Origin of the sequence: Streptomyces sp. TLI_55 (assembly GCF_900206255.1) — a bacterium.
Classification (GTDB): Bacteria; Actinomycetota; Actinomycetes; order Streptomycetales; family Streptomycetaceae; genus Streptomyces; species Streptomyces aquilus.
The window spans coordinates 6722484-7645229 of the sequence record NZ_OAOJ01000001.1 but is presented as its reverse complement, the minus strand read 5'-3'; the positions used below and the strand labels follow the sequence as shown (position 1 = coordinate 7645229).

The 922746-nt window shown below is 71.1% G+C and carries 767 protein-coding genes, 2 tRNA genes, 3 rRNA genes, 7 pseudogenes and 1 riboswitch (2 of these 780 running past the window's edge); of the genes and pseudogenes, 329 read left to right on the top strand and 450 right to left on the bottom strand.

Annotated elements, in window-relative coordinates; translation table 11 throughout:
• From CRP56_RS34970 to CRP56_RS34960, 4 genes are all read left to right on the top strand, one after another.
• Window positions 1–2077 carry the 3' portion of an MMPL family transporter gene (locus CRP56_RS34970; protein WP_097270875.1) on the top strand. The gene continues 26 nt to the left of window position 1, outside the view, so 2077 of the gene's 2103 nt are visible here — the last part of the coding sequence; the start codon falls outside the window, past its left edge; it ends in the stop codon at window positions 2075–2077.
• 68 nt (window positions 2078–2145) lie between these two features.
• Entirely contained in the window at window positions 2146–2310 is a 165-nt protein-coding gene (locus CRP56_RS48060) for a hypothetical protein (RefSeq protein WP_218877999.1), read from the top strand.
• A 121-nt stretch (window positions 2311–2431) separates the two neighbouring features.
• Complete coding sequence (locus tag CRP56_RS34965; protein ID WP_097270874.1) at window positions 2432–3667, top strand: L,D-transpeptidase; 1236 nt, start codon at window positions 2432–2434, stop codon at window positions 3665–3667.
• Between the two features lie 177 nt (window positions 3668–3844).
• On the top strand, window positions 3845–5233 hold the full coding sequence (locus CRP56_RS34960; protein ID WP_097270873.1) for a glycoside hydrolase family 16 protein: 1389 nt from the start codon (window positions 3845–3847) through the stop codon (window positions 5231–5233).
• A gap of 39 nt (window positions 5234–5272) precedes the next feature.
• Here the strand turns inward: CRP56_RS34960 and CRP56_RS34955 are convergent, their stop codons facing one another.
• Window positions 5273–6166 (bottom strand): helix-turn-helix domain-containing protein, encoded by an 894-nt coding sequence (locus tag CRP56_RS34955; RefSeq protein ID WP_097270872.1) that lies wholly within the window; start codon window positions 6164–6166, stop codon window positions 5273–5275.
• Window positions 6167–6326: 160 nt separating this feature from the next.
• Between CRP56_RS34955 and tkt the strand changes: the two genes are divergently transcribed.
• From tkt to CRP56_RS34915, 8 genes are all read left to right on the top strand, one after another.
• Window positions 6327–8420 carry a transketolase gene (gene tkt / locus CRP56_RS34950; protein WP_097270871.1) on the top strand — a complete coding sequence of 698 codons (2094 nt, stop codon included), beginning with the start codon at window positions 6327–6329 and terminating at the stop codon, window positions 8418–8420.
• Between the two features lie 19 nt (window positions 8421–8439).
• Window positions 8440–9582 carry a transaldolase gene (gene tal / locus CRP56_RS34945; protein ID WP_097270870.1) on the top strand — a complete coding sequence of 381 codons (1143 nt, stop codon included), beginning with the start codon at window positions 8440–8442 and terminating at the stop codon, window positions 9580–9582.
• Complete coding sequence (zwf, locus tag CRP56_RS34940) at window positions 9579–11138, top strand: glucose-6-phosphate dehydrogenase (RefSeq protein ID WP_097270869.1); 1560 nt, start codon at window positions 9579–9581, stop codon at window positions 11136–11138. Before tal ends, zwf begins: the two co-directional genes overlap by 4 nt.
• On the top strand, window positions 11135–12073 hold the full coding sequence (opcA, locus tag CRP56_RS34935; RefSeq protein ID WP_097270868.1) for a glucose-6-phosphate dehydrogenase assembly protein OpcA: 939 nt from the start codon (window positions 11135–11137) through the stop codon (window positions 12071–12073). The genes zwf and opcA overlap by 4 nt, the downstream gene beginning before the upstream one ends.
• On the top strand, window positions 12066–13712 hold the full coding sequence (gene pgi, locus CRP56_RS34930; protein ID WP_097270867.1) for a glucose-6-phosphate isomerase: 1647 nt from the start codon (window positions 12066–12068) through the stop codon (window positions 13710–13712). The genes opcA and pgi overlap by 8 nt, the downstream gene beginning before the upstream one ends.
• A 1-nt stretch (window position 13713) precedes the next feature.
• A complete protein-coding gene (gene gnd, locus CRP56_RS34925) occupies window positions 13714–14592 on the top strand; it encodes a phosphogluconate dehydrogenase (NAD(+)-dependent, decarboxylating) (protein WP_097270866.1) in 879 nt (292 codons plus the stop codon).
• 7 nt (window positions 14593–14599) lie between these two features.
• On the top strand, window positions 14600–15187 hold the full coding sequence (locus CRP56_RS34920) for a histidine phosphatase family protein (protein ID WP_097270865.1): 588 nt from the start codon (window positions 14600–14602) through the stop codon (window positions 15185–15187).
• 126 nt (window positions 15188–15313) lie between these two features.
• Window positions 15314–16771, top strand: a complete 1458-nt coding sequence (locus tag CRP56_RS34915; RefSeq protein WP_097270864.1) for a pentapeptide repeat-containing protein — start codon at window positions 15314–15316, stop codon at window positions 16769–16771.
• Here the strand turns inward: CRP56_RS34915 and CRP56_RS34910 are convergent.
• Both CRP56_RS34910 and CRP56_RS34905 read right to left on the bottom strand, forming a co-directional pair.
• Window positions 16758–18587: a bifunctional sugar phosphate isomerase/epimerase/4-hydroxyphenylpyruvate dioxygenase family protein gene (locus tag CRP56_RS34910; RefSeq protein WP_097270863.1), complete on the bottom strand. Its 1830-nt coding sequence runs from the start codon at window positions 18585–18587 to the stop codon at window positions 16758–16760. The two genes, CRP56_RS34915 and CRP56_RS34910, sit on opposite strands and share 14 nt — an antisense overlap.
• A 14-nt stretch (window positions 18588–18601) precedes the next feature.
• A complete protein-coding gene (locus tag CRP56_RS34905; RefSeq protein WP_097270862.1) occupies window positions 18602–19477 on the bottom strand; it encodes a shikimate dehydrogenase in 876 nt (291 codons plus the stop codon).
• Between the two features lie 158 nt (window positions 19478–19635).
• Here CRP56_RS34905 and CRP56_RS34900 point away from each other — a divergent pair, with 158 nt between their 5' ends.
• Together CRP56_RS34900 and CRP56_RS34895 are read left to right on the top strand one after the other, a co-directional pair.
• Window positions 19636–20301, top strand: a complete 666-nt coding sequence (locus tag CRP56_RS34900) for a TetR/AcrR family transcriptional regulator (protein ID WP_097270861.1) — start codon at window positions 19636–19638, stop codon at window positions 20299–20301.
• 163 nt (window positions 20302–20464) lie between these two features.
• The gene (locus CRP56_RS34895; protein ID WP_097270860.1) at window positions 20465–21814 is read left to right on the top strand and encodes an MFS transporter; all 1350 of its coding nucleotides are present in this window, start codon (window positions 20465–20467) and stop codon (window positions 21812–21814) included.
• A 127-nt stretch (window positions 21815–21941) separates the two neighbouring features.
• Here the strand turns inward: CRP56_RS34895 and CRP56_RS34890 are convergent, their stop codons facing one another.
• Together CRP56_RS34890 and CRP56_RS34885 are read right to left on the bottom strand one after the other, a co-directional pair.
• On the bottom strand, window positions 21942–22352 hold the full coding sequence (locus CRP56_RS34890) for a VOC family protein (RefSeq protein WP_097270859.1): 411 nt from the start codon (window positions 22350–22352) through the stop codon (window positions 21942–21944).
• Window positions 22353–22667: 315 nt separating this feature from the next.
• Window positions 22668–23105: a PPOX class F420-dependent oxidoreductase gene (locus CRP56_RS34885; protein ID WP_097270858.1), complete on the bottom strand. Its 438-nt coding sequence runs from the start codon at window positions 23103–23105 to the stop codon at window positions 22668–22670.
• Window positions 23106–23179: 74 nt separating this feature from the next.
• On the opposite strand from CRP56_RS34885, the gene CRP56_RS34880 reads away from it, so the two are divergent.
• The 3 genes from CRP56_RS34880 to CRP56_RS34870 all read left to right on the top strand — a co-directional run bounded on the left by CRP56_RS34880 (window position 23180) and on the right by CRP56_RS34870 (window position 26365).
• Window positions 23180–23758 (top strand): TetR/AcrR family transcriptional regulator, encoded by a 579-nt coding sequence (locus tag CRP56_RS34880; RefSeq protein WP_097270857.1) that lies wholly within the window; start codon window positions 23180–23182, stop codon window positions 23756–23758.
• A complete protein-coding gene (locus CRP56_RS34875; protein WP_097270856.1) occupies window positions 23755–25071 on the top strand; it encodes an MFS transporter in 1317 nt (438 codons plus the stop codon). Before CRP56_RS34880 ends, CRP56_RS34875 begins: the two co-directional genes overlap by 4 nt.
• A gap of 64 nt (window positions 25072–25135) precedes the next feature.
• On the top strand, window positions 25136–26365 hold the full coding sequence (locus tag CRP56_RS34870; RefSeq protein ID WP_097270855.1) for a serine hydrolase domain-containing protein: 1230 nt from the start codon (window positions 25136–25138) through the stop codon (window positions 26363–26365).
• On the opposite strand, the gene CRP56_RS34865 is transcribed toward CRP56_RS34870, so the two are convergent.
• From CRP56_RS34865 to ribA, 4 genes are all read right to left on the bottom strand, one after another.
• Window positions 26366–27520, bottom strand: a complete 1155-nt coding sequence (locus tag CRP56_RS34865) for a saccharopine dehydrogenase family protein (RefSeq protein WP_097270854.1) — start codon at window positions 27518–27520, stop codon at window positions 26366–26368.
• Window positions 27513–28574, bottom strand: a complete 1062-nt coding sequence (locus CRP56_RS34860) for a saccharopine dehydrogenase (RefSeq protein ID WP_097270853.1) — start codon at window positions 28572–28574, stop codon at window positions 27513–27515. The genes CRP56_RS34865 and CRP56_RS34860 overlap by 8 nt, the downstream gene beginning before the upstream one ends.
• Window positions 28571–29710 (bottom strand): NAD(P)/FAD-dependent oxidoreductase, encoded by a 1140-nt coding sequence (locus CRP56_RS34855; protein ID WP_097270852.1) that lies wholly within the window; start codon window positions 29708–29710, stop codon window positions 28571–28573. The genes CRP56_RS34860 and CRP56_RS34855 overlap by 4 nt, the downstream gene beginning before the upstream one ends.
• Window positions 29711–29805: 95 nt before the next feature.
• The gene (gene ribA / locus CRP56_RS34850) at window positions 29806–30465 is read right to left on the bottom strand and encodes a GTP cyclohydrolase II (RefSeq protein WP_097270851.1); all 660 of its coding nucleotides are present in this window, start codon (window positions 30463–30465) and stop codon (window positions 29806–29808) included.
• A gap of 41 nt (window positions 30466–30506) precedes the next feature.
• Here ribA and CRP56_RS34845 point away from each other — a divergent pair, with 41 nt between their 5' ends.
• Window positions 30507–31289 carry a creatininase family protein gene (locus CRP56_RS34845; protein WP_097270850.1) on the top strand — a complete coding sequence of 261 codons (783 nt, stop codon included), beginning with the start codon at window positions 30507–30509 and terminating at the stop codon, window positions 31287–31289.
• 80 nt (window positions 31290–31369) lie between these two features.
• On the opposite strand, the pseudogene CRP56_RS48605 reads toward CRP56_RS34845, so the two are convergent.
• From CRP56_RS48605 to CRP56_RS34820, 5 genes and pseudogenes are all read right to left on the bottom strand, one after another.
• Window positions 31370–32467, bottom strand: a pseudogene (locus tag CRP56_RS48605) (lysylphosphatidylglycerol synthase transmembrane domain-containing protein); the annotation flags it as partial.
• Complete coding sequence (locus tag CRP56_RS34835) at window positions 32464–33414, bottom strand: class I SAM-dependent methyltransferase (RefSeq protein WP_097274746.1); 951 nt, start codon at window positions 33412–33414, stop codon at window positions 32464–32466. The pseudogene CRP56_RS48605 and the gene CRP56_RS34835, both read right to left, overlap by 4 nt.
• Window positions 33415–34025: 611 nt before the next feature.
• Entirely contained in the window at window positions 34026–35216 is a 1191-nt protein-coding gene (locus tag CRP56_RS34830; protein ID WP_097270848.1) for a glycosyltransferase family 4 protein, read from the bottom strand.
• On the bottom strand, window positions 35213–35611 hold the full coding sequence (locus CRP56_RS34825) for a 6-pyruvoyl trahydropterin synthase family protein (protein WP_079309409.1): 399 nt from the start codon (window positions 35609–35611) through the stop codon (window positions 35213–35215). Before CRP56_RS34825 ends, CRP56_RS34830 begins: the two co-directional genes overlap by 4 nt.
• Before the next feature lie 116 nt (window positions 35612–35727).
• Entirely contained in the window at window positions 35728–36711 is a 984-nt protein-coding gene (locus CRP56_RS34820; RefSeq protein ID WP_097270846.1) for a zinc-dependent alcohol dehydrogenase, read from the bottom strand.
• A 107-nt stretch (window positions 36712–36818) separates the two neighbouring features.
• Here CRP56_RS34820 and CRP56_RS34815 point away from each other — a divergent pair, with 107 nt between their 5' ends.
• On the top strand, window positions 36819–37577 hold the full coding sequence (locus tag CRP56_RS34815) for a CDP-alcohol phosphatidyltransferase family protein (RefSeq protein ID WP_097270844.1): 759 nt from the start codon (window positions 36819–36821) through the stop codon (window positions 37575–37577).
• A gap of 1 nt (window position 37578) precedes the next feature.
• Here the strand turns inward: CRP56_RS34815 and CRP56_RS34810 are convergent, their stop codons facing one another.
• The 4 genes from CRP56_RS34810 to CRP56_RS34795 are packed head-to-tail and all read right to left on the bottom strand — an operon-like array spanning window position 37579 to window position 42618.
• Complete coding sequence (locus tag CRP56_RS34810; protein ID WP_097270842.1) at window positions 37579–38796, bottom strand: MDR family MFS transporter; 1218 nt, start codon at window positions 38794–38796, stop codon at window positions 37579–37581.
• Entirely contained in the window at window positions 38793–40580 is a 1788-nt protein-coding gene (locus tag CRP56_RS34805) for an ABC transporter permease subunit (RefSeq protein ID WP_097270839.1), read from the bottom strand. The genes CRP56_RS34810 and CRP56_RS34805 overlap by 4 nt, the downstream gene beginning before the upstream one ends.
• 3 nt (window positions 40581–40583) lie before the next feature.
• Window positions 40584–42074 carry an ABC transporter substrate-binding protein gene (locus CRP56_RS34800; RefSeq protein ID WP_097270837.1) on the bottom strand — a complete coding sequence of 497 codons (1491 nt, stop codon included), beginning with the start codon at window positions 42072–42074 and terminating at the stop codon, window positions 40584–40586.
• A gap of 7 nt (window positions 42075–42081) precedes the next feature.
• The gene (locus tag CRP56_RS34795) at window positions 42082–42618 is read right to left on the bottom strand and encodes a GNAT family N-acetyltransferase (RefSeq protein WP_097270835.1); all 537 of its coding nucleotides are present in this window, start codon (window positions 42616–42618) and stop codon (window positions 42082–42084) included.
• A gap of 133 nt (window positions 42619–42751) precedes the next feature.
• On the opposite strand from CRP56_RS34795, the gene CRP56_RS34790 reads away from it, so the two are divergent.
• Window positions 42752–43687, top strand: a complete 936-nt coding sequence (locus CRP56_RS34790; RefSeq protein WP_097270833.1) for a nucleotide-binding protein — start codon at window positions 42752–42754, stop codon at window positions 43685–43687.
• A 39-nt stretch (window positions 43688–43726) separates the two neighbouring features.
• On the top strand, window positions 43727–44119 hold the full coding sequence (locus tag CRP56_RS34785) for an SCO5389 family protein (RefSeq protein WP_097270831.1): 393 nt from the start codon (window positions 43727–43729) through the stop codon (window positions 44117–44119).
• An 82-nt stretch (window positions 44120–44201) separates the two neighbouring features.
• Here the strand turns inward: CRP56_RS34785 and CRP56_RS34780 are convergent, their stop codons facing one another.
• The 6 genes from CRP56_RS34780 to CRP56_RS34755 all read right to left on the bottom strand — a co-directional run bounded on the left by CRP56_RS34780 (window position 44202) and on the right by CRP56_RS34755 (window position 51259).
• Window positions 44202–45044, bottom strand: a complete 843-nt coding sequence (locus CRP56_RS34780) for an alpha/beta fold hydrolase (protein WP_097270829.1) — start codon at window positions 45042–45044, stop codon at window positions 44202–44204.
• A 118-nt stretch (window positions 45045–45162) separates the two neighbouring features.
• Window positions 45163–46581 (bottom strand): MFS transporter, encoded by a 1419-nt coding sequence (locus tag CRP56_RS34775; protein ID WP_097270827.1) that lies wholly within the window; start codon window positions 46579–46581, stop codon window positions 45163–45165.
• Window positions 46582–46718: 137 nt separating this feature from the next.
• Window positions 46719–48077 (bottom strand): GH1 family beta-glucosidase, encoded by a 1359-nt coding sequence (locus CRP56_RS34770; RefSeq protein ID WP_097270825.1) that lies wholly within the window; start codon window positions 48075–48077, stop codon window positions 46719–46721.
• 20 nt (window positions 48078–48097) lie between these two features.
• Window positions 48098–48937 (bottom strand): carbohydrate ABC transporter permease, encoded by an 840-nt coding sequence (locus CRP56_RS34765; RefSeq protein ID WP_097270823.1) that lies wholly within the window; start codon window positions 48935–48937, stop codon window positions 48098–48100.
• A gap of 7 nt (window positions 48938–48944) precedes the next feature.
• On the bottom strand, window positions 48945–49937 hold the full coding sequence (locus CRP56_RS34760; RefSeq protein ID WP_097274745.1) for a carbohydrate ABC transporter permease: 993 nt from the start codon (window positions 49935–49937) through the stop codon (window positions 48945–48947).
• A gap of 5 nt (window positions 49938–49942) precedes the next feature.
• Window positions 49943–51259: an ABC transporter substrate-binding protein gene (locus CRP56_RS34755; RefSeq protein WP_097270821.1), complete on the bottom strand. Its 1317-nt coding sequence runs from the start codon at window positions 51257–51259 to the stop codon at window positions 49943–49945.
• A gap of 207 nt (window positions 51260–51466) precedes the next feature.
• Between CRP56_RS34755 and CRP56_RS34750 the strand changes: the two genes are divergently transcribed.
• A complete protein-coding gene (locus tag CRP56_RS34750) occupies window positions 51467–53212 on the top strand; it encodes a coagulation factor 5/8 type domain-containing protein (RefSeq protein ID WP_179851193.1) in 1746 nt (581 codons plus the stop codon).
• 17 nt (window positions 53213–53229) lie between these two features.
• Here CRP56_RS34750 and CRP56_RS34745 read toward each other — a convergent pair whose 3' ends face one another.
• The 4 genes from CRP56_RS34745 to CRP56_RS34725 form a co-directional block, all read right to left on the bottom strand.
• A complete protein-coding gene (locus CRP56_RS34745) occupies window positions 53230–54144 on the bottom strand; it encodes an LLM class flavin-dependent oxidoreductase (RefSeq protein ID WP_097270817.1) in 915 nt (304 codons plus the stop codon).
• 134 nt (window positions 54145–54278) lie between these two features.
• Complete coding sequence (gene fusA, locus CRP56_RS34740) at window positions 54279–56324, bottom strand: elongation factor G (RefSeq protein ID WP_097270815.1); 2046 nt, start codon at window positions 56322–56324, stop codon at window positions 54279–54281.
• Window positions 56325–56680: 356 nt separating this feature from the next.
• Window positions 56681–56765: transfer RNA gene (locus CRP56_RS34730), tRNA-Leu, on the bottom strand.
• A gap of 74 nt (window positions 56766–56839) precedes the next feature.
• Window positions 56840–57526, bottom strand: coding sequence for a GntR family transcriptional regulator (locus tag CRP56_RS34725; RefSeq protein ID WP_097270811.1), 687 nt, complete (start codon window positions 57524–57526; stop codon window positions 56840–56842).
• Between the two features lie 240 nt (window positions 57527–57766).
• Here CRP56_RS34725 and CRP56_RS34720 point away from each other — a divergent pair, with 240 nt between their 5' ends.
• Complete coding sequence (locus tag CRP56_RS34720; protein WP_097270809.1) at window positions 57767–58192, top strand: PAS domain S-box protein; 426 nt, start codon at window positions 57767–57769, stop codon at window positions 58190–58192.
• A 68-nt stretch (window positions 58193–58260) separates the two neighbouring features.
• On the opposite strand, the gene frc (CRP56_RS34715) is transcribed toward CRP56_RS34720, so the two are convergent.
• Entirely contained in the window at window positions 58261–59517 is a 1257-nt protein-coding gene (gene frc / locus CRP56_RS34715; RefSeq protein WP_097270807.1) for a formyl-CoA transferase, read from the bottom strand.
• Window positions 59518–59546: 29 nt separating this feature from the next.
• The gene (gene oxc, locus CRP56_RS34710) at window positions 59547–61298 is read right to left on the bottom strand and encodes an oxalyl-CoA decarboxylase (protein ID WP_097270805.1); all 1752 of its coding nucleotides are present in this window, start codon (window positions 61296–61298) and stop codon (window positions 59547–59549) included.
• Window positions 61299–61554: 256 nt separating this feature from the next.
• Here oxc and CRP56_RS34705 point away from each other — a divergent pair, with 256 nt between their 5' ends.
• Window positions 61555–63165: a FadD7 family fatty acid--CoA ligase gene (locus tag CRP56_RS34705; RefSeq protein WP_097270803.1), complete on the top strand. Its 1611-nt coding sequence runs from the start codon at window positions 61555–61557 to the stop codon at window positions 63163–63165.
• Window positions 63166–63168: 3 nt separating this feature from the next.
• Here the strand turns inward: CRP56_RS34705 and CRP56_RS34700 are convergent, their stop codons facing one another.
• From CRP56_RS34700 to CRP56_RS34680, 5 genes are all read right to left on the bottom strand, one after another.
• A complete protein-coding gene (locus CRP56_RS34700) occupies window positions 63169–64110 on the bottom strand; it encodes a LysR family transcriptional regulator (RefSeq protein WP_097270801.1) in 942 nt (313 codons plus the stop codon).
• A 115-nt stretch (window positions 64111–64225) separates the two neighbouring features.
• The gene (locus tag CRP56_RS34695; RefSeq protein ID WP_257041426.1) at window positions 64226–64438 is read right to left on the bottom strand and encodes a formate dehydrogenase subunit delta; all 213 of its coding nucleotides are present in this window, start codon (window positions 64436–64438) and stop codon (window positions 64226–64228) included.
• A gap of 1 nt (window position 64439) precedes the next feature.
• Complete coding sequence (fdhF, locus tag CRP56_RS34690) at window positions 64440–67208, bottom strand: formate dehydrogenase subunit alpha (protein WP_097270800.1); 2769 nt, start codon at window positions 67206–67208, stop codon at window positions 64440–64442.
• Window positions 67205–68809: a formate dehydrogenase beta subunit gene (locus tag CRP56_RS34685; RefSeq protein WP_097270798.1), complete on the bottom strand. Its 1605-nt coding sequence runs from the start codon at window positions 68807–68809 to the stop codon at window positions 67205–67207. The genes fdhF and CRP56_RS34685 overlap by 4 nt, the downstream gene beginning before the upstream one ends.
• Window positions 68810–68811: 2 nt before the next feature.
• A complete protein-coding gene (locus CRP56_RS34680; RefSeq protein WP_097270796.1) occupies window positions 68812–69285 on the bottom strand; it encodes a formate dehydrogenase subunit gamma in 474 nt (157 codons plus the stop codon).
• 225 nt (window positions 69286–69510) lie between these two features.
• Here CRP56_RS34680 and CRP56_RS34675 point away from each other — a divergent pair, with 225 nt between their 5' ends.
• Window positions 69511–70200, top strand: coding sequence for a GntR family transcriptional regulator (locus tag CRP56_RS34675; RefSeq protein ID WP_097270794.1), 690 nt, complete (start codon window positions 69511–69513; stop codon window positions 70198–70200).
• 27 nt (window positions 70201–70227) lie between these two features.
• Here the strand turns inward: CRP56_RS34675 and CRP56_RS34670 are convergent, their stop codons facing one another.
• From CRP56_RS34670 to sucC, 6 genes are all read right to left on the bottom strand, one after another.
• On the bottom strand, window positions 70228–71010 hold the full coding sequence (locus tag CRP56_RS34670) for an acyl-CoA dehydrogenase family protein (RefSeq protein ID WP_097270792.1): 783 nt from the start codon (window positions 71008–71010) through the stop codon (window positions 70228–70230).
• Between the two features lie 119 nt (window positions 71011–71129).
• Window positions 71130–71624: a beta-class carbonic anhydrase gene (locus CRP56_RS34665; RefSeq protein ID WP_097270790.1), complete on the bottom strand. Its 495-nt coding sequence runs from the start codon at window positions 71622–71624 to the stop codon at window positions 71130–71132.
• Complete coding sequence (gene frc, locus CRP56_RS34660; RefSeq protein ID WP_097274741.1) at window positions 71624–72853, bottom strand: formyl-CoA transferase; 1230 nt, start codon at window positions 72851–72853, stop codon at window positions 71624–71626. The genes CRP56_RS34665 and frc (CRP56_RS34660) overlap by 1 nt, the downstream gene beginning before the upstream one ends.
• A gap of 107 nt (window positions 72854–72960) precedes the next feature.
• Window positions 72961–74517 (bottom strand): aldehyde dehydrogenase family protein, encoded by a 1557-nt coding sequence (locus CRP56_RS34655; protein WP_097270788.1) that lies wholly within the window; start codon window positions 74515–74517, stop codon window positions 72961–72963.
• A gap of 205 nt (window positions 74518–74722) precedes the next feature.
• Window positions 74723–75607, bottom strand: coding sequence for a succinate--CoA ligase subunit alpha (sucD, locus tag CRP56_RS34650; protein WP_097270786.1), 885 nt, complete (start codon window positions 75605–75607; stop codon window positions 74723–74725).
• 11 nt (window positions 75608–75618) lie between these two features.
• Complete coding sequence (sucC, locus tag CRP56_RS34645) at window positions 75619–76749, bottom strand: ADP-forming succinate--CoA ligase subunit beta (protein ID WP_097270784.1); 1131 nt, start codon at window positions 76747–76749, stop codon at window positions 75619–75621.
• A 117-nt stretch (window positions 76750–76866) separates the two neighbouring features.
• Here sucC and frc (CRP56_RS34640) point away from each other — a divergent pair, with 117 nt between their 5' ends.
• The 3 genes from frc (CRP56_RS34640) to CRP56_RS34630 all read left to right on the top strand — a co-directional run bounded on the left by frc (CRP56_RS34640) (window position 76867) and on the right by CRP56_RS34630 (window position 81048).
• Window positions 76867–78099, top strand: a complete 1233-nt coding sequence (frc, locus tag CRP56_RS34640; protein WP_097274739.1) for a formyl-CoA transferase — start codon at window positions 76867–76869, stop codon at window positions 78097–78099.
• Window positions 78100–78227: 128 nt separating this feature from the next.
• On the top strand, window positions 78228–79619 hold the full coding sequence (locus tag CRP56_RS34635; RefSeq protein WP_097270782.1) for an OFA family MFS transporter: 1392 nt from the start codon (window positions 78228–78230) through the stop codon (window positions 79617–79619).
• A gap of 46 nt (window positions 79620–79665) precedes the next feature.
• The gene (locus CRP56_RS34630) at window positions 79666–81048 is read left to right on the top strand and encodes an OFA family MFS transporter (protein ID WP_097270780.1); all 1383 of its coding nucleotides are present in this window, start codon (window positions 79666–79668) and stop codon (window positions 81046–81048) included.
• A gap of 74 nt (window positions 81049–81122) precedes the next feature.
• Here the strand turns inward: CRP56_RS34630 and CRP56_RS34625 are convergent, their stop codons facing one another.
• The 15 genes and pseudogenes from CRP56_RS34625 to CRP56_RS34555 all read right to left on the bottom strand — a co-directional run bounded on the left by CRP56_RS34625 (window position 81123) and on the right by CRP56_RS34555 (window position 98404).
• On the bottom strand, window positions 81123–82181 hold the full coding sequence (locus CRP56_RS34625) for a sugar phosphate isomerase/epimerase family protein (RefSeq protein WP_097270778.1): 1059 nt from the start codon (window positions 82179–82181) through the stop codon (window positions 81123–81125).
• Window positions 82182–82241: 60 nt separating this feature from the next.
• Window positions 82242–83648, bottom strand: a complete 1407-nt coding sequence (locus tag CRP56_RS34620; protein WP_097270777.1) for a nucleotide pyrophosphatase/phosphodiesterase family protein — start codon at window positions 83646–83648, stop codon at window positions 82242–82244.
• On the bottom strand, window positions 83645–84805 hold the full coding sequence (gene eboE, locus CRP56_RS34615; RefSeq protein ID WP_097270775.1) for a metabolite traffic protein EboE: 1161 nt from the start codon (window positions 84803–84805) through the stop codon (window positions 83645–83647). Before eboE (CRP56_RS34615) ends, CRP56_RS34620 begins: the two co-directional genes overlap by 4 nt.
• Window positions 84806–84808: 3 nt before the next feature.
• Window positions 84809–85666: a TatD family hydrolase gene (locus tag CRP56_RS34610; protein WP_097270773.1), complete on the bottom strand. Its 858-nt coding sequence runs from the start codon at window positions 85664–85666 to the stop codon at window positions 84809–84811.
• A complete protein-coding gene (locus CRP56_RS34605) occupies window positions 85666–86463 on the bottom strand; it encodes an EboA domain-containing protein (protein WP_257041419.1) in 798 nt (265 codons plus the stop codon). Before CRP56_RS34605 ends, CRP56_RS34610 begins: the two co-directional genes overlap by 1 nt.
• A complete protein-coding gene (locus CRP56_RS34600) occupies window positions 86460–87404 on the bottom strand; it encodes a sugar phosphate isomerase/epimerase family protein (RefSeq protein WP_097270771.1) in 945 nt (314 codons plus the stop codon). Before CRP56_RS34600 ends, CRP56_RS34605 begins: the two co-directional genes overlap by 4 nt.
• Entirely contained in the window at window positions 87401–88645 is a 1245-nt protein-coding gene (locus tag CRP56_RS34595; RefSeq protein WP_373559707.1) for an SCO3242 family prenyltransferase, read from the bottom strand. The genes CRP56_RS34600 and CRP56_RS34595 overlap by 4 nt, the downstream gene beginning before the upstream one ends.
• 244 nt (window positions 88646–88889) lie before the next feature.
• The gene (locus CRP56_RS34590) at window positions 88890–90236 is read right to left on the bottom strand and encodes a ThuA domain-containing protein (RefSeq protein WP_097270767.1); all 1347 of its coding nucleotides are present in this window, start codon (window positions 90234–90236) and stop codon (window positions 88890–88892) included.
• 15 nt (window positions 90237–90251) lie between these two features.
• Window positions 90252–90836, bottom strand: a pseudogene (locus CRP56_RS34585) (carbohydrate-binding protein); the annotation flags it as partial.
• 359 nt (window positions 90837–91195) lie between these two features.
• Window positions 91196–92194 carry a sugar phosphate isomerase/epimerase family protein gene (locus CRP56_RS34580; protein ID WP_097270765.1) on the bottom strand — a complete coding sequence of 333 codons (999 nt, stop codon included), beginning with the start codon at window positions 92192–92194 and terminating at the stop codon, window positions 91196–91198.
• A 15-nt stretch (window positions 92195–92209) separates the two neighbouring features.
• Entirely contained in the window at window positions 92210–93418 is a 1209-nt protein-coding gene (locus CRP56_RS34575) for a Gfo/Idh/MocA family protein (RefSeq protein ID WP_097270763.1), read from the bottom strand.
• An 83-nt stretch (window positions 93419–93501) separates the two neighbouring features.
• Window positions 93502–94539, bottom strand: a complete 1038-nt coding sequence (locus CRP56_RS34570) for a substrate-binding domain-containing protein (protein ID WP_097270761.1) — start codon at window positions 94537–94539, stop codon at window positions 93502–93504.
• A 17-nt stretch (window positions 94540–94556) separates the two neighbouring features.
• Complete coding sequence (locus CRP56_RS34565) at window positions 94557–95576, bottom strand: ABC transporter permease (RefSeq protein ID WP_097270759.1); 1020 nt, start codon at window positions 95574–95576, stop codon at window positions 94557–94559.
• The gene (locus tag CRP56_RS34560; RefSeq protein ID WP_097270756.1) at window positions 95573–97090 is read right to left on the bottom strand and encodes a sugar ABC transporter ATP-binding protein; all 1518 of its coding nucleotides are present in this window, start codon (window positions 97088–97090) and stop codon (window positions 95573–95575) included. Before CRP56_RS34560 ends, CRP56_RS34565 begins: the two co-directional genes overlap by 4 nt.
• 132 nt (window positions 97091–97222) lie before the next feature.
• Window positions 97223–98404 carry an ROK family transcriptional regulator gene (locus CRP56_RS34555; protein ID WP_097270755.1) on the bottom strand — a complete coding sequence of 394 codons (1182 nt, stop codon included), beginning with the start codon at window positions 98402–98404 and terminating at the stop codon, window positions 97223–97225.
• Between the two features lie 214 nt (window positions 98405–98618).
• On the opposite strand from CRP56_RS34555, the gene CRP56_RS34550 reads away from it, so the two are divergent.
• Entirely contained in the window at window positions 98619–99809 is a 1191-nt protein-coding gene (locus CRP56_RS34550; protein WP_097270753.1) for a low temperature requirement protein A, read from the top strand.
• A 56-nt stretch (window positions 99810–99865) separates the two neighbouring features.
• Here the strand turns inward: CRP56_RS34550 and CRP56_RS34545 are convergent, their stop codons facing one another.
• From CRP56_RS34545 to CRP56_RS34535, 4 genes are all read right to left on the bottom strand, one after another.
• Window positions 99866–100543, bottom strand: a complete 678-nt coding sequence (locus tag CRP56_RS34545; protein WP_373559773.1) for a GntR family transcriptional regulator — start codon at window positions 100541–100543, stop codon at window positions 99866–99868.
• A gap of 121 nt (window positions 100544–100664) precedes the next feature.
• Window positions 100665–101612, bottom strand: a complete 948-nt coding sequence (locus tag CRP56_RS34540) for a beta-ketoacyl-ACP synthase III (RefSeq protein ID WP_097270748.1) — start codon at window positions 101610–101612, stop codon at window positions 100665–100667.
• 149 nt (window positions 101613–101761) lie between these two features.
• On the bottom strand, window positions 101762–101902 hold the full coding sequence (locus CRP56_RS47775) for an MFS transporter small subunit (RefSeq protein ID WP_165951368.1): 141 nt from the start codon (window positions 101900–101902) through the stop codon (window positions 101762–101764).
• Window positions 101865–103202, bottom strand: a complete 1338-nt coding sequence (locus CRP56_RS34535) for an OFA family MFS transporter (protein WP_097270746.1) — start codon at window positions 103200–103202, stop codon at window positions 101865–101867. The genes CRP56_RS47775 and CRP56_RS34535 overlap by 38 nt, the downstream gene beginning before the upstream one ends.
• A gap of 259 nt (window positions 103203–103461) precedes the next feature.
• On the opposite strand from CRP56_RS34535, the gene CRP56_RS34530 reads away from it, so the two are divergent.
• Complete coding sequence (locus CRP56_RS34530) at window positions 103462–104433, top strand: 2-dehydropantoate 2-reductase (protein ID WP_097270744.1); 972 nt, start codon at window positions 103462–103464, stop codon at window positions 104431–104433.
• Window positions 104434–104538: 105 nt separating this feature from the next.
• A complete protein-coding gene (fdhD, locus tag CRP56_RS34525) occupies window positions 104539–105387 on the top strand; it encodes a formate dehydrogenase accessory sulfurtransferase FdhD (protein ID WP_097270742.1) in 849 nt (282 codons plus the stop codon).
• Window positions 105388–105396: 9 nt separating this feature from the next.
• Here fdhD and CRP56_RS34520 read toward each other — a convergent pair whose 3' ends face one another.
• Complete coding sequence (locus CRP56_RS34520) at window positions 105397–105924, bottom strand: isochorismatase family protein (protein WP_097270740.1); 528 nt, start codon at window positions 105922–105924, stop codon at window positions 105397–105399.
• Between the two features lie 19 nt (window positions 105925–105943).
• On the bottom strand, window positions 105944–106381 hold the full coding sequence (locus CRP56_RS34515; protein ID WP_097270738.1) for a MarR family winged helix-turn-helix transcriptional regulator: 438 nt from the start codon (window positions 106379–106381) through the stop codon (window positions 105944–105946).
• A 127-nt stretch (window positions 106382–106508) separates the two neighbouring features.
• On the opposite strand from CRP56_RS34515, the gene CRP56_RS34510 reads away from it, so the two are divergent.
• Together CRP56_RS34510 and CRP56_RS34505 are read left to right on the top strand one after the other, a co-directional pair.
• Complete coding sequence (locus CRP56_RS34510; RefSeq protein ID WP_097270736.1) at window positions 106509–107426, top strand: quinone oxidoreductase family protein; 918 nt, start codon at window positions 106509–106511, stop codon at window positions 107424–107426.
• Window positions 107427–107559: 133 nt separating this feature from the next.
• The gene (locus CRP56_RS34505) at window positions 107560–108789 is read left to right on the top strand and encodes a DUF4185 domain-containing protein (RefSeq protein ID WP_097270734.1); all 1230 of its coding nucleotides are present in this window, start codon (window positions 107560–107562) and stop codon (window positions 108787–108789) included.
• Here CRP56_RS34505 and CRP56_RS34500 read toward each other — a convergent pair.
• Window positions 108725–109738 (bottom strand): bile acid:sodium symporter family protein, encoded by a 1014-nt coding sequence (locus CRP56_RS34500; protein WP_373559772.1) that lies wholly within the window; start codon window positions 109736–109738, stop codon window positions 108725–108727. The two genes, CRP56_RS34505 and CRP56_RS34500, sit on opposite strands and share 65 nt — an antisense overlap.
• Before the next feature lie 163 nt (window positions 109739–109901).
• On the opposite strand from CRP56_RS34500, the gene CRP56_RS34495 reads away from it, so the two are divergent.
• A complete protein-coding gene (locus CRP56_RS34495; RefSeq protein ID WP_097270732.1) occupies window positions 109902–110765 on the top strand; it encodes a LysR substrate-binding domain-containing protein in 864 nt (287 codons plus the stop codon).
• Here CRP56_RS34495 and CRP56_RS34490 read toward each other — a convergent pair.
• A complete protein-coding gene (locus CRP56_RS34490; RefSeq protein WP_097270730.1) occupies window positions 110762–111739 on the bottom strand; it encodes an Lrp/AsnC family transcriptional regulator in 978 nt (325 codons plus the stop codon). The genes CRP56_RS34495 and CRP56_RS34490 overlap by 4 nt on opposite strands.
• Before the next feature lie 109 nt (window positions 111740–111848).
• Between CRP56_RS34490 and CRP56_RS34485 the strand changes: the two genes are divergently transcribed.
• The 3 genes from CRP56_RS34485 to CRP56_RS34475 all read left to right on the top strand — a co-directional run bounded on the left by CRP56_RS34485 (window position 111849) and on the right by CRP56_RS34475 (window position 116372).
• A complete protein-coding gene (locus tag CRP56_RS34485; RefSeq protein WP_097270728.1) occupies window positions 111849–113348 on the top strand; it encodes an MFS transporter in 1500 nt (499 codons plus the stop codon).
• 241 nt (window positions 113349–113589) lie between these two features.
• Window positions 113590–115416: an AMP-dependent synthetase/ligase gene (locus tag CRP56_RS34480; RefSeq protein ID WP_097270726.1), complete on the top strand. Its 1827-nt coding sequence runs from the start codon at window positions 113590–113592 to the stop codon at window positions 115414–115416.
• Between the two features lie 119 nt (window positions 115417–115535).
• Window positions 115536–116372: an aldo/keto reductase gene (locus tag CRP56_RS34475; RefSeq protein WP_097270725.1), complete on the top strand. Its 837-nt coding sequence runs from the start codon at window positions 115536–115538 to the stop codon at window positions 116370–116372.
• A 115-nt stretch (window positions 116373–116487) separates the two neighbouring features.
• Here the strand turns inward: CRP56_RS34475 and CRP56_RS34470 are convergent, their stop codons facing one another.
• The 4 genes from CRP56_RS34470 to CRP56_RS48600 all read right to left on the bottom strand — a co-directional run bounded on the left by CRP56_RS34470 (window position 116488) and on the right by CRP56_RS48600 (window position 120233).
• Window positions 116488–117189: an SDR family oxidoreductase gene (locus tag CRP56_RS34470; protein ID WP_097270723.1), complete on the bottom strand. Its 702-nt coding sequence runs from the start codon at window positions 117187–117189 to the stop codon at window positions 116488–116490.
• A gap of 86 nt (window positions 117190–117275) precedes the next feature.
• On the bottom strand, window positions 117276–118142 hold the full coding sequence (locus CRP56_RS34465; protein WP_097274733.1) for a class I SAM-dependent methyltransferase: 867 nt from the start codon (window positions 118140–118142) through the stop codon (window positions 117276–117278).
• A gap of 213 nt (window positions 118143–118355) precedes the next feature.
• Window positions 118356–120071 carry a glycoside hydrolase family 6 protein gene (locus tag CRP56_RS34460; RefSeq protein ID WP_097270722.1) on the bottom strand — a complete coding sequence of 572 codons (1716 nt, stop codon included), beginning with the start codon at window positions 120069–120071 and terminating at the stop codon, window positions 118356–118358.
• Window positions 120072–120101: 30 nt separating this feature from the next.
• Window positions 120102–120233: a hypothetical protein gene (locus CRP56_RS48600; protein ID WP_257041408.1), complete on the bottom strand. Its 132-nt coding sequence runs from the start codon at window positions 120231–120233 to the stop codon at window positions 120102–120104.
• Between the two features lie 325 nt (window positions 120234–120558).
• Here CRP56_RS48600 and CRP56_RS34455 point away from each other — a divergent pair, with 325 nt between their 5' ends.
• Both CRP56_RS34455 and CRP56_RS34450 read left to right on the top strand, forming a co-directional pair.
• A complete protein-coding gene (locus CRP56_RS34455) occupies window positions 120559–123474 on the top strand; it encodes a glycoside hydrolase family 48 protein (RefSeq protein WP_097270721.1) in 2916 nt (971 codons plus the stop codon).
• Window positions 123475–123715: 241 nt separating this feature from the next.
• Window positions 123716–126361: a cellulose binding domain-containing protein gene (locus CRP56_RS34450; protein ID WP_097270720.1), complete on the top strand. Its 2646-nt coding sequence runs from the start codon at window positions 123716–123718 to the stop codon at window positions 126359–126361.
• Between the two features lie 52 nt (window positions 126362–126413).
• Here CRP56_RS34450 and CRP56_RS34445 read toward each other — a convergent pair whose 3' ends face one another.
• The gene (locus CRP56_RS34445) at window positions 126414–127346 is read right to left on the bottom strand and encodes a helix-turn-helix transcriptional regulator (RefSeq protein ID WP_097270718.1); all 933 of its coding nucleotides are present in this window, start codon (window positions 127344–127346) and stop codon (window positions 126414–126416) included.
• A 62-nt stretch (window positions 127347–127408) separates the two neighbouring features.
• On the opposite strand from CRP56_RS34445, the gene CRP56_RS34440 reads away from it, so the two are divergent.
• The gene (locus CRP56_RS34440) at window positions 127409–127888 is read left to right on the top strand and encodes a hypothetical protein (RefSeq protein WP_097270716.1); all 480 of its coding nucleotides are present in this window, start codon (window positions 127409–127411) and stop codon (window positions 127886–127888) included.
• On the top strand, window positions 127885–128346 hold the full coding sequence (locus CRP56_RS34435) for a hypothetical protein (protein WP_097270715.1): 462 nt from the start codon (window positions 127885–127887) through the stop codon (window positions 128344–128346). The genes CRP56_RS34440 and CRP56_RS34435 overlap by 4 nt, the downstream gene beginning before the upstream one ends.
• Here the strand turns inward: CRP56_RS34435 and CRP56_RS34430 are convergent.
• Together CRP56_RS34430 and CRP56_RS34425 are read right to left on the bottom strand one after the other, a co-directional pair.
• Window positions 128330–129073, bottom strand: coding sequence for a class I SAM-dependent methyltransferase (locus CRP56_RS34430; protein WP_097270713.1), 744 nt, complete (start codon window positions 129071–129073; stop codon window positions 128330–128332). The two genes, CRP56_RS34435 and CRP56_RS34430, sit on opposite strands and share 17 nt — an antisense overlap.
• 4 nt (window positions 129074–129077) lie before the next feature.
• Entirely contained in the window at window positions 129078–129383 is a 306-nt protein-coding gene (locus CRP56_RS34425; RefSeq protein WP_097270711.1) for a 4a-hydroxytetrahydrobiopterin dehydratase, read from the bottom strand.
• A gap of 153 nt (window positions 129384–129536) precedes the next feature.
• Between CRP56_RS34425 and CRP56_RS34420 the strand changes: the two genes are divergently transcribed.
• On the top strand, window positions 129537–130349 hold the full coding sequence (locus CRP56_RS34420) for a helix-turn-helix domain-containing protein (protein WP_097270709.1): 813 nt from the start codon (window positions 129537–129539) through the stop codon (window positions 130347–130349).
• On the opposite strand, the gene CRP56_RS34415 is transcribed toward CRP56_RS34420, so the two are convergent.
• The gene (locus CRP56_RS34415) at window positions 130331–130756 is read right to left on the bottom strand and encodes a hypothetical protein (RefSeq protein ID WP_097270707.1); all 426 of its coding nucleotides are present in this window, start codon (window positions 130754–130756) and stop codon (window positions 130331–130333) included. The two genes, CRP56_RS34420 and CRP56_RS34415, sit on opposite strands and share 19 nt — an antisense overlap.
• 321 nt (window positions 130757–131077) lie before the next feature.
• On the opposite strand from CRP56_RS34415, the gene CRP56_RS34410 reads away from it, so the two are divergent.
• From CRP56_RS34410 to narI, 6 genes are all read left to right on the top strand, one after another.
• Complete coding sequence (locus CRP56_RS34410; protein ID WP_097270705.1) at window positions 131078–131941, top strand: helix-turn-helix domain-containing protein; 864 nt, start codon at window positions 131078–131080, stop codon at window positions 131939–131941.
• Window positions 131942–131971: 30 nt separating this feature from the next.
• Window positions 131972–132787: an SAM-dependent methyltransferase gene (locus tag CRP56_RS34405; protein ID WP_097270704.1), complete on the top strand. Its 816-nt coding sequence runs from the start codon at window positions 131972–131974 to the stop codon at window positions 132785–132787.
• 93 nt (window positions 132788–132880) lie between these two features.
• The gene (locus CRP56_RS34400) at window positions 132881–136564 is read left to right on the top strand and encodes a nitrate reductase subunit alpha (RefSeq protein ID WP_097270701.1); all 3684 of its coding nucleotides are present in this window, start codon (window positions 132881–132883) and stop codon (window positions 136562–136564) included.
• A 1-nt stretch (window position 136565) separates the two neighbouring features.
• Complete coding sequence (gene narH / locus CRP56_RS34395; protein ID WP_097270700.1) at window positions 136566–138173, top strand: nitrate reductase subunit beta; 1608 nt, start codon at window positions 136566–136568, stop codon at window positions 138171–138173.
• Window positions 138173–138661, top strand: coding sequence for a nitrate reductase molybdenum cofactor assembly chaperone (gene narJ, locus CRP56_RS34390; protein WP_097270698.1), 489 nt, complete (start codon window positions 138173–138175; stop codon window positions 138659–138661). Before narH ends, narJ begins: the two co-directional genes overlap by 1 nt.
• A complete protein-coding gene (gene narI / locus CRP56_RS34385) occupies window positions 138661–139383 on the top strand; it encodes a respiratory nitrate reductase subunit gamma (RefSeq protein ID WP_097270696.1) in 723 nt (240 codons plus the stop codon). The genes narJ and narI overlap by 1 nt, the downstream gene beginning before the upstream one ends.
• Window positions 139384–139386: 3 nt before the next feature.
• Here the strand turns inward: narI and dnaK are convergent, their stop codons facing one another.
• From dnaK to CRP56_RS34365, 4 genes are all read right to left on the bottom strand, one after another.
• Entirely contained in the window at window positions 139387–141252 is a 1866-nt protein-coding gene (gene dnaK, locus CRP56_RS34380; protein ID WP_097270694.1) for a molecular chaperone DnaK, read from the bottom strand.
• Window positions 141253–141418: 166 nt separating this feature from the next.
• Window positions 141419–141847: an OsmC family protein gene (locus CRP56_RS34375; RefSeq protein WP_059195267.1), complete on the bottom strand. Its 429-nt coding sequence runs from the start codon at window positions 141845–141847 to the stop codon at window positions 141419–141421.
• A gap of 76 nt (window positions 141848–141923) precedes the next feature.
• Complete coding sequence (locus tag CRP56_RS34370; protein ID WP_097270692.1) at window positions 141924–143999, bottom strand: phage holin family protein; 2076 nt, start codon at window positions 143997–143999, stop codon at window positions 141924–141926.
• 118 nt (window positions 144000–144117) lie between these two features.
• Window positions 144118–144519, bottom strand: coding sequence for a hypothetical protein (locus CRP56_RS34365; RefSeq protein ID WP_097270690.1), 402 nt, complete (start codon window positions 144517–144519; stop codon window positions 144118–144120).
• A gap of 83 nt (window positions 144520–144602) precedes the next feature.
• Here CRP56_RS34365 and CRP56_RS34360 point away from each other — a divergent pair, with 83 nt between their 5' ends.
• A complete protein-coding gene (locus CRP56_RS34360; RefSeq protein WP_097270688.1) occupies window positions 144603–145376 on the top strand; it encodes an MBL fold metallo-hydrolase in 774 nt (257 codons plus the stop codon).
• Window positions 145373–146014: a DedA family protein gene (locus tag CRP56_RS34355; RefSeq protein WP_097270686.1), complete on the top strand. Its 642-nt coding sequence runs from the start codon at window positions 145373–145375 to the stop codon at window positions 146012–146014. Before CRP56_RS34360 ends, CRP56_RS34355 begins: the two co-directional genes overlap by 4 nt.
• A 2-nt stretch (window positions 146015–146016) precedes the next feature.
• On the opposite strand, the gene CRP56_RS34350 is transcribed toward CRP56_RS34355, so the two are convergent.
• The 5 genes from CRP56_RS34350 to CRP56_RS34330 all read right to left on the bottom strand — a co-directional run bounded on the left by CRP56_RS34350 (window position 146017) and on the right by CRP56_RS34330 (window position 150605).
• Entirely contained in the window at window positions 146017–146433 is a 417-nt protein-coding gene (locus tag CRP56_RS34350) for an ankyrin repeat domain-containing protein (protein WP_097270684.1), read from the bottom strand.
• Window positions 146434–146483: 50 nt separating this feature from the next.
• Complete coding sequence (locus CRP56_RS34345) at window positions 146484–147602, bottom strand: MBL fold metallo-hydrolase (protein WP_097270682.1); 1119 nt, start codon at window positions 147600–147602, stop codon at window positions 146484–146486.
• Entirely contained in the window at window positions 147599–148846 is a 1248-nt protein-coding gene (locus CRP56_RS34340) for an aminotransferase class I/II-fold pyridoxal phosphate-dependent enzyme (protein WP_097270680.1), read from the bottom strand. Before CRP56_RS34340 ends, CRP56_RS34345 begins: the two co-directional genes overlap by 4 nt.
• Window positions 148847–149011: 165 nt before the next feature.
• A complete protein-coding gene (locus CRP56_RS34335; protein WP_097270677.1) occupies window positions 149012–149620 on the bottom strand; it encodes a hypothetical protein in 609 nt (202 codons plus the stop codon).
• 190 nt (window positions 149621–149810) lie between these two features.
• Entirely contained in the window at window positions 149811–150605 is a 795-nt protein-coding gene (locus tag CRP56_RS34330) for an RNA polymerase sigma factor SigF (RefSeq protein WP_097270676.1), read from the bottom strand.
• A 242-nt stretch (window positions 150606–150847) separates the two neighbouring features.
• On the opposite strand from CRP56_RS34330, the gene CRP56_RS34325 reads away from it, so the two are divergent.
• The gene (locus tag CRP56_RS34325; RefSeq protein WP_097270674.1) at window positions 150848–152644 is read left to right on the top strand and encodes a thiamine pyrophosphate-requiring protein; all 1797 of its coding nucleotides are present in this window, start codon (window positions 150848–150850) and stop codon (window positions 152642–152644) included.
• 6 nt (window positions 152645–152650) lie between these two features.
• Here CRP56_RS34325 and CRP56_RS34320 read toward each other — a convergent pair whose 3' ends face one another.
• Window positions 152651–153628 carry an ABC transporter substrate-binding protein gene (locus CRP56_RS34320; RefSeq protein ID WP_097270672.1) on the bottom strand — a complete coding sequence of 326 codons (978 nt, stop codon included), beginning with the start codon at window positions 153626–153628 and terminating at the stop codon, window positions 152651–152653.
• A 122-nt stretch (window positions 153629–153750) separates the two neighbouring features.
• Entirely contained in the window at window positions 153751–153891 is a 141-nt protein-coding gene (locus CRP56_RS47770; protein WP_179851191.1) for a hypothetical protein, read from the bottom strand.
• Between the two features lie 141 nt (window positions 153892–154032).
• Here CRP56_RS47770 and CRP56_RS34315 point away from each other — a divergent pair, with 141 nt between their 5' ends.
• From CRP56_RS34315 to CRP56_RS34295, 5 genes are all read left to right on the top strand, one after another.
• On the top strand, window positions 154033–154413 hold the full coding sequence (locus CRP56_RS34315; RefSeq protein WP_097270670.1) for a DUF2795 domain-containing protein: 381 nt from the start codon (window positions 154033–154035) through the stop codon (window positions 154411–154413).
• 215 nt (window positions 154414–154628) lie between these two features.
• Window positions 154629–155093, top strand: coding sequence for a CBS domain-containing protein (locus CRP56_RS34310; protein ID WP_097270668.1), 465 nt, complete (start codon window positions 154629–154631; stop codon window positions 155091–155093).
• Window positions 155090–155788, top strand: a complete 699-nt coding sequence (locus CRP56_RS34305) for a diguanylate cyclase (RefSeq protein ID WP_097270666.1) — start codon at window positions 155090–155092, stop codon at window positions 155786–155788. Before CRP56_RS34310 ends, CRP56_RS34305 begins: the two co-directional genes overlap by 4 nt.
• 40 nt (window positions 155789–155828) lie before the next feature.
• Window positions 155829–156371: a type 1 glutamine amidotransferase domain-containing protein gene (locus CRP56_RS34300; RefSeq protein ID WP_097270665.1), complete on the top strand. Its 543-nt coding sequence runs from the start codon at window positions 155829–155831 to the stop codon at window positions 156369–156371.
• Entirely contained in the window at window positions 156371–158467 is a 2097-nt protein-coding gene (locus CRP56_RS34295) for a catalase (RefSeq protein WP_097270663.1), read from the top strand. The genes CRP56_RS34300 and CRP56_RS34295 overlap by 1 nt, the downstream gene beginning before the upstream one ends.
• Window positions 158468–158516: 49 nt before the next feature.
• On the opposite strand, the gene CRP56_RS34290 is transcribed toward CRP56_RS34295, so the two are convergent.
• Window positions 158517–158798: a DUF6158 family protein gene (locus CRP56_RS34290; protein ID WP_097270661.1), complete on the bottom strand. Its 282-nt coding sequence runs from the start codon at window positions 158796–158798 to the stop codon at window positions 158517–158519.
• A gap of 81 nt (window positions 158799–158879) precedes the next feature.
• Between CRP56_RS34290 and CRP56_RS34285 the strand changes: the two genes are divergently transcribed.
• On the top strand, window positions 158880–159986 hold the full coding sequence (locus CRP56_RS34285) for a baeRF2 domain-containing protein (RefSeq protein WP_097270659.1): 1107 nt from the start codon (window positions 158880–158882) through the stop codon (window positions 159984–159986).
• Window positions 159987–160031: 45 nt separating this feature from the next.
• Here CRP56_RS34285 and CRP56_RS34280 read toward each other — a convergent pair whose 3' ends face one another.
• Window positions 160032–161651: an ABC-F family ATP-binding cassette domain-containing protein gene (locus CRP56_RS34280; protein ID WP_097270657.1), complete on the bottom strand. Its 1620-nt coding sequence runs from the start codon at window positions 161649–161651 to the stop codon at window positions 160032–160034.
• Window positions 161652–161758: 107 nt separating this feature from the next.
• Window positions 161759–162424, bottom strand: a complete 666-nt coding sequence (locus tag CRP56_RS34275; RefSeq protein ID WP_097270655.1) for a histidine phosphatase family protein — start codon at window positions 162422–162424, stop codon at window positions 161759–161761.
• A gap of 67 nt (window positions 162425–162491) precedes the next feature.
• On the opposite strand from CRP56_RS34275, the gene CRP56_RS34270 reads away from it, so the two are divergent.
• The 3 genes from CRP56_RS34270 to CRP56_RS34260 all read left to right on the top strand — a co-directional run bounded on the left by CRP56_RS34270 (window position 162492) and on the right by CRP56_RS34260 (window position 165146).
• Window positions 162492–163985, top strand: coding sequence for a bifunctional phosphatase PAP2/diacylglycerol kinase family protein (locus tag CRP56_RS34270; protein WP_097270654.1), 1494 nt, complete (start codon window positions 162492–162494; stop codon window positions 163983–163985).
• 114 nt (window positions 163986–164099) lie between these two features.
• Window positions 164100–164933 carry a class I SAM-dependent methyltransferase gene (locus tag CRP56_RS34265; protein WP_097270652.1) on the top strand — a complete coding sequence of 278 codons (834 nt, stop codon included), beginning with the start codon at window positions 164100–164102 and terminating at the stop codon, window positions 164931–164933.
• A 42-nt stretch (window positions 164934–164975) separates the two neighbouring features.
• On the top strand, window positions 164976–165146 hold the full coding sequence (locus CRP56_RS34260) for a hypothetical protein (RefSeq protein WP_059195288.1): 171 nt from the start codon (window positions 164976–164978) through the stop codon (window positions 165144–165146).
• A 25-nt stretch (window positions 165147–165171) separates the two neighbouring features.
• Here CRP56_RS34260 and CRP56_RS34255 read toward each other — a convergent pair whose 3' ends face one another.
• From CRP56_RS34255 to CRP56_RS34195, 13 genes are all read right to left on the bottom strand, one after another.
• Window positions 165172–165456, bottom strand: a complete 285-nt coding sequence (locus CRP56_RS34255) for a gas vesicle protein K (RefSeq protein ID WP_059195289.1) — start codon at window positions 165454–165456, stop codon at window positions 165172–165174.
• Window positions 165453–165641 carry a gas vesicle protein gene (locus tag CRP56_RS34250; protein WP_030936857.1) on the bottom strand — a complete coding sequence of 63 codons (189 nt, stop codon included), beginning with the start codon at window positions 165639–165641 and terminating at the stop codon, window positions 165453–165455. The genes CRP56_RS34255 and CRP56_RS34250 overlap by 4 nt, the downstream gene beginning before the upstream one ends.
• Window positions 165638–166393 (bottom strand): GvpL/GvpF family gas vesicle protein, encoded by a 756-nt coding sequence (locus tag CRP56_RS34245; protein ID WP_097270650.1) that lies wholly within the window; start codon window positions 166391–166393, stop codon window positions 165638–165640. Before CRP56_RS34245 ends, CRP56_RS34250 begins: the two co-directional genes overlap by 4 nt.
• The gene (locus CRP56_RS34240; RefSeq protein WP_097270648.1) at window positions 166393–166725 is read right to left on the bottom strand and encodes a gas vesicle protein; all 333 of its coding nucleotides are present in this window, start codon (window positions 166723–166725) and stop codon (window positions 166393–166395) included. Before CRP56_RS34240 ends, CRP56_RS34245 begins: the two co-directional genes overlap by 1 nt.
• Window positions 166722–167831 carry an SRPBCC family protein gene (locus CRP56_RS34235; protein ID WP_097270646.1) on the bottom strand — a complete coding sequence of 370 codons (1110 nt, stop codon included), beginning with the start codon at window positions 167829–167831 and terminating at the stop codon, window positions 166722–166724. The genes CRP56_RS34240 and CRP56_RS34235 overlap by 4 nt, the downstream gene beginning before the upstream one ends.
• Window positions 167828–168463: a DNA primase gene (locus CRP56_RS34230; protein ID WP_097270644.1), complete on the bottom strand. Its 636-nt coding sequence runs from the start codon at window positions 168461–168463 to the stop codon at window positions 167828–167830. The genes CRP56_RS34235 and CRP56_RS34230 overlap by 4 nt, the downstream gene beginning before the upstream one ends.
• Window positions 168460–168723, bottom strand: a complete 264-nt coding sequence (locus CRP56_RS34225) for a gas vesicle protein GvpG (RefSeq protein ID WP_097270642.1) — start codon at window positions 168721–168723, stop codon at window positions 168460–168462. The genes CRP56_RS34230 and CRP56_RS34225 overlap by 4 nt, the downstream gene beginning before the upstream one ends.
• Before the next feature lie 9 nt (window positions 168724–168732).
• A complete protein-coding gene (locus CRP56_RS34220) occupies window positions 168733–169503 on the bottom strand; it encodes a GvpL/GvpF family gas vesicle protein (RefSeq protein ID WP_097270640.1) in 771 nt (256 codons plus the stop codon).
• Window positions 169500–169931, bottom strand: coding sequence for a gas vesicle structural protein GvpA (locus CRP56_RS34215; RefSeq protein ID WP_097270638.1), 432 nt, complete (start codon window positions 169929–169931; stop codon window positions 169500–169502). The genes CRP56_RS34220 and CRP56_RS34215 overlap by 4 nt, the downstream gene beginning before the upstream one ends.
• 61 nt (window positions 169932–169992) lie before the next feature.
• Window positions 169993–170346, bottom strand: a complete 354-nt coding sequence (locus CRP56_RS34210; protein WP_097274731.1) for a gas vesicle protein GvpO — start codon at window positions 170344–170346, stop codon at window positions 169993–169995.
• 76 nt (window positions 170347–170422) lie between these two features.
• Window positions 170423–171352 carry a non-homologous end-joining DNA ligase gene (gene ligD / locus CRP56_RS34205; RefSeq protein ID WP_097270636.1) on the bottom strand — a complete coding sequence of 310 codons (930 nt, stop codon included), beginning with the start codon at window positions 171350–171352 and terminating at the stop codon, window positions 170423–170425.
• Complete coding sequence (locus tag CRP56_RS34200; protein ID WP_097270634.1) at window positions 171349–173196, bottom strand: transketolase; 1848 nt, start codon at window positions 173194–173196, stop codon at window positions 171349–171351. The genes ligD and CRP56_RS34200 overlap by 4 nt, the downstream gene beginning before the upstream one ends.
• Window positions 173193–174896 (bottom strand): NAD(P)/FAD-dependent oxidoreductase, encoded by a 1704-nt coding sequence (locus CRP56_RS34195; protein ID WP_097270632.1) that lies wholly within the window; start codon window positions 174894–174896, stop codon window positions 173193–173195. Before CRP56_RS34195 ends, CRP56_RS34200 begins: the two co-directional genes overlap by 4 nt.
• Window positions 174897–175035: 139 nt before the next feature.
• Between CRP56_RS34195 and CRP56_RS34190 the strand changes: the two genes are divergently transcribed.
• The gene (locus CRP56_RS34190; RefSeq protein ID WP_097270630.1) at window positions 175036–175995 is read left to right on the top strand and encodes an LLM class F420-dependent oxidoreductase; all 960 of its coding nucleotides are present in this window, start codon (window positions 175036–175038) and stop codon (window positions 175993–175995) included.
• 2 nt (window positions 175996–175997) lie between these two features.
• Window positions 175998–177089, top strand: a complete 1092-nt coding sequence (locus CRP56_RS34185; protein WP_097270628.1) for an enolase C-terminal domain-like protein — start codon at window positions 175998–176000, stop codon at window positions 177087–177089.
• A gap of 114 nt (window positions 177090–177203) precedes the next feature.
• Here the strand turns inward: CRP56_RS34185 and CRP56_RS34180 are convergent, their stop codons facing one another.
• Window positions 177204–178232, bottom strand: a complete 1029-nt coding sequence (locus CRP56_RS34180) for an SDR family oxidoreductase (RefSeq protein ID WP_097270626.1) — start codon at window positions 178230–178232, stop codon at window positions 177204–177206.
• A gap of 6 nt (window positions 178233–178238) precedes the next feature.
• Window positions 178239–178742, bottom strand: a complete 504-nt coding sequence (locus CRP56_RS34175) for a phage holin family protein (protein ID WP_097270624.1) — start codon at window positions 178740–178742, stop codon at window positions 178239–178241.
• A 164-nt stretch (window positions 178743–178906) separates the two neighbouring features.
• Here CRP56_RS34175 and CRP56_RS34170 point away from each other — a divergent pair, with 164 nt between their 5' ends.
• Window positions 178907–179254 (top strand): VOC family protein, encoded by a 348-nt coding sequence (locus CRP56_RS34170; protein WP_079308518.1) that lies wholly within the window; start codon window positions 178907–178909, stop codon window positions 179252–179254.
• A gap of 7 nt (window positions 179255–179261) precedes the next feature.
• Here the strand turns inward: CRP56_RS34170 and CRP56_RS34165 are convergent, their stop codons facing one another.
• From CRP56_RS34165 to CRP56_RS34105, 13 genes are all read right to left on the bottom strand, one after another.
• The gene (locus tag CRP56_RS34165) at window positions 179262–181172 is read right to left on the bottom strand and encodes a DUF5107 domain-containing protein (RefSeq protein ID WP_097270622.1); all 1911 of its coding nucleotides are present in this window, start codon (window positions 181170–181172) and stop codon (window positions 179262–179264) included.
• A 40-nt stretch (window positions 181173–181212) separates the two neighbouring features.
• Window positions 181213–182112 carry an arginase family protein gene (locus CRP56_RS34160; protein WP_097274729.1) on the bottom strand — a complete coding sequence of 300 codons (900 nt, stop codon included), beginning with the start codon at window positions 182110–182112 and terminating at the stop codon, window positions 181213–181215.
• 8 nt (window positions 182113–182120) lie between these two features.
• Window positions 182121–182675 carry a GNAT family N-acetyltransferase gene (locus CRP56_RS34155; RefSeq protein ID WP_097270620.1) on the bottom strand — a complete coding sequence of 185 codons (555 nt, stop codon included), beginning with the start codon at window positions 182673–182675 and terminating at the stop codon, window positions 182121–182123.
• A 19-nt stretch (window positions 182676–182694) separates the two neighbouring features.
• Complete coding sequence (locus tag CRP56_RS34150) at window positions 182695–182937, bottom strand: LapA family protein (RefSeq protein ID WP_097274727.1); 243 nt, start codon at window positions 182935–182937, stop codon at window positions 182695–182697.
• Window positions 182938–182996: 59 nt separating this feature from the next.
• Complete coding sequence (locus tag CRP56_RS34145; RefSeq protein ID WP_257041399.1) at window positions 182997–184736, bottom strand: CocE/NonD family hydrolase; 1740 nt, start codon at window positions 184734–184736, stop codon at window positions 182997–182999.
• A 117-nt stretch (window positions 184737–184853) separates the two neighbouring features.
• Window positions 184854–185777, bottom strand: a complete 924-nt coding sequence (locus CRP56_RS34140; RefSeq protein ID WP_097270616.1) for a S66 peptidase family protein — start codon at window positions 185775–185777, stop codon at window positions 184854–184856.
• 37 nt (window positions 185778–185814) lie between these two features.
• A complete protein-coding gene (locus CRP56_RS34135) occupies window positions 185815–187770 on the bottom strand; it encodes a prolyl oligopeptidase family serine peptidase (protein WP_097274725.1) in 1956 nt (651 codons plus the stop codon).
• A 19-nt stretch (window positions 187771–187789) separates the two neighbouring features.
• Window positions 187790–189094, bottom strand: a complete 1305-nt coding sequence (locus CRP56_RS34130; RefSeq protein WP_097270614.1) for a M20/M25/M40 family metallo-hydrolase — start codon at window positions 189092–189094, stop codon at window positions 187790–187792.
• Window positions 189087–189920 carry a M55 family metallopeptidase gene (locus CRP56_RS34125; RefSeq protein WP_097270612.1) on the bottom strand — a complete coding sequence of 278 codons (834 nt, stop codon included), beginning with the start codon at window positions 189918–189920 and terminating at the stop codon, window positions 189087–189089. Before CRP56_RS34125 ends, CRP56_RS34130 begins: the two co-directional genes overlap by 8 nt.
• A gap of 83 nt (window positions 189921–190003) precedes the next feature.
• Window positions 190004–190729: a methyltransferase domain-containing protein gene (locus CRP56_RS34120; RefSeq protein ID WP_097270611.1), complete on the bottom strand. Its 726-nt coding sequence runs from the start codon at window positions 190727–190729 to the stop codon at window positions 190004–190006.
• A 156-nt stretch (window positions 190730–190885) separates the two neighbouring features.
• Window positions 190886–193348: an ATP-binding SpoIIE family protein phosphatase gene (locus CRP56_RS34115; RefSeq protein ID WP_097270609.1), complete on the bottom strand. Its 2463-nt coding sequence runs from the start codon at window positions 193346–193348 to the stop codon at window positions 190886–190888.
• A gap of 211 nt (window positions 193349–193559) precedes the next feature.
• Window positions 193560–195950 (bottom strand): MFS transporter, encoded by a 2391-nt coding sequence (locus CRP56_RS34110; RefSeq protein WP_097270607.1) that lies wholly within the window; start codon window positions 195948–195950, stop codon window positions 193560–193562.
• A 145-nt stretch (window positions 195951–196095) separates the two neighbouring features.
• Window positions 196096–196539, bottom strand: coding sequence for an SRPBCC family protein (locus CRP56_RS34105; protein ID WP_097270605.1), 444 nt, complete (start codon window positions 196537–196539; stop codon window positions 196096–196098).
• A gap of 171 nt (window positions 196540–196710) precedes the next feature.
• On the opposite strand from CRP56_RS34105, the gene CRP56_RS34100 reads away from it, so the two are divergent.
• The 4 genes from CRP56_RS34100 (at window position 196711) to CRP56_RS34085 (ending at window position 200436) form a co-directional block, all read left to right on the top strand.
• Window positions 196711–197754, top strand: coding sequence for an Rv2578c family radical SAM protein (locus tag CRP56_RS34100; protein ID WP_097270603.1), 1044 nt, complete (start codon window positions 196711–196713; stop codon window positions 197752–197754).
• Window positions 197755–197888: 134 nt separating this feature from the next.
• A complete protein-coding gene (locus CRP56_RS34095) occupies window positions 197889–199460 on the top strand; it encodes an alpha/beta hydrolase (RefSeq protein ID WP_097270601.1) in 1572 nt (523 codons plus the stop codon).
• A 59-nt stretch (window positions 199461–199519) separates the two neighbouring features.
• Window positions 199520–199918 carry a RidA family protein gene (locus tag CRP56_RS34090; RefSeq protein ID WP_097270599.1) on the top strand — a complete coding sequence of 133 codons (399 nt, stop codon included), beginning with the start codon at window positions 199520–199522 and terminating at the stop codon, window positions 199916–199918.
• Window positions 199919–199932: 14 nt separating this feature from the next.
• On the top strand, window positions 199933–200436 hold the full coding sequence (locus CRP56_RS34085) for a GNAT family N-acetyltransferase (protein ID WP_097274723.1): 504 nt from the start codon (window positions 199933–199935) through the stop codon (window positions 200434–200436).
• Here CRP56_RS34085 and CRP56_RS34080 read toward each other — a convergent pair.
• Window positions 200423–200998 carry an adenylosuccinate lyase gene (locus tag CRP56_RS34080; protein WP_097270597.1) on the bottom strand — a complete coding sequence of 192 codons (576 nt, stop codon included), beginning with the start codon at window positions 200996–200998 and terminating at the stop codon, window positions 200423–200425. The genes CRP56_RS34085 and CRP56_RS34080 overlap by 14 nt on opposite strands.
• Window positions 200999–201387: 389 nt before the next feature.
• On the opposite strand from CRP56_RS34080, the gene CRP56_RS34075 reads away from it, so the two are divergent.
• From CRP56_RS34075 to pssA, 9 genes are all read left to right on the top strand, one after another.
• Window positions 201388–203193, top strand: a complete 1806-nt coding sequence (locus CRP56_RS34075) for a 3-hydroxyacyl-CoA dehydrogenase family protein (RefSeq protein WP_097270596.1) — start codon at window positions 201388–201390, stop codon at window positions 203191–203193.
• A 136-nt stretch (window positions 203194–203329) separates the two neighbouring features.
• A complete protein-coding gene (locus CRP56_RS34070; RefSeq protein WP_179851190.1) occupies window positions 203330–204139 on the top strand; it encodes a TetR family transcriptional regulator in 810 nt (269 codons plus the stop codon).
• 391 nt (window positions 204140–204530) lie between these two features.
• Entirely contained in the window at window positions 204531–205874 is a 1344-nt protein-coding gene (gene ccrA, locus CRP56_RS34065; RefSeq protein ID WP_097270592.1) for a crotonyl-CoA carboxylase/reductase, read from the top strand.
• Between the two features lie 17 nt (window positions 205875–205891).
• Window positions 205892–207940, top strand: a complete 2049-nt coding sequence (locus CRP56_RS34060) for a protein meaA (RefSeq protein ID WP_097270589.1) — start codon at window positions 205892–205894, stop codon at window positions 207938–207940.
• On the top strand, window positions 207937–208896 hold the full coding sequence (locus CRP56_RS34055; RefSeq protein WP_031475710.1) for an HpcH/HpaI aldolase/citrate lyase family protein: 960 nt from the start codon (window positions 207937–207939) through the stop codon (window positions 208894–208896). The genes CRP56_RS34060 and CRP56_RS34055 overlap by 4 nt, the downstream gene beginning before the upstream one ends.
• Before the next feature lie 5 nt (window positions 208897–208901).
• Entirely contained in the window at window positions 208902–209408 is a 507-nt protein-coding gene (locus CRP56_RS34050; RefSeq protein WP_059195327.1) for a MaoC family dehydratase, read from the top strand.
• Window positions 209409–209413: 5 nt separating this feature from the next.
• Window positions 209414–210619 carry an acyl-CoA dehydrogenase family protein gene (locus CRP56_RS34045; protein ID WP_097270587.1) on the top strand — a complete coding sequence of 402 codons (1206 nt, stop codon included), beginning with the start codon at window positions 209414–209416 and terminating at the stop codon, window positions 210617–210619.
• A gap of 170 nt (window positions 210620–210789) precedes the next feature.
• Complete coding sequence (locus tag CRP56_RS34040) at window positions 210790–211446, top strand: phosphatidylserine decarboxylase (RefSeq protein WP_097270585.1); 657 nt, start codon at window positions 210790–210792, stop codon at window positions 211444–211446.
• A 22-nt stretch (window positions 211447–211468) separates the two neighbouring features.
• On the top strand, window positions 211469–212287 hold the full coding sequence (pssA, locus tag CRP56_RS34035; RefSeq protein WP_097270583.1) for a CDP-diacylglycerol--serine O-phosphatidyltransferase: 819 nt from the start codon (window positions 211469–211471) through the stop codon (window positions 212285–212287).
• Between the two features lie 96 nt (window positions 212288–212383).
• Here the strand turns inward: pssA and CRP56_RS34030 are convergent, their stop codons facing one another.
• Window positions 212384–213568, bottom strand: coding sequence for a glycerate kinase (locus CRP56_RS34030; RefSeq protein ID WP_097270581.1), 1185 nt, complete (start codon window positions 213566–213568; stop codon window positions 212384–212386).
• 126 nt (window positions 213569–213694) lie between these two features.
• Between CRP56_RS34030 and CRP56_RS34025 the strand changes: the two genes are divergently transcribed.
• The 5 genes from CRP56_RS34025 to CRP56_RS34005 all read left to right on the top strand — a co-directional run bounded on the left by CRP56_RS34025 (window position 213695) and on the right by CRP56_RS34005 (window position 217942).
• A complete protein-coding gene (locus CRP56_RS34025; RefSeq protein ID WP_097270579.1) occupies window positions 213695–214765 on the top strand; it encodes an ADP-ribosylglycohydrolase family protein in 1071 nt (356 codons plus the stop codon).
• 51 nt (window positions 214766–214816) lie between these two features.
• Window positions 214817–215311 carry an NUDIX domain-containing protein gene (locus tag CRP56_RS34020; RefSeq protein ID WP_097270577.1) on the top strand — a complete coding sequence of 165 codons (495 nt, stop codon included), beginning with the start codon at window positions 214817–214819 and terminating at the stop codon, window positions 215309–215311.
• A 181-nt stretch (window positions 215312–215492) separates the two neighbouring features.
• Window positions 215493–216860: a S8 family serine peptidase gene (locus CRP56_RS34015; protein WP_097270575.1), complete on the top strand. Its 1368-nt coding sequence runs from the start codon at window positions 215493–215495 to the stop codon at window positions 216858–216860.
• A gap of 7 nt (window positions 216861–216867) precedes the next feature.
• A complete protein-coding gene (locus CRP56_RS34010) occupies window positions 216868–217167 on the top strand; it encodes a hypothetical protein (RefSeq protein ID WP_097270573.1) in 300 nt (99 codons plus the stop codon).
• Between the two features lie 46 nt (window positions 217168–217213).
• Entirely contained in the window at window positions 217214–217942 is a 729-nt protein-coding gene (locus CRP56_RS34005) for an SIR2 family NAD-dependent protein deacylase (RefSeq protein ID WP_097270571.1), read from the top strand.
• Window positions 217943–217971: 29 nt separating this feature from the next.
• Here CRP56_RS34005 and CRP56_RS34000 read toward each other — a convergent pair whose 3' ends face one another.
• Together CRP56_RS34000 and CRP56_RS33995 are read right to left on the bottom strand one after the other, a co-directional pair.
• Entirely contained in the window at window positions 217972–218454 is a 483-nt protein-coding gene (locus CRP56_RS34000; RefSeq protein ID WP_097274720.1) for a methylated-DNA--[protein]-cysteine S-methyltransferase, read from the bottom strand.
• Between the two features lie 27 nt (window positions 218455–218481).
• Window positions 218482–219966, bottom strand: coding sequence for an AlkA N-terminal domain-containing protein (locus tag CRP56_RS33995; RefSeq protein WP_306459460.1), 1485 nt, complete (start codon window positions 219964–219966; stop codon window positions 218482–218484).
• Between the two features lie 191 nt (window positions 219967–220157).
• Here CRP56_RS33995 and CRP56_RS33990 point away from each other — a divergent pair, with 191 nt between their 5' ends.
• Complete coding sequence (locus CRP56_RS33990) at window positions 220158–221303, top strand: MFS transporter (protein WP_097270569.1); 1146 nt, start codon at window positions 220158–220160, stop codon at window positions 221301–221303.
• A gap of 112 nt (window positions 221304–221415) precedes the next feature.
• On the opposite strand, the gene CRP56_RS33985 is transcribed toward CRP56_RS33990, so the two are convergent.
• The gene (locus CRP56_RS33985; RefSeq protein ID WP_097270567.1) at window positions 221416–223158 is read right to left on the bottom strand and encodes a SpoIIE family protein phosphatase; all 1743 of its coding nucleotides are present in this window, start codon (window positions 223156–223158) and stop codon (window positions 221416–221418) included.
• Between the two features lie 254 nt (window positions 223159–223412).
• On the opposite strand from CRP56_RS33985, the gene CRP56_RS33980 reads away from it, so the two are divergent.
• The gene (locus CRP56_RS33980; protein WP_097270565.1) at window positions 223413–224015 is read left to right on the top strand and encodes a hypothetical protein; all 603 of its coding nucleotides are present in this window, start codon (window positions 223413–223415) and stop codon (window positions 224013–224015) included.
• Here CRP56_RS33980 and CRP56_RS33975 read toward each other — a convergent pair whose 3' ends face one another.
• The 14 genes from CRP56_RS33975 to CRP56_RS33910 form a co-directional block, all read right to left on the bottom strand.
• Window positions 224016–224531, bottom strand: coding sequence for an O-acetyl-ADP-ribose deacetylase (locus CRP56_RS33975; protein ID WP_097270563.1), 516 nt, complete (start codon window positions 224529–224531; stop codon window positions 224016–224018).
• Between the two features lie 25 nt (window positions 224532–224556).
• On the bottom strand, window positions 224557–225738 hold the full coding sequence (locus CRP56_RS33970) for a cytochrome P450 (protein WP_097270561.1): 1182 nt from the start codon (window positions 225736–225738) through the stop codon (window positions 224557–224559).
• Window positions 225735–227258 (bottom strand): alkaline phosphatase family protein, encoded by a 1524-nt coding sequence (locus CRP56_RS33965; protein WP_097270559.1) that lies wholly within the window; start codon window positions 227256–227258, stop codon window positions 225735–225737. Before CRP56_RS33965 ends, CRP56_RS33970 begins: the two co-directional genes overlap by 4 nt.
• Window positions 227255–228412 carry a metabolite traffic protein EboE gene (gene eboE, locus CRP56_RS33960; RefSeq protein WP_097270557.1) on the bottom strand — a complete coding sequence of 386 codons (1158 nt, stop codon included), beginning with the start codon at window positions 228410–228412 and terminating at the stop codon, window positions 227255–227257. The genes CRP56_RS33965 and eboE (CRP56_RS33960) overlap by 4 nt, the downstream gene beginning before the upstream one ends.
• 6 nt (window positions 228413–228418) lie before the next feature.
• Window positions 228419–229273, bottom strand: coding sequence for a TatD family hydrolase (locus tag CRP56_RS33955; protein WP_097270554.1), 855 nt, complete (start codon window positions 229271–229273; stop codon window positions 228419–228421).
• Window positions 229274–229276: 3 nt separating this feature from the next.
• Complete coding sequence (locus CRP56_RS33950; protein WP_179851189.1) at window positions 229277–229927, bottom strand: EboA domain-containing protein; 651 nt, start codon at window positions 229925–229927, stop codon at window positions 229277–229279.
• A gap of 187 nt (window positions 229928–230114) precedes the next feature.
• Window positions 230115–231044: a sugar phosphate isomerase/epimerase family protein gene (locus tag CRP56_RS33945; protein WP_097270552.1), complete on the bottom strand. Its 930-nt coding sequence runs from the start codon at window positions 231042–231044 to the stop codon at window positions 230115–230117.
• A 35-nt stretch (window positions 231045–231079) separates the two neighbouring features.
• Window positions 231080–232036, bottom strand: a complete 957-nt coding sequence (locus CRP56_RS33940) for an SCO3242 family prenyltransferase (RefSeq protein ID WP_179851188.1) — start codon at window positions 232034–232036, stop codon at window positions 231080–231082.
• 132 nt (window positions 232037–232168) lie between these two features.
• The gene (locus CRP56_RS33935) at window positions 232169–233584 is read right to left on the bottom strand and encodes a phytoene desaturase family protein (protein ID WP_097270548.1); all 1416 of its coding nucleotides are present in this window, start codon (window positions 233582–233584) and stop codon (window positions 232169–232171) included.
• Between the two features lie 210 nt (window positions 233585–233794).
• Complete coding sequence (locus tag CRP56_RS33930; RefSeq protein ID WP_097270546.1) at window positions 233795–234640, bottom strand: inositol monophosphatase family protein; 846 nt, start codon at window positions 234638–234640, stop codon at window positions 233795–233797.
• Between the two features lie 123 nt (window positions 234641–234763).
• Window positions 234764–236590 carry a gamma-glutamyltransferase family protein gene (locus CRP56_RS33925; protein ID WP_179851187.1) on the bottom strand — a complete coding sequence of 609 codons (1827 nt, stop codon included), beginning with the start codon at window positions 236588–236590 and terminating at the stop codon, window positions 234764–234766.
• Window positions 236591–236649: 59 nt separating this feature from the next.
• Entirely contained in the window at window positions 236650–237480 is an 831-nt protein-coding gene (locus CRP56_RS33920) for a class I SAM-dependent methyltransferase (protein ID WP_097274714.1), read from the bottom strand.
• 103 nt (window positions 237481–237583) lie between these two features.
• The gene (locus tag CRP56_RS33915) at window positions 237584–238246 is read right to left on the bottom strand and encodes a response regulator (protein WP_097270544.1); all 663 of its coding nucleotides are present in this window, start codon (window positions 238244–238246) and stop codon (window positions 237584–237586) included.
• A complete protein-coding gene (locus tag CRP56_RS33910; RefSeq protein WP_097270542.1) occupies window positions 238243–239385 on the bottom strand; it encodes a sensor histidine kinase in 1143 nt (380 codons plus the stop codon). The genes CRP56_RS33915 and CRP56_RS33910 overlap by 4 nt, the downstream gene beginning before the upstream one ends.
• A 272-nt stretch (window positions 239386–239657) precedes the next feature.
• On the opposite strand from CRP56_RS33910, the gene CRP56_RS33905 reads away from it, so the two are divergent.
• Together CRP56_RS33905 and CRP56_RS33900 are read left to right on the top strand one after the other, a co-directional pair.
• Window positions 239658–240665, top strand: coding sequence for a carboxymuconolactone decarboxylase family protein (locus CRP56_RS33905; RefSeq protein WP_097270540.1), 1008 nt, complete (start codon window positions 239658–239660; stop codon window positions 240663–240665).
• A 266-nt stretch (window positions 240666–240931) separates the two neighbouring features.
• Complete coding sequence (locus CRP56_RS33900) at window positions 240932–241597, top strand: hypothetical protein (protein WP_097270538.1); 666 nt, start codon at window positions 240932–240934, stop codon at window positions 241595–241597.
• A gap of 59 nt (window positions 241598–241656) precedes the next feature.
• Here the strand turns inward: CRP56_RS33900 and CRP56_RS33895 are convergent, their stop codons facing one another.
• The 9 genes from CRP56_RS33895 to CRP56_RS33850 all read right to left on the bottom strand — a co-directional run bounded on the left by CRP56_RS33895 (window position 241657) and on the right by CRP56_RS33850 (window position 253252).
• Entirely contained in the window at window positions 241657–243207 is a 1551-nt protein-coding gene (locus CRP56_RS33895) for an NCS1 family nucleobase:cation symporter-1 (protein WP_097270536.1), read from the bottom strand.
• Between the two features lie 111 nt (window positions 243208–243318).
• The gene (locus CRP56_RS33890) at window positions 243319–244338 is read right to left on the bottom strand and encodes a TIGR03842 family LLM class F420-dependent oxidoreductase (protein WP_097270534.1); all 1020 of its coding nucleotides are present in this window, start codon (window positions 244336–244338) and stop codon (window positions 243319–243321) included.
• A gap of 11 nt (window positions 244339–244349) precedes the next feature.
• Window positions 244350–245753 (bottom strand): dihydropyrimidinase, encoded by a 1404-nt coding sequence (hydA, locus tag CRP56_RS33885; RefSeq protein WP_097270532.1) that lies wholly within the window; start codon window positions 245751–245753, stop codon window positions 244350–244352.
• A gap of 31 nt (window positions 245754–245784) precedes the next feature.
• Window positions 245785–246627 (bottom strand): nitrilase-related carbon-nitrogen hydrolase, encoded by an 843-nt coding sequence (locus CRP56_RS33880; protein WP_059195362.1) that lies wholly within the window; start codon window positions 246625–246627, stop codon window positions 245785–245787.
• A 155-nt stretch (window positions 246628–246782) separates the two neighbouring features.
• Window positions 246783–248330: a PucR family transcriptional regulator gene (locus CRP56_RS33875; RefSeq protein ID WP_097274712.1), complete on the bottom strand. Its 1548-nt coding sequence runs from the start codon at window positions 248328–248330 to the stop codon at window positions 246783–246785.
• Window positions 248331–248355: 25 nt separating this feature from the next.
• Complete coding sequence (locus tag CRP56_RS33870; protein ID WP_097270530.1) at window positions 248356–249639, bottom strand: aspartate aminotransferase family protein; 1284 nt, start codon at window positions 249637–249639, stop codon at window positions 248356–248358.
• The gene (locus CRP56_RS33865; protein WP_059195365.1) at window positions 249636–250478 is read right to left on the bottom strand and encodes a nitrilase-related carbon-nitrogen hydrolase; all 843 of its coding nucleotides are present in this window, start codon (window positions 250476–250478) and stop codon (window positions 249636–249638) included. Before CRP56_RS33865 ends, CRP56_RS33870 begins: the two co-directional genes overlap by 4 nt.
• Before the next feature lie 170 nt (window positions 250479–250648).
• Entirely contained in the window at window positions 250649–252856 is a 2208-nt protein-coding gene (locus tag CRP56_RS48595) for a hypothetical protein (protein ID WP_257041392.1), read from the bottom strand.
• A 144-nt stretch (window positions 252857–253000) separates the two neighbouring features.
• Complete coding sequence (locus CRP56_RS33850; RefSeq protein WP_097270529.1) at window positions 253001–253252, bottom strand: helix-turn-helix domain-containing protein; 252 nt, start codon at window positions 253250–253252, stop codon at window positions 253001–253003.
• Between the two features lie 33 nt (window positions 253253–253285).
• Between CRP56_RS33850 and map the strand changes: the two genes are divergently transcribed.
• Window positions 253286–254059 (top strand): type I methionyl aminopeptidase, encoded by a 774-nt coding sequence (gene map / locus CRP56_RS33845; protein WP_097270527.1) that lies wholly within the window; start codon window positions 253286–253288, stop codon window positions 254057–254059.
• Window positions 254060–254312: 253 nt separating this feature from the next.
• Entirely contained in the window at window positions 254313–256856 is a 2544-nt protein-coding gene (locus tag CRP56_RS33840) for an ATP-dependent Clp protease ATP-binding subunit (RefSeq protein ID WP_097270525.1), read from the top strand.
• On the opposite strand, the gene ggt is transcribed toward CRP56_RS33840, so the two are convergent.
• A complete protein-coding gene (gene ggt, locus CRP56_RS33835) occupies window positions 256851–258638 on the bottom strand; it encodes a gamma-glutamyltransferase (protein ID WP_097270523.1) in 1788 nt (595 codons plus the stop codon). The genes CRP56_RS33840 and ggt overlap by 6 nt on opposite strands.
• A 144-nt stretch (window positions 258639–258782) precedes the next feature.
• Here ggt and CRP56_RS33830 point away from each other — a divergent pair, with 144 nt between their 5' ends.
• On the top strand, window positions 258783–259541 hold the full coding sequence (locus CRP56_RS33830; protein WP_179851186.1) for a hypothetical protein: 759 nt from the start codon (window positions 258783–258785) through the stop codon (window positions 259539–259541).
• Window positions 259542–259657: 116 nt separating this feature from the next.
• A complete protein-coding gene (locus CRP56_RS33825; protein WP_097270519.1) occupies window positions 259658–261226 on the top strand; it encodes a CocE/NonD family hydrolase in 1569 nt (522 codons plus the stop codon).
• 152 nt (window positions 261227–261378) lie between these two features.
• Here the strand turns inward: CRP56_RS33825 and CRP56_RS33820 are convergent, their stop codons facing one another.
• The gene (locus CRP56_RS33820) at window positions 261379–262122 is read right to left on the bottom strand and encodes an amino acid ABC transporter ATP-binding protein (protein WP_097270517.1); all 744 of its coding nucleotides are present in this window, start codon (window positions 262120–262122) and stop codon (window positions 261379–261381) included.
• Between the two features lie 128 nt (window positions 262123–262250).
• The gene (locus CRP56_RS33815; protein ID WP_059195372.1) at window positions 262251–262658 is read right to left on the bottom strand and encodes a DUF6278 family protein; all 408 of its coding nucleotides are present in this window, start codon (window positions 262656–262658) and stop codon (window positions 262251–262253) included.
• Between the two features lie 195 nt (window positions 262659–262853).
• On the opposite strand from CRP56_RS33815, the pseudogene CRP56_RS33810 reads away from it, so the two are divergent.
• Window positions 262854–264433, top strand: a pseudogene (locus tag CRP56_RS33810) (GDSL-type esterase/lipase family protein).
• Between the two features lies 1 nt (window position 264434).
• On the opposite strand, the gene CRP56_RS33805 reads toward CRP56_RS33810, so the two are convergent.
• The 9 genes from CRP56_RS33805 to CRP56_RS33765 form a co-directional block, all read right to left on the bottom strand.
• The gene (locus CRP56_RS33805) at window positions 264435–265217 is read right to left on the bottom strand and encodes an exodeoxyribonuclease III (protein WP_097270515.1); all 783 of its coding nucleotides are present in this window, start codon (window positions 265215–265217) and stop codon (window positions 264435–264437) included.
• A 30-nt stretch (window positions 265218–265247) separates the two neighbouring features.
• Window positions 265248–265883 (bottom strand): MBL fold metallo-hydrolase, encoded by a 636-nt coding sequence (locus tag CRP56_RS33800; RefSeq protein WP_097270512.1) that lies wholly within the window; start codon window positions 265881–265883, stop codon window positions 265248–265250.
• A 34-nt stretch (window positions 265884–265917) separates the two neighbouring features.
• Window positions 265918–267225 (bottom strand): bifunctional 3-oxoadipate enol-lactonase/4-carboxymuconolactone decarboxylase PcaDC, encoded by a 1308-nt coding sequence (gene pcaDC / locus CRP56_RS33795; RefSeq protein ID WP_097270511.1) that lies wholly within the window; start codon window positions 267223–267225, stop codon window positions 265918–265920.
• Between the two features lie 111 nt (window positions 267226–267336).
• A complete protein-coding gene (locus tag CRP56_RS33790; protein WP_257041389.1) occupies window positions 267337–268269 on the bottom strand; it encodes a hypothetical protein in 933 nt (310 codons plus the stop codon).
• 257 nt (window positions 268270–268526) lie between these two features.
• Window positions 268527–270539 (bottom strand): SWIM zinc finger family protein, encoded by a 2013-nt coding sequence (locus tag CRP56_RS33785; RefSeq protein ID WP_097270506.1) that lies wholly within the window; start codon window positions 270537–270539, stop codon window positions 268527–268529.
• A gap of 1004 nt (window positions 270540–271543) precedes the next feature.
• Window positions 271544–274372, bottom strand: coding sequence for a DEAD/DEAH box helicase (locus CRP56_RS33780; RefSeq protein WP_097270504.1), 2829 nt, complete (start codon window positions 274370–274372; stop codon window positions 271544–271546).
• Window positions 274373–274469: 97 nt separating this feature from the next.
• Window positions 274470–275054, bottom strand: a complete 585-nt coding sequence (locus tag CRP56_RS33775) for a sugar kinase (RefSeq protein WP_097270502.1) — start codon at window positions 275052–275054, stop codon at window positions 274470–274472.
• Window positions 275051–276199: an ROK family glucokinase gene (locus CRP56_RS33770; RefSeq protein WP_097270500.1), complete on the bottom strand. Its 1149-nt coding sequence runs from the start codon at window positions 276197–276199 to the stop codon at window positions 275051–275053. Before CRP56_RS33770 ends, CRP56_RS33775 begins: the two co-directional genes overlap by 4 nt.
• 129 nt (window positions 276200–276328) lie before the next feature.
• The gene (locus CRP56_RS33765) at window positions 276329–277066 is read right to left on the bottom strand and encodes a GntR family transcriptional regulator (RefSeq protein WP_179851347.1); all 738 of its coding nucleotides are present in this window, start codon (window positions 277064–277066) and stop codon (window positions 276329–276331) included.
• Between the two features lie 129 nt (window positions 277067–277195).
• Here CRP56_RS33765 and CRP56_RS33760 point away from each other — a divergent pair, with 129 nt between their 5' ends.
• Entirely contained in the window at window positions 277196–278197 is a 1002-nt protein-coding gene (locus tag CRP56_RS33760; RefSeq protein WP_097270496.1) for a Gfo/Idh/MocA family protein, read from the top strand.
• A 19-nt stretch (window positions 278198–278216) separates the two neighbouring features.
• Here CRP56_RS33760 and CRP56_RS33755 read toward each other — a convergent pair whose 3' ends face one another.
• From CRP56_RS33755 to CRP56_RS33745, 3 genes are read right to left on the bottom strand one after another with little or no spacing between them, the layout of a single operon-like run.
• Window positions 278217–279401, bottom strand: coding sequence for a cytochrome P450 family protein (locus CRP56_RS33755; RefSeq protein ID WP_097270494.1), 1185 nt, complete (start codon window positions 279399–279401; stop codon window positions 278217–278219).
• A gap of 44 nt (window positions 279402–279445) precedes the next feature.
• Complete coding sequence (locus CRP56_RS33750) at window positions 279446–280123, bottom strand: response regulator (protein ID WP_097270492.1); 678 nt, start codon at window positions 280121–280123, stop codon at window positions 279446–279448.
• A gap of 45 nt (window positions 280124–280168) precedes the next feature.
• The gene (locus CRP56_RS33745; RefSeq protein WP_257041384.1) at window positions 280169–281218 is read right to left on the bottom strand and encodes a hypothetical protein; all 1050 of its coding nucleotides are present in this window, start codon (window positions 281216–281218) and stop codon (window positions 280169–280171) included.
• A 145-nt stretch (window positions 281219–281363) separates the two neighbouring features.
• Here CRP56_RS33745 and CRP56_RS33740 point away from each other — a divergent pair, with 145 nt between their 5' ends.
• Window positions 281364–283211: a caspase family protein gene (locus tag CRP56_RS33740; RefSeq protein WP_097270490.1), complete on the top strand. Its 1848-nt coding sequence runs from the start codon at window positions 281364–281366 to the stop codon at window positions 283209–283211.
• 7 nt (window positions 283212–283218) lie between these two features.
• Here CRP56_RS33740 and CRP56_RS33735 read toward each other — a convergent pair whose 3' ends face one another.
• Both CRP56_RS33735 and CRP56_RS33730 read right to left on the bottom strand, forming a co-directional pair.
• On the bottom strand, window positions 283219–286092 hold the full coding sequence (locus CRP56_RS33735) for a CHAT domain-containing protein (protein ID WP_257041382.1): 2874 nt from the start codon (window positions 286090–286092) through the stop codon (window positions 283219–283221).
• A 284-nt stretch (window positions 286093–286376) separates the two neighbouring features.
• Window positions 286377–287636 (bottom strand): sensor histidine kinase, encoded by a 1260-nt coding sequence (locus tag CRP56_RS33730; RefSeq protein WP_097270488.1) that lies wholly within the window; start codon window positions 287634–287636, stop codon window positions 286377–286379.
• Between the two features lie 170 nt (window positions 287637–287806).
• On the opposite strand from CRP56_RS33730, the gene CRP56_RS33725 reads away from it, so the two are divergent.
• Entirely contained in the window at window positions 287807–288007 is a 201-nt protein-coding gene (locus CRP56_RS33725; protein ID WP_097270485.1) for a hypothetical protein, read from the top strand.
• A 68-nt stretch (window positions 288008–288075) separates the two neighbouring features.
• Here CRP56_RS33725 and CRP56_RS33720 read toward each other — a convergent pair whose 3' ends face one another.
• The 4 genes from CRP56_RS33720 to CRP56_RS33705 form a co-directional block, all read right to left on the bottom strand.
• Entirely contained in the window at window positions 288076–288465 is a 390-nt protein-coding gene (locus CRP56_RS33720; protein WP_097270483.1) for a ribonuclease domain-containing protein, read from the bottom strand.
• A gap of 85 nt (window positions 288466–288550) precedes the next feature.
• Entirely contained in the window at window positions 288551–289456 is a 906-nt protein-coding gene (locus tag CRP56_RS33715; protein WP_097270481.1) for a DMT family transporter, read from the bottom strand.
• A 91-nt stretch (window positions 289457–289547) separates the two neighbouring features.
• Window positions 289548–290174, bottom strand: a complete 627-nt coding sequence (locus CRP56_RS33710; protein WP_097270479.1) for a dihydrofolate reductase family protein — start codon at window positions 290172–290174, stop codon at window positions 289548–289550.
• Between the two features lie 85 nt (window positions 290175–290259).
• On the bottom strand, window positions 290260–291075 hold the full coding sequence (locus CRP56_RS33705; protein ID WP_097270477.1) for an AIM24 family protein: 816 nt from the start codon (window positions 291073–291075) through the stop codon (window positions 290260–290262).
• A gap of 166 nt (window positions 291076–291241) precedes the next feature.
• Between CRP56_RS33705 and CRP56_RS33700 the strand changes: the two genes are divergently transcribed.
• Window positions 291242–291994 carry an SDR family oxidoreductase gene (locus tag CRP56_RS33700; protein WP_097270474.1) on the top strand — a complete coding sequence of 251 codons (753 nt, stop codon included), beginning with the start codon at window positions 291242–291244 and terminating at the stop codon, window positions 291992–291994.
• A gap of 70 nt (window positions 291995–292064) precedes the next feature.
• Here the strand turns inward: CRP56_RS33700 and alc are convergent, their stop codons facing one another.
• Together alc and allB are read right to left on the bottom strand one after the other, a co-directional pair.
• Window positions 292065–293180: an allantoicase gene (alc, locus tag CRP56_RS33695; protein ID WP_097270472.1), complete on the bottom strand. Its 1116-nt coding sequence runs from the start codon at window positions 293178–293180 to the stop codon at window positions 292065–292067.
• A 48-nt stretch (window positions 293181–293228) separates the two neighbouring features.
• The gene (gene allB / locus CRP56_RS33690) at window positions 293229–294566 is read right to left on the bottom strand and encodes an allantoinase AllB (RefSeq protein WP_097270470.1); all 1338 of its coding nucleotides are present in this window, start codon (window positions 294564–294566) and stop codon (window positions 293229–293231) included.
• Between the two features lie 271 nt (window positions 294567–294837).
• On the opposite strand from allB, the gene CRP56_RS33685 reads away from it, so the two are divergent.
• Complete coding sequence (locus tag CRP56_RS33685; protein WP_097270468.1) at window positions 294838–295632, top strand: IclR family transcriptional regulator; 795 nt, start codon at window positions 294838–294840, stop codon at window positions 295630–295632.
• Window positions 295633–295812: 180 nt separating this feature from the next.
• On the opposite strand, the gene CRP56_RS33680 is transcribed toward CRP56_RS33685, so the two are convergent.
• Window positions 295813–296103, bottom strand: a complete 291-nt coding sequence (locus CRP56_RS33680; RefSeq protein ID WP_257041378.1) for a DUF5955 family protein — start codon at window positions 296101–296103, stop codon at window positions 295813–295815.
• Between the two features lie 218 nt (window positions 296104–296321).
• Here CRP56_RS33680 and CRP56_RS33675 point away from each other — a divergent pair, with 218 nt between their 5' ends.
• Both CRP56_RS33675 and aceB read left to right on the top strand, forming a co-directional pair.
• The gene (locus tag CRP56_RS33675; RefSeq protein ID WP_097270464.1) at window positions 296322–296921 is read left to right on the top strand and encodes a nucleotidyltransferase family protein; all 600 of its coding nucleotides are present in this window, start codon (window positions 296322–296324) and stop codon (window positions 296919–296921) included.
• Window positions 296922–297108: 187 nt separating this feature from the next.
• Window positions 297109–298734, top strand: coding sequence for a malate synthase A (gene aceB / locus CRP56_RS33670; protein WP_097270462.1), 1626 nt, complete (start codon window positions 297109–297111; stop codon window positions 298732–298734).
• Between the two features lie 12 nt (window positions 298735–298746).
• On the opposite strand, the gene CRP56_RS33665 is transcribed toward aceB, so the two are convergent.
• The 3 genes from CRP56_RS33665 to CRP56_RS33655 are packed head-to-tail and all read right to left on the bottom strand — an operon-like array spanning window position 298747 to window position 301419.
• Entirely contained in the window at window positions 298747–299037 is a 291-nt protein-coding gene (locus tag CRP56_RS33665; protein WP_097270460.1) for a SelT/SelW/SelH family protein, read from the bottom strand.
• Window positions 299034–299939 carry a HipA family kinase gene (locus tag CRP56_RS33660; RefSeq protein WP_097270458.1) on the bottom strand — a complete coding sequence of 302 codons (906 nt, stop codon included), beginning with the start codon at window positions 299937–299939 and terminating at the stop codon, window positions 299034–299036. The genes CRP56_RS33665 and CRP56_RS33660 overlap by 4 nt, the downstream gene beginning before the upstream one ends.
• A gap of 22 nt (window positions 299940–299961) precedes the next feature.
• Window positions 299962–301419, bottom strand: coding sequence for an IucA/IucC family protein (locus CRP56_RS33655; RefSeq protein WP_097270456.1), 1458 nt, complete (start codon window positions 301417–301419; stop codon window positions 299962–299964).
• Window positions 301420–301506: 87 nt separating this feature from the next.
• On the opposite strand from CRP56_RS33655, the gene CRP56_RS33650 reads away from it, so the two are divergent.
• The 3 genes from CRP56_RS33650 to CRP56_RS33640 are packed head-to-tail and all read left to right on the top strand — an operon-like array spanning window position 301507 to window position 305133.
• Entirely contained in the window at window positions 301507–303036 is a 1530-nt protein-coding gene (locus CRP56_RS33650; RefSeq protein ID WP_097270454.1) for an IucA/IucC family protein, read from the top strand.
• A gap of 25 nt (window positions 303037–303061) precedes the next feature.
• On the top strand, window positions 303062–304327 hold the full coding sequence (locus CRP56_RS33645) for a VWA domain-containing protein (protein ID WP_097270452.1): 1266 nt from the start codon (window positions 303062–303064) through the stop codon (window positions 304325–304327).
• Window positions 304327–305133, top strand: coding sequence for a hypothetical protein (locus CRP56_RS33640; protein ID WP_097270450.1), 807 nt, complete (start codon window positions 304327–304329; stop codon window positions 305131–305133). The genes CRP56_RS33645 and CRP56_RS33640 overlap by 1 nt, the downstream gene beginning before the upstream one ends.
• 43 nt (window positions 305134–305176) lie before the next feature.
• Here the strand turns inward: CRP56_RS33640 and CRP56_RS33635 are convergent, their stop codons facing one another.
• Complete coding sequence (locus tag CRP56_RS33635) at window positions 305177–305803, bottom strand: winged helix-turn-helix transcriptional regulator (protein WP_097270448.1); 627 nt, start codon at window positions 305801–305803, stop codon at window positions 305177–305179.
• Between the two features lie 87 nt (window positions 305804–305890).
• On the opposite strand from CRP56_RS33635, the gene CRP56_RS33630 reads away from it, so the two are divergent.
• Genes CRP56_RS33630 through CRP56_RS33615 form a run of 4 tightly spaced genes read left to right on the top strand, consistent with a single transcriptional unit; the run spans window position 305891 to window position 308896 of the window.
• Complete coding sequence (locus tag CRP56_RS33630; RefSeq protein ID WP_059195409.1) at window positions 305891–307099, top strand: pyridoxal phosphate-dependent aminotransferase; 1209 nt, start codon at window positions 305891–305893, stop codon at window positions 307097–307099.
• A gap of 44 nt (window positions 307100–307143) precedes the next feature.
• Entirely contained in the window at window positions 307144–307743 is a 600-nt protein-coding gene (locus CRP56_RS33625; RefSeq protein ID WP_097270445.1) for a histidine phosphatase family protein, read from the top strand.
• Between the two features lie 48 nt (window positions 307744–307791).
• The gene (locus CRP56_RS33620) at window positions 307792–308418 is read left to right on the top strand and encodes a hypothetical protein (RefSeq protein WP_097270443.1); all 627 of its coding nucleotides are present in this window, start codon (window positions 307792–307794) and stop codon (window positions 308416–308418) included.
• A 55-nt stretch (window positions 308419–308473) separates the two neighbouring features.
• Window positions 308474–308896: an acyl-CoA thioesterase gene (locus CRP56_RS33615; RefSeq protein WP_097270442.1), complete on the top strand. Its 423-nt coding sequence runs from the start codon at window positions 308474–308476 to the stop codon at window positions 308894–308896.
• A 19-nt stretch (window positions 308897–308915) separates the two neighbouring features.
• Here CRP56_RS33615 and CRP56_RS33610 read toward each other — a convergent pair whose 3' ends face one another.
• Window positions 308916–309317: a winged helix-turn-helix transcriptional regulator gene (locus tag CRP56_RS33610; protein ID WP_097270440.1), complete on the bottom strand. Its 402-nt coding sequence runs from the start codon at window positions 309315–309317 to the stop codon at window positions 308916–308918.
• An 82-nt stretch (window positions 309318–309399) separates the two neighbouring features.
• On the opposite strand from CRP56_RS33610, the gene CRP56_RS33605 reads away from it, so the two are divergent.
• A complete protein-coding gene (locus CRP56_RS33605) occupies window positions 309400–310836 on the top strand; it encodes an MFS transporter (protein ID WP_097270438.1) in 1437 nt (478 codons plus the stop codon).
• Window positions 310837–310906: 70 nt separating this feature from the next.
• On the opposite strand, the gene CRP56_RS33600 is transcribed toward CRP56_RS33605, so the two are convergent.
• The gene (locus CRP56_RS33600; protein WP_097270436.1) at window positions 310907–311764 is read right to left on the bottom strand and encodes an SDR family oxidoreductase; all 858 of its coding nucleotides are present in this window, start codon (window positions 311762–311764) and stop codon (window positions 310907–310909) included.
• Between the two features lie 96 nt (window positions 311765–311860).
• On the opposite strand from CRP56_RS33600, the gene CRP56_RS33595 reads away from it, so the two are divergent.
• Window positions 311861–312655: an AraC family transcriptional regulator gene (locus CRP56_RS33595; protein WP_257041374.1), complete on the top strand. Its 795-nt coding sequence runs from the start codon at window positions 311861–311863 to the stop codon at window positions 312653–312655.
• Window positions 312656–312699: 44 nt separating this feature from the next.
• On the opposite strand, the gene CRP56_RS33590 is transcribed toward CRP56_RS33595, so the two are convergent.
• From CRP56_RS33590 to CRP56_RS33560, 7 genes are all read right to left on the bottom strand, one after another.
• Complete coding sequence (locus tag CRP56_RS33590; RefSeq protein ID WP_257041372.1) at window positions 312700–314085, bottom strand: nucleobase:cation symporter-2 family protein; 1386 nt, start codon at window positions 314083–314085, stop codon at window positions 312700–312702.
• Window positions 314086–314316: 231 nt separating this feature from the next.
• A complete protein-coding gene (locus CRP56_RS33585; protein ID WP_097270434.1) occupies window positions 314317–315699 on the bottom strand; it encodes an 8-oxoguanine deaminase in 1383 nt (460 codons plus the stop codon).
• Window positions 315700–315802: 103 nt separating this feature from the next.
• A complete protein-coding gene (gene pucL / locus CRP56_RS33580; protein ID WP_097270432.1) occupies window positions 315803–316726 on the bottom strand; it encodes a factor-independent urate hydroxylase in 924 nt (307 codons plus the stop codon).
• 7 nt (window positions 316727–316733) lie between these two features.
• Entirely contained in the window at window positions 316734–317132 is a 399-nt protein-coding gene (uraH, locus tag CRP56_RS33575) for a hydroxyisourate hydrolase (protein WP_097270430.1), read from the bottom strand.
• 6 nt (window positions 317133–317138) lie between these two features.
• The gene (gene uraD, locus CRP56_RS33570) at window positions 317139–317648 is read right to left on the bottom strand and encodes a 2-oxo-4-hydroxy-4-carboxy-5-ureidoimidazoline decarboxylase (protein ID WP_097270428.1); all 510 of its coding nucleotides are present in this window, start codon (window positions 317646–317648) and stop codon (window positions 317139–317141) included.
• A gap of 113 nt (window positions 317649–317761) precedes the next feature.
• Window positions 317762–318127 (bottom strand): helix-turn-helix domain-containing protein, encoded by a 366-nt coding sequence (locus tag CRP56_RS33565; protein ID WP_079312274.1) that lies wholly within the window; start codon window positions 318125–318127, stop codon window positions 317762–317764.
• Complete coding sequence (locus CRP56_RS33560; RefSeq protein ID WP_097274700.1) at window positions 318124–318375, bottom strand: hypothetical protein; 252 nt, start codon at window positions 318373–318375, stop codon at window positions 318124–318126. The genes CRP56_RS33565 and CRP56_RS33560 overlap by 4 nt, the downstream gene beginning before the upstream one ends.
• Window positions 318376–318513: 138 nt before the next feature.
• Between CRP56_RS33560 and CRP56_RS33555 the strand changes: the two genes are divergently transcribed.
• From CRP56_RS33555 to CRP56_RS33540, 4 genes are all read left to right on the top strand, one after another.
• Complete coding sequence (locus tag CRP56_RS33555) at window positions 318514–319335, top strand: TIM barrel protein (protein WP_097270425.1); 822 nt, start codon at window positions 318514–318516, stop codon at window positions 319333–319335.
• A gap of 28 nt (window positions 319336–319363) precedes the next feature.
• Window positions 319364–320254, top strand: a complete 891-nt coding sequence (locus tag CRP56_RS33550) for a 2-hydroxy-3-oxopropionate reductase (protein ID WP_097270423.1) — start codon at window positions 319364–319366, stop codon at window positions 320252–320254.
• Between the two features lie 200 nt (window positions 320255–320454).
• Window positions 320455–321912 (top strand): catalase, encoded by a 1458-nt coding sequence (locus tag CRP56_RS33545; protein WP_097270421.1) that lies wholly within the window; start codon window positions 320455–320457, stop codon window positions 321910–321912.
• Window positions 321913–322214: 302 nt separating this feature from the next.
• On the top strand, window positions 322215–322460 hold the full coding sequence (locus CRP56_RS33540) for a hypothetical protein (protein ID WP_097270419.1): 246 nt from the start codon (window positions 322215–322217) through the stop codon (window positions 322458–322460).
• Between the two features lie 260 nt (window positions 322461–322720).
• Here the strand turns inward: CRP56_RS33540 and gcl are convergent, their stop codons facing one another.
• The gene (gcl, locus tag CRP56_RS33535; RefSeq protein ID WP_097270417.1) at window positions 322721–324508 is read right to left on the bottom strand and encodes a glyoxylate carboligase; all 1788 of its coding nucleotides are present in this window, start codon (window positions 324506–324508) and stop codon (window positions 322721–322723) included.
• Between the two features lie 216 nt (window positions 324509–324724).
• Here gcl and CRP56_RS33530 point away from each other — a divergent pair, with 216 nt between their 5' ends.
• Together CRP56_RS33530 and CRP56_RS33525 are read left to right on the top strand one after the other, a co-directional pair.
• Window positions 324725–325423, top strand: a complete 699-nt coding sequence (locus CRP56_RS33530) for a hypothetical protein (RefSeq protein WP_097270415.1) — start codon at window positions 324725–324727, stop codon at window positions 325421–325423.
• 478 nt (window positions 325424–325901) lie between these two features.
• The gene (locus CRP56_RS33525; protein ID WP_097270413.1) at window positions 325902–326405 is read left to right on the top strand and encodes a GNAT family N-acetyltransferase; all 504 of its coding nucleotides are present in this window, start codon (window positions 325902–325904) and stop codon (window positions 326403–326405) included.
• A 31-nt stretch (window positions 326406–326436) separates the two neighbouring features.
• Here the strand turns inward: CRP56_RS33525 and CRP56_RS33520 are convergent, their stop codons facing one another.
• Window positions 326437–328020: an AMP-binding protein gene (locus CRP56_RS33520; protein WP_097270411.1), complete on the bottom strand. Its 1584-nt coding sequence runs from the start codon at window positions 328018–328020 to the stop codon at window positions 326437–326439.
• Window positions 328017–329681 carry an AMP-binding protein gene (locus CRP56_RS33515; RefSeq protein WP_097270409.1) on the bottom strand — a complete coding sequence of 555 codons (1665 nt, stop codon included), beginning with the start codon at window positions 329679–329681 and terminating at the stop codon, window positions 328017–328019. The genes CRP56_RS33520 and CRP56_RS33515 overlap by 4 nt, the downstream gene beginning before the upstream one ends.
• Before the next feature lie 58 nt (window positions 329682–329739).
• On the opposite strand from CRP56_RS33515, the gene CRP56_RS33510 reads away from it, so the two are divergent.
• The 3 genes from CRP56_RS33510 to CRP56_RS33500 all read left to right on the top strand — a co-directional run bounded on the left by CRP56_RS33510 (window position 329740) and on the right by CRP56_RS33500 (window position 334574).
• On the top strand, window positions 329740–330603 hold the full coding sequence (locus CRP56_RS33510; protein ID WP_097274698.1) for a helix-turn-helix transcriptional regulator: 864 nt from the start codon (window positions 329740–329742) through the stop codon (window positions 330601–330603).
• Between the two features lie 145 nt (window positions 330604–330748).
• Complete coding sequence (locus CRP56_RS33505) at window positions 330749–333553, top strand: ATP-binding protein (RefSeq protein ID WP_097270407.1); 2805 nt, start codon at window positions 330749–330751, stop codon at window positions 333551–333553.
• Between the two features lie 229 nt (window positions 333554–333782).
• A complete protein-coding gene (locus CRP56_RS33500; RefSeq protein ID WP_097274696.1) occupies window positions 333783–334574 on the top strand; it encodes a S1 family peptidase in 792 nt (263 codons plus the stop codon).
• 96 nt (window positions 334575–334670) lie between these two features.
• On the opposite strand, the gene CRP56_RS47025 is transcribed toward CRP56_RS33500, so the two are convergent.
• Complete coding sequence (locus tag CRP56_RS47025; protein ID WP_107484050.1) at window positions 334671–334892, bottom strand: tautomerase family protein; 222 nt, start codon at window positions 334890–334892, stop codon at window positions 334671–334673.
• A 9-nt stretch (window positions 334893–334901) separates the two neighbouring features.
• The gene (locus CRP56_RS33490; RefSeq protein ID WP_097270404.1) at window positions 334902–336002 is read right to left on the bottom strand and encodes a winged helix DNA-binding domain-containing protein; all 1101 of its coding nucleotides are present in this window, start codon (window positions 336000–336002) and stop codon (window positions 334902–334904) included.
• 148 nt (window positions 336003–336150) lie between these two features.
• Between CRP56_RS33490 and CRP56_RS33485 the strand changes: the two genes are divergently transcribed.
• Window positions 336151–337314 (top strand): magnesium and cobalt transport protein CorA, encoded by a 1164-nt coding sequence (locus CRP56_RS33485; protein ID WP_097270402.1) that lies wholly within the window; start codon window positions 336151–336153, stop codon window positions 337312–337314.
• A gap of 64 nt (window positions 337315–337378) precedes the next feature.
• Window positions 337379–338791, top strand: a complete 1413-nt coding sequence (gene lpdA, locus CRP56_RS33480) for a dihydrolipoyl dehydrogenase (protein ID WP_097270401.1) — start codon at window positions 337379–337381, stop codon at window positions 338789–338791.
• A gap of 50 nt (window positions 338792–338841) precedes the next feature.
• On the opposite strand, the gene CRP56_RS33475 is transcribed toward lpdA, so the two are convergent.
• Window positions 338842–339864, bottom strand: coding sequence for a hemolysin family protein (locus CRP56_RS33475; RefSeq protein WP_097270400.1), 1023 nt, complete (start codon window positions 339862–339864; stop codon window positions 338842–338844).
• The gene (locus CRP56_RS33470) at window positions 339861–341186 is read right to left on the bottom strand and encodes a hemolysin family protein (protein WP_097270399.1); all 1326 of its coding nucleotides are present in this window, start codon (window positions 341184–341186) and stop codon (window positions 339861–339863) included. The genes CRP56_RS33475 and CRP56_RS33470 overlap by 4 nt, the downstream gene beginning before the upstream one ends.
• 229 nt (window positions 341187–341415) lie before the next feature.
• On the opposite strand from CRP56_RS33470, the gene CRP56_RS33465 reads away from it, so the two are divergent.
• From CRP56_RS33465 to meaB, 5 genes are all read left to right on the top strand, one after another.
• The gene (locus CRP56_RS33465; RefSeq protein WP_097270398.1) at window positions 341416–342501 is read left to right on the top strand and encodes an acyltransferase family protein; all 1086 of its coding nucleotides are present in this window, start codon (window positions 341416–341418) and stop codon (window positions 342499–342501) included.
• 58 nt (window positions 342502–342559) lie between these two features.
• The gene (locus CRP56_RS33460) at window positions 342560–342823 is read left to right on the top strand and encodes a GlsB/YeaQ/YmgE family stress response membrane protein (protein ID WP_097274694.1); all 264 of its coding nucleotides are present in this window, start codon (window positions 342560–342562) and stop codon (window positions 342821–342823) included.
• 100 nt (window positions 342824–342923) lie between these two features.
• Window positions 342924–344726, top strand: a complete 1803-nt coding sequence (locus CRP56_RS33455) for a methylmalonyl-CoA mutase family protein (protein ID WP_097270397.1) — start codon at window positions 342924–342926, stop codon at window positions 344724–344726.
• On the top strand, window positions 344723–346897 hold the full coding sequence (gene scpA, locus CRP56_RS33450) for a methylmalonyl-CoA mutase (protein WP_097270395.1): 2175 nt from the start codon (window positions 344723–344725) through the stop codon (window positions 346895–346897). The genes CRP56_RS33455 and scpA overlap by 4 nt, the downstream gene beginning before the upstream one ends.
• Window positions 346894–347895, top strand: a complete 1002-nt coding sequence (meaB, locus tag CRP56_RS33445; RefSeq protein WP_097270393.1) for a methylmalonyl Co-A mutase-associated GTPase MeaB — start codon at window positions 346894–346896, stop codon at window positions 347893–347895. The genes scpA and meaB overlap by 4 nt, the downstream gene beginning before the upstream one ends.
• A 16-nt stretch (window positions 347896–347911) precedes the next feature.
• On the opposite strand, the gene CRP56_RS33440 is transcribed toward meaB, so the two are convergent.
• Window positions 347912–348682, bottom strand: coding sequence for an IclR family transcriptional regulator (locus CRP56_RS33440; RefSeq protein ID WP_097270391.1), 771 nt, complete (start codon window positions 348680–348682; stop codon window positions 347912–347914).
• A 54-nt stretch (window positions 348683–348736) separates the two neighbouring features.
• On the opposite strand from CRP56_RS33440, the gene CRP56_RS33435 reads away from it, so the two are divergent.
• Genes CRP56_RS33435 through CRP56_RS33425 form a run of 3 tightly spaced genes read left to right on the top strand, consistent with a single transcriptional unit; the run spans window position 348737 to window position 351709 of the window.
• A complete protein-coding gene (locus CRP56_RS33435; protein WP_097270389.1) occupies window positions 348737–349507 on the top strand; it encodes an SDR family oxidoreductase in 771 nt (256 codons plus the stop codon).
• 16 nt (window positions 349508–349523) lie between these two features.
• Entirely contained in the window at window positions 349524–350552 is a 1029-nt protein-coding gene (locus CRP56_RS33430) for an L-idonate 5-dehydrogenase (RefSeq protein WP_097270387.1), read from the top strand.
• 41 nt (window positions 350553–350593) lie between these two features.
• Window positions 350594–351709, top strand: a complete 1116-nt coding sequence (locus CRP56_RS33425; RefSeq protein ID WP_097270385.1) for an FAD-dependent oxidoreductase — start codon at window positions 350594–350596, stop codon at window positions 351707–351709.
• Window positions 351710–351721: 12 nt separating this feature from the next.
• On the opposite strand, the gene CRP56_RS33420 is transcribed toward CRP56_RS33425, so the two are convergent.
• The 3 genes from CRP56_RS33420 to CRP56_RS33410 are packed head-to-tail and all read right to left on the bottom strand — an operon-like array spanning window position 351722 to window position 353692.
• Window positions 351722–352417 (bottom strand): alpha/beta fold hydrolase, encoded by a 696-nt coding sequence (locus tag CRP56_RS33420; RefSeq protein ID WP_097270383.1) that lies wholly within the window; start codon window positions 352415–352417, stop codon window positions 351722–351724.
• Window positions 352418–352450: 33 nt separating this feature from the next.
• Window positions 352451–353218, bottom strand: coding sequence for a class I SAM-dependent DNA methyltransferase (locus CRP56_RS33415; RefSeq protein WP_097270381.1), 768 nt, complete (start codon window positions 353216–353218; stop codon window positions 352451–352453).
• Between the two features lie 54 nt (window positions 353219–353272).
• On the bottom strand, window positions 353273–353692 hold the full coding sequence (locus CRP56_RS33410) for a (2Fe-2S) ferredoxin domain-containing protein (RefSeq protein WP_097270379.1): 420 nt from the start codon (window positions 353690–353692) through the stop codon (window positions 353273–353275).
• Window positions 353693–353883: 191 nt separating this feature from the next.
• Between CRP56_RS33410 and CRP56_RS33405 the strand changes: the two genes are divergently transcribed.
• Window positions 353884–355326: a family 43 glycosylhydrolase gene (locus CRP56_RS33405; RefSeq protein WP_257041364.1), complete on the top strand. Its 1443-nt coding sequence runs from the start codon at window positions 353884–353886 to the stop codon at window positions 355324–355326.
• Between the two features lie 183 nt (window positions 355327–355509).
• Here the strand turns inward: CRP56_RS33405 and CRP56_RS33400 are convergent, their stop codons facing one another.
• Window positions 355510–356523, bottom strand: a complete 1014-nt coding sequence (locus CRP56_RS33400; protein ID WP_097270375.1) for a DUF2278 family protein — start codon at window positions 356521–356523, stop codon at window positions 355510–355512.
• A gap of 185 nt (window positions 356524–356708) precedes the next feature.
• Between CRP56_RS33400 and CRP56_RS33395 the strand changes: the two genes are divergently transcribed.
• Window positions 356709–357149, top strand: coding sequence for an Immediate-early protein 2 (locus CRP56_RS33395; RefSeq protein WP_097270373.1), 441 nt, complete (start codon window positions 356709–356711; stop codon window positions 357147–357149).
• Between the two features lie 20 nt (window positions 357150–357169).
• Here the strand turns inward: CRP56_RS33395 and rpsA are convergent, their stop codons facing one another.
• The 3 genes from rpsA to CRP56_RS33380 all read right to left on the bottom strand — a co-directional run bounded on the left by rpsA (window position 357170) and on the right by CRP56_RS33380 (window position 362330).
• Complete coding sequence (gene rpsA / locus CRP56_RS33390; RefSeq protein WP_097274691.1) at window positions 357170–358633, bottom strand: 30S ribosomal protein S1; 1464 nt, start codon at window positions 358631–358633, stop codon at window positions 357170–357172.
• Between the two features lie 1237 nt (window positions 358634–359870).
• Window positions 359871–360710, bottom strand: coding sequence for a hypothetical protein (locus tag CRP56_RS33385; protein WP_097270371.1), 840 nt, complete (start codon window positions 360708–360710; stop codon window positions 359871–359873).
• Between the two features lie 156 nt (window positions 360711–360866).
• Entirely contained in the window at window positions 360867–362330 is a 1464-nt protein-coding gene (locus tag CRP56_RS33380; protein ID WP_143664963.1) for a hypothetical protein, read from the bottom strand.
• A 46-nt stretch (window positions 362331–362376) separates the two neighbouring features.
• Here CRP56_RS33380 and CRP56_RS33375 point away from each other — a divergent pair, with 46 nt between their 5' ends.
• Entirely contained in the window at window positions 362377–364161 is a 1785-nt protein-coding gene (locus CRP56_RS33375) for a hypothetical protein (protein WP_097270366.1), read from the top strand.
• Here the strand turns inward: CRP56_RS33375 and CRP56_RS33370 are convergent.
• From CRP56_RS33370 to CRP56_RS33350, 5 genes are all read right to left on the bottom strand, one after another.
• Window positions 364110–365264, bottom strand: a complete 1155-nt coding sequence (locus CRP56_RS33370; RefSeq protein WP_097270364.1) for an XdhC family protein — start codon at window positions 365262–365264, stop codon at window positions 364110–364112. The genes CRP56_RS33375 and CRP56_RS33370 overlap by 52 nt on opposite strands.
• Before the next feature lie 39 nt (window positions 365265–365303).
• The gene (locus tag CRP56_RS33365) at window positions 365304–366761 is read right to left on the bottom strand and encodes an NCS2 family permease (RefSeq protein WP_097270362.1); all 1458 of its coding nucleotides are present in this window, start codon (window positions 366759–366761) and stop codon (window positions 365304–365306) included.
• Between the two features lie 229 nt (window positions 366762–366990).
• Window positions 366991–369378, bottom strand: coding sequence for a xanthine dehydrogenase family protein molybdopterin-binding subunit (locus CRP56_RS33360; protein ID WP_097270360.1), 2388 nt, complete (start codon window positions 369376–369378; stop codon window positions 366991–366993).
• Window positions 369379–369380: 2 nt separating this feature from the next.
• Window positions 369381–369950, bottom strand: a complete 570-nt coding sequence (locus CRP56_RS33355) for a (2Fe-2S)-binding protein (RefSeq protein ID WP_097270358.1) — start codon at window positions 369948–369950, stop codon at window positions 369381–369383.
• Entirely contained in the window at window positions 369950–370840 is an 891-nt protein-coding gene (locus CRP56_RS33350) for an FAD binding domain-containing protein (protein WP_097270356.1), read from the bottom strand. Before CRP56_RS33350 ends, CRP56_RS33355 begins: the two co-directional genes overlap by 1 nt.
• Window positions 370841–371207: 367 nt before the next feature.
• On the opposite strand from CRP56_RS33350, the gene CRP56_RS33345 reads away from it, so the two are divergent.
• Window positions 371208–372881: a PucR family transcriptional regulator gene (locus tag CRP56_RS33345; protein WP_097270354.1), complete on the top strand. Its 1674-nt coding sequence runs from the start codon at window positions 371208–371210 to the stop codon at window positions 372879–372881.
• Window positions 372882–373008: 127 nt separating this feature from the next.
• Window positions 373009–373782, top strand: coding sequence for a hypothetical protein (locus CRP56_RS49135; RefSeq protein ID WP_097270352.1), 774 nt, complete (start codon window positions 373009–373011; stop codon window positions 373780–373782).
• 4 nt (window positions 373783–373786) lie between these two features.
• On the opposite strand, the gene CRP56_RS33335 is transcribed toward CRP56_RS49135, so the two are convergent.
• Window positions 373787–374080, bottom strand: coding sequence for a hypothetical protein (locus tag CRP56_RS33335; protein ID WP_097270350.1), 294 nt, complete (start codon window positions 374078–374080; stop codon window positions 373787–373789).
• A 125-nt stretch (window positions 374081–374205) separates the two neighbouring features.
• Complete coding sequence (locus CRP56_RS33330; protein WP_257041363.1) at window positions 374206–375153, bottom strand: GntR family transcriptional regulator; 948 nt, start codon at window positions 375151–375153, stop codon at window positions 374206–374208.
• 182 nt (window positions 375154–375335) lie between these two features.
• Between CRP56_RS33330 and CRP56_RS33325 the strand changes: the two genes are divergently transcribed.
• Together CRP56_RS33325 and CRP56_RS33320 are read left to right on the top strand one after the other, a co-directional pair.
• Window positions 375336–376181 (top strand): (2Fe-2S)-binding protein, encoded by an 846-nt coding sequence (locus tag CRP56_RS33325; protein ID WP_097270348.1) that lies wholly within the window; start codon window positions 375336–375338, stop codon window positions 376179–376181.
• A gap of 303 nt (window positions 376182–376484) precedes the next feature.
• The gene (locus tag CRP56_RS33320; protein ID WP_097270346.1) at window positions 376485–377531 is read left to right on the top strand and encodes a DUF2637 domain-containing protein; all 1047 of its coding nucleotides are present in this window, start codon (window positions 376485–376487) and stop codon (window positions 377529–377531) included.
• Window positions 377532–377601: 70 nt separating this feature from the next.
• Here CRP56_RS33320 and CRP56_RS33315 read toward each other — a convergent pair whose 3' ends face one another.
• On the bottom strand, window positions 377602–378009 hold the full coding sequence (locus tag CRP56_RS33315; protein WP_257041362.1) for an ATP-binding protein: 408 nt from the start codon (window positions 378007–378009) through the stop codon (window positions 377602–377604).
• An 852-nt stretch (window positions 378010–378861) separates the two neighbouring features.
• Window positions 378862–379476: a hypothetical protein gene (locus CRP56_RS33310; RefSeq protein WP_097270344.1), complete on the bottom strand. Its 615-nt coding sequence runs from the start codon at window positions 379474–379476 to the stop codon at window positions 378862–378864.
• A 227-nt stretch (window positions 379477–379703) separates the two neighbouring features.
• On the opposite strand from CRP56_RS33310, the gene CRP56_RS33305 reads away from it, so the two are divergent.
• Window positions 379704–381326, top strand: a complete 1623-nt coding sequence (locus CRP56_RS33305; RefSeq protein WP_097270342.1) for a helix-turn-helix domain-containing protein — start codon at window positions 379704–379706, stop codon at window positions 381324–381326.
• Here the strand turns inward: CRP56_RS33305 and CRP56_RS33300 are convergent.
• From CRP56_RS33300 to CRP56_RS33285, 3 genes are all read right to left on the bottom strand, one after another.
• Window positions 381323–383065 (bottom strand): pyruvate dehydrogenase, encoded by a 1743-nt coding sequence (locus CRP56_RS33300; protein WP_097270340.1) that lies wholly within the window; start codon window positions 383063–383065, stop codon window positions 381323–381325. The two genes, CRP56_RS33305 and CRP56_RS33300, sit on opposite strands and share 4 nt — an antisense overlap.
• 27 nt (window positions 383066–383092) lie before the next feature.
• Entirely contained in the window at window positions 383093–384454 is a 1362-nt protein-coding gene (locus CRP56_RS48585) for a protein phosphatase 2C domain-containing protein (RefSeq protein ID WP_373559771.1), read from the bottom strand.
• Between the two features lie 673 nt (window positions 384455–385127).
• Entirely contained in the window at window positions 385128–388802 is a 3675-nt protein-coding gene (locus CRP56_RS33285) for a S8 family serine peptidase (RefSeq protein WP_097270338.1), read from the bottom strand.
• 229 nt (window positions 388803–389031) lie between these two features.
• On the opposite strand from CRP56_RS33285, the gene CRP56_RS33280 reads away from it, so the two are divergent.
• The 3 genes from CRP56_RS33280 (at window position 389032) to CRP56_RS33270 (ending at window position 391000) form a co-directional block, all read left to right on the top strand.
• Window positions 389032–390012: a helix-turn-helix transcriptional regulator gene (locus tag CRP56_RS33280; RefSeq protein WP_097270336.1), complete on the top strand. Its 981-nt coding sequence runs from the start codon at window positions 389032–389034 to the stop codon at window positions 390010–390012.
• A 55-nt stretch (window positions 390013–390067) separates the two neighbouring features.
• Window positions 390068–390550, top strand: coding sequence for a DUF456 domain-containing protein (locus CRP56_RS33275; RefSeq protein ID WP_097270334.1), 483 nt, complete (start codon window positions 390068–390070; stop codon window positions 390548–390550).
• Window positions 390551–390616: 66 nt separating this feature from the next.
• Window positions 390617–391000, top strand: coding sequence for a PPOX class F420-dependent oxidoreductase (locus CRP56_RS33270; RefSeq protein WP_097270332.1), 384 nt, complete (start codon window positions 390617–390619; stop codon window positions 390998–391000).
• Here the strand turns inward: CRP56_RS33270 and CRP56_RS33265 are convergent.
• From CRP56_RS33265 to CRP56_RS33235, 7 genes are all read right to left on the bottom strand, one after another.
• Entirely contained in the window at window positions 390974–391456 is a 483-nt protein-coding gene (locus tag CRP56_RS33265; RefSeq protein WP_097270330.1) for a methylated-DNA--[protein]-cysteine S-methyltransferase, read from the bottom strand. The genes CRP56_RS33270 and CRP56_RS33265 overlap by 27 nt on opposite strands.
• Window positions 391453–392805 (bottom strand): DNA-3-methyladenine glycosylase 2 family protein, encoded by a 1353-nt coding sequence (locus CRP56_RS33260; RefSeq protein ID WP_097270328.1) that lies wholly within the window; start codon window positions 392803–392805, stop codon window positions 391453–391455. Before CRP56_RS33260 ends, CRP56_RS33265 begins: the two co-directional genes overlap by 4 nt.
• Window positions 392806–392954: 149 nt before the next feature.
• Complete coding sequence (rsgA, locus tag CRP56_RS33255) at window positions 392955–394061, bottom strand: ribosome small subunit-dependent GTPase A (RefSeq protein ID WP_097270326.1); 1107 nt, start codon at window positions 394059–394061, stop codon at window positions 392955–392957.
• A gap of 235 nt (window positions 394062–394296) precedes the next feature.
• Window positions 394297–395784, bottom strand: a complete 1488-nt coding sequence (locus CRP56_RS33250; protein WP_097270323.1) for a cellulose binding domain-containing protein — start codon at window positions 395782–395784, stop codon at window positions 394297–394299.
• A gap of 267 nt (window positions 395785–396051) precedes the next feature.
• The gene (locus tag CRP56_RS33245; RefSeq protein ID WP_097270321.1) at window positions 396052–397371 is read right to left on the bottom strand and encodes a radical SAM protein; all 1320 of its coding nucleotides are present in this window, start codon (window positions 397369–397371) and stop codon (window positions 396052–396054) included.
• Between the two features lie 221 nt (window positions 397372–397592).
• A complete protein-coding gene (locus tag CRP56_RS33240; protein ID WP_097270319.1) occupies window positions 397593–398036 on the bottom strand; it encodes a hypothetical protein in 444 nt (147 codons plus the stop codon).
• A 121-nt stretch (window positions 398037–398157) separates the two neighbouring features.
• The gene (locus CRP56_RS33235) at window positions 398158–399165 is read right to left on the bottom strand and encodes a hydroxyacid dehydrogenase (RefSeq protein ID WP_097274683.1); all 1008 of its coding nucleotides are present in this window, start codon (window positions 399163–399165) and stop codon (window positions 398158–398160) included.
• A gap of 116 nt (window positions 399166–399281) precedes the next feature.
• Here CRP56_RS33235 and CRP56_RS33230 point away from each other — a divergent pair, with 116 nt between their 5' ends.
• The 6 genes from CRP56_RS33230 (at window position 399282) to CRP56_RS33205 (ending at window position 408160) form a co-directional block, all read left to right on the top strand.
• Complete coding sequence (locus CRP56_RS33230) at window positions 399282–400526, top strand: FAD-binding protein (RefSeq protein WP_097270317.1); 1245 nt, start codon at window positions 399282–399284, stop codon at window positions 400524–400526.
• Between the two features lie 162 nt (window positions 400527–400688).
• The gene (locus CRP56_RS33225) at window positions 400689–401933 is read left to right on the top strand and encodes an ROK family transcriptional regulator (protein ID WP_097270315.1); all 1245 of its coding nucleotides are present in this window, start codon (window positions 400689–400691) and stop codon (window positions 401931–401933) included.
• A 182-nt stretch (window positions 401934–402115) separates the two neighbouring features.
• On the top strand, window positions 402116–403375 hold the full coding sequence (locus tag CRP56_RS33220) for an ABC transporter substrate-binding protein (protein WP_097270313.1): 1260 nt from the start codon (window positions 402116–402118) through the stop codon (window positions 403373–403375).
• A gap of 20 nt (window positions 403376–403395) precedes the next feature.
• A complete protein-coding gene (locus tag CRP56_RS33215) occupies window positions 403396–404361 on the top strand; it encodes a carbohydrate ABC transporter permease (RefSeq protein ID WP_097270311.1) in 966 nt (321 codons plus the stop codon).
• A complete protein-coding gene (locus tag CRP56_RS33210) occupies window positions 404358–405245 on the top strand; it encodes a carbohydrate ABC transporter permease (protein WP_097270309.1) in 888 nt (295 codons plus the stop codon). Before CRP56_RS33215 ends, CRP56_RS33210 begins: the two co-directional genes overlap by 4 nt.
• Before the next feature lie 29 nt (window positions 405246–405274).
• Window positions 405275–408160 carry a glycoside hydrolase family 2 TIM barrel-domain containing protein gene (locus CRP56_RS33205; protein WP_097270307.1) on the top strand — a complete coding sequence of 962 codons (2886 nt, stop codon included), beginning with the start codon at window positions 405275–405277 and terminating at the stop codon, window positions 408158–408160.
• 105 nt (window positions 408161–408265) lie between these two features.
• Here CRP56_RS33205 and CRP56_RS33200 read toward each other — a convergent pair whose 3' ends face one another.
• On the bottom strand, window positions 408266–410257 hold the full coding sequence (locus tag CRP56_RS33200; RefSeq protein WP_097270305.1) for a DUF11 domain-containing protein: 1992 nt from the start codon (window positions 410255–410257) through the stop codon (window positions 408266–408268).
• Between the two features lie 139 nt (window positions 410258–410396).
• On the opposite strand from CRP56_RS33200, the gene CRP56_RS33195 reads away from it, so the two are divergent.
• The 3 genes from CRP56_RS33195 to CRP56_RS33185 all read left to right on the top strand — a co-directional run bounded on the left by CRP56_RS33195 (window position 410397) and on the right by CRP56_RS33185 (window position 414100).
• On the top strand, window positions 410397–410945 hold the full coding sequence (locus CRP56_RS33195) for a hypothetical protein (protein WP_097270303.1): 549 nt from the start codon (window positions 410397–410399) through the stop codon (window positions 410943–410945).
• Between the two features lie 209 nt (window positions 410946–411154).
• Window positions 411155–412474, top strand: a complete 1320-nt coding sequence (locus CRP56_RS33190) for a jacalin-like lectin (RefSeq protein ID WP_097270301.1) — start codon at window positions 411155–411157, stop codon at window positions 412472–412474.
• Between the two features lie 84 nt (window positions 412475–412558).
• Window positions 412559–414100 (top strand): hypothetical protein, encoded by a 1542-nt coding sequence (locus CRP56_RS33185; protein ID WP_097270299.1) that lies wholly within the window; start codon window positions 412559–412561, stop codon window positions 414098–414100.
• Between the two features lie 36 nt (window positions 414101–414136).
• On the opposite strand, the gene CRP56_RS33180 is transcribed toward CRP56_RS33185, so the two are convergent.
• Window positions 414137–414658, bottom strand: coding sequence for a hypothetical protein (locus CRP56_RS33180; RefSeq protein ID WP_097270297.1), 522 nt, complete (start codon window positions 414656–414658; stop codon window positions 414137–414139).
• A 131-nt stretch (window positions 414659–414789) separates the two neighbouring features.
• On the opposite strand from CRP56_RS33180, the gene CRP56_RS33175 reads away from it, so the two are divergent.
• The gene (locus CRP56_RS33175) at window positions 414790–415374 is read left to right on the top strand and encodes a TetR/AcrR family transcriptional regulator (protein ID WP_097270295.1); all 585 of its coding nucleotides are present in this window, start codon (window positions 414790–414792) and stop codon (window positions 415372–415374) included.
• Between the two features lie 16 nt (window positions 415375–415390).
• Here the strand turns inward: CRP56_RS33175 and CRP56_RS33170 are convergent, their stop codons facing one another.
• The 5 genes from CRP56_RS33170 to CRP56_RS33150 all read right to left on the bottom strand — a co-directional run bounded on the left by CRP56_RS33170 (window position 415391) and on the right by CRP56_RS33150 (window position 421599).
• Entirely contained in the window at window positions 415391–416158 is a 768-nt protein-coding gene (locus CRP56_RS33170; RefSeq protein ID WP_097270292.1) for an isocitrate lyase/PEP mutase family protein, read from the bottom strand.
• Between the two features lie 111 nt (window positions 416159–416269).
• Entirely contained in the window at window positions 416270–416638 is a 369-nt protein-coding gene (locus tag CRP56_RS47765; protein ID WP_097270290.1) for a VOC family protein, read from the bottom strand.
• A 41-nt stretch (window positions 416639–416679) separates the two neighbouring features.
• Window positions 416680–418665 (bottom strand): PE-PGRS family protein, encoded by a 1986-nt coding sequence (locus CRP56_RS33160; protein WP_097274681.1) that lies wholly within the window; start codon window positions 418663–418665, stop codon window positions 416680–416682.
• 24 nt (window positions 418666–418689) lie between these two features.
• Window positions 418690–420384, bottom strand: coding sequence for a DUF2264 domain-containing protein (locus CRP56_RS33155; protein WP_097270288.1), 1695 nt, complete (start codon window positions 420382–420384; stop codon window positions 418690–418692).
• 138 nt (window positions 420385–420522) lie between these two features.
• Window positions 420523–421599 (bottom strand): rhamnogalacturonan acetylesterase, encoded by a 1077-nt coding sequence (locus CRP56_RS33150; protein WP_097270286.1) that lies wholly within the window; start codon window positions 421597–421599, stop codon window positions 420523–420525.
• A 196-nt stretch (window positions 421600–421795) separates the two neighbouring features.
• Between CRP56_RS33150 and CRP56_RS33145 the strand changes: the two genes are divergently transcribed.
• Complete coding sequence (locus CRP56_RS33145) at window positions 421796–423478, top strand: rhamnogalacturonan lyase B N-terminal domain-containing protein (protein WP_097270284.1); 1683 nt, start codon at window positions 421796–421798, stop codon at window positions 423476–423478.
• 7 nt (window positions 423479–423485) lie between these two features.
• Here CRP56_RS33145 and CRP56_RS33140 read toward each other — a convergent pair whose 3' ends face one another.
• Complete coding sequence (locus tag CRP56_RS33140) at window positions 423486–424898, bottom strand: RICIN domain-containing protein (protein ID WP_097270282.1); 1413 nt, start codon at window positions 424896–424898, stop codon at window positions 423486–423488.
• On the bottom strand, window positions 424895–425968 hold the full coding sequence (locus CRP56_RS33135) for a glycoside hydrolase family 43 protein (RefSeq protein ID WP_097270281.1): 1074 nt from the start codon (window positions 425966–425968) through the stop codon (window positions 424895–424897). The genes CRP56_RS33140 and CRP56_RS33135 overlap by 4 nt, the downstream gene beginning before the upstream one ends.
• A 238-nt stretch (window positions 425969–426206) precedes the next feature.
• On the opposite strand from CRP56_RS33135, the gene CRP56_RS33130 reads away from it, so the two are divergent.
• From CRP56_RS33130 to CRP56_RS33120, 3 genes are all read left to right on the top strand, one after another.
• Window positions 426207–428291, top strand: coding sequence for an autotransporter (locus CRP56_RS33130; protein WP_097270280.1), 2085 nt, complete (start codon window positions 426207–426209; stop codon window positions 428289–428291).
• A 148-nt stretch (window positions 428292–428439) separates the two neighbouring features.
• Window positions 428440–429363: a homocysteine S-methyltransferase gene (mmuM, locus tag CRP56_RS33125; RefSeq protein WP_218877996.1), complete on the top strand. Its 924-nt coding sequence runs from the start codon at window positions 428440–428442 to the stop codon at window positions 429361–429363.
• A 128-nt stretch (window positions 429364–429491) separates the two neighbouring features.
• Window positions 429492–431348 (top strand): glycoside hydrolase family 127 protein, encoded by a 1857-nt coding sequence (locus tag CRP56_RS33120; protein ID WP_143664962.1) that lies wholly within the window; start codon window positions 429492–429494, stop codon window positions 431346–431348.
• Here CRP56_RS33120 and CRP56_RS33115 read toward each other — a convergent pair.
• Window positions 431230–432810: a carboxylesterase/lipase family protein gene (locus tag CRP56_RS33115; RefSeq protein ID WP_097270279.1), complete on the bottom strand. Its 1581-nt coding sequence runs from the start codon at window positions 432808–432810 to the stop codon at window positions 431230–431232. The genes CRP56_RS33120 and CRP56_RS33115 overlap by 119 nt on opposite strands.
• 339 nt (window positions 432811–433149) lie before the next feature.
• Between CRP56_RS33115 and CRP56_RS33110 the strand changes: the two genes are divergently transcribed.
• Window positions 433150–434193 (top strand): LacI family DNA-binding transcriptional regulator, encoded by a 1044-nt coding sequence (locus CRP56_RS33110; RefSeq protein ID WP_097270278.1) that lies wholly within the window; start codon window positions 433150–433152, stop codon window positions 434191–434193.
• 9 nt (window positions 434194–434202) lie between these two features.
• Here CRP56_RS33110 and CRP56_RS33105 read toward each other — a convergent pair whose 3' ends face one another.
• Window positions 434203–435843, bottom strand: coding sequence for a serine/threonine-protein kinase (locus CRP56_RS33105; protein WP_179851183.1), 1641 nt, complete (start codon window positions 435841–435843; stop codon window positions 434203–434205).
• 159 nt (window positions 435844–436002) lie between these two features.
• Here CRP56_RS33105 and CRP56_RS33100 point away from each other — a divergent pair, with 159 nt between their 5' ends.
• Window positions 436003–436635 carry a VOC family protein gene (locus CRP56_RS33100; RefSeq protein WP_097270277.1) on the top strand — a complete coding sequence of 211 codons (633 nt, stop codon included), beginning with the start codon at window positions 436003–436005 and terminating at the stop codon, window positions 436633–436635.
• 86 nt (window positions 436636–436721) lie between these two features.
• The gene (locus tag CRP56_RS33095; protein ID WP_179851182.1) at window positions 436722–437126 is read left to right on the top strand and encodes a VOC family protein; all 405 of its coding nucleotides are present in this window, start codon (window positions 436722–436724) and stop codon (window positions 437124–437126) included.
• Here the strand turns inward: CRP56_RS33095 and CRP56_RS33090 are convergent.
• Window positions 437109–437795, bottom strand: coding sequence for a helix-turn-helix domain-containing protein (locus tag CRP56_RS33090; protein WP_097270275.1), 687 nt, complete (start codon window positions 437793–437795; stop codon window positions 437109–437111). The two genes, CRP56_RS33095 and CRP56_RS33090, sit on opposite strands and share 18 nt — an antisense overlap.
• 88 nt (window positions 437796–437883) lie before the next feature.
• Window positions 437884–438819 carry an AraC family transcriptional regulator gene (locus CRP56_RS33085; RefSeq protein WP_097270273.1) on the bottom strand — a complete coding sequence of 312 codons (936 nt, stop codon included), beginning with the start codon at window positions 438817–438819 and terminating at the stop codon, window positions 437884–437886.
• Between the two features lie 81 nt (window positions 438820–438900).
• Between CRP56_RS33085 and CRP56_RS33080 the strand changes: the two genes are divergently transcribed.
• A complete protein-coding gene (locus CRP56_RS33080) occupies window positions 438901–439725 on the top strand; it encodes an NmrA family NAD(P)-binding protein (RefSeq protein WP_097270271.1) in 825 nt (274 codons plus the stop codon).
• Window positions 439726–439728: 3 nt separating this feature from the next.
• Here the strand turns inward: CRP56_RS33080 and CRP56_RS33075 are convergent, their stop codons facing one another.
• The gene (locus tag CRP56_RS33075; RefSeq protein WP_097270269.1) at window positions 439729–440871 is read right to left on the bottom strand and encodes a YihY/virulence factor BrkB family protein; all 1143 of its coding nucleotides are present in this window, start codon (window positions 440869–440871) and stop codon (window positions 439729–439731) included.
• 148 nt (window positions 440872–441019) lie between these two features.
• Between CRP56_RS33075 and CRP56_RS33070 the strand changes: the two genes are divergently transcribed.
• From CRP56_RS33070 to CRP56_RS33000, 15 genes are all read left to right on the top strand, one after another.
• Window positions 441020–442654: an acyl-CoA dehydrogenase family protein gene (locus CRP56_RS33070; protein ID WP_097270267.1), complete on the top strand. Its 1635-nt coding sequence runs from the start codon at window positions 441020–441022 to the stop codon at window positions 442652–442654.
• A gap of 378 nt (window positions 442655–443032) precedes the next feature.
• The gene (locus CRP56_RS33065) at window positions 443033–444322 is read left to right on the top strand and encodes a GAF domain-containing protein (protein WP_097270265.1); all 1290 of its coding nucleotides are present in this window, start codon (window positions 443033–443035) and stop codon (window positions 444320–444322) included.
• Between the two features lie 190 nt (window positions 444323–444512).
• On the top strand, window positions 444513–445766 hold the full coding sequence (locus CRP56_RS33060) for a hypothetical protein (RefSeq protein ID WP_097270263.1): 1254 nt from the start codon (window positions 444513–444515) through the stop codon (window positions 445764–445766).
• A gap of 16 nt (window positions 445767–445782) precedes the next feature.
• Window positions 445783–446355, top strand: coding sequence for a GNAT family N-acetyltransferase (locus tag CRP56_RS33055; RefSeq protein WP_059195515.1), 573 nt, complete (start codon window positions 445783–445785; stop codon window positions 446353–446355).
• A gap of 162 nt (window positions 446356–446517) precedes the next feature.
• Complete coding sequence (locus tag CRP56_RS49340; RefSeq protein ID WP_310591794.1) at window positions 446518–446601, top strand: putative leader peptide; 84 nt, start codon at window positions 446518–446520, stop codon at window positions 446599–446601.
• A gap of 153 nt (window positions 446602–446754) precedes the next feature.
• A complete protein-coding gene (locus CRP56_RS33050) occupies window positions 446755–448452 on the top strand; it encodes a nitrite/sulfite reductase (RefSeq protein WP_097270261.1) in 1698 nt (565 codons plus the stop codon).
• Window positions 448449–448628 (top strand): hypothetical protein, encoded by a 180-nt coding sequence (locus CRP56_RS33045; RefSeq protein ID WP_097270259.1) that lies wholly within the window; start codon window positions 448449–448451, stop codon window positions 448626–448628. Before CRP56_RS33050 ends, CRP56_RS33045 begins: the two co-directional genes overlap by 4 nt.
• On the top strand, window positions 448625–449335 hold the full coding sequence (locus CRP56_RS33040) for a phosphoadenylyl-sulfate reductase (RefSeq protein ID WP_097270257.1): 711 nt from the start codon (window positions 448625–448627) through the stop codon (window positions 449333–449335). Before CRP56_RS33045 ends, CRP56_RS33040 begins: the two co-directional genes overlap by 4 nt.
• On the top strand, window positions 449332–449895 hold the full coding sequence (gene cysC / locus CRP56_RS33035; protein ID WP_097270254.1) for an adenylyl-sulfate kinase: 564 nt from the start codon (window positions 449332–449334) through the stop codon (window positions 449893–449895). Before CRP56_RS33040 ends, cysC begins: the two co-directional genes overlap by 4 nt.
• Complete coding sequence (cysD, locus tag CRP56_RS33030) at window positions 449892–450830, top strand: sulfate adenylyltransferase subunit CysD (RefSeq protein ID WP_097270252.1); 939 nt, start codon at window positions 449892–449894, stop codon at window positions 450828–450830. The genes cysC and cysD overlap by 4 nt, the downstream gene beginning before the upstream one ends.
• A gap of 2 nt (window positions 450831–450832) precedes the next feature.
• Window positions 450833–452167, top strand: coding sequence for a sulfate adenylyltransferase subunit 1 (locus tag CRP56_RS33025; protein WP_097270250.1), 1335 nt, complete (start codon window positions 450833–450835; stop codon window positions 452165–452167).
• Window positions 452168–452398: 231 nt separating this feature from the next.
• Entirely contained in the window at window positions 452399–453511 is a 1113-nt protein-coding gene (locus CRP56_RS33015; protein ID WP_097270248.1) for an aliphatic sulfonate ABC transporter substrate-binding protein, read from the top strand.
• 36 nt (window positions 453512–453547) lie between these two features.
• A complete protein-coding gene (locus tag CRP56_RS33010; RefSeq protein WP_097270246.1) occupies window positions 453548–454333 on the top strand; it encodes an ABC transporter ATP-binding protein in 786 nt (261 codons plus the stop codon).
• The gene (locus CRP56_RS33005; RefSeq protein ID WP_097270244.1) at window positions 454320–455240 is read left to right on the top strand and encodes an ABC transporter permease; all 921 of its coding nucleotides are present in this window, start codon (window positions 454320–454322) and stop codon (window positions 455238–455240) included. The genes CRP56_RS33010 and CRP56_RS33005 overlap by 14 nt, the downstream gene beginning before the upstream one ends.
• A gap of 5 nt (window positions 455241–455245) precedes the next feature.
• Window positions 455246–455986, top strand: a complete 741-nt coding sequence (locus CRP56_RS33000; RefSeq protein WP_097270242.1) for a sirohydrochlorin chelatase — start codon at window positions 455246–455248, stop codon at window positions 455984–455986.
• Between the two features lie 79 nt (window positions 455987–456065).
• On the opposite strand, the gene CRP56_RS32995 is transcribed toward CRP56_RS33000, so the two are convergent.
• Complete coding sequence (locus tag CRP56_RS32995; protein WP_218877995.1) at window positions 456066–457049, bottom strand: ArsR family transcriptional regulator; 984 nt, start codon at window positions 457047–457049, stop codon at window positions 456066–456068.
• Window positions 457050–457105: 56 nt separating this feature from the next.
• Between CRP56_RS32995 and CRP56_RS32990 the strand changes: the two genes are divergently transcribed.
• The gene (locus CRP56_RS32990; protein WP_097270240.1) at window positions 457106–458398 is read left to right on the top strand and encodes an MFS transporter; all 1293 of its coding nucleotides are present in this window, start codon (window positions 457106–457108) and stop codon (window positions 458396–458398) included.
• Here CRP56_RS32990 and CRP56_RS32985 read toward each other — a convergent pair.
• Together CRP56_RS32985 and CRP56_RS32980 are read right to left on the bottom strand one after the other, a co-directional pair.
• The gene (locus tag CRP56_RS32985; protein WP_097270238.1) at window positions 458395–459012 is read right to left on the bottom strand and encodes a mycothiol-dependent nitroreductase Rv2466c family protein; all 618 of its coding nucleotides are present in this window, start codon (window positions 459010–459012) and stop codon (window positions 458395–458397) included. The genes CRP56_RS32990 and CRP56_RS32985 overlap by 4 nt on opposite strands.
• A 73-nt stretch (window positions 459013–459085) precedes the next feature.
• Window positions 459086–460105 carry a ketopantoate reductase family protein gene (locus CRP56_RS32980; RefSeq protein WP_097270236.1) on the bottom strand — a complete coding sequence of 340 codons (1020 nt, stop codon included), beginning with the start codon at window positions 460103–460105 and terminating at the stop codon, window positions 459086–459088.
• Between the two features lie 56 nt (window positions 460106–460161).
• Here CRP56_RS32980 and CRP56_RS32975 point away from each other — a divergent pair, with 56 nt between their 5' ends.
• Complete coding sequence (locus CRP56_RS32975; protein WP_097270234.1) at window positions 460162–460998, top strand: transglutaminase-like domain-containing protein; 837 nt, start codon at window positions 460162–460164, stop codon at window positions 460996–460998.
• On the opposite strand, the gene CRP56_RS32970 is transcribed toward CRP56_RS32975, so the two are convergent.
• On the bottom strand, window positions 460967–461515 hold the full coding sequence (locus CRP56_RS32970; RefSeq protein ID WP_097270232.1) for a DUF1697 domain-containing protein: 549 nt from the start codon (window positions 461513–461515) through the stop codon (window positions 460967–460969). The genes CRP56_RS32975 and CRP56_RS32970 overlap by 32 nt on opposite strands.
• Before the next feature lie 199 nt (window positions 461516–461714).
• Here CRP56_RS32970 and CRP56_RS32965 point away from each other — a divergent pair, with 199 nt between their 5' ends.
• Window positions 461715–463964, top strand: coding sequence for an MMPL family transporter (locus CRP56_RS32965; RefSeq protein WP_097270230.1), 2250 nt, complete (start codon window positions 461715–461717; stop codon window positions 463962–463964).
• A 125-nt stretch (window positions 463965–464089) separates the two neighbouring features.
• Here the strand turns inward: CRP56_RS32965 and mgt are convergent.
• The 4 genes and pseudogenes from mgt to CRP56_RS32945 form a co-directional block, all read right to left on the bottom strand.
• Window positions 464090–465323: pseudogene (mgt, locus tag CRP56_RS32960) on the bottom strand (macrolide-inactivating glycosyltransferase).
• Window positions 465324–465369: 46 nt separating this feature from the next.
• The gene (locus CRP56_RS32955) at window positions 465370–466644 is read right to left on the bottom strand and encodes an ABC transporter substrate-binding protein (protein WP_097270226.1); all 1275 of its coding nucleotides are present in this window, start codon (window positions 466642–466644) and stop codon (window positions 465370–465372) included.
• Window positions 466644–467477, bottom strand: coding sequence for a carbohydrate ABC transporter permease (locus tag CRP56_RS32950; protein ID WP_097270224.1), 834 nt, complete (start codon window positions 467475–467477; stop codon window positions 466644–466646). Before CRP56_RS32950 ends, CRP56_RS32955 begins: the two co-directional genes overlap by 1 nt.
• Window positions 467474–468409, bottom strand: coding sequence for a carbohydrate ABC transporter permease (locus CRP56_RS32945; protein WP_097270221.1), 936 nt, complete (start codon window positions 468407–468409; stop codon window positions 467474–467476). Before CRP56_RS32945 ends, CRP56_RS32950 begins: the two co-directional genes overlap by 4 nt.
• A gap of 204 nt (window positions 468410–468613) precedes the next feature.
• On the opposite strand from CRP56_RS32945, the gene CRP56_RS32940 reads away from it, so the two are divergent.
• A complete protein-coding gene (locus CRP56_RS32940; protein WP_097270219.1) occupies window positions 468614–469477 on the top strand; it encodes a phosphotransferase enzyme family protein in 864 nt (287 codons plus the stop codon).
• An 18-nt stretch (window positions 469478–469495) separates the two neighbouring features.
• On the opposite strand, the gene CRP56_RS32935 is transcribed toward CRP56_RS32940, so the two are convergent.
• From CRP56_RS32935 to CRP56_RS32920, 4 genes are all read right to left on the bottom strand, one after another.
• On the bottom strand, window positions 469496–470221 hold the full coding sequence (locus tag CRP56_RS32935) for a 3'-5' exonuclease (protein WP_097270217.1): 726 nt from the start codon (window positions 470219–470221) through the stop codon (window positions 469496–469498).
• Between the two features lie 106 nt (window positions 470222–470327).
• Complete coding sequence (locus CRP56_RS32930) at window positions 470328–471569, bottom strand: SAV2148 family HEPN domain-containing protein (protein WP_097270215.1); 1242 nt, start codon at window positions 471567–471569, stop codon at window positions 470328–470330.
• A 103-nt stretch (window positions 471570–471672) separates the two neighbouring features.
• Complete coding sequence (locus tag CRP56_RS32925; RefSeq protein WP_097270213.1) at window positions 471673–472989, bottom strand: copper amine oxidase; 1317 nt, start codon at window positions 472987–472989, stop codon at window positions 471673–471675.
• A 231-nt stretch (window positions 472990–473220) separates the two neighbouring features.
• Window positions 473221–474030 (bottom strand): Tat pathway signal sequence domain protein, encoded by an 810-nt coding sequence (locus CRP56_RS32920; RefSeq protein WP_097270211.1) that lies wholly within the window; start codon window positions 474028–474030, stop codon window positions 473221–473223.
• A gap of 181 nt (window positions 474031–474211) precedes the next feature.
• Between CRP56_RS32920 and glgX the strand changes: the two genes are divergently transcribed.
• The 3 genes from glgX to CRP56_RS32905 all read left to right on the top strand — a co-directional run bounded on the left by glgX (window position 474212) and on the right by CRP56_RS32905 (window position 480472).
• On the top strand, window positions 474212–476329 hold the full coding sequence (glgX, locus tag CRP56_RS32915; RefSeq protein WP_097270209.1) for a glycogen debranching protein GlgX: 2118 nt from the start codon (window positions 474212–474214) through the stop codon (window positions 476327–476329).
• 92 nt (window positions 476330–476421) lie between these two features.
• Window positions 476422–478770 (top strand): malto-oligosyltrehalose synthase, encoded by a 2349-nt coding sequence (gene treY / locus CRP56_RS32910; protein WP_097270207.1) that lies wholly within the window; start codon window positions 476422–476424, stop codon window positions 478768–478770.
• A 451-nt stretch (window positions 478771–479221) separates the two neighbouring features.
• A complete protein-coding gene (locus tag CRP56_RS32905; protein WP_097270205.1) occupies window positions 479222–480472 on the top strand; it encodes a M14 family zinc carboxypeptidase in 1251 nt (416 codons plus the stop codon).
• A 50-nt stretch (window positions 480473–480522) separates the two neighbouring features.
• Here CRP56_RS32905 and CRP56_RS32900 read toward each other — a convergent pair whose 3' ends face one another.
• The 3 genes from CRP56_RS32900 to CRP56_RS32890 form a co-directional block, all read right to left on the bottom strand.
• Window positions 480523–480942, bottom strand: a complete 420-nt coding sequence (locus CRP56_RS32900; RefSeq protein WP_097270203.1) for an SSI family serine proteinase inhibitor — start codon at window positions 480940–480942, stop codon at window positions 480523–480525.
• Window positions 480939–482312 (bottom strand): M14 family zinc carboxypeptidase, encoded by a 1374-nt coding sequence (locus CRP56_RS32895; RefSeq protein WP_097270201.1) that lies wholly within the window; start codon window positions 482310–482312, stop codon window positions 480939–480941. Before CRP56_RS32895 ends, CRP56_RS32900 begins: the two co-directional genes overlap by 4 nt.
• A 151-nt stretch (window positions 482313–482463) precedes the next feature.
• Entirely contained in the window at window positions 482464–483015 is a 552-nt protein-coding gene (locus CRP56_RS32890) for a DUF1707 and FHA domain-containing protein (RefSeq protein ID WP_097270199.1), read from the bottom strand.
• A 132-nt stretch (window positions 483016–483147) separates the two neighbouring features.
• Between CRP56_RS32890 and treZ the strand changes: the two genes are divergently transcribed.
• Window positions 483148–484893 carry a malto-oligosyltrehalose trehalohydrolase gene (gene treZ / locus CRP56_RS32885; protein ID WP_097270197.1) on the top strand — a complete coding sequence of 582 codons (1746 nt, stop codon included), beginning with the start codon at window positions 483148–483150 and terminating at the stop codon, window positions 484891–484893.
• Window positions 484894–484954: 61 nt separating this feature from the next.
• On the opposite strand, the gene CRP56_RS32880 is transcribed toward treZ, so the two are convergent.
• From CRP56_RS32880 to CRP56_RS32870, 3 genes and pseudogenes are all read right to left on the bottom strand, one after another.
• On the bottom strand, window positions 484955–485896 hold the full coding sequence (locus tag CRP56_RS32880; RefSeq protein WP_097270194.1) for an aminoglycoside phosphotransferase family protein: 942 nt from the start codon (window positions 485894–485896) through the stop codon (window positions 484955–484957).
• A gap of 43 nt (window positions 485897–485939) precedes the next feature.
• Window positions 485940–487067, bottom strand: a complete 1128-nt coding sequence (locus tag CRP56_RS32875; protein WP_097270192.1) for an aminopeptidase P family protein — start codon at window positions 487065–487067, stop codon at window positions 485940–485942.
• Between the two features lie 115 nt (window positions 487068–487182).
• Window positions 487183–487293 (bottom strand): annotated as a pseudogene (locus tag CRP56_RS32870) (LysE family translocator); the annotation flags it as partial.
• 110 nt (window positions 487294–487403) lie between these two features.
• Between CRP56_RS32870 and CRP56_RS32865 the strand changes: the two are divergent.
• Window positions 487404–488147 (top strand): metallophosphoesterase, encoded by a 744-nt coding sequence (locus CRP56_RS32865; RefSeq protein WP_179851181.1) that lies wholly within the window; start codon window positions 487404–487406, stop codon window positions 488145–488147.
• Here the strand turns inward: CRP56_RS32865 and CRP56_RS32860 are convergent.
• Entirely contained in the window at window positions 488140–488727 is a 588-nt protein-coding gene (locus CRP56_RS32860; protein WP_097270188.1) for a PDZ domain-containing protein, read from the bottom strand. The two genes, CRP56_RS32865 and CRP56_RS32860, sit on opposite strands and share 8 nt — an antisense overlap.
• A gap of 154 nt (window positions 488728–488881) precedes the next feature.
• Entirely contained in the window at window positions 488882–489742 is an 861-nt protein-coding gene (locus CRP56_RS32855) for a LysR family transcriptional regulator (RefSeq protein ID WP_097270185.1), read from the bottom strand.
• A gap of 86 nt (window positions 489743–489828) precedes the next feature.
• Between CRP56_RS32855 and CRP56_RS32850 the strand changes: the two genes are divergently transcribed.
• Together CRP56_RS32850 and CRP56_RS32845 are read left to right on the top strand one after the other, a co-directional pair.
• Window positions 489829–490557, top strand: a complete 729-nt coding sequence (locus CRP56_RS32850; RefSeq protein ID WP_097270183.1) for a CTP synthase C-terminal region-related (seleno)protein — start codon at window positions 489829–489831, stop codon at window positions 490555–490557.
• A 76-nt stretch (window positions 490558–490633) separates the two neighbouring features.
• Window positions 490634–492100 carry a hypothetical protein gene (locus tag CRP56_RS32845; protein ID WP_097270180.1) on the top strand — a complete coding sequence of 489 codons (1467 nt, stop codon included), beginning with the start codon at window positions 490634–490636 and terminating at the stop codon, window positions 492098–492100.
• Here CRP56_RS32845 and cyc2 read toward each other — a convergent pair.
• The 8 genes from cyc2 to CRP56_RS32805 all read right to left on the bottom strand — a co-directional run bounded on the left by cyc2 (window position 492093) and on the right by CRP56_RS32805 (window position 501888).
• Window positions 492093–494261: a germacradienol/geosmin synthase Cyc2 gene (cyc2, locus tag CRP56_RS32840; protein ID WP_097270178.1), complete on the bottom strand. Its 2169-nt coding sequence runs from the start codon at window positions 494259–494261 to the stop codon at window positions 492093–492095. The genes CRP56_RS32845 and cyc2 overlap by 8 nt on opposite strands.
• A 121-nt stretch (window positions 494262–494382) precedes the next feature.
• Window positions 494383–495132, bottom strand: a complete 750-nt coding sequence (locus CRP56_RS32835; protein ID WP_097270176.1) for an ABC transporter ATP-binding protein — start codon at window positions 495130–495132, stop codon at window positions 494383–494385.
• Window positions 495133–495227: 95 nt separating this feature from the next.
• Window positions 495228–496034, bottom strand: a complete 807-nt coding sequence (locus CRP56_RS32830) for an ABC transporter permease (RefSeq protein WP_097274672.1) — start codon at window positions 496032–496034, stop codon at window positions 495228–495230.
• A 68-nt stretch (window positions 496035–496102) separates the two neighbouring features.
• Window positions 496103–496888, bottom strand: a complete 786-nt coding sequence (locus CRP56_RS32825) for an ABC transporter permease (RefSeq protein WP_257041341.1) — start codon at window positions 496886–496888, stop codon at window positions 496103–496105.
• Window positions 496889–496896: 8 nt separating this feature from the next.
• Window positions 496897–497877, bottom strand: coding sequence for an ABC transporter substrate-binding protein (locus CRP56_RS32820; RefSeq protein WP_097270174.1), 981 nt, complete (start codon window positions 497875–497877; stop codon window positions 496897–496899).
• A gap of 112 nt (window positions 497878–497989) precedes the next feature.
• Window positions 497990–499156: a damage-control phosphatase ARMT1 family protein gene (locus CRP56_RS32815; protein ID WP_097270171.1), complete on the bottom strand. Its 1167-nt coding sequence runs from the start codon at window positions 499154–499156 to the stop codon at window positions 497990–497992.
• A gap of 22 nt (window positions 499157–499178) precedes the next feature.
• On the bottom strand, window positions 499179–499826 hold the full coding sequence (locus CRP56_RS32810; RefSeq protein ID WP_097270169.1) for a ScbR family autoregulator-binding transcription factor: 648 nt from the start codon (window positions 499824–499826) through the stop codon (window positions 499179–499181).
• A 286-nt stretch (window positions 499827–500112) separates the two neighbouring features.
• Window positions 500113–501888, bottom strand: a complete 1776-nt coding sequence (locus CRP56_RS32805; protein WP_373559703.1) for a S8 family peptidase — start codon at window positions 501886–501888, stop codon at window positions 500113–500115.
• A gap of 413 nt (window positions 501889–502301) precedes the next feature.
• On the opposite strand from CRP56_RS32805, the gene CRP56_RS32800 reads away from it, so the two are divergent.
• On the top strand, window positions 502302–503222 hold the full coding sequence (locus tag CRP56_RS32800; RefSeq protein WP_097270165.1) for a lytic polysaccharide monooxygenase: 921 nt from the start codon (window positions 502302–502304) through the stop codon (window positions 503220–503222).
• Between the two features lie 18 nt (window positions 503223–503240).
• Here the strand turns inward: CRP56_RS32800 and CRP56_RS32795 are convergent, their stop codons facing one another.
• Entirely contained in the window at window positions 503241–503894 is a 654-nt protein-coding gene (locus CRP56_RS32795) for a Tat pathway signal sequence domain protein (RefSeq protein ID WP_097270163.1), read from the bottom strand.
• Window positions 503895–504543: 649 nt separating this feature from the next.
• Here CRP56_RS32795 and CRP56_RS32790 point away from each other — a divergent pair.
• The 3 genes from CRP56_RS32790 (at window position 504544) to CRP56_RS32780 (ending at window position 507880) form a co-directional block, all read left to right on the top strand.
• Entirely contained in the window at window positions 504544–505215 is a 672-nt protein-coding gene (locus CRP56_RS32790) for a DUF6230 family protein (protein WP_097270160.1), read from the top strand.
• A complete protein-coding gene (locus CRP56_RS32785; protein WP_179851180.1) occupies window positions 505215–505694 on the top strand; it encodes a DUF6114 domain-containing protein in 480 nt (159 codons plus the stop codon). Before CRP56_RS32790 ends, CRP56_RS32785 begins: the two co-directional genes overlap by 1 nt.
• 944 nt (window positions 505695–506638) lie before the next feature.
• On the top strand, window positions 506639–507880 hold the full coding sequence (locus CRP56_RS32780) for a cytochrome P450 family protein (protein WP_097270155.1): 1242 nt from the start codon (window positions 506639–506641) through the stop codon (window positions 507878–507880).
• Between the two features lie 5 nt (window positions 507881–507885).
• On the opposite strand, the gene tatA is transcribed toward CRP56_RS32780, so the two are convergent.
• Window positions 507886–508107, bottom strand: coding sequence for a Sec-independent protein translocase subunit TatA (gene tatA / locus CRP56_RS32775; protein ID WP_097270153.1), 222 nt, complete (start codon window positions 508105–508107; stop codon window positions 507886–507888).
• 157 nt (window positions 508108–508264) lie between these two features.
• Here tatA and CRP56_RS32770 point away from each other — a divergent pair, with 157 nt between their 5' ends.
• The 7 genes from CRP56_RS32770 to CRP56_RS32740 all read left to right on the top strand — a co-directional run bounded on the left by CRP56_RS32770 (window position 508265) and on the right by CRP56_RS32740 (window position 516341).
• A complete protein-coding gene (locus tag CRP56_RS32770) occupies window positions 508265–509776 on the top strand; it encodes an LCP family protein (protein ID WP_097270151.1) in 1512 nt (503 codons plus the stop codon).
• A 195-nt stretch (window positions 509777–509971) separates the two neighbouring features.
• On the top strand, window positions 509972–510991 hold the full coding sequence (locus tag CRP56_RS32765; protein WP_097270149.1) for a substrate-binding domain-containing protein: 1020 nt from the start codon (window positions 509972–509974) through the stop codon (window positions 510989–510991).
• A 63-nt stretch (window positions 510992–511054) separates the two neighbouring features.
• Window positions 511055–513370: a sensor histidine kinase gene (locus tag CRP56_RS32760; protein WP_097270147.1), complete on the top strand. Its 2316-nt coding sequence runs from the start codon at window positions 511055–511057 to the stop codon at window positions 513368–513370.
• Between the two features lie 11 nt (window positions 513371–513381).
• The gene (locus CRP56_RS32755; protein ID WP_059195721.1) at window positions 513382–513804 is read left to right on the top strand and encodes a roadblock/LC7 domain-containing protein; all 423 of its coding nucleotides are present in this window, start codon (window positions 513382–513384) and stop codon (window positions 513802–513804) included.
• Between the two features lies 1 nt (window position 513805).
• Window positions 513806–514168: a DUF742 domain-containing protein gene (locus CRP56_RS32750; RefSeq protein ID WP_059195574.1), complete on the top strand. Its 363-nt coding sequence runs from the start codon at window positions 513806–513808 to the stop codon at window positions 514166–514168.
• Window positions 514155–514754, top strand: a complete 600-nt coding sequence (locus CRP56_RS32745) for a GTP-binding protein (RefSeq protein WP_097270145.1) — start codon at window positions 514155–514157, stop codon at window positions 514752–514754. Before CRP56_RS32750 ends, CRP56_RS32745 begins: the two co-directional genes overlap by 14 nt.
• Before the next feature lie 165 nt (window positions 514755–514919).
• A complete protein-coding gene (locus CRP56_RS32740) occupies window positions 514920–516341 on the top strand; it encodes a glycoside hydrolase family 43 protein (RefSeq protein ID WP_097270143.1) in 1422 nt (473 codons plus the stop codon).
• A gap of 58 nt (window positions 516342–516399) precedes the next feature.
• On the opposite strand, the gene CRP56_RS32735 is transcribed toward CRP56_RS32740, so the two are convergent.
• Window positions 516400–517314 carry an ABC transporter substrate-binding protein gene (locus tag CRP56_RS32735; protein ID WP_097270141.1) on the bottom strand — a complete coding sequence of 305 codons (915 nt, stop codon included), beginning with the start codon at window positions 517312–517314 and terminating at the stop codon, window positions 516400–516402.
• A 334-nt stretch (window positions 517315–517648) separates the two neighbouring features.
• On the opposite strand from CRP56_RS32735, the gene CRP56_RS32730 reads away from it, so the two are divergent.
• The 4 genes from CRP56_RS32730 to CRP56_RS32715 are packed head-to-tail and all read left to right on the top strand — an operon-like array spanning window position 517649 to window position 521450.
• Window positions 517649–519997, top strand: a complete 2349-nt coding sequence (locus CRP56_RS32730) for a sensor histidine kinase (RefSeq protein ID WP_097270138.1) — start codon at window positions 517649–517651, stop codon at window positions 519995–519997.
• Entirely contained in the window at window positions 519994–520443 is a 450-nt protein-coding gene (locus tag CRP56_RS32725; RefSeq protein WP_079311484.1) for a roadblock/LC7 domain-containing protein, read from the top strand. Before CRP56_RS32730 ends, CRP56_RS32725 begins: the two co-directional genes overlap by 4 nt.
• 19 nt (window positions 520444–520462) lie before the next feature.
• Window positions 520463–520888 carry a DUF742 domain-containing protein gene (locus CRP56_RS32720; RefSeq protein ID WP_097270136.1) on the top strand — a complete coding sequence of 142 codons (426 nt, stop codon included), beginning with the start codon at window positions 520463–520465 and terminating at the stop codon, window positions 520886–520888.
• Window positions 520827–521450: a GTP-binding protein gene (locus CRP56_RS32715; RefSeq protein ID WP_373559702.1), complete on the top strand. Its 624-nt coding sequence runs from the start codon at window positions 520827–520829 to the stop codon at window positions 521448–521450. Before CRP56_RS32720 ends, CRP56_RS32715 begins: the two co-directional genes overlap by 62 nt.
• Window positions 521451–521454: 4 nt before the next feature.
• On the opposite strand, the gene CRP56_RS32710 is transcribed toward CRP56_RS32715, so the two are convergent.
• Entirely contained in the window at window positions 521455–522327 is an 873-nt protein-coding gene (locus tag CRP56_RS32710; RefSeq protein WP_097270132.1) for an RNA polymerase sigma-70 factor, read from the bottom strand.
• A gap of 146 nt (window positions 522328–522473) precedes the next feature.
• Between CRP56_RS32710 and CRP56_RS32705 the strand changes: the two genes are divergently transcribed.
• Entirely contained in the window at window positions 522474–522959 is a 486-nt protein-coding gene (locus CRP56_RS32705) for a carboxymuconolactone decarboxylase family protein (RefSeq protein ID WP_097270130.1), read from the top strand.
• A 21-nt stretch (window positions 522960–522980) separates the two neighbouring features.
• Here CRP56_RS32705 and CRP56_RS32700 read toward each other — a convergent pair whose 3' ends face one another.
• The 6 genes from CRP56_RS32700 to CRP56_RS32675 form a co-directional block, all read right to left on the bottom strand.
• Window positions 522981–523649: an ABC transporter permease gene (locus CRP56_RS32700; RefSeq protein ID WP_097270128.1), complete on the bottom strand. Its 669-nt coding sequence runs from the start codon at window positions 523647–523649 to the stop codon at window positions 522981–522983.
• Entirely contained in the window at window positions 523646–524353 is a 708-nt protein-coding gene (locus CRP56_RS32695; RefSeq protein ID WP_097270126.1) for an ABC transporter permease, read from the bottom strand. Before CRP56_RS32695 ends, CRP56_RS32700 begins: the two co-directional genes overlap by 4 nt.
• A complete protein-coding gene (locus CRP56_RS32690; RefSeq protein WP_179851179.1) occupies window positions 524350–525462 on the bottom strand; it encodes an ABC transporter ATP-binding protein in 1113 nt (370 codons plus the stop codon). Before CRP56_RS32690 ends, CRP56_RS32695 begins: the two co-directional genes overlap by 4 nt.
• Before the next feature lie 164 nt (window positions 525463–525626).
• Window positions 525627–526367 carry an FAD:protein FMN transferase gene (locus CRP56_RS32685; RefSeq protein WP_097270124.1) on the bottom strand — a complete coding sequence of 247 codons (741 nt, stop codon included), beginning with the start codon at window positions 526365–526367 and terminating at the stop codon, window positions 525627–525629.
• 2 nt (window positions 526368–526369) lie between these two features.
• Window positions 526370–527065, bottom strand: coding sequence for an FMN-binding protein (locus tag CRP56_RS32680; protein ID WP_097270122.1), 696 nt, complete (start codon window positions 527063–527065; stop codon window positions 526370–526372).
• Window positions 527066–527075: 10 nt separating this feature from the next.
• On the bottom strand, window positions 527076–528416 hold the full coding sequence (locus CRP56_RS32675; protein WP_097270120.1) for a ferredoxin reductase family protein: 1341 nt from the start codon (window positions 528414–528416) through the stop codon (window positions 527076–527078).
• A 174-nt stretch (window positions 528417–528590) separates the two neighbouring features.
• Here CRP56_RS32675 and CRP56_RS32670 point away from each other — a divergent pair, with 174 nt between their 5' ends.
• The 3 genes from CRP56_RS32670 to CRP56_RS32660 are packed head-to-tail and all read left to right on the top strand — an operon-like array spanning window position 528591 to window position 531302.
• Window positions 528591–529259 carry a response regulator transcription factor gene (locus CRP56_RS32670; protein WP_097270118.1) on the top strand — a complete coding sequence of 223 codons (669 nt, stop codon included), beginning with the start codon at window positions 528591–528593 and terminating at the stop codon, window positions 529257–529259.
• The gene (locus CRP56_RS32665) at window positions 529256–530719 is read left to right on the top strand and encodes a sensor histidine kinase (RefSeq protein ID WP_097270116.1); all 1464 of its coding nucleotides are present in this window, start codon (window positions 529256–529258) and stop codon (window positions 530717–530719) included. Before CRP56_RS32670 ends, CRP56_RS32665 begins: the two co-directional genes overlap by 4 nt.
• 28 nt (window positions 530720–530747) lie before the next feature.
• Entirely contained in the window at window positions 530748–531302 is a 555-nt protein-coding gene (locus CRP56_RS32660) for a DinB family protein (RefSeq protein WP_097270113.1), read from the top strand.
• Window positions 531303–531336: 34 nt separating this feature from the next.
• Here CRP56_RS32660 and CRP56_RS32655 read toward each other — a convergent pair whose 3' ends face one another.
• The 4 genes from CRP56_RS32655 to CRP56_RS32640 all read right to left on the bottom strand — a co-directional run bounded on the left by CRP56_RS32655 (window position 531337) and on the right by CRP56_RS32640 (window position 537775).
• Window positions 531337–532413, bottom strand: coding sequence for a LacI family DNA-binding transcriptional regulator (locus CRP56_RS32655; RefSeq protein WP_097270111.1), 1077 nt, complete (start codon window positions 532411–532413; stop codon window positions 531337–531339).
• A 115-nt stretch (window positions 532414–532528) separates the two neighbouring features.
• A complete protein-coding gene (locus tag CRP56_RS32650) occupies window positions 532529–534781 on the bottom strand; it encodes a beta-galactosidase (RefSeq protein WP_097270109.1) in 2253 nt (750 codons plus the stop codon).
• Window positions 534781–536544, bottom strand: a complete 1764-nt coding sequence (locus tag CRP56_RS32645) for a glycoside hydrolase family 35 protein (RefSeq protein ID WP_097270107.1) — start codon at window positions 536542–536544, stop codon at window positions 534781–534783. The genes CRP56_RS32650 and CRP56_RS32645 overlap by 1 nt, the downstream gene beginning before the upstream one ends.
• A gap of 58 nt (window positions 536545–536602) precedes the next feature.
• Window positions 536603–537775, bottom strand: a complete 1173-nt coding sequence (locus CRP56_RS32640) for an MFS transporter (protein ID WP_257041328.1) — start codon at window positions 537773–537775, stop codon at window positions 536603–536605.
• A 121-nt stretch (window positions 537776–537896) separates the two neighbouring features.
• Between CRP56_RS32640 and CRP56_RS32635 the strand changes: the two genes are divergently transcribed.
• Complete coding sequence (locus CRP56_RS32635; RefSeq protein ID WP_097270102.1) at window positions 537897–540965, top strand: beta-N-acetylglucosaminidase domain-containing protein; 3069 nt, start codon at window positions 537897–537899, stop codon at window positions 540963–540965.
• On the opposite strand, the gene CRP56_RS32630 is transcribed toward CRP56_RS32635, so the two are convergent.
• Window positions 540966–541730 carry a sugar isomerase domain-containing protein gene (locus tag CRP56_RS32630; protein ID WP_097270100.1) on the bottom strand — a complete coding sequence of 255 codons (765 nt, stop codon included), beginning with the start codon at window positions 541728–541730 and terminating at the stop codon, window positions 540966–540968.
• Between the two features lie 152 nt (window positions 541731–541882).
• Between CRP56_RS32630 and CRP56_RS32625 the strand changes: the two genes are divergently transcribed.
• The 6 genes from CRP56_RS32625 (at window position 541883) to CRP56_RS32600 (ending at window position 551172) form a co-directional block, all read left to right on the top strand.
• Entirely contained in the window at window positions 541883–542764 is an 882-nt protein-coding gene (locus tag CRP56_RS32625; protein WP_097270098.1) for a MurR/RpiR family transcriptional regulator, read from the top strand.
• A 114-nt stretch (window positions 542765–542878) separates the two neighbouring features.
• Window positions 542879–547096 carry an NEW3 domain-containing protein gene (locus CRP56_RS32620; protein ID WP_097270096.1) on the top strand — a complete coding sequence of 1406 codons (4218 nt, stop codon included), beginning with the start codon at window positions 542879–542881 and terminating at the stop codon, window positions 547094–547096.
• Window positions 547093–547755 (top strand): peptidyl-prolyl cis-trans isomerase, encoded by a 663-nt coding sequence (locus CRP56_RS32615; RefSeq protein ID WP_257041325.1) that lies wholly within the window; start codon window positions 547093–547095, stop codon window positions 547753–547755. Before CRP56_RS32620 ends, CRP56_RS32615 begins: the two co-directional genes overlap by 4 nt.
• A 161-nt stretch (window positions 547756–547916) precedes the next feature.
• Window positions 547917–549293 (top strand): extracellular solute-binding protein, encoded by a 1377-nt coding sequence (locus CRP56_RS32610; protein WP_097270094.1) that lies wholly within the window; start codon window positions 547917–547919, stop codon window positions 549291–549293.
• Window positions 549294–549295: 2 nt separating this feature from the next.
• A complete protein-coding gene (locus CRP56_RS32605; protein ID WP_097270092.1) occupies window positions 549296–550297 on the top strand; it encodes a carbohydrate ABC transporter permease in 1002 nt (333 codons plus the stop codon).
• The gene (locus tag CRP56_RS32600; protein ID WP_097270090.1) at window positions 550294–551172 is read left to right on the top strand and encodes a carbohydrate ABC transporter permease; all 879 of its coding nucleotides are present in this window, start codon (window positions 550294–550296) and stop codon (window positions 551170–551172) included. Before CRP56_RS32605 ends, CRP56_RS32600 begins: the two co-directional genes overlap by 4 nt.
• Here CRP56_RS32600 and CRP56_RS32595 read toward each other — a convergent pair.
• Together CRP56_RS32595 and CRP56_RS32590 are read right to left on the bottom strand one after the other, a co-directional pair.
• The gene (locus CRP56_RS32595) at window positions 551162–553408 is read right to left on the bottom strand and encodes a glycoside hydrolase family 3 N-terminal domain-containing protein (RefSeq protein WP_097270088.1); all 2247 of its coding nucleotides are present in this window, start codon (window positions 553406–553408) and stop codon (window positions 551162–551164) included. The two genes, CRP56_RS32600 and CRP56_RS32595, sit on opposite strands and share 11 nt — an antisense overlap.
• A gap of 18 nt (window positions 553409–553426) precedes the next feature.
• Window positions 553427–554443: an N-acetylglucosamine kinase gene (locus tag CRP56_RS32590; RefSeq protein ID WP_097270086.1), complete on the bottom strand. Its 1017-nt coding sequence runs from the start codon at window positions 554441–554443 to the stop codon at window positions 553427–553429.
• Between the two features lie 8 nt (window positions 554444–554451).
• Between CRP56_RS32590 and CRP56_RS32585 the strand changes: the two genes are divergently transcribed.
• A complete protein-coding gene (locus CRP56_RS32585) occupies window positions 554452–555708 on the top strand; it encodes a glycoside hydrolase 5 family protein (RefSeq protein WP_097270084.1) in 1257 nt (418 codons plus the stop codon).
• Here CRP56_RS32585 and CRP56_RS32580 read toward each other — a convergent pair whose 3' ends face one another.
• Window positions 555709–557196 carry a glycoside hydrolase family 3 N-terminal domain-containing protein gene (locus CRP56_RS32580; RefSeq protein ID WP_097270082.1) on the bottom strand — a complete coding sequence of 496 codons (1488 nt, stop codon included), beginning with the start codon at window positions 557194–557196 and terminating at the stop codon, window positions 555709–555711.
• A gap of 233 nt (window positions 557197–557429) precedes the next feature.
• On the opposite strand from CRP56_RS32580, the gene CRP56_RS32575 reads away from it, so the two are divergent.
• Entirely contained in the window at window positions 557430–558401 is a 972-nt protein-coding gene (locus CRP56_RS32575) for a lysylphosphatidylglycerol synthase transmembrane domain-containing protein (RefSeq protein WP_097270080.1), read from the top strand.
• A gap of 124 nt (window positions 558402–558525) precedes the next feature.
• Window positions 558526–559140 (top strand): RraA family protein, encoded by a 615-nt coding sequence (locus CRP56_RS32570; protein WP_097270077.1) that lies wholly within the window; start codon window positions 558526–558528, stop codon window positions 559138–559140.
• 16 nt (window positions 559141–559156) lie between these two features.
• Here CRP56_RS32570 and CRP56_RS32565 read toward each other — a convergent pair whose 3' ends face one another.
• The gene (locus CRP56_RS32565) at window positions 559157–560503 is read right to left on the bottom strand and encodes an FAD-dependent oxidoreductase (RefSeq protein WP_097274664.1); all 1347 of its coding nucleotides are present in this window, start codon (window positions 560501–560503) and stop codon (window positions 559157–559159) included.
• A 427-nt stretch (window positions 560504–560930) separates the two neighbouring features.
• On the opposite strand from CRP56_RS32565, the gene CRP56_RS32560 reads away from it, so the two are divergent.
• Window positions 560931–562187 carry a hypothetical protein gene (locus CRP56_RS32560; protein ID WP_179851176.1) on the top strand — a complete coding sequence of 419 codons (1257 nt, stop codon included), beginning with the start codon at window positions 560931–560933 and terminating at the stop codon, window positions 562185–562187.
• The gene (locus CRP56_RS47240) at window positions 562184–562441 is read left to right on the top strand and encodes a hypothetical protein (protein ID WP_143664961.1); all 258 of its coding nucleotides are present in this window, start codon (window positions 562184–562186) and stop codon (window positions 562439–562441) included. Before CRP56_RS32560 ends, CRP56_RS47240 begins: the two co-directional genes overlap by 4 nt.
• Here the strand turns inward: CRP56_RS47240 and CRP56_RS32555 are convergent.
• A complete protein-coding gene (locus CRP56_RS32555; RefSeq protein ID WP_097270075.1) occupies window positions 562389–564872 on the bottom strand; it encodes a tetratricopeptide repeat protein in 2484 nt (827 codons plus the stop codon). The genes CRP56_RS47240 and CRP56_RS32555 overlap by 53 nt on opposite strands.
• Window positions 564873–565141: 269 nt before the next feature.
• Here CRP56_RS32555 and CRP56_RS32550 point away from each other — a divergent pair, with 269 nt between their 5' ends.
• Window positions 565142–568153 carry an AfsR/SARP family transcriptional regulator gene (locus tag CRP56_RS32550; protein ID WP_257041322.1) on the top strand — a complete coding sequence of 1004 codons (3012 nt, stop codon included), beginning with the start codon at window positions 565142–565144 and terminating at the stop codon, window positions 568151–568153.
• A gap of 410 nt (window positions 568154–568563) precedes the next feature.
• Window positions 568564–569001, top strand: a complete 438-nt coding sequence (locus CRP56_RS32545) for a hypothetical protein (protein WP_097270071.1) — start codon at window positions 568564–568566, stop codon at window positions 568999–569001.
• 13 nt (window positions 569002–569014) lie between these two features.
• On the opposite strand, the gene msrB is transcribed toward CRP56_RS32545, so the two are convergent.
• From msrB to CRP56_RS32525, 4 genes are all read right to left on the bottom strand, one after another.
• On the bottom strand, window positions 569015–569422 hold the full coding sequence (msrB, locus tag CRP56_RS32540) for a peptide-methionine (R)-S-oxide reductase MsrB (RefSeq protein WP_097270069.1): 408 nt from the start codon (window positions 569420–569422) through the stop codon (window positions 569015–569017).
• 13 nt (window positions 569423–569435) lie between these two features.
• A complete protein-coding gene (gene murC, locus CRP56_RS32535) occupies window positions 569436–570824 on the bottom strand; it encodes a UDP-N-acetylmuramate--L-alanine ligase (RefSeq protein WP_097270068.1) in 1389 nt (462 codons plus the stop codon).
• Between the two features lie 87 nt (window positions 570825–570911).
• Entirely contained in the window at window positions 570912–571385 is a 474-nt protein-coding gene (locus tag CRP56_RS32530; RefSeq protein ID WP_179851175.1) for an indole-3-glycerol phosphate synthase, read from the bottom strand.
• Window positions 571386–571518: 133 nt separating this feature from the next.
• The gene (locus tag CRP56_RS32525; protein ID WP_097270065.1) at window positions 571519–572373 is read right to left on the bottom strand and encodes a pyrimidine reductase family protein; all 855 of its coding nucleotides are present in this window, start codon (window positions 572371–572373) and stop codon (window positions 571519–571521) included.
• Between the two features lie 37 nt (window positions 572374–572410).
• On the opposite strand from CRP56_RS32525, the gene zapE reads away from it, so the two are divergent.
• The 8 genes from zapE to CRP56_RS32485 all read left to right on the top strand — a co-directional run bounded on the left by zapE (window position 572411) and on the right by CRP56_RS32485 (window position 580525).
• Window positions 572411–573556 carry a cell division protein ZapE gene (zapE, locus tag CRP56_RS32520; RefSeq protein WP_097270064.1) on the top strand — a complete coding sequence of 382 codons (1146 nt, stop codon included), beginning with the start codon at window positions 572411–572413 and terminating at the stop codon, window positions 573554–573556.
• A gap of 491 nt (window positions 573557–574047) precedes the next feature.
• Window positions 574048–574626, top strand: a complete 579-nt coding sequence (locus CRP56_RS32515; protein WP_097270062.1) for a carbonic anhydrase — start codon at window positions 574048–574050, stop codon at window positions 574624–574626.
• Between the two features lie 5 nt (window positions 574627–574631).
• Entirely contained in the window at window positions 574632–576089 is a 1458-nt protein-coding gene (locus tag CRP56_RS32510) for a SulP family inorganic anion transporter (protein ID WP_097274660.1), read from the top strand.
• A gap of 102 nt (window positions 576090–576191) precedes the next feature.
• On the top strand, window positions 576192–576980 hold the full coding sequence (locus tag CRP56_RS32505) for a slipin family protein (protein WP_097270060.1): 789 nt from the start codon (window positions 576192–576194) through the stop codon (window positions 576978–576980).
• A 99-nt stretch (window positions 576981–577079) separates the two neighbouring features.
• The gene (locus CRP56_RS32500; protein WP_097270058.1) at window positions 577080–578459 is read left to right on the top strand and encodes a PhoX family protein; all 1380 of its coding nucleotides are present in this window, start codon (window positions 577080–577082) and stop codon (window positions 578457–578459) included.
• Between the two features lie 84 nt (window positions 578460–578543).
• A complete protein-coding gene (locus tag CRP56_RS32495) occupies window positions 578544–579422 on the top strand; it encodes a PPK2 family polyphosphate kinase (protein ID WP_097270055.1) in 879 nt (292 codons plus the stop codon).
• A gap of 71 nt (window positions 579423–579493) precedes the next feature.
• Window positions 579494–580336, top strand: a complete 843-nt coding sequence (locus CRP56_RS32490; protein WP_097270053.1) for a polysaccharide deacetylase family protein — start codon at window positions 579494–579496, stop codon at window positions 580334–580336.
• A gap of 9 nt (window positions 580337–580345) precedes the next feature.
• Entirely contained in the window at window positions 580346–580525 is a 180-nt protein-coding gene (locus CRP56_RS32485) for a hypothetical protein (protein ID WP_079312584.1), read from the top strand.
• On the opposite strand, the gene CRP56_RS48580 is transcribed toward CRP56_RS32485, so the two are convergent.
• Both CRP56_RS48580 and CRP56_RS48575 read right to left on the bottom strand, forming a co-directional pair.
• Entirely contained in the window at window positions 580517–581188 is a 672-nt protein-coding gene (locus CRP56_RS48580; RefSeq protein ID WP_097270051.1) for an ABC transporter, read from the bottom strand. The two genes, CRP56_RS32485 and CRP56_RS48580, sit on opposite strands and share 9 nt — an antisense overlap.
• Complete coding sequence (locus CRP56_RS48575; RefSeq protein WP_097270049.1) at window positions 581185–582054, bottom strand: ABC transporter ATP-binding protein; 870 nt, start codon at window positions 582052–582054, stop codon at window positions 581185–581187. Before CRP56_RS48575 ends, CRP56_RS48580 begins: the two co-directional genes overlap by 4 nt.
• A 30-nt stretch (window positions 582055–582084) precedes the next feature.
• On the opposite strand from CRP56_RS48575, the gene CRP56_RS32470 reads away from it, so the two are divergent.
• Window positions 582085–582789: a peptidyl-tRNA hydrolase gene (locus CRP56_RS32470; RefSeq protein WP_097270047.1), complete on the top strand. Its 705-nt coding sequence runs from the start codon at window positions 582085–582087 to the stop codon at window positions 582787–582789.
• Window positions 582790–582796: 7 nt separating this feature from the next.
• On the opposite strand, the gene CRP56_RS32465 is transcribed toward CRP56_RS32470, so the two are convergent.
• The 5 genes from CRP56_RS32465 to CRP56_RS32445 form a co-directional block, all read right to left on the bottom strand.
• Window positions 582797–584053 carry an ABC transporter permease gene (locus CRP56_RS32465; protein ID WP_257041316.1) on the bottom strand — a complete coding sequence of 419 codons (1257 nt, stop codon included), beginning with the start codon at window positions 584051–584053 and terminating at the stop codon, window positions 582797–582799.
• Window positions 584050–584811, bottom strand: coding sequence for an ABC transporter ATP-binding protein (locus CRP56_RS32460; protein ID WP_097270045.1), 762 nt, complete (start codon window positions 584809–584811; stop codon window positions 584050–584052). The genes CRP56_RS32465 and CRP56_RS32460 overlap by 4 nt, the downstream gene beginning before the upstream one ends.
• A complete protein-coding gene (locus CRP56_RS32455) occupies window positions 584808–586085 on the bottom strand; it encodes a peptidoglycan-binding domain-containing protein (RefSeq protein ID WP_097270043.1) in 1278 nt (425 codons plus the stop codon). The genes CRP56_RS32460 and CRP56_RS32455 overlap by 4 nt, the downstream gene beginning before the upstream one ends.
• A gap of 70 nt (window positions 586086–586155) precedes the next feature.
• Window positions 586156–587100 carry a hypothetical protein gene (locus CRP56_RS32450; protein WP_143664960.1) on the bottom strand — a complete coding sequence of 315 codons (945 nt, stop codon included), beginning with the start codon at window positions 587098–587100 and terminating at the stop codon, window positions 586156–586158.
• 44 nt (window positions 587101–587144) lie between these two features.
• Window positions 587145–587678: a hypothetical protein gene (locus CRP56_RS32445; protein ID WP_097270039.1), complete on the bottom strand. Its 534-nt coding sequence runs from the start codon at window positions 587676–587678 to the stop codon at window positions 587145–587147.
• Between the two features lie 308 nt (window positions 587679–587986).
• Between CRP56_RS32445 and CRP56_RS32440 the strand changes: the two genes are divergently transcribed.
• From CRP56_RS32440 to CRP56_RS32415, 6 genes are all read left to right on the top strand, one after another.
• A complete protein-coding gene (locus CRP56_RS32440) occupies window positions 587987–591961 on the top strand; it encodes a golvesin C-terminal-like domain-containing protein (protein ID WP_097270037.1) in 3975 nt (1324 codons plus the stop codon).
• A 4-nt stretch (window positions 591962–591965) separates the two neighbouring features.
• The gene (locus CRP56_RS32435) at window positions 591966–592433 is read left to right on the top strand and encodes a hypothetical protein (RefSeq protein WP_097270034.1); all 468 of its coding nucleotides are present in this window, start codon (window positions 591966–591968) and stop codon (window positions 592431–592433) included.
• A 116-nt stretch (window positions 592434–592549) separates the two neighbouring features.
• Window positions 592550–593857, top strand: a complete 1308-nt coding sequence (locus CRP56_RS32430) for a DUF692 domain-containing protein (protein ID WP_097270032.1) — start codon at window positions 592550–592552, stop codon at window positions 593855–593857.
• A 93-nt stretch (window positions 593858–593950) separates the two neighbouring features.
• Complete coding sequence (locus CRP56_RS32425; RefSeq protein ID WP_097270030.1) at window positions 593951–594730, top strand: DUF4142 domain-containing protein; 780 nt, start codon at window positions 593951–593953, stop codon at window positions 594728–594730.
• Between the two features lie 95 nt (window positions 594731–594825).
• Window positions 594826–595626, top strand: a complete 801-nt coding sequence (locus CRP56_RS32420; RefSeq protein ID WP_097270028.1) for a TIGR04222 domain-containing membrane protein — start codon at window positions 594826–594828, stop codon at window positions 595624–595626.
• Window positions 595627–595724: 98 nt separating this feature from the next.
• Window positions 595725–597308, top strand: a complete 1584-nt coding sequence (locus CRP56_RS32415; RefSeq protein WP_097270027.1) for an alpha/beta hydrolase — start codon at window positions 595725–595727, stop codon at window positions 597306–597308.
• Between the two features lie 57 nt (window positions 597309–597365).
• Here the strand turns inward: CRP56_RS32415 and hemQ are convergent, their stop codons facing one another.
• Together hemQ and hemG are read right to left on the bottom strand one after the other, a co-directional pair.
• A complete protein-coding gene (hemQ, locus tag CRP56_RS32410) occupies window positions 597366–598097 on the bottom strand; it encodes a hydrogen peroxide-dependent heme synthase (RefSeq protein ID WP_097270025.1) in 732 nt (243 codons plus the stop codon).
• Window positions 598098–598102: 5 nt separating this feature from the next.
• A complete protein-coding gene (hemG, locus tag CRP56_RS32405) occupies window positions 598103–599554 on the bottom strand; it encodes a protoporphyrinogen oxidase (RefSeq protein WP_097270023.1) in 1452 nt (483 codons plus the stop codon).
• A 156-nt stretch (window positions 599555–599710) separates the two neighbouring features.
• Between hemG and CRP56_RS32400 the strand changes: the two genes are divergently transcribed.
• Together CRP56_RS32400 and CRP56_RS32395 are read left to right on the top strand one after the other, a co-directional pair.
• Window positions 599711–600688 (top strand): DUF4349 domain-containing protein, encoded by a 978-nt coding sequence (locus tag CRP56_RS32400; protein ID WP_097270021.1) that lies wholly within the window; start codon window positions 599711–599713, stop codon window positions 600686–600688.
• A 27-nt stretch (window positions 600689–600715) separates the two neighbouring features.
• Entirely contained in the window at window positions 600716–602101 is a 1386-nt protein-coding gene (locus CRP56_RS32395) for an FAD-dependent oxidoreductase (RefSeq protein WP_097270019.1), read from the top strand.
• Window positions 602102–602104: 3 nt separating this feature from the next.
• Here CRP56_RS32395 and CRP56_RS32390 read toward each other — a convergent pair whose 3' ends face one another.
• Entirely contained in the window at window positions 602105–602428 is a 324-nt protein-coding gene (locus CRP56_RS32390; RefSeq protein WP_097270017.1) for a hypothetical protein, read from the bottom strand.
• Between the two features lie 125 nt (window positions 602429–602553).
• On the opposite strand from CRP56_RS32390, the gene CRP56_RS32385 reads away from it, so the two are divergent.
• Window positions 602554–603372 (top strand): rhomboid family intramembrane serine protease, encoded by an 819-nt coding sequence (locus CRP56_RS32385; RefSeq protein WP_097270015.1) that lies wholly within the window; start codon window positions 602554–602556, stop codon window positions 603370–603372.
• Between the two features lies 1 nt (window position 603373).
• On the opposite strand, the gene hemE is transcribed toward CRP56_RS32385, so the two are convergent.
• On the bottom strand, window positions 603374–604429 hold the full coding sequence (gene hemE / locus CRP56_RS32380; RefSeq protein ID WP_059195621.1) for a uroporphyrinogen decarboxylase: 1056 nt from the start codon (window positions 604427–604429) through the stop codon (window positions 603374–603376).
• Window positions 604430–604558: 129 nt separating this feature from the next.
• Here hemE and CRP56_RS32375 point away from each other — a divergent pair, with 129 nt between their 5' ends.
• The 3 genes from CRP56_RS32375 to CRP56_RS32365 all read left to right on the top strand — a co-directional run bounded on the left by CRP56_RS32375 (window position 604559) and on the right by CRP56_RS32365 (window position 607588).
• Window positions 604559–605227: a DUF3000 domain-containing protein gene (locus tag CRP56_RS32375; protein WP_097270013.1), complete on the top strand. Its 669-nt coding sequence runs from the start codon at window positions 604559–604561 to the stop codon at window positions 605225–605227.
• 240 nt (window positions 605228–605467) lie between these two features.
• Window positions 605468–606130, top strand: a complete 663-nt coding sequence (locus CRP56_RS32370) for a response regulator transcription factor (protein ID WP_097270010.1) — start codon at window positions 605468–605470, stop codon at window positions 606128–606130.
• A gap of 156 nt (window positions 606131–606286) precedes the next feature.
• Window positions 606287–607588 carry a ribonuclease D gene (locus CRP56_RS32365; RefSeq protein WP_097270008.1) on the top strand — a complete coding sequence of 434 codons (1302 nt, stop codon included), beginning with the start codon at window positions 606287–606289 and terminating at the stop codon, window positions 607586–607588.
• A gap of 70 nt (window positions 607589–607658) precedes the next feature.
• Here the strand turns inward: CRP56_RS32365 and CRP56_RS32360 are convergent, their stop codons facing one another.
• Genes CRP56_RS32360 through CRP56_RS32350 form a run of 3 tightly spaced genes read right to left on the bottom strand, consistent with a single transcriptional unit; the run spans window position 607659 to window position 610668 of the window.
• A complete protein-coding gene (locus CRP56_RS32360) occupies window positions 607659–608489 on the bottom strand; it encodes a carbohydrate ABC transporter permease (protein WP_097270006.1) in 831 nt (276 codons plus the stop codon).
• Window positions 608486–609355 carry a carbohydrate ABC transporter permease gene (locus CRP56_RS32355; RefSeq protein WP_097270004.1) on the bottom strand — a complete coding sequence of 290 codons (870 nt, stop codon included), beginning with the start codon at window positions 609353–609355 and terminating at the stop codon, window positions 608486–608488. Before CRP56_RS32355 ends, CRP56_RS32360 begins: the two co-directional genes overlap by 4 nt.
• Complete coding sequence (locus CRP56_RS32350) at window positions 609355–610668, bottom strand: extracellular solute-binding protein (RefSeq protein ID WP_097274656.1); 1314 nt, start codon at window positions 610666–610668, stop codon at window positions 609355–609357. The genes CRP56_RS32355 and CRP56_RS32350 overlap by 1 nt, the downstream gene beginning before the upstream one ends.
• 185 nt (window positions 610669–610853) lie before the next feature.
• Between CRP56_RS32350 and CRP56_RS32345 the strand changes: the two genes are divergently transcribed.
• The 4 genes from CRP56_RS32345 (at window position 610854) to CRP56_RS32330 (ending at window position 617819) form a co-directional block, all read left to right on the top strand.
• The gene (locus tag CRP56_RS32345) at window positions 610854–613214 is read left to right on the top strand and encodes a glycoside hydrolase family 2 protein (protein ID WP_097270002.1); all 2361 of its coding nucleotides are present in this window, start codon (window positions 610854–610856) and stop codon (window positions 613212–613214) included.
• Entirely contained in the window at window positions 613211–614248 is a 1038-nt protein-coding gene (locus CRP56_RS32340; RefSeq protein ID WP_097270000.1) for a LacI family DNA-binding transcriptional regulator, read from the top strand. Before CRP56_RS32345 ends, CRP56_RS32340 begins: the two co-directional genes overlap by 4 nt.
• 221 nt (window positions 614249–614469) lie before the next feature.
• On the top strand, window positions 614470–615696 hold the full coding sequence (locus tag CRP56_RS32335; protein WP_097269998.1) for a thiolase family protein: 1227 nt from the start codon (window positions 614470–614472) through the stop codon (window positions 615694–615696).
• Window positions 615693–617819 (top strand): 3-hydroxyacyl-CoA dehydrogenase NAD-binding domain-containing protein, encoded by a 2127-nt coding sequence (locus CRP56_RS32330; RefSeq protein ID WP_097269996.1) that lies wholly within the window; start codon window positions 615693–615695, stop codon window positions 617817–617819. The genes CRP56_RS32335 and CRP56_RS32330 overlap by 4 nt, the downstream gene beginning before the upstream one ends.
• 183 nt (window positions 617820–618002) lie before the next feature.
• Here CRP56_RS32330 and CRP56_RS32325 read toward each other — a convergent pair whose 3' ends face one another.
• Window positions 618003–618413, bottom strand: a complete 411-nt coding sequence (locus CRP56_RS32325; RefSeq protein WP_097269994.1) for a hypothetical protein — start codon at window positions 618411–618413, stop codon at window positions 618003–618005.
• A 15-nt stretch (window positions 618414–618428) separates the two neighbouring features.
• Window positions 618429–619448, bottom strand: a complete 1020-nt coding sequence (locus CRP56_RS32320; RefSeq protein ID WP_097269992.1) for a hypothetical protein — start codon at window positions 619446–619448, stop codon at window positions 618429–618431.
• Between the two features lie 178 nt (window positions 619449–619626).
• Between CRP56_RS32320 and CRP56_RS32315 the strand changes: the two genes are divergently transcribed.
• The 3 genes from CRP56_RS32315 to CRP56_RS32305 all read left to right on the top strand — a co-directional run bounded on the left by CRP56_RS32315 (window position 619627) and on the right by CRP56_RS32305 (window position 622104).
• Entirely contained in the window at window positions 619627–620517 is an 891-nt protein-coding gene (locus tag CRP56_RS32315; RefSeq protein WP_257041308.1) for an NAD(P)-dependent oxidoreductase, read from the top strand.
• A gap of 70 nt (window positions 620518–620587) precedes the next feature.
• Window positions 620588–620959 carry an NTP pyrophosphohydrolase gene (locus CRP56_RS32310; protein WP_097269988.1) on the top strand — a complete coding sequence of 124 codons (372 nt, stop codon included), beginning with the start codon at window positions 620588–620590 and terminating at the stop codon, window positions 620957–620959.
• A gap of 245 nt (window positions 620960–621204) precedes the next feature.
• Window positions 621205–622104, top strand: coding sequence for an alpha/beta fold hydrolase (locus CRP56_RS32305; RefSeq protein ID WP_097269986.1), 900 nt, complete (start codon window positions 621205–621207; stop codon window positions 622102–622104).
• Window positions 622105–622125: 21 nt separating this feature from the next.
• Here the strand turns inward: CRP56_RS32305 and fxsT are convergent, their stop codons facing one another.
• From fxsT to ngcE, 15 genes are all read right to left on the bottom strand, one after another.
• Window positions 622126–626058 (bottom strand): FxSxx-COOH system tetratricopeptide repeat protein, encoded by a 3933-nt coding sequence (fxsT, locus tag CRP56_RS32300; protein WP_097269984.1) that lies wholly within the window; start codon window positions 626056–626058, stop codon window positions 622126–622128.
• Window positions 626055–627314: an FxsC protein gene (gene fsxC / locus CRP56_RS32295; protein ID WP_179851173.1), complete on the bottom strand. Its 1260-nt coding sequence runs from the start codon at window positions 627312–627314 to the stop codon at window positions 626055–626057. Before fsxC ends, fxsT begins: the two co-directional genes overlap by 4 nt.
• Window positions 627307–627963, bottom strand: a complete 657-nt coding sequence (locus CRP56_RS32290) for a TIR-like protein FxsC (protein ID WP_097269980.1) — start codon at window positions 627961–627963, stop codon at window positions 627307–627309. Before CRP56_RS32290 ends, fsxC begins: the two co-directional genes overlap by 8 nt.
• Window positions 627956–628786: an aminoglycoside N(3)-acetyltransferase gene (locus CRP56_RS32285; RefSeq protein ID WP_097269978.1), complete on the bottom strand. Its 831-nt coding sequence runs from the start codon at window positions 628784–628786 to the stop codon at window positions 627956–627958. The genes CRP56_RS32290 and CRP56_RS32285 overlap by 8 nt, the downstream gene beginning before the upstream one ends.
• Before the next feature lie 7 nt (window positions 628787–628793).
• Window positions 628794–630932: an FxsB family cyclophane-forming radical SAM/SPASM peptide maturase gene (locus CRP56_RS32280; RefSeq protein WP_097269976.1), complete on the bottom strand. Its 2139-nt coding sequence runs from the start codon at window positions 630930–630932 to the stop codon at window positions 628794–628796.
• Between the two features lie 22 nt (window positions 630933–630954).
• Window positions 630955–631146 (bottom strand): hypothetical protein, encoded by a 192-nt coding sequence (locus tag CRP56_RS32275; RefSeq protein WP_097269973.1) that lies wholly within the window; start codon window positions 631144–631146, stop codon window positions 630955–630957.
• A 264-nt stretch (window positions 631147–631410) separates the two neighbouring features.
• Window positions 631411–632913, bottom strand: a complete 1503-nt coding sequence (locus tag CRP56_RS32270; protein WP_097269971.1) for an amino acid permease — start codon at window positions 632911–632913, stop codon at window positions 631411–631413.
• 138 nt (window positions 632914–633051) lie between these two features.
• Window positions 633052–634977 carry a 1-deoxy-D-xylulose-5-phosphate synthase gene (gene dxs / locus CRP56_RS32265; RefSeq protein WP_097269969.1) on the bottom strand — a complete coding sequence of 642 codons (1926 nt, stop codon included), beginning with the start codon at window positions 634975–634977 and terminating at the stop codon, window positions 633052–633054.
• A 180-nt stretch (window positions 634978–635157) separates the two neighbouring features.
• Window positions 635158–636480, bottom strand: coding sequence for a sugar ABC transporter permease (locus tag CRP56_RS32260; protein ID WP_097269967.1), 1323 nt, complete (start codon window positions 636478–636480; stop codon window positions 635158–635160).
• Entirely contained in the window at window positions 636477–637268 is a 792-nt protein-coding gene (locus tag CRP56_RS32255; protein WP_079083355.1) for an ATP-binding cassette domain-containing protein, read from the bottom strand. Before CRP56_RS32255 ends, CRP56_RS32260 begins: the two co-directional genes overlap by 4 nt.
• A gap of 243 nt (window positions 637269–637511) precedes the next feature.
• Window positions 637512–638603 (bottom strand): sugar ABC transporter substrate-binding protein, encoded by a 1092-nt coding sequence (locus CRP56_RS32250; RefSeq protein WP_097269965.1) that lies wholly within the window; start codon window positions 638601–638603, stop codon window positions 637512–637514.
• Between the two features lie 133 nt (window positions 638604–638736).
• Window positions 638737–639936, bottom strand: a complete 1200-nt coding sequence (locus CRP56_RS32245) for an ROK family transcriptional regulator (protein WP_097274654.1) — start codon at window positions 639934–639936, stop codon at window positions 638737–638739.
• 182 nt (window positions 639937–640118) lie between these two features.
• Window positions 640119–641042, bottom strand: a complete 924-nt coding sequence (locus tag CRP56_RS32240) for a carbohydrate ABC transporter permease (protein WP_097269963.1) — start codon at window positions 641040–641042, stop codon at window positions 640119–640121.
• A 17-nt stretch (window positions 641043–641059) separates the two neighbouring features.
• Window positions 641060–641995 (bottom strand): carbohydrate ABC transporter permease, encoded by a 936-nt coding sequence (locus CRP56_RS32235; RefSeq protein WP_097269961.1) that lies wholly within the window; start codon window positions 641993–641995, stop codon window positions 641060–641062.
• A 66-nt stretch (window positions 641996–642061) separates the two neighbouring features.
• Window positions 642062–643507 carry an N-acetylglucosamine/diacetylchitobiose ABC transporter substrate-binding protein gene (ngcE, locus tag CRP56_RS32230; protein ID WP_097269959.1) on the bottom strand — a complete coding sequence of 482 codons (1446 nt, stop codon included), beginning with the start codon at window positions 643505–643507 and terminating at the stop codon, window positions 642062–642064.
• A gap of 394 nt (window positions 643508–643901) precedes the next feature.
• Between ngcE and CRP56_RS32225 the strand changes: the two genes are divergently transcribed.
• From CRP56_RS32225 to CRP56_RS32205, 5 genes are all read left to right on the top strand, one after another.
• Window positions 643902–647627 carry a GH92 family glycosyl hydrolase gene (locus tag CRP56_RS32225; protein ID WP_257041300.1) on the top strand — a complete coding sequence of 1242 codons (3726 nt, stop codon included), beginning with the start codon at window positions 643902–643904 and terminating at the stop codon, window positions 647625–647627.
• Window positions 647628–647647: 20 nt separating this feature from the next.
• A complete protein-coding gene (locus CRP56_RS32220; protein WP_097269957.1) occupies window positions 647648–649594 on the top strand; it encodes an alpha-glucuronidase in 1947 nt (648 codons plus the stop codon).
• A gap of 89 nt (window positions 649595–649683) precedes the next feature.
• Entirely contained in the window at window positions 649684–651060 is a 1377-nt protein-coding gene (locus CRP56_RS32215; protein ID WP_097269954.1) for a hypothetical protein, read from the top strand.
• Window positions 651061–651120: 60 nt separating this feature from the next.
• Window positions 651121–652356: an AAA family ATPase gene (locus tag CRP56_RS32210; protein WP_097269952.1), complete on the top strand. Its 1236-nt coding sequence runs from the start codon at window positions 651121–651123 to the stop codon at window positions 652354–652356.
• Between the two features lie 179 nt (window positions 652357–652535).
• Entirely contained in the window at window positions 652536–653741 is a 1206-nt protein-coding gene (locus CRP56_RS32205) for a vWA domain-containing protein (RefSeq protein WP_097269950.1), read from the top strand.
• Between the two features lie 33 nt (window positions 653742–653774).
• On the opposite strand, the gene CRP56_RS32200 is transcribed toward CRP56_RS32205, so the two are convergent.
• From CRP56_RS32200 to CRP56_RS32180, 5 genes are read right to left on the bottom strand one after another with little or no spacing between them, the layout of a single operon-like run.
• Window positions 653775–654458, bottom strand: coding sequence for a hypothetical protein (locus tag CRP56_RS32200; protein WP_097269948.1), 684 nt, complete (start codon window positions 654456–654458; stop codon window positions 653775–653777).
• Window positions 654459–654477: 19 nt separating this feature from the next.
• Window positions 654478–655989, bottom strand: a complete 1512-nt coding sequence (locus CRP56_RS32195; RefSeq protein WP_097269945.1) for a GH39 family glycosyl hydrolase — start codon at window positions 655987–655989, stop codon at window positions 654478–654480.
• Entirely contained in the window at window positions 655986–657641 is a 1656-nt protein-coding gene (locus CRP56_RS32190; RefSeq protein WP_097269943.1) for an ABC transporter substrate-binding protein, read from the bottom strand. Before CRP56_RS32190 ends, CRP56_RS32195 begins: the two co-directional genes overlap by 4 nt.
• A gap of 34 nt (window positions 657642–657675) precedes the next feature.
• On the bottom strand, window positions 657676–658548 hold the full coding sequence (locus CRP56_RS32185) for a carbohydrate ABC transporter permease (protein WP_097269940.1): 873 nt from the start codon (window positions 658546–658548) through the stop codon (window positions 657676–657678).
• Window positions 658542–659525 carry an ABC transporter permease gene (locus CRP56_RS32180; RefSeq protein ID WP_097269938.1) on the bottom strand — a complete coding sequence of 328 codons (984 nt, stop codon included), beginning with the start codon at window positions 659523–659525 and terminating at the stop codon, window positions 658542–658544. Before CRP56_RS32180 ends, CRP56_RS32185 begins: the two co-directional genes overlap by 7 nt.
• 227 nt (window positions 659526–659752) lie before the next feature.
• Here CRP56_RS32180 and CRP56_RS32175 point away from each other — a divergent pair, with 227 nt between their 5' ends.
• The gene (locus CRP56_RS32175) at window positions 659753–660751 is read left to right on the top strand and encodes an acetylxylan esterase (protein WP_097269936.1); all 999 of its coding nucleotides are present in this window, start codon (window positions 659753–659755) and stop codon (window positions 660749–660751) included.
• On the opposite strand, the gene CRP56_RS32170 is transcribed toward CRP56_RS32175, so the two are convergent.
• From CRP56_RS32170 to CRP56_RS32160, 3 genes are all read right to left on the bottom strand, one after another.
• On the bottom strand, window positions 660732–663971 hold the full coding sequence (locus tag CRP56_RS32170; protein ID WP_097269934.1) for a GH92 family glycosyl hydrolase: 3240 nt from the start codon (window positions 663969–663971) through the stop codon (window positions 660732–660734). The genes CRP56_RS32175 and CRP56_RS32170 overlap by 20 nt on opposite strands.
• Before the next feature lie 396 nt (window positions 663972–664367).
• Window positions 664368–664775: a hypothetical protein gene (locus CRP56_RS32165; RefSeq protein ID WP_257041296.1), complete on the bottom strand. Its 408-nt coding sequence runs from the start codon at window positions 664773–664775 to the stop codon at window positions 664368–664370.
• Window positions 664776–665005: 230 nt separating this feature from the next.
• On the bottom strand, window positions 665006–666094 hold the full coding sequence (locus CRP56_RS32160) for a lytic polysaccharide monooxygenase auxiliary activity family 9 protein (protein WP_097269932.1): 1089 nt from the start codon (window positions 666092–666094) through the stop codon (window positions 665006–665008).
• A gap of 190 nt (window positions 666095–666284) precedes the next feature.
• On the opposite strand from CRP56_RS32160, the gene CRP56_RS32155 reads away from it, so the two are divergent.
• Complete coding sequence (locus tag CRP56_RS32155; RefSeq protein WP_143664958.1) at window positions 666285–666626, top strand: hypothetical protein; 342 nt, start codon at window positions 666285–666287, stop codon at window positions 666624–666626.
• Here the strand turns inward: CRP56_RS32155 and CRP56_RS32150 are convergent.
• Window positions 666605–667195 (bottom strand): HD domain-containing protein, encoded by a 591-nt coding sequence (locus CRP56_RS32150; RefSeq protein ID WP_097269928.1) that lies wholly within the window; start codon window positions 667193–667195, stop codon window positions 666605–666607. The genes CRP56_RS32155 and CRP56_RS32150 overlap by 22 nt on opposite strands.
• Before the next feature lie 171 nt (window positions 667196–667366).
• Window positions 667367–670084 (bottom strand): aconitate hydratase AcnA, encoded by a 2718-nt coding sequence (gene acnA / locus CRP56_RS32145; protein ID WP_097269926.1) that lies wholly within the window; start codon window positions 670082–670084, stop codon window positions 667367–667369.
• A 297-nt stretch (window positions 670085–670381) separates the two neighbouring features.
• On the opposite strand from acnA, the gene CRP56_RS32140 reads away from it, so the two are divergent.
• The 10 genes from CRP56_RS32140 (at window position 670382) to CRP56_RS32095 (ending at window position 679342) form a co-directional block, all read left to right on the top strand.
• Window positions 670382–670990, top strand: a complete 609-nt coding sequence (locus CRP56_RS32140) for a hypothetical protein (RefSeq protein WP_097269924.1) — start codon at window positions 670382–670384, stop codon at window positions 670988–670990.
• A gap of 42 nt (window positions 670991–671032) precedes the next feature.
• On the top strand, window positions 671033–671233 hold the full coding sequence (locus CRP56_RS32135) for a DUF4236 domain-containing protein (protein WP_097269922.1): 201 nt from the start codon (window positions 671033–671035) through the stop codon (window positions 671231–671233).
• 64 nt (window positions 671234–671297) lie between these two features.
• On the top strand, window positions 671298–672827 hold the full coding sequence (locus tag CRP56_RS32130; protein ID WP_097269920.1) for a helix-turn-helix domain-containing protein: 1530 nt from the start codon (window positions 671298–671300) through the stop codon (window positions 672825–672827).
• A 151-nt stretch (window positions 672828–672978) separates the two neighbouring features.
• On the top strand, window positions 672979–674142 hold the full coding sequence (locus CRP56_RS32125; RefSeq protein ID WP_097269918.1) for an NAD(P)/FAD-dependent oxidoreductase: 1164 nt from the start codon (window positions 672979–672981) through the stop codon (window positions 674140–674142).
• Window positions 674139–674438 carry a (2Fe-2S)-binding protein gene (locus CRP56_RS32120; RefSeq protein WP_097269916.1) on the top strand — a complete coding sequence of 100 codons (300 nt, stop codon included), beginning with the start codon at window positions 674139–674141 and terminating at the stop codon, window positions 674436–674438. Before CRP56_RS32125 ends, CRP56_RS32120 begins: the two co-directional genes overlap by 4 nt.
• Entirely contained in the window at window positions 674428–675885 is a 1458-nt protein-coding gene (locus CRP56_RS32115; protein WP_097269914.1) for an NAD(P)/FAD-dependent oxidoreductase, read from the top strand. The genes CRP56_RS32120 and CRP56_RS32115 overlap by 11 nt, the downstream gene beginning before the upstream one ends.
• The gene (locus tag CRP56_RS32110; protein WP_097269912.1) at window positions 675882–676781 is read left to right on the top strand and encodes a dihydrodipicolinate synthase family protein; all 900 of its coding nucleotides are present in this window, start codon (window positions 675882–675884) and stop codon (window positions 676779–676781) included. The genes CRP56_RS32115 and CRP56_RS32110 overlap by 4 nt, the downstream gene beginning before the upstream one ends.
• Before the next feature lie 30 nt (window positions 676782–676811).
• On the top strand, window positions 676812–677813 hold the full coding sequence (locus CRP56_RS32105) for a proline racemase family protein (protein ID WP_097269910.1): 1002 nt from the start codon (window positions 676812–676814) through the stop codon (window positions 677811–677813).
• 99 nt (window positions 677814–677912) lie between these two features.
• On the top strand, window positions 677913–678656 hold the full coding sequence (locus CRP56_RS32100; RefSeq protein ID WP_097269908.1) for a GntR family transcriptional regulator: 744 nt from the start codon (window positions 677913–677915) through the stop codon (window positions 678654–678656).
• Between the two features lie 50 nt (window positions 678657–678706).
• Window positions 678707–679342 (top strand): TetR/AcrR family transcriptional regulator, encoded by a 636-nt coding sequence (locus CRP56_RS32095; RefSeq protein WP_097269906.1) that lies wholly within the window; start codon window positions 678707–678709, stop codon window positions 679340–679342.
• 48 nt (window positions 679343–679390) lie between these two features.
• On the opposite strand, the gene CRP56_RS32090 is transcribed toward CRP56_RS32095, so the two are convergent.
• Window positions 679391–681598, bottom strand: coding sequence for an MMPL family transporter (locus CRP56_RS32090; RefSeq protein WP_097269904.1), 2208 nt, complete (start codon window positions 681596–681598; stop codon window positions 679391–679393).
• 100 nt (window positions 681599–681698) lie between these two features.
• On the opposite strand from CRP56_RS32090, the gene CRP56_RS49130 reads away from it, so the two are divergent.
• Window positions 681699–682280 (top strand): TetR/AcrR family transcriptional regulator, encoded by a 582-nt coding sequence (locus tag CRP56_RS49130; RefSeq protein ID WP_097269902.1) that lies wholly within the window; start codon window positions 681699–681701, stop codon window positions 682278–682280.
• Window positions 682281–682343: 63 nt separating this feature from the next.
• Here CRP56_RS49130 and CRP56_RS32080 read toward each other — a convergent pair whose 3' ends face one another.
• Window positions 682344–682763, bottom strand: coding sequence for a DUF6299 family protein (locus CRP56_RS32080; protein WP_097269900.1), 420 nt, complete (start codon window positions 682761–682763; stop codon window positions 682344–682346).
• Window positions 682764–683018: 255 nt separating this feature from the next.
• On the opposite strand from CRP56_RS32080, the gene CRP56_RS32075 reads away from it, so the two are divergent.
• Window positions 683019–683204 carry a DUF5999 family protein gene (locus tag CRP56_RS32075; protein ID WP_097269898.1) on the top strand — a complete coding sequence of 62 codons (186 nt, stop codon included), beginning with the start codon at window positions 683019–683021 and terminating at the stop codon, window positions 683202–683204.
• A gap of 4 nt (window positions 683205–683208) precedes the next feature.
• On the opposite strand, the gene CRP56_RS32070 is transcribed toward CRP56_RS32075, so the two are convergent.
• Window positions 683209–683607 carry a RidA family protein gene (locus CRP56_RS32070; RefSeq protein ID WP_097269896.1) on the bottom strand — a complete coding sequence of 133 codons (399 nt, stop codon included), beginning with the start codon at window positions 683605–683607 and terminating at the stop codon, window positions 683209–683211.
• Window positions 683604–684734 (bottom strand): acyl-CoA dehydrogenase family protein, encoded by a 1131-nt coding sequence (locus tag CRP56_RS32065; RefSeq protein ID WP_097269894.1) that lies wholly within the window; start codon window positions 684732–684734, stop codon window positions 683604–683606. The genes CRP56_RS32070 and CRP56_RS32065 overlap by 4 nt, the downstream gene beginning before the upstream one ends.
• A gap of 147 nt (window positions 684735–684881) precedes the next feature.
• On the opposite strand from CRP56_RS32065, the gene CRP56_RS32060 reads away from it, so the two are divergent.
• Together CRP56_RS32060 and CRP56_RS32055 are read left to right on the top strand one after the other, a co-directional pair.
• On the top strand, window positions 684882–686486 hold the full coding sequence (locus CRP56_RS32060; protein ID WP_257041285.1) for an AMP-binding protein: 1605 nt from the start codon (window positions 684882–684884) through the stop codon (window positions 686484–686486).
• Between the two features lie 15 nt (window positions 686487–686501).
• A complete protein-coding gene (locus tag CRP56_RS32055) occupies window positions 686502–687314 on the top strand; it encodes a PaaX family transcriptional regulator (RefSeq protein WP_097269892.1) in 813 nt (270 codons plus the stop codon).
• A 23-nt stretch (window positions 687315–687337) separates the two neighbouring features.
• On the opposite strand, the gene CRP56_RS32050 is transcribed toward CRP56_RS32055, so the two are convergent.
• Together CRP56_RS32050 and CRP56_RS32045 are read right to left on the bottom strand one after the other, a co-directional pair.
• Window positions 687338–689695, bottom strand: coding sequence for a bifunctional salicylyl-CoA 5-hydroxylase/oxidoreductase (locus CRP56_RS32050; RefSeq protein WP_097269890.1), 2358 nt, complete (start codon window positions 689693–689695; stop codon window positions 687338–687340).
• Entirely contained in the window at window positions 689680–690507 is an 828-nt protein-coding gene (locus tag CRP56_RS32045; protein ID WP_097269888.1) for an enoyl-CoA hydratase family protein, read from the bottom strand. Before CRP56_RS32045 ends, CRP56_RS32050 begins: the two co-directional genes overlap by 16 nt.
• Window positions 690508–690811: 304 nt before the next feature.
• Between CRP56_RS32045 and CRP56_RS32040 the strand changes: the two genes are divergently transcribed.
• The gene (locus CRP56_RS32040) at window positions 690812–691264 is read left to right on the top strand and encodes an ATP-binding protein (RefSeq protein WP_097269886.1); all 453 of its coding nucleotides are present in this window, start codon (window positions 690812–690814) and stop codon (window positions 691262–691264) included.
• Here the strand turns inward: CRP56_RS32040 and CRP56_RS32035 are convergent.
• The 3 genes from CRP56_RS32035 to CRP56_RS32025 form a co-directional block, all read right to left on the bottom strand.
• Entirely contained in the window at window positions 691224–692660 is a 1437-nt protein-coding gene (locus CRP56_RS32035; RefSeq protein WP_097269884.1) for an amino acid permease, read from the bottom strand. The two genes, CRP56_RS32040 and CRP56_RS32035, sit on opposite strands and share 41 nt — an antisense overlap.
• Before the next feature lie 94 nt (window positions 692661–692754).
• Window positions 692755–693762 carry an ornithine carbamoyltransferase gene (gene argF / locus CRP56_RS32030; protein ID WP_097269882.1) on the bottom strand — a complete coding sequence of 336 codons (1008 nt, stop codon included), beginning with the start codon at window positions 693760–693762 and terminating at the stop codon, window positions 692755–692757.
• Window positions 693763–693823: 61 nt separating this feature from the next.
• Complete coding sequence (locus CRP56_RS32025) at window positions 693824–695047, bottom strand: arginine deiminase (RefSeq protein ID WP_097269880.1); 1224 nt, start codon at window positions 695045–695047, stop codon at window positions 693824–693826.
• A gap of 119 nt (window positions 695048–695166) precedes the next feature.
• Here CRP56_RS32025 and CRP56_RS32020 point away from each other — a divergent pair, with 119 nt between their 5' ends.
• Window positions 695167–696306 carry an SPFH domain-containing protein gene (locus tag CRP56_RS32020; protein WP_097269878.1) on the top strand — a complete coding sequence of 380 codons (1140 nt, stop codon included), beginning with the start codon at window positions 695167–695169 and terminating at the stop codon, window positions 696304–696306.
• The gene (locus CRP56_RS32015; protein WP_097269876.1) at window positions 696303–697193 is read left to right on the top strand and encodes an NAD(+)/NADH kinase; all 891 of its coding nucleotides are present in this window, start codon (window positions 696303–696305) and stop codon (window positions 697191–697193) included. The genes CRP56_RS32020 and CRP56_RS32015 overlap by 4 nt, the downstream gene beginning before the upstream one ends.
• Window positions 697194–697218: 25 nt before the next feature.
• Here CRP56_RS32015 and CRP56_RS32010 read toward each other — a convergent pair whose 3' ends face one another.
• Both CRP56_RS32010 and CRP56_RS32005 read right to left on the bottom strand, forming a co-directional pair.
• Window positions 697219–699762, bottom strand: a complete 2544-nt coding sequence (locus CRP56_RS32010; protein ID WP_097269874.1) for a polynucleotide kinase-phosphatase — start codon at window positions 699760–699762, stop codon at window positions 697219–697221.
• On the bottom strand, window positions 699759–701234 hold the full coding sequence (locus CRP56_RS32005) for a 3' terminal RNA ribose 2'-O-methyltransferase Hen1 (RefSeq protein WP_097269872.1): 1476 nt from the start codon (window positions 701232–701234) through the stop codon (window positions 699759–699761). Before CRP56_RS32005 ends, CRP56_RS32010 begins: the two co-directional genes overlap by 4 nt.
• Before the next feature lie 95 nt (window positions 701235–701329).
• Here CRP56_RS32005 and CRP56_RS32000 point away from each other — a divergent pair, with 95 nt between their 5' ends.
• Window positions 701330–702130 carry an SAM-dependent methyltransferase gene (locus CRP56_RS32000; protein ID WP_097269870.1) on the top strand — a complete coding sequence of 267 codons (801 nt, stop codon included), beginning with the start codon at window positions 701330–701332 and terminating at the stop codon, window positions 702128–702130.
• A 51-nt stretch (window positions 702131–702181) separates the two neighbouring features.
• Here the strand turns inward: CRP56_RS32000 and CRP56_RS31995 are convergent, their stop codons facing one another.
• Entirely contained in the window at window positions 702182–703105 is a 924-nt protein-coding gene (locus CRP56_RS31995; RefSeq protein WP_097269867.1) for an LLM class F420-dependent oxidoreductase, read from the bottom strand.
• Window positions 703106–703341: 236 nt separating this feature from the next.
• Here CRP56_RS31995 and CRP56_RS47755 point away from each other — a divergent pair, with 236 nt between their 5' ends.
• Window positions 703342–703506 carry a hypothetical protein gene (locus CRP56_RS47755; protein WP_165951269.1) on the top strand — a complete coding sequence of 55 codons (165 nt, stop codon included), beginning with the start codon at window positions 703342–703344 and terminating at the stop codon, window positions 703504–703506.
• A 57-nt stretch (window positions 703507–703563) separates the two neighbouring features.
• Here CRP56_RS47755 and CRP56_RS31990 read toward each other — a convergent pair whose 3' ends face one another.
• From CRP56_RS31990 to CRP56_RS31975, 4 genes are all read right to left on the bottom strand, one after another.
• Window positions 703564–704034, bottom strand: a complete 471-nt coding sequence (locus CRP56_RS31990) for a DUF6099 family protein (protein ID WP_097269866.1) — start codon at window positions 704032–704034, stop codon at window positions 703564–703566.
• Between the two features lie 195 nt (window positions 704035–704229).
• On the bottom strand, window positions 704230–704556 hold the full coding sequence (locus CRP56_RS31985) for a nucleotide pyrophosphohydrolase (RefSeq protein ID WP_097269864.1): 327 nt from the start codon (window positions 704554–704556) through the stop codon (window positions 704230–704232).
• The gene (locus CRP56_RS31980) at window positions 704553–705809 is read right to left on the bottom strand and encodes an AAA family ATPase (RefSeq protein WP_257041284.1); all 1257 of its coding nucleotides are present in this window, start codon (window positions 705807–705809) and stop codon (window positions 704553–704555) included. Before CRP56_RS31980 ends, CRP56_RS31985 begins: the two co-directional genes overlap by 4 nt.
• A gap of 262 nt (window positions 705810–706071) precedes the next feature.
• Entirely contained in the window at window positions 706072–706461 is a 390-nt protein-coding gene (locus CRP56_RS31975; protein ID WP_101924600.1) for a cell division protein SepF, read from the bottom strand.
• Window positions 706462–706691: 230 nt separating this feature from the next.
• Between CRP56_RS31975 and CRP56_RS31970 the strand changes: the two genes are divergently transcribed.
• Together CRP56_RS31970 and CRP56_RS31965 are read left to right on the top strand one after the other, a co-directional pair.
• Window positions 706692–710750, top strand: coding sequence for a bifunctional nitrate reductase/sulfite reductase flavoprotein subunit alpha (locus tag CRP56_RS31970; RefSeq protein ID WP_257041283.1), 4059 nt, complete (start codon window positions 706692–706694; stop codon window positions 710748–710750).
• A gap of 82 nt (window positions 710751–710832) precedes the next feature.
• The gene (locus tag CRP56_RS31965) at window positions 710833–712566 is read left to right on the top strand and encodes a hypothetical protein (RefSeq protein WP_373559699.1); all 1734 of its coding nucleotides are present in this window, start codon (window positions 710833–710835) and stop codon (window positions 712564–712566) included.
• On the opposite strand, the gene CRP56_RS31960 is transcribed toward CRP56_RS31965, so the two are convergent.
• Entirely contained in the window at window positions 712547–713062 is a 516-nt protein-coding gene (locus tag CRP56_RS31960) for a YceI family protein (protein WP_097269856.1), read from the bottom strand. The two genes, CRP56_RS31965 and CRP56_RS31960, sit on opposite strands and share 20 nt — an antisense overlap.
• A 93-nt stretch (window positions 713063–713155) precedes the next feature.
• Here CRP56_RS31960 and CRP56_RS31955 point away from each other — a divergent pair, with 93 nt between their 5' ends.
• From CRP56_RS31955 to CRP56_RS31930, 6 genes are all read left to right on the top strand, one after another.
• Entirely contained in the window at window positions 713156–713668 is a 513-nt protein-coding gene (locus CRP56_RS31955; protein ID WP_097269854.1) for a MarR family winged helix-turn-helix transcriptional regulator, read from the top strand.
• A 253-nt stretch (window positions 713669–713921) separates the two neighbouring features.
• On the top strand, window positions 713922–716993 hold the full coding sequence (locus CRP56_RS31950) for an FAD-binding and (Fe-S)-binding domain-containing protein (RefSeq protein ID WP_097274644.1): 3072 nt from the start codon (window positions 713922–713924) through the stop codon (window positions 716991–716993).
• Between the two features lie 160 nt (window positions 716994–717153).
• A complete protein-coding gene (locus tag CRP56_RS31945) occupies window positions 717154–717591 on the top strand; it encodes a Fur family transcriptional regulator (RefSeq protein WP_079309225.1) in 438 nt (145 codons plus the stop codon).
• 74 nt (window positions 717592–717665) lie between these two features.
• Complete coding sequence (katG, locus tag CRP56_RS31940; protein WP_097269852.1) at window positions 717666–719858, top strand: catalase/peroxidase HPI; 2193 nt, start codon at window positions 717666–717668, stop codon at window positions 719856–719858.
• Between the two features lie 114 nt (window positions 719859–719972).
• Window positions 719973–720428 (top strand): MarR family winged helix-turn-helix transcriptional regulator, encoded by a 456-nt coding sequence (locus CRP56_RS31935; RefSeq protein WP_097269850.1) that lies wholly within the window; start codon window positions 719973–719975, stop codon window positions 720426–720428.
• A 33-nt stretch (window positions 720429–720461) separates the two neighbouring features.
• Window positions 720462–722036 carry an MFS transporter gene (locus CRP56_RS31930; protein ID WP_097269848.1) on the top strand — a complete coding sequence of 525 codons (1575 nt, stop codon included), beginning with the start codon at window positions 720462–720464 and terminating at the stop codon, window positions 722034–722036.
• A 71-nt stretch (window positions 722037–722107) separates the two neighbouring features.
• On the opposite strand, the gene CRP56_RS31925 is transcribed toward CRP56_RS31930, so the two are convergent.
• From CRP56_RS31925 to CRP56_RS31910, 4 genes are all read right to left on the bottom strand, one after another.
• On the bottom strand, window positions 722108–723067 hold the full coding sequence (locus CRP56_RS31925; protein ID WP_179851170.1) for a D-2-hydroxyacid dehydrogenase family protein: 960 nt from the start codon (window positions 723065–723067) through the stop codon (window positions 722108–722110).
• A gap of 43 nt (window positions 723068–723110) precedes the next feature.
• Window positions 723111–723854: a flavodoxin family protein gene (locus tag CRP56_RS31920; RefSeq protein ID WP_097269846.1), complete on the bottom strand. Its 744-nt coding sequence runs from the start codon at window positions 723852–723854 to the stop codon at window positions 723111–723113.
• A gap of 486 nt (window positions 723855–724340) precedes the next feature.
• On the bottom strand, window positions 724341–725669 hold the full coding sequence (locus CRP56_RS31915; protein ID WP_097269844.1) for a class I SAM-dependent RNA methyltransferase: 1329 nt from the start codon (window positions 725667–725669) through the stop codon (window positions 724341–724343).
• Between the two features lie 72 nt (window positions 725670–725741).
• Entirely contained in the window at window positions 725742–727790 is a 2049-nt protein-coding gene (locus tag CRP56_RS31910) for an APC family permease (protein ID WP_097269842.1), read from the bottom strand.
• A 391-nt stretch (window positions 727791–728181) separates the two neighbouring features.
• Between CRP56_RS31910 and CRP56_RS31905 the strand changes: the two genes are divergently transcribed.
• On the top strand, window positions 728182–728853 hold the full coding sequence (locus CRP56_RS31905; RefSeq protein WP_059198617.1) for a potassium channel family protein: 672 nt from the start codon (window positions 728182–728184) through the stop codon (window positions 728851–728853).
• Complete coding sequence (locus CRP56_RS31900; protein WP_059198616.1) at window positions 728853–729527, top strand: potassium channel family protein; 675 nt, start codon at window positions 728853–728855, stop codon at window positions 729525–729527. Before CRP56_RS31905 ends, CRP56_RS31900 begins: the two co-directional genes overlap by 1 nt.
• A gap of 61 nt (window positions 729528–729588) precedes the next feature.
• Here the strand turns inward: CRP56_RS31900 and CRP56_RS31895 are convergent, their stop codons facing one another.
• The 9 genes from CRP56_RS31895 to CRP56_RS31855 form a co-directional block, all read right to left on the bottom strand.
• Window positions 729589–730347, bottom strand: coding sequence for a DUF3159 domain-containing protein (locus CRP56_RS31895; RefSeq protein WP_097269840.1), 759 nt, complete (start codon window positions 730345–730347; stop codon window positions 729589–729591).
• A 3-nt stretch (window positions 730348–730350) separates the two neighbouring features.
• Window positions 730351–730749 (bottom strand): OB-fold nucleic acid binding domain-containing protein, encoded by a 399-nt coding sequence (locus tag CRP56_RS31890; protein ID WP_059198614.1) that lies wholly within the window; start codon window positions 730747–730749, stop codon window positions 730351–730353.
• Window positions 730750–730794: 45 nt separating this feature from the next.
• On the bottom strand, window positions 730795–731481 hold the full coding sequence (locus tag CRP56_RS31885) for a response regulator (protein WP_097269838.1): 687 nt from the start codon (window positions 731479–731481) through the stop codon (window positions 730795–730797).
• The gene (locus tag CRP56_RS31880) at window positions 731478–734021 is read right to left on the bottom strand and encodes a sensor histidine kinase (RefSeq protein ID WP_097269836.1); all 2544 of its coding nucleotides are present in this window, start codon (window positions 734019–734021) and stop codon (window positions 731478–731480) included. The genes CRP56_RS31885 and CRP56_RS31880 overlap by 4 nt, the downstream gene beginning before the upstream one ends.
• 131 nt (window positions 734022–734152) lie before the next feature.
• Entirely contained in the window at window positions 734153–734845 is a 693-nt protein-coding gene (locus CRP56_RS31875; protein ID WP_097269834.1) for an ABC transporter ATP-binding protein, read from the bottom strand.
• A 71-nt stretch (window positions 734846–734916) separates the two neighbouring features.
• Window positions 734917–736083: an alginate lyase family protein gene (locus CRP56_RS31870; RefSeq protein WP_097269832.1), complete on the bottom strand. Its 1167-nt coding sequence runs from the start codon at window positions 736081–736083 to the stop codon at window positions 734917–734919.
• 192 nt (window positions 736084–736275) lie between these two features.
• Window positions 736276–737037 (bottom strand): DUF3710 domain-containing protein, encoded by a 762-nt coding sequence (locus CRP56_RS31865; RefSeq protein ID WP_097269830.1) that lies wholly within the window; start codon window positions 737035–737037, stop codon window positions 736276–736278.
• 1 nt (window position 737038) lies between these two features.
• Window positions 737039–737590 (bottom strand): dUTP diphosphatase, encoded by a 552-nt coding sequence (gene dut / locus CRP56_RS31860; protein WP_097269828.1) that lies wholly within the window; start codon window positions 737588–737590, stop codon window positions 737039–737041.
• On the bottom strand, window positions 737587–738171 hold the full coding sequence (locus CRP56_RS31855; RefSeq protein ID WP_097269826.1) for a PaaI family thioesterase: 585 nt from the start codon (window positions 738169–738171) through the stop codon (window positions 737587–737589). The genes dut and CRP56_RS31855 overlap by 4 nt, the downstream gene beginning before the upstream one ends.
• Window positions 738172–738229: 58 nt before the next feature.
• Here CRP56_RS31855 and CRP56_RS31850 point away from each other — a divergent pair, with 58 nt between their 5' ends.
• Window positions 738230–738691, top strand: coding sequence for a DUF3093 domain-containing protein (locus tag CRP56_RS31850; RefSeq protein WP_097269824.1), 462 nt, complete (start codon window positions 738230–738232; stop codon window positions 738689–738691).
• A gap of 56 nt (window positions 738692–738747) precedes the next feature.
• On the opposite strand, the gene CRP56_RS31845 is transcribed toward CRP56_RS31850, so the two are convergent.
• The 4 genes from CRP56_RS31845 to CRP56_RS31830 all read right to left on the bottom strand — a co-directional run bounded on the left by CRP56_RS31845 (window position 738748) and on the right by CRP56_RS31830 (window position 742308).
• Window positions 738748–739704: a hypothetical protein gene (locus CRP56_RS31845; RefSeq protein WP_097269822.1), complete on the bottom strand. Its 957-nt coding sequence runs from the start codon at window positions 739702–739704 to the stop codon at window positions 738748–738750.
• Window positions 739705–739717: 13 nt separating this feature from the next.
• Window positions 739718–740014, bottom strand: coding sequence for a DUF4193 domain-containing protein (locus CRP56_RS31840; RefSeq protein WP_005481602.1), 297 nt, complete (start codon window positions 740012–740014; stop codon window positions 739718–739720).
• Between the two features lie 393 nt (window positions 740015–740407).
• The gene (locus CRP56_RS31835; protein WP_097269820.1) at window positions 740408–741646 is read right to left on the bottom strand and encodes a sensor histidine kinase; all 1239 of its coding nucleotides are present in this window, start codon (window positions 741644–741646) and stop codon (window positions 740408–740410) included.
• 8 nt (window positions 741647–741654) lie between these two features.
• The gene (locus CRP56_RS31830; RefSeq protein WP_007385219.1) at window positions 741655–742308 is read right to left on the bottom strand and encodes a response regulator transcription factor; all 654 of its coding nucleotides are present in this window, start codon (window positions 742306–742308) and stop codon (window positions 741655–741657) included.
• A 426-nt stretch (window positions 742309–742734) separates the two neighbouring features.
• Here CRP56_RS31830 and CRP56_RS47750 point away from each other — a divergent pair, with 426 nt between their 5' ends.
• Window positions 742735–742899: a hypothetical protein gene (locus tag CRP56_RS47750; RefSeq protein WP_165951272.1), complete on the top strand. Its 165-nt coding sequence runs from the start codon at window positions 742735–742737 to the stop codon at window positions 742897–742899.
• Between the two features lie 97 nt (window positions 742900–742996).
• Here CRP56_RS47750 and CRP56_RS31825 read toward each other — a convergent pair whose 3' ends face one another.
• Both CRP56_RS31825 and CRP56_RS31820 read right to left on the bottom strand, forming a co-directional pair.
• Window positions 742997–743815, bottom strand: coding sequence for an inositol monophosphatase family protein (locus CRP56_RS31825; RefSeq protein ID WP_097269818.1), 819 nt, complete (start codon window positions 743813–743815; stop codon window positions 742997–742999).
• 8 nt (window positions 743816–743823) lie between these two features.
• Window positions 743824–744951 (bottom strand): ferrochelatase, encoded by a 1128-nt coding sequence (locus CRP56_RS31820; protein WP_097269816.1) that lies wholly within the window; start codon window positions 744949–744951, stop codon window positions 743824–743826.
• 188 nt (window positions 744952–745139) lie between these two features.
• On the opposite strand from CRP56_RS31820, the gene CRP56_RS31815 reads away from it, so the two are divergent.
• From CRP56_RS31815 to sepH, 3 genes are all read left to right on the top strand, one after another.
• A complete protein-coding gene (locus CRP56_RS31815; RefSeq protein ID WP_097269814.1) occupies window positions 745140–746384 on the top strand; it encodes an MFS transporter in 1245 nt (414 codons plus the stop codon).
• A complete protein-coding gene (locus tag CRP56_RS31810; RefSeq protein WP_097269812.1) occupies window positions 746344–747663 on the top strand; it encodes a D-arabinono-1,4-lactone oxidase in 1320 nt (439 codons plus the stop codon). The genes CRP56_RS31815 and CRP56_RS31810 overlap by 41 nt, the downstream gene beginning before the upstream one ends.
• A gap of 447 nt (window positions 747664–748110) precedes the next feature.
• Complete coding sequence (sepH, locus tag CRP56_RS31805; RefSeq protein ID WP_097269810.1) at window positions 748111–749157, top strand: septation protein SepH; 1047 nt, start codon at window positions 748111–748113, stop codon at window positions 749155–749157.
• 67 nt (window positions 749158–749224) lie between these two features.
• On the opposite strand, the gene CRP56_RS31800 is transcribed toward sepH, so the two are convergent.
• Entirely contained in the window at window positions 749225–750076 is an 852-nt protein-coding gene (locus CRP56_RS31800) for a sulfurtransferase (RefSeq protein ID WP_097269807.1), read from the bottom strand.
• Window positions 750077–750369: 293 nt separating this feature from the next.
• Between CRP56_RS31800 and CRP56_RS31795 the strand changes: the two genes are divergently transcribed.
• Together CRP56_RS31795 and CRP56_RS31790 are read left to right on the top strand one after the other, a co-directional pair.
• Window positions 750370–751146, top strand: coding sequence for a VOC family protein (locus CRP56_RS31795; RefSeq protein WP_097269805.1), 777 nt, complete (start codon window positions 750370–750372; stop codon window positions 751144–751146).
• A gap of 213 nt (window positions 751147–751359) precedes the next feature.
• Window positions 751360–751683, top strand: a pseudogene (locus CRP56_RS31790) (DUF4352 domain-containing protein); the annotation flags it as partial.
• Here the strand turns inward: CRP56_RS31790 and CRP56_RS31785 are convergent.
• The 4 genes from CRP56_RS31785 to CRP56_RS31770 are packed head-to-tail and all read right to left on the bottom strand — an operon-like array spanning window position 751680 to window position 757017.
• Window positions 751680–752327, bottom strand: a complete 648-nt coding sequence (locus CRP56_RS31785) for a thymidine kinase (RefSeq protein ID WP_097269803.1) — start codon at window positions 752325–752327, stop codon at window positions 751680–751682. The pseudogene CRP56_RS31790 and the gene CRP56_RS31785 sit on opposite strands and share 4 nt — an antisense overlap.
• A 43-nt stretch (window positions 752328–752370) precedes the next feature.
• Window positions 752371–753567: an alkaline phosphatase family protein gene (locus CRP56_RS31780; RefSeq protein ID WP_179851169.1), complete on the bottom strand. Its 1197-nt coding sequence runs from the start codon at window positions 753565–753567 to the stop codon at window positions 752371–752373.
• Complete coding sequence (locus tag CRP56_RS31775) at window positions 753567–754163, bottom strand: DUF5998 family protein (RefSeq protein ID WP_097269799.1); 597 nt, start codon at window positions 754161–754163, stop codon at window positions 753567–753569. Before CRP56_RS31775 ends, CRP56_RS31780 begins: the two co-directional genes overlap by 1 nt.
• Window positions 754164–754206: 43 nt before the next feature.
• The gene (locus CRP56_RS31770) at window positions 754207–757017 is read right to left on the bottom strand and encodes a bifunctional acetate--CoA ligase family protein/GNAT family N-acetyltransferase (protein ID WP_097269797.1); all 2811 of its coding nucleotides are present in this window, start codon (window positions 757015–757017) and stop codon (window positions 754207–754209) included.
• A 199-nt stretch (window positions 757018–757216) separates the two neighbouring features.
• On the opposite strand from CRP56_RS31770, the gene CRP56_RS31760 reads away from it, so the two are divergent.
• Window positions 757217–757498, top strand: coding sequence for an HPr family phosphocarrier protein (locus CRP56_RS31760; RefSeq protein ID WP_079309245.1), 282 nt, complete (start codon window positions 757217–757219; stop codon window positions 757496–757498).
• Between the two features lie 137 nt (window positions 757499–757635).
• Here CRP56_RS31760 and CRP56_RS31755 read toward each other — a convergent pair whose 3' ends face one another.
• The 4 genes from CRP56_RS31755 to CRP56_RS31740 all read right to left on the bottom strand — a co-directional run bounded on the left by CRP56_RS31755 (window position 757636) and on the right by CRP56_RS31740 (window position 762467).
• Entirely contained in the window at window positions 757636–758331 is a 696-nt protein-coding gene (locus tag CRP56_RS31755) for a GntR family transcriptional regulator (RefSeq protein WP_059198591.1), read from the bottom strand.
• A 213-nt stretch (window positions 758332–758544) separates the two neighbouring features.
• Window positions 758545–759309 carry a M23 family metallopeptidase gene (locus CRP56_RS31750; protein ID WP_097269795.1) on the bottom strand — a complete coding sequence of 255 codons (765 nt, stop codon included), beginning with the start codon at window positions 759307–759309 and terminating at the stop codon, window positions 758545–758547.
• 12 nt (window positions 759310–759321) lie between these two features.
• A riboswitch (cyclic di-AMP (ydaO/yuaA leader) is annotated at window positions 759322–759484 on the bottom strand.
• A 203-nt stretch (window positions 759485–759687) separates the two neighbouring features.
• Window positions 759688–761076, bottom strand: coding sequence for a M16 family metallopeptidase (locus CRP56_RS31745; protein WP_097269793.1), 1389 nt, complete (start codon window positions 761074–761076; stop codon window positions 759688–759690).
• Complete coding sequence (locus CRP56_RS31740) at window positions 761073–762467, bottom strand: M16 family metallopeptidase (protein ID WP_097269791.1); 1395 nt, start codon at window positions 762465–762467, stop codon at window positions 761073–761075. The genes CRP56_RS31745 and CRP56_RS31740 overlap by 4 nt, the downstream gene beginning before the upstream one ends.
• Before the next feature lie 317 nt (window positions 762468–762784).
• Here CRP56_RS31740 and CRP56_RS31735 point away from each other — a divergent pair, with 317 nt between their 5' ends.
• On the top strand, window positions 762785–765241 hold the full coding sequence (locus tag CRP56_RS31735; RefSeq protein ID WP_097269789.1) for a DNA gyrase/topoisomerase IV subunit A: 2457 nt from the start codon (window positions 762785–762787) through the stop codon (window positions 765239–765241).
• Here CRP56_RS31735 and CRP56_RS31730 read toward each other — a convergent pair.
• Window positions 765238–766317, bottom strand: coding sequence for a CobW family GTP-binding protein (locus CRP56_RS31730; protein WP_257041279.1), 1080 nt, complete (start codon window positions 766315–766317; stop codon window positions 765238–765240). The two genes, CRP56_RS31735 and CRP56_RS31730, sit on opposite strands and share 4 nt — an antisense overlap.
• A gap of 394 nt (window positions 766318–766711) precedes the next feature.
• Here CRP56_RS31730 and CRP56_RS31725 point away from each other — a divergent pair, with 394 nt between their 5' ends.
• Both CRP56_RS31725 and CRP56_RS31720 read left to right on the top strand, forming a co-directional pair.
• Window positions 766712–767194 (top strand): DUF6082 family protein, encoded by a 483-nt coding sequence (locus tag CRP56_RS31725; RefSeq protein ID WP_257041278.1) that lies wholly within the window; start codon window positions 766712–766714, stop codon window positions 767192–767194.
• Window positions 767195–767341: 147 nt separating this feature from the next.
• On the top strand, window positions 767342–767578 hold the full coding sequence (locus tag CRP56_RS31720) for a hypothetical protein (RefSeq protein ID WP_097269783.1): 237 nt from the start codon (window positions 767342–767344) through the stop codon (window positions 767576–767578).
• A gap of 168 nt (window positions 767579–767746) precedes the next feature.
• On the opposite strand, the gene CRP56_RS31715 is transcribed toward CRP56_RS31720, so the two are convergent.
• Window positions 767747–768922 carry a citrate synthase/methylcitrate synthase gene (locus tag CRP56_RS31715; protein ID WP_097269781.1) on the bottom strand — a complete coding sequence of 392 codons (1176 nt, stop codon included), beginning with the start codon at window positions 768920–768922 and terminating at the stop codon, window positions 767747–767749.
• Window positions 768923–769020: 98 nt separating this feature from the next.
• On the opposite strand from CRP56_RS31715, the gene CRP56_RS31710 reads away from it, so the two are divergent.
• The 4 genes from CRP56_RS31710 to CRP56_RS31695 all read left to right on the top strand — a co-directional run bounded on the left by CRP56_RS31710 (window position 769021) and on the right by CRP56_RS31695 (window position 773735).
• Complete coding sequence (locus CRP56_RS31710; protein ID WP_097269779.1) at window positions 769021–770280, top strand: citrate synthase; 1260 nt, start codon at window positions 769021–769023, stop codon at window positions 770278–770280.
• 54 nt (window positions 770281–770334) lie between these two features.
• On the top strand, window positions 770335–771279 hold the full coding sequence (locus tag CRP56_RS31705) for a sucrase ferredoxin (RefSeq protein ID WP_097269777.1): 945 nt from the start codon (window positions 770335–770337) through the stop codon (window positions 771277–771279).
• A gap of 111 nt (window positions 771280–771390) precedes the next feature.
• Window positions 771391–773055 carry an ATP-binding protein gene (locus CRP56_RS31700; protein WP_441349498.1) on the top strand — a complete coding sequence of 555 codons (1665 nt, stop codon included), beginning with the start codon at window positions 771391–771393 and terminating at the stop codon, window positions 773053–773055.
• On the top strand, window positions 773055–773735 hold the full coding sequence (locus CRP56_RS31695) for a response regulator (RefSeq protein ID WP_097269773.1): 681 nt from the start codon (window positions 773055–773057) through the stop codon (window positions 773733–773735). The genes CRP56_RS31700 and CRP56_RS31695 overlap by 1 nt, the downstream gene beginning before the upstream one ends.
• Window positions 773736–773804: 69 nt before the next feature.
• On the opposite strand, the gene CRP56_RS31690 is transcribed toward CRP56_RS31695, so the two are convergent.
• From CRP56_RS31690 to CRP56_RS31680, 3 genes are read right to left on the bottom strand one after another with little or no spacing between them, the layout of a single operon-like run.
• The gene (locus tag CRP56_RS31690; RefSeq protein WP_097269771.1) at window positions 773805–774860 is read right to left on the bottom strand and encodes an ABC transporter substrate-binding protein; all 1056 of its coding nucleotides are present in this window, start codon (window positions 774858–774860) and stop codon (window positions 773805–773807) included.
• A gap of 58 nt (window positions 774861–774918) precedes the next feature.
• Window positions 774919–775785 carry an ABC transporter permease gene (locus CRP56_RS31685; protein WP_097269769.1) on the bottom strand — a complete coding sequence of 289 codons (867 nt, stop codon included), beginning with the start codon at window positions 775783–775785 and terminating at the stop codon, window positions 774919–774921.
• A complete protein-coding gene (locus tag CRP56_RS31680) occupies window positions 775775–776590 on the bottom strand; it encodes an ABC transporter ATP-binding protein (RefSeq protein WP_097269766.1) in 816 nt (271 codons plus the stop codon). The genes CRP56_RS31685 and CRP56_RS31680 overlap by 11 nt, the downstream gene beginning before the upstream one ends.
• Window positions 776591–776751: 161 nt before the next feature.
• On the opposite strand from CRP56_RS31680, the gene CRP56_RS31675 reads away from it, so the two are divergent.
• Window positions 776752–777444 (top strand): response regulator, encoded by a 693-nt coding sequence (locus CRP56_RS31675; RefSeq protein WP_097269764.1) that lies wholly within the window; start codon window positions 776752–776754, stop codon window positions 777442–777444.
• A gap of 131 nt (window positions 777445–777575) precedes the next feature.
• On the opposite strand, the gene CRP56_RS31670 is transcribed toward CRP56_RS31675, so the two are convergent.
• The 6 genes from CRP56_RS31670 to CRP56_RS31645 all read right to left on the bottom strand — a co-directional run bounded on the left by CRP56_RS31670 (window position 777576) and on the right by CRP56_RS31645 (window position 784655).
• Window positions 777576–779168, bottom strand: a complete 1593-nt coding sequence (locus CRP56_RS31670; RefSeq protein WP_097269762.1) for a solute symporter family protein — start codon at window positions 779166–779168, stop codon at window positions 777576–777578.
• Window positions 779165–779734: a DUF485 domain-containing protein gene (locus CRP56_RS31665; protein WP_097269760.1), complete on the bottom strand. Its 570-nt coding sequence runs from the start codon at window positions 779732–779734 to the stop codon at window positions 779165–779167. Before CRP56_RS31665 ends, CRP56_RS31670 begins: the two co-directional genes overlap by 4 nt.
• Before the next feature lie 69 nt (window positions 779735–779803).
• The gene (locus CRP56_RS31660) at window positions 779804–780487 is read right to left on the bottom strand and encodes a response regulator transcription factor (RefSeq protein ID WP_097269758.1); all 684 of its coding nucleotides are present in this window, start codon (window positions 780485–780487) and stop codon (window positions 779804–779806) included.
• Window positions 780484–781635 (bottom strand): sensor histidine kinase, encoded by a 1152-nt coding sequence (locus tag CRP56_RS31655; protein ID WP_097269756.1) that lies wholly within the window; start codon window positions 781633–781635, stop codon window positions 780484–780486. The genes CRP56_RS31660 and CRP56_RS31655 overlap by 4 nt, the downstream gene beginning before the upstream one ends.
• Entirely contained in the window at window positions 781632–782156 is a 525-nt protein-coding gene (locus CRP56_RS31650; protein WP_097269754.1) for a CcdC protein domain-containing protein, read from the bottom strand. Before CRP56_RS31650 ends, CRP56_RS31655 begins: the two co-directional genes overlap by 4 nt.
• Before the next feature lie 375 nt (window positions 782157–782531).
• Window positions 782532–784655, bottom strand: a complete 2124-nt coding sequence (locus CRP56_RS31645; RefSeq protein WP_097269752.1) for a DNA gyrase/topoisomerase IV subunit B — start codon at window positions 784653–784655, stop codon at window positions 782532–782534.
• 439 nt (window positions 784656–785094) lie between these two features.
• Between CRP56_RS31645 and CRP56_RS31640 the strand changes: the two genes are divergently transcribed.
• Window positions 785095–785325 (top strand): DUF7455 domain-containing protein, encoded by a 231-nt coding sequence (locus tag CRP56_RS31640; protein ID WP_097269750.1) that lies wholly within the window; start codon window positions 785095–785097, stop codon window positions 785323–785325.
• A 142-nt stretch (window positions 785326–785467) separates the two neighbouring features.
• Here the strand turns inward: CRP56_RS31640 and CRP56_RS31635 are convergent, their stop codons facing one another.
• From CRP56_RS31635 to CRP56_RS31600, 8 genes are all read right to left on the bottom strand, one after another.
• Window positions 785468–786334, bottom strand: a complete 867-nt coding sequence (locus tag CRP56_RS31635) for a S1 family peptidase (RefSeq protein ID WP_097269748.1) — start codon at window positions 786332–786334, stop codon at window positions 785468–785470.
• Window positions 786335–786504: 170 nt separating this feature from the next.
• Window positions 786505–788040: an RNA polymerase sigma factor gene (locus CRP56_RS31630; protein ID WP_097274640.1), complete on the bottom strand. Its 1536-nt coding sequence runs from the start codon at window positions 788038–788040 to the stop codon at window positions 786505–786507.
• A 442-nt stretch (window positions 788041–788482) separates the two neighbouring features.
• Entirely contained in the window at window positions 788483–789370 is an 888-nt protein-coding gene (locus CRP56_RS31625) for a FadR/GntR family transcriptional regulator (protein WP_097269746.1), read from the bottom strand.
• A 162-nt stretch (window positions 789371–789532) separates the two neighbouring features.
• The gene (locus CRP56_RS31620; RefSeq protein ID WP_097269744.1) at window positions 789533–791620 is read right to left on the bottom strand and encodes an ABC transporter ATP-binding protein; all 2088 of its coding nucleotides are present in this window, start codon (window positions 791618–791620) and stop codon (window positions 789533–789535) included.
• Between the two features lie 152 nt (window positions 791621–791772).
• A complete protein-coding gene (locus tag CRP56_RS31615; RefSeq protein ID WP_097269742.1) occupies window positions 791773–792531 on the bottom strand; it encodes an NUDIX hydrolase in 759 nt (252 codons plus the stop codon).
• 129 nt (window positions 792532–792660) lie between these two features.
• A complete protein-coding gene (locus tag CRP56_RS31610) occupies window positions 792661–794529 on the bottom strand; it encodes a glycogen debranching N-terminal domain-containing protein (RefSeq protein WP_257042012.1) in 1869 nt (622 codons plus the stop codon).
• 940 nt (window positions 794530–795469) lie between these two features.
• Window positions 795470–797203 carry a DUF4192 domain-containing protein gene (locus CRP56_RS31605; protein WP_097269738.1) on the bottom strand — a complete coding sequence of 578 codons (1734 nt, stop codon included), beginning with the start codon at window positions 797201–797203 and terminating at the stop codon, window positions 795470–795472.
• Between the two features lie 191 nt (window positions 797204–797394).
• The gene (locus CRP56_RS31600; protein WP_097269735.1) at window positions 797395–799554 is read right to left on the bottom strand and encodes a RecQ family ATP-dependent DNA helicase; all 2160 of its coding nucleotides are present in this window, start codon (window positions 799552–799554) and stop codon (window positions 797395–797397) included.
• 308 nt (window positions 799555–799862) lie between these two features.
• Between CRP56_RS31600 and CRP56_RS31595 the strand changes: the two genes are divergently transcribed.
• Entirely contained in the window at window positions 799863–800495 is a 633-nt protein-coding gene (locus CRP56_RS31595) for a hypothetical protein (protein ID WP_097269733.1), read from the top strand.
• A 421-nt stretch (window positions 800496–800916) separates the two neighbouring features.
• On the opposite strand, the gene CRP56_RS31590 is transcribed toward CRP56_RS31595, so the two are convergent.
• From CRP56_RS31590 to CRP56_RS31580, 3 genes are all read right to left on the bottom strand, one after another.
• Window positions 800917–801552 (bottom strand): hypothetical protein, encoded by a 636-nt coding sequence (locus tag CRP56_RS31590; protein WP_097269731.1) that lies wholly within the window; start codon window positions 801550–801552, stop codon window positions 800917–800919.
• A 68-nt stretch (window positions 801553–801620) separates the two neighbouring features.
• Window positions 801621–802322, bottom strand: a complete 702-nt coding sequence (locus tag CRP56_RS31585) for a ribonuclease HII (protein ID WP_097274638.1) — start codon at window positions 802320–802322, stop codon at window positions 801621–801623.
• 116 nt (window positions 802323–802438) lie between these two features.
• The gene (locus CRP56_RS31580; protein ID WP_097269729.1) at window positions 802439–803062 is read right to left on the bottom strand and encodes a TetR/AcrR family transcriptional regulator; all 624 of its coding nucleotides are present in this window, start codon (window positions 803060–803062) and stop codon (window positions 802439–802441) included.
• A 186-nt stretch (window positions 803063–803248) separates the two neighbouring features.
• Between CRP56_RS31580 and CRP56_RS31575 the strand changes: the two genes are divergently transcribed.
• Window positions 803249–804796, top strand: a complete 1548-nt coding sequence (locus CRP56_RS31575; protein WP_097269727.1) for an MFS transporter — start codon at window positions 803249–803251, stop codon at window positions 804794–804796.
• A gap of 318 nt (window positions 804797–805114) precedes the next feature.
• On the opposite strand, the gene CRP56_RS31570 is transcribed toward CRP56_RS31575, so the two are convergent.
• From CRP56_RS31570 to CRP56_RS31560, 3 genes are all read right to left on the bottom strand, one after another.
• Window positions 805115–806020: an ADP-ribosylglycohydrolase family protein gene (locus CRP56_RS31570; RefSeq protein ID WP_097269725.1), complete on the bottom strand. Its 906-nt coding sequence runs from the start codon at window positions 806018–806020 to the stop codon at window positions 805115–805117.
• A 12-nt stretch (window positions 806021–806032) separates the two neighbouring features.
• Entirely contained in the window at window positions 806033–806692 is a 660-nt protein-coding gene (locus CRP56_RS31565; protein ID WP_097269722.1) for a histidine phosphatase family protein, read from the bottom strand.
• Between the two features lie 119 nt (window positions 806693–806811).
• Window positions 806812–807417, bottom strand: coding sequence for a YdbC family protein (locus CRP56_RS31560; RefSeq protein ID WP_097269720.1), 606 nt, complete (start codon window positions 807415–807417; stop codon window positions 806812–806814).
• A 148-nt stretch (window positions 807418–807565) separates the two neighbouring features.
• Between CRP56_RS31560 and CRP56_RS31555 the strand changes: the two genes are divergently transcribed.
• Window positions 807566–808099, top strand: coding sequence for a TerD family protein (locus CRP56_RS31555; RefSeq protein ID WP_097269718.1), 534 nt, complete (start codon window positions 807566–807568; stop codon window positions 808097–808099).
• A gap of 98 nt (window positions 808100–808197) precedes the next feature.
• Here the strand turns inward: CRP56_RS31555 and CRP56_RS31550 are convergent, their stop codons facing one another.
• Both CRP56_RS31550 and nrdR read right to left on the bottom strand, forming a co-directional pair.
• Window positions 808198–811092 carry a vitamin B12-dependent ribonucleotide reductase gene (locus tag CRP56_RS31550; RefSeq protein ID WP_097269716.1) on the bottom strand — a complete coding sequence of 965 codons (2895 nt, stop codon included), beginning with the start codon at window positions 811090–811092 and terminating at the stop codon, window positions 808198–808200.
• Window positions 811093–811255: 163 nt separating this feature from the next.
• On the bottom strand, window positions 811256–811801 hold the full coding sequence (nrdR, locus tag CRP56_RS31545) for a transcriptional regulator NrdR (RefSeq protein ID WP_059198554.1): 546 nt from the start codon (window positions 811799–811801) through the stop codon (window positions 811256–811258).
• Between the two features lie 563 nt (window positions 811802–812364).
• Between nrdR and lexA the strand changes: the two genes are divergently transcribed.
• Complete coding sequence (gene lexA / locus CRP56_RS31540; protein WP_059198553.1) at window positions 812365–813144, top strand: transcriptional repressor LexA; 780 nt, start codon at window positions 812365–812367, stop codon at window positions 813142–813144.
• 152 nt (window positions 813145–813296) lie between these two features.
• Here the strand turns inward: lexA and CRP56_RS31535 are convergent, their stop codons facing one another.
• The 4 genes from CRP56_RS31535 to CRP56_RS31520 form a co-directional block, all read right to left on the bottom strand.
• Window positions 813297–815267, bottom strand: coding sequence for an ATP-dependent DNA helicase (locus CRP56_RS31535; RefSeq protein WP_097269714.1), 1971 nt, complete (start codon window positions 815265–815267; stop codon window positions 813297–813299).
• A 303-nt stretch (window positions 815268–815570) separates the two neighbouring features.
• Window positions 815571–816386 (bottom strand): GNAT family N-acetyltransferase, encoded by an 816-nt coding sequence (locus CRP56_RS31530; protein ID WP_097269712.1) that lies wholly within the window; start codon window positions 816384–816386, stop codon window positions 815571–815573.
• A gap of 55 nt (window positions 816387–816441) precedes the next feature.
• Window positions 816442–818574 (bottom strand): IucA/IucC family protein, encoded by a 2133-nt coding sequence (locus CRP56_RS31525; RefSeq protein WP_441349502.1) that lies wholly within the window; start codon window positions 818572–818574, stop codon window positions 816442–816444.
• Window positions 818575–818756: 182 nt separating this feature from the next.
• On the bottom strand, window positions 818757–820304 hold the full coding sequence (locus tag CRP56_RS31520) for an aminotransferase class III-fold pyridoxal phosphate-dependent enzyme (protein WP_257041273.1): 1548 nt from the start codon (window positions 820302–820304) through the stop codon (window positions 818757–818759).
• Window positions 820305–820657: 353 nt separating this feature from the next.
• On the opposite strand from CRP56_RS31520, the gene CRP56_RS31515 reads away from it, so the two are divergent.
• Window positions 820658–821881 carry a trypsin-like serine peptidase gene (locus CRP56_RS31515; RefSeq protein WP_097269710.1) on the top strand — a complete coding sequence of 408 codons (1224 nt, stop codon included), beginning with the start codon at window positions 820658–820660 and terminating at the stop codon, window positions 821879–821881.
• A 254-nt stretch (window positions 821882–822135) separates the two neighbouring features.
• Complete coding sequence (locus CRP56_RS31510) at window positions 822136–823338, top strand: trypsin-like serine peptidase (RefSeq protein WP_097269707.1); 1203 nt, start codon at window positions 822136–822138, stop codon at window positions 823336–823338.
• A gap of 60 nt (window positions 823339–823398) precedes the next feature.
• Here CRP56_RS31510 and hflX read toward each other — a convergent pair whose 3' ends face one another.
• The 6 genes from hflX to miaA all read right to left on the bottom strand — a co-directional run bounded on the left by hflX (window position 823399) and on the right by miaA (window position 831677).
• The gene (gene hflX, locus CRP56_RS31505) at window positions 823399–824892 is read right to left on the bottom strand and encodes a GTPase HflX (RefSeq protein ID WP_097269705.1); all 1494 of its coding nucleotides are present in this window, start codon (window positions 824890–824892) and stop codon (window positions 823399–823401) included.
• 194 nt (window positions 824893–825086) lie between these two features.
• Entirely contained in the window at window positions 825087–826556 is a 1470-nt protein-coding gene (locus CRP56_RS31500) for a M1 family metallopeptidase (protein ID WP_097269703.1), read from the bottom strand.
• Window positions 826557–826671: 115 nt separating this feature from the next.
• Window positions 826672–828867 (bottom strand): RelA/SpoT family protein, encoded by a 2196-nt coding sequence (locus tag CRP56_RS31495; protein ID WP_097269700.1) that lies wholly within the window; start codon window positions 828865–828867, stop codon window positions 826672–826674.
• Between the two features lie 288 nt (window positions 828868–829155).
• Window positions 829156–830025, bottom strand: coding sequence for a diaminopimelate epimerase (dapF, locus tag CRP56_RS31490; protein ID WP_097269699.1), 870 nt, complete (start codon window positions 830023–830025; stop codon window positions 829156–829158).
• A 101-nt stretch (window positions 830026–830126) separates the two neighbouring features.
• The gene (locus tag CRP56_RS31485) at window positions 830127–830630 is read right to left on the bottom strand and encodes a hypothetical protein (protein WP_179851343.1); all 504 of its coding nucleotides are present in this window, start codon (window positions 830628–830630) and stop codon (window positions 830127–830129) included.
• Window positions 830631–830738: 108 nt separating this feature from the next.
• Complete coding sequence (miaA, locus tag CRP56_RS31480) at window positions 830739–831677, bottom strand: tRNA (adenosine(37)-N6)-dimethylallyltransferase MiaA (protein WP_097269696.1); 939 nt, start codon at window positions 831675–831677, stop codon at window positions 830739–830741.
• Between the two features lie 182 nt (window positions 831678–831859).
• On the opposite strand from miaA, the gene CRP56_RS31475 reads away from it, so the two are divergent.
• Window positions 831860–832204 (top strand): hypothetical protein, encoded by a 345-nt coding sequence (locus CRP56_RS31475; protein WP_097269694.1) that lies wholly within the window; start codon window positions 831860–831862, stop codon window positions 832202–832204.
• A gap of 24 nt (window positions 832205–832228) precedes the next feature.
• Complete coding sequence (locus tag CRP56_RS31470; RefSeq protein WP_097269692.1) at window positions 832229–832495, top strand: antitoxin; 267 nt, start codon at window positions 832229–832231, stop codon at window positions 832493–832495.
• Window positions 832496–832656: 161 nt separating this feature from the next.
• On the opposite strand, the gene CRP56_RS31465 is transcribed toward CRP56_RS31470, so the two are convergent.
• Together CRP56_RS31465 and miaB are read right to left on the bottom strand one after the other, a co-directional pair.
• Window positions 832657–833370 carry a class III extradiol dioxygenase subunit B-like domain-containing protein gene (locus CRP56_RS31465; protein ID WP_097269690.1) on the bottom strand — a complete coding sequence of 238 codons (714 nt, stop codon included), beginning with the start codon at window positions 833368–833370 and terminating at the stop codon, window positions 832657–832659.
• Between the two features lie 56 nt (window positions 833371–833426).
• A complete protein-coding gene (gene miaB / locus CRP56_RS31460; protein ID WP_179143434.1) occupies window positions 833427–834953 on the bottom strand; it encodes a tRNA (N6-isopentenyl adenosine(37)-C2)-methylthiotransferase MiaB in 1527 nt (508 codons plus the stop codon).
• Window positions 834954–835053: 100 nt separating this feature from the next.
• Here miaB and CRP56_RS31455 point away from each other — a divergent pair, with 100 nt between their 5' ends.
• Both CRP56_RS31455 and CRP56_RS31450 read left to right on the top strand, forming a co-directional pair.
• A complete protein-coding gene (locus CRP56_RS31455) occupies window positions 835054–837201 on the top strand; it encodes a hypothetical protein (protein WP_097269688.1) in 2148 nt (715 codons plus the stop codon).
• A gap of 139 nt (window positions 837202–837340) precedes the next feature.
• On the top strand, window positions 837341–837943 hold the full coding sequence (locus tag CRP56_RS31450) for a hypothetical protein (protein WP_097269686.1): 603 nt from the start codon (window positions 837341–837343) through the stop codon (window positions 837941–837943).
• A gap of 16 nt (window positions 837944–837959) precedes the next feature.
• On the opposite strand, the gene CRP56_RS31445 is transcribed toward CRP56_RS31450, so the two are convergent.
• Both CRP56_RS31445 and CRP56_RS31440 read right to left on the bottom strand, forming a co-directional pair.
• Window positions 837960–838610, bottom strand: coding sequence for a response regulator (locus CRP56_RS31445; protein ID WP_097269684.1), 651 nt, complete (start codon window positions 838608–838610; stop codon window positions 837960–837962).
• On the bottom strand, window positions 838607–839545 hold the full coding sequence (locus CRP56_RS31440; RefSeq protein WP_257041271.1) for a sensor histidine kinase: 939 nt from the start codon (window positions 839543–839545) through the stop codon (window positions 838607–838609). Before CRP56_RS31440 ends, CRP56_RS31445 begins: the two co-directional genes overlap by 4 nt.
• Before the next feature lie 175 nt (window positions 839546–839720).
• Between CRP56_RS31440 and CRP56_RS31435 the strand changes: the two genes are divergently transcribed.
• Window positions 839721–840206: a cation:proton antiporter regulatory subunit gene (locus CRP56_RS31435; protein ID WP_059198533.1), complete on the top strand. Its 486-nt coding sequence runs from the start codon at window positions 839721–839723 to the stop codon at window positions 840204–840206.
• A gap of 8 nt (window positions 840207–840214) precedes the next feature.
• Complete coding sequence (locus tag CRP56_RS31430; protein ID WP_097269679.1) at window positions 840215–841420, top strand: cation:proton antiporter; 1206 nt, start codon at window positions 840215–840217, stop codon at window positions 841418–841420.
• Window positions 841421–841452: 32 nt separating this feature from the next.
• Here the strand turns inward: CRP56_RS31430 and CRP56_RS31425 are convergent, their stop codons facing one another.
• Window positions 841453–841884, bottom strand: coding sequence for a MazG nucleotide pyrophosphohydrolase domain-containing protein (locus tag CRP56_RS31425; protein WP_097269677.1), 432 nt, complete (start codon window positions 841882–841884; stop codon window positions 841453–841455).
• A gap of 98 nt (window positions 841885–841982) precedes the next feature.
• On the opposite strand from CRP56_RS31425, the gene CRP56_RS31420 reads away from it, so the two are divergent.
• Complete coding sequence (locus tag CRP56_RS31420) at window positions 841983–842972, top strand: TAXI family TRAP transporter solute-binding subunit (protein ID WP_097269675.1); 990 nt, start codon at window positions 841983–841985, stop codon at window positions 842970–842972.
• Window positions 842973–842982: 10 nt separating this feature from the next.
• On the opposite strand, the gene CRP56_RS31415 is transcribed toward CRP56_RS31420, so the two are convergent.
• Window positions 842983–844365 carry a sensor histidine kinase gene (locus CRP56_RS31415; protein WP_097269672.1) on the bottom strand — a complete coding sequence of 461 codons (1383 nt, stop codon included), beginning with the start codon at window positions 844363–844365 and terminating at the stop codon, window positions 842983–842985.
• A 9-nt stretch (window positions 844366–844374) separates the two neighbouring features.
• Window positions 844375–845061 carry a response regulator transcription factor gene (locus CRP56_RS31410; RefSeq protein ID WP_097269670.1) on the bottom strand — a complete coding sequence of 229 codons (687 nt, stop codon included), beginning with the start codon at window positions 845059–845061 and terminating at the stop codon, window positions 844375–844377.
• Window positions 845062–845348: 287 nt separating this feature from the next.
• Here CRP56_RS31410 and CRP56_RS31405 point away from each other — a divergent pair, with 287 nt between their 5' ends.
• The 8 genes from CRP56_RS31405 to CRP56_RS31375 all read left to right on the top strand — a co-directional run bounded on the left by CRP56_RS31405 (window position 845349) and on the right by CRP56_RS31375 (window position 851803).
• On the top strand, window positions 845349–846125 hold the full coding sequence (locus CRP56_RS31405; protein ID WP_097269668.1) for an amino acid ABC transporter ATP-binding protein: 777 nt from the start codon (window positions 845349–845351) through the stop codon (window positions 846123–846125).
• A 90-nt stretch (window positions 846126–846215) separates the two neighbouring features.
• Window positions 846216–847061, top strand: a complete 846-nt coding sequence (locus CRP56_RS31400) for a glutamate ABC transporter substrate-binding protein (RefSeq protein ID WP_097269666.1) — start codon at window positions 846216–846218, stop codon at window positions 847059–847061.
• Between the two features lie 99 nt (window positions 847062–847160).
• Window positions 847161–847835, top strand: coding sequence for an amino acid ABC transporter permease (locus tag CRP56_RS31395; RefSeq protein ID WP_097274632.1), 675 nt, complete (start codon window positions 847161–847163; stop codon window positions 847833–847835).
• Window positions 847832–848770: an amino acid ABC transporter permease gene (locus tag CRP56_RS31390; RefSeq protein WP_097269665.1), complete on the top strand. Its 939-nt coding sequence runs from the start codon at window positions 847832–847834 to the stop codon at window positions 848768–848770. Before CRP56_RS31395 ends, CRP56_RS31390 begins: the two co-directional genes overlap by 4 nt.
• Before the next feature lie 206 nt (window positions 848771–848976).
• The gene (locus CRP56_RS31385; protein WP_097269663.1) at window positions 848977–850581 is read left to right on the top strand and encodes an FAD-dependent monooxygenase; all 1605 of its coding nucleotides are present in this window, start codon (window positions 848977–848979) and stop codon (window positions 850579–850581) included.
• 115 nt (window positions 850582–850696) lie between these two features.
• Window positions 850697–850783 carry a putative leader peptide gene (locus CRP56_RS49335; RefSeq protein ID WP_318722129.1) on the top strand — a complete coding sequence of 29 codons (87 nt, stop codon included), beginning with the start codon at window positions 850697–850699 and terminating at the stop codon, window positions 850781–850783.
• A 79-nt stretch (window positions 850784–850862) separates the two neighbouring features.
• Window positions 850863–851402, top strand: coding sequence for a cysteine dioxygenase (locus CRP56_RS31380; RefSeq protein WP_097269660.1), 540 nt, complete (start codon window positions 850863–850865; stop codon window positions 851400–851402).
• The gene (locus tag CRP56_RS31375) at window positions 851399–851803 is read left to right on the top strand and encodes a rhodanese-like domain-containing protein (protein ID WP_097269658.1); all 405 of its coding nucleotides are present in this window, start codon (window positions 851399–851401) and stop codon (window positions 851801–851803) included. The genes CRP56_RS31380 and CRP56_RS31375 overlap by 4 nt, the downstream gene beginning before the upstream one ends.
• A 102-nt stretch (window positions 851804–851905) precedes the next feature.
• Here CRP56_RS31375 and recX read toward each other — a convergent pair whose 3' ends face one another.
• A complete protein-coding gene (gene recX / locus CRP56_RS31370) occupies window positions 851906–852829 on the bottom strand; it encodes a recombination regulator RecX (protein WP_097269656.1) in 924 nt (307 codons plus the stop codon).
• A gap of 4 nt (window positions 852830–852833) precedes the next feature.
• The gene (gene recA, locus CRP56_RS31365) at window positions 852834–853961 is read right to left on the bottom strand and encodes a recombinase RecA (RefSeq protein WP_059198520.1); all 1128 of its coding nucleotides are present in this window, start codon (window positions 853959–853961) and stop codon (window positions 852834–852836) included.
• Window positions 853962–854261: 300 nt separating this feature from the next.
• Between recA and CRP56_RS31360 the strand changes: the two genes are divergently transcribed.
• The gene (locus tag CRP56_RS31360; protein WP_097269654.1) at window positions 854262–855020 is read left to right on the top strand and encodes a class I SAM-dependent methyltransferase; all 759 of its coding nucleotides are present in this window, start codon (window positions 854262–854264) and stop codon (window positions 855018–855020) included.
• Here the strand turns inward: CRP56_RS31360 and CRP56_RS31355 are convergent.
• Together CRP56_RS31355 and CRP56_RS31350 are read right to left on the bottom strand one after the other, a co-directional pair.
• Window positions 855017–856270, bottom strand: coding sequence for an AI-2E family transporter (locus tag CRP56_RS31355; protein ID WP_097269652.1), 1254 nt, complete (start codon window positions 856268–856270; stop codon window positions 855017–855019). The two genes, CRP56_RS31360 and CRP56_RS31355, sit on opposite strands and share 4 nt — an antisense overlap.
• A gap of 60 nt (window positions 856271–856330) precedes the next feature.
• Window positions 856331–856525, bottom strand: coding sequence for a DUF3046 domain-containing protein (locus tag CRP56_RS31350; protein ID WP_059198518.1), 195 nt, complete (start codon window positions 856523–856525; stop codon window positions 856331–856333).
• Window positions 856526–856605: 80 nt separating this feature from the next.
• Between CRP56_RS31350 and CRP56_RS31345 the strand changes: the two genes are divergently transcribed.
• Window positions 856606–857550: a hypothetical protein gene (locus CRP56_RS31345; protein ID WP_097269650.1), complete on the top strand. Its 945-nt coding sequence runs from the start codon at window positions 856606–856608 to the stop codon at window positions 857548–857550.
• A gap of 2 nt (window positions 857551–857552) precedes the next feature.
• Here CRP56_RS31345 and CRP56_RS31340 read toward each other — a convergent pair whose 3' ends face one another.
• Genes CRP56_RS31340 through CRP56_RS49125 form a run of 3 tightly spaced genes read right to left on the bottom strand, consistent with a single transcriptional unit; the run spans window position 857553 to window position 859448 of the window.
• Window positions 857553–857861, bottom strand: a complete 309-nt coding sequence (locus CRP56_RS31340) for an AzlD domain-containing protein (protein ID WP_097269648.1) — start codon at window positions 857859–857861, stop codon at window positions 857553–857555.
• On the bottom strand, window positions 857858–858586 hold the full coding sequence (locus tag CRP56_RS31335) for an AzlC family ABC transporter permease (RefSeq protein ID WP_097269646.1): 729 nt from the start codon (window positions 858584–858586) through the stop codon (window positions 857858–857860). The genes CRP56_RS31340 and CRP56_RS31335 overlap by 4 nt, the downstream gene beginning before the upstream one ends.
• 10 nt (window positions 858587–858596) lie before the next feature.
• Window positions 858597–859448 carry an AraC family transcriptional regulator gene (locus CRP56_RS49125; RefSeq protein WP_097269644.1) on the bottom strand — a complete coding sequence of 284 codons (852 nt, stop codon included), beginning with the start codon at window positions 859446–859448 and terminating at the stop codon, window positions 858597–858599.
• 170 nt (window positions 859449–859618) lie between these two features.
• Between CRP56_RS49125 and CRP56_RS31325 the strand changes: the two genes are divergently transcribed.
• The 3 genes from CRP56_RS31325 to CRP56_RS31315 all read left to right on the top strand — a co-directional run bounded on the left by CRP56_RS31325 (window position 859619) and on the right by CRP56_RS31315 (window position 866331).
• Window positions 859619–864502, top strand: coding sequence for an ATP-dependent helicase (locus CRP56_RS31325; RefSeq protein WP_097269642.1), 4884 nt, complete (start codon window positions 859619–859621; stop codon window positions 864500–864502).
• A gap of 198 nt (window positions 864503–864700) precedes the next feature.
• Entirely contained in the window at window positions 864701–865537 is an 837-nt protein-coding gene (locus CRP56_RS31320; RefSeq protein WP_097269640.1) for an Fpg/Nei family DNA glycosylase, read from the top strand.
• Between the two features lie 32 nt (window positions 865538–865569).
• Window positions 865570–866331 (top strand): SDR family NAD(P)-dependent oxidoreductase, encoded by a 762-nt coding sequence (locus tag CRP56_RS31315; RefSeq protein ID WP_097269639.1) that lies wholly within the window; start codon window positions 865570–865572, stop codon window positions 866329–866331.
• On the opposite strand, the gene CRP56_RS31310 is transcribed toward CRP56_RS31315, so the two are convergent.
• From CRP56_RS31310 to CRP56_RS31265, 10 genes are all read right to left on the bottom strand, one after another.
• A complete protein-coding gene (locus tag CRP56_RS31310; protein WP_097269637.1) occupies window positions 866279–866578 on the bottom strand; it encodes a hypothetical protein in 300 nt (99 codons plus the stop codon). The genes CRP56_RS31315 and CRP56_RS31310 overlap by 53 nt on opposite strands.
• 133 nt (window positions 866579–866711) lie before the next feature.
• The gene (locus CRP56_RS31305) at window positions 866712–867182 is read right to left on the bottom strand and encodes a Dps family protein (protein WP_097274630.1); all 471 of its coding nucleotides are present in this window, start codon (window positions 867180–867182) and stop codon (window positions 866712–866714) included.
• Between the two features lie 199 nt (window positions 867183–867381).
• Entirely contained in the window at window positions 867382–867762 is a 381-nt protein-coding gene (locus CRP56_RS31300) for a helix-turn-helix domain-containing protein (RefSeq protein ID WP_030825954.1), read from the bottom strand.
• A 109-nt stretch (window positions 867763–867871) separates the two neighbouring features.
• Window positions 867872–868408 carry a CinA family protein gene (locus tag CRP56_RS31295; protein ID WP_097269635.1) on the bottom strand — a complete coding sequence of 179 codons (537 nt, stop codon included), beginning with the start codon at window positions 868406–868408 and terminating at the stop codon, window positions 867872–867874.
• The gene (gene pgsA, locus CRP56_RS31290) at window positions 868405–869121 is read right to left on the bottom strand and encodes a CDP-diacylglycerol--glycerol-3-phosphate 3-phosphatidyltransferase (RefSeq protein ID WP_097269633.1); all 717 of its coding nucleotides are present in this window, start codon (window positions 869119–869121) and stop codon (window positions 868405–868407) included. The genes CRP56_RS31295 and pgsA overlap by 4 nt, the downstream gene beginning before the upstream one ends.
• Complete coding sequence (gene rimO / locus CRP56_RS31285; protein WP_097269631.1) at window positions 869118–870587, bottom strand: 30S ribosomal protein S12 methylthiotransferase RimO; 1470 nt, start codon at window positions 870585–870587, stop codon at window positions 869118–869120. The genes pgsA and rimO overlap by 4 nt, the downstream gene beginning before the upstream one ends.
• 85 nt (window positions 870588–870672) lie before the next feature.
• The gene (locus CRP56_RS31280) at window positions 870673–871509 is read right to left on the bottom strand and encodes a helix-turn-helix domain-containing protein (RefSeq protein WP_097269629.1); all 837 of its coding nucleotides are present in this window, start codon (window positions 871507–871509) and stop codon (window positions 870673–870675) included.
• 280 nt (window positions 871510–871789) lie between these two features.
• Window positions 871790–874513: a DNA translocase FtsK gene (locus CRP56_RS31275; RefSeq protein ID WP_097274628.1), complete on the bottom strand. Its 2724-nt coding sequence runs from the start codon at window positions 874511–874513 to the stop codon at window positions 871790–871792.
• Window positions 874514–874637: 124 nt separating this feature from the next.
• Window positions 874638–875327 carry a response regulator gene (locus CRP56_RS31270; RefSeq protein WP_097269627.1) on the bottom strand — a complete coding sequence of 230 codons (690 nt, stop codon included), beginning with the start codon at window positions 875325–875327 and terminating at the stop codon, window positions 874638–874640.
• Window positions 875328–875769: 442 nt separating this feature from the next.
• On the bottom strand, window positions 875770–881232 hold the full coding sequence (locus CRP56_RS31265; RefSeq protein WP_097269625.1) for a HAMP domain-containing protein: 5463 nt from the start codon (window positions 881230–881232) through the stop codon (window positions 875770–875772).
• A 378-nt stretch (window positions 881233–881610) separates the two neighbouring features.
• Between CRP56_RS31265 and CRP56_RS31255 the strand changes: the two genes are divergently transcribed.
• Window positions 881611–884361, top strand: coding sequence for a SpoIIE family protein phosphatase (locus tag CRP56_RS31255; protein WP_097269622.1), 2751 nt, complete (start codon window positions 881611–881613; stop codon window positions 884359–884361).
• Window positions 884362–884407: 46 nt separating this feature from the next.
• Here the strand turns inward: CRP56_RS31255 and CRP56_RS31250 are convergent.
• The 8 genes from CRP56_RS31250 to thyX form a co-directional block, all read right to left on the bottom strand.
• A tRNA-Thr gene (locus CRP56_RS31250) sits at window positions 884408–884483 on the bottom strand.
• A gap of 76 nt (window positions 884484–884559) precedes the next feature.
• On the bottom strand, window positions 884560–885222 hold the full coding sequence (locus tag CRP56_RS31245) for a DegT/DnrJ/EryC1/StrS family aminotransferase (RefSeq protein WP_097269621.1): 663 nt from the start codon (window positions 885220–885222) through the stop codon (window positions 884560–884562).
• A gap of 114 nt (window positions 885223–885336) precedes the next feature.
• Window positions 885337–885453: ribosomal RNA gene (gene rrf, locus CRP56_RS31240) — 5S ribosomal RNA — on the bottom strand.
• Between the two features lie 94 nt (window positions 885454–885547).
• Window positions 885548–888669: ribosomal RNA gene (locus CRP56_RS31235) — 23S ribosomal RNA — on the bottom strand.
• Between the two features lie 310 nt (window positions 888670–888979).
• Window positions 888980–890505: ribosomal RNA gene (locus tag CRP56_RS31230) — 16S ribosomal RNA — on the bottom strand.
• The 16S, 23S and 5S rRNA genes sit together here, the layout of an rRNA operon.
• Window positions 890506–891015: 510 nt before the next feature.
• Window positions 891016–892701 carry a ribonuclease J gene (locus CRP56_RS31220; protein ID WP_097269618.1) on the bottom strand — a complete coding sequence of 562 codons (1686 nt, stop codon included), beginning with the start codon at window positions 892699–892701 and terminating at the stop codon, window positions 891016–891018.
• Window positions 892702–892857: 156 nt separating this feature from the next.
• Window positions 892858–893757 (bottom strand): 4-hydroxy-tetrahydrodipicolinate synthase, encoded by a 900-nt coding sequence (gene dapA, locus CRP56_RS31215; protein ID WP_097269616.1) that lies wholly within the window; start codon window positions 893755–893757, stop codon window positions 892858–892860.
• 211 nt (window positions 893758–893968) lie between these two features.
• On the bottom strand, window positions 893969–894709 hold the full coding sequence (thyX, locus tag CRP56_RS31210; protein WP_097269614.1) for an FAD-dependent thymidylate synthase: 741 nt from the start codon (window positions 894707–894709) through the stop codon (window positions 893969–893971).
• A gap of 207 nt (window positions 894710–894916) precedes the next feature.
• Here thyX and CRP56_RS31205 point away from each other — a divergent pair, with 207 nt between their 5' ends.
• On the top strand, window positions 894917–895156 hold the full coding sequence (locus CRP56_RS31205; protein ID WP_097269612.1) for a hypothetical protein: 240 nt from the start codon (window positions 894917–894919) through the stop codon (window positions 895154–895156).
• A 90-nt stretch (window positions 895157–895246) separates the two neighbouring features.
• Window positions 895247–895801 (top strand): PH domain-containing protein, encoded by a 555-nt coding sequence (locus CRP56_RS31200; protein ID WP_097269610.1) that lies wholly within the window; start codon window positions 895247–895249, stop codon window positions 895799–895801.
• A gap of 78 nt (window positions 895802–895879) precedes the next feature.
• Here CRP56_RS31200 and CRP56_RS31195 read toward each other — a convergent pair whose 3' ends face one another.
• From CRP56_RS31195 to rpsO, 5 genes are all read right to left on the bottom strand, one after another.
• Window positions 895880–896332 (bottom strand): hypothetical protein, encoded by a 453-nt coding sequence (locus tag CRP56_RS31195; protein WP_097269608.1) that lies wholly within the window; start codon window positions 896330–896332, stop codon window positions 895880–895882.
• 7 nt (window positions 896333–896339) lie between these two features.
• Window positions 896340–897092, bottom strand: coding sequence for a 4-hydroxy-tetrahydrodipicolinate reductase (gene dapB / locus CRP56_RS31190; RefSeq protein WP_097269606.1), 753 nt, complete (start codon window positions 897090–897092; stop codon window positions 896340–896342).
• Window positions 897093–897124: 32 nt separating this feature from the next.
• Window positions 897125–898504, bottom strand: a complete 1380-nt coding sequence (locus CRP56_RS31185; protein ID WP_097269604.1) for a M16 family metallopeptidase — start codon at window positions 898502–898504, stop codon at window positions 897125–897127.
• Window positions 898501–900720, bottom strand: a complete 2220-nt coding sequence (locus CRP56_RS31180) for a polyribonucleotide nucleotidyltransferase (RefSeq protein WP_097269603.1) — start codon at window positions 900718–900720, stop codon at window positions 898501–898503. Before CRP56_RS31180 ends, CRP56_RS31185 begins: the two co-directional genes overlap by 4 nt.
• A gap of 343 nt (window positions 900721–901063) precedes the next feature.
• A complete protein-coding gene (gene rpsO, locus CRP56_RS31175; RefSeq protein ID WP_097269600.1) occupies window positions 901064–901351 on the bottom strand; it encodes a 30S ribosomal protein S15 in 288 nt (95 codons plus the stop codon).
• 268 nt (window positions 901352–901619) lie between these two features.
• Here rpsO and CRP56_RS31170 point away from each other — a divergent pair, with 268 nt between their 5' ends.
• On the top strand, window positions 901620–901895 hold the full coding sequence (locus CRP56_RS31170) for a DUF397 domain-containing protein (RefSeq protein ID WP_059197936.1): 276 nt from the start codon (window positions 901620–901622) through the stop codon (window positions 901893–901895).
• 51 nt (window positions 901896–901946) lie between these two features.
• Here the strand turns inward: CRP56_RS31170 and CRP56_RS31165 are convergent, their stop codons facing one another.
• Window positions 901947–903446, bottom strand: coding sequence for an outer membrane protein assembly factor BamB family protein (locus tag CRP56_RS31165; RefSeq protein WP_097269598.1), 1500 nt, complete (start codon window positions 903444–903446; stop codon window positions 901947–901949).
• Between the two features lie 519 nt (window positions 903447–903965).
• Here CRP56_RS31165 and CRP56_RS49330 point away from each other — a divergent pair.
• A pseudogene (locus tag CRP56_RS49330) lies at window positions 903966–904115 on the top strand (SCO5717 family growth-regulating ATPase); the annotation flags it as partial.
• 687 nt (window positions 904116–904802) lie between these two features.
• The gene (locus CRP56_RS31160; protein WP_306459457.1) at window positions 904803–907901 is read left to right on the top strand and encodes an AAA family ATPase; all 3099 of its coding nucleotides are present in this window, start codon (window positions 904803–904805) and stop codon (window positions 907899–907901) included.
• Window positions 907902–907980: 79 nt separating this feature from the next.
• Here CRP56_RS31160 and CRP56_RS31155 read toward each other — a convergent pair whose 3' ends face one another.
• The 9 genes from CRP56_RS31155 to rimP all read right to left on the bottom strand — a co-directional run bounded on the left by CRP56_RS31155 (window position 907981) and on the right by rimP (window position 919933).
• Complete coding sequence (locus CRP56_RS31155; protein WP_097269594.1) at window positions 907981–908928, bottom strand: bifunctional riboflavin kinase/FAD synthetase; 948 nt, start codon at window positions 908926–908928, stop codon at window positions 907981–907983.
• A gap of 124 nt (window positions 908929–909052) precedes the next feature.
• Window positions 909053–912658 carry a trypsin-like peptidase domain-containing protein gene (locus tag CRP56_RS31150; protein WP_097269592.1) on the bottom strand — a complete coding sequence of 1202 codons (3606 nt, stop codon included), beginning with the start codon at window positions 912656–912658 and terminating at the stop codon, window positions 909053–909055.
• Between the two features lie 289 nt (window positions 912659–912947).
• Complete coding sequence (truB, locus tag CRP56_RS31145; protein WP_097269590.1) at window positions 912948–913853, bottom strand: tRNA pseudouridine(55) synthase TruB; 906 nt, start codon at window positions 913851–913853, stop codon at window positions 912948–912950.
• Window positions 913850–914296 (bottom strand): 30S ribosome-binding factor RbfA, encoded by a 447-nt coding sequence (gene rbfA, locus CRP56_RS31140; RefSeq protein WP_097269588.1) that lies wholly within the window; start codon window positions 914294–914296, stop codon window positions 913850–913852. Before rbfA ends, truB begins: the two co-directional genes overlap by 4 nt.
• 38 nt (window positions 914297–914334) lie before the next feature.
• Window positions 914335–914628 carry a DUF503 domain-containing protein gene (locus CRP56_RS31135; RefSeq protein ID WP_097274626.1) on the bottom strand — a complete coding sequence of 98 codons (294 nt, stop codon included), beginning with the start codon at window positions 914626–914628 and terminating at the stop codon, window positions 914335–914337.
• Window positions 914629–914778: 150 nt separating this feature from the next.
• Window positions 914779–917898: a translation initiation factor IF-2 gene (gene infB, locus CRP56_RS31130; protein ID WP_097269586.1), complete on the bottom strand. Its 3120-nt coding sequence runs from the start codon at window positions 917896–917898 to the stop codon at window positions 914779–914781.
• A 163-nt stretch (window positions 917899–918061) separates the two neighbouring features.
• Window positions 918062–918343, bottom strand: coding sequence for a YlxR family protein (locus tag CRP56_RS31125; RefSeq protein WP_097269584.1), 282 nt, complete (start codon window positions 918341–918343; stop codon window positions 918062–918064).
• A gap of 97 nt (window positions 918344–918440) precedes the next feature.
• On the bottom strand, window positions 918441–919433 hold the full coding sequence (gene nusA, locus CRP56_RS31120) for a transcription termination factor NusA (RefSeq protein WP_097269581.1): 993 nt from the start codon (window positions 919431–919433) through the stop codon (window positions 918441–918443).
• A 2-nt stretch (window positions 919434–919435) separates the two neighbouring features.
• On the bottom strand, window positions 919436–919933 hold the full coding sequence (gene rimP / locus CRP56_RS31115; protein ID WP_097269579.1) for a ribosome maturation factor RimP: 498 nt from the start codon (window positions 919931–919933) through the stop codon (window positions 919436–919438).
• A 216-nt stretch (window positions 919934–920149) separates the two neighbouring features.
• Here rimP and CRP56_RS31105 point away from each other — a divergent pair, with 216 nt between their 5' ends.
• From CRP56_RS31105 to CRP56_RS31095, 3 genes are read left to right on the top strand one after another with little or no spacing between them, the layout of a single operon-like run.
• Window positions 920150–920671, top strand: coding sequence for a hypothetical protein (locus CRP56_RS31105; protein ID WP_097269577.1), 522 nt, complete (start codon window positions 920150–920152; stop codon window positions 920669–920671).
• Complete coding sequence (locus CRP56_RS31100; protein ID WP_097269575.1) at window positions 920668–921135, top strand: ferritin-like domain-containing protein; 468 nt, start codon at window positions 920668–920670, stop codon at window positions 921133–921135. The genes CRP56_RS31105 and CRP56_RS31100 overlap by 4 nt, the downstream gene beginning before the upstream one ends.
• 26 nt (window positions 921136–921161) lie before the next feature.
• Window positions 921162–922061 carry an aminoglycoside phosphotransferase family protein gene (locus CRP56_RS31095; RefSeq protein WP_097269572.1) on the top strand — a complete coding sequence of 300 codons (900 nt, stop codon included), beginning with the start codon at window positions 921162–921164 and terminating at the stop codon, window positions 922059–922061.
• Window positions 922062–922125: 64 nt separating this feature from the next.
• On the opposite strand, the gene CRP56_RS31090 is transcribed toward CRP56_RS31095, so the two are convergent.
• Window positions 922126–922746: the end of a proline--tRNA ligase gene (locus CRP56_RS31090; RefSeq protein ID WP_097269570.1), read on the bottom strand. The gene runs 1083 nt beyond the window's last position; 621 of the gene's 1704 nt are visible here — the last part of the coding sequence; the start codon falls outside the window, past its right edge; the stop codon is at window positions 922126–922128.

Here is a 922746-nt window from a genome sequence, read left to right as displayed (position 1 = left end):
CACACGCCGTCCACTCACCGTCATCACCCTGTGGGTGCTCTTCCTGCTGCTCGGTTTCGGGCTCGGCACGGGTGTCTTCGGACGCCTGTCGGACAACGTGCCCGAGGTGCCCGGCACCGAGTCGGAGGCGGCCGCGGAGTATCTCGACCGGGTCGACCCGTCCGGCGACTCGATCACCGCCGTCGTCGAGGGCACCGCCGTCACCGACCCCGCGCTGCGGACCCAGGTCGAGCAAGCCGTCGCCGACGTACGGAAGATGGCCGGGGTGGCCGCCGTACCGGACCCGTACACGACGCCCGGGCTGACGGCCGAGGACGGGCGGGCGCTCCTCGTCCCCGTCGCCCTGAAGGGCGGTCTCGACGACGACGCCGAGGAACGGACCGTGAACGACGCGGCCGACCGCATCAAGCAGATCGACGCGCCCGACGTCCACGTCAGCGGTGGCCCGTTGCTGGGGCTCCAGATCGGCGAGAAGGCCCAGGAGGACGTCCGGAACGCGGAGTTGATCTCCCTGCCCGTGGTCCTCGCGCTGCTCCTCGTCGTCTTCGGCGGACTGCGCACGGCCGCGCTGCCCCTCGTCATCGCGGTGAGCGGCGTCGCGGGCGCGTTCCTGGCGCTGTTCCTGTTCAGCTCGGTCACCGACATCTCCGTGTACGCGATCCAGGTGACGACGATGCTGGGGCTCGGACTCGCCGTGGACTACGCCCTGTTGATGCTGGTCCGCTTCCGCGAGGAACGCCGGACGACGGAGGACGTCGTCGAGGCCGTGCACCGTACGGTGGCGGCGGCCGGGCGGACCGTGCTGTTCTCCGGGCTCACCGTGGCGGTCAGCCTGACCGGGCTGCTGGTCTTCCCGAGCGTCTTCCTGCGCAGCATGGGCCTCGCGGTGGCCGCCGTGGTCGTCGTCGACATGCTCGCCGCGGTCACCCTGCTGCCCGCACTGCTCACACGGTTCGGCCGGAGGATCCCGCCGGCGAAGGACCGGCCGGAGGGCGAGGAGGGCCGGGTCTTCGCCCGCCTCGCCCGGTTCTCCGCGCGCAACCGCGTCGCCGTCCTGGCGGTCGTCGTCCCGGCGCTGCTGGTGCTCGCCCTGCCCGTCACGGGCATGCGGATCAACATCGGCGACGCCCAGCAACTGCCGTCGAGCACCGAGGCACGGCAGCTGTACGACACCGTCGACGCCCACTTCCCACCGGGCACCGGCGTGTCCACGGTCACCGTCGTCCTCAAGCCCGGCACCGACGCGGGCACCGCCGACCGCATCCGCGCCCTGTCACCACGCGCCGAGTCCCGGGACCTGCCGAACGGCACGACCGTCGTGGAGCTGCCGCCGTCCGGCAGCATGGACGGGGGCGCGGCCACCGGCCTGGTGAAGCAGGTCCGTGAGCTGCGCGGGGACGCGCCCGTCGAGGTCACCGGCCCCGCCGCCCGCCTCGTCGACTTCCGGGCCATGCTCGCCGACCGGGCGCCCTGGGCCGCGCTGACCGTGCTGGCCGGCATCTTCGTCCTGCTGTTCGCCTTCACCGGCTCGGTGCTGATCCCGCTGCGCACCATCGCGACGACGCTGCTCAGCCTCGGTGCCGCGCTGGGCGCGGTGGTGTGGGTGTTCCAGGACGGGCACCTGGCCGGGCTGCTCGGCGCCGAGGGCCTCGGGGCGCTCAGTCTGACGGCACCGCCGCTGATCATCGCGATCGCCTTCGGCCTGGCGATGGACTACGAGCTGTTCATCCTGGCCCGGATGCGGGAGGCCCGTCGGGTCGGCGGGGACGACCAGGAGGCCGTGGTGACCGGCCTGCGCCGCTCGGGCCGGGTGGTGACCTGCGCCGCCCTGCTCCTCGCGGTCGTGTTCGGTGCCTTCATGACGGGCGGCTTCTCCCCCATCCTCCAGATCGGACTGGGGCTCACCCTCGCGGTGCTGATCGACGCCACCGTCGTCCGCATGCTGCTCGTCCCGGCGACGATGACGCTGCTCGGACGGCGGGCGTGGTGGGCGCCGAAGCCGCTGCGGCGGGTGCATGACCGGTTCGGGCTGAGGGAGGAGGGGGCGGCCGCGCCTCGGGTGCCGACGAATGTCTGACGGCGGTGGGCAGGGGCCCGGCCGTTCCGGCCGGGCCCCGTTTGCCGTGGGGCGGCTAGAGTTTCGTCATGGGTGGGAACACGGGGGAACGGCCCACGAGGCCGTGCGAATGGTGCGGTGTGCCGGTCGAGCAGCCGCGCGGCCGGTGGCGCCGACGGAAGTTCTGCAGCAAGTCCCATCGGCGCAGGAACCGGGCGATGGAGGCCGTGATCGAGTTCCTGGACTTCTGGTAGCGGTCTGCCCCGGGCGGGTCCTCACCGGGATCTCAGGAAGCGGCACGGGGATTCAAAGGGTCAGCACATCTGCGCGACGCAGGATGCCCACGCAAAGGCGGATATCTCAGGAAGGCCTGCCGTGGGCGTCTCGCACATACCGAACCGGTCCGACCAGCCGTCGCAGAGGTGGTCGCGGCGCGGAGTCCTCACCGTGCTCGGCGCCGTGCCCGCCGCGGTGCTCACCGGGTGTGGCGGGTCGGCCGACGCCACCGAGGACGCCGAGGCGACGGCGTCGGTGAAGTCCGCGGCGACGAAGACGCCGGTCGTCACCGTCAGCCCCGCCGACGGCACCAAGAAGGCCGCTTTCACCAGCCCCGTCGAGGTCACCGTGACCGACGGCACCCTCGCGTCCGTGGAGGTCGGCGGCAACGACGGCTCGACGCTGAAGGGCGCCTTCAACGACGCGAGGACCACCTGGACCTCGACGGAGAACCCGTACTCGGGAACGAAGTACACGGTGACGGCGAAGGCGCGGGGCGCCGACGCGCAGACCACGACCTTCACCACCAAGGCGCCCGGCGAGACCATCGTCGGCTACTTCACCCCCGAGGCCGGCTCCACGTCCGGCGTCGGCATGCCGGTCTCGATCGACTTCACGCACGCCGTGTCCGACAAGGCCGCCGTCCAGAAGGCGATCACGGTGACCGCGGAACCGGCCGTCGAGGTGGTGGGCCACTGGTTCAGCGACACCCGCCTCGACTTCCGGCCCGAGACCTACTGGGCGGCCGGCACGACCATCACGCTCGGGCTGCGCCTGAAGGACGTCGAGGGCGCGGACGGGGTCTACGGCGTCCAGGCCAAGGACGTCACCTTCCACATCGGGCGCGAGCAGATCAGCACCGTCGACCTGTCCGCAAAGGAGATGGTGGTCAAGCGGGACGGGGCGACGTACGCCACTTATCCCGTCTCCGGCGGCGACGCCGAGCACACCACCTGGTCCGGGATCATGGTGATCAGCGAGCGGTTCAAGGAGACCCGGATGGAGTCCTCGACCGTCGGGCTGGGCGACGAGTACGACATCTCCGACGTCCCGCACGCCCAGCGCCTCACCACCTCCGGCACCTTCATCCACGGCAACTACTGGGCCTCCGCCTCGGTGTTCGGCAGCCGGAACACCAGCCACGGGTGTGTCGGACTGCATGACGCCAAGGGCGCGGACGACAACTCGGTGCCGGGCTACCGGTTCTACAAGAGCTCGATGCTCGGCGACGTCGTCGTCGTGAAGAACTCCGGTGAGAAGACGGTCGATCCGGCGAACGGGCTCAACGGGTGGAACCTGTCGTGGGCCAAGTGGAAGGCGGGCAGCGCGCTTTAGGGCGTATGCGCCGTTCATGACCTGAACTTGCCTGGAGCGAAGGGACTTTCCTTGTTTTAAGTCTTGACGGCCCCTTCGGCGGAGAGCACATTGGGCCCACTTTGAGAGCGCTCTCAAAGGTTCTCGAGATCTCAAGAGGTACCCGCGCACTCATCTCCGTACCCGAGAGGCACCCCCATGAGCGACACCTCCGGCATACCCAGACGGCGACGGGCCCTGGTCGCCGTCCTCGCCACGCTCGGTCTGGCGGCGGCCGTGGCCTCGGCCGCGACCCTCCCCGCGAACGCCTCCGCCCCCACGCCCCCGTCGGGCTGGACGCAGGTCTTCCTCGACGACTTCAACGGCGCGGCCGGAACCGGCGTCAACACCTCCAACTGGCAGTACGCGACCGGCACTTCGTATCCCGGCGGCCCCGCCAACTGGGGCACCGGCGAGGTCGAGACGATGACGAACAGCACGTCCAACGTCTCGCTCGACGGCAACGGCAATCTGCGCATCACCCCGATCCGCGACTCCGCCGGCCGGTGGACGTCGGGCCGCATCGAGACCAACCGCACCGACTTCCAGCCCCCGGCCGGCGGCAAGTTGCGCGTGGAGGCGCGCATCCAGATGCCGAACGTGACGGGCACGGCGGCCGAGGGCTACTGGCCGGCGTTCTGGATGCTGGGCGCGCCCTACCGCGGCAACTACCAGAACTGGCCGGGCGTCGGCGAGCTGGACATCATGGAGAACGTCCAGGGCATGAACCGCGTGTGGGCCACGATGCACTGCGGCACCAACCCGGGCGGCCCCTGCAACGAGACGACGGGCATCGGCAACAACGTCGCCTGTCCGGGCTCGTCCTGCCAGTCGGCGTTCCACACCTACACGATGGAGTGGGACCGCTCGGTGAGCCCCGAGACGATCCGCTTCTACGTCGACGGCACGCAGTTCCACTCGGTCAACGCGAGCCAGATGGACGCCACGACCTGGGCCAACGCCACCAACCACGGCTTCTTCGTCATCCTGAACGTGGCGATGGGCGGCGCCTTCCCGGACGCGTTCGGCGGCGGGCTGGACAGCGGCACCCAGTCCGGTGTGCCGATGACGGTGGACTACGTCCAGGTGCTGTCGGCCGGTGGGGGCGGCGGCACCACGCCTCCGCCGTCGGGCAGCCGGGACGCGTACGGCACCATCCAGGCCGAATCGTTCAACAGCCAGTCCGGCACGATCACCGAGACCACCACCGACACCGGCGGCGGCCAGAACATCGGCGCGCTGGCCAACGGTGACTGGGCGCTCTACCAGAACGTCAACTTCGGCTCCACGGCTGCCACTCAGTTCGTCGCCCGGGTGGCGAGCGGCGCCGGCAGCGGGGTCAGCGGCCTGGTGGAGGTACGCCTGGACAGCCGCTCCAACGCCCCCATCGGCAGCTTCGCCCTGGCCAACACCGGGGGCTGGCAGTCCTGGCGGACGGTACCGGCGAACATCTCGTCGGTGACGGGGACGCACGACGTGTATCTGACGTTCACCAGTGGCCAGCCGGCGGACTTCGTGAACGTGAACTGGTTCAACTTCGGGCACTGACAGACCCATCGGTGAGGGGCTCCGCAAGTGCGGGGCCCCTCAGCGCAACTCCGCCCGGAACGCCACCGGCGTCTGCCCCGCGTGGAGTTGGAAGAACTTCGAGAAGTTCGCCGCGTCCGCGAAGCCCACCGCCGCGCCCACCCGTCCGATGGGCAGGTCCGTGTGGGCGAGGAGGCGTTTGGCCTCCAGGACGACCCGTTTGTCGATGAAGCCCTTCGGGGTCTCGCCCGTCGCCGCGCGGACCGCGCGGACCAGGGTGCGGCGGGAGTAGCCGAGGGCGTCGGCGTAGGCGCTGACGCTGTGGTTGGTCGAGAAGTCCCGCTCCACCGCGTCGCGGAACAGGGTGAAGGTGGTGTCCGCCTGGGCCCGCGCCGCCTCCTGCGAGCTGGCGGCGAGATGCGCGAGGCGGAGCAGGAACGCCGTCAGGGAGTGGCGGAGGACGGCCGTGTGCAGGCTGAGCGGGAGCGTCGTCGTGTCCTTGTACTCGCGTCGCAGCTGGGCGAGGGCCGCTCCCAGGCCCGCCAGTTGCGCCGCGTCGGGGTGCAGCAGGGGCGGCAGGTCGTAGCGGTACAGGCCCGTCGCCTCCACCGTCGCCCTCGGCAGGAAGCCCGGCTGCATGGTCAGGACCGTTCCGCGGTACCCGCTGAACTTCGAGAAGCGGTGGACCTGGCCGGGCCGGATCCAGAGCACGTCGCCCGCGTACGCCTCGTACTCGGCGAAGTCGATCATGTGGCGGACGGGGCCCTTGTCGAAGAGCATCACGACATGGAAGTCGATCCGGTGGACGCGCTGCAGCGGGGCGTCGGCGTGCCAGGTGCGGTGCGGGCCCATCGGGCCGACCTGCATGCCGACGCCGCCTTCGCTCAGCTCGACCGGGAAGGGGAAGGTTCTGATCCCGTCACCGTCGCCGCCTTGGGATGTTCTGTCCGCCATGTCCTTCTCGCGTCACCTGGAAGCCACTGCCCGTGTCCCACTTTCACCACAGGCTGACACACCCCGACCTTCCCTCGTAAAAGTCAGACTTTTAGAGTCGAACGCGTCCCACCAGGAACGATGCACGAATCCATGAACTCTTGAAGAGGACTGGTCACAGATGAGCACGCAGACACCGGGCGGCGCGGACAGCGCGGACGGCTTCGAGTGGACCGACCTCGACCGGCGTGCCGTCGACACCGCCCGCCTGCTGGCGGCCGACGCCGTGCAGAAGGTCGGGAACGGGCACCCGGGCACCGCGATGAGCCTCGCCCCGGCCGCCTACACGATCTTTCAGAAGCTGATGCGGCACGACCCGGCGGACCCGGAGTGGACCGGCCGCGACCGCTTCGTGCTGTCCCCCGGGCACACCTCCCTCACCCTCTACACCCAGCTCTTCCTCGCCGGGTACGAGCTGGAGCTCGACGACCTGAAGGCGTTCCGGACCCAGGGGTCCAAGACGCCCGGTCACCCCGAGTACGGGCACACCGCCGGAGTCGAGACCACCACCGGCCCCCTCGGGCAGGGCGTCGCCAACGCCGTCGGCATGGCCATGGCCGCCCGCTACGAGCGCGGCCTGTTCGACCCCGAGGCGCCGCAGGGCACCTCGCCCTTCGACCACACCGTCTGGGCGATCGTCTCCGACGGCGACCTGGAGGAGGGCGTCTCCGCCGAGGCCTCCTCCCTCGCCGGGCACCAGAAGCTCGGCAACCTGGTCTTCCTCTACGACGACAACCACATCTCCATCGAGGGCGACACCGCGACCGCCTTCTCCGAGGACGTGCTGAAGCGGTACGAGGCCTACGGCTGGCACACCCAGCACATCGAGCCCACCGGCGACGGCGACATCGACGTACCGGCCCTGTACGCGGCGCTGAAGGCCGCGCGGGACGAGACCGAGCGGCCCTCGATCATCGCGATGCGCACGATCATCGCGTGGCCCGCGCCCAACGCCCAGAACACCGAGGCCTCGCACGGCTCCGCGCTCGGCGCGGACGAGATCGCCGCCACCAAGCGGGTCCTGGGCTTCGACCCGGAGCGGTCCTTCGAGGTCGCGGACGAGGTCCTCGCCCACACCCGTCAGGCCCTCGACCGCGGCGCCGAGGCGCACGCCGCCTGGGACAAGCGGATCGCCGAGTGGCGTGCCGACCAGCCCGAGCGCGCCGCGCTCTTCGACCGGGTCGTCGCCGGTCAGCTCCCCGAGGGCTGGGAGGACGCGCTCCCCGTCTTCGAGGAGGGCAAGTCCGTCGCCACCCGCGGCGCCTCCGGCAAGATCCTCCAGTCGCTCGGCGCGGTCCTGCCCGAGCTGTGGGGCGGCTCCGCCGACCTCGCCGGCTCGAACAACACCACCATCGACAAGACCTCCTCGTTCCTCCCGAAGGGCAACCCGCTCCCCGAGGCGGACCCCTACGGCCGTACGGTCCACTTCGGCATCCGCGAGTTCTCGATGGCGGCCGAGATGAACGGCATCGCCCTGCACGGCAACACCCGCATCTACGGCGGCACCTTCCTGGTGTTCTCCGACTACATGCGCAACGCCGTCCGGATGGCCGCGCTCATGCAGCTGCCCGTCACCTACGTCTGGACCCACGACTCCATCGGGCTCGGCGAGGACGGCCCCACGCACCAGCCGGTCGAGCACCTCGCCTCGCTGCGCGCCATCCCCGGCCTGAACGTCGTACGGCCCGCCGACGCCAACGAGACCGCCATCGCCTGGGCCGAGATCCTGAGGCGGCACAGCACCAAGCCCGCCCCGCACGGCCTCGCGCTCACCCGGCAGGGCGTGCCGACCTACGCGCCCAACCCGGACGCGGCGAAGGGCGGTTACGTGCTTCAGGACACCGAGAAGGAGACCCTGGACGTCGTCCTCATCGCCACCGGCTCCGAGGTGCAGCTCGCCGTCGCCGCGCGGGAGCGGCTGGAGGCCGAGGGGATCGGCGCCCGGGTGGTGTCGATGCCGTCCGTGGAGTGGTTCGAGGAGCAGCCGCGCGAGTACCGCGACAGCGTCCTTCCGCCGTCCGTGCGAGCCCGTGTCGCAATCGAGGCCGGGATCGGCCTGACGTGGTACCGGTTCACAGGTGACGCAGGACGCATCGTCTCTCTCGAACACTTCGGCGCCTCCGCCGACGCCCAGACCCTTTTCGCCGAGTACGGCTTCACCGCCGAGAACGTCGCCGCCGCCGCGAGGGAATCCCTCGCCGCCGCGCGTGGTTGATCCGACCGCCAGAAAGAAGATGATCACTGTGACCGAAGCAACCGCGACCGCGGGAGCACTCAAGCGCCTGTCCGACGAGGGCGTCTCCATCTGGCTGGACGACCTGTCGCGCAAGCGGATCGAGTCCGGGAACCTCGCCGAACTCGTCGAGAACAAGAACGTCGTCGGCGTCACCACCAACCCCTCCATCTTCCAGGCCGCCATCGGCTCGGGTGAGGGGTACGAGGAGCAGCTCACCGACCTCGCCGTGCGCGGCGTGACGGTCGACGAGGCCGTCCGCATGATGACGACCGCCGACGTGCGGGCCGCCGCCGACATCCTGCGCGGCGTGTACGACGCGACCGACGGCCGGGACGGCCGGGTCTCCATCGAGGTCGACCCGCGCCTGGCCCACGAGACGGCCGCCACCATCGCCGAGGCCAAGCAGCTGGCCTGGCTGGTGGACCGCCCCAACGTCATGATCAAGATCCCGGCGACGAAGGCCGGCCTCCCGGCGATCACCGAGGTCATCGGCCTCGGGATCAGCGTCAACGTCACGCTGATCTTCTCGCTGGAGCGCTACCGCGAGGTCATGGACGCCTACCTCGCCGGTCTGGAGAAGGCCGCCGCGAAGGGACTCGACCTCTCCACGATCCACTCCGTGGCCTCCTTCTTCGTCTCCCGCGTCGACGCCGAGATCGACAAGCGGCTGACGGTGCTGGGCACGGACGAGGCCCTCGCCCTCAAGGGCAAGGCCGCCCTCGCCAACGCGCGTCTCGCGTACGAGGCGTACGAGGAGGTCTTCTCGTCGGCTCGCTGGGAGAAGCTGGCCGCTCAGGCCAACAAGCAGCGCCCGCTGTGGGCCTCGACCGGCGTGAAGGACCCGGCGTACAAGGACACCCTGTACGTGGACGAGCTGGTCGCGCCCGGCACCGTCAACACCATGCCGGAGGCGACCCTGAACGCCACCGCCGACCACGGCGAGATCACCGGTGACACCGTCACCGGCGGCTACGACCGGGCCCGTGCCGACCTGGCCGCCGTGGAAGCGCTCGGGATCTCCTACGACGAGGTCGTGCAGCAGCTGGAGGACGAGGGCGTCGCCAAGTTCGAGGTGGCCTGGAACGACCTGCTGGCCACCGTCTCGAAGTCGCTGGACAGCAAGGGGGTCGACGCGGAATGACCGAGGCCACCGCAACCGGGACCGTCCAAGCGGCCGACTGGGAGAACCCGCTGCGCGACCCGCGCGACCGGCGTCTGCCCCGTATCGCCGGTCCGTCCGGGCTCGTCATCTTCGGTGTCACCGGTGACCTGTCCCGCAAGAAGCTGATGCCGGCCGTGTACGACCTGGCCAACCGCGGCATGCTGCCGCCGGGCTTCTCGCTCGTCGGGTTCGCCCGGCGGGACTGGGAGGACCAGGACTTCGCGCAGGTCGTGCACGACTCGGTGCGCGAGCACGCGCGGACGGAGTTCCGCGAGGAGGTCTGGCAGCAGCTCGCCGAGGGCATGCGGTTCATCCCGGGTGACTTCGACGACGACCAGGCGTTCAAGCAACTGGCCGAGGCCGTCGAGGAGTTGGACTCCTCGCGCGGCACCAGCGGCAACTACGCCTTCTATCTCTCCGTACCGCCGAAGTTCTTCCCCAAGGTCGTCCAGCAGCTGAAGAAGCACGGGCTCGCGGACGCTCCCGAGGGTTCCTGGCGGCGGGCGGTCATCGAGAAGCCGTTCGGGCACGACCTCGCCAGCGCGCGGGAGCTGAACGCGCTCGTGCACGACGTGTTCGACCCGGACCAGGTGTTCCGGATCGACCACTACCTCGGTAAGGAGACCGTCCAGAACATCCTGGCGCTCCGCTTCGCCAATCAGATGTACGAGCCCATCTGGAACCGGTCGTACGTCGACCACGTTCAGATCACCATGGCGGAGGACATCGGCATCGGCGGCCGGGCCGGCTACTACGACGGCATCGGCGCGGCCCGTGACGTCATCCAGAACCACCTCCTCCAGCTGATGGCGCTCACCGCGATGGAGGAGCCGATCGCCTTCGACGCGGACGCGCTGCTCACCGAGAAGCTGAAGGTGCTGAAGTCGGTGCGGCTGCCGAAGGAGCTCGGCAAGCACACCGTGCGCGGCCAGTACGCGACCGGATGGCAGGGCGGCGCGAAGGTCGCCGGCTATCTGGAGGAGGACGGCATCGACCCCAAGTCGAAGACCGACACCTACGCGGCCATCAAGCTGGAGATCGACAACCGGCGCTGGGCGGGCATCCCGTTCTATCTGCGCACCGGCAAGCGGCTCGGCCGCCGGGTCACCGAGATCGCGGTCGTCTTCAAGCGCGCCCCGCACTCCCCCTTCGACTCCACGGCCACCGAGGAGCTCGGGCAGAACGCGATCGTCATCCGCGTCCAGCCGGACGAGGGCATGACCGTGCGGTTCGGCTCGAAGGTTCCGGGCACCTCGATGGAGATCCGGGACGTGTCGATGGACTTCGCCTACGGCGAGTCGTTCACGGAGTCCTCGCCCGAGGCGTACGAACGGCTCATCCTGGACGTCCTCCTCGGCGACGCCAACCTGTTCCCCCGCCACCAGGAAGTGGAAGAGTCCTGGAAGATCCTCGACCCGATCGAGGCGTACTGGGCACGGCACGGCAAGCCCGCGCAGTACGCGTCGGGCAGCTGGGGACCGAAGGAAGCCGACGAGATGCTCGCACGAGACGGACGGAGCTGGCGCAGGCCATGAAGATCGACCTGACCGACACCACGGCAAGCAAGATCAACAAGGCGCTGGTGCAGGGCCGCCGCGCCATCGGCACCCCCGCCGTGGGCATGGTCCTGACGATGGTGATCGTCACGGACGAGGAGAACGCCTACGACGCGATCAAGGCGGCCGAGGAGGCCTCGCACGAGCACCCCTCGCGCACCCTGGTCGTCATCAAGCGGCACGCCCGCACCCCGCGCGACCGCCAGCAGTCCAGGCTGGACGCCGAGGTCCGGGTGGGCGCCGACGCCGGCACCGGCGAGACGGTGGTGCTGCGCACCTACGGCGAGGTGTCCGACCACGCCGACTCGGTCGTCCTGCCGCTGCTGCTGCCGGACGCGCCGGTCGTCGTGTGGTGGCCGGTGGACGCGCCGGAGAACCCGTCGAAGGACCCGCTGGGCGCGCTGGCCCAGCGCCGGATCACCGACCTGTACGCGGTGGAGAACCCCCTGGAGGTGCTGGACACCCGGGTGCGCTCCTACGCGCCGGGTGACACCGACCTCGCCTGGACCCGGCTGACCCCGTGGCGCTCCATGCTGGCGGCGGCCCTGGACCAGGCCCGCGCGAAGATCATCTCGGGGGCGGTGGAAGCCGAGGCCGACAACCCGGCCGCCGAGCTGCTCGCGCGCTGGCTGGAGGCACGGCTGAAGGTGAAGATCGACCGCGTCGTCACCGCCGGTCCGGTCGTCACGGCCGTGCGGCTGCGCACCGCGGACGGCGAGGTCGTCATCGACCGGCCCGAGGGCCCGCTGGCCACGCTGTCCCTGCCGGGCCAGCCCTCGCGGACGCTCGCGCTGAAGGTCCGCACCACCTCCGAACTCATCGCCGAGGAGCTCAGGCGCCTCGACGCGGACGAGATGTACGCCGTCGCCCTGCGGGGCGAGGGCCGCGCCAAGGAGACCCCCGCCCATGTCTGACGCACCCCTGTTGACCCGTCGCCCCGAGTGGACGGCTCTCGAGGACCACCGTGCCGAAGGGCTCACGCCGCTGCGGGAGTTGTTCGCGGACGACCCCGGGCGCGCCGAGCGCTACGTGGTGCGCGTGGGCGATCTGCGCATCGACTACTCCAAGCACCTCGTCACCGACGAGACGCTGGCCCTGCTCCAGGAACTGGCCACCGCCACCGATGTGTTCGGGCTGCGGGACGCCATGTTCCGCGGCGAGAAGATCAACCTCACCGAGGACCGTGCGGTCCTGCACACCGCGCTGCGCGCCGCGCGGGACGCGGTCGTCACGGTCGACGGCGAGAACGTCGTGCCGCAGGTGCACGCCGTCCTCGACAAGATGAGCGACTTCGCCGACCGGGTGCGCTCCGGCGAGTGGACCGGCCACACCGGCAAGCGGATCAGGAACGTCGTCAACATCGGCATCGGCGGCTCCGACCTCGGTCCGGCGATGGCGTACGAGGTGCTGCGGCCGTACACGGCACGGGACCTGACGTTCCGTTTCGTGTCGAACGTGGACGGCGCCGACCTGCACGAGGCGACCCGCGACCTGGACCCGGCGGAGACGCTGTTCATCGTCGCGTCCAAGACCTTCACCACGATCGAGACGATCACCAACGCCACCTCGGCCCGGTCCTGGCTCCTGGAGGGCCTGGGCGGCGACGACAAGGCGGTCGCCAAGCACTTCGTGGCCCTGTCGACGAACGCCGGGAAGGTCACCGAGTTCGGTATCGACCCGGACAACATGTTCGAGTTCTGGGACTGGGTCGGCGGCCGCTACTCCTACGACTCGGCCATCGGCCTCTCCCTGATGATCGCCATCGGCCCGGACCGGTTCCGGGAGATGCTCGACGGCTTCCGCATCGTCGACGAGCACTTCCGCACCGCACCCGCCGAATCCAACGCCCCGCTTCTCCTGGGCCTGTTGGGCATCTGGTACGGCAACTTCCTGGGCGCCCAGTCGCACGCGGTGCTGCCGTACAGCCACTACCTGTCCAAGTTCACGGCCTACCTGCAGCAGCTGGACATGGAGTCCAACGGCAAGTCGGTGCAGCGGGACGGCCGTCCCGTGGACTGGCAGACGGGCCCCGTGGTGTGGGGCACGCCCGGCACCAACGGGCAGCACGCCTACTACCAGTTGATCCACCAGGGCACGAAGCTCATCCCGGCGGACTTCATCGGCTTCGCCCGGCCCGTGGGCGAGCTGAGTGACGAACTCAAGTCGCAGCACGACCTGTTGATGGCGAACTTCTTCGCCCAGACGCAGGCCCTCGCCTTCGGCAAGACGCCGGACGAGGTGCGTGCCGAGGGGGTGCCCGAGGAGCTGGTCGTCCACAAGACGTTCAAGGGCAACCACCCGACGACGACGATCCTCGCCCGTGAGCTGACGCCGTCCGTGCTCGGCCAGTTGATCGCGCTGTACGAGCACAAGGTGTTCGTACAGGGCGCCGTCTGGAACATCGACTCCTTCGACCAGTGGGGCGTCGAGCTGGGCAAGGTGCTCGCCAAGCGGGTCGAACCCGCGCTGACCGAGGGCGCTGACGTCCCCGGTCTCGATCCCTCCACCGCCGCCCTCGTGGCCGCTTACCGTGAACTGAAGGAAGTGCACTGACATGCAGCTCGGACTCATCGGCCTCGGCAAGATGGGTGGCAACATGCGCGAGCGGATCCGCCGCGCGGGGCACACCGTCATCGGCTACGACCGCAACCCCGAGGTCTCGGACGTCGCCAGCCTCGCCGAGCTCGTCGACAAGCTCGAAGGCCCGCGCGTGGTCTGGGTGATGGTCCCGGCCGGCGCCCCGACCCAGTCCGTCGTCGACGAGCTCGGCGACCTCCTCTCCCCCGGTGACACCGTGGTCGACGGCGGCAACTCCCGCTGGACGGACGACGAGAAGCACGCCGAGGAGCTCGCCGCCAAGGGCATCGGCTTCGTCGACGCGGGCGTCTCCGGCGGTGTGTGGGGCCTGCAGAACGGCTACGCACTCATGGTCGGCGGCGACGCCGAGCACGTGGCGAAGGTCCAGCCGGTCTTCGACGCCCTGAAGCCCGAGGGCGACTTCGGCTTCGTCCACGCCGGCAAGGTCGGCGCCGGGCACTTCGCGAAGATGGTCCACAACGGCATCGAGTACGCGATGATGCAGGCCTACGCCGAGGGCTGGGAGCTCCTGGAGAAGGTCGACTCCGTCACCGACGTGCGCGAGGTCTTCCGGTCCTGGCAGGAGGGCACGGTCATCCGCTCCTGGCTGCTCGACCTCGCGGTCAACGCCCTGGACGACGACGAGCACCTCGACAAGCTGCGCGGCTACGCGGAGGACTCCGGCGAGGGCCGCTGGACCGTCGAGGCGGCCATCGACAACGCCGTGCCGCTGCCCGCGATCACGGCCTCCCTGTTCGCGCGGTTCGCGTCCCGCCAGGACGACTCCCCGCAGATGAAGATGATCGCGGCGCTGCGCAACCAGTTCGGCGGCCACGCGGTCGAGTCGAAGGAGTAGCGCGGCCGTGGGGGATCTCCTGCTGGTCCGCCACGGCGAGACGGAGTGGAGCGTGTCGGGCCAGCACACCAGCTGGACCGACCTGCCCCTCACCACCCACGGTGAGGAACAGGCCAAGGCGCTCGCTCCGCTCCTGTCCGGACGGACCTTCTCGCTCGCGCTGACCAGCCCGCTGGGCCGCGCGATACGCACCGCCGAACTCGCGGGCGTCACCGGGGCGTTGCCCTACGACGACCTGCACGAATGGGACTACGGCGGCTACGAGGGCGTCACCACCGTCGACATCCACCGCACCCGCCCCGACTGGTACCTGTGGACCGACGGCGTGCCGCCCGGCCCCGAGGGCCACCCGGGCGAGTCGCCCGCCGAGGTCGGCGCCCGCGCCGACCGGGTGCTGGCCCGCGTGGACACGGCGCTTCCGCAGGGGGACGTGATCCTCGTGGCGCACGCCCACTTCCTGCGGGTCCTCACGGCCCGCAGACTCGGCCTCGAACCGGCCGACGGCCGCCTGTTCCAGCTGGCGACCGGCACGGTGAGCCGGCTGTCGACGGAACACGGCCGTCCCGTGATCGCCGAGTGGAACACCCGGCCCTGAGAACGCTTGCGGCCCGGGCCACGTCAACTCATCGACGTGGCCCGGGCCCTGGTCGTGGAAAGCCCTCGTGTGCTCACCGAAACACACCGGCGCCCCGCGGAGGTGTGGCACTAGAGTCCCCGGGTTGTGGAGATCAACGACATGACGCCGGCCGAGGAACGAGTGTGGCGGGCGTTCGCGACGGGGGCAGCGGTCGACTTCCGCGAGGGGGCCGACGAGGAGGTGGCCGCCGGCTGGGGGCCCGAACGCACGCTCCGCGCGGCCGTGTTGCGGGCGCTGCTGCTCAACGGGCCGACGGAGCCGGGGGAGATAGCCGCGCTCAAGCTGGCGGGCGCCCGGATCACCGGTGTGCTCGACTTCCGGTACGGGGTGACGGAACAGGCCGTACGGCTGAGCCACTGCCACTTCGACGAGACGCCCCTGCTGTACGGGGCCCGGTTTCGCCAGCTCAACCTGAGCTCGTCGGTGCTGCCGGGCCTGACGGCGGCGACGCTGCGGGTGGAGGGCGTGCTGCGGCTGACGGACGCCCGCTGCGCGGGGCCGGTACGGCTGGGCGGGGCGCAGATCTCCGGGGCGCTGTTCCTGGACCGGGCCGTCTTCGACGCGCCGGACGCCGACGAGCCCGCCCTCCAGCTGAACCAGGCCTGCATCGGTGACGACCTGTGGGCACCCGGATTGCTGGCCCGCGGGGAGGTCCGGCTCACCGGTGCCACCGTCACCGGCTCGGTCAACTTCCGTGACACCGTGTTCGAGTCGGCCTCCTCGACCGCTCTCGACGCGCAGAACCTCACCGTGGGAGCGGACGTCAGGGCGTCGTGCCTCGTCGCGCGCGGACGGGTCGACTTCCGCGGCTCCCGCATACCCGGCTGCCTGGACCTGCTGCACGCCCGCCTCGCCCACCCCGGCGGCACGGCGCTGCGGGCGAGCAGCTGTGTCATCGGCGAACTGTGGCTGCGCCGGGGCGAGCGCCTGGACGGAGCCCTCAACCTGCGCCGCTCCCAGATCGACCTGCTGACCCTGGAAACGGCGATGCTCCCAGGGCAGGTGTACGTCAACGAACTGACCTACACCGCCCTGACCCCGCACGAACCGGCGCATCGCCGGTTGCCCATGCTGGAGAGCGACGGGGACGGCTATGTGCCGTACGCCTACGAGCAGTTGACCGCCGCCTACCGCCGCGTCGGCGACGACCATGCCGCCCGCCTGGTCCAGCTCGCCAAACAGCGCCGCCTGCGCACCACCCGCGCCTGGTACGGCCGGCTGTGGGGCTACGTCCAGGACGCCACCGTCGGCTACGGCTTCCGACCGCTGCGCGCCTGCGGCTGGCTGCTGTCCCTGCTCGCCGTCGGCACGATCGTGTACGCCCTGCACCAGCCGCGCCCCCTCAAGGCGTCGGAGGCACCGCATTTCAGCCCGGTCTTCTACACCCTCGACCTGCTGCTCCCGGTGATCTCCTTCGGCCAGGAGGAGGCCTACGCGCCGGACGGCTGGTACCAGTACCTGGCGTACGGCCTCATCGTCACCGGCTGGATCCTGGCCACGACGGTCGTCACCGGCATCACCCGCACCGTCAGCCGCCAGTGACCGTGTGCTGCGCGGCCAGCCGCACCGGCGCGTTCTGCGCACCGTAGCCCCGGTAGCCGCCGTCGCGCTGGACGAGTTCGAAGAAGACGCGGCCGACCGTGCGGGTGTAGCAGTGCCGGAACTCGCCGTACGCGTCCCGGTCGTAGAGGATGCCGAGCTCCCGATACGTGTCCAACTCGCCCTCGGCGAACTCGAATCGGGCGGCCAGGTCGTCGTAGTAGTTGGCCGGGATGGGCAGGACGCGACCGCCCGCGTCCCGGAAGCGGCGCGCCGCCGTCACCACGTCGTGGGTCGACAGGGCGATGTGCTGCGCGTGCACGGTGTCGTCGCTCGGGGCCGCGCCCACCGACAAGGCGATCCGCACGCTGCCGTCCGCGTTCGTCACCGCGCGGCTGCGCATCAGGCCGTACGGGTCGGCGACGTCCACGCTCTCCTGGGCGTGCAGCCCGAGCACGCTGCGGTGGAAGAGCGCCGCCTCGTCGAACTGGTGCCAGGGCTGGGCGAGGGCGAGATGGTCGATCCCGCGCACGCCACCCGAGCTCTCGCGCACGCCATCCGAGCTCCCGCGCACGCCACCGGGACCGTTCTCGTGCGGTACGTCCTCGAAGTCGGCCCGCCAGTTGGGCAGTTCGGCGCGGTCCGTGGCGCAGAAGAACAGCTCGGTGCCGTCCGGCGCCGCCACCGCGTCCAGCGGGGCGTCCGACGCCGCGCGCCGCCGCGGCAGCACCGGCGCGAGCAGTGCCTCCGCCCGCAGGGCCGCTCTGGCCGGGTCGGGTGACTCCAGACCGATCGCGGCGAGGCTCGTTCCGTCGCGGCGGCCCGCCGGTCCCGTGTTCACCAGCACCCGCGCCTCGCCCTGCTGCCACAGGTCGACCGGCTTGCTGCGGTGCCGTGCCGTGCGGGTGAAGCCGAGCGCGCCGAGCAGCGTGACGACCGGTTCGGCGTCCGGCGTGAGCAGTTCGGCGAAGGCCACACCCGTGGGGACGACGGGCGCGGGCGGGGTCGTGACGCCGACCGTCTCCTGGAGCAGGAGCAGCGAGCGGTGTGCGTCCACCGCGGTGGGGCCCGCCTCGGCCTGCCGGTAGACGTCGTTGAAGACCTCCAGGGACAGCGGCCCGTCGTACCCGGTGTGCAGGACCCGGCGGACCAGGTCCGCCACGTCGAAGCCGCCCTGGCCCGGGAAACAGCGGTAGTGGCGGCTCCACTGGAGGACGTCCATCGCCAGCAGCGGGGCGTCGGCCAGCTGGAGGAAGAAGATCTTCTCGCCGGGGATGTCCTCGATGCCCTTGGGGTCGCTGCCGCGGGAGAGGATGTGGAAGCTGTCCAGGCAGGTGCCGAGCGCGGGGTGGTCCGCCGCCGCGACGATGTTCCAGGCGTGCTCGTACGTGCTCACGTGCCGGCCCCAGGCGAGCGCCTCGTAGGCGACTCGGATGCCGAACTCATGGGCCAGGCCCGCCAGTTCGCGCAGCTGCTCGGCGGCCAGCGCGTCGTCGTCCACCGCGAGCGGGTGCACGCTGGAGCAGACGAGGACGGTGTCGGCGCCGAGGCGGCCCATCAGCTCGAACTTGTGCCGGGCCCGGCGCAGGTTGGACGCGAACACGTCGGCCGGTACCGCCTCCATGTCCCGCATGGGCTGATAGAGGTCGATGCGCAGGCCCAGGTCCGCGCACCTCGCCCGGATCTCCTCCGGGGTGCGGGGGCTGGCGAGCAGGTCGTTCTCGAAGATCTCCACGCCGTCGAAGCCGGCCCGGGAGGCGGCCGTGAGCTTCTCGGTGAGGGAGCCGCTGAGGGAGACGGTGGCGATGGACGTACGCACGGCGCTGCCCCTTCCTACTTCGGTGCGCTGACGGCGCCCGCCAGTTCCCCGATGTCCGCGAGCATGCGGGCCGCGTCGGGTTCCCGGCCGGTGAAGAGCCGGAACGCGTCCGCCGCCTGGAAGACGGCCATGCCGCCGCCGTCGAGGGTGGCGCAGCCGATCGCGCGGGCCGTGCGCAGCAGTTCCGTCTCCAGCGGGCGGTAGACCACCTCGGCGACCCACAGCGCGGGGTGCAGGAGTTCGGCGGGGAAGGGCAGGCCGGGGTGGGCGGCCATGCCGGTGGGGGTGGCGTGGACGATGCCGTCGGCGTCCGCGAGGAGGTCCGGCAGCCGGTCCGGCGTGGCGTGGGCGGCCCGGCCCGCGCCGAAGTGGCGGTCGAGGGAGGCGGCGAGGGCGGCCGCCCGGTCGGCCAGCGCGTCGACGACGGTGACGCGCTCGGCGCCGAGGGTGAGCGTGGCGTGCGCGACGGCCGCGCCGGCCCCGCCCGCGCCGAGCTGCACGACGCGCTCCAGCGGTACGTCGGGCAGACCGCGGGCGAAGGAGGCGGCGAAGCCGGTGACGTCGGTGTTGTGGCCGACGGCCCGGCCGTCCTCGAAGACGACCGTGTTGACCGCGCCGAGCGCCTCGGCCTGCGCGGACAGCCCGTCGAGGTGCTCGATGACCAGCTGCTTGCACGGGTGGGTGATGTTGAGCCCGTCGAAGCCGAGGTCGCGGGCGGAGCGCACCAGGTCGCCGACCGCCTCCGGCGGGACGCCGAGGACGTCGATGTCGATGAGCCGGTACAGGTAGCGCAGCCCTTGCCGGTCGGCCTCCCGCTCGTGCAGGGCGGGGCTGAGGGACGGGCCGATGCCCGCGCCGATCAGTCCGACGAGATACGAGTCCTTGGCCACGCGGACCTCCTGAGCGGTCACAATGTACGAACTAGTGAGTTAGTCATAGCACCGGGAGCCTCCGCTTGGGAAGCCCTCACCCGCCGCCCGGGCACGGCCGCCTTCTAGAATCTGCGGCACGCGGCCCCACAGCCTCGCCCTACGCCCGAAGGAACCCGATGACCAGCGTCGAAGAACCGGCACGACCCAACGGGCGCATCCGTGACGCCGCCCGCACCAAGGCCGAGATCCTCGACGTGGCCACGCACGAGTTCGCCCGGGTCGGCTTCGCGGGGGCCCGCGTCGACGACATCGCGGCCCTCACCAGCACCACCAAGCGGATGATCTACTACTACTTCGGCGGCAAGGAGCAGCTGTTCACGGCCGTCCTGGAGCGGGCGTACGGCGTGATCCGCGAGGCCGAGCAGGGGCTGGACGTCGAGCATCTCGACCCGGTCGCGGCCATCCGGCGGCTGGCGGAGCTGACCTTCGACCACCACGAGGCGCACCCCGACTTCATCCGGCTGGTCAGCATCGAGAACATCCACGAGGCCGAGCACATCGCCGCCTCCGAGAAGCTCGGCAGGATCGGCTCGCCGGCCCTGGACGTGATCCGCCGCATCCTGAAGTCCGGCCAGGAGTCCGGGCTGTTCACAGCCGACGTGGACGCCGTCGACCTGCACGCGATGATCAGCTCGTTCTGCTTCTTCCGGGTCGCCAACCGGCACACCTTCGGCGCCCTTTTCGGCCGCGACCTGGTCGACCCGGCGCAGCGGGAGCACTACCGGAACATGCTGGGCGACATGGTGATCGCCTACCTGACGGCGGACCGCATCGCGGACTGAATTCGGCGGACGCGACCTCTTGACAGCGGGGAAACACGCGCGCAACATCCCTACCCACCGGGACTAACTATCCAGTGGGTTAATTAGCCGGGGTTCACGAGACCCGGCCTCTCCCTTCTTGCCGCTCACTCCGCTTACGTTGGAGTTCCCCAAAGGAGCCGCCGTGTCCGTCCCCTCCCCCGCCACCGCGCCACCCGGCCAGCCGAAGAAGGCGGCCACCGCCGCCTGGATCGGCAGCGCGCTGGAGTACTACGACTTCTTCATCTACGGGTCCGCCGCCGCGCTGATCTTCCCCAAGGTCTTCTTCGACGAGTCCGACCCGGCCACCGCGACCCTGCTGTCCCTGGCCACGTTCGGTGTCGCGTACGCCGCCCGCCCGGTCGGCGCGCTCTTCCTCGGGCACTTCGGCGACAAGCTCGGCCGCAAGAAGATCATGGTCTTCACGCTGATCCTGATGGGTCTGTCGACGTTCCTCATCGGCTGTCTCCCCACCCGCGCCCAGGTCGGCACGCTCGCCCCGGTCCTGCTCGTCCTGTGCCGGGTCCTCCAGGGCATCTCCGCGGCCGGTGAGCAGGCCAGCGCCAACTCCATGACGCTGGAGCACGCGCCGCCGCACCGGCGCGGCTTCTTCACCAGCTTCACCCTCAGCGGCACCCAGGGCGGCCAGCTGCTGGCCACGCTCGCCTTCATCCCGATCGCCGCGATGCCCGAGGACCAACTGCTGGCCTGGGGCTGGCGGGTGCCGTTCTGGCTGAGCATCGCGGTCGCCGTCGTCGGCTACTTCATCCGCCGCAACCTGGCGGAGACCCCCGCCTTCGAGCAGCAGACGGCGGCCGAGGGCGTCGTGAGGATGCCGCTGGCGATCCTGCTGCGCCACCACTGGGCGGACGTCCTGCGGGTGATCGCGGGTGCGGTCATCGCGTCGGTCTCGACGATCTTCACGGTCTGGGCGCTGGCGTACGCGACGAGCGACTCGGTCGGCATGAGCCGTTCCTCGATGCTGTGGGTGGGCGCGCTGGCCAACCTGGCCGCGCTGGCCGCGATCCCGCTGTGGGCGACCCTGTCGGACCGCATCGGCCGGCGCCCCGTCTACCTGATCGGCGCGACGGGCAGCGCGATCGCGATGTTCCTCTACCTCTGGGCGATCTCCACGGGCAGCTACCCGCTGATCCTGCTGCTCGGCATCATCGCCTTCGGCGTGGTCTACAGCGCGGCGAACGGCGTGTGGCCGTCCTTCTACGGCGAGATGTTCTCGACCCGGGTCCGGCTGTCCGGCATGGCCATCGGCACCCAGATCGGCTTCGCCGTGGCCGGGTTCGCGGTGACCTTCGCCGCGGAGATCGCCGGCCCGGACGGCGACGACTGGTTCTCGGTGGCCCTGTTCACCGCGGCCCTGTGCGTCCCACCGGTCATCGCCGCGCTCTCGGCGCGCGAGACCCACAAGGTCCCGACGGAACTGCTCGGCGAGCGCACGCCGGAGACGGCGGCGGAGCGGGCGACCGTGACGGCCTGATCCACCTCAAGGTCTCCTGATCCACCTCAAGGTCTCCTGATCCACCTCAAGGTCTCGTGATCCACCTCAAGGTCCCTTGGTCCCCGGACGCCGCCACGGCTCCGGGGACCAGGCGTGCGCCGGCCTCTCAGCCGTTGGACCACGCCCGCTCGCACAGCACCAGCCGGTATCCGTCCGGGTCCTCGATCGTGACGCCCCACTGGTTCCAGTACGGGTTGGGCGAGGACACCCGCTTGCCGCCGTGCTCTTCGAGACGGGTGACCAGGTCGTCGGGGACGGGGCCGTCGACGTAGATCACCAGGAGGTCCTCCTCCGTGGGCCGGGGCTCGACGGGGTTCGCCGGTTCGTGGACCAGCTCCAGATGCCAGTCGGCGTCGGGCCAGCCGAGCATGAGGAGGTCGTGCTCGCCGGGTTCGGTGCCGCCCTCGGCGCGCCAGACGACGGACAGTCCGAGCCCGTCCGCCCAGAAGCGCTCCGCCGCCGCGAGGTCACGGGACGGGCGGGCGAGGCGGATATGGCTGCGGCCGTTGACGGGCATCGTGGTCTCTTTCCCAGCGGTGAACTCGACCTTCGGAAGCCTAGGCACCCGGGACGGTGCGGACCATCGGTCGTCCGGCCTGCACCCGCGGTCGTACGACCCTCGCGCACGGTCGTAAGACCCTCGCCCGCAATCGCCCCGTTGACAGGCAGCGCCCGCGGCAAGACCATCGGCACCTACGAGCAGTGAAGTGCCGCACCGACCAGGCACTCCGCACACTTCACCAGCCGGAGAGGGTGGCCCCCGTGCGTCCCGGCCGATTTCAGGGGCGGCCGGTGCGCGCGGTGCGGCCGATTCCTGTCGCCGCCCGCGCCCTCAGCCCCGGTCGGCAGCCGCCGGAATCCCGTACGCCCGCTCGATCTTCAGGCGCAGCACCAGCCGCCGGTCGCGGACCATCGCGGCCCGGTAGTCGTCCCAGTCGGGGTGCTCGCCCTGGACGTCGCGGTACAGCCGGATGAGTTCCGCCACCGTGTCGTCGTACGGGTCCTTCGCCACCGGGGAGAGCTCGGCCGTGCCCTCGACGACCGTGTACGCCCACCGGTCGGAGCTGGTGACGTGGTACGAGGCGCGGGCGTCGCGGCGCAGGTTGCGGGTCTTGGCGCGGTCGTCGGTGATCGACACCCGGATGACGCCCTCGTCCGGGTAGTAGGCGTGGGTGACGTTCGACAGCTGGGGCCGGCCGTCCTGTTTGAGGGTGACCAGCACCCCGCCGTGTCCGGTGCCGAGCAACTGGAGCAGCGCGTTCTGAGTCATGCCTGGATCAACCCCGCCATCGTCCGCACCCATTCCTGGTAGACAGTGTCTACCTCTGCTGGTAGACACTGTCTATGCATGAACCCGAGACCGGGCTGCGGCCCCGGCTGATCGAGGTCGGCGTGGAGCTGGTGGCCCAGGAGGGCGCCCAGGCGCTCACGCTGCGGGAGATCGCCCGCCGGGCGGGCGTCTCGCACGGGGCGCCGCGCCGCTATTTCCCGACCCATCTGGAACTGCTGTCCGCCATCGCGCGGCGCGGCTTCGGTGAGTTGGCAAAACGGGTGGCGACGGTGGCCGGTGACGGTACGGCGACTGCGCGTGTCCAGCTCATCCGGCTCGCCGGCGCCTACCTGGAGTTCGCGCGGGAGAACCCCGGCATGTACGAGCTGATGTTCCGTCACGATCTGCTGGAGAGCGGCCATCTGGGCCTGCGGGACACCAGCCTGCCGCTCTTCGGGCGCCTGGTGGACTTGGTCGGCCGCGTCCGCCCCGACCTGGACGCCCGCCTGGTCGCGGGCGCGTTGTGGGCGAACCTGCACGGCATCGCCCAGCTGTGGAACTGGGGCAGCCTCCAACTCGCCACGGGCACCGACGACTTCACGCCACTGCTGCGGTCGGCCCTCGACGCGCACCTCGGCCGGGAGGACGGATGAACCCGCGCCTCGCGCTCGCGAGCAGTGTCGTCGGTGCCGTGATCGTCGCCCTCGACGGCACCGTCCTCACCATCGCCCAGCCCACCCTGCAGGAGGACTTGGGGGCGTCGTACGCGCAGGTCCAGTGGACCAGCACCGGCTATCTCATCGCCGTCGCCGGGTTGTTGGTGTTCGCGGGGCGCCTCGGGGACCGGTACGGGCATCGGCGGCTCTACGCGATCGGCATGCTCGGGTTCGGGGCCGCGTCGGCGGGCATCGGGCCGGCGCCCGGGATCGGCTGGGTGGTCGGACTCCGCGTCGTCCAGGGGGTGTTCGGGGCGCTGCTGCAACCCGCCACGCTCGGCATGCTGCGGGCCGCGTATCCGCCGGACCGGCTGCGCACGCCGATCGCGGTGCGCACCGCGGCCATCGGGGTGTCGGCCGCGGTGGGGCCGCTGGTGGGCGGGGCGCTGGTGGCCGGGCCCGGGTGGCGGGCGGTGTTCTTCCTCAATGTCGTTCCGGCGCTGGTGTTCGGGCTGCTCGCGCTGACCGGACGGGAGCCGGTGCGCGGGACGCCGGTGCGGCTGGATGTTCCGGGTGCCCTGCTGCTGGCGGTGACGCTGGGCTTGCTGGTCCACGCGCTGGTGTCGTTGCGGTGGCTCGGGCTGGCCGCTTCCCTGGTCGCCGGTGCGGCCTTCCTGCGCCATGAACGCCGTACCGCGAGCCCGCTCCTGCCGCGGGCCGTCGCCGGTCCGGCGCTCGGGGTCCTGGTCGCCGCGTCGGCCGCGCTGTCGGGGACCTTGTTCGTGAGCACGTACACCCTCCAGTACACGCTCGGTCTCGATCCGCTCGAAAGCGCCCTGCGCTGTCTGCCGTTGGCGGTGCTGATGGTGGCCGCCGCGCCGGTGTGCGCGATCCTGCTGCGCCGGGTGGGGGCCAGGCGTACGGCGGTGACGGCGATGGCCGTCCTCGCGGCGGGCGTCCTGCTCCTGGACCGGGCCGCGGGCACGTTCGCGCTCTGCGCCGGATTCGCCCTGCTGGGCGCCGGGTTCGGCACGGTGATGGTGGCGGCCACCCATGTCGTCGTACGGCACAGTCCCGTCGAGTCGGCCGGGGTGGCGGGCGGGCTCCAGCAGACCGCGATGAACGTCGGCCCCACGCTGGGCGTGGCCGTGGCGACGACCCTGATGGGGCACGGGGCGCTGGCGGTGCTCGCCGGGGTGGCGGGCGTCGGCGCGGTGGCGGGCGCCGTCCTGCCGGGGCGGGTGGCGCACGCCACTCCGGCCGATCTTGGCCGGACTCGGGGACGTTCACGCCTCACTGAGCGACGATGAGGTCTGAGGTTGCTACGGCTGGGTATGCCGGATCGCACCTCGACGAACGTTTCGGAGGAGAACGATGGCACAGCTGCGACAAGAGGTGGACCCGGATGAGGTCGGGCTGGACGTGAAGGCGCTGGACCGCCTCGACCAGCACGTCGCCCACTACGTGGACGAAGGGCGCCTGCCGGGCTTTCTCGTGGCCGTCGCCCGCGGCGGCCGGGTCGCCCACCTCACCACGCACGGCCGACGCGACCTGGCGGCCGGGCTGCCCGTCACCTCCGACACCCTGTGGCGGCTCTACTCCATGACCAAGCCGGTGACTTCGGTGGCCGCGCTGCTCCTGGTGGAGGAGGGCAAGCTGTCACTGGACGACCCGGTGGCCCGGTACGTGCCCGCCTTCGCCGGCACACAGGTCCACGAGAGCGGCTCGGGCGCCGACGTCCGCACCCGCCCCGCCGCGCAGCCGGTGCTGATCCGGCACCTGATGACCCACACCGCGGGCCTGACCTTCGCCTCGTACCGCTGTCATCCGGTCGACGCGCTGTACCGGGAGGCCGATCTGGAGTCGTCCGTGGTGCCGGGTTCGACGCTGGCCGAGACGGTCGACGTGTACGCGAGCCTGCCGCTCCAGTTCGAGCCGGGCACGCAGTGGAACTACTCGGTCGCCACCAATGTGCTGGGGCGTGTCATCGAGGTGGTGTCCGGGCAGCCGCTCGACGAGTTCTTCGCGGAGCGGATCTTCAGGCCACTGGGGATGCCCGACGCCGGGTTCTGCGTGAACGACGAACAGGCGGGCAGACTCGCCGAGCTGTACGGGGAGACCGACGGGGGCGGTATCGAGCCGATCGCCGGGCTGCCGCTGCGCGGGCGTCCCCGCTTCCTGTCCGGCAGCGGCGGCATGGTGGCCTCGGCGTACGACGTCCACCGGTTCATGGAGCTGCTGCGGCGCCGCGGCGAACTCGACGGCGTACGGCTGCTGTCGCCCGAGACGGTGGACCTGATGGCCTCCAACCACCTCCCCGGCGGCGTCGACCTGCGCGCCTTCGGCAGCAGGCCCGTACATGACGAACCCGGCAACGACGGCGTCGGTTTCGGCCTCGGCGTCTCCGTGGTGATCGACCCGGAGCGCACCAAGGTCCCCACGAGCCTGGGCATGTTCGGTTGGAGCGGGGTCGCCACGACGACGTTCTGGGTGGACCCGCGCCGCGATCTGACGGTGCAGTTCATGACGCAGGTCCGGCCCAAGGGCTCGCACACGCTCTATCCCGAGCTGAAGCGGCTGGTGCACGAGGCCGTGACGGGCTGATCAGGAATCCACCCGCAGCGTGAAGTCGACGCCCTCCAGGGCGAGTTCCCGCAGCCACTCCTCCGACCGTGCCGCCGTCTCGGCGGCGCGGTGCAGACCGGGCGGCAGGGAGCCGTCCAGAACCTGGCGGACGCCGAGGGCGAGGGTGCGGGAGACGCAGCGGGCCATCGCGCTCTCCTCCTCGTCCCCGGTCAGGTCGAGCAGATAGCTGCCGGACCAGGCCTGCCCCGCCGGACCGGCCACGTCCAGCGTCACGACGAGGACGACCCGGTCCCGGTCCGCGTCGGTGGTCGGGTAGGTGGCCGCCAACTCCTGTGCCAGGGCGGCGATCCGGGCGTCGTCGCCCGCCTTCAGCTCCTCGAAGACCTCGCCCCAGGCCTCCAGCCACCCCTCCAGGCGCAGGGTGCCCCGGACGAACGTCTGTGGTTTCCAGGCGGCCGGCATGCCGTACTGCTCGACGAAGGGCACGCTGTCGCGGTTCGGGTAGACCTCGAAGGTCTCCCCGTCGACGACGTGCCGCCGGGTCGCCTCCCACGGCCGTTCGGCGGTGGTCTCGGCGCCGTCCGCGAGGTAACGGGCGGGCGATCGCAGGGCGTTGAGGACACCGAGGGGCGCCCAGCTGAAGCGGTACCTGAAGTCGTTCGGCACCGCGGGGATGCCGCCGCAGTAGGAGGTGAGGCGGTACGAGGCCGCCGTGCCGTCGCCGATCGCGTCCCGGGCGCGGGCCACGAGGCTGTGCGCGAAGAGGTGGTCGATGCCCGGGTCGAGCCCGGCCTCGGTGAGGACGACGAGCCCGGCCGCGGCGGCAGCGGGGACCTGCTCCAGGACCGCGTCGGACACATAGCTGGAGCAGGCGAAGTGGGCCCGCGAGGCGACACAGACCGCGAGGATGTCGGCGTGCTCGGGCGCGGGGAGCATCGAGACGACGACGTCGCCGGGCTGGAGGGCCGCCGTCAGCTTGTCCAAGGTGTACGCGCGGGGCTCGGCGCGTCCGGTGAGGCCCAGCCGGTCGAGGGCCTCGGCAGCGCGTTCTTCGGTGCGATGCCAGACCCGCACCCGCGGGGCACTCTCGCACAACTTCGCCAGTCCGCTGCCCGTGGACAGCCCGGTGCCGATCCAGTGGACGGTGCCGCTCGCGGGAACCAGTTCAGTCATGCGGCAACTCCCCTTCCGCGATGCCGTGTTCCCGGCTCGCCTGATGGAACCGGTCCGCGGCGCGCCCCCACGGCCCGCCGGACCCGAAGTCGAGCAGCAGGGGCAGCAGCGAGCCGGAGAAGTCCTCGCTGGACTCCCTCGGCAGCAGCGAGGGCAGGTTGTCGATGGCGATCAGGTCGAGCGGGGGCTCCTTGCGCAGCCGCCGTACCGGCTCGTCCCACTCCGTGGTGCGGTCGTAGACCGGCAGGACGTTGAGCGGGGAGCCGACGTCGCAGGTGACATCGGAGAGGGTGCGCAGCCGGCGGGCCGGGTCGTCGAGGTCGGTCTCGCGGACGAAGGGCGGGACGGGAGTCGTGGCGAGGACGCAGTTGACCAGGACGTCGTGGGCGAGGAGGGCCGGCCGGTCCAGGTTCCGGGTCTCGTCGAGGTCCCAGCAGGTCGGCTCGACACCGGCCGCCTGGAGGGCCGCTCGGGCGCCGCGGCCGCTGCGCCCGAGCGCGCCGATCACCAGCGCGGTGAAGTCCGCGTCCCCGGCGGCGGGGCGGAGGGTGGCGTCCAGCTCCTCCTTCGAGGTGGGCGTCAGCGGCGCGACGAGGCGGCCCCGCTCCTGGAGCACCGCGAGGGCGGCGCCCAGGTAGCCGGCCCAGTAGCCGAAGGCGGCGAGCCTGCGGCCGGTGTCGTCCACCAGGTACTCCAGGTCGAGGAGCGTCCCGCCCCCGGCGGCGAACCGGCGCAGCAGGTCGCCGGCGCCCGGCTGCCGCTTGTAGGCGTGCCCGAAGAAGATGTGCCGGTGCGCCAACCGGTCGGGACCGTCCGGGAGTTCCTTCAAACCGAGGACCACGGCCTGCGGCGGCGCCGACACCCACGACCCCGCGGGCGCGACTCGGGCGCCGACCGCCTCGTACTCCTCGATCGGGAAGATCCGCTGCGGGGACTCCTCGACGGTCAGGGTCACCCCGCTCTCGACGAGCCGCCGGGCGTCGGACGGCACGACGGGCGTGCGTCGCTCGGTGGGACGGACCTCGTGGCGCAGCCACAGATGGAGCTCGGTCATACGCAGTTGGCCTCCGGGCGCGGGGCGTCGGCCGCGAACCGGCCGGCGTTCAACGGGCTGACGTCCACGAAGGGTACGCGGCCCAGGACCAGGTCACGGACCACCTCGCCGACGGCCGGTCCCTGGAGGAAGCCGTGGCCGGAGAAGCCGGTGGCGTAGAGGAAGCGGGAGACCGAAGTCGCCTCGCCGATCAGGGCGTTGTGGTCGGGGGTGACCTCGTACAGGCCCGCCCAGCCGCCGGTGCGGCGAAGGTCGAGCAGGGCGGGGGCGCGCTGCTCCATGGCGGCGGCCAGGCGCGGGATCCAGCGGTCGTGGGTGTCGGTGGCGAAGCCGGGGCGCTCGTCGGGGTCGGACATGCCGAGGAGGAGGCCGGGGCCCTCGCGGTGGAAGTAGAGGGTGGTGCTGAAGTCGATCGTCATGGGCAGGCCCGGCGGCAGGTCCGGGACCGGTTCGGTGACGGCGATCTGGCGGCGCAGCGGCTCCACGGGCAGATCCACGCCGGCCATCCGGCCGACAGCCCGCGACCAGGGGCCGGCCGCGCAGATCACCGTGTCGGTGGCGATCCGGCCGAGGGTCGTCGACACGGCCGTGATCCGGTCGCCGTGGAGTTCGATGCCGGTGACCTCGGTGTGCCGCAGGACGCGGGCGCCGAGAGCGCGGGCCGCGGACGCGTAGCCGTGGACGACGGCCTCGGGGGTGCAGTGGCCGTCGTCGGGCGAGTAGGCGGCGGCGAGGAGGCCCTCGGTGCGGATCAGCGGGGAGAGCTTGCGGGCCTCCTTCGGCGTGAGCAGGCGGCTGGGCACGCCGAGCGCGTTCTGCAGCCTTACGCCCGCCTCGAAGGAGGCCACGTCCTCCGGGGTCGACAGCAGGAAGAGGTAGCCGACCCGGTGCAGCCCGATGTCGTACCCGATCTCCTCCCGGAACCGGCCGAACGCGGCCAGGCTGCGCGCCCCGAGCTGCACGTTGAGCTCGTCGGAGAACTGGGCCCGCACCCCGCCCGCCGCCTTCGAGGTGGAGCCGGAGGCCAGCTCGTCCCGTTCGACGAGCACGACGTCACGGACACCGGCGGCGGCGAGGTGGTAGGCGATGCTCGTGCCCATCACTCCGCCGCCGATCACGACGGCCTGTGCCTGCATTCTCACGGGCGAGCCTCCCAGGGGGTCGGGGTCGGGACCGGTGCCGGGCCTGTACGGGCCGCCCCCTCTTCCTGTCCGGACCGCGCCACCCCTAATCAGGAGAGGTGGGCCACCGCGTCCAGATGGGGCAGGTGGTGGTCGAGGCGCTCCCGCTTGGTGCGCAGGTAGGTGATGTTGCTCTCGCACGGCTGGATCAGCAGCGGCACGGTCTCGGTGACCTCGATGCCGTGCCGTACCAACGCCTCCCGCTTGTCGGGGTTGTTGGACATCAGGCGGACGCTGTTCACGCCGAGGTCGTGCAGCATGCCGGCGGCGACGCCGTAGTCCCGGGCGTCCACCGGCAGGCCGAGGGCGAGGTTCGCCTCGACGGTGTCCAGGCCCTCAGCCTGCAGGGCCATCGCGCGGAGCTTGGCGAGCAGGCCGATGCCGCGGCCCTCGTGGCCCCGCAAGTAGACGACGATGCCGCTGCCTTGGGCGACCACGGCCCGCATCGCGGAGTCGAGCTGCTCGCCGCACTCGCAGTGCCGGGAGCCGAAGGCGTCACCGGTGAGGCACTCGGAGTGCAGCCGGACGAGGACGTCCTCGGTGCCTATCTCGCCGTGGACGAGGGCCACTTGTTCGTCGCCGCGGTCGTGATCGAGGTAGCCGACCGCCCGGAATTGCCCGTACACGGTGGGCAGCGGGGCATTCACTATGCGTTCCACGCCGGTGCGCTGCGGGGACTTCTTGCCGAGGACGCCAATTTTGTCTGTCATGATTCTCGAGTTCCTAAGCAGAGACGAAAGGCCGTGAAAGAATGAGTGATTCGCAAGCGCGGTCGGCGGCATACGGTCCGTTGCCGGCGGACACCACGGAGGACGTACGGACGCGGGGCGCGAATGTCTCACGACAGGTCGCGGTTCTCCCCGTCGGCAGCTTCGAACAGCACGGTCCGTACCTGCCGTTGGCGACCGACACCCTGGTCGCCTGTGCCATCGCCCGGGAGCTCGCCGCGGCGTACCCGGTACACCTCCTCCCACCGGTGACGATCTCCTGCTCGCACGAGCACGCGGCCTGGGCGGGGACCGTCAGCATCTCCTCGGTGACCCTTCACTCGGTGATACGGGACATAGCGGCTTCACTCCGCCGTTCGGGCGTCGACGCCCTGGTCGTGGTCAACGGGCACGGCGGAAACTACGTACTGGGCAACGTCGTTCAGGAATCCTCCTCCCGCGGCGAGAAAATGGCACTGTTCCCGGCGGCGGAGGACTGGGAGTCGGCGCGCGAACGGGCGGGGGTGGTCACGTCTCTGCTCACCGACATGCACGCGGGGGAAATCGAGACCTCCATCCTTCTGCACGCTCATCCCGAATTCGTCCGACCCGGTTATGAGACCTCCGATTTCGTCGCCGACGACCGTCGTCATCTGCTCACTCTGGGCATGTCCGCCTATACCGATTCGGGTGTCATCGGCCGTCCCTCACTGGGTTCGGCGGAAAAGGGCAAGGCGCTGCTGGAGAGCCTGGCGGACGCGTTCCGACCGTACTTGTCGCTGTTCACCTCCGACGGCTCCGGTTCCGGTGACTCCTTGCGCGGGTAGCGGGCGAGCAGGACCAGCACACCGGGCAGGCTGGCCACGAGACTGAGCACGCCGTAGACGACGGCGACGGCCAGCCCGCTGCTCGCCCCGAGGCCGGCCGCGCCGAACGCCCAGGCGGTGACGCCCTCGCGGGGTCCCCAGCCGCCGACGTTGAGCGGCAGTCCCATGGCGACCAGCGCCAGTACGGCGATCGGCAGCAGTTCGGCGACGGAGGCGGCGGACCCGGCGACGCGGGCGGCGAGCACGAACATCCCGATGTGTCCGGCGAGGACGACGAGGGAGGACAGCGCGACGCCGGGGCCGTTGCGCCGGGACAGCAGCCCCTCGCGCACCTCGGCCAGCGTCCGGCCGTACCGCGCGGGCGTCCGGTTCATCCGCAGGGCGAGCACGACGGCCAGCGCACCCACCAGGGCGAACAGCAGCACCGGCGCGAGATCACGGGCCTGGTTCAGCACCGGCGACGGCATGGTGAGCAGGACGCCGGCGCCGACGACCGCCAACGCGAGCTGTCCGGCGACCCGTTCGAGGACGACGGCCCGGACACAGCGGCCGAGGTCGCGGGTGCTCTGCCCGTGGCGCACCGCCCGGTGGACGTCGCCGAGGACGCCGCCGGGGAGCGCCGCGTTGAGGAACAGCGCGCGGTAGTAGGCGGCGACGGCGGGCCCGAGCGGCAGCCTGATCTTCAGCCCGCGGGCCACCAACTGCCAGCGCCAGGCGCTGAACACGGTCGTGACGACACCGATCCCGACGGCGGCGACCAGCGACCCGCCGTCGATCCGCCGCAGCCCGTCCAGGAAGACACCGGTACCGAGCCGCCACAGCAGGACGGCGAGGATGACGACGCCGACGGCACTGCCCACGTGGGTGCGCACGGCTGGTGCCTTGAGGCGGGCGAGGGCGCGGCGCCACCGTGGGGTGTGGGGGGTGGCGGCTTCGGGGCGGGGGGTGGAGACGATCACGCCGATACGGGAGTCGGCGACGGCGATGTCCGGTGGGGGGACGGCCTTGACCGGGGGTGCGAGGGCGATGCCGGCGGTGTGCGGGGCGGGGTCGGTGAGGGTGACGGTGAGGTCGGTGAGGGTGACGGTGAGGTCGGTGAGGGTGACGGTGGCCTCGCCCCCGGCGGCGGAGACGTCCCTCCCCGTCACCCCGTACGTCCGTACCGTCTCCACGCTCATGCCGCCCCACCCGTCGGCCGGGACAGCGCCAGCAGGTCCGTGTGGTGGACGAGGACGGTCAACTCGCCCGCCTCACACGCCTCCAGGCGGTCGCGGAGATAGCGCTCGGCCCGCTCCTTCAGCTCCGGACGCTGCTCCACCGCCGCGCCGACCCAGCCGCGCAGCCACTGCGCGGTGAGCGCGGCCTCGCCGGGGCCGAGCCGCCAGGGGCTGGGGTTCAGCCGTACCGTCGCCCCGCGCTCGGAGAAGGCCTCACAGGCCGCGGTCACCGAGTCCGGACCGAGGAGGCCCCCGCGGCGCTGGTGGGCGTTGAACGCCTCCATGATCTCCCGGTCCATCGGGTGGGACGGGGTGAGGTCGACGCGGCCGGCCACCGACAGGGTGAGCAGGGCCGGGCAGCCGGCGCCGGTGCAGGCCTCGGCGAGCGTGTCGATCTCCTCGCGGGTGAGGACGTCGAGGAGTGCGGAGGCGGTCACCAGGGAGGCGCCGGAGAGGGCGTCCGGGGTGAGCCGGGCGACGTCGCCGCGCCGGGTCTCGACGGTGACGCGGCTGCCGTCGGCGGCGACGCGCGGGGAGGCGACGGCGGCGAAGTGCAGGAGGTAGGGGTCGCGGTCGTGCAGGACCCAGTGCTGGGCGCCGTCGAGGCGGGGGGCGAGCCAGCGGCCCATCGAGCCGGTGCCGCAGCCGAGGTCGTGGATGACGAGGCCGGACTTGCCGGGGAGGTTCGCCAGCCGGATGCGCAGCGGGTCGAGCAGGTCGTGCGCCCGCGCGGCCGCGTCGGCCGGCTCGCGCAGCTCCAGCCACTCGGGCGCGTAGCGGGGCTGCTCGCCGGGACCGTCCTCACGGAGCCGTACGGTAGGACGCTCGCCGGGACGGGCGGCGGTGGGCCCGGCGCCGGGGATCACGGAGTCGCCGGCCGGGTCAGGCGTCGCGGACGGCCTGGGCATCGGGGGCACCTCCACGGTTCCGCTCGCGCTGACGGGGCGCAGGGGGGACACCTCCGCGCTGCCGCCCGCGCTCGCCGGGCGCAAGGGGGACACCTCCGCGCTGCCGCCCGCGCTCGCCGGGCGCAAGGGGGACACCTCCGCGCTGCCGCCCGCGCTCAACGCGCGCACAGGGGACGGCTCCGCGCCGCTGCCCGCACGCACGGACGGCAAGACGGACGCCTCCGCACTGCCGCCCGCGCTCGCCGGGGTCAGGAGAGAGGCCTCCCCGCCAGCCGGGGTTAGGAGAGAAGCCTCCCCGCTCGCCGAGGGCAAGAGAGCCGCCTCCATGCTTGGCGAGGGCAAGAGAGCCGCCTCCATGCTCGTCGAGGGCAGGAGCGACGCCTCCGCGCTCGCCGAGGGCAGGAGGGAAGCCTCCCCGTCGGCCGAGAGGAGGCGGGCCGCCTCCGTGCTCGCCGAGGGCAAGAGAGCCGCCTCCGCGCTCGCCGAGGGCAAGAGGGCCGCCTCCGTGCTCGGCGCGGGCAGAAGGGACGCCTCTCCGCTGCCGCCCGTCTCCGTTCGCGGACCCGGCTGGGCCGGGATCCTGCCGCTGCGCTCCGTGGTAGCCGTCTTCCTCATGCCGCCCTCCTGGGTTCGTTCGGCAGTCGGCCCAGTACTCCGGCCAGGCTGCGGGCCGTGGTCGCCCAGCCGTCGAGGGCGGCCCGGCGGCCCCGGGCAGCCGCCTTCAGCCGGCGTCGTACGTCCGCCTCGTTGAACCAGCCGCGCAGCTCGGCCGCGAGGGCGGCGGGGTCCTCCGGCGGGACGAGGATGCCGGGCACTCCCCCGTCGGGGGCGCGTCCGACCGCCTCGGGCAGGCCGCCGACGTCGGTCGCGAGGACCGGGATGCCGCGGGCGAGGGCCTCGGTGACCGCCATGCCGTAGGTCTCGGCGTAGGAGGTGAGGACCATCAGGTCGGCGGCGGCGTAGCTGGCGTCGAGCTGGGCGCCGGCCTGCGGTCCGGCCAGCTCCAGCCGGTGCTCCAGGCCGTGCTTCGCGATCAGGGACCGGAGTCGGCCGACGTACTCGGGGTCCTGGCCGAGGCCGCCGACGCACACGCAGCTCCACGGCAGGTCCCGTACCGTCGCGAGCGCCTCGATCAGCCGGTGCTGCCCCTTGCGGGGGGTGACCGCGGCGACGCACAACAGGCGGGAGACGCCGTCGGTTCCGGAGGCGAGCGGGGCGATGTCGGCGCCGGGGGCGGCGACATGAACCCGGTCGGGGGCCAGGCCGTGGTGGGAGACGAGGCGGCGGACCGCCCAGTCGCTGGTGGCGACGACCGCGGGGACCGCGCGCAGGACGGCCCGCTCCTTGGCGTCCAACTCGGCGGCCAGCAGCGGATCCAGGCCGGTCTCGTCGCCGAGCGGAAGGTGGACGAGGACGGCGAGCCGCAGGCGTTCCGCCTCGGGGACGACGATCTCGGGGACCCCGCAGGCGACCAGTCCGTCCAGCAGGACGACCGTGCCGTCCGGGAACTCGCGCAGGACGCGGGCGAGTTCGGCGCGGGCCTCGGCACCGGGGCGGGGCCACTCCCCGTCCACGGCGTGCTTGTGGACCTGCCAGCCGAAGCCGGGCAGGTCCAGACTGACCCGCCGGTCATAGGCGTTGCCGCCGCTGGGGTTCGCCGGGTCGTCGACGCCGCCCGGCATGACGAAGTGCACGGAGCTCAGGGACATGGGGATGATGTCGGCGTTCTTGAGAGCGGAGTGCTGTACGGGCACGTAGTCGAGCGACGGTGCCGCGGTCTTCTCCAGGGTCGTGTCGGTCACAGCGCACGCTCGTAACTCGCCCACGCGACATGCGACTCGTGGAGCGTGACGCCGATCGCGGCGATGCCCCGGGCCCCCTCGCCGAGCGCGCCCTTCTCGATGCGCTCGGCGAGCCGGTCGGCGATGACCTTGGCGAGGAACTCCGTCGAGGTGTTGATCCCGGCGAAGTCGGGCTCGTTGTCGAGGTTTCTGTAGTTCAGCTCGGCGACGACGGCGCCGAGCTCCTGGGTGGCCAGTCCGATGTCGACGACGATGTTGTCGTCGTCCAGCTGTTCCCGGCGGAAGGTGGCGTCCACGAGGAACGTCGCTCCGTGCAGGCGCTGCGCGGGTCCGAAGACCTCGCCGCGGAAGCTGTGGGCGATCATGATGTGATCGCGGACGGTGACACTGAACAACGGACGACCCTCCAGGTGCGGCGCGTCTGATCCCTTCGGCCCGATCGCCGTAGGGATGCCGTGTAGTACGGCTCTTCGCTTCCCCGTGTTCAGCCCGGTCTCACTCTTTTCTCAGGTCAGGCGCTCTTGCCGTACCTGATGCGGTGACAAAGGGCCGGAATCTCCCCCGCCGCGAGCTTCGGCATCACAGCCGGCAACTCCTCGAACACGCTTTCCCCCGTGATGAGCGCATCGAGTGACGGGTCGGCGAGCAGTTCGAGGGCGAGGGCGAGCCGGTCGGCGTAGGTCCGGCTGGCGCGGCGGGCCGGGGAGACGGTGCCGACCTGGCTGGAGCGGATGACGAGGCGGCGGGAGTGGAAGGCCTCGCCGAGCGGGAGGCTCACCTGCCGGTCGCCGTACCAGCTCAGTTCGAGGACGGTGCCCTCGGCGGTGAGGAGTTCCAGCGCCCGGGTGAGCCCCTGTTCGGTGGCGCTGGCGTGCACGACGAGGTCGCACTCGCCGAGCGCGTCCCGCGGCAGCGCGAAGTCGACGCCGAGCGCCTCGGCGGTCTTCGCGCGGGAGGGATCGGCGTCGACGAGCTGCACCCGCACCCCGGGGAAGCGGGCCAGCAGCGCGGCCACCGAGCAGCCGACCATCCCGCCGCCCACCACCGCGATCCGGTCCCCGACCAGGGGCGCCGCGTCCCACAGGGCGTTGACGGCGGTCTCCACGGTGCCGGCGAGGATGGCGCGTTCGGCCGGTACGGAGTCCGGTACGACGGTGACGGCGGCGGCCGGGACGACGTACCGCGTCTGATGCGGGTAGAGGCAGAAGACCGTGCGCCCCACCAGCTCCGCCGGTCCCTCCTCGACCTCTCCGACACTGAGGTAGCCGTATTTCACGGGGGCGGGGAACTCGCCCTCCTGGAAGGGGGCCCGCATCGCAGCGTGCTGGCTCGCGGGGACGCCGCCGCGGAAGACGAGCGTCTCGGTGCCGCGGCTGACGCCGGACCACAGGGCGCGGACCAGCACCTCGTCCGCGGCGGGGGCCGGAAGGGTGACCTCCCGTATCCCGCCTTCACCCGGACTGTTGAGCCAGAACGCCCTTGCGGTGCGGTTCATCGGCATCCTCCTGAACGATCGGGAAGTGGTTCACGTACCGAGGTGTGCACAGGTCGCGCACAGTACGCGGCGTTGATCGACTCTGTCACACGGCCGGAGGATGTTCGGTGGCCCTGAACAACACTTACGAGGCAAGGCTGGTCCAGCAGGAGACCGCGGTCGGAGCGGGTGTCCAGATCCTGTTGCTGGCGCTGCTCGGCACCGCGATCGGCATGGGGCCGGCGGGCTGGCTGACCGGCCTCGCCTTCGCCGTGGCCACCTGGGCGGTGCTCTCCCGGGCCCTGCACCGCACCCAGCCCCGCTCGTTCGGCCCCGCCAACCGGGTGACCCTCGGCCGCGCCATCCTGGTCGGCGGGGTGACCGCCCTGGTCGCCGACTCCTTCCAGAGCTCCCCGCCGGTCACGGTGTTCGTCGGCCTCACCGCGGTGGCCCTGATCCTCGACGGCGTGGACGGCAAGGTGGCCCGCCGCACCGGCACCTCCACCCCGCTCGGCGCGCGCTTCGACATGGAGGTCGACGCGTTCCTGATCCTGGTGCTGAGTGTCTACGTCTCGATGTCCCTGGGCCCGTGGGTGCTGTTGATCGGCGGCATGCGCTACGCGTTCGTGGCCGCCGCCCGTGTCTGGACCTGGCTCAACGCCCCGCTCCCGCCGAGCACCGCCCGCAAGACGGTCGCCGCGCTCCAGGGTGTGTTCCTGCTGCTCGCCGCCTCCGGTCTGCTGTCGTACGCCCTGGAGTTCGCGGTCGTGGCGACGGCGCTGGGGACGCTGGTGTGGTCGTTCGGCCGGGATGTGCTGTGGCTGCTGCGGACCTCGCGGATGGAGACGCTCCTGATGGAGGACGCGCGCGAGCTGGTCGCCGGATGACCTACGTCCCGCGCGGCAGCAGCGCGATCGCCGCGGCGGGTACGGCGGCCAGGACGAGCCACGGAACGGCCGCGGGCAGCCCGGTGTCGAGGAGGGTGCCCGTCGCCGAGCTGCCGATCAGGACGATGAGGCCGGACACGGAGGACAGCGCCCCGGTGTAGAGGCCGAGGCGGCCGTCCTCGGCGAGGTCGGGCAGCCAGGCGCGGGCGACCGGGGCGACGAGCATCTGGCCGAGGGTGAGCAGGACGACGAAGCCGGCCGCGGGAAGCAGACCCGCCGTACCCGTCCAGCCGACGGGGCGGGCCAGGGCCACCAGGGCGAACCCGGCGGCGATCAGGAGCAGTCCGGCGGCCATCGAGCGGCGCGCCACCAGCCGTTCGCCCACCCAGCGGGTGACGGGCAGTTGGGCGGTCACCACCAGCAGCGACGACAGCGCGAACAGCCAGGCCAGCGGCGCCTGGGAGCCGGTGGTCCGCTCCACCTCCGCGGGGAGGGCGAGGTAGAGCTGGTTGTAGGCGAGGAGATAGGCGCCGTACGCGCAGCACAGCGCGAGGAAGCGCCGGTTGCGGAGCAACAGCCCTACGCCGCCCTTGAGCCGGACGCGCTCGCGGCCGGGGATGTGCTGGGGCAGCAGCCGGGCGTGTCCGGCGAGCACCAGGACGAAGATGCCGGCGCCGGCCAGGCACACGGCCCGGAAGTCCACCGAGAGCAGCAGCGCGCCGAGCAACGGCCCTGTGAACGCGCCCGCTTGACCCGCCACTGTGAACAGGGCGAGGACGCGGGTGCGTGAGGCACCGGTGGCCTGCTCGTGCGCCACGGCCTGCCGGGCGACCTCGGACTCGACCGCGGGTGAGAACAGGGCGGCGGCGAAGCCGATCAGCAGGACGGCGCCGATGACCGCCCAGGTCCGCGTCGCGTACCCGAGCCAGGCGAACCCGGCGATCCGCAGCGCACAGCCCGCGAGGACGACGGGCCGGATGCCGTACCGGTCGGCCAGCGCCCCGCCCACCACGAACAGCCCCTGCTGGCTGAAGGTCCGCAGCCCCAGCACGAACCCGACGAGCCAGCCTGCCATGCCCACCGCCTGTCCGAGGTGTTCGGACAGGAAGGGCAGTACGGCGAAGAAGCCGACGTTGAAGGCGAGTTGGGTGAGGATCAGCAGGCGCAGCAGTGGCGTGAGCGGGGCGGCCTCGCGCAGACCGACGGAGAGGGAGGTCATCGGGTCCCTACCAACTCCCTTGTACGAGGCTGCTGTCGGGGTGACTGCACCGGCACCCGCCGCTTCCGCCGAGGCACCCGCACGCCGCCCGCCGCCGTCACCGCCAGCGCGCCCAGCAGGGCGAGGGCCGTGGCCGGGGCGAGGACGGCCCAGGGGGCGCGCTCGGCGTAGGGCTGGTTCTCGGCGAGCAGCAGGCCCCACTCCGGGGTCGGCGGCTGGGCGCCCAGGCCGAGGAAGGTGAGCGAGGCGAGCGCGAGGGCGATGCCCGGGAGCCGTAGCAGGGCGTGGCGGGTGACGGGTGGCAGCACCGCGGGCAGGAGTTCGTGGCGGAGCAGGTACCAGGAGTCCGCGCCCAGGCCACGGGTGGCGGTGATGTGGAGGGCCGCCCGTTCCTGACGCAGCAGCGCTGAGGTGTGGGCGGCGAGGGGCGCCCAGGCCACGGCGCCGACGGCGAGCGCGGGGGTGGCCGGTCCGCCGCCGACGACCGCGGTGACGAGAAGGGCGACCAGGACCGGCGGCAGGGCGACGATCGTGTCCACGAGCGGGCCCGACAGGCGGGGCAGCAGGCCCAGCAGGACGCCGGTCAGCAGGGCGGCGGCGCTGATCGCGAGGGCGAGCAGCAGGGTGTCGAGGGCGCCGTGGCCGACGCGGGCGAGGACGTCCCGGCCGAGTCCGTCGGTGCCGAACGGGTGCTGGAGGGATGGAGGTCGGAGGCGTTCACCGGTGTCGAGGGCGAGCGGGTCGCGGGGCAGCCCGAGGGCGATGACCAGCGCGAGGAGGCCGCCGTACGCGAAGGGCTGGAGCGTGCGGGCCGCGGGTTTCGGGCCGTGCAGGGACGGCAGCGCGCCGTCGCGCAGGGCAGGGCCGACGAGGAGGCGGCCGGCGAGGGCGGCGAGGCCCGCGGCGGCGGCTGCCAGCAGGACGAGGGCGAGGGTGCCGGCCTGGAGGACGGGGAGGTCCTGGCCGAGGGCGGCCTGGAGGGTGGTGCGGCCGAGGCCGGGGATGTCGAAGATCTGTTCCACGGCGACCGCGCCGCCGGTCAGGCCGACCGCGAACAGGCCGGTGTTGGGGAGCAGTGCGGGCAGAGCGCGGCGGATCGCCTGGCGGGCGATGCTGCGGCCGGGCAGTCCGCGTGCGGCGGCGGCACGCGCCCAGGGTTCGGCGAAGGCGCCGGGCAGCAGGTCGTCGAGGAGCCGGCCGAGCACCGCCCCGGCGGGCAGGCCGAGGGCGAGGGCGGGCAGGATCGTCCAGCGCGGCCCGTACCAGCCGAGGGCGGGCAGCCAGCCGAGTTGGACGCCGACGACGGTGGCGAGCACGGACGCGGTGAGGAACTCGGGCAGCGCGGCGAGGACCGCGGAACCGCCGCCCCCCGCCCGCCGTCCGCCGAGCCGCCAGTGGGCGCCCAGCCACAGGGTGCGCGCGCAGATCAGCGCGGCGGTGACGGCGGCGACCGCGAGGCCGACCGCCATCAACAGCAGCGAGGTGCCCAGAGCTTGGAGCACGGCGGGCGTGACCTCGTCGCCGGAGATCCACGACCGCCCCGCGTCGCCGCGCCACACTCCGCTCAGCCACGCTCCGAGAAGGTGGAACGGGCCTTCGTCCAGTCCGAGTTGGAATCGGATGTCGGCCAGCACCGCGGGGTCGGGATCGCGTTCGGCCGAACGTGCCTTGAGCACGGTGAGCGCGGGGTCGGTGCGGGTCAGCCACGGCAGCAGGCCGATCGCGCACACGAGGGCGGCCGCGATCCCGGCCCGCCACAGCAGCGTGGCCGCTCGGTTGCGCACGGGTCAGCGCCGGGTGCCGGTGCCGACGAGGGTGCGCTCGTACGGGTCGAGGAGCGCGCCGCGGACGCCGGTGCCGACGCCGGTGATGATCCGCTGGTGGACCAGGGGGACGACGGCGTCGGTGCCGAGGATCTCGGCCTCGGCGGTCATGGCCGCGTTCTGCCGTTCGTCGGTGTCGGTGACCCGCTCGGCCTTCGCGACGGCCTTGTCCACGTCCTTGTCGCAGAGTTGGGCGATGTTGTAGCCGCCGTCGCAGGTGTAGTCGCTGGCGAGGACCGAGACGGGGTCGCCGGTGTCGACGAGGGTGTTGCGGGCGAGGACGAAGGCGTCGAACTTCCCGTCCAGCGCGTCGGTCTCGAGCCGCGAGTACTCGCGCACCTCCAGGTCGACGCGGAATCCCGCCTTCTCCAGCTGCTGCTTCAACACCTGGGCGACCTCGGGGAGTTCGGGCCGGTTGTCGTAGGTGGCGAGGGTGATCGTGGTGCCGTCGGCGGCGGTGGCCCGGGTCCGTCCGGTCGGTGCGGTGCGCTTGCCCTCGGCCCAGGTGAGGGCGGGCCCGTAGATGCCGGTGCCGGCGTCCGCGTACCCCTCGTAGACGTCCTTGGCGAACACGGAGGTGTCCACGGCCTGGCGGGCGGCGGCCCGCAGACCGGCGTTCTTGAACGCCCCGGACTCCGTGTTGAGCAGCAGGCTGGTGGTGCGGGTCGTCGCCGTCGCCTTGCGCGTGCCCGCGTCGAGGGCGGCGGCCTGGGCGACGGGTATCGACTCGGCGAGGTCGACCTGGCCGGTGCGCAGGGCGTTGGCGCGGGCGGTGCCGTCGGCGACGAACTTGACGTCGACACCGGAGGCTTGGGCCCGGCCGCCCCAGTAGTCGGCGAAGCGGTCGAGGGTGGCGGCGGTGGCGCCCATGACCTTGGTGAGCTCGAAGGGTCCGGTGGCGTGGCCGACCGGGTCGACGGCGCCCTTGCCGGCGTAGGCCTTGGCGGAGAGGACGGCGAGGCTCGGGCTGGACAGGCGCAGCGGCAGGACGGGGTCGGGGTCCTTCGTGGTGACCCGTACTCCCGTGCTGCCCTCGGGCTTCACGGTGAGGGTCACGCCGGTGAGGGCGGCCGGGGCCGGCTTGGCCTCGGTGGCGTGGGTGAGGGAGGCGGCGACGGCGGCCGGGGTGACCTCGGTGCCGTCCTGGAAGTCGGCCTCGCGCAGGGTGAACAGCCAGGTGCGGTCGTTCTCGCGCCGCCAGGAGGAGGCGAGCGCGGGGGCTGCGGAGCCGTTGGCGTCGAGGGAGGTCAGGCCCTCGGTGACGCCGAGGCGGCTGAGGATCGTGGCGTCGGCGCCGTACGGCGAGAGGTTCTCGGCGGGCGGGAAGGCGAGGGCGGCCCGCAGCCGGGAGCCGTCGCCCGTGTCGTCCGACGTCGCTTCGGCGCCCTCGGAGGCGAAGCAGCCGGTCAGGGCGGGGGCGAGCAGGAGTGCGGAGAGCAGTCGGAGGCGGCGCATCGGCCGGTCACCGTCCCATCGGAAGTTCGAAGTGCAGGACGCCGTTGCCGCCGTCCGGGTCGTCGCGCTCGTCGTGCACGAGCTTGCCGAGCGAGCGCCAGAAGGCCTCGGCGCCGGGGACGGACGGATCGGTGTGCAGATATACGGCGCGGTAGGCGCCGTCCGCCGCGGCGAACGCCAGCAGCTCGGCGACCAGTCGGCGGGCGAGGCCGCGTCGGCGGTGCTCGGGGCGGACGTAGAGCCGACGCACCTGGGCGGTCTCCCCGGAGGGGTAGCGCTCGGCGATGTGGCGGGGGTTCGGCGGGTGGGCGGGGCCGCGCGCGTCGAGGGCGCCGGTGGCGACGATCTCGCCGCCGTCCGGGTCGACGGCGACGAGGAGCGTGTGGCGGGGCGGGGTCAGATAGGCGGCGGCCGGGTCGACGATGTCGCCGTGCCAGCGGGGCACGTACCCGGTGCCGAAGTCGCGGTAGACGGTGTCGAGCATCACGGCTCGGGCACCGTACAGGTCGTCCGGGCCCGCGGCCCTGATGCTGTAGTCACGCACTTGCACATCATATGCATTAAGGGCAGGCGCTTGATCATCGGGCGATTTGACAGTGATCGGGGACACCTCTAAAACCTACCAACATGACATCCATTTTCAAAAACGTCTTAGCTGTACTGCCGAGGTGGTGCTGATGCGCATCGCCTTCGTCGGCAAGGGCGGCAGCGGCAAGACGACCCTGTCGGCCCTCTTCTCCCGCCACCTGGCCCGGGCCGGGGCACCGGTCCTGGCCGTGGACGGGGACATCAACCAGCACCTGGCCGAGGCCCTGGGCCACGACGGCCCGCACCTGGACGCCCCTCCCCTGGGCGCCCACCTCACCGCGATCAAGAACTACCTGCGGGGCACCAACCCGCGCATCGCCTCGGCCGAGGCGATGATCAAGACGACGCCGCCGGGCCGCGGCTCACGTCTGCTCTCGCTGCTCGGCGACGACGAACTCCACGCCCGCCATGTCCGGCACGTGGGTGACGTACCGCTGCTGGTGACGGGCGAGTTCGACGAGAGCGACCTCGGGGTGGCGTGCTACCACTCCAAGCTCGGCGCGGTGGAGCTCTATCTCAACCACCTGGTCGACGGACCCGGCGAGTATGTGGTCGTCGACATGACGGCGGGCGCGGACGCGTTCGCGTCGGGCCTGTTCACCCGCTTCGACCTGATCTTCCTGGTGGCCGAACCCACCCGGAAGGGCGTCTCGGTCTACCGCCAGTACCGGGACCACGCCCGGGAGTTCGGGATCCGCATCGCCGTCGTCGGCAACAAGGTGACCGGCGAGGACGACCTGCTCTTCCTCAAGGAGGAGGTGGGCGACGACCTCCTGACCCACCTCACCCAGTCCCCTTACCTCCGGGCCGCCGAACAGGGCCGCGCCCAGGGCGAGTTGGAGCCTCAGAACCGCCACGCCCTGAACACCCTCCGCGAAACGCTCGACGCCCACCCGCGCGACTGGCCCCGACTCCACCGCCACGCGGTCGAGTTCCACCTCCGCAACGCCCGCGCGTGGGCGGGCGAGGACCTGGCGACCCAGGTGGACCCGGAGTACACGCCGGGCCGCATCCCCCACGCCTGACCCACCCCCTCCCCTCACAGCACAGACAGGACCACCCCCATGTCTCTCGACGTCTCCCCGCAGCTCCTCGCCGAAGCCGAACAGGGCGCCGTCCGCGAGGAGGACTTCGTGGACACCGTCCGCACGTCCCTCCCCTACGCCTACGACCTCATCGCGTCCCTCGCCGGCGAACTCAAGTCCGGCACCGCCGACTTCACCGACAACCAGACCCCTCCCCCGTCCGAGAAGGAACGCGGCCAGCTCCTGCGCGCCCTGGCCAGCGACGCGATCCGCGGCAGCCTGGAGCGCCACTTCGGAGTGACCCTGGCCTTCCAGAACTGCCACCGGGTGGCGGCGTTCCGCCCCGGCACGGAGACGAGCGAGACGTACACGCGCTTCACCTCACTCCGCGCCCAGATCCTGAACCAGTCACCGGAGTTCAGGGACTGCTGACGGCACTCAGGCTGCTCGGACGAGCGGGGGGAGGCGTCGGTCATCCCGTTCCCCCGCTCAACCTCCGCTTCCAGCGGCGCTCTCACCCCCGCAGAAAACCCTCCACCGCCTTCACAAAGCTCCCCGCCTCGTCCAGCCACGGAAAGTGCGCCGCCCCCGCCTGCACCACCGACTCGGCCTTCCCGAACAGCCCCGCGTACTCCCCCATCGCGCGCGGCGGTGCCGCCACGTCCACCTCACCCGCCAGCACCAGCACCCGCCCCCCGAACTCCGCCAGCGCCACCCGCGTGGCCTCCGGGTCGAAGGCTCCCGCCGAGCCGTACACCCGCGCCGCCTCGTCGTTGCGCTGCTCCGCCTCGGCCGCTCGCACGGCTCGTGCCCGCTCGTCCCAGCGTGCGAACCAGAACGGGGCGATGGCCTCCCAGTCGTCACCCGCCGCGCGCCCTTCGGTGACCGCCTCCAGCGCCGCGTACGCCGTCCCGAACCACTCCTCGTCCCGGCGCAGCCGCGCGGCCCCCAGCCGGTCCTCGGCGGTGATGTCGACGCCGACCGCGTACACGCTCGGGGTGATGAGGGCGAGGCGCGCGACCCGGACGGGGTGGTGGGCCGTGTAGAGGGCGGCGAGGTTCGCGCCGGCGCTGTGTGCCAGCAGGTCCACCCGCTCCAGGCCCAGTTCCGTCCGCAGCGCCTCGACGTCGTCCACCAGTCGGTCGCAGCGGTACGACGCCGGGTCCGTCGGCGTCGCCGAGTCGCCCGTCCCCCTCAGGTCCAGGCGGATCAGGGTGCGGTGGGTGGTGAGGCCGCCCAGGTCGCCGAGGTAGGCGGAGGCCTGCATGGGGCCGCCGGGGAGGCAGATCAGGGGCGGGCCGTCGCCGGTGGCGTGGTAGGCGAGGAGGGTGCCGTCGGGGGCGTTGAAGGTGGGCATGGCGTGAGCATTTCAGCGGGCCTCACGCGGGGCAACGCAATAAGGCCGGGCGGTGGATCCGCCCGGCCTCGTCGAGGGTGTACGACGCTCAGCTCGGCCCTCCCGGGATCTACGCCCCTCAGCTGGGCGACTCCGCGCCCTCACGCGCGTAGTACCACCACGTCACGCCGATGCAGGTGACGTAGAAGGCCACGAAGCCCCACATCGCGCTGGTCACCGCGAAGTTGGCGAACAGGGCCGGGATGAAGAAGAAGCCGTAGGCGGCGACGGCGGCGGTGAAACCGGTGACCGCGCCCGCTTCCATCTCGCTCTGCCGCAGGGCCTTGGTGCACTGCGGGGTGCCCTCGGTCAGGCCCTTGAGGTGCTGGTTGCGGAAGATGACCGGGATCTGGCGGAACGTCGAGCCGTTGCCGATGCCGGAGAAGAAGAACGCGGCGAGGAAGCAGGCGAAGAAGCCCGCGAAGTTGCCGCTGTCGGCGCCGCTCGGCAGGAAGGTGATCACGCCGATGATCGAGGCGGCCATGCCGACGAAGGACAGGATCGTGACGCGGGCGCCGCCCAGCTTGTCTGCGATCCAGCCGCCGGCCCAGCGGGCGAGGGCGCCGAGGGCCGGGCCCATCCAGGCGTAGGTGGCGACGGAGTAGGCCGGGAAGGTCGTCTTGATCAGCATCGGCAGGGCGGCGGCGAAGCCGATGAAGGAGCCGAAGGTGCCGACGTAGAGCCAGGTCATCACCCAGGTGTGCTTGCGGCGGAAGATCACCTTCTGCCGGGCGAAGGACGTCGACGCCGTCTTGAGGTTGTTCTGGCCGAACCACGCGATGGCGGCGAGGACGATCAGGACCGGGACCCAGACGAAGGCCGCGTTCTGGAGGTACACCGTCTCGCCGGTCCTGGCGTTGGCCTGGCCGGAGCCGATCGCGATGACCGAGCTGGTGATGACGATCGGGGTCAGCAACTGGACGACGGAGACACCCAGGTTGCCGAGGCCGCCGTTGATGCCGGTGGCGTTGCCCTTCTCGCGCTGGGGGAAGAAGAAGCCGATGTTGGCCAGGGAGGAGGAGAAGTTGGCGCCGCCGATGCCGCACAGGGCGGCGATCGTGGCCATGGTGGTGAAGGACGTGGAGGTGTCCTGGATCGCGTAGCCCAGCCAGATCAGCGGGACGATCAGGACGACCGTGGACAGCGCGGTGAAGGTGCGCTGGCCGATCCTCGGGCCCAGGAAGGTGTAGATCATCCGGGCCGTGCCGCCGGTCAGGCCGGGGATCGCGGTCAGCCAGAACAGCTGCGAGGTGGTGAAGGAGAAGCCGACGTCGGCGAGGTTGGTGGCGGTGACGCTCCAGACCTGCCAGACGACGAAGGCCACGAGCAGGGCCGGGACGGCGATCCAGAGGTTCCGCCGGGCGACCCGCTTCCCCACGGAGTTCCAGAAGAGCTCGTTCTCGGGCTCCCAGTCGGTGATCTCCCGGCCGGGCCGGTACTGGGCGAGGTCGTACGACCGCCCGGCGACCGTGGTCGTCGCTTCTTGTACGGCAGGCATGGCGGTTCCTGGTGGTGAGGAGGTTGTCCTTGCTTCTTCAGCCTCCTCCCGCGGCCAGGGGGACATCAGAGTCCTAGGGCGCGCTCACGCATCGCCCTAGGACCCGATGAGCAGGGACTTCCGACCCCGTCCGCCGCTTATGCCGCGTGCCGCTCCCGTCCCCGGTGGGCCCGGATGATCTCCGCGTACCGGTGGCCTGTGCCCTTGATCGTGCGGGTCTGGGTCCGGTAGTCGACGTGGACCAGCCCGAACCGCTTGTCGTAGCCGTAGGCCCACTCGAAGTTGTCGAGCAGCGACCAGGCGAAATAGCCGGCCAGCGGAGCGCCCTTGCGGGCGGCGGAGGCGCAGGCGGCGAGGTGCCGGGTCAGATAGTCCTGCCGCTCGGGGTCGTGGACGGTGCCGTCGGGGCGTACGACGTCCGGGTAGGCCGAGCCGTTCTCGGTGACGTACAGCTTGCGGGCGCCGTACTCGTCGGTGAGGCGGAGCAGCAGGGTCTCGATGCCGCTCGCGTCGATCTCCCAGTCCATGCCGGTGCGGGGGACGCCGTCACGGCGGACCGAACGGACGTACGGGGCGGGCCCGTCGGGGTCGTCGGCGATGGTCTGCGGGAAGTAGTAGTTCAGGCCGAGCCAGTCGAGCGGGGCGGCGATGGTCTCCAAGTCACCTGGTTTCTCGGGGAGTTCGACGCCGTACACCTCCCGCATGTCGGCCGGGAAGCCGCGGCCGTGGACCGGGTCCAGCCACCAGCGGTTGGTGTGGCCGTCCATGCGGCGGGCGGCTCGCAGGTCCGCCGGGCGGTCGGTGGCGGCGTGGATGGTGGAGAGGTTGTTGACGATGCCGATCCGGGCGCCCGGGGCGGCGGCTCGGATGGCCTGGGCGGCGAGGCCGTGGCCGAGGAGCAGGTGGTACGAGGCCCGGACCGCCGCCGTGAGGTCGGTCCAGCCGGGGGCCATCGTCCCTTCCAGGTGGCCGATCCACGCCGAGCACAGGGGCTCGTTGAGGGTGGTCCAGTGGTGCACCCGGTCGCCCAGTCGCTCGGACACGACCGAGGCGTACGCGGCGAAGTGCTCGGCGGTCTCGCGCTCGGGCCAGCCGCCGCGGTCCTGGAGGGTCTGAGGCAGGTCCCAGTGGTAGAGGGTGACGGAGGGCGTGATGCCGGCCGCGAGCAGACCGTCGATCAACTCGTCGTAGAACGCGAGGCCCTTGGCGTTGACGGGACCGTCGCCGCCGGGCACGACCCGCGGCCAGGCGACGGACAACCGGTAGGCGTTGGCGCCCAGTTGGCGCATCAGACCGATGTCCTCGCGCCAGCGGTGGTAGTGGTCGCAGGCGATGTCGCCGGTGTCGCCGTTCGCCACCTTGCCGGGGGTGTGCGAGAAGGTGTCCCAGATCGACGGCGAACGGCCGTCCTCCGTCACGGCTCCCTCGATCTGGTAGGCGGCTGTGGCCGTGCCCCACAGGAAGTCGTCCGGGAGTGCGGCGAGATCGATGGTCACGAAATTCCTTTCAGGAGTGGTCACTTGACGGCGCCCGCCGTCAGCCCGGCGACGAGATAGCGCTGGAGGAGCAGGAAGCCGGCCACCACCGGGACGCTCACGACCAGTGAGGCGGCCATGATCTGGTTCCAGTACACGTCGTAGAGCGTGGAGTAGCCCTGGAGGCCGACGGCGAGGGTTCTGGTGGTGTCGTTGGTCATCACCGACGCGAACAGCACCTCGCCCCAGGCCGTCATGAACGCGTAGACGGTGACCGCGACGATGCCGGGGATCGCGGCCGGTACGACGACCCGGAAGAGCGCGCCGAGCGGCCCGCAGCCGTCCACGAGGGCCGCCTCGTCCAGATCGCGCGGCACCGAGTCGAAGTACCCGATGAGCATCCAGATCGAGAACGGCAGGGAGAAGGTGAGATACGTCAGGATCAGCCCGCCGCGCGAGCCGAACAGGGCGATGCCGGTGGCGTTGCCGATGTTGACGTAGATCAGGAAGAGCGGGAGCAGGAAGAGGATGCCGGGGAACATCTGCGTCGACAGGACGGTGACCGTGAAGACTCGCTTGCCGCGGAAGTCGTAGCGGCTGACCGCGTACGCCGAGAACACGGCGATCACCACCGAGCAGACGGCGGCCGCGCTCGCCACGATCAGGGAGTTCACGAAGTACCGGGCGAGCGGGACCGTCGACCAGATGTCGATGTACGGCTGGAAGGTCACCTCACTCGGTAGCCAGCGGAACTTGCCGGTGACGTCCGCGAGCGGCTTCAGCGAGCTGGAGATCATGACGTACACCGGCAGCAGCACGAAGCCCGCCAGCAGGGTGAGGAACACCCGCCGGGTCCACAGGAAGGACCGCGGCGGCGCCATGGGGGAACTAGGCACGCGACGCCCTCCGTCCGCGCGAGGTGACGGCGAGGTACACGCCCGTCACGAGGAGCAGGAACAGCAGCAGGAGCACGGACATGGCCGAGCCGGTGCCGAAGTTCCAGGTGACGAAGGAGGCTTGGTAGATGTGGACGGAGATGAGGTCCGCGGCCTCCGGCGCCGACTTGCCGAACAGCACGTACGGCGTGTTGAAGTCGTTGAACGTCCACAGGAACAGCACCAGGATCAGCACCTGGTTGACGGCGCCCAGCGACGGCAGGGTGATGCGGCGGATCTGCTGCCACATCCCGGCGCCGTCGAGGGCGGCGGCCTCGTACAACTCCCGTGGGATGTTCTGGAGTCCGGCCATGACGATGAGGAAGGCGAACGGCCAGCCCTTCCACACGGACACGACGAGCAGGGCGATGAAGCTGTTGTCGCCGATGAGCCAGAAGGACGGCTTGTCGGTGAGGCCGAGCTGGTCGTGCAGCACGTGGTTCACCAGGCCGTTGTCGTGCTGGAACATGAACACCCAGGTGATGACGGCCGCGTAGACCGGCAGGGCGTACGGCACCAGGAACAGGGCGCGCAGCAGGCCCCGGCCGCGGAAGGTGTCCTGCATGCAGATCGCGGCGGCCGTGCCGATCAGCCAGCACAGGCCGACCGAGGCGAGCGTGAAGCCGACCGTGACGAGGAAGGAGTGCAGCAGGGCCTCGCCGACGGGGGCGTCGAAGTCCACCGCCATACGGAAGTTGTCGAGGCCGGCCCAGGGCGCGGCGCCCCAGTCGCGGATGTAGAACTGGGTCAGTTCCTTGAAGCTCATCACGATGCCGATGACCATCGGCACGAGATGGACGAGGAGTTCGAGGATCAGGGCGGGCAGGAGGAGCAGATAGGGCAGTCCGATGCGGCGGATGCGGCCGGGGACGCGGCGGCGCGGTCCGCGCGCCGCCTTGTCGCCCGACTCCCCCTTGTGCACCGGGAGTTCGACTGTGCTGGTCATCAGGGTCACGCCGCCGGCATCTGCGCCTGGGCCTTCTCCAGGGCCGCCTTCACCGACTCGGTGGTCACCGCGCGCCCGGCGGCCGCGTCGGCGAACAGGCCCTTGATGGCCGTGCCGACCGCCGTCTCGAACTGCGATTCGTCGGCGACCTGCGGGGCCGCGACCGCGCTGGTGGCGAGGGTGTTCTTCAGGACACCGTTGGCGGGGGTGTTGAAGGCCGGGTCCGCCTGGGCGCCCTTCACCGGCGGGATGGAGCTGTAGGCGGTGTTGAGGATCTTCTGCTCGGCGTCACTCGTCATGAACTTCACGAACTTCTTGGCACCGTCGAGGTTGTCGGAGTTCTTGAAGACGGCCAGGTTGATGCCCATCACCATCGAGTTGACGCCGGTGCCGGTGCCGGGGGTGCCGGACTGCACGGGCACCGGGGCGATGCCGAAGGAGTCCTCGCTCATGCCCTGGGACTTGAGGTTCGCGGACGCCGACTGCCACAGCAGCATCGCGGTCTTGCCCTTGGCGAAGTCGCTGACCGACTGGTTCTGCGCGTACTCGGCGTTGCCCGGCGCGATGACCTTGTCCTTGGCCATCAGGTCGACGAACTCCTTGACGCCGGCGACCGCCCCGTCGTTCGTGAAGTCGGGCTTGCCGTCGGCGGTGAAGAAGTCGCCGCCGTGCTGCTTCGCGAAGACGACCGCGTGGTGGATGTTCTCGGACGGGTTCGCTCCCTCCACGCCGAGCGCCCACTTGCCGCCCTTGGACAGCTTCTTGCCGTCCTCGACGAACTCGGCCCAGGTGGCGGGCGGTTGGGCTATGCCCGCGTCGGCGAACATCTTCTTGTTGTAGTAGAGGGCGTACGCCATCGAGTACAACGGCACCGCCGCCGGGTCCTTGCCCTCGGCGCCGGTGGAGCCGAGCGCCGAGTCGACGAAGCGGTCCTTGCCGCCGATCGCCTCGAAGTTCTTCGCGTCCCACGGCAGCAGCGCGCCGGTGGCCTGGAGGGAGGCGCTCCAGGTGTTGCCGATGTTCAGGACGTCGGGGCCCTGGCCCGAGGTCGTCGCCGTGAGGATCCGGTTGAGCAGGTCCGACCAGGGCACGACCTCCACCTTCACCTCGATGCCGGTCTGCTTCTTGAACTTGTCGAGTTCCGGCTGGAGGACCTTCTTGTCGACCTCGACGCTCGCCCCCTGGTTGGAGGCCCAGTAGGTGAGCGTCTTCGGTGAGTCGTTGGACCCGCCCTCGGTCGACGAACCGCCTCCGCAGGCCGACGCGGCCAGGGCGAGAGACATGGTGACGGCGCCTACGGCCGCGGCTCGGATGCTGCGCATGGCTCCTGGTGTCCCTTCAGGGAATGCACTCACGGCTTAATTTAGGACGTGAGTTAAACGGCAGCCGTTCGGCGCGTCAAGGGGTTGAACAGCACTTGTTGAACTTGGCGGCACGTCTTGACGTCCGCGTTTGAACACTGAAGCATCCCTCGGCGAGAGAGCGCTCCCCACCCTTTCATCGTTCACTTCCTGAACAAGGAGCCGCCCATGAGCCCGTCCCCGCTCAGCCGGAGAACCGTCCTCGGCGCCGCGGTCCCCACCGCCCTCGCCCTGTCCGCGACCCCGTCCTGGGGCCGCCCGAACGCCCTCCCCGGAGGCGGCGACCTCGGCCCGAACGTCCTGGTCTTCGACCCGAGCACCCCTGACATCCAGGCGAAGCTGGACGCGGTGTTCGCCCGGCAGGAGTCGGCCCAGTTCGGCACCGGCCGCTACGCGCTGCTCTTCAAGCCCGGCACCTACCACGGCCTCAACGCCCAACTCGGCTTCTACACCTCGATCGCGGGCCTCGGCCTCTCCCCCGACGACACGACCATCAACGGGGACGTGACGGTCGACGCGGGGTGGTTCGGCGGCAACGCCACGCAGAACTTCTGGCGTTCGGCGGAGAACCTGGCGCTGGTCCCGGCGAACGGCACCAACCGCTGGGCGGTCGCGCAGGCCGCCCCGTTCCGCCGGATGCACGTCCGCGGCGGCCTCAACCTCGCGCCCACCGGCTACGGTTGGGCCAGCGGCGGCTACCTCGCCGACAGCCGGATCGACGGCCAGATCGGCCCGTACTCCCAGCAGCAGTGGTACACCAGGGACAGCGCGATCGGCAGCTGGCTCAACGGCGTCTGGAACATGGTGTTCTCGGGCGTCGAGGGCGCCCCCGCACAGAGCTTCCCGAACCCGCCGTACACCACCCTCGACACCACGCCGGTCTCCCGCGAGAAGCCGTTCCTGTACGTCAGCGGCAGCGAGTACCGGGTCTTCCTGCCGTCCCTGCGCACCAACGCACGCGGGGTGACCTGGGGCAACGGCACACCGCGAGGCACCTCGCTGCCGCTGTCGCGGTTCTACGTCGCCAAGCCGGGCGTCTCGGCGGCGACGCTGAACCAGGCCCTCGCCCAGGGTCTGCACCTGCTGCTGACGCCGGGGATCTACCACGTCGACCGGCCGATCCAGGTGGACCGCGCCAACACCGTGGTACTGGGCCTGGGTTACGCGACCCTCGTGCCGGACAACGGCGTCACCGCGCTCAAGGTCGCCGACGTCGACGGCGTCCGGCTGGCCGGCTTCCTGATCGACGCCGGACCGGTCAACTCCGCGTCCCTGCTGGAGGTCGGCCCGAGCGGCGCCCGGCGGGACCACTCCGCCAACCCCACCACCGTGCAGGACGTGTTCATCCGCATCGGCGGCGCGGGCCCCGGCAAGGCCACCACCTCCATGGTCATCAACAACCGGCACACCATCGTCGACCACACCTGGGTCTGGCGCGCCGACCACGGCGAGGGCGTCGGCTGGGAGACCAACCGCGCGGACTACGGGGTGGTCGTCAACGGCTCCGACGTCCTCGCCACCGGCCTGTTCGTCGAACACTTCAACAAGTACGACGTCCAGTGGTTCGGCGAACGCGGCCGCACGATCTTCTTCCAGAACGAGAAGGCGTACGACGCCCCGAACCAGGCCGCGATCCAGAACGGCGCGGTCAAGGGCTACGCGGCCTACCGGGTCGGCGACGCCGTCACCACGCACGAGGGCTGGGGACTCGGCAGTTACTGCTATTACAACGTCGACCCGACGATCGTGCAGCACCACGGCTTCGCCGCCCCGAACCGGCCGGGAGTGCGCTTCCACGACCTGCTGGTCGTCTCGCTCGGCGGCAACGGCCAGTACGAGCACGTCGTCAACGAGACGGGGGCGGCGACGTCGGGCACGTCGACCGTGCCGTCCACCGTGGTGTCGTACCCCTGACTGATCTTGACGGCACGTCAGGTGCGGGCGGCCACCACGGCCTCCCGCACCGCCGGGGCGATCTCCTGCGCCCAGCGGCCGAGGGTCACGTCGGCCGGGGTGCCGTCGTCCACCCGGAAGTGGACGAACCCGTGGGCACCGAACTCCAGGACCGCGCCGGTGAGTTCCTCGACCCACTGCGCCACCGAGCCGCCCCGCCACACGCCGTCGGCGCCGCGCGGGGCGGCGAGGGGCGTGGCGGTGATGACGCCGGGGAGGTTGTAGACGGTGACGATGTCGGCGGGGTCGCGGCCCGCCTTCAGGGCGGCCTCGTCGATGACGGGCCGGGAGTCTCGGTAACGGGGGCTCAGCCAGTCGGCCGCACGGCCGGGGATCCAGCCGTCGGCCACCCGGCCGGTGGCGGCGAGCGACTTCGGCCCCACCGAGCCGGTCCACACCGGCGGCACCTCGACCGCGGCCGGTCGCAGGCCGTGCACCTGGTAGAACTCCCCCTCGAACGTGACCGGTTCACCGCCACCGCCGAGCATCCGGATCAGGGTGACGGCCTCCTCGAAGGCGCGTACGGCGGCCCCCGGCCCGAGCCGCTCCACCCCGAGCCGGGCGATCTCGTCCCACAGCCCGCCCGCGCCCATGCCCAGCACCAGCCGGCCGCCGGTCAGCGCGGACAGCGAGGTGACCGCGCGGGCCAGCATCGGCGCGGGACGGCTGGGCAGGTTGGTGACGTTGACCAGGGCCGAGACCCGTTCGGTCCGGCCGAGGACGACGCCGACCTGGGCGTACGCGTCGAGCTTCGTGGCGTCGTAGGGGTGGTCGGAGACGGTGACCAGGTCGAGGCCCTGCCGGTCTGCCTGGACGGCGTGCCGCAGCGCCTCCTCGATGTCCTCGACGGCTGCGCTGATCCCCGTACCGAACACCGGCGTGTGCACTGACATGGCGGAACCCGCCCTCTCCCCGTCGGCTGCGTGCCCCGCACGCCGGGACACCCGTTCAGTTCGCACCACGAACGATATTTGTTCGTGGTGCGAACCGACAACGGGACCTGAGTCCTAGGACCGGAGTCCTGGGCCTAGCCGGCCGTCACCGCGGAGGGCGCCGGGGCGTACCCCGTCGGCCGGGCCGTGAAGGTGCCTCTGCCCTGGGTCCGGCTGCGCAACCGGGTTGCGTAGCCAAAGAGTTCGGCGAGCGGCACGGTGGCCGCGACGACCGCCGAACCGGCGCGCGCCGCCGAACCCGTGACCCGGCCGCGCCGGGCCGCGAGGTCGCCGAGCACTCCGCCGACCGCCGCGTCCGGCACGGTGACCGTGACCTCGGCGACGGGTTCGAGCAGCACCATGGCGCAGGCGCGCAGGGCGTCCCGGAGCCCGAACCGGCCCGCCGTACGGAAGGCCGTGTCGGAGGAGTCCTTCACATGGGTCGCCCCGTCGGTGAGGGTGACGCGCAGCCCGGTCACCGGGTGACCGCCGAGCGGCCCCTCGGCCAGGGCGTCCCGGCAGCCGGCCTCGACCGCCCGGACGTACTCCTGCGGCACCCGCCCGCCGACGACGGCCGAGCGGAACTCGAACCCGGCGTCCACGGGCAGCGGCTCCACGTCGAGGACGACATGCGCGAACTGCCCTGCTCCGCCGTCCTGTTTGACGTGCCGGAAGACGAACCCGGACACCCCGTGCCCGACGGTCTCCCGCAGCGCCACCCGCGGCCGCCCGGCGTTGACGTCCAGCCCCCGGTCACGCCGCACCTTCTCCAGCGCGACCTCCAGATGCAGTTCGCCCATGCCGGACAGCACCGTCTGCCCGGTCTCCGGGTCGGTGCGCACGACCAGCGACGGGTCCTCCTCGGCGAGCCGGGCGAGCGCCTGGGCCAGCCGGTCGGTGTCGGTGGACCGTACGGCCTCGACCGCCACGGACACGACGGGTTCGGCGACCCCGGGCGGTTCGAGGACGAGCGGGGCGTCCGGCGCGCACAGCGTCGACCCGGCGCGGGCCGCCTTCAGCCCGCCGACGGCCACGATGTCCCCGGCGACCGCCCGCTCCAACTGGGCGTGCCGGTCGGCCTGCACCCGCAGGATGCGCCCGATGCGCTCGGTACGCCGTACACCCGAGTCCCACACCGTGTCCCCCTTCTCGATCGTTCCGGAGTAGACCCGGAGATAGGTCAGGCGCCCGGTCGGGGTGGCGTTCACCTTGAACACCAGCCCGGCGAACGGCGCCGCCGGGTCGGCGGGCCGCTCCTGCCCGTCGCCCTCGCCGGTGCCGCGTACGGCGGGCACGTCGAGCGGCGACGGCAGATAGGCCACGAGCGCGTCGAGCAACGGTTCGACACCACGGTTGCGGTAGGCCGAGCCGCACAGCACCACGACCCCGTCGCCGGAGTGCGTGAGGTCGCGCAGCGCGTCGCCGAGCGTCCGCGCGTCGAGCGCCGACCGGGCGCAGAACTCCTCCAGCGCGCCGGGGTGGAGTTCGGCCACGGCTTCCTCCAGCAGCCGACGCCGCCGCGCCGCTTCCTCGGCGAGCGCCTCCGGGATCTCCTGTACGACCATGTCGCCGCCGTCGGCCCAGGTCAGCGCCCGCATCCCGACCAGGTCGACGACCCCGTGGAAGCCGCCCTCCGCCCCGATGGGCAGCTGCACCACGAGGGGCGCCGGGTGCAGCCGCTCCCGGATGGAGGCGACGGCGGCGTCGAGGTCGGCGCCCGCGCGGTCCATCTTGTTGACGAACGCGATCCGCGGAACGCCGTACCGGTCGGCCTGTCGCCAGACGGACTCGCTCTGCGGTTCCACGCCCGCGACGGCGTCGAACACCGCGACCGCGCCGTCGAGCACCCGCAGTGAACGCTCCACCTCGTCGGCGAAGTCGACGTGCCCCGGGGTGTCGATCAGGTTGATGCGATGACCGTCCCAGGCGCAGCTGATCGCCGCCGCGAAGATCGTGATGCCGCGGTCGCGCTCCTGCGGATCGAAGTCGGTGACGGTCGTGCCGTCATGGACCTCACCGCGCCGGTGCGTGGTGCCGGTGGCGAACAGGATCCGCTCGGTGACGGTGGTCTTGCCGGCGTCGACGTGGGCGAGGATGCCCAGGTTGCGGACGGTGGTGAGAGGGTTGCTGTGAGTACGCACGGCCCATGGCCTTTCGAGGTGTTCCGTGAAAACGGGGCAGCGCGATTCCCGTACGAAACACTCGACTTGACGGTATGTCAGGAGTTCGTGACGGGCATCCGGCACCGGCCGCGCAGCGGGCGCCGGGCGGCCGGGGACACGAGGATCACCTCGTAGCGGGTACGGGAAGCGACGACTGCGGTGCGGTCACACACGGCCGGGCTCCCCTCGTTCGTCACGATCTCTTTGATCTCGTGGTGAGTGTAGGGAGGGGGCGGGAGGGTCGGCACATGATTATTCGACGGCCACGCACGCAACGAAAAACAGCTGTGCGGGTCGAGAAGATCCTCGACCTGCACAGCTGCGGTTACTCTCTGTGTCCGAGGGGGGACTTGAACCCCCACGCCCGATAAAGGGCACTAGCACCTCAAGCTAGCGCGTCTGCCATTCCGCCACCCGGACTAGGTGTCTGCCGCCTGGCCGGGGGTGCTCCCCGCGGCGACACGGACAACAATACCAAGCTTTCGGAGTGCCTTTCACCTGCGTTTCCGTCCACGCTCGTGGTACATCCTCCGGGTCTGCTCGGTGTGGGTCCGCATGGCCTCGATCGCCCGCTGTTCGTCGCGGTCCGCGATCGCCGCGATCAGTTCGCGGTGCTCGATCCAGGACTGCCGGCCGCGCTGCCGCGCGACCGGCGTGTAGTACCAGCGGACCCGCCGGTCGACCTGGGCCGCCAGCTCGGCCAGGACCTTGTTGCCCGCGAGCTCCATGATCTTCGCGTGCAGCCGGGCGTTCATCGCGACCGCGCCGTCCACGTCGTCGGCCGCGACGGCCCGCTCACCCTCGGCGCACAGTTCCTCGAGGGCGGCGATGGCCGCGGTGCCGGCGTTGGCCGCGGCGAGCCGGGCCGCCTCGGCCTCCAGGAGGGTGCGGACAGTGAGGAGTTGGTCGGCCTCTTCGTCGGTCGGTTCGTGCACGAACGCGCCCTGAGCCGGGCGCAGGTCCACCCACCCCTCGGTACTGAGCCGCTGCAACGCCTCGCGCACCGGCTGACGTGAGACCCCCAGATGCCCGGCGAGCTCGCTCTCGACCAGATGCCGGCCGGGCTGGAGGGCGCGGGTGGTGATGAGTTCGAGGAGCGCCTCGTAGACCCGGTCACGCAGCGGGCCGGGACGTTCGAGCTTGGGCACCGCACCCTGTGGCAGGCCAGTCGTCGACAACATCACGGCCCCTCCTCGTCAGCGTCGTCGCTGCGTGCAGGAGGCAATTATGAATTGGCTTTCGCCTACAGTCTACGGCGCACAAACGGGCCGGAGTCTTGCTGGCTCCAATCTCATCCTGTAGACAATATTTCGTCGACACGGTTCGTCGGCGGCGGGACCCTGAGTGGCGGGGAGCGCCCCCTGCGCCGCAAGGGTCCCGCCTCACCCATGCCAGTGACACAGCCCCTGCACGGAGGCGACATGGAAGATCTCAACCCCGAGGTGGTCCTGGGAATGGCCGCCCAGGCACCCGACGGCATCGTGATCATCGACGGCGACGGACTCATCCGGTACTGGAACCAGGGCGCGGAGCGTATCTTCGGGTTCTCGGCGGCCGACGTGGACGGCCGAAGTCTGGACGTCATCATCCCCGAGAAGCACCGCAAGCGGCACTGGGACGGCTTCCAGGAGGCCATGGACCGTGGCACCAGCAAGTACGGAGAGGCCGATCTGCTGAACGTGCCCGCGCTGGCGGCGGACGGGCGCAGGATCTCCATCGAGTTCAGCGTGGTCATGCTCCCCGCCGCCGACGGTGACATGTACTGCGGGGCGGTCATCCGGGATGTGACCGCGCGGCGGGAGCGGGAACGGGAGCTGATGCGGCGGCGTGCCGAGGCGGCCGTCTGAACCGTCAACGCGTATGAGAGTGGGGGCCGTTGCCTTTCCGGCAACGGCCCCCACTCAGCTGTCCGCTCCTACACGATGACGCCGGTCTCCTTCAGGCGGCCGATGGTCTCCTCGTCGTAGCCGAGTTCGACCAGGACCTCGGAGCTGTGCTCGCCCAGCAGCGGGGCGCCGGTGATGTCGGGCTTGAAGGAGGAGAACTTCACCGGGCTGCCGACGGTGAGGTAGGTGCCGCGTTCCTTCTGCTCGACCTCGACGACCGTGCCGCTCTTGCGCAGGTCCTCGTCGTAGGCGATCTCCTTCATGCTCATCACAGGGGCGCAGGGCACCTCCCACTCGCGCAGGATGTTCACCGCCTCGTACTTGGTCTTGTCGGCGAGCCACTTCTCGATCTCGGCGAAGATCTCGAAGATGTGCGACTGACGGGCGCGCGCGGTGGCGTACTTGGGGTCCTCGGCCCACTCGGGGTGGCCGATCACCTCGGCCGTCCGCTTCCAGTTCTGCTCCTGGACGGTGAAGTAGATGTACGCGTTCGGGTCGGTCTCCCAGCCCTTGCACTTGAGCACCCAGCCGGGCTGCCCGCCGCCGCCCGCGTTGCCGCCGCGCGGGACGACGTCGGTGAACTCGCCGTTGGGGTACTGGGGGTACTCCTCCAGGTAGCCGACCCGCTCCAGGCGCTGCTGGTCGCGCAGCTTGACGCGGCACAGGTTGAGGACGGCGTCCTGCATGGAGACGGAGACCTTCTGGCCCTTGCCGGTCTTGTTCCGGTCGATGATCGCGGTGAGGATGCCGATCGCCAGGTGCATCCCGGTGTTGGTGTCGCCGAGGGCGGCGCCGGAGATGGTCGGCGGGCCGTCCCAGAAGCCGGTGGTGGAGGCGGCGCCGCCGGCGCACTGGGCGACGTTCTCGTAGACCTTGAGGTCGTTCCAGGACGACTGGTCGTTGAAGCCCTTCACCGAGCCGAAGATGAGGCGAGGGTTGATTTCCTGGATGCGCTCCCAGGTGAAGCCCATGCGGTCCAGGGCGCCCGGCGCGAAGTTCTCCACCAGGACGTCGGCGTCCTTGATGAGCTTCTCCAGCACCTCCTTGCCCTCGGGGGTCTTGGTGTTGATGGCGAGGGAGCGCTTGTTGCTGTTGAGCATCGTGAAGTAGAGCGCGTCGAGGTCCTCGATGTCCCTGAGCTGACGGCGGGTCACGTCGCCGCCGTTGGGGCGCTCCACCTTCAGGACGTCGGCGCCGAACCAGGCGAGCATCTGTGTGCAGGCGGGACCGGCCTGGACCCCGGTGAAGTCGATCACCTTGATTCCGGCGAGCGGCTTTTCACTCATGTCTGCTTCCTTTGCGTGGAGTTACGTGGTCACTTGGCGGCCGGCGTGATGTTGCCGACGGTGATGCCCTTGGGGTTGAGGTGCGAGATGTGGCCGCTCTCGGTGCCGGCCGAGGGGTCGATGACGCAGTCGATGAGCGCCGGGCCGCCGGCGGCGAGGGCCTCGGTGAGGGCGGCGGTGACCTCGGCGGGGGTGGTGGCGCGGTAGCCCTTGCCGCCGAACGCCTCGATGAGGAGGTCGTGGCGGGCCGCCGACATGAGCGTGGTGGGCGAGGGGGCGTCGTCGTACGGGTTGGTGTCGTCGCCGCGGTAGACGCCGCCGTTGTTCATGATCACGGTGACGACCGGGAGCCGGTAGCGGCAGATCGTCTCGATCTCGATGCCGCTGAACCCGAAGGCGCTGTCGCCCTCGACGGCCACGACCGGCTGGCCGCTCTCGACGGCGGCGGCGATGGCGTACCCCATGCCGATGCCCATGACGCCCCAGGTGCCGCTGTCGAGGCGGTGGCGCGGTACGTGCATGTCGATGACGTTGCGCGCGATGTCCAGGGCGTTGGCGCCCTCGTTGACGAGGTAGGTCTCCGGGCGGGCGTGGATGACGTCGCGTACGGCCTTCAGGGCGCCCATGAACTGCATGGGGTGCGGGTCGGCCGCCAGCCGCTGGGCCATCTTGGCGACGTTGTGCGCGGAGCGCGCCCCGAGTTCGTCGCGCCAGGCCGAAGGGGCCTGGATCTGGCCGGGCTTGGTGCGTTCGGCGAGGGCGTCGAGCACCGACTCGATGTCGCCGACGAGCGGGGCGGCGATGGGCTGGTTGCTGTCCATCTCCTTGGGGTCGATGTCGATCTGGACGAACTTGGCGTCCGGGTTCCAGCCCGCCTGGCCGTGGCCCAGCAGCCAGTTGAGGCGGGCGCCGATCAGCAGGACGACGTCGGCCTTCTTCAGGGCCAGGGAGCGGGCAGTGGCCGCGGACTGCGGGTGGTCGTCGGGCAGCAGGCCCTTCGCCATCGACATCGGTACGTACGGGATGCCCGTGGACTCGATGAACTCCCGTACCTTGTCGTCCGCTTGGGCGTACGCGGCGCCCTTGCCCAGCACGATCAGCGGGCGCTCGGCGGCGGCCAGCAGCTCGATGGCGCGGTCCACGGCGTCGGGGGCGGGGAGTTGGCGCGGCGCGGGGTCGACGAGGCGGCTCAGGGTCCGCTCGCCCTCCGCCTTGGGCATGATGGCGCCGAGCACCGCGGCGGGGATGTCGAGATAGACCCCGCCGGGGCGCCCGGAGATCGCGGTGCGCAGGGCGCGGGCGATGCCGCGGCCGATGTCCTCGACGCGGCTGACGCGGTAGGCGGCCTTGACGAACGGCTGGGCGGCGGCGAGCTGGTCCATCTCCTCGTAGTCGCCCTGCTTGAGGTCGACGAGGTGGCGCTCGCTGGAGCCGGAGATCTGCACCATGGGGAAGCAGTTGGTGGTCGCGTTCGCCAGCGCGACGAGGCCGTTGAGGAAGCCCGGTGCCGACACCGTGAGGGCCACGCCCGGCTTCTTGGTGAGGTAGCCGGCGGCGGCGGCCGCGTGTCCGGCGTTGCTCTCGTGCCGGAAGCCGATGTAGCGGATGCCCTGGGCCTGAGCGAGGCGGGCGAGGTCGGTGATCGGGATGCCGACGACCCCGTAGATGGTGTCGACGTCGTTCATCTTGAGCGCGTCGACGACCAGGTGGTACCCGTCGGTCAGCTGCTCGGTCGGCACGTCGGCTGCTGCCGCGGTCTCCTGTGTCGAGGGGGCGGTCATGGTCCGGGGTCCTCCTTGGGCAGGTCCTGCCGGTGCGGCTACTCCTCTCACCATCCGCAGCGGGTTCGCCCGCGTCCAAGACCCATCGGCGACCAGCCGATAAGCAACTTCTATCGAGGGCTGGTGAAGGGCCCCGCAACTCCCTTGATAGGCGCCCGTTATCGGGCGTTCGGCAGTGCGTATTGGACGGCCGCCGACGGTCGCCGCAGGCTCGCAGAGGACTGTTGCATCGGACCTTGGGCTAGGGGGTGGGGTCATGGCCGCTGTGGTCGCGGCGTCCGTGCGCGACGCGGGCCGGTACCGGCCTCCGACGCTGACGGGCCTGGTCGATCTCCTCGACGGGCAGGTGCGGGAACGTCCGTACGCCCATGCTCTCGTCGTCGGCGGTGAGCGGGTCCACCTGTCCTATCGCGCCCTCGCCGCCCTGGCCGACGACGTGGCCGCCCGGCTCGGCGGGGCCGGGCTGCGGCGCGGTGACGCGGTCGGGGTGCTGTCCGCCAACACGGTCGAGTTCGTGGTGGCGTTGTTCGGTGCGGCACGGGCCGGGCTGGTGGTCGCGCCGCTGGATCCGGCGCTTCCGATGGCACAACTCTCGGCCCGTGTGGGTGCGTTGGGCGCGCGGGGTGTTCTGGTGGGGCCGCCCGTCGCGGGCACCCGGCTGCCGGTGCCGGCGTGGCCCTTGCGGGTCGGCGTCTCCCGGGCGGGCACGGCGTCGGTCGCCCTCGACGTCGAACGGGCGGCCCCTGTGCCGGGAGCCGCAGACATCGGTGCCGCCGCCCATGCACCGGAAGCCGCCACCGAGTTGTCGGGCGACGACGCCCTCGTGATGTTCACCGCCGGGACCAGCGCCCGGCCGAAGATGGTGCCGCTGACGCATGCGAACGTCACGGCGTCCGTGCGGAACATCTGCGCCAGCTACGAGTTGGGGCCGGGAGACGCGACGGTGGCGGTGATGCCGTTCTTCCACGGTCACGGGCTGTTCGCGGCTCTGCTGGCCTCGCTGGCGAGCGGCGGCTGTGTGCTGCTGCCCGAGCGGGGGCGGTTCTCCGCGACGACGTTCTGGGACGACATGCGGGCGGTGGCCGCCACGTGGTTCACGGCGGTCCCGGCCATGCACGAGATCCTGCTGGACCGCTTGGAGCAGGAGTACCCAGGGCCTCAGGTGCCGCCGCTGAAGTTCGTCCGCAGTTGCAGCGCTCCGCTCAACACCGCCACACAGCGGGCCTTGGAGCGGACGTTCGGCGCGCCCCTGCTGTCCGCGTACGGGATGACCGAGTCCTCGCACCAGGCGACCAGTGAACCTCTGCCGGGGCGTGGGGAGTTGAAGCAGGGCTCGGTCGGCCGGCCGACCGGGGTCGAGGTCCGCGTCGTCGGCCCCGGGGGGATTCCCTGCCCCGTAGGGGTGGAGGGCGAGGTGTGGGTGCAGGGGCCCACGGTCGCCCGCGGGTATCTCGGCGACGCGGACGGGACGTCGTACACCTTCGTCGACGGCTGGCTGCGCACCGGTGACCTGGGCACGCTGGACGCGGACGGGTATCTGTCGCTGACCGGGCGGATCACGAACCTCATCAACCGCGGTGGGGAGAAGATCGCGCCCGAGCACGTGGAGGACATCCTCGCCGGGTGCCCGGGGGTGGCGGCGGCGGCCGTGTTCGCCGTACCGGACGCGACGTACGGGCAGCGGGTCGGGGCCGCTGTGGTGGTGCGCGACGGGGAGGGCGTGGACGCGGCGGAGATCCTGCGGTACTGCCGGGACCGGCTCGCCGCGTTCGAGGTACCCGACCGGCTCGAAGTGGTCGACGCGCTGCCGTACACCGCCAAGGGAGGGCTCGACCGGAAGGCCGTGCAGGCACGGTACGCGCCGTGAGCGTCAGGGGACGGCGCGCACGAGGTGGTCGGCGGGCAGCGGGCGGGCGAAGACGTCGTCCAGGGACAGGCCCGTCGCCGCGTTGACGAAGGCGCGGGCGGCGACCGAGCCGGGGGTTCCGGCGTGGATCGCCACCGAGACCTGGGCGCCGGCCTCCGGGTCGACGAGGGGCAGCGCCCGGGTGCGGCCGACGACGGGCATCGCGCGCAGCCAGGTGTGCGGGACGATGCTCGCCCAACCGCCGCCGCCCACATGGGCGTAGAGGGAGGCGATCGAGTCGGTCTCGATCTGCGGGGTCACCACGAACCCCTTCTCGGCGAAGACGGTGTCGACGATCTGCCGGATGCGCATGTCGGGTGTCAGCAGGGCGAGCGGCAGTTGGGCCGCGTCCGCCCAGGTGACGGTGGCGGACTGGGTGACCGGCTGGTCGTCCGACACCAGCAGCATGTACCGCTCCTGGTAGAGGGGGACGACCTGGAGGCCCTCCTGGTCGCCGGGGTCGAAGTGGGCGATGGCCACGTCGAGTTCGAAGTCGCGCAGCTGGCGGTGGAGTTCCTTGGTCGACAGCCGGGAGCGGACCTGCACCTTGGCCAGGGGGTGGGCGGCGCAGAACGCGGCGACGGGCAGGGCCAGGGTCGTCGAGGCCGTGGGGTCGGTGCCGAGCCGCAGGGTGCCGGTGATGCCGGACTGGACCGCGGCCACCTCGGCCTTGAAGGCGTCCTGTTCGGCGAGGATCCGTTTGGCCCAGACGACCAGCCGCTCACCCTCCGGGGTGAGCCCCTGGTAGGTGTGGCCGCGGTTGATGAGGGTGACGTTCAACTCCCGTTCCAGCTTGGCGATCGCCGCCGACAGCGCCGGCTGCGACACGAAGCAGGACTCGGCCGCCCGGGCGAAGTGTCGTTCCCGCGCCACCGCCACGAAGTACTCAAGCTGCCGGAACAGCATGAACGACTCCTCTCTGGCCGGGCAGGCAGACCCGGAGGCTGTAGACGGCCGACGCAGATACTGTATGCAGTATCCGTTCAGCGTGTACAGCCCCGGGCGTGCCGGAGACGAAGCCTCAGCGGAGGAGCTCCACCGCGGCGACCACCAACGGATCGAGACCGTTCCCTCCTGCGTCGGCGTACTCGTACAGCCGGGCGCGCATCCGCGGGTCCCAGAACCGGCCGATGTGCCCCGCGATCTCCGCCGCCGCCCGCTCCTCGGGCAGATGCCGGAGGTTCCTGGCGATGTCGTTCGCCATCCGCTGCTCGGACGGCACGGTCGCGGTCATCTCAGCTCCCCGCCGTCGCCAGGCCGACCTGCACGGCGGTCACCTTGTACTCCGGGCAGTTGGTGGCCCAGTCGGAGTTCTCGGTGGTGACGACGTTCGCGCCGGTCACCGGGTGGTGGAAGGTCGTGTAGACGACCCCGGTCGGCATCCGGTCGGAGATCTCCGCGCGCAGGGTGGTCTCGCCGACCCGGCTGGCCAGGGTGACCATGTCACCGTTCTTGATGCCGCGGTCCTCCGCGTCATGCGGGTGCAGTTCGAGGATGTCCTCGGGGTGCCAGGCGACATTGCCGGTACGGCGGGTCTGCGCGCCGACGTTGTACTGGCTCAGGATGCGGCCGGTCGTCAGGACCAGCGGGAAACGCCTGGTGCTGCGTTCGTTGGTGGGGACGTACGACGTGACGACGAACCTGCCCTTGCCGCGCACGAATTCGTCCACGTGCATGATGGGCGTGCCCTCCGGGGCCTCCTCGTTGCAGGGCCACTGCACGCTGCCGAGCTTGTCGAGCAGTTCGAAGGAGACGCCGGTGAAGGTGGGGGTGACGGCGGCGATCTCGTCCATGATCTGCCCCGGGTGGTCGTACGCCATCGGGTAGCCCATGGCGGTGGCGATCTCGCTCACGATCTGCCACTCGTGCTTGCCGGTCTTGGGCTTCATCACCGCGCGGACGCGGTTGATGCGGCGCTCGGCGTTGGTGAAGGTGCCGTCCTTCTCCAGGAAGGAGGCGCCGGGCAGGAAGACGTGCGCGAACTTGGCGGTCTCGTTGAGGAACAGGTCCTGGACGACGACCAGTTCCATGGCTTCGAGGGCGGCGGTGACGTGCTTCAGGTTGGGGTCGGACTGGGCGATGTCCTCGCCGTGCACGAACAGGCCGCGGAAGGAGCCGTCGATGGCCGCGTCGAACATGTTGGGGATGCGAAGTCCCGGCTCGGCGAGGAGGGTTCCGCCCCAGAGGTTCTCGAAGACGGTGCGCACCGCGTCGTCCGAGACGTGGCGGTAGCCGGGGAGTTCGTGCGGGAAGGAGCCCATGTCGCAGGAGCCCTGGACGTTGTTCTGGCCGCGCAGCGGGTTGACGCCGACGCCGTCACGGCCGATGTTGCCGCACGCCATCGCGAGGTTGGCCATCCCCATGACCATGGTCGAGCCCTGGCTGTGCTCGGTGACACCGAGGCCGTAGTAGATGGCGCCGTTGGGCGCCGCCGCGTACAGCCGTGCGGCGGCGCGGAGTTCGGCGGCAGGTACGCCGGTGATCTCCTCGACCGCCTCCGGACTGTTCTCGGGACGGGCGACGAACTCCGCCCAGTCGTCGAAGCCTTCGCAGCGGGCAGCCACGAAGGACCGGTCGACGAGGTCCTCGGTGACGACCACGTGGGCCATCGCGTTGACCACCGCCACGTTGGTGCTCGGCCGCAGCTGGAGGTGGTGGGCGGCCTCGATGTGCGGCGAGCGCACGAGGTCGATGCGGCGCGGATCCACGACGATCAACTGGGCGCCCTCGCGCAGCCGTCGCTTCATCCGGGAGGCGAACACCGGGTGCCCGTCGGTGGGGTTGGCGCCGATCACCATGATGACGTCGGCCTCGGCGACCGAGCGGAAGTCCTGGGTGCCGGCCGACTCGCCGAAGGTCTGCTTCAGTCCGTAGCCCGTCGGGGAGTGGCAGACGCGGGCGCAGGTGTCGACGTTGTTGTTGCCGAAGGCCGCGCGGACCATCTTCTGGACGACGTACACCTCCTCGTTGGTGCAGCGGGAGGAGGTGATGGCGCCGACCGCGCCCGAGCCGTGCCGGTCCTGGATCTCGCGCATCCGGCGGGCGACCGTGCCGATCGCCTCGTCCCACTCGACCTCGCGCCACGGGTCGGTGATGCGGTCGCGGACCATCGGCTTGAGCACGCGGTCGGGGTGGGTGGCGTAGCCGAAGGCGAAGCGGCCCTTCACACAGGAGTGGCCCTCGTTGGCGCCGCCGTCCTTGTACGGGACCATGCGTACGAGTTCGTCGCCCCGCAGCTCGGCCTTGAAGGAGCAGCCGACGCCGCAGTAGGCACAGGTGGTGACAACCGACCTGGTGGGCATGCCGAGTTCGACGACCGAGCGCTCCTGGAGCGTGGACGTCGGGCAGGCCTGGACGCAGGCGCCGCAGGAGACGCACTCGGAGTCCATGAAGGACTCCCCCGCGCCCGGTGAGACCTTGCTGTCGAAGCCGCGGCCCTCGATGGTGAGCGCGAACGTGCCCTGGACCTCGCCGCAGGCGCGCACGCAGCGGGAGCAGGCGATGCACTTGGACGGGTCGAAGTCGAAGTAGGGGTTGGAGGTGTCCTTCTCGGCGTCGAGGTGGTTCGCGCCCTCGTAGCCGTAACGGACCTGCCGGAGGCCCACCACGCCTGCCATGTCCTGGAGTTCGCAGTCGCCGTTGGCGGGGCAGGTCAGGCAGTCGAGGGGGTGGTCGGAGATGTAGAGCTCCATGACGCCCTGGCGGAGCTTCTCCACCTTCGGCGTCTGGGTGCTCACCTTCATGCCGTCCGAGCAGGGGGTGGTGCAGGAGGCCGGGGTGCCGCGGCGGCCGTCGATCTCGACCACGCACAGGCGGCAGGAGCCGAAGGCGTCCAGGCTGTCGGTGGCGCACAACTTGGGTATGTCGACGCCGGCTTCCGCCGCGGCACGCATCACCGAGGTGCCCTCGGGGACGGTCACCGGCAGGCCGTCGATCTCGACGGAGACCGTGGCCGGGCCCGGTCGCTCCGGTGTTCCGAAGTCGGGTTCCTTGAGGAGCGTCATACCGTGCCCTCCGTCCGCGCGTTCACGGGGTGGATGTCCAGGAGCGTGCGCCCGCCGAGGAAGTCGTCGGGGAAGTGGGTGAGGGCGCTGCGCACGGGCATCGGGGTGAGCCCGCCCATCGCGCACAGCGAGCCGTCGGTCATCAGGTCGCAGAGGTCTTCGAGCAGCGCCAGGTTCTCGTCGCGGTGCGTACCGGCGACGATCTTGTCGATCACCTCGACACCGCGTACGGCCCCCACCCGGCAGGGGGTGCACTTGCCGCAGGACTCCTCCGCGCAGAACTCCATCGCGAAGCGGGCCTGCGCCGCCATGTCCACGGTGTCGTCGAAGACGACGACCCCGCCGTGCCCGAGCATCGCGCCGGCCTCGGCGAACGCCTCGTAGTCCATGGGCAGGTCGAACTGTGCCTCGGGCAGATACGCGCCGAGCGGCCCGCCGACCTGCACGGTTCGTACGGGGCGTCCGGTGCGGGTGCCGCCGCCGTACTCCTCGATCAGCTCGCGCAGGGTGATGCCGAACGCGGTCTCCACGATGCCGCCGCGGGCGATGTTGCCGCCGAGCTGGAAGACCTGGGTGCCGCGGGAGCGGCCGACGCCGAGGTCCTGGTAGGCCTTCGGGCCGTCGGCGAGGACGACCGGGACGGTGGTGAGGGTCAGGACGTTGTTCACCACGGTCGGCTTGCCGAACAGGCCCTCGATCGCCGGGATCGGCGGTTTCGCCCGGACCATGCCGCGCTTGCCCTCCAGGCTCTCCAGCATGGAGGTCTCCTCGCCGCAGATGTAAGCGCCGGCGCCTACGCGGACATGGAGGTCGAAGTCGAGCGACGAGCCCAGGATGCCCTCGCCCAACCATCCTTGTGCACGGGCGAGTTCGATGGCCTCGCGCATCGTGGTGATGGCGTCCGGGTACTCCGAGCGGATGTAGACATAGCCCTCGCTCGCGCCGACCGCGTGCGCCGCGATGGTCATGCCCTCGATGAGCAGGAACGGGTCGCCCTCCATGACCATCCGGTCGGCGAAGGTCCCGCTGTCGCCCTCGTCGGCGTTGCAGCACACGAACTTCAGCTCGTCGGCGCAGTCCAGCACCGTCTTCCACTTGATGCCGGCCGGGAATCCGGCGCCGCCGCGGCCGCGCAGTCCCGACTCGGTGACGGCGGCGACGACATCGGCGGGGTCCATGTCGAGGGCGGCGCGCAGGCCCTTGAGGCCGCCGTGTTCGACGTAGTCCTGCGGGGAGAGCGGGTCGGTGACGCCGACTCTGGCGAAGGTGACCCTCGTCTGCCGTGCCAACCAAGGGAGTTGATCGACGAGGCCGAGTCGCAGCGGGTGTTCCGCGCCGTCGAGCAGGCCGGCGGCGAGGAGTCCGTCGACGTCCTCGGGGGCGACGGGTCCGTAGCCGACGCGGCCCTGTGGGGTGGCCACCTCGACCATCGGCTCCAGCCACAGCATGCCGCGCGATCCGTTGCGTACGACGTCGATCGCGAAGTCCCCGCGGGTGGCGGCGCGTTGGAGGGCGGCAGCCACCTCGTCGGCGCCGACGGAGCGGGCCGCCGAGTCGCGGGGGACGTAGACCGTCGCGGCGGAGTGGGCAGCGTCGTTCATGATCACACCGTCCCGTTGAGGATCGCGCCCAGGCGGGCCGGGCCCACACGTCCGTACAGCCGTCCGTTCGCCTCCACGGACGGTCCCAGCGCGCAGTTGCCCAGACAGAAGACCTGCTCGACGGTGACCGAGCCGTCGGCCGCGGTCTCCCCCAGGGGCAGCCCGGCTTCGCGCGCGTAGCTCACCAGGCGGTCGGCGCCCAGGGCCTGGCAGGCCTCGGCGCGACAGATACGTACCGTGGTGCGGCCCGCCGGTTCGCGGCGGAAGTCGTGGTAGAAGGTCACCACTCCGTGGACGTCCGCCCGGGAGAGGTTCAGTTCGTCGGCCAGCACCGGGACCGCTTCCTGCGGCACATGGCCCAACTCGGCCTGCACGGCGTGCAGTACGGGGAGCAGCGCGCCGCGTTGTCCCCGGTGGTCGGCCACCACCCTCCGGACCACGCTCTCGACCGTCACGTCACTCCCGCTGGTCGTCATGATCGCTTCGCCTTCCGTGACACGGGTCCCCGGCGAGGGCTGCGGAGACTGAGACAATACCCCATACAGGCTTCTGTATACAGACGACAGTCGCAGGGAGTCATCCCTCGCGGGACCCCTGGGCCCTCAATCCACAGGTCACGCCATGTTGCATACCAAAACCTGTATTCTGAGCCCGCCGTCGGCCCCGGCGGCCGATCCTCTCGGCGGCAGAACAGGACAACCATGCGCGAGGCACTCACAGCCGCTGCGACCCGGCGCGTCGCCCGCCCTGCACCCCTGCGCCAGGCCGTCTACGACGCCCTGACCGAGCTGATCGTCAACGGCTCCCTCAAGCCCGGCCAGCACCTCGTCGAGGCCGAACTCGCCGAGCACCTCGGGGTCAGCCGCCAGCCGGTCCGCGAGGCTCTCCAGCGGCTCCAGACCGCCGGCTGGGTCGACCTGCGGCCCGCCCAGGGTGCCTTCGTGCACTCCCCCACCGAGGAGGAGGCCGCCCAACTCCTCGGCGTCCGCGCGGTCCTGGAGACCTACTCGGCGCAACTCGCCGCGCAGAACGCCAAGCCCGAGGACGTCGAGCGACTCTGGGAGCTCCACCAGGACGGCGTGGACGCCCTCGCCGAGGGTGACGTCGAGCGGCTGGTCGCTGCCAACACGGCCCTGCACTCCTTCCTCACCTCCGTGGCCGCCAACGACGTCCTCGCGGAAATGCTCGGACAGGTGGGCCAGAAGGTGCGCTGGTACTACACCCCCATCGCCAAGCCCCGTGGCAAGGAGGCCTGGAACGAGCACGCCCAGCTCATCAAGGCCGTCGCCAAGGGAGACGCGGACCGGGCGGGCGAGGTGATGCGCAAGCACGCCGAGCGCACGGCCGACTTCTACCGCAGGCAGTTCGCCGCCAAGGCCGGTCGGGAGTGAGGCAACTCGCCTGATGGCCATGGGCGTTCAGAACGGCGCCAAGGAGGGGGCCGGTCGGGGCGTGGTGACGCCGACGACCTGCGAAGCCTGAACTCCGGTACTCCCGGCGGCCCGTAGCTCGCGCAGCCACGGCAGGACCGTACGCCGCACGATGTCGAGCCCGGCGCCGTCCGCGCCGAGCATCGCGTCGGCCGGGACGAGGACCGGGTCCGCGAACACCGTGGACGTCCCGCTCCCGCACGGCCCCGCGTCTCCCGGCCGGGCCGGCACGAACAGGTCCGGGGCATGCGCCGGAACCCCCCACAGGGTGAGGCCGTCGAGCCCGGCAAGCGGGCGGGAGGACCAGACATAGCTGTCGGCCTCCCCTGCCGCCACCACCCCGTACTTACGGGCTCGCAGCGCGACGACGTCACCGGAGCGGACGGCACTGGAGTGCGGCGCGAGAAGGTCACCTTCCCCCGACACCTCCGCCTCCGCAAGGGCGAGGCTGCTCAGATGCCGGCCCGCCGCGATCTCCGCGCGCACCCAGGAGCCGCCGTACGCCTCCATGACGGCGACCGCCGCGTAGTGAGACCGGAGGACGGCCGCCGTGGCCGGGCAGACGCGCGCGGTACGAGCCACCACGTCCGCGGCCTCGGGCAACCCCTGTCCCCCGCCGCCGTACGCGGTGGAGACGGTGAGCCCCAACAGGCCGGCCTGCCCGAGGGCCGTCACCGCAGCGCGGGGGAACCGGCCCCGCACACCGGTCAGTTCGGCGGCGGGGGCGACGACACTGGTCAGGATTTCTGAGAGAGCGGTGCGGTAGGACACGGGGCGACCCCCTCGAAAGTGGCCGCAGGACCACTGCTGATCGATGATTGCATACAGTATTCTGCATCCGCTTTCACGGCACCAGAGGTAGGACCAGGAATTTCCAGTGCCGGGCTGGCTCAGGCGGGGTCGATCTCGCGCAGCAGGCCGGTCTTCACGTCGAAGACGAAGCCGCGCACGTCGTCGGTGTGCAGCAGGAACGGCGAGGTCCGCACCCGCTGCATGGACTGGCGCACGTCCTGGTCGACGTCCCGGAAGGACTCCACGGCCCAGGCCGGGCGCTGGCCGACCTCCATCTCCAGCTCGGTGCGGAAGTCCTCGGTGATCTGCTCCAGACCGCAGTTGGTGTGGTGGATCAGCACGATGCTGCGGGTGCCCAGCTTGTGCTGGCTGATGGTGAGGGACCGGATCACGTCGTCGGTGACCACGCCACCCGCGTTGCGGATGGTGTGACAGTCACCGAGCTCCAGGCCGAGCGCGGCATGCAGGTCGAGACGGGCGTCCATGCACGCCACGACGGCGACGTGCAGAACGGGGCGGGCGTCCATGCCGGGATCGGTGAACGCCGCGGCGTAGTCCCGGTTCGACTTCACGAGCTGGTCGGTGACCGACATCAGATCACGCCCTCCGACTTGAGCAGCGGCAACTCGTCCAGAGTCATCCCGAGTTCACCGATGTAGATCTCCTCGTTGTGTTGGCCGAGGAGGGGGGAGGGGGTGATGCGGGTGGGTGAGTCGGAGAGTTTGAGGGGGTTGCCCACGGTGGTGTAGGCGCCGCGTTCGGGATGCTCGACGGTGACGATCATGTCGTTCGCGGCAAGCGACGCGTCCTCGATGATCTCCCTGGTCGACAGGATCGGCCCGCACGGAATGCTGTGCGCGTTCAGCTCCTCCAGCACCCGCCACTTCGGCAGGGTGCTCGTCCATTCCTCGATCAGCTGGAACATCTTCGCCAGCTTCGGCAGCCGCGCCTGCGGCGTCGCCCACTCCGGATCCTCCACCAGCTCCGGCCGCCCGATCAGCTTCGCGATCGGCCGCCACCCGACCGGCTGCACGATCACATACACGTAGTCGTTCGGGCCGCCCGGCGCACACCGCACCGCCCACCCCGGCTGACCACCACCCGAGGCGTTCCCGGAGCGCGGCACCTCGTCACCGAAGTCCTCGTTCGGATACTCCGCCAGCGGACCGTGCGCGAGACGCTGCTGGTCACGCAGTTTGACCCGGCACAGGTTCAACACCGCATGCTGCATCGCCACATTCACCCGCTGGCCCCGCCCGGTGTGCTCCCGCTGCAACAACGCCGCCAAAATCCCCGCCACCGCGTGGATGCCGGTGCCGGAGTCCCCGATCTGCGCACCCGTCGCCATCGGCGGCCCGTCCGCGTCCCCCGTGGTCGCCATCGACCCGCCCATCGCCTGCGCCACCACCTCATACGCCTTGAAGTCCACATACGGACCGGCCCCGAAGCCCTTGATCGACGCATACACGATCCGCGGATTGATCTCCCGGATCCGCTCCCACGTGAACCCCATCCGGTCCACCGCCCCCGGCCCGAAGTTCTCCACCAGCACATCCGAACCCCGGATCAACTCCGTCAGGATCTCCTTGCCCCGCCCGGTCTTCGTGTTGAGCGTGATGCTGCGCTTGTTGCAGTTGAGCATGGTGAAGTACAGGGAGTCGACATCCGGCAGATCCCGCAACTGCCCCCGGGTCACGTCCCCACCCGGCGCCTCCACCTTCACCACATCCGCTCCCAGCCACGCCAGCAACTGCGTCGCCGACGGACCCGACTGCACATGCGTCATGTCCAGGACCCGCACACCCTCAAGAGCCATCGTCATGCTCGCCACCCCATCCCTCTTCTTTTTGCATATTGCATACCGGCAGAGAGTTGTGTTCGCCGCTGACGGGCGGCGCCCAGGCCTGGGCGCCGCCCGTCGCGTCGGCCTTACGGCATCAGCTGGTACTCCGGGAAGTTGCCGGGCAGGCGCTCGTCCGCCGGGCCCTGGGTCACCGCGCGCACCAGCAGTTCCCCGCCGACGAACGCGCCGCGCCAGGACGCGCCGAAGCCGCCGAACAGCTCGTCGCGGTCGCCGCGGGAGCGCGGCTTGCCGTGCCCGATCTTGAAGGCGCGGATCTGGGGGGCGAGCCGGTCGAAGGTCGACTGGTCGTCCGTGGACAGGGTGGCGACCAGGGCGCCGTTGGAGGCGTTCATGGCGGCCAGCAGCTCGGCCTCCGTGTCGACCAGGACGATGGTGTCGACCGGGCCGAAGGGTTCCGCGTGGTGCAGCGGGGAGGACGGGGGCGGGTTGAGGAGGGTGACGGGCTGGACGTACGCCGAGGTGTCCTGGCCGGGCAGGAAGCGGGCGTCGGCGTGCGAGCCGCGGTGCAGCGGGACGGCGCCGCGGCTGATGGCCTCGGCGATCTGGTCGTGCAGCTCCTTGGCCTTGGCGGCGTTGATGACCGGGCCGAAGTCCAGGGCCGGGTACGGGTCGTCGGCGTGGGTGACCGCCAGCGGGTGCCCGACGCTGAGCGAGCGCACGGCCGGGAGGTACGCCGCGAGGAACGCGTCGAACAGCTCGCGCTGGACGACGAAGCGCGGGTACGCCGTGCAGCGCTGCTTGCCGTAGTCGAAGAGCTTGGGGATGACGGCCGTCAGCGTGTCCCAGTCCGAGTAGTTCCAGATGCCCCAGGTGTTGAGTCCTTCCTGTTCGAGGATGTGCCGCTTGCCGAGGTCGGCGACGGCTGTGGCGACGGCGGCGCCGGTGTCGCGGCCGCCGACGAAGGAGACGCAGCCGATCTCGGGCGCCTTGACCAATGCCTCCGACAGCTCGCCGCCGCTGCCGCTGACGAGGGTGACGGGGATGCCTTCGCGAGCGGCGAGGGCGCAGGCCAGGGTGAGACAGGCGACGCCGCCGTCGGTCGGGGTCTTGGCGATGACCGCGTTGCCCGCCAGTGCTTGGACCAGCAATGCGTGAACGAGCACGCTCATCGGGTAGTTCCAGCTCGCGATGTTGGACACCGGGCCGTCCAGGGGTGCCCGGCCCGCGACCATCGGCTCGATGCCGTCGACGTACCAGCGCACTCCGTCGATGGCCCGGTCGACGTCGGCCTGGGCGAGCCGCCAGGGCTTGCCGATCTCCCAGACGAGGAGGAGCGCGAGCAGCTCGCGGTGCTGGGTGAGGGCGTCGAGGGTGGCCGCGACGCGGGCGCGGCGCTCGGCGAGGGGGACGTGCCGCCAGGCGCGGTGCTGGTCGAGGGAGGCGCGGACGGCCTGGTGGGCGGCGTCGCGGTCGAGGCGGGGCGGGCCGGCGATGGGGCTGCCGTCGACGGGACTGGTGGCGGGCAGGGCCCGGCCGTCCGCCTGCCAGGCGGCGTTCCAGAGGTTGAGGACGCGGTCGTCGCGGAACGCCTCGGGGGCGACGGCGAGGCAGCGTTGCCAGGCGTCGTCCCAGGTCGTGCCGGACTTCACCACGAGGGGGGTGGAGTTGAGGGTGGATGTCATGCGGTGTCTCCGCTCTCGGTGCACAGTCGGGGGCGGGGGGTGATGTCTGCCGGATCGCGTGGGAACGCGTGTCCGCGCGGCCGACGGCCGCTCGTGCGGGGGAGATTGCGGTGGCGCCGGATGTGCGCCCCGCGGTTACTCCGTTGTTCCCGGCAGGGTCTCCGTGTCAACCACTGAGTGGTGCCAGGTTCCAGCGTGGGTGGTGTCAGGCGCCGGTTTCCAGCCGGGCGAGCACAAGGCGGGCCGTCTCGGTCGGGGTGTTTCCGACCTTGACACCGACCGCCTCCAGGGCTTCCTTCTTCGCCTGCGCGGTGCCGGAGGAGCCGGACACGATGGCGCCCGCGTGGCCCATGGTCTTGCCTTCCGGCGCGGTGAAGCCGGCGATGTAGCCGACGACCGGCTTGGTGACGTGGTCGCGGATGTAGGCGGCGGCCCGTTCCTCGGCGTCTCCGCCGATCTCCCCGATGAGGACGACGAGTTCGGTGTCGGGGTCGTCCTGGAAGGCGGCCAGGCAGTCGATGTGGGTGGTGCCGACGACGGGGTCGCCGCCGATGCCGACACAGGTCGAGAAGCCGATGTCGCGCAGCTCGTACATGAGTTGGTAGGTGAGCGTGCCCGACTTGGACACCAGGCCGACGCGGCCGGACCTGGTGATGTCCGCGGGGATGATGCCCGCGTTGGACTGGCCCGGAGTGATCAGGCCAGGACAGTTGGGACCGATGATCCGGGTGCCCTTCTCCTTCGCGTACGAGACGAAGGCGACGGAGTCGTGGACCGGGATGCCCTCGGTGATGACGACGGCCAGCCCGATGCCGGCGTCGGCGGCCTCGACGACGGCCGACTTGGCGAAGGCGGGCGGCACGAAGACGACGGTGACGTCGGCCCCGGTCGCCCGTATGCCCTCGGCGACCGACCCGAAGACGGGGACGGCCCGCTCGTCGAAGTCGACGGTCTGCCCGGCCTTGCGCGGGTTGACGCCGCCGACGATGTTCGTGCCGGCGGCGAGCATGCGCCGGGTGTGTTTCATGCCCTCGCCGCCCGTCATGCCCTGGACGAGGACCTTGGACTCCTTGGTGAGAAAGACGGCCATGTCCCGCTCCTTCAACTGGTGTGGGCGAGTTGGGCGGCGCGGCGGGCGGCACCGTCCATGGTGGTGGCCTGCTGGACGAGGGGGTGGGCGCGGCCGTCGAGGATCGCTCGGCCGCGGACGGCGTTGTTGCCGTCGAGGCGCACCACGAGCGGCTTGGTCAACTCGACCGCGTCCAGGGCCTGCACGATGCCGTCGGCCACCGCGTCGCAGGCGGTGATCCCGCCGAAGACGTTGACGAACACCGACTTCACGGCGGGGTCGGAGAGGATGACGGACAGCCCGTCGGCCATGATGCGGGCCGAGGCGCCGCCCCCGATGTCGAGGAAGTTGGCGGGCCGGGCACCGCAGCCGGCGACCACGTCGAGCGTCGACATGACCAGGCCCGCGCCGTTGCCGATGATGCCGACCTCGCCGTCCAGCTTGACGTAGTTGAGGCCCTTCGCGGCGGCGGCCGCCTCCAGCGGATCGTCGTACGCGACGCTCTCGTCGCCCCAACGCGCTTGCCGGAAGCGGGCGTTGTCGTCGAGCGTGACCTTGCCGTCGAGGGCGAGGATCTGCCCCTGCCGGGTACGGACGAGCGGGTTGACCTCGACGAGGACGGCGTCCTCACGGACCAGCACCTGCCACAGCCGCACGAGAACGTCGACGGTCTGGGCCGGCAGACCGGCCGCGTCGGCGATCTCCCCGGCCTTCGCGGAGGTCACGCCCTCCACCGGGTCGATGTGGATACGCGCGACCACCTCCGGCCGACTCGCGGCCACCTCCTCGATGTCCATGCCGCCCTCGGCGGAGGCGATGGCGAGGAATCGCCCGGAGGCGCGATCGAGGACGTACGAGACGTAGAACTCGGCCTCGATGTCCACGGGTTGGGCCAGCATGACGGTGCCGACCGTGTGCCCCTTGATGTCCATGCCGAGGATCTGACGGGCCGTGAGCTCCGCCGCGGGCGGATCGGCGGCGAGCCGCACGCCTCCCGCCTTGCCCCGGCCTCCCGTCTTCACCTGCGCCTTGACGACCACACGGCCGCCGAGCCTGCGGGCGATCTCGCGGGCCTCCTGCGGCGAGTCGGTGACCTCCGCCCGCGGCACCGGAATGCCGTGCTCTTGAAAGAGTCCCCGCGCCTGATGCTCGTACAGGTCCATGATTCGGCTCCCGTCTTAAAAGTGGTGCACGCCCCCTGGACATCACCCATCGAATGCGGGATAACAATCTTCATACAGTATTCGTCGACTGTATGCAATGTGCCAAGCGAGGTGACCGTGACAGCGATGGCTCTTGAGGGTGTGCGGGTCCTGGACATGACGCATGTGCAGTCGGGTCCGTCGGCGACGCAGTTGCTGGCGTGGCTGGGAGCGGATGTGGTGAAGGTGGAGGCGCCGGGTGGGGACGTGACCCGGGGGCAGTTGCGGGATCTGCCGGATGTCGACTCCCTGTACTTCACCATGCTCAACTGCAACAAGCGCAGCATCACGCTCAACACGAAGACCGGGCGGGGCAAGGAGATCCTGACGGAGTTGATCCGGGGTTCGGATGTGCTGGTGGAGAACTTCGGGCCGGGGGCGGTGGACCGGATGGGGTTCACGTGGGAGCGGATCCGGGAGATCAATCCGCGGATCGTGTATGCGTCGATCAAGGGCTTCGGGGCCGGTCCGTATGTGGACTTCAAGGCGTATGAGGTGGTGGCGCAGGCGATGGGCGGGTCGATGGCGACCACGGGGGACGCGGACGGGCCGCCGATGGCGACCGGTGCGCAGATCGGGGACTCCGGCACCGGCATCCACGCGGTGGCCGGCATCCTCGCGGCGTTGTTGCAGCGGGAGCACACCGGGCGGGGCCAGCGGGTGAATGTGGCGATGCAGCATGCGGTGTTGAACCTGTGCCGGGTCAAACTGCGTGACCAGCAGCGTCTCGCGCACGGTCCGCTGGCGGAGTATCCGAACGAGGACTTCGGTGACGAGGTGCCGCGCTCCGGGAACGCCTCGGGTGGTGGTCAGCCGGGGTGGGCGGTGCGGTGTGCGCCGGGCGGCCCGAACGACTACGTGTATGTGATCGTGCAGCCGGTCGGGTGGCGGCCGATCGCGAAGCTGATCGGGCGGCCGGAGCTGGTGGAGGATCCGGAGTGGGCGACGCCGCAGGCGCGGCTGCCGAAGCTGGCGAAGATGTTCCAGCTGATCGAGGAATGGACGAGCACCCTGCCGAAGTGGCGGGTGCTGGAGGAGCTGAACGCGCACAGCATTCCGTGCGGGCCGATCCTGTCGACCAGGGAGATCATCGAGGACGCGTCGCTTGCCGCGAACGACATGATCGTCACCGTCGAGCATCCCGAACGCGGCGCCTACACCACCGTGGGCAACCCCCTCAAACTCTCCGACTCACCCACCCGCATCACCCCCTCCCCCCTCCTCGGCCAACACAACGAGGAGATCTACATCGGTGAACTCGGCCTGGGTGACGAGGAATTGCGCCTGCTGAAGACGAGCGGGGTGGTCTGACGTGACGTGAGTGAGCGAGGGGCCGAGCGACGGTGCGCGTCGGCGAGGCCCCGGGATCCGCGTGCGCACGAAAGGCATTTGGACAGGGGGCGCTGGCCAGATCTTTCGACGCAAGGAGCTTGACCAAGATGACAACCATCGACCGTTCGACGTCCGTCCCGTATCGGGAGGTGACGGACCGCAATGGCCGCGTGTACCGCGTCGGGGAGACCGATGTGGACATCATGGGCCGCAGGCGCAGGTGGATGGTCATCCTGCCGTGGGTGGGCATGATGGGCATCAGCTCCGCCGAGTACGCGTTCACGTCGGCGGAGGACACCCTCCACGAGGCTCATCTGTGGAGCAGCGGGCACATCTTCTGGCTGATGGGCGTCTGGGTGTTCTTCCAGGCGGCCGTGGCCTTCCCCGCCGGGCAGTTGCGCGAGAGCGGCAAACTCCCGGCCCGTACGGCGATGATGCTCGGCGCGGTCGGCACGATGCTCGGCTATCTGTCGCTGGCGTTCGCGCCGAACGTGCTCGTGGCCTACTTCGGCTTCGGCATGTGCAGCGGTATCGGCGCCGGTCTCGTCTACGCGACCTGCGTGAACATGGTCGGCAAGTGGTATCCGGAGCGCAAGGGCGGCAAGACCGGCTTCGTCAACGGCGGTTTCGCCTACGGCTCGGTGCCCTTCGTGTTCCTGTTCACCTCGTACCTGGACCTGAGCAACTACCGGACCGTGCTCGCCAGCGTGGGCGTCGGGCTGTGCCTGGTCGTGGCGTCGGCCGGCTGGTTCTTCAAGGACCCGCCGAAGAACTGGTGGCCCGCGCACGTCGACCCGCTGAAGGTCACCGACGACCCGAAGATCCGCCGGGCGCTGGAGAAGAACCCGCCGTCGCCCAAGCAGTACACCCCGAAGGAGGCCTCTCGGCAGCCCGTTCTGTGGATGATGTGGTTCTGCCTGCTGTGCACGGCCGGCATCAACATCTTCGGTATCGCCTTCCAGGTGCCGTTCGGCAAGGACATGGGTTTCGCGGGCGGGATCGTCGCCACCGCCATGTCGCTGAAGGCGATCGTCAACGGCACCGGCCGTGGCGTCATCGGCTGGATCTCCGACCGCTACGGGCGTCGCAACACGCTGATCATCGTGTGTCTGGTGCTGGGCACCGCCCAGTTCGGTGTGCTCGTCTCTGGCCAGATGGGCAGCATGCCGTTCTTCCTGTTCTGCTCCATGGTCTCCGGCTTCGGCGGCGGCGCGATCTTCCCGCTGTTCGCGGCCATGACGGCCGACTACTTCGGTGAGAACAACAACGCGTCCAACTACGGCATGGTCTACAGCTCGAAGCTCATCTCCGGTCTCGTGGGCTCCGGAATGGGTGCGATCGTCGTCGACGCATGGGACTACGAGGGCGCGTTCGTGCTGGCCGGCTCCATCGGCCTGTGCTCCGCCGTGCTCGCCGTGTTCCTGAAGGCGCCCGGCACGCCGAGGACCAGCCGCCGTATCGCCCCGAACCCTCAGCCGCTCGGCGAGGAAATGGCCTGACCCGCATCGTCTGAACGAATGGCCTGACACGGAGGAATGCCCTGCAATGACGGCGGACCCCATCGCATCGAACAACTCGACCACCTCCCCCGACGCCGCACACCGTCCCTACCGAGAAGTGACCGACACACATGGCCGTGTCTTCCGCGTCGGTGAGACCGACCGGGACATCCTCGGTCACTCCCGCAAGCTCATGGTGTATCTGCCGTGGCTCGCCATGATGGCCATCAGTGTCTTCGAGTACGCGTACGGCTCGGCGGAGGACACCCTGTCCCACGCCCACGGCTGGACGCAGAGCAACACCTTCTGGATCCTCAGCGTCTGGATCTTCTTCCAGGCCGGCGTCGCCTTCCCGGCGCGCTGGCTGCGGGAGAAGGGCCTGCTGACGGCTCGCAAGGCCATGTACGTCGGTTCAGGACTGTGTCTGGTCGGGTTCCTCGCCCTGTCGCATCTGAGCAACGTCTGGCTGGCGATCCTGGGCTTCGGCGTCGTCGGGGGCATCGGCGCCGGGCTCGTCTACGCGACCTGCATCAACATGGTCGGCAAGTGGTTCCCCGAACGCCGGGGAGCGAAGACGGGGTTCGTCAACGGCGGCTTCGCGTACGGGTCGCTGCCGTTCATCTTCATCTTCAACTACGGCTTCGACACCGCGAACTACCACCGGGTCCTGGACCTGATCGGCTGCTACATCATGATCGTGGTCTTCGGAAGCGCCTTCTTCTTCAAGGACCCGCCGAAGAACTGGTGGCCCGCGGACATCGACCCGCTGACGTACGCGGGCAACGGGAAGAACGCGACGAGTCTCGCCAAGAATCCTCCCGCGGCACGGCAGTACGCGCCCAAGGAGGCCATCAGGACCGGCATGCTCCCGCTGATGTGGGTCCTCATCGTGATGACCGCGGGAGTGTCGATCTTCGGCATCTCCTTCCAGGTCGACTACGCCAAGGAGGTGGGCTTCGGCCCGCTGGTGGCGGCGTCCTCGATGGGTGTCATGGCGGTCATCAACGGCATCGGCCGCGGTGTCGTGGGCTGGCTGTCCGACAAGTGGGGCCGCAAGCAGGCCCTGGTGTTCGTGATCGTCGTGCTGGGCCTGGCCCAGTTCGGCGTGATCTGGGCCGGCGACATCAGGAGCGAGGCGCTGTTCCTGTTCTTCGCGTTCCTCTCCGGCTTCGGCGGCGGCGCCTTCTATCCGCTCTTCGCGGCGCTGACGCCGGACTACTTCGGGGAGAACTTCAACGCCACCAACTACGGCCTGGTGTACAGCGGCAAGCTGATCAGCGGCCTGTTCGGCGGCGGCCTCGGCTCCATGGTCGTCGCGGCCTGGGGCTACGACGGGGCGTACGCGCTGGCCGGGGCCGTCTCCATGGTGGCGGCGGTGCTCGCCCTGCTGCTGCGGCAGCCGGGCCGGACGCCGGTGCCGGTGACATAGCGGCACGCGCGCGTGAGGAGGCCCTCCCCGGATCGGACATCGGGGAGGGCCTCCTCATGTTCTTCGCGGGGCCCTCAGCACTTCTCGCGCAGGGAGCGCAGATACGCGCTGGAGCGGCGGGCGAAGGTGAACGACTCGGCGGGCTGGTCGTGTTCGGCCTGCCAGTGGTGGGCCAGGCGCTCACCGCGCAGCCGGGTCACGGCGGAGATGAAACGCTGGTAGTCGATGTCGCCGTCGCCGACGTCGGTCATGCGGTAGCCATAGGTGTCGGCCGGGTCGCTGACGCCGTCCTTGACGTGGAACAGCGGGTAGCGGTGCGGCTGCTTGAGGACGTAGTCGAGCGGCTCGAAGGGGGCGGGGCTGCCGTCGGGGCGCTTGGAGAAGCGGAACTGGCCGGAGTAGGCCCAGAAGATGTCCATCTCCAGGAACACCAGCTCCGGGTCGGTCTCCGCGAGCAGCACGTCGTAGAGGCGGACCTTGGGGTTGTCGGTGGCGAAGGAGAACTCCTCGGAGTGGTTGTGCTGGTAAAACTTCATGCCGCGCGCCTTGGCCGCCGCGCCGTAGGTGTTGAACTCCTCCGCCGCCCGCTTCCAGGCGTCCACGGTCGAGCCGTAGCGGAACGGGCCGGAGGCGGTGCCTATGTGCTTCAGGCCGAGGGCCTGGGCGTCGTCGAGGACCTTGGTGAGGTTCTGGGCGAAGGTGTAGGCGTTCGGGTCGTCGGAGTAATAGCCGACGTGGCTGCCGATCGGGTTCAGGCCGTGGTCCCTGGCCAGCCGCCTGAGCCGGGCGAGCGTGATGGGACCGGCCGAGCCCTGGGTGTATCCGGCGAACTCGACCTCGTCGTAGCCGTACTTCTCGAGTTCGGCGAAGACGGGGGCGAAGCCGAGGGTGGAGACCTTGTCGCGGAGGCTGTAGAGCTGGATGCCGAGCCGGCCGGGCGGCAGGACGGGACGGCCACGGCCGGCGGCGGACGCGGTGGAGGCCGCCGCTGACGCGTTGGAGGCCGCGGCGGCCGCCGGGGTCGCCGCGGCGCCGAGCAGCGCGGCGGCGGTGGCGCCCGCGGCCACGCCCAGCATGCCTCGTCTGCTGAGGCGGTGGGTGAGCTCGGGGTCGGGCTGGGACATGCGGCTCATGTCTGGGTCTCCTCGGGGTCGGAGGGCGTTGTCAGTGGCGGGTGCTTCACTGGTGACCAGTCAGGAAAGTCCGGCCAGTCGCAGCAGGAGTGACTTCACGTCGGTGGCCGCGACGCGGTCGTCGACAGCACGGGGGGTGGAGCAGATGAGGAGCGGACCTTCGTCGTCGCTCGCCGGAAGGCGGCCGTGGCTGCCCCGAATAGGCGAGGGGTCCAGGGGCACGACCGCCATGCGGTAGCGCAGGCCGAGTTTCTTGCGGGCCAGCGCGGTGGCCGCCTTGACCTTGACGTAAGGGTCGAGCGGATCCATGAACAACTCGACCGGGTCGTAGCCGGGTTTGCGGTGGATCTCGACGAGTCGCGCGAAGTCGGGCGCGTGGTCGTCGTCGAGCCAGTAGTAGTACGTGAACCAGGCGTCCGGCTCCGCGACGGCGACGAGCTCGCCCGCGCGCGGGTGGTCGAGGTGGTGAGTCTTCTTGCCCTCGTCGTCGAGGAGTTGCTCGATGCCGGGGAGGTCGGCGAGGGCGGCGCGGGTCGCCTCCAGGTCTTCGGCTCGTCGTACGTAGACATGGGCGATCTGGTGGTCGGCGACCGCGAAGGCGCGGGAGGCCATCGGGTCCAGGTACTCCATGCCGTCCTGGGTGTGCACGTCGAGCAGTCCGGCGCGGCGCAGGGCGCGGTTGATGTCGACGGGGCGGTCCGCGCGCGTGATGCCGTACTCGGACAGGGCGACGACGGTACGGCCCTCCGCGCGGGCGTCGTCCAGGAGCGGGGCCATGGCCCGGTCCAGGTCGGCGGCCGCCTTCAGGGAGCGTGGGTCGTCGGGGCCGAAGCGCTGGAGGTCGTAGTCGAGGTGCGGGAGGTAGCAGAGGGTCAGGTCGGGGTGGCGGGTGGCCATGATGTGGCGGGTCGCGTCGATGATCCACTGGCTGGAGACCAGGTCGGCGCCGGGTCCCCAGAAGTGGAAGAGGGGGAAGGTGCCGAGTTTCTCGGTGAGTTCGTCGTGCAGGGCCGGGGGCCGGGTGTAGCAGTCGGGTTCCTTGCGGCCGTCGGAGTAGTAGATCGGCCGGGGGGTGACGGTGATGTCGGTGTCGGCGCCCATGGCGTACCACCAGCAGATGTTGGCGACGGTGTAGCCGGGGTGGGCGCGGCGGGCGGCGTCCCAGAGCTTGTCGCCGGTGACCAGCCCGTTGTGCTGTCGCCACAGGAGTACGTCGCCGAGGTCGCGGAAGTACCAGCCGTTGCCGACGATGCCGTGCTCGGCGGGGTGGGTGCCGGTGAGGAAGGTGGACTGGGCGGCGCAGGTGACGGCGGGCAGGACGGTGCCGAGGGCGGCGTGGGAGCCCGCCTGGGCGAGCCGTTTGAGGTGGGGCATGTGGTCGAGGAGGCGGGGGGTGAGGCCCACCACGTCCAGGACGAGGAGGGGGGTGGGAGCCGGGGAGGTCTGCTCGGTGCTCTGCGTGCTCACGGCAGCTCCTTCAGGCCGAGACCGGTCAACAGGTCCCGGGCGAGGGTGAGTTCGGCGGCGATGCCGTCGGCGAGCTGGGTGCGGGCGCGGGGACGCAGCTCGGGCGGGAGGGCCTGCCAGGTGTAGGTCTCGACCTCCAGGTGGCGGGTGAGCGGGTGCGGGCCGCCCACCAGCCGGGTCAGCGTGTCCTTCAGGACGGGGAGGGTGGAGGTGAGGGGCGCGGCGGGGGCCGCGTGCAGGGGGACGTGGAAGTGGGCGCGCCAGGGTGCGCCGTCGGGGAGTGCCTCACCGGCGAGGGCTTCGCCGAGGTCGTCGGTGCCGCGCAGACCGGCGGCGGTGGCCGTGCGGGTCTGGTGCAGGAAGCGGGGTTCGTCGAAGGCGGCGAGGGCGGCGCGGACCTCGGGGAGATGAGGGTGCTCGGCGTGCAGGGCGGCCGACAGCTGGGACTTGACGATGGCGACGCCGGCCGTGGTGAGGGCGTCGACGGCGGTGTGCGGGTCCTCGAAGGAGGTGGCGAGGTGGCAGGTGTCGACGCAGATGCCGATGCGGGGGTGGGCGATCGCGGTGAGCGGGGCGAGGGCGTCGCGGGTGGTCTCGACGACACAGCCGGGTTCGGGTTCCAGGCCGACACGGAGGGAGCGGCCGGTCAGCTCCTGGAGCGCGTCGAGGCGTTCGGCGAGCGTGCGCAGGGCCTTCTCGGTGCGGCCGGCGTCGTGGGCGGTGCGCCAGGCGAGCGGCAGGGTGGAGATGCTGCCCTCGGTGACGTCGTCGGGGAGCAGTCCGGTCAGGACCCGGGCGAGGGCGGTGGTGTGCTCCAGGCGTTCGGCGTCGGCCCAGTCCGGTTTGTAGACGCGGTACTTGACCTCCCCGGCGCCGAACCCTTCGTAGGGGAAGCCGTTGAGGGTGACGACCTCCAGGCCGCGCCGGTCGAGTGCGGCGCGCAGGGTGCGCAGGGCGGACGGGTCGGCGTCGAGGGTGCGGGCGGCGTCCGCGGCCAGCCACAGTCCGATGCCGAGCCGGTCGCGGCCGAGGCGGCGGCGGACGGGTTCGCAGTGGTCGCGGAGCTGGGTGAGGACGCCGTCGAGGGTCTCGGCGGGGTGGACGTTGGTGCAGTAGGCGAGGTGGACGGTGGAGCCGTCGGGGTGGCGGAAGCGCATGCCCTACTCGCCCCCGCGCAGGATGGAGTTGCCCTCGTGGGTGGCGCCGGTGGCCGAGGTGCCCGCGGGGTCGAGGACGAGGCGGCCGCTGATCCCGTAGAAGGCGACGGGGTTGCGCCACAGCACCTGGTCGACGTCGTCCTCGGTGAAGCCGTTCGCGAGCATGGCGTCGCCGACCCGGCGGGTCTTGAGCGGGTCGCTTCTCCCCCAGTCGGCGGCGGAGTTCACGAGCACCTTCTCGGAGCCGTACCGCTTGAGGATCGCGACCATCCGCTCCTCGTCCATCTTGGTGTCGGGATAGACGGAGAAGCCGAGCCAGCCGCCGCTGTCCTTGGCCTCTTTGACGGTGGTCTCGTTGAGGTGGTCGAGCAGGACGTGCTCCGGGGGCAGTGCGGACTCCCGGACGACGTCGAGGGTGCGGTGCAGACCGGCGAGCTTGTCCCGGTGCGGGGTGTGGACGAGTGCGGGCAGCGCGTGGTCGGCGGCGAGCTGGAGCTGAGCGGCGAGCGCGGTGTCCTCAGCGGGGGTCATGGAGTCGTAGCCGATCTCGCCGACGGCGACGACTTGGTCCTTGACGAGATACCGGGGCAGCTCGTCGAGGACGGGCACGCAGCGCGGGTCGTTGGCCTCCTTGGGGTTGAGGGCGAGCGTGCAGTGGTGGGCGATGCCGTACTGGGCGGCGCGGAAGGGCTCCCAGCCGAGGAGAGCGTCGAAGTAGTCGAGCAAGGAGGCGGGCGAGGTGCGGGGCTGACCGAGCCAGAAGGAGGGTTCGACGACGGCGCGGACGCCTGCGGCGTGCATGGCCTCGTAGTCGTCGGTGGTGCGGGAGGTCATGTGGATGTGGGGGTCGAAGATGCGCATCAGGACTCCTCGCCGTCGGTGCCGCGCGAGCCGCCGGGGGCGGTGGCCGGTGCGGGTGGGGTGGCCGTGGGGTCGGTCAGGGTCAGCACGCGTTGCAGGTCCGCGGGCACGGGACGGCCCGCGGCGGTGCGTTCGGCGGCGTAGTCGCCGAGCATGCGGGCGAGTTCGGCGTCGGCGTGGGCGCGCCGGCCCAGGTCGGCCACCGCCGCGACGGGCACGCCGGTGAACAGGCACTTCAGTACGGCGTGCCGCCACTGGTGAGGGTCGAGGTGCCGGGCGGCGTACGGGCCGACGGCTGCGGCGACGAGCCGGGTGTCGTTGGTGCGCAGGGCGTCCTCGACGAGCGGGAGCGCGTCCGGGCCCGGCACGAGGTGGGGCAGGGTGTGCAGGACGGCGCGGCGTTCGGCGGCGGTGCCCTGCTGGTAGACCCGGGTGAGGGCGGCGGCGTCGGCGCGGGCCGCGTACAGGATCAGGACGCGGGCGGCGTCGGCGTGCTCGGCACCGCAGCGCCGCCCCGCCTCGGCCAGCCGCAGCTCCCACACGGAGATGGGGCCGTGCGTGCCGGGATGGGTGCCGGCCTCTTCGAGGGCCTGGTCGAGCCAGGCGCGGGCGGCTCCGGTGAGCCGGGAGTCGAGGCGGCGGTGGAGATCGGCGGGGTGGACGCGGGCGAGGTCGTCGCTGTCGAGGGCGTCCACGAGGCTGTCGTTGTCGACGCCGTACACGCGGCTGTCGGTGTCGCCCACGGAGCTGTCGCTGTTAGCGGTGTCCGCAGGGTTCATGGGGCTGTTGCGGCTCATGGGGTGCTCCCTTCTGGGGTGGCGGAGGGATCGCCGGGTCGTGGTGCGGGATCGGAGGACGCGGTGGGGCCGGCTGCCGCGCGGAGGAACGGGAGGGACTGCTCGGCGTAGTGGGGGCCGGCGTGGGAGTGGCGGGGCAGTTCGACGACGGTGAGGCCGCGGTAGCCGGTGTCGGCCAGCGCGGCGAGGACGGGCGGGAAGTCGATCTCCCCGTCTCCGAAGGGGAGGTGTTCGTGGACGCCCCGGCGCATGTCCTCGATCTGGACGTGCCGCAGCCAGGGGGCGGCGGCGCGTACGCAGGCCTCGGGAGGGAGGGGTTCGAGGCACTGGCAGTGACCGATGTCGAGGGTCAGGCCCAGCGGCTCCGGGTCGTCGAGCAGCCTGCGGAGCCGGTGGAAGTCGGCGAGGGTGCCGAGGAGATGGCCGGGCTCGGGTTCGATCGCGAGCGGCACGCCGGCGGCGGTCGCGGCGTCCAGGACCGGCGTCAGCGCCTCGGCGAGCCGCTTCCACGCCAGGTCGGTGTCGGTGTCGGGCGGGGTGATCCCACTGAAGCAGTGCACGGCGTGGGCACCCAGTTCGGCGGCGACCTGGACGGCGCGGACGAGGAGGTCGACGCGGCGGGCGCGGTCCTCGGGGTCCGGGTCGAGGAGGGACGGGCCGTGCTTGCGGCGCGGGTCGAGGACGTAGCGGGCCCCGGTCTCCACGGTGACGCCCAGACCGAGTTCCCCCAGTCGCCGGGCGACGCCTCGGGTGCGGGCGGCCAGGTCGGGGGCGAGCGGGTCCAGGTGCATGTGGTCGAGGGTCAGGCCGACGCCGTCGTAGCCGAGGTCGGCGAGCAGGCCGAGGGCGTCGTCGAGACGGAGGTCGGTGAGGCCGTTGGTGCCGTAGCCGAAACGGAGGGGGGTACGGGGCCGGTGGGCGCCGGGGGCTGTGCGGTTCATGTGACGCTCACTTTTCTCGCGAACTTCCTTCCGAGCGGGGCGAGCGCGGCGACGAGCAGGGCACCGGTCCGGGCTCCGGAGCGGGCGGCGAGAGCGGCCTGGAGGGGAATGGTGGCGCGGATGCCGCTGCCGACGGCGCGTTGGGTGAGTGGGGGTGAGGGGTTGAGGGCGGCGTGGAAGTAGGGGCGGACGACGGTCGCGGCGTAGGCGGCGGAGAGGGTGGTGCGGAGGGCGGCGGTGGCGGAGGTACGCAGGGCGGTGCCTGCGGTGGTGGTGGCACGGGTGGCGGGCAGGCCGTGGGTGGCGGCACGGGTGGCGGGCAGGCCGTGGGTGGCGGCACGGGTGGCGGGCAGGCCGTGGGTGGCGGCACGGGGGCCGCGCATGAGTGCGGGGCGGCCGGCGGGGGTCGTGCGCAGGCCACGCAGGGTGCCCCGGGCCCCGCGCGAGGCGGCGGCGCTGACCGCAGCACCGACCAGGCGACGGGGGACCGCCTCAGCGGCGGCCTGGGTGATCTGGGTGGGGGCCGGTGTTGTGCTGGGGCTCAGGTCGGAGTCGATCGGGCCCGAGGCCGGGTTGCCCGCCAGGCCGGGTGCGGCTGCCGGCCCTCGGCCTGCCGGGAGACGCGGGGTGATCAGGCGGGTCAGCAGGGCCGTTGCGGCCAGGGCGGCCAGGGGCGGCAGTGGTGAGCCGTTCCTGGTCTCCTGGCGGGAGACGGTGGTCACCGCGAGAGTGTGGGTGCCGAGCAGGGCGGCGGAGGGGATGGCCTCACGGGCGCGGCCGGTCGTGGCCGCTGCGCCCAGGAGCAGGTCGAGGCCACGGGCCGCGGCCATGGCGACGGGGCCCGCGGGGGTGTGCTTCAGGGCGAGGTCGTAGGCCCACACTGTGGCGGCGAGGGGTGCGGCCACCGCGAGGGCGGGGCGGCCGGCGCGGGCGGCGAGGGTCAGGCCGGCCGCCGTGAGGGCGCAGGCGGCCGTGAGTGCCTCGGCCGGTCGGATGCGGCCGGAGGGGATCGGCCGGTGAGGGCGCTCGGCGGCGTCCTCCGTCCGGTCCGCCCAGTCGTTGAGGGCCATGCCGGCCTCGTACAGACAGAGGGAGGAGCCGATGGCCAGCAGGGTGCGGGAGTTGGCGCGGGCGGAGGTGGCCGCCGCACCGGCGAGGACGTCGCCGGGGACGGTGAACAGGGCGGGCAGCCGCAGGAGTTCGGCCCAGGCACGGGCACGGCCTGGCCGTCGGGTACGCACAGCACTCCCCGGCGTCTCTGCGCCTCTCCCTGGAGCCCGGCCCGGCCCGGATCGCCCTGTTCGCGCACCGATCAGCCAGCCGCCGACACGGGATGAGGAAACGGGCGCGGACATGGGCAGCCTCCTTGTCGAGCGTCGAGCGTCGAGCGTCGTACGCGTCACCGATGAACTCCCGGGCAGGAAGGCCCTGTTGGGGAGTGGATAGACGGCGGGCGGGGGTCCGGCGTCCCCCGCCCGCCGCCGCTCAGTCGCCCTGTGAGGTCGAGGCCTTCACGGGCAGCTCCTTGATCCGGATGTTCCGGAAGGACACCTGGTCGTCGGCTCCGTGGTTCTGGATGCCGATGTGGCCGTCACGCAGGCTCCGGGCCGGGTCGGTGTTGGTGAAATCGTTGATCTTCACGCCGTTGAGCCAGACGCGGAGCCGTTCGCCCTCCACGCGGATCTCGTACGTGTTCCACTCCCCCGGCGGGTTCAGCGCGCGGTCGCGCTTCTTGAGGTCGGCGGAGCGGAAGCCGTAGACGGAGCCCGTGGTCTTCTCGGGTACATCGGTGGCGTCGATCTGGATCTCGTAGCCGTTGTTCACGGCGGACCACGGGTCGTCCGAGGGCGGGAAGCCCACGAACACACCGGAGTTGTCGTCGCCGGCCATCTTCCAGTCGATCTTCAGGGAGTACGACGAGAAGCCCGCCGCGGCGTACCAGAGCATCCCCATCCCGCCCGAGGAGGTGAGGGTGCCGTCGTCGGAGAGGGTGAAGGAGCCCGGGCCCGCCTGCTGCCACCCCTCCAAAGTGGTGCCGTCGAAGAGTGGTCGATAGCCGTTCTCCGGTCGGCAGTCCGCCTGGGCGTCGCCGATCGCGTAGCGGATCCCGCCTGCCAGGTGCTGGCGGAACAGTGGGTCCGCGTACGACTCCTTGATGTGCCCGCCGCCGGTGTAGAAGGCGCGTCCGCCTTGGTAGGTCTGGCACCAGGCGATCGGATGGTCGCCGTTCATGGTGCCGCCGGTGTACGAGGACTCGTCGAGGGAGGCGAGGACGTGGGCCTTCTCCCGGGGGTTGGAGCGGTAGTTGTACCACTCGTCGGTCCGGTTCCAGGTCCGTGCCAGGCCCGAGGTGGCCGGGTGGGCGCGGTCCTCGACGGTGACCGTCGCGGGCTGGATCGCCGGGTGCGACTGGAAGTAGGCGCCGGCGAGCCCGCCGTAGAACGCCCAGTCGTACTCGGTGTCGGCGGCGGCGTGGATGCCGACGTAGCCGCCGCCGTGCCGGATGTAGCCCTCGAAGGCGGTCTGTTGGGCGGCGTCGAGGACGTCGCCGGTGGTGGACAGGAAGACGACCGCGTCGTAGCGGCGCAGGTTGCGGGAGGTGAAGGCGGCGGCGTCCTCGGTGGCGTCGACGGTGAAACCGTTGCTCTCGCCGAGCTGCCGCACGGCCGCTATGCCTTCGGGGATGGAGTCGTGCCGGAAACCGGCCGTCTTGGAGAAGACCAGGACTCGCTTGCCGTCGTCGCCGCCCTGTGAGGCGGCCGGGCCGGAAACACAGCCCAGGAGCACCGCGGCCCCCGCAACTGCGGTCGCTGTACGTGTGGTTGCGCGCATCGCGTGTTCCTCCTCTCAGCCGGTGGTGAAGGTGAAGTCGTCCACGTCGAACAGGGCGCCGTTTCCGGTGCCGCCCTTGAAGACGAGGTAGAGCGAGGTCGTGCCGCGGGGTGCTCGGGACAGATCGGCGGTGACGTCCTGGAAGTTCTCCCAGCCGCCGGTCACGGGCACGGTCGCCGTGCCGAGCAGGGTGCCGGTCGAGGACCCCGCACGGACTTCGAGCGTGCCGCCCGCGCCACCGGACGAGATGCGTGCCGTGACGGACTTGGCGTCGCTCAGCACGTACGGCGTGAACGCGATCCAGTCGCCGGTGTCGATGTCGCCGACGGTGTTGCCGCCGTGCGCCGCGGACTTGGCGATCACCGAGACGCCGCTGCTGGTGCCGAAGTGCTCGGCCTGGCGGTGCCGGGGCTGGAGCACGCTCTGGTCGTGGGTGGTGAGGGCGGCCTGGCCGCCGCCTCCGCCGTCGGTGTACTCGGCGTCCAGCACGCCGAAGATGTTGGCGTCCTCGTCATGGCCACCGTCGGCGCTGGTCTGGATGGTGCCGGTGCAGCCGTGGGCGGAGGTGACCGGGTGGCCGTGGCTGTCGTGGCCGAGGACGCGCGAGGTGTGCAGGACCGAGCGGTCCGGGAGGACGGCGAGCGACATGGGCTCGCCGACCTCCGGTTCCCCCTTGGCGAGGGTGGCCTGCTGGAAGTCCTCGGCGGCCACCGAGGACGGCGCGGGCTCGGCGACGGCTGCGCCGGCCTGCGGGGCGGTGAGCGTGAGGGACGCGCTCATCAGCAGGGCGCCGCTCAGGAACGCCAGCGCCCGGCGAGAGGTGAAGCGTCTTCCATGGGTCTCGGATCTGGTGGTGCGGGGATTCCCGGGCACGAAATGCCTCCAGAACAAGGCCGGTTGTACGGGCGGGTGCGGGTGCGCCGGGATGCGCCGTCATCCGGGAAGGAGTTGACAGAGGGTCAGTTGCCGAAGGCGGCGTCGAAGGAGGTGGTCGGAGGCTCGAAGTCGTACGCCTTGAGGCTGCGCAGCGCTTCCGGGGCGCCCTGGAGGCGGTCCATGCCGGCGTCCTCCCACTCCACCGAGATCGGCCCGCCGTAGCCGATCGAGCGCAGCATCCGGAACACGTCCTCCCACGGCACGTCGCCGTGTCCGGCCGAGACGAAGTCCCAGCCGCGGCGCGGATCGCCCCACGGCAGATGCGAGCCCAGCCGACCGTTGCGGCCGTCGAGGCGCTTGCGGGCCTCCTTGCAGTCGACGTGGTAGATCCGGTCGCGGAAGTCGTACAGGAAGCCGACCGGGTCCAGGTCCTGCCACACGAAGTGCGAGGGGTCGAAGTTCAGCCCGAACGCCGGCCGGTGATCGACGGCTTCCAGGGCGCGCCGGGTGGTCCAGTAGTCGTAGGCGATCTCGCTGGGATGCACCTCGTGGGCGAAGCGCACGCCCTCGGCGTCGAAGACGTCCAGGATCGGGTTCCAGCGGGTGGCGAAGTCCTCGTAGCCGCGCTCGATCATCGCCTCCGGCGCGGGCGGGAACATCGCCACCAGATGCCAGATCGCCGACCCGGTGAACCCGATCACCGTGTCCACCCCGAACGCGGCCGCGGCCCGCGCGGTGTCCGCGATCCGGGCCGCCGCCCGCTGCCGCACCCCCTCCGCGTCCCCGTCGCCCCAGATCTCGCCCGGCAGGATCGCCTGGTGCCGTTCGTCGATGATGGCGTCGCAGACCGCCTGGCCGACCAGGTGGTTGGAGATCGCCCAGCACTTCAGACCGTACTTTTCGAGGAGTTGGTGACGGGACTTCACATAGCCCGGATCGGCGAGCGCCTTGTCGACCTCGAAGTGATCGCCCCAGCAGGCGAGTTCGAGACCGTCGTAGCCGAAGTCGCGGGCCAGCCGGCAGACCTCCTCCAGGGGGAGGTCCGCCCACTGACCGGTGAAGAGCGTGAACTGGCGCGGCATAGGGGAAAACCCTCCTCAGACGGCGATGGGCGTGTAGACGGAGTTCTTCTGCGCGCTCTCCTCCACGGCGGCGAGCACCCGCTGCACCTGGAGGCCGTCCGCGAAGGACGGGTCGGGGCGGCGGCCCTCGGCGACGGCGTGGACGAGGTCGCGGGCCTGGTGGACGAAGCTGTGCTCGTAGCCGAGACCGTGGCCCGGCGGCCACCAGCCCTCCAGGTAGGGGTGGTCGGGCTCGGTGACGAGGATGCGGCGGAAGCCGGCGCGCGCGCCGGGCTCGGTGCCGTCGTGGTACGAGAGCTCGTTGAGGCGTTCCAGGTCGAACGCCAACGCGCCTTTGTCACCGTTGAGTTCGATGCGCAGGGCGTTCTTGCGGCCGGTGGCGTAGCGGGTGGCCTCGAAGGTGGCGAGGGCACCGGAGGCGAAGCGGGCGGTGAACAGGGCGGCGTCGTCGACGGTGACCGGGGCGGTGCCGCCGGCCGACACGGCCGACAGGCCCTTCACTGCGCCGGCCGGCAGGGGCCGTTCGGGTACGAAGGTCTCCGTCATCGCGGACACCCCGGCCAGCCGCTCCCCCGCCAGGTACTGGGCGAGGTCGATGATGTGGGCGCCGAGGTCGCCGAGCGCGCCGGAGCCGGCGTACTCCTTGCGCAGCCGCCAGGTGAGCGGGAACTCCGGGTCCACGAGCCAGTCCTGGAGGTACGCCACCCGCACGTGCCGCAGCTTTCCGACGCGACCCTCGGCGATCATGTTCCGGGCGAGCGCGGTGGCAGGCACCCGGCGGTAGTTGAAGCCGACCATCGCCAACTGGCCGCGCTCATAGGCTTCTTCGGCCGCCCGCGCCATGGCCTCGGCCTCCTCGACGGAGTTCGCCAGGGGCTTCTCGCACAGCACGTGCTTGCCCGCGGCGAGGGCGGCGACGGCGATCTCGGCGTGGCTGTCGCCGGGGGTGCAGATGTCGACGAGGTCGACGTCGTCGCGGGCGATCAGCGCACGCCAGTCGGTCTCGGCCGCCGCCCAGCCGTGTCGGTCGGCCGCCGCCCGCACGGCGTCCGGGTCGCGCCCGCAGATCGCGGACAGGACCGGCTGCCGGGGCAGGTCGAAGACGCGTCCCGCGGTGCGCCAGCCCTGGGAATGGGCGGCGCCCATGAAGGCGTAGCCGACCATGCCCACGCGGAGCGGCGGCTTGCCGGCGCCCTCTCCTTCTGACTGCTGCGGCTGTGCCATGCGCAATGTCCTCCTCGTCGTCGTGGCGCGGTGGGGGGTGCGGTCCGCCCGGCGGAGTCGTCCGGTCCGCCGGGCGGAGCGGCTCACTTGAAGCCGGTGGACATGTACTGGTCGACGTTGGTCTTGTCGACGACGGCCGAGTAGAGAGTGATCGACGCCGGAATCTCGAACTCGGCGAGGCCGCCGACACCCTTGCTCTGGCCGAGGGCGCGGGCGAGGTCGATCGCGGAGGCGGCCATGGTCGGCGGGTACAGAACGGTCGCCTTGAGGACGCCGTCGTCCTTCTTGATGGCCTGGAAGGCGGACAGGGCGCCCGCGCCGCCGACCATCAGGAAGTCGTCGCGCCCGGCCTGTTCGATGGCCCGCAGCGCGCCCACGCCCTGGTCGTCGTCGTGGTTCCACAGGGCGTCGAACTTCGACTGGGCCTGAAGGAGTTGGGCCATCTTGGCCTGCCCGGACTCCACCGTGAACTCCGCCGCCTGGCGGGCCACCTTCTTGACGTTGGGGTAGTTCTTCAGGGCGTCGTCGAAGCCCTTGGTGCGCTGCTGGGTGAGCTCCAGGTTGTCCAGGCCGGCCAGCTCGATCACCCGGGCGTCCGACTTCCCCTTGAGCTTCTCGCCGATGTAGTTCCCGGCGTTGAGGCCCATGCCGTAGTTGTCGCCGCCGATCCAGCAGCGGTAGGCCTGCGGGGAGTTGAAGATGCGGTCGAGGTTGATGACGGGTATCCCGGCCCGCATCGCCTTCAGGCCGACCTGGGTGAGGGCCTTGCCGTCGGCGGGCAGGATCACCAGGACGTCGACCTTCTTGTTGATGAGGGTCTCGATCTGGCCGATCTGTGCGGCGGTGTCGTTGGACCCCTCGGTGATCTCCAGCGTCACGTCGGAGTACTTCTTCGCCCGGCTCTTGGCGTTGTCGTTGATGGCGTTGAGCCAGCCGTGGTCGGCCTGCGGGCCGGCGAAGCCGATGGTGACGGCCTTGCCGGGCTTGTCGTCGGCGGCCGGCTGGTCGTTCGCGGCCGGTTCGTCGCCGGAGTCGTTACTCGTGCAACCTGCGAGGACGGCACCCGCGGATACGGCGGCGGCCCCGAAGAGCAGTCCTCTGCGTGTGGGGAGCTGTGTCATGGCGGTGAACCCTTTCCTCAGGTCGTGCTTGCGGTACGGCGCTGGACCAGCACGGCGGCGACGATGATCGCGCCCTTGGCGATCTGCTGGACGTCGCTCTGCAGGTTGTTCAGGGCGAAGATGTTGGTGATCGTGGTGAAGATCAGGACCCCGAGCACGGAGCCGGTGATGGTGCCGCGGCCGCCGCTGAGCAGCGTGCCGCCGATGATCGCGGCGGCGATCGCGTCGAGCTCGTAGAGGTTGCCGTTGGTGTTCTGGCCGGAGCCGGAGAGGATGATCAGCAGGAAAGCGGCGATACCGCAGCACAGCCCCGACAGCAGATAGAGGTAGAGGCGCTGGCGCCGGACGTCGATGCCCGCCAGACGTGCCGCCTCCGCGTTGCCGCCGACGGCGACCGTGCGGCGGCCGAAGGTGGTGCGGTTGAGGACCAGCCAGCCGATGACGGTGACGACGGCGAAGACCATGACGAGCGGTGGGACGCCGAGCACGTACGCGTCGCGCAGCCCGAGGTCGAGGACGGAGTCGACGGTCACGATCTGGGTCTTGCCGTCGGTGATCTGGAGGGCGAGGCCGCGCGCCGAGGCGAGCATGGCCAGGGTGGCGATGAACGGAACCATCCCGCCGTACGCGATGAGCAGTCCGTTGACCAGGCCGCAACCGAGGCCGACGAGCACGGCGGTGAGAAGGATGCCGCCGAAGCCGTACTCCTGGGTGGCGACCGTGGTGGCCCACACGGAGGCGAGGGCGACGATCGCGCCGACGGACAGGTCGATGCCGCCCGACATGATCACGAAGGTCATGCCGACGGTGACGACGCCGATCACGGAGGCCTGGGTGAGGACGAGTTGGAGGTTGCGGGTGTCGAGGAACTCGTCCGGCTTGGTGATGCCGCCGACCAGGATCAGCGCGGCGAGCACCCCGAGGAGGGACAGGGTACGGACGTCGGCGTGGGCGAACAGGCCGCGCCAGACGGCGGGTTGACCGGCCGACGGCACCTTGCCGGTGTCGTCCCGGGGCGGGGAGGCATGCTGCGTCATGACGCCGGACTTCCTTCCATGACGAGGTCGAGTACGCGGTGTTCGTCGAGCTCGCGGGCGGGGGCGGTGTGGACGACGCGCCCCTCGCGCAGCACCAGGACGCGGTCGGCGAGGCCGAGCACCTCGGGGACCTCGCTGGAGACCAGCAGCACGGCCAGACCCTCGTCGGCGAGGCGGCGGATCACCGCGTACAGCTCGGCGCGGGCGCCGACGTCGACGCCCCGGGTCGGCTCGTCGAGCAGCAGGACCTTGCAGCCGCGCAGCAGCCAGCGGGCCAGGACGGCCTTCTGCTGGTTGCCGCCGGACAGGGTGCGCACCGGCACGGCGGGGTTGTCGGGCCGCAGCGACAGTTCCCGGGTGGCGGCCCGGGCCGCGCCCCGCTCGGCGCTCCGGTCGAGCCAACCGCCGCGCGAGAAGCGGGACATGGAGGAGACCGAGACATTGCGGGTGACGGACTCCAGCATCAGCAGGGCCTGCGCCTTGCGTTCCTCGGGGGCGAGCCCGAGTCCGGCGCGGACGGCGGCACGCACACTGCCGGTCTTCAACGGCCGTCCGTCGACGCTCACTTGACCGGACAAGGGCTTCCGCGCCCCGTAGATCGTCTCCAGGATCTCGGACCGCCCCGAGCCGACCAGTCCGGCGAGTCCGACGATCTCCCCGGGGTGCACGGTGAGGTCGAGCGGCTCGAACTCACCCTCCCGGGCGAGCCCGCGCACCTCCAGGACCGGGGTGCCCTCGGGGGCGGCGGTGGGCCGGGCCGGGAAGACGTACTCGACGTTGCGGCCGGTCATCAGCGCCACGACCTCGCTGGTCGGCGTCGTCTTCGCAGGCAGTCCGCCCGCGACGGCGCGGCCGTCCTTCAGCACGGTCACCCGGTCGCCGATGCGCCGGATCTCCTCCAGCCGGTGGGAGATGTAGACGACGGCGACGCCGTCCGCGGTGAGGTCGCCGACGATGCGGAAGAGGTTGTCGACCTCGTCCGGGTCGAGGGCGGCGGACGGCTCGTCCATGACGATGAGCCGTACGTCGTGGGAGAGGGCCCGCGCCATGGAGACGATCTGCTGCTGGGCCGCCGACAACTCGCCGACCAGGCGCCCCGGTTCGATCTCCGCGTGCCCGAGCCGCTTCAGGAGCTGGGCGGTCGAGGCCCGCGCGCTCCTTCGCCGTACGACGAAGCCGGCGGCCGTCGGTTCATGGCCGAGGTGGACGTTCTCGGCCACGGACAGATGCTCCACCAGGTCGAGTTCCTGGTAGATGGTGGCGATGCCGAGGCGCATGGCGGCGATGGGCGAGCGCAGGGTGACCGGCTCGCCGCGCCAGCTGATCACGCCGTCGTCGGGCTGGTGGGCGCCGGCCAGCACCTTGATGAGGGTGGACTTCCCGGCCCCGTTCTGACCGAGGAGGCAGTGCACTTCACCGGCCTGGACGTCGAGGTCGACACCGTCGAGGGCGCGGACTCCGGGGAAGGACTTGGTGATGCCGGACATGCTGAGCAGCGGAGGTTCTGGTGCCATGCGGGTCCCCTTGGCGGGCGTGCGGGCCGGTTTCAGGGCAGGGCGAAGCAGCGGGTGCGAGGGCAGGGCGAAGCAGCGAGTCGTACGGGAATGACGCGTGACGAGGTGAGTAGTGACGCGAGGCGTGCTGGGTTACGCGGGTGAGAACAGGTGGTCGCTGATCAGCCGGGCCGCGCCGATGACTCCGGCGGTGGGGCCCAACTCCCCCAGAACGATGGGCAGGTTGCCGGTCGCCAGCGGCAGCGATTGGCGGTAGACCTGGGTGCGGATCGCGGCCAGCAGGGTGTGGCCGAGGCCGGTCACGCCTCCGCCGATCACCACCAGGCCGGGGTTGAAGAAGCTGACCAGGCCGGCGATGACCTGGCCGGTGTGATTGCCGCCCTCGCGGATCAGGTCGAGGGCGGTGGCGTCACCGGCGGCGGCCGCCGCGGCCACGTCGACGGCGGTGAGGGTGCCGTTGGCCTCCAGCCGGCCGGCGAGTTCCGCCGACCGCCCCTGCTGGGCCGCCTCCACGGCGTCCCGGGCGAGGGCCGCTCCGCTGAAGTGGGCTTCCAGGCAGCCCCGGTTGCCGCAGGCGCAGGGCCGCCCGTCGGGCACCGCCTGGATGTGCCCGATGTCGCCCGCGCTGCCGGTGACACCCCGGTGGACACCCCCGCCCACCACGATGCCGCAGCCGATACCGGTACCGATCTTCACGCACAGGAAGTCACCCACGGAACGGGCCACACCCGCGTGCTGCTCCCCCATCGCCATCAGGTTCACGTCGTTGTCGACCATCACCGGACAGCCCAGCTCCTGACTGAGCGCCTCCCGCACCGGGAAGCCGTCCCAGCCCGGCATGATCGGCGGCGCCACCGGCACACCCTCGGGAAATCGGACCGGCCCCGGAACACCGATGCCGGCGCCGTCGAAGCCTTCCGCGAGCCCGGTGGCCTTCAACTTGGCGGCCATGGACAGGACTTGCTCGAACACGGCGACCGGGCCTTCACGGACGTCCATGGGCTGGTTGAGATGGCCCAGGATCTCCAGTTCGGCGTTGGTGACGGCGACGTCGACCGAGGTCGCGCCGATGTCGACCCCGAGGAAGCGCAGCCCCGGGTTGAGCCGGATGTTGTGGGAGCGGCGGCCACCGCGCGAGGCGGCGAGTCCGTCGGCCACGACCAGGCCCGTCTCCAGCAGCCGGTCCACCTCCACGGCCAGCTTGGACCGCGACAGGTCGACCAGATCGCCCAGCTGCGCCCGGGAGTTGGGACCCCCGTCGCGCAGCAGCTTCAGCAGCCGAGCCTGATGCGTGTTGGCGGGACGTGCCGTCATACGTCTCACATGCCCCTCCCCGCCTCGACCGGCCGACTGCCGTCGTGCTTTCGAGGGGAACGTAGCAGCGGCTGCCGTACCTGGGAAGAAGCTGTGCACGAATTGCCGTCGACTTCTTCCACTCACAGGACAAAGAGGGGATGTCGGGTCGCCTGGTACAGCCCGACTCCGCGCCCCTCATACGATCTGATCATCGCCAACACAGGGGGACCACATGAACTCCGCAGTGGAGGAACCGGACCGCAGGGTCACGACGCTCGAGCTCTTCTTCGACCTCGTCTTCGTCTTCACCCTCACCCAGCTCACCGTGCTGCTCGCCGGCAACCTGTCCTTCGCCACGGCCGCACGCGTCGCGCTCATCTTCCTCGTGCTGTTCTGGATGTACGGCGCCTACGCGTACCTCACCAACCAGGTCCCGCCGGACCGCCCGTCACGGCGGCTGGGGCTCATGCTCGGCATGGGCGGGTTCATGGTCTGCGCGCTGGCGGTCCCCCGCGTCTTCGACGACACCGGCGTGGTCTTCGGGCTCGGCTTCCTGCTGGTGGTCGTCGTGCACACCGCGCTCTACACCCGCAGCCACGGCCGGGACTCGATCTGGTACGGCGTCCCGAACGCGCTCGCCGGCGTCTCGGTGACGGTCGCGGGCCTGCTGGACGGCCTGGCCGCGGACGGGCTGTGGGTTCTCGCGCTGGCCCTGCAGTTCGTGACGCCGTACATCGCCGAGCGCGGTCCGGGCCGGGCGGACGGCCGCACTCCCGAGGCGCTGCGCGCCCAGCTCGGCAGCCTCAACCCCGCGCACTTCGTGGAGCGGCACGGGCTGCTGCTCATCGTCGCGTTCGGCGAGTCCGTCATCGCGATCGGCATCGGCATCGGCGATCTGCCGCTCACGGCAAGCCTGTTCGGCGGCGCGTTCCTGGCCCTCGCGCTGGCGACCGCGCTGTGGTGGACGTACTTCGTGCGGGACGAGGAACGGGCCGAGGAGGTGTTCCGCGCCACGCCCGCGGCGGCCCGTTTCCGGCTGGCGATGAACGCGTACTACTACGCCTTCCTGCCGATGCTGCTCGGTATCGCCTTCCTCGCGGCGGGCGTGAAGAAGACCCTCGGCCATCTCACCGAACACCTCCACACCGGCCCGGCGTTGGCCCTCGCGGGCGGCGTCGCCCTCTTCCTCGCCGGCGACGTGGCCTTCCGCGCGACCCTGCGCCTGCATCCCGTCCGCTTCCGCGCGACGGCCGCGCCGGTGGCCCTGGCGGCGACCCTGCTGGGCATGCGGACCTCGGCGGCGGTCGAACTCCTCGCCCTGGTGGCGGTGTTGGTGACGATGCTGGCGGTGGAGGCACGGTGGAGCGACAAGGGGCGGGAGGTGGCGCGGGTAGGGGTGAGGGCCGTGTCGACCCCTGAGTGACGGCTGGGGAGTCGGTGGGGGTAGGCGTGAGGGTCGGCCCAACTCCCGCCTGACGCCTAGGACTTGGCTCGGGCGTGATACGAGCGGCGGGTGTGCTCCGTGTGTTCGCGCATGAGGCGGGTCGCCAGCGCCTCGTCCCGCGTCTCGATCGCGGCGATCAGGTCCCGGTGCTCGATCCAGGACTGCCGGCCGCGCTGCCGCGCCACCGGCGTGTAGTACCAGCGCACCCGCCGGTCGACCTGGGCCGCCAGCTCCGCCAGGACCGCGTTGCCCGCCAGCCGCATGACCGTGGCGTGGAAACGGGCGTTGAGGGCGACGGCCGCGTCCACGTCGTCCGCGGCGACGGCCGCCAGGCCCTCCGCCAGGATGTCCCGCAGGACCGCGACACCGGCACTGTCCGCGTTGACCGCGGCGAGCCGGGCCGCCTCGGCCTCCAACAGCGTGCGTACGGTGAGGAGTTGGTCGGCCTCCTCCTCGGTGGGCTCGTGCACGAACGCACCCTGGGCGGGCCGCAGATCCACCCACCCCTCCGTGTTCAGCCGCTGCAACGCCTCGCGCACCGGCTGACGTGAGACCCCCAGATGCCCGGCGAGCTCGCTCTCGACCAGATGCTGGCCGGGCTGGAGAGCACGGGTGGTGATGAGTTCGAGGAGCGCCTCGTAGACCCGGTCGCGCAGCGGGCCGGGACGTTCGAGCTTGGGCACCGCACCCTGTGGCAGGCCAGTCGTCGACAACATCGGTCCGTCCCTCCGGGCAGCGCGGGCACTTGCAGCCGAAAGCCAGTATGAATTGGTTTTCGTCTACAGTCTACGGCGCGTCCCGCCCTGTCCTGGGCTCCCATTCACCGGCACCACGTCACGGGCACCGCACAACCTGCCCCGCGTACGACAGGTTCCCCCCGAACCCGAACAGCAGCACCGGGTCCCCGGAGGACAGCGCCCCCTGCTCGACCAGCTTGGAGAAGGCGAGCGGAATGCTGGCCGCCGACGTGTTGCCGGACTCGGCCACATCGCGGGCCACGACCGCGTTGACGGCGCCGATCTTCTGGGCGAGGGGCTCGATGATCCGCAGATTGGCCTGGTGCAGCACGACCCCGGCGAGATCCTCGGGCGCGAGCCCCGCCTTCTCGCAGGCCTTGCGGGCGATCGGCGGCAGCTGGGTGGTCGCCCACCGGTACACGCTCTGCCCCTCCTGCGCGAACCGCGCGGGCTGCCCCTCGATGCGCACCGCGTGCCCCATCTCCGGCACCGACCCCCACAGCACCGGCCCGATACCGGCCCCCTCGCCCGGCGGGCACGCCTCGACGACCGCGGCCCCCGCGCCGTCCCCGACGAGCACACAGGTGGTGCGGTCGGTCCAGTCGGTGACCTCGGACATCTTGTCGGCGCCGATGACGAGTGCCCGCGTCGCCGCCCCGGCCCGCACGGTATGGTCGGCGGTGGCGAGCGCGTGGGTGAAGCCCGCGCACACCACGTTGACGTCCATCGCGGCCGGCGAGGGGATGCCGAGCCGGGCGGCGACCCGGGCGGCCATGTTCGGGGACCGGTCGACGGCCGTCGACGTGGCGACCAGGACCAGGTCGATGTCACCGGGCACGAGCCCGGCGGCGGCGAGGGCCTTGGCGGCGGCATGCGCGGCCAGCTCGTCGACGGGCTCGTCGGGCCCGGCGATGTGCCGCGTACGGATGCCCACCCGGCTCCTGATCCACTCGTCACTGGTGTCCACCATGCCCGCCAGGTCCTCGTTGGTGAGCACCTTGGCGGGCTGATAGTGACCGACGGCGGCGATACGCGAGCCGTTCATGGGGGGTCCCCCTCGTTAGCCTTGGGTAGCGGGATCCACCAGTCTGGTGAGTGACTCACCGGTACGGCGTCAGGTAAGGCGACAGGAATCGGGCGCCCGGGTTGTCGGCTTCCGTCAGGCCCTCGGACGCCCGAACACCTACCGAACAGTCACCCGGTGAACAGCTGCGTCGCCTTCTGCACGAGCTCGTACACCCCGTAGGCGAGCGGCGCCCCCACCCACAGCCAGGCGAAGGCGATCAGTGGCCGCCGGTCAGGCGGACTCTGCGGACTGCTGTCGTTCTGCGACATCGGCGGCCTCCCTCGGTGCGGGGATGTGGTGACGGGAGTGGACGGGCCGGACCAGCTCGTTGGCGACGAAGCCGACCGCCAGCAGCCCGATCATGATGAACAGGGACAGGGTGTAGAGGGAGGAACCGCTCTTGCCGGCCTCCTCCTGCCGGTCGGCGATCCAGTTCACGATCAGCGGCCCGAGCACACCGGCCGTGGACCAGGCGGTGAGCAGCCGCCCATGGATGGCGCCGACCTGGTACGTCCCGAAGAGGTCCTTCAGATAGGCGGGGATCGTGGCGAAGCCACCGCCGTAGAAGGACAGGATCACCAGCGCGCAGAGCACGAACACCGGCTTGGACGAGTCGCCGACCAGCGCGATGAGCAGGTACATCAGCGCGCCCGCACCCAGGTAGAGGCGGTAGATGTTCTTGCGGCCGATCAGGTCCGAGGTGGACGACCAGCCGATCCGGCCGGCCATGTTGGCCGCCGACAGCAGCGCGACGAAACCGGCCGCGGCGGACGCTGACACCGTTGTCGAACTGTCCTTGAAGAAGTCCGTGATCATCGGAGCGGCCTTCTCCAGGATGCCGATGCCCGCGGTCACGTTCATGCAGAGCACGACCCACAGACACCAGAACTGCGGGGTGCGCACGGCACTGCGCGCCGAGACCTGCGGCCCGGAGAGCGCGCTCGGCGCCCCCTCCACCGGCTTCTCGGTACGCGGCACGCGGACGAGCAGCACGCCGAGCGTCATGAAGACGGCGTACGACAGCCCGTGCACGAGGAACGCCAGCGCGATCCCGGAGCTGTCGGAGCCGAACGACTCCAGCATCTGCGCCGACCACGGCGAGGCGATCAGCGCGCCGCCGCCGAAGCCCATGATGGCGATGCCGGTGGCCATGCCGGGCCGGTCCGGGAACCACTTGATCAGGGTGGAGACGGGCGAGATGTAGCCGATGCCGAGGCCTATGCCGCCGACGAAGCCGTAGCCGAGGACGATCAGCCAGTACTGCTCGGTGGCCGCGCCCAGCGCGGAGAGCAGGAACCCGGAGGAGAAGCAGATCAGCGCGACGGTCATGGCCCAGCGCGGCCCGTTGCGCTCCACGAGCGTGCCGCCGAAGGCGGCGGACAGGCCGAGCATGACGATGCCGAGCTGGAAGGGCAGGGCGCTCTGGGTGCCGCTCAGACCGAGCGCGGACTCCAGAGGCGGCTTGAACACGGACCAGGCGTAGGCCTGGCCGATGGAGAGGTGGACGGAGAGGGCGGCGGGGGGAACGAGCCAGCGGCTCCAGCCGGCCGGTGCGACAGGGGGACTCATGATCCCGGACAGTAGGGAGCTGCGCGGGAGTTGAGAAGGCGGCACGTCGACCGTATGCGATGAGCGGTATGCGGGGCGCGCCGAACGGTCGGCCCACCCGGGTCCCGGGCGCGGTCGACAGCGGCCGACTGCCACGCGAACCCTTGCCGCTCTGCCCCGCGAACCCTTGCCGCCCCGACTTACATACTGTAGACAATATGTCGTCGACATGATTCGACGGTTCCGCGGTACACCCTCGACCGAACGGAGCTCGCCCAGCATGAAAGTCGCAGTCCTCGGCGCCGGAGCCATCGGTGCCTACGTCGGCGCCGCCCTGCACCGCGCAGGCGCCGACGTGCACTTGATAGCCCGTGGACCGCACCTCGCGGCCATGAGGCGACACGGCGTCCAAGTCCTCTCTCCGCGCGGTGACTTCACCGCGAAGGCGCACGCCACCGACGACCCGGCGGAGATCGGCCCGGTCGACTACGTCTTCCTGGGGCTGAAGGCCACCTCGTACGCGGCGTGCGGGCCGCTCATCGAGCCCCTTCTCCACGACACGACCGCTGTGATCGCCGCCCAGAACGGCATCCCCTGGTGGTACTTCCATCAGCACGGCGGACCCCACGACGGCCGCCGGCTGGAGAGCGTCGATCCCGACGGGGCGGTCAGTGCGGTGCTCGCCCCGGAGCGGGCCATCGGATGCGTGGTCTACGCCGCCACCGAGCTCGAAGCCCCGGGAGTGGTACGGCACTTGGAAGGCACCCGCTTCTCCATCGGCGAACCCGACCGCAGCCTCTCCCCCCGGTGCAAGGACTTCAGCGAGGCCATGCAGGCCGGCCAGTTGAAATGCCCCGTCGAACCCGACCTCCGCAACGACATCTGGCTCAAGCTGCTGGGCAACATCTCCTTCAACCCCATCAGCGCCCTCGCCCGCGCCACCATGCGCCAGATGTGCCACCACCACGGCACCCGTCACGTCATCCAACAAATGATGGAGGAAACGCTCGCAGTCGCCGCCGCCCTCGACTGCCACCCCGACATCACCATCGAACGCCGCCTCGCCGGCGCCGAAAAGGTCGGCGACCACCGCACCAGCACCCTCCAGGACCTCGAAGCCGGCAAACCTCTCGAACTCGACGTCCTCCTCACCGCCGTCCTCGAACTCGCCACCCTCACCCACACCCCCACACCCACCCTCACCACCATCCACGCCCTCAGCGACCTCCTCGCCCACCAGACCGCCGCATGAGCCGACACCCACCGGGCACATCCGCAGCCGCGCGTGCAGGACAATGAGATCGTGAACGCCATTTCCCCGCACGACCAGTACATACAGAACCGGGACTGATCAGCCATGGGACGAGTCACGGAACGACGCAAGGTGATCCGCATCCGCGACGGGGCGGTCTCCACCCGGCCCGACACGCTCGTCGCCGAGGAGCCCCTGGAGATCCGGCTCAACGGCAAACCGCTCGCGATCACCATGCGCACCCCCGGCGACGACTTCGCGCTGGCCGCGGGGTTCCTCGTCAGCGAGGGGGTCCTGGCCGAGCAGGGCGACCTCCAGAACATCGTGTACTGCGCGGGCGCCACGGTCGACGGCTCCAACACCTACAACGTGGTCGACGTACGCACCACGCCAGGCGTCAAGATCCCGGACATCACCCTCGAACGGAACGTGTACACGACCTCGTCCTGCGGGCTGTGCGGCAAGGCCAGCCTGGACGCGGTGCGGACCACGGCGCGCTGGCCCATCTCCGACACTCCCCCGGTCCGGGTCGACCCCGAACTGCTCGCGAGCCTCCCCGACCGGTTGCGCGCGGCACAGCGGGTCTTCGACCGGACCGGGGGTCTGCACGCCGCCGCGCTGTTCAGCGGTGAGGGGGAGCTGCTGGACATCCGGGAGGACGTCGGGCGGCACAACGCGGTCGACAAGCTGGTGGGGCGGGCGTTGCAGAGCGGCGCCCTGCCGTTGTCGCAGGCGATCCTGCTGGTGTCCGGGCGGGCCTCCTTCGAACTGGCGCAGAAGGCCGTGATGGCGGGCATCCCGGTGCTGGCGGCGGTCTCCGCCCCGTCCTCGCTGGCCGTGGACCTGGCCGCGGAGACGGGGCTGACGCTGGTGGGGTTCCTGCGGGGCCGGTCCATGAACGTGTACGCGGGCGAGGAGCGCATCGCCCTCCAGGCCGCGTCGGCCCAGGGGTGAGCGGGGCGGTCAGGACGCCGTGAAGTGGACCTCCGCCGAGTGCACCACCGTGCCGAGGCGGGGGAAGTCCAGCCGTACCGACGCGTCGTGCTCCGCCGCCGTGAGCGCCGCCATCGCGTCCTCGACGAAGACCAGGTCGTAGCCGAGGTCCCCGGCGGCCCGGGCCGTGGACTCCACGCCCAGGTTGGTGGCGATGCCGCCGAACACGAGGGTGGTGACACCCCGTGCGCGCAGCCGCTCGTCCAGGTCGGTGCCCTGGAAGCCGCCGAGGGTGCGCTTCACGACCTCGATGTCGCCGTCCCCGGCCAGACCGGCCACCAGCGCGCTGCCGGGCGGCTGTTCGGGGACGCCGGGGCGCTCCACGCGGACGAGGACGACATGGGCGCCCGCCGAGCGGAAGGCGGTCGCCAACTCCTGGGCGGTGCCGAGGACTTCGGTGCCCTTGCGGGGCTCCAGGGGCAGCGCGACGATCCGGTCCATCAGATCGACGAGGACGAGGGCGCTGCGCGCGGGGTCGAGCGCGAGGGGTGCGGTCATGACGGAACGTTATCCGCCGTCAGCCCTCTGTACCGGAAATCCGGATCAACAAGCCCATGAAATGGTCGCGTTCGGCCGGTGACAGCGGGGCCAGCAGTTCGTCGTTGGCCTTCCGGGCGGCCTTCTCACAGCGCTTCAGCAGCCGCGCGCCCGCATCCGTGAGCGAGACCGCGTTCTTGCGGCGGTCGCGCGGATCGAGGTCGCGGACGACGAGTTCCTCGGCCTGGAGGTCGTTGAGGACGCCCACCAGGTCCTTCGGGTCGAGTCCGACGGCGCGGCCGATGTCGGCCTGGGCCACGGGGGCGAGGTCGCGGACGGCGGAGAGCACCACGTGGTGCCACATCTTGATCCCCTCGGCCGCCAGCTCGTCGGCGACCAGGGCGCGGCCCCGGGCGGCGGCCCGGCCGAGCAGCCAGCTGGGGAGGGAGCGGATCTCGGCGAGGGGCGCTTCGGACATGGTCGCAGCCTAGCAAGAAATTCATAGGCCATCCCAACGAAAATCATTGGACATCCCCACGACCTCGCCTATACCGTTGGATCTCCCAACGACCCCTGCTCGTCCCCGCCCGACCCCTGGAGGTGCGATGCGCCGCATCCGCTACGAGTCCACCGGTGGCCCCCTGTTCCTGGAGAGGGTCGCCGTCCCGGAGCCCGGCCCCGCCGAACTCCTGGTCCGCTGCGAGGCGATCGGCGTCACGCTCCCCGTGGTCCGCAAGGTCACCGAGGCCGCCGAGCCGATACCGCTGGGCGGCGAGATCGCCGGGGAGGTGGTGGCGGTAGGCGCCGAGGTCACCCGCTTCCGCGCCGGCGACCGGGTCACGGGACTGTGCTTCGGGCACGGCTACGCCGACCACGCGGTGCTGCACGAGGCCATGGCCTCGCCGGTGCCCGACAGCGCCTCCGCCGTGGACGCCGTCGCGCTCGTGCGCAGCGGGCTGGTGGCGTTCGGCGCGCTGGAGGCCGCGCGCCCCGCGAAGGGTGAGGCCGCGCTGGTCACCGCCGCGGCGAGCGGCGTCGGCCACCTGGCCGTGCAGCTGGCCCGGGCGCGGGGCGCGGGCCGGGTGGTGGCGGCCGTGTCGAGTGCGGCGAAGGCGGACTTCGTACGGTCCCTGGGCGCCGACGAGGTGGTCCGCTACGCCGACGAGCGCTGGGGCGAGCCCGTCGACTACGTCCTGGACGCGGTCGGCGGCGACCTGCTCACTCCGGCCCTCGCCGCGCTCGCCCCCGGCGGCCGGCTCGTCGCGTACAGCTCGGGCGGCGGCACGATCCAGGCGTACGACCTGCTCGTGGGCGCCAAGTCGGTGATCGGCTTCCAGATGGCGCGGATCGCGCGCGGGGAGCCGGAGCTGTACGAGCGGTGGCGGGCGGAACTGTGGCGGCTGTTCGAGGAAGGGACCCTGAGGCCGACCGTGCACGCGGAGTTCGCGCTCACGGACGCGGCCGCGGCGCACGCCGTGATCGAGTCGCGGAGCAATCTCGGCAAGGTCGTGCTGCGCCCTTGACCATCACGCGCCCTTGACCATCGCGCGCACCGGACAATTACGCGCCCTGCCCCTCACTCCCACCTGACGCGCGGAACACGGCCCGCCGACCGCCCCATGGACCCTGTGACCGCCGGCCACTAACGTCCCGTGGGTGCCCGACGACGTACGAGCACGACAGCGGACGGGAACGGGGCTCGGTCTGGTGCTGGCCCTGGTTCTCGGGGCCGTGCTGTTCACGTCCCTGCCCGAGGACGAGGACCGGCCGGACGCGCGCGGCTGCGTGCCGCGCACCGTCGGCTCGTGGTCGCCGGACGAGGGGCTCACCTCCGAGTTCGCCCGCTACGGCGACGACGCGACCCGCGCCGACGACTGGACCGGCGGCGACGGCACCCACTCGGTGCGGCTGCCGGACGGGCGGGTGCTGTGGCTGTTCTCGGACACCTATCTCGGGCAGGTGTACGCCCCGCCCAACCCGGTCGGTGAGTCGTACGCGTGGCGGGACACCGCGGCGCCGCTGGTGCGCAACTCGGCGGTGCTGATGCGGGACGGGCGGCTGGAGAGCACGCTCCCGGCGCCCCTGTTCCCCGACCCCGCGCCGAATCAGTGGCGTTGGCCGGTGGCGGCCCGGGTGGAGCCCCGGTCGCCGGGGTCGTCGGAGCAGGTGCTGCGGGTGGTGCTGTGGGTGCGTACGGCGGCGGCCGCGCCGTGGATCTACGGGACGCCCACGGCCACCGAGGTGGCCACGCTGTCACTGCCCGACCTGCGGGTGGAGTCGATCGTCAAGGTGCTGGACCAGCAGCTGGTCCCCGATCCGTCCCGGCGGGTGCTGTTCGGTACGACGCTCGCCGAGGAGGGCGGGTGGACGTACGTCTTCGGCGGCGACGACGGCCAGGCGGCCTCCCGGCCGGTGTCGTCGGCGTACGCGGCGCGGGTCCCGGACGGCAGGCTCGGCGAGCCCGGTGCCTGGCAGTACTGGGACGGCTCCGACTGGCGGGCCGGGGCGAGACCGGCCGCGGTGCTCGGCGACGAGCGCAGGCGCACCGGTGTGGGCAGCGCGTTCTCGGTGGTGCGGGCGGACGGGACGTATGTGCTGTTCACGATGGCGGCGGGGACGGCGGGGCTGACGACCGTCACCTCGTACTGGGCGTGCGCGCCGAGCGGGCCCTGGCACGGGCCGACGAAGGACTTCACGCCCGCTCTGCCGAAGGGGCAGGTGGCGGCCTACAACCCCCAGGTCCACCCCGCCCTGGGCGGCGGCCGGCTGGTGCTCAGTTACGACGTGAACTGGCTGGACCCGGCCGCCGCGGCGGCGCAGCTCAACCGGAACGTGTCCCTGTACCGACCGCGGTTCGTGACGCTGCGGCTGCAACCGGTGCCGTGACGCCGGGCTCGGGGTCGTGGGCGCGGCGCTTGGCGATGACCGCGCAGACCATCAGCTGCATCTGGTGGAAGAGCATCAGCGGCAGCACGGCGAGCGAGGCGTGCGCGCCGAACAGGACGCTCGCCATGGGCAGTCCGGAGGCGAGGGACTTCTTGGAGCCGGCGAACTGGATGGCGATCCGGTCCTCCCGGTCGAAGCGCAGGGCCTTCGCGCCGTACCAGGTCAGCGCCAGCATCACGGCGAGCAGCACGCCCTCGACGGCGAGCAGCCCGGCCAGCCGCAGCGGGCTGACCTGGTGCCAGATGCCCTGGACCATGCCCTCGCTGAACGCGGTGTAGACGACGAGGAGGATCGAACCGCGGTCGACGAGGCCGAGGACCTTCTTGTGCCGGACGACGAAACCGCCGATCCAGCGCCGCAGCAACTGCCCGGCGACGAACGGCACCAGCAGCTGGAGCACGATCTGCACCAGCGAGTCGGCCGAGAAGCCGCCCGCGCTGCTGCCGAGCAGGGCCGCGGCGAGCAGCGGCGTGATGACGATGCCGACCAGGGAGGAGAAGGAGCCGGCGCAGATCGCCGCGGGCACGTTGCCGCGGGCCATGGAGGTGAAGGCGATCGAGGACTGGATCGTCGAGGGGACGAGGGTGAGGAAGAGCAGGCCCTGGTAGAGGGGCTGGGTCAGCAGCACCGGGACGAGGCCGCGGGCGGCCGTGCCGAGCAGCGGGAAGACGACGAACGTACAGGCGAGGACCGTGACGTGCAGGCGCCAGTGCTTGAGGCCGTCCATCGCCTCGCGGGTGGACAGGCGGGCGCCGTACAGGAAGAAGAGGAAGGCGATGGCGGCCGTGGAGGCGCCGGAGGCCACGTCCGCACCCGTGCCGCGCGCCGGGAGCAGGGCGGCGAGGCCCACCGTCCCGAGGAGCAGCAGGATGTACGGGTCGATCGGCAGCCAACTCGGTCGGCGCAGGCGTTTCACGGTGCTCCACATGCTCGTCGTGCTCTCGGCGGTACCGGGGCCGTGGGACCCCCGTCCATCGTCCTCCTCCCTCCCCCGATCGGGAATCCGGCATACGGCTCTGACTGTCATCACGTACCGCGATAACGTGAGGGCCATGTACGACCCTTCCCAGTTGCGTACGTTCCTGACGGTGGCGCAGACCCTGAGCTTCACCCAGGCCGCCCGGCGGCTCGGGCTGCGCCAGTCGACCGTCAGTCAGCACGTACGGCGTCTTGAGGAGGCGGCCGGGCGGCAGTTGTTCACCCGGGACACCCACTCGGTGGAGCTGACGGAGGACGGCGAGGCGATGCTCGGCTTCGCGCGCCGCATCCTGGACGTGCACGAACAGGCGTCGGCGTTCTTCACGGGTACCCGGCTGCGCGGCCGGCTGCGCTTCGGGGCGTCGGAGGACTTCGTGCTGACCCGGCTGCCGGAGATCCTGGAGCGCTTCCGCCACGACCACCCCGAGGTCGACCTGGAGCTGACCGTGGAGCTCTCGGGCACGCTGCACGAGCAGTTGGCGGCCGGGAAGCTGGACCTGGTCCTCGCCAAACGCCGGCCGGAGGACCCGCGCGGCGAACTGGTGTGGCACGACCGGCTGGTGTGGATCGGCGCGGAACGCCTCCGCCTCGACCCGGACCGCCCGGTCCCGCTGATCGTCTATCCGCCGCCCGGCATCACGCGGGCGCTCGCGCTGGAGGCGCTGGAGCGGCAGGGCCGCGAGTGGCGGATCGCGTGCACGAGCGGCAGCCTCAACGGCCTGATCGCGGCGGCCCGCGCCGGACTCGGCGTGATGGCCCACTCCCGGGGCCTCATCCCCCCGGGCCTGGTCCGCGTACCGGACCGCTTCGGCCTGCCGGAACTGGGCCGCGTCGACTTCGTCCTGATCCACGGCCACCGCCGCACGACGTCCCACGGCGCGGCGGACGCCCTGACGGCAGCGATCCTGACAAGCGGCGACCGACTGCACCGCGGCTAGGGCTTGGCGTACGTCAGCTGTTTCACCCGGCGCAGGAACGGCGTCGCCTCCACGTGCCGGACTCCGTCGAGTCGGCCGAGGGGGCCGCTGAGATAGGCGTAGAGGGCTGCCGTGTCCCGGACGACGGCGGTGACGAAGAGGTTGGAGGGGCCGGCCGTGGCGCTGGCGAAGGCGACCTCGTCATGGCCCGCGAGGGCCTGGCCGACGGAGTGCAGGGCGTCGGGGGCGGTGGTGATCCACAGGGCGGCGGCGCGGGGGAAGCCCAAGGCCTCGGAGTGGTACTCGAGGTCGATGTAGACGGCCCCGGAGTCGAGCAACGCGGTCAGGCGGCGTTTGACCGCGGACTCGGAGCGGCCGGTGGCGCGCTGGAGTTCGGGGTAGCCGGCGCGTCCGTCGCGTTCGAGGACGGCGAGCAGGGGTTCGTCGTCCGGGTCGATGCGGGCCGGTCCCGGTCCGGGCTCGGGATGCGGGCGCAGCGCGGCGATCTGCTCGTCCGTGAGCACGCCGAACTTCTGGGACCAGCCGGTCGGGCCGCCGTAGAAGCGGTGCAGCAGCTGGTGGGCGCGGATGTCGACGACGCTCGGGGTGCGGGGCAGCTTGCCGAGCAGGAGTTCGTCGTGGTCGCCGGGGCTGCGGGGCCGGGTCATGCAGACGATCTCGGTGCCGCCGGAGGCGAGGCCGATCCAGCCCGTGTCGGGCCGTTTGGCGAGGGCGTCCGAGACGGCCGCGGCACTGTCGGGCGCGCAGCGGAAGCGGAGCATCCACTGGTCCTGCCCGAGCCGGTAGCCGTCCCGGAGCGCGACCACCCGCAGCCCCGCCTCAGCGCTCAGTCTGCGGAAGCGGCGCGCGATGGTCTGGTCGGAGACCCCGAGCACCGTCCCCAGCCGGCTGAAGGAGGCCCGGCCGTTGATCTCCAGCGCCGCCAGCAGCTGGAGGTCCAGCCGGTCGAGGGTGGCGGATTCCATCTCCAGCATGCCCACTCCTGTCGAGTTCCGGCGATCTGACGCCGAATACCAGTCCGATCGGTCGCGAGGACCTCATCGTACGGAGTCATACGCATCCCACGGACGAGGAGTTGAGGACATGCGTACTTGGGGGCCGCTGACGGCGGTGTGTCTCGGCACGTTCATGTTGTTGCTGGACGTGACGATCGCGATCGTCGCGCTGCCGGACATGGCGGCGGCGCTGAACGCGTCGCTGAGCGATCTGCAATGGGTGATGGACGCCTACGCGCTGGCGCTGGCCGCGCTGCTGCTGGGGGTGGGCGCCGCGGCCGACGTGCTCGGGCGGCGGCGGGTGCATGTGACCGGGGTCGTGGTGTTCGCCGGGGCCTCGCTGCTGTGCGGCCTGTCGTCCGGCCCGGCGACGCTGGTCGCGGCGCGGGCGCTGCAGGGCGCGGGCGCGGCGGCGACGCTCGCCACGACGCTGCCGCTGCTGGCGTCGGTGTACCAGGGGCGGCGGCTGTCGGTTGCGCTCGGCACCTGGGGCGCGGTGGCCGGCGCGGCGTCCGCGGTGGGTCCGGTGCTGGGCGGACTGCTGACGGACGGGCCCGGCTGGCGGTGGATCTTCTACGTCAACCTGCCGGTGAGCGTGGTCGCGGTGTGGCTGACGCTGCGCGCGGTGCCGGAGTCGCGCGGTCGGGCCGGGCGCCGGGTCGACTGGGCGGGGACGGTGACGTTCGCGGCGTTCGCGGGCGGGGTGACGTACGGGGCGGTGCGCGCCGGGTCGCACGGCTGGGGCGCCACGGGCACCCTCGTCTCCTTCGCGGGCGCGGCCCTGGCGCTGGTCTGCTTCGTGGTCGTGGAGCGGCGGGTCGCCGACCCGCTGATCGATCCGCGGCTGTTCCTGAAGCCGGCGTTCTCCGGGGTGATGGCGGGCGCGTTCGCCTTCAACGCGGCGGCGTTCGGTCTGCTGGCATACACCTCGATCTGGTTGCAGACCGTGCTGGGGATGTCTCCGGTGCGCGGCGGGCTGGTGTTCCTGTGGCTGTCGCTGGCCGCGTTCGCGGTGGCGGCGGCGGGCGGGCGGCTGCTGCACGGGGTGCCGGCCCGGTTCACCGTCGGGGGCGGGCTGCTGCTGATCGGCGCCGGGCAGTTCTGCATGGCGTTCCTGGACGCCGGTTCGACGTCGACGGCGCTGGTCCCGGGGCTGCTCCTGGTGGGGGTGGGCACGGGCCTGGTGGCGCCCTCGGTGGCGGGGGCCGCGCTGGCGACGGTGGAGCGGGAGCGGTCGGGCATGGCGAGCGGTGCGGTCAACACCTTCCGGCAGTTCGGGTACGCGCTCGGCCTGGCCTTCTTCGGCACGGTCCTGACCGACCGGATGGCGGACGCGCTGCCGCGCGACGCGGCCCACGCGCTGGCGGGCGGCGGAGCGGGGGCGCTGCGCGGCGTCTTCCCGGAGCACGCGCTGCGGGCGGCGTTCGCCTCGGGGCTCAACACGGCGGCGGTGACGGCCGGCACGGTGGCGGTGGTCGGCGGCGTGCTGGTCCTGGCCCTGCTCAGGACGCCGGGCGCGGTGCGGACGGGTGTGACGAAACCGGCCGCGACGACGCTGACGGAAGAGACGGCCACCCAACGGAACTGATCATTCCGACAGGCCGGGCACGGGGTGATCGGGTCGTACAGATTCGGTGGAGATTGCGGGTCCGAAACTTACGCAACCGTCGGTTTTCTGTCCGACCCTTCCCCATGTGAGCGCATTTTCCGGCGCTGACCAGCCGCTACCTGAACATCGCTCGACCGGCACCCCCTCCCGCCCCGTCGGCGGGTGGGGTAGCTTTCACGGCGCTGTGCGGAGCGTCGAACCAATGTCGAGGGAGCGGGGTTTGCGCGAGTTCACCAGCCCTCCGTTGGCGTTGGCACCCCCGGTGGGCGGATTGGCCGACGTGGTGTTCGCCCATGCCCAGGAGGACCCGCTGTACGTGGCGCTCGGCCGCAAGGACGAGTCCGGTCAGTGGCGGGACGTGACCGCGGCCGAGTTCCGCGACGAGGTGCTCGCCCTCGCCAAGGGACTGCTCGCCCGCGGCATCCGGTTCGGTGACCGGGTCGCGATCGTCTCCCGCACCCGCTACGAGTGGACCCTCTTCGACTTCGCCCTGTGGACGATCGGCGCCCAGGTGGTGCCGGTCTACCCCACCTCGTCGGCGGAACAGTGTTTCTGGATGCTCTACGACGCCGAGTGCACGGCCGCGATCGTGGAGCACGAGGACCACGCGATGACCATCGCCACCGTCATCGACCGGCTGCCGCAGCTGCGCGAGCTGTGGCAGCTGGACGCGGGCTGTGTGCAGGAGCTGTACGACGCCGGCGCCCACCTCGACGACGACGTGGTCCACCGGCACCGGCAGGCGGTCACCCCCGACTCCGTCGCCACCATCATCTACACCTCCGGCACCACCGGCCGCCCCAAGGGCTGTGTCATCTCGCACGGCAACCTCATGTACGAGGCGGACACCGTCATCGAGCGCTGGGAGCCGGTGTTCCACTCCAAGAAGGGCGACGAGGCCGCGACCCTTCTCTTCCTGCCGCTCGCCCATGTCTTCGGGCGGATGGTGCAGGTCGCCGCGATCCGCGGCCGGGTCCGCTTCGGCCACCAGCCGCAGATGAACGCCGCCGCGCTGATGCCCGACCTCGCCGCGTTCAAGCCGACGTTCTTCCTCGGGGTGCCGTACATCTTCGAGAAGGTGTTCAACGCCTCGCGCCGCAAGGCGGAGAAGGAGGGCAAGGCGGGCGCCTTCGAGAAGGCCGTCGACATCGCGGTGAAGTACGCGGACGCCATGGAGGCGAAGTCCTGGGGCATCGGGCCCGGCCCTTCGGCGGGGCTGCGCATGCAGCATCAGCTCTTCGACAAGCTCGTCTACTCGAAGATGCGGGCGGCGATGGGCGGCCGCATCAAGCAGGCGATGACCGGCGGTTCGGCCATGGACCGCCGGCTCGGCCTGTTCTTCGCGGGCGCCGGCATCCACATCTACGAGGGCTACGGCCTCACCGAGTCGACGGCCGCCGCCACCGCGAACCCGCCCGAGCGCACCCGCTACGGCACCGTCGGACAGCCCATCCCCGGCATGACCGTGCACATCGCGGACGACGGCGAGATCTGGCTGCGCGGTGACAACGTCTTCCAGGGCTACCTCAACAACCAGAAGGCCACCGACGCGACCCTGCACGACGGCTGGCTCGCCACCGGCGACCTGGGCTCCCTCGACGAGGACGGCTACCTCACCATCACCGGCCGCAAGAAGGAGATCCTGGTCACCTCCGGCGGCAAGAGCGTCTCGCCGGGCCAGTTGGAGGAGCGCGTCCGGGACCATCCGCTGGTCTCCCAGTGCATCGTCGTCGGCAACGACCGCCCGTACATCGCCGCCCTGGTCACCCTCGACCAGGAGGCCGTCGAGCACTGGCTCGCGATGCGCGGCAAGCCGCGGATGACAGCGGCCGAACTGGTGCGGGACGCGGACCTGGAGACCGAGGTACGGCGGGCCGTGGTCGCCGCCAACACCCTGGTCTCGCAGGCCGAGTCGATCCGGACCTTCCGCATCCTGGCCCAGCCGTTCACCGAGGAGCACGGCCTGCTGACGCCGTCGCTGAAGCTGAAGCGCAAGGCCATCGAGAACGCGTACGTCAACGAGGTCGAGGCCTTGTACCGGGCCTGAGGGCGTTTCCGGGAGATTCTGTCGTCTTCCGCTCGATTCCGTCGTCAGGAATGCATCACGGCTCGTGATCGTTGACGATGGGAGTACCACCTGACGACAACCGTAAGGATCAAGAGCTCGTGAGCAGCAAGGTCCCCCCGATCATCCTGAACAACGGCGTCGAGATGCCCCAGCTGGGCTTCGGCGTCTGGCAGGTGCCGGACGACGAGGCGCAGCAGGCGGTCGCGACCGCCCTGGAGGCCGGGTACCGCAGCATCGACACAGCGGCGATCTACGGCAACGAAGAGGGCACCGGCAAGGCCATCACCTCCTCCGGCATCCCCCGCGAGGACGTGTTCGTCACCACCAAGCTCTGGAACAGCGATCAGGGGTACGACGCCACCCTGCGCGCCTTCGACACCTCCCTGGAGAAGCTCGGCCTGGACTACGTGGATCTGTACCTGATCCACTGGCCGCTGCCGGCCCGGGACAAGTACGTCGACACGTACAAGGCGTTCGAGAAGCTGCACGCCGACGGCCGGGTCCGTGCGATCGGCGTCTCCAACTTCTACCCGGAGCACCTGCAGCGGCTCATCGCCGAGACCTCGGTCATCCCGGCGGTCAACCAGATCGAGCTGCACCCGCACCTCCAGCAGCACGCCTCCCGTGAGTTCCACGCGGAGCAGGGCATCGCCACCGAGGCCTGGTCCCCGCTCGGCCAGGGCAAGGGCCTCCTGGAGGTCCCGGCGATCGTCGCCATCGCCCAGAAGCACGGCCGCACCCCGGCCCAGGTCGTCCTGCGCTGGCACCTCCAGCTCGGCAACGTGGTGATCCCCAAGTCCGTGACCCCGTCCCGGATCAAGGAGAACATCGAGGTCTTCGACTTCAGCCTGGACACCGAGGACCTGGCCGCGATCAGCGCCCTCAACGAGGACCGCCGCATCGGCCCGGACCCGGCGACGTTCGACATCGGCTGAGGCCATGAACCGGGGAGGGCCCGGACGGGACCACCGTCCGGGCCTTCGTCATGTCCGTGGCTCGTCACCACATGCCCCTCGAAGCCGCCGCGGCGCGCACCAACCCGCGCTCACCTCAGTTGGGCTGCCCGATCGGCCGGACGACGACCGTGTTGACGTCGACTCCCGCGGGCTGCCGGATGGCCCACACGACCGAGTCGGCGATCTGGTCGGCGGTGAGGAGATTCCCCGGCGGAAGGCTGCCGTAGCTGTCCCAGAACGGGGTCTCCGTCCGGCCCGGCGCGATGTGGGTCACGCCCACTCCCCACTCGGTGACCTGCCGCCGGGTGTTCTCGGCCAGCCCGGTCACCGCCCACTTGGTTGCCCCGTAGATGTTGCCGGGCCCGTTCACGAAGCCGGCGACACTGCCCACCAGCACGATCCGGCCACGGGTCTCCTTGAGGGCGTCGATCGAGGCGCGGATCAGCAGGGCCGGGCCGAGGACGTTGGTCAGCACCATCTCGGTCCAGCCGGACGGGTCGCCCTCGGCGACCGTGTCGTGGGTGGCGAAACCGGCGTTGGCGACGACCGTGTCCAGCCGGCCGAAGGACTTGAGTGTCGTGTCGACCGCGGCCTGGACGTCCCCGTACTCGGCCGCACTCCCGACGATCGTCAGCAGGCCGTCGGGATTGCCGAGCTCCTCGGCGAAGCCCCGCAGCCGCTCCTCCCCACGCCCGGTGACGGTCACCCGGTGCCCGGCGTCCAGCAACTGCCGCGCGACCGCGGCCCCGATGCCGCTGCCGCCACCCGTGATCAGTGCGACCGGTGCATCACTCATGACTACCCCCTGTTTTCGGTGAACGTCGCGCAGTAGATCACTTGGAGCGTTCTCGAAGTCAAGGACCGGAGGCGACGAGAAGGGCGTCAGACCGGACGGACCGCCGTGTGCACCGTGCGGGCCGTCAGGACGAACACGTCCGGGCGGTGGTGCAGGCTCGCCTTGTCGTCGGGGTCGACGAGCCGGTCGAGCGTGGCACGGTCGTCGGCGTCGAGGCGCTCGCCGAGCACGTCCCGCATCCGGGTGAAGGCGGTCACGGCACACCGGCGGGCCCGGTCGGTGGTGGGGGCGGGCAGGTCGAGGAGGAAGCTGCGGGTTCCGGTCGGCTTCAGCCCCACGGACGTCATCAGCGCCGCCCAGTCCTCGATCTCGTCGACCGAGCCGGGCAGCGCGGCCCGCATCTCGGTGAACCACTCCTCGTGCACCGCGTCGAGCCGGGCCTGCAGCCCCGGGCGGCCGATGCCGATGTCGCGCGGCAGATACCGGGTGGGCAGGCTGCCCTCCAGCAGGGCGAGGGTGCCGCCGGGCGCGAGCCGCGCGGCGAACGCTGCCAGAGCCGCCTTCTGGTCACCGAGGTGGTGCACGCTCCAGCTGGCCCACAGCAGATCGGCGGGATAGTCCAAGTCGCCCAACACCTCGGGCAGTTCACCGGCGAGCGTGCCGAACCGGTCCGCGACACCGAGCCGCCCGGCCCGCTCCCGGGCCCGCTCCAGCAGCGGCTCCGACCCGTCGACGGCGACGACCCGGGCACCCGGAAAAGTGTCGGCGAGCAGACATGACACCACCCCCGGCCCACTGCCCGCGTCGACGACGAGCCCTGGCTCGGTCTGCCGCTTGGCCAGCCAGGCCATGGCGTGCTCGTACAGGGGCGTGTACAGCTCGGCCTGGTCCTCTAGCATCGGAGCCATCTCGGCCCAGTCGATGTCGGTGTGGTGATTGTGGTCGTGCGCCATGGTGGCCACCCTCTCGTCCGCGTACGACCAGCGTGCGCCGACGCACCGAAAGGAGACCAGCAGCGTTGCCGGGACGGCAAAAAGCGGGGTACGGATGATGCCGCCGGGACCTGTCAGAGCGGCACTGACAAACCCCGGCGGCAACGCACGCCCCTAAGGGGCGCGGGGAACTGCGCGATCGACCACACTCAACCCGCAGTCACCAACGCACCGTTAAGGCAACGGCGGGTAGGCATTCTGCATCAACTGCTGGAACTGCGCCGAGAACCAGTGCCCGGACAACGGCGCGTTCGGCAGCGCACCGGACATGTGGTTGTTGTTGCGCGGGTTACCCGTGTACGTCGGGTCGCACATCCGGTCGAAGCCCTTGCCCTCGTCGTTCGGGACGGCACTGCTGGCGCCGTCGGACTCACCCGGCGGCTTGATCCAGACGTACGCGTCGATCCCGGCCGCCGGACTGGCCTGCGGACGCTCACCGAGGCCGGCGCCGGACTGGTTGCACCAGTTGCCGGTGTTGAGGCGCCGGTCGATACGGCCGCCGTCGACATAGGTGTCCACGTCGGTCTTGGCGCCGGGACCGGTCGGCCGGGCGCTGCCGCCCCAGCCGTTGCGGGAGGTGTCGATGAGCATGCCGACGCCCGAGGGGAAGCCCTGGTTCACGGCCTCCTGGCGGAAGGCCTGGGCGTAGGAGAGCTCGTCGACGTACCGGTTCCAGTCGACCCACTTCGACTCGCGCACGGACTTGCCGTTCACGGAGTCGTTGATGGTGTAGTACGGCTCCTTCAACGCGCTGTAGTTGGCGGTGTTGGTGATGAAGCCGTGGACGTCGTTCAGCGTGGCGCCCTCGGCGGTCGCCGCCTGCTTGATCGTCTGGACGGTCGCCGAGAAGTTGTCGTCCCAGCCGAGCCAGCCGTGGTGCCCGGCGTCCACGTAGTTGTAGACGTTGGGGACGTCACCGAGCTTGTTCAGCGCGTAGCCGACACCCTTGATGTAGTTGCCGTTCGCCTTCATCGTGTCGCAGTTGGGGGTGGCGGTGTTGCGGGGCGAGACGTTGGTGACGAGGTTCGGCAGGGAGTCGAGCTCGACCGTGGTGACGATCCGCAGCGAGGCGTACTTGGGATCGGCGAGGATCGCGGCGATCGGGTCGATGTACTGCGTCTTGTACTTGTCGATGTCCGTCGGCCCGAACTCACCGTTGGAGGCGAGCGCCGCGCAGTCGCGGCCCGGCAGGTCGTAGATCACCAGCTGGACGGCGAGTTCGCCGCTGCCCTTCTGCTTCAGGGCCTCGTCGAGGTGCGCCCGCAGGCCCATCTTCCCGCCGGCGCCGTTGATCGCGGCCACCCGGTCCAGCCACACACCGGTGGGCTGGTTGGCGATCCGGCTGCCGCCGGGCTCGGCGGCGGCATTGGCGGCCCACTCCGGGTTCACGTACACCTTGGCGCCGCTGTAGGGGTTGTCGACCCGGTTGCCGGTGCCGGGGTCCGGCGGATTGGTGGGGCCGCCGCCACCGTCGTCGACGTTGCAGGTCACGCCGTCGAGGGTGAAGGTGGCCGGGACGGCGTTGGTGCCGCTGTAGGTGCCCTGGAAGCCGAAGCTGGTCGAACCGCCGGTGGCGAGCGTGCCGTTGTAGCTCTCGTTGAGCGCGGTGACGGCCGTGCCGCTCTGGCTGACCTTGGCGTTCCAGCCGCTGGTGACCTTCTGGTTACCGGCGTACGACCACTTCACCGCCCAACTCGACTTGGGGGCACTGTTGTTGGTGATCGTCACGTTGGCGGTGAAGCCGGTACCCCAGTCGTTCTGCACCTTGTAGTCCACGGTGCAGGGGATCGCCGAGATGCCGACGTCCCCGGGATAGGCGGCGACCGCGGTGCCGGAGGCGCCGGCGACCAGGGCCAGCGCCGCGAGGAACGCAGTTCTGGTACGACTCATGAGTGCGGGTTTCCTTCTCGGTTGCGGGTGTCAGCCGTTCAGGGCGCGCAGAGGGGCACGCAGCCCGTATTCGTTCGTCGAGCAGGCCGAAGAGGCGCCGGAATGCGCCGAGTTGATGTGGGGCAGGCCGAGCCGGCACTCCTCGTGCAGGGAATGCGTCACGGCACGCTGACGGACCCGACGAGGGTCACGGCGCCGGCGACGGCTAAAAGTACTGAACGCGGGGGGTGTCGCATGAGCGACTCCTTGCAGATCAGCGGGCCGTGACGGCCGCGTCGACTGATGGAATCGCTCCCACTGGTGTCACCGAAGCTAGCGCCAAGTGACGTTAAAGAACAGAGGAGTCACTTGACTTTTCCTCGCCCCCGTTCGTCGAATCTTTTCGACTCTTCAAGCACCTTGACCCCTCACCCCCTCTTCCCCACTATGGGAGCGCTCCCACTGGTTCAAGCCTTGACTTCTCCGAGCCGCAAGGAGGAACCAGCACATGGCACCGAGAAGGAGACGCCGGACTGCCCGGCGCTTATGGACAGCTGTCGTGGCCGCGCTGGCCCTGCCGTTCACGATGCTGAGTACGGGTTCAACTCCCGCACAGGCAGCGGCAGTTCAGTGCAGCGTCGACTACAAGACCAATGACTGGGGCTCCGGCTTCACCACGGACGTGACGATCACCAACCGTGGTACGGACGCCATCAACGGCTGGACGCTGACGTACGCCTACACGGGCAACCAGAAGCTGTCCAACGGCTGGAACGGGACCTGGTCCCAGTCCGGTCAGAACATCACGGTGAAGAACGCCGCGTACAACGGGACCATCGCGGCCGGCGCCGCGGTCTCCACCGGCGCGCAGTTCAGCTACAGCGGCACCAACGCCGCGCCCACGTCGTTCGCGGTCAACGGCACCGCGTGCGTCGGTGCCCACCAGCCGCCGATCACGGTGCTGACCAGCCCGGCCGCGGGCGCCGTCTACACCCAGGGCGACGCCGTCCCGCTCGCGGCGACCGCCGCGGCCGCGGACAACGCGACCATCAGCAAGGTGGAGTTCTACGACAACACCACGCTGCTGGGCACCGACACGACCGCGCCGTACTCTCTTTCGGTCTCAAGTTTGACCGTGGGCAGTCATTCCCTGCTGGCGAAGGCGTACGACAGTCTGGGCGCGTCGGCCGAGTCGACCCCGGTCGGCATCACGGTCGCCTCGGGTCCCGCCGTGGTGGCCTCGACCACCCAACTCGCCGTCCAGCAAGGCAAGACGGCCACCTACGACATCAAGCTGTCGACCCAGCCGTCCGCCAACGTGACCGTCACGACGGCACGGGCGAGCGGCAACTCGGGCCTGTCCGTGACCGGCGGGGCTTCCCTGATCTTCACTCCGTCGAACTGGAACACGGCCCAGAAGGTGACCATCACCGCCGACTCCTCGGGCACCGGCGCGGCGACCTTCGAGTCGTCGGCCACGGGCCACGCGAAGGCGGCGGTGACGGTCACCCAGATCGCCGCGTCGAAGGAGTACGACGCCCGCTTCCTGGAGCTGTACGGGAAGATCACCAACCCGGCGAACGGCTACTTCTCCCCCGAGGGCATTCCCTACCACTCGGTGGAGACGCTGATCGTCGAGGCGCCCGACCACGGCCATGAGACCACGTCGGAGGCGTACAGCTACCTCCTGTGGCTCCAGGCCATGTACGGCAAGGTGACGGGCGACTGGAGCAAGTTCAACGGCGCCTGGGATCTCATGGAGAAGTACATGATCCCGACCCACGCCGACCAGCCGACCAACTCCTTCTACAACGCCTCCAAGCCGGCGACCTACGCGCCCGAGCTGGACACCCCGAACGAGTATCCGGCGAAGCTCGACTCGTCGGTCTCGGTCGGCTCCGACCCGATCGCGTCCGAGCTGAAGTCGGCGTACGGCACGGACGACATCTACGGCATGCACTGGCTCCAGGACGTCGACAACGTCTACGGCTACGGCAACGAGCCGGGCAAGTGCGAGGCGGGCCCGACGGCCACCGGACCGTCGTACATCAACACCTTCCAGCGCGGTGCGGAGGAGTCGGTGTGGGAGACGGTGCCGCAGCCGACCTGTGACCAGTTCAAGTACGGCGGCACCAACGGCTACTTGGACCTGTTCACCGGTGACTCCTCCTACTCCAAGCAGTGGAAGTTCACCAACGCCCCGGACGCCGACGCGCGGGCCGTGCAGGCCGCGTACTGGGCGGACGTCTGGGCGAAGCAGCAGGGCAAGGGCAGTGACGTCTCCACGACCGTCGGCAAGGCCGCGAAGATGGGCGACTACCTGCGCTACGCGATGTACGACAAGTACTTCAAGAAGATAGGGAATTGCGTCGGGCCGTCGGCCTGCGCGGCCGGCAGCGGCAAGAACTCCTCGATGTACCTGCTGTCCTGGTACTACGCGTGGGGCGGAGCGACGGACACCAGCGCCGGCTGGGCCTGGCGCATCGGTTCCAGCCATGCGCACAGCGGCTATCAGAACCCCCTGGCCGCCTATGCGCTCAGCTCGTTCGCCGACCTCAAGCCCAAGTCCTCGACGGGCGCGGCGGACTGGAACACCTCGCTCACCCGGCAGCTGGAGTTCTACCGCTGGCTGCAGTCGAACGAGGGTGCCATCGCGGGCGGTGCGACCAACAGCTGGGCGGGCCGCTACGCGACCCCGCCGGCCGGAAAGTCCACCTTCTACGGCATGTACTACGACCAGCAGCCCGTCTACCACGACCCGCCGTCCAACCAGTGGTTCGGCTTCCAGGCGTGGTCGATGGAGCGGGTCGCCGAGTACTACCAGCAGACGGGGAACGCGCAGGCCAAGGCGGTCCTCGACAAGTGGGTCGACTGGGCGCTGTCCAAGACCACGATCAACCCGGACGGCACCTACCAGATCCCCGCCACCCTCCAGTGGTCGGGCCAGCCCGACACCTGGAACGCCTCCAGCCCCGGCTCCAACAGCGGGCTGCACGTCACCGTCGCCGACTACACCAACGACGTGGGTGTGGCCGCCGCGTACGCCAAGACCCTGACGTACTACGCGGACCGCTCGGGTGACACCGAGGCCGCGACGACGGCGAAGAAGCTCCTCGACGGCATGTGGGGCAACTACCAGGACAGCCTGGGCGTCGCGGTGCCGGAGAACCGGGCGGACTACAACCGGTTCGACGACAGCGTCTACATCCCGTCCGGCTGGACCGGCAAGATGCCGAACGGCGACGCGATCAACTCCTCGTCCACCTTCGAGTCCATCAGGTCCTTCTACAAGAACGACCCGGCCTGGTCGAAGATCCAGGCGTATCTCGCGGGCGGCGCGGTGCCGTCGTTCACGTACCACCGTTTCTGGGCCCAGGCGGACATCGCCCTGGCCATGGGTTCGTACGCGGAGCTTCTCGAATAGCCCCCGCCAGGCGCTCCGCCTGAGGAGCACCGCGTACCTGGTCCCGTCACCTGACGACGGGACCGACCGGCCGGGCGGCCCCTTCCCGCACTGGGGGCCGCCCGGCACCTCTCGCACGGAGCGGAAAGCGCTTACCCCCTCTCCTTCCCGGCGCGCTCCTCCGCCCTCCCCCTCTCCTCCCCGGCGCGCTCCTCCGCCCTCCCCCTCCCCTCCACCCCCACATCCCGGAAAGGACACCCCCGTGCGAAGAACCCGCATCCTCACGGCCGTCCTCGCTCTCGCGGCCGGCCTGCTCGCGGGCACCCCGCCCGCGCTGGCGGCCCACAGCGCGTCGCAGATGACGCTCGCCGCGGACACCTACACCTGGAAGAACGCCCGCATCGACGGCGGCGGTTTCGTCCCCGGCATCGTCTTCAACCGCTCCGAGAAGAACCTCGCCTACGCCCGCACCGACATCGGCGGCGCCTACCGCTGGCAGGAGTCGAGCAAGACCTGGACGCCGCTGCTGGACTCGGTCGGCTGGAACGACTGGGGGCACACGGGCGTGGTCAGCCTGGCCTCCGACGCGGTGAACCCGGACAAGGTGTACGCGGCCGTAGGGACGTACACCAACAGCTGGGACCCCAAGAACGGCGCGGTCCTGCGCTCGTCGGACCGTGGCGCCAGCTGGCAGAAGGCGGATCTGCCGTTCAAGCTGGGCGGCAACATGCCCGGCCGCGGCATGGGCGAGCGACTCGCCGTCGACCCGAACAAGAACAGCGTGCTGTATCTGGGCGCGCCGAGCGGCAAGGGACTGTGGCGGTCCACGGACTCCGGGGCGAGCTGGTCGCAGGTCACCACCTTCCCCAACGTCGGCAACTACGTGCAGGACCCCGGCGACACCTCCGGCTACGCCAGCGACAACCAGGGCGTCGTCTGGGTGACCTTCGACGAGAAGACGGGTACGTCGGGCAGCGCGACGCAGACGATCTACGTCGGGGTCGCCGACCTGCAGAACTCGGTGTACCGCTCGACGGACGGGGGCGCGACCTGGTCGCGGCTCGCCGGTCAGCCGACGGGATATCTGGCCCACAAGGGCGTGCTGGACGCGACGAACGGCTACCTCTATCTCGCCTACAGCGACAAGGGCGGCCCGTACGACGGCGGCAAGGGCCAGTTGTGGCGGTACGCGACGGCGACGGGCACCTGGACGAACATCAGCCCGGTGGCGGAGGCGGACACGTACTACGGCTTCAGCGGTCTGACGGTCGACCGCCGGCACCCGGGAACGCTGATGGCGACGGGCTACAGCTCCTGGTGGCCCGACACGCAGATCTTCCGCTCGACGGACAGCGGCGCGACGTGGACCCGGGCGTGGGACTACAGCTCCTACCCCAGCCGCTCGAACCGCTACACGATGGACGTCTCCAGCACCCCCTGGTTGACCTGGGGCGCGAACCCGTCCCCGCCCGAACAGGCGCCGAAACTGGGGTGGATGACGGAGTCACTGGAGATCGACCCGTTCAACTCGGACCGGATGATGTACGGGACGGGTGCGACGATCTACGGCACGGAGAACCTCACCAACTGGGATGCCGGGAGCCAGTTCACCATCAAGCCGATGGTGCGGGGCCTGGAGGAGACGGCGGTCAACGACCTCGCCGCGCCCCCGTCGGGCGGGGCGCTGCTGTTCAGCGCACTCGGTGACATCGGCGGCTTCCGGCACACGGACCTCACCAAGGTCCCGTCGATGATGTACACGCAGCCGAACTTCACCACCACGACCAGCCTGGACTTCGCGGAGACGAACCCGAACACGGTCGTCCGGGTCGGTGACCTCGACGCGGGCCCGCACATCGCGTTCTCGACGGACAACGGCGCCAACTGGTTCGGCGGGACCGATCCTTCGGGCGTGAGCGGCGGCGGGACGGTCGCGGCGGCGTCGGACGGCAGCCGCTTCGTGTGGAGCCCGGCGGGTGCGGGCGTCCAGTACACGACGGGTTTCGGTACGCCGTGGTCGGCGTCGTCGGGCATCCCGGCAGGCGCGACGGTCGAATCGGACCGAGTGGACCCGAAGACGTTCTACGGCTTCAAGTCGGGCAAGTTCTACGTGAGTTCGGACGGCGGCGCGACCTTCACGGCGTCCTCCGCCACCGGCCTCCCTTCGGGCGACAGCGTCCGCTTCAAGGCGCTGCCCGGCACGAAGGGGGACGTGTGGCTGGCGGGCGGCGCGAGTGACGGTGCGTACGGCCTGTGGCACTCGACGAACGGCGGCACGACGTTCACCAAGCTCGCCAACGTCGAGCAGGCCGACACGATCGGCTTCGGCAAGGCGGCGACGGGTGCGTCGTACCAAACCCTGTACACCAGCGCGAAAATCGCGGGCGTCCGCGGCATCTTCCGCTCCACGGACAAGGGTTCGACCTGGACCCGCATCAACGACGACGCGCACCAATGGGCTTTCACGGGCGCGGCGATAACAGGCGACCCGAGGATCTACGGCCGTGTCTACATCTCGACGAACGGCCGGGGCGTCATCTACGGCGACACGACCGGCGGCGACACGGACCCGCCCCCCACCCCCACAGGCGCCTGCGCGGTGACCTACAAGATCACGAACCAATGGTCGGGCGGCTTCCAGGCAGACATCCAGCTCACCAACACCGGCACAACCCCCTGGACGGGATGGTCACTTGACTGGACCTTCCTGAACGGCCAGTCCATCACCCAACTCTGGAACGCCGACTACACCCAGTCGGGTACGACAGTCACCGCGAAGAACGTCACGTGGAACGCCAACGTGGCGGCAGGCTCATCGGTGAGCTTCGGCTTCACGGGAAGCTGGTCGGGGACGAACGGCAAACCGACCGCGTTCAAGGTGGGCGATCAGAGCTGTAGCCTCGGGTGACTCCACTCGGAGGGGGTGTACGGGGTGCACGCCGTACACCCCCTCCGAAGGTTCATCCGGCGTACCGCTCGGCCAACTCCCCGATCACCACTGCGAGTCGCTCGCGCAGCTCGGGCGGCTCCAGCACCTCGACACCCGCGCCCATCGACAGGAACTCACCGAGCGCGCGGTCGATCGACTCGATCGGCACCGTGGCCTGTCTCCAGCCGTCGACGTCCGCCGGACCGTACGACGTCGCCCTCGGGTGCGTCACCCCCGGCGCCAGCCGGACCAACGCCTCCTCCCGGTACAGGCGTTCGTGGAAGTCGCGCTGGTATGCCTTCCAGTACGCGGGCAGATCGAAGTCATCCGGGCGGCTGAACTCCTCGTCGGACGTGGCGAGTTCGAGGATCTGGTCGACGCGGAAGGTACGCGGACCCGGTCCCGCGACCACGTACCAGCGGCCCGCCTTCAACACCAGCCCGTACGGCTCAAGGCGTCGCTCCACGTCCGTCGGACGGGCCCAGCGGCGGTACCGCACATGCAGCACCCGCCCGTTCCAGACCGCGTCCGCCACCGCGGGCAGGTACGGCGCCTCGTCGGCCTGCGCGTACCAGCCGGGCGCGTCCAGGTGGAACCGCCCGCTGATCCGGTCGGCATGAGCACGCAGCTCCGCCGGCAGCGCGGCCCGCACCTTCAGCTGGGCGGCCGCCAGCACCGACCCCAGCCCCAGTTCGGCGGCCGGACCGGGGGCGCCCGCCAGGAAGAGAGCCTCCGCCTCGTCGGCGGTCAGGCCGGTGAGCCGGGTGCGGTAGCCGTCCAGGAGGCGGTAGCCGCCGGCGTGACCGGCGTCGCCGTACAGCGGGACGCCGGCCGCGCCCAGCGCCTCCACGTCCCGGTACACCGTGCGCACCGAGACCTCCAGCTCCTCCGCGAGCTGGGCGGCGGTCATCCGGCCCCGGGTCTGGAGCAGCAGGAGGATCGAGACGAGTCGACTGGACTTCACCCCCACAGAATCCCAGACTCCACTGACAGAGGATGTCAGTGAAGCCGTCCTACCGTCCCCCCATGAGCTTCACCGAGAAACTGCTGACCGTGCCGCCGCCCATCGAGGTCGCAGGCCGGCACATCAAGCGCTACCACGTCACCACCGACCCGTCAGGCATCGCGCCCGACGTCGAGAAGGCGGCGTACGAGATCCTCCCGGAGCTGCTGCCGGAGCCGGACGGCACTCCGCCCGCGACCTTCGTCGTGCTGCACCGGGGCGAGGACACCGGCGCCTATCTCAACGCCTACAGCTGGGTCTGGGACAACGTGCTCCACTTCCGGGGCGCCGCGGCCGGTCAGCCGGCGCTGCGGTGCCCGGACGTCGACCCGACCCACTTCGTCAAACCCGAAGTGCCCTGGATCGGCTGCGTGTGGGAGCTGCCGCCGATCCTGCACGAACGGGACGCCTGGGTACGGCACTTGCTCGCACCCGAAGTCCCGGACCTGGACGCCTACTTGGCCGACTCGCTGCCCGCAGGAACCACAGGAGACCGCTCATGAGCAGCCCGCACGACTTCGACTTCCTCCACGGCGACTGGCAGGTGCTCAACCGCCGCCGCACCGACTTCCTCGACCCGGACAGCGACTTGGAGGAGTTTCCCGCCGGCAGCCGCTGCTGGCCGCTGTTCGACGGCACCGCGAACATCGACGAGATCGACATGCCGCACCTGGCCGCGAAGGGCGCGACCCTGCGGCTCTTCGACGGGGAGAGCCGGCAGTGGTCGCTCAACTGGGCGTCCAGCCGCACCGGGACGCTGTTCCCGCCGGTCGTCGGTCAATTCGCCGAGGGACGTGGGGAGTTCTACGGCGACGACGCGCACGACGGCAAGGACGTACGGGTGCGGTTCGTGTGGTCGGACGTGTCCGTCACCGGTGCCCGCTGGGAGCAGGCGTTCTCGCTCGACGGCGGGGACACCTGGCTGACCAACTGGGTCATGGAGTTCACCCGGGCTTCCTGAACGCCCGCAGCGTGAAGACGGGGTCCGCGCGTGGCCGGTCCTGGTCGGGCAGGGCCTGAAGGCGTACGGCGAGTTCCTCGGTGCGCGGGTCACCGGGCGGCAGCATGGTGAACCAGCCGCGCCGCAGGTCGGCGGCGGTGCGCCGGGGGCTGCGGCCCTGCCCGAGGCCGGTGAAACGGGCCTGCCCGGCGGCGACCAGGCCCTGCGCGGCGGCGTACGACTCCACCCGGCGCGCGGCATCGGGCGCGGGCCGGCGCGGGCGCGGGGCGAGGACCGCGTCGACGTCGCTGCCGACGTCATGGGCGGCGGCCTTGTCGACGGTGGTGACGTACACACCGCCCGGCCGCAGCACCCGGGCGCACTCGGCGACGATGCTGCGGGCGTCGTCCGGGTCGTGGATGAGGTGCAGCAGCCACACGCTGGTCACCGCGTCGAACACCCCGTCGGGAAACGGCAGTCGGCGGCCGTCGCCGAGGACGATCGCGCCGGGCAGCCGGGCCGCGGCCATCCGGGCCATGCCGTACGTCAGGTCGGCGCCGGTCACCCGCAGCGCGGGCCGCGCGGTCGCGAACCGGCGGGTGACGATGCCGGTGCCGCAGGCCGCGTCGAGGAGACGGCGGGCGTCCGGCGGGATCAGGCCGAGCACCGCGTCGGCGGCCGCGGCGGCGCGGGGTTCACCGCCGCGGGTGGTGTCGTAGGCGTCGGCTTCCTTGTCGTAGTCCAGCACGCCGTCACTGGGCTCCGTGACCGGGGGCCAGCGCCGCCACCCGCTGGGCGAGCTCGAAGTCCTTCTCGGTGACGGCGCCGCCGGCACTGTGGGTGTTCACACTCAGGGCGATGGTGTTGTAACCGAGGGTGAGGTCGGAGTGGTGGTCGAGCTCCTCCTGGACCTGGGCGATGTGGACGACCATCGCGGTGGCCGCGAAGTGCGAGGGCAGCCGGTAGGAGCAGGTGAGGTGATCACCGTCGACCGACCAGCCCGGCAGTTCCGCGAGCCGGTCCTCGATCTCCTTCTGCGACAGCGGTTCCACGGCCATGTCGCCGCTCCTTCCTGGACTGGTGGTGCGGTGGGGGTGTTCTCTCAGCGTGCCACAGGCGGACGTCGGAAGCCCTGGTCAGACGGCCCCGCGACGAGAGAACCGGGGCAACCGATCCGCACGGTCCCGATCGGTTTCGTCTACGGTCGTCCCATGACCACCACCACTGCCGAAGACCGGGCCGTGGGCCCGCTGCTGCGGGCCTGGCGGGAGCAGCGTCGGGTCAGTCAGCTGGAGCTGGCGCTGCGGGCCGACTCCTCCGCGCGGCACATCAGCTTCATCGAGACGGGACGTTCGCGGCCGAGCGAGGAGATGGTGCTGCGGCTGGCGGAGCATCTGGACGTGCCGGTCCGGGAGCGCAACGCGCTGCTGCTGGCGGCGGGTTACGCCCCGCACTACTCGGAGACCCCGCTGGCGGCCCCGGAGCTCGACGCCCTGCGGGACGGCATCGAGCGGCTCATCCAGGGCTACGAGCCGTACCCGGCGCTGGTGTTGGACGCCATGTACAACGTGGTCGCCGCCAACCGCGGCATCCTGATGCTGCTCGACGACATCCCGGAGTCGCTGCTCGCACCCCCGCTCAACGCCATGCGGCTGACGCTGCACCCGGAGGGCATGGCGCCCCGCATCCGCAACCTGCGGGCCTGGCGCGGGCATCTCCTGGAGCAGATGGAGCGACAGATCGCCCTGCGCCGCTCGGAGCCGCTGCGGGCGCTGTACGAGGAGGTGGCGGCGTATCCGCTCGCCCGCGAGGACGACGAGGACGACGACGGCGAAGAGCTGGACGCGCCCGCGTACTTCGCGCTGCCGATGCGGATCGAGCACGAGGGCCGGGTGCTGTCGTTCGTCTCGTCCATCTCCACCTTCAACACCCCCATGGACGTGACCGTCGCCGAACTGGCCATCGAGACGTTCCTCCCGGCCGACCCGGCGACGGTCAAGTACCTTCAGGGGTTCGTGTCCTGACGTGCCCTCAGGGCGGCGTACTGGAGTGCGGCGAACCCGGCGACGGTGAGGGCCTGGAGGACGGTCCACACCGCACCCGCGGTGCTCGGCGAGAGCCACAGCGCCAACGCGACACAACTCAAGGCCGTCCAGGCGAGGTTGGCCTCGACGACGGCGCGGACCGGCAGTGCGGCCGGACGGGGAAGCGAGGCGAGCCGTCCGACACCGGCGGCGTACACCACCAGGAACGCGCCGAGTTCGAGCAGCAGCGTCGGCCCGACGCCGAGGAACCGGCCGAGCGGCCCGGACGCGGCAAGGTAGGCGAGGCCGTTCGCGCCCGTCACCAGCGCGTCCAGGGCGAGGAAGCGGCGCAGCGCGGTGTGCGGGTCGGAGGTGCGGGCGAGGGCGGACAACTGGGCTGCGGACATGGCGAATCAGCCTCCGTCGAGGTAGGTGCACGAAACGGGAAAAGGGAAGGGAACCCGGGTTCCGGACCGGAGTGCGCCGGCCCGGAACCCGGTGGCTCCACCATCCCGCGCGCGCCCTCAACGGTCGATTACACGCGCGGTAATTGCGTGGCCCGCTCGTCCTGAACGGTCGATGACGCGCGGAGCAGTCGCGTGGCCCGCGTGCGGACCAGGCGCCCTCCGCCGCCCCGCGTGGCGAGCGCCTCACCTCCGATCACGTGAGACTGACACCGGAACATGACACACTGCCTCGGATACTTCGGCGCGTAGGGGAGGCGTGGCGTGAGTGAGCGGCGGCCTGCGCCCACGGTGGGTCAGGTGGTGCTCGGCAAGCGGCTCCAGGAGCTGCGGGAGGCGGCCGGGCTGAAGCGCGAGGAGGCCGCGAAGGTCCTGCGCGTGGCTCCGGCGACCGTGCGGCGCATGGAAATGGCCGAGGTCTCCCTGAAGATCCCTTACGTTCAGCTGCTGTTGTCGACGTACGGCGTCTCCGAGGAGGAGGCGGACGCGTTCATCGCGCTGGCCGAGGAGGCGAACCAGCCGGGCTGGTGGCAGCGGTTCCACGACGTGCTGCCGGACTGGTTCAGCCTGTACGTGAGCCTGGAGGGCGCGGCCCGCATCATCCGCTCCTACGAGCCCCACTTCGTGCCGGGCCTGCTCCAGACCGAGGCGTACGCGCGTGCCGTGATGGAGGCGGGGACGATCGCGCAGGCGGGCCCGGACACCGTCGAGCGGCATGTGGCCCTGCGGATGACCCGCCAGCAGCTCCTGGAGCGCCCCGACCCGCCCCACCTGTGGGTGATCATGGACGAGACGGTGCTGGCCCGGCCGGTCGGCCACGGCGGCGGAGTCATGCGGGAACAGCTGGACAAACTGCTGGAGTTCGCCGAGCGCGACCGGATCACGCTGCAGATAGCCGAGTTCGCCGCGGGCCCGCACCCGGGGACGTACGCCCCCTTCTCCCTCTTCCGCTTCGCCGAGCCCGAACTGCCCGACATGGCGTTCACCGAGTATCTGACCGGCGCCCTGTACCTGGACTCCCGCAGGGAGGTCTCCCTGCATCTGGAGGTCCTGGACCACATGACGGCGCGCGCCGCGTCGGCCGAGCGCACCAAGAAGATCCTGAGGGAACGGCGCGCCACCTACTGAGCCCTTCGAGCACCGAGGAGACACCGCCGCATGACCGGACCGGAAGCCGCGCCCACCATCCTCGACACCACCCGGCCGCATCCGGCCCGCGTGTACGACTGGTGGCTCGGCGGCAAGGACAACTACCCGGTGGACGAGGAGCTGGCCCGCCGGATCCTCGCCTCGGACGGCACGGTGGTGCGCGGGGCGCGGGCCAACCGCCGGTTCATGCACCGGGCGGTCCGGACGGCCGCCGAGGCGGGCATCCGCCAGTTCCTCGACATCGGCACCGGCATCCCGACCGAACCGAACCTCCACCAGGTCGCCCAGGAGGTCGCCCCGGACGCGCGGGTCGTGTACGTCGACAACGACCCGATCGTCCTGCGCCACGCCCAGGCGCTCCTGCACAGCACTGCCGAGGGCGCCACGAACTACGTGCACGCCGATGTCCGTGACCCTGACACCATCCTGCGACTGGCCGCGGAGACCCTGGACTTCTCTCGGCCGGTCGCGCTGTCGCTGGTCGCGCTGACCCACTACCTCGGTGAGGACCCGGACGGCGACGACGTGTACGGCCTGCTGGAGCGGTACGTCGCCGAGCTCGCCCCGGGCAGTTACGTGATCCTCTCCCAGGTCACCCCCGATCTGAGCCCGGAGGCCATCGGGAAGGCCGCGGAGCACTTCCGGGCGAGCGGTACGCCGTTCCACCCGCGCTCGCTGCCCGAGTTCTCGCGTTTCTTCGCCGGTCTGGAGCTGCTCGGCCCGGGCGTGATCCCGGTGACCGGCTGGCGGCCGGAGCCCGTCGACGTCGAGGCCCAGGCCGAGGGTGTCGTACCGGTCTACGCGGGGGTCGCCCGCAAGCCCTGACCCGTCGTACGAGCACCCGTACGGGTGCCGTGAACAGGTGCGTTCCCACCCTCGCCCCTAGCTTCGAAAGCACGGGCAAGCAAGGGAGCGCATGTGACCGACACCCAGACACCGCCCACCGAGCCGGGTGCGGCGCTGCTGAAGGCCGGGCGTTTCTTCCGGCCCGGCGCGCCCGCCCAGGACCTGCACAGCATCGAGCTGAGCGGCGGGCGTGAGGCGGACGCCTTCTACCGGGACCGGTGGAGCCACGACAAGGTCGTGAACTCCACCCACGGCGTGAACTGCACGGGTTCCTGCCGGTGGAAGGTGTATGTCAAGGACGGCATCATCACCTGGGAGACGCAGCAGACCGACTACCCGAGCGTCGGCCCGGACCGCCCCGAGTACGAGCCGCGCGGCTGCCCCCGGGGCGCCGCGTTCTCCTGGTACACGTACTCCCCGACCCGGGTGCGCTACCCGTACGTCCGCGGTGTCCTGCTGGAGCTGTACCGCGAGGCGCTCGCGAGGACCGGCGACCCGGTGCTGGCCTGGGAGGACATCCAGAACGACCCCGAGCGCCGCCGCCGCTACCAGCAGGCCCGCGGCAAGGGCGGCCTGGTCCGCGCGACCTGGGACGAGGCGGTCGAGATCGTCGCCGCCGCGCACGTCCACACCATCAAGACGTACGGTCCCGACCGCATCGCCGGCTTCTCCCCGATCCCGGCGATGTCGATGGTGTCGCACGCGGCCGGAGCGCGCTTCCATTCGCTGATCGGCGCCCCGATGCTGTCGTTCTACGACTGGTACGCCGACCTTCCGGTGGCCTCCCCGCAGGTCTTCGGCGACCAGACGGACGTCCCGGAGTCCGGCGACTGGTGGGACGCCGCGTATCTGATGATGTGGGGCTCGAACGTCCCGGTGACCCGTACACCGGACGCGCACTGGATGGCGGAGGCCCGTTACCGGGGCCAGAAGGTGGTCGTGGTCGCCCCGGACTACGCGGACAACGCCAAGTTCGCCGACGAGTGGCTGCACCCGCACCCCGGCACGGACGGGGCGCTGGCCCTCGCCATGGGTCACGTCATCCTGAAGGAGTTCTTCGTCGACCGTGAGACGCCGTTCTTCACGGACTACGTCAAGAAGTTCACCGACCTGCCGTTCCTGGTCACGCTCACCGAGAAGGACGGCGCGCACGTCCCCGCGAAGTTCCTGCGCGCCACCGACCTCGGCCAGGAGGGCGAGGGCGCGGAGTGGAAGACGGTCGTGCTGGACGCGGCGAGCGGGCGTGCGGGCGTCCCGAACGGCTCCCTGGGCTTCCGCTGGACCGAGTCCGGCAAGGGCCGATGGAACCTCGAACTCGGCGCGATCGAACCGACGTTGACCCTGCACGGCCAGAACATCGCGAGCGGCGTCGAGGTCCTGCTCCCCCGCTTCGACACCGAGGGCGGCGAGCACGGCCAGGGCCGCGGCGACGTCGTACGCCGTGGCGTTCCGGCCACCCGGCTCGGCGGGCCGGACGGTCCGCTGGTGACGACCGTGTACGACCTGCTGCTCGCCCAGTACGGCATCAACCGGCCCGATCTGCCCGGCAGCTGGCCCGCCTCCTACGAGGACGCCGAGGCGCCCGGCACCCCGGCCTGGCAGGAGGTGCACACCTCCGTCCCGGCCGCCAAGTGCGTCAAGATCGCCCGGGAGTTCGCGCGGACCGCCGAGCGCTCCAAGGGCCGCTGCATGATCCTCATGGGCGCGGGCACCAACCACTGGTTCCACTCCGAGACCATCTACCGCGCCTTCCTGGCCCTGCTCCAGCTCACCGGCTGCCAGGGCCGCAACGGCGGCGGCTGGGCGCACTACGTCGGTCAGGAGAAGTGCCGCCCGGTCACCGGCTGGGCGACGCTGGCCGCCGCGTCGGACTGGTCGCGGCCACCGCGGCAGATGATCGGGACGGCGTACTGGTTCCTCAACACCGATCAGTGGCGCTACGACCACTTCACCGCCGACGTGCTGTCCTCGCCGCTCGGCGAAGGCCGGTTCAAGGGCATGACGGGCGCCGACTGCCTCGCCCTGTCGGCGCGTTCGGGCTGGATGCCGTCGTACCCGACCTTCGACCGCAACCCCCTGGAACTGGGTGAGACCTTCGGTGACCCGGTGGCCAAGGCGGTGGCCGAACTCCGCGCGGGCACCCTGAACTTCGCCTGCGAGGACCCGGACGCCCCGGAGAACTGGCCGCGCGTGCTGACGCTGTGGCGGGCGAACCTGCTCGGTTCGTCGGCGAAGGGCGCCGAGTACTTCACCCGGCATCTGCTGGGCACGCACTCGTCGTTGAGCGCGCAGGAGGCCTCGGAGGACGAGCGTCCCCGGGACGTGAAGTGGCGGGAGGAGGCGCCCGAGGGAAAGCTCGACCTGCTGCTGTCGCTGGACTTCCGGCAGACGTCGTCGACGCTGCTGTCGGACGTCGTCCTGCCGGCGGCGACCTGGTACGAGAAGCACGACCTGTCGTCCACCGACATGCACCCCTACGTGCACTCCTTCACCCCGGCCGTGGACCCGCCCTGGCAGGCCCGCACCGACTTCGACACCTTCAAGGCGCTGGCCGACCGGCTCAGCGAGATGGCGGTCCTGCACCTGGGCACCCGCAAGGACCTGGTGGCGACGCCGTTGCAGCACGACACCCCGGGTGAGACCGCCCAGCCCGGCGGGGTGGTCCTGGACTGGAAGCGCGGGGAGTGCGACCCGGTGCCCGGGAAGACGATGCCGAACCTGACGGTCGTCGAGCGGGACTACACGATGATCGGCGCCAAGTTCCGGGCGCTCGGTCCGCTGGTCGAGCAACTGGGCCTGCCCTGCAAGGGCATCGCCCTCCGGCCGGACGAAGAGGTCCGGCACCTGGCCGAGTTGAACGGCACCGGCTACGCGGGACGCCCCTCGATCGACACCGCCGTGAAGGCCGCGAACACCATCCTCGCCCTGTCCGGCACCACCAACGGCCGCCTCGCCACCCAGGGTTTCCACACCCTGGAGGCGCGCACCGGGCAGGAGATGGCCCATCTGGCGGCCGAGCACGAGGGCAAGCGGATCACGTACGCCGACACCCAGGCGGCGCCCGTCCCGGTCATCACCTCGCCGGAGTGGTCGGGCAGCGAGTCCGGTGGCCGCAGGTACACGGCGTTCACGCTCAACACCGAGCATCTCAAGCCCTGGCACACCCTCACCGGCCGTCAGCACTTCTTCCTCGACCACGACTGGATCCACGAGCTGGGCGAGGCGCTCCCGGTCTACCGGCCGCCCCTCGACATGAACAAGCTGTTCGGCGAACCGCAGCTCGGCCCGGACGGACAGCGGGAGGTGACGGTCCGTTACCTCACTCCGCACAACAAGTGGTCCATCCACTCCGAGTACCAGGACAACCTGTTCATGCTGGCCCTCTCCCGCGGCGGCCAGTCCATCTGGATGTCCCCGCAGGACGCCGACGCGATCGGCGTCCAGGACGGCGACTGGATCGAGGCGGTCAACCGCAACGGCGTGGTCGTGGCCCGCGCGATCGTCTCGCACCGGATGCCGGCCGGCACGGTCTACATGCACCACGCGCAGGAACGCACGGTCAACGTGCCGCAGACGGAGGCCACCGGCAAGCGCGGCGGCATCCACAACTCCCTCACCCGGCTGATCCTCAAGCCGTCCCATCTCATCGGCGGCTACGCCCAGTTGAGCTGGGCGTTCAACTACCTGGGCCCGACGGGCAACCAGCGCGACGAGGTGACGGTCATCCGCCGCCGCAGCCAGGAGGTCGAGTACTGACATGCGAGTGATGGCTCAGATCGCGATGGTCATGAACCTCGACAAGTGCATCGGCTGCCACACCTGCTCGGTGACCTGCAAGCAGGCGTGGACCAACCGGCAGGGCATGGAGTACGTCTGGTTCAACAACGTCGAGACGCGGCCCGGGCAGGGCTATCCGCGCCGCTACGAGGACCAGGAGAAGTGGCGCGGCGGCTGGGAGCTGAACAAACGGGGTGCGCTGAAGCTGAAGGCGGGCGGCCGCTTCCACAAGCTGCTCGGCATCTTCTCCAACCCCAAGCTCCCGGAGATCAAGGACTACTACGAGCCCTGGACCTACGACTACAAGAACCTCACGGACGCCCCGCTCGGCGACGACTTCCCGGTGGCCCGGCCGGTGTCGCAGATCGACGGCAAGCCGATGAAGATCGAGTGGTCGTCGAACTGGGACGACAACCTCGCGGGCGCTCCCGCCTACGGCGACCTCGACCCGATGGTCGAGCGCACCCGTCAACAGGCGGCGGAGAAGGTGAAGTTCGAGTTCGAGCAGACCTTCATGTTCTATCTTCCGCGCATCTGCGAGCACTGCCTCAACCCGTCCTGCGTAGCCTCCTGTCCGTCCGGCGCGATGTACAAACGGGCGGAGGACGGCATCGTCCTGGTCGACCAGGACCACTGCCGGGGCTGGCGGATGTGCGTGACCGGCTGCCCGTACAAGAAGGTCTACTTCAACCATCGCACCGGCAAGGCCGAGAAGTGCACGCTGTGCTACCCGCGCGTCGAGGTGGGCCTGCCGACGGTCTGCTCGGAGACCTGTGTGGGCCGCCTGCGCTATCTCGGGGTGATCCTCTACGACGCCGACAAGGTGACGGCCGCGGCTTCCACCCCTGACGAACAAGGGCTCTACGAAGCCCAGTTGGGCGTCTTCCTCGACCCGGACGATCCCGCGGTGCAGCGGGCGGCCGAGGCGGCGGGGATCTCGTACGACTGGATGGAGGCGGCCCGCCGTTCCCCCGTGCGCGCGCTGATCAGCAAGTACAAGGTCGCCCTGCCGCTGCATCCCGAGTACCGCACGATGCCGATGGTCTGGTACATCCCGCCGCTGTCACCGGTCGTGGACGCGCTCACGGAGACCGGGCACGACGGCGAGGACGCGGGCAACCTCTTCGGCGCGATCGACACCCTCCGCATCCCGCTGGAGTACCTCGCGGAGGTCTTCACCGCGGGCGACACCGCACCTGTGCGGGCGTCCCTGGAGAAGCTCGCCGCGATGCGTGCCCACATGCGGGCGATCAACCTCGGCGAGGACCCCGACCCGGCCGTCACCGAGGCGGTCGGCATGAAGCCCGCGGAGATCGAGGAGATGTACCGGCTGCTGGCGATCGCCAAGTACGAGGACCGGTACGTGATCCCGACCGCCGCCGTGGGCGACGCTCGCCGTCTGGAGGAGTCGGCGCTGCCGGACGGGTGCAGCCTCGAGTACGAGGGCGGGCCCGGCATGGGCGGCGACGGGCCGTTCGGCCAGGACTCCGGGCAGCGCAAGCTGCTGCCGGTGGTATCGGTGGAGAACTTCCACGGACTGCGCCGCCGCCAGACGTCCGACGACCCCGCCGACGCCGAGGAGGTCTGATGCCGTCGTACGCCGTGCTGTACCAGGCAGCAGCGCTCTGTCTGACGTACCCCGACGACGACTTCCGCGCCCGGCTGCCGCTGCTGCGCGAAGCGGCCCCGCAACTGCGGGAGTTCACGGACCACGCGGCGGTGACCCCGGCGCAGGAGCTGGCCGCGCACTACGTCCAGGTCTTCGACTTCAAGAACCGGCACAGCCTGTACCTGAGTTGGTGGCAGGACGGGGACACCCGGCGGCGCGGCATGTCGCTGGTCCGCTTCAAGGACGTCTACCGGGCCGCCGGCCTCGAATTCACCGGCGAGGAGCTGCCCGACTTCCTGCCCGCGGTGCTGGAGTTCGCGTCCCGCACCGGCGACACCGACCTGCTCACCGAACACCGGGACGGTCTGGAGCAGTTGCGCTCCCGGCTCACCGCCTTCGGGACCCCGTACGCGTCCGTCCTGGACGCCGTATGCGCCATACTGCCGACCCGCACCGGGGTGCGCTGATGACCACACTCCTCTGGGGCGTGCTGCCGTACGTCGCCGTCGCCCTGCTCGTCGCCGGACTCGTCTGGCGTTACCGCTACGACAAGTTCGGCTGGACGACCCGCAGTTCACAGGCCTACGAGTCGAAGCTGCTCGACATCGCCTCCCCGGCCTTCCACTACGGCATCCTCTTCGTGCTGGTCGGACACCTCGTAGGGCTGTTCATCCCGATGTCGTGGACCGACAAGGCGGGGATCAGTGAGCACACGTACCACCTGTTCTCGCTCTACGGCGGCACCGCGGCCGGTGTCCTCACCGTCGCCGGGATCGTGCTGCTCGTCTACCGCCGCCGGACCCGGGCCCCCGTCTTCCGCGCGACCACAGCCAACGACAAGCTCATGTACCTGGTGCTGCTCGGCGCGATCGCGCTGGGCATGATCGCCAAGCTGACCCATGCCTCCGGCGACGGCTACAACTACCGTGAGTCCATCGCCCCCTGGGCCCGCAGCCTGTTCACCCTCCAGCCGGACATCGACCGCATGCACGGCGTGCCGGTGCTGTACCAGGTCCACGCGGTGATCGGGATGGCGCTGATCGCGTTCGTGCCGTACAGCAGGCTGGTCCATATGTTCAGCGCGCCGGTGCAGTACCTGTTCCGGCCGTACGTCGTGTACCGCAGCCGCGACCCCAGACAGCTGGGGCCGCGGCCGGAGCGGCGGGGCTGGGAGAAGACGGGGTCGTAGGGCTCAGGCGGCCCCGCCCTTCTGCTCCTTGTCGTCGTCGACGATCTCCGCGTCCACCACGCCCTCCTCCTCGGGGGGCGTGGTGGTCTGCTGCTCGGTGGCGGTCGGCTCCGACTGCTGGGCCTGCGCGTACATCGCCTGGCCCACCCGCTGGCTGACGGTGGCCAGGTTCTCGACGCCGTTGCGCAGGGCCGTCGTCTCGGCGTTCTGCTCCAGGAGCGTCTTCAGTTCCGCGATCGCCGCCTCCACCTCGGACTTGGTGTCGGCGGGGACGCGTTCGTCGTTCTCGCGGAGGAACTTCTCGGTCTGGTAGACGAGTTGCTCGGCCTGGTTGCGGGTCTCGGCGGCCTCCCGGCGCTTGCGGTCCTCCTCCGCGTACTGCTCGGCGTCCCGCATCATGCGGTCGATGTCGTCCTTGGGCAGCGCCGAGCCGCCGGTGACGGTCATCTTCTGCTCGCGGCCGGTCGCGAGGTCCTTAGCGGAGACGTGCATGATCCCGTTGGCGTCGATGTCGAAGGCGACCTCGATCTGCGGGACACCGCGCGGGGCGGGCGGCAGGCCGGTGAGGTCGAAGACGCCGAGCTTCTTGTTGTAGGCGGCGATCTCGCGTTCGCCCTGGTAGACCTGGATGCCGACCGAGGGCTGGTTGTCGGTGGCGGTGGTGAAGATCTCCGAACGCCGGGTGGGGATCGTGGTGTTGCGCTCGATGAGCTTCGTCATGATGCCGCCCTTGGTCTCGATGCCCAGGGACAGCGGGGTGACGTCGAGCAGGAGGACGTCCTTCACGTCACCGCGGACGACACCCGCCTGGAGCGCGGCACCGAGGGCGACGACCTCGTCGGGGTTGACGCCCTTGTGCGGGTCCTTGCCGGTGAGTTCCTTGACGAGGTCCGTGACGGCGGGCATGCGGGTCGAGCCGCCGACGAGGATGACGTGGTCGACCGCGGCGAGCTTGATGCCGGCGTCCTTGACGGCCTGGTGGAAGGGGGTCTTGCAGCGGTCGAGCAGGTCGGCGGTGAGCTCCTGGAACTGAGCTCGCGTCAGTTTCTCGTCGAGGTGCAGCGGGCCTTCGGCGGAGGCGGTGATGTAGGGGAGGTTGATCGTGGTCTCCGACGAGCTGGACAGCTCGATCTTGGCCTTCTCGGCGCCCTCGCGCAGGCGTTGCAGCGCCATCTTGTCCTTGCCGAGGTCGATGCCGTACTGCCCCTGGAACTTCTTCACCAGGTGCTCGACGATCCGCTGGTCCCAGTCGTCACCGCCGAGATGCGTGTCGCCGTTGGTGGCCTTGACCTCGATGACGCCGTCGCCGATCTCCAGGAGGGACACGTCGAAGGTGCCGCCGCCGAGGTCGAAGACGAGGACGGTCTGCTCCTCGCCCCGGTCCAGGCCGTAGGCGAGGGCGGCGGCGGTCGGCTCGTTGATGATCCGCAGCACCTTCAGGCCCGCGATCTCGCCGGCCTCCTTGGTGGCCTGCCGCTGGGTGTCGTCGAAATACGCCGGGACGGTGATCACCGCGTCGGTGACGTCCTCGCCCAGGTAGGACTCGGCGTCCCGCTTCAGCTTCTGGAGCACCCGCGCCGACAGTTCCTGCGCCCGGTAGCGGGTGCCGTCGACCGACCCCTGCTCCGGGAAACGCCAGCCGACGTCGCCCATGTACCGCTTCACGGACCGGGCCGTCCGCTCCACGTTCGTCACGGCCTGCCGTTTGGCGACCTCCCCGACGAGCACTTCCCCGTTCTTGGCGAAGGCCACGACCGACGGTGTGGTCCTGGCCCCCTCCGCATTGGCGACGACCGTGGGGTCGCCGCCCTCCAGGACGGCCACCACGGAGTTCGTGGTCCCCAGATCGATCCCGACCGCGCGTCCCATCGCTGTCCCCTTCCGCCAGGGCACTTCCCGGACTCCAGCACAAAACTTGAGTGGGCCGTTGTCAATGCCGCACACCCGTCCATGCCGCACGCCCCGAAGGCCGGGTACCCCGAAACGGCGGATGCCGCGCCCCCAGGGGGGCGCGGCATCCGGGAACGTACGGCTGTCAGGCGAGCTTCGCCGACAGGGTGATCGGCACAGCCTTGAGGGCCTGGCTGACCGGGCAGTTCACCTTGGCCTCCTCGGCCGCGGCGACGAAGGCGTCCTGGTCGATACCAGGGACGGTGCCCTCGACGGTGAGGTGGATGCCGGTGATGCCCTCGCCCGGCTGGAAGGTGACGTCGGCGGAGGTGGTGAGCTTGGTGGGCGGGGTGCCGGCCCCCGCGAGGGCGTGCGAGAACGCCATGGAGAAGCAGCTGGAGTGGGCGGCCGCGATCAGCTCTTCGGGGCTGGTCTTGCCGTTCGCCTCCTGGGCGCGGGAAGCCCACGTCACCGGCTGCTGGGCGATGGCGCCGGAGGAGTCGAAGGAGACGACTCCGTTGCCCTCGAGCAGGTTGCCTTCCCAGACGGTGTGTGCGGAGCGCGTGGTAGCCACGGTTCTTCCTTTCAGACATGGGCCCATGTAGGGGTTCCGGGTCTCATCCGATCACATTCGGGCGCACCGCACCCGCCTAAGCGGCCCGCTGTTCGTCCTGGCGTTCCGGCAACGGCACCTGGGGGCCGTCCGACTCGTCCAGCCAGCGGCGCAGGACGCGGTGGACGTGCTCGGCGCCGACGAGTTCCTCCGCGTCGTCGACCGGTGCGGAGAGGGCCACCGGCGACAGCAGGAACGGCCGTCCCTGCGCCCCGCCGAGCCCGCCGTGCGAGCCGATCTGCTCCTCGAACGCGAGGACCTCGCCCTCGCTCGGGTCGTACCAGGAGTTGACCATGATGTCGGCGGTGTGCGCGAAGCCGTGCGTGCGGCGTACGGCGTCGGCGGCGCCCGGCCCGAAAGCGGCCAACGGGCCCGGGTTCTCGTCCAGTTGGTCGACCGGGATCTCCGTGCCGAACGGCCCGAGCACCACCCCGCCGTGCTCCTCACTGCGCACGAGGAGGAAGCCGATGCCGGGATGGTTGGCGAGCGTCGTCAGCAGCGCCGGGTGGCGGGCGTCGATCTCCTCCTTGCTCATCCGGTGCGGCACGTCCGGGAAGGAGACCAGCCCGAGGTTCCCGGACGCCAGCACGAGCGGCTCCGAGCTGCGGCGCGCGGGACGGTGCTGCTCGCGGCCCTCCTCGACCGGCCGGCGCAGGGCGGCGCGGACGGCCGCGCGGGCCTCGGCGCCGCTGTGGGTGCGCTGCGCCTTGCGCGGCACGGGCAGTCCGCAGCCGGCCCGCACCAGGTCGCCGAGGGTGAGTCCGTAGCGTGCCTGGAAGGTCTCGCCGGGGCTCTGGCCGTGGTCGGACAGGACGACGATCCGGTAGGGCCGCGGGGCGTGTTCGGCGACGTTCTCGATCAACGCCAGGGAGCGGTCGAGGCGTTCGAGGACCTTCTCGGCATCGCGGCTCGTCGGCCCGGAGTGGTGGGCGACCTCGTCGTAGGCGACCAGGTCGGCGTAGACGGCGGTCCGTCCGGCGAGCATGTCGCCCATCACCGCGGCGACCACGACGTCCCGCTCGACAACGGTCGCGAACGCGCGGATGAAGGGGTAGAGCCCGCCACGTCTCACCCGGGGCCGGACCCGGTGGACCCGGCCCCGGGTCGACTGGCCGATCTCCCGCCCCACTTCCGCCATGAAGGAGAGGGCCGTGCGGACGGCGTTGGCCGGGTCGGAGAAGTACGCGAAGTAGCCTGCGCGGGAGCGGTTCTCGCGGCTGCGGCGGCGGGTCGCGATGGACAGCACTAGCGCCTGCTCGTCGGCGCCGCCGCTGAAGAGGTTGCCGCGGCTTGCCCCGTCGACGCCGAGGAGCCCGCCGTCACCGGTGCGCTCGACCGCCCGGCGCTGGAGTTCGGCGGCGCTGGTGGGGCGGTTGCAGACCATCACCTCCCGGCTGTCCTTCTCGTACCAGCGGAACGCCGGCACGTCCTCGTTGCTGCCGTGCAGGATGCCGAGCTGGCTGGCGCCGGTCTGGCTGGACCAGTCGGTGCGCCACGGGGTGAGCCGGTGGGTGCCGCCGTCGAGCCAGCGGGCCAGCGTCGGCATGACGCCCGTACCGACGGCGACCCGCAGGACGTCGTACCCGACGCCGTCCAGCTGGAGGAAGACCACCCCCGGGGCGGACGGCGCGGCCGGGCCGCCTCTGCGGCGGCGGTCGGCGAGCCGGTAGAGGCGGCGCCGGTAGGCGTCGTCGTCCCGCACGGCCAGGGCGGCGCCGGTCGCGGAGGCGACGGCCGACATCACGGCGGCGACCACGACCGCGGTCTCCCACGCGGCCGCGCCCCGCTCGGTCGGGTTCAGCCGCAGCGCCAGCAGGAGCAGGAAGCCGTTGAGGACGAAGACCAGCAGCCCGAGCACCAGGGCGGGCACGAGCAGCAGAAGGCGTACGAGGAGCGGCCAGACCAGCGCCGACAGGACACCGAAGGCGCCCGCGCCGAGGGCCGCGGTGACGGCGATGTCGGTGGCGCTGTCGCCGTCCGCCGACCTGAGCTGGAAGTCCGGCAGGATGCCGGCGAGGACGAGCATGGTGAGGGTGGAGACCGCCCACACCGTGACGCTCCGCCCCGCCTGACTGGCGACCCGCCGCCAACGCCCGCCTCGCACGCCCCGCACCTCACGTCCCCGGCCCGTCGTCGGCGCGGGCCTGTACCCACCCTGTCACAACGGACGGAGGTTCCCCGGAGTCTCCCCGGAGCGGTCAGCGGCCGTCCCGCGTGGCGCCGGCCGGCGGCTACCGGCCGTCGTACCCGGCCGTCGGCATCGACAGCCGGCGGTGGATGCTGGCCTTCATCTGGGCGTCGTACGACGGTTCCGCCGACCCCACCGTCTCCACCCGCACCCCGCGGCGGGCGCACTCGGCGAGGAACTCCTCGGTGGAGGCCAGGGCGCTGTCCAGGACCCGGCGGCTGGGCGCGACGAAGAGGTCGGTCTCCGGGCGGAAGCCGTCCCAGAGCACGCAGTGGTCGGGGCGCAGGCCGCGCACCAGGAGTTCCCGGCTGACGGTGTAGCCCCGCTCGGCGGCCCAGCGGGCGCACATGGCGTGCTGGCTGCGGGAGTCCACCAGGAAGGGGTCGGCCTCCAGCTCCTCCAGCGGCGTCAGACTCGCGATCGCCGTGACGCGGACCGGTCCCATGGCGTCCCCCTCACCTCCGGGTTTCGCCGCCGACCCTACTCCTGCCCGTAGGCTTCGGGGAGTCGCGCGAAGGAGGCAAAGAGGTGCCGGTGGAGATCACCTGGTGGGGGCACGCCACCTGCACGCTCCAGGACTCGGACGTCCGTGTGCTCACCGACCCCCTGTTCGCCCGTCGGCTGGCCCATCTGCGCCGCCGCCGGGGCGCGGTGCCGCCGCCCGGCGCCTGGCGCGCGGACGTGGCGCTCGTCTCCCATCTGCACTCCGATCATCTGCACATTCCGTCGTTGCAGCGACTGGCCCCGGGCACGCGCCTGCTCGTGCCCCGGGGCGCACCCCGTGCGGTGCCCGGGCTCCGCCGGCTCGCCCATCTCCAGGTCACCGAGGTGGCGCCGGGCGACGAGACGGTGATCGGGGACGTCGTCGTACGCACCGTTCCGGCCCGGCACGACGGGCGGCGGCTGCCCGTGGGACCGCATCGCTCCCCCGCGCTCGGCTATGTCGTCGAGGGCGAGGCGCGCACCTACTTCGCCGGGGACACCGGTCTGTTCGACGACATGGCGAAGGAGGTCGGGCCGGTCGACGTGGCGCTGCTGCCGGTGGGCGGCTGGGGGCCCTACCTCGGGGAGGGGCACCTGGACGCGGGGCGCGCCGCGGAGGCGCTGGCCCGCCTTGACCCGGTCAGCGCGGTGCCGGTGCACTACGGCACGTACTGGCCGATCGGGATGGACGCCGTGCGCCCCCATGAGTTCCATGCGCCCGGCGCCGAGTTCGTGCGGCTCGCCGCCGAGCGTGCGCCCGGTGTGGCGGTGCATCTGCTGGCGCACGGGGAGAGCGTGCGCCCGGAGGTGGCCCGGTGACGGGAACATGGCTGGCGGCGGCCGTCAGAACCGTGCCGCCCGAGTCGACGCAGCAGGCGCTCGGGTATCCGTCGCTGTTCCTGCTGGTGCTGATCGGGGCGCTGGTGCCGGTGGTGCCGACGGGGGCGCTGGTGAGTTCGGCGGCCGTGGTGGCGTTCCATCAGACGGCGCCGTTCGCGCTGGCGCTGGTCTTCGTGACGGCCTCGCTGGCGGCGTTCCTCGGGGACATCGCGCTGTACTGGCTGGGGCGGCGCGGGATGGGGTCGAAGAACGGGTCGCGGTGGCTGGAGGCGATCCGGTCCCGGGCGCCGGAGGACCGGCTGACGCAGGCGCAGGAGAAGCTGGCCGAGCACGGGGTGGCGGTGCTGGTGCTGTCCCGGATGGTGCCGGCGGGGCGGATCCCGGTGATGCTGGCCTGTCTGATGGCGAAGTGGCCGCTGCGGAGGTTCGCGCGGGGCAATCTGCCGGCGTGCCTGGCGTGGGCGGTGACGTACCAGTTGATCGGGATTCTGGGCGGGTCGCTGTTCGACGAGCCCTGGGAGGGTGTGGTGGCGGCGATCGTGCTGACGGTCGCGGTCAGCGCGGCGCCGAGTGTGTGGCGCCGGGTGCGCGGGACGACGACGAAGGCCAAGGCCTGACGTCATCGGGCTCCGGCGGCGATGAGGAGTTCGGCGGTCGCGGGGTGCGGGCCGTGGTGGGCCCAGGCGAGAGGTGACCACCCCGTTCCCTGGTCCTCACGCAGGTTCGGGTCGGCGCCGTGCGCCAGCAGTTCTCGTACGGTCTCGAGGTGGCCCCAGCAGGCGGCCGCGCACAGCGGCGTGCCCTGCGAGCCGTCGCCCGCGCTCTCCGTGTCGGGGGCGGCCCCGGCCCGCAGAAGCACGCGCGCGACCTCGGCCTCCCCCTGCACGGACGCCAGATAGAGCGGGGTGGCGCCGCCGTCGTACGGCCGCTCGGCATCCGCTCCCCGCCGCAGCAGTGCCCGCACGCGGACGGCGTCCCCCGCCAGGGTCGCCTCGAAGAGCTGACGGGAGAGTTTCTTGCGCTGTCGCCGTTTCATGGCGGGCGAGGCTAGCGATCACCAGGACCGCGCGGCCACCGAAATACGGCTCAGGCCCGCTCCAGCACCCGTGAACCGCCCACCGGCAGGTCCCACAGGTCCTCCCGCGCCAGGCCCGCCTTCTCCCAGGCGGCCCGCACCCGCGTCAGCGGCTCCAGCACCGGCTCCGCCGACAGTACGAACGTGCCCCAGTGCATCGGGGCCATCCGTCGCGCCCCCAGATCCTGGGCCGCCCGCACCGCCTCCTCCGGGTCGCAGTGCACGTCGCTGAGCCACCAGCGGGGGTCGTAGGCGCCGATGGGCAGCAGGGTCAGGTCGATGCCTGGGTAGCGCCGGCCGATGCGGGCGAACCAGTGGCCGTATCCGGTGTCGCCTGCGAAATGGACCCGTTGGCCGTCCGGGGCCGTGAGGACCCAGCCGCCCCACAGGCTGCGACAGGTGTCGGTGAGCGTGCGCTTGGACCAGTGGTGGGCCGGCACGAAGTCGAAGCGGACGCCTTGGAGTTCGGCCGCCTCCCACCAGTCGAGCTCCGTGACCTGGGTGAACCGGCGGCGCCGGAACCAGCCCGCCAGTCCCGCGGGCACGAACACCGGGGTGTCGCGCGGGAGTCGGCGCAGGGTGGGGGCGTCCAGATGGTCGTAGTGGTTGTGGCTGATGACGACCGCGTCCACGCGCGGCAGCGCGCTCCAGGCGATGCCGACGGGAGTGATCCGCGCCGGGGTGCCGAGGATACGACGGGACCACACGGGGTCGGTGAGGACGGTCAGGCCGCCGATCCGGACGACCCAACTGGCGTGCCCCGCCCAGGAGACGGCGACGGTACGGGCGTCCACGCGGGGCAGCGGCGCGGGTTCGAAGGGCAGCTTCGGGATGTCGGCGAGACCCTCGCGGCCGGGCCGCACGGAACCCTCGCGGGCGAACCGGGCCATGGCCTTGAGGCCGGGGAGCGGGGCGGTGAGCCGGTCGTGGAAGGTGCGCGGCCAGAACCGGCGCTCACCGAGCGGGCGGGGTTCGGCCAGCGGCGGGAAGGGCGGTGCGAAGGAGGATGCGGCCGTGGGAGCGTCGGGTTCCCGGACGGTGGTGGCGGCCGTCGGAGCGTCGGGTTCCCGCACGGTCGTGCGGGAACCGGCTGTGCTCGAACCGGCCGTACTCGTGGACTGCTGCGTCATCGAGGAGGCTCCCATCGCTGAGCGTCGTCGCGGAGATCGTCGAAGACCGACTTCAAGGTGATCAACGCACGGTGCACGTGTGGCAGTTCCAACGGTGTGGTCGAACTGAGGCATTCCTCGAGTTCCCCGTCCGACCCGGCGAGCAACGCCCCGGTCGACAGCCGCACCCGCAGTGCCCCCAGGTCGTCGCCGAAGCGATGGCCACCGGGGGCGGGCATTCCGAGCCGGGCGGTGAGGAACTCCTCCAGGTCCTGGGCGTCGCCGACGCCGTGCGCGCCGAGCGCGGAGCGCAGCGGGCCGAGGTCGACGTAGAGATGGCGGCCGGCCTGCGGGGGCCGGGCCACGGCGCCGGCGGAGACCACGGCGGTGTGCGCGGCGGCGGCCACGCGCGCGTGCAGGCGAACGGCGGCGGCGACGCGGTCGGTCACCGGCTCGGGCTCCGGCAGCGCGTAGCAGGCCGCGGCGGCCACCGGGGCGGCCACCCGGGCGCCGAGAGCGGTGAGCACGTCGAGCACGCGCGCGTGGAGGCCGTCACCGACGTCCCCTTCGGGGAAGCGGGCGATCGCGGCGGGCCAGCCCGGCGGCAGCAGGGCGCCGGCGAGGTCGGTGACGACGGTGACCCGGTCGGGCAGCATCTCGGCGGGGCTGAGCCACATGGTGTCGTGCGGTGCGTGAACGGTGTCGCGCCAGGTCTCGTCACTGATCAGGTGCAGGCCCTCACCAGCGGCGGCCTCCACGGCCTCGTGCAGCACCTCGGGCGGCGCCACGGTGGCCGTCGGGTCGTCGGCCACCGACAGCACGAGCAGCCGCGGGTCGCCGCCCTCGTCCCGCACCCGGCGCACGGTCTCCAGCAGGGCGTACGGATCCGGGACACCGCCGCACTCCGCCGGGGTCGCCACATGGAAGACGGGTCTTCCCAACAGGCGCGCGTACGGCGCCCACCAGGCCGCGCAGGGCCGGGGCACCAGAACGTCGCCGCCGAGGGCCGCGGTCAGCGCGAGCAGCAGGGACGGGGCGCCGGGGGCCGCCACGACGCGCTCGGGCCCGGCGGACAGTCCACGCCGGGCCCAGTAGCCGCACGCCGCGTCCCGCAGCCCGGAGCCGCCCCCTACGGGTTCGCTGCCGCCCTGGGCCGCCGCCGCGGCGACCACGGCCGCCAGCTCGGGCAGCACCGGCAGCCCGTCGTCCGGCAACGGCGGGCCGTAGCGGACCGGGCCGTGGCCTTCCGGGTCCGTGCGCCGCATCCGTACCTCCGGGTGAGCTGCTGTGTCGCGGGGCCGTGGGGCGTCCCGTCCTTCCGGCGGGTACGGCGAGGGGCGTGCGCCGCCACGCTTCGCCTACCCAGGGTGGCGCACCCCGATGGGGTCCCGCTCAAGTTGCGCCGGTCACACCGGCCCCGCGGGACCGCCTCAGGCCTCCCCGCGGGGCGTCCTGCGGCGCACCCGGTACACGGCCCCGCCGAGGGCGCCCGCGATGAGCACACCGCCCGCGACCAGCGCCGGCACGGAGTCGGTGAAGGCCCCGCCCGTACCGGCCTGCACGCCCCGCTGGACCGGCGCGCTGGTACTGGCGCACGGCTCGACCCGCGGCTCGGCGCAGCCGTGCCCCGTACCGCCGCCTTCGGTCACGTCGAACGTCGCGCTCCACGGCCTGCCCTGCGCCCCGGCCTCCGCCGGACACGCCCCGTCCACGGTCCACGCCGAGTCGTCCCCGTAGTCCTCCCCGGACGCGATCCGCGCGGTCCCCCGATAGGCGGGCCCGGCCGCGGCGTCGTCGTTCCCGGGCACGCGCTGCAACTGCACGGCCTCTTCGCCGAAGGCCTGGGACGTGGCCTCGATGGTGGCGGGCGCGGTACCGCCGACCGGGTCGCAGGAGACCGAGACGGTGACGCTGCCTTCCGGCTCGACGCTGGCGGGGCTGACCTCGGCGGCCGGGTCCGCGAACGCGACGGGCACGACACCGCCGAAGGCGGCACCCGCCACCAGGACAACGGACAGGGCACGCACGGTGCGGCGCATGAGGGGGGCTCCTTAGACCGCGGACAGATCACTGCGTCCATCACAGCCCGCCGTCCAGCGGCTCGCGCGCGGCCGACCCCCATTGGCGGGACAGATAGACGCCGACCGGGTGAAACCCCCTAGGGGCGCGGGGAACGGCGCGAGCAACCACGACGGACCCGCGCCCGCCGTGAAACCCGCACCCCCACGATCAAGCCGCGTCCCTCAAAACCTCTTCCCGCACCTTCCCGCAGCACCGGCTGATCAGCCGAGACACATGCATCTGCGAGATCCCCAACTGCTCGGCGATCCGACTCTGCGTCATGTCCCCGAAGAACCGCATGTACAAGATCGCCCGCTCCCGCTCAGGCAGCGCAGCGAGCCACGGCGCGACCGACTCCCGGTCCACCACCGTCTCCAGCGCCGCATCCGGCGACCCCAGCGCGTCGCTCAGCGAGTACCCGTCCTCGCTGCCGGGCAGCTCCGCGTCCAGGGACAGTGCGGTGAAGCTCTCCAGCGCCTCAAGGCCGACCAGCACGTCCTCCTCGCTCATCCGCGCGTGCTCGGCGATCTCCGCGACGGTGGGCCGGCGGCCGGGGATGGTCTGGGACAGGTCCTGGCTCGCGAACCGCACCCGGTTGCGCAGCTCCTGCACCCGGCGTGGCACGTGCAGCGTCCACATGTGGTCGCGGAAGTGGCGCTTGATCTCGCCGGTGATGGTGGGCACGGCGTAGCTCTCGAAGGCGTTGCCGCGCTCGGGGTCGTAGCGGTCGACGGCCTTGACGAGGCCGAGGGCCGCGACCTGGCGCAGGTCCTCGAGGCTCTCGCCGCGGCTGCGGAACCGTCCCGCGAGCCGGTCGGCCATGGGCAGCCAGGCCTCGATGATCTCGCCGCGCAGGGTGTCGCGCTCGGGACCGTCGGGCAGTGCGGCCAGTCGGCGGAAGGCGTCCGCGGTGTCGGGGGCGTCGTCATGCGGGTGATGCTTCGCGCTCGTACGCGTGGCCATGATGCGTCGCAACTCCCTCGGTCGTGCGCTGGGTTGCACGGTCACCGCGGGAGGCCGGCCGGGACAGGCACAGCCGTGGCGGCCGACGGGCCGCTCCCACGGACGTGCCTCCTGTCCGAAGCACTGACAGTGCGCCTGCCCCCGGCCCCCGCCCGCAAACCCGGGCGCAGGTTTTCCCGGGGCCCCTGGGGTGACTCGGAAGGCGCTGCCTGTGCAGGTCCGACGTCCGGGAGGTTTTCTCCATGAGCACCAAGGTCTCCGACCACATCCTCGAGCGGCTGCGTGAATGGGGTGTGGAGCATGTGTTCGGCTATCCCGGCGACGGCATCAACGGCCTGCTCGCCGCGTGGGGCCGGGCCGAGAACCGGCCGCGGTTCGTGCAGTCGCGGCACGAGGAGATGTCGGCGTTCGAGGCGGTCGGTTACGCCAAGTTCAGCGGCCGCGTCGGAGTGTGCGCGGCGACGTCGGGACCCGGCGCGATCCATCTCCTCAACGGCCTGTACGACGCGAAGCTGGACCATGTGCCGGTGCTGGCGATCGTCGGCCAGACGCACCGCACCGCGATGGGCGGCTCGTACCAGCAGGAGGTCGACCTGCACACGCTGTTCAAGGACGTCGCCTCGGAGTTCGTGGAGACGGTGACGGTCCCCGAGCAGCTGCCGAACGTGCTGGACCGGGCGCTGCGCACCGCGTACGCCCGCCGCTGCCCCACGGCGATCATCATCCCGGGCGACGTCCAGGAGCTCGACTACTCGCCGCCCACGCACGAGTTCAAGATGGTCCCCTCCAGCCTGGACCGCAGTTCGTGGACGGCGGTGCCGTCCGAGGAGTCCCTGAACCGGGCCGCCGAGATCCTCAACTCCGGTGACAAGGTGGCCGTGTTGGTCGGTCAGGGCGCGGCGGGGGCGCGGGCGGAGGTGGAGCGGATCGCCGAGCTGCTCGGCGCGGGCGTCGCCAAGGCGCTCCTCGGCAAGGACGTGCTCAGCGACGAACTCCCGTACGTCACCGGCTCGATCGGGCTGCTCGGCACGCGTCCGTCGTACGAGCTGATGCGGGACTGCGACACCCTGCTGACCATCGGATCGTCCTTCCCCTACACGCAGTTCATGCCGGAGTTCGGCAAGGCGCGCGGGGTGCAGATCGACATCGATCCGCACATGGTCGGGATGCGTTATCCGTACGAGGTGAATCTCGTCGGCGACGCCAAGGCGACCCTGGAGCGGCTGATCCCGCTGCTGAACAGCGAGGGGCGCGGGCGCCAGTGGTACGACACGGTGTGCGACAACGTGCGGCGCTGGCGTGAGGTGATGGGGCGGCGGGCGGAGCTGTCGGCCGACCCGATCAACCCGGAGTACGTGGTCGCCGCCCTGGACCCGCTGCTGCCCGGCAACGCGATCGTCTCCTCGGACTCGGGTTCGGCGGCCAACTGGTACGCCCGCCATCTGACGATGCGTCCCGGCATGCGCTCCTCGCTGTCCGGCACGCTGGCGACGATGGGCTGCGGGGTGCCGTACGCCATCGGCGCGAAGTTCGCGCATCCGGACCGGCCGGCGATCGCGCTGGTCGGGGACGGGGCGATGCAGATGAACGGTCTCGCGGAGCTGATCACGGCGGCGAAGTACCAGGACCTGTGGGAGGACCCGCGGCTGGTGATCGGGGTGTTCAACAACCACGATCTCAACCAGGTGACCTGGGAGATGCGGGCCATGGAGGGCGCCCCGTCCTTCCTGCCCTCGCAGGAGCTGCCGGACGTGCAGTACGCCGCGTTCGCCCGCTCGCTCGGGCTGACCGGCATCCGGGTGGAGAAGCCCGAGGACGTCGAGGCGGGCTGGCGTGCGGGTCTTGAGGCGGACGGGCCCGCGGTGATCGAGTTCCTCACCGACCCGGCCGTACCGCCGATCCCGCCGCACGCGACCTGGGACCAGATGGAGGCGACGGCCGCGTCCATCCTCAAGGGCGACGCGGACCGCGGGTCGATGATCAGGCAGGGGCTCAAGGCGAAGGTGCAGGAGTTCCTGCCGGGTCGGGACAAGAAGTAGGCGGCGCTACGAGAACAGCGCCTGGATGTCCGGCTTCTTGTCGCCGAAGAGGCCGTCCTGTTCGCCGAGGGAGGCCAGCTTCTCCAGGGAGGCCGTGTCGACCTCGGCGGGCCAGGCGGGCAGGGTGAGCGTGTCCAGCAGGCTCGCGTCGATCTTGGTGTAGGTGGTGAGGATCTGCCGCGCCTCGTCGGGATGCCGGGAGGCGTACTCCAGCGACTCGGCCATCGCCTCGGTGAACTTCTTCACCAACTCGGGGTTGCGCTGAGTGATCTGCGTCGAGGTGAAGTACGTCGCCACGGTCAGCTTCGGGTCGGTCTCGGCGAACGGGGACGCCACGATACGGGCGCCCTGCTGTTCGGCGATGGACTTGGCCGGGTCGCCCATCCAGGCGGCGTCGACGCGTCCGCCGTCGAGGGCGGCGGGCATCTGGTCGAAGGGGATCTCGACGAACTTCACCTTGTCGGGGTCGCCGCCCGCCTTGCGCACGGACTCCCTGACCGTCGTACTCCCGATGTTCTGAAGGGTGTTGACCGCGACGGTGTGTCCGGCGAGGTCCTTCGCCGACTTGATGGAGCTGTCCTTCTTGACGAGGACACCGGTGACGTCGGCGCCCACCTTGCCGTTGGACGCGGCCCCGTTGACCACGGACTTGACCGGGACGCCCTTCGTCTGGGCGATCATCAGCGACGTGGTGTTGCTGAACCCGAACTGGAACTGCCCGCTCACCACGCCGGGGATGATCGCGGCGCCGCCCTGCGCGGTCACGGTCTTCAGCTCGATGCCGCGGTCGGCGAAGAAGCCCTTCTTCTGCCCGAGATACAGGGGTGCCACATCGATGATGGGGATGATGCCGACGGTCACCTGCGTGGTCTTGCCTCCACCGGCGGGCGAGGCGGTGCCGCTGCCGGAGTCGGAGGAACCGCAGCCGGCGGCGCCGACGAGCATCGCCGCGAGGACAAGTCCGAGTGTGCGCCGCCGTTGCATGGGCTCCCCCTGGAGACTCGGACGGTCGAACCACCAATGGTGCGCAGATTCTTGACGCCCGCAATCTACACGCCCACCTTGACCGTGTCAGTCCCCTGGACCGAGGTGAAACCGCGCGGAGTTCAACTCTCCTGCGGCTCCGCGAGCGGCACCAGCTCCCTCACCTCGTCCCCCTTCTCGGGCAGCAGCAGCTCCTCGTAGCGGCCCAGCGCCAACACCACGCCGAGCATGACGAACGGGATCAGCACAGCGAACATCGCCATGGCGGTTCCTTCCCCGGGATGGCGTGGGGGGCGTTGGGGGGTGTCCGGCGGGTCTCCCCCGAACCGGAAGGCAAACCCCCGTGTCGGCGGCGCGTGCTCGGGTACGCGGTGGCCACCCCCGAACAACCTGGAGGGAGAGTCATGCAGCGAGGCAGCGACCGACTGAGCCGCCACCGCGACGACGAGATGAAACACGAGCTCCAGGGGCTGCTCCGGTCCGGGCACCCCACCCGCACCGAGGAATGGCACGACCCCGAGCCGACCGCCGACGACGATCCCCAGCTCGCCGGCGGCCCGGTGGCACCGGGCGGCTCCGGCGCGTCCCTGGGCACGGTCCGCCAGGAACTGGCCCGCCATCTGACGCGCAGCGCGTTCCCGGCGCCCCCGAGGCACCTGGCCGGCGCCCTGCGCCGCGCGTACGCCCCGGACCCCCTGGTCGAGGCCGTGGAACAGCTCCCTTCCGGGCAGCACTACGGAACCGTCCAGGAACTGGCCGAGGCGCTGGTGGCGGAGCAGGCGTAGCAGCGCACGCAGGGGCCCGGAACGGCGTGCCACGCCGCGAGCCCCGCCGAGCAGGGCGCTCGGGCCCCCGGGGAATCGCGGCGGCGCGAACCCGTCGCGTCCCGCCGGGCGGCGCGCATAGGGGCTCGGCCCAGGGGTACTGCGGGCGGCGTCGGGTCGGCTCCGGCCGCGGTGTCCCCGTCGGCCGGGAAACGGACGGAGGAAGGTCCCCAGTGATGGCTGAATTCGTGAGGGACGTCATGACACCGGGGGTGGTCGCGGTCCGCCCCGACGCCTCGCTCGTCGAGGCGGCGCAGCTGATGCGGGCGCAGGACATCGGCGATGTCGTGGTGGCCGACGGCCAGGAGATCGTCGGGGTGCTCACCGACCGTGACATCACGGTACGGGCGGTCGCCGAGGGCGCCGATCCGCTGACGACGAGCGTGCGCTCGGTGTGCAGCGCCGAGCCGGTACTGGTCGCCCCGCAGGACCCGGTGACGGCCGCGTCGGCGCTGATGCGGGCGCATGCCGTACGCCGGTTGCCGGTCGTCGAGGACGGGCTGCCGGTCGGCATGGTGAGCCTGGGCGACCTGGCGGAGGCGGAGGCCCCCGGCTCGGTGCTGGCCGACATCAGCCGAGCCGACCCGGACAGCAGGCCGGGCACCTACGGCGACAACCCGCTTGGCCGGAGTGGCCTGTGAGCCGCGACCAGGCCGCCCGGATCAGCGCCTACGGCAACGCCGTGGACGTCCGCGAGGCCACTACCCGCTATCTGCTCTACGGACTGCTGCCCAGTTGGTTCGTGCCCGGTCTCGCCGACTGGGTCATGCACCGGCGGACCCGCATCGAGGACACCGCGGGCACCAAGGAGTCACTGATCCACTCGCTGATGATGGCCGAGGTCGGCATCCCGATCGCGGCCACCCTGCGCTACGAGGTCAACCCGGCGCTGCTCGCCGTGCAGTTGGGCGGCGCCGCGGTGCACGAGGCCACCGCGCTCTGGGACGTACGCACGGCCGTGCGCAGCGAGCGTGAGGTCAGGCCGGTCGAGCAGCACATCCACAGCTTCCTGGAGTCGCTGCCGTTCGGCGCCCTGGCCGCCCTGATGTGCCTGCACGCCGACCAGGTGCGGTCCCTGCTGCGCGGCGGCCGGGGCGATCCGGACGCCTGGCGGCTGGTGCCGCGCCGCCCGCAGCTGTCCCGCGGCTACATCGCGGGCATCTCGGCCGCGATCGGCGCCTGTGTGCTGCTGCCGTACGGAGAGGAACTGCTGCGCTGCCGGCGCGCGGCGCGGCGGAGCAAGAAGCGCGCGACGAGCGACGAGGCTCACTGGCGTGCCACCGGCCAGGGACGTCGAGGCACCGCCCTCCGGCGTGCCATCGGCAAGGGCCGTTGAGGCATCGCTCATCGACTCGCCACGAAAGGACGGAGACATCATGCGTATCGCATTCCTGACCGCACCCGAAGGCGTCGAGCAGATCGAGCTCACCGACCCGTGGCAGGCCGCCGTGGACGCGGGGCACGAACCCGTGCTGGTGTCGACGAAGTCCGGGGAGATCCAGGCGTTCGAGCACCTCGACAAGGCGGACACCTTCCCCGTGCAGGAGGTCGTGGGCGAGACGTCCGCCGGCTCCTTCGACGGCCTGGTGCTGCCCGGCGGGGTCGCCAACCCGGACTTCCTGCGGACGGACGAGAAGGCGGTCGGTTTCGTACGGGACTTCTTCGACCAGGGCCGCCCCGTCGCGGCGATCTGCCACGCCCCGTGGACGCTGGTCGAGGCGGACGTGGTCCGGGGCCGGGTGCTGACCTCCTGGCCGAGTCTGCGGACCGACATCCGCAACGCGGGCGGCAGTTGGGTCGACGAACAGGTCAAGGTCTGCGACCACGGCCCGAACAAGCTGGTCACCAGCCGTAAGCCGGACGACCTCAAGGCGTTCTGCGAGACCTTCCTGGACGTCTTCGCGAGGGAGGCCGCCTGATGACGGACCGCAAGCAGCAGCAGCGCGACGGCTTCCGGGCGGACGACCCCACGGCAGGACCGCTCACCACCGACCAGGGCGTGGAGGTCGACCACACCGACGACTCGCTCGCCGCCGGGGAGCGCGGCCCGACCCTGATGGAGGACTTCCACTTCCGGGAGAAGCTCACCCGCTTCGACCACGAGCGGATCCCGGAGCGGGTGGTGCACGCGCGGGGCGCGGGCGCCTACGGATACTTCGAACCGTACGAGTCCTGCGCCGAGTTCACCCGAGCGGCCTTCCTCCAGGACCCGGCCGTGCGCACCCCCGTCTTCGTGCGGTTCTCGACCGTGCAGGGCCCGAAGGGCTCCGCGGACACCGTGCGGGACGTGCGCGGCTTCGCCACCAAGTTCTATACGTCCGAGGGCAATTACGACCTGGTCGGCAACAACTTCCCGGTCTTCTTCATCCAGGACGGCATCAAGTTCCCCGACTTCGTGCACGCGGTGAAGCCGGAGCCGCACAACGACATCCCGACCGGCGCCTCGGCCCACGACACCCTGTGGGACTTCGTGTCGCTCCAGCCGGAGACGCTGCACGCGATCATGTGGCTGATGTCGGACCGGGCGATCCCGCGCAGCTACCGCACGATGCAGGGCTTCGGTGTGCACACCTTCCGGTTCGTGAACGCGGAGGGGCGCGGCACGTTCGTGAAGTTCCACTGGAAGCCGAAGCTGGGCGTGCACTCGCTGGTGTGGGACGAGGCGCAGGAGTGCCAGGGCCGCGACCCGGACTTCAACCGGGGTGACCTGTGGGACGCGATCGAGGCGGGCGAGTACCCGGAGTGGGAGCTCGGCGTCCAACTGGTGCCGGAGGAGGACGAGTTCGCCTTCGACTTCGATCTGCTGGACGCCACGAAGCTCATCCCGGAGGAGCAGGTGCCGGTACGGCCGATCGGCCGGATGGTGCTGGACCGCAACCCGGAGAATTTCTTCGCCGAGACCGAGCAGGTGGCCTTCCACACGGCCAACGTGGTCCCCGGCATCGACTTCACCAACGACCCGCTGCTCCAGGCCCGCAACTTCTCCTATCTGGACACCCAGTTGATCCGGCTCGGCGGCCCCAACTTCGCGCAGCTGCCGGTGAACCGGCCGGTGGCACCGGTGCGGACGAACCAGCGTGACGGGTACGGGCAGAGCAGGATCCACAGCGGCACGAACTACTTCCCGAACTCCCTCGGCGGCGGCTGCCCGGCCCACGCGGGCGCCGACGGTCACGCGTACACGCACTACGCGGAACGCGTGGACGGCGCCAAGATCCGCCGTCGCAGCCCGAGTTTCCAGGACCACTACAGCCAGCCGGCGATGTTCTGGCACAGCATGGCGCCCTGGGAGCGGCAGCACATCGTGGACGCCTTCCGGTTCGAGCTCGGCAAGGTCGACGCGATGAGCGTGCGGACCCGCACCGTCGAGCAACTGGCCCATGTCGACGGCGAGTTGGCGGCGGCGGTGGCCCAGGGCATCGGCGTGCCGGAGCCGACCGCCGCCGAGGCGGCCCCGAACAAGGTGCTCTCCCCCGCGCTGAGCCTGGAGTCACTGCGCGGCGACGGCTCGATCCGCACCCGGCAGATCGCGGTGCTGGTGGCCGACGGCGTGGACGGCGAGCAGGTGACGTCGGTGAAGGAGGCGCTGACCGCGGAGGGCGCGATCGTCGAGGCGCTGGCTCCGCGGGACGGCACGGTCACCGGCGCCGACGGCGAGGCGTACGAGGTCGACCGGGCGCTGCCGACCGTGGCCTCCGTGCTGTACGACGCCGTCCTGCTGCCCGGCGGTCCGGTGGGCACCCCGCCGACCGTCTCCGACCCGGACGTGATGCGCTTCGTACGGGACGCCTACCGGCACGGCAAGCCGGTGGGCGCGCTCGGCTCGGGGGTCGGGGTGGTGACGGCCCTGGAGCCGGAGGGGGTGCGGCTGTCCGCGGAGTTCCAGCAGGTGGTCGCCGACCGGGGCGTGGTCACGGACACCTCCCCCGGCCCTGCGAGCGAGGAGTTCCTGCGGGCCTTCGTCGCCGCGGTCGCGGCCCACCGCCACTGGGACCGGCCCCCGGCCCGCCACTAGGCCCTGCCCAGCGGCACCAGGCCCTGCCCATAGGCCCTGCCCAGCGGCGTCAGCCCCTGCCCAGCTGATCATTTTCGCCGCGGCCCCGCTCCCGGGCACCCGCCCGGGTGCGGCCCGCGGCGATCAGGCGCTGCGGGTTGCGCCGCAGGTACTCGCCCTCCAGCTCGGCCATCCGGCCGTTGTGGGCGCGCAGCGCGTCGCCCGACCCGTACAGGAGGGTGTCGTGGCGCGTGCGGTGGATGGTCTCCAGCTCCTTCATGAGCTGCTGATCGTCCAGGCGGCTGGGGTCGACTCCGGTCATGGCGGTGTCCCACTCTTCGTGTTCGTTCATGGGGTTCGGGTACCCGCCCGTTGAAGCACCACCGAGAAGCACCACCGAGCACTGCCTCCGAGCGGAATCCGGGAGAGAACCATGGATCTCGCCTATCTGCACCCACTCTACGAACATCCGGGCCCCTGGGCCTCCGTATACGTCGACACCTCCCGGCACGCGGAGGACACCGCCCACGCGCTGCATCTGACGGCCGCCGCGATGGCCCGCGAGCTGGCCGGGCAGGGCGCGGACGACGCCACCTGCCGGGCCGTGGAGGGCGCGATCGAGGATCTGCGCCACTCCCCCGACCGGTACGGCAGGGCCCTCTTCGCCCGGGCGGGCGAGGTGGTCCTCGATCCCGTGCTGGCGCAGGCCCCGCCGGGCGACAGCACGGCCCACTGGGCGCCGCTGCCCCGTGCGACACCGCTGCTGGAGCCGGCCGGGGAGAACCCGGTGTGCGTCGTCGCCTACGTCAACCGCAAGGGCGCCGACTTCGAGCTGCGCAGCGCGGTGGAGCGGCGGCCGGCCGGCGCGGTGGTGGGCCGGCAGTGGCCGGTGCACCGCACGAGCAACGTGGACTGGTCCGAGCGGCACTTCCAGCTGAAGGTGGAGAACACCTGGGAGCACAACGCCGCGGAGATCGCCGACGCGCTCACCGTCTGCCAGGAGGAGACCGGCGCCGACCTGCTGATTCTCGTCGGGGAGCGGCGCGAGTGCCGAGCGGTGCACGATCGGCTGCCGCAGCGGATCAAGGACCTCGTGGCGGAGACCGAGCACGGCACCGGCAGCCGGCTCCTGGACGACGACGTCGAGCAGATCCGCACCGGTCATGTGCGGCGGCGCGCCGAGGCCGAGCTGGAGCGCTTCCTCAAAGCCCGCACCCCGGACGAGGCGGGCCGTGCCGGTGCCGTCGAGAGCCTGCCCGAGCTGGTGGAGGCGGCCCGTGAGCACCGGATCGCGGAGCTCCTGATCCGCCCGGAGGGTCCCGACCTGCACCGGGACGTGTGGATCGGCGAGGACCCCGACCAGCTGGCCACGCGCCGTACGGAGCTGAAGATCCTCGGTGAGCAGAACTCGTGGGCGGCCCGCGCGGACGACGCCCTGATGCGGGCGGCGGCCATGACGGACGCCACCGCGCTCGCGCTCCCCGAGCCGGGCGACGAGGTGCTCCCGGGCGGCATGGGCGCCCTGCTGCGCTGGAAGTGACCGCCCCGGGCGGACCATCGCGCCGCCCTACCGCGCCCTCGCGGGCTACCGCACCCGTTCCACCCGCCGCTCGTCCCACACCGGCTCCGGTGTCTCGCGGACGCGGCCGTCGCTGCCGAAGACCAGGTAGCGGTCGAAGGAGCGGGCGAACCAGCGGTCGTGGGTGACCGCGAGGACGGTGCCGTCGAAGGCCTCCAGGCCTTCCTGGAGGGCCTCGGCGGACTCCAGGTCCAGGTTGTCCGTGGGCTCGTCCAGCAGCAGCGCGGTGACGCCCTGCAACTCCAGCAGGAGGATCTGGAAGCGGGCCTGCTGGCCGCCGGAGAGGCGGTCGAAGCTCTGTTCGGCCTGGTTCGTCAGCTCGTAGCGGCGCAGTCGGGACATCGCGGCGCCCCGGTCCTGGGAGTGCTCGGTCCACAGGATGTCGAGCAGCTTGCGGCCCTGGAGTTCGGGGTGCGCGTGCGTCTGGGCGAAGTGCCCGGGCACGACCCGCGCGCCCAGCTTCCACTGCCCGGTGTGCGCGACCTCCTCCCCGGCCAGCAGCCGCAGGAAGTGCGACTTGCCGGAGCCGTTGGAGCCGAGGACGGCGACCCGCTCCCCGTAGAAGACCTCCAGGTCGAACGGCTTCATCAGGCCGGTGAGTTCGAGTCCCGCGCAGGTGACGGCCCGTACGCCGGTACGGCCGCCCTTGAGGCGCATCTTGATGTCCTGCTCGCGCGGCGGCTCGGGCGGCGGGCCGGCCTCCTCGAACTTGCGCAGCCGGGTCTGGGCCGCCTGGTAGCGGGAGGCCAGCTCGTGGCTGATGGAGGCCGCCTGACGGAGGTTCAGCACGAGCTTCTTCAGCTGGGCGTGCTTCTCGTCCCAGCGCCGCCTGAGCTCCTCGAAGCGGGCGAAGCGCTCCTGCCTCGCCTCGTGGTACGTGGCGAACCCGCCGCCGTGCACCCAGGCGTCGGCGCCCGCGGGCGAGGGCTCCACCGACACGATCTTCTCGGCGGCGCGGGCGAGGAGTTCGCGGTCGTGGGAGACGAAGAGGACCGTCTTGCGGGTCTCCTTCAGCCGCTCCTCCAGCCACCGCTTGCCGGGCACGTCGAGGTAGTTGTCCGGCTCGTCGAGCAGGAGCACCTGGTCGTTGCCGCGGAAGAGGGCCTCCAGCACGAGCCGTTTCTGCTCGCCGCCGGAGAGCGTGCGCACCTCGCGGAACTGCGCCTTCTCGTACGGCACCCCGAGCGCGGCCATGGTGCACATGTCCCACAGCGTCTCCGCCTCGTACCCGCGCACCTCCGCCCAGTCGGCGAGGGCCTGCGCGTACTTCAGCTGGGCGGCCTCGTCGTCGACGGTCATGATCAGGTGCTCGGCCCGGTCGACGGCCTGCGCGGCCTCCCGGATGCGCGGCGAGGCGACGGACACGAGCAGGTCGCGTACGGACGTCTCGTCGCGTACGGAGCCCACGAACTGCCGCATCACGCCGAGGCCGCCGCTGACGGTGACGGTGCCGCCGTGCGGCTTCAGCTCGCCGGAGATCAGGCGGAGCAGGGTGGTCTTGCCGGCGCCGTTGGGCCCGACGAGCGCCACGGCGGCCCCTTCGCCCACGCGGAAGGACACGTCGCCGAGCAACGCCCTCCCGTCAGGGAGGTAGTACTCGAGGTGCGCCGCTTCCAGATGTCCCATGAGACCGCATTCTGCGGGCCGGGGTGCGCGCCGGGCAAACCGTTATCCGACCGCGCCGACCGCCTCGCCGGGACCTCACCGACGACCTCGTCCGGCCTCGAAGACCGTTATTCGACCTCGTCGAGGGGCCTGCCCGCGGGCCCGGCCTCGGTCGCGGGCCCGGTGCTCGCCACGGCGGCGCCCTCCCAGGTCAGGGTCTTCCAGCCGTCGGACGGGGAGCCGTCCAGGATCACCACGCCGGTGTTGTCCAGGGGGCGGGCGGCGGCGAAGTCGATGTCGACGTTGTCGGCGCGGGCCGCGACCCACATCCGGATCGCCGCGCCGTGGCTGACCATGGCGACGGTCCCGGCGCCGCTGTCGGCGGCCTCGGCGATCACGGAGTCGTAGCGGGCGAGGGCCTCCACGCCGTTCTCGCCGCCCGGCATGCGCCGCTCGAGGTCCCCGGCCGACCAGGCGAAGACGGTCTCCATGTACGTCCGGCCCGCCTCGGAGTGGCCGTCCAGCATCTCCAGGTCCCCGGCGGAGATCTCCCGGATGCCGTCGCGGACGAGGACGTCGAGGCCGCGGGCGGCGGCCAGCGGGGCGGCGGTGAGCTGGGTGCGGACCAGGGTGGAGGCGTAGAGGGCCTCGATGTCCTCGTCGGCGAGGGCCTCGGGCAGCGCCGCCGCCTGCCGCTCGCCGAGCGGGGTCAGCGCCGCGCCGGGTATCGCGGTGTCGAGGAGGAAGTCGACATTGGACGGGGTCTGGCCATGCCGGACGAGGAGCAGGCGCATGCGGTGAGCCTCCGTTGTCGTGACCGCTCCGGGACAAGAAACGGCCACCTCAGGGTACCCGCAGCGCATGACCCCTGACGTGGACCTCACCGCCCCGAAGCCCGGCCGGCACGCCGTGCGTGACGCGCTGCTGGCCCTCGACTGCCGGCTCTTCGAGTTCGCCGCCGAGCGGAACTGGCCGCTGGCCGAGCCCGTCCTGCCGCGGCTGAGCCGCAGCGCGAACCACGGTGTGCTGTGGTTCGCCGCCGGCGCCGTGATGGCGGCCGGCCGCACCCCGCGCGCCCGCCGGGCCGCCGCCCGCGGCCTGGCCTCGCTGAGCCTGGCCTCACTGACGATCAACACCCTCGGCAAGCGGTCCGTACGCCGCCCCCGGCCGGTCCTCGACCCGGTGCCGCTGGTGCGGCAGCTGAAGCGGCAGCCCATCACCACGTCCTTCCCGTCCGGGCACGCCGCGTCGGCGGCCGCCTTCGCGACGGGCGTCGCCCTGGAGTCGCCGGCCTGGGGCGCGGCGGTGGGTCCTGTCGCCTGGTCGGTGGCGCTGTCCCGCGTCTACACCGGGGTGCACTTCCCGAGCGATGTGCTGGCGGGCGCCCTGCTGGGGGCGGGCGCCGCGTTCGCCGTACGGGGTCTGGTGCCGACCCGGGCGCAGCTCGGTACGCCGGCCCGGCCGCGCGCGGAGGTGCCGGCGCTGCCCGAGGGCGAGGGGCTGGTGATGGTGGCGAACAGCGCGGCCGGGACCGCCGAGCGGGTGCGCGCGCTGCAGGCCGCGCTGCCGCAGGCCGAGCTGGTCGAATGCCAACCCGCCGACATGCGGGCGGAGTTGGAGAAGGCGGCCACGCACGCGCGCGTGCTCGGCGTGTGCGGCGGGGACGGCAGTGTGAACGCGGCCGCCGAGGTCGCCCTGCGGCACGGGCTGCCGCTCGCGGTGCTGCCCGGCGGCACGCTCAACCACTTCGCCTACGACCTGGGCGTGGAAGGCGTCAACGATCTGGGCCGGGCCGTCCGCGGCGGCGAGGCCGTGCGGGTGGACGTGGGCCGCTTCCACAGCGCCGGGACCCGGGGCGTCTTCGTCAACACGTGCAGTCTGGGCGTCTATCCGGAGCTGGTGCGGGTGCGGGACCACTGGTCGAAGCGGATCGGCGGCTGGCCGGCCGGGATGCTCGCGGCCCTGCGCGTGCTGCGCGCCGACCGGCATCCGCTGGAGGCCGAGTTCGACGGCCGCACCCGCCCGCTGTGGCTGCTGTTCGTCGGCAACGGCACCTATCACCGGGTGGGCCTGGCCCCGGGCCGCCGCCTCGACCTCGCGGACGGCCGGCTGGACGTGCGGGTCGTGCACGGCGGCCGGCGCCCCGCGACCCGGCTGCTCGCCGCGGCCCTCGCCGGCCCGCTGACCCGCTCCCCCGCGCACGCGGCGGTCCAGGTGGGCCGGCTGCGCCTGGCGGGCGTGGCCCCGGGCACGCTCCTCGCCTACGACGGTGAAGTCACCGAGGTGGCAGGCGAGGTGACGCTGGAGAAGCTCCCCGAGGCACTCACGGTGTACCGCCCGCTGCCCGGCAGCTGATCACCCGTCAGTCCACATGCCAATACGCGGGTCTCATCATTCGACATGCGCGCGTACGGTGAAGACGTACCGATCGCCCGGTACCGGCACCGTGTCGAACAGGGGAGTTCAGCCATGTCGCAAGCCAGGTCGAAGCCGCGGGAGACCGCCGTCTACACGCACGGGCACCACGAGTCGGTGCTGCGCTCGCACACCTGGCGGACCGCCGCCAACTCCGCGGCGTACCTGCTCGGTTCGATCAAGCCCCACATGAGGATCCTGGACATCGGCTGCGGACCGGGGACCATCACCGCCGACCTGGCGGAGCTGGTCCCCGACGGCCGTGTCACCGGCGCCGACCACGCCTCCGGCGTCCTGGACCAGGCCCGCGCCACGGCCGCCGCACGCGGTCTGACCAACGTGGACTTCACGGTCGCCGACGTGCACGCCCTGGACTGGCCTGACGACACGTTCTGCGTGGTCCACGCCCACCAGGTGCTCCAGCACGTCGGGGACCCGGTGCAGGCGCTGCGCGAGATGAGGCGGGTCACCAGGCCGGGCGGCCTCATCGCCGTCCGCGACTCCGACTACGCGGCCATGACCTGGTACCCGGCGTCCCCGGGCATGGACGACTGGCTGGACCTGTACCGGCGGGTGGCCCGCGCCAACGGGGGCGAGCCGGACGCCGGGCGCCGGCTGAAGTCATGGGCGCTGCGGGCGGGGCTGACCGACATCACCGCGACCTCCGGCACCTGGACCTTCGCGACCACCGAGGAGCGGGCGTGGTGGAGCGGTCTGTGGGCCGACCGCACGGTGGCCTCGGCATACGCGGAGCGGGCCGTCGCGGGCGGGCACGCCACGGCCGGGCAACTGGCGGCGATCGCGGACGCCTGGCGGGAGTGGGGCGAGCGGGAGGACGCGTGGTTCAGCGTGCTGCACGGCGAAATCCTGTGCCGAAAGGATGTCTGAATCCCTGTTTCCGGGAAACCCGGAATTCAGGAGGTTCACATTATGGTTGCCATTCTTCTCGTGCTGCTTCTGGCATTGATTCTGTTCGGTGCCGGATTCGCGGTGAAGATTCTCTGGTGGATTGCACTCGCGGTACTGGTTCTCTGGCTGCTGGGATTCCTGATGCGGGGCACCACCGCAGCCGGAGGCCGGGGCCGCTGGTACAGGTGGTGAATTAGCCCCTGTTGACAGGGGTGAATCAGTCCCGGGGCAGCAACGGTCCCAGCGGCCCGAGGTCCAGATTCAGGTCCTCGGGCCGCAGTCCGTACCGCTCGCGCAGCTCGGTCATGCGCTCGTCCAGCAGCATCAGGGTCAGCCCGATGCGTTCCTCCTGCTCCTCGGTCAGCCCCCCGTCGTCGAAGCGGCGCAGCGCCTGGCGTTCCATGAGCTGGCGCAGCAACTCGACGACGGTCAGGACGAGTTTGACGAGGTCGCGTTCGACGGTGTCCGGTTCGAGGTCGAGCCGGTTGCGGGCACGGGTCACGTCAACTCTCCCCAGGGTGAGGGAACCTGTTCGTTCACGGAACTGATCAGGGCGTTCAGGTCGATGCGGACGAGGTCGACGTCCGCGATCCGCAGGGTGATGTCGCCCGTGATGACGACCCCGCCGGCCAGCAGCCGGTCGAGCAGGTCCACCAGGGCGATCTCTCGGCGTTCGACGACGGTCAAGGCTTCTCCCCCGCGAAGGAATAGGCGGCCCACGGGCCGGTGAGTTCCACTCGGAAATCGGCTGTCTCGTCCTTCGTCCGGTCGACGAGTTCCACGAATTCCTCGGACCGGGACCGCGGCACCAAATAGGCCGCATTCAGCACGTTACGGCCCGCCGCACCGGAGAGCGTGGAATTCTGCGGGGGATGCAGCCGGGAATCCTCGGCGACGGCGGAAAGCGTTTCGTGCAGCCGGGTCGCGAATTCCTCGGCGCGCTGCCACTGATCCTCGTGGGCGCGCACACTGGAGCGCCGCTGCCGCAGATAGTCACGGCCCGACGCGGGCTTCGCGGCCGGTGCGCCGCTGTCCGCGGGCCGCTCGTCGGCGTAGAGCTTCACCCCCCACTCCACCCGCCCTTCCAGCCGGTCGAGGGTGCGCAGGAAGTCGGCCTCCCTGGCCTGGAGCATCGTGCGGACGCCGCTGTCGTCGCGGAAGACGGTCGCGAGGCGCAGCGGCAGCGGGGTGGTGACGACGGTGAGGGCGTCGATCACGCCCTGGTGGGCACGGGCCGTCGCCGTCAGCCAGTCCAGGTCCTCCAGACGGGACCGGAGCGGCTCCTCGGCGAAGTCCCGCTCCGGCACATGGCTGACGACGGCGACGAGGCCGTGGTGGCTGAGCAGTCTGGGCGGATCACCGGCCACGCCGGTCAACTCGGCCTGCAACGGCGTGCCGAAGGGCCGGCAGACGGCGTACACATAGCGCAGCCCGGTCATCAGGCCTCCTTCTCCTGCCGGTCCCGCCCGGGCTCGAGCTGCGCGATCCGCTCGCGCAACTCGGCGTTCTCCCGGGCGAGCTCCTTGCGACGGGCACCGGAGGACAACGCGGGGTCGTCCTCCCACCAGTCGATGCCCATCTCCTTCGCCTTGTCGACGGACGCGACGATGAGCCGCAGCTTGATGGTGAGGAGTTCGATGTCGAGCAGGTTGATCCGGATGTCACCGGCGATGACTATGCCCTTGTCGAGCACCCTCTCCAGGATGTCGGCGAGGTTCGCGCCGCCGCCGTCCCGGCCGTAGGGGTCGGGCAGCCGGCCGGGGGTCGTCATCGACGGCTCCCGCCCTCGGCGTACTCGTACTCCTCCTCGTCGGCCCCTTCGTCCTCGTCCTCGTACTCGCCCTCGGGCTCCTCAGACTCCTCGGGCTCTTCCTCGTCCTCGTACTCCGCCTTCTCGTCCTCCTCCTCGGCGTAAGGGCCCTCCTCCTCAGCTTCCTCTTCCTCGCCCTCGTACGCCTCCTCGTCGCCCTGCTCGTCCTCCTGGCCGTTCTCCTGCTCGTCCTCCTCCTCGGCCACCGCGTCCTCATGGCTGCGGACGACCTCGCCGTCGCGGATCTCGCCGCGCCAGCCGTCCTCGGCCTCTCCCTTGAGGGTGACGTAGCGGACGTAGTTCTTGAGGTCGAGACGGGCCCGGCGGCCCTGGGCGCGCCAGATGTTGCCGGTCTTCTCGAACAGGCCCTTCGGGTAGTACTCGATCACCAGCAGCACCCGCGTCAGGCTGTCGCCGAGCCGGTGGAAGGAGACGACACCCTTCGTGGTGCCCTTGGCACCCTCCGACGTCCAGGCGATGCGGTCGTCGGGTATCTGCTCGGTGGTGTGCGCCTTCCAGCTGCGGTTGGACCAGAAGACCTTCAGCTGCCAGTCGGAGGTCGTGTCGTCGGCGCGGTTCGCGCTCTTGACGCCCTTGGCGAAGGTGCTGAAGTCCTGGAACTGCGTCCACTGGTCGTAGGCCGTGCGCAGGGGGACGCCGACATCGACGTACTCCATGATCACGGTCGGCTTCTTGCCCGCCCCGCCCTTGCCCTTGCCGCCCCCCAGGTTCTGCAACGCGCCCATGACGTTCTCCTTGGCGCGGGAGGCGCCCACCTCCAGGGCGGAGCGCACCGGTCCCTTGCCCTCGGCGATCTTGCGGCCGCCGTCGAGGGCGAGCTTGGCGAAGCCGGGGCTCCTGCCCTCGGCGATGTCGTTCAGTTTCAGCGTGGTCTCGCCCAGCTTGCGGCCCGCGCCGATCAGCAGACGCTGGGCCTGGGCGGCGAAGTACTCCTGCGCCTCGGCCTTGAGCCGGTCGGCGGCCTCGCTGTGGGCGACCCCGCTGAGCGGGTTCGCCTTCGCGGCGCCGCCGGCGGCGGAGGTCGCGGATCCGACGGTGTCGGTCATCGGTCACCGCCTCCCTTCGACACACGTGAGCGGGCGCCGCGGGCCGAGGCCGTCTTCTTGGCCGCGGTCTTCTTCGCGCCGGCCGTCGCCTTCTTGGCGGGGGCCTTCGCCGCGCTCTTCTTGGCGGGTGCCTTCTTGGCGGCCGTCTTCCTGGCCGCCGCCCTCTTCCGGGGCGGCTCGGACTCCTCCCGCTCGGCCTCGGCCTCGTCGCCGCCCTCGTCGTACGCCTCGTCCTCGTCGTACTCGTCGGTCTCCCGGTCGCTGTCGTCGTCGGCCTCGTCCTTGCCGAGCCCGAGGTCAGAGCCGTCCGGCAGCGCGCCCGAGAGCTGGTCGCGCATCTCGGCGGTACGGCCGTGCAGACGGTCGGCGAGGGCGTCGAGCTGCCGCTCGACCATCGCGCCGGAGGCGGCCTTCCCGACCCCGCGCAGATCCTCGCGGAGCTGGTCTCCGATCTCCTTGAACTGCGGGTTGTCCCGCAGCTGTCCGGAGACCAGGTCCGCGAGTGCCCGCGGGCTCAGCTGCATCCGCTTGCCGGCCACCAGGGTCCCGACGGCGAAGGCCAGTTTCATCTTCTTGGTACGCCCGAGGACGTATCCGGCCCCTACCGCGAGGCCCAGTCCCACTCGGTTCATCCGCTCGTCCAGTCGTTGGTTGCCGCGCCCGCGCGCGAGCCGGTCTCCAGCCGGTCGAGGAGTTCGTCCTCCAGCCGGTCGAACTCCTCCTCGTCGATCTCGCCCGCCTCCAACCGCTCTTCCAGCCGAGCCAGTTCGGCCCGGATCGTGGCCGGGTCGTAGTAGATGCGCTCTGCCTCGCTCAGCACCTGTCTGATGACCCAGGCGCTCCCGCGCACGGGTGCGAACGGCAGCAGCAGCACCTCGCCGATGAGTCCCACGTCCTCACCTCACTCCCCGGAGCTCTCGGCGCCGGCCGTGCTGCCCGCGGGCTCGGCGGAGCCGGGCTCGACGAAGCTGTACGGCGGCAGCGGGCCGTTGACCCGCAGTTCGAGGTGGGGATGGCTCTTGCGGACCTGCTCGACCGAGGCGAGGAACGTCTCGGCGTCGTCGCGGCCCACCAGGAACGACACGTTGGCGAGCCAGCCACTGGACTCCGGCCCGTTGCTCACCGCGGCGGCGGTCGTCTCCAGGGCCTGCTGCACCTCGGCCGCGTCCTCGACCTCGCGCGCCTTGACGGCGGCGACCACCATCTCGCCGAGCCGCAGCTTCTCCTCGTAACTGCCCCCGCCCGCCTGCCGGTTGGCCTCGGTCAGGGATCGCAGCTCGGGGTTCTCGGCCATCACGCGATGGAGGACGGCCTCCTCGTCGTGGGTGGCCTTGACGTTGTACTCGACCTTGCCGTCCAGCGCCCGCAGGCGTTCCTTGTAGTGCTCGGCGCGCTCGGCGAGCACCGCGGTGACGGTCTCGTCGTCGGGCGCCACGCTGCCGAACCGCATGGGCAGCACGCAGCCGTCCGCGCCGGCCTGGGCCAGCACGTTCTGGTGGGCGAGCAGGTCCTTGCGCTTGGGCCGCAGCCCCTCGGGCGCGTCGCTGACGACGGCCGCCAGACCGCTCTCCTCGAGGACGCGCACAGGCAGCTGCGGGTCGCCGACGCCCACCGTGTCCTCGGGCAGCGAGGCACGGGAGCCATCGATGATGCCGTACACGTACGTGCTCACTCCTGCTCCTCCTTCCTGCGGGCCGCCGTCGACTTACGGGCGCGGGGCCGCTGCTGCTGTTCGGGCTCGCCCTCCCCGCGCGCCTGCTTGAAGGCGTCCGAGATGGTCTCGGCGGCGCCGGACAGCGCGCCCTTGGACTTGCCGCGAGCGCCGGACTCGGTGATCTCGCCGACGAGGTCGGGCAGGCCCGGGTCCTTGCGCGGCCCTGCTTCCAGGTCGAGGCGGTTGCACGCCTCGGCGAAGCGCAGATATGTGTCCACGCTGGCCACGACGACCCGGACGTCGATCTTGAGGATTTCGATACCGACCAGGGAGACCCGCACGAACGCGTCGATGACGAGACCCCTGTCGAGGACTAGCTCCAGAACGTCGTAGAGGCCACTGCTGCCGCCTCCGCCGCCGGTCTGCTGTGCCGGGACAACGGTCATGCCGACCGCGCCTCCTTCTCTGCTGTGGCTGAAGTGTCGGGTGGGACGTCCGTGCGGCGGTCTACCGGCCGCCGGACCTGTGTGCGTCGGCACGTCCGCGTTCGTAGCGGCGGACGCGCCGGTAGCCGGTGAGCTGCCCGTCGAGGTCGAGGTCGACCTGGTAGCTCGCCATCAGGCTCATGGTGTCGGGCACGCGGGCGAGTTCGAGGACCTCGACCTGCAGGGACCAGCCGTGCTCCGTCTGCTCGAAGGACGACACCGACTCTGCGGCCATGCCGGTCAGCTCCTCGAGCTGGGTGCGCGCATCGCGCAGCAGCTGCATGGGGCTCGGCCGGTCTTCCGCCGTGTCGCTTTCCGCCCGCTTGGGGGATTTCTGTGAATCCTGGGTTTCTGATGTGTTTTTTGTGTTCGTCATGGCCACCTCTTGCTCCGGGTGGCCGCATGTTCGCCGATCAAACCTTCACGGGGCGTGAACGTGGGGCCAGGGCCTGTCAGCCCCGCATGGCGTTCAGCCGGCGCCGGGCCGGGCCGAGGGCGCGGCTCTGGCTCATCACCCCGGCCCAGGGGTTGGTGCGGGCCTGGTCGACGGCGTCGGCGATGGTCCAGCGGCGGGCGTCGAGGCCGGGGTCGTCCAGCTGGGACCAGGACAGCGGGGTGGCCACGGGGGCGCCGGGCCGGGCCCGGACGGTGTAGGGCGCGACCGCGGTCTGGGCGTAGGCGTTGCGCTGGACGTCCAGGTAGAGGCGGTCGCCGCGGTCCTTCTTGCGGGCGGCGGTGGTGAACCGGTCGGGATGCCCGGCCACGAGGAGATCGGCGACGTCCTTGGCGAAGTCGCGCACCTCGTCGAAGTCGTCGTGGCCGTTGACCGGCACCACGACGTGCAGCCCGCGGGAGCCGGTCGTCATCAGCGCCGACGGCAGTTTCAGCTCGTCGAGCAGCTCCCCCAGCAGCAGGGCCGCCGTGCGCACCAGGGCGAAGTCCTCGCCCTCGCCGGCCGGGTCGAGGTCGAAGACCATCCGGTCGGGGCGCTCCAGCCGTCCGACCCGGGACAGCCAGCGGTGCAGGGTGAGACTGGCCTGGTCGGCGAGGTACACGAGGGTGGCGGAGTCGTTGCACACGGTGTGGCAGACCGTGCCGCCCTCCTTGGCCACCTCGACGCGGGTGATCCAGTCCGGGTAGTTGTCCGGGGTGTTCTTCTGCATGAACCGGGGGCCGTCGAGCCCGTCCGGATGCCGTTCCAGCATCAGCGGACGGCCGCGCAGGTGCGGCAGCATGAAGGGGGCGACGGCCCGGTAGTACTCGACGAGATCGCCTTTGGTGTACTCCTTCGTCTCCCCGCTCCCCGGGAAGAGCACCTTGCCGGGCCGGTGCACCTCGACCGCGCGACGACCGGCCCGCACCTTCCGGACGTCGTCCGTCATCGCACGATCGCCTCTTCGACCAGCAGCTTCACGGCCGCCGCGATGCCCTCGGCGTCGATGCCGGCGGCGTGCAGCTGCTCCTCGGGGGACGCGGAACCGGGCATCGTACGCACCCCCAGCCGCACCAGGCGCGGTACGGGCCGCCCGTCGGTGAACGCGTCGAGCACGGCGTCGCCGAGGCCGCCCTCCTCGTGGTGGTCCTCGACGGTCACCAGACAGCCGGTCTCCTCGGCGGCCCGGCGCAGGGTGAGCCGGTCGACGGGCTTGACGGAGTACAGGTCGACGACCCGGACGACGACGCCGTCGCGCGCGAGGGCGTCGGCGGCGGCCAGCGCCTCGTGCACGGTGACGCCCGCGGCGACGACGGTCAGCCGGTCGCTCTCGGAGGAGCGCAGCACCTTGCTGCCGCCGATGGGGAACTCCTCGTCGGGGCCGTAGATCACCGGGCTCTTGCCGCGCGAGGTGCGCAGATAGCGGACGCCGTCGAGGCCGGCCATGGCCGCGACGAGCCGCGCGGTCTGCTGGGCGTCGCACGGGTACAGCACGGTCGAGCCGTGCACGGCCCGCATCATCGCCAGATCCTCCAGACCCATCTGCGAGGGCCCGTCCTGCCCGATGGCGACCCCCGCGTGCGAGCCGACGAGATTGATGCCGGCGCCGCTGATGGACGCCATGCGGACGAAGTCGTAGGCCCGGGTCAGGAAGGCGGCGAAGGTGGCCGCGTACGGCACGAAGCCGCGCGCGGCGAGCCCCACCGCGGCGGCGACCAGCTGCTGCTCGGCGATGTAGCACTCGAAGTAGCGGTCCGGGTGCTCCTTGGCGAACAGCTCGGCGCGGGTGGAGTCGCCGACCTCGCCGTCGAGGGCGACGACGTCGCCGCGGGCGGTGCCGAGCGCGGTGAGGGCGTGTCCGTAGGCGTCGCGCGTGGCGATGTCCTCGCCCAGGTCCCAGGTGGGCAGGTCGAGGTGCCCGGCGCGTACGGCGTGCAGCATGCGGGCGGCGGGCGGCTCGTGCACCTCGATGCGCAGGTCGCGGGGGCCGCCGAGCTCGGCGATCGCCTCGTCGGCGTCGGGCAGCGGCTTGCCGTGCAGGCCCTCGCGGTCCTGGACGGCCTCGACGCCCTTGCCCTTGAGGGTGCGGGCGAGGATCGCGGTGGGCTGTCCGGTGGTGGACAGGGCCTCGCCGTAGGCCCGGTCGACGGCGTCCACGTCATGGCCGTCCACCTCGACGGTGTGCCAGCCGAAGGCCTGGAAGCGGCGGGCGTAGGCGCCCAGGTCGTGGCCGTGCCGGGTGGGGCCGCGCTGGCCGAGCCGGTTGACGTCGACGATCACGGTGAGGTTGTCGAGATGCTCATGGCCCGCGTGTTCGGCGGCCTCCCACACCGAGCCCTCGGCGAGCTCGCTGTCGCCGCACAGCACCCACACCCGGTACCCGGAGCGCTCCAGCCGCTTGCCGGCCAGCGCGATCCCGACCCCGACCGGCAGCCCCTGTCCGAGCGACCCCGTGGCGGTCTCGACCCACGGCAGCCGCCGGGGCGTGGGATGCCCTTCGAGCCGGCTGCCCTGTTCCCGGAAGGTGAGCAACTCCTCGTCGTCGATGGCGCCGACGGCCTTGTAGGCGGCGTACAGCAGCGGGGAGGCGTGTCCCTTGGAGAGGATGAAGCGGTCGTTGCCGGGGTGGGCGGGGCGGTCGAAGTCGTAGCGGAAGTGATGGGCGAAGAGTACGGCCATCAGGTCGGCGGCGGACATCGACGAGGTCGGGTGCCCCGACCCCGCGGCATCGGCCGCGCGCACACTGTCGACACGCAACTGCTGGCCCAGGTCGGCGAGTTCGGCGGACTTCATGAGTCTCCTTCCGCGGAGTTCTCAGGGGTGCCGGGCCGCTTGACCGGCCCCGGGGGTTCGGCGGGTTCACCGCCGGGTTGGTTCTTGGCGGGTTCACCGCCGGGCTGGTTCCTCGCGGGTTCACCGCCGGGCTGGTTCCTGGCGGGTTCACCGCCGGGCTGGTTCCTCGCGGGCTCAGGGCCCGGCTGGTTCCTCGCGGGTTCGCCGCCCGGCTGGTTCTTCGCGGGCTCAGGGCCCGGCCGGCTCTTCGCGGGTTCGCCGCGCGGCCGGCTCTTCGCCGGCTCGGCGGGCTCGTCCGGCGTTGCGGCGTCTGCCGTGTCCGCCGCCGAGTCGCCGGTGTCGGCCGTGTCGGCCTCAACGGCCGCCCCCGGCCCCGAACTCACCCGCCGTTCCGGCGCCCCCGCCACCCGTGCCAGTTCCGGCGACGCCGTGTCCAGCGGTACCGACCAGGACCGTACGAGGCCCAACTGGACGGCCTGGCGCGGGAGTACGGCGTCCAGCAGCCAGTCGGCGGCCACCCGGACGCGGTTGCCGGGCATCGCGGCGAGGTGGTAGCCGCGGGCGACCGGCCCCGCCAGCGGCCCGGGCAGCGGCACGCCCAGCGGGTTCGCCGCGGCCTTCGTGCCGCCCAGGTCGACGACGAAGCCCAGGTCCCGGTGGTGGTAGGGGCGCCGCTCACCGATACCGAGCGAGGCGGCGACGTTGCGGGCCGCGACCTGTCCGTGCCGCCAGGCGTGCTGGGCGGTCATCGGCGTGAAGGAGCCGGGCTTGTCCAGGTCAGGCACGGCGGCCGCGTCCCCGCACGCGAACACCTCGGGCCTGCCGGGCACTTGGAGGTACGGGTCGACGATCAGCCGTCCCCGCTCCAGGGGTTGGCCGACGCTCTCGACGAGCGGATCGGGCCGTACGCCGACGCACCACACCAGCGTGCGGCTGGGGACGAACTCCCCGTCGGTCAGCAGGACTCCGTCGTGCGTGGCCTCCTTCACGGAGGTGCCCATGCGCACGTCGACGCCCCGCTCCCGCAGCACCCGGTCGGCGGTGCGGGAGAGCCGTTCGTCCAGCTCGGGCAGGACGCGCGGCGCGACGTCCAGCAGCATCCAGCGCGGCCGGACGCCTTCGCGCAGCGGCTGCCTGCGGACCTGGGCGTCGGTGTACAGCTGCCCGTGCGCGGCGACCTCGGTGCCGGTGTACCCGGCGCCGACCACCACGAAGGTGCAGCGGGCGGAGCAGCTCTTGGGATCGTCGGCCGCGGCGGCGAGCTCCATCTGCCGGGTGACGTGGTCGCGCAGGTACAGCGCCTCGGGCAGCCCGCGGAAACCGTGCGCGTGCTCGGCGACGCCCGGGATCGGCAGCAGTTTGTTGACGCTGCCGACGGAGATCACCAGCCGGTCGTAGGGCAGGGTGCCGGTCTCGCCCTCGGGGTCGGTGTAGTGCACGGTGCGCCCGTCGAGGTCGATGCCGTCGGCCTCGCCGAGCGCCAGCCGCACCCCGGGCAGGGTGCCCGACAGGGAGACGGTGACCCGGCGTGGTTCCAGGATCCCCGCGGCGACCTGGGGCAGCAGGGGCAGGTACAGGAAGTAGTCGGTCGGGTTGAGCAGGGTGATGTCGGCCTGGTGCCGGGTGAGCCTGGACAGGGTGCGGGCGGTCCGGTACCCGGCGAAACCGGCGCCGACGATCACGATGCGGGGTCGACTCACGGTGCGCCTCCGGGGCTGTCGCGTACCTCGGGAGCCTTCCGCGTCCCCCTGGTCAGGGTGGCCAAACGTGCGCCGGTTTCCGTGGGCGCCGCCGGGTACCCGGAGCGTGCCCTCGTACCCCTGTCGTTGGAGGTCCCCCATGCCCGAGTACGGCTATTTCCTGTCCTGCGAGGAGTTCGCTCCCGCGGAGCTGATCGAGCAGGCACGCATGGCCGAGCAGGCCGGGTTCCGCGCCCTGTGGATCTCCGACCACTACCACCCGTGGAACGACGCGCAGGGCCAGAGCCCGTTCGTCTGGTCGGTGCTCGGCGCGCTCTCGGAGGCGGTGTCCCTGCCGGTGGAGACGGCGGTGACCTGCCCGACCGTCCGCACGCATCCCGCGGTGATCGCCCAGGCCGCGGCGACCACGGCGGTGATGACCGAGGGCCGCTTCCGGCTCGGCGTGGGCAGCGGTGAGGCGCTCAACGAGCACATCCTGGGCCATGTGTGGCCGCCCACGAGCGTACGCCTGGAGATGCTGGAGGAGTCGATCCAGATCATGCGCCGGCTGTTCACCGGCGAGGAGGTCAGCCACCACGGCACCCACTACACGGTGGAGAACGCCCGCCTCTACACCGTCCCCGACGAGCCCGTACCCATCGACATCTCGGGTTTCGGCCCTGCGGCCACCGCGCTCGCGGCCCGCGTGGGCGACGGCTACATCACGATGATGCCGGAGGCGTCGATGGTGGAGCAGTTCCGCAAGGGCGGCGGGGGCGCGAAGCTCGTGAGCGGCGGGACGAAGGTCTGCTACGGCACGGACCGCGACGAGGCGGTACGCACCGTGCACCGGCTGTGGGGCAACCAGTTCCTGCCCGGCGAGCTGGCCCAGGTGCTGCCTTCGCCGAGCCACTTCGAGCAGGCGCAGACCCTGGTCACCGAGGACATGGTGCGCGACAAGGCGGTCTGCGGCGACGACGTCGACGAGCATGTGGCGGCCCTGGCCGCCTTCGCCGACGCGGGCTTCGACCGGATCTACGTCAACCAGATCGGCCCCGACCAGCGCGGCTTCTTCGACTTCTACCGTACGAAGGTGCTGCCGCAGCTCGCGCAGGACTGACCATGAGGCTGCACCGTCCGGCGGTGTCGGTCTACACGGTGCCGACCGACGCGCCCGAGGCCGACGGCACCCTGGCCTGGGAGACCACGACGATCGTGATCACCGAGGTGACGGCGGGCGACGCGACCGGCACGGGCTGGACGTACGGCCCGCAGGCGGTCGGCGACTTCCTGCGCGAGCACCTCGCCCCGCTCGTCGAGGGCCGCAGCGCGCTGGACATCCCCGCGACGCACGAGGCGATGTGCAGATCGGTCCGCAACGCGGGCCGCCCGGGCATCGCCGCCTGCGCGATCTCGGCGCTGGACATCGCCCTGTGGGACCTCAAGGCCCGCCTCCTCGAACTCCCCCTCGCCCACCTCCTGGGCACCGTCCGCGAACGGGTCCCGGTCTACGGCAGCGGCGGCTTCACGACGTACGACGACAGGCACATGGCTGCCCAGTTGGGCGGCTGGGTGCACGGGCAGCAGATCCCGCGCGTGAAGATCAAGATCGGCGAGGGCTGGGGCCGGTCGGTCCGGCGCGACCTCGCCCGCGTCCGCTCGGCCCGCCAAGTGATCGGCGACCAGGCCGAGTTGTACGTCGACGCGAACGGCGCGTACACCCGCAAGCAGGCGGTCCGGGTGGGCGGGGCGCTCGACGAGCTGGGCGTGACCTGGTTCGAGGAGCCGGTGTCGTCGGACGACCTGACGGGGCTGCGGCTGGTCCGCGACGCGCTGGTGTGCGACGTGACGGCGGGCGAGTACGGCTACGACCTGCCCTACTTCGCCCGCATGATCGCCGCCGGCGCGGTCGACTGCCTCCAGATCGACGCGACGCGCTGCGGCGGGCTGACGGAGTTCCTGCGCGCGGCCGCGCTGGCCCAGGCCCACGGCCTGGACGTCTCCACCCACTGCGCCCCGCACGCCCACGCGGCTGCGGCCGCCTCGCTCCCCAACCTCCGCCACATGGAGTGGTTCCACGACCACGTCCGCATCGAGGACATGCTCTTCGACGGCGCCCTGGACCCGAAGGGCGGCACGATCCACCCCACGACGGGCATCGGCCACGGCCTGACCCTACGGGCCGAGGAGGCCTTGGAGTTCAGGGTGGTGTGAAGGGCGTATGGGCGCGAAGGGTGTATGTACGGCGCGAAGGGTGCATGTACGGGGCGAAGGGTGCATGTACGGGGCGAGCCGACCGCCGGTCCACCCCTCGACCCTCGACTTCGACTACCCCCGCCGCCGCACCGCCCGCGCGGTCAGGACCCCCGCCCCCACCAGGAGCGCGGCGCCTGCCCGCCCGCGGTTGCGTGAGAGCCACTCCTGTGAACTCCCCGGCAGCGACTCCTCGTCGAAGCGCCCGTGCGCCCCGAAGTCCCGTCCATGAGGGCCGTCGGCCGGGCTCCACAGGTTGCCGACCGTTCCCCCCGCCGCCCCGTCCTGCTGCGCCTCGAACGCGTTGCGTGCCAGATACCGGTCCAGCACCCCCGGCGCCACCGCGTTGGCGAGCAGTGTCGCCACCGTCGAGCCGCCGACCCAGTACTCCCGTCGCCGCCCGTGCGCGGCGGCGTGCACGATCGCCCGGGCCGCCACCTCCGGCTGGTACACCGGCGCCACCGGCCGGGCCCGTCCCGGCATACGGCTCAACACCCAGTCGAACTGCGGGGTGTTGACGGCGGGCAGCTGCACCATCGTCGTCCGGACGCCACTGCCCGCGTGCAACAGCTCGCAGCGCAGCGACTCGTTGAAGCCCTGGATGGCGTGCTTCGCGCCGCAGTAGGCGGATTGCAGCGGGATTCCGCGGTACGCGAGTGCCGAGCCGACCTGCACCACGGTCCCCCGGTCGCGCGGCAGCATGTGCCGCAGTGCGGCCCGGGTGCCGAACACACAGCCCAGGTACGTCACTTCGGTGACCCGTCGGAACTCGTCCGGGGTGATCTCGGTGAACGGGGCGAAGACCCCGGCGAAGGCGTTGTTGACCCAGACGTCGATGCCGCCGAACGTGTCGGCGACCTTCTGCGCCGCGTCGTCGACGGCCTTGGCGTCGGACATGTCGACGGGGACGACGAGCGCCTCACCGCCGGCGCGCTGCACCTCGTCCGCCGCCGCGGCGAGACCTTCGCGGCCCCGGGCCAGCAGGGCGACCCGGTCGCCCCGGGCGGCGAAGGCCAGGGCCGTGGCCCGCCCCACGCCGCCGCTGGCCCCGGTCACCACGACGGCCCTGCCGTGCCGGGAGAGCGCGTTCCAAGGACGGCCCACCGTGCATCACGCCCGGTGGTGCGGCTGCTCGGGGTCGGTGTCGTCGGGTCGCGGCGCCGCGTCGCTGCCGGGTGCGCCGCTCGTGCCGGGCGCGGTGGGGGGCATCGGCGGATACGGCATGCCGAGTCCGCTCGGCGGCGCGCCGGGTGCCGTACCGCCCATGACGCGGTCGCGGCCGGTGGCGAGTTCGGTCTCGTGGTCCGGGGTGGGCCGGGAGTGGGACGGCCGGGCCATGCCGCGCAGTACGAACGCGACGACCCCGAGGATCACCGCGGTGATCAGTGCGGCGGCCCAGTCCGGCAGCCCGAGGGCGAGGGCCAGGCCCAGCGTGAGGGCGAGGGCGGCGCCCGCGTACAGGGCGACGGCGCCGGACGCGGCGTACAGCATCGCCGTGCGGCGCTGCTTGCGAGTCTGTTCGCGCAGTTCGTCGCGCACGGTCTCGCGTGCCACCTGCGCCAGCTCGTCGACGAGATGCTTGTCCAGATGCTCAAGATGATCCAAGCGGTCCATGCCCGCCGAGTACCCGCACACCCGTACGCATAACGCGGTCCGTAACGGCCGATTACCGCCGGGTAGGGCCCGGGGCGCCGGGTACCCGCCCGGCTCGCAGTCCTCTGAGGGAGATCGGGTGAAACGATCTCCTCGCCCCGGCCGCCGCGACTAGGCTCGTCCGCATGGACATTCTGGGAGCCACGCTGCGTGTCTGCGTCGACGACCTGGAGACCGCGGTCCCCTTCTACGAACGGCTGGCGGGCGGCCCCGCGCTCCGCTTCGAGCGCGGCGGTGTCCAGGTGGCCGCCGTGGGCTGCTTCCTCCTGATGAGCGGCCCCGAGGCCGAGTTGGAGATCCTGCGCAAGGTCGCGGCGACGATCGCGGTCAAGGACGTCGACGAGGCCCATGCGGTACTGACCGAACTGGGCGCGCGCGTGATCGCGGGCCCGGTGGGCACACCGGCGGGCCGCAATCTGATCGCGGTGCATCCGGACGGGGCGGTGTACGAGTACGTGGACCGGCGGGTCTGAGGTCCGGTCATCGCATGCGGAAGTCGTAGCGGGCCGGCAGCGGTTCGTCGCTGATCCGCTCCCACAGCCTGCCGACGGCCTCCGCCCCCTCCCGCAGATCCGCGACCTCGAAGCCTTCCTCGAACACGGCCCGCGCCTCGTCGCGCCTCCCCTCGGCGCACAGCAACTGGGCCTCGACGAACCGGAATCGACCGCGCTCCCGGGTCGCGGGATGCAGCCGCTCCCACACCGACCGCGCCTCCCGCGTGCGCCGCACCGCGAGCAGCGCCTCGATCGCCTCGCGGCCCAGCGCGGCCGTGGCCGCGGTCCACCGCTCGCCCGCGTCGCGCCGCTCCCGGCACAGGTCGTCGAAGGCTTCGACATACCGGTCGGCGGCCCGCTCGTGGTCGCCGATCTCCCGGTCGGCCACTGCGAGGCAGCGCAGCAACGGCCAGACGGACGGCGCGAGTTCGAGGGCCCGCTCCCAACTGCGCACCGCCTGCGCCCGGTCCCCGGCGTGCCACTGGGCGATGCCGAGGTGGTACTCGGTGAGCGGGGTCGCGGGCGCGGTCTCCAGCATGTCCCGCCAGTGCGGGGCGACCAGCGCCGCGCCGGGCGGCCGTACCCGGCGCGGCTCGGGCAGCGCGCCGACCCGGAGCAGGTGCAGCCACGGCTCCTGCTCCTCGCCGAGAGTGCTCTCGTCGAAGGGTGTGCCGGGCAACTTCGAGTCGGCGCGCAGCACTTCGAGCGCACCCCAGCCGGAGCCGGTGGCGAGGGTCTCACCGGGGTCGGTGTCTGCGTACGGCTTCCACGCGGCGTACGCGGCGTCCACATCGGCGCGCGGCAGCACGGCTTCGAGCCGCGCCTCCGCCTCCCCGCTCTCGGGCGTCGAACTCAGCGGCCCGTACGCCTCCAGCCAGGCCACCTCGCTCTCCGGCTCCAGCCGGACATGCTCCAACTGGGTGCGGGCGAGCCCCGCTTGGATCTCGCAGTAGCCACCGGTACCGGGTTCGGTCAGCCATTCCTGCCAGCGCCGCCCGCCCCGTCCCGTGCCCCAGATGAACAGCTTGCGTCCGCGCAGCACGTCGGTGGACGTCTGCACCAGCCCGTGCCCGTCCGCGTCGAGGGCGGCGATCCAGCGGCGCCGGCCGTCGGGAAGGTCGTAGAAGTAGTCGGCCGCGTACGGGTGTTGCCGTAGTTCCTCGTACGACGGGACCGGCACCCGGCGCAGCCGGCGCTCGTACCCGAAGTGGTAGGCCTCGTCCGCGGGCGCCAGCACCCGGCGCTCCTCCGGTACGGCGATGTTGGACCACCAGTAGGTCGGCACCGGCTTCTCGTGCGGATTGCGGACGCGGACCCCGACGTACAGGAAGTCGGAGCCCTCCGGCAGCCAGAGGTCGACCTGGAAGGGCAGGTCCCGGAGCCGTTCCCACTCCCACAGCCGCAGCATCTCCCCGCCGTCGGGGGCGGGGACACGGGCGGCGTGCAGGGGTGAGCAGGCGAGGGTGGTGTGGCCGGTGGCGCCGATGTTCCATTCGATGCCGCCGGAGAACCAGGCGCCGTTGAGGGCGAAGTCGGCGGGCTGGAACACCGGGTTGCGGTACAGGAGTTCGCGGCCGATCGGCTTGTGGAGGAGGGAGGCGATCCGGCCGCCGAGGCCCGGCAGCACGGTGGCCCGCAGCCGGTCGTTCTCGATGACGAGCGTGTCGACGGCGCGCGGCTCGCGCACCCGCTCGTAGCCGTCCCGTACCGGGACGGGCAGCAGGCTGCGCAGCGGCTCGTACCCGATCTGCCGCGCCATCTCGCGCGGCAGGCCGTCGCGGTCCTCGACGCGGTGGAGTTCGTCGAGCGGCCGGAGCGGAGGCAGGGGGTTGTCGGGTCCCAACTCCGCGGCGGGCAGCGTCAGTACGTCACGTCGGATCGTCGTCACGATCACCATGGAAGCCGCTCGCCGGGGAGCTGAACAGGGGCGCTACCGGTCAGGATTGGGCAAAGGCGGACACCACGATGTCGGCGAGGAGGGCGCCCGCCGTACCGTCCGGGTCGAGGTCGGGGTCGTAGATGGTGACGTTGAGGCCGACGCAGTGCGGGGACGCGAGCAACGGCCGGAGCAAGGACACGAGTTCGTCGGGCATCAGCCCGTCCGGGTCGGGGCTGTCCACCGCCGGCATCACGGACGGATCGAGGACATCAGCGTCCAAGTGGACCCAGAAACACTCCAGTTCCGGAATCTCGAAGGCCTCGGCGGTGGCCCGCGCCAGCGCCTCGGCGCCCCACTCCCGGATGTCGCCGACGGTGACGACGGGGATCTTGAGGTCGGCGAGTTCGGCGCGGTCGTCCTCGAACGCGTCCCGGTTGCCGAAGAGCCGTACGTCCTCGTCCCGCAGATAGGGCTTGAGGCCCTCCAGGTTAGTGAGGTCGTCCTGCCCGCGCCCGGTGCCGAGGGCGACCTCCTCGCCGCCGGCCGCCCCGATCCGGTCGGAGTTGCCCGGGTGCCGGAAGTCGGCCGAGGCGTCCACGGCGACCAGACCGTAGCGGCCCAGGCGGCGCAGCGCGAGGGAGGCGCCGAGCTGGATCGAGCAGTCGCCGCCGAGCACCACCGGGAACTCCCCGGCCCGCACATGCCGTTCGACGCGGTCGGCGAGCTTCACGGTGTAGGCGGCGAGGGCGACCGCATTGAAGACCCCGTCGCCCTCCTGCCAGTCGCCCCGGTCGTAGCGCGGCGGCACGACCACGCCGCCCTCCAGCGCACCCAGCCGCTGCACGATCCGCTGCTCGCGCAGAGCCCCCGCCAGCTTGTAGCAGCCGGGGACGGTACCGGGCGCGGGCGGACGCAGCCCGAGGTTGGAGGGGGCGTCCAGGACCACGCGGGTACGCATCGCCGCCGTCACTTCGCTTTCCGGATCATCTCGGCGGTGATGGCCCACCGCTCATGGTCCCGCCAGGCCCCGTCGATGTAGAGCATGTCGGGCGAGTAGCCCTCCAAACGGAAGCCGCAGGAGCGGGCGAGGCCGATCGAGGCGGCGTTGGCGGGCTGCACGTTGATCTCCAGCCGGTGCAGCCGCATCCCGCCGAAGGCGTAGCGCACGACGAGCCCCAGCCCCTCCCGCATCAGCCCCCGCCCGGCGGCATGGGCGAAGGCCCCGTACCCGAGCGCCCCGCTCAGGAAGGCGCCCTCGACGATGTTGTTGATGTTGATGTACCCGGCGATGGCCCCGCCGTCCTTCTCACAGACGAGGAACCCCACCTTGGTCGGGTCCTCGATCAGCCGCTGCGCGAAGGCGGCGAAGCCGTTCGCGCTGTCCGGCGGGAACAGCCACGGCTGATGCAGTTCCTTGCTCTCCCTGGCCCGGGCGGTGAACTCCGGACCGTCCTCGTAGGTGATGTGACGTATGCCCACGCGGGGGCCCTCGGCAAGGAACCGGGATGAGGTGTGCGGCATCCCGCCACCCTACGACCCTCTAGCTCCTGCGCCTCATGAAATACGCCCCGCACAGGGCCCCGATGACGCCCGTGGCCAGCAGTGCCATCCACAGGGGCATGGTCACCTCGGGGATCAGCAGTCTGATCTTGGTCTCGCCGGTGTTCTCGAAGATGAAGATGAGGGCGAGGACGGCGAGCAGCAGGACGACGATCCTCGCGGGCGTCACCGCGCTCTGCTTGCCGCCGGCGGTGCCGCCGCTCGCGGAGGTCTTCGGGCTCATGCGACCAGCGTGGGCCAGCAGGGGGTCCCCCGCCCGGCGGGCGCCGCCCACCGGGTGACTCAGCCGCCGGCCACCGGCAGCTCCAGCACGCCGGTGTCACCGGGGGCGCTCACCACCGTCACCGGCTTGATCCCCCGGTTGCCGAAGTACGCGTCGTCGCTCGCCGCCACCACGAACCGCAGCCGGTGCCCCTGCTCGTACCGGTGCACGATCCCCGGCAGCGTCACCGTGAAGCTCCGGGTCACGTCGGGCACCCGGACCGGCGCGACCAGCCGGTGCACCAGCGTCTGGGTGCCGTCGGGCGCGACGTCGTACAGCTTGGCGAACAGGACCAGCTTGTCGGCCGCGTTCCCGGAGTTCTGGGTCCGCTCCGCCTTGGGCGAGACGACCTTCAGCGTGGCCTTCGGCGCCCCCACGACGTCGGTTGCGCGGGCGAGCGGTTCGCTGGTCCAGCCGAGGTAGGTGCCGGCGGTGTCGTACGGCGCCGGGTCGGGCAGTCCGACGATCCCGGCCAGCGAGCTCTCGGAGTGGCTGGTCGGCACGAGCCAGTTGCTGTACGTCCGGCTGCCGCGCGTCACCTTGCCCCGGTTGTCGACGAGCTTGCCGTCCCCGGACAGGTACAGCTTCTGACTGAGCACGGGCAGGCTGCCGGCGGTGGCGTAGGTGCCGTTCGGGTCGGTGATCCAGTCGCGGTAGTAGGCGAACGCCGGTCCGGTGTCGGTCTTCTTCTGCTTGCGCAGATAGCGGTCGAACCAGGCGAGGACGCGCTTGCCGACGTAACTGGACTCCAGGTTGCCCTGGCTCAGGTCGAGTTCACCGGCGACCTGGCCGCCGCTGTGCCCCCAGGACTGCCAGATCATCTTGGCGGTCGTGCCCTGCGCCTTGAGCGTCTTGTACGTCGCTGTCGCCTCGTTGAGGTTGAAGAGGCTGTCGGCCTGTCCCTGGACGAGGAGCGTGGGCGCCTTCACCCGGCTCAGGTAGCCGACCGGGGAGACGCTGCGGGCGTAGGCGAGCAGCTCGGCGGTGTCGGCGGCGGGGTAGCTGCCGGAGTTGAGGGTGCGGACGGTGTCGCAGGCGTCGGTGACGAAGTGCAGACAGCCGAGGGAGTTGATGCGGGACGGGTCGAGGTTCGGCGTGGTCAGGGGCTGGCTCTCGCCGATGAGGTAGAAGCCGTTGGCCCACTGCCACTTGAAGGCGCCGGGCACCTCGCGGGCGGCGTTGTTCGGGTCCAGGGCGTACACCAGGTCGTTCCAGGTGATCATCGGCACGAGGGCGTCCACGCGGTGGTCGACGGCGGCCGTCGCCAGCTGGATCGCGCCGCCGTAGGAGCCGCCGATCATGCCGACGCGTGGATCGCCCTTGCCGTCGAGGGTGACGAAGTCGGCCTTCGTGCCGTCGTCGGCGGCCCGCTTCCCGGCGAGGAAGTCGATGAGCCCGGAGGCCGCCGTGCCGTCGATGTCCGGGTCGTCGAGGGAGATCAGACAGCCGGAATTGCCGAAGCCGAGCCCGGAGTAGACGAGCGAGACATAGCCGCGTTCGGCGAAGGCCTTGCCGATCATGTCCGTCGAACCGTCGGACTTGCTGCCGCCGAAGCCGTTGGTGGCGAGCACCGCGGGTGCCCGGTCGACGCCGGTGGGCCGGTACAGATCGGCGTCGATCGTGCACGCGCGACCGCCGGCCTGGACGGTGAACTTCAGGGCGGTGACGGTGTACTGCCCTGAAGCGGGGGCGGGTGTGGCGAGTGTGGCACCGAGCAGGAGAGCGAGCGGAACGCTGTAGCCGAGCACACGACGGGACACGAGACCTCCACGCTGAGGACAACCCGACCTACCGACCGGTAAGTACCGGCCGGAAGTCATGGTGTGACACGTGTCAGACGCGGTCAATCACCGTGACGAGTGTTTCTTGACAGAAATTCAGCTCAGGGCCGGTTCCGCCAGGGTCAACGTGCCCGAGTCGGCATCGAGTTCGGCCGCGACCCCGAACGGGATCGTCAACGCCCCCTCGCAGTGCCCGAATCCGAACTCCTCCACGACCGGCACCCCGAGCCCGCCGAGCCGGTCGACGAGCAACGCCCGCACCTGCGCATATGGATCGCAGTCCTGCCAGGACCCGAGCAGCACTCCGCGCACCCCGTCGAGCCAGCCCGCGCGCAGGAGTTGGGTGAGATAGCGGTCGAGGCGGTACGTCTCCTCGCCGACGTCCTCCAGACACAGCAGCCCGCCCCGCGCGGAGGGCCGGGCGTACGGGGTGCCGAGGTCGGCGGCGAGCAGGCAGAGGCAGCCGCCGAGCGTGACGCCCTGTGCGCGGCCCGGGACGAGGGCCGTACCGCCGGAGGCGATCGTGCGGACGGACTCCGGTGAGAAGAGGGTGGCTCTCAGGTGCTCCTGTGCCCGCGTGTTCTTGATGAAGTCGATCCCGGCGGCCATCGGCCCGTGCAGCGTGACGAGGCCGAGCCGGTTCGCGAACGCCTCGTGCAGGGCGGTGATGTCACTGAAGCCGACGAAGACCTTCGGCCCGGCCGCCCTCATGGCGTCCCAGTCGAGCAGGTCGACCATCCGCTGGACGCCGTAGCCGCCGCGGGCGCACAGCACCGCGTCCACGGCCGGGTCGCACCAGGCGGCCTGGAGATCGGCGGCCCGGTCCGCGTCGGTGCCCGCCAGGTAGGGGAACTCGTCGTGCCGGTCCAGCACATGGGGGGCGACGACCGGGTCGAGGTCCCAGCCGCGCAGCACGTCGAGCCCGGCCTGCAGCCGCTCCTCGGGCACGGGCCCACTGGGCGCGACGACGGCGACGCGGGCGCCGGGGGCGAGTCTGGACGGCCGGACGAGTTCTTTCACTTGTTGAGCTCCAGGTTCGGGATGCCGGCGAGTTCGTTCACTTGTTGAGCTCCAGAGTCGGGATGCCGGGCGGGTTGAGCACGAAGACCTGTGCGTACAGGGAGAGTTCGGACTCCAGGGCTCTGATCATGGTCTCCGCCCGCCGGAACCCGTGGCCCTCCCCCTCGAAGGCGATGTACGCGTGCGGCACCCGCCGCCCCTCCATCCGGGCGAGGAACCGCTCGCACTGGGCGGGCGGGCAGATCACGTCGTCCAGCCCCTGGAGCAGCAGGAAGGGCGCGGTGATCCGGTCGGCGTGCTCGGTGGGCGAGCGCTCCGCGTACCGCGCGGGGACCTCGGCGAGCGGTCCGACGAGCGTCTCCAGGTACTGCGACTCGAAGTCGTGGGTCTCCCCCTCGCCCCAGCCGGCCAGGTCGAGGATGGGATAGACGATCGTGCCGCAGGCGTACACGTCGGTCGCGGTGAGCGAGGCGGCCGCGGTCCAGCCGCCCGCGCTGCCGCCGCGGATCGCCAGCCGGTCCCGGTCGGCGGTGCCCTCGTCGGCGAGGGCGAGCGCGACCGCGGCGCAGTCCTCGACGTCGACGACGCCCCACTGCTCGCGCAGCCGGTTGCGGTACTCCCGGCCATGCCCGGTCGAGCCGCCGTAGTTGACCTCGGCGACGCCGATCCCCCGGGAGGTGAAGTAGGCGATGGACAGGTCGAGGACGAGGGACGCCCGGCTGGTCGGACCGCCGTGCGCCCACACGACGTACGGCGGCAGCTCGTCGCCCGGCGCGACACAGCCGGGGTGGTGGGGCGGGTAGACGTGGGCGTGGATCTCGCGCCCGTCGGGCCCGGTGAAGGTGCGGATCTGCGGTTCGGGGTAGTACGCGGGGTCCACGGAGTCGTCGTGACCGGCGCCGATCACCCGCGCCCTGCCGGTGCGGGTGTCCAGCTCCACCACCTCGTGGGCGCTGCGCGGGCTGGCCCCGACGGCGACGACCCGCTCGCCGTGCACCGCGAGGGTGGACGTGAACTCGGTCCAGGGGCCCGCCGCGTCGACGACCTCCCCGGTCTCCGGGTCCAGTATCCCGAGCGCGGTGGCGCCCCGCCCGTGCACCACGGCGATCAGACCGCTCTCCAGCGGCGCGAACCAGCGCTGCCCCAGCTTCCACAGCGGCCCGCCGAACTCCTCCTCGCGCGGGCACACCGGCTCGCCGTCGCGATAGAGGTTCCACCAGCCGGTGCGGTCGCTCGCGTACAGCAGGGCGCCGTCCCGCGCCCAGTCGACCTGGGCGATGGACTCCTCGGGGCCGCCGGCGACCGTACGCGGTTGGCGCAGGGCGCCGTCGTCGGCCACCGAGGCGAGGACCAGCTCCGTGCCGTCCCACGGCATCCGCGGATGGTCCCAGCCGAGCCAGGCCACATGCCGCCCGTCGGGCGAGATCCGCGGGCCGGTCACGAACCGGTGCCGGGCGTCGGTCAGTTCGCGGACGGCGTCCCGGTCCTGGGCGGCCGAGCCGTCCAGCGGCACCGCGGCGAGGACGCGGCGCACATCGGTGGGGCCGTCGCCGGTGAACTCCTCCAGGACGCACCACACCTCACCGAGGTCGAGGCGGAGCACCGGGTCCGCCCAGCGCAGGCCGCCGCCCACCGGGGAGACGGGGGTCAGGGGACGCGGGTCGCCGCCGGGCTCGTACCGGTAGAGCCGCTGGTCGGAGAAGTTCACGAAGACGACGAGCGGCCGGCCGCCGGCGTCTATGGTCGCGGCCCAGGGCTGACCGCCGTACTCGATGACCCTGCTGCGGACGTTCCACGGCGCCGGGAGCACCGGCTCCTCGCTGCCGTCCGCGCGGCGCCGCACCAGGGTGCGCCGGCCGCCCTCGGTGGGCCGTGGCTCGGTCCACCACGCCTCGTCGCCGACGAAGCCCACCCACTCGGGGTGCCCGTCGTGCGCGGCGGCGAGGGCCGCGTCGATGGGCGAGGGCCAGGAACCGTAGGGCAAGGTCTGCACGTCGTCGTCCCCCAAGTACCTAGGCGCTCCGCAGGAAACGGTCGAGGACGCGGACGCCGAAGTGCAGCGCCTCGACAGGGACCCGCTCGTCCACGCCATGGAAGAGCGCCTGGTAGTCGAAGCCCTCCGGGAGCTTCAGCGGCGCGAATCCGTAGCCGGTGATGCCGAGGCGCGAGAACTGCTTGGCGTCCGTGCCGCCGGACATGCAGTACGGCACCACATGTCCCTCCGGCGCGAACTCCTCGACGGCCGCCCGCATCGCCGCGTACGTCGGTGAGTCCACCGGCGCCTGGAGCGCGACCTCACGGTGGTGGAACTCCCACTCCACGTCCGGTCCGGTCAGCAGGTCAAGGGTCGTGCGGAACTCGTCCTCACCGCCGGAGAGATAGCGTCCGTCGACGTACGCCACGGCGTCCCCGGGAATCACGTTGAGCTTGTAACCGGCCTCCAGCATCGTCGGGTTGGCGCTGTTGCGGACGGTCGCCTCGACGAGCTTCGCGGCCGGACCCAGCTTCTCCAGCAGGGCGTCGACATTGGTCAGGTCCGGCTCGATGCCGTACAGGGCGGCGAGTTCGGTGAGGGCGGCCCGGACGGTCGGGGTGAGCCGCAGCGGCCACTCGTGCTCGCCGATGCGGGTGACGGCGGCGGCCAGGCGGGTGACCGCGTTCTCCTTGTTCACCTTGGAGCCGTGTCCGGCCCGGCCGCGCGCGGTGAGCTTCAGCCAGCCCGTGCCCCGCTCACCGGCCGCGATGGGGTAGATCTGGCGCCCGGCGCCGTCGTGGAACGTGAACGCCCCGGACTCGCTGACGCCCTCGGTGCAGCCCTCGAACAGCCCCGGATGCCGGTCGGCCAGAAAGCCGGAGCCGTCCTCGGCGCTGGCCTCCTCGTCGGCGGTGAACGCGACGACGACGTCCCGCCGGGGCCTGACACCCTCCCGCGCCCAGGACCGGACCACGGCGAGGATCATCGCGTCCATGTTCTTCATGTCGACCGCGCCCCGGCCCCACACGACGCCGTCGCGGATCTCCCCGGAGAACGGGTGCACGCTCCAGTCGCGGGCCTCGGCCGGTACCACGTCCAGATGACCGTGCACCAGCAACGCGTCCGCCGACGGGTCGGTGCCCTCGATCCGGGCCACGACGTTCGTCCGGCCCTTGGTGCGCTCCAGCAGCACGGGCTCCAGGCCCGCCCCGGCCAACCGCTCGGCCGCGTACTCGGCGGCGGGCCGCTCCTGGCAGTCGCCGCCGCCCCGGTTGGTGGTGTCGATACGGATCAGGTCCGAGGTGAACGTCACGACCTCGTCCAGCGCCTGCCCGTCAGCCATACTGCTCCTCCACCGCGGCCGAGACGATCGTGGTGACCGCCTTGAAGGCGCGGATTCCCTCGTACATCGTGGCGCTGGTGTACGCCACCTTCCGCTCACCGATCCGCCGCACGCCGGGCACGACGGTCGCGGCCATGGCCAGGTGCTCGGCGTCGAACTCCAGCGCGATCGTGAACGGCCCCGCGTCGACCGGTTCATGACGCACCGCCAGAGCCACCGCCTCCTTGGCCGCCGCGCGGATGTCGGCCGCGGTCCTGGCCGGTGTCCGGCACACCGCCGCGTACCGCGACACATGGTCCTTGACCGCGACCTTCCGTGCCTCCGGCGCGTACCCGAGCGCGTCCTCGCAGGCCACGTCGTCGCCGGTGACGAGGATCACGGGTACCCCGTACTCGGCGACCACGCGCGCGTTGAGGAGCCCTTCGCTGGCCCGTTCGTCGTTGACCCACACGCCCGTGATGGAGTTGGCGAGGTACGTGTGCGCGAGGACGCCCTCCATGCCGGCCCCGGCGTGATAGCCGACGAAGGCGATGCCGTCCACGTCGCCGTGCTGCACGCCCTCCACCATGGACAGCGCCTTGTGCCGTCCGGTGAGCATCTCGGCGCGATCGTCGAGGCGCTCCAGGAGCAGGTTGCGCATGGTCCAGTGCGCCTCGTTGATCAGCACCTCGTCGGCTCCCCCGTCGAAGAAGCCGAGCACCGCGGCGTTCACGTCGGAGGTGAACATCGCGCGGCACCGCTCCCACTGCGGAGTCCCCGGCAGCACGTCGGCCGGCCAGGTCACGCCGGTGGCGCCCTCCATGTCGGCGCTGATGAGGATCTTCATGCCGCCTCACGCTACGCGGTCACGGTGCCTCCCGGCAGCCCTGTGGAAAACTCTCACCGGCACAGACCAGTGAAGCTCACACCTCAGGCCGTACGCCCCACCACCTGCCACTTCGACGGCAGTTCGATGCGCACGCCGTCCGCCGTGTACTCCGTGGTGGTGAGCGGCAGTTCACCGCTCGCGAGCACGCTGAGACCGGCCGCGCCCAGCAGCACGGGGACCGCCGCGTCGGAGACCTCGCCGGGCGCGATGCCGTGCCGGAAGACCGGCGCCAGCTTGGGCGGCGGGCCCGAGGGGCTCTGGGCCAGGCCCATCAGGACCGGCTTGGCGTCCTCGGAGAGCTCGACGAGGAAGGCCCGGCCGCGCTCGCCGAGCAGGGCGGCGAGCCCGTCGACGAAGGGCTGGCGGTCCTCGGGCTCGCACTGGTGCAGCACGCCCCGCACATAGACGTTGGCGTCGCCGAGCTCCGCGTGCAGCGACTCCGCCTCGCCCTTGCCCGCGGCGTCGAGCACCCGGTAGCCGGCCTGGCCCGCGGGGTCGGCGTGCCGGGCGTGCTCGACGGCCGCCTCGGACAGGTCGATGCCGAGGACGCGCGGGAAGCGGTCGGCGAGGAATCGGGTCTGGGTGCCGTTGCCGCAGCCCAGGTCGACCAGGGGCAGGCCGGGGTCGAGCAACTGGGGCTCGAAGAGGGCGAGATGGAGACCGGCGGTGAGCGCGGGCTCCGCGTCCCAGAACACCGCCCCCTGTTCGTCGGGGGCCTCCCGCCAGAAGCCCTCCCAGGCCTCCCGGTACCGACTCGTCACGCTCATGCCCAACTCCCCAGGATGCGTAGCCGACCCGTCGTGAGTGACGGGCCAGTACGGTCTATCGCGCCCTGGTTACGGCTACAAGCGCCGAGCGCATTCCTTCACCCCTCGTACGAGCTGTGCACGCCCCCCGAGCGCCCCGCACGCCCCGGCAGCGTGTCAGCGTCGCGGCAGGGTCTGTTCGAACCAGACGGTCTTGCCGGCGTTCGTCCGGCTCGCGCCCCACTCCCGCGCCAGCGTGCTGACGATCCGCAGCCCGCGCCCGAACTCGTCATCGGCACCGGCGTTGCGCAGCGTGGGCAGCTCGTGGTCGTCGTCGTCCACCTCGCACAGCAGCGTCTCGCCCCGCACCAGCCGCAGCTCGACGGGGCGGCTGTGGGAGTGCCGTACGGCGTTGGTGACGAGCTCGCTCACCATGAGCTCGGTGGTGTCGGCGAGCCGTGCGAGCCCCCACTCGTGCAGCTGTTCGCGGACGGTGGCGCGGGCCCGGCCGACCTCGATCGGGTCGAGGGCGAGCCGCCACTCGGCGACGTCGTCGGGCGCGATGCCGTTGAGCCGGGCCATCAGCAGGGCGACGTCGTCCTTGCGGCCGCCGCAGGTGTTGAGGGCGCGGATGATGGTGTCGCAGGCGTCGTCCATGGACGCGGCCGGGTGGGCGGCGGACTCGCACAGCGTGGCCAGTCCCACGCCGATGTCCTCGCCGCGCACCTCGACCAGTCCGTCGGTGCACATCACGAGCCGGTCGCCGGGCCGCACGCGCACGCGTACCGCCTCGAACGGCACCCCGCCGACGCCGATGGGCGCGCCGGTCGGCAGGTCGAGCAACTCGCTGCGGCCGTCCTCGGCGTGCACGATCACCGGCGGGATGTGGCCCGCGTTGGCGATGTGCACCTCACTGGCGATCGGGTCGTACACGGCGTACAGACAGGTCGCGAGGTAGCTGTCGCCGAGGCGCTGGGCGAGGTCGTCGAGGTTGCGCAGCAGCTGGGCCGGCGGCAGGTCCATGGCGGCCATGGTCTGCACTGCCGTCCGCAACTGGCCCATCATCGCCGCCGAGTTGAGGCCGTGCCCCATGACGTCGCCGACGACCAGGGCGGTGCGGGCGCCCGGCAGCTTCACGGAGTCGAACCAGTCGCCGCCGACACGGCCGAGCAGGGTGCCCGGCAGATAGCGGGTGGCGATGTCGCAGCCCGCCATGCGCGGCGGGATGTGCGGCAGCATGCTGTCCTGGAGGGTCTCGGCGACGCTCTCCTGGTAGGTGTACATGCGCGCGTTGTCCAGCACGAGGCCCGCGCGGGCGGCGAGTTCGGCGCCGGTGACCCGGTCCATGTCGTTGAACTCGACGCGCTCCGGGTGCCGCAGCAGGATCATGAAGCCGAGGACCACATTGCGGGCCTTGAGCGGTACGATCAGCATCGAGCGGTGGGTGATCAGGGGCCGGATGTCGCGCTTCTCGAACTGCGCGGCGATGGCGTGGCCCATCTCCTCGCTGATGCGGGGCACGAGGACGGGTTCGCCGGTGGTCATGCACTGGAAGAACGGCGTGTGCGCGGGGAACGGCATGGCCTCGCCGACCGGCACCACGTCGTCCCAGCGGCCGGGTTCGTCGGTGTGCTCGACGGCGACCCGGTGCCACATGGTGGTGGTGTCCGGCACGCCCTCGGGGAACCCCTCACCGGCGACGACCTGCTCCCGCAGATACGTGCCGGCGACGTCGGTGAAGCGGGGGACGACCGCGCGGCTGACCTCGATGATGGTTCGAGACAGGTCGAGGGAGGTGCCGATGCGGCCGCTGACCTCGTTGAGGAACTCCAGACGCTCGCGCACGGCGGCGTACTCGAGGTCCTCGGCGTCCTCCTCCGCGGTGTCCTGGGGCTGCGGCAGACCGTCGGCAGCGGCGCGCGCGGCCCGCTCCCGGCGTGCCCTGCGCTCGGCGCGCCGCGGGACACCCCAGTCGGGGGTCACCGGCACCCGGTCGTTCTGGCTGAACTCCAGGACGGGATAGCCCAGTTCCAGTATCTGGGAGACGATCCGGGCGCCTTCCTCGACGCTCATGCTGGGCAGGATCTCGGGGAGTCTGCGGGCCAGTTCCTCGGCGCCGGGGAAGTCGGTGTGCAGCGCGAAGGCCGGGGCGATGCGCTCGACGGCGATCTCGTCGTCGGGGTCGTCGGCCCTGAGGGCGTCCGCGTCGGCGGCCAGCACCAGCAGCCGCTCGTCCCCGGGGCCGATCAGGGGGTAGGCCCACCAGAGGACGTCCAGCCGGTCGCCCTCGGTGACTGTGAGCCGGGCGCGGCCCGCGGCCGGGTAGGCGAGCCTGCCGCCGAGGGAGGACTCCAGGCCGGGTCCGAGGCCGTCGTAGGCGTCGTACACCCCGTAGGGCACGGTGTCTTCCTCGTCGGGCAGTGCACCGGAGACGGGCAGCAGATCGACCGCGGGGCGCCCGATCGCCTCCTCCTTGGCGGCGCCGAACAGACGGCGTGCCCCTCGGCTCCAGTGGGACACGAGTCCGGCGCGGCCCACCACGACCACGGCCAGCGGGATGCGTCCGACCGCGGCGCCGTCCACCGCTCCGCTCTCAGCGCCGCGGCTGGGAGATGTGTCCCGCGCACTGCCACGGTCCATGGCCCAGGCCCTCTCTCCCACGGCTCCGCAAAGATCTGTGCCGACCGTCCCACCGTACGGCCGCCTCCGGTGGTGATGTGCGGCAATGCGGGAATTGACCCCGCCGGATCGCCCGCCACGCGCCCCCCGCGCGCCCCTGGCCGGACGGAAACGGCAGGTGGTGGGCGCGGTGGGGTTACTGACGGGTTTTCCGCCGCGGTACCCGGCTTGCTCAGTCCTCGTGCCCGAGCTGGAGGTCCCGTTCGGTGCGGCCGCCGCCCGCGACCTGGAGGACGGTGGCGATCGGCGGGTAGCCCGCGGCGATGACCGTGTACTCGCCGGAGGACAGGTCGACGAACCGGAACGTGCCGTCCGCGCCGGTGGTGAGGGTGTCCACGACGTTGCCCGCCGCGTCCAGCAGCGTCACGCGCGCGTCCTCGACGGGACGGCCGCCGCTCGCCCGTACCGTCCCGCGCAGCACGGCGCCGCCGGCGAGTTCGATGTCCTGGCGGGTCTCCCGGGCGGCCTGGACGGTGACGGGGAGCGCGGCCGGGCGGAAGGCGGGGGCACTGGCGGCGAGGGTGTACTCCCCGGCCACGAGTTCGGTGATGACATAGCCGCCCTCGCGCCCGCTGCGGGTGGTGGCGACGACCTCGCCGTGCACATTGGTGAGGGTGACGGTGGCGTCCCGCACGATGGTGCCGTCCGCGGTCACCACGCTCCCGGCCAGGCGCCCGGCGCCGCCGAGGACGACGTCGAGCTCGACGGGCCGCTCGCCGACGGTCACGGAGACGGCCTGCGGCTGGTGCCCACCGGCCGCCGCGATCAGGACGTACGACCCCGGTCCCGGCGTCGACAGCGCGTACCGTCCGTCCTCGCCGCTCGCGCCGCGGCCGATCTGCTGTCCGCCGACGTCGATCAGCGTGAGCGCCGCGCGCGGGACGACGGTCCCGTCCGGGTGCTGCACGGTGCCGCACACCGGAATGCCGGCGGTGTACGGCGAACGGGCTTGCGGGATCGGGGTGTTCAGGGGCGCGGGCTCGGTTTCGGCGGCGTTGTGGGACACCAGGGGTTTCTCCTTGAGGAAGAAGGCCGTGAGCAGTCCGAGGACGAGGACCGGCACGAGGTAGAGGAAGATCCGCGGCATGGCGTCGGCGTACGCCTGGATGTAGGCGTCGCGCAGCCGCGGGGGCAGCGCGTGGACGAGCTGCGGGGTGATGGACTCGGCGTCGGGCAGCCCGGCGGCCGGGGGCAGGCGCTTCGCGAGGGCGTCGGAGAGCCGGTCGGCGAAGAGCGTGCCGAAGATGGCCGCGCCGACCGAACCGCCGATCTGGCGGAAGTAGTTGTTGGCGCTCGTCGCCGTACCGAGGTCGGCGGGGCGCACCGAGTTCTGCACGGCGAGGATGAGGACCGGCATCACCATGCCGATACCGGCGCCGAGGACGGCCATCCAGAGGCTGTAGTGCAGCCGGGGCGTGTCGACCTGCAGCCGGGACAGCAGCCACATGCCGAGGACGGAGAGCGCGCCGCCGAGGACGGGCCAGAGCTTGTAGCGGCCGGTGTGGCTGATGAGTTGACCGGAGATGATCGAGGCGCCGACGATGCCGCCCATCATGGGCAGCATCAGCAGCCCGGACTCGGTGGCGCTGGCCCCGTCGACCATCTGCAGGAAGGTGGGCAGATAGCTGGCGGCCCCGAAGAGCGCGACGCCGACCACCAGGCCCACCAGACCGGTGACGTTGAAGACCGAGTCCCGGAACAGCCTGAGCGGGATGAGGGGTTCGGCCGCGAAGTGCTCGGCGACGAGGAAGAGGATCGTGGCCGCCGCCGCGCCCGCGCCGAGCCCGAGGATCACCCGGGAGCCCCAGGCGTACTCGGTGCCGCCCCAACTGGTCAGCAGCACCAGGCAGGTGGAGGCGACGGCGAGCAGCAGCATGCCCAGGATGTCGAGGCGGGCCCTGGTGCGCGGCTTGGGCAGTTTGAGGACGGCGGTGACGACGGCGAGGGTGACCAGGCCGAAGGGGACGTTGATGTAGAAGCACCACCGCCAGGAGAGGTGGTCCGTGAAGTAGCCGCCCAACAGGGGTCCGGCGACGGAGGCGAGGCCGAACGCGGCGCCGATGAGGCCCATGAACCGGCCGCGCTCCCGGGGCGGCACGATGTCGGCGATGATCGCCTGCACGCCGATCATGAGGCCGCCGGCGCCGATGCCCTGCACCGCGCGGAAGGCGATCAACTGGTCCATCGTCTGCGCCCGTCCGGCGAGGGCGGAGCCGATGACGAAGACGACGATCGCGAACTGGAAGACGCCCTTGCGGCCGAGGAGGTCGCCGAGCTTGCCGTAGACCGGCAGGCCGATGGTGGCGGTGAGGAGGTAGGCGGTGATCGCCCAGGACATCTTGTCCAGGCCGTGCAGCTCGCCGACGATCCTGGGGAGCGCGGTGGCGACGATCATCTGCTCCAGCGCGGCCAGCAGCAGCGCGAGCATCAGCCCGACGAAGACCAACCGCACCCGGCGCGGGCCGAGTTCGACGCTCCCGGCGGGTGCGGGGACGGCGAGCCCTGGGGTGTCCGGGGCCGGTTCGCCCCGGAGGTCCTCCTGCACCAGAGTGGTCCCGCCCACGTGTCCGCTCCCCTCGCCGCGCCCTCACAATTCCCGCTTAATGCGACAACTGCGAGCAAGCGCGACGAGTTACGGCAGACCGGTACGGCGGACGGAGATCCACTCGATCCGGTGAGGGGAGCAACGCCCCCCGTTCACCGGGGACTTACTTCTCGACCTCGGTGGCGAGGTTGGCGAGCAGCGCGTCGTAGATCCGGCCGAGGCCCTTGGGGGCGAAGGTCTTCTCGAAGAAGCCGCCGATGCCGCCGGCGCCGTTCCAGACGGTGGTCACGACGACGCGGGACTTGCCCTCGCCGGCCGGGGTGACCCGCCAGGTGGTGACCATGGAGGAGTTGCGGTCCTTCTCGACGAGCTCGCCCTGGGTGGGCTCGCTGACCTCCAGGAGGCAGTCGCGCACGCGCTTGCTGGTGGCCTGGAGCTTCCAGTGGACGAGGGTGCCCTCGCCGTCGCCGCCCTCTTGCACCTCGTACTCGCTGAAGTGCTCGGGCAGCAGCTTCTGCCGCGTGCCGCTGTAGTCGGCGAGGGCGTCGAACACCTCCTCCGCGTCGGCGGCGACGACCCGCTCGGTGGTGGCCTCGACCTGCGCCATTGGAATCCTCCAGGACCTGGATTTCGGGGGTGGGGCCAAGCCAACCACCCCGGTCCCCGGGCGCCCAAATCGGGGCCGCGCGCGACACGCGGGAGCGCCCCCGGAAAAGCCGGTCGCACGATCAAGGGAACATGTGTTCTATTCTCTGCTCAGTGCTACCGAGGAGGCCTCATGCGCTGGGAGAACCTCACAGAGTCCGCCGAACACGGCAGGGCGGACGCCGCCCTGTTCGGCGCCGACGCGGTGACCAGCCGGACGTTCGACACGCCCGAATTCGCCGGCATCACCTTTCACGAGATCCGGGCCCGGTCGATCATCAACCGGGTGCCCGCGGTCTCCCGGATGTCCTTCCAGTGGACGGTCAACCCCTATCGGGGCTGCTCACACGCGTGCGTCTACTGTTTCGCGCGCAAGACGCACAGCTATCTGGACCTCGACACCGGCCTCGGCTTCGACTCGCAGATCGTGGTCAAGACGAACGCCCCGGAGCTGCTGCGCCGCCAGCTCGGCTCGCGCCGCTGGCAGGGCGAGCACATAGCCATGGGCACGAACGTCGACTGCTACCAGCGCGCGGAGGGCCGCTACCGCCTGATGCCGGGCATCATCGGCGCCCTCACCGACCACGCGAACCCGTTCTCGATCCTGACCAAGGGCACGCTGATCCTGCGCGACCTCGACCTGCTGAAGCGGGCGCACGCGGTGACGGACGTCGGCATCTCCGTCTCGGTCGGCTTCACCGACCCCGACCTGTGGCGGACCGTGGAGCCGGGCACGCCCGCCCCCGAGCGCCGCCTGGACGTCGTCCGCACCCTGTCCGAGCACGGCATCGGCTGCGGGGTCCTGATGGCGCCGGTGATCCCGTTCCTGAGCGACGAACCGGCCCAACTCCGCGCCACCGTACGGGCGATCGCGGCGGCCGGGGCGACCTCCGTCACCCCGCTGGTGCTGCATCTGCGGCCCGGCGCCCGCGAGTGGTTCATGTCCTGGCTGGACCGGCACCACCCGTACCTGGTGCGCCGCTACGAGCGCCTGTACGCCGACGGCTCCTACGCGCCCAAGTGGTACCAGCGCCGGATCACCCGTCAGGTCCACGAGCTGGCCAGGGAGTACGGCATCGGCCCCACCGACCCGGGCATGCCGCGCCGGCTTCCGCAGCCGGAACCCGAGCCGGTCACGCCCGACTTGCCTGGGGGAACCCAACTCACGCTGCTCTGAGAGCGTTCGAGCGCATCCGGCGACCCAATTGGGTCAAGTCTCATCAGAACGCGTTCTTCCGGGCGCCCTTTCCGGGACGATGCGGCGAGGACCGTGAAACTCGCGGCCCGAAACCTCCGTCCTGGGAGGACTCCATGAGAAAACGCGCAGCCGTGCTGTGCGGCGCCGCCGTCGTCATGGCCGGAAGCTTCACCGCCCTGCCCGCCGACGCGAGCACTCCGCGCACCGCGGACACCGCTCCGGCCGCGAAGCTCACCTGGAAGAGCTGCGGCACCACGAACTACGCGACGCTCCAGTGCGCGTCCCTCAAGGTCCCACTCGACCACGACCAACCGCACGGGCGGCAGATCACGCTCGCGCTGTCCCGGGTCCCGCACACCGCCAAGAAGTCCCAGGGCCCGCTGCTGGTCAACCCCGGCGGTCCCGGCGGCAGCGGTCTGACGCTGGCCGGCTTCGTGGCCGGTTCGCTGCCCAAGGCGGTCGCGGCGCAGTACGACGTCATCGGCTTCGACCCGCGCGGGGTGGGCAAGAGCAAGCCGGCGCTCGACTGCAAGCCCGGCCACTTCAACCCCGTCCGCCCCGACTCCGTACCGAGCACGCCCGCGCTCGAGCAGGCCAACCTCAAGCGGGCCATGTCCTTCGCGGCCGCCTGCGGCAAGAAGCACGCCGACCTGCTGCCGTACATCAACACGGTCCAGGCCGTGCGGGACATGGACTCGATCCGCGCCGCCCTGGGCGCGAAGAAGATCAATTACTTCGGTTACTCGTACGGCACCTATCTGGGCGCGGTCTACGCCAAGCTCTTCCCGGAGCGCGTACGGCGTCTGGTCCTGGACTCGATCGTCGACCCGACCGGTGTCTGGTACGACGACAACCTCGGCCAGGACTACGCCTTCAACGACCGCCACCTCGCGTTCATGGCCTGGGTCGCGAAGTACAACGCGACGTACAAGCTCGGCACCGATCCCGAGAAGATCGAGGCCAAGTGGTACAAGGTGCGCGCCCAGCTGGCGAAGAAGCCCGCGGGCGGGAAGGTGGGCGCCTCGGAGTTCGAGGACACTTTCATCCCGGGCGGCTACTACAACGGCTACTGGCCCTACCTGGCGGAGGCGTTCGCGGCCTACGTGAACGACAAGAACGCCGACCCGCTGGTCGAGGCGTACGAGAACTTCGCCGCCGTCGACGCCTCCGGGGACAACGGCTACAGCGTCTACACCTCGGTGCAGTGCCGTGACGCCGACTGGCCGCGCGACTGGAGCCAGTGGCGCGACGACAACTGGGCGGTGTACAAGAAGGCGCCGTTCATGGCCTGGAACAACGCCTGGTACAACGCGCCGTGCGCCTTCTGGCCCACCGGCTCCCAGGAGCCCGTGGACATCGCCAACGGAGACCTGCCGCCGGTGCTGCTCTTCCAGGCGACGAACGACGCGGCCACCCCGTACCAGGGCGGCGTGATGGTCCACCGTCTGCTGCACGGCTCCAGCCTGGTGGTCGAGCAGGGCGGCGGGAACCACGGCATCACGCTGAGCGGGAACGCCTGCCTGGACAAGCACCTGGCGGCGTACCTGACCGACGGCACGGTGCCGCGCAGCGGCGGCGAGGTCGACGCGGTGTGCGACGCGCTGCCCGACCCGAAGCCGCTGAGCTCGGCGTCGTCGGCGTCGAGAGGCTCGACGCTGCACGGCATGCTGGGCTTCCGCGGCTGAGCGGCCTTGCCTGACGGCCCGTCGGGGGCATTGTCAGACCCATGGTCCACCATGGACGCATGAGTGAGCTGACCAGGATTCCCGCCCCCGACGGGCTCGCCCCCGCCGCCCAGTACTCCCATGTGGTCATGGGCACCGGCACGTTCGTCGCGATCTCCGGCCAGCTCGCCCTGGACGAGGACGGCAAGCTCGTCGGCGAGGGCGACCCCGCCGCGCAGGCCCGCCAGGTCTTCGAGAACCTCCGCCGCTGCCTGACGGCCGCGGGCGCGACCTTCGACGACGTCGTCAAGCTCACGTACTTCGTCACGGACGTGGCGCACCTGCCCGCGATCCGCGCGGCCCGCGCCGCGCACATACCCGACGACCGGCTGCCGGCCGCCTCCGCGGTCCAGGTCGCGGCACTGGTGCGGCCCGAGTTCCTCATGGAGATCGAGGCGTTCGCGGTGATCGCCCGGTGATCCAGGTCAGAGAGATGACCCTCGCCGACTGCGACCGCGTCGCCGAGATCCGCATCCGGGGCTGGCAGACCGCGTACCGGGGACTGATGCCGCAGCCGTTCCTGGACGCGCTGAGCGTCACCGAGGACGCCGAGCGCCGTCGCGAGCGGTTCCGGCAGTCCGACGGCAGCGTGGTGAACCTCGTCGCCGAGGAGAACGGCAAGCTGGTGGGCTGGGCCGCGTACGGCCCCTATCGGGACGGTGAACAGCGCACGTCCGACGCCGAGTTGTACGCGATCTATGTCGATGCCGGGCGGTTCGGCGGTGGCATCGGCTACGCGCTGCTCCAGGAGTCGGTACGACGGTGCGGGGCAGCCGGTCATCCGCGTCTGTACCTCTGGGTCCTCAAGGGCAACACCCGCGCCCGCGCCTTCTACGAACGGGCGGGGTTCCACCCCGACGGCGCCGAGGAGCCGTTCGAGGTGGACGGGGTGTCCGTGCCTGAGGTGCGGTACGCCAAGAGCCTCAGCGCGGGCTAGGAATCCGCGCCAGCGCGTGCACCGCCGCCTCCGCCAGTGCCGGATGTGCCAGGGCCTCGTTCAGTACGGGCCGGGCGCGGGCGTCGCCGAGGGTGCCGAGGCCCTCGACGCAGGCGAGGGCCACGCGGCGGTAGGGGTCGTGCGGGCGCAGGCGCCGCGAGAGCGTGGTGATGAGAGCCGGGACCGATTCGGGTGCGCGCAGGTCGGCGAGCAGTCTGACCGGGTGGAGGGCGTAGGCGACCCGCAGTTCGTTGGTGGCCAGGGCCGCCGCCGCGCGGGCCGTGCGCGGGTCGCCGAGGCGGGCCAGGGCGTGGGCGGCGGAGGCGCAGCGCTGCGGATCGCGGTGGTTGAGCAGCAGGACGAGGGCCTCGAAGGCACGGGGGTCGCCGGCGACTCCCAGGCGGAACGCGGCCAGCTCCCGCGCCCACAGCGGCTGCCCGGGTTCGGTGAGCACCGCCGCCAGTTCGTCGAGGTCTTTCGTCCCCGCCAGCCGCTCAAAGGCCGCCGACGCGCCGGACTCCTGCCGTAAGCGCTCCGTGAGCGATCGCAACTCTTCGTCCATGAAGGGCAGCCTAGGCGGGGCAAAGGGGGCGAGGGACGTACATCACAAAGACCGGGGGCTGGCGCGCTCGTTACCCGCGGGTTAAGCTCAATCGAGCGAGTTACCCACTCGCGGAACTCCTTGCGGTGGCCTGGTGACGCAGCCGTCGCGAGAGCAGTCGGTTCGGTACCTCAGGTATCGGTACTTCAGTACGACGCGGCTTGGGACAGGGCCGGTCGGCTTCACCGTTCTCCGGGCGTGTGCACGCCCGCGACGACGGCATCGCACCACCGGGCGTGTGCGCAAGTAGCCCGGCAACACCCGCATCTCGCAGTTTCCACGCACCCGGTGCGCCCTTCGGCGTACCGGGTCGCGCTCCCAGTCGTCACCCTCATTCCTGGAGTCCCGCGATGGCCGCTCCCCTGTCCGACACCCCTCTGTCCCCGATCCGGACCGTCGCCGTCGTCGGCCTCGGCACCATGGGCACCGGCATCGCCGAGGTCCTCGCCAAGGCCGGCCGCACGGTCCTCGGCATCGACATCAGCGAGGCCGCGGCCGCCCAGGCCGTCGCCGCCCTGGAGACCTCCACCGGCCGTGCCGTCACCCGGGGCCGGCTGACCGAGGGGCAGCGCGCCGACATCCTCGCCCGCATCCGCACCTCCACCGACCTGCGCACCGCGGCCGACGCGGACCTGGTCATCGAGGTGGTCCCGGAGTCGTACGAGATCAAGCACCAGATCTTCCGTGAACTCGACGGAATCGTCCGGCCCGAGACGATCCTGGCGACCGGCACCAACGCCCTGTCCGTCACCCGGCTCGCGGCCGACTCGGCCCGTCCGGAGCGCGTGCTCGGCCTGCACTTCTTCAACCCGGCGCCGGCGATGAAGCTGGTCGAGGTGGTCTCCTCGGTGCTGACCGCGCCGAACGCCGTCACCGCCGTCACCGATCTCGCCCTCGACCTGGGCAAGGAGCCCGTCGCGGTCGGCGACCGGCCCGGGTTCGTCGCCGACGGGCTGCTGTTCGGCTATCTCAACCAGGCCGCCGCGATGTACGAGGCGAAGTACGCCTCCCGCGAGGACATCGACGCCGCGATGCGGCTCGGCTGCGGACTGCCGATGGGGCCGCTCGCGCTGCTCGACCTGATCGGCATCGACACCGCGCGGACCGTCCTGGACGCCATGTACGCCGAGTCCCACGACCGGCTGCACGCCCCCGCCCCGATCCTCAAGCAGCTCAGCGAGGCGGGCCTGACGGGCCGTAAGTCGGGCCGTGGCTTCTACTCGTACGAGGCCCCGGGCAGCGCGACGGTCGTCCCGGACGTGCTGACGCCCGCCGAAGGCGGCTCCCGGACCGAGGGCCGCACGGTCCGTTCCGTCGGTGTCGCGGGCTCGGGCACCATGGCGTCCGGCATCGCCGAGGTCTTCGCCAAGGCCGGGTACCAGGTCGTCCTGGCCGCCCGCAGCGAGGAGAAGGCGCAGGCCGCCAAGGCCCGTATCGGCAAGTCGCTCTCGCGCTCGGTCGACAAGGGCCGGATGACCGCCGAGGCCGCCGCGCAGACCCTGGACCTGATCACTCCGGCGGGCTCCTACGACGCCTTCGCCGACGTCGACCTGGCGGTCGAGGCGGTCGCCGAGGACCTGGAGATCAAGCAGCAGCTGTTCCAGACGCTGGACAAGGTCTGCAAGCCGGGCGCGGTCCTGGCCACCACCACCTCCTCGCTCCCCGTCGTCGCCTGCGCCCGCGCCACCTCGCGCCCGCAGGACGTGATCGGCATGCACTTCTTCAACCCGGCGCCGGCGATGAAGCTGGTCGAGGTCGTGCGCACGGTCCTCACGGCGGAGGACGTCCACGCGACGGTCCGCGAGGTCTGCGGCCGGATCAAGAAGCACGCGGTGGACTGCGGGGACCGGGCCGGGTTCATCGTGAACGCGCTGCTGTTCCCGTACCTCAACAACGCCATCAAGATGGTCGAGGAGCACTACGCCTCCCTCGACGACATCGACGCCGCGATGAAGCTCGGCGGCGGCTACCCGATGGGCCCCTTCGAGCTGCTGGACGTCGTCGGACTCGACGTCTCGCTCGCCATCGAGAAGGTCCTGCACCGCGAGTTCCGGGACCCGGGCCTGGCCCCGGCCCCGCTCCTGGAGCACCTGGTGGCCGCGGGCTGCCTCGGCCGCAAGACCGGCCGCGGCTTCCGCGAATATGCCCGCCGCTGAGCGGTCCGGCGACTGGTTCAGAGCGAACGAGGACTGGGGCGGGCTGCTCGACCCCCACGGAAACCCCCCGCCCGCGGCGGGCGGGGGCTCCCTGGGACAGGAGCGCCAACCTGCGCACATGCAGTACGTTCGGGTCATGTCCCAGCCCGCCAGGTCCTCACGTACACCAGCTACGCCCGACGCGCCGGAGAGTGCCGCAGGCAGCCGCGCGGCCGCGCAGCGGCTCAAGATGCGCCGAGAACTGGCGGCCGCGGCGATGGAGCTGTTCTCGACCAAGGGGTACGAGGCGACCACCGTCGACGAGATCGCGGCCGCGGCCGGAGTCGCGCGCCGTACCTTCTTCCGCCACTTCCGCTCCAAGGAAGAGGCGATCTTCCCCGATCACGACGACACCCTGATCCGCGCCGAGGCCGTGCTCAACGCGGCTCCCCCGCACGAGCACCCGCTCGACACGGTGTGCAACGGCATCAAGGAAGTCATGCGGATGTACGCGGCCCGGCCGGAGATCTCGGTCGCCCGCTACAAGCTGACGCGCGAGGTGCCCACCCTGCGCGAGGCCGAGATCGCGTCGGTGGCCCGCTACGAGCGCCTGTTCACCCGCTATCTGCTCGGCCACTTCGACGAGCACGCGCACGACGACGACGCCAACGACGACCCGCTGCTCGCGGAGGTCGCCGCGTCCGCCGTGGTCACCGCGCACAACCACGTGCTGCGGCGCTGGCTCCGGGCCGGCGGCCAGGGCGATGTGGAGGCGCAGCTGGACCACGCCTTCGCGATCGTACGGAAGACGTTCGGGACCGGCATCGGAGCCGGGCGCACGGCCACCCCGCAGCCGTCCGCCGCGACGGTCTCCACGCACGGCGAGGTGCTGGTGACGGTCGCGCGCACCGACGCCCCGCTGGACCAGGTGATGCGGACCATCGAAGAGGCGCTCAAGGACCGCTGAACCCTCCCCCTCCGCTGTGATGACGGCCACCCTTCGGGGTGGCCGTTTTGGCATGTCAGAGCCCCTTTTCGAGCGGAATTCAAGCCGCGTTCGATCGATCATCGCTCATTTGTTACGTAAAGATTTCACCTGAGAGCGGTTGCTGGCACTCAGTGCCTTGCCAGGTGACACGCGGTGTCATACGTTGAAGGAGTCCGGGCGGCCGGCGTGCAGAGACCTTTCGCACGTCGGCTGTCCCAACAAGTCATCGGCTTGCCCCGCCCGGACGCCTGCGTCACAGGCAACCTCCCGCGCCACAAAGCGCTGCCGCACACCAAGACCGCCGAACCGACGGCACCGACGTAACCCTCAGCGTCCCTCCCTCAGGACGCGTATCGCCGGAGGCAACACCGTGACCACGAAGGACATCCTGGACGCGATCCAGTCGCCGGACTCGACGCCGGCCGACTTCGCCGCCCTGCCGCTCCCCGAGTCGTACCGCGCGATCACCGTGCACAAGGACGAGACGGAGATGTTCGCGGGTCTGGAGACCCGCGACAAGGACCCGCGCAAGTCGATCCACCTGGACGAGGTCCCGCTGCCCGAACTCGGCCCGGGCGAGGCCCTGGTCGCCGTCATGGCGTCCAGCGTCAACTACAACTCGGTGTGGACCTCGATCTTCGAGCCGCTGTCCACCTTCGGGTTCCTGGAGCGCTACGGCCGCACCAGCGACCTGGCCAAGCGCCACGACCTGCCGTACCACATCATCGGCTCCGACCTCGCGGGCGTCGTGCTGCGCACCGGCCCGGGCGTGAACTCCTGGAAGCCCGGCGACGAGGTCGTCGCGCACTGTCTGTCCGTGGAGCTGGAGTCGTCCGACGGCCACAACGACACGATGCTCGACCCCGAGCAGCGCATCTGGGGCTTCGAGACCAACTTCGGCGGCCTCGCCGAGATCGCGCTCGTCAAGTCCAACCAGCTGATGCCCAAGCCGGGTCACCTGTCGTGGGAGGAGGCGGCGGCCCCGGGCCTCGTCAACTCCACCGCCTACCGCCAGCTGGTCTCCCGCAACGGCGCCGCCATGAAGCAGGGCGACAACGTCCTGATCTGGGGCGCGAGCGGCGGCCTCGGCTCGTACGCCACGCAGTTCGCGCTGGCCGGTGGCGCCAACCCGATCTGTGTCGTGTCCTCCCCGCAGAAGGCGGACATCTGCCGCGCGATGGGCGCCGACGCGATCATCGACCGCAACGCCGAGGGCTACAAGTTCTGGAAGGACGAGAACACCCAGGACCCCAAGGAGTGGAAGCGCTTCGGCAAGCGCATCCGTGAGCTCACCGGCGGCGAGGACATCGACATCGTCTTCGAGCACCCCGGCCGCGAGACCTTCGGCGCCTCCGTGTTCGTCACCCGCAAGGGCGGCACCATCACCACCTGCGCCTCGACCTCGGGCTACATGCACGAGTACGACAACCGCTACCTGTGGATGTCGCTGAAGCGGATCATCGGCTCGCACTTCGCCAACTACCGCGAGGCCTGGGAGGCCAACCGCCTCATCGCGAAGGGCAAGATCCACCCGACGCTGTCGAAGACCTACTCCCTGGAGGAGACCGGTCAGGCCGCGTACGACGTGCACCGCAACCTCCACCAGGGCAAGGTCGGCGTCCTGTGCCTCGCCCCCGAGGAAGGCCTCGGTGTGCGCGACGAGGAGATGCGCGACCGGCACATCGACGCCATCAACCGCTTCCGCAACATCTGAGACACCCGGGGTCATAGATGACTGAGCGTCAGCCCGCCGAAGGCGCGCGGGAGAAGGACCGGCCGTGGCTCATGCGCACGTACGCCGGCCACTCCACGGCCGAGGCGTCCAACGAGCTGTACCGGCGCAACCTCGCCAAGGGGCAGACAGGGCTCTCCGTGGCCTTCGATCTGCCGACCCAGACCGGCTACGACTCCGACCACATCCTCGCCCGCGGCGAGGTCGGCCGGGTCGGTGTGCCGATCGCGCACCTCGGTGACATGCGCCGGCTGTTCCAGGACATCCCCCTGGAGCAGATGAACACCTCGATGACGATCAACGCCACCGCCATGTGGCTGCTGGCGCTCTACCAGGTCGTCGCCGAGGAGCAGGGCGCCGACATCACCAAGCTCCAGGGCACGACCCAGAACGACATCGTCAAGGAGTACCTGTCCCGGGGGACGCACGTCTTCCCGCCGGGCCCCTCGCTCCGTCTGACGACCGACATGATCGCGTACACGGTCTCCCACATCCCGAAGTGGAACCCGATCAACATCTGCAGCTACCACCTGCAGGAGGCCGGGGCCACACCGGTCCAGGAGATCGCGTACGCGATGTCGACGGCGATCGCCGTCCTCGACGCCGTCCGGGACTCCGGCCAGGTGCCGGCCGAGAAGTTCGGCGACGTCGTCGCCCGGATCTCCTTCTTCGTGAACGCGGGCGTCCGCTTCATCGAGGAGATGTGCAAGATGCGCGCCTTCGGCCGCATCTGGGACAAGGTCACCCGCGAGCGCTACGGCATCGAGAACCCCAAGCAGCGCCGCTTCCGGTACGGCGTCCAGGTCAACTCCCTGGGCCTGACCGAGGCGCAGCCCGAGAACAACGTCCAGCGGATCGTCCTGGAGATGCTGGCCGTCACCCTCTCCAAGGACGCACGCGCGCGTGCCGTCCAGCTCCCGGCCTGGAACGAGGCCCTGGGCCTGCCCCGGCCCTGGGACCAGCAGTGGTCGCTGCGGATGCAGCAGGTGCTGGCCTACGAGAGCGACCTGCTGGAGTACGAGGACATCTTCGCGGGCTCGCACGTCGTCGAGGCGAAGGTGAGCACGCTCGTCGAGGAGTCCCTCACCGAGATCGAGCGCATCCAGGAGATGGGCGGCGCGATGGCCGCCGTCGAGTCCGGCTACCTCAAGTCGCAGCTGGTCTCCTCGCACGCCGAGCGCCGGGCCCGGATCGAGTCCGGCCAGGAGAAGATCGTCGGCGTCAACATCTTCGAGACCACCGAGCCCAACCCGCTGACGGCCGACCTGGACACCGCGATCCAGACGGTCGACCCGGCGGTCGAGGCCCGCGTCATCGCCGGCCTGCAGAACTGGCGCGACACCCGCTACCAGCCGCCCTTCAACCACCCGCGCCCCTGCAAGGCGCTGGAGAAGCTGAAGGAGGCCGCGAAGGGCACCGGCAACCTCATGGAGGCCACCCTGGAGTGCGCCCGCGCCGGGGTCACGACCGGCGAGTGGGCCGGGGCGCTGCGCGAGGTCTTCGGCGAGTTCCGCGCCCCGACGGGCGTGTCCTCGGCGCCGGTGGCCGTCCCCGCCGAGGAGGGCTCGCCGATGGCGGACGTCCGCCGCAGGGTCGACCTGACGGCCAAGGACCTCGGCGTCGGCAAGCTCCGCTTCCTGGTCGGCAAGCCGGGCCTGGACGGGCACTCCAACGGGGCCGAGCAGATCGCCGTGCGGGCCCGTGACGCCGGGTTCGAGGTGGTCTACCAGGGCATCCGGCTCACCCCGGAGCAGATCGTGGACGCGGCCCTCGCCGAGGACGTGCACGCGGTCGGTCTGTCGATCCTCTCCGGCTCGCACGCCCAGCTGGTGCCGGACGTCCTGGAGCGGCTCCATGTGGCCGGTGCCACAGATATCCCGGTGATCGCCGGTGGCATCATCCCGAATGGCGACGCCGAGCAGCTCAGGGCCGCCGGAGTGGCCGCCGTCTTCACCCCGAAGGACTTCGACATCACCGGAATCATCGGCCGCATCGTCGACGAGATCCGGAAAGCGAACAAGCTCGACCCCCTGGAGGTCCCCGCATGACCGTCAACCGTCTGCGTCCCCGCCGCTCGTGTCTCGCGGTACCGGGAAGCAACCCCCGCTTCCTGGAGAAGGCGCAGGGCCTCCCGGCGGACCAGGTCTTCCTCGACCTGGAGGACGCGTGCGCCCCGCTCGCCAAGCCCGAGGCGCGGCACACGATCGTCAAGTTCCTCAACGAGGGCGACTGGACCGGCAAGACGCGCGTGGTCCGCGTCAACGACTGGACGACCGAGTGGACGTACCGCGATGTCGTGACCGTCGTCGAGGGGGCCGGCCAGAACCTCGACTGCATCATGCTGCCGAAGGTGCAGACGGCCGAGCAGATCGTCGCCCTCGACCTTCTGCTGACGCAGATCGAGAAGACGATGGGCTTCGAGGTCGGCAAGATCGGCATCGAGGCGCAGATCGAGAACGCGCAGGGTCTCAACAACGTCAACGAGATCGCGACGGCCTCGCAGCGCGTCGAGACGATCATCTTCGGCCCGGCCGACTTCATGGCGTCCATCAACATGAAGTCGCTGGTCGTGGGCGAGCAGCCGCCCGGCTACCCGGCGGACGCCTACCACTACATCCTGATGAAGATCCTGATGGCCGCCCGCGCCAACAACCTCCAGGCGATCGACGGCCCCTACCTCCAGATCCGCAACATCGACGGCTACCGCGAGGTCGCCCAGCGCGCCGCGGCTCTCGGTTTCGACGGCAAGTGGGTGCTGCACCCGGGCCAGGTCGAGGCGTCCAACGAGATCTTCTCGCCCTCCCAGGAGGACTACGACCACGCCGAGCTGATCCTGGACGCGTACGACTACTACACGTCCGAGGCGGGCGGCAAGAAGGGCTCGGCGATGCTCGGCGACGAGATGATCGACGAGGCCAGCCGCAAGATGGCGCTGGTCATCTCGGGCAAGGGCCGGGCGGCGGGCATGCAGCGCACGTCGAAGTTCGAGATCCCGGAGGCCTGAGCGCGATGCAGTTCGGACGCACCTACGAGGAGTTCGAGGTCGGGGCGACGTACAAGCACTGGCCGGGAAAGACGGTCACGGAGTACGACGACCACCTGTTCTGTCTCCTCACCATGAACCACCACCCGCTCCACATGGACACCAACTATGCGGAGAAGACGACGGACTTCGGCAAGAACGTCGTCGTCGGGAACTACATCTACTCGCTGCTGCTCGGCATGTCCGTCCCGGACATCTCCGGCAAGGCGATCGCCAACCTGGAGATCGAGTCGCTGAAGCACGTGGCGCCGACCTTCCACGGCGACACGATCTACGGCCAGACGACCGTCCTCGACAAGTGGCCGTCGAAGTCGAAGAACGACCGCGGCATCGTCTACGTCGAGACCAAGGGCTACAAGCAGGACGGCACGCTGGTCTGCGTGTTCCGCCGCAAGGTCATGGTGCCGACCGAGACCTACATCAAGGAGCGCGGCGGCGAACAGCCCGGCCGCCCGGAACTTCAGGAGGGCTGAGCCCGATGGCACGCCTCGCCCAGACCGCCGGTCTGACCGACATCCAGCAGGAAATCCTCTCCACCGTCCGCGACTTCGTGGACAAGGAGATCATCCCGGTCGCCACCGAGCTGGAGCACCGCGACGAGTACCCGCAAGCGATCGTCGACGGGCTCAAGGAGTTGGGCCTGTTCGGGCTCATGATCCCGGAGGAGTACGGCGGTCTGGGCGAGTCGCTCCTGACGTACGCGCTGTGCGTCGAGGAGATCGCCCGCGGGTGGATGTCGGTGTCCGGCATCATCAACACCCACTTCATCGTGGCCTACATGCTCAAGCAGCACGGCACGCAGGAGCAGAAGGACCACTTCCTGCCGCGCATGGCGGCCGGCGACATCCGGGGCGCCTTCTCGATGTCGGAGCCGGGCCTGGGTTCCGATGTGTCGGCCATCACGTCCAAGGCGGTCAAGGACGGCGACGAGTACGTCCTCAACGGCCAGAAGATGTGGCTGACGAACGGCGGGACGTCAAGTCTGGTCGCCGTTCTGGTCCGAAGTGATGAAGGACACCCCGAGGGCACCGCGCCCCACAAGTCGATGACGACCTTCCTCGTCGAGAAGGAGCCCGGCTTCGGACAGGTCCGCCCCGGCCTCACCATCCCCGGGAAGATCGACAAGATGGGCTACAAGGGCGTCGACACCACCGAACTGATCATGGACGGCCTGCGGATTCCGGCCGATCGCGTGCTCGGCGGCGTCACCGGCCGAGGTTTTTACCAAATGATGGACGGCGTCGAGGTCGGCCGCGTCAATGTCGCGGCGCGTGGCTGTGGCGTCGCTCAGCGTGCCTTCGAACTCGGCGTCCAGTACGCCCAGCAGCGTCACACTTTCGGCAAAGCGATCGCCCAGCACCAGGCGATCCAGTTCAAGCTGGCCGAGATGGCTACCAAGGTCGAGGCCGCGCATGCGATGATGGTCAACGCGGCACGCAAAAAGGACTCCGGGGAGCGAAACGACCTTGAGGCTGGGATGGCGAAGTACCTCGCCTCCGAGTACTGCAAGGAGGTCGTGGAAGACGCCTTCCGGATCCACGGCGGCTACGGCTTCTCCAAGGAGTACGAGATCGAGCGCCTCTACCGAGAGGCACCGATGCTGCTGATCGGCGAAGGTACCGCCGAGATCCAGAAAATGATCATCGGTCGCAGGCTGCTCGAAGAGTATCGATTCCAGGGCTAGATGTCCGGATACGGGGTGTTTTCTTGGAGAAGAAGATCACACCCCGTCAACGCTCTTCAGCCGCCGACTCGGCTTCCTGGCTTGCCCAGTTGTGGTCACCGACCGGTACGATCCCCGGAAAGCCGCCGTCCCCCGTCACTGCGCGGCATCATCCGCTACGAAGGTCATCCATGCCCCACAGCCAAACCTCTGCACCTCGCGACAGCCAGGTCGGCGTACGCCTCGCGCGCGGAGCATCGCCGTGGCTCCTTCCGACCGTCGCCACCGCAGCCCTCAGCCTGGTGCGCGCGCGCAAGTCCGGCGCCGCCAAGGCCGTCGCCGTGCCCGCCACCGCGCTCGCGGCGGGCATGCTGTGGTTCTTCCGCGACCCCGAGCGCGAGATCGCCACGGGCCGCGTCATCTCGCCCGCCGACGGTGTGGTGCAGAGCATCATGCCGTGGAAGGACGGCCGCACCCGCGTCGCGATCTTCATGAGCCCGCTCAACGTCCACGTCAACCGCGCGCCCCTCTCCGGCACGGTGACGTCGGTCGAGCACATCCCCGGTGGGTTCGTCCCGGCGTTCAACAAGGAGAGCGAGAACAACGAGCGCGTGGTCTGGCATTTCGACACCGAACTCGGTGACATCGAGATGATCCAGATCGCCGGCGCGGTGGCCCGTCGCATCGTCCCCTACATCCCGCAGGGCACGAAGGTCGAGCAGGGTGAGCGCATCGGTCTGATCCGCTTCGGTTCGCGCGTCGACATCTACCTGCCCGAAGGCGTGGATGTCGCGGTCGAGGTCGGTCAGAAGACCGTGGCTGGGGTGACTCGCATTGACCGTGATTGATCCTGAGACACAGGCGGGCTGGGTGCCCGAGGCCGACGCGGTGGACGACGAGGAGGAGATGCCTCTTTCTCTCCGCCTCTCAATAGCGGACACCCTCACCCTCGGCAACGCCACGTGCGGCTTCATGGCGGTGTACTTCACCACCACCGGCATCCTGATCCCGGACCTCACCGGCAGCCCGGCGACCGGCATGACCCGCCACAGCGCGGCCACGGCGGTCATCCTGATGCTGTGCGCCGCGGTCTTCGACCTGTTCGACGGCCTGGTGGCGCGCAAGCTGCGCTCCTCGCCCATGGGTGCCGAGCTGGACAACCTCTCGGACCTGATCAGCTTCGGTCTGGCTCCGGCGTACTTCGTCCTCGTCTACGGCATGGTCGCGGACGACGCGCACCAGCGGGTGGCTGCGGTCGGGGCAATCGTGGTGCTCTTGGCCGTGGTGCTGCGGCTGGCCAGATTCTCCTGCGTGACCGTCCCGAACGGCATGTTCCAGGGCATGCCCTCGCCGTTCGGCGCGCTGACGGTCGTCTCGATCGTCCTGCTGGAGCTGCCCTTCGTGGCAACGCTGCTGGCGATCCTCGGCACCGCCTGGCTGATGGTGAGCCGGGTCGAGTACCCGAAGCCGCGGGGTCGCCTCGCGGTGGCGATGCTCTCCTGGATCGTCGTGTCCATGGGCCTCCTGGCCGCCTGGGCCTTCGACGCCCCGAGCGGTCAGCTCCTCCTCCAGACGGGCTGCGCGCTCCAGCTGGTCACCGGCGCGGTCATCCCGCTGTTCGCCACGGCCCGCCGGGTGAACAACTTCCGCGACAACCGCCGCGAGGCGCGGGCGGCGCAGCTGCCGTAGCGCTCCGCGGTATCGCAGAGCGACAAGAGAGGGGCCCGAACCGGTCGACGGTTCGGGCCCCTCTCTTGTTGCTCCTGTTGCTCGCTTGGAGGTGGCTCAGGTCAGGAAGTCGCGCGCGATCTGTTCCGCCACCCGCTCCAGGATCGGACCGGCGTCCGCGATGCACTTCGCCACATCCGGCTCAACCTCGGTGAGCGCGTACGCCCGCCGGATGCCGGCCTTCCCGAGCGCCTCCGGGGGCAGGGCGAGGCGACCGCACACGGCGACGACCTCCTTGCCGGCGGCGCGGGCCGCGGCGGCGACGCCCGCGGGGGCCTTGCCGTGCAGCGTCTGCTCGTCGAGGGAGCCCTCGCCGGTGATGACCAGGGTCGCCCGCTCCAGCGCGGGGGCGAAGCCGAGGACGTCCAGCATGACCTCGATGCCGGCGCGGAACCGGGCGCCGATGAGGAGCGCGCCGTAGCCGATGCCGCCGGCCGCGCCCGCACCCGGCGACACGGCGTACTCGGCGGCCTTGGCGCCGACCGCGTCCTCCAGCACGCGCGCGTAGTGCGCGAGAGCGGCGTCCAGGGTCTCCACGTCGTCCGGGGAGGCGCCCTTCTGCGGGCCGTAGACCGCGGGCGCGCCCTTCGGGCCGGTCAGCGGGTTGTCGACGTCGCTGGCGAGGACCAGTTCCACGTCGGCGAGGCGCGGGTCGAGGCCGGACAGGTCGGCCGAGGCCAGCTCGGCGAGGCCGCCGCCGCCCGGGGCGACCGGCTCGCCGTCCTTGTCGAGGAACCGGGCGCCGAGCGCGGTGAGCATGCCGGCGCCGCCGTCGGTGGTGGCGCTGCCGCCGACGCCGAAGACGAGGGTGCGGGCGCCCGCGTCGAGCGCGGCCCGCAGCAGCTCGCCGGAGCCGTAGGTGGACGAGGTGAGGGGGGCGAAGACGCCCTGGGGGAGCCGCTGGAGCCCGCTGGCCTCCGCCATCTCCACGACGGCGGTGTCGCCGCGCAGCGCGAAGGCGGCCGTGACCTCCTGGCCGAGCGGCCCGGCGACCTTGATCTCGTGCCGTTCGAAACCGGCCGCGACCGCGGCGTCCACGGTGCCGTCGCCGCCGTCGGCCACCGGCAGCGCGGCCACGTCGAGGCCCGGCACGCCCCGGCGCAGCCCGGCCGTCACCCGCTCGGCGACCTGCACGGCCGTCAGCGATCCCTTGAACTTGTCCGCGGCGATGAGCACCCGCTCGGTGCCCCTGCCTGCAGCGTCAGCCACTTGCCATCCCCTTGCTCTCAGGCTCCGACGCATATCAGAGCCAGTCGCGCCGCTGCGACCTTAACCGGAGCCCGCCCTCCCCGTCATGCCCTGCCCGGACCTTGAGAAGCTCCTACGACCCCACTGTGCAGGCTCCCGATACCGGGGTAAACCGGTCCTATGACCCCTGTGGGCAGTGCGCCAGAGCTCGCCGACCGCGTTCTCGGGGGCTGGCTGGGCCGGATCGCGGGCAACATGCTCGGCAAGCCGGTCGAGCAGGGCGACCTGTGGACGCGGGACCGGATCGACGGCTATCTGAGGCAGGCCGCCGCCCTGCCCCTGACCGACTATCTGCCGGAGCCGCCCAGCGAGAGCGACGGCTTCGAGCTGCGCCCGGAGTGGCGCCAGTGCGTGCGCGGCCGCATCCACGGCAGCTGCCGCGACGACGACGTGGACTACGCCATTCTGGGCCTGGACCTCCTGGAGACCCACGGCTTCGGCTTCAGCACCGAGCAGGTCGGCGACCTGTGGCTGCTGAGGCTGCCGTACCTCCAGACGTTCACCGCCGAGCGGGCCGCCTACCGCAACCTCGCGAGCGGGCTGAAGCCGCCGCTGACGGCGACGTACGACAACCCGTACCAGGAGTGGATCGGGGCGCTGATCCGGGCCGACATCTACGGCTGGACCTGCCCGGGCGACCCGCGCCGGGCGGCCTCGCTGGCCCGCCGGGACGCGGTGCTCTCGCACACCGGGAACGGGGTGTACGGGGCGATGTGGGCGGCGGCGCTGGTGTCGGCGGCGTTCACCGCGGCGACCGTGCGGCACGCGCTGGACCAGGCGCTGGCCGTCGTACCGGCGAGCAGTCGGCTGGCCCGGACGGTGCGCCGGGTGATCTCCCTGCACGACACCCGGATGACCTGGGAGGACACGCTGACGACCGTGGCCGAGGAGACCGCCGGGCTGGGCTGGATCCACACCATCCCGAACGCCGCGGTGCTCACCGCCGGGCTGCTCTACGGCGACGGCGACTTCACCCGGACCGTCACGCTGACCGTCCGCGGCGGTCTGGACACCGACTCCAACGGGGCCACGGCAGGTTCGGTGGCCGGGGTGCTGACCGGAGCGGAGGCGATCCCGGAGCAGTGGAAGGACCCGCTGGAGGACACGGTGCGCAGCGCGGTGTTCGGGTTCGACGGGGTACGGATCAGCGAACTCGCGGAGCGCACGGTCCGGTTGATCGGCGGTGAGTGACCCGCTGTCTCGACGGTCAGTGGCTCTCCGTCCGGGAACTACCCTTCAGGGATGACCAGCGCTCAGGACTTCGCCACGTACATCGCCGGCCTGCCCCGCATCCTCGCCGGTGCCGCCGCCCTCTTCCGTGACCATGAGGGGCGGGTGCTCCTCGTCGAGCCCAACTACCGTGAGGGATGGGCGCTTCCGGGCGGCACCATCGAGTCGGACGACGGCGAGACCCCGCGTCAGGGGGCGCGCCGCGAGACGCTGGAGGAGATCGGCCTGGACCGTGAACTCGGCCGGCTGCTGGCGGTGGACTGGGTGTACCGGCCGGGCATTCCGCCGCTGGTGGCGTACCTGTACGACGGTGGCGTCCTCGGCGAGGACGAGCTGAAGGCGATCCGGCTCCAGGAGGAGGAGCTGCTGTCGTGGCGGCTCGTGCCGCGCGAGGAGCTGGACGACTATCTGCTGGGTTTCCTGGGCGGCCGGGTGCGGGTCGCGCTGGACGTGCTCGCGGAAGGTGCCGGGACGGCGGAGCTGGAGAACGGCCGGCGGGTTTCCTGACACCTGTTGTTCCGGGTGTCGATTTCCGTCAATTCCCCTGCGGAAATGTGCTCTTGAAGCTACGCCCTTGCGCGTATGGACCGCCTGTACCCGCGCCAATAGCGTGCGAGTCCTCGCCTCATCCGCGAGTACCGGTGGCGCGCGGTTCTCCGTGCCGCCGGATTCCATTGCAGGGGGAAACATGCGGGTAATCGTTCAGATGCGCCCGGAACACGATGTCGTCCAGGCAGTCGTGGATCCGTCCGTCAGCACTCCGTCGGCCTCCGACGTCGCCGGCTCACTCCCCGGCATCGACCTGGATCCGGACTTCGTGCCGGTGCCGGTGCCGCAGCCCAAGCCGGTGTACTCCGACGGCGATCCGCTGTCGCTGGACCAGCCGCTCACCTTCTCGCTGGCCCCGGAGGACGCGAGCGTCCTGGTGCGCGGCGAGATCCAGGACCGCGACGGCTCCGCCCGGCTGGCACTGCTGAGCTCCCAGCGGGCGGACATCGTCGGGATCGCCGCCGACCCGGCCGTCGAGACGACGCCCACCTGCGGCAACACGCCCCCGGTCGGCGACTGGCACGACGTCCAGCGGTTCGTCACGGACGCGCTGAAGAGCGAGGGCCTGGACGGGGCGGGCGTCCCGCTGGCGATCGTCGACACCGGCATCAACGTCGCGCATCTCGGCCAGGTCCTCGGCTCGCCGGTGACGGTCGACGCGGCACGCAGCTGGAAGCCGCCGGGGGTGAACGGCAACTTCGGCCAGTTCCCGGTGAACCACGGCACGATGTGCGCGTTCGACTCGCTGATCGTGGCCCGCAAGGTGTCCCTCCTCGACATTCCCGTGCTGCTCTCGCAGCGGCAGGGCTCGACCGTGATGGAGGGCCTGCTCTCCGACGCGATCTCCGCGTACGCGCACCTGTGGGGGCTGCTGGAGCAGATGCCGCGCGAGCGGCGCAGGATGGTCATCAGTAACAGCTGGGGGTCGTTCAAGCCGACGTGGGACTTCCCGCCGGGGCACCCGGGCAACTACTCCGACAACCGCGCCCACCCGTTCAACCTGATCGTCGCCGCCCTTGAGGTGTCCGGCGCCGACATCCTGTTCGCCGCGGGCAACTGCGGTGTCGAGTGCCCCGACGGGCGCTGCGGCTTCCCGAGCCGGCCCATCAACGGGGCGAACTCGCACCCCAGCGTGCTGTCCGTGGCCGGCGTGGACACGCATGACGCCCGGGTCGGCTACTCGTCCCAGGGTCCGGGGCGGCTCGCCGTACGCAAGCCGGACATCGCCACGTACACGCACTTCAGCGGGTCGAAGGCGTTCGGGCAGAACAGCCCCGACTCGGGGACCTCGGCGGCCTGTCCGGTCGCGGCGGGGGTCGTCGCCGCGGTGCGCAGCAGGCTGTCGGTGCAGGACCTGTCGCCGTCCCGGCTGCGTACGCTGATCCGCCGGTCCGCGCACGACGCGGGCGGGCACGGCTACGACTTCGACTACGGGTACGGCATCATCAACACCCCGCAGCTCGTCGACGCGGTGCGCCGCGTCGGCAAGAACAACGCCGGCCCGTAGGAGACCCATGGCTCCCGAGCGCCCCACCGTCCTGATCACCGTGACCCTTCCGGCGCGGTCGACCATCGAGGACGCCCAGCGCCGTCTCGGCCTCGCCGACGACGAGGTCGACACGGCGTACGGCCTGGTCCCGGTGGACCCGGCGCACGGCACCTACGCGCTGCTGGTGACGGAGGCGGCCGGGGCGAGGCTCCAGGGAGCACCGGAGGCGAGGGGGTCGTACCGGGGCCCCTTCGCCAATCCGAAGATCGAGCCGTTCGGGCCGGTGCAGTCCAAGGACGAGGAGGCGGAGGACGGCGACGGCTGATTTATCCGTTCGCCCCGTCCCGTTCCGCCGATCTACCCTCGGCCGCATGGACAAGCCCCTCGTCGCCCTTCTCAGTGGCGCAGGAATTTCGACCGACTCGGGGATTCCGGACTACCGCGGTCCCAACGGGCTGTGGCAGCGCGATCCCGAGGCGGAAAAGCTCGTGACGTACGACTACTACATGAGCGATCCGGAGATCCGGCGGCGGTCGTGGCGTATGCGCAAGGAGAATCAGGCGCTCGGGGCGAAGCCGAATGCCGCGCATTACGCGGTGGCCGAACTGGAGAAGTCCGGGGTGCCGGTGCGGGTCGTCACGCAGAACGTCGACGGACTGCACCAGCTCGCCGGGATGCCGGCCCGCAAGGTCCTCGAACTGCACGGCACCGCACGGCAGGTGGTGTGCACGGGGTGCCACGCCCGTGGGCCCATGGAGGACGCGCTGGCGCGGCTCGACGCCGGGGAGGACGATCCGGCCTGCCTGGACTGCGGCGGCATCCTGAAGTCCGCGACCGTGATGTTCGGCGAGCGTCTCGACCCCGTCGTCCTCGGCGACGCCGTCGCCATCACCAAGGCCTGCCAGGTGTTCATCGCCGTCGGCAGCAGCCTCCAGGTGCAGCCCGCCGCCGGGCTCGCCGGCGTCGCCGCCGATCACGGAGCCCGGCTGATCATCGTCAACGCCGAGCCGACCCCGTACGACGACCGCGCCGACGAGGTCGTCCGCGAACCGATCGGCACGGCCCTGCCGCAGCTGCTGCGCCGGCTGCAGGAGCAGTGACCGGCCAGGGCCTTTCCGGCGGACAGGCCCTAGAAGAGCGCCGCTCCCCGCTCGAAGTCCAGCAGCCGCTGCTTGCGTTCCAGGCCGCCGCCGTAGCCGGTCAGGCTGCCGTTGGAGCCGACGACGCGATGGCACGGGACGATGATGCTGACCGGGTTCTTGCCGTTGGCGAGGCCGACCGCGCGGGAGGCGCCGGGGTTGCCGAGGGCTTCGGCGAGTTCGCCGTAGGAGCGGGTCTCGCCGTACGGGATGCGCAGGAGCTGCTCCCAGACGCTGCGCTGGAACGGGGTTCCGTGCAGGCGGAGTTCGAGGGTGAACTCCTTCAACTCGGAGGCGAAGTAGGCCTCCAGCTGATCGATCGCCTCCCCGAAGGGGCGGTCGTCGCGTACGCCGAACGTCTCCTGCGCGGGGCGGTGGCGCTGGTCGGTCATGTAGAGGTGGCTCAGGGTGCCGTCGGTCGCGACCAGGGTCAGCGGGCCGTACGGGCTGTCGATCACGGTGTGTTGCTTCAGAGCGGGAACAGAGGTCACGGAACGTCCTTATACCGGAAGGAAGTTGATCGGGTGGCTGTCGGTCGCCCACAGGTACTGCACCGCGTACGCCCGCCACGGCCGCCAGGCCGCCGCTCGCGCGGTCAGCGCCGCCGGGGTCGAGGGCAGGCCCAGCTCCTGGGCGGCCTTGCGGATGCCGAGGTCGGTGGGGAGGAAGGCGTCGGGGTCCCCGAGGGCGCGCATCGCGATGACGTCGGCGGTCCAGGGGCCGAAGCCGGGGAGGGCGAGGAGGCGGGCGCGGGTCTCGGACCAGTCGGCCTCGACGCCCAGATTCAGTGTTCCGTCCGCCAGTTGGCCGACCAGGGTGGTGAAGGTCGTACGGCGGGTGCGGGGCATGGCGAGCGACTCGGGGTCCAGGGCGGCGAGTTGCTCCGGGGACGGGAAGAGGTGGGTGAGGCCGCCCTCGGGGTCGTCCAACGGGTCGCCGTGAGCCGTCACCAGCCGGGCGGCGTGGGTGCGGGCCGCGGCGGTCGAGACCTGCTGGCCCAGCACCGCCCGGACGGCGAACTCGGCCTCGTCCACCGTGCGCGGCACCCGCCGCCCGGGCGCCTTCGCGACCAGCGGCGCCAGCACCGGGTCCGTGCGCAACTGGTCGTCGATCGCGACCGGATCGGCGTCCAGGTCCAGCATGCGCCGGCAGCGGCTGATGGCGACGGTCAGATCGCGCAGGTCGCTCAGGGTGAGGCGGCAGGCGACGTGGTCGGGGTTCGAGGTCAGCGCCACGATGCCGTGGCCGTACGGGAGCCGGAGCGTGCGGCGGTAGGCGCCGTCCCGCCACTCCTCCACCCCGGGCACGGCGGTCGCCGCGAGGTGGCCGAAGAGGTTGTCGGGGGTGAGAGGGGCGCGGAACGGCAGCCGGAGCGTGAGAACGCCGGGGGTCACCGCGCCCGCGTTCCTCCGTGGCACCCGTGTCCGCAGCTCGCTCGGTGAGAGGGCGAAGACCTCGCGGACGGTGTCGTTGAAGGTGCGGATCGAGGAGAAACCGGCGGCGAACGCGATCTCCGCCATCGGCAGCGCCGTCGTCTCGATCAACAGCCGTGCGGTCTGGGCGCGTTGGGCGCGGGCCAGCGCGAGTGGGCCCGCGCCCAGTTCGGCGAGGAGCTGGCGTTCGATCTGCCGGGTGCTGTAGCCGAGGCGGGCGGCGAGTCCCGGCACGCCCTCGCGGTCCACGACGCCGTCGGCGATCAGCCGCATCGCCCGGGCCACCAGGTCCGCGCGCTCGTTCCACTCGGGCGAGCCGGGGCTGGTGTCCGGGCGGCAGCGCTTGCAGGCCCGGAACCCGGCCTGCTGGCAGGCCGCCGCGCTCGGGTAGAACGTCATGTTCGCGGGCTTGGGCGGCACAGCCGGGCAGCTGGGCCGGCAGTAGATCCGGGTCGTCAGGACCGCCGTGAAGAACCACCCGTCGAACCGGGCGTCCTTCGACTGGACGGCGCGCACGCAGCGCTCGGTGTCGGTGTGCATCCCCTTCTGCATGGGTCCAGCATGGTGCAGCGGCGGACCGGCGGCTGGCGGGAATCCGACATCAACCTCGCACTGGCTGCACCGGCCCGGATCGCCAGGCCTCCCTCGGTTCGTGTGCGGTGGGTAAGGTACCCCGCGTGGGTCACGCTCCAGGCGGCCGGGCCTCAGCGGCACCGCCGACCGAAACGCCTTCCGCGCACCGCATGTGGCCGCTGTACGCGGCCGGTTTCACCACCGCGTTCGGCGCGCACGGCATCGCCGCGAACCTCGGCGCCGACACCGACGACGCGGTCACCTCGCTGCTCGTCCTGGGCGGACTGCTCGCGCTGTACGACGGTGCCGAGGTACTGCTGAAGCCGCTGTTCGGCACGATCGCCGACCGGGTGGGGGCGCGGCCGGTGCTGCTGGGCGGGCTGGTGGCGTTCGCCGTGGCGTCCGCGCTGTACGCCCTCGCCGACAGTCCGGGGTGGCTGTGGGCCGCGCGGCTCGGTCAGGGGGCGGCCGCCTCCGCCTTCTCCCCCGCCGCGTCGGCGCTGGTGGCCCGGCTGAATCCGGCGGCCAAGCACGGGCGGGCGTTCGGGAGTTACGGCTTCTACAAGTCGATCGGCTACACGCTGGGCCCGCTGCTCGGCGGGGTGCTGGTGTGGGCGGGCGGGCTGCGGCTGCTGTTCACCGTGCTCGCCGTGCTGGGCGCGGCGGTGGCGCTGTGGGCGCTGATCGCCGTCCCGGTCGTACCGCCGCTCCCCCGGGCCCGGCAGACGGTGCTGGACCTGGCGCGCCGGCTGGCCGATCCGGCCTTCCTGGTGCCGACGGCCGCGCTGGCCGGGGCGACCGCCGCGTTGTCGGTGGGCGTCGGGTTCCTGCCGGTGTCGGGGGCGGTGGCCGGGCTGGGGACGGTGGCGACCGGGGCGGCGGTGTCGGTGCTGGCCGCGTGCGCGGCGGTCGTCCAGCCGAGGGCGGGGCGGGCGTTGGACGCGGGGCGGATCAGCACGCGGGGCGGACTGACCGCCGGGCTGCTGCTCGCGGCGGCGGGGCTGGCCTGCGCGATGCTGCCGGGCCTGACGGGCATCCTGCTCGCCGCCGCGCTCGTCGGCGCGGGCACGGGCCTGATCACCCCGCTGGGCTTCGCCGCCCTCGCCGCGTCGACACCTCGGGAACGGCTGGGCCAGACCATGGGCGCGGCCGAACTGGGCCGTGAACTGGGCGATGCGGGTGGGCCGTTGCTGCTCGCGGGGGTGGCCTCGGCGGCGACACTGACGTACGGGTACGGGGTGTTGGCGGTGCTGCTGGCGTGCGGGCCGGTGGTGGCGCTGGGGGTGCGGCGGGCGCGGGGTGCGGGGGCGCGCTGAGGCAGCGGGTGCCGTGCGCTGCCGCGGTTTTCTGAAGCGGGTGCGGCGAGGCGCTCCGACCGCGGCGCGCACCCGGTGTCAGTCGCGTCCGGGCCACCCCGACGGCCCCGCCTCACACCCCCAGCGCCCGAGCCGCCAGCAGAGCGATGTCGTCGTGGACCGAGCCCGTTGCCGCATGGGCCAGGATGCCGTCGAGGATCTCGTCCAGGTCGCCGCCGGGCGGCAGGCGTAGGTCGGTCAGGCGGCTGAGGGACGTGTCGATGTCCTCGTCGCGGCGTTCCACCAGGCCGTCGGTGTAGAGGAGCAGGGTGCCGCCGGGCATGTCGGGGCGGGTGACGGTCTCGTAGGCGCCGAGGCCGGTGCCCAGAGGGGGGCCGGCGGGGAGCGGGACCAGTTCCACGTGGCCCTCGGGGGTGATCCGCAGCGGGGGCAGATGGCCGGCGTTGGCGTAGCTGATCGTGTCGGTGGCCGGGTCGCCGAGGGCGAGCAGGCAGGTGGCGACGCGGTCGAAGCCGGACGCGGCGATCATGTGGTCGGCGGCGTGCAGGATCTCGTGGAGCGGCAGGCCCGGGGAGGAGGCGAGGGCGCGGAGCATGGACCGGTAGTGGCTCATCGCCACGGCCGCCTCCACCCCGTGGCCCATCACGTCGCCGATGACGAGCAGGTTGCGGCCCTGCGGAAGCGCCAGCGAGTCGTACCAGTCGCCGCCCACCACCGCGCTGTCGTCGGCGGGGAGATAGCGGGAGGCGGTCTCCAGGTCTGGGTGCGGGAGGGTCGGCTCGCTGAGCAGGGCCCGCTGGAGCTCAAGCGCCATGGTGTGCTCGCGGGCGTAGTGCCGGGCGCGTTCCAGGGCGCGGGAGGCGCGGCCGGCGAGTTCCTGGGCGACCACGCCGTCCTCCACCGTGAAGGCCGGTGAGGAGCCCGCCCGGACCATGGCGAGGACGCCCACGCGCCGGGAGTCGGTGGTGAGCGGCACGACGAGGCCGGAGTGGATGCCGGCGGCCCGGTACTCCGCCAGCCGGTCCGCGTACGGGCCGCGCAGCCCCGGTGGGCGTCTGCCGGGCACGGTGGTCAGCAGCGGTCGGCCGCGTTCCAGGACCCGCCGCACGGGGGACGCCGGGCCGTGCTCGTTGACCTCGCCCAGCACCGGCGGTCTGCCGAGCCGCCGGTCCAGCTCCGGGCTGCGGCTCACGGCGGCGCGCCGCAGCCGTACCACCCCGCCGGGCGGCGGTCCCGGCGGGCCGTCATCGACCACCAGGTCGACGGACGCGCCGTCCGCCAGGTCCCGCACCACGAAGTCGACGAGTTCCCGGCAGGTCCGCTCCAGGTCGAGCGTGGTGCCGATGCGCAGGGTGGCCGCGTGGATCATCGCCATCCGGCCGTGGGCCCGCTCCAGCTCGGTGACGTAGCGGCGCGGCTCGGTCACCTCCACGCCGACGGCGACCAGGCCGATCACCTCGCCCCGCTCGTCGTGGCGCCGGTGGTACGTGCACTGCCACGCCCGGCGCACCCGGTGGGCGCCGGTGCCCATGCTGCCGGAGACGACGACGTCACGGGGCCGGCCGTCGCGCAGCACCGCCAGGGGCACGTCGACGGGCCGCTCCACGCCGGGCATGACCTCGGTGAGGGTGCGGCCCAGGTGCTCGCGCACCGGTACGCCGTTGATCCGGGCCATGTGGGGATTGACGTACACATAGCGCAGCCGCGTGTCCAGGACGGCGACGGCCGCCGAGCCGCCCTCGACGATGTCCCGCAGCAGCCGGTACTCCCGCCCCAGAGCCCCGCCCGCGCCTACCGGAAGCGCGTCGACGTGCGCGGACAGCAGGGTCCGCGGGAGAGGGGGGTCCGTCCCCACGGGCACCTCCCGTTCTCCGCGACAGGGGGTTCCATGATCGGGCCGGACGGCGCGCGGCGCATGTCGCACTCTGACGGGCGAACGTGACGCGGTACCCGGATGGCGCTGCCGCGGCGGCGAAACAGCCTGGTCAGGGTGACGACTCCGAGGGCGCGGGCGGGCCGTGGGGTCGCTTGTTCGGTTTGCGGGGCGTCTGACCCGTTCTCACGGTGGGCGCAAGGACTGCAGTTTTCGAGCGCTTCGAAAGGAACTTCATGCGCGCCCTTGTCTCCCGCGGCCTCCTCGTGCCGCCCCTGGTCTGCGCCGCCCTCGTCTTCGGCCAGGCCGGCACCGCCGCCGCCGTCGGTGACGTGGGCCGGGCCGTGCCGGGCCCGAGCATCGCGGAGGCGGCTGTGCGGGCCGACGCCGGGATGGACACGTTCCTGGACTCGCTGCTGGAGGAGAGCACCCTGCCGGACGGCACCCGTCTCGATCCCGCGTCGGTCGGCACGCGGCTCGACCCGGCCCTGGCGGACGGCACGCGGCTCGACCCGGCCGTGGCGGACGGTGCCCGGCTCGACCCGGCCGCGGCCACCTCGTACGCGGCGGAGATCCGCGCCTGGGGCGCCACCGTCCAGGAGCGGCTGCGCGGCCTCGACACCTCCGCGAACCGGACCGTGACCCGGGCCGCCGACCCCGTGGACGACCTCATCACCCAGGTGCAGACCGCGGTCAACAGTCTGCTCAGCTCGCTGACCTCGCTGGACCTCGGCGGGGTGCTGAGCGCCGTGACCGGGCTCCTGTCGCCCGTGCTCGGCCTCATCACGGGGCTGCTCGGCGGCTTGGTGCCGGACCTGCCGGACGTTCCCGTGGCCTGATCAGCCGGCCTGCGCGGCGAACACCTCGTACGCCTGCTCGCCGAAGAGGACGAACCTCACCTCCGTCACCGAGGTCCGCGCGGCCCGCACCGTCTCCACGGCGATGCGGGCCGCGTCGTCCATCGGCCAGCGGTAGACGCCGGTGGAGATCGCCGGGAACGCGACCGTACGGGCGCCGAGCTCGTCGGCGACCTTCAGCGATTCCCGGTAGCAGGAGGCGAGCAGGTCGGAGCGGTCCTCGCTCGCGCTGAACACCGGGCCGACCGTGTGGATCACCCACCGCGCGTCCAGTTCCCCGGCCGTGGTGGCGACCGCCTGGCCCGTCGGCAGCCCCTTGCCGTACCGCGAGGCGCGCAGCGCGCGGCACTCCGCGAGGATCGCCGGGCCGCCGCGCCGGTGGATGGCGCCGTCGACTCCTCCCCCGCCGAGGAGGGAGGAGTTGGCCGCGTTGACGATCGCGTCGACGCTCTCGCGCGTGATGTCGCCCTGGACGAGCGTGATGGTGGTCTCGGTCATGGGACCCACTCTGGCCCGAGGCGGCTCACCATGCCACGGGCAGCGCCCCCAGCCCGTGGATGACGGACCGCGCCGGCGGGAGGCCCTCCGCCGGCGCCGCGAGCCGCAGCCCGGGCAGCCGGTCGAAGAGCACGGGCAGCCCGATCTGGAGTTCGGCGCGGGCGAGGGACTGGCCGACGCACTGGTGCAGGCCGTGCCCGAAGGCGAGATGCCCGCCGCTGTCCCGGCCGATGTCGAACACGTCCGGGTCCGCGTAGACCGACGGGTCCCGGTTGGCCGCCTGGAGCGCCACGACCACACCGTCCCCCGCCCTGATCCGTACGCCGCCGAGCTCGACGTCCTCCGTCGCGATGCGCCGCATCCCCTGGTGGACGACGGTCAGATAGCGCAGGAGTTCCTCCACGGCGGCCGGCCACAGGTCCGCGTCCGCCCTGAGCGCGGCGAGCTGCTCGGGGTGGCGCAGCAGGGTGACGACGGCCAGCGGGAACATGTTCGCCGTGGTCTCGTGACCCGCGACCAGCAGCAGGGCCGCGACCCCGACCGCTTCCTCGGGACTGATCTCGCCGGTCGCCACCCGCTCGGTCGCCAGCCGCGAGATCAGGTCGTCGGCGGGCTCCCTGGTCCGGGCGGCCAGCAGGTCACCGAGGTAGCCGTGGAGGGCCTGGCGGGCGGCCATCATCCGCTCCGGGCGGCCGGAGGCGAAGTCGGTGAGGGCACGGACCTGTTGGTGGAAGAAGTCGTGGTCGTCGTACGGCACTCCGAGCAGGGCGCAGATCACCCGCGTCGGCTGCGGCAGCGCGTAGGCGGCCACCAGGTCGGCCTCGGTGGCGCCGTCCGCGGTCATCGCGTCGAGGAGGTCCGCGCAGATGCCGGCGATGGCGGGGCGCAGTCGCTCGATCCGGCGGAACGTGAAGTCGGGGATGACGGTGCGCCGCAGCCGGGTGTGGTCGGGCGGGTCCATCACGAAGAACTGGCCCGGTCCGCGCGGCGGCACGAACGGGCTGAGCCCGGGGAAGCCCTCGCGGGTGGTGTCGGCGCTGAAGCGGGGGTCGGCGAGCACGGCCCGGGCGTCCTCGTGCCGGGTGACGAGCCAGGGGCTGTTCTCGCCCCAGACGGTGACCCGACTGATCGGCTCCTGCAGCCACTTGGCGTACTCGGGGGCCGGGTCGAGGAGGGGGCGGGCGGTGGGGAGGGGCGGGTGGCTCATGCGTCCGGCTCGCTTTCACCGTCGTTCGGTCCTGCGGGGGTCTCGTCTTCGTTCAGCCCGGTGAGAGGTTCGTCTTCGTCCCGTCCGGCGAGGGTCCCGTCTTCGTTCAGGCCGGCGAGGGTGAGGAGCAGGGACTTCACCTCGGTCGCCGCGTACGCCTCCCGTGCCGGTTCCGCCCGCGAGCACAGGAGTACGGGGCCGTGGCGGGGGTCGTCGGGGAGGCGGCCGTGGCTGCCGCGGACGCCGGACGGGTCGAGGGGCACCGTGCGGATGCGGTAGCGCATGCCGAGCTTCTTGCGGGCCACCTGGCCGACGGCACGCAGTTTCACGGCCGGGACCGTCTCGTCGTACAGCAGCTCGGCGGGGTCGTAGCCGGGCTTGCGGTGGATCTCGACCTGGCGGGCGAAGTCGGGGGCGCGGTCGTCGTCGAGCCAGTAGTAGTACGTGAACCAGGCGTCGGGGTCGGCGACGGCGACGAGCTCTCCGGAGCGTTCGTGGTCGAGGCCGTGCGCCTGCTTGCCCTTCTCGTCCAACACCTGGGCCACGCCGTCGAGTTCACGGACGATCTTCGCGACCTCGTCGGTGTCGGCCGGGTCCTTGACGTACACGTGGGCGATCTGGTGGTCGGCGACCGCGAAGGCGCGCGAGGTCCAGGGGTCCAGGTATTCCATGCCGTCCTGGGTGTGGACCTCCAGCAGGCCCGCGCCGCGCAGGGCGCGGTTGATGTCGACGGGCCGGGAGGCGGGGGCGATGCCGTACTCGCTGAGGGCCACGACGGTGGCGCCCTCGCGCAGGAAGTGCTCGATCAACGGGCGCAGGGCGTCGTCGAGTTGGCGGGCCTCGCGGATCGTCTCGGGCGAGTCGGGGCCGGAGCGCTGGGGCTCGTAGTCGAGATGGGGGATGTAGACGAGGGTGAGGTCGGGCTGCTTCTCGTCGAAGACCTGGCGGGCGGCGCCGAGGATCCACTGGGTGGAGGGCAGGCCGGCGTTCGGGCCCCAGTAGGTGAAGAGGGGGAACGGGCCGAGCCGGTCGGTGAGTTCGTCGTGCAGGGCGGGCGGCCAGGTGTAGCAGTCGGGTTCCTTGCGGCCGTCCGAGTAGTAGACCGGGCGCGGGGTGACGGTCCAGTCGACGTCGGCGCCCATGGCGTACCACCAGCAGATGTTGGCGACCGTGTAGTCGGGGTTCGCCCTGCGGGCCGTCTCCCAGATCTTCTCGCCGCCGACGAGCGCGTTGTGCTGGCGCCACAGCAGGACCTCGCCGAGGTCGCGGAAGTACCAGCCGTTGCCGACGGCACCGTGACCGGCCGGCTTCTCGCCGGTCAGGAACGTGGACTGGACGGTGCAGGTCACGGCGGGCAGCACCGGGTCGAGCCGGGCCTGGAAGCCGCGGTCGCCGAGGGCGGCCACGGCGGGCATGTGGCGCAGGAGGTTGGGGGTGAGGCCGACTATGTCGAGGACGACGAGGCGGGGGGCGGGCGCGTTCGACTGCTCGGGCGCGGGGGGTTCTGCTGCGCTGGTCATGACGGTTCCTCCTTGAGGCCGAGGCCGGTCAACCGGTCGCGGGCCCAGGCGAGTTCGGCGGCGATGCCGCCGGGCAGGTCGGTGGGGGGTTCGGGAAGGACGGACCAGGTGTAGGTCTCGACCTCGATGTGGTCGGTGACGGCGGCGGGGCCGCCGAGGAGTCCGGCGAGCACCTCGTCGAGCTGGTCGGCCGTGCTGCGCAGGGGTGGCTCCGGCGCGGTGTGCAGCGGGGCGTGGAAGTGGACGCGCCAGGGGCCGGTGTGGATGGGGAGCGCGCCGTCGAGGGCGTCGGGGAGGTCGTCGACGCCCTGGATCTCCTGTGCCGTCCGCGTTCTCGTCTGGTGCAGGAACCGTGGCTCGGCGAGCCGTCGCAGGGCGGTACGGGCGGCCGGGTCCGCCGGGTCCGTGGCCTCCACCGCGCAGGACGCCTGGAGTTTCACCACGGGCAGTCCGGCGTCCGCGAGCCGGCGCAGGGCCGCGGCCGGGTCCTCGAACTGGACGGCGAGATGGCAGGCGTCGAGGCAGACGCCGAGCCGGTCGGGGTCGAGGCCGCCGAGCGCCCGTACCGCCTGCGCGGTGGTCTCCACGACGCAGCCCGGCTCGGGCTCGAAGCCCACCCGCACCCGGCGGCCGGTCCGTGCTTCCAGGTCAGTGAGCCCGGCGGTGAGCCGGTCCAGGGCGCGCCGGGCGTCGTCGGCCCGCTCCTGCGGCCATGGGGTGCGCCAGGCCAGCGGCAGCGTGGAGACGCTGCCCCGCTCGGCGTCGTCCGGAAGGAGCTCGGCGAGCACCCGGGCGCAGTCGAGCGTGTAGTCCAGTCGCGCCTCGTCCGCCCAGTCGGGGAGGTAGACGTCCTTCTTGACGACCTCGCGGTGAAAACCGGCGTACGGGAAGGCGTTGAGGGTGACCGTCTCCAGCCCACGCGTCCGGAGTTCGGACTTCAGCCGGGCCAACGCGCTGTCGTCGGCCGTGAGTTCGGTGACGACTTCGCGTGCCAGCCACAGCCCGATGCCGAGCCGGTCGACGCCTAGCCGCTCGCGCACCGGCTCGGCATAGGTGGCGAGTTGGGCGATCACGCCCTCCAGGTCCTCCGCCTGGTGAACGTTGCTGCAGTAGCCGAGGTGGACGGTCGTCCCGTCCGGATGCAGGAGGCGCATACCCGCTCACGCTCCCCCGCGCCGGATGGAGTTGCCCTCGAAAGTGGCCTCCTCGTCCGGCTTCGGCTCGTCCAGTTCGAGCCGTCCGCTCTGCCCGTAGAAGGCGACGGGGTTGCGCCACAGGACCTGGTCCACGGTGTCGTCGTCGAAGCCCTCCGCGAGCATCGCGTCCGCCGTCCTGCGGGTCTTCAGCGGGTCCGAACGTCCCCAGTCCGCCGCCGAGTTCACGAGGACGCGGTCGGTGCCGTGCGCCTTGAGGATCTCGACCATCCGGTCCTCGCTCATCTTGGTCCTCGGGTAGATCGAGAACCCGGCCCAGCAGCCGCTGTCCAGGACCATGCCGACGGTGAGCTCGTTGAGGTGGTCGAGGACGACGAGTTCGGGCGCGATGCCCGACTCCCGGACGACGTCGAGGGTCCGCTTCGTGCCCGCGGCCTTGTCGCGGTGCGGGGTGTGCACGAGGGCGGGGAGGCCGTGCTCGACGGCGAGTTGGAGCTGGCGGGCGAGTGCCTCATCCTCCTCGGGAGTCATCGAGTCGTAGCCGATCTCGCCGACGGCGACGACCCGGTCCTTGGCGAGGTAGCGGTCGAGTTCGTCCAGGACCGGGGTGCAGCGCGGGTCGTTCGCCTCCTTCGGGTTGAGGGCGATCGTGCAGAAGTGCTGGATGCCGAACTGGGCGGCCCGGTACGGCTCCCAGCCGAGCAGCCCGTCGAAGTAGTCGTAGAAGCTCTCCGGCGAGGTGCGCGGCTGGCCCAGCCAGAAGGCGGGCTCGACGACGGCGCGCACTCCGGCCGCGTACATGGCCTCGTAGTCGTCGGTGGTGCGGGACGTCATGTGGATGTGGGGGTCGAAGATGCGCACGGCTCAGCTCTCTTCCATGAATGCGTGCTGGACTTCCTCGCCGATCACGCCGGGGAAGGCGCGGACGACGGGCCGGATGTCGTCGGGTACGTCCCGTCCCGCGGCGAGCCGCTCGTGGGCGAAGTCGGCCAGCATCCGGGCCAGTTCGTGGTCGGCGCGGGCCGTCAGCCCGTGCACCCGGCCGAGCGGGACCTCACAGAAGACGCACTTCAACACGGCCTGCCGGAACTCGCCGTCCGGGAGGTGCTCGGTGGCGTACGGGCCGAGGGCGGCCTCGATGAGCGAGTTGTCGTTGCCGCGCAGGGCTTCCCGGACGAGGGGCAGCGCGAGGTCTCCGAGGTCGAGGAGCGGCAACGCGCCGAGCACGGCCCGCTGTTCGGCCGGGTCGCCGTGCCGGTACAGCCCGGCGACCTCGTCGGCGAGGGCCCGGCCGCGCAGGGGCAGCGCGGTGAGGAGGACGGCGCGGACGGCCTCGTCGACGGTCCAGTGGGCGTCCAGACGGGTGCGGCCACAACGTCTCCGCGCGGCGGGGAAGAGTCTTCGGATCGCGCCGGGATCGCTCGCGATCCTCGCGGTGGCCTCGGCCAGCCAGGTGCGGGCCGGATCGTCCAGCGTGGGGCGGGGGTCGGGGGCCGTGATGGGCGGGGGGAGCATGGGGCAGCAGCCTCCTGGGGGGTTGGAGGAGTGGGGGTTGGGGTGGGGGTGGGGGTTGGGGTGGGGGTTCCTTCTCCGGGGTGGAGATGGCTCGGCTGAGCGGCCTCCGGGGTGGAGAAGGCTCGGCTATGCGGCCTCTGAGGTGGAGAAGGCTGAGCTACGCGGCTTCTGGGATGGAGGAGCTCAGCTACGCGGCGACCGCGCGCAGGAACTCGATGGAGCGGCGGGCGACGTCGGGTGCGTCGAGCGCGCCGCCCTGGATCTCGACGGAGACCAGACCCTGGTGCCCGAGGTCGCGCAGGGCCGCGAGCACGGGCGGGAAGTCGATCTCTCCGGTGCCGAATTCGAGATGCTGGTGGACACCGCGCCGCATGTCCTCGATCTGCACGTTGAGCAGCCGGGGCGCGGCCAGCCGCACACAGTCGAGCACCGGGTGTTCCTCGACGCAGTGGGCGTGCCCGATATCCAGGGTGATCCCGAACAGCTCGTGCCCGCCGACGAGTTCGGCCAGCCGCAGACAGCGTTCGACGGTGTCGACGAACATGTAGGGCTCCGGCTCGAAGGCCAGCGCCACGCCGTACGTCTCGGCCGTCGCCAGCACCGACTCGACACCGGCCGCGAGCCGCTTCCACACGTCCTGCTCGGCGAGTCCCTCCGGGGCGGGACCGCTGCACAGGTGGACGGTGGGCGAGCCGAGGTCGGCCGCGATGCGCAGGGCGCGTTCCAGCAGGTCGATCCGGCGTTCGGCGCCCTCCGACATCAGGGTCGGGAGATGCTTGCCCCAGGGGTCGAGGAAGTAGGGGGCGCCGGTCTCGACGGTGACGTCCAGGCCGTGCCGGGCGAGGGCGCGGGACAGGGCGGTGACCTGCCGGGGCAGGTCGTCGGCGTACGGGTCGAGGTGGCCGTGGTCCAGGGTCAGGGCGACACCGTCGTAGCCGAGGTCGGCGAGGACGACGAGGACGTCGGTCAGACGGTGGTGGGCGAAGCCGTTGGTGCCGTAGCCGAACCTGAGGGGTGTGGGGGCGACTTCGATGGGCGTGGGGGTGACGACGAGGGGCGTGGGGGTGGCTACGAGGGGCGTGGGGGTGGCTACGAGGGGCGTGGGGGTTGGTCTCATGCTGCCGGTTCCTCACACGACGGTGTGACGGTTGCTCAGGTGGGGGATATGCGCCGGGCCAGGCGTCGTGCGAGGGGGTGCACGACGCCGAGGGTCGCGGCGAGGGCCGGGGCGCCGGCGCGCGCGGTGAGGGCCGCCTGGAGCGGCATCAGCCCGAGGATTCCGGCGCCCACGGCCCGTCGGACGTTCTCGCCGGACGGCTCCTGTACGGCACGGGCCTGGGCGAGGCCGTAGGAGCCGAGGTAGGCGAGCGCGCCGGTGGTGGCGAGGCCGGTGCGGAGCCTTCCCGTGGCATGGTCCGGCGTCGGGCGGACCGTCGTCGGGAGCGCCGCGGCCAGGGCCGTCGCCGTGGAGGCGGCGAGGGTGGTGGCCGGGACCCGGGCGGGGGCGCCCGCGATCTCGTGCCGGCTGAGGGCCATCAGCGTGCCGGTGTGGACGCCGACCAGGGCGGCCGGTACGGCGGCACGGCGCAGCCTGCCGGTGGCGGGAGCGGCGTCGGGACCCGGGAGCAGTGCCCCGGTCAGGACGTTCAGCGTCCGGGCCGCCGCCATCGCGGCCGGGCCCGCCGGGGTCGACTTGAGCTTCAGGTCGTACGCCCAGACCGCAGCCGTCAGCGGCAGCGCGCCCAGCAGGCTGCGTCGTCCGCCCGCGGCGGTGGCGAGGCCGAGCCCGGCGGCGGTGAGGCCGCCGGCGACGGCGAGTGCGGTGCGGCGCGGGACGCGGCCCGAGGGGATGGGGCGCTGGGGGCGTTCCACGGCGTCGACGGTGGCGTCGGCGTAGTCGTTGAGGGCCATGCCGGCCCAGTAGAGGCAGATGGAGGAGCCGATGGCCGCGAGGGTGCGGGGAGTTGACGGGCGTCCTGCGGCGACTGCTCCCGCGATCACGTCACCGGGGACGCTCAGCGCGGCGGGTGCCCTGACGAGTCGGGCCAGGTCGGCGGGGTGCACGGCTAACCGGGAGTGGAAGCGGAGGGCCGCTGTCCGATCTTTCATGAGCGCACAGTACTCGCCATGTTTGAACTTTCAGTGACCTTGCGTCAGGTAAGACAAGTGACAAAGAAAACACAGGATTTGACGCTCCGTAGGCAACGCGACGGTGTAAATTCCGCGCCCGCCGCGTCGGGGTCACGCCTGCTGCTGCCGCAGCCGTCGCCAGACCGCCTTCGCCGCGTTGTGCCCCGACATGCCGTGCACACCCGGGCCCGGCGGGGTGGCCGAGGAGCAGATGAAGACGGCCGGGTGCGGGGTGCCGTACGGGAACAGGGAGAGCTTGGGGCGCAGCAGGATCTGGAGGCCGGTGACCGCTCCGGAGCCGATGTCGCCACCGACGTAGTTGGCGTTGCGGGCGGCGAGTTCGGGCGGTCCCGCGGTGGCGCGGGCCAGCACCCGGTCGCGGAACCCCGGGGCGAAGCGCTCCAGTTGGCGTTCGAGGGCGTCGGTGAGGTCGCCGTCCCAGCCGCTGGGGACATGGCCGTAGGCCCAGAAGACCTGCTTGCCCTCGGGGGCCCGGTCGGGGTCGACGACACCCGGCTGCACGGTGATCATGAACGGCTTGTCGGGGGCCCGGCCCTCCCGGGACGCGGCCCGCAGCGCCGTGCCGATCTCCGCGCTGCTCGCCCCGATCTGCACGGTTCCGGCGACGCGGGCCTCCGGCGCGGTCCAGGGCACCGGGCCGTCGAGCGCGTAGTCGACCTTGAAGACGCCCGGGCCGTACCGGTAGCCGTCGTAGTAGCGGCCGAGGCCGGCGATCCGGGCGAGGGCGGTGGGCGAGGTGTCGAAGACGTACGCGCGCGCGGGCGGCAGGTCGTCGAGGCGCTTGACCTCGTAGTCCGTGTGGACGGTGCCACCGAGGTCCTTGAGGTACGCGGCGAGCGCGTCGGAGATCGACTGGGAGCCGCCGCGGGCGACGGGCCAGCCCCGGGCGTGCGCGGCGAGGGCGAAGACCAGGCCGATGGCGCCGGTGGCGAAGCCGGACAGGGGGGCCATGACATGGGCGACGAGACCGGAGAACAGGGCCTTGGCCCGCTCGTCGCGGAAGCGGCGCATCAGCCAGGTCGACGGCGGCAGCCCGACGAGCCCGAACCGGGCGAGGGTGACCGGGTCGCGGGGCAGCGCGGTCAGCGGCAGGGACATGAAGTCGCGGGCAAGAGTGTCCCACTGGGGCAGGAACGGCTCGACGAGCCTGCGGTACGCCCCCGCGTCACGCGCCCCGAAGGAGGCCGCCGTCTCGGCGACCGAGCGGGACAGCACGGCGGCGGTGCCGTCGGTGAAGGGGTGCGCCATGGGCAGCTCGGGCTGCAGCCACTCCAGGCCGTAGCGCTCCAGGGGCAGGGCGCGGAACGCCGGGGAGTTGATGCCGAGGGGGTGGGCCGCGCTGCACGGGTCGTGCCGGAAGCCGGGGAGGGTGAGTTCCTCGGTGCGGGCTCCTCCGCCGACGGTGTCGCGCGCCTCGAAGACGGCCACGGAGAAGCCGCGGCGGGCCAGCTCCACGGCAGCCGTCAGTCCGTTCGGCCCCGCACCCACCACGACCACATCGAGCATCGACGGCACCTTCGGACCCCTTCGTCAGCCGATGGCCACTGGATCAGGATATGACGGGGTACTGACAGAGCCGGGGCGCGGGGGCGGTTCGGCGGTGCGGGATGTCCGCGCGGTTCACACCTGCGGGGCTGGTTCCGCGTGTCCACGCGAGGGCCGGCCTTCACCCCATACCCGTCATCCGACCAGCCGCCCCTCGTGCCCCGCTGGACTTCAGACCGTGCCCGCCAGCACCTCCGCGATGCGCCGGGCCGTCGCCGTGTCCCTGGCGGCGGTGAACGGCAGGGTGTTGCCGCCGGTGATGCGGAACGGCTCGCCGTCACGGGTGAGGTGGGCGCCGCCCGCCTCCTCGACGAAGAGCAGCCCGGCGGCGTGATCCCATGCGGCCTCCCAGGAGAACGCGGTGGCGTCCAACTGCCCGCGGGCGATGGCCAGATACTCCAGTCCGGCCGAGCCACAGGGCCGCGGCGCGAGTCCGTCCCTCCACAGGCCGCGCAGGGCGTGCTTCTGCTCGTCCGTCGTGTAGTCCGGGTGGGACGTGGCCACTTCGAGATCGCGGCCGGGCTCGGGCGGCCCGGCGAACAGCCGCTCCCCGTCGAGGAACGCGCCCTGGCCCCGTACGGCCGTGGCCAGTTGGTCGCGGGCGGCCGCGTACGTCCACGAGGCGCGCACAACGCCGCCCTGCGCCAGCGCGATCAGCGTGCAGAAGCCGGGGTCGCCGTGCACGAACTGGCGTGTCCCGTCGACCGGGTCGACGATCCAGACCGGGGCGTCGCCGCGTATCGCCTCGTACGAGGCCGGGTCGGCGTGCACCGCCTCCTCGCCGACCACGACCGAGCCGGGCAGCAGCGCGCTCAGCGCCTCGGTCAGATACTGCTCGGCGAGCCGGTCGGCGTCGGTCACCAAGTCGTGCGGTCCGCTCTTCTCGTCGACCTCGTGGGCGGCGAGCCTTCGGAAGCGGGGCATGATCTCGGCCGCGGCGGCCTTGCGGACCGCCTCTTCCACGTCGGCCGAGTGGCGGGCGAGAAACTCGTCGATGGTTTCCGTGTCTTCGATCATGGCTCCATGAGAGCACGCGCCACTGACAATCCCCGCCCGGCGGGTGGATGCCGGATGGAATCGGGATGAACTCACGAAAGCGCAAGCCCAGGCTCAGGCCCTGGCCAGGCCCAGGCCCGGGGCTCATCGCCCTACGGCGTATCCCTGCATCCCGCGCGGGTTGGCCGCCGCCGACAGCACGCCGGTCTCCGGGTCCCGCGCCACGGCGCACAGCCGCCCCTCCGACCAGGCGTCCCCCACGGTCACGTCATGCCCGCGCCGCCGCAGCTCGTCAACAACCTCCGCGTCCATGCGCGCCTCGACCGTGACGCTCCCGGGCCGCATCCCGCGCGGGTAGAAGGAGCCGGGGAAGCTGTCGTTGTGCCAGTTCGGGGCGTCGACGGCGCCTTGCAGATCGAGCCCGCCCCGCACCGCCGGCCGCAGCGCGACGGCGAGGAAGAAGTGCAGCTGCCACTGGTCCTGCTGGTCCCCGCCGGGCGTGCCGAAGGCCATGACGGGCACCCCGTCACGCAGCGCGAGGGAGGGCGTGAGAGTGGTCCGGGGCCGCCGCCCGGGCGTGAGCGAGTTGGGGAGCCCCTCCTCCAGCCAGGTCATCTGGAGCCGGGTGCCGAGCGGGAAGCCGAGTTCGGGCACGACGGGGTTGGACTGGAGCCAGCCGCCGCTGGGCGTGGCGGCGACCATGTTGCCCCACCGGTCGACGACGTCGAGGTGGCAGGTGTCGCCGCGGGTGGCACCGTCGGCGCCGACACCGGGCTCCCCCGGCACCGGCGAGGTCGGCGGCTTCGCGACGGTCGGCTCGCCGACGCCCATGGGACTGAACTCCGGATCGTCGGACACCACCAGCTGCGCCTGGGCACACAGCCGGGGCGCCCGCCCGCCGGGGCTCCCGGGCCGCAGCTCGTACGAGGCCTTCTCCCCCACGAGCCCCCGCCGCCCGGCGTTGTACGCGTCCGACAGCAGCTCCCCGAGGGGCACCTCACCGGCGTCCCCGTACCAGGCCTCCCGGTCGGCCATGGCGAGCTTGCAGCCCTCGATGAGCAGATGCACGTACTCGGCGGAGCCGTATGCCGGAAGCTCGGCGGGCAGCAGGGCGAGCTGCTGCAACAGCACCGGCCCCTGACTCCAGGGCCCGGCCTTGCACAGGGTCCAGCCGTTCCAGTCGTACGTCGCCGGCGCCTCGTAGGTCGCGGACCACCCGGCGAGGTCGTCGGCGGTCAGCGTCCCGGTGTGCCGCTCCCCGCTGGTGTCCAGGGTGGGCCGCGCGGCCTGCCGCACGAGCGCCTGGCCTATGAACCCGGTACGCCACACCTCCCGCGCGGCCTCGATCTGCGCGACCCGGTCACCGGCCCCGCCGACCTCGTCGAGCAGCCGCCTCCAGGTAGCGGCGAGGGCGGGATTCCGGAACAGCTCACCGGCCTTCGGAGCCTTCCCACCCGGCAGATACACCTCCGCCGAAGAGGTCCACTCCGTCTCGAACAGTTCCCGTACGGTCTCGACGGTGGCGCCGACGCTCTCCACGGGCGCGTGGCCGTCCTCGGCGTACCCGATGGCGTACTTGAGGACATCGGCGAGGGACTTGGTGCCGTGGTCCCGCAGCAACACCGTCCAGGCATCGAAGGCACCGGGGACGGCGGCGGCGAGGGGCCCGGTGCCGGGGACGAAGTCGAGCCCGAGCGACTTGTAATGCGTGACGGTGGCCCCGGCGGGGGCAACTCCCTGCCCACACAACACACGCACGTCCCCACCGGCGGGCGCGAGCAGGATCGGCACCTCCCCGGCGGGCCCGTTGAGATGCGGCTCCACGACATGCAACACGAACGCCCCCGCCACGGCGGCGTCAAAGGCATTACCACCGTCCTCCAAGACCGCCATCGCCGACTGCGAGGCCAGCCAGTGCGTGGAGGAGACCATGCCGAAGGTGCCCTGGAGGGTGGGGCGGGTGGTGAACACGAGCGGAATCCTCCCAGCGCGGCGACGGTCCGATGATCGTATGCATCCGTGCCCCTGCGCTAGGCCGCCCGTCGCCCCGCCGTCAGCAGATGACCGCTCGCGCCGAGCAATGCCGGTTCCGACTCGATGCGCCGGGTCGCGCCCAGGACGGCGGCGCGTCGCTCGGGGTCGTCCAGCCAGTTCTCGACGCCGTTCATGAGCCAGGCGACGCCCTCGACGCCGTACTGGCGGTCGACGGTGAGCCCCGCGTCGGCGAACTCGCCGGGCACCTCCTCGGGTTGGGCGAAGTGAGCGACCGTGAAGAAGCCCTCCTCGTGGTAGGGGTGGCGGCCGTCGTCCAGTACGGCGTCGGTGCGTTCGCGGTTGAGGGGGGTGAAGTAGCGCTCCTCACGCAGCAGGTCGTGCAGTTGCGCGTAGCGATTGATGGTGGCCGCGATCACCAGCCCGCCCGGCTTGACCACGCGCCGCGCCTCGGCCAACGCGCGGACTCGGTCCCCCCGTTCGGGAAGGTGGTAGAGCGGGCCGAGCATCAGCACCACGTCGTAGGCGGCGTCCTCGGCCGACAGGTCACGGGCGTCCCCGATGAAGGCGGTGACACCCGGCAGCCGGGAGGCCTGTGCCACGTGGAGCGGCACGGGGTCGACGAGGTGGACCTCGTGGCCGTCGGCCGCGAGCCACTCGGCATGGACACCGCTGCCGCCGCCGACGTCCAGCACGCGCGCGGGCGCCGCGGGCAGCAGCCGCCGCAGCACGTCCTGCGTCCGCCAGAACTCCAGCCGCCCTGCCGGTGCGCCGCCTTCTCTGAGGCGCGCATCCTCCTTGCCGCGGGCGTAGTAGGCCAGGATCTCCTTATGGACAGCGGGCTGTTGCGACGGCCTCGTATGGGTCATCGCCACAGCCTGCTCATCTGCGTCGGCCCACGCAACAGGGCGTGTATGCGACATCAGTGACGGTGCTTACGAAACACAGGCAGAGCGACTGAACCGCCCGTCATCAGGTGCCCCGGGCCGTCACCAGCCCCGACTCGTACGCGAACACCACCAACTGGGCCCGGTCCCGTGCCCCCAGCTTCGTCATCGCCCGGCTCACATGGGTCTTCGCCGTGAACGGGCTGATCACCATGTGTTCGGCGATCTCCTCGTTGCTGAGGCCGCGCGCGGCCAGTGCGGTGACCTCCAGTTCGCGGCGGGTGAGGCATTCCAGGCCGGGGGCGGTGGTGCGGTCGGGTGGGCGGGAGACGAACTCGCCGATGAGGGTGCGGGTGATCGAGGGGGACAGCAGGGCTTCCCCCTGAGCCACCACCTCGATCGCCTGCAACAGCTCCGCCGGTTCCGTGTCTTTGAGGAGGAAGCCGCTCGCCCCCGCCCGCAGCGCCTCGAAGACGTACTCGTCCAGGCCGTAGTTGGTGAGGATCACGACCCGGACGGCCGCCAGCGCCGAGTCCGCCGCGATGCGCCGCGTCGCCTCGATGCCCGTCATCACCGGCATCTGCACGTCGATCAGCGCGACGTCCGGCACCTCCGCGCGCACCAGCTCCACGCCCCGTTCCCCGTCCGCCGCCTCCCCCACCACCTCGATACCGTCCTCGGCGTCGAGCAACGCCCGGAAGCCGGCGCGCATGAGGGCCTGGTCGTCGACGAGGGCCACCCGGATCACGCGGCCACCTCCAACGGCAGCTCGGCCCGCACGCGGAAACCGCCCTCGGCCCGGGGAGCGGCGATCAACGTGCCGCCCAGTGCCGAGACGCGTTCATGCATGCCCCGCAGGCCGATGCCGGGCGTCACCGGGCGGCTCGGGTCGGCGTTGCCGTCGTCCTCCACCACCACCGTCACGCACTCCTCCCCGTAGGCCAGCCGCACGCCCACCTTCGCCGCCCCCGCATGCCGCGCCGCGTTCGTCAGCGCCTCCTGGACGATGCGGTACACCGCCCGGTCGACCGTCGCCCTCAACGGCTTCTCCTCGCCCTCCACGGTCAGCTCCACCGCCAGGCCTGCCGCCCGCGCCCGCTCCACCAGCACCGCCGGCGTTCCCGTGGGCTCGTCGGTGCGCAGCACCTCCAGCGTGGCCCGGAGTTCGCGCATGGCCTCGCCGCTCGCCTCCTGGATGGCGAGCAAAGCCTCTGGTACCTCCTCGCCACGCTTGCGCGCCAAGTGCACCGCCACGCCCGCCTGGAGCTTGACGATCGAGATGCTGTGGGTCAGGGAGTCGTGCAACTCCCTTGCGATGCGCAGCCGTTCCTCGCCCGCGCGGCGCAGCGCGACCTCCTCGCGCGTGCGTTCCGCCTCCAAGGCGCGCTGTTCCGTCTGACGGAGGTAGGCCTGCCAGTTGCGGTCGGCCAGGCCTGTCACGACCGCGCACAAGAACCAGCCCATGAGCAGCGCGGCCTGCTCGACGATCTGCCGCGTCGTCGGGCCGGTCGCGAGATACGCCACCAGGAACACCCCGCCCGCTACGGCCGCCCACGCGCGGTGCCCCACGCGGGCCGCCACGTGGCTCGCGGCGATGACGGGGAGGGCGGCAGGCGGCCCCGGGTGAGCATGCACGACGTACGCCGCGCCGCTCACCGTCGCCACGGCCAGCACCGCCCTGGGGGCCGTGCGGTACAGCGCCAGGACGGCCGACGCGACGCCGATCAGCGCGTAGTCGGCGACGGTCGTGTCCGCGTCGAAGGCCGCCGTGACCCCGACGAGGGTGCCGACGAGGACCGCGAGGATCACATCGACGAGGCGCTCACGCAGGGCTACCCGCGTACCCGGCCCGGCGCCCGCGCCCGCGCCTGCGCCCGCCCCCGTCATCCCCGTTGTCGCTCCTGAGGCCATCCCTGACGCCGTACCTACGGCCATCCCGTCGGCCGTCCCTAACCCCGTACCTACAGCCGCCCCACCCTGGATCCCGCTCATGTCCGCACACTAGACCGCCGTTCCGACACCCGCGTCAGCCCTGTGGACAACTCCACGCCTACTCCCCCCGTAGTAGTCCGACACCCCCTCCCACCTCGGCGTCGCAGCGGCAACTCCCTTCCGCCGTACGACGACCGCAGCCCCGTCCCCGGCGCACGCTGTCGCCCATGTCCACCTCATTTCGCTACACCGAGCCCCTGCCGCCCAAGGCGGCCACCGGACACACCGCTGCCGTCTACGCGCAACTCTCCCGCGACTTCGGCATCGACGAGCCGCCCACCTTCGTGGTGCTGTCCTCCGCACCGGAACTCCTCGCCGCCACCTGGGCATTGACGCGCGAGTCCCTGATCGCCGGCCCCGGCGGCCGTACCGGCAAGGAGCTGGCCGCGCTCGGGGTGTCGCTCGCCAACAGGTGTCCGTTCTGCGTGGACGCGCACACCGTGCTGCTGCACGCGACCGGCGACCACGCCCTGGCCGAGCGCATCGCCAAGGGTCATCAGCCGCAGAACGTGGAGCACGCGCGCGTGCTGGACTGGGGCAGGCGGACCAGGGTGCCCGGCGCGGCCTTCGGCGACGGATCCCTGCCCTTCTCCCGCGAGGACGCCCCGGGCTATCTCGGCACCGTGCTCGCCTTCCACTTCATCAACCGCGTCGTGTCCGCCCTGCTGACCGAGAAGATGCTGCCGGGCAACCTCCAGCGGTACCGCACGGTACGCAGTCTCGCGGGCCGCACCCTCGCCCGGACCGTACGCCGCACCGCCGTGCCCGGCGAGAGTCTCCCGCTGCTCGACCGCCCCGACCCCGGCGAGGCCCCCGCGTGGGCGGGCGGCACACCCGTCGGTGTCGCGTACGCGGCGCTGCTCAGGGCCGCCATGGCGGGCGCGGGCTTCCTCACCCGCGAGGACCAGGACGTGGTCGAGGAGGTTCTTCAGGACTGGGACGGGGAGCACCCCTCGCTCGCCCTCCCCGGGGTCCCCGGCCGGGACGAGCGGCCCGGGGCGCGGCTCGTGCTGCTGGCCGCGCTGGCGCCGTACCGGATCACGGACGAGGACGTGGCGGCGTGGCGCCGGCCGGAACACACCGACCGCTGCCTCGTGCACCTCGTGTCGTACGGAGCGTTCCTCGCCGTCGACCGGATCGAGTCGGCGTTCCACCACGACATCGCACGGACATGAAGCGCAGGGGCATGAACCGCACGGACATAACAGGACACTCGGCGCGTCTGGTGTGCGTCAACCACGGGCCTCAGTCACCGCACATGCACGGAGCGAGTTGGCACTACCGCCCCACAGGGACTCGTGTGACACTGGCGTCCCGTCCACAGTGCGGACACCCTCCGCACCGCCTCCCGTCCACCGTGCGGGCGCCCCCGCGAAGCCCGCGCCGCCCCCGTCCGCTGTGCGGACCCGTTCCGCACCCATCCCCCACGAGAAGTGCGCCTGTGCGTTCCCTGCCCCTGCCGCTCGCCCTGACCGCACGTCTGTCGCCGGTCGTCGTGCTCGCCGCCGTCGGCTGGACGCTGTCGTCCGGCCCCGCCTCCACCGGCGACCACGAGTCCGCGCCGGATGGCGGCGATGGCGGCGGCACCAAGTCCGCGTCGGCCCCCGCCACCGCGGCGGCCTCGAAGACGTACGCCGCCTCGCCCGCCCCCTGCGGCAGCATCACGGTGAAGAACATCAAGTCGCTGGTCCCGGGCGCCAAGACGGCCGGCAAGGAGATCCCGTCGACGGACACGAAACTCCGCCGCACCTGCTCCTGGAACGCGCTCAAGGGCTACGACTACCGCTGGCTCGACGTGTCGTACGAGATCACGGACTCGGACGAGTCGGCGGCGAAGACGTACAAGCAGCGCATCGAGGAGAAGAGCGGCGGCGGGGCCGTCCCGGGCCTCGGCAACCAGGCCTACTCCGTCGTGAACCTCACCACGGAGGACAAGCAGCAGACGCGCGAGGGCGTGGTGATCGTCCAGGCGTCCAACGCGCTGGTGGTCGTCACGTACAACGGCAGCGACTTCGAGTCGAAGAAGGCACCCGACACCGACGTCATCAACAAGGGCGCCATCAAGGCGGCGAAGGACGCGGTGGCGGCGCTGGAGGGCGGCCAATAGGCCAGTAGGCCAGTAGGCCAGTGGCTCAAACGGCCGCCCTCCGACGCCATGCCTGCCTGTCAGACGCTCTCCTGCTCCCTCCCCAGCGGCAGCATCAGCGCGACGTACAGCACCAGCGAGGCTCCGAGGCCCACGGCCCAGCCGTAGTCGGCCAGCGGCTTGAGGAACGGGATCAGTCCGTCGGTCGGGAACGGTCCCGTCTTGGAACCGTCGGCGCCGACGCCGGAGTAGGAGCCGCCGACCGCGAGCAGACCGCCGACGACGAAGGCGAGGATCGCCCGCCAGTTCCAGCCGTTGGAGTACCAGTAACGGCCGCCCGGCGTGTACAGGTCCGCCAGGTGCAGGACCGTACGGCGCACGATCCAGTAGTCGGCGATGAGGATGCCCGCGACCGTGCCGAGCAGACCGCCGACCACGCCGAGCCAGGTGAAGATGTAGAACTCCGGCGTCGAGATCAGCTTCCACGGGAAGATCAGGATGCCGACGACACCCGTGATCAGCGCGCCCGTACGGAAGTTGATGAGCTTCGGCGCGAGGTTCGCGAGGTCGTACGCCGGGGAGACCACGTTCGCCGCGATGTTCACCGAGATGGTCGCGACCAGCACGATGACGAGTGCGAAGAGCAGTCCGAAGGCGTTGTCCGTCTTGGCGGCGAGGGTGACCGGGTCCCAGATCGCCTCGCCGTAGACGACCTCGGAGCCGGAGGTGACCAGCACCGCGAGGACCGCGAAGAGGGTCATGGTGGTCGGCAGGCCGAGGGACTGCCCCCAGGTCTGCGCCTTCTGGCTGGCGCCGAAGCGGGTGAAGTCGGGGATGTTCAGCGACAGCGTCGCCCAGAAGCCGATCATGCCCATCAGTGACGGGAAGAAGACCGGCCAGAAGTCAGGACCCCAGCCCAGCTTCGACGGCTGGTCGAGCAGCGCGCCGAAGCCGTCCGCCTTGACCGCGATCCACACCAGCAGCACCAGCGCGCCGACGATCACGAAGGGCGCGGCCCAGTTCTCGAAGTGCCGCAGGAAGTCCATGCCGCGGTAGATGATCGCGATCTGCAAGGCCCAGAACAGCAGGAAGCACAGCCACAGCGGCCATGGGTTCCCGGCGATCTTCCCCGCGTTCTCCCAGTGCCCGCCGGTGAGTTTGGAGCCGAGGGCGAAGACGCCGCTGCCGCCGATCCAGGTCTGGATGCCGAACCAGCCGCAGGCGACGGCCGCCCGGATCAGCGCCGGGATGTTGGCGCCGCGCAGCCCGAAGGAGGCACGCGCCAGCACCGGGAAGGGGATGCCGTACTTGGGTCCGGCGTGCCCGGTCGCGAGCATCGGCAGCAGCACGATGACGTTGGCCAGGGCGATGGTGAACACCGCCTGCTTCCAGTCCATCCCGAGCGCGACCAGGCCGGAGGCCAGGGTCCAGCTGGGGATGCAGTGGGCCATGGAGATCCACAGGGCCGCGAAGTTGTACGTCGTCCACTTGCGTTCGGAGACCGGTACGGGCCGCAGGTCCTCGTTGGCGAAGGGGCTCTCGGCGGGGAAGGCCTCGGGGCTGAGTTCGATACGGCCGCCGGCGTCGGCGGACTGGGCTATGTGCGACCCCGTGGGGACTGTGTCGGTCATGGGCAGGCCAATCAGTGAGCGGGACGGGAGAGGCCGTGCGGGGGCCTTGGGCCCCCTCCCCAGGACGGTGGGAAGGGGGTGTCAAGGTGTGGGGGGTCGGAGAGGTGGGGCTCAGGCGTTGACGGCGGGGATCACCTTCGCGCCGTACGCGTCGATGGTCGTCTCCTGCGCGTCGTGCATGTCGTAGACGGCGAACTGGTCGACGCCCAGCTCGCGCAGGGCGTTGAGCTTCTCGATGTGCTTCTCGACGGGTCCGATGATGCAGAACCGGTCGACGATCTCGTCCGGCACGAACGCGGTGTCCGGGTTGTCGGCGCGCCCGTGATGCGAATAGTCGTACCCCTCACGGGCCTTGATGTAGTCCGTGAGTTCGTCCGGTACGGCGGCCGAGTGCTCGCCGTACTTCGACACCAGGTCGGCGACGTGGTTGCCGACCATCCCGCCGAACCAGCGGCACTGTTCGCGCGCGTGGGCGAGCGCCTCGGGTGAGTCGTCCTCGGTGACGTAGGCGGGGGCGGCGACACAGATCTTGACCTCGGACGGGTCGCGGCCGGCGGCGATCGCCGCGTCCTTCACCGCCTTGACCATGTACTCGGTGAGATACAGGTCGGCGAGCTGGAGGATGAACCCGTCGGCCTCCTCCCCGGTCATCTTCAGCGCCTTGGGCCCGTACGCCGCCATCCATACGGGGAGTTCGGCGTCCTCCTTGATCCAGGGGAACTTGATGACCGTGCCGCCGAGGTCGGCCTCCTGGCCGGAGCCGAGGGCGCGGATGACCTTCATGGCCTCGCTGATGCGGGCCAGGGTGTTCGGGGTGCGGCCCGCGACGCGCATCGCGGAGTCGCCACGGCCGATGCCGCAGACGGTGCGGTTGCCGAACATGTCGTTGAGGGTGGCGAAGGTCGAGGCGGTGACCTCCCAGGTGCGGGTGCCCGGGTTGGTGACCATGGGGCCGACCGTCAACTTCGTGGTGTTGGCGAGGATCTGACTGTAGATCACGAACGGTTCCTGCCAGAGCACCGCGGAGTCGAAGGTCCAGCCGTAGGTGAAGCCGTTGCGCTCGGCGCGCTTCATCAGGCTGACGACCTTCGAGGCCGGCGGGTCGGTCTGCAGGACGAGTCCGAAGTCCATGGGCGCCACTCCTAGTTGAGGTACTGACAGGTGGAACGGGGGGTGTAGACGCCGTGCCCTGCGTGCCCGGTGTACTCCCGCTCGGTGATGACGAGTTCGCCGCGCGAGAGCACGGACTCGACCCGGCCGGTGATGCGCTTGCCCTCGTACGCCGAGTAGTCGACGTTCATGTGGTGCGTCTCGACGGACAGGGTCTGCTCGGCGTGCGGGTCGTAGATGACGACGTCCGCGTCGGCGCCGGGGGCGATGGTGCCCTTCTTCGGGTACATGCCGAACATCCGGGCCGGGGTGGCGCAGGCGATCTCGATCCAGCGGCGGCGGGTGATGTGTCCGTCGACGACGGCCTGGTGGAGCAGGTCCATGCGGTTCTCGACGCCGGGGAGGCCGTTGGGGATCTTCGAGAAGTCGCCGCGGCCGAGTTCCTTCTGGCCGACGAAGCAGAAGGGGCAGTGGTCGGTGGAGACGACCTGGAGGTCGTTGGTCCGCAGGCCCTGCCAGAGCTTGGCCTGGTGCTCCTTGGGGCGAAGGGGCGTGCTGCACACGTACTTCGAGCCCTCGAAGTCCGGCTCGGCGAGGTTGTCGGTGGACAGGAACAGGTACTGCGGACAGGTCTCGCCGAAGACGTTGAGCCCCTCGTCGCGCGCCCGCGCCAGCTCGGCCACTGCCTCCATGGCCGAGACGTGCACGACGTACAGGGGGGCGCCCGCGACCTGCGCGAGCTTGATGGCGCGGTGTGTGGCCTCGGCCTCCAGGAGGGCCTTGCGCACCTCGCCGTGATAGCGCGGGTCGGTCTCGCCGCGGGCCAGCGCCTGCTCCACCAGGACGTCGATCGCGATGCCGTTCTCGGCGTGCATCATGATCAGGCCGCCGTTCTCGGCGGAGCGCTGCATGGCGCGCAGGATCTGGCCGTCGTCGGAGTAGAAGACGCCGGGGTAGGCCATGAACTGCTTGAAGGAGGTCACCCCTTCCTCGACCAGCAGGTCCATCTCCTTGAGCGTCTCCTGGTTCACATCGGAGACGATCATGTGGAAGCCGTAGTCGATCGCGCAGTTGCCCTCCGCCTTGGCGTGCCAGGCGTCGAGGCCCTCGCGCAGGGAGTGGCCGACGCTCTGCACGGCGAAGTCGACGATCGTGGTCGTGCCGCCCCAAGCGGCGGCCCGGGTGCCGGTCTCGAAGGTGTCGGAGGCGAAGGTGCCGCCGAACGGCAGCTCCATGTGGGTGTGGGCGTCGACGCCACCGGGGATGACGTACTTCCCGGTGGCGTCGATGGTCCGCTCGCCGGTGAACGCTTCGGCGGCGGACGTGCCCGAGGCGGCGAGGGCGGCGATGCGGCCGTCCTCGATCAGCACGTCGGCGTGGATCTCGTCGGACGCGGTGATGACGAGACCACCGCGGATCACGGTACGGCTGCTCATGCTCCCTCTCCTGCCAGGGTGGACGATGTGATCAGGGTGCGGTCAGCGGCGGGTACGCGTCCGGGCGGCGGTCCCGGTAGAACTGCCAGCGGTCGCGGACCTCGCGGAGCTTGGCCAGGTCCAGGTCGCGGACGACGAGTTCGGTCTCCTTGTCGGAGGCGACCTCGCCCACGAACTGGGCCTCCGGGTCGACGAAGTAGGTCGTCCCGTAGAAGTCGTTGTCGCCCAGCTCTTCGACCCCCACCCTGTTGATCGCGCCGACGAAGTACTCGTTGGCGACGGCCGCGGCGGGCTGCTCCAACTGCCACAGATAGGCGGACAGTCCGCGCGAGGTGGCCGACGGGTTGAAGACGATCTCGGCGCCCGCGAGGCCCAACGCCCGCCAGCCCTCGGGGAAGTGGCGGTCGTAGCAGATGTAGACGCCGATCTTCCCGACCTTCGTGTCGAAGATCGGCCAGCCCAGGTTGCCCGGGCGGAAGTAGAACTTCTCCCAGAATCCCGGGACTTGGGGAATGTGGTGCTTGCGGTACTTGCCGAGGTACGAGCCGTCGGCGTCGATCACGGCGGCCGTGTTGTAGAGGACGCCGGGCTGCTCCTCCTCGTACATCGGCAGGATCAGGACGATGCCCAGCTCCTTGGCCAGCGCCTGGAACCGCTTGACGATCGGCCCGTCCGGGATCTGCTCGGCGTACTCGTAGAACGCCTTGTCCTGGACCTGGCAGAAGTAGGGCCCGTAGAACAGCTCCTGGAAGCACAGGACCTGAGCACCCTGCGCGGCCGCGTCGCGGGCCGCCTGCTCGTGTACCTGGATCATCGATTCCTTGTCGCCCGTCCACGCGGTCTGGAAGAGGGCGGCACGGATCACTCTGCTCATCGGGACCTCCGGTCGCTCGGTGTGCGAGAAGGCTAGGAAGTCCGAAAGCGGGCTTTGAGTTGCAGCGTGTCACGTCTGCGGGCGTGCGGCGTGTCACGGTGTCACCCTCGCGCGATCCCATGTTTCACCGCCGTTTTCCCAGGTCATGGCATGTTTCAGCTCTGTTGCGCGTCATGCGCGAGGAGCGCGATGTGCACCGAGGCGGCCTGCTCGAAATCGTCGAGGTCGACGCCGAGCCGGGTCTGTATCGCTTCGAGGCGCCGGTACAGCGCGGGGCGCGAGACGTGGTGGAGCTGGGCGGTGCGGGACTTGTTGCGGCCGGTGGCGAGATACGTCCGCAGGACGGCCAGCAGCCCCTCCCCCGGGCCCGAGTCGCACAGCAGCCCGTCCAACTCGCGCTCGGCGAAGGACTGCACATACGGGTCGTCGCGCAACAGCCGTATCAGGCCGCGTAGATGGACGTCTTTGAGGCGTACCACGGCCGGGAGGTCGAGCGCCCCGGAAGCGACGGCGTCGGCGACGTGCTGGGCCTCGCGCATCCCGGCGGGGACGTCGTCCCAGGCCGTACGCGGGTCGGCCGCGGCCACGACGGTCTGGGTCAGCCGGGCCGCGAAGTTCGCCGTCAGGACGGCCGCGTCCTGGTCCCGGGCCAGGCTCAGGAGTACGGCGGTGACCCCGTCGGCGAGTTCGGCGACGAGCCCCGGCAGCCCCAACAGGCGTAGGACTCGGTCGAGTTCGGCCGGATCACCGTCCCGCACGACCAACGGCACGAACGTCCGCCGGTTCACGGGCAGTCCGGCGGCCCGCGCCCGCGGCAGCAGCTGCCGCGCCGGTACGACTCCGCTGACGAGGTCGGTGAGCAGGCTCTGCGCGGACTGCTCCTCCCAGGTGTGGGCGGAGTTGCCGCCGAGCATGCGGTGCAGGACGAGCGCCTCGGCGGCCCGGTCGGCGAGCAGCCGTCCGGAGGCGGTGTCGCCGCGGTAGCCGCAGAGCAGGATCTGCCCCCAGCGTTCCCCGCGTCCGCCCAGCTCGGCGCGGATCCAGCCGTCGCCCTCGGTGCCGCCGGCCTGCCGGGCGATGCGCTCCCAGTCGCGCAGCACGTCGTCCACGGCCGGCCGCTCCCCCGCGGTGGCGAGGACGCGGTGGGCGAGGTTGGTGACGACGACCGGGCAGGCACTGTGCTGGGCGACCTCGTCGAGCAGCCGCTGGAGCGGGGCACCCGCGGTGATGAGGCCGGTGAGAGCGGTCCGGACGGCCTCGGAGAGGCTCACGGCCGCGAACTTCCGCCGGACCAGCCGGGACTGCACCTCCTCCGTCAACTCCGCGAAGGGAAACGGCCGGTGGAGGACGACCATGGGCAGCCCGCACCGCTCGGCGGCCCGGCGCATGACGTCCGGCGGGGCCGGGAAGGCCCGGCCCAGACCGAGGACGACGGCCGCGGCCTCCGCGCGGTGCAGCGACTGGATGTACTCGGCCTGCGCGCCCTCGTCACCGGCGAGCAGCACCCCGGTGGTGAGCACCATCTCGCCGCCGCTGAGCATGACGCCCACGTCGGCGGCCTCGGCGACATGCACCCAGCGCACCGCGCGGTCGAGCTGGGCCGCGCCGGCCACCACCTCGGGCTCCCCGGCGAGCACCCGTTCCAGGGTGAGGACCTGGCGGACGGACAGGGCCGGTGCCAAGTGGTCCAAGGTGGTGGTCATGGCGTACATCCCTTGCTGTGTACTGCTACTGGATGCCCCTCAGAGCGTTCTCGAGGATCGCGGCGCCCTCCTCGGCCTCCGCGACGGTGAGGGACAGCGGTGGGGCGACTCTGAGGGCGCTGGTGTTGTGGCCGCCGCCCTTGCCGATGAGCAGCCCGCCCGCGCGGCACGCCTCCAGCACCGCGCTCGCGGCCTCCGGGTCGGCCTGGTCGGTGCCGGGTTTCACCAGCTCGATGCCGAGCATGAGCCCGCGGCCACGGACCTCGCGTACGCCGGGCACCTGCGCGGCGACGGCCCGCAGCCGTTCGACAAGGAGTCCGCCGACACGCCGTGCGTTGCCCTGGAGGTCGTGTTCCAGGAGGTACGACAGGTTCGCGAGCCCCGCGGCCATGGTGATCTGGGTGCCGCCGAACGTCGAGATGCTGTTGGCGTCCAGGCAGTTCATGATCTCGGCGCGGGCGACGACACCGCCGATGGACATGCCGTTGCCGATGCCCTTGGCGAAGGTGAGGATGTCGGGCGGGCCGTGCTGCCCGTGCGCCTGCCAGCCCCAGAAGTGGTCGCCGGTGCGGCCCCAGCCGGTCTGCACCTCGTCGGCGATCCACAGGATGCCGCGCTCGCTGAGCACCTCGCGGAAGGCGGCGTACAGCCCGTCCGGCGGGGAGGTGAAGCCGCCGACGCCCTGGATCGGCTCGGCGATCAGCGCGGCGGGCGGGCGGGTGTGGCCGAGGAGGTCCTTCAGGTCCTCGACGCAGGCCGCGATGAAGTCGTCGTCGCTCAGCTCGGCGTACGGACCGCGGGTGCGGACGCCGCCGTGGACGTACAGCGTCTGGAGCGGGGACAGCGAGGTCGGGGACCAACCGCGGTTGCCGGTGATGCCGACCGCGCTGAAGGAACGGCCGTGGTAGCTGTTGCGCATCGCGAGGATCGTGTTGCTGCGGCGGTACGTCGTCGCGAGCAGCAGGGCGGTGTCGTTGGCCTCGGTGCCGGAGGTGGTGAAGAAGACACGGGCGTCCGGGATCCCGGACAACTGGCCGATTCTCTCGGCCAGTTCGACCATGGGCCGGTTGAGGTAGAGCGTGGACGAATGGATGATCCGCCCGGCCTGTTCGCTCACCGCCTTGGTGACCTCGGGCAGCGCATGGGCGGTCATCGTGGTGAGGATGCCGCCGAAGAAGTCGAGGTACTTGTTGCCCTCGGCGTCCCACACGTACCGGCCCTCGCCGTGCGTGATCTCCAGCGGGTCCTCGTAGTAGAGGGCGAGCCAGTCGGGGAGGACGGAACGATGGCGTGCGAGCAGGTCGTTCACGGCTGCACCAGCCCCTCGTAGGCGTCGGGCCTGCGGTCGCGGTAGAAGGCCCACTGCTGCCGTACCTCTTCGATGAGGTCGAAGTCGAGGTCGCGGACGACGAGTTCCTCTTCCTTGTCGCTCGCGGTGTCCCCGACGAACTGACCGCGCGGGTCGACGAAGTACGACGTCCCGTAGAAGTCGTTGTCGCCGTACTCCTCGACGCCGACACGGTTGATCGCGGCGACGAAGTACTCGTTGGCGACGGCGGCCGCCGGCTGCTCCAGCCGCCAGAGGTAGGAGGAGAGGCCGCGGTGGGTGGCGGAGGGGTTGTAGACGAGCTGGGCGCCGTTCAGGCCGAGTTGGCGCCAGCCCTCCGGGAAGTGGCGGTCGTAGCAGATGTAGACGCCGACCTTCCCCACGGCCGTGTCGAAGACGGGCCAGCCCACGTTGCCCGGCTTGAAGTAGTACTTCTCCCAGAAGCCCTTCACCTGCGGGATGTGGTGCTTGCGGTACTTGCCGAGGAAGGTGCCGTCGGCGTCGATCACGGCGGCGGTGTTGTAGTAGAAGCCGGACTGCTCGACCTCGAAGACCGGCACCACGATCACCATGCCGGTCTCGCGGGCGAGGTCCTGCATACGGCGCACGGTCGGCCCGTCGGGCACCGGCTCGGCCCACCGGTAGTGCTCCGGCTCCTGGACCTGGCAGAAGTAGGGGGCGTTGAACACTTCCTGGAAGCCGATGATCTTCGCACCCTGGCGGGCCGCCTCGCGGGCGTGCTCCTCGTGTTTCGCCACCATGGACTCGGTGTCGCCGGTCCAGGTGGCCTGGACCAGAGCGGCACGAACGACGTTGGCCATGAGCTGCTCCTTCGACGGGACGTCAGAGCCTCTACGCCCGTAGATGCAGGCCGTAGAGGGTCGAAAGTAAGCCTCTCCGGGAGCCTTGCCAAGACCATCGCCGTTAACCCGCGGAGTCGATCACGTTTCACACTCACGTGGGTGAGCGCGGGCAGGTCCGGCGGGCCCCCTCAGCCGGTGTGACCGGCGACCCGGAGGGCGTGGACGAGGTCCCAGTGCCGCTCCTCCGAGACCCCCCGGGCGGCCTCCAGGAGCAGCGGTACGAGGGTCTGCGGGCCGGGGGCGGCGCTGCGGGCGGCCTCCTCCGGGGTGCGGACGCGGACGTAGGCGTCGAGCAGGGCGCGCACCTCGCGCCGGCGCCCCTCGTGGACGAGCCCGAGCACGGCGTGCCCGACCTCCTCGGCGGGCCGTACGACGCCCTGCCGCAGCACCTGCTCCCCGTCCGCGCCGCGCCCCGCCTCCACCAGCGCGTCCGCCGCCGCGACGAGCCGCTCCGCGGGCAGCGAGGCGGCCTCCCACAGCAGGGTCGCCCAGTCGGCGCCGAGCCCGGCGTGCTGGAGTTCGGCGGCGAGCAGGGGGAAGCGGGCGGCAGACCAGTAGGCGGCGTCGACCAGCAGGGCGTGCGCCTCCCCGCTGCGCCCCTCGCGACGCAGTCGTACGAGCTGCTCGACGGCCTGCACCACCTCACGCCGGTCCTGGTTGTCCAGCGGCTCGGTCTGCGGCTCCGGCGCCTGATCCGCCGCACCGGCCCCGGCGAACCGGGCTCCGCGCGGGGTACGCCGACCGGTCCCGGCCGGGTTGGGCAGCGTCGGCTCGACAGCGGGCGGCACGACGACCGGAGCGGCGTCCTCCTCGACCATCCCGGCGAACCGCGCACTGCCCCGGCGGCGTTTGCGCTGCTTGGGGGTGGGGGCGGGGTCGGGGGTCTGCTCGGGGGCGGTGGCCTGCTCGGGGGCGGGGGTTGGGGCGCTGGTGGGGGTGTGAGAGCGGGGGGTGGTGCCGTCGAAGCGGGGGGTGGCGTGGCCGAAGCCCGGGGCGACGTGGTCGAAGCCGGAGGCGGCGTTGTCGAAGCCGGAGGCGGCGTTGTCGAAGCCGGAGGCGGCGTTGTCGAAGCCTGGGGCGACACCGTGGAAGCCGGGGCCAGCGCCCTCGAAGCCGGGCGCACCGGTGTCGAAGCCGGGCGCACCCCTTGCGAAGCCGGAGGCAGCGCCCTCGAAGCCCGGAGCGGCGCCGTCGAAGCCAGATGCAGCGCCCTGGAAATCCGGGGCACCGCCGTCGAAGCCGGAGGCAGAGCCCTCGAAGCCCGGCACACCGCCCTCGAAGCCCTGCGCGACGCCGTCGAAGCCAGAGCCAGCGCCCTGGAAGCCCGGCACACCGCCGTCGAAGCCGCGCGCGCCGCCGGACGCCATGTTCCGGCCGTCCCGCCCCGCGGTGTCCCCCGGCCACCCGGTCCCGCCCGCCTCCGCGGCGGTACGCGCGTCGCGCTGCTGCGGCATGCGCGTCGTCCCGTCGCCGAACGCGTCACGGCCGGGGCGCTGCCCCGCACCACGTCCCGCCTGCGCCGCACGGCCGCTCACCTGGCCCCCGCCGGGATCGGCCTGCCCTCCACCACGAACCGCCCGAGCCGCACCACCGCTCATCTGACCCCCACTGGGGCCGGCCTGCCCTCCACCACGAACCGCCCGAGCCGCACCACCGCTCATCTGACCCCCAGCGGGGTCGGCCTGCCCTTCGCCGTGGACCGCCGCCCGAGCGGCACCGTCCCTCTGCCCCGGCAGCCCGCCCCCCGCGCCGGGCTCGTCGTCGACGCGGAACACCGCGCCGTCGAACGGCTGCCCGCGCCGGACCACCTGGGCCTGGCCACTCCCCGTGCGGCGATCCAACTCGGCCATGCGGGTGCGGAGTTCGGCGCAGCGGGCGGTCGCGCGTTCATGGTCGTCGCGGGCCCAGGCGAGGTCGAGGCGGATCGCGTCGGCGGCTTCCCGGGTGCTGGCGGTGGCGAGCAAGTGGCCGAGTTCCGCCTGGCGTTCGGCGGCGTAACGCTGTTCGCGGAGCATGACGTCGAGGCGGTCGCTGAGCGCGTCACGGGCGCCGGGCCGGGCGTCGTACGCGGCGAGGGCCTCGGCGTGCAGGGTCCGGGCCCGTTCGACCTCCGGGGCGGCGACGGCGGGACCGTACTCCGTGACGAGGTCCTGGAGGAGTGCCTCCACCACGTCCCAGGGCGGCACTTCACGCCCTTCGAGACAGGCTTGCATCCCGTCGGGGTCGCGCTGCCAGAACACCGCGCACCAGCCGCCGCCCTGATCCAGGCGCGCCAGCAGAGCGTCCAGGTAGTTCACGAACTCGCGTATCCGCCCCGGGAGTTGATCCACTGCCATCGTTCAACTCCCGCCAGACCGGAGCACTCCGGTCCGTAAGACAACACGAGCCGTGTTACGAACGCGCTACGAAGAGTTTTCGGACTGGACGCAGAGTACGCCGGACCTTCCGGAACGTGACGTGCGGGCCCGCACGGCCGCCGTTCACACGACGACGAGCGCGCACCTCTCCACGATCTCGTCCATCGACAGCCCGAGCGTCCGCGCCAGCGCCGCCACCGTGAAGAACGCCGGCGTCGGCGCGCGGCCGGTCTCGATCTTCCGCAGGGTCTCGGCCGAGAGGCCCGCGCTCGTCGCGACGTCGGCCATGCTGCGGCCGCCGCGCGCCTCGCGCAGCAGTCGGCCGAGCCGCTCGCCGCGTTCACGCTCTTCTGGGGTCAGGGGGGTGCGCACCATGGCACCCATTCTAATACCGGTATAGTAATTGGCATGGTGGAGCTGAAGACAGACACATCGATCGACGCCATGTACGAGGCCGGGCAGGTCGTCGGACGTGCCCTCACGGCCGTGCGCAAGGCCGCCGACGTGGGCGTTTCCCTGCTGGAGCTGGACGAGGTGGCGCATGAGGTGCTCCGCGGGGCGGGCGCGACGTCGCCGTTCCTCGGCTACCGGCCCTCGTTCGCGCCGACCCCGTTCCCGGCCGTCCTGTGCGTCTCCGTGAACGACGCGATCGTGCACGGCATCCCGACCCGCTACCGGCTGCGCGACGGCGACCTCGTCTCCGCGGACTTCGGCGCCGAACTCGGCGGCTGGGTCGGCGACTCGGCGATCAGTTTCACGGTCGGCACCCCGCGCGAGGCGGACCTGCGCCTGATCGAGGCGGCGGAGCGGGCGCTGGACGCCGGGATCGCTGCGGCCGTCGTCGGCAACCGGATCGGCGACATCGCGCACGCGATCGGCACGGTGTGCCGCGCGGCCGGTTACGGCATCCCGGACGGCTTCGGCGGCCACGGCATCGGCCGCCGGATGCACGAGGACCCGGGCGTCCCGAACGAGGGCCGTCCCGGGCGCGGCATGAAGCTGCGGCACGGCATGGTGCTGGCGATCGAGCCCATGGTGATCGGCGGCGGCACGGACGGCTACCACGCCGACGCCGACGGCTGGACCCTGCGCACGAACGACGGCTCCCGCGCGGCCCACGCCGAACACACGGTGGCGATCACGGACGCGGGCCCCCGCATCCTGACGGCACGCAACGACTGACGGCGCCCGCCACCTGCCCTGTCCGGCCGGAGGCCCGTCCTGAAGGTGCTCGCGGGCAACGATCGTGCGATCGTGTTCTACGAGCGCCAGGGCGGCCCGCGCGCGGCCGGGTGTCCGCCGTGGAGGTGCACGTGGGTCGTACGACGGAGCAGTGGTCGCAGGTGTAACCGGGCGCGGCCCGGGTTACCCGACTCCGGCACGTCGATCAGCGAGGGCGTCCCGGGCCCCGCAGGGACGCCGGATGGGAACGGCCATGACCAGCGGCTTCAGCGGACCCGAAGGCTACGACCCCTTCGGCGAGTTCCTCGCCCGTTTCTTCGGCGGGCCCCGCCCCGGCCCCCGGCAGATCAACATCGGCCAGCTGCTCAGCCAACCGGCCCGGGAGCTGGTCCGGGGTGCCGCCCAGTACGCCGCCGAGCACGGCAGCCGGGACCTGGACACCCAGCATCTGCTGCGGGCCGCGCTGTCCGCCGAGCCGACCCGGAGTCTGCTCAGCCGGGCCGGCGCCGACCCCGACGAACTGGCGACGGAGATCGACGAGCGGTCGGGCCCGGTACTGCACCCGCCGGGCGAGGTGCCGCCGCCGACCTCGCTCTCGCTGACCCCGGCCGCGAAGCGGGCCCTGCTCGACGCGCACGACCTGGCCCGGTCCCGCGGCGCCGGTCACATCGGCCCCGAGCACGTCCTGAGCGCGCTGGCCGCCAACCCCGACTCGGCGGCGGGCCACATCCTCAACTCGGCCCACTTCGCGCCGACCGGCCTGCCGCCCGAGGCCGCGCCCGACGGCGGCACCGCCCGCACCGACGCGCCGCGCGACACCGGCACCCCGACCCTCGACAAGTACAGCCGCGATCTCACGGACCTGGCCCGGCGGGGCGGCATCGACCCGGTCATCGGGCGGGACGAGGAGATCGAGCAGACCATCGAGGTGCTGTCCAGGCGCGGCAAGAACAACCCGGTCCTCATCGGTGACGCGGGCGTCGGCAAGACCGCCATCGTGGAGGGGCTCGCCCAGCGGATCGCCGACGGGGACGTGCCCGACGTGCTCATCGGACGGCGGGTCGTCGCCCTCGACCTGACGGGCGTGGTCGCGGGCACCCGTTACCGGGGCGACTTCGAGGAGCGCCTCAACTCGATCGTCTCCGAGATCCGCGCGCACTCCGACCAGCTGATCGTGTTCATCGACGAGCTGCACACCGTGGTCGGCGCGGGCGGTGGCGGCGAGGCCGCCTCCATGGACGCCGGCAACATCCTCAAGCCCGCCCTCGCGCGCGGTGAGTTGCACATCGTCGGCGCGACCACGCTGGAGGAGTTCCGCCGGATCGAGAAGGACGCGGCGCTGGCCCGCCGCTTCCAGCCCATCCTCGTGCCCGAGCCGTCCGTCGCGGACGCGCTGGAGATCCTGCGCGGCCTGCGCGACCGCTACGAGGCCCACCATCAAGTCCGCTACATCGACGAGGCGTTGACGGCGGCCGTCGAACTGTCCGACCGCTATCTCCCCGACCGCCGACTGCCCGACAAGGCCATCGACCTCATCGACCAGGCGGGCGCACGGGTACGACTGCGGGCGCGCACCAAGGGCACGGACGTCCGCGCCCTGGAGCGCGAGGTCGAGCAGCTCGTCCGGGACAAGGACCAGGCCGTCGCCGACGAGCAGTACGAGCAGGCCATGCAACTGCGCGACCGCATCACGGAGTTGAAGCAGCGCATCGGCGAGGCGTCCGGCGGCGGCGAGGCGGACGAGGGCCAGAATCTGGAGGTGACGGCGGAGGCGATCGCCGAGGTGGTGTCCCGGCAGACGGGCATCCCGGTCGCCAGCCTCACCCAGGAGGAGAAGGACAAGCTGCTCGGCCTGGAGGAACACCTGCACCAGCGGGTCGTCGGCCAGGAGGAGGCGGTCCGGGTCGTCTCCGACGCGGTGCTGCGCTCCCGGGCCGGGCTCGCCAGCCCCGACCGCCCGATCGGCAGCTTCCTCTTCCTCGGCCCGACGGGCGTCGGCAAGACGGAGCTGGCCCGCGCGCTCGCCGAGGCCCTGTTCGGCAGCGAGGAGCGCATGGTCCGCCTGGACATGAGCGAGTACCAGGAACGCCACACCGTCAGCCGTCTGGTCGGCGCCCCGCCCGGGTACGTCGGCCACGAGGAGGCGGGCCAGCTGACGGAGGTCGTCCGCCGGCACCCGTACTCGCTGCTGCTGCTGGACGAGGTCGAGAAGGCGCACCCGGACGTCTTCAACATCCTCCTCCAGGTCCTCGACGACGGCCGCCTCACCGACTCCCAGGGCCGCACGGTCGACTTCACCAACACGGTCGTGGTGATGACCAGCAACCTGGGCTCCGAGGCGATCACCCGGCGCGGTGCCGGCATCGGCTTCGGCGCGGGCGGCGCGGAGGCCGACGAGGAGGCGCGGCGCGAACAGATCCTGCGCCCGCTGCGCGAGCACTTCCGCCCGGAGTTCCTCAACCGCATCGACGAGATCGTCGTCTTCCGCCAGCTCACGGAGGAGCAGCTCCGGCAGATCACCAACCTGTTGCTGGACCGCACCCGCCGCCTGCTGCACGCCCAGGGCATCACGGTCGACTTCACGGAGACGGCGGTCGACTGGCTCTCCCGCAAGGGCTACCAGCCGGAGTACGGCGCCCGCCCACTGCGCCGCACGATCCAGCGCGAGGTCGACAACCAGCTGTCGCGGCTGCTGCTGGACGGGCGGGTCGGGGAGGGTGACCGGGTGACGGTGGACGTGGACGACGGGCAGCTCGCCTTCCGTACGGAGAACGAGCCGCCCGCCCCCGAACTATGACGCGGGGTACACCACCTGCGCCGAGCCGCCGCCACGCCGTACGGTCTCGGCGGCGGCCAGCCACTTCCCACCCGGCAACCGCTGCACCCCCGTAGCCGCCCCGATCTCTGCGTTCAACCGGAACCCATGCCCGAGCGCCTCCAACTGCTTCCTCAACTCACCGTTGTAGAGCGCCGGTTCCAGCTCTGTGGTCGTCTGGTTCCGCTGACTCGCCCGCGGCGCGGCGATCGCGTCGACGAGCGGCAGCCCCCGGTCGACGAACTCGGTCAGCACCTGAAGCGCGGTCGTGATGATCGTCGCCCCACCGGGTGAACCCAGCGCCACCACCGGTTTGTTGTGCCGGTCGAGCACGATGGTGGGCGAGATGGACGACCGCGGCCGCTTCCCCGGCCCGGGCAGGTTCGGGTCGTGCACGGCCGGGTTCGCGGGCACGAAGGAGAAGTCGGTCAGCTCGTTGTTGAGAATGAACCCGCGTCCCGGCACGGTGATCCCGCTGCCGCCGGTCTGCTCGATGGTGAGGGTGTAGGCGACGACGTTCCCCCACTTGTCGGCGACCGTCAGATGCGTGGTGTTCTCGCCCTCGTACGTCGTCGGCGCCGCCGTCCCCGTGGAGCCGGGGGTGCGCGGGTCGCCGGGCGCCACCGGGCTGGTGAGCACCGCGTCGTCCTTGATGAGCGCGGCCCGCTCGTCGGCGTACCGCTGCGAGAGCAGCCCCTTCGTCGGTACGTCCTCGAAGGCGGGGTCGCCGACCCAGCGGCCGCGGTCGGCGAACGCGATCCGGCTGGCCTCGATGTAGTGGTGCAGGTACTGCACCTCGCTCGCCTTGGAGAGGTCGGTGTTCTCCAAGATGTTGAGAGCCTCGCCGACCGTGGTGCCACCGGAGGAGGAGGGGGCGATGGAGTAGACGCCGAGGCCGCGGTAGGAGGTCTTCGTCGGCCTCTGGAGCTTGGCCTCGTAGGCCGCCAGGTCCTTCTCCGTCAGCTTGCCCGGGCGGGCCTTCCAGCCCGAAGCGGGGTCCACGGGAGGCTTGTTGACGGTGTCGAGGATGTCGTCGCCGAGGTCTCCGTGGTAGATCGCGCCGACGCCCTTCTTGCCCAACTCGGCGTAGGTGCGGGCGAGATCGGGGTTCTTGAAGGTGGAGCCGACGACAGGGAGGGCGCCGTTCGGCAGGAACAGCTTCGCCGTGTCGGGGAAGTAGCGGAAGCGGGTCTCGTTGAGGGCGGTCTGCGAGCGGAAGGTGTCGTCGACGGTGAAGCCGTCGCGCGCGAGCTTCTCGGCCGGCTTGAGGACCGTACCGAGTCCTCTGCTGCCCCATTCGTCGAGGGCGGTCGCCCAGGTGGCCGGCGTGCCGGGGGTGCCGACGCTCAGGCCGCTGGTCACCGCGTCGGCGAAGGCGAGGGGCTGGCCGTTCTCGACGAACAGACCGGAGTCGGCGGTCAGCGGGGCCGTCTCGCGGCCGTCGATGGTGTGCACCGTACGGGACTTGGCGTCGTAGTAGACGAAGTAGCCGCCCCCGCCGATGCCGGAGGAGTAGGGCTCGGTGACGCCGAGCGCGGCGGCCGTGGCGACGGCGGCGTCCACGGCGTTGCCGCCCTTCTTCAGCACCTCGATGCCGGCGGCGGAGGCGTCCGCGTCGACGCTGGCGACGGCGCCGCCGTAGCCGACGGCGACGGGTACCTTCGGTGGTGTCGTGGCGGCTGTCGGTGGCGCCGCCGCCCCGACCGACACCACGGCGGCCGAGACCGCTAGCACCGACAGTTTCCGCGCGACAGGGCGACGCATCCGCACCTCCAGGCCAGGACCGTCCGCGCAGCGTAACCACAACACCCGGGCCTCGACAGCCCCATTCAGGGCAGCTGTCATGAGATCGCCACACATCGAACACGAGTACGTACCAGCCATCCGGGCCCGCTAGCATGCGCGCCCATGAATGACGACGTGCGCAACATCGTCCTGGGCGTGGTCGCCGCCGGCATCAGTGCCACGCTCGGCTGGCTGGCCCGGACCTACTTGTGGAAGCGGAAACTCCGTCGCAAGCAGGCCTTCTTCGGACTGCCCGACCACTCGGAGTCGCTGCTCGTCGTCAACCGGGACGCGGCCGGCCCGGACCTCGCGGTGCACCGCTACGACGTCTTCGCGCTGCTCGAACTCTCCGCGCTCATCAAGGACTGCGGCGCGCACGCCGATGTGATCACCCAGGACGCGGCGCGGCAGGGCTTCGGTGAGCGGACGGAGTTCTGCGTGGGCGGGCCCGGGTCGAACCGCCGCATGCAGGCCCACATGCAAGCCATGCTGCCCGGAGTGCGGGTCAATCTCGATCCGGAGCCGGGGCCCGACCGGCTGGCCTTCCAGATCGGCAGCGAGCGCTACCGGATGGAGAAGGGACAGAGCGAACACGTGCTGCTGGCGCGGCTCACGGCCGGTCAGCCGGGCCAGAGCCGCCCGGTGTTCCTGTTCTGCGGCCAGACCGCCATCACCAACCAGGCCGCGACCCGCTATCTGGCCCGCAACCACGAACGTCTGGCCCGCAAGCACGGGAACAACTCGTTCGTGCTGCTGCTGAAAGTGGTCAACTCACAGGCGTACGGCCCGGACGTCGCCGAGCTGGTCGCCGACGTGACCCGGGCGGCACAGACCCCGCTGCCGACCCCGCCGACTCCCCGCAACTCGCACCGCGCGTCCTGAATTCATTCACACGACAACAATCGTTACTCCCACGTAACTTACCGACGGGTTACCTCCGGTAAAGAGCCGAGGTTACCGTTCGGTCACTTTGCACTGACACGAGTGAGGAGTGACCCGTGGGACACCATCGCAAGGCCCTGCGCACGACCGCCGTGGGCGCCGTCTCCGCGACGCTGATCGCCGGCAGCGCCCTCGGGTTCGCCCCGGCCGCCCAGGCCTCGACGGGCGGCATACGATTCGTCGACATCGCCGGTGACGGCGGCACCGTCCTCAAGGCGAACGTCATCACCCCGGCGGGCGCGGACGGTTCACGGCGCTACCCGCTGATCGTGTTCCCCACGAGCTGGGGCCTGCCCCAGGTCGAGTATCTGGCGCAGGCGCAGAAGCTCGCGAACTCCGGCTATGTCGTGGTCAGTTACAACGTACGCGGCTTCTGGCAGTCGGGCGGCCAGATAGAAGTGGCGGGCCCGCCCGACATAGCCGACGCCTCCAAGGTCATCGACTGGGCGCTCGCCAACACCCCGTCCGACGCACAGCACATCGGCATGGGCGGCGTCTCGTACGGCGCCGGCATCAGCCTCCTCGCCGCCGCGCACGACAAGCGCGTGAAGGCGGTCGCCGCGCTCAGCGGCTGGGCAGACCTCATCGACTCGATCTACTCGGGCCGCACCCAGCACGTCCAGGCGGGCGGGCTGCTGGACGGCGCGAGCATCGTCACGGGACGGCAGAGCCCCGAGATCCGGGAGATCTTCGACAACTTCTACGCCTCCAACCTGTCCAAGGAACAGGACATGATCAATTGGGGGAAGAAACGTTCTGCCGCCACATATGTGGACCAGCTGAACAAGAACGGCGCGGCGGTGATGATGGCCAACGCGTGGGGCGACTCGATCTTCCCGCCCAACCAGTCCGCCGACTTCTACGAGAAGCTGACCGGTCCCAAGAGACTGGAGTTGCGCCCCGGCGACCACGCGACCGCCGAACTGACGGGCCTGTTCGGGCTCCCCAACGACGTGTGGACGGACACCGGGCGCTGGTTCGACCACTACCTCCAGGGCGACGACAACGGCATCGACCGCGAGCAGCCCGTCCAGCTCAAGTCCCGTTCCACCGGCGGCTACGAGGGGTACCGGGACTGGAAGTCGGTCGGCGCCACGACGAGGAAACTGGCCCTGTCCGGCACGACCACCCTCCACACCAACGTCGACTCCGGCGCGGACGGCGGCGTCGTCTTCCTCTCCAGCATCCTCGACCAGGTCGCCCGGATCCCCCCGGTCGCCTCGATCCCCCTGCTCCCCCGCCGCTGGGCGGCCGTCTGGCAGTCGGAGAAGTACGCGACCGCCCAACAGGTGCGCGGCACCACGACGTTGCACACCACCGTCACCCCGACCGATGAGAGCGGCACCCTCGTCGCCTACCTCTACGACGTGGGCCCGCTCGGCCTCGGCAAGCTGGTGACCCACGCGCCGTACACCTTCCACGGGCGCACGCCGGGCGCGGCGTTCGGCCTCGACCTGGAGCTGTACTCCACGGCCTACGACGTCCCGGCGGGGCATCGTCTCGCCCTGGTCGTCGACACGGTCGACCCGCTCTACATCGAGCACAACCCGTCCGGCGCGCAGCTGACCTTCTCCTCACCGGCGAACGACCCGTCGTACGTGTCGATTCCGCTGCGCGAGCAGTGATCTCCGGCCTACGCGCCGGGCGGGTATGGCTCTTGTGAGCTGCCACCCCCTACGGTCCCGGGGCCGTGGGGGGTTCCCCACCGGGCAGCGGCGAGATCGCCTTCATCACAGGGATGAACGGCACATCGTAGTCGAGGTGGGGCAGCGCCCCGTCAGTGCTTAAGGATCTTGGACAGGAAGTCCTTGGCGCGGTCGCTCTCGGGGTGGGTGAAGAACGCGTCGGGGGCGCGGTCCTCGATGATGCGGCCGTCGGCCATGAAGACCACGCGGTTGGCGGAGGCGCGGGCGAAGCCCATCTCGTGGGTGACGACGACCATGGTCATGCCGTCGCGGGCGAGTTGCCGCATGACTTCGAGGACCTCGTTGATCATCTCCGGGTCGAGAGCCGAGGTCGGCTCGTCGAACAGCATCGCCTTGGGCTCCATGGCGAGGGCGCGGGCGATGGCCACGCGCTGCTGCTGGCCGCCGGAGAGCTGCGCCGGGAACTTGCCCGCCTGGTCGGCGAGTCCGACGCGGTCGAGGAGTTGGCGCGAGTGCTGGTCGGCGTCGTCCTTCTTGCGCCTGCGGACCTTGACCTGGGCGAGCGAGATGTTCTGCAGGACCGTCTTGTGGGCGAAGAGGTTGAAGGACTGGAAGACCATGCCGACCTCGGCGCGGAGCCCCGCGAGGGCCTTGCCCTCCTCCGGCAGCGGCTGTCCGTCCAGTTGGATCTCCCCGGACTGAATGGTCTCCAGCCGGTTGATCGTCCTGCACAGTGTCGACTTTCCCGACCCCGACGGGCCGATGACCACGACCACCTCCCCCTTGCCGACGGTGAGGTTGATGTCCCGCAGGACATGCAGCTCCCCGTAGTACTTGTTGACGTCACGCAGCTCGATCAACGGATCGACGGCCATGCCCAGCCCTACCCACTCTCAGCTGTGTCGCGGTTGCCGCAACCTATCCAGACAACAGTTGAGTTAATACACGACACGCACTTTTCGGGCATTAGCCGTATTTATGCCCCACTTATATGGGTGCCGCGTCAGGCCTCCGCCACCTCGCCATAGACCTGGGAGAGTTCGGGCACCCCGCTCGCCGCCCAGTCGTGACCGTCGGCGACCACGTCGAACTCCCGGCCGGAGGCGAGCCGGATCACCGGCTGGCCGTCCGCCCGGATCCCCCACACGGCGCCCGGCACGGTCCGCACGATCACCGTCCCGAGATACAGCCCGGCGTCATTGCCGAGCCACTCCAGCACCTCGGCGTCGTCCCGCCATCGCGGCACCAGCTGGTCGAGGTCCTCCAACGAGGCGACGGTGTCGTCCAGTTGGACACCGGACCGGGCCGCCTGATGGCGCAGCAGTTCACACTCGGCGAGGAGTTCGGCGATGCCCTCGGCGTCGTGCGCCCCGGGTTCCTCGCGCCGGTTGCCCAGAAAAGGGATCTTCATACGTCCAGCGTGTCATTCGCACCGGCGTGCGCACCACAGGCGCGCGGGCAGTGGATTCCGGGCGACTTCGCGCCGAGTTCGCGCATGGCGCGTTGACGTCTCACCCAGGGTCTCCCTACCTTCACCCTGCGTCACACGTCTCGTCCTGACCGGTCGTGAACGGGGGAATCGGTGCGCCGCGGTGTCCGCGTGTCCATGCTTGTCCTCTCCCTTTTCGCGGCCCTGACGCCGACCGCTCCCGTGCGGGCGGCGCCGGTGCGCGGCGCCACGGAACCCCTGCCGCTGGAGCGGCTCTTCGACAACACCGCGGTGAGCGACGACGCCCGCGCCGGCGAGGCGGACTTCGACGGCGCCGGCGCCTCACTGTCGGCGGCGGACCTGACGGCGGCGGGCTGGACGCCGGGCCGGACACTGACCGTGCAGCGGACCCGGCTGACGTGGCCGCGCCGGGAACCGGGCAAGCCGGACAACGTGCGGGCCGCCGGCCAGTCGGTACACGTGCCCGGACGCGGCGACGCGCTCGCCTTCCTGGTGGCGGGCACGGACGGCGGCGACGTGACGGGCACGGGGTCGGTGTCGTACGCGAACGGCACGACCACGTCGTACCGCCTGACCGCCCCCGACTGGCGCACCGGCCCGCTCGCCACGAAGGCGCTGGCACTGCCGCACGTGAACACGCCCGGCGGTCAACTCACGGCGCAGGCACGGCTGTACGTCGTGACAGTGCCGCTCGTCCCCCCGGCGGGCAGGTCGCCTCGGTACGGCTGCCCAACTCGCCTGGTCTGCATGTGTTCGCCGTGTCCGTGCGCGGCGACACGCCCGGCTGGACGGGGAGTTGGGCGGCTGCGACCGCCGGATACCCGGCGGTGGGGCCGTGGAGCGACCGTACGCTGCGGCTTGTCGTGCACACCTCGGTGGGCGGGCCTCGGGTGCGGCTGCGGTTCGACAACACCTTCGCGGCGGAGCCGGTGCGGATCGGGAGCGCCACGGTGGCGGTCCAGGCCGCGGGCGCGGCGGCGCGGGAGGCGCCGGGCGCGGTGGCCTTCGGGGGTTCGGCGGGCGTCGAAGTGGCCGCCGGGGCGCAGGTGTTCAGCGATCCGCTCGACTTCGAGGTGCCCGCGGACAGCGGTCTGCTGGTGAGCTTCCGGCTGCCGGGGACGGTGGCGGCGGCGCCCGTGCACCGGCTCGCGCGGCAGCGGTCGTACGTCAGCGAGGCGGGCGACCGCACGGCGGACGCCTCGGGGACCGCCTACACCACCGCCCTGACCAGCTGGCCGGTGCTGACCGGGGTGGACGTGGGCGGCGGGCCGGGGTCGGTGGTGCTGCTCGGGGACTCGATCACCGACGGGGAGAAGGCGACGGCCGACGCCGACCGGCGCTGGCCCGACGTGCTCGCGGACCGGCTGCTCGCCCAGGACGAGGTCCCGCACTACGGCGTGCTCAACCAGGGGATCTCCGCGAACCGCGTGGTGACCGACCGCTGTCCCGGCGACGGCGTCTCCACCGACACCGGCGGGGTGAGCGCCCTGCACCGCTTCGACCGGGACGTCCTCGCGCAGACCTCGGCGCGTACGGCGGTCGTCTTCCAGGGCGTCAACGACCTGCGGTGGGGCGCCACGGCCGACGAAGTGATCGCCGGGCTGCGCGAGCTCGCCGACCGGGACCCGGACCACCCGGCGCGGATGCTGCCCGCGTACGACAGCGGGGACCATCTGCATCCGGGGGACCCGGGGCTGGCCGCCCTCGCGGGGGCCGTTGACCTGAAACTGCTGTGAACTACGGGACGTCCAGGTCCACGACCACCGGGGCGTGGTCCGAGGCGCCCTTGCCCTTGCGCTCCTCGCGGTCCACGTAGGCGTCGGTGACGGCCTTCGCGAACGGCTCGTTGCCGTACACCAGGTCGATGCGCATGCCGCGGTTCTTGGGGAAGCCGAGCTGGCGGTAGTCCCAGTACGTGAAGGGGTGCTCGTACTTCAGGGGGCGCGGGACCACGTCCGAGAGGCCCGCCTCGCGCAGGGCGGCGAGGGCCGCGCGCTCGGCCGGGGTGACATGGGTGAGGCCCTCGAAGGCGGCCACGTCGTAGACGTCGTCATCCGTCGGCGCCACGTTGTAGTCCCCCATCACCGCGAACGGGCGGCTGCCCGCCGCGTCCCCGGCGACGGCCGCCTTGAGGGCCTCGAACCACTGGAGCTTGTAGGCGTAGTGCGGGTGGTCCACCTCGCGGCCGTTCGGCACGTACACCGACCAGACCCGGACGCCGCCGCAGGTCGCGGAGATGGCGCGGGGCTCGGGGGCGCCGTCGTAACCGGGGTCGCCGGGCAGGCCCTTGACGACGTCCTCCAGGCCGACACGGGAGAGCACCGCCACGCCGTTCCACCTGCCGGTCGCGTGGACCGCCGCCTCGTAGCCCAGCTCGCGCAGCTGGTCGAACGGGAACTGCTCCTCGGCCAGCTTGGCCTCCTGGAGGCAGAGCACGTCGGTGCCGCTGCTCTCCAGCCAGGCCAGGAGCCTCGGCAGGCGGGCGGTGATCGAGTTCACGTTCCAGGTAGCGATGCGCATGCCTGACAACCTACCGGGCCCCACTGACACTCACAGCGACGTGCTCTCCCCGGGCGCGAGACGCAGGTGCTCGGCACCGCCGAGGGCGCCGATCTGGCTGTCGTAGATCGGCCGGGCGAGGTCGGTGAGCAGGGCGTCATGGACGTCGTAGGCCCGTTGCGGCTTGACCTCGCGGACGTAGTCGATCACCTCGGAGATCTTGCTCCAGGGCGCCATGACCGGCAGCATCAGCGTCTCCACCGGGTGGTCGGGGACGGTGAGGGCGTCGCCGGGGTGGAAGACGCGGCCGCCGTCGATCAGGTAGCCGACGTTGGTGATGCGCGGGATGTCCGGGTGGATGACGGCGTGCAGCTCGCCGTGGACCTGGACGTCGAAGCCGGCCGCCGTGAAGGTGTCGCCGTGGCCGACGGTGTGCACGCGGCCGGGGAAGGCGGCGGAGATCTTCTCCGCGACCGACCTCAGGGTCCAGATCTCGGCGGCCGGGTTCGCCTCCAGCGCGGCGCGCAGCCGCTCCTCGTTGAAGTGGTCGAGATGCTCGTGCGTGATCAGGATCGCCTCGGCGCCGAGCGCGGCGTCCGCCTCGCTGAACGCTCCGGGGTCGAGGACGAGCGTGCGGCCGTCCTTCTCGAGGCGGACACAGGCGTGCGATTTCTTGGTCAGCTTCATGGGGTCCATCCTGCCGCGACGGCCCAGCGGCCGCTCAATCCTCGGGGGTCGTCTCCTCGCGGATGACTTCCTGGGCGACCTTGAAGGCGCTGTTGGCCGCCGGGACGCCGCAGTACACGGCCGCCTGGAGGAGCACCTCCTTGATCTCGCCCGGGGTGAGACCGTTGCGCAGGGCGGCGCGGACGTGGAAGCCGAGCTCGTCCAGGTGGCCGCCCGCGACCAGCGCGGTCAGCGTGACACAGCTGCGGGAGCGGCGGTCGAGGCCGGGACGGTCCCAGATCTCGCCCCAGGCGTAGCGGGTCACGAACTCCTGGAAGTCGCCGGAGAACTCGTCGGCCTGCGCCAGCGCCCGGTCCACGTGTGCGTCGCCGAGCACCTCGCGGCGCACCTTGAGCCCGGCGTCGTACGGGTCCGGCCGCCCGCCCAGCGCCTGGGGCACCGGTGCGGGCGGGGCGATCTCGGCGATCGGCACGGCCTGCGGCGGCGGTCCCGCGGCGGCCAGGACCGGCTTGACGGGCACCGCGGGGATCGCGATCTGGCCGGTGGTGGAGTCGTAGGCGGGCTGCCAGGCGGTGGAGAAGTGCCGGACCAGGAGGTCGGTGACGGCCGCGGGCTGTTCCACCGGTACGAGGTGGGAGGCGCCCGGTACGACGGCGAGCCGCGCGTCCGGGATGCCGGCGACGAGCGTACGGGCCTCCGCGGGGCCGGTGACCTGGTCGTCGGAGCCGACGAGGACGAGGGTCGGCACCCCGACATGGGCGAGTTCGGCCCGGACGTCGAACGCGGCGAGGGCCTCGCAGGCGGCGATGTAGCAGCCGGGGTCGGTGGTGCGGACCATCTGCACGGCCCAGTCGGTGATCGCGGGCTGCGCGGCGGCGAACCCGCCGGTGAACCAGCGGTCGGGGGACGTACGGGCGATCGGGTCGAGGCCGTTCGTCCGGACGATCACGCCCCGCTGCCGGAACTCGTCCGGCGTCCCGAACCGGGGTGAGGCGGCGATCAGCGCGAGCGAGGCGATCCGCTCCGGGTGCCGCAGCGCCAGCTCCAGGCCGATCGCGCCGCCGAGCGCACAGCCCGTGTAGCCGAAGCGCTGCACGCCGAGGCCGTCGAGGGTGGCGAGCAGCCGGTCGGTGATGTGACGGACCGAGCCTGCCGGGTAGGCGGGCGCGCCGCCGTGGCCGGGCAGGTCGAACCGGAAGACCCGCCACTGCTTGGCCAGCTCGGGGACCTGGCGGTCCCACATGTGCCAGGTGGTGCCGAGCGAGGGCCCCAGGATGAGGACCGGAGCGTCGTCCGGGCCGTCGAGGCGGTACTGGAGGGCGGGGGTCTGCGTCTCACTCACCGCTCCACGCTAACCGCCGTTTCCGAGGGCCCGGCCCCTGGGCCCCCAGTCCCCACACCTGGCTCCCGCACATCGACGGCGAACCCTCACAGGGCCTTCACCGAAGGCGCGCTACTGGACGCCGGGCGCCGGGGCGGGGGCCTGGCCGCGGACCCTGACGCCGTAACGGGTGCGCATGCGCCGCAGTTCCCACAGGCCGACGACGGTCACCGACACCGGGCCGCCCACCAGCGAACAGAGCTGCACGCCGGGCGGACCCTGGGCCGGCATCCCGCTGTCGATGAAGTTGAAGATCGCGAACACCCACACGAACACCATCGTCACCACGGGCGGCAGCATCGGGTGGACGTGGCCGGTGTTGAAGGCGCTGCGGGCGGAGTAGAGCGAGGCCAGGACGAAGAAGGGCAGCCCCCAGGCCAGCGCGACCAGCCCCACGATGCCCAGGCAGAACCCCTGCCAGCCGCTCAGGTCGGCCTTGGCCGCCTGGGCGATCCCGAAGAGGGTTCCGCCGAGGACGACCACGGTCGTCACGTACCAGCCGACCGCCTTCAACGGCACCCGGAGCCGGGAGCGCAGATGGGGCCGCAGGTGCGGGGGCGCGTAGTAGATGAACCCGAGGATGATCAGGGGGCCGCCGACGATCAGCAGGACCGGGGCGACGAGCGCCTGGGCGGCACTGCCGGCCGCCGCGTCCTGCCAGCCGCCCTTGTCCGTGCCGTAGACGAGGAACAGGACGACGGTGGCGGCGGCGCCGAGGACGGTGCGGGCCGTCTGGACGCGGTCCACGGTGCGGTCCTGGATGTGATCCTGGCCCGCCTGCACGAAGAGGCGGGCGGCGACGCGGTGCGCGGAGCGGATGATGCCGCCGGTGAGGTAGGGCAGGGAGAAGAACCACAGCCGGCTGCGGCGGCGCGGCGCCCGGCCGCGCGTGGGCACGGGGGCCGGGGGCACGTAGGGGTACGGGTTCTGCGGCGGGTACGGGTTCTGCGGCGCCGCCGGCCCGTGGGGGCCGCCCTGGGGCGGCAGCCCGTAGGGGTTGTTCACTGGTTGCCCGGGCGGCGGCCCCCAGCCCTGACCGCCGCCTGCGTTGCCGCCAGGATGTCCGGTCTGTCCTCCCGGGCCCGTGCCGGGGCCCCATCCGCCCGTTGCCATGTCTCGTCCCCCGAGGTGTTTCTGTGTCAGTTCGCTGTGTCGCGCGGCGACATCGCGGCAGTGTAATGGCTCATGTGCCGACCGCCGTCACGCGATGTGTGGCGACTCGGTGCATGAAATGGGCGCATGAAGCGGGTGCGGGAAAGACGTCAGCTCTCCGGCGAGGCCCCGAGCCCGGTCAGGGCGCCGACCGGGTCTAGGTCGGGCGTGCCGCGGGGCCACCAGTCGTCGGCGCCGGGGTCGGACTCGTAGGCGTACCACAACCCGTCGCGGCCCAGGCGGAGTTGGACATGGCCGCGGGGGTGGGTGAGGCGGTTGCGCCAGGGGCGGAAGGCCGGGAGGTCGGCGGCGAGGAGGAGCGGGCGGGCCCGGTCGAAGCGGCCGGCCGGCGGGTCCCAGGGTTCCTCCAGTACGGCGAGCCCCTCGAATCCGCCCTGCCGCCAGGCGGCGACCGCGCGCGCCAGATCGGACGGGGTGCGGTCGGCGGCGGAGGCGAGGGAGGCGTACAGCGAGCGGGTGGCGGCGGTGAGGCCGGAACCGGGGCGGGCCGCGGCGAGCCGCACCGCGTCCTGCCACAGCGTCAGCTCGGCGACCGGGTCGCGGCCGGTGGCGAGCAGGGCGTGGGCGCGGGCCGCGGCGTCGGTCGCGAGCTGGTCCAGCGCGAAGGGGTCCGGGCCGCCCGGGGCGGCCGGATAGACCGGGGGCTGCTGGGGGTGCGGCGGCACGGGCAAAGGGGCTGGGAGGGGCGGGAGTTGCCTGGGGGCGAGGGCTTCCGTGGCGCGCACGCCGGGCAGGGGCGCCGGGCCCTTCTCCTGGGCGGCACGGGCCGCGCGCGCGGCGCTCAACCGGGAGAGCGTGTCAAGGAGTTCGCGCTCGCCCCGGCCGCGCAGCAGGAGCAGCACGAAGGGGTCGGCGTCGAGCAGGCGGGCCGTCTGGTAGCAGAGCGCTGCGGCGTGCTTGCAGGGGTGGCCGCGGTCCGGGCAGCTGCAGTGCGGGTCGAGCTCGCCGGGGCCGGGGAGCAGCCGCGCCCTGCCCTCGGCGAGCGAATGCGGCATCTCCTTGTCGAGCAACGCGGCGATGTGCCCGGGCCGTTCGGCGGCGGCGTCCAGGAACCACTGCCATTCCGCGTCGTCCAGCGTCCGCAGCCGCACCTGGACCCGGTAGGGGCGCGGACGGCTCCCCTGCACGTACGCGAGCACCAGCCCGGGGGTCACGGTGATGGCGTCCACGTTCCCCTGCTCGGCGTACCCGCGTCCGCGCGCGAGCCGCTTCACGTCCAGGGCGCCTTCCTCCAGCGCCCTGACCCAGGCGTTGCCCCACCAGGTCTCGGCGAAGCCGTGCTCACCGTCCGCGGCTCGGGGGCCGAACGCCGGGAAGGTACGCCGGAGTTCACCGTCCCGGCCGGGGGCGGCCATGGAGCGAGGGTGGTGGGGGGCTGTGGCTGTGGCTGTCGCTGCGGTGGGCGAGTGCGGGTCTGCGTTGCGGCGGGATGAAGGAGTGGGAGGCGTCGGGGGCGTCGGCCAGGTGGGGGCGGTGTCCGGCTCGATCTCTGGGTCGGTGCGGGGTGCGGGGCTGGTGGGCGGTGTGATCGGTGGGGTGGCGGTGCGGGTGGCGGCGGAGTCGACCGAACTGCCGTGGGCAGACGCGGCGTCGGCCGAAGTGCCGTGGGCAGATGCGGAGTCGGCCGAAGTGCCGTGGGCGGCTGCCGAGTTGGCCGAACTGCCGTGGCCTGCCTGGCTGTCGTCGCCGGGGAGCGAAGAGCCGTCCTCGCGCCCGGTCGGCTCGTCCTCCTCGCGGGGCATGCTGAAGGCGTCACCGATGAGTGCCCGGAGGTCACGGGCCCGCACACCCTCGCCTCGCCCGCCACGCGGGGAGCCGGATGCCATCGGAGTCGACCGCGGTGCCGGGCGCCTGCCCCGGGCGACCTCGACCGCGTCCTCCTGCTGAGCCCGCCGCGCTTCCTTGCGCGCGGCGCGCAGGGCTTCCCGCACACGGTCGGCGGCCCTGTCCGGGGCGGCCCGGTCGGCCGTCCCGACGCCGAAGGCGCTGCCGGGTCCGGCCGGGTCCGGGGCGCCCTCAGCGGGGGCGCCTTCGGGCCTCGACTGGTCCGGAGCTGGTTGCTTGTGGCTCGCCGACTGGTCCGGAGCGGGTTCCCCAGGCATCTCAGACTGACCCGGAGCCAGCTCCCCAGGCGTCCCAGACTGGCCCGGAGCGGATTCCCGGCGGCCCCCAGACCGACCCGGAGCCGGCTCCCCATGGCTCCCCGACTGACCCGGAGCGGGTTCCCCAGGCGCCTCAGACTGACCCGAAGCAGACTCCCCGCGGCCCCCAGACCGACCCGGAGCCGGCTCCCCATGCCTCCCCGACTGACCCAGAGCCAGCTCCCCAAGCGCCTCAGACCGACCCGAAGCAGACTCCCCACGGCCCCCAGACCGACCCGCAGCCGGCTCCCCATGCCTCCCCGACTGACCCGGAGCCAGCTCCCCAAGCGCCTCAGACCGACCCGAAGCAGACTCCCCGCGGCCCCCAGACCGACCCAGAGCAGACTCCCCATGGCTCGCAGACCGACCCGCAGCCGGCTCCCCATGCCTCTCAAGCTCGTCACGAGCGGGCTCCCTGTGGTCCCCAGCGCCCTCGCCCGGGACGCCGGTGGCCTCCGACAGCTCGCGCTCGGGGCGGCCGCCTCCTCCTGGCGCACCCCGCCGCTCCTCCCGCGCCCGCCGCAACGCCGCGCGGGCCGCGTCGCCAGGCCGGGCCTCCCGGCGCTCCCCCGGCGCCGGTCCGCCGCCCTCGCTCCCCGTCGCCCCGGCAGCCGGTCCGGACGTGGTCCCCCTCGCCCCGACAACCGGTCCAGACGTCGTCCCCCTCGCCCCGGCAGCCGATCCGGACGTGGTCCCCATCGCCCCGACACCCGGTCCAGACGTCGTCCCCGTCGCCCCGACACCCGGTCCAGACGTCGTCCCCCTCGCCCCGGCAGCCGGTCCGGACGTGGCCCCCGTAGCCCGGGCAGCCAATTCGGACGTGGTCTCCGTCGTCTCGCCAGTCGGTCCGGGCGTGGTCCCCTCGGTCGTGGAACCGGTACCCCCCGCGCCCTCCGCCCGCTCCAGGGCCCTCCGCTCCCGTGCCTCCCGCAGCGCGCGGCGGGCCTCGTCCGCCGGGCGCGCGGTCATGAGGTCCTCCGCAAGGAGACCAGGTCCGTCAGTTCGCGGTCCGTCAGTTCCGTGAGGGCCGATTCGCCGGAGCCCAGGATCGCGTCGGCGAGGGCCCGCTTCGCTTCGAGCATCTCGGCGATGCGGTCCTCCACCGTGCCCTCGGTGATGAGGCGGTGGACCTGGACCGGCTGGGTCTGGCCGATGCGGTAGGCGCGGTCGGTGGCCTGTTCCTCGACGGCCGGGTTCCACCAGCGGTCGAAGTGCACGACATGGCCCGCGCGGGTGAGGTTGAGGCCGGTGCCCGCGGCCTTCAGGGACAGCACCAGGACCGGGGTCGTGCCCGCCTGGAAGCGGTCCACCATGCGCTCGCGCTCCGGCACCGGGGTGCCGCCGTGCAGCAGGTCCACCGGCACCGCGCGGGCGGTGAGGTGGGCGGTGATCAGGCGGGCCATGCCGACGTACTGCGTGAAGACCAGCGCCGAGCCGTCCTCCGCGAGGACGGTGTCCAACAGCTCGTCGAGCAGGGCGAGTTTGCCGGAGCGGAGCACCAGCCGCTCGGCCGCGCCGGCCTCCTCCTTGAGGTACAGCGCGGGGTGGTCGCAGATCTGCTTCAGCGCACCCAGCAGCTTCAGCACCAGGCCCCTACGGGCGATGCCGTCAGCCGTCTCGATGGCGTACATCGACTCGCGGACCACCGCCTCGTAGAGGGAGGCCTGTTCGCGGGTGAGCGGGACGGGGTGGTCCGTCTCGGTCTTGGGCGGCAGTTCGGGGACGATGCCGGGGTCGGACTTCTTGCGGCGCAGGAGGAAGGGGCGGACCAGACGGGCCAGCCGCTCCACCGCCTCGGTGTCCTCGCCGTTCTCGACTGCTCGCGCGTGGCGGGCGCGGAAGGACTTGAGAGGGCCGAGGAGTCCGGGGGTCGTCCAGTCGAGCAGGGCCCAGAGTTCGGAGAGGTTGTTCTCGACCGGTGTGCCGGTGAGAGCCACGCGCGCGGGGGACGGGATCGTGCGCAGCGCCTTCGCCGTCGCCGAGTACGGGTTCTTGACGTGCTGGGCCTCGTCCGCGACGACCATGCCCCAGTGCTGCTCGGCCAGCCGCGCGGCCGTCGACCGCATGGTGCCGTAGGTGGTCAGGACGAAACCGCCGGCGAGGTCGTCCAGGGTGCGGTCGGGGCCGTGGAAGCGGCGGACGGGGACGCCGGGCGCGAAACGGGCGATCTCCCGCTGCCAGTTGCCGAGGAGCGAGGCCGGGCAGACCACCAGGGTCGGTTCGCGGCGGGCGCGCTTGAGGTGCAGCGCGATCACGGTGATCGTCTTGCCGAGGCCCATGTCGTCGGCGAGGCAGCCGCCGAGGCCCAGGGTGGTCATGAGGTCCAGCCAGGCCAGGCCGCGGAGTTGGTAGTCACGCAGGGTGGCGTGCAGGCCCGGGGGTGGCTCGGCGGGCCGGACTCCCGTCGTCAGACGGTCGCGCAGGGCGGCCAGCGCGCCGACCGGTACCGCCTCGACCGTCTCGCCGTCGACCTCGGCGCTGCCGGTGAGGGCGACGGAGAGGGCGTCGACCGGGTCGAGCAGGCCCAGTTCGCGCTTGCGGGCCTTGCGGACGAGCGCTGGGTCGACCAGCACCCACTGGTCACGCAGCCGCACGACGGGCCGGTGCGCCTCGGCGAGCGCGTCCATCTCGGCCTCGGTGAGCGGGTCGCCGCCGAGCGCCAACTGCCAGCGGAACTGGAGGAGTTCCTCGCTCTCGAAGAAGCCGGTGCCGTCGGTCGCCGAGCCGGGGGCCGGGCGGACGACGGCGGCTGCGCTGAGGTCCTGCGCCAGGTCCCGGGGCCAGTGCACGGCGACCCCGGCGGCCGCGAGCCGGGTCGCGGCGACGCCGAGCAGTTCGCCCAACTCGTGCTCGGACAGGGCCAGTACGTCGGGGACGTCCTGCTCGGCGAGCCGGTCCAGGGGCGGCCAGACCCGGGCCGCGCGCCGCACGGCGAGGGCCGCGTCCACCCGCGCGCGGGGCCCGAAGACCGCGTCCGCCTCGCCCGCCCACAGGGCCGCCGCGTCGGCGACGAGCGTGGGGTCGGCGAGGCTGTGCACCTGGACGATCGCGGCACCGGCGCTGCGGACCTGCTCGTCGGCGTCGAACAGGTCGTAGGCCGACAGGTCGAGGCGGAGCGAGATCCGCACGCCCGCGTCCATGCCCGCGGCGACCTCCGCGGCCCAGTCCTGCGCACCCGGCAGATGCTGCGGGCGGCGGTCGGCGAAGGGCCTCCCGGAGGCGAAGGGGGCGGCGGGGGTGCGCGGGAGGGTGTCGGCGACGGCGTCCAGGAAGGCGCGCAGCAGCGCCTCCGGCTCGGGCAGCCGCAGCGGGCCGGGGCCGGGCAGGGGCACCGCATGGCCTTCGTACGGCAGGGCGGCGGCGAGGGCGCGCAGGTGCGCGACGTCGTCGGGGTCGAGGGGGCCGGCCCGCCAGGCGTCGTGCCCCGTGGCGGTCAGGCCGGGGAGCAGGCGGCCGCGGGCGGCGAGCCGCAGGGCGTGCAGGGCGGCGGCGCCCCAGCAGGCGGTGGCGGGGTGGGCGGCGGGGTCGCGCCGGGCGCGCGCGAGAAGGGGCAGGGCCTCGGCCAGGGGGAGGGTGAGCGCGGGGGCGGTGCGGCGGCGGACACCGGCGCCGTGAGGTCGTACGACCGTCAGGTCCGTGAGAGCCGCGGAGGCGTCCGGCAGCGGGCCGTCGTCGGGGTCCCAGAAGGCCATGCGGCCCTCGCGCGGGAGGGGTGCGGGGAGGAAGACGGCGGCGAGGCGCGCGGAGAGCGGCCGGGTCGCCCGCTCGGCCACCGCCGTGGCCGTGTCACTCATACGTCCTGCCACCTCCTCACCCGTGTGTCGGATCAGACGTCTACGACTCTACGGGCGGGGTCTGACAATCGGCTCCGGCGACGGGCCGTACGCCCTGCTACGGGACCGTGCGCGAGACGACGTACACCATCGGGTTGGCCGGGTCCGCGGTGTTCACCACGATGTCCTGGGTCGGCGCCGGGTTCTTCTGCTTGTGGACCAGGCCCGCCCAGGGGCCGGGGCCGCTGAAGGTCCAGCCGGTGATCTTCTGGTCGCGGGCGCCGATGGTGATGTCGCCCTTCTTGAGATCGTCGCGGCCGACGCCGACGCCGGCGAGGAAGGTGTCCAGGCCCGCGTTGGAGGTGCGGAACTGGACGTAGAGGCGGCTGGTCTTCCAGTTGTTGGTCTCGTAGTAGGCGATCTGGTCCGCGGGGTGCGGGACCGGCACCTGGTACAGCCGGCGCTGGACCTTCGACGGGTATCCGGCGCTGAGGCCGGTCGCCGAGTACTTCTCCTCCTTGTCCTTGCCGCTGTTGCGGCTCTGGTTGGCGGAGATCACCAGATAGCCGGCCGGGACGCCGATGAGCAGCACGATGATGAGCAGCGTGAGCGCCCGGCGGCGGTTGCGGTGGCGGCGGTCCTCGGTCGGGCGGGGCGGCTCGTCCGGTGAGTGGGCCGCCTGGCGGGGCAGCGAGGCCGTCACAGGGACTCCCGGGTGGTGCGGCGGGCCTCCGTGTACTTCGCGTAGCGCTCGTACCGCTCGACGCGGCGTCGGTTGGCACGCCGGAAGCGGCGGGCGACCAGCCGCGCCAGGTCCGCGGCGCCGACCATGCCGGCCTCGGGGCCGAGCTGGGCTCGGACTATGCGCGCCTCGGGGCGGTAGCCGCGGCCGGTGAGCTGGCGCTTGAACGCGTCCCGCGCGGGGCCGATCAGCAGCTCGTCGGCGGCCGAGACACCGCCGCCGATCACGAAGCAGGACGGGTCGAGGGCGGCGGCGAGGTTGGCGATGCCGACGCCGAGCCACTGGCCGATGTCCTGGAGCAGCTCGATGCACATCGCGTCGCCGTCGCGGGCCAGCTCCGTGATCATCGGGCCGGTGATGTCGCCGATCTGGCCCTTGACGTGCTCGATGATCCCGTACGCCACCGGGGAGTCGGCGGCGGCCAGTTCCTTGGCCTCGCGGACCAGCGCGTTGCCGGAGCTGTACTGCTCCCAGCAGCCGCGGTTGCCGCACGGGCAGCGGTGCCCGCCGGGGACGACCTGCATATGGCCGAACTCACCCGCGACGCCGTACTTGCCGCGCTTGACCTGGCCGTCCTCCAGGATCGCGCCGCCGATGCCGGTGCCGAGCGTGATCATGACGAGGTGGTCCTCGCCGGCGCCGGCGCCGAAGCGCCACTCGGCCCAGGCGGCGGAGTTGGCGTCGTTGTCGACCAGGACGGGCACGGCGAGGCGGCCCGCGAGGCGGTCGCGCAACGGCTCGTTGCGCCAGGACAGGTGGGGGGCGAACAGGATGCGGTTGCGGTCGGCGTCGACCCAGCCGGCCGCACCGATGCCGACCGCGTGCACGTCATGCCGGTCGGAGAGGTCCAGGACCAGCTCGACGATGGTGTCCTCGACGACCTTCGGGCTCTTGGACTTGTCCGGCGTCTCGGTCCGGAGCTTCTCCAGGATGTTGCCGTCGGCGTCGACGACTCCCGCCATCACCTTCGTACCGCCGATGTCGATGCCCACGGTGGGCACGCGGGGTGCGGTGAGGTGGGAGCGGCGCTCGCGGGTGCCGACCGTGCGCAGGGCCGGGGCGCGGCGGGAGCCGATCGGGGCGCTGAAGTTGCCGTAGGTGCTCATCGGCCTCGATTCTGCCTCACCGCCGGTATGGGTGCCGTACGGGGAAACACCGAGACGGTTTCGGACGGCCCCAATGTCCTGACATTGCGACCAAGTCGGTCCTGTTCAAGTGACCGCCCGGGCGATTCCCTACGGCCTCACGAGCAGCTGGAACTCGAAGGAGTAGCGGGTCGGCCGGTAGGTGTGCGTGCCGAACTCGACCGCGCGGCCGGTGTCGTCGAAGGTCACCCGCTGCATGGTGAGCAGCGGGGCGCCCTCCTCCTCGGCGAGCCGCTCGGCCTCGGCGGCGGTGGCGGCACGGGCGCCGATGGACTGGCGGGCGCTGTGCAGGGTGATCCCGGCGGAGCGCATCATCCGGTACAGGCCGGTGGACTCCAGCTGGGCGGTGTCCAGGTCGAGCAGGCCCGGCGGGATGAAGTTGCACAGGTACGCCATCGGCTCGCCGTGCGCGAGGCGCAGCCGCTCGACGCGGTGCACGTCACTGTCCTCGGCAACGCCGAGGGCGGCGGCGACCTCGGCGGAGGCCGGGACGACGGTGTTGACGACGACCTTGGTCGCCGGGCGCTGGCCGGCCGTCTCCAGGTCGTCGTAGAGGCTGCTGAGCTCCAGCGGGCGCTTGACCTGGCTGTGCACGACCTGTGTGCCGACGCCGCGACGGCGTACGAGCAGGCCCTTGTCGACGAGCGACTGGATGGCCTGGCGGACGGTCGGCCGGGACAGGCCGAGGCGCGCGGCGAGCTCGATCTCGTTGCCCAGCAGGCTGCCGGGGGTGAGCGTTCCGTGCTCGATCGCGGCCTCCAGCTGCTGGGACAGCTGGAAGTACAACGGCACCGGGCTGCTCCGGTCCACACTGAGGTCGAGTGTCACGGTCGGGTCCACATCTGGTTTCGGCACGGGCCGAGCGTAGCTCCGTGGCCGGTTGACGGGAAGTTGTGTAGTCAGATTGTCCAGACATATGCATTGACAGCGGGAGGTCCGCGGCCACACTTTGTTCACATGCGCATCGGGGTCATCGGGACGGGCCGGATCGGCACTATTCACGCGAACACGCTCAGCCGGCATCGCGACGTCGGGTCCCTCATCCTCACGGACTCGGACGGCACGCGGGCCCAGGAGCTCGCGCACCGGCTGGGCGAGACGGCCGCGCCGGGGGTGGACGAGATCTTCCAGTGGGGCGTCGACGCCGTGGTGATCACCACGGCGACGTCGGCGCACGCCGAACTGATCGGTCGGGCAGCACGCTCGGGGCTCCCGGTCTTCTGCGAGAAGCCGATAGCTCTCGACCTGCCGGGCACCCTGCACGCCATCGAAGAGGTGGAGACGGCCGGGACGGTCCTCCAGATGGGCTTCCAGCGCCGCTTCGACGCGGGGTACGCGGGCGCGCGGGAGGCGGTGCGCTCGGGACGGCTCGGGCGGCTGCACACCGTACGGGCGCTCACCTCCGACCAGGCGCCGCCGCCCGCCGCGTGGCTGCCGGTGTCGGGCGGGCTGTACCGGGACACGCTGATCCACGACTTCGACGTGCTGCGCTGGGTGACCGGGCACGAGGTGGTGGACGTGTACGCGGCCGGGTCCGACGCCGGGCCCGCGATGTTCCGCGAGGCGGGCGACGTCGACACGGCCGCGGCCGTCCTCACCCTCGACGACGGCACGCTGGCCACGGCGACGGCGACCCGGCTGAACGGGGCGGGCTACGACGTCCGCATGGAACTCGCCGGGGAGCTGGACCAGATCGTGGTCGGCCTGGACGACCGCACCCCGATCGCGTCCACCGAGCCGACGGGTCCGCCGGCCGCGGACAAGCCGTGGGCGGGGTTCCTGGAGCGGTTCGGACCGGCCTACGAGGCCGAACTGAACGCGTTCGTCGAGGTCGTACGAGGTGAGCGCGCCAACCCCTGCGACGGGCGCGAGGCGTTGCAGGCGCTGCGGATCGCCGAGGCGTGCGAGGTGTCACGGCGGGAGCGGCGGCCGGTGCGGTTGGCGGAGCTGCCGGGCTGACGCCGCAGCCCCATGGGATTCACCACCGCACCGGAAGACTCCGCATCCCCCGCATCAGCATCCCCGGCAGCCACTCCCCCGGCGGGCCGTCGAGGGCCAGTTCCGGTGCCCGCTCCAGCAGCGTGCGGATCGCCGTACGGCCCTCCAGTCGGGCCAGGGGTGCGCCCAGGCAGTAGTGGATGCCGTGGCCGAAGGCGAGGTGGCCGCGGGTGTCGCGGTGGAGGTCGAAGCGGTCGGGGGCGGGGTAGCGCGCCCCGTCGCGGTCGGCGGCGGTGAGGCCGACCATCACCGCGTCGCCCCGCGCTATGTGCCGACCGCCGATCTCCAGGGGCTCGGCGGCATAGCGGAACGTGCCGTTCTCCACCGGGCCCTCCCAGCGCAGCGTCTCCTCGATCGCGCCGTCGATCAGGCTCATGTCGGCGCGCAGGGCGGCGAGTTGGCCGGGGTGGGTGAGCAGGGCGTACACCCCGCTGGTGATGAGGTTGACGGTGGTCTCATGGCCCGCGATCAGCAGGACGAAGGCCATGCCGCGCAGTTCCTCCGGGGAGAGGCGGTCGCCGTCCTCGGCGGTGGTGCGGATGAGGTCGCCGAGGAGGTCGCCGCTCGGCCCGGCGCACCTCTTGTCCTCGATGAGGCCGGTGAGGTACTCGGCGAGCCGGACGAACGCGTCGTACTCGCTCTCGGCGCTGGTGGGGGCGACGGCCTCGCCGGAGATCTTGCGGAACTCCGTGCGGTCCAGCTCGGGGACGCCGAGGAGTTCGCAGATGACGGTCAGCGGCAGCGGGTAGGCGAGGGACTCCACGAGGTCGGCGCGGCCCTGCGGGAGCATCTCGTCGAGCAGGTCGTCGGTGATCCGCTGGATCCTGGGCCGGAGCTCCTCCACGCGGCGCATGGTGAAGGCGCGGGAGACCAGGGAGCGCAGCCGGGTGTGCTGGGGCGGGTCGGCGACCAGGAGGTACTTGCCGATCAGCTCCTCGTCGAGGAACGTCACGCCGATCTTGCGGCCGTCCTTGGACAGGCGCGGGTCGGTGAGGGCCGCGCGGGCCTCCTCGTACCCCACGATCAGCCACGTCTCGTGGTGGGCGTCGGGCGACGGCAGCCGGACCCGGTGCACCGGTCCACGGGCGCGCAGGCGCGCGTACACCGGATGCGGATCCGTGCGGAACGCCGGGCCGTACTCCCCCAGGTCGATCACTTCGCTCATCCTGGTCCCCTCCCCGTTGCCCCCACAACGCGCGGGGCCGCCCGCTAGTGCCCGTCCTCCTCCAGTTCCTCCAGAAGACCCGCGTCGTACGCGAGGAGGGCGATCTGCACCCGGTTGTTGAGGTCGAGCTTGGCGAGGACGCGGGAGACATGGGTCTTGACGGTGGCGACGCTCATGTAGAGCTCCGCGGCGATCTCGGCGTTGGACAGGCCGCGGCCGACGGCCACCGCCACCTCGCGCTCACGGTCGTTGAGGGCGGCGATGCGCTCCCGCGCGCGCGTGCGGCGCGTGTCGGCGGCGCCCGCCGCGTGCCGCATCAACTGCCGGGTGACGGTGGGCGACAGGACGGGGTCGCCGGCCGCGACCCGGCGCACCGCGTCGACGATCTCGGCGGGCGGTGTGTCCTTCAGGACGAACCCGGCGGCACCCGCGCGCAGCGCGCGCAGCACCTGGTCGTCGGCGTGGAAGGTGGTGAGGAGCACGACCTGCGGGGCGTCGGGGCGGGCGCGCAGCCGCTCGGTGGCGGTCAGGCCGTCCATGGACGGCATCCGGATGTCCATGAGGACGACGTCCGGGCGGCTGCGCTCGACGAGCGCCTCGACATCGCTTCCGTCCGCGGCCTCCCCGACGATCTCGATGCCGTCGGCACCACCGATCATCAGGGACAGGCCGGCCCGCACCAGCGGATCGTCGTCGACGAGGAGCAGTCTGATCGCGGTCATGGGGCTTACGTAATCACGGTTTCGAGGGGCGCACTTGCCATGCCGTCAGCCGCGCAGCCGCACTCCGTGCCGGGTCTGCAAGCGGTGGACCTCCCACCAGGCCACCGCGCACACCGAGGCCGGGCCACCGACGAACGCCAGGACCGAGACGAGGGGCGGTCCGGGCGGCGGTCCGCCCGCGGCCAGGCTGATGATCGCGAACTCCCACACCAGGACGCCGGTGAGCAGGGCGGGCAGCGCCGCGTGCACCTCGGCGGAGTTGAAACCGCTGCGCACGGCGGGGCCGGTGGCGAACACCAGGAAGAAACCCAGCCAGTACAGGGGCACCATGAGCACGATGACGAGCCAGGACACGGCGGCGGTGGACTGCCCCTCGTGGTCGAGCAGCGCGAACATGCCCACGATCAGGAAAATCGCCGTCACCGCGCCGACGTACCACAGGGCGGCCTTGCCCGCGGCACGCATCCGCTGCCCCATGTGCGGCCTGGCGTGCGGCGGCGCCCAGCGGTACAGCACGGCGATCACCACGGGGGCGCTGAGCAGCAGCAGCGGCGGGGTGACCACGAGCCGTATCAGGTACTGCGCCTGCACCTCGCCGAAGTCCTCCGGCTTGCCGTAGGCGACGAGCAGGGCGAGGGTCATGGCGGCCGCGCTCAGGGTCCGCGCCTTCTGGAGGCGTGTCACCTGCGGGTCGTGGTAGAGGCGGTGGGCGCGCGGCGGGAAGAGGCGGTGCGCCCGGACGCGGGCCGAGCGGGCGAACACGTACCCCACCATCAGGAAAGGCACCACGAACCAGGTGCACGGCACCAGCAGGAACAGCCATACGCAGCCGTGGATCCGCTGCCGTCCGCTGCGCAACAGGTCGCGCAGAGGCGGCCATTCGGCGCCGCGCAGACCGCCCAGCAGGCCACCCGGGCGCGGCTGCGGCTGCGGGACGTACGGCGGGTAGGGGTTGGGGTACGGATACGGCTGGGGCGGGACGTAGGGCCCGGTGTTCGGCGGAGGCGGTGGCGGTGGCGGGCCGTACGGGCCGGGGTTCGGTGGTGGTGGCTGATACGGCGGCTGGTACGGATTGTTGGGTCCCCCGAAGCTCACGCTGCTGTTCCTTCCGGTGTTCACGGTGCGATGCATTCCAGTCAACTCGCTTCACGCCCCCGGGTCAGGGGGTTGCGCGGATCCGACCCGCACACGCCCCGTGAACGCCCCGTATGCGCCCTGTCGTTGCTGGCAAGATCGCCGTATGCGCACCGTGTACGCCTTGTTCGTGGGCATCGATGACTATCCGGGCCGCCACCGGCTGCGAGGCTGTGTCAACGACGCCCGGGAAGCGGAGAGTTGGCTGCGGCGGCAGACCGGGACGCTGACGCCCGTGGTCAAGGCCCTGCACGACGGGGAGGCCTCCAGGGCGGCCGTGCTGGCGGCCGTGGAGCGGCATCTCGGGCAGTGCGGGCCGGACGACACCGCGCTGTTCTGGTTCAGCGGACACGGCAGCGAGTACCGCACCGACGATCCGCGTGAGGCGACCGGCTGGGCGCAGGCGCTGGTGTGCCAGGACAGTCTGGGGCCGGGCGGCCAGCCGATGCTCCAGGACAGCGAACTCGGCGCGCTGCTCGACGGCATCGCGGCGCGCGGCACCCATGTCCTCGCGGTCCTCGACTGCTGCCACGCGGGCGGCGCGACCCGCGACCTCGGCTTCGGGCCGCCCGGCGGGACGGGGCGAGGAGTCGACTGGCAGCCCTGGTGGCGGATCCCGGCCTGGGTCCGCGAGGTCGGCGGCGCGGGTGCCGAGGCGGCCCGGCATGTGCTGCTCGCGGCCTGCCGTCCGGACGAGCGGGCGCACGAGAACGCCATCGGCGGACGGTACCGCGGCTACTTCAGTCACGCGCTGCTGGGCGCGCTCGACCGGCTGGGGCCCGCCGCCGCGTACGGCGCGCTGCACGCGCTGGCGGAGGAAGGGGTGCGCGCGAGGACACCGTTCCAGCATCCCCAGCTGCGCGGCCCGGAGAACGGCGGCTTCCTGTCCGGGGCCCCTGTCTCGGCCGAGCCGTTCCTGCTGCGGCACACGACGTCCGGCTGGGAGGTCAACTGCGGCCGGGCACACGGGCTGCGGGCGGCCGGCGCGGAGTTCACGCTGATGGGCGGGCACGCGTCCCGCAAGGTCGTCGTACGCCATGTGCTGCCCGAGTCCTGTCTGGTGGATCCGGACGGCTGGCAACCCGGGCCGCACGACCGGCACTTGGCGCATCCGGTGACGCCGACCGCGCTCGCGTTCACGCCCGCCGCCGTGACGCTCGCCGGGGACGCCGGGGCCGTACGGCTGCTGTCGGAGGCCATGGCGCCGGTGCCGGTGCTCGCCGTCGGCGGGGAGGGGCTGCCGTTGCGGGTGGACGTGGCGGGCGGATGGGCTCGGGTGTCGGGCGGGGCCGGGTATCCGGTGCCCGATCTGCCGTTGCGGACGCGGGCGGACGCGGAGCGGGTCGTCGACTGCCTGGCGCACCTGGCCCGTTGGCATCACATCCTGGAGCTGCGCAATCCCGACGCCCTGCTGTCGTCGCTGGTCCGCGTGACCGTCGAGGGCACTTCGGTGGGGCGGGTGGAGCACTGCGCGGACGGCGAGATCGTCTGCGGGTACACCCTGGACGGCCGGGAACCGCAGGTGATGGTCCGCGTCCACAACGTCTCCGACCGCCAACTGTGGTGCGTACTCCTGGATCTGACGGACCGCTACGCGTGCTCTCCGCACCTGTACGAGGGTGAGTTCGTCGCGCCCGGCAAGGCCGGTTCAGCGCGGCGCGGGGAGCCGGTGTGGCTGCGGCTGCCGCCGGGGCGGGCGTTGCTGCGGGGAGCCTTCGCGCGGGACTGGCTGAAGGTGATCGTGACCGAGAACGAGCTGAACCTCGCGCCGTTCCGGCTGCCCGCCTGGCCTCCCGCCGACCTCGCCGCGGGGCCCCGCGAGAGCGAAGCGGGCGGTGAGGGCGGCCTGTTGCGGCTCACTTCGCCGGTGCACAGGCGGGACGCGGGCGGGCCTGCGGACAGTGTGGGCCGCTGGGGCACGGCCCAGGTCGTGGTGCGCACCCAGGTCACCTGAACCCGGTTCACCAGCCCAGGTGAGTGAAGCCGGCCCAGGCGGTCAGGTCGGCTCCGCTGATCCGGCGGACGCGGCCCTGGAGTTGGGCCGGCATGCCGGGCGGGGCCGTGCGGTGGTCGTCCAGCATCCACAACTGCGCGCTGCGCAGGGCGGGTCCGGGCGCGAGGCCGTCGCGGCTGATGAAGTGGTGGGTCATGTACATCAGCAGGGACGTCGCCTCGTCGGGCACCGGCCACAGCGAGCCGATCACCGAGCGGGCCCCGGCCACGAGGAACGCGGTGGACAGGCTGTACGCCTCGTCGTAGCCGCGCCCCGACACATTGGTGCGGCACGCGGCGAGGACGACCAGCTCCAGCTCCCGGAAGCGGCTGCTGCCCTCGGTGAGCTCCTCGGCCGCCAACTCACCGCCGGACAGGGCGAGATAGGCGCTGTGCCGCTCGCCCTGGCGCACCACGCCGTGGCAGGCGAGGTGCAGCAGTCCGCCGCGCTGCCGGCGCAGCCAGTCGGTGACGGCGGCAGGCGTGGCCTCGCCGGGGCCCAGGTGTTTGCCCTCCGGGTGGAAGGCGCGGCGGATGGCCTCCGCCTCCTCGCCCGCGTGGTGGAGGTCGCGGGTGGGGTTGCCGACGACGAGGGCCTGCCTGACCCGGGCGGCGGGCCGGGCGGCCACCTCGCACAGCAGCCGGGCCGAGGGCAGATAGGAGACGTCCACCTCCTGGCAGGCGTGCCGGCCGCGCCGGCCGGGCATCCGGGCCGCGTGCCACGGCACGGCGCCGAGCTCCGCCATGGGCACCAGCACGACGGAAGGCACCCGGCCGTAGCCGCGCGGAAGGTGCTCGAGGAGCGGCCCCATCACCGCCGTACCGGCCCAGTCGCAGAGCCGTTCCAGGGCGGCCCGGCTCACCTCCGGGCGGGGCGGCGGAGCGGGGGTGGGGTCGGTGGGCGGGCCGCCGGCGTCACGGCCGGGGGTGCCGGTGGCGCGGTAGGTGGCCAACTCCGGTGCCTCGACGAGGAGTCGGGGCAGCGGCACGGCCCGGGTGCTGCCGTCGGCGGAGACGATGAGCGCCTGCCCTTCGTCGGCGTACCGGCCGAAGACCATCCGGTCCGTCAGGCTCACGGCCTCCGCGCTGCCGGGGACGAGGTAGACGAGGGCGGCCGCCCCTATGGCGCGCAGGGCCGCGCCGATCTCCTCGGGGGACGGCGCGTCCAGCAGTCGCTGCCGCAGCGGGGACGCGGAGAGCACCTGGAGGACCCGGCGGCGTAACCGGCTGGACGGGCCGGAGACGGGCAGCTGCCCTCCGAGGGTCAGCCCGGCCTCCGGCTGAGGCGCGACCGCGCCGCCGGCGCGGCGCCATTCGTCGGCGAGTTCCGGCTGTCCCGCGGCGGCCAGCAGGTCGGGCACGGTGGTCGCCACCGTCGCGGCGTGCAGGGCGAGTCCGCGTCCGGCGTCGAGGGCGCGGACGGCGTCGGCGTGGGCGCCGTCGGCGATGCACCAGCGGGCCACGTCGAGCGCGTTCTCGCCGGCCCGCCGGGCGGTCTCGGCGGCGTGGGCGGTACCGGACTGGAGGATGCCCTGCCAGGCCGCGGCCCGCAGCGCGTCGAGGCCGACGCGCCGGGACTCGTCGTGGTTGCGGCGCTTGGCGTGGCGGTCGCGTGGATGCAGGTAGTCGCCGCGCACCCGGTACGCCATGCCGAGCGCCATCCCGGTGTTCCCCCAGATCGGATGATCCGGTCCGCCGGTCAGCTTGAGGGTGTGCCGCAGCCAGGAGATGCCCTGGTCCAGGTAGTGGGGGCAGTCGGCGCGGGGTGCGATGGCGTTCATGGCGAGCATGCAGTGGGTCATGCCGAGGATGCCGGCGTTGCGGAGCCATCGTTCGTCGTCGGGCTCCAGCAGGTCCATGGCGCCCTCGACCAGGGCGAGCGCCTCGAGCGTGCCCCGGTGGTCGCCGGCGAGTATGGCGCGCGTCGCCCGGGTGAGACCCACGTCGCCGAGCCGGTCGATCCGCACGTTCTCCGGGACTGTGGCGAGTTGCCGTCGCACCTCGTCCAGGGGAGTCGCGGGCGGGAAGTCCGCCGCGGTGAGGTCTTCGCCCGTTCGGCGGGCGCGGAGGACCACCAGGTTGCCGCGAGCGGCGTCCAGGATGGCCTCCAGGTTGGGCCGGTCCATCTGGTCGGGCGACATGCGCGCCAGGCCGGACTCCATCTCCGCGATGCGCAGGGCGAGTTCGGCCTCGTCCTCGCGCCGGGTGGCCTGGTGGGAGCGGTATCCCGCCAACTGCACGGCCACGGCCAGGCGCTGCTGCTCGCCGAAGGCGGGGGAGTCGGCGAGCCGGGCCAGGTCCTCGACGGCGGAGTCGAAGTCGTCCTCGCCGCCGCCGAGTTGGGCCAGGAGGATACGGGCTGCGGCATGGGAAATCTCGACCGCGTCCCGCTGGGGGCTGCCGGGCGGCAGCATGTCGCGAGCCTTCTCCAGGCGGGCCAGCGACGCCTCCAACTCCGCGGGGTTGCCCAGGTGATGCATCGCCGGCACGCCGCTCGCGCCCAGGACGCCGGCCTGCCAGGCCTGTTCCTGCGGCCCGTACATCCGCGCCTCGTCGAGGAGTTCCCGCTGCCGTCCCTCGTCGAAAACCGGCCGGTCGAACATCAGGTGGGGAAGGATGCTGATGATCTGCCCCGCGCGCAGTCCGGACATCGTGGTGCCCCGGGGCAGCGCCTTCCAGTCGTCGTAGAGCATGTCGTACGCCTCGCGTCCTGAGGCACAGCCGAGATGGTCGAGCACCAGGGAGGTGAGCCGGGCCATGTCCAGGGCGTCGTTCGCCCCCTGCCGCACGCCCTGCTGGATCTCGTAGAGCAGCGCGTGCAAGTCGTAGGCGTGCTGCGGCACTTCGGTTCTTCCGTTCCGGCCGCCGTGGCGCGGCCTGAGTCCTGTACGACACGAGGACGCCACCGAGCCCGGCGCTCCCCCCTCCTCGGCCCCGAGGCCGACGGACGACACCCCTGTGATCACCGGCCCGCCGCATCGGCCACGAGTACCGCACTGCGGACCACGCTAGCGGGTTCGGGGGGCGGGGAACGGGGCGTTGATGGGACGTCACCTGGTCGTGGATGGGGCGGAGTTGGGGCGGGCGGAGTCATGGGCGGCCCTCCAGCTCCCAGCGGCGCCACCCCTCACCCCCACGGCAGCCAGGCCCGTACCCCGAATCCTCCGCCCCTCTCCGGACCGTGTTCCAGGTGGCCGCCGGCCAGGGTCGCTCGTTCGGTCAGGCCGATCAGGCCCTGGCCGGAGCCGGGTACGGGGGTCACCTCGCCGTCGGGTGCCGGGTTGTGGACGGAGACGGTGAGGCCTTCTCCGGGGGCGCCCTCGACCGAGACGGTGACCTCGGTGCCGGGGGCGTGTTTGCGGGCGTTGGTGAGGCCCTCCTGGGCGATGCGGTAGGCGGTGCGGCCGACGGAGGCGGGGACGGCGGCGGGGTCGGTGACGCGGGTGTCGAGGACGACCTTCATGCCGGCCTCGCGCGACTCGGCGACCAGCGCGTCCAGGGCGGCGAGGGTGGGCTGCGGGCGGCCCGTGTCGTCCTGGTCGCCGGCCCGCAGGACGCCGATGATCTCCCGCAGGTCCTGGAGGGCCTCGTGGGCGCTCTCCCGGATCACGCCGGCCGCCCGGGCGACCTCCTCCTGGGGTGCGTCGGGCCGGAACTCCAGCGCGCCCGCGTGCACGCTGAGCAGGGTGAGCCGGTGGGCGAGGACGTCGTGCATCTCGCGGGCGATGGCCTCGCGGGCCAGCCGCTGCGCCTGCTCGGCACGGAGCCGGGCCTCGGTCTCGGCGCGCCGGGCGCGGTCCCGGAGGCTCAGCATCAGCTGCCGCTTGGAGCGCACGACCAGGCCGCAGGCGATGACCACCGTGACCATCAGCAACGTCATGACGACCGAGACGAAGTACGGCAGGTCGACGTCGGGACGCATCCAGTAGTAGAGCGGGATCAGCGCGATGTTGATGCCGCCCACCCAGGCCACGTACCGGAAGGGCCGGTGCACGGCGAGGGTGAACAGGGCGATCAGACAGGCGCCGCCCGCGGTGTCGGAGACGAGCCCCACGGGGACCGTCGCGACGGCGAGCCCGAGCGGCCAGCGGCGGCGCAGCCAGACCGCGCCGCAGGCGACCGCGCCGATCAGCTGGTCGAGGTGGGCGAGGTTGTCGGAGACATCCGGGTTGCGGGCGAGCTTGTCCGCGCCGATCAGGCCGATGGTCACGGCGACGACGAAGCAGCTGAAGTCGACGAGCCAGTCGCGCGCGGTGCGCCGGGGCCGGCGGCCGGCGCGGTCGGCGTCCGGGTCGAGTTCGTTCAGGACGGCCGAGGGCAGCAGCCAGCGCCGGCCCGCGAAGAACTGGGGTACCGCTGTCTGCTTGTCACCGCTCACGGTCGACAAATCTACGCACGGAACCCCGGCGACACCTCCACGCGGACCGGATCACCTACCAAAGTCGCGGGAGAGGCGACTTTCGGCGCGGCGGGGTCGCGGGCACCGGGTACTTCCGGCGGACGTGGCTCGCCCCGCGGCCGATGACTGTGGGGGGACCGCGGGGCGAGGGTCGTGCCATGAAGGAATTGCTGGAACTGATCGGATTTCTCGCCCTGGTGCAGGGCGTCGCCGGCCTCGTGAACGAGTTCACCGACTGGCACTGGGGACTCGTGCAGAAGCTGGGCTTCCTCGACGGCCACGAGCTCTACGCGAGCATCGCCCTGGTGGTGCTCGCGATCGCGCTGTTCGCCGCCGCGGAGAGCCGGAAGTCCGGCTGAACGCGGACCGGACCTCCGGCTGGTCGCACTGTTCCTCGACGCCTCGGTGGGGGTTTCGACCGGTCGACTCAGCAGCCGTAGTCGATCAGGTCGAACGTGGCGTAGTGGTCCGCGGTGTAGTAGTCCTCCTGGTACTCCTCACCCGTCACGATGCGGCGCGCACCGCGCGTGGAGGAGCCGGGGGTCTTGACCGTGTACTCGTGGTAGTACCCGGTGGACTGCGAGGGCAGGACGCCTTCGCGGTTCTGGAAGACGACGCCGTCCTGGGAGTACGGGTAGGGGCCACCCTGTTCGATGAGCCTCAGGGTGTCGTACGCCTGGGAGGGCAGGTCGCTGTAGCAGATGTTGCCGACGGCGGCGGCTGCGGGGGAAGCCGTGGCGACGGTGCCGCCGACGAGGAGGGCGGACAGGACGGCGGCTGCGGCGCCGATGCGAGCGATTCGTGGGGGGAATCTCATGCGCTCATGATGACGCGCGTAGACAGTGGCATGTCAATGACAACTCCGGAGATTTTCCCGTCAAGTCCGATGAGTTTTCCGGAAGTTAACTTGTGGCCCTGCGTCCCCACGCGGTCCCCACAAGCACCAGCGCGCCGCCCGCGAGACCGAGCGCGCCGAGGCGTTCGCCGCCGAGGGCGATGCCCGCGAGGGCGGCCCACAGGGGCTCGGTGCCGAGCAGCAGGCTGACCCGGGACGGGGAGGTGCGGCGGACCGCCCACATCTGCACGAAGAACGCGAAGAGCGTGCAGAACGCGGACAGGAACAGCAGCCCGGCCCACTCCCGCGGCCCGAAGTCCGCGGCCGTCCCCCACGGCGTGGCGTCGGCGCCGGTCGACAGCAGCGCGAACACCGCGACGGCGGTGCCGAGTTGGACGGTGGTCAGGGACAGCGCGTCGGCGCCCTCCACCGCCTTGATGCGGGACATGGCGAGCACGTGGACGGTACGGGCGAGCGCGGCGAGCAGCATGAGCAGGTCACCGAGGGAGGGCCGGGTGAAACCGCCGCCCTGGGTGAGCAGGACGACGCCGAGCACGGAGAGGGCGGCGGCGCCGAGGAAGGCCCGCGAGGGGCGGGTGCGGGTGACGGCGGCCTCGGCGAGCGGCGTGAAGATCATGGTGAGGCTGATGATGAGGCCGGCGTTGGTCGCCGAGGTGTGGACGACGCCGTACGTCTCCAGGAGGAAGATCCCGCTGAGGATCAGCCCGAGCACCCCGGCACCCCGCCACTGCGCGCCGCTCAGGGCGAGCAGCGCGCGCCGTCCGGCGACGGCGAGGGCCGGCAGGACGATCGCGAAGCGCAGCACCAGGACCGCGAGCACGGTGCGCGCGGTGGTGATGTCCTTGGCGGCGAGATAGCTCGCGCCCCACACGACCGCCACGAGCAGGACGGGCAGGTCGGTCAGCCAGGTGCGGCGGGGCGCGAGAGTGCCGGGTACGGCGATCGAGGACATCGGTGCGGCTCTCCCGGTCTCCGTCTGGGGTGTGGAGACGCCGGTGGCTCGCACGTGGAGCGATCACCGTACCCGCGTGGCTGACCTGGGGCTAGGCGTTTTCCGGGAGGCCGAACGTGCCGTACCGCGGGCGGCCCGTCTTGTCGTACGTCTGGATGGAGACGCCCTTGGAGGTGACGAGCCCGGCGCGGTGCTCGAAGGCGGTCGGGAGGCTGCCCTCGGCGAAGAGGCGGCGGCCGGCGCCCAGGACGACCGGGACGGTGATCACATGGAAGGTGTCGATCAGGTCCAGGTTCAGCAGGGACTGCACGAGGGCTCCGCTGCCGTGGACCTGGAGCTCGCCGTCGGTGTGCTCCTTGAGGGCGGTGACCTCCTTGGCGAGGTCGTCGCCGATCACGGTGGTGTGGGCCCACTCAGGGTCGGTGAGGGTGGCCGAGGGGACGTACTTCGGCAGGGCGTTGAGCCGGTCGGCGATGAGGTTGTCGGGGTCGGTCACCTTCGGCCAGTACGCGGCGAAGATGTCGTACGTACGACGGCCGAGGAGGAACGCGCCGACCTGGCCGAAGACCTCGGTGACGAAGCGGCCGAAGTCCTCGTCGTCGTACGGGACCATCCAGCCGCCCTGCTCGAAACCGCCCCGGGGGTCCTCCTCGGGGCCGCCCGGGGCCTGGTAGACGCCGTCGAGGCTGACGAAGATCTGGGAGACGAGCTTGCCCATGGCGGGTGCCTTCTCTCGTGGGTGGGGTCTGTTCTCATCAGCTCAGACCCCACCGGCACCGGCAACTCATCGGTCCTACGAGGGCTCAGCCCGCGTGCGTGGAGAACAGGCCGCCCGTCGGGCCCTGCTTGTCGCCGCCCTGCGCCTTCTTCAGGGCGTTGGCGAGGCTCTCGATGGTCAGGGACTGGAGGATGACGCGTCCGTTGCCCTCCAGGGTGGCCAGGGAGAGGCCCTCGCCGCCGAACACGGCGTTCATCAGGCCCTGACGGTTGAGGCCGCCGACGCGCTGGACGCCGTACTGGATGCCCTCCTCGAAGGCGACGACGCAGCCGGTGTCGACCTCGATGCGGCCGCCGAAGTCGGCCGGGTTGAGGTCGATGAAGTTGCCGGCGCCGGCGATGATCACGGTGCCGCGGCCGGTGAACTTCTCCAGGATGAAGCCCTCGCCGCCGCTGCGGCCGGTCCGGCCGCCCTGGAAGGCGATGCCGAAGTCGACGGTGGACTCGGCGGCGACGAACGCGTCCTTCTCCGCGAACCACGCGCGCGTGCCGTCCAGCTCCAGGGCGCGCATCTCGCCGGGCAGGACGCCCGCGAAGCCGACGGTGCCCTCGCCGCCGGTGGACGTGAAGTACTGGAACGCCAGGGACTCGCCCGCGAGGGCGCGCTGGCCGACCTGCATGGCGGTGCCCATGGCCTGGCGGAGCATCCCTCCCATGCCTCCGGCGCCGCCCTGGGGCTGCTGTCCGCCGGGGTTCGACGGGCCGCTCAGGCGGGTCTCCATGGTGACGTTCGTGGTCTTGAACAGGAACTTTCCGGCCTCGCAGTACACGGTCTGGCCGGGCTGGAGGCTGACGACCGCCATCTGCATGGCGTTGCCGACGATTTCTTGCTGAAGGGTCACGGGAGGAGAACGCGGGAGGCGGAGGGAAGAGTTCCGCTCTTCGGGTTCGGGGTTCGGGGTTCGGGTTCGGGGTTCGGGTTCGGGGTTCGGGCTCGGGGTTCGGGGGTGCGAATTGGGTGTCCGTTCGCCGCCAGCACGCGCGGGTGCGCGCCGCTGAGATGGAGGCATGACAACAACGACTGACGGAACTCTGCACGGCAAGGTCGCCCTCGTCACCGGCGGCAGCCGGGGGATCGGGGCGGCGACGGTGCTGCGGCTCGCGCGGGAGGGCGCGGACGTGGCGCTGACGTACGCGAACGGCAAGGAGGCGGCCGAGGACGTCGTACGGCGTGTCGAGGCGCTGGGGCGGCGTGCGGTCGCCCTGCGGGCGGACTCGGCCGACCCGGAGGAGGCGGCGGGGGCCGTGGCGGGGGCGGCGGAGACGCTCGGCGGTCGCCTGGACGTGCTGGTGAACAACGCGGGTGTGGGGGTGCTGGGGCCGCTGGACGGGCTGTCGCTCGCCGACGTGGACCGGGTGCTGGCCGTGAATGTGCGCGGGGTGTTCCTGGCCTCGCAGGCGGCGGCAGCGCTGATGGGGGCCGGCGGGCGGATCATCACCATCGGTACGTGCATGACCCAGCGGGTGCCCGGGCCCGGTGGCACGCTCTACGCGATGAGCAAGTCGGCGCTGGTCGGGCTGACGAAGGCGCTGGCCAGGGAGCTGGGCGGGCGGGGCATCACGGCGAACATCGTGCATCCCGGGCCGACGGACACCGACATGAACCCGTCGGACGGGCCGTATGCGGCGGCGCAGGCGGCGATGACGGCGCTGGGGCGGTTCGGGACGGCGGAGGAGGTGGCGGGGACGGTCGCGTATCTGGCGGGGGCGGAGTACGTGACCGGCGCCGAGTTCGCTGTGGACGGGGGGCATGCGGCGTGAGGCCTCAACGCCGGACGGGCTGAGCGAGTCGGACCGTCCGGCGTTCGTTCACACAGAGAAGAGCAGCAGGTCAGCCGCCCAGCTCCTGATGCCTCGCCCGCAGCGTCGCCGCGCCCGTCTCCGTCAGCGACCCGAACAACCGCAGCCGTGAGATGCCGCCGTCCGGGAAGATGTCCACGCGCGCGTGGGTGCCGATCGCCGGGGTCGGGAGGACGAAGCGGTGGTTGGTGTCGGGCTGGAGGCGGGTGCGGGGGAGGATCTCCCGCCAGGCGCCCGTCTCGCCGTCCTGGACCGACACCGACGCCCAGCCCGCGCTGTTGCCCTTCAGATACGCCGTGTCGATCTCGATCGCGCGGATCTGGGACTGGGCCACCAGCCGGTAGCGGATCCAGTCATTGCCCTGGTCACGGCGGCGCCGCGTCTCCCAGCCGTCGTCCATCTTGCGGGAGCGCCCCGGCTGGATGGTGTTGGAGGCCGGCGAGTAGAAGAGGTTGGAGGCGTCCTCGGCCCGGCCGCCGTTCTCCAGGGCGACCACGTCGAAGGTGCCGAGGACCGACAGCCACTCGGGGTCGGGGACGACCTCGCCGTACACGCGCAGGCGCGCGATGCCGCCGTCCGGGTGCTGGTTGACGCGCAGGTGCGTGAAGCGCTGCTCGACCGCCACCTCGAAGCCGTTGGCCGCGTGGCCGCCCACCGGCGTGCGCGGGACCAGCGTCGTCCACTTCACGTCGTCGCCGAGGAGCTCCTCCGGGGAGGGCGAACCCGCGACCGACGTGGCCTCGACCGACACCGCCTGCGGGTAGTTGCCGCGGAAGTGGGCCGTGTCGACGACGATCCCGCGGATCACGCCGGGCGCGCCGAGCCGGACCAGCGCCCAGTCGTGGTCCTCGGCCGTCGGCCACGGGTGCTCGGCGGAGACACCGCGGCGGCGCCGCGTCTCCCAGCCGTCCATGATCTTGCCCTTGTGCCCGAAGTGCTCGGGGTCGAACTCGGCGCGCTCGGGCAGGAGCAGGTTCTCGCGCTGGGCGAAGAACTCGTCGTTGGCGGCGATGACTCCGGCGCCGAGCTGCCGGGCGGCGAGGTCGGCGTACTGGGTGAAGGGGAAGTCGGCGGTGCGGTAGTCGGCGTACGGGTCACCGCCGCCGTACGGGTTCGCGTCGCCGGTGAAGCTCGGAATCGCCGTCACGGAGAATGCCTTTCTGAAGAGTCGGCCGCTGCGGGTGCGGTGGTGAAGTCAGGGGGTGCGGGTGAGGAGTTGGCCCTTCGGGTCCGTGAACTCGCCGTCCGCGACGATGCGTTCGCCGCGCAGCCAGGTCGACTTCACCACGCCGTACAGGGTCTTGCCCGCGTACGCCGTCACACGGTTGCGGTGCTGGAGTTCCGCCGGGTCGACGGTGAACGTCTCGTCGGGGGCGAGGACCGCGAAGTCGGCGTCGCGGCCGGCCTCGATGGCACCCTTCTGGTCCAGGCCGACCAACTCCGAGGTGCGCGTGGACATCCAGCGGACGACGTCCTCCAGCCCGTGGCCGCGCTTGCGGGCCTCGGTCCAGACCGCCGCGAGGCTCAGCTGGAGGCCGGAGATGCCGCCCCAGGCGGTGGCGAAGTCTGCGGTCTTCAGGTCGGCCGTCGACGGGGAGTGGTCCGTGACCACGCAGTCGATGGTGCCGTCGGCCAGCGCCTGCCAGAGGAGGTCCTGGTTGGCGGACTCGCGGATGGGCGGGCAGCACTTGAACTCGCTGGCGCCGTCCGGGACTTCCTCGGCAGTCAGGGTCAGATAGTGGGGGCAGGTCTCGACCGTGAGGCGGACGCCTTCGGCCTTGGCCGCGGCGACGATCGGCAGGGCGTCGCTCGACGACAGGTGCAGGACGTGTACACGCGCGTCCAACCGCTTGGCCTGAGCGATGAGTTGGGCGATCGCCGTGTCCTCGGCGTCACGCGGGCGGGAGGCCAGGAAGTCGGCGTACTTGGGGCCGCCCTGCTGCGGGGCCGCCTCCAGATGGTGCGGGTCCTCGGCGTGCACGATCAGCAGGCCGCCGAAGGAGGCGATCTCGGCGAGGGACTGGGCGAGTTGCTCCTGGTCCAGGTGCGGGAACTCGTCCACGCCGGACGGCGACAGGAACGCCTTGAAGCCGAAGACGCCGGCCTCGTGCAGCGGGCGCAGGTCCTTGACGTTGTCCGGCAGGGCGCCGCCCCAGAAGCCGACGTCGATGTGGGCCTTGTCGGCGGCGACGTCCTTCTTGACGCGGAGGTGGTCGACCGTGGTGGTCGGCGGGAGGGAGTTGAGGGGCATGTCGACGAGGGTCGTGATGCCGCCGGCCGCCGCCGCGCGCGTGGCGGTCCAGAAGCCCTCCCACTCGGTGCGGCCGGGGTCGTTGACGTGCACGTGGGTGTCGACCAGACCGGGCAGGACGACGTGGTCGCCGACGTCCTCCAGGCGGGCACCGGCGGGTACTTCGGCGTCGTACGGGAGTACGGCCGTGATCTTGCCGGCGGCGACCGCGACCGAGGCGGCGCGCGTCCCTTCCGGAGTGATGACGCGCGTCGAGCGCAGCACCAGTTCAGCGTCGGACACCCGGACCCCTCTCTGACACCGGTTTACTTCTCTGACACCGGTTTACTTCCGCGTAACGGAATTCAACTTTCTGTTGAAGGAGTCTTCACTCCCGTTCTCGCGCCGTCAAGGGCACACTTCCCCACAGCACCTCCGGCGCCCACACTCTGGACGTTTCCATAAGGCGGAATTAGAATTCCGCCAGGCAGAACGTAGCTACGCACAACAAGGGAGTCAACCGACTGCCGGGTAGGCTTCTGCCCTTCCTGCCAGGTCCCGAAAGGAACGCGCCGTGCCGACGTCCAGCGCCAGCACCACCGACTCCGCCAAGTCCGCCGGTGGCGGGGTCCAGTCCCTCGAGCGCGCCTTCGATCTGCTGGAGCGGATGGCGGACGCGGGCGGCGAGGTCGGCCTCAGCGAGCTCTCCGCGACCAGCGGGCTGCCGCTGCCCACCATCCACCGCCTCATGCGCACGCTCGTGGCCTGCGGATACGTCCGCCAGCAGCCCAACCGCCGCTATGCCCTCGGCCCCCGCCTGATCCGTCTCGGCGAGTCCGCCTCCCGACTGCTCGGCACCTGGGCCCGCCCCTACCTCGCCCGGCTGGTCGAGGAGACCGGCGAGACGGCGAACATGGCGCTGCTCGACGGCGACGAGATCGTCTACGTCGCCCAGGTGCCGTCCAAGCACTCGATGCGCATGTTCACCGAGGTGGGCCGCCGCGTCCTGCCGCACTCCACCGGCGTCGGCAAGGCCCTCCTCGCCGACGTCCCGGACGCCGAGGTGCGGGCGCTGCTCTCCCGTACCGGCATGCCGGCCGCGACGGAGAAGACGATCACCACGCCGGACGGCTTCCTCGCGGCGCTGGCCGACGTACGGCAGCTCGGGTACGCGGTCGACGACAACGAGCAGGAGATCGGCGTCCGCTGCCTCGCGGTGTCGGTGCCCAACTCCCCCACGGCCGCGGCGATTTCCATCTCCGGCCCGGCAGGGCGGGTCACGGAATCGGCGACCGACAAGATCGTGCCGGTGCTCCAGCAGGTGGCGACGGAACTCTCGGAGGCACTGGCCAGCCAGAGCCCGGCGTGAAGCCGGCTGAGCCTCGGCTGGAACTGTCGCAGGCGCTGGCCGACCAGAGCCCCGCGCGAATCCGGCCGAGCCTCAGCCCCTCGTAAAGCCCGCTGAGCCTCAGCTCCACGTGAAGCCCGCTGAGCCTCAGCCCCGCGCGAAGCCCGCCGAGCCCCAGCCCCACGTCAAGCCCGCCGAGCCTCAGCCCCGCCCCGGCCCCCCGAACAGCTCCACCGCGTCCCGCACCTCCGCCAGCCCCCGCGACAGCGCGCTGACCGAGCCGATCGCCCCCGCGATCAGCAGCAGTGAGCGGCGCAGTCGGGGAATCTCCGGTGCCCCGTCGGTCGTCATCGCGGCCAGCGCCGCCAGTTCGTCCTCGGCGATCGCGCGGTCGGGGAACTCGGCCGGGTGCGCGGCGAGTTGGCGGCGCAGCCGGGACACCGCGGTGCGCAGTCCCGCCACTCTCGGATCGTCCTCGTCGCTGCCGGTCACCGGCCTCTGCCCCAAGCTCCGCAACACAGCTCTCCCCCCGGCGCACCCTGTCGTGCGCCGCACCTCGTGATCCCGTCCGAAACAGCCCCGTGGCACTGGTCGGGCGCCGGGGGACGCGGGTCAGTAAACGCCACGCCGGGCGCGCCGCGCCACCGCGCGGACCGAAATTCAGCCTCTCGAAACCGGCCACTTGCCCGGGCGTCAGGTATGCAGGACGCATGACGGACAACGAGGACCAGATCGCCGGACTCCTCCTCGCGGCGGGCGGCGGCCGGCGGCTCGGCGGGCGGCCCAAGGCGCTGCTGGATCATCGCGGCAGGCCACTGGTGGAACACGCGGTGAGCGTCCTGCGCGCGGCGGGCTGCACGCGCGTGCACGTGGTCCTGGGCGCCGCCGCCGACGCCGTACGGCAGAAGGCCGATCTGGCGGGCTGCGTGCTCGTCGACAACCCGGAGTGGGCCGGCGGTATGGGGTCCTCGCTTCGAGCCGGTCTCGAGTCGCTCTCCGGCACGGGCGCGCGGGCGGCGCTGGTGTCGCTCGTCGACCAGCCCGGCATCGGGGCGGAGGCGTTCGCGCGGGTGCGCGCCGCGTACACCGACGAGACGGCGCTCGTCTCGGCCGCCTACGACGGCGTACGGGGGCATCCCGTGCTGTTCGGGTCCGCGCACTGGGCGGGGATCGCCGCGACTGCCACGGGGGACCAAGGGGCACGTGCGTATCTGAAGGAGCACGCCGCTCAGGTCGCGCTCGTCGAGTGCGGCGACGTCGCCCGGCCCTACGACATCGACACCGTCGCCGATCTGCACCACCTTGAGTGAACGGGGTGGCACTGAGCGCCACCTTTCCTCGACTCAGAGAATCTCGATATCAACAAACCATTGAACTTCCACGATGAGGAAACTAGTATCCACTGTTCAGAAGCGCCCTACCGCTCCACGGGCGTTCCTCGCCGTACCCGGTTCGACTGGCACCCGGTGCCACGCTCGCTGAAGGAAGTGACAGCTCATGTCCGCACCAGCGCCGTCCCCGCTGGCCATCGTCGACGCCGAGCCCCTGCCCCGGCAGGAGGAGGTCCTCACGGACGCGGCCCTCGCCTTCGTGGCCGAGCTGCACCGCCGGTTCACGCCCCGGCGTGACGAACTCCTCGCCCGCCGTGCCGAGCGCCGCGCCGAGATCGCCCGCACCTCCACCCTCGACTTCCTCCCGGAGACGGCCGCGATCCGCGCGGACGACTCCTGGAAGGTCGCCCCCTCCCCCGCCGCCCTGAACGACCGCCGCGTCGAGATCACCGGCCCCACCGACCGCAAGATGACCATCAACGCCCTCAACTCGGGCGCCAAGGTCTGGCTCGCCGACTTCGAGGACGCCTCGGCGCCCACCTGGGAGAACGTGGTCCTCGGCCAGGTCAACCTCGCCGACGCCTACACCCGGAACATCGACTTCACCGACGAGAAGACCGGCAAGTCGTACGCCCTGCGCCCCGACGAGGAGCTCGCGACGGTCGTCATGCGCCCGCGCGGCTGGCACCTGGGCGAGCGCCACCTCGTCGACGCCGACGGCAGCCAGGTCCCCGGCGCCCTCGTCGACTTCGGCCTCTACTTCTTCCACAACGCGCAGCGCCTCCTCGACCTCGGCAAGGGCCCGTACTTCTACCTCCCGAAGACCGAGTCGCACCTCGAAGCCCGCCTGTGGAACGACGTGTTCGTCTTCGCGCAGGACTACGTCGGCATCCCGCAGGGCACCATCCGCGCCACCGTCCTGATCGAGACGATCACGGCGGCGTACGAGATGGAGGAGATTCTCTATGAACTCCGCGACCACGCGTCGGGATTGAACGCGGGCCGCTGGGACTACCTCTTCTCCATCGTCAAGAACTTCCGTGACGGCGGCGCCAAGTTCGTCCTCCCGGACCGCAACCTGGTCACGATGACGGCCCCGTTCATGCGGGCGTACACCGAACTCCTCGTCCGCACCTGCCACAAGCGCGGCGCGCACGCGATCGGCGGCATGGCGGCCTTCATCCCGTCCCGCCGGGACGCCGAGGTCAACAAGGTGGCCTTCGAGAAGGTCCGCGCCGACAAGGACCGCGAGGCCGCCGACGGCTTCGACGGCTCCTGGGTCGCCCACCCCGACCTGGTGCCGATCGCCATGGAGTCCTTCGACAAGGTCCTCGGCGACAAGCCCAACCAGAAGGACCGGCTGCGCGAGGACGTCCACGTCGAGGCCGCCGACCTGATCGCGATCGACTCGCTGGACGCCAAGCCGTCGTACAACGGCCTGGTCAACGCCGTCCAGGTCGGCATCCGTTACATCGAGGCCTGGCTGCGCGGGCTCGGCGCGGTCGCCATCTTCAACCTCATGGAGGACGCGGCGACCGCCGAGATCTCCCGCTCGCAGATCTGGCAGTGGATCAACGCCGGTGTCGAGTTCGAGAACGGTGAACTCGCCACGCCTGAGCTCGCCCGCAAGGTCGCGGCCGAGGAACTCGCCAACATCCGCGCCGAGTTGGGCGAGGAGGCGTTCGCGGCCGGCCACTGGCAGCAGGCCCACGACCTGCTGCTGGAGGTGTCGCTCGACGACGACTACGCGGACTTCCTCACCCTGCCCGCGTACGAGCAGCTCAAGGGCTGACCTACTCCTGACCTACTCCTGAACCGCCTTGTCCGAGTGGCCCAGGGACTTTCCCGGGGCCACTCGGTCGCGTACGGCCTGCTTCACCGCCGTCGGCTCCGGGAAGCCCTGCTCGCGCCGGTCCCAGACCACCTCGTCGTCCACCCGGACGACGAAGACGCCGCCGGTGCCGGGCTTGAGGGACAGCTCGCCCAGCTCCTGCTCGAAGGTGGTGAGCAGCTCCTGCGCCAGCCAGGCCGCGCGGGGCAGCCAACGGCACTGGGTGCAGTACTCGATCTGTACGACGGGGCTCGCGGGGCTCATCCGAGGTGCACCGACCAATCCTGTTCCGCCGCGGGCTTGCCGTGCAGATCGGGGACCTGCTTGAGCCACGCGGGACGTCCTCGCTGGTTCTTCGCCGCACGGAGGGCCTCCTCGGCGGCGAGTTCCTCCCGGGTGGGGAAGTCCATGGGCAGCCAGTCCGCCGACGCTTGCACGCGCGCGTGGAGGTACGCCACGTACGCCTCACGCGCCTCGTCGGGGGTGGCGTGGTCCGTGAGCCAGGCGTCGGGGACGGCCGCGGTGACCTCGCGCAGCAGGTCGAGCGTCACCTTGGGGGCCAGTTCCGTGTCGGCGGCCCGGACGTCGGGGGCGTAGTGGCCGAGCGCGTGGTGGCGGAAGTCGTACCGCTTGGCGGGGTCCGTGCCGTCCCAGCGGTGGTGGAAGACGAGTGCGGCGCCGTGGTCGATCAGCCACAGGCGCGGCGGCGCGACGCCGAGCGTGGGCCACACCATGAGGTTCGAGCTGTGCACCGTACGGTCCACGTTGACGGTCAGCGCGTCGAGCCAGACGATCCGGCCCGCCTCCAGCGAGTCGACCGGGAAGCTCCCCGCGACCTCCGGGGTGAAGTCCCGGGCGCCCGGCAGATAGTCCATGCCGAGGTTGAGGCCGGCGCTGGCGCTGTGCAGCTCGCGCACCTCCTGGTGGGGCTCGCTGTCCGCGATCGCCGGGTCGAAGTGCACCAGGACCAGTTCGGGGAAGCGCAGCCCGAGCGCGCGGGCCAGCTCGCCGACGATCACCTCGGCGACCAGCGCCTTGCGGCCCTGCGCGGAGCCGGTGAACTTCACGACGTACGTCCCCAGGTCGTCGGCCTCGACGACCCCGGGCACGGAGCCGCCGGACCGCAGCGGGGTCACGTATCGAACAGCAGTCACTTCGCGCAGCACACCCGCCAGGGTATGCCAGGGCTCACGGTGCCAGCGGGTTGGGCAGCGGCAGGTAGCGGGCGTCCGCACCGTCCGCCTCCGTCCAGCGCAGCAGCAGGTTGGTCTTGCCGGGGAGGGTGGGCGAGGCGAGCAGGCTCGTGATCTCGGGGAGGTCGTGACGGGCGAACTCACGGCGTACGGCGGGCCAGGGGTCGAGGCCCGGATGACGCTCGGCGAGGGCGGCGGCGACCTCGCACAGGTGGTTCACGACGAGCGTGTACACCAGCCGCTCCCACCCGGCCGCCCGTTCCACGTCCGCCAGCAGCTTCACACCCTCCGCGTCCCGGAACAGCGCCTGCACGGGCATCCCGTCGCCGTCCACGGCGACCAGCGTGTTCTGCAGATGCGCTTCGAGTACGACCCCGTGGTCGGCGAAGGCCGCGAGGGCCGGCGGCACGACGGCTCGCAGATACGCCTCCCACCAGGCCGCACCGCCGGACGGGGCGCCCTCGAAGCCCTCCACCAGCCCGGCGGCGAGCAGCGGGGTCGCGCCGGGGCGGAGGTGGCCCTGGAAACCGTCGCGGACCAGGACGGCCAGTTCCTCGAAGGCGAAGTCGGCGGTGCGATAGCCGCGGTCGGAGAGCCAGGCTGCCGGGCCGCCGGCGAAGGCTTCCGTGGCCGCCCGGTCGGTCCGCCGCAGTTTGAGCAGGTCGTGACGCCACAGGCGCCGGATGTCGTTGGTGATGCGCACGTCCAGGCTGAACTTCAGGAAGAGGTCGTGTTCAGGGGCGTACAGGGTGCGGATCGCGGCCGTGGGCCAGGTGTCGAAGCCGGTCGTGCCCAGCCGGATCAGCCGGCCGTCGGCGAAGGCGGCCGTGAGGTCCACGAGGTCGAGCTGCCAGGGGTGCGCGGGCAGCAGCCGGTAGCCGGGCGGGGCCTCGCCGAGGGCGTCCAGGGCGGAGGTGTCGCCCTCCTCGACGACCGTGTCCTCGCGCACGCCGAGCAGCGTCAGCGGGAAGCGGGCGTGCGCCTCGGGCGCGTAGGGCAGCCAGCCGGCGGCCGGGCCGCCGCCGCGCGCCTTCGGGGCGGGGTGGTGGGGGTGGCCGGTGAGCAGGGACTGCTCCGAGAGCAGGTACGGGTCCGTGGGCGGCGTCGCACGCGCGCGTGCCGCCAGCAGGGCGGCCACCGCGTCCCGGCTGTCGATCATCTCGGCCGGCAGCTCGTGGTTGGTCAGGCCGGTGTGGCGGGTCAGCTCCTCGGCGACGAGCTTGACGAGTTCGGTGTGGCCGATGCGGTGCCAGCGGCCTCCGGTGTGCACCTCGGGTTCCGCGGGCCGCCGCTCGCCCCGCACCCGCAGCAGGCGGCCGCTGGGCAGCCGGTGCGTGCGCGGCTCGCCGACGCCCGGGAGCGCCTCGGCGACCTCCCGCAGCAGGCAGTTCAGCAGCGGCGCGGCAGCATAGGCGTCGGCGGCGGCCGGGGGGATGAGGTCCACGCGTTTCACTCGTTCTCTACATGCGGGCGGAGACGATCAGTATCTCTGTCGCCGGCCGCCCGCCGTGCCACCTATGCGTACCCGAGGAGCCCACCCGTGCACCGTTCCCCCACCGCCGAGGCCGAGGTCGCCCAGGAGCTGGCCGAGGCGCGCCCCGACCTGGTGTCGCGGTACGCGGCCGAGCTGCCGGGCGCCCGGGCCGCCGTCCTGACCCGGCTGTGGCGGGCGCTGGCGTACGAGCCGCTGCCCTGGATCAGCGGCCGGGACGGTCTCGCCCTGCCCTGGATCACCGGTGGGCACGGTCTCACCCTGCGCCTCAAGGACGGACGCCGGCTCGAAGGCCCGGCGGCCGACCCCTACGCGACGACCGCGTACGTCTCGGTCGTACGGCTCGACGGCACCGCGTACGACGATCCCGCGCGGCTCGTCACCGACCTCGGCGTACCGCACGGCACCGGCCTCGCGGCCGAACTCGGCCACAGCGTCGCCTCACTGGCGCTGTCGCGGGCCGGACAGCCGGCGGCCGACCCGGACGAGTGGCCCGCGAGCGACTGGGAGTGGGAGCAGCGGGTCGTGGACGGGCATCCGTTCCACCCCAACTGCCGTTCCCGGCCCGGCTTCTCGGTGGCGGAGCAGCTGGCGTACGGGCCCGAGCACCGGCCGCTGGTCGGGCTGCGGCTGATGCCGGTGCGGGCCGACGAGTGCCTGGTGACCGGGGACTGGCCGGCCGGGATGCGGGACGGGGCGCGGCTGTTGATCCCGGTGCATCCGTGGCAGGCGGCGCATGTGCTGAAGCGGGCGGGCGACGCGGGACCGGCCGCGCATCCGCTGATGTCCCTGCGCACGCTGGCCCTGACCGGCGAAGGGCCGCATGTGAAGACCGCGTTGAGCGCCCGGCTGACGTCGTCGGTGCGGGACATCTCGGTGTACTCGATCGGCATGTCGGCGACGCTGTCGGCCTTCGCGGAGTCGCTGGCGGCCCGCACGGACGGCCTGCTGCACTTCACCCGCACCCTGGGCGCGGCCACCGCCGACTCCCCCGACCTGGCCGCCGTGGTGCGCGAGTCGCCGCAGGTGTACGCGGGGAGCGGGGAGCGGGTGGTGCCGGTGGCCGCGCTCGCCGGCACCGATCTGCCGTCGAACGCGTCCTGGCTGGCGGACTTCACACGGCTGGCGCTCACCGTCGGGCTGCGGCTGCTGGACCTCGGGGTGGCCCTGGAGGCGCACGGCCAGAACCTCCTGGTCGTGCTGTCGGCGACGGGCGCGCCGCTGCGGCTCGTCTACCGCGACCTGGCCGACATCCGCGTCAGCCCGGCCCGGCTGGCCCGACACGGTGTCCCCGTACCGGAGTTGAGCGGCCGGGTCGTCACCGACGACGCAACGGCCCTGCGGCGCAAGCTGTTCGGGGCGCTGGTGGCGGGCGCGCTGGCCGGGACGGCGGGGTCGGGGGCGGCGTTGGGCCAGGCGCTGGAGACGGTCGTACGCGACCTTCCGGACACCCCCGACCTCGTGGCGCTCCGTGAGAACCCGCTGCCCACCAAGGCGTTGACGCTGATGCGGCTGTCGCCGGGGACGCCCGGGGACCAGTGGGCACAGCTGCCGAACCCGCTTCGTTTTGGAGGCTGACACCTCCGTTCCATAGGATCCGCCGATGATCACAAGACAACGGCTGGCGGCAGGAGTGTGCGTCCTGTTCGCCGCGCTGACGGCCGGGATCGCCTTCCCGGTCGCGGCGGTCGCCGGTGAGCCCACGGGCGGGACCGCGCCCCAGGTCGACCTCGTCCTCGACGTGAGCGGCTCCATGCGGACGGCGGACATCGACGGCGGCACCCGCATGGCGGCGGCGAAGCAGGCCTTCAACGAGGTGCTGGACGCGACCCCGGAGGAGGTGCAGCTCGGCATCCGGACCCTGGGCGCCAACTACCCCGGCGACAACCAGAAGACGGGCTGCAAGGACACCGCGCAGCTCTATCCGGTGAGCACGCTGGACCGCACCGAGGCCAAGACGCAGGTGGCGACCCTCTCGCCCACCGGCTGGACGCCGATCGGCCCGGCGCTGCTGAAGGCCGCCGACGACTTCACCGACAGCGCCGCCTCCAAGCGGATCGTGCTGATCAGCGACGGCGAGGACACCTGCGCCCCGCTCGACCCGTGCGAGGTGGCCCGCGAGATCGCGGCCAAGGGCATCGGCCTGACCATCGACACGCTCGGACTGGTCCCGAACACCAAGATGCGGCAGCAGCTGAGCTGCATCGCCGAGGCGACCGGCGGTACCTACACCTCGGTCGAGCACAGCGAGGAACTCACCGACAAGGTCAACCAGTTGGTGGACCGTGCGGCCGACCCGGTGGTGACGCCGGTGGCCACCGAGGGTGCCGGGCAGTGTGCCGACGCGCCCGCGCTGAAGTCCGGACTGTTCACCGACCGCGAGGAGTTCGGGCAGCAGCGCTGGTACCGGGTGGACGTCAAGCCCGGGCAGGAGCTGCGGGCCTCGGTGAGCGTGGCGGCCGACCGGGCCGTGCACCCCTCCTACGGGGTGCTGCTGCGGGCGGTGACCGTGCACGGCCGTGAGATCGTGCGCGGCGAGGCGTCGGGCAACGGCCGTACTGACGTGATCTCGACGGGTCTGCGCTACCCGAAGGCGGACAGCGACGAGGACGACCCGGCCGCCGAGACCGTGTGTCTCCAGGTCACCAACTCCTTCTCGGCGGCCGCCGGGGTGAAGACCACGCCGGGCATGCCGCTGGAGCTGACGGTCGACGTCGTGGACGCGCCGTCCTCGTCCAGCGACGTGGCCTCGTTCGGTCTCGGGCGCGGCTGGTGGCTGCTCGGTCTGCTGGTGCTGGTCGGATTCCTCGCCGGGCTCGTCTGGGGCTGGGTGTCACGCTGGCGGGTCGCGGTCTGGAGGACCAACTGATGCGGATCACACGAGCGTTGGGTGCGGCGCTGCTGATGCTGGGGCTGGCCGTGGCACCCGCGGCGGCCGACTCCTCGCCGTCGCCGTCGGCGTCGTCCGACGGTGACGCGCCGACGTCCGCCGGTACGTCCTTCCGTACGGCGACCGAGTTCGAGCAGGGGCAGCAGGCCACCGCGAGCGGTTCCACCGGCGACTACCTGTACTGGTCGTTCCCGGCGGACGCCGGTCAGCGCCCCACCGTCGAGGCGACGGTGAAGCTGCCCCAGACGCATGCCGGGCAGACCTGGCAGATCGACGTGTACGACGGGCTGCGGCGCCGCCAGGCCTGCCAGTACGGGGCGCAGACCCGCACCGCGGCGGCCGACGCGACGACCGTGGAGCTCGCCTGCGTCATGCGTACGGTGCGCGCCTGGTCGGAGCCGTGGGCGAACGACCCGCTGCCGGGCACGTACTACGTCCGGCTGACGGCCGTGGGCCTGACGACCGCCGACCTCGGTCAGCCGGTCGAGACGTCGGTCGAGGTGAACTCCAAGGACATCGGCGGCGCGGCGGCGGTGGACGGTTCGCTGGCGAAGCCGCTGGTGCCGGGGATCGCGATGAAGTCGGAGGCCGCGTCGGAGGACGACTCGTCCGCCTCGGCCGTGCTGTCCAGCATCGAGCCGGAGGACGGCTGGTCCGGCGGCTGGTGGTCCGACCGCTGGGTGTGGACGGCGGTGGGCGGTGTGCTGGCCGCGCTCGCGGGCGTCGGCGGGTACTCGCTGACGCGCGGGGCGGGACGGCCGTCGCGGGTGCCGCCGGGCGCCTGACGCTTCATCAAAAGGCCCGCTGCGTCACCGCAGCGGGCCTTTTTCATGCGTTCCTGAGCCCCTTGGCCAGCGTCCCGTCGCCGCCCACCTCGATACGCCCGTCCCGCACCGCGTCGGCCACGCTCAACTCCCCGCGCCCGATGGCCGTACAGGTGTCGACGTCCATGGAGAGCCGGGCGTCGGGCTCCCCGGGGGCGCGTCCGTGGCCGTAGACCGGCCCGTCCTCGGCGCCGACGAACAGATGGAAGTCCCCTTCCTCCAAACGGACTTCGACGAGGCCCTCCCCCTCCAGCGCGCGAAGCAACGGCAGCGCGAACCAGTGCGCCCGTACCGCGTCGGTGGGCCGCCGCTCCCCCAGCTCCGCCTCGCCCCACGCCCCCAGCGCCTGGATCACGGGCAGCAACTCCCTTCCACGGCCGGTGAGTTCGTAGACGTACGCCGCACCGGGCGGCGGCAGCCTGCGCCGGGTCGCGAGGCCGTCCCGCTCCATGTCCTTCAGCCGGGAGGCCAGTACGTCCGTGCTGACGCCCGGCAGGTCCGCGTGCAGGTCCGTGTAGCGGCGCGGGCCGGTGAGCAGCTCACGGACGATCAGCAGGGTCCAGCGGTCCCCCACGGCGTCCAGCGCGCGGGCGGCGGAGCAGTACTGGTCGTAGCTTCGGCGAGGTGACATGCGACGCAGTCTAGACAAGTCGTTGGACTTTCCAAGCGGCCACTTGGTAAAACCAAGCAACACACGAAACCGGAGAGGCAGCAGCGCATGGAGTTCCGGCAGTCCAGCAAGCTCAGCGACGTCTGTTACGAGATCCGCGGCCCGGTGATCGAGCACGCCAACGCGCTGGAGGAGGCGGGCCACAGCGTGCTGCGCCTGAACACGGGCAACCCGGCGCTCTTCGGTTTCGAGGCGCCCGAGGAGATCGTCCAGGACATGATCCGGATGCTCCCGCAGGCCCACGGCTACACGGACTCCAAGGGCATCCTCTCCGCCCGCCGCGCCGTCGCCCAGCGCTACCAGACGCTCGGCCTGGAGGTCGACGTCGACGACGTCTTCCTCGGCAACGGCGTCTCCGAGCTGATCTCGATGGCCGTACAGGCGCTGATCGAGGACGGCGACGAAGTCCTCATCCCCGCCCCCGACTTCCCGCTGTGGACGGCGGTGACGACGCTGGCGGGCGGCAAGGCCGTGCACTACATCTGCGACGAACAGGCCGACTGGAACCCGGACCTCGCCGACATGGAGTCGAGGATCACGGACCGCACCAAGGCCGTCGTGATCATCAACCCCAACAACCCCACCGGCGCCGTCTACCCGAAGGAGATCGTCGAGGGCATCCTCGACCTCGCCCGCCGGCACGGCCTGATGGTCTTCGCCGACGAGATCTACGACCAGATCCTGTACGACGACGCCGTGCACCACTCGGCCGCCGCGCTCGCCCCGGACCTGGTCGTCCTGACGTTCTGCGGGCTGTCGAAGACGTACCGCGTGGCCGGCTTCCGCTCGGGCTGGCTGGTGGTGACGGGCCCGAAGCAGCACGCCAAGGACTACCTGGAGGGCCTGACCATGCTGGCCTCCATGCGGCTGTGCGCCAACGCCCCCGCCCAGTACGCCATCCAGGCCGCGCTCGGCGGCCGCCAGTCCATCCGCGAGCTGACGCTGCCGGGCGGCAGGCTGCACGAACAGCGCAACGTGGCCTGGGAGAAGCTCAACGAGATCCCCGGGGTCTCGTGCGTGAAGCCGAAGGGCTCGCTGTACGCCTTCCCGCGCCTGGACCCCAAGGTCTACAAGATCCACGACGACGAGAAGTTCGTCCTGGACCTCCTCCTGCGCGAGAAGATCCAGGTCGTCCAGGGCACCGGCTTCAACTGGCCGACCCCCGACCACTTCCGCATCCTGACCCTCCCCTACGCGGACGACCTGGAGGCGGCGATCGGGCGGATCGGGCGGTTCCTGAGCGGGTACCGCCAGTAGCGACACCGGCGGCGCGGTCCCGCCCGGGCTCCTAGCCTGGAGTCATGGGTGATCTCTTTCTCGTCCGGCACGGCGAGACCGCGTGGTCGCGGTCCGGGCGGCACACCGGGTGGACGGACGTTCCGCTGACCGAGCACGGGCGGGAGGAGGCGCGGCGGCTGGTGCCGCTCATCCGGTCCCATCGGATCGGCGCCGCGTTCGTCAGCCCGCTCCAGCGCGCGCGGGAGACGGCCGAGCTGATCGGGGTGCCGGACGCCCGGGTCGACGTCGACCTGCGGGAGTGGGACTACGGCGGCTACGAGGGGATCACCACCGTCGAGATCCAGCGCACCCGGCCCGGCTGGTTCCTGTTCACGGACGGGGTCGCGCCCGGTCCGCCGGAGCATCCCGGGGAGACGCCGGAGCAGGTGGGCGAGCGGGCCGACCGGGTCCTGGCCAAGGTCGACGCGGCCCTCGCCAACACCGAGGGCGTGGTGCTGCTGGTGGCGCACGGCCACTTCCTGCGGGTGCTGACGGCCCGGCGACTGGGGCTGCCCGCGGCGCATGGGGCGCTGTTCCAGCTGGCCACGGGGACGGTGTGCCGGCTGGGGACGGAGCACGGGCGGCCGGTGATCGCCGGGTGGAATGTCAGACCCCCGGCTTAGTCTTCGAAGGAGTTCCAAAGGGACGCCGTGAGCCGAAGGGGGAACGTCGTGGCTCGTCCGCCCACCGCCGCGCAGCGCCGCGTCATCGACGCCGCCGATCCCGTCACCGGCCGGCTGAAAGGTACGGAGGCGCAGCTCGCGGCGCTGGTCAGGCACGGGCTGGCGTTCCGGCACGCGCGCCCGCCGCACGATCACTTCCTCACCCCGGCCGGGCATCGCCTGCGGGACGCCGAGCCCGTGGCACCCGCGCCGGAGACGCCCTCGGCGTCGGGGGTGTTCGCCGCCCGGATCGGCGGTGAGGAGGCTCCGCCGGCCGCGGGTCCCGCCCGGCTGCGGGAGGTGCACAGTGCCTGGCAGGGGCTGCTGGAGCTGCGCCGGATGACGAACCCGGACGGGGCCACGGACCGTCCGTGCGGCTGGGAGCGGGCGCATCTGGTGCAGGCCGCCGCGCTCGCCCTGGAGGCGGCCGGGCATGTCCCGGCGGGGGCCGACGGCGAGCGGGGCTACCGGGTGCGGGCGACCCCGCAGCCCGAGGCCGTCGCCGTGCGCGAGCCCGACGCCGCCGCGCTGCGGGCCTGCTCGGTCACGCTGGAGGCGGCGGGCTGGCAGGTCGGCGAGTACACCGAGCCGCGGACCCGAGATCGCTATCTGCTGGCCTCGCCGAGACGGGTGTAAGGCGCACGTGTCAGGATCTGGTCCATCAACTGCCGTGGCACGAGAGGTGATTGACGTGACCGAGCCGTTCGCCGTTCCGGTGACCGTCCGCGGGTACGAGACGGATGTGCAGGGCCATCTGAACCAGAGTGTCTACCTCAACTACGCGGAGCACGCCCGCTGGTCGCTGCTGCGGGCGGCCGGGATCACCCAGGCCGGCCTCATCGGCAGCGGCGTGGGACCGGTGGCCCTGGAGACCACGATCCGATACCGGCGGGAGCTGCTGGCGGGCGACGAGGTGGAGGTGAGCTGCGCCTTCGAGTGGGGCGAGGGGAAGACCTTCCGTATCCAGCAGACCATCCGCAAGACGGACGGCACGGTGGCGGCCGAGATCGCGGCCGTCGGGGGGCTGATGGACCTCAAGGAGCGCAGGCTGGTCACGGACCCGCGGAAGTACTTCAAGGAACTGGCGGCGGATCCGTCCCTGTTCGGACTGTGAGCCGCCGCCGGCCCGGGGGTCAGACGTCGACCAGCTCCGGCTGGTGCTCGGTGTCGTAGGCCGCGCGCGACTCGGCGATGTAGACCCTGTTGCGCTCTGCCCAGTCGGTCAGGCGTTGCAGGGTCTCGTGCAGTTCCGTGGCGACGGGTGTGAGGGCGTACTCGACCTTCGGCGGGACCGTCGGGTGGACCGTGCGCGTCACGAGGCCGTCGCGCTCCAGGTTGCGCAGGGTCAGGGTGAGCATGCGGCGGCTGATGCCCTCGATGCTGCGCTCCAACTCGGTGAACCGGATGGGTCCATGGGCGGCGGCGACCAGGATCTGGACGCTCCATTTCCCGGCGACCCTGTCAAGAACTTCCCGGACCGGGCACGCGTGCGCGTTCACTGCCTCGACGGTTACACCGGTGTTCCTCTGGGACATCGAACTGCCTCCTTACCCCTCTCCTCATGGTCACTCAGGATGCACTCAGTTACAAGTCGTGCACCTAAGGAGAGCGAAGGTCATGTCGACCACGATCGAGTCACCGACGAAGGCGGGGCCGCCGTCCCGAACGTACTCCCGCTGGGCGTCCCTCGTCGTCCTGTGCGCGGGCACGCTGATGACGATCCTGGACGGCAACATCGTCACGGTCGCCATGCCGGCCATCCAGAGCGACCTCGGTTTCTCGGCGCCGGGGCTGGCCTGGGTCGTGAACGCCTATCTCATCGCGTTCGGCGGGCTGTTGCTGCTCGCCGGGCGGCTGGGTGACCTGGTCGGGCGCAAGCGGATGTTCACCGCCGGGCTGGTCGTGTTCACCGCGGCCTCGGTGCTGTGCGGGCTGGCGACCGGGCAGGGCGTGCTCATCGCGGCGCGGGCGTTGCAGGGCGTGGGCGGGGCGATGACCTCGGCCGTGGTGCTGGGCATGCTGGTCGCGTTGTTCCCCGAGCCGCGGGAACAGGCCCGTGCCATCGCGGTGTTCAGCGCGGTCGGCGCGGCGGGCGGGGCGCTCGGCACGTTTCTCGGCGGGGCGCTGACCGAGGCGCTGAGCTGGCACTGGATCTTCCTGATCAACCTGCCGATCGGGATCGTGGCGTGGCTGGCCGCGGTGCGGGTGCTGGCGCCGGACAGCGGCGAGGGGCTCGGCAAGGGCGCCGACTACCCGGGCGCCGCGCTCGTCACCGGGGCCCTGATGCTCACGGTCTACGTCATCGTCGGCGCCGGCGACCGGGAGCTGACCGCCACCTTGCTGCTGGCGGCCCTCGCCCTCGCGCTCTTCACGGCGTTCACACTCCGCCAAGCCCGAGCTGCCCGCCCTCTCCTACGGCTGCGCCTGTTCCGCTCCCGGCTGCTCAGCGGCGCGAACGCCGTGCAGATCCTGATGATCGCGACGATGTACGGCTTCCAGTTCATCGGCGCGCTCTATCTCCAACGCGTGCTCGGCTACGGCGCGTTGCTCACCGGCACCGCGTTCCTGCCGGCGCCGATCGCGATCGGCCTGCTGATGCTCGGCCTGTCGGCCCACACGATCGGCCGCTTCGGCGCCTACCGGGTGCTGCTCGCCGGGCTCGCCCTCATCGTCGCCGGCATGGCTCTGCTGGGCCGGGCCCCGGCCGACGGTTCCTATGTCACCGACGTACTCCCGCCCCTGCTCCTGCTCTCCGCCGGGTTCGCCGCCGCGATGCCCGCGCTGACCGGGCTGGCCATGTCGGGGGCCCGGGAGGAGGACGCGGGGCTGGCGTCGGGCCTCTTCAACACCACGCAGGTGGTGGGAGGTTCACTCGGCCTGGCGGTGCTGTCGGTACTGGCGGCGAGCCGGACGGAGGAACAGCTCAACGCCGGCGGCACGACGCTGACGACGGCCACCGCGGAGGGCTACCAGCTGGCGTTCCGGGTGGGTGCCGGGATCGCGGTCGGGGCGCTGACGCTGGCGGCGGTCGCCTTGCGGCCGCGCGACGAGTGAGCCGACACGGGCCGGCGGAGCCAGTGGCGCGGCGGCGGGACCCCGGTGCCCGCCGCCGCGCCATCGCGCGTCACGCCCCGGCGAACACCTGCATGTGATCTTCGGCCCACTCCCGATACGACCGCGCCGGTCGTCCCAGTGCCTCTCGAACGTCGTCCGTGACGGTCGTGTTGCCGCCCGTGCGGGCGAACTCCAGGCCGCCGAGGACCCCTTCCACCGCCTGGTCGCTCAGTCCGGACGCCGACAGCTGCTCCCGCAGCTGTTCCCGCGACGGGGTGACCGTCTCCACCGGGCGGCCGAGCACCGCGGCGAGCACCGCGGCCTGGTCGTCGACGCTGATCGCCTCGGGGCCGGTCAAGGTGTACGTCCGTCCCGCGTGCCGCGCGTCGGTCAGGGCCGCCACCGCCACCTCGGCCACGTCACGCGGGTCGACGACGCCCTGCCGCCCCTCCCCCGTCATATTCGGCACGGGTTGGCCCGCCGCCAGGGCCTGCGCCCAGCCCAGGGTGTTCGAGGCGAAGGACGAAGGCCGGAGGATCGTCCACTCCACGTCGGACGAGGACCGCAGGGCCTGTTCGCCGGGCAGGTGCCACCTGCCGAACTCGCCGAACTCGGGCTCGCCGGTGCCGATGGAGGAGAGCTTCACGATCCGCCGCACCCCCGCCGCCCGCGTCAGCTCGATGAGCCGCACGTCCCGCCCGCCGTCCTCCGGCCCGAGCACCCCCACCAGGAACGCGGCGTCGACGCCCGCCAACGCCGCCTCCAGGGACGCCTGGTCGAGGAAATCGCCACGCACCACCTCCACGCCCTCGGGCACCACCGCCCGCTGGGGGTCACGGGTCAGGGCGCGCACCTTCTCGCCGCGTGCCACGAGCTGTCGTACGACTTCACTGCCGATGGTGCCGGTCGCACCCGTCACTAGGATCATGGCCTCAACGCTGGCGGACGCCCCGGCGGCAACTCTTGGAAATTCCGGCACGGTTGGCCTGCCCCCTCCGTCGCGTCGCCCGCTTACCGTGGAGAAGTGACGACCATCGCCCCCGCGGAACGCGCAGAAGCCGCCCAGTCCCTTCCCGACGTGCTGCGGCCCTGGGTCAGCGATATCGCCGCCGTGACCGGCGGCGAGTCGGTCGCGCACGCCCCGGACACCGCGACGAAGCTGGTGCTGCGCGTCCACGAGGACGGCCGGCGTGACGCCCTGGTCATCGGCCCACGGACCCGCGCCTCGTACCACCGGGCCGGGACCGAGCGCCTCGCGTCCTGTGTGCAGCTGCATCTGGCGCCGGGGACGGCACGTCCGCTGCTCGGGGTGGCGGCGGCCGACCTCGTCGGCCGGGCGGTCCCCCTGGGGGAGCTGCCCGCGCGTACGGCACGGCAACTCGCCGACGAAGCCGCTGACTTGGGGGCTGAAGAGCTGATCGACCGGCTCACTCACCTCCTCGGCCGGCTCCCGCTCCCGGACTCCCGGGGCAGGCTGCTGCGGGCGGCCGTCGACGCCCTGTCGATGCGCGGTGACCGGCCACCGGCGCAGGTGAAGGACGTGGCGCGGGAACTCGCCGTCAGCGAGCGGCAGTTGCGGAACCTCTTCGCGGAGGGCGTCGGCCTCTCCCCCAAGCACTACGCGCGCATCGACCGCGTCCGCGCGGTGCTGGCGCAGGCGCCGACCGCCAAGTGGGCCGATCTCGCCGCCACCACCGGGTACTACGACCAGGCGCACATGACGTCCGACTTCCGCACCCTGATGGGCGTCCCACCGCGCTCCTTCTTCACCGGCCGCCTCCCCGAGGCCCGCCCCTGTCAGGCCTTCGACCGGCTCTGAACTCGGTGCAGGTGGGGGGCGGCCGGCAACAGCCACCCCCTCCGTCAGTGCGCCGCGACGATCTCCTCGCCCGCCTCCATCGGATGGGTCACGTCCTGCGCGTCGTGCTGCCTGCCCAGGTGGTTGAAGACCAGGTTGAGCGCCACGGCCGCCACGCAGCCCGTCGAGATCCCCGAGTCGAGCACGATCTTCGCCGTCTCGGGGAACGCGTGGTAGAACTCCGGCGCCGTGATGGGGATGATCCCCACGGCCAGTGAGACGGCGACGATCAGTACGTTGTTGTCCTTGTCGAGGCCGGCCCGCACCAGGGTCTGGATGCCGCTCGCCGCGACCGACCCGAAGAGGACCACGCCGGCGCCGCCGAGCACCGGGCGCGGTACGACGGCGATGAGCGAGGCGGCCATCGGGCACAGGCCCATCAGGACCAGGAAGGCGCCGCCGGTGGCGACGACGTACCGGCTGCGGATCCTCGTCATCGCGACCAGGCCGATGTTCTGGGCGAAAGCGCTGCACATGAAGCCGTTGAAGAGGGGGCTGAGCGCGGAGCCGAGGGTGTCGGCGCGCAGGCCCGCCGCGATGGTCCGCTCGTCGGCCGGGCGGTCCACGATCTCGCCCAACGCCAGCATGTCCGCGGTCGATTCGGTCATGGAGACCACCATCACGACGATCATCGACACGATCGCGGCGACCTGGAACTGCGGGGCGCCGAAGTGGAACGGCGCCGGGAAGCCGACCACGTCCGCGTCCGCGACCGGCCCGAAGTCGGTGACGCCGAAGGGGATCGCGACGAGCGTGCCGATGACCAGGCCGAGCAGCACGGCGATCTGCTTGACGAAGCCGCGGGTGAACCGGCGCAGCAGCAGCACGATCACGAGTGTCGTGGCGGCGAGGCCCAGATAGGTCGTCGAACCGTAGTCGTCCGCCGCCGGGTTGGGCCCCTGCGCCCAGCCGAAGGCGACCGGCAGCAGGGAGACGCCGATGAGCGTGATCACCGTGCCGGTGACGACCGGCGGGAAGAAGCGGACCGCCTTGCTGAAGAAGGGGGCGGCGAGGAAGCCGAGCAGACCGGCGACGATGACAGCGCCGAAGATGATCGGCAGCGCGTCGGACTTGTCGTCGGTGGAGGCGACGATCGCCGTCATCGGGGCCACGCCCGCGAAGGTGACGCCGTTGACGAAGGGCAGCCGGGCGCCGATCTTCCAGACGCCGAGCGTCTGGAGGAAGGTGGCGAGGCCCGCGGTGAAGAGGCAGGCGCCGGTCAGGAAGGTGAGTTCGGTGCCGGAGAGGCCGACGGCCGCCCCGACTATCAGGGGCGGGGCCACGACTCCCGCGTACATGGCGGCCACGTGTTGCAGGCCCGTGGTGGCCATCTTCAGCGCGGGGAGTTTTTCGTCGACGGGGTGGATCTCGTCGGCTCGTTGGGCGGTCACGGCGGTTCCTCCGGGTCAGCTAACACGTCGGCTCTGACGTGGGTTTCTTGGAGGTGGTGCGCGGTCGTGCGGGACCGGAGGACGGATGCATGGGGGCATGCACGGTGACCGTTCCGGGGCGCACACGTGTGGCATGCGCCCCGGAGACGGCCGCCATGAACCCCGCTCGGGTTCACGGCTACCGGTCGAGGGCCGTCCCCCTCGACCGGAGATCTTCAGATCGTCAACCGGTCAGCTCTGCGGGGCGATCCGCGCCAGCCGCTGCGCCTGCTCCCGCGTGGAGCGTGCGATCGCGTCCTCGTCGACGTGCAACAGGCGGTTGTCCTCGACGATCTGACGGCCGTTCACGAAGGAGGCCGTGACCGGGGCCGCCGCGCCGAAGACCAGTGCGGTGACCGGGTCGGCGATGGAGGCGTGGGCGAGCGTGTCCAGCTTCCACAGCACCAGGTCGGCGAGCTTGCCGGCCTCCAGGGAGCCGATCTCGGCGGCGCGGCCCAGGACTTGGGCGCCGCCGTACGTGCCGAGGCGCAGCGCCTGGCGGGCGTTGAGGGCGGCTTCCCGGTGGGCGCCGAGGCGGTTGATGAGGAGGGCGTTGCGCAGCTCGGTGTGCAGTTCGCCGGACTCGTTGGAGGCGGTGCCGTCGACGCCGAGGCCGACCGGGACGCCGGCGGCGAGCATGTCGGGGACGCGGGCGATGCCGGCGGCGAGGCGGGCGTTGGAGGACGGGCAGTGGGCGACACCGGTCTTCGTACGGGCGAAGGCGGCGATGTCGGAGTCGTTCATGTGGACGCAGTGCGCCATCCACACGTCCTCGCCGAGCCAGCCGGTGGACTCGAAGTAGTCGGTCGGGCCCATCCCGAACAGTTCCTTGCAGAACTGCTCCTCCTCGACGGTCTCCGAGCCGTGGGTGTGCAGGCGCACCCCGAGACGGCGGGCCAACTCGGCGCCCTCCCGCAGGAGTTCGGTGGAGACGGAGAAGGGCGAGCAGGGCGCGACGGCGACCTGGGTCATCGCGTCGAAGGAGGCGTCGTGGTGTTCCTTGACGGTGGCCTCGGTCGCGGCGAGGGCGCCTTCGAGGGTCTCGACGGCGAAGTCCGGGGGCAGGCCGCCGTCCTTCTCGCTGCGGTCCATGGAGCCGCGGGCGAGGGTGAAGCGGACGCCCATCTCGCGGGCGGCGCGGATGATCGAGCCGGACAGGTCGCCGGAGTTCCGCGGGAAGACGTAGTGGTGGTCCATGGCGGTGGTGACACCGCCGCGGGCCATCATGGCCAGTGAGCCCTGCGCGGCCGAGTAGGTCATCGACTCGTCGATGCGCGCCCAGGTCGGGTACAGCGCGACGAGCCAGTTGAAGAGGTTGTGGTCGGTGGCCAGGCCCCGGGTGATCCACTGGTAGAAGTGGTGGTGGGTGTTGACCAGACCGGGGGTCACGAGATGGCCGGTGGCGTCGATGCGGCGTACGACGTTCTCCAGGCCCTCGGGGGCCTTGCCCGCTCCGAGCGCCTCGATGCGGTTGCCGGCGATGACGACGTACCCGCTCGCGTACTCGGTGTCGTCGGCGTCGACGGTCGCGATCGAACAGTTCTCGATGACGATGCGCTGGGCTGCTGCTGCCATGGTTTCGTCCTTTGCGCTTCGGTGGAGAGGGCACGGCAGGACCCGGGAGATTTGAGTGCCGCGGCCCGCACAGGCGGGCCGCGGGTGCCGCAAATGGAGTTGATCAGAGGTTGGTGAGGTCCACCGGAATCTTCGGCTCGCAGCCGTCCCGCAGGATGGTCGCCTCGATCAGGCCGTAGGGCCGGTCCGCGGCGAAGTACACCTCGTTGTCGTTCTTGAGCCCGAACGGCTCCAGGTCCACCAGGAAGTGGTGCTTGTTCGGGAGGGAGAAGCGGACCTCGTCGATCTCGCCGCGGTTGTTGATGATCCGCGAACCCATCTGGTACAGGGTCTGCTGGAGCGAGAGCGAGTAGGTCTCGGCGAAGGCCTGGAGCATGTGCTTCTTGGTCTGCTCGTAGGACTTCTCCCAGTTGGGCATCCGCTGCTCGTCGTCGGTCCAGTTGAACCGCCAGCGGCCGGACACCTGGGTGGCCAGGATGCGGTCGTACGCCTCCGGGAGCGTCGTGTACTTGTCCTTGACGTAGCCCCAGAACTCGGAGTTGGTCGAGTTCATCACGACGAGGTCCTTCAGACCCGAGATGACCTCCCACGACGAGCCGTCATAGGTGATCTGCGTGACCCGGGTCTCCTGGCCCTTGCGCACGAACGAGTGCTTGACCTCGTCCGCTCCGATGAACTGCGAGTTGGCGTCGGAGGCTTCGATGCGCTCCCACGCGTACTCCTCGATCCGGATCCGGGCCACCCTGATCGGCTGCTGCGAGGTCACGAAGTGCCGCGCCAGGTGGATGCCGAACTGCTCGGCCGACTCGATGCCGTGCTCCTTGGCGAACGCGTACACCGTGTTCTTGGTGGTGTCGGTCGGCAGCACGTTGGCGTTGGAGCCGGAGTAGTGGACCTCGTCCATGTCGCCGCTCAGCGCGACGGACACGTTCAGGTCCTTGATGTGGTGGGTGGCGCCGTCCCGCGTGATCTTTACGACTCGGTTCTCGGCCTTGCCGTACTGGTTCTGTCCCAGGATCGTGGGCATGTGTCTGCTAGCTCCCTCGGTAAACGGAGTAGCCGAACGGGTTGAGCAGCAGCGGTACGTGGTAGTGCTCCCCGGGCTCGACGGCGAACGTGATCGCCACCTCCGGGAAGAACACTGCCCCTGCACCGCTGTCCCGATTCGCGGGGGCGTCCTGCTGCGCATCGGCTTGCTTCTTCTCGAAGTACGGCTCCACCGCGAAGTCGAGCCGTACGTGTGTGGTGCCCTCCGGCAGGGCCGGCAGGTCCTTGCACCGCCCGTCCGCGTCGGTCGCGCTGCCGCCGAGCGCCTGCCAGTCCGCTTCCGCGCCCTGGCGGGCGGAGAGCTGGACGGCGACTGCCTCGGCGGGGCGGCCGATGCTGGTGTCCAGGATGTGGGTGGACACCGAGGCGGTGGTGCTGGTGCTCATGCTGCGTCAGTCCTCTTCGACGAGTCGGGCGAGCCGGATGCGGTTGATCTTGCCCAGTTCGGTGCGGACGATCTCCCGCTCCTGCTCCGGCGCGTTCCCGATCCGCTCCTTGACCGCGTCCCGCATCTGCTCGCCGGTCCGGCCGGTGGCGCAGATCAGGAAGACATGACCGAACTTCTCCTGGTAGGCGAGGTTCAGCTCCAGCATCTCCGCCTTGAGCTCCGCCGTCGCGCCGGCCATGCCGCGCTGTTCACGGGCGGAGGTCGGGTCGCCCTCCTTGGGGCGGCCGATGGGCGGGTGTCCGGCCATCGCCTCGGCGAGGTCGTCGGCGGTCAGCTCGGCCATCGCGGCGTCGCTGGCGGCGTAGAGCTCGTCGCTGGTGGTGTAGGGGCGGGCGGCGAGCAGGCGCCGCGCCCATGCCGTGGAGGCACACGCCTCGTGGAGGGCGGCGAAGGCCGCGTGCTCCTCCAGGGCGTTGAACCGGGTCAGGCCCGGCGGCGTGGAAGTCGAAGTCACGGGAGCCTCCGTGGCCGTGTTGCTGAACGGGCTGCCGCTAGCTAACGCCCTTCGAAACACCACGTCAACACTTTGTTGAAAATTCGGGGTTACATCAGCGACCCCTCGGAGGATCAGCCCTTGTCGCGGTTCAGGTAGTTGTAGACCGTGAACCGGCTGACGCCGAGGGCGCTCGCCACGGTCTCCACGCCGTGTCGTACGGAGAAGGCGCCACGCGCCTCCAGTATGCGCACGACCTCCTGCTTGGCCTTGCGGTCCAGGTCGGCCAGCGGCTTGCCCTGCTTGCGCTCCATGGCGGCCAGGATGTGATCGAGGGAGTCCGCGAGCTGCGGCAGGCGTACGGCGACCACGTCGGCGCCCTCCCAGGCCAGCACGACGTCGTCGGGGCCGGCCTCGTCCGGCGGGACCATCTCCCCGCCCATGGCGTCGACCAGCGGCTTCACGGCCGTGATGAAGGGTTCGTCCGCGGTGCCGGTCACTTCTCGCCCTCCCCGATCACGTTGACCTGAAGCGAGATACGGGTGGCACCGGCCGCCAGGCTCTGGCGCAGCAGCGCGTCGACAGCGGAGAGCACGGCCTCGGCGCCGCCTTCCGCGGTGTTCCCGAACGGGCCGACGTCGACCGCGTCCAGCTCGGCCGCCTCGACCACCTCACGGGCCGCGACCGCGTGCGCGGGCGCCTCGTCCAGGTCGAAGGGCTCGGTCGTGAACTCCACTCTCAATCGCACGCGCACAACCTAACGCGCGGCGCCGACTTCCGCCGAGCCCTCTTGACAAGCGACGAGACCCGACGGCAATCTTCCATTAAGCAGAAACCAACTTCCGCAATACGGAATCACTCGACACGGAAGGGAGCGCGGCGGCCCATGGGATTCGCAGAGCAGCGCTTCAACGTCAACCTGTCGATCCTCTTCACGGAACTCCCGCTCCTGGAGCGCCCCGCGGCCGCCGCCGCGGCGGGCTTCACCGCGGTCGAGCTGTGGTGGCCCTGGGTCGACTCCCCCACCCCCGAGCAGTCCGAGCTCGACGCCCTGAAGCAGGCGATCGAGGACGCGGGCGTCCAGCTCACGGGCCTGAACTTCTACGCCGGCCAGCTGCCCGGCCCGGACCGCGGCGCCCTGTCGATCCCGGGCGCGGAGTCGGAGAAGTTCCGCGCCAACATCGAGGTGGCCGCGGACTTCGCCCAGTCCCTGGGCTGCAAGGCGCTCAACGCCCTGTACGGCAACCGCGTCGACGGCGTCGACCCGGCCGAGCAGGACGCGCTCGCGCTGGAGAACCTGGTCCTCGCGGCCCGCGCGGCCGACCGGATCGGCGCGATCCTGCTGATCGAGACGCTGAACAAGCCCGAGTCGCCGCGGTACCCGCTGGTGTCCGCGCCCGCCGGGACCGGGATCGTCGACAAGGTCAACGACGCGACGGGCCTCGGCAACGCCAAGTTCCTCATGGACCTCTACCACCTGTCCATGAACGGCGAGGACCTGCCGGCGGTGATCGAGGAGTACGCCGCGAAGACCGGCCATGTGCAGATCGCCGACAACCCGGGCCGTGGCGCTCCGGGGACCGGTTCGCTGCCCCTCGAAGACCTCCTCGACCAGCTGAGGAAGGCGGGTTACGACGGCTGGGTCGGCCTCGAGTACAAGCCGGGCGACCGCCCGAGCGCCGAGGCCTTCGACTGGCTGTCCCGCTGACCCCCTTTACGTGAAAGGCACCCCCATCATGAGCAACCTCCCCAAGATCGCGTGGATAGGCCTCGGCATCATGGGCTCCCCCATGTCCGAGAACCTGATCAAGGCGGGTTACGACGTCACCGGCTTCACGCTGGAGCAGGACAAGCTGGACCGCCTGGCCGCCGCCGGCGGAAAGGCCGCCGCCTCGATCGCCGAGGCCGTGAAGGACGCCGATGTCGTCATCACCATGGTCCCGGCCTCCCCGCAGGTCGAGGCCATCTCGTACGGCCCCGACGGCATCCTGGAGAACGCGCGGCCCGACGCCCTGCTGATCGACATGTCCTCGATCACCCCGCAGACCTCGGTGGACCTCGCGAAGGCCGCCAAGGACAAGGGCATCCGCGTCCTGGACGCCCCGGTGTCCGGCGGCGAGGCCGGTGCTATCGAGGCCGTGCTGTCGATCATGGTCGGCGGCGAGCAGGCCGACTTCGACGCCGCCAAGCCGATCCTGGAGGCGCTCGGCAAGACCATCGTGCTGTGCGGTCCGCACGGCTCGGGGCAGACCGTGAAGGCCGCCAACCAGCTGATCGTCGCCGTGAACATCCAGGCGTGCGCCGAGGCCGTGGTCTTCCTGGAGAAGTCCGGCGTGGACCTCAGGGCCGCGCTCGACGTCCTCAACGGCGGCCTCGCGGGCTCGACCGTGCTGACGCGCAAGAAGGACAACTTCCTCCAGCGCGACTTCAAGCCGGGCTTCCGCATCGACCTCCACCACAAGGACATGGGCATCGTCACCGACGCCGCCCGCAACGTCGGCGCGGCCCTGCCCGTCGGCGCCGTGGTCGCCCAGCTGGTCGCGTCGCTGCGCGCCCAGGGCGACGGGGGCCTGGACCACTCCGCGCTGCTGCGCGCGGTCGAGCGCCTGTCCGGCGCCCAGATCTGACGCACGGCACACCCAGACCCCGGGCGGCGCACGCTGCTGACACCTGTCCTGTCGCGCCCAAGCGGCGGCGCCGCCCGGAATCAACGCCGCGTTGATCGCCTTCAACAAACTGTTGACGTTCAGATCGCCCCAAACCTAGGCTCCACGAAGCGGAAGTCCTTTTCCGAAGCCTCCGCTGACTCTCGTACGGAAGGTCCCCGATGTCGAAGCGCGTGCTGACGACCGAGTCCGGCGCCCCGGTCGCCGACAACCAGAATTCCGCCTCCGCCGGTGTCGGCGGTCCGCTCCTCCTCCAGGACCAGCACCTGCTGGAGAAGCTCGCCCGCTTCAACCGCGAGCGCATCCCGGAGCGCGTGGTGCACGCCCGTGGCAGCGGCGCGTACGGCTACTTCGAGGTGACCGACGACGTCACCGGCTTCACGCACGCCGACTTCCTCAGCAGCGTCGGCAAGCGCACCGAGGTCTTCCTGCGCTTCTCCACGGTGGCCGACTCGCTGGGCGGTGCGGACGCGGTCCGCGACCCCCGCGGATTCGCGGTCAAGTTCTATACCGAAGAGGGCAATTACGACCTCGTCGGCAACAACACCCCGGTGTTCTTCATCAAGGACCCGGTCAAGTTCCCCGACTTCATCCACTCGCAGAAGCGCGACCCGTTCACGGGCCGTCAGGAGCCGGACAACGTCTGGGACTTCTGGGCACACGCCCCCGAGGCCACGCACCAGGTCACCTGGCTGATGGGCGACCGCGGCATCCCGGCGTCGTACCGCCACATGAACGGCTACGGCTCGCACACCTACCAGTGGACGAACGCCGACGGCGAGGCCTTCTTCGTCAAGTACCACTTCAAGACCAACCAGGGCGTCCGCTCGCTCTCCTCCGAGCAGGCCGCCGAGCTCGCGGGCAAGGACCCCAACTCGCACCAGACGGACCTGCTCCAGGCCATCGAGCGCGGCGTGAACCCGTCCTGGACCCTCTACGTCCAGCTCATGCCGGCGGCCGAGGCGGCGGACTACCGCTTCAACCCGTTCGACCTCACCAAGGTGTGGCCGCACAAGGACTACCCGCTCCAACGCGTGGGCCGCCTGGTCCTCGACCGCAACCCGGACAACGTCTTCGCCGAGGTCGAGCAGGCCGCGTTCTCCCCGAACAACTTCGTGCCGGGCATCGGCCCGTCGCCGGACAAGATGCTCCAGGGCCGGCTGTTCGCCTACGCGGACGCGCACCGCTACCGGCTGGGCGTCAACCACACCCAGCTCGCGGTGAACGCCCCGAAGGCGACCGTCGTCAGCAACTACGGGCGGGACGGCCTCATGGCCACCAACTCCCAGGGCCGCGCGGCGAAGAACTACGAGCCGAACTCCTACGACGGCCCGGCCGAGACCGGCCGCCCGCTCTCCGCCCCGCTGGCGGTGAGCGGCTGGACCGGCACCCACGAGGCCCCGCAGCACACCAAGGACGACGACTTTTTCCAGGCCGGCGAGTTGTACCGGCTGATGTCCGAGGACGAGAAGTCGCGTCTGGTCGCGAACATCGCCGGCGGCCTGTCCCAGGTCTCCCGCGACGACGTGATCGAGAAGAACCTGGCCCACTTCCACGCCGCCGACCCGGAGTACGGCAAGCGCGTGGAGGAGGCGGTCCGCGCCCTGCGCGAGGACTGACCCGCCGGGACATGAGCTCCCTGTTCGCGCCCGGACGCTGAGCGACCCGGATGAGGGGTGGTCCCTCGGTACGGGGCACGGGCAGGGTGATGGACCGCGGCGGCGTGCGAGCCAGTGCGGTGGTGAAGGACCGGAGATCCTCTTCTCGACCTGAGGGAAGGGCTTCTCGGGCTCCGTCGCCGCCGCCGCGGTCCCAGCAAGATGGCAAGAGACGAAGAGCACCGGATACGGACGGACCCGTATCCGGTGCTCTTCACTGTGCCCGGGGTGCGCGGAAGGCCGCCGCGCAGGACGCTGAAGGCATGGCACACGCATCGCACCACCCGCATGTCGTGGTGCACTCGCCGGGCCTGGACGGCTCCCGGCGGGTCACCGCGGACGATCACAACCTCGGCGTCGCCTCCCACCTGGACGACGTCGTGGAGCTGCTGCGCCTCGCCGATCTCGACCGGATCGAGGTGGAGGACGAGGACATCGTGGAATGGCAGGGCGGCGGCCCGGACGACTGGCCGGGCCTGTCCGAGCACCACGAGCAACACGAGCACTGAGCCCCCGTACAGCAGTGTGCGTACGCGGGCTACGGAACCCTCAAATCAACCTCTGAACCCGCCCCCGGAGGCTTCAACCGCCTCCGGGGCTGGGCACATTGTCGTCACGCGGTGCCCGCCGGCACGGGGGCGGCGGGCACCGCGTAACGGGGGAACGGGGGAAACGGGGGAACGGGGGACGGACACCCGGGGGGACGGGGCATGCCGAAGGGGCGGCCCATCCCCCCGGATGGACCGCCCCTGTGGCGCGCTGCGGTACGTCAGACCTTCAGCGACCTGATCGCCGTCGGGGCGTGCCCCGGCTCCGTCGCGAGCTCCTCGAACTCGGTGACGTCGCTGATGTCGGCCGTCTTGCTCATCGCGATGTTGGTGACCCGCTCCAGGATCGCCTCGACCACGACCGGCACCCGGTACTCGGCCGCCAGCTTCTTGGCTTCCTCGAAGGCCGGCAGCAGCTGGTCGGGCTCGGTGACGCGGATGGCCTTGCAGCCGAGGCCCTCGACGACCTTGATGTGGTCGACGCCGTAGACGCCCAGCTCCGGGGAGTTGATGTTCTCGAACTCCAGGTTGACCTGGAAGTTGATGTCGAGACCGATCTGCGCCTGTCGGATCAGGCCCAGGTAGGCGTTGTTGACGAGGACATGGACGTACGGGATCTTGTGCTGCGCGCCGACGGCCAGCTCCTCCAGCATGAACTGGAAGTCGTAGTCGCCGGAGAGCGCGACGACCTGGGCCTCCGGGTCGGCCTTGGCGACGCCGAGCGCGGCCGGGATGGTCCAGCCGAGGGGGCCGGCCTGGCCGCAGTTGATCCAGTGCCGCGGCTTGTAGACGTGCAGCATCTGGGCGCCCGCGATCTGCGACAGGCCGATCGTGGTGACGTACCGCGTCTCGGGGCCGAAGGCCTTGTTCATCTCCTCGTAGACGCGCTGCGGCTTCAGGGGCACGTTGTCGAAGTGCGTACGGCGCAGCAGTGTGGCCTTGCGCTCCAGGTGGGAGGCGATCCACGCGGAGCGGTCGGGCAGCCGGCCCGCGGCCTTCAGTTCCTTCGCCACCTCGACGAAGAGCTCCAGGGCGGCCTTGGCGTCGGAGGTGATGCCGTAGTCCGGCGGGAAGATCTTGCCGATCTGGGTGGGCTCGATGTCGACGTGGACGAACTTGCGGCCCCGGCGGTAGACGTCGAGCTTGTAGCCGGTGTGGCGGTTGGCCCAGCGGTTGCCGATGCCGAGGACGAAGTCGGACTCCAGGAACGTCGCGTTGCCGTAGCGGTGCGAGGTCTGGAGGCCGACCATGCCGGCGTTCAGCTCGTGGTCGTCGGGGATGGTGCCCCAGCCCATCAGGGTCGGGATCACCGGGGTGCCGGTGAGCTCGGCGAACTCCACGAGGAGGTCGGAGGCGTCGGCGTTGATGATGCCGCCGCCCGCGACGATCAGCGGGCGCTCGGCGGCGAGCAGGAACTCGATCGCCTTCTCGATCTGGGCGCGGGTCGCGGCCGGCTTGTAGACCGGGAGCGGTTCGTAGGTCTCGGGGTCGAACTCGATCTCGGTGAGCTGGACGTCGATGGGCAGGTCGATGAGGACCGGGCCGGGGCGGCCGGAGCGCATCAGGTGGAAGGCCTGCTGGAAGACGCCGGGGACCTGGGCGGCTTCCAGGACGGTGGTGGCCGCCTTGGTGACGGGCTTGGCGATCGAGGCGATGTCGACGGCCTGGAAGTCCTCTTTGTGGATGACGCTGACCGGCGCCTGGCCGGTGATGCACAGGATCGGGATCGAGTCGCCGATCGCCGAGTACAGGCCGGTGATCATGTCGGTGCCGGCCGGGCCCGAGGTGCCGATGCAGACGCCGATGTTGCCCGGGTTGGCGCGGGTGTAGCCCTCGGCCATGTGGGAGGCGCCCTCGACGTGCCGGGCGAGCGTGTGGTCGATGCCGCCGCCCTCCTTGAGGGCGCGGTAGAAGGGGTTGATCGCCGCGCCGGGCACCCCGAACGCGTTGGTGACGCCCTCGCGCTTGAGGATCTCAACTGCCGCGCGGGCAGCGGTCATACGTGCCATCGAGTACTCCCTGCTTCGGCTGCCGGATTCGCACTCCCGTCGCGCCCCGCGGTGAGTACTTCCGTTCTGCGGCTAATTCCGTATTGCGGAAACTAACTTCTACGATCTGGAATCAATGTAAGTGGAGGGGTGAAGGCCGTCAAGAGACGGACAAGCGGGGGTCGGCAGGAGGACGATGGGGGCGCTGTCCCGACGTGGGGTCGTTCTGGAGTGGCCATGTCCGAGAACGTGTCGGTGCGCTGCCCGGTCTGCCGGCGCGAGCACTTCTATGCGGCACCGTCCTATCCGTGCGCCTGCGGGGCGCCGGTGACACCGCCGCTGGACCGGCGCGCGCGGGCCACGGCGGTGACGCACCGGTCCTGGGAGGACGACTGGGTGACGGTGCTGTGCGCGCGCTGCGGGCGCACCGGCGAGTGGCCGCACCCCGAGGTGGGCTGCGCGTGCGGGACGGTGCTGCGGGTTCCGGTCGCGGCGGAGGCGGTCGGCATCCCGACGGCCCGGCGCGTCGAGCAGTCCCGGCGGCGCGCGTTCCAGCCGGTGACGATCCGCACGGCACGCGACGCGGTGACGGCCGCGGCCCTGTATCTGCGCTGGCTCGGCTACGCGGACATCCGCCGCGCCGACCAACGCCCCCCGAACGGTATCGGCCTCGCCGCCCGCGGCCTCCTGGCCCAGGTCGACCCCACGGTCCGCCCGGCCTCCCTGCGCGACGTCGAATGCCTGTGGCTGACCGCGATGACGGAGTCCGCGGACTGCGTCTACTTCTCCCTGGCCGGCTACGCCACGGACGCCCGCACGGTCGCCGACTCCCTGGCCGTCCCCCTGTTCGTCCTCGACCTCACGGGCACGCCCCAGCCTGTGAACAGCAGGGCGGACGAACTGGACGCAACCGGAGCGGAGGCCTCCGGCGGTTGAGCGGGGTCGCCGGGTGCGGGGCGTGAGGTGGGGCGCGCGGTCTATGGGCCGGGGCGGTGGGGTGGGGTGCGGCAAGCACGCGGTCGATGGCCAGTGGCGATGGGGCGAGGTGAAGTGTGGTGAGGCACACGGTCTATGAGCCGAGGCGATGGCGGTGGGGTGAAGTGTGGTGAGGCACGCGGTCGATGGGTCGGGGCGTGAAGGTGACCCAGGCGCGGGCGGATGGAGCGCGGGGCGCAAGCAGACGCGGGGCGACTGACGGGCGGGGCCCAGCCAGGCACGGGCGGCCGACACCCAGGGCCCACCGAGGTGCGGGGCGGCCGACACTCAGGCCCACCGAGGCACGGCGCGGCTCGCGCCCAGGGCTCACCGAGGCACGGCGCGGCTCGCGCCCAGGGCTCACCGAGGTGCGGGCGGCTCGCGCCCCCGGCGTCGGAAACCCGGTGCGGTCGGGTGCCGTGCCCGTCATACTCGCCCGATGCGCATCCGCCCCGTCGCAGCCGACGAACTCACAGCCCTCCAGGGCATCGAGCGCGCCGCCGGTACCGTCTTCCACGCGGTCGGCATGACGGCGATCGCCGAGGACGAGCCGTTCCCGGTGGACGTTCTGGAGGGGTACCGCAGCCAGGGGCGGGCCTGGGTCGCGGTCGGCGATGAGGATCGCTCCGTCGGCTACCTGATCGGTGAGCCCGTCGACGGTGCCCTGCACGTCGAGCAGGTCTCGGTCCACCCGGACTTCGCGCACCGGCGCATCGGTGAGGCCCTCCTCGCCTACGCCGCCGAACGCGCCCGCGACGAGGGCCTCACCGGTCTCACCCTGACCACCTTCACCGAGGTGCCCTGGAACGCCCCCTACTACGAGCGCCTCGGCTTCCGCGTGCTCGGCGAGGCCGAACTCACCCCCGGGCTGCGGAAGATCCGCGCCCATGAGGCCGAGCTCGGCCTCGACCGCTGGCCGCGCGTGTGCATGCGCAGGGACTGAACCCCCTGTTCCGCTGCGGCCCAAGGACGCCCTATTCCGCCGCGTACGTCTCCCGCAGTTCCACCTTGCGTACCTTTCCCGACACCGTCATCGGGAACGACTCCAACACCTGGAGCCTGCTCGGCACCTTGTAGTGGGCCAGGCGGCCCTCGCAGAAGGCGCGTACCTCCTCCAGGGTCGGCGGGTCGGCCGGGTCGCGAGGGATGACGCAGGCCAGGACCTCCTCGCCGTACCGCTCGTGGGGGACGCCGACGACCTGGACGTCCGCGATCTTCGGGTGGGCGTAGAGGAACTCCTCGATCTCGCGCGGGTAGATGTTCTCGCCACCCCGGATGATCATGTCCTTGATGCGGCCGACGATCTCGACGTAGCCGTCCTCGCGCATCACGGCCAGGTCTCCGGTGTGCATCCAGCGGCCCGCGTCGATCGACTCGGCGGTCTTCCCGGGTTCGTTCCAGTAGCCGAGCATCACGCTGTAGCCGCGGGTGCACAACTCCCCTGCCGCGCCCCGGGGTTGAGTCACCCCCGTCGCCGGGTCGATCACCTTGACCTCGATGTGCGGCAGGACCCGGCCGACCGTGCCGGTGCGGTGTTCCAGGTCGTCGTCGCGGCGTGTCTGGAGCGACACCGGGGACGTCTCCGTCATGCCGTAGCAGATGGAGACCTCCGCCATGTGCATCTCGGCGACCACCCGCTTCATCACCTCCACCGGGCAGGGCGAGCCCGCCATGATGCCGGTACGGAGGGACGAGAGGTCGTACGTCGGGAAGTCCGGGTCGTTCAACTCCGCGATGAACATGGTCGGTACGCCGTACAGCGAGGTGCAGCGCTCCCGCTGCACCGCCTCCAGCGTGGCCTTCGGGTCGAAGGACGAGGCCGGGATCACCATGCAGGCGCCGTGCGAGGTCGCCGCCAGATTGCCCATCACCATGCCGAAGCAGTGGTAGAAGGGGACCGGGATGCAGATCCGGTCCTGCTCGGTGTACGCGATCAACTCACCGACGAAATAACCGTTGTTGAGGATGTTGTGGTGGGAGAGCGTGGCCCCTTTCGGGAAGCCCGTCGTCCCCGACGTGTACTGGATGTTGATCGGATCGTCGCAGGACAGCTCCGGGAACGGCGCCGGCGTCGCGCGGGCGAGCAGCGCGTCCCAGCTCGGGTCCCCGATGAACACCGTCTCCCGCAACTGCGGGCACTTCCCCCGCACTTCGCCGACCATCGCCCGGTAGTCGCTGCTCTTGTGGCTGAGGGACGCGAACAGCAGGGAGATCCCGGCCTGGTTGAGGACGTACTCGACCTCGTGGGTGCGGTAGGCCGGGTTGATGTTCACCATGATCGCGCCGATGCGGGCGGTGGCGTACTGGACCAGCACCCACTCGGGGCAGTTGACCGCCCAGATGCCCACCCGGTCGCCCTTGGCCACCCCGCTCGCCAGCAGCGCGTACGCCAACTCCTCGACGTCCGCGGCGAATTCACCGTACGTCCAGCGCCGCCCGGACGGCACGTCGACCAGCGCCTCGCGCTCCGGCCAGCGGGCCACCGCCCGGTCGAGGTTCGCGCCGATCGTGTCCCCGAGCAGTGCCGTCCCGCTCGTCCCGTGGCTGTAGGAGTTCATCGGAAGTCCTCCTCGCGGTACTCGGCGTCCGAGCCCTCCGCCGTGGCCTCGCGCAGCTCGATGCGGCGGATCTTGCCGGAGACGGTCTTCGGCAGCGGCGCGAACTCCAGACGGCGGATGCGCTTGTACGGCGCCAGCACGTCCCGTGAGTGTTCGAAGAGGACCTTCGCCGTGTCCGGCCCGGGCTCCCAGCCCTCCGCCAGCACCACGTACGCCTTCGGCACCGCGAGCCGCAGCTCGTCCGGCGCGGGCACCACGGCCGCCTCGGCGACCGCCTCGTGCTCCAGCAGCGCGCTCTCCAGCTCGAAGGGGCTGATCTTGTAGTCGCTCGCCTTGAAGACGTCGTCGCTGCGGCCGATGTAGGTCAGATAGCCGTCGGCGTCCCTCGACGCCACGTCGCCCGTGCGGTAGTAGCCGCCGGCCATCGCCTCCGCCGTACGGTCCGCGTCCCCGTGGTAGCCGGTCATCAGGCCGACCGGACGGGCGGACAGGTCGAGCGCGATCTCGCCCTCCGCCGCGCCGGGCGCCCCCGTCACCGGGTCGAGCAGCTCCACCCGGTAGCCGGGGCTGGGCCGCCCCATGGAGCCGGTCTTCAGGAGCTGGCCGGGGCTGTTGGAGACCTGCACGGCCGTCTCCGTCTGCCCGAAACCGTCCCGGATCGTCACGCCCCACGCCCGCCGCACCTGCTCGATGACCTCGGGGTTCAGCGGCTCGCCCGCCGCCACCACCTCCCGCGGCGGGGTCCGCAGCTGGGTCAGGTCGGCCTGGATGAGCATCCGCCACACGGTCGGGGGCGCGCAGAAGGTGGTGACCCCCGCGCGGTCCATCTCGGCCATCAGACGGGCCGCGTCGAAGCGCGTGTAGTTGTGGATGAAGACGGTGGCTTCCGCGTTCCAGGGCGCGAACAGGTTGGACCAGGCGTGCTTGGCCCAGCCGGGCGAGGAGATGTTCAGATGCACGTCGCCGGGCTTGAGGCCGATCCAATACATGGTGGCGAGGTGCCCGATCGGGTACGAGGTGTGGGTGTGCTCGACCAGCTTGGGGCGGGCGGTGGTGCCCGAGGTGAAGTAGAGCATCAGCGGGTCGTCGGAGCGGGTGGGGCCGTCGGGCCTGAACGAGGCGTCGGCCTGATACAGGTCGTCCAGCTCCAGCCAGCCCTCCACCGGGTCGCCCGCCGCGATCCGGGTGTAGGAGCCGGGCACCTCCGCGAACTTGTCCACGTCCTCGGAGCGCACGATCACATGCCGCACCCGCCCCCGCTCGACGCGGTCGCGCAGGTCGGCCGGGCCGAGCAGCGGGGTGGCCGGGATGACGACGGCCCGCAGTTTCATCGCGGCCAGCGCCGTGATCCACAGCTCGGCCTGGTTGCCCAGCATCACCAGGATGCGGTCCTCGGCGCCCACCCCCTGCTCCCGCAGCCAGTTCGCGGCCTGGTCGGAGCGGACCGCCAGCTCCCCGAAGGACAGCTTGGTCTCCCGGCCGTCCTCCTCGACGATGTGCAGCGCGGTCGCGGCGTTCCCGAAGGCGATGTCGTCGAACCAGTCGAGCGCCCAGTTGAAGCGCTCGGGACGCGGCCAAGTGAAGCCCTCGTAGGCCGTCGCGTAGTCCTCGCGGTGGGCGAGCAGGAAGTCCCGCGCCCCGCGGAACAGCTCCGTCGTCATCTGTCCTCCTCATGACCGGACCATTGCCGGGCGGCTCTCTGCCATCGTTTACTCCGTGATGCAGATCTCACCACCCCCGAACGGGGGTGCGCCGCGGCGAAAGGACGAACAGGTGAGCACGGACGCTGCGGAGATCCGGACCGCGCTGGTGCGGCTGCGGCGCACGACCGGGCTCCCGGTCGCCTTCGGCGGGCTGGTGGAGGCAGGCCGCCCGCAGATGCGCATCAGCGAACTGAGCGGCACCTCGACGGTCGCGCTGCGCGCGCTCGCCGTGGTCTCGGGCAGCGGCCTGGGCGGCAAGGCGGTCGCGCTCGCCCGGCCCTGCGCGGTGACGGACTACTCCTCCTCTCGGCAGATCAGCCACGAGTACGACGCCCCGGTCGCCACCGAGGGCCTGCGCTCGATCGTGGCGGTGCCCGTCGTCGTACGGCGCCGGGTGCGCGGTGTCCTGTACGGGGCGCTGCGCACCGTACAGCCGCTCGGGGACCGGGTGCTGGGCGCGACGATGGAGGCGGCGCGGGATGTGGAGCAGGCGCTGGTGGTGCGCGAGGAGGCGCGGGAGCTGGTGGCGGCGGCCGGGCCGGCCGGCGTGGACCCGGTGTCGCGGGAGCAGGTACGGGAGGCGCACGCGGCGCTGCGCGCGCTGGCGCCGCGGATCAGCGACCCTGAGCTGCGGGCCGAGCTCCTCGACGCCTGTGGGCTGCTCACGCCCCGCCAACCGGAGCGGGCCGCGCTCGCCCCGCGCGAGCTGGACGTCCTCGCCTGTGTGGCCGCGGGGGCGACGAACGCGGCGGCAGCGGAGCGGCTGGGGCTGCGGCCGGAGACGGTCAAGGGATACCTGCGCTCGGCCATGCGCAGGCTCGGTGCGCACACGCGCGGGGAGGCGGTGGCGGCGGCGCGCCGGGCGGGGCTGCTGCCGTAGAACGTTGCACAGTCATTCATTCAGCTGTGCTTTGAATTTCCCCATGCTGTGAGGTTGTTATTTGCCTCACCACGTCTCCCCTCCGGATTTCAAAGAATCGTTGCCTAGAATTTGGCCCGGACACGACACGAGGGGAGCGGCGACCGTGCAACGGGACTTCCAGGAGCCTGCGAGATGCCGCCCTGACCTGGTGATCGGCCGTGAGGAGGTGTTCGGGCAGGCCCGGGAGCAGCTCGCCCGGGGCGGCAGCGTGCTGCTGCACGGCCCCGCCGGAATTGGAAAGTCCACCGTCCTGCGGGCATTGGCCGCCGATAACAGTGGCTCGGCGCGTACCGTGTTGCGCTGCTCGGCCACCGAGTCCGAATCGCATCTCCCCTTCCTCGCCCTCGCCGACCTGCTCGGTCTGGTCCTCGACGAGGTCACCGGCAAGCTGCCCGTCGCCCAGCGCACCGCGCTGGAGTCGGCGCTCACCGGCCGCGGCGAGTCCACCCTCCAGCGCGACGGCCTCGCCCTGCGCCTCGCGGTGCTCTCCGCGCTGCGCGCGCTCGCCGCCGAGGGCCCGGTGCTGATCGTCGCCGACGACGTGCAGTGGCTGGACTCGGCCAGCGCCGAACTCCTCGGCTTCGCCGCCCGCCGCCTCGGCGGCACCCCGGTGCGGATGCTGTGCGCGGTGCGGACCGAGGGCCAGGAGTACGACCGTCACCTACGCGCGTCACCCCCCGACACCCTCGCCCTGCGCGTCAACCCGCTCTCCCGCACCCAGGTCTCCGAGCTGCTCGGCCACCGCGGCTACACCGGCCTGCCCCGCTCCACGGTCCGGGACATCCACCGCACCAGCGGCGGCAACCCGCTCTTCGCCCTGGAACTCGGCCGCGCCCTGAGCGAGAACCCGACCCCGCCCCGCCCCGGGGAGCCGCTCCCGGTGCCCACCTCGCTGCGCACCCTGGTCCTGAACCGTCTGGAGATGCTCTCGGACGAGGCCCGCCGCACCCTCCTCGTCGCGAGCGCCGGCGCCCGCCCCACCCCCGCCCTGCTGCGCGCGGCCGGCCGGGAGAACGCCGAGGCGGAGACCGCCCAGGCCGCCGCCCTCGGCCTGCTGGCCACCGACCCCGAGGGCCCCGCCGTACGGTTCGCGCATCCGCTGATCTCGGCCGCGCTGTACGCGGAGGCGCCCGCGCACGAGAGGCGGGCCGCGCACGCGGCGCTGTCGAAGGCCGCCTCCGACCCCATCGAGCGGGCCCGGCATCTCGCCCTGGCCACCACCGGCACCGACCCGGACACCGCCGACAGCCTCGCCGAAGCGGCCTCGCTCGCCCGGGACCGCGGCGCCCCCTCGGTCGCCGCCTCCCTCGGCCTGCTCGCCGCCCGCCACACCCCCGCCGAGGGCAACCCCGACGCACGGCGCCTCCAGGCCGCCGAGGACGCGATCACCGCCGGTGAGCTGGACCTCGCCCGGGACATCGCCCGGGACGTGCTGACCCGGGCGACCGTGCCCGCGGACCGGGTGCGCGCCTGGATCATCGTGATCGACACCGCGGGCCACGCCATGACCGAGGTCGACTCGGTCTTCCCGCAGGCCCTCGCCGACGCGGGCGACGACCCCCAGCTGCTCGCCCTGATCCACTACCAGCTGACCTGGCGGGCCTTGCTGGTGGACGGCGACTTCGACCGGGCCCGGGAGGAGGCCGCGCATTCGGCGGCGCTCGCCGCGCAGGCCGGCGACCGCTACAACGAGCTGATGGCGCTGGCCTGCCAGGCCCAGATCGAGACCCTCATGGGCCACCCGGACGCCCCCGCCACCATCAAGAAGGCTCTGAAAGAACCCCAGGACCCGAGGGTGTCGTGCCATCACAACGGCGCCGGCTACTCCCGGTTCCGCTGGCTGATCATGAGCGACCAGCTGGCCGAGGCCCGCGCCACGGTCACCACGCTGCTGCGCGAGGTCCAGCGCACCGGGGCGGTCGAGAGCGAGGTGCACTTCCTGCGCGGGGTGGCCGAGACCGAACTGCGCTCCGGGCACTGCGGCCGCGCCCTCGACCTCGCCCGGGAGAGCCTGGTGATGGCCCGGGACACCGGCATCGGCGAGGTCGCCTCCGCGGTCCTCACCTCGCTCTGCGAGGCCTCGGGCGGCGATGTGGAACGGGCGCTGGAGCTGGCCCGGGAGGCCGTCGACCACGCCGAGGAGGACGGCGACCAGATGTACGTCTCCCGCGCGCTGACCGCCCTCGGCTACGCCCAGCTGGTCGCCGGGGACGCCGAGGGAGCCGTCCGCTCGCTGCGCCGGGTGCGCGAGCTGGAGCACGGGCTCGGCATCACCGACCCGGCCCGCGGCCGCTGGCAGGGCGATCTCGCCGAGGCCCTCGTCCGGACCGGCGAGCTGAGCGAGGCCCAGGACGTCATCGACGTCACCCGGGAACAGGCGCTGCGGCTCGGCCGGGAGAGCGTGCTCGCGGTGCTGGACCGCGCCGAGGGGCTGCTGCGCGCCGCGCGCAGTGAACACGAGGCCGCGCTCGCCCAGTTGACCTCGGTGCAGGACCGGCTCGCCAAACTCGGGTACGGCCTGGAGGAGGCCCGCACCGCCTTCGCGCTGGCCCAGCTGCGCACCCGGCGCCCCGGGCCGACGTCGTACGACGAGGCGGCCCGGCTGTTCCGGCGCTGCCGGGCGCTGCCCTGGCTGCGGCAGGTCGACGCGGCGAGCGCCGTACCGGCGGCCGACCCGGAGCCGGCCGCGGCGCCCGCGCCGGCGTCCGACGCCCTCGAAGGGCTCGCGGCGATGGAGCGTCAGGTCGCCGCGCTCGTCATGGAGGGCGCGACCAACCGGGAGATCGCCGCGCGGCTGTTCATCAGCGTCAAGACGGTCGAGGCGACCCTGACCCGGGTCTACCGCAAGCTGGGGATCCGCTCGCGGGTGGACATCGTCCGACTGGCGGCGGGGCGCCGTACGAAGTGAGGGGTCGCGGGCTTTACTGACCCGCGTGGTGTTCGCCCGTGGCCGACCGAGGGTTTTCCCTGCCCAACTCCCCTAGGGGGTTCCCTCATTGGGGCGGGGAACTTCCCGGTTCTAGGTTATGAACGTGCCGCTCGCCCGGGCATACGGGGGTCGGTCCCGCGACCCCCGTGCTCAACCCCCCACACCCGCGCGTCCCCCCACCGGCAACCCCCCACTGAGGAGACTCATGTTGTTCGGGCTCAACCGCGCAAGAAAGACCGCGGCCGTCATCGCGGCCTCCGCTGCGGCCGCAGCGACCGCGCTGCTCGGCGCCCCCACCGCCGTAGCCGCTCCCCAGCCCATCGTCGGCGGTACCACGACCACGACGAGCACGTACCCGTTCGTCATGCAGATCACGGACGCCTCCCAGAACCAGTTCTGCGGCGGCACCCTGGTGTCCTCGACCAAGGTCGTGACGGCGGCCCACTGCATGGTCGGCGAGACCACGAGCAGCGTCCGCGTCATCGGTGGCCGGACCTACCTCAACGGCACCAACGGCACGGTCAGCCGGGTCAGCAAGATCTGGATCAACCCCAGCTACACCGACGCCACCAACGGCGACGACGTGGCCGTCCTCACCCTCTCGACGGCGATGTCGTACACCCCGGCGTCCTACGTCTCCTCGTCGCAGACGAGCGTGTACGCGGCCGGCACCACCGCGCGCATCCTCGGCTGGGGCACCACCTCGGAGAACGGCAGCTCCTCCAACCAGCTGCGGACCGCGACCGTCCCGATCGTGTCCGACTCCAGCTGTGCGAGCTCCTACGGTTCGGACTACGTCAAGTCCGACATGGTTTGCGCCGGATACGCGTCCGGCGGCACAGACACCTGCCAGGGCGACAGCGGCGGTCCCCTGCTCATCGGGGGCGTCCTGGCAGGGATCACTTCATGGGGCGAGGGCTGCGCGGAGGCCGGTTACCCGGGTGTCTACACCCGGCTGACCACCTTCTCCAGCCTGGTGACCGCGCAGGTCAACTCATAGGTCCCAGAAGTTCTCCTGAGCACCCCTCAGGTGAAGTACCAGGGGGCGTTGCGGGCCTCCACGAGCGGCCCGCAGCGCCCCCTATCCATGCGCGCGCTACTTTTGGGCGGTGAGCTTCCCGGCAGCACCCCAGCTGCCGGTGGGCACCTCGTGGATCCAGACCTGGACGGTCTCGACGGGGGCGTCGACGCCCGCACGGCGAGTTCTGCGACGCCGATCTCGGGGCGGGCGGCGAGCGGATGCGCGGCGGGCAGCGTCCGGCGCCCGGTGCTGGTGCCGAGCCGGAGGCCGGTAGGCGGGGCGACGGCGGCGTTCCATGAGGGGACTCTAGGAGGGGCGTACGACGGTCCCGAACCGGATGTCGTACGAGGTCCCGGGGTGCATGGTCGCGAGCATGCGTGCCCCCTCTTCCGTGACCTCGTCCCGCTGGGTCTTGGTGAGCTTGCCGAAGGGCTCGATGACCAGGGACTCCTCCTCCAGCCTCCACACGCCCGCCAGGAAGCCGTCGACGAGGAAGGTCGCGTACACCATGTTCCCGACCCAGCTGCGGCCCCGGTACTCGGCCGGGATGACGCGGGTGCGGTCGGCGTGGGAGAGGAGGAGGTTGTCGAACTCGGGGAGGAAGCGGGGCGGGGCCGGGGTGTCGGCGGCGGGGCGCGGGGCGTCGGGGAGGTCGAAGAGTTCGACGCCGTGCTCGTCGCGGAAGGCCGGCAGCTGGGGGCGGAGGCGTTCGAAGGCCTCCTTGAGGCGGGTCAGGCCGGACCAGGTCTGCATGTCCTTGACGGAGGCGGGGCCGAAGGCGGCGAGGTAGCGCAGGACGGTGGCGTCCGGGGCGGGGACGGGTTCGGCGGGGCGGCCGAGCCAGTGCTCGGCGGTCGTGAGGGCCACCTGGCCGCTGTGCCCCCACAGTCCGCGCGGGGTGACCTGGACGAGGGGGAGGCGGCAGCGGGCGGCGATGGCGAGGGACTGCGGGTCGGCGTCCGGCCACTCTTCGAGCAGGGCCTCGCGCAGCTGCTTCATGGTGCGCGGCTCGGCCTCGACGAGGTCGCGGGCGACGGCGGCGAGCCGGTCCAGGTCGACGCCGACCAGGCCCTTGCGGAAGTTGCCGAGTTCGCGGTCGCGGGCGGCCTGGACGAGCGGGCGCAGGGTGAGGGCGTCGTCGGCGGTGTGGGTGTGGATGGTCGAGCGCATGGTGACGATCCGGACGACCGCGCGGTCGGCCATCAGCGTGGAGAGCTCCTCGGGGCGGAAGCCGTCGAGGCGGGCGGCGAGGGCGTAGTACGGCGGCTTGACGTTCTGCGCCTGGAGCCCGAGCAGGTGCTCCACGGCCGCCTGTGCCGTGAGGTTCGAGCGCTTCAGCAGCAGCTGGCGGTCGAGGGTCGCGCGGTTGAGGGCGCGGGTGCCGAGCACGGAATCCGTCTTCGTCATGCTTCGCACGTTAGCCGCCGTTGCGGACACCTTCTGTCCGCAAGGCTCAGCGGATCCACGGCCACCCGCCCCCGCCGACGTCGTTTGCCCCGTATATCCTGCTCGGTGATCACGCAGCCGGGAAAACTCGACCTGAGAGGCAGCCGTGATGTCCGAGCGACGTGCCCGACCGAACGGGAAGGGCCGGGGCAGGTCCGCCTGGCTTCGGTCCCTGGCCGCGGCGGCCACCCCGCCGACGCCGGAGCGGCGCCCGGCGCCCGAGGCGGAGCCGGCGCCCCCGGAGGCGGAACCGGCGAGCATCGTCCAGGCGGCCCTTTACCAGGACGGCGTGCGGGTGTCCTCCCCCGCGACCCTCGCCGAAACGTTCCGCGAGTTGCGGATGCAGCGTTCCGGTATGGCGTGGATCGGTCTGGCCCGGCCCACCGAGGCCGAACTGCTCTCCCTGGCCGCCGAGTTCGATCTGCATCCGCTGGCGGTCGAGGACGCGATGGAGGCCCACCAGCGGCCCAAGCTGGAGCGCTACGGCGAGACGCTGTTCGTCGTGCTGCGGGCGGCCCGCTATCTGGACGCCCCCGAGGAGGTCGACTTCGGCGAGCTGCACGTCTTCGTCGGCGCCGACTTCGTCATCACCGTCCGGCACGGCGCCGCTCCCGACCTGTCGGCGGTCCGCAGCCGGATGGAGGCGACGCCTGACCTGCTGAAGCTGGGCCCGGAGGCGGTGCTGTACGCGATCCTGGACGCGGTGGTCGACGGCTACGTGCCGGTCGTGTCGGGCGTCCAGAACGACGTCGACGAGATCGAGACCGAGGTCTTCCGCGGCGACCCGGAGGTCTCCCGCCGTATCTACGAACTCTCCCGCGAGATGGTCGAGTTCCAGCGCGCCACCCGCCCCCTGGTCGGCATGCTGCACGGACTGATGGCCGGCTTCTCCAAGTACGGCACGGACGAGGAGCTGCAGCGCTATCTGCGGGACGTCGCCGACCACGTCACCCACACCAGCGAGCGCGTCGACGGCTTCCGACAGGCCCTCACCGAGATCCTCACGGTGAACGCGACCCTGGTCACCCAGCAGCAGAACGCGGAGATGCGGGCGCTGGCGGAGGCGGGGTTCGAGCAGAACGAGGAGATCAAGAAGATCTCCAGCTGGGCCGCGATCCTCTTCGCCCCGACCCTCGTGGGGACGATCTACGGCATGAACTTCGTCCATATGCCCGAGCTGAAGTGGAGCTTCGGGTACCCCTTCGCGATCGGGCTGATGGGCGTGGTCTGTGTCAGCCTGTACGTGATCTTCAAACGGCGGGACTGGCTCTGAGACGAGGCCGGGACCCCTGATTTCCGATGATTTCCGATGTTTTCCGACGGAAGAGGAACGACCCATGGTCGAGCAGGACGAGCGATTCGATGTTGTCGTACTCGGCGCCGGGCCCGGTGGCTACGTCGCCGCCGTCCGCGCCGCCCAGCTGGGCAAGCGCGTCGCGGTCGTCGAGGAGAAGTACTGGGGCGGCGTCTGTCTGAACGTCGGCTGCATCCCCACCAAGGCCCTGCTGCGCAACGCCGAGCTGGCGCATCTGTTCACCCATGAGGCGAAGACCTTCGGCATCAAGGTGGACGGCCAGGTCTCCTTCGACTACGGCGAGGCCTACCGCCGCAGCCGCAAGGTCGCCGACGGCCGGGTCAAGGGCGTCCACTACCTGATGAAGAAGAACAAGATCACCGAGGTGAACGGCCGCGGCACCTTCGTCGACCCGCACACCCTCCAGGTCACCGACTACGACGGCAACACCCGCACCATCGGCTTCGAGCACTGCATCATCGCCACCGGCGCCACCCCCAAGCTGCTGCCCGGCACCAAGCGCAGCGCCCGCGTGGTGACCTTCGAGGAGCAGATCCTCGCCGAGGACCTCCCCCAGTCGATCGTCATCGCGGGCGCCGGCGCCATCGGCATCGAGTTCGCCTACGTCCTCCACAACTACGGCGTGAAGGTCACCATCGTCGAGTTCCTCGACCGCATGGCGCCCCTGGAGGACGCGGAGATCTCCGCCGAACTCGCCCGGCAGTACCGCAAGCTGGGCATCGACGTCCTCACCTCCACGCGCGTCGACGCCATCGACGAGTCCGGCCCCCAGGTCCGCGTCACCGTCACCGCCAAGGACGGCTCGCAGAAGGTCCTGGAGGCCGACAAGGTCCTCCAGGCCATCGGCTTCGCGCCGAACGTCACCGGGTACGGCCTGGAGAACACCGGTGTGAAGGTCACCGACCGCGGCGCCATCGACGTCGACGGACGCGGCCGCACCTCCGTGCCGCACCTGTACGCCATCGGCGACGTGACCGCCAAGCTGATGCTCGCGCACACCGCCGAGGCCATGGGCATCATCGCCGCGGAGACGATCGCGGACGCCGAGACCATGGAGCTCGACTACGCGATGATCCCGCGGGCCACCTTCTGCCAGCCCCAGGTCGCGAGCTTCGGCTACACCGAGGCGCAGGCCCGCGAGCTCGGCTACGACGTGAAGGTCGCCAAGTTCCCCTTCACCGCGAACGGCAAGTCCCACGGCCTCGGTGACACCACCGGCTTCGTGAAGCTGATCAGCGACGCCAAGTACGGCGAGCTCCTCGGCGGCCACCTCATCGGGCCGGACGTCACCGAGCTGCTGCCGGAGCTGACGCTGGCCCAGCAGTGGGACCTGACCGTCCACGAGGTCGCCCGCAATGTGCACGCCCACCCGACGCTCAGCGAGGCCGTCAAGGAGGCCGTGCACGGCCTGGCCGGCCACATGATCAACATGTGACCGGCCGGCACCGGACGTCACGGACGTCATAGGGCGGCCGGCGCCGGACGTCACACGGCGGCCGGCGCCGGCCCCACGAGCTCGGACAGCACGTCCTCCATCGTCACGAAGCCGAGGACGGCACCCGCCGCCCCCGTCACGGCCGCCAGATGGCTGCCGTCGGCGCGCAGGGCGGTGAGGGTGTCGTCCAGCGGGGTGTCGATGCGGACCCGGGTGACCGGGTGCAGCGCGGTGCGCGGGAAGGGCCGGTCGCGGTCGGCGACGCCGAGGGTGTCCTTGATGTGCAGATAGCCGAGGAGCGTGCCCTGCGGGCCGGTGACCGGGAAGCGGGAGTAGCCCGCCTCGGCGGCCACCCGCTCCAGGCGTGCCGGGGTGACCGAGGCGTCGACGGTGCGCATCCGCCGGGCCGGGACGAGGATCTCGCCGACCGGGCGGGTGCCCAGCTCCAGGGCGTCGCGCAGCCGTTCGCCGTCGGCGGGCGAGAGCAGCCCCGCCTCGCTCGCGTCGACCACCATCCGGGCCAGCTGATCGTCGGTGAAGACCGACTCCACCTCGTCCTTCGGCTCGACGCGCAGCAGCTTCAGCAGGGTGTTGGCGAAGGCGTTGACGCCGAACACGACGGGCCGCAGCAGCCGGGTGAGCGCCACCAGCGGCGGGCCGAGCACCAGCGCGGTCGCCACGGGGGCGGCGAGCGCGATGTTCTTGGGCACCATCTCGCCGATCAGCATGTGCAGATACGTCGCCACGGCGAGCGCGATGACGAAGGCGATCGGGTGCACCAGGCCGTGCGGGATGTGCGCCGCCTCGAAGGCGGGCTCCAGCAGATGCGCGATGGCCGGTTCGGCGACCGCGCCGAGCACCAGCGAGGAGACGGTGATGCCCAGCTGGGCGGTCGCCATCATCGCCGAGAGGTGCTCCAGGCCCCACAGGGTCATCCGGGCCCGCTTGTCGCCCTCCTTGGCCCGCGGCTCGATCTGGCTGCGGCGCACGGAGATCAGGGCGAACTCGCCGCCCACGAAGAACGCGTTGGTCAGCAGCGTCAGGGCGCCGATGACGAGTTGCAGGACGGTCATCGGGACTCCTCCCCCGCCTGGACCGGCACCTGGGCGTGCGCCGGTGCGGTGATACGGACACGGTCGGCCCGGTGGTGCTCGACGTCGAGGACGTCGAGCTCCCAGCCGTCGAGCGCGACGACGTCCCCCTTGACGGGGATGCGGGCGAGCCGGGTGGCGACGAGGCCGGCGAGGGTCTCGTACGGACCCTCCGGAGCCGTGAGTCCTGTCTCCTCCAGCTCGTCGATGCGGACGGAGCCGTCCGCCTCCCACGCCCCGGGTCCGACGGGTGCCAGGTCGGGCGCCTCAACCGGGTCGTGCTCGTCGCGGACCTCGCCGACGACCTCCTCGACGATGTCCTCCATCGTCGCGAGGCCCGCGGTGCCGCCGTACTCGTCGATGACCACGGCCATCGTGCGGGTCGTGCGCAGCCGCTCCAGCAGCCGGTCCGCGGGGAGGCTGTCCGGCACCAGGAGGGGCTCGGTGGCCAGTTCGGTGACCGGGGTGACGGCGCGCCTGGCGGGCTCCAGGGCCAGCACGTCACGGATGTGGACGGTGCCGATCACCTCGTCCAGGCTGTCGCGGTAGACCGGGAAGCGGGACAGGCCGGTGGCGTACGTCAGGTTCGCCGCGTCGGCCGCCGTCGCGTGCGCCTCCAGGGCCTGGACGTCGACGCGCGGGGTCATCACGTTCTCGGCGGTCAGCTCGCCCAGGTGCAGGGTGCGCACGAACAGTTCGGCGGAGTCCGCCTCCAGGGCACCCTCGGCCGCCGAGTGCTGGGCCAGCGCGGCCAGTTCCTCGGGGCTGCGGGCGGAGGCCAGCTCCTCGGCGGGCTCCAGGCCGATGCGGCGTACGGCACGGTTCGCGGTGTCGTTGAGATGGCGGATGAACGGGCCGAAGGCGGCCGTGAAGCCGCGCTGCGGTCCGGCCACCACCTTCGCGACCGCGAGCGGCCGGGAGATCGCCCAGTTCTTCGGGACGAGCTCGCCGATCACCATCAGCACGACCGTGGACAGCGCCACGCCCAGGACGGTCGCCACCGTCGGGGCCGCCCCGCCCAGGCCCGCGGCCTCCAACGGGCCCCGCAGCAGCGCGGCCAGCGACGGCTCGGCGAGCATGCCGATCACCAGGGAGGTGACGGTGATGCCGAGCTGGGCGCCGGAGAGCTGGACGGTCAGTCGGCGGACGGCCTTCAGGGCGCCCTCGGCGCCGCGCTCGCCGGCCTCGGCAGCCCTTTCGAGCTCACCGCGCTCGACGGTGGTCAGGGAGAACTCGGCCGCGACGAACACCGCACAGGCCAAGGTCAGCAGGAGGGCCGCCAGGAGCAGCAGGACCTCGGTCACCGCGCCAACCCCTCTCGCTTGGACGGGCGCGAGTCGGCACGGCTGGTACTGGGAGGCTCACCCATCGCGGGCTCGTTTCTCCTTCTCGGGTCGGTGGATCGGGGTGTGTCGCTGCACCCTATGGTAAAGGGCACGCAAAGCACGCTGGTCAAGAGCACAACGCTCGGGACTTGCCGGTTGTTCCGCCGATCGGTGGTTTACGTCGCCCGGAGTCGGCAAGGCGGACAGAATGCCGCGCTCTGCCACCACTCCCGCAACCCTGGTAAGACGAGAAACACAGCCCGCAGGTTTCACGACCGAGCCGGCGAAGCAGCCCCCACGGCGGGACGCGTTCTTCGACAACGCCAAGTACCTGGCGATCGCGCTGGTGGCGATGGGGCACGCATGGGAGCCGCTGCGCTCCGACAGCCGGGCCGTCACCGCGCTCTACACGCTCGTCTACGCCTTCCACATGCCGGCGTTCATCATCATCTCCGGCTACTTCTCCCGGAGTTTCGACGCGAGCCCGGCGAAGATCAGGCGGCTGGTCACCGGGGTCGTGGTGCCGTACGTCGTCTTCGAGACGGCGTACACCCTCTTCACCCGCTGGTCCGACGGCGAACCGGACCGGCCGATCAGTCTGCTGGACCCGCTGTATCTGACCTGGTTCCTGGCGGCGTTGTTCATCTGGCGACTCACCACACCGATCTGGCGGGCGGTGCGCTGGCCGCTGCCGACCGCGCTGACCGTCGCGGCCCTCGCCACCCTCACCCCGTCCATCGGCAAGGATCTCGACCTCCAGCGCACGCTCCAGTTCCTGCCGTACTTCGTGCTCGGACTGTGTCTGCGCCCGGAGCACTTCAGCCTGGTCCGGCAGTGGCGGGTGCGGCTGGCGGCGGTGCCGGTCTTCCTGGCGGCGCTCGTGTTCGCCTACTGGTCCGTGCCGCGCATGGACTACGCCTGGTTCTTCCACAAGGACGCCGCCGAGCATTTCGCCGTGCCCGACTGGATGGGGCCGATCATGACCCTCGCCCTGTTCGGCTGCTCCCTGGTCCTGGTCGGCTGCTTCCTGTCCTGGGTGCCGGGGCGCCGGACGTGGTTCACCGCACTCGGCGCGGGCACGCTCTACGGCTATCTGCTGCACGGGTTCTTCGTCCAGGCCGCCAACCACTGGCACTGGTCCCACATCGGCTTCTTCCACGAGCCGCTCGGCAAGGTCACCGTCTCGCTGATCGCCGGGGCGGTCGTGACCGCGCTGTGCACGGCGCCGGTGCGGCGGGTCTTCCGGTGCGTGATGGAGCCGAGGACGGACTGGGCCTTCCGCGTGAAGGCCTAGTGCGGGTTCGAACGGGCACTCGTATGTCACCAACGAGTGAGGGGTGGCAGACCAGGCCATGGAGATTTCAGGCGTCATCAGCGCGATCGTCATCGGCATCGTGATCGGTGTCCTCGGCCGGCTCGTCGTCCCGGGCCGCCAGCGCATCGGCATTCTGTGGACGATCCTCATCGGCATCGTCGCCGCGTTCATCGGAACCGGCATCGCCTCCGGCCTGGACGTCGCCGACACCAAGGGTGTCGACTGGGTCGAGTGGCTCATCCAGATCGCCCTCGCCGCCATCGGTGTGGTCGCTGTCAGCAAGGTGAAGGTGCGTCGTTGACGCTCCCGGCGGCCAGTGCGACAGGTCACATTCCGAGCGAGAACAAGGTCACAGCCTTGCACTCTGCTGGAACTTCAGTGATCTGCCCTAGCATCCGAGCATGACGGTCCTGCCTGACGACGGGCTCGCGCTGGCCGCCGAGTTCCCTGACGCGACACACGAAGAATGGCAACACCTGGTGGCCGGGGTGCTGCGCAAGTCGGGCAAGGAGGTCTCGGGCGCGGCGGCGGAGGACGCCCTGGCCACCGCGCTCGAGGACGGACTCGGCGCCCGCCCCCTGTACACCGCGCGCGACAGCGCCCCCGATCCCGGCCTGCCCGGCTTCGCCCCGTTCGTCCGCAGCGGCCGGGCGCAGGGCAACACCGTAGGCGGCTGGGACGTGCGCCAGCGGCACGCGGCGGCGGACGGCCAGGCCGTCCTGACCGACCTGGAGAACGGCGTCACCTCCGTGTGGCTGCCGCTCGGCGAGGGCAGCGCCCTCCAGGTGTCCGAGCTGGGCCGGGTGCTCGACGGCGTCTACCTCGACCTCGCGCCGGTCGTCCTCGACGCGGGCGCCGAGACCGAGGCCGCCGCCCAGGAACTGCTGAAGCTGTACGAGGAGCGCGGCATCGCCCCCGACGCGGCGCGCGGCAACCTCGGCGCCGACCCGCTGGGCTTCGAGGCCCGCACCGGGCGGTCGTACGACCTCGCACCCGTGCTGAAGCTCGCCGCGCGCTACCCGGGTGTGCGCGCCCTGACCGTGGACGCGCTGCCCTATCACGAGGCCGGCGGTTCGGCCGCGCAGGAACTCGGCGCCTCGCTGGCGACCGGCGTCGCCTATCTGCGGGCGCTGACCGAGGCGGGGCTGAGCGCCGAACAGGCCTGCGCCCAGCTGGAGTTCCGGTACGCGGCGACCGCCGACCAGTTCCTGACCATCGCCAAGCTGCGCGCCGCGCGCCGGCTGTGGGCGCGGGTGGCCGAGGTGTGCGGGGTGCCGAAGGCGGGCGCCCAGGTGCAGCACGCGGTGACCTCGCCGGTGATGATGACCCGCCGCGACCCGTGGGTGAACATGCTGCGGACGACGATCGCGACGCTGGCCGCCGGTGCCGGTGGCGCCGACGCCGTGACGGTGCTCCCCTTCGACCAGGAGCTGGGGCTGCCGGACGCGTTCGCCCGTCGTATCGCCCGCAACACCTCCACGATCCTCATCGAGGAGTCCCACCTGGCCCGGGTGATCGACCCGGCGGGCGGTTCCTGGTACGTGGAGCGGCTGACCGACGAACTCGCCCACGCGGCCTGGGAGTTCTTCCGCACGATCGAGCGGGACGGCGGTCAGGCGGCCGTGCTGCGCTCGGGCCGGCTGCGCACCGACCTGGCGACGACCTGGGCCGAGCGCTCCAAGAAGCTCGCCAAGCGGCGCGAACCGGTCACCGGTGTGAGCGAGTTCCCGCACCTGGCCGAGAAGCCGGTCGTCCGCGCGCCCGCCCCCGCGCCGCTGTCCGGCGGACTGCCCCGGGTGCGCCGCGACGAGGCCTACGAGGAACTGCGCGCCCGCTCCGACGCCCACCTGGCCGCAACGGGTGCCCGCCCCCGCATCTACCTGGCCGCGCTCGGCCCGGCCGCCGCGCACACCGCGCGGCTGACGTTCGCCGCGAACCTGTTCCAGGCGGGCGGCATCGAGGCCGTCACCGAGGGCCCGTTCGAGGAGAGCGGCGCCACCGAGGTGTGCCTGTGCTCCAGTGACGCGCTGTACGCGGAGCAGGCCGAGTCCGCGGCCCAGGAGCTGCGTGCGGCGGGTGCCAGGCACGTCACCCTCGCCGGCCGCCCGGCGGAGTACGCGGGCGTGGACTCCTACGTCTTCGCCGGCTGCGACGCCGTCTCCGTACTGACCGACGCTCTCGACCGCTTGGGGGTCTCCCGATGACCGTCCCCGACTTCTCCGGGATCGACCTCGGCACCCCGGCCACCACCGGCACCGCCGACGACTGGCAGGCGGCCGTCAAGAAGGCCGGTGACGGCGACGACCTGCTCTGGGAGACCCCGGAGGGCATCCCGGTCAAGCCGCTCTACACCGGGCAGGACCTGGAGGGCCTCGACTTCCTGGACACGCGTCCGGGCGTGGCGCCGTATCTGCGCGGCCCGTACCCGACGATGTACGTCAACCAGCCCTGGACGATCCGCCAGTACGCGGGTTTCTCCACGGCCGAGGAGTCCAACGCCTTCTACCGCCGCAACCTCGCGGCGGGTCAGAAGGGCCTGTCGGTCGCCTTCGACCTGCCCACGCACCGGGGTTACGACAGCGACCATCCGCGCGTGACCGGTGACGTCGGCATGGCGGGCGTGGCCATCGACTCGATCTACGACATGCGGCAGCTCTTCGACGGCATCCCGCTGGACAAGATGACCGTGTCGATGACGATGAACGGCGCGGTGCTGCCGGTGCTCGCGCTGTACATCGTCGCCGCGGAGGAACAGGGCGTGCCGCCCGAGAAGTTGGCCGGGACCATCCAGAACGACATCCTCAAGGAGTTCATGGTCCGCAACACCTACATCTATCCGCCGAAGCCGTCGATGCGGATCATCTCCGACATCTTCGCCTTCACCTCGCAGCGGATGCCGCGGTACAACTCCATCTCCATCTCCGGCTATCACATCCAGGAGGCGGGCGCGACGGCCGACCTGGAGCTGGCGTACACGCTCGCGGACGGTGTCGAGTACATCCGCGCGGGGCGTGAAGCGGGCCTGGACGTCGACGCGTTCGCGCCCCGCCTGTCGTTCTTCTGGGCGATCGGCATGAACTTCTTCATGGAGGTCGCCAAGCTGCGCGCGGCGCGCCTGCTGTGGGCGAAGCTGGTCAGGCAGTTCGACCCGAAGAACACCAAGTCGCTGTCCCTGCGCACCCATTCGCAGACGTCGGGCTGGTCGCTGACCGCGCAGGACGTGTTCAACAACGTCACGCGCACCTGCGTGGAGGCCATGGCGGCGACGCAGGGCCACACGCAGTCGCTGCACACCAACGCCCTCGACGAGGCGCTCGCGCTGCCCACCGACTTCTCCGCGCGCATCGCCCGCAACACCCAGCTGCTGCTCCAGCAGGAGTCGGGCACCACCCGGGTCATCGACCCGTGGGGCGGCAGCGCGTACGTGGAGAAGCTGACCTACGACCTCGCGCGCAAGGCCTGGCAGCACATCCAGGAGGTCGAGGCGGCGGGCGGCATGGCCAAGGCCATCGACGCCGGCATCCCGAAGCTGCGCATCGAGGAGGCCGCGGCCCGCACCCAGGCCCGCATCGACTCCGGTCGGCAGCCGGTGATCGGCGTGAACAAGTACCGGGTGGAGAACGACGAGGCGATCGAGGTCCTCAAGGTCGACAACTCCTCCGTGCGTGCCCAGCAGATCGAGAAGCTGCGCCGGCTGCGCGCCGAGCGCGACGAGCGGGCCTGCCAGGACGCGCTCGACGCGCTGACCCGGGCCGCGGGCGGCGAGGGCAACCTGCTGGAGCTGGCGGTGAACGCGGCCCGCGCCAAGGCGACCGTCGGCGAGATCTCCGACGCCCTGGAGAAGGTGTACGGCCGGCACGCGAGCCAGATCCGTACGATCTCCGGCGTGTACCGCAACGAAGCAGGGGAGTCCCCGTCCGTGGACCGCACCCGCGCCCTGGTCGACGCCTTCGACGAGGCGGAGGGCCGGCGCCCGCGCATCCTGGTCGCCAAGATGGGCCAGGACGGCCATGACCGCGGCCAGAAGGTCATCGCGACCGCGTTCGCCGACCTCGGTTTCGACGTCGACGTCGGCCCTCTGTTCCAGACCCCGGCCGAGGTGGCCCGGCAGGCCGTCGAGGCGGACGTGCACATCGTCGGCGTCTCGTCGCTCGCGGCCGGGCACCTCACCCTCGTACCGGCGCTGAAGGAGGCGCTGGCCGAGGAGGGCCGGGAGGACATCATGATCGTCGTCGGTGGGGTGATCCCGCCGCAGGACGTGCCCACGCTCCTGGAGATGGGCGCCGCGGCCGTGTTCCCGCCCGGGACGGTGATTCCGGACGCGGCCCACGACCTGGTGCAGCGGCTGGCGTCGGACCTCGGGCACGACCTGTGATCGATGTCGACGCGTATGTGAAGGGCGTGCTCGACGGGAAGCGGGCGATCATCGCGCGCGCCATCACGCTCGTCGAGTCGACCCGCCCGCAACACCGGGTGCTGGCGCAGGAGTTGCTCACCGCGCTGCTCCCGCACAGCGGCCGGTCGCGGCGGATCGGGATCAGCGGGGTGCCCGGCGTCGGCAAGTCCACCTTCATCGACGCCTTCGGCACCCTGCTGACGGGCCTCGGTCACCGGGTGGCGGTCCTCGCCGTGGACCCGTCCTCCACGCGGACCGGCGGTTCGATCCTCGGCGACAAGACCCGCATGGAGCGCCTGGCCGTCGACCCGGCGGCCTTCGTGCGCCCCTCCCCCACGGCCGGCACGCTGGGTGGCGTGGCGAAGGCGACCCGTGAGTCGATCGTGGTGATGGAGGCGGCGGGCTACGACGTGATCCTGGTGGAGACGGTCGGCGTCGGCCAGTCCGAGACCACGGTCGCGAACATGGTCGACACCTTCCTGCTGCTGACCCTGGCCCGCACCGGCGATCAGCTCCAGGGCATCAAGAAGGGCGTCCTGGAGCTGGCCGACGTGATCGCCGTGAACAAGGCGGACGGCCCGCACGAGCGCGACGCCAAGGCCGCCGCCCGTGAACTGGCGGGCGCGCTGCGGCTGATGCACGGCCCGGACCCGGCCTGGACCCCGCCGGTGCTGAGTTGCAGCGCCCGTGAGGCGACCGGTCTGGACACGGTCTGGGAGCGGATCGAGCAGCACCGCACCCTGCTGGACTCCACCGGCCGGCTCACCGCCAAGCGCCGCGACCAGCAGATCGACTGGACCTGGAGCATGGTCCGCGACGAGCTCCTGGACCGGCTGCACGCCGACCCGGCGGTCCGCGCCCTCGCCCCCGATCTCGAACGGCAGGTCAGGGACGGGGAGTTGACGGCCACGCTGGCGGCGGAGCGCATCTTGAAGGTGTTCGGGGCGTCGGGGGCATACGGGGCCGAGGGCCACTGAAAGCCGTTTAAGAGGATCACCGCGCCGGCAGCCGTACCCCCAGCTCCTCGGCCGCCGCCCGCAGGACCGGCACCATCGCGACCATGTCGTCCATGCTGCGGCGGAAGGCGGGCGCCGCGGTGGACAGCGCGGCGAAGACGGTGCCGTCGGGGCGCAGGACGGGCACGGCGACGGCGCGCAGGCCCGCGTGGTGCTCCTCGTCGGCCGTGGCGTAGCCGCGTCCGGCGGCGCGGGCGACCTCCTCGCGCAGGACGTCCCGGTCGGTGATGCTCCGGGGGCCGTACGGGGTGAGCTCGACGCGGTCGAGGAGGTCCTGGCGGACGTCCTCGGGAGCGAAGGCCATGAGGACCTTGCCCATGGAGGTGCAGTGCAGCGGGCCGTGCCGGCCGGGGTCGCTGCGGACGCCGACCGGCAGCGGGCCGTCGACGTAGTGGACGTAGAGATGGCGGGTGCCGTCGAGGACGGACATCAGGGTGGCCTCCTCGGTCTGCCGCGTCACGCGCTGCATCACGGGGAGGGCGGTGCCGGCGAACCCGTAGACCTGGCCGGCCTGCTGGCCGAGCTGGAAGAGCCGGAGCCCCGGTTTGTAGCGCTTGCCCGCGGTCTCGAACTCCACCAGGCCTTCCCGGCACAGGGAGTTGACCAGCCGGTGCGCGGTGCTGACGGCGACGCCGCTGGCCCGGGCCAGCTCGGAGAGCGTGATGCCGTGCGGGTGCTCGCCGACCAGGACGAGCAGCCGGATCGCCCGGCCCACGACATCGGCCGGCACCTCACTGGTGGCACTCATATCGCGCAGATTACCATTGAGTGGATAAGTTTTCCACTGAATGGAAAAACAGCCATGAGTCATCCTCTCTTCGACGTCACCGGCAAGGTGGCCCTGGTGACCGGTTCGAGCCGTGGCATCGGCCGGGCGCTGGCCGTCGGGCTGCTGGAGGCGGGCTGCACGGTCGTCCTGAACGGCCGCGACACCGTCGCCCTGGAGGCCGCCCGCAAGGAGCTCGCCGAGTCGTTCGGCGACCGGGTCCTGGCCGAGGCCTTCGACGTCACCGACTCCGCCGCGGTCACGGACGCCGTCGCCCGCGTCGAGGACCGCGCCGGGCCGATCGGCATCCTGGTCAACAACACCGGCGCCCAACGCCGCGCCCCGCTCCTCGACTTCACCGACGAGGACTGGCACGGCCTGCTGGACACCAACCTCACCAGCGCCTTCCTCGTCGGCCGCGAGGTCGCCCGGCGCATGGTGCCGCGCGGCCACGGCAAGATCGTCAACATCTGCTCGCTGCAGAGCGAGGCGGTCCGCCCCGGCATCGCGCCCTACTCGGCCACCAAGGGCGGCCTGAAGATGCTCACCAAGGGCATGTGCGCCGACCTCGGCCCGCACGGCATCCAGGTCAACGGCATCGGCCCCGGCTACTTCGACACCGAACTGACCTCCGCCCTGGTCGCCGACGAGGAGTTCAGCGCCTGGGTGCGCGGGCGGACCCCGGCGGGCCGCTGGGGCAAGGTCGAGGACCTCGTCGGCGCCCTGCTCTTCCTGTCCTCCCCCGCCTCCGACTTCGTCAACGGACAGCTCGTGTACGTCGACGGCGGCATGCTTTCCGTCCTGTGACCCCCGAGGAGCCCCCATGCACGCCTGTGTCGTCCACGGAGCCGGTGATCTCCGGGTCGAGGAACGGCCGTACGACGGTCCCGGCGCCGGTGAGGTCGCGGTCGCCGTCGCCCTCGGCGGGATCTGCGGCAGCGACCTGCACTACTACCACCAGGGCCGGGTCGGCGACTTCGCCCTGCGCGAGCCCATGGTGCTGGGCCACGAGGTGGTCGGCCACATCGCCGCCCTCGGCCCCGGCACCGACGGCCCGGCACCGGGCACCCCCGTCGCCGTCCACCCCGCCACGCCCTGCGGCACCTGCCCCGAGTGCACCGGCGGGCGGCGCAACATCTGCGCCCGTACCCGCTATCTCGGCAGCGCCGCCCACACCCCGCACGTGCAGGGCGGGTTCGCGCAGACCATCACCGTGCCCGCCGAACAGATCCGGGCGCTGCCGCCGGGCCTCGGCCTGCGGCGTGCCGTCCTCGCCGAGCCGCTGTCGGTGGCGCTGCACGCCGTCAACCGGGCGGGCGAGGTGCACGGCAAGCGGGTCCTCGTCACCGGCGCGGGACCGATCGGCTGCCTGGTCGTGGCCGCGCTGCGGCGGCGGGGCGCCGCCGAGGTCGTCGTCAGCGACCTCTTCGACGAGCCGCTGCGCATCGCGACGGCGGTCGGCGCCACGGCGACGGTACGGGCCGACCGGCCCGAAGACCCGTCCTGGGCAGGCGACTTCGACGTCGCGATCGAGGCGTCGGGCGCCCCGGCGGGGCTGCGCACCTGTGTGGAACGCGTCCACCGGGGCGGCACCGTCGTCCTGCTCGGCCTGCTTCCGCCGGGCGAGATCGGCCTGTTGGGCAATGTCGTGGTCACCCGGGAACTCGAACTGCGCGGCGCCTTCCGCTTCGACACCGAGTTCGACGAGGCGCTCGCCCTGCTGGCCGAGGGGTTGCCCGTGGACCCGGTCGTGACGCACACCTTCCCGCTGGACCAGTCCGTCGCCGCGTTCGCCGCGGCCCAGGACCGCACGGTGGCCTCCAAGGTGCTGCTGGACCTGTCGGGCACCTGACCGCTCCCGGAGGGGCGGTGGTCCCGGGTACGTTCGTTCACATGCGCATACGAGTGAGGGTCATCGGCGGCGGAATCGGCGGTACGGCAACGGCGTTGGCGCTGCACAAGGCGGGCGCCGACGTCGTCGTGCACGAGGCGCATCCCGACTCGGCCGAGGATCTGGGCGCGTTCCTGACGCTGGCGAGCAACGGCATGCGGGCGCTGGCTCAGCTCGACGCCGACGCCGCCGTCCGGGCGGTCGGGTTCCCGCTGCGCGAGATGCGGCTGCTCGACGCGGCGGGCGAGGAGGCGGGGCGGGGGCCGCTGGGCGAGGCCGACGATCCGCGCCTGCGGTTCCGGTGCGTGCGCCGCGGCGACCTCAACGCCGCGCTCCAGGCGGAGGCGGCGCGCCGGGGCCTCGACGTCCGGCACGGGGTGCGGCTGACCGCCGTCGAGGAGGGCCCGGACGGCGTCACCGCCCGCTTCTCGGACGGCAGCAGTGCGACGGCCGACCTGCTCGTCGGCGCCGACGGCCTCCACTCCACCGTCCGGGAGACCATCGCCCCGGGCGTGCTCCCGCAGTACGCCGGGCAGCGCGTGTTCTACGGCTACACCGGCGCCGCCCGCCCACCGGGCGCCGCCGAGCAGATCACCATGGTGCGCGGCAGCCGGGCCGCCTTCGGGTACGCGGTGTCGCCCGACGGGGAGACGTACTGGTTCGCCCGCGTGGCCGACGTACCGCCGAAGGCGCCCGGCGGGTGGCGGGAGCCGCTGGTGCAGCTGCTGCGCGCGGACGCCGGGCCCGCCGCGGACATCGTCGCGGCCACCCATGACGACATCTTCGCCACCGACGCCGTCGAGATACCCGTCGGCACTCCTTGGCGTTCCGCGCGCACCCTGCTCGTCGGCGACGCGGCCCACGCGGCCTCCCCGGCGACCGGCCAGGGGGCGTCGATGGCGCTGGAGGACGCGGTCGTCCTCGCCAAGTCCCTGCGGGACGCCCCGGATCTCGACGCCGCGCTCACCCGCTACGAGGCGCTGCGCCGCCCCCGCGTGGAACACAACATCACCGTCAGCGGCGCCCTCTCCCGGGGCGGCCGGCCCACCGGCGCGCCCCGCCCCGGCGAGGACGACCTCGAACACCTGCTGGACTGGGACAGCAAGTTGGCGGCCTGAGCGGGCTGCCGGTCAGATCCAGCCGTCCAGGGACTTCATGAACCCGTCGAAGTCGTCGCGGTGGATGGTGTGCCCCGCCCCCGTGACGGTACGGACCTCGAAGCCGCTCGCCCGCAGCCGCGTCACGTCCTCGGCGCCCACCAGGAAGCTGGGGTCGGCGAGTTGGACGAGGGAGGGCACCAGCGGGCGGTCGGGGACGAAGCCGGTGAGGGGGCGGCCGTCGAGGAAGTACGAGGTGTCCGCGTCCCAGTCGGCCAGCGTGGCCACCTCGACGTCGACGTCCTCGGGGTCCCAGTGCGGGTTGAACTGGGCTATGTGCTCCCGGGTGATGTTCTTGCCGGACGCGAACACCTCCGGGTCCAGCGGCTGTTCGGGGTCGGGGGACGCCCAGGCCGGGTCGGAGTAGACGGCCCGCGCGGGGCGCAGCCGCTCCACCGCCAGGGACAGGGCGAGCCCGCCGAGGGAATGGCCGATGACCACGTCGGCACCGGTCGGCAAGGTGTCGACGAGGTCGTCCGCGAAGTACTGGGGGGTGTACTCGCCGCGCGGGGAGCGGCCGTGGCCGCGCAGGTCGACCGCGATCACCCGGTAACCGCGCCCCGCGAGGGCCGGTCCGACCCGGCGCCAGGTGCGGGAGTCGGACATGATGCCGTGGACGAGCAGGGCCGTCCGGTCGCCGGTGCCCCATTCACGGGTGTGGAGTTGCACGGAATTCCTTTCGCTCCGGTGGGTGTGCCGCAGTCAGTGTGCGGGTTTCTCCCAGACGGAGACATGCCGGCCGCTGTCGTGACCGAACGGCTCGCGCGTCCACCCCTCCCACCGCTCCCGCAGCCGCAGCCCGGCGAGCCGCGCCATCAGGTCCAGTTCGGCGGGCCAGACGTAGCGGAAGGGGATCTCGAAGTACGTCGCCTGCCCGTCCGCGACCCTGACGTGGTGCGAACTCATCGCCTGGGTCGCCGTGTCGTAGGTGTCGAACCCCAGCCGCTCCGCACCGACATGGAACGGTACGGCGTGCTGCCCTGGCGGCAGTTTCCGCAGTTCGGGGACCATGACCTCGACGACGAAGCAGCCGCCGGGCGCCAGATGGTCGGAGACGTTGCGGAAGCAGGCCACCTGGGCGTCCTGCGTGGTGAGGTTCATGATCGTGTTGAAGACGAGGTAGGCGACCGAGAAGGGGCCGTCGACCCTCGTCGTCGCGAAGTCGCCGATCGTGACGCCGATCGCGTCACCGCCCGGCTTGGCGCGCAGTCGGGCGACCATGGCCTGGGAGAGATCGATGCCGTGGACCGGGACACCGCGGGCCGCGAGCGGCAGCGCGATGCGTCCGGTGCCGATGCCGAGCTCAAGTGCCCTGCCATGACCGGCCAGTCCGGCCAGTCCGGCCAGTCCGGCCAGTTCGGCCAGGAAGTCGACGGCCGGTCGCACGGACTCCGGCTGGAACATGTCCGCCAACGACTCGTCGTAGGTCGCCGCGATGTGCTCTGGGAAGTACCCGTCCTCGTCGTCCACGCTCGGACCGTACTGCGCGGGGGGAGGGCCTCGCGCGCGAATTTGTCAGTGCCCTCAACGGCGGGAGCGGCGCGGTTCCGTGCGGGGCGGGTTGATGAACTGGAGGGTGAGGGTGGCCGGCGGGTCGGCCAGGCCGGGGCCGCCGGCCGCCACCCACTCCAGGACGTCGTCCGTGCAGGCGTCGTCGCCGGACCAGCCGATCCAGGTCGCCCGGCCGCCGCGCCGCCGGCCCTCGCCGGAGGGCTGCACGACCAGGACGTTGGCCTGATCGCAGGGGCCCAGGCAGTCGGTCGTACGGACCGCGAGCCGGCCCCCGGACTCCGCGGCGGCGGCCCGCAACCGGTCCAGCTGCCACTGGTGGTCGACCCCCGGGTGCTTGCGCGCGTCACCGCAGCAGCAGCCGCGGCACAGCACGAGGGTGCACGGCCGGGCACCGGCGGCCCCGAACACGACCCGGCTTCTCGGCACGCTCACGCCATCCCCTCCCGGCGACACATCGACGTCCAAGATCGTACGTACTTGTACGGCGCACTCAGACCGCGGCCGTCACAACCGTTGACGGGGACATGCCCTCTCCCTATCTTCTGACCGGAATCACGAACTACGTTCGACATTACGGACAGGGACGGTCTCGTATGCCTCGGACTCACCTCAGGAGAACCCCCTTGAGACGCAACGCCGTTCGCCTGCTGCTGGCTCTGCTGGTGGCGCTCACCGCGGCGCTGGGCACCGCCCCCGCCCAGGCCGCCGTGCCCGACTCCCCCGCGGTCACCTACACCAACCCGATCGCCGAGAAGCGAGCCGACCCGCACATCTTCAAACACACCGACGGCTACTACTACTTCACCGCGACCGTCCCCGAGTACGACCGCATCGTGCTGCGCCGGGCCACCACCCTCCAGGGCCTGTCCACGGCCTCCGAGGTCACCATCTGGACCAAGCACGGCAGCGGCGTGATGGGCGCGCACATCTGGGCGCCGGAGATCCACTACATCGACGGCAAGTGGTACGTGTACTTCGCCGCCGGCTCGACGAGTGACGTGTGGGCGATCCGCATGTACGTCCTCGAAGGCACCGGCGCCAACCCGCTGACGGCGACCTGGACCGAGAAGGGCCAGATCACCACCACGTGGGAGAGCTTCTCGCTGGACGCGACCACGTTCGTCGTGAACGGCGTGCGGTATCTGGCGTGGGCGCAGCGCAACCCGGCGGAGGACAACAACACCAGCATCTTCCTCGCGAAGATGGCCAACCCCTGGACCATTCAAGGGACTCCGGCCGAACTGTCGCAGCCGACGCTGTCCTGGGAGACGGTCGGCTACAAGGTCAACGAGGGCCCGGCGGTGATCCAGCACGGCGGCAAGGTCTTCCTGACGTACTCCGCCTCGGCGACCGACGCCAACTACTGCCTGGGGATGCTGACCGCGTCGGCGACCGCCGACCTGACCAACCCGGCGTCCTGGACGAAGAGTTCGACACCGGTGTTCCAGAGCAACGCCTCGACCTCGCAGTACGGGCCGGGCCACAACTCCTTCACCACGTCCGAGGACGGCAAGTCGGACATCCTCGTCTACCACGACCGCGGCTACAAGGACATCAGCGGCGACCCCCTGAACGACCCCAACCGCCGCACCCGGGTGCAGAAGGTCTACTGGAAGGCGGACGGCACCCCGGACTTCGGCATCCCGGTCGCCGACGGCGTCACGCCGAAGCGCTTCTCCTCGTACAACTTCCCGGACCGGTTCATCCGCCACTGGGAGTACCGGGCGAAGATCGAGGCGAACGTCGCGCCGCTCGCCGACTCGCAGTTCCGGGTCGTCACCGGTCTCGCGGGCACCGGCACGGTCTCGCTGGAGTCGGCCAACTTCCCCGGCTACTACCTGCGGCACAAGAACTACGAGGTGTGGGTGGAGAAGAACGACGGCACGTCGGCCTTCGCCGCCGACGCGAGCTTCTACCAGCGATCCGGGCTGGCGGACTCGGCGGGGATCTCGTACGAGGCGTACAACCTCGCCGGCCGGTACGTCCGGCACTACGACTACCTGCTCTATGTGCAGACACCGGCCACGGCGACGGACCGGGGGGATGCCACGTTCTACGCCCAGTAGCCGCTCCGTGGCATGGCCGAACAGGTTCCGAGCGGCGCTGATGTCGGCGGCGGCAGCGTGTCTCGCGCTGTCGCTGACCGGCTGCGCGAAGGTCGACACGACCGCGCCCAGCACCGCCCGGGCCGCAGTTGCCGGCGCCGGGGAAGGCGGAGCCGGGGAAGGTGTACCGCTGAGGGCCGGTGCTCAGAAGACGACGGACCAGCCTTCCCGGGCGGCCTGTTCCTTGGTGTACGAGACGCCGTGGACCTTCAGTCCCTTGGTGTCGAAGAGGGTGATCTCGCCGCCGTGGTTGCCGAGTTGGGCGCCGCCCTCGGCGAGCGGGACGAGGAGGCAGGCGCCGGCGGCCAGCGTCCCGGCGGGCACCGGGGACTTCTGCCCCAGCCGGTCGCCGATGCGCCACCCGGTGAGGTCGACGGCGTCGGGCGAGGCGTTGAGCAGCGTGACGGTCTCCGCCTCGGGGGACGGGCCGGGCGGATTGACGAGCGCGGCGACGATCCGCACGGGCACGGTGCCCGGCTCCGGCCGGTTGCCGTCGACGTCGTCGAGGGTGTGCCCGGTGACGTCGTCGGTGTGCCAGGACTGGCTCTGGAAGGCGAGGAAGATGCCGACCCAGCGGTCCAGGCCGGGGAAGTGGATCAGGACTCCCCCGTCCTGCCACACCCCGTCGTCAGCGCGGAAGCGGCCGCTGTTGCCCTGGTTCATGTGGATGTCGTGGATGCCGTTGCCCGGCAGGAAGCCGAACACCTTGTCCTTGACGCCCGGTTCGGGCCCGAAGCGCTCGCCGAAGAGATACACCCGGGCGTCGGGGTCGGCGACGGCCCGCTGTACGTAGTGGTCGAGGAGGTCGGCGAGGTCGTTGCCGTCGCCGGGGAGGTCCGGGGGCAGGGTGCGCATCTTCGCCGGGTCGAAGAGATTGCCGCGCACGAAGTCGAGGTTGGGCCCGCCGGGGCCGGGCGGCAGGGTGTTCCACCCACTGGCCAGCCCCGCGAGCCGGGCGGTGACGGGGTGCCGGAAGTCCTCGTCGACGAGGTAGAGCAACTCCGGAGGGCGCTCCTGGGACAGCACGTTGACGGCGGCGCGGTAGTGGACGCCCTGATCGTCCGTCAGATGGATCTGGTAGTGCGGAGTGTCGGTGGCACCCTCACGCCGGGTGCCGACAGCCTTGGTGATCAGTACGCCGTAGGCCTTCAGTGGCATGGCGATCAACTCCCCCTGTTGACGGGCGGAATGCCCGTCCGTGAGGGAAATCGTAGGGCGCGTGCGCACCACCGGGTGGCGCGTTCCGGTCGACGTACGCCGGTCGGCCGACCGGCGACTGCACCAACCCTGTGAGCCGGCTACGAATACGCCGCTGAACTGCCAGGATTCCTTAAGATCGTTGCGTGGTCACCTTCTTCCTCGAACGCACGGTCCCGCTCCCGCGGGCCGAGACCTGGCGCCGCCTCACGGAATGGCCCCGCCATGGGGATGTGGTCCCCCTGACCCGGGTCACCGTCGAGACGCCGGGCCCGACGGGGGTGGGCACGGTGTTCGTGGCCCGTACGGGGGTGGGCCCACTGGCTTTCGACGACCGCATGGAGGTAGTGGCCTGGCACCCGCCGACGGAAGGGATCGCCGGGTTCTGCCGGCTGGAGAAGCGGGGGCGGGTCGTCACCGGGTGGGCGGAGATCGAGGTGGGGGTGGGGCCGGGTGGGCGGAGCCGGGTGGTGTGGCGGGAGGAGTTGGGGTTCCGGTTTCTGCCGAGGGTGGTTGATCCGGTGACTCTGCGGGTGGCTCGGTATGTGTTCGGGCGGGCGGTGAATCGATTGCTGAGGATGCAGTGACGCTGGCGGCCGGGGTCGTTTCAGCCGCGGCCGCCCGACAGCTTCTCCCGGAGCGCGGCCAGCGCCTCATCCGTGGAGAGGGCGCCCGACGTCTGGATGACTTCGGAACCGCGACCGTCCCTTGTTTCGACGACGTCAGCGTCGGCCTCCGTATCCGCCGCACGTGATCTGATGACCTGCTGCTGGTGCTGCTCGAAGCGGGTCTGCGCCTCGGCGTACTGGCGCTCCCACTCCTCGCGCTGCTTCTCGTAGCCCTCGAGCCAGTCGTTGGTCTCGGGGTCGAAGCCCTCGGGGTAGATGTAGTTGCCCTGGTCGTCGTACGAGGCAGCCATGCCGTACAGGGTCGGGTCGAACTCGACCGAGGCCGGGTCGGCACCGAAGGACTCGTTGGCCTGCTTCAGCGAGAGGCTGATGCGACGACGCTCGAGGTCGATGTCGATGACCTTGACGAAGATCTCGTCGTTGACCTGGACGACCTGCTCCGGGATCTCCACGTGGCGCTCGGCCAGCTCGGAGATGTGGACCAGACCCTCGATGCCCTCGTCCACGCGGACGAACGCACCGAACGGAACCAGCTTGGTGACCTTACCCGGGACGACCTGACCGATCTGGTGCGTGCGGGCGAACTGCTGCCACGGGTCCTCCTGCGTCGCCTTCAGCGACAGGGAGACACGCTCGCGGTCCATGTCGACGTCGAGGACCTCGACGGTGACTTCCTGGCCGACCTCGACAACCTCGGACGGGTGGTCGATGTGCTTCCAGGACAGCTCGGAGACGTGGACCAGACCGTCGACGCCACCCAGGTCCACGAAGGCACCGAAGTTGACGATCGAGGAGACCACACCGGAACGGACCTGACCCTTCTGTAGGGTCGTGAGGAACGTCTGGCGGGCCTCGGACTGGGTCTGCTCCAGCCAGGCACGGCGGGACAGGACCACGTTGTTGCGGGCCTTGTCCAACTCGATGATCTTCGCTTCCAGTTCCTTGCCCACATAGGGTTTCAGGTCGCGAATGCGGCGCATCTCCACCAGGGAGGACGGCAGGAAACCGCGCAACCCGATGTCGAGGATGAGACCACCCTTGACGACCTCGATGACGGTACCGGTGACGATGCCGTCCTCTTCCTTGATCTTCTCGACGATGCCCCAGGCACGCTCGTACTGGGCGCGCTTCATCGAGAGGATCAGGCGGCCTTCCTTGTCCTCCTTCTGCAGGACCACGGCCTCGATCGCATCGCCCACCGCCACGATCTCGTGCGGGTCGACGTCGTGCTTGATCGAGAGCTCGCGGCTCGGGATGACACCTTCGGTCTTGTAACCGATGTCGAGCAGAACCTCGTCCCGGTCGACCTTCACGACGACGCCGTCGACGATGTCGCCGTCGTTGAAGTACTTGATCGTCATGTCGATCGCGGCGAGGAAGGCTTCCCCGTCACCGATGTCGTTGACCGCAACCTGCGGGATGTGCCGGGTCAGCTGTCGCATCGCCTCGTCGTACGACCGGTACTCGGCGCCCTCGGTCGCCCAGTCGCGGGGCGCGCTGGTCAACGTCAGCAGCGCTGTCGACCCTCCGGCATCTCGCCCGTCGTCCTCGGCGGCCATCCTGCGGCAGGCGTGTGCGGAGGCCTGAGCCAGCCGGGTCACCGGATGTGCCTCGCCGAGCAACCTGCCTGCGCGCCGCGCCTGTTCGGCCAGAACCTCGGCGGTGCGCTCGGCCCTGCCGGGTTCCTCCAGGGCGCGTACGGTCTCGACCTGGGCCGTGACGAGGTTGCCCAGCGCCGCCACCGAACGGGCGTGCTCGGGGCCCAGCCGTGCCTCCAGTCTCCGGGTGATGGAGGCGAGTTGCCCGACGGCTCGGTCCAGGCGGGCGGGTGAACGGGCCACCCGGGCCGCCTCCACCTGGGCCGCGGCCAGATCGGCCTGCACACCAAGGGCCTGGGGGTGATCAGCGCCGAGCAGAGCGGCGAGCCTCTGCGCGGCCACCTCCAGGACCTGGACGGCCGTCTCCAGGGCTTGGCGATCCGCCCTCCGCAGGGCGGCTCCCATGCGGGCCACGGCGAGGTTGGCGACGGAAAGGAAGGCACGGGGGCTGTTCTCCCTCAGCTGACGGACCAACTGCCAGGCACTCTCGCCCAGTTCGGACAGGGCCTGGTCCCCACGAAGCACCGCAGGCTGATCGAGTCCGAGGTGCAGTTGCACGGTGGCCAGCAGTTCGCGCGCCGCCCGGCTGCGGGCTGGATCGACCGAGGCGAGCAACGACTGGGCCTGGCCTGCCATGAGGCGGGCGGTTCCCCTGTCACCAAGACTCAGCACGACAGCGGCCAGATTGGTCCACGTGGTGAGGTCCAGCAGCGCCTCGCCGGCGTGGTCCGCCGCCAGCGCGTCCAGCAGAAGCCGGTGGACCTCTTCCCGCCGCCCCAGGGACATGCCCACCGACGCGAGGGCGTTGGCCAGCGCGAGCGCCCCGCCGATCTCCAAGTGCTGATGGACATAGGCGTTCAGCGCGTCGAACAGCCGCGCCGCTTCGTGGCGCAGCCCCAGGTCCCGCAGCAGCCGGCCCAGGTGTATGCCCTCGGCGAGCTCCTCCGCGGTCCACGCGGCGGGGTTGAGCTCGGGATTCAGGGTCGTCACGAACCCCATCAAGGACGGCACGTGGGTGAACCGGAGGCCGTCCGGATCGGCGAGCGCCTCTTCGGCGCACACTACTGCGGCGCTGAAGGAGTCAATCACGGAATTCCTCCTCCCACGTGTCCACGATCTCGTGAAGGACGCGTAGCTGCACGGGCGCCAAGTCCCAGGCCTCCACGACGCCTTCGGCCTCCGCCCGCTTGAATCCGCGGAGCAGGGACATCCCGGAGGCGTACTTCCTGCTGGTCCTGCCGTCCGGTGCCGGCCACTCATCGGGCGGAGATTCGGCATCCGGGCCCGCATCCTGCGGTGGAGCGCCAAGCAGCAGTCTCAACTGGTTCTCGGCCGACAGCGCTTCGAACACCTCGACCGCCGAGCTGATGGCACCCGCCGCCACGGCGTTCTCCGCTCCGTCGCGCAGCCGCCGTGCGAGGGCGGGGTCGAGGACGATGCCGACGACCGCGGGGACCTTTCCATCGGTGCGCCGCTCCACCGGACCACCGGCGTATCCGGCGTAGTCGTGGACGGCCCGGTCCAAGGCGAGCTCGATGACGTGGACCGGGCGCCCGTCTCCGATCCGCCGGTCGGGCGATATCTCGTCCACGGTGCCTCTGAGGCCCGCCGCCACCGGTCCGGGACGATAGGGCGCCCGCCAGTCGTCGCCCTTGACGGCGTGGTCGGTCAACGGCGTCGCGTAGTCGACACGCGGGTCCGGCAGGAAGCTGACCAGGGCGAGTCCGACGTCCTCCGCCACCTCGTAGACCATGCCCGTCAGTACCGCGCCGGCGGACGTGTGCAGGTCGATCCGGTCCCCGGGCACCAGGCCCTGGACGCAGGCTGTCGTGGTGAGCACATAGGACCTGGCCAGAAAGAACCCACCACCGAGCAGGGCTCCCTCGTGGGACAGTGCCACCCAGTAATCGTCGTGTCCCATCGAGTACCTCAGGTCCTGCTCATCGGCGACGCCGGGGCCGTGTCAAACACAGTGCGCCGCCTCGTGGTGCGTCGGCGGCGCCTGCTACGAGAGTACTAGCGGCAGGGCGTGTTCGTGCCGATTGAGCGCCCCTTCTCCCTTTCTGGGCCCAGGAGTTCAGCCCCGGCCCAGTACCCGGCGGGCGCCCGCGATCACCGCCGTGGCCAGGACCCACCCGGAGACGACGAGGAAGACCGCCACGGCCTTGCTCGCTCCCGTCGGATCCCACGCGCCGCGGTAACCGAGGCTCGCGACGGGCACGAGCAGGTCGAGGCTGTACAGGACGGGGTCCCAGGCCCGGCTGCTGCTTCCGCCGACGGGCTGCGGCCGGTGATGCGCGAACCACAGGGCGCCCAGTGTCGCCAGCGACAGCAGCCAGACCAGAGCGCGGCGAGGTGCGTAGCCGTAGCCGAACAGCGTGTCCTGGACGAGTCCCCAAAACCGCCCGGACAAGCGGTCGTTGCGGCTGAGATGACGCTCGCGGGCGTGCCGTACCATGCGGGCGGAGCGTTCGTCGCCGCCGTTCTGGTACGACGTCGCCAGTTGCTCGAAAGCACCCGCACCGACCCGGGCATCTCGGGTCAACCACCCTATGCGGGACCGCACTTCGACGGGACGCTCGGTCTCCAGGCGCCGGTAGACGAAGCCCTCCAGGGACAGTGCGCCGGGTGCGGGCCAAGTGGCCTCGGCGTCCACCAGTACGTCGACCACGGCGTCCTGGAGCACCACCCGGCCCGCGGGCCGCTCCCGCAGGTCGAGGCGGAGGCGCGGCACCCGCAGCCGGGCGGCCAGCAGCGACCCCGCGGGCTCGGCCAGCACGGCGTCGTGCAGGGTGACCACTCCGCCGATCTCGGCGGCCCGCAGCAGGAGTTGCCCGGTGCTGCGGAATCCCCAGTCCGCGTAGAACCCGCCACCGCAGACGAGTCCGGTGGCGTCAATGCCGCCCACCGAGGCGGCGTGGAGGTTCACGGCGTAGGTGACGCGTGCGTCCCGCAGATAGAGCGCCCCCGTGGTGTCCAGCCCGCGCGCCTGCAGTGAGCCGGCGACGGTAAGACGCGGCGCGAGCAACGACCAGGCCTCGCTGTGAGGCACCGTCATCCCTTCGAGTACGAGGTTGCCGCCGATCCGCGCGTCCGCGAGGCCGATCGCCCCCGCGACCTCCCCCTCCTGGAGTCGTCGCGGCATGCGCATACCATCCCCGCTCTCCGAGGGATCGGTCATGGGCCGGGGTTCATCGCTGCCGTCCCCCACCCGCGCCCCAGCCAGCCGGACTTCGCCGTCGACGACCAGTCGGTCCGCCCTCAGGGTGGGCAGCCTGGAACCGGACAGGTCAAGGGCGGGGGCCGCGAGCCCGGTCAGGTCGACGGGTTCCTCGAAGACGCAGTCGACGAGCGCGAGTGCCCGTTGGAGGCGACGGTGGCCGAGGTCAAAGGAGCCTGTGACGCGCAACCCTTCGAAGTGATGCGGCGGTCCCGCGGCCGTATCCCGCGCAAGCATCGCGGCAATCAGCGTCGCGGCGGCGACCGTGCCGGAGAGCACGGGCGTGCGGTTCGAGCGCCGGATTCCCCCGCTGCGTGCCATGGTCCATCCCCCGTCGGTCCGTTGGTCGTCCCTTCATACTGATTCCATGGAGCATCCTGCACCCGAGATCCCCGAGGTATTCGGCGACAAAGCCGTGGACGGGCCGTTCGCCGAGTGGCTGGCGATGAACAAACTGGCCTTGGACGACCCGGAGTTGCACGACACTGGTCACAGTGGCGGGAGGCTCGTTTCGGCCTATCTCCGCGGGGACGTGGGCCGGTTCCGCGAAGGGATGAGGATCATCAAGCTCATCGCACCGTCCCCCGACGCCATCGCCGAGCCACCCAATCACCTGTTGGCGCTGAAGAGCGGGGTTCCGGACACCCAGGACTTCATCGACCGCCACCTTGTCGACCTGGGACTTGACTTCCACTGGAAGATGCCGGACGGCTCATGGGTGATGTTCCAATACCCCGCGGGAGACGGGGAGGTGGACACCGAGACCCTGGCGAACCTGAGGCTCTCCCCGCGGTTGCCCCGCGTCGCGGCCGAGATCGTCCGGCAGGTCCTCGCCGGCTGGAACCCGACAGCCCGACCCTCCGAGAAAAGACTGACGGCCGCGGAGTTCGTCACGGAGCTATTGGGCAGACGCCTCGAACCACACGGCCCGTTGAGCTCGTGGGTACGCGAATGGCTCGGGCCGGAGTGGGAGAGCCAAGCGTGGTTCTCGTTGGCTGCGGGCTCGCGCCCCCTGCCCAACCCCATGTTCCTGGGCGCCGATTCGCCGTTCGGAACACACCGCGTTCGGTTCGCCATGCGGGGTCGCGCACACGGCGATCTGCATCCGGGCAACATCATGGTGCCGGTGCGGGACGCCGCCTCCTCGGACGAGTTCTGGCTCGTGGACCTGTCCCGGTTCGACGAGAACGCGCTCCTGGCCAGGGACCCTCTGCACCTGCTGATGTGCCTCATCGCGGACGGCTTCCTCCCGCATCTGTCCGGCGCGGCCCGGCTGGAGCTGATCAACGCACTCGTCCGTCCCGATCCACGCTGCGAGGGACAACTGCTTCCCCAGGGGCTGGTCGCCCTGATGACCGGGGTACGGCAGGCGATGGTCGATTGGGGCAGCGACAAGCAGATCAATCCCGGCTGGCGGCAGCAGCAGTGGTCTCTGGCGCTCCAGGCATGTGCACTGATGGTGACCTCACGTCGCTGGTACCCCGACTGCGACCGCTGGTGGTTCTACCGGCTCGCGGCGGAGGCCGGTGCGGCGTATCTGGAGTCGATGAACGCGAAGTTCCCCGACAGCGCACCGCTCCTGGACCAGGCGCGGCTGGAGGTACCGGCGTTCAACGGCCGAGTCGCCACCCGGTTGCGACGACCGGTGGTACGTGACGGGGCGGAGGTGCCGACGAAGGGCGCCGTGCCCGCCAACGTAGTCGCGGAACCAGCGTCACACAGCACAGGGCGGGAGGTGCTCCAGGAGATCTGGACGGGTTTCTCGCGTACCCGGAAGCAACTGGAGGGCATCCGCCTCAGTCAGCTTCGGTCGGCGGACATGCTGGCGATCAGCCGTCGCGCCACGCATTTCAGGCAGGTTCTGGGCGAGCCTTTGTTCCTGGAGTCTCGCCTGGGAGGTGACGTGGCCCCTGGGCCTCTACTGCACGTTCGGGACGCGCTGCGATCGGTGGCTAATGAGACAGCCGCACTGGTACAGGTCCTGGACAACAACTTGCGGATCTTGGCGCTGGCCACGGCGACGGAGATGCCGCCGACGTTCACCAACGTCGTGAAGGCCCTGGACGACCTTCTCGACGCCGTCAGCAGAGCCGCAGCCCCTCAGGCCACCGACCCGATCCGCCCAGTCGGCGTCGAAGACGTCACGTCGTGATGGATCGGCGTGTGCGCGCCGGTCAGTGACACCCCGCTCCCCCCGCGCCGATTGGCGACGATCTCCGCGCCGATCGACAACGCTGTCTCCTCCGGCGTCCGTGCCCCGAGGTCCAGGCCGATCGGGGAGCGCAGTCGGGCCAGCTCCAGTTCCGTCACGCCGACTTCACGCAGGCGTTCGTTGCGGTCCAGGTGGGTTCGGCGGGAGCCCATCGCGCCGATGTAGGCGACCGGCAGGCGCAGGGCGAGTTGGAGCAGGGGTATGTCGAACTTCGCGTCGTGGGTCAGGACGCACAGGACAGTACGGGCGTCCACCGGCGTCCGCTCCAGGTACTTGTGCGGCCACTCCACCACGATCTCGTCCGCCTCCGGGAAGCGGGTCCTCGTCGCGAACACGGGGCGCGCGTCGCACACTGTGACGTGGTAGCCGAGGAACTTGCCGACCCGTACCAGCGCCGACGCGAAGTCGATCGCGCCGAAGACGATCATTCGGGGGGCCGGGACCGAGGACTCGACCAGGATCGTGAGCGGGGCTCCGCAGCGTGAGCCCCGTTCTCCAATCTCCAGCGTGCCCGTGCGGCCCGCGTCCAGGAACGCGGCCGCCTCCGCCGCGACCGTGCGGTCCAGCTCGGGGTGGGCGCCGTAGCCGCCGGCGTAGCCGGTCTCCGTACGCACGAGCAGCGCCCGTCCCAGCAGCTCCGCCGGCCCCGACACCACGCGAGCCAGTGCCGCCGCCTCGCCGCTCGACGCGGCGGCCAGGCCTGCCGTGATGACGTCGCGGACCGGGTCTCCCGCCCGTACCGGCGTCACCAGGATGTCGATGATGCCGCCGCAGGTCAGGCCGACCGCGAAGGCGTCGTCGTCGCTGTAGCCGAAGCGTTCCAGGACCGTCTCGCCGTCCTCCAGCGCCTGCCGGCACAGCTCGTACACCGCGCCCTCCACGCAACCGCCGGAGACCGAGCCGATCGCCGTGCCGTCGGCGTCGACCGCGAGGGCGGCGCCGGGCTGGCGAGGGGCGCTGCCGCCGACGGCCACCACGGTGGCCACGGCGAAGTCGCGTCCCTGCTCGACCCACCGGTGCAGCTCTTCGGCGATGTCCAGCATCTCTCGGTCTCCTAACGGAAGGTGGGGAGAAGGGCGGCGCTAGTGCACGCCCATCCAGCTCTCAATGGGATTGAGGGCGAAATAGACGAAGAAGATCAGTGTGAGGGCCCACATGAATGCCCCGATCTCCCTTGCCTTGCCCTGGGCGACCTTGATGGCGACGTACGAGATGACGCCCGCCGCGACGCCCGCCGTGATCGAGTACGTGAACGGCATGATCACGACCGTCAGGAAGACCGGGATCGCCGTCGCGCGGTCCGCCCAGTCCACGTGCCGCGCGTTCATCATCATCATCGCGCCGATGACCACCAGGGCCGCCGCCGCCACCTCGCCGGGCACGATCGCCGTCAGCGGGGTGAAGAAGAGGCAAGCGGCGAAGAACAGCCCGGTCACCACCGACGACAGACCAGTTCGGGCGCCTTCGCCCACCCCCGTCGCCGACTCCACGAACACCGTCTGGCCCGAGGCTCCCGCCACGCCGCCGATCGCGCCGCCCGCGCCGTCGATGAACAGCGCCTTCGACAGTCCCGGCATCCGGCCCTGCTCGTCGGCCAGCTTGGCCTCCGTGCCGACGCCGATGATCGTCGCCATCGCGTCGAAGAAGCCCGCCAGGACCAGGGTGAAGACGATCATGCCGACCGTCATCGCGCCCACCTCGCCCCAGCCGCCGAACTCGACGTCACCGAAGATCGAGAAGTCCGGCATCGAGACCGCGCTGCCGTGGAGTTCGGGGGCGCCGCTCGCCCACTGCCCGGGGGCGATCACGTCGAGGGCGTTGAGGACGACGGCCAGGACCGTGCCGCCGACGATGCCGATCAGGATGGCGCCGGGGACGCCTCGGGCCTGGAGCATGAAGATCGCGAGCAGGGTCGCGGCGAAGAGCAGGACCGGCCAGCCGGCCAGTTCGCCCGTCGGGCCCAGGGTCACCGGGGTCGCCTTGCCCTGGTGGACGAAGCCGGCCTTGTAGAAGCCGATCAGGGCGACGAACAGGCCGATGCCCATGGTGATCGCGTGCTTGAGGGCCAGCGGGATGGCGTTCATGATCATCTCGCGCAGGCCGGTGACGACCAGCAGCATGATGACGACGCCGTACATCACGCACATGCCCATGGCCTGCGGCCAGGTCATCTGCGGGGCGACCTGCGAGGACAGGACGCCGGAGACGGAGAGGCCGGCGGCGAGGGCGAGCGGCACCTTGCCGAAGAAACCCATCAGCAGCGTGGTGAAGGCCGCCGCGAACGCGGTCGCGGTGATGAGGGCCTTCTGGCCGAGCGTGTCCCCCGCCGCGTCCTTGCCGGACAGGATCAGGGGGTTGAGCAGGAGGATGTACGCCATCGCCATGAAGGTGGTGACGCCGCCGCGCACCTCGCGCGCGACCGTCGATCCTCGCTGGGATATGTGAAAGTACCGGTCGAGCCAGGACCGTCCGGCCGGGACGCGGGTGCCTGCTCCCGCGTCGTCGGCAACGGTCTTTGGCTCCAGTGACTGCTGGGTCATGTGGGCCTACTCCCAAGGTTCACAGGGGCCCCCGCCAACCGCCTCTGCGGCTGCGGGATTTGGGAAGGTGCTTCGGCCGCACGACCCGGGGGACGGCCCGAGACGAACGAACAGAGGTACTGCTGATTCACGCTTCAAGTGCCGCGAGCGGTGCGGGACTTGGTGCTCCGGGCGGCGCGGTGGAGGTTGTGACGTTCCCTGCGCCGCCCGGAGAGCTTCAACGGGATGCCTACGCCGTACCGGTCAGGTGTTCCGGTCGGACCGGCGTGCGGTTGAGCTCCAGCCCGGTCGCGTTCCGGATCGCCGCGAGGACGGCCGGGGTCGACGACAGGGTGGGGGCCTCGCCGATGCCACGGAGCCCGTAGGGGGCGTGGTCGTCGGCGAGTTCGAGCACGTCGACGGGGATGGTCGGCGTGTCGAGGATGGTGGGGATCAGATAGTCCGTGAAGGAGGGGTTCCGCACCTTCGCCGTCTTCGGGTCGACGATGATCTCCTCCATCACCGCCACGCCCAGGCCCTGGGTGGTGCCGCCCTGGATCTGGCCGATGACCGACAGCGGGTTGAGCGCCTTGCCGACGTCCTGGGCGCAGGCCAGCTCGATGACCTTGACCAGGCCGAGTTCGGTGTCCACCTCGACGACCGCGCGGTGCGCGGCGAAGGAGTACTGGACGTGGCCGAAGCCCTGGCCGGTGCGCAGGTCGAAGGCCTCGGTCGGGCGGTGCCGCCACTCGGCCTCCACCTCGACGGTCTCGCCCTCCAGCACATCGGCCAGGTCCGCGAGGACCTCGCCGCCGTCGGTGACGACCTTGCCGCCCTCCAGGAGGAGTTCGGCAGTGGCCCACGCCGGGTGGTACGAGCCGAACTTGCGGCGGCCGATCTCCAGGACCTTCTCGCGCACCAGCTCGCAGGAGTTCTTGACCGCGCCGCCGGTGACGTACGTCTGCCGGGAGGCCGAGGTCGAACCCGCCGAGCCCACCTGCGTGTCGGCCGGGTGGATGGTCACCTGCGCGACGCCCAGCTCGGTGCGGGCGATCTGTGCGTGGACGGTGACGCCGCCCTGGCCGACCTCCGCCATCGCGGTGTGCACGGTGGCGACGGGCTCACCGCCGACGACCTCCATGCGGACCTTGGCGGTGGAGTAGTCGTCGAAGCCCTCGGAGAAGCCGACGTTCTTGATGCCGACCGCGTAGCCGATGCCTCGGACGACGCCCTCGCCGTGCGTGGTGTTGGACAGACCGCCGGGCAGCTGTCGCACGTCCGCCTCCTCACCGGCCGCGAGCCACTGCTGCTCCGGAGGGAGCGGCATCGCCTTGACGCGGCGCAGGAGTTCGGCGACGGGAGCGGGCGAGTCGACGGGCTGGCCGGTCGGCATGATCGTGCCCTGTTCCATCGCGTTGAGCTGACGGAACGCGACCCGGTCCATGCCCACCTTGTCGGCGAGCTTGTCCATCTGGGCCTCGTAGGCGAAGCACGCCTGGACCGCGCCGAAGCCGCGCATGGCGCCGCAGGGCGGGTTGTTGGTGTAGAGGGCGATGGCCTCGATGTCGACGTCGTCGACCACGTAGGGGCCGATGGAGAGGGAGGAGGCGTTGCCGACGACCGCCGGGGACGCGGAGGCGTACGCGCCGCCGTCCAGGACGATCCGGCACTTGACGTGCGTCAGCTTCCCGTCGGCGGTGGCCCCGTGCTCGTAGTAGAGCTTCGCCGGGTGGCGGTGGACGTGGCCGAAGAAGGACTCGAAGCGGTTGTAGACGATCTTGACCGGCTTGCCGGTGCGCAGCGCCAGCAGACAGGCGTGGATCTGCATCGAGATGTCCTCGCGGCCGCCGAAGGCACCGCCGACGCCGGACAGCGTCATACGGACCTTGCTCTCGGGCAGGCCGAGGACGGGGGCGATCTGCTTGAGGTCGCTGTGCAGCCACTGGGTGGCGATGTAGAGGTGGACGCCGCCGTCCTCGTCCGGCACCGCGAGACCCGACTCGGGGCCGAGGAAGGCCTGGTCCTGCATGCCGAAGGTGTACTCGCCCTTGACGACGAAGTCGGCCTTCTTGGCGGCCTCTTCGGCGTTGCCGCGGACGATCGGCTGGCGGTGCACGATGTTGGGGTGCGGGACGTGGCCGATGTGGTGGTCGTCGCGGTTCTCGTGGACCAGGATCGCGTCCGGCGCGGTCGCGGAGGCCTCGTCGGTGATGACGGGCAGCTCGCGGTACTCGACCTTGATCTTGGCGGCGGCGCGGCGCGCGGTCTCCGGGTGGTCGGCGGCGACGATCGCCACCGGCTCGCCGTGGTGGCGTACCTTGCCGTGCGCGAGGACCGGGGTGTCCTGGATCTCCAGGCCGTAGTTCTTCACGTCCGTGGGCAGGTCGTCGTACGTCATGACGGCGTAGACGCCCGGCAGGGCGAGGGCCTCGGAGGTGTCGATCGAGACGATCTCGGCGTGCGCGACCGTGGAGCGCAGGATCTGGCCCCACAGCATGTCCTCGTGCCACATGTCGGACGAGTACGCGAACTCGCCGGTGACCTTGAGGGTGCCGTCCGGGCGGAGCGTGGACTCGCCGATGCCGCCCTTGGTCTTCGAACCCTGGGTGATTTTGGTGGGAGCGCCGGTGGTGGGCATGCTCAGACCCCCTCGGACTGGCGGGCGGCCGCGAGGCGGACCGCGTCCATGATCTTCTCGTAGCCGGTGCAGCGGCACAGGTTGCCCGACAGCGCCTCGCGGATGTCCGCGTCGGTCGGGTTCGGGTTGCGCTCCAGCATCTCGTCGGCCGCGACCAGCAGACCGGGGGTGCAGAAGCCGCACTGGACAGCGCCGGCGTCGATGAACGCCTGCTGGATCGGGGCGAGTTCGGCGCCCTCGCCGGTCTGCGAGTCCTGGCCCTTGGCGGCCCATTGCTTGGCCTCGTCGAGCGAGGTCCCGCACGTGGACCCGCAGGCCCGCTGCTTGGCGAAGTCCGCCAGGCCCTCGACCGTGACCACGTCACGGCCCTCGACCTGACCGGCCGCGACCAGACACGAACACACCGGCACACCGTCCAGGCGGACCGTGCAGGAACCGCACTCGCCCTGCTCGCAGGCGTTCTTGGAACCCGGCAGGCCGAGCCGCTCCCTGAGCACGTACAGAAGGGACTCGCCCTCCCAGACGTCGTCGGCCTCCTGCGGACGGCCGTTGACCGTGAAATTGACGCGCATTACGCGACTCCCTCCGTGTGAGCGGCGGTGCCGCGGTACGACTCCCAGGTCCAGGTCAGCGTGCGGCGGGCCATGATGCCGACCGCGTGGCGGCGGTAGCTCGCCGTGCCCCGGACGTCGTCGATCGGGTTGCAGGCGGCGGCGCACAGGTCCGCGAACTGCTTGGCGACCGACGGGGTGATGATCTTTCCGTTGTCCCAGAAGCCGCCCTCGTCGAGCGCCGCGTTCAGGAACTCCTCCGCGGCCTTCGCCCGGACCGGGGTGGGGGCGGCCGAGCCGATGCCGGTGCGGACCGTGCGGGTCTCGGGGTGCAGGGCCAGGCCGAACGCGCAGACCGCGATGACCATGGCGTTGCGGGTGCCGACCTTCGAGTACTGCTGCGGGCCGTCGGCCTTCTTGATGTGGACCGCGCGGATCAGCTCGTCGGGCGCGAGCGCGTTGCGCTTCACGCCGGTGTAGAACTCGTCGATCGGGATCAGGCGCGAGCCGCGCACCGACTCGACCTCGACCTCGGCGCCGGCCGCGAGAAGCGCGGGGTGGGCGTCGCCGGCCGGGGAGGCGGTGCCGAGGTTGCCGCCGACGCCGCCGCGGTTGCGGATCTGCGGGGAGGCGACCGTGTGCGAGGCCAGGGCGAGGCCCGGCAGCTCGGCACGGAGGTGCTCCATGATCCGGGTGTACGGGACGGAGGCGCCGAGCCGCACCGAGTCCTGGCCGACCTCCCACTCCGTGAGGTCGCTGACGCGGTTCAGGTCGAGCAGGTACTCGGGCCGCCGGTGATCGAAGTTGATCTCGACCATCACATCGGTGCCGCCCGCAATGGGCACAGCGGTGGGGTGCTCAGCCTTGGCGGCGAGCGCCTCCTCCCAGCTGGCGGGGCGAAGGAAGTCCATGACCGGCTCTCTTCTTCGTCTTGGGGGTGGTACGGATTGAGCCAGATCGTGTGCGGCGGGCCCGGCTCGTTCATGTGTTGTTCACGCGGAGTGGGGCCAGTACACAGCGCCGTGCTCCGACGGGGTCAGTCACGGAAACTCTGAAGGAGTTGGCTGGTCGGGGCGGTCATCTTGTAGATTCGTATGAACGGAGGCTCTCAGTAACCTCCATGTTTTCCTGTGGAAACGCGCGACACACCGGGCGTGACCTGGGACACAGTCCGAGGGGCGGTGGGCGGGGCACACCGGGCCCGCCGGACCGGCGCCTCCCGGACAGAGGCCCCACAGTTCATCGTAGATTTCTAGACAAAGATCGGCGGCGACGAGAATGCGGCTGCGCGCACTGCTGGACACCGACGCGCTGGGCCTGCGGCTGCTCGGCGGCGAGGACGAGCTGGACCGCACCGTGCGCGGTGTGATGACCACGGACCTGCGGGACCCGAGCCGGTATCTGTCGGGCGGTGAGCTGGTGCTGACGGGGCTGGCCTGGCGGCGGGACGCCGAGGACTCCGAGGCGTTCGTGCGCACCCTGGCGCAGGCCGGTGTGGTCGCGGTGGCGTCGGGCACGGCGGAGCTGGGCTACGTCCCGGAGGACCTGGTGACGGCCTGCGCCCGGCACCGGCTGCCGCTGTTCTCGGTGCACGAGTCGGTGTCGTTCGCGACGATCACCGAGCATGTCGTACGGCAGGTCAGCGGCGAGCGTGCCGGGGACCTGGCGGCCGTGGTGGACCGGCACCGCCGGATGATGACCTCGGGCCCGGCGGGCGGCGGCCCGGACGTGGTCCTGGACCTGCTGGGCTCCGACCTGGACCTGCGGGCCTGGGTGCTGTCGCCGACCGGACGGCTGATCGCGGGCTCCAAGACCACCGGCCCCGTGCTCCCCGCCGACATCTGCGCGAAGCTCGCGGCGGAGCATCTGGCGGCCGCCCGCACGGGCCGGCGCGGGCCGCACCGGCTGGCGCTCGGCTCGACGACGTACTCCCTGTTCCCGGTCCGCAGCAGCGGCCGCTCCCCGCAGGCCTCGCGGGACGTGCGCGAGACGGTGCTGTCGGACTGGCTGCTGGCCGTCGAGGCGGACGCCGGGGACTGGCCAGAGGAGCGCCTTGACCTGCTCCAGGGCGTCACCCAGCTGATCGCGGTCGAGCGGGACCGCAGGGACGCGGCCCGCACGGTGCGGCGGCGGCTCGCCCAGGAGGTCCTGGAGCTGGTCCAGACGGGTGCCGCGCCCGCCGAGATCGCCGCGCGCCTGCGCGTCGCCGCGCCCGTCCTGCTGCCCGGCCTCGGGGCGGCGCCGCACTGGCAGGTGGTCGTGGCCCGCGTCGAGTGGGACGGCGGGGACATCGAGGGCGGCGCGGTCGCCCAGTCGCTGCTGGAGGAGATCCTCGTCGACCCGCTGTCCACCGGCCCCGAGCCGTCCGACCGGATCGCCGTGGCCCACACCGGGGAGGAGGCCATCGCGCTCGTCCCGCTGCCGGCGGTGTCGACCGAGCACGACGGCTCCGAGACGGGGGTTCTCGCCGACGTGCTGCTGGAGTCCGTACGGGACCCGCTCGCCGCCGGTCTCGACGACGACGGGCGGGTCACGCTGGGCGTCAGCGCGGCCGTGCACTCGGCGGAGGGGCTGCGCGGCGCGCTGGAGGAGGCGCGGCACGCCCGCCGGGTGGCGGCGGCGCGGCCCGGCCGGGTGTGCGCGGCGGGCCACCAGGAGCTGGCCTCGCACGTCCTGCTGCTGCCTTTCGTCCCGGACGACGTCCGCCGGGCGTTCACGGCCCGCCTGCTGGACCCCTTGCGGGACTACGACCGCCGGCACCGCGCGGAGCTGATCCCGACGCTGGAGGCGTTCCTCGACTGCGACGGCTCCTGGACCCGCTGCGCGACCCGCCTCCACCTGCACGTCAACACGCTGCGCTACCGGGTGGGGCGAATCGAGCAGTTGACGAGTCGTGACCTGTCCCGGCTGGAGGACAAGCTGGATTTCTTCCTGGCGCTGCGGATGAGCTGAAACCTCGGACGCCCGGGTATCCCACGACTTTGTGAAATCCTTCACCCACCCTCTTGGCCGGGCCACGGGATTCGTGCTGAGATGCGGCCACCACTCAACAGCTCAATGGTGTGCCGGGGAGGGCGAGGTGGCGTATACCGCCATGTCTGGTAACGGAACGACCCCTGACGATCCACTCCAGACCGCGGTATGGCGGCTGCGCTCACGCGCCTGCTGGGCCGACGCGGCAGCGCTGCTCCAACCGGTGGGCGCGGACGCGGCGTTGCAGCGGGCCGCGCTGCTGGTCGAGCGGTGTCTCTACACCGAGCAGGGCTGGGAGGAGGCCGAGGACGCGCTGCGCACGGCCGAGGCGCTGGCCCACACCGACGACGAGCGGGGCGCCGCCGCTTGTGAAAGAGGGCAACTTGCCTACGCGGCCACGCTGCACCAGGTCCGCGACCGGGCCGACGAGGCGCGGGCCGCGCTCGGGCGGGCGGCGGCGCTGATCCCTCCGGGGGCGCCGGGACGGGCGTTGCTGGACTTCCGGCGCGGACTGCTCGCCGAGAACCTGGCCCGCTCACCGCAGGCCGCGCGGGCGGCGTACCGGCGGGCACACGCGGGCGCGGTGGCTCACGCCGATCCCCTTCTGCTCTCCTTCACTTGGCGCCACCTCGCCGGACTCGCCCTGCGGGAGGGGGAGTTGGCGGAGGCGCGGCACGGCTTCGCCGAATCCCTGCGGATCCGGGAGGAGTTGGGCTATCTCGTCGGAACGGCTCCCGCGCTGGCCTCGCTGGCGGACGCGGAGGTCGAGCCGGAGGCCTCGCGGTTGCGGGAGGAGGCGCGGCGGTTGTTCCGGCTTCTGGGCGGCGTACCGACCTGGCTGTCACGGCAGTTGGCGCCGCCGCCCGCCGCGACGGCCTGAGCGATCAGCTGTTGCGGATCTGGTCCACCCACTTCTGGATCTCGTTGAGGACGGTGTCGCGGAGTTCCGGGTCGCGGGCGAAGACCACGACCACGACGATCACCACGAGGAGTGGGACGAGGCCTCCACCGCGGCCGCCGCGGTGTGGCATCGGGGTGTGCATCGGCGGGCGGTGGTAGCCGTGCCGGAGGTGCTGCTGGTGCGCCTGCCGGTGGGAGTTCACGGCTTGTTGATGTGCCTGCTGGGCTTGCTGACTGGCCTGTTGCGCCTGCTGCTGGGCCATGAAGGACGGGTCCATGGGATCACCTCCGCTGTCGGCACCAGGCGTGCCGTCAGGGGATGCCACGCGGGATCGGACGGGTGGGTTCCCGGCGTCGCGGACCGTTGCGAGGAGCCAACGGTTCCGTGACCGCCGTCACAAACTCAGGAAGCTCCCCCGAAGTGCTCCGCCACCAGTGACCGCACCACGTCCAGGTCCCCGGCGATCAACGCGTCCAGCAGTGCGGTGTGTTCGGCCGCGTCGGCGACCAGTTCCGCACGGCCGCGGGAGGTGGGTGTGCCGGTCAGGGGCCACTGGGCGCGGCGGTGGAGGTCGTCGGCGATCTGGACGAGTTGTGCGTTGCCGGCGAGGGCGAGGACCGCGCGGTGGAAGGCGCGGTCCGCCTCGGCGTACGTCGCCCGGGATCCCGTCGACGCGGCCCGCACCGTGGCCTCGGCGAGCGGGCGCAGCTCCGCCCAGCGCTCGGCCGGCACCGTGCGGGCCAGCCGCAGCATCACCGGCACCTCCACCAGGGCGCGGATCTCGGCGAGTTCGGCGAGTTCCCGCGCCCCACGCTCCACGACCCGGAAGCCCCGGTTGGGCACGACCTCGACGGCGCCCTCCAGGGCGAGTTGCTGCATCGCCTCACGGACCGGCGTCGCGGAGACCCCGAAGCGATCGCCGAGGACGGGCGCCGAGTAGACCTCACCGGGGGTCAGTTCGCCGCTCACCAGCGCCGTGCGCAACGCGTCCAGGATCTGCCCGCGCACGGAGGCGCGCTGGACGACGGGCCGGGCGCGATGCCCGGCGGGCGGCGTCGGCAGGGGCTGCTCGGCGGACGAAGCCCGTGGCCTCGGCATGGGCTGCTCGGCGGGCAGCACCCGCGGCGTCGGCATCGGCTGCTCGGCGGGCGGGCGGCCGCCTCGGGCCTTCGGTACGGCGTCGGCGGCGCGGGTGCGCTCGACCTGCGGCTCAGGCAGCCCGCCCTGGCCACGCGCCTGCCGGACCCGGGCGGCGTCCGCATCAGCCGCCCGCGCCTGCTGCGGCACCCGCACCGGCCCGGCGATCCCGGTGTTCTCCGTCCCGGTGGAGCCCTGTGTGCCCTGATTCACAAGGAGCCTCCTCCGGACGTGTCGGTACTTGGGGTCATTACGGCGGGTTGTTACTCACCCGTCAAGCACCTTAGGCGCAGAAGCCGACGGTTCAAAGCGTGACGACCTTGGGTAAGGTGAGGCTTACCTTCAGAGCACCCGTGCATCACCGTCGCACCGCTGTCTTGGATTGGTGGCCCCGCATGACCGCTCCCGCCTCGGCCCTCACGGACGCCTACAACCGTCTGACCGAGGCCTTTCCGGGCATGACGGTGCGAGAGCTGGGGCATGCCGAGAAAGAACCTCGGGGCGACGGCTGGGTCGGCGCCGACGTGCTCGCGGCGGGCGGGGCCGGACTCGACGCCTTTCTGATGTGGGACGACGCACAGGTCCGGCGCGATCACGGGCGGCCCGGCCGGCCGGACGTCATCGCCAGCTTCGGACTGCACCGGTACGCCTGGCCCGCCTGCCTGCTGATCACGCTGCCCTGGTTCCTGCACCGCCGGGTGCCGCGCTTCCCCGTGGCGCAGGTGTCGTACGACCGCACCCGGGGCCCGATGGACTTCGCCGTGCGGACCGGCGCCTTCGCCTGCCTGCCGGGCGATCCGGCCGCGGCGCTGCCCGGCGCCCGGGTGGTCCCGGACGAGGAGGCGCTGCGCGCCGAGGTGCGGGACGCCGTCGCCGAGCACATGGAGCCGCTGCTCGCCGCGTTCGGGCCGCGGATGCGGCGGCGCGGGCGGGCACTGTGGGGCATGGTCACCGACGAGGTGGTGGAGGGGCTCTGGTACGTCGCCGGGCTGCTCGGCGCGCACGAGCAGCGGCGGGCCGAGCGCGAGCTGGAGCTGCTGCTGCCGGGCACGACCAAGCCGTACGTCGGCACCGCGGCCTTCCGCGAGTTGAGCGGACCGGCCGGTGAGGCGCTGCCGACCAGGGACCGGGTCAGCTGCTGCATGTACTACACGCTCGCACCGCAGGACACCTGCGCCACCTGCCCGCGCACCTGCGACACCGATCGGGTCGTCAAGCTGCTGGCGGAAGCCGCCAGTTGACACCCCCCGGGGAACGGCGGCGCGGGCCGGTCCCGTAAGATCACCTCCGAACAGGACTCCCGGCGGGTTACAGGCGATTCACAATTTCCTCACCTGCCGCAGGAACTTTCCGTGGAACCACCCGTACGGGTAGTCTTATTCGAACTCAACTCCCGCCCCTCATGCGGCAGTTCGAGCAGAACGCCGCCCTGGGCAATCCCTTGCACCTCCTTGGCGGCCTCTTGCCCCGAAACCCCCTGAGGGCCGGTGGGATTGGGCCACTATGGCGGGCGTTACGCCCTATCCCAATGCAAGGGACCCCAGATGAGACTGACCGACATATCGCTGAACTGGCTGCTTCCGGGCGCCGTACTGCTCCTGGGCATGGTCGCGGCGATGGCGGTGCTGGCGCGGAGCAAGCGGTCCGGCGGGGAGCACGCGAAGGACGACTCCTGGGAGCGCAGCGAGGAGCGCCGGCGGCGCAAGGAGGCCATATACGGCACCGCCTCCTATGTCCTGCTGTTCTGCTGTGCGGCGGTCGCCGCCGCCCTCTCCTTCCACGGCCTGGTCGGCTTCGGCCAGCAGAACCTGAACCTGTCCGGCGGCTGGGAGTACCTGGTCCCGTTCGGCCTGGACGGCGCGGCGATGTTCTGCTCGGTGCTCGCGGTGCGCGAGGCCAGCCACGGTGACGCGGCGCTCGGCTCCCGGATACTCGTGTGGACGTTCGCGGGTGCCGCGGCCTGGTTCAACTGGGTGCACGCGCCCAGGGGTATGGGCCACGACGGCGCCCCGCAGTTCTTCTCCGGCATGTCCCTGTCCGCGGCCGTTCTCTTCGACCGCGCGCTGAAGCAGACCCGCCGGGCGGCGCTGCGCGAGCAGGGCCTGGTGCCCCGTCCGCTGCCGCAGATCCGTGTGGTCCGCTGGCTGCGGGCGCCCCGTGAGACGTACAAGGCCTGGTCGCTGATGCTGCTGGAGAACGTGCGCAGCCTCGACGAGGCGGTGGACGAAGTCCGTGAGGACAAGCGGCAGAAGGAGGAGAACCGGCTGCGCCGCCGCGAGGCGGACCGTCTGGAGCGCGCCCAGCTCAAGGCGATCAGCCGGGGACACCGCGGATTCATCGGCCGCGGTGGCGGCCGGCAGGTGGAGGCCCTGGAACGGGGCGGTGGCGGCGACGACCGAGCCACCGCGGAGCCTGCCATAGCGACGACGCCGGAACCCCTGCCCGTGCGCTCTCGTCCGTCCCTTCAGCCGGTCCGTCAAAGTACTGAGCCGATCACCGTCGACCTCACCGCGGAGGACGACACCATGGCCCTGCCGCGGCTCGACTCCCTGGAGCGCAAGCTCAAGGACCTTGAGCAGCAGTTCGGTTAAGTCCCCCAGGGGGACCACGCGAGGGGGGTACGGCCCGGTGGCCGTACCCCCCTCGCGTTCGTCCGGTCCGTCACGCGGCGCCCGCGTCGAGCTCGAACCACACCGCCTTCCCCACGCCGTGCGCCCGTACGCCCCACGCGTCGGCGAGGGACTGTACGAGGACCAGGCCCCGGCCGTGCGTACCGTCGTCGGCGTTCGGTACGCACAGTCTGGGTCTGCGGGCCACGAAGTCCCGTACCTCCACCCGCAGTCCACGGGGTCCGACGGTGGCCGTCAGGACCGCGTCGTCGTCGGTGTGGACGAGCGCGTTGGTGACGAGCTCGCTGGTGAGCAGTTCCGCTATCTCCGATCGTCCGGGCCTCCCCCACTGCCGTAACAACTCGCGCAGTTGGCGGCGTACTTCGGGCACCTCCCGCAGATCCGCCCGCCCGAGTCTGCGCCGTATCGATACGGCCTGCGCCGGTTCGCCGGCGCTCATGGCCCTGTCCTCCACCGTCTCCGCCGAGAAGGCCCCGATCGCCGTGGGACCGCCTCCTCGTGCCTGCCTCTCCATGACCCCCGCCCGCGTGCCGATGTCGGTTCCCCTCCTGCTCGAACACGTTCACGGGGATCCATGCCCCGTCGTTCACGCGCCAGTCATGTCGAATCGTCAACGACCAGGTGTTCGGCCATGGTTCTGGGGTGCGGGGCCGGGCGCGCGACCTCCCTCGTACCGCTCCTCGTGCGCCCTTCGAGACACTGTGGAGCGCGGCCTGACCGCGGTGGCGGCGGGGCGGGCGTGCCGCTGGTCGCCTCGGTTGGCATGTGCCGCGCGTCCCGCGGGCCGGGGCCAGGCTCAGGGCGGGCGGTGGGGCGCGGGGAAAGCGCTGGTCGAGGCGGTCGTTCCGGTTGGCGCCGGAGCCTGTCTCGGGGTGGGGCCGGACATCAGGATCGGCCAAGGTCGCGGGCCGGGCACAGCTGCTACGAAGCCGTAGGCGTCGCCCCCGAGGGCCTGCTCCATCGCATCGCCTCGCCGCCGCGAGCGCAGCCGGGGCCGTGCATCCGCGTTCGTGACGACCAGCCGGTACGGCGGGTCGGCGGGGCCTCGGGCCTACGCGCAGGTGAGACACCCTGACCGACAGGCCTCGGCCGAACTGCCCATCCGCGTCTGCACGGGAGGCCGTACCCGGCCGCAAAAAGGGCGGCCGGCGCGGCAGGTCACGCCACGCCGGCCACCCTCCCCCCACTGGTGAAAGTGGCTGGAATTCACCAGCCCGGTACCGCACTCGCGACGGGGTGCCGCCCTCCCGACCCCCGTGGCGAGAGGGCGGCACCGCTTCCTCGGGTGGCCTCAGTAGAGCTTGTTCACCGCGGTGGTCGTCGTCTTGCGGAACGCCTTCACGGGCGCGTCGGCGAAGTCGCCCAGCTGCCCCCACTGCACGACCGTGACGGTCTTGCCGTCCCGGCCGACGGAGAGCAGGTGGATGTCGGAGGCGCCCCAGGAGCCCTCGATGTGCAGACCGTGCACGCGGGCGCCCTCCTCGACCGCCAGCGTCCCGTAGTCCCGGTGGGTGGCCTCGACCTCCGGATCGGCCTGCTCCAGCTGCGTGGGGCAGGTCTTGATGTCCTTGTTCAGCCGGGTGGCGAGGGCCTTGGCCTTGGTGGTGTCGCCGACGACGATCGTGAGCTGGAGGGCGCCGGTGTCGAGGTCGGTGTGGAAGGTGCGGTACCGGGAGGTGTAGCCCGGCATCGTGTCCTGGAGGCAGGACAGCAGACCGTCCGGGACGCCGTCGGTGACCTTGCCGGCCGTCCAGGAGGACGAGGGGTGCGGCGGCAGTTCGGACGCCGACAGGAACTTCGGAGACGCCTTCGGGGCGGCCTCCGCGGGTGAGGCGAGCGTCGCGCCGAGGGCGAGTCCGGTGGCGGCGACGGCGAGGAGCGCGGCGGCTCGAGTGCGCATGGGCATGGTTGTGTCCCCCGTGTACGAGTGAGTGCGAGAAGATGTGCGAGTAAGTAGCGTGTCGCCCGGGGTGGTTGGTCGGTCCGTCCGCTCGGTGCGACACCAAGAGCATCAGCGGTCACAGGCAGCCGGCGCAACCGCTGCCGGCCGATGTGCGCGGGTGGAACCATCCCAGGCCATGTGACCTGCAGGTATGCGAGTGCCTGGGACGGCGGAACGGGGGCGGGACAACGGTGTCGGAGCAGCACGACGCAGACGAGGTGGCGGAGTTCGCGGCGCTGCTGGCGCGGCTGAAGGAGCGGACGGACCGCAGCTACGGCCAGTTGGCCCGCCGTCTGAACATGAACACCTCGACGCTGCACCGGTACTGCGCCGGTGAGACGGTCCCGCTGGACTTCGCCCCCGTGGAGCGGTTCGCGGCGCTGTGCGGGGCGACGCCGGAGGAACGGCACGAACTCCACCGGCGCTGGCTGCTGGCGGTGGCGGCCCGCCAGCGGCCCCGCCCGCAGGAGCCTGCGGCAGCGCCGGGTCCGACGCCGGCGCCGGACCCGGCCGAGCCCGACGCCGAGCCAGCCGTCGAGGCGAGCGTCGAGGCGCCCGCGGAGCCGACCCTTGCACCGACCGCCGACGCGACCGCTGACCCGGCGGCTCCGACCGTCGAGCCGACCTTTGCCTCGACCGCCGAACCGACCGCCGAACGGACCCTTGCCCCGACCGCCGGCCCGACCGTCGAGCCGTCTCTTGACCCGACCGTCAAGCCGAACCTTGACCCGACCGTCAAGCCGACCACTGACGCGACCGTCGGGGCGACCGCTGACCCGACCGCCGAGCCGCCGCTTCCCCCGGCCCCCGGCCCGACCGTCGAGGCGGACGAGGCCGACCCCGTCACCGAACTGCGGCTGCCCGAGCCGCCCCGCCCCCGCCCTTGGTACCGGCGTCGGCGGACCCTGGCCGCCTCGGCCGCCGCCGTCGCGCTGATCGCCACGCTCGGCAGCCTGTCCGCGCTCTCGGACGACCGCTCCTCCGCCGCCGACTCCGTGAGCCCCACCGACCCGGCCGTCAGCAGCTCGGCAACTCCCGCGTCACCGGACCCGAGCGCGTCGAAGAAGAAGCCGAGTCCGTCCGCCTCCCCGAACCGGGGAACCTCGTCGCCGTCCGCCTCCGGAACGGGCCGCCCGCACGCCGGCCCGTCCGCCAAGGGCGGCGGCAGCCCCACCGGCGGGGCCGGCCCGGGGGCCGCCGTGCCGCTGTCCTGGACGGTCAACTCCCATGTCTGGAACGCGGGCTGCGGTCACCGCTATGTCATCGACAAGCCGTCGACGCAGGTGCCCCCGCCGCCGGTCGCACAGGACGCCGCGGTCTGGGCGGCGGCGCAGGGCGCGCTGCACGGCGGCGAGACGATGGTCCAGATCTCCGTGCAGGGGCGGAGTTCCACGGCCGTGGTCCTCGACGCGCTCCGGGTGCGGGTGGTCGGGCGTGCGGCCCCGGCCCAGGGCAACTCGTACGCCATGGACAACGGCTGCGGCGGCGCGCTCACGCCCCGTATGTTCTCCGTCGACCTCGACGCGGACCGGCCGATCGCCCGCTCGGAGGCCGGCAACGACGGCGAGAACGAGATCCCGGCGATCCGCATGCCGTACCGCGTCTCCGCCGAGGACCCGGAGATCCTGCTGGTCACCGCGCGGACCGTCGGCTGCGACTGCAGCTGGTACCTCGAACTGGACTGGTCCTCGCAGGGCCGCACCGGCACCGCCCGCATCGACGACCACGGCACCCCGTTCCGCACGACGGGCGACAAGAAGCTGCCTCAGTACTCGTACGACTACTCGAACCGGACGTGGGTCTCCGGGAGTTAAGGCCGGGGCACGTTCCGCAAGTTCGAGCGGGCCATCTGGAGCATGCGGCCCACGCCGCCGTCGAGGACGATCTTCGAGGCGGAGAGGGCGAAGCCGGTGACCATCTCGGTGCTGATCTTCGGCGGGATGGACAGGGCGTTGGGGTCGGTGACGACGTCGACGAGGGCGGGACCCTTGTGCTTGAAGGCGTCCTTCAACGCCCCCGCGAGCTCCTTCGGCTTCTCCACGCGGACGCCATGGGCACCGCAGGCGCGGGCGACGGCCGCGAAGTCGGGGTTCTTGTTCGTGGTGCCGTACGACGGGAGTCCCGCGACCAGCATCTCCAACTCGACCATGGACAGCGAGGAGTTGTTGAAGAGGACGACCTTCACGGGGAGGTCGTACTGGACCAGGGTCAGGAAGTCGCCCATCAGCATGGAGAATCCGCCGTCGCCGGACATCGAGACGACCTGGCGCTTGCGGTCGGTGAACTGGGCGCCGATCGCCATCGGCAGCGCGTTGGCCATGGAGCCGTGCGAGAAGGAGCCGATGACGCGACGGCGGCCGTTGGGTGAGATGTAGCGGGCTGCCCAGACGTTGCACATGCCGGTGTCGACCGTGAACACCGCGTCGTCGTCGGCGAGTTCGTCGAGGACGGCGGCCACGTACTCGGGGTGGATCGGGACGTGCTTCTCGACCTTGCGGGTGTAGGCCTTGACCACGCCTTCCAGGGCGTCGGCGTGCTTCTTGAGCATCTTGTCGAGGAAGCGCCGGTTCTGCTTCTCCTTCACCCGCGGGATCAGACACCGCAGGGTCTCCTTCACGTCGCCCCACACCGCGAGGTCGAGTTTCGAACGCCGGCCCAGGTTCTCGGGACGGACGTCGACCTGGGCGATCTTGACGTTGTCGGGCAGGAACGCGTTGTACGGGAAGTCGGTGCCGAGCAGGATCAGCAGGTCGCACTCGTGGGTGGCCTCGTAGGCGGCGCCGTAGCCGAGCAGACCGCTCATGCCGACGTCGTACGGGTTGTCGTACTGGATCCACTCCTTGCCCCTGAGGGCGTGCCCCACCGGGGACTTGACCTTCTCCGCGAACTCCATGACCTCGGCGTGCGCGCCGGCCGTGCCGCTGCCGCAGAAGAGCGTGATCTTCTCGGCCTTGTCGATCATGGAGACGAACGCGTCGAGTTCGGCGTCGCCGGGACGGACCGTGGGCCGGGTGGTGACGAGGGCGGTCTCCAGCGGTTTGTCCGGGGCGGGGTCGTCGGCGATGTCGCCGGGGAGGGAGACGACGCTGACGCCCGAGCGGCCGACCGCGTGCTGGATGGCGGTCTGCAGCAGCCTCGGCATCTGCTTCGGGCTGGAGATCAGCTCGCTGTAGTGGCTGCACTCGCGGAACAGCTGGTCGGGGTGGGTCTCCTGGAAGTAGCCCAGGCCGATCTCGCTGGACGGGATGTGCGAGGCGAGGGCGAGGACGGGCGCCATGGAGCGGTGGGCGTCGTACAGGCCGTTGATGAGGTGCAGGTTGCCGGGGCCGCAGGAGCCGGCGCAGGCGGTCAGCTTGCCGGTGATCTGGGCTTCCGCCCCGGCGGCGAAGGCGGCGGTCTCCTCGTGCCGGACGTGCACCCAGTCGATGGCGCGGTTGCGGCGCACGGCGTCGACGACCGGGTTGAGGCTGTCGCCGACGACGCCGTAGAGGCGTTTCACACCGGCGCGCACGAGGATGTCCACGAACTGTTCGGCAACGTTCTGCTTGGCCATGAGTCCATGTATCCACACCGACCGGGGTTACGCCTCCCACACGGCCGCCGCCGTACGGTCGTCGGCGTAGCCCTTCACCCGGACCTGGGTGTCGGCGAGGAACGCGGCGAGGCCCGGCGGGGTGGGGCCGGACCACCGTCCCGTGAGGTACGCGCACAGCTCCGGCTCGCCGCGCAGCGGCTCCGCGAGGCCGCCGCTGCACATCAGGAGCGTGTCACCCGGGCGGGCTACCGAGGCGCGGAACCGGAACGGTTCGCGGGGTGGCTCAGGGGCGGGTTCGTAGGGGCTCGGCGGGGTGGGGATGCCGAGGTCCATGGTGAGGCGGTCGCCCTCGGGGGTCTCGGCGGGCAGCGAGCCGAAGCCGACGACCGGTTCGCCGGTGACGTCGGTGACGCGCGGCTCGATGTCCTGCCACTCGCCGTCCCGGAGCCGGAACAGGCCGCCCGCGCCGACGCCGAAGAAGACGCGGGTACGGCAGTCGGTGTCGGCGGGCAGGAGCAGACAGCGCAGGGTGGCGGAGTACTCCTCCGGGTCGACGCCCTGTTCGGCGGCGCTGGCGCGGAGTTTGCCGAGGCTGCGGTCGGTGAGGCGGTGCAGGCCGGACTTGAGGTCGCCGCGGCGGGCGGCCCTGATGTCCTCGGAGAGACGGGCGTGGCTGCGGCCGACGGCCCTGCCGATCCAGTGGCAGGCCTCGGCGGCGGCTCGGTGGGCGCCGGGCGTTGCGCGGGCGCCGGTGGCCATCGCGACCAGGACCAGGGCGTGGTCGCCGGTGCCGAAGCGGGCGGTGAGGAGGGAGTCGCGGCGGGGTTCGCCGCGGAAGCGGGCGGAGTCGCCGCGGACGGAGGCGGCGCGGAGGGTGCAGGAGCCGTAGTGGGCGCCGTCGAGGACGGTGTCGGCGACGAGGTCGTCGAGTTCGTCGGGGTTGGCGGGTGGGAGGGCGGTGGGTTCGGCTTCGTAGGTGGGCGGGCCTGAGCCGAGGTAGGTGACGGGGGGTGGGGGGAGGGTGGGGAGGTCCAGGCGGGTGGCGGTGCGGATGGGGGTCTCAGCGGGCGGGGTCGGTGCTGGGGGGTGGGTCTCGCCGGCCCGCGCCGGCGGGGTGCCGCTGCGCCCACCCGTGCCGCCCTGCGGCACGACTGCCCGCAGCGAGGGCGGCGGCGCGGAGTCGGCGGCCCGGGTGGGCTCCGCCCCAGCGGCACGACTGCCCGGAGCTTGCGGGGGCAGGTCGGCAGGCCGGGCGGGGGCTTCCGCAGGCCTCGCCGGGACATCCGCAGGACGCGCAGGCACCTCCGCAGCCTGCCCCCGGACGTCCGCAGGCCGCGCCGGGATGTCGGCAGGCCGTGCAGGCGCCTCTGTCGGCCGCGCCGGGATATCGGCAGGCCGCGCGGGGATTTCAGCAGCTTGCCCGGGGACGTTCGCGGGCCGTCCAGGCGCCTCCGCCGGCCGCGCCGGAAGGTCCGCGGGCCGTGCGGGGATTTCAGCAGCTTGCCCGGGGACGTTCGCTTGCTGTGCAGGCCCCTCCGCAGCCCCCGCCGGGATACCCCCAGGCCGTCCAGGCGCCTCAGCAGGCCTCGCCGGCAGATCCGCAGGCCTCGCCGGCAGGTCCGCAGGCCTCGCCGGCAGGTCCGCAGACTGCGCCGGGAGGTCCGCAGACTGCGCCGGGACGTCCGCAGGCCGTCCAGGGCCCCCCGCAGCCCCCGCGGGAATGTCCGCAGGTCGCGCCGGGTCCCCCGCGTCCTGCGCGGGGATCTCAGCTCCCTCCGTGCTCCCGTTCACCGTTCCCGCTGCCGACTCGTATCTGTCGTCCAGCGTGTCCGGGGCCATGGTCGGGCCCGTGTCCTCGGGCTTGTCGTCGTACAGCTGTTCCCACCAGTCGTCCTCGTGGCCGGTGGGCCTTCCCCCCTGATGGCTCATGCCCCTAATTGTCCACCGCGAGGGCCGGATGAAAACGGGGCAACCGGAAAATCAGCAGGTCGTGCGAAACAGGTCGCCGGGCGGTCCCACCCCCCACGGGAGAACCGCCCGGCGACGCCCGAGTGACCCGGGCCCGCGATCCCCTAACGTGCTAGCGCACGTCGTAGGCCCGGGTCACGATCTGGGTGACCGAGTTGCCGTTGGCGTCGGTCAGGTCGGCCCTGAGTGTGACCTGCTTTCCTGTCGCGGAGCTGTGGTCGACGACGGCCTGCCAGATACCGCCCCACCGCTGCGTCCACGCCTCGGTCCAGGTCTCGCCGCCGTCGTAGGAGTAGGCGAGCTTCACCGAGGTCAACGCGCCGGGGTGGTAGCCCGCGTGGCCCGTCGCGGTGAGCGTGATGCGTTGGCCGTCCTTGGCGGGGAGCGTCTTGAGGCCGTCCTCGGGGAGGGCGTAGTGCGGGAAGAGCAGCGGGATGCCCTGGGAGTACGCGTTCTCGTCGAGCGCCGAGCGGAAGGTCCAGGTCGTGGTCGTCTGCGTGGTGCGGTTCCAGACGCGGGCCGGTTGTCCGAACTTCGCCGTGTTCAGGGTGAGTTCGTACGACGACTCCTCCGCCGGGACCGTGAACACCCCGAACGGGTAAGGGCTGTCGCCGACGGTCTCGCCGTTCCGCTTCAGGACCATGCCGCCCAGGTCGCCGAAGCTGCCCTGGACGCCGATGTGTTGACCGTCGCCGTAGAACGCGGGGGCGACCCCGATGAGGTTGCCCTGACGTTCCGCGGCCAGCGCCTCGGTGCCGGTGTCGTCGAGGGGGCCGGTCGGCGCGAGGGCACCGCCGTACCACTCCTCCTGACGACGCTCGCCCTTCTCGTACGACCGCACGGGGTCGATCATGAACTCGGCCCAGGGGAAGCTGCTGGACAACTGCTGCCCCCAGCCGGTCGTGCCCGGCGTGAGGTACTCGGTGCGGGTGAAGGGCGCGGGGACGGTCTCGATGTCGCCGAAGTAGCCGGACAGGCCGCTCGGGCGGGTCATCGACGGGAGGTCGATATGGTCCGTCGCGCCGCCCGACATCGACTTGTACGTCGCCTTCGTCGCCGCCAACTCCCGGTCGCGGGCGCGGTAGACCCGGTCGCTGCGGAGCTGTCCCGTCTCCGGGTAGGCGAGGGTGTAGACGTACGGGCTCCTCGCCGTGGCCGTCCAGCGGAGGGTCGTGTCCGTCCCGGACGCCAGCAGCGCCTGTGCCTCCTCGGTCGGGATGCCCAGGACCGGCAGCGTGCCGCCGGTGAAGCCCGCCGACGGGTACCAGCGGCCCGGCGCCTCGCGGTAGCCGAGGACCGCCACGGCCCCGGCCGCCTTCGCGCGGTTCGCGACCTCGGAGGCGCCGCCGTCGTCCGGGAGCTTGACGAGTGCGATCTTGCCCTTCGCACCCGAAAGGTCCTCCGCAGTACCGGACTTGGCGTCGTAGAGCGCCGCCTGTCCCCTGCCGTCCAGGTTCGCGGAGTTCGTCGACGCGGTCACCGGGTGGAGCTTCCGCCCGCCCACGACCGCGAGTTCGGTGAGCTGCGGGGCCGCGGCGCGCCAGAAGCTGTCGAACTCGAAGGTGCCGTCGGTGGCCTTGCCGTCGACGGAGGAGTAGTAGCCGCGCAGGCCGCGCCCGCCCGCCGCGGTGCCACCGTGCAGCCAGGTGCCGTCCCACGAGCGGGCGAACCCGAGCGTGGCGCCCCGGAGTTCGGTCGGCTGGTCCGTGCGGACGCTGAGGTGGTGGGCCTTGCGGGCGTCGAGGACGACCGTGGTGTCGCCGCGGACCTCCAGCTGCGGACGGGCCAGGTAGGACAGGGAGTTGTAGAGCGTGCCCTCGGTCTCGGGGGTGGTGATGAAGGTGGAGAGGAAGTAGCTGCCCGGGCGGATCGTGTACGTCTGGTCGACCGCGCCGTCGTTGAAGCGGCGCTCGCCCGTGGCGTCGTCGGTGCCGATGACGTCGACGGAGGAGGCGCCGGTGGCGGGGTCGCCGTGGCGGTCGATCAGCTTGACGCGCAGGGTGACCGTCTCGGGCTGGACGTAGAGGGAGAAGGGGGTGGAGACGCGGACGCCGTTCGCCGCAGCGAGCACCCGGCCCGTGATGTCGCCGTACTGGGCGCGCTTGAGCGTGGCCGTGGGGTCGACGCGGAGCGGGACGGTGACCGTCTTGCCCGCCGGGACGGTGACCGACGTCGAGCTCAGGCGGGCCACGGGTGAGCGGACGGTGGAGCCGTCGTTGCCGGTGACCCCCGTCACCGACAGCTTCAACTCCACCGCTCTGCCGGTGGTGTTGGTGTACGGCACGGAGACGGTCGTGCGGTCGCTCGGGTCCTGCGGCCAGTTGTAGGTGCCGGCCTGGATGGCGGGCGTGCCGAGGATCGTCTGGTCGAGGGCGGCCTTGACGTCGAGGCGGCCGCCGCCGGTCTCGCGGACGTCGCCGGGGATGTCCGCGTCGGCGGCGGAGACGAGGGCGGCCTTGATGCGGGCGGCACTCCAGTCCGGGTGACGCTGCTTGAGGATGGCGGCGGCGCCCGCGACATGTGGGGTCGCCATCGACGTACCGCTCATGGACTGGTAGGCGTAGACGCCGCGCCCGCCCGCGTTGGCGGCGGAGATGCCGACGCCCGGGGCGGTGATCTCGGGCTTGAGGGTGTGGGCGCCGTAGACCGGGCCACGGCTGGAGAAGTTCGCGGTCGAGTCGTCGCGGTCGACGGCGCCGACCGTGAGGACGCTCGGGGCGCAACCGGGCGAGGACACCGTGTTGTTGCCGGGTCCGGAGTTGCCGGCCGCGATGACGAAGAGGGTGTTCGTGTGCGAGCGGGCGAGTTCCTCGGTGGCCTGGGCCATCGGGTCGGTGCAGTCCCGCTCGTCGGGGTTGCCGAGGCTCATGGACACCACGTCGGCGCCCTGCTCGACGGCCCACTGCATGCCGGCGATGATCCACGAAGTCTCGCCGTAGCCACCGTCGTTGAGGACCTTGCCGTTGAGGAGTTCGGCGCCGGGCGCGACCCCCTTCTTCTTGCCCCCGCTCGCGGCGCCGGTGCCGCCGACGGTGGAGGTGGTGTGGGTGCCGTGGCCCTGGTGGTCGTCGGTGTCGGCCGAGTCGGTGAAGTTCCGCGAGGCGCTGATCCGGCCCTTGAGGTCGGGGTGGTCGGCGTCGACGCCGGTGTCCAGGACGGCGACCTTGGTGCCCTTGCCGTCGTAACCGGCGGCCCAGGCCTCGGGAGCGTGGACCTGCTTGGTCGACCGTTCGAGGGTGGCCGACACCTTGGCGTCCAGCCACAGCTTCTTGAGGGACCCCTGGTTGACGTCGTCCCAGAAGGCGCCGGCCTTCTCCTTGTCCGCGTCCAGCGCCACGCCGTCGATCGAGCCGAGCACCCGGTCGCGTGCGGCGCCGCGCGGGGTCTTCGGGACGCTGCGGGCGGTGACGGCGCGGTCGTACGTCGCGATCAGCGGCAGCGTGTCGGTGTGGGCGTCGTCGTAGCCCTGCCGGACCAGGCCGGTGACGTTGAACAGCTCCTCGTCCACGCGTCCGGCGGCCAGTGCCTCGATCGCGCCCTCGGGATAGACGTAGAGGTCGTCGCCGTCCTGGCGGGTCTGGGTGAAGGGGGTCGTGCCGTCCTCGCCGGGCAGGGCGACGGCCCCGTCCTTCGTCACCAGGACCCGGTCGCCGGTGACGAGGGTGACGACGGCGCCGGCACCGGGGGTGGCCCGGCTGCCGGTCAGCGGTCTCGGCCCGTCGTGGTCGGCCGCGTGCGTGGGCGCGGCGGTCGTGACGGCCAGGACGACGGCGGTCGCCGCCCCCATCGCCGTACGGCGTATCGCTCTCGCCAAGATCGCTCTCCTGCCGTGTCGCCGCAGGCCCGCGTACGCGAAACGCGCAGGCCGAAGGGGCCCGAGGCGGGCCTTGCGGACGGTGGTTGATGCTGCGGTGGCGCCACGATGGCAGAGGGGCGGGTGGTGCGGCGATGATGTGCCGAGGCGGGTTTGCGCCGTGGCCGGTTCCCGCCACCGCGCTGCCGGGGAGGGGTCGTTGATGCTGGGTGTGCTGGGGCTGGACGAGACGCACGAGTCGGCGTACCGGGCGCTGGTGTCCGTGGGCGCGGCCGACGTGCCCGATCTCGCGCGGCGGCTGACGCTCGCGGAGCACGACACCGAGCGCGCCCTGCGCCGCCTGGAACGCCATGGACTCGCGGCCCAGTCCTCCGCCCGCCCCGGCCGCTGGGTCGCCGCTCCCCCGGGGGTGGCGCTCGGCGCGCTGCTCACCCAGCAGCGGCACGAGCTGGACAAGGCGGAGCTGGCGGCGGCGCTGCTCGCCGAGGAGTACCGGGCGGCAGCGGCCGAACCCGCCGTGCACGATCTGGTCGAGGTGGTGATCGGGGCGGCCGCGGTGGCGCAGCGGTTCCTGCAGTTGCAGCTGGGGGCCACCGAGGAGGTGTGCGCCCTGGTCACGGGCAATCCGGCGGTGGTCTCCGGCGGGGAGAACGACGCCGAGGAACAGGCGGCCGGACGTGGGGTGCGCTACCGGGTGGTGGTCGAGCGGTCGGTCCTCGATCTGCCGGACGGCATCAGCGAGCTGTCCGCCGCGCTGGGCCGGGACGAGGAGGTGCGGGTGGTGGACCGGGTGCCGACCAAGCTGGTCGTCGCCGACCGCGTCCAGGCCCTCGTACCGCTGACCTCGCACACGGCGGAGCCGGCCGCGCTGGTCGTGCACGCGAGCGGGCTGCTGGAGCTGCTGTCGGGACTGTTCGAGTCGGTGTGGCACCAGGCGCTGCCGCTGCGCCTGGGCGCCGCCGGGCTGACGGAGGAGGACGCCGACGCCCCCGACGGGACGGATCTGGAGGTGCTGTCGCTGCTGCTCGCCGGGATGACCGACGCGAGCGTGGCCAAGCAGCTCGACCTGGGGCTGCGGACCGTGCAGCGCCGGGTGAAGCGGCTGATGGAGCTGGCGGGCGTGACGACCCGGTTGCAGCTGGGGTGGCATGCCCACGAGCGGGGGTGGGTGGCCCGGCAGTGACCTGGGCTAACCTTCCTGACCTGCGGTTTCTTCGGCCGTCGGGCACCCTGGACGCATGGGAGTGTGGGACCTCCTGCTGGTCGGCCTGGTCCTCCTGCTCGGCCTGTGCGGAGTGCTCGTGCCCGGACTGCCGGGATCGTGGCTCGTGTGGGCCGCGGTCTCGTGGTGGGCGCTGAAGGATCCGCAGCCCGTCGCGTGGTGGGTACTGGTGGGGGCCACCGTGGTGCTGTTCCTGTCCCAGGTGGTGCGCTGGGCGCTGCCACCGCGCCGGCTGCGCGCGAGCGGCGCGACCCCGCGGATGGGCGTGTACGCCGGTGTCGGCGCGTTCCTGGGCTTCTTCCTGGTCCCCGTGCTGGGCGCGATCCCCGGCTTCATGGCCGGCGTCTACCTGCATGAACGCCTCCGCCTCGGCCGGCACGGGGAGGCGGTCGCGGCGCTGCGCACGGTGATGCGCTCGGGCGGTTCCAGCGTGCTGACGGAACTGTTCACGTGCCTGCTGATCGCGGGGGCGTGGCTGGGGGCGGTGATCTGGGGGTGACCTAGGCCCGCGGTCCTGGTCCCAGGAACCGATGTGCCCGCGAGACGGACGTGTTTGGGTGGCCGCATGACCGAATTCAGCGAGGCCGAACGCGCGTATCTGAAGTCGCAGCGGTTGGGGCGGCTCGCCACCGTCGATCCACAGGGGCAGCCACAGGCGAACCCGGTCGGCTTCTTCCCGCAGGACGACGGGACGATCCTGGTCGGCGGCCACCAGATGGGCCGCAGCAAGAAGTGGCGCAATCTGCGGCAGAACCCGAAGGTCGCGCTCGTCGTCGACGACGTCGTCAGCCTGCGGCCCTGGAAGGTGCGGGGCATCGACATCCGCGGCGAGGCCGAGCTGCTGGTCGGCCCGCACGAACTGGGCCCGCACTTCAGCGAGGAGGTCATCCGCATCCATCCGCGGCGGATCCACAGCTGGGGCCTAGAGGACACCCTCGAGGGTCAGTAGCGCGGTCTTCCGCTCCAGCCCGCCCGCGTACCCCGTCATCGACCCGTCCGCTCCGATCACCCGATGGCAGGGCCGGACGATCAGCAGAGGGTTGGCGCCGATGGCACCGCCCACCGCCCTCACAGCCATCCTCGATGCCCCGATACGGGCGGCGATCTCGCCGTACGTGACCGTCGCCCCGTAGGGAACGTCGTCGAGCGCGGCCCAGACCCGCTCCCGGAAGGCGGTGCCCTCGGCCCGCAACTCCAGCCGGAACTCCTTGAGTTCCCCGGCGAAGTAGGCGCCGAGCTGCTCTTCGGCGGCGCGGAAGGGCCCGGGGTCCCGCCGCCAACCCCCGTCCACGACCCGCCCGTTCTTCTGCCCGGGAACGGACAGGGAGGTGAGCGCGCCGCCCGGCTCGGCGGTGAGCAGCAGCGGCCCGACGGGGCTGTCGACGGTCGTCCAGTAGAGGGTCATTGGGGCTCCAACTCCCCTGCGGTGCGCAGGTGTTGCAGGGCGTACGAGCGCCAGGGGCGCCAGCTGTCGGGCAGGTCGAGGTCGGGCGGGGCGACGTCCGGGTCGCCGAGGGCGCGGGTGCGGATGACGGCGACCGTGCCGGCGTCCATGCCGGGGAGGGCGAGCAGGGCGGCCTGCGCGTCGTCGCGGTCGGCGCCCGGGTCGAGCCGTACGGCACCGTCGGCGAGGGCTGCGGCGAGGCTCGCGACGGGACCGTCGGCCTGGGCGAGGGCGCCGGCCTCGGGGAACAGGTGCGTGAGGCCGCCGCAGGGCGCGTCGAGGGCCTTGCCGTACCGCCGTACGAGCCGCTCGGCCTCCTCGGTCCCGACCAGTGCCCGCACCGCGAGCTCCTCGGGATCGGCCGCCCCGGGTGACCGCAGTCCGGGCCGGGCGGCGACCAGCGGAGCGAGCCGCGGATCGGCGCCGAGCCGCTCGTCGACGGCGTACGGATCGGCGTCGAGGTCGAACAGCCGGCGCAGCCGCCCCACAGCCGTGGTCAGATCCCGCAGGTCGGTGAGGTGCAGCCGGGCGTCGAGCCACCCCCGGGGCCGCTCGTCGACGGCGACGATCCCGGTGCCGTACGGCAGCCGCAGGGTCCGCCGGTAGACCCGCCTCCCGGGAGCCCCGCCGACCTCCTCGACGCCCGGTACGGCCTCGGCGGCCAGGACGTCGAAGACGGCGGAGGACTGGTAGGCGCCCCGGTAGGCGAGCCGCAGCGGCACCCCGGCCGACGGGGTGGCCGTACGACGCGCGCCGGGGGCGGCGGCGCGCAGTTCGCTCGGCGTCGAGGCGTACACGCTGCGGATCGTGTCGTTGAACTGCCTGACGCTGGCGAATCCGGCGGCAAAGGCGACCTGCGTGACCGGCAGCTCGGTGGTCTGGAGCAGGACGCGTGCCGTGTGCGAGCGCTGGGCCCGCGCGAGGGCCACGGGCCCGGCGCCGAGCTCGGCGGTGAGCTGCCGCTGGACCTGCCTGGCGCTGTACCCCAGCCGCCCGGCGAGCCCCGCGACGCCCTCACGGTCGACGACCCCGTCCCCGATCAGCCGCATCGCCCGCCCCACCACATCGGCGCGCACGTTCCACTCCGCCGACCCCGGCACGGCATCCGGCCGACACCGCCGACAGGCCCGGAACCCCGAGCCCTGAGCGGCGGCGGCGGTCGCGAAGAACCGCACGTTCCGCCGCTTCGGCGTGACGGCGGGACAGCTGGGCCGGCAGTAGATCCCGGTGGTGGAGACGGCGAAGAAGAACTCCCCGTCGAACCGACCGTCCCGGCTGCGCACGGCTTCGTACCTGGTGTCTTCGTCCATCACACTGTCCAGTGTGCGTCCTGGCCATGAGCGGGGCTGGCGGATATCAGACACGGCATTGATGAGTCACCCAGGGGCGCGGGGAACTGCGCGAGCAACCACAGACCACCCGCACCCGCCGGACAACAGACGAGGCACCCCACTAGACGCTAAGCCCACCGCCCCCGCTTGACCTCCATCGCCGCCTTCCCCTCAGCCCCCCGCTTCTTCCACTCCCGCCGAAGCTCCGCCCGGACCCGCGCATCGGTCTTGGCGACGATCCGCTGGTTCTCCCGAATCAGCTTCCGATAGCTCTCCAGCCGCCGCTCAGGCAGCTCACCGGAGTCGATCGCGGCGAGCACCGCGCACCCCGGCTCGCTCTCGTGCGCGCAGTCATGGAACCGGCAGTCCCCCGCCAGCTCCTCGATCTCGGCGAACACCTGCCCGACGCCGCTCTCGGCGTCGAACAGCCCGACCCCCCGCAGCCCGGGCGTGTCGATGAGGACACCCCCGCCGGGCAGGGCGAGCAGGTTGCGGGTCGTGGTGGTGTGCCGTCCCTTCCCGTCGACGTCACGGGCGGCCTGGACCTCCATGACGTCCGAGCCGACCAGGGCGTTGGCGAGGGTCGACTTCCCGGCGCCGGACTGCCCGAGCAGCACGGACGTGCCGCCGGAGATCACCGCGGTGAGGACATCGAGCCCGTCCCCGTCCACGGCGCTGACGGTCAGCACCGGCACGCCCGGCGCCGTGGTCTCCACGTCCTGGACGAGATGCGCGAGCGTCACGGCGTCCGGGACGAGGTCGGCCTTGGTGAGCACGACGACGGGCTGGGCGCCGCTCTCCCAGGCGAGGGCGAGGAAGCGCTCGATGCGGCCGAGGTCGAGTTCGACGGCCAGCGACACGGCGACGATCGCGTGGTCGACGTTGGCGGCGAGGATCTGCCCCTCGGAGCGCTTGGAGGAGGTGGAGCGCACGAAGGCGGTACGGCGCGGCAGATACGTCCGTACGTAGCGCGGGGTGCCGCCGGGTTCGACGGCGACCCAGTCGCCGGTGCACACGACCCGCAGCGGGTCGTGCGGGGTGACGAACGCGGTGTCGGCGCGCAGCGTCCCGTCGGCGGTGACGACGTCGCACTGTCCGCGGTCGACGCGGACGACCCGCCCGGCGAGCAGTCCTTCGGCGTCGTAGGGGGCGAACTCGGCCGCCCATGCGTCGTCCCAGCCGTAGGGAGCGAGCGCGGAGAAAACAGAAGAAGAAGTGGAGCTGGAGGAAGTCAAGGGTGACCCTTCGAAGGGGCCCCGGCAAAGAAGTCGAGTGAGGTCAGCCGGTGGCCACGGAGGTGGACGTGATGATCTGGATGCGGGCAGCGCTCGTCGCAGTGACAGCCATCGGTCGACACCTCCTCGAAAACACTCACTCGGCCAGCCCCTCCGGCTGGAACGTCCCCACCGTATCCGGGACCCCCTCGACCCCGTCAACCGAATTAATCAGGCCTTCTCATCAGGACTCTCATCAGGCCTTCGCGCAGGTCTGTCCGTTCAACGTCACGTTGTATCCCGGCGAGTTGGTCCCCTGCCAGGAGGCGATGAAGCCGAAGGCGAGGTCGGCGCCCGCCGCGACGGTCTTGTTGTAGTCGGCGGCGGAGGCGGTGACGCGGGAGCCGCTCTGGGAGAAGTTCGCGTCCCACATCTCGCCGACCTCCTGGCCGTCCTTGAAGGACCAGGCGACCCGCCAGTCGTCGAGGGCGTCCTCGGTGGTGACGGTGACGGTGGCCTGGAAGCCGTCGGGCCACTGGTTGACGAGCGTGTACTTGTAGGTGCAGGCGGCGCGTGCGGTCGTCGGGCCGGGCGCCGGTTCGCCGTCGTCCTGCGGGGCGGAGGAGGTGGTGCCCTGGGGTTCGGGGTCGGGGTTCTTCCGGGTGGGCGAGCCCTGGGTGTGGTGCGCGCTGGGGGTCGGGGAGTGCGACGGACTGCCGCTCGCGGACGGCAGGGTGGTGCCGGGGTCGGCCGCGACGGGCTGACGGTCCGCGGAGTCGCCGGGGCTCGCGTCGCCGTCGTTCATGCCGCCCTTGCCGAACGGCATCATCGAGACGCCGAGCGCCAGCAGCGACACCAGGACGGCGGTGACGAGGAGGCTGGTGCGCACGACCCGCGCCTTCTGCGCCCCGGGGTTCGGCGGCCCGGCGTCGACCGGTTCCGGGCGTCCGGCGCCCAGCCGCACCTCGGCGGCCCGGCGTCGGCGCTCCAGGTAGGCGAGGCCGCCCCAGCCGATGACCCCGCCCGCGAGCGCGGCGGGCAGCCCGCCGCCGTGCAGCCGCAGACAGGCGGCGGCCTCCGCGCACTGCACACAGGTGGCGAGGTGCCGGGAGAGGTCCTCGGGGGTGTCGGCGCCGGCGGACCGGGTGACCGCGTCGAGGAGCCGGGCGTAGCTGCGGCACTGCGCGGCCATCGGGGTGTCGAGGTGGTTGCGGTGGCTGCGGTCCCTGAACAGGCCGCGCACCTGGGCGAGTTCCTCGGACACGGTGGCCGGGTCGAGGCCGAGCCGGCGGGCCACCACGGACAGCGGCAGCGCCTCGACCTCGGCCAGCCAGAGCAGGTCGGCGTCGTGTTCCTGCATGTCGCGCAACCCGCGCAGGGCGAGCGGGCGTTGGAGCGGGGGACCGCTGTAGCGGTCCGCCTTCTCGGAGTTGAGCCAGAGCCGCAGGTCGGGGTCGAGCTTGTGTCCCTGTCCGCCGGCCTCCCAGGCGGCCGTCGTGGTGCGCACCGCGGTCAGCAGCAGCGGGATCGTCGGCAGCCGGGGCGTCCGCCGGCCGGCGCCGCGGCCCGGGCCCGCGTCGGCCGCCTTGACCTCGCGCATGCCGAGCGCGAAGGCCTCCGTGGACAGTTGGCTGGCCGCGGTGGACCCGGACGTGCACAGGTCGGCATAGGAGAGGACCGCGTCCCAGCACTCCGAGAACAGGGCGGCCTCGGCGGCGTCATGGGGGGTCGGCAGGTCGGGCATCGGTCTCCTGCATCCAGAGCGAGGTCAACTCACCTTATTGGCAACGGAGTTGTGGGGAACCTCGCGGCAGTGCACGAGCTTTTCACGGGTCCCACACAACTGACAAGCGGGCGATTCAAATCCGGTTACCGGCAGTTGAGGACCGCCCACGTCGCGTTGCCCTTGTTGTGCGTGTTGCGCCTGATCCTTCTGGTGTCACTTCTGGATACATACGCAAAGATGGCCCGGACGTCTCGATCCGGGCCATCTTCACGAGATTTCGAGAGGCTACGCCTCCACCGGCTCCTGCGCCGGCAGGCTGTCCATGAAGGAGCTCACGGAGAACACCGCGCGGCCGGCGCCGGGCTCACCGTAGCCGGGGGGCGAGGAGAGGCCGAACTCCTCCATCGTCTGGCGATAGGCCTGGAGCAGCCGGATGTGGTACTCCAGCGGGGCGCCCTGCGGGTTGGCCTTGCCGAGCGGGGTCGTCGGCTCGGGGCACCAGGTGGTGAAGCGGGGCGTGATGCCCTGCGACATGAAGAAGCGCAGGCCCTCCGTGGTCGAGGCGATCGCCTCGTCGACCGTCTTGAAGCCGAAGGGCTCGGCCATCTCCACGCCGGCCACGAAGTTGGGGATCACGTTGCGCGCGCCGAAGATCTCCGCCGAGTCGAGGATGCGCTTGTGCCACTCGTCGCGGCCGACGTAGCGCTCCTTGCCCGGGCAGTACATCTTGAACAGATACTCGTCCCACACCTCGTAGTTGGGGTGGTAGATCTGCACGCCGTAGTCCTTGAACCGCTGCACGTCGTCCTTGGGCAGCGCCTGGGCGACGACCTTGCCGATCCAGCGGCCCGGGAAGCGCTCCTCGATGGCCTTGGCGTAGTGGCCGTAGAAGTCGGCCTCGTCGCGGCCGGAGACGGTCTTGGTGATCGCGCCGCCGGTGAGCGTGTACGCGGTGGACGCCTTCTGGGTGTCGTACCGGTCGATGATCTCCAGGGCTTCGAGGACCTCCTCGACGTCCTTCACACCCGTGTACGGCCGGCCCGCCGCCTTGTGCTGGCGCCAGTTGTGGTTGATGTCGCAGTACTGGCACTCCTCCTTGGCGCCGAAGTACTGGCACACCCGGAAGACCGTCAGATAGATGAGATAGCCCCACTGGATGGTCGGGGCGACCTCCATCACGGACTTCCCGTTGGAGAGCTTGTGCTTGTAGTACTCCGGCATCGGCGGCACACCGACGTCGGCGATCCGCTTGCCGTCGAGGTAGAGGCCGAGCATGCCGCTGTCGTCGGCGGCGACGCGGTACGGCGAGGCCGGGTTCACGCGCACGGAGACGACGGTGCGGCGCAGGTCGTACGGCCCGCCCGTGAGGATGATCTCCTCCGGCGGGCGGCGCAGCGCGGCCTCGCCGAGCTCGGGGAGGGTGCCGTGGTCGAAGGAGAAGATGAAGTACGACTTCGGCTTGACCTCACCACCCTCGTTGTCGCTGAGGGCGGACGGGTCGAAGGCCACCCCGCCCCGGAGCAGATCCTCCTTGAAGACGGCCTCCCGCGGTACATGCGGGAACCTCTCCATCAGATCTTCGACCAGCGCGGTACGGCTGCCCATCCGTCATCTCCTCCCGGCTAAGGCGTTCGACTCCTCACGGTATGCCCCCGCCCGCCCGTCACGCGTACCGGGTCCCCTCGCGCCGTGCGATGTGTCCGGATACGGGGGTTTCGACGACCGGCGCCCCCCGCACGGACGTGAGCGGCACCACACCGCCCCTCAGCCCCGGCCCGGCGTCGGGCTGGGGCTGGGGCTGCGGCTGCCCTCGGACAGGCCGGCTCCTAGTCGATCGGCACCTCGACCGCCCACCTGGTGCCGCTGAACGGGGGCTGGACGCCGGGGGCGAGGCCCACGGTTCCGTCCTGGGTGTGGCCGTCGAGGAACCGGTTGCCCTCGATGTCTCCCAGGCACTTGATGGTGGTGATGTTGTCGCTGCTCTTGGTGGCCCGCCACCTGGTGCCCGTGAACGGCGGGCTGGTGTCGGGCGCTAGACCTACGGTTCCGTCCTGGGTGTGACCGTCGAGGAACCGGTTGCCCTCCACGTCTCCCAGGCATCGGAAGACGAACTCGTCCTGTGTTCCCTGGATCTTCCGCATGTCCCAACGAGTACCGCTGAAGGGGGGCCCGGTGTTGGGCGCGAGGCCCACGGTTCCGTCCTGGGTGTGACCGTCGAGGAAGCGGTTGCCCGGAAGCTCCCCTCGGCACCTGAGAAAGACAGTGGTCATAGCAGGCTTCCTTCTCGTCCGGCGGGCGAAGTACTCGGCACGTCCCCCGCATGCCCCGCCCACCGCTCTTCCCCCTCCGTCCAGCCTGCGCCTGTCGGCAACGGGGCGCCACTTGCACCCCTCAGGCCTCGCGCTCCAGCGCCGCCCACTCCACCGGATACGCCGGCCCCTCCCCCGCTCCCAGCCGCGCCGCCTCCTCCGCGACCGTCGCGCCCAGGCGGGCCAGTTCGTTGCCCTGGGAACCCGCGAGGTGCGGGGTGACGAACGCGTTGGGAAGGTCGTAGAGCGGGGAGTCGGCCGGGAGAGGCTCGGGGTCGGTGACGTCGAGGACCGCGTTCAGGCGGCCGGTGCGCAGTTCGGCGATGAGGGCGTCGTGATCGACGAGGCCGCCGCGCGCGGTGTTGATCAGGGTCGCCCCGTCGGGCATCAGGGCCAGCTCGCGGCGGCCGAGGAGATGGCGGGTCTCCGGGGTCTCGGGGGCATGGATCGTGACGATGTCGGAGGTGCGCAGGAGGTCGTCCAACTCCAGCAGAGGGACGCCGAGTTCGGCCGCGCGGGCGGCGTCGGCGTACGGGTCGGCGAGGGCGGGACGCAGATCGAAGGGGCGCAGGAGTTCCAGCACCCGGCGGCCGATGCGGGAGGCGCCGATGACGCCGACGCGGCGGCCCAGGTTGCCGATGCCGGGGACGACGACCCAGCCGGGGTGGACGCGGGTGTCGCGCAGCCGCTCGCGGGCGGTGAGCAGGTCCTTCCCGGCGAGGAGGATCATGGCGAGGGTGTACTCGGCGACCGGCAGCGCGTTGGCGACGGCGGCGGAGGAGACGGCGATGCCGCGCCGCCAGACCTCCGGTGTCGCGAAGCCCTTCACCGAGCCGGCGGAGTGCAGGACGGCCCGGAGTTTCGGGGCGGCGTCGAGGACGGACGCGTCCAGGCGGGGGCAGCCCCAGCCGGTGACGAGGATCTCGGTGCGGGCGAGCACCTCCCGCACACGCGGGTCGGTGAAGTCCTCGGCCACGAGGCCGTCGTCGATGTCCACCGACTCCCGCAGCCGCGCCAGCACATCCGGCGGGAAGACGAGCGGGACGTTGGCGGCGGTCATGGCGAACAGGGCCTGGGGGCGCTCGGGCAACGAAGGGGCCTTCCCGCTGGGCGTCTCGGACGTCTTGGACAGCAAACGATTTCCAACGTAGGCGGCGGCGAATGAGAGGGTCAACGCACACGCACTCACGTGGAGGGACGACAGGCATGACGGACACGGTCACCAACTGGGCGGGCAACATCACGTACACCGCGAAGGAGCTGCACCGGCCCTACTCGCTCGACACGCTCGCGGCGCTGGTGGCCACCAGCACGAAGGTGCGGGTGCTGGGCAGCGGGCACTCCTTCAACGAGATCGCCGAGCCGGGCGCCGAGGGGACGCTGCTGTCCGTCGCCGGGTTCCCGCCGGTGATCGACGTGGACTCGGCGGCGCGGACCGTGCGGGTCGGCGGAGGCGTGCGGTACGCGGAACTCGCCCGCATGGTCGACGCGCACGGGCTGGCGCTGCCCAACATGGCGTCGCTGCCGCACATCTCGGTCGCCGGATCGGTCGCGACCGGGACGCACGGCTCGGGCGTGGGCAACGGCCCGCTGGCGAGCGCGGTGCGTGAGGTGGAGCTGGTTCTCGCCGACGGCTCGACGGTCACGATCGGGCGGGGTGACCCGCGGTTCGGCGGTGCGGTGACCTCGCTGGGCGCGCTCGGGGTCGTCACCGCGCTGACGCTGGACCTGGAGCCGTCGTACGAGGTCGAACAGCACCTCTTCACCGAACTCCCCTTGGCGGAGCTGGACTTCGAGACGGTGATGGCGGCGGCGTACAGCGTCAGCCTGTTCACCGACTGGCGCGCGCCGGGCTTCCGGCAGGTGTGGCTCAAGCGGCGGGTGGACCAGCCGCTCGTCGAGTTCCCCTGGGCCGCGCCCGCGACCGAGAAGCTGCACCCGGTGCCGGGGATGCCCGCGGTCAACTGCACCGAGCAGTTCGGGGTGCCGGGCCCCTGGCACCAGCGACTGCCGCACTTCCGGGCCGAGTTCACCCCGAGCAGCGGGGCGGAACTGCAGTCGGAGTACCTGCTGCCGCGCGAACACGCCGTCGCGGCGCTGCACGCGGTGGACGGCATCCGGGAGACGGTCGCCGGGGTGCTCCAGACCTGCGAGGTGCGCACGGTCGCCGCGGACGAGCAGTGGCTGAGCCCGGCGTACGGCCGGGACACGGTGGCCCTGCACTTCACCTGGATCGAGGACACCGCGGCCGTGCTGCCCGTGGTGCGGCGGCTGGAGGAGGCACTCGACGGATTCGCGGCGCGGCCGCACTGGGGGAAGGTGTTCACCACGCCGGGCGCGGTGCTGCGGGAGCGCTATCCGCGGCTCGACGACTTCCGGGCGCTTGCGCGTGACCTCGACCCGAGCGGTAAATTCGCCAACGGCTTCGTGCGGGACGTACTGGGCGACTGACGTCAATGACGTACCGGGCGACCGACTTCGACAAAGCGGGGCGACAGACTTTATAAAGCCCCTTTCCTAACCCCTTGTCGAACGGCTGTGGCGGTCATAGCCTTGCCGCGCGCCGGTGCCGACGTCGTCCCGGCATGAGCCGAAGGGACGGGGGGCCACCTGGTGAAGCGCACGTCACGTGACATCCGCACCGCGAACCGCTACGAGGTGCTGCGCCAGATCATCGCCAAGTCGCCCACATCCCGGCAGGAGCTGGCGGCCGCCACCGGGCTGAGCCTCGCCACCGTCGCCACGCTCGTCGGGGAGCTGCTCGACCTGCGGATGATCACGGAGGTGGGGTTCGAGGACTCGGCGGGCGGCCGTCCCCGGGGGCTGGTCGCGGTCAACGCCTCGGGCGGCGCGCTGATCGGTGTCGACATCGCGGAGACGTACGTCCATGTCGAGCTGTTCGACCTCGGGCTGAACGTGCTGGCCCGGGCCGAGGAGGACGTCCGGCCGAGCGAGAGCCGGCCCGAGCAGGTGGTCGGGCATGTGGCCGCGGTCGTCGGCTCGGTGGTAGCGCAGGCCGGCATCGAGGGGGCGCGGGTCCTCGGCGTCGGGGTGAGTGTGCCGGGCCAGGTCGACCGGGCCACCGGCATCTCGGAGTACGCGCCCAACTGGGACTGGCACGACGTGCCGCTGCTCGACCTGCTGACCGAGCACATCGCCTATCCCCTCTATCTGGACAACCCGTTGCGGGCCTCGGCGGTGGCCGAGCTGTGGTTCGGGGCGGCGCGCGGGCGCGGGGACGCCGTGGTGGTCAACCTCGGGACCGGTGTGGGTTCCGGGCTGATCCTCGGCGGCGGGCTGCACCGGGGCGTCAGCAACAGCGCGGGCGAGTGGGGCCACACCACGATCGTGCTGGACGGCCGGCTGTGCCGGTGCGGCAAGAACGGCTGCGTGGAGGCGTATGTCGGCGCGTCCGGGATCATGCTGACGCTGCGCGAGTCGAGCGCCGACAGTCCGCTGCTGCACCCGGAGGACCAGACGGCGACGATCGCGGCGCTGGCGCGGGGGCTGGCCGAGCGGGACCCGGTGGCGGTCAAGGTGGTCCGCGACACCGTCCGCTATCTCGGGGCCGGCATCGCCGACCTGGTCAATCTGTTCAACCCTGAAGTGGTCGTGCTCAGCAGCTGGGTCGCGGCCGCCCTCGGCGAGCCCCTGGTGGAGGAGGTGCGCGAGGCCGTCGCCCGGCACGCGCTGCCCCGGCCGAACGCCGCCACCGAGATCGTCCTCTCCCCGATCCCCACCGACCCGGTGTGCCTGGGCGCGGCCACGTTCGCGCTCGAAGGGGCATTGCAGTCGGTCGGGCAGCGGCAGCAGAAACGCATTCCGGCGGCGCGGGCCAAGGCACGCCACGGGCAGTGAGCCAGGCCACTCGAAGGGGCCTGCAGGGAGCGATGTCCGGTATCCCGAACGTCACACAACGCTTCGCACAGACTTCGTCCAACCCCTTGCCGAAGCCTTAGCCGAAGGTTAACGTCCCGCACCGCAACGCCTTTTGAGCCATGGGCGCTGAGCCGCAGCCGTACTCGAGACAAGGACGTCACATGTCGGCAATGAGCAACAACAACTGGTCCCGCCGATCCCTGTTCCGGGCCGCGGCGGGGATGGCCGCCGCCGGGTCGCTGGCCGCGTGCGGCAGCAACACCGGCCGTGCCGGCGGCTCCGGGGACACGCTCGTCCAGTACTTCCACGCGTACGGCGAGGCGGGCACCGAGCAGGCCATCAAGCGGTACGCCAAGGCCTACAAGGACGCCAACGTCACGACCCAGTGGATCACCGGCAGCAACTTCGAGAACAAGCTGTTCCCGGCTCTGCTCACCAAGAACGCGCCCGACGTCTTCGAGTTCCACCCGCAGCTTCAGCTGGTGACGAGCGGCCAGGTCGCCGACCTGTCCGACATCGTCAACCCGGTCAAGGACGACTTCAACCCGGCCGACATCGCCTCGCACACGGTCGACGGGAAGATATACGGCGTCCGGATGATCGACGACCCGCAGTTCTTCTACTACCGCCCCTCGCTGTTCGAGAAGGCCAAGGTCGAGGTCCCCCAGACGCTGGAGGAGCTGATCGAGGCGGTCAACAAGCTGACGACCGACAAGGTCAAGGGCGCCTTCCTCGGCAACGACATCACCCCCGTCCAGAACCCGCTGATCTGGTCGGCCGGCGCGGACACCCTCAACGCCAAGAACGAGATCGCGTACCACACGGACGCCGTGGCCGACGGTCTCGGCCAGCTCCGCAAGCTGTTCACCAGCGGCAACCTGCTCCTGGACGCCCCCGCCGACTGGTGGGACCCGTCGGCCTTCACGCAGGGCCTGACCGCGATCCAGTGGTGCGGCATGTGGGCCATGCCGGTCATCCAGAAGGCGCTCGGCGACGACGTCGGCATCTTCCCGTTCCCGAAGGTCGGCGACGCGGGCAAGTTCTCCGTCGTCAACGGCGGTTGGTCGATGTTCGTCAACGCCAAGGGCGACAACGTCGACGCGGCCAAGGAATACGTCAAGTGGCTGTGGATCGACCAGAAGAAGTACCAGGAGGACTGGGCGCTCTCCTACGGCTTCCACATCCCGCCGCGCACCTCGATCGCCCAGTCCGCCACCAAGCTCAAGTCGGGTCTGCCGGCCGAGGGCGTCAAGCTCTTCAGCGAGTACGGCCACTTCGACAACATCGGCTGGACGCAGTCCATGATCGCCGCGCTCAACGACGTGATCGCCAACTCGGTGCGCAAGGGCGGCAGTCCGGACGCCGCGCTGAGCGCCGCCGACAAGAAGGTCAACGCCGAGCTCAAGAAGCTCTTCGGATAGACCGGCGGACGGACCTCGACATGTCGACCACCACCGAGATCGACCTCGCGCACCCCGCCCCGGCCAAGCCCGCGAAGGCGCGGCCGCGGCGGGGCCTGCGGGCCAACGCCACGCTCAGCTTCTGGCTGTTCACCAGCCCCTTCCTCATCGGCCTGATCGTCTTCGTGTTCGTGCCGATGGGCTGGAGCATCTACCTCAGCTTCTTCGAGGCCCGCTTCACCGTCTCGCCGAGCAGCTTCATCGGCTTCGACAACTACCGGGCGATCCTCGACAACCCCGACTTCACCGGGTCGCTGGTCACCTTCACCGTCTTCGCCGCGTTCATCGTCCCCACCACCTGGGCGCTCTCACTGGGCCTGGCGCTGCTGGTGCACCGCATCCGGTTCATGAAGGCGTTCTTCCGGTCGGTGTTCTTCCTGCCGACCGCGGTGTCGTACGTGGCCGCCGCGCTGATCTGGAAGATGTCCATGTTCAACGGCGTCCGCTTCGGGCTGGCGAACACGATCCTGAGCTGGTTCGGCGTCGACAACGTCGCCTGGCTCGCCAACCCCGACCCGCCCTGGTACTGGCTGGTCATCGTGACACTGCGGCTGTGGTTGCAGGCCGGCTTCTACATGATCCTGTTCCTCGCGGCACTCCAGAACATCCCGGCCGAGCTGTACGAGGCCGCCGCCATCGACGGCGCCAGGCCGGGCTGGCAGACCTTCCGGTACATCACCCTGCCGCAGCTGCGCGCGACCTCCACCGCGGTGATCCTGCTCCTGCTGATCGCCGCCTACCAGGCCTTCGACGAGTTCTGGAACCTGCTGGGCAAGGCGACCTGGGGCCAGCCGCCGCTCGTCGAGCTGTACAAGACGGCACTGGGCGAGAACCAGGACTACGGCCAGGGCAGCGCGGGCGCGGTCATCCTGACCCTGCTCATCCTGGTCATCACGCTGTTCCAGGGCAGGATCATGGGCTTCGGAAGGGGTGAGGAGTCCAAGTGACCACCACCGCACCTGACGTCAGGAAGACTCCCGCGACTCCCGCGAAGAAGAAGCGCGGAGGCGGGGTCATCGGCAACACCGGCCTCTACATCGCCACCGGCGTCGCCGCCCTGCTCTTCCTGATCCCCTTCTATCTGATCGTCCGCAACGCCCTGATGACGGACCCGGAGATCACGGGCGAGAACTGGAAGTGGTTCCCCACCGACATCCAGTGGGGCAACATCACCGAGCCGTTCCAGGACGAGACCGTCGACTTCGGCCGCGCCCTGTGGAACTCGTGGGTCGTCGCGATCCTGCACACCAGCGGCATCCTGCTGATCTGCTCGCTCGCCGGGTACGGTCTGGCCCGCATCCCGTACAAGCACGCCAACAAGGTCTTCTACGCCGTCCTTGTCACCCTGATGATCCCCACCGCCGTGACCTTCGTGCCCAGCTTCGTGCTGGTGTCGTCGCTCGGCTGGGTGGACTCCTACCGCGGTCTGATCATCCCGGGCCTGTTCAGTGGTTTCACCTGCTTCCTGTTCCGGCAGTACTTCCTGGGGTTCCCCAAGGAGCTGGAGGAGGCGGCGCGCGTGGACGGACTCTCGTACTGGGGGGCGTACTGGCGGGTCGTCGTGCCCAACTCGCTGAACTTCTTCGCGGCCATGGCCACGATCACGTTCATCAGCGGCTGGAACTCCTTCCTGTGGCCCCTGGTCATCGGCCAGGACCCCAGCGCCTGGACCATCCAGGTCGCGCTGTCCGCGTACATGACCAACCAGACCGTGAACTACCACCTGATCTTCATGTCCACGGCCATCTCCATCCTGCCCCTGGTACTGGTCTTCCTCTTCCTCCAGCGCTGGCTGGTCCAGGGGATCGCGCAGACCGGCATCAAGGGCTGACACCCCCTTTCCGAACGACCTGGAGACCGATGTCCTTCCGCCCCACCGACGTCGCCTACATAGAGGACGTCTCGCCCGGCAGCGGGGCCCTCCCGCCCCGCGCCTGGTACGCCTCCTCCGACGCCACGTCCCTTTCCCTGAACGGCAGCTGGCGCCTGCGGGTGTCCCCGACCGCCGACGCCGAGGACGACTCGTTCGCCGAGGAGGGCTACGACGCCGGGGACTGGGCCGAGGTCACGGTCCCCGGGCACTGGGTCCTCCAGGGCGACGGCGCCTTCGGGAAGCCGATCTACACCAACCACCTCTACCCCTTCCCGGTGGACCCGCCGCACGTGCCGACGGAGAACCCGACCGGCGACCACCTGCACGTCTTCGACCTGCCGGACGACTGGCCCGCGCTCGACGAGGGCGGTGCCGTCCTGCGGTTCGACGGCGTCGAGTCCTGTGCCCGCGTCTGGCTGAACGGCACGGACATCGGCGAGTTCAAGGGCTCGCGCCTGGCGCACGAGTTCGCGGTCGGGCATCTCCTGAAGCCGTCCGGCAACGTCCTCGCGGTCCGCGTGCACCAGTGGTCGGCCGGCTCCTACCTGGAGGACCAGGACCAGTGGTGGCTGCCCGGCATCTTCCGTGACGTCACCCTGCTGCACCGCCCGGCGGGCGGCGTCCTCGACTTCTTCGTGCACGCCGGCTACGACCACCTCACGGGCGAGGGCACTCTGCGCGTCGACTCCGACGTCGACGGGCGGGTGCTCGTGCCGGCCCTGGACATCGATGTCGCGACCGGCGAGCCGGTGACGGTGCCGGTCGAGCCGTGGAGCGCCGAGGCGCCGAGGCTGTACGACGGTGAACTGGTCACCGAGGGCGAGCGGGTGCCCCTGCGGATCGGCTTCCGCACGGTCGTCCTGGAGGACGGCCGCATCAAGGTCAACGGCCGGCCGGTCCTCTTCAAGGGCGTCAACCGGCACGAGTGGCACCCGCGGACGGGCCGCGCGCTGGACCTGGCGACCATGCGCGAGGACGTGCTGCTGATGAAGCGGCACAACCTCAACGCCGTGCGCACCTCGCACTACCCGCCGCACCCGGCCTTCCTGGACCTGTGCGACGAGTTGGGCCTGTGGGTCATCGACGAGTGCGACCTGGAGACCCACGGCTTCGTCGAGCAGGACTGGCGGGACAACCCCGTCGACGACGACCGCTGGACCCCGGCCCTCCTGGACCGCGCGGCCCGCATGGTGGAGCGCGACAAGAACCACCCGTCGATCGTGTTCTGGTCGCTGGGCAACGAGGCCGGCACCGGCCGCGGCCTCTCCGCCATGGCCGAGTGGATCCACGCCCGTGACACCTCGCGCCTCGTGCACTACGAGGGCGACTGGAACTGCCGTGACACGGACGTCTATTCGCGGATGTACGCGAGCCACGCCGAGGTGGAGGCCATCGGCAAGGGGCTCGACGGCGGCACCCTGAAGCGGCGCGGGCTCCCCTTCATCCAGTGCGAGTACGGGCACGCCATGGGCAACGGCCCGGGCGGGATCGCCGACTACCAGGAGCTGTTCGAGAAGTACGACCGCATCCAGGGCGGCTTCATCTGGGAGTGGATCGACCACGGCATCGAGCACGCCGAGCTGGGCTACGCCTACGGCGGCGACTTCGGCGAGGAGCTGCACGACGGCAACTTCGTCTGTGACGGCCTGATCTTCCCCGACCGCACCCCCTCCCCCGGGCTCGCCGAGTACAAGAAGGTCATCGAGCCGGTCCGCATCGAGGGCGACGGCGCCGACGGCACCGTACGGGTGACGAACAAGTACGACTTCGCCGATCTGTCGGGGCTCGCCTTCACGTGGTCGTACCAGGTGGACGGCGAGACGGTGGAGTCCGGCTCCCTGTCGGTGCCCGCGCTGAAGCCGGGCGAGTCCGCCGATGTGAAGCTGCCTGAGCCGCCCGCTCACCAGGGCTCCGCGGAGACCGGGTGGACGGTGCGGGCGACGCTCGCCGCCGACACGCCGTGGGGCGAGCGCGGGCACGAGGTGGCGTGGGGTCAGTTCCCGGGCGCCGTACGGGCGTTGCCGTCCGTGACGGCCACCGAGGGGCCTGTGCTCGACGGGCGGACGATCACGCTCGGCCCGGCCGCCTTCGACGCCCGCACCGGGGCGCTCACGTCGATCGGCGGAGTGGCCGTCGAGGGGCTGCGGCTGGACGTGTGGCGGGCGCCCACCGACAACGACGAGGGCGTCGAGTGGGCGTCCCACATCCAGTACTCGGCGCTGTGGCGGACGCTGGGCCTGCACCGGATGCGGCACCGGCTCGACGCGGTGGAGCTCACCGACGACGCGCTGACCGTGCGGACGCGGGTGGCCCCGGCCGCCCGTGAGGTGGGGCTGGCCACCGTCTACCGGTGGACCTCCGACGGCAGCCGGCTGAGGCTGACGGTGTCCGTGGCGCCCGAGGGCGAGTGGAAGGTGCCGCTGCCCCGCCTCGGCATCCGGCTCGGGCTCGCCGGGGCCGACACGGTGACGTGGTTCGGGGGTGGTCCCGGCGAGTCCTACCCCGACACCCGGGCGGCGTCGCGGATCGGCCGGTGGACCTCGACCGTGGACGCGCTCCAGACGCCATATCTGCGTCCGCAGGAGAACGGCGCCCGGGGCGACGTCCGTTGGGCGGAGCTCGGCGGTCTGCGGATCGAGGGCGACCCGGAGTTCGCGTTCAGCGCCCGCCGCTGGACGAACGAACAGCTGGAGGCGGCCGCGCACTTGACCGACCTCAAGGCCGGGGACACGGTGTGGGTCAACCTCGACCACGGTCAGCACGGCATCGGTTCGCAGTCGTGCGGTCCTGGCCCGCTGCCGCAGCACCAACTGACCGCCGCGCCCGCGGAGTTCTCGTTCGTGTTCTCGGCCGACGAGCAAGAAGGCCATTGATCGATTGATCGATTGACCGACGGCTGACGTCCATGGCCGGGCTCCCTGAGGGGGGCCCGGCCATGGACGTGGTGATCGTAGTGATCGTAGTGATCGTGGTGATCGCTACGGGCAGCTGATGCGGGTGTCGCCGGTGTCCGTCGTGCAGGTGTCGGTGCCGAAGCCGCCGTTGGCGGTGTCGTTGCCGGAGACGTTGTCGACCGTGTTGAGGCGGTCGTTGCCGTAGTTGCCGATCAGGTTGTCGTTGCCGGGGCCGCCGTAGAGGGTGTCGTTGTCGAAACCGCCGTCGACGCGGTCGTTGCCGTAGTCGCCGTACGCGGTGTCGGTGCCGTAGCTCGCGTTGATGGTGTCGTCGCCGCCGAGGCCGCAGATCACGTCGGTGCCGTAGGTCCCGGTGATCGTGTCGTTGCCGCTGGTGCCGATGCGGGTGCAGCCCCGGGCGTTGTTGACCGTGGTGGTCGCCGTGGCGGTGTTGTTCGCGGTCGCCGGGTCGGTCTGGGCGGCGGTGACCGTGGCCTTGTCGGTGAGGGTGCCGGTGGCCCGGGGTTCGGCGACGACGGTCACGGTGGCCTTGGCGCCCGGTGCGAGGGTGCCGAGGGCGCAGGAGACGGCGGTCGTGCAGGTGCCCTGGGAGGCGGTGGCCGAGATGACGGAGCCGGCGGGGCCGGTGAGGGTGTCGGTGAGGGTCACGCCGGTGGCGTTCGTGGTGGTGCTGGTGTTGGTGACGGTAACCGTGTAGGTGGCCCGGTCGCCGATGCTCACCGTGGCGGTGCCGGTCTTGGTGACCGAGAGGTCGACGCCGGTGGGCGGGGGTGGCGGGGTGCCGCCGCCGAGGTAGCGGGCGAGAGCGCGGTCGTCACCGGTGTCGCCGGCCGCGACGATCTTTCCGTCGGTCTGGAGGGCGAGGGCGCCCACCCGGTCGAAGGCGCCGAAGTCGGTGGTGGTGCGGCCGCCGGTCGCGAAGCCGGTGTCGGCGGTGCCGTCGGCGTTGTAGCGGGCCAGGGCGAAGTCGGTGCCCGCGGAACCGCCGGCGAGGATCCGGTCGTCGGGCTGGACCGCGAGGTCGTTCACCGCGGACGTGGGGCCGAAGTCGGTGGTGACGACGCCGCCGGTGCCGAAGCCGCCGTCGAGGGTGCCGTCCAGGTTGTAGCGGACCAGGGTGAAGTCGTCGCCGGTGCCGCCGGACATGAGGATCTTGCCGGTGGACTGGACGGCCACGGTCTCGCCCCAGTTGTAGCCGCCGAGGTCCGTGGTGACCTTGCCGTCGCCGCCGAAGGTGGTGTCGAGGCTGCCGTCGGGGTTGTAGCGAGCCAGGGCGAAGTCGAAGGAGGTCTCGCCCGAGTAACCGGCCAGCACGATCTTGCCGTTCGGCTGCACCGCCATGTCCTTCGCGATGGCGCCGCCTTCCGCGCTGAAGGAGGTGTCGACGACACCGTCGCCGTCGAAGGAGGTGTCCAGGGTGCCGTTCGGCAGGAGGCGCACCAGCGCGAAGTCGCCGCCCGCGCGGGCCCCGGCGAGGATCTTCCCGTCGGGCAGCACCGCGACGCCGGCGGCGTCCTCGGCACCGCCCGCGAGGCCGGGGCTGATCCAGCCGTCGCCGCCGCCGAAGGTGGTGTCGAGGCTGCCGTCGGTGGTGTAGCGGGCCACCGTGAACCAGCAGCAGCCGGCGAACTCGTCGTCGGTCTCCTGGTGGCGGCCGACCACGACGATCTTCCCGTCGCTCTGGAGCGCCACCCCCTGGGCGATGTCCTCACCGAACTCGAAGTCGGTCAGCACCTCGCCGTCGCCGCCGAAGGAGGTGTCCGGGGTGCCGTCGGGGTTGTGGCGCAGCACGGTGAAGTCGGACGCGTCGAAGTCGGAGGCCTGGCTGGAACCGACGGTGACGATCTTGCCGTTTCCGGCCTGTACGGCGACGTCCTGGGAGTCGGCGCGGAAGCCGCTGTCGACGACGACCTTCCCGCCGGTGCCGAACGCGGTGTCGAGGTCACCGGGTGCGGCGAGCGCGCTGCCGGGCAGGGCGACGACGAGCGCGAGTGCGGCGGCGCCCCGCAGGACCGCCGCGCGCAGAGATCCCCGTAGGGAGTCAAGGGTGGACATGCGCCCAGCTTGCGGACGCCCGTACGACACGGTGGCGTGGCTGGCCGGTGCCTGGTCCCACTGGGCCGCACACTTCCACCCCACGGGGTGACCGGACCGACAATCGGCCCGCGCGGCAGGCGGCATAGGGTCGGGCGCGATGGACGAGCGACAGGAAAAGGAACGGGCGTACGCCGCCGAGGGGGTCGTGTGGTCGCGGCTCGCCGGGCTGCTGCCGGGCTCCGAGGACGTGGCCGAGATCCAGGCGTGCTGGGACATCGGTGAGCAGGAGGCCGGTCTGTTCCGGCTGGTGGACCGGCTGTTCGAGCTGGAGCTGTCCGTGGACGACCGGACGCGGGCCGAGCTCGCGGCGATGGCCGAGCAGTGGGGGGTGTGGGACGAACTGGCCACGGACATCGTCGATCTGCCCGGCTTCGAGGGGAAGCTGCGGGTGGTCGAGGGCCTGGAGCCGGTGGACCGGGCCGGTGCGCAGGCGCTCGTGCCATGGATGCGCTGCGAGCCGTGCGGCCGCATCCTGGCACTGGAACACCGCCGCGAGGTGTGGGGCGGCCTGTCGTTCTCACCGGTGTCGTACGTCGTGTCCGTCCCGGACGGCGCGGGCACCCAGCTGGTGATCGACGCGGAGGGACCGGACGCGGTGTGGCGGGCGCTCGACATGTTGACGGCGAGCTGCCAATCGGCGAGATGACGCAGATGCCGGCTGTTCCGGACGGGGTCGCACCGACGTGCGGGGACAACTGCGTCGCCGTGGCGGGCTCGTTGCACCGGAGCCGCTCCGGGACGGCCAACCGTACGGGATGCGCGGGCACCCGAGTCAACTCTCACGTCACCTGTGAATGTTGAACAGTTTTCTCAACTACCCTTTTTAATCACTCGCGTTGACATGAACATGGACCCATGAGACGACTCCTGGGCACCCTCGCGGCCGCGGCCCTGGCCCTCACCGGCCTCACCGCCACCGGTGCGACACCGGCCGCCGCTGCCACCACCGGCACCTTCAACGTGCTGACGTACAACGTCGCCAGCCTCCCGGAAGGTCTGAGTTCGGGGCACCCCCAGACCAACACCCCGCTGATCTCCCCCCGGTTGGCGCCGTACGACATCGTCAACGTGCAGGAGGACTTCAACTACCACGCGGCCCTGTACGCCGGCGACAACCACCCGTACCGCACCGCGACCAGCGGCGGTGTCCCTTTCGGTGACGGCCTCAACACCCTGTCGGACTACGCCTTCGACGACTTCGAGCGCGTCAAGTGGAACGACTGCACCGGCACCAACTGCCTCACCCCGAAGGGGTTCTCCCTCGCCCGGGTGCGGCTCGCCGAGGGTGTCTACGTGGACCTGTACAACGTGCACACCAACGCGGACGACACCGACGACGCGCTGGCCGCCCGGCGCGCCAACGTCGAGCAGCTCTCGGACTTCATCCAGGCGAACTCCGCGGGCAACGCCGTGATCGTGATGGGTGACACGAACACCCGCTACACCCGCTCCGGCGACAACATCCGCACGCTGGCCGACGAGAACGGCCTCACGGACGCGTGGGTGCAGCTGGTGAAGGGCGGGGTGCGGCCGACGCAGGGCGCGGACCCGCTGGTGTGCCCGACGACGGCGCCCACCAACTCCTGCGAGGTCGTCGACAAGGTCCTGTACCGGGGCAGCAAGCTGTTCTCGCTGACGGCCACCCGCTACAACGACGAATGGGCGTCGTTCCTCGACTCCGCCGGCGGCAATCTCTCCGACCACTTCCCGCACACGGTCGACTTCTCCTACACCCTCAACTCGTCCCTGAAGGCGAGCGACTTCTACGGCGGCCCGCACGGCACGGCCTTCAACGACGCGGACGACCTCCCGTCCACCGTCTCCCCGCGCACCCTCACCCTGCGCGGCGCCTCCCGCCTCGACGGGGTCTCGCTCGCCCTCGACGGTGGGACGACGCTCGGTCACGGCGGTACGGGCGGCACGGCGACGTCGCTGACCCTGGCGGCCGGCGAGCACCTCACGTCCGTGAAGCTGACCCAGGGTCAGAAGGACGGCCGCACACGGATCTTCTCGGCGGCGTTCACCACGGACAAGGGCCGTACCCTGTCCGCCGGCACGGCGACCTCGGACACCAAGACCTTCACGGCACCGTCGGGCTGGCAGATCGCCGGCTTCACGGGCCGCGCGGGCGACGAGATCGACAAGCTGGGCGTGCTGTACGCGCCGATCGGCTGACGAGGCCGCCGAGCGGCCCGAGTTGGAGTTTCCGGTCTCCGGCCTGTACGTAAGGAGTGATCCGTACACACTGGAGGGGGACCGGTGACGCCAGAGGCCCTTGGACCGTTCAACCGCCGGGTTCGCCTGGTCGTCGAGGTCCGCGACGACCAGGACGAACGGGAGCTGGCCAGCGGCCTGTTCGAGGCTCAGGGCTGGGGGGTGCGGCCGGTCCGGGACAGTGACGCGGTCACCCCCGAGGACGGCTACGCGGCGTTCATCGTCGAGATACCCGTGCACGGCTCGCGCTGGACGGCCCGCGGGGCGGCCGTCGAGCGGCTGACCTCGCTCGCGGACCGGCGGAAGGTCGACGTGTGGGTGCGGGAGACCAAGCTGGTCCCGCTCAAGTCGGCCGTCCCGCACACCACTTATCACGTGCATCACAAGGTGCCCGACGGCGCGGGCCCCCTCCTGCGCCGGCTCGCCGAGCAGTGGATCGCCGTGGGCGGGTGGGACGTACGGCACACCCTGCATCTGCGCGGAGAGCCCGGCGACGACCAACGCGAGCGGGCGCTGGCCGAGTTGGAGGCGCGCAACATCGGCGGCCGGCCGTTCGACCGGGAGGTGCATGACGTCCGGGTGGCGATGGGCCCGGCGAGCAACGGGACTCCGGCCGATCCCCGACGGCGGGCGCTCACGGCCGCGGTGGTGATCGCGGTCGCCCTGGTGTGCCTGGCGTGCGGCGCCGCTCTCGGCGCCTTCGCGACCCCGTGGCGATGGGTGGCCCTGCTGCCTCCCGCCGGGCTCGCCTGGCCGGTGGGCGCCTGGCTGACCTCCAACGCGCCCCGGCCGTGGCCGGTCAGGCTGGGGTGCGGGGCGGCGTTCATGGCGGCCCTGACCTGCGGGGGCTGGCTCTGGGCGAGCTCCCAACAGGCGAGCCTGTCCCAGCAGTTCCTCTGGCTCCTCGTCACCCTGGGCATCGGCTTCGTCGCCTTCGGCCTCTGGTACGCGCTCAGCGCGTCGTGGTTCAGCCGCAACGTGCAGTGGTTCCTGCCGGTGCTCGCCGCGCCGCTGCCGTTCGTCGTCCCCTGGGTCGGGGCGTTCCTGCACGCGGTGTACCTGGAGGACATGTTCGGCATCCCCGCGGACACCGTGCACGTCGGCTTCTTCTGGCAGTACGCCGTGGCGCTCAAGCCCCTGGCCCTGGCGGTGACATGCGTCCTGACGGTCCTCGCGGTGGGCGGCTGGGCCCGGCACTTCAACGTGGCGCCGTCCGTCAGCGGCTTCTTCCGGCTGATGTTGGTACTGACCGGACTGGTCGCGGTGCTGACGACGGTGACCCTCTCCCTGCACACGACGGAGCAGGCCGCCGACCGGGCGATGGACGCGGCAGCCGCGGGCCGCCGACCCCCCGCCTACTACGGCCTCCAGCCCGAACTGGTCTGCATACGCCCCCTCGCCCGGCAGATCCCGGTCATCAACGGCCCCGCTCCCACCACCCACCCCGTCCTGTCCTTCCAGGCGAGCGGCGACACCCTCTGGCTCTGGGACCCGTCCCCGTCCCACGGCGACGACCCCACCCGCCATGCCCTGCGCCTGAGAGCGGAGGACGTGACGCTGACGGCGGCAACCGGCAAGCACTGCTGAGCAGGGGCTCCGTGTCAGGGTGGCGGCGTTCCACACTCAAGTCACCGTCGGAGAAGACCCGTTCGCCGCGCGTCGGCGCCACGGGGAGCGGCGGAGCAAGGCGCGCAGAGGCCGGGTCGGCGGCGGATCGTAGGCGGCGTCGTGCCACAGACGACGCAAGTGGACGAACCCATAGTCGCGCCCGGCGTCCGAGTCCTGGAGCGTCTCGGCCCAGACACGGTCGAACGGCGGACGGTGCATCTGCGCATGGATGGCCCCGCCCCAATCACCCCAGGTCTCGTCGGAGACCCACCCCTGGGCCCGGAGGTCGGCCTCGTCCTCACTGAGCCGGAAGTAGAGTCGTATCGCGGCCGTGTCCCGGTCAGCGTCAGCACCCCCCTCACCACGGCCGTCGACCCCGCGCAGGGCGGGCAGCGACAGCCGGTCCAGCAGCGACCAGTAGCGGGCGACGTAGACGTCCTCGAACTGCCGGACGCGCTGCGTGCGCACCTGCCAGATCGCGACCCCCGAGGCTACGAACGCGGCCAGCACAGTGATCCCAAGGGAGAGCCATTCCATGGCCAGGAATTGTGACGGACCCGCGAAAGGAGCTACCCACCGCCCCCTCCTCCTTCCTGGACTAGCATGCCACCTAGACCCCCTAGGTTCCCCAGGGAGTCGCAGAGAGTCACAAGGAGCCGGAGAGTCCCATGGCCCGCGCAGGAATCACCGCCGATCGGCTCACCGAGGCGGCTGCCGATCTCGCCGACGAGGTCGGGTTCGAGAAGGTCACCATGTCCGCGCTCGCCCGGCACTTCGGGGTCAAGGACGCGAGTCTGTACTCGCACATCAAGAACCTCCAGGAACTGCGCACCCGCGTCGCCCTGCTCGCCGGGGCGGAAATGATCGACCGGATCGCCGTGGCCGTCGCGGGCCGGGCCGGCAAGGACGCGCTGGCCGCGTTCGCCGGGGCGTACCGGGAGTACGCCCTGGAGCGGCCCGGCCGCTACGCCGCCACCCAGATCCGTATCGACCAGGCCCTCGTAGCCGACTCCCCCGGCTTCCGCCGCACCGCCGAGATCACCTACGGCATGCTCCGCGCCTACGGCCTGGCGGAACCCGACCTCACCGACGCCGTACGCCTGCTGCGCAGCACCTTCCACGGCTACTGCGCCCTGGAGTCCACCGGCGGTTTCGGCGCCGCCCGCGACGTACGGAAGTCCTGGGCCCGCGCGATCGACGCCCTGCACGTCCTGCTGGAGAACTGGCCCCGAGAGGAGCCCACGGACGGGTGAGCGGCGCAGGAGGCGCTCATCGGCGCGTTCCGGCGCGACCGAGGGCCACGACCTCGTCGTACGAGAGTGTGGCGCCCTGCGGAGAGCGGCCCTCCGCGACGGCCGTGACCGTCTCCAGCATCGCGCCCAGCGCCCGCCGGTACGGCAGCGAACCGAGGCTGATCCGGCGGACGCCGAGGGCGGTCAGTCGGGGGACCGTGGGGCCGGTGGGCGAGTAGAGGATGTTGAGGGGGACGTCGAGGCGTTCGACGAGGGCACCGATCGCCGCCGGATCGGTCAGCCCCGGTACGAACACACCGTCCGCACCCGCCTGTTGGTAGGCGTCGAGGCGACGCAGAGTGTCCTCGCGGTCGCCTTGCCCCAGCCAGTGGGTGTCCGTGCGGGCGTTCACGAAGAGGTCCGGTGCCGCCGACTTGACGGCGGCGATCTTCGCGGCGTGCACGTCGGCCGGTCCGAGGCCGTCCTCCAGGTTGATGCCGACGGCACCGACCGCCGCCACCTCCCGTGCGAACGCCGCCACTTCGTCGGGGTCGTCGCTGAAGCCGCCCTCGGCGTCCACCGACAGCAGGAAGGGCTCCGCGCCCAGCGTCGACGCCAGCCGCAAGGTCTCGTCCCGGGTCGCCGAGGCCCCGTCGGGCAGCCCGGCCGCCGCGGCGACGCCGAGACTCGTGGTGCCGACGGCCGGAAAGCCCTGGCGGGCCAGCACCGCGGCCGAGGCGTGGTCCCACGCGTTGGGCAGCAGCAGGGGCGTGTCGGCGTGGTGGAGTGCGGCGAAGGGCGTCATGACAGCTCGCCCACGGCGTCGCCGTTGTACGTCGATGTCTCCAACTCGGTCATGGACGGCACGCTAGAGCCGTATCCGTTCGGCCGCCGCCGAAGTGTCCTCGCCCGCTCGCTACTCCCCGCGTTCCGCCTGGCTCCGCTCCACACAGAACTCGTTGCCCTCGGGGTCGGCCATCACCACCCACCCGGTCCCGTCCGGCCTGCGCTGGTCGTCGACGACGGTCGCGCCGAGGGCGAGAAGACGCTCGACCTCCTCGTCACGGGTGCGGTCCTGGGGCTGGAGGTCGAAGTGGACGCGGTTCTTGACCGCCTTGGTCTCGGGGACGGTCACGAAGAGCACGCCCGCGGCCTCGATCAGGGCCATGGGGTCACCGGGCTCGTCCTCCTCGTGGAGGGGCTGGTCGAGCACCTTGGACCAGAACGTCGCGAGGGCGTAGGCATCGGCGCAGTCGATCGTCACATGGCGAATCAGAGAGGTCATGTGAGCGATCTTGGTGTACGGCTGTGAAGCCGGGCAACCGATTAGCCGACGTGCGGCCGACCCGGTCCGCCGCGGCCGGCATCCATGGCTCCCACCATCCGCCGCATGACCTCGACCGGCAGCCCCGGGTTCCGCGCAGCCGTCTCCGCCCCGCCTCCGCGCAGCAGCCCGACCAGCAAGCGGGCCGGCATCCGCGGGTGCAGGGCCGCGGCCTGCCGTACGTGCTCGTGCGGGTCCTCCAGCAGCCGCGCCGCCGCGGTCGCCGACAGTCGTGGGTCGGTCGCGGCGCGGTACCGCACGTCCTCGCCGACGTCCCGGCTGAGCCGTTCGACCAGCTCGGGCGTCGACTCGGGGTCGTCCAGGGCCAGTTGACGCATGCGCGGGTCCGGGTGGTCGGCGTACCGGACGAGGTCGCGGCGGGGGAAGTTCGGGTGGCCGCGCGGCCGGTCGGGGGTGCTGAGGCTGCCGTCCCACCACTGCCACACCCGCAGCAGCAGGTCGGCGGGCGCGTCGTCGCAGGACTCGGCGAGGAAGAGCTGGACGATCCGGTCTTCGTCGTGGGCGAGGCGTTCGACGACGTCCGGGGGCAGCCGCCGGGCCCTGGCCACGCCTCTGCGCACGAGGAAGTGGGCGGAGGCGGCCAGGCGGCGCATGGCGTCCTCGTCCTCGTGCAGGTCCTTGACCCAGTCCAGCTCGAAGTGACGGACTCCCGGGTCGAGTTCGACCGGAATGGCGGCCCGCTGCTCCTCCGTGAGGTCGGGCCGGGTGGACACCCGGAAGCGGACCCCGTCGTCCGGGTCCGCGGCGAGGAGGGCGACCAGGTCCGGGTCCAGCCGGGGGTTGGCGGCGAGGGACCAGCGCTGCGCACGGTCCCCGTGGCGGGCCAGGTGCTCGGCGAGGTCACGTTCCAGGAGGCAGCTCTCCAGAGCCCCGGCCTCCACGTCCTCGGCGTCGAACACCGACCGGGGCATCGGGTGGTCCCGATGGTGCAGCACCCGCGCCCTGGCCCGCACGACGGCGTGCGGGTCGGCGAGGAGCGCCTCGCGGCCCGCCACGTCGAGATGGGGCCAGGCGGTCCGGCAGGCCACGGCACGCACACCGTCGGCCGGGTCGGCGGCCAGCACGACCGCCACGGAGGCGGGCAGCCCTTCGAGGCGCGCGGCTTCGGACCGCACCCGCGCGGACGGGTCGGCGGCGAGGACACGGCAGGCGTCCTCGGCGACCCGGGCCCGGAGCTCCCCCGCCGTCATGGCGAGAAGCCACCGCTGCCGCTCGTCGCGCTCGGCGAGGATCACGCGGCCCCACTGCTCGGGGGTGATGCCCGGCTGGGTGCTGGCGGTCCTGAACCGGACCTCCCAGTCGGGGTCGGCGAGCAGCCCGTCCACGACCTCGGTCGGCAGAGCGCCGTACAGGCTGTAGGAGGACAGCACCGGCAGCAGCGGCCGCAGCTCCGCCGGCAGGGCCGGGTTCAGCGAGAGCCCGCTCGCCCAGGAATCCAGCACTCCCTGCGGGCACTTGGGCCCCTGGAACAGCGCCTCCCAGGCAGCCGCCCGCTCCTCCGGGCTCTCCCGCCCCGCGACCCGGGCAGCCTCCTCGCGCCGCGCCCGAACCCCGTCGACGGCGACGATCCGCACCGCGTTCTCCCGCCTGCCGACCCCCACCAGGGCGTCCCCGTCCAGCGCCATGGTGACGAACCCGGGCCGCTCCCCGAGCAGACCGGCAAGATCCCACTCAGCGCGCAGCCGCACCCTCACCCACCGGTCGGTCCGGCTTCCAGGAAAGTCGAGGAGGAACACCCCATCCGCACCGAAGACCCCGGCCTCGGACGCCAACCGATGCCACTCGGCATCGAGTTCAGCGACGAGGTCGGCCCGCTCCAAGGAGACCGACACGGCCGCCTCGGCCTCCCCCGCCACCACATACCGCCAGGCGAACGGAGACGGCAACACCTCCTCGACCCGCCGCTCCCCCACGACGTCGAGCCCGGCCCGCCCCAACAGTTCTACGAGTTCGTCGCCCCCACCCATGATCCCCATACTGCCCGAGTCGGCTCACCGCACGGCGGTGACATCCACACCGGCACTGTCCACCCGAGCCTCGACCGCCCCCTCATCACCCCAACGCACGTGCAGCACCCCCGAGTTGTCCAGCCGCACGCTCACCGCGTCCTCCAACGGCACGACCTCCGCCTCACCACTCAGCCGGACCACGGCGACGAACAGGCCGTCCCCGTCCCCGGTCACGCCGGACAGCTCAGGCCCCAGCCCGACAACCGGCAGAATCTCCGCCCGCACCCCCTCCCCACCACCGGCCCACCCCGTGACCCGCACCGGCGTCCCCGGCTCCGCCCCCGCCACCAGATGCGCCCGCACCTCCACGGCTCCGTGCGCCAGCACCAGACTGGTCACCCGCGCTCCCCCACCGGCCGCGTGCCGCGAGGCCGCCCAGCCGTCACCGACGCCCAGCGGCTGGATGTCCGTACGGCTCGGATCGTCCCCGACGATCACGCTGTTGTCGTACGACGGTGAAGGCGTCGTCACCGTCGAATAGGCGAGGCGCGTGTAGTACGGGTCGTAGCGGACGTCCTCGCTGCCGTGGTTGTGGAGACGGACCAGACCATCCGAACGCGTCGACTGGATCAGCCAGTTGGGGGCACCGATCGACCGCACCACGTCCGCGCGTTCCACCGGTCCGGGTTCCTCGGTGGCCGTCCACACCTCGTGCTCGGGCGGCAGGAGCAGCCCGAGGAAGGCCTTGCTGGCCCAGTACGGCGAGGCGGGACCGGAGTACCCCTGAAGGACGGCCTCGTCAGGACCGTGCCAGCCCAGCGTCAACAGCCCGTCCGCGTTCACCGCACCCCGGTCCAGGAAGTACTTCAGCGCCCCGGACGCCAACCGCCGCGTCTCCCCCGGCGTCAGCGGCGTACGACCGGTCAGGGCGCCGAGCCACAGCGGGGCGGCGGTCGCGAAGCGGTAGGTCAGGGAACGCCCCTGGTGCAGCGGAGCGCCGTCACCGCCGAACAGATGGGCGTAGTCGGCGAGATGGGCTTCGAGACGGTCGCCGTACAGGCTCAGGAGCCGGCTGTCGTCGGCCAGCCAGGCGTGCAGCACCGGGTAGAGGTGCATCGCCCAGCCGTTGTAGTAGTCGTACTTGCGGCCGTCGCCGTCGGTGTACCAGCCGCCGCCGACGTACCACTCCTCGATCCGCTCCAGACCACGGTCGATCGCCTTCCCGGCCGCCTCGGTCTCGTACCCGATCTCCTTCAGGAACCCGCCGACGGTGACGGGGAACAACTCCCAGTTGCAGGGCCAGGCTTCAGCCCCGAGCGCATCACCGAGCCAGCCGACCGCCCGCTGCCGCACACCGTCGTCGAGCCGGTCCCAGAGAAGGGGCCGGGTCAGCCGCAACGCGAGAGCGATCGAGGCGGCCTCGACGAGCGGCTGGCTGCGGTCCTCGATGCGCGGCCAGACCCCGGAGGCCCCGGCGGCGAGCCCGTCCGCGTACCGCTCCAACACGGTCTCGTCCCGCCGAAAGGCGGCGAGCAGCAAGGTACGGGCGTACCCCTCCAGCCCATCGGAAAGCCGCCCGGACCAGCTCGTGTGCGCACCGGGGAACTGATACAGGGCCCCGCCCTCGGTGGCGTACGGCTCGGTCGCGGCGAGCAGCCCGTCCGCGGCGGCTTCCCAGTGGGCTCGGGTGTAGCCGGTGCAAGGGCTCACGGCACGGTCTTCGGAGGGAAGGTGCATGGGCTCGCTTTCGATCTTGGCGGAGTATGACGCCCCGAAGGGGCGCGGGGAACTGCGCGACCAGCCCCCACCACCCCGCAGACAAACACAACCAACAGGCCTGGGGCGCCCCGGTTCCGGTCGAGGCGCCCCAGGGGCTCATTCCGCCGCCCGCACCAACCCCCCAGGGACCAGGTGCTGAGCGACAAGTTCATCGCGGACAAGCCCGGCATACACCGTGGCCCCATGCACAGACGTATGCGTGTTGTCCCGCTTCTCGTTGTACAGGTACAGGCCCTTGGAGCCCTCCGTCCCGAGGGACTCGACGAGCGACTTCGTCTTCGCGGTCAGGTCGATCAGCGGGACGCCGTTGTCTGCCGCGACCGAGCGGATGACGGCGGGGTGGTCGACGCCGAGGCCGTTGACCAGGAGTGCGGTGTTGTTGTTCAAGGTGCCGTCCGAGTTGAACCAGCGTCGCACGATCGGCGTCACGAGGACAGGCTCACCGCCCTTTTCGCGGATCCCGGCGACCAGAGTCTCCAGGTTCGCCCGGTAGGTCGCCCCGTCGGTCGTCTTGTCGTTGTGGGCGAGCTGGACGAGGACGAGGTCGCCGGGGCGGATCAGTGACTGGACGGTGCCCCACAGCTGGGGGCTGGCGAGGTAGCTGACCGTACTCTCGCCGGAGTCGGCGTAGTTGGCGACGGAGAGGCCTTTGCGCAGGTACTGGGGCAGCTGCTGGCCCCAGCCGGAGTAGGGGTCGCCGGGCTGGTCACAGACCGTGGAGTCGCCGATGAGGAGGATCTGGCGGGTATGGCGGGCCGGGGTGACCTTGATGCCGGCGAGGGCCGGGGCCGTCCCGCCGATGACGAGGTCGAGGCCGGGGGTGCCCTCGGCACCGGTGGGCTCGCCCTCGGGGGTGCGGACGTTCACGGTGAAGCTGCGGGCGACCAGCTCCCCGGCGGGCGCGGCCGTCGCCGGCAGCAGGGCGCGCCGGGTCTCACCGCTGATCTCGGTGCTGGAGTCGGCGTCACCGCCGAGCAGGACCTTCACGTCGTACGTGCCCGCCGGGACGTCGAAGTGACAGGCGTCCGCAGTGCAGTTGGCGATGCCACCCCCGGCGTACCCACCCCCAGCGTTCCCGTCCCCAGCGTTCCCGTCCCCAGCGTGCGCCGGTACGCCGACAAGCCCGGCGCCCAGGGTGAGCGCCGCCAGCACGGCGAGGTTGAAACGTCTCATTCGCTGCTCCTCCGACACGTGGCAAGACCTGGCGGCTGGACCGTACCCGTATCGGCAAGCGCTTTCTAGGCCTCGGATCGATTTCACAAGATTGCCAACCTCCCGCAAGCGAAAGCCCTTTCGCGAAATCGATTCAACTGTCACTCTCACTGACAGCCGCACCTCCCCCACATGTCTCTCGAAGGAGGCCCCCCCCATGTCCGAAGCCGCATCCCGCAGAGCGGTCGGCCGCCGCGCCTTCGTCATCGGCAGCGCCGCCGCGGCCGGTACCGCAGCGCTCGCCGGGCCGCTCGCCCGGTCGGCGTCCGCCGCGTCCTTCGGCTGGAGCGACGACGGCTCGAACTACGTCGTCGACACCGGCGCGAGCCTCGTCTTCAAGGTCAGCAAGACCAACGGCGACCTGACCTCGCTGGTCTACAAGGGCACCGAGTACCAGGGCTACGGCGGCAAGAACTCGCACATCGAATCCGGCCTCGGTTCCTCGACGGTGACGATCCGTCAGTCCGGTTCGACGATCCTGATCTCGGTCGCGTACGGCACGCTCCGGCACTACTACGCGGCCCGCAGCGGCGAGAACAACGTCTACCTGTGGACCAACCGCGCCGACACCTCGGTCGCCTCGACCCGCTTCATCCTGCGCGTCAAGGCGGGCCTGTTCCTCAACGACGAGCCCAATTCCTACACTTACGCGCCCACCACCATCGAGGCCTCGGACGTCTTCGCGAAGTCCGACGGCCAGACCCGCTCCAAGCACTACTCGAAGCTGCGGGTCATCGACTACGACTACATCGGCTGGAGCGCGAACGGCGTCGGCCTGTGGATCGTCCGCTCCAACCACGAGAAGGCCTCCGGCGGCCCCTTCTACCGCTCCCTGCTGCGCCACCAGAGCGCGGACGGCGGCGGCCTGTACGAGATCCTGCACTACGCGCAGAACCAGACCGAGGACGAGCGCTTCGGCCTCCAGGGCCCGTACGTCATCGCCCTCACGGACGGGGGCGCGCCTTCCTCGTCGCTGTACCCGGGCACGCTCACCACCCCCTGGGCCGACGCGCTCGGCATCTCCGGGTACGTGGCGGCGAGCGGGCGCGGCCGGGTCGCGGGCGTCGGGATCACCGGCCGCAACACGGCGTACCCGTACACGGTCGGGCTGGCCAACCCGGCCGCCCAGTACTGGGGTTCGGCCCGTTCGTCCGACGGCTACTTCTCGATCGGCGGAGTACTGCCGGGGACGTACACGCTGACCGTCCACAAGGGCGAACTCGCCGTCTACACCACCTCGGTGACCGTGACCGCGGGCGGCACGACCACCCTCAACACCATCGCGATCCCGTCCTCGAACGATCCGAGCAACGCGAGCGCGATCTGGCGCATCAACGACTGGAACGGCACGCCCAGCGGCTTCAAGAACGCCGACCTGATGACGTACGCCCACCCGTCCGACGTCCGGGCCGCGGCCTGGACCGGCAACGTCGTCATCGGCAGCGGCACCGAGACCTCGGCCTTCCCCTGCTACCTCTGGAAGGACGTCAACAGCGGTCTGCTGGTGTACTTCAAGCTGACCGCCGCCCAGGCCGCCGCCGCGCACACCCTGCGCATCGGCGTGACGACGGCCTACGCCAACGGGCGGCCGCAGGTCGTCGTCAACGACACCTGGACGTCGGCGATCCCCTCCCCGCCCACCCAGCCGAGCACCCGGTCGCTGACCAACGGCTCCTACCGGGGCAACAACTACACGTTCACCTACAGCGTCCCGGCGAGCGCCTGGCGCACGGACACCAGCCAGTACAACATCCTGAAGATCAACGTGGTGAGCGGTTCGGGGACGACGGCCTATCTCAGCGCCGGCACCTCGATCGACGCGATCGATCTGCTGGCCTGACCTGACGTCAGGTTCCGCGCGTCCACTGCTGGTTGGTCGCTCCGTTGCAGGTGTACGTGATGATCGCGGCGGAGTTGGCGGTGGACGCGCCGTTCACGTCGAGGCACTCGCCGGTGGCGCGGGCCTTGATGTTCACGTACGAGCCCGAGGTGACCACCGACCACTGCTGGGTGGTCGTACCGGAGTTGCAGTTCTCCTGGGTGACGTCGGTGGCGTTCTCCTGGAGGCACAGGGAGCTGCCGCGGCCGACCAGTTGGTAGTAGCCGGTGCCGAGGTCCTTGAACCACCACTTCTGGTTGCCGCCGCTGTTGCAGGTGTACTGGGTGAGGGCGACGCCCTGCCAGAGGGACTGGTTGGGCACGTCCGCGCACTTGGAACTGTGGCGCGCGATCAGTGTGTTGTAGGTGGCGCTCGTCCCGGCGACGGTGCCGGCGGCCGTGTCCACGGTGATCTCCGGGTACCAGGACAGGGACATCGTGGTGGAGGTGGGGAAGGTCAGCGGCAGCCACACGTACCGGGAGTCGCTGACGGTGCCGCCGAAGGAGTTGCCCCAGCGGTCGCCCATGTAGAGGTACGAGGTGCCCGAGGTGCCGGTGATCGGGAGGACGTACGCGGTCTGTGAGTTGTACGTCGTGGAGTCGCCGACGTTCGCCATCGAGGTCCACGGTCCGGCGAGCGAGGTGGCGGTGGCGTACTGCTGCTGGTTGGCGCTCCAGCCGGTGGCGCCCGAAGTGAGCATGAAGTAGACGCCGTTGCGCTTGAACAACGCCGGTGCCTCGCGGTGGCCGCCCGGCCAGGGGTTGGCGACCAGGCTGTCGATGCCGGTGTAGTCGGCGGTCAGCTTGTAGATGTGCAGGTCGTAGTTCTCGTTGGCGGCCGAGACCATGTAGCCGGTGCCGTCGCTGTCGACGTACGTGGTGATGTCCCGGGACATGTACGAGCCGAGGGGGCGGAAGCTGCCCTGGTAGGTGTAGCTGCCGTCGACGGTGTCGGAGACGGCGACGGCCGCGCGGGCCTCGCTGTAGTCGGTGCCGTTCTCCTTGTGCATCCACATCACGAACTTGCCGGTGGACGCGTTGTAGATGACCTTCGGACGCTCGATGTAGGCGGTGCCCAGCTCGGCGGCGGAGGACTGGGTCAGGACGTTGTTCCTGAACTCCCAGTTCTTCAGGTCGGTGGAACGGTAGACGGAGACGGCCTTGAAGGTGTTGTCGGCGTTGCGGTTCTCGCCGAACCAGTAGTAGTACGAACCGGCCTTGATGACGCCGCCGCCGTGGGCGTGCAGGACGTTTCCCGAAGTGTCGGTGAACTGGACGCCGTTGGGGATGGTGAGGGCCGCGGCCTGGGCGGGACCGGCGGTGGCGAGGGCGCCGGCGAGGGCCAGACAGAGGGCGAGCAGTACCGCGTACGCACGTCTCATGACGCGACCTCCAGGTCCGTGACGGCGGTGTCCGCCACCGGGATGCCGAAATCCGGGGTGCCGTCCGCGTGCCAGCCGAGCTTCTGGACGCGGGTGTGCCGGTTGGGGTCGTCCAGCGGGTCGCCGACGATGTCCTTGTACGGGCGTGCGTGGTAGACGAGGACGTCGCTGCGGCCGTCCTCGGCGACGGTGAAGCAGTTGTGACCGGGGCCGTACTGCTTGGTGGTGTCGTTGCTGGTGAAGACCGGGACCGGCGACTTGGACCAGTTCGCGGGGTCCATGAGGTCGGCGTTCGCGTCGACGGTCAGCAGGCCCATGCAGTAGTGGAAGTCGGTGGCGCTGGCCGAGTACGACAGGAAGAGCCGGCCGTTGCGGGCGATGACGGACGGGCCCTCGTTGACCTTGTAGCCGACGCACTCCCAGTCGTACTCGGGCGTGGACAGCCGTATCTGAGGTCCCGTCAGTGTCCACGGGTTCGCCATCTTCGAGAGCCACAGGGCGGTGTTGTTGTCCATGCCGGGCTCGTGCTGGGCCCAGACGAGGTAGCGCGTGCCGCGGTGGGTGAAGGTGGTGGCGTCGAGGGAGAAGGTCTCCCACGCGGTCCTGACCTGGCCGCGTTCGGTCCAAGTGCCCTTGAACGGGTCGTGGTTGGCGTTCTCCAGGACCCAGATCCGGATGTCCCACACACTTTCTGCGGGCGCCGAGGCGAAGTAGATGTACCACTTGCCGCCGATGCGGTGGATCTCCGGCGCCCAGATGTGCGCGCCCATCGGGCCGTCGGCGTGCTTGGTCCAGATGACCGACTCGGCGGCGGTCGCGAGGCCGTTCAGGGTGCGGGAGCGGCGCAGGATGATCCGGTCGTACTCCGGGGCGGTGGCCGTGAAGTAGTACGTGCCGTCGGAGTGCCGGTGGATGTACGGGTCGGCGCGGTTGCGGACGAGCGGGTTCACCAGCGGGGCGGCCTTCTGCGGGCTCGCCGCGGCGGCGGTGGGGGCGGCGGCCAGGGCGCCCGCGGCCAGGGCACCCTTCAGCAGCAGTCGTCGGTCGGGGGCGGGGGGAACGCGGCTCATGCGGACTGCCTCTCGGGTGGGGGTGTCCTGAGAGTGATGTTCGATATTGCGAACATCTGTTGTCATTGCGAACAGCCGAAAGGTACGGCGGGTAACAGGGGAGGTCAACGGGTTGGACGAGACAGGAGAAGGCGCTTTCTGCGAGCGCTTTCTGTTCACTCGTCCGGGACGCGTGCCGGAGGCGGTCTCCGGGCCGGGTTTCTGTTATCGCCGGCCGCCCCGCCGCGTCTCCCCTGCCGTGCACAGCCATACCCACAAGACAGCAGCCGCCGCCGGCGCCCTCGCGGCCGTCGCCGCCCTCCTCGCCATCGCTCCCCCGGCCCAGGCCGCCGGTGCCCGGGACGTCACCGCTGACGTGCTCGCGGGCCGGGACGTCACGCTCAGCGGCGACACGGTCGTCACCGTGCCGTCCGGGACGACGACGTACGACGGGGTCTTCCGCGGCGAGGGCACGCTCACCGTGCGCGGCACCGGGACGCTGATCCTGACCAAGGACAGCGACTTCACGCTCCCGAAGGCGCGGCAGCGGCAGAAGGTGTCGGTCCAGGGCGGCAACCACCCCTACGTCACCACCGCGACCCCCGACCCGCCCGCGATCACGGTCGCCCGCGGCGCCACGCTCCAGTACGGCAACGGCGGCTCGGCCGGCGTGATCGGCCACTACCCGTACAACACCCCGGCCTTCCGCCTCAACCAGGACAACATCCGGGTCGACGGCACCCTGCGGCTGTCCCTGAAGGACGTCGCCTACAACCTGGGCACCATCAGCGGCACCGGCCTGATCACCCAGCCGCGCTTCCTCTGGGCCACGTGGGACGTGACGTCCGGCCCGTTCTCCGGGGTCATCGACAACGGCACGCAGACGAACGCCGGACGGCCGGAGTACGCGACCTCCCTGCCGGGGATGCGCAAGGTCCTCAACCAGGGCACCTGGACCGTGGACACCCCGCTCGGCCAGACGGTCACCCAGCGCATGGACTTCTACCAGCGCGAGTACGGCAGCGACATCAACGTCCAGTCCCGGCCCGGCAGCAAGGTGATCCTCACGGGCCAGTACAGCTGGTCGAACCAGGGCGGCGACACCGATCCCTCGCTCAGCGACCCGGCCCTCAACTGGACGCCCGCCCGCAAGAACGTCAACAAGCGCGGCACCAACATCAAGGGCGCCAACGTCCAGTGGGGCGACGGCACCACGCACAAGATCTTCATGCCGGGTACGGCGGAGACCGTCTACATCAACCTCCTTGCCGCACGCTCCCGTTCCCTCCTCACCTTCGACTACAACGGCCCGGTGACACTGGGCGCCCCCATCGGCGGCGGCAAGTTCCACGACACACTCGCGGCGCCCGGCGCCGGGGACATCGTCATCGCCGGGACGCGCGGCAACGACGTCACGTTCGCGGCCGTCCAGTACTACGACGGCTCCACGACCGTCGAGAAGGGGGCGGTGCTGCGGTTGGGCAGCGGCCGGGCGGGCGGCGACGGCGGGCTGTACACGGCGGGCGGGCTGTACAAGGTCGTCAACAACGGCTCGCTGATACTGAACAACGTGACCAAGTCCCTTGCCCTGCCCCGGATCAGCGGCAGCGGCTCCCTCACGCAGACGGGCAGCGCGACGACGACCCTGACGGGGACCTCGGTGACATACACCGGGACGACGACGGTGAAGAGGGGCACGCTGGCCCTGCGCAACGGGGCAACTCTCCTGCGCAGCAAGGCGATCCGGCTGACCACACCCGGCGCACGCCTCGACCCCGGTACGGCGGGGCTGCGGGTGGCGACCTCGCTGAGCGGCAAGGGCACGGTGAAGGGGGCGGTGACGAACGACGGCGTGGTGCGGGGCGGCCTCACGGTGTCCGGCGCCTACACGCAGCGCGCGAAGGGTGAACTCGTGCTGGGCGACCAGCCGTTGAAGGTGAGCGGCGCGGTCCGGCTGGCCGGTGACCTCGACCTGGCGGCGGCCGGGGCCCACCCCGCGAAGAAGATCACCGTGCTGGACCACAAGGGGGCCGCGAAGACCAAGGGCGCCTTCACCGGCCTGAAGGAGGGCGCGAAGCTCAAGCTCGCCGACACCACCTACCGGATCACCTACAAGGGCGGCGACGGCAACGACGTCGTCCTCGCCGTGGCCACCCCTAAGACCACCAAAGCAGAAGCAACCCCGCCCGCCGCGGCCGACGTGACCCGCACCGCGGGCGCGGAACAGGACGACAGGCTGGGCTGGTGGCCGTACGCCCTGGCCCTGGGCCTCCTGGGCGGCTTGGCGGTCCCGGCGACGCGGTACAGGCGCGGTCGCCGGGGCGGACGGCACGCAGCGCACTGATAAGCACCGCAGAGTGAACGCCGTCAAGGGGCGCGGGGCTGTATCGATATGCGGCTCCGCCGCGTGGGCGCGACCAGCCACCACCAAGCGGCACCCGGCCCCGACATCAAGAGGCGCCCCCGTAGCCGCAGCGACTACTGTCGACAGCGTGACCAGCACCTCCCCCCTCGCCCACGCGCTAGCCACCCGAACCGTCGTCCTCGACGGCGGCATGTCCAACCAGCTCGAGTCCGCCGGGCACGACCTGAGCGACGAGCTGTGGTCGGCCCGTCTGCTCGCCGAGCGCCCCGAGGCGATCACCGAGGCGCACCTCGCCTACTACGAGGCCGGCGCGGACGTCGCGATCACCTCCAGCTACCAGGCGACGTTCGAGGGCTTCGAGAAGCGCGGCATCGGCCACGACCGCGCCACCGAGCTGCTGTCCCTCAGCGTGGAGCTGGCCCGCGAGGCGGCCCGGCAGGCGCAGGCGAAGGGCGTCACCCGCCCGCTGTACGTCGCCGCCTCCGTCGGCCCCTACGGGGCGATGCTCGCGGACGGCTCCGAGTACCGCGGCCGGTACGGGCTGAGCGTGGCCGAGCTGGAGGCCTTCCACCGCCCGCGCCTGGAGGTGCTGGCCGCGGCCGGACCCGACGTCCTGGCCCTCGAAACGGTGCCGGACGCCGACGAGGCGCAGGCGCTGCTGCGGGCGCTGCGCGGTCTGGGCACGCCCGCCTGGCTGTCGTACTCGGTCGCGGGCGACCGTACCCGCGCCGGGCAGCCGCTGGAGGAGGCGTTCGCCCCGGCCGCCGAGGCGGACGAGGTCATCGCGGTCGGTGTGAACTGCTGTGCGCCCGAGGACGTGGACGGGGCGGTCGAGATCGCGGCCCGCGTCACCGGCAAGCCGGTCGTGGTCTATCCGAACAGCGGCGAGGCCTGGGACGCCGAGGCCCGTGCCTGGGACGGCCGCTCCACCTTCACGCCGGGCGAGGTGCTGGCCTGGGAGGGGGCCGGGGCGCGGCTGATCGGCGGGTGCTGCCGGGTGGGGCCGGAGGCGATCGCGTCGATCGCGGGGACGCTGTCGTCGCACGCGTAGCCCGCACCCTCCCTCTCCTCCCGGCTCGCTCCGCGGCGTAGCACGGCCAGGGCACCCTTGTCGCCGGACCAGGCGTTTTCCTATGCTCGCGGCGACAGCAACCGTTTTCTGTCCGGGGAGTACCGCGTATGCCCATCGGCCCGATCCGTCTCACCGGCCTCGCGTCGAGCGCGCTGCGCCCGGCGACCGCCGCCCGCGTCACGGGCGGTTTCTGGGCCGAGCGGCGCAGGACGAACGCCGAGGTGAGCATCCCGCAGGGCCCGGCCCGGCTGGAGTCGGCCGGGAACCTGGCCAACCTGCGGGCCGCCGCCGCGGGCAAGGGCAGCTTCACCGGCGACTTCCCCTTCCAGGACTCGGACGTCCACAAGTGGCTGGAGGCGGCGTCCTGGCAGCTGGCCGGCACCCCGGACGACGCCGAACTGGCCGCTCACGTAACCGAGTTGATCGGCCTCCTCGTCGCCGCCCAGGAGGCCGACGGGTATCTCCAGACGCACTACCAGGTCGCCCACCCGGAGAAGCGCTGGCAAGAGCTGGGCTGGGGCCATGAGTTGTACTGCGCGGGCCATCTGATCCAGGCCGCGGTCGCCCACCACCGGGCGACGGGCCGCCGCGAACTCCTCGACGTGGCCGAGCGGTTCGCCGTACTCGTCGACTCGGTGTTCGGCGCCGACAAGGAGATCGACGGGGTGTGCGGGCACCCTGAGATCGAGACCGCGCTGGTGGAGCTGTACCGGGAGACCGGGGAGCGGCGCTGGCTGGACCTCGCCGGGTACTTCGTGGACCGGCGTGGGCACGGGCTGCTCGACGCCGATGTCAACCCGCATCTGGGCAGGACCTATTGGCAGGACCACACACCGGTGCGGGAGGCCACGTCCGTCACCGGGCACGCCGTACGGCAGTTGTACCTGCTGGCGGCCATGACAGACCTGGCCGCGGAGACCGGCGACGGTGAACTGCGGGCCACCGCCGAGCGGTTGTGGGACGCGATGGTGTCCTCGAAGACGTATCTGACGGGCGGGCTCGGGGCCCGGCACGAGGGCGAGGCGTTCGGGGAGCCGTACGAACTGCCGCCGGACCGCGCCTACGCGGAGACCTGTGCGGCGATCGCGTCGATCCACTGGTCGTGGCGGATGGCGCTGCTGACCGGCGAGGCGAAGTACTCCGACCTCGTGGAGCGCACCCTCTACAACGGTTTCCTGGCCGGTGTCGGCCTCGACGGCGACAGCTGGCTGTACGTCAACCCGCTCCAGGTCCGCGAGGAGTACGAGGGCGCCTTCGAGCCGGACAAGACGGCCCGCCGCACCCCGTGGTTCCGCTGCGCCTGCTGCCCGCCCAACGTCATGCGGCTGCTGGCCTCGCTCCCCCACTACCTGGCGAGCGGCGACGCGGAGGGGCTTCAGCTGCACCAGTACGCGACGGGGGTGTACGAGGCCGGTGGCGGCCGGGTCCGGGTGGAGACCGCGTATCCGTGGCAAGGGCGGATCGAAGTGACCGTCGAGGAGGCACCGGACGACACCGACTGGACGCTGTCGCTGCGCATCCCCTCCTGGTGCACGGACTTCACCGCCTCGGCCCCCGGCGGCGCGGCGCCCACCGAGACCCACCCGGGATGGCTGCGGCTGCGCCGCCGCTGGTCCCCCGGTGACACCCTCACCCTCGACCTGGACCTGGCCACCCGGCTGACCCGCCCCGACCCCTACGTGGACGCCGTACGGGGCTGTGTGGCGATCGAGCGCGGCCCGCTGGTGCACTGTCTGGAGGCCGTCGACCAGTCGCCCGGCCTCCGCTTCGAGGACCTCACCCTCCCCGACGGCGCCCGCCTCGCCGCCCGCCACGACCCCGGGCTGCTCGGCGGGGTCACCGTGGTCACGGCCGGCGGACGGAGCCGGGGAGGCGGAGACGTCGTACCACTGACCGCAGTTCCGTACTACGCGTGGGCGAACCGGCGGCCGGGAGCGATGCGGGTGTGGATTCCCCGGGAGTGAGGGCGCGGGCCCACAGGGCCAGCTCGGCGTCGAGCGGGCCGTACGCGAGGTGCGGCTCACCGTCGCCGAAGATCCGCACCGGGTGCGTGGCGTCCCACGCCTGCCACCCGGGGTTCCCGTCCACCACGAACCGCACCCACGCCCCGTGCATGGCGTCGCTCAGCTCCTGCGGGGCTCCGTCGCCCGCCAGCTTGGCCGACTCGGGGCGCTCCCCGGTGTCGAAGACGAACCCGAGTTCGAGGGCGTGGCAGGAGCCGAGGTCGGGGAGGTTCGAGGGCCAGGCGAACTCGTAGACGTACGACGTGCCGGGGCGGGCGTCGGCCAGCCGGTGCAGCGGGAGGCGCAGCAGGTGGTCGGTGACCATCTGGCCGACGATCTCGGCGGTGCCGGCGCCGGGGTGCAGGGCGCGGTAGCCGCGCGGCACCTCGTGGCCGGTGTGGCAGCGGGCCATGGCGCCGGCGAGGGCGACCGGGCCGAGCCGGTCGACGCGTTCCAGCAGGCCGCCGGGGACCAGCCAGAGCCGGTACTCGTCCCGGGTCCAGCCGGCCATCAGCTCGACGTCACGGGCCGCGTCGCCCTCGACCAGGGCGTCCAGGGGATCGCGGGGGACGAGGTCGCCGTCGACGACGATGCCGAAGGCGGGGCCGCCGAGCACCGGGCTGCTGAGCTTGCCGACCTCGGCCTGGGTGCGCAGCAGCAGCTCGCGGTCGACCTCGGCGAAGGCCGCGGCGGTGGCCGGGATCTTCAGCCGGGTCGCCATCCGGCGGACCATGCGGCGCACCTTGTCCCGGTCGGAGGCCTCGGGCGGGCCGCTCTGCAGGATCGCGCGCCGGACCAGGCCCTGGGCCTGCGGCGCGGCGAGCAGGGCGCCGGTGCTGATCGCGCCGGCCGACTGGCCGGCCAGGGTGATGCGGGCGGGGTCGCCGCCGAACTCCGCCACCGACCGGTGGACCCACTCCAGGGCGGCGAGCTGGTCGCGCAGGCCGGGGTTGGCGGGGGCGTCCGGGAACAGTCCGTAGCCCTCCACCCCCAGCCGGTAGTTCACGGACACGAAGACGACGCCGTCCCGGGCGAAGGCATGCCCGTCGTAGACCGGCACGGCCGAGGAACCCCTGGTCAGGGCGCCACCGTGCAGCCACACGAGAACCGGGAGCCGGGCCCCGCGGCCCGGCTCGGGCGTCCACACGTTGAGGTTGAGGCAGTCGTCCCCGGGTACCGCCGGGTCGGACAGGTACTGCGCGAAGGCCTCGGAGTACGGCGGTTTCGGCGCGGTCGGCCCGAAGGCGACGGCGTCCCGTACCCCGTCCCAGGGCTCGGGCGGCAGCGGCGGCCGGAACCGGCGCGCGCCGAAGGGCGGCGCCCCGTAGGGGATGCCCCGGAACACCGCCACACCCCGTTCGTACCGGCCACGGACGGCCCCGTAGGGCGTCCTGACCACGGGGTTCGCCTGGTCTGCCGTCATACGCCCACCAGCCCTTCGCCGCGCTCGTGCACCGGTAACACAAGAGCATCACAGGCCCGGCTCGTATTCCGGTGCACGGGCGCCGGCGGGGGCCATTCGGTGGACATGGCCGCGGCAGGAGAGGGAGAGGCGGCGGTGCCCAGTCGGGTGGAGCGCACCAGGGACGGTAAGCGCATTCATTGTTTCGAAAGTCACGGACCACCCGACCACCACCCGGCCACGCCAAGTCCGACCTCTTCCGGACTTCACATGGGCGACCTAGGGTAGGAAGCGCTTACTTATTTCTGTGCTGGTCGAAACTTTCCAGGGCCCACGGGCGGGCCGGAGAGGCGGTTCCCGATGGTCCGTACGGGAGGTACGAGCGTGGCGGCCGGGCCGACCCTCGCGGTCGTGGCCCGGGAGGCCGGGGTGTCCGTGCCCACCGCCTCCAAGGTCGTCAACGGCCGCGAGGACGTGGCGCCGGAGACGCGACGCCGGGTGACAGAGGCCCTGGACCGGCTGGGGTACGTCCGCAGACCCCGGTTCGACGCGACGAAGCCGCCCGGGCTCGTCGACCTCGTCGTGCACTCGCTGGAGACGTCCTGGTCGGGCGCGGTGCTGCACGGGGTGGAGGAGGCGGCCCACGACGCGGGCCTGGAGGTGGTCGTCTCGGCGGGGCTCACCCGGCCCGGAGGCGGCCGCCCCGAGCGGGGCTGGCTGGACAAGCTCATCGCCCGCGGCTCGTCCGGGGTGCTGTTCGATCTGGCCGAGCTGACGCCGTCCCAGTACGCGTGGCTGGAGCAGCACCGCATCCCGTTCGTGATGATCGACCCGGTGCTCGAACCGCCGCCGGGCGTGGTGTCGGTCGGGGCGGCGAACTGGCAGGGCGGGGTCGGCGCGACCGAGCATCTGCTAGGGCTGGGTCATGAGCGGATCGCGGTGATCGCCGGGCACCGGCGCAGGATGAGCAGCGGCGCGAGGGTGGCCGGCTACCGCTCGGCACTCGCGTCGGCCGGGGTCAGGCAGCGTCCGGAGTACGTGCGGTACGCCGGTTTCGACGAGGGCGAGGCCCGCCGCCGCACACTCGAACTCCTCGACCTGCCCGAGCCGCCGACGGCCGTCTTCGTCTGCTCGGACCGGATGGCGCTGGGGGTGTACGAGGCACTCGCCGAGCGGGGCCTGCGGGTGCCGGACGACCTGAGCGTCGTCGGCTTCGACGACCTCCCCGAGTCCCGCTGGCTCACTCCACCCCTGACCACGATCCGCCAGCCCCTGTCGGAGATGGCGGCGACGGCTCTGCGGCTGCTGGTCCGCATGATGGACGGTTGCAGGCCGGAGGGGACGCGGACGGAGTTGTCCACGCGGTTGGTGGAGCGGGGGAGTACGGGGAGGGTGCGCGCGTAGGTAGCGGTGCTAGGTTGCCGGCCAGACCGTCATGTCCACGGTCACGGCGCTCATTCCGGGCGTGTCCCACATGGCCGTCGACTTCTGCTGGATGACGAGCAGCGCGATGTCTCCGGAGGGATGTTTGACGCAGTACTCGGTTCCGGCGGCGGCCGCGGCCAGCGGCCAGTCCCGGAACCTGTCTTCCTTGGCACCGCCGAGGAACAGTTTGCAGTCGTCGAGGGTCGTGCCCGGGTCGTCGTACATCTGGACCATGTGGCTGCTGTCGCTCACCAACGCGCAGCCGATCTCCTTGCAGCTGAGGCGGATGTCCCCCTTGCGGTCGTCCCGTGTGCCCGGCTTGGCGACGTGGATGTAGAGGGAGTTGTCCTCGTCCAGGCGCTCCTGGGGGTAGGCATGAGCTCGCGGCGGCCCGGACGCGCTCGGCGACGGACTCCCCGTGCCGTCCGCCGACGGCGATCCCGTCGACTGTCCGGACGCCGTGGCATCCGGCGTCGAGGAGGACGACGAGGTCGTGTCCCGGTCCCTCGTGTCGTCATCCGCGTTCTGGCGGGCCTGCCACACCAACCCCGTGATCAGCAGCGCGCCCACCGTCACCCCGGCCGCCGTGCTCGCGGCGATGCGGCGGCGTCGGGACCTGCGCTGCTGCGGTGCCACCGGGACCGTCGTCCGCACCGGTGCGATCAGGGGCTGCGTGTGTGCCGGGGTGCGCAGGGGCTTCGTGAGCGCCGTCCCGGGGGCGGGGACCGGTTCCGGGATCGTCGCCTCCGAACCCGCTACCTCACGCCAGACCGCCGGGCCGCCGCCCGCGTCGGCCTGGGGGCCGAGTTGGTCGCGGCACCAGTCGACGATCTCTGTGAGCGTGGCCCGTTGCGTCGGGTCGGTGGTCAGGCAGCGGGACAGCAGCGGCCGCAGCGGTTCGGGCAGGCGGGAGAGGTCCGGCTCGGAGTGGACGATGCGGTAGAGGACGGTGGCGGCGGGACCGTTGCCGTAAAGGGGCTCGCCCAGGGCCGCGAACGCCGCCGTCTGACCGAGCGCGAAGACGTCGGTGGCCGGCGTGATCTCCCCCGCGACGGCTTGTTCCGGCGCCATGAACTGCGGTGTGCCGATGGCCGCCGCGCCGGTCGCCGTGTACGCCGTGAGGTCGGCCGCCAGGGAGATGCCGAAGTCGATGACACGGGGGCCGTCGGCGGCCAGCAGCACGTTGGACGGCTTCAGGTCACGGTGCACGATCCCGGCGCCATGGATGGCCTCCAGCGCCTCGGCCACGCCCGCCATCAGCCACAGCACGGCCGGGACCGGCAGCGGACCACGCCGGTGCACGGCCTCCGCCAGCGAGGGTCCGGGGACGTACAGCGTGGCGAGCCAGGGCGGGGTGCCGTCGGCGTCCGCGTCGATCAGCTCGGCGGTGTAGGCGCCCCGCACCCGCCGGGCGGCCTTGATCTCACGGCCGAAGCGCCGCCGGAAGTCCGGGTCGTCGGCGAGTTCGGGACGTACGACCTTGATCGCCACGGGCCGGCCGCCCGCGGTGTGGGAGAGGTACACGCGGCCCATGCCGCCGGCACCGAGTCGGGCGGCGAGACGGTAGCCGGCGATCACGGGCGGGTCGTCCACCTGGAGTGGTTGGAACACCTCAGCCGCGTCGTTCACCGGTCCCCCTGATCCCCTGGTCCTCTGCTCCCCTGTCGCGGCGGTTCGGTCATCCGTGCGACAGCAGCAGCCTAAAGGGTTTTCTGTGACGGCTCGACGCCCCTCTTGCCGCACAGGTGTTCCATCGCGAACCCGCCCCTGCGTAGCCTCGATCGCACGATGAACACGATTCCCGCACGCCTTGACCACCTCGTCCTCGCAACCCCCGACCTGGCGGCGACGGTCGCCGACTTCACCCGGCGTACGGGAGTGGCACCCGCTCCCGGCGGGGTGCACATCGGCCGGGGCACCCGCAACTTCCTGGTGTCGCTGGGCGGTCCCGGTTATCTGGAGATCATCGGCCCCGATCCGGAACAGCCCGAGCCCGTGGGGCCGCGCCCCTTCGACGTCGACGCCATCCGCCGTCCGCGCACGGTCACCTGGGCGATCAGCCCGCCCGACCTGGACGCGGCGGTCGCGACCGCCCGGTCCCGGGGGTACGACCCCGGCGACATCCACCCCATGAGCCGCCGCACCCCGGACGGCACGCTGCTCGCGTGGCGGCTGACGGACGGCGACACCCAACACCCCTCCGGGCTCGTGCCGTTCCTCATCGACTGGGGCACCGCCCGCCATCCGTCCGCCTCCGGCCTGCCCACCACGCCGCTCCTCGCGCTCGCGGCGACAGCGCCCGACCCGGCCGAGATCCACCGTCTGCTCGCCACCCTGGACACGGAACTCCCCGTCACCGAGGGCCCGGTGGGACTCACGTTCACGGTGGACACCCCACGGGGACCGGTCACTTTCGACTGACGGCCCCGGCGACGAAGGCCCCCCGGTCCCGCGCGATGTCCGATTCCTTCAAGACCGCGGCCCCGGCACCTGCCTACCGTGACCGCATGACTCCACGATTCGACGCCATCGGCCTGATCGTCTCCGACATGGCCGCCTCGGTCGCCTTCTACCGCCGCCTCGGGTTCGCCTTCCCGGAAGGCGCGGCGGACGAGCCGCACGTCGAGGCCCAACTCCCCGGCGGGCTGCACCTGTTGCTCGACACCGAGGCGACGGTCCGCTCCTTCCACGCGAGCTGGCGGCCGCCGACCGGAGGCGACAGCCGCACCGCCGTCGCCCTGCGCTGCGACAGCCCGGCCGAGGTGGACACGGTGTACGAGGAGATGGTGAACGCCGGCCACCACGGCGAGCTCAAGCCCTGGGACGCCTTCTGGGGCCAGCGCTACGCGACCCTGCACGACCCGGACGGCAACGGCGTCGACCTGTTCGCCCCGCTACCGCCGGCCCAGTAGCTCCCCGAGCGGCAGGCCAGCCAACTCCCGTACGTCCCGGGCGAGATGAGCCTGATCGGCGTATCCGGCACGGGCCGCCGTCTCGGCGTACGGCACCCCGCGCCGGGCCAGCCGCAAGGCCCGCTGGAGCCGCAGCACACGCCCCAGCGTCTTGGGCCCGTACCCGAACGCGACGAGGCAGCGCCGGTGCAACTGGCGGGCCCCGAGGCCGAGTCGATCGGCGGTGGCGGCGACCGGCCGCCCCGAGTCGAGGGCGTTCACGACCTCCGCCAGCAACGGATCGGGAGCGTCGACGTCGGCCGCCAGCCTCAGCGCCGCCTCTTCGAGCCCGTGCGCGGGATCGGCGGCGGCGTTCACCCGAGCGGTGAGCTGCCGTACCCGGGCGGTGGGCCAGAGGTCGGCGAGCTCGACCCGCCTGTTGAGCACTTCGGGGGCGGGGACACCGAGGAGGGTGGGCGCGGTACCGGGGAAGAAGCGGACACCGGCCCAGGCACTCCGCTCGCTCCCGGTGACGTACGCCTGCGTATCGGGCCCGGCGACGAGCAGCCGCCCGTCATGCCAGAGCAGATCCATGCAGCCGTCGGGTAGAACACGGCCGGACCTGGGCTCGGAGGGGGTACTGCTCCACACAACGGAGCCGGTAAGCCGTCCCACTCTCTCCGAGTACATACAAACAAGCCTATGGGTGACGCCCCTAGGGGCGCGGGGAACTGCGCGACCAGCCACAATGCACCCGCACCCGCACCCGCCCACGCACCTACACCCCCCTCCCCCGATGCTCCTGAGGACTCACCCCGTACACCCTCTTGAACGCACTCGACAGCGCAAACGCACTCCCGTACCCCACCTGCCGCGCAATCGCCTCCAGCGTCGCGTCCCCCTCCCGCAACCGGTCCGCCGCCAACGCCAGCCGCCACCCCGTCAGATACGTCATCGGCGGTTCCCCCACCAGCTCCGTGAACCGCCGCCCCAGCGCCGCCCGCGACACCCCCGCCTTCGCCGCGAGCGAGCCGACCGTCCACGGATGGGCGGGGTCGTCCTGGAGGAGTCGCAGGACCCGGCCGACGACCGGGTCCGCCAGCGCCCGGTACCAGCCGGGTGCCGCCGCCTCCGGGCGGGAGAACCAGGCGCGCAGCGCGGCGATGACGAGCAGGTCGAGAAGGCGGTCCAGGACGACTTCCTGGCCGGGTTCGTCGCGGACGATCTCCGCCATGAGGAGCGGCGTGAGCGGGCAGTCCCACACCTCCGGGGTGAGCGTCAGCAGCGGCGGCAGCGCGTCCAGCAGGCGCCCGCTGACCTCGCCCTGCCACAGATACGTACCGATCAGCATCACGGCCGAGCCGTCGAGCCGGTCGCCCCAGGTGCGGACGCCGAGGTCCATGACGCCGTTGAGCGAGCGCCCGTCGGGATAGCGGCACTCCCCGCCCGGCAGGATCAGCGCCTGCGGCTCGGTGCCGGGGTCGTCGGCGCAGGTGTAGGGGTCGGGGCCGCGGGCGATGGCGAGGTCGCCGGCGCGCAGCCGGACCTGCTCGCCCGCCTCCGGCATGACCCACGCCTCACCGCGGACCATGAGCATGACCGTGAGCGGGGCGCGGTCCTCGACGCGCACGCTCCAGGGCGGGTCGAAGCACGCCCGGATCATGAAGGCGCCCCGCGCGCGGGGCCCTTCGAGGAGGCCTGCGAGAGCGTCCATGGCGTCAGCGTAGACGCCCGCGCATGGGAATGAGCCGTTCAGCGATGGGGCCCTGGCGGACGCGGGCGTTGACTCGGAGGCATGACGCAGAACGCGAAGAACATGACGGTGGTGGTGACCGGTGCCTCGGGTCGTACGGGCAGCCGGGTGGCGCGGGCGGTGCAGGCGGCCGGTCTTGGGGTGCGGCCCGCGTCCCGGGCCCGGGGCTTCGACTGGGAGGACCCGACGACCTGGGCCGGGACCCTGCGGGGCGCGGACGCGGCGTATCTCGTGTACCCGTCGGACGTGGGCGCCCCGGCGGCGACCGAGGGGGTCGGGGCGCTGGCGCGGGAGGCCGTGGGACTCGGGGTGCGGCGGCTGGTGCTGCTGTCGGCGCGCGGCGAGCGGCAGGCGGTGGCGACCGAGGAGGCGCTGAAGGCGTCGGGGGCGGACTGGACCGTCGTACAGGCGTCCTGGTTCTCGCAGAACTTCAGCGAGGGGCCGCTGGTGGCGGAGCTGCGGCAGGGCGGGCTGGCGTTTCCGGCGGGTGAGGTGCGGGAGCCGTTCATCGATGTGCGGGACATCGCGGACGTGGTGGCGACGGTGCTGACGTCCGGGGAGCGGTACGTGGGGCGGGCGGTGGAGGTGACGGGGCCTCGGCTGCTGTCGTTCCGGGAGGCGGTCGCGGAGATCGGGGCGGCGACCGGGCGCGAGCTGACGTACACGCCGGTTCCCGCGCGCGCCTACGGGGAGGCGCTCACCGGGTTCGGGGTGCCCGCCGAGGAGGCGGCGTTCCTGGTGGAGGTGTTCGAGGGGCTGCTCGACGGGCGGAACGCGCGCGTGACGGACGGGGTGCGCGAGGTGCTGGGGCGGGCGCCCCGGGACTTCGCGGAGTTCGTACGGGAGTCCACGGCGGCGTGGCTCTAGGGGCTACGAACCGTCGGCCGGCTTGTGCGGTGGGTGGGTGCTCTTCACATGGGTGCGCAGCCTGGACGTCACGTCCTCCGGCGGGAGGAAGCGGGACCACCGCTCGGGGAACTCGGACGGCATGTCCGGGTCGTCCGGGTCGGTGTCCCGGTGAGCGGCGGCCCGGGCGGCGTACTCGGCGACCTGCGCCTCGCGGACGCGTTCGTTCGCGGCGCGGGCCGCGGCGGTGGCGGTGGCCGGCCAGACGCGGTCGATGGCGGCGTTGACGGCGGCGCCGACGAGGACGGCGAAGGCGGACACGCCGATCCAGAGCATGACGGCGACGGCGGCGGCGAGCGAGCCGTAGATCGAGGCGCCCTCGATGGTGTTGGTGAGGTAGATGCGCAGCAGGAAGCTGCCCAGCACCCACATGGCGAGGGCGACGAGGGAGCCGGGGACGTCCTCGATCCAGGGGGACCTGACGGGGACCGAGACGTGGTAGAGCGTGGTCAGGAAGGCGATGGACAGCACGATCACCACGGGCCAGTACAGGATCTGTACGAGCGTCGCCGACCAGGGCACGATCCGGACGACCGCGTCGGGGCCCGCGACCATCAGCGGCAGCGCGATCGAGCCGATGACCAGGGCCGCGAGGAAGAGCAGGAACGCCACCAAGCGGGTCTTGACGATGCCGCGGACGCCGTCGAGGCCGTACATGACGGTGATGGTGTCGATGAAGACGTTCAGCGCGCGCGAGCCGGACCACAGGGCGAAGAGGAAGCCTATCGAGATGACGTCGGGGCGGCCGCCCTTCATGACGTCGTCGAGGATCGGCTGGGCGATCTGCTGGACGCCCTTGTCGGAGAGGACCGTGCGGGAGGCCTCCAGGAAGTTGGCCTCCAGGCTGCTGATGGAGTCGGTGCCGGTCCAGTCGTCGACGTAGCCGAGCAGACCGATCATGCTGAGCAGCAGCGGCGGCACGGACAGCAGGGTGAAGAAGGCGGCCTCGGCGGCGAGGCCGAGGATGCGGTACTCCATGCAGGAGTTGACGGTGTCCTTGAGCAGCAGCCAGGCGGTCCTGCGCTTGGAGACGTTCCGGTAGAGGGCACGCGCCCGGTGGAGACGGCCGGAGGGGGGCCGCTGAGGGGATTCACTTGCTGGCTGCACGACCTAACGGTATCCGCCGTACGAGGCTGTACTCATCCCCCACCGGCCCGCGGCCTCGGCGATTCAGGGCGTTTTCCTGTCATGTCCCCGTTGACGGCCGGTTCGACCACTCATGTGAACCGCCTTCCGGGGCGGTAAGTTCGCAGATATGGCAGGCAGCACCCACACCGTGACCAACCAGCCCCCGCCTCTGACCGGCTACGACGTCTTCTCCGCCGACAAGGCCCTGACCGCGGCGGTGGAGCGGCATGTGGAACCCGGTGTCCTGGACGAGGTGCGCGGTGAGCTGGAGGCTCTGGGCCGGGCCTCCGGGTCGGCGCAGCTCCAGGAATGGGCCGTACAGGCCAACGACAACCCGCCCCGTCTCCGCACCCACGACCGCTACGGCCACCGCGTCGACGAGGTCGACTTCCACCCCGCCTGGCACCGCCTCCTCGGCAAGGGCGTCGCGGCCGGCCTCACCGCCGCCTGGAACCGTCCGGCGGGCCATGTGCGCCGTGCGGCCGCGTTCCTGGTCTGGACGCAGGTGGACGCCGGCAACCTCTGCCCCCTGTCGATGACCCACGCCGCCGTGCCCGCCCTGCGCCAGGAACCCGCGCTCGCGGCGGAGTGGGAGCCCCGGCTGACCTCGACGATCTACGACCGCGGAGAGCGCCCGGCGCACCGCAAGGCCGGCGCCCTCTTCGGCATGGCGATGACGGAGAAGCAGGGCGGCAGCGACGTACGCGCGAACACGACGACCGCGACGCCGCTCGCTCAGGAGGGGACGTACGAGCTGACGGGGCACAAGTGGTTCTGCTCGGCGCCCATGTCCGACGGCTTCCTGGTGCTGGCCCAGGCCCCGGAAGGGCTCACCTGTCTCCTCCTCCCTCGCGTCCTGGAGGACGGCACGCGCAACACGTTCCGCATCCAGCGGCTGAAGGACAAGCTCGGCAATCGGTCCAACGCCTCGGCGGAGGTGGAGTTCGAGGGGACCTGGGCGCGCCGGGTGGGCGAGGAGGGGCGCGGGGTGCGGACCATCATCGAGATGGTCACGGCGACCCGGCTCGACTGCGTCCTCGGCTCGGCGGGCCTGATGCGGCAGGCGGTGTCGCAGGCGGTCCACCACTGCACGCACCGCGCGGCGTTCGGCGGGAAGCTGGTCGACAAGCCGCTGATGCGCAATGTCCTGGCCGACCTCGCGGTGGAGTCCGAGGCGGCGACCACGCTCGCGCTGCGGCTGGCGGCGGCGTACGACGACGGCGGCGAGCAGGAGCGGGCGTTCCTGCGGATCGCGGTGCCGGCCGCCAAGTACTGGGTGACGAAACGCGGCGCCCCGCTGGTCGTGGAGGCCGCCGAGTGCCTGGGCGGCAACGGCTATGTGGAGGACTCCGGCCTGCCCCGCCTGGTCCGCGAGTCCCCGCTCAACTCCATCTGGGAGGGCGCGGGCAACGTCCAGGCCCTGGACGTCCTACGAGCACTGCAACGCGAGCCGGCGGCCTTCAACGCCTACCTCCAGGAGATCGGCAAGTCCCGCGGCACCGACCACCGCCTGGACGCGGCGATCAAGGACCTCCTGACGGACCTGGCGGACCTGGACGGCATCGAGGCAAGGGCAAGGCGCCTCACGGAACGGCTGGCTCTGGTCCTCCAGGGTTCCCTGCTGGTCCGCTACGCCCCACCGGAGGTGGCGGACGCGTTCTGCGCATCGAGGCTGGGCGGCGACGCGGGCGCAACCTTCGGAACCCTGCCGTCAACGCTGGACTTGACGTCAGTAGTGAATCGGGCGCGTCCAGTGGAGTAGCTCAGGGGCACGGGGAACTGCCCGACAAGCCCCCACCGCCCCGCAGCCGCCAACGCACCGAAACCAGGCACCCTGAACCGCGAACGAACCGCCAAACCGCCGGACGGCCGGGGTGGTGCTGCGCCGACACGGCACCACCCCCGCCTTGGCCCGTTCGAGGCCGCTGACGCCGCTCGGGACGGCGTCGCTCAAGTTTCAACCAGCCGCGCCCGGTCCACCAGGGTTGCAGGGGGTTGCAACTTGCTGCTGACTGTGGCCGGACTGTACCCCTCCGCGACGGACGAACGGCACTATGAGACGAACAGTCAGGACGGACATCCAGGCCGTGGCCGAAAGCCGAGGGGAATCCGGTTGTCCGCAGCCCCTCCGGGAGGACCAGTGGCGCTCTCGCCGACGGACGTCACCCAGCTGGCCGCCGTGGACTCGGCGCGGGCGGCACGGCTGCTGAGCGACGTCCGCTCCGCCACGCTCTCCGGTCAGCGCGCGCCCGTGGCCCCCCGCCCGGTGATCGAGCAGTCCTGGGGCCGGATGCTGCGCGGCGGCGTCGACCCCGACCACGACTTCCGCACGGGGCTGCTGCCCCGGGACGAGGTGCAGCGGCGCCGCGAGCGCTCGGAGCTGCGGCATGTCCTGCCGGTGCTGCGCGAGGGGCTGCTGTCGGTCGCGGACGTCGCCCACCACATCATGGTGGTCGCCGACGAGGAGGGCCGGGTGCTGTGGCGGGAGGGCAGTTCGCCGGTGCTGCGCAAGGCGGACGGGACCGGGTTCGAGCTCGGTGCCGACTGGCGGGAGGACGTCATCGGCACGAACGGCATCGGCACTCCGGCGGTGGCGCGCCGGCCGGTGCAGGTCTTCGCCTCGGAGCACTTCGTGCGCTCCCAGACCTCGTGGACCTGTACCGGGGCACCGATCACCGACCCGCGCAACGGCCGGCTGCTCGGCGTCGTGGACGTCAGCGGTCCGCTGGAGACGATGCATCCGGCCACGCTCGCGTGGGTCGACTCGGTGGCCAAGCTCGCCGAGTCCCGGCTGCGCGAGCTGCACCAGTCCTCGCTGGAGCAACTGCGCGCGGTGGCGGCGCCGGTGCTGGCGCGGCTCGGCGGCCGGGCCGTGGTGGTGGACCGGGACGGCTGGACGGCCGCGGTGGCGGGGATGCCGTACCAGGGCCGGGTCGCGTTGCCCAAGTCGCCGTCGGCGGGCCGGCGGTGGCTGCCGACGCTGGGGCTGTGCACGGTGGAGCCGCTGGCCGGGGGCTGGTTGATCCGGGCGTCCGACGAGCCGGTGCCGCGGGGTGCCACCCGGATCGTGCTGGATCTGTCGCAGCCGCGCCGCTGGTCGATGACGGTGTCCGGGGACGCCGGCACCTGGAGTCATGAACTGAGCCCGCGGCACGCCGAGTTGCTGTATCTCTTGGCTCTGCACCGCAGCGGGCGCAGTGCGGCGGGGCTGGCCGAGGACCTGTTCGGCGATCCGGGCCGCACGGTGACGGTGCGGGCCGAGATGTCGCGGGTGCGCCGGTATCTCGGGGGGTTTCTGGAGCATCGGCCGTATCGTTTCTCTGAGGGCGCGGAGATCGAGGTGCTGCTCCCCGACGACCCGTCTGACCTGCTGCCGCACTCCACGGCACCGGCGGTGGTCGGCAAACGGCTGTCCCGGCAAGCCCCTTGAGAACACCCTCCGGTACCCCCTCCGGTACACCCGCCGGTACACCCAAGAAGCGGCATCTTCCGCATATTTGCAGGGTCTTCGTCCCCGGCACGCCCTCACTGCCGTAGCATCCCTCTACGGGCCACCCCACCTGCTCCTCGGTCAACGTACGGATCACCAGGCGCAGTTGGCCCGCCTCGGGAGGTACGACATGATGCATCGCGGGAGACACCGCAGGCGGAAGCGGGGCAAAGCGCTGCGCGCGTTCCTGGCCGGAACCGCCCTCGCGCTCACCGCCGCGGCCACCATGATCAGCGCCTCGCAGGCCACCGTCGCCGCCGATCCGGGCGCCCTGAAGCCGCTGGCCACCGCCGCCGAGACCGACACCCTGCGGCTGCACGAGCAGTTGGAGCCGCGGTCCACTCTCGACCGGCTCGCCTCCGCGATGGGGCGCCCTGAGGGTGTCGGTGCCGTCCTCGCCGACGCCGACCACTCCCTGCGCACCGGGGCCGACTGCGCCCCGGCCGAGCGCAAGGCCCTGCCCGTCGAACCCGCGGCCACCCGCGCCTACTGCTGGGGCGCGGCCGACATCCGCTCCTGGCGGCCCGGCGCGGTCACCACCTCGGGCGACGCCGACGACGACGGCCTGTGGGGGCAGAACCGGGTGATCCTCTCCGCCTGGAGCCAGGGCGCCCACGATCTGGCCCGGGTCGCGTTCATCGACGCGAACGACATCGACCGTCTCACCTACACCTGGGTGCTGCTCGCCGTCCCGGTCGACGGCGGCCGCGACTACCGCGCGCTCGACTCGCAGGTCTCCGGCATGGTCTGGTACCAGGACAAACTGCTGGTCACCGCGGCCGACGGGCTGTACGTCTACGACATGAACCGCGTCCAGCGCGCCACCACGAACGCCTCCGCGGTCGGCCGGGTGACCGGCGGCTGGGCGGCGCACGGCAACCGCTGGGTACTGCCCGCCGTCGGCAGCTACCGCGCCGGCGCCACGCACCCCGACTATCTCTCCCTGGACCGCAGCACCTCCCCCGACAGCCTGGTGGCGAGCGACTGGGTCTCCACGGACAGCGACCGCGACGTCCGGCTGTGGCGGTACGACCTCACCCCGACCTCCGACCGCGCCGGGCTCCTCTCCACCGACGCGGCCGGGTACACGCCCGTCAATGAGGCATACGAGACGAAGGCCCCCGGCGTCGGAGCCGTGCTGTCGTACGACTCGGAGTGGTATCTGGGCCGTACGTCGGACGACCAGGACGGCCGCGGGACGCTGTGGCGGCAGGACGCGACCGGCGCCCGGGCCACCCGCTGCGGCACCGACGAGACGACCCGCTGCTGGAGCGGCGAGGCGGAGTCCCTTTCCTACTGGGAGGCGACCGGCGAGGTCTGGTCCCAGTCGGGCCGCATGCTGTTCGCACTGCCCCTGAGCACGATCGACAGATCCGTGAGCTAGATGATTGCCTGGGGGCATGCCCAACATCCCCGTGACCACCTGGTCCCTTGAGCAGACCGCCCCGACCGACCTCCTTCCGGCCGCCGCGCCGGAGGGTGATGTCCGGATCGTCCGCGCCGAGGTGCCCTCTCCCGAGTTCAGCCGTTTCCTCTACGCCTCCGTCGGCGGCGACATCCGCTGGATCGACCGGCTGGGATGGACGTACGCCCAGTGGGAGGAGCACCTGAACCGGCCGGGCGTGGAGACCTGGGTGGCCTACGACCGGGGGACGCCCGCGGGGTACGTGGAGCTGGAGCCGCAGGACGACGGGGTCGTGGAGATCGTCTACTTCGGGCTGATCCCGGGCTTCCGGGGCCGGCGGATCGGCGGCCATCTGCTGTCGTACGGCGCCGCGCGCGCCTGGGACCTGGCGGACCGCTGGCCGGGACTGACCGACACCAAGCGCGTGTGGCTGCACACGTGCAGCCTGGACGGCGAGCACGCGATGGCCAATTACCAGCGCCGGGGCTTCACGCTCTTCGACACCAAGGTCGAGGAGCAGCCGCAGGTGACCGCGCCGGGCCCCTGGCCGGGGGCGCACCCCGCCTGACCTCGGTCTCCCGCTCCGCCGCATAGCGCGGCTGACCTGCGCGGACAAGACCTCCCGCGGCGCATGTGATCGACACCACCCTTGTCTCGCTCTTCGAGACAAGGGTGTCCGCATGATGGACGAAGCTGGACTGTGTCCAGATCGCCGTGACACGCTTCCGTCATGTCTGGAACTGGAATTGCCTTGGTGAGTCGACGGCACGTCGACCTCGGCCGCATGTCCAGCGCCATCTGTCCGGCGCGCTAAGCATCCATCAGTGGCCTCCGGCCACGGGGCCGCAGCCGCCCGACATCTCCTGACTCTCTGTCTCCCCCTGCGCAATGCCGCGCACGCATTTCCATGCGCCTTTACGCGCAGGTCAGAGCCGCTTTCCCGTCTGTCCCGAAGGACGTAACCACCATGGCCGCCACCCCGCAGAAGCCTGCCGCCGCGACTCCCCGCCGCAAGGTGAGCCGTCACCGCGGTGAGGGCCAGTGGGCCGCGGGGCACCACACCCCGCTCAACGGCAACGAGCAGTTCAAGAAGGACGACGACGGTCTCAATGTGCGGACACGCATTGAGACGATCTACTCGAAGCGCGGCTTCGACTCGATCGACCCCAACGACCTGCGCGGCCGGATGCGCTGGTGGGGCCTCTACACCCAGCGCAAGCCCGGGATCGACGGCGGCAAGACCGCGATCCTGGAGCCGGAGGAGCTGGACGACAAGTACTTCATGCTGCGGGTGCGGATCGACGGCGGACGCCTCACCACCCAGCAGCTGCGGGTGATCGGCCAGATCTCCGAGGAGTTCGCGCGGGGCAGCGCGGACATCACCGACCGGCAGAACATCCAGCTGCACTGGATCCGCATCGAGGACGTCCCGGAGATCTGGAACCGTCTCGAGGCCGTCGGCCTGTCCACCACCGAGGCCTGCGGCGACACCCCGCGCGTCATCATCGGTTCGCCGGTCGCCGGGATCGCCGAGGACGAGATCATCGACGGCACCCTGGCGATCGACGAGATCCACGAGCGGTACATCGGCAGCAAGGAGTTCTCCAACCTGCCGCGCAAGTTCAAGACGGCGATCTCCGGCTCCCCGCTGCTGGACGTGGTCCACGAGATCAACGACATCGCGTTCGTCGGCGTCGAGCACCCCGAGCACGGCCCCGGCTTCGACCTGTGGGTCGGCGGCGGCCTGTCCACCAACCCCAAGCTGGGCGTCCGGCTCGGCGCCTGGGTGCCGCTGGAGGAAGTGCCCGAGGTGTGGGCCGGTGTGGTCGGCATCTTCCGCGACTGGGGCTACCGCCGGCTGCGCACCCGCGCCCGGCTGAAGTTCCTCGTCGCCGACTGGGGCCCGGAGAAGTTCCGGCAGGTCCTGGAGGACGACTACCTGAAGCGCAAGCTGGTCGACGGTCCCGCGCCCGCCGAGCCCTCGGGCCGCTGGCGCGACCACGTCGGTGTGCACAAGCAGAAGGACGGCCGCTACTACGTCGGCTTCGCGCCGCGCGTCGGCCGGGTCGACGGCGCCACCCTCACGAAGATCGCCGAGGCCGCCGAGGCCCACGGCTCGGGCCGGGTCCGGACCACCGTCGAGCAGAAGATGATCATCCTCGATGTCGAGGAGGCACAGGTCCAGCCGCTCGTCGAGGCCCTGGAGGCGCTCGACCTGACGGCCAGGCCCTCGTCCTTCCGGCGCGGCACCATGGCCTGCACCGGCATCGAGTACTGCAAGCTCGCCATCGTCGAGACCAAGGCGCGCGGCGCCGCGCTCATCGACGAACTGGAGCGCCGCATCCCGGACTTCGACGAGCCGCTCACGATCAACCTCAACGGCTGCCCGAACGCCTGCGCCCGTATCCAGGTGGCGGACATCGGTCTCAAAGGCCAGCTGGTCCTCAACGCGCAGGGCGAGCAGGTCGAGGGCTACCAGGTGCACCTCGGTGGCGCGCTGGGTCTGGAGGCCGGTTTCGGCCGCAAGGTCCGTGGCCTGAAGGTCACCTCCGAGGAACTGCCCGACTACGTCGAGCGGGTCCTGAAGCGGTTCCAGGCCGAACGCGAGGAGGGCGAGCGGTTCGCCGCCTGGGCCTCGCGCGCCTCGGAGGAGGCCCTCTCATGAGCGAGCGGGCCGCCCCCTTCTACTGCCCCTACTGCGGCGACGAGGACCTGCGCCCGTCCGAGCAGGGTCACGGCGCGTGGGAATGCGCGGCGTGCAACCGCGCATTCCAGCTGAAGTTCCTCGGGCTGCTCGCCCGGGGCCTTCAGACCGACGACGCAGGGGGAGACGAGATATGACCGCGGTTCAGGAAGACCGTACGACCGACGAGCTCAAGGCCCTCGCCGAGCAGGCGGGCCGTGACCTGGAGGACGCCTCCGCCCTGGAGATCCTCCAGTGGGCGGTCGACACCTTCGGCAAGCGCTTCTGCGTGACCTCCTCGATGGAGGACGCGGTCGTCGCCCATCTCGCGTCCCGCGCGATGAAGGGCGTGGACGTCGTCTTCCTCGACACCGGCTACCACTTCGAGGAGACCATCGGCACCCGGGACGCGGTCGAGGCCGTGATGGACGTCAACGTCATCACGCTCACCCCGCGCCAGACGGTCGCCGAGCAGGACGCGGAGTACGGCCCCAAGCTGCACGACCGCGACCCCGACCTGTGCTGCAAGCTGCGCAAGGTCCAGCCCCTGGAGCAGGGCCTGACGAACTACCTGGCCTGGGCGACCGGCCTGCGCCGCGACGAGTCGCCGACCCGGGCGAACACCCCGGTCGTCGGCTGGGACGAGAAGCGGCAGAAGGTCAAGATCTCCCCGATCGCCCGCTGGACCCAGGACGACGTGGACGCGTACGTAGCCGAGCACGGTGTGCTCACCAACCCGCTGCTGATGGACGGTTACGCCTCGGTCGGCTGCGCTCCCTGCACCCGCCGGGTGCTGGAGGGCGAGGACGCGCGCGCCGGCCGCTGGGCGGGGCGCGGCAAGACCGAGTGCGGGCTGCACGGATGACGACGACACCTCAGGAGAACCAAGTGACGACCGGAGCCACCGTCTGGCTCACGGGTCTGCCGAGTGCCGGCAAGACCACCATCGCGTACGAGCTGGCCGGCCGGCTGCGCGAGGAGGGCCACCTCGTCGAGGTGCTCGACGGCGACGAGATCCGCGAGTTCATCTCCGCGGGCCTCGGCTTCAGCCGCGAGGACCGGCACACCAACGTGCAGCGCATCGGCTTCCTCGCCGAGCTTCTGGCACGTAACGGCGTCAAAGCCCTTGTCCCGGTGATCGCGCCGTACGCGGACAGCCGCGAGGCGGTGCGCAAGCGTCACCAGGAGAGCGGGGCCGCCTACGTCGAGGTGCACGTGGCGACTCCGGTCGAGGTGTGCAGCGAGCGCGATGTGAAGGGTCTGTACGCCAAGCAGGCCGCGGGCGAGCTGACCGGGCTGACGGGTGTCGACGACCCGTACGAGGCTCCCGAGTCGCCCGATCTGCGGATCGAGTCCCAGAACCAGACCGTCCAGGAGTCCGCGGCCGCGGTCCACGCGCTGCTCACCGAGAGGGGACTGGCATGACGACGACCGTCACGGCGGTGACGGAGGGCACGCAAGCTCCGTACGCCCTCTCGCACTTGGACGCGCTGGAGTCCGAGGCCGTCCACATCTTCCGTGAGGTGGCGGGTGAGTTCGAGCGGCCGGTGATCCTCTTCTCCGGCGGCAAGGACTCCATCGTCATGCTGCACCTGGCGCTGAAGGCGTTCGCCCCGGCGGCGGTCCCCTTCTCGCTGCTGCACGTGGACACCGGGCACAACTTCCCCGAGGTCCTTGAGTACCGGGACCGGGCGGTGGCCAAGCACGGGCTGCGGCTGCATGTCGCTTCCGTGCAGGACTACATCGACCGGGGTGTCCTGAAGGAGCGTCCGGACGGCACCCGCAACCCGCTCCAGACGCTGCCGCTGACCGAGAAGATCCAGTCGGAGAAGTTCGACGCGGTCTTCGGCGGCGGGCGACGGGACGAGGAGAAGGCCCGCGCCAAGGAGCGGGTGTTCTCGCTGCGGGACGAGTTCTCGCAGTGGGACCCGCGACGGCAGCGGCCCGAGCTGTGGAACCTCTACAACGGGCGGCACGCCCCCGGTGAGCACGTCCGCGTCTTCCCGCTGTCCAACTGGACCGAGCTGGACGTCTGGCAGTACATCGCCCGCGAGGGCATCGAGCTGCCGGAGATCTACTTCGCGCACGAGCGTGAGGTGTTCCAGCGGGCCGGCATGTGGCTGACCGCCGGCGAGTGGGGCGGCCCGAAGGAGACGGAGACCGTCGAGACCCGCCTGGTGCGCTACCGCACGGTCGGCGACATGTCCTGCACCGGTGCCGTGGACTCCGACGCCGTGACGCTGGAGCAGGTCATCACGGAGATCGCCGCCTCCCGGCTCACCGAGCGCGGCGCGACCCGCGCCGACGACAAGATGTCCGAGGCCGCGATGGAAGACCGTAAGCGCGAGGGGTACTTCTAAGCATGAGCACGACCACTTCCGAGGCGCTCTCGGAGACGACCCTGCTGCGGTTCGCGACCGCGGGCTCCGTCGACGACGGCAAGTCCACCCTCGTCGGCCGGCTGCTGCACGACTCCAAGTCGGTCCTCACCGACCAGCTGGAGGCCGTCGAGCGTGCCTCCGCGTCGCGCGGCCAGGAAGGCCCCGACCTCGCGCTCCTCACGGACGGTCTGCGCGCCGAGCGGGAGCAGGGCATCACGATCGACGTGGCGTACCGCTACTTCGCCACGGCCAAGCGGCGGTTCATCCTCGCCGACACGCCCGGCCACGTGCAGTACACCCGCAACATGGTGACGGGTGCCTCCACGGCCGAGCTGACGGTGATCCTCATCGACGCCCGCAACGGCGTCGTCGAGCAGACCCGGCGGCACGCCGCCCTCGCGGCGCTGCTGCGGGTGCCGCACGTGGTCCTCGCGGTCAACAAGATGGACCTCGTCGACTACCAGGAGTCCGTGTTCGCCGCGATCGCCGAGGAGTTCACGGCGTACGCGACCGAGCTGGGCGTCCCCGAGGTCACCGCGATCCCGATCTCGGCGCTCGCGGGTGACAACGTGGTGGAGCCGTCCGCCAACATGGACTGGTACGGCGGCCCGACCGTCCTGGAGCACCTGGAGACGGTCCCGGTCACCCACGATCTGAGCCACTGCCACGCGCGCCTGCCCGTGCAGTTCGTCATCCGCCCGCAGACCGCCGAGCACCCCGACTACCGGGGGTACGCCGGTCAGATCGCGGCCGGTTCCTTCCGCGTCGGCGAGGCGGTCACCGTGCTGCCCTCGGGGCACGCCTCGAAGATCGCCGGCATCGACCTGCTCGGTCAGCCCGTCGACGTCGCCTGGACCACGCAGTCGGTGACCGTCCTCCTGGAGGACGACATCGACATCTCGCGCGGCGACCTCATCGTGCCCAGCAAGGACGCGCCGCCGACCACCCAGGACATCGAGGCGACGGTGTGCCACGTCGCCGACGCCCCGCTGACCGTCGGCCACCGCGTGCTGCTCAAGCACGGCACCCGCACGGTCAAGGCGATCGTCAAGGACATCCCCTCCCGCCTCACGCTCGACGACCTGTCCCTGCACCCGCACCCGGGACAGCTCGTCGCCAACGACATCGGCCGGGTGAAGATCCGCACCGCGGAACCGCTGCCGGTGGACTCCTACGCCGACTCGCGGCGCACGGGCTCGTTCATCCTGATCGACCCGAGCGACGGCACCACGCTCACCGCGGGCATGGTCGGCGAGTCGTTCGCCTCCCCCGAGCCCGTCAAGGACGCGGCCGAGGACGACGGGTGGGACTTCTGACATGAACTCCACGGACTACTTCTCCACGTTCGCCAAGGAGGGCGGCCGCGTCGGCAGCGGTGACCTCGGCAGCGGACAGGGCGGAGTCGCGCGATGTGCGCGATGACGTACGCGCACTGCCTGCGCGCCCTGTCCCCCCACCCGACGTCCCGGAAGCGACGAAGACCTGCCGACCTCCCGGCCACGACCTGAAAGACCGTGACCGCCGGGCCTCCGAGAGGAACACCTCCCGTGCCTGTCAACCGCTCAACCTTCCTTCGCCGCGGCGCTGCCGTGGTCGCCGCTCTTCCGCTGCTGGCGCTCGGCGCCTGCGGGTACGGGTCGGACTCCAAGGACGACGACTCCAAGGCGAAGGTCGCCGCCGGCTCCGAGAAGATCGACGGACTCGACTCCGTCAAGATCGGCTACTTCGGCAACCTGACCCACGCCACCGCGCTGGTCGCCAACCAGAAGGGCTACTTCCAGAAGGAGCTCGGCGCCACGGAGGCGAAGTACCAGGTCTTCAACGCCGGCCCGTCCGAGATCGAGGCCCTCAACTCGGGCTCCATCGACATCGGCTGGATCGGCCCCTCCCCGTCGATCAACGGCTACACCAAGTCCAAGGGCACCAACCTGCGCATCATCGGCGGTTCGGCGTCCGGCGGTGTGAAGCTCGTCGTCAACCCCAAGAAGATCAAGTCCCTGAAGGACGTCAAGGGCAAGAAGATCGCCACCCCGCAGCTCGGCAACACGCAGGACGTGGCGTTCCTCAACTGGATCGCGGACCAGGGCTGGAAGGTCGACGCCGAGAGCGGCAAGGGCGACGTGTCGGTCATCCGCACCGACAACAAGGTCACCCCGGACGCCTACAAGGCCGGTTCCCTCGACGGCGCCTGGGTCCCGGAGCCGACCGCGTCGAAGCTGGTCGCCGAGGGCGCGAAGGTGCTGCTCGACGAGTCGGACCTGTGGCCGGACAAGAAGTTCGTGATCACGAACATCATCGTGTCGCAGAAGTTCCTCAAGGCGCACCCGAAGGCGGTCGAGGCGGTCCTGAAGGCCTCCGTCGAGACCAACAAGTGGATCAACGCCAACCCGGACGAGGCGAAGGCCGCGGCGAACAAGCAGCTGGAGGCCGACTCCGGCAAGGCGCTCCCGGCCGAGGTCCTGGACCCGGCGTGGAAGTCCATCCAGTTCACCAACGACCCGCTGGCCTCCACCCTCAACACCGAGGCGGAGCACGCGGTGAAGGCCGGTCTGCTGGAGGACCCGCTGCTCAAGGGCATCTACGACCTGACGCTGCTGAACAAGGTTCTCAAGGCCGACGGTGAGAGCACCGTCGACGACGCCGGGCTCGGCGTCAAGTAAGCCCTGATTCCCGAGAGTTCCCAGGAGGTGACGACCATGGCCACCGCGATTGCCAAGGCCGAGCAGGCCGAGTCGGTCGAGTACGCCGCCCGCATCGAGCATGTCTCGAAGTCCTTCGGCGGCCCCGCCGGGCAGCAGCTCGTCCTCGACGACATCACCCTCGATGTCGCGCCGGGCGAGTTCGTCACCCTCCTGGGGGCCTCGGGCTGTGGCAAGTCCACGCTGCTCAACCTGGTGGCGGGTCTCGACGACCCGAGCGCCGGCAGCATCAAGACCGACGGGCGACCGGCTCTGATGTTCCAGGAGCACGCCCTGTTCCCGTGGCTGACCGCGGGCAAGAACATCGAACTCGCCCTGAAACTGGGCGGAGTTCCGAAGAACGACCGGCGCGCCCGCGCCGAGGAACTGCTCGAACTGGTCCGGCTGCAGGGCTCGTACGGCAAGCGGGTGCACGAGCTGTCCGGCGGTATGCGCCAGCGGGTGGCGCTCGCCCGGGCGCTGGCCCAGGAGAGCCGGCTGCTGCTCATGGACGAGCCGTTCGCGGCGCTGGACGCGATCACGCGGGACGTGCTGCACGACGAACTGACCCGGATCTGGGAGGAGACGGGACTGTCCGTCCTGTTCGTCACGCACAACGTGCGCGAGGCGGTGCGGCTCGCGCAGCGGGTCGTCCTGCTGTCGTCGCGGCCGGGCCGGATCGCGCGCGAGTGGACGGTGGACATCCCGCAGCCGCGCCGCATCGAGGACGCCCCCGTGGCCGAACTGTCCCTTGAGATCACCGAACAACTGCGTGGGGAGATCCGCCGTCATGGCCAGCAGTGACACCAAGTCGGGCCTGACCGACACGCGCCAGGCGCGGGCCGACGGCAACCATCAGATCGCCGGTCTGGAGGCCGGTCTGGACGCCCTGGAGATCGTCGCCACCGCGCGGACGCCCTTCACGGTGACCGCCCGCACCAAGCTCCTGCCGCCGCTCGTGGCGACCGCCGTGGTGCTGGTGATCTGGCAGGGGCTGATCACCTTCAACATCGTCACCGACCCGACCAAGCTGCCCTCCCCCAGCGACGTGGCGACCGAGTTCAAGGACGCCTGGCTGGAAGGCAAGCTCCTCGGCTACATCTGGACCAGCGTCGAGCGCGGTCTGCTCGGCTTCCTGCTGGCCCTCGCCATCGGCACCCCGCTCGGTCTGGTCGTGGCCCGGGTGAAGTTCGTCCGGGCGGCCATCGGGCCCGTCCTCTCCGGCCTCCAGTCGCTGCCGTCGGTGGCGTGGGTGCCGCCGGCCGTGCTGTGGCTGGGCCTGAACAACTCGATGATGTACGCGGTGATCCTGCTCGGCGCGGTCCCCTCCATCGCCAACGGTCTCGTCTCCGGCATCGACCAGGTGCCGCCGCTGTTCCTGCGGGCGGGCCGCACGATGGGCGCGACCGGCTGGAAAGGTGCCTGGCACATCGTGCTGCCGGCCGCGCTGCCCGGCTATCTCGCCGGTCTGAAGCAGGGCTGGGCCTTCTCCTGGCGCTCGCTGATGGCGGCGGAGATCATCGCCTCCTCGCCCGACCTGGGCATCGGTCTGGGCGCGCTCCTGGAGAACGGCCGCAACGCCAGCTCCATGCCGATGATCTTCGAGGCGATCTTCCTGATCCTGTTCGTCGGCATCGCCGTCGACCTGCTGATCTTCAGCCCGCTGGAGCGGCGGGTGCTGCGCAGCCGCGGTCTGCTGGTGAAGGGGTAAGTCCGTTGTTCAGGAAGCCCGTTCTCCTCGTCATCGCCCACGGCAGCCGCGATCCGCGGCACGCCGCGACGGTGCACGCTCTCGTCCGCCGGGTGCGCGCGCTGCGCCCGGACGTACGGGTGGAGACGGGCCTCCTGGACTTCAACATCCCGTCCGTCCAGGGGGTGTTGGAGTCACTGGCGGCGGAGGGCGTACGCGATGTCGTCGCCCTTCCCCTCCTGCTGACCCGCGCGTTCCACGCCAAGGCGGACATCCCGGCGGTGCTGCGGGACGCGCCGCCGCAGCTGCGGATCCGGCAGGCCGAGGTGCTCGGTCCGTCGCCGTTGCTGCTGTCCGCCCTCGAACGGCGGCTGTACGAGGCGGGGCTGACGCCCGCCGACAAATCCTCGACCGGGGTCGTGCTGGCCTCGGCGGGGTCCACGGACCCGGAGGCGATCGCAGTGATCGCAGACATCGCGCGGGAGTGGCGGCACACCGGTTGGTGCGCCGTGCGACCTGCGTTCGCCTCCGCTGCTCTTCCTCGGACCGAGGACGCGGTACGGGAGTTGAGGGCGCTGGGGTGTTCCCGGGTGGCCGTCGCTCCGTATGTGCTTGCTCCCGGATTTCTGCCCGACCGGATCGCGCGGGGTGCGGTGGAGGCGGATGTGCTGGGGGATGTGCTCGGGGCTTCGGCTGAGGTGGCGCGGGTTTTGCTGGAGCGGTATGACGAGGCTCGGGTGCCTTCGCTGGCCGTCGTGGGCGCGTAGTCGTCTGCGGGCCGTGGGGGCTGGTCGCGCCCACACGGCGGAGCCGCACATCGATACAGCCCCGCGCCCCCTCAGGTCTCTAGCGGCACAGGGCGTTTCCCAGTGCCGTACGCGCGTACCGTACGACCCTCCCGTTGCGCGTTCTGCTGAGCAGTCCCGCGTCGTACAGCACCGCCAGATGCTGGCTGACGGCGCCCGGCGTGACATTCAGGCGGTGGGCCAGTTCGGTCGTCGAGGCGGGGTCCGCGAGGAGCAGCAGGAGTCGGGCTCTGGGGCGGCCCAGCAGCCGGGCCAGGGCGTCGTCGGTGACCGGCGGCGGTTCCGCGGAGAGCGTGGCGCTGCCGCGGGCCGGATAGATGATCGTGGGCGGCCGGGCGGGGTCGATCAGCGGCTGGGCGCCGCGGGCGAACAGGGACGGCAGCAGCACGAGCCCCCGACCTGCGATGCTCATGTCGGTCCACGGCGCCTGGAGCATGAAGTCGTCGGTGGAGAGCCGGAGTTGGCCGTCCACCCAGCTGAGCCGCCGGTCGAGCCCCGCGAACAGAGCCCCGGCGCCCTGCTCGGCGAGCACCCGGGCCTGGTGGGCGAGGTCGGCCTCCATGATGCTCTGCACGCGCGGCCACCAGTCGGCGGCCAGGCAGGCGTGCCAGTACGCGTCGAGGGCGGCCACGATCCGGTCGAGGAAGCGGTCCGGCTCGGCCAGTCCGCGGGCGACGACCGGCGGCAGCGCGCTCTCGGTGCGGTAGGCGGCCCGGAAGTCGGAGTCGAGGAGGTGCGGCGGGGTGGCGCGGAGCCGGTCGAGCTCGTCGGCGAAGGCGGGGCGGGCGCGTTCGGGGCGGGGGGTCAGACAGTCCGGCACCCACAGCCAGGGCGTGGTCAGCGCGCTGAGCAACTCGTGGTCGAGGGCGTCCAGGCGGGGGCGGATGCGGCGCAGCCACGGCCGGTGGTGGGGGTAGCGCGCGGGGTCGTGCAGACAGCGCAGGGAGAACACCGTCTCCTGGAGCGGGGAGTACGCGAAGGAGGTGGTGGCGAGGTCGTCGACGGCGAAGCGGAACTCGATCATTGAGTGCCACGCTAAATCATTGTCGGTGCGATGCCGCCCCCGGGTGTGATGTCCGCATGACCACGACACCCGTCACCACCCCCGCCGCGGACCCCGCCGCCGCCCCCGAGCCACGCCCCTCCCGGCTCCCCACCGACCCCACGCTCCGCCGCGCCGCCCTGCTGACCGCCGCCAACTCCCTCGGCAACGGCCTCTACTTCCCGCTCGGCGTCCTGTACTTCACCCGTATCGTCGGCCTCGACGCGACCTCGGTCGGCCTCGGCATGACGGGCGCGGGGCTGGTCGGCGTCGCGGCCGGGGTGCCGGCCGGCCGGGCCGCGGACCGGTGGGGCGCCCGGCGCGTGGGGGCGTGGCTGTGGGCCGGGACGGGCGTGGCGACGGCCGCGTACGTCTTCGTGCACTCGTACGTCGGTTTCCTCGTCGCGGTGGTCTGCGCCACCGGGCTCCAGATGGCGAGCCGCGGGGTGCAGGGCGCGATCTACGCCGATGTGCTGCCCGCCGCTACCCGGGTGGAGGCGCGGGCGTATCTGCGGATGGTCACCAATGTCTTCATGGGCGTGGGCGGCGCGTTCGGCGCGATCGCCCTCCAACTCGACACGAGGGGCGCGTATGTGACGGTCATTCTGGTCAACGCGGTGTCCTTCGCGGGTCCCGCGCTGCTGCTGCCCCGGCTGCCGCTGGCCCCGCACGCCCTGGACCGCAAGGCCCCCGAGCCCGGCGCCCCGGCGGCCGACCGCTGGCGTGCGGTGCGCGACCTGCCGTTCCTCGCGGTGACGGTGCTGAACGCGATCCTCGTCGTGCAGTACACGCTGTCGGAGGTCGGGCTGCCGCTGTGGATCGTGCAGCGGACCGAGGCACCGCGCTGGACGGCGGCCCTGCTGATGATCCTCAACTGTGTGCTGGTGGCACTGCTCCAGGTGCGGGTGGCCCGCAGCGCCTCCCAAGTCCCCACCGCGGTCCGGGCGATGCGCTGGTCGGGGCTGCTTCTCACGGTGGCCTGCGCGGCGTACGCGGTGTCGGCGGGCCTGTCCCCGGTGTGGGCGGTGCTGGCGCTGACGGTCGGCGCGATCGTGCAGGTCTTCGCCGAGGTGTTGTCGGCGGCGGGCGGCTGGACCCTCGGCTACGAGCTGGCCGACGCCCGCGTCCACGGTGTCTACCAGGGTGTGTTCGGCGCGGGCATGTCGGCGGGCATGATGGCGGGCCCCGCCCTGGTCACGGTGACCGCGATCCAGCACGGCAGGGCGGGCTGGGCGATCCTCGGCGTCCTATTCGCCGTCGCGGGCCTCGCGGTGGGCCCGGCGGTGACGTGGGCGCTGCGGAACGGGGAGTGGCGGGGCGACAAGGCCTAGTCGAAGCTGAGCCCTCCGGTCCGGGTGCGCTTGAGTTCGAAGAAGTCGGGGTCCGTGGCCAACACCCGGAAACTGTCGAAGAGTTGCGCCGCCCGGGCACCCCGCGGGATCGCCCGCAGCACCGGCCCGAACCACACCGTGCCGTCGACGTGCAGCGTGGGTGTGCCCACATAGCCGCCGGAGTCGGGCTCGACGCCCGCCTCGTGGCTGCGGCGGACGGCCTCGTCGTACCCGGTGTCGTGCGCGGCGGCGGCGAGATCGCCCGCGAGCCCGAGCTCGGCGAGGGACTCGGTGACGACGGCGTCGAAGTCCTCCTGCTTCCGCTCGTGGATACGGGTGCCGAAGGCCGTGTAGAGGTCACGGAGCACCTTCTCCCCGTGGCGTTCCGCGGCTGCCACGGCGACCCGCACCGGACCGATCGACTTGTCCACCAACTCGCGGTACCAGTCCGGGAGTTCATTGCCGATGTTGTGCAGGTACAGGCTCATCGCGTGGAAGCGGAGGTCGAGGGGGCGCTCCCGCTCGACCTCCAGCAGCCAGCGGGAGGTGATCCAGGCGAAGGGGCAGGCGGGGTCGAACCAGAAGTCGACGCGGGTGGGTTCTGCGGTGGTCATGATGTCGACGGTAATGGCTCATTGGCCCAGTGTCCTGGTCCAATCAGGCGCTGTTCCAGTGGTCCACTTCTTCTCAAGCGCCCCTTGAGTGGTCCACTTCCTCCCCCGCGAGCCGGACCAGCTCCCCCACCGGCATCGACCCCGGCGCCCGGTGCTCCCGCGCGCAGGTGTTGGCGAGCCGCTGGAGCAGGTCGTTGAGCGGGGTGGGGACGCCGTGCAGGCGGCCGAGGAGGGCGATCTCGCCGTTGAGGTAGTCGGCCTCGATGGTGCCGGTGCCGCGGTTCAGGGACTGCCAGGAGGAGCCGCCGCGCGGGACGCCGTCGAGCGGCTCGAAGGTGATCTTGTCGCCGCGGGCGGCCCGTTCCTCCTCGGCGCTCACATACGCGATGCCGGCGGCGTCCAGCACGGCCGCGCCCTCGGCCCGTGTGCGGGCGACCAGGTCCTCCGCCTCCGGGGCGGACACCGGGCCGCTCACGGCCTCCACCGCGTTGACGAGGTTGGCGAGCAGTTTGGCGTACTGCCAGCGGGCCACGTCCGGCACGACCGGCGCCTCGAAGTGGGACCTCTCCAGGTCGGCGGCGATCAGACGGGCGGTCTCGTCGGTGCCGTGCGGGTGGCGGCCGAGGTGGAGGATGCCGCTCAGCGGGGCGCTGGCGGCGCTGACGACGCCGGGCTCGACGAGCGTGCAGGGCAGCCAGACGCAGACGCCGTACACCCTCCGGAACGTCCGCAGGGCCAGCCGCTGGCTCTCCACGCCGTTCTGCGCGCAGACCACTGGCAGCCGCTCGGCGGCCGTGCCCCCGCCTGCGACCGGGGCCGGCCCCCAGGTCCGCAGCGCGGCCTCGCTGTCCTGGGTCTTCACGGCGAGGACGAGCACGTCGTCGGCGCGCAGGTCGCCGAGTTCGGCCGGTCCCTCGACGACGGGCAGCCGATGGGTGAACTCCCCGTCGGGCACCAGGAGTCGCAGCCCGCGCTCACGCAGCGCCGCCCGGTGCGCGCCCCGCGCCACGAGCACGACCTCGTGCCCCGACCCGGCGAGCCGCCCACCGACGACGCCTCCGACCGCTCCTGCCCCGATGATGATGTAGCGCATGCTCCGAGCCTCGCACAGTTGACCTTGCCCCTGGGTGAAGGATCAGAGTCCCCGGCATGGACGACTATCTGGGCCAGACGGTCTTCAGCGACCCCGGCGATCTCGACGTCGGCATGCTCCCGGCGGACCCCGGCCAACTGGCCTCCCTGGTGCGCGGGTTGATCATCCACCGGCTGGAGGGACCGCGCCTCGGCTACGACATCCCGCAGGACCGGCTGCACGAGGACGCCGAGTCGCGGTACGTCACCGAGATCCTGCGCGTCCTGCGCGAGCGCCGGGACGTGCCGCTCACCGAACAACGGGCGCCGCACGAGCGGTTCGTGGGCACCTGCCGGGACTTCTCGCTGCTGCTGTGCTCGCTGTTGCGGGCCACGGGGACCCCGTCCCGCATCCGTGGCGGCTTCGCGACCTACTTCGTGGAGGGCTTCCTGGAGGACCACTGGGTCACCGAGTACCGGCTGCCGGACGGGAGTTGGCGGCTGGTCGACCCGCAGGTGCTGCACCCGTCGTACGAGGTGCCGTTCGATCCGCTGGACGTGCCGCGGGCCCGGTTCCTGGTGGCGGCGGAGGTCTGGCGGGGCTGCCGGGAGGGGCGGATCGATCCCGCGCGGTGCGGTTTCCACTCGGTCGACCGGCTCCGGGGGCTGTGGCTGGTCCGCGCGCGGCTGCTCCAGGACCTGGCCGCGCTCGGCGGGGTGGAACTGCTGCCCTGGGACGGCTGGGGTCCCCGCCAGGTCATGGACGACGCGGATCTCACCGCCGAGGACCTCGCGCTCATGGACGCGGCGGCACGCGACGGGGAGCCGGTGGCCGTGCCGGACGCGATCACCTCGTACACGACCTACACCGGCGTCCGGCAGATCACTCTGCGGCGGTCATCTCCACCAGCTTGAGCACGGTGTTCCAGTTGCGGCTCGTGGCGATCAGGCCCTTGTTCACGCGGGGCTTGGCGAGTTGCTCGGCGAGTTTGGAGCGGCCCAGGCCGTCGGGGGCGTACAGGTACAGGGCGCGGTCGCCGAGGCGGAACTCCTCGGGGAGGAAGGCCTGTTGGTCGATGCCGGCGAAGCGGTCCGCGTCGATGGGGGCGGAGAAGTACGTGACGTGCAGCTGCTTGGCCTCCAGTTCGGCGGCCGGGAAGGGGCAGTCGTCGGCGATCGCGGCGAGGTAGGCGTGGTCGCGGACGATGACGTCCACGGAGAAGCCGAAGGTCTTCTCGATCGCGGCGGTGATCTCGGCCGCGAGGGACTCCTCGTCACCGTGGTCGGCGGTGAAGACCGCCTGGCCGCTCTGGAGGTAGGTCCGCACCCCTGAGTGTCCGAGGCCCTCCATCAGGGTGCGCAGGTCGGCCATCGGGACCTTCTTCGCGCCGACCACGTTGATCCCGCGCAGCAGCGCCGCATACGTCGTCATGCGCTCACCATAGGACGACCGTGTGTAGTTGTAGGGGACATACTCCTCCCCAGTGCGGAGACGGCCCTGGTCCGCGAGGACGAGCCGCTCACCTGCACTTCACCGGGGAGCACGACGTGATGGCTTTATCCGGCCCATACCTTCGAAACGAAAGGTGGCGGCAGGGGGTCGCGACCGCGGTCGAGGGGGCAAGCCCGTCATGGGGAACGGAGAAACAAGGGTGCGGGGCCTGGCGGCCCGGGCCGGCGGCTGGAGTGCCCGGCACCGCTGGGCCGCGGTCGGCATCTGGGTGCTGTTCGTGGTCCTGGCCATGGGCCTCGGTTCGGCGGCGGGCCGGGTCGACGTCAAGGACAGCGACCAGCTGAAGGGCGAGACCCACACCGCCGCGAAGATCATCGAGGACGCCGGGATCGACGAGCCCGCCAGTGAGACGGTGCTCATCCAGGCCAAGGACGCCGGCGGAAAGGCGACCGACGCGGACTTCAGGGCCGCCGTCGCCGCCGTGATGAAGGCGGTCGAAGGCACCGGCAAGGTCACCGACGTGACCTCGCCGTACGACACGAAGACGATCTCGAAGGACGGCCGCAGCGCGCTCGTGCAGTTCGACATGCGCGGCGAGGCGGACACCGCGGGCGACCGGGTCGAGCCGGTACTGAAGGCCGTGGAGGAGGTGCAGAAGGAGCACGGGTCGCTGCGGATCGAGGAGATCGGCGGCGCGAGCATGATGAAGACGTTCTCCGACGCGTTCGGCGACGACTTCGAGAAGGCCGAGCTCTCCGCCGTGCCGGTGGCCCTCGGCATCCTGCTCATCGCCTTCGGCGCGCTGGTCGCGGCCCTGCTGCCGGTGCTGCTCGCCGTCAGCGCGATCATGGCGACGATGGGTCTGATGGGCATCGTCAGCCATGTGATGCCGATGAGCGACACCGCCAACTCCGTGATGCTGCTGGTCGGTCTGGCCGTGGGCGTCGACTACTGCCTGTTCTATCTGCGCCGGGAGCGCGAGGAGCGGCAGGCCGGGCGGGACTCCCGGACCGCCCTGCGGATCGCCGCCGCCACCAGTGGCCGCGCGATCATCGTCTCGGGTGTCACGGTGTGCGTGGCGATGGCGGGGATGCTGTTCACCGGGCTTGCCGAGTTCGAGGCGATGGGCCTGGCCTCGCTGATGGTCGTGGCGGTCGCCATGGTCGGTTCCGTGACCGTGCTGCCCGCGCTGCTGTCACTCCTTGGCGAGCGGGTCGAGAAGGGCAAGATCCCCTGGCTGCACCCGGAGAGCCGGCTGCGTCGCAAGCGGGCCGGGAACCGGGAGAGCCGGTTCTGGACCGCGGTGCTGAAGGGCGTCCTCGCCAAGCCGCTCGTCTACGTCGTGGTCGCCGCCGGTGCCCTGCTCGCCATCGCGGCCCCCGCGCTCGGCATGAAGACCCAGAACCTCACCCTGGACCAGGAGTTCGGCGACTCGCTGCCGATCGTGCAGACCTACAACAGGGTCAACGCCTCCTTCCCCGGAGGTTCCGAGCCGGCCGAGGTGATCGTCAAGGCCGCCGACATCAACGCCCCCGAAGTCACCGCCGCACTGGCCGACTTCAAGGCGCGGGCGATCTCCTCGGGCGCCTCCCGGGGCCCGGTCGAGATCAAGCTGCACGATGCGCAGAACCTCGCCTTCGTGTACGTCCCGCTGGTGGGCGGCTCCGACTTCGACAAGGCCGGTCAGAGCCTGGACAAGCTGCGCGACGAGGTCCGTCCGGCCACCCTCGGCAAGGTGGAAGGGCTCCAGGCGCCGATCACCGGACAGGTCGCCGGGTCCAAGGACTTCAACGACCAGCTGACCGGAGCGGTCGTCCCGGTCTTCGCGTTCGTCATCATCTTCGCCTTCGTCCTGATGCTGCTGTCGTTCCGCTCGCTGACCGTCGCGATCACCTCGATCGTGCTCAACCTGCTGTCGGTGGGCGCGGCCTACGGAATCCTCGTCGCGGTCTTCCAGCACGGCTGGGGCGCGTCCTTGGTGGGCGCGGAGGGGGTCGGCGCCATCATCACCTGGCTGCCGCTGTTCCTCTTCGTGATCCTGTTCGGCCTGTCGATGGACTACCACGTGTTCGTGGTCTCGCGGATCCGTGAGGCCCGACTGAAGGGCCGTACGACGAAGGACGCGATCCAGCACGGCGTGGTCACCACGGCCGGCGTCGTCACCAGCGCCGCCGTCATCATGGTCGCCGTGTTCGCCATCTTCGGGACGCTGTCCATGCAGTCCATGAAGCAGATGGGCGTGGGCCTGGCGGCCGCGGTGCTCATCGACGCGACGATCATCCGGGGTGTGCTGCTCCCGGCGGTCATGGCCCTGCTCGGCGAGCGCAACTGGTACCTGCCGAAGTGGCTGCACCGGCTGCCCGACCTCACGCACGACGAGGCGGCGGACGTCGTGGCGCACGAGGTGGAGGAGCCTGTCCGGGTGTAACGCCCGCGGCGGACACGCAGGGCCCGTTGGTCACCGGGGAGCCAACGGGCCCTGCGCGTTGTGTCATCGGGCTTTACCGGGCGGGCGGTTGGGCCTTCGCTATCGGGCGGGCGGTTGGGCTTTCGCTATCGGGCGGGCAGTTCGGCCTCGATGAGGTCGGCTGCCCGCCGTGTGCCGCCCTCCTCGGCCATCCCGGCCTGGATGTCCTTCAGCCGCCGGGCGACCTCGGGGTCGTCGACAAGGGCGAGAGCCAGGGCCCGCAGGGTCTCGGCGGTGGCCTCCTCGGTGGCGACCTGCCGGGCCACGCCCAGCGCCTGGAGCATGTCCGCGTTGCCGAACTGGTCCACGGCCTGCGGTACGGCGATCATCGGCGTGCCGGTCGCGAGGCCCTCCTGGCTGCCGCCGGCGCCGGCGTGGGTGACGAACAGGTCGGCCTGCCGCAGCACCGCCAACTGCGGTACCCACGAGGCCACTTCGACGTTCGCCGGGATGTCCCCCAGCTCGGCCGGGTCCACGCTCGCGCCGATCTGGAGCACCAGATGCCAGCCGGGCAGCTCGCCGAAGGCCTTCACGCACTCCCGGTAGAAGCCGGGCTGCTTGGTGAAGGCCGACCCGAGCGACACGAGCACGACCTTGTCCACGCCGGCGGGCCGCTGCCACTCCCCCTCCGCGCCGCGGTCGCCCTGGCAGGCGCCGACGAAGGAGTACACGCGCTCGTCGACCCGGTCGGCGTGCGGCTGAAGGGCCTTGGGGATGAGGACGATCGACCGGTCGGGCCGGCCGGCGAACCGGTCGGGGTGCAGGGTGATCCCGTTCTCCTCCAGCCAGCCCTGGAAGCGGGCGTAGTACGCCTGCCCCCGCTCGGTCTGCTTCGGCTCCGCCCACATCGGCTCGGCGACCTCCTCCTCGTAGCCCTCCCAGGCCACGAGGTTGGGCGAGAGCGAGACCGCGGGCACGCCCCAGCGGTGGGCGAGCACCCGGGCCGGGTAGGAGGTGATGTCGTGCAGGACGAGGTCCGGTTCGTCCCCCTCGTACGCCTCGATCAGCTGGGGCAGCGCCTGGACGGCGTCGGCGAGGAACGGTTCGACGTTGTCGAGGAGGGTGCTGCCCCATTCCTCCGGGTCGGCGCCGGGCCCGGGCAGGGTGGAGTTCCAGAGCCGGGGCTCGGCGCCGGTCGCGGCGACCTTCTCCGCGAACACCGGCGGGATCGCGTACGTCACCCGGTGGCCGCGTGCGACGAGCTCGCGGATGACGTCGAGGCTCGGGTTCACGTGGCCGTGGGCGGCGACGGAGAACATGGCGATGTGTGCGGGAGTGGTCATGCCGTCCAAGCTAGGCGAGACGAGACGTCTCGTGCAACTAATTAAGACGCGTGTGCAGCCGCAGCCGCTGCGCCGGGCTGCGGTCAGCGTTGGTAGCGGGCGAGGACCAGGTTGCCGTCCTTCTCCAGGCGGGCGCGCAGTTCGTCGAGGTCGATCGCGCCGCTGTAGTACTCCTGGAACGCCGGGGTGGCGACCTTGTCCTTCCACTCGGGGTAGCCGCGCACGGACTGGGCGGGCGCCGAGCGGAGGTGGGCGGCGAGGGCGGTGCCGGTGGCCCAGCCGTTCTCGGCGGTGTGCAGGGCGGGGTCCTTCAACGCCTGAGTGCCCGTGGGCAGCATCCAGTCGCCGAGCGCGAGGCGCACCATGTTCTTCGGCCGGAGGAGGAAGTCGACGAACTCCATCGCCTCCTTCTTGTGGGGGCTGTCCTCGGCGACGGACAGCGTCTGCGGGCTGACGCCCTGGCTGAGCCCGTCGACGCCGGCCGGGGCGGGCAGCACCTGCCACTCGAAGCCCTTCGGCGCCTGCTGCGCGATCTGCTGGCGGTAGGAGAAGCCGAGCGGGACCATCGCGTACTTGCCGCCGAAGAAGCCGGGCAGGGTGTCGGAACCGCCGCTGCCGAGGGTGGTGGGTGAGGCGCTGTGGTCGGTGTTCGCCTGGTCGTGGATGGTTCGCGGGACGACCTCGTCGCCCTTCCCGAACCGGATGGTCACCTTGCCGTCGGCGCCCCGGTGGAAGAGCTGACCGCCCGCCGACAGGGACAGGTTGAGGGTGGCCGAGACGGGTTCCTTGAGCGGCCAGGCGACGCCGTACGTCCCGTCGCCGCTGAGCTCCTCGGTGATCCGCCGGAACTCGGGCCAGCTCCAGGGCCTGCCCGGCGTCGGAACGCGCACACCGGACTCCTCCAGCCACTTCGCGTTGGCGACGAGCACCCGTGGCTCCTGGAGGAACGGCACGCCGTAGACGCCGTCCCCGAAGGTCGTCGTCTCCCAACTGCGCTGCGGGATGTCGGACTTGAGCCGGGCGGGCAGCAGGTCGGTCAGGTCGGCGAGATAGCCGCCGTAGGCGAAGTCCGCGAGGTCGTCGGAGGCGTCGTGGATGATGTCGGGGGCCTCGCCGCCCTCGAAGGAGGTGAGCAGCTGGTCGTGGACGCTGTCCCAACTGCCCTGGACGTACTCGACCTTGACGCCCGGGTGGGTCGCGTTCCACTCCCGCACCAGCTGCTTGTTGGCCGCGACGGACTCCTCCTGCCAGGCCAGGGACTGGAAGCGGAGGGTGACGGTGCCGTCGTCGGAGGTTCCGCCACCGCCGGTGCAGGCCGTCAGCAGGAACAACAGGACCAGGATCGCCTTCGTCCGCATCAGCTCTTCACCGCCCCGGCGAGCATGCCGCTCGTGATCCGCCGCTGGATGAGGGCGAAGACGACCAGCGAGGGCAGCGTCGCGAGGAACGCGGCGGCGGCCAACGGGCCCAGGTCGGCGACGCCCTCCGCGCCGATGAAATGGGTGAGGACGACCGGCAGGGTCTGTTTCTCCGGGGTCTTCAGCAGGACCAGCGCGAAGAAGAACTCGTTCCACGCGGTGATGAACGCGAACAGCGCCGTCGCCACGATCCCCGGCGCCAGCAGCGGCGCGGTCACCGACACCAGCGTCCGCAGCCGCCCGGCGCCGTCGACGGCCGCCGCCTCCTCCAACTCCTCGGGCACCGCCCGCACATAGCCGACCAGCATCCACAGCGCGAACGGCAGCGCCCACACCACGTACACCAGCACCAGCCCGAACAGCGAGTTGATCAGCCGCAGGTTCTTCAGCACCAGGAACAGCGGGATGATCACCAGCACCAGCGGGAACGCCTGGCTGACCACCACCCACCCGGTCGCCGCCCGCGCGAGCAGGCCGCGCCGCCGGGCCATCACATACGCGAGCGGTGTCGCGATCAGTACGGCGATCAGCGCGGCGCCGAGCGCGGCGAGCAGGGAGTTGCCCGCGGCGCGCAGCAGCGGCTGTTCGTCGAAGGCCTGCCGGAAGTTGTCGAGGGTGGGGTCGCGCGGGATCCAGGTGGGGTGCAGACTGCCCAGTTCCCGGGGGGACTTGAAGGCGATGGAGAGCAGCCAGAGGAACGGGAAGGCGAGGAAGACGAGATAGCCGAGCAGGGCGGCGTACTGTCCGACGCGGCCCGCGGTGCTGGTCCTCATGCCTCGTCACCGCCTTTCAGCCGGCCCGCCAGGAAGACGGCGAGCAGCACCGAGATCACCGCGACCATCACGCATCCCATGGCCGCCGCGTAGCCGAACTGGCCGTAGCGGAAGGCCTCTTCGTAGGCGAACAGCATCGGCAGCCGGGTGCGGCCGCCGGGTCCGCCGCTGGTCAGGACGTAGACCAGGGCGAAGGAGTTGAAGTTCCAGATGAAGTTGAGCGCCGTGATCGCGAGCGCGACCGGTCTGAGGGCGGGCCAGGTGACCGTGCGGAACCGGCGCCAGGCGCCCGCGCCGTCCATCGCCGCCGCCTCGTGGAGTTCGCGCGGGGTGTTCTGGAGGCCGGCGAGCAGGGCGACCGTGGTCTGCGGCATGCCGGCCCACACGCCGACGACGATGACGGCGGGCAGGGCGGTGGACAGGCCCGCGAGCCAGTCCCGGCCGTCGCCGAGGCCGAGGTCGCGCAGGGTCTCGTTGAGGACGCCCGCGTCGGGGTTGTAGACGAGCCGCCACATGACACCGACGACGACCTCGGGCATGGCCCACGGGACGATCGCCAGCGCGCGGGCGAGCCAGCGCAGTCTGAGGTCCTCGTTGAGCAGCAGCGCGAGGCCGAGCGCCAGCAGGAACTGCGGCACGGTCACCCCGACGGCCCACACCAGGCCGATTCGGAACGACTCCCAGAACAGCGTGTCGTGCAGCAGGTCCTGGAAGTTGAGGCCGCCGATCCACTGGGTGGACCGGGTGCGCCCCGACTGGGCGTCGGTGAACGCCAGCAGGATGCCGTAGAACAGCGGTCCGACGCTCAGGACGAGGATCGGGATCAGCGCGGGCAGCACCAGGAACCAGGCGCCGCGGTCCACCGCCCCGCGGCCCCCCTCGGCGCGTGGCGCACCGCGCGTCGACCGCTTCGTCGCGGTCAGCGATGTCACGTGATCGGCTCCTTCGCACGGCTCGGGACGCTCCGGGTCCGGCGGGCCCCGGTCATGGTCGTGAAGGGGGTGTGCGCCGTCAAGGCACCGTGCACACCGTCCGACCTGTACGAATGCGAGACTGGGCGCCGGATGGCGGGAACTCGACGCCCGGTGCGCGCTGCGCGCGCGTACAGCGGCGGGAACGGGACACGGAGGCGGACGATGGACGAGGCACGGGCGCGCGAGGTGCTGGCCGAGGCGGCGGTGCTGCCCGGGGCGGCCGGGGAGGCGCGGCTGCTGGCGCTCGGCGAGAACGCCGTGTTCGCCGCCGGTGACCTGGTCGTCAAGGTGGGCCGGGACGCCGAACTCCTGGACCGGGCGCGCCGGGAGCTGGACATCGCGCTGTGGCTCGCCGAGGCCGGGGTGCCCGCCGTTCGGGCGGCCGAGCCGAAGCCACTGCTCGTCGCGGGGCACCCGGTGACGGTGTGGCACCGGATGCCCGACGCCGTACGGCCCGCCGAGCCCCGGGATTTGGCCGAACTGCTACGGGTCGTCCACGCCCTGCCCCTCCCCTCCTTCGCACTGCCGCCCCGCGAGCTGCTGGGCGGCGTGGAACGCTGGCTGCGGCTCGCGGGCGACGCGATCGACCCCGCGGACGCGGCCTATCTACGGGAGCGCCGGGACGGCTTCGCGACGGCCGCCGCCGCGCTCACCCCGCACCTGCCGCGCGGCCCCATCCACGGCGACGCGCTCCCCCGCAATGTGCACGTCGGCCCCGACGGTCCGGTCCTGGTCGACCTGGAGACCTTCTCCGCGGACCTGCGCGAGCACGACCTGGTGGTGATGGCACTGTCCCGGGACCGGTACGGGCTCCCGGCGGCGGCTTACGACGACTTCACCGAGGCGTACGGCTGGGACGTGTGCGAGTGGGAGGGCTGCTCGGTGCTCCGGGGCGCCCGGGAGACGGCGAGCTGCGCCTGGGTGGCCCAGCACGCGCCGAGCAACCCGCGGGCGTTGGCGGAGTTCGAGCGGCGGGTGGCGTCGCTCAGGGACGGCGACGAGACGGTGCGCTGGTATCCGTTCTGAGCGTGGGGGCGGGACGGGTCAGACCGTCTCGTCCGCCGTCAGCTCCCGCAGCGGCCAGGTCCCGTCCACCACGGCGTCCGTCTCTCCCTTGCGGCGCAGGAAACTCTGGAAGTCCGCCGCCCATTCCGCGTACCAGGTGATCTGGCTGCGGTGCAGGTCGGCCGGGCCGAGGGCGGCGATCTTGGGGTGGCGGTCGGCTATCGCGCAGGCGAGGCGGGCCGCCGCGAGGGCGTCGGCGGAGGCCTCGTGGGCGGAGTCGAGCGGGACTCCGTACTCCCCGCAGACGGCTTCGAGGTTGCGCTTGCCGCGGCGGTAGCGGTCGACGGCGCGGTCGATCGTGTACGGGTCGACGACCGGGGCAGGGTCGACGCCGCCGAGGCGGTCGCGCAGGGACGGCAGGCCGTGGCGGTGCAGTTCCGCGGAGAGCAGGGTCAGGTCGAAGGCCGCGTTGTAGGCGACGACCGGGACGCCTGTCTTCCAGTAGGTCGCGAGCACGTCCGCGATGGCGTCGGCGACCTGGTCTGCGGGCCTGCCCTCGGCGGTCGCGCGTTCGTTGCTGATGCCGTGGACCGCGACCGCGTCCGCCGGGATCTCCACGCCCGGATCGGCGAGCCACTCGCGGTGGCCCATGACCTGCCCGGCCCTCACCTCGATCACGGCCCCCGTGACGATGCGCGCCTCGCGCGGATCGGTCCCGGTCGTCTCCAGGTCGAAGCCGATCAGCAGCTCCCGGTGCCAGCCCATGGGTGGTCCCCCTTCTTGGTGGTGCTTTCCCCCAGTGGTCTCCACGATCCCATGCGCCACTGACAATCAGAGGATCGCGTTCCGGTTACCGCACCGCGGGGGACGTTCACGACACCGGACGCGAATCCACCCAAGTCATCTCGAACTCCTCGCGATACGTCGGGAAAAGACCGCTCTCGTCGATCTCGCCCGGTTTGACGACCTTGTTCCCGTTGCGCAGCACCAGCACCGGTGCCTCCATCCCCCGCGACCGCCGCAGATAGGACTGCACGACGCCGACCCCGTCCGCGCCGTCGCCGTCGACGAGGTAGGCGGAGAAGCGCGGTGTCTCGTCGTAGACCTGGATCTCGAAGGCGCCCGGGTCGCGCAGCCGGGAGCGCACCCGGCGCATGTGGAGGATGTTCATCTCGACGGCCCGGCTCAACTCACCGCGTTTCATGCCCAGTTCCCGCTCGCGCCGCTTGACGGCGCTGGACGCGGGGTTCAGGAACAGCAGCCGCACCCGGCAGCCCGCCTCGGCGAGCCGCACCAGGCGCCGGCCGGAGAAGTTCTGCACGAGGAGGTTGAGTCCGATGCCGACCGCGTCGAGGCGGCGGGCGCCGCCGAAGATGTCCTCGGCGGGGAACTGGCGCAGCAGCCGCACCCGGTCGGGGTGCACGGCGACCACGTCCGCGTACCGGTCGCCGACGAGGTCCTCGACCGCGTCCACGGGCAGCCTGCGCGCGGAGGGGACGTCTCCGCCCGCGCCGAGTATCTCGAGCAGACGCGCCGAGGCCCGTTCGGCCTGGCTCAGCACAGCCTCGGACAGGGCCCGGTTGCGGGAGACGACGTTGCGGGTCACTTCCAGTTCGTCCAGGGCGAGTTCGACGTCCCGGCGCTCGTCGACGTAGGGCTCGAAGCACGGCCAGTGCTGCACCATCAGCTCCCGCAGCTGCGGCAGCGTGAGGAAACTCAGGACGTTGTCGTCGGCCGGGTCGAGCAAGTAGCCCTTGCGGCGGCTGACTTCGCGTACGGCGACCGCGCGCTGCACCCATTCCTGGCCGGCCGGGCCGGCGGCGGCCACCACCCAGTCGTCGCCGTGGACGGGTTCGTAGATGGGACGCAGAACAGCGGCCACGACCGCGCGCAGCCGCTGTTCGACCAGGTTCAGCCAGATGTAGGCCCGGCCGGCTCGCTGGGCGCGCGTACGCACCTCACGCCAGGCGTCGGCGTCCCAGTCCAGCTCCGGCCCGATGGAACCGGCGGCGTCCATGGGCCGGGCCAGCGACACCGTGCCGGGCGGGACGTCTGCGGAGTTCCCCTCGTGACCCTCGTCACCAGGGGGCAACTCCAGCCCTCCCGAGCCCACCCGCGCACCGCCTTCCGCTCCCCCGAGCTCTCCCCGTGCCAACGATCAAGGAAGGGTACTCCGGGAGTGGTCGGCGGTGCAGCCGGATGGACAGGGTCGTTTCTCAACTACCGCCTGTGTAGTTGCCGTTCTGCCCGGCGAGCTCCGCCGGAGTGAGCGGATTCATAGCGGTGACGTCGCGCGGGACGATCGAGAAGCCCTGCCAGTGCACCGGCATCGGCTGCTGGTCCTCGTCGCGGGCGATGTGGTGGAAGCCGACGTTGACCCAGGCGACCGGGTGCGTGAGCGTCTGGCCGTTGACCCACTTGTCCACGGACTTGGGGTGGTCGCGGTCGCAGCGCGGGTTGTTGCTGGAGAACAGCTCGCACTTGTCGTACTGGGTGAAGTAGATGTCGTGCTTGGTGTAACTGCGGCCCGGGTAGCGGGTGGTGGGGCCGGGGACGAACTCGTAGGACCGCGCGTGGTCGTCCTTGTTCTTGCCGGTCGCGCTGACCATCCGCCACCAGCGGTAGGTCTTGGCGTCGCCTGCGAGCTCCTTGGTGACCTTGGTGCGGGTGGTCTTGACCGTGGGGGTGTCCGCGCCGCGCGGGGTGAGCGTCGAGTCGTACTGCTCGACCCGGTTCTTGGTGGAGCCGTCGAGGGCGAAGTCGAGCCGCCAGAAGACGTTGTGGGTGTGGCTGGTGGCCTTGTCCTTGGCGGCGCCCTTGCCGATGGGCCAGCCCTTGCCGTCGCCCGCGTCGTAGTCGAACGGCGAGAGGGTGCCGGTGGCGCCGACGTTCATGTTGATGGTGCCGTCGTCCTGGAACCGGTACTCGGTCATGTACTCGTACCAGCCGACCTGGTTGACCGCGTAGACGAGGAAGTCCTTGCCCTGGGCCTGGTAGACCTTGTTCGCGGTGTCGCCCTGCATGCGGTAGGCGTGTCCGCGGGACCGGGTGGTGGTGCACAGGCCCTTGACGTTGGGGTTCTGGTCCGGGTACGGATCCGGGATCTTGACGGTCTTGATGGTGCCGCCGGGACATTCGGCGGGCGCCAGGTTCATCAGGTACTTGGCGAAGTCCTGGCCCGTCAGGTCGTCGTACTCGGCCCGCCCGTCGTCGTACGGGACGTGGATCTGGCCGAGCCGGGCGCTGTTGAGGACCTTGATCGGGGCCGGCTCGCCCTTGGGCTGGTAGGTGATGTCGTCCAGGACGAGCCCGGCCATGCTGTCGTAACGCCAGCACATCCGCCAGGTGGTGCCGCTGGCGAGCTTCTGCTCGATGCGGTAGGCGGCGCTGCAGTCGGGCGCGGCCGCGGCGGCGCTCTGCGGCTGCGCGGTGGCCGGTCCGGCTCCGGTGGTCAGTCCGGCGGCCAGCGCGGCGACGGCGAGGCCGAGGGCCGCCGTCCGGCTGCGGGCGTGGCTGATTCTGTTGGCGCGCATGAAGAAAGTGACTCCCTTGCAGGAGGTGCGAGTTCGAAAAGTGGACGGAGGCCGGCCCGGCAAGGGAGCGCGTACGGCAGCCGGGTGGTCGGTTCGACTGTCGTGGCTCGATGGCCGGGCGGTGGCGGTGGAGCGGTCTGGTCTGCGGCCGAGCCGCCAGGTCAGCGGCCGAGCGGCCTGAGTGATCGGCTCAGCGACCGAGCGGTCGGCTCAGCGGCCGAGTCGTCGGGCTCAGTGCTTGAGTTCGGCGACCTTGCGGGCGCTCAGGTCGACGACCAGGAACGTGGTGTCGATCCACGGCCCGTTCTTGACCTTCGTGAACAGCCGCACGCAGCGGTGCTCGCCGCACTTGTCCAGCGCGGTAGGCTGCGCGCCCGGCGTGGCCCGGTAGACGCCGCCGCTCAGCTGCAGCTGGTCCGGCGAGGTGAGTTCCTTGCCCATCGCGTCCTTGTAGTCGGCCTTGAGGCCGGCTCCCAGCGGGTCGGCGATCAGCAGGGCCGCCGCCGCACTGCTCTCGGCGCGGCTCGGCGGCGGCTGGACGCCTTGCTGGTCGGTGGAGTCCACGACCTTCCCGGTGTCCAGGTCGACGGTCTTGGTGACGAGCGTGTCGTCCCGGTAGTCGTAGTACGACACCTCGGCCCGCCGGGAGGTGTCGGTGCCGTCGTTCTCCGGCTCGGCCAGGTCGACGGTCAGCTGCTGCGGACCGCGCTCGCCGTCCACGTTCTGCGTCGCGGCGAACGTCTGCCGGTTCACGGCGATCTTCTGGGCCCGGGCGATCTCGTCGTCGGTCAGCGGATCGCTGCCCTTGCCCTTGTCCCCTTCGGCCGGGGCCTCCTGGACGACGCCCGGCGCGACGGGCGCGCCCTGCTCGTCCTGCCCCAGCTGCTGGGCGGCCGCCTTGCCGTCGCCCTTGGTCCCGCCCGTTTCGTCGGCGCCCGCCGTCCCCGGCAGGGTGACCCCGACCATCACGGCGGTCGAGGCCACCGCGATGGCCGCACCTGCCACCACCTTGCCAAGATGGCGGTGCACTATCTTGCGCACATCTTCCCCCTACTCCCCCTTCGATCCCGGGAGTACGTCTCAGCCCCACACGTTTCGGCATACCGCGTATGCACTGGTCGCCGGGTAAGAGGGACGTAAGTCATAGGAGGTTCCATCACTTTCGTGGAGACTCGTGGTCAAGGCGCCACGGCGGCGGCGACGAGCTGAAAGAGTCGTGTCCATGCAGGTCTGGCCTGGAGAGGCATATCCACTCGGTGCCACGTACGACGGCGCCGGTACGAACTTCGCGGTCTTCACGGAGGCCGCGGACCGAGTTGAGCTGTGTCTGCTGCACGACGACGGCTCGGAGACGGCGGTGGAACTGCGCGAGTCCGACGCGTTCGTACGGCACGCGTATCTGCCCGGCGTGATGCCGGGACAACGGTACGGATTCCGGGTGCACGGCCCGTACGCCCCGGAGCGCGGACTGCGCTGCAACTCCGCGAAGCTGCTGCTCGATCCGTACGCGCGTGCGATCAGCGGTTCGATCCGGTGGGGCGAGGAGGTGTACGGCTACCACTTCGACGCGCCCGAGAAGCGCAACGACCTGGACTCCGCCCCGCACACCATGAGCTCGGTCGTGGTCAACCCGTACTTCGACTGGGGCGACGACCGCCGTCCCCGTACCGACTACCACCACACGGTGATCTACGAGGCCCATGTGAAGGGCCTCACCATGCGCCACCCGGGCCTGCCCGAGGAACTGCGGGGTACGTACGCCGCCCTCGCGCATCCGGCGATCATCGAACACCTCACCGAGCTGGGCGTGACGGCGCTGGAGCTGATGCCGGTCCATCAGTTCGTCAACGACCACCGGCTGGTCGACATGGGCCTCAACAACTACTGGGGCTACAACACGATCGGCTTCTTCGCCCCGCACAACGCCTACGCCTCCTGGGGCGACCGCGGCCAGCAGGTCCTGGAGTTCAAGTCGGCGGTCCGCGCGCTGCACGAGGCCGGGATCGAGGTCATCCTCGACGTCGTCTACAACCACACCGCGGAGGGCAACCACCTGGGCCCGACGCTGTCCTTCCGGGGCCTGGACAACCCGTCCTACTACCGCCTCACCGACGATCCCCGCTACTACATGGACACCACGGGCACCGGCAACTCCCTGCTGATGCGCTCCCCGCACGTCCTGCAGCTGATCATGGACTCGCTGCGCTACTGGGTCACCGAGATGCATGTCGACGGCTTCCGCTTCGACCTCGCGGCGACCCTGGCCCGGCAGTTCCACGAGGTGGACCGGCTGTCGTCGTTCTTCGACCTGGTGCAGCAGGACCCGGTGGTCTCGCAGGTGAAGCTGATCGCCGAGCCGTGGGACGTCGGCGAGGGCGGCTACCAGGTGGGCAACTTCCCGCCGCTGTGGACCGAGTGGAACGGCAAGTACCGCGACACCGTGCGCGACCTGTGGCGCGGGGAGCGGCGCGCGGTCGCGGAGTTCGCGTCCCGGCTGACCGGTTCCTCGGACCTCTACCAGGACGACGGACGCCGCCCGCTGGCCTCCATCAACTTCGTGACCTGCCACGACGGCTTCACGCTGCACGACCTCGTCTCGTACAACGACAAGCACAACATGGCCAACGGCGAGGAGAACCGGGACGGCGAGAGTCACAACCGGTCCTGGAACTGCGGGGCCGAGGGCGACACCGACGACCCGCAGGTGCTGGAGCTGCGCGCCCGCCAGATGCGCAACTTCATCGCGACGCTGATGCTGTCCCAGGGTGTGCCGATGCTCAGCCACGGCGACGAGTTCGCCCGCACCCAGCGCGGCAACAACAACGCCTACTGCCAGGACAGCGAGCTGGCGTGGGTGCAGTGGCCGGAGGACGGCGAGGTGTTCGGCGATCTGCTGGCCTTCACGCGCGCGATGGTGTGGCTGCGCCGGGACCATCCGGTCTTCCGCCGCCGGCGCTTCTTCCACGGGCGCCCCGTGGAGGGCACCCATGACGATCTGTCGGACATCGCCTGGTTCACCCCGGAGGGCGAGGAGATGACCCAGCGGGACTGGGACCGGGCGAAGGCGTCGGCCCTCTCGGTGTTCCTCAACGGCAACGCGATCTCCGAGCCCGGCCCGCGCGGGGAGCGCATCGGCGACGACTCGTTCCTGCTGATGTTCAACGCCTCGCACAAGACGCTGGACTTCGTGGTGCCGGTCAACCACGGCCGCCAGTGGGAGGTCGTCGTCGACACCGCGCGCGCGGAGGGGCAGCCGCAGGGCTCCGGCCCGAAGGTGCGGGCCGGGGACCGGCTGACGCTGGTGGACCGGAGCATGACGGTGTTGCAGCGGCCGGTCTAGCCACGAGCGCGGCGGCCGAGTGGGCCGATCAGCCGTACGGAGATGCAGGGGGTGATGACACGAAAGGCGGCGGGGCGGGTACGTAGGTCTGCATGACACCTGCGCGACCCGACCCGGCGGTGCCGACGGCCACCTACCGGCTTCAGCTGCAGCCCGAGTTCCCCTTCGACGCCGCCGCGGCGGCCGTGCCGTACCTCGCCTCGCTCGGCGTCTCGCACCTGCACCTGTCCCCCGTCCTGGAGGCCGTCCCCGGCTCCCTGCACGGCTACGACGTCGTCGACCACGCGCGCGTGCGCGGCGAACTGGGCGGTGAGGAGGGTCTGCGCGCGCTCGCGCGGACCGCGCGGGAGCACGGTCTGGGCCTGGTGGTGGACATCGTGCCGAACCACATGGCGATGGCCCCGCGGCACAACCGGGCGCTGTGGGAGGTGTTGCGGGAGGGCCCGAAGTCGCCGTACGCGCGCTGGTTCGACGTCGACTGGGAGGCGCAGGGCGGGCAGATCCTGCTGCCGGTGCTCGGGGGCCCGCTCGGCGGCGAGCTGGAGCGGCTGGTGGTCGACGGGGACGTCCTGCGCTACTACGACCACGCCTTCCCGCTCCGCGAGGGCACCCGGGACCTGCCGCTGCCGCAGTTGCTCGACGCCCAGTGGTACCGGCTCGCGTGGTGGCGGCTGGCCCGTACCGAGCTCAACTACCGGCGGTTCTTCAGCATCTCGGAGCTGATCGGGGTGCGGGTGGAGGACCCGGAGGTGTTCGAGGCCAGCCACGGCAAGATCCTCCAGCTGCTCCACGACGGGGTCGTCGACGGGCTGCGGATCGACCATCCCGACGGGCTCGCCGACCCGGACGCCTATCTGCTGCGGCTGCACGAGGCGACGGGCGGGCGCTGGACGGTCGTGGAGAAGATCCTCGCGGACGGTGAGCCGCTGCCCGCCTCCTGGCCGGTCGCGGGGACCACCGGCTATGACGCGCTGCGGCACGTGGACGGGGTCTTCACGGACCCGGCGGGCTTCGGGGAACTCCTCGGCCAGTACCGGCGGTTCGCGGCCCCGCAGACGGACCGGGGCGGGCAGTGGGAGGCGACGGTGCGGCGGGCGGCGTACAAGGTGCTCACGCACGAGCTGGCGGCCGAGACCGAGCGGCTGACCCGGGTGGCGGTCCGGCTGTGCGCCACGTCCCCGGAGCCCGCGCTGCGCGACCGGGCGCCCTGGGCGCTGCGCACGGCCCTCCAGGAGCTGCTGGTGCGGATGGAGGTCTACCGGCCGTACGGCTCGATCGACGCCGCGTCGGTCGTGACCGAGGAGGCCGCCGAGGAGGCGCGGCAGGCGTTCGTCGTCCCGGAGGAGGCGGGCGCGGTCGACGTCGTCCGCGATCTGGTGCTCGGGCGGGCGGGCGACGGGCCGGAGCACCTGGAGTTCCGGGCGCGGTTCGCGCAGACGTCGTCGGCGCTGCGGGCCAAGTCCGTGGAGGACACGGCGTTCTACCGCTATGTGCCGCTGTTGTCGGCGACCGAGGTGGGCGGGAATCCCGGCAGCCCGGCGGTGTCCCCGGAGGACTTCCACGCCTACTGCGCGCGCGTGCAGCGCGACTGGCCGGTCACCGGGACCGTCGTGTCCACGCACGACACCAAGCGCAGCGCGGACGTACGGGCCGCGCTCGCCGTGCTCACCGAGTGCCCGCAGCGCTGGGCCGACGTGCTGGCCGAGGTGACGCGCACCGGCGACGGCGTCCCCGACGCCCAGCTGGCGTGGGCGGCCTGGCAGACCGTGTTCGGGCTCGGCCCGGCGAGCCCGGACCGGGTGCAGGGGGCGCTGCTGAAACATGTGCGCGAGGCCGGGCTGTACACCAGCTGGACGGAGCAGGAACCGCCCTACGAGGAGGCCGTGGCGGCGTTCGTCGCGGCGGGGCCCTGCGGGGTGCCGGGCGAGCACGTGGCGGCCTTCCGGGGGGCCCTGGAGCCGTCGGTGCGGGCGAACCTGCTCGGCACGGCGCTGGTCCATCTGACGATGCCCGGGGTGCCGGACGTCTACCAGGGCACGGAGGCCGAGTACCGGGCGCTGGTGGACCCGGACAACCGGCGTCCGGTGCGGTTCCCGCCGGAAGAGCCCGGCGAGAAGGGCGCGTTGACCGCGGCGGCGCTGCGGCTGCGCGCCCGGCGGCCTGCCGCGTTCGGCGACTCGGCGTCGTACGCGCCGCTCACCGCCGAGGGCCCGGCGGCGGCCCACTGTCTGGCGTTCGCCCGCTCCGGGGAGGTCGTCACCGCCGTCACCCGGCTGTCGCTGCGGCTGGCGGAGGCGGGCGGCTGGGGCGAGACCCGGCTGCCGCTGCCGCCGGGACGGTGGGCCGACGTGCTGACCCCGGACCGGGAGTTCACGGGACACGCACGCGTGGCGGACCTTTTCGAGGGGCTGCCGGTGGCGCTGCTGGAGAGGGTCGGGTAGCTGCGGAAGGGGGGTGCGCGCTGCGGGCCGGGAGCGGTGGCAGGGGGCCGCGCGCCTGACGGGTTTCGGGAACGCGTGCCCGGCGTGCACGCCTTCACCGTGCGCCGCGGTCCTGGCCCCGCGACCGGCTCGCGCCCGCGCGCGCTCCCGGGGCCCGTGCCGGACGACCGGCGCGTGGTGGCAGGCGTCGGCGCCGTCCTCGTGCCTGGGTCGACAGCCACCGCACCCGTGCTCGACGGCGTCTCACGCGCGCGTGCCCGCGCGCCCTGCCGGGCGCCGGTGCCCGCGACCGCGGTTCGGCGAGGTCCGGCACTCCCGCTGGCACCCACGGCCCTTCCTGCTGGCGGTAAATGCATCTGGGCGCCCCCTGGAGCCTCCCCCGGTGCGTTCTTGACAGTCCACGGAGAGCGTGGGGTACTGCGGATTGCGAAGCCGGGCGGATGTGTCGGGGGTGAGTCTCCTGCCGGAGCTGCGCTACCCCACAGTGACCGAAGTCGTCGCGTCGGCGCGGGCGTTGGCGGCTCATCGGCCCGCTCTGTGCACCCTGCGGCAGATCGGCCGGTCACGGGCGGGCAGACCCCTGCTGCTGCTGTCCGTGGGCCACGCGGAACGCGCCGTGCTCGTCGTCGCCGGCGCCCACGCCAACGAGCCGACCGGCGGCGCCACCCTCCTCGACGTCGCCGAACGGGTCGTACGGGAGCAGGAGTTGCGGGCGGACACGTCCTGGCACTTCTTGCTGTGCGCGGACCCCGACGGGGCGTCCCTGCATGTGACCCCGGCGCCACGCAGCCTGTTCGAGTACCACCGGGGCTTCTTCCGCCCCGCGGGCCACGAGCAGCCGGAGTGGTCGCCCGCGGTGCTGCCGCCCGACCGGCTGCCGCCCGAGACCCGCGCCCTGACCGGCGTCATCGACGAGCTGCGCCCCTACCTCCAGGTGACGCTGCACGGCACCGACCTGGGCGGCAGCTGGGTGCAGCTGACGAAGGACATACCAGGGCTCGCCGAGCCGTTCGCCAAGTCCGCGGCGGAGCTCAACATCCCGGTGGAGACCGGCGCTTCGGACGCCGCGGGCTGGCCGGCGTCCGGGCCGGGCGTGCATGTGATGCCCTCGCCGGGCGCCGGGGCGGCGTACCCGAGCATGCCGGACGACGCGCGCAACAGCACCTGGTACCACGCGCACCGGTACGGCGGACTGACCGCGATCGTCGAGGTGCCGATGTGGGCGAGCGACCTGGTCGACGACCCGGTGCCGCATCCGGCGCCCGCGGTGGCGCTGCGCAGGCTGGCGGAGCGGCTGCTGCTGGACACGCGCCGGGTCGAGCGGGTGCTGACCGACGCGCTGCCGCGGCTGCCCGGCGTCGACGGGCCGCTGCTGCGGGCCGCCAAGTGGGGTCTCGACCTGGTGCCGGGACTGGCCGCGGACTGGACGCACACGGCCCCGGCGGACAACACCCGCGCGTACGTGGGCAGCGTGGACGCGTTCGCGCGCCGGCTGCCGCTGCGGGCGGCGGCGATGCTGCTGCGGGTCCTGACCGAGCACGACGACCCCGCGGCGCCGCGCCTGGAGCGGCTCGTCGCGACGTGGAGCGAGACGTTCGCGGTGCGCTTCCGGGCCCGCTGGGTGCCGTTGGAGGACCAGGTGGAGCATCAGTCCCGCACCGTGGTGGCGGCGGCGCGGCACGCGCGCGACCGGGCCGCGTGACCGCAGCCGCCCCACCCGCGGGAAGCTCCTACAGATCGTCGGCCAGGTCGTCAGCTGTCGAGCGCGAACACCGATCCGGTGCGTCCGGCCATCACGCAGCCGTTGGAGAAGGTCTCCGTGTACTCGACGGGCCGTCCGTCCCACTCGCCCCGCGCGTGTGCGGTCACCGGGGCGTAGAGCATGGGGCAGAAGCCCTTCCTGGGCGGGAGGGCCGCGAGGTCGCCGTCGACCGCCGCCAGTTCCGCGCAGGCCTCGGCCGCGCGGCCGTGTCCCTGGGGCGGGTCGCACAGCAGGAGGGCGCCGCGGGTGTCGCTGGAGCGGGCGTCGCCCTTGGTGACCGTGAGGTAGAGCCAGGTGCCGGCGCGGGAGTGCTGGGCCGTCGCCTGGGCGGGGGCCGTACCGGCGACGAGGAGGGCGGCCGCGGCGAGCAGAGCGCCCCGGGCCGCCTTCGGTGCAGTGCGGTTCTTCATTCCCGTTGCATCGGCACGGCCGTCGGGGAACCCCACCCCGACTCACCCGAACGAGAGCCCACGCGCGCGTGCCGCCCGGCCGCCAGTTCGAACGCGGCCTGCACCACCCGCGCCTGGTACTCCACCTGACGGGCGATGGGGATCCAGCGGGCCCCGCAGCCGTCGAGGTAGTCGGCGCACCACAGGTCGATGAGCCGGTCGAGTTCGGGCAGCACACCGGCCGGGTCGGTGCCGGCGGCGGTGACGAGCTGGTGCAGCAGTCCCGCCGAGCGCAGCGCCAGGCGGCGGCCGGAGATGCGCAGGGTGGCGAGGTGGGCGGTGCTCAGGGGCGGCAGCGGATGACCGCCGTCGATGCCGGTGACATCGGGGTCCCAGGCGTCGGCGAGGCCGGGGCAGACCAGTAAATAGTCGTCCACCGGGGCGAGCAGCCGTTCCGCGTCCGGTACGGCGGCGACGTGCGGGCGGATCCGGGCGAGCAGCTGCTCCAGGAGGCCGGTGTCGTGCCGCAGCGTGCGGCTGACGAGGCGCAGGACGGTGTCCGCGTCGACGGGCGGCGAGTCGTCCTCGACGGTGGCCACGCCCCACATGGGCGCCTCGACGACCGCGGTCACGGTGCCGTGCCGGTAGGGGTGGAACCAGGTGGACTCGACGGCGGCCTCGGTGATGGCCGCGGCCAGGTCGCCCCGGCGCGGCGGCGGGATGCGGTAGACGGCGGGTCCGAGGCCGGGCCAGTACAGGGTGTCGTACGCGCCGAGTTCGCGCGGGATGCCGAGCCGGCCCGCGATCCGGGCGACGCGTCCGGCGAGCCCGGGCAGGTCGTGGGTGAGCTCGACGAAGCCGCCGCCGACGTCGACGCCGTGCAGGGAGCACTGCAGGAAGGGCCGCAGCTCGTCCTGGAGGTCGAGGAGGGCGCGGGTCTCCGGCAGGGTGACGGCTGCGGCGCCGTCGGGCAGCCACTCGGGCTGTTCGAGGAAGCCGGGCCGGAAGAAGTGCCGGAAGTGGCGGCCGAGGGTGTACGGGCCGTGCAGCCAGCCCTCGTTGCGACGCAGGCCGTCGGGATCGAGGCAGAGCAGCAGGTTCCAGGTGGCGTCGGCGGCCTCGGTGGGCCCGGGGTCGGCGAGGGCGCGCTCGGCCAGGTGCAGGACGGTGGCACCGCCCACGGGTTCGTTGGCGTGCGGACCGGCGACGACGAGGGCGTGCCGGCTGCCGTGGCCGACGGACAGCAGCCACATCGGGTTGCCCGCGCGGGAGGTGCCGACGGGGCGGAGCCGGGCGTCACGCGGGTGGCGGGCGACGAGTGCGGCGGCGCGCGCGCCGAGTTCGTCGACGGACGGGTAGCGCAGGAGGGGCGGCAGGGCACACCTCCCCATGTGGTGCCGTCGGTTCACCTGATGTGCATGGTGGACGTACAGTCAGTCACGACTTGCCTGGTACGTCAACACCGCGGTGCACACAGGGAATTGGGCGCGTCACAGCGAGCAAATCCCAGGCCAGAGCTAAGGTTCGGCTCCGCCGGGGGCCTCAGTTCGCGGCCAGCCGGAACCACATCCGGCCGAACCCGACCTGGTCGCCCTCGCGCACGACGGCCGCCCCGATGACACGGCGTCCGTTCACCGTCGTGCCGTTGGTGGAGCCGAGGTCGCGCAGCACCCACATGCCGCCCTGGCGGCTCAGTTCGGCGTGCACGCGCGAGACCGTTTCGTGGCTCAGGCGCAGGCCGTTGGCGGGGTCGCGGCCGATGCGCAGCGGATGGCCGTTGCCGGGATGGGGCAGCAGCAGCTTGGGCAGCCGCTCGGCCTGCCAGGCGCGCCTCAGCCGCTGGGTGAAGCCGGAGACCGCTTCGACGGAGCCGAAGACCACGCGGGAGAAGCGGCTCTCGGCGGGCAGATCCGCGGTGAGCGCCGCGAGTTCGTCCGAGCGGCGGGCGGCGAGCGCGAGTTCCATCCGCCGGATGAACGTGTCGTGCGACAGCCGGCCCATGGCGACGCCGTCGCGGAGCACCTTCAGCGCCTTGTCGCGCTCCGCGTCGGAGAGCCGCGCGGGGTACGTGTTGAACTCGAAGGACGACGTCACGCTCGTGATTGTCGGGCAGTGAACGCCGGGTGTCCAGAAAACGTGAGAACGGCCGCCACGCGCGCGGACTGATCGCGTTTGAAGCACCATGGACGGGCTACATCACGGTGAGCAGACGAAGGGGAACCGTCCGTGCAGTTCGAGGTGTGGGCACCGCAGGCAGACCGTGTGACGCTCCAGTGCGACGGCGTCACGCGCGCGTTGGAGCGCGATCCCGACCGCGCGGGGTGGTGGCGGGGCGAGGCCGAGGCGCGGGACGGCAGCCGGTACGGCTTCGCGGTGGACGACGGCCCGGTGCTGCCGGACCCGCGCTCGCGCCGCCAGCCGGACGGCCCGGACGGGCTGAGCGCGGTCGTGGACCAGGGCCGGTACACGTGGCGTACGGAGTGGGCGGGACGGCCGCTGCCGGGCGCGGTCCTGTACGAGCTGCACGTGGGCACGTACACACGCGAGGGCACCCTGGACGCGGCGGCGGGCCGCCTGGAGCACCTGGCGGAACTGGGCGTCACGCACGTGGAGTTGATGCCGCTGTGCCCCTTTCCCGGGCGGCACGGCTGGGGTTACGAGGGCGTGTCGCTGTGGGCGGTGCACGAGCCGTACGGCGGCCCCGAGGCGCTGAAGCGGTTCGTGGACCGGGCGCACGAGCTCGGTCTCGGCGTCGTCCTGGACGTCGTGCACAACCACCTGGGTCCGTCGGGCAATTACCTGCCCGCGTTCGGCCCGTACTTCACCGACACCCACCACACGCCGTGGGGCTCGGCCGTGAACCTGGACGCGCCGGGCTCCGACGAGGTGCGCGCGTATCTGGTGGGCAGTGCGCTGGCGTGGCTGCGGGACTACCGGCTCGACGGGCTGCGCCTGGACGCGGTGCACGCGCTGGCGGACACGCGCGCGTGCCACTTCCTGGAGGAGCTGTCGACGGCGGTCGACGCCCTCGCCTCCGAGGTGGGCCGGCCGCTGTTCCTGATCGCCGAGTCCGATCTGAACGACCCCCGTCTGGTCACCCCGCGCGCGGAGGGCGGCCTGGGCCTTCACGCCCAGTGGAATGACGACTTCCACCACTGTCTGCACACCGCGCTGACGGGCGAGTCGCAGGGCTACTACGCCGACTTCGGCAGGGCGCCCTTCGCGGCGCTCGCCAAGACGCTCGGCGGCGGGTACTTCCACGACGGCACGTACTCCAGCTTCCGCGGCCGGCACCACGGCCGCCCGCTGGATCGCGCGCGGGTGGCCGCGCACCGGCTGCTCGGCTACAGCCAGACCCACGACCAGGTGGGCAACCGCGCCCAGGGCGACCGCCTCTCGGCATCCCTCTCCCCCGGCCTGCTGGCCTGCGCCGCCACGCTGACCCTCACCGCGCCGTTCACGCCGATGCTGTTCATGGGCGAGGAGTGGGCGGCGGGGACGCCCTGGCAGTTCTTCACCGACCACACCGACCCGGAGCTCGCGGAGGCCGTACGGCGCGGCAGGCGGCGGGAGTTCGCGGCGCACGGCTGGGCGGAGGAGGACGTGCCCGACCCGCAGGACCCGGCGACGCGGGACCGCTCCTGCCTGGACTGGTCCGAGCCGGACCGCGAGCCCCACGCGCGCGTGCTCGCCTGGTACCGCCGTCTCATCGCCCTGCGGCATGAACAGGCCGACCTCACCGACCCGGACCTCGCCGACACCAAGGTGGCCTTCGACGAGGGGCGGCGCTGGCTGGCCTTCCGGCGCGGGGACGTACGGGTGGCGGTGAATCTGGCCAAGGAGACCGCGGCGATCCCGCTGGGGCCCCGTCAGGCGCGTGTGCTGGCCGCGTGGGAGCCGGTGGCGGCGCCGGGCGCGGACGGCGTGCTGGAGGTGCCCGGGGAGTCGTGCGTGGTGCTGTTGCAGGAGTGACCGGCGGCTCGGTCAGGGCTCCGCTTCCCAGGAGGACCCGCCCGGCCCCGTGCCGACCCGCCTAGATCTCCTCTTCCTCGGCGTCCTCCCGCAGCTCCGTCACCCGTTCCAGCAGGATCGCCTCCCAGGCGTGGCGGAGCCGGCCGCGCAGTTCCGGCAGGGGGGTCTCGTCGCGGCCCTGGAGGTGGGCGGCGAGGCGGACGACGGCGTCGCAGCGGGCGAGCCACAGGCCGCGCAGGCAGGGGCGGGCGCCGTAGCCGGCGAGGGTGGCGGCGCGGACCGCGGCGGGCGAGCCGACGGCGAGGGCGAGGCACGCGATGTCCTCCGCGGGGTCGCCGAGGACCGCGTCGGCCCAGCCGAGCACGCCGCGCACCCGTCCGTCGGCGCTGACGACGAGGTGGTCGCCGGTGAGTCCGTGGTGGACGAGGACGGCGGTGCCGGGCTGCGCGGCGAGCTGCACGGCGGCCGACTGGGAGAGCTGGTGGAGCCGTGCGGGGTCGAACTCGTCGGCTGTGGCGAGGAGTTCGGCGGCCCGCTCGGCGGCGCGGCGCAGTGCCTCCAGGGAGCGCGGGGCGGTGCGCGGGACACCGAGGGCCTCGGCCTGCCGGACCGGCACCTCGCGCAGCCCGGTGAGCAGCGCGGCCAGGTCGGCCTCGCCGACGGCGGACACGTCGTGCTCGCGCGCCGCGCCGCCGGGCAGCTTGGTGTCGAGGGTGTACGTCAGCCCCGGCGCCCACTCGCCGTGGGCGACGCTGGTCGGTACGGCGACCGGGACGTGCGCGCGGACGAGGTCGCGCAGGCGCAGTTCGCGGCGCTGGCGCGCGGTGGCCTCGCGGTCGGCGGCGAGACGCAGCACATGGCGGCCGCCGACCCACCAGACGACGGGCTCGGCGCTCTCGGCGACCGGCCGGATCTCGGGTCCGGCCGCGTCGGAGGCGTCCTTGAGGAGGGAACGGACCAGCCGGCGGACGGTGTCCGCGGTGGGTGTCGGTGCCTGGGTCATGGTCGCGCCGCTGTCACTCGGGGTCGGGGCTCCTGAAGGGGGTTCAGTCCACGATGACCATCTCGCGGGTGGTGTCGTTGAGTCGACGGCCGCCGTCCTCGGTGACCGTGACGATGTCCTCGATGCGGACGCCGAAGCGGCCGGGCAGGTAGACGCCGGGCTCCACGGAGAAGCACATGCCGGGGACGAGGGGCTGCTCCTCGCCCTCGATCATGTAGGGCGGTTCGTGGGTGGTGACGCCGATGCCGTGGCCGGTGCGGTGGATGAAGTACTCGCCGTAGCCGGCGTCGGCGATGACCTTGCGGGCGGCGCGGTCGACCTCCTGGCAGGCGACGCCGGGTCGTACGGCCCGGAAGCCGGCCTCCTGCGCCTCGCGGACGAGGTCGTGCACCCGGCGTTCCTCGTCGGTGGGTTCGCCGACGTGGACGGTGCGGGAGGTGTCGGAGCCGTAACCGTCCTTGAGACCGCCGAAGTCGAGGACGACCATGTCGCCGCGTTCGATGACGCGGTCGCCGACCTCGTGGTGCGGGTTGGCGCCGTTGGGGCCCGAGGCGACGATGGTGAAGTCGACCTGGGAGTGCCCGAACCGGCGCAGCAGGTCGGCGAGGTCGGCGCCGACCTCGGACTCGCGGCGGCCGGCGAAGGGAACGTTCCGGATCTCCTCGAACGTTGCGTCGGCGGCCGCGCCCGCGGCTGCCAGGAGTTCCAGTTCGGCCGCGTCCTTGACGGCCCGGAGCATCGGCAGGGCGTCGGTGAGGGCGGCGTAGGAGGTGTCGGGCAGCGTCTTCTGCAGGGCCAGCAGGTGCATGGCCCAGGCGTTGTCGCTGATGCCGAACCGGCCGCCGGAGTCCAGGAGGGCGGCGGTCGCGGCGTAGGGGTCCTTGCCGTCGGTCCAGTCGCGCAGGGTCAGCGCGGGCGCGCCCGCCGCGTGGGCGGCGTCGGGGGCCTCCAGGGTGGGGACGACGAGGACGGGGTCCTGGCCGGGGGCGAGCACCAGCAGCGTGAGCCGTTCGGTGATCGCGGTGGGGGTGTAGCCGGTGAGCCAGACCAGGTCGGGTCCGGGGGCCACGAGCAGTCCGGCGAGTCCGGCGTCGGCGGCCGCCCGGGCGGCGCGCTCCATGCGGGCCCGGTAGTCGTCGGCGGTGAAGGGCGCGGTCTTGCTGCCGGTCATCCGGGCCTCCCAGGGCGGACAGTGGGACAACGGGGCTACGGGCAGCATCCTGCCCGGTCGGCGGGGGCGGCGCGAGCCGGTTGGCGGTCCCCGCCGGGGCGGTCTCGCCCGGGACTCAGTTCTCCAGCGCCATCCGGACGCCGAGCAGGAGCAGGACGCCGCCGGAGACCTGCTCCAGCCGCCGGCGCACCCCGGCGCGGGACAGGACGGCACGCATCCGGCCGACGATGGTGGGCCTCGCCGCGCACCACTTAATGGCCATGGATTGCCCAAGCATTAGATCTAATGCTTGAATCCGCTCACACCATTAACACCCATCAGGGGAGGCATACGGCCGTGCTCGTGCTCGCGCACATCAGCGATCTGCATCTGGACGGAAGCGAAAGGGCCACCACGCGCGCGAGGCGCGTCCGCGACCACCTGTGGGGGCTGCCCGGGGCGGTGGACGCGCTGCTGGTGACGGGGGACATCGCGGACCACGGCGCGGAGGCGGAGTACGAGGAGGCCGCGCGCCTGCTGAGCGACGCGCCGTTCCCCGTGCTGACCTGCCCGGGCAACCACGACAGCCGCGCCCCGTACCGCAAGGCGCTGCTCGGCGTGCCCGCGTCCGACGGCCCGGTCAACAGCGTCCGGGTCTTCGACGACACGGCGGTGCTGATGTGCGACTCCAGCGTTCCGGGCGCCGACGAAGGGGCCCTGGACGACGAGACGTACGGCTGGATCGAGGCCACGCTCGACGAACTCGGCGGCGAGCGGCGGGCGTTGCTCGCCTTCCATCACCCACCGGTGGCGCTGCACCACCCGCTGCCGGACCGCTACCCGTTGGCGCGACCGGAGCGGCTGGCCGCGCTGCTCGACCGCCGCCCGGAGATCGCGGGCCTGATCACGGGGCACGCCCACACCCCGGCGGCGAGCGCCTTCGCGGGGCGGCCGCTGGTGGTCGGGCCGGGGGTGACATGGACGCTGCGGCTGCCCTGGGAGGGCGACCAGGTGGCGGACCGGGACGCGCCGGTGGGATTGGCGTTCCATGTCCTGGACGACGCGGGGCGGCTCACCAGCCACTTCCGGGTGGTCACGTGACGATGCCGGGAACGGCGGTCAACTGCTGGTAGCCGCCGCTCTGGTGACGGACCGTCAACGTGACTGCCTTGCCGGGGCGTACGGCGGCGACGGCGCGCGCGAGGTCGGCCGCCGAGTCGACGCGCTTCTTGCCGACCTGGAGGAGTACGTCGCCCCGGACCAGGCCGGCCGTGTAGCCGGGACCGGGCACATGGACGCCGACGAGCAGCGCGCCCACCTTGTCGGCGTCCACCGCCTCCACTCCGAGGGTCGCGGCGATGCCGGCCGAGGAGGACGCGGTGGGCGAAGGGGGCGGTGAGGGGGCCCGGTGAGGCGGCGCGGCCGGGCCCGGGGCGGCCGCCCCGCCCACCTCCCGTTGCATCTCGGCGAGCTTGCTCATGCCGATCACTGTGGCGCCGACCGTGCCGAGGCCGACGCCGGTGAGCACCAGTACCGTCCCGACGAACAGCGCGAACAGCACGGTCCGCAGCCGTCGGCCCCGCCGGCGGGCGGCGTGCGGGCGCCGGGCGGGGCCGGGCCTGGTGCCGCCGCCGGGCTCCTGGCCGGGCATCGGCTTGGGGCGCAACGCGGTCTGTTCCATGGCTTGCCTCCGGCGGACGCGGGTCGCCTCCGGCGGATACGGGGGCGGTCCCGGCTGGTGCTCTACCCGTCGCACCGACGCCCGACGTGCCACGAACGAGTGAGACTGACCAGCGGTCAAGAGAGGGAAGCCATAGGCGTTCGGGCCGTCGGGATCACGGGGCGAGAACCGCCACCAGGCGCGCCGCCGCTCCCCGCAGCGCCCCTGTGTGCACCAGTTCCGTCCGGTGCACGACGCGGGGTTCGACGACGGGCACGGCAGCAGTGCCCGGCACTCCCCCGGCCAGCGAGCGGGGCAGCAGTGTCAGGCCCCGCCCCGCCGCCGCCAGGGACGTGAGGGCGTGGAGGTCGGTGCCGTCGTAGTGGAGGGCGGTACGGAAACCGTGGCCGCCGCCCGCGGCGCGCAGATGGGCCAGGGGCAGGCCGGCGTCGGGGGCGTCCAGCCAGCGGGCGTCGGCCAGGTCGCCGAGGCGCAGTCCGGGACGCCGGGCCAGGGGGTGACCGGCCGGCAGGAGGACGCACACGGGTTCCTCGCCCGCGCCGCGCGTGGTCAGCGGCGCCACGTCGGGCAGCCGCAGCGGGTCGCTGGGGGCGGCCAGACCGTCGACCAGGCCCAGGTCGGCGGTGCCGGTCGCGACGGCCGCGGGGATCGCGTCGCGGGCCAGCACCCTCAGGGTCACGCCGGCCGCCGGGAGCGCGGCGAGGACGCGGGCGGCGAGCGCGGTGGGGGCGGCGGCGAGGGTCAGTCCGTGCTCGGGCGCGGACGCCATCCGTACGACGTCCGCGCGGGCCGCGTCGAGGCGCAGCAGGAGCGGGCCCGCGTGTTCGAGCAGCCGCTCACCCGCCGCGGTGGGCGCGACCGGGCGGCGGGTCAGCAGCGGTGCGCCCAGATCCAGTTCGAGGGCCTGGATGTGCTGGGAGACCGCCGACTGGGTGTACCCGAGCTCCCGCGCGGCCTCGGAGAACGAGGCGAGCCGGGCGACGGTGACGTAAGTGCGCAGGAGGTGCGGGTCCATGCCCACAGACTCTCATCAGCGATGCTTATCGACCATGCAGAAATCATCGTTGGACGCGATCCGGCGCTCCCGCCCAGGATGAGGACATGACCGATTCAGCAGCCCGTATCGCCCTGGTCGGCGACCGCTCCCCCAGCGTCGTCTCCCACACCCGTATCCCGCTCCTCCTCGACGCCCTCGCCGAACGCGACCGGCTCGTCCTCGACGCCTACTGGATCCCGTCCGAGGACGCCGGGGCGGAGGGCGCCGTCAGCGGCTTCGACGCGGTGTGGGTGCTGCCGGGCAGCCCGTACCGCAGTGAGGAGGGGGTGCTCGCGGCGATCCGCACCGCGCGTGTGGAGGGCATCCCGTTCCTCGGCACCTGTGCCGGGCTCCAGCACGCGCTGCTGGAGTACGCCCGCAACGTGTGCGGCCTCACGCGCGTGGCGCACGCCGAGACCGATCCCGACGCCGAGGACCTCCTCATCGAGCCGCTGGCCTGTTCGCTCGTCGGCCACGAGGCCGTGGTCGTCGTCGAACCCGGTTCGCTCGCCCAGTCGGTCATCGGCTCGGAGCGCACTGTCGAGCGCTACTTCTGCGCCTACGGCCCGTCCCGCCACCTCGACACCCTGCGCGCGCACGGCATGCGCTTCTCCGGGTACGACGAGGACGGCCACGTCCGGATCGCCGAACTGCCGGGCCACCCGTTCTTCCTGGCCTCCCTCTTCCAGCCGGAACTGTCGGGGGACGGCTCGCGCCCGCACCCGATGGTCCGGGCGCTGGCGCGAGCCGCCGTGGCCCACGCGGGCCTGAGGGAGGCCCAGCCCGCCGGGTGAGCGCCGCGCAGGTCCTCGTGGCCGCGAACGGAATCGCCAAGTCCCTTTGTCGGTGGTCGCTGTTACGTTCTGTCGCATGACCGATCGTGCTCTCCGGCTGCTCCACCAGGACACCCGCCTCGCCGAACTCGCCGCGTGCCCCTTCGACTTCGACGTGGAGCGGGCCGGGTCCGGCCATGTGGAGCCGGTCCGGCTCGCCTCCGGCGGCGCCCTGCGGATCGTGGCGGGCGACGCCGGCGGGGGGACGTACTTCGTGTGCGAGGACGGCTCGGTGCTGTACGCCGACTCCGAGGGCTCGGCCGGGATCGTCGGCGCCTGTGTCGACGAGGCCCTGGAGATCATGATCGGCCTGGAGGACGCGGAGGACTACGACGACGAAGACGCCGCCGCTCTGGAGGCGGCGCGGACCGAGCTGCGCGCCGGGCTGGGCTTCCCGGAGCGCCCCCGCGAGGAGCTCGAAGCGCTCCTGGACGCCGCCCTGGCCCGCACCGAGCCGGACTTCCTGTTGCTCAACGCGGAGGAGGGCCGCGCCTATGACCTGATCGGCCCGCCTCCGCCGCCGCTCTGGGAGCCTGTCCTCGCGGCCGGACGCGCCGATCTGGCCGCGTTGCGGGCCGGGGGCGGCGCGGTGCGGGAGGCGGTCGCCGAGGATCCGGTACGACGCCGGATCGCGCTGCGGGCCGCGCAGTTCGACCGCGCGGAGGGCGACCTCGGCCTGGTGCGGGAGCTGCTGCGCCGGGAGACGCGGTCGTCGATGACGGACGAACTGCGGCTCGCCGCCGTGCTCGTGGGGCTGCACGGCAGGACCGAGGACCTCCCGCTGCTGCACGAGGTGCGGCGGACGGACTTCGACACGGCCTGCGGACTGAGCGAGATCCCCGGCCCCGACGCCGACCCGGCCGAGCTGCTGCGGTGGGCCCGCGAGCTGGACGACCTGATGTTCGGCACGGACCCCGCCGACGAGCCGCTGTACACCTGGACCGACCTCGCCCTGGACCAGGGCATGACGAACCTCGCCCGGTGCGCGCTGATCCGCCGGCTCGACGCGATCGAGCTGGACCAGGGCCTGTTGCGGCGGACCGACGACCCCACCCGCCTCGACACCTCCGAACTGTCCGCTCTCGTCGACGACTTCGAGCGGATCGGCGAGCCGGGCCAGGCGCTGCGCGCCCAGCGGCTGCACACCGCGCTCCAGGAGACGGCCGGCGACCGGGTCTCGGCCCGGCTGACCCAGACCCGGCTGGAGCGGGAGACGGGACAACTCCTCCCGGCCGACCGCACCTTGGCCGCGCTCAGGGACACCCTGGCCAAGCCCGGGGACGACGACTCGCTGAGGTTCTGGCGGGGCACGAGCCTCGGCCGGTACATCGCCGAGGAGCACTACCACCTGGCCCTCGCCCTGGCCGACGCGGGCTCCGGCGAGGAGGCCCACGCGCTGCTGGGCGCCGCCGAGGCGATACGCGGCGAGCTCTCGGAGTCCGCCGCGTGGGGCGTCCGGGAGCTCGCCGAGCGGACCGTCCGGCGGGTGCGCGGGCTCAGCTGACCAGGGGCAGCGGCAGTCGCGGTGACCGGTCGGGCAGGAAGCCGTGGGCGCGCCGGGCCAGGAATTCGGGCTGGTAGCGGTCGACCGTCCGGTGCCAGTGCAGGATGCCCGCCATCCAGTTCTGGAGATCGAGGACGTAGTTCCGCATGACCTCACGGATGTCGTCGGACAGGGCGAAGTCGTCGTACACGACGGGCAGTTCATGGGCGGCGACATGCTGGAACTGCTGCATGCGCTGGGTCGTCAGGTCGTGGACGACGCCGAGGGCGGTCGGGTAGTCGATGCCGAAGAAGTTCTGCACGACGAGGATCGCGTTGTGGATCTCGCCCTCGTACTCGATCTCCTTCTGGTACGAGAAGATGTCGTTCAGCAGGCACGCGTAGTCGATGGCGGCGTTCTCCAGCGAGCGGACCGGTCCACTGCGGTAGACCTCCGGCGGGACGGCCGGGCCGTGCCCCATCCGGCACATGCTCAGGGTGAGGTCGGAGCCGAAGGTGGCGCGGCGCATCTCCAGGTAGTCGACGGGGTCGGGGATGCGGTTCTGGATCTGGTTGGACAGCTCCCAGACCCAGCTCTCGGTCATCACGTTCACGGAGTCCTTGAGGGAGCGCCGCGCGTCCGGGGTCATGCCGGCCGTGGTGCGGGCCCACAGGTCGACGAGGCCGCGCTCCAAGCCGTTGAGCGGGACGGGGATCTCCTCGCCGCCGTCGACGGGCATGCAGTCCGCGAGCCGCCGGGTGGCCGCGCGGGCGGCGACGAGGTCGCGACGCCGCCCGAAGACGAGGGGGTAGTAGTCGTCGGCGTACGTCCCCCAGGCCAGCCAGTGCGCGCTGAGGTCGAGGGCCTCGGGGGTCGCGTCCGGGTCGAGGCCCGCCGAGCACAGGGCGAGGTCGGCGGCGGCGAGCCGGTCCTCGTCCCAGACGCCCTCCTGGAGCATGCCCATGCGGTGCATCCAGGCGGTGAGACGGGGGCGGGCGGCGTCCAGATGCGGGCTGAGCTCGACCTGGAAGGGCATGTGGAAGTCGGGCAGCAGGGAGGGGCCGACCTTCTGGTACGGCACGTGCGTATAGGCCCGCAGGCGCTCGGCGCCGGCCGCCGCGAGCAGGGCGCCGACGTCGGCGGCCGAGGTGCCGGAACCGGTGAGGCCCTGCCAGGGCGAAGTCGGGCGGGCACCCTTGTTCATGTAGCGGCTGGAGCGCAGATGCCATTCGTGGCCGCCGGACTGCCAGTCCTGAAGTCCCTTGGCGTAGGCGGCGACCGCGGCGGCCTCGGGCGGGGTGAGACCTTTCTCCAGGGCGAGGGCGGGCACCTCGGTCAGGGCGGTGTGCTCGAACTGGTGGAGGCGGGAGGTGAGGACGTCGTTGACGAGGTCGGCGGCCTCCTGCGTCGTACAGCCGAAGAAGGTCTCCAGGACCAGGACGCCGTTGCTGTTCTCGCCCTCGTCCTCGACCTCGCGCTGGTAGGAGAACAGGTCGTTGCGCAGGTGCACGGCGTCGGAGAACGTCTCCATGAGGACCCTCAGCGGCCTCGACCCCGCGACGGAATCGGGGACTTCGGCGGTCGCGTACTCCACGAGCCCCGCCGACCAGGGGGCGCCGCCCACCTTGCGGCGCATCTCGATGTACTCGACGGGGTTGGCGATCCGGCCCTCGTTGATGTTGGACAGCTCCCACAGGGACTCGTTGAGCAGATGCTCGGTGGCCACGGCGAAGCGGCGCCGCCAGCCGGCCGACATGGCGGGCACGGTCCGCGTCCACAGGTCGGCGAGCCCCGCCTCGACGGGGTTCTGCGGCTCGGGCATCGGGGTGCTCAGGTCCATCGGCATGAACAGCGGCAGCCGGTCCAGGTGGGCCTTGCCGGCGGCGCGGTCCTGGGTGCGTTTGAACATGTCCAGGAAGTGGTCGTCGAAGAAGAAGACCCACACGTACCAGTCGGTGATCAGCGAGAGGGCGGGACCGTCGCAGTCGGGGTGGGTGTAGGCGCAGAGCAGGCCGTAGTCGTGGGCGTCGAGATCGGACTGCTCCCAGATCCCGGACCCTTCCAGCATGCCCATCTCGCGCGCCCACGCCGTCGAGTGGGCACGGGCCTCGTCGAGGTGCGGGTTCAGCCGCGCGGGGTACGGCATGTAGAAGTGCGGGAGTTCGAAGGGCTGCTGCGTCATGGCCGGGGCACTACCCACGCCTTTCGGGGGACATCCGCCGCGCGGCACATGATCACACCATCGCGTGAATCAGGGCTGAAGTCGGGAGTTGTGGCGGGCACTTGTGGCGTTCATGGGTGGACTAACCGCCGCGCACCGCCCGTCCCACCTCCGCCCGCAGCGCCACGAACTCCGGCAGCCCGCGCGTGCCGATCTGGTCCCGCTTGCCCGGCAGTTCGACCGGCAGGTCGAGGACGATGTGCGAGCCGGGGCCCGGGGACAGGACGACGACGCGGTCGCCGACGTAGACGCTCTCGTCGATGTCATGGGTGACGAACACGATGGTCGTGCCGTCGGTGCGACGGACCTCCAGGAGGAGGTCCTCCAGGTCCTCGCGGGTCTGGGCGTCCAGGGAGCCGAAGGGCTCGTCCATGAGCAGCAGGGAAGGGCGGCACACCAGGGCGCGGGCGATGGCGACGCGCTGCTGCATGCCGCCGGAGAGCTGCCAGGGGTGGCGGCGGGCGGTGCCGTCGAGGCCGACGCGCTCCAGGATGCGCTCGGCCTCGACGCGGCGCGCGGCACGGCCGAGGCCCTGGCGGCGCAGCGGGAGGGCGACGTTGTCGCGGACCGTGAGCCAGGGATAGAGGGAGCGGCCGTAGTCCTGGAAGACCACCGCGAGCCGGTCGGGTACGCCGGTGACGCGCGTGCCGTCGACGGTGACCTCGCCCTCGCGGGCGGGCAGCAGGCCGGCGACGGTGCGCAGCAGGGTGGACTTGCCGCAGCCGGAAGGGCCGACCACGCACAGGAGTTGGCCGTCGGGGACGGTGAGGGTGAGGTCGCACAGGACCGGGTGGTCGCCGTAGTACTGGCCGACTGCGTCGAGGCGGAGCATGCGGTGGTGTCACCTGGCCCGGGGTCGTGGGGTGGCTGCGTGCGCGTACAGGTCCGGATCCCGGTCCGGGTACGAGCAGGGGGTACGGGTACGGGTCATGCGGGTGCCCTCCCCCTGCCGACGAGGCGCCTCTCCACCGCCAGGAGGCCCGTGTTGAGCAGGTGACCGAGGGCGCCGAGCAGGACCAGGGCCGCCCATACGGTGAGCAGGTCGGAGCGGGTCTGGGCGTCGGTGAGGGTGAAGCCGATGCCGTTGGCGGTGCCGGGGAGCAGTTCCGAGAACACCATGAGGATGAGGGAGAGCGAGAGGCTCAGCCGCAGGCCCGCGAAGATGCGGGGCAGGGCGGACGGGAGGACAAGGAACCGGAGCCGTTCGACGGGGCCCAGGCGGAGCACGGCGGCGACGTCGAGGCGCAGGGGGTCGGTGTTGCGGGCGCCCTCCGCGGTGTTGATCAGCACCGGCCAGACGGCGCTGAAGACGATCGACGCGATCTGCATGGGCGTACCGAAGTCGAAGACCACGACGAACACGGGGACCAGGGCGGGTGGTGGGACGGCCTGCGCGAACTGCAGGACAGGGTTGCAGAGGGCGTACGCGCGCCGCGAGCGGCCGACCGCGACGCCGAGCGCGATCCCCGCGACGGCGGCGAGCACGAACCCGGCGGCCATCCGCCCGAGGCTGGGCAGGATGTCGGCGACGGCGGCCTCGGTGAGGAACAGGTGTCTGACGGGGCCGGAGAACCACAGGTCGTACATGTGGCGGGCGATGCGGCCGGGTGGCGGGAAATAGACACTGCCGTGCGCTCGGGCGGCAACTTCCCACACGGCCACGGCGAGAGCGAGGACGACCCAGCGGAGAAGGGCGTGCGCCTCGGGCACCTGCTGGGCCTCGGGCCCGCCCAGCCCCTCGTCCGGCCTCCGCCCCACCCCGCTGCCCTCGCCCCTGCCCCGACCCGTCTCCTCATCTCCACTCACGTCCCCACCCCACCCCCCCGCTCCCCCACCGTCCACGGGAACAACCGTCGCTCGCCCCACACCAGCACGCCGTTGATGACCAGCCCCAGCACCCCCGCCCACACCACACCCGCGAGGACGTCCCGGGTACCGTCCGTGGAGAGGCCTGACTGGGCGATGAAGATGCCCAGGCCCTCGCCGAAGCCGGAGAGGATCTCCGTGGCGACGGCCAGGATGAGGGCGACGGCCGCCGAGATGCGGATGCCGGCGGCGATGAACGGCGCGGTGCCGGGGAGTTCGACGCGGAGGAGCACCGCGAGCCGGCCGAAGCCGAAGGCGCGCAGGGTGTCCTTGGCGAGGGGATCGGTCTCGCCGAGGCCGTAGACGGTGTTGAAGAGGATCGGCCACACGGAGGCGTACGTGACGAGCGCGACCTTCGTCTCGGTGCCCGAGCCGAGCAGCAGCGAGACCAGCGGGATCAACGCCACGGACGGCAGTGGCCGCAGGAACTCCACGATCGCGCGGACGGCGGCGTCGACGACGGGCACGCTGCCCAGCAGCAGACCGAGCGGGACCGCGAGGGCGACGGCGAGGCCGAGGCCCAGCGCCCAGGCGTGCAAGGTGGCGCCGACGCCCTCCAGGAACGTCCGGTCGCCCGCCAACTCCACTGCCCTGCCCAGGACTTCGGACGCGGGCGGCAGATAGCTGCGGCGGACGATCCCGGCCCTGCTGACCGCCTCGCACGCCCCGAAGGCGAGCAGCACCCCGAGCGCCCCGAGCATCAGCTCCTGCCGCCGCCTCACCGCACTCCTCACTTCACCAGCAACGCCGCCAGGTCGATCGGCTTCTTCACCATCCCCTGCTTCTTCATCAGGTCGGTCAGCCGGGCGATCTGGGCGGCGTCCGCCGTCGGCGGGAAGACCGGCAGGTCGATCTGCTTCGCCTGCCGTGCGGTCACCTTGGTGTAGGTCGGCAGGATGTCGCGTACGGCCTCCGGGTCCTTCGCCGCGATCTCCACGGCGGCCTTGAGGGCGCGCTGGAACGCGGCGAGGGCGTCCGCGTGCTCACGCGCGTACCGCGCGGTCGTGAGATAGCCGCTGAGCGGGATGGACCGCACCGGCGCGGACGCCCCGTCCACCAGCACCCGTGCCCCCAACTCGTCCTGGATGGCGCTGTCGTAGGGCTCGACCGCGTGCACGGCGTCGACCTGACCCTTGTCGAGGGCGGCGCCCATCTGCGGGAAGGGGATCTGCCGGTAGACGGGCTTGCCGGCGCCCTGTTCCGCCACGATCTCGTTGAAGGTCAGCGACTGGACGTTGTTGAGGACGTTGACCGCGAGCGTGCGGCCCGTGAGGTCGGCGACGGACTTGATGTCCGAGTCCTTCGGCACCAGCACGTCCATCATGTGCGGCGCGGCCCGGATGGCCTCGGCGACGATGCGGATGTCGAGGGTGCCCTTGTCCTGGGCCTGGAAGTAGGTGACGTAGTTCGCGCTCGCGACCATGTCGATCTGCCCCTTGGACAGCGGCGGCAGCGCCTGGAGGCTCTGCTGGATCTGCTGGATGCGGACGTCCAGCCCCTCCTTCTCGAACAGGCCGCGGTCCTGGGCGATGTAGAGCATGGCGGAGTCGACCAGCGGCAGCGCGGCCACGGTGACCTTCGTCCGCCCGCCGTCCGCCGCCCCGGAGTCCTCGTCGTCGCCGCAGGACGTCAGCGTCAGAGTGAGGACCGCCGCCAGCGCCAGCGCCGTTCCCTTTCCCGCACTTCCCGAACACGATCGCCGTAACGCCATGCGCGCATCATGGCGCCGAATTTGGCATGATCACTACATACATGCCAGCCGAATTGACGTCCTTGCGCCTGCGCCACGCAAGTCCCTGCCGGCGCACGTCACTTGAGGTGCGTCACGGCCGTACCTGAATCAGCGCGTGCGTGCCCCCGGTCCGCCAGCGCTGCCCCTCCGCCGCCACCAGAGCGGCCTCCGTGGCGGGTGTGAGGCCGGTGATCACGTCGGACTTCAACGTGCGCAGGGCCGCCACCGGGCCGGGGAAGTGTGCGGTGACCTCGGCGAAGGGTGTGGTCGGCGGCCAGCGCCGGTCGCCCACCAGGCGGCGGTAGTTGAGGTCGCCCTTGAGGACGGTCAGGGTCACGTCGGCCAGTTCGGCGCGCAGGTCGTCGGGCATGGCCTCGTACGGCAGCGGGGCGCAGGAGAAGGGGTGGGCGCGGACGGTGAGGCGGCCGTCCGCCAGCGCAGCCCAGAGCTCGCGCCCGTACCCGGCGGCCGCGCCCCGGGCCCGGGTCAGCCGGCGCAGGGCGTCGACCACGTCGGCGGTCGTGGCGTCGGAGACGTAGTACGGATGGGGCTTGACGTGCAGGACCGCCCGCCGGACCCGGCCCTGGGTGAGGAGATGGGCGATGAGGAGCAGGTCGGGGACGAGTTCGCGGCCCGCGTTGTCGGCGACGAGGCACAGGGTGTCCGCGCCGTCGAGGAGCGACCGGAGGGCGGCGCTGTCGTCGGCGACCAGGGCGGGGACGGCGGCGCGGGCCTCGGCGTCCCCGTCGGACAACCGGAAGCCGAGGTCGGCGCGGTTGCCCCACAGGGAGCCGTGCAGCAGGGCTTCGGCCTGCTCCTCGACCGGCCGGTCCGCGAGGTCGTCGAGCGCGGCCAACTCCTCGTCGGTCTCCGGGGATTCGAGCTCGGCGAGCTTGAAGGGACGGAAGGGGTCGATGCCTTGCCAGGGGCCGGGGCCGAAGTAGCCCACGGCGTCGAGGAGCCGGCGGTAGAACCAGCTCTCGGACCACAGCCAGGGGATGTCGAACCAGGACTGCCCGGCGTACTCGCCCATCCCCCAGTCCACCCAGAGGTCACGGCCGGGGGCGTCGGCGGGGAGCGGCTCGATCACGCCCTTCGTGCAGTTCTCCAGGAGCGCGTCGAGGGCGCGGTGCTGGTCCGGTCCGTAGGGGAAGGCCTCCCGTACCTGCCCCACGATCGCGGGATGCCGCTCGGCGAGCACGCTGTACGGGAACGAGCCGGGTTCGTCGCTGAGAAGCACGGGCGGGACAGGGACCATGCCCGCCACCGTACCGCCCGGCTCAGGGGATTCTGATCTCCCGCTCCAGCTGGGTGGCGAGGCTCAGATAGCGGGCGCGGCGGGGCACCGGCACCATGCCGCGGATCAGGAGGTGCCACATCTCGGCCAGCCGGCGCGGATGCCGCGTGACGGGTTCCAGGGAGCGGCCGACGACCCGCGTGCCGACGAGGGAGCAGACCAGAGAGTGAGCTGCGGCTTCGACATCGATGTCCGGGTGGAGGTCGGCGTCCTTGACGGCGCCGAGGAGTTTGCGGGTGGTGATGTCCAGCCATTCTTCGAACGGGTGGGAGAGCGACGGGGGTACGTCGAGTCCGCCGGTGGCCAGCCGGAGTCCGGCCCTGGGGACGGGACCTTCGACGGACAGCCGGGCGATCCCGAAGGTGGTGCGGATCAGGGCTTCGAGATGGGAAAGGCCGCGGCTGTCCATGTCCGCCGCCAGCCGGCGCAGGGTTCTGGACTGAAGCTCCAGAATGGCGTGAGCGAGATCCTGTTTCGCCGCGAAGTGGAAGTAGAGGGCACCCTTGGTGACTTGGGCGTGCTCGACGATGTCGCTCAGGCTGGTCGACTCGTAACCCTGCCGGTCGAACAGATCCGCGGCGGCCGCGATGATAGCCGCTCGGGTCTGCTCGGCGCGTAACTGCCTAGCCATCGATGGGACGCTCCTGGGGGCGAGAGAACAGGACCCGAAAAGAACAGGCCATGCCGTTTGTTTCTTACTCCCCGTACACGATATCTCACCGTACGACGGCTATTCGAGGGCACCCCAATTCCCTTCAGTCTTCAGACCTCCCACAACTTGTTCACCGGTTGCGTGTAGGACGCAAAGGACCTTTGTAAAAACCGGTCGCTCAGTACAGAAAGCTCCATACAGAAAGAAGGCGGGCCGACCGGTGCCCCATCCGCACCGGTCGGCCCGCCCGTTCGGCGGGGGTGGCTCAGAAAGTCAGCTTCCAGCTGTTGAGCGTGCCCGTGTCCTGGGCCGCGGTGTCCTGGACGCGCAGTTTCCAGGTGCCGTTGGCCGTCTCGCTCGAAGCGTCCACGGTGTAGGTGGTGTTCACGTTGTCCGCGGAGTCCGAGGAGCTGGCGGACTTCAGGCTGTACACCGTGCCGTCCGGGGCGACGAGGCCGATCACCAGGTCACCGCGGTAGGTGTGGGTGATGTCGACGGCGACCTTGAGGGCCGAAGGGGCGTTGCCGGTACGGCCGCTGACGGTGATGGCGGACTCGATCGCCGAGCTGTTGTCCGGGATGGCGACGGCGGAGGTGCTGGAGTACGTCGTCCCCGTCGTCGTACCGCCACCGCTGACGGCGGCCACGGTCTTCGCGGCGTCCGCGAGGCCGGCACCGCAGCCGCCCGAGCAAGCGCCGGGCAGGGCACGGGCGTTGGCCTTGATGGCCGACTCGATCTGGGCCGGCGTCAGCGAGGAGTTGGCCGACTTCAGCAGGGCGGCGAGGCCCGCGATGTGCGGGGTGGCCATGCTGGTGCCCTGGTAGTAGGCGTAGTTCTCGGTCGACGCCGTCTTGGTGCCGGAGTTCAGCGTGGACAGGATGCCGTTGGCGGTACCGGTGCTGGTCTGGCCGCCGGGGGCCGAGATGTCCACCAGGGAGCCGTAGTTGGAGTACGAGGCCTTCGCGCCGGTGCGGTTGGTGGCGGCCACGGATATGACGTTGTTGCAGTTGCCCGGCGAGTGGTTCGCGACGTTGTCGTTGTCGTTGCCCGCGGCGACGGCGATCGTGGTGCCGCGGTTCACGGCGGCGGTGATGGCGCTCTGGGTCGCGCTGGTGCAGGCACCGTCGCCGCCCAGGCTCATGTTGATGACCTTGGCGACGTTCGCGTTGGCGGGCACGCCCGCGACGGTGCCGCCGGACGCCCAGGTGATGGCGTCGATGATGTCGGAGTCGTAGCCGCCGCACTTGCCGAGCACGCGCAGCGGGGAGATCTTCGCGCCGTAGGCGATGCCCGCGATGCCCTTGCTGTTGCCCGTGACCGCGGCGATGGTGCCGGCCACGTGCGTGCCGTGCCAGGAGGAGCTGGAGGCCGGGATGCCGGAGCCGCACTCGTCGGCCGCGTAGTAGTCGCCCGGGTCGGCCGGGTTGCTGTCGCGGCCGTCGCCGTCCACCGAGACCGCGGTGTCGGAGATGAAGTCGTAGCCGGCGACGATGTTCGCGGCGAGGTCGGAGTGGGCGACGTAGCCGGTGTCGATGACGGCGACGGTCACGCCGGAGCCGGTCGCGGTGGACCAGGCGCCGGGGACGTTCATGCCGGCCGTGGCCTCGAACAGGTCCCACTGCTTGGCGTACTCGGTGTCGTTCGGGTCGGCCTGCGGCTTGTTCAGGCGGTCCGGCACGACGTAGGCGACCTGCGGGTCGGCCTTGTACTCGGCCACGACGTCGGCGACGTCCGCGCGGGTGGCGTCGGTGCCCAGGTCGACCAGGGCGGCGCCGGTGCCGAGGCGGCGCCGGAAGTCGACGTCCTCGCCGGTCTGCTTGCCCTTGGCGGTGGCGTCGGCCTCGGCGGCCTTGTTCGACTTCGCCTCGGTGGCACCGGACTTGTAGCCGACGATGAGCCGCTCGGCGGTGACGCCGGGGGCGGCCTCGGTCTGGGCGGTGGGCACGGCGGCTGCCTTCGGGGCGGCGGCCTCCTGGGCCGTGGCCACCGTGGCGGTGGCCGCCGTGAACAGCGCGGCCGAGACCGCGGCGACGGAGATCATCCTCCGTCGGAGGGAGGGCGGGGTACGCAAGGTCTTTGCCTTTCGTGGCCGTGCTCCGGGCAGCGCGGAGCAACGGTGGGGAACGCTTCGTCGGTGAAGCGGCGGGGGGTGGGTCGAAAAGCGGCGTGGGACCGGCCGAGCGCCAGCGGACCAGGGAGGGGGTTACCTGTGGGTCAGCTGTGGCCTGAACGATAGGCAAAGGGCTGGTCATGTGAATACAGGGGAAACCCTCGATCCGGCCGGAAACCCACCCTCGCCGTCCGGAAGTCGGGGGTGAATGCACCCCGGACACACTCCGGATACGCCCCCACTGCACCCTTTCGCGGCCGATGTCCCGCGGTGAACGCGCCGGGCCCGGTTTCCGTACTGCACGGGAGCAAACCGTTCCCGCCTCGGCCGAGGAGACGTTCCGGATGTCCCGGATGACCGCATACCGCATGGCCCTTCTGACGGTCGTGGCACCGCTCGTGACCACCGTCTGGGCGGCCGCCCCGGCCCAGGCGCACGGCGCCCCGACCGATCCGGTGAGCCGGGTGTACGCCTGCTCCCCCGAGGGCGGCGACCGGGCACAGTCCACGGCCTGCCGGGCCGCCATTGCGGCGAACGGGGCGCCCTTCACCGCCTGGGACAACCTGCGCGTCGCCAACGTGAACGGCCGCGACCGGCAGACCGTGCCCGACGGCGAGCTGTGCAGCGGCGGCCTGCCCGCCTACAAGGGCCTCGACCTCGCCCGCGCGGACTGGCCCTCGACGCATCTGACGCCGGGCGCGACGCTGACGATGAAGTACGCCTCGACGATCCCGCACACCGGCAGCTTCAAGCTCTACCTCACCAAGCCCGGCTACGACCCGACGAAGCCGCTCGCCTGGTCCGACCTGCCCGACAAGCCGTTCGCCACGGTCAAGGACCCGGCGCTGACGGGTGGCGCGTACCGCATCCGCGCGACGCTGCCGCCGGACCGTACGGGCCGCCATGTGCTCTACACGATCTGGCAGAACACGAGCACGCCGGACACGTACTACTCGTGCTCGGACGTGGTGTTCCCGGCGGCGAAGGACAAGGCCGAGCAGAGCGCGAAGCCGACGCCTTCACCTTCGCCATCGGCTTCGGCTTCGAAATCGGCTTCGAGCGACGCCGCGAAGGCCCGTACGGCCAAGAGCCCGACGCCGAGCGCCGAGCCCCGAACGACGGCCTCGGGTGCCGGCACCGCGCCGGTGGCCGCCACGGAGACCGCCGACACAGGACCGTCCGCCCCCATGGTGGCGGGCGGCGCCGCCGCGGTGCTGGTGCTCACCGGGGGCGCCGCCCTGGCGCTGCGTCTGCGTCGACGCTGAACGCCGTTTCTACGAGGGTCAGTTGACGAAGACCGCCGCGCCGTCGGAGGTGGCGACCGGGGCGTACTTCGCGGTCCAGAAGCCACTGCCCGGGCAGAGCGAGGAGCCGGAGGTCCGGGTGAACTGCTGGTTGGTGAACTTGATGCTGTTGTCGGCGTTGTCGGCCGCGCCGGCGAGGCTGCCGTTCGTCGCCTGGTAGACACAGGTGACACTGCCCAGCAGGGTCCTGAGCACGACGGTGGTCTGGATGGGACCGGCGGCGCCCGGGGTCACGGCGACGGTGCCGTCGGAGGCCACGGTGGTGGTGTACGCCAGGTTGTTGACCGTGACGCTGGTGACGCCGAGGACGCCCACGTTGTTCGAGGTGCAGTTGCTGAAGGTGTGCCCGGTGAGGGTCTCGGAGGCGGTACCGGGAGCGGTCGGGTTGCTGTCGACCGTCGCGGTGAACTGCGAGGTGGTGCAGGTGATGCCGGTGGTACCGGTCGCGCTGGAGTAGAGCGTCGCGGTGGTGCCGCTCGCCAGGGGCGCGGTGACCGTGGCGTTGGCGGCGACGGCGTCGCCGCCCGTGGCGCCGGTGGTGAGGACGTTGTCGGCGGCCGACGCGGGGCTGACACCCGACAGGGCGAAGGCGGCGACGGCGGCGGTGAAGGTGAGCAGGGAACGCGTACGCATGCGGGAATGCCTCTTTCTGAGGTGAGGGGAGTGAGGGTTGAGGGGGGTGAGTGGGGGATGGACGAGGCGCGGCATCCGCCGGCGTCGGCCCGTGACGCCTTCTCCGTACGTCACGGACCGACGACGGCAGCCGACCGGTCACCGGCCGGGGAACGTGGGGTGGTCCCCGGCCGGGCCGGGCGGGAAGCGGCGACCCGGCACGGACCAGGGGGGAAGTGACCGTGCGGGTGCCAGGGGGAGGAGACGGGCACGGGGGGTGTGCCCGGAGACGGACAGGACGTCCGGGAGGCGCGGGCAGTGCCGCGCGATGGATCCGGCGCCACGGATCCGGGTCGAGCCAGGGCAAGTTGTAGACCTGATGCTCAGTCAACGTCAAGGAGCAGAAAGCTAGTTGACGGACAGTCAAATAGTGGCGCGGCGACTCGGCTCACCTCGCCGCACAGGCGGGGCACAACCAACACCCTTTTTTCACAACTCTCTTGACCCTTAAATGTAACCACCGGTAACTTCCTCGGCGGCTACTGCGGAGTACGCGAAAGCCCTTGCATCCGCCGGGAGGTGCGAGGGGGCGCGGGCCGCCTGCGCTGTCCGCGCCAGGACAACGTGCCATTTGATGCCAGACCGCACTGTCTATGCCCTGGGAGCACACATGGCCTCGTCTTCGGACGCCACTTCGGCCGCCGACAACACACCAGAGAACGCGGAAAGCGGTTCCGCGCCGGAGCCTGCCAGACGCGGTCGGGTCCGCGCGCGCCGGGCCGCCGTGATGGCCGTGCCGGCCACGCTGGTCGCCGCCACGCTGGCGGTGCTGACCGCGGAGGGCGCGCTGGGCGTGCAGTTCGCGATCTCCGGCATGGCGTTCACCGTCACCGCGAAGGAGCTGAACGGCACCGGCTTCGAGCAGTTCGGCGCCCTCGACAACATGGCGGAGGGCAGCCCGAACGCGGGGGACACCGGGGGCCAGGTGCTGGTGGTCACCTCCGCGATCAAGAACGCGACGCTGGACAGCCTCTGCCAGAGCGTCGACCTCGGCGGGACCAACCTGCTCATCAAGGCGGGCAGCGGGTCGCAGAAGGTGTCGGCGACCAACCTCACCACCGATTCGACAGAGCTGTCGGGTGACGCCGACTTCAACAACATCGAGATCGGCAACGACGCCAGCACGCTCACCAAGGCCGGGGTCAAGGGTCCGATCGGCGTCTTCAGCCAGCAGGCCGACACCGTGCACATCGCCAACCTGCGGCAGACCAACTACGCGACCACGGCCGCGGTGTTCAAGCTGCCGGGGCTCAAGCTCAGCTTCAGCGACTCGGGTTGCTGATGTCGGACACGGACACCCCGCGTCGGGGAGTGCGGTCGGCCTTCCACGCGTGGCGGGCCGACCGTCCGTTCTGGGGCGGGCTGCTGCTCGCCCTGGGCGGGGCGGAGATCCTGCTCACCGAGAAGGCGTCGCTGAAGGTCGTCCTGCACATCGGCATGCAGGGCCTGGCCGGCTATCTCCTGCCGGCGCTGATGCTGCTGCTGGGGCTGCTGATCCTGTTCAACCCCACCCAGCGGCTCTTCTACTCGATCACCGGGGTCCTGCTCGCCCTGGGCACCTGGCTGACCTCGAATCTGGGGGGCTTCTTCATCGGCCTCCTGCTGGGCGTGGTGGGCAGCTGCCTGGCCTTCGGCTGGCTCCCGGACCAGGAGCCGAGGGTGAGCCGCAGAAAGCGCCGCGAGGCCGCCCGAGCGGCGAAGACCTCGGCGACGCTGGGCCCGCTGGGGGTGGCCGGACCGGAGGCGGGGGAACCCGCTTGAGGCTCACGGGCCCGAAAAGTGCGCCCTGATGGCGTGCAGCCGGGCGGCTGCGACCGGTTGCACGTAGTCGGGGTTGGGAGCGGCGTGACTGCACGCGAGCGGAGCTGGGACCGGCCCGACTCACGCAGGCGAGTCTGGGACCAGCCTGACCACCGCAAGCGGAGCTGGGACCGGCTCGACTGCACGCAGGCGAGGCTGGAACCAGCCTGACTGCATGCATGCGGAGCTGGGACCGGCCTGACTGCATGCCAAGCGCGACGGGAACCCGCCTGACCCCGTGCGGAGGAGGGCGGAAACCGGCCTCACTCCGTACCGAAGAGGGTCGGAACCGGCCTGATCCCGCACGGAGTTCGGCAAGACCCTGCCCGATCGCCGGCGCAGCCCGGTGGACGGAGCGATGCCGTGAGCCGAGGAGCCGCGTGGGCGGGCGCCCCCGCTCGGCGCCGCCGCCCACCGCGTCACCCCCCACCGCGTCACCGCCCGTCGCCGCCCCGCCGCCCCTAACCGCGCCGCCCCCGTCACCCCCCACCGCGTCACCCATCCCCAACGACGTCACCCCGTCGCCACCCCACCGCATCACCGCCTCCAACCGCGCCGCCTCCGTCGCCACCCCACCGCATCACCCGCCCCCAACCACGTCACCCCGCCGCCACCCCACCGCATCACCCGCCCCCAACCACGTCACCCCGCCGCCACCCCACCGCATCACCCGCCCCCAACCGCGCCGCCCCCGTCGCCCCCGAAGCCCCCGTCCCCAACGGCGTCACCCCACCCCACCGCCCCATTCCGGCCAGACCCCCCGCGCGCCCTCGCGCACCCCGCTCCCCGCCCCCTAGCGTGATCGTGGCGGACCGCCGGCACGGGACCGTCCCGTGGGGCCGTGTCGCGCTGTCCGGGTGCCCCGAAGCGGGGGTGCCGGGAGGCCACGGGACAGGGGGAGTTCGATGGAGTTCAAGGACCCGGTCGTCATTGACCCGACCGGTCGTGACATCCACGGCGAAGGCGCGCGGATCAGGGAGCGCGGCCCCGTCGCCCCGGTCGAGCTGCCGCACGGCGTGCCCGCCTGGGCGGTCGGCGACCCCGCGCTGCTGCGGCGGCTGCTCGCCGACCCGAGGGTGTCGAAGGACGCGCGACAGCACTGGCCGCGCTGGGCCGAGGGCCGCGTCAGTCCGGACTGGCCGCTGTTCACCTGGGTCGCCGTGCAGAACATGTTCACGGCGTACGGCGCCGACCACAAACGCCTGCGCAACCTCGTCGCCAAGGCGTTCACCGCACGCCGTACCGCCGCCCTGCGCCCCCGCGTGGAGGCCATCACCGACGCGCTGCTCGACCGCGTCGCGAAGGCCGGAACGGGCGGCCAAGTCGTCGATCTGCGCGAGGAGTTCTGCTACCCGCTGCCCATCCAGGTCATCGGCGAGCTCCTCGGCCTCCCGGAGGAGCAGGGTCCGGAGCTACGGGCCGTCGTGGACGGCGTCTTCCACACCTCGGCCGACGCCGCCGAAGTGGCCGACACCTACGCCCGCTTCTACGCGGCCATGCGTCAACTCGTCGAAACGAAGCGGGCATTGCCCGGCGACGACCTCACCTCCGCGCTGATCGCCACCCATGACGACGACGGCGCCCACCTCAGTGAGCAGGAGCTGCTCGACACCTTGGTGCTCATGGTCAGCGCCGGTCACGAGACCACGGTGAACCTGCTCGACAACGCGGTCCACGCCCTGCTCACCCACCCCGGTCAGCTCGCCCTGGTCCGCCCCGGGCAGGCCTCCTGGGACGACGTGATCGAGGAGACGCTGCGCGTCGAGGCACCAGTGGCGAACCTGCCGCTGCGGTACGCCGTGACGGACCTGGACCTGGCCGAGCTGGGCGGCCCCGAGGGCGCCGTGATCCGGGCGGGCGAGGCGATCCTCGCCGCGTACGCCGCCGCCGGACGCGACCCGGGGCACCACGGCGAGGACGCGGACGTGTTCGACGTCACCCGCGCCGACAAGGACCACCTGGCCTTCGGGTACGGCGCCCATCACTGCCTGGGCGCCCCGCTCGGCCGCCTGGAAGCGCGCGTCGCGCTGCCCGCGCTGTTCGCCCGCTTCCCGGGGCTCGCGCTCGCCGTGGCGCCGGGGGAGCTGGAGCCCGTGGACTCGTTCATCTCCCACGGCCACCGGTCACTGCCGGTGCGCCTCGGCTGACGTACTCACTGCGACGGCGACTGCGCGGGGGCAGGCGTCTCCACGGGCGCGGTCACCGCCGTCGCCGTCGCGGTCTCGTCCTTCATCGCCTGCGCCTCGCTCTTGAGGATGCGCATGGACCTGCCGAGCGCCCGCGCGGTGTCGGGCAGCTTCTTCGAGCCGAACAGCACGATCACGACGATCGCCACTATCAGCAGGTGCCAGGGTTCCAGTCCGTTACGCAGCACGGCCGCGCCTTTCTCTCGCCCGAGTTCTCAACTCGCTCTTACGTCGGTCGCGCACACTTACGGCGGCCGCCGCCCGTCGGATGACGGTTGCTGTCGTGCGCAACTGTACAACCGGGGCTTAGGCGACAAATCCCAGCAATTTGCAAAAAGGGCGCGGATGACGATCACCAGTGCAGGGCGGCCGGCACCCCCGCGGCACCGGCAGGAGCGGCCCGGCGGGCGTCGCCGGGCGGGCCGCCGCCGGGGCCACCGGATACGCGTCGCGCTCGCCGTCTGCCTCTCGCTGCTGGTCCTCGCGACCGCCGGCGCGGGCTGGCTCTATCTGAAGCTGGACGGGAACATCAGCACCTTCGACTCGGGCGGCGTCTCCGACGACCGGCCCCGGGCCGGCTCCTCCAAGGGGGAGAACGTCCTGCTCATCGGCTCCGACGCGCGCACCGACGGCAACGCGGCGCTCGGCGGCGGCGACAAGGACGACATAGGGCGCTCCGACACCACGCTCCTGCTGCACGTCTACGCCGACCACCGGCACGCGCTCGCGGTCTCCATCCCCCGCGACACCCTGGTCACGATCCCGCCCTGCAAGCTGCCCGACGGCAGCTGGACGAAGACGCAGACCGACACGATGTTCAACGCGGCCTACTCGGTGGGCGAGACCGCCAAGGGCAACCCGGCCTGCACCCAGAACACCGTCGAGCACCTCACCGGTCTGCGCGTGGACCACACGGTCGTCGTCGACTTCAAGGGTTTCGCCCGGCTGACGGAGGTGGTGGGCGGGGTGCAGGTGTGCCTGCCGCAGGACGTCTACGAGAACGATCTCAACCCGCACCGGACGACCCCGGGCCGGCTGCTCTTCAAGAAGGGGGTGCAGACCGTCTCCGGGCAGAAGGCGCTGGACTACGTCCGCATCCGGCACGGCATCGGCGACGGCTCCGACATCGGCCGCATCAAGCGCCAACAGGCCTTTGTGGCAAGCCTGTTGAAGGAGGTGAAGAGCAAGGGGCTCACCCCGACCCACCTGTTGCCGCTCGCCGACGCCGCGACGAAGTCCCTCACCGTCGACCCCGGCCTTGGCTCCGCCGACAAGCTCATCTCCTTCGCGATGTCCCTGAAGGACGTCGACCTGCACAACACCAAGTTCGTCACCCTGCCTTGGCGGTACGACGGTTCGCGCGTCGCGATCGTCGAGCCGGACGCCGACGCCCTGTGGGCGGCCCTGAAGTCCGACCGCACGATCGACGGCAAGAACGCCACAGGGAAACAGAAGGGGAAGCAGAAGACGCCCTCAGCCTCCCCCACCCCCGTCTCCGGCTCCGGCATCTCCGTCGGCGTCTACAACGGCACCACGGTCACCGGCCTCGCCGCCCGCGCCGCCGCCACGCTCACCTCCGACGGCTTCACGGTCACCGGCACCTCGACCGCCAACAGCCAGGACCACCCCACCACCCTCGTCGAGTACGGCCCCGGCGAGGAGTCCCAGGCCCGCACGGTCGCCGCGGCCTTCCCGGGCGCCACGCTGGAGTCCGTCACGAGCGCCGGCATCAGCGTCGTACTCGGCCAGTCGTACGCCACCACACCCACCGCGTCCCCGGCGGCCGTGCCCAGCACGGTCGCGGACGGCGCCCGGTCGGCGGACGACAACCCGTGCTCCAACCTCACGTACGGCTGAAACCGCCCCCGAGCGTCACCGACCATCACGATGCGGCACCGAGAAGTCACTACAAGCGGCTGATCACTTGACTACCGGCCGTCACACACGGTTGGCTCCGGGCAAGTGAAAGTTCAACAGGTCGACGCACACCCGCGTTTCGGCCTCCCTTTCGCGTTCCACCTGCTCGGCCGCACAGTGAGGTGCCGCATCCTCATGATCACCACTCCCCCACCGCAGGCATCCTCCGGATCCGGCGCATCCGTGCGCCTCGCCGTCGCGGCCTCCGCCGCCCTCCTGCTGCTCGTCGGCTGTTCCGCCTCGGGTTCCGGTTCCGGGGCCGCCGACGCGCGGCTCGGATCGGGGGCGAAGGGCGCGATGAAGGTCGCCCTGGTCACCCACGGCGGTGAGGGGGACGCCTTCTGGGAGCGGGTGCGCAAGGGGGCGGAGGCGGCGGCCGCGAAGGACGGGGTCGAGCTGACGTACGAGAGCGACTCCGACCCGGCCCGGCAGGCGCAGTTGGTGCGGGACGCGATCGGGGAGCGGGTGGACGGGATCGCGGTGACGCTGGCCAAGCCGAACGCGATGAGGGCGCCGGTCGCCGAGGCCAGGGCGGCGGGCATCCCGGTGGTCGGGCTCAACTCCGGTATCGACGCGTGGAAGTCGCAGGGGCTGCTGGAGTACTTCGGCCAGGACGAGAGCGTCGCGGGCGCCGCCGTCGGGGACAAGCTCGACGCGTTGAAGGCCAAGCACGCGCTGTGCGTCATCCACGAACGGGGCAATGTCGCGCTGGAGGCGCGCTGCGCCGGGGTGAAGAAGACCTTCGGCGGCGAGACCGAGAACCTCTATGTGGAGGGCACCGACGCCAAGGCCGTGGACGCCGTCCTCACCGCCCGGCTGCGGCAGGACCCCGGTATCGACGAAGTCGTCACGATGGGCGCGCAGTTCGCGCTGGACGCGGTCGAGTCGGTGAAGGCGGCGGGCAGCAGAGCCCGGGTCGCCACCTTCGACCTCAACGAGGACCTGACCCAGGCGGTGCGGAACGGGTCGGTGCAGTTCGCGGTGGACCAACAGCCGTATCTCCAGGGCTATCTGGCGATCGACTCGCTGTGGCTGTACCGCACCAACGGCAACGTCAGCGGCGGCGGGGTCGCCCCCGTGCTGACCGGTCCCGCGTTCGTGACCCGGAGCAATGTCGCCGCCGTGGCGAGGTTCGCCGCCGCCGGAACCCGCTGAGCGAGCCCCCTCCCCGCCCGAACTCCCCACCTCCCGCTCCCTGCTGATCGCCCAAGGAAGACCATGTCTGACCGGACAGGCCCCCGGCGCCGGCGCCGTCTCGGCTCCATACGGATCTCCCTGATCCTGCTGGCGCTGGTGCCCAGCGTCACGCTCGCCGCCATGTGGGGCGTGACGACGATCCAGATGTTCTCCGAGGGCCTCAGGCTGCGCTCGCAGACGGAGCTGAGCCGCTCGACCGGCGCCATGGGCACCGAGGCCACGCTCGCGCTGCAACGCGAACGCGCCCAGTCCGCCGCCTGGTTGGCCAGGGTGCCGGGCTCCCGGGCCGCCCTGGACCGGCAGCGTGCCGAGACGGACCAGGCGGTCGCCAAGCTCGTCGGGCGCGCCGACGACATCCAGCGGGCACCGGACCGGGTCGCGGAGCGGCTGTACTCGGTGGTCGCCTCGCTGGGCAGTCTGGAGTACTACCGCGACCAGGTGGACGACCCCGCCGACATCTCCGCCGAGCAGGTCCTGGACCAGTACACGGCCATCGTCGACGGTCAGATCCACGCCTTCCAGGAGCTCTCCCAGGTCGACGACGGCGACCTCACCTCGCAGGCGGAGCCGCTCGTCGCCCTGGAGCACGCGGCGGAGCTGACCTCGCAGGAGGACGCCCAGCTCACCCTCGCCTGGCCGGACGGCTACCTCGACGAGAAGGGCTGGACGCAGTTCGTCCAGCTGGTCAACACCCGCCGCTGGCTGGTCCAGGACCAGATCGTGCCCGCGCTGACCGGCGACGCGAAGTCGGACACCGAGCGGATCCTGACGAGCAAGGAGTGGCAGACCCTGCTGTCCGTCGAGGACCAGGTGCTCGCCGCCCGCCCGTCCCGCGCCGACGGCCGGGTCGCGCTGCCGGACGCGCAGAAGCGCTGGACGGCCGCGCTGGACACGGTGTCCGACCACTACTCGGTCCTCGTCCGGCAGCAGACCTCGGAGCTGCTCACGCGCAGCGCCCACAAGGCCGACGACCTGCTGCTGACGGCCGCCTCGCTCAGCGCCGGCGGACTGGTCGCGCTGCTGCTGTGCATCGGCATGTCCTGGCGGATCACCCGCTCCCTGTCCCGCCGGCTGAGCGGCCTCCGGGTCGCCACCCTGAGCCTCGCCCAGGAGCGGCTGCCCGACGTGGTGGCCCGCCTCGACCGGGGCGAGAAGGTCGACGTGGACCGGGCCGCGCCCGAACTGGACTACGGCACCGACGAACTCGGCCAGGTGGCAAGGGCGTTCAACACCGCGCAGCGCACGGCCGTGGAGACCGCCGTCGAACTCGCCGACACCCGGCGGGGTTTCCAGAAGGTCATCCTCGGCATCGCCCGGCAGAGCCAGAACCTGGTCAACCTCCAGCTCAGCCGTCTCGACACCCTCGAACGCCGGCACCAGGACCCCGACGTCCTCGCGGACCTGTACGAACTCGACTCCACGGCGAGCCAGTTGCGACGGTACGAGGAGAACCTCGTCATCATCAGCGGCGGGCAGCCCCGGCGCAGCTGGACCGAGCCGGTGGCGCTCGTCGACATCCTGCGCAGCGCGGTCGGTGAGGTCGCCGAGTACCAGCGGGTGGAGGTGCACACCGACGAGGAGCTGTCCCTGGCGCCGCCCGCGGTGGCCGACGTGATCCATCTGCTGGCCGAACTCATCGAGAACGCGACGCTGTACTCCCCGGCGCCCAGCCCGGTCGGGGTGCGGGCGACGGTCGTCGCCAAGGGCCTGGCCGTCGAGATCGAGGACCGCGGGCTCGGCATGTCGGAGGAGGACTACGCCTCGTTCAACGCCCAGTTGGCCGAGGCCCCCAAGTTCGACGTGGTGGCCCTCGCCGACGACCTGAGGCTCGGCATGTTCGTGGTCGCCCAGCTCGCCGACCGGCACGGGATCGCGGTGACGCTGCGCTCGTCGCCGTACGGCGGGACGACGGCGATCGTGCTGATCCCGCACGAGGTGCTGGTGCGGGAGGAGGACGAGGGCGCCCCGACGGAGAAGCCCGGCCGTGAAGAACCGGCGACCTCCGAACCGCCCGCACCCACCGCACCCGAGACCGCCACCACCACGCCCGCCGCACCCGCCACCGCCACGCCCTCCGCACCCGGCGCCTCCACCCCCACGCCGGCCGCGCCCGACGCCTCCGCCGCCCCCGCTCCCCTCCCCCGGCGCGTCCCCCAGACCAGTCTGGCCGTGGAGCTGCGCGGGGAGGCGCCGGTCGTCGCCGACGACGACCCCGACGGCTTCACCGCGGAGCACGCCGCCTCCTCGCTCGCCGGGTTCCAGCGCGGCACGCTCCAGGCCCGGGACGCGGCCGAACCCGCCGCCATCCCCACCACTCCCCACACCGACCGCTCATGAAGGACAACGCCATGACACGCCCCACCCCCGCCACGCACACCGCGCTGGACCAGTTGCTCACCGGCCTCGTGGACCGGGTCGCGGACGTCACGCAGGCCGTGGTGCTCTCCGACGACGGGCTGGTGGTGAGCAAGTCCACCGGGTTCCTGCGCGACGACGCCGAGCGGCTGGCGGCGACGGCGTCGGGGCTGATGAGCCTCAGCAAGGGCGTCAGCATGGACTTCCGGGGCGGGCCGGTGCGGCAGGCGCTGATCGAGATGGCCAACAGCTTCCTGATCCTGACCTCGGCCGGTCCCGGCGCCCATCTCGTCGTGCTCACCGGGCCGAACGCCGACGTCGGCGTGGTGGCGTACCAGATGAACATGCTGGTGAAGAAGATCGGCGAGCATCTCAGCGCGGCACCGCGGACCGGTCTCGGTCCCACCGGCGCGTGAGGTGAGCGAAAGCGACGCGGTGGCGGGCCGGCTGGTCCGGCCGTTCGCCCTGACCGGCGGACGGACCCGGCCCAGCCGCGCCTGCTTCACCCTCATCGCCACCGTGACCGCGGTGGACCCGCCGCCGGAGCGGGCGCCCCGGCCGCAGCCCGAGCAGGCGCGCATCCTGCGCCGGTGCGCCCGGCCGGTCGCGGTGGCGGAGCTGGCGGCGCTGCTCGACCTGCCGGTGAGCGTGGTGGTGATCATGCTCTGCGACCTGCTGGAGGCGGGCCTGATCACCGTGCATCCGCCGCACCCCGTCACCGACCGCACCCTGGACCTGGACCTCCTGCAGAAAGTGAGGGACGGCCTTGGCCGGCTCTGAGGCATCCGCCGCCGAGATCCCCGCGGCGCCGGACACCGTCAAGATCCTGATCGCCGGGGGCTTCGGCGTCGGCAAGACGACGATGGTCGGGTCGGTGAGCGAGATCGTGCCGCTGCGCACGGAGGAGCCGCTGACCATGGCCGGGCTCGGCATCGACGACCTCGCCGGCATCGAGCGGAAGAAGGCCACCACGGTGGCCCTGGACTTCGGCCGGATCACCATCAACGACCGGCTGGTGCTGTATCTGTTCGGCACACCCGGGCAGCAGCGGTTCTGGTTCATGTGGAACGACCTGGCGGTGGGCGCGCTCGGCGCGGTGGTCCTGATCGACGTGCGGCGGCCGGAGGCGAGCTTCGCCGCCGTCGACTTCTTCGAGCGGCGCGGCATCCCGTTCGTCGTCGGCGTCAACGGCTTCGACGGTCAACACCCTTATCCGCCCGAGGAGATCAGGGAGTCGCTCGCGCTCCCGGAGGGGGTGCCGGTGGTGCTGTGCGACGCGCGGGAGCGGGAGTCGTCGCGGGACGTGCTGATCACCCTGCTCGATCTGCTGATCGCGTCGGCGGTCGGCAAGGCGGCGGGTTCCTAGGGCCTGTCTGGCGTCGCGGCGCAGGCGGGAATTGTCAGACAGGCCCTAGGTCATCGGCGGGAATCCGCCAACCGTGCCGGAGTGATTGACGGGCAACTCCCGTCCCTCTACTTTCCATTCGCCTCGTCGAACCTCGTTCGACATATCGACCCTCTGGAGAGTCGCATGCCCGCAGAGCCGCCCGCCGCTCCCCTCCCCTCCGCTCCCGGCCTCTCCCGCCGCCGTCTCCTCGGCATGGCCGCCGCCGCTCCGCTCGCCGCGACCGGTGCGCTGGCGCTCGGCGCCGGGACCGCGCACGCCGCCGACTCGGCGTACGCCATGGCGTACTTCACCGAGTCGACCAACCTCGGGGACGGCACCGACTACGGCCTCCACCTCGCCGTCAGCAAGGACGGGCTGCTCTGGACGCCGCTGAACCAGAACAACCCGGTGGTCACCCCGACCGAGGGCGCGGGGGGCCTGCGCGACCCCTTCATCCTGCGCAAGCAGGACGGCACGTTCGTGGTGCTCGCCACCGACCTCAAGGGCACCGACTGGAACTACAACAGCCAGTACATCCACGTCTGGAACTCGGCCGACCTGCGCACCTTCACCGGCTACCACCGGCTGAAGCTGCACGACATGGTCACCCACAGCTGGGCCCCGGAGGGCTTCTGGGACGCGGGCCGCGGCCAGTACGCGATCATCTACTCGTCGGTCAACTCCAGCGGCCACAACGTGATCATGGTCAACTACACGACCGACTTCGTCACGGCCTCGGCGCCCCAGGTCTTCTTCGACCCCGGCTACGACGCGATCGACGGCGACATGACGGTGGGCGTGAACGGCGTCAACTACCTCTACTTCAAGAACAACAGGAGCGGGACGCTGCTGGGCGCGCGGTCCACGTCCCTCGCCCCGGGCAGCTTCACGACCTTCACCTCGCCGGTCTCGCACGGCGGCACCGAGGCGCCGAACGTCGTCAAGTCCCTGACGTCCGGCACGTATTGGCTCTGGGGCGACACCTACACGCCCAACGGTGTCTTCTACGCCTGGCAGTCCACGGATCTGGCGGCGGGCACCTGGACCGCGCTCGACCAGCGGACGTACACCCAGCCGGTCAACTCCAAGCACTGCGGCATCACGACGATCACCGGCGCCCAGTACGACAACCTCGTCGCCAAGTGGGGCGCGCCCGCCTGGAACCGGCTGAAGTCCTACAACTACCCGGCCCGTTACGTCCGGCACGCCGACTACGTCGGCCGTATCGACGAGTACCCGATCGAGCCGTACAAGGACTCGCTGTGGAAGCTGGTGCCGGGCCTCGCCGACCCGGCCGGGGTGTCGTTCCAGTCGGTCAACTACCCGACCCGCTACCTGCGGCACTACGACTACGCGCTGCGGCTGGACGCCAACGACGGCACGTCGACGTTCGCCGCCGACGCCACGTTCTACCGGACGGCCGGCCTCGCGAACTCCTCGTGGGCGTCGTTCCGGTCGTACAACAACCCGACCCGGTACATCCGGCACTACGACTACGCGCTGCGGATCGACCCGATCTCCACCGGCACCGAGCAACAGGACGCGACGTTCCAGGTCGGCTACTGAGCAGCACCCGGCCGCCGACGCGGGGTCCGCGTCGGCGGCCGGGTCCGGGGTGCCGGCGTCAGGACGCCAGGCCGGCCGTCTTCAGCCAGGCCTTCGCGACGTCCAGCGGGTCCTTGTTGTCCAGCTGGACCTGGGAGTCCAGGTCGAGGAGCGTCTTGGTGTCCAGCTTCTTCGAGACCGCGTTGAGCGCGTCCACGCCCTCCTGGGAGAGGCCGCTCTTGTAGACCAGCGGGGTCACGTTGGCGAAGCCGAAGAGGTTCTCCGGGTCCTGGAGGACCACGAACTTGTTCTTCGTGATGTTCGGGTCCGTGGTGAAGATGTCCGCGGCCTGCACGGTGTTCTTCGAGAGCGCCGCCACGGTCAGCGGGCCGCCCGCGTCGAGCGCCTTGAAGGACTTGAACTTCAGCCCGTACACCGACTCCAGGCCCTTGAGGCCCTGCGCCCGGGTCTGGAACTCCGGCGAGCCGCCGATCACCAGCTCGGGAGCGACCGACTTGAGGTCCGCGAGGGTGGACTCGCCGGTGAGGCTGTACTTCTTGGCGGTCTCCTCGTTGATGCTGACGGAGTCCTTGTCCTCGGCGGACGACGACTCCAGCAGCGTCAGCTTGCTGTCGAGCTTGGTCTTGACGGTCGCGTTGACCTCGTCGGCCGACTTCTGCTCCGCCTTGGCATCGAGGTACGACAGCAGCGAGCCGTTGTACTCGGGCAGGACGGTGATGGAGCCGTTCTTCAGCAGCCCGTAAGTGACCTCACGGGAACCGACGTTGGGCTTGTAGGTGACCTTGATGCCCTTGGCCTTCAGGGCCTCGCCGTAGATGTCGGCGAGCAGGATGCTCTCGGCGAAGTTGTTGGAGCCGACGACGACCGTGTCGCCGCTCGCCGCCTTGCCGGTGTCCTCGGCCAGGGGGTCGGAACCGTCGTCGGATCCGCATCCCGCGAGCAGGGCCGCCGAGGCGGCCAGCGCGACGGCCATCGCGCCGGGATGCTTCCGAAGGGACCTGCTGCGTGGGGCGTTGGAATTCACGATTCCCGTTCCGAGCTTTGTGGGCTGATGAGAGACAAGATCTGGTGCGGGACAAACACGTGTCCTGATCCAATCCAGCCAGTTCTTGATCAGTCAAGAGCGGCCTGGTCACCAATTGGCGTCAATGTGTTGCTTGTTGTGAACAACAAGTTAAGCGGCCCGCAAGGCGGCGCGCCCGGCCCGTAATGGATTCTTGACACAGGCGAGCATGATCCACATCCCCCTGAGGCGGTAGTCTCCGGTTTGTTGGCGAGCGATCAGAATCGGTCACGAAGGAGGCCTGTTGTCCATACGGGGTTTCACCAACCGCTGGACCTTCAGGCGCAAACTCAACCTGCTGGTCGGCGTGCCGCTGACCGTGGTCGCGGTACTGCTCGCCTACCTCATCACCGACCAGGTCGGCCGGTCCTCGGACGCCTCGGACGCGGCCCGGCTGGTCCGGGACAGCAGCGAGGTCGCGACGCTGGTGGACCGGCTGGAGGCCGAGCACCAGCAGGCGATCCTGCTCTCCGTGCGCCACGAGGCCACCAACGACGGCGGCACCCCCTCGCAGTCCGCCTACCGCGACGCGCAGGTCGCCGTGGACCGGCAGGTCGAGCAGGTCCGCAAGGCCTTCGGCGGCCGGCTCCCCGCCGAGGAGGCCCAGGCCCTCAAGGAGATCGACGGCCTGGAGAGCCTGCGCAACACCGTCGAGCAGGACTATCTCCCCGCCGACAACATCGACCCGGCGTACACCAGCGCCGCCAAGGCCCTCATCGACGGCCTCGGCCTGGACCGCAACGCCGCCCTCGCGGCCACCTTCACCGGCAACCTCCTCGACTCGCTGCTGCGCGCCGACGCCGCCCACAGCGCCTTCGAGACCGGTGTGTTCTCGGCCACGACCGGCGACTCCAACGCGCTCATCGAGTTCATCGGCGCGATCGGCTCCTACGACGAGTACACCCACCAGGCCGACCGCTTCTCCCGGTTCGCCACCGACGCGCAGGCCGACCGGCTCGCCGGGATCGAGCACAACAACGCCCAGGCCGTCATCAACGAGCAGTACGCCGAACTCCAGATCGACCCCAGCTCCCTGCAGGCCGGCTCCCCCAGCGAGATCCGCGAGGCCTTCCGCACCGCCTTCGACTCCTACCCGTCGTACCGCAAGCAGGCGAGCGTCCGGCTCGGCATCACCACCTCGCTCATCGATCAGATCGCCGACCGCGCCGACGCGGCCTCCACCGACGCCCTGCACAACGCCGTCCTGCTGCTGGGCCTCGCCCTCCTCGGCTTCCTCCTCTGGTTCGCGCTCTCGGTGGCGGTACGGCGCTCCGTGGTCCGCCCGGTGCAGGCGCTGACCGGCGCCGCCCGGGAGGTCGCCGACGTCGCCCAGCGCGAACTGGCCCGGGTCGCCGCCGACGACGCCGAGGACGACGCCCCGCCGCGGCTCGGCGAGGTGCCGGTGACCGCGCGCGACGAGATCGGCGACCTCGCCGAGGCCTTCAACCACGTGCAGACCACCGCGGTCGCCCTGCTCCAGCGCCAGGTCCTCAGCCGCCGCAACGTCGCCGAGATGTTCGGCAACGTCGGCCGCCGGGTCAGCAACCTCACCTCCCGGCAGCTGGCCCTGATCGACGCCGTGGAACGCGGCGAGACCGACCCCGAGCTCCTCGAACGCCTCTACAGCATCGACCACATCGCGGTCCGCCTGCGCCGCAACGCCGACAGCCTGATGCTGCTCGCCGGCATCCGGGAGATCGGCGTCGGCTCCGGCCCGACCGCGCTCACCAACGTCGTACGGGCCGCGCTGGGGCAGATCGAGGGCTTCCGCCGGGTCCAGCTCCAGGCCCGCAGCGAGGTCATGGTCGAGCCGGACGTCATCGGCGACCTGACCCTGATGGTGGCCGAACTCGTCGAGAACGCCGTGTCGTTCTCCCCCGAGGGCAGCCCGGTCGAGGTGACCGTGCAGAACGCGCCCGAGGGCGCGGTGATCGTGGTCGCCGACCACGGCCTGGGCATGAGCGCCGACCGGCTCGCCGAGGAGAACGCCCGCCTGGTGCGCCGCGAACGCCTCGACCTCGTCCCCACCAAGGTGCTCGGCCTGTTCGTGGTCGGCACGCTCGCCCGGCGCTGGGAGATCTCCGTCGTCCTCACCCGCACCGCGGGCGGCGGCGTCACGGCCGAGGTGACCCTGCCGTCCTCGCTGCTGCTGCCGGCGGCGGCCGTGGCGGCGCCGACCGCGACGACCCCGGCGGTCGAGCACACCGACTCCGGCCCGCGCCCCGCCTCCGACGACCCCACCGGCCCGCTGCCCCGCCGGATCCCCCGCCGCGAGGCCTCCGACGAGACCCCCCTCATCCCGGCGGCCCGCAGCGGCGAGCCGCCCGCCACCGGCTCCCCGGGCGCCTCGCGCCCGCTGCGCCGCCGCGTCCGCGGCGCCACCCTGCACACCACCACCGGCGCGGTCGCCGCGCCCGTCGTACGGCAGGAGGCCCGCCCCGCCGACGCGGAGGCCGTCCGCTCCAGCCTCGACGAGTTCGAAGCCGCCGTGGAACGCGCTCACCGTGACACGGGCACGCACAACGTCGTGGTGCCCGAGGCACCCCCCACCCCGCAAGACCAGAACCACCTCCCGGAAGGAGCGGAGCAGTGAGTGAGCCGATCTCGGCCGAACTCAAGGCCGCCGCAGCCGACTTCACCTGGCTGTTGAATCGTTTCGCGACCGAGACCGCGGGCGTCGTCGACGCCATCGCCGTCTCCTCCGACGGACTGCTCATCGCGGTCTCCGAACTGCGCGAGCACGCCGACTCCGAACGCCTCGCCGCGATCGTCTCCGGCATCACCAGCCTCGCCGCGGGCGCCTCCGGCAACTACGGTCTCGGCGGCCTCAACAAGGTCATCATCGACCTGGAGGGCGGCCACGTCCTGGTCTCCGCGATCGGCAGCGGCGCCGTCCTCGGCGTGGTCACCGACAAGGAGGCCAAGCTCGGCAACATCGCCTACGAGATGACGGTGTTCGCCAACCGGGCCGGCACCGCGCTCAGCCCCCAGCTGGTGCTCGCGCTGAAGAACAGCGTCGGCTCACCATCGGCCCTGTAGACCGGGACGGACACATTCCATGGCGGACGGCTCCCCCTCCCCGGGCGACGACCCGGTCGGCCCCGCCCCCGCCGTACGGCCGTTCCTGGTCACCGCCGGCCGGGTGGCGGCCGGTCCGACCGGGCGGGCGATGCCCGTCGAGACCCAGGTGGTGGCCACCGTCGAGGGTCTCGGCGCGCTCGACGGGCTCTCCTTCGAACAGCACGACATCGTCGCCGCCTGCCGCCGCCCGCAGTCCATCGCGGAGCTCGCGGCCCGGCTGCGGCTGCACCTCAACGTGGTCCGGGTCCTCGCCGAGGACCTGCGCGAAGAGGGGCGGCTGACGGTGCACGTGCCCGACTCCGACGCCACGCACGACGCTTCCGTCCTGCGCAGACTGATCGATGGCCTGCGCGCCATCCCCGACTCCGGGAAGGTACTCCGTGACAACGGCGACAACGGCTGAACCGGCCGCCGTACGACCGCCGCTGCCGGTCAAGATGGTGATCGCGGGCGGCTTCGGCGTAGGCAAGACCACTGCCGTCGGCTCGATCTCCGAGATCGAGCCGCTGACCACCGAGGCGGCCATCACCGAGGTCGCGGCGGGTGTGGACGACCTCTCGCTCACCCCGCGGAAGACCACGACCACGGTGGCGATGGACTTCGGCTGCATCACCATCGACCCGACGCTGAAGCTGTATCTGTTCGGCACGCCCGGGCAGGAGCGGTTCGGGTTCATGTGGGACGACATCGTCGAGGGCGCGGTCGGCGGGCTGGTCATCGTCGACACCCGGCGGCTCGACGACTGCTACGCCGCCGTCGACTACTTCGAGCACAAGCGGATCCCGTTCGCGGTCGCCGCCAACGCCTTCGACGGCAAGGTCGAGCACACCCTGGACGAGGTCCGCTGGGCGCTCGACGTGGCCGACCACGTCCCCGTCGTCATCTTCGACGCGCGCGAGACCGGCTCGGTACGGGACGCGCTGCTCGTCGTGCTCGAACTGGCCCTGGCCCGCACCGAGTCCTGACCCCTCAGCGGCTCACTGCGGTCTCCCGGTCCAGGCGGGACAGCTTCTCGGGGTTGCGCACCGCGTACAGGCCGGTGATGCGGCCGTCGTCGATCCGCACCGCCATGACGCTGTGGACGGCGCCGTCCTGGACGAGGATGAGCGCGGGGTAGCCGTTGACCCGGGTCGGCCGCATCGACAGCGTGCCGGTGATGTTGCCGAGCACCCGGGCCACCTGTGCGGCGCCGACGATGGGCGCCGGCGCGGCCTGCACCACGCCGCCGCCGTCGGCCAGCAGGACCACGTCCGGTGCGATCAGGTCAAGGAGCCCCTGGAGATCACCGGCCTCCACGGCGCCGCGGAACGCGTCCAGCACGCCGCGGGTCTCGGCCGGCGAGACGATTTCGCGCGGGCGGCGGGCCGCGACACGGGCCCGCGCCCGGTGCGCGATCTGCCGCACCGCCGCCGGGCTCTTCTCGACGGCCTCCGCGATCTCGTCGTATCCCAGGTCGAACACCTCGCGCAGCACGAACACCGCGCGCTCGGTCGGCGCGAGGGTCTCCAGGACCAGCAGCATCGCCATCGACACGCTGTCGGCGAGTTCCACGTCCTCGGCGACGTCGGGGGCGGTGAGCAGCGGCTCGGGCAGCCAGGGGCCGACGTAGGTCTCCTTGCGGCGGCGCAGGGTGCGCAGCCGGGTGAGGGCCTGGCGGGTGGTCGTACGGACCAGGTAGGCGCGCGGCTCGCGGACCGTCGCGTGGTCCACGTCCGCCCAGCGCAGCCAGGTCTCCTGAAGGACGTCCTCGGCGTCGGCGGCGGAGCCGAGCATCTCGTAGGCGACGGTGAAGAGCAGGTTGCGGTGGGCGACGAAGGCCTCGGTGGCGTCCTGTGAGTCCATACGCACAAGACGCCGCTCCCGGCGGTCCCGTGACAACCCCTGCCAGTGGCCTGCGTCACAACTCTCCGCTGTCACAAGGGCCGTGCGGCCGGCATCTCGTGTTCGTCAGGCACACGCCACCACGCACCACGAGTGAGGACGACACCATGGAACCCCGTTTCAACCTGTTCGACAGCCCGACCGCCGCGAAGGTCGCCAAGCGCTTCTACAACGTCTCCCTGGCCCTGGAGGAGTCCACGCTGCCCAAGAGCCTGCGCGAGCTGGTGGAGCTGCGGGTGGGCCAGATCAACGGCTGCGGCTTCTGTGTGGACATCCACACCAAGGAGGCCTCGGCCGCCGGGGAGAGCGCGGTCCGGCTCGCGCTCGTCTCCGCATGGCGGCACAGCACCGTGTTCACCGAGGCCGAGCGGGCCGCGCTGGCCCTCGCCGAGGAGGGCACCCGGCTCGCCGACGCGGCCCAGGGCGTGTCGGACGCGACCTGGGCCGAGGCGCGCAAGCACTTCGACGACGACGAACTGGGCACGCTGGTCTGCGTCATCTCCCTGATCAACGCGGCGACCCGGATGAACGTGATCGTGAACAAGCCGGGCGGTGCGTACGAGCCCGGCATGTTCGCGGCCCTGTCGGACTGACGGCCGGCGGCGGGGTGCGGCTCAGGCGCCGCGCCGCACCCCGGGCGACACCGCCACCCGGCCCACCGCCCAGAACAGGGCGAGCGTCGCCAGTGCCATGCCGGCGACCAGCGTGGCGCCGCCCACGACCTTCTCGTAGTCGCGCTGGTAGAGCCCGTCGATGATGAACCGGCCGAGGCCGCCGAGACCGACGTACGCGGCGATGGTGGCCGTGGAGACGATCTGGATGGCGCCCGAGCGGATGCCGCTGAGCACCAGCGGGAGCGCGGCCGGGAGTTCGACCTGGAACAGCACCCCGGCCTCGCTCATGCCCATGCCCCGCGCCGCGTCCACCGGCGAGGGGTCGACCGAGCGCATCGCCTCGTACGTGGTGACCAGGATGGGCGGCACGGCGAGCACGACCAGCGGGACCATGACGTTCACCAGGCCGAACCCGTACAGCAGGGTCAGCAGCACGAGCAGACCGAAGGTGGGCAGCGCCCGCCACGCGGTGGCGACGAGGGAGAGGGCGTTGCCGCCGCGGCCGTAGTGGCCGGTGACCAGGCCGACCGGCAGGCCGATCAGGACGGCGAGGCCCAGCGCCTCCAGGGTGTAGCCGAGGTGTTCGGCGAGCCGGGTGGGGATGCCGTCGTAGCCGTGCCAGTGCGCGCTGTCGCTGAAGAACGCGTCGATGAAGTGGAACAGGTTCACCAGACTTCCTTCGCAGTCGCAGGCGCAGGCGCACTCGTCTTCGTACGCGTACGCGTCACCCGGCGCGGCATCCACGGCGTCAGCGCCAGTCGTACGACGACCAGGGTGCCGTCGGCGAGGAGGGCCAGCAGCGCCATGCTGAGCACGGCGTTCACGGCGAGCTCGGGCCGGTTGTAGATGTTGGCGTCGTTGATGAGATTGCCGAGGGCGCCCTGGTTGCCGATGATGCTGCCGATGCTGACCAGGCTGATGCTGGAGACGGTGGCGACCCGCAGGCCCGCGATGATGGCGGGCACCGCGATCGGCAACTGGACCTGGACGTAACGGCGTACGGGTCCGAAGCCCATGGCGGTCGCGGCGGCGAGGGTCTCCTGCGGGACCGAGCGGACGCCGTCGACGATCGCCGGGACCAGCACGACGAGGCTGTAGACGGTGAGCGGGATCATCACCGTGAGCTCGGTCTGGCCGGTGTAGTCGATGAGGAGGACGAAGAAGGCCAGCGAGGGGATCGCGTAGAGGATGGTGGTCACCCAGAGCACCGGCGGGTACAACCAGCGGAAGCGGACGCAGAGTTGGGCCAGCGGGAGCGAGACCAGCAGCCCGGCGAGGACCGGGAGCAGGGCCTCGCGCAGATGCAGGCCGACCAGGCCGAGCCAGCTGTGCTGGAGGTCGCTGGGGATGTCGAAGAGGCGGTCCCAGTTCATCCGGTGACCTTCGCGTCCGCGTCCGTGAGGCCCTCGTCGTGGGCGCCCCGGATCGCCTGGGCGATCGTCTGCTGGGACACCACGCCGGTCACCTTGCCCTCGGTGTCCACGGCCACGGCCCACCCGGTGGGCGAGAGCACCGCGCAGTCCAGCGCGGCCCGCAGCGAGTCGGTGCCGGCGACGAACGGCCGCCCGTAGGGGAGCAGTTGGCCGTCGGCGGCGAGGTCCTCCGGCTTGGTCCACCCCAGCGGCCTGCCGTCGGCGTCCGTCACCAGGAGGAACTCGGCGTCGGTGGCCGGCCGCTCGGCACCGGCGCCCGCCGTGACGACGGGCGCCATGGTCAGTTCCAGCCCCGTGGACGGGAAGAAGGACAGTCGCCGTACGCCCCGGTCGGCGCCGAGGAAGTCCTCCACGAACTCGTCCGCCGGGTGCGACAGCAGCTCGGCGGGCGGCGCGAACTGGGCGAGCTTGCCGCCGGTGCGCAGCACGGCGACCATCGTGCCGAGCTTGACGGCCTCGTCGATGTCATGCGTGACGAAGACGATCGTCTTGCCCAACTCGGCCTGGATACGCAGCAGTTCGTCCTGCAACCCTTTGCGCACGACCGGGTCGACGGCGGAGAACGGCTCGTCCATGAGGAGGACGGGCGGGTCGGCGGCGAGCGCCCGGGCCACGCCGACGCGCTGCTGCTGGCCGCCGGAGAGCTGGTACGGGTACCGCTTGGCGAGCGAGGCGTCGAGGCCGACCCGGTCCATGAGTTCCCGGGCGCGCTCGCGGGCCTTGTCCTTCTTCCAGCCGAGCAGCCGGGGCACGGTCGCGATGTTGTCGACGATGGTGCGGTGCTGGAAGAGGCCGGCGTTCTGGATGACGTAACCCATGGACCGGCGCAGGGTGTTGAGCGGCTGCTGCCGGCTGTCCTTGCCGTCGATGAGGATGGTGCCCTCGCTGGGCTCGATCATCCGGTTGATCATGCGCAGGGTGGTGGTCTTGCCGCAGCCCGAGGGGCCGACGAGGACCGTGATGGAGCGGTCGGGTATCTCCAACGAGAGCCGGTCGACCGCCACCGTGCCGTCCGGGTACCGCTTGGTGACTGAATCTATCCGTATCAAAACGCCGAATACCCTTCGGGTCTGGCAGGAGTTGCGCGCTTTCGGCCCCGGTGGGACCGGCCGTCGCGGTGAGTCTAGACCCGTAGTGTTGCGGACCTGCGAAGACGTGGGTGACACGTCTCGGCCAGGGCCGGATCGTTACCTGATCACGACCGGTCAGCCGGTCACGCCGCCGCCGACCCCGCCCGCGCCACCGGGAACCCCGGCGTCCGCAGCACCCTGCGCTCCGCGTCCACCGCGAACACCTCGACGCCCGGCAGCGAGGCCGCCCAGTCGACGCCCTCCGGGCCCATCGCGAACGCGGCCGTCGCCACCGAGTCCGCTTCCGTCAGGGAGGCGGCGACGGTCGTCAGGCTCAGCAGTCCCGTCGCCGGACGCCCCGTGCGGCCGTCGATGATGTGGTCGCCGCGTTCGTAGCGGGCGGACGTGGCGACCGCGCCGTCCGTGAGGTCGAGGACCGTACAGAGCTTGTCGGCCTGTTCGGGGTGGCGTACGCCCACCCGCCACGGCCCGCCGGCGGCGGCCACGTCACCGCCGGCGTTCAGCACGAAGCGGCGTGCGCCCGCCGCCTTCAGGAGGTCGGCCGCGCGCTGCACCGACCAGCCCTTCACCACCGCGCACGGGTCGAGGCCCCGGCCGGGCAGCCGGACGTCGAACGCGCCGCCCGTCGCCGTCCGGTAGTGCTCGCACAGGTCGAGCACCAGCCGGAGGTCGGCGCTGACCTCCGACTCCGCCAGCTCGCCGCGGCCCAGCCGGGACACCTCGCTGTCCGGCTTGAACGGGCTGAAGCGGGCGTCGACCTCGCGCAGCCAGGCGAAGACCCGGTCCCCGGCCGGCTCGAAGTCGCCCTCGTCGTCCACGCGCAACGACACCGGGAAGCCCATGACGTGCTCGACCCTGTGCATGATCAGCCCTTCGCGTCGATCGCGGCCTGGAGGGACTCCTTGTAGGCCTCGCTCGTGATCGTCGCACCGGACACCGTGTCGATGTCCGCGCTCTGCGCCTCCAGCGTCGCCGCGATCAGCTTCGGCACCGCCGCCGTCGTCTGCGGATGGTTCGGCTGCTGGAGCATCTTGACCGCGGTGATCTTCTCGCCCTGGAAGGTCACCTGGACCTGGACGGGGCCCTTGTCCGTGGTCAGCGCCGAGCCGTCGATCGTCTGGGAGGCTGCGGCCGACGGGGAGGGTGATGCCGACGCCGACTTCGCGTGCTCGTCGATCGCCGCCTGCAACGACTCCTTGTACCCGTCGCTCGTGATCGTCGCGCCCGACACCGTGTCGATGTCCGCGCTCTGCGCCTCCAGCGTCGCCGCGATCAGCTTCGGCGCCGCCGCCGTCGTCTGCGGATGGTTCGGCTGCTGGAGCATCTTCACGGCGGTGATCTTGTCGCCCTCGAAGGTCACCTGGACCTCCACCGGGCCCTTCTCGGTGTTCACGGTCGTCCCCTTGACGACCGTGCCCGAGGAGGTCCCGCCGGAGGAGGACGCGGACGGGGCGGGGGCCGCCTCCGTCGTCGACGTACCGCCGCCGATCGACGGCTCGTAGCGCCAGACCGGGACCAGGCCCGCGATGCTGAGGACGACTACAGGTATGGCTCGCTTCACGATCTCTTCCTCATCCCGCCAGGCTGAAGCGCTCGAAGTGGGTCTGCGCCTTGGGCACGTCCAGCGCGCGCAGGCTCGCCAGCACCGCGTTCATCATCGGCGGCGGCCCGCACAGGAAGACGTCCCGGTCGGCGATGTCGGGGACCATGCGCAGCAGTTCGGCGGGGGCCAGCTTGTCGGGCTGGACCGGGCCGGTCACCAGGTGCAGCACGGCGCCCTTGGCCTGGGCGAGCTCGCGCAGCTCGTCGTAGAGGACGGCGTCGCGGTCGGTGGCGACGCGGTAGATGACGACCGCGTGGCCGTGCAGCTCTTCGAGAAGGGCGCGGATGGGGGTGACGCCGACGCCGCCGGCGATGAGGACCGACTCCGGGCGGGTGCGGTGCAGCGCGGTGAAGGCGCCGTAGGGCCCCTCGGCGAAGACTCGGGTGCCGATCGGGAGGTGCCGCAGGGCGGCGCTGCCGTCGCCGGCGGCCTTCGCGGTCAGGCGCAGCGTGCGGCCGTCGGGGGCCGCCGACAGGGAGAAGGGGTTCGCCTGCCACCAGCGGTCCTTGGTCAGGAACCGCCACAGGAAGAACTGGCCGGCACGGGCGGGCAGCTTGTCCAGGTCGCGGCCGGTGATGTAGATCGAGACGACGTTGTCGGACTCGGGGACGACCGCCTCGACGCGGAACTGGTGGCGCAGGTTCCGCCACAGCGGCAGCACCGCGCGGCCCAGGACGACCGCGCCGAGGGCGACGGTCCACACTCCGTACCAGTACGTCCTGGCGACGGACGACGACGTGAACGTCGTACCGGCCGCGACCTGGTGGGTGATGGCGAGGACCACGGCGACGTACGTGTAGAAGTGGATGAAGTGCCAGGTCTCGTAGGCCAGCCGGCGCCGGGCCCAGCGGCCCGAGACGGCGCCGACGACGAGGATGATCCCCAGCGCGACGACCGCGCGGAGCACGCCCTCGGTGGTCTCGGCGAGGTCGACGATCGTGCCGATGGGGCCGACGTCGGTGCCCTCGGCGTAGCCGAAGGCGATGAAGACGGCGTGCGCGAGGAGCGTCCAGAGGATCCCGAAGCCGGTCCAGCGGTGCCAGGAGGTCAGCCGGTCCATGCCGATGCGGCGGTCGAGCCAGGGCAGCCGGGCCACCAGCAGCAGCTGGAAGGCCATGAGGAGGGCGCCGTAGAGGCCGAAGAGGCGGCCGAGCACGACGAGCGCGTTGGCGGCGAAGCCGGCCTGGGCGAAGAAGACGGCCACGGCGACCACGTTCGCGGCGAGTACGGCGTACAGGCCCGTGCGGGCCACCACCTTGGGCCGTATCGCCGTGGGGGGCGCGCTGGGCGGTTTGACGGTCGTCGTCACGGAACGGAGCTCCTTGATCGGGGCCTGGGACTCGAGCTTCGCCCGGGCGACCTGTCGAAAAGCTGTCGTACAACTTTCAAGGTCTTATCGATGTGGTCCCGGGGAGGATACGGCTCTGGTCTGTGGGGCCGCGTGCCGCACTATGAACGGGTGGAAAAAGTACGACTCCTCGTCGTGGACGACGACCCGCCGATCGCCGACCTCGTGGCGACGGTCGCCCGCTACGAGGGCTGGGAGGCGGTCACCGCGAACTCCGGTGAGGAGGCGCTGAGCCGTGCCGCCGAGTTCCACCCGGACATCGTGGTGCTCGACCTGATGCTGCCCGACCTCGACGGCTTCGGGGTCCTGGACCGGCTGCGGCGCTCGGGGACGATGGTGCCGGTGGTGTTCCTCACCGCTCGCGACGCGGTCGCCGACCGGGTGGCGGGGCTGACCCGGGGCGGCGACGACTACCTGGTCAAACCGTTCGCCGTGGAGGAGCTGATGGCCCGGCTGCGCACGGTGCTGCGGCGCGCCGCGGGCCCCGGCTTCCAGCGCTCGGTGCTCCAGGTCGCCGACCTCACGATGGACGAGGACACCCGCGAGGTCCGGCGCGGCGGCAAGCTGCTCACGCTCACCCCGACCGAGTACGAGGTGCTGCGCTACCTCATGCGCAAGTCGCCGACGGTGCTGACCAAGGCGCAGATCCTCGACCATGTGTGGGAGTACGGCTTCGGGGGCCGCTCGAACGTCGTCGAGCTGGTCGTCAGCCGGCTGCGCCGCAAGCTCGACGAGACCGGTGACGATCCGCTGATCCAGACCGTACGGGGCTTCGGGTACGTCATCCGGCAGGCCTCGGAGTGATCGGGCGGCTGCGCGCGGCGTACCGGCGGATGCGGCTCGGCACCCGGCTCGCGCTGGGGCTGGGGGCGCTGGCCCTGGTGGTGTTCGGCGTCGTGGGCACGGCCCTGACGACGTACATGCGCGACTATCTGTCGAACCAGCTGAACGACCAGCTGTCGCTCGCCCAGGTCGCCCAGTCCAAGAGCCTCGCGGAGTCCGGCAGCCTGGCGGACAAGAAGTACTGGCGCTGGTACTACGCGGTGTACGACGTGAAGAACGGCACTCCGGTGCTGCGCACGCCCGAGGACCCGACCGACCTGCCCAAGGACGTCGACGAGTTCACGACGGTCGCCGAGGCCAAGACCGTCGCCGACACGGACGTGACGCGCACCGAGCATCTCGCGGGCGCGGGCGAGTACCGGCTGCGGGCCTGCGAGGTCGAGCCCGGCGTGATCCTGGTCAGCGCGGCGCCCATGGACGACATCGACGACACCGTCGGGCAGCTGATCACCGTCCAGGTCGTCGCGTTCGGCCTCGCCCTGCTGGCGCTGGTGCTGTTCGGCCGGAAGGTGCTGCGGCGCGGGCTGAAACCGCTGAGCGACATGGCGTCCACCGCGCACGGCATCGCCTCGCACGACCTGACCGAGTCGGCGGCCCGGCTCCCGCTGCGCGCCGACCGCAAGGGCGGCGGCCCGGAGGTCGAGGAGCTGCGGACCGCGTTCAACTCGATGCTGGAGCACATCGACCGCTCCCTCGCGGTGCGTTCGGAGGCCGAGCAGCGGCTGCGCCGGTTCGTCGCGGACGCCTCCCACGAGCTGCGGACGCCGTTGATGTCGGTACGGGGCTACGCGGACCTCTTCCAGTACGCCGCCGCCAACGCCCCCGAGGAACGGGACAAGCACCTGGCCCGGCTCCGGGCGGAGGCGGCCCGCATGGGCGTCCTCCTCGACGACCTGCTGCTGCTCGCCCGCCTGGACGCGGCCGAGGTGGAGACCCCGCTGCGGCCGGCCGACACGGATCTGGTGACGCTGGTCCAGGTCGCGGCGGACGCGTTCCGCGCGGCGCACCCGGACCGGCCGCTGACACTGACGGACGGCCCGGCGTCGTTGGCGCTGCGCGTCGACCCGCACCGCATCCGCCAGGTCCTGGACAACCTCCTCACCAACGCGGCCGTGCACACCCCGGCCGGGACGCCGGTGTGCGTGACGGTGTCGGCCGACTCCGGCCGGGCCCGGGTCGAGGTCACGGACTCGGGCCCCGGCATCCCGCCCGCCGACCGGGAGCGGGTCTTCGACCGCTTCTACCGCGTCGACAAGGCCCGCAGCCGGGACCGCGGCGGCAGCGGCCTCGGTCTCGCCGTGGCCCGCTCCCTGGTGCGGGCGCACGGCGGCACGGTGGAGGTGACCAGCGAGCCCGGCAGGACCGTCTTCACGGTGTCATTGCCTCTCGGGCAACGCTCCGACGGGCTGCCGGTAGCTTGATCCTTCACCACCGAGCGCTGGAGTCGACATGCCAGACACGACCGTGACCGACCCCGTCACACGGGACCTTCTCGCGGCCTTCGAGAACGTGCGGTTCCGGCTGTTCGAGCGCATGAAGGGCCTGACCGACGCGGAGTATCTCTGGGAGCCGGTGCCCGACTGCGTCAGCATCCGCCCCGGCGACGACGGCGTCTTCCGTGTCGCCGAGCTCATCCCGGAATCGGGCCCGGAGGAACCGGACCCCGTCACGACGATCGCCTGGCGCATCTGGCACATCGGCAGCCTCTGCCTGCGCGGCTATGTGACCTACTTCTTCGAGGACGCCCCCGAGTACGGCGACCGCGACGCGTGGCCGGGCACCGCGGAGGAGGGCGTCCAGGCGCTCGCCGAGGACTGGGAGCACTTCATCTCCCGTATCGCGGCCCTCGGCGACAAGCGCCTGCTGGAGCCGATCGGCATCGGCCCCGGCGGCTGGGCCGACGAGACCTATCTGAAGCTCGCGCTGCATGCTTTCAAAGAGGTCACCCATCACGGCGGCGAGATCGGCCTGCTGCGCGACCTCTATCTGCGCGAAGGCGCCTGATTCCGGCGCCGCGGGCCGCGGGCCGCGCGGACGGTCAGCCGCGGGGCGGCGCTCCGGAACTGCGGCGCACGACCAGCTCGACGGGAATCATCGGCTCGCCCCCCGGCTCACCGCCCTCGGCGCGCCCGTCGATCCGGTCCAGCAGCAACCGCAGCAGCCGGGTGCCGATCTCGGCGAAGTCGGTCCGCACGGTGGTCAGCGGGGGCAGGAAGTGGGCGGCCTCGGGGATGTCGTCGTAGCCGACGACGCTGATGTCGTCGGGGACGCGGCGGCCCGCCTCATGGAGGGCGTGCAGCAGCCCGAGGGCCATCTGGTCGTTGGAGGCGAACACGGCGGTGACGTCCGTGCGGCGGGCCAGTTCCCGGCCCAGTTCGTAGCCGGACTCGGCGCTCCAGTCGCCGACGAGCGGCGGGTGGATCTCGGCACCGGCCGCCTTCAGCGTGTCCTGCCAGCTGGCCACCCGCTGGTCGGCGGAGGTCCAGCCGGCCGGCCCCGCGATGTGCCACACGGTGGCGTGCCCGAGCGACAGCAGATGCTCGGTGGCCTGGTGGGCGCCGCCCCGGGAGTCGGCGGTGGCGAGCGGGGTGCCGCCCCGGATCTCGTTCTCCATGACGACCAGCGGGGTCCCGAGCCGGGTGTCGGCCAGCGCCCGCCCCACCCGGTGCTGCGGAGCGAGGGCGATAACACCGTCCGCGCCCTCGGCGGACAGCCGCTGCACGGCCTCGGCGACGGTGGCATGGTCGGCCGTGTCGTCGAGCGCGATGGAGCTGAGCAGGTAACCGGCCTGCTGCGCGGCGGTGTTGATGGCGGTGAGGATGCTGGCAGGACCGTAGCGGGCCGCGTCGAAGGAGATCACCCCGACCATCCGGGTCCGCCCACTGGCAAGCGACCGGGCACTGGCACTGGGCCGGTACCCGAGCACCCGCATGGCCTCCCGCACCGCCTCCCGGGTCTCCTCCCGCACGGCAGGATGATCATTGAGCACCCGGGAAACGGTCTGCTTGGACACCCCCGCCATCCGCGCCACGTCATCCATGACGGGCCGCACCCCCGCGAAGTTACGACGACTACGCCCCTTGGGGGCGGGAGAGTCGGCGGGGGGAGGGTTCATCGGACGTTACTTCCTGCAAGAGGCCGGGCGGGCCATCAGCATACGGCTGAGCATCGCCGCCAAAGGGGCGCGGGGAACTGCGCGACCAGCCACGACGCCCCCGCACCCGACGAACTCACCCCACACCCCAACGGCGAATAGTCACCAGCTCCACCCTCTCAACGACCGCCACACCCCGACTCCCCTCCGCCACATACACACCCCCATCCCCGTCCGCCCCCGGCAGGACCCGCACCCTCAACTCCCCCACCGGCACCCGATCCAGCCCGATGTCCCACACCCGCCCGGAATAGAACTGATCAGCAACGAGCGTGTCCCCCACATACGCCCGCCCCACATCCCCGGCCCAGTGAATCCGCAGCAGAGTCCCCGGCGGCACCACGTCCGGCAGCGAGACGACATACTCGGCCGCCACCGTCTCGAACCACTTGTCCTCAGGCACACTCACCCGCCCCAAAACCCCGGTCACCGGCTCAGGCGCAGCCCCAGCGGCCCTCACGAGACGAATGGCGGCGTCCGCCACAACGCGGCGCTGCTCCCCCAGCTCGAACCGCATGAACACCCCGTCCCGCAACACGGCGAACGACGGCCGCTCCACGGCACTGTGCACCCGCATCTCGCCCCGGTCGAAAACGACCCCACCGTCCGCCAGCACCAACCGCTCAGCACCCCACACCACACCCCGATAGGCGGTACGAGCCGTAGCCGCGTCCAGCACCAACAGCCCCACCCGCTCACCCCCCGCACTCTCCACCTCGACGAGGCAATCCGTCCCGGCCCGCAGCCCCGTGACCAGAACCCGCCCGTCCACGTGAGCCACCTCCCCAGACGGAGCAGCGACGGAAGCCACCCCACCCAGCGCAACCTCAACGGCGATACCGTCAACGGCCGCCAGCACCAACACCGTTCGCCCGCCGTCCAGCACCCTGCACACCGGCTGAGCGGTAGCCCACTCCACCCGCACCCCGCCCACGTCCAGCCGCAACGGCCAGCAGAACGAGGCACCCGACGGCACGGTCACCGGCTCCGACGGGAAGCTCACCTCCCGGTCCGCGAATTCGACACTGAACGACGTCCCCGGATGATCCGGCAACGGCTCGTGCGGCTGGTGGTTGTTGACGAACAGGAACCCCGAGGACCCATCCCCGCGCACCGCCCACCGCAGCGTCTCCCGGTCGTCCTGCCCACGCGGCCGCTCCGCCGGCAATACGGACTCCATCGGCGCGATCAGATGCCCGAAGTCGGCCAACAGCAGGTGTTGCAGCCGGAGTTCGTCGTACGAGGCCCGGTATTGCCCGTACTCACCGAGCGGCGCCTGGAAGTCGTACGTCAGCACAGGCAGGTCGTTCGGATACCCCGTGGCGTGCGACTCCTGAAGGGTCGTCAGTTCCCCCACCGGGTTCGTGCCGCCGTGGAACATGTAGTACCCCTGCCACACCGACCCGCACCCGATCTTGGTGAGCCCGAGCGCGGCGATGTCGGCGGCATCGACCCGGGGCCGCCGGTGGTAGGAGGCCGCCATGCCGCCTCCCAACTCGCAGGTGGCCCAAGGGAATCGATCGGCAAAGGCGTCCGCGCCGATGCCCTCGTCGTCGCGCTGGTGGGTGAAGAAGAAGTGCTTGCGGCAGGTGTCGGGCCAGCCGCCGTCGGCCTCGGTCCAGAAGGTCTCGGGATAGCCGCCGTACAGGGGCAGCAGTTCGTCGGGCGGGAGTTGGACGCCGCCCCAGGCGGTCGATGTCCACAGGGGGGCGTTCAGCCCGGCCTCCTGGGCCATGCGCTTCAGGGTGAGGAGGTGGCCGGGCTGGTCGTAGAGCTCGTTCTCGATCTGGATCGCGATGATCGGGCCGCCGTGGGCGCGGTCGAGGCCGTCGAGCTGTTCGGCGATCGCCGCGTACCAGGGGCGTACCGCGGCCAGGTAGGCCGGGTCGTCGGTGCGCGGCGTGCAGTCGCGGGCCAGGACCCAGTCGGGAAGGCCGCCGTTGCGGACCTCGGCGTGCACCCAGGGGCCGATCCGCGGGATGAAGTCCAGGCCGTGGCGGGCGCAGAGTTCGGCGAAGCGGCGCAGGTCGCGGTCGCCGTCGAAGCGGACGCGGCCCTCGGTCTCCTCGTGGTGGATCCAGATCACGTAGCTGGCGACGACCGTGACTCCGGCCGCCTTCATCTTCAGCAGTTCCTCCTCCCACCCGGCGGCCGGGTAGCGCGTGTAGTGGAACTCGCCGGAGACCGGGAACCAGGGGCGGCCGCCGCGGGTGAGGAAGCGGCTGGTGACTTCGATCGGGTCGGGTACGCCGGGTGCGTCGGCGAAGGGCAGATGGCCGGTGAGCGGGGGTGCGGTCGCCTCGGGGAGGCGCAGATGGTGGTGGGCCATCAGGGGTTCACCGGGCCGAGGTCGGGGGTGTCGGTCAGCTGGACGCGGGTGGCGGTGGTGGCGTGCAGTTCGAGCAGGGTCAGCTCGTTGCCGCCGGCGCGCAGGACCGGTCCGGGGACGTACAGGGTGTGCTGGGGGCCGCGGTTCCAGTAGCGGCCGAGGTGGAAGCCGTTGATCCAGGCCTGGCCCTTGGTCCAGCCGGGCAGCGCGAGGAAGGTGTCGGCGGGTTCGGCGACCTCGAAGGTGCCCCGGTGGAAGGCCGGTTCGAAGGCGGTGGCCGCGGCGGAGGGGGCGAACGGCACGGCGGTGAGGTCGTCGAGGGCCAGCGGATGGCAGTCCCAGCCGTGCAGGCCGGTGCCGTTGAAGGTGACGGGGCCGAGCAGGCCCTTGGGGGTGCCGATGCGGGGTCCGTAGTTGACGCCGCCCATGTTCTCGACGAGTACGTCCAGCGTGGCGCCGGCGCGGGGCACGTGGACCGGCAGGGTCTCGTCGTGCCGTTCGCGTTCGAGTACGCCGACGGGGGCGCCGTCGAGGAAGACCTGGGCGCGGTCGCCGACGCCGCCCGCGAAGTGCAGCAGGCCCGGGCCCGCCGTGGGCAGGACGGCGCGGTAGAGGGCGTAGCCGGTGGCCACGCCGAGTTCGTCCATCATCGCCGGGTTCTCGGTGCGCAGGGGCGTGGCGAGGGTGGCGGCGTGCGGGAGCAGCGGGGCGCGAAGGTCCAACTCGACGGTGAGCGGGGCGAGTTTGGGGGCGGGTGCCGGGACCGGCTCGTCCGGTACGGGGACGTGGCGGGCGATGACCTCGCGGAAGGCGTGGTACTTGGGGCCGGGGTCGCCGGACTCGGTGAGCGGGGCGTCGTAGTCGTAGGACGTGACGGTGGGCTCGTAGGTGTGGTGGTGGTTGGCGCCGTTGTGGAAGCCGAAGTTGGTGCCGCCGTGGAACATGTAGATGTTGACGGAGGCGCCCGCGGACAGCAGCCGGTCGAGGTCGGCGGCGGCGTCGGCGGCGCTGCGGGTGTGGTGCGGGCCGCCCCAATGGTCGAACCAGCCGACCCAGAACTCCGCGCACATCAGCGGGCCTTCGGGCCGGTGGGTGCGCAGCTCGGCCAGAGCGGCGTCGATCTTGCCGCCGAAGGTGCCGGTGGTGAGGACGCCGGGCAGGCTGCCGGCGCTGAGGTGTTCCTGGTTGACCTGGTCGCAGGTGAAGAGGAGTTCCTCGACGCCCCTGTTCCGGAAGCCTTGTTCGAGGTGCTTGAGGTAGGCGGTGTCGTTGCCGTAGGCGCCGTACTCGTTCTCCACCTGGACGGCGATGACGGCGCCGCCGCGCGCCGCCATGTGCGGGAGCAGCGGGGGCAGCAGCAGGTCGAGGTAGCGGTCGATGGCGGCGGTGAAGCGCGGGTCGGAGCTGCGCAGCGCGATGTCCGGGTCGGAGGTGAGCCAACCGGGCAGGCCGCCGCCGTCCCACTCGGCGCAGATGAACGGGCCGGGCCGCAGCAGGACGTGGAGGCCCTCCTCGCGGGCGAGGTCCAGGTAGCGGGGCAGGTCGAGGATGCCGTCGAGGACCAACTCGCCCTCGGGGTCGGGCTGGTGGGCGTTCCAGGGGATGTACGTCTCGACGGTGTTGAGGCCCATCAGGCGGGCCTTGCGCAGCCGGTCGGCCCACTGGTCGGGGTGGACACGGAAGTAGTGCATGGCGCCGGAGACGATGCGGAACGGCTCGCCGTGCAGCAGGAATCCGTCGGACGTGGTGGTGAGCGCGGACATGCGGGGCTCCCCTTCAGTGCGCATGGAATCAGTGCGAGTGGGATCAGTGCGATTGGGATCAGTGAGAGTGGGATCGGGTACTGCGGATGAGCCAGAGCGTCGCGGCCAGGCACACCGCCGAGACGCCCCCGAGAAGCAGCGGTACAGCCTCGACGCCGGACCACTCGATGGCCTTGCCGAGCGCCGGTCCTGCCACCACACCGCCGACCATGGAGGCGGCGATGACCAGGGCTCCGGCGCGCCGGGCACGCGGAGCGGCCCGGTGCAGCCAGGGCAGGCCGGTGGGGAAGATCGGCGCGATGAAGAGGCCGACGCCGGCATAGGCGTACGGCGCCAACTCGCTGATGGACGCGAGCATCAGACAGACCGTCATGCCGGTGCAGGAGACGGTGATGATGGCCTCGGGCGAGAATCTGAGGGCGATCGGGGCGACCAGGAACCGGCCCACCGTCATCATCAGCCAGTACACGGAGGTGGCGGTCGCGGCGACCCCGGCGCCGTAGCCGACGGTCTCCAGATGCGTGGGCTCCCAGCCGCCGACGCCCGCCTCGATGCCGACGTGCAGGACGTAGAGGGCGACGAAGACGCCGAGTACGGAGGCGAGGCTGCGGCCGAGGACGCGGCCGGAGTCGTAGGCACCCTCGGACGGCTGCGGGGCCCGGTCCCGCACGCCCTTCAGGCACCGCAGCAACGGCAGGTTGACCAGCGCGAACACCAGGAACACCGCCGGGTAGCGCTCGGCGCCGACCGCGCCGATCAGGGCCGGGCCGAGGATCGCGCCGACGCCGAAGTGGGCGTTGAGGATGTTCAGCATCGCGGTGGAGCGGTGGCCGAAGCCGACGGCGAACAGCTGGTTGAGGCCGTAGTCGATACCGCCGAAGCCGAGCCCGGCCAGCAGCGCGGCGGCGAGGGCGAGGGGCCACTGCGGGACGAGCGCGAAACCCGCCGCACCCACGGCCATGAGCAGATACGAGGCCCCGAGGATGCGCCGGTTGCCGATCGCTCCGAACCAGCGGTCGAACAACAACACCCCGCCCACCCCACCGACGAAGTGCGCGCTCAGCCCCAGCCCGGCGGCCGACGGCGACAGCCCGAACTCCTCCCGGAGGGCGGGGATCGCCGGGCCGTAGAGGGCCTGGAGCACACCGATCAGCACGAAGCCGACACAGGAGGCGACGACGGCGGCCCGGCTGAACACCGGGGCTTCGACTACTCGGGTCTCTCGCAGCACGCCAAGAAATGTTACCGGTAACATCCGGGCCGTCAAGATTGCCGACAGCTCCACCATTGAATGCTTGAATCGACATCCATACACTCACTCGGTGGATGAATTCACCTTTCGTAGACGCTCGATGAGATCAGCGAGGGTGGCCGCCGTGCTGCTGATGGCCGCCGGTCTCACCACCACTCCACCCCTGACCAGCACGGCTTCGGCAACCTCGCAGCAGCCCGTGGTGTGGCCGCAGCCGCAGAGCATGCGGTCGGGGCCCGGCCGGTTCACGGTCCCCGACCGGGTCGTGGAGGTCGTCGGCCCGGACACGGACCCCTCGGCCCGCAAGGTCGTCGAGTCCGCGCTGCGCGCCGCCGGCGCCGACCGCATCGACACGGTCGACAAGCCCCCCGCGTCGGCCGCCTTCACCGTCTACCTCGACGGGCCCGGCACCACCGGAGCCCTGAAACGCCTGGGCGCCCGCTCCCCGCAGGGACTCCCCTCGGGCGGCTACGTCCTGGCCTCCGGCCGCACCCACGGCCGCACCGTGCTCGCGCTGGCCGGCTCCGACGCCACGGGCACCTTCTACGCCGCCCAGACCCTGCGCCAACTCCTCGCCGGGCGCGGCAAGTTGCCCCAAGTCACGATCCGCGACCGTCCCGCCGCCGCACTGCGCGGCGTCATCGAGGGCTTCTACGGCACCCCCTGGACCCACGCCGAACGCCTCTCCCAACTCGACTTCTACGGCCGCACCAAGCAGAACGTGTACGTCTACTCCCCCAAGGACGACCCGTATCTGCGCGCCCGGTGGCGCGACGAATACCCGGCCGCCCAACTCGCCCTGCTGAAGGAGCTGGTGGACCGGGCCGCCGCCAACCACGTCCGCTTCACCTACGCCCTCTCCCCCGGCCTGTCGGTCTGCTACTCCGCCGCCGCCGACATCGCCGCCCTCACCCGCAAGTTCGACTCGCTGTACGCCATCGGGGTGCGCTCCTTCGCCGTCCCGCTGGACGACATCAGCTACACGAAATGGAACTGCCCCGAGGACGAGGCGGAGTTCGGTACGGGCGGCGGCGCGGCGGGCGCGGCCCAGGCGCATCTGCTCAACACCGCGTGGGACGGCTTCTCGGCCGACCACCCGGGCCTGGAACCCCTGGAGATGGTTCCCACCGAATACTCCGACCTCGCCGACTCCCCCTACAAGACGGCCCTGCGCGAGAAGCTCGACCCGTCCGTGGTCGTGGAGTGGACCGGCGTGGGCGTGATCGCACCGACGATCACCACCGCCCAAGTCACCGAGGCTCGCAGGGTGTTCGGCCACCCGATCCTGATCTGGGACAACTACCCGGTCAACGACTACGTCACCAGCCGTCTCCTCCTCGGCCCCTACACCGGCCGCGAACCCGGCGTGGCGAGCGCGGCGACCGGGGTGACGGCCAACCCGATGGTCCAGGGCGAGGCGAGCAGACTGGCCCTGTTCACGTCGGCCGCCTACCTCTGGAACCCGGAGGCCTACGACCCACGGGCCGCGTTCCTCGCCTCGGTGGAGGACCTGGCAGGTCCCGGTTCCGGTCCCGGCGGTGCCGCGCAATGGCTGCGGATCTTCGCCGAGAACAACTACTCCTCCCAGCTGGACGCGACCGAGTCCCCGACCCTGAGCAGGCTCATCGCCGCGTTCCGCACGGCGTACGAGGAGGACAGCGGGCTCGACCGGGCCGCCGCCGCACTCCGGTCCTACTTCACCGACATGGCGGCAACCCCCGCGCAGCTCCGGGCACGTCTCGCCAACCCCGGGTTCCTGTCCGAGACTTCGGCCTGGCTGGACAAGCTGGGCCGCTACGGCACGGCGGGGCAGACGGCCGTCGACCTGCTGCTGGCCCACAAGGCGGGCGACGACGACGCGGTCTCGACGTACTGGACCCGACTGCGCGCCCAGCGCAAGGAGTTGGACGCGATCCCGGAGCAGGTCTCGCCGGGTGTGATGGACCAGTTCCTTTACACGACGATGCTGGAGAACGCGCCCGACCCCGGTGTGGACGCCGCCTTCTCGCCGGCGTCCCTCTCCCTGAAGCCGGGTGCCGCCAAGACGGTCGCCCTGCGGTTCTCGGACGCGTCCGCGAAGACGGTCGCCTGGAAGCTCGACGTACCGGACGGCGTCACGGCCTCCCCGGCCGAGGGCACGGCGACCGTTCCGGCCGGAGGCAGCACCTCGGTGACCGTCACCCTGACCGGCGTCAGCGAGGGCGTGCACGCGGTGGTCGTGTCGGGAACGGGCATCCTCGACCGGGCCATACCCGTCCAGGTCACGGACGGCACCGGCTCACCGCGAGCCCTCACCGCCAACTTCAGTGGCGCGTCGGTGAGTTCGATCGACCTCGGCTCCGGCACGACGAAGGACATCGCCGTCGGCGCCAACCCCGGCGAGGTCGTCGTCAGTGCGGACGGTCGTACCGCCTACGCCGCCGACCAGGGCTCGAACACGGTCAGCGTGATCGACGTGGCGAGCGGTTCCGTCACCGCCACGGTGGCCGTGGGCCGGATACCGGCGGGGCTCGCGCTGACGCCGGACGGCGGGACGCTGTGGGTCGCCAACTACGCTGACGGCACGGTCCAGCCGGTGGACACCGGCACCCTGACCGCGGGCACGCCGGTCCCGGTGGGCGACGGGCCGGAGAACATGGCGATCACACCGGACGGCAGAACCCTGTACGTGGCCGACATCCACGACAACACGGTCAGCCCGGTCGACCTGGCCACGAAGAAGGCCGGGCCCGCGATCCCGGTCGGGCCCCGGCCGTTCAACGTGGTCGCCGCGCCGGACGGGAAGACGGTGTACGTGTCCAACTCGGGCGGTTCGACGGTGACCCCGATCGACACGACGACGAACGGCACCGAGCCGACCCTCCTCGTCACCGGCCAGGCGTACGGCCTCGCCCTGTCACCGGACGGCAGGACCCTGTGGGTGAGCCCGAGCACCGGGGACTACGTCACACCGGTGGACACGGTGACCGGCGCACCGGGGACGAAGGTGACGGTGGGGAGGTCGGCGTTCGACGTGGGCTTGGACTGGAGCGGAGACACGGCGTACGTGACGACGGCTGACGGCAATGCGCTGGTGCCGGTGGATACGGCAAAGGGCACCACCGGGACCCCGCTGACGACCGGCGCGTATCCGCTCGCCGTAGCCCTGACTCCGGTACCGGTGAAGTGATCAACTGGCGGTACGCCGGATCCGCCCGGCGTACCGCTTCTCCAACTCCAGGTTCCCCTCAAAGCCGCCGGGCACATTCGCCGACACATACACCGGCGGCCGCTGCCCCTCGGCCAGCATCAACGCCGACGCCTCAGCGACCGCCATCTGCACCAGCATCACCCCGGTCAGCGTCGACAGCGCACACACCGCACCCCCACCCGGCAACTCCAGCAGCGCGTCCCCGCGCGGGGCCGCGTTGTCGAGGACCACGTCGGCCAGGTCGACCAGCTTCTTTCCGCTCTCGTGGCCGGCCGGGACGGCGTGGGTGTGGGTGAGGGAGGTGATGGCGAGGATCTTGTGGCCCTGCTGCTTGGCGTGGAGGGCCATCTCGACGACGACGCTGTTCACGCCGGAGTTGGAGATGATGACGAAGAGGTCCTCGGGGCGGGGCACGGCGAGGTCGTAGAGGCGGGCGGCGATGCCGGGGCTGCGCTCCAGGAGCGGGTCGTCGAGGACGGCGGGATCGTCGCCGCCGTAGAGGACGAGGTCGGCCATCTGAAGGCGGTTCGTCGGGACCAACCCGCCTGCACGGCCCGCGACTTCGAGGACCATGGCCTGGGAGTGGCCGGTGCCGAAGGCCTGGATCACGCCGTCCGAGCGGACGCAGTCGGCGATCAGCCGCGCGGCACGGGCCACGTCCTCACGGCCGGACTCGGTGATCTGCTGGAGGACGGCAAGGCTCTGCTGGGCGAAGCCCTGGGCGCTGACGGACTCGACGGACACGTGACACTCACTCCCCACTGATGGATTGAACCACCCTGCACACCGCTATCGATGAATCAATAAATCATAGGGTGCCTGATGCATTCAATCGGCGGGATCTCCGGTCCTGGTATTCAAGGAAGGGGTCAGGCGGTGGCTGGTACCTTCTCCCCATGCCCCCGACGGACGTCACCACACTGATCCGCACCGAGCTGCCCCGGCTGGCCGGTTCCCTGCGCAAGGTCGGCGAGCTGATCCTGGAGGATCCGGCCGCCGTCACGCACTGCTCGGCCGCCGAGCTGGGGCGCCGCACCGGCACCTCCCAGGCGACGGTGACCCGCTTCTGCCGGGCCATCGGGCTCGACTCCTACCAGCACCTGCTGATCGAGCTGGCCCAGGAGCGCGGCCGCGGCCAGGTCTCCGACTGGGGCACCGCCGAGATCGGCCCGGACATCTCCCCCGACGACTCGCTGGAACGGGTCGTGCAGGTGGTGGGCAACGCGGACCTGCGCGCGGTGCAGCAGACCATCGACCGGATCGACCTCGACGCGATCGAGCGCGCCGCGCAGGCCGTGGCGCGGGCCCGCCGGATCGACGTGTACGGGGTCGGCGGCAGCGGGGCCGTGGCGCAGGAGACCGAGACCCGGCTGTTCCGGATCGGCTGCGCGGTGCGCGGCTGGACCGAGGTGCACGGCGCCACCACGTCCGCCGCGCTGCTCACCCCGGCGGACGTGGCCGTCGGCATCTCGCACTCCGGCGCGACCCGGGAGACGGTCGAGCCGTTCGAGCTGGCGAAGGAGCGCGGCGCGACGACCGTGGCGATCACCTCGGACCCGCGCTCGTCGCTGGCCAGGTCGGCCGACATCCGGCTGATCTCGTCCGCCTCGGAGACCAACTTCCTCACCGGCATCGGCGGCCGGCACTCGGTGCTGGTGCTGCTCGACTGCCTGTACGTCCGGGTCGCCCAGCTCTCCTACCAGCGGGCGAGCGCCTCGCTGGCGCTGACCGACCACATCATTCCGCAGCACGCGGTGAAGGGCCGGCGGGGCCGCTGACCCCAGCATGCTGAATTTGCATGGATGAACCACCAGACATAACTGAAGATGGTTGTTTGAATCATCCTCGCGATGCCAGGATGGGGCTCCGCCGAGCATCCTCGTAGGAGACCCATGCGCGTCATCTCTGTCGAGTCGACCGAGCTTTTCGTCGGCACCGCCGAGCAGCCGTACCAGGTCGTGGCCGCCGTGATCGAGCACGTCCCGGGCCGCGAGGTCCGCCTCACCGCCGAGGGCCCGGGCGTGCGGAGCGTCGGGGAGATCCTGGCGACCGTCGGCGAGGACGGGACCGTACGCGCCGAGATACCCGTGACCGGCGACGGCGAACACGTCACGGTGACCGCGACCGACGGGCCCGAGACCGCCCGGCGCACCGCCCCGTTCACCGCCGCCGAGCCCGGCTGGACCATGTTCATGGTCAGCCACTTCCACTACGACCCCGTGTGGTGGAACACCCAGGCCGCCTACACCGAGACCTGGGACGTCGCCGACGACCCGGCCTCGTCCGGACTGCCGGCCCGCACCTTCGACTCGCGCGGCCAGTCGGGCATGAGCCTGGTGCGCGCCCACTGCGATCTCGCGCGGCGCGACCCGGCGTACACCTTCGTGCTCGCGGAGGTCGACTACCTCAAGCCGTACTGGGACGCCTTCCCCGAGGAGCGCGCGTTCCTGCGCGAGCTGATCCGCACCGGCCGCGTCGAGATCATGGGCGGCACCTACAACGAGCCCAACACCAATCTCACCGGCGCCGAGGCGACCGTACGCAACGCGCTGTACGGCGACGGATATCAGCGCGGGGTCATGGGGGCGTCCCCCGAAACGGCCTGGCAGCTCGACGCGTTCGGGCACGATCCGCAGTTCCCGGGGCTCATGGCGGACGCCGGGATCACGTCGAGTTCCTGGGCACGCGGCCCGTTCCACCAGTGGGGACCGACGCTCTCCGTCTTCGGTGAGGAGCCGCGCGACCCCCAACGCATGCAGTTTCCGGCGGAGTTCGACTGGATCGCCCCCTCGGGGCGGGGCATCCTCACCGCCTACATGGTCAACCACTACGGCGCTGGTTGGGCCATCGACAACGCTCCCACCCTGCCGGAAGCAGAACAGGCCGCCTTCAAGCTGTTCCGGGGTCTGAAGAAGGTCGCGCTCACGCGCAACGTCCTGCTTCCGGTGGGTGGGGACTACGCGCCGCCGTGCCGGTGGGTGATGGGCATCCACCGGGACTGGAACGAGCGGTACGTCTGGCCGCGGTTCGTCAGCGCGATCCCGCGCGACTTCTTCGCCGCCGTACGCGCTGAGTTGGCGGCGGAGGGGCGCCGGGCGTCGCCGCAGACGCGGGACATGAACCCGGTCTACACCGGCAAGGACGTCTCCTACATCGACACCAAGCAGGCCCAGCGGTACGGCGAGAGCCTCCTCGCCGACGCGGAGGCCTGGGCGACCCTCGCCTCCCTCGTCGCCGGGCACCCCTACCCGGACGCGGCGCTGGACAAGGCGTGGCGGCAGCTGATCTACGGCGCCCATCACGACGCGATCACCGGCTCGGAGTCGGACCAGGTCTACATCGACCTGCTCACCGGCTGGCGGGAGTTGTACGACCTGGCCGAGGCGGTGCACGCCGACGCGACGGACGCGCTGGCCCGCAGGGTGGCCCAACTGCCGGGAGTCTCCAAGGATTTGGTGGTCTTCAACGCGGCCACCCGGGAGCGGCGGGACGTGCTCGCCGTCGCCGACCCCGGGATGGTCCCGCTGGACGACACCGGTCTGCCGCTGCCCGCCGTGCGGGATGAGGACGGTGAACTGCGGGTCGTCGTACCGGAGGTGCCGGGCCTCGGCCTCAAGGCGCTGCCGCTCGCCGAGGGTTCGGTCGGCGGGTGGCAGCCCGGCGAGGGGACGACGATCCGCAACGAGTTCTACGAGGTGACCGTCGACCCCTCGCGCGGCGGCGCCGTCAGCAGTCTGCGCCAGGGCGGCCGCGAGCTGCTGCGCCCCGGCGACATCGGCAACGAGCTCGTCGTCCAGGAGGAGTACCCGAGGCACCCGCGCTTCGGCGAGGGGCCCTGGCATCTCACCCCGACCGGCGTCACGGCCGCCCGGAGCCGGGATGTCACGGCTGACATCGATGTCGCGCACTCGCCCGCCGGACAGCGCATCACCGTCCGCGCCGACCTCGGTCTCTTCCGCTACACCCAGCGACTCACCCTGTGGAAGGGCGTCGACCGGCTCGACGTCTCCACCACCGTCGACGGCTACGACGGCGCCGACCGGCTGATCCGGGTGCGCTGGCCGTCCGACGTGCGCGGCGGGCTGCCGGTGCACGAGGTGGCGGACGCGGTGATCGGACGCGGGTTCGGGTTCGTCGAGGTGGACAGCGAGCAGTTCCCGTGGACGCTCGACAACCCGGCCAACACCTGGTTCGGGCTCGGCTCGACCGCGCGGGTCGCGGTCCACGACGACTCCGGCACGCTGCTCGGCCAACGCGCCGTCGGGGTCGCCGAGTTGGTCTACGACGACTGGGAGACGGCCGGTGAGCTGGGCGGCCCGCTCGCGGCGGCCCTCGTCCGCGCCGGGGTCACCGCGACCTCGACCATCGCGGGCGGCCCCCGCTACGGCGACCTGGAGGTCGACTCCAACCTCCCCGACCTCCGCATCGCCGTCGGCGGCCCCGACCGCAACTCCATGGTCGCCGAGGCCCTCGCCATGGACCCGGCCGCCGGACGTGAACTCCGGCGCCAGTTGGCCGAGTCGGGGGTGGCGGCCGTATGGGTCGCGCCGCGTGCCTCGCTGCGTGAGGAGTGGGTGCCGGGGGCGGATCTGCGGGACCTGGAGCGGCTGCCGCTGCTGGTGGTCGCGGACACCGGGGACGGCGCCAAGGCGGTCGACGCGCTCATCGCCGACCTCGACGACTTCACCGTGACGGCCACGGCGGCGGGCGGCGGCGAGGCACTGCCGCCGGGCGACGCCTGGGACGGCCGCAGCTTCGCCGTCCTCAACCGGGGCACGCCCGGCTGCGTGGTCACCTCCTCCGGCGACCTCTACATGTCCCTCATGCGCTCCTGCACGGGCTGGCCGTCCGGCATCTGGGTCGACCCGCCCCGCCGTACGGCCCCCGACGGTTCCGCGTTCCAGCTCCAACGCTGGTCGCACACCTTCGAGTACGCCGTCGTGGCGGCCGAGGGCGACTGGCGGGAAGGCGAACTCCCCGCCTGCGGACACGAGTTCAACCATCCGCTGACCGCCAGCCTGCGCACCGGGGCCGAGGACGCCGTCCTGCCCAGGAAGGGCGCGCTGCTGGCGCTGGAACCCGCGGGCGAGGTCCTCCTCGACGCCCTCAAGCCGGCCGGCTCGCCGCTGGCCCGGGGCAGCGTGGAACGGACGGACCCGGCGCGCGGGATCGTGGTCCGGATGCACGAGGTGAACGGACGCGAGGTCCGGGCACGCGTCCGAGGCCCGCTCGCCTGGACCGGGGGCGCCCGGGCCGACGTACTGGAGACACCCGGCGAGCCACTGACGCCGGATGCGCAGGGCGCCCTGGACATCCCCCTGAACGGCTTCGAGGTGGCGACGGTCCTGGCCACTCCCACCGAAGCGGCACCCGCTGTGTCGCCGGACCCGGGCATCGCCGCGCACGAGCCCGCCCAGCCGGTCCACACCCGCTACTGGCTCCACAACTCCGGCCCCGCGCCGCGCGGCAACATTCCGGTGACGGTGTACGTGTCCCCGACCGCCCTCACCGCCTCCGCCCCGGTCACGGCAACGGTCCGGATCGCCTCGGAGCTGACCGACGCCCCCGTGTCGGGCACGGTGACCTTCGAGGTACCGCCGGGGTGGCTGGCCGAGCCCGCCGAGCTGCCGTACGCGCTGGGTCCCGGCGGCTTCTCCCTGGCCGAGGTCACGGTGACCCCGCCCCCGGACGCCGAGCCCGGCCGACACTGGCTGGCGGCCCGGCTGTCGTACGGCGGGCAGACGTACGAGGACGTGGTGGCCCTCGATGTGCCGGGCGGACCACCGCCGGGACCGACGCTGGTGTGCGCCCTGGGCGCCGAGCGGATCACCGTACGGCGAGGCGAACGCGTCCGTGTGCCGGTGCGCCTGCGCAACACCACACGGGGCGCGATCAGCGGCCAGCTGTGGGCGGTCTCGTCCTGGGGCACCTGGGCGGGCGTCGGACCGGGCCTCCAGGGGTTCACCGTGCCGGGCGGGGAGCTGCTGGAAGCCACGATCGAGGTGGACGGCTCGTCGATCCCACCGGGTTCGTACTGGCTGATGGCAAAGGTCGGATGGCACGGCTGTGTCGCCTATACGGAGGCGGTGGAGCTGGAGGTGACGTGGTGAGCAGCCATGTGCACGACCATGGGACCGTCGCGGCGACAGTGAACGGCGAGGCGGTGTCGAAGGAGCGCGTGGAAGCCCTCTTGGAAGCCGTCCCGGCCCGTGACCGCGCGACCCGGCCAGAGGCGTTCGCCCGGGCTGAGCGGCAACGAAGGCGGTGGGCGACGCAAGTCGTCGTCACGGACGAACTCGCCCAACAGGCCTGCGCAGAGCGCGGCCTGAGGGGCGCGGGGAACTGCGCGACCAGCCACGACGGCGCCGCGGCCGACGGACCACCCACCACGGCTCACCCTGCGGAGCTGGGCAGCATCGTCGCCACGGCCCTGGCCCACTCCCCCGCCGCCCGCACCCTCCTCACCGAGCTGGAACGTGAGCAGCCGGTGCCCGAGGAGGCGGCCTGGGACTACTACACCCGCAACCGCGACCGCTTCCTCACCCCGGACGCCCTCAGGCGTGGTGTGAACCCCTTCCACGGGGCCACGGAGGCGGACTTCGTGCCGTACGAGCGGGCCCGTGAGGGCATCGTGCGCGACCTGCGCCGCGCCGCGGGCAGGCGTGCCTTCTTCGACTGGCTGGACCAGGCCCGCGTGGGCGTGGAGTACGCGCCGGGGCATGAGCACCCCGGCGACCCGTCCCACCCCGATCACGAGCACCGGCACTGAGCCGAGCACTGGGGCCGAGCACTGGGCCGACACCGGCTCGGCCGCGAGAACGGCATCCAAACGCAACACGGCAAACCATTGACCTCCGATGAATTCTGGTCCACCTTTTCATCAACCGGAGTCCAAGTTGGTGATTTGAACCAGCCGAGAGGACAGTTCACATGCGTGCGAAGAGACTGACCGGATCCCTTGCCTGTCTCGTGGTGCTGACGCTCACGGCCGCCGGGTGCGGCCTGTCGGGCGGCGGCTCCGGGGACGGGGACGCCAGCGCGGGCGGTTGCAAGGTCGACCAGGGCAACGTCGGAACCGGAAAGCTCAGCGGGGAGGTGAAGGGCAAGATCACCTTCCAGACGACCAACTTGAAGAAAGACTTCGGGACGTTCTTCAACGGCGTGATCGCCGACTTCGAGAAGGCCCACCCCGGCACCGAGGTCAAGTGGATCGACGACCCCGGCGACAACACCTTCACCAGCCGCACCGTGGCCGACGCCCAGGCCTGCACGCTCGCGGACGTCATCAACGTCAACGCCCCGACGGCCACGGCCCTGACGAAGGCCGGCTATCTGCTGGACGTCGGCACCAAGGACCCGGACGCCGCCAAGCCGTTCGTCCCGTCGTTCTGGAAGACCGCCGTCTTCAAGGACACCGACGGCAAGGCGATCCACACCGCGCTGCCCTGGTACACCGGCGGGGTCGTCCTGACGTACAACAAGGACCTGCTGAAGAAGGCCGGCGTCGACCCGGCGAAGCCGCCGACCACGTTGTTCGGGCTGTTCGCCGACTACGAGAAGGTCGCGAAGGCGGGCGACGGGAAGTTCTACGCGACGATGGCCAACCCGATCTGGCGCATCCCGTCCGACTTCGACCAGATGGGCATCAAGATCCTCTCCGACGACGGCAAGTCCGCCGTCTTCGCCGACGACCCGCGCACCACCCAGTGGGTGGCCTGGATGGCGAAGCTGTACAAGGCGGGCGCGATGCCGAAGGACTCGCTGTCCTCCAGCAACGACCCGTCCACGCTCTACAGCCAGGGCAAGGTGGCCTACGGTTCGACGAACCCGAGCTTCGTGCGGTTCGTGAAGCAGAACAGCCCGTCGATCTACGACAAGACGGCCGTCGGCCAGCAGCCCTACGACGCGCTCGGCAAGGCCTCCGCCGGTGCCCCGCAGTACATATCGGTCGCCGCGACCAGCAAGAACGCGCCCACGGCCCTGTCGTTCGCGGAGTTCCTCACCGACGCCGAGAACCAGACGGCCTGGTGCAAGGACCCGAACGTGGTGATCTTCCCGACCACCACGGACTCGCTGAACGACCCGTTCTTCCAGAAGGTCACCGGCAGCGACCCGTTCTCGCAGGCCCGCAAGCTCGTCGCCGACCAGCTCAAGACGGCCAGCACCAACCAGACCAACCTCTCCCCGGCCGTGCAGAACGCGATGGTCGCCCAGGTGCAGCTGGCCATGCAGGGCAAGAAGAGCCCCGAGCAGGCCGTCAAGGACGCCCAGGAGAAGGCGAACGAGCTGCTGAAGCAGGCGGGTTGACGGTGACGGCCCAGATCACGAAGCCGGTTGCGGTGTCCGGCACGGAGACCTCCGTGCCGGGCCCGGCCCCCTCCCGCCTCCGGGCGCTGCTGCCCGGCCCGTCCGCCGGGGCCAACGGGGCGGCGATGTACCGGCGTTGGTGGCTGCCGTGGCTGTGGACGGCGCCGGCGATCGGCTGCGCGGTGGTGTTCGGGGTGTTCCCGTTCCTCAACACCGTCCTGCTGTCGTTCACCAACGCCAAGCCGCTGGGCGGCGCGGCGAGTTTCGTCGGACTCGACAACTACACGCGCATGCTGGACGACTCGGACTTCTGGCTGGCGACCCGCAACAGCATCCTGTACGCCGTCATCGTCGTCCCGCTGATGGTGCTGCTGCCGCTGATGCTGGCCGTGCTGGTGGAGAAGAACCTCCCCGGCATCGGCTTCTTCCGCTCCGCCTTCTACACGCCGGTACTGGCCTCCAGCGTGGTCGTGGGCCTGAGCTGGCAGTGGCTGCTCGCGGACGACGGACTGGTCAACACCTGGCTGGAGAAGGCCCACTTGATCAGGTCGGCGATCCCGTTCCTGTCCGACTCGTGGCTGATCCTGCTGTCCGCGATGGGCCTGACCCTGTGGAAGGGCCTCGGCTGGTACATGGTCTTCTACCTGGCCGCCCTCGGGAACGTCCCCAAGGAGCTGCACGAGGCGGCGCAGATGGACGGCGCCGGCGCGGTCCGCCGCTTCTGGCACATCACGATCCCCGGGGTACGGCAGGCCATGATGCTCGTCGGCACCCTGACCGGCATCGGCTCACTGCGGGTCTTCACCGAGATCTACATGCTGGGCAGCTCCACCGGCGGCCCCGGCGGCGCCGACCGCACCCTGCCGTTCTACATCCGGGACGTCGGCCTGGACCCCATCACCGGCAACGCCGGCTACGGCTCCGCGGTCAGCGTCGCCCTGTTCGCACTGACCCTCGGCCTGACCCTGCTGGCGCAGCGCCTGACGAAGGAGGACGAGTCGTGAGCACTGTTCTCGAAAGGCGCCGCCGTCTCGTGCCCCGCTGGCGCGACTACGGCCGCCCCCGCGAACTCCTCGTCCGCTACCTGCTGTTGCTCCTCGTGCTCGGCCTCACCGTGGGCCCCCTGCTGTGGCAGCTCCTCGCCTCCCTGAAGAGCACGAGCGAGGACGTCTTCGGCGCCGACGCCACCCTGCTCCCGCACCACCCCACCCTGCGCGCCTACCGCACGGTCTTCGACCAGGTCCCGGTGTGGTCGTACATCAAGAACAGTCTGATCGTGGTCGCCCTGTCGATCACCAGCCAGCTCGTCTTCTCCACCACGGCCGGCTACATGCTCTCCAAGCCCGGCTGGAAGGGCCGCAAGGCGGTCTGGGTGGTGCTGATCGCCTCGATGATGTTCCCCTTCGAGTCGATCATGGTGTCGCTGTTCATCAGCATCCGTGACCTGGGCCTGGTCGACAGCCTGGCCGGCGTCTGGCTGCCCGGCTTCGTCGGCGCGATCAACGTCCTCCTCATGCGCGGCGCGTTCCTCGCGGTCCCGCGCGAGATCGAGGACTCGGCGATGCTGGACGGCGCCAACGAATGGCAGCGCTTCCGCCACCTGTATCTGCCGTCCGCGTGGGGCGCGGTCATGGTGGTGGTCATCAACACCTTCATCAGCGCCTGGGACGACTTCCTGTGGCCCCTGATCGTGCTGCGCTCGGAAGGCAACATGACGCTGACGCTGGGCCTTTCACGGTTGCAGTCGTCGTCGTTCGGCTACGACCAGCGGATGGTGATGGCCGGTTCGGTGATCTCGGTGATCCCGGTACTGGTGCTGTTCGTGATCACCCAGCGGTGGTTCTACAAGGGCGTGTCCTCGGGAGCCGTCAAGATCTGAGGTCGAGCCGGACGGGTACGGCGGTGAGCGCCGCCCGCGCCGACTCGGCGACCCGGAGCTCCACCAGGCCCGTGAGTTCGCCGTCGAGTGTCAGCGTGACCGCGCGGCGCTCCCCCGCCGCGAGCCCGACACCCTCGAACGCGCACAGTTCGAGGGTGCGCGGCCAACTGGTGGCGATCAGCCGCCGAAGATAGACCTGCACGACCGAACGGCCGTACCGCTCCCCGGTGTTGGTGACATCCAGGGTGACGGTACGGCCGTCCGTGCTCGGCGGTCCGTACCTGAAGCTCGTGTACGACAGCCCGTGCCCGAAGGAGAAGAGCGGACCGGCGTCGGCGTCCACGTAGCCGCCGTACTCGGTGTCCTTGTGGTTGTAGTAGACGGGGAGTTGGGTGGCGGAGCGGGGGACGGAAACGGGGAGTCGGCCGCATGGCTCGGCCAGCCCCAGGACGACCTCGGCGATCGCCTCGCCGCCCCACGGACCCGGATACCACGCGGTGAGGAGCGCGCCCGGTGTGTCGGGGACGACATGCGGGCGGCCCTGGATCAGCACGACCGCCGTGGGGGTGCCCGTCGCGACGACGGCGTCCAGGAGCGTGTACTGCGCGGCCCCCAGCCGCAGCCCCGCGAGGTCGACGCCCTCGCCACAGGTCATCTCCGAAACCGCGTTCAGGGCCGCGCCGTTGGCGGCGAAGTCGGTGTCCGGGGTGCGGGCGCTGCTGCCGCCCAGCACGAGCACGGCGAGGTCGGAGGCGGCGGCCGCGGCGACCGCCTCGGGAATGCCGGAGAGGTCGTCGCCGGTGAGGGCGCAGCCGCGGGCGTGGCGGATGTCGAGACCGGGCGGGGCGAGGCGGCGCAGCGCGTCGAGGACGCTGCTGCCGGCGCCGACGGGTTGCGGGGCGGTGTAATCGCCCAACTGGTGGGAGATGGTGGCCGATTGGGGGCCGAGGACGGCGATGCGGGAGACCTGGGGGCCGACCGGGAGGGTGCCGTCGTTGGTGAGGAGGGTGACGGCGGCGCGGGCGAGAGAGAGGCTGAGGTCCTTGCCTCCGGTGGGCGCCGGGGGCGTGGTCCCCTGCCGGTCGAACAGCCCCAGGCGAAACTTGAGGCGCAGGACGCGGGCGACGGCCGCGTCGAGGACCGTCTCCTTCACCAGCCCGCGCTCCACCGCCTCCTCCAGCCGCGTGAACCCCTCGTCCCAAAGGCTCAGATCCACACCGGAGTTGAGCGCCAGCGCGCCCGCGGAGACGGTGTCCCCGGTGATGCGGGCAAGCCTGTCCACGGCCAGTCCGTCCGCCATCACCAGCCCCTCGAACCCCCACTCCTCCCTGAGGAGTTCGGTGAGCAGGGCGCGATTGCCGGAGCAGGGCATGCCGTCGACCTCGTTGTAGGCGGCCATGACGGCGGCGGCTCCGGCACGGACGCCCGCCCGAGCCGCGGGGAGGTGGATCTCATGCAGTTCCCGCAGCCCCAGTTCGGACTCGGCGGAGTTGCGGCCGCCGACGGTGGCGCCCTGTCCGGCGAAGTGCTTGAGGACGACGGGGGCCTTGTCGGGTGCGAACCGCTCGCCCGAGCCCTGCATCCCGTGCACCAGCGCCTCCGTCAGCCGGGCGGCCAGGTACGGGTCCTCACCGAAGCACTCCTCGGTACGGCCCCAGCGGGGGTCGCGGGCGATGTCCAGGGCGGAGACGAGGGCGACATGGCCGCCGCGGGCGCGCAGTTCGGCGGCGGCATGGGCGGCGGCGCGTCCGTACAACTCCGGGTCCCACGTCGTGCCGACCGCCAGGTTGACCGGCAGGACCGTGCCGTCGAGGGCCATGAGGCCATGCGGGACCTCCTCGACGAACAGCGCCGGGATGCCGAGGCGGCTGCTCTCGACGACATGACGCTGGACGAGGTCGGCGAGCGCGGCGGCGTCCTCGGCGCCGGGTCCGTTGCCGTGCGTGACGCCGGACCAGGCGTCGGCACGCTGCAGGCCGTACAGGGCGCCGAGTCCGGCGAAGCGGTCGGTCTCGGCGCGGAGGGCGTCGGTGAGCTCGAAGCCGCCGCCGGGGGTGCGGCGGTAGGCGTCCCAGCCGTACATGCGCTGGTTGAGCTGGCCGACCTTTTCGCGCAGGGTCATACGGGCGAGGAGGTCGTGGACGCGGGCGTCGAGGGGGGCGGCGGGGTCGCGGTACGTGGAGGTCACAGGTGATGTCCGTGGTCGAGGCGGTACGTGGTCATAGGCGGGGGCCATGGTCGAGGAGGTACGTGGTCACAGACGGCGCCCATGGCCGAGCCGGGCGAGGGCCACGGCTCCCTGGCAGCCGTCGGGGACCCAGTCGAGGGTCGGCACGAGGGCGTTCAGGCGTGAGGTCAGGGGGCCTTCGGGGCCGAGAAGACCCCCGGTGGCGACGATCCGTTCGTCCGGGCGCGGCTTCAACGCCCGTACGGTGTCGGCGAGATGGGCCGCCGCCTCGTCGAGGACCGCCAGCGCGACGACGTCCTTCGCCCGCGCCGCCTCGGCCACCAGCGGCGCGAACCGGGCGAGCCGAACAGGGGGTTCGGCCATGACGGCGGGGAGGAGATGCCTGCGGTAGGCCTCACGCAGGTCCCGGCTCCAGCCGTCGTACGGCAGGCACTCGCCCGGCAGCCCCAACGCCCGCCCGACGGACAGCGCGAGCAGCGTCGCCGGGCCCCGCCCGTCCGCCATCCGCAGCGCGGCCCGTACCGCGCTGCGGCCGATCCAGAAGCCGCTTCCCTCGTCGCCGAGAAGCCAGCCGTCGCCGTCCACGGTGGTCGTGGCGCGGCGGCCGGTGACGCGCATCGCGACCGCGCCGGTGCCCGCGACCAGGGCGAGGCCGTCGGCCGGGGTGCCGGGGGCGGAGGCGAAGGCGGCCTCGATGTCGCTCCAGACGCCCAGGCGCCCGGCCGGGATGCCGAGGCGGTCCAGCGCGGCGGTGAGCGCGGTGCGGGCGCGGACGGACCCTGGGTCGTCGGGCGAGGCCGACGTGGCGCCGGCGAAGCCGCCGGCGACCGCGACGACGCCGGCGCGCGCGGACTCCGGTACGGCGACGGCGAGCGCCTCGACGAGGTGCTCGACGAGCTGTGCCGGCGGCACGGTCAGCGCGTTGCCCGGTCCGCCCGCTCCCTCGCCCAGCACCCGCACGCCCTCCGTACCCGAGACGCGGGCGGGGGCGAGCAGCGCACGGGTGCGGGTGCCACCGGCGTCGAGGCCGACGACCAGAGCCGTTTCCCGTACTTCCGCTTCCTGGTTCAAATCATTACCCATCGACGACTATGGTGATTGATACATTCGCGCAGGACAAGGCCCGGCCCGGGGAGGATCCCATCCGTACGCTCCGCTTCGGCGTCAACTACACGCCCCGCCACGGCTGGTTCCACTCGTGGTACGACTTCGACCCGGGCCGCGCCCGCGAGGACCTGGCACAGATAGCCGGACTCGGGCTCGACCACGTCCGGGTCTTCCACCTGTGGCCGCTGCTCCAGCCCAACCGCACCCACATCCGCACCTCCGCCGTCGACCAGCTCGTCCACCTCGTCGATCTGGCGGGCGAGGCCGGTCTCGACGTCCTGGTGGACGGCGTGCAGGGCCATCTGTCGAGCTTCGACTTCTACCCGGCGTGGACGCGCAGCTGGCACCACCGCAACGTCTTCACCGACCCGGACGCCATCACGGCCCAGGCGGACCTGCTCCGCACCCTCGGCAGCGCCCTGGCCGGCCGCCCCCACCTCATCGGCCTCCAGCTCGGCAACGAGCTCAACAACCTGGTCGAGCACAACCCGGTGACCCCGGCCGAGGTCGACCACTACCTCGACACGCTCCTCGCCGCCGCCCGCGCCGGACTCGGCCCGCAGGGGCTGGTCACGCACTCCGCGTACGACGCCGCCTGGTACGGCGACGACCACCCCTTCACCCCCGAGGCCTCGGCGCGCAAGGGCGATCTGACCACCGTCCACCCATGGGTGTTCTCCGGGGACTGCGCCCGCCGCTACGGCCCGCGCTCCCCACAGGTGCACCATCTCGCCGAGTACGGCACGGAGTTGGCGAAGGCGTACGCCACCGACCCGGAGCGTCCGGTATGGGTGCAGGAGACGGGCGCGCCCGAGCCGCACATCCCGGCGGCCGACGCCCCGGACTTCGCGCGGGCGACCGTGCGCAACGCGGCCGAGTGCGAGGGGCTGTGGGGGGTGACGTGGTGGTGCTCCCACGACGTGGACCGCTCGCTCGCCGACTTCCCCGAACTCGAGTACACCCTGGGCCTGTTCGACGCGACCGGCCGCCCGAAGCCGATCGCCGAGGCGCTGGCGGAGGCTGTCGCGGAGCCGCACACCGCCCAACCCCGGGACACCGCACTGGTGTTGGAGTGCACGCCAAGCACCCGGTCCGTGTCCGGGCCGGGCGGGGAGTACTTCGAGGCGTGGATGCGGATGCGGGAGCAGGGAGTCCGCCCGACCGTCGTACTGGCCGAACGGGCTGAGGACGAAGGGCACTTGGCGGCCCGCGGGATCAAGGAGCTCGTACGACTTCCCTGATCAGGAGGCCGTCAGTGCCTCCGCGACCGCCCTCAGGTTCACCCGCCCCCGTCCGTACGAGCAGAGGGCGCCGCCCTCCGGCAGCCCCGTGTCGATCCGGATCGCGTCGGGGCGCCGGGCCAGGAGGGCGTCGCGGAGGCGGGCCTGCCAGGGGTGGAGTCCGGCGTCGCAGGTGGCGAGGACCAGCGGCCGGTCACGGTGGAGGATGCCGTCGACGAGGGCGGCGGGGTCGGCCGGTTCGCCGGTGACGGCCGTACCGACGGCGGTGGGGTCGAGGGCGGAGAACGGGGTCAGCAGGTCCTCGCCGCCCCAGTTGAGGGCGGGGTGCGGCGGCGGGAACAGGTCGACGACATGGGCCCCGCGGACGGCGGACGGCACACCCCGGTCGCCCGCTGACCGCCGCACGGCACGGCGCGCGGCCTCCAGGCCGGCCTCCGTGGCCCAGGCGGCGACGGTTCCGGCCGGGGTGGCGTACCGCTCGGCAAGCCGGCGCACCCGCTCCGCCGCCTCCCGCACCCGGTCCTCGGGCAGCACCCCGGCCCGCAGCGCGTCCAGGACCGCGTCCCGGCAGGCCAGGGTGACCTCCAGATCCGGTACGGCGACGATCACCTGGTCCGCTCCGGCGGCGAGCGCGATCCGCGCCCCGGCCGCCTCCCCGTACTGATCCGCGATCGCCTTCATCTCCAACGCGTCGCTGACCAGGACGCCCTCGAAGCCGAGGTCGTGCCGGAGCAGGTCGCCGAGGATGCGGCGGCTGAGGGTGGCGGGGCGGTTGGCGTCCAGCGCGGGGAAGACGACGTGCGCGCTCATCAGCATCGGCACCCCCGCGGCGACGGCGGCGCGGAACGGTTCCAGGTCGACGAGGAGTTCGTCGTACTGCCGCGGGTCGACGGCGATGCCGTGGTGGCTGTCGGTCTCGGTGCCGCCGTGGCCGGGGAAGTGCTTGGCGCAGGAGGCGATGCCGCGGCCTTCGGTGGCGGTGATCCAGGCCCGCAGATGGCGGGCGGCGAGCGCGGGGTCGGCGCCGAAGGAGCGAGTGCGCACGATCGGGTTGTCCGGCCGGTGCTGGAGGTCGGCGACGGGGGCGTACGAGGCGGTGATGCCGAGGGCCGCCAGGTGGCCAGCGAGGGCGTCGGCGCAGCGGGCGGTGAGATTGGGGTCGTCGACGACACCGAGGGCGTAGGAGCCTGGGACCTCGGGCGCGTCCGCCGCGACCAGGTGCCCGATGCCGCCGCCCTCGTTGTCGATGGCGACGAGCAGATCGGGCCGGAGCGCGCGCAGCGCGTCGGTGAGCTCACGGACCTGTGCCGCGTCGCGCACGTTGCGGGTGAACAGGATGACCCCGCCGAGACCCCGGTCGATCAGCCGTTTCAGGGTGTCGGGGAAGGTCGTGGTGCCGTCGAACCCGGCGACGAGACAGCGGTGGGCCGCCTCGTCCAGGTCGGACGGGAGGAGACGGCCTTCGGGCGCGTGCGCTGCGTGGGTCACCTTCAGGATTCTTCTGGCTGGTTCAGCCGGAAGTCAACATGGGTATGGATTGTTTGATTCATCAGTGATGTGCCCACGGCCCGTCCCCGGTGCTTCCCCTCTCGGACACCCGGACGCCACATGGCCGGGGCACGTTTCGCTCGTCCCCGCTCCACCCCGCACCCCCTCCCCTCCCTCCCTGCCTCCCCTCCGCCCGTCCCCCGCGGGCGCGACGCGGAAGGACGACGTGTGCCGTGACCCTGCTCCCGCTCGAAGAGCTGCCCCGACCACTCCCCATCGCCGCCCCCGCCCGCCTGCTCCGCACCGGGCTCAGCCTGCTGCCGCTGCTGCTGATCGGGGCCTGGGCCGCGATCGACCGGCGTTCGCTGACCGACGGCGCCGCCCGGCTGGCCTCGGCCGACCCCTGGTGGCTGCTGGCCGGGGTGGCGTTCACCCTCCTCGGCTGGGTGTCCGCCGCCTGCGTACGGCAGGGCGCCCTGCCGGAGCGGCTGCCGCCCGGGCTGCTGCTGGCGTCGCAGTTCGCCGCCGGCGCCGCCAACCACGTCCTCCCGGCGAGCATCGGCGCCCACGCGGTGACGCTGCGCTTCCTGCAACGCCAGGGCGTCCCGCTCCCCCGCGCCACCGCCTCCCTCGCGCTGTACTCGCTGGTCAGGCCGGTGGCGAAGACCCTGGTGCTGGTGGCCTTCGTGGCCCTGTCCCCCGGTCTGCTGCGGCTCGGCGACCTGGTGCCCGACCGGCGGACCCTGCTGCTGCCGGTGGCAGCCACGGGCCTGGCGCTGGTCGGCGCGACGCTGCTGCTGGTGTGCGTCCGCCCGGTACGCGGCTTCGTCCGCACCGCCCTCACCGACGTACGTCAGCTGCACACGCGTCCGTCCCGTTTCCTCGCCCTGTGGGGCGGGGCGGCCGCGGCCCCGCTGCTCCAGGCGGGCGTGATCTTCTCGGTCGGCGCCGCGCTCGGCCTGTCCCTGTCCTGGACCGAGGTCGCCTTCGCCTTCCTGGCCGCGAGCACCGCGGTCGGAGCGGTGCCCGCGCCGGGCGGCATTGGGCCGGTGGACGCGGCGCTGGTGTTCGCGCTCGTCGGCTTCGGCGCCCCGACGGGCCTGGCGACCGCGACGGTCGTCGGCTACCGGGTGCTGACGGTGTGGGTGCCGTTGCTGCCGGGGGCGTTGGTGCTGTCGGCGCTGGTGCAACGGAAGGTGCTGTGAGCGGCCGCGGGCCTTTCCGGATGATCTCTTTGCACAAGGGATCTTGAGGACCCCGCGGTGTCCCGCTGCAATGGAACCGGACCGGTCCTGACCACCCTGCGCCGAAGACGGGACGACACCCACCATGGACACCTCATTCAAGGACGTTCCCCCGACCACGCTCGCCGACCTGCTGGGCCGGGAGCAGGTGATGGACATCGGCATCCGCCCACTGTGGGACGCACCGCGCGTCGCCGGACCCGCGTACACCGTGCGGTGCGTGCCCGGCGACAACCTGATGCTGCATGCCGCGATCTACCGCGCCGAGCCCGGCTCGGTGATCGTCGTGGAGTCCGGCGACCTCGACTACGCGCTGGCGGGCGGCAACGTGTGTGCCGTGGCCCAGCGGCGGGGCGTGGCCGGCTTCGTGCTGGACGGCCTCGTCCGCGACCTCGGCGAGGTCCGCGACGCCGGCTTCCCGGTCTTCGCACGCGGTGTCATCCCCATTCCCGGCACCAAGGCCAAGGGCGGGGCGCTCGGGGAGCCGGCCAGGGTCGGCGGGGTGCTGATCCATCCGGGGGACATCGTGGTCGCCGACGAGGAGGGCGTCGTCGTCACCCCGGCGGCCCGCCAGGAGGAGATCCTCACGGCGGCGCGGACGAAGCTCGCGAAGGAGGCCGCGGAGTCGCTGGCCGCCTGGGAGGAAAACCACCGGGCCCGGATCGACAAGGCGCTGCGGGAGCTGGGGTACGAGGGCTGACAGGGCCACCGGCTCCCTACCGGGTCTCTGGTACCTCCGGAGGCTCGGTCGGTGTAGGCGCGGGTGCCCCGAAGAGCACCGACCGGGCCACAGCCGGCGCGAACAGGGCGGTGACCGGCGCGGAGAGGTGGAGCACCGCGCGGAAGGCGTCCCCGACGACCGCGTCACCAGGCGACCTCTCCTGGACCCGGCGCAGATACCAGCCGGTGACCCGGTCCGTGGACCGGCCGTCGAGCGCGTTGCCGACCGCGCCCGGCATCTTGCGGTCCGCCCCGGCGGAGATGTCCCAGGCCAGCCGGGACGCCCCGAGCAACGCCCGCTGCACGCGCCGCGTCGTGGGCGTCCGGCGCCGGTCGGCCAGCGCGTCCCGCAGGGCTACGGCACTCATCGCGGCGACGGCCATGCCCTGCCCGTAGATCGGGTTGAAGGCGCACAGCGCGTCGCCGGTGGCGAGGAACCCGGCGGGGTGGCCGGGCAGGTCGTAGCGGCGCCGGACGTTCGCGGTGCGCCGGTAGCCGAACGGCGGGGAGAGCGGCTCGGCGTCCGCCATCCAGCGGTCGAGAAGGGGATGCGCGAGCCGCTTCGTGTACGTCTCGAACGCGTCGTCGTCCGTGGGCGGTTCGTCGCCGCGCAGCCCCGAGACGATCACCAGATGGGTGCCGTCCTCCAGCGGCAGCGCACCGCCGCCGTGGACCTGTTCGGTGCCGGGATAGACGTAGTAGCCGACGGTGTCGCCGTCGAGGACGCCCGCCGGGCCGCGGTAGACGCGGGAGGCGTAGGCGAGCCCGGTGTCGATGGTCTCCTCGTGCGGGCGCGCGGCGCCGATCCCGGCGAGCCACTGCGCGGCCTTGGTACCGCCGCCGGAGGCGTCGACGACGAGGTCGGCGTCCAGGGCCCGGGGTTCGGAGCGGCTGTCACCGGAGCGGTCCCGGACGAGAACCCCCCGCACCCGCCACGCGTCACCGGTCAGCCCGACGACATCGGCGCCCTCCACCACACTGATCGCCGGATTGGCGAGAACCCGCCGTCGCACGAGCCCTTCGAGCTGCGCGCGGGAGCCGGTGTAGATGTACGTCGACGTCGGCAGCCGGCGGAACCAGCGGCCGTTCTGCCACAGCACCATGTCCGTCGGCATGCCCACCCGGGGCGCGCCCGCCTCCCGCAGCTCCGTGAGGAAGCCCGGCAGCAGCGACTCCATGGCCGCCTGGCCGCCCTGCAGCAGCACATGCGGATGCCGCCCCTGCGGGACACCGGGCCGTGCGCCGCCGTCGTCCGGGAACCGGTCACGCTCCACGACGGTGACCCGGTCGGCGTGCCCGGCCAGCACGTGCGCCGCGAGCAGCCCCGCGAGACTCCCGCCCACGACCACCACATGCCGCCCACCCCGACGGCCCGCCACTCCGACAGAGTTCACCACTAAGCCCCCTGGTCGCCCGTGTCCTGACGCACGTTCTCAGAAAACACAAGTATCCCGTCCCACCCGACGGGCCGACCGACTTCCGGTCAGGCAGGGCGGCCGCCGGCCAGACAACGAGCCCGGCTAGGGCGACCCCTCCCAGTGCCCCACATGTCGGTACGGGGCAGGTTTCCAGGGGGTGTTCCGGCGGTCGGACCAGCCTGTTCCGCTGACCGCATCCGCGCGCGTCAGATCGCCCGTGTGCCGTCTCTCGCAGTCACCAGTCCCCCACCCGGAACCCTTGCAAGGTTTGAGCAAGCACAGGTCAAGCCTTCCGTCTCGGTGGGCGGGCATGTGCGGATCGAGGGCTCGTTCACACACCACGGGGGTATCGATGAAAGACGATTCGGGCGCCTTACCCACAACCGACAGGCCCGCTGCCGGGGTCGGCGGAGCGCAGTGGCTGACGCTGCCTGACTGCAAGCGCGTCCTCGCCGTCGTCCACACGGAGGCGTACGGTCAGCGGCTGCGGGACGTCCTTCCGCTGCTGGAGTCGGATCTGCGGGTTCAGGTCGACTTCACCATCGCGCCGCACGCGTTCAACGCGGGGGCGAAACGCGCCCTACCGACACCGGAAGACGGTGTTCTGCCCTGGGAGCAGGCGCTTCGCAGCCGCTTCGACCTCATCCTGGCGGCTGGTTCGCAGGGGGTGGAGAAGCTGCGGGGTCCGCTGCTGAGGCTGCCGCACGGTGCCGGGCACATGAAGCTGTCGCGGCTCGCCGACGATCGCAGTCCAGGGGCGCCGAGGGCCGTCGGCGGGCTGGGCAGGCAGTACATGTTGTGGGAAGGGCGCGTGGTGCCCGCCGCGCTGGCTCTGGCCCACCATGACGACCTCGACAGGCTCCGAAGCCAGTGCCCGGAAGCGGTGTCTGTCGCCGAGGTGGTGGGAGACGCGGCCTACGACCGCATCGCGGCGAGTCTCCCCCTGCGCAGCCGCTATAGGGCGGCGTTGGGTCTGCGTCACGGGCAGAAGCTGCTGGTCGTCTCGTCGACGTGGGGGCTCGGTTCCTCGTTCCATCGGCTGGACGCGCTGCTGCCCCGGCTGCTCATGGAGCTGCCGTCGGACCAGTACCGGGTCGCGGTGCTGGTGCACCCCAACGTCTGGTCCCGGCACGGTGACTGGCAGGTGCGGTCCTGGCTGTCGGGGGCTCTGCGGAGGGGCGTCGTCGTGGTTCCGCCGGACGTGGACTGGCGTCCCCTCGTGGTCGCCGCGGACTGGGTGATCGGTGACCACGGCTCCGTGACCCTCTACTCCACCCTCACCCGCGCCACCGTCGTCCTGGCCCGATTCCCGTCCTCGGACGTCGATCCGGCCTCTCCGGGAGCCGAACTCGCGCGGGTCGCACCGGCGTTGTCGCCCGCGCACCCGTTGTCGGAACAACTGGCCTACGCCCGTGCCGTTCGCCCGGCCGCGGAGTACGCCCGGATAGCCCGGCGTATTTCCTCCGAGCCGGGACGGTTCGGTCCCCGCACACGCCGGCTCATGTATCGGCTGCTGGGCCTCGGCGAACCCGCCTATCAGCCGTCACTCGCGCCTCTGCCCCGCCCGGAGAACCTCTGGGGCCGACGGCAGCGGGAGGTGCCGGCGTGAGCGACGTCGTGGCCGTCTGCCTGGACGGCGGCACCAAGGAGAACTGGCGGGAGTGCGCCGACGTTCTGTACAGCCGTCGCCCCCGTCCGCTCGGCGAAGCCCTGCTGCTCGCCGCATCAGCTCTGGCCCACTACCCCGGCTGCGTCCTCGCGGTGGTCGCCACATCGGAGGGGGGCCACGCGGCCTGTCTGCGGGGCGAGGTCACCCCAACCGCCGCAGTCGGTCCTCCAGTCGACGCCGGTCGATCTCACTGATGGATTCGTAGCGGCCCAGGGACTGTTCGTACCAGTCCCTGGCCCGTTCGACATCGCCACGTTCCTCGGCCACTTCGCCGAGCATCTCCAGCACATGTGCCTGCCAGGGCGGGGAGCCTGTCTCCTCGAACTCGGCCAGTGCCTGCCGGAGCCGGTCCTCTGCCGTCTCCGCTTCGTCGCCCCCGAGGCGGGCGTGGGCGCGTCCGAGAAAGGCCAGCGCACGTGCGGCGTCGTACCGGTCGCCCTCGGCGAGGAGTTCGGTGCGGGCCCGCTCGAGGTACGGGACCGCGTGGGCCGGTGCGCCCGCCGCCAAGGCCGTGTCGCCGAGACAGAGCCGGGTCAGAGCGGCACCCCGGCGATAGCCGATCTCCTCCCGCAGGACCAGCGCTTGTAAGAAGTGAGCGCGAGCGTCGTCCAGTCGTCCCGCGAGTCGGTACGACTGCCCCAGACCGTGCAGCGCCTGCGCCTCCTGCTTACGGGCGAGGTCCAACTCCCGTTGCTCCGACCCGGCTGCTACGGCCGCGGTCAACCTCGTCACCTCGTCATGTGCCGCATCCAGGGCCCGTCGGAACCATGAAATGGCTTCCTCGAAGCGGCCCACGTTGCGCAGCCCGGTGCCGCCGGAGGTGAGCATGCGGCTGATCCCGTCCCGGTCACCCGCCCGGCCGGCCGCTGCGAGGCCGGCCTCGTGCGCCTCGATCCACAGGTCGTACGGACGCAGCCGCAGGAACAACGGCCACAAGGCGTCCGCCAGTTGCCAGACGGTCGCATCCCAGTTCCGCTGCTCGGCCGTCCGCAGCACCGTCATGAGGTGACCGCGCTCCGCGTCGAGCCAGCGCAGGGCGCCGGCCTCATCGGTGAACGGCGGCGGCGCGGGCGGTTCGGCGTAGTCACGCCGCAGCGTGCGGTGGCTGGGAGTCAGCAGGCCCTCGGCGGCCGTGGCAGTGGCGAGGTGGTGGTCCACGACACGGCGGATGACTCGCTCGGTGTCGGCGGCGGACTCGGTCTCCTCGGCCAGCTCGCGGGCGTGGGCCTGTACGAGGTCGTGGAAGCGGAACCGGCCGAGTCCGGTGCGTGGGTGAGGGCCGATGTCTTCGAGGAGGTTCACCTCGACCAGCTCGTCCAGGATCCGATCGGCCACGGCCCCTTCGACGCCGCACGCGGCCGCGGCGACGGGTGGTGTGAGCACGGGAAGCGGGACGATCCCCAGGCGCCGGTACCCTGCCGCCGTCTGGGCGGTGAGCAGACGGTACGACTCCCGAAGGGCGGCTCGTACGGCGAAGGAGCCCTCGACCCGCAGCGCGTCCAGCACCCCCTCCCCGTCTCCGTCGCCGCTCAGGGCTCTCGCGACCACCGCCAGCGGCTGCCGCGGCCTGGCGGCGACACGGGCCCCCGCCACGCACACAGCCAGCGGCAGTCCGCCGCAGGCCTCTGCCATCGTCAGCGCCGCCTGCGGCTCTCGCTCCACCCGGTCCGCACCGATCCGGCGGCTGAGAAGTGCCATGGAGTCACGGGTGGCCAGCACGCCCAACGGGAGGAAGGCGGCGCCGTCCATGCCCAGACCCGTCATCTGATGACGGCTGGTCACAGCGGCTACGGCCTGCCCTGCCCCGGGCAGCAACGGACGCACCTGAGCAGCACTGACCGCGTTGTCGAGCAGCAGGGCGATGCGCGTGTCGGCCGTGACCGAGCGCCACAGGGCTGCCCGTGCGGTCAGCTCCGTGGGAATCTCCTCGCTGCCCACGGAGCGCAGCAGTTCGGCGAGGAGTTCACCGGGGCGCGCCGGTCCGTCGGCGGAGTGGCCACGCAGGTCGGCGTACAGGTGTCCGCCCGGGAAGGAGTCCGCGTTTCCGAGCAGCCAGCGGCGGGCCAGCGTGGTCTTTCCCACTCCCGGCGGTCCGCTGATGACGACGATGGCGGGGCCGTGCCGGAAGGAGCGTGTCAGCCGGTCCAGTTCCGCCAACTCATGGCTGCGGTTGACGAAGTGGTTCGGGACCGGCGGTAACTGGCGCGGCACCGCGGGGGCGGTGACGACCGCCGGAGCCGCGGGGGCGTGGATGTGGACGCTGCCCGTGATGTCGCGGGCCTGGATCACGGGTCCGACGATCCGTGCCGAGGTCCCGATGGTGTTGGAAACCGCAGGGCCGGTAACGCTCGACTGCTGCGCGGGGAGGGTGTCGACGAGCCACCCCTTCAACGTCTCGGTGAAGGAGGGGCTGCTCGCGGCCTGCCGCGCCAGCAGTTCGGCCAGCGGCCGGAGCCGGTCCCGTACAGGGGCTTCCGTTCCGCCGCGGCCCTCCGCGCGGACCGACTCCGCCGCCGCGGGTGACGACTGGGTGTCCACGACGTTCACGAGCGCCTGCCATGCGCTCGGCTGTCGAGCGGCCCGCTCCAGGGCGGTCAACAACTCCTCGGCCGTCACCTGATCCACCCGCCGTGTCCCCCTCGGTCCTCCGCTTCCCGGCGCCTTGCGTCCTACCCGTTCACTGCTTCCGTCAGACCGGCTCAGACCCACAGAGGATCGGATCTACTCCAATTAAGCCAATCTGGTGTTCATATTGCTTCCATATTTGAACGCTTTCTCACCGCATGCGATTCTTACGAAAGCCAGAGCACAGACCGACCGACCGTCGTACGGGGGCGCTGGTGGATCTCGAGATACGCGTATTGGGCCCCGTTGTTCTCCACAGAAACGGGTGCGTGGACGGGCTCGGATCGGCCAAGGAGCGTTTGACCCTCGCGGCGCTTGCGCTCGACGCGGGGCGTCCGGTCTCGCTCGACGCGCTCATCCACCGGTTGTGGGACGACTCCCCGCCCGCGCAGCCGCGGGCGAGCGTGCACGCCTATGTCGCCCGGATCCGCCGCCGGCTCCGCGCCATGGACAGCGGAAACCTCCTGGTCCAGCACGCTCACACCTACTCGCTGGACATCGGCCCGGAGCACGTGGACTGCCATCGGTTCCAATACCTGATGGGCCAGGCACGCACCATGACCGACTCCGGCAACGACCAGCAGGCACTGCGCGTTCTGCGGGACGCCGAGCAACTCTGGCGGGGTGAACCCCTGGCCGGTCTCCCCGGGTTGTGGGCCGAGCGCATGCGCGGCGTACTCGCCGAACGGCACCTCGCCACTCGACTGGACCGTATCGGCATCGAGTTGAGCAGGGGCCGCTTCGCCGAACTCGTACCCGAGCTGAACACGCTCCTCGAAGAGCACCCCACCGACGAGATGATCGCCGGCCAGTTGATGACCGCCGCCTACGGCTGCGGTCGGCAGGCCGACGCCCTACGGGTCTACGCGAGGGTGCAACGCCGCCTGCGGGACGACCTCGGCACCGATCCCGGGGAAGCCCTTTCCCGCCTGCAGGGACTCATCCTGAACGGCGCACCGGTCCGCGCGCTCCTGCCACGTCACGAGACCGCTCCGACCACCCCACGCACCCTCCCCGTCCATGCCGAACTCGTAGGGCGCGAGGAGGAGCTGGCGGCCATCCTCCACAACGCCTCAGCGCTGCCCACCGGTTCGGCCGCCTCCGGGGCGGTGATCGCCCTGCAGACCGTCTCGGGGATGGCCGGAGTGGGCAAGACCCTGCTGGCACTGCACGCCGCCAGACGTCTCGGGCCGCTGTATCCCGACGGGCTGGTCCACCTGGACCTGCGGTCCCATGCCATCAATCGGGAACCCCTCACCACCGAGGCGGCGCTCACCACACTCATCCGGACCTTCGGCGTCCCGGTCAGTGCCCTCCCTGACGGCCTGGACGAGCTGACGAGCCTGTGGCGCGGTCTACTGAGCAACCGGCGCGCTGTCGTGGTGCTCGACGACGCGGCCGGAGCCGAGCAACTACGGCCCTTGCTGCCGGGCACCACCGAGTCCGTGGTCATCGTCACCAGTCGTCGCCGGCTCACCGGTCTTCCCGGGATTCGGTCGATCGAGCTCGACGTACTCCCTCCCGACGATGCCATGGCTCTGTTCCGCTCCGTCGCGGGCGCGGCCCGTACCGATCGGACGAACGAGGTCGCAGACATCGTCCGGCTGGCGGGGTATCTGCCCTTGGGCGTCGAGTTGGCTGCCGGCCGCCTGGCCTCCCGGCCCTCCTGGACGACGGCCCATCTGCTGCACAGGCTCACCCATGGCCAGGGGCGGCTCAAGGAGATCCGCGACACCGCCAGAGGCGACATCGCCCGGGCGTTCGAAGTGTCGTACCGGACCCTGACGGGCGAGGAACAGACGGTTTTCCGGCATCTCGGCATCCGATTCGGCCCCGATGTCGACTCATATCTGGTGGCCGCTCTCACGGATCTCCCGCACAGCACAGCGGAAGATGTCCTGGAATCACTCTTGAACGCACATCTGATCCAGGAACCCGCCCCCGAGCGTTACACCCTCCACGATCTCCTGGACGAATACGCACGCGCACTCGCCATGTCCGAGGAATCGAACTCCGCACGCGATCACGCCATCGCCAGAATGATCGATTTCTACGTACAGGCATCCGAGGCCGCGGACAGACTGATCAATCCGCGCGGACTGCACCCCGACAGACACCTTCCTCCTCCGCGGCACGCATTCCCGCAGTGGGACAACTCGGCTGCCGCACACGCCTGGTTGCTCGCGGAGCGAGCAGCGCTCATGGCCGCCGAACGGCACTGCCGCACCACGGGACGCCTCAGGGAGGCAGCACTGCTCGCGGGCGCCCTCGCCGGGTTCCTCGACGACGAGGGCCACTCGGCGGAGGCCTGCCGTATGCACGCCTCCGCCGTGGAGCACTGGCGCAGCACAGGCGAACGGCAGTCCGAAGTGCACGCCCTCATCGACCTGGGCAACGCGCTGAGCCGTTGCGGACGGTACGAGGAAGCACTCGACGCGCACCGACGCGCACTCTCGGGGGCCGAGGACGTGGGCGACACCGCCGCGGGCGCCGAGGCGCTGCACCAACTCGGCGTGCTCCACTGGAATCTCGGCCGACTGCCGGAAGCGCTGGACCATCAGCTCAGGACACTGCGGCTACGACTCTCCACCGAAGACACCTGGCAGGTCGCCCGCTCCCGGAACAACCTGGGCATCACATACATTTACATTGGCAATTACACATCGGCACGGGAGAATCTTGAGGCCGCCCTCGCCGACTTCAAACGGGCAGGCGATGTGCGGGAATATGCCCGCGTCCTGAACAACCTCTCCGACTTATATGCGCGCACGGGAAAAACGGAGTCGGCTCGGCGATTCCTCCTCGAATCCCTAGAAGTTCTCAATGATTCAGGAAGTCGCTCCGAGTTGGCCATCACGCAAGTCAATCTGGCCAACACCATGGAATCACCGTCCGAACTCGAGCCAATGCTGAGTCTTTATCAGGAGTCTCTCGCCACGTTCCGTCGCCTCGGGGACCGCAGGAACGCGTCGAACACACTGCACGCCATGGGAGCCGCCCTCCACGCGGCCGGGCGATTCCATGAGGCCGCGGCCCGCCACCGGCACGCCCTGGAGATGGCCCGCAGCATCGGCGCGGCGAACGAGATGGCTCAGGCGCTCCGCTGCCTGGGACTTGCCGAGCATCAACTGGGGCAGCACGGCCCGGCCGCCGCGCACATCACCGAGGCGGTTCAGGTCGCCGAAGCGGCCGGGGCCGCACAAGAGGCCACCCACGCACGCGACAGCCTGGCCATGATCAACGCCGTGTCCGACGAGGCCGGGGCCAGAGAGGCAGGCTGACCGCAGGAACGTCTCCTCTATCAGAGAGGCAGTCCGCGGGGCATCTCTTCAAGAAAATCAACGCACGACCTTGCGCCGTGATCACCGACGCACTAGACATCTCCTGGCGGGCGGCACCCAAGCCGCAGGATCTAGAAGAAATGAACCCGGGAGTAAGAACTTCCCATGACCCTGAGCAAGACTGAAAAGGCTGCCCCAAGCAGCCGTAAGAAGCGCACAGACTTCTGGCACCTTACGCTTTTCCTCGGCGCCCTGATTTGCATTCCGTCTCTGTTGCTTTCTGCAACGGAGGGCCACTCCACAGGGAAGACGTCGGAGGCGGCGGGCAGCTACCGTACATGACACGACTCCGGTGCGGCGGCAAGCCTGTCCGCCGCCGCACCGACCTGGTGCACGCTGGAAGGAGCGCCGTGGAAGCTGAGTTGGCCGCACTCGTCACCAGCGGGGCGACGACGGCAGTCGGCCTCATGGTCACCGATTCATGGCAGCAGGCAAAGGAACGTCTCGTACGCCTCTTCGCCCGCGGCGGTGACGCGGGCACCGTCGACGGGGAGCTGGACCGGTCCCAGGACGCCCTGGCCGCGGCAGCCGGCACCCCCGACGAAGAGATCCTGGCGTCCGACATCGCCGCGATGCTACGGCTCCGGCTGCGCGCCCTCTTGCAGGACCACCCTGGCGCTGCTGCGGAACTCCGTTGTCTTGTCGAGGAGTTCAGCCCCGATGCAACGGCCGATGCGAGCGGCGCAGTACACAACAGCATCAGCGGTGGGACGGTGCACGGTCCCGTACTGCAGGGACGCTCCTTCTCGAACGTGACATTCCACGCCCCGCGGCCCACCGCTGAGTAGAGAGTTGCCCGGATCAGCCCTCGTCCGGCGTCAACCGCAAAGAAATGCTGTTGATGCAGTACCGCTGATCCGTCGGAGTCGGGTAACCCTCCCCCTCAAACACATGCCCGAGGTGCGACCCGCACCGCGCACACCGCACCTCCGTCCGCACCATCCCGTGCGACCGGTCCTCGATCAGCTCGACCGCGTCGGTGTCCTTCGGGTCGTAGAAGGAGGGCCAGCCGCAGTGGGACTCGAACTTCGTGGTGGACGTGAAGAGCTCGGCGCCGCAGGCGCGGCAGGAGTAGACGCCCTTCGTCTTCGTGTCGGTGTACTCACCCGTGAAGGCGGGCTCCGTGCCGGCCTGGCGCAGGACGGCGTACTCGGCCGGGGTCAGCTCCGCGCGCCACTGCTCTTCCGGCTTATCGACGTCGTACGACATGAAGCTCAGCCCCTTACTTCGACAGGCGGTCCAGGATCTGCGGGCCCAGGTCCGTCACGTCACCCGCGCCCATGGTGAGAACCAGATCGCCCGGCCTCGCCATTCCCGCCACGACCGAGGGGACCTCCGCCTTGTCGTGGACCGGCGTCACGTCCGCGCCCGCCGCCCGCGCCGCCTCGATGATCAGCTCGCTGGTGATGCCGGGGATCGGGTCCTCACGGGCCGGGTAGATGTCGAGCACGAGGGAGGCGTCCGCGAGGGACAGGGACTGGCCCATCTCCTTGCCGAGCTCCTGCGTGCGGGAGAAGAGGTGGGGCTGGAAGACCACCAGGATGCGCGCGTCCCCGGCCGCCGCCCGCATGGCCTCCAGGTCGGCCGTCATCTCCGTGGGGTGGTGGGCGTAGGAGTCGATGACCTGGACCCCGGCGACCTCGCCCTTGAGCTGCAGGCGCCGCTTCACGCCGGTGTACGACGCCAGCGCCGGCGCCAACTCGTCCGCCGGGATGCCGAGGGCCACGCCCGCCGCGAGGGCCGCGACCGCGTTGTGCGCGTAGTGGCGGCCGGGGACGGAGACCGTGAACACCAGCTCCGTGCCGTCCAGGACAACGGTGACCTCGCTCTTGAGGCCCTGTGCCACGACCGACAGGACCCGTACGTCGGCGTCCTCCGCCTCCCCGTACGTCACCGTCCGCACCGAACCCGCCAGGCGTCGGGTCAGCTCGCGCGCGCCCTCGTGGTCGGCGTTGATCACCAGCGTGCCGCCGGGGACGATCTTCCCGGCGAAGGTCTCGAAGGACTCGTAGATCTCGTCCATCGACGCGTAGTTCGCGTGGTGGTCCAGCTCGACGTTGAGGACGATGGCGACCTCGGGCGCGTACTTGTGGAAGCTGCGGTCCGATTCGTCCGCCTCGGCGACGAAGATCTCGCCCGTGCCGTGCAGCGCGTTGGAACCGGGGGCGTCGAGGTCGCCGCCGATGGCGTACGACGGGTTGAGGCCGAGCTCGCTCAGGGACACGGCCAGCATCGACGTCGTGGTCGTCTTGCCGTGGGTGCCCGCGACCGCGATCGGCCGCAGGCCCTCCATCAGAGCCGCGAGGGCGTCGGAGCGGTGCACGACCGGGATGCCCAGTTCCGCGGCACGGGCCAGCTCGGGGTTGTCCTGGCGGATCGCCGACGACACGACGACACAGCTCGCGTCGTCGGCGAGGTGCTCCGCCGCGTGTCCGATGTGCACGGTCGCGCCCAGCGCGCGCAGCGCCTCGGCGGTCGCGGACTCCTTGGCGTCGCTGCCCGCGACCTTCGCCCCGCGCTGCGCGAGGATCTTCGCGATCCCCGACATCCCGGCGCCGCCGATGCCGATGAAGTGCGGTCGGTCCATGGCGGTGGGAAGGCCGGGTGCCATGCGTGTCTCCCTGTGCATATGAAACAAGACGGGGCCAAGCCTAAGCCGAGCCGCCGACAGCGACGGACACCCGGCCGCAGAGCAGACCTACGCCTTGCTGTGCGAGAACAGCTTCAGCACCGGCACCCCCACCTTGTGCCGGGCCCGCGAGGCCCAGTCCCGGTGGAAGAACTCCTCCACGTAGTGCGGATCGGTCAGCACGATCACCTCGTCCGCGCCGATCTCCTGCACCAGCGACTTCAGCGCGTCCAGCGGGTGGTCCTCGATCAGCCGCCCCTCCGCCTCGCTCCCGGAGCCCCGCAGCGCCTGCAGGGACACCTCCAGCGCGCGCTCCCCGAAGTCCTTCGCGGCCGCGCCCTCGGGCACCTCCCGCTCGCGCGCCGCCTCGTCCAGTTCGCCCAGCGCCACGTCGTCGATGGCCCTGAGCAGCCGGTCGGCCTGGTCACCGCGCGGCTGGAGGAGCACATGGAACGCGACCTGCTCGTCCCCGTGCAACGTCGTGACGAACTCCACGTCGGCGGACGTCAGGGCCTTCTCGATCATCAAAACGCTTGTGAACACCGGGCGCCCCTTCTGCGGAAACCATCCTTCCCCGTGATCTCACGGGGACTGCGAGATTCAGTGTGCCCGTCGGAAGCTAAACGGAACGGTTGATTCCGCCGTTTTCGGGACCGGCGGTACCACTGATCGAATTTCAACTGCGCTGGTAGCGGCTGAAGAGAAACCCCTCCTCCTCCAGAAGGGACACCAGTGCGAACCGTTGCGGAACCGCGACAGCGGGCCCCCCGGCGATCCGCTGGGCGTCCCCCGCGGTGAGCATCGGGGCGACGGTCAGACAGAGCTCGTCCAGCACCCCCGCGGCCACGAACTGCCCGAGAAGCCGGGGGCCGCCCTCGGTGAGCAACCGCGTGAAGCCGAGGTCGGCCAGCGCCTGCACGGCCCGCGCGGGCTCCACGCCGACCCCGTCACCGGCGACGACCACCCGGGCACCGGCCTTCTCCGCCGTGGCGACCCGGTCGGGAGCGGCGGCCGCACCGGTCAGGATCAGGGTCGGCGTGAGGGGGGAGGTGAAAAGCGGAAGGGAGAAGTCGAGGTCGAGGCCCGCACTGACGATCGCGATCGCCGGCGCCGGCCCCTGTCCGGCCGCCTCCCGGGCCTCCGCGAACTCCGCACGCGCGCGTGCCGGGCGGTACCCCTCCTGCCGTACCGTTTCCGCACCGACGACGACCACGTCCGCCAGCCCCCGCAGGGTGCCGAAGATCCGCATGTCGGCGGCGGTGGAGATGGGCTGTGACTTGCCGTCGTGCTGGGCGGCCCCGTCGAGCGTGGAGACCATGTTGGCCCGCAGCCAGGGGACGGGGGCACCGGCGGGGTCCGTGACGGACTCCGGATAGGCGTAGGCGGCGGCCAGCTCCTGGAGGCTCCACTCGCCGTCGGTCGACTCAGTACTCACAGCCGCCCCACCGGCCTCGGTCGACCCGTCACTCACAGCGGCCCCACCGGAGGCCGTCGTCACTGTCTGGTCGGTCACAGGGAACAGGCGTCGCATGTCGTGCAGTGTGGCACGACGCCTACCATGGGGAACCGTGTCGTCCTCCTCCGCCGCCTCCGGGATCAGCCCGATAGCAGACGCGGCCCCCGTGTCCCTGTGCGCCCGCGAGCCGCACGTCCCCGCCGACCGCCTGGTCGCCGAGATGGTGCCGCCGCCGCGCTTCGACTCGGTCCGCTTCAGCACGTACATCCCGGACCCGAACCAGCCCAGCCAGTTCGAGGCCGTCAAGGTCCTCGAGGGCTTCGCGGGCGGGCTCGGCGGGGCCCACGCCGTCACCGGCGGCAAGCGTGGCTTCTTCGGGTTCGGCAAGGGCAAGGACAAGAGCACGGACAAGAAGAAGGCCAAGGGGGCCAAGGGCGCCAAGGCTCCCGCCGGCCCGCGCGGCGTCTACCTCGACGGCGGCTACGGCGTCGGCAAGACCCACCTGCTCGCCTCCCTCTGGCACGCCACCCCGGCCGAGCCCTCCCTCAAGGCCTTCGGCACGTTCGTCGAGCTGACCAACCTCGTGGGCGCCCTCGGCTTCCAGCAGACGGTCCAGACCCTCTCGAACCACCGCCTCCTGTGCATCGACGAGTTCGAGCTCGACGACCCGGGCGACACCGTCCTCGTCTCCAGCCTCCTGCGCAAGCTCGTCGACGCGGGTGTCGCGCTCGCCGCCACCTCCAACACCCTCCCGGGCAAGCTCGGCGAGGGCCGCTTCGCGGCGGTCGACTTCCTGCGCGAGATCCAGGGGCTGAGCGCCCACTTCCGCACCCTGCGCATCGACGGCGAGGACTACCGCCACCGCGGCCTGCCCGAGGCGCCGGCGCCGTACTCCGAGGAACAGGTGACGAAGGCGGCGTACGCCACGGCGGGCGCCTCGCTCGACGACTTCCCGCAGATGCTGGAGCACCTCGCCCGCGTCCACCCCAGCCGCTACGGCGCGTTGACCGATGGCCTGAACGCGGTCTGCCTGACGGATGTGCGGCCGGTTCCGGACCAGTCGACCGCGCTGCGGCTCGTGGTCCTCGCGGACCGGCTCTACGACCGTGAAGTCCCGGTCCTCGCCTCCGGACTGCCGTTCGACCAGCTGTTCAGCGAGGACATGCTCAACGGCGGGTACCGCAAGAAGTACTTCCGGGCGATCTCCCGGCTCACCGCACTGGCCCGCGACGGCAAGCGGCTCGTCGAGTCCGCCTAGCCTGGCGAAAGCTCCCAGGTCAAGGGCCAGTTCACGCCACGACACCCGCGCTTTTCAGGCTCTCTTCAGCTCGAAACGCTAAGTTAACCCTGCAAACAACTTTGCAGGGTTAACGTGTTTCTTGACCAGTCGTTGACCAACGCTTGGTCTGTGCGTAAGCCGTGGACTGCCGGAAGGGGGGCGCATGTTTCGAGGTACGACGGCACCGACCGTGCTCTCGCCTCGCACCACCGCCCTGATCACCCCTCGGCCGTTCACTCCCACGGAACCGTTCGCAACCGCGCACACGATCCGTGATGCTCAACCCAAAGCTCACCGTAGAGCTCTCTCCCAGGCTCGGCCCGTCTCCCAGCGGGCCCTCAGAGCCCAGGCAGCCCGTTCCCGGCGGCCCTTCAGGTCTTCCGCCGCCGCGACACCGGAACCGGCTGCCTGACCCCCCACTGTCATGTACGTCCGACGCGCCGCCGTGGCGCGCCAGGAGGAGTCACCACATGCAGCCCCTCATCGACAACGCCCGCCTGTTCGGACAGCGCCCTGAGGAGTTCGCCAAGCTCGCCGAAGGCCAATCCCCCCAGGTTCTGTTCATCACCTGCTCCGACTCACGGGTCGTCCCGGCCCTGATCACGGGCGCCCGCCCCGGCGAGCTCTTCGAGCTGCGCACCGCGGGCAACATCGTCCCCCCGTACGTCTCCGAGCACCCCACCAGTGAGGCGGCCACCATCGAGTACGCCGTCGAGGTCCTCGGCGTGAGCGACATCGTGGTCTGCGGCCACTCGCACTGCGGCGCCGTCGGCGCCCTGGTGCGCGGCGACGACCTCGACGCCGTACCCGCCGTACGGGACTGGCTCACCCGTGCCGAGCCGCGCCCGGCCGGAGCGGCCGAGGACCCCGAGGTCGCCGACGGTGTGCAGAGCCATGTCCTGGCCCAGGTCCTGCGCCTGCGCTCCTACCCCTTCATCGACAAGAAGCTGTCGGCCGGTCAACTCACCCTGCGGGCCTGGTACTACGAGGTCCACACCGGAGCCGTGCGCGAACACCGCGCGGACACCGACGCGTTCGAGGCCCTGTGATCGGCATGATGACCAAATACCCTCATCTGCGGCAGGACTTCGCCGCCTCCCTGGTCGTCTTCCTGGTCGCGCTGCCGCTGTGCGTCGGCGTGGCCGTCGCCTCCGGTGTCCCGGCCGAACTGGGCCTGGTCACCGGCATCGTGGGCGGCATCGTCGCGGGATGCATGCGCGGCAGCAGCCTCCAGGTCTCCGGGCCCGCCGCCGGTCTGACCGTGCTGGTCTTCGAGGCGGTGCGGGAGTTCGGGCTGCCCGTCCTCGGGGTGATCGTGCTGGCCACCGGCCTGCTCCAGATCCTCATGGGCACCCTGAAGCTGGGCCGTTGGTTCCGGGCCATCTCGGTCTCCGTCGTCGAGGGCATGCTGGCCGGAATCGGCCTCGTGCTGATCGCCGGACAGCTGTACGCGATGGCCGACACCGAGGCCCCCGCCTCGGGCCTGGGCAAGATAGCCGGGCTGCCCGGCGCGCTCGTCGACGCCTTCGGCGACAGCGGGGCGCTGGCCTCGCTCGGGCTCGGCGTCGGCACCATCGCCGTGCTGGTGCTGTGGAAGCGGATGCCGGCGGCGGTGCGTACCGTGCCCGGCCCGCTCGCCGCGGTCGGCCTGGCCACGCTCGCCGCGCTGGTGTTCTCGATGCCGGTGGCGACGGTCGAGGTGCAGGGGCTGCTGGGTTCCGTCCAGCCGCCGTCCTTCAGCGCCTTCGGTGAGCTCGCGAGCGTCGGCGTGCTCGCCACGATCGTCGCGTTCACGCTCATCGCGTCCGCCGAGTCGCTGTTCTGCGCGGCGGCCGTGGACCGGCTGCACGACGGGCCGCGCACCGAGTACGACAAGGAACTCGTCGCGCAGGGCGCGGGCAACGCGCTCTGCGGTGTGCTCGGCGCGCTGCCGATGACCGCGGTGATCGTGCGCAGCGCGGCCAACGTGCAGGCGGGCGCGCGCACCAGGGCGTCCCGGGTCCTGCACGGTGTGTGGCTGCTGCTGTTCGCGGCGCTGCTGCCGGGCGTCCTCGCCTACATCCCGATCCCGGCCCTCGCGGGCATCCTGGTCTACTCCGGCGCCAAGCTGATCCCCGTCCGGGAGGTCGTCTCGCTGTGGCGCGAGCACCGCGGTGAGGCGCTGATCCTCGTGGTCACGGCCGTGTCGATCGTCGCGGTCAGCATGTTCGAGGGCGTGCTCATCGGTCTCGCGCTGGCGGTCGCCAAGACCGCCTGGGAGGCCTCGCACCTCAAGCTGGAGGTCGTCGACAAGGGCGCCGGACCCGTCCAGGCGTACCTCTCGGGCAACGCGACGTTCCTGCGGCTGCCGAAGATCCTCGACAGCCTGGAGTCGCTGCCCCAGGACCGCCCGGTGGAGCTGGACCTCTCCGGCCTGCACCACCTCGACCACGCCTGCCGCACGGCCCTGGAGAACTGGGCCGAGCGCCACAGCGCGGTCGGCACGGAGCCGGTGAAGGTGACCGCCGCGTAGTACCCCACTAGGTACCCCACCACCCGGTGCCTGGCCCCGCGCCAGGCACCGGGCATATCGTTGCAGGAGCGGATAAACAGGCCTCTCACCGAGGGGGTCGTCATGCTCCAGGAGCTGCTCACCGTGGCCGTGGCCGCCGGTTCCGCCGGAGTGATCTACGTCGCCGCCGGGGCCCGGGTCGTCAAGCAGTACGAGCGCGGGGTGGTCTTCCGGCTCGGCCGGCTGCTGCACGACGTACGGGAGCCGGGGTTCACCATGGTGGTCCCGTTGGTGGACCGCATGCACAAGGTCAACCTGCAGATCGTCACGCTGCCGGTCCCCGCCCAGGAGGGCATCACCCGGGACAACGTGACGGTGCGCGTGGACGCGGTCGTCTACTTCCGGGTGGTCGACGCGGCGAGCGCCCTCGTGAAGGTCGAGGACTACAAGTTCGCGGTCTCCCAGATGGCGCAGACCTCGCTGCGGTCCATCATCGGCAAGAGCGAGCTGGACGATCTGCTGTCCAACCGCGAGAAGCTCAACGAGGGCCTGGAGCTGATGATCGACAGCCCGGCCGTGGGCTGGGGTGTGCAGGTCGACCGCGTCGAGATCAAGGACGTGTCGCTGCCCGAGACCATGAAGCGCTCCATGGCCCGGCAGGCGGAGGCGGACCGTGAGCGCCGCGCCCGCATCATCAACGCCGACGCCGAACTCCAGGCGTCGAAGAAGCTCGCCGAGGCCGCGAAGCAGATGTCCGAGCAGCCCGCCGCGCTCCAGCTGCGGCTGCTGCAGACGGTCGTGGCGGTCGCCGCCGAGAAGAACTCCACGCTCGTGCTGCCCTTCCCGGTGGAGCTGCTGCGCTTCCTGGAGAGGGCCCAGGAGCACCCGACCGACCGAGGCCTCGACCGGTGAACCGGTGACACGTGCTACGCGTGTGGTTCCCGCGACCCGGCCCAGATGATAGACACAGCGGCGTCACATCCTGTCCGCCAGCAGGAAGGTTGCTGCTCCATGTCCGCAACGCGACGTCAGATCCTTGCCCGCTCCGGTGCCTTGGGGGCGGGAATCGTCTTCTCCGGCGCCCTCTCCGAGCTCTTCACCGGCACCGCCGCCGCACAGGACCTGGGTCACACGGGTTACGGCCCGCTCGTCCCCGACCCGGACGGTCTGCTCGATCTGCCGGAAGGTTTCCGCTACCAGGTCCTCTCCCGCGAGGGCGACCAGCTCCGCTCGGGCGAGGGCGAGGTCCCCTCCAACCACGACGGCATGGCAGCCTTTGCCGGTCGTTCCGCCGGCGGCCACGGCCGCACCCACCTGGTCCGCAACCACGAGAACCGCGTCACCGGCAAGGTCCCGGTCCCGACGATCGACGGCCTCACCTACGACCCGATGGGCAAGGGCGGCTGTACGGCGCTGACCCTGGACGCCCGCAACAACGTCCTGTCGGAGCGGGTCGCCATCGCCGGCACGGCCGTCAACTGCGCGGGTGGGCCCACCCCTTGGGGCACCTGGCTGACCTGCGAGGAGACCGAGGACAAGGCCGGCACCAACGGCTACACCAAGGACCACGGCTTCATCTTCGAGGTGGACGGGGCGGACCCGCGGCGCTCGGGCGCGGTGCCCCTGACGGCGATGGGCCGCTTCCAGCACGAGGCGATCGCCGTCGACCCGAAGCGCGGCATCGTCTACGAGACCGAGGACGCGTTCCTCAAGCCGTTCGGCCTGTTCTACCGCTTTCTGCCCAACAAGCCGCTGGGCGGCCTCGGTTCGCTGCGCGCTGGCGGTCGGCTCCAGGCGATGCGCGTTCCCGGCGTACCCGACCTGTCCTCCATCCAGGAGACGGGTACCTGCTTCGAGGGCATCGAGTGGGTCGACGTACCGGACCCGCTCGCCGCGCAAACCCCCGTCCGCCTCCAGGACTTCGGCCCGAAGGGCATCACGCACGCGCAGAAGCTGGAGGGCTGCTACTGGGGCGGGAGCTGCGTCTACTTCGTCTCGTCCTTCGCCCGCAGCGCGGACGGCTCGGCCGCCGACCACTACGGGCAGATCTGGCGGTACGACCCCTCGGCCCGCCGTCTCACCCTGGTGATCGTGTTCGGCCCGGACACCGACGTCCAGCTCCCCGGCGAGTCCCCCGACAACATCTGCCTGGCCCCCAGCGGCGGCCTCATGGTCTGCGAGGACGGCAACGGGGCGCAGCACGTGTTCGGGGTGACCCGGCGGGGCGAGGTGTACGCGATGGCCCGCAACGCCCAGAACATCGGAACCGCCGAGGAGCCGGAGTGGGGTGAGTTCGCGGGGGTGACGTTCTCGCCGGACGGCCGGACCATGTTCGTCAACTGCTACACGCCGGGGACCACGTTCGCCGTGACGGGGCCCTGGCGGAGGTAGCGCCCCGTCACAGGGCGCCCCGGCTGGCGGCCCCTTCCCGGCGGACGCACGATCGAGGGACCACCGCACGGGAAGGGGCACGCCGTGGCCAAGAAGGGCTCGAAGAAGGCCAGGAAGGAGCCGAGCCTCAGCGAGCTGCTCCGCGTGCCGGACGGCGGAAAGCGGGTCGACCTGGGCTCCTACGACGCCCGGGCGACCCCCGGCGCCCCCAAGGACAAGCAGGCCGCCCTGGCGGACATCGAACAGATGGGCGAGCGCCTGGCCGGGCTCCAGGAACGCCTGTGGGCGGCGAGCACGGCGGGCGACCGGCGCCGCGTCCTGCTGATCCTCCAGGGCATGGACACCAGCGGCAAGGGCGGCACGGTCAAGCACGTCATCGGCCTGCTGAACCCGTCCGGCTGCCGCATCAAGGCGTTCAAGACCCCGACCCCCGAGGAGCTGAAGCACCCGTTCCTCTGGCGCATCCGCCAGGCCCTCCCCGCCCCCGGCGAGATCGGCATCTTCGACCGCTCTCACTACGAGGACGTCCTGATCGCCCGCGTCCGCGGCCTCGCCCCGCGCTCCGAACTGACCCGTCGCTACGCCCGTATCAACCGCTTCGAACAGTCCCTCACGGGCAACGACGTCACCGTCATCAAGTGCTTCCTGCACCTCTCCTACGGCGAACAGCGCGCCCGCCTCCTCGAACGCCTCGACCGCCCGGACAAGCACTGGAAGTTCAACCCCGGCGACATCGACGAGCGCGAACTGTGGCCCGCCTACCAAGAGGCGTACGAACTCGCCCTGCGCCGTTGCGCCACCCCGCGGGCCCCCTGGTACCTGATCCCCGCCGACCGCAAGTGGTACCGCAACTGGGCCGTCAGCCGCCTCCTCCTGGAGCACCTGGAGGCACTGGACCCGCAGTACCCGAAGGCCGACTTCGACGTGGAGGAGTGCCGGAAGAGGCTGCTGAAGGGCGCCTGATCGAGGGCCTTCGCGGCGCCTGAAGTGCGGCGCTCCGAGATATGCCTGATTTGTCCATTTATGTTCGTACGGTGATCATTCGAGTACGACAAGTCGCCGCCGTCTGTGCCCTCGGCGCCGCGCTCACCGCCTGCGCCGCCAGCCCCCAGGCACCCCGTGCCGAGGCCGCCCACCCGGCCCCCTCCGCCGCCCCCTCGCGCCCCCCGACCCTCGCCCCCGGCCCGTCCGGTCTCACCCCGGTCTTCAAGCACGGCCCCCGCGCCGCGGACAAGACCGTCGCCCTCACCTTCGACGCCGACATGACCGCCGCCCAGGGGGCACGGGCGGCGGCGGGCGAGCACTTCGACAACCCGCGGCTCATCGCGACCCTGCGGGCACTGAAGGTGCGGGCGACCGTGTTCATGACGGGCCGGTGGGCCGAGGAGTACCCGGCCGAGGCCCGGTCGATCGGACGGGACCCGCTCTTCGAGGTCGCGAACCACTCGTACAGCCACTACGCCTTCACCGGCGACTGCTACGGGCTGCCCACGCTGTCCGAGGACCGGATGCGGTCCGACGTCGAGCGCGCGTACACCGCCTTCCGGAAGGCGGGGGTGCCCGACGCGATGCCGTACTTCCGCTTCCCCGGCGGCTGCTACGACCGTACGGCGCTCAAGGCGCTCACCCCGGCCGGTGTCACGGCCGTGCAGTGGGACGTGGTGAGCGGGGACGCCTTCGCGACGGACGCGGACGCCGTGGCGTCGCAGGTTCTCGACGGCGTCCGGCCCGGTTCCGTCGTCGTCATGCACTGCACGCGCAGTGCGGCGCCGGCGACCGAGCGGGCGGTGCGGCGGATCGTGCCGGAGCTGCGGAGCCGGGGCTACCGGTTCGTGAAGGTCTCCGAGCTGATCGGGGCCCAGGACGGACCGTCCTAGGCTGGAGGCATGAGCGAGGACTACTGCACGATCCGCGAGGTCCCGAAGCCGCCGGTCGCCGAGGGGCCGCCGTACGCCGAGTGCGTGCTGTGCCGCAAGCCGACGGAGTACCCGGAGTCGTACAAGGGGATCACGCTGTGCCCGGTCTGTGAGTGGCAGGAGGCACAGCGGACCGCCTGTTCAGGGTGAGCGGCGGGAGGTCAGCGCGCAGGCCGCGGCGAGCGCCACGGCCGTGACCACGCCGGCCGCCGCGAGGGGCAGCAGCGGCAGCGGGACCGTCCCCTGCTGCGAACCGGTGACCAGGCCACTGACGGCCGCGTGGGCCGGGGAACCGGTCACCACCACCGACAGCAGGGCCGCGAGCAGCATCGTGGGCACCGCCCGGCCCGGAGTGCGCAGCAGCGGCCAGGTGGTCAGCGCCCCGACCGCCGTGCCGAGCAGGGCGCAGGCCAGCACCGCGAGCAGCCCGGACCCGCCGGCCGGGAGCCTCGGCACCCGGATCTGGTGGTCGGAGCTCACCGGGTCGCTGATCAGCGTCACGAGCACGGTCGCGACCGTGCCGAGCAGGGCCGCGCCGCCCAGCGCCACCAGCAGCGCGGCGAGATGCGCCCGGGCGGGCCCGACCGCGGCGGCGACGCAGGTCCGGGCGGCGGGCGGCTCGCCCGCGACACAGATCCGCACCAGCCAGGCGGCGACCGGCAGCAGCGCGGCGGCGGCATAGCCGAGGGAGTCCAGGATCGGCTGCCCGCTCTGCACACCGACGCCGAGGAACACGGCGTACAGGATGACCGGCGGCAGCCAGCGCTGCGAGCGCACGAGCAGGGCGGTCTGGTAGCGGAGCAGCGCGGTCATCGGCCGCCTTCCGGTGTCTGGTGGCGCACGCTCACGACGTGCCAGGGCGGGCGGGAGGTCAGCAGGGTGCGCAGCAGGACGTCCGAGTGGGACGCGGGGACGGTGAGCCGGTAGGTGCCGGGTTCCGGCTCCTCGGCGGTGGTGGCGGTGCGGTGGGCGTCCGCGGGCAGCCGCCCGCCCGCAGGGCCCTGCGCCTCGACGACGACGTACGGGCCGGTGGCCCCCGGGTCGGACGCCATGGGTGTCGTACGACGTTCGAGGCCACCCTCGCGTACGGCGTACACGGCGTCGGTCGCCCCCGCGAGGCGTCGCGGATCGTGGTCGACGAACACCACCGCCCCGCCCGCCGCGGTGCGCTCGGCGACGGCCCGCTCCAGTTCCTCGCGCGCACCGGTGTCGAGGCCGGTCCACGCCTCGTCCAGGACGAGCAGTTGCGGTTCGGCGAGCAGGGCCTGGGCGACGGCGACCTTCTGGCTGCTGCCCTTGGAGAGCTGGGCCATGGGCGTGTGAGCGTAGGAGGAGGCGCCGAACCGTTCCAGGGTGTCGGCGGCGGCGCGCTGGGCGGAGGCGCGGGTGAGGCCGTGGATCGTGGCCAGGTGGGTGAGGTAGCCGGCGGCCGTGAAGGGGAGGGCCGAGGGGAAGCGCTCGGGGACGTAGGCCGTGCGGGGGCGGCCCCTGACCCTGCCCTCCGAGGGGGCGTCGAGGCGGGCGAGGATGCGCAGCAGCGTGGACTTGCCGGTGCCGTTCGGGCCCTCGATGCGGGTGAGGGTCCCGGGGGCGAGGGTGAGGTGGATGCCCCGTAAGACCCAGGGGCCGCGCAGGCCGTAGCGGCGGCCCACGTTGTCCAGCTGTAGATCGCGTTCCATGGCCAAATGATGTCGCCTTAAGGTGACTGGGTGAACGCCAGCCCCTTTACCCCCGAAGCCGATGTGCGCGACCAGGCCCCTCAGTTCGTCCTGCCTCTGGTCGTCCGCATCGAGCGTGCCGCCCCTCCTGCCCGTACCGACGCCCTGGAGACCGCCGCGCGGGCCGTTCTTCTCGTCCTCAGCGACGAGCGGTCCCTTGGGGACGGGGAGTGGGCTCAGGTCATGCGGGACTGGCAGGACGCCCGGATCCGCAAGGTCGTGCGGCGGGCTCGGGGGGCGGAGTGGCGGAAGGCCGAGGCGTTGCCCGGGATCACCGTGACCGGGAAGTCGGCCGAGGTGCGGGTCTTCCCGCCGGTGCCGCTCGACGGGTGGCCGAAGGAGCTGGCCAAGCTCCAGGTGTCCGGGACCGACCTCGACGACCCGGAGCCGCCCGGGGACGTCGATCCCGGGGTGCCGGTGCTGTGGATGAGCCCGGATCTCGACATGTCCGCCGGGAAGGCGATGGCACAGGCGGGGCATGGGGCCCAACTCGCCTGGTGGGAACTGTCGGAGGAGCAGCGGACGGCCTGGCGGGACGCCGGTTTCCCGCTCGCCGTACGCACGGCGGAGCCCGAGCGGTGGCGTGAACTCACGTCCAGCGGGCTGCCGTTGGTGCGGGACGCGGGCTTCACGGAGATCGCGCCCGGCTCCTGCACGGTGGTGGCGGACCACCCGGCGCTGCGCCCGCTGCCCTGAGCGGCGTTCAGCGGCGCAGCGCCGCGAGCGGCTCGACCCGGGCCGCCCGCAGCGCGGGGTAAAGGCCCGCGAGCAGGCCCGTGACGGTGCCGACGAGGGGGGCCGGCAGCACGGCCGCGGGTTGGAGCACGGCCGTCCAGTCGCGGACCACCGCCGTGCCCAGCACGGTGGCGACACCCAGGGAGGTGCCGATCAGTCCGCCGAGGGTGCCCAGAGCCGTGGACTCGGTGAGGAACTGGGCGGTGATGTGGCGGGGGCGCGCACCCAGGGCGCGTCGCAGGCCGATCTCGGACGTCCGCTCGAGGACGGCGACCAGGGTGGTGTTGGCGATACCGAAGGCTCCGACGACCAGGCAGATGACCGCCAGCGCCAGGAAGAGCCCGGACAGATCGGTGTCGACCTGGTCCCGCAGGCCGTGCGGGTCGGGCGGTGGGGTCGCCTTGAGGAGGTCCGGCCGATCGGGGCGCAGGGCGAGCGGCGCCTGCCGGGCGACCAGTTGCGCCGCCCCGGGGCGGGTTCTGATCAGTGCCTGAGCGGGTGAGTCGAGCGGGGCACCGTATTCGCGCAGTGCCGTGGTGGTGGGGATGACCATGCCCACCAGGGTCTGCGGCAGCCGCTCGGTGTCCGCGACGATGCCCACCACGCTGTACGAGACACCGTCGACGAAGACCGCGGGACCGCCGTCGAGCCGGCTGATGCCCAGCAACCGGGCCGCGGACAGGCCGAGCAGACACACCCGTTCCCCCCGGGTCTGGTGGAAGGCGTTGTAGAGCGTGCCCGTGGCGAGGGTGGGCTGCATGGCGCGCAGGGCACCCGGTGAGGCCGCGTACACCCCGATGTCGGCGCCCTGGTCACCCCCGCCCGTGACGTCCGGCCGCGCCGAGATGCGCGGGTCGCGCACCGGGACCGGCCACCAAGGACCGCCGGCCACCACCCCGTTGAGCCTGCCGAGGCGGGCGTCGGCGTCGGCGGGGAAGCTGGTGGCCCGCCCGCCGCCCGGGGCCGCGTCGTCGACGGTGACGGTGGTCTCCTCCAGCAGGCTGAAGGACTTGCCGATCTGCCCGGTCGCGGTGGACGTCAGACCGAGCACCGCGACGAAGGCCCACACGCCGAGGACGGTGCCGAGCATGGTCAGCATGGACCGGCCGGGGCGCTGGAGCAGCCCGGTGAGCGCCTCGGCGAGCAGGTCGCGCGCGTGCAGCCGGGCCGGGGGAACCGGTGTCCGGGTGCGGGGGCGGCTCCGGCCCGGCAGGAGCGTGCTCACGCGGTGCCGGTCCGCTCCGTCGCGAGGGGGCGCACGCCGGATTCGTCACGCGCCGACAGGCGGCCGTCGAGGATGGTGATCCGGCGGTGGGCGCGGGCGGCCACCGCCGGATCGTGCGTGATGACGACGACGGTGACACCCGCCTCGTTGAGGTCGCCGAGCAGGTCCATCACGGCGGCGGCGGTCACGGAGTCGAGGTTTCCGGTCGGCTCGTCGCACAGCAGCAGGTCGGGCTCGTTGACCAGGGCGCGGGCGATGGCGACCCGCTGCCGCTCACCGCCGGACAGAGTGGTGGGCGAGGCGTCCAGGCGATGGCCGAGGCCGACGCGTTCCAGGGCGTCGGTGGCGGCGCGGACCCGTTCGGCGGCACGGTCGGTGACATAGAGCTGCGCGAGTGCCACGTTCTCCAGCGCGGTGCGGTACGGCAGCAGGTGGAACTCCTGGAAGACGAAGCCGATACGGCGTCCGCGCAGCGCCGTGCGCTCACGCTCGGACAGCCCCGCCACGTCCACCCCGGCGAAGGTGAGGGTGCCCGAGGTGGGGCGGTCCAGCAGTCCGAGCAGATTGAGCAGCGTGGACTTCCCCGAGCCGGACGGGCCGACCACGGTGAGGTAGTCGCCGGCCGGCACGGTCAGGTCGACCGGGTGCAGCGCCCGCACGGGAGGGAAGCCGGGGTAGGTCTTCGAGCAGCCGACGAGCCGCAGCACCGCGGAAGGTTCCGGGGCGGTGCGGGTCTTCTCCTCGGGGCCTGTGATCATTTCCCGACCACGACCCGGTCGCCGGCTTCCAGGTCGGCGCCGCGTGCCGGGATGACCTGCACCAGCCCGTCCGCGGACGCCCCGGTCGTCACCCGTACGGTCCGCCGTGCTCCGGCCGCGGTGACCACGGTGACCGAGGTGTGGGTGTCGGCGCCGGCCGTGACCGCGGCCTCGGGCACCGCCAGCACCGCCTTCGCGGTCGCCGCGGCGGTGACCGTGATGCGTACGTCCTGGCCGGCGAAGGCCGTGTTCCATGCTTTGTCCGGCTTGACGGCGAGCGGCCGGTAGGCTCCGCCGCCCGCGGCCGCCACCGTACCGGAGTCCGACGTGCCTGCCTTGCCGTCGCCCGGGGTGACGAGGGCGCCCACGGACTCCACGGTGGCGCGCGCCTGGGCGCCGGTGGCCTCCGAGAGCACGGAGACCTTCATCCCCGGGGTGACGAGGCCGGCCTGGGCCGGGTCGAGTTGCCCGGTGAGCGTCAGGCCGCCGCGGGCGAGTGTGATCACCGGCCCCTTGACCGGGTCGCCGACCTGGACCGGGACGGACACCACCCGTGCCGGCAGTGACGGCACGAAGATCACTTCGGACGCGGGCACCATGGCGTGCGCGATGGAGGAGGACTCGTCCTGGGGCGTGGGCGTCGGGGAGGCCGACGCGTCCGCCCCGGTGGTGGCTTTGCCGTCCGAGGCGGAGGGAGGGCTCGCGTCACGGGTCACGGGGACGGGGTAGCCGAGGTGCCGGTACAGCTCGCGCACCGCCTGCTCGGTTCCGGGTCCGAAGACACCCGCGGTGTCGCCGCCGGTGCCGTAGCCCTGCGAGACCAGTGCCTTCTGCAACTGCTCCACATCGCCGCCCTGTTCGCCGTGGACCAGATCCCGGTACGCCGGAACGGCTCCCGGCAGCGCGAACACCGGCCGTCCCGAGTACTCCACCAGCGCTCTGGCGGCCCGCACGGAGCGGCCCACCCGGGTGAACACGCCGGTGACCATCAACTGCGCGGGCCTGGACGGAGCTTCGGTGTCGGCCACCGAGGACGGCTGGGCGGACACCGTCCGGCCGTCGGCGAAGGTGCCCCGCAGCACCACGGTGGAGCGCAGGACCTGCCGCGTCACCGGCGCGGTGATCACGCTCGGCGCCGGCGGGCGGGTGTCCGCGGCCGCTTGCGAGGGCGACCGCACCAGTCGCGATCCCGCCAGCCCGCCGACCGACAGCAGTCCGGCCAGTGCGGCCACGACCACGACGGCGCGCCGCCGCCGGGCCGTACGCGATCCCATGGAGTCTCAGATCCCTTTCGGTGAAGGTGAGTCGGCGCCGTAGGGCACGGTTCCGCCGTCGTGTCGCGCGTCAGCGGCCCAGTACGCCGGTCGCCGCCTTGACCTCGGCGGTGATCCTTTCCCTGACCTGATTCAGGGCCAGCTGGTGCTGTTCGATCTGCCGGCGCTGGAGGGCGGACTCCACGGTGAACCAGGTCTTGACGAGGCCCGTCTGCCGCTTGCACTTGATGTCGGTCAGAGCCGTGGTGATGTCCGCCTGCCCGGCCTGGCCGTGGTGGGTGTCGGGGGTGAGGTTCGCGGCGTTCAGCGGGCTGTCCACGGTGTAGCCCTTCGCCTTCATGCACCGGGACCAGGCGCCGACGACGGCCAGCACCCGGGGATCGCTCTGCGAACGGCGCAGACTTTCGTAGTCCAGTTGGCTGGGCAGACTCTCGTCGATGCGCGGCCCGATCCTCCGGGTCGCCTCGCCGAGGCATCCGTCCTGGGGGATGCTCTTGCCGCCGATCCGCGCCGGGGCCTTCTTCGCGCCCCGCGCGATGGCGAGTCGGCCGGTGAGCACGGCCGTTTCCGCGGGAGTGAGCTTCTGCGCCGGCGGCGGGGTCTGGTTGAGATCGCCGAGGAAGTAGCCGAACCTGGCGGCCAGGTCCTCGTCGGTGATGCCGTAGCGGCGCGGCATGTTGGAGTCGTCGCTGCTGGGCGGTGGCGTCATGCCGCGGGCCGGAGCGGTGTAGGCGTAGCCGTACCGCTTCATGCACTGCGTGGTGAGCCGGTCGACGGCCCGGTCGATGACCACGGTGTCCGCGTACGGCTCCATGTAGGCCTCCATGGGCAGGACCAGGCCCTTGGCGAGGCCCGACGCGGGCACCGCGGCGGGCCAGGCGGGGGCGCCGGTCCCGGAGGGAGTGGCACCCCCTGCCCGGGGCGTGCCGGTCCCGCCGTCCGGGGAGCACGCGGCCAGGGCGAGCAGCGCCGCCGCGACGGCCACCACGGGGTGGACGGCTTTCCGACGACGCATCAACTCTCCTTGTGGACAACCGAGTCGCTGACCATGACGGGTCTTCAGGACCAGTGCTCCGAGGCGTCCTCGTTCTTCAGCGTGGAGTCGAAATTGAAGTCCCCGTCGCAGTACCGGTCGGAGCCGAAGTACTGGGAGTGGCCGGTGTATCCGGAGTTGTAGTAGATGCGGTAGCTGTTCACACCGCAGGGATCCGCGGAGGCGGCGTTGTTCTTGATCTGCTGCCCGGCACCGGGGCGGCTGCCGCCGGTGCTGAAGACGAAGACGTACTGCCCGTTGCCGTCCAGGCCTGCCGAGAAGTCGTAGATGTCCCCGTACATGTCGGCGATCGCGCCGGGTGCCGGCTGGACGCCGCTTTGGGGCGACGAGTTGTAGTTGATGAAGAGGTCCGCCTCGCAGTCGGGGTCGAAGCCCCTGGAGTCCCGGGAGATGCAGGGCGAGGAGGAGTAGATGACGGTGACCGCGTGGGCCCGGCCCTCGGTGGCGAACGTGGTGACACCGGCACAGGTGACGACGGCGAGACCGATGGCCGCCGCCCGTCTGCTGATGTTCCGGAACGCGGGCAGAGCATGGACCATGACTCGTCCTTTGCAGTGAGGAAGGCAGGCAAACTCTGTGCGGTGTCGGCGAGTTACAGGATTGTCTTCAGAGACCGACAGGAACAACCAAGGGTCACCAAAGAAACCGCCAAGCAACTTGCGGCACTTGAGTCTCCTGGTCACCAATTCCCTTGTGACGTAAGGTCACTTCTCGCGCGTTGACCCTTCACTTGCGGGAACTTCCGTCCCTCGCAACGGGGATGAGGCCTGCCCATCGGGACCCTGGAGGACCCTTGAGGCTGAGACACAGAGCACGTGCGTCCATCACTCTCCTCGCCACTTCACTGGTGGTCACCGGTCTGACCCAGACCGGTCCCGCCTTCGCCTCACCACCCTCCCGGTCGCCCGCGTCCACCGCCGCGTCCTCGGACACGAGCGACCCCACTCCCAAGGCACCCGGCCAGGACCGGGCGTCGAAGGTGCTCTCCCCGGACACGCAACTGCCCAAGGACTGGCGGAAGTCCGCCGACCGCGCGGTGACCGTCGCCGGTGACGGTTCCGCCCTGCGGGTCCTGGCCGCCGACAGCGGCAAGGCCTACCAGTGGCGGACCGTCGCCACGCTCTCGGAGCCCGGCTTCGGCACCGACCTGTGGATCGGGAACGCCTGCGTGACGGGGTCCGGCAAGCGGGCCGTGGTCGTCTACGCGCCCCGGGACTTCACCAACAGCCCCGAGCTGATGGAGCGCGGCGGCTTCGCCGCCGTCGTCGACCTGACCAGCGGCAAGGTCACCAAGCTCGCCGACACGGTCACCCTCGGGTACTTCAACCCGGGCTGCGGCACCGGCGAGACGGCCGTGCTCACCCAGCTGGGTGACGAACAGCGCAACCAGACCCGGCTGTTGACGGTGAACACCGCCACCGGTGCCGTCGTCCGCAGGCAGACCGAGAACGTCCAGGTCACCTCGGCGGTCCCCACAGCCGACGGCATCGTCGGCGCGGCGGCGGGCCGGCTGATCGGCTTCGACCGGAAGAACCGCACCACCGAGCTCGCCACCACGACCGGCCCCGCCTTCGGGCTGCACGTCGACGCCCAGGGAGGCGTCGACTTCCTGGACCAGAAGGACGGCAGGGCCCGCGCCCGCCGCAGCGCGGCCGGCCGGACCACCACCTTCGCCCAGGGCCGGTCGGGCGCGCTGGGCCTGGCGGCCGGCACCTCCGGCCGCGTCTTCCTCACCGGCAAGCCCACCTCCGTGACACACCTTCCCTCGCCCGTGCGGCAGTTGAAGGTCGCGGCGGACGCCGACGTGTCCTCGACCGGCGCGCTCGCCGTGGACCAGGCCGTGTCCGCGAGCCTGCGCAGCCACGTCAGCGACCCGCTCGCGGCGACCGCCTGGAACACCGCGGCGCCGCTGAAGATCAAGACCGAGGTGCCCGCGACCGGGAAGAAGATCTCCTTCACCGTGAGTGCGGCCGCCCCCGGCGCCAAGGCCGCGGGCGAGCAGGCCTCACCGGCCCTGACCCGCTCCGGCACCACGTCGAAGTCCGTGGCCACGATGTCGGCCGCGGCGGCCGGCAGCCCCACGAGCACGATCGACGACGACCGCACCTGTTCGCAGCCGCGCAACGACCCGGCGCAGCAGGCGTACCAGCCCACCCCCAACCAGGTCGAGTGGGCCGCCGACATGGCCATCCGGTCCGACCTCACCAGCGCTTACGTCCGCCAGGGCGGATGGCGTACGGCCGACGGACTGGGCACGGTGAACCCGCAGGGCATGTTCCCGCTGCCGGGACTGACCGGCACCAGCGGCGGACGCATCCCCGCTCAGGTGCTCCTCGGTGTACTGGCCCAGGAGTCCAACCTGTGGCAGGCCGAGGGCGGTGCCCTGCCCGGCCAGACCAGCTCCACCCTGGCCAGCACCAACGGCTTCTACGGCCATCCCAGCGATCCGGCGACCCCTGAGGACCACTGGCAGATCGACTGGTCCAAGACCGACTGCGGCTACGGCATCGGCCAGCAGACCGACGGTATGAAGACCGGTGACGTGGACGAGCTCCCGGCCGCGCAGCAGCGGGCCATCGCACTGGACTACACGTCCAACATCGCGATCGCCGCGCAGACGCTCGAGAAGAAGTGGAACGAGCTGCACGACACGGCCGTCACTCCGGGCGCGATCAAGCTCAACACCGACGACCCGGCGGCACCGGAGAACTGGTTCGCCGCCCTCTGGGACTACAACTCCGGTCTCAACTACTACATCCCGGCCAACCCGTCCGGCTACTGGGGCCTGGGCTGGCTGAACAACCCCTCCAACCCGCTCTACCCGCCGGACCGGCACGCCTTCCTGGACGGCAACACCTACGCCGACGCCGGGCATCCGCAGGACTGGTCGTACGAGGAGAAGGTGCTCGGCTGGGGCGCCTGGCCGATCGACACCGGGCGCGCCTACGCCGACGACGGCACCGCCAACGACAGCAACACCGCGGGCTACTCGGCCGCCTGGTGGAGCACCGACGCCGACCGCTCCTCGGTCAAGCCGGACCTCGACACGTTCTGCGCCCCGCTCGTCAACGACTGCGACCCGGCCAACCCGCCGCGCTGCGAGGTCGACCACCTCGGCGAGACCTGCGATCCACCGCACTGGTACCACGCCAACCAGACCACCTGGAAGGTCGACTGCCCGAACAGCTGCGGTCACGAGTACCTGACGTACAAGACGCTCCGGACCGAACTGGGCAACGGCAACAACGGCGCCGGCACCATGTGCGACAACTCCGATCTGGGCTTCACCGTCGTGGACGACGTGTCGAGCAGCGTCCCGACCTTCACCGACAACTGCGCCAAGTCGGGCTGGACCAACGCCGGGACCTTCGGCTTCCGTTTCAACGCCGACTCCGCGGGCCATTACGAAGCGAAGGGCGACCTGCACCAGATCGGCGGTGGCTTCGGCGACCACTTCTGGTACGCCCACGCCCGCGACGACGCCCACGGCGCCACGGCCAACGTGTCCGATCCCGGCACGGATCCGGGCACCGCGAGCGGCGCGATGGCCGCCACCGGCACCTGGAAACTCAACACCCAGCGCACCTCCTGGACCCGGGTGCTGGTGCATCTGCCCAACACCGGCTCCGGCAGCCAGCAGGCCGTCTACACCATCCACCTCGGCGACGGCACCACCCACAACCGGATCATCAACGCCGTCGCCCACGCCAACCAGTGGGTGAGCCTGGGCATCTACCACTTCACCGCCGGCTCCGATTTCCAGGGCGTAACGCTGTCCAACTACACCCCCGAGGGGCAGGCGGACAACGACGTGGCCTGGGACGCCGTCGGCTTCCAGTGGCTCTCGGCCAAGCCGCGGCACATCGTGGCCTCGCTCGGCGACTCCTACTCCTCGGGCGAGGGCGCCGGCTCCTACGACAAGTCGACCGACCAGGACCACGGAACCGTCGACTGGGACGCCTGCCGGCGCAGCGCCAACGCCTGGCCCCGCAAGCTCGTCCTGCCGGGCGAGTCCGCGAGCCTGTCCCTGCTGTCCGACAACTACAGCCCCGACGCGGAACTGGGCTTCGTCGCCTGCTCCGGCGCCCACACCTGGCAGGTCGACGGGTCCGTCGACACCAGTTACTGGCAGAGCGGTGACATCGCGGCCGGCGACGGCGAGTTCCGGGAGATCCCCCAAGTGGACTCGGGCGTCCTCACCAAGGACACGACCCTGGTGACGCTCACCATCGGCGGCAACAACTACGGCGCGTTCGTCAACGCCGTCACGGACTGCGCGGGCCTGGGGGACTGCGCGGGCAGCGACTTCCTCAGCAAGTACGAGAAGTTGATCGACCAGACCAAGGAGGACATCGGCAACACCCTGGCCGCCGTCGCCCAGCAGGCACCGAACGCCAAGATCCTGCTCGTCGGCTATCCGGAGATCCTCAGCCGCACGGTCAAGTGCACGGGCTCCTGGTACATCGACGGCGACGAGGCCGCCGCGCTGGCGACCCTCGCCAACTACATGGACACCGCGCAGAAGGCCAAGGTGGACGAGTTGCACGCCGCCGGATACGACGTCTCGTACGCCAATCCGGTCTCGGCGTTCGTCGGCCACGGCGGCTGCGACAGCGACGAGTGGATCAACAAGATCGTGCTCGGCCCCAACGGCGACGGGGACTTCCACGAAGGGGACCCGCACGCCGTGTGCATCGCCGCCTCGGGCATCGGTCAGACCTGCCTGAGCCGCGAGGCCTTCCATCCGAACAACGCGGGCACCACCGGATACGAGCACGTGGTCGAGAGCGCCTTGACCTCCATCGGCTATACGGGAGCATGACCGCGTGACGTCCCCCACGCGGCATGCGCCGCGCCGCGACAGCGGGCCGGCCGGGTTCCTCGGCCGGTCGGCCGGCTGTCTCGGCGCGGCCGTGCTGGTCGGCGTGCTGGTGGCCGCGGGCGTGCTGGTCTGGTTCTTCCAGGCCGTGCAGGACAGCGGGCGGGACCGGGAGCGCGACGCCCGGGCCGCCGTCACCGCCGCCGCCGAGCGGCTCAGGGCCCGGCTCCAGAAGGCCGATGCCGACGGCACCCTGACCGATCAGGAGATCGCCGCCGTACTCCGTCCCCGAAGCCCCCGTTCCGTCGTCCGGACCGCGACCGGCACCACCGTCGTGGTGCAGGTCGCCGCGTCCGACTGGGCCCAGTGCTACACGTACACCGCCGGCCGCACCGGCACCGTCACCGCCCGGCCGCTGGACGGCTGCCCGTCGGCCCCAACCTCAAATGTTGCTCTGAAGACGCCCCCTGGGTGATTCGGCTCCGGACCTCGGGGCCATACCCCCGTCACACAGGAACGGCACGGCGTCGAAGGGGACGGCACGGCGGGCACCTGAGCAAGCCACTCGACGGGGAAACGGGGACGGGGACCATGGAGCGACTGGGCACGGGGATCGGCTGGCGGCCGGAGATCGCGGACGCCGTGGAGCGCATGCCGGGCATCGACTGGGTCGAGGTCGTGGCCGAGAACACCTGTCCCGGCCATCTGCCGGAGTCGCTGCGGCGGCTGCGCGAGCGCGGGGTGACCGTGGTCCCGCACGGCGTCTCGCTCGGCCTCGGCGGCGCCGACCGCCCCGACGAGAGCCGCCTGACCGCCCTCGCCGAGCGGGCCGAGGCGCTGGGCTCGCCCCTGGTCACCGAGCACATCGCGTTCGTCCGGGCGGGCGGGCTCCTGACGGCCTCCCCGCGCCTGGAGGCCGGCCACCTGCTGCCGGTCCCCCGCACCCGCGACGCCCTCGACGTGCTGTGCGAGAACGTCCGTATCGCCCAGGCCGCACTGCCCGTGCCGCTCGCCGTGGAGAACATCGCCGCGCTGATCGCCTGGCCGGACGAGGAGATGACGGAGGGGCAGTTCCTGTACGAGCTGGCGGACCGTACGGGCGTACGACTCCTCATCGACGTCGCCAACCTCCACACCAACCACGTCAACCGCGGCGAGGACCCGGCCGCCGCCCTCGCCGACCTCCCCCTGGAAGCCATCGCCTACGTCCACGTGGCGGGCGGCTTCGAGCGGGACGGCGTCTGGCACGACAGCCACGCCCACCCGGTCCCCCGCCCGGTCCTCGACATCCTCACCGACCTCGCCTCCCGGGTGTCGCCGCCGGGGGTCCTCCTGGAACGGGACGAGAACTTCCCGGAACCGGCCGAGCTGGAGGGGGAGTTGGCGGCGATCCGGGGGGCGGTGGAGAAGGGGCGGGAGCAGGGGGCCGCGCCGGGCACGCAAGCCGCCCGCACCACCCGACTCTCCTCCATGCCCGACACCGCCCCGGCCCGCCAGCGGCTCGCCCTCGCGCAGGCCGCGCTGCTGTCCGCCCTCGTCGCCGGGACGCCCGTGCCCGAGGGGTTCGACCGGGTGCGGCTCGGGGTGCAGGCGCGGGCGCTGGCCGGGAAGCGGGCGGACGTCGTCGCGAAGGTCGCGCCCGAACTGCCGGTGATCCTCGGCACGGGGTACCGGGCCGCCTTCCTCGGCTATGCCCACGGGCACCCGATGACCGGCGGGTACCGCAGGGACGCGTTGGACTTCGCCGGGTACGTGCTGGGAGCGGGGGCGGTCCGGGACGCGCGGACGCTGGGTGAACTGCGGGAGTGGTGGCTGGAGCGGTCGGGGTCGCGGCCGCGCTCGCACCGGCCGGGCGTGCGCCTCGCGCGGGCGACGCGGCGGGTGCTGCTGCGCCGCTGAGGCGGACGGTCGTCAGCCGACGTGACCGCGAAGTAACATGCCAACTGCGCACCCGAAACGCACTGGCGTGCGGTGCCGCAAGCAGGAGGCACCATGCGACCCCGACCCCCCGTCAAAGGCCGAGGCATCTTCAGTGGCACCGGGCTCATCATCACCGGCCTGGCGGCGACCCTGGCGGCCCTGATCTTCCCGATCTGGTCGTACGCCGACCGTTCCGGGACGGCGGTCGACGTGCTCAACGCCCAGACGGTGTCGACGAGGTACGGCCCGCTGTCGGCGCTCGACCGGGAGTTCGTCACCAAGGTGCGGCTGGCCGGGCTGTGGGAGCTGCCGGCGGGGCAGCAGGCCCTGCAGAAGGGCACGACACAGGCCGTACGCACCGCGGGTCAGCACCTCGTCGACGGGCACACGTTCCTGGACCAGCGGGTGCGGGCCATGGCCTCGCAGCTCGGCCTCGCCCTCCCCAACGAGCCCAACGACCAGCAGAAGCAGTGGCTGGCCACCCTGAGCTCGGCCCAAGGCGTCGAGTACGACCGGCAGTTCGCCAACATCCTGCGGCTCGCGCACGGCAGGGTCTTCTCGGTCGTCGCCCAGGTGCGGGCCACCACCCGCAACTCCCTGGTCCGCGCCCTCGCCGACGACGCGAACACCACCGTCCTCGACCACATCAAGATCCTGGAGGCCACCGGGTACGTCGACTGGGACGCCCTGGCCCAGGAGATGGTCTCCGGCAGCACTCCCCCGATCACCAACACCCCGGGCCCGCCCGGCCCGACGAGCGACCCGGCCCCGGCGATCCCGGTCACGCCACCGGCGTCCCCGACGTACTCGCTGCCCCCACCCGCCACCAGCCCGCCGCCCAGCGAACCCTGAACGGCCCCAAGGGGAAGGTCACGTACCGGCAACGCTCCGTCCGGATTGTGAACAAGGCATGGCGCCTTCGCGGTCGATTCGCATAGAACAGCGTCATGTTCTGGGTCCTTCTCCTCCTGCTGGCCTGGGCCGCCGCCGGTACCGCGTGTACCCGGTTGTGCCTGGCCGCCGTACGGGCTGCGGCCGTGGACACGGAAGAAGTGGCCGCGGGCCATGGGCACGATCTGACGCTGTACGAGGCGGCGTTCCTGTCCGGCGGCCCCCGGCGGGTCGCCGACCTCACCATGGTCTCGATGGCGCGCCAGCGCCGACTGCTGCTCGCGCACACCGGCTGGGCGACGGTCGTCGACCCTCGCGGCCGGGACGAGATCGAGCGCTCGGTCATCGGGGCGATCGGCCCGGAGGGCCAGTCCCGCATCACCCCGGCGCGGGACGCGGCGGCGACCGCGGCCCCGGTGCGCGGTCTCGCCGACCGGCTCGTCCGCGCGGGCCTCGCCGTGCCGGACGGGGCGCGTACGACGGTGGCGGCGGCCGTGCGCCAGGTGCAGCTCGCCGCGCTCGTCGTCCTCGCGCTGGGCGCGACCGCGCTGCTGACGCCCGCACCGTCGGAGATGCCGCGGCAGCTGATCGCCCTCTGGTTCGCGCTGCCCCTCGCGCTCACCCTGAGCTGCCTCGCCATCGCCCGCGTCGAGGTCCACCCGTACTCCCGCTGGGCCTCCCCCGCCGGCCAGCGCCTGCTCGGCGCCCTGGCCCGCCGCACCGCGGGCGGCGACGACCGTACGTACCTCACGACCGTGGCGGTACGAGGTGTCCGCGCGGTCGGTGAACCGGATCTGCGCGCGGCCTTCGCCGACCGCGAGCAGCACTGGCGCACCGGGCACACCAGGGGCGCATAGGGGGCATTGGCGCCGACACCGGCCGAACGGTGCTTGCCTTCCCTAACAACCGAACTAAACATCCCTTTTGTTGCTGCTGTGCACCGAAGGGATACGCGATGAGAGCCCCCGCCCTCTACTCGGCCGCCGGGACCTTGATCCTGACCACACTCGCGGCCGCCCCGGGCGGCGCCCCCGGAGCCGTCCCGGGCACGGCCGAGCTGCGCGGCGCCGCGACCGCCGCCGCGCGGGCCGAGGCGGCCGGGATCACCTTCGGCAGATGCCCGGACGCGGAGGACCTGCCGGCCGCGATGCAGTGCGGCACGGTCACCGTCCCGCTCGACTACGCGCACCCCGGCGGCAAGCAGATCAAGCTCACCGTCAGCCGGGTCCGGGCCACCCACAAGGACCCGCACAACAGCAAGCGCAAGGTTCCCCGGCAGGGCTCCCTGGTCTACAACCCGGGCGGCCCGGGCGGCTCCGGCATGTACTTCCCGCTCATGGGCTATGTGCCCGAGTGGAAGCGGCTCGCGGCGGCCTACGACCTCGTCGGCTACGCCCCGCGCGGCGTCGGCCGCTCCGCCCCGCTGTCCTGCGAGGACCCCAAGAACTTCCTCAAGGCGCCCTCACCGGCGCCGACGCACCCCTCGGAGTCGTACAAGCAGGAGCGCATCGCCGAGGCGAAGGCCTACGCGCGCGGCTGCGCCCGGCGGGCGGGCGGCGCCCTGCGGCACTACACCTCGCTCAACAACGCCCGCGACCTCGACGTTCTGCGGGCCGCGCTGGGCGAGGAGAAGCTGACGTTCATGGGGGCCTCGTACGGCACCTACTTCGGGGCGCTGTACGCGACGCTGTTCCCCTCGCACGTGCGGCGGATGGTGTTCGACGCGGCGGTGAACCCGGACCCGGAGGAGGTCTGGTACCGCAACAACCTCGCCCAGTCGGCCGCGTTCGAGGACCGCTGGGCGGACTTCCGGGAGTGGGTCGCCCGGCACGACAAGGCGTACGGCCTCGGCGACACGGCCGAGAATGTGCAGCGCAGCTACGACAAGGCGGCGGCCCAGCTGGCGGCGGAGCCGGCCGGCGGGAAGGTCGGGCCCGGGCAGTTGCAGGGGGCGTTCCTCACGGCCGGGTACTACGACGACTTCTGGCCGCACCGGGCGCAGGCGCTGTCCGCCTATCTGAAGGGCGACCCCAAGCCGCTGATCGAGCAGGCGGGGCCGCATCCGGAGGCGGCGAAGGAGGCCGAGAACTCCAGCGCGGTGTACACGGCCGTCGAGTGCAACGACGCGGCCTGGCCGACGGACTGGAGGGTGTGGGACCGGGACAACACGCGGCTCGCTCGGGTGGCGCCGTTCGAGACCTGGGACAACGTGTGGGCGAACCTGCCCTGCGCCTACTGGCAGGCGCCGCGTCAGGAGCCGTTGGACGTGCGGACGGGGCCGGGTGAGCTGCCGTCGACCCTGATCCTGGCGGCCGAGCGGGATGCTGCCGCGCCCTACGAGGGGGCGCTGGAGCTGCACCGGCGGCTGTCGGGGTCGGTGCTGGTGACCGAGCGGGACGCGGGGACGCACGGGATCGCGGGCGGCCCGAACCGGTGCGTCAACAGTTACTTGGACGCGTACTTGTTGGAAGGTCGGCTTCCGGTGCGGCGCGCTGCGTGTGCGCCGCATCCGGAGCCGAAACCACGTGTTGAGCAGTGATGCCGGGTGCGGGTCGTGGGTGGTTGCTCGCGCAGTTCCCCGCGCCCCTGAAAAGCCCTAAGCCAGCCCGGCGACCAGATCCGCCACCGACTTCCTGCGGCCCGTGAAGAACGGGACCTCCTCGCGGACGTGCATGCGGGCCTCCGACGCGCGCAGATGGCGCATGAGGTCGACGATGCGGTACAGCTCGTCGGCCTCGAAGGCCAGGAGCCACTCGTAGTCGCCGAGGGAGAAGGAGGCGACTGTGTTGGCGCGGACGTCCGGGTAGCCGCGGGCCATCTTGCCGTGGTCGGCGAGCATGCGGCGGCGGTCCTCGTCGGGCAGGAGGTACCAGTCGTAGGAGCGCACGAAGGGGTAGACGCTGACGTAGTTGCGCGGCGTCTCGTCGGCGAGGAACGCCGGGATGTGCGAGCGGTTGAACTCGGCGGGGCGGTGCAGCGCCATGTTCGACCACACCGGCTCCAGGGCGCGGCCCAGCTTGGTGCGGCGGAAGAGGTTGTACGCCTCCTGGAGCTGGTCGGCGGTCTCGGCGTGCCACCAGATCATGAGGTCGGCGTCGGCGCGGAGGCCGGAGACGTCGTACGTGCCGCGGATCGTGACGTCCTTCGCGGCGAGCTGGTCGAACAGCTCCTGGACCTCGTCCGCGTAGCCCGCGCGGTCCTCGGGGAGGACGTCCTTCAGCTTGAAGACGGACCAGAGCGTGTAGCGGATGACCTCGTTCAGGTCCTTGGCCAGCTTGCCCTTGTTCGGGATCCGGCCGGCCTCGGGGGTGGGGGCGTCGTTGCTCATGGTCCTTATTCTCCTGCTCCTCCGTGCAGACTCTGCACCGGGTTGGCGGTGAGCTCCTGCACACCGCGGTCGTCGCCGTCCACCTGGTCCACGGCGGCGTACGCGCTCGCGATGCAGGCGGGGATGCCGACGCCGTCGTACTGCGCTCCGCAGACGGCGATGCCGGGAAGCTTGGCCACGTGGTCGCGGACGCGGGCCACGCGCGCGTGGTGGCCGACGGGGTACTGGGGCAGGCCGTCGGTCCAGCGGGTGACGCGGGTTTCCAGGGGGCGGGCGTCGAGGCCGGTGGCCTCGCGCAGGTCGTGGCGGGAGACGTCGACGAGGTCGGCGTCGTCGCGCTCCAGGATCGCCGTCTCGCCGTAGCGGCCGACCGAGGTGCGCAGGACGACGACGTCCGGGTTCTCGTCGGCGATCCAGCCCCACTTCTGGGAAGCGAACGTGGACGCCTTGATGGTGCGGCCGTCGACGGGCGGCACCAGGAAGCCGCTGCCCGCCGGGAGGTCGGTGTCGGTGCGGCGGTAGGCGAGGGTGACCAGGGCCATGGACGCGTACTCGACGCCGGCGAGCTCGGCGGCGGCCCCGGGGGACTCGGCGCGCAGCAGGTCGGCGGCGGCCGGGGCGGGGACGGCGACGATCACGGAGTCGGCGTGCAGGACGCGGTCGCCGGTGACGACCCGCCAGCCCTCGGCGCCGGCGCGGCGCAGCTCGGTGACGGGCGCGCCGGTGACGATCTCGCCGCCGCGCGCGCGGACCGAGTCGGCGACGGCGAGCGGGAGGCTGCCGACGCCGCCCTGGAGGCCCATGAACACCGGGCCCGTCTGCTGGTGGGCGGCGGCCTTGGCCTGGATGTCGCGGACGGCCTCGGTGAGCGAGGTGTGGGTCTTCGCCGCCTGGAACAGCTGCGGGACCGCCGAGCGCATCGAGATCCGGTAGGCGTCGCCCGCGTACACCCCGCCGAGCAGCGGCTCGATCAGCCGGTCGACGACCTCGCGGCCGAGCCGTGCGGCCACGTACTCGCCGACCGCCACGTCGTCACCGACCTCCGTGCGCGGCAGTTCGGCATCGCGGTCGATACGGGCGAGGCCCTCTTCGGAGAGGACGCCTTCGAGGGCGGCGGCGGTGCCCGGGACGCCCATGACATGACCCTTGGGCATGGGGCGCAGGGCGCCGCGGGTCCAGATCGAGGCGGTGGCGGTGGCGGGCGGCTGGAGGCGGTCCGTGAGGCCGACCTCGCGGGCGAGGGCGACGGCCTCGGGTCTACGCGCCAGCATCGACTCCGCGCCGAGGTCCACGCGCGCGCCGGCGATCTCGCCGGGCAGCAGCTTGCCGCCGACGCGGCCGGACGCCTCCAGCACGGTCACCCGCGCCCCGCGCTGCAACAGCCGGTGGGCCGCGGCCAGTCCCGCGACACCCGCTCCGATGACGACGACGTGTCCCGTCGTACCTGATCCGCTCATGGCTCCACCCTCTCAGACGCCACCGACAGCGATGCCAGGGACCTTTGTCCCTTCCGAGTCCCGACCGTGACCCCATCGGAACCACCCCGCCCCAACGTTGCGGGGGGTCCGCGCGTCGAAGGAGCGTCAGTCGTCACAACCCCCGGGGGGACGCTCATGCGCGCACGACATTCCGTACGACCGGTTCACGCCCTGGCGGGCATCCTGCTGGCCGCCGCGCTGGCCCTGTCCGGCTGCAGCGGCGGGGCCGACTCCTCGGACAGCGGTTCCGGCTCCGACAGCGCCGCGCTGTCGGAGGCGAAGGGGGCCGCCCCAGGCGGCGCCGCCGACAGCGACGGCGGCGCGGGCGGCAAGCAGGCGAGCACCGCGCCCACGCTCCCCACCAGCCACATCATCCGTACCGCCGACCTCACCGTGCAGGTCAAGGACGTGCCGAAGGCGCTGGAGGCGGCCCGGACGACCACCGAGAACGCGGGCGGTTACGTCGGCAAGGAGTCCACCTCCCGTGACGAGCAGGGCGCGGAGGAGACGCGGGTGACGCTGCGGGTGCCCGTCGACAAGTACGAGGAGGTGCTGGCCGAGTTGGAGGGCGCGGGCAAGCTCGTCGAGCGCACCGCGAAGGCGCAGGACGTCACCGACCAGGTCGTCGACGTGGAGAGCCGCATCAAGACGCAGCGGGCGAGCGTGGCCCGCATCCGGGAGCTGATGGACCGGGCCACCAAGCTGAGCGACGTGGTCACCCTGGAGGGCGAACTGAGCACCCGCCAGGCCGACCTGGAGGCGCTGCTGGCCCGTCAGGCGTCCCTGAAGGACCGCACGAGCCTGGCGACCATCACGCTGTCGCTGTCCGAGAAGCCGGTGGCGAAGACCGCCGAGGACGACGATCCGGGGGTCATGGACGCCCTGTCGGGCGGCTGGGGCGCGTTCGTGTCGATGCTGCGGTGGATCGTGGTGGCGCTGGCCGCGGTGCTGCCGTTCGCCGCGGGGCTGGCGCTGCTCCTGCTGGCGTGGCTGCGGCTGATCCGCCCCCGGCTGCCGCGCCGCCCGGCCCCGGCTGCCGCGTCGACGGCCCTCGGCCCGCTCCCGGTCGCCCGCCCCGCGCCCGGCCGGGACCAGAGCGGCGAGCAGGACTGAAATGCCCTGCCCCCGTAGCGTGTTCGCATGAACATGAGCGCTGCGAGCGAACGACTGGTCGTGATCGGCGGTGACGCCGCGGGGATGTCCGCGGCGTCCCAGGCCCGCCGACTGAAGGGGCCCGACGCACTGGAGATCGTGGCGTTCGAACGGGGTCACTTCACGTCCTACTCGGCGTGCGGCATCCCGTACTGGGTGGGCGGCGACGTCGAGGACCGGGACGAGCTGATCGCCCGCACGCCCGAGGAGCACCGCGCGCGGGGCATCGACCTGCGCATGCGGACGGAGGTCACGGAGATCGACGTGGCCGGGCAGCGGGTCCGCGCGCGTGACGTCGATTCCGGGGCCGAGTCGTGGACGTCGTACGACAAACTCGTGATCGCGACCGGTGCCCGCCCGATCCGCCCGGAGATGCCGGGCGCCGACGCGCCCGGTGTCCACGGGGTGCAGACCCTGGACGACGGTCAGGCGCTGCTCGACACGCTGGCACGCACGCGTGGCCGCAAGGCGGTGGTGGTCGGCGCCGGGTACATCGGCGTCGAGATGGCCGAGGCGCTCATCAACCGCGGCTACGAGGTGACCGTCGTCAACCGGGGCAGCGAGCCGATGTCGACGCTCGATGCGGACATGGGCCGCCTGGTGCACGAGGCGATGGAGGGCCTGGGCATCACCATGGTCAACGACGCCGCGGTCACCAAGATCCTCACCGGCGAGGACGGCCGGGTGCGGGCGGTGGCCACGGAGGACGCCGAGTATCCGGCGGACGTGGTGGTGCTGGGGATCGGGGTGCGCCCGGAGACCTCGCTGGCCAAGGCCGCGGGGCTGCCCGTGGGCCGGCACGACGGGCTGCTGACCGACCTCGCCCTGCGGGTGCGCGGGCACGAGAACATCTGGGCCGGCGGCGACTGCGTGGAGGTCCTCGACCTGGTCTCCGGCCAGGAGCGCCACATCGCGCTCGGCACGCACGCCAACAAGCACGGCCAGGTCATCGGCGCGAACGTGGGCGGCGGTTACGCCACCTTCCCGGGCGTGGTCGGCACGGCGGTGAGCAAGATCTGCGACCTGGAGATCGCCCGTACCGGCCTGCGCGAGAAGGACGCGCGCAGGGCGGGCCTCCAGTACGAGGCGGTGACCATCGAGTCCACGTCCCGCGCGGGCTACTACCCCGGCGCCTCCCTCATGACGGTGAAGATGCTCGCCGAGCGCCGCACGGGGCGGCTGCTCGGGGTGCAGATCGTCGGGAGGGAGGGCGCCGGCAAGCGGGTGGACATCGCGGCGGTCGCGCTCACGGCCGGGATGACGGTGGAGCAGATGACGGCCCTGGACCTGGGCTACGCCCCGCCGTTCAGCCCCGTGTGGGACCCGGTGCTGGTGGCGGCCCGCAAGGCCGCTTCGAAGTTGCGGGCCGCGTGACGGCTACGCCGATCCGTTGATGCGTTCGATGGCCTGGCGGGGCTGGTCGGCGGCCGGGCGGGGCGGGAGGGAGGAGACGGAGGCGCTCGGGGCGGCCACCGCGGCCGGCTGCTCCCCCGCGGGTTTCGCGTGGGCGGCGGGCCGGCTGGACCGCAGCCGGTGGCTCACCGCCTCGTCCAGCGTCACCGGCCGCTGCATCTGCAGGGCGAGCCGCCCCGCGTCCTGGCCCAGCCGGGCCACGTCCTCCCAGGGCAGTCTCAGCACCACGGCGACCTCGGCCTCGCCGTCGGGCAGGGCGTGGATCGGAGGAGTAACTCGGTCGTTCATCGCCTGTTCCTCACGTTGACCCCGCGACCCGCCTTCCCCGTGCCGCGGGCAGTTGAGAAGTCATACGCACGCGCGCGTGCGGGCGTTCATCGATTCGCGGAGCGCATCGCGGGCACTACTTCCTTGTGGTCATCCCCGTCCATGACGTGAACCCGGTGCGCCGCACCCCTGTGGTGACGTATGCGCTCATCGCCGCGAACGTGCTGGTCTTCCTGTACACGCCCGGTCTGGCCGGCTCCGTGGCGGGCGACAGCAGCCTGTCCCAGCTCTGTCATCTCCAGGCCTTCCTGGACCATTACGCGGCGGTGCCGCAGGAGCTGGTCCATCATCAGCTGCCCCGCCTGGTGCCCACGGGCGAGGTGGGTCCGGGCGGCCGGGGCTGCGTGGTCGGGCCGCCCGGCTACGACAAGTCCCCGTTCGTGTCCGTGTTCACCGCGATGTTCCTGCACGGCGGCTGGCTGCACCTGCTGGGCAACATGCTGTTCCTGCTGATCTTCGGCAACAACGTCGAGGACCGCATGGGCCATGTGCGCTTCGCGCTGTTCTACGTCGTCTGCGGCTATGCGGCCTCGTACGGCTTCGCGTTCCTCAACGCCGACTCCGGCGACCCGCTGATCGGCGCGTCCGGCGCCATCGCGGGGGTGCTGGGCGCCTATCTGGTGCTGTATCCGAAGGCCAGGGTGTGGGTGCTGGTGCCGTTCCTGGTCTTCCTGCCGCTGCGGCTGCCGGCCTGGCTGGTGCTGGGCTTCTGGTTCGCGCTGCAGGCCGTCTACTCGTCCGGCGAGGGCGTCTCCGACGCGGGCACGGTGGCGTACGCGGCGCACGTCGTGGGCTTCCTCGTCGGCATGGTGCTGGCCTGGCCGCTCAAGGCGGGCACGATCCCGCCGCCGGAACCGCGCGGCCTGCTGTTCGGCAGGAAGGCGCGGCCCCGGCACACCTGGTAGGTCAGCGGGCCGTCCGCGTGTGGACGTACTCCACGAGCCGGGTCAGCGCGTCCGGGTCGGTGGACGGCATGACGCCGTGGCCGAGGTTGAAGACGTGGCCCTCCAGGTCCTTCGCCGTCTCGAGAACCTCGCGGGTCTTGGCCTCGACGGCGTCCGTGCCGGCGAACAGGACGGTCGGGTCGAGGTTGCCCTGGAGCGCCTTGCCGGGGCCGACGCGGCGGGCGGCCTCGTCGAGCGACACCCGGTAGTCGACGCCGACGACGTCCGCGCCGGCCTCGCCCATGAGGCCCAGCAGCTCGCCGGTGCCGACGCCGAAGTGGATGCGCGGGACGCCGTATCCGGCCACGGCGTCGAGCACCTTCGCGGAGGCGGCCATCACCGAGCGGCGGTAGTCGACGGGGGCGAGCGCGCCGGCCCAGGAGTCGAAGAGCTGCACGGCGGAGGCGCCCGCCTCGATCTGCACCTTCAGGAACGCGGCCGTGATGTCGGCGAGGCGGTCCAGCAGGTCGGCCCAGAGCTCCGGGTCGCCGTACATCATCGCCTTGGCGTTCTCGTACGTGCGCGACGGACCGCCCTCGACGAGGTAACTCGCGAGGGTGAAAGGCGCGCCCGCGAAACCGATGAGCGGGGTGGCGCCGAGCTCGGCGGTCAGCAGGCCGATGGCCTCGGTGACGTAGGAGACGTCCTCGGGGGTCAGGTCGCGCAGCTGGGCCAGGTCGGCGCGGGTGCGGATCGGCTTCTCGACGACCGGGCCGACGCCGGGCTTGATGTCGAGGTCGATGCCGATGGCCTTGAGCGGGACGACGATGTCGCTGAAGTAGATCGCCGCGTCCACGCCGTGCCGGCGCACCGGCTGGAGGGTGATCTCGGTGACCAGCTCGGGCCGCATGCAGGACTCGAGCATCGGGACGCCCTCACGGACCTTGCGGTACTCGGGCAGTGAGCGACCGGCCTGCCGCATGAACCACACCGGCGTGTGCGGCACGGGCTCGCGCCGGCAGGCCTTGAGGAAGGCGGATTCGTACGTGGCGGACGGCGGCGTCTGGTTAGCACTCACGTCGGCAAGTTTCGCACGGCGTCCGCAGTGCCCGGCGCCCGGCGTCGATGCCGGTTCGCCGGTGAGTGGGCGCCCGTTGTCCGGGTGTCTAGGCCCGCACCGGGCCCCGCTTCCCTTTAATCTTCCCGCATGGCTGCGGCTCAAGGACGACTGTCGGACGGCACTGGCGGAATGGACGACGCGAAGGAGGGGGACCGGGATACGAGCGGCGACGCGCCGTTGCCCTTCCGGGCCGCCGTCGACGCGCTGAGGGCCGCGCGGCTCAGGCCGCAGATCGAGGTGGAGCCGACGCGCGCTCCGCAGCGGCTCGCGCCGTTCGCGTACGCGCTGGAGGCGACGGTCGTCGACGGCGACCAGGACCTGGCGGACGGCCGGCTGGTGCTGCTGCACGACCCGGACGGGCACGACGCCTGGCGGGGTGCCTTCCGGCTGGTCACGCTGGTGCGCGCGGAGCTGGAGCCGGAGATGGCGGCCGACCCGCTGCTGCCCGAGGTGTGCTGGTCGTGGCTGACCGGCGCGCTCCAGGCGCGCGGCCTCGCGTGCGGGGAGCCGAGCGGCACGGTCACCCGGGCCGGTTCCCACTACTTCGGCGGTCTCGCCGAGCGCCCGCCGGCCTCGCAGATCGAGATCCGCGCCTCCTGGACGCCCCGCGAGGGGCTGGGCGGGGTGCCGGACACCGCGGGTCATCTGGCGGCCTGGTGCGATCTGCTCGCGCAGGTCGCGGGGCTGCCGCCGGCCGGTCCGGGCGACGCGTCGGTGGTGACGCTGCCGCAGCGGCGCGGTCCGCAGTCACGCTGACGTTCCCCGCGGGGGTCACCTTTTCGGGCGCAGAGGTTTTGTCGTCACTTTGTCGATACGGCCACTTTCAGTCGAGAGTGATCCCTCGAACGAACCGATTCGTGCACCGAACGATCGACCACACGTCCGAATTGCACCAATTGTTACTCACTAGATCGTGATCATTCTCTAAAGGACTCGTGATCCGGTGCCGAAGACGACTGTGACCTTCCAAGTCGTCCCCGCACTCCAGGAGGCCTGGTGTCCGTTCTTCTCGAGCAGCCCGCAAGCCTGGTCGCCTACCGCCCGAACAAGCCCACCGCCATGGTGGTCGTGGCCGACCCGCGCGTCCGCTCCACCGTCACCCGCCACCTGTGGGCGCTCGGTGTGCGCGATGTCATCGAGGCCTCGTCCGTCGCGGAGGCTCGTCCCCGCATCGGCAACCCCCGCGACATCTGTGTCGCCGACGTCCATCTGCCCGACGGCTCCGGCCTGACCCTCCTGTCGGAGACCCGCGCGGCAGGCTGGCCCAACGGCCTCGCCCTGTCCGCCGCCGACGACATCGGCGCCGTCCGCAACGCCCTCGCGGGCGGAGTGAAGGGCTATGTCGTCACCGGCACCCGCACCAACCTCGGGCTCCCCACCCGACCCGGTGCCGCCCCCATCGGCTCCCGCGCCGCCGGGATGCACCGCCGCCCCCCGGGTGCCCCGAGCCACCCGGGCGGCTACCGAGAGCTGTCCGGCCGTGAGGTCGAGGTACTGCGGCTGGTGGCGGAGGGCCAGTCGAACAAGGCCATCGGCGTCTCGATGGGCCTGTCCGCACTGACCGTCAAGAGCCACCTCGCCCGCATCGCCCGCAAGCTCGGCACGGGCGACCGTGCCGGCATGGTGGCGGTGGCCCTGCGCACCGGCATCATCCACTGAGATTCCCACCGAAGATCACATCGAGGGATCCCCGCCCTCCTCGTTCACGGACGTGAACCAGAGCTTTCGCCGTACTGACTGGTTTACGACCCCCAGGCGCCCGTCGACGGAACGTTCCGTCGGCGGGCGCTGTCCATACACAGATACCCTTGACAGGTGACCGACGCCCAAGACACCGCAGCAGACAGCTCACTGCGAACCACCGGAGGCGCCCCTCCGGACGACGGCGGATCTTCTGTTACGGGGGCGCCGAACCCTGAGGCCGTTCCGCTACTGGAACCGCGCGAAGGAATCCCGCCCGTGATCGCGGACGAGACCGCGCTCGCCGAGATGATCGCCGCGTTCGCGGCCGGCTCCGGCCCCGTCGCCGTCGACGCCGAGCGCGCCTCCGGCTATCGCTACGGACAGCGCGCCTACCTCGTCCAGCTGCGCCGCGAAGGCGCCGGCAGCGCCCTGATCGACCCCGTGGCCTGCCCCGACCTGTCCGGGCTCGGCGAGGCGCTCTCCGGTGTGGAGTGGGTGCTGCACGCCGCCACCCAGGACCTGCCCTGTCTCCGCGAGATAGGCATGGTTCCGACCTCGTTGTTCGACACCGAGCTGGCCGGACGGCTCGCCGGGTTCCCCCGGGTCGGACTCGGCGCGATGGTCGAGGGCGTCCTGGGCTTCGTCCTGGAGAAGGGCCACTCCGCCGTCGACTGGTCGACCCGGCCGCTGCCCGAGCCGTGGCTGCGCTACGCCGCGCTGGACGTGGAGCTCCTGGTCGATCTGCGGGACGCGCTGGAGAAGGAGCTGGACCGGCAGGGGAAGCTGGAGTGGGCGCAGCAGGAGTTCGCCGCGATCGCGGCGGCGCCGCCCGCCGAGCCGCGCAAGGACCCCTGGCGGCGGACGTCCGGGATGCACAAGGTGCGGCGGCGTCGGCAGCTGGCCGTCGTGCGGGAGCTGTGGCAGACGCGGGACCGGATCGCGCAGCGGCGTGACGTGTCGCCGGGCAAGGTGCTGTCCGACGCGGCGATCGTGGAGGCCGCGCTGTCGCTTCCGGCCAATGTGCAGGTGCTGACCGGGCTGAACGGGTTCGGGCCGCGGATGGGGCGGCGCCAGCTGGAGCAGTGGCAGGCCGCCGTCGACCGGGCCAAGGCGCTGCCCGAGGCGCAGTTGCCTGCGCCTGGGCAGCCGGTGACGGGGCCGCCGCCGCCGCGCGCCTGGGCCGACAAGGATCCTGCGGCCGCGGCTCGGTTGTCGGCGGCTCGGGCGGGAGTCTCTGCACTGGCCGAGCGGCTCAATATGCCTCAGGAGAACCTGATCACTCCGGACACGGTTCGGCGGGTTTGCTGGGAGCCGCCGAAGGTTGTCGATGCAGGGTCTGTCGGGGATGCGCTTGCTGGGTATGGGGCTCGGCCGTGGCAGGTCGAGCTTGTCGCGCCGGTTCTGGTGAGTGCGTTGTCCGCCCAGACGCCATAGGGGTTCGGTCGCGGGGCCGCTGCGGGTCCGTTGTGGTTGATCGCGCAGTTCCCCGCGCCCCTGAAAGCCTTTACCTGGTCGCTCCTTTCGTGAAGCCGTTGTAGATGTAGCGCTGCAGCCCTAGGAAGACGATCAGGGTCGGCAGGATCACGACTATCGCTCCCGCCGAGATCGTTTCCCAGTGGGCGCCGTACGGGCCCTTGAAGCGGAACAGGGACGTCGAGATCACGCCAAGATCCTGGGACGGCAGATAGAGGAACGGGATGTAGAAGTCGTTGTAGACGGTGATCCCCTTCACGATCACGACCGTGGCGATGGCCGGTTTCAGGAGCGGGAAGATGATCTTTCGGTAGATCGTGAAGGCGTTGGCGCCGTCCAGGCGGGCCGCCTCGTCCAGGGAGACCGGGATCGAGCGCACGAACTGCAGGAAGATGTAGATCGAGACGATGTCGGTGCCCATGTAGAGGGCGATGGGCGCCCAGAGCGTGTCGAACATGCCGAAGCCGTTGACGATCTGGAAGGTCGCGACCTGGGTCGTGACGCCGGGGACCAGGGCCGCCAGCAGGAACAGGGCCACGACCAGTTTCTTGAAGCGGAACGTGAAGCGGTCGATGGCGTACGCCGTCATCGAGCCGATCAGGACCGTGCCGGCGATGGCGAAGGCCAGGATGAAGGCCGTGTGGCCGAAGGCCGAGAGCATCCGGCCGTCCTGGAACGCGGTCACGTAGTTGTGGAAGTTCAGCGGGTCGTCGGGGAGGGTCAGGGCTCCGCTGCCGCCTGTCATCTCCTTGTCCGTCTTGAGTGAGGTCAGGAAGACCACGCCCAGCGGGAGCAGGACGATGACCGTCGCCAGGATCAGCGTCGTGTGGACGAGCGTGCGGGCCACGGCTCGGCGGGTCATACCAGGTCCACCTTGTCGTCGGGGACCAGCCTGCGCTGGAGCCAGGTCACCAGCAGGATGATCAGCAGCAGGACCAGGGCGGCGGCCGAGGCCAGGCCGGTCTTGTTGAACTGGAAGGCCAGCTTCACGGTCTGGATCACGAAGGTCTCCGTGCCGGTCGCGCCGCCCGTCATGATGTACGGGATCTCGAAGGCGGACAGGGAGCCCGACACCGAGAGGATGACCGTCAGGGTCAGCACGGGCTTGATGCCCGGCGCGATGATGTGGCGGAACTGGTGCCAGCGGTTCGCTCCGTCCAGTTCGGCCGCCTCGTACAACTCCCCCGGGATCGACTGGATCGCGCCGAGGAACAGGACGAAGTTCAGGCCCAGATAGCGCCAGATCGAGACCGCGGCCAGCGAGGAGTTGGCGGAGAACGGGGTGCCCAGCCAGGCGTGGTCGGAGTGCTGGCCGAACAGGGCGAGGATCGAGTCGAGGGTGCCGCCGTCCTGGAAGAAGTAGAGGAAGACGAAGCCGATCGCCACCCCGTTGATCAGGTACGGGAAGAACAGCACGCCCTTGAAGAAGTTCCGGAAGCGGACGTCGAAGCTGAGGATCGTCGCGAAGTACAGGGCCGCGACGATCTGGATCGCGGAGGCGACCAGGTAGTAGCCGCTGACGAAGAAGACCTCGAACAGCTCGGGGCGGGTGAAGAGTTCGGTGTAGTTCTCCAGGCCCGTGTAGTGCAGCTCGGGGCTCACGCCGTCCCAGTCGGTGAAGCTGTACGCGATCATGTTGACGATCGGCGCGTAGGTGAAGGTGATCAGGAGGGCGAGGGGGGCGAGCAGGAAGATCCAAGGGGTCAGGTGCCGCCACATGCGGGCCATCACGACCCCATGGTCTTCTGGGTCTCGGTCCACTTGCGGCCCAGGCTCTTCAGGTAGTCGTCGAGCGAGCCCTTCCTGGCGCCGCGCGCCAGGTCGACCAACTCCTGCCGGTAGTCCGGGGTGTTGATGCCGACCTCGGACTCGGTGTCGATCGCCTTGACCTCGGCGCCCTTGCTGTCGTCCAGCTCGATGAGCTTGACGCCCTGCTCCTCGTACGGCTTCAGGACGGTCGGCATCGGCGCGTCCTTGAGCGGGGAGATGGCGAGGTTGTCGGCGGCGTAGCCGGACTTGTCGGTGAACCAGTCGAGCCAGGCGCGGGCGGCTTCCTTGTGCTTCGAGTGGACGTTGACGGCCTGGTTGTAGTCCGGGCCGACCGTGGCGCAGAACGTGCCGCCGGTCTGGGCCGGGAAGGGCATGAAGCCGATGTCGTCCGGGTCCGCTCCGGCCTTCTTCGCGGCGTCCCGGAACTGGATGACCGCCCAGGTGCCGAGCCACTGCGTGGCGATCTGCCCCTTGGCCAACTGTCCCTTGGAGGCTTCCCAGTTGGAGGTGGTCGGGTCCTTCTCGGCGAGGCCCTCGTGGACGATGTCGTACAGGAGCGTGTCGCCCACGCGCAGGTCGGCGCCCGCGGCCCAGGGGTTGCCCTCGGCGATCTTCGTGGTGGCCCGGGGGTCGCAGTGGACCGTGCCGTTGACGAAGGTCCAGGAGGTCAGGGGCCAGCCGGCGGCGAAGTTGGTGTAGTACGGGATCGCGTCGGTCCTGGACTTGATGGCCTTGAGGTCGGCGAGGAACTCGTCCGGGGCGGTGGGCCAGTCGGTGACGCCGGCCTCCTGCCAGACCCGCTTGTTGTAGAGGAAGCCGGGCATCACACCGTCGGCGGTCTGGCCGTAGACCTTGCCGTCGACCGCGGTGTAGTCGGTGAACCGGTACTTCTCGGCGCGTTCCGCGACCGTGCCGAGCGAGGCGAAGAACTTGGGATAGTCGCTCTTCTTGATGACCCCGGGGATCATCAGGACGTCGCCGTAGTTCTCGGTGTTCATGCGGATCTTGACCTCGGCCTCGTAGTTCGTGAGGGCCTCGAACTCGACCTTGACCTTCGGGTAGATCTTGTTGAACTCGGCGGCGTACCGGTCCATCGTGCCGTCCTGCACGAGGTCGGTGCGCACGGTGAGGACCTTGATGGTGCCGGTGACCTTGGCCGGGTCGTCGGGCGCCTCGGCGTCGGCGCCCTTCGAGGTGCCTCCGGTGCCGGTGCAGCCGGCGGCCAGCAGGGCCGATCCCACGGCCAGGGCGAGGATGTGACGGCGGTTCATGTGCATCAGCTCCGTTCTCGGGACGTTCACGGGACGGACGAGCACGTGCGGGTTGCCATACCGGTGGTGGGGTTGGCTGGTTCGGAACTCTGACAACGTTTTCTTAACCGGTAAAGTCCGTATCCCGCCAACGATGCCAAAGAGTGTTCCCCGTACTGGACTTGATCGGTTTAGGGAGTGCGTACATGCTTCAGGCCACACCGCTCACCGAGGGCTGGATCCTGCTGCGCGACGGGGAGGCCCTCCCCGCCTCGGTGCCAGGCTGCGTCCACACCGACCTGCTGGCGGCCGGGGTGATCCCGGACCCCTTTCTCGGGCGGAACGAGACCGAGGTCGCGTGGGTGGGGCGGCGGGACTGGACCTACGAGACCGACCTGCGCACCGGATCGGGCCACGAGCGGACCGACCTCGTCTTCGAGGGGCTCGACACCGTCGCCGAAGTCCTGCTGGACGGGCGGGTGTTGGGGCGGACGCGGAACATGCACCGCTCGTACCGCTTCGACGTGACCGGGCTGTCGGGGCGGCTGTCGGTGCGCTTCCTGTCGGCGTACGCCGAGGCCGAGGCGGTGCGCGACGCGCTCGGTGAGCGGCCCGGCGCCTACGACGAGCCCTTCCAGTACGTCCGCAAGATGGCCTGCTCCTTCGGCTGGGACTGGGGGCCGACGCTGGTGACGGCCGGGATGTGGCGGCCGGTGCGGCTGGAGCAGTGGTCGACGGCCCGGATCGCCCGGGTGCGGCCGCTGGTGACGGTCGAACAGGGCGTGGGGGTCGTGGAGTTGGCGGTCGACGTGGAGCGAACCCGGGTGGCGGCGCCGCTGACCGTCGAGGCGACGGTCGCCGGGGAGCGGGTGCGCGCTTCGGTGGACGGCACACGGGGGGTCGTACGGCTCGAAGTGGCCGACCCGCGGTTGTGGTGGCCGCGCGGGTACGGCGAACAGCCCTTGTACGACGTTGAGTTGACACTGCTGCACGGGGACTCGGCGTTGGACGTCTGGCGGCGGCGGGTCGGCTTCCGCAGTGTCGAGCTGGACCGGTCGGCGGACGAGCACGGCACCGGGTTCACGTTCGTGGTGAACGGCGAGCGGCTCTTCGCGCGGGGCGTCAACTGGATCCCGGACGACGTCTTCCCGTCCCGGATCACCCGTGAGCGGTACCGGGAGCGGCTCACCCAGGCCGCCGACGCGGGCGTGGATCTCGTCAGGGTCTGGGGCGGCGGGATCTATGAGAGCGCCGACTTCTACGACGTGTGCGACGAGTTGGGGCTGCTGGTCTGGCAGGACTTCCCGTTCGCGTGCGCCGCCTATCCGGAGGAGCAGCCGCTGCGGGGCGAGGTGGAGGCCGAGGCGCGGGAGAACGTCGTACGGCTGATGCCGCATCCCTCGCTCGTGCTGTGGAACGGCAACAACGAGAACCTGTGGGGGTTCTGGGACTGGGGGTGGGAGGAGCGGCTCGCCGGGGCGTCCTGGGGCGAGGGGTACTACCTGGGCGTACTGCCGCGCGTGGTGGCCGAGTTGGATCCCACGCGGCCCTACACGGCGGGCAGCCCCTGGTCCGGGTCGTGGGATCACCATCCGAACGATCCGGCGCACGGGACGCACCACTCGTGGGACGTGTGGAACCGGGAGGACTACTCCGCGTACCGGCGCGAAGTGCCTCGGTTCATGGCCGAGTTCGGCTGGCAGGCGCCGCCCGCGTACGCCACCTTGCGGCGGGCGCTGCCGGGTGAGGAGCTCGCGGCGGACTCCCCCGGCATGCTGCACCACCAGAAGGCCGCCGACGGCAACGGGAAGCTGCGGCGGGGGCTGGAGCGCCATTTCGTGTACCCCGAGGGGGACTTCGACCGGTGGCACTACCTCACCCAGGTCAACCAGGCGCGGGCCGTGGCCACCGGGATCGAGCACTGGCGGGCGAACTGGCCGGTGTGCGCGGGCACGGTCCTCTGGCAGCTCAACGACTGCTGGCCAGTGACCAGTTGGGCGGCGATCGACGGGGACGGACGGGAGAAGCCGCTCTATCACGAGCTGCGGCGGCTCTACGCCGATCGGCTGCTGACGGTGCAGGGTCGGGTGCTGGCCGTCGTCAACCAGGGGGCGGAGGCGTGGGCGGGGGTGGTGCGGTTGCGGCGGATGACCGTGGCGGGGGCGGTAGTCGGCGAGGCGGGGGTGGAGTTCGGCGCTGGGGCGCGGGCGGTGGCGCGTCTCGACGTACCGGAGGCGCTGCTGCCTGCCGGGCCCGCGGAGTTCCTCGTCGCGGACGCCGACGGGGTCAGGGCGTTGCAATTCCCTGCGCCTGACCGAGAAATCCCTTATCCGCGGCCCGAGTTCGACGTGACCGTCGCGCCGGACGGCTCGGTGACAGTCGGGGCTCGTGGCCTCGTACGGGATCTGCTGCTGCAAGCCGACCGGCTGCACCCGGACGCGCGCGCCGACCGGGGGCTCGTGACGCTGTTGCCCGGCGAACAGGTGACCATCGCGGTCAGTGGCTGGAAGACTCCCGACGCGGACGCCGCCCGCGCCGCCCTGTACTGCATGGAGCCCCCACGATGACAGCCCAGCCGGCCGCCCGCGTCACCATCAAGGACGTCGCCGCGCGTGCCGGGGTGTCGAAGGGGGCCGTGTCCCTCGCCTTCAACCACAAGCCGGGGCTGTCGGAGGCGACCCGGGACCGGATCTTCCAGGCCGCGCGGGAGCTGGGCTGGGCACCGAACCTCACCGCGCGGACGCTGGCGGGGTCGCGGGTGGACGTCGTCGGGCTGGCGATCTGCCGGCCCGCCCGGCTGCTGGGGCTCGAACCCTTCTACATGGAGTTCATCTCCGGGGTGGAGAGCGTCCTCACCGAGCAGGCGTGCTCGCTGCTGCTGCGGCTCGTGCGGAACGTCGAGGAGGAGGTCGGGCTGCAGGAGACCTGGTGGCGGGGGCGGCAGATCGGCGGGGCGATCCTCGTCGACTTCCGGGCCGATGATCCGCGGGTGGCGGCGGTCGAGCGGCTGGGGATGCCGGTGGTGGCCGTAGGACATCCCTCGCTCACGGGTGGGCTGACGTCCGTGTGGACCGATGACGCGACGGCCGTCACGGAGGCGGTGCGGTATCTGGCGGCGCTCGGGCATCGGCGGATCGCGCGGGTGGGCGGGGCGGCGGCGCTCGGGCACACGGCGGCGCGGACGGCGGCCTTCGACGCGGCCGCGCGGACGCTGGAGCTGGCCGGCGCGTGGCAGGTGACCACCGACTACTCGGGCGAGGCGGGGGCGCGGGCGACGCGTTCGATGCTGACGGCCGCGGCCGCCGACCGGCCGACGGCGATCGTGTACGACAACGACATCATGGCGGTGGCGGGGCTGTCGGTGGCCGCGGAGATGGGGTTGTCGGTGCCGGGGGACGTCTCGCTGCTGGCGTGGGACGACTCGCAGCTGTGCCGGCTGACGCATCCGACGTTGTCGGCTATGAGTCATGACGTGCATGGGTTTGGTGCGGATGCGGCTCGGACGTTGTTCGGGGTGATCACTGGGGAGGGGCCGGGGTCGCATCCTGTCCCTACTCCGGTGCTGACTCCTCGGGGGTCCACGGCGCCGCCGTCTCGGTGAGCGCCGTACGTGGCTGCGGGTCCGCTGTGGCTGGTCGCGCAGTTCCCCGCGCCCCTTAGGGGCGCGACTGCACCCTCCGTTTCAATGTGACCTTCGCCGCTCCCGCCCTCAGGACTGTGCAGCTACGTTACCCACAAGTAGCATGGGCCTGAGCGCGCGCTCAGCGCTTGCGCCGTGCAGCCGTGCCAGCAGTGCCATCCCGCATCTGGAGGAGAGCCATCGTGCCTCGTACCGTCAGGGACGTCGTCTTCGTCGACGGCGTCCGTACCCCGTTCGGCAAGGCGGGCCCGAAGGGCATCTACCACGAGACCCGCGCCGACGACCTCGTCGTGAAGGCGATCCGGGAGCTGCTGCGCCGGAACCCGGCTCTGGAGCCCGCGAAGATCGACGAGGTCGCCATCGCCGCGACCACGCAGATCGGTGACCAGGGCCTGACCATCGGCCGTACCGCCGGCATCCTGGCCGGTCTGCCGACCTCCGTGCCCGGCTACTCCATCGACCGCATGTGCGCCGGCGCCCTGACCGCCGTCACGACCGTCGCCGGTTCCGTGGCCTTCGGTGCGTACGACGTCGCCATCGCCGGCGGTGTCGAGCACATGGGCCGCCACCCCATGGGCGAGGGCGTGGACCCGAACCCGCGGTTCGTGAGCGAGAAGCTGGTCGACGAGTCCGCGCTGTTCATGGGCATGACCGCGGAGAACCTGCACGACCGCTACCCGACGATCACCAAGCAGCGCGCCGACGAGTACGCCGTGCGCTCCCAGGAGAAGGCCGCCAAGGCGTACGCCAACGGCAAGATCCAGGCCGACCTGGTGCCGATCTCGGTGCGCCGCACCAACCCGGAGGCCGGTGAGACCGGCTGGGGGCTCGTGACCGCCGACGAGCCGATGCGCCCGGGCACCACCCTGGAGAACCTCTCCGGCCTGAAGACGCCGTTCCGTGTCCACGGCCGCGTCACCGCCGGTAACGCCGCCGGTCTGAACGACGGTGCCACCGCCTCGATCATCGCCTCCGAGGACTTCGCCCGGGAGAACAACCTCCCGGTGAAGATGCGCCTCGTCTCCTACTCCTTCGCGGGTGTGGAGCCGGAGGTCATGGGCTACGGCCCCATCCCGGCCACGGAGAAGGCCCTCAAGCAGGCCGGGCTGACCATCGACGACATCGGTCTGTTCGAGATCAACGAGGCCTTCGCCGTCCAGGTGCTCGCGTTCCTGGAGCACTACGGCATCGCCGACGACGACGCGCGCGTCAACCAGTACGGCGGCGCCATCGCCTTCGGCCACCCGCTCGCCTCCTCCGGCGTCCGCCTGATGACGCAGCTGGCCCGCCAGTTCGAGGAGCAGCCGGAGGTCCGCTACGGCCTGACCACCATGTGCGTCGGCTTCGGCATGGGCGCGACGGTCATCTGGGAGAACCCGAACCACAAGGACGCCGGAGGCGACAAGTGAGCACCACCGAACTCCTGAAGGGCGCGGCCGAGCTGTTCCCCGACGAGGTCGTGACGTCCGCGCACGTACGCCACCTCGACCTGCCGTTCGGGGCCGGGCGCTTCGCGCTCATCACCCTCGACAACGGCTTCGACCACACCAAGCCGACCACCTTCGGCCCGGCCTCGCTGGCGAACCTCAACGCCGCCATCGACCAGGTGGAGAAGGAGGCCTCGGCCGGCGAGATCGTCGGTGTCGGCATCACCGGCAAGCCGTTCATCTTCGCGGTCGGCGCCGACCTCAAGGGCGTCGAGCTGCTGAAGGAGCACAAGGACGCGCTCGCCATCGGCAAGGGCGGCCACGAGGTCTTCAAGCGCCTCGGCGGCCTCGCGGTCCCGACCTTCGCGTACTACAACGGTGCCGCCATGGGCGGTGGCGTCGAGGTCGGTCTGCACTGCCAGTACCGCACGGTGTCCGCGGCCCTGCCCGCGTTCTCCCTGCCCGAGGTCTTCCTCGGCCTGGTCCCCGGCTGGGGCGGCTGCACCCTGCTGCCGAACCTGATCGGCGCCGACAAGGCCGTCTCGGTGATCATCGAGAACAGCCTCAACCAGAACAAGCAGCTCAAGGGCGCGCAGGTCTACGAGCTGGGGATCGCCGACGCCCTCTTCGAGGGCGCCGACTTCCTGGAGCAGTCTCTGCTGTGGACGGCGGCCGTCCTCAAGGGCGAGATCGTCGTCGAGCGCCCGGTCATCGACCGCGGTGAGGCCTGGGACCAGGCCGTCGCGCGCGGCCGGTTCATCGCCGACTCCAAGGTGCACGGCGCCGCTCCGGCCGCCTACCGCGCCCTGGACATCATCGCCGGCGCCAAGAACGGCGACCTCCAGCAGGGCTACGACGCCGAGGACAAGGCGCTCGCCGACCTGATCATGGGTGGCGAACTGCGCGCCGGCATCTACGCGTTCAACCTGGTGCAGAAGCGCGGCAAGCGTCCCGCGGGCGCCCCGGACAAGTCGCTGGCCCGCCCGGTCACCAAGGTCGGCGTCGTCGGCGCGGGCCTGATGGCCTCGCAGCTGGCGCTGCTGTTCCTGCGCCGCCTCGAGGTCCCGGTCGTCCTCACGGACATCGACCAGGAGCGCGTCGACAAGGGTGTGGGCTACGTCCACGCCGAGATCGAGAAGCTGCTCGGCAAGGGCCGTATCAACCAGGACAAGGCCAACCGCCTCAAGGCCCTGGTCACCGGTGTGCTGGACAAGGCCGAGGGCTTCTCCGACGCGGACTTCATCATCGAGGCCGTGTTCGAGGAAATCGGCGTCAAGCAGCAGGTGTTCGCGGAGGTCGAAGCGGTCGCCCCGGCGCACGCGATCCTGGCCACCAACACCTCCTCGCTGTCCGTCTCGGAGATGGCGTCGAAGCTCCAGCACCCCGAGCGGGTCGTCGGCTTCCACTTCTTCAACCCGGTGGCCGTGCTTCCGCTCCTGGAGATCGTCCGCGGCGAGAAGACCGACGACGCCTCGCTGGCCACGGCCTTCGCCGTCGCCAAGAAGCTGAAGAAGACCGCGGTGCTGACGAAGGACGCCCCGGCGTTCGTCGTGAACCGCATCCTCACCCGCTTCATGGGCGAGATCCAGAACGTCATCGACGAGGGCACGCCGGTCGAGGTCGCGGAGAAGGCGGTCGAGCCGCTGGGTCTGCCGATGTCGCCGCTGGTGCTGCTGGAGCTGGTCGGCCCCGCGATCGGTCTGCACGTCTCCGAGACCCTGAACCGGGCCTTCCCGGACCGCTTCACGGTCTCCCCCAACCTCGCGGCCGTCGTCAAGGCGGGCAAGCGCGGCTTCTACGTCTACGACTCCGGCAAGCCGGAGCTGGACCCCGAGGTCGCCGCGCTGCTGAAGCAGGGCGATGTCGTCCTGACCGAGGAGCAGGTGCGTGACCGCGTCCTCGACGCCGTCGCCCAGGAGATCGGGCTCATGCTCGACGAGGGTGTCGTCGCCGAGGCCCAGGACATCGACCTGTGCCTGATCACGGGCGCCGGCTGGCCCTTCCACCTGGGCGGCATCACGCCGTACCTGGACCGCGAGGGTGTCTCGGAGCGCGTGAACGGCAAGAAGTTCCTGGCGCCGGGAGTGGCGAGCGTTCCGGCGTAGCCGCTGCGATTGCGCGTGAACGGCGGTGCCCCGCAGGCTGGTTGGCTTGCGGGGCACCGGTGTTTCTGGGGGCTTCCCGGGGGCTTCGGCGCGTGGCGATGACGGTCGGGGGTGGGGTGCCGGTGTTCCGGCGGGCCTGCTCGATGGCGGGATGTCGGTTCTCGGCGGGCCCGTCGGCTTGCGTCAGCGGGTGTCCTCGACATGTACGACCTGGAGGTCGGTGCCGTCGCGGTGGCGCTTGCTGCGGCCGTGGAGGCCCACGGCGAGGTTCGACGGGTCGGCGGGCTCCTCGGAGCCGACGTAGGTGACGACGTCCGGGTGGTGGCCGGTGACCAGCCAGCCGGTGCCGTCCTTGAGCGCGCGCGTGCCGAAGTCGCCCGCCGGGCCGCCGGCGCGCACGGGACCGTACTGCCGGAGGATCTCCACGGCCTGTCCGGCGAGTTCGCCGTCGGGCTCCTTGAGCATCACGCACGTGCCGTTCTCGAACAGCACCCAGGACACCCCGGAGGGCGCCAGGATGCGCTGCCAGACCTCGACGAGGTGTTCGGTGTCGTCCACGCGGTCATGGTCGCGTACCCGACCCCGAACGGTCATGTGAATAAGGCTGGTTCAGCCCTCCCGCCACGCCTCCAGCGCCAGCCCCGGTTCGTCCTTGCGCCGGGTCAGGAGGAGTTGGCCGGTCGACGGGGACAACGTTGCCGCCACCACCCGGTCGTCCTCGTCGGTCGCGAGTGAGACCCGTGCGTCCGACGGGAGTTGGGGCCCCGACTCCGCCCACCACGCGCCCGCCGCCTCCTGCTCCGTCGGGTACGCGGCGAAGGCGACCCGCCCGCTCGACGAACGCTGGGCGAGCAACGTGCAGTCGTGGCCGTCGAGTTCGCAGCGGACGGCGGAGACCGGGCCGGGACCGGCCGAGGCGAGGAGGGCGACGGGTTTGCCGCCCGGACGCCAGGCGCACAGGTCACCGGAGTCGTCGGTGTAGAAGAGGGTGGTGCGGTCGGCGGAGGTGGCCAGGGCGCGGAGCGTGTCCGGACGTACCGGGGTCTCGACGGCCTCCTCCAGGACCGGCGGGGTGCCCGGCTCGCCCTGCCGCCAGTGCAGCAGGCCCCCGGGGACGGCCGCGTACAGCTCCACGCGTCCGGACTCCCCCGTCACCGCGGCCAAGTCCTCTTGTACGTCACTCCCCTTGAGGTCCCGCCACGGCTCCCACCCGCCCTTCTCCTTCTGCGCGACCATGCTCACCCCGCCGCCCTTGTTGCGGACGAACACATGGGCGCGCCCCTCGCCGTCCACCGCCACGGCGGGCGCGCCGGTACGATCGCCGCTCTTGTCCGGGTGGCCGATCGGCACCCAGTCGAGGGCGGCGAGCCGGGGACGGAAGTGCGTGGAGTGGACCAGCCCGGCCTCGCCGGGTTTGGTGGGCCGCCAGGAGACGAGATGGGCGTAGCCGTCGGCGCCCTGGCCGACGGCCGGGCCGGGGCGGAGCTTCTGGTCGCCGCCCACTTTGCGCGGGGACGCCTCCCAGGGGCCGCCGGGGCCGAGCTCGGCCCGGCACAGGACGGCGTCGCCCGAGGGCAGATAGACACTGAGCCGCCCGTCGCGGCCGCGGAGAAGCCAGTCGCCGTTCACCGGTTCACTCTATGCGGGGGCGTGCGGGGCACGCCGGGTCACCCCCGCACTCTCCGCGGCACTTCCTGCGAAGGCATCCGGGACCCACCTGGCCACCCCGAACTCCCTGCGCAGGCCTCCCGGCACTCGCTGCACGGGTCCCGGGCCCACCTGGCCACCCCCTGCCCACGCGTCTACGTTGGGCCTCATGACCGACAAGCTCACCGTCACCGTTCTCGGCACCGGCATCATGGGCGCGGCCATGGCCCGCAACCTCGCCGCGGCCGGGCACACCGTCCGCGCCTGGAACCGCACCCGCGCCAAGGCCGAGCCCCTGACCGCCGACGGCATCCGTGTCACCGGCTCCCCCGCCGAGGCGGTGGAGGGCGCGGACGTCGTCCTGACCATGCTGTACGACGGTCCCGCCACCCTGGAGGTGATGGAGGCGGCGTTGCCCGCGCTGCGCCCGGGTGTGGTGTGGGCGCAGTCGACGACGGCCGGCGTCGAGGCCCTCGCCGAACTCGCCGCGTTCGCCGCCGCGCACGGCCTGGTCTTCTACGACGCCCCCGTGCTGGGCACCCGGCAGCCCGCGGAGGCCGGTCAGCTCACGGTGCTGGCGGGCGGCCCGGAGGCCCACCGGTACTCCGTGGCCCCCGTCTTCGACGCGGTCGGCGCCCGTACCGTGTGGACCGGCGAGGCGGGCAGCGCGACCCGGCTGAAGCTGGTCGCCAACAGCTGGGTGCTGGCCGCGACGGCGGCGACGGGCGAGGTGCTGGCCCTGTCCCAGGCGCTGGGCGTGGACCCGCAGGACTTCTTCGCGCTGATCGAGGGCGGCCCGCTGGACATGGGCTATCTGCGCGCCAAGGCGGGGCTGGTCCTGAACGGGCAGCTGACCCCGGCCCAGTTCGCGGTGTCCACGGCCGCCAAGGACGCCCGCCTGATCGTCGCGGCGGGCGAGGAGAACGGCGTACGCCTGGACGTGGCGGCGGCGAGCGCCGCGCGGCTGGAGCGGGCTGCTGCGCAGGGGCACGGGGACGAGGACATGGCGGCGGCGTACTACGCCAGCTTCGAGGAGGGGGGCGAGGGCTGACACCTGCAGTGTGTAAGGCCCGTATGCAGTGTGTAAGGCCCGTACCTCCGGGAGCTGACACCCTGGACTCATGAACGACGCAGCCGCGCTTCTCGTAGTAGTCGATGCCGCCAACGTCGTCGGGTCCGTGCCCGACGGCTGGTGGCGTGACCGTCGCGGGGCCGCGGAGCGGCTGCGGGACCGGTTGGCGACGGACGGATTGCCGGGGTACGAGGGCCCCGTAGAGCTCGTCCTCGTCGTGGAGGGCGCCGCACGGGGCGTGGAGTCCGTGCCGGAGGTCAGGGTCGAGGCGGCGGAAGGGAGCGGGGACGACCGGATGGTGGAGCTGGTGGCCGGGGCGGCAGGGCGTGAGGTCCTGGTCATCACGGCGGATCGGGAACTGCGCCGAAGGGTGACAGAGCTGGGAGCGGACGTCGCCGGGCCGCGGACGCTGCGTGGCTAGAAGCCGTCCGGAGGGCGCCTGGAGACCGGAGCATAATGACCTGCTTGTCCCGATATCGAGGCCATCCAACCTCGGCCGAATCAGCAAAATAGGCATAAGCTAGCCGCGTTCGGTCATGATTTCGACATTCTGGTCACTCTCCCGTGACGGAATGACGCCGACGCGAGACGCTGGCTCGGTGGTGCCCGTCGTTCTGATCTGAGAGGATTCCGGCACCCTTGACAGCCGGTGGACGGGAGGCAGGAGTGGCGCGTGCCGCTCACAGCAGAGACGGGCGCGAGCTCGTTTTTGATACGTGGGGTGATCCGCAAGGGCACCCCGTCTTTCTGCTGCACGGAACCCCCGGCAGTCATCAGGGGCCACGCCCGCGATCGATGGTGCTCTACCAGCTGGGCATCCATCTGATCGCCTACGACCGTCCGGGCTACGGAGGTTCGACCCGCCAACCTGGCCGCAAGGTGATCGACGCCGCCGAGGACGTCGCGACCATCGCCGATCTGCTCGACCTTCCCAAGTTCTCCGTCGTCGGCCGGTCCGGCGGCGGTCCGCACGCGCTCGCCTGCGCAGCGAAGCTGCCCGAGCGGGTCCAGAGCGCGGCCGTATTGGTGAGTCTCGCCCCCTGGGACGCGGAGGGACTGGACTGGTTCGAGGGAATGACGGAGTCCAACGTCCGCGAGTACCGCAACGCCCGCAACAACCATGAGGTGTTGCAGAGCACGCTGGTGCAGAACGCGGACGCCATGCGCGCCAACCCGATGGCCGTGCTCAACGACCTCGACGACGAGATGCCCGAGACCGACCGGCAGATCGTGGCGGACGCCGGTATCCGCCGAATGCTGCACAAGAACTTCGAGGTCGCCGTCGAGAAGACCGCGGACGGCTGGATCGACGACGCAGTGGCCTTCAGCAAGAACTGGGGCTTCGACCCCAAAGAAATCACTGTGCCCACTCTGTTGTGGCACGGCGAGAAGGACGTGTTCTCCCCCGTCGAGCACTTCAACTGGCTCGCCCGCAGGATCGAGCACGCCACCGTCGTGCTCCAGCCGTCGGCCGCGCACTTCGCGGCCGTGCCGGTGCTCCCCCAGGTGCTCGGCTGGCTGCGGGACCAGGCGCAGGCCGACGCCGCCGCGACCTCGACGGCGTGACCCGCACCCCCGCCGCCCACGTCAGATCGGGTGCGGGTCCAGTTCCAGCCCCACCCGGTGGCCCTCACGCAGCCGGACCACCTTGGAGTGCTTGGCGCCGAGCTTGCGCCCGAGCACGTCGAGGGTCTCCCGGGCCATCTGGTCGGCCTCGGCGACACGGCCGGACTCCCGCAGCAGGATCGACAGGTTGCCCCGGCAGGTGAGGGCCGTGGGGTGGTCCGTGCCGAGCCTGTCGCACAACTCCCGGTAAGCCTGGAGGTAGTTCTGTTCGGCCTCGGCCCTCTCGCCCAGGGCCGCCTCGGCGTTGGCCAGATTCATCTGGCAGTTCATGCTGAACGGGTGTTCCGCACCGAGCGTGGTCCGCAGCGCGTCACGGGCCTGCTCGCACACCGCGCGGGCCTCGGTGAGGCTGCCCGTCGACAGCAGGTTGATGCCGTGATTGACCGCGCACGCCAGTGTGTTGGGGTGGCTCTCGCCGAGCGCCGAACGGAACAGATCGAGCAGCTTGGCGGTCTCCTGGCAGGCCTCCTCATGGCGCTCCGCGGCCGAGAGGTGGCCGGCGTGACCGAGCCGCACCACGAGCGTCTCGGGCGAGGCATCACCCAGCCGTCGTCGGCATACCTCCAGCACCTGACCGCTGATGTCCATCGCCTCGTCCAGCCGGTCGAGCCGGCGCAGGGTGATGGCGAGCGCCTTGGCCGCCTCCAGCGCGGGCGGCTGCTCGGGTCCGAGTTCGACAGCCGTCGCGTAGACCTCGCGCAGAGTCTCCGCCGAGGCCTCGTACTCGCCGCAGGAGCGCTGGTCGCGTCCCAGGTTGATCTTGGAGAACAGGGTGTAGGGGTGCTTGGGCCCGAGGGTCGAGGCGCGCAGTTCGCAGTTCTCCCGGTCGACGCTCTGCGCCTCGTAGCAGTCTCCGGCCATCCGCATCGACACGGCCAGGTTGTTCGCCGCGAAGAGGGTCCTGGAGTAGTCCTCGCCGAAGAGGTTCATCGACCGCTCGTAGGTCTCGCGGTCGATCTCCAGGGCCCGGCGGACCTGCCCGACGGCCCGCAGGTCCGCGGTGAGGCCACCCGCCGTCATGAGGATGTGCTCGTCGTCGGCGGCCAGGGCCGCGCGCTGACGCTCGTAGACGTCCTGGTCGATCTCCAGCGCTCTGCTGTACCAGCCCTGCGCGCGCAGCACGTTGGCCATCTCGAAGCGCAGATGCAGGGTCATACGGTCGTTGGCCCCGGCCTCCTTCTGCCAGGTGACCAGCAGCTCCTCGGCGAGCGACAGCGCCTCCGCGTACTCACCACGGACCCTCAGATAGCGCAACCACTCGGTCATCAGCTCGCGGATGCGTTCGTCGAGGGAGTACCTGGTCCAGGGGGTCTTGAGGTGGGGCCAGATGGTGTTGTAGCGCTCCCAGTTCGCCGGGCGTTCCGCGTCCCCCTGGGACGGGCGCGCCCCCGAGAGCACGTTGCGTACGGCGCGCAGGGCCGTCTCCTGCTCCTCGGCGGACATCGACGAACGCACCGCCGCCTGCACCAGCCGGTGCACCTGGATGCTGTTGGTCTTGCGGTCGACCTTGGCCAGTGAGTAGCGGTGCAACTGCTGGATGGCACGGTTCACCAGGGCCCGGCCACCGCTGCCCGGTTCGGCCTCCTGAAGGACCTCGACCATCTCCTTGCGGTTCACCAGGTCGAGGGAGATCGGGTCGGCGCCGAAGTGCGCGCACAGCTCCAGCAGGCGCCGGGCGGCCGGCGAGGCGAGCTGCTCGATCGAGATGTTCCAGGTCGCCCCCACCTGGAGCGGGAAACCGGGGGCGTCGACGTCCGCTTCCAGCCGCGCCAGCTGCGAGTCCAGCAGATCCATGTACTCGCTGGCGTCCTGGCCGGTCTCGTTCAGCCAGGCGGCGGCATGGTCGACGGCCAGCGGAAGGTCACCAAGGGCGCTCGCGACCCGGCTGGCGTCCTCCTCACTGATGGCCGAGACCCGGCGCAGCAGGTGCTCGACGCTCTCCGTCCGGGAGAACACGTCGACCTCGACGCGCTCGCCGACCTGGGCCCAGCCCTCGTTGCGGGTGGTGATCAGGACGTGGCCGGTGGGGCTGTCGACGAGCATCGGATCGAGGGACGCGGGGGTGGTGGCGTTGTCGAAGACCAGCAGCCACCGGTTGTACCGGTCCCCTCGGCGCAGCGCCTCGCGGACCTCCTTGGCCGTCGCGCTGATGCTGTCCCGCTCCTCGACGCCCAGGTGCGGAGCGAGTTCGGAGTACTGGCGCAGGGCAAGGTCGGGGAACTCCGCCTCGATCCACCAGACGACGTCGTAGTTGCCCCGGTACCGGTGCGCGTACTCGGTCGCCAGCTGGGTCTTGCCGACGCCTCCCATGCCGTGCAGCAGGGTGGCGGTGCCGGTGTCGGTGAGCTGTCGGCGCAGCGTGTCCAGCAGAACGGCGCGCCCGGTGAAGGCGGCGTTGCGGCCGGGCACGGACCACACGGGCGGTTCCGCACCGGGGAAGCGGGGCCCGCCGGAGCCCGTGTCCGCGGGGTGCTCGCCCTGGGCGGGCTGGGCGTCCAGGGCCCGCAGCAGGGCACTGCGCGCCTGACCCTCGTTCATGCTGCTCAGATGGATCGGCATCCGGTCCGAGAACGGGTGCTCCAACCGGGCGTCGCTGACCCGGACCGGCACCAGGGTCCGCCGTGAGCCCATCGGGTCGGCCATGGCCACGGCTTCCCACACGGCCCGAGCCTGCGGGGACTTCTGGTAGTCGGCGGAGAGCACGGCGACCGTGCGAGAGGCGCCGCGCACCTTGTTGTCGGTGTCCTCACGCAGCGGGACACCGGCCGCGGAGCCGTCCTCGGACCGGGCGTCGCTGACGGTGAAGCCGGCGTCGCTGAGGACCCGTCCGATCCATTCGGCCCAGATCCGGTCCTCGGGGACGTAGCTGAGGAAGACATGGGTGGGGTCCGGCGGCCGGCGGCGGACGACCACCTTGAGGTAGTTCTGCCGTTCCTCGTCGCTCATCGGGACGAGTGAACTCACGTCGCCCTCGGTGATGAAGGACGTCAGCCGTTCGCAGGCGGCGAGCAACGAGGCGGGGGTCTCCGGCTCGTCACGGAAGGTCGCCAGCATCTCCTCGTAGGCGTAGGTGGGCTTGAACGGCAGTTCCACCTTCCCCCAATAGCTGCGCGAGTCGACCCCCGGGGTGCGGACCAGCAGCTGGTCGAAGCTGAGCCGGACCTTGGCGCGCGCGGCCTCCAGCCGGTCGGCCTCGGAGTCCACGACCCGCATGGGGACCGGCAGGATCCGGATGCGGCGCTGGCCCGTCGTGTCCTGCACCCGGCGGGCGACGGCTGCCGCGCCCTCGATGCTCTGGTCGTTGTGCGTGAAGCAGTTCACCAGCACGTCGGGGAAGTGCAGGGTACAGATGTCCGAGATGTCGCTGAGGCCGGTGCGGCTGTCGATGAGAACGTAGTCGTAGCCGTGCCGGAACTGGGCGCACAGCGCGTCCAGGAACTGGCCGCCGTACTGGTCGCCGTAGAAGAGGTTCCAGTTGAACTGGGAGAAGATCGACGAGTAGTTGCGGTCCTGACGGCCGGCCGAGATGTAGTGCAGTCGGCCGCCGGCCGGGAAGCGCCACTGCAGCGGGTTCACCGCCCGGCTGATGTCGGCCTGTTCGGCGATCCAGTCCGGCTCGGCCGCTTCCTGCAGGTGGTCGACCTTCAACACGTAGTCATTGATGAGTTCCAGCACTCCGGGGCGGTCGTGCAAGGCGCTGGGTTCCAGGAACGGGTGGAGGAAGCGGTCCAGGCCGGGTGCCTCCAGGTCCCAGTCGACCACGAGGACGCGCCGCCCCTGAGAGGCCATGATCCACGCGGTGTTGGCGAGAGCCATGGTGCGACCGCTGCCGCCCTTGTAGCTGTAGAACGTGACGATCTTGCCGCCGTCGGGGCGGGACTGCACGCCGCTCACGGTTGGGCCTCCTGGTCGCCCTGGGGATCGGCAGACGCCGAGTGGCTGGTCGAGGATGTTAGCGGAACTCGGGTGAGGTACTGCTGGGCCGCGCTGTCGGCCAGTTCGATGAAACGCCGGTTGAACGCCTCGAAGTTGTCGAGTCCGGCGACCGCCCCCCGCTGGATGAAGCGGCCGCTGCTGAGCCTCCGGGGCAGCGCCGACTCCAGCAGTTCCTGGAGTTCCTCGCGGGCCCGCCGGGTCTGCGGGTCGTCGGCGAGCGCGGTCAGCACGGTCACCCACGGCAGGTCCCGTGCGTCGAAGGCCCGCAGCCGGTCCAACGCCCCGCGGTCGTGCAGGATCCAGGGGTCGATGACGAGGATCCACGGGCTGGTGGTCTCGCGTCGCCCGAGGAAGACGTCCTCGGCCTCGTCGTAGGTGCGGATCTCGGGGGCGAAGCCGAGGTTGCGGGCGAGTTCGGCGGTGCGTTCGGCCAGCGGGATGCTCAGGCCGTCGCTGAAGGGCTGCCAATCACGGGGCTCACGCCCGTACTTGGTGTCGCTGCGGCCCGGTGGCAGGTGGTGGATGTCGGGAGCCAGCACGGCGATGCCCAGGGGATGCCAGAAGGAGGTGTCGAACGCGTCAGGCACGTCAAGATCGGCGAACTCGGCCTCGCCCGGGGCGGGTTCGGGGGAGCCAAGCGCGGCCTCCACGACGCACTGGGCGATCCGGCGGACGCACTGGTCGTAGTAGTCCGAGCCACCGGGATACTGCCGCAGCCCGTACAGGCCGCCCTTGGCGTAGCGGCTCAGCGCCTCGGGGTCGACGTGGGTCGGAGTCGTCGCCCGGTCGGGTGAGGGCAGCCCCAGATCGACGGAGAGCGGGCGCGCGGTAGTGGGAACGGGCGTCCACAGGACCGGGACGAGGGTGCCTCGGCGGGCGCGGTTGACGAACGCCGTCCACTGCCGGCCGCAGTAACCGTCGATGAAGTAGCGGCGAGTGATCAGCGGTACGAAGCAATGGCTGCTCTGCAGGGCCCGGGCCATGGCGGGGCCGCCACGGTCGGTGGCGTCCAGATAGCCGAGGGAGGGGAGCGTGAGGGAGCCGCTCAGGCCGGCGACCGCCCTGAGCAGATCCGCGTGAAACTCCTCCACGTCCTTGTCCGGCTCCAGGTCCTCCGCCTCCGAGTCACCACCGGGCACGGGAGCGGGGGCGTAACTGAGGAAGAAGTAGGGCGCCTTGCGTCGCACGCGTCGTGCGGAACGGCTGTCATGCATCGGGTTCCTCCCCCGCCGATCCGTCCATGGAGTCGAAGAGGTCGTCGAAGAGAGCTGGGTCGCAGGGTTCGAGGCGGGAACTGACCGCCACGTCGGCGATTTCCTGGGCCAGTTGGAAGGCGATCCCGTTGGCGGTCTGGTGGCGCCCGTGACTGTACAGGCCGAGCAGCCCGTACCGGCCGTAGTCGGACTTGAAGTCCTGGTGGACGTACTGCACATCGGCATAGGGCGGGGGGATCTCGTCGGACCGCAGCGGGGCCCACAGGACCGGCACTATGGCGTTGCGGGTGAACGTACCCCGGTCGCGCTGGAGTTGCTGCCGCCGCTCGAAGCACTCCCATTCCAGGGCGCACCACTTGCTGGCGAACAGCCTTTTGGACAGGACCGGTACGAGGACCTGGCAACGGGCGAGACGGTCCTTCAGCTCGGCCTTCCAGCCGGTGCCCACCGGGATCCGCTGGTCGAGGTAGACCGCGTCGATCCCAGCGCGCAGGTCGGTGAGTTGCCTCAGGTGTCTCGACAGTTTGCCGTGGAAGCGCACGAGAAGCTCGTCCGGCGGTTCATGCGACTCCGGTGACTCGGGGTTGCGCCCGTAACTGAGGAACCCGTACGGCTCCTGAACGCTGGCGCGGGGCTGGTGATCAGGCACGGTCGGCCTCCACGGGGAGGTCTTCGGGCCGGGTGCGGCACTTGGCCAGCCAGTCGCCGGCGGCGTCCACCGCCCAGCGCAGCGGGAACAGTCTGCTGTCGGCGGCGCCGATCCGGCCCCGGGCGACTGGACCGTCCGGGGCCGGATCGGCGGCCTCCAGGCATCGGCCGAGTGTGCCGAAGTCGCTGTCGTCCAGGGCGACATCCACGTAGTTCAGCCAGCGCGGGCCGTCCTGCGTCAGCACCCGGCAGTCGTAGCGGCGGCGTGGTGGGTGCGGTTGCCGGTACTCGGCGAGATGGAACGCCGAGCAGGTCTCGTAGCCGACGCCCAGCAGCAGGACGTATGCCTCCTCCTCGTACAGCCTGCCCAGCGGGGACCGCTCGCCGAGCAGGCAGTCCAGGGGGTGGTCGCGCGTGATGCGGGCAGCCCTTGGTCCGAGCACGGCGAAGGACGCCTGCGGGTGAGTGCTGCGCGTGGCTCCCGGAGTGACCCGCACCTCCTCCGCCAGCCGTCCCATGCCTTGCGAAGGCGTAGAAGCCGCGCAGAAGGGCTCCATGTGTTCACGGTAGGACAGAAGTTGAAGTGGTGTCAGGTCTCGCGTCATGTGGAGATACGCCCGTGATGTCAGCGAGTTCCCCTCGGTGAACGTGGGCACCACGAGCGTGCCTCCGGGGCCGAGCGCGTCCCGGAGGGCACTCAGCACCGCCCTGCCGCCGCCGCGCACCGGGCCGACGGACCGCAGTGAGGAGTGGAGCAGCAGGGTCGTGCCCTTCTCCACGCCGAGTTCGCGGAAGTGGGCGGAGAGCACTGCCGCTGTTCTCATCCGGTTGTCAGCCGCGCAGCCGGTCGGCCATCCGGAGGCCGGCCGCGGTAAGGCCGTCGTACGGAATCGCCCTGGCCGGAAGGCGGTCCAGGTACGCCGACCGCAGCAGCTCCCTGGCCTCGTCGCTCCCGGCGAGGTCGAAAAGGTCGGACAGGGCGTTGAACTTCATCTGCTGCACTCCCTCCACGACGAGAGCGGCCAGCGTCACGGCGGTGTCCGGCAGCGCCACTCCCAGGGCTCCGAAGGCGTACGGGTCGACGGCCACCAGCCCGTGCGGGCCGGTGCCGCGCAGCGGCGTGCACGCCGTGAACAGGGCGCGGACTCCGGGGCCGCGGCCGGCGTGACGGGCGCGCAGATGTACGGCCGCCTCGGTGAACAGCCGAAGCCAGAGGGCGTGTTCGGCCTCGTCCAAGGTGGGCGCCGAAGGGGTGGAGAACCCGTCGCGGCAGGGGTCGGCGTCCTCCACGAGCACGCTGAACTCCCGTGTGGCCAGGCGGCGTACCGGGTGCCAGACGAAGCCGGAATCGGCCGCCTCGGTGAGCGGACGGGGGGTCCGGTCCGGTCCGGCGGCGACCAGCAGCCGGCCCGCGCGGGCGAGCAGGGTGACCGGTCCGGGGCCGTCCGGCAGCGTCAGGTGCCCGGTTCCGGGCAGATGCGCCTGCGCGGCCCCCTCCGGCAGATCGACGCGCAGGTCGGTACCGGCCCGGAGCGCCACCGCCACGGCGATCTCACCGAGCCGCTGCCGTACGGCGGTCGCCGGCAGCCGCCCCTCGGCACTGCGCACCGCCCAGGTGCCGAGGTGGGGGTGGCGGACGGTCTGCGCGGTCTGCACGGGTCGGTGCCGGTCGAGGTGGGCGAGGGCGCGCGCCTCGGGCCCGGGGTGACGGGCGCACACGGCGGCGAGGAGCATCCGCCGGACGCTGGCCTCGGCCTCGGTGAGGGCACGCAGTGCGGCGCTGTCGCCGTCGCCCGCGGCGAGGGAGTCGAAACCGTGGGCGGTCAGCGTGTGTGTCCGGCGCGCTGGACGCGGACGCGGGGCGCTCAGCACATGGCCGATCAGCCGGAAGAGGTCCTCGCAGTAGACGGAGGGGTTGTCGAAGCCGTTGGCGGCACGGTGGCGGTGCCCGTACAGGCCGCCGCCGCAGATCCGGACCACGGAACAGTCCCGGCACTGTCGGCTCAGCCGGTCCACTCCCCCGCTCTGGGCCAGGAAGCCCGGGTGGGCGGCCGCCTCGTCGAAGGAGTTGCGCAGGACGTGGAAACCGGTGCTGGGCGCCCCGGGGCCCGCCGTCTTGAGCCAGTCGGCCTGCTCGATCTCGCCGTCTGTCTCGACGACGACCAGGTCCGGGCTGCCGAGGCCGAGCGCCTCGGTGAAGGACTCCTGGCCGTCCCGGCCGGCCTCGATCGAGTCGAAGAGCCGGACCGGGAAGGGCCGACCGTCGGCGGCCCAGCGGTCGTGGACGGTGATCAGCCAGCGGGCGTGGGCCGCTGGGCGCGCGGGTTCTCGCGGTGGCGGCTGATCCCACGTGGCGTGCGGGAGCAGGAAGTCCACCCGCGGCGGATCGAGCGCGGCGAGGGCCTCGTAGACGGCGACCGGATCGTTCTGCACGTCGATGGTGCACAGCAGGCCGGCGAAGGCACTGCGGTGCTCGGGCGAGCCGATGAGCCGGACGGCCCTGACCACGGCGTCGTACGATCCGCCGCCGCCGGCGCGCTTGCGGTGGCGGTCGTTCGAGGCGCGGTCGCCGTCGAGGGAGATGCCGGTGCTGATCCGCTCGCGGACCAGCATGCGGCACGTCGACTCGTCCAGGCGCAGGCCGTTGGTCTGCATGTGCAGGTCCAGTGCGCACACGCCGTCCAGTGCGGAGCGCAACTCCTGTGCCATCCGGGCCAGCCGCCCGGGCCCGGCGAGCAGGGGTTCGCCACCGTGCAGGACGACGTGAACGCCCGGGAGCTCGGGGTGGGCCCTGGCGTGTTCGGCGATCCGGGACACCACTGCCGCCGCCACCTCGTCCGGGATGACCCGCGGCCGACGGCGCCAGCTCTGGTCGGCGTGGCGATACACATAGCAGTGGTCACAGGCCAGGTCGCACCTGCTGTGCATCTTCAGGACGAACTGGCGGAATGCTCTTGTCCCTGCGGTCATCGGCCCTTGGCGTCCGGGGCGGTCAGATGCTGGAGTTGAAGCCGGAGCCCGGCTGCCGACGGGAGGGCAGCAGCCTGTTGAGCGTGTGCCGGTCGATCGCGCCAGGGTCGTCCAGAGGTACGGCGCCCCAGTCGGGAATCTTCGTGGCAAGCGGCTCGGTCGCCGCTCCTAACTCGTCCAGAAGTGCAGCGGACGCCTCTCCGCTGTTCGTCATTGCGGTCTCCTTCGCCGGTCCGTGAATCGCGCCGGTCGGATCGTCACCGAGTGGAATCGCACTGAGCAGTTGAGAGGTGGCTCGTCGTCACCACTCCCCCATCATCGTGGCCGCTTCCGGTCGGACACAAGGGCGGTAAAGGTACCTTACGAGCCAGCTTCCTCCAGGCAAGAGTCAATTCCGGTCAGGGCGGAGCATGTTGCGAACACAGGGCGGCCCCCGCGCAAGGCGCCGGAGCACCGCGCAGGGGGCCGTTGCGGGTAGCTACTCCGCGTTGCCGTGAGTCGACCTCGCCGCGTCCCTCGCCAGCCGACTGTGCGACCGCCCGTACAGGAAGTACACGACAAACCCGAGCACCATCCACCCCGCGAACCGCAGCCACGTCTCGGTAGGCAGGTTGAGCATCAGCCACAGCGACGCCAGCACCGACAGGATCGGCAGGACCGGGACCCACGGGGTGCGGAAGGCGCGGGGCAGGTCGGGGCGGGTGCGGCGGAGGATGATGACGCCGATCGCCACGACCACGAACGCGAACAGGGTGCCGATGTTGACCAGTTCGGCGAGTTCGCTGAGCGGGGTGAAGCCGGCGACGATCGCGATGATCACGCCGAGCAGGATGGTCGGGCGGTGCGGGGTCTTGAAGCGCGGGTGGACGTGGGAGAAGAAGCGGGGCAGCAGGCCGTCGCGGCTCATCGCGAAGAAGACGCGGGTCTGGCCCAGCAGCAGGATCATGCAGACCGTCGTCAGGCCGACCGCCGCGCCGAAGCTGATGAATCCCGCGTACCAGGGGTGTCCGATGGCCTTGAAGGCGTCCGCGAGGGGGGCCGTCACCGACAGGTCGGTGTACTTCTGCATGCCGGTGACGACGATCGACACGGCCACGTAGAGCGTCGTGCAGATGAGCAGGGAGCCGAGGATGCCTCTCGGCATGTCCCGCTGCGGGTTCCTCGTCTCCTCCGCCGCCGTCGCCACCACGTCGAAGCCGATGAAGGCGAAGAAGACCACCGAGGCGGCCGTGAAGATGCCCATCACGCCGAAGTTGGAGGGTGCCCAGCCGAACATCAGCTGGATCAGCGGGGCTTGGAGGCTGCCGCCCGCCTCGACCGCCTGTGACTTCGGGATGAACGGGTCGTAGTTGTCGCCCTTGATGAAGAAGGCGCCCGCGATGATGACGACGAGGACCACCGTCACCTTGACGGCCACGACGATCGTCGTCACGCGCGCGGAGAGCTTCGTGCCGAGCACCAGGATGCCGGTCAACACGAGTACGAGCGCCGCCGCGAGGATGTCGAAGCCGAAGCCGTGGGCGCCGTCCCGGCCGCTGAGCGCCTCCGGCAGATGCCAGCCCGCGTTGTCGAGGAGCGAGGCGATGTAGCCGGACCAGCCGACGGCGACCACCGCCGTGCCGAGCGCGAACTCCAGGACCAGGTCCCAGCCGATGATCCAGGCGGGCAGTTCGCCCAGGGAGGCGTACGCGAAGGTGTACGCCGAGCCGGCCACCGGGACGGTGGAGGCGAACTCGGCGTAGCAGAGCGCGGCGAGCGCGCAGACGACGCCGGCGACGACGAAGGCCAGGGCGACCGCCGGGCCGGCGTTGTTCTTGGCGACCGTGCCGGTCAGGACGAAGATGCCGGTGCCGATGATGACGCCGACACCGAAGACGGTCAGATCCAGCGCGGAGAGGGACTTCTTCAGCGCGTGTTCTGGTTCCTCGGTGTCGCGAATGGACTGCTCGACTCTCTTCGTCCGGAAGAGTGTGCTGCTCACGGGCGTACCTCCCACGCTGTCTCGTCCTCGACATGATCGAGAGGGGGCGTACTGCGTATGCCCCGGCGCGTGGGGATTCACGCAAATGGGCCGGTCGTACCACCCTTCACGGTGGTACGACCGGCCCATTCAGGCGTGTCAGTCGCGCGCGGGCTCCGGTTCCTCGGCCGCCGCCGCGCTGCTGTACTTGCCGTCCAGCTTCGCGACCAGACCGGTGACCTGGCGGGCGATGTCCGGGGCGGTCAGGCCGATCTCCGCCATCACCTCGGCGCGCGAGGCGTGGTCGAGGAAGCGCGGCGGGATGCCGAAGTCACGCAGCGGGACGTCGACGCCGGCGTCGCGCAGGGCCTGGGCGATCGCCGAACCGACGCCGCCGACGCGGGAGTTGTCCTCGACGGTGACGACCACGCGGTGGCGTTCGGCGAGCGGGGCCATGGCCTCGTCCACCGGCTTGACCCAGCGCGGGTCGACGACGGTGGTGGTGATGCCCTGCTTGTCGAGGAGCGAGGCGATCTCCAGGCACATGGGGGCGAGGGCGCCCACGGAGACCAGGAGCACGTCCGGGGTGTCCGTGCCGGGCTCGCGCAGGACGTCCATGCCGCCGACGCGTCCCACGGCGGGTACGGCAGGGCCCACGGCGCCCTTCGAGAACCGTACGACCGTCGGCGCGTCGTCGACCTGCACGGCCTCGCGGAGCTGGGCGCGGACCTGGTCGGCGTCGCGCGGGGCGGCCAGGCGCAGGCCCGGGACGACCTGGAGGATCGACATGTCCCACATGCCGTTGTGGGAGGCGCCGTCGGTGCCGGTGACGCCCGCGCGGTCCAGGACGAAGGTCACGCCGCACTTGTGCAGGGCGACGTCCATGAGGACCTGGTCGAAGGCGCGGTTGAGGAAGGTGGCGTAGACGGCGAAGACCGGGTGCAGGCCACCGTGGGCCAGGCCCGCGGCGGACACCGCGCCGTGCTGCTCGGCGATGCCGACGTCGTAGATCCGGTCCGGGAAGGTGTCCGCGAACTTCTTCAGGCCGACCGGCTGGAGCATCGCCGCCGTGATGGCCACGATGTCCCTCCGCTCCTTGCCGAGCTGCACCATCTCGTCGCCGAAGACCGAGGTCCAGTCGGCGCCGGAGGCCTTGATCGGCAGGCCGGTGTCGGGGTGGATGGGGCCGATGCCGTGGAAGCGGTCGGCCTCGTCCTGGAGGGCGGGCTGGTAGCCGCGGCCCTTCTCGGTGAGGACGTGGACGATGACCGGGCCGCCGAAGCGCTTGGCGCGGGCCAGCGCGGACTCCATGGCCTCGATGTCGTGGCCGTCGATGGGGCCGACGTACTTCAGGCCGAGGTCCTCGAACATGCCCTGCGGGGCGATGAAGTCCTTCAGGCCCTTCTTGGCGCCGTGCAGGGTCTCGTAGAGGGGCTTGCCGACGACCGGGGTGCGCTCCAGGAGGTCCTTGCCGCGGGCCAGGAAGCGCTCGTAGCCGTCGGTGGTGCGCAGGGTCGCCAGGTGGTTGGCGAGGCCGCCGATGGTCGGCGCGTAGGAGCGCTCGTTGTCGTTGACGACGATGACCAGCGGGCGGTCCTTGGCGTCGGCGATGTTGTTCAGCGCCTCCCAGGCCATGCCGCCGGTGAGGGCGCCGTCACCGATCACGGCGACCACGTGGTCGTCGCGCTGCTGGATCTGGTTGGCCTTCGCGAGGCCGTCGGCCCAGCCGAGGACGGTCGAGGCGTGGCTGTTCTCGATGACGTCGTGCTCGGACTCGGCCTGCGAGGGGTAGCCGGACAGGCCGCCCTTCATCTTGAGCCGGGAGAAGTCCTGACGGCCGGTGAGCAGCTTGTGGACGTAGGACTGGTGTCCGGTGTCCCAGAGCACCTTGTCCTTCGGGGAGTCGAAGACACGGTGCAGGGCGATGGTGAGCTCGACCACGCCGAGGTTCGGGCCGAGGTGGCCGCCGGTCTTGGAGACGGCGTCGACGAGGAAGGTCCGGATCTCCTCTGCCAGCTGGTCCAGCTGCTCCAGGCTGAGCCGGTCCAGATCGCGCGGTCCCCTGATGCGGGTCAGCAGCGGCACCCGTGCCTCCTTGCAGTAGAGCTGTTGCCGGGCTTGTCGAGTCTAATGTTCCGCCTTTGCGGACGGCGCTCGGGAGGTGCGTCATACGTCACGCGATCGGCTGTACCCACGATCCATCGTTCGTACGACATGAAAACGGCCCGGCGCTGTATTTTCAGCGCCGGGCCGTTCTCGGACGTGCTAGCCGCGACCGGCGGCCTTCTGGCTGCGACGCGACACCGAGTCGATGACCACGGCGCCGAGCAGAACGCCACCGGTGATCATGTACTGGATCGACGTGTTCATGTTCAGCAGGTCGAGACCGGTCTGGATCGACTGGATGACCAGCATGCCGAGCAGGGCGGACCACACGTTGCCGCGACCGCCGAACAGCGACGTACCACCGATGACGGCCGCCGCGATGGCGAGCATCAGCGTGTTGCCGCCACCGGCGTTCAGCGTCGCCGACGCCGTCTGACCGGCGAAGAACATACCGCCGATGGCCGCGAAGCCACCGGAGATCGCGAACACGGTGATGCGGATCGCCGGCACGTTGATACCGGCACGACGGGCCGCCTCGATGCCGCCGCCGACCGCGAAGACCTTGCGGCCGTACGTCGTACGACGCAGCACGAAGTCCACGATCACCAGCGAGGCGAGGAAGATCACCAGCGCGTTGGAGACACCGGCGGCGTTGTTCAGCACGACCGCCGCGGCGAACGCGGCGACGGCGAGCGCGCCGACCCGGATCAGGATCTCGCTGGTCGGCCGGAACGGCACACCCGCGACCTTGCGGCGGCGCTGGTCCATCAGGGAGCCGATCAGCATGGACGCGACGGCGAGGCCGGCCAGGAGGTAGGCGCCGACGATGGCCTGGTCCATGAAGAACGAGCTCTGGCCGAGCAGCTGGATCGGACCGCTGTCGGACGGGATGTTGATCGTGCCGCTGTCGCCGAGCAGCCACAGCATCAGACCGTTCCAGCCGAGGAAGCCGGCCAGGGTCACGACGAACGCCGGGACGCCGATCTTGGCGAAGAACCAGCCGTGCAGGGCGCCGATGGCGACACCGGTCACGATGGCGAGGATCAGGGCCAGCCACTGGCCCATGCCGTGGTTGACCACGAACACCGCGAAGATCGTGGACGCCAGACCGCTGACCGAACCGACCGACAGGTCGATCTCGCCGAGCAGCAGCACGAACACCAGGCCGATGCTGAGCATGCCCGTGGCGGCCATGAAGTAGCTGATGTTGGACAGGTTGTCCGCGCTCAGGAACAGGTCGTTCTTCACCTGGAAGATCGTCCAGATGACGATCAGGCCGACGACCACCGGCAGCGAGCCGAGCTCACCGCCCTTCACCTTGCGCTTGAACTCGGTCCAGTAGCCCTTGAGACCCTCTTCGCGGATCAGCAGGCGCGGGTCGACGACCGAGACCGGAGCGGCCGTGGGGTCGTCGGCCGGGGCGACGGTGGTCTGTTCCTCGACCACGCCGTCCGTCTTCTCTACCTTCGACGTGTCGCTCACTTTGCCGCCTCCGTGCTGCGACGCCCCGCACGACGGGTCACGGCGTTGTCCGTGGCGCCCGTGATGGCGGCGATGATCTCTTCGTGGGTGGTGTCCTTCACGGAGAAGGAACCGTTGTTCTTACCCAGGCGCAGCACGGCGACGGTGTCGGCGACAGCCTTCACGTCGGCCATGTTGTGGCTGATGAGGATGACACCGAGGTTGCGCTCGCGCAGCCGCTCGACGAGGTCGAGGACCTGCGCGGTCTGCTCGACACCGAGGGCGGCGGTGGGCTCGTCGAGGATGACGACCTTGGGGTCACCGATGAGGGCGCGCGCGATGGCGACGACCTGACGCTGGCCACCGGAGAGGCTCGCGATCGGGATGCGGACGCTCGGGATGCGGATGGAGAGCGTGGACAGCAGCTCGCGGGCCTTCTGCTCCATCGTGACCTCGTCGATGACGCCGCGGTGCAGCAGCTCGCGTCCGAGGTAGAGGTTGCCGACGACATCGAGGTTGTCGCACAGCGCGAGGTCCTGGTAGACCGTCGCGACGCCGAGTCCCTGGGCGTCGTGCGGCCGGTTGATGCTGACCGGCTTGCCGTCCCACTCGATGACGCCCTCATCGATGGGGTGGACACCGGCGATCGTCTTGACCAGCGTGGACTTTCCTGCGCCGTTGTCGCCGACCAGGGCGACTACTTCTCCGGCGTGGACCTCCAGTTCGACGTCGGTGAGTGCCTGAACCGCACCGAATCGCTTGGAGACTCCGCGCAACGCCAGCACGGGCGTAGCGGACACGTGAACCATCTCCTTCGCCGCCTGACCGGCGGGGATGCCGCGCTTGGGGTAAGACGCGGAGGATGTGCTCGAAGCACAGATCTACTAGATGAACTTGCGCGCAGTCCGGCCGAGTTGGCAACGGGCGCGCACGGGTTGCTTCCGTCCGGCGCCCGCCCCGCAGCGGGGTATGGAGGCGGGGTGGGCGCCGGAGGGGCTTGCACCTGCCGACGGGGCGTGCCGTGGCTCAGGCACGCCCCCGAAGGCGGTGGGTTACTGCAGGCCGGCCTTCTTGCACGCGGCGGCGTAGGCCGAGGTGCAGATCTGGTCGACGGTGTACAGCTTGTCCTTGACCACCGTGTCGTTGATGTTCTTCACGGTGACGGAGACCGGGGTCAGCAGCTGCGACGGGACCTTGTTGCCGGAGCCGTTGGTCATGGTCGTGGTGGCGAGGTCGTCGATGCTCTTGCCCTCGACCAGGTTGACCGCGAGCTGGGCGGCGGCGTCGGCCTCGGGCTTGAAGGCCTTGTAGACCGTGCTGGACTGGGTGCCGGCGACGATGCGCTGGATACCGGCGAGCTCGGCGTCCTGGCCCGTCAGCGGGATGCCGGAGATGCCGGAGCCCTTGAGGGTGTTGGCGATACCACCGGCCATGCCGTCGTTGGCGGCGTAGACGCCCGCGATGTTCTTGGCGCCCAGCTGGGTGATGGCCGCCTTCATCTTCTGCGCGGCGATCGAGTCCTTCCACAGGCCGGACTGCTCGTAGGCGATGTCGACCTTGCCGTCGAGGACGCTGTGGGCGCCCTTCTTGAACAGCGCGGCGTTCGGGTCGGCGTCGTCACCGTTGATCATGACGACCTTGGCCTTGGGGGTCGCCTTGGAGCCGAGCGAGTCGAGCAGGGCCTGGCCCTGGAGCTGGCCGACCTTCTCGTTGTCGAAGGAGACGTACGCGGAGACCGGGCCCTGGGCCAGACGGTCGTACGCGATGACCTTGACGCCCTTCTTGACCGCGGCGTCGATCGAGGACTTGATGGCGGCCGAGTCCTGGGCGGAGATCGCGATGACCTTGACGCCCTTGGTGACCATGGTGCTGACCTGCTGCGCCTGCTTGGCCGCGTCCGCTCCGGCGTTCGCGTAGGAGACGGAACAGTCGGAGCACAGCTCCTTGACCTTCGCCTCGAACAGCGGCTTGTCGAACTGCTCGTAGCGGGTGGTGACGCTGTCCGGCAGGAGCAGGCCGATCGACTTGTTGCCCGAGCCGGAGCTGCTGCCGCCGCCGGAGTCGTTGTCGTCGCCGGCCTTGCCGCAAGCGGCGGCCGTGAGGGCGAGGGCCGAGACCAGAACGGGGACAGCCGCACGACGCATAAGCGTGTTCACTTCAGAAACCTCCCTGACGAGGCCGCGTCGTTGCGGCCGAGGTGGCTGGAAGTCAACTCGGCCACACGTGCGACGTCAAGAAGTAAATACTTAACGGGTTGGCAACGGCGGGTTTCGTTCTCTAAGTGAAGGCAGGAGCCGCTGAGTGCAGCGTGCCGTCCAAAAGGGTCGAATCACCCATCTCGCTGAGCGCGAGAGCGAGTGCTCCGAGCACCTCCGCACGGCCTCCAAGTGCCCCCGGGAGAACGGTGAGTTGACGTGCCGCGCTGGGAATGGCGTAGCGGCTGACGGACTCCCTGATGGGCCCGAGAACCAGCTCGCCCGCCTCGGCGAGATCACCGCCGAGGACCACCCTGCTCGGGTTCAGGAGATTGCAGAGATTGGCCACTCCACTGCCGATATGGCGGCCGACGTCGGCGATCACCCGACGGCAGCCAGGATCTCCGTCCCTGGCCAGCCGCACGACGCCTTCCATCGTCAGGTCCGTGCCGTGACTGGACTGGAGGAGCGGCAGCACGTAGCGCGCGGCCGCGAAGGTCTCCAGACAGCCACGGTTTCCACAGCGGCAGACCGGGCCGGATTCATCAAGAGTAATATGCCCGATTTCTCCCGCTGTGCCACCCGGACCGCGGTAGATCTTGCCGTCGATGACCAGACCGGCGCCGACACCGCTCGCGACCTTGATGTACGCCAGGTCTCTGACGCCTCTGCCGCTGCCCCAGACCATCTCGCCGAGGGCGCCCAGGTTGGCGTCGTTGTCGACGTGCACGGGGACGCCCAGGCGGCCTCCCAGCTCCTCGGCGGGCTTGGTGCCGATCCAGCCCGGCAGGATCGCGGAGGAGCCCAGGGAGCCGGACTCCAGGTCGATCGGGCCAGGGACACCCAGGCCCACTCCGGCGATCTTCGACCGGTCCACGCCCGTTGCTGCGATCAGGCGGTTGACCAGCTCTTCGGCCCGGTCGAAGCCCTGTGTGGAGGAGGCGTCCACGTCCAGCGGCTCGGACTCCTCGGCCAGCACCTGGTGGGCCAGGTTGCCGACGGCGACCCGTAGGTGCGTATGGCCGAAGTCGACGCCGATGACGATGCCGGCGTCGCCGCTGAGCGAGACGCTGCGGGCCCGGCGGCCACCGGCCGATGTGGGCGTGACCTCGACGGTTCCGCCGTCCTTGAGCTCCCGCACGATGTTGGAGACGGTGGCCGCGGACAGACCCGTGGTCCGTGCGATCTCCGCCTGGGTGAGCGACCCGGCCAGCCGGACGGCCCGGACGACCCGTTCCAGGTTGGCTCGGTGCAGCGACGACTGCGACCCCGGAGTCTCCACGACGACCTCCTGCGCGCGGGACCGCATCGATGAGGCCCCGTCTATGTCCAACTAGTGAACTCTAAGCTGAGCCGTTCGGGTCGCCTCCCGTCAAGAGGTTGAACAGTATCCGGGCCGTGGACACGCCTCGGCGCACCGTCACCTGGGGCGGGGACGGTGCGCTCACGGGCGCTCTCGGAGCGCTACTTCAAGGTCGCGGACGTAAGGCCCGCCTGCACCTGGCGCTGGAAGGACAGATAGACGACCAGCATCGGGATCATCGCGATGGTCACCCCGGCGAAAAGCACCGGAAGGTCGGAGGCGTACCCCTGTTGCTGCTGGAGCTGGATGAGGCCCTGGGTGAGGACGTAGCGCTCGGGATCGTCACCGCTCTGCGGCTGCATGAGGACCGTCGGCAGGATGAACTGGTTCCACTGGCCGAGGGTGTTGAAGATGCCGACGCTGATCAGACCCGGCTTCGCCATCGGCAGCATCACCTGGAAGAAGGTGCGGCTGTGCGAGGCGCCGTCCAGGATCGCCGCCTCGAAGACGGCCGTGGGCAGGGTCCGGAAGAAGGCGTGCATGAAGAAGACCGTGAACGGCATCGAGTAGGCGACGTACACCAGGATCAGCCCCTGGTAGGTGTTCAGCATGTCCAGCCGCTTGACCATGAAGAACAGCGGGACGAGGGCGAGGAACACCGGGAACATCGCGCCGGCCACGAAGAAGAAGTACAGGAACCGGTTGCCCCAGAACTCGTAGCGGGCCAGCACGTACGCCGCCATCGAGCCGAACAGCATCGTCAGCGGCACGGAGAAGACCAGCACGATGACGGTGTTGAGGAAGTAGTCGCCGATGCCCTTGTCCCAGGCCCGTCCGAAGACGTCCAGCGACCAGTTCTGCGGCCAGCCGAGGGCCGAGCCGCCGATCTGGCCGTCGGTCTTGAAGGAGCTCAGGACCAGCCAGAGCAGGGGCAGGATGATCAGCAGGGCCCACAGGGCGAGGAAGCCGTGCGAGAAGACGTTCAGGACGACGCCCTCGCTGCGTTCGTCGCCGGGGCGGGCCGGGGTCTTGGCCACGGGCCGCCGCACGGGGGCGTCCGCCGTCTCCTTGATGGGTGCGCTCATCGTCGTATCTCTCCCGCTCAGAACTCGACGCGGTCGCGGCGGGTGACGCGCAGCATGACCACGGACAGGACCAGGGTGAGCAGCAGCATGACGACGCCCATCGCGCAGGCGTATCCGCTCTTGCCGAAGTACTGGAAGTTGCGCATCATCACGGTCGACATCACGTCGCTCTTGTGATCGGGACCGCCGCCGTAGGCGCCCATGTTCTGGGTCATCGAGGAGACGAGGACGAACATGTCCATCGCGACGATGCCCAGGTACACCCAGGCGGTCTGCACGCTCTCCCAGAGCAGCGGCAGGGTGATGCGGAAGAAGGACTGGTTGCGGCCGGCGCCGTCGATCAGGGCGGCCTCGTAGATGTCCTTCGGGATGGACTGCATGGCGGCGGAGAACAGCACCAGGTAGAAGCCGACGCCGTGCCAGACCACGGCGATCATCAGCATCCACAGCACCAGGTTCGGCTCGTTCAGCCATTCCATCGGATTCTGGGCGTCGACCAGTCCGAGTTTGATCAGGACGCCGTTGAGGAGACCGCCGCCGTCACTGCGGTACACGGCGTTGAAAAGCACCGCGACGATCGCCAGTGACAGCACCTGCGGAAAGAAGTAGACGATTTTGTAGAACGACGATCCGGCGACACCCGCGACCCCGCCGGCCCGGCTGCGCCCGCCCGCGTTCAGCATGAACGCGAAGAACAGGGCGAGCAGGATCGTGATCGCCGGGATGAAGATCAGGAACAGGATGTTGTGCCAGATGGCCTGCATGAAGACGTCGTCGTCGAACAGCGCCTTGTAGTTGTCCAGGCCGACGAACTTGAAGGTCTGCGACTGTCCCTTCCAGTCGGTCAGCGAATAGCCGAACGTCTGGATGTACGGCCAGATCACGAAGATCAGATAGAGCGCCACGGGGACGAACAGAAATCCCGCGACGAACCTGTACTGCCCTTTGCGCATTGGCGTTCCCTGCCCCTGGTGTCCTTCCCCGGGCCGGAGGAGTTCCGGCCCGGGGAACGGCGTCGGTCAGTCCCGGTGGTTCTTCTTGGAGGCCGGGTCCTTGGCCTGCTTGTCGACCGCGGCCTGGGCGCGCTTGAGCCACTCCTTGGGCTGGATGCGCTTGGCCATCAGCTCGTTGGAGGCGGCCTCGATCGCCGCTCCCATCTCGCTGTACCAGTCGACGTACAGGTAGCGGAAGGTGTTGTCACCCGCCGCCTTGGACGCCTCCACCGTGGACTGGGTCCCCGGGCGCAGCGTGACGCTGGAGTCCACGCCGTCCTTGAGGATGGTCAGCGAGTTGGCCTCCTTGGCGAACTGCGTCGCCCACTCCTTGGAGAGCATGCGCCGCATGAACTCCTTGGCCCCGGCGAGGTTCTTCGCCTTGTTCGGGATGATGAAGGGCTCGCCGGAGCCGGCCCGGATCGCCTCGAAGGGCAGCTTGCTGTCGGGCAGCAGCGGCATCGGCAGGAACTTCATGTCGAAGTCCGCCGGCGTCGTCTTGAGCTGCTCGTTCTCCAGCCAGGAACCGCAGGTGATGAACGCGGCCTTGTACTGGTTCCAGCGGGTCTGCGACTCGGTGTGGGTGAGGCCGTTGGTGCCGGGCATCAACAGGCCCTTCTCCACGACCTCGTAGATCGCCTCGACGCCCGCCTGGGCCGCGTCGGAGCCGACGAAGGCCTTGGGGTCGAGGTTGTCGATCGCCTTCATGGCGTCCAGGCCGCCGGTCTTGGCGATCAGGTCCATGATGGCCACGTTGATGTAGTACGGGTACTTGCCCTGGTGGGCGAGGCCGCCGATGCCCTGCTTCTTGGCGTCGGTGCAGATGGCGAGGAAGTCGTCCCAGGTCTTGGGCTCCTCCCAGCCCTTCTCCTTGAAGAGCTTGCCCGAGTACCACAGGCCCCAGACGGTGTAGATGTAGTTGAGGGCGACGACCTTGCCCTCGAACGTGCCCGGGTCGAGGGTGCCGGCGATGAGGGTGTCGCGGACCTTCTTGGAGGGGTCGTCGACCGACGGGGCGTCCAGCACCTCGGCGAGGTCGAGGAGCTGGCCGTTCTTGTTGAGGACGTCGACCTTGATCTGCTGGGCGCCGGAGTCGTCCACGATGTCCGGCGGGTTGCCCGCGTTGAAGCGGGGCTGGAGCTTGCCGGTGATCTCCTGCGTCCCGGTGTGGGTCGAGGTGATGCCGAGCTTCTTCTGGAAGTCGGCCTCCCACACCTTCGCGTAGTTGTCGCCGTAGCCGCCCTTGAAGATGACGACGTCGAGCTTGCTGCCCTTCTCGGCGCCGAAGGGGTTGTCCTTGGTGGTCTTGCCCTTGGGGGTGTCGCTGCCGGAGTCGTCGTCCCCGCCACCGCTGGCACACGCGGACAGGAAGCTCATGGTGGGTACGGTGATCAGACCGAGGGCGGCGGACCGCTTGATCAGATCACGGCGGCCGACGGAGCCTTTGTCGTTCTCGGCGGAAGTGGATCCCATGCTCAAGTCCTCGCCTTCTCCAGGACTCAGGCGGTGAACCGGATCCTCGCCGGGCACCGCGATCGGGTCACGCTGGGTCGTGCAGGAAGTGCGAACGTGCGGTTGCACGGATCAGTGAAGTGCCGACAGGTATAGTCCACTTCCCGCCAGCGGAGCAAGATCGAATGCAAGGTTGGCCATGGGTCTTTTCCGAGTTGAGACCTCCCGGAAATATGTGCGGGCTGTGCACCGAGCGATGGAAAAACCACCGACTATGCGCCCGAACGCCACACCCAACACCCTTGACATCGTTCACCACTTGGACCACAACTGATCCTTGCGCATCGAAGTCGACAACGTTGTCCACGACATGCAGGGAGCGTGTGGGTCCATGCGGCACAGACGGTGTTCGACCATGGTCACAGCGGTGGCTCTCGTTCTGGCGGCCGGCCCTCAGGCCGCCGCCCTGCCGGAGGCCCCGGCTGCCGCCGACCGGGCATTCGCCTCCTCCTTCGAGGCGGACGACCCCGCACCGGACTGGCTGAACACCCCGGAGCGCGCCTCCGGTGTCGACGGCGGCTACGGCAGCGGCATCCCGGGCAATGTCACCGACCACGTCACGGACGTCCGCGCGAGCGCCGAGAACACGGGCGGCGGCGAGGTGAAGGAGAACCTCGCCGACGGCGAGGCGGTCACCAAGTGGCTGACCTTCGCCCCCACCGGCTGGGCCGAGTTCGACCTGGACAAGTCGTACCGCATCGCCACATATGCCCTCACCTCGGCCAACGACTACGCCGAGCGCGACCCGAAGGACTGGACCCTTCAGGGCTCGGCGGACGGCAAGGACTGGAAGACCCTCGACACCCGCTCCGGCCAGACGTTCGACGAACGGTTCCAGACGAAGTCGTACGACCTCGCGGAGCCGGCCGAGTACGCGCACTTCCGTCTGGAGATCACGGCCAACCACGGCGCCGAGGGCATCCTCCAGCTCGCCGACGTGCAGCTGTCCACGGGCGGCGGCGCCGGGCCGGTCCCGCAGGACATGCTGTCGCTGGTCGACCGCGGCCCGAGCGGCTCACCGACGGCGAAGGCCCGCGCCGGGTTCACCGGGAAGCGGGCGCTGCGGTACGCGGGGCGGCACACGGCGGACGGGCGGGCGTACTCGTACAACAAGGTCTACGACGTGAACGTCGCCGTCGGCCCGGACACCCGGCTGTCCTACCGCGTCTTCCCGTCGATGGCGGACGGCGACCGGGACTACGACGCCACGAACGTGGCGGTGGACCTGGCCTTCACCGACGGCACCTATCTGAGCGGGCTCGGAGCGACGGACCAGCACGGGTTCGGGCTGTCGCCGCGGGCCCAGGGGGCCGCGAAGGTGCTGTACGTCAACCAGTGGAACAGCGTGGCCTCGCGGATCGGGTCGGTCGCGGCCGGGAAGACCGTCGACCGGATCCTGGTGGCGTACGACTCCCCGCGCGGTCCTGCGAGGTTCCGCGGCTGGCTGGACGACGTGCGGATCGAGCCGGTCGCGCCGGAGCGGCCGAAGGCCCATCTGTCCGACTACGCGCTGACGACCCGCGGCACCAACTCCAGCGGCGGCTTCTCGCGCGGCAACAACTTCCCGGCGACGGCCGTGCCGCACGGCTTCAACTTCTGGACGCCGGTGACCAACGCGGGCTCGCTGAGCTGGCTGTACGACTACGCGCGGGGCAACAACGACGACAACCTGCCGACGATCCAGGCGTTCAGCGCGAGTCACGAGCCGAGCCCCTGGATGGGTGACCGGCAGACGTTCCAGGTGATGCCGTCGGCGGCCCCCGGCGTCCCGGACACCGGCCGGGAGGCGCGGGAGCTGGCCTTCCGGCACGAGAACGAGACCGCGCGGCCGTACTACTACGGGGTGCGGTTCGAGAACGGGGTGAAGGCGGAGATGGCGCCGACCGATCATGCGGCGGTGCTTCGCTTCAGCTACCCGGGCGACGACGCGAGCGTCCTCTTCGACAACGTCACCGATCAGGCGGGGCTGACGCTCGACAAGGCGGCGGGGGTGATCACCGGCTACTCGGACGTGAAGTCGGGGCTGTCCACGGGCGCGACGCGGCTGTTCGTCTACGGCGTCTTCGACCAGCCGGTGACGGAGGGCGCGTCGCAGGGGGTGAAGGGATACCTGCGGTTCGACGCCCCGACGGTCACCCTGCGGCTGGCGACCTCGCTCATCAGCCTCGACCAGGCGAAGGACAACCTGCGGCAGGAGATTCCGGACGGTACCGCCTTCGAGACCGTACGGGACCGGGCGCAGCGGCAGTGGGACCGGCTGCTCGGCAGGGTGGAGGTCGAGGGCGCGACGCCGGACCAGCTGACGACGCTGTACGCCAGCCTGTACCGGCTGTACCTGTACCCCAACTCGGGCTTCGAGAAGGTGGGTTCGGAGTACAAGTACGCTTCCCCCTTCTCCCCCATGCCGGGACCCGACACGCCGACGCACACCGGTGCGAAGATCGTCGACGGCAAGGTGTACGTCAACAACGGCTTCTGGGACACGTACCGGACCACCTGGCCGGCGTACTCGCTCCTGACGCCCGGTCAGGCGGGTGAGCTGGTCGACGGGTTCGTGCAGCAGTACAAGGACGGCGGCTGGACCTCGCGCTGGTCCTCCCCCGGCTACGCCGACCTGATGACCGGCACCTCCTCGGACGTCGCCTTCGCCGACGCCTACGTCAAGGGCGTCGACTTCGACGCCGGGGCGGCGTACGACGCGGCCGTGAAGAACGCCACGGTCGTGCCGCCGATGTCGGGCGTGGGCCGCAAGGGCATGGAGACCTCGCCCTTCCTCGGCTACACGAGCACCGAGACGCACGAGGGCCTGTCCTGGGCGCTGGAGGGCTACCTCAACGACTACGGCATCGCGCGGATGGGCCGGGCGCTGTACGAGAAGACGGGTGAGAAGCGGTACGCGGAGGAGTCCGCGTACTTCCTCAACCGGGCGCAGGAATACGTGCGGCTCTTCGACCCGAAGGCCGGCTTCTTCCAGGGCCGCGACCTCGCGGGGAACTGGCGTGTCGAGTCCTCGGCGTACGACCCGCGGGTCTGGGGTTACGACTACACCGAGACCAACGGATACGGGTACGCCTTCACCGCCCCGCAGGACTCCCGCGGTCTCGCCAACCTGTACGGCGGCCGGGCCGGGCTGGCGGACAGGCTCGACACGTACTTCGCCACCCCGGAGACCGCCTCCCCCGACTTCGTCGGCTCCTACGGCGGGGTCATCCATGAGATGACCGAGGCGCGGGATGTGCGGATGGGTATGTACGGGCACTCCAACCAGGTCGCGCACCACGTGAACTACATGTACGACGCGGCCGGTCAGCCGTGGAAGACCCAGCGCAACGTCCGCGAGGTGCTGTCGCGGCTGTACGTCGGCAGCGACATCGGGCAGGGCTACCACGGCGACGAGGACAACGGCGAGCAGTCGGCCTGGTACCTGTTCTCCGCGCTGGGCTTCTACCCGCTGGTGATGGGGAGCGGCGAATACGCCGTCGGGTCGCCGCTGTTCACCAAGGCGACCGTCCATCTGGAGAACGGCGAGGACCTGGTGGTGCGGGCGCCGAAGAACAGCGACCGGAATGTGTACGTGCAGGGCCTGCGGGTCAACGGGCGTTCCTGGTCCTCGACTTCGCTCCCGCACACGCTGCTCTCGAAGGGGGCGGTGCTCGACTTCGACATGGGTCCGCGGCCGTCGACGTGGGGCAAGGACTCGGCGCCCGTGTCGATCACGCAGGACGACAAGGTGCCGAGCCCGCGGAGCGACGTCCTCAAGGGCGAAGGGGCGCTGTTCGACGACACGTCGGCGACCGAGGCCTCCGTGACCTCGGTGGACCTTCCGGTGTCCGGAACGGTCAAGGGCGTGCAGTACACGGTGACTTCGGCCGGGGACCGCACGAAGGCGCCGACCGGCTGGACGCTCCAGGGGTCGAAAGACGGCACCACGTGGGAGACGCTCGACCGGCGGTCCGGGGAGTCCTTCGCCTGGGACCGGCAGACACGGGCGTTCACCGTGGGGTCTCCGGGTACGTACGGGAAGTACCGCCTGGTGCTCGACGGTGCGGCGGTGGTGTCGGAACTCGAACTGCTCGGCTGAGCAGGGCTGTTGGAGGAATCATGCGGGGTGTCGATCCGGCCTGGCTGCCGGACGAGGTGTTCCGGCCGGTCGGCACCCGGCGGACGGTGATCCGCGGCTCGGGCCCCCTGGTGGACACGGTCCACGGGGAGCTGACGGCTGCGTGCGCGCGCTACGGGGGCGGTGTCTCGCGCGAACCCGGGCCGCACGAGCTGCTGTTGGAGCTCGACGGCTCCTTGGGCCCCGACGACTCCGAGGGGTTCACGTACGAGCGCGGCGCCGGACGTGCCACCGTCACCGCGTCCGGTGCGCGCGGGCTGCTGTACGGCTTCTTCCATGTCGTCCGGCTCGGCGAGGAGGCGTTCCGCGGCGAGCCGGTGCGGGAGAGCCATCGGCCGGCGGTGGGCCTGCGCATGCTGGACCACTGGGACAACGTGGCCGTGCACCCGGTCATGGGCCAGGTGGAGCGGGGTTATGCGGGCGGCTCGCTGTTCTGGGAGGACGGGCGGGCGCGCGGCGATCTGGACCGGGTGGCCGCGTACGGCAGGCTGCTGGCGTCCTGCGGGATCAACGCCGTGGCCGTGAACAACGTCAATGTGCACGAGACCGAAGCGCGGCTGCTGACCGACCGGATCGATGAAGTCGCAGCGCTGGCAGGGGTGTTCAGGGCCTACGGCATCCGGACCCATCTGTCGGTCACCTTCGCGGCGCCGATCGTGCTCGGCGGGCTCGCCACCGCCGATCCGCTCGATCCGCAGGTGCGGGCGTGGTGGGCGGCGGCGACCGCACGGGTGTACGAGGCGATCCCCGACTTCGGCGGGTACGTGGTGAAGGCCGACTCGGAGGGCCAGCCCGGCCCGTTCGCGTACGGCCGCAGTCACGCCGACGGGGCGAACCTGCTGGCCGCCGCGCTGGAGCCGTACGGCGGCACCGTGCACTGGCGGGCGTTCGTCTACGACCACCACCAGGACTGGCGGGACCGCACGACCGACCGGGCGCGGGCCGCGTACGACCATTTCACGCCGCTGGACGGGGAGTTCGCGGCGAACGCCGTGCTCCAGGTGAAGCACGGGCCGATGGACTTCCAGGTGCGGGAGCCCGTGTCACCGCTGATCGGTGCGATGCCGGGGACGCGGCTCGCGGTGGAGGTGCAGGCCACGCAGGAGTACACCGGGCAGCAGCGGCATGTGTGCTGGCTGGGGCCGATGTGGAGCGAGGTGCTGCGGTTCGAGCCGGAAGAGGGCTCCTCCGTCGGGGAGTTGGCGCGCGGCGGGCTCGTCGCCGTGTCGAACGTCGGCGACGACCCGTTCTGGACCGGGCATCCGCTGGCGCAGGCCAATCTCTACACCTTCGGGCGGCTGGCCTGGCGGCCGGACGCGGACGCCGGGGAGCTCCTCGACGAGTGGATCGGGCTCACCTTGGGGGCACAGGCCACGGCGGGCGTGCGGGCGGTCATGGCGGGTTCGTGGCGGACGTACGAGAAGTACACCGCTCCCCTCGGAGTGGGCTTCATGGTGCAGCCCGGGCATCACTACGGGCCGAGCGTGGACGGGTACGAGTACAGCCCGTGGGGGACCTACCACTTCGCCGACCGGGACGGGGTGGGCGTGGATCGCAGTGTGGCGTCCGGCACCGGGTACGCGGGGCAGTACGGCAAGCGGTGGTCCGAGGTGTACGAGACGGTCGCGTCCTGCCCGGACGAGCTGCTGCTGTTCTTCCATCATGTGCCGTACGGGCATGTGCTGAAGAGCGGGAAGACCGTGATCCAGCACATCTACGACACGCACTTCGAGGGCGTGGACGAGGTGGCGGAGGCCCGGCGGGAGTGGGACGCGCTGGCGGGGGTCGTCGATCCGGTGCGGCATGCGCGGGTGGCCGAGCTGTTCGAGGAGCAGCTGCGCAGCGCGCGTGAGTGGCGGGACCAGATCAACAGCTACTTCTTCCGGAAGTCCGGGGTCCCCGACCGGCACGGGCGGACTATTTACTGACAGATCTTGAGCGGCGTGCTTATGATGCCGCCGATGAAGAACTTCTCCTCGTTCGGATTGGGGGACTCGTTCGCTACAGGTGAGTGCTGATGACAGCCCACCTCGCGAAGGAGATTCCACCCCGCCTGTTGATGTGGCAGCGCGTGCGTGAGTACGCCGTGCCACTGTCCATGATCGAGACCTCGACGGTCCGGCGTACCGCCGGTGACTGGGCGGGCGCCTGTGCTGCCGCCCGGGTCGACGTCGATCTCGATCTGCGCGCCGTGCGCCGTCGCCACGGCACCGAAGTCACCGCTCGACTCCGTGCGGATCTGCGCCGGTTGGCGCCGGATCTGCTGCGCTGGCACATGCCCCGGATCGCCCCCGACGGGCGGCTCCGGCCGGGCCTGACACTCACGCTCGCCCGCTACCGGGGCGCCGTACCGCTCCAGTTGGTGGTGCGGACGCCGCCGGCCTGGGCGGACGCCGGGCAGCGGATGGCGCTCGCGGTGTGGGAGGAGTCCGGGGGCAGCGATCCCGGACATCATCCGCATCCGTATCCCGACCGGCGTTTCCGGTTCGATCTGCACCGGCATCTGTGGGATGCGGGGAGCAGTGGCGAGCTGGCGGCGCGCTGCGATGTGCCGCGCTGTGCCGACAACTCCTCGTGGGCCAGGGCTCGTTGGGCCCGCGAGGCCGAGGTGCTGTTTCGCGCCGACGGTCTTCCCCGTGGGGCCTTCACCGTGCGGCTCGGTCCGCGCAGTCGTGCCGTGCTGGAACTCGTCGCGCCCGACGACAGTCATGTGCCGACGGTCCGGCCGCTGCGCAAGGAGCCGCCTCCGCAGGAGGTCGCGGCGCTGCCGGTGCTGCCGGAGGCGGCGGCCCGGGTGCTGCCGGATCTGGAGCTGGTGCGGGCCGGGCTGGTACCGGTCGACCGGCTGCATCCGCTGGTCGCCGCCGCGTTGGCGGCGCACGGCCCAGCGATGGAGACGGTCGCCCCCGTCGCCGAGGTGCGCGATCCGCATCGCGTGGAGTGCCGGGGCGAGGTGCACCGGATCGCGCTGCGGGACGGCGTGCTCACTGCGGTCGATCACGACCCGGCCCAACTGCGCCGCGAGGAACTGCTGGTGGCGCTCGGCGGACCACCCCTGCCCTGTCTTCGCGCGATCGACGCCGTGCACCGGAATCCGGAGGAGCTGCCGGCGGTGCGGGAGCGCCTCGGCCACGGCGACGTCGTCGGGGCGTTGGCCGTCGTCGAGGGGCTGCTCGGCCCCGGTGCGGTGCTGCGTGACGGTCCGCTCCGGGAGGAGCTGGAGTCGGCCGCGGCCCGCCGTATCGACCACGGCCTCTACCGCTCTGGGCTGGTCCCCGAGCACCCCGCCGCAGGAGTGGCCGCGGAGGGGCGCCGTCCACGGCTCGACCGTCGAATCCCTCATGAGATGCGCCGCAAGCGGAACGGCCGCACTCGGCCGCGTATCGCGGTCTGACCCCAACTCCCCTTTGTCCGGGTCCCGTTCGGGACCTCTCACACCCCTCAGGTGATGCCCATGACTTCGCACGCCCTCCTGCCCGCCAACCCCCAACTCGCCCTCGCCGACGACCTGCTGAAGCTGCTCCGCACCACCAGCACCGAGCCCCGCCCCGACGACCAGCTCGAAGCGCTCACCCTCGCCGTCGCCGCCGACCTGCCCGTGCTGCTGTGGGGCGAGCCCGGTATCGGCAAGACCGCGGCGCTGACGCAGCTCGCCGAATCCCTCGACCTGCCGCTGACGACCGTGATCGCCAGCGTTCACGAACCGACCGACTTCTCCGGGCTGCCCATCGTCGGCGACGACCCCGCCGTGCAGGGGGTGCCGATGGCTCCGCCGCAGTGGGCCGTGGAGCTGGTCCGGGCCGGGCGGGGGCTGCTCTTCCTCGACGAACTGTCCACCGCCACCCCGGCCGTGCAGGCCGCGCTGCTGCGGGTCGTGCTGGAGCGCAGGGTCGGCGCGCTCCAACTGCCGCCGGGGGTAAGGATCGTGGCCGCCGCGAATCCGCGCGCGTCGGCGGCGGACGGCTGGGAGCTGAGCCCGCCGCTGGCCAACCGGTTCGTGCACCTGTACTGGGTGCACGACCGGGACGTGGTGGTGCGCGGCCTCGGCGGGGTGTGGCCCCGGGCCGAACTGCCCCGCCTTGAGCCGGAGCGGCTGGCGGAGGCGGTGGCGTTCGCGCGGCGCGCGGTCTGCGGCTTCCTGCACGCCCGGCCGACGCTGATCCACCGGCTCCCGAGCACCGAGACGCGGCGCGGTGGAGCCTGGCCCTCGCCACGCAGCTGGGAGACGGCACTGACCCTGCTGGCCTTCGGTACGGCGGCCGACGTCTCCCGTGAGGTGCTGGCGCTGCTGGTGCGGGGCGCGGTGGGTGACGGGCCGGGCCTCGAACTGCTCGCCCACCTCGACCGGATGGACCTCCCGGACCCGGAGTCACTGCTGGCCGACCCGCCGACCGCCGAGCTGCCCGAGCGCGGCGATCTGCGGCAGGCCGCGCTGGAGGCGGTGGTCGCGGCGGTCGGCGCCCGGCCGGAACGGGAGCGCTGGGAGGCGGGCTGGGCGGTGCTGGTCCGGGCCATGGAGACCGGCGCCCCGGATCTGCTGGTCGCGCCGGCCAAGGCCCTGGCCGGGCTGCGGCGCGACGAGTGGGAGGTGCCGGCGGCGGTGGAACGGCTGGCCAAGGTGGTCGGCATCGCCGACCGGGCGGAACGGTCGGTGGAGCGGGTGGAGGCCGGGCTGGGGGTGGGTCGATGACGGGGGGTGTGCGCGATGCGCGCCGAGGGGGCGGCGCACCTCGCCCTACGACGGGGGCCGCGCCGCGCCCCGTACCGCGCCCCATGTCGCCTCCTCCCCCGCCGCGCCCGGTGCGGGCCACGCTGCCGCAACCACCCGGAGAACCAGAGAGGCCAGGGGAACCACAACTCGCTCTGGACATGGAGAAGTTGCTCGCCGCTCGCCTGCATGCCGTCAAGGTCCGCCCCTACCTCGCCGTCGCCCTCTTCGCGCTCCACATCGTCGAGGACCGGTCCGTGCCGACGATGGCGGTCGACGCGCACTGGCGGTGCTATGTGTCCCCCGCCTTCGTGGCTCGCCTGCCGGTGGAGGAGCTGGCCGGCGTCTGGGTGCACGAGGTGTCCCATCTGCTCCGGGACCACCACGGCCGGGGCGAGCGCTACGCGCGGGAGAACGAGGAGTTCGGTCCCGGCGAGAGGCTGCGCCGCAACATCGCCGCCGACTTCGAGATCAACGACGACATCTACGGCGACGGCCTGCCCCGCCCCCTCGGCGCGGTCCTGCCGTCGCTGCTGGGCCTGGACGACGGCCTCCTCATGGAGGAGTACCTGCGGACGTCGTCGATGTCCGGGCTCGCCGCCGACCTGGCCTGGCTGGACTGCGGCAGCGGCGCCGACGGCCAGGCGCGGTCGTGGGAGCTGGGCGCCGACGGGGCGAACGGGCTGACCCGGCAGCAGCGCGACGCGGTGCGCTTCCGGGTCGCCGAGGGGATCAAGGGGCGGCCGGGTGAGGCTCCGGAGGGCTGGCGGCGCTGGGCCGACGAGGCGTTCCATCCGCCGCAGCCGTGGCGGCAGTTGCTGGGCTCGGCGATCCGCGCGGCGGCGGGTGCGCCGGGGGCGGGCGAGAACCACACGTACCGTCGTCCGTCCCGCCGCTCGGCCGCCGTCCCCGGCGTGCTGCTGCCGAGTCTGCGCCGCACCCCGCCCCGGGTGTGCGTGGTGATCGACACCTCCGGTTCGGTGAGCGATGCCGAACTGGGCAGCGCGCTGCTGGAAGTGGCGGCTATCGCACGGGCCGTGGGCGGCCGGCGCGACCTGGTCTCGGTGATCTCCTGCGACGCGGCGGCCGGGCTCGCCGCCCCGCTCTGCCGCGCCGAGGACATCGAACTGATCGGCGGCGGGGGCACGGACCTGCGCTCCGGCTTCACCCGGGCACTGCGTTCCCGACCCCGCCCGGACGTGATCGTCGCGCTGACGGACGGCCAGACCCCCTGGCCGTCCGAGGCCCCGCCCTGCCGGACCGTCGTCGGACTCTTCCCGCGTCCCGCGCGGGGCGTGAGCGAGCACGACCCGGACTACGTCCCGGACACCCCGCCGTCCTGGGCACGTGTCGTCGTCATCAACTGAGCAGGCGCAGCACGACCACGCCCGTCTTCCCGGTCATGCGGTGAAGTCCCTCTCGGTCTCGGCGATCACCGCGCGGCTGCCGTGCAGCAGGGACAGCAGCAGCGGGGTGGCCAGCAGGGCGGGCAGGGCCTCGGTCAGCAGGGCGGTCCCGGCGGCGGTCAGGACGAGCAGCGAGCCGGCGGCGAGGGTGGCGCGGCCGTGCCGGAAGAGGAAGTACGCGGCGAGGCGGGCGGTGTCGCGGGTGCGGAAGCTGAACAGGGAGGTCAGGACGAGTGCGTGCGCTCCCCAGAGCAGCGAACCGGCCCCGATCGCGCCGAGCAGCACCGCCCACCAGCGGGGCAGCCCGGACGCGGCGAAGTGGGTGAGCGTGAACGCGATGACCGTGAGCCAGGCCAGCAGCGGCGCCCACAGCCGCAGCGCGGGGAGCACGTTGAGCCGCCAGCCGCGCCGGTAGGCGCGGGCCGGGTGGAGGTCGGTGAGGTCGCGGGCGCGGTGGTGGAGGGCGTAGACGGCGGCGGAGGCGGCCGGGCCGAGCGGGAGCAGGCATACGGCGGCCAGGGGGAGGTTCGACGGATCGGCGCCCAGCAGGAGCAGGCCCGCGAGGCCGGGGCTCGCGGCGGCCAGCAGCAGGGCCTCGACCGTGAGGAGGGTGTGGATGAGGGCGGCGGCGCGGGAGAGGGAGCCGGCGCCGAAGGCGGCGGACGACGGTGCGCTCATCGCGGATCCGTCCGGGGGGTCATCGCGGGTCCCTGCCGAGCAGTCGGCGCTCGTCCGCCCACGCGGGGGCCTCGTCCACGACCGCGCTGACCTCGACCAAGGTCACCTCGTGACGGCTCAGCGTCAGGTCCAGCTCCACCCGGCCGTCCGCCACCGGCAGCCGCAGATGCCGTCGACCGGGCTCGGCCGCCTCGTGGAGTACGTCGAGCTGGTGCGGGCGCGGCGACCGGGGGCTGCCCATCCGCTGCCACGCCGTGCGGGCGTTGCCGTGCTCCTCGTCCACGCTGGACCGTCGTACGAAGGCCTCCCCCGCGGCGTTCAGAGGCACCGACAGCTTCAGCCGGTGCCGCTCCGGCCCCGGTGTCTGCCCGCTCGCGTCGACCGGTGCCCAGGCGAGGACGGTGACACGGCCGTCCGCATGCCGGGTGACCAGGTGGTCGTCGCCGCGGGCGAGCAGGTGGGTGCCCATGCGGGCCATGAACGCGTACAGGTGGTACGTCGGCTTCTTCACCTGCCGGTGGGTGAGCAGTCCGAAGCCGCCGTGGAAGAGCGCGGTCGGCGGACCGGCCTCCTCGAACATGTCGCTGAACGTCCAGTAGGAGAAGGAGTCGACGTGGTCGCCGCCGTGCGCGAGGACGGGGGCCAGGTAGGCGGCGTGGAAGGCGGTGTCGTGGACGGGGTTGTCGGGGCGGTAGGAGGAGTTGAACTCCGTGATGTGGACGGGCAGTCCGCCGAGGCGGGTGCCTTTCAGCAGGTCCCGGGGCGTGGCGAACTGGTCCAGCAGGTCCTGTGCGGGTTCCAGCGTCTGATACGTGCCGAAGGGCACGTGGTCCGCCGGGCCCGAGGTGTAGGCGTGCTTGGACACGAAGTCGACGGGCACGTCCCGGCGTTCGGCGAACTCGGCGAAGCGGCCCAGCCAGTCGTCCGCGCCGGGCGAGAGCGACGGGCCGCCGACCTGCAACCCGGCGTCGACGTCCTTCACCGCGGCCGCCGTCACCTCGTACAGCCGGTGATACTCCTGTTCGTCCGCGTTCTCCCAGAAGATGGACAGGTTGGGCTCGTTCCACACCTCGATGGGCCAGGTGCGCACCTCGTCGAGGCCGTAGCGGTCGACGAGGTGGGCGACGGTCGCCCGGACCAGGTCCGCCCACTCCTCGTAGGACCGGGGTGGGGTGACATTGCTCTTCCACCAGAAGACCGTCTGCTCACCCGACGCCAACTCCTCCGGCATGAAGCCCAGTTCGACGAACGGCCGGATGCCGAGGTCGAGGTAGGCGTCGACGACCTGGTCGACGTAGGTGAACGAGTGGTGGACGTGCCGGGTGCCCTGCCACTCGTAGGGCCGGTGGACCGCCATGCCGTCGCTCAGCAGGCCGTGACCGCGGATGTACCGGAAGCCGATCTCGTCCTGGAGCAGCCGCAGCGAGTCCTGGTAGTCGCGGCGCAGGGCGAGTTCGATGCGACCGGTGCCGACGCAGTGGCGCCAGGCGTCGGAGAGTACGCCGGTCGGTTCGGCGGGGACGTGGATCATCCGTTCTCCTTCTTGAACCGGTCGTACGCCTTGTTGTGCAGGTCGACGAGCTGCTGGACGTTCTTCGCCTTCAACTCGGTGACGTAGTCGTCCCATTCGGACATCGGCCGCTTGCCGAGGACGAACTTCAGGGTGCTCTGGATGGCGTGGTCCTTGAGCGGGGTGTCCCAGAGGGTCGCCTGTTCCTGCTCCACGGACTGAAGGGGGTGAGCCGGGTCGATGGGCAGTTCCTTCCGCTGGGACATCGCGTCCTGGAACTTCTTCTCGTCCGGGCCGAAGGTGGAGGAGACCAGCTCCCAGCTGCCGCCGTAGGTGAAGACGCCGTTGAAGAAGCCGAAGTCCTTCTGGAGGTCCTTCGGGGCGTCCGGGTCGGAGCCCATGAGGGAGATGCCGGGCTTCAGCTGGTAGGTGCCGCTGGACTCGGTGTAAGTGACGCCCCGGACACCCCACTTCGACAGCTTCTGGCCCTCGTCCGAGTACCAGAGCCAGTCCACGAACTGCATCATCGCGACGAAGCTGTCACTCTTGAGGGCCTTGCTGGAGACCATGATCCCGTTCTCCAGCCGGACCCCGCCGAGGACGACGGGTCCGGCGGGGCCGAGCGGCACCGGGACCATCTCGATCTTCGCGCCCTTGACCTGCTTCTCCAGGTTGTAGCGGTAGTTCTGCACCAGCTCCTGCGGGTTGGCGCTGATGACGTACGACTTCTCGGCCAGCAGCTTCTGCAGCGCCTGGTCGTCCTGCTGGGTGAAGCTCTCCGGGTCGAGCAGCTTCTCGGCGACGATCTTTCTCAAGTACTCGATCATCGCCCGGTAGTTGTCCTGCGTGGCGGTGAAAACGAACTTCTGCGCCTGAGTGTCGAAGCTGATGTTGTCGTACGCCCAGCCCGCCTTCACCCCGTACGCCTGGCCGAGGTACTGGAACAACGCCCCGCAGGGAAAGGGGGTGTTGACGCTCCAGCGGTCGGTCCACGGGTACTTGTCGGGGTACTCCGTCTTGAGCGCCTTCAGAACCGAGTAGACCTCGTCCCAGGTGCCGGGCAGGGCGAGGCCGAGCCTGTCGAGGACGTCCGTGCGGAAGGAGAGGGAGTAGTTGGCCTTGGGCTTCTCGTGCAGGCCGGGCAGCAGGTAGTACTCGCCGTCGGACTGGCGGATGGAGTCGAGCTCGGGCTCGAGCTTCCACTTCTTCACCTTGTCCTGGTAGTTGGGCATGAGGTGCACGTACTCACTCACCGGCAGGATCGCGCCGGAGGACACGAAGGCGACCTCGCCCGGGTGGTACGTCTTGGGGATCAGGAAAGGGGCGTCGCCCGCGCCGATCAGGACGCTGCGCTTCTTCTCGTAGTCGGCGAGCGGGACGTCGAGGGGCTTCAGGGTGACACCGGTGCGCCGGGTGACCTCCTTCCAGAACAGCCAGTTGCTCTTGTACGGGTAGACCGGGTTGTCGTTGTGCAGCATCGAGAAGGACAGCGGCTTGGCGGCCTTGAACTGCTGCCCGGCGCGGTACTCCTTCATCGCGCCGTCCTGCTTCTTCGAGAGGTCCTTGCCGTCGCCGCCGTCGTCGCCGCTGCCGCAGCCGGTGAGGCCGGCGAGACCGATGAAGCCGGCGGCGGCCAGGATCTGACGCCGCGACAGTTCTCCTGCGTTCTTCACGGGAACTCCCTTGTTCCTTGGGTGAGTCGGGGGATCAGCCCTTGACGGCGCCGAGCATCACGCCCGAGACGAAGTAGCGCTGGACGAACGGGTACACGCAGAGGATCGGCAGCGAGGTGAGCACGATGGTCACCGCCTGGATGTTCGCGCCGACCTGGCTGAGCTGCTCAGTGCCGGCGCCCGCGTTGGAGCCGCCGGTGGCACCCAGGATCATGTTCCGCAGATAGACGGTGACCGGCATCAGGTCCGAGCTGTCCATGTAGAGGAACGCGCTGAACCAGGAGTTCCAGAAGGACACCGAGTAGAACAGGACCATCGTCGCGACGACCGCCTTGGACAGCGGCAGCACGACCCTGAGCAGGATGCCGTAGGTGCTCAGCCCGTCGATCTGCGCGGCCTCCTCCAACTCCCCCGGCAGACTCTCGAAGAAGGCCTTCATCACCAGCAGGTTGAAGACGCTGATCGCGTTGGGCAGGGCGATCGCCCACACGCTGTTCTTCAGGCCGAGGGTGGTGATCAGCACGTAGTTGGGGATCAGACCGCCGGTGAAGAACATGGTGAACACGGCGATGCCGACGAGCGCGGTGCGGCCCTTGAGGTGCTTCTTCGACAGGACGTACGCGTAACAGGTCGTCAGGATCATCGCGACGACGGTGGAGACGACCGTGTAGAACACGGTGTTGCCGTAGTTGCGCCAGAACATCGAGTCCTGGAACACGATTTTGTACGTGGTGAGGTTGAACCCCTTGGGCCACAGCGTCACTTCACCGGCGCGGATCTGCCGCTCCCCGCTGAAGGACCGGGCGACGATGTTGGCGAAGGGATACAGCGTCACGACCACGACGAGGCTGAGGATCACCCCGTTGACGCCCTGGAACACCCGGTAGGAGCGGCTCGGCCTCACCACAGGCTGGTCCCCACCGTGCGCCGCGAGAGCTGGTTCGCGGAGGTGATCAGGACCAGGCCGATGACCGCCTCGAACAGGCCGATGGCGGCGGCGTAGCTGAAGCTGTTGGACTCGACGCCGGTCCGGTAGACGTACGTGGAGATCACGTCCGAGGTCTGGTAGGTCAGCGGGTTGTAGAGCAGCAGGACCTTCTCGAAGCCGACCGCCATGAAAGTGCCGACGTTGAGGATCAGCAGCGTGATCATGGTGGGGCGGATGCCGGGCAGGGTGACGTGCCAGGTCTGCCGCCAGCGGCCGGCGCCGTCGATGCGGGTGGCCTCGTACAGGTCCTCGTCGATGGTGGTGAGCGCGGCGAGGTAGAGGATCGTGCCCCAGCCGGCGGTCTGCCAGATCTCGGAGCCGACGTAGATCGTGCGGAACCACTCGGGTTCCTGGATGAACCGGATCTCGTCGTGGCCGAACCAGCCCAGGACGTGGTTGACCGGGCCGTCGGTGGCGAGGATCTGCAGGGTGATGCCGGCGACGATCACGATCGACAGGAAGTGCGGCAGGTACGACACCGACTGCACGAACCGCTTCAGGGCCCGCCTGCGCACCTCGTTGAGCAGCAGGGCCAGCACGATCGGCACCGGGAAGCAGAAGACGAGGGTCAGTCCGCCGAGCCACAGCGTGTTCCGGAAGACCTGCCAGAAGGTCGGGTCGCTGAGGAACATCTCGACATAGCGCAGGCCGACCCACTGCTCGCCGAACATCGAGCCGCCGGGCTCGAAACGCCGGAAGGCGATCACGTTGCCGAGCATCGGCAGATAGCGGAAGACCAGGAAGAACAGCAGCGGCAGCACCGCCAGCGAGTACAGCTGCCAGTCGCGGCGCAGCGCCCGTCGCCAGGTGACGCGTGCGGAGGGCTTGCGCGGTGGAGCGGGTGCGGGTGGGTCCTGGACGCCGGGCGGAGAGGCCGACTTGGTGGACGTGCTCATTGCTCGGTCCTCTCAGGAGAGGGAGTTGAACCGAAACTTTCGAGCTCTTACCGGTAACTTCGCGGCAACCTAAAGGCACATGGAAAGCGCTGTCAATGGGTGCTGCAAGGGCCTTCTGAGGCGACTGCACGGAGTTGAAGTCCTCGGCCCACGGGGTAGAACCCGGAGACGCAGCGCAGTAATCTCCGCAAGTTTCCATGTGCCGACCGACTCCTGCGAGGTGCCTTGTGCCCGCGTTCGACCTGCCCCTGACGGAACTCGCGCACCATCGCCCGCTCCCCGAAGAGCCCGCCGACTTCGAGGAGTTCTGGCACGGGACCCTCAAGGAGGCCGCCCAGGAGGAGGTGTTGGTGTCGGTACGGCCGGTGGAGTCCGGCCTGCGGCTCACCGAGACCTGGGACGTGACGTTCCGGGGCTTCGCGGGCGACCCGGTGCGCGCCTGGTTCTCCCGCCCCGCCGGGGTGCCTGAACCCCTGCCCGCGGTCGTCGAGTACGCGGGCTACGGCCGTGGCCGCGGCCTCCCGCACGAGCGCCTGACCTGGGTGAACGCCGGGTACGCGGTGATGCTCATGGACAACCGCGGCCAGGGCGACCAGTACGGCAACGGCGGTGCCACCCCCGACCCACACGCCCAGGCCCCCGGCGGTCCGGGCCCCATGACCCGCGGCCTTCTCCACCCCCGCGACTATCACTACCGCCGTCTCATCACGGACGCCGTCCGTGCGGTCACCGCGGTCCGCGCCCTGCCCGGCGTGGACGCCTCCCGCACCGTCGCCGTCGGCAACAGCCAGGGCGGCGGCCTCGCCCTCGCCGTCGCGGGACTCGTCCCCGACCTGGCCGCGGCCCTCATCACCGCCCCGCTGCTGTGCGGCATCCGCCGCGCCCTCGACCTCACCGACGCCCACCCGTACGGCGAGATCAGCACCTACCTCTCCGTGCACCGGGACGCGGAGGAGGCCGCGTACCGCACCCTGTCCTACGTCGAGGGCATCTCCTTCGCCCGCCGCGCCCACGCCCCGGCCCACTTCGGCGTCGGCCTGCGCGACACGGTCTGCCCACCGAGCGGCGCGTACGCCGCCTTCAACCGCTGGGCCGAACTCTCAGGCACCGACCCGCGCAAGGAGATCCACGCCTACCCGTACAACGGTCACGAGGGCGGCGACGCGGTCCATGTCCGCCGCCAACTCGACTGGCTGGAGAGCCTGTTCAGCGAGTCGCCAGTGTGAACACGTGCAGGTCCGGCTCACGGGGCAGCCGCACACTCGCCACGGCCTTCCCCTCGGGCGCCGTGAACGGCTCGGTGGCGAAGACGTACGCGCCGACCGCTTCCCGCCCCGCGCCCGGGACGTTCCGGTACGCGGTCCGCGCGACGACCTCGTTGCCGTACCGCACGCTGCCGCCGCCCCCGCCGAGCGTCCAGTCGGTGAAGGAGAGGTCGACGGTGTCGGTGCTGCCGTCGGTGTAGGTGACGGTGGCGCGACCCTGCTGATCGCCGCCGACCGCGCTCCCGACGAAGGCCAACCGGCTTGCGGGCTGTGACAATTCCACGGTCTGCCCCTTCCCGGAGGCGTTGTCCGGCCGCCCGCTCGGCGAGCCGGGCCAGGTGAAACGGAGGCCGTCGCCCACGCGCCCCTGCCCGCCCGGGGTCAAACCGGCCGCGGCCAGCGCCTGACGCGAGTAGCTCCAGCCGTCGCCGTCGAAGTCGGCCTCGCCGTGGTCACCGAAGTCGTCCGAGATCCCGGTGCCGTCGTAGGCGGCCAGCAGACTGCCGGGGGCGGCGACGGTCAGGAAGACCGGCTGCGCGTACGAGTCGACGGCGATCTCGACATCGTAGAAGCCCTGGATGGTGTCCTCGCCGGCACTGAGCGTGATCACGCGAACCCCGTCAACAACACTGCCCTCGGCAGGACTTGCCTCGACCCCCTCTGGCGCGTCGACGCTGAAGTGGACCTCCGGCCCGGCACCGCCGCGCAGCGCGAGCGCGCGAACGGCGACCTTCGCGCTCCCGCCCGGGGCGAGCGTCACCGCGGTCGGCCCGATGCCGACCTGGTAGGGCTGCTCGCCCTCGCGGAAGGAGGGCGGGGCGGCATCGGCGCCCGAGCCCCAGGCGCGGTCGGGTGTACCGGAGAGTGTGTAGTCGAGGCGGCCGCCGTCGCGCACGAGGGAGGCGGGCAGCCAAGGCCGTTCACTGGTACGCCCGTCGACGCGCAGGGAGTGGATGTACGGCGCGTCGGTGGCGGCTCCTTCCGCGTGGACGGAGATGTCGTTGCCGTCCGGGCGGTCGATCTCGATCCGCGGGAACAGCGGTGAGGCCAGGACGAGTTCGGCGCGGGAGGGGACCTGCGGATACATGCCGAGGGCGGCGAAGACGTACCAGGCGGACATCGCGCCGAGGTCGTCGTTGCCCGGGATGCCGCCCGGCCGAGTCGACCACAGCTGCCGCATGGCGGCGCGCACGGTCTCCTGCGTCCGGTACGGGGCACCCGCGTAGTCGTACAGGTAGGGCACGTTGATCGAGGGCTCGTTGTCCAGCTCCGCCTTCTCGCCGCCGCTTCCGGTGAAGGCCCAACTGCCGTCACCCGCGTGGAAGAAGGAGTCGAGCCGACCGCGGGCCGCGTCCCGCCCGCCCATCGCGGCGAAGAGCCCCGCGGGATTGTGCGGCACCATCCAGGTGTACTGGGCGGCTGTCCCCTCCACGAACCCGTTGCCGGTGTCCGGGGTGAAGCCGGTGACCCAACTCCCGTCGTCCTTGCGGTTGGCGATGTAGCCGCCGCTCGGGTGAGCACCGATGTTGACGTTGTTCTGCCACCACTGGGAGCGGCCGGCGAACTCGGCGGCGACTCCCTTCTCCCCTGCCGCGGTGGCGAGTTGCGAGAGGGCGAAGTCGGCGCCGGACATCTCCAGCGTCTCCGCGGCGCCGCCCCAGGCATTGGACACGGACGGCATGTAGTGGTGTTTCAAGTACCGGTCGAGGGACGGCCGTTGCCCCACCGACAGGACCGGCTTCCCGGCGGCGGACAGATCCTGCTGGGTCGGTACGGTCGCCGCACGGACCAGTGAGTGCAGCGCGCCGGGCAGGTCGAAGTCGGTGCCGCCGAAGGCGTGGATGCCTGCCAGGGCGATGGCCGATGGATCCCCGTTCATGACGTGCGTGCCGCTCGCCCCGTGCAGCCAGCGGTCCCAGGTCCCGCCGTTCTGCTCGGCGAGTTCGTACAGCGACTGGGCGATGTCGGAGCCGGTGCGCGGCTGGAGGAGCGTGAGCAGCTGCACCTGGTCGCGGTAGACGTCCCACCCGGAGAAGGTGCCGTACTGCGCCCGGCGCCCGGTCCGGTGCACCTCGCCGTCGGCGCCGCGATACCTGCGGTCGGCGTCGCTGATGACGTTCGGATGGAGGAGGGAGTGGTACAGGGCCGTGTAGAAGGTGGTGCGCTCGGCGTCCGTACCACCGCCGACGCGGACGGCGGCGAGGTCGTCGCGCCAGGCCCGGCGAGCCGCTTCCCGTACGGCGTCGAAGGTGCGGTACGGCGGGTTCTCCGCCGCCAGGTTCGTCTCGGCGCCCGCCCGACTGACGTACGAGACACCGACCTTGACGTTCACCGGCCCGGCACCCGGCGCGAACTCCACATACCCGCCGGCCCCCTTGCCGGCGACCGGCCGACCGCCGTCGGCGAAACCGCCGGTGCCGCCGCTCGTCGCGAGGGAACCGGGGTCGAGCCGGTCGTCCCGCCAGGTGCCGGTCGCCTTGAAGGCGCGGTCGAAGCGGGCGGTGAAGTGCAGGGTGTAGTAGGCGCGTCGGCCTTCGGGGTCGAGGTGACCGCAGAAGTTGCCGGAGGTGACGGAGCCGGAGACGGTACGGGTCTCCGGGTGGATCTCGACCGTGGAATCCGTGGAGCCCACCTCGGAGTTGGCGGTGCGGATGAGCAACGAGGCGGGGCGGTCGGCCGGGTAGGTGAAGCGGGCCGAACCGGTGCGGGCGGTGGCCGTGAGGTCCGCGGTGACGCCGGAGGCGAGGGAGACCTTGTAGTGGCCGGGTTCGGCGGTCTCGTCGGCGTGGTCGAAGTCGGCGGCGTAGACCGCGTCCCCGGTGTCGCTCGCGGGCGAGGAGGCGACCTGTCCGGCGTACGGGAAGAACGGGATGTCACCGCTGCCGCCCGCGCACCCGGTGCCGGACATGTGGGTGAGGCTGAAGCCCCGGATGCGGGTGGCGTCGTAGTGGTAGCCGCCGGGGGCCGCCGTGCGGGTGGCGTCGCCGCGGGTGTTCTCGGGGCTCCACGAGAGCATGCCGAACGGGGTGACCGCGCCGGGGAAGACGTTGCCGCCGTCGCGGGTGCCGATGAGGGGGTCGACGTAGGCGGTGGGGTCGTCGACGAGCTCGGGGGGCGCGAGGGGTGGGGCGGGCGCGGCGGCGACACCGGCGAACACCAAGGCCAGAGCGGCGGCAAGCATGAGGGGCTTCACGGGCGCCAGCCGTACCACGCGCGGTCGCGAACAGCCGTCCGACAGCACCGCGGAACCACTCGGACGGGTCACACCCAACTCGCTTGACTTGGCGGTCCATTGACGCGGTAAGGTGAGGTTTAGACCACTCGACAACGTTGTCCGACCGGCGCGCTGTCGCCGTCGTCAGCCACTCCACACCCGGGCAGGGACTCCCCCTCACCTGCCCGGCTCGCGGACCCGGTGGGGGTGTCCACCGGGTCCGCCCTTGAGCCCCCAGGGACGACGGAACCCTGCGCTCTCTGGCCTCAGCACGGCTCGCCTCACTCCCGCCAGGTGGCGGTGACCTCAGCCCTGTCGCCGATGCCCGGCGTCCGCGGGGCCCGGCCTCTTCACGTAGGTACGTCATCGACGGCGTCGGCGGGACGTCGGCTCGCTCGGGTCGGGGAGTGGGTCCTCGCGGCCGCCCGCCAGTCGGCGTCGCCACCACAGGTCGCCCTGCCACTGACGCTGTGCGGCGAAGGGGTCGGGGAGGGTGCGTCGGAGGTAGGTGGCGTCCAAGTCGCCTACGGCACGCGCGAGTTCGGCGCGTGGGCGGGGAGGCAGTCGGGTGAGGACCTCGGCCAGTACGTCGCGGGCGTGCCGGACGTCGTCGAAGGAGCAGCCGCGGCAGGAGCACTCCGCGTCCTGTGGGTAGCGGGGCCGTCGGCCCGCCGGTTGGAGGAACTGGCGGTAGCGGCGCAGGGCTCGGTCGGTGGCGCCGGAGTAGAGGTAATAGTCCGCCGGGAGCCCTTCAACGCGGGCTATGGACAAGCTCGTTCGGGTGGACAGGCCATGGATACGGGCCGGCGGGAGGTCCCAGCGCGGGGCACTGGAGGGTCGAGCGGCGCGCAGCGCGCCGGGGCGCCTACGCGGCATCGCCCTTTCGGGACGCGGCCGGCACGGTCATGCGGATCGTGAACGTCATGCCCGTCATCATGTCATCGCCGACGGACCCGGTGAGCGGCGGCTCGTGGCCCACCGGGTCCGCGGGCCGGCCGGGGTTACCCGACGCGACAGGGCAACGTGGTCGCCGTATCACCGCCGGAGCCGGTCACGACGTACCCGAACGTCGCGCTCTTCCCCGGACTCAGGGACCCGTTCCAGTCGGCGTTGTGGACCATCACGTCCTGGCCGGTGTAGGTGGCGTTGCCGTTCCAGAGGCTGTCGACCTTCTGGCCGCTCGGGAGCGCCCAGTTGACCATCCAGCCGAGCATCGGGACGTCGCCGGAGTTGGTGACGGTCACCTCGGACTGGTAGCCGCCGCTCCAACTGCCGGTCGTCCTGCGGGTGGCGGTGCAGGTGCCGGGGACCGGCTCGGTCGGGTTGCCCGGCTCGTGGATGCCGGTCACCTCGCCGTGGCCGCCGTCGAAGACGACGTCGGAGCAGGAGTAGAAGGTCTCCGCGCTGTCCGAGCGCTGCCAGACCATGTAGATGACGTGGCGGCCCGACTTGTTGGACGGAAGCTGCCCGGTCCAGGAGTAGTTGGCGTCGACCGTGCCCGGACTGCCGTGCAGCGGCGGGTGGTCGACGGAGAGGAAGGGGCGGTCCTCGATGTCGTTCCAGGTGAGGGTCTTGGTCGGGTCGAAGCCGTCTTTGGTCACGTAGACGTAGAACCAACCAGGGTGCGCCGCCCAGGCGTTGTAGGAGAAGTCGACGGTCGCGCCCGAGGTGAGGTGGGTCAACGGCCAGTCGTTGCGGGGGGCGTTGAAGCCGGTGAAGTTGGTGTTGCCGCCGCTGCAGAGCTGGCCGTCCGGTACGAAGCCGCGGGTGCGGCCGGCGCCGTCCGAGCGGAGCACCGAGAACCAGTTGTAGAACGGCGTGGTGCCGCTGACGGCCTGGGCGTTCTTGCAGGCCGGGTTGACCGGCTTGATCTCACCGGTGTCGGTGAGCGCGTCCTGCCAGCACAGGAAGGTGCGGCTGGCGGGCTTCATCGGGGTGCCGTGGGCCTCCGCCTGCCCGCCGGTCGTGACGACCAGGGCGACGGCGGGGATGGCGGCGAGCAGGGAGACCAGGACGAGGAAGAGGGCTCTGGCGCGAGTCGGCAGCACTAATCGGCGACCTGGGGACGCCGCTGATTTTGTCAGGATCATGACAGTCCAGTCCGTTCCTTGAGGTACGGGCCGTGCGGATGCGTGTGCGGGAGGGCGGGGTGGGTGGTCCCCTCCGGGTGGGTTCCGGTCCATCCGCATGGGAGCGCTCCCACCCCGCCTGTGGCGGAAGGTAGCGCGAATAGGGGCGGGTGTAAACGGTTGGCGCAGGAGAGTTGTACGATCACTGTGCGTGTCGGCGTCCGGATTGGCTTGCGTGGGGGAGTCGAAGGGCAGCCCGCTGCGGGATCTCGTGGACGGCCGGATCGTGGTGCGAGGCCGGGGCAAGGTGTGGCACAACTCCGTGCGTGACGGCTTGCGTGGTGACCTGGACGCCGCCGCGACCGAGCCGTACAAGGTCGTCGGCGTCCAGTGCGTGAGGGGCGACGAACAGAACACGGCAACGCCCGACGTGACCGTCTTCGACCCCCGAGAACTGGACTTCTTCGAGGCCGCGTGGGTCCCGGTGGGAAAGGTCGCCCTCGTCGTGGAGGTCGTCTCCCCTGTCTCCCGTCACACGGGATACGCCCCCTGAAAGGCGAGCCGCGCCTCCGCCCCCTCCCCCACGGCCGTCAGCAGGTCGTCGAGGTCGAGGAACTCCTCCCACGCCGACCGCCCGCTCGCCTCGGCCAGCGCCTTGACCACCAGGTCCTCCAGCTCCGGGACGCGCTTGTTCTTCCATGCCTTGTCGGCGAGGCTGACCAGGAGATCCTCGATCGTCACGTCCGGCGCGGTCCAGCTCGCGTGGGTGGCGGCGAAGCGGGCGAGCCGCGGGGTGATGCCGTGGCTCAACAGCAGGTCACGACCGGCGACTTCGTGCGCCGAGCCGGGGCCGGAGAGCTCCGTGGTGTGCGCCGTCTTGCCTATGTCGTGCGTGGCCGCGCCGAACAGCACCGCCTCGCGGTCGAACGGGAGTTGAGGGTGCTGCCGCGTCACCCACTCCACGAGGTCGTACGCCACGTCGTGCACCGCCCTCAGATGCGCGGCCAGCCGCGGCGGCGCGTCCAGCGCGCGCAGCAACTCCGCCGCCCGGTCCGGCAGCGGGCGGAGGTGTGGGTCGCCGGGGTCGTGCAGGGCGCGGTGGAGGAGGTCAGGGGTGGTCACGCGGAAAGGGTACGACGATCGCCGACGCCGGTCTCAAGGCCAGGGGCGCCCATACCAGTTCAGGGCCAAGTGTCGCCAACACCGGTCCCAGACCCAGGCAGTCGGCGCAGCCCAGGAACGCCGAAGGCCCGTGTCCCCGGCGTACCGGGGACACGGGCCTTCCGGGAAGGACTAGCCGCGGATCAGGCTGCGCAGCACGTACTGCATGATGCCGCCGTTGCGGTAGTAGTCGGCCTCACCGGGGGTGTCGATGCGGACGACCGCGTCGAACTCGACGCCCGTGTCGGTGGTGACCTTGACCGTGCTCGGGGTGGTGCCGTTGTTCAGCTCGGTCACGCCGGTGATGGAGAAGGTCTCCTCGCCGGTCAGGCCGAGGGAGTCGGCGTTCTGGCCGGCCGGGAACTGCAGCGGCAGGACGCCCATGCCGATGAGGTTCGAGCGGTGGATGCGCTCGTACGACTCGGTGATGACGGCCTTGACGCCGAGGAGCGCGGTGCCCTTGGCGGCCCAGTCGCGGGACGAGCCGGAGCCGTACTCCTTGCCGCCCAGGATGACCAGCGGGGTGCCGGCGGCCTGGTAGTTCTGCGACGCGTCGTAGATGAAGGAGACCGGGCCGCCGTCCTGCGTGAAGTCGCGGGTGTAGCCGCCCTCGGTGCCCGGCGCGATCTGGTTGCGCAGGCGGATGTTGGCGAACGTACCGCGGATCATGACCTCGTGGTTGCCGCGGCGGGAGCCGTAGCTGTTGAAGTCGCGGCGCTCGACGCCGTGCTCCGTGAGGTACTTGCCGGCCGGGGTGTCGGCCTTGATCGCACCGGCCGGGGAGATGTGGTCGGTGGTGACCGAGTCGCCGAGCTTGGCGAGGACGCGGGCGCCCGTGATGTCGGAGACCGGGGTGGTCTCCATCGTCATGCCCTCGAAGTACGGGGGCTTGCGGACGTACGTCGACTGCGGGTCCCACTCGAAGGTGTCGCCGGTCGGGATCGACAGAGCCTGCCACTGGGCGTCGCCCGCGAAGACGTCCTGGTAGGACTTGGAGAACATGTCCTCGCCGATGGCGTTGGCGACGACGTCGTTGACCTCGGCCTCGGAGGGCCAGATGTCGGCCAGGAAGACCGGCTTGCCCTCCTGGTCCACGCCCAGCGCGTCGCGCGTGATGTCCACCTTCATGGAGCCCGCGATGGCGTACGCGACGACCAGCGGCGGGGAGGCCAGGTAGTTCATCTTGACGTCGGGGTTGATCCGGCCCTCGAAGTTGCGGTTGCCGGAGAGCACCGAGGTCACGGCCAGGTCGTGGTCGTTGACGGCCTTGGAGACCTCTTCCGGCAGCGGGCCGGAGTTGCCGATGCAGGTGGTGCAGCCGTAGCCGACGAGGTTGAAGCCGACCTTGTCGAGGTAGGGGGTGAGCCCCGCCTTGTCGAAGTAGTCGGTGACGACCTTGGAGCCCGGGGCGAGGGTGGTCTTGACCCACGGCTTGCGGGTCAGGCCCTTCTCGACCGCCTTCTTGGCCACCAGCGCGGCGGCGACCATGACGTACGGGTTGGACGTGTTGGTGCAGGAGGTGATGGCCGCGACCGTCACCGCACCGTGGTCGATCTCGTACGTCGAACCGTCGGGGGCGGTCACGGTGACCGGGTTGGACGGGGCGCCGTTCGGGGCGACGGCCGGGGCGTCGGAGGCCGGGAAGGACTCCTGGCCGGCCTCGTCGACGACGTCGACGTAGTTGCGGACGTCCAGCTTGAACTGCTCGGCGGCGTTGGCGAGGACGATGCGGTCCTGCGGGCGCTTCGGGCCGGCGATGGAGGGGACGACCGTGGAGAGGTCGAGCTCCAGCTTCTCGGAGAAGTCGGGCTCGGCGGCCGGGTCGAGCCAGAGGCCCTGCTCCTTGGCGTACGCCTCGACGAGCGCGAGCTGCTGCTCGGAGCGGCCGGTGAGCTTGAGGTACTTGATGGTCTCGTCGTCGATCGGGAAGATCGCGGCGGTGGAGCCGAACTCCGGCGACATGTTGCCGATGGTGGCGCGGTTGGCCAGCGAGGTGGCGGCGACGCCCTCGCCGTAGAACTCGACGAACTTGCCGACGACGCCGTGCTTGCGCAGCATCTCGGTGATGGTGAGCACGAGGTCGGTGGCGGTGGTGCCCGGGGTGAGCTCACCGGTCAGCTTGAAGCCGACGACGCGCGGGATGAGCATCGAGACCGGCTGGCCGAGCATCGCGGCCTCGGCCTCGATGCCGCCGACGCCCCAGCCGAGCACACCGAGGCCGTTGACCATGGTGGTGTGCGAGTCGGTGCCGACGAGGGTGTCGGGGTAGGCCTGGCCGTTGCGCACCATGACCGTACGGGCGAGGTGCTCGATGTTGACCTGGTGGACGATGCCGGTGCCCGGGGGGACGACCTTGAAGTCGTCGAAGGCGGTCTGGCCCCAGCGCAGGAACTGGTAGCGCTCCTTGTTGCGGCCGTACTCCAGGTCGACGTTCTGCTTGAAGGCGTCGTTGGTGCCGAACTTGTCGGCGATGACGGAGTGGTCGATGACCATCTCGGCCGGGGAGAGCGGGTTGACCTTGGCCGGGTCGCCGCCGAGGGCCTTGACGGCCTCGCGCATGGTGGCGAGGTCGACGACACAGGGCACGCCGGTGAAGTCCTGCATGATCACGCGGGCGGGCGTGAACTGGATCTCCTGGGACGGCTGGGCCTGGGAGTCCCAGCTGCCGAGGGCACGGATGTGGTCGGCGGTGATGTTCGCGCCGTCCTCGGTACGGAGCAGGTTCTCCAGCAGAACCTTGAGGCTGTACGGAAGGCGAGCCGAGCCTTCCACCTTGTCCAGCCGGAAGATCTCGTACGACTCGTCGCCCACCTGCAGCGTGCTGCGGGCGTCGAAGCTGTTCGCCGACACGACAGTCTCCTTCATTGATGTGCGCGTTCCCACCGCATCCTGCCGCCACGACGACTTGGCCGATCCGCTAAGGTCAGGCTAAGTTAGGTAACCCTAACCGGGGTGGCGGCTGCGGTACGCCTCGGCAGATATCTCGATGTCGAGATAACTCTAGTACATGGGGTCGGACAGGTCATGCCCGGACTCCGTTTGTGACGCCTCACACGACGTCTCACACGGCGCTTAGGCTCACCCGGTGATTATCTGGCGGGACGACGCCTTCGGCGCGGGCAGGCCGACACGCGCAGGGGGTGGCTCGTGAGCCGTGCCGAGTGGGTCGTCCGGCATCTGCCCGAGATGACCGCCGGGCTCCGGCCCGCCCTGCGCGCCCACCTCATCCACACCCTGCGCCCGGACGACCTCGCGGCCGCGGCGGCCGTCGACGACTCCGCCCACCCGACGGGCCTGCACGTCCACGACGCCTCCAGGGACGGCGTCCCCTACGTCGGCATCGAGTTGGCGGGCGGCCTCGGTGCACTCATGCACGGCTCGCGGGTCGTCGCGCTCGGCGCCACAGCGGTCGCCTCGCGGCGCCGGCTCGCCGAAGAGGACGCCGCCGGCACCCGTACCGGTCTGGACGAGGCGCTCATCGGCCACTGGAGCAGCGCCCCGTACGACTACGGCGTCATGGAGACGTCCGAGTGCGAACTGCGGGCCGACGGCACCGGGTGGAGCCTGCTGGCCCATCTCGGCGGGGAGTGGGTGACGCGGCTGACATGGCGGTGCCCCTCGCCGGGACTGCTGGAGCTGCGGACGGAGGACGGTCAGGAGTCACGGCACCGGTACCTCGTCACCACCGCCCCGGTGACATCGGTCACCTTCGAGGAGCCGGTCGAGTTCTGCCATCAGTACGCCAAGTCGGGGTAACCGACAGGTACGTTCCCAGACCCCCCGGAGGGAGGCGTACGCATGCCCCTGACGTTCCGCAAGAGTTTCCGCATCCTGCCCGGCGTACGGCTGAACATCAACCGGCGCTCCTGGTCCATCACCACCGGCGGCGGAAAGAACGGTCCGCGCCACACCCACAGCAGCACCGGACGTCGTACGACATCGGTTGATTTGCCCGGACCTTTCGGATGGCGGCGCACCCGTACCCATAAGAGGCATTGACGAGCCATCACCCGAATGGCCCCACCGGGATGTGTCATCTCATATCTGAGATAGCCTCAACCTCATGGCAGACGATTACCTCGTACGCATCGGCAAGCTCATCCGTGACGCGCGGCAACACCGTGGCTGGACACAGTCGCAGCTCGCGGAGGCGCTCGGCACCAGTCAGAGCGCCGTCAACCGCATCGAGCGCGGCAACCAAAACATCAGCCTTGAGATGATCGCTCGAATCGGTGAAGCCCTGGAGAGCGAGATCGTCTCTCTGGGCTACGCGGGCCCGATGCATCTGCGAGTCGTCGGCGGGCGCCGGCTCTCCGGCGCCATCGACGTCAAGACCAGCAAGAACGCGTGCGTGGCACTGCTGTGCGCCTCTCTGCTCAACAAGGGGCGCACAGTGCTGCGCCGGGTCGCCCGCATCGAGGAGGTCTACCGCCTGCTGGAGGTGCTCAACTCCATCGGCGTGCGCACTCGCTGGATCAACGAGGGCGTCGACCTGGAGATCGTGCCGCCCGCCCAGCTGGACATGGCCGCGATCGACGCGGACGCGGCCCGCCGCACCCGCTCGATCATCATGTTCCTCGGCCCGCTGCTGCACCGCATGGACGCCTTCAAACTGCCGTACGCCGGTGGCTGCGACCTCGGGACGCGGACCATCGAGCCGCACATGATCGCGCTGCGCCGCTTCGGCCTCGACATCGCGGCGACCGAGGGGCTGTACCACGCGCAGGTGGACCGCTCGATCTCCCCCGACCGCCCGATCGTGCTGACCGAGCGCGGCGACACCGTGACCGAGAACGCGCTGCTGGCCGCCGCGCGGCACGACGGCGTCACGGTCATCCGCAATGCGTCCTCCAACTACATGGTCCAGGACCTCTGCTTCTTCCTGGAGGCGCTCGGCGTCAAGGTCGAGGGCATCGGCACCACCACCCTCACCGTGCACGGCATGCCGACCATCGACGTCGACGTCGACTACTCCCCCTCCGAGGACCCGGTCGAGGCGATGAGCCTGCTGGCCGCCGCGGTGGTCACGGAGTCGGAGCTGACGGTCCGCCGGGTGCCCATCGAGTTCCTGGAGATCGAGCTCGCGGTCCTGGAGGAGATGGGCCTCGACCACGACCGCACGCCGGAGTACGTCGCCGACAACGGCCGTACCCGTCTGGTCGACCTGACGGTCCGCCCGAGCAAGCTCGAAGCGCCGATCGACAAGATCCACCCGATGCCGTTCCCGGGCCTGAACATCGACAACGTCCCGTTCTTCGCGGCCATCGCGGCCTCCGCGCAGGGCAAGACGCTGATCCATGACTGGGTCTACGACAACCGGGCGATCTACCTGACGGACCTCAACCGCCTAGGCGGCAGGCTCCAGTTGCTGGACCCGCACCGCGTGCTGGTCGAGGGCCCGACCCGCTGGCGCGCCGCCGAGATGATGTGCCCGCCGGCGCTGCGTCCCGCCGTGGTCGTCCTGCTGGCCATGATGGCGGCGGAGGGCACGTCCGTGCTGCGGAACGTGTACGTCATCAACCGGGGTTACGAGGACCTCGCCGAGCGGCTCAACAGCGTCGGGGCGCAGATCGAGATCTTCCGCGACATCTGAGCCACACCGAAACCACCGAAGGCCGCCGCCCCCCCTTCTCATGGGGTCTGGCGGCCTTCGTGCGCACTGCGCCGCCACCGCTGCTCTTCTTCTTGTGTGTCCCGGGTGTCGGCTCTTCCTCGACCGCAGAAGTATGTGACATAGTACTGGCGTGACCAAGCGACTGACCTGCGACGTCGTCGTGGTCGGAGCCGGGATGGCGGGCGCGGCCTGTGCCCTGTACGCCTCTCGCGCCGGCCTGGACGTCACCGTGGTGGACCGCGGCCCGGTGGCCGGAGGTACGACCGGTGCGGGTGAGGGCAATCTGCTGGTCTCCGACAAGGAGCCGGGGCCCGAGCTCGAACTCGCCCTGCTGTCACAGCGGTTGTGGGCCGAGCTGGCCGCCGAGCCGGGGCTGGGGGCCGCGTTCGAGTACGAGCCCAAGGGTGGTGTCGTCGTCGCGTCCACGTCCGAGGGGCTCACCGCCCTGGAGGGGTTCGCCGCCGGGCAACGGGCCGCCGGGGTCGAGGCGCTGAGCGTCGACCCTCACCAACTCCGTGAGCTGGAGCCGTACTTGACGCCGGACACGGCAGGCGGCGTGCTCTACCCCCAGGACGCGCAGGTGATGCCGACCCTGGCCGCCGCGCATCTCCTACGGGCTTCGGGCGCACGCCTGTTGACCGGCTGGAACGTGATCGACGTACCGCGCGGCGCCGACGGTGCCGTGCGCGGGGTGCGCGCCGACCGGGGCGAGATCCACGCGCCGACGGTCGTGAACGCGGCCGGCACCTGGGGCGGTGAGCTCGCCGCGCTCGCCGGCGTGCACCTGCCCGTCCTCCCCCGGCGCGGCTTCGTCCTGGTCACCGAGCCGCTCCCGCGCAGGGTCCGGCACAAGGTGTACGCCGCCGACTACGTGGCCGACGTGGCCAGCGACTCGGCGGCGCTGCAGACCTCGCCGGTGGTGGAGGGCACGGCCGCCGGGCCGGTCCTGATCGGCGCGAGCCGGGAGCGGGTCGGCTTCGACCGCTCCTTCTCGCTGCCCGCCGTGCGGGCGCTGGCGGCGGGCGCGACCCGGCTGTTCCCGTTCCTGGAGGACGTCCGGGCGATGCGCACGTACCTCGGCTTCCGCCCGTACATGCCCGACCACCTCCCGGCGATCGGCCCCGATCCGCGCGTCCCCGGCCTCGTGCACGCCTGTGGGCACGAGGGCGCCGGCATCGGACTCGCCACGGGCACCGGGCAGTCGATCGCCCAGGTGCTGAGCGGCAAGGCTCCCGAGCTGGATCTGACGCCGTTCCGTCCCGACCGCTTCACCCCCGCCGAGGAGGACGCGTGAAACCCCTGGAGCTGGCCCGGGCCCGTCCCGGGCCCGCGTTCACCGTCACCCTCGACGGGCGCGAGATCGAGGCGCTGCCCGGCCAGACCGTCGCCGCCGCGCTCTGGACGGCCGGGATCACCTCCTGGCGGAGCACCCGCGGCGAGGGCCGTCCGCGGGGCGTCTTCTGCGGCATCGGCGTCTGCTACGACTGCCTGGTCACCGTCAACGACCGCCCCAATCAAAGAGCTTGCCTCGTTCCGCTGAAGCCGGGCGACGCGATCCGCACGCAGGAGGGGACAGGTCATGACGGCTGAACGGCCGCATCTGGCCGTGATCGGCGCCGGTCCCGCGGGGCTGGCCGCCACGCTGGCCGCCGCCCGGCACGGCGTACGGGTCACGCTCGTCGACGCGGCGCCCGAGGCGGGCGGCCAGTTCTACCGGCAGCCCGCGCGCGCCCTCGGCGCACGACGACCCGAGGCCCTGCACCACGAGTGGCGGACGTGGGAGCGGCTGCGGGACGGGCTGCGGACCCATCAACAGCAGGGTTCTGTCACGCACTTGACCGACCATCACGTCTGGCTCGTCGAGCGGCGCTCCGGCGGCTTCACCGTGCACGCGCTGCTCGGCCCGGAGCAGACCGAACCGGCCGAGGTGCGCGCCGACGCCGTAGTGCTGGCCACCGGCGGCTACGAGAAGGTGCTGCCCTTCCCCGGCTGGACCCTCCCCGGTGTCGTCACCGCGGGCGGCGCGCAGGCCATACTCAAGAGCACCCTCTCCGTCGGCGGACGCACCGCCGTCGTCGCCGGGACCGGCCCGCTGCTCCTGCCCGTCGCCACCGGACTCGCGGCGGCGGGCGTCCGGGTGGCGGCGCTGGTGGAGTCCGCCGACCCCCGGGACCTCGTACGACGGTCACGCGTGCTGTCCGCCCAACCCGCCAAGCTCGCCGAAGGCGCCCGGTACGCCGCCCAGTTGGCGCGGCACCGGGTGCGCACCCTGGTCCACCACACCGTGGTCGCGGCACACGGCACCGAGCGGCTGGAGGCCGTGACCGTCGCCGCGCTCGACCGCTCCGGACGCGTCCGGCCCGGCACCGAACGCCGTATCGCCTGCGACACCCTGGCCGTCGGCCACGGCATGCTGCCGCACACCGACCTCGCCCAGGGGCTGGGCTGCCGGATCGACGGGGTCGCGGTGCACGTGGACGACGAGCAGCGCACCGATGTGCCGGGCGTGTGGGCGGCGGGCGAGGCCACCGGCATCGGCGGCGCGGCTCTCTCGCTCGCCGAGGGACACATCGCCGGGCGGTCGATCGCCGCACGCCTGAGGGGCGTTGAGCCGGACCCAGACGAATGGGCGGGTGCGGCGCGCGCCCGTACGGCGCTCCGGAGGTTCTTCGCCACGCTCGACGAGGTCTGCGCACCGCCCGCGCACTGGGCCGAGCAGGTCAGCGACGACACCGTGGTGTGCCGCTGCGAGGAGGTGACCGGCGGTGCGATCCGCGAGGCCGTGGCCGGGCTGGGCGCCGGGGACCAGCGGACCGTGAAGCTGCTGACGCGGGCCGGAATGGGCTGGTGCCAGGGGCGGATGTGCGGTTCCGCGGTGGCCGGGCTCGTCGGCTGCCCGGAGACGCCCGCTCGGCGGCCATTCGCGCATCCGGTGCCGCTGGGCGTACTGGCCCGGGCCGGGGACGCCCCGGAGGCCGACGTCTGGCCATTCACCTCAGTGCCATGTCACACACCACCACAGAAGGGCTCTCGATGACCACCACCCCGCAGAACCGCCCCTGGCGCGGCGTCCTCGTCGCCACCGCGCTGCCGCTGCGCGACGACCTCTCCGTCGACCTCGACAAGTACGCCGAGCACTGCGCCTGGCTGGTCGAGAACGGCTGTGACGGGGTCGTGCCGAACGGCTCGCTCGGCGAGTACCAGGTGCTCACGCCCGAGGAGCGCGCCAAGGTCGTCGAGACGGCCGTGGCCGCGATCGGCGGGGAGCGGGTGATGCCGGGGGTCGCCGCCTACGGGTCGGCCGAGTCCCGCCGCTGGGCCGAGCAGGCGCGGGACGCCGGGTGTGCCGCAGTGATGCTGCTGCCGCCCAACGCGTACCGCGCCGACGAGCGTTCGGTGCTGGCGCACTACGCCGAGGTCGCGAAGGCGGGCGTGCCGGTGGTGGCGTACAACAACCCGATCGACACCAAGGTCGACCTCGTGCCGGAGCTGCTGGCGAAGCTGCACGGCGAGGGACACATCCACGCGGTCAAGGAGTTCTCCGGCGATGTCCGGCGCGCCTACCAGCTCGCCGAACTCGCCCCGGAGCTGGACCTGTTGATCGGTGCCGACGACGTCCTGCTGGAGCTCGCGGTCGCCGGGGCCGTGGGGTGGGTGGCCGGCTACCCGAACGCGCTGCCGCGCGCGTCCGTCGAGCTGTACCGGGCGGCCGTCGGCGGGGACCTCGGCACCGCCAAGAAGCTCTACGAGCAGCTGCACCCGTTGCTGCGCTGGGACTCCAAGGTCGAGTTCGTGCAGGCCATCAAACTGTCCATGGACATCGTCGGCCGGCACGGCGGCGCCTGCCGGCCGCCACGGGTGCCGCTGCTGCCCGAGCAGGAGGCCGCCGTGCGGGCCGCCACGGAGAAGGCCGTCGCCGCCGGACTCGCGTAACCCCTCACAGCTGGCGAAGGAGATCGCACCATGCGCAGCAAACTCGTCCTGCACGCCGTCGACTCGCACACCGAGGGCATGCCGACCCGGGTGATCACCGGCGGCATCGGCACGATCCCCGGCGCCACGATGAACGAGCGGCGGCTGTACTTCCGTGAACACCGCGACGACATCAAGCAGTTGCTGATGAACGAGCCGCGCGGGCACTCGGCGATGAGCGGCGCGATCCTCCAGCCGCCGACCCGCCCCGACTGCGACTGGGGCGTGGTCTACATCGAGGTCTCCGGATACCTCCCGATGTGCGGGCACGGCACGATCGGCGTGGCGACCGTCCTCGTGGAGACCGGCATGGTCGAGGTCGTCGAGCCGGTCACCACCATCCGGCTCGACACCCCGGCGGGCCTCGTCGTGGCCGAGGTCGAGGTGGTGGACGGCGCCGCGAAGGCGGTCACGCTCCAGAACGTGCCGTCGTACTCCGTGGCCCTCGACCGCAAGATCACGCTCGCCGACGGACGGACGGTGACCTACGACATGGCGTACGGCGGCAACTTCTACGCCATCCTGCCGCTGGAGCAGTTCGGCCTGCCCTTCGACCGTGCCCGCAAGGACGACATCCTCGCCGCCGGGCTGTCGCTCATGGCGGCGATCAACGCCGAGGAGGAGCCGGTCCATCCCGAGGACCCGTCCATCCGGGGCTGTCACCACGTCCATCTGATCGCTCCCGACGCCACCGCCCGTCACTCCCGGCACGCCATGGCCATCCACCCCGGCTGGTTCGACCGCTCCCCGTGCGGCACCGGCACCAGCGCCCGCATGGCCCAGCTGCACGCGCGCGGTGAACTCCCCCTGCACACCGAGTTCGTGAACGAGTCCTTCATCGGCACCCGGTTCACCGGCCGCCTGCTCGGCACCACGGAGGTCGCCGGACGGCCGGCCGTCCTGCCCAGCTTCACCGGCCGCGCCTGGATCACCGGCACCGCGCAGTACCTGCTCGACCCGTCCGACCCGTTCCCGGCCGGATTCGTCCTCTAGACCACGGGTCAAGCCCTGTGGCGTGCCGCATAGATACTGGTGGCGCGTGACATTGCACATCCATGGTGCGTGACGCCCGTACGAGGAGATCCCGAAGACATGGCCGCCATCCGCCCCAGCAGCCCGACCGTCGGCGCGCCCGCCGCATCCGCCGCTCCCGCGACGCCCGTCCTGCCCTCGCTCGGCGGCAAGAAAAGCAGCTATCGCGAGCGGGTCGCCGACGCGCTGCGAGCCGCGCTGATCGCCGGTGAGCTGCTGCCCGGGGCGGTGTACTCCGCGCCGGCCCTCGCCGCCCGCTTCGGCGTCTCGGCGACCCCGGTGCGCGAGGCCATGCTGGACCTGGTCAAGGAGGGTCTGGTCGACACCGTCCCCAACAAGGGGTTCCGGGTCAGCGAGGTCTCCGACCGGCAGCTCGACGAGTACACGCACGTCCGGCGGCTAATCGAGATCCCGACGGTGGTGGGTCTGGCCGCCACCGCCGCCCCGGTCCAGCTGGAGGCGCTGCGTCCGGCGGCCCGCGAGATCGTGCAGGCCGCCGCGGCCGGTGACCTCGTCGCGTACGTCGAGGCCGACACCCGCTTCCACCTCGGCCTGCTAGCCCTCGCGGGCAACGCCCACCTCGTCGAGGTGGTCCGCGATCTGCGTGCCCGCTCCCGCCTGTACGGGCTGACCGCCCTCGTCGAGGCGGGCCGCCTGCCGGCCTCCGCCGAGGAGCACCTCGAACTCCTCGACGCGCTGATCGCCCGCGACGAGACGGCGGTGCACGAGGTCATGACCCGCCATCTCGGCCACGTCCGCGGTCTGTGGGCGGCGCGGCAGGACGGCGACCGCGAAGGGAGATGACGGATTCGTCAGGACTGGGACCGTCATCGGTGCCTCGTTAGAATCCGCCCATGACCACGTCAGCCCCGCCCGGCAACCGCTTCGAGCGGCGTCGCGCCGAGACCCGTGCGGCGCTGGTCCGCGCGGCTCGGCAGCTTCTCGCCGAGACCGGGGAGACCGGCGCCAGCATCCAGGTGATCGCCGAGCGCGCCGACGTCGGCTTCGGCTCCTTCTACAACCACTTCGAGTCGAAGTCGGAGTTGTTCGAGGCGGCGGTGGTGGACGCCCTGGAGGAGTACGGCCAGGCCTTCGACGACCGTCTGACCGGCATCGACGACGCGGCGGAACGCGTCGCGGCCGGCTTCCGTCTCAGCGCCCGGATGGCCGACTCGCACCCGGAGCTGATGCAGATCGTGCGCCGCCGCGGCCTCGCCCACATCCACTCGGGCAACGGACTGGCCCGACGCGCCCTGCGTGATGTCCAGGTCGGCATGGACTCGGGCCGCTTCACCGTACGCGACCCCGCGGTGGCCCTGTCGGCGCTGGGCGGCACCCTGCTGTCCCTGGTGGAGCTGCGCTTCGCGCGTCCCGATGTCGACGGCGACGAGGCGGCCGTCGAGCTGGCCGAGATGGTCCTGCGGATGCTGGGCGTCCCACCGGACGACGCCCACGAGATCGCCCGCCGTCCGCTGCCGGGGGCCGGCTGACGTCGAGGGAGGGCCGTTGGCGGCGGCCCCCCTCGCGCACCATCGGGCTCAGCGCACGGAAGCCTTGTCCCGCTTCGTCTCTTCCTCCTCCGTCGGCTCAACTGCCGCTCGCGCCGGCAGCTTCGCCCCCTCGATGTCGACGTCCGGCGTGACGCGGTCCAGCCAGCCCGGCAGTCCCCAGGCGCGGCGGCCGAGCAGTGCCATGGCGGCGGGCACGAGGGTCATGCGGACGACGAACGCGTCGACGAACACACCGAACGCCAGGGCGAAACCGATGGACTTGATGATCGGGTCGGTGTTGAAGACGAACCCTCCGAAGACCGCGACCATGATGAGCGCGGCGGCGCTGACGACCCGCCCGCTGCGTGCCATGCCCTGGGTCACGGCCTCGGCGGCGTCGCCCGTGTGCTCGAAGTGCTCGCGCATCCGGCTGACGAGGAACACCTCGTAGTCCATGGCCAGTCCGAAGAGGACGCCGATGAGGAGGACGGGCAGGAAGCTGGTGACCGGTCCCGCGGAGGGGATGTCGAGCACGCCGTTCAGGTGGCCGTCCTGGAAGACCCAGACCGTGGCGCCCAGGGAAGCGGCGACCGACAGCAAGAAGCCGAGGGCCGCCTTCACCGGCACGAGCAGTGACCGGAAGGCGATGGTCAGCAGGATCAGCGCCAGGATCACGATGATGGCGATGAACAGCGGCAGCGCGTCGGACAGCTTGCCCGCCACGTCGATCGCGGCGGCCGTCTGCCCGGCGATGTAGAGGGTGCCACCCGCCTTCTCGACGGTGCTCGCGTTCTCCCGCAGCCGGTGCACCAGGTCGGTGGTGGCCTGGGCGTCGGGCCCGGTCTTCGGGACCACGGCGAGGACGGCGAGGGTGGAGTCGGCGTTGGTGACGGGCGGGGCGGCGACCGCCACACCCCGGTCGCCCGCGAGGGCCGTCCGCAGCCCGGTCACGGTCGCCGTACGGTCGCCTGCCGGGACCTTGTCGAGGTCGACGACGGCCGTCAGCGTGGCGTTGAAGCCGGGGCCGAAACCGTCCGTCAGCAGGTCGTAGCTCTTGTGCTGGGTGCTGTCGACGGGCTGCGAGGCGTTGCTCGGCAGCCCGAGCCGCAGATCGCGGGCGGGCGCGGCGAGCGCGAGCAGGCCGATCACCCCGGCCAGCAGGACGAGCAGCGGCTTGCGGGTGACGGCCCGTCCCCAGGCCAGTCCCCAGGCGCCGGGCGGGCGTTCGCGCCCCTCGGTCCGCCGTGCCCGCGGGCGCAGCCGCTCGCCGAGGAAGCCGAGTGCGGCGGGTACGAGGCTGACGGCGACCAGCACCGCGAGCGCGACGGTGGCCGCGGCGGCCAGACCCATCACGGTCAGGAACGGGATGCCGGTGACCGCGAGCGCGGCCAGCGCGATGATGACGGTCGCCCCGGCGAAGACGACCGCGCCACCGGCGGTGGCCACGGCCCGCGCGATGGAGTCCTCGACGTCCTGGTCGGGGTCGGCGAGCTGCTCGCGGTGGCGGGAGATGATGAACAGGGCGTAGTCGATGCCGACGGCCAGCCCGATCATCAGGGCGAGGACGGTGGCGGTGGACGTCATCTCGACGTACCGGCTCATGAACTCGACGCCCAGGACGCCGATCGCCACCCCCACCAGGGCGGTGAGCAGCGGCAGCCCGGCCGCGACCAGGGAGCCGAGGGCAAAGGTGAGGACGACGAAGGCGGCGACCACGCCGACGATCTCGGCCGGTCCGCCGACCTCGGTCTTGTGCTCCATCGCGGAGCCGCCGAACTCGACCTCCAGACCGGCGTCGCGGGCCTGCGCCATCGCGTCCGACAGGGCGTCCTTGGCCTCCTGCGTGACGTCGCTGGCCTGCTGCCGGAAGCGGACGTCCGCGTAGCCGATCCGCTGGTCGGCGGAGACGGTGCGGCCCTTGAGCGGGTCGGAGACGTCGGCGACACCGGGGACCCGCGCGGCCTGCTTCAGGCTCGCCTCCATGGCCGCCGAGGTCTTCGGCCCGGTGAGCTTCTCGCCCTCCGGTGCCGCGAAGACGACCCGCGCGACGCCGCCCGCCGCCTCCGGGAACTTCTCCTTCAGCACGTCCTGCGCCTGCTGCGACTCGATGCCCGGTACCGAGAACTCGGTCGTCACCTTGCCGTGCAGGGTGATCCCGAGGCCACCGACGACGGCGAGCAGCAACAGCCAGGCGGCGGCGACCCGGCCGCGTCGGCGTATCACCCAGCGCGCCCAGGTGTACAGGCGTGACGCCATGATCGTTCTTCCCCTCGCTCGACTCATTACACCGTACGGCATTTTTACAGTCAGTTGTAAATTTACCGTCAAAGGTAAAGAGCGATGGTAAAGTCCGGGCATGATGAGCGAGGGTCTGCGTGAACGGTCCAAGGCGCGGCGCAGGGAAGCGATCCTGCGGGCCGCGTACGAGCTGTTCGCCGACCGCGGCTTCGAGGCGACGACGATCGCCGACATCGCGGCGGCGGCGGAGGTCTCCCCGCGTACCGTCACGCTCTACTTCCCGTCCAAGCTGGAGCTGGCGACGTCCCACTTCGACGAGCTGGCGGACCGGCTGGCCACGGCGTTGCGGGAGCGGGCGGAGGGCTGGACGACCCTGGACGCCCTGGAGGCGTGGCTGCGCGCGGACCTCGCCGAGGCGGACGACCTGGACGACCTCCATGAGCGCATGCTCGACCTCAACCCGCAGCTCAAGGCCGTCACCAACGTCCGCCTCACGGAGGTCATCCAGGAGGGCGCCCGCATCCTCGCCGAGGAACGCGGCGACGCGCCCGACGACTTCGGGCCCCGGATGGCCGCGGCCGCCGCGGCGGCGGTCGTCAGCGAGGTGTGCCATCACGCCCAGGAGGCGAACATCGACCGGGCGATCGCCTTCCTGCGTGCGGGGCTGGCGACACTCGACGGCGAGCCGGCCGGCTCCTGACGCGGGACCCGCGCAGCGGCAGCGGCGTCCGGAGCCGGCGGCGGCCCATGAGGTCGGAGCGGGTCAGCCCGCGGTCGTCAACGTGACGTCCTGCTGCTGGGCCGCGTGGAAGCGGGGCAGCGGCAGGCCGCCCTGCGGGTGCAGTTCCATCACCGTGGCTTCGACGTGGGCCGCGCCGGGCTCAAGGGTGCCGGCGTCGACCGCGCCGCTGTTCTCCCAGCGGTGCTCGGCGCCGTCACAGACGGCACGGGTGCCGCCGATGCCGTGGCGGACGGACGGCGACTTCTGTCCGACGGAGGAACTCACGAAGGCCGGGCCCGTATTGCCGAGGCAGCGGTAGGTGCCGGAGAGCGTGACGGTGCCGTCCTCGGCGAGGGTGCCGGTCGGGTCGACGGTCACGGTCTCGTAGGAGTCGGCGACGGCGACGGGCGCGGCGGCCAGGAGGAGCAGGGTGGCGGCGGCGAGGGCGGGGCGTACGAACACGGGGATCTCCCAGGTCAGTGGAGTACGAGCAGGGGCCTCCACTGGTACCGGTCGGGCGCCTCGACGGGCGTGATCGTCACTCCTTCGGTGGCGAGTCCGCGGCGGTCTTCCGGGATCCGTCCGGGTGTTGTCCGCGTGTTGTCACGGTTGGCGCCGGGCCGTTCCGGTGAGTTCGCGACGGGAGCATGGTCTATCCATACGGACGCCCCGCACGGAGAAGCCGGAGGGACCGTCCGCCCGATGTGGAGGTGCGCCATGTGTTCACACCAGCCTTCGTGCTCTGCCTCCGAGGCCACTGGCTCGCACGTCGTGTCCGCCCACCCCGAGCAGGGGTGGAGCCTGCTGTGCGACGGCTCGATCGTGTTCGACGACAGCGGGGAACTGCTGCCGGACGGGCGGGTCGTCCAGCCTCACCGCGTGCCGCTGGCCATGGCGGCCTGAGCCGCTAGGGCAGTACGGCGAAGCCGTCCAGTTCCAGCAGCGCCTGCTCGTCCCAGAGCCGGACCACCCCCACCACCGCCATCGCCGGATAGTCCCGGCCCGCCAACTCCCGCCAGATACGGCCCAGTTCGGCCGCCCTGGCCCGGTACTCGGCGACATCCGTGGCGTACACCGTGACGCGAGCCAGGTCCGCCGGGGTACCGCCCGCCGCCCGCAGGGCCGCCAACAGGTTGGCCAGCGCCCGCTCGAACTGCTCGGGCAGCGTCTCCCCCACCACCTTCCCGTCGGTGTCCAGCGCCGTCTGACCGGCCAGGAACACCACCCGCGACCCCGTCGCCACCACCGCGTGCGAGAACCCCGTCGGCGGGGACAGCTCGGGCGGGTTGACGCGCTCGGTGCTCATCGGGTCCCCTCTCGCTCGGCGTACAACTCCTTCGCGATGATGCCCCGTTGCACCTCGCTCGCCCCCTCGTAGATCCGTGGCGCCCGCACCTCCCGGTACAGGTGCTCCAGCAGATGCCCGCGCTCCAACGCCCGTGCGCCGTGCAGCTGGACGGCCTTGTCGACGACGTACTGCGCGGTCTCGGTGGCCAGCAGCTTCGCCATCGCGGCGCGCTTGGGGACGTCCGGGGCGCCTGCGTCGTACGCCGTCGCCGCCGCGTGGACCATGAGGCGGGCGGCGTCCGTGCGCAGGGCCAGCTCGGCGACCTCGTGGGCGACCGTCTGGAGGTCCTTCAACTTGCCGCCGAACGCGTCCCGTCGGGCGGTGTGCGCGAGGGTGGCGTCCAGGGCTGCCTGGGCCATGCCCACCGCGAAGGCGCCGACGCTGGGCCGGAAGAGGTTCAGCGTGCCCATCGCCACCCGGAAGCCGCGGTCCACCTCGCCGAGCACGTCGTCGGCGGTGACGGGTACGGCGTCGAAGGCGAGGGCGCCGATGGGGTGCGGGGAGAGCATGTCGAGGGCGGTGCCGGTGAGGCCGGGGCGGTCGGCGGGGACGAGGAAGGCGGTCACGCCGCGGGCACCCGCAGCGCCGCCCGTCCGCGCGAAGACCGTGTAGAAGTCGGCCTCGGGGGCGTTGGAGATCCAGCACTTCTCGCCGGTGAGCCGCCAGCGGCCCGGGCCGTCGGGGCGGGCGGTCAGGGACAGCGCGGCCGCGTCCGAGCCCGCCCCCGGCTCGCTCAGCGCGAACGCCGCCACCGCGCTGCCCGCACCGACCCGCGGCAGCCAGCGGTCGCGCTGGGCCGGGGTGCCGTGGGCGTGCACCGGGTGGGCGCCCAGCCCCTGGAGCGCGAGGGCCGTCTCCGCCTCGGTGCACGCGTACGCCAGGGACTCCCGCATCAGACAGAGGTCGAGGGCGCCGGAGCCGAACAGCCGCTCCAGCAGGCCGAGTCGGCCGAGTTCGGCGACCAGCGGGCGGTTCACCTGCCCGGGCTCGCCCTTCTCGGCGAGCGGGCGCAGCCGGTCCGCGGCCAGCGCGCGCAGCTCCGCGCACCAGGCGGTTTGTGCCGGATCGAGCGAGAATGCGGGCATTGCCGGTCCTCTCTCTCCGCTGGCCCCGGCGGCGTCCCCTGGGCCCTTCGCCGACGATATCGCGTCCCATTGACTGTCGTCACCAAGACGATACGCTCGTTGCGCGAGCCCACCCACGACGCCCACAAGGCAAGGGGGCGACCCAGCATGAATCCGCGCCTGAACCCCTCGGCCCACGTCGACACCTTCGCGCGCGACCATCTCCCGCCCCCGGACCAGTGGCCCGAACTCGTCTTCGATCTGCCGGAGCTGCGGTACCCCGATCGGCTGAACTGTGCCGACGAGCTGCTGACCGGCCCGCCCGACGACAGCCCCGTCTTCCACACCCCGTCCGGCGACTCCTGGACGTACGGCACCCTGCGCGCCCGCGTGGACCGGCTCGCGCATCTCCTCACCGGCGAGCTGGGCGTCGTCCCCGGCCATCGCGTCCTGCTGCGCGGCCCGACCACACCGTGGCTGGCGGCCTGCTGGCTGGCCGTGCTGAAGGCGGGGGCGGTCGCGGTCACGGTGCTGGCCCAGCAGCGGCCGCACGAGCTGGCCACGATGTGCGAGATCGCGCAGATCGGGCACGCCCTGTGCGACATCCGGGCCGTGGACGACCTCGCCAAGGCCGAGATACCGGGGCTGCGGATCACCACGTACGGCGGTGACGCCCCCGACGACCTGCTGAACCGGACGGCGCCGGACACCCCGTACCCGGCCGTGCGGACCTCGGCCGACGACGTGGCGCTGATCGCCTTCACCTCCGGCACCACCGGGCGCCCCAAGGGCTGCATGCACTTCCACCGGGACGTCCTCGCCATAGCCGACACCTTCGCCCGGCACGTGCTGCGGCCGCACGCGGACGACGTCTTCGCCGGCAGTCCCCCGCTCGGCTTCACCTTCGGGCTCGGCGGGCTCGTCGTCTTCCCGATGCGGGCGGGCGCGAGCGCGCTGCTGCTCGAACAGGCCGGTCCCCGGCAGCTGTTGCCCGCCCTCGCCGAGCACCGGGTCTCGGTGCTGTTCACCGCCCCGACCGCCTACCGCGCGATGCTCGACGAGCTCGACTCGTACGACATCTCCGCGCTGCGCCGCTGTGTCTCCGCCGGGGAGAACCTGCCCGCCGCCACCTGGCGGGCCTGGCAGGAGCGGACCGGACTGCGGATCATCAACGGCATCGGCGCGACCGAGCTGCTGCACATCTTCATCTCCGCCGCCGACGAGCACATCCGGCCGGGGACCACCGGGGTGCCGGTACCCGGCTGGCACGCGCGCGTGGTCGACGAGGAGGGCCAGGACCGGCCCGACGGGGAACCCGGGCTGCTCGCCGTGCGCGGGCCGGTCGGGTGCCGGTACCTCGCCGATCCGCGGCAGCGCGAGTACGTGCGCTTCGGCTGGAACATCACCGGTGACACCTACGTCCGTGAGGGCGACGGCTACTTCCGGTACGTCGCCCGCGCGGACGACATGATCATCTCGGCCGGGTACAACATCGCGGGCCCGGAGGTCGAGGACGCGCTGCTGCGGCATCCGGACGTGGTGGAGGCCGCGGTGGTGGGGCGCCCCGACGAGGCACGCGGGCAGGTGGTGGTGGCGTACGCGGTCGTCAAGGAGGGCGCCGAACGGGACGCCGAGACCTTGCGCGCGTATCTCAAGTCGGAGCTGGCGCCGTACAAATGTCCGCGCGAGATCGTCTTCCTGGACGCGCTCCCCCGCACCGCGACCGGCAAGCTCCAGCGCTTCCGCCTGCGCACCGAGGGTGACCAGCAGTGATGCCGACGACCTAAGATGATCAACGTGTCCGACCAGCATGCACCACGGTCTCTCATCGTCACGCTCTACGGCGCCTACGGCCGCTTCGTGCCCGGCCCGGTACCGGTCGCCGAGCTGATCCGGCTGCTGGCCGCGGTCGGCGTGGACGCGCCCTCCGTCAGATCCTCCGTGTCCCGGCTCAAACGCCGCGGACTGCTCGTGCCCTCCCGCACCGCGCAGGGTGCGGCCGGATACGAACTCTCCCCCGACGCCCGCCAGCTGCTGGAGGACGGCGACCGCCGCATCTACGCCGTCGCACCGCCCGAGGACGAGGGCTGGGTCCTCGCGGTGTTCTCCGTCCCGGAGTCGGAGCGGCAGAAGCGGCACGTGCTGCGCTCCCGGCTGGCCGGCCTGGGATTCGGGACCGCGGCGCCGGGCGTGTGGCTCGCGCCGGCGCGGCTGTACGAGGAGGCCCGGCACACCCTGGAGCGGCTGCGCCTCGACCCGTACGTCGACCTCTTCCGCGGCGAGCACCTCGGCTTCGCCGCCACCGCCGACGCGGTCGCCCGCTGGTGGGACCTGGCGGCGATCGCCAAGGAGCACGACGCCTTCCTCGACCGGCACGCGCGCGTGCTGCACGCCTGGGAGGACCGCGAGGACACCCCGCCCGACGAGGCCTACCGCGACTACCTCCTCGCCCTGGACTCCTGGCGCCACCTCCCCTACATCGACCCCGGCCTGCCCGCCCGGCTGCTCCCCGAGGACTGGCCGGGCAGCCGCTCGGCGGCGGTGTTCCGGGGGCTGCACGCGCGGCTGCGGGACGCGGGGGCCGCTTTCGTCGGCGTGTGATCCCATGCCCGCTGCCAGGTGACTCAAGTCCCCAGCGTCAGCCGGGGCTTGGGGGCGTCCGTGCGTCCGGTCTGCGGGCGGCGGCTGCCCGCTTGGTACGGGGCCGGCCAGACGACGCCGGGGCCGTCGTACCCCTGCTCGGCGGCGGCGTGCAGGGTCCAGTGCGGGTCGTAGAGGTGCGGGCGGGCGAGGGCGCACAGGTCCGTGCGCCCGGCCAGGATCAGGGAGTTGACGTCGTCCCAGGAGGAGATCGCGCCGACCGCGATCACCGGAATGCCGGTCTCGTGGCGGATACGGTCCGCGAAAGGCGTCTGGTACGAGCGCCCGAACTCCGGCTGCTCCTCGGCCACGACCTGCCCGGTCGACACGTCGATCGCGTCGGCGCCGTGCGCGGCGAAGGCGCGGGCGATCTCGACGGCGTCCTCGGCCGTCGTGCCGCCCTCGGCCCAGTCGGTGGCGGAGATGCGGACGGTCATGGGCCGTTCGTCGGGCCATACGCCCCTGATGGCGTCGAAGACTTCGAGGGGGAAGCGCAGGCGCTTGGCGAGCGTGCCGCCGTAGGCGTCGGTGCGGCGGTTGGTGAGCGGGGAGAGGAAGCCGGAGAGCAGGTAGCCGTGCGCGCAGTGGAGTTCGAGGAGGTCGAAGCCCGCGCGGGCGGCCCGCCAGGCGGCCGCAGTGAACTGCTCGCGGAGATCGGTGAGTTGGGCACGGGTGAGTTCACGCGGGGTCTGACTGGCGGGCTTGTACGGCAGTGCGGACGCGGCCACGAGGGGCCAGTTGCCGTCGGGCAGCGGTTCGTCCATGCCCTCCCACATCAGCTTGGTCGAGCCCTTGCGGCCGGAGTGGCCTAGCTGCACGCCGATCGCGGTGCCCGGCGCCTGGGTGTGCACGAAGTCGGTGATCCGCCGCCACCCCTCGGCCTGCTTGCCGTTGTAGAGGCCGGTGCAGCCGGGGGTGATCCGGCCCTCCTCGCTCACGCACACCATCTCGGTCATCACCAGGCCCGCGCCGCCGAGCGCCCGCGCTCCCAGGTGGACGAGATGGAAGTCGCCGGGGAGGCCGTCGGTGGCGGAGTACATGTCCATCGGCGAGACCACGACCCGGTTGCGCAAGGTCAGTCCGCGCAGCCGGAACGGCGTGAACATCGGGGGCGTGCCGGGCGGACAGCCGAACTCGCGCTCCACCGCGCCTGTGAAGCGGGCGTCGCGCAGGCGCAGGTTGTCGTGGGTGACGCGGCGGCTGCGGGTGAGGAGGTTGAACGCGAACTGGCGTGGCGGCTGGTCGAGATAGCGGGCCAGGTCCTCGAACCACTCCAGGCTGGCGCGGGCGGCGCGCTGCGTGGAGGCCACGACGGGTTTGCGTTCGTCCTCGTAGGCCTGGAGTGCCGAGGGCAGGTCCGGTTGCTCCTCCAGACAGGCGGCGAGGGCGAGGGCGTCCTCGACGGCGAGCTTGGTGCCGGAGCCGATGGAGAAGTGCGCGGTGTGGGCGGCGTCGCCGAGCAGCACGGTGTTGCCGTGGGACCAGTGCGCGGTGACGACCGTACGGAAGGTGGTCCAGGCCGAGTTGTTGGAGTGCAGCGGCCTGCCGCCGAGGGCGTCGGTGAAGATCTTGGCGCAGCGGTCGAGGGACCCCTGGGTGTCGAGGTCCGCGAAACCGGCCGCCTGCCAGACCTCTTCGCGCATCTCGACGATCACGGTGGAGGCGTCGGGCGCGTACGGGTAGCCGTGCAGCTGCATCACGCCGTGTTCGGTCTCGGCGATCTCGAAGCGGAAGGCCTCGAAGGCGAAGTCGGCGGCGAGCCAGATGTAGCGGCAGCGGTGGGTGGTCACCTGGGGGCGGAACACCTGCCGGTGTGCCTCGCGGGTCGTGCTGTTGATGCCGTCGGCGGCGATGACGAGGTCGTGGGTGTCGGCGAGGTCGGGCGGGGCTTCGGTGCGGAAGCGGAGGTCTACGCCGAGGTCGTGGCAGCGGGCGTGGAGGATCTCCAGCAGGCGTTTGCGGCCGAGGGCGGCGAAACCGTGTCCTCCGGAGGTGTGGCGGGTTCCTCGGTGGACGATGTCGATGTCGTCCCAGCGGATGAAGTCCTGTTGGAGGGCCTCGTAGACCTGTGGGTCGGCGTGTTCTATGCCGCCGAGTGTTTCGTCGGAGAGGACGACGCCGAAGCCGAAGGTGTCGTCGGGGGCGTTGCGTTCCCAGACGGTGACTTCGCGGGCGGGATCGAGACGTTTCAGCAACGCCGCTGCGTAGAGGCCGCCGGGGCCGCCGCCGATGATCGCGACGCGTAGGGGGTGGCTGAGCGTGGACGGCGGCTGACGGTCGTCTGTGGCTGGTCGCGCAGTTCCCCGCGCCCCTGGGGTCGGCGCAGTCACCGTCCGCTCCATTTGGGAGCTCGCTTTTCCTTGAACGCCTTATGGAACTCTGCGTAATCCTCGCCGTTCATCAACAACGCCTGTGTCGACGCGTCCAGTTCCACCGCCGCCGCCAGTGGCATGTCCAGTTCCGCCGTCAGTAGCGCCTTCGTCTGGGCGTACGCCAACGCCGGGCCGTCGGCCAGGCGGCGGGCCAGGGCGCCCGCGGCCTCGTCCGCCCTGCCCTCGTCCGTCAGCTCGCTGATCAGGCCGATCCGCTCGGCCTCCGGGGCCCTCACCGGCTCTCCCAGCATCAGCAGCCGCGTCGCGTGGCCCAGGCCGATCACCCGGGGCAGCAGGTAGGCCGCGCCCATGTCGCCGCCGGACAGGCCCACCCGCGTGAACAGGAAGGCGAACCGGGCGGTCGGGTCGGCCACCCGGAAGTCCGCGGCGAGGGCGAGGACCGCCCCCGCGCCCGCGGCAACACCGTGCACCGCCGCGATCACCGGGAACGGGCACTCCCGTACGGCCCGCACGACCTGCCCCGTCATCCGGTTGAAGTCGAGGAGCTGGGCCGTGTCCATCGACAGGGTCGCGCCGATGATCTCGTCGACGTCGCCGCCGGAGCAGAAGCCCCGTCCCTCACCGGCCAGGACGAGGGCCCGCACCGAGCGCTCCCGGGACAGCTCGGCGAGGAGGTCGCGCAGGTCGGCGTAGGCGCCGAAGGTGAGCGCGTTGAGTTTGTCGGGGCGGGCGAGCGTGACGGTGGCGACGCCCGCGGTGAGGTCCACCCGCAGATGCTCCCAGCGGGCGGTTCGGGCGGCGGAGCCGGTGAAGGGACTCATGCGTGCGGCCTCCCCAGGTGAGGTGCGCTACCCGCGCTCTAAGCGCTCTGCCCTTCGAAGTTATCACTCATCTTTGACTGTCGTCACGAGCCCGCGATAAGGCCGTCCGGATCTGACCCGGCTCCGTCACATCCGTCACGACTCGTCGACAGGGCGGCAACGAGGGGAGCAGCCGTGCGAGGCGGGGCGTTGTCGGGGGTAAGCCGCCCGGTAGCGGGGCCGAAGGTCCCGCGCGGTGCCCGTCGGATGCCTCTGCTGGTCGGCGCCGTACCATTCATAAGGTTGAAAGCAGGACTGCCTGCTCATGAACGGAACCGCCTTGCAAGAACGCCCCTCAGCCTCCGCCTCCTGGCGTATCGCGCTGCCGCACTCCGCCGCGGCGGTGCCCGTGGCGCGTGCGCTGGTGCGGACGGCGCTCGCCGATCTCGAGCACGGGGCCGACTGTGACACCGCTGAACTGCTGACGGCCGAGCTGGTCGCGAACGCCGTCGAGCACACCGCCGGGGACTCCCCGATAGAGCTGGTCGTGGAGCTGCTGCCCCATGGCTGCCAGGTCGAGGTCCATGACCCGGACCCGGCGCCGCCCGGCGATCTGACCCGTCCGCACGGCGGGGAACCCGACCCCTGGCAGGAGCACGGACGCGGGCTGCTGCTGATCCGTGCCCTCAGCTCGTCCTGCGGACACCGCCCCACCGAGTCCGGCAAGGCGGTGTGGTTCAGACTGCCAGTGGTTCCGCGGCAGTGGCGTCCGGTGTGACCGTGGCCTGCCTGCCGAGCCTCGAGTTCCGGCGGCCGTAACCGACGTAGAGCAGGAATCCGACCGCCAGGAACACCGCGAACTGGATCCAGGTCGTCCAGCCGGTCTCGTACATCAGGTACAGGCAGAAGCCGATGCCGAGCAGCGGGACGACGGGGTAGAGCGGCACCCGGAAGGTGCGGGCGAGGCCCGGTTCCGTGCGGCGCAGGGCGATGACCGCGATGTTGACGACCGCCATCACGGCGAGCGTGCCGATGGTGCACAGGTTGACCACCGCGTCGAGGGACGCGAAGGCCGCCGGGACGGCGAAGACGGCCGCGACGATCAGGGTGCCGGCGACGGGTGTGGCGGTCCTCGGGGAGACCTTCTCGAAGACGCGCGGGATCAGCCCGTCGCGGGACATGGACATCAGGATGCGGGTCTGGCCGTACATCACCGCCAGGACGACGGAGGCGATGGCGACGACCGCGCCGAAGGCGATGACCCCGCCGCCGACCGACGAGCCAGTGACCTCGTTGACGACGTACGACAGGGCGGCAGGGCGGCCGCCGACCTCGTCGCCGCCGATGGCGCCGATCGCGGCGAGGGCGACCGCGCAGTACAGCAGGGTGACCAGGCCGATGCAGACGAGGATCGCGACCGGGATGTCCCGGCGGGGGTTCTTCGCCTCCTCGCCGGCCGTGGTGATCGCGTCGAAGCCGATGTACGAGAAGAACGCGGCCGTGGTGCCCGCGCCGATGCCGCCGAGGCCGGCCGGGGAGAAGGGCGTGAGGTTGCCGTCCTTGAAGGCGGTGAACCCGATCGCGCAGAAGGCGACGAGGATCGCGAGCTTCAGCACCGCCATCGCGGCGGTCGCGCGGGCGCTCTCCCGGACGCCGCGCACGAGCAGGACCGAGGCGAGCGCGATCACGATCACGGCGGGGAGGTTGATCACGCCGCCGTCGCCGGGGCCGGCGGACAGGTCGGCCGGGATCTGCCATCCGACGAGGCTGTCGAGGAGCTCGTTGACGTACTGGCTCCAGCCGACCGCCACGGCCGACACGGAGACGCCGTACTCCAGGAGCAGACACCAGCCGACCAGGAAGGCGGTGCGCTCGCCGAGACCGGCGTAGGCGAAGGAGTACGACGATCCCGAGACCGGGATCGCGCCGCCCAGCTCGGCGAAGGCGAACGCGGTGAAGACGCAGGTGATCGCGGCGAGGACGAAGGAGACGACGACGGCCGGGCCCGCCTGGGCCACCGAGTCGGACAGTCCGACGAAGATGCCGGTGCCGACGATCGCGCCGAGACCGAAGCAGATCAGCTGGAACAGGCCCATCGTGCGACGGAGGCCGTGGCCCTCGCGGTCGGTGCCGGATTCGGCGACCAGCAGGGCGGGGGACTTTCTGCGGGGCATGCGGGTGGTGCTCGTTTCTCATGATTGCGACGGTGGTCGCGGTCGGCGGCCCGGAAAGGGGTGGCTCCGGGCCGCCGCACAGAATAGGCGCTGATCAGGCGAGTGTCGCCACCAGGACCGCCTTGATGGTGTGCATACGGTTCTCGGCCTCGTCGAAGACCACGGAGTGCTCCGACTCGAACACCTCGTCGGTGACCTCGAGCTCCGTGAGGCCGTGCCGCTCGTGGACCTCGCGGCCGACGCGCGTGCCGAGGTCGTGGAAGGCCGGCAGACAGTGCAGGAACTTCACGCCGGGGTTGCCGGTGGCGCGCAGCACGTCCATGGTCACCGCGTAGGGGCCGAGCAGCGCTATGCGCTCGTCCCAGATCTCCTTGGGCTCCCCCATCGACACCCAGACGTCCGTGGCGACGAAGTCGGCGTGGCGCACGCCCTCCTTCACGTCCTCGGTGAGGGTGACCTGGCCGCCGGAGGCGAGGGCGAGTTGCCGGGCCACCTCGACGATCGTCTCGTCCGGCCACAGCACCCGGGGCGCGACGATACGGACGTCCATGCCGAGCAGGGCGCCCGTGACCAGGTAGGAGTTGCCCATGTTGTAGCGGGAGTCGCCGAGGTAGGCGAAGACCGTCTCGTCGAGCGGCTTGTCGCTGTGCTCGGTCATGGTGAGCACGTCGGCGAGCATCTGGGTGGGGTGCCACTCGTCGGTGAGGCCGTTGTAGACGGGGACCCCGGCGTATGCGGCCAGTTCCTCTACGACACCCTGCCCGTGCCCGCGGTACTCGATCGCGTCGTACATCCGCCCGAGCACGCGCGCGGTGTCCCGTACGGACTCCTTGTGGCCGATCTGCGAGCCGGAGGGGTCGAGGTACGTCGTCGAGGCGCCCTGGTCGGCGGCGGCGACCTCGAACGCGCAGCGGGTGCGCGTCGAGGTCTTCTCGAAGATCAGCGCGATGTTCTTGCCCTGGAGGTACCGCGTCTCGGTCCCGGCCTTCTTCGCGGCCTTCAGCTCCGCGGCCAGCTCGACCAGCCCGAGGAACTCCTCGGCCGTGAAGTCGAGCTCCTTGAGGAAGTGGCGCCCGGCGAGGGCGGTGGGGACAGTCGCCATGGGGCGCTCCAGAGGTGGTACCGGACAGGGACCCTGGAAGTCTATACGACGATCGGCATTTCTATACAGGATCACGCTCCACCGGACAGCTCATACAGCGCGGCCCCCCTCTCCCCCGCCCCAGCTCGCTGCCCGGGATCTCGATGACCTCGATGCCCTGCTTGCGGAGGTGGGTGTTGGTGGTGGCGTTGCGTTCGTAGGCGACGACCACGCCCGGCTCGACGGCCAGCACGTTGCAGCCGTCGTCCCACTGCTCGCGCTCGGCGGCGTGGACGTCCTGCGTGGCGGTCAGCACCCGGATCTCGCTCAGCCCCAGCGCGGCGGCGATCGCGCGGTGCATGTGCTCCGGCGGATGGTCGGTGACCTTCAACTCCTTGTCGCCGACGCCCGGTTCGATGGTGTACGAGCGGAGCATGCCGAGCCCGGCGTACTGGGTGAAGGTGTCGCCGTCGACCATCGTCATCACGGTGTCGAGGTGCATGAAGGCGCGCCGCTTGGGCATGTCCAGCGCCACGATCGTCTGCGCCGAGCCGGCCGCGAACAGCTTGTGCGCGAGCATCTCCACGGCCTGCGGCGTGGTGCGCTCGCTCATGCCGATGAGGACGGCGCCGTTGCCGATGACGAGGACGTCGCCGCCCTCGATGGTGGAGGGGTAGTCGGCCTGACCCTCGCTCCAGATGCGGAACGTCTCGTCGCGGAAGAGGGGGTGATGCCGGTAGATCGCCTCGAAGTGGACCGTCTCCCGCTGCCGGGCGGGCCAGCGCATGGCGTTGACGGAGACGCCGTCGTAGATCCAGGCGGAGGTGTCGCGGGTGAAGAGGTGGTTGGGCAGGGGGGCCAGGAGGAAGTCGTCGAGGTCCATGACGTGGAAGCGGACGGAGACCGGCTCCTCGTGCGCGTCGAGGAACTCCCGCTTGGTCATGCCGCCGACCAACGCCTCGGCGAGCGCGGGCGCGGGCAGCGTCTCGAAGGCGGCGCGGAGATGGTCGGTGGCGAGGACGCCGTACTCCTTCTCGTCGAAGACCCGGTCCAGGACGAGGGTGCGGGCCGCCGGGACCGACAAGGCCTCGGTGAGCAGGTCGCCGAACAGGTGGACGGTGACCCCGCGGTCGCGGAGCACGTCGGCGAACCCGTCGTGCTCGGCGCGCGCCCGGCGCACCCAGAGCACGTCGTCGAAGAGGAGGGCGTCCTTGTTGCTGGGGGTGAGCCTTTTGAGCTCGAGATCCGGCCGGTGCAGGATGACGCGGCGCAGCCGCCCGGCCTCGGAGTCGACATGGAATCCCATGCCTCCATCCTGACCACCGGCGACCGCATTCACCCCCTTCTTGACCACTTCCCTTTCTCGTCCTCTTGACGATAAACGCGCCCCCTGGTTATCGTCTTCCAGACGACAAGGGGGCTCTCGTGGCCGACATCACCCGGCGCCTGGGCTGGCGCCATCTCCGTGGCGCGCCGACCGCGCACATCCGGCACCACCGCGGCGGAAAGCTGCTGCACGACGGGCCGGGGCTGAGCTTCTGGTTCCGCGCGCTGACCGCCGCACTCTCCGAAGTGCCGGTCGACGACCGGGAGTTGGCGATGACCTTCCACGCCCGTACGTCCGACTTCCAGGACGTGACGGTGCAGTCGACGGTGACCTACCGGATCAGCGACCCGGCCCTCGCCGCGGCCCGGCTGGACTTCTCGGTCGACCCGGACACCGGCGCCTGGCGCGGCACCCCGCTGGAACAGCTCGGCACCCTGCTCACCGAGACCGCCCAGCAGCATGCCCTTGACGTCCTCGCCCGTACGTCGTTGTCGGCGGCGCTGGTGGACGGGGTGACGGCGGTGCGGGAGCGGGTCGCGGCGGGCCTGGCGGCGGAACCGCGGCTGCCGGCCACGGGCATCGAGGTGGTCGCGGTCCGGGTCGTGGCCCTGCGTCCGGAGCCGGAGGTGGAGCGGGCCCTGCGCACCCCCGCCCGTGAGCAGATCCAGCAGGAGGCCGACCGGGCGACGTACGAGCGGCGGGCGGTGGCGGTCGAGCGGGAGCGGACGATCGCCGAGAACGAACTGGCCAGCCAGATCGAACTCGCCCGGCGTGAGGAGCAGTTGGTCGAGCAGCGCGGCACGAACGCCCGCCGCGAGGCCGAGGAACACGCGGCGGCGGACGCGGTACGGGCCGGGGCGGAGGCGGCCCGGTCGGTGAAGCTGGCGGAGGCCGAGGCGACGCGGTCGGTGAAGCTCGCGGAGGCGGAGGCCGCACGGTCGGTGAAGCTGGGCGAGGCGGAGGCGACGCGGTCGCTGAAGCTCGCCGAGGCGGAGGCGGCTCGGTCCGTGCAGTTGGCCCGGGCCGAGGCCGAAGGGGTGCGTGCGGTGGGCGAGGCGCGGGCCCAGGCGCAGGAGGCATGGCTGCGGGTGCACGCCGACGTCGACGTGGCGACCCTGCACGCCCTCACCGGCACCCGGCTCGCGGAGAACCTGCCGCACATCGACAGCGTCACCATCTCGCCGGACGTCCTGACCGGCCTGCTCGCCAAGCTCGGCACCCCGCGGGACCCGGCGTGAGCCTCGCCCCGAGGGTCGTCCTGGTCCACCGCACCACGGAGTACGAGGAGTTGGTGGCCCACCACGGCACCCACGGCCAGGCCGCGTTCTTCCTCTCCTCCCGCGGCCGGGACATCGAGGAACTGGCGGACCGCCACCGCCGTACCCGTGCCGCGCTGGCGGAGGTGACGGCGGCGATCCCGCTGACCTGGCGGCAGAGCCGGGTGGAGCGGCGGGATCTGGACCGGTTCCTGTTCGCGCCGGAGGACGTGGTGGTCGTGGTCGGCCAGGACGGCCTGGTCGCGAACGTTGCCAAGTACCTCGCCGGGCAACCCGTGTTGGGCGTGGACAGCGATCCCGGCCGCAACCCCGGTGTGCTGGTACGGCACCGGCCCTCGGAGGTGGCGCGGCTGCTGGCGGTCGCGGACCGTGAGGTCGACGAGCTGACGATGGTGGAGGCCGTGGCCGACGACACCCAGCGGCTCCTCGCCCTCAACGAGATCTATCTGGGCGCCGCCGGTCACCAGACCGCCCGCTACCGCCTGGGCCTCGACGACGACGGGGGTGTCGCCGAGGCCCAGGCCTCCTCCGGGGTGCTGGTGGGCACGGGGACGGGCGCGACCGGCTGGCTGCGGTCGGTGTGGCGGGAGCGGGGCGCGCAGCTGCGGCTCCCGGGCCCCGCGGAGGAACGCCTGGTGTGGTTCGTCCGCGAGGCATGGCCCTCGCCCGCCACCGGTACGTCCCTGGTGGCGGGCGAGTTGACGGCCGCCGCCCGGCTGCGGCTCACGGTCGAGTCCGAGCGGCTGATCGCGTTCGGGGACGGCATGGAGGGTGACGCGCTGGAGCTGACGTGGGGGCAGTCGGTACGGGTGGGGGTGTGCCGGGAGCGGTTGCGGTTGGTGGGGTGACCGGGCCCCGAGGGGCCCGGTGACTTCACAGCCGTGGGTCCACCGGCTCCGACTCCAGGGCCAGCACCCCGAACACCGCCTCGTGGACCCGCCACAGCGGCTCGCCCTCGGCCAGCCGGTCCAGCGCCTCCAGACCGAGCGCGTACTCGCGGATCGCGAGCGAGCGCTTGTGGTTCAGGAAGCGTCCGCGCAGCCGGGCGAGGTTCTCCGGCCGGGTGTACTCCGGACCGTAGATGATCCGCAGGTACTCCCGGCCCCGGCACTTGATGCCGGGCTGTACGAGCCGTCCCTCGCCGCTGCGCACCACCGCGCCCAGCGGCTTGACGACCATGCCCTCACCGCCGCGGCCGGTCATCTCCAGCCACCAGTCGACGCCCGCCTGGACCGACTCGGGGTCGGCCGTGTCGACGTACAGGCGCCGGGTGGTCTGCAGCAGACCGGTGCCGTCGTGCTCCACCAGCCGGTCCAGCAGGGCGAGTTGCTCGTCGTGCGGGAGGCCGGCGAGGCTGCGGCCCTGGACCGCGAGGATCTGGAACGGTGCCAGGCGGACGCCGTCCAGGCCGTCCGTGGTCCAGCAGTAGCGGCGGTACGCCTCCGTGAACGCGGCCGCGTCCGAGGCCCTCGCGCGCTGCCGGTCCAGCAGCTCACCGACCTCGACGCCGCGCGCCGCCGCGCCCTCAAGGGCGGCGACGACACCCGGGAACACCGCCCCGGACGCGGCGCCGACAGCGGCGTACTGCGAACGCAGCAACCCCGACGCCTTCAGCGACCACGGCATCAGCTCGGCGTCCAGCAGCAGCCAGTCCGTGTCCAACTCCCGCCACAGACCCGCCTCTTCGACCGCCGCGCGCACCCGCCCGAGGATCTCCTCGGTCACCGACCCGTCGTCGAAGAACGGACGGCCGGTACGGGTATAGAGCGAACCGGTCGGCCCGTCGACACCGAAGCGCTTGCGCGCCGCCTCCGCGTCCCGGCACACCAGCGCCACCGCCCGCGACCCCATGTGCTTCTCCTCGCACACGACCCGCGCGACCCCGTCCTCGGCGTACTGCTTGAACGCCTCGGCCGGGTGCTCCAGGTAGCCCTCGATGTGCGACGTCGCGGTCGGGGCCATGGTCGGCGGGAGGTACGGCAGCAGCCGCGGGTCCACCGCGAACCGGCTCATGACCTCCAGCGCCGCCGCCGCGTTCTCCTCACGGATGGCGACGCGGCCCTGGTGCCGGGTCTCGACCACCCGCCGCCCCTGCACGTCCGCCAGGTCCAGCGGCCGCCCGTCGTGACCGCCGGGTGCCTCCGACTTCAGCGGCTTCGTCGGCTCGTACCAGACCCGCTCCGCCGGTACGTCGACCAGCTCGCGCTCCGGCCACCGCAGCGCGGTGAGCTTGCCGCCGAAGACGGCACCGGTGTCCAGGCAGATGGTGTTGTTGAGCCAGCTGGCCTCCGGGACCGGGGTGTGACCGTAGACCACGGCCGCCCGGCCCCGGTAGTCCTCCGCCCACGGGTAGCGCACCGGCAGCCCGAACTCGTCGGTCTCGCCGGTGGTGTCGCCGTACAGCGCGTGCGAACGCACCCGCCCCGACGTACGGCCGTGGTACTTCTCCGGCAGACCGGCGTGGCAGACCACCAGCCGGCCGCCGTCGAGGACGTAGTGGCTGACGAGCCCGTCGATGAACTCCCGTACCTCGGCACGGAACTCGTCCGACTCGCTCTCCATCTGCTCGATCGTCTCGGCGAGTCCGTGGGTGTGCTGGACGTTGCGGCCCTTCAGGTAACGGCCGTACTTGTTCTCGTGGTTGCCCGGCACGCACAGCGCGTTGCCCGACTTCACCATCGACATCACGCGGCGCAGCACACCGGGGCTGTCCGGGCCGCGGTCGACGAGGTCGCCGACGAAGACCGCGGTGCGGCCCTCCGGGTGGACGCCGTCGGTGTAGCCCAACTTGCCGAGCAGGGACTCCAGTTCGCTCGCGCAGCCGTGGATGTCGCCGACGATGTCGAAGGGGCCGGTGAGGTGGGTCAGGTCGTTGAACCGCTTCTCGGTGACGACGGTGGCGTTCTCGATGTCCTCGACGCCGCGCAGGACGTGCACCTTGCGGAAGCCCTCGCGCTCCAAGTGCCGCAGCGAGCGACGGAGTTCACGGATGTGCCGCTTGATGACCCGGACCGGCATGTCGGCGCGGTCGGTACGGCCCGCGTTGCGCTCGGCGCACACCTCCTCCGGCACGTCCAGCACGATGGCGATGGGCAGCACGTCGTGCTGCTTGGCCAGGTCGATCAGCTGCTTGCGGGCGTCCGACTGCACGCTGGTGGCGTCCACGACGGTGCGCCGGCCGGCGGCGAGCCGCTTGCCGGCGATGTAGTGGAGCACGTCGAAGGCGTCCTTCGTCGCGCTCTGGTCGTTCTCGTCGTCGGAGACCAGGCCGCGGCAGAAGTCCGAGGAGATCACCTCGGTGGGCTTGAAGTGCCTGCGGGCGAAGGTCGACTTGCCGGAGCCGGAGGCGCCGACGAGGACGACGAGGGAGAGGTCGGTGACGGGCAGGACCCGTCCCTGGGTCAGGTTCTCGGTCATGCGGCCTTCGCCTCCTTCTCCTTCTCGTTCTCCATGCGTACGGTGAACACGGCCATCTGCGTGGGCGGACCCACCTCGGGGTCATCGGGCCCGACCGGCACGAACTCCACGTCGTACCCGTGCCGTTCGGCCACCGCCCCGGCCCAGGCGCGGAACTCCTCCCGCGTCCACTCGAAGCGGTGGTCGCCGTGCCGGACATGACCGGCCGGGAGGGACTCCCAGCGGACGTTGTACTCGACGTTCGGCGTCGTCACGAGGACGGTCTTCGGGCGCGCGGCGCCGAACACCGCGTACTCCAGGGCGGGCAGCCGCGGCAGGTCGAGGTGCTCGATGACCTCGCTGAGCACGGCGGCGTCGTAACCCTTGAGCCGCTTGTCGGTGTAGGCCAGCGAGCCCTGGACGAGCTTGACGCGCGAGGCCTGCCGCTCCCCCATGCGGTCCAGCTTCAGCCGCCGGGAGGCGATGGTGAGGGCGCGCATCGACACGTCGACGCCCACGATCTCGGTGAACCGCACGTCCTTGAGCAGCGCCTGCACCAACTGCCCCTGTCCGCACCCGAGATCGAGCACGCGCGCGGCACCGGACGCCTGGAGCGCGGCGATGATCGCGTCCCGCCGCTGCACGGCGAGCGGCGTCGGCCTCGCCTCCTCCTCGGTCTCGGCCTCGACGGCGTTGTCGATCTCCTCGACCTCGCTGTCGTCGGCCTCGGCGAGCCGCACCAGCTCCAGTCGCTCCATGGCCTGCCGGGTCAGCGACCAACGCCGGGAGAGGTAGCGGCTGGTGATGAGCTTCTGCTCCGGGTGCTCGGGCAGCCAGCCCTCACCGGCGCGCAGCAGCTTGTCGACCTCGTCGTCGGAGACCCAGTAGTGCTTGGCGTCGTCGAGGACCGGGAGCAGGACGTACAGGTGCCGCAGCGCCTCGGCGAGGGTCAGCGTGGCGGACTCCAGTTCGAGGCGGACGTAGCGCGAGTCGCCCCACTCGGGGAACTGCGGGTCCAGCGCGACGGGTTCGACGCCAACGGTCCACCCCAGCGGCTCGAAGAGCCGTCGTACGAGTGCGGGACCGCCCCTGGCCGGCAGCGCGGGCACCTCGATGCGCAGCGGCAGCGGCTGCGCGGCCCGCTCGGGGCGGGCGTTGCACACCCCGCGCATGGCGCTGGAGAAGACCGCGCTGAGCGCCACGGCGAGCAGCGAAGAGGCCGCGTACGGACGGTCGTTGACGTACTGCGCGAGCGCCGCGTCGGGAGCCCCGCCGCGCCCCTTGCCCTTCCCCTTGCGCACCAGCGCCACGGCATCGACCTCCAGCATCAGCGCCGCCGTGCACCGCTCGGGCCGCGCCTCGGGGTAGAGGACATGGGCCTTGCCGTAGGAGGTGGAGAACGCCTGCGCCTTCTCGGGATGCTTGTGGAGCAGATAGCCGAGGTCGGTGGCGGGGCGGTCCGGGGTGCCGATGGTGGTGATCGAAAGGAACACGGGCGGGCCTCAAGTAGGGTCTGAACTGCTGATATGCACACCGTACAGACCGGACATCGGCAGCACTCGGGAATTATTCGCCCTGGAGGCCCCACGTGACAGACACCGGATCGGGCGCGGACCGCTTGGACACGAGCAAGCCGCACTCGGCGCGGATGTACGACTACTTCCTCGGCGGGAAGGACAACTACCCCGTCGACGTGGCCGCCGCCGAGCAGGTGACGGCCCTTTTTCCCGCGGTGAGCGCGATGGCGCGGACCAACCGGGCGTTCATGCACCGCGCGTCCCGGCTGCTGGCCGAGCGCGGGGTCCGTCAGTTCCTCGACATCGGCACCGGCATCCCGACCCGGCCGAACCTCCACCAGATCGTGCAGGGGATCGCCCCCGAGGCCCGGGTGGTGTACGCGGACAACGACCCGATCGTCCTGCGGCACGCGGAGGCGCTGCTGCACAGCACGCCGGAGGGGCGGACGGCGTACGTCCAGGGTGACGTACGGGAGCCGGGGAAGATCATCGCGGCGGCCCGCGAGACGCTCGACTTCACGCGGCCGATCGCCTTGTCCCTGGTGGCGCTGCTGCACCTGGTGGCGGACGAGGACGAGCCCGGCCGGATCGTGCGGGAGCTGCTGGCACCGCTGCCGTCCGGAAGTTACGTGACCCTCTCCCACGCGACCGGAGACTTCGATCCGGAGACCTGGGAGCGGGTGGTGGAGGTGTACCGCAAGGGCGGCACCGCGGCCCAGGTGCGCTCCCGCGCCGAGTTCTCCGCTTTCTTCACGGGCCTCGAACTGCTCGACCCCGGCGTGGTGTTGGCCGCCGAGTGGCACCCCGAGCTCGGCGAACGACAGGGCGGTACGGAGATTCCGCTGTACGTGGGGATCGGCCGCAAGCCGTGACGCGCGACCGTCCGGCGGAGGACGTGTTCCACCGGACGGTCGCCACGACGCTCAGCCCAGCTGCGACTGCACCTGCGAGGCGATGAGCTCCAAGTGCTCCAGGTCGTCGAGGTCGAGGACCTGGAGGTACAGGCGCCGCGAGCCGATCTCCTGGTACCGGCCGATCTTGTCGACGACCTCCGCCGGGGAGCCCGCCAGGCCGTTGGCCTTCAGCTCCGGCACCTCGCGGCCGATCGCGGCGGCGCGGCGGGCGACCTCCTGGTCGTCCTTGCCGACGCAGACGACGAGGGCGTTGGAGTACACGAGGTCGTCGGCCCGTCGCCCGGCCTCCTCGGCGGCGGCGCGGACCCGGCCGAACTGGGCCTCGCTGTCCTCGACGGAGGCGAACGGCATGTTGAACTCGTCGGCGTACTTCGCGGCCAGCCGCGGCGTACGGGTCGGGCCGTGGCCGCCGACGAGGACCGGGATCTTCTCCTGGGCGGGCTTGGGGAGGGCGGGCGAGCCGGTCAGGTCGTAGTACGTGCCGTGGAAGTCGAAGGTGTCGCCGAGCTTGGTCTCCCACAGGCCGGTGACGATGGCCAGCTGCTCCTCCAGGCGGCCGAACTTCTCCTTCGGGAACGGGATGCCGTACGCCTGGTGCTCCTCCTCGAACCAGCCCGCGCCGAGGCCCAGTTCGACACGGCCGCCGGACATCTGGTCGACCTGGGCGACCTGGATGGCGAGCACGCCGGGCAGCCGGAAGGTGCCGGCGGTCATCAGGGTGCCGAGGCGGATGCGCCGGGTCTCCCGGGCGAGTCCGGCGAGGGTGATCCAGGCGTCGGTGGGGCCGGGGAGGCCGTCGGCGGACCCCATCTTCAGATAGTGGTCGCTGCGGAAAAAGGCGTCGAAGCCAAGATCCTCGGTGGCCTTGGCGACGGTGAGAAGGGTGTCGTAGGTGGCGCCCTGCTGGGGCTCGGTGAAGATGCGAAGATCCATACCTCCATCCTGCACGCTGCCGTCCCGGTCAACCCCACTGGTCCCTCCGGCCCCGCGCCGCCCCGGTCGGGTGAAATCCGTCAACGCGGTACACGGCGGCTGCCCGGGCCAGTGACCCGGCGGAGGTGATGATCGTTGCTCGGGCGGAGCCGGACCGACCGGCGCCCGCGCCGGCCGGTCAGCGCCGGGCGTCAAGGTGTCGGCCTCCCGCGGAGGCCTGGGCCGAGGAGGCCGTCATGTCCGAAGAATCCGTCCCGCAGCAAGGTGGCGAAGCCGGTCGGCCGAAGGGCTTGCTGCAGCAGATGGAGGAGCTGATGGCGGCCCTCAACGCGGACCTCTCCGCCCTGGACGCGGACCTCCAGTCGGCGGGGCGGGGGGCCGAGGAGACCGAGGCCAAGTAGGGCTGCGCCGCCGGTGAGCGGGCGGCGATCGAAGTCACGGGGCCGCGCCGACCGCCCTCACCCCGCCTCCCGTTCCGGCATCACCTGATCCCCCTCCGCCAGCTTGCGCAGCATGTCCCGGACGCGGTCCCGGGATTCGTCGGCCGCGTCGATCGCCTCCATGCACTGCCAGTACGTCCCCTCGTCGTCCGCCGCGCAGGCGAGGCCCACCAGGGCTATGCCCACCTCGCCGAGGAGGCCGCCGAGGTAGACGAGGGCCTGGCGGGCGTCGCCCAGTTCGGTGAGCTGGGCGGCACGGAGGTCGGCGGTGTCGAGGTCGGGGCGGTCCAGGACCCCGCAGCCCCGGCCCGCCAGCTCCGTCAACCCGAGGGCCTCGCCCCTCAGTCGGGGCGGTCCGAAGACCGCGAGTCTGCTTCCTATCGCCTGCGCGAGAGCCTGCGCCTGCCAGACCTCCGTCAGGATCTGTGGCGCGTCTCCGCTTCCCGCGAGGGCACGCCTGCTCGTCACGATGAGCCGCACCGCGTCCATGCCCTGCCCCCGTCCGCCCGAACTCCCTTACCCACTACCCAGAGTGAGGGTCGTCGAGACGAAACGCCAGAGGAAGGCGGAAATCTGTGGACAACGAATCGATTTCGGGCCGGAATTTGACTGCGGAGAGTGAAAACGGACCGAGCGGCTCCTGGCGGCGCCCGTGCACACACCCTCGCGTCCGCTCCCACACCCTCACGGCGCCGGGAACCTCCGCTCATTGCGGTCGATCTTCGCGTCCAGCGCCGCCAGCGGATCGATCCCCAGCACCTCGCACAGTTGCAGCAGATACGCGAGAACGTCGGCGACCTCGTCCGTGACCCGGTGCGCGGTGTCGGCGTCGTCCATGACCCGCGCCGACTCCTCCGGCGTCAACCACTGGAAGATCTCCACCAGTTCGGAAGCCTCCACGCTGAGCGCGGCGACGAGGTTCTTGGGGGTGTGGTACGGCTGCCAGTTCCGCACGGCCGCGAACTCGGCCAACCTGCGCTGCAGCCCCGCCACATCGAGATGCTCTGTCACGGCTCCAGGTGTACCACCGTGACCCCGTCCGTCCCGGCGGCCCAGCGCGCGTCGGCCGTCGTCCCCAGCAACCGGATGTGCCCGCGTTCGCACATCCGGGCCGCCAGCCCCAGGAGTTCGGCCCGTTGCCGCGGGTCCAGTCGCCGGTCGACGTCGTCGGCGAGGACCGTCAGCGCCTGCATCGCCGCGGGCACCTCACCGGCCGGGTCGACCTCCAGCACCCCGGGCCCGGTGAACAGCACCAGGGCGAGGGCTAGATACCTCAACTCCCCGTCGCCCAGCCGCCCGAGCGCCGTACGCACGCCGTCGCCGCGGTCCAGCACCGCCCGCACCGTGCCGTCACCGAGCGGCTCGGCCAGCACGTCCGCCACCCATCCCGCGCAGCCCTCGCGCACGGCCGAGACGAACTGCGCATGCCGCCGACCGCACTCCGCGCGGGTGCGCCCCAGGACATCGGCGAGGTTGTCGCAGCCGCCCAGCAGCCGACCGGAGCCGATCGGGACGGGCAGCCGCATCCGGTCGGGGCGCGGATCACAGGCGAACACCGACCGCAGGGCGACCACCATCTGCTCGGCGGCGGCGAGCACCCGCCGCTGCCCGTCGGTCTTGCCCGCGACGCGTAACGGCAGCAGCGCGGTGCCGAGCCGGTCGTCGGGCAGCGGGGCCCGGGTCACCGGTGTGGTACCGGCGGTGTGCCAGGCGGCCTGCACGGCGCGGCGTGCGGGGTCGCGCAGCGCGGTCTCCAGCAGGACGAGGCCGCCGGACGTCAGCCGCTCGCCGACGATCCGCAGGTCGGGCTCGGCCTGGACGGCGACGTCGAGCCGTACCGGACCCTCGGGCCCGTCCGCCGTACAGCCGATCCGGAAGCCGCGCCGCCGCTGGGCGTCGGGCCGGGCCCGCTCCGGCACCCAGGCCCGCGGGTCGGCGAAGACCTCGCCGAGCTCGGCCCCGCCGCCGAGTCGGGCCAGCGCCTCGTACGCCCGCAGCGCGCTCGTCTTGCCGCTGCCGCTGGGGCCGGCGAGCAGGGTGAGCGGCCCCAGCGGGAAGGCGGCGCCGCGGTGGGAGGCGAAGGCGGAGAGCCGCAGCTCGGTGAGGTGGGGGCGGAGCAAGCGGGGGTCACCGGACGCCGGGAACGCCGAGGAGGCTTCCGCGTTCTTTGCCCGCCCCTGCGACGGCACCACGGGATCGGCGGACGCCACGGGACCGGACACCGACGGCACGGAACACGCTGAGAACACTGGGGACAGGGCCATATCCGGACGGTAGGACTCCGCCCCTGGCGGAACCGTTCCTCCCGGACACGCTTCCTACGATCGAGCGACGCCGGCACCGCCCCGGAGCACCTCGCTCACGCCTCCGCGCCTCAGCGGCCCGGAACGCCCCGCTCACACCCCGGTGCCCAGGTCGCCCCCGAGCACCCCACTCATGCCTCCGTGCCCCGGTCGCCCCGGAGCCCCCCGGTGCCCCGGTCACCCCGTCGCACCCCCGTACCCCAGTCGCCCCGGAGGGCCCCGCTCACACCCCCGAAGCCCCCGCCCCCTCCATCAACCCGCTCACCTCGGTGCCGGGCGGGGTCAGGAGGAACACGTTTCGGTCGACCCGGTGCATTCCGCTGGACAGGCCGAAGACGACGCCCGTACTGAAGTCGAGGACCCGCTTGGCGGTCTCGCCCTCCGCGCCGGTCAGGTCCAGCAGCACCGGAATGCCCGCCATGAGCGTCTCGGCGACCTCGCGGGCGTCCCCGAACACATTGACGCGGAGGACGACGAACCGGCGGCGCGGTTCCGTGGGCGCCTCCGGCATGGCCCGGTGGCCCACCGCGGACGGCCAGGCGTCCCGGCCCCGCAACGGAACGACCTGGGCGAGCCCTTCCCACTGTTCATCGGTGACGTCGTGGCTGTTCACCGGCTCCCCCCGAAATCGCTCGCCTTCATTGCCTGCACCAGCCAATTCTTACGCCAAGTCACCCGTTCGGCCCAACAGCGACACGGACCGCCACCGTCACACTCCCTCACATCGGCCCGCGGACCGCTGTGTGTCCGACGTAATCCCTCGTGATCAGGCCGTGTGACACCGGCGTAATGGGCGATTCGTACGCTCTCGGGCATGAGCAGTCCGCCGAGGAAGGGCAGCGTGTGACCCCCACCACCCCCACGTCCCAGGTCCGCTCGGTCTGCTCCTACTGCGGGGTGGGCTGCGGGATCGTGCTGGACATCGGGAGGGGGCCGGACGGCCGCCGTACCGTCCTGAAGGCCACCGGCGACAAGGCGCACCCGGCGAACGCGGGGCGGCTGTGCACCAAGGGCGCCACCACGGCCGAGATGCTCGCCGCGCCGGGCCGGCTGACCACCGCGCTGGTCAGGGACGAGCGGGGCGAGGAGCCGGTGCCCGCCCCGATGGCGGCCGCGGTCTCCGAGACCGCGCGCAGGCTCCGGCGGATCATCGACACGCACGGTCCGGACGCCGTCGCCTTCTATGTCTCCGGGCAGATGAGCCTGGAGGCTCAGTACCTGGCGAACAAGCTCGCCAAGGGGTTCGTGCGGACGAACCAGATCGAGTCGAACTCCCGGCTGTGCATGGCGAGCGCCGGGGCGGGTTACAAGCTGTCGCTGGGCGCCGACGGGCCGCCGGGGTCGTACGAGGACTTCGACCGGGCCGATGTCTTCCTCGTCATCGGCTCCAACATGGCCGACTGCCACCCGATCCTCTTCCTGCGGATGATGGAGCGGGTCAAGGCGGGCGCCAAGCTGATCGTCGTCGACCCGAGGCGTACCGCGACCGCGGCGAAGGCCGATCTGTTCCTCCAGGTCAAGCCGGGCACCGACCTCGCCCTCCTCAACGGTCTGCTGCACCTGCTGCTCGCGAACGGCGACACCGACCCCGACTTCATCGCCGCGCACACCGAGGGCTGGGACGGGATGCCCGAGTTCCTCGCCGACTACGCGCCACCGGCCGTCGCGGAGCTCACGGGCCTGGCCGAGGACGACCTGCGCACCGCCGCCCGGCTGATCGGCTCGGCCGGTGAGTGGATGAGCCTGTGGACCATGGGCCTCAACCAGTCCACGCACGGCACCTGGAACACCAACGCCCTGGTCAACCTGCACCTCGCCACCGGTGCCATCTGCCGTCCCGGTTCCGGCCCGTTCTCCCTCACCGGCCAGCCGAACGCGATGGGCGGCCGCGAGATGGGATACATGGGCCCGGGTCTCCCCGGCCAGCGGTCCGTCCTGGTCGACGCCGAGCGCGAGTTCATCGAGGACCTCTGGGAGCTGCCGCCGGGCACCGTCCGCAAGGACGGCGTCGGCAAGGGCACCATCGAGATGTTCCGGAAGATGGCCGACGGCGAGATCAAGGCCTGCTGGATCATCTGCACCAACCCGGTCGCCTCGGTCGCCAATCGCCGTACCGTCATCGAGGGCCTGGAGGCCGCCGAGTTCGTCGTCACGCAGGACGTGTTCACCGACACGGAGACCAACGCGTACGCCGACGTCGTCCTGCCCGGCGCGATGTGGACCGAGGGCGAGGGCGTCTTCGTCAACAGCGAGCGCACCCTCACCCTCACCGCCCCCGTCGCCGACCCGCCCGGCGAGGCGATGGCGGACTGGCGGATCATCGCGGCCGTCGCCCGGGAGATGGGGTACGAGAAGGGCTTCTCGTACGACAGCGCCGAGCAGGTCTTCGAGGAGATCCGCCGCGCCTGGAACCCCGTCACGGGCTGGGACCTGCGCGGGGTGACCTACGAGCGGCTGCGCTCCACCCCCGTCCAGTGGCCGGCCGCCGCCGAGGACGGCCCCGCCCGCAACCCGATCCGGTACGTCGAGAACGGCGAGCTCCGCTTCCCGACACCGACCGGCCGTGCCGTCTTCCACGCCCGCCCGCATCTCCCGCCCGCCGAGTTGCCGGACGACGACTTCCCCTTCGTGCTCAACACCGGCCGGGTGCAGCACCAGTGGCACACGCTGACCAAGACCGGCAAGGTCGCCAAGCTCAACAAGCTGAACCCCGGGCCGTTCGTGGAACTGCACCCCGAGGACGCGCGGGCGCTCGGCATCGCCGACGGCGACGGGGTGGAGGTGGCCTCGCGGCGCGGCCGGGCGGTGCTGCCCGCGGTGGTCACCGACCGGGTCCGGCCGGGGTGCGTGTTCGCGCCGTTCCACTGGAACGACCTGTTCGGCGAGTATCTGAGCGTCAACGCGGTGACCGGCGACGCCGTCGACCCGATCTCCTTCCAGCCCGAGTTCAAGGTGTGCGCGGTGGCACTGGCGAAGGTCCACGAGCCGACACCCGCGCCCCCTGCGGACGCCATCGCCCCGAGCCCCGTCACGCCGACCTCGGTCACCCCGGGCGCCGCCCCTGGTGCCGCCCCCTTCGGCCTGCCCCCCGCCCCACCACCCGTCCTCAGCGCACAGGAGCGCCTCTACCTCACCGGCTTCCTCGCGGGCATCGGCTCCGGCGCCCCCGGCGTCCCCGTGCTCCCGCCGGACGCGCCCTTCAGCCCGGACCACGCGCTGTGGGTGAACGGCGTCCTCGCCGGCATGTACTCACGCGCGACGCCGGCACCCCGGGAGCAGCCCCAGGACCCGCGTCCCGGCCGGGAGATCGTCGTGCTGTGGGCCTCGCAGACCGGCACCGCGGAGGACTTCGCCGGCGCGATCGCCGACCGGCTCGCCGCGAGCGGCCACCGGGCCACCCTCGTCGGCATGGCCGACGCCGACCCCGGCACCCTGCCGAAGGGCGCCGATCTGCTGCTCGTCACCAGCACCTTCGGCGACGGCGACGCCCCCGACAACGGCTCCGGCTTCTGGGAGTCGCTGACCGCCGAGCAGGCCCCGCGCCTGGACGGCGTCCGGTACTCGGTGCTGGCGTTCGGCGACTCGTCGTACGACGACTTCTGCGGCCACGGCCGCCGCCTGGACGCCCGCCTGGACGAGTTGGGCGCGGTCCGTCTCGCCCCGCGCACGGACTGCGAACCGGACTACGAGCCGACCGCGGACGCCTGGCTGGACCAGGTGCTGTCCGCGCTGGGCACCACCGAGGCACCACAGCAGGCGCCTCCGCGACCGAAGACACGCACGGCCAGGCCCGCCCCCACCACGGCCCGCCTGGTCGGCAACCGGCTGCTGAGCCTGCCCGGCGCGGGCAAGGAGGTACGGCGGTTCACCTTCGACACGAGCGGCACACCCCTCACCTACGAGGCGGGCGACGCACTCGGCGTCCGTCCGGTCAACTCCCCGGCCCTGGCGGAGGAATGGCTGGCGACGACCGGAGTCGACGGCTCAACCCCCGTATCCGTCCCGGGAGTCGGCGAACTCCCCTTCGCCGAGGCCCTGCACCGCCACCTGGACATCACCCGCATCACTCCCGACTTCCTCCGCTTCGTCGCCGAACACACCCGTGACGACCGGGAGTTGCGCCACCTGCTGCGCCCGGACAACAAGGACGGTCTGGCGCAGTGGAGTTGGGGACGTCAGGCAGTCGACGTCCTGGCCGAGCACCCGGTCCGCGCGAGCGCGGCCGACTGGGCGACGGTGCTCAAGAAACTCCAGCCCCGTCTGTACTCCATATCGTCGAGCCCGCTGGCCGACCCGCACCTGGTCTCACTCACGGTCTCCGTGGTCCGGTACGAGAACCTGCACGGCACACCGCGCGGCGGGGTCTGCTCGCCGTTCCTCGCGGACGCGGCCCCCGGCACGGAGGTACCGGTCTTCGTGCAGTCCTCCCCGCACTTCCGTCCGCCCGCGGACGCGACGACGCCCATGATCATGGTGGGCCCCGGCACCGGCGTCGCCCCCTTCGTGGGCTTCCTCCAGGAGCGCCGCGCGCTCGGCCACCGTGCCCCCAACTGGCTGTTCTTCGGCGAACAGCACCGCGCCAGCGACTTCTACTACGAGGACGAGCTGACCGAGCTCCTGGCCGAGGGCACCCTCGCCCGCCTCGACACCGCCTTCTCCCGCGACCAGCGCCAGAAGGTGTACGTCCAGGACCGGATGCGCGAACACGGCCCCGAGCTGTGGCGGTGGCTCCAGGACGGCGCCCACCTCTACGTCTGCGGCGACGCCTCCCGGATGGCGAAGGACGTGGACCGGGCCCTCAGGGACATCGCGGCCGCACACGGCGGCCTGACCGAGGACGAGGCGACGGCGTACGTGAAGCAGCTCGCCGCTGCCAAGCGATATGTACGAGATGTCTACTGACCACACTTTTTTACCGATCTCACACCGGACTCTTCACCTCCACCACCACCCACCTCACCGGGCCCGATTACGTTCTCGTGCCGTGCACTTGGCAGACACGAAGCCGTTGACACCCGGCCGGCGGACGCAGTCGGCGGTGTCCGCCGCCCCGGAACACCCGGCGTCAGACCCTCCGGCGCAATGGCACCGCGTCCTCACCCTCCTCGCCGACATCAGCCTGTTCATCGGCACGCGCGCGGTGTGGACACAGGCCGCCTCGCACCGCCCGGCGGTGGCCGCGGTCATCTCGGTCTGCTACGCCTCGATCCTGATCTGCGGCGTCCTGGCCCTGACGGTCCGCCGCCACCGTTCCCTGGCCCGCCTGGACCTGCTGATCCTGCTGACGGCGGTGACCCTGACGCTGTGCGCCTGGGTGCTGCTCCACCAGGGCAGCGACGAGGCCCAGTTGACGACCCAGGCGGCCAAGGAACTGGCGGCGGGCCATCCGGTGTACGGCAGGCCGTGGCCCTGGCTGTTCGACCACACGGTCGCCCTCACCCCCACGGTCACCGGCACCTACGACCTCACGTACGGCTACCCGCCGCTCGCCCCGCTCCTGACCGCGCCCCTGCTGGGGCTGGGCCACGGCGCGGCCCCGGCGACGGCGGTCAGCACAGGGGCACTGGTCATCGGCGCCGTGCTGCTGTGGCGCATGCTGCCGACCCCTTGGCGCCCGGCGGCGACCATGGTCTTCCTGGGCTTCGGCTTCCTCCCCCAGTACGCGAGGCTCGGTTACCCGGCGATCGTGGCCCTGGCCCTGCTGGTCCCGGTGGTGGTGGCCTGGCCGCGGATCGGACAGGGCGACCGCCTGGGCGCGTCCGGCCTGGCACGGGCCGCCTGCCTCGGCGCGGCCTGCGCGGCACAGCAACTCCCGTGGTTCCTGGCCCCGTTCCTGCTGGCCGGCCTCTACGCCGTACGCCGCGGCGAACTGGGCCCCCGCCGGGCGGCCCTGCTCCTCCTCCGCTTCACCGGCACCGCGGCCCTCGCATGGCTCCTGCTCAACACGTACTTCATCGTGAGCGAACCGGCCGCCTGGCTCCACGGCATCGCCCTCCCCCTCACGCAGGGAGCGGTGCTGCACGGCCAGGGCCTGGTGGACGTGTCCCTGTACCTCACGAACGGCAGCGACCGTCTCGACTGGTACTCCCACGCGAGCCTGCTGCTGGCGGCGGGCCTCTTCACCGTCTTCGTGCTCTTCGTCCGCCGCCTCGGCCCCACGGCGACGGTCCTGCCCTGGTGCGCCTTCTTCCTGGCGACGCGCTCGCAGGACGGGTACTACCTGATGATGACACCCCTGTGGCTGGCCTCAGCGATCACGGCACCGACGTCGGAGTTCGCGCAGGCCTGGCAGCCACGCCTGGGCACCCGCCGCACCCGGATCACCCTCGCCGCCCTGGCCCTCACTCCGGCCCTGCTGGCCGCCACGCTCGCGGCCACGGGCGAACCACCCCTCCGCATGCAGGTCACGGCCCTGCACCGCTCCCGCCCGGTCACCGCCTCCCGCCTGCACGTGACGGTCACGAACACGTCCGGGACCGCCCTCACCCCCCACTTCATGCTCACCACGGGCCAGGGAATGAGCCGCTACTGGCGCATCGTCCACGGCCCGAAGAGCCTCCCGCCGCACACCACGGCGAGCTACGACCTCGGGCCGCCCACCATCCCGTACGGCGGCCGGTACGTCATCCCCAGGGCCGGCGCGCATCTACGCCTGCGCGCCTTCACCTCCACCCCCCAGACCCTGTCGACCACCTACGTCAGCCTGCCGTCCTGGTGAACCGGAGCGTCGCGGACACCGTCGTGAGGCCGCGGATCATGCCCAGCTGGTTCCAGCCCATGCCGAACTGCTCCCGGTCCACGGAGAACTCGGCGTCCAGCGTGAGCGCGTCGGCGTCGGCGCCCACGAGCCGGGCGGTGAAGGACTGGGGACGGCTGATGCCGCGCACGGTCAGCTGACCGATCACATGAACCTTCTCCCCGTCACGCAACTCGGCGCTGCGCACGGCGAAGGTGATCTCGGGGTGGTTGTCGGCGTCGAAGAAGTCGGCGCCCTTCAGGTGTGCGTCCCGCTTGGCGTTCTTGGTGTCCAGGGCGGCGACGTCCAGCGTCAGGGTGCCCACGGCGGACCCGTCGGCCCTCACCTCACCCTGCCCGTTCACGGCACCGAAGGTGCCCTTGACGGTCACCAGGTTCCACATGGTCTTGTGCTTGATCCCGACGGTCGAGGCGGCGGCGTCGAGCTGCCAGGTCCCGGTCTCCACGGCAACGGTCATGGTTTTTCCTCCTGCGATCCTGTAGTCCAAATTTGGATGACAGAGTCACCGTAGTCGCTATTCCAAAATTGAACAACAGATACACTGGAACCCATGGCCGCCGACTCCACCACCCCCTCCGACCACTCCGACTGCCCCTCCTCCACAGGCGACGGACTGCTCCCCCCGGAGCTGCACGCCTGGATGCTGATGCTGGCCGCGACCGGGGCCGTCGAGCAGGAGCTGCGTTCCGTGGTCAAGGCGCGGCTGGACGTCTCCCACGACGAGTTCCTGATCCTGTGCCTGCTGGCCGGACACCCCGGCGAGGCCCTGCGCATGACCCGCATCGCCGAGCTCCTGGGCCGCCCCAAGACCCGCCTCACCTACCAGATCGCCTGCCTCCAGCACGCGGGCCTGGTCACCCGCCAGTCCGTCTGCGGCGACAAGCGGGGGGTCGAGGTCGCCCTGACCGAGAAGGCCCGGGGCCTCCTGAAAGACGCCTCCACCACCCTCGCCGAGACGGTGAAGGACGGCCTGGCCCGCTTCATAGGCCCGGCCCAGTGCGAGGCGATGCGCGCACTGATGCCGCAGGCAACAACGGAGCACCCGGTCACGCCGGACGCGTAGAGAACCCCTGCGCCCGATCCCACAGCACAGGCCCACCAAGGCTCACTGTCTGCGGGCCACCGGCCGGGAGGGAGCCGAAGGGCGCGCCGGTGTCGAGACGGCGAACGCGCGGAGGCCCGAAGGGCCGAGCACGATCGCCGTCTCGACACCGGCTGAAAGCGCCCGTAGGCGACCGACCCGGATATTCAGCACGCCAGCTGCAGGAGGCACCTTCTCAGCGCACCGAACTGCAGGAGTGGGTACCCGGCCGTACATGCCCACCCTCGAATCAACCCTCCGCCACCGCATAAACGGCGAGGTCCGCTTCGACGCCGGGTCGCGGGCCGCCTACTCCACCGACGCCTCCAACTTCCGCCAGACCCCGATCGGCGTCGTGGTCCCCCGTACCCCCGAGGCCGCCGCCGAGGCCGTGGCCGTCGCCCGCGAGTACGACGCCCCCGTGCTCTCCCGCGGCGGCGGGACGAGCCTCGCCGGCCAGTGCACGAACACCGCGATCGTCATCGACTGGTCGAAGTACTGCCATCGCATCGAATCCGTAGACCCCAGAACCCGCACCTGCATCGTCCAACCCGGCATAGTCCTGGACGAGCTCAACCGCCAACTGGCGCCCACCGGCCTCCGCTTCGGCCCGGAGCCCGCCACGCACGCCAACTGCACGATCGGCGGCATGATCGGCAACAACTCCTGCGGCGCCACGGCCCAGGCGTACGGCAAGGTCGTGGACAACATCGTCCGCCTCGAAGTGCTGCTCTACGACGGCACCCGGTTCTGGTGCGGGGCGACCAGCGACGACGAGTACGCGGCCATCGAGCGCCAGGGTGACCTCCGCGCCACCCTCTACCGGCGCCTGCGGGCCCTTCGTGACACGCACGCCGACGAGATCCGCCGCCGCTTCCCGGACATCCCCCGCCGTGTCTCCGGCTACAACCTGGACTCCCTCCTCCCCGAGCACGGCTTCGACGTCGCCGGCCTGCTCGTCGGCAGCGAGTCGACGCTGGTGACCGTCCTGCGCGCCGAACTCGAACTGGTACCGGTCGTCAAAGAGCAGACACTCGTCGTGCTCGGCTTCCCGGACATCGAGGCGGCCGCCGACGCCGTACCGGAGATCCTGCCGTACGAGCCGCTCGCCCTGGAGGGTGTCGACTCGCTGCTGATCCGGGACGAGCGGATCAAGCGGCTCAACCCGAAGGCGCGCGCCGAACTCCCGGAGGGCGACGCCTATTTGATGGTCCAGTTCGGCGGGGAGACGGCCGAGGAGGCCGACGAGCACGCGCACCGGATGCTGGACGGGCTGCACGAGTCCGAGCACGACCCGACGGTCGCCTTCTTCGACGACCCTTCCCGCGAAGCGGAGTTGTGGCAGGTCCGCGAGGCCGGCCTCGGCGCGACCGCGCACATCCCGGGCCACCCCGACACCTTCGAGGGCTGGGAGGACTCGGCGGTCCCGCCGGACCGGCTCGGCGACTATCTGCGTCGACTGCGGGGCCTGTACGCGGAGTTCGGGTATCTGAGCGACACCGGCCCGAGCCTGTACGGCCATTTCGGGCAGGGCTGCGTGCACACCCGCATCCCCTTCGACCTGTACTCCGCGGACGGGGTGGCCGCCTACCGCAGGTTCATGGAACGGGCGGCCGATCTGGTGGCGGAGTTCGGCGGTTCGTTCTCCGGCGAGCACGGCGACGGGCAGAGCCGGGGCGAGCTGCTGCCCCGGATGTTCGGGGACCAACTGGTCGGTGCCTTCAACGAGTTGAAGGGCGCCTTCGACCCGCTCAACCGGATGAACCCCGGGAAGGTCGTGGCCCCGTACCGCCTCGACGAGAACCTCCGTCTCGGCGCCGACTGGGCGCCGTACGCTCCCCGGGACCTGCACTTCGCATTCGCGGACGACGGCGGCTCGTTCGCCCAGGCGGCCAACCGCTGTGTGGGCGTGGGCAAATGCCGCCAACTCACCACCGACGACTCGGTGATGTGCCCGTCGTACCAGGTCACGCGGGAGGAGGAGCACTCCACGCGCGGCCGGGCGCGGCTGCTGTTCGAGATGCTCGACGGTCATGGCGACAGCGCGGTCCAGGACGGCTGGCGTTCGCAGGCGGTGCACGACGCGCTCGACCTGTGTCTGGCCTGCAAGGGCTGCAAGCGGGACTGTCCGGCCGACGTCGACATGGCGACGTACAAGGCGGAGTTCCTGTCCCACCACTACGAGGGCCGCTGGTGGCGGCGTCCGCGCGCGCATCTGTCGATGGGCTGGCTGCCGCTGCTCGCACAGGCCGTGGGCCGCTCGCGCGTGGCCCCGGCCGTGAACGCCCTCACCCACACACCGCTCCTCTCGCGTGCGGCGGTCGCCGCGGCCGGTGTCGAGAACCGTGAGATCCCGCTGTTCGCCTCCGAGACGCTCCAGCAGTGGTTCGCGCGCCATGAGCCGTACGGCGACGGCGCGCGCGGAAGTGTCCTGCTGTGGCCGGACACCTTCACCAACCACTTCCATCCGCACGTCGGCCGGGCCGCCGTGGCCCTGCTGGAACACGCGGGCTGGCGCGTGGAGTTGCCCACCGAGCCGCTGTGCTGCGGGCTGACGTGGATCTCCACCGGGCAACTCGGCGTCGCCGAGCGGGTGTTGGGTCGTACCGTACGGCACCTCGCGCCGCATGTGCGGGACGGTGGGCGGGTGGTCGTGCTCGAACCGAGCTGCGCGGCGGTGTTCCGCTCGGACGCGCACGACCTGTTCCCCGGCGACCGGGACGTACGGCGGCTGCGCGACCAGACGGTGACGCTCGCGGAGCTGCTGACCGAGCACTCCCCCGGCTACGAGCCCCCGCAGGTCCCGGAGCGTTCCGCGCACGCCCTGGCGCAGGTGCACTGCCACCAGCACGCGGTCCTCGGCTGGGACGCCGACGCCGAGCTGCTGCGCCGCGCCGGCGTCGACGCCGAGCGGCTGGACTCCGGGTGCTGCGGGCTGGCCGGGAACTTCGGCTTCGAGCGGGGGCATCTCGACGTCAGCGAGGCGTGCGCGGAACGCGTCCTGCTGCCGAGACTGCGGGACGCGGCACCGGAGACGGTGGTGCTGGCCGACGGCTTCAGCTGCCGCACCCAGGTGGCCGAGTTCGACAGCGGCGGCCACGAGGGCGTCCACCTGGCGGAGCTGCTGGCGGTGGGCCTCCCGGGCGGGGACGGTGCCACGTACGGCAGCGCATACGGAGTGGCCCCGGACACCCGCCCGGCCCCTCCGGGCCGCGGAGTCCAGGCCCTCGCCTGGGCGGGGAGCGGATTGGCCGCGGCGGGGGTGCTGGGGGCGGCGCTGGGGGTGAGGCGCGCGATACGGCGGTGAGGGCGCGGCCGATCTCCCCCACCGCACCAGGGCCGCGAGCAACACACCCCGGCGCATCCCAGTGACCCCAAGGGTTTTCCTGCGATCAAGGTGCGCGCCATCAAACTGGGAGGATTCCTTTTCTTGAACTATTCGTGTTTACGGGGGTAGGTTGTCCCGCATGACTGCACCCCAGCCCCCGACTCCCGCCGATGAGCTGCGCGGTGCCGGCCTGCGGGTGACGGCCGCCCGGGTCGCCCTGCTGGAGACCGTCCGCGCCGGGGACCACCTCGGTGTCGAGATGATCGCCGAGGGGGTGCGCGACCGGGTCGGCCACATATCGCTTCAGGCCGTGTACGACGCGCTCCACGCGCTGACCACGGCCGGACTCGTCCGCCGTATCGAGCCGCCGGGCAGCCCGGCCCGGTTCGAGGGTCGCGTCGGCGACAACCACCACCACCTGGTGTGCCGTTCGTGCGGTGTCGTCGTCGACGTCGACTGCGCGGTCGGTCACGCCCCCTGTCTGACCGCACAGGACGACCGCGGCTTCACGGTCGACGAGGCCGAGGTCATCTACTGGGGCCTGTGCCCCGCCTGTTCGTCCACCAGCAGTTCCTGACGACCACCAGCAGTTCCTGAAGACCACGCAGTCCCTGAGCTCCAACGATCCGCCCCGTCCGGAAGGATTCCCCCATGTCTGAGAGCAACGCCGCCCCCGAGGGCAAGTGCCCCGTGGCGCACGACCGCGCCCTGCACCCCACCCAGGGCGGTGGCAACCGCCAGTGGTGGCCGGAGCGGCTCAACCTGAAGATCCTGGCCAAGAACCCCGCCGTGGCGAACCCGCTCGGTGAGGAGTTCGACTACGCGGCGGCGTTCGAGTCCCTGGACCTCGCGGCCGTGAAGCAGGACATCGCCGAGGTCCTGACGGACTCCAAGGACTGGTGGCCGGCCGACTTCGGGCACTACGGCCCGTTCATGATCCGTATGGCCTGGCACAGCGCGGGCACCTACCGCATCAGCGACGGCCGCGGCGGCGCCGGCGCCGGCCAGCAGCGCTTCGCCCCGCTGAACAGCTGGCCGGACAACGGCAACCTGGACAAGGCCCGCCGTCTGCTGTGGCCGGTGAAGAAGAAGTACGGCCAGAGCCTGTCCTGGGCCGACCTGATGATCCTCGCCGGCAATGTGGCGCTGGAGTCCATGGGCTTCGAGACCTTCGGCTTCGGCGGCGGCCGCGAGGACGTCTGGGAGTCGGAGGAGGACGTCTACTGGGGTCCCGAGAAGGTCTGGCTCGACGACCAGCGCTACACGGGCGACCGTGAGCTGGAGAGCCCGCTCGGCGCGGTCCAGATGGGTCTGATCTACGTCAACCCCGAGGGCCCCAACGGCAACCCGGACCCGGTCGCCGCGGCTCGCGACATCCGTGAGACCTTCCGCCGGATGGCGATGAACGACGAGGAGACCGTCGCCCTCATCGCCGGTGGCCACACCTTCGGCAAGACCCACGGCGCCGGCCCCGCCGACAACGTGGGCGCCGACCCCGAGGCCGCCCCGATCGAGGCCCAGGGCCTCGGCTGGAAGAGCACCTACGGCACCGGCAAGGGCGGCGACGCGATCACGTCCGGCCTGGAGGTCACCTGGACCGCCACGCCGACCCAGTGGAGCAACGGGTTCTTCAAGAACCTCTTCGAGTACGAGTACGAGCTGACGACCAGCCCGGCCGGCGCCCACCAGTGGGTCGCCAAGAACGCCGAGGCGATCATCCCCGACGCCCACGACGCGTCGAAGAAGAAGCTCCCGACGATGCTCACCACCGACCTGTCGCTGCGCTTCGACCCGGTCTACGAGCAGATCTCGCGCCGCTTCTACGAGAACCCCGACCAGTTCGCGGACGCCTTCGCCCGCGCCTGGTACAAGCTGACCCACCGTGACATGGGCCCGAAGTCGCTGTACCTCGGCCCGGAGGTCCCGGCGGAGACCCTGCTGTGGCAGGACCCGCTGCCGGAGGCCGAGGGCGAGCCCATCGACGCCGCCGACGTCGCGGCGCTCAAGGCCAAGCTGCTCGACTCGGGTCTGTCGGTCTCGCAGCTGGTGTCCACCGCGTGGGCGTCGGCCTCGACGTACCGCAACAGCGACAAGCGCGGCGGCGCCAACGGTGCCCGTATCCGCCTCCAGCCGCAGGCCGGCTGGGAGGTCAACGAGCCCGACGAGCTGGCCCAGGTGCTGCGCGTCCTGGAGGGCGTCCAGGCCGGGTTCAACACCGGTGCCAAGAAGGTCTCCCTCGCCGACCTGATCGTCCTCGGCGGTGCCGCCGCCGTGGAGAAGGCCGCCAAGGACGCCGGGTTCGACATCGAGGTGCCGTTCGCCCCGGGCCGTGTGGACGCCACGGAGGAGCACACGGACGCGGAGTCCTTCGCCGCGCTCGAGCCCACCGCCGACGGCTTCCGCAACTACCTGGGCAAGGGCAACCGCCTGCCGGCCGAGTACCTGCTGCTCGACAGGGCCAACCTGCTGGGCCTGAGCGCCCCCGAGCTGACCGCCCTCGTCGGTGGTCTGCGCGTCCTGGGCGCCAACTACCAGAACACCGCGCACGGCGTCTTCACGAAGACCCCGGGCAAGCTGACGAACGACTTCTTCGTCAACCTGCTCGACCTGGGCCAGACCTGGACCGCCGTGTCGGAGGACCAGACGGTCTTCGAGTCCCGCGACGACGCCACCGGCGAGGTCAGGTGGACCGGCACCCGTGCCGACCTGGTCTTCGGCTCGAACTCCGAGCTGCGGGCGCTGGCCGAGGTGTACGCGAGCGACGACGCCAAGGAGAAGTTCGTGAAGGACTTCGTGGCGGCGTGGGTCAAGGTCTCCAACGCGGACCGCTTCGACCTGGTCTGAGCCTTCTGACTCCATGAGTCCGTGTGGGGCGATCCTCAGGGGTCGCCCCACACGCGTGCCCGAGGGCGATTACCTATGTTGACATAGGTATCTGTCCATATCTATTCTCCTCGTATGCGCCAGGACATCGACCACGTGGCCGCAGGCCTCGCGGCGTGCCTGCCCGCCCTCTACCGGGCCCTGGACCGCCAGGTCGACCAGGACTTCCCGCACCCCAAGCCCCCCGAGGCCCAGCTCGCGCTGCTGCGCCATGTCGAGGCGCACGAGGGCGTGACCGTACGCGAGACCGCGGACGCCCTGCTGATGAAGCCGAACAACGTCAGCGCGCTCGTCACGCAGATGACCGAGCAGGGCATGCTGGAGCGCCGGCCGGACCCAGCCGACAAGCGGGTCGCGCATCTGCATCTCACCCCGACCTCCCGGCAGCGGCTGGCCGAGGTCAACCGGCTGAAGGGCGCCCATCTCACGCGCGCCCTGCGTGCCCTCACCGACGGCGAACTGGAGGCCCTCGGCTCGGCGTTGGGGGCACTGGAGTCGCTCAGCGGACAGCTCCACACCCACGCCCGCTGATCACTCCCGCCCTCACGAAGGACAGGCACAGCCATGCCCTCCGACACCATGACCACTTCCATGGACGCCCCCACCGCCACGACGCCGGGCGGCCCGCGCGCCAACCCCTGGCTGACCCTCATAGCCGTCGCCTTCGGCCTCTTCATGGTCGGCCTCGACGGTTCGGTCGTCTCGATCGCCAACCCGGAGATCGGCCGGGATCTGGGCGCCTCCACGGCCGACCTCCAGTGGGTCACCAACTCCTATCTGCTGGCGCTCGCCGCGGCCCTGATCCTGGGCGGCAAGCTCGGCGACCGCTTCGGCCGCCGCACCTTCTACCTGATCGGCGTCGCGGGCTTCACCGCCGCGTCCGTCGCGATCGGCCTGTCCGGCTCGATCACCGGCGTCATCGTCTTCCGCGCCTTCCAGGGCTTCTTCGGCGCGCTGCTGATGCCGAACACCCTGGGCATGCTGCGCGCGGTGTTCCCGCCGAAGAAGTTCGGCATGGCGGTCGGCATCTGGGCGATGGTCTCCTCGGTGTCGACGGCGCTCGGCCCCATCGTCGGCGGCCTGCTCGTCCAGCACGTCAACTGGGAGTCGGTGTTCTACATCAACGCCCCGATCGGCGTGGTGGCGATCGTCTACAGCGCGGCGGTCCTGCCGCAGAGCCGCAACTCCGCTGCCGCGGACGAGAAGTTCGACATCGTCGGTGTCGCCCTCCTCGCGCTGGGCCTGCTCGCCGTCGTGTTCGGCGTCGTCAAGGGCGAGACGTGGGGCTGGACTTCGGGCGGCACGCTGGGCGCGATGGCGGCGGGCGTGCTGCTCCTGCTGCTCTTCGGCTGGTACGAGACCCGGGTGGCGTCCCCGCTGCTGCCGATGCGGCTGTTCCGCAACCCGGCGCTGACGATCGGCACGGTCATCACCGCGCTGAACTTCTTCGTGCTGCTCGGTGTGATCTTCTTCGTGATGCTGTACCTGCAGAACGTGCGCGGGTTCTCCCCCGTGGAGGCCGGTGTCCGCACCCTGCCGCTGAGCCTGGCCTCGGTCGTGGCGTCCCCGCTGGGCGCGGCGCTCACCGACCGCTTCGGCCCGCGTCTGACGATGCCGCTGGGCATGGCCCTCCAGGCGATCGCCTGCTTCACGATGCTGAGTTGGGGCGCGGACTCGTCGTACACCACCATGTGGCCGCCGTTCATCGCGCTCGGCCTGGGCGTCGGCATGGTGATGGCGTCCTCCTCCGACGCGATCGTCGGGAACGCGCCGGTGAAGGACGGTGGCGTGGCCGGCGGCCTCCAGGCGACCGCGCTCCAGATCGGCGGCGCGCTCGGTACGTCCGTGCTGGTCTCCCTCATCACCAGCCGCGTCGGCGCCACGCTGACGGACGAACTGACCTCCGTCGGCGTCCCCGCCGACGCGGCGAACGGCCTCGCCGAGGCGAAGGACGCGGTGGCCATGGGCGCGGCCCCCGTCTCCGCCGAGATGCCGACGCACCTCAAGTCGGCGGTCGCCGAGGCCGGCCACCAGGCCTTCATGAACGGCGTGCACACGTCGGTACTGGTCGCGGGAGTGCTGTGCGTACTGGGGGCACTGCTGGCGGCGACGGGGGTACGACGGGCGCCTGGGCGGTAGTTCAGGGCGCGTGGGGGTGGGGGTACGTCGGGGCGGCTCGGGCGCTGGTTCGAGGCGCGAAGGGGCGGGCGCTAGTTCAAGACTCTCACCAGGCTGCCATCCAGGTACGCGGCGATGTCCTCCACCGCTTCCCGGTAATACGTACGGTAGTTGCGCTCGGTGACATAGCCGAGGTGGGGCGTGGCCAGCACGTTCGGGAGGGTGCGCAGGGGGTCGTCGGCGGGCAGCGGCTCGGTGTCGAAGACGTCGAGGCCGGCGCCGGCGATCCAGCCCTCGCGCAGCGCCCGCAGGAGCGCGTCCCGGTCGACGATCGCCGCGCGGGAGGTGTTGACCAGGAACGCGTGCGGGCGCATGGCACGCAGTTCCGGCTCGCCGAGCAGGCCGCGGGTGCGGTCGGACAGCACGAGGTGGACGGAGACGAAGTCGCTGCACCGCAGCAAGTCCTCCTTGCTGTCGGCGAGTTGGACCCCTTCCTCCGCGGCCCGCTCGGCGGTGAGGTGCCGGCTCCACGCCACTACCTCCATTCCGAAGGCGGCGGCCACCCTGGCAACCCGGCTGCCGATCTTGCCGAGCCCGAGCAGGCCGAGGGTGCGGCCGTGCAGGTCCTGCCCGACGGTGGACTGCCACGGCCCACCGTCGCGCAGGGCGCGGCTCTCGGTGGTGACGTGCCGGGCGAGGCCGAGCAGGAGCGCCCAGGTGAGCTCGACGGGCGGGGTCGAACTGCTCGCCGTACCGCAGACGGTGACGCCCTGGGCCGTGGCCGCGGCGAGGTCGATGGAGGCGTTGCGCATCCCGGTGGTCACCAGCAGCCGCAGCTTCGGCAGCCGGCTCAGCAGGTCGGCGTCGAACGGGGTGCGCTCCCGCATGGCGACGACGATCTCGCAGTCGGCGAGCTCGGCGACCAACTTGTCCCGGTCGGCGATGTGTTCTCGGAACGCCCGCACCTCGACCCGGCCGTCGAGGCCGCTCCAGTCGGCCAGGGTGAGGGCGGCGCCCTGGTAATCGTCCAGCACAGCGCAGTAAACGGTCATGCGGACCATTCTGCCGCTCCGTGATCACCGACGACCGGGGGCCTCAACGATGCTCGGGATTCTCCGCCCCCGGCCGGCACCCGGCGTCCCACTGCGACCGCTGGTTGCCGTACGCGGGAACGCCCCCGGCCCGCTTCAGCAGCGCGGCGAGGTGCATGAGGTTCCAGGTCATGAACGAGGTGTTGCGGTTGGTGAAGTCGTTCTCCGGGCCGCCCGAACCGGCGTCGAGATACGACGGCCCGGGTCCCGCGGGACCGATCCAGCCGGCGTCGGCCTGCGGCGGGATCGTGTAGCCGAGGTGCTGGAGGCTGTAGAGGACGTTCATCGCGCAGTGCTTGACGCCGTCCTCGTTGCCGGTGATGAGACAGCCGCCGACGCGGCCGTAATAGGCGTACTGCCCTTGTGGGTTGAGCAGTGCGGAACAGGCGTAGAGCCGCTCGATGACCCTCTTCGTCACCGAGCTGTTGTCGCCGAGCCAGATCGGCCCGGCGATGACCAGGATGTCCGCGGCCATCACCCGCTCGTACAGCGCGGGCCACTCGTCGACGGCGAAGCCGTGCTCGGTCATGTCCGGATAGACGCCGGGCGCGATGTCATGGTCGACGGCTCGGATCTCGGACGTGGTGACCCCGCGCGCCATCATGATCTCCGCGCTCTTGTCGATCAGCCCTTGGGTGTGGCTGAGCTGCGGGGACGGCTTGAGGGTGCAGTTGATGTAGAGGGCGGTCAGGTCGTCGAACCGATACGTGGCGTCGGCCGATGACGGGGCTGCGGATTCGGCTGTCATGTGGGCAGCGTCTCGCGCAGCCCCCGTTTTGTCCCGGTCCGGCACGCGACCCCAGCCACCTGGCACACGACCGGCCCCTGCACGCGGCACGCTGCCGCCGGCTCCGCTACGGGTTCGCCGGCGGGCAGCGTGCTGACGCCGAGGGAGATCTGACGGGCGACGGTCCGTGCCTTCCCACAGCCCGGGCGGTGGCGGCCTTCACGTCGTCGAGCTCGTCCTGATGCTGGGCGATCGCCCCCTGCTGGAACGCATCGCCGCTGACCTGCTGGACCAGGTCGGCAACGGGACTCGCCGGCGCCACCCCGTCCCTCGTGGATGCCGTAGCGTCAGTCCGTGAGCGTCTTCCCGCCTGCCTGGACAAGGCCGGCTACCCCGCGTGGCCGCCGCCGGACCTGCCGCTTCCCCCCGGCCGCAGGGAATCGAAGTTGTAGACCCGATACCCGATGTTTCGCCACCGGAACAGCTGATCCCGCATGCAATTGCAGGTCAGGCGCCCTTGCTCACCGGCTCCAGGATCGCCACGCACTCCACGTGATGCGTCATCGGAAACAGATCGAACACCCGAAGCGTCCGCACCCGATACCCCCCGTCCCGGAAGTACCCCAGGTCCCGGGCCAGCGCCGCCGGATCGCACGCCACGTACGCGATCCGCCGCGCCCCCAGCCCCGCCAGATGCTCCACCGTCTTCCGGCCCGCGCCCGCGCGGGGCGGGTCCAGGACGATGAGGTCGACCTCGGTGATCCCGGTCCGCGGCAGGACCGACTCCACCTTGCCCTGCTCGATGCGGACGCGGTCGAAGTCGGCGAGGTTGTGCCGGGCGTCCTCGACGGCCCGCTTGCCGGACTCGATCCCGAGGACCGCGCCCTGGTCACCGAGGCGGTCGGCGAGCGCGCCCGCGAACAGGCCCACCCCGCAGTACAGGTCCAGCGCCATCTCGCCCTTGCGCGGCAGCAGTCCCTGCATGACTGCCTTGACCAGGGTGTCGGCCGCCATCGGGTGGACCTGCCAGAAGCCGCCGCTGCCCACCCGGTGCGTGCGCCCGTCGGCCCGCTCGCGCACGAACGCGCGGCCGTGGACGCGGTGGATGCCGCCGTCCTTCTCGTCGACGCGCATGACGGACACGGGCTTGTCGAGCTCGACGAGGGGGAGGCGAGCACCCGGGCGGGGCTCCAGGATGACCATGCGGTCCTGCGAACCCGTCGCCGCGATCGCGTCCACCGACGCCATCCCGGACCAGTCCCGCGCCTCGATGCCCAGCTCGCTGACACCCGGCGCCGCGATCATGCAGTGGTCGATCGGCTCGACCTCGTGCGAGCGGTGCCGGCGCAGACCGGCGTTGCCGTCGGCGTCCACCGCGTACTGGACCCGGGTCCGCCACTGCGGCACCTCACCCGCCGGCAGCTTGTCGCCCTCGGCCGGCATCACCGTGCCGTCCCAGCCGGCCTCCTCGGGCGTGAGCCCGGCGAGGCGCTGCAACTGCTCGGCGACGACCTCGCCCTTCAGCCTGCGCTGCGCACCCGGCTTGGCGTGCTGCCAGTCGCAGCCACCGCAGCGGCCGGGGCCGGCGAAGGGACAGGGCGCCTCGATGCGGTCCTTGGACGCGTCCAGGATCTCCACGGCGTCCGCACGCAGGAACCGCGCCCCCTCCTCGCCCTCGGTCACCCGCGCCACGACCCGCTCGCCGGGCAGCGCGTGCCGGACGAACAGGACCTGACCGTCGGCGGTCCGGGCGATGCAGTGCCCGCCGTGGGCCACCGGGCCGACCTCGACCTCGAAGTCCACCCCTACCAGCGTTTTCTTCGGTTCTGCCTGCATGGCGGGGTGACTCCACAACGTCGTCAAGGGGAAAAGGGGAAAGAGGCGAGAGAGGGGAAAAGAGGAGCCAGTCTACGGCTGCGAGGACGTCTCCTTCGCCCGCTCGTGCGCGGGACCGCGCCGCACCGCACCCGGCGCGTTCCACTCCTGCCGCTTGCGGGCCCGGTTCTTCGCCGCCTCGGAGGACTGCAACTGGTAGGGCACCGAGGTCACCATGACGCCCGGCGTGAACAGCAGCCGGCCCTTCAGCCGCAGCGCGCTCTGGTTGTGCAGCAGGTGCTCGTACCAGTGCCCGACGACGTACTCGGGGATGATCACGGACACCGCGTCCCGCGGCGACTCCTTGCGCAGGCTCTTCACGTACTCGATGACCGGCCGGGTGATCTCGCGGTAGGGCGAGTCGAGGACCTTCAGCGGTACGTCGATCCCGCGCCGCTCCCACTCCTCGCGCAGCGCCTTGGTCTCGACCGGGTCGACGTTGACGCTGAGCGCCTCCAGGGTGTCCGAGCGCAGCAGCTTGGCGTACGCCAGTGCCCTGAGCGTCGGCCGGTGGATCTTGGAGATCAGCACCACCGAATGCACCCTGGACGGGCGGACGCTGTCGTCGCTCGGTCCCTCGGGGGCCGCGATCTCGTCGGCGACGCGGTCGTAGTGCTTACGGATGGCCGACATCGTCGCGTAGAAGATCACCATGCCGAGCAGTGCGACCCAGGCGCCGTGCGTGAACTTGGTGACGAGGACGACGACCAGCACCAGGCCGGTGAAGAAGGCGCCGAAGGCGTTGATCGCCCGGGAGCGGACCATGTGGCTGCGGGTCGCTGCGTCCTTCTCGGTGGCCAGGTGGCGGTTCCAGTGCCGGACCATGCCGGTCTGGCTGAGCGTGAAGGACACGAACACGCCGACGATGTAGAGCTGGATCAGGCGCGTGGAGTCGGCGCCGTAGATCCAGACCAGCAGGCCCGCCGCACCGGCGAGGAGCACGATGCCGTTGGAGAAGGCGAGGCGGTCGCCGCGGGTGTGCAGCTGGCGCGGCAGGTAGCGGTCCTGGGCGAGGATCGCACCCAGCAGCGGGAAGCCGTTGTAGGCCGTGTTGGCGGCCAGGAACAGCACCAGCGCGGTCGCCGCCGCCAGCACGATGAACAGGAAGCTGCCCTTGCCGAAGACGGCCTCGGCGACCTGCGAGATGACCGGGTTCTGGACGTAGCCGGAGCCGATCGCGACGCCGTTCTTCAGCAGGTCCTCGGCCGGGTTCTCGGCCATGCGGACCTTGGTCTCCATGGCGAGCGCGATGATGCCGCAGAACATCGTCACGGCCAGCAGGCCCATCGCCGCCAGCGTGGTCGCCGCGTTCTTGGACTTCGGCTTGCGGAACGCCGGGACACCGTTGGAGATCGCCTCGACGCCGGTGAGCGCGGCACAGCCCGAGGAGAAGGCCCGCAGGAGGAGGAAGACCAGCGCGAAACCGGCCAAGCCCTGGTGCTCGGCCTTGATCTCGTAGCCGGCCGTCGGCGCCCGCATGGTCTCGTCGAGGACCAGCCCGCGGAACGCGCCCCACGCGATCATGATGAAGACGCCCGCGACGAACACGTACGTCGGGATCGCGAACAGCGAGCCGGACTCCTTCACGCCGCGCAGGTTCATCAGCGTGAGCAGCACGATCACCGCGATCGCGCAGAGCACCTTGTGCTCGACGACGAACGGCACGGCGGAGCCGAGGTTCTCGATGCCGGAGGCGATGGACACGGCGACGGTGAGGACGTAGTCGACGAGCAGCGCGCTGGCGACCGTGAGCCCGGCCTTCGGGCCGAGGTTGGTGGTGGCCACCTCGTAGTCGCCGCCGCCGCTCGGGTACGCGTGCACGTTCTGCCGGTAGGAGGCGACCACCGTGAACATCAGCACGACGACCGCGACCGCGATCCAGGGGCTGAAGTGGTACGCCGACACGCCCGCGATGGACAGGACCAGCAGCACCTCGCCGGGCGCGTACGCCACGGAGGACAGCGGGTCGGAGGCGAACACGGGAAGGGCGATGCGCTTCGGCAGGAGCGTTTCCCCGAGCCGGTCACTGCGCAGTGCGCGCCCGATCAGGATCCGTTTGGGCACGTCGGTCAGTTTGGACACAACAGAGAAGCCTAAGCGTTCGAACGGGTGCTCAACCACCCGCCACCCCACATCCGCCCCCGATCTGCAATCCGAGTGAAATCAGCCAGCGGCCCGGCAACGGATTCCGCACCCCTCCGCGTCCTCATGCCTATATGACAAGACCCCCGCCCGCACCGCCCCCGGAGGTCCCGTGCACACCACCGCAGAGCTGATCGGCGCCGCCGCCGCTCTCCTCGGCCTCGGAATCCTGACTCTTGTGAGCCTGCGCAGCATCAGCCGCCGCTGATCACGCCGAGCACTGCACAGGGGTGCCCGGCACGGACCGCGCGTGTGTAGCTTGGTGGCCGGTCTGAGACCCTGTTAAGGCCAAGTCAACGACTCTTGACATTCGTCATTCGGAAGGACGGTCGTGCACATCGTCATCATGGGCTGCGGGCGAGTGGGTTCCGCTCTCGCCCAGACCCTGGAGCAACAGGGGCACACGGTCGCCGTGATCGACCAGGACCCCACCGCCTTCCGTCGACTGGGCTCCGGATTCGGCGGCCGCCGGGTCACCGGCGTCGGCTTCGACCAGGACACCCTGCGCGAGGCCGGCATCGAGGAGGCGGGCGCGTTCGCCGCCGTCTCCAGCGGTGACAACTCGAACATCATCGCGGCGCGCGTCGCCCGCGAGATGTTCGGCATCGAGAACGTCGCGGCCCGCATCTACGACCCGCGCCGCGCCGAGGTCTACCAGCGTCTGGGCATCCCGACGGTCGCCACGGTCCGCTGGACCGCCGACCAGATGCTCCGCCGCCTCCTCCCCTCGGGCGCCGAGCCGTTGTGGCGCGACCCCACCGGCGGTGTCCAGCTCGCCGAGGTGCACACCTCCGCCGCCTGGGTGGGCCACAAGATCAGCCGCCTCCAGGAGGAGACGGGCGTCCGCGTGGCGTTCCTGACCCGGCTGGGCGAGGCGATCCTGCCCACCTCGCAGACGGTGTTGCAGGAGGGCGACCTGGTGCACGTGATGATGCGCACCGACGAGGTCGACAAGGTCGAGGCGTCCTTCGCCAAGGGTCCCGAAGAGGAGGGCGGTCACTGATGAGGGTCGCCATTGCCGGTGCCGGTGCGGTCGGCCGCTCGATCGCGGGCGAACTGCTGGAGAACGGCCACGAGGTCCTTCTCATCGACAAGGCTCCGACCGCCATCTCGGTCGAGCGGGTCCCCCAGGCGGAGTGGCTGCTGGCCGACGCCTGCGAGATCACGTCCCTGGACGAGGCGGCGCTCCAGCGCTGCAACGTCGTGATCGCCGCGACGGGCGACGACAAGGTGAACCTCGTCGTCTCGCTCCTCGCCAAGACGGAGTACGGCGTCCCGCGCGTCGTCGCCCGGGTGAACAACCCGAAGAACGAGTGGCTCTTCAACGAGTCCTGGGGCGTGGACGTCGCCGTCTCGACGCCCCGACTGATGTCGGCCCTGGTCGAGGAGGCGGTGAGCGTCGGCGACCTGGTCCGCCTGCTCCGCTTCAGCCACGGCGACGCGAACCTGGTCGAGCTGACCCTGCCGGAGGAGTCGGCCCTGGCCGGCACGCAGGTCGGCGACGTGGAATGGCCGCAGGACACGTCCCTGGTGACGATCATCCGCGGCACCCGCGTCCTGACCCCGTCCCGCGAGGACTCCCTGGAGGCGGGCGACGAACTCCTGTTCGTGGCGGCCCAGGCTCGCGAGGAGCAGTTGGAGGACCTGCTGTCGGTGCGTCGCGAGGACGCGTCCTAGGCGGTACGACGACGGAGGGCGCCCTGAGAGTTCAGGGCGCCCTCCGTCGTCGTAAGGGAAACTATGCCTCGCGCCGGTGCCGCGCCCCGGTCGTTTCGCCACGCTCTTCGGCCAGCGCGACCTTGCGCTCTTCCTCCGCCTTCTCGGCCGCCTCCATCTCGGCGAACACGTCGATCGGCGCCGGGGCCTTCGCCAGGAAGACCCACGTCAGCCAGACGGCGAGCAGGAACGGCGGGATCTTCAGGGCGACCAGGACCCAGCCGAGCTGCGCGGTGTTGGCCCACCAGTACAGCGGGAAGAGGATCGCGCACTTGGCCAGCAGGATCGCGCCCCAGGCGTAACTCGCCTTCGCGTACGCCTTCTTGCGGCCCGGGTTGCGTTTGCGCCAGGAGAGGTTCTCCTTGAACACCGGCCCGAGGATGAGGCCGATCAGCGGCACCCCGCACAGCGTCGTGATGATGTACGCGAGGCCCAGCCCGAGCGTGTACAGCATGCCCGGCAGATAGAAGTCCTTCGCGTTGCCGGTCATCATCGCGAAGACGACGCCGAAGGCCACGCCGAAGACGCCGCTGAAGGCGTGCTTGACGGTGTCCCGCATCACCAGCCGGACCACGACCAGGACCAGCGACACCGCGAGCGCGGCGATCGCGGACATGTGCAGGTCCTTGTTGATCGTGTAGATCGTGACGAAGAGCAGGCCGGGCAGCACCGTCTCGACCATGCCCCGCAGGCCTCCGAAGGCCTCGAACAGCGCGGCCTCGGTCACCGCCCGGGCGTCGTGCTGATCGGTTTCTTCGGTCGGCTTGTCGAGCGACGTCACCGGCTACTCCCTACCGAGGGGTCTCAGTTCGTACTTCGGGTTGAACAGCACCCGGCGGCCCCGGCTCATCGAGATCCGGCCCGATGCGATCAGCTTGCGCCCCGGCTCGATCCCCACGATGGAGCGCCGGCCGAGCCACACCACGTCCAGCGCGGCGGAGCCGTCGAACAGCTCGGCCTCCAGCGCCGGGACACCGGCTCTGGGACGCAGCGTGACCGTGCGCAAGGTACCAGTAACCGTCACGATCTGTCGGTCGTGGCAGTCGCCGATCTTGATGCAGCCTGCGGTCTCGGCATCCTCCCGCAGCTCCTCCGACTCCAGGTCCTCCTGGGACGTGGAGAGCCGGTCGAGCATGCGCCGGAACCGGCCCACCGGCTTCTCGGAACGCGGAACAGCACTCATATCTGAAGCGTACCGGGGTGCGCTGACACCTTCGTACCCGCGGTGCTAGCCCTCGAACCGATAGCCCATCCCAGGCTCGGTGATGAAGTGCTTGGGATGCGACGGGTCCGCCTCCAGCTTGCGCCGCAGTTGCGCCATGTACACGCGCAGATAGTTGGTCTCCGTCCCGTACGACGGCCCCCACACCTCCTGGAGCAGCTGCTTCTGGCTGACCAGACGGCCGCTGTTGCGCACCAGCACCTCCAGCAGATGCCACTCCGTGGGGGTCAGGCGTACGTCCTTGCCGCCCCGGTTGACCTTCTTCGCGGCGAGGTCGACGGTGAACTCCGCGGTCTCCACCGTGGTCACGTCGTCCTCGCCCGGGCCGACCGGCTCGGCCCGGCGGACGGCGGCGCGCAGCCGGGCCAGCAGCTCGTCCATGCCGAACGGCTTGGTGACGTAGTCGTCGGCGCCGGCGTCGAGGGCCTCGACCTTCTCGTCGGAGGAGTGCCGGGCGGACAGCACGAGGATCGGCACCCGGGTCCAGCCGCGCAGGCCCCTGATCACCTCGACGCCGTCCATGTCGGGCAGGCCGAGGTCGAGGACGACGACGTCGGGGTGGCGGGCGGCGGCCAGCTGGAGGGCGGTGGCGCCGTCGTGGGCCGCGTCGACCTCGTACTTGCGGGCCTTGAGGTTGATCACGAGGGCGCGCACGATCTGCGGCTCGTCTTCGATCACGAGCACCCGGGTCATGTGGCCTGCCTTTCGGGTTGTACGAGCGGTCGTGGCCCTGGGGCCGCTTCCGCCGCTCTGAGGGTCAGCACCATGGTGAGGCCGCCACCGGGCGTGTCCTCGGCGTCGAGGGTGCCTGCCATGGCCTCGGCGAAGCCGCGGGCGACGGCGAGGCCGAGTCCGACTCCGGCGCCGCGCGGGGCGTCGCCGTAGCGCTGGAAGGGCGCGAAGATGCGTTCCTTGGCCTCGTCGGGGACGCCGGGGCCGCGGTCGACCACCCGGACCTCGACCCGGTCGGCGATGGCGCTGGCGGAGACCAGGACGGGGCTGCCGGGCGGGCTGTACTTGACGGCGTTCTCCACGAGGTTGGCCACCGACCGCTCCAGCAGCCCGGCGTCGACGGCGACCATGGGCAGCGTCTCCGGGATGTCCAGCTCGACGCTGTCCTCCGGCACCCCGCCGAGCGCCATCGGCACCACCTCGTCGAGGTCGATCTCCCGGATGAGGGGGGTGACGGTGCCGGTCTGGAGGCGGGACATGTCCAGCAGGTTGCCCACTAGGTGGTCGAGCCGGTCGGCGCCCTCCTCGATGCCCTCCAGCAGCTCGGCCTGGTCCTCCTCGGACCACGCCACGTCGTCGGAGCGCAGCGAGGACACCGCGGCCTTGATCCCGGCGAGCGGGGTCCGCAGGTCGTGGCTCACGGCGGCCAGCAGGGCGGTGCGGATGCGGTTGCCCTCGGCCAGCGTGCGGGCCTGCTCGGCCTCTTCCTGGAGGCGCCGCCGGTCCAGGGCGACCGCGGCCTGTGCGGCGAACGCGGCCAGCACCCGGCGATCCTCGGCGGGCAGCACCCGCCCGGTGAGGGCGAGGGCCATGTGGTCGCCGACCGGCATGTCGACGTCGGCGTCCTCCGGCCGCTCCACGGGACGGCCGAGACCGGCGCGGCCCGCGCAGGTCCAGGGCTCGACGTCGCTCGCCCGCTCCAGCAGGGCCGCCGACTCCATGCCGAAGGTCTCCCGGACCCGCTCCAGGAGCTCCTCCAGGCCGGTCTCGCCGCGCAGCACGTTGCCCGCCAGGAAGGACAGGATCTCCGACTCGGCCCGCAGCCTGGCCGCCTGATGCGTGCGCCGGGCGGCCAGGTCGACGACCGAGGCCACCGAGACCCCGACGCCGACGAAGATCACGATGGCGACGATGTTCTTCGGGTCGGCGATGGTCCAGTGGTGCAGGGGCGGTGTGTAGAAGTAGTTCAGGAGCAGCGAGCCGACCGCGGCCGAGGCCAGCGCGGGCAGCAGTCCGCCGAGCAGCGCCGCCGCGACCGTCAGGGTCAGGAACAGCAGCATGTCGTTGGCGAGGCCGAGGTGGACGGTGTTGAGCAGCACCGCCAGCACGACGGGGCCCACCACGCCGACCGCCCAGCCCCAGATGATCCGCGCCCGCCCGAGCCGTGCGCCACGGGCGACGGGGAGTCCGCGTCCCTTGGCGACCTCGTCGTGGGTGACGATGTGGACGTCGAGGTCGGGCCCGGACTCCCGGGCGACCGTGGCGCCGACACCCGGCCCGAAGACGTACTGCCAGGTCTTGCGGCGCGAGGAGCCGAGCACGATCTGGGTGGCGTTGACGCCGCGCGCGAAGTCCAGCAGCGCCGCGGGTATGTCGTCGCCGATCACATGGTGGAAGGTGCCGCCGAGGTCCTCGACGAGGGTGCGCTGCACCGCGAGTTCCTTGGGCGAGGCGGACGTCAGGCCGTCGCTGCGGGCGATGTAGACGGCGAGCACCTCGCCGCCCGCGCCCTTCTCGGCGAGCCGCGCGGCCCGGCGGATCAGCGTGCGCCCCTCGGGGCCGCCGGTCAGACCGACGACGATCCGCTCGCGCGAGCCCCAGATCTTCGACACCCGGTGGTCGCTGCGGTACTGCTTCAGGTACTCGTCGACCCGGTCGGCCACCCACAGCAGCGCCAGCTCGCGCAGCGCGGTGAGGTTGCCGGGGCGGAAGTAGTTCGACAGGGCGGCGTCGACCTTGTCCGGCTGGTAGATGTTGCCGTGCGCCATCCGCCGCCGCAGCGCCTCCGGCGACATGTCGACCAGCTCGATCTGATCGGCCCGCCGCACCACCTCGTCCGGCACGGTCTCCTGCTGCCGTACGCCGGTGATCGACTCGACGACGTCCCCGAGGGACTCCAGGTGCTGGATGTTGACCGTCGAGACGACGTCGATCCCGGCCGCGAGCAGTTGCTCCACGTCCTGCCAGCGCTTGGCGTTGCGGGAGCCGGGGACATTGGTGTGGGCGAGTTCGTCCACCAGGGCGACCGCGGGAGCGCGCCGCAGCACCGCGTCGACGTCCATCTCCTGGAAGACGGTCCCCCGGTACTCCAGCTCCCGGCCGGGGACCTGTTCCAGGCCGTGCAGCATCACCTCGGTGCGCGGCCGGGCGTGGTGCTCGACGTGGGCCACGACGCAGTCCGTGCCGCGCTCGACGCGCCGGTGCGCCTCGGAGAGCATCGCGTACGTCTTGCCGACGCCCGGTGCCGCACCGAGGTAGATCCGAAGCCTGCCGCGTCCCATGGGTCCCATTGTCTTCCGGTCACTGCTGCCTACGCAGCGTCGACCTTACGGCCACCACATGCGGAAAAAGGGGTCGAGAGCCCCTTACCGGACCGTCTTTGACGCAACCCTGACGGCGCCCCCGGCGCGTCTCAGACCTCGACGATCTCCCCGTCGCTCAGCTCCAGCACCCGGTCGGCCAGGTCCAGCAGGGTCGCGTCGTGCGTGGCGACGAGGGCGGTCACGTTCTCGCTGCGGACGACGGCCCGCAGCAGCTCCATGACCGCGTGCCCGGTCTCCGCGTCGAGCTGGCCGGTGGGCTCGTCGGCGACGAGCAGCGAGGGGTTGTTGGCGAGCGCGCGGGCGATGGCGACGCGCTGCTGCTGGCCGCCGGAGAGCTCGGTGGGCCGCTGGCCGGCGTGGTCGGCGAGGCCCACCAGGGACAGCAGCAGCTCGACGCGCTCCTCACGCGCGCGTGCGTCGGCCCGGCGCAGTCTCATGGGGACGCCGACGTTCTCGGCGGCGGTGAGGATCGGGATGAGGCCGAAGGACTGGAAGACGAACCCGATGTGGTCCCGGCGCAGCGCCAGCAGTCCGTCCTCGTCCAGGCCGGCGAGGTCGCGCCCGCCGACCTCGACGCGCCCCTGGTCGGGTGTGTCGAGCCCGCCGACGATGTTGAGGAGCGTGGTCTTCCCGGACCCCGACCGCCCCTTGAGGGCGACGAGTTCCCCGCGCGGCACCTCCAGCGAGACCCCGCGCAGCGCGTGGACGACGCCGGCGCCGCGACCGTAGGACTTGTGGACGTTCTCGACCCGGACCATGGTCTCGGTGACCACCTGGCTCATGTGCCCTCCCCCGTGAAGCCGACGACCGGGCGCCAGTATCACGAAGGGCGCCCGGCATGTTCAACGCTCGGTCAGCTCGGATTGTCCCCGTGGGTGAGGGTCTCCCAGGCCACGAAGAGATTGTTGGAGCCGGCCGGGCGGTTCCGTTCGGTCAGGGTCTGGGTGTTGGTCATGGCGGTGCCGAGGCGGTTGTGGAGGGCGTTGTAGCCGACCTCGGTGACCGGTCCGAGGCCGAGCTTCAGCGACCCGCCGCACAGCCAGCCGGGCACGGCGGTCCCCAGCTCGTACTTCGCCTGGAAGCCCAGCGCCTGCCGCAGCCGCTCGCCCACGTCGGTGCCGTAGAGGTCCTGTCCCTGGATGCGGCTGGTCTCGGCGATGTGCGAGATCGCCGAGATGCCGTAGCCGGTGTGCGTGAAGTCGCGGCAGGTCTCCTGGGTGAGGCCGGTGACGAACGTGGACTGGCCCTGCCAGTAGGCGACGATCTTCGCGGTGGTGTCGAGGTTCTGGCTCGGCACGGTCCTGGGCACGGACCCGTCGGAGGCGAGGTAGACATAGGCGGCGGTGCGGGTGCGGAACTTCGCCATGGCCTTGTCGTACGACGTCTTGTCCTCCAGGAAGACGGAGATGCCGACGGCTGCCTCCATCATCGACAGCTCCCAATTGCCGTTGGAGTTGGAGCCGTTGATGATCTCGGGGAGGTAGACGTTACGGAGCATGGTCGCGAAGCGGCCGGAGCCCGCCCAGCCGCCGGTGTACGTGTACTTGATGATCTCGGCAGCCTTGGGCCAGGAGGAGCCGGCCCAGCCGGTCTGGAGCGGCGCGTTGCTGTTGGTGTGGTCCGTGATCGTGGCGGACCAGGCGTCCATCAGCTGGATGGCCTTCTTGGCGTACCGCTCGTCGCGGGTGATGTACCAGGCGAGGGCGTCGGTGTACGCGGCTATGGCGTCCTCGCGCTCGTCGGTGCAGCCGTAGTTGGGGTTGGAGTAGGAGCCGCATTCGACGACCGCGCGGGGCTTGGGGGTGCGGTTCAGATCGGCGTACTTGCTGGCCAGCATCTGGTCGAAGGCACCCTTCCAGGGCTGGGCGCCGGCGTTGACCTTGCCGCGGGCGAAGTCCAACTGGCTCTGGGAGACGGTGACTCCGGGGTGGACGAAGGCGGTGGGCGCCGCGTCGGCGGGCCAGGCGAGGGCGCCGGCGACAAGGGCGGCCGCGGCCGTGAGGAGAGCGGTTCTGCGCATACGTGAGGGCATACGTAGAGGCATGCGTGGGGGGCCTTCCGTTCTTGTATGTGAACGTGAAGCGCCTTTATGAACAGACGCGTTGGGCCGAGACGGTAGGTACAGACCAATGCGCCGTCAAGAGTCCGCGCACAGTCCGCGCACGCAAAAAGGGCCGCACCCCATCACGGGATGCGGCCCTCGTACGTCTGGCTAGCGGACCTCGGTGATCTCCGGGCCGCGCTGCAACTGGCCCATGCCGCCGGAGAAGCGGGAGCCCTCCTCCTGCTGCTGGACGCCCTCGGGGACCATCTGGGCGTCGTTCGGCAGCTTCAGGACGATCGGGTCGCGGGGCGCCATCGGGCCCTCGCCGCGGACCACGACCGTGTCCCGGAAGATCTGCTCCAGCAGACCGGCCGCCTGCGGCTGCACCGCGCCCTGACCCGAGATCACACCGCGCAGGAACCAGCGCGGACCGTCCACACCGACGAACCGCACGACCTGGAAACCGCCCGTGCCGTCCGGCAGCTGCACCGGCACCTGCGCCCGCAGCTCCCAGCCCAGCGGACCCTCGACCTCGTCGACGATGCCGCCCTGCTGGGTGATGCCGGTGGCGATCTCCTCGCGCACCTCGCCCCAGATGCCCTCGCGCTTGGGCGCGGCGAAGGCCTGCAACTGGACGGCGCTGTCGCGCAGCACGACGGTCGCCGCGACGATCGCGTCGCCCGCGACCTCGACCCGCAGCTCCATGCCGTCCACGCCGGGCACGAACAGGCCGCCGAGGTCCACGCGGCCCTCGCCGGGTTCGCGCACCTCGGAGTCGTCCCAGGGCCCGTCGGGCCGCGGCTCGGGCTCGAGCCTCACGCGCTCGCGCCCACCCTCGTCGTCCGCCTCAGTGTCGACACTGTCGACGACCTGCTCGGCCTCGCCGGCCGCGCCCTCGGCGGCATCCTTCTTCTTGCGACGTCCGAACACGTCACTGTCCTTCCCGGTCGGATACGACCGAAGCGTATCGATTCCCACCCGTTGCGCCGCCGACGGCGGCCTGACCGCTTGTGCTGTTCGTACCGGCCACCGCGGCATGGCCTCCGGTGGACCCGAAGCCCCCTTCGGCCCGCACCGAGTCGGGCAGCTCCGCGACCTCCTGGAAGCTGACCCGCTCGACCTGCTGGACGACCAGTTGGGCGATCCGGTCGAAGCGCTCGAACCGCACCGCCTCGCGCGGGTCGAGATTCACCACGATCACCTTGATCTCCCCACGGTACCCGGCATCCACCGTCCCCGGGGCATTCACGAGAGCGACACCGCAGCGGGCGGCGAGACCGGATCGGGGGTGCACGAAGGCCGCGTACCCCTCCGGCAGCGCGACAGACACCCCGGTGGGCAGCACGGCCCGCTCGCCGGGCTTCAGTTCACAGCTCTCGGTGGTGCGCAGATCGGCTCCCGCGTCGCCGGGGTGCGCGTACGACGGAAGCGGTACGTCGGGGTCGACGCGCCGGATCAGCACGTTCACGGGTTCACGGCTCACGGGTTCACCTCGAAGGCACGGGCACGCCGGACCTGGTCCGGGTCGTTCATGGCGGCCCGGATCTCCTCCGGGCGGCCGTTGTCGATGAAGTGGTCGACCTTCACCTCGATGAAGAGCGCGTCCGCGCGGACGGCGACGGGGCCCTCGGGACCGCCGATCCGCCCGGTCGCGGTCGAGTAGATCTTGCGCCCGGCGACGGCGGTGACACGGGCCTCCAGGTACAGCACCGTGTCCACGGGGACGGGCCGCGCGAAGTCGGTCTCCAGGCGTCCGGTCACCGCGATCGTGCGCAGCAGCCAGTTCAGCGACCCCAGCGTCTCGTCGAGCGCGGTCGCCAGCACCCCGCCGTGCGCGAGACCGGGGGCGCCCTGGTGGGCGGGGCGGACGGTGAACTCGGCGGTGACCGACACCCCCTCGCCCGCGCGGGCCGCCAGATGCAGCCCGTGGGCCTGACCGCCACCGCAGCCGAAGCACTCGCCGTAGTGCGCGCCGAGCAGCTCACCGGGCGCGGGCGCGTCGGGATGACGCACCGGCGGCGCGGCGTCGGCCGGAGGCTGAAGAGCTGCGGAAGTACCACTCACAGCCGCAGACCTTACCCGCGCGTCGGGCACTTACTAACACCGTGCCAAGCTTGGATTCATGCAGCTCTCCGCGACCCCGTACGAAGAACGCCTCACCGCGCCCCGCTCGTGGTGGCTGATCTCGTTCCTGGTGGGGGTCTCCTTCGCCCTCATCCTGCTGCCGTTCGGCACCCTGCCGCTGCTCGGCGGCCTGGTCGGCGGCACCGCGGCGGCCGCGGTCGTCGCCAGCTCGTACGGCTCGCAGCGCATCCGGATCGTGGGCGACTCGCTGATCGCCGGCGAGGCGAAGATCCCGGTCACGGCTCTGGGCGAGACGGAGATCCTGGACGCGGAGGAGGCGCGCGCCTGGCGCACGTACAAGGCCGACACCCGCGCCTTCCTGCTGCTGCGCGCCTACATCCCGACGGCGCTGCGCGTGGTGGTGACCGATCCCGAGGACCCGACGCCGTACCTGTACCTGTCGACGCGTGAGCCGGAGCGGCTGGCGGAAGCGATCAGGCAGGCGCGGGAAGCCGCGTAGAACATTCGCGCCAGTGGTCACCCGACGGGTGCGGCCACGCGAATCTCACGCAACTCTTACCGGCCGCGGCGGCCGTCGCCGTGCCCCCGGCCGAGCTCCTTCGTGACGTCCCCGATCGTCAGGGGGTCCGCGGGCGGCTCCAGCGGCGGGAGCTCGGGAAGCGCGTCCCAGGGCACCTGGATCTTGCGCAGGTCCGCGCGGATGCGTCCGGCGAGCTTCCTGGTGTCCCGGCGGTTCATGACCGCGCCCACGGCCGCGCCGACCATGAACGGCATGAGGTTCGGCAGGTCCCGGACCATGCGCTTCATGATCTGCTGCCGCAGCTGGTTCTTCATCGGGCCGCTGAGGGCGGAGTTGATCGTCGACGGCTTGGTCACGTCGATGCCGCGCTCGCCGGACCAGGAGTTCAGGTAGGCGGTGCTGCGGTCCTTGAGGGTGCCGGGCGGTCGCACGCCGTACACCTCGTGGAGCTCGGCGATCAGTTTGAGCTCGATCGCCGCGACTCCGGTGATCTCCGCGGCCAGTTCCGTCGGCATCGCGGGCGGCACGGGCAGCATCGCCGCCGCGCCGACACCGGCACCGACCGTCGCGGTGGCCGCCGCCGCGCCCGCCACGAGCTTGTCGGCGAGTTGCTCGGGCGTGAGGCCCGGGAACTGTCTGCGCAGCGCCTGGAGGTCGCGTACGGGGATTCTGGGGGCGATGTCGATGATCCGGTCGGCGAGGTACGCCAGGCCCGCCCTGGCGCGGCTGCCGCCCTTGCGGACGCCTTCCCCGACCTTTTCCCGGATGACCGCGGCCCGCCGCTTGGCGACGGGCGCGGGGTACTGCTCCGCGGGGGCCGGGAGGTCACTCCGGCCGACCGCGGATTCGAGCGAGGCCGATCCCGTATCGGATGCTCCCGTACGGGACGAGCCCCGCTCGTCGTCACGCGCGCCGTGAGGGCCGTCGGACGGCCCTTGGTCCGCTCCCACCTGGCGGGAGCGGCGCTTCCAGGGAGGGGTCGAGCCAGTCACGGCCGACCCGTCCTCAGTCGCAGTCGCGGCAGATCGGCTGACCGTTCTTCTCGCGGGCCAGCTGGCTGCGGTGGTGCACCAGGAAGCAGCTCATGCAGGTGAACTCGTCCTGCTGCTTGGGCAGCACCCGGACGGCCAACTCCTCGTTCGAGAGGTCCGCGCCGGGCAGCTCCAGGCCTTCCGCGGCCTCGAACTCGTCGACGTCCACTGCGGAGGTCGACTTGTCGTTCCTCCTGGCCTTCAGCTCTTCAAGGCTGTCCGAGTCGACGTCGTCGTCGGTCTTGCGTGGGGTGTCGTAATCCGTTGCCATGTCGCTCTCCCCCTCTGGGTGTCTGCGGTGTCTCCAGCGCACGTAACGCGTGAGAGGCCGGACTTGTGCCCGACCCGAGGCGGAGATTTTGCCTCACATCAAGGTCTGTTACTCAATCGACACCCAACCGGACTCCTCATGAGTGATCGGCTGGGATGGCGATGGGGACCGTACACGGTCCGAATGCCGCACTTCAAAGGCGTCTCACCGTGTACTTCCCGTGATCAAGGCCCCCGAAAACCCGGACTTTCCCGGCTTTCCGGCCGCATTCTTGATCACTGTCGGTAGATGGCCGGAAATTCGCCCTTGTGATCGATCACACACGGGGCCGCTCGACGAGTGCCCAGAAAATTCCGCGCAAAGCGAACATCCCCGTGTGTCGGCGACATGGTCTCAGATCGGCAGGGTGACCCGCATCACGAGCCCTCCTCCCTCTCGCGGCTGTGCGTAGATGTGTCCGCCGTGCGCCCGCGCGACCGACCGCACGATCGACAGGCCGAGCCCGACACCCTTGTCGCTGCCGGTCCGGTCGGCCCCCCGCAGCCGCTTGAACGGCTCGAAGAGGTTGTCGATCTCGTACGCCGGCACGACCGGCCCGGTGTTCGACACCACCAGCACCGCCTGCCCGTGCTGGATCTCGGTGGTGACCTCCACCCATCCGTCCTCCGGCACGTTGTACCGCACGGCGTTCTGGACGAGGTTCAGCGCGATCCGCTCCAGCAGGACGCCGTTGCCCTGGACGACCGCGGACAGCCGCTCGCCGCGGATCTCGACGCCCTTGGCCTCGGCCTCGGCGTGCACCTGGTCGACGGCCTGCTCGGCGACCTCGGCGAGGTCCACCGGCTTGCGCTCGACGATCTGGTTGTCGCTGCGGGCGAGCAGCAGCAGGCCCTCCACGAGCTGCTCACTGCGCTCGTTGGTGGCCAGCAGCGTCTTGCCGAGCTGCTGGAGTTCCACGGGCGCGCCCGGGTCGGACAGGTGGACCTCCAGCAGCGTGCGGTTGATCGCCAGCGGGGTTCTCAGCTCGTGCGAGGCGTTGCCGACGAAGCGCTGCTGGGCCGTGAAGGCCCGCTGGAGGCGCTCCAGCATGTCGTCGAAGGTGTCGGCCAGCTCCTTGAGCTCGTCGTCCGGTCCGTCCAGCTCGATCCGCCGTGACAGGTCCGAGCCCGCCACCGCGCGGGCGGTCCGGGTGATCCGGCCCAGCGGGGACAGGACGCGGCCGGCCATGGCGTAGCCGAAGGCGAAGGCGATGATCGCGAGGCCGAGGAGGGCGAGGAGGGAGCGGCTGAGGAGGTTGTCGAGGGCGTGCTGGCGCTGTTCGTTGACGCACTCGTTGAGGGCGTGGTTGAGGTCGGGCGCCGGCAGCTGGGCGGAGGTGATGTTGCAGCTCTCGCTGGACACCGTGCCGGAGACGACCTTGAAGGGCAGGTCGCTGCCGACGTTCAGCGCGTTCGCCGCCAGCAGGTAGATGATCGACAGCAGCAGGATGCCCGCGATCAGGAACATCCCGCCGTACAGCAGGGTCAGCCTTATGCGGATGGTGGGACGCAGCCAGGGGAACGGGGGCTCCGGCCTGCGGGGGTCCCAGGTGGGCTTGGGGGGCGCCTGGGGAGGCGCGGGGGTCGCGGCCACGGTCCGGCTCAGATCCGGTAGCCCGAGCCGGGGACGGTGACGATGACGGGCGGCTCGCCGAGCTTGCGGCGCAGGGTCATGACGGTCACCCGGACGACGTTGGTGAACGGGTCGGTGTTCTCGTCCCAGGCCTTCTCCAGGAGCTGCTCCGCGGAGACGACGGCGCCCTCGGAGCGCATCAGCACCTCCAGGACGGCGAACTCCTTCGGCGCGAGCTGGACTTCCTTGCCGTCGCGGAAGACCTCGCGGCGGTTCGGGTCGAGCTTGATGCCGGCGCGCTCCAGGACGGGCGGCAGCGGCACGCTGGTGCGGCGGCCGAGGGCACGCACGCGTGCCGTCAGCTCGCTGAACGCGAAGGGCTTGGGCAGATAGTCGTCGGCGCCGATCTCCAGGCCCTCGACCCGGTCGCTGACGTCGCCGGACGCGGTGAGCATCAGCACGCGCGTGGGCATGCCTAGCTCGACGATCTTGCGGCAGACGTCGTCGCCGTGGACGAGGGGGAGGTCGCGGTCGAGGACGACCACGTCGTAGTCGTTGACGCCGATGCGCTCCAGGGCGGCCGCACCGTCGTACACGACGTCGACGGCCATGGCCTCCCGGCGCAGTCCGGTGGCCACCGCATCGGCGAGCAGCTGCTCGTCCTCGACGACGAGTACGCGCACGTCGCTTGTCCTTCCTGTGTCCACCCGTGTCCACTCGCGTAGCGCTTCTCGGGCACACGGGCAGGGGTGTCGATGAGTGTGTTGGCCTCCATCCTGCCCTTTTCGGCCATAAGTCGGCTGTAAGGCGGGTGAGCACCGGCTGAACGACAGGAATGAAGCCCGGGAATGCGAGATTTTCTCGTGCGGTTGAGGTTTCCGTGGAAGGGAGCGGGGGGAGGACGGCTTTACACCCCGCGATCACGCTCTGCATGTGCCGCAGCACCATGCGGTACAGCGCAATCCGCTTTCCGCAGAGTGGGCGTGGGTGTCCGGCGCCGTCGCCGCCCAGCAGGGCAGCGCTGGGCATCTGCATTCAGGCGTGATCGTCCCTTCCGAACGGCACACCCCCGTGCCACCGACCCACGACCCAGGACGAGGGGGCGCAGCATGGACGCATTCACCGCAGGACTTCTGCAGCGCATAAGGACGACCGAGTCCGACCTGACGCGGGCTCGCGACGAGGGCGACGACTTCCTCGTCGAGGTGGAACAGGCCGAGCTCGACGACCTGCGCCGCCTGGCTTACGAGCATGGTGTGGAGGTCGGCGCGTAGCGTCCGATCAGCACCTCGGCACGACAGCATGGCAGCACGGCGACAACCCCCGGTGAATCCAGCACCGGGGGTTGTGTTGCGTTGTCGCTCGGGGGCGTCAGTCGTGCCAGGCGCCGAAGTCCTCCAGGAGCTGCTGGAGGGGCTCGAAGACGCCCGGGGTGGCGGCGATCGCCAGATGGTGTGCGGGGCGTTCTCCGGGGCGGCCACCGGTCAGGGCGCCCGCCTCCCGGGCGATGAGGTCGCCCGCGGCCAGGTCCCAGGGGTGCAGGCCGCGTTCGTAGTAGCCGTCCAGGCGGCCCGCCGCCACGTCGCAGAGGTCGACCGCGGCCGAGCCGCTGCGGCGGATGTCGCGGAGGAGCGGGATCAGGCGCTGGGCGACTTCGGCCTGGTGGGTGCGGACGTCCAGGACGTAGTTGAAGCCCGTCGAGACCAGGGCCTGGTCGAGAGGCGGTGCGGGGCGGCAGGCCAGCCGGCGGTCGCCGGCCCACGTGGGACCCGTCGCCCAGGCGCCCTCGCCGCGGACCGCGTGGTACGTCTCGCCCCGCATCGGTACCGATACCACGCCGACGACCGTCTCGCCGTTCACCTCGGCGGCGATGGAGACCGCCCAAGTGGGCAGGTCGTAGAGGTAGTTGACCGTGCCGTCGAGCGGGTCGATCACCCAGCGGACACCGCTCGTGCCCTCGCTGGAGGCGCCCTCCTCGCCCAGGAAGCCGTCGTCCGGGCGATGTGCGGAGATCAGGTCCGTGATCAGCTTCTCCGCCGCGATGTCCATTTCCGTGACCACGTCGATGGGGCTCGACTTGGTCCTCGCCACCTCCAGGTCGGCCGGACGGCCGTCCCGGAGCAGGTCGCCGGCGCGGCGGGCCGCCTCCTGGGCGAGCTTGAGGAGTTCGGTGTGGAGGGGGTCGGTCACGGGGGTCCTCACGCGTAGGGGCTGTCGGCGCCGGCGGCGGCCGGGCGGGGGGCTCGGGCGGGGCAGCAGCCGACCGGACACAGGTTGTGGCTGGCGCCCAGCGCGCCGAGGGCGCAGGGGGTGACCTCCTGGCCGCGCTCGGTCGCCGCCCGCTCCAGGATCAGGTCCCGGACGGCCGCCGCGAAGCGCGGGTCGGCCCCGACCGTGGCCGAGCGGCGCATCGGCAGGCCCAGCTCCTCCGCCTTGGCCTTGGCCTCCGTGTCGAGGTCGTAGAGGACCTCCATGTGGTCGGAGACGAAGCCGATGGGGGCGATCACGACGGCGGGCACGCCGGCCTCGTGGCGCTCCTCCAGGTGGTCGCAGATGTCCGGCTCCAGCCACGGGATGTGCGGGGCTCCGGAGCGGGACTGGTAGACGAGCTGCCAGGGGTGGTCCACGCCGGTGCGCTCGCGGACCGCGTCGGCGATCAGGCGCGCGACCTCCAGGTGCTGCTTCACGTACGCCCCGCCCTCGCCGTGCTCCTCGACCGGGCCCGAGGTGTCCGCCGAGGCGGTCGGGATGGAGTGGGTCGAGAAGGCGAGGTGGGCGCCGTCCCGGACGTCCTCGGGGAGGTCGGCCAGGGACTGCAGGACGCCCTCGATCATGGGCTCCAGGAAGCCCTCGTGGTTGTAGTAGTGGCGGAGCTTGTCGACCTTCGGCAGCTCCAGGCCCTCGGCCTCCAGGGCCGCGAGGGAGTCCGCGAGGTTCTCGCGGTACTGGCGGCAGCCCGAGTACGAGGCGTACGCGCTCGTGGCGAGGACGAGGATGCGGCGGCGGCCGTCGGCGATCATCTCGCGCAGGGTGTCCGTGAGGTACGGGGCCCAGTTGCGGTTGCCCCAGTAGATCGGCAGATCCAGGCCGTGGTCGGCGAAGTCCTTGCGCAGGGCGTCGAGCAGGGCGCGGTTCTGGTCGTTGATGGGGCTCACGCCGCCGAACAGGAAGTAGTGCTGCCCGACTTCCTTCAGGCGTTCCTTGGGGATGCCTCGCCCGCGTGTCACGTTCTCCAGAAACGGGACCACGTCGTCCGGGCCTTCGGGGCCGCCGAACGAGAGCAGGAGCAGGGCGTCGTAGGGGGTGGCATCGCGCGCGTCTGGCATGAGTCGATCCTGTCATCCGGTACTGACAGGCGGGAAACGGCGGGGTGACGGACGGGGTTCCCGGGCCGTCCGAGCGGGTGCGTTAGGGTCGCCTTACTCGTAAGCTGTATCGGCCGAGTTCGTGCCTTACTGAGCCGCCGGACACGGACACCGCCGAGCCGCTTCACTTCCCTTGACCGGAGACTCCCGTGCCGAGCCCCTACCGCGCCCTGTTCGCCGCCCCCGGCTCCAAGGGCTTCTCCGCCGCGGGGTTCCTCGGCCGGATGCCGCTGTCGATGATGGGCATCGGCGTGGTGACCATGGTGTCCCAGCTGAACGGGCGCTACGGCCTCGCCGGGGCGCTGTCGGCCACCATGGCGCTCGCCGCGGCGGTGGCGGGGCCGCAGGTGTCGCGACTGGTCGACCAGTACGGCCAGCGGCGGGTGCTGCGGCCGGCGACGCTCCTCGCGCTCGCCTCGGCGGCCGGGCTGCTGTGCGCCGCGCACTTCGGGTGGGCCGACTGGTCGCTGTACGTCTTCAGCGCGGGCATCGGGTGCGTGCCGAGCGTCGGCGCGATGATCCGCGCGCGGTGGGCCGCCCTGTACCGGGACACCCCGCAGCTGCACACGGCGTACTCGTTCGAGTCGGTCGTCGACGAGGTGTGCTTCATCTTCGGGCCGATCATCTCCATCGGGCTGTCGACCGCGTGGTTCCCGGAGGCGGGACCGCTGCTGGCCGCCTGCTTCCTCGCGGTCGGTGTCTTCTGGCTGACCTCGCAGCGGGCCACCGAGCCCGCCCCGCACCCGCGTGAGCGCCACGGCGAGGGGGGCGGCAGCGCCCTGCGCTCCCCCGGCCTCCAGGTCCTGGTGGCCACCTTCGTGGCGACCGGGGCGATCTTCGGGGCCGTCGACGTGGTCACCGTCGCGTTCGCCGACGAGCAGGGGCACAAGGGGGCCGCGAGCGTCGTGCTCGCCCTCTACGCGGCGGGTTCCTGCGTGGCGGGGCTCGTGTTCGGGCTGTTGCGCTTCAAGGGAGCCCCGGAACCTCGCTGGTTGCTGGGCATATGCGCGATGGCCGTGAGTATGATCCCCCTCCTACTGGTCGGAAACTTGCCGTTTCTGGCCGCGGCGCTGTTCGTGGCGGGACTGTCCATCGCTCCGACGATGATCACGACGATGTCCCTGATCGAACAGCACGTACCACGCGCGCAACTGACCGAGGGCATGACCTGGATCAGCACCGGGCTCGCGGTCGGGGTCGCGCTCGGCTCCTCCGTGGCCGGCTGGGTCATCGACGCGGCCGGGGCGCGGGCCGGGTACGGGGTTCCGGCGGTGTCCGGGGCGGTCGCGGTCGCGGTCGGTTTCCTGGGGTACCGCCGGCTCAAGCGGCCGGTTCCGCGTCGGGGAGGCACGGTTGAGCACCACAGTGAGCGGCAAGAACGGCACGTGGCGTAACTGGGGCGGCAATGTCGCCGCGCGTCCCGCGCGGGAGGTCACTCCGGCCTCCGTGGAGGAACTGGCGGACGCCGTCCGGCAGGCCGCCGAGGACGGGCTGAAGGTCAAGCCCGTCGGTACCGGGCACTCCTTCACGTCCATCGCGGCGACCGACGGTGTGTTGATCCGCCCTCAACTGTTGAGCGGTATCCGCGACATCGACCGGGACGCCATGACCGTCACGGTCGGGGCGGGCACCCAGCTCAAGAGGCTCAACATGGCGCTCGCGCGCGAGGGGCTCTCGCTGCGGAACATGGGCGACATCATGGAGCAGACCGTCTCCGGCGCCACCAGCACGGGGACGCACGGCACCGGACGCGAGTCGGGATCGATCGCCGCCCAGATCAAGGGACTTGAGCTGGTCACCGCCGACGGCTCGGTGCTCACCTGCTCCGAGAAGGAGAACCCCGAGATATTCGCGGCGGCCCGGATCGGCCTGGGCGCGCTCGGCATCGTCACCGCGATCACGTTCGCCGTGGAGCCGGTCTTCCTGCTCACCGCGCGCGAGGAGCCGATGCCGTTCGACGAGGTGCTCGCCGACTTCGACGAACTGTGGGCCGAGAACGAGCACTTCGAGTTCTACTGGTTCCCGCACACCGGCAGCACCAACACCAAGCGCAACAACCGCAGCGCGGGCCCGGAGAAGCCGGTGCCGCAGCTCCAGGGCTGGATCGAGGACGAGTTCCTCTCCAACGGCGTCTTCCAGGTCGCCCAGTGGGTCGGCCGCGCGGCGCCCGGCACGATCCCGGCGATCGCCCGGATCTCCAGCAAGGCACTGTCCGCGCGGACCTACACCGACATCCCGTACAAGGTCTTCACATCGCCGCGCCGGGTGCGGTTCGTGGAGATGGAGTACGCCGTCCCGCGCGCGGCCGCCGTCGAGGTGCTGCGTGAACTGCGGACCATGGTCGACCGTTCCGGCCTGAGGATCAGCTTCCCCGTCGAGGTGCGCACCGCACCCGCCGACGACATCACGCTGTCCACGGCGTCGGGGCGCGACAGCGCGTACATCGCCGTCCACATGGCCAAGGGCACGCCGTACCAGGCGTACTTCACCGCCGCCGAGCGCATCTTCACCGCGCACGAGGGACGGCCGCACTGGGGCAAGGTGCACACGCGCGACGCCGAGTACTTCTCCGAGGTCTATCCGCGCTTCGGCGAGTTCACCGCCCTTCGGGATCGGCTTGATCCTGATCGACGGTTCCAGAACGACTACTTGCGGCGGGTACTGGGGGCGTAGCCGTCGACGGCTCGGACGCGCTTGGCAGGGTCGTACGAACGAAAACGTTTAGTTCCGTTTCTGGTGATTCCGTGAAGTACGCCACGTTCAAGATCCGCACATCCTTGCCAGGGACGGCCAAGTCCCACCCCTCGCAGGAAGTTGGGCGGCGCGCCAATCCACGCACGTGGTCCAAATGGAGTACTGTTGCGAGCCCTGGGTCCGGTCTCCCGCCTGGGCGTCCGTGGCCTTCAAGGACCGCCGGGAGGGGGCTAGTTGCACAGGGTGACGGAGTTGGTCACTTAGCGTTGCGAATAGGTAACCGTGCCATAACGGCGATCCAGGGCCCTGGCCCGACACGCCGGGCAACTCGGCAAGGTTGTGGCAGGCTGCACCCGGGCAGGCCACACTCGACTAGCGGAAGCAGCGACGCACGTGACGTCGGCAGGCACCACCCGGGAGGTCCCCATGCCCGAACTGCGTGTCGTGGCCGTCTCGAATGACGGCACACGGCTGGTGCTGAAGGCTGCGGACAGCACGGAGTACACGCTTCCGATTGACGAGCGTCTGCGCGCCGCCGTACGCGGCGACCGTCCCCGCCTCGGCCAGATCGAGATCGAAGTGGAGAGTCATCTCCGCCCCCGCGACATTCAGGCACGTATACGCGCCGGTGCGACGGCCGAAGAGGTCGCGCAGATGGCCGGTATCCCCGTCGACCGGGTGCGCCGTTTCGAGGGCCCCGTGCTCGCCGAGCGCGCCTTCATGGCCGAGCGGGCGCGCAAGACCCCCGTCCGCCGGCCCGGTGAGAACGCCGGACCCCAGCTCGGCGAGGCCGTCCAGGAGCGACTGCTGCTGCGCGGCGCCGACAAGGACACCGTCCAGTGGGACTCCTGGCGCCGCGACGACGGCACCTGGGAGGTCCTGCTCGTCTACCTGGTCGCGGGTGAACCGCACTCGGCGAGCTGGACCTACGACCCGCCCCGCCGGCTCGTCCAGGCCGTCGACGACGAGGCGCGTTCGCTCATCGGTGAGTCCGACGACCTCGCGGCCTCGCCGGAGCCCAGCTTTCCCTTCGTACCCCGCATCGCCCGGCTGCCGCGCGACCGGCCGCTGGACCGTTCCCTCGACCGGGAACGGCTTGGGCTGCCCGGGCCGGCGCCCGAGCCGGCCGAGGAGGAGAGCGCGAGCGAGCGCGACTCGCTGACCAGCCTCCTGGAGGCGGTGCCGAGTTTCCGGGGCGACCTGGTGGTCCCGGAGCGCCCGTCGGAGACCCCCGCCCCTGTGGAGGAGCCCGCCGACGAACCCGCGGCGGAGGAGCCTCCGGCGCCCGCGGCCTCGGCCGGTTCCGCCTACGCGGACGTCCTCATGCCCCGCTCCGTGGGCGCCCACCGCGACCGCCTCGTCGGCGCCACCGACCGCCAGGCCGAGGCGGACGGCGTCCGTCCGGGCCGCCGGGCGGCGGTCCCGAGCTGGGACGAGATCGTGTTCGGGACACGGCGCAAGAAGCAGGAGTAGCAGGTCGTACGACGTCCATGAGGGCCCGCGTCGCCGGACGCGGGCCCTCATGCGTACCGTACGGCGGCTACTGCGGGTCAGGGCCCACGGCGACCGGCCGCGACGAATCCGACGACCACTCCGACCAGGAACCCACGTACAGCGCGGCCGGGATGCCCGCGACCGCCAGTGCCAGCACCTCGTGCGCCCCGGAGACGCCGGAACCGCAGTACACGCCCACGGGGGTGTCGTCGGAGACGCCGAGGGCCTTGAAGCGGGCGTGCAGTTCCTCGGCGGGCAGGAAGCGGCCGTCCGCGGCGACGTTCTCGGTCGTGGGCGCGGACACGGCACCCGGGATGTGCCCGCCGACCCGGTCGATCGGCTCCACCTCACCCCGGTACCGCTCCCCCGCGCGGGCGTCGAACAGGACCCCGGAACGGGCCAGAGCCGCGGCCCCGTCGGCGTCGAGAAGCTCCACCGCGCCCGGCCGCGGCACGAAGTCGCCCTCCGCCGGAGTCGGCTCGGCCGTCTCCAACGGCCCCTCCCAGGACGGCAACCCGCCGTCGAGGACCCGCACGTCCGGGTGACCCGTCCAGCGCAGCATCCACCACGCGCGGGCGGCCGCCCAGCCCTGTCCGCCGTCGTACACGATCACCGGCGTGCCGGCCGAGACACCCGCCCGGCGCATCGCGGCGCCGAAGTCGGCGACCTCGGGAAGCGGATGCCGGCCGCGCGCGCCGGGGGCCGCGGCGAGCTCCCGGTCCAGGTCAACGAAGACCGCGCCCGGAATGTGCCCGGCCGCGTACGCGGCGCGGCCGTCGAAGGGCGGCTCCCCGGCCGCCTTGGCCACGCTCAGCTGCCAGCGGACGTCGAGGACCACCGGCGGGTTCGAGCCGGTCAAGTCGCTCGCGAGTTCGGATGCGGAGATGATGGCGTTCATGGCCACCATCCTCGCGCACGGGGTGGCCGCATCGTCCATGTCCGGCTACTCTGCTCCGCCGGGCAGGCCCGATCACGAGGCGTACGGGATCGGGCACATGCTGTACAGCCGATCGACATCCGTCAGCAATCGCGCAGAAAAGGACGCGCAACCGCACACCGGGCATTCTGCGGGACGGGCGGAGAGCAGCGGCGCGCCCGGAGCGCGCGGCACCACGGGTGGTGCGAGCATCGGCACGGGGTCCGGAGCACAGCGGCGACACGGCACCGCGAGGGGTCGAGGAGAGAGTGACGATGACCGAGGCACGGGGGTCGGCCGGCCCGAACGGCACACCCTGCTGGGTGAGTCTGATGGTGCACGGGCTGACCACGACCCAGGAGTTCTACGGCGAGCTGTTCGGCTGGGAGTTCCAACCGGGCCCGCAGCAGCTGGGCCCTTACGTGCGCGCGCTGCTGGACGGCCGCGAAGTGGCAGGAATCGGCCAACTTCCCCCCGACCGTCATCTGCCCATCGCCTGGACGCCGTACCTCGCCTCGGACGACGTGGACCTGACGGCGGAGACGGTACGGCTGTGCGGCGGCACGGTGGGCGTGGGCCCGCTGGACGCGGGCGACGCCGGGCGCCTCGCGATCGGCTCCGACCCCTCGGGCGCGGTCTTCGGCGTGTGGCAGGCGGGCGTGCACCGCGGCACCGCCATCTCCGGCGTCCCCGGCACCCCGGCCTGGCACGAACTGCTCACCTTCGAGACGGCGAGCGTCGCCAAGTTCTACGAAACGGTCTTCGGCTACGACGAGGAGCCGGTCGTCTCCACCGACGTCGACCACATCACCCTCCAGCTCGCCGGCCACCCGGTCGCCGACATCCACGGCGTCGGCACCGCCCTCCCCCGCGACCGGGGCCCGCACTGGATGACGTACTTCCAGGTGTCCGACACGGACGAGACCCTGGAGCTCCTCACGGGCCTCGGCGGCCACGTCCTCGAACCGCCCCACGACACCTCACACGGCCGCGTGGCCACGGTGTCGGACCCGGAAGGGGCGCGGTTCTCGGTGGTGCAGGCGACGTCCTGAGGGCGGACGACGGTGACATCAGCCGCTCCGCAGCACCTGGAGGAGCGATGCGTCGTCGTACCGCACCGTGGTTGGCCTGTCTGCTGGCCGCTCCCGCGCTGGCACTGGCACCTGTTGCCGACCCGCACGTGGGGGACACCGTGCGTCTGACGGGAAACGCACCGGGCGAGAAGGCTCGACGTCACCGTCACCAAGGTTGTCGACCCGGCTCCGACCGATCCCGACGGCTTCCAGCCAGGTGCGGGGAATCACTACGTGGCCGTTCAGTTCCGTTTGAAGAACACCGGGAAAGCCGTCTACAACGACTCCCCGTCCAATGGGGCAACCGTGATCGACAAGGCCGGGCAGCGCTTCGACTCGACCCTCGGCGATTCGGCTGCCGGTCCCACGTTCCCCGCCACCATCACCGTGCGCCCCGGCAAGACAGCCCTGGGCTTCATCACGTTCGAGGTGTCGGACGGGTCGCGGATCGTCACCGTTCAGTTCGCCCTGGACAGCGGCTTCGCCGACGACGTGGGTGAATGGACCGTCCTCTAAGCCGAGTTGACCGGCAGTACGTCCGGTGACAGTGCCGCTGCTCTCGCCGTTGCCGAGGTCATGCGGCGGCGGTGGTGGCGGCGGCACAGGACCTCGTAGCCGATGGCTTCCGACTGGTTGACGTCGCCCACGACCACCTGTGCGCCTTCCACCACCATCTCGCCGCCTATCGTGCGGGCGTTGTGCGTGGCGCGGGCCCCGCACCAGCACAGGGCCTCCACTTGGAGGACCTCGACGCGGTCGGCCAGTTCGACGAGGCGCTGGGAGCCGGGGAAGAGCTTGGAGCGGAAGTCCGTGGTGATGCCGAAGGCGTAGACGTCCAGGCCCAGGTCGTCCACCACGCGGGCGAGTTGGTCGATCTGTTCCGGCGCCAGGAACTGGGCCTCGTCGGCGATGACGTAGTCCGCGCGGCCGCCCTTGGAGAGGTGGTCGACGAGGTAGGCGTACAGGTCCTGGCCGTCCTCGACCTCCACCGCGTCCGTCACCAGGCCCAGCCGGGAGGAGAGCTTGCCCTCGCCCGCGCGGTCGTCGCGCGTGAAGATCATGCCCTGCAGGCCGCGCGCGGAACGGTTGTGCTCGATCTGGAGAGCCAGCGTCGACTTCCCGCAGTCCATCGTTCCGGAGAAGAACACCAGCTCGGGCATGGGGGGTTGAGCACCTTTCGGCAGGGGTGGGATCAGGAGGGCTTCAGGAGCGTACTTCGAGCAGCGGGACCAGCTGCTCGGCAGGGGTCATCGAACCGTGGTTGCCGACCATCGCCGACTCCTTCGGCTCCCGCTCGGACGCGATGATCAGGACGTCGTCCCGCGCGGCCGCCACCACGTCGCCGAGGCGGTCGTACACCCGCTCGTCGATGTGCGGGCCGAACCAGCCCGCCGCGATCGCCTCGTCCCGTGAGGCCACCCAGAACTGCTCGCCGAGCACCTCGCGCCAGCAGGTCAGGACGTCGTTCGCGGCACCGGGGACGGCGTAGACATGGCGCGCCCGGCCCTCGCCGCCGAGCAGGGCGACCCCGGCCCGCAGCTCCCAGTCCTCGTCGAAGTCGATGCGGTGCTGTTCGTCGAAGGGGATGTCGACCATGCCGTGGTCGGCGGTGACGTACAGCGCGCTGTGGGGCGGGAGTTGCTCCGCCAGCCGCTGGACCAGGCGGTCCACGTGCATGAGCTGGCCGCGCCAGGTGTCGGAGTCGACGCCGAAGCGGTGGCCGGCGCCGTCGAGTTCGGCGTAGTACGTGTAGACCAGCGCGCGGTCGGCGGCGGCCAGCTGCTCGGCGGCCAGGTCCATGCGGTCCTCGCCCGACAGCCGGCCGAGGAACTTGCCGCCGCTCAGCGCGACCTTGGTCAGCGGTGTGTTCTCGAAGGTCGGCGAGGACACCTGCGCGGCGTGCACCCCCGCGTCGTGGGCCAGCTGGAAGACCGTGGGGTACGGCTGCCACACGCGCGGCGAGGTCCACGGCTGCCAGCGCAGTTGGTTCATCAGCTCGCCGGTGTCCGGGTTGCGCACGGTGTAGCCGGGCAGTCCGTGGGCGCCCGGCGGCAGACCCGTGCCGACCGAGGCCAGGGACGTCGCGGTGGTCGCCGGGTAGCCGGCGGTCAGCGGGCGCCCGGTGCCGCCGCGGGAGCTGCCGAGGAGCGAGGTCATGAAGGGCGCGTCCTCGGGGTGCGCGCGCAGCTGCTCCCAGCCGAGGCCGTCGATCAGGAACACGCAGTTCCGGTCGGCGGGGACCAGCTCGGTGATCGTCGCGGTCGTCCCGGGTACGCCCATGCCCGCGGCGAGCGTGGGCAGGAGGTCGGCGAGCGAGCCGCTGCCGTACTGGGGAAGGGGCGCGGAGTCTACGGCCAGTGGTTCCGGGTGGGGGTCCCAGGCGGTGGAGAGGTGGGACATCAGCGGGTGATGTCCGCGGTCGCCTCGGAGAGGGCCTGCGCGAAGGCGAGGGCCTGGCGCACCGTCTCCGGGCCGTCCCCGGCCTCGCTGACGCGCAGGCTGAGGTCGTCCGCCGTCGAGCTGCCGGTGTAGCCGTGGTCCGCCTCGCAGTTGGGGTCGCCGCAGGCGGCGGGCTCCAGGTCGATGCGGGAGACGGCGCCCCAGCCGATGGTCAGGACGACCTCGCGGGGCAGGGTGCCCGGCTGGTACTGCTCCGGGTTGGCGACGACGCGGCTGAGCACGACGGACGAGATCCGGCCGAGCTTGACCGACTCGGTGGAGGTGGTGGCGTACGGCGTCGGGGACGTGTTGTCGGCGGCCTGCTCGTCGGTGTGGCTGACGATGAAGCGGTGCTCGGTGAGGACGAGCACGGTCACATGCCGCCGGACCTCGTTCTGGTCGAACGTCGTCTCCTGGTGGACCAGGAACGACCGCATGGGCTCGCCGCCCACGGCGGCCTCCACCGCCTCGGCCACGAGGGCCGGGTAGTAGCCGCTGCGCTCGATCGCCGCGCGCAGCCCCTGGGTCGTCGTACTGGTCTTGGCCATGACGTCCATCCTACGGGGGTGCACTGACTGCGAGGCACCGCTCACGAAGGTCTCAGTACGCCGGGAGCGTCCGCGGGCCCAGGTCGTCGCGGGCGGGCGGGGGCGCCAGCCGGACGGACGCGCCGAGGACGCTCAGGCCGTGCGGGGCGACGACGACCGGCTCCAGGGTGACCGCGACGACCTCCGGGTGGTCGTCGACGAGGCGGGACACCCTGAGCAGCAGCTCTTCGAGGGCGGCGGTGTCGACGGGTGCCGAGCCGCGCCAGCCGAACAGGAGGGGCGCCGTCCGGATGGACCGCACCAGGGTGGCCGCCTCCCGGTCGGTGACCGGGATCAGCCGGTGCGCGGTGTCGCCGAGCAGCTGGGAGGCGGCCCCGGCGAGCCCGAAGGAGAGCACCGCACCGGCCGCCGGGTCGATGACGGCCCGGACGACGGTGTCCACGCCGCGCGGGGCCATCCCCTGCACGACCGGACGCAGCTCGTCGGGCGAGCCGAACAGCTCGGTCAACTCTGCGTACGAGCGGCGCAGTTGTTCCTCGTCGGCGAGGTCGAGCCGGACGCCGCCCAGGTCGGCGCGGTGGCGCAGGTGCGGGGCGGTGGCCTTGAGGGCGACGGGGTAGCCGAGGACGCGCGCGGCGGCGGCCGCGTCGTCGGGGGTGGGCGCGGGGAGGGCGCGGTGGACGGGGATGCCGTACTTGCCGAGGAGGTCGCAGGTGGCGTCGGCGCCGAGCGTGAGGCCCTGCCCGCGCGTGAGGAGGCCGTCGATGAGCTGGGCGGCGCCCTTCTCGTCGATGTTCTCGAACTCGGGCACCTTGCCGGGGGCGGCGGCCTCGCGCTGCCACTGGGCGTACTTCACGGCTTCGCCGAGGGCGCGGACCGCGCGTTCGGCGGCGGGGTAGGCGGGGATCAGGCGGGGGCCGGTGGCGGGTGTTTCCTCGGGGTCCTTGGCGGCGAGGCGGTCCAGGGCGCGGAAGGGGTGGGTGGCGCTCGGCGTCGCGGCCTGCGGTGCCGTGCTGGTGGCGGCCGACAGGGCCTCGGCCAGTCCGCCCAGCTCGACGTGGACGACGAGGACGGGCTTGCCGGGCACCCGCTCGGCCGCCGACCGCAGCGCCTCGGCGAGGGCGGCGTCACCGGCGGCGCCCTCCCCCACGGACGGGATCGCGGTGACGACGACGGCGTCGCAGGTGTCGTCCGCCAGCACGCGCGCGAGCGCGGCGTGGAAGTCCTGCGCCGAGGCGGCCGTCGTCAGGTCGAGCGGGGGCAGCGGCCTGAGTCCCTCGGACAGGCAGGCGTCGTAGGTGAGCAGGCCGAGCGACTCGGAGTTGCCGAGGATCGCCACGCGCGGGCCGCGCGGCAGGGGCTGGCGGGCGAGCAGCAGGCCGGTGTCGACCAGTTCGGTGATGGTGTTCACGCGGATGACGCCGGCCTGTCTCAGCAGCGCGGACACGGTCGTGTGCGGCAGCCGGGTGGCCCGTACGGCGTGCCCCTGCGGGGCGGAGCCGGCGCCCTGGACGACGACGAGCGGCTTGGCGGCGGCCGTACGGCGGGCGAGGCGGGTGAACTTGCGGGGGTTGCCGATGGACTCCAGGTACATGAGGACGACGTCGGTGTCCGGGTCGTCGTACCAGTACTGGAGGACGTCGTTGCCGGAGACGTCCGCGCGGTTGCCGGAGGAGACGAAGGTGGACACTCCGGTGACCCCCGTGACGCCGCCGCCGCGCCGGTGCAGGCGGGAGAGCAGGGCGATGCCGATGGCCCCGGACTGGGCGAAGAGGCCGATGCGGCCGGGGCGGGGCGTCTCGTTGGCCAGGGAGGCGTTCAGCCGTACGTCCGGGTTGGTGTTGATGACACCGAAGGCGTTGGGGCCGATGATCCGCATGCCGTACGCGCGTGCGTGCCGGACGAGTTCGCGCTGGCGCTCGCGTCCGTCGGGGCCGCTCTCGGCGTACCCGGCGGAGATCACGACGAGGCCCTGCACGCCGTGTTCGCCGCACTCGGCGACGACCTCGGGGACGTGCTCGGCGGGCACGGCGACGACCGCGAGATCGACGGGGCCCTCGATGTCGCGCACCGAGCGGTGCGCCGGGACGCCGTCGATCTCCTTGTCGGTGAAGGCCTTGTTCACGGCGTACAGGCGGCCGGTGAAGCCGGCCTCCCGGATGTTGTCGAGGATGCTGCGGCCCACCCCGCCGGGGGTGCGGCCGACGCCGACGACGGCGACCGAGCCGGGCTTGAGGAGTCGCTCCACGGACCGTCCCTCCGCGCGCTGTTCGCGCGCGTACTGCACGGCCATCGAGCGGTCGGTGGGCTCCAGGTCGAACTCCAGGCGTACGACGCCGTCCTCGAAGCTGCGCTTCTGGGTGTACCCGGCGTCCGTGAACACCTTGATCATCTTGTTGTTGGCGGGCAGCACCTCGGCGGCGAAGCGGCGGATGCCGCGCTCGCGGGCGACGGCACCGATGTGTTCGAGGAGGGCGGAGGCGACGCCGCGTCCCTGGTGGGCGTCCTGGACGAGGAAGGCGACCTCGGCCTCGTCGGACGGGGCGGAGGCGGGCAGTCCGTCGGCGCCGATGCGGTCGTAGCGTACGGTGGCGATGAACTCGCCGCCGATCGTGGCGGCGAGACCCACCCGGTCCACAAAGTCGTGGTGCGTGAAGCGGTGGACGTCCTTGGCGGACAGACGAGGGTAGGGCGCGAAGAAGCGGTAGTACTTCGACTCGTCCGAGACCTGCTCGTAGAAGCTGACCAGGCGATCGGCGTCATCAACGGTGATGGGGCGGATGCGCGCGGTGCCGCCGTCGCGCAGCACCACGTCGGCCTCCCAGTGGGCGGGGTACTCGTGCCGGTCCGACGAGGTCTGCATGGGCCCCAGAGTACGGCTCGCGTACGACAACGGCGCGAGGCAGTCTGTGGAGAGCGCAACAGGATCGCAAGAGGACGGAAGCCGGACCGAGGCCGCGGTCCGACGACCCACCCCGGACGGGACGTACGACCCGATCCGGAGACACTTCACGTGTGGGAAACTGGTCTAGACAACCCTGAACACCGAAGGGCAGCATCACATGGCTGAGCGCCGCGTCAACGTCGGCTGGGCCGAGGGCCTCCACGCCCGCCCCGCTTCCATCTTCGTCCGGGCCGCCACGGCCTCCGGTATCCCCGTGACGATCGCCAAGGCCGACGGCAACCCCGTCAACGCGGCCTCCATGCTGGCGGTCCTGGGCCTCGGCGCCCAGGGCGGCGAGGAGATCGTCCTCGCGTCGGACGCCGAGGGTGCGGACGCCGCCCTCGACCGTCTGGCGAAGCTGGTCTCCGAGGGTCTCGAGGAGCTCCCCGAGACCGTCTGATTTATCGGCGCCGGATGAATCACGGCACCACTGAAGGGCTCGTCCGAGTTTATCGGGCGGGCCCTTTCCAATTCCCTCTCGCGGGCAGCAGAAATACTTCCCCGCGAATTACTGCTTCTTTGTATACGGCCCTCGTGTTAATGCCGCAGGCTCGGCATGTTTACGGGATGTTGCGAGTTCCTCACACGCTCGGGCCGGTCTCCCGCGGCGCGGAATCGAAGGCGGTGCGCCGCGGTCGAGCGCTCGGTGTGCAGCGCGGTGACCGCACGCGCGCGTTCCGCGTCCCCGCGCGCCACGGCGTCGACGATCGCGCCGTGCTCCGCCCAGGACTCCACGGGGTTGGCGGGCGCCTCCACGGAGTACATCCAGGAGATCTTGTGGCGCAGCTGGGTCAGCATCGAGGTCAGCGCGGGGCTGCCGGAGGCCTGGGCGAGCGTCTCGTGGAACCAGCCGCCCAGGGAGCGCAGATCCTCGCTGTTGCCGCGCCTGGCCCGCTCCTGCCCCAGCCTGACCAGGCCGCGCAGGACCTTCAGGTGCGCCTCGGTGCGCCGCTGGGCGGCCCGGGAGGCGCCGAGCGGCTCCAGGAGCATCCGCATCTCCAGCAGGTCGGCGGCCTCCTGCTCGGTCGGTTCGGCCACGCACGCGCCCGCGTGCCGCCGCGTCACCACGAAGCCCTCGGCCTCCAGGGTGCGCAGGGCCTCCCGGACGGGGACGCGAGAGACGCCGTAGCGGCGGGCGAGGAGTTCCTCGGTGAGGCGGCTGCCGCGCTCGTGGACACCGGAGACGATGTCGTCCCTGATCGCGGTGCATACCGAGTGCGCCGGAATACGCATGACCGACCTCCGCTTTAATCCCCGTGAAACGTCGACGATTGACGTGTGTTCAGTGACTCTATTGCAAGGAACGGGAATTTCCGATGGCGGACCGGAATCCATGCATATTTTTTGGACAGCCGGGTGCCGAAAACGGCGAAACCCCGGCCAGGTGAGCCGGGGTTTCGGGAGATCTTGCGGTCCGCCGTCGGACGGCGGCGGTCACGCCGTGCCTCAGACGTTCACACCGTGCGAGCGCAGGTAGGCGACGGGGTCGATGTCCGAGCCGTACTCGGGAGTCGTCCGGGCCTCGAAGTGCAGGTGCGGGCCGGTGACGTTGCCGGTCGCGCCGGACAGGCCGATCTGCTGGCCCGGGGTGACCGTCTGGCCGACCGAGACACCGATGGACGACAGGTGACCGTACTGGGTGTACGTGCCGTCGTTCATCTTGATCACGATGTTGTTGCCGTACGACCCGCCCCAGCCGGCCTCGACGACGGTGCCGGAGCCGACCGCGTGGACGGGGGTGCCGCTGGCGGCGTGGAAGTCGACGCCGGTGTGGCTGCCGGAGGACCAGACGGCGCCGCCGGCCTTGTAGCCGGTGGAGATGTACGAGCCCGAGATCGGGGCGACGTAGGTGTTGAGGCGCTTGCGCTCGGCGGCGGCGCGGGCGGCGCGCTCCTTGGCCTCGCGCTCCTTCTTGGCCTTGGCGGCGGCCTGCTTGCGGGCCAGCTCCTCGGCCTTCTTCTGAGCGGCCTCCTCGGCGGCCTGCTGCTGGGCGGCGGCCTGGGCGTCGATCTGGTCGGCGACCGAGTCGCCGATGGTGACGACCGGGATGAGACCGGTCTGCTCGACCGCGGGCTCCGCGGCGAGGGCCGGGGCGGCGAGGGTGCCGATGACGCCGGTGGTGGCGAGGGCCGCGACCCCCGCAGCGCGGGCGGTGGTGCGCTTCATCCGGCTCGGGGCACGATGCTTCCCGGTGGGGCGCGTGAACGCCATGTGGAGGCTGATCCTTTCCTTCCCTCTCGCCTACCGGGTTAGCTGACGGGTTCGGAGCAGGAAGGTCTCCTACGGACCCCCTCGCTGACGCGCGGGCGTCCGATTCACCCCAGGGACTGCGTGGGTCCCCGGCTCCCCTGGCTCGCGCCGTACGGGGACTCGGCGATGACTGTCCGGTGCCGCGGGTGCGGCGCACTGCCTGACGGACAGCCCGGACGACGCTAAGCGGGGCCCCTTTCAATCCCCAAACGGATCAGGCAGTTTGTAGCGCATCCCACAGGGCAAACGGCCAACCAGCCTTCAATTCATTCCTTATTCGGACATTAAGGGGCCCTGGTGACGCATTCGTCACCAGGGCCCCTTCACGCGCGCGTGCCGCTACTCGGCTGTCACCACGGTCACTTCACCGATGCCGAGGGCCTCCACGGGCTCCTTGATGGCCGCCGCGTCGCCCACCAGGATCGTCACCAGACGGTCCACCGGGAAGGCGTTGACGGCCGCCGCGGTGGCCTCGACGGTGCCGGTCGCGGCGAGCTGGCGGTACAGCGTGGCCTGGTAGTCGTCGGGCAGGTACTGCTCGACCTGGTCCGCCAGCGTGCTCGCCACGGCCGCCGCCGTCTCGTACTTGAGCGGGGCGACGCCGACGAGGTTCTGCACGGCGACGTCGCGCTCGGCGTCGGTGAGCCCCTCCGCGGCGAGGGTGCGCAGCACCGTCCACAGGTCGTCCAGCGCGGGACCGGTGTTGGGGGTGTCGACGGAGCCGCTGATGGCGAGCATCGCGGCACCGGTGCCGTCCGGGGCGGACCTGAGGACCTGCCCGAACGCCCGGACGCCGTAGGTGTAGCCCTTCTCCTCGCGCAGGACGCGGTCCAGACGGGAGGTGAGGGTGCCGCCGAGGCAGTACGTGCCGAGCACCTGCGCGGGCCACACGCGGTCGTGCCGGTCGGCGCCGATACGGCCGATCAGCAGCTGCGTCTGGACGGCGCCGGGGCGGTCCACGATGACGACCCGGCCGGTGTCGTCGGCGGTGATGGCCGGCACCGGGCGCGGCTCGCCCGCCGAGCCGGTCCACGAGCCGAGGGTGTCGCCGAGCAGCCCGTCCAGGTCGACGTCCGTGAGGTCGCCGACGACCACGACGGTGCCGGTGGCCGGGCGGACGTGCTTCTCGTAGAAGGCGCGTACGGCGGCCGAGTCGATGTTGCGGACGGTCTCCTCGGTGCCCTGGCGGGGGCGCGACATGCGCAGGTCCGCCGGGAACAGCGTCCGGGAGAGCTCCTTGGCGGCCCGGCGCGAGGGGTTGGCCAGCTCGTGCGGGATCTCGTCGAGGCGGTTGGTGACAAGGCGCTCGACCTCGTCGTCCGCGAACGCGGGCGCCCTGAGGGCGTCGGCGAGCAGTCCGAGCGCCTTGGGCAGCCGGGAGACGGGGACTTCGAGGCTGAGGCGGACGCCGGGGTGGTCGGCGTGCGCGTCGAGGGTGGCGCCGCAGCGCTCCAGCTCGGCGGCGAACTCCTCGGCGGAGTGCTTGTCGGTGCCCTCGGAGAACGCGCGCGCCATGATCGTGGCAACGCCGTCCAGGCCCGCCGGTTCGGCGTCCAGGGGGGCGTCGAGGAGGACCTCGACGGCGACGACCTGCTGGCCGGGGCGGTGGCAGCGCAGCACGGTGAGGCCGTTGTGCAGCGTCCCGCGCGTGGGGGCCGGGAACGCCCAGGGCTTGGCCTCGCCCGCCTGGGGCTGGGGGTGGAATTCCATCGTGGCGAGCTCGGTCACTTGGCCGCCTCCTCGTTCTTGTCGCCGGCTTCGACGGTGGCTTCGGCCTCGGGGTCCTCGGGCGGGTCCGCGTCCTCGGCGGGCTCCCCCGCGACGGGTTCGTAGACGAGCACCGCGCGGTTGTCCGGGCGCAGACGGGCCTTGGCGACCGCCTGGACCTCCCCGGCGGTCACCTCCAGGACGCGGTCGACGGCGGTGAGGGCGAGCTGCGGGTCGCCGAACAGGACGGCGTAGCGGCACAGTTCGTCGGCGCGGCCCGCGACGGTGCCGAGCCGGTCCAGCCACTCGCGCTCCAACTGGGCCTGGGCGCGTTCCATTTCCTCGTCCGTGGGGCCCTCCGCGGCGAACCGGGCGAGCTCCTCGTCGATCGCGGCCTCGATGACCGGCACCTCGACGTCACCGGACGTCTTCACGTCCAGCCAGCCCAGGGAGGGCGCTCCGGCCAGCCGCAGCAGCCCGAAGCCGGCGGCGACGGCCGTACGGTCGCGGCGCACGAGCCGGTTGTAGAGGCGGGAGGACTCGCCGCCGCCTAGGACGGTGAGCGCCAGGTCGGCGGCGTCGGCCTCGCGTGTGCCGTCGTGCGGCAGCCGGTAGGCGGCCATCAACGCGCGCGCGGGGACCTCCTCCTCGACGACCTCGCGCAGCTGCTCGCCGATGATCTCGGGCAGCGAGCCGTCGCGCGGGGCGGGCTTGCCGTCGTGGGAGGCGATGGAGCCGAAGTACTTCTCCACCCAGGCGAGCGTCTGCTCGGGGTCGATGTCACCGACGACCGACAGCACCGCGTTGCCCGGCGCGTAGTACGTCCGGAAGAACGCGCGGGCGTCGTCCAGCGTGGCCGCGTCCAGGTCGGCCATCGAGCCGATCGGGGTGTGGTGGTAGGGGTGGCCCTCCGGGTAGGCGAGGGCGGTGAGCTTCTCGAACGCCGTGCCGTAAGGGACGTTGTCGTAGCGCTGGCGGCGCTCGTTCTTCACCACGTCCCGCTGGTTCTCCATCGACTCGTCGTCGAGGGCGGCCAGCAGGGAGCCCATGCGGTCCGCCTCCAGCCAGAGGGCGAGCTCCAGCTGATGGGCGGGCATGGTCTCGAAGTAGTTGGTCCGCTCGAAGCTGGTGGTGCCGTTGAGCGAACCGCCCGCGCCCTGCACCAGCTCGAAGTGGCCGTTGCCCTTGACCTGGCCCGAGCCCTGGAACATCAGGTGCTCGAAGAGGTGAGCGAGACCGGTACGCCCCTTGACCTCGTGGCGCGAGCCGACGTCGTACCAGAGGCACACCGCCGCGACCGGGGTCAGGTGGTCCTCGGAGAGCACCACGCGCAGCCCGTTGGCCAGGCGGTGCTCCGTTGCTGTCAGGCCTCCGGTGCCTGCCTGGTCTGTGGCCGTGTGACCCATGGGCATGTACGTCCCTCCGATCGCGGTGCGGTTGCCGTAACCGCGTTTTTCTGCCGGTCCTGCCACTGTATGCAAGCGTGTGGGGCACCGGTGGAGTTCCCGGTGGTCGTACGCCGACAGCGAGATCCCGTAGCCTGCGGACGGGCCGCCGTGCGGCGCGGGTGAACCACCGTCGGGAGAGCTGACGTCGGGTCGTCGTCCGCGTTGTCAGTGCCGGGGTCCACAATGGTCCGCGTCAGATCCCGTTCACGCTTGAGCAAGAGTGAGCCGAAGGGACGCGAGCGACCCGTAGGCGAGCGACCAGAAAAGAGGAGCCGGCAGCGATGGCCCGCCGCACCACGAAGACCCCGCCGCCCGACGACTCGTACGAGGAGAAGATCCTCGACATCGACGTCGTCGACGAAATGCAGGGCTCCTTCCTCGAGTACGCGTACTCGGTCATCTACTCCCGAGCCCTGCCGGACGCCCGCGACGGCCTCAAGCCGGTGCACCGGCGCATCGTCTACCAGATGAACGAGATGGGGCTGCGCCCCGAGCGCGGCTATGTGAAGTGCGCCCGCGTCGTCGGCGAGGTCATGGGTAAGTTGCACCCGCACGGCGACTCGTCGATCTACGACGCCCTGGTGCGCATGGCCCAGCCCTTCTCGATGCGCGTCCCCCTGGTCGACGGCCACGGCAACTTCGGCTCCCTGGGCAACGACGACCCGCCGGCCGCCATGCGGTACACCGAGTGCCGGCAGGCGCAGGCGACGAGCCTGATGACCGAGTCGATCGACGAGGACACGGTCGACTTCGCGCCGAACTACGACGGCCAGGAGCAGGAGCCGGTGGCCCTGCCCGCCGCGTTCCCGAACCTGCTGGTCAACGGCTCCTCGGGCATCGCGGTCGGTATGGCCACGAACATGCCGCCGCACAACCTCTCCGAGGTCATCGCGGCCGCCCGCCACCTGATCCGCTACCCGAACGCGGATCTGGACACCCTGATGAAGCACGTCCCCGGCCCCGACCTGCCCACCGGCGGCCGGATCGTCGGCCTCTCCGGCATCCGGGACGCGTACGAGACGGGCCGCGGCACCTTCAAGATCCGGGCGACGGTCTCGGTGGACACGGTGACGGCCCGCCGCAAGGGTCTGGTCATCACCGAGCTGCCCTTCACGGTCGGCCCGGAGAAGGTCATCGCCAAGATCAAGGACCTGGTCGGCTCGAAGAAGATCCAGGGCATCGCCGACGTCAAGGACCTGACCGACCGGGCGCACGGCCTGCGTCTGGTCATCGAGATCAAGAACGGCTTCGTGCCGGAGGCGGTCCTGGAGCAGCTCTACAAGCTGACGCCGATGGAGGAGTCCTTCGGCATCAACAACGTCGCCCTGGTCGACGGCCAGCCGCTGACGCTGGGCCTGAAGGAGCTCCTGGAGGTCTACCTCGACCACCGCTTCGAGGTCGTCCGCCGCCGCAGCGAGTTCCGCCGCACCAAGCGCCGCGACCGCCTCCACCTGGTCGAGGGCCTGCTGACGGCGCTGCTCGACATCGACGAGGTCATCCGCCTCATCCGGCAGAGCGAGAACTCCGCGCAGGCGAAGGAGCGCCTCATGGAGCGCTTCTCCCTGTCGGAGATCCAGACGCAGTACATCCTGGACACGCCGCTGCGCCGGCTCACCAAGTACGACCGCATCGAGCTGGAGTCCGAGAAGGACCGGCTCAACACGGAGATCGAGGAGCTCACCGCGATCCTCGACTCGGACGCGGAGCTGCGCAAGCTGGTCTCCGCCGAACTGGCCGCGGTGGCCAAGAAGTTCGGCACCGAGCGGCGTACGGTCCTGCTGGAGTCGGCGGGCGCCCCCGCCGCCGCGGTGCCGCTGCAGGTGGCGGACGACCCGTGCCGGGTGCTGCTGTCCTCGACGGGCCTGCTGGCGCGTACGGCCAACGGCGAGCCGTTCCCGGCGGACACCGACGGCAAGCGCGTCAAGCACGATGTGATCGTCTCGGCGGTCCCGGCGACCGCGCGCGGCGAGATCGGCGCGGTCACGTCGGAGGGCCGCCTGCTGCGGATCAACGTCGTGGACCTGCCGCAGCTGCCCGAGACGGCCTCCGCCCCGAACCTGTCAGGCGGCGCTCCCCTGTCGGAGTTCGTGTCCCTGACCGACGGCGAGACGGTGATCTGCCTGATCACCCTCGACGAGTCGTCCCCGGGTCTGGCGCTCGGCACGGAACAGGGCGTCGTGAAGCGTGTCGTCCCCGACTACCCCTCGAACAAGGAGGAGTTGGAGGTCATCACACTCAAGGACGGCGACCGGATCGTCGGCGCGGTGGAACTCCGTACGGGCGACGAGGACCTGGTCTTCATCACGGACGACGCGCAACTGCTCCGCTACCAGGCCTCGCAGGTCCGCCCGCAGGGCCGCCCGGCCGGCGGCGTGGCGGGCATCAAGCTCGCGGACGGCGCGAAGGTCATCTCCTTCACGGCGGTGGACCCGGCGGCGGACGCGGTGGTGTTCACGGTCGCGGGCTCGCGCGGCACGCTGGACGACTCGGTCCAGACGACGGCCAAGCTGACCCCGTTCGACCAGTACCCGCGCAAGGGCCGCGCGACCGGTGGCGTGCGCTGCCAGCGCTTCCTGAAGGGCGAGGACTGCCTGTCCTTCGCCTGGGCGGGCGCCGTCCCCGCGAAGGCGGCCCAGAAGAACGGCACCCCGGCCGACCTCCCGGAGATCGACCCGCGTCGGGACGGTTCGGGCGTGTCGCTGGCGAAGACGGTGTCGGTGGTGGCGGGGCCGGTCTAGAACCCCGGGTCCCCGAGGTCCTCAGGGTCCTGCTCGTCGGGATTCTGTACGTAGCGCAGGACGCCCCACATGCCGTGCTCGTCGGCGGTGTGCGGGGCGTCGCTCTTGCACGCCTCCAGTTCCTTGTGGAGGGCGGGGGCGTCGATGCCGGAGCCGATGAGGACGAGCTGGGTGAGCCGGGGCTCGCCCGCCCACGGCTCGGGATAGAACCGCAGGAACCGGCCGACGGCGTGCACGGCATACCGGTTGCGGACGTCGTGCGCCCCGAAGTCGACGTACCCCTTGATCCGGTACAGCCCCTCGGGCCGGCTGTCGAGGAACTGCATCAACCGGCGCGGGTCGAGGGCCACTTCGGAGACGAAGGACAGACTCTCGTAGGCGGTGTGCAGATGCCCGGAGTGGCCCTCCGCGTCGTGTCCGTGATCGAGGTCGTCGAAGGACAGCTGCCCGACGCGCTCCTCGCTCGGCTTGCAGTCGAACAGGAACTCGGGGTCGATGCGCCCGTAGACGGCGGGTACGACGACGGCGGCGCGGTCGGTGAGGTCGTGGACGAGGCCGAGCACCCGGTCACGGTCGTCGGCCCGGTCGAGTTTGTTGACGACGACGAGGTCGGCGAGGGCGAGATGCCGGTCGAGCTCCGGGTGCTTCACGCGGGTGTCGTCGAACTCGGCGGCGTCGACGACCTCGACGAGCCCGCCGTAGACGATGCCGGGATGCTCGCTGGCGAGCAGCATGCGCACGAGTTCCTGCGGCTCGGCGAGCCCGCTGGCCTCGATGACGATGACGTCGATGCCGGTGTCGGGCCGGGCGAGGCGTTCGAGGTAGCTGTCGAGCTCGGTGGCGTCGACGGCACAGCACAGGCAGCCGTTGCCGAGGGAGACGGTCGAGTCCCCGAGGGCACCGGCCACGGCCATGGCGTCGATCTCGATGGCGCCGAAGTCGTTGACGATCGCGCCGATGCGGCTGCCGCCGCTGCGGTGGAGGAGGTGGTTGAGGAGGGTGGTCTTGCCGGAACCCAGGAATCCGGCGAGGACGACGACCGGGATCTGCCGCTGACCGGGGCTCGGCTGACGCAACGTGCGACCTCCTTCGCGCTGGTACGCGCGCCGGATCGCGGTTCCGGCGCATGTACGAGGTTTGAATGCCGGACCAGGATACGAGCCGGAAGAATCACCGCGAAGTGAACGATTGTTAGCAGCGCTTGCGGGGCAGACGTTGGGCATGGCGCCGGTTCGTGCGACCCTCGCTTCCTTCCGTGCGCCTCCTCTCCGCCTCCCCCGCCGATCAGAGCCGCTCGGCACCCTGGGAGACGGCAAGCGCCGCCCACCGCTCGCCGGTCCCCGACAGTCGACCCGCACCCCGACGACCGGCGGACGGCCGCCTGATTCGGGGGTTGACATGGCCACACTTAGGCATTTCTCGGGGAGGATGAGGTCCGCCACGCTTGCGCTCCTGGCTTCCGCCACCACGATGACGATGGCAGTGCGCCGACGGCGCCTGGCCGAGACGCGGCTGCACGAGAGGCAACTGGAACTCGAGGCGCTGGCAGTTCGACGCAAGGGATTCGCACATCAGCAGCGCATGCACTGGGAACTGCTGTCCAGGGCGATCGACGATCCCACCCTCTTCGCGGTGATCGACACCTATGACAAGAGCATCCCGGCGGCGAAGCGTCGCCAGTTCCTCTATGCCAACGCGTGGTACGCCTACCTGTTCCACCTGTTCCGGGCCGAAGTCCTGGACCAGGAAGAACTCTACATAGCTATGCGCGAATTGCTCCAGAATCCCCTGTTCCGCGAGTACTGGGACGCGTCGAAGGCCCAGCGGGCAAACTTGAAGCAGTCATCCGACGAGGCGACCCTCGGGCGCATGATCGACGGGCTCGTCAGGGACCTCGACGAGGCGGACACGGAGGAGTGGTGGGTGGTGGGTTCGCCTCCTCCGACCGAGTGATCCTCGCCAGCCCCATGCCCATCAGATCGCCCAGGCACACCAACAACACGAGTCGGAGACTTTTGGTCGCGTGAACGCGTAGCCCTCATTAACCCCGTACGGTTCTGTCCAGCACTGTGCCCCACACATGCGAAGGACCGATACCCCTTGAAAATCATGCGCCGCATCGGTGTGCCTCCAAGCGCCCGAGGCTCCAACACGGGCGCCAGCTGCCCGGACGTGTTCGAGCTGAGCGACGGCAACTTCGCCGTCATCGGAACCGAAGCCACCGAGGCGCTTGAGGGTGAACTCCCCGCCGATGCCTCCCGTGCCGACTACGAACGCATCGTCATTGTGAGCCGGGAGACCCTGGTCCGCGCCAAAGCGGACATCCCAGACGCCTGAAGCACGGGCGCGCGTCCGCACCGGACTCGTCACGTGAAAGAGCCCCGCCCAGCCGCACGTCACCGCGATGCGTCCCGGGCGCCTACCGACGAGCAGTCCGTCACCCCGTCCCTGCTCGCTCTCCACCGATGAGGCCTGGCGCCAGAACGGCTCCAGGCCACACCCCTGTCAAGCGACCCTCCCCTCACCCGGCACCGCCACCGGCGCCCCCGGCCCCACATACCGCGCCACCGGCCGGATGATCTTCGAATCCTGCGCCTGTTCCAGGATGTTGGCGCTCCACCCCACCACCCGCCCCGCCGCGAACGTCGGCGTGAACATCTCGCGCGGCAGCCCGCACAGCTCCATGACCACGCCCGCGTAGAACTCGACGTTCGTGTGGAGTTCGCGGCCGGGCTTCAGCTCGGCGAGGATCGCCTCGACCTGCCGCTCCACCTCCACCGCGAAAGCGACGCGCGGCCCTCCGAACCCCTGGGCGATCTCGCGCAGCATCCGGGAGCGGGGGTCCTCGGTGCGGTAGATCGCATGGCCGAAGCCCATGATGCGCTCGCCCGCGATGACCCGTTCACGGATCCAGGGATCGATGCGGTCGGGCGTTCCGATCGCGTCCAGCGTGTCCAGCGCTCGACTGGGCGCACCGCCGTGCAGCGGCCCGGACAGTGCCCCTACGGCGCCCACCAGACAGGCCGCCACATCGGCGCCCGTGGACGTGATGACCCGTGCCGTGAAGGTTGATGCATTGAAGCCGTGATCAATGGTTGAGATCAAGTATTGCTCGATCGCCCGTGCCTGTCGCGGTTCCGGTTCTGAACCCGTCAACATGTACAGGTAGTTGGCCGCGTACGAGAGATCCTCGCGCGGCTCGACCGGCTCCAGTCCCTGCCCCAGCCGGTGCAGTGCGGTCAGCAGCGTGGGCACGGCGGCGGCCGCCGCGATCGTGTCCCTGCGGCGCTCGCCCGCGTCGATGTCGTACACCGGCCGGAAGCCCTTCGCCGCCCCCAGCAGCGACAGCGCCGTGCGCATCCCGGCGAGCGGCCCGGAGCTCACACCCGCTGCGGCGATGGCGGGCAGCGCCGCGCGGACGCCCTCCGGCAGCCGGCGCAGCGTCGCGGTCTCGGCGGCGAAGGCCGCGCTCCGCACGGTGTCCGGCAGTTCGCCGTGGACCAGGAGATGCCAGACGTCCTCGAAGCCGCGGGTCTGCGCGAGCTCGACGGCCGAGTACTGGCGGTAGTGATAGAAGCCCTCGATCCCTCGGACGTCACCGATCTCGGTGTCGGTGACGACGACGCCCGCGAGTCCTCGCGGTACGTCGACGAGGGTGGTTGCGGCCCTGTTGACGGACATGTTTCCTCCCTGGACTTGATTCGACTGTCGATGATTGACTGGCTAGCTGTCAATATTGATTGAATCAATATGCAGTCCATACGGATACGGTGTGCCCCATGCGCGATCACGAACCCGCCCCCTCCCTCCACGGGGACCGGCGACTGAGCACCAAAGAGGCCGCAGAGCTGCTGGGCGTGAAGCCCGAGACCGTGTACGCCTATGTCAGCCGCGGGCAGCTCAGCAGCCGACGCGTGCCCGGTGGCCGCGGCAGCACCTTCGACGCCAAGGAGGTCGAGACCCTCGCCCGGCGCAACAAGCGGGAGAGCGGCGGCAGTTCGGGCTCCGGCGGCGAGCTGTCGGTACGGACCCGGATCACGCTCATCGACGCGGACCGGTACTACTTCCGGGGCGTGGACGCGACGGAGCTGGCCGCACGCCACTCCTACGAGGAGATCGCCGAGTGGCTCTGGACGGGGCGGATGCGGCCCGGCGTGGCGTTCACCGCCCCCGAGACCTCCGTCGCCGTCGCCCGCCGCGCCGTGGACGCCCTGCCCGAACACGCCTCGCCCACCGACCGGTTGCGGGTCGCGGCCATCGCCGCCGCGGCCGCGGACCCGCTGCGTTTCGACCTCTCCGAGGACGCTGTGCTGGGCACCGCGCGCAACCTCATCCCCACCCTGGTCGCCGCCCTGCCGCCGGTGCGGATCGGCCACCGCGACGAGGGTTCGCTGGCCGAGCGGCTGTGGGCCCGGCTCAGCGCCCGCGCCGCCGACGAGGCCTCCCTGCGTGTCCTGGACACGGCCCTGGGCCTGCTCGTCGACCACGACCTCGCCGCCTCCACGCTCGCGGTGCGCGTCGCGGCCTCCGCCCGGGCGCACGCCTACGCGGCCGTCTCCGCCGGGCTCGGCGTGCTCGAAGGCCCGCTGCACGGCGCGGCCAGCGGGCTCGCCCACCGGCTCCTCAACGACGTGCTCGAACAGGGCGACGCGGGCCCCGTCATCGCCGACGAACTGCGGGCCGGGCGCCGTGTCCCCGGACTCGGTCACCGCCTCTACCGGGGCGAAGACCCACGCGCGCGTGCCCTGTTCGCCCTGCTGGAGGAGATCCCCCGGGCCGAGCCCGCCCTCCTCGCGGCCCGCGACGTCGTCGCCACCACGGCCCGCCACACCCCGCTGCACGCCAACGTCGACCTGGCGCTCGCGGTGCTCACCGCCTCCTCGGGGATGCCCGCCACGGCCGGCGAGACGATCTTCGCCGTCGCCCGGACGGCGGGCTGGATCGCGCACGCCCTGGAGGAGTACGGCGAGCGCCCGCTGCGCATGCGGCCGAGCGGGCTCTATGTCGGCGCCAAGCCCCCTCAGCCCCTCCCCGAGTAGCGCACCAGCGCGCCCGGAAGTCACCGTCGAGCAAGTCAGGTTAGGCTCACCTCTGTGAGTACGTGCTCAACCGTCTCCCGGGACCTCGCCGAGCCCATCGCGGGCACCGCGGCCTCCGCCAGGACCTGGCTGCTCCTGGAACAGCCCGGCCCCTGGGGCGCGCACGCGCTCACGTCGAGCCATCTGGACCCCGTGCTGGGCCGCGCCCTGGAGAAGGCGGCCAAGGGCACGGGCGTCCGCATCGCCCTCATCCGCCGCCCGGGGCGGCACGCCGACTGCGGTACGCCGTCCGCACGCCAGGTGTACGTGTCCCACACCGCCCCCGGAAGCACCTGGCTGCGCAGCGCCACGATCCGCGATCCGGAGCGCCTGCTCGACCTGGATTTCGCCGCGCTCGGCGCCGGCGACCACCGCAGCTTCGACGCGGCGCTGGGCGGGCGGGCCCACACCGGCGCCCCGCTCGCCCTCGTCTGCACCAACGGCAAGCGCGACCGCTGCTGCGCCCTCCTGGGGCGGCCGCTCGCGGCCGAACTGTCCAACTCCGGGGTCGAGGGCGTGTGGGAGGTCACCCATCTGGGTGGACATCGCTTCTCGCCGACGCTGCTCGTCCTGCCGTACGGCTACGCGTACGGCCGTGTCGGGGCCCATGCCGTCAAGGAGATCCTGCACAGCGCCCAGGAGGGCCGGATCGTCGTGGCGGGGTGCCGCGGGAGCTCGGCCTGGGAGCGGCCGGGGCAGGCCGCCGAGCTGGCCGTGCGTGCGGTGGCGGACGAGTACGCGGCGGACACGCTCACCATCGTGCGGGCGGAGGGCGGGGCACCGCGCTGGGAGGTGACCGTCGCCCACGTGGACGGGCGCCGCTGGCGGGTCGTCGTGGCCCAGGGCGCGTCCCTGCCGCCCCGCGCGGAGAGCTGCGGGACGTCGGTGCTCGGCTCGCCCGCGCGGATGGACGTGGTGGCGGTGCGGGAGTTGACCGCCCCCTCGGCCCTGGCGAGCTGAACCAGCCGAACAAGGTGGTCAAGGGCCTCGTCCACCGATCAAGTGCATTGATCAAGAGATCCATGCCACACCCCTACGGCAGCCCGCACCCCTCCGCGTACCGTCATGGGTATGAGCCGCCCCACTCCCCCCGCTCGACGCCTCCGCCTCGGGCTGCCGCGGCGGATGTTCTCGCAGGTGCTGCTGATGCAGCTCGCGATCGCCGCGGGAGTCACGGTGCTGGCGACCGGGCTGTTCCTCGCACCGCTCAGCAACCAGCTGGACGACCAGGCCATGCGCCGGGCCCTCGCCATCGCGCAGACGACCGCCGAGCAGCCCCAGATCGCGAAGGACCTGCAGACCACGCCCTACTCGGCCGACGGGCCGGTCCAGAAGGAGGCCGAGCGGATCCGCAAGGCCACCAAGGCCGAGTACGTCGTGATCATGAACAAGGACGGCGTCCGCTGGTCGCACACCGACCCGGAGGAGATCGGCGCCAAGGTCTCGACCGACCCCGCGCGGGCGCTCGCGGGCGAGGAGGTCATGGAGATCGACGAGGGCACCCTCGGCCGCTCGGCCCGCGGCAAGGTGCCCCTGCGCGACAGTGACGGCACCATCATCGGGGCGGTCTCGGTCGGCATCGCGTACGACAGTGTCCGGGCCCGCCTGATCCACGCCATCCCGGGCCTGCTCGCCTACGCCGGCGGCGCCCTGGCCGTCGGCGCGCTGGCCGCCTGGCTGATCTCCCGGCGGGTCCAGCGGCAGACCCGTGACCTGGCCTTCTCCGACATCTCGGCGCTGCTCGCGGAGCGCGAGGCGATGCTCCACGGCATCAGGGAGGGCGTCGTCGCCCTGGACCGCACCGGCCGCGTCCGGCTCCTCAACGACGAGGCACAGCGGCTGCTGGGCATCGGCGACGAGGCCGTGGGCCGCTCCCCCGACGAGGCGCTCGGCGCGGGCCGTACGGCCGACGTGCTGGCCGGCCGGGTGACGGGCACCGACCTGCTCACCGTCCGCGGCCAGCGGGTCCTGATCGCCAACCGCATGCCCACTGACGACGGCGGTGCCGTGGCGACCCTGCGCGACCGTACGGAACTGGAGCAGCTCGGCCGCGAACTCGACTCCACACGCGGGCTGATCGACGCCCTGCGCGCCCAGGACCACGAGCACGCCAACCGCATGCACACGCTGCTCGGACTGCTCGAACTGGAGATGTACGACGACGCCGTGGAGTTCGTAGGAGAGGTCGTCGGCGACCACCGCGCCACCGCAGAGCAGGTCACCGAAAAGATCAAGGATCCGCTGCTCGCCGCGCTGCTGGTGGGCAAGGCGACCGTCGCGGCGGAGCGCGGGGTCGCCCTGTGGATCTCGGACCGCACCCGGCTCCCGGACCGCCTGATCGACCCCAGGGGCATCGTCACGGTGGTCGGCAACCTGGTCGACAACGCGCTGGACGCCGTAGGAGGCAAGCCGCACGCGCGCGTGGAGGTGGAGTTGCGCGCCGAGGGCCGTACCGCCGTCCTCAGGGTGCGCGACACGGGGCCCGGCATTCCGGCGGAGCAGCGCGAACTGGTCTTCACCGAAGGGTGGTCCACGAAGAAGCCGCCCGCGCACGGCAAGCGCGGCATCGGGCTCTCCCTGGTGCGGCGGCTGGCCGAACGGCAGGGTGGCAGCGCCGCCGTGACCGAGGCCGACGGCGGGGGCGCGGAGTTCGTCGTCGTCCTGCCCGAGGCGCTGGCGGGGGACGATCTGGAGCCCGCGCTGACCGTTCCGGCCGCCCCCGAGGAGGAGTCGTGATGATCGAGGTGTTGGTCGTGGACGACGACACGCGGGTCGCGCGGGTCAACGCCGCCTACGTCGAGAAGGTCCCGGGCTTCCATGTGGCGGGCGAGGCGCACAGCGCCGCGGAGGCGCTGCGCCAGGTGGAACTGCTGCCCCGCGTCGACCTGGTCCTCATGGACCACTACCTGCCCGACGAGACGGGTCTGTCGGTCGTCCAGGAGATGCGCCGCCGCGGCCACCAGACCGACGTGATCATGGTGACGGCGGCCCGGGACATCTCGACCGTGCAGGCCGCGATGCGCCACGGCGCGCTCCAGTACCTGGTCAAGCCGTTCGCCTTCGCGGGGCTGCGCGCCAAGCTGGAGGCGTACGCCGAACTGCGCCGCACGCTCGACGGCGGGGGCGAGGCGGAACAGGCGGAGGTGGACCGCATCTTCGGGGCACTGTCCACGCCGTCCGAGCCCGACCTGCCCAAGGGCCACTCCCCCACGACCGCGGAACTCGTCCGGCAGTCCCTGATGAACGCCGAAGGGCCGTTGTCGGCCCAGGAGATCGCCGAGCGGACGGGGGTGAGCCGGCAGACCGCCCAGCGCTATCTGAAGCTCCTGGAGCGCACCGGACGGGCCCGGCTCACCCTCAAGTACGGCGACGCGGGCCGCCCGGAACACCGTTACGTGTGGGCGACCCGCGCCTGAAGGCACGGCCCGTGGGGGCGGGGGAAGGAACCGTGCCCTCCGTCTATACGGATGCCGGCGTCCCGGACTTCAGTCGGTGACCTTGTCCACGAACTCGGTCGTGTACGTCTTGTCGAGGTCGACGTCGGCCTTCTGGACGGCGGGGTTGAACGCCTTGAGCACCTTCTCGACGGTCTCGGGGCCGTTCTTGGGCATCACCCCGTCGTCCGTGAACATCGGCAAGGTGCTGTCGATGGCCGAGGCGTAGAGGACCTTGTTGCCCTGCGAGTAGTCGGCGGGCATCTTCGCGGCGATCTCGGCGGCGCTGTGGGTGGACATCCACTTGAGCGTCTTGACGAATGCATTGGCCATCTTCTGGACGGTGTCCTTGTGTGCATTCACCCAGTCCGTCTGCATGTACAGACTTGACGAGGGATACGGGCCGCCGAGCGCCGCCTGGGATCCCGCGGGCGTGCGCATGTCGAGGAGGACCTTGCCCGCCTTCTTGTCGAGGATCGTCGCGACGGTCGGGTCGGTCGTCATGCCGCCGTCGATCGCGCCCTGCTGGAGCGCCGAGATGAAGGTCGGTCCGGCCCCGACGGCGACCGGGGTGAACTCGCTGACCTTCACGCCGTTCTTGACGGCGAGGTACTTGGTCAGGAAGTCGGTCGACGAGCCGAGACCGGTGACGCCGAGCTTCTTGCCCTTGAAGTCCTTGGGCGAGGTGATGTCGTCCGCCTTCTTGGTGGACACGATCTCCACCTCGCCGGGCGCGTGCGAGAACTGCACGACGGACTCGACATGCTTGCCCTTCACCTGGAGGTCGAGCGTGTGGTCGTAGAAGCCGACCGCGCCCTGGACCTGGCCGGAGACGAGCGCGGTCTCGGCCTGGACACCGGCGGGTTCGCTCAGCAGCTCCACGTCGAGGCCCTCGGCGTCGAAGTAGCCGAGCCGCTGGGTGAGCATCGCGGGCAGGTAGATGACCTTGTCCAGGCCGCCGACCATGATCTTGACCTTCGTGCCCTTGCCGTCGCCCTGGCTGCCGGAGGAGGCCGTGCTGGCCGCGTCATTGGCACAGGCGGTGAGCGAGGAGAGAGCGAGCAGGCCGGCGGCGGCCAGGGCGGAGTATCTGGCGGTCTTGCGCATGAGGGTTCACGTCCTTGTGAAGGGGAGAAGGCGAAGAGAGGAGCGGGGACGGCTCGGGTCAGCTGTCCGAACCCGTCGGCTTCCAGCGGAAGATGCGGCGCTCGGCGAAGGTGAGCAGCCCTTCGGCGACGAGCGCGACGACGGCGAGGATGACCATCGCGGCGTACACACCGGCCGCGTTGAAGGTGCCCTGCGACTGCGCGACGAGCAGGCCGATGCCTTTCGTGGCACCGATGTACTCGCCGACGATCGCGCCGATGAGGGCGAAGCCGAAGCTGACGTGGAGGCTGGTGAAGATCCACGAGGTCGCGGACGGGATGACCACCTGAAGCGTCACCCGCCGGTCGCTCGCGCCGAGGATGCGCGCGTTGGCGACGAGGTTGCGGTCGACCTCACGGGCGCCCTGGAAGGCGTTGAAGAAGACCGGGAAGAAGACGAGCACGACCGCGGACGCGACCTTGGAGGCGGGGCCGAGGCCGAACCAGATCACGAAGATGGGTGCGAGGACGATCCTGGGGATCGAGTTGAGCACCTTGATGTATGGACCAAGGACATCGGCGAGAAAGGTGATCCGCCCCAGAGCAATACCGAACACCACACCGGCGGCCACCCCGAAGACCCAGCCGAGCAGCGCCTCGTGGAGCGTGTACCAGATCTGTTCGCCCAACGACCCGAGCGCGGTCCCGTGTGTCACCCAGGTCCAGATCTGGTCCCAGATCTTCGAGGGCATCGAGAAGTTGAACGGATCGATGACGTCGGCACGCGCGAGCACCTCCCACAGCCCGAGGACCATGACCAGGAGCAGCGCCCGCGAGGCCGCGACGACGATCTTGCGTCTGCGAGCGGCACGCGCGCGTGAATGGGCGCGGTCCGGGGCCGTCTTGGCCGTGTCGACGACCGGTGTGCTGAGGACCTCAGGCGACATGGGCGGCACCCCTCTCGCGTGTGATGCGGACCTCTTCGCCGAGGGACTCCCAGATCTCGCGGTAGATCTCGATGAACCGCGGCTCCAGGCGCACCGACTCGACCTTGCGCGGGCGCGGCAGGTCGATGTCGAACACGTGCTTTACGGTGGCCGGCCCGGCGGTCATCACGACGACCCGGTCGGCCAGCGCGATGGACTCCTCCAGGTCGTGGGTGACGAACACGACGGAGGCACCGGTGCCCTCCCACAGCTCCAGCAGTTCGTCCGACATCAGGGCCCGGGTCTGCACGTCGAGCGCCGAGAACGGCTCGTCCATCAGCAGGATCTCGGGGTCGTTGACGAAGGTCGCGGCAAGCGCGACCCGCTTGCGCTGGCCGCCGGAGAGCTGATGCGGATAACGGTCCTCGAAGGCCGACAGCCCGACCCGGGCCAGCCACTCCCGCGCCTTCTGCTTCGCCTCGGCCTTCGGCACACCGCGAAACCGCGGGCCCGCCATGACATTGGACAGGACCGTGCGCCAGGGGAAAGTGGCGTCCTGCTGGAAGACGAACCCGACCTTGTCCCCCACGCCGCGGACCGGTTCCCCGGCGACCACGACGTCCCCCTCGGTGGGTTCTTCGAGGCCGCTGACCAGGGTCAACGTGGTGGACTTGCCGCAGCCGGTGGGGCCGACGACAGCCACGAACTCGCCACGCCGGACCGTGAGATCAAGTCCCCGGACCGCCGTGTGCAGGCCCCCCGAGGGGGTCCTGAACGTCTTGCTCGCGCCCCGCAGCTCGATGGCGGGGCTGGTGTCTGCGCTCATGGCCGGGGACGGTAGGTGCGACCCGGGTCACAGCATCAGCCTTCTGAGCGCATGCCGTTCTTTTGCTTGCAACAGCCTGTTGTGCTCGTTTTGCGCGCGCTACAACAGCGGAGCCGAAACACGGGCTTAACGCCCGCCAGGCCTTGACAGAAAGAGGCCCGATGATTGACGTCCTGGTCGTGGACGACGACTTCCGCGTTGCAGAGATCAACGCCAAGTACGTGGGAAAGGTTCCCGGTTTCCGGGTCGCCGCCCGCGCCCACACCGCCGCGCAGGCCCTGGCGGCCGTCCAGCGCGGCTCCATCGACCTGGTCCTGCTCGACCACTACCTGCCCGACCAGACGGGCCTCCAACTCGTGCACCGCATGCGGGAACAGGGCCACGGCACCGACGTCATCATGATCACCGCTGCCGGCGATGTCACGACCGTCCAGACCGCGATGCGCCTGGGCGCCCTGCACTACCTGGTCAAACCGTTCACCTTCGCCGCGCTGCGCTCCCGCCTCGACTCCTATGCCGCCCTGCGCCGCACCGTCGACCGCGTCGGCGGCCGCGGCGTCGCCGGTCAGGAACAGGTCGACCGGATCTTCGGCGCCCTGCGCACCACGCCCGCACCGCCGTCACCAGGCCTGCCGAGCGGCCACTCGGAGCCGACGACCGACCTCATCTGCCACGTCCTCCACCACGCCGACCACCCCCTCTCGGCCCACGAGGTCGCCGCCGAGACCGGCCTGAGCCGCTCCACCGCCCAGCGCTACCTCCGCCACCTCGAACAGGCCGGCCGCCTCCGCCTCTCCCTCAAGTACGGCGACACGGGCCGCCCGGAACACCGGTACGCGTGGGTGGCGCCGTAGGTGTACGGCTGCTGGTGCGGCGGTCGTACGAGGATGAAGAGGCTGTACGAGCGTGACGGCGTGGAACGTCGTACGCCGGCGAGGGCGCCGTACGACGTTGAAGACGCGATACGCCGATGGCGGCGCCGTCTTTACGCCGCCCCCGCCCCCGTCAGTGACCGCACCTCGGTCTCCGCGTGCTTGGCCTCGTCCGCCACCTCCGCCGAGGTGACCGTGCCGAGCCAGCCGGCGACGAAGCCCAGCGGGATCGAGACGAGGCCGGGGTTCTGCAACGGGAAGTACTGGAAGTCGACACCCGGGAACAGCGATTCCGGGCTGCCCGAGACCACCGGTGACAGCAGCACGAGCACCATGGCCGGGATCAGCCCGCCGTAGACCGCCCAGACCGCGCCACGGGTGGTGAAACCCCGCCAGAAGAGCGAATAGAGCAGCACCGGCAGGTTGGCCGACGCCGCGACCGCGAAGGCGAGGCCCACCAGGAAGGCGACGTTGAGATCCCGGGCCAGCAGGCCGAGGGCGATCGCGACCACGCCGATCCCCACGGAGGCGACCCGTGCCACGGCGACCTCGCTGCGGGGCTTGGCGTCCCGGCGTCGCAGGGATGCGTACAGGTCGTGGGCCACGGACGCCGAGGAGGCCAGGGTGATGCCGGCGACCACGGCCAGGATCGTGGCGAAGGCGACGGCGGCGACGATGGCGAACAGAACCGTTCCACCTGTGGAGTCCGCGCCGCCACCCAGGTCGAGGGCCAGCAGCGGGACGGCCGTGTTCCCGGCCGCGTTGGACCCGCGCACCGCTTCCGGTCCCACGATCGCGGCCGCCCCGAACCCGAGGACGATCGTCATCAGATAGAAGCCGCCGATGAGCCCGATCGACCAGACCACCGAGCGACGCGCCGCCCGCGCGGTCGGGACGGTGTAGAAGCGCGACAGGATGTGTGGCAGCCCTGCCGTGCCGAGAACGAGGGCGAGCCCCAGGCTGATGAAGTCGAGGCGCGCGGTCCAGTTCTCGCCGTACTTCAGCCCGGGCGCCAGGAACTTCTCGCCATGCCCGCTGCGCTCGGCGGCGCTGAGCAGCAGTTGGTCGAAGTCGCCGTGGAAGCGCACCAGGACGAGCACGGTCAGTGCGATGGTGCCGCCGAGCAGCATGACCGCCTTCACGATCTGAATCCAGGTGGTGGCCCGCATCCCTCCCAACGACACATAGATCACCATGAGCGCGCCGACGCCGATGACGGTCCACGTCCGCGCCGCCTCGCCGGTGCCCCCGAGCAGCAGCGCCACCAGGCTCCCCGCACCCACCATCTGCGCCACCAGATACAGAACGGACACGGCGACCGAGGAAGTTCCCGCCGCGATCCGTACCGGCCGCTCGTTCATCCGCGCGGCCACCACGTCGGCCAGCGTGAACCGTCCGCAGTTGCGCACCAGCTCCGCGACGAGGAAGAGCACCACCAGCCACGCCACCAGGAAGCCCACCACGTACAGCATCCCGTCGTACCCGAAGAGCGCGATCAGCCCCGTGACGCCGAGGAACGACGCCGCAGACATGTAGTCGCCTGCGATGGCAAAACCATTCTCCATCGGCGAGAACAACCGCCCGCCCGCGTAGAACTCCTCCGCCGAGCCGTGCCGGTTGCGGCTCACCCATGTCGTGATCGCCAGCGTGACCGCGACGAACACGCTGAACAGCAGCAGCGCCAGCGTCTGATGATCGCCGGTCACGACCCACCACCCCGGATCCCGCGCGTCAGCTCCTGCGTGTCCCAGCGCAGCTCCAACGCCGCCCGGTCCCTGCGCAGCCGGGCATGCCGGGCGTACGCCCAGGTCAGCAGGAACGTGGTGAGGAACTGGCCGAGCCCCGCGACCATCGCCACGTTCACCGCGCCCGCCACCGGCCGGGCCATCAGACCCGGTGCGGTCGTCGCGGTCACGACGTACCCCACGTACCAGCCGAAGAACCCGACGAACGCCGGCACCACGAACCGCCGATACCGACTGCGCACCTCCTGGAACGCCGCGCTGCGCTGCACCTGGAGATACACATCCGCAGCCGCGTCCACACGCTCCGTACGCCCTGCCTCGACGGCCGACAGCGGGACGGCCGCGCCCGCACCGGCCCCCGCGCCGGTCGATTCGCCCCAGCCGGAGGCGAGTGCGTCGTACCAGGGATCGTCGTACCTCACCGCCGCGGACGCCTCGAGGAGGGCCGGGTCGAACCCGTCGTGGTTTTCGGCCGCGCTTTCGGGACCACCCCTGGCGCCGCGGGGCCGACCATTGCTTGACTGCATGCCCAAGGATGGACAGAACGGGAAGATCCCCGACTCTTCTTCCCTTCGCGCTTCACCCCATCAGGTGATTCAACCCGTGGGAGGCCGCACAAGCCCCTTCGCATAGGCGTAACGCACCGCCTGTGCCCGGTCCTTGAGCCCGGTCTTGGCGAACATGTTGTTGATGTGGGTCTTCACGGTCGCCGTGGAGACGTGCAACCTGCGGGCGATCTCCTGGTTGCTGAGCCCTTCGGCGATCAGGAGCAGCACTTCCGTCTCCCGCGTGGTGAGCCCGTCCGGGGGCTCCGCGGGTTCGGCCGACTGGGGCTCGGGTTCCGACAGCCGCTCCAGCAGCCGCCGTTGGACGCTCGGCGACAACCCGGCGTCCCCGGACAGCACGCTGTGCACCGCCCGCACGATCTCGTCGCCTCCCGCGTCCTTGGTGAGATAGCCGCGCGCTCCCGCCTTCAGCGCCGGGAAGAGCGATTCGTCGTCCCCGAACGTCGTGAGCACCACCACCTGGGTCCCCGGGTGTTCGGTACGGATCCGCCGGGTCGCCGCCACGCCGTCACAGCGGGGCATGCGCAGGTCCATCAGCACCACGTCCGGAGCGAGTTCGGCGACCAGCCGCACCGCCTCGTCCCCGTCTGCGGCGGCTCCGACGACCTCGACCCCCGGCAGCAGTCCGAGCAGCATCACGATGCCCTCGCGGACGACGGTCTGGTCGTCCGCGACCACCACCCGCGCGACCTTGCCGTCGAACTCCTCCGTCATACGGGCACCTTCAGCGTCACCGTGAATCCCTCCTCGTCCGGCCCGGCGTCCAGCGAACCGCCGAGCAGTTCGGCACGCTCCCGCATGCCCAGCAGACCGTATCCGCCTCCCGTGGCGGTGAGCTCGCCCGACAATCCCCCCGAGTCCCGTACGTCCAGGGTCACTTGATGCTCCCCGTAGGCCAGCCGAAGCCGCACCTTGGCGCCCGGCGCATGTTTGCGGACGTTGGTCAGGGCCTCCTGGGCGACCCTCCGCACCGCCTGCGAGGCCTCGACCGGCAGGGCTCTGCGCTCACCCGTAATGGTGACCTCGGCTCCCGCACTCGTCTCCACGAGCTGGGTGAGGAAGTCCTCCAACGGAGTCATGTCCCCGCGCAGGGCCGACAGTGCCTGCCGGGTCTCGGTGAGCCCGTCCCGCGCCATGCCCCGTGCCGCCACGACCCGCTCCAGGATCTGGTCCCGGTCCGCCCCCCGCTCGATCAGCAGCCGCGCGGCCTCCAGATGCACGAGCTGCGCTGAAAGACTGTGGGCCAGCACGTCATGGATCTCCCGGGCGATACGAGCCCGCTCCGCCAAGGCGGCCGATTCCGCTTCAGCCGCCCGCGCGGCGCGCTCCTGGGCGAGCAGTCGCTGGGTGCTGCCCCGGGACTCGGCGTCAAGGCGCAGCGTGTACCCGGCGAGGGCCAGTCCGAGGCAGGTGACCACGGTCGTCAGCACATCGTCGTCGTTGACGGCTCCGTAGGCGCCGAGCGCGATCACCGCGACCGGCGCGGCAACGGCCAGGGGCAGTCGCTCCAGCGAGGCGACGGCGGACGCGCACCAGATCACGAGGGCCGGTACGGGCAGCCCGGAAACCTGGGCGAGGACAGCGACTCCCTGGAGCAGCCCCAAGGACAGCAGGGCGGGCCAGAGCCGGTGCTGGAGCGTGGACCGGTAGAACGCCCACGCCAGCAGGCCGGCGACGACGAACCCGCCGGCACCCGCGGCGACTCTCCAGCCATGAGCCGAGCTGCTCGTCAGGGCACCCCACAGCAGCAGGGAGAGGAGCAGCAGCCGCACTCCCCAGGCCAGCAGGCGCCGAGGCCGCGAGAACCCCTCGCGCCCGAGCGCCTCCCGGGACGGCCAGCGTGTCCACACGTTCTCCGTCACACACGCTCCTTCCAGGCGGACCGGGGCACGGCGTCACCGTACGCCGAACCCCGTACGGAAGCCTGGTGCGGAGACTGGGCACGCCAGGCGAGGACGCCCGCGCGCACGAGCAGCGTGGCAGCCAGGGCGAGGAGCAGGGCGGACGACTCCTGGTGGATGCCGAGCGCGGCGCCGAGAGCGTAGAGGCCGACGCGGAGGGCTATGCCGACGAGCCAGACCAACCCGCTCGCCTTGGTGCTCTTGCTCCACACGGCGCCGTCGGGCTCCGTCCATACGCGGGAGGTCCAGGCCCAGGCTGCGCCGGTGGCGAGACCGATGAGCAGCTCTGCCGTGAGCAGGGCTACCGAGGCGGTGTGGTGGTGGGCGTCTATGAGGCCGGGTTCGCGCAGCGCGACCACGGCCAGCACGACCGGCAGCAGCCACCAGCGCCGCTCGGTGTCGATCCGCTGCGCGCGGAACTGGCGCGCGATCACCACGACGACTACGGCCGCGATCATGAATCCGTCGACGAGCCCGGACATCGGTGCCTCCGTGAGCGAAAGGGGACGCTGCCGACAGCGAGCGCTGCCGACGCCTTCGACGCTACGGAAATTCGCAGGTCAGCGGATCGGCGCTGGGGTGGATCGAAGGTGGAGGCGGGGAGACGGGGGGCGTCCACCCAGGGGTGGAGAACCCGAAGGACCGTGGGCCCGAACCAGGCGTCGGAGCAGGGCATCCGGGCAGGGGTCAGTCCCAGAGGTCGAACCGGGCTGGGACTGAACCGGGGCTAGGGCTGGGAAGGGGACTGGGCCGGCCTCGGATCCACATCCAGTCGGGACGAGGCCGACCTCGGATCCGCATCCGGTCGGACCGAGCCAGCCCCGCCCGGCCAAAGCCAAGCGCAGCGCCCCGCAGCACTACGCGTCGATACGCGACCGATCCAGCGTCGCCGCCGAGCTGGAGATGAACTCCTTGCGCGGCGCCACATCGTTGCCCATCAACAGGTCGAAGACCTGCTCGGCGGCCTCCAGGTCGGAGAGGTTCACCCGGCGCAGGGTGCGGTGGCGCGGGTCCATGGTCGTCTCCGCCAGCTGGTCGGCGTCCATCTCACCGAGACCCTTGTAGCGCTGGATGGAGTCCTTGTACCGGATGCCCTTGCTCTGGAACTCCATGAGCTTGTCGCGCAGCTCGCGGTCCGAGTACGTGTAGACGTACTTGTCCTGCCCCTTCTTGGGCTGGACGAGCTCGATGCGGTGCAGCGGCGGCACCGCCGCGAAGACCCGTCCCGCCTCGATCATCGGCCGCATGTAGCGCTGGAACAGCGTGAGCAGCAGGGTCCGGATGTGGGAGCCGTCCACGTCGGCGTCGGTCATCATGATGATCTTGCCGTAGCGGGCCGCGTCGATGTCGAAGGTCCGGCCCGACCCTGCTCCTATGACCTGGATGATCGCCCCGCACTCGGCGTTTTTGAGCATGTCGGTCACGGACGACTTCTGGACGTTGAGGATCTTGCCGCGGATCGGCAGCAGCGCCTGGAACTCGGAGTTCCGGGCCAGCTTCGCCGTACCCAGCGCGGAGTCTCCCTCGACGATGAACAGCTCGCTGCGGTCGACGTCGTCGCTGCGGCAGTCGGCGAGCTTGGCGGGCAGCGACGAGGACTCCAGGGCCGTCTTCCGGCGCTGCGCGTCCTTGTGCTGGCGGGCCGCGATGCGCGTCCGCGCGGCGGCGACGACCTTCTCCATGACGACCCGGGCCTGGGCCGCGGCGTCGCGCTTGGTGGAGGTCAGGAACGCCTTGAGCTCCTTGGAGATCACGGTGTTCACGATGCGGCGGGCCGCCGAGGTGCCGAGGACCTCCTTGGTCTGGCCCTCGAACTGCGGCTCGGCGAGGCGGACCGTCACGACCGCCGTGAGCCCTTCCAGGGCGTCGTCCTTGACGATGTCGTCCTCGGCGACGCGCAGCAGCTTCTTGGCGCGCAGCACCTCGAGCATGGTGCTCGTCACCGCGGTCTCGAAGCCGGCCACGTGGGTGCCGCCCTTGGGGGTGGCGATGATGTTCACGAACGACTTCAGTGTCGTGTCGTATCCCGTGCCCCAGCGCAGCGCGACGTCGACGTCGAGCTCGCGGGTGACCTGGGTGGGCGTCATCTGGCCGTGCTCGTCGAGGACGGGGACGGTCTCCCTGAAGGTGCCCTGGCCGGAGAAGCGGAGGACGTCGCAGACCGGCTTGTCGGTCGCCAGGTACTCGCAGAACTCGCTGATGCCGCCGTCGAAGCGGAAGGACTCCTCGCCCTTGCTGCCGCCCTCGCCGAGCCCGAACTCGTCGCGTACGACGAGGGTGAGGCCGGGGACGAGGAACGCGGTCTGGCGTGCTCGCTGGTGGAGGTTCTCCAGGGAGAGCTTGGCGTCCTTGAGGAAGATCTGCCGGTCGGCCCAGTAGCGCACGCGCGTGCCGGTGCGGGTCTTGGGGATCTTCTTGGCCTTGCGCAGGCCACTGGTGGCGTCGAACTTCGCGTCGGGTCCCGCACCGGCGAAGGCACCGGGAACGCCGCGCCGGAAGCTGACCGCGTGGGTGTGCCCGTTGCGGTCCACCTCGACGTCCAGCCGCGCGGACAGGGCGTTCACCACGGAGGCGCCCACGCCGTGCAGACCGCCGGAGGCCGCGTAGGAGCCGCCTCCGAACTTGCCGCCGGCGTGCAGCTTGGTCATGACGACCTCGACGCCGGACAGACCGGTCTTGGGTTCGACGTCGACCGGGATGCCTCGGCCGTTGTCACGGACCTCTACCGACCCGTCGTCGTGGAGGATGACCTCGATGTGGTCGCAGTAGCCCCCGAGGGCCTCGTCCACGGAGTTGTCGATGATTTCCCACAGGCAGTGCATCAGGCCACGACTGTCGGTCGAGCCGATGTACATGCCCGGGCGCTTGCGCACGGCCTCGAGTCCCTCGAGGACGAGGAGGTGCCGCGCGGTGTAGTTGGAACCGTCCCGGTCTGCTCCTGCCAGCAGCGCTGTGGACGGCACGGACGTTTCGGCGGTCACGCGGTTCGCTCCTCGCTGAATTTCAGATGTGGCCCTTGTGGGTAAGGGCGCGGCTTCGGCCGCCGCCAAGAGGGTACCGAGGCCTGGTAGAGCCGTTGTAACGCCACCCTCGTCAAAACTCACACTAGTCCAGAGTCGCATGCATGTTCGATCCCTCGATGGAGTGAAGTACATATCACGTTCCCTTCGGGGCATGAACCATTTAGGCTCCGGGCACGTCCTCATGAACAACCGGCAACCCAGCCGGGAGGACCGACATCGATAGACAGCGCGAACCCGTAAGACACATAGACACGCAATACGGCACATTCGCCGCCACCGGCAGCAGACGGCCGGCCTCGAAAGATTTTTTTGAGGAAAAGCCCCGAGCGGGAACGTTTTAGGGCTGGTTGGATGTTGACCCTGGTACGACAGCTCGTCGAGCTAGAGAAGAGGCGACGTGACTACTGTTCTGACCCCCGCGAGCCCGTTGACGGCCGCCGATCGCTGCGACCGCTGCGGCGCCCAGGCATACCTGCGCGTCGTCCTGCTCAGCGGCGGTGAACTGCTCTTCTGCGCCCACCACGGTCGCAAGTTCGAGCCGGAACTCAAGAAGATCGCCGCTGAGATACAGGACGAGACGGAGCGGCTGACGACTGCTCCCGCATCCGCCTCCGAAGAAGAGCGCTGACACTTCGCACCCACGACGAGCCAGCACCGGCACAGGCCGACATGCGGACGGCCGCCCCTGAAAGCAGGGGCGGCCGTCCGTGCTCATACCGGCGATCACCTCGCACAACCGTCGAGGCCGCCGGCAAGCGTTCATGGCCCCGTCACGCCCCTTCAGGGCCCGTGCGAGCCTTCTCCTGCCCTGCCGCCCACCCGAGCGTCCGTACGACGTCGGATACACGCGTATAGACGCCAGGGCTGCCCGGTAGCGCACAGCCACTCCCCCAGGACACCAGCCCGATCAGCCGCCCCTGGGCGACCAACGGCCCACCGCTGTCCCCCTGACAGGCGTCACGGCCGCCCTGTTCCTCCCCGGCGCAGAGCATCGAGTCGGCGGCATAGGCGCTGTCCCCGGTGCCCGGATAGGCCCGCTCGCACAGGCTGTCGGACAGCACATGGATGCGGGCGGCCCGCAGACTGTGCGCGTAGTCGCCGCTGCCTGTGACATCGCCCCACCCGTAGACCGTCGCCTCCGTGCCCGGCGCGTACGCCGGGTCGCCGTCGGCCGCCATCGTGATGAGCGAGTCGTCGGACAGCGGCTCGGCGAGGCTGAGCACCGCGAAGTCCCCGGCGTTGGTGGCCGGGTCGTAACCCGGGTTCACCCAGGTGTCCCGTACGGGGATCTCCCGGCCCTCCTCCGAGAGCAGGTCCGTGCGGCCTGTGATGACTTTGAAATCGCGCACCCGGTTGGGCGGTGCCCCCAGGACGTCCTCCCCCACGCAATGGGCCGCGGTGAGCACTGCGGTCCGGCCGATGGCCACGCCGCCGCAGAACTGCCCCGCGCGCGTACCCCCGAACCGGTCACGACTGGACAGCGCCACGGTCCACGGGCCGTCCGAGATGTCGACGGGAAATCCGCCTACGACGATGCTGTCGGCGGCCACAGGGGCGGCGGACGCCAGCGGTATGGCACCCGCCACGGCCGCCAGGACCAGCGACCGGTTCAGCGCCCGGGCAAAAGGACGACGCATGCACATTCCTCACTCTGGGTCGGACTTGGGAAACCCAGAGTGATCCAAGCCGCCGCGCCCCGCACCCGCTGAACCGAGCCCGCGGCCCGCCACACCGCCCGCGCCCGCCCAGCACGAAGGCCCGGTTCCCTGGGCGGGGAACCGGGCCTTCGACGTCGTACGACCGCGTCCTAGTCGAGGTAGTCGCGCAGCACCTGCGAACGCGACGGGTGGCGCAGCTTCGACATGGTCTTGGACTCGATCTGGCGGATGCGCTCACGCGTCACGCCGTACACCTTGCCGATCTCGTCGAGGGTCTTCGGCTGACCGTCGGTGAGACCGAAGCGCATCGAGACGACGCCCGCCTCGCGCTCGGACAGGGTGTCGAGGACGGAGTGCAGCTGCTCCTGGAGGAGCGTGAAGCTGACCGCGTCGGCCGGGACGACCGCCTCGGAGTCCTCGATGAGGTCACCGAACTCGCTGTCGCCGTCCTCGCCCAGCGGAGTGTGCAGGGAGATGGGCTCACGGCCGTACTTCTGGACCTCGATGACCTTCTCGGGGGTCATGTCGAGTTCCTTGGCCAGCTCCTCCGGGGTGGGCTCGCGGCCCAGGTCCTGGAGCATCTGGCGCTGCACGCGCGCGAGCTTGTTGATGACCTCGACCATGTGCACCGGGATACGGATGGTGCGGGCCTGGTCGGCCATCGCTCGGGTGATCGCCTGACGGATCCACCAGGTGGCGTACGTGGAGAACTTGTAGCCCTTGGTGTAGTCGAACTTCTCGACCGCGCGGATCAGACCGAGGTTGCCCTCCTGGATGAGGTCCAGGAAGAGCATGCCGCGGCCGGTGTAGCGCTTGGCCAGGGAGACCACCAGACGGAGGTTGGCCTCCAGGAGGTGGTTCTTGGCGCGGCGGCCGTCCTCGGCGATGATCTCCAGCTCGCGCTTGAGCTTCGGGGCGAGCTTGTCGGCGTTGGACAGCTTGTCCTCGGCGAACAGACCGGCCTCGATGCGCTTGGCGAGCTCGACCTCCTGCTCGGCGTTGAGGAGCGGGACCTTACCGATCTGCTTGAGGTAGTCCTTGACGGGGTCCGCGGTGGCGCCGGCGACGGCGACCTGCTGGGCCGGCGCGTCGTCCTCGTCGTCGTCGGAGAGGACGAAGCCCTTGCTCTCGCCGCCCTCCTCTTCCTCTTCGCCGGGCTTGATGTCCTCGAGAACCTCGTCCTCGATGACCTCCGCGTCGTCCTTGCCGGCGGTCGTCTTCTTGGCCGTCGCCTTCTTCGCGACGGTCTTCTTCGCGACGGCCTTCTTGGCGGGCGTCGCCTTCTTTGCAGCGGCCTTCTTCACGGGAGCCTCGCCCTCGGCGGAGGCCTCGACGGCGGGCGCCGCCGGGGTGGCGGTGGCAGTGGCCTTCTTCGTGGTCACCGTCTTCGCCGCGACCGTCTTGGTGGCGGTGCGCTTGGCCGGACTCTTCGCTGCGACGCTCTTTCGGGTGCGCTTGGGCTCCGCGGCACTGACCATCAGCGTCACACCCTCTTCCTCGAGGATCTGGTTGAGGCTGCGCAGTACGTTCTTCCACTGAGTGGCCGGAATCTGGTCAGCTTCGAAGGCCCGACGCACATCGTCGCCGGCGATCTGCCCCTCAGCCTTTCCCCGCTCAATCAGAGCCATGACAGAGACGGACTCGGCGATCTCCGGCGGGAGCGTACGGGATGTGCTGGCCGACACGAACAACCTCTCGGAACGTTGGAAAACGGCTTCCGGCCCCGTCCGGGATGGACAGGAACCGACCACCGGCCGTGGGGATGGGCCGACGGTGCGGGCGGGGGCCGGGAAGATGCACAGCGCCATACATGGCGTCCGTATTCCCTCCGCGGCTGTCACCTCTTAGGTCATCGCGTTGTTTCCGCGAGCGTTACGCCCAATCTGCGTGGCCCGAGTCACACCCCGTAAGCGCTCAAAAACGGTCAGACACGGACAGAGGGAGTCACCTGTGAGCGCCGACAGGAAGAAAACATCTTGCGAACCACCTCGCGAACCCCTTCGCCCGCACCGTCGGACCCCGCAGGATTCCGAAGGATCCTGCGGGGTCCGACGGGAGGCGGCCCTTCGGCCGGACGATGCCCAGGAGGGGGAGGCACCTTCCGGCCGCGCCGCCCGCGGTGTGCGGTCAGTGCTCGCGCGGCGCCGGCACCACGCGCTCCACCTCGGGGTGGACGGTCAGCAACTGGCGCATGGCGGACTCCGCGGCCATGGCGTCGCCGGCGGCGAGGGCGTCGACGATCCTGCCGTGCTGTGCCAGGGAGGCCTCGTTCGGACGGTCGCACCCGGTGACCGGTCCGCCGGACACCTGGAGCGCGGCCGACACGATCCCGGAAAGGTGCTCCAGCATGCGGTTGCCCGCGACCTGGATGAGCAGGGAATGGAACTCGGCGTCCGCGCGCGAGAACGTCAGCGCGTCACCCTGCGCCATGGCGTGCCCCATGATCTCCACCATGTCGGCGAGCCGCTGCTGCACCTCCTCGCGCCCATGGCCGGCGGCGAGACGCGCGGCGAGCGGCTCGATCGTCCAGCGCAGCTCGCTCAGCTCGCGCCGCTGGTCGTCGCGCTGCGGCCCGAAGGCCCGCCACTCGATGATGTCCGGGTCGAGGAGGTTCCAGTCGCTGACCGGGCGCACGCGCGTGCCGACGTTCGGGCGGGCGCTGACCAGGCCCTTGGCCTCCAGGACGCGGAGAGACTCGCGGACGACGGTGCGGGAGACCTCGAAACGCTGGCCGATCTCCTCGGGCACCAGCGGGCGGTCGGCGCCCAGGTCGCCCGAGACGATCATCTGTCCCAGCTGCTGGACGAGTTGGCCGTGCAGTCCGCGTCCACGGCTGCCCGCGGCGCGTCGGCCCACGCGGCCCAGCTCGGGTTCCGCGGCGTCCCAGGCGGAGGCGCCGAGGCGGTCTGCGGCGGGCGCATCCGCGAAGGGGTAGCGGTCGAGTTCGCCCGGGCCGGCGAGACCGGAGTCGGCGGAGCGGGCGGCGGTCATCATGGTGTGCGCAAGGGTACTCACGGATCCTTTGTCGGCGCCGTCCCCAACTCCCTTGAGGTCTTTGGTGAAAAGCACACGAAAGGGTGATCGCTCACCCCGTCGCAATTGACGCCTTATCGGAAAGAAATGGGCTTTCCCTGGGGAGTTGCGCACAGAGCGGGATCGGAAGGTCACGGACGGTCGTCATCGGACTCTGCTTCGCAGCGTCGTGAGCAGATATGCGCAGAGCAGGGCCGTCAAAGACAACGTCAGCGCCCCGCCCACGGGTTGGCCGATCACCCGCGCCACGGCGGACAGATAGCGCTCTCCGCCGAAGGGCCACTGGAGCAGAAACGTCTCACGCAGCCGCATCGGGAACCCTGCGGCCGTCCGCACAGCCGGTCCTTCGAAGGCCTTTTGTACGAGGGGTACGACTACGACGGGTACGGCGACCACGGCGGCCAGCCCCGCCGTGGTGGACCGGAAGATGCCCGCGGCCAGCACCCCCGCCCAGGCACAGCCCACGACGAGCCCCGTCCAACTCGCGCCCAGCGACAGCCAGTCGACGGGAACTCGCGCGAGCTCCCGTCCGTACACGAGATAGAGCACTTCGGCGTCGCAGCCCACGGTGAGGAAGGCCAGCAGCAGCGCGGTGACGGCGGAGACGACGAGTTTGGCCGCCAGCAGCCCCAGCCGACGGGGCACGCTGCCGCGGTCCGCCGCCAGCGCGGTGTGGCGGAACTCATCGCCGAAGGCGAAAGCCCCGAGCAGCCCCGCCCCGAGCGCCGCGGGCGGCAACGGCAGCTCCCGCGGCCACGCGGCCAGCAGCCGGTGCTGCGGGGTGTGACCGATGCGGGCGAGCAGTACGGCGGTCAGGGCGGACACGACCAGCACGGCGGCCCCCGTGAGAAACCCGGTCCCGACCCCGGCCGCGCGCCGCACCTCGTACCGGAGCGGGCGGAGGGGGCTGGGGGCGGGGCGGACGGAGATGGGGGGTGGAAGCTCGGAGATGGCGATGGGCTTGGCGGTCACTGGGGGGTGGGTGATCTGTGCGGGGGTTGACGTGGCCTTGGGATCGGCGGGAGGCGAGGGCTGCCGAGCGGAGGTTCGCGTTGCCTCGGGATCAGCGGGAAGCGCGGGCTGTACAGGGGTTTCTGATGGTGGTGAGTCCGTCAGGGGTTGTTGTCCGGCGGTGCTGAGGGCCGTCGGTTCCGGCGAAGGGTCGCCTGTCCCTTGAGCGACGTCTACTTGTTCGGGGCGGTCGATCTCGGCCGGGTGCGTGGAAGGCGTGCCGGAATTCTCCGCGGCATCGTCTTCTGCGGGAACGGCAGTCGCGACCGCGTCCGCCGGAAGGGCGTCGGAAGCCCACCTGGCCTCCGTGGTGGGCCCTTCGTCCCATGGTGACGCTCCCGCGCCCGGCCCCATGTCGCCGATCTCGTCCGCGAGTTGGTGGACGAGCACACCATGGCGGAACGCGATCTCGCCGACGTCGGCGCAGGTGCTGCCGTACACGGAGAGGCGGTTGCCGCCCTCGCGGACGACCTCGACGGAGCGGTGTGCCGTGCGGGCTTCCTTGGCGAGGAGGGCGGCGAGGCGGGTGGCGTGCGGGGTGCGGACGGCCACTCGAGGGCGCAGCCGGGTGCGGGAGAAGTCGGCGGCCTCCTGGTCGGCGACGAGTCTGCCCTCGTCGAGGGTGACGACCCGGTCGGCGGTGCGGGCGGCCTCTTTGGGGTCGGCGGTGGTGATGAGCACGGTGCCGCCCTGCGTCGCGTGGGCGCGCAGCATGCCGTACAGCCACCTGCTTTCCCGGGCGGAGAGCCCCTCGGCGGGGTGGTCCAGGACGAGCGTGTGCGGATCGGACAGCAGGACGCAGGCCAGGCCGAGGCGGCGGTCCATGCCGCGCGACAGCGTGCCGAGCCGTTCCTCGCGCAGGCTGACGAGACCGACGACCTCCAGCACCTCGTCGGCCCGCCGTACCGGAACCCCAGCGGCGGCGCACAGCATCCGCAGGTGTCCTCGCACCGTGCGCGCCGGGTGGCCCGGCACATCGCCCAGGAGCACGCCGACTTCGCGCGAGGGATGGGCGAGCCGGTGCAGGGGGCGGCCTCTGAAGTAGGTGACGCCACGGCCCTGTTGGAGTTCGAGCATGAGTCTGAGCGTCGTCGTCTTGCCCGACCCCGGCGCACCGAGCAGCGCGGTGACGCGGCCTGCCCGGGCTTCGAAGGAGACGTCGTCGACGGCGGGCGGAAGCTCCTTGCGGGGGTTGCTGGTCAGTCCGAAGGCCTGGATCACCCGCAGCAAGATAGCGCGCTATGTCCGTTTTTTCGGTACCGCAAGGCCCGCTCCGCGGGCGGTAGTCAGGCCTTTCGGACCAGTGTTCGCCGCCCAACCACGCCTACGGACACCGCCCGATACCTCACCGCCCGCGAAACCCCAGGTCCGCGTCACACCTCGGGGCGCAGCATCGGCGGGTTGAGGAGGGTGGCGCCGCCGGCCCGGAAGAGCTGCGCGGGGCGGCCGCCCTGCCGTGTGGTCGTACCGCCGGTCGGGACGAGAAAGCCTGGCGTCCCCGTCACCTTGCGGTGGAAGTTGCGCGGGTCCAGCGCCACCCCCCACACCGCTTCGTAGACGCGGCGCAGCTCTCCCACGGTGAACTCGGTGGGGCAGAACGCCGTGGCCAGCGACGAGTACTCGATCTTGGAACGGGCGCGTTCCACACCGTCTGACAGGATCTGCGCGTGGTCGAAGGCGAGCGGTGCGACCGGTTCGCCGTCCCGGCCGTAGCCCCCTTGCTGGAGCAGTTCCTCGACCGGCGCCCAGCGCGCGTTGCTGGCGTCGCCGCCCGCCCGGGGCGCGGGCAGGTCGGGGGCGAGCGCGAGGTGCGCGACACTGACCACCCGCATCCGAGGGTCCCGCTTGGGGTCGCCGTAGGTCGCGAGCTGCTCCAGATGGGCGCCGTTGTCCTGCGCCGGGGCGGCCGGGTCGTGGGCGCGCAACCCCGTCTCCTCGGCGAGTTCGCGGGCCGCCGCCTGCGACAGGTCCTCGTCGGCCCGCACGAAACCGCCGGGAAGCGCCCAGCGCCCCTGGAAGGGCGGTTCGCCCCTGCGTACCGCCAGCGCGCACAGAGCATGACGGCGCACGGTCAGCACGACCAGGTCCACGGTGACAGCGAAGGGCGGAAAGGCTGACGGGTCGTAGGACATGCGGCGATCATAGTCGTCTGCCTGACGATAAACACTCCCTTCGTCGGCCGCATCGATGGCTGATCCACTTCCGTCCGCCACGCGCTCCTCGTCTGCTCCCGACGGGCCGCAGCTGCATGTCGTACGAGGTCACACTCCCAGTTGCAGTCCGTCGGCCGCCTCTTCGACCATGGCCAGACCGAGGCGGCCGACCCGAACGGAGAAAGGGGCACCCGCGATCCGCAGCCCGGTCAGGACGATCTCTCCCAGCGGCGCACTGCGTACGGGACGCAAGGTGACCGTCCCTGCCGGGGCGTCGGGCCGGATGCCCGCGAGTGTGGTCAGCAGCATCACCCCCGCGGCGGCCGCCGTGGCCGCGGGCCGGCAGGCCGCCGGGTGCGGGACGGGTGCGCTCACGTCGGTGCGCTGCTCCCCCGCGTACATCTCGGGCAACCGGTGGCCGAAGGTCTCGGCCGCCGCCAGCGTGCCCCGGAGGAGTGACGTCGCCTGTTTCTCGTACCCGGCGGCGGCCAGGCCCGCGACGGCGACCACTGTCTCCTGCGTTCTGACGGCGCCCCCTCGGTGGCCGAACGGGTTGTACCCCGCCTCTTTCGCACCCAGCCCGCGCAGCCCCCAGCCCGAGTCCATGGCGGGCCCGCCGAGCAGTCGGGCGAGCTGTTCGGTCTGCACCTTGTCGAGCAGCCCGGGGGCCAGCTCGCCGCCGCCCAGCAGACCGGTGTCGAGGAGGTGGACGGCCGCCGCGCCGAGGTGCGGGACCGGACGGCCGTCCGGAGCACGGGCTGCCGCGGGTCGGCCGCCGCCCAGGTCGTCGATCCAGAAGTCTTCCCGGAAGGCGGCCCGCAGCCGCTGCGCCCACTGCCGCAGCCCGGCACCACCCGGTCTGCCAAAGGTGTCCAGCAGATCGGCGCCGAGCAGGGCCGCGCGATGGGCGTGTGCCTGCGTCTCGCAGCGCTGGGGCCCGCCGGGCTGCGGATCGCACAGGTAGGGAGCGTCGCCGACAGTGGTGCGCAGCCAGGTCAGACAGCGTTCGGCGGCGGGCAGGAACTCTTCCGTCTCGACCTCGGGCAGGCCCCAGCGACGGGCTTCGGCGAGCAGCACCGGGAAGAGCAGCGTGGCTTCCGTGCCGGTGCAGCTCGGGGGCAGATGTGTACCCGCGTCGCGTCTGGGCCCGGGAATCATGCCGGACTGCGCGCCCGGGCCCTGGAGCTGGGTGCGAGCGAGGGTGCGCAGGGTGCCCGCGGCGAGGCGGGTGCCGAGCGGCAGGGTCATGCGGGCGGCGGCGAGCGCGTCGGCCGGTGAAAGGCCGCAGCGCCAGGGTGCGCCGGCGGCGAGGTGGGTGTCGGTGGGGTGTGCGGGGTCGCGCAGCAGCAGGGCCTGAAGATCCTCGATGCTCGTTCGCATGAGGTGCTGGGCCCTGTGATCGTCGCCCATCGCACGGGCGGGAGCGAGAGGGCTCGTCGCCGCCCGGCCCACGGCGCGGACGGGTCCCGCGCCGTCCGGGCGGACCCGCAGCTCGACGCTCGCACTGCCGCCCGGCGGCATGACGAACTCCCAGCGCAGCAGACCGGCCGAAGCCAGCGCGTCGGCGGGCGGCGGGTCTGCCGTGACCGACGCGCTCCCGAGGGGCGACGACCAGCGCAGGCCGGAGTCATGGACGCTCGCGGGCAGTTCGGGTCCCGGGCCACCGGCCGCGATGGCGCCCAGGTCGGCCAGATCCGTGCCGAGGGCCACCTCGACCGGCAGCCGGAGCGGACGAACGGCCGCGCTGTGCAGGGTGATCCGCTCCGTACCGTCAGCGTGCCGGATGCGCTCGACGAGCACATCCGGGTCCGGGCCCACATGCGGAGAGGTACGGACGGCGCCCAGGAACCGCGCGCTGTCGGCTGCGGTCATCCGCGCCTGCACCGCGAGCGGTTCACGCCCGGCCACCCGCACCTGACAGCGCGACAGCACACGCCGACCGGCCCGGTAGAACCCCTCCAGCCCGCGACCGGTCAGCTGCCCTTGCTCCGTGGAGATGGCGAGGCCCGGAAGGGCGAGGCAGATCAGAGTGGTGTGGGTGGATGGCAGATCGGCGGGTCGACGGGGCGGCGGGAACTGGCCACCGAGGGGTGGTGCGGCCGAGGCACGAGGTGTCTGCCCCGCGGTCCGGGTTGACGCCGGGCCACGGGGCGCGGGCCGGGCTGCCATAGCCGGGCTTGCGCGATGTGGCTGGTCTGCCGTGGACGGGCTCGCGGGATGCGGCCGGCCAGACGTCGGCGGGCTTGAGAGAGGCGGCCGGTCTGATGCCGCCGGGCTTGGGGGATGCGGCCCGTCTGACGCCGCGGGACTCGACGGATGCGGCCCGTCTGCCATCGGCGCACTCGACGGATGCGGCTCCTCTGCCGTCGGCGGACTCGACAGATGCGGCTCCTCTGCCGTCGGCGGACTCGACGGACGTGGCCAGTCTGCCGCCGCGGTGGACTGCGGGCTGGGCCTTACGACCGGGTCCGGCTGCTGTAAGGCCGTCGAATCCGAGACAGAGCGGTGATCGTCGGCGGTGGAGGGCGGAGTCGGCTGATACATGGGCGGCCTCTTCTGCGCTCGGTGCGCCTTGGGCGGGTGCGGCATCGGCGGGGCGGGATTCTGAACGGTGGCGGGACTGTGAACGGGGGTGCGGCGGCAGGTCCGTCCACGCGTTCCGCCACTCAGGTGAACGGAGCAGGGCTCCTCAGGGTCACGCCTCCAACCGCCGAAGCAGACCGGATGGCGGCGGGGCCGGCCGACGGCGTCCCCGCAGGTGTGCCCGCAGCCCGCCCTGCCCCTCACCCTCGCCCTCGCCCTCGCCCTCGCCCTCGCCCTCGCCCAACCGTCCCCGCTATCCCCACAGCAGCAACCCCCGTAGCCCCCGCAGCCGCAGCTCCAGCCCCCGAGTCAGCCATCCTCGCCCCACACGCCATCACCCAGTCCCCGCCTCCCCCACGCCCCCAGACCGCGCACCACCCCCGCGCACGTCCCGTCCGCTGCCGTCAACCCCCTTACGAGCACGACCGGCACGAGCCGAATCGGGCCGCGTGCCTCCCGCCGACGGACGCGCCGCACCAGGCCGCGCGCCTCCCCCCGCCGAAGCACGAGACCGGGAACCCACCCCGGGACCACGCCCCTCCCGCTCCCCCTTCGCCGAACGAGCACCGCTCGTACCCGTGTCGGCGGATCGCGTCCGGCGTCGACGGCCGGAAGCCACCGCGGGCGCCGAAAGCGGCACGGACGAGGCGGCCTCGCCGGCCCCTACCGCGGCCTCGGTGTCCTCGTCGGCTGCCACACCTCCCGCGTCCGGCCCATCCGGCCGCCCCACCCCGGCCACGGAGTCGACGGCTCCCACAGGCTCCGTCCGTCCCTTCTCGCCGCGTTCCGACCGCAGACAACGGCGGATCGACTCCGGGTCCAGTCCCTCGTTGCAGGCCTGGTGGAGCAGGCGCGCGAAGAGGTAATCGGGGTCCGCACCCAGGGCCATGGCCAAAGCCTCCCTCGCCTCCAACTGGTCGCCGGTCGACCATGCGACCCAGCCGGCGAGGGTCAGCGGCGCCGCTGCGTGTTCGCCGTACGGCCCGACGCAGCGTCGGGCGAGGGCTCGCCACAGCCGTAGGGCGGGACCTGCCGCGTCCCCTTCCATCCACTCCGCCGCGCGGTCTCGGGTCGTGCGGTCCTGGAGGCCGAGGATCAGCGATGCGGCCTCGTCGTGGCCCAGCAGTTGGTCGTCACGGAGATCCGCAGTGAGGATGCCGGACACGGCCGGTGCCTGCTCGAAGCGCCGCATGACCTGTTCGGCAAGCTCCAGGGTCTCCGCGGCCACACCGGCGCGACCGGCCTCATCGAGGATCCTCGGAACAATCGCCATGCCGGCGGTGTCGAGGGCGATCTCCTGGGCCAGGACGGAGGCGTTCTCCCAGGGCATCAGCCTGCCCCGCAACTCCCGCAAGGTGCCGCGTACTTGGAGGCCGGCGTAGGTGGCGGCCGCGGCCAGCACCGACGTGCCCGGCAGGCCCATCGACTGCCCCTCGGGCGGACAGCACGCCTCGCTCACACAGCAGTAGGACCAGAAGCGGCCGTCGGAGATGCAGAGTGCCTCGATCACCGGCACGTCGCGGGTGCCGCACTCGACACGCAGTTGCTGGGCGAGCGGCCGGAGTCGTTCCATCACCTCCCGCCCCGACTCTCCCGGGCCGGGCTCCTGGCAGAGGTAGGCGACCATCTGGTCGGGACGGGCTCCTCTGCGCTCGCTGCCGGTGATCAGTCCGTGGGCCAACTGCCCGGCCACGGCAGGCCAATCGTCGGCGTTCGCGGGAATGCCGAGCCGGGCCCGCCCCCCGAAGCGGCCACGTCCGTCCTTGTCGCGGAGGGCGACCAGGACGATGCTGTCCTCCGGCCGGTAGCCGAGCAGATAGGGCAGGGCGTCGGCCAGTTCGGCCGGGGTGCGCAGGGTCACCTGTTCGTCGCCGTGGCCGTCGTACGCGAGGGAGTCGACGCCTTCCGCCTGCGCCGGGTGCTCGTCTCGCGCACCGAGCCTCTTGCGGGCGCTGCCTCCCGTCGCCTCGCCGCTTGCGGGAGTAGTGGAGATTTCTGCGTCGGATGCCTCAGTTTCGGCATTTCCGTGGCTTTCGGGGGATCCAATAGTTTCGCCGTGGTTCGTCATGCCCAGACGATCTCGCGAATCGCAGGATTCCGCTTTCGCCTGTGGATAACTCGGGCCAGGGACACGTCAATTCATCGCGGGCCAGGGAGACGTCAATTCCACTCCGGCCAGGGGCACGACGATCCGCCCCTGCCTTCACCACGGACCACCTGCCGAGCGCGCACGCAAGGCGTCGCTCCCGCCGAGGCGACTCAGCCCGCCGCAGCAAGCACCAGAGGCAGCACCCGCTCGCTCCCGGCCCGGAGCAGCAGCCGGGCCGCGACCGCCAAGGTCCAGCCGGAGTCGGTGTAGTCGTCCACGAGCAGGACGGGGCCGGGCGTGGCGGCCAGTGCTTCGGCGAGTTCGTCGGATACGGCGAAGCTGCCGGACAGCGCCCTGAGCCGCTGGGCGGAGTTGCTGCGCCGGGCCGCGTGCGTACCCCCGGGGCCCGTGTACGTCAGCGTGCCCAGGAACGGGAGGCGGCCGATGCCGGCGATGCCTTCGGCGAGGGAACCCACCAGTCGGGGGCGGGCCAGGGACGGTACGGCGACGACGCCCACCGGCCGGGCGGCGGCGTCCGGGGCATCAGTGGCCCACCCGCCGGGCGATCGCGCCCAGTCGGCGAGAACGGCCACCGCGGCCCGCAGCACGTCGTCGGGGACCGGACCGTCCGGCGCGTCCTCGGCCAGCAGCGGGCGCAGCCGGTTGCCCCAGCCGATGTCGGAGAGCCGCCCCAGGGCGCGCCCGGTGGAGCACTGCTCCTTGGCCGGGATACGGCCCTTGAGGTCGATACCCAGCGCGGGCATCCCGGTCGGCCACATCCGGCGTGGTTCGACCTCGACGCCCGGACGGTCCAGTTCCTTCGTCGCCGCCGTCAGCGTCTCCGTCGAGACAGAGGTGTCGGCCCAGGGGCCGGCGCAGTTGTCGCAGCGGCCGCAGGGGGCCGCCCCTTCGTCGTCCAGCTGACGGCGCAGGAATTCCATCCGACACCCCGTCGTACTCACGTAGTCGCGCATGGCCTGCTGCTCGGCCGCGCGCTGGCGTGCCACCCAGGCGTACCGCTCGGCGTCGTAGACCCAGGGCTCGCCGGTGGCGATCCAGCCGCCCTTGACCCGCTTGACGGCCCCGTCGACGTCGAGGACCTTGAGCATGGTCTCCAGCCGGGTGCGCCGGAGGTCCACGACCGCCTCCAGGGCGGGCACCGACAGCGGTCGGCCCGCCTCGGCCAGCGCCGCGAGGGTCTGGCGGACCTGTGCCTCCGGCGGGAAGGCGGTGTCGGCGAAGTAGCGCCAGATGGCCTCGTCCTCCTTGCCCGGCAGCAGCAGCACGTCGGCGTGGGCCACACCGCGTCCCGCGCGGCCGACCTGCTGGTAGTAGGCGATCGGCGAGGACGGCGAGCCGAGATGGATGACGAAGCCCAGGTCGGGCTTGTCGAAACCCATGCCCAGCGCCGAGGTCGCGACGAGCGCCTTGACCCGGTTCTCCAGCAGGTCGGTCTCGGCCTGGAGCCGGTCGGCGTTCTCCGTGCGCCCCGTGTAGGAGGCGACCTGGTGGCCTCGCTGTCGCAGATGGGCGGTGGCCTCCTCGGCGGCGGCGACCGTCAGCGTGTAGATGATTCCGGAGCCCGGCAGCTCGTCCAGGTGCTCGGCGAGCCAGGCCAGGCGGTGTGCGGCGTCCGGCAGCTGGACCACGCCGATGCGCAGGCTCTCGCGCTCCAACGGTCCGCGCAGCACCAGGGCCTCTCCTGCGCCGGTGCCCAGCTGCTCGGCCACGTCCGCGGTGACGCGCGCGTTGGCCGTCGCGGTGGTGGCCAGCACCGGAACCCCGGGAGCAAGCTCGGTGAGCATCGCCCGCAGCCGGCGGTAGTCGGGCCGGAAGTCATGCCCCCAGTCGGAGATGCAGTGCGCCTCGTCGACCACCAGCAGACCGGTCGTAGCCGCCAGCTTGGGCAGCAACTGGTCGCGGAAGTCGACGGAGTTGAGGCGCTCGGGGCTGACCAGGAGCACGTCGGTCTCGCCCCGCTCCACCTCCTCGTGAATGGTGTCCCACTCCTCGGGGTTGGCCGAGTTGATGGTGCGGGCCCTGATCCCGGCCCGCGCCGCCGACTCGACCTGGTTGCGCATCAGCGCCAGGAGCGGCGAGACGATCACGGTCGGGCCCGCGCCGCGCCGGCGCAGCAGCGCGGTGGCGACGAAGTACACCGCCGACTTGCCCCAGCCGGTGCGCTGCACCACCAGCGCGCGCCGACGGTCCTCCACCAGCGCCGCCACCGCCTGCCACTGGTCCTCCCGCAATCGCGCGGAGCCGTCCGGGGCCCCGACCAGCTCGGCGAGGACGGCATCGGCTTCGGCGCGGAGTTCCAGGTTGTCCATGCCTCCATGCAACCCGATGGCACTGACAATCGGCCACTTCACAACGCGTGACACCAGGCATCCCGTGCGTCAGGCACGCGCGTGTGACTTGCGTCGCAAGGTGAAACACCGGGTAGGGATATAAACCACACACCGTCAGATACCGGTCGGTGGCCCCAATTGCTCGTTGCCGCATTCAAGTTCGACAGGAAGAATTGAACTCCGCTCCCCGCACGGCTCGCCCGTGGTCCGGTAGGGCTCTGCTGCGGCGTGCGTTCCCCCGAATCCGACCCCGCCCGCAGTGTGGGCGCGTAGCCGAAGGGAGGACCGTGACCTTCGGATTCGCTCCGTCCTCGGCGGCATCCACGTCGACGTCTGCCGACCTGTCCGCCGCATCCAACCCGCTCACCCGTCTGCTCGAACCCGCGGAGTGGGCCGCAGCCGGGATTCCCCTGCTGCGCAATCCCCGCGAGGTCGTCAGCGGACTGCACTCCCGGCATCGTCCGACGACCGCGACGGCGATCGTCGCCGTCCTCGACGCGGACGAACGGCTGCGCGCGAGCGCCTCGTTCACGCGCCGCCCGGCACCGGCCGACGGTTGGATGTTCCGCAACGCGCTGCTCGCCCAGCTGCGCCGGGTCATCCCGCACGACCTGCGCCGCCGCACCCCGGTGCGTACGGCCGTGCTGCTGTACTGCCGTGACGGCGACGCGCGTTGGACGGAGGAGGACGGCGCGTGGATGTGGGGGCTGCGCGACGCCTGCACACTGCACGGACTGCGTTGCGGTGCCTACATCACGCTCACGCGTGACGGCTGGCAGGTTCTCGGTGAGGGCCGCGGCGGCCGTCGGCCCAACTCCACGTCGGCGCCGGAACCTTTCGCCCTGTCCGAGGCGCCGCCTCCGCTGCCGCGCACCGGCGGTGCCGCGTCAGAGGTACTGCGCCGCGCGGCAGCCCGCTGAGACTCGGGAAGGTGCCCAGGGCACCTTCCGGAACACTGAACCGACCGCCCCGTGCACCGACACACCACTCGGCTCCGCCGGTCGTTCAGGACGCACGAAGGCATACGACAGCGCGCGTCGCCGTACGGCCTCACAGGAAGTCGTACGGCGTGAGGTTCGAGCGTGCGGGAAGTCCTGGCACTCCGGGCAAGGCGTGCCCTGCCTCTCGGGTGGCTCGCATGCACGGCGGAGACCGAAGCGGGATCTCCCCGGTCAGCATGCAGCCCCGTCAACGGCTCAGCCGCGCCGGAGCAGACTTCGCCGAGGGCACGCGCACGGACCACCCGCAGGCGTCCGCGCACGACAAAACCCCCACCGTGCAGGCGCCGCCGCGGCGGCGCCTTCGTCACCCCGGCGTTCCCCCGGGTTCACCGGGACGGGCTCAGACGCCCGCGCCCAGCACCGAGTTGATCTGCTGCGGGTCGCCGCAGACGATCAGCAGAGCGCCGGCCCGGCTGTGGGCCAGGGGAAGAACGGTGGCGGCGACGGCTTCGGTACCGCCATTGACGGCAACGACGACGACGGGGCGCGAGCCGGCACGGCCCGCGGCGTCGGCGTCCAGGTAGAAGACGTCGTCACCCGCGTCGTGCTGGGCCCAGTAGGAGGCTTCGCCGAAGGACAGCTCGTGGGTGGCCCACGGGTGCTGCTCGCCGGTGGTGATCACCAGCACGTCACCGGGGGCACGACCCGAGTCCAGGAGCAGGTCCACGGCTTCCTCGGCGGCGTCGAGCGCACCGTCGGCGGAGGCCGGGATCAGCTGGATCTGCGGGGTCACCTTGGCCGGAGCGGCGGTGCGGGGAGCCGGGCCCGACGGTCCGGGCGTGGCGGCCACGTCATGCGGCGCACGCTGCACCGGAGGCGTGGGGCGGAGGGGTCCGGGACGACCGGGACGCGGGTGCGCCGCGGGCCGGGGGCCGGGTACGGGGCGGGGGGTCGGCGCGGTACGGCCACTGGCCGGAGTGGCGCGGGGACCCTGGGCACTCTCGTGAATCTGAGGCTCCTCGGGAGGGAGAGGCATGAGCTGACTTTTATCAAACATTGGTGCGGTTCGCGTCGGCGGGTGGCACATAAATGCGTGCGGAACGATCAGAAATCGAAGCCGAGCTGGCCCTCGATCTCCGGAACGCGTCCGTCCGCCCAGCTGCGGACCTTCTTGAGGTGCCGCCACTGGGGCAGCGCATCAAGATACGCCCACGACAGCCGGTGGTACGGGGTGGGTCCCCGCTCCTCCAGCGCGGCCTTGTGCACGGGTGAGGGATACCCGGCATTGTCCGCAAAACCGAAGTCTGCATGGTCGATACCCAGTTCGGCCATCATTTTGTCGCGCTGAACCTTGGCGATCACCGAGGCCGCCGCGACCGCCACGCACGACTGGTCCCCCTTGATCACCGTACGGACCCGCCACGGCACCCCGAGATAGTCGTGCTTGCCGTCGAGGATCACCGCCTCGGGACGGACCGGCAGGGTCTCCAGCGCGCGGACCGCCGCCAGACGCAGGGCGGCCGTCATGCCCAGCTCGTCGATCTCCTCCGGAGAGGCGTGCCCCAGGGCGTACGACGTCACCCACGTCCGCAGTTCCTCGGCAAGCTCGGTACGCCGCTTGACGGTGAGCAGCTTGGAGTCGGTGAGGCCTTGGGGGGGTCGGCGCAGTCCGGTGATCGCCGCGCAGACGGTGACGGGGCCGGCCCACGCACCGCGCCCCACCTCGTCGACACCGGCAATGACCTTGGCTCCGGTCGTGGCGCGAAGGGAGCGCTCGACGGTGTGTGTAGGTGGTTCGTACGGCATGGCGTCCTTAGCGTACGCCGCCTGGATCACCCGGCGACACCCTGGTTCCTCGAATGGCGTCCCGCTGGGCGCGATGCCTCCTCAGTCAGCGGCCCGACGGCCGCCGCGAGGCCTCCTCAGTCACCGCTCGGCCGCAGCAGCGGGACCATGAACTGGTCGATCATCTCCTGCAGCTCCTGGTCACTCCATTCGCTTCCGCTCATCTTGGAGCGGTACATCATCATCGCCGGGATCGCGTCGAAGACATAGCCGTTCGCGGCATCGGCACGCACCTCTCCCCGCTCGATCCCACGGGTGATGACCTTCCCGAGCAGCCTGAGCGTCGGCTCCACGACCCCTCCGAAGATCACGCCATGGAAGCGCTCCGCCTGAGCGTCGTCGCATTCGTGAATCACTGCGCGGAGCGCGAAGCCAGGACGTGAGTACATCGCGTCGCGCGCCTGCCGGCAGAGCGCGAGGAGGTCCTCGCGGAGCCCTCCCAGGTCCGGCGCCTCGTCGATCAGCGGCAGTCCGGCCTTGAGCGCATCCGCGACGAGGTCCTCTTTGGAGGGCCAGCGACGGTACACCGCGGCCTTGCCGGTCTGGGCGCCTGCGGCGACGCCCTCCATGGTGAGGCCCTTCCAGCCGACCGTGCTGAGCTGCTCCAGCGCGGCGTCGAGGATCGCGCGTTCGAGCACGGCGCCGCGCCGACGGAGGGAGGCCGCCTGAGCGGGGGCGGCCGTCCAGCGCGAGGTAACCATCTGAGTTTCTCCAGCGAGCAGGGGAAGCGGGGATTCCGGGGACATGGGGAAGACGCACGGCGACGACGGGGGACACGCCGCGCGACCACAACCTAAGTGAACGCTTGCGTTCACTATGGAGGACTCACTACCGTGGACGCGACAGTGAACGCGAGCGTTCACTAACGCACTTGTGGGGGACCCATAGTGACAACCTCTCAGTTGATCAAAGATCAGAAGCCAGGTGCGGCGCGCCGGGAAGGACACCCCGGCATCGCGCTCGCCGTCATCGCGGCCTGCCAACTCATGGTGGTACTCGACGCGACGATTGTGAACATCGCACTCCCGCACATTCAAGACGCTCTGAAGTTCAGCACCACCGACCTCACCTGGGTCGTCAGCGCCTACACCCTCACCTTCGGCGGTCTGCTGCTCCTGGGCGGCCGCGCCGGTGACATCCTCGGTCGGCGGCGGGTGTTCACCGCCGGCATCCTGCTGTTCACCTTTGCTTCGCTCCTCGGCGGACTCGCCCAGGAACCATGGCAGTTGCTGGCGGCCCGCGTCCTGCAGGGCGTGGGTGGCGCGATCGCCTCGCCCACCTCGCTGGCCCTCATCACCACCACGTTCCCCGAAGGCCCGGAGCGGAACCGGGCCTTCGGAGTCTTCGCCGCCGTCTCGGCGGGCGGCGGCGCGATCGGACTGCTCGCGGGCGGCATGCTCACCGAGTGGCTCGACTGGCGGTGGGTGCTCTTCGTCAACGTGCCGATCGGTGTTCTGATCGCCGTTCTCACGCCGCTGTACATCAGCGAGTCCGAGCGGCACACCGGCCGCTTCGACATCGCGGGCGCACTGACCTCGACGGCCGGCATGGCGTTGCTGGTCTACGGCTTCATCCGCGCGGCGGACGAGGGCTGGCGGGACGGTCTGACGATCGGGTCCTTCGCCGCCGCGGTCGTCCTGCTGCTGTCCTTCGCGTTCATCGAGACGCGCGCGAAGGAACCGATCACCCCGCTGCGGATGTTCGCCGACCGCAACCGCTCGGGCACGTACGTGATCATGCTGAGCCTGGCCGCGGCGATGTTCGGCATGTTCTTCTACATCGTCCTCTTCGTACAGAACGTGCTGGACTACACCCCGATCGAGGCGGGCCTCGCCTTCCTTCCGGTGACGGTCGTGATCGCGCTCGGCGCGGGTCTGTCGCAGCGGTTCCTGCCGGTGCTCGGCCCCAAGCCGTTCATGCTCGTGGGCTCGGCCCTCGCGGTGATCGGCCTGTTCTGGCAGACCCTGATCAGCTCCGACAGCACGTACGCCGGAGGTGTGCTCGGCCCGATGCTGGTGTTCGGCTTCGGGATGGGCCTGAACTTCGTCACGCTGACCATCACCGCGGTCTCCGGCGTCGCCCAGCACGAGGCGGGCGCGGCATCCGGACTGCTCAACGCGACGCAGCAGGTGGGCGGTTCGCTCGGCCTGTCCATCCTGACCACGGTGTTCGGCTCGGCCAGCAAGGACGAGGCGGAGAAGCAACTGCCCCACTTCATGGCCGACGGGACGGCGGAGCAGAAGGCGGAGTTCGCCAAGACGCATCAGCTGCCCGCGCCCTGGGGCCACGAGGTGCTCGCGCAGGGCATCTCGATGGGATTCGTCGCGGCGGCCGCGATGGCCGTACTCGCCCTCGCCACCGCCTGGCTGGTCATCCGGGTCCGCAAGAGCGACCTGGAAGCGCTCGCGGGCACGGCGGGTCCCGGGCTCGGCTGACCGGAGGGGGCTCGCCCAGAGCCGTGGACGGCCGGACCCGGACCTCGCCCGCACGACGGAGGACGAGAGCGCCGGTCCGGTCGTCCACGCAGCGAGAGTCAGCAAGCCCACCAGGACCCACATCCCGTACATGCCACCCCCTGCGCCCCTCGTACGACACCTGGCCGCGTGTGCCCATGGATCACACGGCGGATACCACGAGAACGCACGGCTGGTTACGCAGAGTTCCCGCCCTGCACGGAGAGTTTTCGCGCACTCGGTGATCGACCTGATCCACCCCGCGGACGGAGATCGACACCGCTACCGCACGGGGCCGCCTCAGCCGGCCACCGCCAGCCATTCCGGCAGCGCCTCGGTCCGACCCACCCACTCGGCGGGCGGCGCTCCCGCCTTCCCCGAGGCGATGATGCCGCCCACGATGGCGCAGGTCGTGTCCACGTCGCCCCCCACCTGGGCGGTCGACCAGAACGCCTCCTCGTAGTCACCGAGAGACCGGGCGGCCGACCAGATCGCGAACGGCACCGTGTCATGAGCCGTCGTACGCCGACCGCAGCCCAGCACGGCCGCGACGGTGCTCACGTCGCCGTAGTCGAGCATGTCCCTGGCGCGGCGCAGGCCCGCGCCGACGGCGGACTTCGGGACGAGCGCGACGACCCCGTCGAGGAGCTCCTCGGGGGTGGGCGGGCCACTGGGGGCCGCGACCAGCGAGGCCGCCGCGGCGACCGCCATGGCACCGACCACGGCCTCACGGTGCTGGTGCGTGGGGTAGGCGGAGATCTCCGCCTGATGCGTCGCCTGCTCCGGGTCGTCCGCATACCAGGCGCCGAGCGGGGCGATCCGCATCGCGGCGCCGTTGCCCCAGGACCCTTGTCCGTTGAAGAGTCCGGCGGCGAGCTCACGCCAGTCGCCGCCTTCGCGGACCAGTCGCAGCAGGCGGTTGACCGCCGGGCCGTAGCCGCGGTCGAAGTCGTGGTGATGGGCGAAGGACTGCGCGAGCGCGTCCTGGTCGACGCGGTGGTGGGCGGCCAGGACGGCCACCACGGAGCAGGCCATTTCGGTGTCGTCCGTCCACTGCCAGGGCTCGGACGGCAGCTCGCGGCGCTTGAGCAGCGGGTAGTTCACCGGCACGAAGAACTGTGAGCCGAGAGCGTCTCCGACCGCGAGCCCGCGCAGGCTGGACAGGGCGCGGTCCAGGCGCCCGTCGGGAGAGGAGTCAGCGGTCATCGCTCTGCCACTCTATCCGGTGATCCCGTACGGTTCCGGATCTCGCCAGCGGTCAAAGGGCCGGTCAAGGGCGTACCGGCCGTCGTCACCGAGAACGAGCATGCGCATCTCGGCGTTCCCGGGATTAGCCAGCGACTCGAATTCCGCCACGCTCCAGTGGAACCAGCGCATGCAGAACAGGCGCATGGCCAGACCATGGGTCACCAGCAGGACGTTCGGTGGATGGTCGGGGGCCTCGAAGCTGCGGAAGAGGCTCTCCAGGAAGCCGCCGACCCGGTCGTAGACGTCAGCCCCGGACTCCCCCTGGGCGAAGCGGTAGAAGAAGTGGCCGTAGGCGTCCCGATAGGCCTTCTGCAGCCGTACGTCGTCGCGGTCCTGCCAGTTCCCCCAGTCCTGCTCGCGCAGCCGCGGCTCCTCACGCACGCGTACCTGCTCCGGGTCGAGGTGGAAGGCGCGGAAGGTCTCGTGGGTGCGGCGGTACGGCGACACGTAGACGCTGACGCGTTCGCGGCCGAATATCTCGCGCAGCCGTTTACCCGTCTCCTCCGCCTGCTGCCAGCCTCGCTCGGTCAGTGCCAACGCGTGGTCGGGCTCGCGTTCGTACACGGTGTCATCAACATTGCCCGTTGACTCGCCGTGCCGGACAAGGACGATGCGCCGTGGTCGTGCCATGCCAAAACCCTAGATCGGTTCAGGCCCGATCGAGCACCCCTACGGCCTCCATACGGCGTAGGTCACACATTTCCTGCACCACAGGCCTCACAACGACTCACGTGTAGCGGGTCCGGATCTCAAACCGTCCAGGTCGGTTCGAGCTGCACGATGTCTCCGGTGAGAGAGGCCACGTCGGCCTCGATCTGGGCGCGCAGAGCCAGCCGCTCGACGCGTTCCGTGCGGTACTTGCCGTGCTCGGCGGCCGACTGCCACATCGACAGGACGATGAACTCGTGGCCCGGCGCCTCGCCGAACAAGCCGCGGATCATGCCGGGCGAGCCGGCCATCGCCGGGTTCCAGACCTTCTCCTGCATCAGCGTGAAGTGCTCGGCCCGTTCCTCGTGGACCCGGCAGTGCGCGACGCGCACCAGGTCGGCGTCGGTGAAACGCGGCTCGAACCCGGTCTTCACGTCGAAGCGATAGTCGAACAGCTTGACCTGCGCGTCCTTGAACGTGCCGGACTGTGCGGACGCCAGCCGGTCGTGGGAGCGGGCCATGAAGGAGTCGTAGAACGGACGGCTCTCCCAGAAGGAGAAGATGTGCGCCACCCCGGTCCGCCCCCGGCTCCAGCCTCCGCCCTGTCCCCGAAACCCCGGCTCACCGAGTAGCCCCGCCCACTTTCGCTGCCCCCGCTCGAAGCCGCGGCGGTCCACCACGGTGCAGCGAATCCACTTGACCAGCACCGCGCCATCGTAAGGCCACCCAGCGTGGCGTCGGTCACGCTCCGGCAGAGATCTCTCCCGCGCGGGATGCCGAGCGCGTGGCAGGATGGACAACCGGCCCTGACCTCAAGGCAGTTCGGGCCGCGACACACGGGGAAGGGGAAGCCTGGTGAACGGCCTCAACAAGGGGATCCGCAAGGTCGAAGTCGCACTGAAGTGGGACCCGAGTCCCCCGGGCCACGCGGCCACCGACCTCGACATCGTTGCCGCGCCCTACCCGGCGAGCGATCCGTACGGCGACCCTGGTTACGTGGTGCACTTCGACAGCCGCTCCCCCGACGGCACCATGTACCTCAACCGGGACAGCAAGGACGGCAAGGGCTTCGGCTGGGACGAGGTCATGACGCTCGAACTCGACCGGCTCGACAGCCGGTACGCGCGCGTGGTGGTCGGCATAGTCATCCAGCAGCGCTCCGAGGAGCGCACGTTCGTCGGGGTGGCCAACCCGGCGCTGCGCATCCGTGAGGGCTACACGGTCCTGACCGAGGACGACTTCGGGACGGTGCTCGGGGCCACGGCGGCGACCGTCGCGGAGTTCGTCCGGGACGGCTCCGGGACCTGGGAGTTCCGTCCGGGCATCCACGGCTTCGAGGACGATCCTGCGGGGTTCACCGCGGCCATGGGGAAGGCACACCAGCCCTGACCCGCGCCACGCGGACACGCAAAGGAACACGGACGAGCAAGAGGCGGTGGAGCCGGAACCGGCCCCACCGCCCTCACATGTCACTCACGCGTGCGTGATCAGCTGCAGCCGCTGGTCGAGCCGCAGCCCTCGCAGATGTAGCAGGAACCGGCCCGCTGCATCTTCGTACCGCAGGAGAAGCAGAGCGGGGCGTCGGCCTGGATGCCCAGCTGCATCTCCACCAGCTCGGCGCTGGTGTGAGCCTGCTTCGGGGCGGGCTTGGCTGCCTCGACCTCGGCCTTGGGCGTGGCGACGGCCTTCAGCTCCTGAGCGCGCGGCGCCGACTGGGCCAGGCCCTCGACGTCGACCTCTTCCTCGGTCGGCTCGTAGGAGCCGGTCTCGAGGTGCCGCTGACGCTCCTCGGCGGAGTGGATGCCGAGCGCGGAGCGCGTCTCGAAGGGCAGGAAGTCCAGCGCCAGGCGGCGGAAGATGTAGTCGACGATCGACTGCGCCATCCGCACGTCCGGGTCGTCCGTCATGCCGGCCGGCTCGAAGCGCATGTTCGTGAACTTCGAGACGTACGTCTCCAGCGGCACGCCGTACTGGAGGCCGACCGAGACCGCGATCGAGAAGGCGTCCATCATGCCCGCGAGGGTGGAGCCCTGCTTCGACATCTTCAGGAAGACCTCGCCGAGACCGTCGTCCGGGTAGGAGTTGGCGGTCATGTAACCCTCGGCGCCGCCGACCGTGAAGGACGTCGTGATGCCGGGACGGCCCTTGGGGAGGCGCTTGCGGACCGGGCGGTACTCGACGACCTTCTCGACCGTCTCGCGGATGGTCGCCTCGGCCTTGGCGGTGACCTCGGTCTTCACCTTCTCCTTGGTCTTCGCGGAGAGGGGCTGGCCGACCTTGCAGTTGTCGCGGTAGATGGCGAGCGCCTTGACGCCCATCTTCCAGGCCTCGAAGTAGATCTCCTCGACCTCCTCGACGGTCGCCGACTCCGGCATGTTGACCGTCTTGGACAGGGCGCCGGAGATCCAGGGCTGGATCGCGGCCATCATGCGGACGTGGCCCATCGCGGAGATGGAGCGCTCGCCCATGGCGCAGTCGAAGACCTCGTAGTGCTCGTGCTTGAGGCCGGGGGCGTCGACGACATTGCCGTTCTCGGCGATGTGGGCGACGATCGCCTCGATCTGCTCCTCCTGGTAGCCCAGGCGGCGCAGGGCCTGCGGGACGGTGCCGTTGACGATCTGCATCGAGCCGCCGCCGACCAGCTTCTTGAACTTGACCAGCGCGAGGTCGGGCTCAAGACCGGTGGTGTCGCAGGACATCGCGAGACCGATGGTGCCGGTCGGGGCGATGACGGACGCCTGGGAGTTACGGAAACCGTTCTTCTCACCGAGACGCAGCACGTCCTGCCAGGCCTCCGTGGCGGCGGCCCAGATCGGCGTGTCCAGGTCGTCCATGCGGACGGCCTTGGTGTTCTCGTCCGCGTGCTGCTTCATGACCCGCAGGTGCGGCTGCGCGTTGCGGGCGTAGCCGTCGTACGGGCCGACGACCGCGGCGAGTTCGGCGGAACGCCTGTACGACGTGCCGGTCATCAGGGAGGTGATGGAGCCGGCGAGGGCACGGCCGCCGTCGGAGTCGTAGGCGTGGCCGGTCGCCATCAGCAGGGCGCCGAGGTTGGCGTAGCCGATGCCGAGCTGGCGGAACGCGCGCGTGTTCTCACCGATCTTCTGCGTCGGGAAGTCCGCGAAGCAGATGGAGATGTCCATCGCGGTGATGACGAGCTCGACGACCTTGGAGAAGCGCTCGACGTCGAAGGACTGGTGGCCCTTGCCGTCGTCCTTGAGGAACTTCATCAGGTTCAGCGAGGCGAGGTTGCAGGACGTGTTGTCCAGGTGCATGTACTCGCTGCACGGGTTCGAGCCGTTGATACGGCCGGACTCCGGGCACGTGTGCCAGTGGTTGATGGTGTCGTCGTACTGGATGCCCGGGTCGGCGCACGCCCAGGCGGCCTCGGCCATCTTGCGGAACAGGGACTTGGCGTCGACCTCCTCGATGACCTCACCGGTCATCCGCGCGCGGAGGCCGAACTTGCCGCCCTGCTCGACGGCCTTCATGAACTCGTCGTTCACGCGGACCGAGTTGTTGGCGTTCTGGTACTGGACGGAGGTGATGTCCTCGCCGCCCAGGTCCATGTCGAAGCCCGCGTCGCGCAGGGCGCGGATCTTCTCCTCTTCCTTCACCTTGGTCTCGATGAAGTCCTCGATGTCGGGGTGGTCGACGTCGAGGATGACCATCTTGGCGGCGCGACGCGTGGCGCCGCCCGACTTGATGGTTCCCGCGGAGGCGTCGGCACCGCGCATGAAGGAGACGGGACCCGAGGCGTTGCCGCCGGAGGACAGCAGCTCCTTGGAGGAGCGGATCCGGGAGAGGTTCAGGCCGGCACCGGAGCCGCCCTTGAAGATCATGCCCTCTTCCTTGTACCAGTCGAGGATCGACTCCATGGAGTCGTCGACGGCCAGGATGAAGCAGGCGGAGACCTGCTGCGGCTGGGGCGTACCGACGTTGAACCACACGGGGCTGTTGAAGCTGAAGATCTGGTGCAGGAGGGCGTACGCCAGCTCGTGCTCGAAGATCTCGGCGTCGGCGGGCGAGGCGAAGTACTTGTAGTCCTCGCCGGCCTTCCGGTACGTCTTCACGATGCGGTCGATCAGCTGCTTGAGGCCGGTCTCGCGCTGCGGGGTGCCGACGGCACCGCGGAAGTACTTGCTGGTGACGATGTTGACCGCGTTCACCGACCAGAAGTCGGGGAACTCGACGCCACGCTGCTCGAAGTTGACCGAGCCGTCGCGCCAGTTGGTCATGACGACGTCACGACGCTCCCACTGGACCTCGTCGTACGGGTGCACGCCGGGGGTGGTGTGGATGCGCTCGATACGCAGTCCCTTGGTGGCCTTGGTGCCCTTGGCTCGGGAACCTCGTGCCGGACCGCTCGCCGTCTCTGTCATGCCGCCTCCCTGGTACGGGCGAAAACGCCCTGAAGTGCCCCGATGTTCCCGTGGCACGGTGTTCTGTCTTGTATTGCGGGCACCCACTCGCTACCGCCCGCAACAGGTCTTCGTCGCCGCCGTCCGGCCGACCCGGGCTCCGACGGCCGGGCCGCCCCATTGATCAGTCGGCGGCACCCGCGGGCTCGGGGACCGATACGGCCTCTCCCGCCCCGCGGTCGTCTTCTTCCTGGCTCCCCACGTCCGCGTCCACGTCGGGACGCCCCGTCGCCTCCCTCAGTTCCACGATCGCGGCCTCGAAGTCCTCGAGCGAGTCGAACGCCCGGTAGACGGAGGCGAATCGCAGATAGGCGACCAGATCGAGCTCCTGCAACGGGCCGAGTATGGCCAGCCCCACGTCATGGGTGGTCAGCTCGGCGCTTCCGGTGGCCCGCACCGCTTCCTCGACCCGCTGGCCGAGCTGGGCGAGAGCGTCCTCGGTGACAGGTCGTCCCTGGCATGCCTTGCGCACGCCGTTGATGACCTTGGTACGACTGAAAGGCTCGGTGACTCCGGACCGCTTGACCACCATGAGCGAACACGTCTCCACGGTCGTGAAACGACGGGAGCAGTCCGGACACTGGCGGCGCCTGCGGATCGACGTGCCGTCGTCGGTCGTACGACTGTCGACGACGCGGCTGTCGGGGTGCCTGCAGAAGGGGCAGTGCATGAACTCCCAACCCTCCTCACAGCAGACTCAATAGCCTCGCCGGGGCCCATGGGCCCCTCGAAGCAGCCCCAAGCATAGGCGATCTCAGAGGCCGCGGAGACCCGGGGGACCACAACTTCTGGGCTGCTGTAGCAATCCAAGCACTAGATGTAGGGATCGTCACCGCAAACACGCCGTACGCGCGTGTTGCTCTCGTATTGGCATGTGCCCCATGACCGGGGCGCCACGCGGGACATGGCCGTGCACAGGCGTACCGCTGCGGCGCATGCGGAGATACCGTGGGCGCCACACGGAGAGGACGTGGGACTCCCGCGCAGATGAGGGCCGCATCCCGGTTGACGGGACGCCGGATGGCAGACTGGGTCGACAACCCACGAGGTCATCACCCGGCGGTGAAGAGTACAACAAAGGGCCCTTTTGTCCGCCAGGCGCCGCGTTGGCTATACACCCAGGCACATGATCACGTCAGGTGAAGCAGACTTTTTCACTCGAACGTGTGTTTGGCGCAACCTTTCGAAAGCAACTACCGTTGTCCAGCAGGGAGACCATCGAGAGGGGCCGACGTGACCACCACCGCAGACAGTGCCACCATCACTGCCCAGGACCGCTCCCAGGGCCGACTCGAGCCGGTGCATGCGATGAACGAAGCCGTGAATCCCGAGGGACACAAGCGCTCCCTGCCGGGCCGACCTCCAGGCATCCGCGCCGACAGCTCGGGACTCACCGACCGACAGCGCCGGGTGATCGAGGTCATCAGGGACTCCGTGCAGCGGCGCGGCTACCCGCCGTCCATGCGGGAGATCGGACAGGCGGTCGGCCTCTCCAGCACGTCCTCGGTCGCACACCAGCTCATGGCACTGGAGCGCAAGGGCTTCCTGCGCCGCGACCCGCACCGCCCCCGCGCGTACGAGGTGCGCGGCTCCGACCAGGCCGCCTCCGTGCAGCCCACGGACACCGCCGGCAAGCCCGCCGCGTCGTACGTCCCCCTCGTCGGCCGCATCGCCGCCGGTGGCCCGATCCTCGCGGAGGAGTCCGTAGAGGACGTCTTCCCGCTCCCGCGCCAGCTCGTCGGTGACGGTGAGCTGTTCGTCCTCAAGGTCGTCGGCGACTCGATGATCGAGGCCGCGATCTGCGACGGCGACTGGGTCACGGTCCGCCGCCAGCCGGTCGCCGAGAACGGCGACATCGTGGCCGCCATGCTCGACGGCGAAGCCACCGTCAAGCGTTTCAAGCGCGAGGACGGCCACGTCTGGCTCCTCCCGCACAACGCGGCGTACGAGCCGATCCCCGGCGACGACGCGACCATCCTCGGCAAGGTGGTGGCGGTGCTGCGCCGCGTGTGACGGCCGCGGCGGGCAGGCCCTTTCGAGGTCCGCCCCCTGACCGGGCCCCGGGACCCCTGCGCCGGTTCCGGGGCCCAGTGCTGTGCGGCGTCTTCGGACGCCTGGGGCGCGGGTCTGCCCGACCGACACCGGTCGGGCAGACCCATGCCCCCTCACTCCGCCTGCTTGGCCACCGCGTCGATCGCGGCCAGCGACTTCCGGACCTGGTTACGGTCCGTCGTGAACCAGAAGTCGGGCAGTGACGCCTTCAGATAGCTCCCGTACCGCGCGGTCGCGAGTCGCTGATCCAGTACGGCCACCACACCACGGTCCCCCGACGCCCGTACGAGACGGCCGGCGCCCTGGGCCATGAGCAGCGCCGCGTGTGTGGCGGCGACGGCCATGAAGCCGTTGCCTCCCGCGTCCTCAACGGCCTTCTGGCGGGCGCTCATCAGCGGGTCGTCGGGCCGTGGGAACGGAATCTTGTCCATGACGACCAGCTGGCAGCTGGGGCCGGGGACGTCCACGCCCTGCCAGAGCGACAGCGTGCCGAACAGGCACGTCTTCGGGTCGGCCGCGAAGTTCTTGATCAGCTCACCGAGGGTCTCCTCGCCCTGGAGGAGGATCGGGAACTCGGGGATTCGGGAGCGCAGTTCCTCGGCGGCGAGTTGTGCGGCCCGCATCGAGGAGAACAGGCCCAGGGTGCGACCGCCGGCAGCCTGGATCAGCTCGGTCAGTTCGTCGAGCATGTCCGCGCGGTCGCCGTCCCGCGCGGGGCGCGACAGGTGCTTGGCCACATAGAGGATGCCCTGCTTCGGATAGTCGAAGGGCGAGCCGACGTCGACGCCCTTCCACTGCGGGAGGTCGTCACCCTCGGTGCCCTCGGGGGCCAGCCCCAGGGAGGCGCCCACTCCGTTGAAGTCACCGCCCAGCTTCAAAGTCGCCGAGGTCAGAACGACCGAGCGGTCCGCGAACAGCTTCTCCCTGAGCAGGCCCGACACCGACATCGGGGCCACGCGCAGGGACGCGCCGAAGCGGTCATGGCGCTCGTACCAGACGACGTCCCACTCGGAGCCGTTCGTGATCCGCTCCGCCACGTCGTGCACGGTCTCCACGGAGGCCAGCGCCTGCTTGCGGACCGCGTCCTCGTCCTGGACGGACTTGTCGCGGGTGGCGCCGATCGCGGAGATGACGGTCCTGGCGGCATCTCGCAGGGCCATGAGCGCGTAGCCGAGGTCCTCCGGGATCTCCTCCAGGCGGCCGGGAAGGGCGAGCTCCATCAGCCGCTCGAAGCCCTCGGCGGCGGTCTGGAGCTGGTCGGCGGCCTTTTCGTTGACGAGCTTCGCCGCGCGGCGCACCGCGCGGTTGACCTGGCCGGGCGTGAGCTCGCCGGTGGCGACGCCGGTGACCCGCGACACCAGCTCGTGCGCCTCGTCGACGATCAGCACCTCGTGCTGTGGGAGGACCGGGGCGCCCTCGATGGCGTCGATCGCGAGCAGCGCGTGGTTGGTGACGACGACCTCGGCGAGCTTGGCGCGCTCACGGGCGTTCTCCGCGAAGCACTCGGCGCCGTAGGCGCACTTCGTCGCGCCCAGGCACTCGCGCGACGACACCGACACCTGGGCCCAGGCCCGGTCGGAGACGCCGGGGGTGAGGTCGTCCCGGTCGCCGGTCTCCGTCTCGTCCGACCAGTCCCGCAGCCGCAGCAGGTCCTGGCCCAGCTTGCTGGTGGGGGCGGCCGCCTCGAATTGGTCGAAGAGACCCTCCTCCTCGTCCTGCGGCACGCCCTCGTGCAGTCGGTGCAGACACAAGTAGTTCGATCTGCCCTTGAGCATCGCGAACTCCGGGCGGCGGCGCAGCAGCGGGTGCAGGGAGTCCACCGTGCGGGGCAGGTCACGCTCCACGAGCTGGCGCTGGAGGGCCAGGGTGGCGGTCGCGACGACGACTCTCTCCCCGTGCGCGAGCGCGGGCACGAGATAGCCGAGCGACTTTCCGGTGCCGGTGCCGGCCTGGACCAGCAGATGGGAGCCGTCGTCGATCGCCTCCGCGACGGCTTCGGCCATGGTCACCTGACCGGGGCGCTCCGTGCCGCCGACGGCAGTGACGGCAGCATGCAGGAGTTCGGGGAGTGAGGGCTTTGTCATAGCGCGACAACCCTACGGCCCGGCACTGACAAACGAGTGGTCAAGGGTGAGACGAGGGGCTGGATCGGGCCTCGGTGAGGGCAGAGGCACGATCGGTTGGGGTCACTCGGGGGCGAGTGGGGTCGAAATCGGTCGCATGCGGTCGACACCGGCCGACTGTGTCTCCGCATGCCGGGTTTCGGCGCAATCCGCTCGGCTGGAAAACCTGGAAAAAGCTGTCTCGGGAGTGGGAACCGGAGCGGCCCGAGCGGTGTACCAAAAGTGATGACGATGTGACGCGAGGTGACATCGACCGGTATCGCGTCACAGCACATCGCGCAGTGACCGGTCGCGGACCATCAGGGCCGCTCGCTTCTCCGGCAGATCGATCTCGGCGGAGAAGCGGAAACCGGCACTCAGGAAGGCGGAGACGGAGGCAATGTTGCGAAGGTCGGGTTCCGCGATGACGCGTGAGCAGGCGGGCCGCTTGTCCAGCGTGAGATCGGCGACGGCTCTGAGGAGTGCGCTGCCGAGACCTCGCCCGCGGTCGGCGGCGGCTCCGATGAGGAGGTGGATTCCGGTGTCATGAGGCCGGGCGGGATAGTGGCGGGCCACGGGATCGAGGTCGGCCCGGTAGATCTCCCAGTAGCTCATGGCCGTGCCGTCCAGCATGCCGAGACAGGACACGCTCCGCCCGTCGCCGGAGAGCTGGGATCGCACATGGTCCTCCGTCCGGTTCTGGGGCCCGGCCAGCTCCCAGAACTCCGCGACGGCGGGGTCGTTCATCCAGCGGCCGAGAAGCGGGAGGTCCCGTTCGGCATGGACGGGAACAAGGTGGAACACGCCCACGGGTGTGTTCACAGGGCCCCAGTCGGCCACTCCGTCGAGGAGGTCGTCGCGGCCCGGGGCTACCGCGCTGAACTGCGCCCGGCTCTCTTCGCTGTCCGGTTCCGCATCCGCATCGGTGGCCTCCCCGGCGATGAGGGCGAGGAAGGCGTCGGGCAGGCGCAGTTCGAGCGTGTCCTCACAGTCCGTGCCCGAGTCCTCGACCGGACCGAGGTCGGTGCCGGCGGCTGCACCGGCATCGACGGTCGGGGCGGGGGCGGTGGTGGCTTTGGCGCTCGCGTCGGTGGACGGCACGGCGGCGCTCCTCTCAGGAGACGGGTCGGGGCATGTTCCTCAGGAATGAAGGTGGTCAGGTGTGAAGGGGGTTGGCGATGGTGACGTAAACGGACTGGGTGTCGACCGGGCCGACGAGTTCGTCGAGGCCGTGCAGTCGGGTCAGGAGATTGGCCTTGCAGCGCAGGACCGGTGAATCCAGCAGGCGAGCGGGAAGCGTGGTGCGCAGTCGAGCGGGTCCGGAGGCGACATCCCCCAGGAAACGGCGGAAGGCGGCGAGCAACAGACGCTCATCGGCCAGGCGTTGGGAGCCGAAGGCGCCGATGAGCCCGAGAACGTTGTTGAGGGCGAGGTAGTACGCGAAACGTTCGTCGGTGACCTCGTCGGAGACGAAGGTGTCACTGTGCTCGCCGATACCGGGCAGCCGGGCGTCGAGTTCGGCGCGCCGCGAGTCGCGGAAGTAGTAGCCCTGGTTGTCCCGGTAACGGCCGCCCCTGGGCCAGCCGTCGCCGTCCAAGAGGACCAAGGTGTTCTGCTGATGCGCCTCCAGGGCAATGCCGGCCTCCGCGTCGAACCACAGCACCGGGCGGACGACCTGCTCCAGGTAGCGCAGGAACCACTCGGCGGCGACCGCGCCCAAAGGCCGCCCCGTGCGGCCCGCGAGGCGGGTGACGACCTCGGCCAGTCGGGACCGCATGGCCGACTGCTCCACGGCAACTCCCGCACCGGCGCTGGTCGGCCGCGCGGGAGGCCTTGGCGCTACGAGTCCGGCGATGCACGAGACATCGTCGGTAGGAGTGAAGGGGTTGTGCCGGATCATCACGTCGAGGCCCGGCACTGGCCTGCCGTCCGGTCCGTCGACGGCCAGCCAGGCCGGATCGCGGACGATGTCGAAGCCGGGGTGCACGGCCTGCCACTGCTTGGCGAGTCCGCTGCGCAGCAGCCGGTGGACCTCGACGCCTCGATGGAGTTCTTTGCGGAGGTTCTGACGACGGGAGTTGGTGATGCGCAGGCCGAGCGACAGTTTGAGCATGGCGAACGCACCGGACCGGTGGACGGTGCGTACGGAGGAGGTGGGGTGCCAGGGTGCACCGTGTGTTCCGAGATCGCGGAGCAGTCCGGCCTCGAACAGTGCGGCGGTCGCGGGGTCGTGCCGGACTTCCCGCACCTGCCAAGGGTGCAGCGGCAGAGCCGCGTGACCGTCGGGGAGCGGTAGCCCCGATCCGGCGAGGCGCGTGGTGAGTTGAGGGGCGGGGACGGGGCGTCCGCGCTCGGTCCAGGCCGAGTCGGCGGCTAGGAGGGAGGGGGCGACAGCGATCCAGTGCAAGGTAAAGGCACCGCGCAACTCGGGTGAGTACAGCCGCGCTTCGGTGTCGGTCAGGCCCTCACGGCTCTTCGGTGTGGGGTGCAGGGGATGGCCGAGGACCAGGGCCTGTTCGGCCGCGAGGAAGAGGTCGGGCTCGTCCGAAGGATGCTCTCTGCGCTCGCGGATGAAGGTGGTGGTACGGCGCAGGGAGTCGGCGACGCGGGCTACGAGGTCGGTGCCGTCTGAGGCTGTGGCGGTGGGATGAGTTCCGGCCGTGGTGGCGGAGGCGGCGGATGAGGAGGACGTGTCCGCCGGGCTGTCTGTCGAGGGCTCTCTCGCGAGCAGTGCGGCGAGGGTGACGGCGTCAAGAGGTGGCGACTGTTCGGGGGAGCCGGCCAGTTTCGGTGGGCCGAAGCGGTGCCAGCCCGTCGGTGACCAGTAGTGGACGGGGGCCAGCAGGGCCGTGCCGCTGGCGGGCAGCGGGATGCGGAGGGTCCCGTGGGTGGGGGCGGGGAGGTCGGCTTCGCGTACCCAACAGCGCAGCAGGTTCTCCACGGCGGCGGACTCGGCGGCGGTGTACGGGTCGGGATGGTCCAGGGGGTCCGCTGTGGCGCCGCGCAGCCAGTCGGCGTTCAGGCGGGGTGCCGGTGGACGTGGGTGGCTCGTCGGTGCGGAGGTTTCGCCTGGGTCTGCCGCGGGCTGGTCGCCCGAACCGTCGACTCCCCTCGTGATCGTCAGCTCCCCCGCGGGCCTGTCGTCATCGGGCCCCAGCACCCGTGCCTGCTTCCGCTCCCAGTCCCGCCGCCCACGGCCTTGCTCCGGAACCCGTTCCCGCGAGCGGGGCCCGGAGACGCCTGTCGCTTCAGCACCCGGCCCCGGCTCGGTCTGGTGGGGAGGCTCCATCGTGGCGCGGCCTGATGTCGGCGTGTGGCTGAGGCCTTCGGGAGTCGGGGTGGTGTTCAAGGCTGTTCCTTGTGAGTGGGGCAGGGAGGGGTGTCCAGGTAGAGGGGTGGGGTGATCTATGAGGCCGGCTTCCTAGGGGTTCGTGCGGAGGGCGTATGGGGGTTCGTATGGAGGTGGGGATGTCATTGATCTGGGCGGTCTGGACTGTCTGGGCGATCTCGCTGATGCGGTGGCGAGTGCGGCACCAGCTCTCGCTCAAGCCGCTGCGCCAGCCGCCTCCGCTTCGGCTGCGGGCGCTGCCCCACCCGTCTCTCCCCGCGCGCAGTGTGGTCATGGGCGGCGGCTTCCACCGCGTCGGACAGACGGTCGAGCACCGCCTCCGCCTGCTCGTCAGTGATGGTCAGCGGCGGGAGGAGGCGGACGACGTTCCCCCTGGGTCCACCGAGCTCGACGATCAGGCCGCGGCGCAGGCACTCCCGCTGTACGGCGGCGGCAAGTTCGGGAGCGGCGGGTCGAGGGCTGACGGCGGTGCCGACCCCGCCCACACCAGCGTCGACCCCACCGAGACCGGCGCCGACACCGACGCCAACACCAGCCCTCGCACCCCCACCCTCCGCTTCCACCAACTCCACCCCGAGCATCAGCCCCCGCCCCCGGACGTCCCCCACACACGCGAACCGCCCTTGCAGGGAGCGGAGATGGGAGAGCATGCGGGTGCCCAGGAGGGAGGCGCGTTCCGCGAGGCGGTTCTCGCGGACGTGGGCGAGGGTGGCCGTTCCTGCGGCCATGGCGAGTTGGTTGCCGCGAAACGCGCCTGCGGGGGCGGTGGGTTCATGGGCACCGAGGTCGTCGCGGTAGACCACGACCGCGAGGGGGAGGCTGCCTCCGATGGCCTGGGACAGCACCATCACGTCGGGAGTGATCCCGCTGTGCTCCACGGCCCAGAAGACGCCGGTGCGGCCGACTCCCGTCCAGGTCTCGTCGGCGATGAGCGGGATGGACCGGTCGGCCGTGAGCCGGTGCAGACGTCGCAGCCAGGCGTCCGGCGCCGGGATCACGCCGCCTTCGCTCTGCACTGGTTCGACGATCATCCCGGCGGCTCCGGTCGCGCCCGAGGCGGGGTCGTCGAGGACGGATTCCGTCCAGTGGGTGGCGAGTTCGGCACTCCGTGCGCCGCCGGCGCCGAAAGGGCAGCGGTAGTCCTGCGGGTAGGGCAGCCGTGGGGTCCGTACGCCGGCCAGGTCCCCCGCAGCCGCCAGCGCCGCGTCGGTCATGCCGTGACGGGCGCCGGTGAAGGCGAGCATCCCCGTGCGCCCGGTCGCCGCCCGGACGAGCCTGTACGCGGCCTCGACGGCATCCGTGTCGGCCGGCCCGCAGAACTGCACGCGCGCGTGGTCGGCGAGACCGGGCGGCAGGGTGCGGAACAGCTCGGTGCGGAAGGCGTCCTCGACCGGAGTCGGGAGGCCCAGGGCGTGCAGGGGCGCGCCGGAGTCGAGCACCCTGCGGATCGCCTCCAGCACGACGGGGTGGTTGTGTCCGAGGGCCAGGGTCCCCGCGCCGGAGCAGCAGTCCAGGTAGCGGCGACCGTCCGCGCCTTCGATGGTCAGCCCGCGCGCCCGCACGGGCACGATCGGGAGGGCTCGTGCGTAGGTGCGCGCCGCCGGCTCGCGCGCCGACTGGCGCCGCAGGATCCCCTCGGACGCGTATCCGCCGTGCAGAGCCTCGGCCACGTGTTCCTGTCCTCCCGCCGTCGTCCGACGCCCCGGCCGGGCCGAACTCCCGCCACCGGCACGGAGGACCGCGCCCGGACAGCAGGCCCCCCACCGCTACCAACCCCGGACGCCGCACCGGGTTACGGGTTGCCTCAAGATCCTTGCCGTGACGGAACCGTTGCCGTTCCGTGGGAAGTCCCCCACAGCGAGCGCATAGTGTGTGATGCCGTTCCAACAGGTCGTGAGAGCACACACCCGGAGCTTCCGGGGACCGGCGCGGGATCGATGCCAACCGGCTTGCGATCACACCGTGTTCGGCGTGGGGTCATGGCCGCCGCGCCAAGTTCGTTCACCTCAGGGGGAGTCAGATCATGCGATCCACAAGGCCGTCGTTCACCGCCCGCCGGGAAAGGGGCGCGCGCCGCAGAACCTCCCCCGTGCTGGCCGCCGTCGCCCTCGCGTCGGCGCTCGCGCTCACCGCCACCGCCTGCGACTCGGGCGATGACCAGGCAGGGGGCAGTGCCTCCGCCTCGGCCTCCTCCGACGGGAAGATCACGATCCCGGACGACATCAAGGACCGGCTCAAGGAGCACGGGATCGATATCGACAAGTGGAAGGACGGCGCCTGGAAGGACTGGAGCAAGGACGACTGGCTGCGTGAGGCCCAGGACTTCGTCAACCCGATCATCGAGGGTCTGTGGGACCCGGACCGGATGCGCGGCGCCGAGGACCCGGACGAGGGCAAGGGTGTCGACGACAGCGACATCTCGGGTGATCAGGGTGTGACCGACCCGGAGCCGGCGCCGGTGGACGCCAAGGCCGTGTCGGCTACGTACCACGACAGCGTTCCGGTGGCGGGCAAGGTGTTCTTCGACTCCCCCGAGGGCACGATGGTCTGCTCGGCGACGGTCGTGCAGGACCCGGCCCACCCAGGCAAGTCCAACATGGTCTGGACGGCGGGTCATTGTGTGCATGCGGGCAAGGAGGGCGGCTGGTACCGGAACATCGCCTTCGTACCGTCGTACAACAACGACGCCCTGTCCTCGGCGGAGTTGGCGAAGGCCTCCCGGGAGGAGGTCGCTCCGTACGGTGTCTGGTGGGGTGACTGGGCGCAGACCTCGGACCAGTGGATCGAGCAGGGCGGTGAGACGGGCGGGGACGGTGCCTCGTACGACTACGCGGTCATCCATGTGACGCCGGAGAAGGGTGGCTCGGGCAAGTCCCTGGAGGAGACCGTCGGTTCGGCCCTGCCGGTGAACTTCAACGCCCCGGCGGCGGCGAAGATCCAGAGCCTGACGGCGACGGGTTATCCGGCGGCGGCGCCGTTCGACGGCGAGACGATGTACCAGTGCCAGGACAAGCCGGGGCGGCTGTCGATCAAGGCGTCGGACCCGACGATGTACCGCATCGGCTGCACCATGACCGGCGGCTCGTCCGGCGGCGGCTGGGTCGCGACCGGTTCGGACGGCAAGCCGGCGCTGGTCTCCAACACCTCTATCGGCCCGGTGACCGCGGGCTGGCTCGCCGGACCGCGGCTGGGTGACGTGGCCAAGGGTGTGTACGACTCGGTCAGCAAGAAGTTCGCCGGTCAGTGACGCGATGCGCGGCCTGTCAGGTGACGGGCCGGCCGTGCCGTGATCCGCGGCCGGTGACGTGAGCGACGGCGGGGCGAGCGCAAGAAATCTTCACCGCCCCGCCGCCGTTCGCCCTCAACTGCACGGGCATAGTGGGGTGTCGCGCCCGAGGACACCTCTCCAGCCGTGACACGCGCATGACACCTGAGCGGCCTCGGCGCGCTCGTCAGCTCAACCATCAGCACAACAACTGCTCCAACGGGGGTCAACGCACCATGCGTTCCACACGTACGTCCCGTACGTCTTCCAAGCGGCGCCGCACCACGCTCGCCGCCACCGGTCTGGTCGCCGCCCTGGCGCTGACCGCGACGGCCTGCAACGGCTCGGACGAGGCGAGCGACAAGCCCGGGGCCACCACCTCCCAGGCGGCCGACAGCGGCAACGACAAGATCCAGATCCCGGCCGACATCGCCGACAAGCTCAAGAAGCACGGCATCGACGTCGACGACTGGAAGGACGGCGGCTGGAAGAACTGGGACAAGGACAAGTGGCTCAGTGAGGCCAAGGACTTCGTCAACCCGGTCATCGACGGCCTGTGGAAGCCGGAGCGGATGAAGTCCGCGAAGGAGGCCAACAAGACGTACTCGACGAAGGACGCGGCGGCCGACACGGGCGTCACCGACCCGGACCCGCTGCCCGTCGAGGCGTCCGCGGAGAAGACGCCGTACCACGAGAACGCGGCCCCGGTCGGCAAGATCTTCTTCGACACCCCCGAAGGGCATGCCGTCTGCTCGGGCACGGTCGTCAAGGACGTCAACCACCCCGGCAAGTCCAACCTGGTGTGGACGGCGGGCCACTGTGTGCACGCGGGCAGCGGCGGCGGCTGGTACCGCAACATCATGTTCGTCCCGGCCTACAACGACTACGGCAAGTCCGAGGCGCAGCTGACGAACTCCAACCCCACGGAGATCGCGCCGTACGGCCAGTGGTGGGCGGACTGGGCCTCCACCTCGAACGAGTGGATCGCGGGCGGCTCGGAGACCGGCGGTGACGGGGCGGCGTACGACTACTCCGTGCTGCACGTGAAGCCGGAGTCCGGCGCCAAGTCGCTGGAGGAGACGGTCGGCGCCGCGCTGGACATCGACTTCTCGGCCCCCTCCGCCACCGAGGTCGGCAAGATGGGCGCCTGGGGCTACCCGCAGGCGGCCCCGTACAACGGGCTGAAGATGTTCAAGTGCATCGACCGGCCGGGCCGTCTCTCGCTGAGCACGACGCTGCCGACGATGTACCGCATCGGCTGCACCATGACCGGCGGCTCGTCCGGCGGCGGCTGGTTCCGGGTGGTGGACGGTGAGACGAAGCTGGTCTCGAACACGTCGATCGGTCCGGCCGACAACACCTGGCTGGCGGGCCCGCAGCTGGGCGCGACCGCCGAGGCGATCTACCAGAACATGAGCAAGACGTACGGCGGCAAGTAGGCCGTACGCACGGAAGGCCCGCCCCTCACGACGAGGGGCGGGCCTTCACGCATAACGCTGTTACGCCGCCGGCGCCGGAACGTACGGCGCGAGGTCCGCCGCCAGTTCCTCGTGCACCCGCACCTTGAGCAGGGTGCCCTCCGGGGTGTGCTCCTCGGAGATCACCTCGCCCTCGGAGTGGGCGCGGGCGACGAGCTTGCCGAGCGTGTACGGCACGAGCGCCTCGATCTCGACCGAGGGCCGGGGCAGCTCGTTGTCGATGAGAGCGAGCAGTTCCGCGATGCCCTGGCCGGTACGGGCCGAGACCGCGATGGAACGCTTCTCGATCCGCATCAGCCGCTGCAGGGTCAGCGGGTCCGCCGCGTCCGCCTTGTTGATCACGACGATCTCGGGGACATCGACCGCGCCGACGTCCCTGATCACCTCGCGCACGGCGAGCAGCTGCTCCTCCGGGTTCGGGTGCGAGCCGTCCACCACGTGCAGGATCAGGTCGGACTCGCCGACCTCCTCCATGGTGGAGCGGAACGCCTCGACCAGGTGGTGCGGCAGATGCCGTACGAAGCCGACGGTGTCCGCCAGCGTGTACAGGCGCCCGCTCGGGGTCTCCGCGCGACGGACGGTCGGGTCCAGGGTCGCGAACAGGGCGTTCTCGACCAGGACACCGGCGCCGGTCAGGCGGTTGAGCAGGGAGGACTTGCCGGCGTTGGTGTAGCCCGCGATGGCGACGGACGGCACCTTGTTGCGCTTGCGCTCCTGGCGCTTGATCTCGCGGCCGGTCTTCATCTCCGCGATCTCCCGGCGCATCTTCGCCATCTTCTCGCGGATCCGACGCCGGTCCGTCTCGATCTTGGTCTCACCGGGACCACGGGTGGCGAGGCCGCCGCCCTTGCCGCCGCCCATCTGACGGGACAGCGACTGACCCCAGCCCCGGAGCCTCGGCAGCATGTACTGCATCTGCGCGAGCGCGACCTGCGCCTTGCCCTCTCGGGACTTGGCGTGCTGGGCGAAGATGTCGAGGATCAGGGCCGTACGGTCGATGACCTTGACCTTGACGACGTCTTCGAGGTGGATGAGCTGGCCCGGGCTGAGCTCACCATCGCAGATGACCGTGTCGGCGCCCGTCTCCAGGACGATGTCCCGCAGCTCGGTGGCCTTGCCGGAACCGATGTAGGTGGCCGCGTCGGGCTTGTCGCGGCGCTGGATCACGCCGTCCAGCACGAGCGCGCCCGCGGTCTCCGCGAGGGCGGCGAGCTCCGCGAGGGAGTTCTCCGAGTCCTGCGCGGTCCCCGAGGTCCAGACGCCGACGAGCACGACCCGCTCCAGACGGAGCTGCCGGTACTCGACCTCGGTGACGTCCTCGAGCTCGGTGGAGAGGCCGGCCACGCGGCGCAGAGCCGCGCGCTCGGAGCGGTCGAACTGGTCGCCGTCCCGCTCTCCGTCGATCTCGTGGCTCCAGGCGACGTCCTCTTCCATCAGGGCATCGGCCCGAAGACCTTCGGGGTATGTGTGCGCGAAGCGCTGCGCGTCCTGGGAAAAGGATGAAGAGGAGGTCATTGGGTCCTTACGTCGTTGGGGATGCCGAGTCGGCGATCGTGACGTCGTCATCGGTCATCGATCATGACTTCGTCACTGGTCATAACGCACGAGTACCCCGGGAGATTCCCGTGTCCCGTGCCGCGCCGACCCGAAGATGGTCGCACGGGACGAGGCGTCTCGTCATTGCCTTATTTGCCCGGTGCGTCATTGCCTTATTTGCCCGGCGCGACGGACTTCCAGTCCGGGTGGCCCGGCATCGGCGGGGTCTTCTCGCCGTAGAGCCAGTCCTGGAAGAACCCGCCGAGGTCGCGTCCGGACATCTCGGAGGCGAGGGCGACGAAGTCCGCGGTCGTGGCGGTGCCGTCCTCGTGGCGGCTCACCCAGACCCGTTCCAGGCGCTCGAAGGTCTCGCGGCCGATCTCCTGGCGCAGGGCGTACAGGGCGAGCGCGGCGCCGTCGTAGACGTTGGGGCGGAAGATGCTGATCTTCTGGCCCGGGTCGGGCGCCTTGGGCGCGGCGGGCGGGCCGCCGGCCGCGCGCCAGCGGTCGGAGGCACCGTACGCCGCCTTCATCCGCGCCTCCATGGACTTGCCGGCCTTCTCCTCGGCGTACAGGGCCTCGTACCAGGTGGCGTGCCCCTCGTTGAGCCACAGGTCGGACCACGACGCCGGGGCGACGCTGTCGCCGAACCACTGATGGGCCAGCTCGTGCACCATGATCGACTCGACGTACCACTGAGGGTAGGCGGGCTCGGTGAAGAGCTCTCTCTCGAAGAGAGAGAGCGTCTGCGTCTCGAGTTCGAAGCCGGTGTCGGCGTCGGCCATGAGCAGCCCGTACGTCTCGAAGGGGTAGCGGCCGACCTTGCTCTCCATCCAGGAGATCTGGTCCGGGGTCTTCTCCAGCCAGGGTTCGAGCGCCTCGCGGTGCTTGGTGGGCACGACGTCGCGGACCGGCAGTCCGTGCGGCCCCTCGCGGTGCAGCACCGTGGAGCGGCCGATGGACACCTGGGCGAGCTCGGTGGCCATGGGGTGCTGGGTGCGGTACGTCCAGGTCGTCGCCCCGGCTGCGCGGTCGGCGCCGGCCGGCAGCCCGTTGGCGACGGCGGTGTAGCCGTCGGGCGCGGTGATGCGGATGGTGAACACCGCCTTGTCGGAGGGGTGGTCGTTGCACGGGAAGACCAGGTGGGCGGCGTCGGCCTGGTTGGCCATGGCGAGCCCGTCGGTGGTCCGTACCCAGCCGCCGTCGCGCTGCTCTGAGGACACGGGGTCGCTGGTGTGCTTCACGGTGATCCGCATCCAGCTGCCGCTGGGCAGCGCCTCCTCGGGCGTGACGACCAGATCCTCGTCGGCACTGGCGAAGGACGCCGGCTCGCCGTCGACCTCGACCGACTCGACCTCGCCGTGCGCGAAGTCGAGGTTAATGCGGTCCAGTGGGGTGGTCGTCCAGGCGTCGATCGTGGTGACGGCCTGGAGCGGCTCACTGTTGGAGCCGGAATAGGTGAAGGAGAGGTCGTACGACGCCACGTCGTATCCGGGGTTGCCCAGGTGCGGGAAGAGGCGGTCGCCGACCCCCAGCGGAGCGGCGGGGGCGCTCGCGGCGACGAGGCAGACGGAGACGGCGGAGGCGAGCAGCGCGGCCGCCTTGAGCCGCCGGGGCGTCCTGGCGTGGGGGGTGAGCAGCATGCACCACCGCTACCAGCGCACCCGCGCCCCACGGCGACGACTCGCGCCCGGCCCACCCGAACGAGTGCGACCGAGGTGACGCCGCGGCGATCCCCCGCCGTGTTCCGCTCCCGCGTCAGGCCCCCTGCGTCTGCGCCCGGCTCACGTCGTACACCCCGGGCACGTTCCGCATCGCCCGCATCAGGGCGGGGAGCAGGGCCGCGTCAGGGAGGTCGACCGTGTAGGTGTGGCGGACCCGCTGCTGGCTCGGGGGTTCGACCGTCGCCGAGACGATCTCGGCGCCTTCGAGCGCCATCGCCTCGGTGAGGTCCGCGAGCAGATGGGGGCGGCCGAACGATTCGGCATAGAGCGTCACCCGGCACTCCGCGGTGTCGCCCCAGCGCACCTCCACCTCCGGTCGCCCCGCCTCCTTCATGCGGGCGACCGCCGGACACTCGACGCGGTGCACGGTGACCGCTCCGCCGCGCACGGCGAAGCCGGTGACGTCGTCGGGCGGAACCGGCGTGCAACAGCCCGCCAGGCGCACGGTCGCGCCGGGCTGGTCGACGAGGACGTCGGCGGTGCGCGAGCGGGCCGGCGCGCTGTCGGGCGTACGCGGGCGGCTGCGCTGGGCGTCGACGACAGCCGGGGTGTCGGCGGACCCGGCAGGCGCCTCAGCACCGCCCTGGAGGCCCTCAGGGCGGTCCACCGTGCCGTGCAGGCTCTCGCCCAGCCCCTCCCCGGGAGCCTCGGGCGCGGGATGCGTCGCGAGCCACCGTTGGATGGCGATCCGCGCGGCGGGCGTGTGGGCGTGCTCCAGCCACTCCCTGGAGGGCTCCGAGGCCGGGTCCTGCCCCATGAGGAGCTGGACGGTGTCACCGTCCCGCAGAACGGTGCTCAGGGTCGCCAGCCGGCCGTTCACGCGGGCGCCGATGCACGCGTGCGCGTCCTCGCCGTACTGCGCGTACGCCGCGTCCACGCAGGTCGCGCCGTCGGGCAGGCCCAGAGTGCCGCCGTCGGGGCGGAAGACGGTGATCTCGCGGTCCTGGGCGAGGTCCTCGCGCAGCGTCGACCAGAACGTGTCCGGGTCGGGCGCGGCCTCCTGCCAGTCGAGGAGCCGGGAGAGCCAGCCGGGCCGGGTCGGGTCCTCGCGCTCGCCGTCGACGGGCTCCTCCGAAGGAGGAGCGTAGGGATTGCCGAGCGCGATGACGCCGGCCTCGGCGACCTTGTGCATCTGGTGGGTGCGGATGAGGACTTCGGCGACCTGGCCGTCGGGGCGGGCGACGGCGGTGTGCAGCGACTGGTACAGGTTGAACTTCGGTACGGCGATGAAGTCCTTGAACTCCGAGACGACGGGCGTCAGACAGGTGTGGAGCTCGCCGAGCACGCCGTAACAGTCCGCGTCCTCGTTCACGAGGACGAGCAGCCGGCCGAAGTCCGAGCCGCGCAACTGGCCGCGTTTACGGGCCACTCGGTGCACGGAGACGAAGTGACGCGGCCTGATGACGACTTCGGCCTGGATGTCGGCGTCGCGCAGGACACCGCGCACCTCGTCGGCGATCTCGGCGAGGGGGTCGTCCGCGCGGGAGGCGTTGTCGACGATCAGCTCACGCGTGTGCTCGTACTCCTCGGGGTGCAGGATCGCGAAGACCAGGTCTTCCAGTTCGGTCTTGAGCGCCTGCACGCCGAGTCGTTCGGCGAGCGGGATGAGGACGTCGCGGGTCACCTTGGCGATGCGCGCCTGCTTCTCCGGGCGCATCACACCGAGGGTGCGCATGTTGTGCAGCCGGTCGGCGAGTTTGATCGACATCACGCGGACGTCGCCGGCGGTGGCCTTCAGCATCTTGCGGAAGGTCTCGGGCTCGGCGGCGGCGCCGTAGTCGACCTTCTCCAACTTCGTGACACCGTCGACGAGATAGCGCACCTCGGCGCCGAACTCCTCGCCGACCTGATCGAGGGTCACATCGGTGTCCTCGACGGTGTCGTGGAGCAACGAGGCGGTCAACGTCGTGGTCTCGGCGCCGAGTTCGGCGAGGATCAGGGTGACCGCGAGCGGGTGGGTGATGTACGGCTCGCCGCTCTTGCGCATCTGGCCGCGGTGCGAGGACTCGGCCAGCACCCAGGCGCGGCGCAGGGGTTCGAGGTCGGCGTCGGGGTGGTGGGCGCGGTGGGCCTCCGCGACATGGCCGATGGCGTCCGGCAGCCGGTCGCGGGCGGCCGGGCCGAGCAGGGCGGCGCGGCCCAGGCGGCGCAGGTCGATCCGCGCCCGCCAGCGCGCCGCAGGTCCTGTTACCGGACCTGGGGTCGCGGGGTTCGTGGCCTCCGCACTCATGGGCACCTCCGGCTGCATTGACCGGCGGACGGGGTGCCCCAGGGCGGACACGGCACAGGGGATGGCATCGGTCCCCCGTCCGGGCCGGTGCTTGATGCTACCGAGCCCATCACGCGCGGCTGACCGCCTCTCGTCGAGCGTGAAACGGATCACCCATTCGAGCGACGGTTTTCAGGTTTACGGTTTCGCGCCACCCGACCTGCGGTTCTCCGTCGTTTCGTATGACCGGTGCCGGGTGAGGCTGTGGATCCCCGCGTTCCGAACCGCCGGAACCCACGTTTCACTCGATCAACGCGCGGCGCTTTCCAGCCATTCCCGGTCGATCTCGCCCTCGGCGACGATCACGGCCGGGCCGGTCATCTCGATCTCCCCGTCGGGCCGCTCGGTGATCACGAGGGTGCCGCCGGGCACATCGACGGTGTACGTCGCCGGGGTCCCGGTCACCGCCGGGTCGACGCCGTCCCTGCGGGCGGTGGCCACGGCGACGGCGCACGCGCCCGTGCCGCACGAGCGGGTCTCGCCGGACCCGCGCTCGTGCACCCGCAGCGCGACGTGTCGCGGGCCGCGGTCGACCACGAACTCCACGTTGACCCCGTCCGGATAGGCGGAGGCCGGGCTGAAGGGCGGCGGGTCGTACAGGTTGCCCGCGTGGGCGAGGTCCTCGACGAAGGCCACCGCGTGCGGGTTGCCCATGTTCACGTTCCGCGCGGGCCAGCTGCGCTCGCCGACGCTCACCTGGACGTCCCCCTCGGGGAGGCGGGCCTTGCCCATGCCGACGGTGACGTCGCCGTCCTTGGCGAGGTGCACGGTCTTCACGCCCCCGCGCGTGGCGAGGGCGAGGTCTCCCTCGGTCACCAGCCCGGCGTGCTGGAGGTAGCGGGCGAAGACGCGGACGCCGTTGCCGCACATCTCGGCGATCGATCCGTCGCCGTTGCGGTAGTCCATGAACCACTCCGCCTCGGCCGCAAGGTGCTTCGCCTCGGGGTGTGCCGCGGACCGCACCACGTGCAGCAGGCCGTCACCGCCGATGCCGGCCCGGCGGTCGCACAGGGCGGCGACGGTGGCCGGGGGCAGGTCGATGGCGTTCTCGGGGTCCGGGACGATCACGAAGTCGTTCTCGGTGCCGTGGCCCTTGAGGAAGGCGATCCGCGTGCTCATTCCTCGATCGTACGGGGTGGGTACGACAGCCGGTCACGGGCGGCCGGACGGCAGCTCCACGCGCGCGTGCGCCTACGGCACCTGCACGCGCGTGTACGGATTCAGCGCAGCCGCGCGACGCGGAACACCGCCAGCGCGACCACCGCGGCCACGGCCACCACGTACAGGAGCACCACGCGCCAGTCCACGCGGCGCCCGGACCCCCGCTGCGGCAGCCCCGGCAGCGTGTATCCCACCCGGCGCGCGGCCATCATGCCCCAGCCCGCCGCGCACGAGCAGATCAGCAGGCCCAGCATCGCGATCACGGCCCCGCTGTCGCCGAAGTCGAAGGCGAGCGGGAACGCGAACATCAGGGAGCCGAGTGCGGCCAGGGACACGATCGGGGCGAGCTGCCAGATACGCATCCGGCCCTGCGGACGCAGTTCGACCTCGACCTCGGGGCCGTCGGCGAACATCTCCTCGGGCTCGGGGCCGTCGGCGATCACACCACCCTGCGTCTCATCGGGCCCGTCGGGGCTCAGACGGTCGCCGTCCTGCTCCGTTTCACCGCCGTCGGCGGTACGGGGCTCGGTGCTTCGTGCGGTGTCGCGAGGGCCGGCCTCCATCGCCACGCGCCCTCCCAACTCGGACTCCACTTGGTCGATCGAAGCTCGATGATGGCACGGCGCCGACGGGCCGGATGACGGCCTGAGCGTCCCGATGCCAGGACGTGATCAGGCTGTAACCGGTCGTTCGACCAACGCCAGTGCGAGCTGGGGAAGTTCTGTGAGATCCGCCGCAGCCCCACTGAGCCAGTGCACCCGCGGATCGCGCCTGAACCATGAATCCTGGCGGCGCGCGAAGCGTTTGGTGGCACGTACGGTCTCGGCCCGGGCCTCCTCCAGCGTGCACTCCCCGGAGAGCGCCGCGAGCACCTGCTGGTAGCCGAGCGCACGCGAGGCCGTGCGCCCCTCGCGCAGCCCCCGCGCCTCCAGTGCGCGCACCTCGTCGATGAGCCCCGCGTCCCACATCCGGTCGACGCGGCGCGCGATCCGCTCGTCGAGCTCGGGGCGCGTGACGTCGACGCCGATCTGGACGGTGTCGTAGACCGAGTCGTGGCCGGGGAGGTTGGCGGTGAAGGGGCGGCCGGTGATCTCGATGACCTCCAGGGCCCGGACGATCCGGCGGCCGTTGCTGGGCAGGATCGCGTGCGCCGCCTCGGGGTCGGCGGCGGCCAGGCGGGCGTGCAGCGCGCCGGAGCCGCGGAGCGTGAGCTCCTCCTCCAGGCGGGCCCGGACCTCGGGGTCGGTGCCGGGGAACTCGAGGTTGTCGACGGCGCCCCGGACGTACAGGCCGGAGCCGCCGACCAGGATCGGCCAGCGTCCCTCGGCGAGCAGCGCGTCGATCCGCTCGCGTGCGAGGCGCTGGTACTCGGCGACGGACGCCGTGACGGTCACGTCCCAGATGTCGAGGAGGTGGTGCGGGACGCCGCCGCGCTCCTCGGGCGTCAGTTTGGCGGTGCCGATGTCCATCCCTCGGTAGAGCTGCATGGAGTCGGCGTTGACGACCTCGCCTCCGAGGCGCTGGGCCAGGAAGACGCCCAGATCGGACTTTCCGGCCGCGGTCGGTCCGACGACGGCGATGACTCGGGGGGCGGGGGGTGCGCTGCTCACCGCCCCAGTCTCGCAAACGTCGCGGTGTGGCCTCGAACGAGTTACGTGACGACACGGGTTCGGGGTCGTTGCCAGTTGCGAGGTTTTCGCCGCCGGTTTGCGAAGGCGGCACCCCGGTCGGCGCAAATGGGCGCACCGGGCGACGCGGGATTTCGCCCGCACGAGTAACGTATGGAGCGGATATGGGTGTTTTCGCACGGCTTCTCCGGAGGTCGAAGACTGCGGAGGAGACGTCAACCGCCGAGGCAGGGGCCGCCACGCTGACGGCCGAAGCCGAGTCGGACGAGGCGACCGAGCCGGCAGCGGCGAAGGAGCCGGCCGAGGCGCAGTCGGAGGCCGGAGCCGAGCCCGGGACCGAGACCGAGGAAGCGGCCGCGTCGACCGAGGCGAAGGCGAAGGCCGAGACGGACGCGGAGCCGGCGACGGAGTCCGGCGAGTCCGGTGCCGCCGACGGCGTCGAGATCCCCAAGCAGCAGTCCGCCGAAGCGGCGGCCGACAGCGAAGCCGGCGAGAGCGCCCGCACGTAACTGCCCCGCGCGGGAAGGTGAACGATGGGTCTCCTGGACAATTTGAAAGCCAAGCTCGGCCCGGCCAAGGACAAGGTCTCCGGACTCGCTCAGCAGCACGGGGACAAGGTCCAGCACGGTCTCGACAAGGCCGCGCAGGCCGTCGACAAGAAGACCAAGGGCAAGTACAGCGACAAGATCCAGACGGGCACGGGCAAGGCCAAGGACGCCATGGACCGACTCGCGCACAAGGGCGACAGTGGTACGGGCGGCTCGACCACGCCCCCGTCCGCACCGCCGCCCGCTTCCTGAACGGCACATCGGCGGACGGCCGTGGAGCAACCGCTCCCGGCCGTCCGCCGTTTCCTGCCCGCGTCAGGGCAGCAGCGGGCGGTCAGAACCGGGCCGCGACCACATACCTCACGCCGTACGGCCGTCCGAAGTTTCCTGCCCGCGTCAGGGCAGCCGGGCGGTCAGGACCAAGCCGCGACCACATACCCCACCCCGTACGGCGCGTCCTCGTACAGCAGCTGCCCCCCGAGCCCTGCCCCCTCCGCCGCGCCCGCGAGGACCTGCCAGGGGGCCCGGCCGGAGGCCTTGAGCTCGTACGCCAGCTCCGCGTCCAGCGCTTCCAGGGCCGCCACGTCCGCCGCGCCCAGCGCCCGCGCGACCTCCGCGTCGAAGGGTGCCGCGCGCTCATCCAGGTAGCCGGGTGCCTTGAGCGTGCGGCAGCCGCTGGCGTCGCCCATCACCAGCAGCGCCACGCGCTCGGCCCGCACGGCGATGTCCCTTCCGACTTCCATACACCGCTCGGCCGCGAGAGGTTCCCCCACGCCGAGCCCCTCGACCGGGGCGTAGGACCACGCGGTCCTCGCCAGCAGCCACGCGGCCACGGACAGCGAGGGCGGCAGCGTGTCCTCGGCCGCGTCACCCGTGTCCCGGCCCAGTCGTACGTCGACGTCCAGGCCGAAGCCCTTGAAGGAACCCCGCGTGCCCTCGGCGTGCGTCCCCCGCCCGCTCTCTTCGGCGGGCCCGACCACCACCAGCACGTCCGGCCGGGCAGCGGCGAGCACGCCGAGCGCGTCCGTGCAGGCGGCACGCGCGGCATCCAGCTCGGGCGCGGCACCGGCGGCGACCTCGGGCACGAGGAGAGGAGGACAGGGGCAGACTGCGGCGGCGACAAGCATGATCGGCAGCGTAACGCCGTGCAGCGCCGAACGCGTACAGCCCCTGACCTCTGCCCTCAGTGGGCCGCGCAGCCCCCCGTGGCCGCCGGCAGCGGCTCCGGTACGCCGATCTTCGGGAGGCCCAGCAGCACCCCCGCCGGCTTCGCCGCCTCGGCGGCGTTGCGCTTCTCCCAGGCGTCGCCCGCGCGCGTGCGGCGCACGTTCAGGACGGGGCCCTCGGCGAGGAGGTGGTGCGGGGCGGCGTACGTGATCTCGACCGTGACCACGTCGCCGGGGCGGACCTCCTCGTCCGGCTTGGTGAAGTGGACCAGGCGGTTGTCGGGGGCACGGCCGGAGAGGCGGTGGGTGGAGCCGTCCTTGCGGCCCTCGCCCTCGGCGACCATCAGCTCCAGCGTGCGGCCGACCTGCTTCTTGTTCTCGTCCCAGGAGATCTCCTCCTGGAGGGCGACGAGACGCTCGTAGCGCGCCTGGACGACCTCCTTGGGGATCTGCCCCTCCATGGTCGCGGCCGGGGTTCCGGGGCGCTTGGAGTACTGGAAGGTGAAGGCGTTGGTGAAGCGGGCCTCGCGGACCGTGTGCATGGTCTGCTCGAAGTCCTCCTCGGTCTCGCCGGGGAAGCCGACGATGATGTCGGTCGAGATCGCGGCGTCCGGCATCGCGGCGCGCACCTTCTCGATGATCCCGAGGAAACGCTCCTGCCGGTACGAGCGGCGCATCGCCTTCAGCACCGTGTCCGAACCGGACTGGAGCGGCATGTGCAGCTGCGGCATCACGTTCGGCGTCTCGGCCATGGCGGCGATGACGTCGTCCGTGAAGTCGCGCGGGTGCGGGGAGGTGAAGCGGACGCGCTCCAGGCCCTCGATCTTCCCGCAGGCCCGCAGCAGCTTGCTGAAGGCCTCGCGGTCGCCGATGTCGGAGCCGTACGCGTTGACGTTCTGGCCGAGCAGGGTGATCTCGGAGACGCCCTCGGAGACCAGGGCCTCGATCTCGGCGAGGATGTCGCCGGTGCGGCGGTCCTTCTCCTTGCCGCGCAGCGCCGGGACGATGCAGAAGGTGCAGGTGTTGTTGCAGCCGACGGAGATCGACACCCAGGCCGCGTAGGCGCTCTCGCGCCGGGTCGGCAGCGTGGAGGGGAACGCCTCCAGGGACTCGGCGATCTCGACCTGCGCCTCCTCTTGCACGCGCGCGCGTTCCAGCAGGACCGGCAGCTTGCCGATGTTGTGCGTGCCGAAGACGACGTCCACCCAGGGCGCCTTCTTGACGATGGTGTCCTGGTCCTTCTGCGCCAGGCACCCGCCGACCGCGATCTGCATGCCGGGCCGCGAGGCCTTCTTCGGCGCGAGGCGGCCGAGGTTGCCGTAGAGGCGGTTGTCGGCGTTCTCGCGCACCGCGCAGGTGTTGAAGACCACCACGTCCGCGTCCCCGTCGGAGCCCTCGGGCGCGCGCACGTACCCGGCCTCTTCCAGCAGTCCGGACAATCGCTCGGAGTCATGGACGTTCATCTGGCACCCGTAGGTACGAACTTCGTAGGTCTTGGGCACTGAGACGTCCACTGCCGGGCTCCGGTCGCTGCTGATGGTCATCCCTCAAGAGTAGGCGGTCCCGGGAACGCCTCGCGCCGGGCCGGGGCACCCCCCGGGTGCGGGGTCCACGGGGCCAGATCACCATGAGGAGCAGGTGCCCATGGAATCCGTGACCTCGCGCAGAGTGCTGCGCGTCCTCGCCTTCGCCGCGGCCGTGCTGTGCACGCTGATCGTCGCCGCGGCGGCCACGGCGCGTGCCACGGTCGTGTCGGCGGGCTTCTACGGATCGGTGCTGGACGAGGAGTCGGCGTACGACCGGCTCTACGACGAGGTCCTGGTCGATCCGAAGGCCGCGCCGGTGACCCGGAACCTGCTGGCCGGGCTGCCCGTGCCGGAGGCCGTGGTCACCTCCAACATCAAGCTGGTGCTGCCGCCGGAGACGGTCCGGGACCTGACCCAGGAACAGATCGGCAATGCCGTCGGGTACCTCCGCGGCGACCGGGACACCCTCAACCTGTCCGTGGACCTGCGCCCGGTGCTGGACAACGTCGACGACCTGGCCCAGGTCTACTTCGGCGATCTCGTCGCCTCCGTGCAGAACCGCACCGAGCCGGACTTCGCCGCGTTCTCGGCGGATCTGTCGGCCGCGCTGGAGCATGTCGTCGCCGGCCGCGTCCCCGGTTCGCTGCCCGCTCTCCCCCTCACCGAGGAGCAGGCCGCCACAGCCGCCGGGCACCTCCTCGCCGCGCTTCCCGAGGAGCGGCGGGAGGCGCTGCGGCCGGACGTCGAAGTGGCCCTGGGCGACGGGGACATCGGCACCGTGCTCGCGGCAGTGGCACCCGCGGTGGTGTCCGAACGCACCCACGACGCCGCGGCCCGGCTGCGGACGCTCGCGGGAGGCAGCCACTGGAACCTCGACCGCCCCCTCGACCTCGCGGCTCTGCGGAGCGTTCGCCCCTATACGGCGGTCGGGCTCGGGATCGTCGAGGCGGTCGCCGCAGCGCTGCTGGTCGCCGCCCTTGCGGTGCTGTGGTTCACCGGTTCCGCCGCGCCCGGCCGCAGGCCGATGCTGCTGGGCTGGGCGCTGGCCGCCGGTGGTCTGCTGACGGCTCTGGTCGTCGTGCTCGTACGTCTTGTCGGCGGCGGCCGCTTTGTCGATCCGCCGGCGAGCTGGCCGGCCGGCCTCGCCCGCCTGGTCGACGACCTCCGGCGCACGGCGGTCGACGACATGACGGCCGCGGCTCTCGGCAGCGCGCTGGTCCCGCTGGTGGCGGGGGCGCTGCTCGCCGGGCTCGGGTGGGCTCTTCAGGTACGCCCCCGGCTGCGGACGGCGCCTGCCGCCGCGTACATCCGTCCGCTTGCCGTCGGCGCGAGCGCCTTCGCCCTCGCCGGTCTCGTGCTGGTGCCGTTGGCCGCGCCCGAGGCCCCGCGCCGGTGCGAGGGCAGCGCGCGGCTGTGCGACCGGCCCTACGACGAGGTCGCCTTCCTGACCTCGCACAACGCCATGTCGACCACCGTCGACCGGTTCATCGGCCCGCTCCAGGACCCGGCCATCACCACCCAGCTGGACGACGGGGTACGGGGCCTCCAGATCGACACCTACCGCTGGGAGCGGCCCGACGAGATCACCGCGCGGCTGAACGCGTCCGACTTCTCGCCCGAGCAGCGCGCGCTGATCGCTCACGTCGTCAACCGGGTCAACCCGCCCCGTGAGGGGGTGTGGCTGTGCCATTCCGTGTGCCGGGCCGGGGCGATTCCGCTGGTGCCGGAGCTCCGGGAGATCGGTGACTGGATGCGCGACCATCCGACCGAGGTGCTGACCCTGATCGTGCAGGACGCGATCTCGGGCGAGGACGCCGCGGCGGCGTTCGCGCGGGCCGGGCTGAGCGACCTCGTCTTCACGCCGGACGACGATCCCGCGGCGCCTTGGCCGACGCTGGGCGACATGATCGACAGCGGTCGGCGGCTGGTGGTCTTCGCCGAGCAGGCCGACGGTCCGGCCGCGTGGTACCGGAACTTCTACCGCTACGGCATGGAGACGCCGTTCTCCTTCCGGAGCCCCGACCAGATGAGCTGTGAGCCGCACCGGGGCGGCACCGGCAAGCGGCTGTTCCTGCTCAACCACTTCATCACCGCGGGCGGCGGCAGCCGCCTGGACGCGGGCGAGGTCAACGCCCGCGACTACGTCCTGAACCGCGTCGCGGAGTGCGAACGGGAGCGGGGCCGGCCGGTGAACTTCGTCGCCGTCGACTACACGACGATCGGCGACGCGCGCGGGGCGGTGGACACGCTCAACGCCGACCGGTAGCGCGCACCATCACGACCCGCCAGCCGGTAGCGCGAGCCATTAGGGCCCGCCGAAGTGGCCGGGCCGTCCCGTCGCCCGCAGGATGGGGACGAATCATGACAACTGCCGCCGAGAAAACAACTGCCGCCGAGAGGACCTCATGCTCTCTTCCACCCCACGACGCCGGACCGCGACCGCGCTCACCGGGCTCGTCCTGGCAGCGCTGAGCGCGGCGTCCCTCGTCTCGTGCAGTTCGGACAACAACGACAACGGCTCCTCGTCCAGCACTTCAGCGACCGCCACGGTGTCCTTCTCCGGTTCGGTCCCGTCCGCCCTCGCCTCCGTCAAGGAGTCGGTCAAGGCGTCGGTCTCGGCCCTCGCCTCCTCCGCCTCCGCACAGGCCTCGGCATGGCTGGCCTCGGTGTCCGCGGAGACCGAGCGCGCCAACCGGGCCGCCAAGAACGCCCTGAAGGACGTCGACGGCAAGGGCAACGCGACCGCCGACGTCTCCCTCACCGGCAAGCCGCGCTCCGAGACGGCCGGGCTGCTGGCCGTCGTCGTGAACATCACCAACAGCACGGACAAGACCACGTCCTACGCCGTCCAGGTCGACTTCCGCGACCCCGACGGCAAGGTCGTGCAGACGCGTTACGTCGGCGCGGAGGACCTGAAGCCGGGCGCCAAGGCCCAGCCGCTCGCCATCAGCACGGAAGCGGCGGAATCGCAGCTGACCGCCGTGGTCGCGAAGGCGCAGCGCTACTAGACGTTATGAGCAGCCCTCACGGTTCGATCAGCCCCGCGCGGATCGCGTACCGGGTCAGCTCCAGCCGGTCCCGCATCCCGAGCTTGGCCAGCAGGTTCGCGCGGTGCCGTTCGACCGTCTTGGTGCTGATGAACAGCAGCTCGCCGATCTCCTTGGACGTGTGGCCCTCGGCGACGAGCTTGAGGATCTCCTCCTCGCGCTCGGTGACGGCCCGCGCGGGCAGCGCGTCGCCCCGGTGCAGTCGGTCCAGGTACGACCGTACAAGAGCGCGTTCCGCGCCGGGATAGACGAACGGCTCGTCGCGCACCGCGCTCCGGCAGGCCGCGACCAGGTCCCGGTCGGCGACGGACTTCAGCACATAACCGCTGGCCCCGGCCTTGAGCGCCTCGAAGAAGTACTGCTCGTTGTCGTACATGGTCAGGATGAGGATGCGCAGCTCCGGCAGCCGTCGCGACAGCTCGCGGGCCGCCTGGAGGCCGGTCATCCGGGGCATGGCGATGTCGAGGACGGCAAGGTCGACCTCACGCGCGCGTGCCAGCTCGACGGCCTCCGCCCCGTCCCCGGCCTCGGCGACGACCGTCAGGTCGTCCTCGCCGTCCAGGATCAGCCGTACGCCCCGTCGTACGAGGGTGTGGTCGTCGGCGAGCAGTACCCGAACGGGGGTCATCGGTTCCCCCGGACGAGCAGTCGTACGTCTGTTCCGCCATCCGGAGCCGCCGCGAGCGTGAGGTCGGCCCCGATGAGCAGCGCCCGCTCCCGCATGCCCCGAATGCCGGCTCCCTCGGTGGCGTCCCCGATGCCCTTGCCGTTGTCCCGTACGAGGAGTTCGACGCCGTCCGCGACCGGCTGGAGCCGGATCTCGGCGTGGTCGGCGGCGGAGTGCCGGGCCGTGTTGGTGAGGCCCTCCTGGGCCACCCGGTAGAGCACGAGTTCGGACTCCTCGGTCAGGGGCGGCAGTCCGCCGGTGACGTGGTGACGCACCGTCAGGCCGGGCGCGCTGAACTCGCCGGCGAGTGAGCGCAGGGCGCTGGCCAGGCCGAGCTCCTCCAGGACGCCGGGGCGCAGTCGGCGGGCGATGCGGCGGATCTCGTCGAGCCCCGCGCGCGTGGCCTCCTGGGCCTGGGCCACCTCCTCGCGCAGTCCCTCGGGGGCCCGGTCGGCGACGCGCTTGAGCTGGAGGAGGACGGCGGTCAGGGTCTGGCCGACCTCGTCGTGCAGCTCGCGCGCGATGTGGTGGCGTTCGCGCTCCTGCGCGGACAGTGCCCGCCCGGCTCCGGCGGCGCGCTCGGCCTCCAGCCGGTCGAGCATGGTGTTGTACGTCGTGATGAGCGCCGCCGCTTCCGTGGGACCGGCGACGGCGGCGCGGGCGCCGGGCCGGAGCAGGTCGGCGGCGGCCATGGCCTGCCCCAGCCGTTTGAGCGGGGCGAGGCCGATGCGCAGGACCAGCGCGTTCACCGCCAGCAGCGCAGCCAGGCCCACGACCACGACGACCGCCTCGGCCGAGGTCACGGGCGTCGACACGGTGACCGGGCCCAGCAGCAGCGCGGCGGCCACGACCAGGCCGGCGGCGTTGAGCGAGAAGATCCGCCAGAACAGCGACACGTTCCTGCTCCCGCCCCTCTCCTCCGATGCCTGCCCTACCAGACTCGGCCGGTCTCCCCGCCCGCGTATATCCGTGACGCCACCCATGTCGCCACCGTACGGGGCGGTGGCAGCATGCCCATCCGGTACCTGCGACCACCGACCGGGACGATCACCGACCATGAGGGGAAGAAACGTGTCTGCACCGCGCCTGAGGGCGACGCCGCTGCCGGGGATCGGGGTCCAGTACGACCTCGTGACCCGGGAACACCGCCATCTGTCCGTGGTGGCGCACCGCGACGGCGCCCGGACGGTGAGCGTGTACCGGGCCGACGACCCCGACTCCTGCGCCCAGTCGCTGCGGCTGACCGGCGCGGAGGCCGGCTCGCTGATCGACGCGCTGAAGCCGTCCCACCACAGCGCGAACCTGCTCTACACCACCGACCTGGGACTGGTGGCCGAGCGCATCGAGGTCGCGGCGGCCTCGCACTGGAACGGGCGGCTGCTGGGCGAGACCCGCATGCGGACGGACACGGGCGCGTCGATCGTCGCCGTGCTGCGGCGGGCCGAGGCGATCCCGTCCCCGGCGCCGGACTTCCGGCTCGCGGGCGGGGACACGGTCATCGTCGTCGGCACCCGCGAGGGCGTCGACGCCGCCGCGGCGATACTCGGGCGGGAGTGAGGGAACCGGTGCATTCCGCGGTCCTGTTGATCGAGTTCGGTTCCATCATCCTCGGCCTCGGCCTCCTCGGCCGGTTCGCCGCCCGCTTCAGCCTCTCCCCCATCCCGCTGTATCTCCTGGCCGGGCTGGCCTTCGGCGAGGGCGGGCTGCTGCCGCTCGGCGCGAGCGAGGAGTTCGTCGCGACCGGCGCCGAGATCGGCGTCATCCTGCTCCTGCTGATGCTCGGCCTGGAGTACTCGGCGGGCGATCTGGTCACCAACCTCAAGGCGCACTATCCGTCGGGCCTGGTCGACGCCGCCCTCAACGCCCTGCCGGGAGCGGCGGCCGCGCTGCTGCTGGGCTGGGGCCCGGTGGCCGCGGTGGTGCTGGCGGGCGTCACCTGGATCTCGTCGTCCGGCGTGATCGCGAAGGTCCTCGGCGACCTGGGCAGGGTCGGCAATCGCGAGACCCCGGTGATCCTCAGCGTGCTGGTCCTGGAGGACCTCGCGATGGCGGTCTACCTGCCGATCGTCACCGCGCTGGTGGCGGGCGCCGGGCTGATGGCGGGGAGCCTCACGCTGGCGATCGCGCTGGGAGCGGCGGGCCTGGTGCTGTTCGTCGCGGTCCGCTACGGCCGCCTGATCTCCCGTTTCGTCTCCAGCGACGACCCGGAGAAGCTGCTGCTGGTGGTGCTGGGGCTGACCATCCTGGTGGCGGGCGTGGCCCAGCAGCTCCAGGTGTCGGCGGCGGTGGGCGCGTTCCTGGTGGGCATCGCGCTCTCGGGTGAGGTGGCCGAAGGGGCGCACACGCTGCTCAGCCCGCTCCGGGACCTGTTCGCCGCGGTCTTCTTCGTCTTCTTCGGCCTGCACACGGACCCGGCGAGCATTCCGCCCGTGCTGTTGCCGGCCCTCGCGCTGGCACTGGTCACGGCCGCGACGAAGATCGCCACCGGCTACTGGGCGGCCCGGCGGGCCGGCATCTCCGAGAAGGGCCGCTGGCGGGCCGGCGGGGCGCTGGTCGCCCGCGGCGAGTTCTCGATCGTCATCGCGGGCCTGGCGGTCGGCGCGGGCATCGAACCGTCCCTCGGTCCCCTCGCCACGGCGTACGTCCTGATCCTGGTCGTCCTCGGCCCCCTGACCGCGCGCTACACGGAGCCGCTGGCGTCGAGGTGGGCGGGACACTTCCGCACCCGCCACGAGGAACCGGCGGTACGGGAGCCTTCGGTGATCGACTGAGGAGCGCGGGCCGGGCGGGTCGGGCCCGAAGGTCAGGCCACCTCGTCCGCCGCCGAGCCGCCGCTCTCCTCCGGCACCCACCCCTGTCGCCGCAGCACCCCCGCCACGTCCGGCGCCTCGTAGTGCTCCCCCTTGAGCACCTTGCCGTCGGCCCGGCGGGCCACGCGCCCGTCGGGGCCCAGCTTGGTCATGTTGGAACGGTGGATCTCGGCGATCACCGCGTCGAGGTCGATGCCGTGCACCAGGGCGGTGCCGTACGCGACGTACACGACGTCGGCGAGTTCGTGCGCCAGCCGGTCCAGGGGCCCTTCCACCGACACCTCGGCCACCTCCGCGGCCTCCTCGGCGAGCAGTTCACGGCGATGGGCGGCCAGCTCCGGCGACACCGCGGTCGGCGTGCTGCGGGCGTCGATCCCCATGGCGAGATGGAACGCACGGACGAGATCGGCGGGCGAAGAACTCATACGCCGACCCTATCCATCGGGCGCCGCCCCTCCCCTCCCCGCACCCTTGTGATCCCCGCCCTGGCCAGCACCGCGTCCCGCCTGGCAGGATCGCGCGCATGTCCAGCATGTTCCGCCGCATCAGCAGAAGCCGGGCGCTTCAGGGCGCGGCCGCCGGTTTCGTGGCCCTCGGGCTGCTGCTGTGGTGGCTGCTGCCGCTCGGCGATGACCCTCCGGGCGGGACGATCACGTTCAGCACGGGCTCGCGCGGTGGCGTCTACGAGGAGTACGGCAAGCAGCTCAGCAACGCCTTCGCCAAGGACATGCCCGACCTGAAGGTGGAGCTGGAGACCAGCGCCGGCTCCCAGGACAACGTCGCGCGCGTGGCGACCGGCGAGGCCGACTTCGCCATCGCGGCGGCCGACGCCGTGGAGACGTACGCACTCGACCACCCGGCCGAAGCCGCCGGGCTGCGCGGTGTCGCGCGCCTGTACGACGACTATGTGCAGCTCATCGTCCCACCGGGCTCCGACATCCGGTCGGTCGCCGACCTGAAGGGCAAGCGGGTGGCCGTGGGCCTGCCCAAGTCGGGGGTGCGGCTGATCGCCGACCGTGTGCTGGCGGCGGCCGGCATCGACCCGGACAAGGACATCACGGCCTTGCCGTACGGCATCAACGACGCGTCCCGACTCGGCCGTACGTTCGACGCGTTCTTCTGGTCCGGCGGACTGCCGACCCGGGGTCTGCAGCCCCTCGCCGAGAGCGAGTCCTTCAAGTTCGTGCCGATAGGCAGCGATCTGATCAGCAAGCTGCACACCCAGGGCGCGGCCATGCGCTACTACCGCCCGACCAACATCCCGGAGTCGACCTACGACGTCCAGAAGGGGTACTCGGTCCCGACGATCGCCGTCTCCAATCTGCTGATCACCCGCAAGGACCTCGACCCCCGGCTCACCGAGTGGCTGACCCGGACCGTCCTGCGCAGCCGGGACAAGATCGGCGCCGAGGTGCACTCGGCCCAACTGGTCGATCTGCGCACGGCGATCTACACCTCCCCGCTGCAACTCCACGACGGCGCCCGCCGCTACTACCGCTCGGTCAAGCCGTAACGCTTCCCCGTCAGACGCCGGAACCGCTGCGCGGCACCGTCACCGTCACCTTCAGGCCGTGCGGTTCGTGGTGCTCGTACGAGATCGCGCCGCCGCCCGCGGCCAGCAGGGCGCGGGAGATGGACAGGCCGAGGCCGGAGCCCTTGACGTTCTGATGGCGGCCGCTGCGCCAGAAGCGGTCGCCGACACGGGCGAGTTCCTCGTCGGTGAGGCCGGGGCCGTGGTCCCTGACCACGACCTTCGCCGTCTCGCCGTCGGAGGAGACCGTGACCTCGACGCGCTCGCCCTCGGGCGTGAACTTCACGGCGTTGTCGATGACCGCGTCCAGCGCGCTGGACAGGGTCACCGGGTCGGCCCAGGCGGTGGTCGGCGGGCAGTCGCCGACCAGGGTCACGCCCTTGGCCTCGGCGGTCGGTGCCCAGGCCGCGACCCGTTCGGCGGCCAGCGCGCCGATGTCGGTGATGCGCAGGTCCGCGTCGGTGTGCTCGGCCAGCGCGAGGTCGAGCAGGTCGTCCAGGACCTGTGCGAGCCGCTTGCCCTCCATCTGGACCGAGGCGATCTCCTTGTTGCCCTCCGGGAGTTCGAAGGCGAGCAGCTCGATGCGCAGCAGCAACGCGGCGAGCGGATTGCGCAGTTGGTGGGAGGCGTCGGCGACGAAGGCGCGCTGCTGCTCCAGGACGTCCTCGACGTTGTCCGCCATCTCGTTGAACGAGCGGGCCAGGCGCCGGAGTTCCGGCGGCCCGCCGGCGGCGGCGACCCTGGACTTCAGGCTGCCGCTGGCGATCGCGTGCGTGGTGGCGTCCAGGACGCGTACGGGCCGCAGCACCCACCCGGTGAGCCGTAGCGCGGCACCGACGGCCAGCAGCATCGCGGCCATCAGGCCCGCGCCGATCACCAGCCAGTCGTGCAGGATCCGCGAACGCATCTCCCCGGTCGGCGAGTCGGTGACGACGACCGCGACGACGTCACCGTCCCGGATCACCGGGGAGGCGACGACGAGCCGGGTGCGCTCCCAGGGCCAGATCTGGTGCGGGTTCTGGCTGCGCCGGCTCAGCCGCGCCTCCTCGAACGCCTCGCGCACCTCACCCGTCTCGGGGAGGAACCAGGTCGCCGGCGCGTTGGCCATGGGCACGTCGGTGCGGTAGAAGACGCCGACGCGGATGTCGTATACCTCGTAGTAGCTCTCGAGTTCGCTCTCCAGCGTGTCCTGACGCTCGTCGTCGGGCCCGGTCACGTACTGGGCGAGGGCCGCGAAGTGCGCGGTGTCGTCGATCCGGTCGACGACCACTTTCTGCTGTTGGGCCGAGGCCATGCCGATGCCGAGCGGGATGCCCAGCGCCAGCAGCACGGCGGCCATGAGGACGATGAGCAGCGGGAGGAGTCGGGTGCGCACCTGGGCCTGCTACGCGGACGGGACGACGAGCCGGTAGCCGACGCCGCGTACGGTCTCGATGAGGGCCGGCATGCGCAACTTGGCGCGCAGGGAGGCGACATGGACCTCCAGCGTGCGCCCGGTCCCCTCCCAGCTGGTGCGCCACACCTCGCTGATGATCTGCTCCCGGCGGAAGACCACGCCCGGGCGCTGGGCCAACAGGGCGAGCAGGTCGAACTCCTTGCGGGTGAGCTGGACGACGGAACCGTCCACGCTGACCTGACGGGTCGGCAGCTCGATGTGGACCGGCCCGAGGACCAGCGTGGTGTCGGCGCCGCCCGGGGCGTCCTCGTGGGCGGTGCGGCGGCTGACGGCGTGGATGCGGGCGAGCAGCTCTCCGGTGTCGTACGGCTTCACCACGTAGTCGTCGGCACCGAGGTTGAGGCCGTGGATGCGGGAGCGGACGTCGGCGCGCGCGGTGACCATGATCACCGGGGTGCTGGTGCGCTTGCGGATCTTGCCGCAGACCTCGTAGCCGTCCTGGTCCGGCAGCCCCAGGTCGAGCAGGACGACACCGAATCCGTCGCTTTCCGGGACCAGGGCCTGGAGAGCTTCCTCCCCGCTTCGGGCGTGCGTCACGTCGAACCCGTGCCGGGCCAGGACCGCGGACAGGGCGGCGGCGACGTGATTGTCGTCCTCGACGAGGAGCAGTCTCATCCGGCCCTCCTTCGCTTCATCAGCCGTACGATCAAGATGTGTACAAAACGCGTGCACGCGCGCGCGTGCACGTTGCAGTCACGCCGATGGAAGAGGACGGCGTCAAGTGGGTTCCGGTTGCGGACCGCTTCCGTTACCCGGCCGATATGCGCCCTGCTCGCAACTGCTACGACACGTGTCCGATTGCTATCGGATCGTGATGCTCAGATTCCCCTCAAAGGTAATGACGCAGGTCGCGTGGGGTCACTACTGTCCTGCGAAACCGAGGAGGACGGAGCCCTAGAGCGATGACCGAAGTATCGGTGGCCAAGGAAGACGCGGCCGCAACCGGCGAACTGGTCGTCCTGAAGAGCGTCAACAAGCACTTCGGCGCGTTGCATGTTCTCCAGGACATCGATCTGACGATCGCCCGCGGCGAGGTCGTCGTCGTCATCGGACCCTCCGGGTCCGGCAAGTCGACGCTGTGCCGCACCATCAACCGCCTGGAGACGATCGACTCCGGCTCCATCGCCATCGACGGCAAGCCCCTGCCCGCGGAGGGCAAGGAGCTGGCGCGGCTGCGGGCCGACGTCGGGATGGTCTTCCAGTCCTTCAACCTCTTCGCGCACAAGACCGTGCTCGAGAACGTGATGCTCGGCCAGATCAAGGTCCGCAAGGCGGACAAGAAGGCGGCCGAGGAGAAGGCCCGGTCGCTGCTCGACCGGGTCGGTGTGGGCAGCCAGGCGGACAAGTACCCCGCGCAGCTCTCCGGCGGTCAGCAGCAGCGTGTCGCGATCGCCCGGGCGCTCGCCATGGACCCCAAGGTCATGCTCTTCGACGAGCCCACCTCGGCGCTCGACCCCGAGATGATCAACGAGGTCCTCGAGGTCATGCAGCAGCTCGCCCGTGACGGCATGACCATGATCGTCGTCACCCACGAGATGGGGTTCGCCCGTTCGGCGGCGAACCGGGTGGTCTTCATGGCGGACGGCCGGATCGTCGAGGAAGCTGTGCCCGACCAGTTCTTCAGCGCTCCGCGCAGCGACCGCGCCAAGGACTTCCTGTCCAAGATCCTGCACCACTGACCGCGACCGCTGCCCCTCACTGACAGCGCGTCAGACCCGCGCCACCCGCCTCGACGGCCCGCATCTCTCATCACACAAAGGATGTTCACCATGAAGCTCCGCAAGGTCACCGCCGCGGCTGCCGCTGCGCTCGTCCTCTCGCTGACCGCGACCGCGTGCGGCGGGGACGACAACGACAGCGACTCGGGCTCCGGTTCCGGTGGCGGCGGCAAGATCAAGATCGGCATCAAGTACGACCAGCCCGGTCTCGGCCTCAAGAAGCCCGACGGTTCCTTCTCCGGCTTCGACGTGGACGTGGCGACGTACGTGGCCAAGGAGCTCGGCTACAAGCCCGACCAGATCGAGTTCGTCGAGACCAAGAGCGCCGACCGCGAGAACGCGCTGGCGCGTGGTGACGTCAAGTTCATCGCCGCGACGTACTCGATCAACGACGAGCGCAAGAAGAAGGTCGACTTCGCCGGCCCGTACCTGCTGGCCCACCAGGACCTGCTGATCAAGTCCGACTCGGACATCTCCAAGGCCACCGACCTCAACGGCAAGAACCTGTGCTCGGTGACCGGTTCGACCTCGGCGCAGAACGTCCACGACACCATCGCCCCGAAGGCCAACCTCAAGGAGTACAGCGGCTACTCCGAGTGCATCGCGGCCCTCCAGAGCGGCACCGTCGACGCCGTCACCACCGACGACTCGATCCTCGCGGGCTTCGCCGCCCAGTCGCAGTACAAGGGCAAGTTCAAGCTCGCCGGCCTCAAGCTGAGCAACGAGAACTACGGCATCGGCGTGAAGAAGGGCGACACCGCGACCGTCGACAAGATCAACAAGGCTCTCGAGAAGATGGAGAGCGACGGCTCCTGGGACAAGGCCGTCAAGGACAACTTCGGCCCGGCGAACTACAAGAACGAGCCCGCCCCGAAGATCGGCGTGATCGTCAAGTAACAGCGCAACGGTCCAGAGGCGCGCCGCCGTCCACCGCGATGTCGGCGGCGGCGCGCCGTGCCGTCCACGTACGCCACCCACCCGGAAGCGCGGGACATCGTGTTCGACTTTATCTCCGACTATGACAACCCGACCCTGCTCGGCGCCTTCTGGATGACGGTGAAGCTCACGTTCTTCTCCGGCATCGGCTCCCTGGTCTGGGGCACCCTGCTGGCCGCGATGCGGGTCAGCCCGGTGCCGCTCATGCGTGGGTTCGGCACCGCCTACGTGAACATCGTCCGGAACATCCCCCTGACGGTGATCATCCTGTTCTGCTCGCTCGGCCTCGCGGACATCTTCCACGTGACCATGGGTGCCTCGGACTTCAAGGTCCAGGGCTTCCGGCTGGCGATCCTCGGCTTCACCGCCTACACCGCGGCCTTCGTCTGCGAGGCGCTGCGCTCCGGCATCAACACGGTGCCGATGGGCCAGGCCGAGGCGGCCCGCGCGATCGGCCTGAACTTCACCCAGACCCTGCGGCTCATCGTGCTCCCGCAGGCCTTCCGGGCGGTCATCGGCCCGCTGGCCAACGTGCTGATCGCGCTGACGAAGAACACCACCGTGGCCGCCGCGATCGGCGTCGCCGAGGCCGCGTACCTGATGAAGGAAATGATCGAGAACGAGGCTCAGACGCTGCTCATCGGCGCGATCTTCGCCTTCGGTTTCGTGGTACTGACCCTGCCCACCGGCCTCATCCTGGGCTGGCTGAGCAAGCGACTGGCGGTGAAGCGATGAGCTCGGTCCTCTACGACACTCCGGGCCCCCGCGCCAAGCGGCGCAATGTGATCCTCTCGGTGGTCTTCGTCGTCCTGCTCCTCCTGCTGGCGTGGTGGGTCTGGTCGGCGCTGGACGACAAGGGCCAGCTGGAGTGGTCCCTGTGGAAGCCGTTCACCCAGTCGGAGACCTGGACTACCTACCTCCTGCCGGGCCTCGGAGAGACCCTCAAGGCGGCCGCGCTCGCCATGGTGATCGCCCTCCCGCTCGGCGCGGTCTTCGGCATCGCCCGCCTCTCCGACCACCGCTGGGTGCGGGGCGTGGCCGGCACGGTGGTCGAGTTCTTCCGCTCCATCCCGGTACTGCTGCTCATGCTGTTCGCCAACGAGGTCTACGCCCGCTCGACGGACGTCGGTACCGAGAACCGGCCGCTCTACGCGGTCGTCACCGGCCTCGTGCTCTACAACGCGGCGGTCCTCGCCGAGATCGTCCGGGCCGGCATCCTCGCGCTGCCCAAGGGGCAGACGGAGGCGGCCCAGGCGGTCGGCCTGCGCAAGGGCCAGACGATGAGCCTGATCCTGCTCCCGCAGGCGGTCACCGCGATGCTCCCGGCCATCGTCAGCCAGCTCGTCGTCATCGTGAAGGACACCGCGCTCGGCGGCGTCATGATCGGCTTCACCGAGCTGCTCAGCGAGCGCGCGACCCTCGCGGCGAACTACGCCAACGTCATCCAGAGCTTCGTCGTCGTTGCGATCATCTACATCATCGTCAACTTCCTCCTCACCAGCTTCGCGAGCTGGCTGGAGAAGCGGCTGCGGCGGAGCAAGAGGAGCACGGGGGCGGTGCTGGGCGCCGATGACATCGACGACATCAATGCCGGGGAGGTGGGCGGCACGTTCGCGACCGGTGGCGAGGGTGGCGGCCCGAGTGGCTTCACCTTCACCAAGAAGCAGTGACTGTCTGATGATCAGTCAGGTCGCTTGAACGCCCCGGCCCCAGTGCCGTGAACAACGCGGAGGCAGTGGCATGATCGCCACTGCCTCCGTCACTTGACGCAAGCACCGGCAATAGGTTGCATACGTTCTGTGATCGCGCACCCTGCTCCAACCCTCTGTTCACTCACGTCCCCCGGGACGCCGCCACGGGCAGGGGGCGCCGCGCCGTGGACCCGGTGATCATCGTCGGCGCGGGGCCCGTCGGGCTCACGCTCGCCCTCGCGCTGGCCCGGCAGGACGTGCCGTCCGTAGTCCTCGACGAGGGTCCCGGCAAGGACGAACCCCGCCTCGCCCGCACGGTCGTGCTCCGCGAGGACACCGCCGCCCTGATGGAGCGGCTGACCGGCGTCGCGCTCGACGAGGCCGGCTGCCACTGGGCCGGATGGCGGTCATTGCGGCGCAAGCAGGTGATGCGCGAGGTCAGTTTCGACGACCCGGCGGAGCCGGCTCCCCTGCACATCGCCCAGCACGTCCTGACCGGCCTGCTGCGCGAGGCCCTCGCAGACGAACGCCTCGTCAAGATCGCCGTCGACAGCCGTCTCGACACCGTGGAGCAGGAGAAGTCCGGCGTCACCGCGCACACCCGCGGCCCCAAGGGCACGTGGTGGCGCGGCAGTTATCTGGTCGGCTGCGACGGCCCCCGCTCCACGGTCCGCAAACTCCTCGACATCCGCTTTCCCGGCCGTACGGCGGTGGAGCGGCACGCCGTCGCCGCCCTGCGCACGGAACTTCCGTGGGAAGGCGAGGCGTTGCTCCACCGGATGCCGCCCTGGCGGACCTCGGGACCCTCGGCTGGCGAGGTCAGCGGCCGCCCCCTCCCGGACGGTGTGTGGCGCCTCGACTGGCTCCTGCCGCCCGGCAAGGACCTCGTCACACCCGAACTCCTCGTCACCCGCGTCCGCGAGACCCTCGCCGGCTGGACGGACGGCCCGACACCGCCGTACGACCTGCTCGACACCGGTGTGCACACCGTCCACCACCGTCTCGCGCGGCGCTGGCGGGTCGGCCGGGTGTTCCTCGCCGGGGACGCGGCGCATCTGCTCGGCGCGCTCGGCACCCAGGGGCTGGACGAGGGGCTCAGGGACGCCGACAACCTCGCCTGGAAGCTGGCGCTCGCCTGGCACCACGGCCCGCATGAGGCGCTGCTCGACAGCTACCAGGCCGAGCGCCGTGGCGTCGTCGCCGCCCGGCTGCGCGCCGCCGACCAGGCCCTGCCGCTGCTGCGCGGCGGTGGCGGACTGCGCGCTTATGTCCCGGGCTCGGCCCGGGGCCATGACGCACTCCTCGCGGACGGCCATCTGGGGCGCGGCGCACTCGGTGCGCCGGGGGCGTACGCCGACTCCCCGCTGGCGCCCCGGCACCTGGAGGGCGAGGTCCCGGTGGACACGGAACCGGGGGCGCCGGTCGCCGATGTGCGGGTCACCGCCGAGGACGGCTCGTTCGTACGACTCCGGGACCGGCTCGATCGCGGGGCGCTGCTCGTCGTCCTGATCGCGCCGGGAACGGGCGTGTGGGACCGCAAGCACTGGGTGACCGCCGGGGTGATGCCGCGGCTCGCGGCCGCGGTGACGGCGCTGCCGCACACCGCCGAGCTGCTGGTCGCGGAGAGTTACCCCGGGGCCGCCGCGCACAGCGTTCTGCTGGTACGCCCCGACGGCCATCTCGTGACCGCGCTGAGCGGGGTCCGGCCCGCCGATCTGTACGCGGCCGCGGAGGCGACGGTGGGCGGACCGACGAAGACGGAGGCCGAGGCGGGGGCGGGAACGCGCTGAGGCAGGGCGGGATCCCCCCGAACGGGAGAGCTGGTCGCGGCCCTCGCACAGGCGTGCGTTCCACATAGTGACGCTGAGTTGACCCGTTCTGCACCGTGATGCTGTAATCCGCCTCATGACCGACACCTGTGTGCGCCTGTGGCGGAGGGTCCATATGGACCTGGTCCGCTATGCGGGCTGCGTGTGTCGTCCGTCGTTCTGATTCGCCTGCTTTCTCCCGCGCGTGCCGTGCCCGTGGTGCCGTCGCGCGCGTTCCGCGAACGCTCTTCAGGACGGTGCCCGTGTCTGTCTCCCCTGCTCCATCGACCACCCCTTCCGTCGGCGCGTCGGCGCCCACGCAGGCCGAACTGCTTGACTTCGTACGGCGTACCGCGGCCGACGCCGAGCTGATCTCCTCGCTCCCGCTCGACCCGGAGGGCCGCACCTGGGTGCGCCTGGAAGGTCCGGGTGGCAGCGAGGCCTGGCTGATCGGCTGGCCGCCCGGCACGGGCACCGGCTGGCACGACCACGCCGAGTCCGTCGGCGCCTTCGTAACGGCTTCCGGCGAGCTCAAGGAGAACTCGCTCGCCGTCCGGCTGCCGGCGGACGGCTGGAAGACCCTGGAACTCACCGACGGAGTGGACCGGGAACGGCGGCTGCCGGCCGGCAAGGGCCGCTCCTTCGGACAGCACCACGTCCACGAGGTGCTCAACGAGTCCACGGACGAGCACGCGATCTCGGTGCACGCCTACTATCCGCCCCTGCCGCAGATCCGCCGCTACAGTCGGACCGCGCAGGTCCTGCGTCTGGAGCACGTGGAGCGTCCGGAGGACTGGCAGTGAGCGGAACGCGCGAACAGCCCGTCGGTATCGACGAGTTGCTGGAACAGGTCCGCGAGCGCTACGACCGGATCGAGGCACGGGAGGCGTACGACGCCGCTCAGCGCGGTGAGGCGCTGCTGGTGGACATCCGTTACGCCGCCCTGCGCGACCGGGACGGGCTGATTCCCGGCGCCCTCGTCGTCGAGCGCAACGAACTGGAGTGGCGCCTCGACCCGCGCGGCAGCCACCGTGCCTCTGAGGCCACGAGCCATGACCTGCGGGTCGTGGTGATCTGCAACGAGGGCTACGCCTCCAGCCTCGCGGCCGCGTCCCTGCACCAGCTGGGGTTGCACCGGGCCACGGACCTGGTGGGCGGGTTCCAGGCGTGGCGGGCGTCGGGATTGCCGGTGACGTCGGCGTAGCCGCGTGGGCGTGGTCAGCCCAGGCGACGTGCTCGTCGGTGGGGCCGTCGAGGTGTCTCAGCCGCTCTCAGTCGCGAGCCCCTCGGCCCCCACCCCTCCACCTCAAAACCCCTCCCCCTCAAGGAATTCCGCCTCCTCGCCCTCCTCCTCGAGCGCCTGCCGCACCACCCGCAGAGCCATGCCCTCGGGATACCCCTTCCTGGCGAGCATCCCCGCCAGCCGGCGCAGCCGCTTGTCCCGGTCGAGGCCGCGCGTGGCCCGCAGCTTGCGGTCGACCAGCTCACGCGCCGTCGTCTCCTCCTGCTCGGAGTCGAGCTGCGAGACGGCCGCTTCGATCAGCGTGGAGTCCACGCCCTTGGTCCGCAGTTCCTGGGCGAGCGCCCGCCGGGCGAGCCCCCGGCCGTGATGCCGGGACTCCACCCAGGCGTCGGCGAACGCGCTGTCGTTGATCAGTCCGACCTCCTCGAACCGCGACAGCACCTCCTCCGCCGCCTCCTGAGGAATCCCCTTCTTGCTCAGGGCGTCCGCGAGTTGCTTGCGGGTGCGCGGGGTCCCGGTGAGCAGGCGCAGACAGATCGCCCGCGCCCGCTCGACCGGGTCCGCTGAAGGCTCCCCCTTCTCGGCCCTCGACGAGGAAGAGATGCCTCCGTCCGTATCGGACGGGTCGTCGGCCGGTTCCCCGGGCGACTCTCCGAAGCCGCGCCGACGGCGCCCACGTCCCCCGCGTGAGCCACCCTCGCCGCGTGCCCGGCGGCCGCCCCTGCGCGAGCCCGCGCCGGTGGAGCCGGCTCCGTAGCCGGAACCGCTCTCAGGCCACTCGTCGCCGCCCGACCCGCCCTCGCTCGGCGCGTGTTCTCCCCACGCGCCGTCCGGCCCGCCGCCGTCGTACTCCCCGTCCGTGCCGTACGACGGCGTCCTGCCGTATCCCCCGTGACTGCCCTGGGCCTCGGCGCCGGTGGCGCCCCTTTCCCGGTCGCGCGGAGCGTCCGGGTAGGCGTACTCGGCCCAGTCGGTTCGCCGAGTCACCGCGTCAGCTCTTGGCTGCCGCGGCCTTGGTCTTGGCCGTCTTGGCCGCCGCCGGTGCGGGGACCGTCTTCGCGGCGTCGTCCGCGGGGGTGGCGACCGCCGCGTCCGCGCCCGGCTCGGCGGTCGGCTCCTCGGGACGGACGCCGACGCCCAGCTTCTCCTTGATCTTCTTCTCGATCTCGTTGGCCAGGTCGGGGTTGTCCTTCAGGAAGTTACGGGCGTTCTCCTTGCCCTGGCCGAGCTGGTCGCCCTCGTACGTGTACCAGGCACCGGCCTTGCGCACGAAGCCGTGCTCCACGCCCATGTCGATCAGACCGCCCTCGCGGCTGATGCCCTGGCCGTAGAGGATGTCGAACTCGGCCTGCTTGAAGGGCGGCGCGACCTTGTTCTTGACGACCTTGACGCGGGTGCGGTTGCCGACCGCGTCGGTGCCGTCCTTCAGGGTCTCGATACGGCGGATGTCCATGCGCACCGAGGCGTAGAACTTCAGCGCCCGGCCACCGGTCGTGGTCTCCGGGGAGCCGAACATCACGCCGATCTTCTCGCGGAGCTGGTTGATGAAGATCGCGGTGGTCTTGGACTGGTTGAGCGCGCTGGTGATCTTCCGCAGGGCCTGGCTCATCAGTCGGGCCTGGAGACCGACGTGGCTGTCGCCCATCTCGCCCTCGATCTCCGCGCGCGGGACGAGCGCGGCGACGGAGTCGATGACGATCAGGTCGAGGGCACCGGAGCGGACCAGCATGTCCACGATCTCCAGGGCCTGCTCGCCGTTGTCCGGCTGGGAGAGGATCAGGTTGTCGACGTCGACGCCGAGCTTGCGCGCGTACTCGGGGTCGAGGGCGTGCTCCGCGTCCACGAAGGCCACCTGGCCGCCGGCCCGCTGCGCGTTGGCCACCGCGTGCAGGGTGAGGGTCGTCTTGCCGGAGGACTCCGGCCCGTACACCTCCACCACACGGCCACGCGGGATGCCACCGACGCCGAGCGCGACGTCGAGCGCGGTCGACCCGGTGGGGATGACCTCGATGGGCTCGTTCGGCCGCTCGCCCATGCGCATGACAGCGCCCTTGCCGAACTGCCGTTCAATCTGTGCGAGCGCGGCGTCCAGCGCCTTCTCGCGGTCGGTTCCTGCCATGGGTTCCACCCGGTTTGCTTGAGTCGATCGCTTCACGTGAAAGACGCTAACGCCTGCCACTGACAATGGGCCCCGACGCCCGTCCGACCTGTGGATAACTCGGGCACTTATCCATCCGAACCATGCCCAAATGCCCACCGCGGACCCTTCTCGGGCCTCGCCCGCGCCTCCATAAGAATGGATGTTCGATTTTCGTGTCAAGCGCACCACGCGGCACTTCCGAGCCTACGTCCGGGAGCCGACAACCCCGGGGATCCCGGGCCACGCGTCCGGCACTCCGCGCCTCCCATACTTGCCGTCATGGCCACCTACGACACGCTCGGTGCGACCTACACCCGGACCCGCAGGTCTGATCCGCGCATCGCCGCGCAGATCCACGCCGCGCTCGGCGACGCCCAGGACGTGGTCAACGTCGGCGCGGGCGCCGGTTCCTACGAGCCGCCGCAGACAGTGCTCGCGGTCGAGCCCAGCAAGGTCATGATCAGCCAGCGTCCGGCGGGAGCGGCGCCGGCGGTGCAGGCGGTGGCGGAGAACCTGCCGCTGCGCGACGACGCCGCCGACACCGTCATGGCCCTGCTGACCGTGCACCACTGGACGGACCTGGACGCCGGGATCAGGGAATTGCGCAGGGTCGCCCGCCGTCGCATCGTCGTCCTGACCTGGGACCAGCGTGTCTTCCGCGAGCGGTTCTGGCTCGTCCGCGACTACCTGCCGGAAGTGGCCTCGTACGACGACCTCCGGGCCGTCCCCGTCGACCAGCTGCTCGACCTGCTCGGCGGCGGACGCCAGGAACCGGTCCCTGTCCCCCACGACTGCGTCGACGGCTTCGGCGCCGCGTACTGGCGTCGCCCGGACGCCTACCTCGACCCGCAGGTACGCGCGGGTGTCTCCATGCTGGCCCAGACCGGCGACGACGCGCTCGCGCCGGGGCTGAACCGGCTCGCGGACGACCTGAGGACCGGCCGCTGGCAGACGCGCAACGCCGAGCTGCTCACGCTCGGGACGATCGATGTCGGTTACCGGCTGCTCGTGACCGACCTGGGACCGTCCGCGGCCTAGGAACCGGCTTCGTCCCCGGAATCCCGGTCGCCGGGTCTCCGTGACCAGACATCACGCGCGCGCCTGAACAGCCCCTCCGAGACCCGCTGCCGGTGGCCGTGCACGCGCGGGTCGTCCGTGACGTCGTACCGCTTCACATACGCGCCCAGGAACGCCTGGAGCGTGGCGACCGCCGGGATGGCGACCAGCGCGCCGACGGCGCCCAGGAGGGCGGTGCCGGCGATGACCGAGCCGAAGGCCACGGCGGGATGGACGTCGACGGTCTTCGAGGTCAGCTTGGGCTGGAGCATGTAGTTCTCGAACTGCTGGTAGACCACGACGAAGATCAGCACCCACAGCGCGTACCAGGGATCGACCGTGAACGCGATCAACATCGGCAGGGCGCCTGCGAGATACGTGCCGATCGTCGGGATGAACTGCGAGACCAGGCCCACCCAGACGGCGAGCACGGGCGCGTTGGGCACTCCCAGCGCCTGCAGCAGGATGTAGTGCGCGATGCCGGAGATCAGCGCCATCACACCGCGCGAGTACAGGTAGCCGCCGGTCTTGTCGACGGCGATCTCCCAGGCGCGCAGCACCTCGGCCTGCCGGGCGGGCGGCAGGACGGAGCAGAGCGCGCGGCGCAGTCGCGGGCCGTCCGCGGCGAAGTAGAACGAGAACAGTGTGATCGTCAGCAGCTGGAAGAGCCCCCCGAGGACCTGTGCGGACAGGTCGAGGACACCGGTGGCGCTGTTCTGCACGTAATTGCGCAGCCAGTCGGACTTGAGCAGGCCCTCCTGGACGTCGATCCGCTTCAGATCGGTGTGGAAGTGCGTGTTGATCCATCTGATGACGGAGTCGATGTAATCGGGGAAGTCCTCGACGATCTTGATGATCTGCCCCGCGAGCATCGACCCGAGCAGGGTGATGAACCCGGCGGACACGATCATCACGGCGAGGAAGACGAGGAAGGTGCCGACCCCTCGGCGTATCCCGCGCGAGGCCATCCAGCTCACCGCGGGTTCGATGGCCAGGGCCAGGAAGAACGCGATCAGGATGTTGATCAGCAGCCCGGTGAGCTGGTGGAAGGCCCATGTGCTCAGCTGGAAGGCGGCGTAGAGGCCGAGCGTGAGCACCACGGCACGCGGCAGCCAGCGCGGCATGCGCGCGTTCGCCCCGGCGTCGCCGTCGGCCGGGGGCCGGGCGGGCGGCGTCGTGCCGAGGGGGGACGCGTGCTGGGGGACCTCGCCGGTCTCGTCAGTGGGTGCCACGGTGCAAGTTTCGCCTACGCCGCTGACAATCCGCTCCCCCCCTGCGATCTTCGTGACCGGTCAGCGCTTCTCTTGCGGCACGTTCATGACGGTGCACACCACACGCCACACGTCCTTGGCGTCCCAGCCGGCGTCCAGGGCCTCGTACACCGTGCGCCCGCCGAGCTCGGCCATGACGTGGTCGCGCGCGAAGGTGTCGTCGTACCCCGGACCGAAATGGTCCGCCATCCGCTGCCAGAAGACCGTCAACCGCATGAACCCAGTATCCCGCCCCTGGGGGTGGGCCTCGGCCGGGACCGCTTGCCGAGACCGCTTTCCGCCCTACGGTCTGACGCATGGCCGAAACAGGAGCTTCCCCACTCCCCCCGACGCCCCAGGCGCACTCCCCGCTCTTCCGCGCCGAGCACTTCGTCTGGCTCACCGCGCGCGTGCTGGAACAGCGTCTCTTCGCCCACCACTTCCTGAACGGCGACGCCGACCCGGTGGAGACCGCGCTGGACGCGTACCGCAACGAGGACGGCGGTTACGGCCACGCCCTGGAGCCCGATCTGCGCGGCCCGGTCAGCCAGCCCCTGCACACCGGGCACGCCCTGCGCGTCCTGGACGCCATCGGACGCTGCGGGGGCCGGCGCGTGGAGCAGGTGTGCCGCTATCTGACCTCGGTCTCCACCGCGGACGGCGCCCTGCCGGCGATCCTTCCGGGCCAGCGCGGCTATCCCACGGCCCCCTTCATCACGATCGTCGACGACCCGCCCAGCGCCCTCCTCGCCACCGGCCCGGTCGTCGGCCTGCTGCACCGCAACGAGGTGTGGCACGCCTGGCTGTTCCGCGCCACGGACTTCTGCTGGCACGCGGTCGAGTCCCTGCGGCAGTCCCACCCGTACGAGGTCCAGGCCGCCGTCGCCTTCCTGGACTCCGCTCCCGACCGCCCGCGCGCGGAGGCGGCCGCGGACCGACTGGGCCGCCTGGTGCGCGAAACCCGGCTCGCGGCCCTGGACCCCGAGCACCTGGACACCCACCCCGTCTCGCCGGGCTACGCCCCCGGCGAGCACCACTTCCCGCACGACTACGCCAGGACGCCGTACTCGCTGGCGCGCGCGTGGTTCACGGACGAGGAGATGGAGCGCTCCCTGGACTTCCTGGCGGCAGCACAGGACCAGGACGGCGGCTGGCCGATCCGCTGGCGCCAATGGGCGCCCGGCACGGCCCTGGAGGCCCGCCCCATGGTGACGATCGAGGCGCTGCGCACCCTCAGGGCGTACGGCCGCTCGATCGGCTGAGCTCACCCGCCCAGGGCCCGGACGCCCGCCGTGACCACCACGGCCGCCGCGACGACGAGCAGGAAGGGAGCACGCAGCAGCAGCGCCACCGCGGCCGCGGCAACCCCCGCAAGCCTGGCGTCCAGCACCAGCTCACGCCCGTCGGCAAAGGTCTGCTGGGCCGTGAGAGCGGCCAGCAGTGCAACCGGTAGCAGCGCGGCCAGCCGCTTCACCAGCGGCCGCTCCAGAGCACCGGCAGGAACGAGCAGCCCGACGAGCTTGACGACGTAACACCCCAGGGCCGTGACACCGATCGCGATCCAGACGTTCATCGTTCCCCCCGCCCACCCTGCCGACGGCCCTCGGCCCACAGCACCACGGGCGCCGCGAGAGCGGCCGCCAGCACCGGCACCCCGGCAGGCAGCACGGGCAGCAGCCCGAGCCCCAGCAGCACGGCAAGCCCGGCGACGGCACGCTCGGTGCCGCTCTTGAGCATCGGCGCGAGCAACGCGAGGAACACGGCAGGACCGGCGGCATCGAGCCCCCAGGCGTCGGTGTCCCCGATGGCCTCGGCCCCGAGCGCGCCCAGCAGGGTGGTGAGATTCCACAGCACATAAAGACTCAGCCCCGTGACCGCGAACCCGATCCGCACCTGCCGCCGCCCCTTCTGGGCCAAGGCGACAGCCGCCGTCTCGTCGATCACCCACTGAGCGGCGAACGGCCGCACCACGCGCGGGAGCGCCAGCAACTGCGACAGACGAAGCCCGTAGAAGGCGTTGCGCACCCCGAGGAAGAAAGCCCCGGCAGCCGCTGTCAGCGGATTCCCACCGGCGGCCAGCGCCCCCACGAGCGCGAACTGAGAGGCCCCGGTGAACACCAGAAGACTGAGCGCACACGTCTGCATCACGGTGAGCCCGCTCCCCGCCGAGGTCACCCCGAAGGCGAACCCGGACAACCCCACGGCGACCCCGACCCCGAGGGCGTCCCGTACGACGGCCGCATCCGTCTTCCGCCCGTCACCGGCGGCTATGTCCACGAAAGCTGTCTGTTCTCCCACACACCGGACGCTAGACGAGGCCCCGTCCGACGTCTTGTACGTTCTTGCGCTCACGCTGGTAGGCCCCGGGCGGCACCCCGACGATCCGCGAGAAGTGCCGATTCAGATGCGGCTGATCACTGAACCCCACGGCGACGGCGGCCTCCCCCGGCGTTGTACCCCGGTCCAGCAACAGCCGAGCCCGCCGCACGCGCGCGTCGGTGAGCCAGGCATGCGGCGGCATCCCGTACAGATCCCGAAAGGCCCGCAACAACGCGAACGACCCGACACCGAGCTCCTGCGCCAACGCTTCCAGGCTCGGCGGCTCGGCCATCCGCTCCTCCAGCAAGCCACGCGCGCGAGCAGCCACCCGAGCCCCCGCCGACCGCACCTCCCGCTGCGGCAGCACCCCACCGTTCAGCCGCAGCAGCCGGGTCACGGCAACCCGCAGCAAGGTGTCGGCGGCCAGCGCGTTGCCCTCGTCAGCGGCCCGCAACACCTGATGCACCAACCCCACCGCGTACGGATCATCAAGAACCGGATCGACGAACCCCGGGGTCCCACGCATCGAGGTGGTCTCGGCAGCGATCCCGGCCACCACCTCACGCGACGGATACACAGCCCCGTACCGCCACCCCTCGGGCACCCCCGCCCGCCCGGTATGCACCGTATCCGGATTGACCAGAGCAAGCGCCCCGGCCCCCGCGTACCGATCAGCACCCCGATAGTGAAAGACCTCGACCCCGTCCGCGATGGCGGCGATCACGAAGCTCTCATGGGTGTGCCGCACAAAGTTCTTCCGCACATACCGAGCCCGCAGCAGATCAACCCCGGGCAACTCGGCATACCGCCAATGCCGCGCCCGCTCACCCGAACCTGCCATACGGACCATTGTCCGCCAGCCAGCACGAACCGAACGGCGAGCGGAACGCGCACCCCCGCGCCGAGGCCCCGCCCCCCAACGAACCGTCCGCCTGGCACCTGCACCCCCACGAGCCCGCACGAATCCCCAGCTCACCGGCCGTTGTCAGTCCCCGGGTGCAGGATGGACGCATGGTCAGCTCCACACACCGAGCCCTGGACGGCTTCTCCCCCGCGACCCGCGGCTGGTTCACGGGAGCCTTCGACGCGCCCACCGCGGCCCAGGCAGGCGCATGGACGGCCATCAAAGAGGGCTCGGACGTCCTGGTGGTCGCCCCCACCGGCTCCGGCAAAACCCTCGCCGCCTTCCTGGCCGCCTTGGACGACCTGGCCTCCACACCCCCACCCGCCGACCCCAGGAAACGCTGCCGAGTCCTCTACGTCTCCCCCCTCAAGGCCCTCGCGGTCGACGTAGAACGCAACCTCCGCAGCCCCCTCACCGGCATCCGCCAGGAATCCGTCCGCCTGGGCCTGCCCGAACCCGAGGTGAAGGTCGGCATCCGCTCAGGAGACACCCCGGCGGCCGAGCGCCGCGCGCTGTCCACCCGCCCCCCGGACATCCTGATCACCACCCCGGAGTCCCTGTTCCTGATGCTGACGTCCGCGACCCGAGACGCGCTGACCGGCATCGAAACAGTGATCCTCGACGAGGTCCACGCGGTGGCCGGCACGAAGCGGGGCGCCCACCTCGCCCTCTCCCTGGAGCGCCTGGACGAACTCCTGCCCAAGCCGGCCCGCCGCATCGGCCTCTCCGCGACCGTCCGCCCGGTCGACGAGATCGCCCGCTACCTCTCCCCCCGCCGCAAGGTGGAGATCGTCCAGCCGAAGTCGGGCAAGGAGTTCGACCTCTCGGTAGTGGTCCCCGTGGAGGACCTAGGCGAACTCGGCGGCTCCCCCGTGGCCGACGGCACCGAGGGCGCGGAACGCCCCTCGATCTGGCCGCACGTCGAGGAGCGCATCACCGACCTCGTCCAGGCCCACCGCTCCACCATCGTGTTCGCCAACTCCCGCCGCCTCGCGGAACGCCTCTGCAACCGCCTCAACGAGATCGCGTACGAGCGGGCGACCGGCGAGCCCCTGGCGGAGCACCACGCCCCCGCCGAGCTGATGGGCGGCTCGGGAGCGGCCCGGGGCGCACCCCCGGTCATCGCCCGAGCCCACCACGGCTCGGTCTCCAAGGAACAGCGCGCCCTGGTCGAGGAGGACCTCAAGGCCGGCCGCCTCCCCGCGGTGGTCGCCACCTCCAGCCTGGAACTCGGCATCGACATGGGCGCGGTGGACCTGGTCGTCCAGGTCGAATCACCCCCCTCCGTGGCCTCCGGTCTGCAACGCGTGGGCCGCGCGGGCCACCAGGTCGGCGCGGTCTCCACCGGCGTGGTCTTCCCGAAGTACCGCGGCGACCTGGTCCAGGCCGCGGTCGTCACCGAGCGGATGCGCACCGGCTCCATCGAGTCCCTCAAGGTCCCCGCCAACCCCCTGGACGTCCTGGCCCAGCAGTTGGTCGCTATGACGGCGCTGGACACCTGGCAGCTCGACGACCTGCTCGCCACGGTCCGCCGGGCGGCCCCCTTCGCCTCGCTCCCCGAGTCGGCCTTCACCGCGGTCCTCGACATGCTCGCGGGCCGCTACCCCTCCGACGCCTTCGCGGAACTGCGCCCCCGCGTCGTCTGGGACCGCGTCGCCGGCACCGTCACCGGCCGCCCCGGCGCGCAGCGCCTCGCGGTCACCTCCGGCGGCACCATCCCGGACCGCGGCCTCTTCGGCGTCTTCCTCGCCGGTGCCGACCCCAAGAAGGGCGGCGGAAGGGTCGGCGAGCTGGACGAGGAGATGGTCTACGAGTCGCGCGTGGGCGACGTCTTCACGCTGGGCACCAGTTCCTGGCGTATCGAGGACATCACCCGCGACCGCGTCCTGGTCTCCCCGGCCCCCGGCGTCCCGGGCAGGCTGCCGTTCTGGAAGGGCGACCAGCTGGGCCGCCCGCTCGAACTCGGCCGCGCGGTCGGCGCGTTCCTCCGGGAAGTCGGCTCGATGCCCAAGGAGAAGGCCCGCCCCCGCCTACTCGCGGCAGGCCTGGACACCTGGGCGGCGGACAATGTTCTCGCGTACCTCGACGAACAGCGCGAGGCCTGCGGCCACATCCCCGACGACCGGACGATCGTCGTGGAGCGCTTCCGCGACGAACTCGGCGACTGGCGCGTCGTCGTCCACTCCCCGTTCGGCGCCCAGGTGCACGCCCCCTGGGCCCTCGCCCTCGGCGCCAAGCTCTCCGAGCGCTACGGCATGGACGCCCAGGTGATGCACGCGGACGACGGCCTCGTCCTGCGCCTCCCCGACGCCGACCTGATGGGCCTGGACCTGCTGGACCAGGAACCGATGAAGCTGGGCACGGAGTACGACGCCGACCAGGCCCCCGTAGGCGCTGCGGACGTCGTCTTCGACAAGGGCGAGGTCGACCAGATCGTCACCGACCAGGTCGGCGGCTCCGCCTTGTTCGCGTCCCGGTTCCGCGAATGCGCGGCCCGCGCGCTGCTGCTGCCCCGCCGCAGCCCCGGCAAGCGCACCCCGCTGTGGCAACAGCGTCAGCGCGCCTCTCAACTCCTGGAAGTGGCGAGTGAGTTCGGCTCGTTCCCGATCGTCCTGGAGGCGGTCCGCGAGTGCCTCCAGGACGTCTTCGACGTCCCCGGCCTCGTCGAGCTGATGGGCGACCTGGAGTCCCGCAAGGTCCGCCTCGTCGAGGTCACCACCCCCGAGCCGTCCCCCTTCGCCCGCTCCCTCCTCTTCGGTTACGTCGCCCAGTTCCTGTACGAGGGGGACTCCCCGCTCGCGGAGCGCCGCGCCGCGGCCCTGTCCCTCGACTCCCGTCTGCTGGCGGAGCTGCTCGGCCAGGCGGAGCTGCGCGAGCTGCTGGACGCCGAGGTCCTGACGGAGCTGGAGCGGGAACTCCAGTGGCTCACCGAGGACCGCCGCGCGAAGGACGCCGAAGGCGTCGCGGACCTCCTCCGGCTCCTCGGCCCGCTCACGGACGCGGAGTTGGCCGAGCGAGGCGCGGAACCGCAGTGGGCGCAGGACCTCGCCAACGCGCGCCGCGCCATCCGGGTCCGTGTCGCCGGCACCGACCACTGGGCGGCGGTCGAGGACGCGGGGCGGCTGCGCGACGCGCTGGGCACCGCCTTGCCGGTCGGCGTCCCGGAGGCCTTCACCGAGCCGGTCAAGGACCCGCTGGGCGACCTCCTCGCGCGCTACGCCCGCACCCACGGCCCGTTCACCTCGGCGACCGCGGCGGCCCGCTTCGGTCTGGGCGTGGCGGTCACGGAGGGCGCGTTGCAGCGCCTCGCCGCGAACGGCCGTGTCGTACAGGGGGAGTTCCATCCGGCGGGCATCGGCCAGGAGTGGTGCAACGCCGCCGTGCTCCGCCGCCTGCGGCGCCGTTCCCTGGCCGCCCTGCGCCATGAACTCGAACCGGTGCCGCCGCCCGCGCTGGCCCAGTTCCTCCCCCAGTGGCAGCACATCGGCAAGGGCCACGGACTGCGCGGCATCGACGGCCTGGTGCGAGCCGTCGAGCAGTTGCAGGGCGCGTCCGTGCCCGCCTCCGCCCTGGAGAAGCTGGTCCTGCCGTCCCGGGTGGCGATCTACACCCCGGCGATGCTCGACGAACTCACCTCCGCCGGCGAGGTGGTGTGGGCCGGAGCGGGCTCCCTGCCCGGCAAGGACGGCTGGGTCTCCCTCTACCTCGCGGATGCGGCCCCCCTCCTCCTGCCGGTCCCGCACCCCCTGGAGCTGACGGCCCTCCACGAGTCCGTCCTCACCGCCCTCTCCGGGGGCTACGGCCTGTTCTTCCGCCAGATCGCCGACCAGGTCCGCGCGACCACCCACCCCGACGCCACCGACCCCCAACTCGCCGACGCTGTCTGGGACCTGGCCTGGTCCGGCCGCCTCACGAACGACACCCTCACGCCCATGCGCTCCCTGCTGGGCTCGGGCCGCACGGCAGGCTCCACGGCCCACCGCGCCAAGCGCACGATCCCGCGCGGCCGCTACGGCTCCCTCACGGCCGCCGCCCGCCCGGCGTCCCGCACCGGCCCGCCCACCGTCGCCGGCCGCTGGTCCCTGCTGCCCGCCCGCGAGCCCGACCCCACCCTGCGCGCCCACGCCCTGGCCCGCACCCTCCTCGACCGACACGGCGTGGTGACCCGGGGCGCGGTCTCCGCGGAGGGCGTCGAGGGTGGCTTCTCGGCGACGTACCGCATCCTGTCCGCCTTCGAGGAGACCGGTCAGGCCCGCCGCGGCTATGTGGTGGAAGGCCTCGGCGCCGCCCAGTTCGCGATGGACGGCGCCGTGGACCGCCTCCGCGCGGTGGCGAACGCCCGCGAACGAGGCCAGACCGACGCCACGGCCCCGGCGACCGACGACTTCACCCCGTACGCCGACTTCAGCACTCCGGAGCCCGGCGCCGACTTCTGGCAGACCGCCGCAGACCAGACCCCCCTGGGCCTCGACGACACCTACGACCCGCTGCCCCCGGCCCAGTCCTCCACCTCACGCGACCACTACGTCTCCCCCCGCGACTACCGCGACCAGCACGCCCCCTCGCGCGCCCCCCATCGCCGCGACCGCCCCTCCCCCGACACCCGAGCCGTCGTCCTGGCAGCCGCCGACCCGGCGAACGCCTACGGCGCCGCCCTCCCCTGGCCCGAGCCCCCGACCGGCGCCGGGCACAAGGCAGGCCGCAAGGCGGGCTCCCTGGTGGTCCTGGTCGACGGCGAGCTGACGCTCTACATGGAGCGAGGCGGCAAGACCCTCCTTGCCTGGCCCGAGGACCCGGACACCAAACCCACCGACGACCCCCGCCTCCAGGCAGCAGCCGACGCCCTGGCGGCGGCCGCCCGAGCCGGCTCCCTGGGCACCGTCACAGTGGAACGCATCAACGGCACCTCGGCCCTGACATCTCCCCTAGGCACCCTCCTGGAGGGGGCAGGCTTCATCGCCACGCCAAGGGGCCTACGCCTACGCGCCTGACATGCTCCACCCCATCGACCCTCACCTCGTTCACGGACGGCCGGGCCAGCCCCCCTAGGGGCGCGGGGAACTGCGCGACCAGCCACAACCAACCCGCACCCGCCACACGACAGCAGCACCCGCCACACGACAGCAGCACCCCCCTAGGCGCCGCCCACCCACCGGCGCCCACCCGCCACCCCATGCCACCCTTGACCCATGCCCGAAGGAGACACCGTCTGGCAGACAGCGACCCGCCTCCACAACGCCCTCGCCGGCCAGACACTCACCCGCAGCGACCTCCGCGTCCCCAAGTTCGCGACAGCGGACCTCACCGGCCGCACCGTCCTGGACGTCACCCCGCGCGGCAAACACCTCCTGACCCGCATCGAGGGCGGCCTGACCCTCCACTCGCACCTCAAGATGGACGGCTCCTGGAAGGTGTACGCCAACGGCCGCCGCTGGACCGGCGGCCCCGCCCACCAGATCCGCGCGATCCTCGGCAACGCCGACCGGACCGCCGTCGGCTACCGCCTCCCCGTCCTGGAGCTCCTCCGCACCAGCGACGAGGACCGCGTCGTAGGCCACCTCGGCCCCGATCTCCTGGGCCCGGACTGGAACCCCGACCGCGCCCTCGCCAACCTCCTCGCCGACCCGGCCCGCCCGCTCGGCGAGGCCCTCCTCGACCAGCGCAACCTCGCCGGGATCGGCAATGTCTACAAGAGCGAGCTCTGCTTCCTGCTGGGCGTGACCCCCTGGCTCCCGGTAGGCGGGCTCCCCGCCGACCGCGCCGCCAAGCTCCCCGCGCTCGCCAAGAAGCTCCTGGAGGCCAACCGCGACCGCCCGGTCCGCACCACCACGGGCCGCCACGGCCACGACCTCTTCGTCTACGGCCGCGCCGGCATCCCCTGCCTCCGCTGCCGCACCCCCGTCCGCGTCGCCAACCAGGGCGACGGCTCCCGCGAACGCCCCACCTACTGGTGCCCGACGTGCCAAGCGGGACCCGCCCCGGGCACCACCTCACGCCGCGGAGCTCCACACCGTACGACTAATTGACGGACCGTCAGAAACCCTCGTACCGTCCCCCCATGACCGTCAGCGCGTACGACCTCACCGGACGCACCGCCTTCGTCACCGGCGCCGCCGGCGGTATCGGCCGCGCCTCAGCGGTCCTGCTCGCCGAAGCGGGCGCCACCGTGCACTGCGCCGACCGCGACGCACCGGGCCTGCACGAGACGGCGACCCTGATCAAGGACGCGGGCGGCACCGCCCGCACCCACCACCTCGACGTCACGGACCGGGACCAGCTCCGCGAGGCCATCGCCTCCTGCGGGCAGCTGGACATCCTGGCCGCGATCGCCGGCATCATGCACAGCAGCCCGGTCCTGGACACGAAGGACGAGGATCTCGACCGCGTCCTGAACGTCAACTTCAAGGGAGTGCTGTACGCCTGCCAAGAGGCGGCCCGCCTCATGATCGCCCGGGGCATCCGGGGCAGCATCGTCACCATGGCCTCGGGTGCCGTCGACACCGGTGGACCCGGCCTGCTCGCCTACGGCGCGGCCAAGGCGGCGGTCGTCCAGCTGACGAAGACCCTGGCGAACGAGGTCGGCCGGCACGGCATCCGGGTCAACGCCGTCGCCCCGGGCTGGATCCGCACGCCGATGACGGACCGGCACGGCGCGGACCAGGAGCGGACCGAGGCGCTGATGGCCCGTATGTCACCACTGGGCCGGGTAGGCCAGGCCCCCGAGGTCGCCCACGCGGTGCTGTACCTGGCGTCCGACGCCGCGTCCTTCACGACGGGCCAGATCCTCCGTCCGAACGGCGGGGTGGCGATGCCGTGGTGACGCCGCTCGGTGCGGCCCGCATCGCCGTACCGCGCCAGGCCGCCCGCCACCGCCCCACGGCGAGCGCCCCGGCCGCCCGCCCCCTCGGCACACAGTGCACCGGCAGCAGGCTCAACCCCCACCCACCGGCGGCGACAGCACCCTCCAGCACCCCGGCGTCGGAGGCCAGCGCCAGGCGCAGCACAGCCCACCACCACACCGCGCCCAGCGTGACGGCCACCCCCCACCGCGTTATCGGACGGCCCACGACCCCACCTCCAGCCCGCAGTCCCCGAAGCCCTCAGGGCACCCGACAGAACCACAGCACCCGACGCTAGGTCCTGGCCCCGTCCGCCGACAGGGCGCACCAAGGGCACACCGAGGCACCCCCAGCCGCCGCCTCACCCGTTCTCGGCCTGGAACATCCAGTGATGCTTCTCCAGATCCGCCGTGATCCCGATGAACAGATCCTGGCTGACGGGGTCGGCGTCCCCGGTGGCGGCCACCCGCTCCCGCATCCGCCCGATCACCGCGCCCAGCGCGTCCACCAGCGTCCCCACCGCGTCCGCGTCCTTGATCCACCCCTCGGACACCGCTCCGATGCCGCTGCCCGCCGCCACGGTGGCCGCGCGCCCGTCGGGCGGGACGCCCAGCGCGGAGGCTCGCTCGGCGACGGTGTCGGAGTGGGTGCGCGCGATGTCCACGACCTCGTCGAGCTGCAGGTGCACGGACCGGAACCGGGGCCCGACCACGTTCCAGTGGATCTGCTTCGCCACGAGGGCGAGGTCCACCAGATCGACGAGGGCCCCTTGCAGGGCCTCGGCCACGGTCTTCAGGTCCGCGTCGGACAACGGGCTCTTCACGACGTACATGCGCATGCTCCGATTCCTGTACGGCTACACGGCCCCGAGCCCCGTCCGTCCCACGATGCACGAAAGCCCCGGCCGACGCCTCTCCAGATGTTCGGAGAGGCCCGGCCGGGGCTTCGCACACTTCGCAGAGTGCTTTGCACTTCTCAGTGCATCGTCAGCTCGTCCTCGAGCGGAACCCGAGGACATAGGCGCGTGACGCTCAGGCGGCGACGACGTCCACTGCCTCGGCGGGTGCCTTGATGGTCACCCGTTCCGGTGGCACACCGGTCACCGACACCGAACCCAGCATCGGGCGTACCGGCGTGGGTACGGACTCGCTGGGGGTGGCCGCAGCGGACTGGGCCAGCTCGGCGAGGGCGAGCTCGTCGCTCACTTCCCGCATCAGTTCGGACATCCGTACGTCCAGCGCGTCGCAGATGGCGGAGAGCAGCTCGGAGGAAGCCTCCTTCTGCCCCCGCTCCACCTCGGAGAGATAGCCGAGTGAAACTCGGGCGGACGAGGAGACTTCGCGCAGAGTACGGCCCTGGCGTTGGCGCTGCCGACGCAGCACGTCACCCAACAGGCGACGGAGCAGAATCATCGGTGGCTCCCTCCTCGGACCGCGTAGCCGCATCCTTCACGCCCCACCGTACCGCCTTGCGCCGCGGCCGTGCGGGGAGCGATGTCGTGTTCACTCAGGGCTGCAAACATCAAAACCCCCCGTTCCGTTCCGTATCCTGTGCCCGCTCATTCCCGGTCTGTTCGCCCGCAAGCTCCTGAAGGAGCAGTGCGAGTACGCTCCGTACACTCTCCATACGAATTTCCGCGCGGTCGCCGTTCAACCGCAGTGAGGCGACTTTCCCGCCATCCGAGAGGCCCGGACCGGGTCCGTCGACCGCCACGTAGACCGTTCCGACGGGCTTTCCGTCCTGTTCTTCCGGTCCTGCGACTCCCGTGGTCGCGACGCCCCAGTCGGCACCGAGCGCCTTGCGTACGCCGACCGCCATCTGGGCCGCGACCTGCGGATCCACCGCTCCACGCGCCGCCAGCAGGCCGGCGTCGACACCGAGCAGTTCATGCTTCAGTTCGGTGGCGTAGGCCGTCACCGAGCCGCGGAAGGCCTGGGAGGCCCCGGGCGCCGCTGTGATTTCCGCCGCAACCAATCCACCGGTGAGGGACTCGGCGACCGCGAGCGTCTCGCCCTTCACCGTCAGTAGTCGCACCACTTCAGTGGCCGGGGAATTCACGCTTCCGACTCCTCCAACGCCGCCTCGCGCTCGGCGATTCCCTGCCTGCGCAGCACAATGGCCTGTCTCACATAGTCGAGTCCGGTCGCCACGGTCAGGACGACCGCCACAGCCATCACCCAGAATCTCGCGGTCGCCAGCCACCCCGTCAGCGCCAGGATGTACATACCGACCGCGATGCCCTGCGCGAGGGTCTTCAGCTTGCCGCCGCGGCTCGCCGGGATGACGCCGTACCGGATGACGATGAAACGCAGCAGCGTGATCCCGAGTTCCCGGCCGAGGATGACCGCGGTCACCCACCATGGGAGGTCGCCGAGCGCGGAGAGACAGATCAGCGCCGCCCCCATGATCGCCTTGTCGGCGATGGGGTCGGCGATCTTCCCGAAGTCGGTGACGAGGTTGTACGTGCGGGCCAGATGACCGTCGAAGAGGTCGGTGATCATGGCGACGGAGAAGGCGGCCCAGGCGAACGAGCGCCACGCGGGATCGTGTCCGCCGGCGGCCAGCATCAGGGCGACGAAGCCCGGCACCAGCAGGAGCCGGATCATCGTCAGGATGTTGGCGATGTTCCAGAGGCTGGCCTGGTTGACGGCCGCGGCCGCGATCTTGCCGCCGCGCGCGGGCCTGTCGCCGTGGTCGGTACCGGACGCATCCCGCTGCGAAGGACCCGTCTTGGAGGGGCCGCTCGCAGCGGATGCCGGTACTCCGGTCATCTGCCCGCCTCCTCACTACACGCGAGCGAGCCCGTCACCGGCTCGGCCACCAGGTCGACACCTTCGGTGCCGACCACCTTCGCCTCGACGATACGGCCGACGCCGAGCCCCTCGCCGCTCGTGAGCAGCACCTGGCCGTCCGTCTCGGGCGCCTGGTGCGCACCGCGCCCGTACACGCCCTCCTCGTCCACGGACTCCACCAGCACGTGCACGGTCTCGCCCACGCGCTCCTCGGCGCGCTGCGAGACGAGTTCCTCGGCGAGCCGGGAGACACGCGCCAGCCGCTCGGCGACGACGTCCTCGTCGAGCTTGTTGTCGTACGTGGCCGCTTCGGTGCCCTCCTCGTCGGAGTAGCCGAAGACGCCGATGGCGTCCAGCCGCGCGCCGGTGAGGAAACGCTCCAGCTCGGCGAGGTCGGCCTCGCTCTCGCCGGGGAAGCCCACGATGAAGTTGGAGCGCACGCCCGCCTGGGGTGCCTTGCTCCGGATGGTGTCGAGCAGCTCCAGGAAGCGGTCGGTGTCCCCGAAGCGGCGCATGGCGCGCAGCACGTCGGGCGCGGAGTGCTGGAAGGAGAGGTCGAAGTAGGGCGCGACCTTGGGCGTCGACGTCAGTACGTCGATGAGGCCGGGGCGCATCTCGGCCGGCTGGAGGTAGCTGACGCGCACCCGCTCGATGCCGTCGACGTCGGCGAGCTCGGGCAGCAGGGACTCCAGCAGGCGGATGTCGCCCAGGTCCTTGCCGTAGGACGTGTTGTTCTCGGAGACCAGCATGATCTCCTTGACGCCCTGCTCGGCCAGCCAGCGCGTCTCGTTGAGCACGTCCGAGGGGCGCCGGGAGATGAACGAGCCACGGAAGGACGGGATGGCGCAGAACGTGCAGCGCCGGTCGCAGCCGGAGGCGAGCTTCACCGAGGCGACCGGGGAGCCGTCCAGACGGCGGCGCAGGGGCGCGCGCGGGCCGGAGGACGGAGCGATCCCCTCCGGAAGGTCCACGGGGCCGTGCCCGGGCAGCGCCACCTCGGCCGCCGACTCCTGGCGCTCGGCGGGGCTGATCGGCAGCAGCTTGCGCCGGTCGCGCGGGGTGTGGGCGGCGTGGATGCCGCCGGACAGGATGGTCTGCAGGCGGTCGGAGATGTCGGCGTAGTCGTCGAAGCCGAGCACGCCGTCGGCCTCGGGAAGGGCCTCGGCGAGGTCCTTGCCGTACCGCTCGGCCATGCAGCCCACCGCCACGACGGCCTGGGTTCTGCCATGGCCCTTGAGGTCGTTGGCCTCCAGGAGGGCGTCGACGGAGTCCTTCTTGGCGGCGTCGACGAAGCCGCAGGTGTTGACGACGGCGACGTCCGCGTCCGCGGCGTCCTCCACGAGGTCCCAGCCGTCCGCCTCCAAGCGGCCTGCGAGCTCCTCCGAGTCCACCTCGTTGCGGGCGCAGCCAAGAGTGACGAGTGCGACGGTACGGCGTTCAGGCATGGGCTCAAGACTACTTTGTCCCACCGACAACGAACGTCGACGGGGTTGGTGAAGATCACCAACCCCGTCGAACACGCGCCGAGCCTCAGCCGACCTGCGGGTCGCCCTTCGTGTACGTCAGGCGCTCCACGGCGCCGGGTGCCCAGTCGTCGTCGATCTTCTTGCCGTTCACATACAGCTGGATCGCCCCGGCGTCACCGAGGACGAGGTTGATCTTCTCGCTGTCCTGGAAGGTTTTCGACTCGCCCTGCTGGAGCAGGCCGTCGAACAGCAGCCGGCCGTTGTGGTCCTTGGCGGAGATCCAGCTCTTGCCGTCGGGGGCGCTGACCTTGACGGTCACCTTGTCCTGAGGAGCCGCCGCGATGGCGCTGTCGGACGGGTCCGGCTTCGGCGACTCGGGCTTCTCGCTCTTCGGGGTGGGCGTGGCGGACTTGCCGGCGGAGGGCGAGGAACCCTCGGCGACCGGCGTCTTGGCACCCTCGTCGCCGCCCTTGAAGGCGGTGAACCCGACGAACCCGATCACGGCCACGATCGCGGCGACCATGGCAGCGGTCCAGTTGGGCCCGCGGCGCTCGGGACGGATGCGTTCCGCCTCGAACAGCGGGGCCGCCGGGGTCGGCGCCGGACGGCCGCCGTGGTCGGCGTCGTACTGGGCGAGGAGGGGGGCCGGGTCGAGGCGTACGGCCTTGGCCAGGGTCCGGATGTGGCCTCGGGCGTAGACGTCCCCGCCGCAAGGGGAGAAGTCGTCCGCTTCGATGGCATGCACGATGGCGATACGGACCCGGGTGGCGTTGCTGACGTCGTCGACGGTCAGCCCGGCCGCGATCCGTGCCTGCTTCAGGGCACGGCCGACGGAGATTCGGGCTTCCTCGCGGTCGTCTTCGAACGGACGCTCGTCTTCAGGGGAGTTGCCGATGGACACGGGGGCGCCTTTCGAGCGTTTTAGCCACCTGTGCTGGAGGTTCAGTCTAGGGGGGGTGCGAAAGGGTGGGGCAACCGGGCGGTGGGACTTTGTACGCCATCGGTATGGCCGGACACGCCGATGGTGGAGCAGCAGCTTTTCGCTTCCCTCAACTTGACGTACGCCGAAGGGAAACGGTTGCTCAATGATCCCTTACGGGTGAGTCACGATCGAACACCCATCGGCGGCCCGCCCGCCCGCGAGGTGACCCTTGCGCCCCGTTTCCGGAGGCGACGTCCCCTTAAGCCTCCCCGCGGATCACCGCGAGCACGCCATCCAGCTCATCAGCCTTCACAAGAACGTCACGCGCCTTGGATCCCTCACTCGGCCCGACGATCCCGCGCGACTCCATCAGGTCCATCAGACGCCCCGCCTTGGCGAACCCGACCCGCAGCTTGCGCTGAAGCATGGAGGTCGAGCCGAACTGCGTGGAGACCACCAGCTCGGCCGCCTGGCACAGCAGGTCCAGGTCGTCGCCGATCTCCTCGTCGATCTCCTTCTTCTGCTTGGTGCCCACGGTGACGTCGTCCCGGAAGACGGGCGCCATCTGGTCCTTGCAGTGCTGGACGACGGCCGCGACCTCGTCCTCGGTGACGAAGGCGCCCTGCATACGGGTGGGCTTGTTGGCGCCCATCGGCAGGAAGAGCCCGTCGCCCTTGCCGATCAGCTTCTCGGCGCCGGGCTGGTCGAGGATGACCCGGGAGTCGGCGAGGGACGAGGTGGCGAAGGCGAGCCGCGAGGGCACGTTGGCCTTGATCAGACCGGTGACGACGTCGACCGACGGCCGCTGCGTGGCGAGCACCAGGTGGATGCCGGCCGCGCGCGCGAGCTGCGTGATGCGCACGATCGAGTCCTCGACGTCGCGCGGCGCGACCATCATCAGGTCGGCGAGCTCGTCGACGATCACCAGCAGATACGGGTAGGTCTTCAGCTCCCGCTCGCTGCCTTCCGGCGTCTTGAGCTTGCCGTCGCGGATGGCCTGGTTGAAGTCGTCGATGTGCCGGTAGCCGAACGCCGCAAGGTCGTCGTACCGAAGATCCATCTCCCGTACGACCCACTGGAGCGCCTCGGCGGCCCGCTTGGGGTTGGTGATGATCGGCGTGATCAGGTGCGGAATGCCCTCGTACGCCGTCAGCTCGACGCGCTTGGGGTCCACCAGGACCATCCGCACGTCCTCGGGGGTCGCGCGGACCATGATGGAAGTGATCAAGCAGTTAATGCACGACGACTTACCGGAACCAGTGGCTCCGGCGACGAGCACGTGCGGCATCTTCGCGAGGTTGGCCATCACATAGCCGCCCTCGACGTCCTTGCCGAGCGCCACCAGCATCGGATGGTCGTCCTCTGCCGCCGCGGCCAGCCGCAGCACGTCACCCAGGTTGACCATCTCGCGGTCGGTGTTCGGGATCTCGATGCCGACCGCGGACTTGCCAGGGATCGGCGAGATGATCCGTACGTCGGGACTGGCGACGGCGTACGCGATGTTCTTGGTCAGCGCGGTGATCCGCTCGACCTTCACGGCGGGGCCGAGCTCGACCTCGTAGCGCGTGACCGTCGGCCCGCGCGTGAAGCCGGTGACGGCCGCGTCGACCTTGAACTCCATGAAGACGTTCTGCAGCGAGGCGACGACCGCGTCGTTGGCGGCGCTGCGCGTCTTGCCGGGTCCGCCGCGCTCCAGCAGGTCGAGCGACGGCAGGGAGTACGTGATGTCGCCGGACAGCTGAAGCTGCTCGGCACGCGGCGGCAGGTCGTCGGGCGCCTCGGGCGCGGGCTTGGTTAGGTCCGCGACCTCGACCTTCAGCTTCTCCTGCTTGGGACGCGCGGCGGGCGCCGGCACCGGGCTCGGCGTCGGTACCGGCGTGGGCGTGGTGTCCTCGCGGTCCCCGACGCTGACCCCCTGGGTGAGGTCGGCGACGATCGGCGACGGCGGCATGCCGTGCAGCACGGCACCGTCGAGCGCGGCAGCGGCGGCCGCGGCGACGTCCACAGCGTCCATCTGCCGGTCCATGTCGGGCTGCGGGACCGCGGAGCGCCTGGGGCGGCCACGACGCCGCGAGAGGGCCTCCTGCTCGGCGCTGTCGGGGTCGTACGCCTCGGGCGCCGAAGCGCGCTTACGCGCGCGTGCGGGCAGCGCCTCGCGCCACTGCTCGTCGTAGCGCTCGTCGTCCGCGGAGAACTCGTCGAACTCGTCCAAGGCCGGGTCGTGCACCACCCCGAGTCGCACGCCGAGCTCCCGCAGCCGCCGCGGAATGGCGTTGACCGGCGTGGCCGTGACGACGAGCAGTCCGAAGACGGTGAGCAGCACGAGCAGCGGTACGGCGAGGACCTCGCCCATGGTGTACGTCAGCGGAGTCGCCGCGCCCCAGCCGATGAGTCCGCCGGCGTCCCTTATGGCCTGCATGCCGTCGCTGCGAGCGGGTGCGCCGCATGCGATGTGGACCTGTCCGAGCACGCCGATGACGAGTGCGGACAGGCCGATGACGATCCGGCCGTTGGCCTCGGGCTGCTCGGGGTGCCGGATGAAGCGCGCGGCGATGACCGCGAGCAGTATCGGCACGAGCAGGTCCAGGCGGCCGAAGGCGCCGGTCACGATGATCTCGACGAGGTCGCCGACCGGGCCGCGCAGGTTCGACCAGGTACCGGCCGCGCAGATCAGCGCGAGGCCGAGCAGCAGCAGCGCGACGCCGTCCTTGCGGTGCGCCGGGTCGAGGTTCTTCGCGCCGTTCCCTATGCCGCGGAACACCGCGCCCACGGCGTGCGCCATGCCCAGCCAGACGGCGCGCACGAGCTTGTAGATGCCGCCGGTCGGGTTCGGCGCCGGCCGCGGAGGCGGCGCGGCCTTCTTCGCCGCGGCCTTCCTGGCGGGCGCCTTCTTCGCCGGAGCCTTTTTCGCGGCGGCCTTCTTCGCCGGAGCCGCCGCCTTCTTCGCGGGCTGCTTCTTGGCAGCGGAGGGACGTGAGGCCATAGAGGTGAGGTTACCGGTGGAGGCGACGACGGACACGTGTGGCGGGTGCTTCACCCGTTCGTGTCGCCCTTGCGGGGGCAGGAAACTGACGTGTGCTCACGCACAACTGAGTCGTGCCGGCGCCTCAGTTCTGGGAAGGCACCGACGACGTGCTACCGGCGCCCGGCTCCAGCGCGTCCAGCGCCCGCCGCAAACCGGTCAGTTTGCGTTCGAGATGCGCCGCCGTGGCGACGGCCGCCGCGTCCGCCGACTCGTCGTCGAGCTGCTTGGACAGCGCCTCGGCCTGCTCCTCGACCGCGGCGAGCCGCGCGGACAGCTCGGCGAGCAGTCCCGCCGGCTCCTTCGACTCGCCGGCCGCCGGGGCCTTGCCGCCGGTGCCGCCCTCCAACTGGAGCCGCAGCAGCGCCGCCTGCTCCCGCAGCTGGCAGTTCTTCATGTAGAGCTCGACGAAGACGGAGACCTTCGCACGCAGCACCCACGGGTCGAAGGGCTTGGAGATGTAGTCGACCGCGCCGGCCGCGTAACCACGGAACGTGTGGTGCGGGCCGTGGTTGATCGCGGTGAGGAAGATGATCGGGATGTCCCGGGTGCGCTCCCGCCGCTTGATGTGTGCGGCGGTCTCGAAGCCGTCCATGCCCGGCATCTGGACGTCCAGCAGAATGACCGCGAAGTCGTCAGTGAGCAGCGCTTTGAGCGCTTCCTCCCCGCTCGATGCCCGCACCAGTGTCTGATCGAGCGCGGAGAGGATGGCCTCCAGCGCCAGCAGATTCTCCGGCCGGTCATCGACCAGGAGGATCTTGGCCTTCTGCACCATGGCCCGCCCTCCTCGCCCCGGATGTGCACCGGGCGCCGCCCCTGAGGACGACTCCCTTTCGCCGCCCGTCCTTGTGCCGGTCATGGTAGCCGCACCCCGCCCGTCGCCACACCCTGTCACCGCGATGTCACTGTGCACGTAGCAGAAACGCAAGCGGGGACCAGAAGGTTCCCCGAATCCCGTACTTCTACACGGCTTCGAGCACACTGAGTCAGCAACTCCGCGTGAACACAGAAGGTTCCCCCGGCATCCCCGCGAAGTCCGACCCGTCCGGTCACGCGACCCTCACGCCGCCCCGACACGCACCCCTCACAATTCCCGCACCGCTTCCACGCGGCGCGCCCCGCACGGGTCCCGCGCCACGCGATCCGCGCAGGCCCCCCACGGGTCCCGCCACACGATCCGCACGGGCCCCGCGCCCCGCGGCCCCGCACCGGCCCCGTCACGCGCCCCGCATCCACTGCTCCATGACCGCGAGCAGGTGATCGGGGTCGACCGGCTTGGTCACGTAGTCGGAGGCGCCCGACTCGATCGCCTTCTCCCGGTCGCCCTTCATCGCCTTCGCGGTCAGCGCGATGATCGGCAGGCCCGCGAACTGCGGCATCCTGCGGATCGCCGTCGTCGTCGCGTACCCGTCCATCTCCGGCATCATGATGTCCATGAGCACGACCGTGACGTCGTCGTGCTGCTCCAGCACCTCGATGCCCTCGCGGCCGTTCTCGGCGTACAGCACGGACAGCCCGTGCTGTTCCAGGACGCTGGTGAGCGCGAAGACGTTGCGGATGTCGTCGTCGACGATGAGCACCTTCTCGCCGCCGAACCGGATACCGCGCCGCACCTCCGTCGCCGGGTTCTGCTCGGTCGCGGACCACCGCTCCTCGGGCCGCTGTTCCAGCTCCGGCAGGGTCCGGCGGCGGCGCCGGAACAGCGCGGCGGCACCGTTCTGCGTCTCCTGGTACGACCGCACCTCGGCCGGCGTCTCGACCTCCACCTCGGACAGCCCGTTGCTCTCCGAGGCGAGCAGCTCACCCGCCTCCAGGGCGGGCATGGGCTGCTGATAGCCCTGCGGCGGCAGTTCGCTCGGGTGCAGCGGCAAATACAGCGTGAACGTCGAGCCGCGCCCGGGCTCGCTCTGGGCGTGGATCTCGCCGCCGAGCAGCTGGGCGATCTCTCGCGAGATGGACAGCCCGAGGCCCGTACCGCCGTACTTGCGGCTGGTCGTGCCGTCCGCCTGCTTGAACGCCTCGAAGATCACCCGCATCTTGCTGGCCGCGATCCCGATCCCGGTGTCGGTGACGGAGAACGCGATCAGACCGGCGTCCGGGTCCCGGAGCGAACCGGTCTCCAGGAGCTGTTCGCGGATCGCGTTCGGCACATCCCGCCCGGCGGGCCGGATGACCAGCTCCACCGCCCCGGAGTCGGTGAACTTCACCGCGTTGGACAGCAGGTTGCGCAGCACCTGGAGCAGCCGCTGCTCGTCGGTGTGCAGCGTGGCGGGCAGCTCCGGCGACACCCGTACGGACAGGTCCAGGCCCTTCTCCGCGGTCAGCGGCCGGAAGGTGGCCTCCACGTAGTCGACGAGCTGGACCAGCGCGATGCGCGTCGGGGAGACGTCCATCTTGCCCGCCTCGACCTTCGACAGGTCGAGGATGTCGTTGATGAGCTGGAGCAGGTCGGAGCCGGCCCCGTGGATGGTCTCGGCGAACTCCACCTGCTTCGGGGTGAGGTTGGAGTCCGCGTTGTCGGCGAGCAGCTTGGCCAGGATCAGCAGCGAGTTGAGCGGCGTGCGCAGCTCGTGCGACATGTTGGCCAGGAACTCGCTCTTGTACCGCATGGACACGGCGAGTTGCTCGGCCCGCTCCTCCAGGACCTGCCGCGCCTCCTCGATCTCGGTGTTCTTGACCTCGATGTCGCGGTTCTGCTGGGCCAGCAGCTCGGCCTTCTCCTCCAGTTCGGCGTTGGACGCCTGGAGGGCCTTCTGCCGGTTCTCCAACTCGGCCGACCGCTCCCGGAGTTGCTCGGTCAGCTCCTGCGACTGCTTCAGCAGCACCTCGGTCTTGGTGTTCACGGAGATGGTGTTGACGCTGGTCGCGATCATCTCGGCGATCTGGTTGAGGAAATCCTTCTGGATCTGCGTGAAGGGAGTGAAGGAGGCCAGCTCGATCACACCGAGCACCTGGCCCTCGAACAGCACCGGAAGGACGATCACTTGCGCCGGAGGCGCCTCGCCGAGCCCGGAGGAGATCTTCAGATAGCCGCTGGGCGCGTTCTCCACGAGGATCGTGCGCTTCTCCTGCGCGGCCGTCCCGATGAGCGCCTCCCCCGGCCGGAAGGACGTCGGCATGGAGCCCATGGAGTAGCCGTACGAGCCGAGCATGCGCAGTTCGTACGAGTCCTCCTGGTCGGCGCCGGCGTCCTTGCCGTCGACCAGGGGCATCGCGAGGAAGAACGCGCCGTGCTGCGCGGAGACGACCGGCGTCAGCTCGCTCATGATCAGCGAGGCGACGTCCGCGAGGTCGCGGCGGCCCTGCATCAGCGCGGAGATGCGGGCCAGGTTGCCCTTGAGCCAGTCCTGCTCCTTGTTGGCGATCGTGGTGTCGCGCAGGTTGGCGATCATCTTGTTGATGTAGTCCTGGAGTTCCTGGATCTCCCCGGACGCGTCCACGTCGATCTTCAGGTTCAGGTCGCCACGGGTCACCGCGGTCGCCACGCGCGCGATGGCACGCACCTGCCGGGTCAGGTTCCCGGCCATCTCGTTCACGGACTCGGTGAGGTCCCGCCAGGTGCCGTCGACGTCACGCACGCGTGCCTGGCCCCCGAGCTGTCCTTCGGTGCCCACCTCGCGGGCGACCCGGGTGACCTCCTCGGCGAAGGAGGAGAGCTGGTCGACCATCGTGTTGATGGTCGTCTTCAGCTCCAGGATCTCGCCGCGCGCGTCGATGTCGATCTTCTTCGTCAGGTCACCCTTGGCGATGGCCGTGGTCACCATGGCGATGTTCCGCACCTGACCGGTCAGGTTGGACGCCATCTGGTTCACGGACTCGGTGAGGTCCTTCCAGGTACCGGCCACACCGGGCACCCGCGCCTGTCCGCCGAGGATGCCGTCCGTACCCACCTCGCGGGCCACCTTGGTGACCTGGTCGGCGAACGAACTCAGCGTCTTCACCATGGTGTTGAAGGTGTCGGCGAGCTGCGCGACCTCACCGCGCGCCTCGATCGTCACCGTCCGCGTCAGGTCGCCGTTGGCGACCGCGGACGCCACCTGGGAGATGTTCCGCACCTGCATGGTCAGGTTGTTGGCCATCAGGTTCACGTTGTCGCTGAGGTCCTTCCAGATGCCGACGACACCCGGCACATGGGCCTGGCCGCCCAGGATGCCCTCGGTGCCCACCTCGCGGGCCACCCGGGTCACCTGCTCGGCGAAGGACGACAGCTGGTCCACCATCGTGTTGACGGTGCTGACGAGTTCGAGGATCTCGCCCTTGGCGTCGACGGTGATCTTCTTCGACAGGTCGCCCTTGGCGACCGCGGTCGTGACCTCGGCGATGTTGCGCACCTGAATGGTCAGGTTGTTCGCCATGAAGTTCACGGACTGCGTGAGGTCCTTCCAGGTGCCGGAGACCCCCTGCACCTCGGCCTGGCCGCCGAGGATGCCCTCGGTACCCACCTCGCGCGCCACGCGCGTGACCTCTTCGGCGAAGGACGACAGCTGGTCGACCATCGTGTTCAGGGTGTTCTTCAGCTCCAGGATCTCGCCGCGCGCGTCCACGGTGATCTTCTGGGACAGGTCACCCCGGGCCACCGCGGTGGCGACCTGCGCGATGTTGCGCACCTGGCCGGTGAGGTTGGACGCCATGCCGTTCACGGAGTCCGTGAGGTCCCGCCACACACCGGCGACGCCGGGCACCTGCGCCTGACCGCCGAGGCGGCCCTCGGTGCCCACCTCGCGGGCCACCCGGGTCACCTGCTCCGCGAACGCGGACAGCTGGTCGACCATCGTGTTGATGGTGTTCTTCAGCTCCAGGATCTCGCCGCGCGCGTCGACGTCGATCTTCTGGGACAGGTCACCCTGGGCCACCGCGGTCGTCACCTGGGCGATCTGCCGCACCTGAGAGGTGAGGTTGCCACCCATGAAGTTGACGGAGTCGGTGAGCTCCTTCCACGTACCCGACACACCGGGTACGACGGCCTGACCGCCCAGGCGGCCCTCGGTGCCCACGTCCCGGGCCATCCGCGTCACCTGGTCCGCGAACGCCGACAGCTGGTCCACCATCGTGTTCACGGTGTTCTTCAGCTGGAGCATCTCGCCGGAGACGTCCACGGTGACCTTCTGCGACAGGTCACCGTTGGCCACGGCCGTGGTCACCTGAGCGATGTTCCTCACCTGTCCGGTGAGGTTCCGGAACGCCGTGTTGACGGAGTCCGTGAGGTCCTTCCAGGTGCCGGCGGCCCCGGGCACCTGTGCCTGACCGCCCAGCTCACCCTCGACGCCGACCTCGCGCGCCACGCGCGTGACCTCGGCACCGAACGACGACAGCTGGTCCACCATCCCGTTGACGGTGTTCTTCAGCTCCAGCATCTCGCCGGCCACGTCGACCGTGACCTTCTGCGACAGGTCACCGCTGGCCACGGCGGTCGTCACGGCCGCGATGTCCCGCACCTGGATGGTCAGGTTCCGGAAGACCGTGTTCACCGAATCGGTGAGGTCCTTCCACGTCCCCGCCGCACCCGGCACGTTCGCCTGCCCGCCGAGCTGCCCCTCGGCACCGACCTCGTTGGCCACGCGCGTGACCTCGTCCGCGAAGATCCGCAGCGTCTCGGTCATCTGGTTGATCGTGTCCGCGAGCTGGGCGACCTCGCCCCGCGCCGACACGGTCACCTTCTGCGACAGATCACCGTTGGCCACGGCCGTAGTCACCTGGGCGATCCCGCGCACCTGGGCCGTCAGATTGCCGGCCATCAGGTTCACCGAATCGGTGAGGTCCTTCCACACGCCGGCCACTCCGGGCACCTGCGCCTGACCGCCGAGCTCGCCCTCGACGCCCACCTCGCGCGCGACGCGGGTCACCTCGGAGGAGAAGGACGACAGCTGGTCCACCATCGTGTTGACAGTGTTCTTCAGCTCCAGCATCTCGCCGGCCACGTGCACGGTGACCTTGCGGGACAGATCACCCTTGGCCACGGCCGTCGTCACCAGCGCGATGTCCCGCACCTGAGCCGTCAGCCGGTACGCCATGGTGTTGACCGAATCCGTCAGGTCCTTCCAAGAACCCGACATCCCGCGCACCTTGGCCTGCCCGCCCAGCTTGCCCTCGGTGCCCACCTCGCTGGCCACGCGCGTGACCTCGTCAGTGAACGTCGACAGCTGGTCGACCAGATTGTTGACAGTCCGCCCGACCTTCAGGAACTCCCCGCGCAGCGGATGCCCGTTCCCGTCCGGCGCCTGCGTCCGCAACTCCATACGCGGCGACAGGTCACCCTCCGCGACCGCGGAGAGCACCCGGCCGACCTCGGAGACAGGTCGTACGAGATCGTCGACCAGCGCGTTGGAGGCGTCGATGGCCGTCAGCCACGACCCCTCACAGGCGCCGATTTCCAGCCGTTCTGTGAGCTTGCCCTCACGGCCCACCATCCGTCGCACCCGGGACAGCTCGCCCGTGAGATGCAGATTACGGTCGGCCACCTCGTTGTAGACCGCCGCGATCTCGGACAGCACGCCGTCGCCGGACACCGTGAGCCGCTTGCGGAAGTTCCCGTCCCGCATCGACACCAGGGCCGCCAGCAGTCGGTTCAGGGCGGCCGTGTCCACCGCGGTGGTCCCACCGCGCGGTTTGCGCTGGTTGTTCAGGGACTGTCCGCCTTTCGCGCGCGTCTTCGTGCCCCGCGTCGCTGCGCCAGACTCCACTGTGTCCCTCCCGCAGGGGTCGACCGTTACTGCTGTGCTCCGGTACTACTGCCCGACGTACCAGTTAATGCTGCTGTGCATCCGTGCCGGATATACCAGGCCGCATCACGGGCTGCTGCCCACTCGCGGCAGATGACACCCGGCCTGCCCGGACCTTCACAAGAAGCTTGCCCAGTGTTTCACCCTGGCTGAACCCGGCCATAACAGTTCGGCAGCTTCGCACATCGTCCGCACACCCTCCGGACGGAAACACTGGTGACCGGCATCCGCACGGACGGCGAAGGTAAGTAACCTTGCATGCGGCTGTCCAGCCGCACCGGTCCGTCCGGCATGGGCGGTGGCACGAGAACGAGCGGGCATCGGAGGGCGGCCGCACACATGACCACCGGAGTGATCCCCGGGGGACAGCCCCCGGACCCCCGGCCGACGGGCGGCCTGCCGCATCAGCGGCACGAGCCGGTCGGCCACGCAGCCCAGCACGTCGACAACAGGCCGAGGAGTTCAGTGATCACCGCGCGCGCGGCCGCCAGCTTCGAGCCCGTCGGGCGATCGGTCGCGAGCGCCCGCTCCTTCGTCCGCGACACACTCCAGGGCTGGGGCTTCGCGGACATCGTCGACGACGCGGTGGTCCTCACCAGCGAACTCGTGACGAACGCCGTGGTCCACGCGGGCACCGCCGCGGACGTCCTGTGTCTACGCAGCGACGACGGCGTACGGATCGAGGTCGCCGACCGCTATCCCGAACGCGAGATCCCTCTCCAGGGCCACCCCGCCACCATGGGCAGCCCCGACCGCGAGGGCGGCCGCGGACTCCAGCTGTGCGCCGCCCTGGCAGCCCGCTGGGGCGTCGACTACACGCCCACGCACAAGCAGGTCTGGTTCCAGCTCGACCTCCCCGAGCGCCCGGTGGGCACCCGCGCCGCCGGCCCGTCCCTCCCCGCCGACCTCCTCCCCCTCGCCGACGGCCGCGTCCGCGTGGCGGTCGTCCAGATCGACCGTACGGCGGCCATCACGGCCTGGAACGAGGACGCGGAGGAACTCTTCGGCTACCCGGCCGAACAGGTCACCGGCAAGCCCCTGACCGACCTCGCGGCCTGGCCGCACACCCCGGGCACCAGCACCGGCATCGCCGAGGCCCTCCAGCTCTCGCGCTGGGAAGGCAGTTACGGCATCCGCGGCGCCAACGGCCGCGTCACCCCGGTGTACGCCTCCCACCTCCGCGTCCGCGACACCGGCGGCGAGCCCTCCACGGTCTGCCTTCTGGTCCGCGACCACGAACGCGCGGTCCTCCAGACGCCGTTGCGCATCCCCGCGTCCGACGCGTCCGGCACCGCCGACGGCCAGAGCGCCGACCCCTTCGAGGTGTTCATCGGCTCCCCGGCCCCGGACGACCTCGACGGCCTCCTCCAGCGCACGGTGGAGCGCGCCCGCGACATGCTCGACGGCGACTCCGCCTTCCTGCTCCTCGCGACCGACGACGAAACGGAGTTGGAGGTCCGCGCCTCCACCGGCCTCCCCTCCGCCCGCCAGCGCTTCGCGCGCGTGCCCGTCGAAGCGGGCCCCGGCCGCTACGGCTCGGCGCGCATGCCGGCCGTCCACGACGACCTGTCGGCGGTCCCGGGCGCGGTCCCCCTCCTCAGCGGCACCGGCATGCGCTCGGTCGTCACGGTCCCCCTGAAGGTCGAGGGCCGCCTCACCGGCTCCCTGGGCGTCGCCGCCGAGGCCCCCGGCAGATACTCGAACGAAGAGGCCCTGCGCCTCCAATTCGCCGCCGACCGCATCGCGTTGGCAGTGGAATCGGCCCGCCTCGGCGAACTGGAGCGCCTGCGCCGAGGCTCTCTCAGCTTCCTGGTCGAGGCCTCCGACCTCCTCGCCGGCACCCTGGACCGCGACCAGACGCTGGCCCTGATGGCCCAGATGACGGTCCCGACCCTCGCCACCTGGTGCGCGGTCTACACGATCGCCGACCAGGCCTCGGAGCCGTACCTGTCGTACGTCCTCCACGAGGACGAGGAACTCATCGACGGCATCAAGTCGTTGCTCTCGAAGATCTCCCCGCCCGACCCGGTCCCCACCCCGGGCGCCCGCGTCTGGTCGGCGCCCGCCGAGGCGGCCCACCAGGCGGCCCTGCGCACCTCCATGCGCAGCCTCGGCCTGGGCGAGCCGATCGGCCGCCTCAGCTCAGGCATCGGCCCCACCCTGGCCACCGCGTCCGCGGTGGGCGGCGAAACAGTGGTCCTCCCCCTCGTCGCCCGCAACCGCGTCATCGGCATGCTGACCCTCGGCAAGCCCACCGACGAACACTTCCGCCAGGAAATCCTGGAACTGGCCGAGGACTTGAGCCGCAGGGCCGCCCTGGCCCTCGACAACGCCCGCCTCTACTCCGAGCGCACCGCCATCAGCCAGTCCCTCCAGCGCAGCCTCCTGCCCCCCGAGCAGCCCGCGATCGAGGGCATCGAGGTCGAGGTCATCTACCGCGCGGCCGGCGAGGGCAACGAGGTCGGTGGTGACTTCTACGACGTCTTCCCCATCCGCGACGGCGTCTACGGCTTCGCCATCGGCGACGTCTGCGGTACGGGCCCCCACGCGGCGGCGGTGACGGGCCTCGCCCGGCACGCCCTGCGCCTGCTCGCCAGGGAGGGCCTGTCGGGCCCGGCGGTCCTGGAGCGCCTCAACTCCGCGATCCTCGACGAGGGCGCCCGCAGCCGCTTCCTGACCCTCCTCTACGGCGAGATGCGCCCCCAGGAGGACGGCAGCGCCGAGATGAAGGTCGTCTGCGCCGGCCACCCCCTCCCGCTCCGCCTGCGCCAGGACGGCACGGTCGAACCGGCCGCCGAGCCGCAGCCGCTCCTGGGCGTCATCGAGGACCTGGAGCTGTACGAGCAGTCGGTCACCCTGGACCCGGGCGACGTCCTCCTCTGTGTCACGGACGGCGTCACCGAACGCCGCGAGGGCACGCGCATGCTGGGCGACGACGGCCTCACCGATGTCCTCACCACCTGCACGGGCCTGACGGCCGGCGCGGTCGCGGCCCGCGTCATGCGCGCGGTCGAGCGCTTCGCCTCGGACGCCCCGTCCGACGACATGGCGATCCTCGCGATGCGCGTCCCCGGCCTGCACAAGGACTGAAAAGGGTACGCAAAAGGCCCCGCCCGATAGGGCGGGGCCTTTCCGTTGGAGCCCCCTAACGGAATCGAACCGTTGACCTTCTCCTTACCATGGAGACGCTCTGCCGACTGAGCTAAGGGGGCCTGTTGCTTTTCCGAGGTTTCCCTCGCGGCAACGGAATAGATCATAGCCCGAACAGACCCGTGCTTCCAAACCCGATCAGAAGGCGGCCTGAAGCAGCCCGCCGAGCGCATTACACGCGCCCACGACCTTCTGCATGTCCCGCTTGGTGAGCGAGGCGTCGACGGGCAGAGCCAGCGTCTCGTCCGCCGCCAGCTCGGTCTCCCGCAAGGACACACACCGCCGGAACTCGGGCAGCCGGTGCACAGGTGTCTTCACCGGCACCCGGCACTCAACTCCCCGCCCACGCAAGGCCCGAGCAAAAGCATCCCGATCGGGCCGCCCGTTCCCGGGCACCCGCACGACGTACTGCTGATAGGTGTGCCCGTCCCCGCCATCAGGAGTCCGGACCCCCTTCAACTTCCCATCCAGATAGGCGGCCCGCTCCCGCCGCTGAGCCACCTCGTCGTACGGCGCCTCCGACTCTCCCTGCTCCAGCACCAGCAGCCCGTGCCGCTGCCCGACACCGTGCAGCGCCGAGATGTCGGCCCGCCGCCCAAACCGGTGTACGACAACCACGGCCGCGGTCCGGGGAGTTACGGCCGCCTCGACGGCAGCCACGTCGAGGCAGTACGTCACCGGGTCTATGTCGGCGAACACCGGAAGCGCACCGGCCAACACGACCGACTCGGCCACCTCGACGTTCCCGAAGGCCGGTACGACGACCTCGTCACCGACTCCGACGCCGGCGGCCCTGAGCATTGCAGCAGTACCCATGCTGCGGATGCTCCTTGCGCAACGTGAACTTCAAGTGACGCAGAACAAAAAAGGGTTGGACCCCGAACCGAAGTTCAGGATCCAACCCTTTGAAGAATTGTTCGGCGGCGTCCTACTCTCCCACAGGGTCCCCCCTGCAGTACCATCGGCGCTGTAAGGCTTAGCTTCCGGGTTCGGAATGTAACCGGGCGTTTCCCTCACGCTATGACCACCGAAACACTATGAAACTGTCAAACAATGCCGCACCATGCCGTGACCAGACATGGGGCTGTTCGTGGTTTCAGAACCAACACAGTGGACGCGAGCAACTGAGGACAAGCCCTCGGCCTATTAGTACCGGTCACCTCCACACGTTACCGTGCTTCCAGATCCGGCCTATCAACCCAGTCGTCTACTGGGAGCCTTACCCCATCAAGTGGGTGGGAATACTCATCTCGAAGCAGGCTTCCCGCTTAGATGCTTTCAGCGGTTATCCCTCCCGAACGTAGCCAACCAGCCATGCCCTTGGCAGAACAACTGGCACACCAGAGGTTCGTCCGTCCCGGTCCTCTCGTACTAGGGACAGCCCTTCTCAATATTCCTGCGCGCGCAGCGGATAGGGACCGAACTGTCTCACGACGTTCTAAACCCAGCTCGCGTACCGCTTTAATGGGCGAACAGCCCAACCCTTGGGACCGACTCCAGCCCCAGGATGCGACGAGCCGACATCGAGGTGCCAAACCATCCCGTCGATATGGACTCTTGGGGAAGATCAGCCTGTTATCCCCGGGGTACCTTTTATCCGTTGAGCGACGGCGCTTCCACAAGCCACCGCCGGATCACTAGTCCCGACTTTCGTCCCTGCTCGACCCGTCGGTCTCACAGTCAAGCTCCCTTGTGCACTTACACTCAACACCTGATTGCCAACCAGGCTGAGGGAACCTTTGGGCGCCTCCGTTACTCTTTAGGAGGCAACCGCCCCAGTTAAACTACCCATCAGACACTGTCCCTGATCCGGATCACGGACCCAGGTTAGACATCCAGCACGACCAGACTGGTATTTCAACGACGACTCCACCCGAACTGGCGTCCGAGCTTCACAGTCTCCCAGCTATCCTACACAAGCCGAACCGAACACCAATATCAAACTGTAGTAAAGGTCCCGGGGTCTTTCCGTCCTGCTGCGCGAAACGAGCATCTTTACTCGTAGTGCAATTTCACCGGGCCTATGGTTGAGACAGTCGAGAAGTCGTTACGCCATTCGTGCAGGTCGGAACTTACCCGACAAGGAATTTCGCTACCTTAGGATGGTTATAGTTACCACCGCCGTTTACTGGCGCTTAAGTTCTCAGCTTCGCAACCCCGAAAGGTCACTAACCGGTCCCCTTAACGTTCCAGCACCGGGCAGGCGTCAGTCCGTATACATCGCCTTACGGCTTCGCACGGACCTGTGTTTTTAGTAAACAGTCGCTTCTCGCTGGTCTCTGCGGCCACCCCCAGCTCGAGGAGCAAGTCCTCTCACCGGTGATGGCCCCCCTTCTCCCGAAGTTACGGGGGCATTTTGCCGAGTTCCTTAACCATAGTTCACCCGAACGCCTCGGTATTCTCTACCTGACCACCTGAGTCGGTTTAGGGTACGGGCCGCCATGAAACTCGCTAGAGGCTTTTCTCGACAGCATAGGATCATCCACTTCACCACAATCGGCTCGGCATCAGGTCTCAGACTATGTGCAGGGCGGATTTGCCTACCCTGCGTCCTACACCCTTACCCCGGGACAACCACCGCCCGGGATGGACTACCTTCCTGCGTCACCCCATCACTCACCTACTAACCGCTTGGTTCGGCGGCTCCACCACTCCCCTCAACTCCGAAGAGATCAGGGCGGCTTCACGGCCTTAGCATCACGATGCTCGATGTTTGACGCTTCACAGCGGGTACCGGAATATCAACCGGTTATCCATCGACTACGCCTGTCGGCCTCGCCTTAGGTCCCGACTTACCCTGGGCAGATCAGCTTGACCCAGGAACCCTTAGTCAATCGGCGCACACGTTTCTCACGTGTGAATCGCTACTCATGCCTGCATTCTCACTCGTCAACCGTCCACAACTCGCTTCCGCGGCTGCTTCACCCGGCAGACGACGCTCCCCTACCCATCACAGCACCCGTTGGGGCTATTGCTGCAATGACACGACTTCGGCGGTACGCTTGAGCCCCGCTACATTGTCGGCGCGGAATCACTAGACCAGTGAGCTATTACGCACTCTTTCAAGGGTGGCTGCTTCTAAGCCAACCTCCTGGTTGTCTGTGCGACTCCACATCCTTTCCCACTTAGCGTACGCTTAGGGGCCTTAGTCGATGCTCTGGGCTGTTTCCCTCTCGACCATGGAGCTTATCCCCCACAGTCTCACTGCCGCGCTCTCACTTACCGGCATTCGGAGTTTGGCTAAGGTCAGTAACCCGGTAGGGCCCATCGCCTATCCAGTGCTCTACCTCCGGCAAGAAACACACGACGCTGCACCTAAATGCATTTCGGGGAGAACCAGCTATCACGGAGTTTGATTGGCCTTTCACCCCTAACCACAGGTCATCCCCCAGGTTTTCAACCCTGGTGGGTTCGGTCCTCCACGAAGTCTTACCTCCGCTTCAACCTGCCCATGGCTAGATCACTCCGCTTCGGGTCTTGAGCGCGCTACTATACCGCCCTATTCGGACTCGCTTTCGCTACGGCTTCCCCACACGGGTTAACCTCGCAACACACCGCAAACTCGCAGGCTCATTCTTCAAAAGGCACGCAGTCACGAGAACACAGCAAGCTGTGTTCCGACGCTCCCACGGCTTGTAGGCACACGGTTTCAGGTACTATTTCACTCCGCTCCCGCGGTACTTTTCACCATTCCCTCACGGTACTATCCGCTATCGGTCACCAGGGAATATTTAGGCTTAGCGGGTGGTCCCGCCAGATTCACACGGGATTTCTCGGGCCCCGTGCTACTTGGGTGTCTCTCAAACGAGCCGCTGACGTTTCGACTACGGGGGTCTTACCCTCTACGCCGGACCTTTCGCATGTCCTTCGCCTACATCAACGGTTTCTGACTCGTCCCACGGCCGGCAGACCGTGGAAGAGAGATCCCACAACCCCGTATACGCAACCCCTGCCGGGTCTCACACGCATACGGTTTGGCCTCATCCGGTTTCGCTCGCCACTACTCCCGGAATCACGGTTGTTTTCTCTTCCTGCGGGTACTGAGATGTTTCACTTCCCCGCGTTCCCTCCACATACCCTATGTGTTCAGGTATGGGTGACAGCCCATGACGACTGCCGGGTTTCCCCATTCGGAAACCCCCGGATCAAAGCCTGGTTGACGACTCCCCGGGGACTATCGTGGCCTCCCACGTCCTTCATCGGTTCCTGGTGCCAAGGCATCCACCGTGCGCCCTTAAAAACTTGGCCACAGATGCTCGCGTCCACTGTGCAGTTCTCAAACAACGACCAGCCACCCATCACCCCGCCACACTCGGCGAGTTCACTGGGGCCGGCATCGAAGTACAGCCATACGGCCGCTACTTCAGACACCCAACAGCGTGCCCGACACCCTCGCCACTCATGATCAGCGTTCCACGCTCCGAAGAGCAGTACTGGCAGCCCGAGATGACTGAAAGTGCCGAATAATCAACGTTCCACCCATGAGCAACCAGCATCGGACATTCGCCGATGTACTGGCCTCTGGACAACCTTGCGGCTGCCTAGAAGTGCTCCTTAGAAAGGAGGTGATCCAGCCGCACCTTCCGGTACGGCTACCTTGTTACGACTTCGTCCCAATCGCTGGTCCCACCTTCGACAGCTCCCTCCCACAAGGGGTTGGGCCACCGGCTTCGGGTGTTACCGACTTTCGTGACGTGACGGGCGGTGTGTACAAGGCCCGGGAACGTATTCACCGCAGCAATGCTGATCTGCGATTACTAGCAACTCCGACTTCATGGGGTCGAGTTGCAGACCCCAATCCGAACTGAGACAGGCTTTTTGAGATTCGCTCCACCTCACGGTTTCGCAGCTCATTGTACCTGCCATTGTAGCACGTGTGCAGCCCAAGACATAAGGGGCATGATGACTTGACGTCGTCCCCACCTTCCTCCGAGTTGACCCCGGCGGTCTCCTGTGAGTCCCCATCACCCCGAAGGGCATGCTGGCAACACAGGACAAGGGTTGCGCTCGTTGCGGGACTTAACCCAACATCTCACGACACGAGCTGACGACAGCCATGCACCACCTGTACACCGACCACAAGGGGGCGACCATCTCTGGCCGTTTCCGGTGTATGTCAAGCCTTGGTAAGGTTCTTCGCGTTGCGTCGAATTAAGCCACATGCTCCGCTGCTTGTGCGGGCCCCCGTCAATTCCTTTGAGTTTTAGCCTTGCGGCCGTACTCCCCAGGCGGGGAACTTAATGCGTTAGCTGCGGCACCGACGACGTGGAATGTCGCCAACACCTAGTTCCCACCGTTTACGGCGTGGACTACCAGGGTATCTAATCCTGTTCGCTCCCCACGCTTTCGCTCCTCAGCGTCAGTAATGGCCCAGAGATCCGCCTTCGCCACCGGTGTTCCTCCTGATATCTGCGCATTTCACCGCTACACCAGGAATTCCGATCTCCCCTACCACACTCTAGCTAGCCCGTATCGAATGCAGACCCGGGGTTAAGCCCCGGGCTTTCACACCCGACGTGACAAGCCGCCTACGAGCTCTTTACGCCCAATAATTCCGGACAACGCTTGCGCCCTACGTATTACCGCGGCTGCTGGCACGTAGTTAGCCGGCGCTTCTTCTGCAGGTACCGTCACTTTCGCTTCTTCCCTGCTGAAAGAGGTTTACAACCCGAAGGCCGTCATCCCTCACGCGGCGTCGCTGCATCAGGCTTTCGCCCATTGTGCAATATTCCCCACTGCTGCCTCCCGTAGGAGTCTGGGCCGTGTCTCAGTCCCAGTGTGGCCGGTCGCCCTCTCAGGCCGGCTACCCGTCGTCGCCTTGGTGAGCCGTTACCTCACCAACAAGCTGATAGGCCGCGGGCTCATCCTTCACCGCCGGAGCTTTCAACCCCCACCCATGCGAGTGGAAGTGCTATCCGGTATTAGACCCCGTTTCCAGGGCTTGTCCCAGAGTGAAGGGCAGATTGCCCACGTGTTACTCACCCGTTCGCCACTAATCCCCACCGAAGTGGTTCATCGTTCGACTTGCATGTGTTAAGCACGCCGCCAGCGTTCGTCCTGAGCCAGGATCAAACTCTCCGTGAATGTTTTCCCGTAATCGGGATGAACACCACGAGAGCGGAACCACCGGAGGAATAATCCGGCAGTTCACAGCGTCCTCGCTGTGTTGTTTCAAAGGAACCTCGCCCCAACCGATCGGCTGGAGACGGGGTATCAACTAATCTGGCGTTGATTTTTGGCACGCTGTTGAGTTCTCAAGGAACGGACGCTTCCTTTGTACTCACCCGAGAGACTCTCTCAGGCTTTCCTCCGGGCTTTTCCCTTCGGTCTTGCGTTTCCGACTCTATCAGATCGTTTCCGGTTCTGATTTCCTCGGTGCTTTCCAGGTTTCCGCTTTCGCGTTTCCCTTTCCGGCGGTTCCGACTTTATCAGAAGTTCTGAGTCGGAATTCCCACCCGCTTCGGGGACTGGTTCCGGCACGCGAGGCGGCCGGGTTCCCGTTCGGGCGGAGCCGTAAACGTACTGGAGCGGGGCGCCTCGATGCAAATCGAGGCGCCCCGCTCCAGGTTCACGCGTACGAGGGCCGACGGACCGTCAGACCTCCACCACCACCGGGAGGATCATCGGCCTGCGGCGATACGTGTCGGAGACCCACTTGCCGAGGGTTCGCCGCACCAGCTGCTGGAGCTGATGGGGCTCGACCACGCCGTCCTGCGCCGAGCGCTCCAGGACCTCCTTGACCTTCGGGATGACGTCGGCGAACGCCGAGTCCTCGATACCCGAGCCACGGGCCTGGACATGCGGGCCACCCGTGATCTTGCCGCTCGACGAGTCGATGACGACGAAGACCGAGATGATGCCCTCGTCACCGAGGATCCTGCGGTCCTTCAGCGCCGGCTCGCCCACATCACCGACCGAGAGGCCGTCGACGTACACGTAACCCGCCTGGACCTTGCCGGAGATCTTGGCCTTGCCCGCGACCAGGTCGACGACGACGCCGTCCTCGGCGATGACGATCCGGTCGTGCGGGACGCCGGTCATGGCACCGAGCTCGGCGTTGGCCCGCAGGTGGCGCCATTCGCCGTGGACCGGCATCAGGTTCTTCGGGCGGCAGATGTTGTAGAAGTACAGCAGCTCGCCCGCGGAGGCGTGGCCCGAGACATGGACCTTGGCGTTCCCCTTGTGGACGACGTTGGCGCCCCAGCGGGTCAGGCCGTTGATCACGCGGTAGACCGCGTTCTCGTTGCCGGGGATCAGGGACGACGCCAGGATCACCGTGTCGCCGGAGACGATGCGGATCTGGTGGTCCCGGTTGGCCATGCGGGACAGGGCCGCCATCGGCTCGCCCTGTGAGCCCGTACAGACCAGGACGACCTCGCGGTCGGGAAGGTCGTCGAGCGTCTTGACGTCGACCACCAGGCCCGGCGGGACCTTCAGATAGCCCAGGTCCCTCGCGATGCCCATGTTGCGGACCATCGAGCGGCCGACGAACGCGACCCTGCGGCCGTACTCGTTGGCCGCGTCCAGGATCTGCTGGATGCGGTGGATGTGGCTGGCGAAGCTGGCCACGATGATCCGCTTGCGGGCGTTCCCGAAGACCTGGTGCAGGACGTTCGAGATGTCCCGCTCGGGCGGGACGAATCCGGGGACCTCGGCGTTCGTGGAGTCGGAGAGAAGGAGGTCGATGCCCTCCTCGCTCAGACGTGCGAACGCGTGTAGATCCGTCAGACGGTTGTCCAGCGGGAGCTGGTCCATCTTGAAGTCGCCGGTGTGGACCACCATGCCGGCGGGGGTGCGGATCGCCACGGCGAGGGCGTCGGGGATGGAGTGGTTGACCGCGACGAACTCGCAGTCGAAGGGGCCGATGCGCTCGCGGTTCCCCTCCACCACCTCAAGGGTGTACGGGCGGATGCGGTGCTCCTGGAGCTTCGCCTCGATCAGCGCGAGGGTCAGCTTGGAGCCGATCAGCGGGATGTCCGGCTTCTCGCGGAGCAGGAACGGGACGGCACCGATGTGGTCCTCGTGGCCGTGCGTGAGCACGATGCCCTCGATGTCGTCGAGGCGGTCCCTGATGGACGAGAAGTCCGGCAGGATCAGGTCGATTCCGGGCTGCTCCTCCTCGGGGAAGAGGACGCCGCAGTCGACGATCAGCAGACGGCCGCCGTACTCGAAGACCGTCATGTTTCGGCCGATCTCACCGAGACCGCCAAGTGGGGTGACGCGCAGGCCGCCCTCGGGGAGCGGCGGGGGCGGGCCGAGTTCAGGATGCGGATGACTCAAAAGACTCTCCTCACCACACGCGCCACGTACCGGCAGGGCACGTGGCGCGCATGACGTTCGTGCGTGTAGCAGTTGTCGTTGGGTAGTGCGGGCACCGGTGGCCCGCGTATTCAGTTGTGAAGTCTGTTGCGCGCCGGGGGCGCGCGAAGTCTGTTGTCAGAGCTGTACCCCGCCGGCGGCAAGATCGATCTTGAGCTGCTCGATCTCTTCCGGAGCGAGTTCCACCATGGGGGCGCGCAGCGGTCCGGCGGGCAGGCCCTGGAGGGCGAGCGCGGCCTTCGTCGTCATGACGCCCTGGGTGCGGAACATGCCGGTGTAGACCGGGAGCAGCTTCTGGTGGATCTCCGTGGCCTTCTGGACGTCGCCCGAGACGAAGGCGTCCACGAGGGCGCGCAGGTCCGGGGTGACGACATGGCCGACGACCGAGACGAAGCCGACCGCGCCCACGGAGAGGAGCGGCAGGTTCAGCATGTCGTCGCCGGAGTACCAGGCGAGGCCGGAGCGGGCGATGGCCCAGCTGGCGCGGCCGAGGTCGCCCTTGGCGTCCTTGTTGGCGACGATGCGCGGGTGCTCGGCGAGCCGGACCAGCGTCTCGGTGTTGATGGGGACGCCGCTGCGGCCGGGGATGTCGTAGAGCATGACCGGCAGCTCGGTGGCGTCGGCGATGGCCTTGAAGTGCCGGTACAGGCCCTCCTGCGGGGGCTTGTTGTAGTACGGCGTGACCACCAGGAGGCCGTGCGCGCCGGTCTGTTCGGCGGCCTTGGCCAGCTCCAGGCTGTGGTGGGTGTCGTTGGTGCCGACTCCGGCGACGACGTGGGCCCGGTCGCCGACCGCCTCCAGTACGGCTCGTACGAGGTCCGTTTTCTCCGCGTCACTGGTGGTGGGCGACTCACCGGTGGTGCCGTTGATGATCAGGCCGTCGTTGCCTGCGTCCACCAGGTGGGTGGCGAGCCGCTGTGCGCCGTCGAGGTCGAGTGCGCCGTCCGCCGTGAAGGGCGTGACCATGGCGGTGAGGACCCTCCCGAAGGGGGTCTGCGGAGTGGAGGTCGGAGCCATGGGTAACACGCTACTCGCTGCTCAAGACGTGGTCTGCCCTCGGGGGGCGTGAAAAGTCATGACAAAGGAGGAGCCCGGCACTGCCTGCTCGGGGGTTCAAGCAGTGCCGGGTCCGTTTGATCAGGCTAGATGAACTTCTCCAAATGCCGCAATACGGACACCTCGCGAGGCTGAACCGTACATCTGTGCCCGGCCGGGGAACGCGGGTGCGTTACGGCGCCACACGGCCGTTCGCATTGAAGGCGGCGTACGTGAGCGGCATGAGCTTGGCCCACTCGGCCTCCATCTTCTCGCCGACCATCTCGATCTCGCGCTGCGGGAAGGACGGGACCTTCGCCAGTTCGTGCTGGGTGCGCAGGCCGAGGAAGTGCATCAGCGAGCGGGCGTTGCACGTGGCGTACATCGAGGAGAACAGGCCGACCGGGAGGACCGCGCGGGCGACCTCGCGGGCGACGCCGGCGGTGAGCATCTCCTGGTAGGCCTCGTACGCCTGCTGGTAGGAGTCCTCCATGGTGCGGGAGACCAGCTCCTGCTGGGCCTCGGTGCCCTCCACGAAGACGTACTTGCCGGGGCGGCCCTCCTGGACGAGCTTGCGGTCGGCGCCGGGGACGTAGAAGACCGGCTCGAGCTCGCGGTAGCGGCCGGACTCCTCGTTGTACGACCAGCCCACGCGGTGCCGCATGAACTCGCGGAAGACGAAGATCGGGGCGCTGATGAAGAAGGTCATCGAGTTGTGCTCGAACGGGCTGCCGTGCCGGTCCCGCATCAGGTAGTTGATGAGGCCCTTGGAGCGCTCGGGGTCCTTCTTCAGCTCGTCCAGGGACTGCTCGCCGGCGGTGGAGACACGGGCGGCCCACAGCACGTCGGAGTCGGCCGCGCTGTGCTTCACCAGCTCGACGCTGACATCACTGCGGAAGCTGGGCTTGAGGTCGTCGACTGGGGTGTCGGTCACGGCTCGGAGGGTCCTTCCATCACTTCTCTCGGGCGGCGCCCACTCTACGGCCCGGCACTGACATCGGGGCGTTCGGTGCCGGGACGCGACATCTTCGGTGAAGTTCCTTGAATTCGGGGCATCAGGGCACCTTTTCGGGCACTCGTGCGTCTGTATCAACAACAGTCACTTATTCGAGTATTCGAGCTTCAGAGGAGCGTCTCTCCTATGTTCAGCCGGCGTGAGCCCGTCCCGTTTGCCTTCGTCGCCGAGGCCGACAGGTTCCGCAGCAATGTCACTCCCCCGGCCCGGGAGAAGTCCTCGGCCGGGCAGATAGCCGGGCGTTGGCTGCTGGGGGTCACCATCATCGCCGCGTTGGTGGGTTCCCTGGTGCTCGGGATGCCGGCGCTGACCGTCGATCACTCCGCCACGGACACCCAGCAGTCACAGGCGTCCCAAGGACACTGACTCATCCGAGCCCCCAAAGGTGGCTCGTGGGGACACTGCCGGATAGCCTCACCGGGCACAGCCCGCGCATGCATTGAGTGAGGACCAGCCGTGCCCCTGCCCTTCCTGACGGCCGACCGCGCCTTTGACACAGCCGACGACATCGCGCTGCCCTTCGACGACCGCGACCGCTGGCGGCGCCCGTACCGCCCCGGCCCCTGGCGGGTGGGTACGGCGGCGCTTCTGCTGCTGCTCGCGTCGTACGTGCTGTTCGCGGCGGTCATCATCGCCCTGACCGGCTCGGTCTCCGAGGGCGGTGTGGTCTTCGGCGCCGCGCTGGCCGTCATCGCCGTGGCGCTGCGGCTGTTGCGGGTGGGCGTGTGGGTGAGCGCGCGCGGAGTGCGCCATGTCGGGTTCTTCCGTACGCGGACCGTGCGGTGGGAGCAGGTCGTCGCCGTGCGGACGGTGCAGCAGCCGGTGCGCTGGCTGGGCCTGCCGCGGACCGATCAGGGGCAGGCGCTGACCGTCGTACGGCGTGAGCGCGCGGCGGCGGACACCTCGCCGCTGCTGACCACGCACAACGCCGACTTCCTGGGGCGGACCGAGGCGTTCGACCGGGCCGCGGACGCGGTGGAGGCGTGGGGCGCGGAGTATCAGCGGGGCTGAGTCACCGTCCGAAGGCGACGAAGACGCCGAAGGGGCCGGTCCGCGGGAGTGCGGGCCGGCCCCTTCGGCGTACGGCGTTCAGGCCTGGACGGGTTTGCCCTCGTGCAGGGCGATCGCGCGTTGCATCGCCTTGCGGGCGCGCGGGGTGTCGCGGGCGTCGTGGTAGGCGATGGCGAGGCGGAACCAGCTGCGCCAGTCGTCGGGGGCCGCCTCCGTCTCGGCCTTGCGCTTGGCGAAGACCTCGTCGGCGGAGTCGCGGTCGATCCGGCCGCCCGGCGTGCGCTTGAGCTCGTCGACGGGGAGGCCGCCCTCGGCGTCGAGTTCGGCGGCGAGCCGGTTGGCCTTGCGGACGAACTCGGTGTTCTTCCACAGGAACCACAGACCGATGACCGGCAGGATCAGCACCGCCACGCCGAAGGTGACGGTGATGAGGGTGCCGGACTGGATGAGCATGACGCCGCGGCTGCCGACCAGGACGAAGTAGAAGACCAGGACGGCGGCCGTTATGGCGTAGGACAGCTTGGCGCGCATGGTGGTGTCAGCCCAGATCCAGGAAGTTTTCCAGGCCGAAGGTCAGGCCCGGGGTCGTGACCACCTTGCGGGCGCCCAGCAGGATGCCCGGCATGAAGCTGCTGTGGTGGAGCGAGTCGTGGCGGATCGTCAGCGTCTCGCCCTCGCCGCCCAGCAGGACCTCCTGGTGGGCCAGCAGACCGCGCAGCCGGACGGAGTGGACGGGGACGCCGTCGACGTCCGCGCCGCGGGCGCCGTCCAGGGCCGTCTCGGTGGCGTCGGGGGCCTGGGCCGTGCCTGCCGCGCGGCGGGCCTCGGCGATGAGCTGGGCCGTGCGCGTGGCGGTGCCCGAGGGTGCGTCGACCTTCTTCGGGTGGTGGAGTTCGACGACCTCCACCGACTCGAAGTACGGGGCGGCGATCTGCGCGAACTTCATGTTCAGGACGGCGCCGATGGAGAAGTTGGGCGCGATGAGGACGCCCGTCTCCGGAGACGCGGCCAGCCAGCCGTTCAGCTGCGCGAGGCGCTCGTCGGTCCAGCCCGTCGTACCGACGACGGCGTGGATGCCGTGGCCGACGCAGTACTCCAGGTTGTCCATCACCGAGGCCGGCGTGGTCAGTTCGACGGCGACCTGGGCCCCGGTCTCGGCCAGGGTCTCCAGCTTGTCGCCCCGGCTCAGGGCGGCGACCAGCTCCATGTCCTCGGCCGCCTCGACGGCCTTGACCGCCTCGGAGCCGATCCGGCCCTTGGCCCCGAGGACCGCCACGCGCAGCTTGCTCATCTCTTGCTTCCTTAAGCCAGAACAGAAGGGGGTTAGGCCACGGCCTCGTGCAGTCGGGACGCCTGCTTGTCCTTGAGCGGGCCGATGACCGACAGCGAGGGCCGCTGCCCCAGGATGTCGCGGGCGACCGCGCGGACGTCGTCCGGGGTGACCGAGGCTATCCGGGTGAGCATGTCGTCGACGGACATCTGCTCGCCCCAGCACAGCTCGCTCTTGCCGATGCGGTTCATCAGCGCGCCGGTGTCCTCCAGGCCGAGGACCGTCGAACCCCGGAGCTGGCCGATGGCGCGGGCGATCTCGTCGTCGGACAGGCCGTGCTCGGCGACGTGGTCGAGTTCGTCGCGGCAGATCTTCAGCACGTCGTGGACCTGCGAGGGCCGGCAGCCGGCGTAGACGCCGAAGAGGCCGCAGTCGGCGAAGCCCGAGGTGTACGAGTACACGCTGTAGGCCAGGCCGCGCTTCTCGCGGACCTCCTGGAACAGGCGGGAGGACATGCCGCCGCCCAGGGCCGTGTTGAGGACGCCGAGGGCCCAGCGACGCTCGTCCGTGCGGGCCAGGCCCGGCATGCCGAGGACGACATGGGCCTGCTCGGTCTTGCGGCCGATCAGCTCCACGCGGCCCGCGGTGCGCAGGGCACGCCTGCCGTCGCGCGGGGCGATGGGCGTGGCGTCGGTGTTCTTGAGGGCGCCCGACTTCTCGAAGGCGGCGCGGACCTGTCGTACGACCTTGTTGTGGTCGATGTTGCCCGCGGCGGCCACGACCAGGTGGGTCGGGTCGTAGTGCTTCTTGTAGAAGCGGCGGATGCGGTCGGCGGTCAGGGCGTTGACGGTGTCGACGGTGCCGAGGACCGGGCGGCCGAGGGGGTTGTCGCCGAACATGGTGTGCGCGAACAGGTCGTGCACGCAGTCGCCCGGGTCGTCCTCGGTCATGGCGATCTCTTCGAGGATCGCGCCCCGCTCGACGTTGACGTCCTCTTCGAGGATGAGGGAGCCCGTGAGCATGTCACAGACGACGTCTATGGCGAGCGGGAGGTCGGCGTCGAGCACGCGCGCGTAGTAGCACGTGTACTCCTTCGCCGTGAACGCGTTCATCTCGCCGCCGACCGCGTCGAGGGCGGACGAGATGTCCAGCGCCGACCTGCGGGTGGTGCCCTTGAAGAGCAGGTGCTCCAGGTAGTGCGTGGCGCCGTTCAGGGACGGGGTCTCGTCGCGGGAGCCGACATGGGCCCAGATGCCGAAGGTCGCGGAGCGGACCGAGGGCAGCGTCTCGGTGACGATGCGCAGGCCGCCCGGGAGGGTGGTCTTACGGACCGTACCGATGCCGTTCTCGCCCTTGATCAGGGTTTGGGTACGGGCGACGGCCCGCGCCTCCGAGGAGGTGCGGGCCGTCGCCGTGGAGCTACTCGACGTCACTTGTCGGTGTCGTCCTTCTTGTCGTCATCCGACTCCTCGCCCTCGATCACGGGGATCAGGGAGAGCTTGCCGCGGGAGTCGATCTCGGCGATCTCGACCTGGACCTTCTGGCCCACGCCGACGACGTCCTCGACGTTCTCCACGCGCTTGCCGCCGGCGAGCTTGCGGATCTGCGAGATGTGCAGCAGACCGTCCTTGCCCGGGAGCAGCGAGACGAACGCACCGAAGGTGGTGGTCTTGACGACCGTACCCAGGTAGCGCTCGCCGACCTCCGGCATGGTCGGGTTGGCGATGCCGTTGATCGTGGCGCGGGCGGCCTCGGCGGCCGGGCCGTCGGCGGCACCGATGTAGATGGTGCCGTCGTCCTCGATCGTGATCTCGGCGCCGGTGTCCTCCTGGATCTGGTTGATCATCTTGCCCTTGGGGCCGATGACCTCACCGATCTTGTCCACGGGGATCTTGACGGTGATGATCCGCGGGGCGTTCGGGGACATCTCGTCCGGCGTGTCGATCGCTTCCATCATCACGTCGAGGATGTGGAGGCGGGCGTCACGGGCCTGCTTGAGGGCGGCGGCCAGGACGGAGGCCGGGATGCCGTCCAGCTTGGTGTCGAGCTGGAGGGCGGTGACGAACTCCTTGGTGCCGGCGACCTTGAAGTCCATGTCGCCGAAGGCGTCCTCCGCACCGAGGATGTCGGTGAGGGTGACGTAGTGCGTCTCGCCCTCGATCTCCTGGGAGATGAGGCCCATGGCGATACCGGCGACGGGGGCCTTCAGCGGCACACCGGCGTTCAGCAGCGACATGGTGGAGGCGCAGACCGAGCCCATGGACGTCGAGCCGTTGGAGCTCAGCGCCTCGGAGACCTGGCGGATCGCGTAGGGGAACTCCTCGCGGGTCGGCAGGACCGGGACCAGGGCACGCTCGGCGAGCGCGCCGTGGCCGATCTCGCGGCGCTTCGGGGAGCCGACGCGGCCGGTCTCGCCGGTGGAGTACGGCGGGAAGTTGTAGTTGTGCATGTAGCGCTTGCGGGTCACCGGGGAGAGGGTGTCCAGCTGCTGCTCCATGCGGAGCATGTTGAGGGTGGTGACGCCCAGGATCTGGGTCTCGCCACGCTCGAACAGCGCCGAGCCGTGCACGCGCGGGATGGCCTCGACCTCGGCGGCGAGCGTACGGATGTCCGTGACGCCACGGCCGTCGATGCGCTTCTTCTCCTTGATCACGCGCTCGCGGACGAGCTGCTTGGTCAGGGAGCGGTACGCGGCGGAGATCTCCTTCTCGCGGCCCTCGAACTCCGGCAGCAGCTTCTCGGCGGCGAGCGCCTTGACGCGGTCCAGCTCGGACTCGCGCTCCTGCTTGCCCGCGATGGTCAGCGCGGAGGCGAGCTCCGGGCGGACGGCGGCGGAGAGCGCCTCCAGGACGTCGTCCTGGTAGTCGAGGAAGATCGGGAACTCGCCGGTCGGCTTGGCGGCCTTGGAGGCGAGGTCGGCCTGGGCCTTGCAGAGCACCTTGATGAAGGGCTTCGCGGCTTCCAGACCGGCGGCGACGACCTCCTCGGTCGGGGCCTCGGCGCCGCCCTTGACCAGCTGGATGGTCTTCTCGGTGGCCTCGGCCTCGACCATCATGATCGCGACGTCGCCGTCCTCCAGGGTGCGGCCCGCGACGACCATGTCGAAGACGGCGTCCTCGAGCTCGGAGTGCGTCGGGAAGGCCACCCACTGGTTGTTGATCAGCGCGACGCGGACGCCGCCGATCGGGCCCGAGAAGGGCAGGCCGGCCAGCTGCGTGGACGCGGACGCGGCGTTGATCGCCACGACGTCGTACAGGTGGTCGGGGTTGAGCGCCATGATCGTGGCGACGACCTGGATCTCGTTGCGCAGGCCCTTCTTGAAGGACGGGCGCAGCGGGCGGTCGATCAGCCGGCAGGTGAGGATCGCGTCCTCGGACGGCCGGCCCTCACGGCGGAAGAAGGAACCCGGGATCTTGCCGGCGGCGTACATCCGCTCCTCGACGTCCACCGTGAGGGGGAAGAAGTCGAGCTGGTCCTTGGGGTTCTTGGAGGCGGTGGTGGCCGACAGCACCATGGTGTCGTCGTCCAGGTAGGCCACGGCGGAGCCGGCGGCCTGGCGGGCCAGGCGGCCCGTCTCGAAACGGATGGTGCGGGTGCCGAAGGAGCCGTTGTCAATGACGGCCTCGGCGTAGTGGGTCTCGTTCTCCACTAGCGTTTTCTCCTCGTCTTCGTCCCTCTCGCCCGTGTGGCGGGGGGACGGTTGCGGAGAAGCGCTCCGTTCAGTGCGGGCCGGTCTTCGATCGAAGCACCCGGGCTCACTTCCCCCGGGGGCCACTACCGAGGACCGGCGGCGGCGAGGTGCGCTTCTCCTCGTTCGTCTTGTTCTTCTTGCTTACTTCTTGTGATGCGCCATACCCCTACGGGTACGCCGTATCACGCTGTGTCGTACGTATTGCGTCGTCCTACCACACTACAAAGAGGCAGTGACACTCCGCACGTACAGCAAAGGGAGCGGCCCCCGAACAAGTGGGAACCGCTCCCTTCACGGCGTCTTACTTGGCGCCCGCCGCACCACGGCGGATGCCGAGGCGGTCGACCAGCGTACGGAAGCGCTGGATGTCCTTCTTCGCCAGGTACTGGAGAAGGCGGCGGCGCTGACCGACCAGGATCAGCAGACCACGGCGGGAGTGGTGGTCGTGCTTGTGGGTCTTGAGGTGCTCGGTCAGGTCCGAGATCCGGCGCGAAAGCATGGCGACCTGGACCTCGGGGGAGCCGGTGTCGCCCTCCTTCTGACCGAACTCGGCGATGATCTGCTTCTTCACTGCGGCGTCGAGCGGCACTCGAAACTCCTCGTAGTCTGAAAATGGCCACCGAGTGCCCCCGGTCTGTGTCTCGGGGGAGCTTCCGTTACTCGGGAGGCGGGGATCCGCTGGGCGCGGCCTCCAGGGTCCTTCGAGGGACTCCGGGGGTGCGTACACAAACGGCCGTCACTCAGGGTACCAGGCACAGGTGGGCACCTTCTCCCGGGTTCCATAACCACCTGGAGAGGGGATGCGGGGCCACTAGGGTGACGGCAGATCGTACGACGTCGGGAAGGGGTCGCTGGGCATGGCGGAGACGGCAGAGGAGATCAAGGCGCGCAAGGAGCGGGAGCGGGACGAGCTCTACGCGCTCGACATCTCCGGCGTCGAGTGGCACTGCGCGCCGGGCACGGAGGAGCACGAGGAGCGGGTCGAGATCGCGTACCTGCCCGAGGGCGCCGTGGCCATGCGGTCCTCGCTCGACCCGGACACCGTGCTGCGCTACACGGAGGCGGAGTGGACGGCCTTCGTGCTGGGGGCGCGGGACGGGGAGTTCGACCTGGATCCGGCGCCGGAGGAGTAAGGAAGGCCATGTGAAGGGGCGGCACGCGCGTGTGCCGCCCCTTCACATGTCTCAGTGCTTCAGTCCGGCGCTTCCGAAGGCGATGGCCATCAGCACCGGGTCGGTCGGGGCCTTGTCGTCGCGGGCCAGTTCACGCTTGCCGAAGAAGACCCGGCCCTGCTGATAGAGGATGTCCGACTGCTCCGGGTCGCTGAAGTCGGCGTCGTCCTCCTCCGGGAGGGTGAACAGGAGGAGCGGGGTCTCCTGGTCCGTGCGCGGGTTCCAGCGCACCACGGCCGCCGGGGCGACGGCGCCCGCGCCGCGGCGGTAGATCAGGAGGTCGTCGCCGCTCATCCGCAGCGGGTAGACCTTCTGGAGCTCCCGGCCCTCGAACTTGCCCGCCGTCTTGCCGGTCGCGAGGTCGAACGCCACGATCCAGTCGGACGGCTGGCCGGGCTCGAAGCTCTCCTTGCCCAGGAGGTAGGCCTGGGTGCGTCCGACGACGATGCCTTCGCAGTTCTCGTACACACCGAAGTACGGCGACCCAAAGTACCGCTCGCCGCACTTCGCGTCGTAGCCGTCCAGGGAGATGGTGGTGCGGTACTTGCCGTTCGCGTCGAGGGTGATGACGTCGGTCGGGAGGCTGTCCCCGGCGGCGACGACGAGCACCGGCGGATCGGACGAGGGCAGGTAGACGCTCTGGACCCCCTCGGAGACCTTGTACGTCCACACGGGCTTGCCGGTGCGCGGGTCGACCTTCTGCACCTGGTACCTGACGTCGGGCAGCGAGCCGCAGCCGCGCAGGGCCAGCAGGGCGCGGCCGCCGGCGAAGGCCTTGTCCTGGCACTCGTCGCCCAGGGCACTGTTCCAGAGCTTGGCGCCGGTCTTCATGTCGTACGCCACCGAGCCCTGCCCCCAGGCCACGGCGACGACGCCCTTCGTCAGGGTGAGGTTGGTGTTGGTGACGAAGGCGGTGTTCGCGGCCGGCATCTGCTTCTGCCACAGCTTCTTGCCGGTGTTCAGGTCGAAGAACACCACCTGGTCGCAGACACCGCTCTTCTCCGAGCCGTCGGGCCGCGGGGGCTGAATGACCACGGCGGTACGGCCGTCCGCGGTGACATGCCGGCTGGTGGCGCAGAGGTGGCCGCCCAGCTTGAGGGTCCAGGCCTTCTCGTCGGCGTCGAGGGCGATGTTGTAGCCCTCCAGGCGGTTGGCGACGCCCTTGACCATGACCTTGTCGGTGGCCCAGGTGCCGGGGGCGTAGCGGGGAGCGGCGTCGGTGATCTTGGAGAGGTTCTCCTCACCGTGTTCCAGCATCAGTTGGCCCTCGGGTGAGCCCGGGACCTTCTCGGTCGTCTCCCTGACGGCATCGGGGCTCTGTACGACGGGACCCTTGGCGTCGGCGGGCGCGCTGTCATCGCCGGACGCGAGGAACCAGCCGCCTCCGGCCAGCGCGAGGAGGGCCACGACGACCGCCACCGCGCCCAGCAGCTTCGTGCGGCGACGCTTGCGGGCGGTGTCGGCCGCGAGTGCGGATTGGGTGTAGATCGAGGGAGGCGGGCCGAAGCTCACGCGGAAGCGCCCTTTCTGCTTCTGGTTCTGGCTTCTGGTTCTGGTTCTGGCTTCTGGTTCTGGCTTCTGGTTCTGGTTCTGGCTGGAATCCGACCTGATCAAGTTCGGATCGGCCCCACTATGCCCGCCGACCGGTCGCGGGCCGGGAGCGGGGTGTCTCGGCGTCCCTCTCAACACCCTTGCGGGGCAAGGCGCTTCGGGACGGCCGGTGGCCGGTCGCCGTCACCTTCCGTTTGTGTTCGGGGTATTCACCGACATCGCCCCTTTTCCTCACCAATGCGAAAGCTGTGTACGCCACTTCTGGGCAGGTTGTGACGCGGCGGACGGCTGCTCGGGGGCGGACGGGCCTGCCGGGGCGGGGCTTGTGGTGATTAGGCTGGTACCGGGCGCGACGCCAGAACCCGTGGACGGGGCGTCGGCGTCCCAGGGGGAGAGCCGGTGACATCGGACGACCTCGAACGACTTCGGACGACTAGAAGACGACAAGAACAGGTCGCCCCCAGCACGGCGTGAGGGTGCGTGACCACACCAGGAGGAATTGTGAGCAGCGATCGGGACGGGATCCGCGGGGGCTGGGCCACACCCGGCGATGACCAGCCCGACGCGGAGTCCGCCAGCGAGATGACGGGCGAGTTCACCATCGACTATGCGCCGCCTGCTTGGTATACGCAGGCGGCGTCTGGGGGGTCGAACGACGGAGGGAATTCGGGAGGTTCGGCTGGTTCGGCTGGTTCGTCGGGTGCAGGGGGTTCTTCGGGTGCGGAGAGTTCTTCGGGTACGGCGGGGTCGGCGGCCGGGAGTGCGTCCGGTGGGGCTTCTGGTGGGGCTTCGGGTGGCGTTCCCTCTCCTGCCGACTGGGCCGCGTCCTCGTTGCCGGGGCTGACTCCTCCCGCGCATTCGCGTCCGCAGGGGGCCTCTTCGGGGCCTGGGGCTCCGTTCACGCCGCCCGCGTCTGGGCAGGTGGGTGGTCCGGGGGCTCCCTTCACTCCTCCGGCGCCGCCTTCTTCCGGGCCTGGGGCTCCTTTTACTCCGGCTGCGCCTCCGTCGTCGGGGCCGGGGGCGCCCTTCACTCCGCCCGCGTCCGCTCCCGGTGCGCCTTTCCAGCCGCCCGTGCCGCCGAACGGTGGGGCGGGGGCGGTACCGAGGCTTCCGGTCGGGAGTGGGTTCGAGCCGCAGCCGGCGCGGACTTCGCAGGCCGACGCTCCGCCCGAGGCTCCTGCCGTTGACCCCGCTTCGCCTACGGCCGTGCCGAACGTCCCCGGGCCGCAGGGGCCGTGGGGCGCTCCGGCGTCGGCTCCTTCCTCATCCCCGGCCAGCTTCACGCTGCCCGCAGCGGCGCCGGTGCCTGCGGCTGAGGTGTCCTCTGCCGCTCCCACGGCCGAGGAGCCGGAGGAGTCCGGGAACGGTGACCTCGAAAGCGGCGCGACGATGCGGTTCTCCCCCGTCGCTCTGAAGCGTGAGATCGCGGAGCACGCCGCCGCGGAGGAGGCGAAGCTGACGTCGGTCGACGACGAGGCTGAGCAGGAGGGCGTGTCCGGCGCCGATGTATCCGGCGCCGATGACGAGGACGGTGCCGCTGAGGGCTCCGGCCTCGACGCGGACTCCTTCAGCGACGTTCCGCCGGCCGGGGACGCCGAGACCGAGGCCACGGAGGCTTCGGAGGCCGAGGCTGAAGACGCCGCCGCCGAGGGCGAGACGGAGCGGGAAGGTGCCGCGCCGGAGGACGCCGACGCGGTGGACGCGGAGCTGACGGACGCCGACTCGACCGACGCCGAGGCTCGTGACGCCGTTGCAGTCGCCGTGACTCCGGAGTCCGATGCCGACGTGGAACCGGCGGACGGGCCGGAGTCTGACGCGGAGACGGTGAACGCGGAGGAGTCTGACGCGGGGGCTGTGGACCCGGTGACTGCGGACGCGGTGACTGTGGACCCGGTGACTGTGGACGCGGTGACTGTGGACGCGGAGGCGGCAGACGCTGAGTCTGGCGATGCCGTATCTGGTGATGTGGAGCCGGTGGCTGCCGTACCGTCTGCTGACGCGGAACCGGTGGAGGCCGTACCCGCTGACGCCGAGCCCACCGACTCGGGTCTCTCCGACTCGGGCCCCGCAGACGCCGTACCGGCAGACGCGAACCCTGCGGAGAGCGCGCCTTCTGACGCCGCCCAGTCCGACGCCACCCCCGAGGACAGCGCACCCCACGACGCCGCCCCGCAGGACGCGCCGCCCGCCTGGACTCCCCCGCCCACGCCACAGCCCGCCATGCCGCCGCTGCCGCCGTCGTATCAGCCCGCCGCACCCGCGCCCGCGGCGCAGTGGCCCGCGCAGCCGCAGCAGCCGGCCGCCGCGGCGCCCGCCCAGCCGCAGCCCGCGGTCGCTCAGAACCAGCCTCCCGTGCCGCCGCAGCACCCGCCGTTCCAGCCGCAGGCGCCGCAGCCCGCGCCCGCCGCGTGGAACCCGCCGGCCACCAAGCAGCCCGCAGGCCAGGCCCCGGCAGCCCCGAACCCGCAGGACGGCTACGGCTATCCGCAGCCCACCCCCTCGACCCCGCCGGCGGCCCAACAGCCTGCCGCCCAGCCCCCGGCAGCCCCTGGCCCGCAGGCCGCGTACGGCTTCCCCCACCCCGGCGCAGCCCCCGCGCCCAACCCGCAGGCCGGCTACGGCTTCCCGCACCCCGGCGCCCCGGCTCCCGCTCCCAACGCCCAAGGCGGCTACGGCTTCCCCCACCCGGGCGGAACTCCCGCGCCCGCCCCGCAGCCCGGCGGCTACGGCTTCCCGCCCTCAAGCGCCCCCGACAACGGCCAGCCCCCCGCACAGCCGGGCCAGCCGGGCCAGCCGGGCCAGCCGGGCGTACCCCAGGCCCAGCCGCAGCCGCAGCCGCAGCCGCAGCCGCAGACCAACGACCTTGCCGCCCCGGCCCCCACACCCCAGGCCCCCCAGCCCCCCGTACCTCCGACCCCCCAGGGCGGCTACGGCTTCCCCCAGCCCCCGGCGCAACCGGGCCAGCCGGGCGTACCCCAGGCGCAGCCCACCCCCACGCCCAACCCGCAGGCCGCCTACGGCTTCCCGCACCCCGGTGCGCCAGCCCCCGCACCCGCCCCCAACCCCCAAGGCGCTTACGGCTTCCCCCAGCCCCCCGCACAGCCGGGTCAGCCGGGTCAGCCAGGCCACCCGGGTCAGCCGGACCAGCCCCAAGCTGCCGCCCCCCAGGTCCCCCAGGCCCCCCCGGTCGACCCCCGCACCGGCACCGCCTGGCCCCAGCCCATCCAGCATGACCAGCGGCAGATGACCAACCCCGGTGCGGCGCCGCTCGGTTACACGGCGGCCGTGGAGCTGTCGTCCGACCGGCTGCTCAACAACAAGAAGCAGAAGGCGAAGAGCAGCCGTCCCGCGGCCCAGCCCTCCCGCTTCAAGATCGGCGGCAAGAAGGAAGAGGCCGAGCGGCAGCGGAAGTTGGAGCTGATCCGGACGCCCGTGCTGTCCTGCTACCGGATCGCCGTCATCAGCCTCAAGGGCGGCGTCGGCAAGACGACCACGACCACCGCCCTCGGCTCCACCCTCGCCACCGAGCGCCAGGACAAGATCCTCGCGATCGACGCCAACCCCGACGCCGGTACGCTCGGGCGCCGCGTCCGGCGTGAGACCGGGGCGACGATCCGTGACCTCGTCCAGGCGATCCCGTACCTCAACTCGTACATGGACATCCGGCGGTTCACCTCCCAGGCGCCGTCCGGGCTGGAGATCATCGCCAACGACGTCGACCCGGCCGTGTCCACGACCTTCAACGACGAGGACTACCGGCGTGCCATCGACGTGCTGGGCAAGCAGTACCCGATCATCCTGACCGACTCGGGTACCGGTCTGCTCTACTCCGCCATGCGCGGTGTGCTCGACCTCGCCGACCAGCTCATCATCATCTCCACCCCGTCCGTCGACGGCGCCTCCAGCGCCAGTACGACCCTGGACTGGCTGTCCGCGCACGGGTACGCCGACCTCGTCTCGCGGTCCATCACCGTCATCTCGGGTGTCCGCGAGACCGGCAAGATGATCAAGGTGGAGGACATCGTCAGCCACTTCGAGACCCGCTGCCGCGGTGTCGTCGTCGTGCCCTTCGACGAGCACCTCGCCGCCGGTGCCGAGGTCGACCTCGACATGATGCGGCCCAAGGTGCGCGAGGCGTACTTCAACCTCGCGGCGATGGTCGCCGAGGACTTCGTACGCCACCAGCAGTCCCACGGCCTGTGGACCAGCGACGGCAACCCGCCCCCGGTGGCGGCCCCGCCGATGCCGGGCCAGCAGCAGTACGCGCCGCAGCCGGGGCAGCCGTATCCCGGCTACCCCCAGCCGGGTCAGGCGTACCCGCAGCAGCCCGGACAGCCGTACCCGCCCCAGCAGCCCTACCCGCAGCAGCCCGGCTACCCGCAGCCCGGACAGCCTCCGCAGCCGCCCCAGCAGTAGGCAGCAGGCACGACACAGAAGGGCGGCCGGTGCTCATCCGCACCGGCCGCCCTTCGGCGTTCTCACATCCGCGAGACCGCTACTCGGCCTCCGCCACCAGCTCCCGGCACCGCTTCACGTCCTCCGCCATCTGCTCCAGCAGAGCCTCCAGCGAGTCGAACTTCGCCTGGCCGCGGACGTACGCCAGGAAGTCCACGGCGACATGCAGCCCGTACAGGTCGAGGCCGACGCGGTCGATGGCGTACGCCTCCACCGTGCGCTCGGTGCCGTCGAACTGCGGGTTGGTGCCGACGGAGATGGCGGCCGGCATGGCCTCACCCGCCACGTGCAGCCAGCCGGCGTACACGCCGTCGGCGGGGATGGCGGTGTGCGGGAGGGTCTCGACGTTGGCCGTCGGGAAGCCGAGTTCGCGGCCGCGCTGCGCGCCGCGTACGACCACGCCCTCCACCCGGTGCGGGCGGCCCAGGATCTCGCGGGCGCCCGCCAGGTCGCCCTCGGCGACCAGGCGGCGGGTGAGGGTGGACGAGAACGGCTCGCCGCCGCCCGCCTCACCGCAGACGAACAGGTCGACGATCTCGACCTCGAAGTCGTACACCTTGCCCTGCTCGGCGAGGAACTCCACGTTCCCCGCGGCCTTGTGGCCGAAGCGGAAGTTGGGGCCCTCGACGACCGCCTTGGCGTGCAGCTTGTCGACCAGGACCTTGACGACGAACTCGGCGGGCGAGAGCTTCGAGAACTCCGTGGTGAAGGGGAGGATCAGGACCGCGTCCACGCCCAGCTCCGCCATCAGCTCGGCGCGGCGGTGGTGCGGGGCCAGCAGCGGCGGGTGGCTGCCGGGGCGGACGACCTCGCTGGGGTGCGGGTCGAAGGTGACGACGACCGAGGGAACGCCCAGCTCACGGGCGCGGTCGACGGCGTGCCGGATGATCAGCTGGTGTCCGCGGTGGACACCGTCGTAGGAGCCGATGGTGACGACGCTGCGTCCCCAGTCCTCGGGGATGTCCTCCAAGCCACGCCAGCGCTGCACTGTGACCGCTCCTCATCGAACCCGTGTCCGTATTTACGGTTTACCTCTTACGCAGGTCTAAGGGTGCCATGCCGCGCCCGTCGGGCCCGCATCGGCATCGGCGCTGTGACTCGACGCACGTGGGTCAGGCGAGGACCCTGACCCCGGCCAGGTTCTCGATCATGCGGCGGCTGCTGGGGCCGACCACGGCCGCCCACTGCCGTGGCGCGTCGGTCAGCCAGCCCGCCACCTGGGCGGCGAAGCCGGGGGTCCGGCGCCCCAGGTCGACCAGCGCGCGGTCGAAACGGGCCGCTCCGTCCGGGGTGCGCACGAGCAGCACGCCGATGCGGTGGACGAGCTCGCGCAGGCCTTCGCCTTCTTCTGGACAGCGCGTGGCGGCGCGCAGGAGTGCGTCCAGGACGGCCGGTTCGCGCTCGTGGCTCAGCAGGTGTTCGAGCAGTTCTCGACGCAGCGGGTGGGAGGCGGCGGTTCCGGCTGCGACGAGGACGGCGGCCAGAGCCGTCCGCACCTCCTCGGGGCCGTCGTCCAGCAGTCCGGTGACCAGAGGGAAGAGCACCGCCCGGGCGCCCGGCCCCTGGTCGAGGCGCCGGTCGACGTACGCGGCCACGTCCGCGGCGGTCTCCGGCCGCTGCTCCACGGCCTCCCGTACGAGTACGGCGATCCGGCGGGCCGGCGTGGGCAGCGTGACGTCGGCGAGCGTGCGCAGCGCCTCTCCGGCACCGGGGCGGCGCAGCCGGGCCCGGAAGGCGTCCAGCACCGGCTCGGGGTGGGTGGTGAGGGCGGCGACCAGCGCGCTCGGCGGGAAGTGCGGGTCGCCGGCCGCGAAGTGGCCGAGGGCCTGCGGGAGATGGCGAGCCCGCGTGTGCGGGTCGCGGACGAGCAGCGCGAGCGCGCCGCCGTGCAGGGTGCAGTCGGCGGGACGGGCGAGGAGGGTGAGGGCGGCGTAGCGGAGCAGTTCGCGGTCGGCCTCGGTGGTCACGTGCGGGGCGGCGCGCAGGCCGTAGGCGACCGCCGCGACCCGCCGGTCGGGCCGCTCGTCGTGCGCCCACCGGTCCACCGCCCGGCACACCGCCGACGGCTCGTCCTCCGCGAGCACCGCCAGCAGCTCGTCGGCCCGCCGGTGCGCGCAGTCGACCAGCATCTCCGTCAGGTCGTCCAGCGCCAGCCGCCGGTGCGTGTGCAGCAACGCCTGCGCCGCCTTCGCGACGGTCGCGTGCGGGGTCGCGGGCAGCGGGCGCTCGTCGTCGAACCAGCGGGTGAGATGCGGTTGTACGGCGCCGGGGGCGTCGGCGAGCAGGCGGGAGACCGCGTCCAGGAAGCGGGGGGCGGTGTCCTGCGGGGGGCCGTCGGCGAGGACGAGACGGCGGAGGAGGTCGAGGAGCGTCACCGGGGGGAGGGGCAGTGCCAGCCAGAAGGCGGGCGGGAAGTGGGAGGTGAGGGGGCGCGCCGACTCCGTGTCGGGGCCCTCGCACGCGCCTTCCCGCTCCCGTCCCCGCCAGTCCACCACCCGGTCCGCGAGCAGCCTCAACACCCCTGTGTACGGGGTCGCGTCAGGCACCCTCAGGAGGGACTCGGTGAGGAGGCGGGCCGCCCACCAGGAGTGCGGGTCCGCGTCCAGTGCCTGGATCAGTTCCTCCAGGCGGAGGGCGAGACTCGGGGTGCCCTGTTGGCGGGCGACGAGGAGGAGCGACTGGACGACGGGTCCGATGCGGTGGTGCGGTACGGGGAGCGGGTGGCGGTCGGCCGGGTGGGTGCGGCGGCGGTGGACGAGGGCGCGCAGGGCCTCGTCCAGGTCGAGGTGGACGCCCTGGATCCAGTCGGCGAGTTCCTCGTGGGCGAAGCGGTAGCCGCTGCCGGCGGGGACGAGGAGGCCCTCGGTGAGGACCGCGGAGGCCCAGCCGGTGCCGCCGCCGAGGCGGGCCGGGGCGGGGCCCCAGGGGAACACCGCCTCGAACGACTCCCGGTCCAGTTCGCCCTGTCCGGGGCCGAGGCTGCGGCGGGCCGCCTCCTGGACCTGGCCGGAGACCTTGGCCGCGAGGCGGCGTACGGCGGTGCCGCGCAGGCCGTTCTCGGCGGCGAGGCGGACGGCGACGCGGAGACACATCAGGTCGAGGTAGGCCGCGAAGACGTCGTCGCGGTCGACAGGGGCGTGCGGGCCGTCGGGGAGGGCGGTGCGGACCTCGGCGAGGAGGCGGAGGGTGAGGGGGTGGCGGGCGTCGGGGTGGTGCAGCGTGCCGTCGGGGATGCGGTAGCGGGCGCGCGCGGTGCGGGCCTCGTCGTCCTGGAGGTCGGTGAGGTGGACGCAGGGGGCGTGGGGGGCCTCGGACGCCGGGCGGGCCGGGGCAGCTGAGCCCTCGTCGGTGTCGACGTCCAGGGAGCCCCCGTAGAGCATCTCCCCGGGGAACCCGGCCCCCGCCCCCTCCCAGTACTCCGCCCGGCACGCCACCACCAGCCGCGCCCCCGACTCCCGGAGCCAGCGGGCGGTGCCGTCGGACCACTCGGGCAGCCGGTGGGCCAGTACGGGGGGCATCTCCTCGGGGCCGTCCAGGAGCAGGAGCAGGGGGCGGCCCGCCCTGCGGGACAGACGGGAGAGGCGGGCGGGGGTGAGGTCGCCCAGGTCGGTCACGTCCGCGGAGTGCGAGGCGGCGACGATCCTCGCGGCGCGCGTCACCGCCCTCTCGGCGGCGTCGGCGACCGACGAGTCGTCGTCCCTCAGGTCGGCGCCGCGCAGCCACAGGGTGGGGGCGGGGCGGGGTCCCCGGTTGCGGCGGGCGGCGAGGGACGCGAGTTCCGTCGTACGACCGCTGCCGGGCGGGCCGACGAGCGCGAGGACGGCCGCGTCGCCCTCGATGAACGTCTCGAACTCCGCTGCCGTGGAAACCCGTTGGACCGGTTCCACCGCGCCGGGGCCGAGGGTGTCCGCGGCCCGGCCCACGTATCCGGCCAGCGCGCCCGGCGGCCCGTCCTGGCCCACCGAGGTGGCCGTCAGTTCCAGGACGCCCGCCAGATTGAGGTCGGTGCCGTACGCGGGGACGGTCGCCGCGTTCTCGGCGAGCAGGTCGGCGAGGGGGCCGTCCGGGGGCGGGAACAGGGGCACCGCGAACCCGGTCTCGCGCCGGCCGCTCTGCAGTGCGGTGCCCAGTACGGCGACCACCGCACCGGTCGTGGCGTCGAGGACCGGTCCCCCGGCCGCGCCGCCACCGAGCCGCAGCGCGTCCTGCCCCGCCGTGCCGATCGCCAACTCCAGTACGCCGTCGAGGAGATGGAAGCGGTCGGTCGCCGTGTAGGTCACGGGGCCGGTCCCGAGCACCCGCGCCTCGCGCCAGCACCCGGCGGCGATGCGCACATAGGCACCGGTCTCGACGCCGTCCCGCCCGCCGACGGGCAACGGGTCGACACCCAGTCCCTCGGTCCGTACGAGCGCCAGGTTCAGCTCGGGCAGGGCGGTCACCACGTCGGCGGTCACCACGCAGTGCCGGTCCTCGGCGGCGTACATCAGCAGCCGGGGCAGCCCGTCGACGACCTCATGGCTGGTGATCACGGTGCCCCGGTGATCGGCGACGAACCCGACACCCCGGGGCCGCCCGGCCAGATCACGCACCCGGACGAGCACATGATCAGCCGCCCACCCCGACACAGAGCCGTGAGCCGACTCCGCCGGCCCGGACCCGTCCCCCCGTTCCGACTCACGCCCACGGCCCCCCGCCGTCCGTGAGCCCCGTCCCGTCATGGTCGAACCTCCCCGCCGTGGCGCTGCCGTGCTCGCGGGGCCGTCTCCCGGTCGGGTGGTCCGTGGGACGGGCCCGTCTTCGACGGTAGGCACCGGCTGATCGGCGGGACAGATCGCGTGGTGAACGCGCCCCCTTCCGCTCCCCCGGTTCACTCCGAGCGCCTGCCCGGACGGGTGAATGGGCGGGGACGGGTGGATACACCCTAGGGGTGGGGGAACCGAGGGGGGACCGTGGAGCGGCGGAGTACTCCGTGACCGCCGCTCCACGGACGGAGCGTCATCGGGCGGCTCAGCCGAAGACGGCCAGGCTCTTGGCCTTGCCCTTCTGTTCCTCGACCAGGGCGAGGAAACGGCCCTCGGGGTCGAAGACGGCGACCGCGCCGCGGCCCGCGTACGCGTCGGGCATCTCCAGGCGTACGCCGTTCAGGAGCAGCCTCGCCCGCTTGGCGTCCACGTCCCAGCGCGGGAACGCGGCCGCGGCGGCCTCGGCGATCGGCATGACCGTCAGCTCCTGCTGGAGCTGGTCCAGGGTCTTGGCCGCGTCCAGCTTGTACGGGCCGACGCGGGTGCGGCGCAGCGCGGTGAGGTGGCCGCCCACGCCCAGGTCCGCGCCCAGGTCACGGGCCAGCGCCCGGATGTAGGTGCCCGAGGAGCAGACCACGGACACCACCAGGTCCATGACCGGCGTGCCGTCGGCCGCGACCGCGTCCCGGACGTCGTACACAGCGAAGGACGAGATCCGCACCGGGCGGGCCGGGATCTCGAACTCCTCGCCCTCGCGCGCCCGCTTGTAGGAGCGCACGCCGTCGATCTTGATGGCACTGACCTTGGACGGCACCTGCATGATGTCGCCGGTCAGCTTGGCGATCCCGGCGTCGACGGCCTCGCGGGTGACCTTCGAGGCGTCTGACGACCCCGTGATCTCGCCCTCTGCGTCGTCGGTCAGGGTCGTCTGGCCGAGCCGGATCGTGCCCAGGTACTCCTTCTCGGTGAGGGCGAGATGCCCCAGGAGCTTGGTCGCCTTCTCGACGCCGAGGACGAGCACGCCCGTCGCCATGGGGTCGAGGGTGCCGGCGTGGCCGACGCGGCGGGTCCTGGCGATCCCGCGCATCTTGGCGACCACGTCGTGCGAAGTGAAGCCCGACGGCTTGTCGACGATGACAAGGCCGTCGGGCGTGGTGCTCTTCCGGTTCATTCGGAGGTGTCGTCCTCGTCCTCGTCCGGCTTGCGGTACGGGTCCGCCTCGCCGGCGTAGGTGGCGCCGGCCGAGACCTCGCGCACCTTCTCGTCGGACTGGCGGGCCTTGTCGAGGAGGTCCTCGATGGTCCGGGCGGTGTCCGGGAGGGCGTCGGCCACGAACGTCAGCGTCGGGGTGAACTTCACGCCCGCCGCCGCGCCGACCGCGGAACGGAGCACGCCCTTGGCGCTCTCCAGTCCGGCCGCCGCCGCCGCTCGCTCCTCGTCGTCCCCGTACACCGTGTAGAAGACGGTCGCCTCCCGGAGGTCACCGGTGACCCTGGTGTCCGTGATGGTGACGTGGCTGCCGAGCCGCGGGTCCTTGATCCCCCGCTGCAGCTTCTGGGCCACCACCTCCCGGATGAGGTCCGCCAGCCTCTTCGCCCGCGCGTTGTCGGCCACTGGTCCGTCTCCTTAGTTACTTCTTCTTGCCGCTTGCTTCAGTCTTCGTCGCTGTGGAGCCTGCGTCGAACCGAGAGCAGTTCCACCTCGGGCCGCCCGGCTACCAGCCGCTCGCAGCGGTCCAGTACGTCGGTGAGGTGGCCTGTGTCCCCGGCTACCACCGCGAGCCCGATCTCGGCCCGCCGATGGAGGTCCTGATTGCCCGTCTCCGCCGCACTCACCGCGTACTTGCGCTGGAGCTCGGCCACGATCGGACGGACGAGTGAGCGTTTCTCCTTCAGCGAGTGGACGTCGCCGAGGAGCAGGTCGAAGGACAGAGTCCCCACATACATGTGTGTGTCCGGATGTCCCGCCGGTTCGGGGTACGGGCGCCGCGCCTGGACGCCGATACGGGAACCGTACACGCAACGGCCGGGGCCGATCGACGGAAATTCCGTGGAGGAACTTCCCCGCCGATCGGCCCCGATCGCGTGCTGTGACGGTCAGACGCGCGGCTTCTCGCGCATCTCGTACGTCGCGATGACGTCGTCGACCTTGATGTCGTTGAAGTTTCCGAGGTTGATACCACCCTCGTAGCCTTCGCGGATCTCGGTGACGTCGTCCTTGAAGCGACGCAGACCCTCGATGTTGAGGTTCTCCGCGACCACCTTGCCGTCGCGGATGAGGCGCGCCTTGGTGTTGCGCTTGACCTCGCCCGAGCGGATGAGGACACCGGCGATGTTGCCCAGCTTGGACGACTTGAAGACCTCGCGGATCTCCGCCGTACCGAGCTCGACCTCTTCGTACTCCGGCTTGAGCATGCCCTTGAGGGCCGCCTCGATCTCCTCGATCGCCTGGTAGATGACCGAGTAGTACCGGACGTCCACACCCTCGCGCTCGGCCATCTGCGCCGCGCGGCCGGCCGCGCGGACGTTGAAGCCGATCACGATGGCGTCGGAGCCCATCGCCAGGTCGATGTCCGACTCCGTGACCGCACCGACGCCGCGGTGCAGGACGCGGATGTCGACCTCTTCGCCGACGTCCAGCTGGAGCAGGGAGGACTCGAGCGCCTCGACGGAACCAGAAGCGTCACCCTTGATGATGAGGTTGAGCTGCTGGACCTCGCCGGCCTTGAGCACCTTGTCCAGGTCCTCGAGGGAGACGCGGCGCGTGCGCTTGGCGAACGCGGCGTTGCGCTCACGGGCGGCGCGCTTCTCGGCGATCTGACGGGCCGTACGGTCCTCGTCGACCACCAGGAAGTTGTCGCCCGCACCCGGGACGTTGGTCAGGCCCAGGACCTGGACCGGCGTCGACGGGCCGGCCTCGGCCACGCTGTTGCCGTTGTCGTCGTGCATCGCCCGGACTCGGCCGTACGCGTCGCCGACCACCATGGTGTCGCCGACCCGCAGCGTGCCGCGCTGGACGAGGACCGTCGACACGGCACCACGGCCGCGGTCGAGACGGGACTCGATCGAGATGCCCTGCGCGTCCTGGTGCGGGTTGGCCCGCAGGTCGAGCGAGGCGTCGGCGGTGAGGATCACGGCCTCCAGCAGGGAGTCGATGTGCAGACCCTGCTTGGCGGAGATGTCGACGAACATCGTGTCGCCGCCGTACTCCTCGGCCACCAGCCCGTACTCGGTGAGCTGACCGCGCACCTTGGTCGGGTCGGCGCCCTCGACGTCGATCTTGTTGACCGCGACGACGATCGGCACGTCGGCCGCCTTGGCGTGGTTCAGCGCCTCGACCGTCTGCGGCATGACGCCGTCGTTGGCCGCGACGACGAGGATCGCGATGTCCGTCGACCGCGCACCACGGGCACGCATGGCGGTGAACGCCTCGTGACCCGGGGTGTCGATGAAGGTGATCTTGCGCTCTTCGTCGTTGACCTCGGTCGAGACCTGGTAGGCACCGATGTGCTGGGTGATGCCGCCGGCCTCGCCCGCGATGACGTTCGTCTTGCGGATGGCGTCGAGGAGTCGGGTCTTACCGTGGTCGACGTGACCCATGACGGTGACGACCGGCGGGCGGACCACCAGGTCCTCCTCGTCGCCCTCGTCCTCGCCGAACTCGATGTCGAAGGACTCGAGCAGCTCGCGGTCCTCCTCCTCCGGGCTGACGATCTGAACCGTGTAGTTCATCTCGTCGGCGAGGAGCTGGAGCGTCTCGTCGGAGACGGACTGCGTGGCCGTGACCATCTCGCCGAGGTTCATCATGACCGCGACGAGCGACGCCGGGTTGGCGTTGATCTTCTCGGCGAAGTCGGTGAGCGAGGCACCGCGCGACAGGCGAACGGTCTCGCCGTTGCCGCGAGGCAGCATCACACCGCCGACCGACGGGGCCTGCATGGCCTCGTACTCCTGGCGCCTCTGCCGCTTCGACTTGCGACCGCGACGCGCGGGACCGCCGGGACGACCGAAGGCGCCCTGCGTGCCACCACGGCCACCCGGACCACCGGGACGACCGCCGAAGCCGGGACGACCGCCGCCGCCCGCACCGGCACCCGGACCACCGGGACGGCCGGCGAAGCCGCCGCCACCGCCACCGGGACCACCGGGACGGCCGGCGAAGCCGCCACCGCCGCCACCCGGACGACCGGCGAAGCCGCCGCCGCCACCCGGACGACCGCCGCCGCCACCACCGGGACGACCGCCGCCACCGGGACCACGGCCACCGGGGCCACCGCCGCCGGGACGCGGGCCGGCAGCAGGACGCTGCGGCATCATGCCGGGGTTGGGACGCGGGCCGCCGGGGCCGCCGCCGGGACGGGGACCGCCCTGCGGGCGAGGCATGCCGCCCGGGGTCGGACGCGCGCCACCCGGAGCCTGCGGACGGGGACCGCCCGCCGCGCCCTGGGGACGGGGACCGCCCTGGCCCTGCGGACGCGGGGCGCCGCCGGGACGCTCACCGGGGGCACCGGGGCCGCCGGGTCGCGGGGCACCGCCCGGACGGGGCGCCTGCGGGCGCGCCATGCCGGTGGAGCCACCAGAGGTGAAGGGGTTGTTGCCCGGACGGGGACCGGCCGGACGGGCACCGGGACGCGGCGCCTGGCCACCCGGACGCGGAGCGCCCGGACGGTCGCCACGGTCACCACGGCCCTGGCCGCCCTGACCCGGACCGCCGGCGGGACGCTGGGAACCCGGACGCGGAGCCTGCTGGCCGGCCGGACGCGGGGCGCCCGGACGCGGGGCGGAGCCCTGCGCGGGAGCCGGCGCGGCGGGAGCCGACGGGGGCGCCGTGAACTCGGGGGTGGTCGGAGCCGGAGACGCCGGCGCGGGGCGCGGCGCGGGCTTCGGACCCGGACGGGGGCCGGGAGCAGCCGGCGCGGCGGGAGCCGCGGGCGTCTCGGCGGCGGCCGGCTTGGGGGCCGGCGGGCGCGGGGCGGCCGGACGGGCAGCCTGCGCCGGAGAGGGGGCTGCCGGCTTCGCCGGGGCAGCCTTGCGCGGGGCGGGCTTGCCGCCTCCGTTGCCCTGCTGGAGGGCGTCCGTCAACTTACGGACGACGGGCGCTTCGATGGTCGAAGACGCCGAACGGACGAATTCACCGAGTTCCTGGAGCTTGGCCATGACGACCTTGCTCTCAACCCCGAACTCCTTGGCGAGTTCGTATACCCGGACCTTAGCCACTTCGCTCCTTTTAGGTCCGGGTTGCGTCCGGACCGTCGCTACTTCATGGGCGTACTCATCGCGTGCTCATCGAGTGCTCATCGCAATCTCGACCTACTTCCAACTCGCGGGGTACCAGGGCCGCACGGGGGTTCCGCGCGACGCTTCTTACGGTGTTGCCTGCTCAGCAACTGTCTGTCTGCTCGACGTACTGGCGCAACGCCTTTACGTCGAGCGCTCCCGGGGCGCGAAGCGCCCGCGTGAACGCCCGGCGGCGGACCGCCTGGTCGAGACAGACCAGGGCGGGGTGCACATAGGCGCCCCGGCCGGGCAGCGTACCGCTTGGATCGGGGACGCATGCGTCCTTGATCGCCACGGTGCGCAGCAGATCGGTCTTGGCCGCTCGCTGCCTGCACCCCACACAGGTGCGTTCAGGGCATGCGCGGGCGTGCGTCCGGCCAGACACTGCTAAGTCTACCTCCCCGTACCGACCTCACCCCTTTGGGGCAGGAATCGAACGGTTGTTGTCGTGATCTAAGCCAACCGCGGCTTGGATCTATTCCTCAGTCCTGCTCGGCGGGCTGCTCGGTGTCCGGACGGATGTCGATCCGCCAGCCGGTCAGGCGGGCCGCGAGCCGGGCATTCTGCCCTTCCTTGCCGATCGCCAGGGACAGCTGGTAGTCCGGCACCGTCACGCGCGCGGAGCGGGCCGCGAGGTCCACGACCTCCACCTTGGAGACCCGGGCCGGGGACAGCGCGTTCGCCACCATCTCGGCCGGGTCGTCCGACCAGTCGACGATGTCGATCTTCTCGCCGTTCAGCTCACCCATGACATTGCGCACCCGGCCGCCCATGGGGCCGATGCAGGCACCCTTGGCGTTCAGGCCGCTGCGGGTGGACCGCACCGCGATCTTCGTACGGTGACCGGCCTCCCGCGCGATGGCGGCGATCTCGACGGACCCGTCGGCGATCTCCGGCACCTCCAGCGCGAAGAGCTTCTTCACCAGGTTGGGGTGGGTGCGCGACAGGGTGACGGACGGACCGCGCACGCCCTTCGCCACGCGTACGACGTACGACCGCAGCCGCATGCCGTGCTGGTAGGACTCGCCGGGGACCTGCTCCTGCACCGGCAGGATGGCCTCCAGCTTGCCGATGTCGACGAGCACGTTCTTCGGGTCGCGGCCCTGCTGGACCACACCGGTGACGATGTCGCCCTCGCGCCCGGCGTACTCGCCGAGCGTCGCGTCGTCTTCGGCGTCGCGCAGCCGCTGCAGGATGACCTGCTTGGCGGTGGTGGCGGCGATACGGCCGAAGTCGGACGGGGTGTCGTCGAACTCGCGGGGCTCCTGGCCCTCTTCGAGGTCCTCGGGGTCTTCCTTCGCCCACACGACCACATGGCCGGATTCCCGGTCGAGGCGCACGCGCGCGTGGCGGTGGCTTCCCTCGGTGCGGTGGTAGGCGATGAGGAGGGCCGACTCGATCGCCTCGACCAACAGGTCGAAGGAGATCTCCTTCTCCCGTACCAAGCCCCGCAGGGCACTCATGTCGATGTCCACGGCTACGCCTCCTCTTCCTTCTTGTCCTTGCGGTTGAACTCGACCTGGACGCGCGCCTTGTCGATCTCGGCGAAGCCGAGCCTGCGGCTGGTGGCCTTGCGGCCCTTCACTCCGGGAACCTCGACGTCCAGGCCGTCGTCGTCGACCTCGAGGATCCGGGCGACCAGTTCCCCGCCCTCGGTCAGCTGGAACTTCACCAGCCGGTCGACGGCACGGGTGTAGTGCCGGTGCTCGGTGAGGAGGCGCTCCGCGCCCGGGGTGCCGACCTCGAGGGTGTACTCGCCCTCGCCCATCGCGTCCGTCTCGTCGAGCTTCGCCGAGAGCGCGCGGCTCACATCGGCGATGGCGTCCAGATCGGCGCCCTGGTCGGAGTCGACGACGACACGCAGCATGCGCTTCCGTCCGACGGAGTCCACTTCGATCTCTTCGAGATCCAGTCCCTGGGAGGTGACGAGCGGTTCCAGGAGCTCTCGCAGCCTCTCGCTCTGGGTGGTGCTCATCCGGGTGACTCCTCGGCCGCGTGTGCTGTTGTGGGAAGGTCGCGTGTCTGGTCAAAGGGTATCCGGTCCGAAGGACTGTTGCCGTCCACCGTGCGCCCCCAGGGCCCCGCGCACGGTGCCGATGAGTGGCTGCGGACCGGTGCGCGGGTACCGTGATCACCGGCGGGGCCGCCCTTCCCGCCCGTGTGTTCGTACGAGCCCCCGAGGACGTCTGCCGTGCCGTACCCCCCACCGCCGCGCACCCCCTCGGGGCCGCGCAGAAGAACCCTCCTCGCCTCGGCCGCCGGAGCCGCCCTCCTGGTGGGCTGCTCCTCCGGGTCCGACGACTCGGACTCCGGGGAGAGCACCGGGGGCAGCCCGTCGGTCACCGAGCGGGCACGCACGCGTGCGGCGCGGGACAGCAGGGGGATCGTCGAACGGTACGACGCCGTCCTCGCCGCGTATCCGACCCTGGCGGAGCGGCTGACACCGCTGCGGGAGGCGGCCGTACGGCATGTGGAGGCCTTCGGAGGAACCGTCGCCACGGCCTCCCCCACGGCGTCGCGGCCGTCGCCCTCGGCCACGGCGCCGGTGAGTGAGAAGGACGCTCTCGTCGAGCTCGCCGACGCCGAGCGCACGCTCGCGGACGCGCGCGCCAAGGCGCTGCTGGAGGTGCCGGGCGAGCTGGCCCGGCTGCTGGCGTCGGTGGCCGCGGCCGGTGCCGCGCACGCGTATCTGCTGAAGGAGGGGGCCAAGTGAGCGACGAGGACGAGAAGCGGACCCTGACCGCGCTCCAGGCGGCCCTGGCGGCCGAGCACGCGGCGGTCTACGGCTACGGCGTCGTCGGCGGCCGCATCCGCGAGGGCCGGCGCACCGAGGCTCGTTCCGCGTACGACGCCCATCGCGCCCGGCGTGACCTGCTGGTCCGGGAGGTGCGGGACCTGGGCGGCAAGCCGGTCGCGGCGGCGGCCGGATACGCGCTGCCGTTCCCGGTGCCGGACTCGGAGGCGGCCGTACGGCTGGCCGCCGAGCTGGAGGACCGGGTCGCCGGGGTGTACTCCGACCTCGTCCGGGCAACCGTGGACGGGCGGCGCTCCATGGCCGCGGAGGCGCTGCGGGAGGCGGCGGTGCGGGCGGTGCGCTGGCGCGGGGAGAGCGTAGCCTTCCCTGGTCTCGCCGAGCGGGCGGCGCCGGCCACGGCCAAGCCGACGCCCACGGCGTAACACGTACGGGAAGGAAGAACTCGGGTATGGCTTTCGCACCGCCGCGGCGTCTGGTCAGGGCGCTCGGTGAGACGGCACCTGACGGTGACGACTGGTTGGAGAAGCTGCCCGAGGCGGCTCAGCAGGCCGTCGCGCTACGCGAGTTGACGGTGGAGCGGGTGCAGGTCCCCGGCGGTCGCAGCAGCCTGGTGGTCCTCGTCCGACGTGCCGACGGCACCCCCGCCGTGCTCAAGCTGGCCCCGCCGCGGTTCCGGCCGGAGGCCGAGCGGGCGGCGCTGACGCACTGGGACGGGCTGGGGGCCGTACAGCTGCTGGAGCCCTACGCGGGTGAGGGCGTGCTGCTCCTTGAGCGGTTGCACCCCGATGTGTCGGTGCGGTCGCTGCCGGAGGCGAAGGCGTTGCTGGAGGCGGCCGGTACCTTGCGGCGGCTGTGGGTCGAGCCGCCCGCCGGGCACGTGTTCGAGACCGTGGCCGAGCGGACGGGGCGGCAGGCGCAGGCGATGCGGGCGACCGCGTCGGAACGGGCCGAGGTCGCGTCGCTGGTCTCCGCGGCGGTCGGCGCCCGGGAGGAGTTGCTCGCCGCGCCGCCCGAGGAGCGGCTGCTGCACGGCACGTTCCGGCAGAGCAAGGTGCTGGCCGGGGAACGGACGCCGTGGCTGGCGGTGGGGCCGGACCCGGTGGTGGGTGAGTGCGCGTTCGACCTGGCCCGGCTGGTGCGGGACCGGGTGGAGGATCTGATCGCCTCACCCTCGGGGGCGTCGATCACCCGACGGCGGGTGAAGCGGCTCGCGGAGTCGCTGGACGTGGACCAGGAGCGGCTGCGGGGGTGGACGCTGTTCCGGGCCGTGGAGTCGGGGGTGCGGGCGCTCCGGGTGGGACGGCCGCAGGACGCCGAGCTGCTGCTCGAATTCGCCGGCTGGCTCTAGGGAAGACGCCGAGAGGTGTCGGTGGTCCCGTTCCAGGACGCACCGACACCTCCCTGAGGGGTCGTCAGGCGGACAGGCGGGCGATCGCCTCGTCCACCGTCAGCTCCTCGCGCTCACCGGTCTTGCGGTCCTTCAGTTCCAGGACGCCCTCGGCGGAGCGGCGGCCCGCGACGAGGATCTTCGGTACGCCGATGAGCTCGGCGTCCGTGAACTTCACGCCCGGGGAGACGCCCGCCCGGTCGTCGACCAGGACCCGCAGGCCCGCGGCGCGCAGCTTCTCGGAGACCTCCAGGGCCAGCTCGGTCTGGAGGGCCTTGCCCGCGGCGACCACGTGGACGTCGGCCGGGGCGACCTCGGCCGGCCAGCACAGGCCCTGCTCGTCGGCGCTCTGCTCGGCGATGGCCGCGACCGCGCGGGTGACGCCGATGCCGTAGGAGCCCATGGTCACGCGGACCGGCTTGCCCTGCTGGCCGAGGACGTCGAGCTTGAGGGCGTCAGCGTACTTGCGGCCCAGCTGGAAGATGTGGCCGATCTCGATGGCGCGGTCCAGCTTGAGGCCGGTGCCGCACTTCGGGCAGGGGTCGCCGTCCTGGACGACCACGACGTCGACGTACTCGCCGACCTCGAAGTCGCGCCCCGCGACGACGTTCTTGGTGTGCGTGTTGACCTTGTTGGCGCCCGTGAT

Excerpts from the sequence above, each read along its gene's own strand:
- CRP56_RS34600 (WP_097270771.1), bottom strand. The coding sequence starts at position 87,404 with ATGAACCGCACAGCCCCCGGCGCCCACCGGCCCCGTACCCCCCTCCGT.
- CRP56_RS33110 (WP_097270278.1), top strand. The coding sequence starts at position 433,150 with ATGGTCCGTACGGGAGGTACGAGCGTGGCGGCCGGGCCGACCCTCGCG.
- CRP56_RS33280 (WP_097270336.1), top strand. The coding sequence starts at position 389,032 with ATGCTGGGTGTGCTGGGGCTGGACGAGACGCACGAGTCGGCGTACCGG.
- CRP56_RS34550 (WP_097270753.1), top strand. The coding sequence starts at position 98,619 with ATGAACTCCGCAGTGGAGGAACCGGACCGCAGGGTCACGACGCTCGAG.
- pgi (WP_097270867.1), top strand. The coding sequence starts at position 12,066 with ATGTCTGACGCACCCCTGTTGACCCGTCGCCCCGAGTGGACGGCTCTC.
- pucL (WP_097270432.1), bottom strand. The coding sequence starts at position 316,726 with ATGCCCACGATCCTGGGACAGAACCAGTACGGCAAGGCCGAGAACCGA.
- CRP56_RS34280 (WP_097270657.1), bottom strand. The coding sequence starts at position 161,651 with ATGGGACATCTGGAAGCGGCGCACCTCGAGTACTACCTCCCTGACGGG.
- eboE (WP_097270557.1), bottom strand. The coding sequence starts at position 228,412 with ATGCGCCTCCTGCATCCGGACGGGACGACCGTCCACCTCGGCTACTGC.
- CRP56_RS34290 (WP_097270661.1), bottom strand. The coding sequence starts at position 158,798 with ATGAACGAACACGAAGAGTGGGACACCGCCATGACCGGAGTCGACCCC.
- CRP56_RS33475 (WP_097270400.1), bottom strand. The coding sequence starts at position 339,864 with ATGACCGTCCTGCAACTCGTCATCGGCGCCCTGACGCTGCTGACCAAC.
- CRP56_RS31345 (WP_097269650.1), top strand. The coding sequence starts at position 856,606 with ATGGCCGAAACAGGAGCTTCCCCACTCCCCCCGACGCCCCAGGCGCAC.
- fdhF (WP_097270800.1), bottom strand. The coding sequence starts at position 67,208 with ATGACGCTCCTCAAGGAACCCGACTTCGGAACACCGGAGCGACCGGGC.
- CRP56_RS31945 (WP_079309225.1), top strand. The coding sequence starts at position 717,154 with ATGACTGCACCCCAGCCCCCGACTCCCGCCGATGAGCTGCGCGGTGCC.
- CRP56_RS33550 (WP_097270423.1), top strand. The coding sequence starts at position 319,364 with ATGAGCAACCTCCCCAAGATCGCGTGGATAGGCCTCGGCATCATGGGC.
- CRP56_RS33750 (WP_097270492.1), bottom strand. The coding sequence starts at position 280,123 with ATGACCGCGATCAGACTGCTCCTCGTCGACGACGATCCGCTGGTGCGG.
- CRP56_RS31605 (WP_097269738.1), bottom strand. The coding sequence starts at position 797,203 with ATGACGAACCACGGCGAAACTATTGGATCCCCCGAAAGCCACGGAAAT.
- CRP56_RS31205 (WP_097269612.1), top strand. The coding sequence starts at position 894,917 with ATGTTCAGCCGGCGTGAGCCCGTCCCGTTTGCCTTCGTCGCCGAGGCC.
- CRP56_RS33425 (WP_097270385.1), top strand. The coding sequence starts at position 350,594 with ATGCGCATACGAGTGAGGGTCATCGGCGGCGGAATCGGCGGTACGGCA.
- CRP56_RS31660 (WP_097269758.1), bottom strand. The coding sequence starts at position 780,487 with ATGACGGAGGAGTTCGACGGCAAGGTCGCGCGGGTGGTGGTCGCGGAC.
- CRP56_RS31680 (WP_097269766.1), bottom strand. The coding sequence starts at position 776,590 with ATGAGCGCAGACACCAGCCCCGCCATCGAGCTGCGGGGCGCGAGCAAG.
- frc (WP_097270807.1), bottom strand. The coding sequence starts at position 59,517 with ATGAGTGAAAAGCCGCTCGCCGGAATCAAGGTGATCGACTTCACCGGG.
- ribA (WP_097270851.1), bottom strand. The coding sequence starts at position 30,465 with ATGACAGACAAAATTGGCGTCCTCGGCAAGAAGTCCCCGCAGCGCACC.
- CRP56_RS32810 (WP_097270169.1), bottom strand. The coding sequence starts at position 499,826 with ATGGCTAGGCAGTTACGCGCCGAGCAGACCCGAGCGGCTATCATCGCG.
- CRP56_RS33360 (WP_097270360.1), bottom strand. The coding sequence starts at position 369,378 with ATGCCCACCACCGGCGCTCCCACCAAAATCACCCAGGGTTCGAAGACC.
- CRP56_RS32095 (WP_097269906.1), top strand. The coding sequence starts at position 678,707 with ATGACCACGTCAGCCCCGCCCGGCAACCGCTTCGAGCGGCGTCGCGCC.
- CRP56_RS31980 (WP_257041284.1), bottom strand. The coding sequence starts at position 705,809 with ATGGCCCTGTCCCCAGTGTTCTCAGCGTGTTCCGTGCCGTCGGTGTCC.
- CRP56_RS31495 (WP_097269700.1), bottom strand. The coding sequence starts at position 828,867 with ATGAGTGCGGAGGCCACGAACCCCGCGACCCCAGGTCCGGTAACAGGA.
- CRP56_RS32255 (WP_079083355.1), bottom strand. The coding sequence starts at position 637,268 with ATGGTTCACGTGTCCGCTACGCCCGTGCTGGCGTTGCGCGGAGTCTCC.
- CRP56_RS33240 (WP_097270319.1), bottom strand. The coding sequence starts at position 398,036 with ATGACCACTGTCTTTCTCAGGTGCCGAGGGGAGCTTCCGGGCAACCGC.
- CRP56_RS32065 (WP_097269894.1), bottom strand. The coding sequence starts at position 684,734 with ATGCCCGCATTCTCGCTCGATCCGGCACAAACCGCCTGGTGCGCGGAG.
- CRP56_RS34570 (WP_097270761.1), bottom strand. The coding sequence starts at position 94,539 with ATGACACAGCTCCCCACACGCAGAGGACTGCTCTTCGGGGCCGCCGCC.
- CRP56_RS33050 (WP_097270261.1), top strand. The coding sequence starts at position 446,755 with ATGGCCGCCACCCCGCAGAAGCCTGCCGCCGCGACTCCCCGCCGCAAG.
- CRP56_RS31885 (WP_097269838.1), bottom strand. The coding sequence starts at position 731,481 with ATGACCCGGGTGCTCGTGATCGAAGACGAGCCGCAGATCGTGCGCGCC.
- CRP56_RS31425 (WP_097269677.1), bottom strand. The coding sequence starts at position 841,884 with ATGAGTTCTTCGCCCGCCGATCTCGTCCGTGCGTTCCATCTCGCCATG.
- CRP56_RS33145 (WP_097270284.1), top strand. The coding sequence starts at position 421,796 with ATGTCCGAAGCCGCATCCCGCAGAGCGGTCGGCCGCCGCGCCTTCGTC.
- CRP56_RS31990 (WP_097269866.1), bottom strand. The coding sequence starts at position 704,034 with ATGGACGCGGTGCGGCTCATCGTGACGAGCAGGCGTGCCCTCGCGGGA.
- CRP56_RS33095 (WP_179851182.1), top strand. The coding sequence starts at position 436,722 with ATGACTCCACGATTCGACGCCATCGGCCTGATCGTCTCCGACATGGCC.
- CRP56_RS34200 (WP_097270634.1), bottom strand. The coding sequence starts at position 173,196 with ATGAAGTCCGCCGAACTCGCCGACCTGGGCCAGCAGTTGCGTGTCGAC.
- CRP56_RS34820 (WP_097270846.1), bottom strand. The coding sequence starts at position 36,711 with ATGAACCGCACCGCAAGGGCGTTCTGGCTCAACAGTCCGGGTGAAGGC.
- CRP56_RS31245 (WP_097269621.1), bottom strand. The coding sequence starts at position 885,222 with ATGCTCAGGGCCGCCGGCGTCGGAGTCGGTGACGAGGTCGTCGTACCG.
- CRP56_RS34115 (WP_097270609.1), bottom strand. The coding sequence starts at position 193,348 with ATGGACCGTGGCAGTGCGCGGGACACATCTCCCAGCCGCGGCGCTGAG.
- CRP56_RS32035 (WP_097269884.1), bottom strand. The coding sequence starts at position 692,660 with ATGCCCCGCAGAAAGTCCCCCGCCCTGCTGGTCGCCGAATCCGGCACC.
- CRP56_RS34420 (WP_097270709.1), top strand. The coding sequence starts at position 129,537 with ATGACCACCACCACTGCCGAAGACCGGGCCGTGGGCCCGCTGCTGCGG.
- CRP56_RS34685 (WP_097270798.1), bottom strand. The coding sequence starts at position 68,809 with ATGAACGACGCTGCCCACTCCGCCGCGACGGTCTACGTCCCCCGCGAC.
- aceB (WP_097270462.1), top strand. The coding sequence starts at position 297,109 with ATGTCCGCACCAGCGCCGTCCCCGCTGGCCATCGTCGACGCCGAGCCC.
- CRP56_RS31275 (WP_097274628.1), bottom strand. The coding sequence starts at position 874,513 with ATGGCCTCACGTCCCTCCGCTGCCAAGAAGCAGCCCGCGAAGAAGGCG.
- hflX (WP_097269705.1), bottom strand. The coding sequence starts at position 824,892 with ATGACCTCCTCTTCATCCTTTTCCCAGGACGCGCAGCGCTTCGCGCAC.
- CRP56_RS33880 (WP_059195362.1), bottom strand. The coding sequence starts at position 246,627 with ATGAGCAGAGTGATCCGTGCCGCCCTCTTCCAGACCGCGTGGACGGGC.
- cysD (WP_097270252.1), top strand. The coding sequence starts at position 449,892 with ATGACGACGACCGTCACGGCGGTGACGGAGGGCACGCAAGCTCCGTAC.
- CRP56_RS33090 (WP_097270275.1), bottom strand. The coding sequence starts at position 437,795 with ATGTACTCGGAGAGAGTGGGACGGCTTACCGGCTCCGTTGTGTGGAGC.
- CRP56_RS34630 (WP_097270780.1), top strand. The coding sequence starts at position 79,666 with ATGACGGCGGACCCCATCGCATCGAACAACTCGACCACCTCCCCCGAC.
- CRP56_RS34015 (WP_097270575.1), top strand. The coding sequence starts at position 215,493 with ATGCGGGTAATCGTTCAGATGCGCCCGGAACACGATGTCGTCCAGGCA.
- CRP56_RS33350 (WP_097270356.1), bottom strand. The coding sequence starts at position 370,840 with ATGGACTTCCTTCGCCCCGCCAGCTGGGAGGAGGCGCTCGCCGCCAAG.
- CRP56_RS34210 (WP_097274731.1), bottom strand. The coding sequence starts at position 170,346 with ATGACGAACACAAAAAACACATCAGAAACCCAGGATTCACAGAAATCC.
- CRP56_RS34310 (WP_097270668.1), top strand. The coding sequence starts at position 154,629 with ATGGCTGAATTCGTGAGGGACGTCATGACACCGGGGGTGGTCGCGGTC.
- CRP56_RS34350 (WP_097270684.1), bottom strand. The coding sequence starts at position 146,433 with ATGAAACGGCGACAGCGCAAGAAACTCTCCCGTCAGCTCTTCGAGGCG.
- CRP56_RS32620 (WP_097270096.1), top strand. The coding sequence starts at position 542,879 with ATGCGCGTCATCTCTGTCGAGTCGACCGAGCTTTTCGTCGGCACCGCC.
- CRP56_RS34520 (WP_097270740.1), bottom strand. The coding sequence starts at position 105,924 with ATGACCGCACCCCTCGCGCTCGACCCCGCGCGCAGCGCCCTCGTCCTC.
- CRP56_RS31255 (WP_097269622.1), top strand. The coding sequence starts at position 881,611 with ATGACCACCGGAGTGATCCCCGGGGGACAGCCCCCGGACCCCCGGCCG.
- CRP56_RS32940 (WP_097270219.1), top strand. The coding sequence starts at position 468,614 with ATGGACGAGGCACGGGCGCGCGAGGTGCTGGCCGAGGCGGCGGTGCTG.
- CRP56_RS31995 (WP_097269867.1), bottom strand. The coding sequence starts at position 703,105 with ATGGATCTTCGCATCTTCACCGAGCCCCAGCAGGGCGCCACCTACGAC.
- CRP56_RS34495 (WP_097270732.1), top strand. The coding sequence starts at position 109,902 with ATGTACGACCCTTCCCAGTTGCGTACGTTCCTGACGGTGGCGCAGACC.
- CRP56_RS32280 (WP_097269976.1), bottom strand. The coding sequence starts at position 630,932 with ATGACCGCAGGGACAAGAGCATTCCGCCAGTTCGTCCTGAAGATGCAC.
- CRP56_RS32860 (WP_097270188.1), bottom strand. The coding sequence starts at position 488,727 with ATGGAACAGACCGCGTTGCGCCCCAAGCCGATGCCCGGCCAGGAGCCC.
- CRP56_RS33930 (WP_097270546.1), bottom strand. The coding sequence starts at position 234,640 with ATGATCGAAGACACGGAAACCATCGACGAGTTTCTCGCCCGCCACTCG.
- CRP56_RS32455 (WP_097270043.1), bottom strand. The coding sequence starts at position 586,085 with ATGGGATCGCGTACGGCCCGGCGGCGGCGCGCCGTCGTGGTCGTGGCC.
- CRP56_RS31840 (WP_005481602.1), bottom strand. The coding sequence starts at position 740,014 with ATGGCAACGGATTACGACACCCCACGCAAGACCGACGACGACGTCGAC.
- CRP56_RS33720 (WP_097270483.1), bottom strand. The coding sequence starts at position 288,465 with ATGAGATTCCCCCCACGAATCGCTCGCATCGGCGCCGCAGCCGCCGTC.
- CRP56_RS32425 (WP_097270030.1), top strand. The coding sequence starts at position 593,951 with ATGCGACCCCGACCCCCCGTCAAAGGCCGAGGCATCTTCAGTGGCACC.
- CRP56_RS33365 (WP_097270362.1), bottom strand. The coding sequence starts at position 366,761 with ATGACCCAGCAGTCACTGGAGCCAAAGACCGTTGCCGACGACGCGGGA.
- CRP56_RS32610 (WP_097270094.1), top strand. The coding sequence starts at position 547,917 with ATGCGTGCGAAGAGACTGACCGGATCCCTTGCCTGTCTCGTGGTGCTG.
- CRP56_RS32780 (WP_097270155.1), top strand. The coding sequence starts at position 506,639 with ATGGAGTTCAAGGACCCGGTCGTCATTGACCCGACCGGTCGTGACATC.
- CRP56_RS32055 (WP_097269892.1), top strand. The coding sequence starts at position 686,502 with ATGATCAACGTGTCCGACCAGCATGCACCACGGTCTCTCATCGTCACG.
- CRP56_RS33760 (WP_097270496.1), top strand. The coding sequence starts at position 277,196 with ATGCGCATCGGGGTCATCGGGACGGGCCGGATCGGCACTATTCACGCG.
- CRP56_RS33200 (WP_097270305.1), bottom strand. The coding sequence starts at position 410,257 with ATGTCCACCCTTGACTCCCTACGGGGATCTCTGCGCGCGGCGGTCCTG.
- CRP56_RS32715 (WP_373559702.1), top strand. The coding sequence starts at position 520,827 with ATGGCCTGCGCGCCATCCCCGACTCCGGGAAGGTACTCCGTGACAACG.
- zwf (WP_097270869.1), top strand. The coding sequence starts at position 9,579 with ATGACCGAGGCCACCGCAACCGGGACCGTCCAAGCGGCCGACTGGGAG.
- CRP56_RS32010 (WP_097269874.1), bottom strand. The coding sequence starts at position 699,762 with ATGACCGAGAACCTGACCCAGGGACGGGTCCTGCCCGTCACCGACCTC.
- argF (WP_097269882.1), bottom strand. The coding sequence starts at position 693,762 with ATGGCGACTGTCCCCACCGCCCTCGCCGGGCGCCACTTCCTCAAGGAG.
- CRP56_RS32760 (WP_097270147.1), top strand. The coding sequence starts at position 511,055 with ATGTCTGACCGGACAGGCCCCCGGCGCCGGCGCCGTCTCGGCTCCATA.
- CRP56_RS33325 (WP_097270348.1), top strand. The coding sequence starts at position 375,336 with ATGACCGCTCCCGCCTCGGCCCTCACGGACGCCTACAACCGTCTGACC.
- CRP56_RS31950 (WP_097274644.1), top strand. The coding sequence starts at position 713,922 with ATGCCCACCCTCGAATCAACCCTCCGCCACCGCATAAACGGCGAGGTC.
- eboE (WP_097270775.1), bottom strand. The coding sequence starts at position 84,805 with ATGCGCTTCCGCCACCCCGACGGCTCCACCGTCCACCTCGCCTACTGC.
- sucD (WP_097270786.1), bottom strand. The coding sequence starts at position 75,607 with ATGGCCGTCTTTCTCACCAAGGAGTCCAAGGTCCTCGTCCAGGGCATG.
- CRP56_RS34725 (WP_097270811.1), bottom strand. The coding sequence starts at position 57,526 with ATGTTGTCGACGACTGGCCTGCCACAGGGTGCGGTGCCCAAGCTCGAA.
- CRP56_RS34125 (WP_097270612.1), bottom strand. The coding sequence starts at position 189,920 with ATGAAGATCCTCATCAGCGCCGACATGGAGGGCGCCACCGGCGTGACC.
- CRP56_RS31900 (WP_059198616.1), top strand. The coding sequence starts at position 728,853 with ATGAGGGTCGCCATTGCCGGTGCCGGTGCGGTCGGCCGCTCGATCGCG.
- CRP56_RS32875 (WP_097270192.1), bottom strand. The coding sequence starts at position 487,067 with ATGACCGGCAGCAAGACCGCGCCCTTCACCGCCGACGACTACCGGGCC.
- CRP56_RS32025 (WP_097269880.1), bottom strand. The coding sequence starts at position 695,047 with ATGGGATTCCATGTCGACTCCGAGGCCGGGCGGCTGCGCCGCGTCATC.
- CRP56_RS49340 (WP_310591794.1), top strand. The coding sequence starts at position 446,518 with ATGTCTGGAACTGGAATTGCCTTGGTGAGTCGACGGCACGTCGACCTC.
- CRP56_RS33530 (WP_097270415.1), top strand. The coding sequence starts at position 324,725 with ATGTCCGAGAACGTGTCGGTGCGCTGCCCGGTCTGCCGGCGCGAGCAC.
- CRP56_RS31585 (WP_097274638.1), bottom strand. The coding sequence starts at position 802,322 with ATGCCGTACGAACCACCTACACACACCGTCGAGCGCTCCCTTCGCGCC.
- CRP56_RS32770 (WP_097270151.1), top strand. The coding sequence starts at position 508,265 with ATGACGATCACCAGTGCAGGGCGGCCGGCACCCCCGCGGCACCGGCAG.
- CRP56_RS31405 (WP_097269668.1), top strand. The coding sequence starts at position 845,349 with ATGACCGAAGTATCGGTGGCCAAGGAAGACGCGGCCGCAACCGGCGAA.
- CRP56_RS31785 (WP_097269803.1), bottom strand. The coding sequence starts at position 752,327 with ATGCCCGAGCTGGTGTTCTTCTCCGGAACGATGGACTGCGGGAAGTCG.
- CRP56_RS34510 (WP_097270736.1), top strand. The coding sequence starts at position 106,509 with ATGCGCCGCATCCGCTACGAGTCCACCGGTGGCCCCCTGTTCCTGGAG.
- CRP56_RS33045 (WP_097270259.1), top strand. The coding sequence starts at position 448,449 with ATGAGCGAGCGGGCCGCCCCCTTCTACTGCCCCTACTGCGGCGACGAG.
- katG (WP_097269852.1), top strand. The coding sequence starts at position 717,666 with ATGTCTGAGAGCAACGCCGCCCCCGAGGGCAAGTGCCCCGTGGCGCAC.
- CRP56_RS32415 (WP_097270027.1), top strand. The coding sequence starts at position 595,725 with ATGAGAGCCCCCGCCCTCTACTCGGCCGCCGGGACCTTGATCCTGACC.
- ggt (WP_097270523.1), bottom strand. The coding sequence starts at position 258,638 with ATGCGTCGCCCTGTCGCGCGGAAACTGTCGGTGCTAGCGGTCTCGGCC.
- CRP56_RS31525 (WP_441349502.1), bottom strand. The coding sequence starts at position 818,574 with ATGGAGCCTCCCCACCAGACCGAGCCGGGGCCGGGTGCTGAAGCGACA.
- CRP56_RS33205 (WP_097270307.1), top strand. The coding sequence starts at position 405,275 with ATGTCCTTCCGCCCCACCGACGTCGCCTACATAGAGGACGTCTCGCCC.
- CRP56_RS32235 (WP_097269961.1), bottom strand. The coding sequence starts at position 641,995 with ATGCGCAAAGGGCAGTACAGGTTCGTCGCGGGATTTCTGTTCGTCCCC.
- CRP56_RS33435 (WP_097270389.1), top strand. The coding sequence starts at position 348,737 with ATGAGTCATCCTCTCTTCGACGTCACCGGCAAGGTGGCCCTGGTGACC.
- CRP56_RS34750 (WP_179851193.1), top strand. The coding sequence starts at position 51,467 with ATGAGCCCGTCCCCGCTCAGCCGGAGAACCGTCCTCGGCGCCGCGGTC.
- CRP56_RS32130 (WP_097269920.1), top strand. The coding sequence starts at position 671,298 with ATGGCAGACGATTACCTCGTACGCATCGGCAAGCTCATCCGTGACGCG.
- hemG (WP_097270023.1), bottom strand. The coding sequence starts at position 599,554 with ATGAGCGGATCAGGTACGACGGGACACGTCGTCGTCATCGGAGCGGGT.
- CRP56_RS31890 (WP_059198614.1), bottom strand. The coding sequence starts at position 730,749 with ATGAGTGCTGTTCCGCGTTCCGAGAAGCCGGTGGGCCGGTTCCGGCGC.
- CRP56_RS34775 (WP_097270827.1), bottom strand. The coding sequence starts at position 46,581 with ATGCCTGCCGTACAAGAAGCGACGACCACGGTCGCCGGGCGGTCGTAC.
- CRP56_RS32970 (WP_097270232.1), bottom strand. The coding sequence starts at position 461,515 with ATGACGACGTATGCGGCGCTGCTGCGCGGGATCAACGTGGTCGGCGCG.
- CRP56_RS33070 (WP_097270267.1), top strand. The coding sequence starts at position 441,020 with ATGGCAGGCAGCACCCACACCGTGACCAACCAGCCCCCGCCTCTGACC.
- CRP56_RS32210 (WP_097269952.1), top strand. The coding sequence starts at position 651,121 with ATGACTTCGCACGCCCTCCTGCCCGCCAACCCCCAACTCGCCCTCGCC.
- CRP56_RS32925 (WP_097270213.1), bottom strand. The coding sequence starts at position 472,989 with ATGCGCGCCAACAGAATCAGCCACGCCCGCAGCCGGACGGCGGCCCTC.
- CRP56_RS31410 (WP_097269670.1), bottom strand. The coding sequence starts at position 845,061 with ATGAGACTGCTCCTCGTCGAGGACGACAATCACGTCGCCGCCGCCCTG.
- CRP56_RS34655 (WP_097270788.1), bottom strand. The coding sequence starts at position 74,517 with ATGACATCCACCCTCAACTCCACCCCCCTCGTGGTGAAGTCCGGCACG.
- CRP56_RS32045 (WP_097269888.1), bottom strand. The coding sequence starts at position 690,507 with ATGAGTCCCTTCACCGGCTCCGCCGCCCGAACCGCCCGCTGGGAGCAT.
- rimO (WP_097269631.1), bottom strand. The coding sequence starts at position 870,587 with ATGCCTGAACGCCGTACCGTCGCACTCGTCACTCTTGGCTGCGCCCGC.
- tkt (WP_097270871.1), top strand. The coding sequence starts at position 6,327 with ATGAGCACGCAGACACCGGGCGGCGCGGACAGCGCGGACGGCTTCGAG.
- CRP56_RS31565 (WP_097269722.1), bottom strand. The coding sequence starts at position 806,692 with ATGGCACGACCACGGCGCATCGTCCTTGTCCGGCACGGCGAGTCAACG.
- CRP56_RS31445 (WP_097269684.1), bottom strand. The coding sequence starts at position 838,610 with ATGACCCCCGTTCGGGTACTGCTCGCCGACGACCACACCCTCGTACGA.
- CRP56_RS32515 (WP_097270062.1), top strand. The coding sequence starts at position 574,048 with ATGCAGCCCCTCATCGACAACGCCCGCCTGTTCGGACAGCGCCCTGAG.
- CRP56_RS33675 (WP_097270464.1), top strand. The coding sequence starts at position 296,322 with ATGACGGACAACGAGGACCAGATCGCCGGACTCCTCCTCGCGGCGGGC.
- CRP56_RS34080 (WP_097270597.1), bottom strand. The coding sequence starts at position 200,998 with ATGGACGAAGAGTTGCGATCGCTCACGGAGCGCTTACGGCAGGAGTCC.
- narI (WP_097270696.1), top strand. The coding sequence starts at position 138,661 with ATGACCACACTCCTCTGGGGCGTGCTGCCGTACGTCGCCGTCGCCCTG.
- CRP56_RS47025 (WP_107484050.1), bottom strand. The coding sequence starts at position 334,892 with ATGGAACGCCGCCGTCGCCCCGCCTACCGGCCTCCGGCTCGGCACCAG.
- CRP56_RS33545 (WP_097270421.1), top strand. The coding sequence starts at position 320,455 with ATGTCGAAGCGCGTGCTGACGACCGAGTCCGGCGCCCCGGTCGCCGAC.
- CRP56_RS33175 (WP_097270295.1), top strand. The coding sequence starts at position 414,790 with ATGGCCCGCGCAGGAATCACCGCCGATCGGCTCACCGAGGCGGCTGCC.
- CRP56_RS33635 (WP_097270448.1), bottom strand. The coding sequence starts at position 305,803 with ATGTCACCTCGCCGAAGCTACGACCAGTACTGCTCCGCCGCCCGCGCG.
- CRP56_RS32460 (WP_097270045.1), bottom strand. The coding sequence starts at position 584,811 with ATGATCACAGGCCCCGAGGAGAAGACCCGCACCGCCCCGGAACCTTCC.
- CRP56_RS33980 (WP_097270565.1), top strand. The coding sequence starts at position 223,413 with ATGCGCGCCCTTGTCTCCCGCGGCCTCCTCGTGCCGCCCCTGGTCTGC.
- pgsA (WP_097269633.1), bottom strand. The coding sequence starts at position 869,121 with ATGACCGGAGTACCGGCATCCGCTGCGAGCGGCCCCTCCAAGACGGGT.
- CRP56_RS31420 (WP_097269675.1), top strand. The coding sequence starts at position 841,983 with ATGTCCAGCATGTTCCGCCGCATCAGCAGAAGCCGGGCGCTTCAGGGC.
- CRP56_RS33515 (WP_097270409.1), bottom strand. The coding sequence starts at position 329,681 with ATGACGACGGAGCTGTTCCGCGGGGCGCGGGACTTCCTGCTCGCCCAC.
- CRP56_RS32375 (WP_097270013.1), top strand. The coding sequence starts at position 604,559 with ATGGCTGCGGCTCAAGGACGACTGTCGGACGGCACTGGCGGAATGGAC.
- CRP56_RS31195 (WP_097269608.1), bottom strand. The coding sequence starts at position 896,332 with ATGCGCGCCAAGCTGTCCTACGCCATAACGGCCGCCGTCCTGGTCTTC.
- CRP56_RS33895 (WP_097270536.1), bottom strand. The coding sequence starts at position 243,207 with ATGACCGACACAGTCCCCACGGGGTCGCACATAGCCCAGTCCGCCGAC.
- CRP56_RS32100 (WP_097269908.1), top strand. The coding sequence starts at position 677,913 with ATGGCCGCCATCCGCCCCAGCAGCCCGACCGTCGGCGCGCCCGCCGCA.
- CRP56_RS33755 (WP_097270494.1), bottom strand. The coding sequence starts at position 279,401 with ATGAGCGAAGTGATCGACCTGGGGGAGTACGGCCCGGCGTTCCGCACG.
- CRP56_RS32900 (WP_097270203.1), bottom strand. The coding sequence starts at position 480,942 with ATGAAGAACCGCACTGCACCGAAGGCGGCCCGGGGCGCTCTGCTCGCC.
- CRP56_RS34465 (WP_097274733.1), bottom strand. The coding sequence starts at position 118,142 with ATGGCGCACGACCACAATCACCACACCGACATCGACTGGGCCGAGATG.
- CRP56_RS34880 (WP_097270857.1), top strand. The coding sequence starts at position 23,180 with ATGCATGAACCCGAGACCGGGCTGCGGCCCCGGCTGATCGAGGTCGGC.
- CRP56_RS33115 (WP_097270279.1), bottom strand. The coding sequence starts at position 432,810 with ATGACGGCAGACCAGGCGAACCCCGTGGTCAGGACGCCCTACGGGGCC.
- CRP56_RS32395 (WP_097270019.1), top strand. The coding sequence starts at position 600,716 with ATGAACATGAGCGCTGCGAGCGAACGACTGGTCGTGATCGGCGGTGAC.
- CRP56_RS34425 (WP_097270711.1), bottom strand. The coding sequence starts at position 129,383 with ATGGCCGTGGAACCGCTGTCGCAGAAGGAGATCGAGGACCGGCTCGCG.
- CRP56_RS31760 (WP_079309245.1), top strand. The coding sequence starts at position 757,217 with ATGGCTGAGCGCCGCGTCAACGTCGGCTGGGCCGAGGGCCTCCACGCC.
- CRP56_RS34060 (WP_097270589.1), top strand. The coding sequence starts at position 205,892 with ATGACTGAGCGTCAGCCCGCCGAAGGCGCGCGGGAGAAGGACCGGCCG.
- CRP56_RS31615 (WP_097269742.1), bottom strand. The coding sequence starts at position 792,531 with ATGTCCTACGACCCGTCAGCCTTTCCGCCCTTCGCTGTCACCGTGGAC.
- CRP56_RS32995 (WP_218877995.1), bottom strand. The coding sequence starts at position 457,049 with ATGATCGAGTTCCGCTTCGCCGTCGACGACCTCGCCACCACCTCCTTC.
- nrdR (WP_059198554.1), bottom strand. The coding sequence starts at position 811,801 with ATGCACTGCCCCTTCTGCAGGCACCCCGACAGCCGCGTCGTCGACAGT.
- CRP56_RS32855 (WP_097270185.1), bottom strand. The coding sequence starts at position 489,742 with ATGGACCCGCACCTCCTGCGCACTTACGTCACCGTCGCCCGGCTCGCC.
- CRP56_RS33155 (WP_097270288.1), bottom strand. The coding sequence starts at position 420,384 with ATGCACCTTCCCTCCGAAGACCGTGCCGTGAGCCCTTGCACCGGCTAC.
- CRP56_RS34230 (WP_097270644.1), bottom strand. The coding sequence starts at position 168,463 with ATGAACCGAGTGGGACTGGGCCTCGCGGTAGGGGCCGGATACGTCCTC.
- CRP56_RS34320 (WP_097270672.1), bottom strand. The coding sequence starts at position 153,628 with ATGCAACGGCGGCGCACACTCGGACTTGTCCTCGCGGCGATGCTCGTC.
- CRP56_RS31485 (WP_179851343.1), bottom strand. The coding sequence starts at position 830,630 with ATGGAGGCCGGCCCTCGCGACACCGCACGAAGCACCGAGCCCCGTACC.
- CRP56_RS32950 (WP_097270224.1), bottom strand. The coding sequence starts at position 467,477 with ATGAGGACCAGCACCGCGGGCCGCGTCGGACAGTACGCCGCCCTGCTC.
- CRP56_RS32205 (WP_097269950.1), top strand. The coding sequence starts at position 652,536 with ATGGAGAAGTTGCTCGCCGCTCGCCTGCATGCCGTCAAGGTCCGCCCC.
- hydA (WP_097270532.1), bottom strand. The coding sequence starts at position 245,753 with ATGAGCAGCCGTACCGTGATCCGCGGTGGTCTCGTCATCACCGCGTCC.
- CRP56_RS31665 (WP_097269760.1), bottom strand. The coding sequence starts at position 779,734 with ATGCAGTCAAGCAATGGTCGGCCCCGCGGCGCCAGGGGTGGTCCCGAA.
- CRP56_RS47765 (WP_097270290.1), bottom strand. The coding sequence starts at position 416,638 with ATGACCTCTCTGATTCGCCATGTGACGATCGACTGCGCCGATGCCTAC.
- CRP56_RS31320 (WP_097269640.1), top strand. The coding sequence starts at position 864,701 with ATGCCCGAAGGAGACACCGTCTGGCAGACAGCGACCCGCCTCCACAAC.
- CRP56_RS33520 (WP_097270411.1), bottom strand. The coding sequence starts at position 328,020 with ATGAACTCCTACAGCCACGGGACGAGCGGGACGGCACTGCTCGGGGAC.
- CRP56_RS33455 (WP_097270397.1), top strand. The coding sequence starts at position 342,924 with ATGACGGTCCTGCCTGACGACGGGCTCGCGCTGGCCGCCGAGTTCCCT.
- CRP56_RS31700 (WP_441349498.1), top strand. The coding sequence starts at position 771,391 with ATGAGCCGCCCCACTCCCCCCGCTCGACGCCTCCGCCTCGGGCTGCCG.
- CRP56_RS33510 (WP_097274698.1), top strand. The coding sequence starts at position 329,740 with ATGCAGATCTCACCACCCCCGAACGGGGGTGCGCCGCGGCGAAAGGAC.
- CRP56_RS31710 (WP_097269779.1), top strand. The coding sequence starts at position 769,021 with ATGCGCGATCACGAACCCGCCCCCTCCCTCCACGGGGACCGGCGACTG.
- murC (WP_097270068.1), bottom strand. The coding sequence starts at position 570,824 with ATGGCACCCGGCCTTCCCACCGCCATGGACCGACCGCACTTCATCGGC.
- CRP56_RS33945 (WP_097270552.1), bottom strand. The coding sequence starts at position 231,044 with ATGAGACCAACCCCCACGCCCCTCGTAGCCACCCCCACGCCCCTCGTA.
- CRP56_RS34270 (WP_097270654.1), top strand. The coding sequence starts at position 162,492 with ATGACCCCTGACGTGGACCTCACCGCCCCGAAGCCCGGCCGGCACGCC.
- CRP56_RS31535 (WP_097269714.1), bottom strand. The coding sequence starts at position 815,267 with ATGACAAAGCCCTCACTCCCCGAACTCCTGCATGCTGCCGTCACTGCC.
- CRP56_RS33270 (WP_097270332.1), top strand. The coding sequence starts at position 390,617 with ATGACCGAATTCAGCGAGGCCGAACGCGCGTATCTGAAGTCGCAGCGG.
- CRP56_RS31870 (WP_097269832.1), bottom strand. The coding sequence starts at position 736,083 with ATGCGCAGAACCGCTCTCCTCACGGCCGCGGCCGCCCTTGTCGCCGGC.
- CRP56_RS34870 (WP_097270855.1), top strand. The coding sequence starts at position 25,136 with ATGGCACAGCTGCGACAAGAGGTGGACCCGGATGAGGTCGGGCTGGAC.
- CRP56_RS32850 (WP_097270183.1), top strand. The coding sequence starts at position 489,829 with ATGACCGATTCAGCAGCCCGTATCGCCCTGGTCGGCGACCGCTCCCCC.
- CRP56_RS32765 (WP_097270149.1), top strand. The coding sequence starts at position 509,972 with ATGATCACCACTCCCCCACCGCAGGCATCCTCCGGATCCGGCGCATCC.
- CRP56_RS32835 (WP_097270176.1), bottom strand. The coding sequence starts at position 495,132 with ATGCTCCGCCTCGACGCAGTCGGCCAGTACTACGGCGACCACCCGGTC.
- CRP56_RS31880 (WP_097269836.1), bottom strand. The coding sequence starts at position 734,021 with ATGGGACGCGGCAGGCTTCGGATCTACCTCGGTGCGGCACCGGGCGTC.
- truB (WP_097269590.1), bottom strand. The coding sequence starts at position 913,853 with ATGAACCGGAAGAGCACCACGCCCGACGGCCTTGTCATCGTCGACAAG.
- CRP56_RS32720 (WP_097270136.1), top strand. The coding sequence starts at position 520,463 with ATGGCGGACGGCTCCCCCTCCCCGGGCGACGACCCGGTCGGCCCCGCC.
- CRP56_RS34955 (WP_097270872.1), bottom strand. The coding sequence starts at position 6,166 with ATGGCGGACAGAACATCCCAAGGCGGCGACGGTGACGGGATCAGAACC.
- CRP56_RS49130 (WP_097269902.1), top strand. The coding sequence starts at position 681,699 with ATGATGAGCGAGGGTCTGCGTGAACGGTCCAAGGCGCGGCGCAGGGAA.
- CRP56_RS32795 (WP_097270163.1), bottom strand. The coding sequence starts at position 503,894 with ATGCGTACGCGTTCCCTGCTCACCTTCACCGCCGCCGTCGCCGCCTTC.
- CRP56_RS33840 (WP_097270525.1), top strand. The coding sequence starts at position 254,313 with ATGACCAGCGGCTTCAGCGGACCCGAAGGCTACGACCCCTTCGGCGAG.
- CRP56_RS31915 (WP_097269844.1), bottom strand. The coding sequence starts at position 725,669 with ATGCAGGCAGAACCGAAGAAAACGCTGGTAGGGGTGGACTTCGAGGTC.
- CRP56_RS31770 (WP_097269797.1), bottom strand. The coding sequence starts at position 757,017 with ATGCAGACCTCGTCGGACCGGCACGAGTACCCCGCCCACTGGGAGGCC.
- CRP56_RS32985 (WP_097270238.1), bottom strand. The coding sequence starts at position 459,012 with ATGACCACCGCAGAACCCACCCGCGTCGACTTCTGGTTCGACCCCGCC.
- CRP56_RS34055 (WP_031475710.1), top strand. The coding sequence starts at position 207,937 with ATGACCGTCAACCGTCTGCGTCCCCGCCGCTCGTGTCTCGCGGTACCG.
- hemQ (WP_097270025.1), bottom strand. The coding sequence starts at position 598,097 with ATGAGCAACGACGCCCCCACCCCCGAGGCCGGCCGGATCCCGAACAAG.
- CRP56_RS33335 (WP_097270350.1), bottom strand. The coding sequence starts at position 374,080 with ATGGACCCGTCCTTCATGGCCCAGCAGCAGGCGCAACAGGCCAGTCAG.
- CRP56_RS32325 (WP_097269994.1), bottom strand. The coding sequence starts at position 618,413 with ATGACCGTTCGGGGTCGGGTACGCGACCATGACCGCGTGGACGACACC.
- CRP56_RS32735 (WP_097270141.1), bottom strand. The coding sequence starts at position 517,314 with ATGGCCGTCGCGCTGGCCGCCTCGGCGGCCCTGCTCGCGGGATGCGGA.
- CRP56_RS34845 (WP_097270850.1), top strand. The coding sequence starts at position 30,507 with ATGAGTGATTCGCAAGCGCGGTCGGCGGCATACGGTCCGTTGCCGGCG.
- CRP56_RS34490 (WP_097270730.1), bottom strand. The coding sequence starts at position 111,739 with ATGCTGGAGATGGAATCCGCCACCCTCGACCGGCTGGACCTCCAGCTG.
- cysC (WP_097270254.1), top strand. The coding sequence starts at position 449,332 with ATGACGACGACACCTCAGGAGAACCAAGTGACGACCGGAGCCACCGTC.
- CRP56_RS34605 (WP_257041419.1), bottom strand. The coding sequence starts at position 86,463 with ATGAGCCGCAACAGCCCCATGAACCCTGCGGACACCGCTAACAGCGAC.
- CRP56_RS32275 (WP_097269973.1), bottom strand. The coding sequence starts at position 631,146 with ATGACGAACAGCGGAGAGGCGTCCGCTGCACTTCTGGACGAGTTAGGA.
- CRP56_RS33220 (WP_097270313.1), top strand. The coding sequence starts at position 402,116 with ATGTCGGCAATGAGCAACAACAACTGGTCCCGCCGATCCCTGTTCCGG.
- CRP56_RS31875 (WP_097269834.1), bottom strand. The coding sequence starts at position 734,845 with ATGAGCCAGGTGGTCACCGAGACCATGGTCCGGGTCGAGAACGTCCAC.
- CRP56_RS34675 (WP_097270794.1), top strand. The coding sequence starts at position 69,511 with ATGCGCGAGGCACTCACAGCCGCTGCGACCCGGCGCGTCGCCCGCCCT.
- CRP56_RS32595 (WP_097270088.1), bottom strand. The coding sequence starts at position 553,408 with ATGGCCCCCGCCTATGACCACGTACCGCCTCGACCACGGACATCACCT.
- CRP56_RS33645 (WP_097270452.1), top strand. The coding sequence starts at position 303,062 with ATGATCACAAGACAACGGCTGGCGGCAGGAGTGTGCGTCCTGTTCGCC.
- CRP56_RS33995 (WP_306459460.1), bottom strand. The coding sequence starts at position 219,966 with ATGCAGAAGGGGATGCACACCGACACCGAGCGCTGCGTGCGCGCCGTC.
- CRP56_RS34405 (WP_097270704.1), top strand. The coding sequence starts at position 131,972 with ATGACCGGACCGGAAGCCGCGCCCACCATCCTCGACACCACCCGGCCG.
- CRP56_RS33485 (WP_097270402.1), top strand. The coding sequence starts at position 336,151 with ATGTCCGAGCGACGTGCCCGACCGAACGGGAAGGGCCGGGGCAGGTCC.
- CRP56_RS32200 (WP_097269948.1), bottom strand. The coding sequence starts at position 654,458 with ATGAGCGCACCGTCGTCCGCCGCCTTCGGCGCCGGCTCCCTCTCCCGC.
- CRP56_RS34170 (WP_079308518.1), top strand. The coding sequence starts at position 178,907 with ATGGACATTCTGGGAGCCACGCTGCGTGTCTGCGTCGACGACCTGGAG.
- CRP56_RS31755 (WP_059198591.1), bottom strand. The coding sequence starts at position 758,331 with ATGCGTATTCCGGCGCACTCGGTATGCACCGCGATCAGGGACGACATC.
- CRP56_RS33010 (WP_097270246.1), top strand. The coding sequence starts at position 453,548 with ATGGCCACCGCGATTGCCAAGGCCGAGCAGGCCGAGTCGGTCGAGTAC.
- CRP56_RS33195 (WP_097270303.1), top strand. The coding sequence starts at position 410,397 with ATGGACGAGCGACAGGAAAAGGAACGGGCGTACGCCGCCGAGGGGGTC.
- CRP56_RS31695 (WP_097269773.1), top strand. The coding sequence starts at position 773,055 with ATGATCGAGGTGTTGGTCGTGGACGACGACACGCGGGTCGCGCGGGTC.
- CRP56_RS33260 (WP_097270328.1), bottom strand. The coding sequence starts at position 392,805 with ATGGACGAAGACACCAGGTACGAAGCCGTGCGCAGCCGGGACGGTCGG.
- CRP56_RS31955 (WP_097269854.1), top strand. The coding sequence starts at position 713,156 with ATGGCCGCCGACTCCACCACCCCCTCCGACCACTCCGACTGCCCCTCC.
- CRP56_RS33170 (WP_097270292.1), bottom strand. The coding sequence starts at position 416,158 with ATGACGCCCTTCGCCGCACTCCACCACGCCGACACGCCCCTGCTGCTG.
- CRP56_RS34790 (WP_097270833.1), top strand. The coding sequence starts at position 42,752 with ATGCGCATCGCCTTCGTCGGCAAGGGCGGCAGCGGCAAGACGACCCTG.
- rimP (WP_097269579.1), bottom strand. The coding sequence starts at position 919,933 with ATGAGCACCACCCAGAGCGAGAGGCTGCGAGAGCTCCTGGAACCGCTC.
- CRP56_RS34265 (WP_097270652.1), top strand. The coding sequence starts at position 164,100 with ATGTCGCAAGCCAGGTCGAAGCCGCGGGAGACCGCCGTCTACACGCAC.
- CRP56_RS34330 (WP_097270676.1), bottom strand. The coding sequence starts at position 150,605 with ATGGCCACGCGTACGAGCGCGAAGCATCACCCGCATGACGACGCCCCC.
- CRP56_RS33375 (WP_097270366.1), top strand. The coding sequence starts at position 362,377 with ATGGAGCATCCTGCACCCGAGATCCCCGAGGTATTCGGCGACAAAGCC.
- CRP56_RS31685 (WP_097269769.1), bottom strand. The coding sequence starts at position 775,785 with ATGTCGCCTGAGGTCCTCAGCACACCGGTCGTCGACACGGCCAAGACG.
- CRP56_RS32980 (WP_097270236.1), bottom strand. The coding sequence starts at position 460,105 with ATGCGCTACATCATCATCGGGGCAGGAGCGGTCGGAGGCGTCGTCGGT.
- CRP56_RS34245 (WP_097270650.1), bottom strand. The coding sequence starts at position 166,393 with ATGACCGGGCTGCGCTATGTGTACGCCGTCTGCCGGCCCTTCGGCACG.
- CRP56_RS33815 (WP_059195372.1), bottom strand. The coding sequence starts at position 262,658 with ATGAAGATCCCTTTTCTGGGCAACCGGCGCGAGGAACCCGGGGCGCAC.
- CRP56_RS31735 (WP_097269789.1), top strand. The coding sequence starts at position 762,785 with ATGGCCCGCCGCACCACGAAGACCCCGCCGCCCGACGACTCGTACGAG.
- CRP56_RS32635 (WP_097270102.1), top strand. The coding sequence starts at position 537,897 with ATGAGATCAGCGAGGGTGGCCGCCGTGCTGCTGATGGCCGCCGGTCTC.
- CRP56_RS31725 (WP_257041278.1), top strand. The coding sequence starts at position 766,712 with ATGACGATGGCAGTGCGCCGACGGCGCCTGGCCGAGACGCGGCTGCAC.
- CRP56_RS48595 (WP_257041392.1), bottom strand. The coding sequence starts at position 252,856 with ATGGCAGTGGATCAACTCCCGGGGCGGATACGCGAGTTCGTGAACTAC.
- CRP56_RS33085 (WP_097270273.1), bottom strand. The coding sequence starts at position 438,819 with ATGGACGCTCTCGCAGGCCTCCTCGAAGGGCCCCGCGCGCGGGGCGCC.
- CRP56_RS34555 (WP_097270755.1), bottom strand. The coding sequence starts at position 98,404 with ATGACGGCACGTCCCGCCAACACGCATCAGGCTCGGCTGCTGAAGCTG.
- CRP56_RS33820 (WP_097270517.1), bottom strand. The coding sequence starts at position 262,122 with ATGGCCGTCGATCCGTTGATCGAGCTGCGTGACGTCAACAAGTACTAC.
- CRP56_RS32225 (WP_257041300.1), top strand. The coding sequence starts at position 643,902 with ATGGTCACAGCGGTGGCTCTCGTTCTGGCGGCCGGCCCTCAGGCCGCC.
- CRP56_RS31455 (WP_097269688.1), top strand. The coding sequence starts at position 835,054 with ATGGAATCCGTGACCTCGCGCAGAGTGCTGCGCGTCCTCGCCTTCGCC.
- CRP56_RS32695 (WP_097270126.1), bottom strand. The coding sequence starts at position 524,353 with ATGAACTGGGACCGCCTCTTCGACATCCCCAGCGACCTCCAGCACAGC.
- CRP56_RS34085 (WP_097274723.1), top strand. The coding sequence starts at position 199,933 with ATGACCCTCGCCGACTGCGACCGCGTCGCCGAGATCCGCATCCGGGGC.
- CRP56_RS34010 (WP_097270573.1), top strand. The coding sequence starts at position 216,868 with ATGGCTCCCGAGCGCCCCACCGTCCTGATCACCGTGACCCTTCCGGCG.
- CRP56_RS31500 (WP_097269703.1), bottom strand. The coding sequence starts at position 826,556 with ATGCTGCTCACCCCCCACGCCAGGACGCCCCGGCGGCTCAAGGCGGCC.
- CRP56_RS33190 (WP_097270301.1), top strand. The coding sequence starts at position 411,155 with ATGAGACGACTCCTGGGCACCCTCGCGGCCGCGGCCCTGGCCCTCACC.
- miaB (WP_179143434.1), bottom strand. The coding sequence starts at position 834,953 with ATGACCATCAGCAGCGACCGGAGCCCGGCAGTGGACGTCTCAGTGCCC.
- CRP56_RS34590 (WP_097270767.1), bottom strand. The coding sequence starts at position 90,236 with ATGCGCGCAACCACACGTACAGCGACCGCAGTTGCGGGGGCCGCGGTG.
- CRP56_RS32500 (WP_097270058.1), top strand. The coding sequence starts at position 577,080 with ATGTCCGCAACGCGACGTCAGATCCTTGCCCGCTCCGGTGCCTTGGGG.
- CRP56_RS32400 (WP_097270021.1), top strand. The coding sequence starts at position 599,711 with ATGCGCGCACGACATTCCGTACGACCGGTTCACGCCCTGGCGGGCATC.
- CRP56_RS33785 (WP_097270506.1), bottom strand. The coding sequence starts at position 270,539 with ATGCCTGGGGAACCCGCTCCGGACCAGTCGGCGAGCCACAAGCAACCA.
- CRP56_RS34900 (WP_097270861.1), top strand. The coding sequence starts at position 19,636 with ATGACCAGCGTCGAAGAACCGGCACGACCCAACGGGCGCATCCGTGAC.
- CRP56_RS34095 (WP_097270601.1), top strand. The coding sequence starts at position 197,889 with ATGAGAAAACGCGCAGCCGTGCTGTGCGGCGCCGCCGTCGTCATGGCC.
- CRP56_RS32250 (WP_097269965.1), bottom strand. The coding sequence starts at position 638,603 with ATGCGTCGTGCGGCTGTCCCCGTTCTGGTCTCGGCCCTCGCCCTCACG.
- dnaK (WP_097270694.1), bottom strand. The coding sequence starts at position 141,252 with ATGGGACGCGCGGTCGGGATCGATCTGGGGACCACGAACTCCGTGGTG.
- CRP56_RS32360 (WP_097270006.1), bottom strand. The coding sequence starts at position 608,489 with ATGACCCGCCGAGCCGTGGCCCGCACGCTCGTCCACACGACGCTGATC.
- CRP56_RS34835 (WP_097274746.1), bottom strand. The coding sequence starts at position 33,414 with ATGCCCAGGCCGTCCGCGACGCCTGACCCGGCCGGCGACTCCGTGATC.
- CRP56_RS34030 (WP_097270581.1), bottom strand. The coding sequence starts at position 213,568 with ATGCGTCGGAGCCTGAGAGCAAGGGGATGGCAAGTGGCTGACGCTGCA.
- CRP56_RS33940 (WP_179851188.1), bottom strand. The coding sequence starts at position 232,036 with ATGAAAGATCGGACAGCGGCCCTCCGCTTCCACTCCCGGTTAGCCGTG.
- CRP56_RS32790 (WP_097270160.1), top strand. The coding sequence starts at position 504,544 with ATGGCCTCGTCTTCGGACGCCACTTCGGCCGCCGACAACACACCAGAG.
- CRP56_RS34800 (WP_097270837.1), bottom strand. The coding sequence starts at position 42,074 with ATGCGCCGCCTCCGACTGCTCTCCGCACTCCTGCTCGCCCCCGCCCTG.
- CRP56_RS49335 (WP_318722129.1), top strand. The coding sequence starts at position 850,697 with ATGACCGACACCTGTGTGCGCCTGTGGCGGAGGGTCCATATGGACCTG.
- CRP56_RS32935 (WP_097270217.1), bottom strand. The coding sequence starts at position 470,221 with ATGGGCTGGCACCGGGAGCTGCTGATCGGCTTCGACCTGGAGACGACC.
- CRP56_RS32215 (WP_097269954.1), top strand. The coding sequence starts at position 649,684 with ATGACAGCCCACCTCGCGAAGGAGATTCCACCCCGCCTGTTGATGTGG.
- CRP56_RS32345 (WP_097270002.1), top strand. The coding sequence starts at position 610,854 with ATGCTTCAGGCCACACCGCTCACCGAGGGCTGGATCCTGCTGCGCGAC.
- CRP56_RS32075 (WP_097269898.1), top strand. The coding sequence starts at position 683,019 with ATGTGTTCACACCAGCCTTCGTGCTCTGCCTCCGAGGCCACTGGCTCG.
- CRP56_RS33490 (WP_097270404.1), bottom strand. The coding sequence starts at position 336,002 with ATGACGAAGACGGATTCCGTGCTCGGCACCCGCGCCCTCAACCGCGCG.
- CRP56_RS31360 (WP_097269654.1), top strand. The coding sequence starts at position 854,262 with ATGGCCACCTACGACACGCTCGGTGCGACCTACACCCGGACCCGCAGG.
- CRP56_RS34345 (WP_097270682.1), bottom strand. The coding sequence starts at position 147,602 with ATGACGCAGCAGTCCACGAGTACGGCCGGTTCGAGCACAGCCGGTTCC.
- CRP56_RS33230 (WP_097270317.1), top strand. The coding sequence starts at position 399,282 with ATGACGGACACGGTCACCAACTGGGCGGGCAACATCACGTACACCGCG.
- CRP56_RS33370 (WP_097270364.1), bottom strand. The coding sequence starts at position 365,264 with ATGCTGGACATCGCCGAAGAGCTGCACCGGTGGGTCGAGCAGGGACGC.
- fsxC (WP_179851173.1), bottom strand. The coding sequence starts at position 627,314 with ATGCATGACAGCCGTTCCGCACGACGCGTGCGACGCAAGGCGCCCTAC.
- scpA (WP_097270395.1), top strand. The coding sequence starts at position 344,723 with ATGACCGTCCCCGACTTCTCCGGGATCGACCTCGGCACCCCGGCCACC.
- CRP56_RS32180 (WP_097269938.1), bottom strand. The coding sequence starts at position 659,525 with ATGAGCACGTCCACCAAGTCGGCCTCTCCGCCCGGCGTCCAGGACCCA.
- map (WP_097270527.1), top strand. The coding sequence starts at position 253,286 with ATGGTGGAGCTGAAGACAGACACATCGATCGACGCCATGTACGAGGCC.
- CRP56_RS34860 (WP_097270853.1), bottom strand. The coding sequence starts at position 28,574 with ATGACCGAGCTCCATCTGTGGCTGCGCCACGAGGTCCGTCCCACCGAG.
- CRP56_RS32975 (WP_097270234.1), top strand. The coding sequence starts at position 460,162 with ATGGACGACTATCTGGGCCAGACGGTCTTCAGCGACCCCGGCGATCTC.
- CRP56_RS33465 (WP_097270398.1), top strand. The coding sequence starts at position 341,416 with ATGCCGCGCTCTGCCACCACTCCCGCAACCCTGGTAAGACGAGAAACA.
- oxc (WP_097270805.1), bottom strand. The coding sequence starts at position 61,298 with ATGACCGCCCCCTCGACACAGGAGACCGCGGCAGCAGCCGACGTGCCG.
- CRP56_RS33555 (WP_097270425.1), top strand. The coding sequence starts at position 318,514 with ATGGGATTCGCAGAGCAGCGCTTCAACGTCAACCTGTCGATCCTCTTC.
- CRP56_RS33905 (WP_097270540.1), top strand. The coding sequence starts at position 239,658 with ATGTCCACCTCATTTCGCTACACCGAGCCCCTGCCGCCCAAGGCGGCC.
- CRP56_RS33275 (WP_097270334.1), top strand. The coding sequence starts at position 390,068 with ATGGGAGTGTGGGACCTCCTGCTGGTCGGCCTGGTCCTCCTGCTCGGC.
- CRP56_RS34440 (WP_097270716.1), top strand. The coding sequence starts at position 127,409 with ATGAGCTTCACCGAGAAACTGCTGACCGTGCCGCCGCCCATCGAGGTC.
- CRP56_RS47755 (WP_165951269.1), top strand. The coding sequence starts at position 703,342 with ATGTCCGAAGAATCCGTCCCGCAGCAAGGTGGCGAAGCCGGTCGGCCG.
- CRP56_RS32420 (WP_097270028.1), top strand. The coding sequence starts at position 594,826 with ATGTTCTGGGTCCTTCTCCTCCTGCTGGCCTGGGCCGCCGCCGGTACC.
- CRP56_RS32040 (WP_097269886.1), top strand. The coding sequence starts at position 690,812 with ATGAACGGAACCGCCTTGCAAGAACGCCCCTCAGCCTCCGCCTCCTGG.
- CRP56_RS33990 (WP_097270569.1), top strand. The coding sequence starts at position 220,158 with ATGTGGCCGCTGTACGCGGCCGGTTTCACCACCGCGTTCGGCGCGCAC.
- CRP56_RS32820 (WP_097270174.1), bottom strand. The coding sequence starts at position 497,877 with ATGGCGTTACGGCGATCGTGTTCGGGAAGTGCGGGAAAGGGAACGGCG.
- CRP56_RS32310 (WP_097269988.1), top strand. The coding sequence starts at position 620,588 with ATGAACGACGCAGCCGCGCTTCTCGTAGTAGTCGATGCCGCCAACGTC.
- CRP56_RS31400 (WP_097269666.1), top strand. The coding sequence starts at position 846,216 with ATGAAGCTCCGCAAGGTCACCGCCGCGGCTGCCGCTGCGCTCGTCCTC.
- CRP56_RS32430 (WP_097270032.1), top strand. The coding sequence starts at position 592,550 with ATGGAGCGACTGGGCACGGGGATCGGCTGGCGGCCGGAGATCGCGGAC.
- CRP56_RS34165 (WP_097270622.1), bottom strand. The coding sequence starts at position 181,172 with ATGGTGATCGTGACGACGATCCGACGTGACGTACTGACGCTGCCCGCC.
- cyc2 (WP_097270178.1), bottom strand. The coding sequence starts at position 494,261 with ATGACGCAGCAGCCCTTCGAACTCCCGCACTTCTACATGCCGTACCCC.
- CRP56_RS31315 (WP_097269639.1), top strand. The coding sequence starts at position 865,570 with ATGACCGTCAGCGCGTACGACCTCACCGGACGCACCGCCTTCGTCACC.
- CRP56_RS34105 (WP_097270605.1), bottom strand. The coding sequence starts at position 196,539 with ATGGCGCAGGTCGAGGCCACCACCGAGCGGGTCGTCGCCGCCGACGCG.
- CRP56_RS34625 (WP_097270778.1), bottom strand. The coding sequence starts at position 82,181 with ATGAGCCGCATGTCCCAGCCCGACCCCGAGCTCACCCACCGCCTCAGC.
- CRP56_RS34635 (WP_097270782.1), top strand. The coding sequence starts at position 78,228 with ATGACAACCATCGACCGTTCGACGTCCGTCCCGTATCGGGAGGTGACG.
- narJ (WP_097270698.1), top strand. The coding sequence starts at position 138,173 with ATGCCGTCGTACGCCGTGCTGTACCAGGCAGCAGCGCTCTGTCTGACG.
- CRP56_RS33385 (WP_097270371.1), bottom strand. The coding sequence starts at position 360,710 with ATGGGACACGACGATTACTGGGTGGCACTGTCCCACGAGGGAGCCCTG.
- CRP56_RS34695 (WP_257041426.1), bottom strand. The coding sequence starts at position 64,438 with ATGACCGCGACCGTGCCGTCCGAGCAGCGGATGGCGAACGACATCGCC.
- CRP56_RS31650 (WP_097269754.1), bottom strand. The coding sequence starts at position 782,156 with ATGTCCGGGCTCGTCGACGGATTCATGATCGCGGCCGTAGTCGTCGTG.
- CRP56_RS34285 (WP_097270659.1), top strand. The coding sequence starts at position 158,880 with ATGGATCTCGCCTATCTGCACCCACTCTACGAACATCCGGGCCCCTGG.
- CRP56_RS33160 (WP_097274681.1), bottom strand. The coding sequence starts at position 418,665 with ATGGGTGGGGGCGACGAACTCGTAGAACTGTTGGGGCGGGCCGGGCTC.
- frc (WP_097274741.1), bottom strand. The coding sequence starts at position 72,853 with ATGACGATGGCTCTTGAGGGTGTGCGGGTCCTGGACATGACGCATGTG.
- CRP56_RS34960 (WP_097270873.1), top strand. The coding sequence starts at position 3,845 with ATGAGCGACACCTCCGGCATACCCAGACGGCGACGGGCCCTGGTCGCC.
- CRP56_RS32510 (WP_097274660.1), top strand. The coding sequence starts at position 574,632 with ATGATGACCAAATACCCTCATCTGCGGCAGGACTTCGCCGCCTCCCTG.
- CRP56_RS34575 (WP_097270763.1), bottom strand. The coding sequence starts at position 93,418 with ATGGCACAGCCGCAGCAGTCAGAAGGAGAGGGCGCCGGCAAGCCGCCG.
- CRP56_RS31740 (WP_097269791.1), bottom strand. The coding sequence starts at position 762,467 with ATGCCCATGGGTCACACGGCCACAGACCAGGCAGGCACCGGAGGCCTG.
- CRP56_RS34780 (WP_097270829.1), bottom strand. The coding sequence starts at position 45,044 with ATGCCCACCTTCAACGCCCCCGACGGCACCCTCCTCGCCTACCACGCC.
- CRP56_RS31960 (WP_097269856.1), bottom strand. The coding sequence starts at position 713,062 with ATGACCGTTGCCGTGGAGACCGGGACCTGGCAGCTCGACGCCGCCGCC.
- CRP56_RS34785 (WP_097270831.1), top strand. The coding sequence starts at position 43,727 with ATGTCTCTCGACGTCTCCCCGCAGCTCCTCGCCGAAGCCGAACAGGGC.
- CRP56_RS31340 (WP_097269648.1), bottom strand. The coding sequence starts at position 857,861 with ATGAACGTCTGGATCGCGATCGGTGTCACGGCCCTGGGGTGTTACGTC.
- CRP56_RS34100 (WP_097270603.1), top strand. The coding sequence starts at position 196,711 with ATGCGCTGGGAGAACCTCACAGAGTCCGCCGAACACGGCAGGGCGGAC.
- CRP56_RS34090 (WP_097270599.1), top strand. The coding sequence starts at position 199,520 with ATGAGTGAGCTGACCAGGATTCCCGCCCCCGACGGGCTCGCCCCCGCC.
- CRP56_RS32070 (WP_097269896.1), bottom strand. The coding sequence starts at position 683,607 with ATGAGCACCGAGCGCGTCAACCCGCCCGAGCTGTCCCCGCCGACGGGG.
- CRP56_RS33005 (WP_097270244.1), top strand. The coding sequence starts at position 454,320 with ATGGCCAGCAGTGACACCAAGTCGGGCCTGACCGACACGCGCCAGGCG.
- CRP56_RS34610 (WP_097270773.1), bottom strand. The coding sequence starts at position 85,666 with ATGCGCATCTTCGACCCCCACATCCACATGACCTCCCGCACCACCGAC.
- CRP56_RS32570 (WP_097270077.1), top strand. The coding sequence starts at position 558,526 with ATGGACACCTCATTCAAGGACGTTCCCCCGACCACGCTCGCCGACCTG.
- CRP56_RS31465 (WP_097269690.1), bottom strand. The coding sequence starts at position 833,370 with ATGCTTGTCGCCGCCGCAGTCTGCCCCTGTCCTCCTCTCCTCGTGCCC.
- CRP56_RS34515 (WP_097270738.1), bottom strand. The coding sequence starts at position 106,381 with ATGTCCGAAGCGCCCCTCGCCGAGATCCGCTCCCTCCCCAGCTGGCTG.
- CRP56_RS31470 (WP_097269692.1), top strand. The coding sequence starts at position 832,229 with ATGGGTCTCCTGGACAATTTGAAAGCCAAGCTCGGCCCGGCCAAGGAC.
- CRP56_RS34470 (WP_097270723.1), bottom strand. The coding sequence starts at position 117,189 with ATGAGTGATGCACCGGTCGCACTGATCACGGGTGGCGGCAGCGGCATC.
- CRP56_RS32800 (WP_097270165.1), top strand. The coding sequence starts at position 502,302 with ATGTCCCGGATGACCGCATACCGCATGGCCCTTCTGACGGTCGTGGCA.
- CRP56_RS33890 (WP_097270534.1), bottom strand. The coding sequence starts at position 244,338 with ATGGACTTCGGACTCGTCCTGCAGACCGACCCGCCGGCCTCGAAGGTC.
- CRP56_RS33025 (WP_097270250.1), top strand. The coding sequence starts at position 450,833 with ATGAGCACGACCACTTCCGAGGCGCTCTCGGAGACGACCCTGCTGCGG.
- CRP56_RS33265 (WP_097270330.1), bottom strand. The coding sequence starts at position 391,456 with ATGACCCTCTACTGGACGACCGTCGACAGCCCCGTCGGGCCGCTGCTG.
- CRP56_RS31715 (WP_097269781.1), bottom strand. The coding sequence starts at position 768,922 with ATGTCCGTCAACAGGGCCGCAACCACCCTCGTCGACGTACCGCGAGGA.
- CRP56_RS32505 (WP_097270060.1), top strand. The coding sequence starts at position 576,192 with ATGCTCCAGGAGCTGCTCACCGTGGCCGTGGCCGCCGGTTCCGCCGGA.
- CRP56_RS33315 (WP_257041362.1), bottom strand. The coding sequence starts at position 378,009 with ATGAGCGCCGGCGAACCGGCGCAGGCCGTATCGATACGGCGCAGACTC.
- CRP56_RS33285 (WP_097270338.1), bottom strand. The coding sequence starts at position 388,802 with ATGGGGGCGGCGACCGCCGTCGTCCTGGCCGTCACGACCGCCGCGCCC.
- CRP56_RS34215 (WP_097270638.1), bottom strand. The coding sequence starts at position 169,931 with ATGACCGTTGTCCCGGCACAGCAGACCGGCGGCGGAGGCGGCAGCAGT.
- CRP56_RS49125 (WP_097269644.1), bottom strand. The coding sequence starts at position 859,448 with ATGGCAGGTTCGGGTGAGCGGGCGCGGCATTGGCGGTATGCCGAGTTG.
- CRP56_RS32955 (WP_097270226.1), bottom strand. The coding sequence starts at position 466,644 with ATGCGGACGAAGGCGATCCTGGTCCTGTTGTTCCTGCTGACGGCCTGC.
- CRP56_RS32590 (WP_097270086.1), bottom strand. The coding sequence starts at position 554,443 with ATGGGTAATGATTTGAACCAGGAAGCGGAAGTACGGGAAACGGCTCTG.
- CRP56_RS34050 (WP_059195327.1), top strand. The coding sequence starts at position 208,902 with ATGCAGTTCGGACGCACCTACGAGGAGTTCGAGGTCGGGGCGACGTAC.
- CRP56_RS33040 (WP_097270257.1), top strand. The coding sequence starts at position 448,625 with ATGACCGCGGTTCAGGAAGACCGTACGACCGACGAGCTCAAGGCCCTC.
- sepH (WP_097269810.1), top strand. The coding sequence starts at position 748,111 with ATGCCCGAACTGCGTGTCGTGGCCGTCTCGAATGACGGCACACGGCTG.
- CRP56_RS32625 (WP_097270098.1), top strand. The coding sequence starts at position 541,883 with ATGCCCCCGACGGACGTCACCACACTGATCCGCACCGAGCTGCCCCGG.
- CRP56_RS34720 (WP_097270809.1), top strand. The coding sequence starts at position 57,767 with ATGGAAGATCTCAACCCCGAGGTGGTCCTGGGAATGGCCGCCCAGGCA.
- CRP56_RS33300 (WP_097270340.1), bottom strand. The coding sequence starts at position 383,065 with ATGGCCAAGCAGAACGTTGCCGAACAGTTCGTGGACATCCTCGTGCGC.
- CRP56_RS32350 (WP_097274656.1), bottom strand. The coding sequence starts at position 610,668 with ATGAACCGCCGTCACATCCTCGCCCTGGCCGTGGGATCGGCCCTGCTG.
- CRP56_RS31515 (WP_097269710.1), top strand. The coding sequence starts at position 820,658 with ATGCGATCCACAAGGCCGTCGTTCACCGCCCGCCGGGAAAGGGGCGCG.
- CRP56_RS34680 (WP_097270796.1), bottom strand. The coding sequence starts at position 69,285 with ATGACGACCAGCGGGAGTGACGTGACGGTCGAGAGCGTGGTCCGGAGG.
- CRP56_RS34185 (WP_097270628.1), top strand. The coding sequence starts at position 175,998 with ATGAGGCTGCACCGTCCGGCGGTGTCGGTCTACACGGTGCCGACCGAC.
- CRP56_RS31570 (WP_097269725.1), bottom strand. The coding sequence starts at position 806,020 with ATGACCGCTGACTCCTCTCCCGACGGGCGCCTGGACCGCGCCCTGTCC.
- CRP56_RS33525 (WP_097270413.1), top strand. The coding sequence starts at position 325,902 with ATGCGCATCCGCCCCGTCGCAGCCGACGAACTCACAGCCCTCCAGGGC.
- CRP56_RS33215 (WP_097270311.1), top strand. The coding sequence starts at position 403,396 with ATGTCGACCACCACCGAGATCGACCTCGCGCACCCCGCCCCGGCCAAG.
- CRP56_RS34460 (WP_097270722.1), bottom strand. The coding sequence starts at position 120,071 with ATGAGTCGTACCAGAACTGCGTTCCTCGCGGCGCTGGCCCTGGTCGCC.
- CRP56_RS31850 (WP_097269824.1), top strand. The coding sequence starts at position 738,230 with ATGCAGCTCTCCGCGACCCCGTACGAAGAACGCCTCACCGCGCCCCGC.
- CRP56_RS32110 (WP_097269912.1), top strand. The coding sequence starts at position 675,882 with ATGACCACCACCCCGCAGAACCGCCCCTGGCGCGGCGTCCTCGTCGCC.
- gnd (WP_097270866.1), top strand. The coding sequence starts at position 13,714 with ATGCAGCTCGGACTCATCGGCCTCGGCAAGATGGGTGGCAACATGCGC.
- CRP56_RS32685 (WP_097270124.1), bottom strand. The coding sequence starts at position 526,367 with ATGCACAGGGTCGAGCACGTCATGGGCTTCCCGGTGTCGTTGCGCGTG.
- CRP56_RS33975 (WP_097270563.1), bottom strand. The coding sequence starts at position 224,531 with ATGACCGAGACCACCATCACGCTCGTCCAGGGCGACATCACGCGCGAG.
- dapF (WP_097269699.1), bottom strand. The coding sequence starts at position 830,025 with ATGAGCACGCGGATCGCCTTCCTCAAGGGCCACGGCACCGAGAACGAC.
- CRP56_RS33850 (WP_097270529.1), bottom strand. The coding sequence starts at position 253,252 with ATGGTGCGCACCCCCCTGACCCCAGAAGAGCGTGAACGCGGCGAGCGG.
- CRP56_RS33345 (WP_097270354.1), top strand. The coding sequence starts at position 371,208 with ATGCGGCTGCGCGCACTGCTGGACACCGACGCGCTGGGCCTGCGGCTG.
- CRP56_RS33140 (WP_097270282.1), bottom strand. The coding sequence starts at position 424,898 with ATGAGACGTGCGTACGCGGTACTGCTCGCCCTCTGTCTGGCCCTCGCC.
- CRP56_RS33950 (WP_179851189.1), bottom strand. The coding sequence starts at position 229,927 with ATGCTCCCCCCGCCCATCACGGCCCCCGACCCCCGCCCCACGCTGGAC.
- CRP56_RS33665 (WP_097270460.1), bottom strand. The coding sequence starts at position 299,037 with ATGAGCCCCGCGAGCCCCGTCGTACAGATCGAGTACTGCACCCAGTGC.
- CRP56_RS31780 (WP_179851169.1), bottom strand. The coding sequence starts at position 753,567 with ATGTCCCACCTCTCCACCGCCTGGGACCCCCACCCGGAACCACTGGCC.
- CRP56_RS33630 (WP_059195409.1), top strand. The coding sequence starts at position 305,891 with ATGGAGTTCCGGCAGTCCAGCAAGCTCAGCGACGTCTGTTACGAGATC.
- CRP56_RS33780 (WP_097270504.1), bottom strand. The coding sequence starts at position 274,372 with ATGAGTGACACGGCCACGGCGGTGGCCGAGCGGGCGACCCGGCCGCTC.
- CRP56_RS34435 (WP_097270715.1), top strand. The coding sequence starts at position 127,885 with ATGAGCAGCCCGCACGACTTCGACTTCCTCCACGGCGACTGGCAGGTG.
- CRP56_RS34260 (WP_059195288.1), top strand. The coding sequence starts at position 164,976 with ATGGTTGCCATTCTTCTCGTGCTGCTTCTGGCATTGATTCTGTTCGGT.
- CRP56_RS31920 (WP_097269846.1), bottom strand. The coding sequence starts at position 723,854 with ATGACAGCCGAATCCGCAGCCCCGTCATCGGCCGACGCCACGTATCGG.
- CRP56_RS31795 (WP_097269805.1), top strand. The coding sequence starts at position 750,370 with ATGACCGAGGCACGGGGGTCGGCCGGCCCGAACGGCACACCCTGCTGG.
- CRP56_RS34875 (WP_097270856.1), top strand. The coding sequence starts at position 23,755 with ATGAACCCGCGCCTCGCGCTCGCGAGCAGTGTCGTCGGTGCCGTGATC.
- CRP56_RS31820 (WP_097269816.1), bottom strand. The coding sequence starts at position 744,951 with ATGCCAGACGCGCGCGATGCCACCCCCTACGACGCCCTGCTCCTGCTC.
- CRP56_RS31590 (WP_097269731.1), bottom strand. The coding sequence starts at position 801,552 with ATGCCTCTCCCTCCCGAGGAGCCTCAGATTCACGAGAGTGCCCAGGGT.
- CRP56_RS34070 (WP_179851190.1), top strand. The coding sequence starts at position 203,330 with ATGTCCCAGCCCGCCAGGTCCTCACGTACACCAGCTACGCCCGACGCG.
- recA (WP_059198520.1), bottom strand. The coding sequence starts at position 853,961 with ATGGCAGGAACCGACCGCGAGAAGGCGCTGGACGCCGCGCTCGCACAG.
- CRP56_RS32805 (WP_373559703.1), bottom strand. The coding sequence starts at position 501,888 with ATGATCTCCGTCGCCGCGGTCTCGGCCGCGCTGTTCACGGCGGCCACC.
- CRP56_RS31135 (WP_097274626.1), bottom strand. The coding sequence starts at position 914,628 with ATGTATGTGGGGACTCTGTCCTTCGACCTGCTCCTCGGCGACGTCCAC.
- CRP56_RS34160 (WP_097274729.1), bottom strand. The coding sequence starts at position 182,112 with ATGCGTACCCGCGTGGTCCTGGACGCCCCCTCCAACCTCGGGCTGCGT.
- CRP56_RS33920 (WP_097274714.1), bottom strand. The coding sequence starts at position 237,480 with ATGACCCATACGAGGCCGTCGCAACAGCCCGCTGTCCATAAGGAGATC.
- CRP56_RS33875 (WP_097274712.1), bottom strand. The coding sequence starts at position 248,330 with ATGACCACCACCTTGGACCACTTGGCACCGGCCCTGTCCGTCCGCCAG.
- CRP56_RS31935 (WP_097269850.1), top strand. The coding sequence starts at position 719,973 with ATGCGCCAGGACATCGACCACGTGGCCGCAGGCCTCGCGGCGTGCCTG.
- CRP56_RS32285 (WP_097269978.1), bottom strand. The coding sequence starts at position 628,786 with ATGAGAACAGCGGCAGTGCTCTCCGCCCACTTCCGCGAACTCGGCGTG.
- CRP56_RS34415 (WP_097270707.1), bottom strand. The coding sequence starts at position 130,756 with ATGTCCGCAGCCCAGTTGTCCGCCCTCGCCCGCACCTCCGACCCGCAC.
- fdhD (WP_097270742.1), top strand. The coding sequence starts at position 104,539 with ATGGGACGAGTCACGGAACGACGCAAGGTGATCCGCATCCGCGACGGG.
- CRP56_RS31550 (WP_097269716.1), bottom strand. The coding sequence starts at position 811,092 with ATGACAGAGACGGCGAGCGGTCCGGCACGAGGTTCCCGAGCCAAGGGC.
- CRP56_RS32895 (WP_097270201.1), bottom strand. The coding sequence starts at position 482,312 with ATGGGGAGGTGTGCCCTGCCGCCCCTCCTGCGCTACCCGTCCGTCGAC.
- CRP56_RS32160 (WP_097269932.1), bottom strand. The coding sequence starts at position 666,094 with ATGATCCTGACAAAATCAGCGGCGTCCCCAGGTCGCCGATTAGTGCTG.
- CRP56_RS32710 (WP_097270132.1), bottom strand. The coding sequence starts at position 522,327 with ATGGACTCACAGGACGCCACCGAGGCCTTCGTCGCCCACCGCAACCTG.
- CRP56_RS32525 (WP_097270065.1), bottom strand. The coding sequence starts at position 572,373 with ATGCGACGCCTGTTCCCTGTGACCGACCAGACAGTGACGACGGCCTCC.
- sucC (WP_097270784.1), bottom strand. The coding sequence starts at position 76,749 with ATGGACCTGTACGAGCATCAGGCGCGGGGACTCTTTCAAGAGCACGGC.
- CRP56_RS31150 (WP_097269592.1), bottom strand. The coding sequence starts at position 912,658 with ATGACGGGACGGGGCTCACGGACGGCGGGGGGCCGTGGGCGTGAGTCG.
- CRP56_RS34315 (WP_097270670.1), top strand. The coding sequence starts at position 154,033 with ATGCAGCGAGGCAGCGACCGACTGAGCCGCCACCGCGACGACGAGATG.
- CRP56_RS47775 (WP_165951368.1), bottom strand. The coding sequence starts at position 101,902 with ATGTCGCAGAACGACAGCAGTCCGCAGAGTCCGCCTGACCGGCGGCCA.
- CRP56_RS33770 (WP_097270500.1), bottom strand. The coding sequence starts at position 276,199 with ATGAGCACCTACGGCAACTTCAGCGCCCCGATCGGCTCCCGCCGCGCC.
- CRP56_RS33120 (WP_143664962.1), top strand. The coding sequence starts at position 429,492 with ATGCCCATCGGCCCGATCCGTCTCACCGGCCTCGCGTCGAGCGCGCTG.
- CRP56_RS34365 (WP_097270690.1), bottom strand. The coding sequence starts at position 144,519 with ATGGGACCGGTCCGCGTCACGGCGATCGCGAGTCTGACGCCGCTGGAG.
- CRP56_RS32650 (WP_097270109.1), bottom strand. The coding sequence starts at position 534,781 with ATGGCCCACCACCATCTGCGCCTCCCCGAGGCGACCGCACCCCCGCTC.
- CRP56_RS34075 (WP_097270596.1), top strand. The coding sequence starts at position 201,388 with ATGGCCGCTCCCCTGTCCGACACCCCTCTGTCCCCGATCCGGACCGTC.
- CRP56_RS31675 (WP_097269764.1), top strand. The coding sequence starts at position 776,752 with ATGATTGACGTCCTGGTCGTGGACGACGACTTCCGCGTTGCAGAGATC.
- CRP56_RS31580 (WP_097269729.1), bottom strand. The coding sequence starts at position 803,062 with ATGGTTACCTCGCGCTGGACGGCCGCCCCCGCTCAGGCGGCCTCCCTC.
- CRP56_RS34005 (WP_097270571.1), top strand. The coding sequence starts at position 217,214 with ATGGACAAGCCCCTCGTCGCCCTTCTCAGTGGCGCAGGAATTTCGACC.
- CRP56_RS33060 (WP_097270263.1), top strand. The coding sequence starts at position 444,513 with ATGATGCATCGCGGGAGACACCGCAGGCGGAAGCGGGGCAAAGCGCTG.
- CRP56_RS33400 (WP_097270375.1), bottom strand. The coding sequence starts at position 356,523 with ATGCCACTGAAGGCCTACGGCGTACTGATCACCAAGGCTGTCGGCACC.
- CRP56_RS32645 (WP_097270107.1), bottom strand. The coding sequence starts at position 536,544 with ATGTCCGCGCTCACCACCACGTCCGACGGATTCCTGCTGCACGGCGAG.
- CRP56_RS34580 (WP_097270765.1), bottom strand. The coding sequence starts at position 92,194 with ATGCCGCGCCAGTTCACGCTCTTCACCGGTCAGTGGGCGGACCTCCCC.
- CRP56_RS34175 (WP_097270624.1), bottom strand. The coding sequence starts at position 178,742 with ATGGACCGCTTGGATCATCTTGAGCATCTGGACAAGCATCTCGTCGAC.
- CRP56_RS31095 (WP_097269572.1), top strand. The coding sequence starts at position 921,162 with ATGGCTTTCGCACCGCCGCGGCGTCTGGTCAGGGCGCTCGGTGAGACG.
- CRP56_RS32845 (WP_097270180.1), top strand. The coding sequence starts at position 490,634 with ATGACCGATCGTGCTCTCCGGCTGCTCCACCAGGACACCCGCCTCGCC.
- CRP56_RS33355 (WP_097270358.1), bottom strand. The coding sequence starts at position 369,950 with ATGCGCGTCAATTTCACGGTCAACGGCCGTCCGCAGGAGGCCGACGAC.
- CRP56_RS33585 (WP_097270434.1), bottom strand. The coding sequence starts at position 315,699 with ATGGCAGCAGCAGCCCAGCGCATCGTCATCGAGAACTGTTCGATCGCG.
- CRP56_RS34890 (WP_097270859.1), bottom strand. The coding sequence starts at position 22,352 with ATGCCCGTCAACGGCCGCAGCCATATCCGCCTCGCCCGCCCGTCCCGT.
- CRP56_RS34760 (WP_097274745.1), bottom strand. The coding sequence starts at position 49,937 with ATGACCAGCACAGTCGAACTCCCGGTGCACAAGGGGGAGTCGGGCGAC.
- CRP56_RS32445 (WP_097270039.1), bottom strand. The coding sequence starts at position 587,678 with ATGGTCCATGCTCTGCCCGCGTTCCGGAACATCAGCAGACGGGCGGCG.
- CRP56_RS33830 (WP_179851186.1), top strand. The coding sequence starts at position 258,783 with ATGAATGACGACGTGCGCAACATCGTCCTGGGCGTGGTCGCCGCCGGC.
- CRP56_RS32485 (WP_079312584.1), top strand. The coding sequence starts at position 580,346 with ATGAGCGAGGACTACTGCACGATCCGCGAGGTCCCGAAGCCGCCGGTC.
- CRP56_RS34120 (WP_097270611.1), bottom strand. The coding sequence starts at position 190,729 with ATGAGCGTGACGAGTCGGTACCGGGAGGCCTGGGAGGGCTTCTGGCGG.
- CRP56_RS34565 (WP_097270759.1), bottom strand. The coding sequence starts at position 95,576 with ATGACGCAGCATGCCTCCCCGCCCCGGGACGACACCGGCAAGGTGCCG.
- CRP56_RS32135 (WP_097269922.1), top strand. The coding sequence starts at position 671,033 with ATGCCCCTGACGTTCCGCAAGAGTTTCCGCATCCTGCCCGGCGTACGG.
- CRP56_RS34855 (WP_097270852.1), bottom strand. The coding sequence starts at position 29,710 with ATGCAGGCACAGGCCGTCGTGATCGGCGGCGGAGTGATGGGCACGAGC.
- CRP56_RS34535 (WP_097270746.1), bottom strand. The coding sequence starts at position 103,202 with ATGAGTCCCCCTGTCGCACCGGCCGGCTGGAGCCGCTGGCTCGTTCCC.
- CRP56_RS32105 (WP_097269910.1), top strand. The coding sequence starts at position 676,812 with ATGCGCAGCAAACTCGTCCTGCACGCCGTCGACTCGCACACCGAGGGC.
- CRP56_RS34700 (WP_097270801.1), bottom strand. The coding sequence starts at position 64,110 with ATGCTGTTCCGGCAGCTTGAGTACTTCGTGGCGGTGGCGCGGGAACGA.
- CRP56_RS32390 (WP_097270017.1), bottom strand. The coding sequence starts at position 602,428 with ATGAACGACCGAGTTACTCCTCCGATCCACGCCCTGCCCGACGGCGAG.
- CRP56_RS31475 (WP_097269694.1), top strand. The coding sequence starts at position 831,860 with ATGGGTGTTTTCGCACGGCTTCTCCGGAGGTCGAAGACTGCGGAGGAG.
- dapB (WP_097269606.1), bottom strand. The coding sequence starts at position 897,092 with ATGAGCAAGCTGCGCGTGGCGGTCCTCGGGGCCAAGGGCCGGATCGGC.
- CRP56_RS31800 (WP_097269807.1), bottom strand. The coding sequence starts at position 750,076 with ATGAACGCCATCATCTCCGCATCCGAACTCGCGAGCGACTTGACCGGC.
- CRP56_RS34455 (WP_097270721.1), top strand. The coding sequence starts at position 120,559 with ATGGCACCGAGAAGGAGACGCCGGACTGCCCGGCGCTTATGGACAGCT.
- CRP56_RS32115 (WP_097269914.1), top strand. The coding sequence starts at position 674,428 with ATGACGGCTGAACGGCCGCATCTGGCCGTGATCGGCGCCGGTCCCGCG.
- uraH (WP_097270430.1), bottom strand. The coding sequence starts at position 317,132 with ATGAGCACCAGCACCACCGCCTCGGTGTCCACCCACATCCTGGACACC.
- CRP56_RS33910 (WP_097270542.1), bottom strand. The coding sequence starts at position 239,385 with ATGACGGGGGCGGGCGCAGGCGCGGGCGCGGGCGCCGGGCCGGGTACG.
- CRP56_RS34335 (WP_097270677.1), bottom strand. The coding sequence starts at position 149,620 with ATGCGCCGCACCGTGCGTGCCCTGTCCGTTGTCCTGGTGGCGGGTGCC.
- CRP56_RS34745 (WP_097270817.1), bottom strand. The coding sequence starts at position 54,144 with ATGTCAGTGCACACGCCGGTGTTCGGTACGGGGATCAGCGCAGCCGTC.
- CRP56_RS33700 (WP_097270474.1), top strand. The coding sequence starts at position 291,242 with ATGACAACAACGACTGACGGAACTCTGCACGGCAAGGTCGCCCTCGTC.
- CRP56_RS33320 (WP_097270346.1), top strand. The coding sequence starts at position 376,485 with ATGAGACTGACCGACATATCGCTGAACTGGCTGCTTCCGGGCGCCGTA.
- CRP56_RS34190 (WP_097270630.1), top strand. The coding sequence starts at position 175,036 with ATGCCCGAGTACGGCTATTTCCTGTCCTGCGAGGAGTTCGCTCCCGCG.
- opcA (WP_097270868.1), top strand. The coding sequence starts at position 11,135 with ATGAAGATCGACCTGACCGACACCACGGCAAGCAAGATCAACAAGGCG.
- CRP56_RS34295 (WP_097270663.1), top strand. The coding sequence starts at position 156,371 with ATGACGGACCGCAAGCAGCAGCAGCGCGACGGCTTCCGGGCGGACGAC.
- CRP56_RS34540 (WP_097270748.1), bottom strand. The coding sequence starts at position 101,612 with ATGAACGGCTCGCGTATCGCCGCCGTCGGTCACTATCAGCCCGCCAAG.
- CRP56_RS33055 (WP_059195515.1), top strand. The coding sequence starts at position 445,783 with ATGCCCAACATCCCCGTGACCACCTGGTCCCTTGAGCAGACCGCCCCG.
- CRP56_RS32170 (WP_097269934.1), bottom strand. The coding sequence starts at position 663,971 with ATGCTTGCCGCCGCTCTGGCCTTGGTGTTCGCCGGTGTCGCCGCCGCG.
- CRP56_RS34810 (WP_097270842.1), bottom strand. The coding sequence starts at position 38,796 with ATGACCTCCCTCTCCGTCGGTCTGCGCGAGGCCGCCCCGCTCACGCCA.
- CRP56_RS33640 (WP_097270450.1), top strand. The coding sequence starts at position 304,327 with ATGCGGATCACACGAGCGTTGGGTGCGGCGCTGCTGATGCTGGGGCTG.
- CRP56_RS32785 (WP_179851180.1), top strand. The coding sequence starts at position 505,215 with ATGTCGGACACGGACACCCCGCGTCGGGGAGTGCGGTCGGCCTTCCAC.
- CRP56_RS32880 (WP_097270194.1), bottom strand. The coding sequence starts at position 485,896 with ATGACCCAGGCACCGACACCCACCGCGGACACCGTCCGCCGGCTGGTC.
- CRP56_RS34155 (WP_097270620.1), bottom strand. The coding sequence starts at position 182,675 with ATGCCGCACACCTCATCCCGGTTCCTTGCCGAGGGCCCCCGCGTGGGC.
- CRP56_RS34045 (WP_097270587.1), top strand. The coding sequence starts at position 209,414 with ATGGCACGCCTCGCCCAGACCGCCGGTCTGACCGACATCCAGCAGGAA.
- CRP56_RS34325 (WP_097270674.1), top strand. The coding sequence starts at position 150,848 with ATGAGCACCAAGGTCTCCGACCACATCCTCGAGCGGCTGCGTGAATGG.
- CRP56_RS32340 (WP_097270000.1), top strand. The coding sequence starts at position 613,211 with ATGACAGCCCAGCCGGCCGCCCGCGTCACCATCAAGGACGTCGCCGCG.
- CRP56_RS33965 (WP_097270559.1), bottom strand. The coding sequence starts at position 227,258 with ATGACCAGCGCAGCAGAACCCCCCGCGCCCGAGCAGTCGAACGCGCCC.
- CRP56_RS34765 (WP_097270823.1), bottom strand. The coding sequence starts at position 48,937 with ATGGCGCCGCCGCGGTCCTTCCTGTGGACCCGGCGGGTGTTCCTCACC.
- glgX (WP_097270209.1), top strand. The coding sequence starts at position 474,212 with ATGCAGGTCTGGCCTGGAGAGGCATATCCACTCGGTGCCACGTACGAC.
- CRP56_RS31450 (WP_097269686.1), top strand. The coding sequence starts at position 837,341 with ATGCTCTCTTCCACCCCACGACGCCGGACCGCGACCGCGCTCACCGGG.
- CRP56_RS33725 (WP_097270485.1), top strand. The coding sequence starts at position 287,807 with ATGAAGGAATTGCTGGAACTGATCGGATTTCTCGCCCTGGTGCAGGGC.
- CRP56_RS34275 (WP_097270655.1), bottom strand. The coding sequence starts at position 162,424 with ATGCGCCTGCTCCTCGTCCGGCATGGCCAGACCCCGTCCAATGTCGAC.
- CRP56_RS47750 (WP_165951272.1), top strand. The coding sequence starts at position 742,735 with ATGGACGCATTCACCGCAGGACTTCTGCAGCGCATAAGGACGACCGAG.
- msrB (WP_097270069.1), bottom strand. The coding sequence starts at position 569,422 with ATGTCGTACGACGTCGATAAGCCGGAAGAGCAGTGGCGCGCGGAGCTG.
- CRP56_RS33250 (WP_097270323.1), bottom strand. The coding sequence starts at position 395,784 with ATGCCCGACCTGCCGACCCCCCATGACGCCGCCGAGGCCGCCCTGTTC.
- ngcE (WP_097269959.1), bottom strand. The coding sequence starts at position 643,507 with ATGGGATCCACTTCCGCCGAGAACGACAAAGGCTCCGTCGGCCGCCGT.
- CRP56_RS32755 (WP_059195721.1), top strand. The coding sequence starts at position 513,382 with ATGACACGCCCCACCCCCGCCACGCACACCGCGCTGGACCAGTTGCTC.
- CRP56_RS31930 (WP_097269848.1), top strand. The coding sequence starts at position 720,462 with ATGCCCTCCGACACCATGACCACTTCCATGGACGCCCCCACCGCCACG.
- CRP56_RS32815 (WP_097270171.1), bottom strand. The coding sequence starts at position 499,156 with ATGGTCCCTGTCCCGCCCGTGCTTCTCAGCGACGAACCCGGCTCGTTC.
- CRP56_RS32990 (WP_097270240.1), top strand. The coding sequence starts at position 457,106 with ATGACCACGACACCCGTCACCACCCCCGCCGCGGACCCCGCCGCCGCC.
- lpdA (WP_097270401.1), top strand. The coding sequence starts at position 337,379 with ATGGTCGAGCAGGACGAGCGATTCGATGTTGTCGTACTCGGCGCCGGG.
- CRP56_RS33865 (WP_059195365.1), bottom strand. The coding sequence starts at position 250,478 with ATGGCCAACGTCGTTCGTGCCGCTCTGGTCCAGGCCACCTGGACCGGC.
- gcl (WP_097270417.1), bottom strand. The coding sequence starts at position 324,508 with ATGGCACGTATGACCGCTGCCCGCGCGGCAGTTGAGATCCTCAAGCGC.
- CRP56_RS34040 (WP_097270585.1), top strand. The coding sequence starts at position 210,790 with ATGCCCCACAGCCAAACCTCTGCACCTCGCGACAGCCAGGTCGGCGTA.
- CRP56_RS32240 (WP_097269963.1), bottom strand. The coding sequence starts at position 641,042 with ATGAGCGCACCCATCAAGGAGACGGCGGACGCCCCCGTGCGGCGGCCC.
- CRP56_RS33715 (WP_097270481.1), bottom strand. The coding sequence starts at position 289,456 with ATGTCCTCGATCGCCGTACCCGGCACTCTCGCGCCCCGCCGCACCTGG.
- CRP56_RS47770 (WP_179851191.1), bottom strand. The coding sequence starts at position 153,891 with ATGGCGATGTTCGCTGTGCTGATCCCGTTCGTCATGCTCGGCGTGGTG.
- CRP56_RS34865 (WP_097270854.1), bottom strand. The coding sequence starts at position 27,520 with ATGACTGAACTGGTTCCCGCGAGCGGCACCGTCCACTGGATCGGCACC.
- CRP56_RS34560 (WP_097270756.1), bottom strand. The coding sequence starts at position 97,090 with ATGGCACCAGAACCTCCGCTGCTCAGCATGTCCGGCATCACCAAGTCC.
- CRP56_RS32585 (WP_097270084.1), top strand. The coding sequence starts at position 554,452 with ATGGTGATTGATACATTCGCGCAGGACAAGGCCCGGCCCGGGGAGGAT.
- CRP56_RS33935 (WP_097270548.1), bottom strand. The coding sequence starts at position 233,584 with ATGCTCGATGTGGTCGTGGTGGGTGCGGGGCCGAACGGACTGACGGCT.
- CRP56_RS33150 (WP_097270286.1), bottom strand. The coding sequence starts at position 421,599 with ATGAGACGTTTCAACCTCGCCGTGCTGGCGGCGCTCACCCTGGGCGCC.
- CRP56_RS31390 (WP_097269665.1), top strand. The coding sequence starts at position 847,832 with ATGAGCTCGGTCCTCTACGACACTCCGGGCCCCCGCGCCAAGCGGCGC.
- CRP56_RS31350 (WP_059198518.1), bottom strand. The coding sequence starts at position 856,525 with ATGCGGTTGACGGTCTTCTGGCAGCGGATGGCGGACCATTTCGGTCCG.
- CRP56_RS33970 (WP_097270561.1), bottom strand. The coding sequence starts at position 225,738 with ATGAGCCACCCGCCCCTCCCCACCGCCCGCCCCCTCCTCGACCCGGCC.
- CRP56_RS33625 (WP_097270445.1), top strand. The coding sequence starts at position 307,144 with ATGGGTGATCTCTTTCTCGTCCGGCACGGCGAGACCGCGTGGTCGCGG.
- CRP56_RS31170 (WP_059197936.1), top strand. The coding sequence starts at position 901,620 with ATGGCGGAGACGGCAGAGGAGATCAAGGCGCGCAAGGAGCGGGAGCGG.
- tal (WP_097270870.1), top strand. The coding sequence starts at position 8,440 with ATGATCACTGTGACCGAAGCAACCGCGACCGCGGGAGCACTCAAGCGC.
- CRP56_RS33180 (WP_097270297.1), bottom strand. The coding sequence starts at position 414,658 with ATGGAATGGCTCTCCCTTGGGATCACTGTGCTGGCCGCGTTCGTAGCC.
- CRP56_RS33460 (WP_097274694.1), top strand. The coding sequence starts at position 342,560 with ATGGAGATTTCAGGCGTCATCAGCGCGATCGTCATCGGCATCGTGATC.
- CRP56_RS34885 (WP_097270858.1), bottom strand. The coding sequence starts at position 23,105 with ATGACTCAGAACGCGCTGCTCCAGTTGCTCGGCACCGGACACGGCGGG.
- CRP56_RS31925 (WP_179851170.1), bottom strand. The coding sequence starts at position 723,067 with ATGACCGTTTACTGCGCTGTGCTGGACGATTACCAGGGCGCCGCCCTC.
- CRP56_RS32965 (WP_097270230.1), top strand. The coding sequence starts at position 461,715 with ATGGGGAACGGAGAAACAAGGGTGCGGGGCCTGGCGGCCCGGGCCGGC.
- CRP56_RS31635 (WP_097269748.1), bottom strand. The coding sequence starts at position 786,334 with ATGCGTCGTCCTTTTGCCCGGGCGCTGAACCGGTCGCTGGTCCTGGCG.
- CRP56_RS33605 (WP_097270438.1), top strand. The coding sequence starts at position 309,400 with ATGTCGACCACGATCGAGTCACCGACGAAGGCGGGGCCGCCGTCCCGA.
- CRP56_RS31600 (WP_097269735.1), bottom strand. The coding sequence starts at position 799,554 with ATGGACAACCTGGAACTCCGCGCCGAAGCCGATGCCGTCCTCGCCGAG.
- CRP56_RS33245 (WP_097270321.1), bottom strand. The coding sequence starts at position 397,371 with ATGGGCAGCCGTACCGCGCTGGTCGAAGATCTGATGGAGAGGTTCCCG.
- CRP56_RS33380 (WP_143664963.1), bottom strand. The coding sequence starts at position 362,330 with ATGGCACGCAGCGGGGGAATCCGGCGCTCGAACCGCACGCCCGTGCTC.
- CRP56_RS33710 (WP_097270479.1), bottom strand. The coding sequence starts at position 290,174 with ATGGGCAAGCTCGTCTCCCAGATCTTCGTCAGCCTCGACGGCGTCTAC.
- CRP56_RS34300 (WP_097270665.1), top strand. The coding sequence starts at position 155,829 with ATGCGTATCGCATTCCTGACCGCACCCGAAGGCGTCGAGCAGATCGAG.
- CRP56_RS33800 (WP_097270512.1), bottom strand. The coding sequence starts at position 265,883 with ATGAAGCTGACCAAGAAATCGCACGCCTGTGTCCGCCTCGAGAAGGAC.
- treY (WP_097270207.1), top strand. The coding sequence starts at position 476,422 with ATGACACCTGCGCGACCCGACCCGGCGGTGCCGACGGCCACCTACCGG.
- CRP56_RS48060 (WP_218877999.1), top strand. The coding sequence starts at position 2,146 with ATGGGTGGGAACACGGGGGAACGGCCCACGAGGCCGTGCGAATGGTGC.
- CRP56_RS34240 (WP_097270648.1), bottom strand. The coding sequence starts at position 166,725 with ATGACGACCCCCGGCCGGCTGCCCGACCCCTACGGCCGGGACGGCGGC.
- CRP56_RS33610 (WP_097270440.1), bottom strand. The coding sequence starts at position 309,317 with ATGTCCCAGAGGAACACCGGTGTAACCGTCGAGGCAGTGAACGCGCAC.
- CRP56_RS34485 (WP_097270728.1), top strand. The coding sequence starts at position 111,849 with ATGCGTACTTGGGGGCCGCTGACGGCGGTGTGTCTCGGCACGTTCATG.
- CRP56_RS33080 (WP_097270271.1), top strand. The coding sequence starts at position 438,901 with ATGACGCAGAACGCGAAGAACATGACGGTGGTGGTGACCGGTGCCTCG.
- CRP56_RS32705 (WP_097270130.1), top strand. The coding sequence starts at position 522,474 with ATGGAACCCCGTTTCAACCTGTTCGACAGCCCGACCGCCGCGAAGGTC.
- CRP56_RS31690 (WP_097269771.1), bottom strand. The coding sequence starts at position 774,860 with ATGCGCAAGACCGCCAGATACTCCGCCCTGGCCGCCGCCGGCCTGCTC.
- CRP56_RS48580 (WP_097270051.1), bottom strand. The coding sequence starts at position 581,188 with ATGACCGCGCTGCTCCGCTACCAGACCGCCCTGCTCGTGCGCTCGCAG.
- CRP56_RS31775 (WP_097269799.1), bottom strand. The coding sequence starts at position 754,163 with ATGGACGTCATGGCCAAGACCAGTACGACGACCCAGGGGCTGCGCGCG.
- CRP56_RS32090 (WP_097269904.1), bottom strand. The coding sequence starts at position 681,598 with ATGGCGTCACGCCTGTACACCTGGGCGCGCTGGGTGATACGCCGACGC.
- CRP56_RS33805 (WP_097270515.1), bottom strand. The coding sequence starts at position 265,217 with ATGCGCATCGCTACCTGGAACGTGAACTCGATCACCGCCCGCCTGCCG.
- CRP56_RS34130 (WP_097270614.1), bottom strand. The coding sequence starts at position 189,094 with ATGGCTGACGGGCAGGCGCTGGACGAGGTCGTGACGTTCACCTCGGAC.
- CRP56_RS33100 (WP_097270277.1), top strand. The coding sequence starts at position 436,003 with ATGAACACGATTCCCGCACGCCTTGACCACCTCGTCCTCGCAACCCCC.
- CRP56_RS33740 (WP_097270490.1), top strand. The coding sequence starts at position 281,364 with ATGCGCACCGTGTACGCCTTGTTCGTGGGCATCGATGACTATCCGGGC.
- rpsA (WP_097274691.1), bottom strand. The coding sequence starts at position 358,633 with ATGCGACAGCTGACCCGGCACATCCCGCAGGTTGCGGTCAACGACATC.
- CRP56_RS31270 (WP_097269627.1), bottom strand. The coding sequence starts at position 875,327 with ATGGTGCAGAAGGCCAAGATCCTCCTGGTCGATGACCGGCCGGAGAAT.
- dapA (WP_097269616.1), bottom strand. The coding sequence starts at position 893,757 with ATGGCTCCGACCTCCACTCCGCAGACCCCCTTCGGGAGGGTCCTCACC.
- CRP56_RS32050 (WP_097269890.1), bottom strand. The coding sequence starts at position 689,695 with ATGGAGCGGACGGTGACTGCGCCGACCCCAGGGGCGCGGGGAACTGCG.
- CRP56_RS34530 (WP_097270744.1), top strand. The coding sequence starts at position 103,462 with ATGAAAGTCGCAGTCCTCGGCGCCGGAGCCATCGGTGCCTACGTCGGC.
- CRP56_RS34025 (WP_097270579.1), top strand. The coding sequence starts at position 213,695 with ATGACCCCTGTGGGCAGTGCGCCAGAGCTCGCCGACCGCGTTCTCGGG.
- CRP56_RS33540 (WP_097270419.1), top strand. The coding sequence starts at position 322,215 with ATGGCACACGCATCGCACCACCCGCATGTCGTGGTGCACTCGCCGGGC.
- CRP56_RS48575 (WP_097270049.1), bottom strand. The coding sequence starts at position 582,054 with ATGGAACGCGATCTACAGCTGGACAACGTGGGCCGCCGCTACGGCCTG.
- CRP56_RS32060 (WP_257041285.1), top strand. The coding sequence starts at position 684,882 with ATGAATCCGCGCCTGAACCCCTCGGCCCACGTCGACACCTTCGCGCGC.
- CRP56_RS33135 (WP_097270281.1), bottom strand. The coding sequence starts at position 425,968 with ATGAGCCGCGTTCCCCCCGCCCCCGACCGACGACTGCTGCTGAAGGGT.
- CRP56_RS34755 (WP_097270821.1), bottom strand. The coding sequence starts at position 51,259 with ATGCGCAGCATCCGAGCCGCGGCCGTAGGCGCCGTCACCATGTCTCTC.
- narH (WP_097270700.1), top strand. The coding sequence starts at position 136,566 with ATGCGAGTGATGGCTCAGATCGCGATGGTCATGAACCTCGACAAGTGC.
- CRP56_RS34020 (WP_097270577.1), top strand. The coding sequence starts at position 214,817 with ATGACCAGCGCTCAGGACTTCGCCACGTACATCGCCGGCCTGCCCCGC.
- CRP56_RS32655 (WP_097270111.1), bottom strand. The coding sequence starts at position 532,413 with ATGAACCCTCCCCCCGCCGACTCTCCCGCCCCCAAGGGGCGTAGTCGT.
- CRP56_RS34235 (WP_097270646.1), bottom strand. The coding sequence starts at position 167,831 with ATGACCGACACCGTCGGATCCGCGACCTCCGCCGCCGGCGGCGCCGCG.
- CRP56_RS34150 (WP_097274727.1), bottom strand. The coding sequence starts at position 182,937 with ATGAGCCCGAAGACCTCCGCGAGCGGCGGCACCGCCGGCGGCAAGCAG.
- CRP56_RS32560 (WP_179851176.1), top strand. The coding sequence starts at position 560,931 with ATGAAAGACGATTCGGGCGCCTTACCCACAACCGACAGGCCCGCTGCC.
- CRP56_RS32220 (WP_097269957.1), top strand. The coding sequence starts at position 647,648 with ATGCGGGGTGTCGATCCGGCCTGGCTGCCGGACGAGGTGTTCCGGCCG.
- CRP56_RS34665 (WP_097270790.1), bottom strand. The coding sequence starts at position 71,624 with ATGTCGGTCACCGACCAGCTCGTGAAGTCGAACCGGGACTACGCCGCG.
- CRP56_RS31510 (WP_097269707.1), top strand. The coding sequence starts at position 822,136 with ATGCGTTCCACACGTACGTCCCGTACGTCTTCCAAGCGGCGCCGCACC.
- CRP56_RS32195 (WP_097269945.1), bottom strand. The coding sequence starts at position 655,989 with ATGATCCACGTCCCCGCCGAACCGACCGGCGTACTCTCCGACGCCTGG.
- CRP56_RS33310 (WP_097270344.1), bottom strand. The coding sequence starts at position 379,476 with ATGCCCATGCGCACTCGAGCCGCCGCGCTCCTCGCCGTCGCCGCCACC.
- ligD (WP_097270636.1), bottom strand. The coding sequence starts at position 171,352 with ATGACGGACGACGTCCGGAAGGTGCGGGCCGGTCGTCGCGCGGTCGAG.
- CRP56_RS31325 (WP_097269642.1), top strand. The coding sequence starts at position 859,619 with ATGGTCAGCTCCACACACCGAGCCCTGGACGGCTTCTCCCCCGCGACC.
- CRP56_RS31300 (WP_030825954.1), bottom strand. The coding sequence starts at position 867,762 with ATGATTCTGCTCCGTCGCCTGTTGGGTGACGTGCTGCGTCGGCAGCGC.
- CRP56_RS33440 (WP_097270391.1), bottom strand. The coding sequence starts at position 348,682 with ATGAGTGCCACCAGTGAGGTGCCGGCCGATGTCGTGGGCCGGGCGATC.
- CRP56_RS33430 (WP_097270387.1), top strand. The coding sequence starts at position 349,524 with ATGCACGCCTGTGTCGTCCACGGAGCCGGTGATCTCCGGGTCGAGGAA.
- CRP56_RS33600 (WP_097270436.1), bottom strand. The coding sequence starts at position 311,764 with ATGATCCTAGTGACGGGTGCGACCGGCACCATCGGCAGTGAAGTCGTA.
- CRP56_RS32355 (WP_097270004.1), bottom strand. The coding sequence starts at position 609,355 with ATGGCCCGCATGTGGCGGCACCTGACCCCTTGGATCTTCCTGCTCGCC.
- CRP56_RS31750 (WP_097269795.1), bottom strand. The coding sequence starts at position 759,309 with ATGGCGTTCACGCGCCCCACCGGGAAGCATCGTGCCCCGAGCCGGATG.
- CRP56_RS31305 (WP_097274630.1), bottom strand. The coding sequence starts at position 867,182 with ATGTACGTCGTGAAGAGCCCGTTGTCCGACGCGGACCTGAAGACCGTG.
- CRP56_RS32660 (WP_097270113.1), top strand. The coding sequence starts at position 530,748 with ATGCCAGACACGACCGTGACCGACCCCGTCACACGGGACCTTCTCGCG.
- CRP56_RS34340 (WP_097270680.1), bottom strand. The coding sequence starts at position 148,846 with ATGCGGCGCACGGACCCGGAAGGCCACGGCCCGGTCCGCTACGGCCCG.
- CRP56_RS34705 (WP_097270803.1), top strand. The coding sequence starts at position 61,555 with ATGGCCGCTGTGGTCGCGGCGTCCGTGCGCGACGCGGGCCGGTACCGG.
- CRP56_RS32740 (WP_097270143.1), top strand. The coding sequence starts at position 514,920 with ATGCCCGCAGAGCCGCCCGCCGCTCCCCTCCCCTCCGCTCCCGGCCTC.
- CRP56_RS32450 (WP_143664960.1), bottom strand. The coding sequence starts at position 587,100 with ATGCGTCGTCGGAAAGCCGTCCACCCCGTGGTGGCCGTCGCGGCGGCG.